Genomic DNA, 922,746 nt, shown 5'->3' with positions numbered 1-922,746 from the left:
ACAAAGAGATGAATGTCTTCAGGGTAGTGCTGCCCATCAGAATCTATGGTGAGAGCATAGTTGTAATTATGCTCTACTGTGTATTTGAATCCTGCACGGAGCGCTACGCCCTTGCCTTTATTCTTTTCAAAAGAAATAAGCTCAATTCTACCTTCGTAGGATTTTAGAATCTCCGCAGTATTATCTGTAGAGCCATCATTGATTACCAAAAGTTTTGGGGCTACGGCTAAAATACCGTCAATGGTGCGTGCCAAGGTTTTGACATTGTTGTACGTGGGCATTACCACCAACATGCCAAGCTCGGTCATTTTATCGGCCGTAGTTTGCCCTTCTCTTTCAGCTAAGTGTTCCAATTAATTTGAAGTAACTGGTTTCGGCATCTTTGGCCACACACTTTATTTTACAGCTGTTTTCTTCGGGTTGAAGCACCAAATCCAAGGTTAGCTGACTGGTTTTATTTGGGTCAACCATAGCTAGAAATTTTATCTGTGAAGCTTCTCTAAGAATCCAGCTTTTGCCTAAAATATCGTTACTGATTTCCTTTACCATTTGAGTCAAAACAACTCCTGGAGCGATAGGCTGGTCAGGAAAGTGACCTGCATACACAGCGCTATTTGGGTTTAGATGAACCGTAACCTCGTATTGGTTTTCTGCAACAGTGTTGGTAGAAATATGCTTGTAAAAATCTTGTATCAACATAGTGTTTAGTCTAAAGGAGTAAGCTCCAGCAGCAGGGCAAAATTATGATGTTTTAGTTGAATGGACTTCAATTGTGTATCATCATTTTTATAATCAAAAAGAAGACTACGCCTTAGTTTACCTAGCCAATTTTTATCATCCACCTGCTGTAATTTATCGTTTTCAAAAGTGAGATAATATTTATGCCCACTTACTTTTTTGATGCTATCCTGTTTCCATTTTCCTTTTTGTAAGGTTTGCAAAAACAGCAGCTCAAAATCACTTTTCAGGGCATTTAATATAAATCGATTATCAAGTTTATCCATGACGTAATGCTCGGTGCAAACTCCATCTTTCCACTCTAAATCTAGCAAGGTGCTTCCCATGGTGGTATTTACCGAGGCCCTGAAATTACAGGCATCAGTGTATTGAACAGCCAAATAACCTTGCATTACCATGTCTTTGTATTGCATCTTACTCGCAAAAACATAGGATGAATCCGAAAGGAAAGGAGAGGGAATAGACTGCGCCTGCAGGAGAGAAGCAACAAGGAAAAAGCTAAGAAGGAGGATGTTTTTAAAGCGCATCAAAAATTCCTTTAGGTAACTCCTGATTCACCTTGGGCTTTGTGAATTCTATGGTGGTCAAATCTCCCGAGCCATCCATCAATATCAAATGGCTAAAGCGTTTTCCCTTTATATCAATAAAAATATTCACCTCTTTCATAAAGCCTTGAAGGTCCTTTTTTATCGGTTTTAGTTTTACCTGATAGGTATTTTCATTTTCAAAATAGCTGGCTTCGTAATCGGGATTTTTCAAAATATCACCACTGATGCAGCCAAGGATAACCTCTTTTACAGTTTTAAAAATTTCATTTACTGCAGAAGAGTAACTCTTCACTTTTCCGTCTTCCTTTATCCGAACTTGTTCTCCATTGATGAGCATCACGTATTGAATGGGCTTCAGGTATTCCCAGCGTAAGCGATCCCTTTTTTGGTAATAAAACTCACCGGTAGAAATCAGCGGCTTGTTCATAAAGCTCAATTCTTTGCTTTGCTTAAAAGGGCTAGCAAAGGTTTGGATACTTTGATTTACCGCAACAAATGCAGCTTTTACAGCCTCAGGATCTTTGGCAGGTTTCATTTCCTGAGCAAAGCCGGCAATTGCGAAAAGCGAAATAAGTATGGTGAATATTTTATGCATGAGAGGGTGTTTCTATTTTGTCAGCAAGAGAGACAATTTTGATGCCATGGCTTTGGCAATATTCCAAAGTCTTTTCCAGCACTTCCACTGTATGCTCCTGTGTATCGTGAAACAGGATGATGGAACTGTTGTTCAATTTGGGCTTTATCCTTTGCCAAAGCTTTTCAGGATTTTTGATAGTGGTATCCAGGCTTCTCAAATCCCAACCAATAATTTTTAGCGGAAGCGTCCTAAGCACTTTGCCAATTCTAGGGTTGGTGACACCAAAAGGTGGGCGGAAAAAATGAATTGGTTTCCCCGAAAGGGATTCAAGATTTTTAGTGGCTTCTTCAATTTCATATCGAACTGCTTTACTTCGCATCCAACCCCATTTGTTGCTATGATTTTGGGTGTGGTTTCCCACAATATGACCTTCAGAAATTATTTGATTCAGGATGTCAGGGTGCTGCTGAGCTTGCTTACCAATGCAAAAGAAAGTTGCTGGTGCTTGATGTTTTTTTAGTACTTCGAGAATTGCCAAGGTGTTTGGATGCGGGCCATCGTCAAAAGTTAAGATGAGCTCATTTGGCTCTTTAAGCTTTGAGAAAGTAGGCGTAAAAAAGTTGGACTGAAGTGTGGCGGAACCGTAGGATAAAATGGCAACACCAAACAGAATGATACCGATTATCCAAAGCCAGGAAATAGCACCTTGCCAGCCAAGAAATGCAATGGCAAGCGTAAGGATTACAAACAGTATTTTAAAGGAATTATAGGTCAAATCGTTCTAAACCAATGGCTCCATAGTTGTTGCCAAATTTATTTAAAACAATCACGCGACTAACATTTTTCATATTTGCCAGCTTACCTTCTATAGCTTGCAAAGCTAAATAACTAGCAAAGGCTGGAGCTGTGAAATACTCACCACAATATTCTTTGAAGTTGATTACAGAAGCTTCTTTTGGGAATAGATTTTCGTTAAATCCTCCATTCAAAATCAAGTCGTAACGAGAAAGGTCAAGGCCAATGGTGCTGATGAAATCTCCATCGAAATGTTGACGGGTTTCAATCAGATTAACCTTTGCTATGGTTTCCTCGTTTGGTGATTGTGAAACATTAAAAAATGCTGAGCCTTGACCAAGCTGAGGTAATTGGGCTCCAAGTTTATCAGCTAGTTGTTTTAACAATTCGGATAATTCAGGTGTGAGCTCATCCACACCACCCACTAAAATGTGGTGGAGGTTTTCAATTTCTAATTGCAATTGTGCGTCAAGCAGGGCCATTTCAAATGAAACACTGTTTTGGACCATCGTCATATTGTAACGATAGTTTTGCAAAAGCAAAGCTATTTGACCTCCAATGGAATTGTGGGTAGATTGTATAAATGCGGTGGGAGCAAGGGTTTGCTCATCATTGATGATGCTTTGGTTCAAAAAAGAAATGGTATCTCTTACACACCCCAATCCAGTTCCAACAATAATAGCTTCGGGATCTATTTTGCCACCACCAAGGCAGTTCATCGCAGCATAGGTGCCCATTTTTAAAACACTGCTCATTCTGCGCAAAAGGGCAGGTTTTATTAATTCTTTGTAAGAAGGCTCAATCACTGTTACTTCTTCCATTTTGCTGATCGGTAGCAATTCTAAAGCCTCGTCAGCAATGGTGTTTTGGTATGAAATACAAGCACTCTTTCCTATATACATGTCTATGCTTTTGAGAGTATGAGTGATGAATTATTGCCACCAAAACCGAAGGAATTAGAGAGAACATGCTTCAACGGGCGGTCTTCCATTTTGAGTGCAGGCTCCCAATCATTTTCAGCAATTTGTTTCTGAAAGTTGAGGTTTGGAAACACCCAATCGTTTTGTAAAGCCAAAACTGAGAATACTGCTTCTATAGCTCCTGCAGCGCCTAATGTATGTCCTGTGTATGCTTTGGTAGAACTTATTGGTGGTTTTGCAGCCCCAAAAACATTGTTTATAGCAGTAGACTCTGATTCATCATTATTATTGGTTCCGGTGCCGTGAGCATTGATGTAGCTAATTTCGGAAGGATTAACTCTCGCCATTTTCAGTGCATTAGTCATTGCCATTGTAGCCCCTCTTCCATCAGGTGAAGAAGCCGTTTGGTGATAAGCGTCATTCGCATTGGCATAACCAGAAACGTAGCCAATCACTTTAGAACTGTTGTCTTTTGACACCTTATCACTTTCCAAAATTAAAAATGCTGCACCCTCACCAAGGTTTAGTCCCTTTCGGTTTGCCGAAAATGGTTTACACCATTCCGTATCTAAAATCATTAGAGAGTTAAACCCATTTGCCGTAAAGGCAGAAAGAGGGTCAATACCGCCAACAATAACTCTATCGAGCTTGCCGGTTTTGATGAGATTAGCTCCCATCATAATGGTGTTTGCCGAGCTGGAACATGCGGTACTAATCGTATTCACGTAAGTGAAGCCACCAAAGTACTCCGCTATTTTATCGGTAGTATCACCACAGTCATGTGTGAGTAAATCTGTGATACGGTCGGTTTTGCCTTCCTTTATTTTTTCGCGAAAAAAACCTTCTGTGCGGTCCATACCTCCCACGGAAGTGCCGGAAATAAGACCGGTTCGCAGGTTTTTATTTTCTGAAACTTGCCCCAGCGCTTCTTTCACGGCCTTGATGCCGAGAAGACTAGTGCGAGAAATCAAAGTGTCAGCAGAAATATTTAGCTCTTGTTTTAATTGCTCATTAGAAATTTTCACTTCACCAAAAAGGTGAGTGTCAGTAAGGCGCGATTGCAATAGAGTAGCCTTTTCAATACCTGTTTTTTCAGCTATCAGCGACTGTTTATTGGCTTCCACGTTTTGGCCAATAGCCGAAACGATACCCATTCCTGTAATGGCAATTTTCATATCAGCTTACTGGTTGGCGCGAATAAATTCGGCCATGGTATTTACCGTTTGAAAGATCTTGCTTCCGTCTTCTGGATTGGCAATTTTAAGATTGTAATCCTTTTCCATGAGTACGATTAGCTCCAACGCATCGATTGAATCGAGACCGATGCCTTCATCACCAAATAGGGGAGTTTCATTGCCAAAGTCCTGAAGCTCTAGTTCTTCAAGATTCAGTTGCTCAATGATTTGAGCCTTCAGGTTTGCTTCTAAATTTTCCATTAATATTGGGTATCCTTAATTGTATCTAATAATTGTATGGTTGCCGGATTTGCGCCTTCTTTTTCAAGAAGAAAGAATACAGCTTCAAAAGTATTTTCATAATATTCCAACCAACCTACAAGGCAGGCTTTGGTTGGTGTCGTGTTCATCAACAAGGAGGCTTGCTCCAAAAGTTGATTTGAGCGAAAGTCTTCAAAAATATAGAAATTAGACTCGCCCAAAAGCTTGTGACGAATGCAAATTTCACCAATTACGATATTGGGCAAAGTATAGACAAATACAGCCGGGCTCGCAGAACCTTCAGTGTATTGTTTTACATGGTCGGCATCACTTTGTAAGCTAGAGTGATTGTTGCTCAAAATCAAAGCAATCTCATCATCCTCGTACTTTTCTTTTACCTCAGAATCTAAAAGTAATTCACTTGCAAGTAGTCCAATCTTACAAAGACCATCCATTTTAAAGAACTTTGGATAACTAAGTCCCAACTCCTTATAAGCAGATTTTAGTTTGGAAGAGGCGTCTTTATCTTCATTAAAATGAAGAACAGGTTTACCATCTTGCCAGATTCCAACTGAAGTAATTTTGCTCCAGGATGTTACGTTTAAGTCAGTCATACTTTCCTGAATATTCCAGCTGCATTAGAGCCTCCAAATCCGGAAGCTGTTTTTAGCATTGTATTAAAAGAACCTCCCTTGTTTGCGCTAAGCACATTTATGTTTTTGGAAGTGCCTTGCTTTTCAAAACCGTAAGATTTTAGAAGAGTATTGTTCCGCAAGGATTCAATTCCAATTAAGCTTTCAAGAAGTCCTGCTGCGCCCAATGTGTGTCCAAAATATCCTTTAAAGCTATTAAGTGGAATCTCGTTCATTTTATGGCGGTCAAATGCAATAGATTCCATCTCATCATTAAATGATGTTGCCGTGCCGTGAGCTGAAATGTAATCCACACTTTTTGCCGAAAGGCTGGCGTCTACCAATGCATTTTTTACACTTCGGAACAAACCTTCGCCAGTGCGTGATGGTCCTGAAATGTGGTTAGCATCATTGGCGGAAGCGCCTCCCAAATATTCGGCTTCTACTTTTTTGAAAATAGAAGGGTCTTTGCTCAAAATTGTGCTGGCGGCTGCTTCTCCTAAGTTTATCCCATCTCGGTCTGCATCGTAAGGTTTGCTTACACCAGTGGCGGTAGCATAAAATGAAATGAACCCGCTCAGCGTAAATTTGGTGACTAAATCTGCACCAACTACCAATACATGGTCTGCCAAATTTTGCTGAATCATTCTGGCGCCATTTATTATTCCCAATAGACCGGAAATACAAGCACTGGAAACAATTAGCGGCTCATTTTTCATTTGCAGCTTTCGCTGAATGTGTTCTCCTAATCTTGAGAGATTTGCTCCTGATGGATTCCCTTTTTCCAACTCATCAATGTCTCCTTTTGTGGAGCATACAATCAGGCGAGTACGAGGGGATTTCAGGATGGAAGTATCTGTGAGTCCCTCCAAAGTTTGTTGAATGCTGCTATTGAGCATTCTGTATATTTTAGAACCTTCACCTTTCGGCAAAAGTTTTTCATCAATTATTCCAAGGAATTCATCCTTACCTAAATCAAAAGCATTGGGAAATTTTGCAATACCCGTTTGCCCTGATTTCATAGCATCAAAAATGCTCGAAACAGAGTTTCCCAAAGGATTGATTGCGCCCGATGCTCCAAGGTAAATGTTCATCTACAGCAGCCCTTTTGATTTTTTCCATTCTTCATAAAAAGAAGGATTGTTTAACTGAAGGATGCCGTCAGTGCTGGTAAAAACCTGAATGGTTTTTCCATTTACCAAAAGTTGTCCGGTTTCGGCATGTCTGATATTGTACTCATGGATGATTTTGGCAGCAGGTGTGTTGATGAAAATGGTTTCAATAATACCTGAATCGCCATAGCGCAACGGTGCCTTATAGTTCATCTCTGAATGTACGATAGGGGTAAAGTGGCCAGAGTTGTAAATTTTAAGGTAATCCAAACCATGAGCTAAGCCGAAGGCCTCCCGGCCGTCTTCAAAGTATTTTAGGTAGTTGCCATGCCATACCACTTTCATGGAATCTACCTCGCTAAAGCGAACGGTGAATTTTGTTTTATGACTAAGGTGCTGCTCACTCATCCTCTACAAATATTTTCATTTCACACTCAGCCATTACTTCCCCATTTACCCTAGAGGTACCTTGGATAAGAATGATTCCGAAGATTTCATTTTTAATATCCACGGTAGTTTCGAGAGTATCACCAATTTTTGGAAAACCATGTACTTTTAGTTTTGAAACGGCACCTATAAATCCTTTTGGCGCTTTTTCATTTCCTTCTTTTTGACTCGCGGTATAGCCCATTCTTAGGGCAGCTGTCTGCGCAATGTTTTCAATGAGGCCTGGTTCCATAAAAAGCCCATCCGTACAAAAGATGTTTTTAGCCTCAATGTTCAATCTGGAAACGGTTTGATTTTCGTCATTCGACATTAGCTCCCCTACCATAATGATAGGTGCTTTTTGAGGAATGTATCGTGTAATATTTTTGGATGAAACCAGCGGGGTCATGACTTACGCATTTTATTTTTTATCACTTTTCCAAAAAGGATAAAAGTTAAACCACTGGTTTGGATAGCGAGTAACCATTTCCTCTAGTTGGTGGATATACCTTTTCAAAATCTCACTTTTGGAAGTGGCCTCTAAAATAGGTTTTGTACAGTAAAAATGATACTGTGTAGAGGATTCTTTCATGCCGTACACAAAACTTACTGGCAGCCCTAGTTTTGAAGCCATTACAAAAGGACCAGCGGGGAAGTCTGCAGGGCTTCCTAAAAAACTAGCTTCTAGAGATTTTGAACCTGGCAAAAAACGGTCGCCATGAATGCAGATAAACTCCTTGTTGCGGGCTGCTTCATGTATTTTGAAAATATGAGACATGTCCTCTTTTATGGGGATGGTTTTAAAATGACGAGCACCCATGGCATCATCCATCACATTTTTTATTTGCTCTTCTTCACCATCAAGCAGTACAATATTTACGGGAGTGGTATAGAGTTTCATCAGATGCCCAGCTATTTCCCAGTTTCCCATGTGAGCGCCAATCAGAAATCCACCTGTTTTTTGAGAGTCCATGGCCTTGAGGTTTGCCATGCCTTCTCGATGAATGTCAAACTTTAGCTCACTGTCAGATATGATAGCTATCTTATCAATGAGAGCTTGTCCCATATTATAATAAGTACGGAAAAGAGATGTGCGAATATCTTTTTGAGAGAAAGCTTTTAGCCTTGAAAAGTAATCTTTGATAGCCCTATTGGATTGAATGGAAAACACCAAATAGTAGGCTACCACCGGATACAACAAAAGATAGGCAGCTGAAGTACCAATCTTGTTTATGATGAAAATGAAAATTTTATAACCTAGGGGTGTGCCTTTACTTTTGCCTTCCCATTCAGCCATTTAGGCGATTGTTTACAAAGTTGTAAAAATCTTCAAAAGTGTGAATATCAGTAAAGTCTTCAGCAGTAACCTTAAAACCAAAGTGACTCTCGATTATAACAACAAGGTCTACATAATCAAGGCTATCTAGGTCTAAGGTTTCTTTTAGGTTAGCATTTGGCTCAATAAGATCTTCCTCTACTTCAAACTCCTCCACAAGAAATCCTTTTATTGTTTCAATGATTTCTTCTCTTTCCATCGTCTTTTCCATGAGTACTTAAGGTTTATACTTTTTAATTATCAGAGATGAGTTGGTGCCTCCAAAGCCAAAAGAGTTGCTTAGGAAACAGTCAAATTTTTGTTCAATAGTTTTCGTTGCAATATTCAATTTTGCAGAATCTTCATCTGGATTGGCAAAATTAATATTTGGCGCAATAAAATCATTATTCATCATTAATAATGAATATACAATTTCGCTAGCCCCCGCCATCCAGCACTCATGGCCGGTCATAGACTTGGTAGAGCTCACATAAGGACGTGTGCTATGAAAGACCTCGTGTAAGGCTTGCGCTTCAAATTTGTCACCAATGCCGGTTGATGTGGCATGGGCATTTATGTATTTAATGTCTTCTACGGGGGTATCTTGTTGCTTAAGTGCCATGTTCAAAGCGCGAACCTGGCCGTCTAGATTTGGATTTGATATATGTTCACCATTAGATGAAAACCCATAACCCACAATTTCTCCCAAAATAGGAGCACCACGTTTTACTGCAGATTCGTACGATTCTAAAATTACGGTTGCTGCACCTCCACTTGGAATTAGACCATCACGGTCTTTATCAAATGGGCGGGAGGCTTTTGTTGGATCATCTTCGCGGATTGAAAAAGCTCCCAATCCATCAAAACTACCAAAAGCATACATGTTTACTTCTTGTGCCCCACCACACACAATTTGCTCTTGCATTCCTGAGCGAATCATGTGATAGCCTAAGCCAATAGCGTGAGAACCACTTGCACAGGCAGCACTTATCGTAAAATTGATTCCTTTTAATTTGAAAATGGTTGACAGGTTCATAGAAACCGTACAGTTCATTGACTGAAAAATGGATCCCGAACCTAACAGGGTAGTGTCTTTCTTTTCGCGAATAAGGTCGATGGCCTCCATCACGGCTTTGGCCGAACTGTCATTCCCGTAAAGGATGCCTACTTCATTTTTTGAAATAAACTCTTCATCCATTTTGGCTTGTTCCAAAGCTTGAAGAGTGGCCACGTATGCATAAATAGCCTCTTCGCTAAGACCTATTCGATCTCTGCGGCCAAGTTTTCCTTTAAGGTCAGGCATAGGCACAGCCCCAGTAAGTGCAGAGCGAAACCCAAAATCTTTGCGCTCCTGGTCAAATACAATTCCTGATTTTCCAGCGTGCAGGGATTCGGTCACTTCATTTACATCAGTGCCAAGGCAAGAGTGGATGCCAATACCTGTAATTACTACCCGATTCATACTTTAAGAATAAATGCCTCCATTAATGTTTACGACTTCACCGGTAATGTATGAAGCTTTTTTGGAAACAAGAAAACTTACCAAGTCAGCCACTTCTTCTGCTTCGCCAAAGCGATTCATCGGTACGAATTTTAGCATTTCCTTTTGGTCCAAATCCTTGGTCATATCGGTATTAATAAAACCCGGAGCCACAGCATTTACGGTAATATTTCTTTTGGCAACTTCTTGTGCCAATGCTTTAGTAGCACCAATTACCCCTGCTTTGGCAGCAGAATAATTTACTTGCCCGGGCGTACCTTTTTGGCCTGAAACGGAAACTACATTCACCACGCGACCATAGCGGTTGCGCAGCATTTTGTGCATGAGCTGACGGCTTACGTTGTAAAATCCGTTTAGACTTACGTCTAATACATTACTCCACTGGCTGTCTGTCATCAGCATAAAAAGCCCATCATGTGTAATGCCAGCATTGTTTACCAATACTTCAATCACAGCACCAGGGTTTTCTTCATGCCATTTGTCCAAAGCTGCTTCTACGGCTTTAGCGTCTGTTACATTAAATTGCATTAGTGAAGCTTCGCCACCTTCTTCTTCAATGCTTTTAAGGGTTTCTTCGGCTGCAGCCTTATTACTGCTATAATTTATGATAACATGGTAGCCTAAATCTGCAGCTATCTTTTGGCAAATAACTTTACCAATACCTCTGGAGCCACCTGTAACCAGTGCATATTTACTCATCAATTTGTCTTTTTAGAAATCTACTTGAAGGAATGATTTTGTGCCTTGCAAGTGATTGGTAAGTTGTGCAATTTCTTCGGCCAAAAAGCGGTCGTCTTTTATGGTTCCTACAAAATTGCGAATCATTTTGTGAAATTTCAGCGTGTTTGCGCTAAGCTTCTCCTTTTCATCAATATAATCTATCGCTTGAGCTATTGCCACGGCTTCAATCGCCAATACCTGAAATGAATTGTCAATTACTTTTTTAGCCATCAGTGCTGCATTACTACCCATACTTACAATGTCTTGATTGTCATTGTTATTAGGAATAGAATGCACAGACATAGGAAATGAAAGGGTCTGGTTTTCGGCAGTGGTAGAGGTTGCGGTAAACTGTACACCTTGTACGCCAAAATTTAGCCCAAGCTTGCCCAAGTTCATAAAAGGAGGGAAGCGGTCATTGAGCTGGTGGTTCATTAAGTAATTCAACTGGCGCTCGCAAAGCATCGAAAGCTTTGTAATACCAATTTTCAGTTTGTCCATTTCATAGGCCACATAGTCTCCATGAAAATTACCACCATGATATACGTTTTGTTTTTCCAGATCAATGATAGGGTTGTCATTGGCGGAGCTTATTTCTTCTTCAAGGATGCTTTTTGCATTCTTAATGCTGTCGTAAATAGGACCCAATACCTGAGGGATGCAGCGGAATGAATAATATTCCTGCACTTTTTCCTTATTAGGGATTACATCACCACCTGTATCGGTTTTAAAAAGGTGATCCTCTCTTTTGCGAATACGCTTGCTATCACTAAGACTTGCACGCATGGCGGCAGCAATCTGATTCTGTCCGCGGTGCTTTTTCACCTGATTCAATTCCTTCGAAAACGAATCGTCATAGGCTTCTACCAATTCATTAATGATAGCTCCTGTAAGGGTAGTCCAACTCAATAAATTAGTAGAGTGCAAGAGGTTAATCATTCCAATACCGCTCATGCAAGATGTTCCATTGATAAGAGCAAGACCATCTCTCAAGCTTAGTTTTAGTGGCTCAAGGTTTAATTCATTCAACACATCCGCTACCGGACGAACATTACCTTTGTAGCTACATTTTCCTTCACCAATAAGGCCAAGGGCAAGATGTGCTAACTGAACCAAATCACCACTGGCACCTACGCTACCATGTTCGGGAATTACCGGGCAAATATCATTTTGTATGTAGGTTTCAAGCTGCTTTATTACGCCAAGGCTAACACCAGAATGACCCAAGCTAAGCGTATTGATGCGGCAAAGCATTACGGCTCTCACGTACTCGTCATCAAGCTTGAGGCCTTGACCTGTAGCATGGCTACGTACCAAATTGTACTGCAATTGCTCTTGATCCCCCTTGCTTATTTTATACTGGGCCATAGGGCCAAAGCCCGTATTGATTCCATATATAATTTTGTCTTTTGAAAAATCGGTTAAAAATTGATGTGATTTTTCGACTAGGGCAAATGTGTCATCAGATACGCTGAAGCTTGCGCCTGAGTCAAAAAATTTCTCGAAATCTTTAAGTTGCATACGGTTTAGCTACTTGGTTTTTGACGGGATTATAGAAGCGCGCAAACTTAGTTTTTTTTGACCAATGAGTAAATTGACACATAGCACCTAAAAGCCCTTTGTAAATTGGGGGAGAATTTATGTAAAATGATACTTTCAAAGCAAGTACATGCAATATTTGTTTTTAAAGTGGGGTCAGTTGCTTGAGCAATGTTATTTTTGGCCGTCTCAATTTTATTGCTGCAGGTCGTGTTTTCAAGAAAAATCAATTATGTAGTGCTAAAAATGAGAGGAAACATGAAACTCTTTCGCTAGACTAGGCAATTTGCCATATTCAACCATGACCGAAAAAATCTATCTCTATTTGCAAAAGCACAAGGCTCTGGCCTTGATTTTAGCGGCTTTGCTGTGGGGAGTGTTTGGTTTTTTTGCTAGTCAGATTTCTATTCAAGAAGATATTTCCAAAACCTTTCCAAAGGATTCAGCTCTACAGCAGTATCAGGATTTTTACAAAAAGTCGCCTCTTGCCAGCAAAATAATTGTGGCCGTTGGTGGAGATACAGCCACAGATGGTTCAAAGTATATTGAGCAAGGTCAGCTGTTTTTGCAGAACATCGACAGTTCCGCTTTTGCGCTGATTGACACCGTAGAGTTTGAAATGGGCACTTCAGCAGTTCAGTCTTCGCTGGATTATTTCTACGATTACCTGCCATATTTCCTTACGGTAGAAGAAACAGACTCCATATTAGATACCCAGAATAGCGATAAAGTGGAGGGCAATGTTCAGAATGTGCTTTCTAAGTTGACGTCTCCAGAAGGTTATGCTCTGCGCAAATATTTGATGCGCGATCCGGCTGGGATGTACGGTAAAGTAATTGGCAAATTAGCAGGCTTCAAGGAGGGTGGAGATTTCGAATTGAAAGACAACCACCTCTTTACAGAAGATGGAAAATATGTTCTTCTTATCGTCAGTCCTGGGTTTCCTGCTTCTGAATCGAAGAACAATGGGGTTTTAATTGAGCATTTAAAAAGTGCCTCCAAGAGTGTCAATGATGCTGAGGTTTTGTTTTTTGGAGGGCCTGTAATAGCTGCTGCAAATGCTGACCAAATTAAAGATGATACCACCTTTGCAGGCATTGCAGCTGTGGTGTTGATTTTGGCTTTACTGTTTTGGTATTATCGCAAATGGGTGGTTCCACTGGTGTTTTTCCTGCCACCACTTTTTGGAATTACCGTAGCTCTTGGAGCAGTTTACCTTATTAAGGGCGAAATTTCTATTGTAACCATTGGTGCAGGTTCCATTGTTTTAGGCATCGCCCTAGATTATTGTTTTCACACATTTACGCATATTAAGCATTCGTCAAGCGTGGCGTCTTCCTTACGGGAAATTTCATGGCCGCTGGTATTGAGCTGTTTTACTACAGTTTTAGCTTTTTTGAGTTTGCTGTTTCTTAAATCAGAAATACTAGGTGACTTTGGCCTTTTGGCTTCATTTAGCCTTATCGGAACTTTGTTTTTTGTGCTGTTTGTATTACCACTTTTAGTGGATAGCTTAAACCTTAAAAGTAAGATTAGTACAAGTGAACATTGGCTGGACAGAGTTTTTGCATCGGTTAAACCTAGACCTGTTTTGATACTTGGGCTAATAGCAATTATCACGGTGGTCTTATCCTTTTTTGTAAATGATGTTGCCTTTGAAGACGACTTAAATAAAATCAACTATTTCCCAGATGAGTTGGAACAGGCAGAGCAAGCCATCACTAATTCTGAAACTAAAGAAAAGACCCTATATATAGTAACGGAGGGGGAAAGCATTCAGCTAGCTATTGACAAAAACAAGAAAGTGTCCTTGGTTTTGGATTCTCTAAAGAATAATGGAGCGGCCAATTCTGTAGTTTCTATCAATCACCTTTTTCCTACTTCAGCGGAAGCTGAGCAAAGAGCTAAAAATTGGAATGCCCGACTCGAGCAGAATGACAGTTTAAAAACTTTGTACGTGACCGCAGGTTTGGAGGTGGGGATAAAGGAAAATGGCTTTCAAGAGTTTTATGATTTATTGGGACGCAGTTATGAAGGCTACCAGTTACCCACCGAGCTTTTACAGGAAGCTGTTTTTGCCAATTTCTTTTTGATGGATGAAGACAAGGTAGGGGTTGTCAATGTGGTGAATACCTTTCCTGAACACTTTGAAGAAATTGAAAAGGCTATAGCCAAAACGGAAGGCTTGGTGGTAGATAAAGCCGCTATGGCAACAAGTCTTATTGATGTGGTGAAGGATAATTTTAATTTGCTTTTGATTATTACCACAAGCCTTGTTTTTATCACCTTATTGATAAACTACGGAAGGATAGAATTAGCGCTACTCACCTTTTTACCAATGGTGCTTAGTTGGTTTTGGATACTCGGCTTGTGCGGCTTGTTTGATATCAAATTCAATTTTGTAAATGTGCTCGTTACCACCTTCATTTTTGGCTTGGGTGACGACTTTTGCATTTTTGTGACGGACGGTTTGCTTAGCAAGTTTAAGCTTGGGATTAACAAGCTTCAGTCCTACAGAAGTTCCATCATACTATCTACCACCACCACAATTATTGGTACAGGGGTTTTACTTTTCGCCAAGCATCCTGCGCTATCTTCTATCGCGGCACTTTCCGTTATCGGGATGCTTTGTATTTCGTTTATATCACTCACGTTGCAGCCCCTTATTTTTGAGTATACCGGTCAGAAGAGAAAAGAAAAACGGCTACAGCCACTTACTTTTTTCATCATTCTTACCAGCATTATTTCCTTTGGATATTTTGCCTTAGGATGTCTCCTGATGACAGCGCTCGTTCCTGTGTTTTACATTTTCCCGGCAAGGACAAAGTGGAAGAAGAGGGTGTATAATTTCATTATAAGCAAGTTTGCCTGGTCTGTTATTTACATCATGATGAATGTGAAAAAGACTAGGGTAAACGTGAACAATGAAAAGTTTGAAAAGCCTGGAATCATTGTGGCAAACCATCAGTCATTTATCGACATTTTGGCCACAGTAATGCTTCGTCCGGGTATTGTTATTCTAACTAAAGATTGGGTTTGGCGTTCACCCTTGTTTGGCTGGGTGGTGCGCTATGCTGGCTTTCCTACTGCTGTAAATGAGCTTGATGAAAACGAAGACCACATTAAGGAATGCTTAGATAATGGCTATTCTGTGGTGATTTTCCCTGAAGGTACACGCTCTATAGACGGTACCATGAAACGTTTTCATAAAGGGGCTTTTTACATGGCAGAAAAGTATCAGGTGGATATTATTCCTGTGCTGCTTCATGGTTTTGATTATACCATTCGTAAGGCTGGTTTTATTTTATTAAGTGGACATCTTACCATGAAAATTTTGCCAAGAATTGCACCAGACGATGCTTCATTTGGAACGGGTTATCGCGAAAGAGCAAAGCTTATTGGTAAATACATGAGGAGAGAATTGCAAGCAATTGTGGATGAGCGAGAAGATGTGGATTATCACAGGGATGCTGTTTTTGCAAACTACATTTATAAAGGACCAATTTTAGAATGGTACGTTCGTATCAAGTTGATGTTGGAGAAAAACTTCCGCATTTTTGATGAAAATGTTCCAAAGCAGGGGACTATTGTAGACCTTGGTTGTGGCTATGGTTACTTGAGTTATATGCTTCATTTTACCGGCAAGAATCGCCAAATTGTGGGCTTGGATTATGATGATGATAAAATTGCTGTAGCCGAGAATTGCTATGCCATGAATGAGAAGGTGAGTTTTGCTATAGCTAATTTGAAAACCTACCAACCAGAACCCGCAGACTGCTATATTATTAAAGATGTATTGCATTATTTACCAATTTTGCGACAGCAGCAATTATTGGAAGAATGTTGTGAAGCACTGAATGTAGGAGGCCGGATTTTGGTGCGTGATGGTTTTGCGGAAAACACAAAGCACAAGCAGACTGAGTTGACAGAATTTTTCTCCACACGATTGATGGGTTTTAATAAAACTGAAAATGAGCTTAGTTTTATGGACAAATCTGTGGTGCTTGAAATAGCTGAAAAATATGGAATGAGTTGCAAGGAAGTTGATAAAAATGGAAGCACATCTAACCAAACATTGATTCTTACAAAGGCCTAAAATATATGAATGAAGAGCATCCGTATGATTTTGTAATTATAGGAAGTGGGCTTGGTGGCCTTGAGTGTGGCTATATTTTGGCCGATGAGGGTTATTCCGTTTGTGTGCTTGAAAAAAATCATCAACTGGGTGGGAATCTTCAGGTATTTAGCCGTGAGAAAGTGGCTTTTGATACAGGGGTACATTACATAGGAGGCTTAGAGGAAGGTCAAAATTTGTATCAAATGTTTAAGTACTTCGGCTTGATGGATAAGCTGAAGTTGGTGAAAATGGACTCCAAGTTTGATAGAATAACTTTTAATGGAGACCCTGTAGAGTACAATCACGCACAAGGCTACGATGCTTTTGCCAAATCATTGATTGAGCAATTTCCCGAAGATGAGGGTGCAATAAATGAATACTGCAAAACCGTTCAGGAAATTTGCAATCATTTTCCACTTTATAACTTAGAATATAGCCAGGAGAGCTATTTGGAAGACAAAGTATTAGGCATTGGTGTAAAAGATTATTTGGAGCAACTCACTTCAAATGAGAAGTTACAGGCTGTACTTGGTGGGAGTAATATGCTGTATGCTGGTATTTCTGATAAGACTCCTTTATATGTACATGCGCTTATTGTAAATACCTATATCGAAAGTTCGTACCGATGTATTGATGGCGGGGCTCAAATTGCAAAGCATCTTGCAAAGTCTATACGCGAAATGGGGGGAGTTGTTTTAAAGAGAACTGAGGTGACCAGCTTTGAATATGAAGGAAAGGAGATTAGCTGTGCAGTGACAGAGGATGGAGAGCGTTTTTATGGAAAAAATTTTATTTCAAATATTCACCCACAGGATACTTTGGATATGGTGGAAGATGGGCGGGTACGAAAAGCCTATGTGAATAGAATAAAGAGCCTTGAAAATTCGGTGTCAGCATTTATTTTAAACATAGTTTGTAAGCCTGAATCCTTTGAGTATCAAAATTACAATTACTACCATCACAAGACGTGGGACGTTTGGAAGGGGGTAGATGAGAGTGCCGAAACCTGGCCAAGCTCATATATGTTTAGCACACCTGCTCACAGTGAAAATCAAAAGTATAGCAAGGGTATAATTGTGCTGGCTTATATGAAGTATAGCGAAGTGCAAGAGTGGGAAAAAACCTTAAGAACAGTAGTCAAACCTTCGGAAAGAGGTGAGGCTTATGAGAAGTTTAAAAAGGAAAAGGAGGAAGTTGTTCTAAAAGAGGTTGAGAAGAAATTCCCGCACATAAGAGATTGCATAAAAACCGTATATAGTAGCACCCCTCTTACTTACCGTGATTACATTGGTAATTCTGATGGATCTATATATGGTGTGGTCAAAGATTACAATGCCCCTTTAAAAACCTTTATTACGCCAAAGACAAAGATTCCAAATTTGTACTTGACAGGTCAGAACATAAACCTGCACGGCATACTAGGGGTATCAATTAGCTCATTAGTTACCTGTTCTGAGTTTATAGACAAAAAGTATTTGCTTGATAAAATCAATAATGCTTAATGTGCACAAGTAACCTTCAAATAAAGAATAAGCATGAGAAAATGTGATGTAGTAGTAATTGGTGCAGGGCCTTCCGGAAGTTTGGCTGCATCTGTTTTACAACAAAAAGGTTGGGAGGTAACTATGCTCGAGAAGCAGCGTTTTCCACGGTTTGTCATTGGTGAAAGTCTTTTGCCAAGATGTATGGAGAGCCTTGAAGAAGCAGGTTTGATGAATGTAGTGGAGAAGCTTGGTTTTCAAAAAAAGGTAGGTGCTCGATTTTACAAGGATGGAGAAATATGTGACTTTGATTTTAGCCAGCAATTTACTGAGGGTTGGAGTTGGACATGGCAAGCACCACGCTCTGAGCTAGACATGGCTTTGGCCGAAGAGGTTGCCAGCCGCGGTGTGAATTTGAAATACGAAACCACTGTTACTCATATTGATTTTGGCGCTGAAAAACAGGTAGTGTTTTACACCGATGTTGCAGGTAAAGAAGAGGTTATCGAATGCCAATTCGTAATTGATGGAAGTGGTTATGGGCGAGTAGTTCCACGTATGTTGGGACTGGATAAGCCTTCTGACTTAGCTCCCCGAATGGCGGTTTTTGGTCATGTAAAATATGATGCCATTCATGAGTATGATAAGCGAATAGACATTGTAACCGTTACCGATAAAATTTGGGCCTGGCTCATTCCTTTTTCTGATGGCCGTGCTTCCGTTGGCTTTGTTGGAGTTATAGAAGCTTTTGACCATTTAAAAGACTTGAGTGATAAAGAAAGCCTTTTAAAGCTCATAGCTAGTAGTGCCTATATAGCTCCAAAGTTAGGAGATGTTGAGTTTACTATGGAGGCAAAAAAAATAAGTGCTTATTCATCAGCAGTTAGTCGTTTTCACGGTGAAGGGTTTGTCCTTACGGGAAATAGCACGGAATTTTTAGACCCTATTTTCAGCTCGGGAGTAACTTTTGCTATGGAATCTGGAGTTCTAGCGGCAAAGCTTTTGGATAGACAACTTCGAGGAGAAGCAGTGGACTGGGACACCGAATATGTTGCATACATTCAGCGTGGGGTAGATACGTTTCGCTCTTACGTGAAAGGGTGGTATGATGGGAGCTTGCCTAAAATTTTCTTCTCACCAAGTTCTTTACAACAATTTAAAGATCAAATATGCTCGGTGTTGGCAGGGTATGTTTGGGATGAGAGCAACCCCTTTGTAAAAAAGCATAGTCGAATTTTGACTACGCTTTCTAAAGTTTTAGACATCCAAATGGATAAGCCTGAAGAGTAAATCTTACAGTCGCTTATCCTGGAGAATCTTATTGATAGACTGTGATTCCTTCAATTTAGGAAATAGCTCAAAAAAGAACATTCTGCGATCCGGGTTCAGTTCTACAGCACGTTTAAAGTAGATGTCAGCTTCATCGCTTTCTTGCAAAGTGTACAAATATCCGCAAATGCGATAATTCATATCTGCAGACTCTGGGTTTAGCTGAACACCTTGATAAAGTACTTCCATTCCATCATCAAACTCGCAAAGGTCAAAGAGAAGCTCGGCATAATCCATAAAAACTTCTGGGTCGATAAAGCCTTTCTCAATGATGTTTTGATAAATCACTTCCGCCTCATTTAGCATTCCACCTCTGCGGTGAATTTCGGCACTGGTAAAGAGATAATCCGTGTTTTCGGTATCAAGTTCCAGAGCTTTACCAATAAAGTAAATTGCTTCAGCTCCTGCTTTTTGCTCATCTTTTAAAAGGGCAAGCTCATAAAAAGCCTCATCCAAATCCTGGTCTTCCTGAATGGCTTTGGTCAAATAACTTTCCGCCTTATCGGGTTTGTCCATGTTGAGGTAGCAAAGACCTATTTTGTAATATGAAAACCCGGTGGGACCCTCATATTCAAAACTCTCCATATAAGTTTCAGCAGCTTCTTTGTAACGAAAAGTACGTTCTAGAATTCTGGCTTTTTCATAGTAAGCAGCTGTGAAGTACTCATCAATCAAAATGGCGTAATCAATCGCCCGAAGCGCTTCTTCATTCAATCTTTCCTTGGCAGAAAGTATGGCTAGGTGATACCACGCAACCTCACAGTAAGGATTTTTGTCGGTAAATTTTTTAAAGAAACTTATGCCTTCTTCACCTTTATCCAAAAGGTCAAAGCATAGTGCGATATTATAAATAGCAATTTCATCTTCCACATTGGCTTCCAAAGTAAGCTTCAGGTATTTTAAAGCCATTTCAAAGTTGCCCATCATTTGATGCTCTATGGCAATTAAAGGCCACACATCTTCTGGAAAATTTGCTTTCTTAAGTGCAGCTTTATAAAAATGTAAAGCGCGCTGATGTTTACCAGCTTTGCTATAGATAGTAGCGCGAGTCATGAATAAATCGTAACCGTCAGGCTCTATATTTTCGAGCTGCTTCAATGATTTAAGAGCACCCTTTAAATTATTATTTGCCGTATGGTAATGCGCCATTCTCACTATAAAGCTTGAACTGGACGGGTGCTGGTCAATGGCAATTTCAACTGCTTTTAAAGCTTTTTTAACCTTACCATTTTCGTAATAATAGTCGGATAGGGCCTCAAATTCATCTACATCAAAAAACCACTCCTCCTTGCGCTTGAGCATATCCTCAAAGCGGTTGATAAGCGGTAAAATCCTCTCCATGTTCTCTTCGTCTAAATCATCATCCTCGTACATATCTGTTCTAGCTTTGAGTTTACTTTAAAAGTATGTATTTACCGAAAGGCAAAAGTAGAGCCACAATTCCATTTTCCACAATTTAATCAACAATCACTGACATATATGGCTAAGCTGTGGTGGCTACGTTTGTTATCTTTGCTCTATCATTAACGTAGATATCCAATTTAAATGACATTAATAAAATCTATCTCAGGAATTAGAGGAACTATCGGTGGCAGTGCTGGTGACAACCTGACACCACTTGATGCGGTGAAATTTGCCGCAGCTTATGGAACCTGGATAAAGAAAGGTAAGAAAGAAAAAGTAAAAGTTGTGATTGGTCGTGATGCCCGTCCTTCTGGCGGAATGATACAGCAGCTGGTACAAAATACTTTAATAGGCCTTGGGATAGATATTGTAGACCTCGATCTTTCAACAACGCCAACTGTGGAGATGGCGGTGGTTTTTGAAAAAGCAGATGGCGGTATTATTCTTACTGCTTCTCACAACCCTGTACAATGGAACGCTCTTAAATTACTTAATGGAAAAGGTGAATTTTTGAGTGGTGATGATGGAAAAGAGATTTTACGATTAGTAGAATCTGAAGATTATGACTTTGCCGAAGTTCAGGATTTGGGCAAGCTGATCGAAAACACAGATTCTATGGAAAAACATGTAGACGCCATTCTTGCCCTTCCATACATTGAAACTGAAAAAATAAAAGCAGCAAACTTTAAAGTGGCTGTTGATGGCGTAAATTCTACCGGGGGTGTTTTCATTCCTTATTTATTAAAAAGGCTGGGCGTAGAGCAGGTGGAAGAATTGTACTGTGAGCCTCATGGTCGTTTTCCTCACAATCCTGAGCCATTGGAAAAACACCTTGGGGATATTATGTCTTTGGTAAAAGATAAAGGTTGTGATGTGGGTATCGTTGTAGATCCAGATGTGGATCGCCTAGCCTTGATTTCTGAAGACGGAAAGATGTTTGGCGAAGAGTACACCTTGGTGGCTTGCGCGGATTACCTTTTAGATAAAAAGAAAGGAGCAGTGGTAAGCAATCTTAGCAGCAGCCGTGCTCTTAGAGATTTAGCTGAAGCTAAAGGCTGTGAATATTTTGCCAGCGCAGTAGGAGAGGTAAACGTGGTAGAAAAAATGAAAGCGCAAAATGCTGTGCTTGGCGGAGAAGGTAATGGAGGAGTGATTTTACCAGATCTTCATTATGGTCGCGATTCATTGGTGGGTACGGCTTTGATATTGTCATTAATGGCTACCTCAGGTAAAAAGATGAGTGAGCTTAGAGCAAGTTACCCCGAATATTACATGGCTAAAAATAAGATTGAGCTTGAGCCAGGAATGGACGTGGATGGTCTGTTGGAAACTCTAAAAGAAAGGTATTCTGCCGAAGAAATTTCAACGATTGACGGAGTAAAAATTGATTTTGAAAAAGAGTGGGTACATTTACGTAAGTCGAATACAGAGCCTATCATCAGAGTGTACACAGAAGCGGCTACTGCTGAAAAAGCCCAGGAACTGGGTGATAAATTTGTGAACGAAATGATGGAAATGGCTAAATAAAAACACCTATCAATGCAAGTAACTACTCTAAATCGCCCCAAACTTGAAAAGTCTGAATTGGAAGAACACTTCTCCAAATTCAGAAAGAACATAATTGGTATTGACCAAACTTTTGAAGGTCCTTATGGCGTCAAAAAAATCATGTACGCAGATTGGATAGCCAGCGGTAGATTATACGAGCCAATTGAAAAACTTCTCAAAGATGATTTAGGGAGATATGTTGCCAATACACACACTGAAACTTCCTTTACGGGAACAGTGATGACCAAGGCTTATCACGAAGCTAAGGTGCTGATAAAAGAACATGTTAACGCGAAAAGTACAGATGCCCTTATTCCTGTGGGAACAGGGATGACAGGTGCAGTACTTAAGCTGCAAAGAATGCTTGGGCTAAAAGTTCCAGAACGTTTTCAAGAAAGCGTGGCTTTGCATGGTGATGATTTACCTGTGGTATTTATAAGTCACATGGAGCATCATTCTAACCAAACCTCCTGGCTCGAAACGGTTGCCGAAGTAATAGTGATAAATGCCGATGATGATGGTTTGATGGATTTAGACCACCTGAAAACTTTGATGGAGCAGTATAAGTCCCGCAAGGTGAAAATTGCGAGTATTACTTCATGCAGCAACGTTACCGGTATTTCTACTCCTTATTATGATGTAGCCAAAATCATGCATCAAAATGGTGGCTATTGCTTTGTGGATTTTGCTTGTAGCGGTCCTTATGTAGAAATTGACATGCACCCTGAAGATGAAGAATGTAAGTTGGACGCCATCTTTTTCTCTCCTCATAAATTTTTAGGCGGCCCGGGCACACCCGGTATATTGGTGTTTTGCAGTAGCCTTTATAATAATAAAGTACCCGATCAGCCTGGAGGGGGAACTGTAAGCTGGACAAACCCTTGGGGTGGACATAGCTATTTTGCAGACATCGAAACCAGGGAAGACGGTGGAACACCAGGGTTTTTACAAACCATAAAAGCCGCATTAGCTATAAAGCTAAAGGATGAAATGGGGGTAAAAGAAATGCATGATCGTGAAAATGAGATTGTGCAGTATACTCTTTCCAGAATGTCTACAATCCCTGGAATGAATATTTTGGCAGGCAATATTCATGATCGTTTGGGTGCAATTTCATTTTATGTAGATGATTTGCACTTTAATCTTTATGTAAAATTGCTCAATGATATGTATGGCATTCAAGTGCGTGGCGGTTGCAGTTGCGCAGGTACTTACGGCCATTATTTGTTGCATGTAACTGAGGACATGAGTCGTGAAGTGACCACTATGATAGATCATGGTGATCTTTCTCGCAAACCAGGTTGGGTTAGATTATCTTTGCACCCCACTATGACTAATGCTGAGGTGGAAATGATTTGCGATGCGATTGAGGATATTGCATTAAATCATAATAAGTATAAAAAAGATTATGAGTACCATTGCAAAACCAATGAGTATGAGCATAAAACGTTTAAAGGACGAGAAGAACAAATAGTAAATGACTGGTTTGGAAAGTAAGAGGAGGATTTATTTAGATAACGCGGCAACAACGCCAATCAGGGAAGAAGTAAAGCAATATATGCTGGAAGTCATGAATGGCCCATTCGGGAATCCATCATCTACACACCAATTTGGCCGCAAGGCTAAAAGCGTGGTGGAAGAAGCCAGAAAGTATATTTCTAAAACTTTAGGATGCACAGGAAATGAAATCGTTTTTACTTCAGGTGGAACCGAAGCCGATAACGCGGCCCTTACTTTAGCAGTAAGAGATTGCGGAGTTAAGAGAATCATTACTTCAAAAATGGAACACCATGCTGTGCTTCACACTGCTGAGGCATTGGCTAAAAACTTTGGTGTAGAATTAGTCTTTGTAAATCTTTTGGACAAAGGGGTGGTTGATCTTAATCACCTTGAAGAGCTTCTTAAAGAAGGTACTCCAACTTTAGTTTCGTTGATGCATGGAAACAATGAAGTAGGAAACTTACTTGATTTGAAAACTGTGGGAACGATGTGCCGAGCGCACAATGCTTATTTCCATACGGATACAGTGCAAACTATGGCACATTGCGAACTTGATTTAAGTGAGCTACCAATTGACTTTTTGGCTGCCTCAGCGCATAAGTTCTACGGACCAAAAGGAGTAGGATTTATGTACGTAAATCATCGCGTAAAATGTCACTCATTCATCAGCGGAGGCTCTCAAGAAAGAAATATGAGAGGTGGTACGGAGAATGTTCTTGGTATTGCTGGCTTGCACAAAGCTTTCCAACTTTCTATTGAAAATATGGAAGCGGAAAACGCACACATAACAGATCTAAAGCAATATATGATTGATCAGCTGAAGGCGGAAGTTACAGATGTTCGCTTTAATGGATTGAGCGATCAGCTTGATAAAAGTTTGCTTACGGTGCTAAGCTGCAGCCTGCCATGTTTGCCAAAAGACGGCATGTATCTATTTACATTAGATATGAATGGTGTAATGGTGAGCGGTGGAAGTGCTTGTACTAGTGGCAGTCAAAAGGGGTCTCACGTAATTGAGGCTATTGATCCTGATAATCAATGTGCCATTATTCGTTTTTCTTTCGGTAAAAATAATACCCGTGAGGAATTAGATTATGTAATAGAAACGCTTAAAAATATGATGGTACCAGTGCCAGCATAGATAAGATTACTTATAAAATAAGAAGCCCCGAGATGTCAGTCATTTCGGGGCTTTTTTGTTTGAAGATGAACTGCGCTATTGTGCCTCGCTCTCTTCTATCTCTTTATCCTTTTTTGACTTTTCACTATCGGCTTTGTAGCCAAAAAGTTCTTTGTCTCGAATAATATTATCTACATAAGCAGGCAAGGCGTTTTCCCATTGGCCATCGCCATTTCTAATGTGTTGAAGCACATCTCTAGAGAATATTTGAAGAATCTCTGGATCGTAATTTTCAATGTCTACAATCCTGCGATTGAACATTAGGTAATCAAAAAGAGGTTTCAACCTTGGGTGGATTTTAACCGATTTGCTGGTTTCCACTTCTTCATCAGGAGTGGTTTGTGATGGATAAATGTAAAGCTTGAGGTCTGTTGAATAAAGAATACCAAAAGCTTCCAAAATTCCACCTTTCAAATCACGGTAGTACTTTTCATCAAACAACTCTCTGAGGTTGGTAACCCCCATAATAAGGCCCATACGCTCTTCAGTATATCTGGTAAAATATTCTACCAGTTTATAATACTGTTGGTAGTTTGAAATAAGTACCGTTTGCCCTAGAGAACAAAGTATTTCGGCTCTATCCAAAAAGTCTTGTTCGTCAATCTGACCTTCAGATTTCAGATTGTTCAAGGTGATTTCAAAAAGAACCACCATATTTTCACGATCTACTTTACGCTCGTCTACAAAGTAGCCAAAGCCTTTTTTGATCATGTCAATATTCACTTTAGTGGCAGGTCTAAAGCTACCTCTTAGGGCAAGTATGTTTTTCTTGTAAAGCAGTGCCGCTGGTAAAATGTTTTTCCCTTCAGGGCCAAAAATCACAGCATCGGTCATTCCGTTTTTAATCAACTGGAGTGACATCAATCGGTTATCCACACTCTGAAACTCTGGTCCCTCAAAGTGAACCATGTCGATTTCCACCTTATACTTTGCGATGTTATCGTAAAGTGAGCGAAGCAATTCCTCAGGATTATTACGAATATGGAAGCACCCGTAAATCAGGTTTACGCCCATAATACCGATAGTTTCCTGCTGTAGGTATGCTTCCTCTTCTTTCATTCTTACGTGAAAGATCACGTCATTTGGAGCTTGATCCGGATCCAATTGAAAACGCAATCCCATCCAACCATGGCCTTTAAACTTCTTAGTAAAGTTTATAGTGGCAATGGTATCTGAAAATGTGAAGTAGCACTTGTTAGGAAATTTATCACGGCTCAATCGCTGCTCAATAAGGCTGTATTCATGGTCCAGCATTTTGCGCAAGCGCGCCTCTGTAACGTAGCGGCCGTCTATTTCGCGACCATAAATGGCATCACTAAAATCTTTGTCGTAAGCACTCATGGTTTTTGCTACAGTACCCGAGGCACCGCCCGCTCTAAAAAAGTGACGCACAACTTCTTGCCCGGCACCTATTTCTGCGAAAGTTCCATAAATGTTTTCGTTGAGATTTATCTTTAAAGCTTTCTGACTCGTGGTCAATACAACACGCTCCATGACTATATTTTAAGTTTGCAGTACAAAATTACTAGTTTAATAGGGTCAATGTCCTTTTTTCCTCATTATTTTAAACGCTTTTACTAAACGCAATTGTATGAAATTCACATTTCTTGGATCAGGAACTTCTCAAGGTATACCTATAATAGGATGTACGTGTAAGGTGTGCACTTCGGATGATAAAAAAGATAAAAGGCTAAGGAGTTCATTATTAGTGCAAAGCAAAAATACCACGGTAAACATTGATGCCGGACCGGATTTTAGGTATCAAATGCTAAGGGCAGGAGTGATGAAAATGGATGCCATTATTATTACCCATGAACACATGGATCATACTGCTGGTTTGGATGAGGTTCGAGCTTTTAATTTTATTCAAAACAAGCCGATGGAGATATATGCCACCGAGCGTGTACAGAAAAGACTCCGCGAGCAATATTCCTATATTTTTCAAAATGGTGATTATCCTGGAGTGCCACAGGTGGTGCTAAAAACCATTGATATGAAAACACCTTTCACCATAGGTGATATCAAATTTATACCTATAAAAGTGATGCATGGGCAATTGCCGGTTTTAGGATTTAGAATGGGCGATTTCACTTATGTGACGGACGCTAACTATATTGGAGAAACCGAAAAGAACCTGATAAAAGGAAGCAAGCATTTTGTTGTAAATGCTTTGCGTAAAAAGAATCACCATTCACATTTTACGCTGGATGAGGCGATAGAACTCACCAAGGAGCTAGATGTGGAAAATGCTTACTTCACGCATATTAGCCACCAACTTGGACTTCATGCTGAGGTGAGTAAAGATTTACCGAAAGGGATGCAGTTGGCGTGGGATGAACTTAGTATTGAGTAGGGAGTGGGGAGTAAGTAATAGGGAGCGGTTATACGTCTCTACTACTTATTCCTTACTCCTTATTATTACTTACACTGACACTCCGTATTCTCTCAAAGCATCGTTCAAAGAGGTCTTCTTATTGGTGCTTTCTTTACGTGTACCAATAATCAAAGCACATGGCACTTGAAAATCACCAGCTGGGAATTTCTTAGTGTAGCTTCCTGGAATTACTACCGAACGAGCAGGAACATATCCTTTGATTTCTTTGGGCTCATCACCAGTTACATCAATAATTTTGGTAGAAGCCGTAAGCACCACATTAGCACCAAGCACAGCCTCAGTTTCTAAGCGAATACCTTCTACAACTATACAGCGAGAACCGATAAAGCAGTTGTCTTCGATGATTACAGGAGCAGCTTGTACAGGCTCCAAAACACCACCAATACCCACACCACCACTCAGGTGAACATTTTTACCAATTTGGGCACAGCTACCTACTGTAGCCCAAGTGTCCACCATAGTTCCTTCGTCTACATGTGCACCGATGTTTACATAAGAAGGCATCATAATTACACCTTTGCTGATGTACGCTCCATAACGCGCTACAGCGTGAGGCACCACGCGAATTCCCAGTTCTTTGTAACCGGTCTTCAATGGAATTTTATCGTGAAACTCCAATGGACCTGCTTCTATAGTTTCCATTTTACGAGTTGGGAAATAAAGGATTACCGCCTTCTTTACCCATTCATTCACTTGCCATCCGTTTTCGGTAGGCTCGGCACATCTCAATCTGCCTTTGTCAATATCTTCAATAATGCTTTCGATAGCTTCCACTACCTTGGTGTCTTCTAGCATGCTTCTGTCTTCCCAAGCTTGCTCTATCAATTGCTGTAAATCGCTCACGATGTAATGTGTAAATGTGAATTTGTAAATGGTTTATTAGTTGAAAGTCTAAAATCTCACGTCTAATTTCTAAACTCTAACTTCGCGCAAAAGTATGAAACACATTGGCAAGAATAGTAGCTTTAGACATCGGTGGTAAAAGAACAGGCATAGCGGAAACAGATCCTATGCAAATAATAGCCACACCAAAGGACACGGTAGAAACTTCAAAGTTGTTGGATTATTTGAGGCAACTATTTGCTACTGATAGCTATGAAACCATTGTAATAGGTGATCCGAAAAATTTGGATGGCGGTGATTCTGACAATTCAGAGCGAGTACGTAAGCTAACCACCAAGCTTCAAAATGTTTTTCCTAAAATGAAAGTGGTACTTCAGGATGAGCGCTTTTCTTCAAAAATGGCAATGCAAAGCATGATTGACTCAGGCATGAAAAAGATGAAGAGACGCGAAAAAGGGGAGATAGACAAGGTAAGCGCTGCAATTATTTTGCAGTCCTATATGGAGGCTGGTTCTTTTTAAAATAAAACGTTCTGTCTTGGGTTGGAGTGTATTGCTTTGTAGGATTAAAAGGAAAAGTAATGTAATTGAAAACAATGTTCTTCGCATTAAATTATAAACAAGTTTAAAAACTTGAAGACTAAGTAAAGATCCTATGTTATTTTTGAATTTGCCATATTTTGTCTATCCATTCTCATGTGTTATTTTTATTCGCCTATAAAATCCAATAACTCTTGCCATTCACTATTTATTGAACTAAAGTCGACAGTATTTAAGACGGACGAAAAATAATTGATAAATACTGGGTTTTTTACTAAGCTCAGTTCCACATAGATAGATTCAAGTATTTTTTCAACATCTTCTTTATTGCAAATATGGGATACTCTGTTAGAGTTCAATTCTTGAGTAGAAAAGATCCGGTAATGATTAAATAAGTTGGGAAGAGTGACATTATCATATACTCTTCTTCTTGGAATGTTTAAATTATCATCTAAATTTTTAATTCGACTTTCTATTTGACCGGTTACTCGTCTTCCTAAATCAGCATCATTATTTAATAATCTCAACTTCTCCGTTTTTATCTCAGCTATTGCATTAGCGATACTTCCTTTGATTTCTAATTGGTTTTTGGAAACTGCCTGTTTTGAGCATTCCATTGTAATAAGTTGTTCTAATTTTGTATCATCCAGAAGTATTGTTCCCTCAATTGTATATGATTTCCAAATAAAAACTGAAATGCCGAGCTTATTTTTAAGCTCATTTTTAAGCTTTTCTTTTTGTGTATCAGTCATAAAATCTGCATCAATTATGATGGAACATTTGTCCCAAATGGACTGATTTGAACCTAAACTTTCAAAAAATTCTTTATAGTGTTTTATTTTGCTCAGTAAATTATCTAAACCGCCAAATGACCAGAAAACGCATTCCTTATCTATTCTCTTAACATCCATGAGTTTTTGAATATATTCTGAATCATCAACTCCCTCAACAAAGATTATCTTATCGGCTTCAAGTGCATTTAGGATGTCTAGAGAGGTTTCGCTACCTATTTGATTAATAATTTTGGAATGATGAGAAGATTCAATCCCTATTTTCCTTTGCGGTAGTTTAATTTTTCCAATTGCTTCAATTATTGTTGGGGTCGTAGATGAAACTTCTTCATCTACAAAAAACAAATTATTTGGATTAGCGCTTCTAATAAGTGACTCGTTATGAGTTGTTAAAAATACTTGAACATCACTCAGCTTTAAAAAACTGAGCAATCGTTTTTGAATATCTCTATGAATGTGACTATCAGGCTCATCAAGTAAAATAATGTTGAGTTCTTTTTTTGATTCGTAAAGATGAAGTAGAATTTCTATAATTTGTATTGTTCCACTTCCTAATAACGAGATATTTCTTAATCCACTGTTTTTAATGTTGATATCAATCGAAACATAAATGTCATTTGATTTATCACCTTTAATATTGAAATCTATGCAATCTGTTTCATTATAAAGAATCCTGGACAAATTTGATTTAAAGTCTGCGAAGTCATCTCCTTTCGATAGATTGAAAAGACGATTTCTGAAAAATAAAGAAGATTGCCTAATCTTTATACCTTCTTTAATTTTTGGTGCAATTGCAAATTCTTCAAACGATGGTATTGTGGCTACAGGCGTTGAAAAATAACACCCAATACATTGAGGGGGATTTCTAAACTGTGTATTAAAAGAACGGAAATCAAAGTTATCGTGGTTGTCTAAGTAAACATTATAATTATTCCCGTTAGCCTCTTTCATAATAAATCCAATCTCAATTTCATTTGTATCGTTAAAATATACCTTTGCTGATAATTTAATAGTTGCTCTATTATTTAAGTTGTAAAAAATATCTTTATAGCCAAAACTTCTGACAGAATTTATTTCTCTATAATCTATATAATTCTGTCCTTTTTTACCAAACCTATAGTCTCCAGAAAAAATATTTAGATTTCGATCTCTCTTTCGTGCTAGGATAACTAAGTGACTAAAAATTTCATTCCATAGGGAAATTGCTTCAAGAATTGTGGTCTTACCGCTATTATTTACACCTGTTAGTATATTTGTATTACTATCTGTTTTTATTTTGAATTTTCGATAGCCTCGAAAGTTGTCAATGTAGAATTCTTTTAGGTACATTTAAATTGTTAGGATATTTAGTTAGATAAGGTGCAGCATGGGTATATTTTCCTTATTTATGTGTAAACGGAAAGGTAAGTGTTTGAAACTAGCAAGATGTAGAATTTTGGACAAACCCAAAAAGCTTAGAGAAGCCAAGACCCTAGAGATTTCGCAAACCTTTGCTAATCACAATTGCTTTAAAATGTTCAAACCTTTCTGAACGGACTGTTTTTATCTAAGTTGGCTCGGCTACTCCTTAGCATTGTAAAACTCACGTATCATCTCCAACGGATCCTTGTGCGCTCTGCCTGATGCCTTTTCAAAATCAGAAGGTACATTGTTGGCACCATTGCGAATGCCTTCATATATGCCAGCGATGATAGTTCCTATAAAAGCGCCCAAGGCCAGTTGACGCTCTTTTTTGTATTCTTCTACAGAAATAGATTTGAAAGAAAGTGTCTTTCCATACACCTGATTGATGTATTCTGCCAATTGACTTTGCGTAATCGGCTCACCCACCAAGTTTAGCGTCTCGCCATTTAAGTTGTCGTTGAGCAACATTTGAGCGTAGGCAAAACCTAACTCTTCGCGGCTGGTGTAGCCACATTTTCCATCTGCTGCACAGTTGATGATGCCGCCTTCTTTCACGTACGTGTCAATGTATTCCAAATCAGGCTCGATGTAAATGCCGTTACGGCCAATCACATAATCCAGACCAGAGTTGCGTACATCTTCTTCGGTTTGGCGGTTGCTCTGCACCACGGGGCTGAAAGCCGTGTTTTCTTCATCGCCCACAATACTGGTGTATACAATCTTTTGCACGCCATTTTGCTTAGCGGCTTCTATTACATTGCGGTGTTGTGGAATGCGTTTTTGCGGATCGTCCATGCCTGAAATCAACAATACTTTGTCAATGCTTTTTAGTGCTTCGTTAAAATCTTCACGGATGTTATAATCGCCTTTACGCACTTCTACGCCCAAGTGTTCTGCTTTAGAAGTGGTGCGCGCAATGGCCACCACATTTTCTTTCCCAATTTCTTGGATTAGTGCCTTGGTGATAGCGGCTCCTAATTGCCCACTGGCGGATGTTACGGCTATTTTCATTTTTAAACTTTTTATAGTCAATTACAAAAAGGCAGGAATTTTAAAAGAAGTGATTTTGGACTTGATCTTTAATATCCACTGAAATGTAAAAGCTCTTCAATGAATCGCCTAATTTGCAAATTTATGCAAGACGTGGGAAAATTATTTTGACAGATATTAAATTGATTTGCCCAATTGAGATGCTCGGATATAGTGAGGGTGTAACCTAAAAAGTAGCGCCATCACTCTTTAGAATGATGGCGCAATTTATATTCCCCAAACCTGTGTGGTGTTTTAGTAGACTTCTCTACAATTTACGCTACAGTTTCTTTTTCCCAAGCAAAGCTTTTAAAAGGAGCATCTACTGGCGTGTTAGCCACGTGGTTGGTGTAGTTGCTCAAAATCTTTTGCGAATAGCCCAAGAAAATTTCAAGCAATTGCTGCTTAGTATAACCTGCATTATAAAATGCTTCTAAATCGTTTTCGCTGAGGATACCACGGTTTCGAATTACTTTAAGTGTTGCGGTGCGCAATGCTTCTAGTTCGTCATTAGCCAAAGGTTTTTCATCGCGTAAAGCCTCTGTAATTGCTGGGTCAACTTTCATAGAATGAGCAATACCCGTGTGTGCCGGTACGCAATAGTGGCAGCCATTTTCTACGTTTATAGTTTGCCAGACAACGGTAAGCTCTTCTGCATTAAAAGCCGTTTCTTCAGAAAACAATCTATGAAGGGTTTTATAGGCTTCCAGAGCCGCTGGCGACTCTGCCATTACAGCATGCAAATTTGGAAGCATGCCAAATGCTTTTTGCGATTCTACTAATTGGGCTTTGCTCTTTTCCGGAGCTGATTCTATTGAATGAATTTTGAAATTGTCCATTGTTATTCTTTGTTATTAATTATCTGAGGACAAATTTCCGCCAACTAATCTGCTAGAATATGGACAAAAAGTTCAAGTATATGGAGGGGCTAGGCGTGATTCTTGCTTCGATATTCTGATGGGGTAAGGGTTTCACTTTTTTTAAACAGGCGCGTAAAATAAAGCGGGTCGTTAAAACCGATTTCATAAGCTATTTGACTAATAGCCATATCGGTAAGTGATAAAAGCTCTTTGGCTTTTTTAATTTTCTGTACGTTGAAATAGTGTGCAGGCGTATCATTAAACTCTTTCTTAAATGCACGTTTAAAAGAAGATACACTTACACTAGCTAGCGCAGCCAGCTCTTCAATGCTGAGGTTATTATACTGATGCAGGTTTACAATTTTTTTGAGATCAATGTTTCTATAATCATACAAGCCCTGGATGAGCTCTAATACCGAGTTTGCATTTTTGGTTTGTACCAATAGTAAAATCAATTCGCGAACTTTTAATTCAAGGAGGTCGTCATTCACCAAATTTGGATTGTCAAAATAAAAGTCGAGTGACTCTATAAACCTGGTTATTGTAGTGTCGTCAGCCAGTTTTTTTGTTTGAGGATGCTTCACACTTTGTTGAATAATAGCGGGAAGCTCGGTGCTATACAACTCTTTTAAAATATCTGGATACAGATGAATAGCGATGATTTCAACCTCTTCATTTGAGGCGGATTTCACAAAATCTAAAAAGTAAGTATCACATTTTAGTAGCAGCGCCTCTTTGGGTTCTTCTTTAAAATTGTAGTTGTCTTCAGAAGACATCATTTTTCCTTGAGCACCTTTTAAGTACATAAAGCAACCTTCGTTGTGAAACACCCGGCCGTGACGGTAAGGAGGTTTTAAAACGACTTTCTCAATAATCACTTTTTCCTTGTAAGTAAAACTTTGATTTTTTAAAATCATTCGGTTATTGATTTCTTGAAGTTTAAGGATTTCATTTTCAGAGCAAACTCTGTGCTCGTCTATCTTGGCTGAAAAGTATCAATCATAAATTCTTATAATTTCACCTTTACCTTTTCCATTTACACTGCGAACATAAGCATTCACTACCTTGGTCATGGGGATTGGGTTATGCCCAGGGAAGTAGTCTTTGTATTTATCATAAGCCGCTTCCACCATACCCGATGAAACCACATTTACACGAATGCCATTTTTTATCTCCAGATTTACAGCTTTTACAAAACTGTGAATAGCGCCATTTACCATGGCAGCACTGGTGGTCTTTACAACTGGATCATCAGCCAAAATACCCGTAGATAGGGTGATAGAACCATTTGCCGTCAAATAATTTTGACCAATTCTTACAAGGTTTACCTGACCCATCAACTTGCTTTTTAGCCCCACGTAATAATCCTCTTCTGTTAAGTCATCAAAATCTCCCCACTTAGCCTCTCCCGCAATACATATAAAGGCATCAAGCTTTCCCGTTTTTTCAAACATGGCTTTTATGGATTTAGAGTCGGCAATATCCACCGTTACATCACCACTCGTTCTTCCGGCAATTAGTACATCATTCGTTTTTTCAAAATGTGATGTAACTACACTTCCAATTGTGCCTTTACCTCCAATTATTAAAATTCTCATATCGCGTTATTTATGTGAAACATTCAGATTTTCTGCACTTTGCTTTAGCCCTTCTGGTTTTATATATAGTTAGCGTAGCAATCACGCTCCATAGCAAATTGGTAATAAAAGGTGGAATGGCCTGATAGTAGTAGCAATTTATCGCGATTAATATTCCTCCCAATAAATTTAAATACTTGCTGTAGGAAAGGTAGTCGCTGCTTTTTAATAAGGTGAGGGCATAAGCTAAAATTATCAATCCCGATCCAGTCCATCCAAGTATGTCGATTAAAACTTTCATATTATTAAATATCTAAATATGTAGATGTATTGTGGTAAATTTTTTTAACTGATAAAATCCGTAAACTGCTTTATTACCTCTTCATTCCGTTTTAGGTACGACCATTTTCCATGACGGGTGGAAATGAGCAAGCCGCATTTTTCCATATTGGTTAAATAAGTAGAAATAGTAGACTGCGATAAGCCCGCCTTTTCCTGAATATAGGTTACACAAACTCCATCATTAAAATGCTCTAGCGTTTCATGCGGTGGGAAGTTTTTCTCAGGCTCTTTCAACCATTCCAATATTTGCATACGCGTTTGGTTTGAAAGACATTTCCCAATTTCAGTAGCAGTTCGTATTTCCATGATGCAAATATATCTATAATTACCGATATGTAAAAGTGATGAATAGGGAAAGTTGCATTGAAATCTAATTCATGCTGTACTTCTCTCTATACTCCGTAGGGCTAATGCCTTCTTTCTTTTTAAATAAGCGCGAAAAATAAGGCGGGTACTCAAAGCCCAAAGCGTAAGCTACTTCGGCTACACTTTTGTTGGGGTCTAGCAGTTTGTTTTTGGCTTCGTCTATCAAATACAATTGCAGATGCTCAGTGCTGGTTTTGCCGGTTTCTTTTTTTAGGGTGTCGCTCAGGTAGCGCTGCGAAACCGACAAGCTTTCGGCCATTTGCTCAATGCTCGGAATGCCGTTTTCTTGTAGCTTCCCTGAGTCAAAATATTCTTCAAGCTTCTGGTTAAACTGCTCCAATAAATTATTTGAAAGTTCCTTACGGTTGATAAACTGACGTTCGTAAAAGCGATTGGCATATTTAAAAAGCGTGCTTAACTGTGAAAGAATAATGTCTTTGCTAAACTCATCTTGATTGTTTTGGTATTCCATGTCTATACTCTGCACGATGGCTTCGATCTGCTTTTCTTCTTTGGGCGAAAGGTGCAGGGCTTCGTTGGCCGAATAGGAGAAGAAACCATATTTTTTAATCTGATGCGCCAGTTCAGTTCCTTTCAAAAAATCTTCGTGAAAGTTGATGGAAAAGCCTTTTTGCTCAAACACTGCTGCATCATTCCACTGCAACACTTGTCTTGGCGCGATAAAAAACAAAGCTCCGTTGGTAAAATCGTATTTGGTACGGCCATAGCTTAACTCACCTGTCACAAACTTTTTAAAACTGATAGTGTAGCAATCGTTCGTAATGGGGGGCGAGCTCGCTTTTGGGCAGGGCAAAAAACCATCGCCCATGGCGGTAAATACGCTAATCATGGGGTGCTCTGGACGAGGCAATTCCAAATATTCGAGATAAGCCGAAAGTGTTTTAAAGTGTTGCATCTTATGTGTTCAATTCTTGTTTTGCCTGTACTAATTGCTGCTTGTAGGCATCAATGCGCGCATGTGCCAATCCATCTATAAATAGAATCACCGAAAGCATCGCGATAGTGGTAATCATGCTGGCGCGCCAAACGGGGGCGTTGACAAAGAAAAGTACAGCAGCACAAATGACAATGATGATAGGAATTCCAGTGAAAACCACGTTTTTGTATTCCTTCAATGTGGCTTCGGCTCGTTCTAACTCTGCATCTACAAAGGTTAACGCGTTTTCTTGGTAAGCGGTTTCAAATTGAGTGACTCTAGATTTATTGGTAAAGAAAAGCCCGAGGCCAATAATCACCAATAAGGTGCCGGCCACTAAGGTGGGAATGATGTACGCTTTGGCTAAATCGGTTTTACCCACTTGCCAAAACCCAAGGCTGGCTGCTAGAAAAATCACACCTGCTAGCACAAAAAATGGCGTGGAAACAAGTTCGGCTTTGGCCCAATCGGTGGCTGCTTTTAATATGTCCATGATGTTCTGTGTTAAAAGGTTCTCAATTTATACATTCCAACTTACGCCTGTTTCTTTTTCCGCAAGTTCCCACAATTTGTTAGCGGCCACTTTATCCTTGGCGTGAGGTTTTAGTTCGTGCGGCCCTACAGGACCCACCCAATTGCTTCGGCCGGTGGGGCCGTAAAAAGCAGATTGGTCTAACTCAGGTTCGGTAGCACACATCAATTCAGGATAAGCGCCATTTTCTGCTGGTTGCGTTAGTGGAGATAGTTTCATCAGGCCAAAAATCATTTTCATCATAAAGCTTCCGCTGGTGCTGATGAGCGATGTCCTAGAAGAACCTGGGTGACAGGCATAAGCTTTAACCCCCATTTTTCCTGCGGCAGCTAATCGGTCTTGCAGTTCGTAAAGGGTCATGATTTGCGCGAGCTTACTTTGGCTATAAGCATCGTTCGGCGTGTAGTCTTTGTCCCAATTTAAGTCATCAAATTTAATGGCTTTAATGCCCATGTCATAGCCTAAACTTCCTACGGTTACGATGCGTCCGTTAGATTTTTCAATCAATGGAAATAACAAAGCTTGCAAGGTGAAATGCCCGAAAAAATTCACCCCCATTTGGCTTTCCCAGCCATCTTTTGTGATTTGTTGCTTGGGCACTTGAGCAATGGCACCGTTGCACATTAAGGCATCAATGCGACCTACTTTTTCCAACACTTCGGTAGCAGCCTTTTTTACAGAAGCTTGCACACCCAAGTCCATAGTAATGTTGATGACATCAATTCTATTTCCAAGTATTTTTTTGAGTTGTGCCGTGGTGTCAGAAGCTTTTTGAGGATTGCGGTTCAGCATCACTACTCGGGCATTTTTAGAAAGTAGAATGCGTGCGGCTTCAAATCCGGTACCGCTGGTAGTTCCGGTAATTACAAATGTTTTACCGCTTAAGTCTTTTATTCTATCAGGCGTCCAGCCTTTTTTGCCAAATGGATTTGTAGTATTCATCTCTGTTTTATTTTGTTGATACAAAGATGAGTGCAGATGCAGCTTACCGTGTTATACACATTTTCGAAAGGTGTATACTTTTTGGTGTGCGGAAGAAATTTGATATTAGAAAAGAAATAAAAAGGGGCAAACAAAAAACCTCTGCCGAAGCTTGAAACTTTGACAGAGGTTGTAAATATTAGTTTGCGAATTTTGAAACCGAAGTTATCTCGCTGCTTTAATCTGCTTATTGCGTACAAATGCAATGATTACAAGAATAGCGAAAAAGGCAATTTGCATTACAAAAGGCTCATTTCTTCCTGCATGTGTTACAATGGCACCGATCATAGTTGCTGCCAAACCTAGAGCTGCCAAAGGTGAAAGGAAATACCATTTCTTGATCAAAAATGGGAGGCTCATCCCGATGGCGCCCAAAATTTCCAGAGTGCCAATAAGTTTGATGATTCCAGCAGAAAGTTTAGCGGCATAAGGCATCGTTTCTACGTATTGGTCGAATGGTGTAAACACTTTCATGGCGCCTGCCATCAAGAATACTAGGGTCATTATTCCTTGCAATACCCAGGTGATGATGTTTATCGTTTTTGAATTCATGGTTTAGTTTTTTTTAATAATTACTTCACTACACAAATGATCTCCAGAGAAACTTCCTCTCCAACCATAAAGCCGCCATCAGAGCCAACTCCAAAATCAGTACGGTCAATTTCCAGGGTACCAGTAAATGTGTTGTTGTTATATGTAAAAGGGATGTTTACTTTTTTAGAAACTCCATGCATGGTGAGCGTTCCGGTGGTTGTGTATCCATTATCGGACTTTGTAATCGAAGTAGATTTAAAACAAATGTTTGGGTATTTTTCTACATCAAAAAAGTCATCTGTTTTAAGATGCTCATCACGTTGCTCATTTTCGGTGTTGATAGTGGCCGCATCAATGCATACATTAAAATTAGAGTTTGCCAGGTCGTTAGTATTCAGGTTAAAAATCCCAGTCATACCGCTAAAAGTGCCCTCTACAGTTTTTATAGACCAATTGGAAATTTCAAATTTTACAGTAGAGCTAGCCGTGTTGACGGTTTGTTGAGCAAAAGATGCTTGCGTGCTAAGTAGAGCAAGGGCCCAAATGAAAATGTGCTTCATCATAATTTTCTTTTCAATTATGATGCAAACATCTCCCTAAATCAAAACCTGTGCATTCACATAGGTTAACAAATACAGTGGTGTTTATTTTTTTGACCTTGCCCACTCACCTCTAATTCGGCTTAACGCTTGGGGAGTGATGCCTAAATAAGAAGCAATCATTTTTTGAGGTACGCGGTTGTACAAGTCGGGGTATTCATCTAGAAAAAATTGGTAGCGTTCCCATGCCGTAGCACTCATCAGCATAAGCACTCGGTTTTGTAATGTGCCCACTCTGCGAATGGCTTTTTCGAGACCTTTTTTCGCCATTTCGTCTGTAATTTCTGGTGAGGGTTCTAGTTCTACAACTTCAGAATCCTCAAGTGCATCTACAAATAACTTTGTAGGGCCTTTTATAAAAGCGGCTTGTAAATCGCCCACAATCCAATCTTCGGGCCCAAACATATAAATGTGTTCTTTGCCTTTAGCGTCTATAATGTAGCTACGGAGCAGGCCTTTTACCACGGCAAAAGATTTTAGATGTGTATCGCCTTCCCGCTGAAGGATTGTCCCTTTTTTTACCGTTTTTGTTAAGCTTTTTTCGAAAAGCATATTTTCAAGATTGTTTTTGCAGAGCACTAAATTGCGCAGTGCTATGGATGCAATATTACGGAGGTAAATTTACAGACGGGAGTTTTACGTTGAAAGGGTAGTTGTTATTGTGGAGTTTTAATATGAAGGGGAAGGGGTTTTTAATTTATCTAACCAAATTCAGGTCAGAGTTGTTAACCTTGGGTGGCGCGGATTTGTAATCCGTGCAGCAAAGTGGTGTTATGTGCGTACGGATTGCAAATCCGCGCTATCGGGTAGTTTTTTCTTTTTTAGTTTGTGATGTGTAATCAAATATTTTGTTCTGAAGGTATTTTTCAATCTCCTTTGGTTTAAGGTCACTATCTGGACCAAACCCTGTATTTTCTAAAGCAATGTATTGAGGCGTTTTGGAAAACTCTTTGAAAAGCCGGTGTCTTAGCCGCTTAATTTTTTTCGCTTTTGATTCCTTAATGGATGAGACTTTTCCATCGTTTATTAGAGCAAGGTAAAATTTTTCGTTCCGCTGATTTCCATAAATTCTTTTAGACCTTCCTAAACTTGATGTTCCGAAAACTAGAGATGTTGAAAACCAATTCATTCGAACTTCCTTTTGACCTTCAAAGACTTCGGAAATTAAATTTTTACGGCCATTAGTATTATCAGTATCTGTTTTGTCAGTATAAATAGCTGTCAAGTAAAGTGATGAATCTTTTATTTCAAATACGGCTGTATACTGATTGTTTGCATGTGTGAATGGTTCTTCCGGAATGGGCATAAGCTCTGGGTATAAGTCAAAATACGAGTCCAAAGGCCTATTAGACAGTGTTAATGTATCTCCACCAAAAATAATATAGTCCGAAAATGTAATATGAATTCCTGCTAAAGAAAGCTTACAAAGCAGTAACAAACCTAATGTAATCAACGCTCTCATAGTATATTGAATCGAATTCCGCACAATGTCTGGGTATAGTTACCTTCCCGTTGGTAAACGAAAGGCTATTGTTTATTACCGGCAAGATGAAAAATTTTTACCTACCCAGGAGTATATCGAGGTAGGTGCTGAGCAGATTTAGTAAACCGCTTTATAATAGCGATTGCATTGCGCAATTCAATCATTACCTTTGCCGCAAATTTTTTGCATGATATTACCGATTGTGGCCTATGGCGACCCCGTATTAAGAAAAAGGGGAGAAGACATTGATAAGGATTTTCCAAAACTACAAGAGCTTATTGACAACATGTGGGAGACCATGTACAGCGCCAGTGGAGTGGGCTTAGCTGCTCCTCAAATTGGTCGCGGTATCCGTTTGTTTGTGATTGATGCCGGTGGCTTTGTGGACGAAGATGAAGAGGATGAAGAGGGACTGGAAGGTTTCAAAAAAGTATTTATCAATGCAGAGATTATAGAGGAAGATGGCGAAGAATGGGCTTTTAATGAAGGCTGTTTGAGTATTCCTGATGTGCGTGAGGATGTGGTGCGTCCAGAAAGAATCCGAATCAAATATTTGGATAGTGACTTTAATGAGCACGATGAAGTATATGATGGCTTGAAAGCGCGCGTTATTCAGCACGAATATGACCATATTGATGGAGTATTATTTACAGATTATCTTTCTCCTTTGCGTAAGCGCATCATTAAAGGAAAGCTTAATAACATTAGCAAAGGCAAGGTTTCTGTGAATTATAAAATGAGATTCCCAAAATCGAAATGAGAAACTTAAAATGGATGGCTCTGGTGGTTGTGTTTAGCGCCTGCCAGGCCCAAGAGCCCGATTTGAATAGCTCCATCGTAAAGATGGAAACAGAGATTAAAAAGCATGCAGAAATGGACACGGCTATTGCCAATGATCTTACTGCTGCTTACATGGCATACGCTAAAGCAAATCCACAGGATTCATTAGCGCCTGTTTACCTTAGCCGTGCTGCAGATATCTATAAAGAAATGGACGGTAAGGTGCTGAAGTCTGTAAATGTGTACAACAAGATTGTGGTGGAATATAAAGATCACCCGTTGGCCGCTCGTTCGGTTTTTATGATTGGATATGTATTTGACGAAAAGCTACATGACAAAGATCGTGCGGCAAAGTCTTACCAACATTTTTTGGATACTTATCCTAACAATGAACTAGCAGATGATGCAAAAAGTCTTTTGGCTATAGCCCAGGATACGCTTACCGATGAAGAATTGGTGGCAAAGTGGATGAAGGAAGCTGAAAGTAAAAAAGATACTAACCCTAAAGGAGAATAATGGAATTAGAAGGAATTTTGGCAATTGGCGGTAAGCCGGGCCTTTACAAATTGGTGGCACAAAGCCGTGGTGGTGTAATTGTTTCATCGCTTATTGATGATAAAAAATTTCCTGTAACACAGGCAAGCAACGTAAGTGCTTTAAAAGATATCGCTATCTACACATACAATGAAGAAGTGCCTTTGGCCGATGTGTTTCAAAAGATTGCGGATAAAGAAAATCTGGGACAGGCTATTAGCCACAAAGAAAAGCCAGAGGCTCTTCGTAGCTATATGCTGGAAATTCTTGAAGATTACGATCAGGAAAGAGTTTACAATTCAGATTTGAAAAAACTTTTTCAGTGGTACAACATACTTCAGGAAAACGGTTTGGTGACTAAAGCTGAAGAGAAAACTGAGGAGCCAGCGGAAGAGGTGAGCTCTGAAGAAGAAAGCAAATAAGTGAATACCCGAGAAGATAAGTTACAGGCTTTTGGCCGTCTTTTGGACATTATGGACGACCTGCGCGCTAAGTGCCCGTGGGATATGAAGCAGACCCTTGAAACATTGCGTCCTCTTACCATAGAGGAAACGTATGAACTGGGTGATGCTATTTTGGACAATGATTTGGAAGAGGTGCGCAAGGAGTTGGGTGACATTATGCTTCACATGGTGTTTTATGCCAAAATAGGTAGCGAGAAAAATGCCTTTGATATAGCCGATGTGCTCAATGGAATTTGCGAAAAACTCATTAGCCGCCATCCTCATATATATGGAGATGTAAATGTGGCCGATGAGGAAGAAGTAAAAACCAATTGGGAAAAGCTAAAGCTTAAGGAAGGTAAGAAGTCGGTGCTGGAGGGCGTGCCTCGTTCATTGCCAGCTATGATAAAAGCTACGCGTATTCAAGAAAAAGCACGGGGTATTGGCTTTGATTGGGAAGAAACCAATCAGGTGTGGGAAAAGGTAGATGAAGAACTCAATGAGTTGAAAGCTGAAATAGCTGCAGGAAACCAAGAGAAGACGGAAGAGGAATTTGGAGACTTTTTGTTTTCCATTATTAACCTTTCGCGCTTTCTTAAAGTAGACCCAGAATCAGCCTTGGAGCGCACCAATAAGAAGTTTATAAAGCGATTTCAGTATTTGGAAGCTCAAGCTTCAAAAAGCGGAAAAAGCCTGGGTGATATGACCTTGGCGGAGATGGACGTTTTTTGGAATGAGGCTAAGAAGTTGTAGTAATAAATTACCATAATTTTGAAAATGAAGAAAACTATAGTTCTGATGGCCCTATTCTTTTCTGCACCGATAATTGCTCAAACCGGTTTTAAAAAATTAATTATTGGGACTTGGGAGCTTCAAGAAAGGATTGACAACAATCCAATTGAAAAAGTTGATATTTTCGGTAACAACTCAGGCGAGCAAAAAGATACGGAGCCTAAAGATATGTTCTTTTTCCAAAATAATGGAAAGGTGGATGTGCGGCAATTTGGTGAACAATTTAAATATGACTATCAATTGTTGGACTCTACTCTTCAAATAGGGGATATTATCTATAAGGTGAAGCGCCTGACAAGGGATTCTCTAATATTGAACAGGAAAAAGATGCTAGTTGACGAGAACCTTATTCTGACTCATTCTAAAAAATCAATAGATCCGATTCAAGCGGAGCAGGTAATTAGAATAGAGTATCCTTCAGGTCATATGAAACTCAGAGGACAAAAAGTTGGTGGTTTTCAAAATGGTCTTTGGACGGAGTGGTACGATGGCGGAGGTGTCAAAAGTGTGACTCATTACCAGATGGACGTAGTATTTATGAAAATTGAATTTGACATAAATGGTAAGATTACTTCTAAGAGCTGGTATGATCTAGAATCGAAGAAAATGAAAAATGAGTAACCGATAGAAAACCATAAAATAGTACCGTACATTTTTCAATAACCGGTTGTTTATTAATACAATATAAACATCCGGTTATTTTATTTTTAAGATTAGCTGTAGCTGCCTGCAATTATCTATTTTCGAAAGCTAAAGAATTGAGCTCGTAGCTTATGAAAACACTTTATCTGGTAAGACACGCAAAATCATCATGGAAAGTTGAAGGTGTGCAGGACATGGACAGGCCACTAAAGGGCAGGGGAGTAAGAGATGCATATAGCACTTCAGAATGGCTTCGTGAGCAAAATTGTATACCTGAACATATTGTTTCTAGCCCCGCCACTAGAGCACTTCACACAGCAATAATATTTTCCAAAAACCTGAGTATTCATGCAAATGAAATACAGATGGAACCGGGTATTTATCATGCTAATACCAAAGATTTGCTGCAGATAATTCGCAATCTTAGCGATGAGCATAGCTCTGTAATGCTATTTGGGCACAACCCTACCATAACTGATGTGGTAAACAAATGTATTGATCATCGCATTGATAATGTACCTACCACAGGTGTGGCCTGCTTGCGCTTTGATATAGATGAATGGAAAAATCTGGATAAGAAAGCCGAGCTGGTATTTTTTGACTATCCGAAAAGAAGAAGAGAGAATTGAGAAAGCCTAAACCAAAAATAATAGCTCGTGATGTAAGCTGGCTATTGTTTAATGAGAGAGTGCTGCAAGAGGCACTTGATAAATCAAATCCACTTGTAGAGAGACTACGTTTTCTGGGAATTTTTTCCAGTAATATGGATGAGTTTTTTAGAGTGAGATATGCCAGTATCAAAAGACTGAGCCAGCTTAGTGATACACCCAAAAAGAGACTGGGAGATACAGCACCAAGTGATTTGCTTGCCGAAATTTCTGAAAAGGTGGTGTATATGCAGGCAGAGGCCCAGCGCACCAATGATTTGCTTTTAGAAGAGCTAGAGGAAAACGGGATTGAGTTTGTGGACGAAAAATCTCTGACTGCTGGTCAAAAGGAGCATGTGCACAAGGTGTTTATCGATAAGATAAGTCCAACCATCTTCACGCTTATACTGGCAGATAAAAAGAACGTACCTGAACTTAAAGACAAGTCTATTTATTTGGCAATAAAGCTCATAAAAAATGCTGAGCCAGATGATCCTCAGTACGCTTTGATTGAAGTTCCTTCTGAACTTGTTGGGCGTTTTTGGGAATTACCCAAATATGGAAATCACTATGTAATGTACTTGGAAGACGTAATTCGTTACAATTTGGAGTACATTTTCTTTACCTATGAATTTGATAGAATAGAGGCTCATACTGTAAAAATTACGCGTGATGCCGAGCTCGATCTGGATGATGATGTTTCCAAAGGATTTCTTGAGAAAATGAGTAAGTCTGTAAAGCAGCGTAGAATTGGTGAGCCAGTGCGTTTTGTTTATGACAAAACTATTTCATCTGATATGTTGCAGTTTTTGATGCAACGCATGGACTTGGACAGCTATGATAGCTTGATTCCCGGAGGGCGATACCACAATAAAAAGGACTACATAAAATTCCCAAATATTGGAGACAAGAGGTTAGACTTTGAAGCGATGCCAGCTTTGCAGCATCCTGATTTGGACATGGATCGAAGCATCTTGAATGTAATTCGTAAAAAGGATGTTCTTCTATTTATGCCGTACCACAGCTTCTCTTACCTGATAAGAACTTTGCGTGAAGCAGCCATTGATCCCAATGTGGTAAGTATTCAAACCACATTGTACCGATTAGCGGATAAGTCGCGTGTGATCAGTGCCTTGGTGAATGCGGCCAAAAATGGAAAGCAAGTAACCGTGGTAATTGAGCTTCGTGCCCGTTTTGATGAAGAAGCTAACATTAAGTGGACACAGGAGTTGCAAACGGAAGGTGTGACCGTAATCTTTGGTGTGCCAGGATTGAAGGTGCACAGTAAACTTTTCCTTATTACTAGAAAAGAAGGCGGTACCTTAAAGCACTATGCCAGCATCGGTACCGGAAACTTCAATGAGTCTACATCAAAGCTTTACACAGACTATCACTTGCTTACTTCCAACAAAGAAATTTGCAACGAGGTAGAGAAGGTATTTAGCTTTTTGCAAAGCAACTACAAGCGTTTTAAGTACAATCATCTTTTTGTTTCTCCGCACGGCACACGCAAGTCATTCTTAAGACTGATAGAGCGCGAAATAAGTCATGCCAAACGTGGAGCACCAGCTGGTATTACGCTAAAGCTAAACAGTCTTTGCGATGTAAAGCTTATCGAAAAGCTATATGAAGCGAGTAGCTATGGTGTGAAAATTAGATTGATCATCAGAGGAATTTGTTCGCTGGTACCTGGCGTAAAAGGTATGAGTGAAAACATAGAAGCCATTAGCATAATCGATCGCTTTTTGGAGCATTCACGTGTTATGATCTTTGAAAACGGAGGAAACCCTGCATATTTTATATCTTCAGCAGATTGGATGCCGCGAAATCTGGATTATCGTGTGGAAATCACAGTGCCTGTTTACGAAGATAGCATTAAGCGACAGCTGCGAGACCACATGGAGATTATTTGGAAAGACAATGTAAAGAGTCGTTGGCACAATGAGGCTCAGGATAATGAGTATCGAACTATTAAGGGGCCAAAAATCCGTTCGCAGTATGCCTTGTATGAATATGTGAAAACCCAGCAAAAGAGAGGATAGTGAAAGTTCATAAAATAGCAGGAATAGATATTGGGTCCAACTCAGTGCGATTGCTCGTGAGCAACGTAATTGCAGATAAAAAAGTTACCCTTTTTAAAAAATCATCACTTACACGTTTGCCTATTCGCTTGGGCGCGGATGCCTTTAGCAGTGGCAAAATCAGCAAGAAGAATATGCAGAAGCTGGTGACCGGTATGCAGGCTTATGCACGCATTATGGAGGTGCATGAAGTGGAGATGTACCGTGCCTGCGCTACTTCCGCTTTGCGCGAATCTACTAATGGTAAACAGGTGGTGAAGGAGGTTTTTGAAAAAACGGGAATTGACATTGAGTTGATTGATGGAAAGGAAGAGGCCAAGATTATTTTCAATTCTGATATGATTGAGAGCATTCGCGATCTTGAAGATAGCTTCTTATATATTGACGTAGGGGGAGGTAGCACGGAGCTTACCTTATTTTACAAGGATGAAATTATAGCCAGCCGTTCCTTTAAAATTGGAACTATTCGTTTATTGAAGGGAATGGTGAGCAAAGAAAACTGGGATGAAATGAAGGCCTGGATAAAGGAAAACACCAAAGGAATTAGTGATATCCTTATGGTAGGTTCTGGTGGTAACATTAACCGTACTTTCAAACTTTCAGGTAGAAATATGGGACATCCTTTGGATATAGCCTACATCGAAAATACCTACGAATTACTTCAAAAGTTTACCCCCCAGGAAAGAATGGTGAAGTTTGACTTAAACCCTGATAGAGCGGACGTAATTACCCATGCACTGAAGATTTATAAGTCAGCCATGAACTGGGCAAAATCGGAAAGGATGCTGGTTCCTAAGCGAGGTTTGGCTGATGGGATGGTGCGTCATCTATACAAGGAAAATATCCTTGGGGATAATTGATATAAATTTTATCAATCACAATATTTTTTTAATAACACAGGTTGATTTTATCTTTGTCACCGAAAATAAAATTAACACCAAAATATATTTGACATGGCTGTATTAACAGTAACTGACGCAGAATTTAAAAAGGAATTAGAGGGAAATAAAAAGGTAGTGGTAAAGTATTATGCCGACTGGTGTGGTAGCTGCCGTTTGTTTTCACCAAAGTATAAAAGAGTGAGTAATGAAGACGAGCTTCAGGATGTGGTTTTCTTGGAAGTGGATGCTGAAAAAAATCCAGAAGCGCGCAAAGCCGCAGGAGTGGATAACCTTCCATTTTTGGCAGCTTTCAAAGATGGTGAGCTTGTAGAAGGAAGCGCGGGTAGCAAAGAAGAGTACTTGCGTTCACTTATCGCAAAATTGAACTAGTATGAAATTAGGAGCCATCCGAAAACTATTGAGCGTGGATATTGAAACGCTTCAGAAGGCAGAGGAAGATTTAGCCGAGGAGCGTGCCCTTTCCATAGAAGTAGAAGGTGATGATGAAGGCGAAAAACTGACACACATCTTTGGCGCCATTTGGATAAAAGAACAAGTTGCCAGCGGAGCCATGGATGAAAAATCAGCATTGCGGGCTTTTACCCAGAAGGTTCGGAACTCGATAAGTTAGAACTAAGTTTTAGATAAAGAAAAAGGGAGCCAATTGGCTCCCTTTTTTGTGCGCTAAATGATGGTCTATTTTATAAAATATTGGAAGCCAAGAAATATTCCAGGCTGGGTAAGGTTATAGCCATAGTAGTTATTTTCAAATCGTTCACCAAAATCAACATTTAGCTTTGAGTAAGCTTGTGCCTTAGGAGTAATTGCGTATTGGTATTTTAATGAGGTGAGTAGGGAGTTACTTTCTAAGCTGTTCTCAAAACCGTAGAAGGCATAATTTTCATTAACAAGGACACGGGTGGTGTGAGCGTAGCTTAAGTTAAGCTTGAGGAAATTTTTAGCATTAATTTGATAACTTCCACCTAGGCTAGCCTTATAAGATGTTAGGTTAAACCTTGGCGCGTTTTCATCTACATTGCTTCCTTTTTCTAAACCTACTTTTGGGAATACAGAAATCTTATCGTTGAATTTAAGCGAAGCAGTATAATCCAGATAGAATACTCTATTTGAATTTAAACCTTCAAAATAACCGTATCCATCATGTGAAGGCAAAACAACACCTGCTGTGATAAGTGATGACTTAAAGAACTTGTTCCTATTAAAAGGTTGGAAGCCTGCGTGTAAGTCTACTTCTACTATCCCTGTATAAAAGTTTCCAAGATTGCTAAAAGGTATATTAAAGCCAAAGTTGAACTTTTTTACGGCAAATTTTCCACCCAAGTTCACCTGCCAATAATCAGCCGCCATGGCCTCGGCACTTCTTCCACTAAAAGTAATCCCAGCATTCAAATTTACATTAGTGTAAAGCTGTGTTGGGTCTGCAGCGTTAAAGAACTTTGGATTTTCAGTTTCCTGTGCCTTGGATAAAAAGGATAGCGAGAGCAAGAGAGATATTGCGATTAGTCTTTTCATAGTTTAAGAAGTTTTAGTTGATATAAATGTAGAGGTTTTGTAAAAACCAAAATGTTAAAACTTCAACTTAGTCTTTAGAGTTAAGCTCTAAACTTAATTTCATTTTCTTGCCCACTGCATTCAGCATATCTTTCCAATACCTTTAGACAAAGTAAATCTTCCATCATTTCATCCTGAAAACGAGCAACATGCTGATTGGCATTCTTAATGATTTCTTGAGCTTCATCAGTGTGTTTTGAGTAGTATTCTATTTTCTCACCCAAATCATCATACGGGGCATTTACCTCTACATAGTGGACACCGGGTTTTAGAGTTCCTTCCATAAACCAGGTTTCATAGCGGGGTTTGGGCATAAAGCACAGTGAATTGGAAGACATTACCCATTTTAGGTTGGTGGCTACATCATTGCCCTCAGGGCAAAAAATGATTTTATATTTCAACTGCTCTTCTATTGGGAGGTGTTCCTTTTGCCAGGGCATATCTTCTACTGGCTTGTTAGTTTGCCCCACATTGCAGAGCGGATGGTCCCATATTTTTTCAATCATCTCTCTTCGCAAAGCACGATAGGCACCACCACGCCATACCATCATATCCTTTTTCTCGGTGTATGGAATAGTATCATTTACCCACTTAAAATGCCTCCTCTTATTGAGCTTAAAAAGAATGGAGTTTTCATTTCCATTTCTAATGGGACGAGCTTTAAATAAAGTAGGGTAAGGGTTTACATTTGTGTCGTCACCAAAGTAGTAGGCAAAACGAGCTTCTTTGGTAAAGTAATGTAAAAACTCTTTTAGGTCTAAAAAGTAAGCAGTGCCTTTTCCTCTTTTTACATCTTTTACAGCAGTTGCTTCTTTAGGAATGGGATACTTGTTTTGAACTTTAAAGTAGTAATCCAACCGAGTATCTAGTTCCTTCTGATTGCAAGTTTTTTCAAAGCGTTTTAGCTGGCCATATTTCCATCTAAAGAAGAAGGAGGGCAGAGCATTATAAATGAAACTTTTGGCGTAGTACAGTGCGTTCATGAAATACTAGGGGCAAGATTTTTACAGAATTCAAATCTACTATCCATTTTCAAATAGGGAATTGTAAGCAATAAAAAATCCGATTGAAGAGTATCAATCGGATTCTAAAGTCTCTTTAGTTGAAAACTATAAATGCTTCAAAGCACTTTCATAATCTGGCTCTTGTCCAACTTCTGGTACTTGTTCGGAGTATTGTACTGTTCCGTTTTCGTCAGCTACAATTACCACGCGGCTCATCAATCCTTCAAAAGCACCATCGGTGATTTGGGTATGATAACCTTCGTCAAATTGATTAAAACGGTAATCAGAAAGCATTTCTACATTTTCCAACCCTTCAGCTCCACAAAAGCGTTTTTGCGCAAATGGCAAATCTTTGCTAATGTTTAGCACCATTGTGTTGTCAGCAGATCCAGCCCTTTTGTTGAACTCATGCACAGACTTGGCGCATATTCCGGTATCCACACTAGGGAAAATGTTTAGAACCAATTTCTTGCCCTTATAATCGTTCAGGGTTTTGGTTTCCATGGATGGATTTACCAATTTAAAATCTTTTAACCCATCACCTTTTTGAGGGATGTTTCCTGATGTATTCGCAGGCTTTCCGCCTAATGTTATTTGTGCCATTATTATGTTGGTTTATTGTTTTTGAATTTAACCAAAGGTAGGTGTCAATGTTTGAATATCGAAGCAGTTTTATTGGAGATTCGATAAAGCTTATCTAATTCTGATTTTGATCTTTTTTAGAGGAAGAGTCAAAAACCGTTTTTTGAAGTATTAAAGCTGAAGCTGGTGCAATGCTAGGAATATGCTGTTCATTTTCACCATTAAGAGATTGCTTCATTTCATCAAGCGTAATTTCATTACGCCCAAGGCGAACAAGCTGTGCCATCATCAAACGTATTTGATAACGTAGAAAACCTTTACCCTGAACTTTAAATGCGTAAGTGTCTTTTGGAAAAAAACTGGCCGTGTATTCTGTGTTTTCCTCAATTTGGCTCAAAAGAATTTCTCTGGTAAACTGCTGGTTTTCTTTTGGACTGGCGCAGTAAGCTTTAAAGTTTTTAGTGCCTTGGTACAATTTGGCTCCTTGTTTCATCAGTTCTATGTCTAAATTTCCTGGAAAGGTGGAAACTAAGGATGCGCTAAAAGGATGTGCTTTCTCCCCAAAGGAAAATAAATAGAGGTATTCCTTAAGGCGAGGGGCTTGTATTATGTTGAATTTGGAATCGACTTCTTCCATACCCAAGGCACGAATGTCGGTGGGAAGGTTGGTGTCAAAATCCTTAAGGAATGATTTGCAATCTAGCGGCTCTTTGGTAAATAGCTGAAAAGCCATCTCATTGGCCGATACTTTAGAATCAGTACGGCTGCCTCCCATTGTTCTAAAATCATCGTGGCCGAGAACAAAAGCTACTGTTTTGTCCACCATGCTTTGCACGGTTTTATGATGCTTTTGTGTGGCCCAGCCATGATATCTAAATCCAAGGTATTGGATACGGATGAGATAGTAATACTTCGTCATAGATGAGCAAAATTCGACAAATCAACTGGAGTAGACGAGTGGAATTATAAAATCTCCCATAGATTATAAACTCTGTTGACGATGTGCTTGCGCAATCTGTTGGATGACCAATATTTAAGATGTGAACCTAGATTCCAAAAAGTAAGCAAACCGCCCACATTTATCTCAATGTCCTTTAAAGGAGAAAGCTTATAATTCGTGTTAATGAACTTAATAGGGTAGCCCATCGGGTCATTTTTGTCATAAATGTTTTCCCAAAAGCTACGTGCTTTATGTTGGTTGGTAAGGGCTTTTCCTGGAAAGGAAATGGGCTGCAGGTCATCCAAATTATAGGTAGAGGCAAAAATGGGAATGTTGTTTCCTAAAGTAAAAAAGCCAATAAGTGTTTCCAGTCTTTCAAAAGGAGTTGAGCCAAAAGGGTCAGGTTCATTATTGTGCTTGTCAGCCCAATGTTGTCTATCCCAAATATGGTTGTTTATTATCTCCGTACCCATGGAGGACGCAATGATGACCAACGGAGTATCTGGGGCTACCCGTGCTTGCAGGTCTTTTATGTTTTTATGAACAGCCTTGTGTACTTCTAAATAGGAAATGCTATTGAAAACACTTCCGCCTCGGTAATTGATTAAGTCGGCAATGTTGGTGAGCAGAAATGTGCGGAGAGCCATCCCTTTAACCGGGGTTTCACTTTTTTCCAGCCTTTTCAAAAGCTCTAGTTGTTGAGATTCTAATGGTGTGTACCAATCCAGAAACTCATATTCAATGGCTTCGCGGGGCATACCTTTTCTTTGCAATTGCTTAAAGAATTTATTTAAAAACTCTTCCTGACTTTCAAATCCAGGGGAACCTGAGCCGCGAATAAGGAGCATGGCCAACTTTTTCATCTCTAAAGCTTTTTTATGAATTTAGAGAATTATTTTCTGCCAGTAGCCATGTGGCGCTTGAGATTTAGGAAAGATGATTTTGTTTACTTTACCCATACAAACCGAGACTATGGATATAACTCAACTATTAGCCAAATTAAACCAGTTAAAGGGCGATAATAAGAAGGAAACAGATGAGTATCTCGAGGCCCTAAAACAATATGTTGCGTCTCAAGCTGGTTCGGAATGGAGTCCTGAGCATCAACAGATTTTTGGGCAGATGAAGCAGAGAGTTTCAGACAATCGAATTTATAAGTGGATTATTTCTGGTTTGGTGGTGGTACTGCTAGCCGGAGGCATTTTTATTGCACTCAATATGGCAGGCCGTTCTAGCGAAATTGCGCTAGATAAGTCATTTATAGATTTGGCCAGACAATCAACTTTGCCACTAGAAATAGTTAAGATAGATTCTACTGGAGATTGGGTGAATGTCAAAATTTCGGAAAACTATCACGATCTCAAGGGACAAAATGCAGAAACAATAAAAGAATTAATAGAGTCATTTCCATCACTGGGGCGCTTGTATGGACTTAACAAAGACAAGCCATTGAAAGTGAATTTTTCCTTGGAAGGAAATGATGAAGGGGAATTGGTAGTAACCTATGGTAATCCGTCTACCGCCATTGGCAAGGTAGTATTAGATGCAACTAAAGGAAAAATATGGCCGGTTTCAGGAGCGAGTCCTCTCGAAAAAAGAGAAATGTTTAATCTAAAAGAACCTATTCCATATCTCAATGATAAAGGTCAGGAAATGGATTTTTCTCTGGAGATAGACACATTTGTAAATGGAAGATGGAAGCTCACCTTTATGGAAAATGGTATTAAGTCTCAACCTTTCAATTGGCAAAAAACAAAAGATGGAAGTATTGAAGAATCAGTTTTTATAGTTTCCCAAAAAGGCTGGAAGCATCCATACGCAGTTACACTTGGAATTGGTAGACCTGGCGCAGAATCGGATACAAGTCCTCTATTCATTTATGCATGGAATGTGCGATCATATGCGCATAGACTTCAATTTTAGATGGCTATCTTTAGTAGATGGGATTAAAAAACGCACACCGTCAATTTGAACCATGTGTCTTTGATTATGAAAAATAACCACACGCAGGGTATCTCCCAATTTTAGTTTTATAAAGCTCGAAATACTGATGGATGTTTTGGTTTTGTTGAGGTCAATTTTGCGACAAGCTTCCAAAAGGCTCAGCATTTTCTTTTGTTGTAGGATAAATTCATCAATCACATCTTTTCCCAAAGTACTATGAATAGGGTTCATATTCTTAAAAGTATTCATGGTATTGAGCTTTTCTTTGGGAAGCATACTCAAGGCAAAATAGTTTCCTAATAAACCGCTTTTAAAGATTTGATTAGGTTTTGAGGCTTTTGCAGAATTCAAACGCTTTGTAATTTCTGGAAGGTAAAACTGACCATAAAGATTTAGGTGTTCGAGACATTCCAATACACTCCAGCTTTCTGGGGCTTGCCGCCACTGCAAGGCTTTTTCCGAAAGCTCTTTTAATTCCTCAGCTTCATTCAGAATTTTATGGGTTCTGTTTACTAAATCATCAATTAGTTCTTCTTGTGAAATCTTCATGTCTTTTTGAATTTATTCAAAGGTCACGATTGCCGAAAAAGTAAACATTGATTGAAATCAAGATTTCTTGAGGCGAGAGAGTGTTTCAGGAGTCATCCGTAAATAAGAGGCAATATACTTGGCCGGTACCTCTTGAAACAGCTGAGGGCTGCGCTCCAAAACTCTTCTATATCGCTCAGCAGGAGAATGGGTGAGGATATCTACTTCGCGCTCAAGCTGCTGATAAATCAAACCAGCGAGCATTTGCTGCCAAAGTTGTAAATACTCTGTTTTGCTATTTATGATTTGCATAAAAGTCTCTTTGCTAATCACCTTCAGCTCCGTTTTGCGAAGAGCTTGAATATAAAAAGGGGAGGGCTTTTCCGTAATGTGTGAATCCAGGGCGGCAATAAAATTTCCTTCATAACCAAAGCGGATGGTGTGTTCCTCAAATTCATCTTCTATAAACACTCGCGAACAACCGGATTTTACATAATACAAATTGGTGTCTGTACTTCCTTTTACCTTCAGGTATTCATTCCGCTTTAGCGAAAGCTCACCTTTCCATGAATCCGGTGTTTGATTTATAATTTGGTAAAGTTGGGAGAGGAGGTCCATGGATTGGTTAATGAGTTGATTTGTGAAATTGGGTGGTAAAAATATTATTTAACCTTCTTGATAAGCAGGCATTTTGCTCCTAAATGTATAGATTTATAATGCTTTAAAAACCAATAAACCTTTAACCATGAAGACAAAATTATTTTTTATTTCACTCATCCTTGGCTTCTCACAGATGTACGCCCAGGTAAACCTTAGCCAAGGTTTAATTGCCGCTTACCCTATGGATGGGAATCCATTGGATACTTCTGGAAGTTCCTATCACGGCACCACGGTTGGTAATATGCAGTTGGACACCAACCGCTTTGGACAACCGAATGAGGCTTATCACTTTGATGGGCAGAGCTATATTCAAGTGCTGGACAAAACTGCTTTAAAAGGAGGGCCTAATATTATGTTCTCATTTGCTTTTTGGTTTAAACCTGAAGAATTCTCTGGAAACAGACCCATAATTTCAAAGTTTCTAAATGATCCTAATAAGGATTGGGGAATAAGAATGTTAAACGGTTTCATGGACTTTGGAAGTGAAAAAAATTATTCAACTTACGATTGTATGGAAGATAGCCTGAGCATAAAGATTTACGATTGGAATTTTTGTGTTGTTTCGGTTGAAGGAGCTAGTAGTCAAGTGAATATCTGGATAAACGGTTTAAAGACGAAATCATGTAATACCTTCAATTCAGCAAAATCGGCCGTAACTTCAGCTGATGTAGAAATAGGAAGAAATAGTTATGCAGGTCATCACTTTGAAGGCTCAATGGACTACATCCTCATCTACAATCGAGTATTAACCCCTGCCGAGATAAACGTTCTCTATACCCACTCTATTGACATCAAAGAATTTTCTACAATAGACTTTAAGATTTATCCAAATCCAGCTTCTAACCATTTGTCTGTGGATGGTGATTTGGAAGGAATCCATCAGTATCAGGTACTTGATATGGGAGGTAAGAAGGTGTTTTCGGGGCTTGTGTCAGGTGATGAGGTTTTGGAAGTAGACATTTCCTCGCTTCCCAAAGGAGGCTACTTACTTTCTTTACTTTCTGATGAAAGCATAGTGGCGAAGAAAATATTTTACAAGGATTAGGACTCAATCCCTATAAATACAAAACCCCGTCTCGAGTAATCGAAACGGGGTTTATTTATTTATAAAGTGCAGCTGTCTAAATACTCAGTACTAACTACTCAATACTCAAAAGACTACTTCTTCTCTTCGTCTACTTCTTCAAATTCTACGTCAGTCACATCATCAGCAGAAGCTTCACCCTCGGCACCTGGAGCGGCATCGCCCGGCTGGCCTTGAGCACCTTCTTGTGCTTTGTACATTTCTTCAGAAGCATTTTTCCAAGCCTCGTTGATTTTCTCCATTGCAGCGTCAATTGCAGCAATGTCTTGGCTTTGGTGAGCGGTTTTAAGCTCGGTCAAAGCGCTTTCAATAGGCTCTTTTTTATCAGCAGAAAGCTTGTCGCCAAATTCTTTAAGTTGCTTTTCAGTTTGGAAAACCATTCCGTCAGCAGCATTTAGCTTATCTACTTTCTCTTTTGCAGCATTGTCAGCATCAGCATTTGCTTCAGCTTCCTGCTTCATTTTTTCGATTTCTTCCTGGCTCAATCCTGAAGAAGCTTCGATGCGGATGCTTTGCTCTTTACCGGTAGCTTTATCCTTAGCAGCTACATGCAAGATACCGTTAGCATCAATGTCAAATGTTACTTCAATTTGAGGTACACCTCTTGGTGCTGGTGGAATATCTGCCAAGTGGAATCTTCCAATTGTCTTGTTATCCTTAGCCATTGGGCGCTCACCTTGTAGAACGTGAATTTCTACAGAAGGCTGATTATCGCTGGCAGTAGAGAATGTCTCTGACTTTTTGGTAGGGATAGTTGTGTTTGCTTCGATCAATTTAGTCAATACACCACCCATAGTTTCGATACCTAGTGATAGTGGAGTAACATCAAGAAGCAATACATCTTTTACATCACCAGCCAAAACACCACCTTGAATAGCAGCACCTAAAGCTACCACTTCATCAGGGTTTACACCTTTTGAAGGCTCTTTTCCAAAGAAGTTTTTTACAGCATCCTGTACAGCAGGAATACGAGTACTACCACCTACAAGAATTACCTGGTCAATGTCAGACTTAGAAAGTCCAGCTTGCTTAAGAGCATTTTCGCAAGGAGCGATAGTTCTCTTTACAAGGCTGTCTACCAATTGCTCAAACTTGCTACGGCTAAGCGTACGCACTAAGTGCTTAGGACCACTAGCTGTTGCTGTAATGTATGGCAAGTTGATTTCAGTAGAGTTTGACGATGAAAGCTCAATCTTAGCTTTCTCAGCAGCTTCTTTAAGACGTTGAAGTGCCATTGGGTCTTTCTTAAGATCCATGTCTTCTTCGCTCTTAAACTCGTCTGCCAACCAGTCAATAAGTACTTGGTCAAAGTCATCACCACCAAGGTGAGTATCTCCGTCTGTTGAAAGTACTTCAAATACACCATCTCCTAGTTCAAGGATAGATACATCATGCGTACCACCACCGCAGTCAAATACTACTACTTTTTGGTCAATACCTTTTTTGTCGATACCGTAAGCCAAAGATGCGGCTGTAGGTTCGTTAATAATACGTCTTACTTTAAGACCTGCAATCTCACCAGCTTCTTTAGTAGCTTGGCGCTGAGAGTCGTTAAAGTATGCTGGTACCGTGATAACCGCTTCGTCTACAGTTGTTCCTAGGTAATCTTCAGCAGTTTTCTTCATTTTTTGAAGCACCATTGCTGAAAGCTCCTGAGGAGTATACATTCTACCGTCAATATCTACACGTGGGGTGTTGTTTTCACCTTTCACAAGTTTATATGATACGCGATCTTTTTCTTTTTCAACTTCGCTAAAAGAAGAACCCATAAATCTCTTGATTGAAGAGATAGTTTTTTGTGGGTTTGTAATAGCTTGTCTTTTTGCGGGATCACCTACTTTACGTTCGCCACCTTCCACAAATGCAATGATTGATGGTGTGGTGCGTTTTCCTTCGCTGTTAGGGATTACTACTGGCTCATTACCTTCCATTACGGCTACGCAGGAGTTGGTAGTACCCAAGTCTATTCCTATGATCTTTCCCATTATTGTTTATTTAAATCTTGGTTATTCAAATTCTTGCTCAGCTAATGTCAAGCATTATGCCAGTGGCATATAAATAAGAAACCCTGACAGTTTTGTCAGGGTTTCTATTATTTACGTCAGACATTGAAATATCGAAAATGTCTATCTGTCAGTTTTTATTAGTCACATACGCGCTCAGGCCCGATACCAGGAATGCGCTCGCAATAGCAAGTGTCGCCACTTGTTACTATGGCAAATCCTTTTTCGCAAAGTGTACTGGATAAATAGTAGGTGGTAGCCATTTGCTGGCTCATTGCAACTTCGTCAAGCATAATGCTTGTGCGCGATGAAAATAAGCCCGTACCGTTCTCAATGTCTGGAAATTCAGGCTTACTGTTGTTAACTCCTTCAGTTGGTCTGTTAAGGTCAATGTACTTTGCTAAATCTTCTCCACCGGCCCATATAATAACAGTAAAGCTTTTGAAAAATCGTAGAGTATTTGGTTTTAGTTCAGGTAAGTTGCTTGCAAGTAGAGTGTAAATATTATTAGGCGAACCATCTACATCAATAGTTTCAAATGGGTCAGCTGGGATTTGGGCTCCTTCAATAGTAGTGTAGTCTAGCTTTTGCACTAAATGCTCAACAGCACCAGTTTGGCGATTCACTTCTTTATAGTAAAAGTAAACATCAACCTCATAAATTTCAGCCTGATCACTTTGATACCACTTTAAATTGCCATTAAAGGTACGTGCTGCGATTACATTAGGGTTTGGTAATACAAATCTAAACCCAGAATTACTGGATTGCTGAATACCTACAATTTCTGTTATTGAAGATGCTTCAGGGTGTTTAGCATTGCTCTTTTCTACCACAAGTTTGTAGGTTTTATCCTCTTCTATGGTTTCGGTTGTGCGGTATAGGCGAAAGTCGTCTGTACTGTAAATGCCATCATCAAGTTTTCTACTTGTAAAGTCAGGTTTCAAAAAGATAGTATTTACTGGGGTTCCTAAAGAACCATCAGCACCACGTGAATAAGCCTCCAGGTAAACTGAAATGGCAGTAGTATCATAATAAACTGAATCTGGCTCTCCATAAGAAGCTGATGCAGCGGCTTCTCCAAGATAAGCTCTTTGCACGCGAATCCAGTTGGTATCAGCAGCAGGGTCTAATAAACCATACACCACTGTTATATCTGCCCAATCGTCATTAATATTAAAGTCGTTATCACATGATGACGAAAACAAGGTGATAAAAGCTAGAAGGGAAAATATAGTTAAGTACTTCATCCGTTTTTTTGACATAATCATTTATTCATAGACTGCTAAGTCGAAATAGGGTGGCCTGATAAATATTTAAAATAACGGCCTTCTGCCGCAAAAGTATAATTTTGTAGCTCTAAAAAAATATTATGTCAGTCGCAAAGTCAGATTTTAAGAAAGTAACTACCAATTCCGTGCAGGAGATGAAGCAAAATGGTGAGAAGATATCTATGCTTACCGCCTATGATTTTACTCTTGCCAAAATAATTGATAGTGCAGGGATTGATGTAATATTAGTTGGTGATTCTGCTTCTAATGTGATGGCTGGTCATGAAACCACACTCCCCATTACTTTAGATCAAATGATTTATCACGCCAGTTCAGTGGTTCGAGCAGTAGAAAGAGCCCTTGTGGTGGTGGATCTTCCTTTTGGTAGTTATCAGGGAAATTCCAAAACAGCCCTTAACTCTTCTATTAAAATAATGAAGGAGAGTGGCGCTCATGCTGTAAAATTGGAAGGTGGAGTAGAGGTTCTTACTTCAGTAAGGAGAATTTTGACTGCTGGTATTCCTGTGATGGGTCATTTGGGGTTGACTCCACAGTCAATCTACAAATTTGGAACATATACTGTAAGAGCAAAAGAGGAAGAAGAGGCGGAAAAGTTAATTTCGGATGCTAAGAAATTGGAGGAAGCCGGTTGTTTTGCCTTAGTGTTAGAAAAAATTCCAGCTAAGCTTGCCGCTAAAGTAGCGAAAGCTATTTCTATTCCCGTGATAGGTATTGGTGCTGGTGGCGATGTAGATGGCCAAGTGCTGGTATTGCATGATATGCTGGGAATGACTCATGAGTTTCACCCAAGATTCTTACGTAGGTATCTTAACCTTTATGAAGATATAAATGGTGCCGTACAGAACTATATTACAGATGTGAAGTCTTCAGACTTTCCGAACGAGAAAGAACAATACTAGCAGTTTGGAAAAACCAGTATCAAAAAGAATCCTCTTTGAGGATAATCATCTTATTGTGGTAAATAAGCTTGCTGGCGAATTAGTGCAAGGTGACTTTACAGGAGACAAACCTTTGCTTGAAAAAGTAAGAGAATATATAAAGGATAAGTACAACAAGCCCGGAAATGTTTTCACAGGATTGGTGCATCGCTTGGATAGGCCTACCTCTGGAATTGTGGTTTTTGCCAAAACTTCCAAAGCTTTGACAAGGATGAATGCGATCTTCGAAAAACGGGAAGTTGAGAAAATATATTGGGCTATTGTAAAGGGTTTCCCACCAAAAGAGGCCGATCATCTGGAGCATTTCCTCAAGAAAAATGAGAAAAAGAATAAATCTGAGTATTTTTTTAAACCTATAAAGGGTGGAAAAAGAGCGGCTCTAAATTACCAAGTGGTCAAAAAATTGGAGCAATACAGTGTTTTGGAAATCAGATTGGAAACGGGGAGACACCATCAAATTAGAGTGCAACTTTCTGCGATAGGGTGTCCGATAAAAGGAGACTTAAAGTACGGGTTTTCAAGGAGTAACAAAGACGCTAGTGTGTGCTTGCATGCTAAAAAGGTTATATTTGACCATCCTGTTTCAGGAGAGTCTTTAACGTTTGAGGCTCCACTGCCGACAGGAGAAAACATTTGGAAATTTGTTTGAAACTCTAATTCTCACTCGTCATGTTTATCCTCAAATTTGCTTTAGAAGTTAGTCTTCTTGTAGGTCTGTTTTTTATTTTTAAAAGATTTGTTTTCAAATCAATGGGACTATCGAAAGTAGAGAACACTCAAAAACAATTAGGTATTCTCAACAGAGCTGCATATTCATTTATCTTTCTGTTTTCGGGTGTAGTGTTTTCATTTATCGCTTTTTGGGTCATTTATATCGCATTCAATATTTTTCACAGCTTGGGTCATTATAGTGGAGTGCTGGTAGCGGAGCAGGTTGGCCTATTTGCACCATCGTTGATTATTGGTTTTTATATAAGCACTCAATCTTCCAAGGCTGTATATGCCCATTTTTTTGGAGTAAAATCTTTGTCTATGCTTCCGGCTTACGCTTCCTATAGCACCGCTAGTCGCAAGGTTTTCACTAGAATTTTTTCGGCTATGACGCTAATTCCAGCGTTGGTTTTGGTGGCACTTCAGTTTAACGTGTATCTAAAAATAGATGGTGATAAAATATACACTCGACAAATGTTGCAAGCAGAAAAGGTCTATGCTCTAGCAGATGTCGTGCGCGTTACGGCAGGTGGTGATAATGATTTTTCACTAATGATGAATAATGGTGAAGTAATAGCTGTTACTTCATACAGTGGAAACATTAACGCCTTTTTAGATCATTTGGATTGGTAAAAAAATAGGGATGAAATTTCTTTCACCCCTATTAACCATTAACCTAATCTAATCAACCTCTATGAAAAGTCTTTTCTAAGAAATACTAATAGCACGAGCTGGTTGAGGTTTTGCCTCTTCCTTTTTTGGGAGTGCAATGCTCAATACTCCGTTTTCATAACTTGCTTTAATATCCTCTTGATTTATCTGATCTTCAGTAATTCTGAATGATCTTTTAAAACTCTTGAATCCAAACTCTTTTCTTGTGTAGTTCGGAGTTTTATCCTCGCTCTCTGTTCTTACTTCCGCAGAAATGGTAAGTAAATTATCTTCAACTGAAATATTGAAATCTTCCTTTTTTAGCCCTGGTGCAGCTATGTCAAGTGTAAAGCCATTTTCATCTTCAGCAATATTTACTGCTGGTGAATAGCCTCTGGTTCTTTCAACATTAGTGGCTGGCCAGTTGAAAAAATCATCAGATAGAAAACTGCCAAATAGTGGATTAATTCTTGGATTCATTTCTTCTCTCTTTATAAGTTTCATAATCGTTTGTTTTAATGTTTTATTTGCTGAGGATTAGTCAAACTAAATACCAAAGGCAAAATGTGGGTGTTTTACGAGAAGCGCTCAGACAAAGTGTCTGTTCTTACAAAGCAATACTGACGGTATGTCTGTTTTGCTTGAGTTTGACCATCATTTCGTCAGGAAAATAACCTCTGATTGATCATTTAATAAAGCGACATTGAAAACAAAAGATTTTTCCAAAATATACTTGTCTATACTATTGCTGCACTTGGTGGTAATTTATAAGCCGGACAGCGTTGAATTATATTACCTGAGTAAGCCTTTACTACTTTTCAGCCTTGCTGTATTTTTTATCAATAGAAATGGATTTACCACAGTTTCCATAAAACAAGTAGCTGCGGCATTAGCTCTTTCATTGGCTGGGGATGTATTATTAATGCGGGATGGAGAGTTTTTCTTTTTAGGTGGAATGGCCGCCTTTTTAATTGCGCATGTATTTTACCTTCTATTTTACTTTGGCCAAAAGCTAAAGGTGAGTTTAGCGGCTTTAGCAGGAGGTGGGGCTATAGCTGGAGCTGGTTTATGGACTCTGTATACCTATGTAAATACACCGCCCGAGCTAGAGCTCTATTTGTATGTGTACGGTATTGTTCTAGGGCTGCATTTTGTGATAAGCTTGCTTTTTGCTTACGCTAATAAAGGCTTGCAATGGCTGAGTGCTTTAGGAGCTTTTTTGTTTTTGATCTCAGATTTAATTCTGGCCTTTAATAAATTTAACGAAAGTACAGTGTATCTGAGCATAGCGGTAATGCTTACTTACGGTTTGGCGCAATACTGTATAGTATTATCGATAAATGATTATCTCGAAAAAGGGAGAGGGGATTAATACACTTGAAGAAGCTCAATGTCAAAAATCAATACGGAGTTTGCGGGGATCCCTGAGGTTGATTGATCGCCATAGCCAAGTTTGGAAGGAATAATTAGCTTTCCTTTTCCCCCTACTTTAAAAAGTGGAATTCCTTCCGTCCAGCCCTCTATTACTTGGGTAAGTTTAAACTTAATTCCTGCGGCAGAACTTTGGTCGAACACGGTTCCATCTGTTAGGTAGCCTTTGTAAGCTACTTTTACATAACTGTTTGATTCCGGATGGCGGCCAGTGCCTTCTTCTTCTATTACATAATACAACCCTGATCCGGTTGCCTTGGCATCAAGATTTTGGTCAGCGATGTACTTGGTAATTATATCTTGGTCAATCTTATCCTGATCTTCCTTTTTACAAGAAAAGAAGGCTGTGGCTAAAAATAAAAGGAAAAATAATTTTTTCATAATTATGCTTTACATAGGATCCACATCGTAAATGACCTGGATTTTTTTATCTGGGTTTTTGCTCAGAAAAATATTAATGGTCTCTAGTAAACTTTCCTTGGCTTTGTTCAGGGAAACTGAGCGTTCAAATTTCAGAATAATTTCCATCTGATAAAAATTGCGCAGCCGAGCAACTAGTGGAAACTCAGGGCCAAGTATTCTTTCTCCAAAAACACCTCGTAATTCCTTTCCTAGTGCGATTGCGGAGTTGGAGAGATGTTGTCTGTCTCGATGCTTTAGCGTAAGCTTTACCATTCTATAGTAAGGAGGGTACTTAAAGTTTTTACGCTCATATCGCTCATCCTCATACATTTTGTCATAAGCATTATCCATCACCTTACGGATAATATTATGATAAGGATCGGCAGTTTGAATGAGTACTTTTCCCCGTTGGTTTTTTCTACCGGCCCTACCGGCTACCTGTGCCATTAGCTGAAAAGCACGCTCATGACTCCTAAAATCAGGAAAGTTGAGAAGCGAGTCTGCGTTGAGGATTCCTACTAAAGCTACATTTTCAAAATCCAAACCTTTGGTTACCATTTGAGTTCCGATAAGTATGTCTATTTCGCCATCTTCAAATTCGGTAATAAGGTTGAGGTAGGCGTTTTTTTTTCGTGTTGTATCCAAGTCCATTCGTTTGATATTAGCCTCGGGAATCATCAACTTTAAATCGTCTTCCAATTTTTCGGTGCCAAAGCCCAGAGCCTTTACTTCATAGCTTCCACAGGCTGGACAGCGCGAAGGAACCTGGCGTGTATAGCCACAATAATGGCACCTAAGCATATCTATGTGTTTGTGATAAGTAAGGCTGATGTCGCAGTTTTTGCACTGATTTACATGTGCACAATTTTGACATTGAATCATAGTACTAAAGCCACGTCTGTTTTGAAAAAGGATAACCTGCTTTTTATTGGCCAGCGTTGCTTTTATCTCCTCTACAAGCTCATGGCTAAAATTCCCATGCATCTCCTTTTTATTGCGCGCACGTTTCAGATCCACACATTGTATCTCGGGCATTGGTAAATCTGCGTGACGCTTGCTCATTGTGGCTAAACCAAATTTCCCGGCAAGGGCATTGGTATAAGCTTCAATGCTAGGAGTGGCGGAGCCCAGTAGTACTTTGGCCTTGCTCATGCTTGCCAGCAAAATAGCTGTGTCGCGGGCGTGGTAACGCGGTGCTGGGTCAAACTGCTTAAAGCTCGTTTCGTGCTCTTCATCCACTATCACAAAACCAAGGTTTTGAAAGGGGAGAAAAAGACTGCTTCTGGCACCAATTACCAAATAAGGCGTTTCAGGATTTTCAATTAGCTTGAGCCAGGTTTCTACTCGTTCTCTATCGCTAAAGCGCGAATGGAAAACCAAAACGTGCTCACCAAAATACCTTCGCATTCGTGTGATGAGCTGTGTGGTTAGGGCTATTTCAGGAACTAAATAGAGAACCTGCTTTTGCTGATCGAGCATTTCCTTGATGAAACGAACGTATATCTCGGTTTTACCCGAAGAAGTTACACCGTGAAGTAAACACACGTCTTTATCTTCAAAGTGTTGTTTTATTTCTGAATGAGCTTTTTGTTGATGTTCGTTCAGTTCATAAAAATCATGAGTAGATCCGCCTTTTGAATCTTCTTCCGGTTGGTCGTAGTAAATTTCAAAAATCCCTTTTTCGGCAAGTCCTTTTAATGAAGAATCTGAAGAATTAGCGGCTTTCAGTAGTTTGCTAGCGACTATTGGTTTGGGTGCATCATTATCTTCTCTGGAGGCTTCACCCATTAGTTTAAAATAGGAGAGAAGCACATCTTTTTGCTTAGGAGCACGGCTTAGTTCTTCGAACAACTCACTTAAGCCAGAACCTGAGTATTTATCGGCTAAACGTACCAAGCGCTTTTGGACCGGTCGATAACCGTTTTTTAATTCTTCTTCAAGTACGATATATCTTTTGCCGAGAAGGCTATGAATGAGCTTAAGCGGATTTTTAAAACCCGTGATGTCCCCAATCTCTTTTATGCTCAAAGCATCCTGAGAAGTAAGAGCCTCAACAATCAAAAACTCGTTATCGTTGAGTTCTGAGTCTTCAATCTTTTTGAGATGATTACGAAGCACTACCGTTTCACTTTCTAATTTGAGACCGGAGGGTAGAGCAGCAGTCATGATCTCACCCATGGTGCAGAGGTAATAATCTGCCATCCATTGCCATAGCTTTAATTGTAGCGGACCAACGATTGGATTTTTATCTTCTACCTCAATAATGTCTTTCGGTTGAAAACCTTCGGGTGCATTATCATGCACAGAAAATACAAGTGCTGTGTACAGTTTTCGCTTACCAAATTGTACAATTACCCGCTTACCAGGCGCCACATCTTCGGCAATATCGAAGGGAATACGATAGGTGTAGTTTTGGGGTAGGGCTAATGGAAGAATTACTTCTGCGTACTGTGGCATAGGGTGCAAATGTAATTACAATGACGACAAAGTTCAGTTGATGTGCAATGCTATATTTGCTGTATGAAAAAGATTTACCATTTAGCAACTTGCTCTACCTGCATTCGTATTATCAAAGAACTCAACCCAAGTGAGGATGTGATTTTGCAGGATATTAAAACTGAGAAAATTACCGAAGCCCAAATTGATGAAATGGCAAAAATGGCCGGTTCTTACGAAGCGCTTTTTAGCCGAAGAGCAATGAAGTACAAAAGTATGGGCTTGAAGGATAAAAATCTTTCGGAGCAAGATTATCGTCAATTGATTTTGGATGAATACACTTTTTTAAAACGTCCTGTAATAATTGCGGGCGACCAAATATTTGTAGGTAACGCAAAGAAAGAGGTTGAGGCTGCCAAGGAAGTTTTTTGAGAAGAGTAGGGAGTAGGGATTATTGAGTAGGGAGTTTACCCTCACGTAAAAAATATTTATAAATCATAAGCCCCGAAACCAGCATAGTAGAGATAAAATAAGAGAGGCCAACGAACAGGAATATTTGAGCTTCCTGATTGAAGCTTGGGAATTCTCGAAATTCAGACATCAAGGCTAAAAGCATGTACAGGCAGGTAAGTATCAAAATACCTGGAATAAGCAATCCTAAAATTCTGTTTTTGAAAATGATTTGGAGAACTAAACTGAGGAGGAGAGATGTCGCGATAGGATTGAGGCCCCAACCAGCCGAACCCCAGTAAAAAATTACAGAAGCTATTAATAGATATTCCGGAATTTGGAGGGCTATTTGTTTGAGTTTGCTCATCATTGCTGACTTGGTTAATGATGATTAAACAACGAGGAAAAGAGTGCTTTAGTGCCCATGCTAGACTCCAGCTCTTCTTTCTTTGCCAAGAAAGAGAAATGCTTTTAAGGGATGAACAACTGAGTAATAAATTCTAATTCTCTTGGGTTTACTTTTCTGTACAGTTGTTTAGGGATGCCTTTCTGATCTATGAAGGATACAATGATAGTTTCACTATTTTTCCACCCCAGTAACCTAAAATTATTTTGTTGAACTGAAAAATCACAGATATAGGAAGCTGGTGTTGCTTGCCACTCATTGTTGTGATCTTTCAAGAATTTTGTGAATTGGTTGTGCAAGCTTGAATTAACAAGTATTGTATCTAGAACCGAATGGGTTAGCTTGTCGTTATCGTTGTATGAATATTCGTACAGAAGGTAGGGTTCGTTTACATTAATTACATCGTTGAAGTCGACATCTGTATTACAGGAAACAAACGTTATAGTGATAAATAGCCCTGTAAAAAATTGGTAGAATTTTGTTCCTTGGTTGAATTTCATATTGTTAGTGAATTTTCTCTACTGCTTACTACCAACTCCCTACTCATGCTCCTTATTGCTTCTTCGCCTTCCTACTTCCTTCGTACAAATCATAACGTACCAACCAGCTTTCAAGGCTACCGTTTATCATTGGTATTTTTTGGGAAGGGCGTAAGCCTACATGTTTCAGTCCTTCACGGCTGGAGGTAATCATCCAAGCGGTATATCCTGCAAAATCACGCTTTAGGGTGTCGCCAATACCGCGATATAATTCGGGGATATCAGCTTCTATTTTTACACCATAGGGAGGGTTGAAAACCAACATGCCCGGGCGTTTGAGTTCGCGACTACTTCTAAAGTTCATAAAGTCGGCCTTCTCCAACTTTACCTGTTCTGTCATCAAAGCGCTTTTTACGTTGCTTCTAGCCTTTAGTAAAACGCGAGGGTCTTTGTCAAAACCATAAATGCCGTAATAGAAGTTCTTTTCTTTTTCCAAAGCTTTATTGAAAAGCAGGTCGTAAAGTTCTTTGTCAAAGTTGTTCCAGTTTTTGAAAGCAAAGTCTTTGCGGAAAACGCCCGGAGGAATATTGTGGGCAATCATGGCGCCTTCAATAAGGAAGGTGCCCGAGCCACACATTGGGTCAATCAGGCTACCCAAACCATCCCAACCAGCAAGCTTTAAAATACCTGCTGCAAGTACTTCGTTAATTGGGGCCACATCAGCTTCGGTGCGGTACCCACGTTTGTGTAGCGAGTTTCCGGAGCTGTCCATAGAAACGATTACGTTTTCATTATAAATATAAACGTCAATGCGGATATCAGGGTTTTTGGTGTCAACAGAAGGGCGGCTTCCTGTTTTTTCGCGAAAGCGATCAACAATGGCATCTTTCACCTTTTGCGACATGTATAAGGTGTGGTTGTATTGCTGGGCATAAATTGTGGTATCTACCACTATTGTTCTGTCTTTGTCAAATAGATCTTCCCAGGCAATGTCTTTTACCTTTTTGTAAATCTCATCTTCATTTCGAGCTTTAAACTCCTTGATGGGAACCAAAACACGAAGGGCGGTGCGCAGCCAAAGATTGGCCTTGTACATAAAACCAATGTCACCTTTAAAAGTTGCACCACGCTTTACGGGCTCTACATCCATAGCACCTAGTTGGCGCAATTCTTTTACCAATACTTCTTCCAGGCCCTGCATGGTTTTGGCCATCATCCTGAAGTTCTTATTTTCTGTCAAGTCGCTCGGTTTGAATTTCTACTTTATCGTTTGGCTCAGCCACAGCTTCGCTAAATATCACTTCTGTTTCTACAGTATCATCTTGTTCAATCTCTACACCTACCGTGTCAATCCATACAGCTTCATTTCGTGAAAGCTGAACTCGGTACTCCATGGCCTCAATGGGTTCTGGTGTGGTGAGCATTAGCCTCACACCATATACTTCCTTGTTGCCTAGTTTAGTTTTAAAAACCTCTTCAGACACCATGTGAGAATCAGAAATTTCTTCAGAATTAGAAACGGAACAGGCGGCAAGCATCCCTGCCGAGAAAACGAACAACCAATGTTTCATATCAAAAAACAGATTTAATATTTAATGTGGTGAATTTATTTGCCTTTCTTGACGAGTATTCATCAAAGAAGGCTTGAAAATTGTGTGGCCAAAGGTAGAAATTAAGTAGCTGTGATTTTTTTGTTAGTTTTTATCTTTTCCTCCTCCGTCCTGCGGGCACCTCCTCCAAAGGAGGATAGCCTCATGAAAAACCTTAGAGAATTATATTTTGTACCGTATCCCACGCGAGAACATGTGCTGAGCTTGTTGAAGTAGGGGGTGCCTGAAAGGCGGGGGTGGACTCAATAGAAGTCATGATGTATAGTAGGAATACAAAGATTACTTGTTCACCAAATCCCTGTCATTATAAACATTCTATTGAATGAGTCAATCTAAATTTTCATATTGCCGAAAATTTGAATCAACAAATTCAAAAACCAATTTTGTTGATTTCGTGATACTACATAACACGCATGGCAAACCTCACAATACTCGACTGGATAGTTGTAATCTTCTTTCTCACCTTATTCATTTTTATAGGTATCCGCTTTCGCGGAAAAGCGGGTTCGTCTCTTACTGACTTCTTTCTGGGTGGAAGAAACATGCCCTGGTATCTTGCTGGGGTAAGTATGGTGGCTACCACCTTTGCGGCTGATACACCTCTTTGGGTAACCGAAAAAATTGCTCAGCACGGTATCTCAGGAAACTGGCTTTGGTGGAACATGCTTATTGGAGGAATGCTCACCACCTTCTTTTTTGCACGAATGTGGCGAAGGGCAAATATCCTCACCGAACTTGAACTTTTAGAACTTAGATATAGTGGTCCCATTGCGCGGTTGCTGCGTGGTGTAAAGGCTGTTTACCTTGGGCTTTTTCTCAATGTAGTAATTATCGCCTGGGTAAATGCCGCTTTGATTTCCATCATAGAAGTGTTTTTTGAAGTGCCTTACGAAACTGCTTTTTGGGTAGTCACCTGCGTTATGTTTTTGGTACTTATTTATAGTTCCATTGCAGGCCTTTTGGGAATTGCCATTACCGATTTTGCCCAGTTTATAATCGCTATGACGGGCTGTATTATCCTTGCAGTAATAGTTTTGAACGCACCCGAAGTGGGAGGGGTAGAAGGTTTGAAAGCAAAACTACCAGCCTGGCGATTGAGCTTTTTCCCAAAAATTGATGGAGCTGGAGATGCCTTAATCGGAACATTCTCACTGACCACGGGAGCCTTTTTGTCCTACATATTTTTACAATGGTGGGCCAGCTGGTATCCAGGAGCTGAGCCCGGTGGTGGCGGTTATATTTCTCAACGTATGATGGGGGCTAAAGATGAAAAGAATGCCGTTTATTCTAGCCTGTTTTTTCAAATTGCACATTACGCTTTGCGCCCATGGCCATGGATTATTGTGGGCCTTTGTGCTTTGGTTCTTTACCCAGACTTACCTGTTGAGGAATCCCGAAAAGGCTTCATTATGGTAATGCGCGATTACCTGCCTGACGGTATCAAAGGACTTTTGTTTGTTGGCTTTTTATCTGCCTATATGAGTACTATTTCTACTCAGCTCAATTGGGGTTCGAGCTACCTAACCAACGATTTGTACAAGCGTTTTATTAAGAAGGAAGACCAGTTTGAAAACGAAGAAAAGGCGCAAAAACACTATGTATTTGCCGGAAGGCTCATCACTATTTTTGTGATGTTGGTAGGTTTGGGCGTTACCACGCAAATCACCACTATAGACAGCGCTGCACAGTTTCTTATAGCAAGTGGTGCCGGATTAGGAATGGTGCTTATTCTGCGCTGGTACTGGTGGCGCATCAATGCCTGGAGCGAGTTGGTAGCTACAATTGCACCTTTTATAGGTCTGGCTTTCGCCAAATTTGTACTGCCTAGCTACGTTCCCGAAACATTTTACACCAATAATGGTGATTTTATTTTCACTGTTTTATTTACCACTATTTCTTGGCTAACGGTAACTTTTCTCACTTCCCCTACGGATGGAGAAACCTTAAAACGTTTTTACGACCGTGTGCAGCCGGGTGGTTTTTGGAGGTACTACAGAGGTGATGAAAACAACAATCGATTGACACCTTATCTCTTTGTGTCCTGGCTTTCAGGAGTACTCATGGTTTATTCCATACTCTTTTTTATGGGCTACTTCATTTTCGAAGAATGGACTTTATTTTACACTTGGCTGGCCTTGGCTATTATTGGCTTTGTGGCTCTAAGGTGGGGAATGAAAAAGGCTGAGATTTAACTCGGGCAAGCAGAATTTATGTTTTGGGGCTGTATTTTTTTACATAATGTAGCCTGCTTTGCAATACCAAACTTTGTACATAGCTTTAAGGTTCAATCTTAAACCTTTTACTATGAAAGTACATCCATACTTAAATTTTGACGGCCAGGCCGAAGAAGCTTTCAATTTTTACAAAAATGTGTTTGGTGGGGAGTTTTCTTCTAAAATGAAAATGAGCGAAGCACCTGATGGTGACAAACTCCCTGAAGAAGATAAAAACCGGCTTATGCACATTTCACTGCCTATTGGAAAGGATACCATTTTGATGGCTTCGGATATCGTACAATCTTGGGGGCAAACCCTCCATCAAGGAAATGGCAATTACATATCACTACACCCGGAAAGCAGAGAGGAAGCCGACCGTATTTTTGAAGCCCTCTCAAATGGTGGAGAAGTAGAGAAGCCCATGGAAGATCAGTTTTGGGGTGATTACTTCGGTAGCCTCAAAGATAAATATGGTGTATTTTGGATGGTGAACTTTAATGAAGAGCAGAGCTGAAAAGAATAGCATGAATAATCTAAAAGAAGAATTCGTTCGCAAGTTTAATCAGGCCTTTTTGGCAAATGATATCTCGTTTATTCTAGAAAGCGTAACCGAAGATGTGTATTGGGAAATGGTGGGAGATCGTATTCTTGATGGTAAGGAAAAGCTAAAGGATTTTTTTGATGCAATGCCTGAAGATGCAGGACTTGACTCGCTCGAAATCCACCACATCATTACCCATGGAAAAGTAGCTTCGGCCAATGGTGAAATGAAAATGAAAGATAATTCAGGAAAGCTGAAGACCTACGGATTTTGCGATGTGTATGAGTTTTCGGGGTTCAAAAATCCCAAAATAAAAAAGCTAGTTTCTTATATGGTGGCGAAGGATTAAGAGTTGTAAAACCCTCAAAAGACAGGTGAAATAAATTTATTTATCAAATCTTCATAAACCAAAGCTATCACTCTACCTTCGCGGCCTTGGAAATCTGGGAATATATATTACTTCTTTTGGGAGGCCTTATGGCTGGTATTATCAATACCCTTGCGGGAAATGGATCTGCCATCACTTTGTCAATTCTCATTTTTATGGGTTTTCCAGCTGATGTGTCAAACGCCACAAATAGGATTGGAGCCTTGGCACAAACTATTACCGCAGTTTTTAGCTTAAAGCGAACACCGCGTACCAAGATGCTATTTAATGATAGCTATTGGTTTTTCATTCCTTCTATCATAGGGTCTATAGTGGGCGCCATCATTGCTGTAGAGATAGACCCGGGCTTGCTAAAAATGATTATCGGAGGTATTATGCTGCTGCTGCTAATTACCTTAGTTACTAATCCTAAAAAGTGGAATATCGCTACAGATGTTTCTAAAAACCGAAAAACCTGGATTAATGCTATTTTGGTATTTCTGGTAGCGATTTATGGTGGTTTCCTCCAAATGGGAATAGGAATTATGCTCCTCAGTATTTTGGTGCTTATTGCTAAATATAGCCTTCGGGATGCCAATATTATCAAGTTAGTTTTGGCGGTAACCTTTGTAATGCCAGCCTTTTTTGTGTTTCTCTATACAGGAGGTATGGAGTGGATTCCAGGAATTACTTTGGCGGTGGGGCAATCGATAGGAGCGGTTATAGGTGCACGTTATATTTTGTTTTTGCCCAAGGCTAACTTATACGTGCGCTGGCTTTTAATAGTAATACTTACGGTATCGTCAATAGTATTGCTGAGAATCCCTGAGTGGATGATGGGTTTATTTGATTTATGATGAAGGAAGGTTTGATTAAAAAAAAAGAAGCTTGGTTTGAATCGTGGTTTGATACCACTTACTACCATTTGCTATATCAAGATAGAGACGATAAAGAAGCACGCTTTTTTATTAAAAACATGATCGACAATTTGAAGCCAGATCACAATGCTCATTTTCTGGATTTGGCTTGTGGCCGGGGGCGTCATGCTAAGTTTTTGAGCGAGCTGGGGTATGATGTTACGGGTATCGATCTTTCTGAAAGCAACATTGAGTTTGCTCAGCAGTTTGCCAATGATACTCTTCACTTTGAAGTAGGAGATATGCGGCAACCTTTTGGTGAAAACCGCTTTGATTACATTTTTAACCTGTTTACCAGTTTTGGGTATTTTGACAGTTATGATGATAATTTGAGTGCCCTCAAAATGATGAAGCGAGCTCTAAAACCAGATGGAGTTTTGGTACTCGACTTTATGAATGTAAATAAGGTGCGTCTCGGTTTGGTGGAAGAGGAAGTAAGGCAAGTGGAAAATATTGAGTTTCACATTGAGCGATTTATTCGCGATGAGCGTGTAATCAAAAAAATCACTTTTGAAGATAAAGGCCATCATTACAAATACGAGGAAAAGGTACAGTTATTAGATAAAGGTGATTTTGAAAAACTATTTCAGGAAGCCGGTTTCACCATCACTCAGGTTTATGGCGATTTTGACTTGTCAGAATATAATAGGCGTGATGGAGAGAGGTTGATATTGGTGGCGGAGTAAAAAGTGCAATTTTCTATCTTAGTAAAAATATTTATTTGATGATTTCAAAAGCGAACTTGAAGAAAACCATTGATGATCTTCCTGATCGATTCTCCTTGGAGGAACTTATGGAAAAAGTCATTTTGCTGGATAAGATTGAAAGAGGCTATAAGCAGTCGGAAGCTGGACAAGTTGTGGTTGAGTCCGAAGTTGAAGAGGAAATGGCAAAATGGTATTGCTAGAAGGGAATTGATTTTCATTCATGTTTCTAGAAAAACACTTTACTTATAAATCTGAAAAAGCTCCGGAAGAAATCTTAGTTGAGCTTGAAGAGAAAATTACTACCAGCAAGCAATTTAATTTCAGAATAACAGCGAAGGAGTTGGGCCCAAAATTTTATATAACTAAAAAAAGGACCCTCTTTAGTCCGTCTGGAAATACTTCCTTTTCTCAAATAGAAGGAGAGGTGAAAGACCTTAAAGTAAGCATTAGGATAAGCGGTGGAATGATCCCTGAAGCAGTTGTGTTTTTTATGAGCATGGTGCTGATTTTTTTTGGATTTGGATATGCTGATTCACAAGAGTGGTATATAATTATACTGCTTATTTTTCCGTTAATCATTGTATATCTGGGCATGCGCTTGCAGGTTAGTTCTGAAATAGATTACCTAGAAAGAAAACTAAAAGAGCTCATAGACATTGAATAACAGTCGTGCATTCAATGAACTAACTTCCTTACTTTTGCCCTTCCAAAAATTATTCGGACAATATCCACTAAGCGCTAAGCATGACATACCTTTTACTTATAGCATCGGTACTTTTAGGTAGCCTAATCTCAGCTTTTCTAAAGTCTCAGCGCGATGTATCCATTAAGTTTTTACTGGTTTTTAGTGGGGCTTACTTGCTCAGTCTGGGTGTTTTTCATTTGCTTCCAGAAGTTTACGAAGTTCATGACCACACAATCGGTCTTTGGGTGATGGGGGGCTTTTTTATTCAGCTGGTGCTTGAAGTATTTAGCAAAGGGGTAGAGCATGGTCACGGCCATCCTGAGCATTTTAAGGATAAAGGCATTCCGCTTACTGTAATGATTAGTTTATTTATTCATGCACTGTTAGAAAGTTTACCCATTGGTGCGCATACCCACGAATTGAGCAGCAATACTTTGCTCTGGGGGATTGTAATTCACAAGCTGCCTGTAAGTATTATTCTTTTTGCCATGCTTACTGAGCTCACTAGTAGTAAGCTTAAGATCATTTTCTGGATGGCAATGTTTGCGTTAATAGCTCCTATAGGAGTTTGGCTGGGAGAAACTCTTCCCTTTTTAGAACAATACTACCGTCAGCTTACGGCCCTTACCTTGGGGGTATTTATTCATATTTCTACCACCATACTTTTTGAAAGCAGTAAATCTCACAAGTTCAACTTTATTAAGTTTTTTGTGACTCTATTAGGGGTGATAATTGCTTGGATAAGCGTATCACACCACTAATTAGTTATGTCTATGAGCTTGTTAGATATAACTAATGCAAACCCTATGCTTAAAGGAGTTAGCTGAACTATATTTGCAATCGCTATTGGAAATAGAAAAACAATAGTTAAAACAAATTTAATCTAGTAATAAATTTAAATTCAATAATATGGCTGTATTAGTAGGAAAGAAAGCCCCACAATTTACTGCAGCAGCAGTAGTAAACGGAGAAGAGATAGTTGATGACTTCTCTCTAGAGCAATTTGCAGGAAAGAAGTATGTGGTACTTTTCTTCTACCCAAAAGATTTCACCTTTGTTTGCCCAACTGAGCTTCACGCTTTCCAATCAAAATTGGAAGAATTCCGTAGCCTGGATGTTGAAGTTGTAGCAGTATCTACGGATACTGAGCAGTCTCACTGGGGATGGTTGCAATTGACCAAAGATCAAGGTGGTATTCAAGGAGTAACTTACCCTTTGGTTGCTGATACCAACAAGACTATTTCTGCAAACTACGATGTATTGGCAGGAAGCTACTATTATGATGAAAATGATGAGCTTAAGGCTGAAGGCGAAATGATCGCTTACCGTGGCCTTTTCCTTATCGACAAGGATCAAGTAGTTCGTCACCAATTGGTAAATGACCTTCCGCTAGGTAGAAATGTAGATGAGGCTTTGAGAATAGTAAAAGCTTTACAATTTACCGAAGAAAAAGGCGAAGTATGCCCGGCTAACTGGGACGAAGGTAAATCAGGAATGAGCGCTACTCACGATGGCGTTGCTTCTTACCTTAGCCAAAACTAAGAAAGCACAAGCTTTTTAAATATCAGAAAGGGGCTCACATTATTGTGAGCCCCTTTTTTATTTTACCGCAAAGTTTAGAACATCATCTATAGGAACTTCCATCGGTTTTTTTCTACATAAATGTTCGATCCGCTTTTTAGTGGAACCAACGTATTGGGCAGCATCTTCTATATTCGTAAAAGTTTTGGTAGGCATACTTTGTACCAGTTTACTTTCAAAAATCATTGCAAGTGCCACTTCAAAGGGCTTTGTTACTATCAAGGTAAACTTGGAATTGAATCGAGCTTTACGATCTACCAGCATTTCAATCAGTGCGGATATTTCCAATGTTCTAAGGTTCACGTTGGCTTCAGAAAGATCTACAATGGTGTTGTACTCGGGTTTATAAAGAGGGTGGTTCCAAACATAAAGTAAGGATTGTCTAAAAAAGACAAAACCAACTGAGCCCTGAATTCGAGCTAAGATAAGTTGGTCATCGGCTGATATGGTGTATTTGAATTTCATCAATTAAGCTCCCCCCTTGTTTTTAATTGATTCCTTTAAGATATAAAATATGTTTCAGTAATTAAGGATAAACCAAAGAGCTTTTAGTAGTTAAACACTTTTGTATGTAGAGTGTTATCTTATTTAGGAATTACATAAAAAATCAGTTTCTAACGGAATATGGAAGATTTTACAATAAAAGCAGGAGAAATTTGGGTGCTCATTGATGTAGCAATCGCGCTATTGCTGGGAGGTATGATAGGTCTTGAGAGGGAGTGGCAAAGTAAGCCGGCAGGACTTCGTACCAATATGATTATTGCAGGAGCTTCTGCATTATTTGTTTCGCTGGGTAGGGTTATAATGGTGGATTATACAGGACTCACTCCGCTGGACACTATGGGAATTGATCCAACTCGTATTATGCATGCCGTAATTGTAGGTGTGGGGTTTATTGGTGCGGGCACCATTATAAAAAGCACGGATAATAATCGAGTAATGTTTCTGACAACAGCAGCTACTATTTGGATGTCTGCCGCGGTTGGAATATGTGTAGGTCTTAAGCAGTATATGCTTGCAGTATGTGTTTCTCTAATGATGCTGATAGTAAACTATGTATTTCGTTTTGTTGGAGGCTATATATCTGATCGATCCAATGCCGATCCGGATGATGAAAAATAAAAAAGGCTCCAGATTGGAGCCTTTCAAGTGTTTTAGATACTTAGCTTTTTGCGAATAACTTTTGGAAGTGCGTCTTTATGTACCATCACCGAAATAGTTTTCAATCGCATATAGGATTCGCTCATATAGACGTGACCACCGTTGGCCAGGCCATCACCCCATGAGTTTTTTACTTTGTAATATTTAGTGCCGTTTTGGTCTACCAACGTCCCGGTGATGTGCATCAAGTGATCATCAGTGGTTTCCTGATTTTCAAAAAGCTGTTGGCGATAAGCTTGATTAATTTCCTTTTCATCCATAGGAGTTGTCAAAGCTTCCTTTTCCTTGCTATCGTCAAGCGGAATAACAGCTACACCCGCACGGGCTGAAAAGGTAGCTTCGCTTACGTCACAATCCAATTCTATAGAGTAACCATTGGCCAAAGCATCATCTATTACCTTCATCATTTCGTCAAGAGAAACGTTGTACATGCTTCCATTAGAAAAGTTATCGGGTATATTTAAAATGAAATTACTGTAAAATGGAGCTTGCGTAAATGATGTCACAGTAATGTAATCATCAGGGTTTATCTTGGTCATTTTAAGGAATGACTGTGGCGTGTACTTTTTGCCTTCATATTCAAACTCTGAAGGAACAGGACCTAGGTAAACATCAAGAATAGCATTTACAGCATCTTTCCATTTATCGCTCATCTGTTTTGTGGGCTTTTCGATGTAAGTGTCCAGTAGAGAAGTAAGCACGGCTACCATTTCAGCATGATTGTGAGTATTTGCTCCAGCATCCAAACCTGTGTAGGCTACTTGTGGTACCAGGCCATTTTGCTTTACAGAATTCATTACATCATGAGCCAAACCACCTTCACTAAACTGAGCTTTGCCTTGACGCATCAAGTAGTTTTCGGCTTTAGCCAAATAGGTAAACCGCACATTATACATTTCAGAAATGTCGATTTCCTTATCGTCAATTCGTAAGATTTCAGATTCTATAAAAGAGGTAGTGCTAAAACTCCAGCATGTGCCTGTACGCCCTTGGCTGATTACGGGCGTTGCTTCAAGGTTTATCTTTTCTTCAAACTGATATTGCCCATTTGCCGAAAGGCCCAGTAGACCAATAAACGAGGCTATAAATATTTTCTTCATGGTAATTTTTAAAAAATAAAGTGGGCAAGGTAAGCAAGCCTGTGAAATCACTAAAGTGGAAAGTGTTTAATTATTTTTTCCGAAACGCATAATGATAGTGTCGCCTTCCAGAAGCATCAAGCTATTGCCTTCATTTGAAATTAAATAGGAATCAGCCTTAGTGAGCGTATCAATAAAAGCTTGCTCATTCACTCCTCGGCAAGCGCGCTTGGTCATTACCATTTCTTTGGCAATTTTAAACGATTTTCCATCATATTCAGCAGCCCCGCTAAAGCGATTGCAGCCTGTGGAACCAGAAATACGACCTTCATTGATATCGAAAAGTAAGGTGGGTTGGTACGTTTCAAAGTCCCAATTTTCACTTTCAGCTCCTGAAAAGGAAACTAAATTCCATTCGCTGTCCATCGGATTAGTTTTTTCTTTTTGGTAAAAAGGTGTTCCCATCTTTTCGGCTAAATATAAGTATGGTTTATGGACATGATGTGTGAAAATGGCGGTGCTATCAAATGGAAAAGCTTGAAAATAAGCATTGTCTGGCTGAAGCACAATTTGGATACCGGTACGTACATAATTGCTGGAAGGTAAATAATCGGGCACCACCAAGCCGTCCATTTTTTCCATTACCATTTTATGAGCTTCATCTCCCAAATACCTTTGATAGTTCTTTTGCGCTTTGCGAGTGGGCTTATTTAGCTTTTTGTAAACATGCTTTAGCACTATTCTGGTGGTCAGTTTTTGTTTGGAAATTATTTCATCAGCATGAATGAATGGATTAGTTTCATTAAAGTCATCTAAAGTTTGAATAGTGATGGGAACTTCTGGCACCCAGTCCGCAGCATTTACTACGTTAAAAGCCCAGCCATTTTGTGTTTTGGCCTCGTAGTCATAAGCATAATATAAGTTCCCGGGTTTGGGAGCTGCGCTGCAATAGGTTTTAAATTGAATGTCATTGGCAAGCTTCCTTTGTTTTTGAAGGGAGAGAAAGTGGGAGGTGAGCAAGTAAGCAATTCCACCACCTTGGCTGTGTCCTATGATAAAAAAGTCTTTAATTCCTTCCTTATATAGATAGTCTACTTTCTGAAGAATATCATCTGATAAAGTAGCAGTTCCAATTAACCAACCGATATGTACGGCTGCCCGTTTGTCGTCAGCAAGTTGGTAGTCAAAAATGTTATCCTCGCCCCATTTTATTTGCCCTTGAGCAGGTACCATGGCTGCATAAAAATTTAACAACCAACTTTCAGCTTTTGGAGTAGTACCACGTACACTTATCACTGCGCAGTTTCCTTCATTATGAACCCATAGGTCCCACAGATTATCCATGGCGGTTGGTTCGGAGCGAAACATGATATTGTAGTTTTCGGGCTTTAAAAAGGTTTCAGAATATTCTGAATCTGCCGTGGTTTGAGCAGAAATGAGCATTAGCTCCTTATATTCCTCTCTGTCAAATCCTGGTTTTAAGATTTGTGAGTTTGCCGAAAAGGCGAACAGGGTAGTAAGGGCAAAGAAAAATTGCTTCATGGTTTTGGTTTTTATCAGCGATGGATAAATCTAAGACTTTTGCAGAAAGCCTGAAAAGAGATTATGAAGCCTTTATTTAAAGTCTCCACTCCAAATCGGCAGTAATAGGAAAATGGTCAGAAAGCTCTCTTTTGATGTGTCTAAAATTGAGAGCATGAAGGTTCTCACTGTGAAAGATGTAATCGATGCGAAGTGGAACAGGACTTTTTACGTAAGTCTTACCAAACCCTTGGCCTGACTCGGTAAAGCTGTCCTCCAGTTTATTGTCAATTTCATGATAAACGAAAGACTGCGGCACATCATTAAAATCACCGGCAAGCACCACGGGGTTGGGGCTGTTTTGAATTTCATGCACCACAGATTGTATTTGTACTTCCCTTCGCTTAAAGGCTTTGCTAAGGTTGTTTGCTATCGACTTTATTCCTTTTTCCAGCTTTTCCTGGTTTTCGGTATCTGGATTCTCAAGCAATTGATAGTCAGAATACTCCAGGCCAATGGAAGCAAGGTGTACATTGATAAAGCGAATCGGTTTCTTTTTCCAAACAATATCAGCATATTGAAATTGATTATTGTAGCTGCTATCGTTTTCTATAATAATGGCCTCACTTTTCTCAATTTTAAACTTTGAAAAAATAGCCAAACCGTATTGCCCGTTTCTATTTGGCTTAAAAGAAGAATAAGAAAACCCCAAGCTTTTGGCTGTGGCTTTATCCGTTTTTTTATACTCCTGAAGCATAAGTACATCAGGGTTTTCGTCTTTTATGAGCTCTACAATTTGTGTTTCAATAGTGAGGTCATCAATCCAATCATACTGATTAAATAATCGCACGTTGAAGCTCATTACTTTGAGCTTTTGGTCATTGGCAACCACTTTTTCGGCCCCACCAAATTGATACAATCTACCCACATGCATATAGCCTAAACTAATTACAACTATGGGAAGGAAGACTTTGGTTTTAAACCGAATAAGCCAATAGATGGCAAAAGCTAAATTCACAAAAAACCAAACCGGATAGCCCAGAGCTATAATTGAAAATACGGTGGTGACTGATGAAGGGACATAGTAGGCTAAATAAGAGCCTAGCAAGAGCAAGGCAAAAATGACATTGAAAAAATAGAGGAGTCCGTCAAGGAATGTTTTACGAGCTGCGGCCATTAATCTTTACCTATTTTGAAGAGGTAATCTTTTTCTTCTTTGGAAAGACTTTCATATCCGCTGCGGCTTATTTTGTCCAAAATCTCGTCCATACGCTGCTGGTTGTGAACTTGCTTTTCGCGATAGTTGGCCTTCTTAGAAGTATTGGTGTATACGGTTTTCATCTTAGGTTTTGGTTTAAACCAATTAGCAATGTTGTCCATAAACTTGCTAAAACCTTCCGTCCAGTCTTTGCCATTTTTTAGCTGACTTACACTAAGGTAGCCAAACAAGGCACCGCCAAGGTGAGCAATGTGACCACCAGCATTATTGCCGTCTCCCAAATAAATTAAATCCATCAAAAGCGCAGCGGCAGCAATCATCCACAGCTGGGCATTCAGGGTAAAAAATATTTTAACAGGATAGCGTGGAGCGTAAGTAGCTACACCAATTACAATGGCCATAACTCCAGCTGAGGCGCCACGATTATTTGAAATAACCACGGCTTCAGAAAATGAAGGGAATAAATTGTAAGCTATAATATAAAGGATACCACCAGCCAGACCACCTAAAATGTAGGTACTCAATAATCTGCGTCCACCCATGTATTCCATAAACAGGCGACCACCAAAGTATAACCACAACATATTAAATAAGATGTGTAGAAAACCTTCATGGAGAAACATGTAGGTAAAGAGCGTCCATGGGCGAGTGGCTAGGGTGCCGAGATTACTTGGCAGAGCAGTCCATTGAGTGAATATATCAGCAAGCTGAATTTGGAACAAAAAACCAATAATTCTCAAAAGCAAAAAAACTACGAATACCGCCAAATTGACCAGTATCAATCGGGTAAGGGCATCGCCCTGCTTAAAGGATGTTCTTATTTCTTCTCGTATTCCAGACATGCGTACTAATCAATAAAGCTCTCCTCTTTTTTTCCAGTATTTTATCAAAATAAAACCAAACAACATCCCACCAAGGTGGGCAAAGTGGGCAATATTACTGGAAGGGTCATTTGCAATTCCGCTGTAAAGCTCTAGCGCAGCATAACCTGCCACAAAGTATTTTACCTTAATTGGAATGGCGAAGTAAAGATAAACGTATTGGTTTGGAAACATCATCCCAAAAGCAAGCAAAACACCAAATACAGCACCGGAAGCACCAACGGTAGGTACATTGTATTTGTAATAATATTGTTGAATTACATCTTGCGACACCCCTGAAATAGCACCACCATCCCAGCGCCCACTTGATATTAGGTCACTTAGCATTTGTGGTGTAAAACCGGCATTTACAAGCTCTTGCTGTAGTGCCATTGCTTCCCAATAATTTACCCCGAGGTGGATAACCGCTGCACCCAAGCCTGTAATCATGTAATAAATGAGGAAACGCTTGCTACCCCATACATTTTCGAGGGTGTACCCAAACATCCACAACGCGAACATATTGAAGAATATATGTGTGAGATTGCCATGCATGAATATATGCGTGATTACCTGATAAGGTTGGAAATGTGGAGACCCTGGCAAGTAAAGTCCTAAAGTTTGGACAAGGTCAAAACCTGCAACATTCCCAAGTACCACCGTGGCCAAAAAGAAAAGCCCATTAATAATGAGGAGGTTTTTTATAACGTCAGGCAGCATTTTAAAGCTGGTCGGTCTTTGATACATTAATTAAATGATTTATCGATGTCTTCTAAATTCAAATTTACTACCACGGGCTTTCCGGCAAGGCTCACATAAGGCATTTCGCAAGCAAAAAGTTCGTCTACCAATTTGTGCATTTCCTGGGTGTTTAGCGGACTGCCAGTTTTTATAGCCGAAACCTTTGCCAAAGTGGTTGCCATCAGCTCATGCGTTTTACTGGCGCCATCACTTTTGTGGTCCTTCTCGTCTTCCAAAAGCCGTTCCAATACATCTTTTACCAAATTACTGTCAAGATAAAGTGGAATACCATTAATTATCACTTCATTTTGTCCGAATTCGTCAATGTCAAAACCTACTTCACGGAGTGATGGCAGGAGGCTAATTATGAGTTGGTAATCGCTTGCGCTAAAACTTATATTTTGTGGAAACAGCAATTGCTGGCTCGGAATGTTTTTATTTTCAAGAGATTGGAAAATGCGCTCAAAAAGAATACGCTCATGCGCTCTTTGCTGATGTATCATAATGATTCCAGTGCCATGGTTGGTAAAAATGTATTTTCTGCCAATCTGGCTGTAGCTTTTCTTCACCTCGGTAGTTTCGCCCATTTCCAGGGTTTCCTGCCTTTTCGGCTCATCTGGAAGTTCTGGTATATCTTCAAAAAGCTTTTCCCAATCCTGTGTTTTTTGGCTTTTACCTGTGTGCACATCCTGTGGAATGAAACTCGTTTGGCGTGTAGCCGAAGAGCTTGACCTGCCAGCAAGTTGCTCATCAAAAGGATTGAAATTAGGATTGATGTGAACACCCGGAGGTGGCACTGTTTGCCCTTTTTTCATTTGTGGTACAAAGTCCACATCTGATTCAAAATCCAGTGATGGCGCAATGTTGTACTGCCCCAAAGCATGTTTTACAGCCGTGCGAATAATGGTGAAAATGGAGCGCTCATCTTCAAACTTTATCTCCGTTTTGGTAGGATGGATATTCACATCAATCTTCGCAGGGTCAATATCCATAAACAGAAAATAGGAGGGGTGACTCCCTTCTGTCAAAAGTCCTTCAAAGGCATTACAAACTGCACGATGCAAGTAGTTATTTCGGATATACCTGTTGTTGGCAAAAAAGAATTGTTCACCTCTGGTTTTCTTTGAAAACTCAGGTTTACAGATAAATCCAGTAAGTTTTAAAATTGGTGTTTCTTCATCTACAGGAACCAACTTTTCATTGAACTTACTTCCAAAAATATTCACAATTCTTTGGCGCAAGCCAGCAGCAGGAAGGTCAAAAAGCTCATTGCCATTATTTACAAACGAAAAATGAATATCAGGGTGGGCAAGGGCTACGCGTTCAAATTCATCAATAATGTGGCGTAGTTCCACATTGTTTGATTTCAAGAAGTTTCTGCGGGCAGGTATATTGAAGAAAAGGTTTTTTACCTCCAGTTGAGTTCCGCGCTTGGTATTACAGTATTCTTGCTCCATTACCTTACTACCTTCCACACGTAGCATTACGCCAAGTTCCTCATCTTCCTTTTTGGTTTTGAGTTCTACTTGTGCCACAGCGGCAATACTTGCCAAAGCCTCACCACGAAAGCCTTTGGTGTGAATAGCAAAAATGTCTTCTGCCTTTTGGATCTTGGAAGTAGCATGACGCTCAAATGCCATACGGGCATCCGTTTCGCTCATGCCTGTGCCGTTGTCAATCACCTGCATCAGGGTTTTTCCGGCATCTTTTATAATGAGGGTAATATGGTCAGCACCAGCATCGATGCTATTTTCTAAAAGCTCCTTTACGGCAGAAGCGGGCCGTTGTACTACTTCACCGGCAGCAATCTGGTTGGCCACGCTGTCCGGTAATAGACGAATTACGTCTGACATTAATAGGTGATAATTAGATAAGTAATATAGGTGAGGATAGCGATGATAATCAACACTCTAAAGTTTGATTTACCCACACTTCGGCTGCGTTCATGACGCCATTTTCCCTCTACTTTTTCACGAAATGAAATGGTAGTGCGAGGTACTTCCTTGTCTGCGTATTTCTTCTTCAATTCCTCAATGCGCTCTTTTCTTTCATCGTAATAGCGCGGTTTCATATCAAACTGCTTAGCACGATGCGCTTTGAAGACGGAAGGTAGTCTTGGTGCTTCCATAGCTTCGTTTTTTGCAAAGTTATCAATTAATAAACGCCCAAAAGAAGCTTTGGGTATTAACAAGCTATCAACCTTACACTGTGGAATAATAATTGTTCAAGTGAACTGCCGCTGTATATTACTGTTTACTTTAGCGTGAAATGATGAATGACCCTATGCAAAGAATTAAAACACTACTGTTTACATCCCTACTTTTTATAATTTCTATGGTTGTCGCTCGCGGGCAGTCAGTTATATATGAGGGAGATACCGCTTGGGCTAAACAGAAATTAGAAAGTATGTCGCTGGATGAAAAGCTGGGGCAGCTTTTTATGGTAGCAGCTTATTCCAATAAAACAGCGGCTCACAAAGCAGAAATTTTAAAATTAATCAAAGAGCAAAAGATTGGTGGTTTAATATTTTTTCAAGGCGGACCGGTTCGTCAGGCGCACCTTACCAATATTTATCAGCAAGCTTCTACTACACCACTTATGATTGCTATGGATGCCGAGTGGGGGCTTTCCATGCGATTGGATTCTACCTTTAAATTTCCATGGCCACTTACGGTAGGAGCAACAAATGACAGTGCTTCAGCTTATGCGATGGGTAGAGAAATTGCCAAGCATTGCAAGCGATTAGGGGTTCATATCAACTTTGGTCCTGTGGTGGATGTAAATACAAATCCCGATAATCCGATTATTAACGCGAGGTCATTTGGCGAAAGCCCTGAAAAAGTAGCTAAGCTTGGAACGGCCTACATGAAGGGGATGCAGGATGAACATGTGTTGGCAAGCGCAAAGCATTTTCCCGGCCACGGAGATACGGATAGTGATTCGCATAAAACTTTGCCAACGGTAGGGCATGACATGGCTAGATTGGAAAGTGTGGAACTTGCTCCTTATAGCGATTTGATAAAAAATGGAGTAGGCTCTATTATGGTTGCTCACCTCAATGTGCCGGCTATGGATAACACCGGCACGCCATCTTCGCTTTCGCCAAAAATTATTAGCGACTACCTGAGAAACCAAATGAAATATGATGGTTTGGTTTTTACCGATGCATTGAATATGCGTGGTGTGGCTGATAAGTACCCTCCAGGGGAAGTAGATGCCAAGGCACTGATTGCCGGAAATGATATTTTACTTTTTGCACAAGATGTGCCTGTGGCTAAAGCCAAAATAAAGGAAGCACTCAAAGCGGGAACTTTGACCGAGGAAGCCATCAATGAGCATGTGTACAAGATACTGATGGCCAAAAGCTGGATGGGGCTTCAGGAGAAAAAATACATTGAGCCAAAAAATATTGTGAAGGAGCTCAGTCCAGAATCATCAATGATAGCCAATCGTGAGATTTATGAAAAGGCGACCACGGTGTTAACTAATCGCCAAAAGTTGATTCCCGTTAGGGAGTTGAAGGATAAAAAGATAGCTTGTGTGGTGGCCGGAACTGACATCGGTACTGAGTTTCACAGAGTTCTTAAAAAGTATTCAAACGTAGATTTGTACACTTACTCTCCGGGAAAAGATAATGAGCTTTTAAATTCCCTCTCTAATTATGATTTGGTAATTGGTGGAGTGTATACTTCAAATGCCTCTCCTTGGAAATCGTACAAAATAAGTTCCGAGATTAATGCTTTTGTAAAGAGGTTAGCTCGTCAGAATAAAACGATTATCACGGTTTTTGCCAATCCTTATAGCTTGCGAACATTTACCGGTGCTGAGGCTGCTGACGGTTTGATAATGGCCTATCAAAATCACCCTGATGCAGAGAGCGTTGCTGCACAAATAATATTTGGAGCACTTGGAGCTCAAGGCAGATTGCCGGTGAGCACTGGAGAGCTGTTTGAAGAAGGCTTTGGTTTTGATACCGAAAGCTTGAATCGTTTAGGCTATGCTCTTCCAGGTCAGGTAGATTTGGACGAAAATGAGTTAAATAAAATTGATGTTTTAGTAAGAGAGGCTATTGCCCAAAAGGCCACACCGGGTTGCCAGGTAATAGTTGCCCGCCACGGAAAAGTGGTTTTTGATAGGTCATACGGTCACCAAACGTATGATAAGAAAATGCCCGTAAATGATGATGATATTTATGATTTGGCATCCATAACCAAAATGGCCGCAACCTTACCGGTAATAATGAAGTTGGTGGAAGAAGGTCGCTTGGATTTGGATGAAAGACTGGGGAAATATTTACCACAGCTAAAAGGCACAAACAAAGACTCTTTAATAATTCGAGAAGTATTGGCTCATCAAGCCGGACTTACTCCTTGGATCCCATTTTATCTGGAAACACTCGATGACAAAAAGCATCAGAGACCTGAATACTATTCTAGCAACAGGGATTTTAATTATCCATGTAACGTAGCGGATGGAGTATACAGTTGTCGAAGTATTCGTGACACGGTGTACCAAAGGATTTATGACTCTAAGCTTTTGTCAAAAAAGGAATATAAATACAGTGATTTGGGCTATTACTTTTTGATGGAAATCATTGAAAACATGGAAAAGGAAACTTTGGATGAATACACTCAGGAGTGGTTGTATAGCAATTTGGGAGCCTACACTATGGGCTACAAGCCGTTGGATAGATTCACAGCTCAGCGAATTGTGCCTACTGAAAATGACAAACTATTTAGAAGACAAGAATTACGAGGCTATGTGCATGACCAAGGTGCAGCAATGCTTGGTGGGGTAGCCGGACATGCAGGTCTTTTTAGCAATTCAAATGATTTGGCTAAGCTTATGCAGATGTATTTGAACGAAGGGGAATATGGAGGTATTAGATATTTGGATTCAATTACAGTAAATGAATTTACACGCTGTCAATATTGCGATACAGATAACCGTAGAGGCATCGGTTTTGATAAACCACAGTTGGACGGACCAGGGCCTACTTGTGGATGCGTTTCTCCATTAAGCTACGGTCATAGTGGCTTTACCGGAACCTTGGCGTGGGCAGATCCCGCAGAAGAAATAGTATATATTTTTCTTTCAAACAGGGTACATCCGGATGCTGAAAACAAAAAGCTTTTAACATTATCAACACGAACACGAATCCAAAAAGTGATTTATAATTCCATTACAGATGAAAATGAAAAATCTGGCGCTAAGCTTATTAGTGATCTCCAGCACTAGTGCGTTTGCACAAAAAGACAGCTCAAAAGTAAAAAACGGTAATGTGGTGGAATACACCGCAGACAATCACATCAAAAGCCTTATTGAATACAAGGACGGAAAGAAAAATGGTATCGGTCTATTTTTTAGCGGGCAAGGCCTTTTGGTTTTAGAAGAGCATTATAATGATGGTAAGAAAAGCGGCCCTCATAGAGAATACGAAAATTACGGAAAGCTTACGGAGGAAGGAACTTACCTTAATGGGCATGTGCATGGTTTATATACTAAGTACTATGAAAATGGAAATCCACAAGAAAAAGCTAATTACAATGAAGGAATAAAAGATGGGCTTTCAACTTGGTACTATGCTGATGGGAAACCAGTAACCGAGTATACTTATAAAAATGGCGAGCTTAATGGACAGGCTAAGACATTTTATAAAGAAAGTGGTGCCATAAAAAGCCTGTTTACCTATGAGAATAATGAAAAGGAAGGAGCCTATCGTGAGTTTTATGAGAATGGTAAAATAATGCTGCAGGGCAATTATAAGAAAGGAAAGAAAAAGGGCTCGTGGGTAACTTACTCCCCTGAAGGTGAAATTGAAAAGACCGAAAAATTTTAGGCCTTGGCCAAATTTTGAAAACTAAAATTATCCTCAATTGAATATAGGAATCGTTTGTTATCCAACATTTGGCGGGAGCGGGGTGCTGGCAACTGAGTTAGGAAAGTACTTGGCTAAAACTGGGCATAACGTTCATTTTATAACGTATAGCCAACCAGTGCGCTTGGATATTTTGGAAAGTAATATTTACTATCACGAAGTAAATGTTCAGGACTATCCATTATTTCAATACCAGCCTTACGAGTTGGCACTTTCCAGCAAAATGGTAAATGTTACTTTAAAGTATAAGCTCGATTTGCTCCACGTACATTATGCCATTCCTCATGCTTATGCTGCATTTATGGCAAAGCAAATTCTTAAAGATAAGGGAGTGAATATTCCTGTAATTACAACTTTGCACGGTACCGATATTACCCTTGTGGGTAAAAATCCAAGTTATCAGGAAGCGGTGAATTTTAGTATCAATCATTCCGATGTGGTTACTTCAGTGTCACAAAGTTTGAAAGAGGATACACTTGAAATTTTTGACATACAAAGACACATTGAGGTGATTCACAACTTCGTGGATTTGAGCCTTTATAATAGAGTGGCTGACTGTCGTAAAAACTTTGCTTCCGAAAATCAAAAGATAATTTGCCACATTTCCAATTTCCGCGAGGTGAAGCGTATTGATAACGTGGTGGACGTATTTTACAAAGTACAGCAGGAGGTAGATTCAGTATTGCTAATGATAGGTGAGGGGCCTGAAAAGGAAAAGAGCCGAGAGCAAGCGCAAAAACTTGGCATATTGGATAAGGTAAAATATTTAGGTAAAACCTCAGAAATAGAACGTGTGCTGTGTATGTCTGATTTGTTTTTGCTCCCTTCAGAAAAGGAAAGCTTTGGACTTTCAGCATTGGAAGCTATGGCGGCTGGAGTCCCAGTAGTTTCATCAAATACTGGAGGTATACCAGAAGTTAATATTGACGGCCAAACTGGGTTTACTGCAGATGTAGGCGATGTAGATAGGATGGCTAAAGGGGCAATAATATTACTTCAGGATGAAGAAAAGATGAGCGCTTTTAGCAAAAATGCTCGTGCCCAAGCGGAAAAATTCTCACTTGATTTCATTGGTCCAAAATATTTGGATTTATATAAAAATGCGGTGAGCAGCGTGAAGTCAACCGTATGAAAAAGTTGATTATCCAAAGACTGGACACAGCCAATTATTTTAGAAAGGTAACGGTGCTGGTTGATGGAAAAAGCATTGGAAAAGTAAGCTTTGCCGAAACCGCTCATTTTGAAATTTCCACTGAGGCTAAGTCTGTAAACGTAAAATTAGATTGGTGTAAAAGCCTTCCATTTGAATTGGATTCGTCTTTAAATGAAGAGGTGTTTTTTGTAGAGTGCTCCTCAAATTTACTGAATGCGTTTTCGGCTCCGCAAAAGTATTTACGCCTTCATAAAGTGAAGAAAAAGGATTTGCCAACCAATCAGCAAATACTAGAATTTAGAGGGAATTTCAGAAAAGTTACCGGTATTTCTACACTCATGTTATTGTTGTTTGGTGTGTTTTTGGTTTACACTCTGTATGTAGCCATTTTTGAAAATTCACCACTATGGTATGCGCTTTCGGCCTTGGCGGGATATAATATTTACCGCATCAGCAAAGGTATTCGCCAGAGGATGAAAGGACAGATGTAATGCTCTCAAACGGTATAAATGCAAAAGACGATTTATAAGGTTAGCGAAATGGATTGCCCTTCAGAAGAGGCGCTTATTCGTATGAAGCTGGAGGGAATCAGAGGGCTTGAGCATTTAGATTTTGATATTCCGAACCGTGAGCTTGCTGTTTTTCATACTGAAGATAAAGAACCTATAGAGGCGGCTTTATTTTCATTGAATCTTGGAGCCAGTCATCAATCTACTGAAATAGCTAGTGACTTTAATCTACAAAGTGACAGTAATCAAAGTAAGTTGCTCTGGACGGTACTAATCATCAACTTTAGTTTTTTTGTAATCGAAATGCTGGCTGGTTGGTACGCCCAGTCAATGGGGCTTGTAGCCGATAGTATGGATATGCTGGCTGATGCCTTTGTTTATGGATTGAGTCTTTATGCTGTGGGGCATACGGTGGTACGCAAGAAAAAAGTGGCACGAATGGCCGGGTATTTACAAATCGCCTTGGCAATTATTGGCTGGCTGGAAATTGTGAGACGATTTTTGGGCGAGGAAGAGAAGCTTAATGTTACGGTGATGATTGTGGTTTCGGTTTTTGCTTTGATAGCTAATGCAATATGCCTGTATTTACTTCAAAAGTCTAAAAGCAAAGAAGCCCATATGCAAGCGAGTATGATTTTTACTTCTAATGATATTATCATAAACTCGGGAGTAATACTGGCGGCAGTCTTGGTGTATTGGCTTCAGTCCTCAGTTCCTGATTTAGTAATTGGAACCCTTGTGCTTGGTATAGTGCTGAGAGGCGCCATACGGATGCTGAAGTTGGGGAAGTGAATTTTTTCTTCTAGAGATAGAAGCTGAAAGTGCAAAATGATTCCATTGAGCCACCTAATATTTATCCAACTATCTTTTTCTGCGTGAACGAATTTTTTTAGCAGTCTCTCTTACGTTTTGATAGCTATCTTCAAATGGGATTTGTAAAATATTGGAAACTTCTTTCCCAAATTGCTTTGCTTTTTGGTAGTCCGTAATTTCCACTAGCAGGGTTTTGTGAGTTTCACCTTCAGCATAAATATCATAAGAACGGGTTCGCACGCTGGTGGAAATCGACTTCATATTCATTGTTTGGTTTTCAGTAAAAAGTTCAAGAATCACTTTATCGCATCCTTTGAGGTCTCTCTGATTGAGCTTTATTTTGATTGGGCCAAACTTGAAAAACGTATTAAGGCATTGATTACCCCCGTCTATAACCATTTCCTGAATTGATAATAGTAAACCAATTGCGGGTATTACTAAAACAGCCGAAATCAGGTATCTAATAAATAAGATTTCAAGGTTTAGAAAAGCAATAACGGCTACGGCCAATAATAGGATACCAAACCAAAATGGTGATCCTGAAAAAGTGGTTCCTAAAGAATAATTGATTTGGTTAGTTGACTTCATTTAACCCCCAACACGTTTCACTTTATATCCCTTATTTTTCAAAAAGTCCATGGCTTTGTCGCGCACATTTCCCTGGATGTTGATTTTAGCCTTGTGCATTTTACCAATCAATCTTTATTGTATTCAAAACTTGGTTTTGAAGTCTGGGGTGTCTCTGATTTAGGTCAATTTCACCTGTAACGACTAGAGCTTCATTTTCTTCAAGAGGAAGATAGCTTTCTGGTATTTTGTCATAAACATTTACAACAAAAGATGCTATGGCGTATTGAAATTGAATGGTGTTATTTTGCAGGATGTACTTCATGTAAGTCCAATCTTCCAGGCCATGCAAGCTTGAAATAGAAAAATAATCATTATAATATTTAGAGCGGTCTTCATCTAGAAAAGTGTAATGATTTTTATCAATTGGAGTTGGTATCAGTGTGTCTGCTTGAAATCTTAATAATCTAAAATTATAAGTCATACTTCCCATAATGTAGCCCGGAAAGCTATAGTCGATAATCACGTAGGTTGAGTCACTTATTTTTAAGATTGTATCAATTACTGAATACTCCCATGACATATCCAATATTATTGAGTCATTAAGATGGATGAAGTTGTAATACATGGTTTTGGAAGACCCACCACTATTTCCTACGATGCTAAAGACTTTGAATATGGTGTCGGGAGAGTAATATACGGTGCCCAAAAACCAAGACAGGGGGTGCGCGATATCAATTGCAATTTTTTCGAGTGAATCAGCTGTGCCCATTGCAATAAGACTGTCAACATTAATTTTTATAAAGGATGAGTCAAAATCAGCTGCGAGCTCCAAATTAAGTTCTAAAATGTATCTGGAAATTTGAGCTTCATCTTCAGAAGAAAGTTTATATCGCTGTCCAAAACTAAACACTGAAAAGGAAAGAGAAGCAAGGAGAAGGATGAAGGTTCTTAATTTCATTGTTGGGAGTTTTTAGATACCTTTCCAAGGTACAGAAATAGTGTTTGTATTCTACAATCAGCCCCCAACACGTTTCACCTTATATCCCTTATTTTTCAAAAAGTCCATGGCTTTGTCGCGCACATTTCCCTGGATGATGATTTCACCACCTTTTACGCTACCACCTGTAGCGCAATGGTTTTTTATGGCTTTCGCTAAATCTTTCAAATCGTCTTCTGGCCCTTCAAAACCTTTCATAATCACAGCCACTTTACCACCTCGACCTTTCTTTTCTAGGTGAGCCTCCAAGTGTTGCTCATTGGGGCTAAGGCTTTCCATAGCCTCGTCCTGCTCCGGTTCAAAATTGTCATTCGTGCTGTATACCATTCCTCCCAAATCCGAGAGACTGCTTAGTTTTTTTCCTTTTGCCATTGTTTAATATTTTGGTCAGAAGTCCGTAGTCGGAAAGCAATTCCTCAAAGTTAATTATTCATTTGTCCACTCCCGTCCTGCGGACACCCTCACCAGCGAGGGACATGTCTACCGGCTTCTGACTTCCAACTGTTATTTCTTCAATCCAATCTCTGCCAATCTCTCATCCAGGTATTCTCCTCCCGAAATGTCTTCATAAGCTTTGGGATGATTTTCATCAATACATTCTTCTAGGCAGTCCAAGCGCATTTCCGAGCGTGGGTGCAAAAAGAAAGGAATTGAAAAACGAGACTCTCCCCATTTTTCTTTTGGAGGATTTACCACTCGGTGGGTGGTGCTGCGCAGTTTATTGTTGGTTAATCTTTGAAGCATATCTCCAACATTTACCACTATTTGCTCCGGTAATGCCGTTACAGCAATCCATTCTTGCTTTTTGTTTAGCACTTCCAGGCCTTCGGCACTGGCACCCATTAGTAGAGTTATAAGGTTTATATCTTCATGCTCTGCAGCTCGCACGGCATCTTTGGGTTCGCTGGTAATGGGCGGATAATGAATAGGGCGGAGGATGCTATTTCCATTATAGATCTTATCATCAAAATAAAACTCATCCAAGCCAAGATAAAGAGCTATGGCGCGAAGCATATTTTTACCGGCCTTCTCCAAAGTTTGGTATACGATTTTGCCAATTTCATTGAACTGTGGCAATTCGTTGACCATCACGTTTTCTGGATATTTAGATTCAATCGGGTCACCATCTTCCACATATTGACCAAAGTGCCAAAACTCCTTAAGGTCACCAGTATTTCTGCCTTTGGCGTGTTCTTTTCCAAAAGAAGTATAACCCCGCTGACCAGCCAGTCCTTCGATTTCATACTTGGCTTTTACTTCTGCCGGAAGGCTAAAAAAATGCTGAACCTGATTGTAAAGTTGGGCCGATTGCTCATCGGTAAGTCCGTGATTTTTTACGGCTACAAAACCTATTTCTTCATAGGCTTGTCCCAGTTTTTGAACAAAAGCTGCTTTTCTTTCGGCATTCCCCGAAAGGAAATCATTCAAATTTACTGAGGGAATATTCGGTGTGGAGTTCATGTAAAAATGCTTTGGGAACAAAGATATTCAAAGCCTTTGGCAAAACCTTGAATTCTATTTTTTTCCCAAGCTTAAAGGGCTCTCCATCCAAATGTGCAATCTTAGATTTCTGTTTTACAGTAAAATGTGCTGACCTAAAAGTTTCTAAATATTTAGAGTCATCAATGGTTTTGTTAAACAACTGAAACGCCAAAGCAGGAGCCGCCAGAGTGTGAAATTTTGTAAGCATACACACATCAATTAGTCCATCATCGAGGCGGGCATTTGGTGCAATCCACGCATTGTTTCCAAACTGAGAACCATTGGCCATACTGATCATCAAAGCACGTTTTTTAAACTTTCCTTCTTCCGTACTTATAGTATATTTTTTTGGCTTGTATTTAAACCATTGATTGAGAACACTGTAGATGTAGGTACTGAAACCACGCGATTCCATTTGTGCAAACTTGTGGGCGATCAATGCGTCATAACCAACTCCAGCCACATTAAAAAAGGGTCGACCATTTGCCGTGCAAACGTCAATTTTCATCACTTCGCTTTCGCTAAATGTTTTTATAGCCTTAGAAGGATTCATCGAGATTTGAAGATGCCTCCCCAACCCATTACCAGATCCTATAGGTATAATTCCAAGTGCGGTATTGGTGCCGATTAGACCAGTAGCGGTTTCATTTACTGTTCCATCGCCACCTACAGCAATCACCAAATCAAAGCCATCTTTAGCAGCAGCTGCGGCCAAATCGGTAGCATGAGTTGGGCCAACGGTAAATTCAATGGCATAGTTAAATTGATCTTCTGGAAGATATGTCTCAATAAGACGTTCTATAAAAGCCTTGTTTTGAGTACCGCTGATGGGGTTAATTATGATTAAAGTTCGCTTTGCAATCATGTGGACGAAAGTATCCGATTACTGTTAAGTACAAGTTACTTTAATTGGTATTTTTAGCACCCTTTTAAAGAAACATAATTGATGAAATTCAACCGGAAAGCTTTTACTGACTCACAGCTTTTAGACATATATAAGAACTTACTCAAGCCTCGTCTTATTGAAGAGAAAATGCTCATCGCGCTTCGTCAGGGGCGTATTTCAAAATGGTTTTCTGGCTATGGCCAGGAAGCTGTTTCGGTAGGAGCCACCATGGCGATGCATCCCAATGAGTACATGCTACCCATGCATAGAAATTTAGGGATTTTTACCACTCGCGGAATTCCTTTGTACAACCTGTTTTCACAATTTCAGGGTAAGGCAGATGGTTTTACTAAAGGACGAGATCGCTCATTTCACTTTGGGAGCAAGGAGCATCATATTGTTGGAATGATTTCGCACCTCGGCCCACAAATGGGCATTGCTGACGGTATCGCATTAGCTGGAAAGTTGAATAAGGAAAAGAAGGCAACATTGGTAATTACCGGTGATGGTGGCGCCAGTCAGGGAGATTTTCATGAAGCTATAAATGTGGCTGCCGTTTGGGATTTACCTGTAATTTTTCTAGTTGAGAATAATCATTGGGGGCTTTCCACGCCTTCCTCAGAGCAGTTTAAGTTTAGAAGCTTTACCTATAAAGCGATGGGCTATGGTATAAAAGCTAAAGCTGTTGACGGTAATAATGTTCTGGATGTTTATCAAGCAGTAACTGATATCACCACAGAAATAAGAGAAAACCCCGGGCCTTATATTTTGGAATGTAACACCTTTAGAATGCGTGGCCATGAAGAAGCGAGCGGTACAAAGTATTATCCGGATGGACTTCAGGAGAAATGGGCCAAAAAAGATCCTGTAGATAATTATAGAACTTTCCTTTTGGAGAAAGGCATTTTGCACCCTGATGAAAATGAGAGGTTGCAGGAGGAAATCAAGAAAGAAATTAATGATGCTTTTGAGAAAGCTTTTGTAGCTCCCGAAATTGAATTTGATAAGGCCACCGAATTTGTGGATTTGTATGCTCCGGTGAAGCATGAATTAATAGATCCTTCGGATGAAGCCAAAGAAGCCCGTTTGGTAGATGCCATCCACGAAGGGCTAAAAGAGAGTATGCGCAAGCATAACAATCTGGTAATAATGGGGCAAGACATTGCCGAGTATGGCGGTGTGTTTAAAATTACAGAAGGTTTTGTAGAGGAGTTTGGAAAAGACCGTGTACGAAATACTCCACTTTGCGAAGCTGCCATTGTTGGCTCTGCACTAGGACTTTCTGTTGGTGGTTACAAAGCCGTGATGGAAATGCAGTTTGCAGATTTTGTGACTGAAGGTTTCAATCAAATAGTAAATAATTTGGCAAAAATACACTGGCGCTGGGGACAAAATGCGGATGTAGTGGTGCGTATGCCAACAGGAGCAGGAGTAGGAGCAGGGCCTTTCCATAGCCAAAGTAATGAGGCATGGTTTACACACACACCGGGGCTTAAGGTGGTTTATCCTGCTTTCCCGGAAGATGCCAAGGGACTTTTGATAAACGCTATTGACGATCCCAATCCGGTGATGTTCTTTGAGCATAAAGCTTTGTACCGCAGTATTTACGGACCATTGCCGGAAGGTTATTACCATGTGCCAATTGGTAAAGCTAATTTGATAAAAGAAGGAAATGAAATTTCCATAATTACCTACGGAAGTGGCGTGCACTGGGCATTAGAATACTTGAATGCAAACCCCGAAATCAGTGCCGACTTGATTGATCTTCGCACTTTACAACCTTTGGATAGAGAAGCCATTATAGCTTCCGCTAAAAAGACAGGACGTGTGGTTATTCTTCAAGAAGATGTGATGTTTGGCGGGATAGCCTCAGATATTTCGAGTATGATAATGGAAGAATGCTTTGCTGATTTGGACGCTCCGGTAAAACGAGTGGCCAGCCTTGATACACCTGTGCCTTTTGCCAAAGCTTTGGAGAATGAATTCTTGCCAAAGAAAAGGTTTGCAGAAGCAGTAGAGGAGTTGTTGAGGTTTTAAATAGAGTTTGATACGCGGAGCTTTTAATTTGGCGGATTGCAAAGTTGTTCTAGCTGGTTAAGGGGCTCAGGTATGAAACGTAGGGCATTTCGAAGCTATGGACTTGAGCCAAGGCAAGACCTGCTAAAAACGCAAAACTTGCGGGTTGTGCTGTATACCCTACGTTTTATACTAATTGTTGTATCGCATTTTTAGAGTAATAAGTTCAGATACTATTCGCTTTAGGGATACTGTATCTTCCCATATTTCCCTTGAGTATATTCCTTATATGCCAGAGCAATTTCCTCTTCACTATTCATTACAAAAGGCCCTTGGGCTACTATTGGTTCTCCATACTTTTCTCCACCAAATAGTAAAATATCCAAAGTTTTATCAGAGGAATTCTCTATTTCAATTTCTCCAGCATCTTCATCAAAGACGATTAAATCACCAGCATTGAAGTTTTCATCATTGATTACTGCTGAAGCAGTTGGTAAAACAGCAGCAACTTCAGTATTTTCTAAAGAGTCTATTCTAAATTTTTGTTTGGGGTTAAGCGCAATATGATATAAGAATTGCTTACTGTATGTAGGTATCTTGGCTGATAATTCTTGATAACTCCCAACAATAACCCGAACAAGCCCTGCCTTATCTGCAAGTTGCTTTTCTGGAACCTCCTCTGCTTGCACAGGTATATACTCTGGTTTCATCGTTTTTATTTTGGAAGGTAAGTTTATCCAAAATTGAAAAGCATACTTTTCCTTCTCAGTGAAATCTCCATCTGGTTTGGATCTCTCATCGTGCACAATACCATTGCCCGCGTTCATCCATTGCACACCTCCTGAGCTTACCAAGGCACGATTTCCCAAACTATCTAAATGTTCTATTTCACCACTAACGGCATAGGTTAACGTAGCTATGCCTCTATGTGGGTGAGGGCCTACACCTCTTGTTTCAGTATTCGCAATTTTAAATGGCCCTGCTTGATCGAGCAGGATAAATGGCCCAACAGCCTCCGTAAGACTGTTGGGTAAATAACGACTAATGGGTGCGCCTGCAATGGCACTGCTCAAAGCCGTATTTGAAAATTTAATTTTCTTTTGCATGACTAATCTTTTTTTAATTCAACAAGGGTTTACACCTGACCATTCGTATTGGCAGTTTTACTTGGATCTATGATTTCTTGTAAAACATCCCAGTGTTCTATTATTTTTCCTTCGTCATTAAATTTTAGAATATCTACACCAGCTGTTCCTTTATCGGAAGGATCATCATTGCTTAGGTTATAGAATATTACATGTGACCAAACGTAATCGCCAGCAGCAATAATTCTATGTATTTCCACTCTAGAAGTAGGGTGTGTATGACCAATATAGCCAAATGCTTGCCCTAAGGCTTCTGCTCCTGTAGCTATGGATGGATTGTGCTGAATGTATTCGGGTACCAGATATTTGTTCACAGCTTCAATAGCATTGTGTTCGTTTATCATTTCATCATACAGGGCTAGGGCTGTATTCATATTTCTAACACTTTTCGTGTCTTTTAAGTCTACTATCTTTTCCATAATAATTATTGTTTTATTTTTTTAATTAATTGAGGCCTAGAGTCTTGATTTTCATTTGATCTAACTCTTGGTCTGTTTTTGTGTGAATTATTTTCATGGCGTTCTCCGCATCTTGTCCAACAGTGGCTCTGCTGGGTGCAGGATTAGTTTCTGCAATTTCTACTACTTTTTCGGCTGCTTCAATAGCAGATATTCCTGCAGCCTGTCCAGCGTTAAAAGACTTTGAAAACTTTCCAAATTGCGCTCCATAGAGTGCAGATTGTTCGGTAGTCATATTCTCAGCAATGGCCTGTAGCTGAGCAGCCGTTTTTTCAGGACCATCTGTAAGCATACTTCCGGGGAGAACCAATGTATAATCTACACCAAAAGGAAGTAACTCTATTCGATACACATCTGCCAATGCTTCCAATGTTGCTTTAGAAGCACTAGATGGGCCATTAAATGGAATGGGGAAAAAGCCAGACATTGAACCGATTTGTAAGATTCTTCCTTTTGCTTTTCTGAGTAATGGTAGAAACGCATGAGTAACTGCGATGCTGCCAAAAACATTTACTCCAAATTCCTTTCGGATGTCATTTAAAGGTATGAGTTCCATCGGGCCAGGAGTAAGGACACCTGCATTGTTGATCAATATATGCAGCCCTGTGTCTCTTATGGAGCTGCTTACCTCATTCACCCACATATTTACTTCCTGCTCTTTGGTGATGTCGGTAATGGTGAGGAATATGTTATCTGGCTTACCGGCCTCAATAAAAGCATCGATTTCTTTTTGTGACAACGCTGTTCCAAAAACATCATACCCTTTTTGTGCCATTTGGAGGGAAATTTGTTTTCCTAAGCCACTTGCTGCGCCAGTGATGGCAACTGATTTATTATTTCTATTTGTCATGATATTATTATTTGTTAGGTCAAAATTGGAAAGCTTTAAACTCCAAAACATTAATGTAGATTAAGAAAGGAGTGATGACCTTATTTATCTTTCTTCTGACGATCCATCAGGGTACTTAGCAAATCGACCCTTAGCGCGATCAAAAACCTGCTCTGTTTGAGGCCAAGGCCATCCTCCAAAGTGAGTTTTCCGGAATTCAGTAAACCCAAGATTTAACTCTTCATCGGTGTTCATTACAAAGGGTCCTCTTAGCGCTACCGGTTCATTGATGGGCTTTCCTTGCAGAATAAGAAATTCAGCTTCTTTGTCTCCATTTATAATTTGTACACTCTTTCCGGGAAGCACCTTCACAAGATGGTTGACCTCAATTTTCGTGTCTTCCATATGTAGGGTATTCCCATTATAGAAATACAGTGTATTGTGCACCCGATCGTTCAGTGAGGCCGGGAGTATCCACTCAGCATTCGGCTCCATTTTTACACTAAATATGGCCACTCCATTTTCAGGGTTGGCAGCCCAAGAATCTGGTGTTGGTTTGGGTGCTTGGTTAGATTTATAGCTTCCGGCATAAACCTCAAGGGTTGTTTTCTTACCATTTGTATCTACTTCCTCAATCTTTGGTATGCTCTCGTTCCATAGCATTTTATAATGAGGCTCTGCCAATTTGCTTTGGCTAGGCAGGTTCAACCAGATTTGAAAAATCTCTAAGGTATTTGGCTTATCTGTGTGTAGCAGAGGAAACATTTCTGAATGCTGAATTCCTTTACCCGCTGTCATCCATTGAGCATCGCCCGCACCAAATCTACCTGCGCCTCCAAGAGAATCACTATGGTCTACAAAACCTTGTTTGCCGATGGTAATGGTCTCAAACCCTAGATGGGGATGATATGGAAAACCTGGAATGGTTTTACCATGGTACATACTATATTCATTCTTATTGCTAAAATCCTGACCTAAAACTCTGTCTGTTGCCTGAGAGGGGTCTAAACCCATTTTTTCGTTTCCCTTTGGGTAGTAGTCTAAATGATGCACAGCAAACAAAAAGGGATCCTCTGTGCGCCATGGCATTTGCAGTGCTTCTATTGCTAAAATTTTATCTTTCATAATTTTCAAATTGTGAGTTCAAATTCTATAATGTATCTATATAATTGGCACTAGGTATAGTCTTCCAATCACCACAAATACGGCAAGCAACAGCAAAACTATGTTTGTCATTACCTTGCTTTTTTCTTTTCGATCGTAGTGAACTTTCATAGCGCCCACCATAGTTATGGCTAGGCCTATTGCCGCTAGAGGAGTTAGTGCCGGAAAGAAATCCATAGCCATGGGCAGGATGAGACCTATAGCACCGAGCAATTCTGCAAGGCCTATTAACTTAAGGCTGAGGTCGGAGTATTGGTCTACCCAGTCTCCCAGTTTTTCGCGAAGCTCTTGTTTGGGTTTGCTGAGCTTCATGGCTCCGGCCATTAAAAACATGAGAGCCAACAGACCTTGAACTATCCACAGTATTGTATTCATTTCTTCTGATTTTAATCGTTAATAATTTATTTACGATACAAAGATCAGTGAGAAAAAATGCCTGTGCATTAATGTAGATTAAGAAAAGCGGATTGCACTATTTTAGATGCTTAAGGTGCTGACTTTTGGCAGCACTCAATGCTTCGGGGGTAATCCCCAGATAGGATGCAATCATGTATTGAGGTACCCTTTGTGCAATGGTAGGGTAGGTTGAAATAAAGTGGGCGTAGCGTTCAATTACAGATGCGCTCATGAGCATAACAACTCTTCTTTGCAGCACCCTCATTCGCTTTACGATTTTTTTGTGGTCAATTTCTAACTCGGTGTTTTTTTCAATTTGTATAACCACAGAATCTTCTAAGGCATCAATGTACAAATCGCAAGGTTCATCTGCGGCAGCATAGTCGGTAACTATCCACCCCTCAGGGCCGAACATAAAAATATGTTCTTTCCCATTTTCATCAATGGTATAACTTCTGAGTAAACCAGATTCTACAATATATGCCTGACTATGCAGGTTACCTTTACTTTGCAGGATTTGCTTCTTTTTTACATTGATTTTATTCATCTGATATTTGACTTGGAGTGTGATTTTATGGTACGATGCGTGGTGGCGGGTTTTAACTCACTAACTTTACGGTTAAATACTAATCTTTACAAACTTTCTATTCAGTTCATATTATAAATTCGAACTCTTTAGAATCCGTGTCAGTCTCCCAGCAGTCTATGTATGAATCATGTAGGTCATACTTTTGAATTCGACTATAGTAACCTAAGCCTATATAAATTCCTGATTCGGTAACGATAATGCCTTGCACGTCACTTATGTGGAGTTGGGTGGAGCATTCACTAGCATTTGCCTGTACCCAGGCAATTAAGAAGCCATTACAACCTATAAAAGCAATAAGTAGTGGAAGAATAGAAAGGCTTTTTCTAATCATAGTCTTTAGGCAGAGTTCCGAGAATTTTGGGTTTAAAGAAACAAAAAAGCCGATCAATTGACCGGCTTTCGTTTTTGAGAATTCTAATGCTTGCTTATAGCAAGTCAAATCGGTCAAGGGTCATCACCTTGGTCCACGCTGCTACAAAGTCGTTTACAAACTTTTCTTTAGCATCATTGCTGGCGTATACTTCGGCCAAAGCTCTGAGTTCAGAGTTAGATCCGAAAATAAGATCTGCTCGGGTGGCAGTCCATTTTGTTTCGCCAGTGGCTCGGTCCTTTCCTTCAAAAATTTCTTTATTTTCTGAAGCGGCTTCCCATTTGGTGCTCATGTCCAATAGATTCACAAAGAAATCATTGTTAAGCGTCCCAGGGGTGCTGGTCAAAATACCATATCCGCTATGATCATAATTAGCATCTAAGGCGCGCATACCACCAACGAGCACTGTCATTTCCGGAGCGGTAAGATTTAGCATTTGAGCTTTGTCTACAAGTAATGCCTCCGTAGGGATAGCGTATTGCGTTTTTAGGTAACTACGAAATCCATCAGCCATGGGCTCAAGCACTGCCATACCTTCCACATCAGTTTGCTCTTGTGTGGCATCCATGCGGCCAGGGGTAAAGGGAACTTCAATATCATAACCTGCATCGTTAGCTGCTTTTTCCACCGCTGCGCTTCCGCCTAATACGATAAGATCGGCCATTGATACTTTTTTGCCCTCTGACTTTGAATTGAATTTCTTCTGAATTTTTTCCAGCTTCTTCAACACCTTTTCCAATTGTTCAGGATTGTTAGCTTCCCAGCTTCTTTGTGGCTCAAGCCTAATGCGGGCACCGTTTGCACCACCTTTCATATCGCTACCACGAAAGGTAGAAGCAGAAGCCCAAGCCGTACTTACCAGTTCGCTAGTAGTAAGTCCCGATTCCAAAATTTTTGACTTTAAGTCAGCAATATCATTGGCATCAATTACTGTATGATCTAAAGCAGGAATAGGATCTTGCCAGATAAATTCTTCTTTTGGCACTTCTGGACCTAGGTATAATGAGCTTGGTCCCATGTCGCGGTGGGTAAGTTTGAACCAGGCTTTAGCGAAAGCTTTTTCAAATTCTTCTGGGTTGTCCAAAAATCGCTTTGAAATAACTCCATAAGCCGAATCATAACGAAGTGATAAATCGGTGGTAAGCATAGTTGGTTTATGACCTTTAGTTTCATCAAAAGCATCGGGTACCATAAAGGCAGGATCTTTGGCCACCCATTGATGAGCACCAGCAGGGCTTTTAGTCAATTCCCAATCTGTAGCATATAGGCTTTCAAAAAAGTCATGACTCCATTTGGCCGGGGTAGAGGTCCAGGTTACTTCTAAACCTGAGGAAATAGCATCCGTTCCCTTTCCTGAATTATAAGAGCTTTTCCAACCAAAACCTTGATCAATAATGTCAGCAGCTTCGGGGTCGGCACCTACATGTGAAGCATCACCTGCACCATGTGTTTTTCCAAAAGAATGACCACCAGCAATAAGCGCTACGGTTTCTTCATCGTTCATACCCATTCTGCCAAAAGTTTCACGAATATCAATTGCTGCAGCTACCGGATCAGGATTTCCATTAGGGCCTTCTGGGTTTACATAAATAAGCCCCATTTGCACCGCTGCCAATGGTGTTTCTAATTGGCGATCGCCAGAATAACGTTGGTCATCAAGCCATTTGGTTTCAGAACCCCAGTATACAGTGCTGCGTGGTTCCCACATATCTTCACGACCTCCACTAAAACCTATGGTTTCGAAGCCCATATCTTCTAAAGCTACATTTCCAGTAAGGATCATAAGGTCAGCCCAAGAAATTTTATTTCCGTATTTCTGCTTCACAGGCCATATCAGCCTGCGCGCTTTGTCAAGATTTACGTTATCGGGCCAGCTATTGAGTGGGGCAAAGCGCTGTTGTCCTTCACGTGAGCCTCCACGGCCGTCACCCGTACGATAAGTTCCGGCACTGTGCCAAGCCATGCGGACAAACAATGGGCCGTAGTGTCCAAAGTCTGCCGGCCACCAGTCCTGAGATTGAGTCATTACTTCGCGTAAATCTTTTTTTACTGCTTCGTAATCCAGGCTGTTAAAGGCTTCTCTATAATCAAAATCCTCACCCATGGGGTTAGAAAGAGAAGAGTTTTGTCTAAGTACGCTTAAGTCTAATTGGTTTGGCCACCAGTCTTTATTGGTAGTTCCGTGTAGTTTTGGTTCATTGGTAACTCCTGCCGAGGCAGCGCTTCCATGCATTACCGGACATTTTGAAATGTCACCAGTGCTGGGTTGTGCGTATGCCGATAAGGCTAGGAGCGTTACTGAAAATAATATGATTCTTTTCATAAGCCGATTTATTGGATTGATTTAACACTGCATAGTTATATAGTTTTTTATAATAGATTAATGAATTGCAATAAGTATTATCTATACTTACATTCGTAAGTATCCGTAGTATGTTTCAGCTTAATGGGTTCAAAAGTTTGTTCCTATTTTCAACAGCCTAAGCTATAAATGAGAAAGCAGCCACGCATGTTAGCGGACTGCTTTCTTTCTTCTGCGGGAATCACACTTAAATAATTATTTAAGATGGCCTTAAAGATTATGAGCTTAAGGCAAAAAGAACCCTTAGGGAGAGTTACAATTTCATTTCTCCATGAGAGTCTTCGGCATCATAGGATTTTCCGGTGATAGCGGCCTTGGCAATTTTAAGAAACACCACCATCTTGCTGTCATTAGCATCCCAGTATTCTGCATGATTTGGAGATACCTTTAGTAAGGTCATATTAGGATCCTCCAATCCTTTAGGAAACCAGGCTTTTAGTATTGGATTCCATAGTTCCTTTTCCTTAGCCTTATTGTCTACGGCTTTTGCCTTGCCCATTACACAGGCATAGGTATTATTTTTAGGTTCGCTGTAGCATAAACAAAGTCCATTGTCATTTTCAATCTCTTTTACTTTTTCCGAACCCTCATTGGTAAAAAACCAAATGGTTCCATCATTATCAATACCAGCGGTGGCCATAGGGCGACTGTGTATGCTATTATCTTTTTGAGTGGTACACATCATCGCGATATTTACATCGTTTACTATATCCTTTAATTTCTTTAAGGCTTTTTCGCCTTGTAAATTTTCACTGCTCATTTTAAGAGAATTTTAGTTTGTATGATAACCACAAAGACGGCTATTAGTTTATAATAAAACTGATTAACTCCCGGGTTTGTAGTCTCTTGGGAACAGCATAGATCCGCTTCATAGATATGCTATAAAATTTGTTTTTGGAACCAGAATAAGGGCTATTCGAACAGTTAGTTCTTGGCTTGCATTCTAAATTAGCCATTGATAAATTTTGGTGAAATCGGTATGAATGAGCGTGTAAAGGAGAAGCTTCAAATCCTGGCGGATGCTGCTAAATATGATGTAAGTTGCTCTAGTAGCGGTAGTAAAAGAGCGAACAGCAATAAGGGTTTAGGAAATGCTACCGGAATGGGTATCTGCCATAGCTATACCGAAGATGGCCGTTGTGTTTCGCTTCTTAAAATATTATTGACCAACCACTGTATTTTTGACTGTGCGTATTGCGTGAGTCGCAAAAGTAACGATGTGAAGCGAGCAGCTTTTACCGTGCAAGAAGTGGTAGATCTTACCATCAATTTTTATCGAAGAAATTATATTGAGGGCTTGTTTTTAAGTAGTGGCATTTTTAAAAATGCTGATTTTACCATGGAGCGTTTGGTTCGCATAGCCAAGAAGCTACGCATCGAACATAAGTTTAATGGATACATTCATTTAAAAGCTATTCCGGGAGCCAGCGATGATTTATTACACGAGGCAGGGTTATACGCTGATCGCTTAAGTGTGAATTTGGAAATTCCCTCCGAAATTAGCTTAAAAAAAATTGCTCCGGAGAAAAATTACAAGGAGGTGTATGACCCCATGAATTTTTTGAAAGAAAAGATTAGTGGGTACAAAGCGGAGAAAAGAATAGTGAAAAGTGCACCGCTCTTTAGTCCCGGAGGACAAAGCACTCAGCTAGTTATTGGCGCATCTCCCGAAACAGATTTCAATATTTTGCAACTTAGCAAGTCTCTTTATAAAGAGCAGCGCTTAAAGCGAGTCTATTATTCGGGCTATATTCCTGTAAGTGACGATAACCGCTTGCCTGCTTTAATAAAACCACCCTTACAGCGTGAACATCGTTTGTACCAGGCTGATTGGTTAATGCGATTTTATGGTTTTGATGCTAATGAAATTGTGGATGAAACTCAACCCGATTTGGATTTACAACTAGATCCAAAAGTAGGATGGGCGCTGCGCAATCCGCATTTTTTCCCGGTAAATATTAATACCGACCCTTATGAAATGATTTTGCGGATACCGGGTATAGGAGTGAAATCCGCAAAGATGATAGTACATAGCCGCAGATTTGGAAAGCTTCGTGAAGAGCACCTAAAGAAAATTGGTTTGGTATGGAAACGAGCCCGCTATTTTATTACAGGAATAAACCATACTGTAGGTGCAAAGGATTGGAAACCTGAAAACCTTCGCCATCAACTTATTTCACAAACGGTGCAAAAAGGGCAGGGGCAGTTAAGTCTTTTTTGATGAGAGAGACGGCTTATACATATGATGGAACTTTTGAAGGATTGATTAGTGTGATATTTGAAATTTATAGCACTAAGCAACAGCCGCTGGAGATAAAGCAGCAGAAAAACTATACGCCCCCACTTTTTGGTGAAACCTTTCATGTAATTTCAGATTCTGTTCGCGCTAATCGAGTTATTAAAAAAATAAAAGCTCTGGATAAAAGGTTTTTTGGTCAGTTGTTTCGCGTGTTTCTTTCGGAAAAAGAAGATCGGGAAATGTTGATTTTTCGATCAATCGAATTATTATTGACCAAGCCTGCTGCTGTAAAGGGGGATTATCGCAATCCAAACCTTTTGCGAGTAAAGCAGATAAATAAGGAAATAAGTAGAGAGGTTCACCGAATGCATGCTTTTGTAAGGTTTCAAAGATTGGCGGATGATATTTGGTTTGCAGCTATTGAACCGGATTTTGATGTAATGCCTTTAATAGGTAATCATTTTGAAAAGAGATATGCCGACCAAAAGTGGGTGATTTATGATGTGAAGCGTAAATATGGTCTTCACTATGATTTACATCAGATGGAATTTATAGAACTCAATTTGGACAACAGCCTGAATGCGGAAAAATTGTCATCGGATTTGCTGCATATAGATGAAATGGAATATCAGCAATTGTGGAAAGAGTACTTTGATTCTGTAAATATTAAGGCACGGAAAAACATGAAGTTACACATTCAGCAGGTGCCTAAGCGTTATTGGAAGTATCTTTTTGAAAAGTAATTAATACTATTAAAAATAGAAAGGGGAAACCACTATATAGGTTTCCCCTTTCTTCAACCAAACCTAAACCTAAGCACTACTTTTTGGTACCTCTCTCTGAGGTAGATGTACCACTTTTCTTATCCTGTTGTGGATTTTGGCTACTCTTTTCCGAATGAGTAGATCTACCTTTTTCCTCTTTTTTGGCTGTAGCCTTTGGTTGGTTAGCAGCACGATCCTTGTCCTGAGACACATTTTCATTTTTCATAATTGAATATTTAAAAATTAAACATCTGAACTACCGGGCGGAAATAGGTGGTCATACCGTCATTTTTTGGATGAGCTAATTTGGCCACTTTTTTTTAGCCTTTATCTTAATAGCCTTTAAGGCTTAATTGTTTTTTTGTAGGTAATGTATTATGAGAAGATTTTTTATTTTTTTAACTATACTCGATATCATCTCATCCCCATCTTTCTATTATTACTGCTTTACCATCAATCCAGACTCCATTTAAAAGTTTTTAATACTAGTGCTATGAACCGAAGAATGTGGTAATCGCAATCAACTAAAGTTTCAATTTTTTATACTACATAGATCAACATTGCTAAGATCGAATATGTTTGTAAGTGGTTGTAACAAAAGTCTTTTGGGGTAATATTTTTTGCTTTTGGAACAATGGAGCATAGGTTAGGACAATAGTCAATGTATGCTGACTGAAAAGTGGAGATACAATCCTAAGTTGAAAAGGAAAGGAGGGTGTGAGTTTAGTGCTAAATCCTTCTATTATTCGTGAACATATGCGGGTTTTAAGGTTTAATAAATTATACCTTAAAATATTATAATATGAATACTCCTTGGTTAAAGAATACTGAAGAAACTTATTACCCACCTCTTAAAGAGGATTTAAATGCAGATGTTTGTGTAGTAGGTGGAGGCATTACCGGCATTACTACTGCCTATCTTTTACAAGAAGCTGGGCGAAGGGTAATCTTATTAGAAGCAAATAAAATAGCTACTGGCGTTACCGGACATACTTCAGGGCACCTAACTTCATTCTTAGATGCGCATTACCACAATGTAATTTCCAGTTTTGGTGAGTTAAAGGCTATACAATTACTTTATGCAACCTTATTGGCTCGGGAAACTGTAGAGTTCTTAATGGCAAATAATGCTATTGTCGCGGACTATGAAAGAGTTCCAGCCTACTATTACGCTACGAATGATGATCAGGTGAATCATCTGAAGAAGGAGCGTAATGCTATGGATCAACTGGGAGCTATTACCAAAGATGCCGACCTGACAGATATACCGTTTAAATGCAAGAAGGCTTTTAGAATAGATAATCAAGCCACTTTAAACGCGGCAGGATTTGTCAAGGGTTTAACTAAAGCTTTTGTAGAAAAGGGCGGACAAATATTTGAGCAAACGCGAGTTGTTAACTTTAAGGAAGAGGGAGAACAAATTAGAGTTAAAACTGAAGAGGGCTCATCTGTAAAAGCAAAATATATAGTGCAGGCCACTCATATTCCTATTAATGAAAACCCACTTCAGCTAGAGCTTAAGAATCATAACTCTTATGTGATGGCTGGCGAAAGTGGAGAAGATGTAGCGAAAGGATTATTTTATGATTTTGCCGAACCATATCACTACACTCGTAATTACGAAGAGAACGGTAAATCTATGTTTATTGTAGGTGGCTTTGATCAAAAGACCGGAGAGAAGCTTTCTGATCAGAATCAAATGGACAAGCTTCGAAATTTTGCATTGGAAAATCTCAATATAAAAGAAATGAATTACAGCTGGTGTAGCACGCTTTTCACTTCACCAGATGGATTGCCGTTAATTGGTAAAGATCCAATACATAAAAATTCATTTATCGCTACGGGTTTTGCTGGGGATGGGCTCACATATAGTATAATAAGCGCAATTCTAAATACAGCATTAATTACAAAGGGAAGTCATAACTGGGAAGAATTATTTGATCCGAAACGTCTTAGCCCCTCTACGTTAAAAACGGCTGTAAATAAAGGTGTTACTACCATCAAACACTTAGTAGCAGATAAGTTTGGTATCAGTGAAACAACCACCGATGATATGAAGCCAAATTCTGCTAAAGTGATACATAAGGATGGAGAAAATGTAGCGGTTTACAAAGATGAAAATGGAGAGCTCCATACGGTGTCAGCATTATGCACACATATGGGCTGTGTTGTGCATTTCAATAATGTGGCAAAAACATGGGATTGTGGGTGTCATGGAAGCCGCTTTGGGATAGACGGGAAAGTATTGGCCGGGCCAGCTACTGAAAAACTTGAAAGTATAAACATTTTTAAAGAGCAATAGTAAATAATCTGATATGGGAAAGCCAAAGAAATTGCCGGAACAAGGTCAGGATGAGCAGCCCGGCAAAGAGCATGAAATGAACCCTAAGCCCGAAATTATCCGAAAGGGATATAAAGGGAGTGAAAAGCTAAAAGGAAAAACGGCTTTAATAACTGGGGGCGATAGCGGAATAGGGAGAGCGGTAGCAGTACACTTTGCACGAGAAGGAGCAGACGTGGCCATAGTTTATCTCGATGAGGATGAGGATGCCAAAGAAACCAGCCGTATGGTAAAAGAAGAAGGCCAAAAGTGTCTGGTAATTTCAGGAGACATTAAGCATAAGAGCTTCTGTAAGAAAATGGTGAAAGAAACCCTGGATGAATTTGGTAAGATTGACATTTTAGTGAATAATGCAGCTGTGCAGTTTCCGCAAAATGGACTGGAAGAGATTGATGATCCGCAATTGGAGGAAACTTTTGAAACTAACATATACTCCATGTTTCGCATCACAAGGGCAGTTTTACCACACTTAAAAAAGGGTTCGCGTATCATTAATACAACTTCGGTTACAGCGTATCGAGGAAGCGACCATCTTATTGACTATTCTTCTACCAAAGGCGCTATCACCACCTTTACTCGATCACTTTCGCAAAATCTTGCGGAAAAGGGCATCTTAGTTAATGCTGTGGCACCCGGCCCCATCTGGACTCCGTTAATACCTGCATCTTTTGATTCGGTTAAAGATTTTGGAAAAGATACACCTCTGGGTAGAGTAGGGCAGCCAAGTGAGGTGGCCCCAGCTTATGTGTTTTTAGCAAGTGATGACGCTACCTATATTACTGGTCAAATAATACATGTAAATGGTGGTGAAATGATTGGAGGATAATCTTATAATTAAAAAGCCCCATGTTGGGGCTTTTTAATCACTTATTGTTTTTTGGATCCTGATCATATTTCTTTTTATTATAAGGTTCTACATAGTTTTCCTTTTGCTTCACCTTTTTGTCGTGATCATCACCTTTGGGTGAAAGGTTTGGATTATTAGACACATTTTCATTTTCAAAGGGTATTCCCTTATCATCCTTTTTCTTTTCTTCATTCTTACTCATAACTTAAATTTTTTGGGATTAATATGAATGGTAACAATAAGAGAAGAAACTTTGTTCTTATATCCTTACTCAGTTATTTGGTGAATTAGTGCTTTTTTTGCCATGTTTAAGCAGTAGATAAAGTAGCAGTGAATTTAATACAACCGAAATACCATTAGCCAAAATAATAGCCAGGTCATTTTTTAGGAATCCATATACTGTCCAAAGTAGCACCCCGGTTATTAGCACTAAAAACATCCCTATAGAAACATCAGCCACTTTTTTAGTCTTATAAGCTTTAATGAGCTGAGGAATTACAGCAGCAGTTGTACAAACACCGGCAGCAATTCCTATTACATCAATCCAATTTATGTTCATGATGCAGGTGATCTTTCCAAAATTTCATATTGCACTGGCTTAAAGCTATAATTGTTACTCATTTCCGCAGAGCATGCGGTAAGTCCCACAATTAAATCCATCATGGCTTCAAATAGCATATAATCTCCAGCTTTGCTCATAGGAGGCTCTACACTTAATTTGCCATTCGCTGCAAATTGCACATTCATAAAAATGTTGAATGCCGTAGGAATGTCGTCAGGCAATATTTCGAAAGGTGCAAGATTTGTATGCAAATTTTCAAAGCAACTAGGGTGGTAATCAGAGTTTTGATACATAATTTGGAAAGTCTCAGGGCTGCAAGGGGCTAATAGGAAATCATTGCGGCCATTGGTATCTTCCACTATCCGCATCATTTTGTTACTGCGATTGCTCCATAAGTGGTGACCCTTGGTGATGAGTAGTGTTTCTTCAAAATCTAAAGTTTTACCTGAGGAAAGCTTTTCCGCTTTATCTAAAGCATTAAAGAGAACCATATCACTTACCTGTTCTCCTTTCGGATCGGTAACCTTTAGCCATTGACCTTTTTTTAAACGGAAGGCGGTGCCGGTCTGTTTTTCTATAGTAGTAATCATTACTGTTTTAAATTTATGAATGTTTGTGAAGAAAGGGGCATTTCCAATTTTGCCCCACCTTTCGCCCACTATATTGCGGTGCTTCTTGCCCTTGTCCAAAGTCTGCAACCATTGGGTTAATGCTACCTTGCAAAGCTTTGTCTCGTTCTCGAATAGCATCTCGGGTAGCCTTATATCCTCCTAGTTCGCGTAGTTTTTCAAATTGATAATGGAGATTAAAAACCACTGTGGGACTCGGGGATTGCCTCGCGATACGAGAACTATTTGGGTGCATCCCCACTAGATAAAAAGCCTGACTTAACAGGCTGAAACTAAATTCCGGGCTTTGTGGGTTAGTAGACACCGTAGAGTCCCACTTTGAGGAGTCACCTTCATGGAGAGCTTGAAGCTGCTTCCATAATCGTTCTTCAAATTCTTTTTCAGTGAACAATTGTTGTCCCTTAAATACTGCTACAAATGTGAAGAAATCGCTTCCTTCAAAATCATAATCTTTTAGATAAGCCTCTAAATCGGCAAGTAAAGTGGGGACATTTTCAGACTTACCCAACTCGCCATATTCCCGAAGAATAAAATGACCTTGTTTGACTACCGATTGAGCCATTAGGCAAGGATGGTCATTTTCTACTATAAAATTTTCAAACTTTTTTTGCTCTGATTCATCTATTTTTAACTTCTCAATCTTTTCTTTTACGCTCATCTCTTTACATCTTTTAGAAGCCAATCATTTAATTTATCATCTACTTTATCTGTATGTAACACTGAAATATCTCCAGTGGTTTCAAAAACAACAGCGCGAACCTCTTTCAGTTCAATCACATTTGCTTCGCGCAGTTTAGATCGAAGGTCTCCTTCAGCAACTCTCGCCTTTTTTAGATTTTCATAAAGGATTTCTGTCCCGTCCATTAAGAGTAGCGGGGTGTTGTCAATCAATTCTTTAAACCACTTAAACCTGCGTAGCATTGCTGCCGAAATTTGCAAGAGGTAAACGATCGCTAAGCCAATTACTCCCTCAAGTAAACTGACAGAGGACGATAGTATAGTAGTAGCCAGTAAGGAACCTACTGCCACTGTCATGGCAAAATCAAAACTGCTCATTTTGCTAAAACTTCGTTTTCCTGCTATGCGCGTAAATGTGATAAGCACCGCATAAGTGCAAATGGCTGTTAAAATGATTGCAATAGCGGTTGTGGTTGTGGTGGTAAAATATTCTTCCATCATTATCTAATTTTCTTATGTGAGTTTATTGCACCTTTTACGAGGAAAACGGACATTATAAAGCCAAGACTGGCCGCTATGGTAAGTAGTAAGTTGAAATATGAAATGCCAAGTACCACCAAAGATCCGGTACCCATGAAAAAAAGGATAGAAGTAAGGGGAGCAATACCGTGATGTATTTTACGAATACCTTCGTAACGTAGTTGAACCCCTATGCCCAAAGTGAAAAAAAGTCCCACCAAAAATTCCAAAAGCTGTATCAGATTCATAGTGATATATTTAATTCTATTAAAAGTGGATATTACCTAACTACGCCATGATATATATGTATACGTAAAGATTCAAAATGGAGGACTTATATCAACTCCTGCGGTAAATCTTTATTTAAGTATTAATGTATTTTTATAACATTGGTTTATTGAATGTTGATCACATATTTCAAACTACTATTGAGGTGTAGGAATAGTTTTGAACTGTTGGTACACCGGTGTATTTGAGCGATAGAATGGTATTCCTATCTTACAAGCCCTGTTGCCAATTTCAGAGTCACTTAACTCCGCATTTTCTCCATTTCCATCAAAGGCTAACAGTTCTTCAAATCTCTTACGATTTACTCCAAAACAGAGACTTCGAAACAAACTATAGTCATTTTCTTTGTGAAGAGCTATTTTTATTGGTGAAGTTTCGGGATGATCTTTACTTACTTTTAATAAGTCTTGCTCCGTAAAATGATTATCAATATTTTCTTCAATCAGACGAGGCTGCCCCATAACCAGACCATCTGTATGCTGCATAATTTCTAGTATATTTTCTACAAAACTGGATGAGGGTATACAGTCCACATCTAAAAATATTAGATGATCATACCTTGCAGCTCTAACGCCAGCGTTACGGGCAGCTGCAAGAGAAATATCTTCATCTGTATTATCTAGAATAACCTTTATAACTCCAACGGGTGTTACCTCCGGTAGTGTAATGTTATTCCCAACATTCACCAAAATTATTTCGGCTGGTGTATGGGTACTTATTAATAGCCCGTGCAATAGTTTGGCAAGGTGTGTATGTTCATCTTTGACTACGGTAATCAAGCTACAACGCTTCATAATATGTTTAGTATTTCAATAAGTTAGAAGTCATTTTAATTTTGGAAATGATTTAACGCTATTATGAAATCATGGTTCATAAGTAAATTCACTTAGTCCTAAAAAATGGGTGAAAGATTATGACTCACATACCTTTTTGGAAGGGTTTATTTTCGATTCAATCAGCTTTGTAAAAGTCAAATCCTAATTATCTGCTTTATTGAGCTAAAAAAGTTTTCAAGTAAGAACTTGCAAATCATCCCATAACTGCAACTTTGTGTCCAGCTGCATCCAGTCTCAATCTAAGCTCTTGCCAGTCAGGAAATTTTATTTCACATAAATTTTCAATACTATCCAGAGCTTTCATCTTTAAAATATTTGTACAAAAGTTTGCTTGAAAATCTTGACTTCTAGCAATGGTAAGATTCAAGGTTCCCCAGTATGAGTGAGCGAACTGCGCGAGTGTTAAATCAGATTCTTTAATAAGTTTAACGGCTGACTCCAAGCAACCTTCACCTATAATAGTTCCATCATTTAGGGCAAAAATGTATTCTACATTTTCATGTAAATCTTCTAGAAAGAGTTTCCAGGTATTGCTTTGCCATTGATTTGATGTACGTCTATTAAGGAGCCACACATTTGGAAGGCTGTTGCAAAACTTTTCCAAATACGATTCTTGCTCACGAGCTATAGGGTTGATAAGAGCCACATAGACTGTGAAACAGGGGTGATTTTGTCTCACAGCTGCTAAGATAGATGCGTAGACAGATTCTGAAGGTGGCCTGTAAATGAAAATACAAACGGCTACCATAGATGAGTATCTTTTACTGTGTTTAAACAAAACATTAAATCACTTTCTTTATTAAGAGTATAAAAAATCGCCACTAGCATTTATAAATGCTTTAGTAGATTTCTATAGTGCTGATTAAATGATTTTTAACGAAACCTAGGTGACTGGGAGTAAGAATACTGCTTGGTAAATGAAATTGAGAGTTCATGAAGTTTGGTAAATTATGGAGTTTAATTCTCGATAAAAGTAGATATAAAGCAAGCTTATAAAAGGCTAATTCTAGCTGTGTCACTGGTTTCTTTGTTCCATTTACTGAAAAGATTAACCCATTTGATAGAAGATGAATAGAACACGCGTAAAATCGATTCCCCTAAGAGAAGTTATACAAGATATGGCTCAAGAATGGGGTGTAGAAGTACATGAAGATTGTGATGAATGTTGGCTCGAAATTCCGAAAAATCTGGGTGAAGGAATAATTCGGGGGATTAACTTTAGTGGCGGCCTAGGTTATATAATTTATGATTGTCTCTTTTATGAGGACATGGAAATTAGATTTACCATAAAGGAAATTCATCCGCTAAAATTTCTCTACTGTGTGGAAGGTCATTTCTTCTATAATTTTGAAGAAGATGAAGAGAACATTTATGAAATCACTAAATTTCAAAGTGCCATTACCGCAAGCACTTATCAGCATGGCAATGTGTTGACTTTTAAAGCCAATATAAAAACGTGCATTGCAAGCTTAGAAATATTGAGACATGAATTCATTCAAAATATTGAATGTGATCTGGAAAAAATGGATGAGCAGTTGCGCTCTCTTTTTACTGATACAAAAGCGGCTGAGAGATTTTATAGCCAAGTACATTACTCATTGCATTTGGATGAATTATTTACTCAAATGTCTAAACTTGAGGGTACAGGTGTTGTAATGAAATTTTTCCTGCAAGCAAAAACCTATGAAATGCTAGCCGCCCAAATAATGCTTTTTGAAGATGACTCACGAACCGAGTCAGATCAAATATACCTAAGACGCCACGATCTTGAAGCTGTGAAAAAAGCTATAAAGTTTATTGAAGAAAATTTAAAGCAAACAAAATCGGTAGCAGACATAGCAAAAGAGGTGGGGCTTAATGAAAGCAAGTTGCAATTAGGATTTAAGCAATACAAAGGGACCACGGTGAACGCCTACATCGCTGAGCTTCGATTAGAATCTGCTAAAAGACTTTTGCTGTCTACGGATATGAATATTTCTGAAATAGTGTATCAGCTAGGTTTGAGTAACCGAGGATATTTTGCCAAAAAATTCAAGGAGCGATTTGGGATGACACCTACTGAATATAAGCAGAGCCATTCCTGAGAATTAGAGTGTTTCAACAATAATGTTTTTATCAAAAATTACTAAACACAATACTGTGTTTATAACTAAATAACTTTACCCATGCTACAACTGCATTTTGATTCCATTTATGAGGCTAATCCTGGCCCTAAGTGGCAAAAACTTTTTAATACCCATTGGCCGGCTTATAAGGCTTGGTTTCAATCTAAGGGGCTGGCCAATCATCCTGACCTCAAAACTTGTCAAGAAGAGCTTGTTCGCTATATGCCGGAGCTGCTTCCTACATATGAGAAATTATGCGAGTTGGCTGGTAATGATCTCGTTGCTCATCGTTTTTTGACGGGTTGGCAACCACCTGCATACATTACGGGTTGCTCGCAGGCTGTAGCTGTGGATGAGCCACAGCTCGTTAGAAACTATGATTATCACCCACATCTGAGTGAGGGCACACTATTAAATAGCGCATGGAATGGAAAACATGTAATAGCTGTTGGCGATTGCTTGATGGGAGTAGTGGATGGTATGAACTCCGATGGACTTGTGGCTTCTCTCACTTTTGGTGGAAGAAAGGTTGTAGGCAAAGGCTTTGGGATTCCATTTATCCTGAGGTATGTACTTGAGTTTTGTAGTAACGTAGACGAGGCCGTGGAAAAACTGAAAAAAATTCCAAGCCACATGGCCTATAATATTATGGTGCTGGATAAAACTGGAGCCTACAAAATGCTACAGATAGCACCCGATCATGAGGTGAAAGTTACGGATATGAAAGTGTCCACAAATCACCAGGGAACCCCAGATTGGCCAGCACACGCCAATTTTTCTAAAACGCTTTTGCGTGAAAAATTCTTAAATGAATTGCTGGCAAAACCCAAACAGAGTAATGAGGAGATAGCTCAGGCATTCTTGAATTCACCGCTTTTTAATCGTCAGTATAGTGATGGTTTTGGTACTATTTACACATCCGTATATCATCCCGCCAAGGGTAGTATGCAGCTAAGGTGGGAAGGTGAAACTTTGCAACAATCATTTGATGCATTTGAAGAAGGTAAAACCTTAATCACATATAATGAGCATGTGCCTACCGCTGCTGTGACCCATACACAATGGGAACCAAAAATGCCTGAAGTAGCTGAAGCTGAGAGTGAAAATTATTGGACTGAATATGGCAAAGCATGGGCTAGTGGAAACCCGACTCAGTTAGCACTACACGTAGCCAAAACCATAAGCCAAGCCATGGGGGTTGCTGAAAATGAAAATATGCAAAAGGTGCTGGAAATGTTTACAGCGGAAACGAAGAAACGTGGACAAGTGCCGTGGGAAATGCTGGCCGATATGTGGGCAAGCATAGGGAAGGGGGTTTATGAAGAAAGAAAATAAAGGTCTTTAGTTTTTTTGTGAGGCTTGTGTTTACATCTTGAGGGAACAGAACTTCCATCAAAAAAGAGATTTTTCTGTGCACTCAAGGCCTCTGATTTGAAGTAATTGACTCAAATTATTCACGTGCTCTTGGATGAAACTGCAGCAAGGTTTCCCTTAAATAGGTTTGGTCTAGGTGAGTATAAATTTCGGTGGTGGTAATACTTTCATGTCCCAGCATTTCTTGCACCGCGCGTAAGTCTGCACCACCTTCTACCAAGTGTGTGGCAAAGCTGTGGCGAAAAGTGTGTGGGCTTACTGATTTTCGTATACCTGCGGAGACGGTTAGCGTTTTTACTATGTGAAATATCATGGCCCGAGTTAGTTGTTTGCCACGTCTGTTGAGAAACACAAAGTCTTCATGACCACGGGCCACTGTTTGATGGACGCGTACTTCTTCACGATAAATGCCAATATGCTTTTGAGCCAATTTGTTTATGGGAACCAGCCTTTCCTTATCGCCTTTTCCAGTAACGCGAATGATGGATTCTTTAAAAAAGAGATCTGAAATACGAAGGTTGGTCAATTCGGAAACACGAAGTCCACAGCCATAAAGCGTTTCCATAATAGCGCGGTTGCGATGCGCTTCATCTTTACTCATGTCCACTGCATCGATGATTTTTTCTACTTCCTTCAAACTTAAAAAATCAGGAAGCTTACGGCCAACTTTTGGGCTTTCCAGCATTTCGGTGGGGTCAATAGTAATGAGATCTTCGAAGAGCAAATACTTGTAAAAAGTACGGAGTGCTGAAATAAGACGAGCTTGCGATTTGGCACTGATGCCTTCTTCTGCCAAAGTGGTTATGAGTCCTTGTAAATCTGCTAGTTGGATTTTTAAAGGATCTGGTTTTTCCTCTTCCAGGTTTTCGCGAAGCTTTTTAAGATCGCGCTTATATGCGGCTATCGTGTTGGGTGACATTCCACGCTCTAAGCGCATATAGTTTGTAAAGTCTTTTATGGCAATGTCCCAGTTCACTAGATTCGTATACTTTTAGGACTTCAAAAGTAAGCGAATGAAAATTGCAATCATCAATGGTCCTAATCTGAATTTATTAGGGCAGCGCCAACCAGAAGTTTATGGGAATGAAGGTTTTGAAGGATACTTCAATTTTTTGCAAAAAGCTTACTCAAATGTGGAGCTGGAATATTTTCAAAGTAATATAGAAGGTGAATTGGTGGATGCTGTGCAGAATTTTGCAAAAAGCTGTGCCAGGATTGTGTTAAACGCTGCGGCTTATACACACACTTCTATAGCTCTTGCTGATGCTGTGGCAGCTGTAAAAGTCTCAGTAATTGAAGTGCATATTTCCAACGTGCATGCCCGTGAGGCTTTTCGTCATCATTCCTACATCTCACCTTATGCCGCAGGTGTTATTGCCGGTTTTGGTTTGGATGGATACAGACTGGCGATTGAGGGTTTACTTAAAAAGAACTAGCTATTTTCCAAAATAGCGATTCACCGCTTCTTCGCGATAGTCAAAAATTTCTTTGAGTTGCTTTTTTATAAATAGACTGTTGGCCAAATTACCCAGTATGCCAAATGGGGGTTGATAGCTTACAATATCTTTCATCATCACCCCGTGCTTATTTTCTTCAAGATGATGTTCGTGATGCCACATGGTATAAGGGCCAATACGCTGCTCATCTACAAAGTATTCCATGTCCTTTACATGTGTTATTTCGGTTACCCAATTCATTTTGATACCCAATATAGGGCTTACCTTATAGCTGATTATCATTCCAGGGTACATATTATCAGAGGCTTGATTGGTAATTTCAAAGCCCATATGGTCTGGAGTAATTTCTTTAAGGTTTTTGGGTGATGATATAAAGTCCCAAACTTCTCCTAATGAGGCATTGACTTGCTGTTCGGTGCGTAATTGAAAAAATCCCATATGTGCTTCGATAGTAAATGTAATAGAAGAACAGGGTTAAAACAATTATGTTTAGGTGGGAACTTACACTTTAATATAACCCTTGGGTATCTCTAACCATCTTTATAATCGCCAAAAATACGAGGCTATTTATCTTGTTCTTTTTTTATTTTCTGCACCCAAAGATACACCATGGCACCACCCAGTGCTGCAAATAGAATCAATATAATAATCCAAAAAATACTCATAGAATCATCCTTAATTTAAATGATATACAATGATGCAAGGCTGTAAAGTAACTAAGGTGTAATTGCATTACGACTCCACTTACACTCGGCATCGAGAGTATTAAACTCTCAATATACTAAAATTTGAAAGTGATTAGGTTTATATTATTATAAGGCGTGAGCACCAGTTGCTGTAGTAGCTGTGTGTTTAGCAACGATTAAAAAACTCCCAGTATTTTTGACAAACACTGGGAGTTTTTGGAAATTAATAGGCGTTGAAGGTTTATCTTCTTCGTCCACCTTTGGAAGAATGTGGACGACTTTGCCCTTTTTTACGGTTGGCAAAAAACTCTTGCTTTTTGCGCTGCTTTTCTTTTTCAAATTCCTTCTTTTCTTTGTCGCTCATTGGCTTATCCGTTTGTAGAAAAGGATTGTCTTTAACCACAGGAATCTTAAGGTTAATCAATTTTTCAATATCGCGGATATATGCGTTTTCTTCAGGCTCACACATAGAAATTGCCATCCCTTCTTCGCCAGCTCGTCCTGATCGACCAATACGGTGCACGTAGGTTTCAGCTATATTTGGAATGTCATAATTAATCACGTGTTGAAGCTTGTCAATGTCAATACCTCTGGCGGCAATATCTGTGGCTACTAAAACACGAATCTGCTTGTCTTTAAACTGATTCAGTGCCTTTTGCCTCTGGTTTTGTGACTTATTACCATGTATGGCTGCTGACTTTATTTTTTGCTTTTCAAGATTGCGAACCACGCGGTCGGCACCATGCTTAGTTTTGGCAAATATCAATACTTGATCCATGCTCTGGTCTTTCAGAATATGGAAAAGTAAATCCTTCTTTAAATCCTTATTGGTATAGTACAAATACTGCTGGATGGTTTCGGCTGTAGATGAAACCGGGCTTACTTCTACCTTTTTAGGATTGGTAAGGATCTTTCGCGAAAGCTCAACAATATTCTTAGGCATAGTAGCCGAAAAGAATAGCGACTGACGCTTAGCCGGAAGCTTGGCAATTACCTTACGGATGTCATGAATAAAACCCATGTCCAGCATGCGGTCTGCCTCATCAAGTACAAAATACTTGATGTCTTTGAGGTTTACATATCCTTGATCCATCAAATCTAAAAGACGGCCTGGAGTAGCCACGAGCACATCCATACCTTTGCGCAAAGCATCTACTTGCGAACGTTGATTTACACCACCAAAAATCACCGTATTTCTTAGTCCTGTATGTTTTCCGTAAGTGGTAAAGCTTTCGCCAATTTGGATAGCAAGTTCTCGTGTGGGTGTAAGTATCAGGGCGTTTACACGGTGCTGATGGTTACTTTCCTTACGGTCGTTAAATAAGTGTTGTAAAATAGGAATAGCAAAGGCAGCGGTTTTTCCTGTACCCGTTTGGGCACTGGCAAGCATGTCATTTCTATCGAGCAATAGAGGAATAGATTTAGCCTGAATAGGAGTAGGCTGCTCATAGTTTTCCTCTTTAAGAGCCTTGATTATAGGCTCAATAATATTAAGATCTTCAAATCTCATTCATAAATTTTTGTTCCCGGATTAATAAAATGTACTGTGGGAAGGATATGTGAAATAGGCTATAAAGTCCGGGATGAGATGTAGCGTATGATTCAATATCGGCTGTGTTTTGATTTGGAGCGAGTAGAAACTCATTCTATTTCTGATAAATAGAAATATGGCTCCAACAGCCGGGCGAAGGTAGTGTTTTATTTAGATGGTGGAGGGTGGGGTGATTTTACAACTCTGAGTACTTCTTTTTCTTACTCAAGTAATGCTGTTGTACCACACTTCCATGATAAACCCCTTCTAATTTATTGAGCGGCTTCACGGGTTTTCCTACCTTTTGGCGCATCATATCATTGAAACGTACATAAAAGTGAAAGTGAGCCTTGAGGATCGCAAGAGTGTGAACAAACTTTCCTTCAAAAATAAACTTGATTCCGGCAATTCCATCCAAAACCAAACGTGCCATTATTTTGGCGAAAGCCTCACCACTTGGCAAGTTTAGAAACATAATGATGAGGCTGTTTCTAAAGTTGAGATATGTTTTTTTAGAAGACAGTTTGTTTAGTGTACCTCCACCCAAATGATAAACGGTGGAAGCAGGTTCGCAGCCAACCTCAAAACCCTGAAGTTGCATGCGCCAACACAAGTCAATTTCTTCCATGTGGGCAAATAGCGATTCATTGAGTCCGCCAGCTTCGCGGTACTTTTTGCTATCTACCACCAAGCAAGCGCCAGAGGCCCAAAATACTTTTTGATAGGAATCATATTGACCTTTATCTTCTTCCAGGGTGTCAAATAATCTACCGCGGCAAAATGGGTATCCTAAAATATCAATATGACCACCGGCTGCTCCGGCATATTCAAAGTGATCTTTCTTGTTGAGGTCTTTTATTTTTGGCTGTAAAGCCGCCAATTTAGGGTTGTTTTCAAATTGAGAAAGTAAGGGAGGAAGCCAGTTTGCAGTAACTTCCACATCTGAGTTTAGGAGTACTACATAATCTTCCTTTATGTAATCTAAACCTTTGTTGTAACCTCCAGCATAGCCATAGTTTTCATTAAGAACAATTAGCTTCACTTGAGGAAACTCAGTTTTTAGCACTTCCAAACTTTCGTCAGAACTGGCATTATCAATCACATATACTTGGGCCACAGCCTGCGAATGCTCAATTACGGAAGGTAAAAATCTACGGAGAAGTGCGGCACCATTCCAGTTGAGGATGGCGACAGCAATTTTATGTTGGGGCTTAGTTTCGGGCATGTTTCCATCTGCGATGGCTCCATAGCCAATCCTCAGGTTTCTTTTTAATTACTTTTTCAAGGGCTTTTACGTGCGTATTGGTCACTTCGTATGGTTCGGTATTTTGCACATCTTCAAAAAGAAGGTGTGCCGTTACCTCATAATATCCACGTTTTACTCTTTGTATGTCAATGAAAACCACCGCCAAATCACATTTTTTGGCCAGATTTTCAACGCCCAAATGTACCGGAGTATTTTGATTTAAAAACTCAGTATAGTATTTGATTTTTCCTTTATGCGGACTTTGGTCTGCCATAAAAATATACAGGGGCGCCTTCACGGGATTATTTAGCATAAAGGGATACGTGTCGTTCATAGAGTATAGCTCAAGGCCAAACTGCTCTCTTATTGAAACTACTTTTCGGCTAAACCGCTTATTATTTAAAGGTTGATAAACAGCAAAAGAAGGGTGGGGAACAAGAAGGGGCATACTCATGGCCGTCCATTCAAAATTGGTATAATGGCCCATTACGATTAGAACACCCTTATCCTTTGCGTAAAGCTTCTCAAAAAGTTCAGGATTAGTAAGCTTAAATCTCTTACGCAAGGTTTTCTCCGAAATCGTCAAACTCTTGAAGGACTCTACAATCAGGTCGGCAAAGTTTCTATAAAAAGCAAAGCGAATACGATTGAGTTCGTTTTCGTTCTTTTCGGGAAATGCCTTGCGGAGGTTACCCATTATTACCTCCTTACGATACTTAAGTATTTGCTGCATCACAAAGCTTATAAAATCACTTATGATGTAGAGTATTCTAAAAGGGAGTATGGAAATGAGCCAGCCAAATGCCACGGCCAAATAGTATCCTATCATGCGGCAAATTTAGCGCCCTTCACCGGAATTCTGCAAAAGAATGTTATTGTTAAGTCTAGAGCCCCAGTCATCAAAGCCACTATTGGCATTATCATCAAGGTCATCACTCTTTATAGATCCACCTCCAAGTGTTACTTTTCATCTGCGGTCATTAAGTTCGCCAATTGCATTAGAATGAATGAGTTCATACTCGTTCGAAGAGATGTTAAACTCGGCAAAGACAAAGATCTTGTTACTCTGATTAACAATGTCTACATAACGACTGGTGAGCTGGTCATACTTCCAAATTTCATAAGGAGGAAGACCTGGTTCAAATTTACGCTGCTCTACTAGGATGGGCTTTCCATATACTAAGGACACACGGCCGCGGTCAGTCATAAATCCAGGCCGCAGGCCGCTATCGTAGAGTGAGTTTACTTCTCTTACACGTTTTCTGTAATTCTCCCATTCCGTTTGGGGATCGTAATCGTTGCGTTGGCTCCAAAATACATAGAAGTATTGTTTCATTTTTTTTAAATCCCTCTCTTCCCTAAGGCTATTTTGATAATTGCGCTCAGCATCTGTGCTGATTGGGAATAAATATCTTGTAAAAAGGTAAAGGCTATCTATGCCTCCAAGTAAATCAGCAAAAGTTCCGGTAACATCTGTATTGGCCAAATCCTCAAAATCTACACTTGGAGCACTATTCTTACGATAAAAGAAAGCCGTTTTGTTTATGATTGTTTCACCATCACGGTTAAGCGCTTCCACCACCAAGTTGTAGTTTCCTGTTTTTAATTTCTCAATATTAAAACTGGCCAATACAGGCTCTACAGTACTGCTTGTCTTTTTGGCAAAAGAGGCATACTTGTTCAACACTTTATTGGTACTGGCATTTTTTAAGTAGTATTTAAGAATGTAGGGTTCATTTTCACCAAGGGCATCTTTGGTATTGTATAGTTCCACATAAAATGAAAGTGTAGAAACGGCCTCATTAAAGTAATAAGATCCCGAAGATACCATAGGTACTAAGTCATATCCAGATTTGGCAAATACGGAACCCTCTTTGGCCGGAGTGTAGGTATCCAAAAACAGAAGGTCTGAGGTAGTAGGTTCTGCGTCACCCAACTCTAAAGTAAACTCTTGCTCAAAATGATAAGTCTCTTCTGGATCATTAATATCTTTAATATCCAGAACTAAGATGTATTTTCCTTTTTCGAGTGGAAAGCGGACTTGGTTTATATAAGCTTCCGCAAAATTAATAGTGTCATTTAGTTCAGGGCTTTGCAAAAGGAACTTATCCGCAGTGATAAAAGCAGAATCTTGCTTAATAGCAGCAGTGATTTCAACACCACCCTGGTATTTATCACCCTTATTTTTTACAAAATCAATGGAATTTCCAGCTAAGGCAAAATAAATTTCCAGATAACCTTCATCCTTCTCATTCATAAACTGAGCATAGGATATATCGATTCCTATATTTTTGGCGCTCAATTGAATAGTGCAAAATAAAAGAGTGAGAAAAACGGGTAATTTAAATCTGTTCATGTGCTTCAATTATGGTCATTGCAAATATTAGACAATGAAATTTCAAAAACGTTGTACTACAATTAAAAATATTTTTACTTTTGCAGCCCTCGCAAAGATAAGGAGAATGTAAGACTCCTACCAGCGATGGAGGCAAGGACTTAGTTTAGGCTAAGAACGAATGAAGAAAGATTTTATTGAGACTTGGAGAGATGGCAGAGTGGTCGAATGCGGTAGTCTTGAAAACTATTGAGGGTCACACCTCCGGGGGTTCGAATCCCTCTCTCTCCGCAAGGCAAAGCCCTGATTGATTTTTCAATCAGGGCTTTTTGCTTTTCTGACAAGCCGAACCTGTTCGAGGACAGTCAGAAAACGCTTTCCTCATTAATTTTCTATCAAATCTGATTGAACCCAATCTCAAAATTCCAGAGTGTAAGTCGATTAATACAATTGATATTGATACATGTAATCTAAATAATCAAGGAGTGGTAAAAACATAATGAGAATTTATTTGTCTTAAAGGGCAGCCATTATTTTGAATAAATTCATTGTTTATGAAACCACACAAGTGTTTAGCTATCATCGCTTTGATGAGCTTAGTTTTAGCATGTAATACAACAACAAATCAGCCCACCGAATCAACACAGGAAGCGTCTGAAAGTACTGGAGATACGGTAGAGACAGCTGTAGGTTCTTTAATACTTCCAAAGCCATACGCTACAGAATCAGTTAGAAAAGAGAGTAAACTTATAGATTGGCCAGAAGGGAAACTGCCAGTCGCTCCGGAAGGATTTACGGTTACAAAATTTGCAGATGGATTTAATAATCCTCGCTGGACTTATATCGGTCCTAATGGGGATTTTTTCGTTTGTGAAGCAAACACAAAAAACAGTGCAGGCCGCATTACTTTATTAAGAGATGAAGATAATGATGGCTCAATAGAACTTCGCGAAACATTTCTGAGTGATTTAAAACAACCTTTGGGTATGCTTATAATTGGCGATGCTTTTTATGTAGCCAATACGGATGGACTTTACAAGTACCCATATAAAGTTGGGCAGAAGGCTCTAGAAGCCTCCAAAGGTGAAAAAATTGTAGACCTTCCTGCAGGTGGGTATAATAATCATTGGACTCGAAATATTATCACAAATCAGGCGCAAGACAAAATTTACATTTCTGTAGGTTCTGCCAGTAATGTTGGAGAATATGGTATGAAGGAAGAAATAAGACGTGCTAATATTTTGGAAGTAGGTTTAAATGGGGAGGATGAAAAAATATACGCTAGTGGATTACGAAATCCGGTAGGAATGGATTGGAACCCGGTGAATGGAGAACTTTGGACAGCTGTAAATGAACGTGACAAGCTAGGAGATAATCTTGTTCCAGACTATGTTACCAGCGTTAAAGAAGGCGGGTTTTATGGATGGCCATATGCTTATTATGGGCCAATTGAAGATCCCCGATTAAGGGGAGAAGCACCCGAACTGGTAGCTAAAACAATAGTGCCTGATGTTTCTGTGGGGTCTCATACAGCTTCGCTGGGGCTTGCGTTTTATGATAAAGATGGTTTCCCTGCTAAATATAAAAATGGCGTGTTCGTTGGTCAGCACGGTTCTTGGAATCGCTCTAAGCTATCCGGATATAGGGTAGTTTTTATCCCTTTCGAGAATGGTGAACCAGCAGGAAAACCTAAAGACTTTCTTACCGGATTTATAGCGGATAGTAGCGATACCGATGTGTATGGGAGACCTGTTTGTGTAGCTATTACCCCGTCAGGAGATTTATTGGTAAATGATGATGCTGGAAATGTAATTTGGAAAGTTACTTATAGCAAATAATGTAAACAGCACCGCGCTCAGAACCAACCCTTATCTACTTTATGAGACTTGTTTTATTCAAAATAATGGCGATTACATTTGTAAGCGCTATTCTAAATCCTCTATTCGGTCAGGAAGTAAGCGGTCAAATCAATGATTCTTCAAATACAGGTATATCTGAAGTTGTTATTCTGTTTGATGGTCAAAGACTTTCTAAAACTAATATTGATGGCACCTTCACACTTCCTGAGGGTTACAAGTTTCCGTTGAAAGTAGAATTGAGTCATCCAAGTTTTAGTGATAGAGTGGTTATTTTATCCGAGGGTAACACTGTTTTTACCCTAAAATATTTAGATAAATCGGAGAATCTTGAGGAGGTAATTGTCTCGTCAACGTATCAAAAAGAAAGCAATGTAATTATTCCTACATCCAAAGTAGCTTCCAAAAAACTAGAGGAATACAGCCCTGTGAATTTGGTTTCTGCCATCAATGAAATCCCTGGTGTATATATTCAGAGTGGCGCAATAAATACAAATAGGATTGTGATTAGGGGTGTAGGATCTAGAACACTTTATGGAACCAATAAAATACGAGCTTACTTTAACGGGATTCCGGTTACAAATGGTGCTGGTGAAACTTCTATAGATGCTTTTGATCCCGAGGATATCGATAATATCGAAATTGTAAAAGGACCGAAAGCCACGCAATATGGTACAAACCTAGGGGGGACTTTAATGCTGAACTCAAAACAAGCAGGGGAAGGCGAAACCTATTTAAAAAACAGTTTTACTCTTGGTAGTTTTGGGTTGATTAAAAATAATATCTCGGTAGCCACGGCAAGCAAAAAGTTATCCTTCAACATAAATTTTGATCACCTAGAGTCAGATGGATTTCGAGAAAACAGTGATTATAATCGAAATACAGTTTTATTTACTTCGAACTATGAGATTAATTCAAAAAATGAAATTGGAGTTTTAATTAATTACATCGATTACTTTGCTCAAATACCAAGTTCTATTGGCCAAACTGCCATGGCGGAAGATCCAACACAAGCAGCTTTTACATGGGGAGCAGCTCAAGGTTACGAAGATAATAAGCAGGTTCTAACAGGCTTAAATTATACTCACCGGTTTTCTGATGAGTTTAGTAATACCACATCATTTTTTTATAGCTACATAGATCATTACGAACCCCGACCATTTAATATTTTAGATGAATATACTTATGGATATGGTGCAAGAACTCTGTTTGCGAAGGATTTTACTTTTCTTAAAAATAGTGCCAACCTCAGTTTTGGAAGTGAGTTCTATATAGATCAGTATAACTGGAAAACCAGTGAAAATTTATATCAAAGTAATAACGGAAACGGTAGCTTAGAAGGGCAACTATTAAGTGATAATCGAGAAAACCGTGATAACCTTAATGTATTTGCGACCATAACTTTACCTATCACAAAAAGACTAAAAGCGCAGCTGGGTTTAAATGTGAATAAAACCAGCTACAGTTTTGTGGACGAATTCAATGTGGGTGAAAACAACAAAGATGCCGACCGAAGTTTTGATCCTATTCTGGCTCCCAATCTAAATTTGGTTTATCAGTTTACAAATTTTCTAAGCGTTTATGCTAATGTAAGCCGAGGGTTTAATTATCCGTCCATTGAAGAAACACTTACTCCTGAAGGCTTAATAAACCCTGATCTGGGGCCTGAAACGGGCTTCAATTATGAGCTTGGTAGTGAAGCATTTTTGTTTAATAGAAAACTGAAGGTTCACCTGTCCGCCTATTTATTGGATATTAATAATTTACTAGTTGCAGATCGTGTGGGTGAAGACCAGTATATCGGCAGAAATGCAGGCAAAACCGAACAGAAAGGAATCGAGTTATCGGTTTTATACAGACAAGCTTTTAGCAATGGATTTTCATTTTCACCTTACGTGAATGCGGAAATTTCTAATAATCGATTTATTGATTTTGTAGATGGCAATGCTGATTATTCAGGAAACAAACTTACCGGAGTGCCTGGCTTCAAAGTAAATGGAGGAATTCACTTTGGGTTTAAAAACTTCGGTTTAAGTACCAATTTCATTCACATAGGAGAGGTGCCTATGGATGATGCGAATACCATCTATTCTGATGAGTACACTGTGTTTAACGCCAAATTATCTTATCGAAATCAAATCACCAAACACCTTTTTATTGAAGTGAATGCAGGTGTAAATAATTTTATGGATGAGACTTATGCATCATCAATTTTAATAAATGCCATTGGCTTTGGAAACTCAGAGCCGCGTTACTATTATCCAGGTATGCCAAGAAATTGGTTTGGGGGCTTAAAAATTGGGTATACACTTTAAGTTTTGAACTTCTCTGATTTTAAACAATCACCTCTCTTTTCAGTTCTTAAAATAAACCACAAGGGTTTTCAACAATGTGGGGAAATAGTACTCAATGGCAAGGTGTTTAGGCGCTTGTTTGTCAAAACATTAAGGCTTTGGTACTATATTTCTTAATTGTAGATTTAATCAAAATAACCGTAATTAATCGCAACCATGAGAAATCGTATTTCACAACTAGGAGTGGCTTTACTCCTTATCGCCATTGCAACATCATGTGTGGGTAAAAAAAAGTATGTCGCTTCACAAAAGCATGTAGAAAAACTACAGCAGGATAGCGCACAGTTTGTAAGTACTGTAAATAGTCTGAAAGCTGATTTACAGCGTGCAGAAACACAGTATGATCAGTACAAGACAAAAAATGAGAACGAACGTGCTGCTTTATTGTCTCAACTAGAAGCTCAAGGAACCGAACTTTCTGAAAAGGATCAGGCCTTGCAGCTGCGTGCTCAGCGTCTTCGCGCTTTGGAGTCAAGGTTAGAACAACAGCAGCAAATCGTGAATAACCTTCGCAAAACTGTAGAAGATGCCCTGGTAAACATTGATGACGAGGATTTGACTGTAGAGGTTAAAAACGGAAAAGTGTATGTTTCACTGAGTGATAAATTACTTTTTCCTTCAGGGAGCGCCAAGCTAAATAAGGAAGGTGAAGAAGCCATTGGTAAATTGGCTAAAGTGCTCCAGCAAAATGAAAAGATTAATATCGATGTTACAGGTCATACAGATTCAATTCCAATCAAGACGGCTAAATATTCGGATAACTGGGATTTAAGTACAGCAAGAGCCACTACAATTACACGACTGCTAACGGAGGAATATAATGTACCAGGAGCCAGATTGACAGCTTCGGGTATGAGTGACTTTAGTCCTGTGGCTACAAATTCTACTAAAGAGGGTAGAGCCAAAAACCGTAGAACGGAAATCATTCTTACTCCTAAACTTGAGGAGCTATTCAAAATTTTGGATGGCACCGCGAAAGAGCCGGCTCAAGCTGAGGTTACTGAGTAGTCAAATTTTTAAGCAAGCATTGTGAGAGTGGCTATTTGCAATGCTTGCATTATTACTGATCAAAAAAATAATTTAAGTTTATGAAAATCAACAAACATTTGACAATTGCCAGTTTGGCTTTACTCTCTACTCTATTTATTTCATCTTGTGAAAAAGATGATGATGGTCAGGTTTCTAATAATACAGGAAATGCCACAGTGAAGTTTAACCTTACGGATGCACCGGCATCTTACGATGCGGTATATATTGATGTATTAGAAGTTAAAGTTCATGTTTCCAATTCAGGTGATACGAGCAATGCAGATGGCTGGATTACTTTGCCGAATACACGGCCAGGTATTTACAACCTTTTGGATTTCCAAAATGGAATAGATACGCTAATAGCATCAGGAGATGTACCGGCAGGGAAAGTTAGTCAGATAAGGTTAATACTTGGCCCGCAAAATAGTGTGGTTGTAAATGGCGTTTCGGAGCCATTGAAAACACCATCAGCACAGCAATCTGGTTTGAAGTTAAAGGTGAATTACACACTTCAGGCTGGCATCGTTTATGAATTTTGGTTAGATTTTGATGCTTCAAGATCAATTGTTGCCAAAGGAAATGGAGGCTATAATCTAAAGCCGATTATTCGTGTTTTTACTAAAAACACTACAGGATCCATTGATGGATATGTATCACCAATTGCTGCATTTTCGTCTGTATTAGCATACAACGCAGCTGGAGATTCTGCGGCAGCCCTTACCAATCCTGTTTCAGGATATTTTCTGATCAGTGGATTAGATCCGGCATCATATACAGTGGAGTTTGACCCTATTTCTCCATATATGACAACTGATACCATGGGAGTAAATGTAGCTACAGGTATTGTAACCCATTTGGACACCATTCGTATAAATTAATTGAGATAGACAAATCTCACCTACAGAGAGAAAGCCGCTGCGAGTAGATCGTTAGCGGCTTTTTTATTTCAATTGAATAAGAATAATGCCGAGGATGGCTGGCAAAGCTTGAACAAAGAATATTTTCTTGTCTGCGGTAAGCGTACCATAAATACCAGCAATAGTTACACAAGTCAAGAAAAACAAAGCAACGTTATTTTGCCATTCAGGATCACCGATGAAAAAACTCCAAATAAGCCCGGCCGCCAAAAAGCCATTGTACAAACCTTGATTGGCTGCCATTGCTTTGGTTGGTTCAAATAAGTCTTTTGGGAAGCTCCTAAAAACCTTTGGCCCGCGTGAAGTCCAGGCAAACATTTCGAACCACAGTATATAAATGTGAATAAAAGCGATAAGGCCAATTATGATTTTGCTAAGTATTTCCATGTGTTATATTTAGGAGAGTTGAATGTGTTTTGGACAGTAAATTAGGAATAGAGTTTAACTCAGAATTATTTAAAATCCTCTAGGTTCTCTGAGTCAATCATGGTCACCGCTTTCTTCATTTTCTTTTGAATTACTTTAAAGTGATGCTTGTCGTCAGGGGTAATTAAAGTGACGGCCTGTCCCGGGTTTTCGGCACGACCAGTTCGGCCAATTCGATGCACAAAATCCTTGGGTGAGCGGGGCAATTCATAATTTATCACATAGGGCAAAAATTCAATGTCAATACCTCTGGAAAGTAAATCTGTGGCAACCAATACTCTTAGTTTGCTGGCTTTAAATTGTTCCAGTGAAGCCTTTCTATTTCCCTGACTTTTCTTGCTATGAATGGCTCGTGCCGGAATTCCATTGTGATGCAATTTATCAGCCACAGCATCAGCACGTGCGGTTGATGAGGTGAAAACCAATACCTGCTGCATGTCACCTTTCTTGATCAAATAGCGGAGTAGCGGTCCCTTTTTTTCTTCATTTACAAAGTACCCAACTTGGTTGATAAGGTCTAAGTTTTCCTCTTTTGGGGCAATGTTTATCACCAAAGGATCATTTAGCAACACACGTTCTACATTTTTCACATCAGGGCTAAGAGTGGCCGAAAAAAGTAGGTTTTGACGTTTTTTAGGCAAAAGAGCAAAAATGCGGTCCATTTCGGCTTTAAAGCCAAGGTTGAGCATTTTGTCTGCTTCATCCAAAATAAGCGTGCTTACCGAAGAAAGATGAAGAGCATTGGATTCAGCTAATTCCAACAGGCGGCCGGGCGTGGCCACGAGCACATTTACATTTTGTAAACCAATCATCTGCGGATTGATGGAAACTCCACCAAACACAGCAAAGGACTTGAAAGTAAAGGGGAGAGCACTGCCAAATACGCGGAAAACTTCTTCTACTTGTATGGCTAATTCACGGGTAGGAACCAATACCAAAACATTGATGTGGCGGTTTTTAGTAGCCGTTTTTCCTTCAAGCTTTATAAGGGTTGGGAGCACATAACTAGCTGTTTTTCCCGAACCGGTTTGAGCAATACCCAAAATGTCTTTTCCTTTTAGGATAGCAGGAATTGCTGCTTCCTGAATAGGGTAGGGTTTTGTGTAATTTTGAGCTGTTAGTGCTTTTGCCAAATAGGATGACAAACCCAAAGAAGTGAAAGACATATCGATATGGTGAATTATTGAAAGCCCAAAGGTAGCGGGAATCAATGGGGTAGGTGCTCAATTAATTTTGAAAAAGACAGGAAGTATCAACAACCTACTCGCTTCGTAAAATTTTTTCCATCTTTTTGCCTTTTGCCAATTCATCCACCACCTTATCCAGGTACCTTACTTGTTGTGTCAAAGGAGTTTGGATGTCTTCTATTCGATACCCGCAAATCACACCTTTTATAAGGTGGGCATTTGAGTTTAGCGTTGCTTTCTCAAAGAAGGTTTTAAAGGTAACTTTGTCATTGATTAGTTCTTGAAGTTTGTTTTCATCAAATCCTGTCAACCATTCAATTACTTGATGCAGTTCATCTTTGGTTCTGCCTTTTTTCTCAATTTTCGTTACGTAGTGAGGGTAAACCGAAGCAAATGTCAATTTTGCCATTTGTTCGTCATGTTTAGGTGTTGTGTTCATAAAGATGATTTTGCGGATTAATTTAGATTTATTCTTGTCATTTTCAAATTACTCTTTGTCAATCCCTGAATTACATAGTCTCCATCCCATTGGCGACTATTCGAAATTTGGATAGTTACTTCATTTTCGATTTTTTCAATTTGATATTCAGTTTCGTAAAAATCGGGAGGATTTCCAGTTCCACATTTATTCCAAACGTACTCAAGCAGAGTTCCGTCTTTTTTAAAAATCAGACCTCCAAATTGGAATTGATAGGGTAGGTCTTTAGCCTGAGGAGTGTTGTAAATCACAAAGTCAAATTCTTCCAGGTTTGGAATGTAACCACCCGCTTTGTTCAAAACCCAGCGCGTTTCAAATAGATTGTCAAGATTGATTTCCTCATTTAGGCTGGAGGAACTTGTGAGCGCAAAAAGGATTAGGAGGGGAATGAAATTCATTAGACTTCAGTTTCTGGTATAATATTATGATTAGCACATCTCATAAGGTAAGGACTACACGTATTGTTATAGAAATTCAGGGGGACTAAAATCGGATAAAGCACCACCAAAGCTACCAGCCAGAATAATTAAGCTTTTCTTTTTCAATGAACCATTGGAAATAGTGGCGAATACAGTTCCAACGGCTACTCCCGTTAAAGTATGAGAGATAATGTCCATTTTTTAGGAAGCAAAGGTTTAGCTAAAATGCGTTACTATTCTGAAGAGTGACTATGGTTTTATTAGCGATTGAGGTAAAAGTTATTTTTTGATTTTAATCATTCCCCAGTTGTTGTTTTCATTGCTTCTCACAGTAACGAAATCATTCTTAAATGAACCACAATCAGAAAACTGGAAATCAATAGATAATTCATTAGTTGTATTCATAAAGCCCCAGTTTCCATTTCTTCTAACTCCAACCAAGCCTTCAGAAAAGTAGTAACGAACTTTCTCATGTTTAATTGGAATTACCGGTTCTCCCTTTTTATCAATAAACCCCCATCTGTCTCCCATTTTAACTGCAGCAAATCCTTCTTTGAATCCAGGTGTATCGTCAAATGTAAAGTCAATTACTACGTCCCCCTTGTTATTAATATAACCCCATTTGCCGTTTTTCTTCACTCTTGCCAAACCTTCCATGAACATTCCTGAATCCTCATAAATAGGATTTATTTTCACTTTACCTAAGTTGTCTATAAAGCCATATTTTCCATTGGTTTCGAAAGAGGCAAGTCCATCAGAAAAGTTCATACCAGACTGAATTCCAAGGTTAATAACCTCTTCGCCCTTATCATTAATAAAGAAGCTCTTTGATCCCTTCTCTACTAGCGCCAAACCTTCGTCAAATCTGAGGGCAAAGTCATACTTCGGTTCAATAACAATTTCGCCTCTCTTATTGATAAACCCATACTTCCCGTTCAGACTAACTCTTGCATATTCATCTGAGAAATCGCTTCCTGAATCAAACTGGAAGGGAATTTTTTCATACCCATTTTTGTCTATATAGCCATATTTACCTCCTTTCTTAACACAGGCCAATCCGTCTGTAAACCCAAAGGTCAGTGTGTATTGCGGAGTTATCACTACCTCTTCATTTTCATTTATAAACCCATATCCGTTGTTATCTTTAAAGGCAGCCAAACCTTCATAGAAGTTATCAAGGATATAGTATTTTGGCTGAATAAACCACTCGAATGAAGTGGAGTTGCTTTTTACCGAATCAAAAGATTCAATTTGTAACTCTGAGAGTAAGTCTGATTTTTGAGAAGAAACTTCAATCTCAATATTGTAGTTCTTGCTCTCCGCTTTTTTATTAGAAGAGTTTTTGCAGGAAGTTAGTCCCACTAAGGAAATGAGTAATATAGCTTTCGTCATTAGTAAATAACCCTAGTTAAACGCTAAAGCGTTTATATCCACTGTGAAATCACTGAATTATTGAATAGTTTGTGAATTACTTACAGCAACTTTTTGATAAGCCCTGTAACAACGCCCCAAATGCGGAAGTCCATGAATTGGGTAATTTTGATAGGGTCGTAGTTTTTGTTTTCGGGCTGTAGGTAAAGATCTTCACCACGCTTGTAGAGGCGCTTTACGGTATAATCACCATCAATTACAGCCAGCACAATATTATTGTTATTTGGCGGTAGCGATTTGTCTACTATTAACAGGTCGCCATCATCAATGCCCGCATCAATCATAGATTGACCTACCACGCGAACACAAAATGTTGCCTTTCTATTTTTGATAAGTTCACGGCTTACGTTTATAGTAGTTTCAAAAGATTGGGAAACATAAGTAGGCTCTCCGGCCGCAACGCCTACTTCAAAATAGGGGATTTCAATGCTATCAGTATCTTCAATAGGGAGTATCTCTGTAACTTTCATAGGGGTGAGTATTTTTTACGAACCTTAAAGATACAGGAGCACACGTTTGGATTTTTAAGAAGCGGTGAGGAGTTATTAACACGGGAACAGTCGGGAGTAGGGAATAGGGAGTTTGGAAGCGCGGGAGTTTGTAGCAGAGGATAAGGTGCAGTATCAGGCTGAGTTTTGCTTTCCGCTGAAAGAAGGAAAGTAAAATATCGAAGTCTGATTAAGGATACGACTCACCCTTCGATACAACCTCCCTTCGGTTGGTTACTCAGGGTGACACAGCCGTGAAAAATGCAAAACCATCCAATTCTAGATAATCTTTTTAATCACTCTAAGCTTATGCGTATGACTCCCAGTTTCGCGGTTAAAGATTCCGGTTTGGTCCAGTCTATCCAGGCGAACTTTGCCACTGGCGTGAAGGATGTAATTATCATTAAGAATAATACCTACGTGCGTTATTCGTCCTTCTTCATTATCAAAAAAAGCTAAATCACCCGGCTCACTTTCTTCTATAAAGCTAAGGGTATCACCTTCGGTTGCTTGTTGGTAAGCATCACGTGGCAGGCTATACCCACATAAGCGATATACCATTTGGGTAAACCCCGAACAATCTATGCCGAAAGGTGTACGGCCACCCCATAGGTAGGGGGTATGCATATATTGATAGGCGTGTTCTACAAGCTCTTCGCGGCTTTTTTGCGATTGAGCTACAGCGCCATTAAAACGGTATTCTTTATCCTGAATTTGTACCGTTCCATTACTATAAAACGGCAGAATCGACCCCAAAAAGATGGGATAGAATTCTGCCGTTTTTTCTTCAGATATTATTTCAATCAACTCTTGCGAGGTGAAAGGGACTTGAGAGTTTGCTTGCTCATAAAACTTTTGACTAATGGGTAATAGCTGCTTGCTGTCTATCCAGCCTTCATAGCCATCATGTGCCAATTTTATAAAAGACCACTTTTTGGTGTGCTCCAATATTTCAAAAGTTTCTCCAAACACAACCTGATTCACCATTTCAGCGGTGTCGTCAGATTCTTTGCGCATAGGTATAGCACTAAGGGTGCAAACTCCGTATTGCATAATTTCAGCTAATACTACTAAACTGATTCGATTACTACAGCTGAAGCACCACCGCCACCGTTGCAAATTCCGGCAGCACCGTATTTACCATTGTTTTGCTTCAATACATTAATAAGGGTAACCAAAATACGAGCTCCAGAGCAACCTAGTGGGTGACCGATAGAAACAGCTCCGCCATTTACGTTAGTCTTGCTAGCGTCTATGCCAAGTAATTTCATGTTAGCCAATCCTACTACAGAGAAAGCTTCGTTTAACTCATAAAAATCAATTTGGTCTTTATCCAATCCAGCTTTCGCTAAAGCGATAGGCACAGCCTTAGCCGGAGCAGTGGTAAACCACTCAGAGGTTTGAGCAGCATCAGCGTAAGCTGTGATCTTAGCCAATGGCTTAAGTCCAAGTTCTTCAGCTTTTTCAGCACTCATAATGATAAGTGCAGCAGCACCATCATTAAGTGTAGAAGCGTTTGCAGCTGTTACACTACCTTCTTTATCAAATACAGGACGTAGCTGAGGAATTTTCTCAAACTTTACGTTTTTGTATTCCTCATCGTGGTTAAATTCGATAGCATCACCTCTACGCTGAGGAACGGTTACAGGAACAACTTCATCGTTAAATTTTCCAGCTTCCCAAGCAGCAGCACTGCGCTTATAGCTTTCAATGGCAAATGCATCTTGCTCTTCACGGCTAAATTCCATGTCTTTAGCGCAAAGCTCAGCACAGTTACCCATGTGGCCTCTGGTGTATACATCGGTAAGACCATCAAGTAAAAGACCATCTCTTAGTTTCATGTCTCCCAATTTTTGACCATTACGGGCATCCATGTAGTGAGGCACGGCACTCATATTTTCCATGCCACCAGCTACAATTACGTCAGCATCACCACTTTTGATAGCTTGAGCTGCTTGCATCACGGCTTTCATACCTGATGAACAAACTTTATTGATGGTAGTACAAGGTACATCTACGCTTAATCCAGCACCTAAAGCAGCCTGACGAGCAGGAGCTTGTCCCAGGCCAGCTTGTAGCACATTACCCATTATTACTTCTTGAACTTCTTTTGGGTCTAGCCCTATTTTATCTAATGCACCTTTAATAGCTGCAGATCCTAATTGAGTAGCGGGAATAGAGGCTAAAGTTCCACCAAAGCTTCCGATTGCGGTTCTTACGGCAGATACAATTACAACATCTCTCATTATATATGGATTTTAATTTATTGCTAAGAGGCGCGAAAATACAGAAAAATAAGGCGAATTTGCGGGACTGTGCTTTATACCTATTTTTGAGGACGAATACCTAACAATGAAAAAGCTACTGCTTTATTTACAGAATCACCAAACCCGCTTTGCTGGGCTTGTGCTATTTGCCATTTCCATAGCGCTTGTGGTGTATATAAATCCACGTGAAGTCAAGTTTAAATACGAGTTTCAAAAGGGGAAACCTTGGCTCTATGAAAACCTTGTGGCGCCTTTTGACTTTCCTGTACTAAAGACAGATGAAGAGTTAGAAAAGGAGCGGAAGTCTATTGTAGAGAGTAAAACCATGTTTCTCCGTAAGGATGATGATGTGGCGGAAGACGCCCTGATTGCTTTTGAAGACGAGTATAAAATAGAGTGGAACAAAATTGAGGCGGTAGCACCTTTGGGAAAAAAAGGTACACCAAAAGTAAAAGATGCTTTTAGGCGAAGCGTAAAAAATACGGCTCGTGACCTGCTCGGTGAAGTGTATCAAAAAGGTGTGCTAAAACCAGTTGGGGATGATGAAGGTAAAGTAGGAGAAGTTTTGATCACCGTAAAAGGTGTGAGTTCACCTGCAAGGATTCAGGACTTTCATTCCATAAGTACAGCAACCTCCGCTATTCGCAAAGCTTACGCGGATAGTTCGGAAGCTATGCAGGATTTTATCATTCCTATTTTGCTAAGCCATTTAGATTACAATGTTTTTTATGATGAAAAGCTAAGTGGTAGTTACCTAAAGTCTCAATTGGAGGGAATTGTCCCTACTCGCGGAATAGTGCAGGAAGGAGAGTTGATAATTTTTAAGGGAAATATTATTGATGACGAAAAGTTTGCCAAGCTAAATTCCTTGCGCAAAAGCTATGAAGGTTCCTACTCCGGCCAGTACAGTTTTTACTTTATTTTAAGTGGACAAATTCTACAAATTGGGTTGCTGTTTTCAGTCCTGTTTGTTTTCCTTACGCAGTTTAGAAAGCAGATTATGGAAGATGTTTCCAAGCTTACTTTTATTCTGATTAATGTATTGATGGTAGTAGGGTTGTGCCGTGTGGTGCTGGATTTTGGCGTAACGTACATTTATTTGGTACCCTTCACTATTCTGCCAATCACCCTTCGTTCGTTTTTTGATACCCGTTTGGCGCTTTTTGTACACATGATGGCCATTTTGCTTTGTGGACTTATGCTACCCAATAGCTTTGAATTTGTGTTCTTGCAGTTTGTGGCGGGGGTATTTTCAGTGGTATTGGTAAACAACCTGTATAAGCGTAGTCAGCTGTTTTTTACAGCTGCTAAAATTATTCTGGTGTATTGTATTTCGTATTTCAGTATGGCTATCATACAAGAGGGATCATTACAAAACCTTGAGCCTTTACACTTTGCTTTTTTTGCAGGAAACGGATTTTTAACACTTATGTCTTTTCCTTTGATTTACTTCCAGGAAAAGATATTTGGTTTTGTATCTGACGTAAGCCTTTTGGAGCTGAGCGATACCAATAATCCGCTATTGAGAAGATTAGGCCAAGAAGCTCCCGGAACTTTTCAGCACTCTATGCAAGTGGCCAATTTGGCGGAAGCAGCAGTGCTTAAAATAAATGGAAACGCTTTATTGGTAAGGACAGGGGCCTTATATCACGATATAGGAAAGCTCACCAACCCAATGTACTTTATAGAAAATCAGAGTACAGGACTTAATCCGCATGATGAATTATCATTTGAAGAAAGTGCTGAGATAATTATTAAGCACGTACGGGACGGAATTAAGTTGGCCAAGAAGAATAATTTACCGGATATTTTAATAGACTTTATTCGTACACATCACGGTACTTCTACTGTAATGTACTTCTACAAGCAATACATTAAGAACTTTCCTGAAGAGGAAGTAGATCTGGAAAAATTCACCTATCCTGGTCCTAAGCCTTTTAGTAAAGAAACAGCTGCACTAATGATGGCAGATTCTGTGGAAGCTGCAAGTAGAAGTCTGGATAAACCCGATCATGATAAAATTGACGCTTTGGTAGAAAATATTATTGACCATCAAGTGGATACCGGACAGTTCGAAAATGCAGAAATCACTCTTCGGGAAATCAAGGAAATAAAGAAAATCTTTAAAAAATTATTGATGAACATTTATCACGTAAGAGTGCAGTATCCTGAGTAAAAGCAGGGCTTTGATCGTCAATATTTGTTAGAGCGAATGGCAAAAAAATGTAATTTGCGCAATGGTTTTTATAACCAAGCTCAAACTCAAAAAACTTTGTCAAGCCCAATATTGGGCACTAACGCTTAATGGAACTCGTACTCAATTCTTATTCAATTAGCCTTATCGTTTTTAGCCTGATTGCTCTTTTTCTTGCAGGCTTGGTATACAATAGGATTGGCTTAGTTGCTAAATGGTTTGCTGCCTGCATGGCTGTTATTTCTATTTGGGCGGCAGGATATGGAATTTCAATTGCCCAGAATACAATTGGAGAGATGATTTTTTGGATTAATGTAGAATACATAGGTATTGTACTTACTCCAACTATTTGGTTTGTGTTTGTACTTAAATTCACTGGGCGCGATTGTAAACTTAATAAGACTATTTTTTCTGCCTTTTTCGGCTTTGCAGGTTTGTCTTTATTAATGGTGTGGACCAATCCGCTTCATCACTTACATTATGCTGATTATCAAATTCAGCATGCCGCTGGCCACTCTTGGTTGCTTTCTACACCGGGCCCTTGGTATTATATTCACGTTGCTTATTTCTATACATTAATAGCATCGGGTATTTATGTTTTAATAAAAAGTATAAGATTAAGCTCAGGCGTTTTCAGGCAGCAGTCTCTAGTTATTTTAATTGGTGCATTGGTGCCATGGGCTGCGAATGTTTCGGTAATTTTTCGAACTGGTGTTTTCGGGCATATTGATTCCACTCCTTTTGCCTTTTTGATTTCGGCTATTGCTATTGGAATCGGTTTTTTACAATTCAAGCTTTTTGATGTTGTTCCAATGGCTCGCGATAAGGTAATTAATGTAATGCGCGAAGGGTGGTTGGTACTAGATCCTCAAAATAGAATAATAGACTTTAACCCGAAGATGGCTTGGATTATGCAAAAGGAATCTCAAAACTTATCGGGATTACATTTTGGGGGGCTCGAAGGAGCAAAACAAGAAGAGGTAGATTATTTGCTGGACCTAAGTCATGAGAATGATGTGGATGTGGAAGTTGAAATAGGAAATGAACTTTTCAGCTTTGAAGTGACTTGCAAAACCATCAAAGAAAATAATTCAAATAAAGGTCGGCTTTTAATATTTAGGAATATCACTCAGTATAAGGAGGATCAAAGAAAGTTACAGCAGCAATCTGAAGAACTTAAAGAGCTTAATGTAACAAAGGGACGACTACTTTCCATTATCTCACATGATGTTCGTGGACCATTAGCGGTGCTTACGCAAATTCTTGAAATGAGTGGTAGAGGGGAGTTGAGTGAAGATGACTTAAAAGAGCTATTACCTAAACTAGGGGAAAACTTAAATAATATCACCGGATTTTTAGACAACCTTTTGGTGTGGGCCAAGAGTCAGTTTGAAGGAGAAATGATCAGTCCAAAGATGTTTGATATCTCCACTGAAATCCGCAAAAATATAGGACTATTAAGTGCTACGGTAGAAGCTAAAAACATAAAGGTGTTTTTTGACGAAAAAGAGGAGTTTTTAGTGTGGGCTGATCCCAACATGATAAGATTGGTTGTTAGAAACCTCTTGGGTAATGCTGTGAAATTTTGTCGCCCAGGCGATGAAATCAAGTTTGGAATTACCCGAAAAGATGAGCATGTTGAAATATCAGTCTCTGATTCGGGAATAGGTATTTCAGAAGAAAACCTTGAGCGTATTTTTTCTTCAGAAACCTTTACAACTCATGGTACCGAAATGGAGCAGGGCACGGGGCTAGGGCTTATGCTAAGCAAAGATTTCGTTACCAAGAATGAGGGGAAGATTTGGGCGGAAAGTAAAGTGGGAATAGGAAGTATATTTTATTTTACCATTCCTATTGCTCCGAAAAGTAAGGAGGCATCTCTATACCATTTACATAATTATTGATCACATCCAGGGTTGGAGCATACTCGCTACCATCAAAACCCTTTATGTCATCATACTTAACAATGTGGTTGTAAGCTCGCTGAAATTTTGAAGCAGTAGGGTAGTAGCTCCAATGCCATTTTTCCTCTCTGTATCCAGCATCGCGATAGTCATCGAACAAAGTATAAGGTTGAAAGAAGCCGTACTTATGGGCATTAGCGCTTAGCCAATCGTAAATATTTTTTCCTTCGCCAGATTCAAAATAACTGTTTTCCAGCGAGTTTAGGTCAAAGTCGGTGCCCCAGTGGTGGCGGCTGGTGCCAGGCATACTGCTATATTGCAAGATACGTTCAGCTCTATCCGATACATCTCCACCATAGCTTTTCCACTTACGGTTCCAAATACCAGCCTGGTAATTGCGGTTACGCATTGCAGAAATGATTACAAGGTTCACCCCGTCTTTCTTGGCATCCTTCCACATATCCTTAAAGGCATCGTACACTTCATCACGCAAGTAAATGCCACTTTTGGTGGTGTACTTGCTCTTTATTTTGTCAAAGCCCTTGTTTGACGATGGATCTACATCTCCCAGTATTTCAGCTTTGGTGTAAACAGGTGGTTCTTTAGCATCAGCTATAAAAACGGATAAGCTTAAAGCAAAAAGCAGGATATATTTTTTCATAGCCGTCAAAAGTAAATAAATGAAATATTCTAAAAGTTGAATATGATGCGAACATCTGATAGCTGATTTTGGTGCCCCTTCCTTAAACAGGCCATAAGTAAGGGGATTTTCTATACATGTGGCAAAGGGTTTTTCCCCTTTCTTCTCTCCTGCGCATAGTATATGGGGTATAGCCCAAATAATGATACTAACTTTCGGTAGAACCAAAATCTACCACACCATGAAAAAGCTTCTTTTAATAGCCGCTATGGGATTTTTGATGCCCGTTTTTGGGCAGGAGAAAAACCCAAAAATACCGATCCTTTTTGTTACCAATAAGGCTAATGAGGGTTTAGAAAGTAGACCTGAGAATACTCTTAAGAAAAAACAGGAGCTAAAGTACCAAGTAGATCCTCAAGGACAAATGTTTACATCCATTACTTGCTCAATGCTTGATTCGCTAATGGTAATTGTGCCGCCAGCCTATAGCACTATGTCGGTTAAAACCCTTGGGGTGAGTATGGATGATATTAACATTCTGAAATATCTAAATAAAGAGGCTACGGATAATCAAGAGGGTGAGGCCAATAAAAAGTATGCCGTCATCAAATTATTAAACATACTGGCCAATGCACAGGAAATGGATCGTGCAGATGCAAAGGAAATATACTGTGGTATGTTGCAAAGCTCCGCTGGAATTGACTTAATATTTAGTGGAAAGGGTGTAGTTGATAGTATTGTTCTTAAGGCTGGCAAATTTGAAAATAGGGAAAACCTAGACCCCGATGCTAGGCCCATGATAAAAATAGACCCAAGGAGATATGTTACCGTTTACGAAAAAAACAAGGAAGGAATAGAACCTATATGGTGGTTAAAGGCAGCAGATGATAATGTGTTTAAGAAAAAGTATCCCGAAGATAAATCCCAAGGAAAACCCAAGAAGTTAGTTCCGCATCAAGAGTATGAAGTGCTGGATGAAAACGTAGTGTTAGAAATAAGGTTTGACCAGGAAATGCTTGCCGATAACTTAGAGTTTTATGGTAATGTTTCGTTGGCCGCCAAATTAGATAACGAGCCGATTGCCGTAGCGCCCTATTCATTGGTAGGGGAGGAGAGAACCAAGTATGGTGTGAAAAACGAACCAATAAGTGAAATATCAGCACACTTTCTCAATCTTTTTATTGAAGCACAGAATGCGTGGGAATCAAGATTGCAAAAGGAAATACCCATGGTAGATGATACCTTGAAATATTGGCCAGACCAACTTAAGTTAATTACAGAATTGTTATTTAAACAAAAAGAAAAAAGGTGGAATCATGAGGATAAAATACCCCTCTCTCATTTGGAGGGCAAGCCAAGGGGTAAAGTGAAAAATACGAAAATCCGAGACTTGATTAGTGAGAAAAAGGCTGACTTGAAAATTTCAAAATATTCGATACAAGATATTGAGGTCTCAGTAAGTGCAAATGGAAATAAAGACGATACAATATTTATTGAATCCCTGAAACGTGATCGTGAAAGATACAATTCGGCTTATTTGGATATGGAGCTTGAGGATATAAGGTATTACGCAAGCTTTTTATTGGAGGTTTTAAAAGATGGTAAACCTGATAGTCAATCAAGAAAAACTTTGACAAACCTAACAGATCTTTACCCATCCACTGAGGGTTTAAGTGATTCTTTAGACAGTGCTTATAGAGATTTGTTGGGTACTGCAATAGACACCTCAATGCTTCGGTCAAGAGGAAATAGACGTTTGAATACGTTTGGAGTAACAGACCAAGCAGGTTTCAACAAATATTTGTACGAGGTCGGGTTGGTTATCCACTATATGGAATACTTTAGTAAAGGAGGAGGGGACGCCATTCGCGCCTTTTTAACTTTGGCCGAAATGACAGAAATACGATTTAATGCAGCTCTAAGTGCCTTAAAACATAATTATAAAATATTAGTAGAGCTTCCTCGGCTTTCAACAATTCCCAGTGGTCATGAGAACTGGTGGAAGTATTCTGCCGCTTGTGGCGCTATTAATAGTGAATTAGGGTATATCGCTTTAAGGAATAGAAAATTTTTAAGACCTAACGAGCGACCATCAAATCTAGATCGAGATGGCTTAGAGGTGTATAGAGAGGTGGTGCCTGGCATTAATTTTACAAGTAGTGAGCTATCTAAATTGAGGATTGAGCGATCGTATGAAGGAGGTCAAGCGCTTCCTTTCGAATCGATACCCAATAAGATGAATTATAAAAAGACGCCTGAGTTGGTGCACGAATTATTGAAAAATAATTACGCATTTTATCAAAAAAGTATGGCGAAGGCAGCCGGGAAAATAATTTTTAACAAACTGCTGTATGCCACCATAGATCTACAAAAGGCCAATGCACAACCAGGCCAAGTGTTGGAAGTTTTTGTAGTATGGAAAAATATAGACGATACCGTAGAAGAAGATGAGCACATGCTACCCGCTGGTAAGTTTTTTATCCGAAAAACAGGCTGGCACTTAGCTGTTTCTGAATCAGCTTTTCTGGTGCAGCGTATCAATGAGGATTTGGTTACTAATGATGTATCACCGTCTAACTTTAAACCAACCGCTGGTGTATCCTTGCTTTGGTCATATTACAATGACTTTAGGGGTGAAAAGTGTTTAGGCAGGTTCGGCAGGTGGTTGGAGCCTTCCTTTGGTATAAATGTTTCCTACGCAGATTTTACCACCACCAAAGATTACGAAATAGCAGTAGGGCCGGTAGTTGGTTTATGGAATAACCGAGTATTTCTTACCGGTGGGTACAACTTTAATGTGCGTGGGCAAAGCCCCTTTTATGTTGGCTTTGGGCTTAGCTTTTCCAATATTGTAAATAATATAGAAACTCAAAAATAACACCATGAAAAAGTTAATATACTTTGCTGTTTTATTTGCCTGGAGTTGTGACGAGATGCTTACCACTCAAAGCGGAGACTTTTCCGTTTGTTTTGAAAAAAAACAAAACGAAATCCCAGCCGATGGCGAATCCTATGTGAAAATAAATTTGGAGTTTGACCGTAAACTAGCCAAGAGTGAATTGTTAACTATAACAACTACTAATGGTCATTTGGTGGAAATACCTTCTAATGATTATGCAACAGGAGTTATCAAACTGGAAGTTTATCCGGATAGTAAGGAGTATTCAGTAGCTCTGGTGTCTGGGCATTTTTCAGATGATGATGTAATAGTAGGTGTAAGGGTGGCCAAGTCTTTTAAGGAAAAAGTAGCAAGGTTTACGCGAGTTTGCCCCACTGAATTGACCCTAGATTTGAATAAGGATAATATCTCGCTCGAAAATGCAGAACCGGTGATTGGGTCAATAGAATTATTTAATCCGTCATTTTCTGTATCTCATAATACCAAAATCAGGATTATAGCGAGCCCAGAATCATTGGCAACGGTTCCTCCAAGGGTGTTTTATGATGGAGAAGCCTTGAGTTTTAACATTCTCCCAAAAGGAAAAAAAGGCGTAGTGCGTATAACGGCTGTTGTTGATCAAGAAGGTTGCGATCAAATTGTGAATTCGGCTCAATTGGAAATTCTGGAATAGAAATATAGGGTTTCCCATTTGAGGTGAGTGTTACTGAAATGGGAAATCCTATAAATAAATTCGGAGCCTGATTAGTGTTTCTGGAAAAAAGGTTAGCCTAAGCTTTCTTCACAAACTCAGATTTGAGAGCCATAGATCCAAACCCATCTATTTTGCAATCTATGTTGTGATCTCCATCTACAAGACGAATGTTTTTCACTTTAGTACCAGCCTTTATAGGTTTTGGGTGTCCTTTTACCGGAAGGTTTTTTACCACTACTACTGAGTCTCCATCTTCCAAAGTATTGCCATTGGCATCTTTTACCGATAAAGCATTTTCATCCACCTCATTCGGGTTCCATTCATGTCCGCACTCGGGGCATACCATTAGCGAATCCATGGGATAGGCATAGGGTGATTTACATTGTGGGCACGGTTGAGAATCAGACATAATGATTACTTTGATTGGGAGGCAAATTTAGCAATATGAAAGAGCAGATTGATTTCCAGAAGTCATTTTTTCTACAATAAAAAACCAACTCCAATTTTTACATTGATCATGGACATCATAGCATACCGTGCAGCAGCCTTTTTTAGGTAAGCTTCCTGATTTTCGTCATTATAGGTTTCTGGGTATCCAAATTCTATGTAGTCACCTCGACTTTCATCTGCAAGTAGTGGTTTCCAGTTGAAAATGCCACCGGCAAAAAATGTAAAATCAATACCATAACTAAAAATAAATCGATCTGCAATAATTCGGTTGTTACCAAAACTTGCGGTTAGGGTGGGAGCACCTTTGGAGCCACCTTCAATGGTATAATCTTCATCAGGCCCTCCAGTATAAAAATCTACTATGGAGTAATTAAGATCATCAGCTGTTACTTTAGTATAACCGATTTTAAATGCAAAGTATGAACCCAATGGGGCAAAATGCTTGGTGTAAAGTCTGATTCCAACAGCTCCTCCGCGAGCCTTCATTTCAGGGTAATAAACCTTAGCAACGTCCATTTCATAGATAAATGAATGGTAGGGATCAAAATTAGTTTTGGCAGCACTAAATTCGGCTAAAACTTCCATTCGCTTTGAAATGGTGTAAGCAATGCTAAAGTGATTTTGAAAGTTCAGAGATGTGGGCACATCAATTTCGTCCGCAGAAACGATGTTTGGTTCTTCACCATTAGGATTATTAAAAGAAGGATATAAGTAAGCCTGGTATTGAAAATTCCATTTTTTACCCATATATCCCGGCACATTTTTTTGCGCAAGCAATGCAGCTGGAATACAGATGGAAAGAGTGAGTATATATAAGAAACGCATATTATTTAGCTTTAGCTTTTACTTGAATCAAGTGGTTGTATAGGATGCTTCGCAAATAGTCTTTACTATCATTTGTTTTGTAATAATTGTACTCAGCCAATAAGGCTTTGCCATTACTTATATCAAATAGAAAAAAGTAGTTGAAGGATTCATAATCAGGAATCAATAGATCGGCAACAGTAAATGGGAGTACAGGAAATAGAAAAACAGAATAAATGATTTTGCCTGCCACATTGCGCTCTCTTACTCTCAGAGAGAGATTTCCCGTATAGGAGATATAATTGGTGCCATATTTTTTGCCAATAGGATCCATGTAGTCAAAATCACTTACAAGCGCATCTACATTTTCATGCATCAATCGCTCGTCTATCCAGTTTTTCATTAGTGATAAATCGTTAAACACATCCACATCTGATGATTCTATGTTTTTGTAATCAAGCATTTGAGAATTGAGGTTTATATCATCAGATATGTTCATCAATTCAGCTTTGTACTCATCTAATTTTTCAGCGGTGGTAAGGTATTTTATTCCATCTTTTTGACGCTCATCAAGCTTAGCATAATCAGGGCTTATTATTACGATAGAGTCTATACCCAGTGAATAGTTTGCGTCATATTTTTTTCGTTTTCTTCTGGATTTGTAACCTTTTCTATCTCGGTAGCTGGTGCTGTTATATTCATCCACAGCATCTTCAAATGTGGTCATAAAAAGAGAGTCGCTCCAATAGGGGGTAAAGGCAGTTTTGTAATAATCCTCTTCAGACAATTCCATAGTTTCCTGCTCTTTCTTTTTACGCTGGATATTGCTAATCTTACTACTTCTCCTTCCGCCTGAAGGCAAATCGGCACTATCAAGTAGTGAGAATAAATCATGTTTTATAGTGTCCTGCGGTGCAGATCTATAGTCGTTTGGTTTTAGGTCATTTTCAAAAACCAATTCATGAAATGACTTAGTAAAGAGCTTTTTGAAGGCTATATCATTAGGATAGTTTTTATAAGCTTCGTAGGTATAAGCTACGGTGAGTGTATTTAAGTCCTCTCTGTCAAATTCATCAAAAATGTGAAATACCTGTTGACTTTCACCCTCTACCTCCTTCCACTCAGTTATCATTTTGTACAGTACTCCATTATTTCGATACACCGTAGCTGCATTCAAAGCTTTAGCAACTGTAAGTTTTTGATAACGGTCTGTTCCATATTTCTGTTCTAACAAAAAGGTGTGGTAAATGGCTTGGCCATATCTACCTGAAATAAGGTATAGTCGGCTTATTTCATATCGAGCCAAGCGTTGGCAGTGATCAAAGATGGGCTTGGAAATAAGGTATGCTACGCCAGTGTCCTTAGGGTTTAGGCGCTTCAGTATTTCAAGCTTCCTGGTTTTAATATTTGGATGTGAACTTTCCGAATCATCATAGTCGGCCTCTGCAGTAATAGGGGCCGTATTTTTTAGTAAATAACCAGAAGGTAACTTCATACCTTCTGTAGAAAGGAAAGTCGAATCAAAAGGAATTTCATCAAAAGGAAGGTAGGAGTACTGAAGTACATCCATTACATATACTGGCGCTCGGTGTGTGTACCCCGAATTTTTGAAAAACAAACGAAAGCCGTCTGCATCAGCTTCAAGCTCTTGCGATTTGGAGTAGGTGCTTAGGGCATGTACTTGCTCAGCGCGATTACTTTTGCGGTATAAATCTTCACCATCTTTTATTTTCTCTTCTTCAATGTATTGATTGAGAACGTGCTCATTTTTGTAGTGAATTACTTCATGCGCAATTACATAAGCAAGTTGAGCTTCGTTTTCTACTTGAGCAATAAGCCCAAGGTTTATAAATATGATACCATTGCCCGTAGCATAAGCATTCACATCCGGACTTTTTACTACATATATTCTAAGCTTATGTCGCAGGCCAGGGTCATCTTTTAGCAGGTGGTCCAAAATACGATTACAATAATCTGAAATGGTGTCTCCAAATATCACATCACCACCCATGAGCAATTCATCTACAAAGTATTCACTCCTAAGATGAAAGTTATCTTGTCTTTTTCTGTCTTTACCTTTTACATCAGCACCAATATGTTCGCGTTCACGTTCATATTTATTGGTATAAGCTTCGGTAAAATCAGATGGTATGATCCCTTCAGATTGGATAGGTTTATAATAGTTCCAATCTTGAGCATATGCTTGAAGGCTAATGCCTAAGCATATCAGCAGCGCAGCTTTTAATTTCATATCGTTCGTTCAGGTTGCTGCAAGGATAACAATATTTTTTAAAACCTCTCTTGGTCGATTGGATTTCGGATATTTGCACTCGCAAAAATTTGAACATGGGTATTTTTGGCAAGTTTTTCTCTAAAGAGAAAAAAGAAAAATTAGATCAAGGATTAGAAAAGTCTAAGGAAAATATGTTTTCCAAACTTTCGCGTGCTGTAGCGGGAAAGAGTAAAGTGGACGAAGAGGTTCTTGATGATCTTGAAGAAATATTGGTAGCCTCTGATGTAGGCATTACTACCACGGTAAAAATAATTGAACGCATTGAAGAGCGTGTGGCCAGAGATAAATATGTGGGCACCGGGGAGCTTAATAAAATACTGAGGGAAGAAATAGCGAATTTACTTTCAGAAAACGAAACGGAGGATGCTACAGAATTTACCCTGCCAGCAGGAAATAAACCGCATGTAATAATGGTGGTGGGTGTGAATGGTGTGGGAAAAACCACAACCATTGGTAAGCTTGCTGCTCAATTCAACCGTAAAGGACTAAAAGTGGTTCTCGGTGCTGCTGATACTTTTCGCGCAGCAGCGGTAGATCAACTTACTATATGGAGTGAGCGCGTGGGCGTGCCTATCGTAAAACAAGGTATGGGTTCTGATCCAGCTTCAGTAGCTTTTGATACCCTACAATCTGCGGTGGCTCAAAATGCGGATGTGGTATTGATAGACACTGCCGGTCGACTTCACAATAAAATAAATTTGATGAACGAGCTTGGAAAGATTAAGCGCGTTATGCAAAAAGTGATTCCCGATGCTCCGCACGAAGTATTGTTGGTGCTGGATGCCTCTACCGGGCAAAATGCAATAGAACAAGCCAAGCAGTTTACCAAAGCAACAGATGTATCAGCATTAGCTTTAACCAAATTGGATGGTACCGCAAAAGGCGGTGTGGTAATTGGCGTTTCTGACCAATTCCAGATACCCGTAAAATATATAGGAGTAGGCGAAGGAATAGATGATCTGCAGGTGTTTAATAAGCACGAGTTTGTAGATAGTTTTTTTGGGGAGAAAAACTTGGGTTAATGAAATTTCTACTTTCTGCATTTCTCATAATATTCTCACTGGCTTCCTATGCCCAGCTCACTGAGTCTTTGGTAAAAAGGATAAATGAAATTGTACCAGATTGCTATGATGTATCCATTAATTCCCAAAAAATCATCAGTCGGTTTTATACAGAAGGAAATTTAGATAGTGCAGAAGCCGTATTGGAATATTGGGAGCAGCAATGTGATCGGAGCGATGAAATGATTTTTGGCAGGATATTGTTTGATATTGCTAACGATCGTTTTCATGAAGATAAGTATGGAAACCTTTTGCAAATAATGTTGACTTGTAAATCCACTCAGGATTATATAGAAACATATAAGTATGAAGGCTTGTATGTGCACCCTAGCCAGTCAAGCATGTTAAAAGCGAATTTGGAGTATCACAATTTTACAGGGAGTTACTCTACGAGATTATTGCAAGATGGAACAGAAAGGAAAAAAATAGAGAGGGATATTTTAACCTTCTTTTCTGGGAATCCTGAATCACTTATAACTGGGCTCAAGCAAGAACAGTATGAAGGAAAATTGCAAGAAAATTATAATCAAATGATCGCTGACCTTACCTACGATAGTGGTTACTTTTTAACCTTGTATGGAGGAATGTGGTCACCTACTGAGAATTTATCTAAGCTCGGGAACAAACCTGAGCTAGGATTTACTCTGGGTGGGTTTGAGGGAAGGTACGGAGCAGAGCTGTTACTAGGTTTTAGGTTTGTTAATTCACCGGTAAACTATAGTATTAGAGATAAGGACTCCGTGTATCAGGACAATCATTTTACAAGTGTTACTATAGGAGTGCAGGGCTATTATTCTATACTTAAAAACCTTAGGAATGACCTAAGTTTGACAACAGGTGTAGGTTATGATGAGATTACTATTGTACCCACGGACGAAGGTGACAATGTGGATAATGTAAGTACGGGTACTTTAAATGTCAATTTTGGATTTCAATACCGCTACTATTTTGATTACAAAGATTATTTGGGAGTAGATGTTAGATATAGCTTTTTGGATTTTAGTAACCACATTGACAATGAATTAAGCGGTAACGCTATTAGCTTAAGACTGCTATATGGTTTTACATCAAGTGATAGAAAGAAACAGCAGCTAAAGTTGCTGGGATATTAGAAGAAGGAAAATATGCGCACTAAAACATTAAAGAAAAATAAAATCAACATCGTAACCCTTGGATGCTCCAAGAATACTTACGATTCTGAAATACTGATGGGGCAACTGCAGGCCAATGGCAAGAATGTAGCCCATGAAGAAGACGATGGAAATATTGTGGTAATCAATACTTGCGGGTTTATTGATAATGCCAAGCAAGAATCTATTGACACCATTTTGAACTTTGTAGATAAGAAGCAGCAAGGCGAGGTGGACAAAGTATTTGTGACCGGTTGCCTGAGTGAGCGCTACAAGCCAGATTTGGAAAAAGAAATTCCGGATGTGGATCAGTATTTCGGAACCCGTGAACTGCCAAAGTTGCTAAAGGCACTTCGTGCAGATTATAAAAAAGAATTGGTGGGTGAGCGCTTGATGACCACGCCTCAGCACTATGCCTACATTAAGATTTCTGAAGGTTGTGATCGCCCTTGTTCGTTTTGTGCTATTCCTTTGATGCGCGGTGGACACAAGTCTACACCTATCGAAGACTTGGTGACGGAAGCACAAAAGCTTGCCGCTAAAGGTGTTCGTGAGTTGATTCTTATCGCTCAGGATTTGACCTATTACGGTCTTGATATTTATAAAAAACGCGCTTTGGCAGATTTGTTAAAAGAGCTTGTAAAAGTGGAAGGGATTGAGTGGATTCGTCTGCATTACCTTTTTCCTGCGGGTTTCCCGGAAGATGTGCTTGACGTGATTCGTGAAGAACCAAAGGTGTGTAACTACATTGACATTCCATTGCAGCATATTAGCGACCCTGTTCTAAAATCTATGCGCAGAGGAACTACCATGGCTAAGACCAACCGCATTTTGGACTTGATGCGTGAGAAGGTACCAAGCATGGCTATCCGTACTACTTTGATTACCGGTTACCCGGGAGAAACCGAAGAAGACTTTCAAACCCTGAAACAATGGGTGCAGGATATGCGCTTCGAAAGGCTAGGTTGCTTTACCTACAGCCACGAAGAAAATACCCATGCTTACAATTTAGAAGACGATGTACCCGAAGAAGTGAAGCAGCAGCGTGCCGAAGAAATTATGGCCGTGCAGCAAATTATTTCTGAAGAGCTAAATGCCGAAAAAGTAGGGGAGACTTTCCGCGTGTTGATAGATCGCAAAGAAGGAAACTTCTTTGTAGGCCGTACCGAGTTTGACTCACCAGATGTGGACAATGAAGTGTTGATAGATGCCGATTACCTAAAAGCTGGTGATTTTTACAATGTGAAAATTGAAAGCGCTACGGATTATGATCTTTATGGTGTAGTGGTGAATTAATTTCAATTACAAAACAAATGTCATCCTGAGTGATTCTGACGGAGGAAGAATCGTATCGAAGGGTGTTGGAATACTTATCGTCTTCGATACACCGCACCCCCGAAGGCTTTCGGGGTTCCCACCACTCAGACTGACAATCGATATAAGATTAATCAGATAAAAATACAAAGGCTGCTTCAAGGGGATTGAGGCAGCCTTTTTTGTTTTGGGACATGTGAGGCAGCGCACTTTTACATAGGAACAGAACCAGTGGGAGCTGTTTACCATAGAAAAGGTGTAATACAAGTTTACAGCACGCCTTAGTACCTTAAGCAAAACCAGACTCAGGATTCCAGCGTATAAAAATGACCCGTTGGAGAACACATCTAGAGCTATCGCGAAATTCTCGAGCTAGTTACTCTAATATTTTTGTTTTTTACATACTTCTTTCATCCAATGTCATCATCGTATTGTAAAGCCTAAATCATACTTTAGCATACCAAAATTTAAGGTATGCTGTGCATTGACAATCCATATATAGAGCCGTATTTCAATCAAGCGGTAGAAGAGTATTTCCTCAAAAATTCTGACGAAAACATTTTTATGCTTTGGCGGAATGACAATGCCATCATAGTAGGAAAACACCAGAACACTTTGGCGGAAATAAATGTGGAGAATGTTAAAGAGCGTGACATTAAAGTAGTACGAAGGCTGACAGGCGGAGGCGCTGTGTTTCACGATCTTGGGAATCTGAACTATACCTTTATCATGGGATATGGGGAGGAAGGAGCCAAGGTGGATTTTAAAAAATATAACCAACCGATAATTGATGTGTTGGCTGGCTTGGGGGTAAAAGCTCATTTTTCCGGGCGCAACGATATTTTGATTGATGATCAAAAGTTTTCAGGTAATGCGGAGCATATTTACCATCAAAAGCAAAGGGTTTTGCATCATGGTACTTTACTTTATGCTTCCAATGTTAAAGACATTTCGGATGCACTAAAAGTAAATCCGCTAAAGTTTGAGGGTAAAGCCCGAAAATCTGTGGTAAGCCGGGTTACCAATATCTCTTCTCACTTAAAGGATGATATTGGGGTGGAAGCTTTTCGACAGGAAGTGATGATGCACATTACTAAACTATACCCGGATGCTGAACCATATACTCTTACCGAAACCGATAAGAGAGAAATACAAAAGCTTGCTGATGAAAAGTATAGCCAGTGGCATTGGAACTTTGGTTATTCACCCAAGTATGGTCTTAAAAAAGGAGTGAAAACTCTAGGCGGTCACGTTGAGGTTCATCTTAATGTTGATAAAGGACTGATTACCGATCTTGACATTTTTGGCGATTTCTTTGTAAATAAAGACATTGAGCCATTAGTAGAAGGATTGAAAGGAGTGGAGCACCGCGAAGAAGTTGTATTGCAAAAACTAAAGGAGCTACAAAGTAGTGCCTATTTCAATAATATTTCTGGAGATGAATTAGTGGAGGCGTTTTTCTAACGACTAGTGTAAGAGAAGTAGTGATAAATGCAATTCTCTTTATAATAATTAAGTGATACATAATTAGAACGAAAAACGGTTTGAGACTAGTCTCAAACCGTTTTTGCATTTTAGTGGTCCCGTATCACAAAAGCATAATTCCTTCTTCTTTAGATTTTTCTTTTACGGAATCTGGCCAAATACCCACTTGTACTTCTCCAATATGTTTTTTCCTTAACATAAACATGCAAACTCGAGACTGTCCTATTCCTCCTCCAATACTTTCCGGGAGAATTTCATTTAGTAACAGCTTATGAAATTGAAGTTCTTTCCTATCGTTTTGTCCAGTTTTGTTTAATTGATCTAACAGAGCAAGTTTATCAACTCTGATTCCCATTGAAGAAATTTCAAAACTTTCTTTTAAAATAGGATGCCACAATAATATATCACCATTTAACCCGAAATACCCATCTTCATTTTCAGAACTCCAATCATCATAATCAGGAGCTCTCCCATCATGAGGTTTTTCACTACTGAGGTTTCCGCCAATTCCTATTAAAAATACCGCACCATACTCCTTTGTGATCTCTGATTCACGCTCTTTAGGAGTTAGTGTGGGATATTTTTGAAGTAATTCTTCGGTATGTATAAATTTTATGTTTTGAGGTAGTACTGGTTGAATAGAGTCATATTTTTCACTAATCTTTATTTCAGTTTCTCTTAGCGCTTTATATATTTTGGTTACTTCCTCCTTTAAAAATGTGATGTTACGTGATTCTTTAGATATTCTTTTCTCCCAATCCCATTGGTCTACATAAATGGAATGGATGGAGCTATAATCTTCGTCAGGCCTTATTGCTCTCATATCCGTTATAATTCCTTTTCCCTCTTCAATATCCAACTCTTGTAACCTTAACCTTTTCCATTTTGATAAAGAGTTTACAACAACCGCCTCCTTATCAGATAAAGCCTTAATTGGAAAAGCGACTACGCGTTCAATGCCGTTTAGGTCATCATTTATTCCGGTTCCATTGAGTATCGCTATGGGCGAAGAAATTTTTGTTAAGGCCAGTTTTTGTTTTAATTCGGATTCAAAAATTTCTTTTGTAAAGCTTATTGCTTCTTCTGTTCTTAGTATTTCTTTTTTCATTGTTTTTTAAATTTTGAGTAAAAAAAAAGGCCTGTCATTCAGGCCTCATATAAGTGATTTGAAGTCTGGTCCAGGGGGTGATTTATTGTTATTATTTGTTTGTCTTTGTTTCATTTTGAAAATAAAAAGCAAAAAAAAAGGTCTCCCGATATTCGGAAGACCTTTTAGATTGGTATTAAAGTATTTTAATATCTAAAACATAATCTTCCCATTTCCGAATAAATTATTATTCGAATTATTGAAAAAATTATTATTTAGATTTTGGGTCATGTTCTTTTCTGTGACTGCTATATTACTAAAATTATTTAAAATCCAAAATTTTATTACCTGCCATGCTTAATTTATCCCAAGACGCCTATTTACTGTATATGGTGTTGCCAAGCATATTGTTTTTTAAAAGCAGACCCACCCAATACTGAGAGCTTCTTTATTATATGGATCCAGATGGTGCAGATTTGCAACTTGGGCTTCCATTAGGTTAAGCTCTGTGTAAAATAGTATTGACTCACCAGACGTGGACAATGAAGTTCTTATCGATGCCGATTACCTAAAGGTAGGTGATTTCTACAATGTAAAAATTGAAAGCGCTACCGACTACGACCTTTACGGTGACGTGGTGGACTAAGTGATATTTAGCATTGCAAATGCAAAGGCTGTTTCAAGAAGATTGAGACAGCCTTTTTTGTTTATAAGATGTGGGGAGGCTCGATGACGAGGCAAGCCAAGTTGTTGAACAACGTTGCATTTCTAGGGTAAAAAAAATAAACTGTATAAAAAAAATGTTTCTTAGCGGCTTGTAAAATACTTTTACAAACTCTCTACGAAAAACATATAATGCAGAAGCTAATTACCACAAGGACAGCAGTAATTGCTGTTTTTTTTATTGTCAATTCCTATTACACAAACGCGCAGGAAAATGGCCTCTACTGGAGTTTTGGGATTACAAATCACAATTATCTATATGAAGGTTCATTTTTTATTAATGAAGATGACCCTAAATATTTTGGAACAGTTAACTCTGCACCTACACTTGCTTTAGGATACCGTATTCCAAAAATAAAATCTGAAATTGAATTAAGCTACTATATTTCTTATGTAGCAGCAGCTGATAAAGCTAATGACATTGTGTACTCGAAGTCAGTATTTTCGGGTGATTATAATGTGATTCTAGGAAAATTCAGGACTGGCATCAACTACTCACTTATTAATGAAAGACATTCTGCAAGTTTTGCACAGCCACCTAATAGTAACCAAACCACATTTAATATCAAAAGTGGCCTCGGGATTAAAGTAGGCTACGAAACCAATGGATTTGCCTTTGACATACGAAAGGATCAAGTAGTAAGATTTTATAAAAACGTAGGCATCGATATGGAACCCATTGATGAGCAATGGAACTTTCGTATCACAAAGAAAATGCCGCTTAAAAAAGACAATAATACACCCCCTCCTAAAGGTCCATTTAGTATAAATTTAGGTATGATGGTAAGTGGGAACTACTTAGCGAATGAAACCGCTTCAAAACCCGCAGGTAAAGTAATGCCAAGTCTTGGAATTGAATATTTAATTGAGCCAATAAACCTGTCTGTTTATGCCAAACGATCTATATGGTTAAATATTGAAGCCTGGGATAGAAATTTCAGCTTCACCAACCAACTTAATTACCTGGGTGTGAGTTATCACCTTAATATTAAACAGAAGCATTTATTCAAATTAGGTGTCCACCACTTATGGAATTTAGATAAATCATCTATACTGATGGATCAAATTGATAGTGTAGGAACAACAGATGGAAAATTCTGGGTTTATGAAAACAAGGGAGTTGGTTTAGATTTAAGATATGCCATTAACAAAAATTGGGACGCAAGTTTTAATCTTGATTACTATTATAAAGCCAATCCACGAATTGGCACCGGAATAAATCCTGAAAGTTTTAGACTAGGTTTAATATATAATCTTTATTAAACTTTTTCAATGCTAGCGCGATCGTCCCGCTCTTGCCCATCACGTTTGACTATGATTTCCTTTTATGTGATTTCTTCAACGCAGAGCCGCTAAGGTAGCAGAGTTTCGCTGAGCCCTTCTCTCCGCAGCTTTGCGCTCTCATCGCCTCTGTGTTGAAGTAAAAAGATCCTCTATAAAACCGAAGTCGGCTTCTTATTCTCATCAAGAGCCACGAAGGTAAACGTACCGGAAATGGCCTTTTCTCTTTTGTCAGAGTACATTTCTTCAATATAGATTTCTACACTCACCTTAAGACTTGTACGGCCAATATCTTCAATTTTGCCAATAAGCTCAATGATGGTTCCGGCAGGGATTGGCTGTGTAAAGTCAATCTTATCAGAAGATACGGTAACCACACGTTTTCGCGCAAAGCGGGTAGCGGTAATAAAGGCTACCTCGTCCATTAGCTGCATTGCTGTGCCCCCAAAAAGTGTATCGTAATGATTGGTGGTATTTGGGAAAACCGCTTTAAAAATATTGGTTTCCGCAGCTTGTATGCGTTGAGCTAAATCCATAACAATAAGATTTTAGAGAAGAGGTGTGGAGCCTATTAATGCACCACTCTACGAAGTGCGGCCATCTTTACAGCGGCAACAGCACATTCCACACCTTTGTTGCCATGCTTACCACCTGAGCGAGCACGGCTTTGCTCAATGTTGTTGTCGGTAAGTACGCAGAAGATCACAGGCGTGTCGTAACGAACGTTTAGGTCAACTACACCTTGTGTTACACCTTCACATACAAAGTCGAAGTGGCGGGTCTCTCCTTGAATAACATTACCGATTACGATAACCGCATCAAAAATGTCTTTTTCGCAAAGTTGCTTGGCGCCATATACCAGCTCAAAAGTGCCTGGTACATTGATGCGGGTAATTTGTCTTTCGGGAGTACCGGTAGCTATAAAAGTGTCAAAAGCTCCCTGATAGAGAGCTTCTGTTATTTTTTCATTCCATTCGGCCACTACAATTCCAAATCTCATTCCTGAGGTGTCAGGAAGTTCTTCTTTGTTGAAGGCAGATAAATCTACTCCAGCTGTGGCCATTGAAATATGGTTTACTTGTTCATTTTGGTTTCAGCACGAGCGATATACTTATCGATGTCGCTAGCTTCTTGAGACTTGCCGAAATCCTTTTTGATACGGTTATAAAATTTTGCAGCTTTTTTAAAGTCACCTTGCTCTTCGGCAATAAGGCCAGCTTTCTTTAGGTAAAAAGGAACTACAAATTCGTTGCTTTCTCCGCTGGTAGCTCTTTCGTAATAATCCAAAGCTTCTTTTGGCTGGTTTAGCTCTACAAAAGCATCGCCAATAGCACCAGTAGCAATTACTGAAAGGATCTCGTCATCACTGTCAAAACGATCTAAATACTCAATAGCATTTTTGTAATCACCAGAGTTTAGGTAGCTAATTCCTGCATAGTAGTTTGCAAGGTTTCCAGCTTTGGTACCGCTATATTCTTCAGCTACGTCAATAAACCCGTAGTTCTGTCCATCACCGTTAAGGGCAAGCCTTAGTGAGTCTTGCTCAAAATAGTTTTGTGCAGAAAAGATAGAATCCTGAGCTTCTACCTCACGAGGGGTTTGGTAAAGATGTAAGTAAGCGAAATATCCACCAACAATCACAAATAACGCAACTGCGATAAAGGTGATGCTCTTGCGATTTTCTTCAAAAAAATGTTCAGCCTTGCTTAAACTCTGGCCTACATCTACTAATACTTCCTCTTCCGAGTGATCTTTCTTTTGCTTTGACATTTACAATCAGCGTTTTTCTTTAAGAGGTGCGAAAATAATATTTTTTCAATAGGAGAAAGCAGTTCTTCCTTAACTATTCCTATTAATTTTGACGATTCTATGTATTTAAAGAATCTCCATCTCGTAAATTTTAAAAATTGGGAACAGGCAAGTTTTGATTTTGCCCCCAAACTCAACTGCTTTGTGGGATCCAACGGAAGTGGTAAAACCAATCTTCTGGACGCCATCCACTACCTGTCGGTGTGCAAAAGTTATTTTAATACCATCGATAGTCAAAACATAAAAGATGATGAAGGATTTTTTGTGGTTGAGGGTGATTTTGAAAAAGATGAAGCCGAAAGCCATATATACTGCGGGTTGAAGCGTGGTGAGAAAAAGGTTTTTAAGAAAAACAAAAAGAGCTACGATAAACTGGCTGACCACATAGGCAGATATCCATCAGTAATTATTTCTCCTTATGATAGGGATTTGATCACTGAAGGTTCTGAGATTAGGCGCAAGTTTATGGATAACGTGATTAGCCAGTCCGATCCTATTTACTTGGACAATTTGGTGCGTTACAACAAAGCTGTGCAGCAGCGCAATGCCTTGTTAAAGTTTTTTGCTGCCAATCATACTTTTGACAAAGCAGGCCTGGAAGTATATGATGAGCAAATGCAGGAAAGGGGAGTGCCTGTGTATGAAAAACGCAAAGAGTTTTTAGAGCAACTGGAACCAAAGCTTTCATATTACTATAATATAATTGCTGATGGACAGGAAGCTCCAGCTATTACTTATCAATCGCAGTTGCACGACAGTAATTTTAGTGATCTACTAGAAAAGTACAGAGACAAAGATCGTATCAACCAATATTCGGGAGCGGGTATTCACAAGGACGATTTGCAATTTAGTATTGACGGCCGCAAGGTCAAGAAGTTTGGATCGCAGGGACAGCAAAAATCTTTTTTGATAGCGCTCAAGTTGGCGCAATATGATTTCCTTTATACCAAGCAAGGTGTAAAACCACTTTTGCTATTGGATGATATTTTTGATAAACTAGATGAGGTGCGCGTAGAGCAGCTGGTTAGGCTGGTGCATGACGAAAATTTTGGACAGATATTTATAACCGACACACACGCCAACCGTACGGCACATTTGGTAAAAAATGTAGACGACAAGGCCAATGTATTTACCATACAAAACGCAAAAATAGAGCATGAAGAAAAGCAATGAAATGAGCTTGGGTGACGCCATTCAGGCATTTTTGAAAACCAATGAGTTGGATGAAAAATTGCTTGAAACGGAAATCTATGCCCGATGGGAAGAGTTGGCAGGAAATGCCATAAACCTAAAAACCAATAAGGTGAAAGTGGAAAAGGGTATCCTCACGGTTTATGTTAACTCTAGCGTTGTGCGCAATGAGCTGAGCTTGCGCAGAAGTGAGTTACTCGAAAGAGTAAACCTGAAGCTACGTGGAAAGGGTAATTTGAAGGGGATTCAGATTAAGTAGATTTTATAGCCTCTCGCGGAATGAGGTGAAGCCCGAAAACAAATATGAGGATACGACACACCCTTCGATACAATTCTTCCTATCGTCAGAATCACTCAGGGTGACCTTACGATTTGTCAGGCTGAGTGGCGCGAAGAATGAGCGGTGTATCGAAGCCTAAGCTTATAAAGCAAAAAAGCCCTCTTGGATTTCCAAGAGGGCTTTCACATTTATTCTAAATCAGTTCTTAGTACTGAGCTCTTTTTGCAAAGAAGAAAGAGCCTTCAATTTCTGCGTTTTCGTCAGAGTCACTTCCGTGAATAGCGTTTGCCGCGATAGAAGTAGCATACAACTTACGGATAGTTCCTTCTGCAGCTTCGGCTGGGTTTGTAGCACCGATTAAGGTACGGAAGTCAGCTACAGCATTGTCTTTTTCTAAGATAGCAGCCACGATAGGACCAGAAGACATATAGTCTACAAGTTCGCCATAAAATGGTCTTTCGCTGTGTACTTCGTAAAATTTCTGAGCATCCTTGCGAGAAAGCTGAGTCATTTCCATAGAAACGATGCGGAAACCAGCACCATTGATTTTTTCTAAAATTGCTCCAATGTGCCCTGCTTCAACAGCGTCAGGCTTAAGCATGGTAAAAGTTCTGTTAGTGACCATAATAATCTTTTAATAATGAGGATTCTAAATCGGCCGCGAAATTAAAAATTTATTGCCCCGCAGAGCTAATCATTTTGCAAAATATTAGGCCAATGTGGAAATCTGTATAAATTTGTGCAAACATTGTGGTAAACTAACCGTTATACCCAACGTTTTTAGATTACTTAACGTCTAATGTATAATAACAAACAAAAAACACTTATGAAAAAAATGAAATTGTTCGCACTAGGTCTTATTGGTGCTAGTATGATGATGACTTCTTGTGCAGATGATGATGAAGATCCAGCAGTAGGACCATCCCTTACAGTTACTGAAGAAAACTCAGCTGCGGGGGTTGTTGATGGAAAAGTGAATACAAGTGCTGATTCTCTTTATTTCAAATGGGATACTCGCGCAGGTGATGCTAAGTTGGAAACTTTTGAAATAAGTAAAGATGGCCAACCACCATTTAGTGTAATTACCGAAAACGGCAATGATTTAGATGATAACATCAAAAGCTCTGACAATGAAAGTTACCAGGATGGAGTTAAGTTTGCTACAAGTGCGGGAGTTTATACTTTCAAAGTAACTGATAGAGATGGAGAGACATCTTCAGTAGATATTGAAGTGACTATTGATCCAGGAACTACTCCACTTTCAGCTGAGCAATCTTTTACTTGGGAGCGTATGGGTGGTTCTGCCGGAACTGGTTTGGCTCAATTTGGGTTGAAATGGACAAGTAACTCATCTACTTCTGCAATTATTGCTGAGGATGCTGCTACTGTGTTTGTTGAGCTTCCTGCTTCTGCTTGGACTAGTATTACTACTAAAGAAGATCTTGCAGCGGCTATTACCGCAGCAACTCCAATTACTACTTACGAAGGTATTTCTGTAACTCAAAGCGGTACTTATGATGTGGTATTAGCTACCATGACCGGTACTGATGTTTACATTATGCATGTAACTGAGGCTACTGTTACTACTGGTGGTAGTGGTACTGATATTACCATCGATGGTATGTACAAAATGTAAAAATTGAATTTGCCTATTATGGCAATCGATATAAAACCTCGGAATTGTCTTCCGGGGTTTTTTTATGGACTTTTGTCAGCTCAAAATTTGAAATATGAAATTGGATATTCTTGCTTTTGGTGCGCATCCTGATGATGTGGAAATAAGTGCTGGTGGAACTTTGGCCTTACAAGCTTCATTGGGTTACAAATGTGGCATAGTGGATCTTACCCGTGGAGAACTAGGTACCCGGGGTACTCCTGAAATCAGAGATGCTGAAGCCAAGCGCGCAGGAGAAATTTTGAATGTTGAGGTTCGAGAGAACCTTGGTTTCCGTGATGGTTTCTTTATTAATGATGAGGCACACCAACTAGAAGCGGTGAAGATGATTCGTAAATACCGTCCGGAAATTGTGTTGGCAAATGCACCAACGGATCGTCATCCTGACCACGGAAAAGGTGGTGATTTGGTAAAGATTGCAGCCTTTTTAGCTGGACTAAAAAAGATTGAAACCTCTTTAGATGGTAGACCTCAGGAAGCTTACCGCCCGGCTTTGGTGCTGCATTATATACAGTTTCAAAGTTTGACACCAGATATCATCATGGATATTGGTGATTTCGTGGAAACAAAGATGGAGGCGATAGGAGCGTATGAGTCGCAGTTTTATAATCCAAATTCAAAGGAGCCGGTAACTGTTATCAGTAGCAAAAACTTTACGGATAGCATTCGTTATCGTTCACAGGATATGGGCAGATTGATAGGAGCGGCTAATGGCGAAGGCTTCATCAGTGCTCAAAACATTGGTATCAAAGATTTGATGAATCTTACTTCAGTACGTTAGAAGTTAGCTTTTTGGTATGAAAATATGCGGCCTCTCTGAGGTCGCTTTTGGTTTTAGACTTAATATGTCTATTCATATACAACCCTGCTAGGGTTGATCGCTTGCAGCCTAGCTTACTTAGAATTTAGACCTCAGTTTTTTCCATTTCGAATTTTGAGGGTGTATGACCTCAGAGAGGTCAAATGTCAATAGAGTTATTTGTAAAAATGCCTCACGACCCCAGCGGGGTCTCATCTATCAGGTATTTGTCATTTGCGAAAGCACATCGTGATAAATATCTTTTAACTGATGAGCCACCGCAGTATTGCTATAGATAGCCGAAGCCTCTTCGGCTATTTTTTTTGTCTCGTAGTATGAATAATTAGCCGCCATTTTTTGCAAGGCTACGGCAAAAGCTGCTTCATTTTCGGCTTCTACCAAAATGCCGTTATCCTCTGTGATTACTTCGGGAATACCGCCAACATCAGACGTGACAACAGGAACACCGCTGCATAGAGCTTCTAAAATGGTGCAAGGCTGATTTTCAAAATGACTAAACATTACCAAGGCATGTGCTGAGCGCATCAGCTCTGATATTTCCTGAATCGATTTTTCACCAAAAATTCTCACGTTTTCGGGTTTCAATCCTGCCACTTCAATTTTTGATTTAAATTCTTTAATATCTCCGTCTCCACCAATTTTCAATAGAAAATCAGTGCCTCCGTCCTGTAAGGTTTTAAAGCCTTTAAGGATTCCTGTAATGTTTTTGGAGCGCTCTTCTAACGTAGAGATATGTAGAAAAGTAAATCGCTCAGGCTTTGAGTCGGATGGATAAAAATGTTCTGTATCCACCACATTTGAAACCTTCTTATAGGGAGTTGTGCACCCAAATTTTACAATAGCTCGCCCAAGGTGATCAGATACGGGAAGTATTTTTTCAGCACCATTAAGAATGCGCTTGGTAATTCGCTTTCGTCCCACACCCCATTTATGACCCGATTGTTTGTGATACCCGGAAAAGTGCTCGGTTACCACATACGGGATTTCCATCTGGTAAGCCAAAATTCCGGCAGGGTAAGCTACATGAACATGGGCTAAGTCAAACTTACCTTTAAGCTCCATGGCTTTTTCAATGCCTTTAGCCATGGCTTTTTGGTAGCTAAAAAGAGGAAGCTTCTTCTTAAAGTAAACTCGAATCTCCAATAAGTTTCCTTCTTCTATTATTTCCACATTTGGCTCTGAAGCCTCAAATGCTGCAACAACGGTAACCGGGATTAATTGGGCTACAGCCAAAGCATGGCGTTGCACAAAATTACCAATGGTAGCGTGTTGCCTGGAAGGATACCAACTTGGGAGGAAGAGAATATTAGGGTTGTTCATTGCCTCAAAAGTAGCGCATAAGAAATGTATAAACTAAAGTGAAAGAGGCTTTTTGGCGAAAGTGTAGAATACTCAATTTTAGTGGAGAAAATTTATGAATATCTTCACGCCTTAAAATCTAGTCACATGAAAAAAGTAATACTTAGTCTATCGGTATTAGCCATGCTTTCGGCTTGTAATAATGAAGGTACAAGTGCTGAAAAGATTGAAGATAATTCGGCTTTGCAAGCCAAGGCGGATTCATTTATCACGGTTTACACCAATGAGTATCAACAGCTATATTATACTTCAGCAAAAGCAGAGTGGGAGCTGAACACACACATTGTAGAAGGTGATACTTTGACTTCGCAAAAAGCAGAGGAGGCAGGTGAGGCTTATGCGGCTTTTACCGGTAGTGAAAATAACATCAACGCGGCTCGTGAATTTTTGAAGGCAAAGGACAAGCTTACTCATTTGCAAGTGAAGCAGCTTGAGGCGATATTATATGCAGCTGGTGCTAATCCAGCGGTGGCGGCTGATATTGTGAGCCAAAAGATAAAGGCCGAAATGGAGCAAACGAAAACTTTGTTTGGTTATGATTTTAAAATTGATGGCAAGTCCGTTTCCACAAATGACATCGATGGTGTTTTGGAATCGTCCACTAATTTGCCTGAAAGGCTAAAGGCGTGGGAAGCCAGTAAAGAAGTAGGTAAAGAACTGAAAGGCGGCTTGGTAAACTTGCGCGATCTTAGAAACAAGAGTGTACAGGCTTTAGGCTACGATGATTATTTCCAGTTTCAGGTTTCCGAATATGGAATGACAACCCAGGAAATGATGGACTTGAACCAACAAGCTATTAAAGACATTTGGCCACTTTACCGCGAACTTCATACATGGGCTCGTTATGAATTAGCTAAAAAATATAAGCAACCCGTGCCTGAAATGCTACCCGCGCATTGGCTGCCAAATCGCTGGGGGCAGGAGTGGAGTAGTATGGTAAATGTGGAAGGACTCAACTTTGACAAAGCTCTCGAAGCTAAAGGTGCGGAGTGGATTACAAAACAAGGTGAAGACTTTTATGTGAGTCTTGGTTTTGATCCTTTACCGGAATCATTTTACACCTTGTCTAGTTTGTATCCGGCACCAGCTGATGCTGACTATAAAAAGAATAATCATGCGAGCGCCTGGCACATGGATCTTAAGCAGGATGTTCGTTCATTGATGAGTATTGAACCAAACACCCGCTGGTGGAATACTGTACTTCATGAGCTTGGACATATTTATTATTACCAGGCATACAGCACGCCTCAGGTTCCTGTTATTTTAAGAGGCGGGGCAAATCGTGCATACCACGAAGCTATCGGTACTTTGATTGGTTTGGCGAGTATGCAAAAGCCATTCTTGGTGCAGCAAGGTTTGGTAGATGAAAACCTGGAAGTTGACACCATAAAAGGTTTGCTAAAAGAAGCTTTGGATTACATCGTAGTTATGCCTTGGGCAAGTGGTGTAATGACTGATTTTGAGAATCAACTTTACTCTGAAAACTTATCGAAAGATGAATTCAACAAAACTTGGTGGGAGCTTAAAAAGAAGTATCAGGGAATTGTTCCTCCAACCGAAAGGGGAGAGGAGTTTTGTGATGCGGCTTCAAAAACGCACATTAACAATGATGCGGCTCAATACTATGATTATGCTTTGGCAAATGTGCTTTTGTTTCAATTTCACATGCACATTGCCAAGGATATTTTGAAGCAAAACCCGCATAACACCAATTATTATGGTAGTAAGGAAACAGGGGCGTTTTTAAATTCATTAATGGCTCCTGGAGCAACCCAAGATTGGAGAATCAATCTCGAAGATAACTTAGGTGAAGAAATTAGTGCCAAAGCTATTTTGGAATATTTTGCTCCATTGATGAAATGGCTGGAAAAAGAAAATGCAGGAAGAAAAGTTAGTCTTCCGGAAAGTATATAAGTGAAATTGAAATTTATTGAGGCCGTCAGGAGTTTTTCTGGCGGCTTTTTTTTATAGAAGAGCTCAGTTTGCCCGCTGATAAGGCTGCGCTCAAACCTAAGGAGCCATTGCTTTCTTTTGATGCCTCCAGCATATCCTACCAATTCACCAGATTGGCCAATAACCCTGTGGCAGGGCACCACTATGGCAAAAGGGTTTTTACCATTAGCTGCACCCACTGCTCTCACCTTTTTTTTGTCACCCAAGGCGAAAGCTAGCTGTCCATAGCTCCAGGTATGCCCAAAAGGAATTTCTTCCAAAGTTTTCCAAACTTCCAACTGAAATGGAGTGCCTATTTGATTGAGAGGTAAATCAAATTTCTTTAAATGATTATTAAAATATTGCTTGAGTTGAAAAGTAGCCTCATCGGTAAGATAATTTGGGTTTGTCTCTTGGTTTGGCTTTTCAAATAGAAACTCAATAGAGGTGATTTTACTTTCATTGGCTTCTACCTTTAAGGTGCCAGTGGGTGATTGTATGTAGTCGTAAAACATGGGTAAAACTTATCTTCAAATGGTGTGGTTCACAAATTAAGGAATCGGCTTGGCAATTGGTCATATCGCTACACAAATAGTTTATATCTTCGCCCACTTTAATAATTACAGCATTTCCTATGGCATTACAGGAAGAAATGGAAGTTCAGGGTAACTTTCTATTCAGATACAGAGGCGTACTTCCTTTGATTATTTTAGTTTTTGGCTTAGCCGTGTTTATTTTCAATAAGTACGGAGGCACTCCTCTTTCTGAAATGGGATGGGAAGAAAACTACTATTTTATCTGTTTTGGAGTTTGCATTTTTGGACTTCTTATTAGAATGTATACTGTGGGTCACACACCCAAAAATACCTCTGGCCGTAATACTTCTGAAGGTCAGGTAGCGGATGAAGTAAACACTACGGGAATTTATTCTGCCGTAAGGCACCCACTTTATGTAGGTAACTTTTTTATGTGGTTAGGTATTGGCATGCTTACACAAGATTTTTGGTTTTGTATGGCTTTTACCTTTTTGTACTGGGTATATTATGAGCGCATTATGTATGCCGAAGAGCAATTTTTGAGAAAGAAATTTGGAGCGGTTTATACCGATTGGGCTGAAACGGCACCTGCATTTATTCCAAGTTTTAAAAACTGGAAAAGCCCTAAACTACCTTTTAGTATTAAGAAGGTATTGTATAAAGAGAAAGCAGGAATCCTTTGGGTATTTGTTACTTTTTATGCCTTTGTTCTTATCGGAAATTATATTGAGACCGGAGAATTTGCCCTTATTCAAGGGTTTTGGCTCAATGCCTTAATTGCTGCCATCGCTTATTACATTATTGTAAAAGTGACCAATATGGCTACAGGTTTCTTCAATGAAGAAGGCCGCTGATATTTCCCTTTATTGGTTATCCATAATTAGTAATTGAAGAATAATATAGCCTCAAGTTTATTAGGCTAATAATTTTCACTCATCTTTGAGATTCAGCAATGAGTCATCATTTCAATACTATGCAAAACCATCTGGATATATTGCCCAAAGAGGAATGGCTAAACAAGGATCAAAAGCCGTATTATATTTTTGGTCCGTGTAGTGCTGAGTCTCCAGAACAAACGATGGAAACGGCAAAGCAAATTGCCGCTGAATATCCCAATGCAACTTATCGTGCAGGTATTTGGAAACCACGTACTCGCCCCAATAATTTTGAAGGTGCAGGTGAGCAAGGTTTAGATTGGCTTAAATCAGTAAAGCAAGAAACCGGCTTAAAAATATCTACTGAGGTTGCCGATGCTCATCATGTGGAAGCTTGCCTAAAGGCAGGAGTAGACGTGCTTTGGGTGGGGGCAAGAACTACGGTAAACCCGTTTTCTGTTCAGGCCATAGCCGATGCTTTACAAGGTGTGGATATCACCGTTTTTATAAAAAACCCGATAGTTCCTGATATCCAACTTTGGATGGGTGCTTTGGAACGAATAAATCAGGCTGGTGTTAAAAAATTAGGTGCCATCCACCGCGGTTTTCATTTTCACAATAGTGAACCTTACCGCAACTTGCCGAGATGGGAAATGCCACTGGAAATGATGGGGCAGTATACCAATCTGCCTATGATTTGTGATGTGAGTCACATCAGTGGCAAACCTCAGCTTATTCCATCAGTGGCTCAAAAAGCCATGGATCTAAATATGCAAGGCTTGATGGTGGAAACACACATTACACCGGAAAAAGCATTAAGCGATGCTAAGCAACAAATAACTCCTTCGAGTTTAAAGAAGCTCATTGATGGTCTTATTCTGCGTTCTCCAACGGCAGATAATCCTGAGTTTGAAAATATGATGGAGGCCCTACGTCAAAAGATTGATGAGATAGATAGAAATGTTCTCAATCAATTTTCAAATAGAATGAATTTGGTGCGCGAAATAGGCGTGTATAAGAAAGAGAATAACGTTACAATCTTTCAGCCAAGCCGCTGGGAGGCAATTTTGAGAAGGTCACTTGAAGATGCTGTAAATCTGGAATTGAGTCCTACTTTTGTAAAAGGGCTTTACATGCAAATCCATGATGAATCAATCCGTCAACAAACGGAAGTGATGAATACAAAAGCTGCGGCCAAGTAGGCCGGCAGCAATCTCAAAAAAAAATCAAGTCAATTATAGATGAATACCTACGGGAAGCATATGCTTGCGCTCGCGGTGATTCTTAAAATATTGTTTCACGAATTTGGTCATAGGAACCACACGCATGCCAGTTTCCTCAATCATATCCAATGTGAGTTTCAGCATTTCTTCGCCTTTGCCAGACTCTTCAAATTTAGGTGGGAATTCTACGCGAGTTAAAAAATACTTCTTTTCTTGAATTTGGTATTCGATGGTTGCCAATCTATCTCCTTCTACCACCTCAAAGTGGCGCATTTCAGTATTGTCAATAACATTCATAAATAGGGTGTGCTTTATCAGAAAATTCTTAGAACAGCCAACAAATTTACAAATAATCAATTTATTATTCAGACATAGCAATGCGCTTCTGCTTTTTAGTGGTGTAGTATAAATCTGTCAAAGTGTTTTAAAGGACTCTTGATTGGGGAACGACAAAACTTATACAATCAGGCAAAACTTCAACTTTCACCTGATTTGTATCAGGCTGTAGCTCACCATCAATTTGAAAAGGTACTTTTCGATCTGTATATATAGTGGCCTTTTTGCACTGAATGGTTTTCATGTGCTCCGATTCATCATTTATGATATCAAAGAAGTGGCCTGCAATGGCGGTAATATCGAAGTAATTAAGAATAGAAAGCTCGAGCAAGCCATCATTGATTTTACCTACATTATTTAATAATGCACCCGTGCCATATCGTTTGGCATTTCCAAAAGCAACCATGTATCCTTTGGTTTCCCTGGTATCTGTGTCGGTTTCAATTTTTATTTTAAATGGATTAAGATCAGATAGTTCACCAACAATCCCTTTTGCATAACCTAAAAAACCTCTACGGGGCCCTTCTTCAAACTGCTTCACTAATCCTGCATTTAAGCCGATATCACTAATGTGCATTCCTAAATCTTTATCGTTAAAAAGCAGCATATCGGATTTTCTGCTATAACCTCGATGCACCACATCAAGGGCATCCTTTATATTCTGAGGAATATGCAACTCAGCACTCATGCCATTAGCAGATCCCATGGGGAGGATCCCAAGCGGAACTTTGGAATTCATCAAAATGGAAGCACACAGTAAAACGGTGCCGTCACCGCCTACTGCAACTACTTTGGCAGGTGCAATTTCTTTTATCTTTTGTTCTAGATTTTCTTTATCATTTTTGCCCGAGGTTTCCCAAATTTCTATGCTTTCGCCTGAACTTTGACTCCAGCTTTTGATTGTTTTAGTAATAGAAGACTTATCATTATCCCCGGATATTGGGTTTACAACAAAGAGTGTTAGGCCGCTCATAGGTTTATTAATAAAAAGAGTTTTACAAATTTAGATGATTTCATCACCTCCAGAATGGTCGGATTACCGACAAGCTCCAATAAAAGGGAACTGGCTCAAACGCTGGATTAAAAGCCGTTTTCGCTATGTGGATTATCCATTTCTTTTGGCTTATAGAGGTTATGGAAATAGAGATAAATTTATTCTTCAAGGTCACGTATTTAGAGGAATGGCAATGACTAAACCAAAAAGGCATAACACGGCCTGGAAGAATTTTGTTGCACTTATCAAAATGTTTTTAGTGCGTACTGTCCCTGATGCACAAGTCAACCTAATTTTAGGTGATAAGAAATTTAATATTTCTACAAGAGAAGATGGTTTTTTTGAGTTTGAAATAGAAAACCATGAATTGCCAAAAGGTTGGCATAGGGTGTTTGTTGAGCTTCAAGATGAACTGGTGGAAGGGCAGGAGCAAGTATGTTTAGAGCCAGAAGTATTAATTGAGGATGATTTTGAGTATGGATTAATTTCTGATATAGATGATACTTTCTTAGTTTCTCATGTCACTAAATTTTGGCGTAAGTTGTACATTTTACTAACTAAAAATGCAGAATCCAGAAAGCCATTTAAAGGAGTAGTATCTTTTTATACAAGCTTAAGTAAAGGAGTAACGCCTGCAACTAATCCTTTTTTCTATGTATCAAGTAGCGAATGGAACCTGTATGATTTTTTAATAAACTTTATGCAGTTTCATAAGATGCCCAAAGGTGTGCTTCAACTTAAGGAATTGAAAGATAAGTGGCGCGACTTTTTCAAAAAGGGAAGTTTTAGTAATCACGATCATAAACGTGTGAAAATTGAACGTATTCTAAGTTTTCATCCTGATAAAAAGTTTGTTTTGCTTGGTGATAACGGGCAGCATGACCCATACATTTATCTTTCAATTGTGAAGGATTATCCCGATCGTATTAAGGCTGTTTATATCCGTGGGGTAAAGAGTTCTAACCGTAAAAAGGTAGATTTGGTGATGAGAGAAATAGAATATAATGGTGTGGAAGCATTGCAGTTTAGAAAGAGTATTGAGGCTGAGCAACACGCAAAAAGTATAGGTATTATTAATTAGGGAAACCTCTTTACACTTTACAGGACTAAGCTCTAGATTTCTGAGAAAAAGAAAAATCCCACAGAAACAAGTTCCGGGGATTTTTCACACTCCAACCAAACCTAACCAGTTGAGAAACTGGTTATTTTTTAAATAGTAAATAGGGATGCATAAATAATTTTTCTACAAATAGTTGAGTTCAACGGAACATCCCATCTTACTGTGTTAGCGTTGTTTTTAGTTGTTCGAAGGAGCTATTAAAATACCTTCCACGAGTACTTATCTTGCTAAATTCTGGGACAAATGTAGTTGAGCGATAAGATGGTTTTTAAAAATTTCGATGAAGTACATTATTTTGAATTTGACTGGCTTTCACCTTTGATTTTTTGCATAATGTCGTTCATAATAAGATCAGCATGAATCCGTGAATTTTCGATAAACCACTTAGCAGTTTCCATTCCGCCAACTACTACTCCAGCTAAGTAAAGTTGTCTAATGTTACTCTCCATATTGGCTTCATTATAGCTTGGTCTCATGGTCTTTTCATTAGAAATATTCACCCCAGCCATTTTTAAAAGGTCATATCCTGGTTGATAGCCTGTAAGGGCAAGTACAAAGTCATTTGGGATGGTATGTTCTTTATTGTCCTTCATAAATGTAAGGGAATGTTCTTCCACCTTGGTCACATTTGCATTAAAGTGAGCTTTGATAGAGCCTTCTTCTATTCGATTTTCAATATCTGGGCGAACCCAGTATTTTACACGGTTAGCAATTTCAGGCCCTCTAACAATCATTGTTACTTCTGCACCCTTACGCCAGCATTCAAGTGCGGCATCTACAGCTGAATTTTGGGCACCAATTACCACCACTTTTTGTCTGTAGTAGGGGTGAGGATCGGTATAATAATGTTTCACTTTTGATAACTCTTCTCCTGGGATATTGAGTTTATTAGGCAAATCGTAAAATCCTGTGGCTATCACTAAAGACTTGGTTTTGTAAATCCCTTTTGAAGTATTTACTACAAAATGATCTCCCCCTTTTGCTATCCCTTTTACAGACTCATAAAAATTGATATTAAGCTGAAATTTTTCGGCCACTCGCCTGTAGTATTCAAGAGCTTCATGTTTTCTTGGTTTCGGGTTGTTTGATACAAAGGGAACACCACCTATTTCCAGTTTTTCGCTGGTAGAAAAGAAGGTCATATTATCAGGGTAGTGGTACAGTGAATTTACCAAAACACCCTTTTCTAATATAAGGTAGTTGAGTTTGTGTTTTGTTGCTTCTATGCCGCAGGCCAGACCGATAGGGCCCGCTCCAATTATAAGTACGTCTAACATTTTGAATTTTTCGTATGTCACAATGTAAAGTTTAAAGTCAAAACTATATTCCAAACCTGCATATATTACGTTTATCGCAGCACACGTTTTATTTATCAAGTATTGATTAAACTAGCTTAAGGATTGAAGCATGAAGGAGGATTACCATTTTCTTACAAAAACAATAGATTGAGCATTTTTAAACATTCGTACTTAGTGACCTCACTGTTGCTTTGCGCAAATTTTTTATTTGCTCAACAAAAGCCTGAAACGGATACCGCTGATGAAGATCTTTTTTCCATCAATGTCCTTCCGGTAGGGTTTTACTCACCCGAAACAAGTTTAGCCTTTGGGGCCGGTGCCTTTTCCACATTTCAGTTTAAAGGTGACAAGAGCACTTTGAGCCAATCCCAAGTTGGGGTTTCCTATACTTTAGAAAATCAGCTTCTTTCTTTTTTATCATACCGCATATTTTGGTCAGATGATGACTGGCTATCCTATGGCGAACTAGGTTACTACAAATACATTTATAAATATTACGGAAACGGCCCGTATAATACCCTCGATGACGAGGAGGATTTTAGCTTTTTGCTGCCAAGAGTCAGGATAAATACCATGAGGCAAACCTTACCAGGCTTGTATGTAGGTGCTCGCTATTGGTTTGACGGCTTTGATGTATTTGAAGTAGAAGAAGATGGAATTTTAGATACCGCCAATATATTAGGAAAGGAAGGAGGGCGAGCTTCGGGAATAGGACCGGCCATAAACTATGACACACGAGATAATCAGCTATATCCAACCAAAGGATGGTATGCTGAGGCTTCAGCCATATGGAACTTTAAAGCTATTGGCAGCGAATATACTTTTGCAAAATATACAGTGGATGTGGTGAATTATTGGGCTTTTTATAAAAATCACATATTAGCCACTAATCTTTATGGTGAGCTCAACACAGGCGAAGTGCCTTTTCATCAAATGGCCCAGCTGGGCGGTGAGCGAAGGATGCGTGGCTTGTATAAAGGACGCTTTAGGGATAACACAGCTTGGATTTTTCAAGCAGAATACCGATGGATGTTTTTGTCGCGATGGGGGGTAGCAGCCTTTGGCGCGTTTGGCAATGTAGCGCATGGCATATCGGAATATGATTGGTCAGTTACTAAGCAGGTATTTGGTGGAGGTGTCCGTTTTAAAATAAGTAAGGATCGCAAGCTGAATATTCGAGCAGATGTGGGCTATTCACCGCAAGGCACTTTTAAATATTACATCACCTTTGGAGAGGCATTTTAACACGCTAATCTTGCTAAATTGCACCCATGAAAAAAATCGTATTGGCCATCATTGGCCTTGCTTTGGTAGGTTGTCGTGCAGAGACTATAATTTATGAAAATGAGTCTGTAGGTTACGCTCAGGGAAGTACTTATCAAATAAAATATATAACTGAATCCCAGCAAGACTGGACGGCTCAGTTTGATAGTATTTTCGAATATATCGACCAATCTATGAGTACTTATAAGGATGAGTCATTGATTTCACTTATCAATAGCGGTGATACCCTTGTAGAAGTAGATCACTTGTTTATGGAAGTTTTAAAAAGGTCATCTGAAATTTCAAGGGAATCGGATGGTTTGTTTGATGTAACCGTTGGTCCATTGGTAGAACTTTGGGGTTTTGGTAAAACCAAAAATATTGACATCGATAGCTCCAAAGTAGATTCTGCTAAAAGCTTAATTGGCTACAAGCAAATAGTGGTACAGAATAATTCGGTAAAGGTTCCTCAAGGTTTTAAAATTGATTTTAATTCTATCGCCCAAGGTTATACAGTGGATGTAGTTGCTCGATTTCTGGAAGATAACGGAGTGAATCAGTACATGGTAGAAGTAGGTGGCGAAGTTAGAGCAAAAGGAAAAAATAGTAAAGACCATTATTGGAAAATTGGGGTAGACAAACCTGCAGATGAAATTGATCCAGAAGATAGGTTTCAAATGATAGTAGAGCTTAGAGATAAGTCATTAGCTACTTCTGGAAACTATCGCAAGTATTGGGTAGACAGTGAAACGGGAATAAAATACGCCCACACCATAAACCCTAAAACTGGATTTCCGGCAAGAAATCAACTTTTGAGTGTGAGCATTATTGCTGATAAATGTATAGATGCAGATGCTTATGCAACCACTTGCATGGTAATGGGAATGCAGGCTGCACAATCTTATATTGAAGGAAAGGATGGAGTAGAGGCTTATTTTATTTCCACCGATGAAAACGGAGATTGGAAGGTAAATTTCACCAAGGGTTTTGAAGCATTTATCCTTAATTAAGGAGTACTTGTATTATTTATATTAAAGGAGAAAAACTTAAATTGAGATATATTATTCATAGTTTCAAGGCTTGATTTTTCAAAGTTTAACATCAACCAAATTTTAAGCTATGTCGGATATTAACAATATTAAGTTTTCCAATCTCACATTTTCGTATAAAAGTGATGACGTTTACAGCATTCATGCGACCTTTCAGTCATCTGGAGATTTGGTGGTTTCAGGATCCAGTCAGCCATCTTACAATGAATTTGATGTTAGTTTTAGTGACTCAGGTAGCGATAGTTTAAATGGTGAAATCAGCTTTTCTGCTGAATTAGATGCTCCATCGCCAAACCCAGATTGGCAAAATGCAGTAAACTTTAAATTTTTGGATTTGACTTCGGGTGCATCTGCCTCAAAAAAATCGCATGGAAAAATAAGAGGGAATAATTGTCCACCTCCAGGAGCGCCAACTGAAGAGTTAGTGGGCGTGCTAGGGTCTCTTGATGACTATGGTGCGCGAATAAAAACCGTTATTATGCAAAGAACTGGGGGTGATACTCAAGTTACCATTACGACCGAAAATATAAATGGAGAACCGACAGGCTATAGAATTGTAGGAAATATGGAGCACATTATAGAAACGGGTAGTGGCCCTGTGCATACATGGGCATTTGAAATTGAGGAAGATAAAACAGTAGATGTAGATAATGTTTTTCAGTTTGACTTTTCTAGTGTAGATGCTGAAGTGGGCTTACCTATATTGTTTTATGCAAAAGGCACTGATGTAAATGACGTGCATCAATCAGATGCTTTGCTATGGATAGAACAATAAATGAAGTTTCGAAAATTTCAAATAATATTTTTAGTTCTATTCGGAAGCCTTGCTTCTGTATATAGTCAAACTCCCTATCAGCTTGATAGCACAATGGTGGTGGTGCGAGATGGTGATGACGATTGGTTTACAAAAGAGCGAAAGTATAGAGAGCTTCTTTTTATCGCAGAACAAAAGGGCTATACTTTACAGCAAACCTATTTGTTACGGTTTATTGGAGATTGTGCTAATGAACTTACTGATTACAAGAGGGCGATTCAACTTTATAAGAAGGCCTTGGTCTTGGCCGAATCAAATGGTTATGATTATTCATGTGAAGCTATCGTTGTAAATATTGCAGCGCCCTATACTTATCTTGAGGAATATGACAGTGCATTGTTTTGGTATAACAGAGCATTTTGTGAGGCTTACCCAGATGACACTAATGCCTTAGTAAAAAACTATTACAATCAATCGCTTTTATTCAGCAATATGGAAGATGAAGAAAGAGCGGAGGAGTATATAGACAAGTTGCTCGAACTTCAAACAAATGAAGAGGTTGAAGAGTTTGTTGCCAGTGCTTTACGAAGGAAATATCTAATGGATTATGAGAGAGACAGAAATTCGGAAGTTTTTAGCAAGCTAAAAGGGCTAATCGGTTTCTATCCTCGAAAGAATATTGTAGAGGTATATAACTCAGTAGCAGATTTGTACCGAGAAGAAGGTATTTATGATAGCGCGTTGGTGTACTACAATCTTACCCTAAGATATGCAGATACGTTAAATGATCAATTTTATATGATTGGTGCAAATGAGCAGATTGCGGAGTTGAATAGTATACTTCATGTTCAGAATAAAAAGAAGGAAACATGGATATGGGGACTTTCTGGAGCTCTGGCTGGTGTTGTAGCTTTATTAATGCTGGTGTGGCGCACTATTCAACAAAAGCGAAAAATTGCATATCAAAAATTACAAATTAAAAATCAACAGGTTAATGAACTTTTAAAAGATCAGGAGATAGCTTCTACACAGGCTATGCTTGAGGGGCAGGATAATGAGCGGAGGCGAATTGCAGAAGAGCTTCATGATACATTAGGAAGCATGCTTGCCACTGTAAAGCTTCATTTTGGGCATGTGGAAGATGTTATTGATACCGGCAGCAGCAGAGGTAGAGAGCAGTATATAAAAGCCGAAGTTTTACTGAATGAGGCTTGCGGTGAGGTAAGACGTATTTCTCATGACCTTTATTCAGGGGTTTTGATGAAATTTGGCCTTAAGGCTGCTCTAGAGCAATTACAGGAAACGCTTAGTGATTCAGCAGGTTTACAGGTTCAGTTTATCACATCGGGATTAACAGGCCGCTTGCCTTACGAATCAGAAATGAACCTCTATAGGGTGGTTCAGGAATTGGTTTCAAATACCATTAAGTATTCAGGAGCTACAAAGATTACTCTTCAAATAGGCCAGCAAGAGGATGAACTCAATCTGATGTATGAGGATAATGGAAAGGGATTTGACCTATCTAAAGTAAAAAGAGGGATGGGGCTGGATAATATAGAGAACCGGGTTAAGCGATTAAGTGGTAAACTCCATATAGATTCTACACCTGGCTACGGAATGACAGTGATAATAGAAATACCAATAGATCATGATAAGAGTACTACTAGCGGATGATCATAAAATGTTTTTGGAAGGTCTTTATTCTATTTTGAGCCATGAAGAAGGATTTAAAATTCTAGGACAGGCATCAGATGGTGTTGAATTAATGGAATTGCTGAAAACGAATCAGCCAGACGTTATTGTTTTGGATATTAATATGCCAAACATGGATGGTATTGAAAGCGCGTCAAAGATTGTAGAAGAATATCCAGAGGTGAAAATCTTAATTGTGAGCATGTTTAAGAAAAGCATGATAATAGAAAAACTCATGAAGATTGGAGTGCATGGTTATATTCTAAAAGATGCAGGTAAGAAGGAGCTATTGGCTGCCGTACGCTCAGTGGCAATGGGTACTGATTACTTTGGAGAAGAAGTAAAGCAGAAGATAGTAGAGAAAATGCAGCGTAAGAATAATGGCGAGCTGGAACTTACCGAAAGGGAAATTGAAATATTGGAGCAAATAGCCAAAGGCTTTACTACAAATCAAATTTCTGAAAACCTGTTTATAAGCCCCCACACTGTAGAAACTCACCGAAAAAACCTAATGAATAAAGCACACACCAATAATGTGGTGCAGCTTATAAATTGGGGACGTGAAAACGAATGGCTAAGAGAGTAGAGGTGTTTTAAGCAGCCTGAGTACCGTCTTGCTTTTCAGGGCTTTTACACTTTTCTTCAGGCGATGCTCCACAAAAACTGCATGGCTCACCTTCTTCATTCAAAAATGGGCTGTTGCTAGCACAGGTTCCTGAAAACTCACCATCTTTCTTTGCCCATATTTTTATGGCAATACCAGCAAATCCAAGACCGAGTAAAACTAAAGCGATTATAAAAACTTGCATTGTAATGTAATTTATCTTGAAGTTGAAATTGAGGTATTAAATCAAGTTAATCTCCTCTTCCAAATTTACCGCAAAGGTACGTTTTATTGATTCTTTTATCTCTGTAGCCAAAGCTTCAATTTCCTTGCCAGAAGCCTTGCCGTGATTCACTAAAACCAAGGCTTGCTTTTCATGTACAGCTGCGTCTCCACGTCTAAAGCCTTTCCAACCAGCTTTTTCAATTAACCAACCAGCTGCCAGTTTGGTATATCCGTTTCCGGCAGGGTATGCCACTATATCAGGAAATTCAGCTTTCAATTTTTCATAAGCAGCATTTGGCACCACTGGGTTTTTGAAAAAACTACCACTATTTCCAAGTAAAACTGGGTCTGGTAGCTTGCTGCTGCGAATGTTGCACACTGCTTTTGAAATAGATTGAATACTAGGCTCTTCGCCCATTCTTTCCAATTCAGCCTCTATAGCGCCATACTTGGTATTAAGTACATGATTAGTATGAGTGAGGCAAAAGAAGACTCTAATAATGATGTACTTATTTTTTCCTCCTTCTTTAAAATAAGATTGGCGATAGCCAAAATTGCAATCCTCTGCTCTAAAAATTTCAAACTCCCCGGTCTCCATATTTAGAGCTTCCAGGTGGTGGAAAGTGTCCTTCACCTCCACGCCATAGGCTCCAATATTTTGAACAGGAGCGGTGCCAACATTACCAGGAATTAGCGATAGATTTTCTAACCCGCCTAAGCCTTGCTCGATGGTCCACTGCACAAACTGGTGCCAGTTTTCACCCGCCATTACCGATACTAAAGTATAGTCATCATGACTTTTCTCGATCCATTTTTCCTTAAAGGAAATTTTAATGATAAGACCATCAAAATCTTGGGTGAGGAGCATATTGCTTCCTCCACCCAAAATCATTTTCTTTCCTTTAAATTCCTCCTGATGGATAATCCAGAGAAGGTCATCTACGGTGATGGCTTCAAAAAAATATTTGGCTCGAGCCTCTACACCAAAGGTGTTAAATCCCTTTAGTGAGAGATCCTTTAGTATCCTTTTTTCATTCATGTAATAAAGATCCTGGGTATTCTCTAAGTGCTTCTCTAATAATTTCTACTGAAGCTTTTAGTGCATCTTGATTTAATACATAAGCCAATCGCACTTGATTTAGTCCCATGCCTGGAGTGGCGTAAAAGCCTTCAGCAGGAGCAATCATTACAGTGTGACCATCTTTTTCGAAAGTAGAAAGAAGCCATTGTGCAAACCGCTCAGCACTATCTACAGGTAGTGATGCTACTGCATAAAATGCTCCTTTTGGTTTTGGGCAATAAACTCCCTCAATGCTGTTCAGTCCATCAACTAAAATGTCCCGTCTCTTCACATACTCTTCGCGAACATTGGTAAAGTACTCAGGTCCGGTAGTCAAAGCAGCTTCGGAAGCTATTTGGGCCAAAGTAGGAGGGCTCAATCTTGCTTGCGCAAATTTCATAGCGGTAGCCATTACTTGCTTGTTGCGCGATACAATGGCGCCAATACGAGCTCCGCACATGCTGTATCGTTTAGACACAGAGTCAATCACGATAGCGTGTTCTTCTAAGCCGTCAAGGCTAAGAATAGAAATATGCTCAGCATCATCGTAAGCAAATTCACGATAAACTTCGTCAGCAATAAGGTAAAGGTCATGCTTTAGGGCAAGCTCTTTCAGCTGTTCAAGTTCTTCACGGGTATATAAGTATCCGGTTGGATTACCTGGGTTGCAAATCATAATCGCTTTGGTGCGATCAGTAATCAGGCTTTCAAAATCAGCGATGGGAGGCAAGGCAAACTCATCCACCAAGCGAGAAGTTACAGGAACAACACTAACCCCTGCTGAAATTCCAAAACCATTGTAATTAGCATAAAAAGGCTCTGGAATAATAATTTCGTCATCAGGATCGGCAATACTATTTAATGCAAAAAGTATGGCTTCTGAACCACCTGTGGTAACTATAAGGTCATCCTCGGTGATGTCAATCCCCACTTTTGCGTAATAATCTACTAAGCCTAATCTGTAAGATGGAAAACCAGCCGAATGACTGTACTCTAATACTTTTAAACTTGAATTCTTTATGGCATCAAAAGCAGCTGGCGGAGTTTCAATATCAGGCTGACCAATATTGAGGTGATACACTTCGCGGCCTTTGGCTTTGGCTCCTTCAGCAAAAGGAACGAGCTTACGAATTGGTGATTCGGGCATGGTTAGCCCTTTAATTGATATTGCTGGCATTTACTGGTATGCTTATCAGATTTATATAAAAAACAAAACCCCCTTAGCAGAGCTAAGAGGGTGCAAATGTAATTTTTATAAATCGTTATTTCGACTCTTCCATCATAGAGGTTTTGTCGGCTTTTTCAGGAGTAGTTTTTACCTGCTCAGGCTTCTTTACATTCCCTTTAATGCGAATAACTTTAGTAGAGGTAGCCGCATTAGAGTGAATAGTTACACTTTTGGTAAAAGGTCCTACACGCTTAGTGTCATACTTTACTTTGATAGCCGCTTTTTCGCCTGGAGCGATAGGCTCACGTGGCCAAGTAGGAACAGTACATCCACATGATCCTTGGGCATTCGAAATAATAAGAGGCTCCTTACCGGTGTTGGTAAATACAAATTCTCTTTTTCCGTCAGCACCTTGATCGATGGTACCGTAGTCAATAGTTTCGGTTTCAAACGAAATTTCTGGTGAATTGGGGTTAGATTCTTGCGCAAACGCAAAAGTTCCGGTTGCAATAAATGCAAGTGCTAATAGTAGCTTCTTCATGGTAATTTTCTTTTTTGTTGGACAAACATAATGGTTAATGTCATATTTTAAAAACACATAATGAGTGCGCTAAAAATGTGCCAAGATTTTTTGACGGTAGCTAAGTACAATTTATACCTTTGGCGCCATTGTTATTTTTCCTTGTAAAACATAGACTTAATGAGCATTAGCGCTAATTTCGAATATAAAGAAGCCGAGCAAAAGTGGTACCAGTATTGGCTAGAGAATAAATTTTTTGAATCGACTCCTGATGAGCGAAAGCCTTATACTATTGTCATTCCTCCACCAAATGTTACGGGAGTATTGCACATGGGGCATATGCTCAATAATACTTTGCAGGATGTAATTATTCGAAGAGCGCGCATGCGCGGCTACAATGCTTGCTGGGTTCCTGGTACTGACCATGCATCAATTGCTACCGAAGCTAAAGTTGTAGCAAAGCTTAAAGCTGAAGGTATTAATAAAGATAGCCTTACTCGTGACGAATTTTTGGAACACGCTTGGGAGTGGACGCATAAACATGGCGGAATAATCCTCGATCAGTTGAAGCGTTTAGGAGCATCTTGTGATTGGAGTAGGGAGGCTTTCACTATGGATGAAATCCGTAGCGAGTCTGTGATTAAGGTTTTTGTGGATCTTTATAATAAAGGTCTTATTTATCGCGGTTACCGTATGGTAAACTGGGATCCTGAGGCAAAAACCACACTTTCTGACGAAGAGGTGATTCACAAAGATGTGAACGCCAAGCTTTATTATCTGAAGTATAAAATTGAAGGTTCTGAAGAATTTATAACCGTTGCAACTACACGTCCTGAAACTATTTTTGGAGATACTGCTGTTTGCATAAACCCTGCTGATGAGCGTTATTCTCACCTCAAAGGGAAAAAGGTAATTGTACCTATAGCCAACAGAGCGGTTCCTATTATTGAAGATGATTATGTAGATCTTGAGTTTGGTACCGGTTGCTTGAAAATCACTCCAGCTCATGATATTAATGATAAAGCCATTGGTGATCGTCACAATTTAAATGTGATTGACTCACTTAATGATGACGGTACTTTGAATGACCACGCCATGCATTATGCAGGCAAAGATCGTTTTGTAGTTCGTAAAGAAATTTTCAAAGAGCTTGAGGAAAAAGATCTTTTGGCGAAAGTGGAAGACTATAATACTTCGGTAGGAACCAGTGAAAGAACAGGAGCAGTGATTGAGCCACGTCTTTCGGATCAATGGTTCTTGAAAATGAAGGAAATTGCAAAGCCAGCCTTGGACTCTGTGATGAGTGATGAGGTGCAGCTTATTCCTGAAAAGTTTAAGAACACGTATCGCCACTGGATGGAGAATGTTCATGATTGGAACATTAGCCGCCAGCTTTGGTGGGGACACCAAATTCCTGCTTGGTTTTACGGAAACGGAAAAGAAGATTTTGTGGTAGCTGAAAATGCTGATGAGGCATTAAAATTAGCACAAGAGAAAACAGGAAAGGCCCTTACCGCAGAAGACCTTTCTCAGGACAAAGACGCTCTAGATACGTGGTTTTCTTCGTGGCTATGGCCAATTTCTGTATTTGATGGAATTCGTAATCCAGATAATGAAGAGATAAATTATTACTACCCAACACAAGATTTGATTACAGCACCAGAGATTTTATTTTTCTGGGTGGGGCGTATGGTGATGGCGGGTTATGAGTACCGCAAAGAGCGTCCTTTTAGCAATGTTTACCTTACGGGAATCGTTCGCGATAAGCAAGGACGTAAAATGTCAAAATCTTTGGGTAATTCTCCTGACCCAATCAGCTTGATGGAAAAATACAGTACGGACGGTGTTCGTGTGGGTATGTTGCTTACTTCCCCTGCTGGTAATGACTTGCCTTTTGATGAAGACCTTTGTGTACAGGGAAGAAATTTCTCTAATAAAATCTGGAATGCCCTTCGCTTGGTAAAAGGATGGGAGGTAGCTGATGGCGAACCAACTGAAGCTGCTGCCTCGGCCATAAAATGGCTGGATGAGCGCTTTAAGAAAACAATGGTTTCTATTGATGAGTCTTTCGAAAAGTATCGTATTTCAGAAGCTCTGATGAGCACCTATAAATTTGTGTGGGATGATTTCTGTAGCTGGTACTTGGAAGCGATTAAGCCTGCCTTTGGTGAGCCGATTGATAGAAAGACTTTAGAAGTTACTTTAGATTATTTTGAAAGAATCACAGTAATTCTTCATCCCTTCATGCCTTTCATTAGTGAAGAAATTTGGCACTTAATAAAGGAGCGTAAAGAAGGGGAAACGCTGTGTTTGCAAGCATGGCCAGAAGCTGCTGAAAGTGATGAAGCTTTGCTTTCTGACTTTGATCAGGCTGCAGCTGTGGTAAACGGAATTAGAAACATCAGAGCGAGTAAAAATATTTCCTTCAAGGACCAAATAGAACTGGTGGCTCCGGCCGCTGATGCCATCCCTACGGCTTTTGAAAAGCTAATTGTGAAGCTGGGGAACCTGAGCAGCATTGCTACAGAAGGTGCAGGCGATGGACCTGGTTTTACCTTCCTTGCCGGTAAATATGAAATGCTTATCCCTGCCGGTGATGCAATTGATGTGGAAGCCGAAAAGGAAAAACTTCGTGCTGATTTGGAATATCAGCAAGGTTTCTTAAAATCAGTATCCAAAAAGCTTTCTAATGAGCGCTTTGTGAGCGGTGCACCTGCAGCCGTGGTTGATGGAGAGCGTAAAAAACAAGCTGATGCAGAAGCTAAGATTAAAGCTTTGGAAGAGCGATTGGCAGCGATGAGCTAAGCCAGTTTGATATAAAAAATTAAGCCCCGCCCTGAAATATTTCGGAGCGGGGCTTTTTCATTTGGTTGGAGTCAAACAAAAATTATTCTACTCTTCTCCACACTTTCTGGGTAATATCTACAACAATATCTTCCCACTCCTCTAGAGCGTTATCCCACGAGCCTTCGCCATACTCGGCATCATACTCTTCTTTCATTTTCCAGTCATTCTCGTCCATTTCAGCCCATTTGTCAAAAGGCCAGGTAAGGGCTACATCACGGCCATCATTAGAGTGATATTCATTTGTCCACATGTGAAACTCTTCATTTTTCTTTTTGTGAATGGCGGCTACTTTTTCCATAAAGGCTTCAAAGCGGTACCATTCGCCTCTTTTCACATCTACTACCCAAGTGGTTTGCATGGATTCATTATCTCCATCATTTACCGATAATTCATTGTTATGTCGCCAAAACTCTGACCGCCCATATTCTGCTACATAAGTAGCAATCTTTTTTCTCCAATCGTCAGCATGTGCTCCTTCACCAGGTGCTCCATCTAGCTGGGTATAACTAAATGGTCCCATTGTCCATACATACCAACCGGCCTCATCGCCTACGGTGATGTAAAAGAGACTGGACACGTATGCACCGTCTTTGTGAAAAGTATTGTTGTGAGATTTTACGGCAGCTTCAAATTTCGCTTCCATGCCGGGCTTCACTTTAATGTACTCTATTGATACTATTGTGGATTTTAGAGCTTCTTGTTGCCCCATCATAAGTAGGGGTAAACAGAATACGCCCACCAAAAGGTTGGTTAACTTTCTCATTATAATTTAAGGTTTGGTTATTAAACCTTAAATGTAGGGAAATTAAACCATATTTACTTGGTTTAATTTATTGATAATTAGGTATTTAATGTAGTGTAAAAGCTGCCTGAATGTAGGTAGGTTAAAAATATTGATTTACTAAAAAGCCTCAGCAAAATTGATGTAGAATCCTTTAATACGGTTTTGGCCAAAACCCCAGTCAAAACGAAGATTGGTTTGGTGTTCGCTATCCACCATTAGGCGAAGACCTACACCATAGGAAATCCAAAAACCATCAAGTGACAGATCTTCATAAGAGTGAGCCACGCGGCCAGTACCTACCCAAGTGGTAAGTCCAAAAATGCTCCAGATAGGCATACGGTATTCTACTTGAGTATCTACCAAAACTCTATCGCGTAATGCTCCTTGATAATAGCCTCGCATGGTGTTTTCTCCACCCATCAGGGCTAAATCATAAAAAGGTACTTCACCGGTACAAAACGTTGTGGTGGCCTGCATGGCAATTACATGTTTGTACCAAGGGTTGTAGTATTTTCTTAAATCAAGATTGAATTTTGAATACTGATATTGACTGCCGATGAACTCTGGGTAAAAAGTGTAGCTCAAACTTGCATACTCTCCTGCAAAAGGATTGTAGCGATTATCTCTACTATCATAGCGAGTAGCTAGGTTTATGCCAAAATTTGTATTGGGAGTAAGGCCAACTGCATCATCTTGAACCAAAATTCCGGTAGTATCATATTCAAGATCCGTGTAGTCTGAAATATCAAATCCTAAACCTACATAGAGGTCTTTTGCAACCATTAGATATCCGGTATTAACAAACCTAAAGCGGCTGAATCCATATTGCTCTAGATCTTCGGCTATGACGTCATTTCCTATGCCAAATACATATTCATTTTGCTTTCGGTAGTTTATAAAGCCAAGTACCATATACTTATTTTCATTCCAAATGAAATCTGTAGAAACAGACATGTTTATGCGCCCTTCGGTAGAAAAAGAAATAACCTCAGCAATACGTGATGGTTGCGAAATAGTATCTCGCTTATCCATGTCAATTAGGTTGTACTTAGCCAAACCTACGATGTGTCCGGCTTCGGTAGAGTAGGAGTATAGTGGAACGGGGATTATCTTAAAAAGCTTTTCTGCTTTTTGGTTGAATTGATCAAACTTTGAAGGTTCCTTTCCTTCACTTTGGGTGCTATCAGACTGTGCGAAAATTACAGAACCAAAGCCTAAAAAGAAAAGGACAATGAGAGATATTGAGCGCATTTATGAATGGTTGATTGAAAGGTAAAGAAACCAAATAGTTTTAATGTACCGATTTACTAATCATTAGTTTTTCTCAAAAGTCAGGTAGTCGGTATCGCCACTTCCACCGCTTACATCAAACAATTCAAGTTTTGTAGTACTGTAGGCTTTAATGTCCCAATCATCATCCAGATCTTCAAAATCATTGGCCAAATTAAAAATGATGTTAAAGTCTAAATCATAGGGACTGTCATCATTATTACTGCTAAAAGTAATGCTCCAGTTGCCCGAGTAGGATTGAGTACCATTGGTGACGGTAAGTACACCATCTCGTCCAAAAGTAAAATTATAGCCATCATAGTCTGAAGTTTCATCATCACCCGAATCAATAAACCTTGAAACTTTCCAGGTTCCTTCCTGTATGTTGTTTTGAATGCTTTGTGCGGCATTTTCATCACCCGATGGATTGTCATCTTCCTTATCATCTGAACATGATAGCAAGCTAAATAGAGCAATACAAAAAGTGAAAAATACAGTTTTAAATAGTGGTTTTTGCATGGTTTTAAAGGTTTTAAAAGAAATTTTCAAGAAAGTATCTAAGTTACATTTTTAGGTAAAATGTGAGCTGGATTAAGCCAGAAAAGAAAAGGTTAAATAGGTAGGCTTTTAATGTGGGGCTTCAGCAGGAAAGCCAAAAGTGCCAAAGCAAGAGTGGTGATTGCTATTGAAATAACTACGAGAATAATTTTCTTAAAGAATTGTTGCTTGTACTGTTTGGCAATGGTATGCCGAATTTCCAGGCGATCTTTTTCCGTAAATGATACCTTGAAATTATCTCGTGTAATACCATATTTGGTACCAGCTTTTTCCTTGTAAGCTTCGCGTATTTTGACAAAAGCTTTATTGGGAGTTTGTCTTATTACCGAAGGCTTATTGCCTGCTCCAATATACCAGCTGTCTATAAAAAGTTTTGCTCTTCCTGGGAGTCTACGGATGGAATTTATACATACAATCTAATTAAGCTATGGGGTAGTAATTTATATATTTAAATTTGAAACATATAAAATAGTGGTGAAATACATTATCAAAATCTGTTTTTTTGCTTTTTTAAGTATAGGAATGTTCGCGCAAGGTGAATCGAATATTTGGTACTTTGGAAGGTATGCCGGCTTAGACTTTAGTTCAGGATTACCTGTGTCGATTAATAACAGTTCTATGAACACAGGTGAAGGCTGTGCTTCCATCTGCGATTTTAACGGTAATCTTTTATTTTATACAGATGGCGTTTCTGTGTGGAATAGACAGAATACAAAAATGCCAAACGGGGACAGTTTGAAGGGACATTCGTCAAGCACACAAAGTGCCGTGATTGTAAAGAAGCCAGGAGTCAATCCTGTATACTTGATTTTTACCGTTGATAGGATGGGAGGCAGTTGGGGCTTAACATATTCAGAGGTGGATATGTCCCTAGAAAATGGTTTTGGAAATGTAAATTCAAATAAAAACATCCCTGTAGTCTCTCCAGTTTGTGAAAAAATAGCAGCTATTAATCACTCCAACGGTAGGGGATACTGGATAGTAACTAGGTTATATCCTTCAAATAAATATCACAGTTATTTGTTAGATGAAAACGGAATTTCAAATATACCTGTGGTGAGCAGCGGTATCGCCACTGTAACAGGGGGCTTGCAAACTTTGGGATACCTCAAAGCGTCACGGACTGGAACAAAAATAGCTTCTGCGTTTACCAATTTAGATTTGGTGGAGCTATTTGATTTTGATAACAGTACAGGACATCTTTATAATGCACGAAAATTGAGTTTTCCTGCTGGGGTAAAGCCGTATGGGGTAGAGTTTTCTCCAAGTGAGAAGTATTTATATACCAGTGGTTTTACCACAAATATTTTAACTCAGTTTGACTTATCAGACTCTACTGAAGAAGCAATTAACAGATCCAGAGCTGTATTGGATAGTACAAGTATTAAGCAGGGTGGGGCTTTGCAAATAGGAAGCAATGATAAAATTTATATGGCCTTTGTTGGTAGCGATTCTTTAGGGGTAATAAATTCACCGGAGAATGCAGGGGGGGCTAGTAACTATTCTAAAAACGGTGTTTTTTTAACTCATGGAACATCCCTATATGGGCTCCCAACTTTTTTAAATTTTAATCAAAATAATTTTAGTTTGGACTTTGAGGTTCAAGACTCATGCGTGAGTGTCAAGTTAGATTTTATTCCGACCATTGGTTTTGCCGATTCTGTATATTGGAATTTTGGAGATCCTCCAAGTGGCTCTAATAATATTTCAAACTTGCTAAGTCCATCTCATATTTATAATGATACTGGCCATTATGAGGTTACTGTAAGGGCTTATTATGGAGATTGGAGTGATACCGTGAGTAAGGTTTTTTATGTGGGGTCTTTTCCCGAGGTTGATTTGGGTGGAGATACTATTGTAGGTAGTTGTGAAAATCCTACCGTAATCCTGAACGCTGAATGGCCAAATGGAAAATATTTCTGGAACACCCAATCAACTAATTCTGAAATAGAAGTAAAAGTATCGGGAGCTTATTGGGTAACAGTAAATTTGAATGGGTGCAGTATGTCCGATACAGTATATGTGAAAACTAAAAGCTGCAGTGGTAAAATAGAAATGCCCAATATATTTACGCCAAATAGTGATGGGGTAAATGATGTGTTTGCACCAATACTAATGGATGAAATTAAACAAGCAGAGCTTCAGATTTATGACAGATGGGGAGTTTTAATATTTGAATCTAATAATTTGGAGCAGGGCTGGGATGGCAAAAGTAATGGTCAAGAATGCGGAAATGGAGTTTACTTTTGGGTGATTTCTTACACGAATAGTGAAAACAATACCACTGAGCAAAAGGGAACTTTAACATTGTTGCGCTAAGGAATTGTTCCAAAAGGAATTTAATAACTACATGTTGTAAGGAAAATTATGTAAGAAAATCTTAGCCGGAATTAACTTTTCATCGAGCTGAGAAAACTGTCAATCATAATCTTAGTTAGGATTATAACTAACTAATCCGTTCCAAATCTTCTGCCCTCCATTTTATCAATTTTGTTAAAAGAAAAAGTATCAAAGCCGAAATGAGGAGGGCAATTATCACAATCATCACTTTTCGTATTATCTCTTTTTGCTTTGCTGAGGGCATAAAGTTTAAACCTTATTAATCGATCAAACTAACCTTACTACCAATGCCATTCACACTAACAATTACAAAACTTGTGGATACGTTTTTTAGTGATATTTCTAACGGAGAGTGTGATGAAGAAGTAACTTCATTTGAATAAAGCAATTTACCCGCAGCGTCTGTCATAGTAATATCATAGGTTTTGGCCGCTTCATCAAACTTTATAAAAACCTTGTCTTTGGCAGGGTTTGGGTAAATATCAATTTTTCCGTGTTGCTTATCATTTTCCTCTAGGCCTACTTTTTCTCCGCTGTTGGCCAAAGTATAATCTCCCGCTTGTAAGTTGTTAAGGTCAATATATCCGGTAATTGAAATTTGTGTTTTTTGCTGATTTACGTAAAGCTCCCATGGCTCGGTGGCATCCTTGCGGTAAAGCACCACCAAGCTATCAGATCCATTTTTTAGAAGTTCTGTATCTAAACTTGTAGCTGCTGGACTAATGGTAATTCTTCCCGTAAGATCTGCGTTGTTAAGGTCAATTCCTTGAATAGTCCAATAATGCTGTGGCGAAAGGCGATAATCTTTACTAGCGGGGATTTTTCCGCCTGGAGCGGCCCAATTGTGCATCACAATGAGTTTGGCAGAATCTTGAATGCTGTTTGCGGTGATACGCATGTAGGATTGTGATGCGGCAAAATTTCCGGCACGGTTTATTACATGCTCGTCATAAGTGTTACCACTAAGCTGAAAACCATCATACCCCACAAGAGCAAATGCTGGGGAAAAAGGAAGGCTAGTAAAAGTAGTTGGCATTTTTCCACCCGTATGTACCATTTTTCGAGAAGTGGTATCGCCTGTAGCTGAGAAAAAAGTAATATGAATAGGAATAAGAACAAACCTTGATGGAGCCTGACGGGTACGCTGCGTTACTGTAAGGTCGGCACTATTTCCATAAACCCACATAGAATCTATTGAGAATTGCGGGAACCCGGGGTTAAAGACCCAGTTGTCAAAAAAGTGATTTAGGTTTTTCCCGGTAATTTGTGCCAGTTGATCACGAAATTGATTGCTGTTAAGATTCCCATATTTATTGTTTTGAAGCAAGGTGGTCAATCCGCTAAAGAAAAGGTTGTCACCTAAATAAGCACGAAGATTGTGTCCCACCATTGCACCTTTTTGATACACATGTGTGCCGTATACATATTCATGATCCAAACCTTGGATAGGTTTAAAACCATCATCGTTGATATGTGCAGTACTTAGCACGGTAAAGGCATTCGCTTGAACGATGTCTAAATATTCTTCTCTACCATAAACATCTTCTGCGTAGAGATGACTGCTAAATTCGGCCATGCCTTCGTTTATCCACATATCGGCATCGGTTTCGCAGGTTACCAAATTTCCCCACCAGTGATGCGCTAGCTCGTGCGCCATTATATCTTCACCGCCAAGGTTTCCGTTTACCAAATTCACTGGATAATGAATGCTCGTAGCGTGTTCCATGGCGCCAACGGTTGTCACTGCATAACCTACTTTTTGCCATTCATACGGGCCAAAAGCAGATTCATAACTGTGGAATGTTGGCTTTAGGTTTACAAAGGAATTAACAAGTTTTAAGGAGTCAGTTGGCTTAGCCATTAACTGGATGGGCAAAACGCCATTCATAGCATTTACAGTATCATTAATTTCAGCATAATTGCTTGCAGCAACGCTGGTCAGGTAAGTAGGGATTTGGTCCGTCATTTGCCAAAAGGTAGATATGGTATCTCCACTTAAGGGAGTTTCAGAAATGCGTATTCCATTGGCGTAAGGGCGCAGTGGCAATACAGTTTTGAAAGTAAAATCATAAGTTGATTTTTCTACAAAATTATCGAAGCATGGAAACCAGGCACGGCCATAGGTATGAGGATTGGCAGCAAAGCCAACTCCCAAATTGTAATAATATCCACTTTGTGAATGCCAGCCGCCCCAATTGCTACCATCACCTTGTGGTGAACCTTGGTAGTAAACTTTAATTAGTCCGGTGTCTGTCGAGCTTAGGTTTGCACCTAAATTTAGTTTTATTATAGTGTCGTTGTAAGTATAATTTGCCGTTTGTCCATCTACCAGAATGGAGTCAATAGGAAGCATCAATAAATCTAAACGAATAGAATTTACATTGCTCATCTTTGGTGTGAAGGTGATATCACAATACCCTTTGATGATACGTTGCTGCACTTCCGTTAAATCCAGATTTATGCTGTAGTGCAAAATATCTATGGTATCCGATTTGGCTTTATAATCTATGGATGGAGCGGCACTTTGTATACCGGTAGATTTTATTTCCTGGCAGCTAAATTGGGACCATGACAAAACTGTCCACATGGCTAGGCAAGCGGAGAATATAAATTTCTTCATAAAAGGGAAGTTAAAAAATTAAGACCTACGCTGACGAATCACTTCATAAAGTAAAGCTCCGGTAGCCACTGAAACATTCAGTGAACCAATTTTCCCAAACATGGGGAGCTTTACTGTGGCATCGCACAGTTTGAGATACTCAGGTGAAATACCATCTTCTTCTGATCCCATGATGATACAAGTAGGACCGCTCAGTTCTGCATCGTATAAAAGTGTTTCTGTTTTTTCTGTACAGCCTACCACTTTTAGTCCGCTTTCTTTCAAAAACTTGATCGTTTCTTTTAAGTTCATTTCCCGGCAAACGGGAATGTGGCTCAAAGCTCCAGCTGAGGTTTTAAGAGCATCATAGTTTACAGGGGCGCTATTTCGCGTTGGGATTATAATCCCATGAACGCCTGTGCATTCTGCCGTACGGCTAATGGCGCCAAAGTTTCTTACGTCAGTTACACGGTCTAAAAGAAGAATGAGAGGGTCCTCGCCATTTTCATAGCAGCGAGCAATTACCTCTTCTATATTTTGAAACTCAACAGCTGCAGTAAAGGCAATTACACCCTGATGATTTTTGCGGGTAATGCGGTTCAGTTTTTCGATAGGAACATACTGAAACGGAGCGTCATACTTTTTGATAACATGCCAAAGTTCCTGAAAGGTTGGGCTCTTCAGTCCTTTTTGAATCATGATTTTGTCCATTTCTTTCCCGGACTCAAGGGCTTCTAAAATGGGCCTAGTACCAATAAGGAGACCGTTGCCTGTATTGGCTTTGCTGTTGTTCATCCTGTTCTCTTTTAATGTCTTTGCTATTGTAAATATGTCCGTTTCGCCAAGCCTCTATTGCTTGTCCCCAGCCATATCGGTAGCTGTTCATTCGCTCCAGAGAATAGTCATTATCTGTAAATGGATTACTCACTCTCACAAAATTGAAATAGTAAGATAGGGAAGAGGCTTCATCACCGTAAACCCAGGCCTCACCAGCCGTTGAGCTATATACACGGTTTGGCGGCCCATATATTATGTAAATAATTCCGCGGTCAGATTTCCATCCTTCGAGGTAGGAACTGAAGAAGATGTTAGCGAGTTGCACTCGATTATAAAAAGCTTCTATTAGAATTTTAGAACGCTCTAGGCTTCCCGCTCTTTCTTGCCAAAATTTATCCACTACAGCTTTTGTTTCAGCGGCATTTCCAAAAGTTGCAGCTAATTCTTGATATTCACTTTTTGTAGTAAGGTAGCGCAGGGGCTCTCCTAAATGTTCTTTTTTAGCGATAAAGGGAAATTCGTCATAAAAGGAAAAAAGCGTAAATCCATCCCACTGATTAGTGTCTAATCGAAAATGGTAAAATCCATGTTGGCTAAAGCTTATTTCTTGGTCGGCCCTAACGGTAAATGTGCTGTCGGCTTCAAGCTCAAAAGCTGGAGTATTTACGCTGGAGTAGGGCGGCAAAGCAAGCGGGAAATCACGATTGTAGTAGCTGACTATATATTCGGCCACAGACTTTGGCGTGTAATCCAGAAGGAAAGGGACATTTACCGGGATATGGTTTTTGTAAATAACATTACCAGCGGTATCCGTCATCAAGAAGTTTTCTGCTGTATTGGGGTTGCTTTTGTCAATTCTTACAAAATTGTCAAACTCCACCTGACGGTTTAAATCTACCATTCTTAAGGTGAGGACGTATTTTTTATCAGGAGTTTGCTGTGTAGTATTAATGTCAAAATAACCAGTAAGTGCTTTTTGAGGTGGAGCGGGGGCTTCATCAACAATATTAACCAAACCGCTATCCAGAGATTGAGTTAACTCAAAGCTCGCAACAAGGTTAAAAGCAACGCTAAAATTAGCTTTGTAGGTTTTTGATTCGGTCTGACGCATGTAGAGTAAATCGGTGCTACTAATGCGATAATATACACGGCTTACTTCAGGCGATAAATGGTGAATTACAAACTCGGGCCTAGGGGCCAATTCTTTGCTATCGTATACGTAGGCTGTATTTGTAGCTTGAAATCCTTCTTTTGATCTACAGCCAACCATCAGCGCCAGCGCCAAAAGAAATAATAAAGTTGTTCTAAATAGTTGCATCAAAAAGAGTTTTACTGTTTCATCAAAAATGATTTCAGCTCAGAGTACAAAGTTAAAGGATGACTTGCATTTGCAACGGAAATCAAATGGTATTCTTTATTCAACAAGATAAAAATTAACAACGAAAAGCTAAGAGTCCTAGTATTAAGGACGTTGAAAGCCTAGAAACGGTTGACGTATCCAAAGTGAATTTTAGAAGTTCGTACGTCAAAAGGGTTTTGGTCATCCTTGCCAATAGCGTAAAATAAAGAGAAAATACCACCCCGTGTTTCAAAGTTTATGCCTGCGCCAAGTCCTGTAAACCAATTGCTGGTAAAGGCGTCCCCAGCTCTATTTTCTGCGTAAGCAAAATCACCAAACAGAGTGAGATAATCATATTTGCCTATCATGTATCTATATTCCAAGGTACCAATTCCATAAGATGATGCATATATGCTTTGTTCGTTGAAGCCGCGCAAAGTCTTGAGTCCACCAATACGATAGAGTTCGTTTACAAATAGGTTTTCACCAAAAAGCGCTTGCGTTTGTAGTCCTGTTTTAAGAATGTGTTTTGTGGAAAATAGAGGCCAATAATAGTTTCCGAAAACTTGCCAGCTATATTGTCTTTGCTGCGTTTCACTGGTTTTTCTTTTTCCGGTAAGGCCATAGGTTTTCACTTTAAAACCTTTGGTAGGAATAAGTGCTCGATTGGTTTTATTGAGTTCTAACCCAAGTTTGTAAAACACGGTGTTGAAAGAGCCAAAATCGCCAGTGCTTTGCCCTGAAGAAAGAGCCTGGAGCACATTTGAAGATTTATAATTAATACCCCCACTCACAAAACTACCACTTTCAAGGAGGTATTTTAGCAATCCTTGTACATCTGTATTTACAAAGCTGCTGTCCTGCCTGAAAATAGAAAGATTGGCTTCCAGCCAAAATGGCGTTTTAAGGAGGTATGGAATTTCCATGTCAAAGTTTAAAGTCTGAACACTTTCATCTGGTCTGCGCCAGCGCAGGTTAAATTCTTCTCCCTTTTTAAATACATGAAGAAGGCGCAGCTGAATATCGCCATTGAGGTTAACATCGCCATTTTCTTCAGTATTCAAACCAATCACACCATCAATCTGATTGCTTTTTACTTCCTCGAAGTAGAGGAATAAAATGTTTTCATCTTTAGTAAAAGCTACTGCTGGTGGGTTTACCATATTCAGGTATTCTACCTGCTGGGTGCGTTCAGGTAGCTTTCGCAAAAAGCTTTCGCTGTAAAGCATACCTTCTTTATAACCTAAATCATAACGGATTACGTTTTTTGAGAATTTGTCAAAACCTTTTATTACAAGGCTATCCAGTACAATTTGCGGCCCGGGGGTAACGGCAATATTCCCTTTTAAGGTGTCATTTTCTATGTAATAATCTTCAAAATTAAGAGAGGCAAAAGGGTACCCGTTGTTTTCCAAATAAGTGAGATAATACTCTACTAGTGTTTCTAGGTTTTTTTCATTTGCTGCAAAAGAGTTGAGCTTGGCATTGATGAGTTCGGGTATTGCGAAGCCTTTGGGCAGCTTAAGTACTGGTTGTGCTTGAATAGTCCTCGGGCCGGGGTTTATGGTGAGTAAAACCAAAGTGTCTTTACGGCTCAGTTTACTTTCCGAAAATAAATAACCAGCAGAGTAAAGCGATGCTTGCGCTGACCGTATTTTGCCAGTAAGTTCTAAAGTATCCCGGTATTTTCCTTCTAGATTTTGAAGAGTTTTTGCTATTTCAGGCTGAGGTTTTTCTGTAAATGAAATACGAAGTTGCTGCGCATGTGCACAGTAAACTCCAAAGAAGAATAGTATGTATAAAAGGATTTTAGTCAACTTTCCAGTCAATGGGTTTTTGTCCTTGCTTTTCCAATATTTCATTGGTTTTTGAGAAATGGCCACAACCAAAAAAACCTGTATGAGCCGAAAAAGGAGAGGGGTGAGGTGCCTCCAAAATATGATGTTTGCCGCTGTCAATTAAGGCTTTTTTGGAACGAGCAAAATTGCCCCAAAGAAGAAACACTACCCCCTTTTTTTCGTCAGATATTTTTTTGATCACTGCATCTGTAAACGTTTCCCATCCGCGTTTCTGATGCGAGCTCGGCTGTTTATGTCTTACAGTAAGAACTGCATTAAGAAGTAATACCCCTTGATCAGCCCATTTGCTGAGATCTCCAGTGTTGGGTAATGGTAGCTTTAAGTCTTGCTCTAATTCTTTGTAAATGTTTTTTAAGGAAGGTGGTAACTTAATACCTGGAGACACAGAAAAAGAAAGCCCATTGGCTTGTCCTGGACCATGGTACGGATCTTGCCCTAGTATAACCACTTTTACAGAAGTAAATGGAGTATGGTTGAAGGCAGAGAATATTTTTGAACCAGGTGGGTAAACGGTTTGTTCCGCCTTTTCTGAAATCAAAAAACTCTTCAGTTCAGTAAAGTAATCGGAGTTGAATTCATTGGAGAGCTGATCATACCAGCTGGCGTGTATTTCAGGTTGTTTACTAGGCATTAAAATAATTCCTTTTATTTAGGGTTTTAATATTAGGGCGTAAGGGTAAGTTTGAAACCCAGCAAAATAAGTAACTTTGTAAGCTTATAGTCAACATTAAGTAAATTATAATAATGAAAAAGGTAATTGCAGTATTAACGCTTGTAGCGGTAGGAGTATTGGCTCAATCATGTGGTGGATCTGAAAAGTGTCCTGCATATTCATATAATACTGCTGATGCAGCTGCCTCAAATGGGTAATGAATTATATTGATCTAAAGGAACAGTCACAACTCGAAGAACTCGTTGAAAAATCTAAAGAACTGCCGAATGGTGTTCTGATATTTAAACATAGTACTCGATGCGCCATCAGTAACATGGCACTTAGCCGCTTTAATAGAGGGTGGGATGTAGAGCAAGAAACATTACCTGTATATTTCTTAGATTTAATCCGCTATCGCGAGATATCTAATAAAGTAAGCGAGCAGTTTGGAGTACAACATGAATCTCCGCAGGTTTTATTAATAAGGGATGGCAAATGTGTATATACCACTTCACATAATGCTATTTCTGCTTTAGATATACAAGAGCAAATTAAGTAAATGGTAAAACGATTACTAATAGGAATTCTTTCTGTGGTTTCCTTCGGTGCCTATGCGCAGTTGGAAACTTCTGCTGATTTTAGGAGGCAGGTTTTTAAGAAAGAAACAACTTTTGGTATTTCAGGTCATAGCCGAGGCTATGCAATCAATGCTCGTTTTATGAACTTTACTGATGGGTATACCAAGCAGGGGTTGGAGATTGAATTAACCAAACTTCGACACCCAAAGGAAGTAAAGACTCCCAATAATCAATCCTATGGAACTTCTCGTGGTTTTGTATATAATCGTATAAATACTTTTTTCTCTCTGCGAGGTGGTTATATTCGCGAAAAAATTCTGTTTGACAAGACAGATAAGGGTACTGTTTCCATATCATTAGTGACTAGTGGGGGACTTTCGTTGGGTTTGTTAAAGCCTGTTTATGTGGTTGTTACCACGGAAACAGCACCAATTTCAAGAAATGAGATTGTTCGATACAACCCTGGCGACCCTTTGCAGTCTAATGTACAAGGAGAGGCTAATTTTTTTAAGGGAACCGGTGAGACGAAGTTTTATCCAGGTGTTTATGGAAAGGTGGGTTTTAACTTTGATTACAAGGTTTCTGAAAAGAAGGTAACCGCTCTGGAAGCAGGAGTGATTTATGACTATTACTTTAGGGAGGTGCCTATTTTTTATGAAAGGGATGGAGGTGAAGATATTAACTGGGCTGGTTTTTTCCAGTTTTATGTAGCCTTCAATTTTGGATTCAGGAAAAATTAAGAGATGATAGAGACGGCTGAAAAAGTCCATGTGAAGATAAAACAACCAAAGCCTAAATGGCTGAGGGTAAAATTACCTACCGGAAATAATTACAGAAATGTAAGAAAGCTGGTAGATACTTATGGTTTGCATACTATTTGCCAAAGCGGAAATTGCCCAAATATGGGTGAGTGCTGGGGTGAGGGTACTGCCACTTTTATGATTTTAGGAAATGTGTGTACGCGCAGTTGTGGTTTTTGTTCTGTGAAAACAGGAAGACCTGAAACTGTAGATTGGGACGAACCCGAAAGAGTTGCCCGTTCGGTGAAATTGATGAGCGTAAAACATTGTGTGATTACCTCTGTAGATCGAGATGACCTAAGAGACGGTGGTTCTATTATATGGAAGGAAACTGTTCAGGCTGTAAGGCGTATGAGTCCGGGAACAACAATGGAAACATTAATTCCTGATTTTAAAGGAGAGACAGTGAACATTGATCGTATAGTAGAGGTAGCTCCAGAAATAGTAAGCCACAACATGGAAACTGTTCGGAGATTGACCCGTAAAGTACGTATTCAGGCTCAGTATGATAGAAGTTTGGAAGTATTGCGCTATTTGAAAGAAGCAGGAGTACCAAGAACTAAAAGTGGTATAATGCTTGGACTAGGAGAGAAGCGTGAAGAAGTAATAGAATCGTTGGCGGATTTGCGTAAAGCAAATGTAGATATTGTGACACTTGGTCAATACCTGCAGCCAACACCAGGACATTTACCTGTTCAGGAATTTGTAACTCCTGAGCAGTTTGAAGAATATAAAGAAATAGGTTTGGAAATGGGTTTTAGGTATGTGGAAAGTGGGCCATTGGTTCGTTCTTCATATCATGCCGAAAGACATATGTTTTAAGCTAATGTAAAATTAAATGCAGATAGATATATTTGCACAAATTGATAACTCAAGGATTTAAATAATCAAATATGAAAAAAGGAATACTATATAGCTCCCTTGCTGGATTTGGGCTGGTATTGTTATCACTGGCAGTGTATACCAATCAAGGTGCCAAAGAGTATTATACACCGCGAGAAGTTACTGCCTCAAAGGATGGGTATAAAGGCGCGGCCGAATGGTTGCACCGAATGAGAGCCAATCCACAAACAGGTGAGATAGATCCAAAAGATGTTGAGAATGCAAGAATTCAGGCAAGGCAATTTGCTTCTAAGAAAAGCACAAGTGCACTCGGTCTTACTTGGGAAAATATGGGGCCAAATGATATTGGTGGAAGAATACGTGCATTTTTGATTGATAAAGATAACCCGGATATAATGTTTGCTGGAGGTGTGAGTGGTGGTTTATTTAAAACCATAAACGCTGGTGCATCATGGGCTCCTATAAACGATTTACAGGAAAACCTTGCTGTGGTTTCAATAGCGCAGGCAGCTAATGGTGATATTTACTATGGTACAGGTGAAGGAATGTATTATTTTGCCAACGGTGTGGGAACGGGTGGTATTGCTGGAGATGGTATGTTTAAGAGTACTGATGGTGGTAATACTTTTTCCGTTTTACCCTCAACTACTACGTGGGCTTCAATTGGTAAAATTGTATGTGATCCTAATAATCCAAACCTTGTATACGCTGCTACAAATTCAGGTGTGCAAGTTAGTGAGGATGGTGGTGTTACTTGGGCAAATCCCGCAAATACTTTTGGTGCTGCTACCCTTGATATGACTATAGATAGTCAAGGAAGGGTATGGGCAAAAATAGGAGATAGATTCTATAAGTCTGATGGAACAGTAGGGGGATTTACAGAGATATCTAAAAGTCAGGTAGGCATACAGCCAAACGAATTACCTCGTACCAGTGGACGTTCTCGTATTGCCGTTTCTCCACAGGATCCAAATTATGTATATGTTATAACAACTGCGAGTAACAATTTTGATAAAGCGTACCGTTCTACTGATGGTGGAGCCAATTGGACTGTAATTGGTGAGCAAAACTTTTATCTTAATCCACATGGCGCTCAAGGTAATGGTCAAGGTACTTATGATAATGCTGTAACTGTAGATGCAACTAATAAAGACCGAATCATGGTTGGAGGTGTTACTCTTTGGGAATGGACACTTTCAGGAGGATGGGAACTTGCCGCTTCTATAGGGGGTAGTGGAGGAGGATTTCCATACTACGTACATGCAGACATGCACCATGTAGTATGGCATCCTACTAAACCGAATTTTGTGTTTGCGTTGAATGACGGTGGTGTTTTTCGCTCAAAGAACAATGGTGAGACTTGGGATCCAATCTCTAAAGGTTTTGTAACTACTCAGTTTTACTCTATTGCTGTTGGAGCAAATGGTGAAATAATGGGCGGCACGCAGGATAACGGAACTATCTTTATTGATCCTGCCAATTATTATTCTGAATCAGGTGTTAGAACTCCTGGTGTCAACTTTAACGGATCTGTAAGAGATGGAGACGGTGGTTATGCTGACATGTCTAAACTGAATGAAGATGTAATGTTTAAGGAAATGCAGTATGGAGTAATGGGAAGATCTACTGATGGAGGAGATTCTTATGAATCAATTTACGATTTTGATAGAATGGATCCCAATGGCGTTGCCGGAAATGGAAGTAATGCTTTTGCGGATTTTATTATGCCATTTACTCTTTGGGAAAAATTGAATGACCCTACTAGTACTGATAGTGTTATTTTCTCTGCTGATAGCTTAGTTAACGATTTCGGATCAGGCGGTGGTGATAGCGTATTTGAAGGATCTTTTGTTGCACCTCGCTTTGAGAAAACAACTGTAAACGGTGAGGTAGTTAATACAACAGCTACTTTGGATTCACTTGGTTTTACATTAGATGCTGGTAGCAGACGTATAACAGTAGATGCAAATGGTGAATTAGTTGCATCTGGAGTTAACTCTTCTTTAAAAGGTGGGTCTTTTATAAATTACTTCATTGATGCTTCTAACAATAATTTGCCTACAGTAGAATTCAAAGTGTCCTTTGATAGTATTGTTAAAAATGATAATGTAGTTGCTAGATTGCCTATTTCTTACAATGCTGGTGACAAGATTATTGTGAAAAGCAGAACTAATGATATTGATTTAATCTATTCTTTGCCTTCAGCTGCAAATTCAGTTACCAATCCTGAAATTCTTTTTCAAGATGCGGTGCAATCGGCTTTCTTTGTTGGTCTTAGAACAAACACCCTAAATACACCTACGGGAAATCCTAATGATGCTGGTGGTATTTGGATGACAAGAGATGTGTTGACGAATTTAGTTTCTACTCCAGAGTGGTACCACATCGGAACTTTGGCTCAAAGCGAATTGCCTCAATGTATGGCTGTTTCGGGTGATGGTGACGTGTTATATGTAGGAACCAGTAGTGGTAGAGTTTATAGATTTTCAAATTTGAGTAACGCCCGCGATTCTGCAAGCGCTGATATTGATGATTTCTATAGAACTGACTCTACTCGTGCTAGTACTTCAGTGGTGCAAAAAACAATGATTAGAAATTTTGGAGGAGGGAGAGCAGTTACAAGCATTGCTACTCACCCGTTTGACAAGGATAAACTTGTTGTTACTTTGGGTAACTATGGAAGTACAGATCATGTATACTACAGTGGAAATGCTACAGCCGCAGCACCTGTTTTGATTCAAAAAGATCTTAGTGGTTTGCCTGACTTCCCTGTATATGCGTCTACTTTTAACTTTAATGATCCTACAGGAAAGCAAGTAGTTATTGGTACTGAAATGGGAGTTTATACTACAGATGATATTAGTGCTGCATCTGTTACATGGACAGCCGAAAATACTGGTTTGGCGAATGTTCCTGTGTTTGACTTAATTCAGCAGCAAACCATTAGATACGACCTTTACCCTACTTTTAAAGAAGGATTTTATGAGGGAGCTATTTATGCTGGTACTCACGGTAGAGGTATTTTTAGAACAGGAAGCACACAGGATTATATAGGCATAAAAGAAGTGAAGCCATCAGAAGTTGCTGAAGCTACTAAAATGCTGAATGTTTATCCTAACCCGGCTACCGATAAAATATTTATCGACCTTGCTTTGGAGTCTCGTGCCGATGTTACTGTAACTATAAGAAATATCAGCGGACAGTTGATGAAAAACGTTACTTACAATAAGCTTTCTAAAGATGTAGATAATATTGAGGTTGGAGTTTCTAACCTAGCAAAAGGAACTTATGTAATCACTCTTAGCAAAGGTAGCGAGGTGATAAGTGGTAAGTTTATCAAGCAATAGGGCTTACGAGTTATCAATATATTTAGAGTCCCCGTAGCATAGCTGCGGGGACTTTTTTTGTTTTAAACTGAAGTATGTATTAAAAGTCTGACAGGTGCTTGTAAAGAATTTACTATCCTTGTTTATACCTTTAGAAACGCACTCAAATGCTAAGTAAACCTTTTAAAGTAATTGCTACGGCCATTGCTAAATCACCTAACCTAGAAGCCAATATTTTGGAATCGATGCGCATTACATCTATGCTTGGAGACAAGTTGATTTTGATACATGTTGGAAAAAGGACTGATGAAGATGAGAGGAGTTTTAATGATATTATCAAAAGTAGCGATGTTCAGCTCGGTAATGTGGAACTGGTATGGGTAGAAGGTGAGCCTGCCAGTGTTATTTTGGAGATAGCTAAATCAAAGCAGGTTGATTTAATTATAGCAGGTGCAGTTCCTAGAGAGGGGCTACTAAGATATTATATGGGCTCCGTGGCACGTAGACTGGTAAGAGGTGCTGATTGCTCAATTTTGCTCCTTACGCATCCCAATAAGTTACAAAGTACCTGTGGCAAAGTGGTGGTAAATGGACTCGATCATCCAAAAACAGCTGATACCATAAAAGTTGCAGCATCGGTTGCCACTAGATTAGGCTCTAGAGAATTAACGATCGTAGAAGAAGTAGATCCTAGTAAAATAGGAACAAAGGTGGATGATGACTTATCTCTAAAGAAGGCAAACCGTGCAAAACAAAATATTGAAAAGAATGAAGAGAAAAGAATTCAAGGGATATTAAAAGAAATTGAATCTGAGCTAAGCCTTAAAGTAGGGCAGAAGTGCATTTTTGGTAAAAAAGGGTACACCATTAGTCATTTTACAGAATCACAATGTGCTGATCTTTTGGTTATGAATAGCCCTGATACCAAACTTGGATTTTTGGATAGAATGTTTACCCATGATTTAGAATATATATTGTCTGAACTTCCTTCGGATTTGCTCATCGTACATAGTAAACTAAACAAAAACTAGTTGCAGCAAATATTTAAAAACATAAGGGAAAATATATTTCCAGGATTTGTAGTATCACTTATCGCCTTACCTCTGTCCTTAGGTTTGGCATTAGCTTCTGGAGTACCTCCTATAGCCGGAATTATTACTGCGGTGGTTGGAGGAATTTTGGTATCAGTTCTTGGAGGTTCGCACATCACCATCACTGGTCCGGGAAACGGCTTGGTTGTGGCCACATTGAGCGCTGTTACCATATTGGGCGCAGGTAACATGGCCGAAGGTTACCTCTACACTTTAGCCGCAGTAATTTGCTCCGGGGTGGTTATGTATCTCTTTGGTCTATTACGTTTTGGAGCTTTAAGTGACTTTTTCCCAACAGCCGCAGTTCAGGGAATGCTGGCTGCCATTGGCCTTATTATTATGGCAAAGCAAATTCATGTAATGCTGGGAGAGGTATCCCCAGAAGCATCGGGTACAGCAGCCCTGTTTGCAACTTTGCCTGCTACCTTGTCTTCCCTTTTCAGGGGAGAATTGCCCATGCTTGCGTATGCAATCGGAGCCTTATCTCTGGTGATAATGATTCTTTACTCGGTTGTCAGAAATCGTTTTTTACATCTTATCCCTGCTCCTATGTGGATTGTACTCATTGCAATAGGGGTTACATATTTTTCGCAAAAGTATCCGCATATTCTTCAGCCTCTACCCAGTGAGTATTTGATAAATATTCCTGAGAACTTTTGGGATGACCTTAGCTTTCCAAACTTTGGGAAAGTTGGTCATTTTGACTTTTGGGTAGCCGTATTTACACTCACACTGATTTCGAGCATGGAGTCTTTATTAAGCATAAAAGCTGTGGACAAATTAGACCCAAAACATAGGAGATCAAATGCTAATAAAGACCTGAGAGCTTTAGGTATTGCCACCATGGCTTCTGGAGCCTTGGGGGGACTGAATGTAGTAAGCGTTATTGCAAGAAGTTCGGTTAATGTGAATAATGGAGCTACAACACGATGGAGCAATTTTTTTCACGGTGCATTTTTACTGGTTTTTTTGCTGGTGTTTACCCAAGGTTTGCAGCATATTTCTCTACCGGCTCTTGCATCCATTTTGGTTTACACCGGGTATAAATTGGCCTCACCTGCAGTTTTTAGAAGAATACTCAAAGTGGGTTGGATACAACTGGCCATATTTTTAATCACCCTGATTACTACCATCTTTACAAATCTTATCTCAGGTATTGTAGCAGGCATTTTGGCTACCATTATTTTTCAAATATGGGCCATTGATAGAGCGCAGGTTTTATTGAGATATACTTTTAGACCCAACACATTATTATACCGTGAAACTGACGGCCAGTATTTACTTAGCGTAAAGGCATTCAGTAATTTTTTGAATTTCTTAGGAGTTAAAAAGAAGTTGGATTCCATTCCATTTTCAAGCAAGGTGATTCTTGATTTTAGCTTGGCCAAGTTTGTAGATTACTCTGTAATGGAGCAATTGCAGGGTTATCAGCAAAATTTTAAAAACGCAGGTGGTGATTTGGAGATAATAGGTTTGGACGATATGGGAACCACCACAAAGCATCCATTGGCGCCAAGGCTTACTGGAAGAAGAAACAAAAAGGATTCCCAGCTTCAACTTTCACACAGGCAAAAGGCTTTAAGGTTGTTTTCGAAAAAGCTTGACTGGCGGTATGCTTCCCAGAAGTTTCAAAACACTATAGAGTTTGAAAGCTTTAAATATTTTGAAACTCGAGTGATTGATACAGGAAGAAATCAAGTTCAGGGTAAAGTGGGGGATATAGATATTTTGATGGCAGATTTAGATTACCATGAAGGTGAATTTATTGCTAGGGAGTCTATTCACTCTACCATGGTAATGCTTACGCTGAATGTGGAAATTCCAAGTTTTGTAATGGATAAAGAGAACCTTTTGGATAAGGTGGCGCACCTTGCTGGGTTTGATGATATTAATTTTGCTATGCATCCTGATTTTTCCAAAACCTTTAATGTAAAAGGAAAGGATCGAAAAGCAGTAATTCGCTTTTTGGATGATGAAATGATTGACTTTTTGCAAGCCAACAAAACCTATCATATTGAATCAAACGGAAAGGCTTTACTCATCTTTGAAAAGGAAAGGTTGAGCATACTTAGCGAGATTAAACAATTAGTTAGTTTTGCCAGCCGATTATCCTCTATTCTCAATTCTAAATTGTACGATGAATGCTTAGATTAAAATTACCTACCGACCCACGCTGGGCAAATATTGCTGAAAAGAATCTTGAAGAAATTCTAACAGATCACGCCTTTTGTGAGCAAAAAGCAGCGTCCACCGCTATTTCTTTATTGATTACTTATCCCGAGAATTCTGAATTGGTGACCAAAATGGCGGCTTTGGCTCGCGAGGAAATGAGTCATTTTGAAATGGTGCATCAGCGAATTTTGGATAGAGGTCTTACTTTAGGACGAGAACGTAAAGATGAATACGTAGCAAGGATTTCGCAGTTTTTTCCAAAAACAGGTGATCGCCAAGAAAGACTTATCAATAGGTTACTGATTGCAGCGCTGATAGAAGCTCGTAGTTGCGAGCGCTTTAAAGTGCTTTCAGAGAATATTTCGGATCAGGAACTTGCAAAATTTTATGCCAACCTTATGGAAAGCGAGGCAAATCATTATACTATGTTTATTACGCTTGCGCGTGATAATGGAAACAGGGAAGAGGTTGATGAAAAGTGGGATAAGCTTCTTGATTTTGAAGCCGAAGTAATGAAAGACTTTGGTGATAAGGAACTTATTCACGGGTAAGAATGGGGCATTTCGAATCTACTTTTGATCTCTACCGTCAAATGGCGGCAAATATTCCCGATTGCTCGATATACATTTTTGATCATGATTTTGACTACCTACTTGCTGAGGGTGAGGAGGTGAGCAAGCTAGGTGTAACTTCAGAAAGCCTGATAGGCTGTAACTTTTTTGAGGTATGGCCCCAGGAAGTTACCATGATGATGTCTCCTTACTATTTGGAAACCTTAAAGGGAAAACGCCAAAAGCTAGAGCAAACCACAGAGGAAGGAGTTTTTATTCAGCACTTCATTCCCATTTTTGATAAAGAAAAAGAGGTGGTGGCAGGCATGGTGGTTTCTCAAAACGTATCTATTCTTAGAGAAGTAAAGGAAGAGCTTAGCGCTCGGGATGAGGAGCTGGAAAGTAAGCAAAGACTTTTTGAAACGGTAATAAATACTGTTGGTGAGGGTATAATGGTTTCAAACCTAAAAGGAGAAATACTTCTTGTAAACCCAGCTGCAGAAAAGTTACTGGGAATGTCTTTAGAACATAAACGCCTCAACGACATTAGTGAAAACCTGATAGTAAAAAAGGCGGGTGAAACCGAGTTGAAGAATGAAGAGCTGCCATTTGGTTTAGCCCTGCGTGGAGCCAGACTTGATGGCTATGATACTCAAGTTGAGTTTCGAAATTCAGACAGACTAATGCATATTGAAAATTCTGCCCGACCACTTAAAACCGGTCAAAATGAGGTGGAAGGTGCGGTGCTGGTAATGCGGGATGTGACATCGCGTAAGGAACTAGAAAAAATACTAGAGGAAAACCTCGTAGCAACTAAAACTAAAAGTGCAAGACTAGAACATTTTGTCAAGAAGCTTTCACATAACTTGTTGGGCCCCACTGCAAACCTCAATATTCTTTACTCACTTTTAGAAAAAAGTACCGAGCCTGAAGAGCGAGAAGCTTATATTTCCAAAATTGGGGAGGTGGCAAAATTGCTTCAAAAAACCGCGTCTGAAATAGGGAATTCTATGCTTGCTTTTACTCACAGTCAGGATCAATGGGGAATAAATAGGTTTGAAAGTGCAGTAGAGCATTTTGTAAAACAAAATTATAACCAGTTAGATTCTAATTCAATTACAATAAGCTGTGATTTTGTTGGTGCCAAAGAGGTGGTTTATCCAACACACCAATTTGATATCATTTTTACGAGAATACTCAAAAATGTATTGAAACTTTGTAAGCCAAATACTCAAGAGGTATTTTTGAGATCTTTTATGAAAAACGAAGTTGTAGGGCTAAGTATCAAGGCAAAGGTTTTACAGCCATTGTGCGAAGAAACTCAGGGCCTAAAAGATGTGTTAAACAAAAAGTCTGAAGGAATTTGTGAGGCTAAAGAGCAAATAGAAGCTTTGGGAGGGAAATTGAAATTTGAAGGTGATCTAATTCAAATCATATTTTAACAGATGGGCGAAAAAGTGGGGATGGTTTGCGTGATTGATGACGATAATGTGTATCGATTCACAACCGAAAAGTACATTCAGATGTTAAATTTGCCAATCAAGGTAGTAAGCTTTGGTGATGGTGAAATGGCTCTGGAATATTTAAAGAATAATTCTAACCAAGCTGATAATTTACCAGATGTAATGTTTCTGGATGTAAATATGCCGGTAATGGATGGTTGGGATTTTTTGGATGAGTATGAGGATTTGAGGAATAGCTTAATCAAAGAAATAAAGATTTACCTGGTAAGCTCATCTACTGATGAACGAGATCATAATAGGTCGATGAAGTATGCATATGTGGAGGATTACATTGTAAAACCCATTACTGAAGAGTATTTAGAGCGCTTGATAAAGCGTTGATATTAAACGAGAGTATTATTAAATTGATAATTTGGATTTGATGAAAAACATAGAGTTAAACGATCTACATATTGAGCTTGGTGCTAAGATGGTGCCTTTTGCTGGTTACAACATGCCTCTTCAATATGAAGGACTGAATGTGGAACACTTACATGTTCGCAGTAAAGTCGGCATTTTTGACGTGAGTCACATGGGAGAATTTTTTGTAAGTGGCGATGGAGCCCTTGATTTTTTGCAAAAAGTAACCACCAATGATGTAAGTAAGCTTACTGATGGAAAAGTGCAATACAGCTGTATGCCAAATGATAAAGGTGGTATTGTGGATGACCTTTTGGTATATCGTATTTCTGAAAAAGAATATATGTTGGTGGTAAATGCTTCTAACATAGAGAAAGACTGGAACTGGCTAAGTAGCCATAATGATACTGGTGCCCTTATGGTCGATGAATCTGATGATTACAGTCTTTTTGCTGTACAAGGGCCAGAAGCGGTAAAAGCTCTACAAAGCCTTACAGAAATCAACCTTGAGGAAATGGTGTACTACACTTTTGATAGAGGAACTTTTGCTGGTGTGGATAATGTATTTGTTTCTGCAACTGGATATACAGGTTCTGGAGGTTTTGAGATCTATGTAAAAAATAAGGATGCTAAAAAAGTTTGGGATAAGATCATGGAAGCTGGAGCTGAGCATGACATTAAGCCAATTGGTCTTGCGGCCCGTGATACTTTACGTTTAGAAAAAGGGTTTTGCCTTTACGGAAACGATATTGATGACACTACTTCTCCAATTGAGGCTGGGCTAGGCTGGATTACCAAGTTTACCAAAGACTTTATTGGTAGTGAAGGTTTCAAAAAACAAAAAGAAGAAGGCGCCTCCAAGAGATTGGTTGGTTTTGAAATGATCGATCGCGGAATCCCAAGGAAGGATTATGCCATTAAAAATGAAGGCGGAGAAGTGATTGGTAGAGTAACTTCTGGTACACAGGCTCCATCATTGGGTCAGGCCATTGGTATTGGATATGTTGATACAGCTTACAAGGCTGCTGATACCGAAATTTATATTGACATTAGAAACAAAATGGTAAAAGCCAAAGTGGTGAAAATGCCGTTCGTGAAGTAAGTCTTATTTCTTATAAATATTGAAAAACCCTGATTGGCAACTGTTGATCAGGGTTTTTTGTTTTGAAACAGTAGCGAATTAGTACCAAAAGAAAAGGCCACCCAATGGGCAGCCTTTCATTATATATTTAAAAGCAATTATCTACTAATAGTAACGCTTGCGTCTTACCTGAGCGATGTATTTGCTCAAGCGGATAACCTGGCGAGTGTAACCATATTCATTATCGTACCATACGTACAATACAAGGCTTTTTCCGTCAGGAGATACGATGGTTGCTTTGCTATCAAATACTGATGGGCAAGAGTTACCAACGATATCAGAAGATACCAGTTCGTTGCTCAAAGAAAAACGAATTTGCTCTACCAAATTACCGGTAAGGGCGGCATTGCGCATGATTTCGTTTACAGCTTCTACGCTAGTTTCTTTACCTACTTCCAGGTTTAGAATAGCCAATGAGCCATTTGGAACTGGCACACGGATAGCGTTTGAAGTAAGCTTTCCTTCCAACTCAGGAAGTGCCTTCGCCACAGCTTTTCCAGCACCAGTTTCGGTGATAACCATGTTAAGGGCAGCAGCTCTACCTCTACGGTATTTGCTGTGCATGTTATCTACCAAGTTTTGGTCATTGGTGTAAGCATGTACAGTTTCGATGTGTCCTTTTACTACACCAAGGTTGTCTTCAATCACTTTCAATACTGGGGTGATTGCGTTTGTGGTACAAGATGCAGCAGAGAAAATATCTACTGTTGCAGGGTCAAAATGTCCTTGGTTTACACCGTGAACGATGTTAGGTACATTTTTACCAGGAGCGGTAAGTAATACTTTAGCAGCTCCTTTAGCTTTAAGGTGACGAGCAAGAGCTACATCATCTCTAAAAGCTCCAGTGTTATCAATAATCAAAGCATCATTGATATCATAAGCTGTATAGTCAATATCTTCAGGGTTAGAAGCGGCAATCATTTGCACAGTTCTACCATTGATGATAAGAGTTTTGTTTTCGGTATCGGCTTCTACAGTACCTGGGAATGGTCCGTGTACAGAATCCTCGCGAAGAAGAGAAGCACGTTTTTCAAGAGTAAGATCACTTTCGCCACGGGTTACAATAGCGCGAAGACGCAACTGCTCACCTTTACCTTCTTGGGCCAAAAGTTCGCGAGCTACCAAACGGCCAATACGACCAAATCCATAAAGAACAACGTCTTTTGGGGTAGTGCGCTCTAAATTGTCAGGACCAATGAATGAAGCAAGTTTGTCTTCCAAGAAAGATTTTTTGCTGTCATAGTTAGCCTGCTCTTTAATCCACTCACTTGCAAGACGTCCGATGTCCATACGTGCAGGAGCAACTTCAAGCTCTACCAATTCTCTCAAAAGACCCAAAGTGTCTTCGATGGTAATGTTTTGACCGGCAAATTTGCGAGCATATTCGTGAAGATTCAATACTTCACTAGCGCGCTGATCGATTAATTGATTTCTAAAAAGAACAGTTTCTATCCCTTTGTCAAGGTGTAAGTCACTGATTTTGCTGATAAATTCTGCTGCAGCTTTCTCTTTTGCAATACGCTGAGAAACCGAGCTTTGATAATCTAATACTTCAGCCATGATATTTGAAGAGGTTAAATTTTTAAATTCCGGCAAAGATATTCCTTTTAAAAAGGTTGTACAATGTTGATGGTCAAATAAAAAAAGCCTCATAGCGAGGCTTTTTTATGAGTCAACAGTCAATAGCGAACAGTCCACAGATGAAGGTTTTCAATCTATGGTCTGCGGACTGAAAGCTGTGGACTTGTTAGTATCCAAAAGCATAATACTTAACTCGGCCTTCTCTGGTAAATCCTTGAATTACTACAGGATCGTCTTTACTCAATCCTTTTACGGCAGTGTTAATATCATCTTCGTTTTCGATTTGCTTACGGTTGATGTGGGTAATTACAAAGCCTTCGGGAATACCTTGCTGTTGCAAAATTCCTTTGCTCAAGCTTTTCACCTTTACGCCAAAGTGTACCCCGTATTTTGACATTTCAGAAGAGGATAGTGGTGAAAAATTAGCACCCAGCATATTGCTGAACTTGGTATCATCTTTACGAACGATGTTGGTGGTCCCGTTCATATTTCTCAACTCCACGTCAAACTTCTTTTCAGAGCCATCGCGGTTTACGGTAACAATCACTTTATCACCTGGTCTCTTGCGGCCTATCAATTCTTGAAGTTCACTGCTCTTATTTACTTTACGGCTATCGATAGCTACAATTACATCACCTGATTCGATCCCTGCTTCGTATGCCGCTCCTTTTTCAGAAACCCCGGCTACATAAACTCCGTTTTTCAAATCAAGTTTTAGCTCTTCATTAAGGCGAGGTGTGATATCTGAAATATTGACACCAATAAAAGCACGCTGCACAGTTCCGTATTCCAAAATGTCCTTCACTACTTTTTGTACAATATTAGAAGGCACTGCAAATGAATATCCTTCAAATGAACCTGTGTGTGTAGAAATGGCACTGTTGATTCCAACAAGGTTTCCCTGAGTGTTTACCAAAGCCCCACCACTGTTTCCAGGGTTTACCACTGCATCTGTTTGAATAAAAGACTCGATGGCGGTACGTTCATTTATAATACCAATGCTACGGCTTTTTGCACTCACAATACCAGCGGTTACCGTGCTGGTAAGGTTAAAAGGATTACCAACAGCAAGAACCCATTCGCCTAAGCGGATTTCATCAGAGTTGCTGAAAGTAAGAAAGGGTAAATCCACATCTGCATCTATTTTTAGTAAAGCTATGTCAGTTGTTGGGTCAGTACCTACCACTTTGGCAGTGTACTGCTCCTCATTATTCAGGCTTACTTCAATGGTCTTGGCATTGTCAATCACGTGATTGTTGGTTACAATATAACCGTCTTGTGAAATGATAACTCCCGAACCAGAGCCCATCTGCATTCTTGGATTTTGCTGGTAACCTCTTGGTACACCAAAAAAGAAATCCAGTGGACTTTGCGCTTGGTAGCCATTGCTTTCTACTGCGGTTTTTACGTGAACCACACTATTCACAGTTTTTTCGGCTGCTTCGGTAAAACTAATTTCATCTGAAGGAAGCATACCCGTGCGCATAATTGGCGTGGGTTGCGATTCAAAAACCGTGGTTACCTGAGGTTCTTCAAAAAAGACTTTATAGGCGCCCAAAGTAAGAGCTCCTCCTAAAGCTGATACCAGGAAAATCTTAGCTATGTTTCTCATAATTCTAATTAACGTTTAATTTGCACTTTCGCTTTTTCAATAACTATTCCATCAATGAGCTTATTGCCACAGTGGCATTGGTTTTAACACGATTTTAACGATCTATACATGACCATACAATTTTATAAATATCAGGGTACCGGTAACGATTTTGTAATGATTGACGACCGCGACAATAAATATACGGACATTACTGAACAACAAGTAAAACATTTATGCGACAGAAGGTTCGGTATTGGGGCGGATGGTCTCATCTTTTTGCGAAATTCCGATGATTATGATTTTGAAATGGTGTATTACAATTCTGATGGGCGAACCAGCACCATGTGTGGAAATGGCGGCCGTTGTCTTTTACGTTTTGCCAGCGACCTTGGTATAGAAGGTGAAAACTACAGCTTCATGGCTGTGGATGGTGTTCATTTTGGAGTGGTGGATGATGAGGTAGTAAGCCTGCAAATGGTGGATTTGAAAGACATTGACGACTTAGGTAATGATGTGCTTTTCATGAATACAGGTTCTCCGCATCATGTGGTTTTCACCGATTCGCTGCCCGCAGATGATTTTGTGGCTGTGGCCAAAAGCATTCGCTATAGCGACAAATATGCTGAAGAAGGTGTGAATGTGAATTATGTAAAAGTGACAGGGAATAACCTTGAAATGCGCACCTATGAGCGTGGAGTAGAGGACGAAACTTACAGCTGTGGAACAGGAGTTACAGCAGCAGCATTGGGTGCTGATTTCCTTAAAAAGACAAAAGGTGACCGCCTGAAAATAAAAACTGCTGGAGGGAACTTGGAGCTAAGCTTTAAGGCGCAGCGCGAAGGATATACCGATATTTGGTTAACAGGGCCTGCTGAGAAAGTGTTTAAGGGGAAGGTTAAGTTGTAAAAACTTCTGCGTAACTCAGCGTGCTCTGAGACTCAATGGCAAGGAAATTACTTTAACGCAGAGACGCAAAGAGCGCAGAGCTTACGCAAAGGGTAAATAGCCCAGAGGTGCTTCACCTTGGTAGAAAAAGGTAAATTGGGCGCAAAGCTTTTGACAATGATAGAACCATTAAGGAGTAAAGGTTCATTAAGGGTTTCTTCATGCTTCTTAATTGCTTTATGGTAAAAAATAGAACACAGAATTATTGAATGCCATTTTTAAACGGACATAAAATAAAGCTTCGGGCCATAGAGCCGGAAGACATCGACCTGCTGATGCAATGGGAAAACAACATTGTAAACTGGGAGGTGAGTGGCACCATCACGCCTTTTAGCCGCAATCTTTTGCAGCAATATATTGACAATGCCCATTTGGATATTTATCAAGTGGGTCAGCTTAGGCTGATGATACAGGAAGGAGAAGGGCAAACCATTGGCACCATTGATATTTTTGATTTCGATGCTTTTCATCACCGTGCGGGAGTAGGTATTTTGATTGGAGACCAAGCCAAAAGAGGAAATGGTTATGCATCAGAATCTCTTCGATTGGTAAAGAAATATTGCTTTGAGCATTTGGGCTTAAAGCAGATTTATTGCAACATTTTGGTAGATAATACGCTTAGCTTAAACTTGTTTCAAAAGGCCGGATTTGCAATTACCGGAACCCGCCACCAATGGGTTCGCTCAGGCGGAAAATATAAAGACCAGCATTTTTTACAGTTGTTTAGAGAAGAATGATAGGAAAGCACGCTTTACGATGGGGGATTTTGATGACCATTGCGGTAAGTGTGTTTTTACTTTCGCGGTGTGATAATTCATCAGTGAAAACTGAACCTGAAAATACTCAGGTTGCTTACCTCAATCACAATGACACCGTAAAGTATGTAGGCATAGAAACCTGCAAGCAGTGCCATTATTCTATTTATGAAACGTTTGTGCAAACGGGGATGGGTTCCTCTTTTGGTCATGCCGATACGAGCAAGAGTATAGCTGATATTGATGGTGAATCGCTGCTCAGAGATTTACATAAAAACCTAAACTACCATCCGCATTGGGTAAACGATTCTTTGGTGCTTACCGAGTTTAGATTAAGCGGAAGCGACACCACCTACAAAAGAAACGAAACCATAGACTATGTGGTGGGTAGCGGCCAGCATACTAATAGTCACATGATTTATCGGAACAACTACCTTTTTCAGGCGCCATTTACCTGGTATGCCCAAAAGGGAATGTTGGATTTGCCGCCTGGTTTTGAAGACGGCAGAAATACGCGCTTCAAGCGATTGATTGGTTTGGAATGTACTTCTTGCCACAATGCAATGCCCACTGGTTTTGAGAAAGGCTCCATTAACAAATACGCCAAAGTGCCGAGTGCCATTGATTGTGAGCGCTGCCATGGCCCCGGAGAAATTCATGTTAAAAGAATGATGGCAGGGGAGTTTGTGGACACCGCGAATGAAATCGATTATTCTATTGTAAATATCAAAAAGCTTCCGGTAGACCTGCAGTTTGAAGCTTGCCAGCGTTGCCATTTGCAAGGAAATGCCGTGGTGGCTGAGGGGAAAAGTTTCTTTGACTTTAAACCTGGGATGAAGCTAAATACTGTGATGGACGTGTATTTGCCAAGGTATTCCAACGCTGAAGATGAGTTTATCATGGCTTCGCACATTGACCGATTTAAACAGAGCGAGTGCTTCATTCATTCGGACAATCAGTTTAACTGCACCACTTGTCACAATCCGCACATTTCGGTGAAGCATACCAATATTTCTAATTTTAATGCTACTTGTGCCAATTGCCATAAAGGTGCTCCCAAGCATGAATGCACCGAAGAGATAAGTGCTTTGCAGGCGGCAGACTTTAATTGTGTGAGTTGCCACATGCCACAATCGGGCTCTACGGACATTCCTCACGTAAGTGTACATGACCATAAGATAAAAGTGCCGCAGAAAAAGGTAGATACATCAGGTATTAAGGAGTTTTTGGGTCTGGTGGCCATAAATAATCCCAAGCCAACAGATAGAAGCAAGGCCCTTGGGTATTTGCAGCAATATGAGCGCTTTGATGCGAAACCTTATTATTTGGATAGTGCTCGGTATTTCTTGAACAGAATGGGAATGCAAGAAGAGAATCCTTCGCTGTGGGTGACGTATTACTTTTTGAAAAACTACTATTCTGACATTCAAAATTTGGTAAACAAAGTGGGCGTTAATGCGATGCTGGCAAGATTGAATACAATGAGTTATGATAATGCTGATGCCTGGACCGCTTACCGCATTGGTGAATCATTCCGCGAAAGCGGCCAAGAAACGAGTTTGAAATTTTACAGTAAAGCGATTGAGTTGGCGCCTTATGTTCCTGATTTTATGAATAAAAAAGCCACGGCTTTGGCAGGAGTGGGGCAGCTGGATGAGGCGGTAACTTTGTTTAAGAAATTGCTGAAAGAGCAGCCACAGCATGCAGAGGCGTTAAATAATTTGGGCTATACGTATTTACAAATGGGGAATATTACTTTAGCCGGATTGAATTTTGACAAGGCGCTGGCTGTGGATCCTGATTACTTGCAAGCTTGGCTCAATAAGGCTTCGTTGCTTATAATGCAGGAGAATTTTGCGGAAGCTAAAAAGGCGCTTAAGGAAGTTTTGAGACTCAATCCAAACCATGAACGAGCCTTGCAGGCAATGGCGTATTTAAATCAACAATCTTGAAGAAGAAAATCTTACTTATAGTAGTTGTGGCCGTGTTGGTCGCATGTAGCATTTTAGGTTCCTTGTATTACAAGCGTATTCTTGCGGTAAACGTAAAGTTAAAGCCAGGGCAAACTTTTGAGCTGTTTATCCCCACAGGTTCTGACTTTACAGCGGTTCGTGATAGTCTTGTTTCCAATGACATTTTGAAGAACACTAACACCTTTGAGTGGGTGGCGGATAAAAAGAATTATCCAAGCTTGGTGAAGCCGGGCCGCTATGTTTTGGTTCCGGGAATGACCAACAATGCTTTGGTGAATAAATTGCGCAGTGGCGATCAGGATGCGGTACAACTTACGCTTCATAATATTTCTGGGATTTATGAGCTTTCAGCAAGGCTTTCGCAAACCCTGGAAGGTGATAGTTTGTCTTTTCTCAATCTATTGGAATCTGATGAATCACTGTCTGCTTTTGGTGTAAGCTCAAATACTGTGAGCGCTTATTTTCTGCCCAATACTTATGAGCTTTGGTGGAATACTTCGCCATCAGCTTTGCTAAAAAGAATGCGTCAGGAGTTTGATAAGTTTTGGAATGAAGAACGTCAGGCTAAGGCTAAAAAGCTTGGATTGACGCCTATTGAAGTGGTGACTTTGGCGAGTATTGTGGAGAAGGAAACCAATAGAAATGATGAAAAGCCAACAGTAGCCGGGCTTTATGCAAATAGAATTAAGCAAGGGATGAAACTGCAATCCGACCCAACGGTGATTTATGCTTTGCTGCTTGAAAATCCTAAAATGAAAATAACGCGTGTGTACTACAAGCACCTGCGCTATGACTCGCCTTACAATACTTATATGTATCCAGGTTTGCCTCCGGGGCCAATTAAAATCCCTGAATTAAGCACGGTGGATGCGGTACTCAATCGCGAGAAACACGATTACATTTTTATGGTGGCCGACCCTGAACGTCCGGGTTATCACACCTTTGCGCGAACGCTCGCACAGCATGAGCGCAACCGTAGAAAGTACATTGACTGGGCCAATCGCAACAAAATATAAATGCGATTTTCAAAAGCCATAACTGTAGTTTTTTTGGCGGCTTGTATGTTGCCCACTTTGGCTTTTGCACAGCTTTGGAGCGATTCCCTTTCTTTTTTTGATAAGTCTCCTTCATTGAATAAAACACGTGTGTGGACTGTTGCCGGGACCGAAGCAGCTCTAGTGGCTGGAACTTATGTAGGCCTAAATCAGCTCTGGTATGCTGATTATCCGAAATCTGATTTTCATCTGTATAATGACAATAGCAGTTGGCTGCAAATGGATAAAGCCGGCCATGCCATGACTTCCTATTATGTAGGGTATGCTGGTATGGAAGTGCTTAAGTGGAGCGGTGTTTCTGATAAAAAGTCGGTGTGGTATGGCGGTACTTTAGGCTTTGCTTACCTGGCAGGTATAGAAGTAATGGACGGATTTTCATCTGAATGGGGTTTTTCTTGGGGAGACATTGCCGCCAACGGAGCTGGGGCAGCGCTGCTTATAGGGCAAGAGCTACTTTGGCAGGAGCAGCGTATCACTATGAAGTTTTCCTATCACGGAACCAGTTATGCTGAGGAGAGCCCTGACTTACTTGGAAACTCATGGAACACCAGTATTCTTAAAGATTATAATGGCCAAACCTATTGGTTCTCTTTTAATGTGCATGACCTTACGCAATGGGATGCCTGGCCGCAATGGCTAAACGTAGCGGCAGGTTATGGAGCCGATGGAATGGTAAGCGCCCAGTACAATGCCAGTTATTACAACAAGCACCCGGAGTATAAATGGCAGCGCCAGTTTTATGCCTCACTGGATATAGACCTCCGCAAAATACCCGTGAAGAATAAGTTTCTAAAATCGGTACTCAACACCATCAACTTTATCAAAGTGCCCATGCCCACCATTGAGTGGAATCAGAAGGGAAGCCCGGAGTATTATTGGTTGTATTTTTAGGGAGTGCATTACCAATGATAGCATCCGAATGAAAGTGGGAAGGATATAGAAACCCAAAAATACTATTACTCTATGAGCAACGGTATTTTTAAAGTGAGTCTCTAATGATTCAGTATAACTAAAAAGGGAACGTGACAATACCAAAGTGTGTTGGCTGCAAAAAACGTCAGATGAAAAAGTCATTATTTAGCTTATTAATTTTAGTTTCAATTGTGGCCAGTGCTACCGGGCAAAGGAGTGCGTTGGGCATTTCTATTGGTTCAGGGTTTTCGAGTACTCGAAATGAGTATTCTTCTGAGGCTTGGAAGCAAGGCTTTATTATCAATTTGGAATATAGCTGGTATCTCACTAGAAGATTGGCACTTCGAACAGGGTTGGCATTTGAGAAAAAGGGCTCCAAATTCGACCCAGTTTGGTGCGCTACCGGTGAGTTTGAAAATCCTTACAATGTGCATTTTGATTACTACTATGCAAGTATTCCTGTATTAGTAAACTTATCTTTTGGCCAAAAAATAAAGTACAATGTATACGCTGGTCCTTATTTCTCTCGACTTTTAAGAACCGATTTAGATGCTAATGATGAATTCAGAAATGATGTTATTGTGGAGCAAGCTTCCAACCATAGGGCGATAGATTTTGGACTTTCCACGGGAACCAGCATAGATATTCCGATTGCCAAAAACTTGTGTATTCCTATAGAGCTTAGGTATAATTGTGGGTTGTTGAATACCAGTAAGGAGCGATTACATCATTACAATGTTATTGACAATAAGACATACTCTGAAGACATGGTAGTAAAGCACAATGCGCTTTACCTTATGATTGGCCTAAAGGCAAATTTGTAGATTGGCTTGGCAAGGGCTAAGCAATGTCTGAGTATGTAAAGCTGAGCGGCAATTTCTGTTTTGTTAAAACTGTTCGAAAGTTGATTGGATAACAGGTTTTAGCTCTCCATTGTTGCGAATAACCTTTACCACTTCATATCCGCCTTCATCAATTGGATGCAAATGGACTCCTTTATTTTTTTAGCCGTTCAGCGTGCTTTTTGACCAACAGGAGGTTTGGGTAGTAGTATATGTTTATCTGGGTTTTGTACGAATCGTTTTTTTTAGATGCCTTTTCAAATCAAAAAAAGCTTTACGAATATCCGATAGCACGGATTTGTAATCCGTGTTAATACCTGTTGAAGGCTTAGGTTCCATGCAATTCTACCGTGGTCGCAACATGAATTTAATTTTAGCAAGAAAGTCCACCTCCGCTTCGTTCCTCAGCACCTCCGCCAGCGGAGGACAGCGGCCGTGTATCCCCCGCTGGAGGGGGTGCCTGAAAGGCGGGGGAGGACACTGAAAAATCACTCCTCAAGTTCTCGTCTTAACTTCTTCACCCACCCCTCAATATTTTCCCTTACCTCATTTATATGCTGAAGTACTTCTTCATCCTTAAATCGAATAACTGTAAAGCCTAGCTGCTTTAACCGGTCTTCACGGAGCTTCTCTTTTTCTTCATTCTCAGGAATTTGATGTGAATAGCCGCAACTTCAATAATGAGTTTTAAAGGCAGACAATCGAAGTCTACAATATAGTTTTCAATCGGTCTTTGTCGTCTGAAGGTATATCCCAAAATCTGTTTTTTGCTCAAAGCATATTTCCACAAGTAAGCTTCAGCTTTGGTCACAGCTGACTGGTTTTTAATGAGCAAAACCCTAAAGATTTGGATTGTAGTGGTTGTTGGTTTTCTTATACCTGAGGCTTGACTTTTAATAAAGAAAGTAGTCTTGCGGAGCTAAGCTTACTCAATGCTAATATAAAATTCGCATAGTGCTTATAATACTCTATCGCCCAAGCGTAACATGGCCTTGCTCGTTTCCTTTTGTGTAAGGGGTAGAATACTTGAAGAAGTAAACATATACGGCTAGTGGTAAATCTCTTCCTTTCCAGGTACCATCAAATAGATAATTGGGGTCTTTGGAGTGGAATATACGCTGACCAAAACGGTTATAAATTTCTAGTTCAAATGAAGTAAAATCACAAGTAGTTACTGGTCCAAAATAATCGTTGAGGCCATCTCTGTCTGGTGTGAAGGCATCTGGGAAAACCATTGGACATTTGCAGTTGTATTCTGAAACATCGATATATTCTTTATGACTGGTACATCCATTGGATAACTCTATTTGGAGACTACCAGCGGACCTTATTGTAAAAGATTTACTACGCTCATTATCGATTATAAAGGATATACCATCGGGTGCCTTTAGTACCAAGTTTTCTCCTGTACAAACCGAGGTATCACTCAGGTAGGTTTCACCAGTAGGAATCGCTTCTACTATTTGAAAGGTATCTATGTAGGTGCAACCTAAATTATCGGTTGCAATAACCCACTCTTTGCCGAGGTTAGAGTAGTAGGAGCTATTAGCTGACTCTCCATTACTCCAAAGTATATTGGAATAGTTGTTTGAGATTAACTGAACGTAAGCAGAGTCATTCTCACAAAGGTGGCTTGTATCTGCTACCAAACTAGCCTGCTTACTTACAAAGGTGAGGTGCAAAGTATCAACAGATTTACACCCCCCTTGATGATCAATTTCAAACCAAAAACTACCGCTGGTGTAAAAGTCTTTTACAGGATTAGCTGAGCCATCAAACCACCTGTATCCAGATCCTCCATTTACGGCTATGTCATGTCTAAAAATATTTCCGCACACCGAAGTATCTTTTGAATAAGAAGGAATGCTAGAGCTATTGCTAACGGTCACATTAGAAGTGTCGGAAATGATACATCCTGTAATGGTATCAATAGCCGTGAACCAGACATTTCCAGATGATAAAATTTTATTGACCGAAGATAGAGAACCATTGGACCAGCTGAAATTAACAAGAGGGGAGTTGGTTAAGTCAAAAAAGATGGAATCACAAGCCGAAGTATCATTAGGTAAATAGTTAACTATGGGTTTGTTAATTATGACATTAATAGTATCACTAAGCTGACAACCATCATTATATACCACAACATGATATACGCCTGATGAGGTAACAGAAATGGTTCTTGCAGTGGATGAATCACTCCATATTACACTGTCGCGATTAGGTCCGGAATCCAATACCAGTGCTGCGCCAGCACAAAAAGTAGTATCCGCTCCAAAGTTTATTTCCGGTACAGAATCTTTTACGTGTATTGTATGGGTCATTGTATCTCTACAACCCAAATCCGAAGTAACATTCTGAATGATATAATTTCCTGGAAGTGTATAAAGTTTCCCATAATCAAGTTGAGTAGAAACCTGAGTTCCGTTTTCATACCATCTGTACGTATTAGGTCCTGTACTGTTGTTATTATAAAAAATGGAGTCACCGACACATACATTGGTGGCAGAGGGTGAAAAATTGGCTGTCGGTCCTTCAATAAGAACTGAAGCACTAGCTGATGAAACTATTAATCCATTAAGCAAGCCTGTGGCTGTCACATTATGGATTCCTTTAGAGAGTTTACCTAAACTGAAATATTCAATGACTGGAGTATTTTGGTTAACACACGGAGTATTTCTGGAGTAAAATATATACACATGAATGGTATTGCCTAATATGTGAATACTATCACGAACATGAGTTATGTTCGTACAGGTTTTTAGAACATCTACCGTAAAAAGAGTATTGGTACAAAATGTAGCCGGTAATGAGGGGAAAGTTAATGTTTGAATTTGAACTTGCTGTCCTACACTTCGCAATGAAAGTATAAGAAAAAGGATTAAAAGTGAGTATTTAATAATCGAAAGTTTCACAGCTATTTATACATCCATGTTGATTTTAAAGGTAATAATTTTTTAGAGCCAACTAGAGTGCATTTTGGTATAGTTAGAATGGCTTATTGTTAGCTTTGGTCTTTATTTATCAGGGAGGTGTAGTGCAAGAGTAAATAAGGAGGAATAATATTAATGTTTTTCACAAATGCGTGGTTATCAGTGATAGACTCAGTGTCTTTGTACTCAAATTTGTAGCTTGATAAAATCCACGAAATGACAGAACAGGAATCATTATTCAATAGCATAGGAGAGAAGCTGGGCGAGAAAAGCCAAATGTTTGGAAAACCTTGCTATAAGGTGAATAAGAAGGCTTTTGCATGTTTTTTTCAAAATGCCATGGTTTTTAAGCTCACTGATGAAGCACATAAAAAGGCATTGAGTTTAGATGGTTCTCAGCTTTTTGATCCTTCAGGAAAAGGGCGAGCTATGAAAGAGTGGGTACAAGTTCCTTTTGATTACAAGGAGCAATGGAAAGGCTTTGCTGAGAAGGCGCTGGAGTATGTTGGTGACAGATAGTTTCATCTTAGTACCGAATAACAGCTTGATTCCGCCTGATAGGATTATTACATCTAAAAATATTCATGCGGAGCTTGTATATGGAAAAAGAAAGTAAAAACTGCTTTAAACCTTATGAACTCTGTTTCATCCTATTTTCATGGCTCATAGGTATGAGCTTTTTTAATTCACTAACAGTTTTCATGAAATATTATATTATAAAGGTTTGGTTATTGGCCATAGCAATATTCGTAATTGGTGGATGTGCCTCCAGCCCGGTTTATACATCAAAAAGCACGAATAACACAGAGGAACTTCCATCACCATTTGTAGATCAGGATAGCAAAATACTTTATTGGGCACAACACGATTCTAAAAATCTGCATTTAACATTGGCCACAAGCGACCCAACTAGCCAAAGACAAATTTTGATGCAGGGGATTTCTGTGTGGTTTGATGAGGCTGGTAGAAAAAGGGAGTATTTAGGTTTTACCTATCCTGCAAAAGATCCTCATGCCGAGGGAGGCAGACCTCCGATGGATAGAGGGGAGAGGCAGCCGATGGAGGATTCTCGGGATAATAAAGAAATGGCACGTAGGCTCATGCAACAATTTCAAAGCCGAATCAGCTACATTGAACTTCACGGATTTTTAGAAGAAGGTAGTTTTGAACGCTTGAACTACAGATTGGAGAAGGGACCGATAAAGGTAGATATAAGCATGAATAAGGATGGGGAATTACTTTATAAAGTCAAGGTTCCTCTCACGAGTATTTTTACTGAAGAAGGTGGCACAAACAGATTAGTAAGTGTAGGGGTAGAAGCTAATTTCGAGCGTGGAGCAAAGCCAAGTGCTCCTCCATCAGGAGGAGTACAGATGGGGGGAGGCGGACCTCCCGGTGGAGGACAAGGTGGTCAAGGAGGTGGAAGACGACCTGGGCAAGGTGGTGATGATATGGACTCATCATCAGGAATTAACTTTTGGTTTAAAGTACTTCTATAGAGAAAATTTTTAGGCCGTTCAAATTGGATTTTTTTAAAAAAGTCCAAAATTTGTCATCGATTGAAAGCTTAACTCTACTACATGAAGGCTACTTTTTCGGCTATTTTGCTGCTGTGCTTTTTTTGCGCTGTAGCTCAAAATGATTTCTCCGATCCCGATTATTTCTTGGTTGAATCTCTTGATCAAATTCAACTAAGCACAGAAGATAGTGCATTGGTGCAATCTAAAATGGCACTTTATCACCAGGCAAAGCAAGACACCAGCAGGTTGGCTATTTTGGAAGACCTGATAGATGAATGTTGGAATGATGAGGTTTGGCCGCTGTATAATGACGTAATTCTACGGAAGACAAACCAAATTTTAAGCAAAACTCAGGAATCTACCCTTCGTAAAAAGTACTTGTACTACCACGGTGTGGCCTACGCCAATAAAGGTTACCTGCACGATATACAAAGTGATTTTGAACGAGCAGAACTTCATTACCAAAAGGCTTTAGAAGCTTTTGAAGAGGGTGGATATGAAGAAGGGCAGGGGAAAATGCTATACGCCATAGCCCTTATCAATGAAGAGCGTGGGCGACTGCAGGCTGCCATAGATTTTTATAACCAAGCTTTGCGTTTGGCCGAGACCAGCGGAGATTCTTCCGGCCTGGCCAATGTGGATATAAGTTTGGGGGATGTACATAGCAGTTTGGGAAATCAGGCGGAAGCACTAAAACATTACCAGCGAGCATTGCTTATTGCCCAGCGTATAAGAGACAAGCGTCTTGAAGGATTTGCTTCTACCACTCTGGCCAGCGTTTATTTTTCACAGAAGGATTACTTACAGGCACAGAGGCTGAGCCTACGGGGTGTGCAACTTTTGGATGAGGCTAGTGCAGGGGCTGACAAGATTAATGGTCTGGATGTTTTGGGAAAGATTGCAGCTAGTCGTGGGCATTTGGATTCTGCTGAAATATATTTTACAGAAATTGTGCAATTGGCCGAAGCGGCTAATCGCCCACAGGATGCTGTGCAGGGCTTACTTTCTTTGGCACAAAATGACTTTAATCGTGGTGATTTTGCTAAAGCTGAGAAAAATGCAAACGAAGCATACCAAATCTCCAAGGTATTGGGGCTAAAGCATAAGCAGAGCAAAGCTGCAGGTTTACTGGGCGAAATTTATACGACCACCAAAAAATATGAAAAGGCCAATCAATACCTACTGGAGTTCAATAACCTGAAGGATACCCTTAGAAATGAAAGCCTGAAAAACCAGGCACTGGAGCAGGCCATTTCTTATGAATATGAAAAGCAACAAGCGCTTGCTGAAGCCGATTTTCAAAAGGAAATAGCTGTAGCACAGGAACAGGAAGCTCGCAAAAATGTAGTGATACAGGCGGGTATAGCCATTTTGGTGCTCATCAGTATTGGCCTGCTTATCAATTACAAAAGGCTGAAAACTATCAGAAAGCAAAAGGAGGAGTTGGATGAAGCTTATCATGAGTTGGAGCTGAGTAAGAATGACAAAATTCTGGCTTCAAACCTGAAGGCGCTGCAGGCGCAGATGAATCCTCACTTTATTTTTAATGCCCTTAATTCTATACAAACACTGGTGTTGCAGGGCAATGTGGATAGTTCTTACGATTACATTAACAAGTTTGCTACGCTTATCAGAGAGACGCTTAATTCATCTGAGCAGGAATATATTTCCCTGAAAAAGGAAATAGAAACGCTGGAAACTTACCTCAAGTTAGAGAAGCTCCGCTTTCGTGAGGATTTTGATTTTGAAATCAATTATCCCACAGAAATACCCGAGCGCGAAATTCCTCCTATGCTTATTCAGCCTTTTATTGAAAATGCGGTGAAACATGGCCTTTTTCATAAAGAAACGGATAGAAAGCTACAGGTGCACATGCAGGTAGAGGATGCGCTGATTTGTGTGATTGAAGACAATGGGATCGGCCGAAAGGCGGCACAGAAAATAAACCAGCAGCGCAATACCAAGCATCAGTCGTATGCTATTAGTTCCATAAAAAAGCGACTGAACATGATGCAGGAAAAGCTGAAAATCACCATCGGCCTTGAGTATGAGGATCTGGAAGAAAATGGCATCGCCACAGGAACCCGGGTGACGTTGCGCATTCCGTTTGCGGACCATTCGTCAAATATTTCAGCACAATCCTAAAGTAAATACTGCACCTTATGAATCGTATTTCTTCATTTGCCGGGATGGATACCATACGCGCTATTATTGTGGATGATGAGGCCAGCGCCCGCGAAAACCTTTCGCTTTTGGTGAATCGGTTTTGTCCTCAAATAGAAGTTTTAGGATGTTTCAACCTGTTGCACAAAGCTGTTCAGTTTTTGAAGCAAAATGAAGTGGATGTAGTTTTTCTGGATGTAGAAATGCCTGAAAATGCGGGCTACGAAATTGTGGACTACTTTGATGAAATCAATTTCGATATCGTGTTTTGTACCGCTTATGATAAGTACGCTATTAAAGCATTCGAACTTTCAGCTATTGACTATTTGCTGAAGCCTGTAGAAATAGATCGGCTGAAGCAAGCTGCACAAAAACTACAGGAGCGCCAGCTGCACCGCATGAGTATGGAGCAGATCGGTCAGATCAACAGCTCATTTAGAAACACCCTAAAACTGATGGACAAAGGGGAGAGGGTGTTTGTGAAAAAAACGAACATCATCGCTATTGAAGGCCAAGCAGCTTACTCCAAGATATACACTACCGAACGCAGCTTTACGGCCAGCAAAAACATGGCACAGTTGGAGGAGGAATTTGCCGAAGATTCATTTTTTTACCGTGTACAAAAATCATGGTTGATCAATCTCAACTGTATTGAAAAGGTGAATAAGTCTGAGCGTACCGTTTTGCTCACATCCGGCATTGAGGCCCGCGTTTCACGCCAAAAGGCCCGTGATTTTTATAGCCTCCTGAACCTGTAAGTGCACTTCCTCAAATATTTCCTGTAGTTCCTCAAAGTTTTTTTAGTCTCGATTTTTCTCCCAATACGTTTGCGCCATTAATTGAAGCAAATAATTGTATTTAAAAATTGAGATTATGAGAAAAGCTTTACTCACACTTAGCCTTGCGGCTGCGGCATTTTTAGGTAATGCACAAACAATAATTTATGTAGATAAAGATGCTACGGGAATGAACAACGGAGTGTCTTGGGCCAGTGCCTACACCAGCCTTGAAAAGGCATTAAATGACAATACTGTTACTGGTGCTGAAATCTGGATAGCAGAAGGAACCTATACTCCGAGCTATTCTTATACCTTTTTTGATATAAGGCTGGGTGAAAAACTCTACGGTGGATTTAACGGTACTGAAACCAGTTTGGGCCAGCGCAATCCAGAACTCTACAAAACTATTTTAAGCGGAGATATTAACGGAGACGATGCCAATAATGTATTTACCGATAATGCACCCAGAATTATTAGGGTAATCCCATATGACCCTACTGGTACATTAAATGATGAAGAGGTGGTAGTACTGGATGGACTTACCATTTCGGATGCCTATAGCACTACAGATGCTGGTGGTGGAATAGGAACAGATTATCCAGGTGTTCGCCAAAAAGGACTGAGAATTAACGGCTGCATCTTTGAAAACAACACAGCGCTATATCAGTCTGCATTTAATTTCTATACCAGCCATGAGGCCCCGGTTTTAGAAGTGTCAAATAGCATCTTTAGAAACAATGTGAGCCATCAAGCCTATCTACTGGAGTTTAGAGTAAATAGTGTTATAGGGAACGCTAAGAAGGCCACTTTCATTAATAACCTCTTCGAAAACAATACTACTGGCTCTGCGGTAACAAGTGGCGGTGGCATTGGCGGAAGGTTTGTAAACCTTACCGTTGGCACATTTGACATTCAATACACCAACAATACTTTTGTGGGGAACAAAAATGATGCGGCCAACTTCAATAAGTGCCTATTTGTTTTAGAGCGTGGCGGTTCTGCGAATGCAGATATTATCATAGACTTCGATAATAACTTGTTTTACGAAAATGAGCATATAGATAATATCGCCATGGACAACAACAGTAATTCCAGTACAAAATACGTGGGTGCCAACTGCTTGAATAATGGTGGTGACTGGAATCAACTGAACAGTTTTGTAGGGAGTACTGTAAGTTCAACTTCACCTTTTGAGGATTATGCTGCAGGCGATTTCAGACCAACTGTAGCTTATGCCACGCAAGGCGATTCAGCATCTTACGAAAGTACATGGACAAATGTTGATTTGGCAGGTGAAGAGCGCAGAGATGCTGTAACCGGTAGTATTGCCATCGGAGCTTACCAGCCAAGAGTTAGCGGTGTTTCTTTGGTAGAAAGAGCTAGTGTTGATCTTACTATTTACCCAAATCCAGCTACCAACTATCTTACTATAACACAAACTGAAGATATTACAGAGGTAGCTATTTATAATATGTTTGGCCAGCGTATGCTTTCGCAGCAAAATGATTTTGGAGCAACCATGAAACTGGATATTGCTGATCTGCCAGCAGGAACCTATTTGATGCAAGCCAATACTCTGCAAGGACCACAAGCTGTACAGTTTGTAAAGAGATAATCCCCTTACCTAGTTTTGAGTTCCCCTTTTTCGGTCATGAGGACAGAATGAAAGGGGAACTTTTATATTAAAGTAAAAAAGCGCCCTAAGGCGCTTTTCTTTTTAGTCCATTTCAGGAAGTTCGGCCGGGGCATTTCTAAATACCAGACTGTCGTTCTCGGTGTCAATGAGTATCAATCCATCTTTGTCAACTTTGCCTGCCAAAATCTCTTTAGAAAGATGATTTAAGATACGTTTCTGAATAACTCGCTTTATTGGCCTTGCTCCAAACTGAGGGTCAAAACCAACATCGGCTAGGTAACTCAGTGCACTGTCTGAAGCATCAATCATGATTCCCTGCTTTTTCAGCAGTTTTTTCAAGCCATTGATTTGCAGTTTTACAATTTGCTTCACGTCATCTTTACCCAGAGGCTGGAACATGATCATCTCATCAATCCTGTTCAAAAATTCAGGACGAATGGTTTGTCTTAGCAACTGTATCACTTCATCACGGGTGTCTTCATACACTTCATGTCTATTATCATCGGTCATACCTTCAAATTTCTCTTGTATCAGGTGCGATCCGAGGTTTGAAGTCATAATAATAATCGTATTCCTAAAGTTCGCCACACGGCCTTTGTTATCCGTCAATCGGCCTTCATCCAATACTTGCAACAAGATGTTGAACGTATCGGGGTGCGCCTTTTCAATTTCGTCCAAAAGGACTACAGAGTAAGGCTTTCTGCGTACAGCTTCTGTAAGTTGTCCACCTTCATCATATCCCACATATCCGGGAGGCGCACCAATCAATCGGCTCACCGAATGACGTTCCTGGTACTCACTCATGTCTATGCGTGTAATGGCATTATCATCATTAAATAGATATTCAGCCAGAGCCTTTGCAACTTCAGTTTTACCAACTCCGGTGGTACCAAAGAATATGAAAGAACCAATTGGTCTATTCTGGTCTTGTAATCCAGCTCTGCTTCTGCGTACGGCATCAGATACAGCCATTATCGCTTCATTTTGACCTACTACACGCTTGTGCAGTTCTTCTTCCAGGCGTAGCAGTTTTTCACGTTCGCTTTCCAGCATTTTAGAAACCGGAATTCCTGTCCAACGGCTAATTACATCAGCCACATCTTCCGCGTCTACTTCCTCTTTAATAAGGGGAGAAGAAGACTGTTGCATGTCTTCAATCTGGCTTTCAAACTTTTTAAGACGCTCTTCAGCTTCACTCATTTTCCCATACCGGATTTCAGCTACTTTGCCGTACTCGCCACTTCGTTCAGCTTGGTCGGCTTCCAGTTTAAGCTTCTCAATATCATCTTTAGCTTGTTGAATTCCTTCTACCACCGATTTCTCTTCTTCCCATTTTGCGGTAAGGGTTTTACGCTGATCGTTGATGTCAGCCAAATCCTTCTTCAAAATTTCCTGTTTCGACTTGTCACCTTCACGCTTAATAGCTTCCAGCTCGATTTCAAGCTGCATAATCTTCCTATCCAGAATATCAATTTCCTCAGGCTTTGAGTTCATCTCCATCCTCAATTTAGAAGCAGCTTCATCAATAAGATCAATCGACTTATCCGGAAGAAAACGATCTGTGATATAGCGTTGCGAGAGCTCTACCGAAGCTAAGATTGCTTCGTCTTTAATTCTCACTTTGTGATGAGATTCATACTTTTCTTTAATACCTCGCATTATGGCAATAGCAGACTCTGTATCGGGTTCATCTACTATTACTTTTTGAAAACGCCTTTCCAGTGCTTTGTCTTTCTCAAAGAATTTTTGGTACTCGTTCAAAGTTGTGGCTCCGATGGCACGCAACTCTCCACGAGCCAATGCTGGTTTTAGAATATTTGCAGCATCCATAGCTCCATCACCACCTCCGGCACCTACCAATGTGTGTATCTCATCAATAAACATCACAATGCGTCCTTCCGATTCGGTAACTTCTTTTACTACAGATTTAAGTCTTTCTTCAAACTCACCCTTGTATTTAGCACCAGCTATAAGTGCACCCATATCCAAACTGAAAATCAATTTGTCTTTTAGGTTTTCAGGTACATCTCCGTTTATAATACGATGCGCCATTCCTTCTGCAATAGCAGTTTTACCTACACCAGGTTCACCGATAAGGATAGGGTTATTTTTGGTACGTCTGGAAAGGATTTGAAGCACTCTTCTTATTTCTTCATCACGACCAATTACGGGATCTAGTTTTCCGTCAGCGGCCAATTGATTGAGGTTTCGTGCATATTTTTCTAAAGCATTATAAGAATCTTCAGCGCTACTAGAAGTTACTCGCTGTCCTTTGCGCAATTCTTGTATGGTAGCTTTTAGATTTTTTTCTGTGATACCATTATCCTTCATCATTTGGCTAATACTATCGCCACCCTTAAAGATGGCCATGATGATGTGTTCCAATGAAACGTATTCATCATTCCATTCTTTAAGAGACGAAATTGCACGATTGAGTGTATCGCCAGCATATCGTGAAAACTGAATGTTGCCACCTTCCACTTTAGGGTAGGAGGTAATTATGCTATCCAGCGTTTGCTGAAATACATCAACATTTACACTTAGCTTTTTTAAAATAAAGGGGAGTATATTTTCATCTACATCAAAAATAGCTTTGAGCAGATGACCATTTTCCACAGACTGCTGCCCATGTTCCATGGTAAGTTGCTGGGCTCGTTGTAGAGCTTCCTGCGTCTTAATTGTAAACTTATTTTGATCCATTTGTTCAATTTTAAAATGCTAGTGTCAATTTTAGTTCCAATTGTAAATAAGGCTCCTTGCGCAGTCAATTTGACATAATATTTTGAAGTCAACTGAAATTTTGACGGAAGTTAAAAAAGAGAAAGCCCCGCTTCGAAAATTTCGAGCGGGGCCTTCTGATGTATTATAAAGAGAGGAGAAGCTTACTTAACCACAAGTTTTCGTGTTACAAGTTTACCTCCATATTCAAAGTTTACAAAGTAGACTCCTGCGCTCCAGTCAACAGTGCTAAACGATACTCTGTTGACACCTTCACCGAACGAAGCACTTCTACTTTCCATCAGCTGACCTACAATATTGTAAACTCTAATCTCTACATCCTGCGGAGTAGGGAATATGAAACTCAAATCTGAGTAGTCGGTAGCTGGGTTTGGAACCATATCACCAACAATAGCTTCAACGGGTAACTGATACTCATCTTCGCCAATAATTACATTAGGCTTAGCGCTTGATGTATCCTTAGTCCAGCAAAAGTCATCTATTACCCAACCTTTGCCTGTTAGATCATAATCAGAACCAAAACGGAAACGAAGGATTACTTTTCCATGATCCTGGAAAACGATTCTTTGAATTGCATTTTGCCACCCTGAAGTAGTATCAGTCCATCCTCCACGAATTTGATCAAGTGCAGTAACAAAATCTGTATTATACCAAGTGTTTACTCCTTTTTGTCTGTAGCCAATCGGGTACCAAGAAATACCTCCATCAAATGAGTATTCTACATTACCACCATCGTGGTATTTCTCAGATTGCATCCAGTGATAGAATTCCAACTTGTACTGAATTCCACTATCCACCTCAAACACAGGTGTGAAAAGTGCCGCTTGTTCAAGGTTATCATATCCAAATTTTCCTGTATGTGAATCTTTAAATGTGTCAGTAACTGCCCAAGCATTAGCCCCGCTATGTGCTGTGATCTGGCTAGGAGGGCCTTTTTCCCAACATTCATCCTTGTCAAACAAATCTATTGCATCCTTGTGTAGCCATTGGAATGTAGTTGCCGATTCAAAGTCTTCACAATACTCATCTTGCCCTGTAGCTGTAAAGTCTAGTTCAAGCATTACTGGAATATTGTCACAAAGTGTATCGTCATAAGGCTTTTGATCTGGCTTATTGTCTGGGCGAGAAGTATATACACATACATTGTGAGGGCCAGAAGTTACACTAGCCCCTAGCCAAGGGTACTTATAGGTCCATCTGTAAGTTTGATCTTTACCTAATTTACCACATTGAACCCAATGGATTGGTCCCAATGGAACATTATCAACTTCAACATATACTTGAAAAGAGTCAATTACTTTTTCCGCGGTATTTTTCACAGAAATACGTAGTTGTTGATCAAAACCAGGGAGGGGCAGTGGGCTTAGGGTTGTCACTTTAGTAGGTGATACACTATTTTGTTCAGGAATAATAATCTGAAAATCATCTATACCCATACCACCACGTGCGGCACTTTGCTGCATGCCTGGATCTGACGTAAACTCAAAACGAAGGGTAAGTGCTGCATTGGAGTCCAAATTGAATTGGTTCAATGGGTATTCAGTTTCTATCCAAGTACCATCTCCAGTACCTCCAGTCCACCCCGGGCCACCATTCAAGAGATTAATGGAAGGCTGTCCATTAGCACCACCATACCAGTTTTTACCTAAGTTGGCAGCAATAGTGTTTTCTCCAAGAATTTGCCATCCTTGGTTGAAGTAGTAACAGGTAGCAGCTACATTATAATTTGTACCGCCAGTACCACCATTGGAACCAAAATTCAAGTTCATGTAGAAATTTAGCTTAGCATTAACTACTGTATCAAACTCTTCATAAACAGGTGTTCTCAACCATTCTTTGGTTCCTACCAAGAAGTCGCCTTCTAGATTAGTAACCCAAGCATTACCACCACCTGTACGGTCGTCAGTAATAAGACCTGAAGTAGCTAGGCTGGGCTTGCCTTTTTCCCATTGCCAAAATCCTGAGTTTTGAGGTGAAAAACCTTTATCGTCATAATCACAGGTGTCAAAGTCGGTAAACCAAGCAATATCATATCTATTGTTTCCACCAATTATATTGCGACAGATAGTGTCATTAAAAGCAATGTTGTCAGCAGAGCCATTTGGTGATGTAACAAATACACACGCCTCAAACTCTCCAATTGGATATACAACTCCTGCGCTTGACATATCCACGGTCTTCACAGTTCCTTGCGCAATGCTTGGCCCATTATAATAATATTGATAGGTAGTAGGGGCGCTATTGCCACAAAGTGGAGTAATTCTAAAATTAACCGTACAGGTGTTAAGAGTTGTATTTCCAAAGTTGGCAATACTTACCTGAGGATCAGAAGTACCTGAAGGTCCTGCAACTGCACCTCTAGCCCCTGGGTTAATAATAGCAAAACCGCCAGCATCATTAGCATCTCTATCATAAATCATGATTTTATCAATGGCAAGGTTGGTTTTGTTTCCGGCTCCCTTTCTAATAGCGGCAAATCGAATTTTGATACTACCAGAGTAACTGCTCAAATCCACTCTATGTAGTTTCCAATTATCTAACTCTTTAGATTGCTGGCCAGCACCATTAATTGTACTTACGGTGGTCCAAACGTCAATAGGCTCATCTCCTTCAGAAACCTGTATTTGTAGTTTGTCAATGTCAGCACCATACATGTGGTAATAAAAATCTAAGACAGCATTGTGGCCTGTACCCATCGTGCTTAAATCAAGGCAAAGAGTACGTAAAAAAGTGCTTAATCCACCAGAAGTACCATTAGATTCCGCATATAGGTATTTACCTTCAAAGTGGTATCCACTATATGGACCTGTAGCTCTTTCAGTAGTCATTTCTTCATCCACCTGCCACTTAAAGTTGGTATTAAGGCCATCGTCAAAGTGCCAGTTATTATTACCTAGATTTTGAGTACCTACGGTACCGTTCTCAAAGTTTTCAATGAATGGGAAAGTAGTTATGGGTAATTCATACAGCAATTGATCACCCATAGCAGTATCATTATCATTATCAGCATCACCGACTGCAGCAGACCAAGCTGTAACCTGATGCGACCCGGGAGCAATGGTAGGGAATAAGTTAGTAAACGTATATGTTGCGGTGTCTCCTAATTGTAGAGCAGGACTAAGAGTTGCGGTTTCTTGGTATACAGTAGCGCTAGAGCTAAGCTTATAACGTACAGGTACCGAACTAAGCGAGTCACATCCATTATTTCTAATAACGATATCTACAGGTTGACCAGCAAAATCACAATATCCATTTTTAGGCTCTGGATTGGCAAGAACTTCTACATCTACCGGGTTTGGAGTAAAGATGCTTAAATCATCGATGGCTAAATCACCTCTTTTTAATGGGTATGATCCTCCGGTTGGTCTTACTCTAAATCGTACTGTAATATACTTTCCAACAAAATCATTAAGAGAAAATACGGCACGTTTCCATGCTGCTGTAGATGAGTTTTGCTGTTCATCTTTGAGGATTTTATAACCAGTTACTCTATCAGCTGGTATAGAAACAATACCCTGACCAGTATCAATATCAACCAATAATTCACCTATGTCTGAACCGAACATGTGATAGTAAAACTCAAATCCTAAGCAACCAGTTTGATTAGTGAGATCAATACAAGGAGTGGTGAATAGAGCAGGGGCACCACCTTGAATGGTTCCATCTGTTTCTACATACATATATTTACCAGCAGGGCCACCAGTCGTATGGTCTGCACTTGGGCCTGTATATTGAGAAGGTGTTCCTCCTGCGCCTACTGTCCATCCAAAAACATTGGGCGGAGTAGAGTTTCCTTGATAGTTTCTATTCCAATAAATGTTAGGAGTAGTTCCTTTATCATTTCCTCCAGCACCGATTACCCAATTTGGACCATCAAAATTTTCAGTCCAAGGGAAGGTTCTAATTACGTCCGGAGCAATGTTACAACTTGGTGCACCGCACTTACCAGGTAGACCTTTTTCTATAAAGAAGTTGTAAAAACCATTTCCATTGTAAGTAATATCTGGCATACGAGTTTCGTTAGGTGGGCAGCTCTTATCATAAGCCATCATATACCAATCTACATTGTCACCCACAGCAAGTGAGTTAAAAAAGCCACGATATTCCCCATTTGTACTGTTTATCAGGTCTAAACCAAATGTATCAAGCGTTCCTCCATTTACTTTGTAAACTACATATACACTATCTACTCCTGTATCATAGGATTTAGCAGCATCAGTAACCCTAGCAGCTACAGGATAGTTTGTTGAGACAAGTTCCGTTTGTCCACCTTCTGGGTTGGGGGCAAAACAGCTTGGGCCACCAGGTACACCTTGTGGAGAAAAAGCAAAATTAATTTTAGGAGGGTTGAGCTCACATGGAGCTCCAGTTACAAGAATATCATCTACAAACCAACCAGATGCATAATTTGTGGTGTTTATATTAATAGGGAAAAGGAAGCCTACTTTAAACCTAATCATAATACTATCGTAGCCTATATTATTCGCAATGTCTGATAAAACATCAGAAAGGTCATAGGTTTCTTTTTGCCACCAGCTTGGCAATGGAGTAGCGTAAGGATCTCCATTTACGGGGTCACCTTTCCATATATCATTCAAGTTAGCATATGAAACCTGATTAAAGTATCCAAGAGTTTGATAGTTAGGGGAAGCACCCTGATATGTGGTTGCTAGAGGAATGTTAGCCCATGTTTGTCCACCATCGATGGTATAGTCTAAAGAGGCTTGATTGGTAGAATAAAGTTTCGCGATATTCCAAAAGCTAAAGCTGATATAAGGTTTACCAGTAGCATCAATTGTATCGGTTTGCATATGCACAGTGTGCCCTGCAAGCTTTCCTTTTACATGGTAAGAGTTATTGCTGTTATAACCAAAGGTGTCAATGACAGCCCATTTGGGAGGTGTACCTTGAGTTCCTGCAATAGAAACACCCTGAGTAACTTGCGCATCACTACTATCCGTAGGTATGTTTTCAAAGGAGTTAAAGTACAGTGTATCTTTTTGCGCTGAAGCAGCAAATGCAAAAAGGGAAATGGAAAAAAGGAGTAAGAACTTCCTCATATCGGTGAAATTAAATTGAATTATAAACTACGCTAGACCCACAAAGATAAAAAGTCATAGCAATTGGCAACACACTATTTATTAATAGCGCGTTGTTGTTATTTAACGTTTAGTTTTAGCAACGTTTGATTATTGAGCATCAATTGCAAAGTATCATCTTTGGCAACTGCGCCCACACCAGCAGGGGTGCCTGTAAAGATTAAGTCGCCAATCTTGAGTGTAAAGTATTGAGACACGTATTCAATCAATTTATTTATCGGAAAAATCATGTCCTTTGGATAGCCTGTTTGGCAGCGGATTTCATTCTTATCTAGCGTAAATTCTGCTTGATTTAAATCACCTACATCGCTAAGCTTTACAAATTTGCCAACAGCGGCAGATCCATCAAAGGCTTTTGCTTTTTCCCAGGGCAGTCCTTTTTCCTTTAGCTTTTGCTGAAGATCCCTTGCGGTAAAATCAATACCAAGAGTAACTTCATCATAATATTTATAAGCAAATTTTTCCTGTATGTTTTTACCAATCTTATTGATGCGAACCACCAATTCAGCTTCATAATGCACATCGTTGGTAAAGTCTGGGATAAAGAAAGGATTGCGCTTTGGCAGAATGGCCGTTTCGGGTTTCATAAAAATGACGGGCTCGGTGGGCACTTCATTTTTTAGTTCCTTGGCGTGATCTGCGTAATTACGGCCTACACAAATTATCTTCATGACTGCAGCTTACTCAGTTTGATTTCAGTTAATACCTTTTTAGTATAAAGCGGAAAATCTGCATTTTGCATCCAGCCGTAGTAGCCAGGGTTTTCATCAAATACTTCTGCCACCGGGCGGTTTCTGTATTTACCAAAACTAAAACAGGCCACATCATCTTCATTAAGGATAATAAAACCGGCAAAGTCTACCGCTCTAAAACGGTTGCTAAAGTCAGCCAGCATTTCTATGTCATTTTCCAAATCGTCATAACGATCAAGCTGAGCTTTCAGGATTTCATATGTTGCCAAAGTATCCGCTTCAGCGGTATGCGCATCAGTCAAATCTTTACCACAGTAAAACTTATAAGCAGCACTTAGCGTACGTTGCTCTTTTTTGTGAAAGATGTTTTGAACGTCAACAGCTCTGCGCTTGCTAAGGTCAAAGTCAATTCCTGCGCGAAGAAACTCTTCAGCAATCATGGGGATGTCAAACTTATTGGAGTTGTAGCCACCCAAATCAGAATCCTTAATCATGTCGTGCACACGATGCGCCAATTCCTTAAAGGTTGGTTCGTTGGCTACTTTCTCGTCAGTGATACCGTGAATTGCTGATGTTTCTGCCGGAATTGGACGTTCCGGGTTTACCAACCAAGTCTTACTTTCTTTATTTCCGTTTGGGAATATTTTGAGTACACCAACTTCTACAATTCTGTCGGTAACCACATTTACTCCGGTGGTTTCGAGGTCAAAAAAGCAGATGGGGCGTTTTAATTTAAGTTCCATGATGGGAATGTAATGGGTTTATAAAAATCATCCCGCTCGAGGCGGGATGAATAAGGTTGTGCAATATAAGTTTTTGTAAGAAATAACTTCTCTTTAGAAATCGCGATTCGGATCGAAAGCTTCTAAGTAATCAGCTACTCTTTTTACAAACATTCCGCCAAGGGCTCCATCAACCACACGGTGGTCGTAAGAGTGTGACAAGAACATTTTATATCTAATACCGATGAAGTCTCCTTCTGGAGTTTCAATCACTGCTGGTTTTTTATTAATACTACCAGTGGCCATAATAGCTACTTGTGGCTGGTTGATGATTGGCGTACCCAATACATTACCAAAAGTACCTACGTTGGTTACAGTATATGTTCCACCTTGAATATCATCTGGCTTAAGTGCGTTGTTACGTGCACGGTTAGCCAAGTCATTTACCTTTTTGGTAAGGCCAACAAGGTTCAACTGATCTGCATCGTGAATAACAGGAACGATAAGGTTTCCACTTGGCAGAGCAGCGGCCATACCTATATTGATATGCTTTTTCTTAATGATATTGTTTCCATCTACAGAAACATTGATCATTGGGAAATCCTTAATAGCTTTTACAATAGCTTCGATGAAAATAGGAGTGAAGGTGATGTTTTCGCCTTCGCGCTTCATGAATTCGCCTTTCACTTTCTTTCTCCAGTTCCAAATGTTGGTTACGTCAGCTTCTACAAAAGAAGTTACGTGCGGAGAAGTGCTCTTAGACATTACCATGTGATCGGCAATCTTCTTGCGCATACGATCCATCTCAATGATTTCATCGTCAGCACCAATAGAAACAGGAGCGGCCTGAGGAGCTGGTTTTGCAGCAGCTTGTGGCTGTGCAGCAGGCTTAGCAGCCGGAGCAGCACTTGGGGCCGGAGCCGATGCTGGAGCACCTGAACCACGGTTTTCTATATAGCTAAGAACATCTTTTTTAGTAACGCGACCTTCGGCACCGCTACCTTCTATTGAGTCAAGTTCGCTAACGGCTACACCTTCTTCTTTTGCAATATTGCGAACGAGTGGTGAGTAAAAACGACCGTTAGAATTGCGAGGAATATCTTCTGTTTGCTCTTGAGCAGCAGTTACCATTTGCTGAACTTCAGCTACAGCAGGCTCGCTTTTTGGAGCTTCAGTTTTGGTTTCGGCAGCCGGAGCAGCACCATTTTCGCTAGCACCACCTTCGGTTTCGATAATAGCGATTGGATCACCAACCTTTACTACATCATCTTCACCAAAAAGTTTTTTCAAAAGGACTCCTTCAGTAGGAGAAGGCACTTCGCTGTCTACTTTATCGGTAGCGATTTCAAGAACAGACTCTTCCATGTCAATGGTGTCACCTTCTTCTTTTAGCCATTTTATGATAGTAGCTTCTGCTACACTTTCGCCCATCTTGGGCATTATCAGTTCAACTTGTGCCATATTCGTTTAATAAAATATTATGTTTCTCTGAAAAGGAGTGCAAAGGTAAAAAAATAGAGGGCTATTTGACGGAGCTTTACTCACCGGAAAGAAAGCGTTGTAAAAGATAAGGTTGTAAATTTTATAAAGCCTTTAATATCAAACTCTAAATTCTAAAAACTAAACTCGAAACAAATAAGAAAGCTCAAAAAAGTAAATTCAAAAACAGGTCTTATAAGATAAAAGTTAACCCACGTTTTGAGATTTTGGAAGTTCCAAACTCCTTTCGGTTTTAGAGTTTAGTATTTAGAGCTTAGGATTTATGGCTTTTGACTTAGCTTCCTAAATATCTGTAGCCGCTTATCAAAAATTGTAGGTCATTCCACACCTTGTAGTTCTTGGCGTACAGTTGATTAATGTGATTTATAGCCGCATCATTATTTGTGTTTAAACCACTTCCCAAAGTTGTTTTTAGTACAGAATGCCTAAGCTTGGGTAAATGTTCGATGTTAGATTGCGGATCATATCCCACCCAAGTTTTGCGACCGCTTAGTACGGAGAATATATTTTTGAAGAAAGCTCCTTTGTGCTCCACTGCCCAAACTATAAATGGCGAAATGATGAGTAACAAAAGGGCAGCAGTAATATCAAATATGCGCTTGGCTCTTTTATTTGCAGGCTTTGAAATATCATTAAACTGAATGGTGTACCACGAACCTTGGCTGTCAATAGAATTACTTCCAATCACAAACTCACTTTCGGTAGGTGCGATTTTTATTTCCACTTTGAGTGGATTGAGCTCAGCCATCTTTTTGAAAATGTCGTTACCCGAAATGTCTTTAGAGCAAAATATCACTTCATCTATTTGAAAGATGCGGCAGATGTCAGCTAAGTCGACCAATTGGCCAACATACTTTTCATTCTGAATAGGTTCTTTACCAGGAGAAATAAAAGCCAGGTAAGCCAGTCTTCCAGAGGTTTGCTTTATAAGCTGTTCCACTCTGGCAGCTTCATCAGGAGTACCAACTATAAGAATGCGCTTATTTTCCTGCGTTATAGAAATCAATGGAAACTTAAATATTCGCTGTAAAATCAATCGTATTAATGGAATAGAAAAAACCGCCCAAACGGAACCTAGCAAAATGATAGCTCGGGAGAATCTATAATCTTCAGGCACCAAGCTGTAGCCTACCAAAATTGCAACACTACCTATTAAAATACCTTTCAAGAGATTGATGATGCGAGTTGGCTTTTCATAACCACCGCTCACAAATATTCCAACAATCCACGCTAGGGCGTAAAGTGGGAATGCCGTCCAAATCAATTCAGAAGAATATTCACCACCCACAATAAAGCGGTGATTGTGCTCCCAGTACTCCTTTATATAATAGAGTCCCGCCAAAAATACCCCAGCATCTAAAGTAGGTAGGGCTAAAGCCGAAATAATTCTTTTAAAAACCGATAAACCAGCACGAAGGTAAATGGCCAGCGTAATCATGAAATTAAACATGGTAGCATAGGTGCCGCTAAAGTGCTTTTTGGCAAAAATGGCCATGGCCTTGTAAAACACATATACATAGTTGAGGCTACCTTTTTTGGTACTCTCACCTTTGTAGTGAATAATGCTCGTATCTGCCAGGTAGTAATTTTTGTAACCCGCTTTTACAATGCGGTAGGAGAGGTCAATATCTTCCCCGTACATAAAGAAATCTTCGTCTAGCAGTCCGGATTTGTCCAGCGCTTCTTTGCGCATAAACATATAGGCTCCGGCCAAAATTTCTATTTCGTGGTTTTCATCTTTGTCCAAATGCCCCATGTGGTAGCGGGCATACTTTGGTGATTTTGGAAGCAATGAAGAAAGTCCAAATATTTTATAAAAACTTACCCAAGGGGTTGGTAGTCCGCGTTTGCTTTCTGGCAAAAAGTTTCCTTTGCCGTCAATCATTTTTACGCCAAGTGCACCTGCATCCTTATGCTCGTCCATAAAGCGTATGCTTTCGCGGAATGTATTTTCTTCAACAACAGTGTCTGGATTCAGCAAAAGAATATACTCGCCTTTGGAAATGCGCATCGCCTGATTGTTGGCTTTGGAAAAGCCTACATTGTCTTTGTTGGCAATCACTTTTACATGTGGAAACTTTTGCTGCACCATCTCCACACTCTTGTCGGCAGAGGCATTGTCTACCATAAAGATTTCGCCATCAATACCTTGCATGGCAATATCTACCGAGCGCAGGCATTGCTCAAGGAAGTACTTTACGTTGTAATTTACTATTACGATGGATAGTTTCATGCAGTGTTGAGGGCAGCTATTATTCCTTATTCGTTTCGGGTAGCCAAGGCTTTCCTAAAGAGTCCGCAAGATAATGAGAGTTTATTTGCGCGTTGGCCTCATTTATCTCCGGAAGGTAAAAAATGGCTTTTCCGCTTTTGTGCGCGTTTCTCACTTCATCTTCAGTAGCGTAATAATCAACTTCTACATTGCTGGGATATTGTTGCTTAAGGTCGATTTGTGGCCAGTACCACCCTGCAATCACATAGGTAGGAGCGCTTTGCTTTTTTGCCCAAGCATTAAATTCTTCTACAAATTGAATTTTGGTATTTCTCTTTCTAATATCAATAATGGCGGGCCCTTGAATAGGGTCAAAAAATAGAGACTTGTCGTTTCCTTCAAACCTTAAACCTAACGGGCTGGGCGGTGCGCCACGGTACGGGTTGTAATAATCAAAGCCAAAAAAGAAGCATGAAGCGATGGAAACTATAGCTAGAGAAATCGCTTGCTTTCGGTTCATTAGCACTCCCAAATACATCAATAGAAATGGCAAAAAGGGTATGAAAAACTCAGACTTAAAAGGCAGCCTTAAAAATACCACCAGTTGCATGGCAAATATTAGCAACAGCGAAATATAAAAACCGCGTGGCATACGGCTGTAGTAGCTGTGAAGTGTCCAAAAGCTAAAGGGCTTGCGGATATTTGTGAAAAAGAAATATGCGAAAAATAATAGCAGAGGAATGCCGTAAACACCCACGCTCATTTTGTACAATACTTTAATGGTGCTGGGGTAGGGCGGTTTATGAAAATCTAAAAAGCCCATCCCATATTGAAGCAAGGGTGGCGAAAAAGCTATTGCAGCAACTAACAAGGAGGTGAGTCCCATCCTTAAAACAAACTTTAAACTATGTGTACGTGTGAAGATGATAATAGCCCACGGGAGTATAAAGCCTAGGTGGGAAATTCGAATGCCAGTGGCAAGACCAATAAAAATTCCGGCTAGCCAATATTTTCCCCTAAGGAGCTGATAGAGCGAAATGAGGATAAAGAGCAGGCCGAAATTGTAGTCTATGGTGTAAGTGCCAGCAATAAAAAATACAGGGATAAAGCTAAAAGCTACGCTTAATGCCAGCGTGTTTAGCAGATTCAGCTTGTTGCAAATTTTATAAAAATACACCACCGAGAGACTGCTCACCAATACACTCAACAAATTGAAAAGCCAATATGAATGATTGATGGGCCATAGGCCGGCAAGGAGCAATTCATAAAGTGGATGCCCGGGAAGGCGGGAAACCTCATAAATTCCTGTTTCCCAAATTTGTTTGGCATTTTGTGCTTGCGCCCATGCGTCTTCTTCACGACCGTACCCCGCATTTATAAAGGGCAATCGTGCCAACACATTTGCTGCAAATAGCAGTATTATTTCTCTTCGGGAACCGCTTTTCAAGCTCGCGAATTTTGATTTTGAGTAATGGAATTTTCGTAGGGCACGCGGTTGGTGATGCTTCGTGCCAAAGTTACTTCATCAGCATATTCCAGCTGGTCGCCAACGGCAATACCGCGTGCTATGGCAGATAGTTTGATGTCAAAACCTGCCAGTTTTTTATATAGATAAAAAGTTGTGGTTTCGCCTTCCATGGTGGTGCCCAATCCAAAGATGATTTCCTTGGGAGTGCTTTGTTCCACTCGGTTTATCAAACTTCCAATATTCAGCTCAGCCGGGCCAATGCCTTCCATGGGGCTGATTACACCGCCAAGAACGTGATATAATCCTCGATACTGACCGGTATTTTCAATGGCCATTACATCGCGCACATCTTCTACCACACAAATGAGTTCATCATTTCGGGTAGGGTTGGCGCATATTTCACAAATATTGTGATCAGAAAGGTTACCACATTTTTGACATTCATTCACCTTGCTTTTTAAGGCAAGCAATGCTTCAGAAAGTGAGCCTACAGCTTCTTTGTCCTGGCGTAATAAATGTAGCGCCAGTCGCAAGGCTGTTTTCTTTCCTATCCCCGGAAGGTTAGAAATTTCGTCTACCGCTTTTTCTAAATATTTAGAAGAAAAGTTCATGAGTGCAAGATAAAGTTCAAAGATAGGTACACAATAGGAGATGAAAAGCTTTTTTATTTTTTGCCGCTGAGGGAGGAACTTTTCCAAAGTTTCAAACTTTGGAAAAGTCTAAGAGTGAGTTTGAAACTCTTAACTGATTTTTCATAAGGTTATAAAACCTCCTCTGTGAGCAAAAATGAAAGCGGACTCGTTTAGCATCTCCAAAAATTACTCTTATTTGTGAAAAATTAGAACACATGAGTCCCATCTTTATCATTACGCTGGTTGCTTGTTATTTTCTTTTGCTCATCGGGGTTTCTTACCTCACAGGCCGCAAGGATGACAATGATTCCTTCTTTTTGGGTAATCGCCAAAGTCCTTGGTATGTGGTGGCTTTTGGTATGGTGGGGGCTTCCTTGAGCGGGGTTACTTTTATCTCCGTTCCTGGTTGGGTAGAAGGGAGCCAGTTTAGCTACATGCAAGTAGTGCTGGGCTATGTGCTGGGTTATGCGGTGATTATCAAAGTGCTTTTGCCGCTTTATTATCGTTTGCAGCTCACTTCAATTTATACCTATCTCGACCAGCGTTTTGGGCCTTCATCCTACAAAACAGGCTCTGTTTTCTTTTTGATTTCCAGAATTATCGGGGCGTCCTTTCGTCTTTACTTGGTAGCAATAGTTCTGCAATATGCGGTGTTTGATGCTTTAGAAGTTCCCTTCTGGGTAACCGTGATGGTAACGATTTTGTTAATCTGGGTGTACACGTTTAGGAGCGGAATAAAAACCATCATTTGGACAGACACTTTGCAAACCACCTTTATGCTGGTGGCGGTAATTATTACTGTTGTTCTCATTAAGAAAAGCTTGATTCCTGATGGCAATTTGATAGAGTACGTGAGCAATTCGGATATGTCACGGATTTTCTTTTTTGATGAATGGAAAACGGAAAATGCTTTTTGGAAGCAATTCCTCTCGGGGATGTTTATCACCATTGTGATGACAGGACTAGATCAGGACATGATGCAGAAAAATCTAAGCTGCCGAAGCTTGAAGGATGCGCAGAAGAACATGTTTTGGCTCAGCATCATTTTGGTGTTTGTAAACCTGATTTTCCTTTCTCTGGGGGTTTTACTTTACGACTATGCTGATGCTAATGGAATTGCTGAAACAGGCGATAAGCTATACTCTGCTGTGGCCCTTAGCGGAGATTTGGGAGTTGTGGTTGGCGTACTGTTTATACTTGGTCTTATTGCTGCTGCATATAGTAGTGCCGATTCTGCACTTACCGCACTTACCACTTCCTTTTGTGTAGATATTTTAGGAATTCAAAATAAAGAGGCTAAGGCAGGAAAGAGGATTAGAAAGCAAGTGCACATCATGTTCTCCGTTATTTTACTTTTGGTGATTCTGGCTTTTAAATACACGGTAGATGAAAGTGTGATCAAAGAGCTTTTTGTAGCTGCCGGTTACACTTACGGACCATTGCTTGGTATGTATGCTTTTGGACTTTTTACTAAATGGAATGTAAAAGACAGGTGGGTGCCGGTAATTGCGATTATCTCTCCAATTTTGAGTTACATCCTTAAGGATAATTCAGAGGCTTGGTTTGGTTATAAATTTGGTTTTGAGCTACTATTGGTAAATGGACTGTTTACTTTGATAGGACTTTGGTTATTGAGAAGAAAACCTGGAGAGCAACCCGAAATTGAAGTGAGTCCTTAAAACAAAAGCGCCCCGCAGTACTACGGGGCGCTTTCTATTTGTAAAAATAGCTAAAAGGCTATTGCTTAATCATACTTAGGTTTTGCGAACCTGCATCAGTAGTCACAGTAACTATGTAAGCTCCTTTTGGCAAGTGGCTTAAGTTTAGTGTAAACTCTTTCTGATTGTTTGCGTCTGCGCTGTTCGTGAAAACTTGCTTCCCTGTAATAGAATTTACAGTGAAGCTTACTTTACCATTTTGGTTCTCTTCAAGCGAAACAGTGAATACGCCTGTTGTTGGATTTGGATAAAGGGCAAGGTTTCCAAGTGGACTTTCTTCTAAGCCAATTCCAGAGGCTTGTACAGAGAAATTATCAATTGCAAGGTCAGATCTAAATCCATCACCCGTTTTTCCGCGTAAGCGAATCACTACTTTTTCGCCTAGGTATGGAGCAAGATCTATGTTAGCTACATTCCAGTTCACACCTTGATCACCCGAGAAGGTAGGAATTACATTTAGAATAAGTTCATCCTGCGAAATTATATCCACATCAAGTTTACCCATTTGAGCTCCACTCATGTGATACTCAAAAGATGCCATGGCGCTCTGAATATTTGCTGATGTAAGATCGATACAAGGGGAAAGTAATAGGGCTTCATTGCTATCGCAACTTCCTGAAGCTTCTAGGTAAAGGTAGTTTCCGGTGCTGGTTCCAGGATTAGCATCTATAGAGGGGCCAGTACCCGAAGATGGTGTGCCTCCATTATCCACTCGCCAATCTATATCATCAACATCAATATTTTTGGCATTTTCCCACCCAGCACTTAAATTACATTCTCCTAAAGAACAATTGGAAGTAGTAGCACAGGGGCCAAATGATTCAAAATCCTGAACATAAGGGGCTGTAATGGTTGTTCCCGGAAGCAGAATCACAACTTCACTAATGCTGTCATTGAATTTGTTTTGATCGGCAGCTAAATTTACCCAAATACTAATGTAATAGTTCGATCCACCTACGATTCCGGCATTACTTGTAAAAGAATAATCAAGACTTCCACCAACGGGTATGGTATCTGTTATATTATCAGTAACCACAGCGCTGTTGTTAATTTTATAGCTCACATCAAAATTGTAAACCTCACTGGCACCAGTATTTTCTAACCTTACCTTTATTGGAGTATTGTCATAATCAAAGCAATCTGTAGTAACCCCTGAGGGTGGAGAAAGCATTTGGCTTACTTCAATATCAAAGTTTAGATTACAATTAATAAGGCCTGTTGGTTTTTCCACAGCATAGGCTCTTCGTCCTGGTACACTGTCAAGTACTGCGGCTACACTATACCAATTGCTTACACTTGGGTTGTTGTTGCCAAATGTGAGAGAGTTGGTTGTGGTGTAACCAATGCTATCCATGTATTTACTTCCAAGCTCATATACAATGTATCCCGTAGCGTTTGGTACAGCAGTCCATGCTATGGTAGCAGAGTCAGGACATTGCTTAGGGAAGTTTATGCTTGCAGGAGTGCCTATAATACTGAATGTACCTGGCGATTCAGAAACTTGAGTTCCGCGAGTTACTCTCACCTTGGCTTCGTTGGTCACGATATTTGGTACCGCCCAAAAGAAATAGGAACCATTAGCGCTTACGTTGTTTATTAATGACCATGTGTTTCCATTATCAGTAGAATATTCTACTGTAAAACTTCCGGTTCCTTCTGAAGCATCCCAACGAATAAACTCAGTTTCAAATGGAACAAAACCTTCGCCACCAAGAGGGTAGGTAAGCTCTACTTCATCCATTACAAATTCATATACAATAAAGAATTTTTGACCATTAGATGGCAAGTTGAAAGCATCTACATCTACACTAATGTTTCCTGAACTAGGATTAGAAATCACAATCTGCTCAATATTATTCAGGCTATCACGTGCTTCTACAGCATTGGCATTTAGCGTAGTGGCATTTGGATTAGGATTCAAAACCAATGGTTGGTAATTATTACTTCCTTGGCTTGCGCTTAAGTCCAAATCATTAACCAGCACCTTAGCCGCAGTAAGTGAGGCAGCAGGATCTGGCCAAATAAGCATAATCTTTACTTCTTTTACGGTTCCCGTAGATGGCATATTAATAGTAAATGACTTGGTAGTTCCAGTACTACTATCGCTTATAAATGTTTGAGCATCTATGACATTATAAGCTCTGCGTGCGTTTATTCGGCCAAAACCAAATTTAAAATCGGGGCCAGGATTACCTAAATCATCAGCCGTATTTAGAGCTATACCTTTTAGCAAGCTAGAATGAGGATCACCACCTACTTTATCTCGGTAAGCTTCATGGAGGGTTGCTAAAGTGCCTGATACACCAGGGCAAGACATTGAGGTTCCTGTTTTGCTGGTATAGGAATTTGGAGCAGGTAAGTCAGTGGTGCTGTAAACCGAAGTTCCAACGGCCGAAATATCCGGTTTTATTCTTCCATCTTCAGAAGGGCCACGACTGCTACTGGTCGCTAAAACATCTGTGCGAGTAAGGTTGGCTACAGTAACTACATTCTTGGCAATTTTATGCCCTCCAGTAATATTTCCCCAAACTGAGCCAGCTCCATAACCACAGTCCTGAGTTCCACTATTTCCAGCAGAAAAGACATGAAGGACGGTATTGTGATCATCCATATCTAAATCCATTTGGCGCGTAAAGCCAGTATAGCCCGCATTGCAACCATTACTATAGGATGATGAAGTAATACGAACACCATGTGTATTAAAATCCTGATCTACATTATTTAGGTTATCAGGATAATCCTGATAATAAATTTCAGCTCCTGGAGCCATTCCTCGTCCTTTCGGATCAAGGTTTCCTGCTCCAAAAATAGTTCCCGCTACGTGATCACCATGATCACCAGTCGAGGGAGGTGAGTTTTGGGTTAAGCGGCCTGTGTAGTCTATATGGTCGCCAAGTGCGCCATCATCACCGTGCCCTACAGTTACACCTGTTCCATCATAATTTGGAGCTCCATTGTATGATGCTTGTAAAGTATTTACTCGGTGATCAGTCCTGGCCGTAGAGTTTTCAATTTGTCCCGGGTCCTCCATTTCTTGTAGATAACTCACAAAAGGAAAAGCCGCAATTTGTGCAGCATTTTCCGGCTTCATGCTTATCGCAAAAAAGTTAAGCTCCGGCTTGGTGTCAATAATTTCTAGTCCTTCATTTTGAATAAGCTGACTTGCCATTTGTGGATCAATATCTGCGTAAGTCTGAATCCAAACTTTGATTTGCTTATTATCAATCCAAGCCCAATCGGGGATATCACTTTTAAATAGGCGGGGAGAAAGTTTCCACTCAGCTTGCCACTTGGCTACCCGAGATTTTTTTTCAGTTAAAAGAGCTTCAAAACTATTTATTGAAGAAGCATTGATACTTACCAGGAAAGCATTATGTGGTAAATATTCAAGCACTTCAAAACTTTCGTTTTTCATCTTAAGCTTAAAGTACTTCTGATTGCTTTCCTGAACAATACGGTAAATTTTACCATCCACAACTTCGTCAGGGGTGAAATGTAAATCATCCGTTCCTGACTGAATATGTATTGTGTGATTTTTGAGGTAAAGCGCTGGTGCGGTGCTTTGAGCCTGCGAATTAGAACAAAATAAAGTTATGCCTAGTGAAAGGCCAAGTAGCAATCTTTTCATATTTAGGGATTTAGAAAGGGCTAAATTTAATGATACATTATCAAAAAATTGTCAATCCATTAAGTTTCTTCTCATAGGAAAAGTCTATGTGAGCGCTTTTGATCTTTTTGTGACCTTCGCGGGATTACTATTTTTGGCGTTCAAATTATTTTTATGAAAAAGCTTTCCCTGTTTATATTCCTTATTAGTGTTGGTTTTGCCTTTGGGCAAAAAGATCTTTCTGGAGGTGAAATTTTGCATGAGCTAAAAAAGCTGCAAAACCCTACACGAGTGCTTTACCTGGCAGCTCATCCTGATGATGAAAATACCAGAATGATATCGTGGCTGGACAATGGAAAAGGCGTTCGTACAGCTTACCTATCGCTTACTCGCGGAGATGGTGGCCAGAATTTAATTGGTACCGAACTGGGAAATAAATTGGGAGTTCTTCGCTCACAAGAGCTAATGCAAGCTCGAAAAACGGATGGTGGCGAACAATTTTTCAGTAGAGCAATAGATTTTGGCTATAGTAAAACCGCTGACGAAACCATGGAGAAATGGGGTGAAGAAGAAATACTTTCAGACGTGGTGTGGGTTATTCGCACCTATCGTCCGGATGTGATTATCACCCGCTTTCCACCAGATAGCAGAGGAGGACATGGACATCACACCGCATCTGCAATGCTTGGAATAGAAGCATTTAAAATTGCAGGTGATCCTAAAAGCTTCCCTGAACAATTAGAATTTGTAGAGCCTTGGCAGCCAAAGCGTATCTATTGGAATGCCTCCAATTGGTGGAATAAAGATCTGGATAAAATTGCAGCTACTGATGACAATTATGTAACTGTAGATGTGGGAGGTTATAATGCGTTGCTTGGCGCTTCTTATAATGAAATAGCTTCTTATAGCCGAACTCAGCACAAGAGTCAAGGATTTGGGGTTTCGGTGGCACGCGGAAGTACTATAGAATATCTTCAATACTTAGAAGGAGATAAGGCGGATGGAGATATTTTTAGTGGTATCAACCAAACCTGGGAGCGCTATGATTTTAAAACTGGAGATAAAAAGTTGGCAAGTATTTTAGAAAACTATGATGTAACCAACCCTAGCGCAAGTCTTCCAGCTTTGTTTGAGCTTTTAGCTGAAGCGGACAAAATAAACGATGCCTCCCAAAAGGAATACTTCAAAAAGCAGCTCAATGAAATTATTGTTGCCTCACTGGGGTGGCATGCGGAATTATTGAGTGATGATTTATACCTAACACCTGGAGAGGATGTTAGTTGGACCTTGGAAGCAATCAATCGTTCAGCTCAAGAAGTAAGGTTGAAATCGCTGGACTATGAAGGTCAAAAAACGGATTTGAGTGAAGCTTTATCAGCAAATGAAAATTGGAGCAAGGAGATTAATGTAAAAGTTGCAGAGGAGATCTCTCAGCCTTACTGGCTGAATAATCCCGGGCAAAATTTATTTACAATAAATGATCAAAAGTTGAGAGGTAAGGCCGAATACAAGCCTTTGCCTCAGGCAAGACTTACGGTAGATATTGATGGCCATTCTTATGATTTGACCTTACCAATTTTAAACAAACATTCAGATAGAGTGGAAGGTGAAATTATTGAACCTGTGTTTGTAGTGCCGCAAATTGTGGTAACGCCAAATTTGGAGAACATGATTTTTGTGAATGATGAGCCGCAACAACTGGTATTAGGGGTTCGCACTTTTGGTAAAGAAGTGAAGAGTCTTCAAATAATTGCTCAATCATGGAATGTGGAGCCATCAGAAATAAAGTTGGATACTGAAGGGGGAGACTTTCAGAATGTGGTACTTACTGTTTCACCCACAGATAAAAGCGCTAATGACGCACTGAGAATACAGATAAATGGAGAAGGCGAGGCACTTAACCTTACCGAAATAAAATACAGCCACATAGATGATCGCGTGGTATTTGAACCAGCTCAGGTAAATCTTATAAAAGTTGACCTAAAAAAGGATGGAGATCTTATTGGATACATTCCCGGAGCTGGAGACAAAGTAGCTGAAGCTATTGAGTTAATGGGTTATAAAGTGGAAACGCTGACGAAAGATGAAATCATGATGAATGATCTTTCAAAATACAAAAGTATTGTTGCAGGAATTAGAGCTTATAACACGCAAGAGTGGTTGCCTTTGGCTAAAGACAAACTGATGAATTATGTGCAGAATGGAGGAAATTACATTGTGCAGTACAACACTTCTTCTCGCGACTTACTGAGTGATGATATCGGCCCATACCCATTCGAAATTAGCAGAGATAGAGTTACTGAAGAAGATGCCAAGGTGGAGTTTACAAGAGCTAAAAACCCAGTGCTGAACTCTCCAAACAAGCTTACGGACAAGGACTTTGAAAACTGGGTACAAGAACGGGGTTTGTATTTTTCCAATAAATGGGATGATAAGTACGAAACACCAATTGGCTGGCATGATAAGGGTGAGCCAATGCGTGAAGGTGGCTTGCTGATTGGTAATTACGGTAAAGGTGCATTTATGTACACGGGAATTTCCTTTTTTAGAGAGTTGCCGGCAGGAGTTCCCGGAGCATATCGACTTTTGGCCAACTTATTGAGTTACCAAAATAAAGCCGATAATGAGCAGCAATAAAATCTTTAAAAGTTGGAAACAACTCTATGCCTTTGTACTAATTTTTCTGGTATTACAGCTCATTGTCTTTTATTTCATCACCTCACATTATAGCGCATGAGTATTTTAGATTGGGTAGTGCTTTTTGGTACCCTGCTTGCCATAGTGGGATTTGGTGTATGGAAAACCCGCCAAAATCAAACGGTGGATGATTACCTGCGTGGAGGCAATGAGATGCGCTGGTTTACCATCGGGCTTTCGGTGATGGCCACACAGGCTAGTGCCATTACTTTTCTTAGTGCGCCTGGGCTTGGGTACGAAAAAGGCCTTCGCTTTGTTCAATTTTACTTTGGTCTACCACTGGCCCTGATTATCATTTCGGCCTTCATTATTCCTATCTATTACAGGCTCAAGGTTTACACAGCTTATGAATATTTAGAAAACCGATTTGATATAAAAACACGCTTGTTGGCGGCCTTTCTTTTCTTGGTGCAGCGCGGCTTAGCGGCTGGTCTCACCATTTTTGCGCCAGCAATTATTCTCTCCACGCTTTTAGGTTGGAACCTAAATTTCACAAACGTTTTTGTTGGAGTATTGGTGATCATCTACACCGTAAGCGGTGGAACCAAAGCGGTGAGCCTCACTCAGAAATGGCAAATGGGTGTTATCCTTTTGGGGATGGGTGTTGCCTTTGGGATTTTGATTTATAAAATTGGAGGTTTTGTAGAAATGGGCTCCGCCATGAACCTTGCAGGCTCGGTAGGTAGGCTAGAAGTTTTGGATTTTGACTTTAACCTAAACGAACGATACACGGTATGGAGCGGCCTCACGGGAGGTTTGTTTTTGGCGCTTTCCTATTTTGGCACCGACCAAAGCCAGGTGCAGCGTTACCTTACCGGTAAAAATATTAAGGAAAGCCGATTGGGCTTGATGTTCAACGCGATCATCAAAATCCCGATGCAGTTTTTTATCCTCTTCACCGGAGTGCTGGTTTTTGTGTTTTATCTATACGTGCAGCCGCCAGTTTTCTTTAACAAAACAGCCATTGAAAACATACGTGGCAGTGAGTACAAAGAGAAACTGGAAGACCTGGAAACAAAGTACGATGCTCATTTTGTAGAGCTTCAAACGGTGCGTGACAATTTTGTGGAAAACGATGCTGACCCACGGGCCAAAGAGCAGTTTAGAGAAGTGGTGGCTCGTGATGGAGAAATCCGTGATGAAGTGAAGAGTTTATTGCTAGAAGCTAATCCTGATTTTAAAGTAAAAGATACCAATTATGTGTTCCTCACTTTCGTGATGGATTACCTCCCAATAGGCGTGGTGGGACTTATAATCGCCCTTATTTTCTCAGCGGCAATGTCTTCTACGGCTGGTGAATTAAATGCCTTGGCAACCACTACTTCCGTAGATTTTTACCGTAGGCTTTTTAATAGAGAAGCTTCTGAAAAGCACCAAGTGTGGATGTCAAAAATACTGACGGTACTGTGGGGCTGTCTAGCCATAGGATTTGCCCTAACTGCAACCTTGTTTGACAACCTTATTGAAATGGTGAATGTGCTCGGTTCGCTATTTTATGGGACTATTCTAGGCATTTTTGTGGTAGCCTTCTTTATCAAAAAAGTAAAAGGAAATGCGGTGTTTTATAGTGCACTTATTGCCGAAGCTTTTGTTTTACTCATTCACTTTGGTAGAGTGTACGAGATTCCATTTTTTGTAAAATATGAAGTGGAATACCTATGGTACAATGTGATTGGTTGTGTGGCGGTAGTGGTGCTTAGTTTGCTTTTTACCTTGGCTGCCGGTTTTAAGAAATCTACTTAACCAACCCAAACACTTTTTTAAACTTAATATAAGTAGGGTTGAGCTGCTGGAAATAGCTATTCATTCGCTGAAACTGTGGAAGCTTTTTCACTAAATCAAGATTGGCTTGCCTTTGTTTTTCAAAGATCTGAAGGCCGAGCTTATAAAGCTCGATGTCGTATTTCAAAATTTCTTCAAGTTCCTGAATGACTTCGGGGCTGGGATAAGGTTCCTTTTTCTTGGTCTTGCCATCATTCATGCGGGTGTAGTAAAGCGTTTTCCAGTTTAGAGCTTTGGCCATCATTAGTAAAGAAAGGTCAAACTCTTCGGTAATTCCTACTACTTCAAATTGGTTAAGGTTGGCTTTTGCAGTTTCTAAAATTACCTGTAAATCTGTGTCGTGCTTGGTGATACCTGAAATAAAGCGGGATTGTAAATTATTACCATAAGGGCCTTTTGCAAAGTCAATAATGCTTTGTGATTCTTTTGGTAAAAACTCAAACTTCTCCGGAAAATCTTTGGTGTATTGATAATGCGAAATCACATGGTCAATAGGGTTTCGCAAATAGGTGAAGTAATATGCTGGCCTATTTGAAAACCTGTGAATACCATATCTGAAATGTCCCATTACGGTTTGAAGTTCTGGGCGGTTTTCAAATCCCTTTTGCTGCTTTTCAAGAGTATAAATCAACTCTAGAGCACCAATTGCTTTATGTTGCCTTCGTGCCAAATACTGCAAGCTCATGCCTGCAGTTTTGGGAATGTGCATTATGTAGTTCAAATGGGATTTTTTCATGTGACTCTTTAAACTATCATTGGGTGGTTTATTGACGCAAAAGAACGTCAATATCTCTTTCTACAATTTCATAAATCACAAGGTCTGGCTTTTCTTCTAGTATTAAATCTTTGTCAAAATCATGAAATCGAATAAATAAAGATTCCCCAAAGGTTTCTGCAATTGGTTGTATTAGGGCTTTTGCAAATGAATCTCTAAAAACAAGAACCTTAAATGACTTATCAGGACAAGAATATCGATGCTCATACTTTTCTGCCGGACCTTTGTGCTTTGCAGGGATAGGCAGCTTGTTGTCAATTTGTATGGCACAAGGGTTATTCATTTTCAAGAAAGGTTGATGCTCTATAGTCTCTATAGCAAGCATTCTGGTCAGGTCTTCTTGATTAACTGTATCGTCCACTATGGTAAAGTCCTTTGGGCCAATTGGTTCTACTGTAGGGAATTGGGTACTTATCTTATCCATAAGGGCTGTATAGCCATAATAACCGCCAAGATCATTCCAGTGAGAGCCAGTTTTATCATATAATTTTTGATTAAGATGATCTTTTAAATTCTCAGATAAATCAACAAAATTGATTTTCGTTTTGGAAAGCATCTCTTTGACTTGGCTTAACTTAGTTTGCAAATTGCCTTGTGCTATGGGAAGAAACTGACCATAAATAGTGTGTTTATTTGGCGCAACGGCTACATAATATTCTATGTTATACTGCTTAAGCCAGCGAGCATTATTTTCCATATTTTCTTTTATGCGGCTGAGTTCTTTTTGGCTAAAGTTGGAAATACCTTTTGATTCTGCTATCACATTGGAATATAGATTCCCTAAAAAGTACCACCCTTCATTTCCTTTAACTACTTTTTGAGGAATGGGGTTGGTATGAAAAACTTTAGTCTGTAGCTGGTAGTAGGTTGTGAACAATATTGGTTTGAACGCAAAGTGATCATTATAATAAGCGTCAAAATCTTCAAAATACTTACCTAATTCTGCAGATAAGTTTTGAGCGTTTTGTAAAGTGCCTTTAGATTCTTTGGAAGTCCACCCAAATTGTGGTTTGGGGGTTAGTCTTCGGTTTTCAGTATTTTCAAATTCAGGCCTTATTCCAAATATGAAAAGTATAAATGGAATAGTTAAGATGGCAATGAAGCCTAATATGACAAGTTTTTTTTCCATCTAAAATTTAAAGTAGATAAATGGATTGTAAGTGCCCGCACCTAAGTAGATAATGGTGGTTATGAACAAAAGAAGTAATGCGATTGGTCTAAACCATGAGAGCTTTTTTCGAGTAAAGAATTTTTCAGCTTTAGGATAAAATGGTGTGGAGAAAAGCACTGCAAAAAACACCGCAAAGAGGGTATGTAGATTTATGTGAAAGAAGCTTAAATAGCTACTTAAAGCAGAATTTCCTGAAGTATATATAAACATGGTTTTAACATATGTCAAAGCTTCAGAAAGTGTTTCGGCTCTAAAAAATACCCAACCTACAATTACTATCACAAGAGTGTATAATCTTTGTAAAATAACAGGAATTTTGGATAAGCTTTTCCCAAACCCCATTCGTTCTATTATCATAAAAAAGCCATGGAATAATCCCCAAATCACAAAGTTCCAGCTGGCACCATGCCATAGCCCCGTTACAAAAAACACAATAAGCAGATTAATGTAAGTATGCACATTTCCTTTTCGGTTTCCACCTAATGAAATGTAAACGTAATCTCTAAACCATGTGGAAAGTGATATATGCCATCTGCGCCAAAATTCCCTAATGCTTTTTGAGATATAGGGGTAATTAAAGTTTTCAGGAAAATCAAAACCAAGCATTTTACCCAGACCAATAGCCATATCAGAATATCCAGAAAAGTCAAAATAAATTTGAAAGGTATACGCCAAAATTCCTAGCCAGGCATAAGGAGTAGAAAGATCCTGTAGGTTTTGCTTAAAAATATCATCAGCAATGGCTGCAAATGAATTTGCGATAAGCACCTTTTTGGCTAAGCCAATAATAAATCGTTCGCAGCCATCGGCAAATTTGTCACTACTAATAATTCGCAAATTGAGCTGATGGCTAATATCAGAATATCTTACAATGGGCCCAGCTACAAGTTGCGGAAACAGGCACACATAAGTGGCAAAGTTTAGTAGGTTGTTGTCAGCTTTTACATTTCCACGATATACGTCTATGGTATAAGACATAGTTTGAAAAGTGAAAAAACTAATTCCAATGGGCAATGCTACTCCGGCAACATCAGGGATTACCCCTTCAGCAAACCCTAAGAACTGAGCAATACGAGAAAGGTTATCAAAGGTGAAATCGAGGTATTTGAAATAGCCAAGTATAGCAAGGTTGAAAATCAAGGATATGGTAAGTCCTATCTTTCGGTAACCATAATGTATGATGCGGCCACAATAAAAGTCTGTAAGTGCTGAAAGTAAAAGTAGTATTACCAATCTGCCTTCTCCCCAGCTGTAAAATATTAAGCTAAAAACTAGAAGTACAACATTCCGAAGTTTTTTAGGCGCCAAAAAATACACCGCAAAAACCAGTGGTAAAAAGAGAAATAGGAAAATAGGACTGCTAAATACCATTCTCTAAAAGCATAAGTTACAAGCCCTAGCTACATCCTGTGTTACTCTAGTGGTATAAGCGTGAATATTACTGATAAGAAAAAATGGAGACATACTTGCTCGTGCTTTTAGATAATCTATAGAGCTACGGGCAAATATACTTTTTGCAATGATAAATAAAAGGTAGGGGTACCTTGTTACACCTTATTCCACAAGCTATCTACAAAATAATCGCGACTATCGGTAAAATGTTGGCTCACTTCAAATCCTGTTTTGCCGGCCAGGTCTTCAATTTCATCTAATCTGTACTTCCGTGAAATCTCCATGTGTACCGGCTCAGAATCTCTAAAAGAGTAGGTGTGACCAGTAGCTTCAATGGTTACATCTTGTTTTTTACAACTCATCAAATAACTCCTGCATTCGCCCGTAAAAGGATCATAAGTAGGGAAGTGGTCCCAATCTTCAATTACAAAGTTTGCCCCCAATTCGCGGTTCATTCTCTTTAGTAGATTTAGGTTGAATGAGCGTGTAATACCAGTGGGGTCATTGTATGCTTCAAGAATGGTGTGTGGGTCTTTTTTTAAATCTATGCCACTCAAAAGTTTGTCACCCGGGCGCATCACTTTATTTAGTTTCTCAAAAAACGATTGTGCTCTTTCTGGTGTGAAGTTGCCAATGTTACTTCCCAAAAATAAAATCACCTTAGGTGAATCGTCCAATTCGTTTAGCCTTTCAAGAGCTTCAAAATACTCATAGTTGAGGTTGGTAACTTTTAGTTGTGGAAAACGATCGTTGAGGTCAGTTTTTAGGGTCATCAACACATCTCCAGAAATGTCAACAGGAAAGTATTCAAAGTTGGCTTCTTGTTTTAAAAAATGCTCAAGTAGGATTTTGGTTTTATATCCATCTCCAGCGCCAAGTTCTACCAAGTTAAATTTAGAACCCGGATTAATAGCTGAAAGTATTTGATCTTTCTGTTGATTGAAAATCTCAAACTCGCATTTGGTAAGATAGTATTCGGGCATGGCCATTATCTGCTGAAAAATTTTGTCGCCCGTAGCATCATAAAAGTATCGTGATGACAAAAACTTTTGCGGAGCAGACAATCCTTCGTGCACATCTTTGGCAAATTGACTGGTCATTTTATGTTTGGTGGTATCCATATCGCTGAGTGGTAGACAGGTTAATGTTGTTTTTGATTTTTGGTAAAGGAGTCAATAAAATAGTGATGGCTAGGTAAGGTAGATGACATATTAGTTTTCATAAATAAGCTCGTTTACTTTACCAATCTTAGGCCTGTAAATTGCCAGCGCAGGTGCGGGTGAAAAAAGTTACGGTACGTTTTTCGGCTATGATGTGGCGAGGTGGCTACTGAACTTCCGCGCAATACCATTTGGCCTACCATAAACTTACCATTGTATTCGCCCACGGCACCTTCAGCTTTGCTAAAACCTGGGTAGGGTAGATAGGCCGAATCCGTCCATTCCCAGCGCTGTCCCCAATCAAATTGGTCAGAAGCAATTTCCCATTCGGCTTCAGTGGGTAATCGCATTCCAGCCCATTCCGCGTAAGCGTAAGCTTCGTAGTATGAAATGTGAGCAACAGGCTCGTCAGGGTTTACTTCTTCCAATCCTGCCAAAGAAAAGCGATGCCATTTACCATCAATATTTTCCCAATATAATGGAGCTTCAATGTGCTCATCATTTACCCAGCCCCAGCCTTCGGAGTGCCAGTATTTAAAATTTTGATAGCCTCCTTCTTCTATGAATTTCAGCCAGTCACCATTGGTCACCAGCTTACTCGAAATCTCAAAGTGGTTGAGGTAAACCCGATGAGCATTCAATTCATTGTCAAAACAAAAGTGTTCGCTGTCATGACCAATTTTATATAGCCCGGGCTCTACCTCCAACCAGGTTTGGTGCGGTTCAGTTTCGCTTTCGCTAAAATGTGAATCGTAAACAGGATGAAAGGGCTGAACTCCCAAAATATATTTGAAGTCGGTAAGAAATAATTCTTGATGCTGTTGCTCATGATTTAGCCCAAGCTCTAAAAGTTTCAAAGCTTCAGCAGGAGGGTTCTCATCAAAGAATTGCTCCATCTGAACATCTACATATTTTCGGTATTCATATACACGCTCCAGCGGAGGGCGTGTCATAGTGCCACGCATATCTCGCAGCAATCGCTTACCTACAGATTCGTAATAAGAGTTAAAGAGGAAATTGAAATTAGGGTCGAATACCTCATAGTTCTGCTTAAACTTAGCGAGTATAAATGTTTCAAAAAACCAGGTGGTATGCCCCAAATGCCACTTGGGTGGGCTTACATCTGTAATGGGTTGCGAAAGGTGGTCTTCTACCGAAAGGGGACTCATAAGCTTTTCGGTATGCTGCCTTATATTATTAAATCTTTCGAAAAGTGTCAAAATAGGATTCTTGTTGATTGTTGAATTTTGAAAAGGATAAACGCCAAAAGAGATTTGAAGGTTTACGCTAAGAGGCGAAAAAGGTAAGATTACCTATGTCCATAAACAACAAAAGCCCTCTGAAAACAGAGGGCTTTTGTAAGATTTAACAATTCCTTTATTTATTCAGCAGTAGCTGTGCTGCTTTGCATTACCGGATAGTAAATTTCAGTAACCCACTTAGCGGTATCAGGCTCGGTGCCTGGATCAGTTACGTAAGATTCCCATGGAGAACCTGCCATTTCATAATTGTTGTTGCCAACATATTCATACAGAGCCATGTGTAAATCTCCGGTTTTGTCATATGCACCAAGGTGAACACCTTTTACAACAGTACCAGCGTAAGTATTTCCTTTTTTGATGCGGTCGTTTCCTGGTTTGGTAGAGGTTGTAGCAATAGCTACTTCCACTTTTGCCATTTTGTTTTCTTCGTCCCATACATGGTAAATAGCAAATGGAGCGCTAAGAGTATTCTTCATGTCTTCTCCCAAATAGGTAGCTAAAGCACCATAGCGCTCAGCAAAAAAGTCTGAACCCATATCAGCCCAGCTTACTTCGTCAGTAATTCCGTAGTACGGCATAGATTCTACCTGAGTAACTGAAATATCGGCTGCAGGGGAAGCCTCTTTCTTGGGCATGTTTTCAGAAACGGATTTAAGGTTATCAAGCCCCTCTTCAAATTGTGCTCCAAGCATATCGTCCATAAATACGCCCCATACTCTACTGAAGAAGTCAAACTCGGTATGAAAACCCCAGGTAACTTTTGTTCTTGAATCCTCCACAGGTTCAAAGTTCCAGTAACCTTCAGAACCACCCATTCCTTCAAATTCCATCGTGTAAACGATTTCTTCGTTGGGCACCACCGTGGTGTTAGTGTATTTTCCTGATCCCATGTTTCCATCAGTGCTGCTCCATGTGTAATATGCACCTTCACCGGTTACTACATCAGAATATTCGTATTCGGCAGTAGTATCAATTTTATACCAAGGGCTCCATTTTGGCCATTCAGTAAGGGTGTTTACTTCTGTAAATACTACTTCGGGTTCAGCATCAATTACTGCTGTTCTTTCCATGTCGTATTCAGTGGGTAGTGTTGCCATCCAGATGCAGTACCCCCCAAAGAGGACAGCAATGATGATTAGAATAACTTTTAGTGCTTTCATTTTAATAGCGATTTTTGATGTTTAGATTGTCTCAAAAGTAATAATATTCCTGAATGCTTGATTATAAAAGGTTTTCCGTTGGTTAGGAATTTTAATAAAATGTTAAAAATCAAAGTAGCCTGAGTAATCGGTAGCTTCAAAAAACGATTTACCTTTGCGCCCATGCAAGAAATGATCCTGATTTTAGACTGCGGATCGCAATACACGCAGCTTATTGCGCGCAGAGTTCGTGAGTTGAATATATACTGCGAAATCCATCCGTATAACAATGCACCAAAACTTACCCCTGCTATGAAAGGGGTAATCATTAGCGGAAGCCCTGCTTCGGTGCGTGATGATGATTCTCCAAAATTGGAGCTTGAAGAAATCAAAGGTAAACTGCCACTACTTGGTGTGTGCTATGGTGCACAGTACATGGTGCAGGCTTTTGGTGGAAAAGTGGAAGCTTCTGATTCGCGTGAGTATGGTCGTGCCAATTTGAAGTTTATTGATGAGCAATCGCCATTGATGACGGGTATGCCAATGGGCTCACAGGTTTGGATGAGCCACGGAGATACCATTAAGCAAATGCCGGAAGGTTATAAGCTTATTGCCAGCACTGCAGATGTGGAAGCGGCAGCATATAAAATTGAAGGCGAAACTACTTATGGTATTCAGTTTCACCCGGAGGTATACCACAGTAAGGATGGTCTTAAACTATTAGAAAACTTTACCGTTGGCATTTGCGGGTGTGTACAGGATTGGACACCTATTTCTTTTGTAGAAGATACAATTGAGAAGATGCGCAAAAAGCTAGGTAAAGATCATGTAGTGCTTGGGCTTAGTGGTGGTGTAGATAGCACCGTTACCGCTGTATTGCTTTCAGAAGCTATTGGTGATAGGTTGCATTGCATCTTTGTAAATAATGGTGTGCTTCGCAAAGACGAATTTGAAAATGTATTGGAGCAGTATAAGGAGATGGGCCTTAATATTAAAGGTGTTGATTCTTCTGATCGTTTCTTGAATGCACTTGAAGGAATAGCAGACCCTGAAATAAAGAGAAAAACTATTGGCCGAAAATTCATTGAGGTATTTGATGATGAGGCTTCATTGATCACCAATGTAGAGTGGTTGGCACAAGGAACTATTTATCCTGATGTGATAGAATCTGTTTCTGTAAACGGTGGACCTTCTGCTACTATTAAGTCACACCACAATGTGGGCGGACTTCCTGACTTTATGAAATTACAGGTAGTGGAGCCTATGAAATCCTTATTTAAGGATGAGGTAAGACGTGTAGGTAAAGCATTAGGCATTGATGATGAGCTTTTGGGCCGACACCCTTTCCCGGGCCCGGGATTGGCCATTCGTATTATTGGAGAAATTACCAAGGAGAAAGTACGAGTGCTCCAGGAGGTAGATCATATTTTTATACAAGGCCTAAAAGACCACGGGTTATATGATGATGTATGGCAGGCAGGAGCAATGTTGCTACCCGTGCAATCAGTTGGGGTGATGGGAGATGAACGAACTTATGAGAATGTAGTAGCGTTACGCGCAGTAGAGTCTACCGATGGTATGACAGCTGATTGGGTACATTTACCGTATGAATTTTTGGCAGAGATATCCAATAAAATAATAAACCGCGTTAAAGGTGTAAACAGAGTGGTGTATGACATTAGCTCTAAGCCACCAGCTACAATAGAATGGGAATGATCAGAAGTTTTTTGTTTATAGTTTTTTTATCGCTAATAAGTATTGGCAGCTTTGCTCAATCGGATAAGTATATTTTTCACGATGTAGTAGAAGGGGATACCAAGTACAGCATCAGTAAGGAGTATCACATTAGCATAGAAGATCTCGAAAAATTCAATCCCGAAATAAAAAGTGGCTTACGCCTAAATACCAAGCTTCTTATTCCAAAGGAGCTGATGAAGAAGAACGAAGAGCCCGCACCGACAAAAACCGTTGGTCCGGGCTTTACCTCGTATACCGTAAAAGCCGGGCAAACCTTGTATTCGATAGCTAAAGAATACGGAGTGAGTGTGGCCGATATTCGCAAGAATAATCCCCAATTGGCAGATGGCCTTAAAGCTGGAATGATACTCAATATTCCCCCAAAGGCTGCTACACCAAAGGAAACAACTCAAAAGAAAGATACAGGTGATAAAACCCATACTGTACAGCCTGGAGAAACTTTATACTCTTTGGCTATTCAGTACCATGTAGGCATTGCCGATATTAAAAAGCTAAACCCTGAACTGGAGCAAGATGGATTGAAAGTAGGTATGGTTATCAAAATTCCGGAACCTCGCGAAGAAGTAAAGGATGAGATAGCCCAACAACAAGCTCAGAAAGCGTACTACATTCATGTAGTTAAGAAAACTGAAACGGCTTATTCCATCAGTCGTCAGTATGAGCTTTCTTTAGATAGTTTATACCTAATAAACCCTACTGCAAAGGAAGGTTTGCAAATAGGGCAGGAGCTTAATATTCCTGGAAACAGGGCACCAAAAGAAACGATTGTTGAAAAACCAGCAGAAAGGTTAAACTCTGATGAAGGAAAAGAAATAGCCTCAGTAAACGATAGTTCGTCACAAAAGGGTGAAGATGAAAACTACTTCTTGTACAAAGTAAAAAGTGGAGATTCTTTTTACTCCCTAAAAAGCCGTTACAATGTAAGTCAGGAGGAACTGGAGAAATTAAATCCAGAAATTAAGCGCGGGCTTGAAGTAGATAAGTACATTATTATTCCACAAAATGGAAAGGCAGAAGATGTAAAATGGCTGGACAAACTTTTTGCAAAAGAGACAAAAACTACACCTATTGAAGCACCAAGCGATAATAAGAAATTCAGAAAAGACAGCCTGAATACGGGTGGAGAGGTGATTACGCAAGTGCCTGAAGTGAAGTTTGAGGATACACTTATGGTGAATACCAGTAAAACTTATAAGGTGGGATTGATGCTTCCATTTAATGTGGTGAGTGATACAGTTGTTCAAAATTCATCTGCTATTGAAGGTACTCAAAAAGTGTCTCTTGATTTTTACAATGGATTGCTGATGGCGGCCGATACTTTGGCCAAGCAGGGAATGAATTTGGATTTGAATGTGTATGACACTAAGAACAGTTTGTTCCATTTACAGGAAAAGAGCAAGGAATATCGCCAGAAGAATTTTGATATGGTGATTGGGCCATTATTTCACAAAAACGTGGAATACATAGCTGATGATTTGCGTAAGCAAAATGTACCGGTAATTAGTCCATTGAGTAAATCTGTGGATGTAGCTGGCAGACCAAACCTTATAAAGTGTAACCCGGGAAATGCGGCAGCCGGGCAGGTAATAGCGGATATGCTAAATACTGAATACGCTAAGGCACGTGTAATATTTGCTTACAGTAGCTCGGAAGCAGAAAGCGTGCAGCAAGTAAGGGCAAGACTTTTACCAAGAGCGGATAGTAATAGAATTGACGATATTACTTTTACTAAAGAGTTGATAGAGCGCAACGTACTGAAGGATATGATGGCACCGGGTAAGCAGAATGTGGTGATTATCTTTTCAGAAGATCAGGTGTTTCTAAGCGATCTTATTAGCAATCTTCGCTTGATGCGCTCTTATGACATCGCTGTGATTGGGCCTTCTAAGTTGCTGAAAATACAGACATTGGAGATGGACTATTTGAATAAGCTAAACCTTAGCATGCCTGATGCCAACTACATTGATTACAATGATCCCAAGACAATTAGTTTTATAAAAGATTACCGAGAGAAATATAAGGCTGAGCCTTCGCAATTCGCTTTTCAGGGATATGATGTAGGTATGTACTTTTTGCAAAAGCTATGGAAAAACGGAAAATACATGATGTACCATTTGGATGATGAGCAGCCGATGCTGGGCACAGGTTTCAAAATCACCAAAGACGCAAAAGGGGGCTATCAAAACGACTTTATGTACCTCACCGGAGTGCGAGACCTCACATTGGTGAAACTGGAGAAAAAGTAAGTAAAAGCTTTAATTGACATGATTGTGAAAAACCGTTTTGAAGAAATTCAAGGCGGTTTTTTGGTTTTTATATCTTCCACATCTCAAATAAATTAAGCTCATGACATTACTCGGAATTATTGGTATTTGGCAAATTATTCTCCTGGCATTCTTTTTATCTCTACTATTATTACCGGTATGGGCAATTGTAGTAATGCTAAAAAATGAGCATGAACCTAATAATCGACTTCTTTGGATAGTCCTTATTATTTTATTGCCAATAATAGGTTCGGCAGTTTATCTTATTCTTCGCGGAAATTCTCGTAACCGAAGCAATTATCAGCGTTAGAGTCATCTCTTTTTCCTAATCCTTCATAGTTTTATATAATGCGAAATATGGAAAACAAGCACGCTCTTTGCTTGTTCTGTTTTTGTGTTTTGCAATTAGGCATTCCCAACATTTCAAACTATTCTAAAAATAAGATATGAACGATTTTCAGTTTCAGAATCCTACCAAGATAATTTTCGGAAAAGACCAGATCAAAAAGCTGGCAGATGAAATTCCCGCTAATGCTAAAGTATTGATGCTGTATGGAGGGGGAAGTATAAAGTCCAACGGAATATATAATCAGGTAACAGAGGCACTTTCAAAGTTTGAAGTGCATGAGATGGGCGGTATTCCTCCAAACCCGGAGTATGAGGTTTTGATAAAAGCTTTGGACATTATAAAAGAGAAGAATATCACTTACCTGCTTGCTGTTGGTGGTGGTTCGGTGATTGACGGTACAAAATTTATTTCCGCAGCAGCGGTATATGATGGCGATTCACCTTGGGATTTGATAACCCGCCAAAAACCGGTTACAGACGGAATGCCTTTTGGTACTGTGCTTACATTGCCAGCTACGGGTTCAGAAATGAACTCTGGATCTGTGATTACCCGTAGAGAAATGAAGCTTAAACTTCCGATTGGTGGTCCAGGCCTCTTTCCAAAGTTTTCCATTTTAGATCCACAGGTGGTGTATTCTATTCCGCAAAGGCAAATTGCCAACGGATTGGCCGATGCCTTTACTCATGTGCTTGAACAATACACAACATATCCTGCACAGGCTTTGCTTCAGGATCGCTTTGCAGAAGGTATTTTGCAAACACTTGTGGAGATTGCTCCGGCCATAATGAAGGACAATAATGATTATGATGCTGCGGCTAATTTTATGTGGAGTTGTACAATGGCTTTAAATGGTCTTATTCAAAAAGGAGTGCCTACTGATTGGAGTATTCACGCCATAGGCCATGAGCTTACGGCTTTGTACAATATTGACCACGCACGTACTTTGGCCATTATTACTAAAAGTTTGTACACCTATAATTTAGAAACGAAAAAGGAGAAGCTGGCTCAAATGGCAGAGCGCGTATGGGGAGTTACAGAAGGAGATACTCAGGAAAAAGCCCGTGCCGCAATCAATCACATTGAAGATTTCTACCAGTCTTTGGGTATTAAAACCAAGCTTTCGGAATATACTGAAGATTACAGAGGAACTGCAGAGTTTATTGCTGAGCGTTTTACCGAGCGCGGAATGACAGGAATTGGCGAGAACAAAAATTTAGCTCCGGACGATGTAGCCAAAATTGTGGAGATGAGCTATTAGAAAATCTGTTTTTACATAAATCAGGCCCGCAAGACTTAGGTTTTGTGGGTTTTTTTTATAGTGGCAAATCTACTTTTACGATGGCGTCAAGCAGCCCGCTTTGTATGCCTTTCCACCAAAAGTTGACGAAGGGTTCTTTTGCCGGACGTTCGAAATATATCTTCCCCCCATCCGATGCATAGGTAGAGTTGGTATTAACTAAAGCCCAATTTCCCAATCCTGATTTTACTTTGTTCATAAATTTCCAGCTATCCTTATTGCCAGGTGCTAAGCTTACCTTTAAATCAGTATAAGCAATATCTAAATCTCCGCGTATGCTAAAGTCATTGCCGCTCATGTGAACCCGAGCACCTGTGCATTGTCCTTCTTCTACTTTTACTCCTGTAGTAGGGTAGAGGATGCTATTGAATGCCGCAATTGATGTGGGTTTCATAGAGAGTTTCACCTCAAAATCGTGATGGGTTTTATCGGCAAATAAAATGGCGTCAATACTTACGGCAGCCTCTTTTTGCAGACGAGCAGTTCCCTCAATGTTTACTTCAGCACTATTGGGGTGACCAATATTGTTGATGGGAAAAACCTTTAGCGTAAGTTCATCTACCTCTAGTGCGGCTTGCCCGAGCTCAGGTTTCTTTGAGGTATGATGATAATGTAAAAATGCTCTTTGTAAAATAAGCGAGTCTATATTTACAGGAATAGGAATATTTGCGACAAGCTCTGAAGGCAAGGGTTTACGAACGTTTTCACGCTCCTTGCGAAGGTCTTGGTAAATAGAAAAGTCACAGCTATCCAACACTACTTTGGAAGCAAAAATACCATTATGAAGCTCATTGATATTAAGGTCACTGACCGTTATAGATGACATGTAAATATCGGGCTGTACTTTTCTGAAAGGATACTTTTTAGAAAACTCTTCTGCCGTGATTCGTGGCTTCATTATAAAAGCATCAATCTTTAATTGATTGCTCTTTGAATCATAATTCAACGCATCATAAGCTAAATCAAAATCGGGAACCACATTTTCAAAAAGGGCATCTTCTGAATGAAGTTGTACACGCGCTAAATGCCATTGCATACTATCCTTACGGGAAATACTAAGACTATCAAGGTTAAGAGATGTTTCAAGGTTTATAACTAGGGAATCCTTCTCAAATTTTAAATCGAGTAGCTCCACATTTGTGTTTCGAAGAATGATGTCGGGGCTTTCAGCTTTTCCCGAGCTAGAAAACCTCTCAGAGTCTTGGGCGATGTACTTTTGCACTTTCCAATGTACCGCACCCTCACCAATTTTTATTGATTTTACATCCCAAATATTTTCCTTCCAGGCTTTCATCCAATCTATACCACCTACTTGGGCATAACTGATGGCTCCTGCCCAATTTATTAAGAGACTATCTTTTGAGATGTGTAGCTTGAAATGGGCGTCTTTTAACTTTAAACCAATGGGAAAGAATTGAATATTTACCGCGCCAATACTTACGGAATCCTCTTGGTAGTAGGTAAGTTTTTCTTCAATAGTCTTTTTTATAAAAGGCTCCGCAAAAATGGCAAAGGCCAACCATAGCAGAAGAAAGATGCCAACGATAATAAGTGAAACGCGTACAAGTATTTTCAAGTGAAGTGTTTATGTGATAACTCAAAACAGGGCTAAAGGTTGAAGATAAAACTTTATTGCTTGCGCAAAATTTTTAAATTCTGGTATCCATCTATGAAAGAAATCAATTTTCAGGTGGCATAAATCTCTAAAAGAAAGCATGTTTTATATCCCTACTTTTGCCGCTCAATTCTAGTAGAAGAATGACGAATAATAGGAAGGAGGGTGAGTTGGAGAAACTCACTGAGGAGCAAATACTTCAATGTATATCTGTATTGGAAACTTTGAATGCAGATACCAATCAGATTTTTGAAATTCCCAAAGACAAGCGATTGGCTTTACTGATGGCTGCAGGTTTACTTTCAAGGCCTAGTCGTGAGGAGTTTGCAAGACGTAAAAAAGAAGCTAAGAAAGCCGAAAAGCGCAAGCTTAGGGAAAAAGATAAGCACGCTAGAAATGCCACTGGTATAAGAAGTGCACGTGAGGCTGTAGTGTTTACAGCGCCTACAATGATTGATCTTACAGCAGAGCATATTGCCGAGAAAGAGGTGGACTTGGAATCACCACGAAACTGCTATGTATGTAAGGCCGAGTACAAGAGGTTACACCACTTTTATGACACCATGTGTAAGGAGTGTGGCGATTTTAATTATGCCAAACGTTTCCAAACGGCAGACTTAACTGGGCAAGTAGCCTTGGTTACTGGTTCACGACTTAAGATTGGTTACCACATCACTTTGATGATGCTCAGGGCTGGTGCTACGGTAATTGCCACCACGCGTTTTCCTGTAGATTCAGCTTTGCGATTTTCACAAGAAGCTGATTTTACCAAATGGGGGCATCGACTTAAAATTCATGGTCTGGATTTGAGACATATTCCAAGTGTGGAAATCTTCTGCAACTTTATAGAGCAGCAATATGATCGCTTAGATATACTTATAAATAATGCTGCTCAAACGGTGAGGCGTCCAGCTGGGTTTTATGCTCACCTTATGCCAAATGAGGAGCGTGACTTTGCAGAGCTTCCAAAGTATGCAAAAGATCTATTAAAGGATCACGATGTTTGTTTAAAAGAGCTTCGTGCCTTGAGCTCTGGTTTTGAAGAAGGGCAAAGCAAAAACCTCCCGGTAAGTTGGCACGGAAAGCAATTGGGCGTGGGGCTTAGCTCTTCGGCTAAATTGTCTCAAATTCCATACAGTATCGATAATTCATTGACACCTGAGGAGGTATTCCCGCAAGGAAAGCTTGACGCAGATTTGCAACAGGTAGATTTGCGAAAAACCAACAGTTGGAGATTGAAGCTTGGTGAGATAAACACCACCGAAATGCTGGAAGTACAATTGGTGAATTCTGTTGCTCCATTTGTATTGTGCAATCGATTAGCTGATTTGATGAAGAAAGAAAACACAGGCATTAAGCACATTATAAATGTGTCAGCTATGGAAGGTAAGTTTCACCGTTGGCACAAGGAAGATCGCCATCCGCATACCAATATGGCCAAGGCGGCCCTCAATATGATGACGCACACTGCCGCATCTGATTTTGCCAGGTATGGCATTTATATGAATGCTGTAGATACAGGCTGGGTAACTGATGAGGATCCTGCTGAACTAGCAAGGAAAAAAGAAGAGATACATGATTTTCAACCACCACTTGATATAGTGGATGGTGCGGCTCGTGTGATGGATCCGTTATTTGATGGAATAAACACAGGTAAACATTGGTGTGGTAAGTTTTTGAAAGACTATAAACCAATTGATTGGTAAAAGAAGATTTCCTTCCATATTGAAGGAGTCATGAATACATGAATATGTCCGATAAAAAGAAAGAGCATCCCAAGGTAAAGTCGAGTTTGCACGCTAGAAACAGGCATCGCCAGCGTTACGATTTTAAAGCGCTGACTGAGAGCAGCCCTGATTTGGCGGCTTTTGTAAAGCCCAATAACTACGGTGATGAGTCTATCGACTTTTTTAATCCTGAAGCTGTAAAGGCGCTAAACAAGGCTTTGCTAAAACATCATTATGGTGTCGATCATTGGGATATTCCCGAAAGCTATTTGTGTCCGCCAATTCCTGGCAGGGCAGATTATTTACACCACATTGCAGATTTATTGGCGCAAAGCAATGGCGGAAATTTACTTATCGGTGAGCATATTAAATGCCTAGATGTAGGAGTGGGGGCTAACTGCATTTACCCCATAATAGGAAATGTAGAGTACGGCTGGCGCTTTGTAGGCAGTGATATTGATCCTGTGGCGATAAAGTCGGCAAGGAAAATTGTAGAAGCCAATCCGCTTATAAGCGAAGAAATAGAGCTAAGATTACAATCTAATCCTAGATTCATTTTTGAAGGAGTTTTAAAGCCGGGTGAGCAGGTAGATTTAGCAATTTGTAATCCACCGTTTCATTCTTCAAAAGCAGAAGCGCAAGCCGGAACAGTACGAAAGTTGAGAAACCTGAAGCATAAGAAAGATGTGAAACCTGTTTTGAACTTTGGTGGAAACAACAATGAGCTTTGGTGTGAAGGAGGGGAGCAAAAGTTTGTAAAAGATATGATTTTTGAAAGCCGGAGATTTAGTAATTCCTGTTTTTGGTTTTCCAGTCTTATCTCAAAAGAAGCAAATCTGAAGAGTGTGTACAAAACCCTGAAAAAGGTTGGGGCTATTAGTGTGAAAACTATCCCCATGGGGCAAGGAAATAAGGTGAGTCGCATCGTAGCCTGGACATTTCTTACGCCAGCTCAGCAAAAGGAGTGGAAGACCCGAAGGTGGAATAAGAAACCAATGGAGTGATGACGAATTTGGAAGACCCGTGTTTTACTCGTTTTTCAAAATCTATAGAGGGTTATTCACTTCCTGAACGATTTACTTATCCGTTTGAATACACGCCCCATCCGCTTAGTATGCTGGCTGCTACCGAACTGCAAAAGCATCTTGAAACCCAAAGGCAATGGGATCACAACTTTGGCCTTGAGCAAGGAAAGGAAGGAACTGTAATCGGGAAAATGTTTGGTGTTTTGGTGGTGAAAAACGAGTCTGGAGAATTGGGATATTTATCTGCCTTTTCTGGTAAACTCGCTGGAGGGAATCACCATAAAGGTTTTGTGCCTCCGGTATTTGATGCACTTACTGAAGGAAGTTTTTTGAATGAAGGTATGCTTCGATTGAATCATATGAGCACGGTAATAAAAGAGCTGCAATCGGAGAAGTCAAAGAATAATCAGCAGAGAATAAACGAACTGAAAACAGAACGGAGAGATTTTTCAGTTTCATTACAAGAGCAGCTTTTTGACGCTTATTCATTTCTAAACCAAAAGGGACAAGAGAAAAGCTTGCGTGCTATTTTTAAAGAAACAAAACATAAAAATCCTCCAAGTGGAGCAGGGGATTGTGCGGCACCAAAGCTTTTACAGTATGCCTTTCAGCATAAATTAAAGCCTTTAGCTTTCGCTGAATTTTGGTGGGGCTTATCACCAAAATCCTATTTTTGGGAGCACAAGCATTTTTACCCCGCTTGTGAGCTTAAGTGCAGGCCAATACTGAAGCATATGTTAGAGGGGATGCTAGTTGAGCCCAAAACAAATGGGTATAAATGAAAAACCCCTTGCGCTAACAAGGGGCTTCGTTATAATAACCAATTGTCACGTCCTGAAATAGCGTTACACAAATTTGTAACCTTATGAAAGACAATGGCTACGTAAAGCGTACACAAAAAGATTACAGCTTAAACTTCAAGCTGCAAGTTGTCCAAGAAATAGAACGGGGCGAGTTAAGTCAGCATGGAGCAGTCCGAAAATATGGCATTCAGGCTCGCAGTACTGTGCTGAGTTGGTTAAGAAAGTATGGTAACTTTGATTGGGAAAATCAAACTCCAATACAAATGCCCAAAACTCCAGAACAAAAACTGATGGAACTAGAGCAAAAAGTTCGGCTATTAGAAAAGCAGAAAAAGCAGCTGGAACATCAAATAGAACGAGCCGACAAAAAGGCGATCATCTTTGATATGATGATAGATATAGCCGAGAAAGAGTACAATATTCCAATCAGAAAAAACTCCTTACCCGAACAGTCAACCAATACAAAGAACACTACCAAGAAAGCCTAACGGCTACCTGTAGATTGTTCGGGTATAGCCGTCAAGTTTATTATCGCGCCATTAAAGCCGAAGAAGCCAAAAAGCAACGTGCGCAAAAAGTAGTATCACTCGTGCAGGAAAAGCGCATGTCCATGCCTCGGCTAGGCACACGTAAACTTTACCACTTGCTACAGCCAGAGCTGCAAGCACTGGGCGTGGGTCGCGATAAATTGTTCCACATTCTAAAAGCAAATCACATGTTAATACAACCCAAGAAATCATACCATATTACCACCAACTCACACCATAGGTTCCGCAAACACAAAAACGTGATTGCAGACTTACCCATTACCCGGCCAGAGCAGCTTTGGGTGGCCGATATAACTTATGTGGGTACCCGAGAAAACCCCATGTACCTGGCTCTAGTTACCGATGCCTACTCAAAAAAGATAGTAGGCTACAATGTATCAAACAGTTTGAGTGTGGATGGTGCGCTATCTGCCTTAAAGCAAGCTATCAAAAATCGAAAATACCCTAGCCAACCTCTGATCCATCACTCAGACAGAGGCCTACAATATTGTAGCACCGATTACCAAAAACAACTGGCTAAAGCCAAAATAACCTGTAGCATGACAGAGTCTTATGACCCATATGCCAACGCCATAGCGGAACGTATAAACGGTATTTTAAAGCAAGAATTTATTGAAGTAGTAAAGGCCGATAAACTAGACATCATGAAGCCTTTGGTGGAAGACAGTGTAAGCATTTATAATAAACAAAGGCCACACCTCTCCTGCCAAATGAACACTCCAGAACAAATGCATAAACAAGATCAGGTCAAAATAAAATCCTATAAAAAACAAAACCTTGGTGAAGCTAGCTTCACCAAGGTTTAATTACTATGTTTAATCTATATAAAAACCTGTATCGGTTATTTAGGACGGGACAAATCTAACTTAAAAGCAAATTCTTCTTAGTAAACCTTTGAGCTTATAGGATTTTCAAACCATAATAGGTTGGAAGCTCCCTTTGTGGTGGCCCAAAGTTGAAATTGTGGGTAAGATTCTAAAATATCGGTTTTCTCTAATGGATGTCTAAAACTGAAGCCTGCGGGAGTTATAATTTCGATAGCCCAAGGCAAGCCATCTTCTGTATTATAAGTTCCATTAAAATCATCACCAGTATTCATAAGGTTGGTGTTTGCCGCGGAAGTTGCTGCAAAACCATCTAAGTGAATTTCATGTGATACATCATCTCTACGGAAAATATAAAAATCAGGAAGAATGCTATTCACCGTGTTTGGAACAAATGTTACAGTAAATTGAAACTGATCTGGTGATGCACTTGGGCCTGAACCAGTGTTTGTGTAATAGGTGCTTTGTGCAGCAAAAGCATCATCAAACACAACGATTCCATTTTCAATATTACTATTTTCAGAACCGTATCCGCTAATACCGGCAACTATATTACTTCCAAAAGCCTGCTTATTTGTGTTTAGCAAAACAATACCCAGTCCATTTCTTATTCCGGCTCCTACTGCATTCAGGTCTATGGTAAATGTTGCGTCAACCAAGTAGTTGTTAGCATCCTTTGTAAATACTACCTGATTTCTTAAAACCATATCATTGAAATCAAAGTCTCCTTTTGAAGGCCATAAATCTTCGAAAGCTAAATATTGATTACCCACAGTAGGAAAAGTTGATTGGTAGGCACGATTTGGATCATTTGGAAACATATCCAAATTATCGGCTACACCATCACCGTCAGCATCACTTATTGCAGGAGTGCTGATAAATTTAATATCATCAACGTAGGAATTGGTAGAGGCAGATGACCAGATCAGAGCTTTTACTGCATTAGCAGGAATGGTACCTGTATGTTGCCCACCAACAGTTACACCAAAATTACTTGGATAAGAATATCCAATAAATTGATCACTAGAGTCGAAGAAGCTAACTACAATTCTACGGCTTGCATTTTGCCACAGTGAGCTAATGGTAAAAGAGCTACCAGAAACAACATTCACCGTCTGTCCCCAAAAAGTAGATGTACCATCCAAAGACATTTTTAATACTGTGTCATTTAGTACAGTGGTGGTATTTAACTCATAAGAATTAGTACTTACGTACCATTTACCATCAATTGCGGTTGGGCTCTGATACCCGAAGCTTAGATCTGTGATTACTCCGCCTGGAAGATTGAAAGCACTGTTTGATAAGAGGTTTAACCCAACTGTTGCGGTCGATTTTTTGCTGACAAAACTGGTTTTCTTTGATCCTGAAAGAATCTCACTTATAGAAGTCAAGCGCATATTCATATTTCCTGTGCCAGTTATTTTTTTGCTATCACCTGTGTTAGGATAGTATATAAAGGCCTCAGCGGGTTGAGGAAGATGAATGTAAAAGTTGGCCATGCCGTTTTTAACATTTACTCTTTCCAATACTTTTCCGGCACTATTAACAACATGTACAGGTTCTCCTTCCATGTGTAAGTTATCTTCAGAGATAAGAGAAACTTTTAGATTTCCTTTCATAGAAGAAGACCAGTTAAAATCTGGATCAATGTTCAATTGGCTTAAAGAAGTGGCTCCAGGGGTATTGGAATAAATGTCTTGAGTATCCTTTTCTTTTTGACAGCTTATCAGCGCAATTACTGCAGTGGCAATGAAGGCTTTTTTGAAGTTGAATAATGTAGTTTTCATCTGTTTTGATTTTTAAATTAAAGGGGCGAAATACTTTGTCTGATTTCTGAAATCAAATTTATATGCATGCATAGTATACTTAATTCAACATTCGGTGGATGGGCGCAAAACAGGGGGTAATGGACTTGTTATTTAGGTGGTTGGGGTTTGTTTAGAAAGATTTGTAGTCCTAATATTTCAGAATTATTCCTTGGTGTAATCTAGCTCTGACAGAATAGTAAACTTACAATGGGATTTTTTTCTTAAAATGAGAAAATGTATCAAAATGAACTTGTGTTCTCGAAATAATTCTGGAGTGATAAAGATAGAATCGATGAAGTAGTTGGATGACTTTCCTTTGACCTAAATTGAAAGTTTGAAGTGTCTGTAAATTAAAAAAGCTCACGTTTGCAAACGTGAGCTTTTAAGTTATACTAAAAAGACGATTCTAGTTTAAATCAATATCTAGCTCCCCACCTCGCAGGTAACTGCTAAAGAGATCTGAAAAATTGTATCCGCTTACCAATCGTTCTTTGTTCAATTTGGAATATTCAGCTAATGCCCACAATACCATTTCCATTAAAAAGTACTTCTCTTCATCAGATGTATTTTGTTGGTATTTATTAACCAGTTTTGGAAGAGGAGTAATGCTATTCAAAATATCCTGATACTCCTTATCAGTAAAGTCGGTTAGGAAATCAATTGAATTGCCGCGACCAAACCATTCAATAAGCTGGGTGTATGGATTGTCTTTATCTCCGGATTTTAAATGATCCATTTCAGGGAAATAATCACCTAAGAGGCTTCGTACTGCAGAGCCAATCAAGTTCTCGGCTACCATGGCGGCTCCCTCTTGTTCGCCTTCATATACTAGTTCTACCTTTCCGGTAATGGAAGATATCACACCCAAAAAGTCGATCAGACGAATGGTGGTTTTATCAGAACCATTGACGAGGTTTCTGCGCTCAGCAGTACTAACCAAGTTCTCTGAAGCTGTAATGGTAAGCCTTGCGGATACTCCGCTTTTGGAATCTATATATTCATTATCGCGTGCTTCAAAAGCAATTTGCTCCAACAGATTCCTTGCCACATCAGGAACAATTACCGTTTTGTTTCGGTCGTCATTGCTTTTAGCTTCCTGAGCGGTAATTTTTCTCGCTGTCTCAATGTCCTCAGGATAGTGTGTCAATATCTGACTACCAATTCTATCTTTTAAAGGAGTTACAATTGATCCACGATTGGTGTAATCTTCAGGGTTTGCGGTAAATACAAATTGAATATCCAAATTAAGCCTAAGCTTAAAACCACGGATCTGCACATCTCCTTCCTGTAAAATATTAAAGAGTGCCACCTGGATACGTGCTTGCAAATCGGGCAATTCATTAATTACAAAAATGCTGCGATTGGCACGAGGAATCATTCCAAAGTGAATTACGCGCTCATCGGCATAAGACAACTTTAGATTTGCAGCTTTTATAGGATCTACATCACCAATAAGGTCAGCAACTGTAACATCTGGCGTGGCTAATTTTTCATAGTAGCGCTCATCGCGATGTATCCAATATATAGGAGTGTCATCACCTTTTTCGGCAATGATGTCCAATGCCGTTTTACTGATTGGGTTCAGAGGATCATCGGATAGTTCGGAACCGCTAATTGCAGGAACATATTCATCCAGCAGGCGCGTCATCATCCTGGCCATTTTTGTTTTGGCTTGACCACGAAGACCCAAAAAGTTAATGTTATGCCCCGAAAGGATGGCTCGCTCCAAGTCAGGAATTACGGTGTGTTCAAAACCATGAATACCTTCAAAAACCGTAGTTCCCTTTTTTAGGTTTTCTACTAAATTCTTTCGAAGCTCTTCCTTTATGGTTAGTGGTTTGTAGCCCGATTTTTTGAGCTCACCAAGGTTGGTTATTTTCTTTATATCCATATTTTATTGTTCAGATTGCGCTCTGGAATCAAAATCCAATAGCACCGAATCTCTGTATGATTTTGTGTTTTTAATATCACCTACATCTTCGCTGATGAGTTGAAGCTTATTTTCTACAGAATCTTGTAGAATAGTAACTGTTTCTCCATTATGCTTTTCAATAAGAAAGCGATCTACTTCCTCACTTTTTTTGCCACGTAAACCATGCTGATAAATTACAATAGTGTTACCATTTTGATTGTAATCAAATACGAAGGGATTGCGGCTATCAGATTTTACGGTAAGTAAAGATTTGCCATCGAGCCAAAGTTCAGAATAGGCGCCCTGCATTGTATTAAATGACCATTTGCCCTTTAGAGATTGAGAGTTTGAGTCAGAATTGCAGGAAGAAAAAATTAGTGTGGCAGCACTGCAAGCTAGTAGTAGTGATTTTAGTTTCATGGTTCGAAATGTGTTTGAATTAGTTAAAACTCAAATGTAAGAGCATTGTTTGAGTTAGCCTATTTGATATTTCGTCTTCGGTTATTTTCATAATCATGAAAAATAAAGTCACCCAATCCTTTTAACCCTGTGAAAAATGCCTTGCTCTTATTAGCTTCAGTAAATTTTTGGATAAAGCTTTGCAAATAAGGGTCTTGAGCAATCATAAAAGTGGTGATTGGGATTTTTAGCCTGCGGCAAGCGGCTGCTTTATTCAGGCATTTATTTACAATGTATTCATCCAAGCCAAAGCTATTTTTGTAATACGTTCCATCAGGTTCGTGCAGGCAACTGGGCTTACCATCGGTAATCATAAATATTTGCTTGTTGGCATTTTTCTTTTTTCGCAGTAAGTCCATGGCTAGTTCAAGGCCTGCCACTGTGTTGGTGTGGTAAGGTCCAACTTTAAGATAAGGGAGTTCTTCAAGTTCTATTTGCCAGCTATCATTCCCAAAAACAATAATGTCTAAAGTATCTTTAGGGTAGCGTGTTTTTATCAATTCAGCTAAGGCAAGAGCTACTTTCTTGGCAGGGGTGATTCTATCTTCTCCATACAATATCATGGAGTGGCTAATGTCAATCATCAGCACGGTAGACATCTGCGCTTTGTGGTAGTTTTCCTGAACCACCAAATCGTCATGTGTCATGCTAAAGTCATCAATACCCTGATTTACAAAAGCATTTCTTATGCTTTCGTTCATGGCAATTTGATCTAGGCTGTCACCAAAGTGATAGCTACGCATGTCACTGGTTTGCTCGTCTCCCTGGCCAGTAAATTTTGTGGTGTGATTTCCGCTATTCGATTTCTTTATTTTGCCAAATATCTGCTCTAAAGCACTGCTTCTTATGGCTCTTTCTGTTTTTGCTGTAATACTGAGTCCGCTGCCATCGCCAGTTCCGTCTCCATTAGGTGTGTCAATTTCTTCACGTAGGTAACCTTTCTTTTTTAGCTCCTCAATAAAGTCATCCATCGTGTACTCAGCCGTGGTGATTCCATATTCCTTATCAATTTCATTTAGCCAGTCCAAGGCTTCGTCCACATCACCAGAGGTGTGAAGAATAAGCTCTTTAAAGATGTCAAAGAGTTTTTCAAAAACGGTTTTATTTTTTCCTGTAAACTCAGAAAATCGAATGCCTATCATAGGGATGGTTTTACACTTCGAAGATACGTGGATGATTTGTTTGAGTTAATAAACGTTGACAGTAGGGCAAAAGGTTTTAACGATGAGGAAAATTCTGGTGAGCAGTTGGGGGTAAAACATCAAATTGAGGAATATATCCTCGAATTCAGATGATTGATGTAAAAGTTGTTAGGGTTGTCGGTGTTGATTGTCAGTGGTTTAGTGAGTTTTTGTTGTAAAAATGTTGGTAGGTATGGCTTTTGTTTTATTTTGCGTGTGTAAGGGGTTATTAATTAATGTTTTATTTAAAGATGAAAAATCTGTATTCTAGTGTTATCATCTCCGGATTGATAGCCATTCTATTAGTCATGATAGCAGGTTAACTCTCAATCAAATTACATTACTTAATAGTTAAGTTAATTAGAAACGGTTTCGATTTTTTTTCGAAGCCGTTTTTTTATTTTCTCTGGTAAAGTGGAATAGCCGTTTCGTTTTTGATTTCTTCCATTACAAAAATGGTTTGTGTATTGCTGATATGCTCCAATATGGTGAGCTTGTTCACAATAAAATCGCGGTAAGCCGCCATATCATTTACAGTTATTTTCAAAATGTAGTCGTACTCTCCGGCTATGTGAAAACACTCCGAGACTTCCTTTAATTTTATCACTTCTTCCTGAAAAGCCAATAAATACTTTTTGTTGTGACTACTTAGGCTTACGTAGCAAAATGCAGTTAATGTAAGGCCTAGCTGTGGTTGGTTTATAAGCGCCACATACCCACGGATGAAATTGTTTCGCTCCAGTCTTTTTACCCTTTCATATACAGCGGTGGTGGATAATGCGAGCTTCCCGCCAATTTCTTTGTGAGTCATTTTGCCATCCTGCTGTAGAAGATCTAAAATCTGTAAATCCAGTTGATCAATTTTCATAGGTGATATTATTTCTGTTTTATCCACTTTCAACCTCTTAATTCTGATTAAAAGTTTTAATAAATACTATACACTAGGTTTATTTTCATGAAGTATTGTGGTGTAAAGGTAATTTTTCTCTTTTGTATAAAATTTAAGAAATGGATAATAGCAAACAGATCATCAGTGAGCTTTTGGAGAAAGTTATCACTAACACCGAAAACTTTTTGGGTTACCCGGTATCAAAGGATTTTGACTATGATGAGCTAATGCCATTTCTTAAATACCCAATGAATAACCTTGGTGATCCTTTTATTAATTCCACTTATGGTGTGAATAGCAACGAAATGGAGAAGGAGGTGATTGCCTTTTTCGCTAAGCTGTTTAGGGCTGAACCCAACAATTGGTGGGGCTATGTGAGTAATGGTGGTTCCGAAGGAAACTTATATGGGCTTTACCTAGCCAGAGAGCGCTACCCAAAGGCTATGGTTTACTATTCTGAATCGACTCACTACAGCGTTCAGAAGAATTTACACCTGCTAAATATGCCTTGTATTGTAATCCGAACTCAGGATAATGGTGAAATGGATTATGATGATTTAAAGGAATCTATGCGTAACCATAGAAATGTGCCGGCTATTGTTTTGGCAAATATTGGTACCACTATGACAGAGGCAGTTGATGATGTTCAACAAATCAAGCGAGTGATGAAAAGCTTGGCGATTCAACATCACTATGTGCATTGTGATGCCGCTTTGGGTGGAATAATTAATGCCTTAACTGAGCCACGTCCTGCTTTTGATTTTAAAGATGGTGCAGATAGTATTGCCATTAGTGGTCACAAGTTTATTGGAAGCCCGATACCGTGTGGGGTAGTGGTGGTAAAGAAAGCTAATAGAGATAGAATCGCGATGGCGGTTTCTTATATCGGTAGTTCAGATACAACCATTACTGGTTCAAGAAACGGTCATAGTCCATTGTTTTTATGGTATGCTTTGCGCAAATTAGGCATAGAAGGGCTGAAGGCAAGAGTGGCAAAAAGCCGTGAAACGGCAGAGTATGCTTTAACGCAATTTAGAGCTAATAACATTCCAGCCTGGCGAAACCCAAATGCCATAACCGTGGTTATTCCACCACAACCGAAAGTTGTAGCGGCAAAATGGCAATTGGCAACGGAAGGCGATCTAAGTCATGTTATCTGTATGCCAAATGTTACCCATGCACAGATTGATGATTTGATACAAGATATTCTGAACTCAACAGAAGACGAGCCTCTGGGAAGTGAGATGTATGAACTTTACTAAAGGCTTTTTCTTATAGTAAGCACAGCCTTGGTTTTGTTTATTTTTCAGAAAAGCATTTAATATCTTGGCACAACCAAAATACCTTTGCCGTAAGGCTAAATTTGTGTCATGAAGTTTACTCCCGATAATACTATTTTCAAAATTGTAATTGTGCTCTTTATCACTTTAGGGGTGCTGGGAGCAATCAGTTTTTTTAGCTTTAGGAGCTATCGTGAGTTTAGTTATGCACTGGATAAATTGTATAACCAACCAGACGAAACCAGGCTTACGGAAAGCATTCTTACCGATATTGGAACTCTGGAAAGCCATGCGAGAACGTATTCGCTTACACTTGACCCAAAAGACCTGCAAGTTTATATTCAGAATGTGGGTGAAATCAACGAGCTGATTGATTCCTTATATCAAAAGAGTTTTGGCACAGAATATCAATCGGAAGTAGATACTCTTCGGCTATTGTTTAATGAGAAAGTGCAAAGTTTCGAAAATCTCATTGACATAAAAGTTCGACAATCCAGAAGACAAATCGACCGCTCTGCCCTTCGTGCACTGTCTCGCACTCAAGAAACTATGCTTCGTGATAGTCTCTTGATGCCCAAGCAGGAAATTACCACGACCACCACAACCCGCACTGAAGCCATGGATGCCGATGACGAGAAGTCAGAAAGCAGTCCGGGTTTGTTTCAGCGCGTGTTTGGGTCAAAAAAAGAAAAGGAGGATAACACGATTCCGGTAAGGAGTGAGGTGCGAAAAGAGCGTACAGTAGCTTATGACAGCGCTTATTTTGAAAAAGTAGACACTCTTATTACAACAGCTCGAAAAGCTTTAGAGGCAGCAGAAGCTCAGCGTCAGCAGCAATCTGCTTTACTTACTGGTAAAGAATTGGAAATGGTGGCAAAGGATCAAATGATCTTCAGCCAGCTGCGATCCATTATTTTAAATATCAAAGGAATTGAGGAGTTGGTTAGCAATGCGGAAAAAAGGGAAACTTTATCCGTTGCCAAGCAATCATTTACCTCGGTAGCCATATTTGCAATTCTTGGTGGAATCTTATCTATGGTTCTTATTTACCTGGTTATAAGAGATATACTTTCTGGTCGTAAGCTTCAATTAGAATTGCGTAAAGCAAAGAGCAAAGCAGAAAATTTGGCCAGCGTAAAGGAAGAGTTTTTAGCAAATATGAGTCATGAAATAAGGACTCCATTAAATGCAATTATTGGTTTTTCGGAGCAGTTGGCCAGTTCTAGGTTAGATGAAGATCAACGATTGCGATTACAAAAGGTAAGGAGCAGTAGTGAGCATTTGTTGATGCTTGTGAATGATATTCTCGATTACTCTAAAATAGAATCGGGTAAGTTGAGGTTGGAAAAAATAGGGTTTAAAGTTTCGATGGTGGTCAATGAAAGCTTAGCGACTTTGGAGCATTTGGCAATCAATAAAGGGATTGAGCTGAAGAGTGAAATTGACCCTGAGTTAGAAGAGCTCATTGTGAATGGAGATCCTATTCGCTTAAAGCAAATACTGATAAATCTTGCTGGTAATGGTGTGAAATTTACCACTTACGGTTATGTGAAAATAATGGTAAAAATCAGAAACCAGAGGAAGGATAGACTATGGCTGGAATTTATTGTGGAGGATACGGGGAAAGGTATTGCTCCGGAAAAACTGTCTAGCATTTTCGAGGGGTTTGGCCAAGAGGATACTTCAATTTCCAGAAAGTATGGAGGAACGGGACTGGGGCTTACCATTAGCAAAAAATTGGTAAGCTTACTAAGAGGTAGAATTACCGTGGAAAGTGAGATTAATGAGGGTTCAGTATTTTTACTGGAGCTTCCCTTTAAAATTGGGGATAAGGATGAGTATAGTGGTAAGTTTGACTTAGAGCGTGTAGAAATAAATTTGGAAGGCAAACGCTTGCTGTTGATTGATGATGACAGCATGAATCACGTTTTGCTTAAACCATCTCTAGAAAGGTGGGGGCTTGATTTTGAAAGTTGCTATGATGGAGAAACTGGAATAGAGAAGGCCGCGAGCTCTTTCTTTGATTATATATTGGTAGATCTTCAAATGCCAGGTAAGAGTGGCCTGGAAGTGATAGAAGAAATTCGTTCTGAGTCTTCTGCTAGTAAAGGAGCTGCATTGATTCTATGCACGGCCAATGCAATGATCAAAAAAACAGAAAACCCAGCTTTAGAAAAGGTAGATGCTACTTTATTGAAGCCTTTCAAGGAATATGAGATAGCAGCTTTGCTAGCGGGAATAAATCACGGAGAAGGGGAAGAATCCGACTCTGAAAATCAAAACAGTTTGGAAGAAGAACCCTTGTTTTCTTTGGAAAACTTTAATGCCTTTGCGGGAGATGATGCAGGAGTACTTAAAGAATTTTTAGTCTCCTTTATGGAAACTAATGAAGAGCATTTGGCTCTCCTGCAGTCGTACTTTGAAGCTAATGACTTTGTGAATGTTGGTGATACAGCTCACAAAATGAAAAATACTTTTGGCCAACTAAAAGCTACAGCGGTAATGCAACACCTGCAAGAGCTCGAAAAACTGGTAGACAGCACTCAGCCAAAAAAGCTGGTTGAAGAACGCATAAATAAAACTCAAAAGCTTTCTGAAGAGCTCTTTATAAGTTTGCGAAAAGAGGTGGAAGCAATGTAGAGTTGGAGGTTAAACCTCCAACCCATAAGTTTTGATTTTATTATAAAGCGTCTTGCGATCTATGTTTAGAAGTTTAGCTGCTTTTGTTTTGTTAAACCTTACCTTCTCAAGAGCTTCCATTATTTTTTGTCTCTCCAATGCACTTTCCAGCTGCTTTAAATCTGTAGAATCTTGAATGCTTCGAATATCTTCTGCTTGCTGTGTATATCTACTGGAGATTTCACTTGGTAAAGCATTCTTCTCAACAAGTGAACCTTGCGTAAGAAGCACGGAACGTTTAATCACATTTTTTAGCTCACGAAGGTTTCCAGGCCAGCCGTATTCCATGAGTAGGTTCATTGTTTCTTCCTGAAAGCCTTCTACATTCTTTTCAAGTTCTTCATTAGCTTGATTTAGAAAATGATTGGCAAATTGCTTCACTTCTTCAGTTCTAGCCCTTAGCGGAGCTATTTCAATTTTGAATTCATTTATTCGGTGAAACAAATCTTCCCTGAATTCACCATCACCAATGGCACGCTGAAGATTTTCATTGGTAGCAGCAAGTAATCTTACATCAATCGGAATGTCATCACGGCCGCCAACACGTCTTATTACTTTCTCCTGAATTGCTCTAAGCAGTTTAACTTGTATTTCATAACTGAGGTTACCAATTTCATCCAGAAAAAGGGTTCCACCATTGGCTACCTCAAATTGACCAACTCGGTCTACAGACGCTCCAGTAAAGCTTCCTTTTATATGTCCGAAAAGTTCACTGGCTGCTAGTTCTTTGGATAGAGATCCGCAATCTATTGCTACAAATGCCTTATCTCGTCTTTTGCTAAGGTTGTGAATTTGACGAGCTACATATTCTTTACCCGTTCCACTTTCGCCTTGTATGAGAACACTCATATTAGTTGGGCCAACTAAATCAATGTATTGGTTTACATTTTTGGTTTGTGGACTTACGCCTTTTACAAAGTCAGCTTTTGAAGCATGGCTTTGAGGAGTATTGTCAGAATTGGTGTTTGATTTTTTGGCAAGAGCACTCACCTGCGGAACAGACTTTTCTTGTGGCGTTTCAATTACCGAAGTAACCAAAGCCAAAAGTTCTTCAGGGTTTACAGGTTTGGTCAAGTAGTCTGAAGCACCAAGCTTCATTGCATTTACGGCAAGTTTGATGTCACCATAGCTCGTAATCAAAATAAGGGGAGTGGTGATACCTTTTTCCTTGAGTATTTTAAGCATTTCAATTCCATCAATACCAGGCATGCGGTAATCTGAAAGTATAAGGTCAAAGGTATTTTCTTCAATAGCTTGAAGGCCTTTTTCTGCGGTTGATTCTGTGTGGGGTATAAAACCCTTCTTTTCTAAAAAGGATTTTAACATTAGTAGAAAGGTGGTGTCGTCATCTACCACCAATATTTTCGGTTTTGTATCTTTCATGTTCATGGCGTTAAAGCTATAATAAAGATACTTAGATAAAATTGTTCAGGTAGGTATAAAAAAAAGAAGTCACCACTCTCCAGTGGTGACTTCAGCTCAACTCGAACAACTAAAAACTAACGCTGCTATTTATATAGCTTTTTAAATATTGTGAACCACATTGTGGTCTCTGTTTTATTTCTAAGCAACATTCATACCACTATTGTATTGAAATGCTGCTGTTATCTTCTCTTACAAATTTACAGTCTTTTTGATAAACTAAGCTAGAATTTTTGTTTTATTTCGCTAAAATTCAGCGTTATAACATCTATTCTTGTCTAAATGAAGACTAAATTATTTGCTATTCACAGGCAATGTAAGCTCTTGATGTTAGCGGGCAAAAGCTCCATTGCTGCAAGTAAGATGAAAAATTAAAGAACTCTCAAAATATTTAAATTTTGAAGGTGTTATTTGGTTAGTAACACGCTTTGTATAAAGTGAATTCCGTACCAAAATCAAGTTGCTCTTAAAAATATTGAAAATCAGCGACTTAAATATTTTGGTGTGATGTGAGTTTTGGGGAATTTGTCTACACATTGCCTACCTCAATCCCCATTGTGTTACTCAGGTTGGACGGTATTTTTAGGATTTCCATTCTTGTCATATAATACAACCCATTTTTTAGGTCCTTTTTTTACTTCTACTTGATAGCCCACTATTTCTCCATCAATCACTTCCTTGTATGCCATTAAGATTTCCGCTCCATGATATTTGTCTGTAATGTCCATCCTTACTTCTTTGGGGATTTCCTTGTGCTTAATTTCAATTTTCTCCGCTTTTTGTTCCAGTGGTGTTTCTACATTTAATGCAAATGAAGAGGGTATAGCAAACAGAATGCTGAGTGACAGTGAAAGAATAAATGTTTTCATAGTATTAAGTTTTTGATTTATACTTGGGTAACAGACAAATTGTTATTTTGTTGATTTAACGGCTTATTATGAATAATAGGAACCTTTACAGAGTTCTGCCCAACAAACTAAAAACACAATGGAAGCACAGATGGAAAATCCAGTTAGTCCTGTCTTGGATTTGAAGAAACAGATATTAAGCGGCTATCGTGAATATATATTAATGAATGGCCATCAGCCGCCAAGTATTAATGCTTTTTGCAAAGGGCTGAATATCTCTGAAGAGGACTTTTATCTGTGCTTCAATTCATTTGAGCGAGTAGCTGAAGCTATTTGGTCCGATTTATTTAATCAGGTAATTCAAACAGTGGAGGGGAATTTAGAATATGGGGAACGTAGCATTCGCGAGAAGCTTATGAGCTTTTATAGTGAATTTTTCTGTCAAATGAAAAGTTATAGAAGCTACGCCATGATTACACTTGAAGATGTTCTTTCCACTTTTGGAAGTACACCTACCGGGATGGCAGAAACGAAGAAAGAGTTTAAAGCTTGGGTAAAGGAACTTATAGAAGAGGGAGTAAGGCTGGGACGAGTTGCCGAACGAAACAAATTGACGGATACCTATGATTCATTATTATGGTTTCAGTTTTTGTTTTTGCTCAATTTTTGGAAGAGAGACAAAAGCGTAGGCTTCGAAAAAACTGAGGTAGCCGTTGAAAAGGCCGTGATTTTGACCTTTGACCTGATCGAAAAAAACGCCCTAGATAGTGCTCTGGAATTTGGGAAATTCATCTTCCAGTCGATAGAGACGAAGTGATGAGACACCAAACCTTTGTTAGATTTGTGGAAACTGAAACAAAACTGTGAACTACTGTAGTAATTGCGGCAGTGCCGACTTGATGTATAAAATTCCGGAGGATGACCACTTTCCACGCTTTGTGTGCCCGGATTGTGACACCATCCATTATACAAATCCCAACATGGTGGTGGGCTGCCTGATAGATAAAGATGGAAAAATAATGCTTGCCCGCAGAGGAATAGAACCTCGCCTGGGATTTTGGAATCTGCCTTGTGGCTTTCTTGAAAATGAGGAAACTGTGGAGCAAGGTGCGAAGCGTGAAGTGTATGAGGAAACTGGAGCCACTGTGGAGTTAGGAAATTTGCACACCGTATATAATCTTCCACATGCCAATCAGGTGTATCTGATTTTTAAAGCAGACATGGTGGGCGATAAATATGAGTTGACCACAGAAAGCACAGAAATCCGTTTCTTCGCGCCTGAAGAAATTCCATGGGATGAGATTGCTTTTTCCAGCAATGCCTTTGCTATTAAAAAATACATAGAGCATGGAAAGGCGGACAAAATCACCCACGTAGGCAGCTATTTTAAAGACAAGATTAGATAAATGAGTGCATCGTTAAGTTTAGTTCACGAAGTATTACCACCGCAACAGAAAACCGAAAAACCACCACTTTTATTGATGCTTCACGGCTTTGGTAGCCATGAGCAAGATTTGTTTGGCATGGCGCCCATGCTCAACGAAAAGTGTTTTGTGGTTAGTGCCCGTGCTCCAATCGATTTGCCTTGGGGCGGATATGCATGGTATGAAATCGACTTTAGCAATCTTGGCGAAAAGATGAACAATGTTCCTCAGGCCAAAAAAAGTATGGAGGCCATTCTTAAGTTTATTGATGAAGTTCATGAGGCTTATGGAACGGACCCTGAAAATGTAAACCTGCTTGGCTTTAGCCAAGGAAGTATTTTGAGTTACGGATTGAGCTTGAGCCACCCGGAGAAGTTTCAAAAGGTGATTGCCTTGAGTGGATACATTATGCCGGATATTGTTCCTGAAAAGTACAATCCTGAAAGCCTGAAGCACCTTGACATATTTGCCAGCCATGGCACTGCCGATGAAGTTTTGCCGGTAGATTGGGCAAGGAATGCTATGAAGGTTTTGGAACAACTCAACATTTCACATCAATACCGTGAATACGCAATGGGACATGGTGTAAGCCCTGAGTGTTTTGAGGATTTGAAGAGTTGGATGAAGGAGAAGGGGGTGAAGTAAATGATTCACAGCTACATCGCAGGTGAATCATAGAGCTTTTGAATATATGATCTTTAAGGACTTATCTTGTGAGTAGCTGAAGTAGGATCAGACTTTCGTCAGTTTTTGAAATTATAAATTCAGAAATATCGTCTTTAGGGTAGACGTAGGCATTCTCCGAACTTTTATCTTGAATAAAAATATAATTGCGTGTTTCACCTAGATAAACACATTCAGAGTTTGTTGCAATCTGATTTCCTTGGTATTTAAAGTTTACAATGGACGGGTTATTCAGAGAGCTCCTAATCTCTTTGCTAACGTTGGAAATTGTGAAAAAAGAGAACAGTACTATAACTGATATAATGTTGTGGACTGTGGCACTAAGTTGTTTTCCAGAGTTTAGCAGATGTTTTCTGTGAATTTCGGATAGAAAATAGCCCAGTATGTAAAGAAGTGTACTAAATAAAGTGATTAATAATAAGAATGAAAAATTTGGTCGGTGCAGATAGTATGCTACTACAACAAGTATAAAGCATATGATTAGTGAAATAGAATACCAGAAATGATATTTAAAATATTTAATGAACCGATTAACTAAATACTTTTCGCTAACGTGATCTTCCGAGACATTAACAAATGCGCCATACCCACTAGGCGCAATTACATAGTGGAGGAAAACTGATAAACTAAGCAATACCAAGTAATAGATTACATCTGGGAGAAAGAGTATTATTATTTCTGTAAAATCAATAAAATTAATTATCTGTACCCCGAAGAACTGATAATATAAGGAGAGTTTAAGGTACCCAAAGACGATAAGGATACTTGGGTAGACTGGTATGAGTTCCTTTAAGATTGCTTTATTGAAGTATGCCATGGTTAGTAATTGTTATTAAGAGGTTATTGGAAATTTACCTAAATAATGCGATTGGTAAGATTAGAAGAGGAAGTGAAAAATCTAATCAACTAATTCACGGAGTTCTTATCCTGTTCAAAATTAAATACCAAAATCTTTTTGGTCCTTTTTGCAGCAATGGGAAAAAGGGCATGAAGATACTTACTTCAAAAACGCCTCAACCGCTTTCCTTACACCTCCATGCTCTTTCAATAGTCTTTCAGCAGTTTCAGCATCAGTACCGGTTTCGCTCATAATCATGCGGGTGCCACGGTCTACAAGCTTGTTGTTGCTAAGCTGCATATCCACCATTTTGTTGCCCTTTACGCGGCCAAGCTTTATCATGGTGGTGGTAGAAATCATATTGAGAATTAGTTTTTGAGCGGTGCCGGCTTTCATGCGAGTACTTCCAGTTACAAACTCAGGGCCTACCACAGCTACTATAGGAAAATCTGCTTCAGCGATAACGGGAGCATCAGCATTGCAGGTAATGCAGGCTGTGGCAATTCCTCGTTTTCGGCATTCTTTTAATCCCCCTATTACGTAAGGAGTGGTTCCTGAGGCAGCAATGCCCAAAACCATATCGTTTGTGTTGATGTCAAATTCTCCCAAATCGCGCAAAGCACCTTGGGTATCATCTTCGGCAAATTCTACAGCTTTGCGAATAGCGGTGTCGCCACCGGCAATAAGGCCAACCACCATATTGGGATCAGCGCCAAAAGTAGGAGGGAGCTCAGAGGCATCTAAAATACCCAAACGTCCGCTGGTGCCGGCACCAATGTAGAAAAGGCGACCACCAACTTTCATTTTTTCAACCACCACATCCACCAATTTCTCTATTTCTGGAATGCACGTTTGCACAGCCAGTGCCACCTTTTGATCTTCATTATTAATGTTAGTCAAAAGATCTTGTGTGCTCATCTTTTCCAGATGATTGTATAGAGAATCGCTTTCGGTGGTTTTCATGAAATGTGTTCCTTAAGTTGGGTAAGTGAAATTATTTGGCAAGTGTCGATTTTTCCTAAAACAAGTAAATCATCATCTCCGCTCACTAAAAAATTGGCATGGCCATCTACAGCAAGGTTTAAAAGAAAGTTATCATCAGGATCACGGCAAAGTTCATAATTTGAATGAACATCTATCATTACACCATACTCTTCAAAACGCAAAAGAAGATCGGTGAGTTGTTTGTCGGAAAAGTACTTTTGGAGCTTAGGTTTTTTAGCTACTCTTAGAAATTCAGAAAGTAGCTGTTCACTAAATAATAAGTGAAATTCAGGATTTTTGAAAAAATGATCGAGCCAGCTTAAATGGGGAGAAAGGAGATAACTTATCCAAATATTGGTATCCAATACAATTCTCATTCTCCGTCATTCATCTGCTTACGTACAGCCTTTACCTCTTTTTGGATGTCCTCCAATGAAGGTGACTCCTCTTTCCTCAAGTCTTTCAGCAGTTCAAAAAACTTGTCTCGCTTGAATTCAGATTTAGAAACTTTTATAAGTTTCATATCCATCAAATTCATCAGAAGCTTTTTGGCTTTGGGGTTTAGTATTTCTACATTCAGTATTTCCATACTCGTAAATTTAAGACAATTTCAAGTTAAAACGTAGTACCCACTAATAGCTTGCTTAAGCTTTTTGAAGTAGAGCCATGTAAAAACCATCCGATACTTTGGATGGGTTCACGCGCTTTTCTTCAATCAATTTAAAATCTTCACGCTTGGCCAAAAACGTCTTTACCTGATCTTCGTTTTCGCTGTGTAGAATGGAGCATGTAGCATAAACCATCATTCCACCAGACTTAAGCATAGTGGAGTAATCGTTTAGAATATCTTGTTGAATCCCTTTTACTTTTTCCAAATCTTCAGGTTTGATTTTCCACTTGGTATCAGGGTTACGTTTTATAACTCCCGTACCCGAACATGGAACATCAAGCAAAAGACGATCAGCTTTGTCCTTCAATCTCTTGATGGTTTTTGAACCCTCGATGTGCTTGATTTCAATATTGTGAGCACCATTTCTCTTGGCGCGTCTTTTTAGTTCCACAAGTTTTCGCTCTTCCACATCCATGGCAATGAGCGAACCTTTGTTTTGCATAAGCGCAGCAAGGTGAAGTGTCTTACCTCCGGCACCGGCACAAGCATCAATTACCTTCATTCCAGGCTCTGGCCTAAGGAACGGAGCGATAAGTTGCGAACCACCATCCTGAACTTCAAAAAGGCCACTTTTGAAACTTGCATTGCTAAAGATATTTTGGCGTTGCTTAAAGATCAAGCCGACCTCATTTTCTGAGAAATTGTGCGTTTCCACACCTTCTTTCTTAAAAATGGTTTTCAATTCCTGGCGAGTGGTTTTTAGGGTATTTGCCCTTATTATCAATTCTGCAGGAAGGTTGAGATTTTGAGCGATAATTGGCCAATCTTTGCCTAAATCTTCATTAGCCAGTTCGTCAAACCAAATAGGAAAGGACTGCTGCACGCCTACATCATTGGGAAGCGAGCGTTTTGCACTTTTTATGTCAATATCCTGAACCGCTTCAAAGCCATGCCACTCTGGTAGCTCCTGACCATTAAGGCGCCACCAAAGACCAAAAATTCGGGTCAGTTCATTTCGCTTTAGCGAAGGCGACTTGCCATAAAGTTCCCATAGGTATCTCCACCAGCGCACTATTTCGTAGGTGCTTTCCGCAATAAAAGCTCTGTCGCGAGAGCCCCATTTTGGGTTGGATTTAAGTGTGCGTTCAATCACTTTGTCTGCATAAAAACCTTTACCAAAGATGGTTTCAAGTGAATCTATTACAGCCTCAATGAGGTTTTTGTGCAACCGGGGTTGTCTGTTTTCCAAGGGAAATATTTTAAGTCCAAAAAATTAAATTGCTGGAAAGCGAGTAGGGTCAGCTTCGTGCATCATGGCATATACTTGCTCTACAATATCGTCAGCTGATGGCTTAGAGAAATAATCTCCATCGGTACCATAAGCAGGGCGGTGAGCTTTTGCAGTAATGCTAAGCGGCTTGCTATCCAAATGCTTGTAACCACCTTGCTCTTCTAGCACTTGCTGCATAATGAATGCGCTTGCACCACCAGGCACATCTTCATCCATCACTACCAAGCGATTGGTGTTTGCCAGGCTTTTTACAATGTCATGGTTTCTATCAAAAGGAAGTAGAGACTGTACATCAATCACCTGCATGTCGATACCCATTTCTTCTAGAAGATTAGCAGCATCCATTGCAATTCGGCAGCTACTGCCATAAGTTACAAGGGTAAGGTCACTTCCTTCGCGGATAGTTTCAACTACACCAAGTGGGGTCCTTATTTCGCTAAGGTTATCAGGAGTACGCTCTTTCAAACGGTAACCATTTAGACATTCCACGATAAGTGCAGGGTCATCACTTTCCAGCATGGTATTATAAAATCCAGCTGCTTTAGTCATGTTTCTTGGTACTAAAACATGAACTCCGCGAACGGTATTAATAATAGATCCCATTGGAGAACCGCTGTGCCATACACCTTCTAAACGGTGGCCACGAGTACGAATTACAACCGGAGCTTTTTGACGACCTTTGGTTCTGTAGTGTACAGTTGCCAAATCATCACTCATTATTTGAAGTGCATATAGCAAGTAATCTAAATATTGGATTTCAGCGATTGGGCGCAAACCACGCATCGCCATTCCTATACCTTGACCCATAATAGTAGCTTCACGAATACCAGTGTCAAACACACGGCCTTCGCCATGCTTCTCCTGAAGTCCTTCCAAACCTTGGTTTACATCGCCAATTTTACCGCTGTCTTCCCCAAAGATTAACACTTCTGGTTTTTCAGTAAGTAGTCGGTCAAAGTTTTCTTTAAGGATAATTCGAGCGTCAACTTCTTTCGAATCATCGCTATAAATTGGAGCAACCTCTTCAATGCGAAGAGGACTTAAATCGGATTGACTATATAGGTAATCGTTGTAACGATCTTTGTTTTTTACGTTTTCGGCTTCTAGCCAATTTTTTAACTCTGCGCTGGCATCACCGTCATTGCGAAGTGCCCATACCGCTCTGCGTGCTGCAGAAATAGCATCTTTTCGCAAAGGATCCATAGTGCTTTTTAGAGTAGCAGCCATTGCCGAAATTTCCTCACTATTCGAAGATTTTGCGGCAGCAGCTTCAATCATACCCACTACGGTGTTTACTTCTTCTTTAATAGGATTGATAAAGTTGCTCCAAGCTGCAGTTTTAGCTTCACGAGCTACTTTTTTAGCAGCTTTTTCAATGTCTACCAATTCTTCTTCTGTAGCCACCGCGCTCATTATCATCCACTCGCGCATCTTTTTGATACAGTCAAATTCTTGTTCCCACTTAAGGCGCTGCTCATTTTTGTAGCGCTCATGCGAACCAGATGTAGAGTGGCCTTGCGGCTGAGTGATTTCATTAACATGAATCAATACAGGAACGTGCTGCTCGCGAGCTATTTTTTCTGCTTTCTCATAGGTTTCCACTAAACTTGGGTAATCCCATCCTTTTACATTCAGGATTTCAAAACCATTGGTGTCTTCATCCTTTTGGAAGCCTTTTAATATTTCAGAGATATTCTCTTTAGTAGTTTGGTACTTGGCGTGTACCGAAATACCATAATCATCATCCCACACAGAGATAACCATCGGTACTTGTAGTACACCGGCAGCATTGAAAGTTTCAAAAAACAAACCTTCAGAAGTAGAAGCGTTACCGATAGTTCCCCAAGCTATCTCATTACCATTTTTAGAGAAGTTGGTGAAGTCCTTAAGATCTTTATTTTCACGATACACCTTTGAAGCTTCTGCCAAACCTAGTAGGCGTGGCATTTGCCCTGCGGTAGGAGATATATCAGCCGATGAATTTTTTTGAGCAGTAAGGTCTTTCCAGTTACCATTTTCATCCAAAGACTGAGTGGTAAAGTGCCCGTTCATTTGCCTTCCGGCAGAAGCTGGCTCGTTCTCGTGATTGGTATCTGCGTATAAGCTGGCAAAAAATTGCTGTGTGGTAAGCTGGCCGATTGCCATCATAAAGGTTTGATCGCGGTAGTATCCAGCGCGGAAATCACCATTCTTAAAAACCTTACTCCAGGCAATTTGAGCAACTTCTTTTCCATCACCAAAAATTCCAAACTTGGCTTTACCAGTCAATACCTCTCTACGTCCGATAAGACTTGCTTCGCGGCTTTCAATGGCTAATTTGTAGTCATTGATTACTCCTTCTTTAAACTCTTCAAACGTCAATTGCTTATCAGATTGGGTGCGGGTATCACTCATATTAAGATCATTTTTAATGGAGTGCAAATGTAGCCAATAATAGGAGGTGAGTCAATGGAAATAGAGATCAGCTATTTTGGGGCTTACTTGAAGGGCGAATATTGAAATACACGGCCAGATGCTAGAGAAAGATTGCTAAATAATGACCTGATTTTAAAGCGGATATTTTAGAATTTAACTATTTTTAGTGGCGATGAGAACATCATCTTAACTAACAAACTAACATACATATCGCTTTGAACACAAACAATACACTTCAAAAAGTACTGTTTGAAAGTAAGCATTTAGCTCTATGCTTACTTGATAAATCAGGAAACGTTGTAGCTGTCAATAGCACTTTTAAAAATCAACTCTGTCAGGAGGAAATAGACACTTCAAGGCCTGTTTCTATTCGTAACCTTTCATTTTGGAATAAAGACTTAAAAGCCTTAGACACTGCCTGGAAAGAGTTTTTAGTAAATGGTGCGGCCAGTTTTAATTCATATTTATACAATAGAGAAGAGTTATTGTTTCATGAGGTAGAACTTAAACAAGCTAATGATGAAGGAGGTGTTTTGATGGAGTTTTTTAAGAAGCAAGAACCCACCAAAGCTGAAAAAGAATCAGCTAAGACGGATGGTGAATTGGATAACATAGCGGCAATAATCTCGCATGATTTAAGAGGTCCTGTTTCAAATATTGCCTATTTGCTTTCAATTTTTGATGGAGGCGTAGCTGATAAAGAAGAGTTGGAAGAATTTATGGATGCCCTGAAAAAATCAAATGCTAAAACACTGGATATAATTGATGAAATGGGAGTAATTATAAATCCCAAACTTAAGCGCAGGTCACATTCTGCATCATCGCTACAACCCTTGATTTGCTCAATATTAGAGAATTTTGAAGAGGAAATATCTCAAACTCAGGCCAGGGTTGTTATTGATATTCAAGATCATTCAGATTGGAAGGTACCAAAGGGAGCGTTTGAGATGATTTTGAAACAGGTGGTTTCAAACAGCCTGAAGTACCGTAAAGAAGATGAAACACCAAAAATTGTAATAACTTGCTCTCGCAAAAATGGAGATAGAATAATAGAGGTTAAAGACAACGGATTAGGTTTTGATGTGGTTGAAAATGAGCAGCATTTATTCGGCTTGTTTCAAACCTTTCATAATCGTCCAGACTCACGTGGTATTGGATTATTTCAGGTAAAAAACAGGCTGCTATCAATCGGGGGTGCGATAAGCCTGAAAAGTCAAGAAGGAATAGGTACCACCGTAACCTTAAATTTTAAGCAAAATGAACTCGAAGAAGCACCTCTGTATAATTGATGACGATAAAATTTATCAATTTACTATTAAGAAGACACTTGAATTAAAGCAAAACTTTGATAGGCTAAGTTGCTTTGATGATGGTTTAGCTGCAATTAATTACATTAAAGATAATCTGGATAACCAGACTGAAATCCCAGATATAATACTGTTGGATATTAAGATGCCAAGAATGAACGGTTGGGATTTCCTTGAGGAGTTTTTAACTATTAAACCGCTAATAAAAAAGGAACTTGATCTTTTTTTGGTTACATCCAGTATTGATTACCGCGATAGAGAACGGGCACTCGATTATTCGGAAATCAGTAAATTTAGAGTAAAACCTATTTCCTACAAAGAAATGGAGCATATCTTAATGGAGGTGGCTTAAGTCATAAATAAAGAACAAAACTAGAATCATGAAAGCAATTTGGAACGGAGAGGTACTTGCGGAAAGTGATGAAACCATAGTAATTGAAAACAATCATTATTTTCCTCCTAATAGTATAGATAAGAAGTTTTTCAAGCTCAGCGAGTTACATACTTTTTGTCCATGGAAGGGAGAAGCATCATATTACGATATAGAAGTAAATGGAAATGTGAATGAAAATGCAGCGTGGTATTATCCTAAAACCAAGGACTTAGCGAAGGGTATAGAGGGCTATGTTGCTTTTTGGAAAGGGGTAGAAATCAAGCAATAATTTTATTTTTCAGAATCTACCTCTAATTTGCTGAGTTCAATTATCTTTGGAACTTATTAATTTTCAATTATTTTAGTTATGCCTAATGGTAAAGTGAAGTTTTTCAATGATTCTAAAGGATATGGATTTATTGTAAACGATGACACCCAACAAGAAATCTTCGTACATGTATCAGGTCTTTCTCACGAAGTGAGAGAAGGTGATGCTGTATCATTTGACGAACAAGAAGGAAAGAGAGGAATGAACGCAGTAAACGTGCGTGCCATATAAATGATTTGATTTTTTCTTTTGAAATTAAAAGCCCTGAAGAAATTCAGGGCTTTTTTTTTGTTTCAATGTCCCGTCCTTCAATAGGTTTACACCAAACCAAAAAAGGAGAACCACATTGGTTCTCCTTTTTTGATAAAGTCAATATCCAGCCTAATTCTTCATAAACTTGGCTGAATAAGTAGTTTTTGCCTCACTTGTTATTCTGATAGTATATAAACCCTTTGCCAAGGTTTCAACAATGATAGACTGTCCACCTTTCCTATTGTTTTCAAATTCACCATCCAAAACTATCTGACCCTGGAGGTTGTAAATCTGATAGGTATAATTGGATAATGTTTGGCTTAGTGGTAGCTCTACCGTAAGTGAATGGTAGGTAGGTGAAGGGTATAGTGATAAAGTACCGCTCATACTTTGCAATTCTTCTTGCCCTACTGTTTCACAACTCCCTGTACTTAATTCTAAGCATAGGTCATCGATGATCCAACCCTCACCGTGGTTGCTCGCATTGGATGCAAACCTGAATCTAAACTGCATGGAAGTATCCCAGAAAACTTTAAAATCGTTTTGTGCCTTTTTCCATCCATTAGAAGAGCCACTCCACCCTGGCTTTACCCCATCAAGAGACTGAATTGCTTGGGTATTGTACCAAGCGGTATCTGTACTCCAATATTTACCTAAAGTTTGCCATGTAATACCTGAGTCCAGACTTAGCTCTACCTGGCAACCATCATAATTTAATTCTGTATCGTATTGGTGCCAAAAGCTAAGTGTGTAGCACTGCTGTCCCGTTACCTCAAATACGGGAGTATAGAGGTAGGTGTTTAAAAGTGGCTGGTATTCATTTCCTGAGGTAAACCACGCATTACTTCCTTGATGGGGGCTATTAAAAATAGTTTTAGACGGTACACCCTTTTCCCAGCTAGTATTTATAATTCCGGTGGAGGCATTCAGTGGAGCAAAATACTGGCTACTTTCAAAATCAAAACATAGAGGCAGTGTATCATTAAAATTAGATATAACAGAAATAGGAATGATAAGGGTGTCATCATTGTTGATGTCATCCTTTCTATTATTCGGGTTTGATGTATAAATTATCAATTCAGTGATACTTGTATCAAGCTGTATGGCATTACTCAAAACAAGCCAGCGCGACTGCCCTTTTTTTAAGGGTGGGTTTAGGCTAAAATTTTCTGTAACAACTGAACTAGAACTGGTGGCTATACTAACCTCAACCTGACTTAGAGGCGCCTCTGCAGTATTAGAAATTTGAACACTTCCATCATTAGCCCCTTGCTTAGGTATTAAGTTGGTAAACTCAAGATTAAGAGGGGAACCTGAATTTTGACTAGGAACATATATAGCGATGCTATCTATTGCCCAACCAAATACTTTGCTTGCTGATGTTACAAAACGAAGCTTTTTAGGCCCAGGAGTATTAAACTCATCCAAGGGGTAAGAAGATCGAATCCACCCATTAGAGTTTCCGGTAAACCCTTTTGGGTAATTACTGTTGGAGGTGCTTGAGATATAAGATTTCCAATTAACACCATATAAACCTGCGTTGGTAAGCTGAGCCCAATTCTGACCATCATAAATTTCTACCGCCCCAAAGTTGGAATTGTCAACACTAAAATCAAAATATTGCCAAAACTCAAGACGTACATTATACAATGTATCTAGGCCGGAAAATGTAGGCAGTTCGAAATAGCTATTATATGCATTATGATTGAGAGCGTTAGTGTCTGCGTTGGTTACTATGCAACTTGTTCCTTTTAATGCCGAATCCAACTTGTTTTTTTGAGGAGTGGCTACTTCCCACTGCTTCATTCTACCGTATGGAGATACTTCATTATAGCAGTTTTCAAAATCATTAAAATATGGAAGACTTATTGAGCCGAGTGAAACCAAGTCTTGATAAATTGTGTCATTTTCGGGGCTTAGGTCACCAGGTGTTTCCAGCCAAAACTTTGCACGGTAATCTCCAGCTGGCACCGTGCTTTGAAAGGATAAACTATTGACTATTGCACCAGTGTTTTGTCCACTATTAAAATTGTAACTCGTGTCACTTTGTCCATAAATAACAGGAAGAGTGGGATCACATTTATTGATGAGCGCCACATGTAGCACCTTTGGAAAATTGGTAGTAGAGCTGGTGTCATTCCAGTTGCTAAAGTTTATAGCTATTGAAGGGTATGTGTTTGTGCCTTCATCTACCTGTACTAAATCAACCATGGTAAGAGCTAGATCCTTCGTAGGTTGTTCCCGTATGGTAATGTTGTCCAATACCGCCATATAATTTTGCGGAGGGTTATTTACCTCAATTTTTAATTGAATCACTTTTCCCGCGTATGCTGCTAGTGAAACTTTGAGACCGAGCAAGTTGCTTTGTAAAGGTGTATTTTGAATATAGGGACTAATTAAGGTCCAGGAGCTCTGACCGTACTCACTAGCATAAATGCTTAAGCTCTGGCCATAGGAGGTGAAATAATCTAAATTTAGAATAGGATTGCTCAAGCTGCTAAGGTCAATACATTGAGATTCTAAACTAGACTTAAGCTGCCCAGGTCTTCCTACTCTTGATCTAAATACCAAACAGTTTCCCTCGACACCAAAACCATTGCTTGGCGCAAAAATATCATCGGTAAAATATCCAGAATTTATTTCCCAAAAGAAGGCAGAGTCATTACTAGAAATAGTCCAATGCGGAGAATTTAAGTTGGCAGGCTGGCCTGTTACGGCAATACTGTTGTCAAAGTGGAGAATATAGGGGAAAGTATTGATGGCGGAAAGCTGCAACACAGGGATGTCTAATTGTACGGTATCATTGGAAGTTCTTTGGTCTCCCAAAAGATCTGACCATACCTTAAGGGTGTGGCTTGAACTTGGCGAAAGGCTAAGTGGTGTTGAAAAGGTAAAAATTGAATCTTCACCTAGTGATAAAGTACTGGCATCAATGGTATCAAACACTACCGGGCCATTATCGAGCTGATAAGCAAGTGCTACACTTGATAAGGATCCTACACCAAGGTTTGCCAAATTTATAGTTACCGGAATATTACTTGTTCCAAAGCAAGCTAGGTCATCTGTATTTGGTGAATTTAATTGAGCTACACTTAAATCATACTGGTAAGCATCTTGTATTTCTAAATCGTCAATGGCAATGTTTCCATAATGATGCGTATTGGGATTGATGATGGATGCAAATCGAAGTCTGATTATTTTACCCTTATAAGGCGAAAGGTCTATAAATGCTTTTTTCCAAGGAGCTGAAGATGAGATTTGTTGTTCGCCCCAAATTATTAGTGGCTGGTGCCAAACTTCGGTTGGAGATGCAGAGGAGTCGACAAGTAAGGCTAGCCTATTTATGTCAGCACCATACATGTGATAATAAAATGAGAAATATCTAGCTACAGAATCAGTAAGATCAATGCAGGGAAGAGTGAAAATTGTGTTTGCCTGATTAGTTTTATTCTGATATTCGGAATAAATATATTTTCCACCACCGGTTGTATGATCCCCATTGGGGCCGCTTAAAGTGGCGGGAGTACTATTTCTTCTTATTGACCAACCCGACAGTTGATTTTCGATGGGGGCAACTGAATAGGAGAGTTCCTCAGGGAAGTTACCTCTGACCGATGATCCAGATGTGCCTGTTCCTTCAATCCAAAGACTGTCTTCAAAATCCTGAGTCCAAGGAAAGGAATTGATGAAGTTATGACCAGCATTGCAAAACCCTGTAGCGCATTTTGGAAATGATTGCTCAAAGTAAAACTTATAATAACCCGTGTCCGGGAAGTAAGAGCTGTTTCCACAGATGTCAAAAGCTTCCATTTTCCACTTTATAGTATCAAAGTTATTATAGCCGCTAAATGTTGCTAAATATCTATTCGATGGATAAGAAGCTAAGGGCATATTAGTGTATCTGATAAGTGTATCATTTATAATTTCAACCAATCTTAATGAATCGATTTGATTATTATCCTGTGCAGAAACCTGGTGCGAATGCGAAAATGTGGTTGCATTATGTTGTAGACCCTCCAAGCTTTGAAAATCACAAAAATTCGTAACACTGCTAATAGAATCAATGCTTGGGGGTATCATCTCGCAGCTTGAACCCAATACCCGTATGTCATCTACGTACCAGCCACTAAGAAATGTATTTTGTGGAGGTACACCTATGGAAAAATCAGCTCTAAATCTTATAATAACCTGTGAAAAGCCAGTAGGAGAAACTACCAAATTGGTTAGGTCAAATAGTTCCTCTTTCCACCATTGATTATTAGGGATTGAATTGGGGCCAGTAAAATCCAAAGCATTCCAATCAAGATAGGAAACACTCGAAAAGCTATTATAAGGAGGAATATTTATTGAGCTTCCTAGGTATGAATTTCCATAAATCACATTATTCCAATTAGCTCCGTTGTCAACGGACACTTCTATGCTTCCATTATTAGCAAAGAAAAGTTTAACAATGTGGTCAAACTGAAGGTAAACGTGATTTTGCCCTACCGTAGAGAAAGGCTGTGTTTGAAAAACAACTTCTGAATTGTTGGCAGAACCTTTAATATGGAAAGAATGGCCTGATGAGGTATAAAGAGAATTGGTATCATTCCATGTAGTAGTAGGACTCCCAGATAGGGTTGAGACGGTAACGCTATCTGGTCCTGAGGGCTGATCAAAATTTTCATGAAACAGCAGGGTTTGTGCGTTCAGTGCACCAAATAGCAACGCAAGTACGGTTATGAAAGTCTTTTTCATGTGATGGATATTATAGCTTAGCGTTTTTCAAATTTGATTACCTCGATACCTTCGTCAGTTTGCAACTGAAGCGCATAAAAACCTTGAGGAAGCGGACTTATATCTAAGTGGTCAGGAACATCTGAAGAGGAAAGGTTAATTAGAATTTTTCCGCTTAGGTCCAGCACATTAATATTTATTGCCATCGCGGGATTCGGACATTCAATTTTTAGGAAATCATTTGCTGGATTTGGATATACTGAAAATCCTATCATTTTGGTTTCTGCTGTAGAAACCCATCCTTGGCAGCCGTCCACTTTTAGAAATAAACTATCTCCTTCATTTATTTCAAAACCACATGATGTCTCTAGAGTGTTTAAATCAGAACCCTTTCTCACGGTGAGCATGAGGGTGTCATTATAAGATAGTGGCTGGTGCAGAAAGACCTCAACCTCCCGGCACTCAAGATTGTTTTTACCTCTTAATACAGGTGATGCTCCTTTGATTGGAATCAATTGTCCTAAGCTGTTTGTCAATCCAAAATCACTACCATCTGCAGCTACCGTTGAGGTTAAAATAGGATTGTAAAATTTTACAATGATTGAGCTGTCCTGGCATGTAGAATAGGGAATACTATCTATAGAAGCATTTGACGAATAAAGTACATGATAGAGAGATGCTGTGCAATATGAAGATGCTAATATTGGCAGCTGTACATCTCTGGATGTTTGTCCTATTTTATAAAAGCTATTGGTTGCAGAGTTCAATCGAAACTCTTCTACAGTTATCTTAAACGTGATTACTTCTTGCTGAGACCCCGTAAAAGTTATTGTACCAGTTTTATAGTCAAAAGCAAATGCCCCAGGAGCGGTGGTAATAGGCTGAGATTGATGATATCCGGGAGTGTAAGCTATGGGAGAGTAAGCACCTCCACAGTTTCCAGCTAAAGGAATGTCTAGTGAGTAATATAAGCTATCACCATCTGGCTCACTAGCCAATTGGTGCCATGTAAATTCTTTACCTGCACAAAATGTCTTTACAGCAGGTGACAAAAAAGTAGGACTACTATTATTTCCAAGACTATTATCCAAACCAGCTTCAATATAAAAGTCTAATGCCCCTTGCAAATTGTCGCACTGATTTCGTGCCACTTCAGAAAATGAAAAGTTAAAGTCTGAGCAAATGCCTGGCAGATCTACTTCGGCACTATAGTAATAAAGTTCAGTTTTGTGAAAAAAGAAAACGCCAGCAGGACTGAGACAGCTCAATTGACTTGGCGTAATGATGCTGCCAACTCTGGACCCAACCAGGGTATCACTATTAGGTGCTAAAGTAATTGGATCAAAAGACAGTGAAATCGACATTTCGGGAAAACAACTAGAAGTAATACACACGATCTTGACACATGGAAATGATGGACACATAGGCACGCCTGTTTCATCCCTATATAAAGCGAGATTTACTTTATATCTATGCGGGTTGCTTGCTGTACCAATGTATTCATACCAAATATCGCCACCGGCTAAGTGACTAGCCTGCATAGAGGTGAGGGAAATGACAGAGAAAAGGAGGACGTGTAAATACTTTTTCATAATGCATTTGTATAGTTAATGAGTTGTGTGATTTTAAAAATCAAATAGCGCAGTGTGTATATCATACATCCTGCGCTATTTGGAGTTAGTGGTTCAATTGAAATTATTTTTTCAAAAATTTACTTACTCTTACTTCACCAGAAGAGCTACTTAGCTTAATGGTGTAGAGCCCAGCGTCCAGAGAATTGATATTTACCTTCTGACCTCTACTTTTATTTTTTTCAAAGCGATTATTCAGGACTTGTTGGCCATGTATATTAAAGATGGTATAATTCCAGTGATTCAAAGTTTCACCCAAAGGTAGCTCTATCATTATATAGTCGCTAGCAGGCGAGGGGTATAGCTTTATGGAGCTAGCCTTGTGCTCATTTATGGTAAAATTAGATTGACAATTGCTAACATTAAATGATACGGAATCATTAGCCGGAATGGCGGTACCGCAAATATTGAGAATGGTGTTGGTGTCACTCCCTACCTTTGACGTTATCGTAAATTTACCATCATGGTAAATAGGCTGATTGAGCTGCAACCAAACTTCATCTGCAAATAGTGAAGAGCTCTTATCATTGGTAGTAGCACTGACTACAGGAATGAGCACATTACCTGCATCCACATCCATTAGCGTAAAGTCACTTCCATCTGCCGCTAAGCTTGACTTTAAAAATGCAAAACCGGTTTTAAACTTTACGATAGAATCATAACAGTTGGGGTCAATTGAGGCGTCAATTACTATAGAATCCTTGGAGAACGACCAACTGAATTTAGCCGTGTCACACGTAGAAACTATTTGATATTGAACCTGACGACTAGTTACCCCTACGAAAATTCGAGCCTGAAATGCAGTGTCCATTCTATACTCATGAACTTTTATTTTTACTACATCATTCTCGATAGTATTTGGTATAAAGCTCATTACACCATATATGCTATCAAAATAAACACCATTTAAAGTAGATATAGGTTGAGTACGACTGTAAGCACTGTCAAAAGCTATCGGGGTATTGGCTGCAGTCCACGGGTGCGCTAATGTATAGAATAGCGAATCTCCATCAGGTTCTACGGCCGAATGATAACTAGAAGCAGGTTGGTTTAGGCAATAAGACAAAACCGGTGAAATTTCAAATTTGGGAGATGTGTTTGGCCCTATCGTATTATTTAAGCGGGAGTCTAAATATATGTTATTAGATGCAGGGTTTTGAAGGTTGGTTATGTTATTGTTTAAGCAACATAGTGAGTAGGAAAACACAAAATCAGAACATTTGCCAGGGAGTAAAACATAAGCTTGATATCGATGAATTGAAATATTAATCCAATTTGGATCAGTAATATCCGCATTAGAGCAATTGCTTTTTGGCTCAGGAAGAAACCCACCATCACCTGCATCCAGATGGGAAGGGGGCGCAACTCTTTGTACACTTATAGTCTGACTACTATAACAGGATGAGTTTAAATTTAATTGAAGGGTTGCACCTAAGCTTGCCGATCCTGATTCATTTCTTCTCAAAATTTCCAAATTAACCTTATAGTGGAAGGGTATCCCTGTTGAGTCACCGATGTATTCGTACCAAATAGATCCACCGGCTGCGTGTGAGGCAGAGGCCTGAGTTGCGAAAAGAGAAAGGATAAAAATTGTAAGTAGTAATTTTTTCATACTGTAATTTTGAGAGGTTAATTAAATTGAAACTCGTTTTAGTTATTTTTTTACAAATCTTTCAATTTGTTCAATTCCCTGATTGTTTGATAATTTGATGTTGTATAACCCCGTGGGTAGATGTGCCACATTTATCTTATAAACTTCACTGTCATTTTGGGAGAATTGCTTAGTTAAAATTGCTTGCCCTTGGAGGTTATAGATAATACATGTCCAGCTTTTTTTGCTTGATTCATACGGCAGTTTTACCATAATATGATTACTGGCAGGAGATGGGTATACAGAGATATCCTTTCTAATGGTTACAGGTTCTATCTGTCCAATAGTTTGACAACCTGAGTTAATAAGCTCCATACAAATATCATCAATAGCCCAGCCTTCTCCACTCATACTAGCATTGGATGCAAATCTGAAACGGAATTGGACTTTTCCATCCCAAAATACTTGAAGGCTTTTTTCTGCCTTTACCCAGCCATTAGATGATCCACTCCAGCCAGGCTTAAATGCATCTAAAGATTGAATAGCTGGTGTATTATACCAAAGGGAATCAGTGCTCCAATAGGAGCCTAGTGTTTGCCAGGTAGATCCTGAATCTAGGGTGAATTCAACTAATCCTCCATCAAAGCTATATTCGGTTTCATACTGGTGCCAAAAACTAAGTCGATAGCACAATCCACCTTTTATAGAGTAAATGGGCGAATACAGGTAACTGTCCAAAAGCTTTGCATAGTGGTTTGTGCCAGTGAACCAGGTGTTTTGACCGCTCTTTGCTGTGGTAATAACACTCTTGCCGGGAGATCCATTAATCCAACTGGTATCAATAGTATTGGAAGCAATATCAATAGGGACAAAGTAAGGTGATGTCTCTAAATCTATACAAGATGGTAAGTTATTTACGCTAGTCATAAAGTATAGTTTGATATACAAAGAATCATCCAAGGGTTTAGCGTCTGTATTGTTGTTTGGAAGAGATGTGTAAATAAGTAAATCCTGCAGGGTAGTGTCTAAAAGTAAAGCCTGCGTGAGCGCAACATTGGTGGATTTCCCAGCCTGTAGTGGAGTTGGTAGGGTAACACTTTCTGTAATTAAGTTGATACCATTACTTTCCGCATGCACGTTAAAAGTAGTCAATGGATGAGCACCACTATTCGTAATATTTACAAAAAGACTATTGTAACCTGATTTTGGTAAACCTGAATTGAATTTTGCACTATTTGGTCTACTCGAGTGTTGAGGGGCAATACTTATTTCAAGATCATCTATAGCCCAGCCTTCTACATTATTTGCTGTAGTAAGAAAACGAAGAATATAGGGGCCTCCATTGTTTGTGTGTGGAAGGGGTACACTTGAGTGAGTCCATCCATGGGAGCTACCTACAAAACCGTAGTTCAGTGTAGGGTCTGTAGTGGAGGAGATAAAATTGTTCCAATTAGTTCCTCCTTGATGCAAGTTGGTAAGATTGATCCAATTCTGACCATCAAAGAGCTGAACCACTCCATATCCACTATTTGTTGATCCAAAATCAAAATTTTGCCAAAAGCTGAGCTCCACCCCATAGAAGGAATCCAGGCCTGTGAAGGGCTCTAACTCAAAAATATTGTAGCTGCCAACGAGGAGACTATTGGTATCAGCATTTGTTACCATGCAGTAATCACCTCCATATGCGGAGTCTATTTGAGTTTTTGTGGGGCTACCAATTTCCCATTGGCGCATCTTTCCGTATGAGTTTAGGTAGTCATCACATGACTCAAAATCTTCGTGAATAGGTAAGCTTCTTAGTTCTGAACAAGAAAAATCCACATACAAGGTATCGTTAAAAGGCCCTTGATCTCCCACCGCACCAATCCAAAATCGCGCTCTATAGTTTCCGGCAGGCACAGGGCTTTGAAATACTAAATTGTTGTAAGTAAATTGTCCGTTGACTGAGGCGGTAGGTAATGGATTTGTATCGACATCACTCCAGCCATAAATTATGGGAGCGGAGGGATCGCACTTATCATATAGAGCTACATTAAGTCTCTTGCTATAGGATTGAGAAACTTGATGATTCCAGTCATTATAAAATATAGATATAGAAGGGATAGTATTTACACCAGCTTGGGTGGTTTGAAACGAAAGTTTACTAAGCTCCAGATCAATAGAGGGTTGTTCACGAATTACTACGTTGTCAATGGCAATAAAGTTACTCGGTGCGTTAAGAGTGTTTCTTGCTCTAATACTTATTTGAATCATTTTGCCCACATAAGCCCCAAGGGGAACTACAGCACCATGCATATGCTCTTTTGGCAAAACATCACTAAGGGTAGGTGTAATATCAACCCATGATGAAGTGCCAACTTCTTTTACAAGAATACTAAAGTCATAAGCGTTATTTTTATGATAAAGAAAGTTTAAGACTGGATTCGTAAGATTATTAAGATCAATACATTGTGATTGAATAGTGGCATAATTTGAATGAGAACTATACTGACTTTGATAAACTAAGCACTGTTGGTTTTTTCCAGCCACATTCATCGGGCCAATGTTATTATTGGTAAAAGGAGCTTTTCCTATTCTCCATTTTTCAGTGGAATTGCCATCTGGGTTTAGTATCCAGTTTGAAGAATTTAATGAACCAATTCCGCTTCCTGCATAGGTGCTATTTTCAAAATTTAAAACGTGAGGAAATGAGGTAATAGCTTCAAAGTTGTTATCAAGCAAAGACAGCTGTACAGTATCATTTGACTTGGTAGTATCTAAGGCTACCGTACTCCATACTTTTAAAGTATGACTTGCGCTTGTGGTGTAAGTGAGTAGTTGTGAAAAAGTGAAATTATGGGAGACTCCAGTTGCAGCATCTGTTAAGAAAAGTGTATCGTATTCTACCGCATTGTTATCAAGCTGGTAAGCCAAGGGTATTTTATAAAGACTATCAGAGCTTAAATTTGTAATCTGAACCTCTACCGGTATGTTTGTAGTTCCCAGACATGCTAAATTGGTAGGGGTTACAATAGAGTTTACCTCAATATCAACAGCTGGGTTTTCTGAAATCTTCAAATCATCAATGGCTATATTTGCGCGTTGAAAAGTAGAAGCATTTGAAATTGCTACAAATCGAATTTTAATGATCTTACCAGTATAAACACCTAAGTTAATTATAGCTTTTTGCCAAGGGTCGGTAGAAGAGAGTTGTTGCTCGTTTTGAATAGATTTTGCAAGGTGCCAGTTGGCAGAAGTACTACTTGTGGAATCTATATGGACATTAAGCCTAGATATATCAGCACCAAACATGTGGTAGTAATAAGACAGATTTAAGTTCTGTGTATTATTACTTAAATCAATACATGGTAGTATGAATATTGTGTTATTTCCTCCGGATTGACCTTGAAATTCAGAATACAAGTACTTGCCGTAGCCAGTGGTATGATCTTCACTTGGACCGGTATTGGTGCTGGGTGTGGCGTAACGTCTCACTGACCATCCATAGTAAGAAATACTATCAGCTGGAATAGCCTCGTAACCTTGACTTTCAGGAATGCTTCCACGCACATTCAAGCCTGAAGATCCAAAACCTACTTCCCACGCAGAGCTTTCAAAGTTTTGACTCCATGGGAATTTTTTAATGTACGCATGTTCTGAATTACAGTTGCCTGTTATACACTTGGTATTATGAGGAATAAAGTAAAACTTGTAAAATCCTGTGTCAGGAAAATAAGCCGCGTTGCCACAAGTGTCAAGTGCTTCAATACGCCACTGTACAGTGTCTGAAGGTGTGTAGTTAGCAAAAGTATAGCTGTAGTATTGTGTGGATCCTATTTTTGAAAGGGGGATATTAGGTTGAACAACGCCATTTTTTATTTGCTCCAACTTTACAGAGGCAATGGCAATATTATCATTTACCTCCCATACTTTTTGTTGACTAATTAAGGTAGGATTTACAAATCCACCATGCATAATTTTGTTGTTACACTGTGGAATAACGGTGCCTGAAGTAGCCACTTTTATAGTAGGTTTAAATATCTCGCATTGAGTTCCTATAACTTCAATGTCATCAACATACCAGCCGCTTGCATAAGTAAAGGGCATATTAGGAATATAAGACTGGAAAGTACCTTTAAATCTTACTTTGACCTGGGAATATCCTTGACCAGTAACAGGATGCAGGGTGAAGCTGGAAATATCAAAAATCTCATGCTGCCACCATTGATTATTCGGAATAGAAGTCGGCCCCGAAAAATGACTCAAAGAAGAACCCCAAATGGTAGGATAAGAAACGGAGTTAAAAAAACCTAGACTGCTGAAATTTAAAGATTGACCATAATAGCCATTTGCACCCGACAATGTTGACCATGTAGTACCATTGTCGGTTGATACTTCAATTTCCACTCTATTGGTTATCCAAATTTTTGCTATTTGATTAAAATTTAGATAAACATGCTTTTGGCCAATAGTGGAAAAAGCTGGAGTTTCGAAGCTCACAGCAGAATTATTTTGCGAGCCTTTAAGGTGATAGGAGTTACCGACAGACGAAAACACGAAGTTAGTATCATTCCAAAGAGTTGGATTATTACCTGCAATAACAATAGAGGCGCTCACGCTATCAGGGCCAGAGGGTGAGTCAAAATTTTCGTGAAAGAGTACTGATTGCCCGAACATACTTGTACAACCCATTAGGAGTACTGTAGCTATTAAGTTTTTCATTTGGAGCACTTATAGTTTTTCAAATTGCTTCGTTTCTGTCCACTCTTTGGTGGAAATGCGTATAAAGTAGATTCCTTGCGGAAGATGTTTTACACTAATATTTTCGGGTAGTTTGATAAAGTTGTTTTGCAACACTATTCTACCTGTGAAATCCAGTACCTCTAATGAGACATGCTTTGCTGACTTGGTGTATTGAAAATTGATTAAGTCATTTGTAGGGTTTGGGTATGTGCTGAAATAGTTGAAATTAAGCTCGTCTAGAGAAATTGAGGTTGTACAATCTTCAACTTTAAGTATCAAACTATCACCCTCATCAATCTCATATCCGCAGGTACTCATTAAGGTGTTTAAATCTGATCCTAGCCTGATTTTTAATTGCAGTATATCATTATACATAATGGGCTGATGGAGTGTAAGTTTTATTTGATTGGTTTTTAAACTTTGGCCATTTAGGGATTTTGCTTCAGCACTTATTATTGGAAGTATATCACCCACACTATTTAGTAAACTAAAATCGGTGCCATCGGTGGCGATAGAATTAGTGTAAATTAATTGATCCAGAAAAACGGTGACGCTGCTATCATTACATTTTAAAACTGGAGCAGCGTTAGTATCCTTGCTTATGGCAAGCCATTCTTGCGGTGGTGTTCCACAGTTTCCTGTGATAGGTAGCTGTACATCTCGCGAAGACTCTCCAATTAAAATTGGCTGACCCGTACTTGTAAATCGGTACTCGAAGGCATTTACTTTAAAAGTTACTACTTCTACTGCGGCTGGGGTAAAATTTAAATCTCCAGTAATGGGATTTAAAATCATAGGACCAAAAGTGGTCATGGGATTTTGTTCATTAAAGCCTGGGGCAAAAGCGCAGTATTCCGGTAAAGTACCACATCCTGTTCCATCCAGTGGTGTTCGAAAAGCATAATAAACGCTGTCCCCATCGGGCTCAGTGGCAGTTTGAGGCCATGAGTAAGCAGTATTTATACAAAGTGATTTTGATCCCGGAGTAATAAACTTTGGGCTACTATTGTGGCCTAATGTGTTGTTGAGCTTAGCTATAAGTTTAAAGTCTAATGATGTGCTATTTACCAAATTATCAGAAACGTTTCGACAACACAATGAATATCCGAATTCATAATCAGAACATATTCCACCAAGATCAACCTGTCCTTTAAAGAGATACTGTTCAGTAGCAGGGGAAGCGCTCATGGGGTCAGAACAATCATTGAATTCTGGCGTAAGAATAGAGCCGTTTACGGAACCACTTGTAGTGTCACTGCCCGATTGAGGTATATATGGAACAAGAGTTGCCACAACATTTTGGCTAGGAAAACAGCTAGAGGATATACATATGTTAATAGTACAGGGTCCCCCACTGCATAAGGTAGCCGCATTTACCCTATTTCTATAAAGTTTTATAAATACGTTGTATCGGTGTGGATACAAGGAGTCACCGGCATATTCATACCAAATGTCACCTCCGGCCATATGGCTACCAAAGGTTGATGTTAGAGAAAGTCCAAACACAAGCAGAATTAGCAGTTTCTTCATAGCATTAGATTTAGCCAAGGGTAATAGATAGGATATATACGAATAGGAGAGGCTGGATAGGACAGGGTCTTATCGCCTAATTTTATCTTTGGATAAATAAACTCTTTGGGAAAGACATGTTGTCTAAAAGTCCTAAGCCTTCTGCTTTGAGTGATATTGTGTTTCTTTGCACAAAGAGGCTTTTGGGAAATCATGAGTCATTATCGCGTTGAGCATTTAAAAAAGCTGCAATATTACAAATTGAAAAGTAGACTTATCTCTATTTTCCAGACAATTACAGCTCTATATATTAATTCAAAATCACGTATGAGAAAAATTACTTCATTATTATTTGCCTTACTATTTGTGGCTGTCAGCACCCAGGCAAAAGAGGGGATGTGGCTGCCATATCTTATTGGTCAGCTTAATGCTGATGAAATGACGGCAATGGGTTTACAGATTTCTGCTGAAGATATTTACAGCGTAAACAATTCTTCCATCAAGGATGCTATCGTACATTTTGGTGGTGGCTGCACAGCTGAGCTTATCAGTTCAAAAGGGCTTTTGCTTACCAACCATCATTGCGGTTACGGCAAAATTCAATCTCACAGTAGCTTGGAGAAAAACTATTTGAAGGATGGGTTTTGGGCAATGTCTTCTGAGGAGGAACTTAAAAACCCGGGTCTTACAGCTTCTATTGTAAAGTACATGAAGGATGTGACCAACCAAATGCTTGAAGGTACCACCGTAGATATGGACGCTGCCGAGCGAAAAGCTATAATGGATGAAAATGCCAGTAAGATTATAGCTCAAAATGAAGATGCCTATGAAAAAGAGATAAAAGCTTTTTTCTATGGAAATCAATACATCCTTATTGCCAAAGAAGAGTTTAGAGATGTGCGCTTAGTTGGTGCTCCACCATCGTCTATTGGTAAATATGGAGCAGATACGGATAACTGGGTATGGCCTCGTCATACAGGGGATTTTTCAATTTTCAGAATTTATGCAGGAGCAGACAATAAGCCTGCTGATGTATCTGATGATAACGTTCCTTACACGCCTGTTCAGCATCTTAAGATAAACTTGAGCGGAGCTAAAAAGAATGATTTCACTATGGTGTATGGTTTTCCTGGAACCACCAATGAGTACTTACCATCTAACGAGATAAAGTATATCATAGAGGATTATGACCCAGCTCGAATTGCTGTTCGCGATGAGCTTTTGGCCATATTGGATAAAAAGATGCGTGAGAGTGAAGCTACTCGAATTCAGTATGCCTCAAAATACGCCCGTATCAGCAATGCCTGGAAAAAATGGAAAGGAGAGGTGAAAGGTCTTAAGGAAACTAAGGCTGTAGCCAAAAAAGAAGCAATGGAAGCTAGCTTTGAGGAGGCCGTAAATGCAAACGCTGAATGGCGTCAAAATTATGGAACCTTGCTTACAGATTTGAAAAAACTATATGAAGAGCGCAAACCAATCGTGCTTGAGCGATACATGTTTTTAGAAACCATGTATTACGGCAGTGAGCTTATGAAGCACTTGTATGGTTACAGAAACTTAACTGCTTTGTATGATGAAGAAAACGAAGAGGATTTGGCTAAAGCTGCTGCTAAAAAGGCGGAGAGCCTTGATGGGTTTTACAAAGATTATGACAGTGAGCTGGATGAAAAAGCGATGCAAACTTTACTTCCTGTTTATTTGGCTTCAGTAAAAACAGAGCCTGTACCCGAGTTTATCGCTAAGCTTAAAAAAATGAGCGCGGAAGATTTGAATGATTTTGTGGAAGATATGTTTGAAGATTTAATGGTTCTTCAGGAGCGCGAAGACTGGAAGGAAATGCTTAATGAAAATCCTGAAAAGGCTATCAAAAAGCTAAAGAAAACGGATGCCATGCAGCTTGCTACTGCCTCTTGGACTCATTTTATTGAAACTGTGAATCCAAAAACTAATGATTGGGAAGACAAGATTGATGCTCTTCAAGGTAAATATGTAGGTGCTTTACGTGAAGTATTCCCAATGAAGAGAATGTACCCGGATGCTAATAGTACTCTGAGGATATCTTATGGAAAAGTACATGGATATGAGCCAGCTGACGGTGTAGAGTATGAATCACATACCTACCTAAGTGGTGTTATTGCTAAGTATGTACCCGGTGATTATGAGTTTGATTTGCCCGCAAGGCTGATTGATTTGTACAAGTCAAAAGACTATGGTAAATATGCTGAAGGGGATAAAATGCCTGTATGTTTTATTGCTTCAAACCATACTACAGGTGGAAACTCAGGTAGCCCTGCCCTTAACGGGAAAGGGGAACTAATTGGTCTAAACTTTGACCGAACCTGGGAAGGAACTATGAGTGATTATAATTACGACATTGATCGTTGCCGAAACATTATGGTAGATATACGCTATGTGTTATTTATAGTAGACAAATTTGCCGGAGCAGGCTACTTGGTAGATGAAATGGATATTGTTACATCAGTGCTTGAAACTGGTGTAATTGACGAAGAGAGTAAGGTAAAAGGTAAAGAGATGCCGGAAACAGCTCCAGCCAATTAAGCTTTAGAAAGCTCTTTAATACAAGCCTCCCGTGTGGTCCAAATTTGGTCAAGCGGGAGGTTTATTTTTTCCTCCTCAGCCCAATCGGCAATAAAGCCCTTGTGTATGCTTTCTTTGAGATCACCAATACCTTCTGGCTCAATATCCATCTCATCGATAATCATTCCCTCTTCAATAGGGGAGCTTTTGGAAGTGACGTCCACATAATTTCCATCAATCACCAAAAAGGTATGTGCCTCTGGAATACCTTCGAGGCCAGCTTTTTCCAAAATATCTTTTAATCGGGGATAGATATTTGAATCCATAAAGAAGAACCCAATATAAAGATCTACATCTGGCCAGTTGTTTTCAATAGCCACAGCTCTTACTAAAGCATGTTTTGTGCTGCAAGTCCCTTTATTTTCTTTAAGTATTAAAGTATAATCTGTGCGGTCACTATTTCTGCCGTACGGCAAACCCAATAACCAATCCAACAAATTTTGAAGAGAGGTTATTTCTTTAGAATATAAAATAGCCGAAAGCTGGCCAGCCTTCGGGTCGATAGATAGGTTTGGGATATTCATTTATTGAGCAGAAATAATGAAGATGGCAGGCTTTTTCTCAAGATCTGGAATGTTCTTTTTCCAATATGAAATAGGGTGTGTTTGAATAAACTCTGATGGCAGGGTAATATCCCGTGCAATGCAAAGCCTTGTGTTGTCGCTGCAAGTGTCCAAAACAGTGTCCAGTAATTTGTGATTGCGATAAGGGGTTTCCATAAAAATTTGGGACTGCCCTGAGTCTTTGCTCAGTTTTTCCATTCGTCTTAGAGCTTTCACGCGGTCTCCTTTTTCTATTGGTAGATACCCAGAAAAGGCGAAATTTTGGCCATTCATTCCACTTGCCATCATAGCTAGCAAGATGGAGGAGGGGCCAACAAGAGGTACAATGCGAATTCCTTTTTCATTAGCAAGAGTTACCACATTACTGCCCGGGTCGGCAATGCCGGGAGCACCCGCCTCAGAAATTACACCGACATGCTGGCCTTCTAAACAAGGGGCTAAAAAACCCGGTACATCTTCCGGCTGGGTATACTTATTAAGCACTTCAATTTTTAGCTTGTCTTGGCTTTTTCCAGGGTGTACCCTTTTTATAAAAGCCCGTGCCGACTTTTCATTCTCTACTATGTAGTGGTGTGTAAAATCAATCACCTTTCGTACGGCCATCGGCAATACTTCTAGCGGTTCTACATCTCCTAATAGGGCAGGGATGAGGTATAGTTTGCCGGTTGGTTTAGAGTTGTCCATTCTTTATTTTTTCTACAATCTTATCGGTGGCAGCGTCTAGCATTTTATATACATTTTCAAAACCATTGTCTCCACCGTAATAGGGGTCTGGCACTTCTGCGTTGCTCTTAGGTTCAATTTCATTTAAGATATACCTCACTTTAGATTTATCTTCTTCATTTCTGGCCATCAATATTACCTTATGATAGTTGTTTTGATCCATCACATAAATTAGGTCAAAATGATCAAAATCTTCAACTACAAATTGTCGTCCTCTTAAATCAGAAATATTGATGTTGTGCTTTCTACCAATTTGAATGGAGCGAGTATCAGGGGCTTCATCTACGTGATAGGCTGAAGTTCCAGCGCTATCAGTTTCCACATTTAGATCTTTTACTTTTTCGCGTAGTATACCTTCGGCAAGTGGTGACCTGCAAATATTACCGAGGCAAACCATTAATATTTTCATATTTCACTATTATTTTAAAGACTGTCAACCTGTTGACATTTGTTAAAATGTAGGGTGAAGGTAATTGAAATATCAATAATTGAAAAGGCCGATTTGATGGGTTTAATTTTCGGTTTATGTAATACAAAAAAGGCCTCCCAAACAAGGAGGCCTTAATAATCTGTAATTCAAAGGTTACTACTGTAACGTCAATTTCTTCCTCAAGTCCTCAACGTAGTTCTTAAAGCGCTTGTCCGTTTCGGCAAGGTTATTTACCGTACGGCAGGCGTGTAAAACTGTAGCGTGATCTTTGTTTCCGCATTGCGCACCAATACTGGCGAGCGAAGCTTTTGTAAGTTGTTTTGAAAAGTACATGGCCAATTGGCGAGCTTGTACAATTTCCCTTTTGCGTGTAGGTGATTTCAACAAGTCTATTGGCATATCAAAATAGTCACAAACTACTTTTTGGATATAGTCAATAGAAATTTCACGAGTAGTGTTTTTTACAAACTTGTCAATCATTTGCTTTGCTAACTCTACCGTAATCTTCTTTTTGTTCAAAGAAGATTGCGCCAGTAGCGATATCAAAGCACCTTCTAGTTCTCTTACATTAGAGTTTATGCTATAAGCAAGATACTCTATTACATCAGCTGGCATTTCTACACCATCATTGTACAGCTTTTGATGAAGTATGGCAATGCGTGTCTCCAAATCAGGTACTTGAAGATCAGCGCTAAGGCCCCACTTAAATCGAGACAGTAACCTTTGTTCCATGCCTTGTAAATCTACAGGTGCACGGTCGCTGGTTAATATTACTTGCTTTCCATGTTGATGCAGGTGATTAAAAATCTCAAAAAATACATCTTGAGTTTTTTCCTTACCGGCAAAAGAATGCACATCATCCATAATGAGTATATCAATCATTTGGTAGAAGTGCACAAAATCGTTCTTGGTATTGTTGCGAATTGCATCAATAAACTGCTGGGTAAACTTTTCAGCAGACACATATAGTACCGTTTTTTCAGGGTACTTGTCTTTGATTTCAATACCAATTGAATGTGCCAAGTGGGTTTTTCCTAAACCATTGCCTCCGTATATCAATAGCGGATTAAATGAGGTTCCTCCAGGTTTATTACTTACCGCGTATCCTGCTGATCGCGCCAAACGATTACAGTCACCCTCTACAAAGTTGTCAAAAGTGTAGTTAGGGTTCAGCTGCGATTCCACATGCACTTTGCGAAGCCCAGGGATGATAAAAGGGTTTTTAACTCCTTTATCACCAATATCCACAGGCATACTCACCTTTGGATTTTTAATGGGCGCGCGGTTGCTACTTGGAATTTTCACAGTGTAGGGGTTGGCGTTGCCATAGGTGTTTTCCATTACAATGCTGTACACCAATTTGGCATCCTCACCCAGTTCGCGGGTTATGGCACTTTTGAGAAGTTTAATATAATTCTCCTCTAGCCATTCGTAAAAAAACTTGCTCGGTACCTGAATGCTCAGAACATTGTCCTTAAGTTTCAGAGGCTTGATTGGAAGAAACCACGTCTTAAAACTTTGTGTAGGAATGTTGTCCTTGATATAATCAAGACAATTCCCCCAAACTGTTTTTGCAGTAAGCTCCATCAAAAATTTTTACGGTTGATACATTAAAATTAATTCCCTCTCGGTAGGTTTGCCGAGGGCATAATCCTTACACTTATCAGGGCGGCAAATGTGTGGATAAAAAAGTGATTAAAAAAATGATTGAGCTATTGAATATTAGGTTTTTTTTGCCCACCTTAATGCAGTCGATATAGCTCTGAAACCCGCATTCTACGGCACAAGACCTTTAATTATCAGTAAGAAAAGAATATGTTTGAAAACACTACAAGCCTTCGGACGAGATATGCCGAAACTGACCAAATGGGAGTGGTCTATTATGGGAATTATCCACAGTATTTTGAGGTGGGTAGAGTGGAAACCTTGCGACAGCTTGGAGTGACGTATCGAAACATGGAAGAGGATGGAATTATGCTTCCTGTTTTGAAGCTCGAAATCAAATATTTGAAGTCTGCAATGTATGATGATGAACTTAGAATAAAGACCTTTTTGAGAGAAATTCCCAACACGAGAATCACGTTTCATCATGAAATATATAATAGCGCAGGGGAACTTTTAACAGTGGGACTTGTACAACTGGTTTTTGTAAATGCAGAAACCCGCAGACCTATGCGTTGCCCTCAATATGTTGTTGATAAGTTGGAACCCTACTTTAAGGAAGCTTAGAAGCGAATAACTCTGAAGCTTTGGCTGTAACCTTTTTGAGTAGAAATGGTTATCAAATAGACACCAGTATTCAGTTCAGGAAGATCTAGATCAGCCTGCATTTCGTTAGGAAGCGCACCTTTGCTGATTAATTGCCCACCAACAGAATACACCTCGTATTGGGTAAGCTTGGTAGGTGAAGATAGCTGTAACGCTTCTCCTTTACCAAAACCATAGGTATTACTAATCTTAATAGCGCCCTCGGTTAGTAAGCTGTATTCATTTAGCGAAATACTTGGTACAATATTCCTTTCCATAAATGCATCATGGATAACTTGAGAGTGGCTACCATTATACAGAAGCGTATCAGCCATCATCATGTATCCTGCAAAGTCAGGCATATTAGTATTATGAGTAAGGTTAAAAAGAGTTTCTACAGCCAGTTCATCTGCCAAATTTCTTCCTAGTGTTTTGTTGATGCTCATTAAGCATGAAGCAAAAATGTCCGTGTTGGAATAATAGCTACCCGTTTTGAAGGAAAGGAAGCCGTAATCCTTTGTGCTTTCAACTGACCGGACAGGCGACCAAACGGTGCCATTACCCGAATCCCAATTAAAAACTATGCTGCTGTTAAATTCACTTATTGAGGCTGAGTAAGAAGCTGCAAAGTAATCACACAGAGCTTCTTCAATACAACCACGCTCGATAGTAATTTGCGTAGAAGGGGATGCAGCATAAATCACAGCGTGTGAAAATTCATGAAGAATAACATCCGCATCCTCTGCATCATCTACACCACCTTCACCCATATATATGCGATGTGGTGTATTGTTGGTGGTAAAAAAAGATTGATCACTTCCTTGAAGTGCATGTGGATCAATTTGAATCTGGTAGGCAGGTAAATTAGGATAGCCTAAATCTATTAAGTGCTCACGGTGGTGAGTGATGTGATACATCACATTTACATCTTCAAATGAGGCCGAATCTCTGGTAAAGTGAAAATGAGGAGTAGCTGAGGCTACCGGTGGGATAGATGGTAAACTGAAGTCGGCAATTTTCACAAAATCGTTTTCGGCCAAAAACAATCCATTCTGGAAAGTGAAAGTGGTATTTCTGCTTTTAAGCTCCGCTTCTAGCTCCACCGAGTTTTTGTCATTATTATCTGTATAAGCTCCACTGTATGGTGCTTTGGCTGTTGTCAAAGGATCGGGATCAAAAACTGAAACAGAAACAATACTATCATTTGGTCCAGTCGCGGAGTGATACTTATGTAAATCCTGTTGAGCTACAATTTCATTACCTACGATCACTACGTTTCTATGTAAAGTCTCTGGTCCCGATAACTCTATTAACCTTGCTTTGGTGAGCTCATCGCCTCCCAGATAAATAAATACTTCTCTGTTTTGAAGTATTTTTTCAGCCCCAATCTGTTGCTGAATGTTTTCAGCATAAGTAGATGAAGGAAAGCTGCCGTTTATATTTTGCGGAATATTTGGGATGTTTTGAATTCTCAACTTTCCTCTTGAATCCAAAGAAGCATGAATTGGGGCAGCATATATTTTTTGCTTTTCAATCAATACATCAAAATGATAGTGAGTAAGAGCTTTACTCTTTACTTTGTAAGAGAGCTCAAGGTCTACAGACTCTATAAACTTAGCTTCAGAAATGATAGCATCTTTTACAGCCTCATCAGAATAGTTATAAACTTTGGCCGTACTTTTATAGGAATGTAGAAATATATCTGCGCCAGCTTGAGGAAGTGGAGTAGGTGCTTTTTGGCTAAAAGCCGAAAAAGTTAAGAGTAGGAGTGTGGCAGTGATTAGTTTCATTGACAGCACAATATTACGAAATATTTTTATGAATTTTTACACCATGAATTTGCTCTAACCTTTTCATTAGCAGTGTATGATTACTCTTTCTAATTCCTAAAATGTAGCCTGCGCTAATCCCCATTTTTTCTTCTATAATGCTTACCTCAAGTTCTTTTATTAATCGCATTACATCATTCATCAAGGGGTAATCAAACTCTATTTCTACCTCTTCCGTCAAATATTCGGTTTCGATTTTCACATCCTTTAATGATTCTACAGCACCTTCTTTGTAAGCATTTATTAAACCGGAAACGCCAAGTTTTGTTCCTCCAAAATAGCGAACAACTACAACAATCACATTCCATAAATCAGCAGAAAGAAGCTGGTTGTAAATAGGCATTCCTGCCGAGTTTGAAGGTTCGCCATCATCATTAGCGCGCACTTGTGGCTGAGTTGGGTTTATTCGGTAAGCAAAGCAATAGTGGCGGGCATCATGGTATTTTACCTTGAGTGCATTCACATGTTCCATTGCTTCTTCCACCGTATTTGCAGGAAAGGCATATCCAATAAATTTACTGCCCTTTTCTTTATACAGCCCTTCGCCAGTTGTATAAATGGTTCGAAAATTATCGGTATGAATAGCTTCCTGCTGATGCATGATTAGCTTGTTTTTAGGGCAATTAGTAGAATGGCGATGAGCGCAAGAGCAATGCCAGCTTTATTGATTTTGGAGAGATGCTCTTTAAAAAACAATTTTCCCACAATTACTGATAAAGCAACAATACCTACGTTGTTTATTGGAAAAATGACAGAGCTTTCCAGCGAATCAATTTCCAAAGCTTTTAGCAAAAAATAGATGGATCCATAATTGGGAATACCCAATGCTATCCCGCCAAGTATGTTTTTCCAGTGAAATGAAACCTTTCTTTTTAGGGTTTGATAGCTGATGAAGAGGATACCAAAAAACCCTGCCGCTAAAAATGTGCTGGATGCAAAATAGGCATGTTCGCCAGAAGGGACGGATTTAGCCTGAATAAAATTGATGAGGGCGTCTAAAAAACCGCTCCCAATAAATAGTATAATGGGTAAGAATATGTAGGCTATTTTTCCTTTTACTTTTTCAGGTTTATAGGTAACAAAGTAAACTGCAGCCAAAGCGCATAGTATACCTATTATTTTTATCCAAGTCATTTCCTCATCATAAAAAATAACAGCCGCTATAACAGGTATTACGAGAGACATTTTTACAGCAATACTCACGGCCGAAACTCCAAACTTTTGGGAAACCAAGGCCATTAATTGAAATAAAGTGATAAATAGAAAACCAAGGACAATGCTACCAGTACACCACGGTTTTGTGCCAATGTCCATAATACTGAAGTCAAAATCGCTGGATAAGTACCCCACTGTAAAAGCCACAAAATAATTGACTACAATGGCTTGCAGGTTATTGATATTGTACTTCGTGAAAAGTTTGAATACCACAAAAATCAGGGTGGAGGAGGCTATACAAAGTAGAAGCCAAATCATCTATAGAATATTCTTAGAGAATCCTTTCCAAAGCGATGGGTTTCTGTAGGATTAAGGGTTAAAGAGGGAGCTCTGAGGCCTTGGCCAAATGAACTAGCTCCAGTCAATACTCTGGCCTCGTCCCAAAGGTTTGCTTCTATAAAAGATTGTAAAGTGTGTGCTCCGCCTTCTACAAGTATTGATTGAATTTGTAAATCATAGCACGCTTTAAGAACACTTTCCAAAACTAATTTTTTACTATCTAACTCAAAGTAAGTGATATTCTCTTGACTTGCTTGAAGCTCATTGCTGAATACAACTGTTTTTCCGCTTTCGCTAAATATTTTAGCGTCTTTGGGAATTCTATTATTGGGGTCGATTATCAATCGCATTGGGTTTTGACCCTCCACTAATCTCACCGTCAGTTCTGGATTATCATTGATAATTGTCTTAGCGCCTACCAAAATCCCATCTACTTCGTGGCGCCAGCGATGCACTAAGAGTTTGGTTTCTGGTTGTGTAATCCAGTTTACACCATTGTCTTTTTCCTCACGAATTTTATCCAAATAACCATCTTGAGTTTGAGCCCATTTTAAAATAATATAAGGGCGTTTTTTAGTGTGATAGGTAAAGAAGGCGCTGTTTAATTCAAGACACTCTTTTTCAAGAACGCCAACAAGAACTTCAATTCCGGCTGCCTGTAGTTTTTCGATACCTTTTCCATTTACAGCATCAAATGGGTCACGGCAGCCTATTACAACGCGGGGAATTTTATTTTTTACGATAAGGTCAGCACAGGGGGGAGTTTTTCCAAAATGAGCACAGGGCTCAAGACTTACATAAATGGTACTTTCGGTAAGTACACTTTTATCCTGTACGCTGTTTATTGCGTTAACCTCTGCATGGGGCTCACCCGATTTGGCATGCCAGCCTTCACCTATTATTTGGTCATTATGTACAATCACTGATCCCACCAACGGATTTGGGCATGTATTTCCCTTGGCGTTTTCAGCTAGTTGGATGCAGCGTTGTATGTAAAGCTCATGTTTCATTGAAGGCAAATGTAAACTGTAGAAAATAATACCGGATGTATATTGAAGAACAAAAGGTCTATTTTACAAACCGAATGGCCCTAAAAAGAAGAAAGCCCCATTTGTCAAAAAAGACAAATAGAGCTTTCAATCACACATCAAGGGAGGAATCGTTTAATACACCAATCTTCTCAACTCGTGTACTAGTATTTTTAAAGTACGGTTGTTAGTGTTTAATGATGGGTTTTCAAAGAAAAACGGATCATAAACCATACTAAGTTTTTTAAGAACTATCTGCTCTCTAATGGCGCGTAAAGTCCTTTGAAAAAGTTCTATTCGCTCTTGAGAGTTAGACAAAGATAACAGATGTTTCTTAATGAACTGCACCAATTTTTCATCATTTACGCTTTCGTCATCATTTTCGATGAAATTGGTTTTGTAAAAAGATACTACTGAGTTAAGGTGGCTATCAACGGTCATAATCAAGGGGTATATGCTTTTCTATAAGCCAATATTACCCGTTATTATTAGTGAATAGCACCTAAAAGGAGGGGAGTGCCCCCAATCTTTAGTGAATGGAATCTATTGCTTAGTCAAACTGTTCTAGGAACCCCTCCAACTCACGTTCGTTTACGTACACCTGATAGCAGCGTTGCACTGATCGGAGAAACTCGTAGTCATTCATGGTGTACATACGAGCGGTAGAATATTTACAGTAAAACATAAAAGCTTCAAGATCTTCTTTTGATAGACCAGTAAGCTTTGTCACGCTCTGCCTGTTAGAATTTTGCTCCAATACTTCGCGGTAGTAATCTTCAGCTTTAAGCTGAGCTAGCATTCTTAGTTGTCTTGGCTTACTGCCAAATAAGTTGTAGAGATATTCTGCTGGATTGGCCACAGTGGCATTCGTAATCCTACCATCGCTAAGGTCTTTATTGCTAGGAGTTTTTGGAGCTTTTATTTCCATTTCCCTATCCTTATTGGTAGTAAGCTTGTAGCTAAATATACTCACATCGCTCAGTAAGTAATTTTGCTCCTTCAATTCAATTACAACATCTTTAATGGGAGAAGTGCTATCTGAATAGATAAAGTAAAAATATTGATAAGCAATATTTGAGAAAATAACCGTGTCGCCAAAATTTAGATTAATGGAGAATGTACCATTAGCATTGGTGAGGGTGCCCTTTAAAGTGCGTTTATTTATCACATGTGTACCAGGAATTTGCTCCTTAGAAGCATCATCTATCACTATCCCAGAAAGCTGTTGAGCTAAAAGAATAGGGCTTGTTAAAAAAACAAAAAGTATGACAGAAAATATCTTCTTCAATTGCAGCATGTAATCTTATCTTTGAGCCTTTGAATAAAAGGGTGAAGCCCTTTTGATGAATGAGACAATATTAGAAATAAATAGTTTAAAACATGTCGGACGATAAGAAAGTGATCTTTTCGATGAGTGGGGTGACCAAGACCTATTCATCCAACAACAAAACGGTACTTAAGAATATTTATTTGAGCTTCTTTTACGGAGCAAAGATCGGTATTCTTGGTCTCAACGGATCGGGTAAATCTACTTTGCTTAAAATCATTGCTGGTCTTGAAAAAAATTATCAAGGTGATGTTGTTATTTCACCAGGATACAGTGTGGGGTACCTTTCACAGGAGCCTGAGCTTGATGAGAGTAAAACGGTAATCGACATTGTGAAAGAAGGAGCACAGGAAACTGTGGATATTCTTGCGGAGTACAATAAAATCAATGATGACTTTGGTTTACCAGAGGTTTATGAAGACCCTGACAAAATGGAGAAGTTAATGGCCCGTCAGGCAGAGCTTCAAGATAAAATTGACGCAACTAATGCATGGGAACTAGATACGATGCTGAATCGTGCAATGGATGCTCTTCGTTGTCCGGAGCCTGATACTCCTATAAGTGTGCTTTCTGGTGGTGAACGTAGAAGGGTAGCTCTTTGCCGCCTATTACTTCAGCAGCCAGATATCTTGCTACTGGATGAGCCTACCAACCACTTGGATGCGGAGTCAGTGCTTTGGCTTGAGCAGCATTTGCAGCAGTATAAAGGAACTGTAATTGCGGTAACTCACGACCGTTATTTTCTTGATAATGTGGCCGGTTGGATTCTTGAGCTTGACCGTGGTGAGGGTATTCCCTGGAAAGGAAACTATAGCAGCTGGTTGGATCAAAAAACGAAGCGCCTTGCTCAGGAAGAAAAGCAGGAAAGCAAGCGTAGAAAAACCCTTGAGCGAGAGCTTGACTGGGTAAGAATGGGAGCCAAAGGCCGTCAGGCAAAAGGTAAAGCCCGTTTGAACAATTACAATAAAATGCTTAGCGAGGAGCAAAGAGATAAAGAGCAAAAGCTCGAAATGTTTATTCCAAATGGTCCTCGTTTGGGTAGTAATGTGATTGATGCTAATCATGTGAAAAAGGCATTTGGTGAAAAGCTTCTTTATGATGATTTGAATTTTAGTCTTCCACCTGCGGGTATCGTTGGGATTATTGGACCAAACGGTGCTGGTAAAACCACCATTTTCAAAATGATAATGGATCAGTTGGAACCAGATGCTGGAACCTTTGACGTAGGAGAAACTGTAAAGATTTCTTACGTAGATCAAAGTCATGAAGACCTAAAGCCAGAGAAATCTATCTATGAAATTATTTCGCAAGGAAATGAAGAAATAGAGGTGGGCAACCAAAAGTTGAATGCACGTGCCTACTTGAGCCGCTTCAACTTTGCGGGGCAAGATCAAAGTAAGAAAGTAGGAGTACTTTCTGGTGGTGAGCGCAACCGCCTACATTTAGCAATGGCGCTAAAAGAAGGAGGAAACGTATTGCTACTGGATGAACCTACCAACGACCTTGATGTAAACACACTTCGAGCACTGGAAGAAGCTTTGGAAAACTTTGCCGGCTGTGCAGTTATTATTTCTCACGACCGTTGGTTCTTAGATAGAGTGTGTACACACATTCTGGCTTTTGAAGGTGATTCTCAGGTATATTATTACGAGGGAGGTTTTTCTGACTACGAAGAGAATAAGAAGAAACGTCTTGGTGATATTGCACCTACCAGAGTGAAATACAAGAAGCTGATTAAAAACGGATAAACTTTTGCGGTACAGTTTGGTAAAAAGGCTGCTTTAGGGTGGCCTTTTATTTGAACATTTCCTTTGAACTGAAGTTAGAATGGCAGTAAAATATTGCACAAACAGTTGTTTGCAATTTTGGAAGTTATCAGTCAACATTATTACGTTAACTACTAATTTGCAAGTCTAATTTAAACCAAATGAACATGAAAAAAATCACAGTACTATTTGCCTTTGCAGTTTTTATACTGGCTTCACCAGCAGCACAATCACAAACTTTTGATGAAGGAGATAATGTACTAAACCTTACGATTGGGTTTGGATCAACAGTTTTTCCAGGTGGATACAACCAGGCTCCAGGTTTGGCCGTAGCGTTTGATCATTGTTTTTGGGGTGATCTTATCAATGGCGATTTCTCCATTGGAATGGGTGGATACCTTGGTATGGGCTGGTCGGGTTATTCTTACCTTGGCTCAGATTATAACTACGTAGGTTTTCTGCCTGGAGTAAGAGGTAATTTTCATTGGACAGGAGTTGAAAATCTTGATTTATACGCAGGGCTTTTAACGGGTGCTCGTCTTTATAATGGTGATTATGATGGGAATTTCGGGTATGCCGAGCCTCACCATGGAGTGTATACCAATGCTTACGTTGGCGCTCGCTATTATTTTAGCGACACTTTTTGCGTTGTAGGTGAGTTGGGAGCTGGTATTACTTACGCAAATGTTGGTGTAGGATTCAAGTTCTAATCTAGAACTACATAAAATTGCAAAACCCCGTTTTGGTTCAGATAATTGTCGGAACCAAAACGGGGTTTTATTTTGGATCTTATCTGTATTTATTGTCTTATAAGTGTTATGAATTTGTGCAGTTGACTTTGCTTTGTTCGTTTGTTTTAGAGGGAGTTACAACAGTTTGTCTATTTAAGTTTCATTCATTTAAATAATGAGTTTTTATATCGAATAAGTTGGATTTTTAACACCATTAAAATTACAATATTGGCTTTGTGGATGAAGAATGATCGGGAGGTTTTTGAGAAAATATCCTTCGCTAATCATAAGTTTTTGTAGTCTTATTCTGTAAGGTGAAATTATGTAATTGGTACTTTTTCTACAAAAAAGGAGACTTGGATTTAATTTTTGAAAAATTATTTAGTCGTTTGGTAAGAGTTTAAAAAAATCAAAGTGGTTATTTTCAAATCATTGTGAGAGACAAATTCTACGCAACACGTTTACAGAGGGTTAGTTCCATTGATTCTTATGTGTTCACACTTCTAAATCGCATCTAGGGATTAGTTATTTGATTAAAATTGAGCGGACTGAAGGAGGTTCAGTACCCGATTAATTTTAACATGATTTATCCCTATGAAAAAGAATATTCTTTTGTTCTTCGGAACTTTAATTAGTTTTTTATCGATGGGTCAAGGTACCATCAATACACATGCGGTGTACCCTGACAATAATGGCTCTTCAGCCGTTTCATTTGAAGTAGAGAGTACTACGCTGGTAGAAATTACTGGTATTTCCAATGTATTTAACACTGGTGTAAGTTCATCCGATGTTTGGGTAAGGGTAGGAGGAATAGCTTCAGCTCCATTAAATACTGCTGGAAACTTGGAAATAACCGCAGCTAATGGTTGGGTTTTGAATCAAACCTGTGCTGTGGCAGGTGGAGGTGGAATTAACAGTACTCCTGTGCCACTTCAAAGCTTTGTGCCTATTTTGGTACCTGTAAATACTCCCATAGGTATAGTAATTACAGGCGGGATGCGCTATTCAGGTACTGCGAGCCCTGTGTCTCCAACTGCGTTTACTCATGGTCCCGTTACATTAAGAACAGGGGGGGTAACAGGATCCACAATCTACGGATATGGTGGCGCATTACCGTCTGCTTTAGGCAATAAACCACGAGGATTTTTAGGAACATTAACATATGGCTTGGTTGGGCCATGTACCAACCCACCAGTTGCAGGTACTGCGGTTGCCAATTCAGGATTGGTTTGCGTTGGAGGAAATGTGGATTTATCCCTTTCGGGAAACACCACAGGTACGGGCCAAACATATCAGTGGCAATCTTCTATTGACAATGTAAACTGGACAAATATTGCAGGAGCCACTTCGGCACTAGTAACAGCAAACCCTACTGTAAATACCTACTACAGAGCAGGAGTGACTTGCGGTGTTACCACTTATTCTTCATCAGTACAGGTTTTAACGCAAGGAGGAACCCTTTCCGGAACCTACACTATTAATAAAAACGCACCTGTTTCGGCTACCAACTATCAAAGCTTTGCTGATTTAGCTACAGCCCTGTCTTGTGGAAACATTACCGCAGATGTAACTGTAAATGTGGTGGCTAATTCTGGTCCTTACAAAGAGCGTTTTGTGCTTGGTCAAATTAACGGAGCTGGCCCATCAGCACGATTGATCATTAATGGAAATGGAAATGAGCTTAGAGATAGCACTAACACCAGCAATGAGCGAACTGCATTTTTGCTAAACGGAACTGACTACCTTGTGTTAGACTCATTAAACATTGTAAATAAAGGCACAACTTATGGATGGGCTTTGCAACTCACCAATGGGGCAAACAATAACATTATTAGAAACTGTAAGCTTGAAACCAGCATTACATCCACTTCTTCAAACCATTGTGGTCTGGTAATGAGTTCAAGTTTGACTTCTGCTACCACAAGCGGTAATTCAGGAAGTTATAATCTAATTGAAAATAATAGAATAATAGGAGGATACTATGCATTGATGTCATATGCTACTACCACAGTAGGCTCTCGTAATGTGGGCAATTCCCTTATTAGAAATAAGATTGAGGATGCCTATTACTATTCTATTTACAATAGTGGGCAAGACAGTATGACCGTGATTGGAAATGAGATCAGTCGTCCGAATCGTCTCGCTTATGGTGGCGGTTATGGGATATACAATAGTAGCGTGGGTAATAAATCTCAGTTTAGCAATAACTGGGTTCATGATATGTTTAAGCAAGCTACAGGGACAACTACAGCTCTTTATGGTATTTATTCCTCAGCAAGCGATAATACACCGGGCGCAGAGTGTTTAGTGTTTAACAACCTTATGTCAGATAACCAAAACAACGGTGCGCACTACTATATCTACAATACGTCTTCTGATGGTTGGAAATATTATCACAATACTATAGTTGCAAATTCTCCAGGGTCAACGGCAGGACTTACAAGAGGGTTTTATCAACTTACCCTTGCTACCGGAATAGAGTTTAAGAATAACTTGATTTCTATAAATAGAGGAGGAAGTGGCCCTCATCATGCGATATATGCTGGTACTACAACTAGTGTAATGGACATAGACCGCAATGCCTACTTCATGGCCAATGCTGGTTCCGGAAATGATCACTATGGATATTATACCTCAAATCAAAGCACCTTTGCTAATTGGCAAACCGCAAGTAGTTACGATGTCAATTCTGCTATTGGTGACCCATTATTTGATGCAAATACTTTGTATCAGCCAACCGCTGCTTACTTTAATAACATTGGTCTTAATCTTCAATCTATTGTTTCAAGTGACTTTGGTGGTATTGCGCGAGGGCCAGCCCCTGATCCGGGAATTTGGGAATTTTCACCCCCTCCAGGCCCCGATCTTTCTATTGCTTCCATTAGCCAGCTTGGTGCTTCTTGTGGCTCTAGTACAAACTTGGTAGTAAGGTTGATCAACGTAGGTACTGATACAGTGCTTTCGGCTACCTTGAACTATACTGTAAATGGTATTCCTCAAACTCCAATTTTATTGAGTGGTGTGTTTGCAACAGGATTAAGTGTTTATGACACCTTATACAATATTCCTCTTACGGCAAATACAAATACCACAGTGGTAGCAACTCTTGTAAGTATAGGGCCGGGAGTAGATACGGATCCAGGTAACAATGTATTTGCCACAAATGTAAGGTCTGGGTATTCGGGTAATTTATACATCAATTCGCTAATTGCAGCTAATGATAGCACCTTTACTTCTTTTACATCTTTGGCAGCGGCTCTTATGGCAAATGGTGTATGCGGTCCGATAGTGGTGACTGTAGCTCCAAACTCTGGCCCTTATAATGAGCAATTTATGGTTGGTACAATTACAGGAGTATCATCTACAAATCAAGTGTTGATTAATGGAAATGGCCGAACATTGCAATACTCAGCTGGAAACTCGGCTGAAAGAGGTACCGTTATTTTTAATGGAACGGATTGGTTTACCATTGATAACCTAATAATAAAGGCTACCGGAGCGACCTATGGTTTTGGTGTGTCCTTTACCAACAATGCAGATCATAATACACTTAGTAACTGTACTGTGTTAACTGACTCTGTGGCTACCTCTAGCAATTATTGTGGAGTGGTGATTTCTGGTTCTGCTGGTTCTGCCACCATTTCTGGCTCGTGTGGAAACTACAATACAATTATTAATAACAACATTGTAGGTGGTTACTATGGAATCATAGCTTATGGATCCAGTACGGATTCGCTAAATGGAAACCAGTTTATAAATAACCAGGTTCGCGATTTTTACTATGGTGGTATTTATAATTACTATGCTAGAGGCTCGATGATAAATGGTAACGAGATACATCGTCCAAATAGAACAGGTAATACCACATTCTATGGTATTTATGCTTATGTAAATCATTTCTCTAAGATTATTGGAAACAAGGTTCATGATCCATTTCCATTAAATACTACAACCACAAGTACAGCTTATGGTATATATGCCTACAGCTTTATAGGTAGTGCTGCTAATTATGGCATCTTGGCAAATAACCTAATCTATAATTTTAATAGTGCAGGCACACAGTATTTGTTTGCACCATACATCACTTCTTATGCTAAGGTGATTCACAATACCGTGATTGCAGATGACGCAAATTCAACAGGAACATCTGCTTCCACTTATGTGATTTATAATCCGGGTACTTCCGATCGTACTTATTTTCAGAATAACCTGACCTACCTTAACAGGAAAGTGGGTACTGGCACATCTTACATTTATTACCAAAGTGGAGCTGTTGATGCCAGTTCTATAGTGAATAATAACGTGTATTATGCGCCACCTACATTTACTGTAAGCACTTTTGGATACTATGGAGGAGCGGCTGTTACATCTTTCCAAAACTGGAAAAATGCTACAGGTTTCGATCAAGTATCTGAGTTTACAAGGCCTTATTTTGTAAATACTGCTACAGGTAATTTTACACCACAATCAAATGTAATTGACGGGTTTGGGGTAAACTTTACCAGCGATGTAGCTACTGATATTAATAATGTACTTCGTACAGTGCCGGTAGATCCGGGTGCTATCGAATTTACCGGCTCACCATGCACGGGTGTAAGTGGTTTGACAACAAGTAATATTACTTCAAGCTCGGCTACGGTTTCCTGGAATTCAAATCCAGCTGGAGTTATGATTGAGTGGGGCCCTGTTGGTTTTAAGCAAGCTTCAATTGTAGGGACTACTATAACTGTACCTGTGGGCACAAGTACTTCTAATATTACTGGTCTTAACGGCAACTCTTGCTATGATTATTATATAACTCAAAACTGTACCAGCACAATACCTGGGGCACCTCCGGTAATGGGGCCATACACCTTCTGTACGCCTTGCCTAGGTGGCGGTCTTAATGCAGGAACTTACACAGTGGGAGGTCCTATAGGTCCGTCTAACTTTGCTACCATTGACAGTGTGATTGATGTATTAAATGGCTGTGGAATCAAAGGAGCTGTGGTATTTAATGTTCAAGCGGGAAACCATATAGTGAGCAAAACCATCGGTGAAATTGATGGAGCTAGTGGGATTAATACGATCACTTTTGATGGTTCGGCTACTACTGGAGATACTTTGAGAGGAAGTAGTACTGCCGTTATCGATTTGGATGGTGCTAAACATTTTACATTCAAAGGACTTTCCATAGTAAATAATACTGCACGTGGTGTTTGGTTACACAACAATGCTGATAGCAACACAATAGAAAATTGCTACATAAGAGTAAGTACTACAGGCACTGGCACTGCAATGGCGGGTATAGTTGCCAGCACAAGTGCTACCGGACTTTCGGCCGGAGCCGATGTGGATTACCTAAAGGTAATGGGTAACACCGTAGTTGGTGGGTATTATGGAATAGTTTCCTATGGAAATGGCACTACCTCAAAAGTGAAAGGTGCAATAATAGAAAACAACACTTTGCTCAATCAGTATTTGTATGGTGTATACGCCTATTATAATCAGGAAATTTCTATCAAGAAAAACAGCGTAAATGGCCTGCGAAACACCGCTAGTTATGGATTTTACATGGTGTATGCTGATAACTTCTATATAGAAGGAAACCAGATTAGTGATGCAAAAACCTATGGTGTATACCTTTCGTCTGCCAACTCAGGTTTGTCTGGAGTGCCTGCTACCAAAAGTACTTTTATCAACAACATGGTCTTATCAACTGGTTCAGGATGTTACTTTACTGGCATCAGCTATTTGAATGTGTTTCATAACACTGTGGAAGGAGCGTATGGTTATAGACAGTTTACACCAACTTCTGTGGATGTGAGAAATAACATTTTTGTTGGAAGCTCTAACTATGCATTTGAGTCGGGTACTGCCGTAGTAACACCCAATGTGGTGAACTACAACCTATACCATAAGCGCGGTGGAACAGATCTGATAAAAGATGGAACTCCAACTTATACGTCTTTGGCATTGTGGAAAACAGCACTTCCATTACTTAACGTGAATTCAGTAGAAGGAGCACCCATATTTATTACACCCACCGATCTTCATGTAGTAGGAAGTTTGGCAAATGATGCCGGTGATAATACTGTGGGAGTTTTGGTAGATATTGATGGGGATGTGAGACCAGCTAACGGATCAACAGTAGTAGACTTGGGAGCAGATGAATTCACACCCCTAAACTTTGACATTGCTGTAACGGCAATTGCAAGCAACCCCGGCTCCGGCTCATGTGGAGATGCACTTACTCAAGTGGATATTTCATTGGCTAATTATGGTCTTTCATCCTTATCGGGTATTCCATTAACAGCGGTAATTAGCGGGTCTGTAAATACTACCCTAACCACTACATATGCAGGACCATTGTCTACATTGGGAACTATCACCCTAAACCTAGGGCCTATAAATACTACGGGCGGTGGAGTTTACAATGTTGAGGTTTATACTAATTTGAGTAATGATCAAGATAGAAGTAACGACACAGTTACGACTACATTTACCTTCAAAAATACATTGGCACCAATCGTAACCGCTGCTATGGATACATTCTGCGCGGGAGCTTATGATACTTTGTATGCACCCATTGGAACTGCAGATAACTATGAATGGAAGGATATAAATGGAGTGGTGTTGGGCACCGGTGATACACTAGTGGTAGGACCATTGCTTGCAGCTGATACTACATTTACACTTTCCAGCGTGAGTCAGCAATATAGATTTGGACCAGTGAGCAACTCCATAGGTGTGGCAGCTAACTTTACTGATCCTTCAGTTCAGCAACTTTACTTTACTGCAATACAAGCATTCACTTTGGATAGTATAACTGTTTATCCGAATGCTAATGGAAATGTGAACATCAATTTGGTAGACTTTACTACCAATGCCATCTTGCAAACGGTAACCGTACCAGTAACCGGTGTAACTGCAGCAGGAACCAAGCAACGAATAGCTGTGGGAATGAACATTCCAGCGGGTACTTACAAAATGCATGGTGGAGGAAGTACCACTGGCGGTTTATGGAGAAACAGTGCCGGAGCGGTTTACCCTTATACAGCGTCAGGGGTAGCAAGTATCACAGGTCATAGTTTTTCTGCTTCTGGCCCTGATTACTATTATTACTTCTACGATTGGAAGATTACTTCTGGAGGTTGTCCTCGTCCTGATGGAACTAAAATTTTGTATTCTTCCTCCGCGTCACAGGTACCTGCTTTTACAAGCAACGTACAAGGTGCTACAATGACAGGCCAAGTGGTAGATTTTGATGCCAGCTCTTCACAAGGTGCAACTAGCTACAGTTGGAATTTTGGTGATGGAAATACAGGAACAGGAGTAATGGCAAGCCATACTTACACAGCTAATGGTAGCTACACAGTTACACTTACCATTACAGGCCCTTGTGGTACACAAACTATTACCAGTACTGTTGTGGTGCAAGGTATTGGAATAGAGGGAAATGTATTGAATAGCAGTTTGAGAGTGTATCCAAACCCATCAAATGGTGTGGTAAATATTTCATTCCAGACAGAAGCTTCAGATAAGGCTCGCGTTCGAATTACGGATATGGCTGGCAAAGAGCTTATGTATTTGGTAAAAGATAATATTAACGGCCACTTTGAAGGAACCGTGGATATTGGCAAATTGCCAAAAGGTGTTTATCTATTAGAGATAAGCAGTGATAACCTAAGCACCCAAGAACGTCTGATTAAAGACTAGGGGGCTTTGTTTTAGATGTGTTAATAAGGAAAGGGGCCGCTCCAAATTACTTTGGAGCGGCCTTCTTCTTTATCAGGTTGTAACAAATTATTCAGCATATTGTTAAAAAGGAAAAATCTAAGTTACCTTTTGGGCAAGGTACTTCTGAACCTCATATACGTTTATACTTTTATTGAACTTTTTGCAGATGGAGGGTTCATCCTCGCTGGAAATCCAAATTTTAAGCTCTGCATCCAAGTCAAATGTACCAGCCGTTTCCAGTGAAAAGCGAGATACACTTTTGTAAGGCATAGATTTATATTCCACTTTGCTACCGGTTACCCCTTGCACCTCTACCAAAATTAAACGTCTATCTGTAAACATAAATACATCACGAAATAGCGTAAAACCAAGTTCTACCTTTTCGTTTTCCATAAGTAGGCGACTATACTTTTCTTGTAGTTTGCTGGAATCTACCGCGCTGGCATTTCCGAGTATTTTATTAAAAAGTCCCATTCTGCTTTTGATTTTATGTTATAACCCTATTTTAGGGAGATAGTTGAAGTAGATGGAGTTAAATATAACATACGGAACTCATTTTAACCCCTCTATTGAATAAGTTCCAAAATAGCTTAGATTAAATTTGCCAGCAGCTTTAGTTTTAAAAATCCAAATTCAAATTATTAAATTTTGAATGATAGTAGTGATTTTGAACGCTAAACTATATTTTTAGACTCGCGCTAACTCATGCAGACAAGGATTGAACGATGATAGAACAGAAAGCCACCTCGACCAATTTGGATTCGTTAATACAATTTCAGAAGAAGGATATTTCACTGGAGCCTTTCTTTGAACAATCGCCTGATGTACTTTGCATAGCTGGCTTTGATGGATATTTTAAAAAAGTGAATCCTGCTTTTCAACATTTGCTTGGTTACCCTCTAGAAGAGATTTACAGTAAGCCCATCAATGATTTTATTCTAGATGAAGATAAAGCGGTAACAGATAAAAGAAGGGAGCAACTAAAACATGATAAACCTCTGCTGAACTTCGAGAACCGATACGTGAAACGGTCTGGAGAGGTGGTTTGGCTTTCCTGGACATCTATCCCGTTAAAAAGTGAAAGACTGGTTTATGCAATTGCAAAAGAAATTACCCATGTTAAAAAACTTGAAGAGGAAAGAAATATACTTTTAGCGAAACTGAGCAATGTAAATAAGAACCTAAAGCTGCTTACATATTCAACCTCACATGATTTGCGCTCCCCTGTAGCCAATCTTCAAATGGTTTTTGATCTTTTGGATATGTCCAAAATAAAGGATGAGGAAACAATTGAAATTTTAGAGTCGATGAATATGGCTACTCAAAATTTGAAAAATACCCTGAACGAATATTTGGATGTACTGGAGCGGGAAGAAAAAGAAACAGAGGCTGAGATAGAGGAAGTGGATCTGAGAGCTATTTTTGATCAGGTATGTAAATCCATAGATTCACTAATAAAAGGCAGTCAAGCTACTTTTAAGCTTGACTTAAAGGCCTTTTCTACCGTTCACTTTAGTCGTATTTATGCGGAGAGTATCTTTCTAAACTTGATAACCAATTCTATTAAATACTCAAAGGCAGATGAGTTTCCGGTCATCTCCATTAGAGCCAAATTGAACAATGGAATAAAACAATTGAGTTTTTCAGATAATGGAAAAGGTTTTGATGCTATAATGCTTAAGGATCGCATGTTTGGCTTGAGGCAGAAATTTACAGATCATAAAGATAGTAAAGGGATTGGACTGTACTTAATACACAATAACATACAGAGTATGGGCGGAAAAATTGATGTAGAAAGTGAAGTAGGAAAGGGAGCAACTTTTACTATTACCTTTAAATAAATCTAAATTTTTTCTAACTCATTTCTTGTAAGGTTACCAAATGTGTCACCTGTATTTAGGGTAGTTGCTGGTTCAAAAAGCATCACTGAAACTTCTTCAGTAGCCACCGGTCTGTGCTCTGTGCCTTTAGGAATAATAATAAATTCATTTTTTTAATAGCTCTACAATCTTATCTCTAAATTCAATTTTCAAACAGCCATCAAGCACATAAAACATTTCATCTTCATGATCATGCTTGTGCCACACAAACTCACCCTTTAGTTTGACAAGTTTTACATGTTGCCCATTTAGCTCACCAATGATTCTTGGGTTCCAATGGTCACTAAAAAGAGATAGTTTGTCAGCAATATTTACTTTTTCATTTGTTTCTGTTATCCATCATTCATCGAATTGCTCAATTTAATACTCTTATTAAATGAGTTTACCTTTTCCATTTAAGATCTATATCCTTCCAACACTATTAGTCGGTTGTTCTAAACAAACTTTTTTTGAAAGAATCTTTTTCTTGAATTTGGTTTCAAGAATCTGCTCGCGTACAAAAAGTAAGGGAATAACTACTCTTGGTAGTCGTACAGTACCTGTGTCTTTAGTTTCAAATACCAGAGGTCTGAATTGCATTCTTTTGGATCACAATTACTTTAGTAGAAAAAGTAAACCAATAAAGCTGCAATGGGAGAGCTAGCCTAGTATTGTAGGAAGAGTTTGATTATTAAATGTATAATTTTTGTTTTTTTTGTTCTAAGATAATACGCTATTAAAAAACTATTCGAAGATGCTTAGGTTTATTCTTTGTGTTGTAAGTTTATCAACTCACGAAAACTAAACTATTAAAGGGAACATATGAACAAACCATTTATAATTTGTCTGATAGATGATGATGATATCTATCAATTTACCTTCACCAAGGGGTTGAAGGGTAATAAGATAGCTAAAAGAATCTTGGTGTTTTCTGATGGGGAGGAAGCAATTGATTTTATGCTGGACAATGTTTCAAATCCAGAAGCCCTTCCCGATGTGATATTTTTAGATATCAATATGCCGGTAATGGATGGTTGGGAGTTTTTAGAAGAGTTTGTAGAATTAAAGCCTAAGGTTGGTAAGGAAATTACAATTTACATGGTAAGCTCATCTGTAGATCCTGCTGACGTAGACAGAGCCAAGGCCATTAGCGATGTTTCGGATTATCTTATAAAACCTGTAGGCGAGGATCAACTGCAAAAAATTATTGCGGGGATCGAGTCTTAGCCCATTCTTCTACAGAAATTCTGTACACATAAGCTGGACCGTGATTTTTGATAACTTTCTTGTTGGTGGTTAATCCATTTGTCTGAGCAACACGCTGAGATGGTATGTTGTAGATATGTATTAAGGATATTATGGATTCAGGCTTTAATACGGTAAAACCAAACTTCATAAAGTAAAGTGCCGCTTCTCTAGCATATCCCTTCTTCCAAAATTTTGGAAGGAGGTGATAACCAACTTCAATTTCAGGGCTTCCCTCTACCTCTTGTTTTAGTAAGCCGCTCATGCCTATAAAATCTCCTGATTTTTTTTCAATCAAAGCAAGCAAACCCAATTGATCATCCGCATATCGTTTTCTTTGTCGTGCAATCCAATCTTCGGCAGTAAAATGAGGAGGCTTAAGATTGGGCGGAAATAAGGCAGTGGCTTCATCACTATTCATGAAGTCGTCCCAGTACTTTGAATCATCCAGTAATAGCGGCCTTATTATTAGTCTTGCACTTTCGTGCGAATAGCTATAGTAGTTTACGGGCATAGTTTAGAAATTAAAAAGACCTGTTTCAGCTAAGCCAAAACAGGTCTTTAAATTTATCTAAATAATCAGAAATCTATAAAATAGCTGGAAGTACTTTTGAAGTTACTTCGCCAAATCCGATTCTTACATCATCATTTTTGCAGTATCCACGCATGATTACTGTATCACCATCATTGATGAATTTACGCTCACTACCATCATCTAATGTGATGGTATGAGCACCTCTCCATGAAAGTTCAAGCATAGAACCAAAGTTTTCCTTTTCAGGGCCACTAATGGTTCCAGAAGCCATCATGTCTCCGGCATTAATGTTACAACCGTTTACCGTGTGATGAGCCAATTGTTGTGAAATATTCCAGTATAAATACTTGAAATTAGATTCACACACTTTGCTTTCAGTGCTGTTTTCTGGCTGGATAAACGTTTGGAGGTTTATATCAAATGTGCGTTTTCCTTCGGTTTGTAAATAGGGTAGTGGAGTTGGGTCTTGCTTTGGACTTTCCACGCGGAAAGGTTCCATTGCATCCAAAGTTACTACCCATGGAGATATTGATGAAGCAAAGTTTTTACCTAAGAATGGCCCTAGCGGCACATACTCCCAAGCTTGTATATCACGAGCAGACCAATCATTGAAAAGTACCATTCCAAAAATATAATCTTCTGCTTCATCGGTGGTAATGCGTTCGCCAAGGTGTTTTCCATCAGTGGTAATGAATCCCATTTCCAATTCAAAATCCAAAAGCTTTGATGGGCCAAAAACAGGCTCGTCAGCATCCGCTGGTTTCATCTGTCCTACCGGACGGTGAATATCTTCGCCTGAAACAATGATAGAAGAGGAACGTCCATGATAACCTACAGGAAGGTGTTTCCAGTTTGGCATCAAGGCATTTTCTTTACCACGGAACATAATTCCTACGTTCATGGCGTGCTCCATACTGCTGTAAAAATCTGTATAATCCTGAATAAATACGGGCAAAAGCATTTGCACCTCTTCAATAGGGAAGAGAATTTGCTCGCGATGCTCAGTATTATTTTTTAGGATATCATTTTTTTCGTCAAATATTTCGGCAATTTTATTGCGTACCTGACGCCACACCGGACGGCCAAGAGTAATAAAATCATTTAGAGTATCCTGAAGAAACACATCTTCTGGAAGTACAATGCCATCAAGGTATCCAAGCTGATGCAAGGCCGAAAGATCAATAGCAGTATTGCCAATTCGGGTGCCTATTGTGGTAAAATCATCTTCGGGTAAAAATACACCGAAGGGAAGGTTTTGTATCGGGAAATCACTGTCTTGTGGAACACTTAACCAAGACTTGCGACTAGGATCGTTTGCTGTGAGCATATTCTGGTTATTTTTGAGCAAAGATTAAAAAATAAAGACACCCTCAAAAAACTAGATAGAAAAATGCAAAGAGATCAGCAAATATTTGACTTAATAGGAGATGAGCGCGAGCGCCAAATGGAAGGTTTAGAACTCATAGCCTCAGAGAATTTCGTGAGCCAGCAGGTGATGGACGCTATGGGATCGGTACTTACTAACAAGTATGCTGAGGGCTTTCCGGGTAAAAGATATTATGGAGGATGCCAGGTAGTAGATCAGGTAGAAACTTTGGCAATAGATCGTGCTAAAGCTCTTTTTGGTGCTGAATACGCAAACGTGCAGCCACATTCTGGATCACAAGCTAATGCTGCAGTTTACCTTGCCTGCCTACAGCCTGGAGATAAAATCATGGGTTTTGATCTTTCACATGGTGGACATCTTACTCACGGTTCGCCTGTAAGTTTTAGCGGTAAGCTTTACGAAACCTGTTTTTATGGTGTAGATAAAGCTACTGGTACTATAGACTATGATATGGCACAAGAAGTAGCTGAAGCTGAAAAACCAAAGCTTATTATTTGCGGAGCTTCTGCCTATTCCAGAGATATTGATTACAAGCGTTTTCGCCAAATCGCTGACAGCATTGGAGCAATTTTAATGGCAGATATTTCACATCCGGCTGGCCTTATCGCCAAAGGTATTTTGGCTGACCCAATGCCGCATTGCCATATTGTAACCACTACCACTCATAAAACTTTACGTGGTCCACGCGGAGGAATGATTATGATGGGTAAAGATTTTGAAAATCCTTGGGGATTAAAAACTCCAAAAGGCGAAGTGAAGATGATGAGTGCTTTGCTTGATTCTGCCGTATTCCCAGGAATGCAGGGAGGACCTTTGGAGCATGTAATTGCTGCAAAAGCGGTTGCCTTTGGCGAAGCTTTGAGCGATGAATTTTTTGAATATATCCTTCAGGTAAAGAAAAATGCCGCTCGCTTGGCGGATGTATTAGTAGGTAAAGGTTACGATATCATTAGTGGTGGAACGGAAAATCACTGTATGCTTATCGACCTTAGAAATAAGGACATTAGTGGTAAGAAAGCCGAAAACACCCTTGTGTTGGCAGATATTACTGTAAATAAAAATATGGTTCCATTTGATGATAAGTCGCCATTTGTAACCAGTGGAATCCGCATTGGTACTGCTGCTGTTACATCAAGAGGTTTGATGGAAGATGATATGGATAAGATTGCCGATCTTTTGGATCGTGTGATTTCCAACCCTGACGATGAAGCTGTAATTGCTGAAGTAAAATCAGAAATTAATAGTTGGATGGAGAGTTACCCACTTTTTAGTTCAGAGGCTGAAACAGCCTAGTTATGGATTTTGAGATCTTTTTGCAGTCGGAAGCTTGGATAGCCTTGCTTACACTTAGTTTACTGGAAGTAGTTCTTGGGATTGATAATATTATTTTCATTTCATTACTCACCAATAAACTTCCTGAAGAAAGACGAAAAACGGCTCGCACAGCAGGAATTGGTCTTGCTCTTATTTTAAGGGTCATCATGCTTTTGGGTATCACCTGGATAATTGGTTTTACACAACCCATATTTGAAATTTTTGGATTTGTGGCCACTGGTCGTGATTTGGTGCTTCTCGTTGGCGGGCTTTTCCTCATTGGTAAAAGCACCAGCGAGATACATCACAAAATAGATGGGGGAGGAAAAGAGGAAGACGCAAAAAGTATGAAGAAGCAGGCTCAAAAGAGTTTTGTTTCTATCATTATTCAAATTGGTCTTTTGGACATTGTCTTTTCTTTTGACTCTATCCTTACGGCAATTGGTATGACAGAAGAACTGCTTATTATGATATTGGCAGTGGTGATTTCACTTATTGTGATGCTCATCTTTGCTGGGAGGATTGCAGCTTTTATAGAGCGCTACCCAACCTTGCAAATCTTAGCCTTGGCATTTTTGATTCTCATTGGTTTTGTGTTGATAGCAGATGGTTTACATCAACATATATCTAAAGGGTATATTTATTTTGCCGTAGCCTTTTCATTAGCAACAGAAGTGGTGAACATCAATATGAGAAAGAAGAGTAAACCCTCGACTAATATCGATACTTGAAATAAGCACTTCAAAATTGGTGTAAAAAAAAGAGGCCGGATGAAAATGTTTTCATCCGGCCTCCTTTATTATTATAATGTATAAGACTTACCTCATTATTTTAGTTGACTTTATAACAGTTCCTTTAGAATCGCTAATGTTTGAAATATAAATACCATTAGTTAGGAATGAAAGGTCATACACTTCGTTGAAGGTTGTTTCAGAAATAGTGCTTTCAAAAACTTTTTGTCCCAAAAGGTTGTAAAGTTCTACTTTGCTAGCGCCATTCAGATTTTCCCCGTTTACGTAAAGTGAACCTTCGCTAAAGTAAACCTCTGTAGTGGTAATGTTTACATCTTCCTCTAGTCCAACGGTACCAGCAGCGGTAAGATTAACTGAGAGCACATTATTGCTAACATCATCATCATCCAGCGTTGGACAGCATGTTGAACCTCTAACATTAAAGCCCCAGGTAAAAGTGGCTCCTGGTATAACGTTATTTACCGACCAAGCAATAGGCAAAGTGATACCTACTAACACGGTATCATTTGGTGCTAAAGTTTTAGTTAGTATATAACTGAATACATTAAATTGAGAACCTCCACTTGTGTAAGTTTGTGTGGTACCATTTAACTCGTTTCTGAAATAAATTGTGTCATTAGGATTTAGGGTGGTAGTTCCATCATTGGTAACTACGAATTCACTTGTAACTTGCTGTGCATCGGTTATCGTGGCTGAGGCGTTAGGAGATACAATTTGAGTAATTGCTAAGTCCAGTTGTGCGAAGCCACATACCGTAGTTAGTGCAAGAAAAGATGAAAGTAAAAGTTTTTTCATTTTGTAAAATTTTAATTGTTAATATAATTTGTAGGGCAAATCTAACTTATTTTGGGAGTAATCCCTTTAGAAATTAGCAAAAGAGGAAGCTCTATCAGTAATCGCATAAAGCTTCCTCTTAAGGTAAAGTGTGAAATTTTCCTTACTCGGCAGAAAGAGTAAACGTACGTGTTACATCGTTCATTGGACTGTTAGCCAAATTGCCCTGAGCATCTACCAATTTTATATTGATAGTGTTTTCTCCCATTGGTAAACCTTCAATAAGGTATGGCTGCCAGGTGTCAAACTCAAACTTTGTCTTATCATTTACTGTCACAATTATTGAATGACCATTTGGCTTAAGTTCAGTATTAGCAACATAAAAGTCTAAAAGAATCTTTTGAGCACCAGCTCCTTTGTATTCTCCTTTTGGACGGCTATAAAAAAGCATTGGAGCATCTAAATCTACAGGAGTAACTTCAGGCTGATCTTTACCTGTGGTAAATTGAAAAATGGTAGCTGCTTTTCCATTTTTTACACTTTCGTGAAAGCTTCTTGAAAGGAAAGCAATAGCTACGTGATGTCCTGGTTCAAATTCTTTTTCAAATTTAGCATCATAATGGGCGCTGTATGGACCATTGTCTACAATTAGATGTATGTGTTGGCCTTTGTCAGAGTTTGCCAAACCATTGGTTCCAGCACCTTCCGTTTGTGCACCAAGCTCATAGTTGGTTACACCAAAATCAAAGGCAACTTTGCCATTTGTAGCCTTTATATCATCTGCAGGAGTGTTTCTTGTAAGTTCTGCAGTTTCAAATTTGGGAGAACCTTCAAAAGGGTAAATTTTCAAACCGTCTTTTTCGTAACTCTCAGGAGCATCATTTTCTGGCTCGGCAGTAATGCTGCCATCATCACTCAGGTCTATAATTTCCTCCTGATTTTCTTCGCTAGTGGCAGGGCTGGAGCATGATGCTACAATTGCCAATCCCAATAGGGGTAAATAAATTTTTCTAAACATGGTTGTTATTTTTATTTTGTAATGCACACAAAGGTATTTTGTTCAATGAAATGGAGGAATAGTCTGACGAAAATTTTTTCAGCTAATTGTTCAGTGACTGATGACGGGTTTTTCCATAAAAATTTGTGAGATCCTCATGAGTAGTATTTCGATGTACATAGAGTAATTTCATATTTCTGATTTATAAATATGAAATAGCAATGACCACTTTCACATCATCCTTACCCGATCAACTTTTGCAGAAATTGAGTGAAGCTGCACAAAGATTAAACCTTCCCAAAAACAAGCTCATAGAAAAGGCTTTAGAGATCTATTTAGATCAACTCACACGAGCGGAGTATGTAAAATCTTACTGCCAAGCTGGACAAGATGAAAGTATCATACTTATAGCCGAAGAAGGAATGAATGAGTACATGGCTCAATTAAATGATGAAGATGAAGCAAGGTGAGATTTGGGAAATGTATTTTGACCCAACCACAGGAAGCGAGCAATCGGGGAGAAGGCCTGCAGTGATAATTAGCGGAAACCTCCTGAACGAATATCTTAATGTGGTAATTGTGTGTCCGCTTTCTACCAGTGTAAAAAAATACAAAGGCAATGTGGTGCTTACGCCAAATACTAATAATGGACTTTTAAAAGAAAGCGAAGTAATGGTTTTTCATGTGCGCTCAGTAGCTAAAGAACAACTGAAGAGGAAGATCGGAGCAATAGAGGATGGACAACTAAGCTTGATAAAGCAAGGGCTGGAGGATATTTTGAAGTATTGAATAATAAATACAAGACAATGAAAATTTCAAGTTGGTTAGTTCTGATTATTGTGCTGACTCATATTACGGCAGCTTATGGACAATATGAACCAGTCGACTCGAATTACTTCCATGTGGAGGTAAAACAAGAGGGCGGATTTTTATGTAAAGAGCCGAGTGACCTAGCTTGGGTTTGGGGTATTGAGAAAGTTGATTCGGTGGACGGTAATATAATTGTAAAAGGAATAATGTATTTGGATGCGATAGATTATGACTTTGCAAATGACGTGTTGTGTTGTGTCGAAAAAGGAGTGCGTATATATCTAGGCGAATGGGCAAATGATGGTTATAAGCTTAATATCGTAGATGAGCTTTCTGTTACATCTTCAAAAGGAAAGTTTGTAATAACAATGGATGTAGAGGAAAGTGAATGGCAGTATTTGATTTTTTCAAATGGAGAGGGGAAGGTAGATGTAGCGCGTTTAATTTTTTACACTCTTAAAAACCTTAATCTCGCTAAAGTCGATGGTTTGAAGTTTGATTGTGACAACTAGCAATTTTCCATTTATTGGCTAAAAATGTTTTCTTAATTTCATTAGCTAAGGCTTTATACCCTATGTTTTTACAGAACTATTAGAAGGATTGTTGATAAAAATTCTGTATAACCCTGTGCGCTCAGTGGTTCCGATGAGGTTTAATACTTTTTTTATTTACCAAAGAGTTTCACTGAGTCGCACTGAGCTGTGCGGGAAAAGGCTCTGTGTAACCCTGTGCTTTCAGTGGTTATAACCCACGTAAAACACTCTCTACTATTTTATTCGCTCAACCCATTTCAAATCTTTAATTTTGCAGCCCATTAAACCGTTTGCAACAATATGTTCGATAATTTACAAGACAAGTTAGACAAGGCGTTTCATGTACTGAAAGGGCATGGACAGATTTCGGAAGTAAACGTAGCCGAAACGGTAAAAGAGATAAGACGTGCGTTAGTAGATGCTGACGTTAGCTATAAAATTGCCAAAGAAGTAACCGGAAGAATCAAAGAGGAAGCTCTTGGTCAAAAGGTATTGACTTCTTTGCAGCCAGGCCAATTGATGACTAAAATCGTTCGTGACGAAATCGCCAGACTTATGGGCGGTAGCGTGGCGGAGATGGATTTGAAATCTTCACCAAGTGTAATCTTGATGGCCGGTCTTCAGGGTTCTGGTAAAACTACTCACTCTGGAAAACTGGCTAACTTCCTTAAGCGTAAAAAAACCAAGAAACCACTTTTGGTAGCGTGTGATGTGTATCGTCCAGCGGCTATCAATCAGCTTAAAGTAGTTGGTGAGCAAATAGGTGTTGAGGTTTATTCTGAAGAAGGAAATAACAATCCAGTAAGTATTGCAACCAATGCTGTGGCTCATGCTAAAGCGAATGGTTTTAATGTGGTGATTGTGGATACTGCTGGTCGTTTGGCAATAGACCAAGCGATGATGACGGAGATTCGCGATGTGCATGCAGCTATCAAGCCAGACGAGACTTTGTTTGTAGTAGATTCTATGACAGGTCAGGATGCCGTGAATACGGCTAAGGCCTTCAACGATGTATTAGATTACGAAGGAGTTATTCTTACCAAACTAGATGGTGATACGCGTGGTGGCGCGGCACTTACTATTCGCACTGTTGTAGAAAAACCTATCAAGTTTATTGGTACTGGTGAAAAGATGGATGCTCTAGATGTTTTCTATCCGGAGCGTATGGCCGATCGTATTCTTGGGATGGGAGATGTGGTTTCTCTTGTGGAACGTGCTCAGGAGCAGTTTGACGAAGATGAGGCTCGTAGAGTCCAGAAGAAGATTGCCAGTAATAAATTCGACTTCAATGATTTTCTTGGTCAGATAAAGCAGATCAAGAAAATGGGTAATGTGAAAGATTTGATGGGCATGATCCCGGGGATGGGGAAAATGATGAAGAACATCGATATTGATGATGATGCTTTTAAAGGTGTAGAAGCCATTATTCATAGCATGACCCCAGCCGAGCGTGAAGACCCAAAACTTATAAATGGTAGCCGTAGACAGCGTATTGCGAAAGGAAGTGGAAAAACCATTCAGGATGTAAATCAGCTACTGAAGCAATTTGCCGATATGAGCAAAATGATGAAGATGATGCAAGGTGGTGGCGGAAAGAAAATGGCCAACATGATGAAAGGAATGCAAGGCGGTGGAGGTAGACCGTTTTAGCATTAGTTTTTTAGACGACAGTCAACAGTCGATAGATTTATTAAAATTTTTTTTTAGAGAGTTCTACAGGCTGTGGACTGTGAACTGAAAAGCTGAACACATGATTATACTAGACGGAAAAAAGACATCACAAGAAATTCGCAACGAGATTGCGGATGAGGTAGTAGCACTAAAAGAGAAAGGTGGTAAAACCCCTCACTTGGCGGTGGTGCTTGTTGGTAATAATGGTGCTTCAGTAACTTATGTAAATGCAAAACTTAAGGACTGTGAGGAAGTAGGCTTTAACACAACAATGGTAAAGCTTAGCGAAACTATTTCCGAAAAGGAATTGCTCGAGGAAGTGCATAAACTGAACAAAGACAAAGATATTGATGGTTATATTGTGCAGCTTCCATTACCTAATCATATAGATGATCAAAAGGTGATTATGGCTATTGACCCAGAAAAAGATGTAGATGGTTTCCATCCACAGAATTTGGGTAAAATGGCACTTAATCTTCCTACATTCCTGCCGGCTACCCCAATGGGAATAATGGATCTTTTGGATAGATACAATATTGAAACTGGAGGTAAGCACTGTGTAGTTGTTGGCCGTTCGCATATTGTAGGTTTACCTGCAAGCATTTTGATGGGACGAAACCACTATCCTGGAAATGCCACTGTAACACTTACCCACAGCCGCACCACAAATCTTAAAGAATTACTGAAAAATGCTGACATTATTATTGCAGCTCTTGGTAAGCCAGATTTTATTACAGAAGATATGGTGAAGGATGGTGTTGTAATTATAGACGTAGGTACTACACGTGTGGTTGATAAATCTAAAAAATCAGGTTACCGTCTTAAAGGAGATGTTGAGTTTGAAGGCGTTTCTAAAAAAGCTTCTTACATAACTCCAGTGCCAGGGGGCGTTGGCCCAATGACTAGAGTGAGCTTGCTCAAAAACACTTTGATGGCTGTTAGAGCCAAGTAGAACGAAATAGCTGAAATTGATTCAGGAATTAGAAATAATCTTCTAATTCCTGATTTATATTTTCAACCTCCTATCATGCTCGCGCTTCATGTCTTTATCCTTAATGGATGAGCGCTTATCGTAAAGCTTTTTACCAGTAGCCAGAGCAATTTCCATTTTGGCAATTCCTTTGTCATTAATGTAAAGCCTTAGCGGAATAATAGTGTTGTTTCCACCTTTAGTCAGGTTGTCTTCCAGTTTGCGAAGTTCGCGTTTATGCAAAAGCAGCTTGCGTTCACGAAGTGGATCGTGGTTGTGGCCGCTTCCAAAACTGTATTCAGAAATGTGAATATTTTTCACATACAGCTCTTCATTTTTAAAATAGCAGTAACCTTCCATGATGCTGGCTTTGCCTTCACGGATTGATTTTATCTCAGTGCCCAGTAATTTAATTCCCGCCTCATAGGTATCTATGAATGCGTACTCATACTTGGCTTTCTTATTCCTTATGTTGATGAAGTCTTTTGACATAGCTGGCAAATATAAAGGATTAGATAGGGAAAAATGTGAAGTTTTGATACTTCAATTATTCCATTGTATGGAAAAAGAAAACTTTTAAATAGTGTTATTTTCGCAGCAAATTTCAAGCAAGTCATGTACAAAAGCATTATTCGTCCTATACTTTTCAAATTCGATCCTGAAAAAGTGCACCACTTTACTTTTAAAATGATAAAGCTGGCGCATAAAATTCCAGGAATGCGAGGAATAATCAGAAGCCTTTATGTAGTAGATGACAAGAGACTGGCAGTAAATGTTTTTGGGCTCGACTTTACCAATCCTGTTGGCCTTGCGGCTGGTTTTGATAAAGACGGAAAACTTTACGATGAGTTGTCAAACTTTGGTTTTGGCTTTATTGAGGTTGGAACCGTGACTCCCGTTGGACAGCCTGGAAATGAAACCCCACGCTTATTTCGCCTTCCGGCAGATAAGGGTATTATCAATAGAATGGGTTTCAATAATGGAGGAGTAGAAGAGCTTGCAGAGCGATTGAGAAACAGGAGAGGTGACAAACTAATCATTGGTGGAAATATTGGGAAAAACAAGCTTACCCCAAATGAAGAAGCTTTGGATGATTACCTAAAATGCTTTGACGCCCTTTTTGATTATGTGGATTATTTCGTGGTAAACGTTTCTTCGCCAAACACCCCAAACCTTAGAGCCCTTCAGGAAAAGGAGCCGCTTAAAAAACTGCTGAGCGCCCTGAAAAATGAAAATATGGCTCAGGCTCACCCTAAGCCAATTCTTTTAAAAATTGCACCGGATCTTACAGATTCGCAGCTTGATGATATTATCGAGATCGTTCGCGACACCAAGATTGATGGAATCATCGCCACAAATACCACAATTTCTCGTGCTGATCTAAAAACACATTCCACGGAAGTGGAAAAAATAGGAGCGGGAGGATTGAGCGGAATGCCTGTTCGTCAAAGAGCCACGGAGGTTATTTCTTATTTGCACACCAAGTCAAATGGCGCATTTCCAATTATAGCAGTTGGTGGAATATTCACAGCAGAAGATGCCTTAGAAAAATTAAAAGCAGGAGCAAGCCTTGTACAGGTATATTCTGGGTTTATTTACGAAGGTCCTGCAATGATCAAAAGAATCTGTAAAGGGATTTTGAAGGAGAAGAAATAAGTCATTCCAGACGAAGCAGAGCGGAGATCTGGAATATTTCCCTCAACAATTAAGTGTGAGATTCCGGGTCTCCGTTTTACTGCGCCCGGAATGATTAGAATTCAGACTTTCTTACGCTCCGATTGCTTTTGGAGCACTCAGCCTGCCATTCTGAAAAGTTATTAGAATCCCGGATGTCACCCTGAGTGATCGACCAGAGGGAGATTGTATCGAAGGGTGAGTAATAGTGAGCTGTCAATTAAGGCTTCGATAAACTGCTCATTCTTCGCAGCACTCAGCCTGACAAGGTTTATCACTCTGAGTGATTCTAACGATAGGAAGAATCGTATCAGCTTGCCCCGCAGCATGGCGGGGAAGGGTGGTTAATTACTCGAATTTTTTCTTTGAAAGATTAGGAAGTAGATGAAATTCACCATTGATTAAAGCTTCTTTTTTCTTTCGTGACCACCCTTTAATCTGCTTTTCTTTTTCTATTGCCGTTTCCGGATTTGTAAAAGAGGCAAACCATATTAGCTTTACAGGCCTTCGGGGAAAAACGTATGCATTGGTATCTTCCCCAGAATTATGTTCAGCAACTCGTCTATCAATATTGTTTGTGATTCCGGTATAATAAGAATCGTCATTGCAGCTGAGGATATAGACGTAGTAATTTTTCATAGATGAATGAAATTACGGTTTTTAATTCAGGCTTCGATACATCGCTCGTTCCTCGCGCCACTCAGCCTGACGGAGCATGATGTCACCTTGAGTGACCGATCGAAGAGAGATTGTATCAAAGAATGGGGGCGGTCAGAAAATAAACTAGGCTTCGATACTTTAAATGTTTTGCTCCGCAACATTTAAAACTCAGCCTGACAGCCGGATATGATGTCACCCTGAGTAATTCTGACCATAGGAAGAATAGTATCGAAGGGTGAAAAAGGAGGCCTACTTATTTCCCCAAATTCTTCCCGATATACGGGAAAGCCTTCACCATTCTACTTCCGTACCAACTAAACATTTCACCATCCATAAGTTTGACTTTAGCATTTGGGAATTGCTGACCAAAGTTGTGCAGATGTTTGGTGGTAAAAGAATACGGTTCAGAGGAGAGAATAATCAAATCAGGAGTGGCTTCTTTTAAATCATCTTCAGTGATTTGAGGATAGCGTTCATCACGATGCGCAAAGGCGTTGTTCAAACCAACTTCCTCCAACATTTTGTTTATAAAGGTGTCTTGCCCTGCTACCATCATCGGTTCATTCCAAATAAAATAAGCCACAGAGCGGTTTTGAGAAATACCTTTTAGTTTTAGTCTTTCTTCAGAAATAGCAGCATTTATAGAATTGGCGAGCTCTTCTGTCTCAGTGATTTTTCCGATTTCGGAAATCATATCCAGAGCATCATCTACGGTAACGATATCGCTCAGCCAAACAGGAAATTCAGATTCCAGAGCTTCGATTTGCTCTTTTATATTTTCCTCTTTATTACCAATGATAAGGTCTGGCTTAAGCTCTCGGATAAGGTCGAGCTTTAGATTCTTGGTGCCACCGATTACGGTTTTTTCCTTAAGCCAATGGGAAGGGTGTACGCAGTAGGCCGTGATGCCTACCACTTGTGCTTCCAAACCGAGGTCATATAAAAGCTCGGTTTGGGATGGCACAGTAGATATTATTCGCAGCGGTTTGCTGCTGAGTTCAATTTTGCGATTTGTCTGATCCGTATAAATCGCCATAAAGTTTTAGCTCAAAGCTCCGATTATGTCGTGCTTGGTGATGATGTGATGCTTACCATCTTCCAGTTTCACTAAAACAGCGTCATTTTCTTTAGAAATATGAGAAGCTACTTTCTTCACATCTTCATTGCTTTCAATGATAGGGTAAGGCTTGCCCATTACTTCACGCACGGTTTTGTCACCAGCAGAAGGATCAGAAATAATCATTTGGAAAAGCTTGCTGTCGTCCAACGAGCCGACAAATTCATCGCCTTCCATTACAGGAACTTGTGAGATTTGGTACCGTTGCATTTTAAGGATAGCGTGAGAAACCAATTCAGAACTCTTAGCCGTGATTAGGTTCAAGTCTTTATGTCCTTTTACAAGGTCAAGAGCAGTTGAATTTTCGGTGTTCAAAAATCCGCGATCACGCATCCAATCGTCATTAAATACTTTACCAACGTAGCGGCTACCATGGTCATGGAAAAGTACCACCACCACATCATCTTTGGTAAGTGTATGCTTCATCTGACGAATCATTTGGTAAGCGCTACCAGCAGAATATCCTAAAAGCATTCCTTCTTTTTTGGCTAACTCGCGAGTTACTAAAGCACCGTCTTTATCGGTTATTTTTTCGAAGTGGTCAATCACGCTGAAGTCCACGTTCTTTGGCAAAATATCTTCACCAATACCCTCGGTGATGTAAGAGTAAATTTCATTTTCATCAAACTCACCTGTTTCGTGGTATTTCTTAAAAACTGAACCATAAGTATCAGCTCCCCAAATTTTGATGTTTGGGTTCTTTTCCTTCAAGTATTTTCCAACACCCGAAATAGTACCACCAGTACCAACACCAACTACAAAGTGTGTGATTTTACCATCTGTTTGTTCCCAAATTTCAGGACCGGTAGATTCGTAATGCGCTTGAGCATTTCCAGGGTTATCATACTGAAAAGGGTAGAAGGAATTCGGAATTTCTTTATTCAAACGCTCTGCTACCGAGTAGTAAGAATCTGGATGTTCGGCAGCTACGTTTGTTGGGCATACGTGAATTTCGGCACCCATAGCGCGAAGGATGTCCATCTTTTCTTTACTCTGCTTGTCGCTAAGTGTGCAGATCAATTTGTAACCTTTTACGATTGCGGCAAGAGCAAGGCCCATTCCTGTGTTTCCGGAAGTGCACTCGATAATAGTGCCACCTGGCTTAATAAGACCATCTCTCTCAGCATTTTCAATCATTTGCAAAGCCATACGGTCTTTCACAGAATGACCAGGGTTGAAGTATTCCACTTTTGCCAAAACAGTGGCAGGGATATCTTCGGCAATTTTATTAAGCTTCACCATAGGAGTGTTTCCAATGGTTTCCAATAGGTTATCGTAAATTTTCTTTACTGGACGCATGCTTTATTTAATATTTAAAATTGAATATTTTTCTAAACTCTAAACTCTAAACTCTAAACTCTAAACTCTAAACTCTAAACTCTCAAGTCTTTTGATGCCGCAAAACTAATCAAACCTTATGGCTTTCACAGGTGAAATCCTTGTAATTAAGTAGGATGGAAGTATCAGGCAAATGAGGCATATTAAAACCGTAATTCCATTAAGGGCCAGTAGAAAAGGAATGTTTAAATCAATCGAGACTTCGCTTACATAGTATGTGGTCGGGTCCAGTTTCACAAAGCCAAACTGCTGCTGAAGCAAGCAAAGCCCAATTCCGATAAGGTTGCCCCAAAAGAGGCCTCGTAGAATAAGATATGTGGCGTTTATCAAAAATATCCTTCGGATGCTTCCATTGGCACTGCCCAATGCTTTTAAAATTCCTACCATTTGGGTTCGTTCCAAAATCAAAATTAGGAGGGCGATGGACATATTGATGGTAGCCACAGCAATCATAATTATGATGATAATCATGATATTCAGGTCAAATAAATCCAACCATTGAAAAAGTTGTTCGTTGAGCTGGCGGGCACTTAAGGCATCCAGATCATAGGGGAGTAGCAAGCGAATTTGCTCGTTGGTAGCAGTAATATTGTCATCATTTTTCAAAAATATTTCATAACCCCCAACTTCTGTAGAGTCCCATTTATTGAGGCGCTGCAAATGCTTGATATCACCAATAAGGAAATTATTGTCAATCTCTTCAAAGTCCGTTTGGTAAATCCCTGAGATGTAGAAATTCCGCAACAGCGGTGGCTTTGGTGCTTCTCGCACAAAGTACATGCTAAACTTGTCATTCAGCGTTAAGCTTAATTTATCGGCAATCGCCCGACTTATGAGAATGGAATCATTGTAGCCCGTTTGGCCAATGGTGGGAGCCTTACCTTCTGTGATGTACCCTGCAAGATTTTGCCAGTGGTAATCTGCGTTTACGCCTTTTAAAAGAGCGCCTTCAAACAGGCTATCTGTTTTTATAATCCCTGCTTTTTGTGCAAAAGGCTGAATATACTCTACACCAGAAATGCCCGAAATATGCGTTAATACTGAATCGGGGAGGTCAGTGGGCGTTTGTTCATAAGTAGGGTTGGGCTGGTAGTTTAGAATTTGAATATGTCCACTGAATCCGATTACTTTGTTGCGGATCTCCTTTCTGAGGCCGTTTCCGGTGGCCATGGCCACTATCATGATGATGATGCCGAGGGCAATAGCTCCAACGGAAATACGGATTACGGGACGGGAGATTTTTTTGGCTGCCGTTTTGCTTTTTACAATTCGGTTTGCAATAAAAAATTCGAAATTCAAGCTTATGACATTATTAAGTGCGGTTGCCAAATATAGGCATTTGGTGTATGTAGCCTTGCTGCTTCCCATGTTCACTTTTTCACAGGTACACTATGCCGAAAACGTAACAGTAGCTGCTGATCGCCCAGGCGCGTATTTGCCTTTGTTTTATGGTAAATCAGTGGGCGTGGTGGCCAATCAAACGTCTATGACCAAAGAGGGACATTTGGTAGATTACCTTTTGGTAAATAAGGTAGCTGTGAAAAAAGTATTTGCCCCCGAGCATGGCTTTAGAGGCACAGCTTCGGCAGGTGAACTTATAAAAGATGGCAAAGATGTAAGCACGGGTTTGCCCATTGTTTCCCTTTACGGAAATAACAAAAAGCCCAAAGCCGAGCAGTTGGCAGACATTGATATTGTGGTGTTTGATATTCAGGATGTGGGCGCGCGCTTCTACACCTACATTTCTACACTTACTTATGTGATGGAAGCTTGCGCTGAAAATGGAAAAACATTGGTAGTGCTCGATCGTCCCAACCCTCACGGATATTATGTAGATGGCCCTGTACTTCAGTCAGGTTTTGAAAGCTTTGTAGGTATGCATCACATCCCTGTAATACACGGAATGAGTATTGGCGAATACGCCAAAATGGTAAATGGCGAGAAGTGGTTGAAAAATGGTATTCAGTGTAAACTGGAAGTAGTACAATGCGAAAACTGGGATCATACGCTTACCTATTCCTTACCGGTAAAGCCATCACCCAACTTGCCAAACGATGATGCCATTACGCTTTATCCTTCGCTTTGCTTTTTTGAAGGAACCACAGTTAGTGTGGGCCGCGGAACGGACAAACCTTTTCAGCAAATTGGTGCTCCGTATTTCACCACAACAGATTATAGCTTTACGCCAAAAGGCAATGAGGGCGCCAAACACCCGAAGTATGAGGGTGAGGTTTGTCACGGTTTTCCTTTGAGCGAGTTTGCACATTACTACATAAGTGGGCTTGGCGAAATGTACATGTACTGGCTTTTGGAAGCTTACAATATGTCACCCGATAAGGATAAGTTTTTCACTTCCTTTTTTGATAAGTTAGCGGGAAATGATCAATTGCGAAAAGACATCGTTGCAGGAAAGTCAGTAGAAGATATTCGCAAAAGTTGGGTTTCAGATTTAGAAGCTTTTAAGAAAGTTAGAAAGAAGTATTTGCTGTATCAGGATTTTGAGTGATGCGGAGCGGACTACTGTACTTACTTTGTTTTCTTTTTATCATATCATGTAATACACCTGAAAGGTTAGATGGGCTTTGGTTTATTGCTTACTCAAAAGATAAAGGAGAAAAAGCAGATTTCAGAGGTGCAAGAAACCTACTTCATTTTCATGGGAGCGAGGTCCATACAATTCAAGCTGGAGATTTTGCAGCAAACAAATTAAATAGGATTTCAATTGATACCTCCAAATACCAATTAAATGATACAATCCTTAATTTGTGGGGGGAGAATATAAGTTGCCGAATTACCTCTGATTCAATTGTGTTGTCACAATTTCTTGGTATTGAAGGAATGGTGATTCTACTGCCCTTGAAGCATCAGGGTTTTGAGGTTGAACATAATTTTTTTAAAGATTCTTGGAGTTTTCAATACTTTGGATTTGAAGATACCTTAGACTTCATCAATGATTCCTTATTTATACACACCGGAGATTTGAATGTCTATTTACCAACTGAGAGCTGGAGTACTTTTGAGTATAATGGTATTACTTTTCTTCTTTTCAATAGCGGCATCCTTCCATGGATGGCTCCAATAACAAAGTGTACGGAGGATACGATTTTATTCGAAAATATATACAGACCAAAACAGAATATCGCTTTGTTCAAAGTTGAATCTGTATCAAGGCATAATCAACTAATCGGAACATGGAGGCAAGGGCATCCAGATGATGACCGTCAACCACCTCCTCCTTCGCCTGGAATGACAGAAGCTGATAGGCCAATAAAAATGACCTTTGGTCCGGATTCAGTGACACTTACAAAATGGGATGGAGAAGAAACTCTAAAGTGGGACTTAACTTCTGATGGCAAACGGATTTACTTTATTGATAAAATAAAAGAGAAATGGGGCTCCGGTAAAATTGTGAGGCTAACAGATGACCACCTGTTTTTAAGGATGTCTGGAAATTCAATGGAAGAAGATACCTTGAAACTTTTTAGGGTTCAATAACTCAAAACCGAAAACCCATAAGCGGTAATTTCATTTCCACGAAAGTTGTAAAGGAAGCATTTTACTAAATCTTCGGGATTTAAACCTTCTGGCAAAACAAACATACACCTTAGCTTTTCTGGCTTGCTGGTGTGATGCAGCATCATGCTTATACTTTTGTAGTAATTCGTGTTTACATCGTCAGTAGCGCTTATCGCAATGTCGGTAATGGTTGGTTCGCCTGAGTTTACATAAGTCATTTCAAAAAGGATATGGCGCCCACGGAGCTCACTTACTTTTTGCCCAAAGGCAGGTCCAAACTGTTCTGTGCTTTTTATCTTAATAAATTGCTCACCAATACTATCTTCCAAGGTTTCGTAGTGGCTTGACCAAAATGATTTTATGCTGTCGCTAAAGTTCAATTCCATTGGCTTGCTAGCCGAAGTGTCAATTGGGAGCAGGTCATAAAAATGTTGGTTCAACGAATCTGTGGTGTATTTGTATACCGATATTTTGCCGTTATGAGCCAATGGCTCCAGATGATGCACCAAGTTGGGGTGATTGTAAATAATGGCATGCGGCAAGTATTCGTCCTGAATTACCACAAAATCATAGTTAAAATCGTTTACTGCGTTTTGCAGATTCTCTTTGGTAGTATGCTGCACGGTGTATCCCCACCTTTTGGACAAGATGAGCGGAGCATTAGTAGAGTAGGCATCAAGTACCAATATGCGGTCATCTTTGGCAACTCCCGCTGCATCCAGAAATACATCTGCTGCATCAAAGTTGTGACGGGTAGTTTCGCCATCATCCCAGCTTTGGCGGGTATAACGATTATCCTGCACCGCTTTTGCTTGCAAGGTCCCTTTGTAAAGTAATCCAACAGAAGCAATGACAAAGGCTATGTTCCAACCTGGACGGCTTGGGATTAAAGAAACGGCTAATGCAAACAGCATTATGATGCCGGGGTAAAAGCTGTCAATAAAGTAATAGTCGTGAGCTGGGAACTGCTGCATCATCAAAACAAAGTAGAGTGAAACTCCTGCTAAAATCAAAGCCGTTAAAAGTGCCCATTGTTTTTGAAGCGTATTCCAGCTTTTAAAAGCGAATAACTTCCAAACCAAAACAAGGGCTCCCAAACCTAAAAACAGATAGTGTGCTTTGGTGAAGTATTGATATTTCCAGGTGTTCCAAATGTCGGTGAGTAGATTTTGAAACTCAGCAAAGGATTCTGGGTATAGCAGTTCTGTAAGAAACATGGTGCCGTATTTCTCAGCAAGCATTCCTTTATAAATGGAGTAGGCAATTATTGTAAAATAAGAAATAGCGAAGTAGAGTACTTCCCTACGGTAAGATGTTTTGCAGATGATAGCTTTTAGCGAAAGCTGAATAAGCACCGCGAACAGGAAAATATTATACGGTGTGCGATATAGAGCAGCAATGGTAAGGAAGAACAGACCCCAAGCCAGGTGTTTAGTATTAGCTTCTTTTAGGTATCGGAAAACAAAATAATAGCTAATAAATATGCTGGCAAAACTATAGGGTGAAGGAACAAAACCAGCATTGTAATACACAAGCACCGGACAAGTAAAAGCAAAGAGCGCAATCGCTATGGAGCGAACTGTTGAAGCTCCAATAAGTTTTGAAAGTCTAAACAAATATAGGTAACCGATTATGCTGTAAACAAGGGTAGTTGCTCTGAAAATCCAGGGTGCCTCGCTACCAAATATTTTCATAAACCATGCAATGATGTATTCAAAAATTGGGAGATCAACGGCAGTGACGCCCTCAATCGTCATCAGATTGAAAGTGCAAGGTTTGAAAAGGTTCATGCCAGTTTGCAAATAACAAAGTGCTAAGGCAAATCGGTCAGACTGTGTCCAGGCGTGATAATAGGAAGGGAAGAGGGTTATGGTTTCAGCATAAAAGTAATAGCTCAATGACCCTAAAATGGCAATTACCATTGAAATGTTAATCCAAATACTTTTTTGCTTCATTCTAAGATTTGAAGGGGCAAGATAATAATGCTGCAATGTTTAGTGCTAGGTACCTCGATTCATTTTTGCAAATCCTGTCGCAGCTATTGCAGAACCACTTATCACTGGTCCGTAAGCAACAATAAATACAGGTCCAATATCTATGATGCCAAAGAAGGTTCCGATTGTAATTATCAAGCCAATTGCAGCAAATAGCAAGCCTCCATAAAAAATGTTCTTTCCTAGAGAGTGCGAAGCCTTATTATGCGCAGACTGCTGTAGTTGCTTGTCTACCTGTTTTACAGTGATACTGATTTCTTCATTTTCGACACCCATATCTTGAAGGCTTGGACGCATTTGGGAGAAGGACATTTCTCCGGATTCTATTTGCTGAAAGTATTGATCAATGATTTGAGCTCTTGAATATTCCATAAAGCCAAGTTTATTAGTTGAACGGGAGTAAATATATCAAACTCTCTTTTTCAACTCCTCGGTAATCTCAAAAACAGCAGGGCACACCTCTACATTCTTTCGGGTGATTTCAAGAATCTGGTGCATTTTGTTGCGATCGGTGTGAGGATATTCGCGACAAGCTTTAGGACGGTGCTCATATACTGAGCAGTAATTGTCTTCGCCTAGAAAAGGGCAGGGCACTTGCTGGAGCACATGATCTCCATCTTCATCTACACGCAAGTATTCATCAATAAATTCTGTTGGTTTTTGCCCAAGATGTTTGCTTAGGCGCGAAATATCCCGATCGGTAAAAAGCGGTCCGGTAGTTTTGCAGCAATTGGCACAACTAAGGCAATCGATGTGCGAAAAAGCTTCGTCATGCAGTTCATGAAACTGCTGATCCAATTTCTTAGGATTTACACTTTTAAGGCGCCTGAAAAACTTCTTGTTTTCAGCTCTTTTGCTTTTGGCCTGTTGATTGAATTTATCGAGATCCATTACTTTCCTCTTCCCTGAAGAACAATAAGCACTGTGTAAATAAGAATTTTCAAGTCATTGAAAAGGTTCATGTTTTCAATGTAAATGATGTCATACTTGAGGCGCTGTACCATTTCATCTACATTTTCAGCATATCCAAACTTCACCATTCCCCAAGAGGTAATGCCAGGCTTCACGCGTTGTACATGCTTGTAGTGTGGTGCTTTTTGTTTGATAAGATCAATATAATATTGACGTTCTGGACGTGGCCCAACGATAGACATATCTCCGATAAGGACATTCCAAAATTGTGGTAGCTCATCTAGTCGATACTTTCGCATAATGCGCCCCCATTTGGTAATGCGTGAATCATTTTCACTACTAAGTTGTGGGCCATCTTTTTCAGCATCTACACACATACTTCTAAATTTTATCATGCTAAAGTCCTTAGCATTTTCACCACTTCGTACCTGTGTGTAAAAAATAGGTCCATCGCTGGATAATTTTACCATAATAGCGGAGAAAATAAGAAGGGGAGAAAGCAGAATGAGAAGTAAGGCAGAAACAACAATGTCAAAAACGCGTTTTACCACTGATTGCCACAAAGGCATTAGCTCATGATTTAACTCAATAAGCGGTGCAGAGGCAAGAGCCTCCATCTTTACTTTACCCGAAATGATATCATACGTATCGGGTATCATTTTTACCTTCACATCGGTATCCTGCAAAATATTGATGATGTTTTCGAGCTTTTCGTGCTCGGATGATTCAATGGCAATGATTACCTCTTCAATACTATATCGTTCAATTACTTCCGGAAGTTGGGTGTGGGTGCCCAAATGTTCAAGGTTTTTTTCGACTAACACATGGATGTTGTTGTGAACACTCACAAAACCAACAAATTGATTCCCGGTTTTTGTGCGATTTCCAATTTCTGTATAAAGCTCTGCTGCTTTGTCATTACTGCCAATAAGAAGGGTGTTAAATGAGATCTTTCCTTTGCGAATACGATGCGCAGTATTACTACTGATAATAAACCTGCCAAACCCTGTAAGTACAAAATGGCTCACAAAATAAACCAGAAAACCGCGGTAATAATCGGTATAGTTTTCTACCCAATCATCCAGTATGAGGGCGAAGAAGATGAAAATACCTCCAAGCAAGGAAGCGTTGAAGGTGTAAATAAGTTCCTTAAGGCGGGATCTTCGATAGATGTCTCTATAAAATGCAGTGACAAAATAAACGATGATCCAAAAGGCGGGAATGAGGAGTAACCCTAAATAATACGAATTATTGAAGCTTAGCTCATTTACTTCAAAACGCCCGGACTCGGTAACTACCCTACGAAATACATATAAAATGGTGTAGCTGCAAATAGCAGCCACAGTGTCCATTAAAATATATTTAAATCGTTGTAGAGTATCGTTTTTCATAGGCTCCTAATACACTAACTTGAGATTATCTAAATAAACATAGCCTGTATCTAGGCCTGATTGATGCTCAGCGGATATGAAAATTTTGTATTTGGTACCATCAAAATAGCTACTGGTTTCAGTTACCAGATTTACATAAATCTTATTCCAGTCTTCTTTTGGATTGATTCCCAAAGTTGCTTTTTGCTCAATTGCACCGGTTGAAGTTTCTGCAATTACCCCAACTATCATAGGAATGTTTGAGCGATAATTCATTTCCAGATACACGTTCAGGTTAGCACTTGGCAAATCATAAGAATTTACGGTTGCCACTTCAGCATAATCTGCTTTTGAGTTAGTATAAAGCACACCACATTTACCATTATTCTCTGTCGGATCCTGTGGATTTATAAACCAATCTGAAGGGTTATTGCTCTTTATTATGGAGGTATCGCTACTACTGGTTTTTTCAAAACTTAAGCCTGCATTATCAAAAGTTTCTAAAATATCAATTTGAGAAAAACTAGCGTAATTAGTTGTACGTTGTCCTTTAGTCAAGACCATTGTATCCGCTACTTCTCTGCCAGACGGAACATAAGTGGTGTCAAACTCTATATAATCCAAACGATCATAAATAGCGCGAGAAGCATCAATGCCATTCATGGTAATACCTTCGTACAAGCGTATTTTATTACTTCCTTCATTTAGAATAACAGGAGGTGTGGCAGGCATTTCAAATGCACCTATAGATTTTCCATTTACCTCAAGCCAAACTGTTGTTATTTGCATATGAGATGTTCCTTCCAAACTATAGTTTGTAGTAACAAACATGTCTTCAATAGAAAGATAAACAGGTTTTTTAGCCTCTTTACTTTCCTTAGCACAGCTCAATAGGGTAAATAGAAATACAGCGGCAAAAGCCGTTTTCAAGTATTTTTTAGCCATGTATTAGGCGATAACGTTAAGATTAAGGTTTATTTTTTCCAAGATTTGAGTGGCAACATCCAAAGCTTGGTAACCATCTTCAAGGGTAACGCTCACATCACCCTTTTTATTGATAGCTATCGCAAAAGATTGTAGTTCTTCCTGTATGGCGTTGGTTTTTAGGGATTCAGGCTGTTCAAAATAAATTTGTTTTTCCTTTCCATTACCTAAATCCATGATCATAGCGAATGGATCATTGTGATCAACCTCGTCTTTCATGCGAATTACTTCGCTGGATTTCTCTAAAAAGTCGATTGTAACATAGGCATCACGCTGGAAGATACGCGTCTTACGCATGTTTTTTAAGGAAATTCTACTGGCCGTAAGATTGGCCACGCAACCACTGTCAAATTCTATTCTAGCATTGGCAATATCAGGAGTGTCACTTACCACCGCTACACCACTGGCATTTATCTTTTTAATGTTTGACTTTACTACACTTAACACAATGTCTATATCATGAATCATCAAATCCAAAACCACAGGCACATCTGTTCCGCGAGGGTTGAATTCCGCTAAGCGGTGGGTTTCAATAAACATTGGGTTTTGAATATAGTTTCTTGCGGAAAGGTATGCAGGATTAAAGCGCTCCACATGGCCCACTTGTGCCAAAACACCCGCTTCTTCTGTAAGCTTAATCAATTGCTTGGCCTGAGAAGCAGTTTCGGTGATTGGTTTCTCTATAAAAATATGCTTACAAGCTTTTAAAGCTTTTACAGCACAGTCGTAGTGGTTGAGTGTTGGAGTAACAATATCCACTACATCTACAGCAGCTATTAGCTCGTCAATGGTTCTAAAAAATGGAATACCCATTTCATCACTAACCTTCGCTGCCACTTCAGGGTTAGCATCGTAAAAGCCAACTACATTATAATGTTCTGGTAAATTACTAAGACACTTCAGGTGAATTTTTCCTAGGTGGCCAGCACCGAGTACGCCTACTTTCAGCATATTATTTTGGATACTTTTCGCAAATGTAGGGCATTTGCCTCTGTTCTCAATAAATACAGGATTTAGGTATTCACAGATTTTTGTTAATTATCTTTGGGAGTAGGGTGTATCAATAAGCGCGTTTATTTCTCAATTTTGCCGAGCTATGCTCAACGATTTACCAAGACATAAAGGACAAAGAAATAAGCTTGTAAAATTGCTTATTACTAAAGGAATAAGACAACCAGAGGTTTTGAAGGCTATTGGGAAAATTCCACGTCATCTTTTTATGGATTCTTCTTTTGAAGATTTTGCCTATCAGGACAAAGCCTTTCCAATTGCGGCAGGGCAAACTATTTCACAACCATACACTGTTGCATTTCAAAGTGAATTGCTGCAAGTAAAACCAGGAATGAAAGTACTGGAAATAGGAACTGGTAGCGGTTATCAAGCATCAGTACTTCATGAAATGGGCTGCAAAGTACACTCCATAGAAAGACAAAAAGAGCTTTTTGACATTACGCGTCAAACCATGCGAAAGCTGGGCTACTACTTTGATATGAAATTTGGAGACGGCTTTGCCGGACTGCCTTCTTTTGCTCCTTTTGAGCGAATCATAGTAACTTGCGGGGCACCAAAAATTCCTGAAAAACTGTTAGCTCAAATGTCCATTGGAGCACGAATGGTAATACCAGTGGGTGAGGGGAGCCAAGTGATGAAGCTTGTAATCCGCGATGCCGATGGAAGTTTTAGTGTAGAAGATTTTGGAGACTTTAGGTTTGTGCCAATGCTTGGCAGCAAAAACGTTTAGAAGTCTTCTTTTATTTCCCCAATCAGCACAAAGCGATTGCCCAACCACGCTACATCGTAGATAAAGGAAACTAAGGTTTGTGTTTTACCACTTTTATATAAATAGGTGGTTTTTGCAGTGTAAGTGTCTACACTTCGATCCATCAATTCATAAATAGTTTCATGATATTCAAACGTAGCACCCTCTTTACGCTCTACTTCATAAGTTTCCCTCAGTCCAGTTAGGCTATTTTGTACCACACTATGTTGATCACTGAGGTTAACATTAAGCTTTTGCTTAAGAATGCTTTTTTGATTGTCCGAAATTGGTTGTTTATCAATCACTTCAAAATACTCGCTTCTGCGAATGAATTGAAGCGTTTGAGCTGGAACACTATCGGTAACCATGCTTAGTACTTTCCGGCCCATTTCATCAAAATCTTCTTGAGTTTGAGCGTGGGCAACATTAATTGTAAATAGAGTAATAAGAAGGAATAGATATTTCATGAATTATTTCTGAGTATGTGATCGATATTGAAACGGCCAAGATAATTGGTTTTTAAAAAATCTAGTATTTATACTTGGGCCAAAGTTTTTGTAGCCATTGACGTATTCCACTTTCTTTAGGATTATTTCCCGGATTATATAAAGTTGTTGAAGAAACTTCTTTTGGCAGATATTCCTGATCTGCAAAGTTACCTTCATGAGCGTGCGAATATTTGTAATCGGCTCCATAGCCAAGTTCTTTCATCAATTTGGTTGGAGCATTTCTTATATGAAGGGGAACGGGCAAATCACCCGTTTCTTTTATTAAGGCTTGTGCTTTTCCTATCGCTTCATAGCTAGCATTACTTTTTGACGATGTCGCCAAATATACCGTACATTGCGATAGTATTATTCGACTTTCAGGCCAGCCAATTTTCTTCACTGCATCAAAAGTAGTGTTGGCCAATAGCAGTGCATTCGGGTTAGCCATGCCTACATCTTCACTTGCAGAAATTAAAAGTCTTCGTGCAATAAAGCTTGGATCTTCACCACCTTCTATCATTCGGGCCAACCAATAAACTGCTGCATTGGGGTCACTGCCGCGTATTGATTTTATTAAAGCTGAAATAATGTCGTAATGCTGCTCCCCATTTTTATCATACATCGAAGGTCGGCTACGAAGCAATTGCTCCACCGTTTCATTAGTGATAGGTTCACCTTCCGCTATGTTGCCGGCTACAAGCTCAAGGGTGTTTAGTAGCTTCCTGGCATCACCTCCGCTGTAGCGCAAAAGTGCCTGACGTTCTTTCAATACAAGCTTTTTGGATTTTAACCATTTATCTTGCTCAAGTGCTCGATCTATAAGTATATCCAAGGCTTCCTTATCCATAGCTTTGAGCACATACACCTGACAGCGTGACAATAACGCACTGATTACCTCAAAGCTTGGGTTTTCAGTAGTAGCCCCTATCAAATTTATAGTGCCTTTTTCTACAGCACCTAGCAAACTATCTTGTTGTGATTTACTGAATCTGTGAATTTCATCAATAAAGAGGATAGGCGTCTTTCCTTGCGCAAAAATCCCTTGGTTTTCAGCTTTTTGAATTACTTCACGCACATCTTTCACACCAGAATTTATGGCACTCAAAGTAAAAAATGGGCGATCCACCTCTTTGGCAATCAGTCCGGCCAAAGTAGTTTTTCCTACTCCTGGTGGTCCCCAAAAAATCATAGAGGGAACTATTTTTTGATTCAAGAGTTTTTTTAGGGAACCATTTTTGCCAAGTAGTTCTTCCTGGCCTATATAATCGTCAAAACTTTTTGGCCGAAGACGCTCGGCTAAGGGTGCAGACATACTTGAATTTCTGATTTTGAAAACGGTAAAAATACTATATTTAAACGCGTGCAACAGGTGAACAAAACTCATACCGCTCTTGAAGATTCTAATCAAGAATCAGGAGGTTCTGGCAGATTATATATGCTGAGGCCTTTTTACTTTGTCCTTTTATTATGGGTGATTTTTTGGGCAGATTCCCGCTTTATGCTAGATCTGTATCACCTGGGTGTTTTACCAGGTTCTGCAGCAGGTATGTTCGGGATTTTCACTTCGCCACTTATTCATGGTAGTCTCATGCATTTGGTAAATAATACATTCCCCATTTTAGCGCTTGGTGCAGGCTTGTTTTATTTCTATCCCCGAATAGCATGGAAGGTAATAATAGTGAGCTGGCTCGCCTCGGGGCTTATGACTTGGCTTATAGGACGTGAAAGTTATCACATCGGTGCATCAGGTTTAATTTATGCTTTGGCAGGATTTATATTCTTGTGTGGCATTTTGCGTAAGCAAGCTAATCTTTTAGCACTATCCCTTTTGGTTGTATTTTTTTATGGAAGCCTGGTATGGGGAATTTTACCCATTGAAGATACTGTAAGCTGGGAAGCTCACCTTGGCGGTGCTTTTGCCGGTTTTGGTCTGGCCATATATTATAGAAAATCACCACCAAGGAGCAAAAAATATAGTTGGGAGTTGGTAGAGGAAGAAGTTGAAGAAGCTGAAAGTCACGATGATATTCCCGAGGAGATATGGAACAGAGAAGCATGGGAAGAATATTCAGGCAGTAATCACGGGATAAGGTATATTTACAGGACAAAAGAACCGGACGATTTAAACGCTGACAGCTAGATGAGAATATTCTTTACGATGATTTTTGCCCTTGGTGTAATTGGGCTTTCTGCTCAAAAATACTTGTACATAAAAAAGGGAAATGAATTCCCAAAAGAGCGAATAGGCTTGAACGAGAGAGTAACTTTTAAAACCTCGGAAAGCACAAAATTCACTAAAGGAATATTGAATGACGTTACACTAACAGCTATTACTGTAAATGGCAAAACGTATGAGTTGACAGATGTTGTAGCTTTTAGAACACACAACGAAATAATGACGGTTACCGGAACTGCTTTGGCCGGTGGTGCGCTGCTATTTACTACATTAGGACTGATAAACCGAGCCACTAGTAGCTATGAAGGAGGTTTGACCAACGGACAATGGATTACAGCTGCATCTTTTTTTGGTGGTGGTTTACTTTTAAGGTGGGCTGGTAAGCGCACATTTAAAACCGAAAAGGGTTGGCACTGGGAAGTAATAGATCTAAATCAAAGTTTGGGAATTGAATAAGAAGGCATGCATACTTGGGGCCACAGGTCTTGTGGGAAGCGAATTGCTTCAGATACTTTTGAATGATGAAAGTTATGATGAAGTGTTGGTGTATACCCGTAAGTCATTAGATATTTCACACCCCAGGCTTTCTGTAAAAGTTGGAAATCTTACAAATGAAGATTTCTTCAAAGAACCAATTCCTGCAGATCATATTTTTTGCTGCATTGGCACTACCCAAAGTAAAACTCCGGATGTAAGTGATTACAAACAAATAGACTTTGGAATTCCGATTCATTCAGCGCAAGCTGGGCTTGCAGGAGGTATGAAGAAGTTTTTGGTTGTAAGTTCTTTAGGTGCAAATGCAGATAGCAAAATGTTCTACCCAAGAGTGAAAGGCCAAATGGAAGATGCTTTACGCAAAATGAGTATTCCTCACCTTCATATTTTCCGGCCATCAATGCTGTTGGGTAATAGGGAAGAATTCCGGTTTGGCGAAGCTTTCGGCAAAGTGGTAATGAAAGTCTTTGGCTTTTTGATTCCATCCAAATACAAAGGCATTCAGGCTAGCGAAGTAGCTGAGGCGATGCATAAAGTAGCCAACCTTGATATTGCTAATGAAGTTTACGAGTCCAAAGAAATAAAGAAGTTGGTTTCTTAGGTTTTCTACTTAATATTCTCAAAAACGCCCATCCCAAATAAGGCAAAATCATAAATCACTGGATCTTCAGGGTTGAACTTTCTAAGTGAAGCATCCAGCTCTTCCACAGCTTTCCAATCATTTTGCTTGCGCTTAAGAAGTCCCAGTGCTCGCGCTACATTTCCAGTATGAACATCAAGCGGGCAGGAGAGTAGCGAAGGCGAAATATTTTTCCAAATACCAAAATCTACACCCGCATCATTCGGGCGAACCATCCACCTTAGATACATATTTATCCGCTTGCAAGCAGAATTTCTAAAAGGATCAGAAACGTGCTTTTTGCTTCTTTTCAAATGGTCAATCTCAAAAAATATATTCCTGAAATTATTGATGCCATTCTTTAAGTTTTCATCACCACTCTTTGGCGTAAAGCAGTTTTCCAAAGAATCATGGCGCAAATAAATGTTTCGCAAAGAAGTGATGAAAAACAGCAAGTCATCATAATTGAAGGTACGGTGCACAAAACCTTCAAAGCGCTGTAAGTCTTTTGGAGTGTGGTTTAGAATAAAATTATGTGGAGCAAAATCCATCCCTTCAACCAAGCGTTTGGCATTCTTAATAATAGTGGGGCGTTGCCCCCAAGCTATAGTTGCGGCTAAAAATCCACTGATCTCAATATCTTCTTTCTTGGTAAAAAGATGAGGGATTAGAATGGGGTCAGATTCTATAAATTCAGTAGAATTGTATCGAAGTGCTTTTTCGTTTAGCAGCTCTTTTAAGTCACTGTACTTCATCACAGATTTCCTTCAGCTACTATTCTCCTTACTTTTTCTAGATCAGCGGGAGTGTCTACTGAAATACCAGAGTGATCAGTTTTTGCAACCCTTAGTTTTTTTCCATCCTCCAGCCAGCGTAGTTGTTCCAAGGCCTCAGCTTGCTCCAGACTACTTCCGGGCATTTCTGCAAAATGCTTCAGCGCAGCTGGTGTAAATGCGTAAAGGCCAATATGCCTCCAGTATTTATGATGGTTTAACCATTCTTCTTTTTTAACACCACGCGCATGAGGGATGGGCGATCTGCTAAAATATAAGGCATCCTGATTTTTGTCCATGGTTAGGAAAACGGTGCTGTCGCCCAACAAATCTTCATTGGAAGTCACGGCACTTGCTAAAGTGGCCATTTCTACACTTTTATCATCAAAGCATGAAGCCAAAGCTTGCAATAGTTCGGGCTCCAAAAGGGGTTCATCGCCCTGAATATTTATGATCACTTCAGGATTGATGTTATTCTCGGCATTGTAAATTTCAAAAGCTTCGAGACATCGGTTGGTTCCACTATTGTGATGTACTCCGGTCATTACCGTTTTACCGCCAAATTTGGCGACAGCCGCCATTATGCGTTCGTCATCGGTGGCAACTACCACATCTGTAAGGGCTTCCTGAGCTCGCTCGTAAACCCACTGTATCATTGGTTTTCCATTAATATCAGCGAGAGGTTTTCCTTCAAGACGGGAAGAACCAAAACGTGAAGGGATAATTCCTAAAATTTTCATGTTGCCAAAAATAGAAAAACCGTTCCGCTAAACAGTGGAACGGTTTTCTCAAAAAATAGGGAAGTTATATTATGAAGTCTTTTGTTCTTCATGAATTCCTTCAACAAATTCCTCAACCATTTTACGATTGAAAGCGTCCAAATCTTCTGGTGATCGGCTCGTTACAAGTCCGTGGTCTACCACCACCTCGCTATCTTCCCAATTTACACCAGCATTCTCAAGGTCGGTTCTAATACTTGGGAAGGAAGTCATAATACGGCCTTTCAACGCGCCAGTTTCTATCAAGGTTTGTGGTCCGTGACAAATAGCGGCTATTGGTTTTCCTTTATCAAAAAAGCTCTTGACAAATGCCACAGCATCCTTGTTTCTTCTCAATTTGTCTGGGTTGATAACGCCACCAGGAAGCATGAGGCCATTATAGTCACCTTCTGAAATTTCGGATAAAGTTTTGTCAACCTTTACATCCATATTCCAATTTCCGTCATTCCAGCTTTTTATTGTACCGCTTTGGGGCGAAATAACATGAACGGTTGCTCCGGCCTCTTCCAATGCTTTTTTAGGACTGGTTAATTCTACTTCCTCAAAGCCGGTTTCGCTTAGAATGGCAATTGTTTTGTTTTCCAACTTTTTCATAATGCTTATTTTATTTTTGTTTATAACTGATTAGCTGCTATGCATAACAGGTTTGTTTTCAATTGGTTTTATAAATATTGCTTACTTGAAAAATAGTTTGTGTCTATAAATGAAAACCCTTTTATCTTGGACGGACTTATCTACAGGTTGTGGAGTTACTATTGTGATTATTTAAAAGAAAATTTATCGAATGAAAAATTGGTTATATGTCTTGCTAGTAAGCGTTTTTGCGTTTTTAAACTCCAATACTGCCTGGTGTCAAAATGCTGTTGAATTAGGTGATTTGTATGAGCAACTTTCTGGTGAAAGCGAGGAAGGTTTAGCTTTATTATTGGAAAAAATTGGGGAACCTGACAATAATAGAGAAAGAGCTAGCAAAGGGGTTTTGTTAATGAAGTTTGCTGCTTTTCAAAGTGGTCCTGGAGATAAACTATCTACCTTTAAAGAAGGTCATACATTATTAGAAAACGCCATTTCTAAAGAGCCCGAAAATTCAGAGTACCTTTTCTTCAGACTTTTAATTCAAGAGAATGCTCCAAGAATTTTGGGCTATAGCGATAATATAGAAGCTGATGCATCTAAAATTAGGGAATCGTACAATGGACTTTCACAAGAGTTGAAAAATGCTATTTTGGCCTATTCGAAAACCTCGAAAGCTCTAAACTCGGAAGACCTTGATTAACAACTAATGACCAAAAATGTACTCGTCATTTATTATTCCCAAACGGGTCAGCTTGGGCGTATAATAGATGAATTTTGTAAACCTTTGCAAGCAGATTATAATCTTGAGCTTGTAAATATCTCTCCAAAAATGGCTTTTGAATTCCCCTGGAGTGGAAAGGATTTTTTCAGAGCTATGCCTATGTCTGCCCTAGGAGAAACAGTGGAATTGGAGGACTTTAGTTTTAAGCGTTCCGAGTATGATTTGGTGATTTTTGGTTATCAGCCCTGGTTTCTGTCGCCCAGCGTTCCGGCAACCTCGATGCTCAGGCATCCAAAAGTAAAAGCCGTGATGAAAGGTACGCCAGTAATTACGGTTATTGGCTCTCGCAATATGTGGCTCAATTCACAGGAAAAAATAAAGGTTTTACTGAAGGATGCTTCGGCCAATTTGGTAGGGAATGTAGCTTTTGCTGATCGCCATCATAATTGGACAAGCGCAGTGAGTATTGTGTATTGGCAATTGTATGGAAAGAAGAAGCGATTATGGGGTATATTTCCAAAACCAGGTGTTTCTGAAAAGGATATTTCCAGTGCATCAAAGTTTGGGCATTTGGCACAAAGCCATATAGAGTCAGGTGATTGGAACGATTATCAACAAGAGGTTATAGATAATGGTGGAGTAGAAGTGAAGCCTGACATAATGTTTATTGAAAGCAAGGCAGGTCGTTTGTTTTCAATTTGGGCTAATTTTATTGGCAAAAAGAAGAACCGAGACCCTTGGTTGGTTGTCTTTAAATATTATTTAGCAATAGCATTATTTGTAGCTTCACCCTTTGTGGTTCTATTAGATATGTTATTAATTAGGCCATTCACACACAAAAAACGTAATAGTAAGAGAAGATACTTTCAAAGTATTGAACTAAACGGGAAGAATGATTAATGAAGTTTATTTAACGAATACAGCTGCATATGTTCCCAATGAGCCGATAGGCAATGAGGAAATTGAGGAATATTTGGGGCTTATAAACGGAAAGGTGTCCAGAGCCAAAAGGATTGTCCTTCGCAATAATGGTATAAAACGAAGGTTTTATGCTTTGCAAAAAGATGGAAAAAGTACGCATACCAATGCACAGATGACTTCGTTGGCTGTGAGATCTCTTTTTGATAATAATGCGGAAAAGCTGAAAAATTTTGACTTACTAAGTTGTGGAACTTCCACACCCGACCAAATGATACCATCGCATGGAGTAATGGTGCATGGTTGGCTGCCTGAGTGCAATGCCATTGAGGTAGTTTCACCTTCGGGTGTTTGTTGTTCAGGTATGCATGCATTTAAATATGCTTACATGGCTGTAAAAACGGGTGATGCCAAAACAGCTATTTCTACCGGTAGCGAAAGGGTTTCAAGACTTTTGCGCTCTGAGGTGTATGAAGAGGAAGTGGTGAATCTTACAGCCTTGGAGGAAAATCCATACATCGCTTTTGAAAAAGATTTTTTACGATGGATGCTTTCTGATGGAGCAGGTGCTTTTTTGATGAGCAATAAGAAAAATGAAACAGGTCTTAGCCTTAGAGTGGATTGGCTAGAGGGTGTTTCGTATGCACATGAAGTAGAAGCGTGCATGTACATGGCCAGTGAAAAAGAGGATGGGGAGCTTAAAAGTTACATGGATTATGATCCTCGAGATCTTCTTACGCAAAGTATCTTTAGCATAAAGCAGGATGTAAAATTGCTGAGCAGTAATATTATATCCTTAGGTTTTGCTAAGCTTAAATCCATTTGGGATGAAAAAGGAATGACAGTAGACGAGATAGATTACTTTTTACCTCACATGTCAAGCGAGTTTTTTAGAGATAAATTAGCTAATGCGTTAAGAGAAAACCAAATGGACATTCCTCAGGAAAAATGGTTTACCAACCTGAGTAGTATGGGTAATGTGGGGTCGGCATCTATTTACCTTATGGTAGATGAGCTGTATAAAAGCGGAAAGCTAAAGAAAGGGAATAAAGTTTTGTTGGCTATCCCTGAGAGCTCTAGATTCTCATACATGTTTGGATTACTAACTGTTTGCTAAACAATGAAAAAGAAAGATCTTCCACAAGATAACAGCAAGCTGGAAAATGTGACCCGTGAGCTTTGCTACACTCAGGATGAATCAGGTGAGTATACTACTGGCCTGAGCAAGGGGTGGGAGGTAAAGGCCAAGGCGCTTGATGTGGCTTGGGAAGATATAAAGGAACGAACTGCTGAGGCCAGAGCTAAAGTAGAACGCGGAGAAGCCAGCCCAATCTTATTCTTTATGGAGCTTCGGCTAATGGATTTACCTATTCTAGCGGGCTATACAGGTTTTTGGAAATGGACCATAAAGCGTCATCTCAAACCCCATAATTTTAAAAAACTATCCACCAAAAAGCTTCAAAAATATGCGGATGCCTTTGATGTATCGATTGAAGATTTGAAGCACATGCGATTCAATGAAAGTTGATTTCAACCATATACAGTCGGCACATTGCGAAAACGGTGTGACTACCAATTTGCTAAAGCATGTTGGTATAAATGAAATTACAGAGCCACTGGCCTTCGGAATGGGAGCCGGGCTTTTTTTTATTTATATACCTTTTCTTAAAGTAAATAATGGTCCTGCGTTTTCATACAGAAGTATGCCCGGACAAATATTTAAGCGCACCTGCACCTCGCTGCATATTCCGGTTACCCGTAAAAAGTATTCTTCGCCTGAAAAGGCTATGCGAGAATTGGATAACCTTCTGGAAAAAGGGCAGCCAGTGGGAGCTCAGGTTGGTGTGTATTACCTTACTTATTTCCCTAAAGAATACCGTTTTCATTTTAATGCGCACAATCTTGTAGTGTTTGGTAAAGAGGGTGATAATTATCTGATAAGCGACCCAGTAATGGAAGAAGCTACAAGGCTCACATCTTATGAATTGCAGCGCGTGCGTTTTGCAAAAGGGCCGCTGGCGCCTCGTGGGCAAATTTATTACCCTGGTAAGGATTTGGTGAAACCTGATGAAGCAACAATTGCCAGAGCGATTACAAGTGGCATAAAGCATAATACTAAGATGATGATTCGCGTGCCAGGTAGCATAGTTGGCGTTTCAGGAATTAAGTACTCCGCTAAGCTTGTAAGTAAATGGCGCGATAAATATGGCGTGAAAAAAGGTGGTCAATATTTGGCGCAGCTGGTGCGAATGCAGGAAGAGATTGGTACCGGAGGTGGCGGTTTTAGATACATCTATGCTGCATTTTTGCAACAAGCACATGGCTATATTCCCAATGATGAGCTACTTAGTATTCCAGAAGAATTTACAAAAGCAGGAGACCTTTGGCGAAATGCAGCTGTGCAAAGTGCTGGAATTTACAAAGGAAGAATTACTGCTCAAGCGGATTTTGATGTGATTCGAGATCAACTGTTTGAAATTGCTGAGATTGAGAAAGGAGCTTTCAAAAGGCTGGAGAAAATTAAGTGGAAGTAAATGCAGGCAGTTCAGGTTCAAAATTTATCCCATCAATATAAAGGGGCTGAAAATCCTTTGATGCAAAACCTAAACCTTTCGGTAAACGAAGGGCAAAGCTTTGGCTTGTTTGGACCAAATGGAGCTGGAAAAACCACGCTGATGTCTTTGATTACGGGAGTAATTAAACCTCAGACAGGAAGTGTGAAGCTTTTAGGCTTGAATATGACAACGCACAAAAAAGAGGTGCGCCATCAGTTTGGCTATGTTCCGCAAAGCTTGTCCTTTTATGATGAGCTTACACCTATTCAAAACCTGGAATACTTTGGTGCTATGATGGGGCTTTCGCGGAAGCAAATCAAAGATAGAGGAGAGGCTTTACTTCATGTGCTGGGGCTGGAGAAGGTAGGTACAAAACCTGTAAAGGAATTTTCAGGTGGAATGAAGCGCAGAGTAAACCTTGCCATTGGGGTTCTTCATCAGCCCAGGATTTTGTTTTTGGATGAGCCAACCGTTGGTGTAGATGTACAAACACGGCATGCTATCATTCAATATTTGAAGGAGCTTAATGCCAATGGAACTACACTTTTTTATACATCGCATCACCTTAGTGAAGCTCAGGAGCTCTGTAATGAAATTGCATTGATGGATAACGGAGAAATCCTTGCCAAGGATAGTCTGGAAATTATGCTCAAGAACCATGGAGAGGAGACGCTTGAAAATCTCTTTTTAAAATTAACAGGAAAGCAGTACCGCGATTAAAATGAAAAAGCTGCTGGCTTCCATAGTAAAGGATTTTAGATTGCTGCTTCGCGATAAGGTTGGTCTTATCTTAATGTTTGCGATGCCTATACTTTTGGTGTTGGTAATTACCAGTCTTCAAAACAATACTTTCAAAATAGTAAACGACCATCAAGTACCACTTGTATTTTTTAATCAGGATGGGGAAGAGGTGAGCCTGGAACTGGAAAGAGCACTCAGAGAAGTGGGTATGTTTGACCTAATTGTTGATTCAAAATCTTCCAAATCTTCCAATGTTTCAGACATCTCAAATACAATGTCAGGCCATGATGCTTTAGTAGGTTTATATATTCCAAAAGGCTTCTCAGATCGCATTACTCAAAATGCGGAACAGCTTACGTCACAGGCTCTGAAAGACCTTGGGGTTGGTGGGGAGGTTGCAAGCTTTAGTGAAAATGCTTTAAGCGATTTGGATGTTTACTATAGTCCAGTTCTGCAGGAATCGTACAGAATGGCGGTGGAAGGGGCTTTAAGAAGTTCGCTTCAGGTGATTCAAAGTCGTAAAATGCTTAACCTAATTTATCAGGCTTTAAACGAAAGTGAGATGCCCGAAGAAGTGGAGCAAGACCTGCTGCACAATGAAATAGTATTGAACTCTCAAACTGTGACAAATGACGGTAGCGGCAAAATCCCAAACGCTCCTCAGCACAACGTTCCAGCTTGGACGATATTCGCCATGTTTTTTATGGTAACCTCATTAGGCAGCAGCTTGGTGAGGGAGAAATTAAACGGCAGTTTTATACGATTGAAGACTATGCCTGGCGGCTATTTGGTTGGAATATTTTCCAAACAATTGGTTTATCTGACCGTTGCCTTGGCGCAAGTAGTGGTCATATTTTCGATTGGTGCGTGGATATTCCCGCACATTGGTTTACCTGCTTTAGAACTGCCTTCAGACTTACTCGCTTTATTTGTGGTTTCTGTAGTTTCAGGGCTTTGCGCTATTAGTTATGCGTTGTGCTTAGGTGTATATTCTAATACGGAAGAACAGACCAATGGATTCGGGGCAGTTTCAATTGTAATATTGGCGGCATTAGGCGGCATATTAGTTCCCAGTTTTGCCATGCCTGAGTCATTTAGAATATTTACCGCTATTTCGCCATTACATTGGTGCTTAGAAGCGTATTACGAATTATTTTTGGCCAGCGGAAAACTGGCTGACCTTTGGCCAAGTTTGTGGCCCATTTTAGCCATCACGTTGTTTTTACAGGTTTTGGCGTTTGTTGGATTAAAAAGAAAGAACCTAATTTAAGTTTCGGCTGTAGCCGGAATACACTATACCCCACCGCTATGGAGAAAGAAAAATTGAAATTAGAATTGAAGGAAAATATCATTGAGTTTTTGAACTTGATGGGTACTTCGCCAGAGGATATTAAGGATGATGAGCCACTTTTTGGCGGAGATCTAGATCTGGATTCAATTGACTCATTAGAGCTTATTGTAATGCTGGAGAGAAATTACGGCATCAAAATTCAAGACCCGAAAGAAGGCCGCAAAGTGTTGGTAGATGTAAACACCATCGCTGACTACGTGGAGCAACACAGAATAAAATAGCATTGAGTGATATTGTAGTAACAGGTATTGGCGTGATTACGGCTTTGGGCGATTCTGCTCAAGCCAACCGTTCGGCTTTAATAGCCGGTAAAAGTGGATTGTCTCATCTTGAGAACTTTGAAACGGTATACGCTAAAACCCGCTACTATGGCGAAATTAAGCACAGCGATGATTGGTTGAAAAATCAGCTAAAAGCTAAAGAAGCTTCAGTAATTCGGACTTCATTACTATCCCTTCATGCCTTTAATGAAGCTGTTGCGGATAGCAACTTATCATTCGAAAATTTACAATCACAGCGAACAGCTTTGGTCAGTGCTAATACCGTGGGAGGTATGTGCTACACCGATTCTATGTACAAAGATGCGAATAGTAAAGAAGGTGCATCGGCTTACATTTCCACTTATGATGCCGGGTCGTCTACCATGTATTTACAGGAGCGTTTTGGCATGAAAGGACATATGAATACCATAAACACGGCATGTTCTTCCTCAGCAAACTCTATTATGTATGGAGCTCGGCTTATTGAAAATGGAATGGCTGACCGCGTAATTGTTGGGGGAGTGGATAGTTTGGCCAAGTTTACCATCAATGGTTTTAATGCACTTTTCATTCTATCACCAGAGCTTTGCCGCCCGTTTGATAAAGGTCGAAAAGGTTTGAATTTAGGCGAAGGAGCAGCATATTTGGTTTTGGAGAAAGCCGAGAATGCAGGTGACAAAAAAGTGTACGCTCGTCTTTCAGGTTATGGAAATAGAAATGATGCTTTTCATGCTTCTTCGCTTTCTGAAGAAGGAGTGGGGCCTTATAACTCTATGGAGAAGGCTTTGCGCAAAGCTAACTTGAAGACTGAACAGATTTCCTATATAAATGCTCATGGTACAGCTACCGAAAACAATGACTCTACGGAGAGCAATGCCATGAAGCGTTTATTTAAAAACGTACCCACATTTAGTAGCACCAAAGCCTTTACAGGGCACACGCTGGGAGCGGCAGGAGCAGTAGAAGCGGTTTACAGTATTTTGGCTATAGCCAATCAAGAGGTTTATCCAAACTTGAATTTTGAAGAAAGTATTCCCGAATGTGGGCTTATTCCACAAAGGAAATATGAGCAACAGGAAGTGAAGCATGTGATGAGCAATTCATTTGGATTTGGCGGAAATTGTAGTTCACTAATTTTCTCGGCTGTATGATGTATTTCCATAAATCATCGTGTATTTCGCCACAAGGCAATCTGGAAACACTGCAAAAAAGTGTGGACAATTGGTTGGTAGCCAAAGAGCCTTCTTATGAAAATATACCACGCGGAGTACTGCGTAGAATGGGAAAGGCCGTAAGAATAGGAGTGGGAGCTGCATTGCCATTAATTGCTGAAGAGGACAATCTTGGAGGAATAATATTAGGTACCGCCAATGGCGGGATGGAAGACTGCATTCGATTTTTGAATCAAATTATAGAATATGATGAGGGCAACCTAACACCCACCAATTTTGTGCAAAGCACCACCAACGCTATTGCCGGGCAAATAGGCCTTATGGCCAAAAGCACAGCCTACAATACTACTCACGTGCATCGTGGTTTGGCTTTTGAAAATGCTTTACTGGATGCCAGCTTTATTTCGGGTGAAAACCCAGAGCAAAGCATACTGGTAGGGGGAGTGGACGAGATTTCGACCTACAATTACAACATTGATTTTTTGGCCGGTTGGTATAAAAAAGAAGAGCTTGACAATACTGAGCTTTACCAAAACAACAACCAGGGAAGCCTTGCTGGTGAAGGTTCAGCCATGTTTGTGGTGAGTCAAAACGCTGAAAATGCCGTGATGAAGCTTGAAGCTTTAAGAACTATTCATACCACGGATCTTACAGATCTCAGCGCTATTATTGAGGAACTGAAATCGGAATATAATATTACTACCATCCTTAGCGGAGAAAACGGAGATTCGCGCATTACACCATTTTATGAAAAGGCAGAAAACAGCTTGCCCGATGCTTCGGTGTGGCGTTATAAGCACCTTAGCGGTGAATACCCAACTTCTACTTCGTTTGCCCTATGGCTGGCCATGAAAGCCTTTGAAGACCATGAGCTTTCACCTTTGATTGATGTAAAGCGAGGAGATACTCATTTACCTGAAAAGGAAAACTGCATTTTGATTTACAATACGTATCACGGGAATCAGCACGGATTTATGGTGGTGAGAAGTAGCTAAAGCATTAATAAAATGACATACGTACCTGATCCAAATGAAACTCAAGAGGGACAGCTAAGAAGAGCATATTCTTTAGGGTTGAAATTGAAAAATTCTGGACTTGATGAGGAGGTGATTTATGCACGACTAGAGAAGCAAGGGATTTCTGAAGAAGTAGCTAAAGAAGTGGCTGCAAATATTTCGATTCAGAGAAAAGAGGACTTGGTAAAAGAGGAGCAACCATTTTACTATTCTGCTTTGGTAAAAGTAGGGGCAGGTATTTTAATCGCCATTGTTTCTTTGATTGTTGCCCCTGATCAGATTATTATTCCAGTGGGATTTATTCTAGGAGGAATTATTTTGGCTATTTCATCAAAACAAAAAATTAAGTAGAGGACTGTATTAAAAAAAACAAAATCCCGCTCCGAAGCATATCGAAGCGGGATTTTTTATGAGAACAAATTGGAGTTTATAGAACTACCAATTTCTTGATGATCACCTTATCCGTTTGATCTTTGATGTGTACAAAATAAACACCTTTGCTTAGGCCATTGGCGTTGTACACAGCTTTGTTTCCTTCTGCTTTAGCAGAAAGCTCCATGCGCTGACCTACATTGTTAAAGACGTTGATTTCTGCGTTTTTCACATCTTCCATTTGTACGGTAAAGCTACCTACAGCTGGGTTAGGGTAAAGCTCAATGCCGTTAGCAGCTTCTTCATCTTCTAGCGCAAGCGGAGTGCTTACAGTAAAATTATAATTGATGAAGCGACCAAAGTCTCCATTAAAGGTTTTAAGCGGAACCGGGTTGCTGATATTTCTAAATCTTAGCGATCCAGAACCTTCATTATTTGCCCAAAAGGAAATACCATTATCACCAGTGTCTTCCAAACGGAAGTTGTAGCAACCAAGTGCTAGATGTACGGTATCAATGTAACTTGAGCTTGCAGCCAAATTATTTCTAGAAAGTACCACATTCCCTGATTGATCGGTTAGGGTATAGCTATTTTGATTGCCTGTAGAGTTAGTAGTAAACATAATAAGGAAATCAGCAGGCATAAATTCTGGAATATCAAACTCTGTGGTCATTTTGTTATTAAATGCATAGTCATCGGCTCCACCATTAGGAGCAGAAACTTCTACATGCATCGTATTATCAGCACCACCGCTTAGATAGTTCCACAAATCATAGCTTCCAGGAAGCGTTACTTCTTCCGTTTCCAGATAAGCTAAGTTTCCGCTCCAGCTAAAAGTTTGTGGGGTAGGGGCATTGTTTACCCAATAATCAAAGCTCAATGAAGTAAGGTCAGTTGTACCTGTATTTTGAATAAGCACTTTTACACCTTCGCAAATAGCGTCCTTACGTCCGTGCTCTGGTGTGCGGGTTGGTGAGATTATATCAATGATGGCCGCATCTTGCGTAAAGTTATCTTGACCATAAGTTACCAACTGGTGGCTCACTATATATCTAGAAGTTCCTTGTGTAGAAGTGATACCATAATCAATATTAGCGGTTTGGCCGGCAGTTACCATACTGGTGATATCGGAAGTTTGAATATCCGTGGCTTCTCCTGGACACCATCCAGCACGATCATAAATCCAAGTTCCTCCTTGTGGGAAAATTGGGTTGATAGCGCACTCTTTCCACACTTGCCAGTTGAAGTCAGCAGAACCACCACCTATATTTAGCCAGTGGTTTTGAGGAATAAACTCACCTTCTTGTCCGTGGCCTGTAATGGCACTTTTAATTACGAATGTTTCGCCATTTGGATTTAGCATTACATCGCGTGGGTCAAAATACCTGTCATTCGCAATATCTGCATAAAGAGGATAGTCTACTCTCCATATTTGCTGAATATCCAAAACCTCACGAACAGGTGTACCTACTACAAAAAGGAACTTAATGTCCATTTCTTCTTGCCACTGCCCACCGCGCTCAATGGTCATTCTTTTTTGCCCTTTAAGGATTGGCATAAAGTCGGTCATGTCAAATGTCCAGGTTTTTCCTTCTTGACCAAAGTCAAGGCCTATTCCGTAAGGAGTTACAAAAGACATAATCTCAAACTTAGAAGGACTACGCTCCCAGTAAGGAAGATCGTTTAGGGTAATTGTTCCATCTGCCGTTACGGGAATAGTGCTTACCTGAGTGCCACTTGGGTCATACACATTTTGTGGGCTTGCATCCCAGTAGGTATTACTACTTAATAGACCTATGCTATCACTTTCTACAGTTCCAGTTTTTGAGAATATTCCGAATTGATTTACGATATGCTGCTGGCGAGCTACAGAATCTAAAATTGTATCCGTAACAATAGTAATATTATACTGTCCTTGATGGAAAATGGTATTGGGTCTGTCGGTAACACTTTGCAGGTTCTTAAAATGATCAACACCATTGGTGGGTGTCCAAATAGTACCATTTATTGTACTTGCATCATTTCCGTTAGGAGAGGCATCAATTATCGTGGAACCACTGCCAGAGTTTAACGGGTAGTAAAGTTCAAGGTTAGCATAGCTGGGGTGGCTGCTTGTCAAGGTTTTGAATCTCCAATCCTGAATTTCAGTTGCGGTAAGAGCTTTATTCCAAATACGTACTTCACTAATAGTTCCATCTATATAATTATTGTGTGGTCCTCTGGTTACTTGAAAGTTGGCTCCAGAGGTGGTGTTGATTGCTATAGCATTGGTGCTAGAGTTCGTTTCTAGCTGACCATCAACATAGAGATCAAGGTTATTGGTGTTGTTACCATCCAAAACTACCGCCACGTGATGCCATTGGCCATCATTTATAGGTGTGGTTCCTATTCTATTACCACCAGCTACTTCAGCTCTTAGCGCTCCAGAACCATCAAGACGAACAAGCCATTTTTGCCCGGTTGCATTGGTTCCCCACGAAACGATAGCTGATCCTGCAAGTGTAGTTTTTACCCATGCTTCCACAGTTCTATTTGCGTTACCTAATATCCCTTTGTAGGTGTTTGCCTCAATATAGTTTGAGCCATCAAAGTTGAAATCATGATCACCCTTTGAAACTAAACCGCTACCACCTGCAGTTCCACTAAAAGTAATAGCAGATCCATTGCTTGTGTTGGTAAATGACGTTTCTACGATAATGTTTGATGTTCCATTCCAGTTGAAAGGAGTAGCAAAATACAACTTGTTGGCACCTGTGGTAAATTGTGTCTGGTGGAAATATACTTCTGTAAAACCAGTAAACTCAGGATCAGTATCGCTTAATGCAGTTGCTGTTGTAGCTTTCAATCGAATTCTAAAGAACTTGGCTTGTCCAGGATTGGAAGCTACATTTAGCGTAAGCGCATCAATATTTCCGGCATAGGCGCCAGCCGCTGATAACTCACTTGCTGTAAATAGATACTGTGTTTTTGCAGCAAAGGTGTCTGTAGGCAAAACATTATTAAGCGAAAGTGAACCAGAGCCAACAGGAGCAGAAGTATCTGTTGGTGTTCCCGTTACACTTACATTCTTCTGAAAGCTTTGATGAAAATCATAAGTAGGAGAACTTAAATAGCTAAAAGTATTTCCGCTATATCCTGAGATGGTATACTCAGGAGTAGTATTCGTAATTGAATCTACATGCGTAGAGTCATGTAAATAGGTATTGCAAGAATAATCCCATTCGCCACATCCAAGGTTTCTATTTGTTCCGGTGGACACTTGTGCATTTTTACAGCGTAAGCTGTACTGCATATATACTTTGTGATAGGAAGTAGGTGCGGTAGGAAAATGAACGATGGTGTCCCTTGTACCTGATTGAAAGTTGAGTGATTGTACCACTATGGTATCGCCCGGACTTTGGGCCATTGCCTCTGTAAAGCCCAATAGGCCTGACAAAAGGAGGAGCGCGAATGTAATTTTTCTCATAAAAAGTATTGTTCTAATCCACAAATATGGTTCAAAGGATTTAAACTAAGGTCACTTTTTGGAAGGTTTTATTGTGCAGGCATAGATTGTTAAAATTTTGCTAAATCGTATGTATCAGGTATTTACCCTATAAATTTTTTGATGATGATGTTCGTTGTGTACTCTAAATCTTATCAAATGTCAATACCTATTTCATGTTATAATTGGCTTATTCAGAGACAGTCAATTGTATTTAGCATTATTCTATGCATGGCACTTATCACGGCCAGAGTGTTGTACACCAGCTCTATTCTTTACCTGTTTTTGGTGTGGAATCTTATCCTTGCAGGAATACCTTATTTGCTTTCAGAAAAACTGAAAACTAAAACTAGCTTGAAGCTAAGCACCGTTTCTCTTTTGGTGCTATTAATTCTCTTCTTGCCCAATGCACCTTATATCACCACAGATTTGTTTCACTTACGTGGAAATTTTGGAGACAGCATATGGTATGATACACTTTTGATTCTATCCTTTGCCTGGAGCGGGTTGTTACTCTTTTTTCATAGCCTTAATAATATTAATGCTTTCATGAGGCAATGGCTTCCTCATGGCAAACGAGTGTTGCTTCTTGTTGCAATTATATTGCTCTGCGCTTATGGAATTTATATCGGTCGATATCTTCGCTTTAATAGCTGGGACGTGGTGAGCAATCCCTTTTCATTGCTTTCACAAATGCTGGATCATGTGATGAATCCTTTTAGCCACCCACGTACTTGGGGTATGACTTTGCTCTATGGAGCGTTTTTAGGGTTTTCTTATTTGAGTTTTAGTAGACCCAAAGAAATGGATTAGTTGAGGTATCATTCCGGGCGAAGTGAAGCGAAGACCCGGAATCTGTTTCTAGCGGAGACGAGCTGGAAGAGATTCCGGCTCAAGGCCGGAATGGAGGGAAAGAGGCTGGAATGAACTATGACTACACCAACCTCTCAATAATCTTCTGATTAGGATCAAAAGGTTTCAACTCATCCAAACCTAAAAACTTGATGGCTGCTGCGATGGCTTCATCATCGGTAAAGGTTTGTCCGGGATGGGAGTGCTGCGTAGCTTTGTGAAACTCGTTTATAGGTGCCAATCCTACCAATTCACTACCGGTAACTTCTACACCTAGCTTTTCGGCTTCTTCTTGGGTGGCTAGGAATACATCCAGCATTCCGGCTTCAGTGATGTCGGTGAGATTGTAACTTACCTGAGCTTTTTGAAAATCCTCGATGTACCAGCCAAGGCCTTTTACAGATTTCAATTTGCCAAAGACTTTACTGCGTTCTCCATTTTCAGCAATTTCCCACTTACCCGATTCACGCACGTTGGAAGCTATCTTTTTGGCAATAGACACATCTTTTGTATTGAGGTTTACATTATAAGCTATTAGTAGTCTCCGCGCACCCATCACCGTTACGCCAAATCTCTCCCAGTTTTTTGGGGAGCCAAAATCGGGTGGGAGGATGTCAAACTTTGCAGGCAAAGATTCGTATTGTCCTTTTCGTAAAAAGGCCAAATTCACACGTTCGGGGTGCACCGCGCTATATTCATAATAATAACCGGGAATGTTGATGGCTTCTTCAAGCTTTAGAGCCAGGCGCACAGTGTAATCAATCACCTCGTTCATGGTTATTCCCTGCAAAGGAATAAATGGACAAACATCTACAGCGCCCTGACGAGGGTGTGTGCCTAGGTGCTTGCTCATATCAATAAGCTCATAGGCTTTCAGATACATCTGAAAAGCAGCTTCCATAACGGCTTCCGGCTCTCCGGTAAAAGTGTACACAGTGCGGTTGGCCGCCAATCCTGAATCTACGTGAAGGAGTTTTACACCTTCTACAGAGCGTATGCTTTGCGCAATAGCTTCAATAATATTGGCATCTCGGCCTTCACTTATATTGGGTACACATTCGAGTATCTGCATTTTGAGCCATTTTGAGGAATGCTAATGTAGGGAAGCTTGGGAATTTTTGATTCGCAAATCGCGATTTGAGGATTGACCCTTAGCTTTTGCCAATCCTCAAATAAAAAGATACCTTTAATACAGTATTACAGCTATTTACCCATGGAAATCAAGGCATACGTAAATCAGGTGATTGCCATGTACCGAAACTCCATTCGGTTGCGCATGATTTATGCCTTGGCGCTGGTGCTGATTGGACTTGCCGTAATTATCCTCAATACGCTTAATGTGCTTTCCCTGCCAGGAGAAATGAAAAACCTGGTAAGTATTTCCGGAACCTTGATTTCATCAATCTGTGCCTTGCCCATCAAGGAAATTGTGGACCGGCTCAACAAAATCAAGTTGATCAAAATTTTGTCAGAAGATGTAGAGAAAGCTTCGGCACAAGACCGCCAGAAGATTGAAGACCTGCTTTGGAGATTTATTGAAAAGAACGCTTTAGACTAAAACTATGGACGATACCATTCTCAAAAAAATAGAGCAGGAAGAAAAGCGTAGAAAACGCAGAATGTACTGGTATTCGTTGATTCCTATTATCATCACGGCTATTTTGGTAGCGGTATCGTATGCTGAAGTAAACTCTGCCCAGCAAAAAGTAGACGATGCCCAAATGAAGGTTGACACGCTGGAAAACCGTGTTCATACTCTAGGTGAAGAGCTGAAGCAAAAGAATGATTCACTAAAAATACTGGAGGAGAGTTTTGAGTTTGCCGTAAATTATAAGGACAAGCGCTATGAAATGAGCTATGTGGGCGATAAGGAAATGTATTCGCAGTACCCTCGGCAAACAGAAATGCTGACCGAAGTGCGTCACCTGATTGAGGAAGATGCCGTAAAATGGAAGCTGGGCGGCAGTTCGCTGCAAGAAGGTTTTGATTCTCCAAGTTTTGCTACGTATCTGATCAATAAATTTTCGAGTACGCAAATACCTAAGGACAAAACCTACCGAATGTATGATTACCTCACCAAAGTGAACCAACCCAAAGTAGGGGATTTAGTGATTTATGAAAAAGGCTACTCTATGATGTACTTCCGCTCGGGCGGAAAGCGCTTTGTGGTAGGTATGACGCCCGTTGGCTTGGCTTCCTTGCAATTAGACTTTGGCCCAAAGATTTTGGGGTATTATAGGGTTGAATATTGATTTATTGGAACCACGCGTTATGAAAAGCGCGGGAACGGGTTTTTGAGATGCCGTGCCTCTGGCACTCTTTAACCTTTTGCTGTTTTATGGTGCTACCAAAATGTCGCTCCTCTGGAGCTTATATTTCATTCCGGGCGAAGTGAAGCGTAGAACCGGAATCTTATATTATGAATAAGCCTAACACCTTTAAATCCACAAAATTTTTACAGTTAAAGTCCCGTAGGGACGATAGCTAGGTAGAAAAGTATTAGGATAATGGTTTTGGAGCCCTGTAGGGACGGCATCTTAATAGGTGATTAACCACGAGCGAGGGCACAGGCAGCAGCGGGCAAAAGAACTACGCGTTATGAAACGCGCGGTACCGGGGTGGAGTATTAGTTTGTTCCTATGTTCAAGCATTTGAACACACAAGTGGTTAGGGAATTTACTCAATTACATAATTAATTACGGTATCAAGATCTTTCACGTCAGATTTTATTGCAAGCCGAATAAACAGATTTGTATTGCTAGCGCTAAGTTTCATAAATGATTTACATCTTGATTTGATTAAAGGGATTAAATAATCTTTACCAGAAACATATTTAAGCAATTTATTATCCTCAGAAGAAATACGGGAACTGATTTTTTCCCACTCAGAGGTGTAGATATTTTTTTCAATTTGACCTGTGGTATTGGTGTATAATTGGTCAATTCTTTTTTGTGTTTTAACAGGACAAACTACACCGTTGCCGTCTTTCGTTAGGCGGTTCACCTTATAACCAACAGTGAGTGTTTCTGGAGTAAGTTTATGAACAACAGCATAGGTAGTAAATAGATTAACTAGCAATTCCTCATTTAAACTGACCCATCTTTTAAAATCCAGTTTCTTAGTCAATTCTTCCTTTGTTATTTCGGGATCTTCTTCATATAGGACTTCGGTAATTGCTTTTTCATCCAAAAGAAAGTTTTCTATTGAATAGCGCGGCAAAACAAACAATCCTTTTAATTTTTCAGTTGCCTCACCTCTGAGAATATATAAGTCACCATCAACAATGAACACCTTTTTTCGTCCATCTGATAACTGATTAGCTCTACATTCTTCAATAACAACATCTCTTGAGCCTAAAGGAAAAATATGCTGGATTTCATATTTATTTTTGAAGGCTTTGTTGAGAAGTTCAACGAAAATTTTTTTGAATCCGACACCTGTATCTTCAACATATACATCAACATCATTGTAATCTTCCAGTAGCACCGACTTAGCTGATTTACTTGATACCCTCCGTTCAATCATCCTAGTGAGAGCTATTTATTCTTACACAACTTCTTTTGTATTCCCCTATAATATCAGGGGAATGAGTTGCTAAAATGAATTGAGTTGCTTTTCCAGCTGACAGCATTTTTTCTATAAATCTCTCCTGCCACCTAATGTGGAGAGAAAGCTCGGGTTCATCAATGATAAAAACATTTTCAGGAAATTTGTTTTCACCATTAAAAATTACGTTAGCAAATAAAACTACCAATTGTCTCTCTCCAGAAGAGAGTGCATCAATCATTGTGGTTTTTCCGTCAGGACGTATAATATTTAGACGCCCTACCTTATCAATTGAAATTCTTTTTTTAGAGTCTCCCAAAAATGAGTTGACTATTGAAATAAACTCATTTATTGGTTTAAATGCTCTGCTTATATTTGAGTTACTTTCATCTATGATATCAAGAATCTTGGTTATTCGTTCAATCTGAGCCTGATTAGTTAGCCATTCGATGTTTATACCATCTTTGCTTTTTTCCATCTGATTGATTAATTCCTCTAGTTTATCGAAAAAGCTCTCTAATTTTTTGTAAAACCTCTCATTGCTATAACCTATTTTTGAAAGTACTTCTTTAATTTCATTCCTCCGTTCCAGCATTTGTCTCCTTTCGATATAGTTTTGCTCTGTCAAGCGTCCCTTAAATGTTGTATACTCAAAGGAAGATAGCAGTATTTCATCTTTTAATTTAGCATGAGAGCGTTCTTCGATAGAGCTTCTTCTTCTATATGCTTCCTGAACAAGCATTTCGGTTTCGAACAAGCTTGTACCTAAGGAGCCCTTAAATTGTCGTTTATAGTTTATATAACCTTTTCTTTCTTTAGCCATTTGACTTCTTCGCTCAAACATATAATCTTCATTCTCCCTATAAATATCATTTGTCCTGTCCAGTCCCATGAAAACTGGTGTCTGTATATTTTTTAGGAAATCGATAACCTTACTAGGTTGATTCTGGGCGAAAACTTGGTCATTTATGTCATGAAGTTCTTTTTTGTGATAATTTAAATATTCAATATTTTCCTTATTAATTGTAGGAATAATTAATGGTTCCTTAATCGAGCTAACTCTAAACTCCAGTGCATCTGAAATACTCTTAACTCCTAGTGTATACTTGGTTTTATTAATTAAAATTGTAAGTGATAAGGTTTCAAACGGAATTGTTAGTAGATCTTTGAAGTTTGGGCATAATATTGCTTGCATTAATACGATTGCAGTAGTTTTTCCAGATCCGTTTCCACCAACTATTATGGACAGCTCATCATTAAACTCAGTATGTATTGGGATATAGCCATGAACTTTAGTAGCTCTAAAACTTAATATTTTCATGTATAATGTTTTACTTTAACCGTGTGTAAAAAGTGTTTTTGAAACTACAAAGGATATAATGAATTGATAAATAAATGGTATCAAAACTAAAGTTTTTGACTTTATCGAAAATACCCCTTCACAAAATCCGTCACTAAATAAGCGATACTCTTGCCGAGCATATCTTTTTCCTGCTGCGAACTGGCGCGGCCGGGTGAGCCTTCACACATATGGAAATAGGCAGGGGCGCGTAGGCCGGCTGTGGCGCGTACTAGGGTTCGTACTTCATTTAGCGTAAAGCCGGAGGGGTTGAGGGCACTCACCGGAAATTTGGTGATCGCATCCAGGTCCAGCTCCAGGCCAAGGGCATCATGTCCGCACCAGTTGAGGATATCCATAAAGATGTGGTTGCGCTCGCTATCGGTTTTGGAAAGCAGCCCTTCAAAGGTTCGGAAAGTAAGTTTGGGGTCTGATTGAAATTTCTCAATAATGCCTTTGCCATTGTAACCTTCATGCAGGCCATACACCGCGTATTTGTCCAAATAGCCCTCGTGACGGGCATAACTAAAGCCATTGCCACTGTGGCGGCCTTCCATATCGCGAAAGTCGGTGTGTGGGTCTATATTCAGCACATTGATGGCCTTGCCCAAAGCTTTGGATGTACCGCTGATATTACCATAGCTGTTGTTGTGGCCACCACCGATAATAATGGGCACTTTGCCGGGTCCTACAATGGCTTCTACGGTTTCGCTTACGTGCGAGTCAATCTTTGTGGTAAGCTCACGCAGTCTTTTCAGATCATCAGCATTGGAGGCGTTCAGATCTCTGGCTTCTGCAAGTAGGTCTTCAAAGCCAAGGTGTCCCAAAATGGCTATTTCGCTGCCATTCAAAAAGGCGTTGCTCTGCACATTTAGCAAGGCTTTGATGGCAATATCCCAGCAATCGGTTGCTCCGCCTATGCCCAGGTTGGCGCGTATGCCGATGTCTTCTTTTATACCAAATAGCACAAAGCGTGCGGTAGATTGCGACAAATCATCCAGCGAAGAAACCAGCTGAACGGTTTCGCCAAGTTTGGTTTCACCCGCACGGGTGGCGGTATTGGCTTGTAATTGCTCTTCGGTGAAAAGCGATAGTTGACTACTCATAGATTTTACCATTTATCAGTACGTGTTCGATGTGATTGTGGCCAAAGTTGTACGGCAGGAATGAAGGGGAGGAGAGAGGCTTGGTGATAATGAGGTTGGCGCGCTTGCCTTTCTCAATACTTCCCAATTCGTCACTCAACTCGATAGCTGCGGCACCGTTTAGGGTAGCTGCCGAAATAGCCTCTTCAGGCGTCATTTTCATCTTGAAAGTAGCGAGTGAAACTACGAGGTTCATATTGCCACTTGGAGACGATCCGGGGTTGTAATCTGTAGCCAATGCAACGATGGCATTTTTGTCGATCAGTTCACGTGCCGGACCGTAGGGGATTTCCAAAAACAGGGAGCATCCCGGAAGCAAAGTCCCGATGGTATCAGACTTTGCCAAAATCGCCACATCTTCGTCAGTCATTACCTCTAAATGGTCTACTGACACCGCGTCATGCTTAACGCTTATTTCAATGGCTCCCAGTGAGTTGAATTGGTTAACATGAAGTTTTGATTTTAAGCCATTTTCATTTCCTGCTACAATGATGTCTTCCATCTCTTCGGTGGAAAAATAGCCTTTTTCGCAGAATACATCCACATAATCTGCCAACTTTTCTTCGGTAATTTTTGGAAGCATTTCTTCCACAATCTGCTTCACATATCCTGCATGATCGTCCTTAAATTCTTCGGGAAAAGCATGCGCTCCAAGGAAGCTCGTTTTGATCGGAATCGGGAAGTTTTCAGCCAGCTTTCGAGCTACCCTCAGGATCTTCACTTCGCTCTCGGTGGTCAGTCCGTAACCACTCTTAATTTCGATAGCTCCGGTTCCTAGTTTTATTAATTCATCCAGTCGTCCCGCTGCTGCTTCGTAAAGCTCTTCTTCGCTGGCGCTTCGTAGCTTGCGTGCTGAGTTTAGAATGCCTCCACCTTCATTAGCAATCTGCTCGTAGGTCATGCCGTGCAGGCGCTTGGCAAATTCATCTTCTCGTGTACCCGCATACACCAGGTGAGTGTGGCTGTCAACCCAGGTAGGGAGTAGCATTCCGCCTTTGGCGTCTATCTTTTCGTCTGCTGCTGGCTCCGAGCCCTTAGTTCCGTAGTCTGCGATTTTGCCATCCTCCATCAATAGCCATGCGTTTTCAGTAGTCGGGAAGTCTCCCAATTCCTTACCGCGCTTGTGTTTACGCTTGTTTTGGTCGATGTGGAGGATTAGGGAAATGTTATGGATTAATGTTTTCATCAATTGAAAATATGGTTTCTCTATTTTGGGTGGTAAAATTAGAAGGAAAATATGGACAGGAGGTTCTTGCAGGTTATCAAAGCCTGTAAGTTTTGAGTACGATCCTAAATTTTAATTACGACTATCTTATTATCATCAATAGTAACTCTAGCTCCACTATAAGTGAAGTCTGAAATATTCTTAACGATAAAACATTCTCCCGGCTGGCTTGTGATGCTCACTTGAATTGTATCTTGAACGCTGGAGGATAAATATAAATAGTATTCCTTATTAAAAGTTAGAAGGCCATAGTCAAAAAACACTAGGCTATCTTCAATTCGTAAATCCCATCTTTCAGCCCCATTTATCATTTTGATAGAGTCGGGGTGAAACATTTTACCTTCTCCAATAAGGGGGCTTCCCCATCTGTCCAATAAAAGAAATTGCCCACACGCACAAGCGGGCATAACGTTGGCGCAAGGCCCTAAATCATCGTCAGTGCATGAAGTAAAAAGAATTATAATGGAGAGAGCGGTAAAAAGGAATTTAGGAGTTTTGTGCATGAAGCTGAGCTTAGGTTTGTGACTGGTTTAGTTTTTCGAGCTTCAATATAAGGTTTTACTTACTTTATGTATTTGGAATTAGCGTCAATTATGGAGTCTGGTAAGTAGTCACTTTTGATTTTTAGAAAATCATAAAGCTGCTTTAAATAAGCTTCTTGTAAGAGCACAAAGGTTTCATAACTCCATATCATCGATTTGGATTCGCTTCCCATTATGTCTTTTATTATTTCTGTAGATTTCAATTGGTTGAGCTTTCTGCTCTTTTGAGAACGTTTCATTCTATCTAAAACAGAATTGCTTGAAATAGAAGCATCACGAGTGCAAAGGATGAAATTAGCATCATAGAAATCTTCCCATTCAGAAATTGGTGGCCATTGAGAAATTTCACCAAAAGGGAGGGAGCGATGGCAAACTAAATGCTTGACCTCTGAGCAAGGTTTGGTAAACCCATTTTCTCTATCGCAATCCCACTTATTGCAGCAATTAAATCCACGACCATTCCAGCCGGTATCACCATTGAGGGCTGTAGATATCACTTTAGCAATAAATGTGCTTCCCGAACTTTCCGGACCAATAACGAAAATGCATTTTTCTTTCATGGGTGTAGATAAATCTTGGTGAGATAAAACTTTCCAGGGTAATCAAAATTAAAAAGCCACCCTTTTGAGGTGGCTTTCGCAATCAGATAATTTCTGATTAAATATCGTCAAAGCTTACATCGGTAAAAGCTTTTGCTGCTGGTTTTGAAGAATCATTTTCTGCATTAGCAGTTTCGTATTGCTCTTCATTAGGTTCACTTCTTTGGTGAAAGTCCGATTGATGTGTTTCTGAAATTACCTCTTCACCTTTTTCATTTACAATAAAGTCAGTGATTTCGTTTAGAATATCTCTGAAGTTTTCAAAGTCTTCTTTATAAAGGTAAATCTTGTGCTTTTTATAAAACTGGTTTCCGTTTTCGTTGGTGTGCTTCTTACTTTCTGTAATTGTCAGGTAGTAATCATCTGCCTTGGTGGCTCTCACATCAAAAAAGTAGGTTCTTCTACCTGCCCTTAAAACCTTGGAATGTATTTCTTCTTGCCCGTTATGAACTTGGTCCTTCATTGTATCAATCAGTTTTCAGATACGGACAAAACTAAAAAAATTCTCTTATTACAAACACAGAATTAAAATTACACGGCTTTTTTTGAATCTTCGATCAATTGCTGCTCGTACATCATCTTATAATAACCGTCTTTTTCCATTAGCTCGTCATGGGTTCCTTTTTCTATAATCGCTCCGTTATCAAGCACCAGGATAGAGTCAGCATGCTTTACAGAAGAAACTCGGTGGCTAATAATAAGGGTTGTCCGCTTATCAATCAATCGCTTTAGGTTGCCCAAAATCTTTTCTTCAGTCTCAGTATCCACGGCTGATAAACAGTCATCAAAGATCATAAGCTTGGGCTCCTTAATGATGGCACGAGCAATGCTTACACGCTGCTTTTGCCCACCACTTAAGGTTATTCCTCTTTCACCTACGCGCGTTTCATATCCTTGCGGAAAATCCACAATATTGTGGTGAACTTCTGCATTTTTGGCGGCATTGATTACCACTTCTTCGCTGGCATTTTCAAGGCCAAAACCTATATTTTTTGCAATAGTTGATGAAAACAGAAATGCTTCCTGCGGCACATAGCCAATAGATTTCCTAAGGTCGGAAAGGTTTATTTGCTTGATATTTTTATCATCGATAAGAATTTCACCCTCCGTCACATCATATAAACGTCCAATCAAAGATGCGATGGTGGATTTACCAGAACCGGTCTTGCCAATTACCGCCAGCGATTGTCCTTCTTCAATGGTAAATGAAACATTATTCATCGCTTTGATTCCAGTGTCAGGGTAGGTGAAGCTTACGTTCTTAAACTCAATTTTACCTTTTAGGTCAAGCGGCTCTGTAGTTGGATTTTCAATTTCTGGAGTGATTTTTAAAAACTCATTGATACGGGTTTGCGAAGCTGCTGCTCTTTGCACAAGTGAAGTTACCCAACCAATGGAAGCAACTGGCCATGTTAGCATGTTTACATAAATGATAAATTCAGCAATGTTTCCGGTAGTAATATTGCCCTTGATAGCTTCCTGACCTCCAATATATATGGTGAAAATGGTAGACATGCCAATCAGCAAAAGCATAAGGGGAAAGAAGAGGGAGTTAATTCTATAGAGTTCTTCGTTTTTTTCCAAATAGGTATCGGCTTCTTTTCTAAACTCTTTGCGAGAATGTGCCTCACGCACGTACGCTTTTAGCACTCGTATACCTGAAAAAGCTTCCTGTACAAAAGAAGTAATAGAGCTTAGTTGACGCTGTACCTGCTCACTTTTTACATTTATCATGGCGCTCACATAGTATATGGCTACGGCCAAAATGGGGAGGGGAGCCAATGCGTAAAGCGTAAGTCTTACATTGATAGTAAGCATTATACTAATTATGATAATAAGTGATAAGCCCACGTTAATCGTGTACATTATAGCTGGCCCCAAATACATTCGCACTCGGCTCACATCTTCGCTTATACGGTTCATCAGGTCACCCGTATTGTTGCGTTTATAGAAGGCTAACGACAATTTTTGATACTGGTCAAAAATTTCATTTTTCATATCATACTCAATAAAGCGGCTTACCACAATTATGGTTTGGCGCATAAAGAACATAAAAAGACCCTTTAACAATGAAGCTCCTATAATGATAAGGCCATACATGATGAGCTTGCTACGAAGTTCGCCCATATCTGTATTTCCAGTTGGTGAATTGTAACGGTCAATAGCAACTTGCACGGTGTCAAATGACTCGCGAACAAACTGTGCCGGAAATACTCCGAAAATTACGGAGATGGTAACAAACAGAACGCCCAGTAAAAGGCGTCCGCGATATTTGTAGAAATATTTATTTAGAACTTTTAGAGACTTCATTCAATTGCTTCCTGTCAAAAATTCGATTACTTTTGCCGTCTGAAATTTAACCCCCACAGGGGGCGATTTTAGAGCTTTCAAAGGTAAAGCTATTATCTCGTTTACGATTTTTTACAATATCAATATTAGCAATGAGCGATCTTACCATACTGAACAAGTCTATCGACCGCGGACCGGTCTTTAATTCAGAGGCCTTTAAAGGGCACGAGCAACTAGTATTTTGCCAAGATGAAGAAACCGGCCTAAAAGCCATCATCGGTATTCACAGTACCACATTGGGCCCAGCCCTTGGAGGTACTCGTATGTGGAACTACGAAAATGAAGCTGACGCGATTCGCGATGCACTTCGTCTTTCAAGAGGAATGACTTATAAAGCATCGATTTCAGGGCTTGACCTTGGCGGTGGAAAAGCAGTAATTATTGGCGATAGCCGTAAGGATAAAACGGATGCTCTTATGCGCAAGTTTGGTGAGTACGTAAACTCACTTTCAGGACGCTACATTACAGCAGAAGATGTGGGTATCAATACTCACGATATGGAAATGGTAAAGCTTGAAACCAACCACGTTACTGGAATTCCTGAGCACATGGGCGGTAGTGGTGACCCCAGTCCCGTAACCGCTTACGGGGTGTTTATGGGTATGAAGGCTTCTGCTCAGCAAAAGTGGGGGTCTGATAACCTTGCCGGAAAAAAAGTATTAGTTCAAGGAATTGGTCACGTTGGTGAAACTCTGGTAAAATACCTGACTGATGAAGGAGCTATAGTTACCATCAATGACATCCACGAAGATAGAATTGTAGAAATTTCTGCTAAGTACAACACTCAAGTTTACCGTGGTAATAATCTATTTGAAGTTGAAATGGACATCTATGCACCATGTGCTCTTGGAGCAACGGTAAATAGCAAGACCATCGAAATGATGAAATGCGATATTATTGCAGGAGCAGCCAATAATCAACTTGAAGATGAAGTGGTACATGGCCAAATGGTAAAAGATAAGGGTATCTTATACGCACCGGATTTTCTTATTAACGCTGGTGGTTTGATCAACGTATACCGCGAAATAGCTGGTTATGATCAAGCAGAAGCCATGCGTAGAACCGAGAATATTTACGATACCACTTTAAGAATTTTCAAGCTTTCGCAAGAACGCAATATTTCTACTCACGAAGCAGCATTGAAAATTGCTGAAGAGCGCGTAGCCCTAAAAAAAGCTGAACTAGCTAACGCATAAAACCAAGCCACTACATGCTGAGCCGTAGACATATACGTATCAAGGTGCTTCAGGCGCTATATGAGTACTTTCAAAATGAAGGTACAGAAATGACCAGGGGCAATAAGCGTCTAATGGAAAGCATCCATGGCATTTATGACCTATATCTTTTTGAACTCAAAGCTTTATCGGATTTACTCCGAATAGCTGAAGATGAAATTGATAGAAGAAAGAACAAGAGACTGCCTACAGCCGATGATCTTAATCCAAGTACTCGCTTTGTGGACAATATGTTTTTGAATTGGTTAAAATCCAATGTTAATTTCAACAAACAGATTGAGCTAAACCATGTGAGTTGGGGAGAGAATAGAGATGCTCTTCGCAACATTTATAAGCAAATGGAGGCTAGTGAAGAGTATGCAGAATACATTGCTCTTCCTGAAAATAGTATTGAGGCTGATAAGAAGTTTATAAAGTGGGTTTATGGAACCTACATTGTAAATAGCGATTTGGTGCACCAACTGTATGAAGATAAAAACATGCATTGGGCAGATGATTTGGATGCTGCACAAATGATGGTGGCTAAAACCATAAAACGCTTTTCAGCAGAGATGGATGAATTTACAGCTTTGCCAAAGCTTATCAAGGATTCTGATGATTTGTCATTTGCCGAAACACTTTATAAAAAGTGTATAGCCAATAGCGAAGCTTATGAGGAACTTATCCACGAAAAGGCGGTAAACTGGGAAATGGATCGCATTGCGCTTATTGATATTATTTTGATGAAGCAAGCCATAGCTGAACTTACCAACTTTAAGGAAATACCCATTAAAGTAACCTTTAATGAGTACATAGAATTGAGCAAAGAATACAGTACGCCTAAAAGTGGAAACTTTATAAACGGGATACTTGACAAGTTAAAGACAGATCTTGTTGATAAAGGTGATATCCGAAAAATTGGCAGAGGACTTCTTTAGCATCATTTTTGTTAATATTGAAAACTCAAATTTTAAAAAATAAAATACCACACAAATGAGAAAAATTGCATTCGCTTTTTCAGGATTGCTTTTAATGGCATTCACCGCATGTGACAATGCTGCAAGTAAAGTAGCTTCAGATGATACTGAAGGTACTAAAGTAGAAGCTGCTGACGTAGAAACTAAAGGAACACCTTCTTTTGAATTTACTGAAGAGACTTTTGACTTTGGCGAAATTGAGGAAGGAACTGTAGCTAAGCATGACTTCGTATTCAAAAATACAGGAGATGCTCCGTTGATTATTACCAATGCAGCTGGTAGCTGTGGATGTACTGTGCCACAATGGCCACGTGAGCCAATCGCCCCAGGTGAGGAAGGTACCATCCACGTTGAGTTTAACAGCCAAGGCCGTGCAGGTAACCAGCAAAAGCAAGTTACCCTTAGCGCTAACACTGTACCTAATTCTAAAGTGCTTAAGATTTCAGCTCAGGTAAAGCCTTCAGCTGATGCTAGTGCAGAAGCTCAAAATTAATATTTGATGATATTATCTATTTTTTTACAAGCGGCCGGTGGTGGCTTGGGATCTCTTTTACCGCTTTTACTTGTAATTGTGGTTATGTATTTCTTTTTCTTCCGTCCGCAAATTAAGCGTCAGAAAGAAGAGAAAAACTTCCAGAATGAAATAAGTAAAGGAATGCGCATTGTGACCACAAGTGGTATACACGGCAAAATCCTTGAAGTAGAAGAGAAATATATTATTTTGGAAAGTGAAAATAGCCGCTTGCGAATTGACAAGACAGCGGTAAATAAAGCTATGAGTGCTATTTATCTTCCAAAAGATGAAAAAAAGAAGGACGATCCAAAAGAGAAGTCCGACAAGAAGTAAATTAGAAACGGGCCTTAGTGCCCGTTTTTTTATATGGCAAACAACAACCTGGAAAACATAAAAGAAAAGTTGCTAAAATTGGGGAAACCCTTGCTAGCAGGTGATAATCGTGCGAAAGTACTTTGCATCATCCTTTCTGTTTTTCTATGGTTTTTGATTAAGCTTTCAAAAGAGGGGTACACAGGTGAAGTCAACTTCCCTGTGATTTACAAGGAAGTTCCTGCCAATAAAAAGTTACTAAACCAGCCAATCGATCACCTCAAGGTTACGCTTCGTTCTCAGGGCTTTGAAATTTTAAAATATAAGATTCGTTCATTACGTCCTATCGAAATTGACGTAAGTAGGCTGGATATGAGCAATGCCGAGCATTATACTTGGAATACGCAATCCAGGCGAAATATGATCTCGTCACAACTGGGCGATAATACCGAAATAGTGGACATAAAGCCGGATACAGTTCATTTTAACTTTAGCCTGGTGCGAAGTAAGAAGGTTAAGGTGTACTTTAAAGGAAAACGTCAAATTTCAGATTTTAAAACACTCTATGCAGAGCCTGTAATTACACCAGACTCTGTTATGATATCTGGTTCTGAGCAAACTTTAAGTCAAATAGACTCACTCTTCATTAAACCAATATCTCCAAGTGAGGACACAGATTCCTTAGATGTAGAGGTGGAGTTGCAAATGTCAAAAAACAAGGATTTAGAAATTATTCAGGAAAAAGTAAGGGTTCAGGCTTTATACACCAGCCTTACCGAGGGTAAGTTTGAAATTCCTGTAAAGGTGATCAACCTGCCAAAGTCATATAATATCACGCTATTTCCTAATAAGGTTTTTGTCAAATATCAACTTGCTTTAGAGGATTTTAGCAAGGTTTCAAAAGATGATTTTGAAGCTTATGTAGACTACGATCAAATTGAGAGCATGGAGAATGATCGCTTTCTTACTGTTTACATGGAATCTTCTCCACCTTATCTCAAGAAGCTTATTATTGACCCTAAGCAGCTTGAGTTTATTATTACCGAAAAATGATAATTGGTCTCACAGGCGGTATAGGTAGCGGAAAATCTACAGTTGCCAAAATTTTTGAATTTTTAGGAGTTCCGGTGTATGAAGCCGATGCTTTTTCTAAAACCATTATTGATACCGATAAGGAATTACAAGCTGAAGTGGTAAGTCTGTTGGGAACCGAAATAATAGAGGAAGGTAAAATCGTTCGCCCAAAAATGGCAGAACTCATTTTTGGAGACAAAAATCTGTTACAAAAGGCAAATGACCTAATACACCCTGCGGTAGCGCGTCACTTTCAAAACTGGTACGAGAATCAATCCTATCCTTACGTGATAAAGGAAGCTGCTATACTTTTTGAGAGTGGTAGCTATAAGAGTTGTGATAAAATTTTGGTAGTAGCAGCGCCAAAGGAGATGCGAATAAACCGCGTAATGGCCCGTAGTAGTATGACTAGGGAAGAGGTTGAGGCAAGGATGAACAATCAATGGCCGCAAGAACAAAAATTGGAAAAAGCTGATTATATTGTTACAAATGATCTTACCGAATCGGTGATAAAGCAAGTAATCAACATCCATGAAAATATTATCCGCACAGCAAATTCGGGAAGCCGATAAGCAAACTATACAAAACGAGCCAATATCCTCTATAGATCTTATGGAGCGGGCGGTTTCTAAGCTTTTTGAGAGTATTGATGCCAGTTATTCTGATGATAGTTCTTTTGCTATATTTTGTGGTAAAGGCAACAACGGTGGTGATGGTTTGGCTCTTGCCAGATGGCTTTTTCAAAACGACTATTTCGTTCAAGTATTTATAATCGAACATAGTGATTCTGCTAGTGAAGATTTTAAGGAAAACTATAAAAGGCTTAGTGATTTAGAAGTAGGAGTATTGCATATTTCAGCTGCAGCAGAAATTCCAGAAAGGGATGATGACACTGTTTTAATTGACGCAATGCTTGGGTCGGGGTTATCAAGACCACTCGAAGGTTTGCTGGCCGATGTAGTAAAATCTCTTAATACTTTACAGAATGAAAGGCTTGCGATAGATATTCCTACAGGTTTATTTGCAGATGATAACTCTGAGAACAGCTTTGATGTAATTTTTAAAGCAGATGTGACGCTTACATTTCAATGTCCTAAGCTTAGCATGGTGCATAAGGATACCGCGCATTTAGTTGGTCAAATCGAAGTTTTGGATATTAACTTAGATGAGGCCTTTATTGAAAGAACGTTTTCTTTGTATTCATACCTTATACCTGATCAAGTTGCGGACTTATATAAGCCAAGGGAAAAATTTTCATATAAAGGAACCTACGGTCACGCTTTACTAATTGCAGGCAGCTATGGTAGTTTGGGGGCAGCTCTGATGAGCGGAAAGGCTTGCTTGCGAAGCGGAGCAGGACTGCTGACAGCTTTTATTCCAAAATGCGGTGTAGAAATTTATCAAAGTGCTTTACCCGAAGCCATGGTGATTTCTTCAGATAATGAAGAGGTAATTTCAGGTTTACCTGATTTGGAAAAATACAATGCGGTAGGAGTGGGCCCAGGTTTGGGAACTTCTTCTGAAGCGTCTAAAACTCTAGAAAACCTATTAGGAGCCTTTGACGGCAAAATGGTGCTTGATGCTGATGCCCTAAATATTTTGGCAGCAAACCCTGACTTTGTAAATAAGCTGAGTACCCAAACAATTCTAACTCCTCACCCCGGAGAGTTCAAAAGGCTTTTAGGTCTTCAAGAACTAAAGCCAGATTACCTAGAAAGACTGAGGGAATTTGCTAAAAAACATTCCATTATTGTTGTTTTAAAAGACGCCATCACGGCCATTGCAGCGCCCGATGGACAAATCTATTTTATGGACTATGGCACCCCTGCTTTGGCTAAAGGAGGAAGTGGAGATGTGCTCACAGGAATTATTACAGGACTTTTGGCTTCTGGCTATGAGCCTTTACATGCAACAAAATTAGGCGTTTACCTTCAGGGGATAGCGGCCCATTTTGCAAGTGATGAAACTTCAGAAGAAGCATGCCTGGCCACAGATGTAATTCATAATCTAGGGAAGGCTTTTAGAACGTTGAGTTAACTTACTTCTTTTGAAATAAAACATATTTCAGCCCACTGGGAGAAGTCCATTCATGGAGTTCTTCCAGTTTTTGCTCTTGTCTTACTTGTTGTAATTCTATGCCATATTGCACCGTAATATACTGCTGATCAAAAATGAAAAGAGAAGGTTGCGTCAATTCATCCAAATGATTGTAGACGTTCCAATTGCTTCTTTCCTGAGGATCAATAAAGTTAATCCCTAGTCCAATTGCGAGGTACGGCTTGTCAATTACAAAATGCCGTATATCGGGATACTTTTCTTTGATGAATGGGCCTATTTCAGAATTGATAAAACGGTCTTCTACATTAAGTTTTAAATGAGCATTGTAGTAATATTTTGAAACCGGACTAGTGAAGGTAATGCCGGCCTGAATGATAATAATTGTTAACGGGAGGATATATGATCGGCCAGCAAAAAGCTTAGCGGAAGTGTCTTTTAAAAGAATTAGCCCATCCAGCATGATCAACCAAAGAAGAGGAAATACGGTGATTAATGTTCGAGATAAGCCCGCGCTGCCATAAATCCCTAAAGCCCACACTACGGTATGTCCTACAAGTAGCGAGAAGAAAATCCCATGGACAAGCCACAGTTCGGATTTCCACTTAAAACTTCCCTGAATAAAAGCTTTACGCAAAAATTGAATGAGACCTAAGCCTGCCAAAATAATAAAGGGAACCCCCAGCATGTGAGTAAGCATATTCACATAATGCAACCATTCACCATGGCCATATACCGAGCCAGTAGGATTATAGGGTACTTCAAAAATCCATAATGGACTTTCTAAATATAAGGAACCTACCAAGCCATAAATAAGGTAGCCAGAAAGTAGGAGTGGAGTGAGTTTCCAACCTTTATTTAAAACGGCAAAGACAAAGAAGAAGAGAAGAAAAACCTGTGCTTCGGATCTACAAAATGGAAGAAATGATGCCAAAAATAATCCCCAACCCATTTTGCCACTAAGGCAGAGGTACACAGCACCAACTACTACTAAAGATGAAAAAGGCTCGGTAAGTCCGCTGAAAAGAAAGGTGTAATAAGCGGGTGCTACAAAAGCCATAATTGTTATTGCCCAGGGCCATGGCTTCGATAAGCGTATGGCAATCAAAGCTGTGAGGTAGGAGCTAAAAACACCACAGAAAATATTGAAAAATTTAATACCAATAAAACCAAACTGAGCCCATGGTGAAGCAAATAGCGTGAAAAATGGTTTTCCCCAATGGTCAAAAAAATTGATGGGTTCTTTCCAAGCTAATTGAGCAAAAAAGAAGTGGGTGATAGAATCACCGCCACCTCCTGTGCCATCAGTAAAAAAAGCTAAAACCCAAAGCACCAAAAGAATGATGGCATGGGTTATTAGTAAAATGCGTTTTGTCATAAGATGGAAAGGTCACCTTTTCCTTCCCGAATAACTTCAGGGCTACCCAAAGTAAGATCAATAACTGTAGAGTCATGATTATCTCCCATTCCGCCATCAATAATGAGATCTACCTGTTTGCCATATTTTTCTAAAATAAGCTCTGGATCGGTGGTGTAATTAATGATTTCGTCTTCATCATGTACAGAAGAAGCGATGATAGGATTTCCAAGAGCACGTACTATTTCGCGAGGAATATTATTGTCAGGAATACGAATACCAATTGTTTTCTTTTTGCTTTTAAAGATTTTTGGAATGGCATTACTGGCATCCAAAATGAAAGTATACGGACCAGGAAGAGCACGATTGAGCAATTTGTAGGTTGGTGTGTCTACTTGTTTGGTGTATTCTGAAAGGTGAGACAAATCTGAAAAAATAATGGAAAAATTGGCCTTTTCAATTTTAATATTTTTCAAACGAGCAACCTGCTCTAAAGCCCTAGACTTAGTAATATCACAGCCAAAGGAGTAAACCGTATCTGTAGGATAAATGATGACACCACCTTTTTTTAAAACGTCTATTACTTTTTGAATCGCTTTTGGATTCGGGTTTTCAGGGTAGATTTTTACTAATTCTGCCATGGTTGAATTTTAATGACCCAAAATAAAAAATGCCCCTGAATATTCAGAGGCATTGAAAATATAAATGTTGCTGTTATTCTATTGAGCAGCTTTTTTATGATCAGCAAGGAATTTTTCCAAACCAATATCAGTAAGCGGATGATTAAGCAAACCTGTAATAGAGCTTAATGGACCTGTAATTACATCAGCGCCAATTTCAGCGCAGTCAATTACGTGCATAGTATGACGAACAGAAGCAGCAAGAATTTCCGTTTCAAAACCGTAGTTGTCATAGATTAGACGAATCTTTTCGATTAACTCTAAACCATTGGTTGAAATATCATCCAAACGACCAATAAATGGAGAAACATAAGTAGCTCCAGCTTTGGCTGCTAAAAGTGCTTGGCCTGCAGAGAATACTAGAGTACAGTTGGTTTTAATACCGTTGTCACTAAAGTATTTAAGGGCTTTGATACCATCTTTGATCATTGGTACTTTTACAATGATTTGTGGGTGAAGAGCAGCAAGAGCTTCTCCTTCCTTGATCATTCCTTCAAAATCGGTTGAAATAACCTCTGCACTCACATCACCATCTACCAATTCGCAGATTTTCAAATAGTGTTGCTTGATGTTTTCTTCACCTGTAATGCCTTCTTTGGCCATCAGTGACGGATTGGTAGTTACACCATCCAATACTCCAAGATCCTGAGCTTCTTTGATTTGTTCAAGATTAGCGGTATCAATAAAAAATTTCATGGTAAATGTTTATTGTGAGCTGCAAAAGTAGAAAGTAAAATAGTATCTACCTTAATGAAGTTGCTTTTTTGATAGATCGTTTGTGTGAGCCATGGGCAATTGGAATTTAAACTCACTGCCTTCGCCTTCTTCCGAGTTAACGGATAGTTCGCTTTTATGCAAATTTATTAGCTCTTTACACAAACTCAAACCAAAGCCTGTACCTTGTTCCTTAGCAGTTCCCATGGTAGTAAACTTTCCTGGCCCTTGAAACAGTTTTTTCTGATTTTCTTTTGAAATCCCTTGACCGTTATCTTTCACCGAAATACAAATCATGTCACCATCTTGTTCAGAAATTACTTTTACACATCCAGATTCAGGTTGGGTGTATTTCAGGGAGTTATTTACCAAATTTCTTAATACTGTCTTTATCATTTCACGATCACCTGAAACTGCAAGGTCACTTGGAATTTCCATGCTCAGCGCAATTTTCTTAGAAATGCTCTTTGGATAAGATGCTTCAAAAACTTCACTGACTAAATTTGATAAAATAAAAGGGGTAGGGTTGATATCTAATCCACCTGTTTGGGTTCTGATCCAGTCAAGAAGGCCATCAAGCAAACTTTTGGTTTTATCAAAGTTACCGTGAAGAAGTGAGAATAGGTGAATGAGCTCTTCTTTTGGAAATTCATCCGGAGTTTCCAAAACCAACTCGGAGAGGGAGTGGGCAGAATAAACAGCATCTTTTAAATCATGAGCTAAAATAGAAAGCATTCGCTCTTTAGCCTTATTGCTTTTTTCAAGGCTATTATTTTGCTCAGACATTTTTATGTTAAACTCGTGCTCTTTTGTAATGTCATTGGCTACCATTACAAGCCCAGCGTAGGAGCCGTCTTTATGTGAAATAGAAGAGAAGTTCTCTAGAAAATAATATCGTTGTTTTTTTATGTTGAATTGAGATACCTCCTTCCAATGTTTGACAGATTTAGACTTCTTCAAAGCATTTTTCCAAGATGAAAAAGCCTCTGTTTCAAGAAGCTTTTCTTCCATCTGATCTCCGGCCTGCAATTCTACGTTAATCCAATTTTTAAAGAAATTTACAGCTGGTTTATTTATCACACGGATCACGCCATCGGCTCCCAAAGAGATAATAAGACTTTCAGAACGATTGATTACAGCTAGTATTCTTAGGTTTAGCTCCCGTTGGTTTTTTTGATTTTCTTTCAACTTATTGTTAAGTTGAGTTACTATATATGCTATAAGCAGAAGTAAAACTATTAATGTAACGGAAGCAATCAATAGATCTTTTTGATCTTCAATGACATTTGAGTATTCATTCTTAGTATTCTGAAGCTCATTATTTTCATGTTGAGCCTCTATCATTTCACCGCCCAGATTCATTAAATCCTTTAGGGCAATGCTATTTTGGGTGATAAAAGAATCTTTTAGTGCTGAAACCTTTTCTGAATAGAGAAGCGCATCTTCGGTATTTCCTTGCTGTAACGCTATTTCTTTGTTAAGATTAGTAAAGGCGATAGCTCCTTTATAATCACGGCCAGCAAGTTGTTCTCTATAGCCTCTGGTTGCATAGGCTTTCGCTTGGTCAAATTCATTGGTAGAAATATAAAGTTTGCTTAAGCTTTGGTTCAGCTCTTCATAAAGCTCTTCTTGTTTATTAGTGTATGCATAACTATTCACCTTGTCCAATAGAATCTGTGCTTCATCAGTATTTCCTTGAAGGATTTTTAGATGTCCTTTTTTAAGTTCTAATTGTTTATACCATATATTATTAGAATCAAGCCCGTCTAATGCAAGTCCTTCATTTATCACTGAGTCAGCCTTAGCATAGTGCCCTAAATCGCTGTGAACCCTTGCTATGTAGTTGTGACTGTGAGCAATTAGTTCAGGTTGGGGTAGTGTAAGCCTATATTCAAGACCTTTATTAAAAGATTTCAAAGCCCCTGAGTAATCCTTAAATTGTAATTGGCACAATCCAATATTATTATGAGCAAGGGATTTACCATATACTTTATTGGCTTTATCAGCCGAATCAAAGAGGTCAATGGCAGGTTGATAAAATTTTATAGCTTCTTCATACTGCCCAAGGTTGTAATAAATAGTGCCGAGTTCTATTTGAGCAAAGCCTGCGCGAAATTTATGTTTGTCGCTCTGATTGTAAAGGTTGATACTCTGCCTGAGAGCCATGCTCGCCTCTTTATAATTTAAATTAGCAAGGTGCAGAGCTCCTTTGATTTCTAGGATTTTAGCTAAAGCTAATGTTTGTGTACGAGCGTTGGTAAAGTTGCTAGCTGAGTCTAGGTAACTTTGTGCAAGGTCAGGAGATGTAGAGTTTACTTTCCAAGCAAATTGTTGAAAATGATTGATGATACTGTCCATAACAGCATCCTCCTTATCTTCCATAGCATCATTAAGAGACTGACCATAGACAATGCTAATAGAGAATATTAAAACAAGAAGCGTTAAAACAGTATAGTCTTTAGTCAGCTTCATTAATCGCGTTAGAGGTTAAGGTTAATGAGGTACCAAAGTAAGAAAGATAACACAATTTCACCTTTTTACTAAGTAAGCTGTTCTATTTTTTTAGTGAGGGAGAGAAATTGCTGGAGAGAAAAAAAGAAAGGCAAGCGATCCATATCACACCGCTCGACCAGATACCCTTGCTACGTTCCCGTCCTGGGGGAGTTCACCAGGAGCTGGTTGTATGGGACTTGCCTTAGTCGGCAAAAGTAGTATAAACATTGGAAACATTAAAACTTTCTTCACTTTTCTCGCAAGGCATTTTATCTATATTTGTCGCCTATCCTAAAACATAGAATTTCGACAATGAACAATGCCGTAAAATCAGCCGCTTCAAAGTTTGGCCCTATCATAGCCGCTATAGGTATATCTTACACATTAATAGCCTACTTAGTAGATATGCACCTCATGGTGAATATGTGGGCAGGTATCTCATTATGGGTTATCAATTTTGTCTTATTGATTATCGCTGTGCGCACAGCCAAGGTTGCAATGGGTGGGTTCATTTCATTTAAGAATGCTTTCTCCACGTTCCTTCTAACCTTTGTTTTATCATCTTTACTGTCAACTGTTTTTGCAATTTTGTTGTTTGGAGTTGTTGATACTGAGGCTGCTGATCAACTGCAAGAACTTACCATAGAAACTTCAGTATCCTTTATGGAAAAGCTGGGTACACCAGAATCTGAAATTGAAAAACAGGTGAGCGCTATGGAGGAAAACAATCAATTTTCTGCTTTAAATCAGGTAAAAGGCTTTTTTATGGGAATAGTGTTTTACGCTATTTTGGGACTTATCGTGGCTGCGGTAATGAAAAAAGACAAGCCCAATTTTGAGTATCAACCTCTAGATGGCGACAACGAATAGATGGATATTTCTATAGTAATTCCTCTTTATAACGAAGACGAGTCCTTACCGGAACTTTATAGATGGATTGCCAAAGTAATGGTGGCCAACAATTATTCTTATGAAGTAATATTTGTAGATGATGGCTCTACCGACAACAGTTGGCAGGTTATTACTGAATTGGCTGCTGCTCATCCCGAGGTAAAAGCAATCAAATTCAGACGTAATCACGGAAAGTCGGCAGGGTTGAATGTAGGCTTTGAAGCCGCCCAAGGTGATGTAGTTTTCACCATGGATGCCGATCTTCAGGATAGCCCGGATGAAATACCAGGGATGCGCGCCATGATTGTAGATGAAGGTTATGATCTTATTAGTGGATGGAAGAAAAAGCGCTATGATCCGATTTCTAAAACTATTCCTACCAAGCTTTTTAACTGGGCTACGCGCAAGATGAGCGATATCGAGCTGCATGATTTCAATTGCGGCTTGAAAGCATATAAACACGATGTAGTTAAAAACGTGGATGTACATGGTGAAATGCACCGGTACATTCCTTTTTTGGCAAAAAATGCCGGATTTAAAAAGATAGGGGAGAAAGTAGTGGAGCACCGTGCCCGTAAATATGGTACTACCAAGTTTGGTTTGGAGCGTTTTGTCAATGGCTTTTTAGATTTGGTAACCCTTGCCTTCATTTCCAAGTTTGCCAAGCGCCCTATGCACTTCTTTGGCCTTTTCGGAACGCTGATGTTCTTAATAGGTTTTGGAGCCATAGTTTATATAGGTGCTGATAAACTTTATATGTTGAGCATTGGCCAAAAGGCCCGACTGGTAACTGATATCGCTTGGTTTTACATTTCGCTTACCTCAATGATATTGGGAACCATGCTTTTCCTTACAGGATTTATAGCCGAGCTTATCGTTCGCAATAGCGGAAGGAAAACTGAGTATACCGTTGGGCAAAGATTAAACCTAGACTAGCATCGTGAAGTTTACCCTTATTTCGCCCACCTTCAAAAGACCGGATGAAGTAACCGAGTTTTTAGAAAGCTTGCTTTCGCAAAATCACCACAGCTTTGAAGTTATACTTGGCGATGGAACTCCCGGAGATACTTTGCGTCCTGAGCTTAAGCGTTTCGAAAATAACGGTCATTACCCGCTTACCATAGTTTATGAAGAGTACCTTTCGGTGAGTGATGGCAGAAACCGTGCGGCTGAACATGCCAAAGGGGAGTACATCATTTTCTTAGATTCGGATTGTATCATTCCTGAGAACTATCTCAATAATATTGAAGCCTACTTAAAGCAAAATCCTTTGGATGCTTTTGGTGGCCCAGATGCTGCGCATAAGGATTTTACCAATCTTCAAAAGGCGATTTCTTACAGCATGACTTCCATTTTTACCACTGGAGGAATTCGCGGCAAGAAAAATCATGTTGGAGCTTATCACCCTCGTGGTTTTAATATGGGCATGAAACGCTCGGTTTTTGAGGCGGTTGGTGGATATTCAGAGTTTCGCTGTGGCGAAGATATTGAGCTGAGTATTCGAGTAATAAAGGCTGGATACCAAGTTGGTCTTATTGAAGAAGCTTATGTGTACCACAAACGCAGAACTAGCCTAAAGCAGTTTTTCAAACAAGTGTTTCGCTTTGGTGCAGCCCGCATCAACATTTACAAACGCCATAAGGAAGAGCTTAAGTTGACCCACATGTTTCCTTTTGCCTTTTTACTCTTCATGATCACCGTTTTGGTGCTTCAGTTTACACCATTTACTGAATTGGCCTTATACGCAGCGGGAGGCTTTGCCGCATATTTAGTAGCCATTTTTGCAGGAGCTTTGCTCGAAAGCAAAAATATAGGTGTTGCATTTTTGTCTATCGCTACTTCCATTACCATGCTTAGCGGTTATGGCTGGGGTTTTTTTAGGAATTGGTGGGCTTATAATATTGCAGGTAAAGAAGGTGGTTTGAAGTTGTAGAGTGTTTGATATCCATTACAACCTTATCAATATTTTAAAATAAAGCTTCTATGCGACTTACGAAAGGAGAAATTTGCGGAGCAATCATAATTTTAGCAGTGGTGGTAGCTGTGATTGTTTACAATATTCGGGAAGGTTCTTTACGTGACCAAGAGCTACAACTTGAGTATCCAATTTTGCAAAAAGAAATAACCATAAAAGGAAAAGTACTTTTTAAATACAACTTTATAGAGAATGGGTTTAGAGACTTAGCGGTCTTTTCAAGGCTCCAAGTTGGAAATGACAAGTTTGGAGTTGTAGCTGAAGAGGATAAAGGGGCAGGCTCATTTGGAATTAATGAAATTGTGGAGGTGGGAGACTCATTGTTTAAGGCAGCAGATAGTGACACTATTTTGATTAAGAAACATAATTCGATTGAGGTTTACTCTTTCTTAAGAAGGGATGATAATTATTAGCTTACCAGTTAGCGCGGATTTGTAATCCGTGCGGAGTACAACAACTATAGCAATTAAGGTATTTGGCACGGATTACAAATCCGCGCCATCTCGGGTTTTTTTAGGAATTGGTGGGCTTATAATGTTGCTGGGAAGGAAGGGGGATTGAAGTTGTGATATTAAGGATTGGTATGGCTTCTAATTCGCGCTAGTACGAAAGTATCCACAGCAGCTTTATCCAATGCAAAAAAAAAAAACATTTTGAGTCTTTGAATAGATAAAACAATGGAGAACTGGAAGTATATATTTCTCGGGGTTGGCTGTCTTGTGTTTGGGATAGTTCAGTATATTCTTTCGAAAAGGAAGGAGCGAGAGAGTGAGGATGGCTATGATAGATTATATTCGATAAGAGTAAATGGAGCAGCTGTGGGGGCGATTATACTTGGGATTTACTTATTATTCTGGGAAGTGTTGTTAAAATAGAGTCTCTAGTTCGCGCGGATTTGTAATTCTGGCGAAGCTTCTACGCAAAATATACCCATAGAGACGACATTATCAATAATGTCCTTTAACCGATAGAATGAAGATTTCGTTTTCAGCAACCTCGTAGACAAGGCGATGTTCTTTATTTATTCTCCGTGACCAACATCCGGTAAGTTCATGTTTTATTTACAAGCCTAAAAATTCTTTGAGATCGTCTTTGTCAACTTTTGTGGTTTTTCCCTCATAAGCTTGATTTCTGATTTCCTCTACTTTAGCCACAAATTCAGAATCATAGGTTTTCCTCTCACTTATTTCAAACTTCATCTTAAGTGCTTTTATAAAAGCCTTAAGGGCATTTTCCTGCTCTTTGGTTTCAGGGTGTATGATGAATGTGTTCTCTGTTTTCATGATGGAACTGTTGGTTTCTAAGAGTCCATTAGTAATAGCTTCATAAGCTAATGTGATTCTTAACCTCTCACAAAAATAGACGTTTTAAACATCTGAACCAATCCGCTCTAACTTCCCAGTGAAAGCTCACAGTTATCGTCAGCTGAAGTCTTCTTTTTTCTTGAAATTCAAATTAAGCACAGGTACATACAACTTTCCAATCCTATTCAATAGTCCAATCTGAACTCCTCTAAAGTCATCTGAGCTATTAAATAAACCTATTTGCAAGCCTTTACCTCGCTTACAGGAGTTGGTAATTCCAAGTTGAAGCCCATTTAAAATCCAACAACCATTGAAGCCGGCAACTTCAACACCTTGCATGAGACCAACCCTTGTCCATCCGGCAGAAACTATCAATCCTTGCGCCTTGATACTTTGAGCTTCAAATATTGAAATTCCCATACCGCTCAATCTTGGTATATAAAACCCAAAACCATTTATTGAAAGTCCCTTAAAATTACTGTTGCTCAATAGTCCAAATGGAGAAACGGATAGCCCGTTTACTTTGCTGGTAGTCCAAGAATCTAGGGTGTCATTAAGATTACTTAGATCAAATGTGTCCGAAATAATAAAAGTGGAACGTGGAGTAGTCATCGTGGCAAACCCCCGCCCGATAATTTCTAGGTGAAAGCCGTTGGAGTTTTGATATTTATTTATCGCATCAGTAATTATTAGACCATTGTTTTTAGAATAATTTTTTGGAAAGAGAGCAATTACATTGTTAGTCTTCCACTTGATTGAATCTGCGGAATTCTGTGAATAGAGGTTTGCCGGTACACTTGTTACCAATACGAATATTAAAAAACATTTCAGAGAGAATTTGATCATGTATTTAGCATAAAGAAGGAAGGCTACTAAAGCGTGTTACTTGATTTTAAATCATGTACAAAGTAGTAAAGAAAATGAAAGTAGAGAAGAGTTTCCGGTCAGCGCGGATTTGTAATCCGTTCTAAGTACTAAACTACTATACACGGAAGGCCAGCTCCGTAAGCGGAGCACAAAGTTATGTCTCCCTCGGGAGGGGCGCCTGAAAGGCGGGGGAAAAACAGCTTGATATAATTCACAATTAGATCTTTTTTAAAACGGTATACAGCCACCCTAAGCCCGATATTTCTTATAATTTTGCGGCTTCTTACTAAATTCAAAAAATAGTATGTCTGTAAAACCGAGCTTGCCTAAGGGCACACGCGATTTGTTGCCAGAGGCGATGCAAAAACGCGAATATATTCTGAGCGTTTTAAAAGAGGTGTTTCGTAAATATGGCTTTTTGCCTATCGAAACTCCAGCTATGGAAAACCTTGGCACCCTTACCGGAAAGTATGGTGAAGAAGGTGATCGCTTGATTTTTAAAATATTGAACTCTGGAGATTTCATTAAGAAATCAAATAAAGATGCCTTTGTAGCGGATGATTCCAATGCGTTTGGCCAGTCTGTTTCTGAGAAAGCTCTTCGCTACGATCTTACTGTGCCCTTTGCGCGCTTCGTAGTGCAAAACCAAAATGATCTTCATTTTCCTTTTAAGCGTTTTCAAATTCAACCGGTTTGGCGTGCAGACCGACCACAAAAAGGGCGCTTCCGCGAGTTTTATCAATGCGATGCTGATGCGGTAGGATCTGACTCTTTGCTTTTAGAGCTGGAGTTTATCCGCATGTATGACGAGGTTTTCAAAACACTTGGCGTGGATGCAGCCATTCACATGAATAATAGAAAACTCCTAGGTGGTTTAGCCGCAGCGCTGGGCATTACCGAAAGGTTAGGAGAGTTTACCATCATTTTGGATAAGCTAGATAAGATTGGTGAGGAAGGCGTAAGAAAAGAATTGGACAAAAATGGTTTTGACCCAAAAGTAGGAGATGGCCTTTTTGAAATAATAGGAGCTACAGGAAGTAATGAAGAGCGATTGGAAGTAGTTTCCAAATTGGTTTCTTCTACTGAAGTTGGCGCCAAAGGAGTAGAGGAAGCTAAGTTTTTACTGGAAAATTTAAAGCAGCTAAATCTTAAAAATGAAGTAGTGCTGGACATTAGCCTGGCCCGTGGATTGGACTATTACACAGGAGCCATCTTTGAGGTGAAAGCCAAGAATGTAGAAATGGGCTCCATCGGTGGCGGTGGTCGCTATGATGACCTTACCGGTATTTTTGGAATAAAAAACCTTTCGGGAATTGGTATTTCATTTGGCTTGGATCGCATCCAAATTGTGATGGAAGAGCTGAATTTGTTTACCGATGAGCAAGTAGCTTCTACGGAAGTGATGTTTGTGAACTTTGGCGAAAAGGAAAGTCTTTTCAGCCTTACTTTGGCGAATGATCTTCGTGACCTTGGCGTAAAAGCGGAAGTGTATCCGGATAATGCCAAAATGAAAAAGCAACTGGATTTTGCCAATAAAAAGAATATTCCAAACGTGGTAATGATAGGTAGCCAGGAGATGGAGGCCGGAAAATTTAGCATGAAAAATATGCTGAGCGGGGAGCAGAAAGAATACAGCCGCATCGAATTACTAGAACATTTTTCTACTCAAAAAGGAAACCAATATGGCCGACACTAAGGTTCACAATATATCAGCAGCCCATATCTCACTAAAGGGGCTGTATGAAATGTTTAGCGAAAATCTGGAAGTTCAACTTTCGGATGAAGCAAAGAAAAGCATTGACGCTTGTCGCGAATATTTAGACAACAAAATAAAGGAAGCAGAAGATCCCATTTATGGTATAAATACTGGCTTTGGGTCTTTGTATAATATTACCATTGAAGGGCATGACCTTTCGCAGCTACAGGAAAACCTTGTGAAATCTCATAGCTGCGGAACAGGAGCAGAGGTGCCACAGGAGTTAGTGAAGTTGATGCTTTTGCTAAAAGCTCAGTCTTTGTCTTATGGCCATTCGGGTATTAGCCGCCAAGTGGTGGAGCGCCTTCTTTATTTTTATAATAATGAGCTGTTGCCAAAAGTATTTGAGCAAGGTTCATTGGGCGCCTCTGGTGATTTGGCGCCATTGGCACATCTTTCATTGCCATTACTTGGCGAAGGGGAAATGTACATGGATGGCGAGTTGAAACCTGCGGCTGAAGTGCTCAAAGAGCACAATCTTTCTGCCATTGAGCTTCAATCAAAAGAAGGTTTGGCTTTGCTTAACGGAACACAGTTTATGGCCAGCTATGGTTGCTCGGCACTTTTCAAAGGGTTGAAGTTAAGCTATCTGGCAGACCTGATTGCAACAGCTTCACTTGAAGGTTTTGACGGTCGTCCTGAGCCTTTTGATCCGTTGATTCATCATGCTCGTCCGCACAATGGACAGATAAAAACAGCTGAGGCTGTGCGCGAGTTTTTGGAAGGCAGCGAGCTTATAGGTCGCAAAAAGCAACATGTTCAGGATCCTTATTCTTTCCGTTGTATCCCTCAGGTACATGGTGCTACCAAGGATGCTTTGGAATACGTTCAAAAGGTATTTACCACCGAAATCAATTCGGTTACGGATAATCCAAAGATTTTCCCTGAAGCTGATAAAATCATCAGCGGAGGAAATTTCCATGGTCAAACTTTGGCCATAGCCCTGGATATGCTGGCCATCGCAACAGCTGAATTAGCCAATATTTCAGAGCGTAGAACTTACCTTTTGGTGAGCGGACAGAGAGCATTGCCTACTTATTTAGTGGCAACTCCCGGGCTCAATTCAGGTTTGATGATTGCTCAGTATACAGCTGCATCTATCGTTAGTAAAAACAAGCAGCTTTGTACACCTGCTTCTGTTGACTCTATTGTTTCGTCTAACGGGCAGGAAGATCACGTGAGTATGGGGGCCAATGCAGCAACTAAGGCTTGGCAGGTAGTTGATAATCTGGAAACTGTTTTGGCTATTGAGCTAATTTGTGCTTCTCAAGCTCTTTACTTTAGAGATGATAAAACTTCGCCCTTTATAGAATCGTTCATTGAAACTTTCCGCCAGGAGGTTCCATTTATTGATAAGGATAGGATTCTGTCAAATGACATTGCAAGAGCGAAAGCATTTATTGCAGATCTAGAAATAGACAGCGAGCTTATCTTTTAGCGGATAAGCAATACCGTATTTTTGGTTACATCTTCACCGGTTTTTAGCGAAAAAGTATATACACCTTGTGGGACGGGTTTACCTTTATAGGTACCGTCCCAATAGGTATCGAATGGACTGTTGGTTTGAAAAATCAATTGTCCCCAGCGGTTGTAAATACGCATGTAGTCACTGTCTTTACAATTTTCACCAAATATTTCAAATTGATCATTTATACCATCCCCATCAGGGGTAAATGAATTTGGGATGAAGGTAGATTTATTGATGGTTTGTACATTTAGGTCAAAAGCAAAATCGTGGGTAGCATTACAAAGAGTGTCCTCAATAGTAAGCATTACCTTATGGAGTCCTCTTTGTTGAAACCTAATCTCAGGGTGTGCTCCGCTAAATCCTTTGCCGTTATAAATCCAACGGTAATTATAACGTTTACGATTGTTTTCAATAGTCACTTCAATTTTTCCATCACTGCAATCAGGGTAGGAGGTAAAAACATTAGGAGTAATTACTGTATCTGAAAAAGTGACAATTTTGGTTAAGGTATCCCGTCTGTTACAGTCCGAACTGATTGAGATTAATTGAACTTTGTAAGTACCTGTATCAGGAAAGGAGTGAGTAGGCTCTTGTAAATTGGAAGTGCTTCCATCACCAAAATCCCATTCATAGGTATCAGTATTGCTTGAGTAATTTTTAAAATTAGCCTCGTAGTTATTATTACAGCCTGCATAAGAAGCTTCAAAATCGGCAATTACCGTGGCGCCCTGTTGATGATTAATCACAATGGAGGAAGTATCTGATAAATCACAAACAGTATCCTCGGCCACTAAAGTAATGGTATAGCTACCAAATGCGGTGTACTTAACGCTTGGTTGATATAAGTTTGAAGTTTGCCCATTTCCAAAGTCCCAGTGAAACTTATTAGCATGTATACTAGTATTTGAAAAATTCACAAAAAGTGTATCACAAATAGTATCAATACCCATAACTGGGTCAATGGTGGCATTTGCCCGAACAGTTTGCTGAAAGTCGATTTTTATGGCTCCAAGATTACAATCATTGTTTGGCTTTGTAGGAGAGTATGAGTTTGGAGTAGTAGGAAATGTCCCTCCAAAGCAGCCAGCACATACAGCCTGATAAATCACACCGTCCGGGCTAAATCGGCTCGTTCCTCCATCCACATGTTCTTCAGAGGTTCCGCCAAAATAACTTCCAAACAGAAAGGATTGGGCGTCTTTAGTCAGTATCATGAAATAGAAATCACTTCCATCTGTGGTATTTTGAAAAGCATCAGGAGAAGTAGGGAGACCATTTGTGTTATTTGAAGAAAAACCACCAGTCGCAACCGAAGTATTCGAACCTCCATTCCAACCGCTCATATAAATATTATAGCAGCGATCTACCATAAAGGCTGTGGGAACCCAATCACTTTTGGTTCCTGTTCCCACATTAGTACTCCACTGTAAAGTGGTTAAATTATTATTTAACTTTTGAATGAATTGCTGCGCCCCGCTAGTACCATAAGTATTGCTGGAAACAGGAATGGTACTTTCAGTTTGACCATGGATATAAATGTTGTTGTCTTTGTCAATATCTAAAAAGAAGGCTTGATCATCTTCTGCTCCTCCCAAATAGGTGCTTTGAATGAGTGCTCCATTAGAAATTTGAAATTTTGCAATATAGCCGTCTAACTTACCTATGTTAGAAGAATTTAGACCTCCCGTAGAAGCAGGAATTGAGGCGCTGTTGGTAGCTCCAGCCACATAGAGATAGGTCCCATCTGATTTTACGGAATAACCTGACTCATGGACGTCACCACCAAAATATGAGCCCCACACAATTTGAGATAGACTAGAATTCATGACTACTACAATGGCATTTTGATCAGACCCAGTGGTGTTTATTCCATTGTTGATTAATGGTAAGTTTTTAGAAAGAGAGCTTGATGTAAATGCAATGTTTCCATTGGAAAGTGCTAAAATATCTCCGCGAAAACGGTCACCATAATTTCTATAAATTTTCATGTTTATACCATCGCCACCGCTATCGCCTAAAAGGGAAGATGAAATAAGGTTTGTTCCGTCACTACTCAGCTTTGCTACAAAAATGTTTGATCCTTTATTATAGTAGGGAAAGGTTGCTGAATTTGAAAAATTAGGCCCTTGTACAAAATTCGTTTGAAAAGCTCCGGTAGTGGTAGGAAAATTATCAGAATCGGTATTGCCTAAAATCAGTAGTTCATTTTGTGGAGTTATATTAAGACTGTGAGGTGCGTCAGACCGTCCACCACCTAAATGCGTTGCATATAGTAAACTTGTACCGTCACTTGAAAATTTATTAATCGTAACATCCATTGGGCCACCACCAAAAGGAATTTGAACAACACCGGGGGTACCTTGAAAACCAACGTTAAGTGCGGCTCCACCACCATAAAAATTACCATGATTGTCATAAGTGGCGGTAAAACCAAAGTTATTAGCAATACTACCTGAGAAAGACGAGAATACCAATATTGGATCTATAACCACGGGGTAATTTGTATCATGCTTTCCGAGTTTAAAACTCACTGTGTTTCCTTCTACTATATAGTAACAGTTTACCTTTTTCTTTTGGTCACCTATTTCCTGATATGCTTCCGGAATCCATTCTTCAATATTTCCAAGTTCGGTGATAATATTCAGGCGATTCCTCTTAACTTCAATTGATTTAATTCCCGAGTATTTCATTTTGATTGTAGAAGCCGGAACGCCAGAGGCTAAATACAAATCATACTTAAACAGCCCTTCGGTACTGTAATATTTCACATCTACTCCAGGGTAAATATTTTGGTAGATCAGTTCTTCAAATACAGATACTTTCGTTTTCCAGCGGGAGGGTTTTTTACCTAGAATATAGTTGCGGTAGTAGTTGGTACTTTTGGTTGGTATGAGTTTTTCTGCTTGCCCATTTACCCAGTTCATCCGTATGTTTACGGCTTGTTGCTTTTCAGTTACAGGCTTACCACTTCCTTCATGGGAATGATGGTGGTGTCCTTCACCAGGAATGAGGAGAGTGTAGAAGCCGTTTTTGTCAAAAAATGCGGCCCCACTGCTTAGGTTGGTTTTATATTCAAAATCGCCTTCCCACTGACCGTTATTTGGAATAAAGGTAGCTTCTTGCCCTATCAAAGGGCAACTTCCTAAGAATAGGAAGAAGAGTATGAGGACGCTATGACAAGCTTTAATGTTCATTAATAACCCACTAAAGTACCAATATTAAACAATGCGCAGGTAATATGCGAGGTGTGATTTATTTACCGCTGTATATGGGGCTTTTAGCGAAAGTGTTACAGTAATTTTGCCTTGATGAAAATGTGCTTTTCGCCAATGGTTTTTGTGGCAAGCAAATAGTCTTCTTTATGGGAAAGTAGTTTTAGTTTCTTTTCTATTTCGTTTGCCTTCTTTGGGAAGTTTCGGCTAATTACATTGAAGCGTCCTTTTTTTAATGAAGGATGAAATGGGGTGAGTACTTCTATAATTTCAAAAGATTTCCCTTGAAAATCGTCAACCTTTTCAGATGAAGTAAAAAAGTTACTGTTTGGGTGTAATTTGTTTAAAGCTAATTTTTTAGCTAAAAAATCCTGACCACCACTTTTTAAAATTGAAGCATTAGGTTCATACAGGTAAGTCAATGGTTCGGAAAAGGAGATATCAGTTTTAACATTAGGGGAGAGCTCAAATTCGAATTCTTCTGTTTCTCCAAGCCCTAAGTTAAAAGTCCTAACCTTTACAGCTGAATCTTGATTTTCTTGTAGTTTGAAAATAACCTCTTTGCATTCATTTCGATTGCTGATTATCCATACTTCACTTACATCTTGAAGTTCTTCTAAGGTGCTATGGATGCTCAACATGGGGCTGGCCTTGATGTAAGTGATTCGCTTCCTTTGTGTGAGCAAAGGCTGTATGTCCAATACATTAGGTTCACAATCTGCTAGCGAAACCATTTTTTGATTGCTAGAATCTCTTCGGTAAGGATCTATATATACCACATCCGCATCGCTACTTTTCAAAATATCTAAGCCATCATCGCAAACGGTTCTAATTCGTTTACTCAATGAACTCAGATTGTGACTCGCTACCTTAAAAAGTTCTGGATTTTGCTCTACATAGGTAGTTTGCTCAAAATTGTGTGAGAGAAAATAACTATCTACACCCAGGCCTCCTGTAATATCGAGCAAGTGTTTTCCGGAAATGAGTTTAGCTTTTAAAGTCGCAGTATCTTCTGAGCTTGATTGCTCGAGGCTGAGTCCTGGTAGAAATATGAGATTGTAATTATCATACCATGAAGGCAACTTCTTTTTAATCCTTTGGCGAGATGCAATCTGTCCAATCAGTAGTTTTTTGCCTTCGTCCTTGCCATGTTTAAAAAGGAGTTTTACAGGGTCTTGACTGATGAGTTCTTTTATAAAAGAATTGTTTTTACAAATAAAATCTATCTCGTTTTGAGTCATGGTTTTACCTCACCGTTCAATACATATTGAAGAATATTGGCTCCCATTTGCAAGGCTTGTTCACGCACTTGTGGAGGGTCATTATGTACTTCTTCGTCTTCCCAGCCATCACTTAGGTCACTTTCAAACGTGTACAATAAGGTGAGCCTACCATCTATAAAAATGCCATAAGCTTCGGGTGGTTTATTATCATGCTCATGTATTTTGGGCAAACCATCTGGAAAGGCATAGTGTTGGGCAAAAATTTTATGAGATGGAGGGATTGGTGCCAATTCGGAATTTGGAAAAATTTTCTTCAATTCCGGCCGGATAAATTTGTCCATGCCATAATTGTCATCAATATGGATGAAACCACCTGACTGTAGATAGGATCGTAGGTTTCGAGCCTCTGCCTCGGAGAAAATCACATTTCCGTGGCCGGTCATGTGTATAAAAGGATAATTGAAAATGTCGGAAGAACCCACTTCTACGACTTCATATTCTGGGTCAATAGAAGTGTTGAGATTTTGATTGGAGTATAAAGCCAAGTTTACCAATGCAGTAGGGTTGGAGTACCAATCGCCACCTCCATTATATTTTAATAAAGCAAGTTTTTGAGAATATTGAGCTGTCAGCAAAGCTGTAATTCCGAAAACTAAAATGCAGCTAAAGAGAATTTTTTTAGTCATGCAGCAAATGTAATTGTTCTGTTCTACAGAAAGCAAAATCAGCTTGGTAGGAATAGTATTACCAAAATAAATAAAGTTAAATCGTTTACTAATTGAGCCTAATTGATTAGCTATTAAGCCTCTCGTTTATAAATATTTATGGCAAAACTTTGTATTTTCACACGAAAGATCAATTATTCCCTAGACCATGTTAAAATATTATCTAGCCTACCTATTCTCTGTACTTTTATTTAGCAATTCAGCTTTTGCCCAAACTACTACTATAGCCACGTATTCAGCCGGAAATATATCAAGCGATCACTTTACAGGCACTACCACAATAAGCTTAAATTCCAGCTGTCCTGGAATACTAAATGTGCCCGTTCCCGCGGGAAGATATGTTACAGCAATTGATGTGGAGTATGATTTTATGGCTTTAAATAATGATTGGATAAGTGAGCAAAGTTCCTATTTAGAATGTGTAACCACAAGCACCAAGGAGGCAAGTGTAACTTTTGGGCCACCTACAAATGGCAATGGCACACAATCTTACTCAAGAAATGGAATTTCTATTGCAAATGGATTAGTACCCACTGGGGGATTGCAGTTTAAGCTTCATGCGTTTAGATCTTTTACCGGTGGAGGGTGCTCTACTACAGCTCAAAGAATAGTAAATAACTCTTATAAAATTACAGTTCATCACGTGGCGGCACCTACCTGTTTGCCACCTTCCGCGGTGTCAGTAGGATCTATTTCGGCTACCAGCGCCAATATTAGTTGGACTACAGGAGGTGCCTCTAATTGGCAGATAGAATATGGACCCGTGGGATTTACCCCTGGTAGTGGCACAATGTTGCCAATGTCCACAAATCCATATACTTTAAGTGGTCTCAACCCTAGTACGCGTTATGAGTTTAGATTGAGAGACAGTTGTGGGCTTGCTGATGTGAGTTTTTGGACGAGTATCCAGTCTTTTAGAACTAGCTGCGCAGTTACTGCTGCTCCATGGTCTGAAGATTTTGAGTCGGTAGATTGGAATACGGGTACTGGCTTTTTTGGAAGGGGAACAATTGATACATGCTTTAATCGCGATTATCAAGGACATTTTTTAATGAAAGTTGGCCCACCACAGTTTTTGCCATTTAACTCTGGTCCTTCAGGTGATCATACCTCAGGGGCGGGTAAATATTTGTTTTCCGAAAGAATTCAGTTTGGTACTTTTCCAGACACCGCACATATAGTTTCTCCTCCAATTGATTTATCACCACTTACTATACCCGAACTGTCTTTTTGGTATCACATGTTTGGTCCTGATGTTAATTTACTGGAAGTATTTGTGTCTAATAATGGAGGGGCAAGTTATACATCAGTTTTTTCGAAACAAGGTCAACAGCAGACGAGTTCTGCTGATGCGTGGAAAGAGGCTGTGGTAAACTTATCTTCTTATGCCAATGACACTATTCAATTGAAGTTTATTTCATACCAAATAACAGCAGGTACGGGAGGAGATTTGGCAATTGATGATATAGATATTCATGAACAGCCGAGTTGCCCTAAGCCTCAAAATCTTGTTTTGTTGGGAGCAACGAGCAACTCAGCATCTATGCAATGGCAAAGCGGTGGAGCTTCCAATTGGCAAATAGAATACGGCCCGGTAGGTTTTACTCAAGGAAATGGAACGATTGTAAATGCTAACTCCAACCCTTTTGTGGTTTTAGGTTTAAGCGCTAGTACCGATTATGATTTTTATGTGAGAGATAGTTGTGGAATATCAGATGTATCAGCTTGGATAGGTCCTGTATTTGCAAGAACAGCTTGTCTTCCAACTGTAGCTCCGTATACCGAAAACTTTGATGGTTCTCAATGGACAATTGGAACATTTACTGTTCCTGGAAATATAGATGCCTGCTGGTATCGCGATGAAACAGTGAATTACCAAATGACTCCTATGAGTTCTACCACCAGTTTTGGCACTGGGCCATCCGTAGATCATACCAGTGGAACAGGCAAATTTTTGTCTGCACAAAGGTTTTTTGGAACCTTGGCTCAATCCAATTCCGGTGTGGTTGAGTCTGGATTAATTGATCTTTCGTCACTAACTGTTCCCGAGCTTTCTTTTTGGTACCATATGTTTGGTGGAGATATAGACTCTTTGAGAGTTGATATTTTTGATGGTCAGAACTGGAGTAGAGGCGGTGCTATTATTGGGCAACAACAAACAGCTAAAGCGGATGCATGGGAGGAGTATATTATAAATATGAGTGCTTATGCAAATGATACTATAAAGTTGAGATTTAGCTACTATCGAAATTCCACATTTGCTTTTAACTCAGCTATTTCTATAGATGATATAGATATTCATGAACAGCCAACATGCCCCAAGCCCCAAAATTTGATGTTGTTAGGAGTTACAAATTCAACTACTTCGCTACAATGGACAAGTGGTGGTGCTGCTAATTGGCAAATAGAATACGGGCCAACAGGCTTTACCCCAGGAAATGGTACTAAGGTCAATACCAACGCTAACCCTTTTGTTCTTACTGGTCTTTCTCCAAACTTTATTTATGATTTTTATGTAAGAGATAGTTGTGGCGCCAATGATGTTTCGTTGTGGTTAGGGCCAGTGACTGGTAAGACAGATTGTAACCCGGTGAGTGCACCATACACAGAAAATTTTGATGGATCACAATGGACTATTGGAACATTTACTGTTCCAGGGAATATTGACCAATGCTGGGGTAGAGATGAAACAGTAAACTATCAAATGACACCTGTAACTACTGTCACCTCATTCTCTACCGGGGCCAGCATAGATCATACTTCAGGTACCGGTAAGTTTTTGGCTGCACAGCGTTTTTTTGGCACACTAGGCCAATCTATGGAAGGAGAGGTTGAATCAAAACTGATTGACCTTACAGCGCTCACTATTCCAGAGCTTACCTTTTGGTATCACATGTTTGGGGTTGATATCGATTCTTTGCGCATAGATATTTTTGATGGCCAAAGCTGGAGTAGAGGTGGAGCCATTATTGGATCGCAGCAAACTGCAAAGACTGATCCTTGGGAAGAGTATCTTGTGGATATTAGTAGTTATGCAAATGATACTATAAAGCTTAAATTTACCTACTATCGAAATTCCACCTTTGCCTTCAATTCGACTATTTGTATTGATGATATAGACATTCATGAACAGCCAACGTGTCCTAAGCCCAGTAACTTAACTTTAAGTTCAACATCATCCAATTCTGTTACCTTAAGTTGGACTACCGGTGGAGCCACCAATTGGAATATTGAGTATGGAACACCAGGGTTTACTATAGGTACAGGTGCAAGGGTTACTGCCACCACAAACCCGTTTACGGTAACAGGGTTAAATAGCTCAACGAGCTATGATTTTTACGTAAGAGATAGTTGTAGTGCTACTGATACAAGCTTTTGGGTTGGTCCTATCAATGCCACAACTGACTGTTTACCCCTTTTAGCTCCTTTTACCGAAAATTTTGACGGAAGTCCATGGGCAGTTGGACCAAATTTCAATGACACTGGTAGTATTGGGCAATGCTGGGCCAGAACTCCTTTGTCCAATTATTTGTGGAAACCCGGCCCACCAATTTTTCCTTCTACATTTACTGGACCAGCGGTAGATCACACTACAGGCAACGGTAAATATATATATGCCGAATCTATCTTTGGGGGTGGAACAGCTCCATTTGACGCATTTATTGAATCACCATTAATTGATCTTAGTGCGTTAACAGTTCCTGAACTTACTTTTTGGTATCACATGTTTGGTAATGCCATAGGTAACCTTACTGTAGAAGTTGATGATGGAAGTGGATATACACAGGTATGGACTAAATCAGGTCAACAGCAAAATTCTGGTACAGAGGCTTGGAAAGAAGCGGTAATAAGCTTAGCTCCTTATGCAAATGATACTATTCAGATTCGCTTTAAGGCTGATAAAGCCAGCTTTAATACTCAGGCTGACGCAGCTATTGATGATATAGACATTCATGAAGCGCCTAGTTGTCCAAAACCTCAGGACCTCTTGGTAGTGGGTACAACCAATAGCACTGTTACCCTACAATGGACTACTGGTGGAGCTACAGGTTGGAATATAGAATATGGTTCACCAGGTTTTACCTTAGGAACTGGTACTATTGTAAATGCCACAACCAATCCATTTACCGTTACAGGACTTTCTGCAAGTACTGGTTATGAATTTTATGTAAGAGATAGCTGTGGTCTGGCAGATGTTTCTGATTGGGTAGGTCCTGTAGGTGATACCACAGATTGTAATCCTGTCACCACACCATACCTTGAAACATTTGATGGAAATTCATGGGTTGTTCCGCCAAGCACTTTTGTGGCTGGTAATCTTGATCCCTGTTGGGACAGGGATAATACTGTAAACTACGTTTGGGGTGCACGCCAAACTGTAACTACAGCTACCACAGGTCCATCTGCAGATCATACTTCTGGTACAGGTAAATTTCTTTATACACACCGTACTTTTGGTACAGTTACCCAATCTAATAATGGAGTAGTGGTTTCGCCACTCATTAATACAGTTCCTCTTAATACCCCTGAATTAAGCTTTTGGTATCATATGTTTGGAGCTGATATTGATTCACTTGTTTTGGAGCTGTATGATGGTGCATCTTGGAGTCAAGAGCTGACTTTGTCAGGTCAACAACAGATATCTAAAACTGACCCTTGGAAAGAAGCAATAGTAGATATTTCCGCCTATGCGAATGATACTATCAAAGTTAGGTTTACCGGCTATAGAAATTCCACTTTTGCATTTAACTCAGTTATAGCAATTGATGATTTAAGTGTACATGAACAACCAAGTTGCCCTAAACCTTCTAACCTTGTAGCTACAGCCGCTACCTCAAACTCCGTTACTTTGGGTTGGACTACCGGTGGTGCAAGTAATTGGCAAATAGAATATGGCCCCTCAGGTTTTACCCAGGGAGCAGGAACCATTGTGGCAGCTGCTACAAATCCTTTTACAATTAATGCATTGCTCAGTTCCACCACTTATGATTTTTATGTTCGTGATAGCTGCGGTACAGCAGATGTGAGCGACTGGTTAGGATATGTAACTAAATCTACAGATTGCTTACCAGTGCTAGCACCATATAGTGAAGATTTTGAAGGTGTAATTTGGCAGTCTGGACCAAACTTTAATGATACTGGGAGTGTAGATCAATGCTGGGTGAGAACACCTTTGACTAATTATTTTTGGAGAACTGGCCCAATACCTTTTCCACCGACCTTTACAGGGCCTTCTGGCGATCACACCACAGGATCTGGAAAGTATGTTTTTGCAGAATCTGTTTTTGGTGGCGGTACTGCACCATTTGATGCTTTCTTAGAAACTCCGCCAATAGATCTAAGTTCTTTAGCAGCTCCAGAGATGCGTTTTTGGTACCATATGTTTGGAAATGGTATAGGCAGCATGTCAGTAGAGATAGATAATGGAACTGGTTTTACACAGGTATGGTCCAAAACAGGGCAACAACATACTTCCAACACAGATCCTTGGGATGAGGCAGTGGTAAGTTTAGCATCTTACATCAATGATACAATTGTCGTAAGAATAAAGGCAACAAAAGCAAGTTTTACTACAGCAGCTGATGTTGCTTTTGATGACCTTACTATTGATGAAGAACCAAGCTGTCCGGAGCCACAAAACTTGGCAGTTACAACATCTACTAATACCAGTATTACAATAAGCTGGACTACAGGTGGTGCCAGCAACTGGTTAGTTGGGTATAGGCCATCCGGTACTTCTGTTGCACTTACTATAGTTCCAGCCTCCACAAATCCATTTGTTATAAATGGCTTGAGTCCATCTTCGAGTTATGACATTTTTATAAAAGATAGTTGTACGGCAGGTGATGTGAGTATATGGAATGGGCCTGAAATAGGTACTACACTTTGCGGAGTGGCTACTGCTCCATGGGCTGAAAACTTTGATGGGTCTGTGTGGGTAGAAGGAACTGGTCTTGGTAATGTTGGTAACCAGATTAGCAATTGCTGGTCAAGGCCTAGCATTAGTAACCCAAATTTTGGAACAGGTTCGGGTACAACCTCAAGTGGTGGTACTGGACCCCTTAGTGATGTTTCCATCTCAGGAAATTATATCTACACAGAAGCAAGTGGCGGGGCATCAGGTGCTGGAGAAATTACGACTCCATTTATTTACATCCCAAGTTCGCTTCAAAACCCAAGGTTCAAATATGCCTATCACATGTTTGGTAATAGTATCACTTCTATGACTATTCAAATAGATAATGGTAGCGGATTTGGGGCCAATGTGAAAACGTATACAGGTCAGCAGCAATTTTCTAATGCGGCCGCTTGGCTGGTAGATTCTATAATGCTCACCGCTTACTCTGGAGATACAGTGAGGTTTAAATTTATTGGGACCAACTCTGGAATTGCTGGAGATGTATGTATTGATGAGGTTAGCGTAATAAGCGACCCCGTATCATGCTCAGCCCCAGCAGGTATTTCTTTTACATCAGTAAATGCAACGGGCTTTACCGTAAATTGGGTAAGCTCGGCAAATGCTACGGTAGAAGTGGTAGAGTCTGGTCAAGCACAGGGTAGTGGAACATTTTATCCAAACTCAAACTCCCCACTTGTGGTTTCTGGTTTGCAAGGCAATACGGGATATGATGTATACATCCAGGATAGTTGTGGAGTGGGCAATCTGAGTGCATGGGTCAGTGCCAGTAGAACTACTTTAACATGTCCATCAATAGGAGCCTCCTTTGCCAACACCAATAGCTGGTTAAGTGTAGCTTTCAATTCAGGTAGCACCACCAATGCTGACTCGTTGTATTGGGACTTTGGCGATGGGTCAAATTCATCAGCCATTAATCCCAATCACTTATATGGTATGCCTGGAACTTATACTGTAGCTATGAATGCATTTTCTGATTGTGGAGATACAACGGTAGTGTTTGACACCATTCAGGTGTGTGATACCTTAAAAGCCGACTTTAGTCAAACTCCTATAGCTGATTCCATAAGATTTGATGCTTCAGCATCAACAAATGCAACTTTCTTTAAATGGAAAATAGATGGTACAGATACAACGGGAACAAGTATCACTTTTAAATTTACTTCGTCAGGTACCAAAACAGTTACGCTCACAGCATTCAATGATTGTGGAGACAGTGTTACTGTTTCTAAAAATGTGAATGCTTGTCCACCCGCTCTAGCCAGTTGGACATACAATATTATATCCACCACATCCGCAGGTATGAATGTTCAGTTTGACGGATCGGCTTCCACTAATGCCGTAAGCTATGATTGGGATTTTGGCGATGGAAATTCAGGTACAGGTGTCAGTCCTCAGCATACATACATCACACCAAGTTTAACCTATTTAGTAAGACTTACTGTAAAAAATGCTTGTGGAACCCCACATGCCAAAGCCTTTAAGCTTAATGAAATAGGATTGACTGAGATTGAAGTTGTTAAAAGTATCAAAGTTTATCCTAACCCGGCAAGTGATTATTTAGAGCTGATTTGGAGTGGATCTGAACTGGTTTTAAAAGAGGTTCGTATAAATGGTATTTCTGGTAAGCAGTTATTCAAACAAAACGTGCTTGATGATAACTCGGGTAAACTTTCCATTGATGTTAGTCACTTACCGGCAGGCCAATACATTATCAGTGCAGATGGTACCTCTGGTGAATTCTGGCAACAGAAAATTCAAATAAAATAGAACTAGAAAAGCTTTAACTTTCAAGAAGTCAATTGATTAGAAACTTCGTGTGGTGCAAAAAAAATGTTTATTTTCATTAATTCAGGAGTTAACACAATAAGCTTGAAATGAAATATAAATATCTATTATTTCTATTAACAACCTTTCAACTGTTGGTAGGTCAAACCACTCCTTGTTCAACGGTTTCTGCTCCTTGGTCAGAAGATTTTGAATCTTCTGACTGGAATACGGGATCTGGTTTTTCTAGTAATGGAACTATTGATACCTGCTTCAAACGGGATTATCAGAGTCATTTTTTAATGAAAGTTGGTCCATCACAGCTTTCGTCTTCACAATCCGGTCCATCTGGTGATCATACCACGGGTAGTGGCAAGTATCTTTTCTCCGAAAGAACAACATTTGGAATATTTCCTGATACAGCGAAAATAATTACTCCTCAGATAGATTTATCAGCTCTAACGGTGCCGGAGCTTACCTTTTGGTATCACATGTTTGGTGCGGATGTTAACTTGCTAGAGGTTTTTGTTTCAACTAACGGAGGTGTAAGTTATATTTCTGTGTTTGCAAAAACAGGGCAACAGCAAACAGCTAAAGCAGACGCATGGAGGGAGGCTACAATAAACTTGGCTTCTTACGCTGATTCTACAATAACGTTAAAGTTCATTTCTTACCAAACTAGTACGGGCGTTTCTGGAGATGTAGCTATTGACGACATAGATATTCATGAAGTTCCACCGTGTCCTAAACCTCAGGATTTGGTTTTGGTGGGAACAACAAATATTTCGGCTTCACTTAGTTGGCAGTCTGGTGGTGCTTCAAATTGGCAAATTGAATATGGTCCTGTAGGATTTACAGTTGGAACCGGAACTTTGGTAAGTGCTAACTCCAACCCATATGTAGTAAAGGGACTCTCTCGAAATACTGACTATGAGTTTTATGTAAGAGATAGTTGCAGTGCCACCGATGTTTCAGCATGGATTGGGCCTATTGAGGCAGGCACAGACTGTTTGCCAGCCATAGCGCCTTATACAGAAACGTTTGATGGTGCACAATGGACTCTTGGTACGGTTGCCGCTCCTGGGAACTTGAGACCATGCTGGTATCGTGATGAAACAGTGAACTATCAAATGGTGCCAACCAATACGGTCACATGGTTTTATTCAGGACCATTAGTTGATCATACCACAGGCACAGGTAAATTTTTGTCAGCTCGAGTAGTTGGGGTTAACGCGACCCCCTCAGCGTCAGGTGCAATCGAGTCTAAATTGATTGACTTAAGTCCTTTGACTGTTCCTGAGTTATCCTTTTGGTACCACATGGCTGGTATGCATATTGACTCACTTCGAGTAGATATATTTGACGGCAAAAGCTGGACTAAAGAAGCTTGTATTGTAGGCTCACAGCAAGCTGCTAAGTCAGATCCTTGGGAAGAATATGTCATAGATATGAGTGCCTATTCAAATGATACTATAAAACTAAGATTTACTTATTATCGTGAACTAACAAACGGATCTTATGCTTGGATTTCTATTGATGATATAGATATACACGAACAGCCTACTTGTCCAAAACCTCAAGATTTAACCATAGTGGGATTGACTAATACTACGGCCGTACTGCAATGGGCGAGTGGTGGTGCATCCAATTGGCAAATAGAATATGGCCCGACTGGCTTCACGCAAGGAAATGGTACGATGGTAAATACTAACTCCAATCCTTTTGTAGTTAATGGGCTTTCAGCAAGTACCACCTATGATTTTTATGTAAGAGATAGTTGTGGGGCTACTGATGTTTCGGCTTGGGTAGGGCCTATTAACGGTAAAACGGATTGTAATCCTGCGGCAGCGCCATATACCGAAAATTTTGATAGCCCCCAGTGGGTAGTTTTAACATTTGGAACTGGGGGAAACCTTGATATATGTTGGCGTAGAAATGATTTGGTAAACTATCAAATGGTTCCAGTACCATCGGCTGGAGCTTTTTTCTCAGGACCAATTGCTGATCATACCAGTGGAACAGGTAAATTTTTGTCTGGAGTGAATCGTATTGGATCATCATATGGAGGTTCATTAGTAGGATATGTAGAGTCAAAACTGATTGATCTTTCACCTCTTAACGTGCCGGAACTTTCTTTTTGGTATCATATGTTTGGAAGTGGTATCGACTCTCTAAGGATTGATGTTTTTGATGGGCAAGCCTGGAATAGAGGAGGAGTAATAGTTGGGCAACAGCAACTATCTCAATCTGCACCTTGGGAAGAATACCTAATTGATCTGAGCTATTATGCAAATGATACTATTAAGTTAAAATTTAGTTACTACCAGAAGATAGTAGCTGGTGCACCAATTTCTATTGATGATATAGATATCCATGAGCAGCCAACATGCCCAAGACCAAGTAATCTTAGCGTTGCAGCCAAAGGGCTTGATAGTATTACCTTAAGTTGGACTAGTGGAGGCGCCAATAACTGGAATATAGAATACGGAACCTCAGGGTTTGCTTTGGGCACGGGCACAAGAGTATTAGCTAATACAAACCCTTTCATCATAAATGGTCTGAACAGCTCAACGAGTTATGATTTTTATGTGAGAGATATTTGCAGCACTACAGATACCAGTTTGTGGGTAGGGCCAATTAGTGTTTCTACAGACTGTTTACCACTTTTGGCACCGTTTACTGAGAATTTTGACGGAAGTCAATGGGGGCGAGGTATAGGTATGGACGATACTGGAACTGTCGGTCAGTGTTGGGTCAGAACCCCATTGGTAGATTACTTTTGGAATCCTGGGCCTAAAGTATCGAGTGGCAATCTTACTGGTCCGGCAGCTGATCATACCTCTGGTAATGGAAATTTTATACACGCAGAATCTAGCATGTTCTCTGTAGGTTCCGGGTCCTTCTCAGCCTTCATAGAATCGCCTTCCATTGATCTCAGTGCATTAATTAATCCTGAATTGAGTTTTTGGTATCATATGTTTGGTCCTAATATTGGCACTCTTGCGGTGCAAGTGGATAAGGGAAATGGATATACTCAGGTATGGAGCAAATCTGGTGAGCAACAATATTCAGATATTGATGCCTGGAAAGAAGCAGTAGTAGATTTATCAGCTTATGCAAATGATACAGTTCGAGTTCGTTTTGTAGCAGACAAACTGGGTTCTGGATCGTTTGCTGATGTAGCCATTGATGATGTAGATATTCATGAAGGGCCTAGTTGTCCTAACCCTCAGGATTTAGTCGTTGTAGGAACTACCAATTACTCCGTTACCCTGCAATGGACAACAGGTGGAGCTAGCAATTGGAATATAGAATATGGCCCTTCAGGTTTTACACCGGGATCTGGAACCATAGTAAATGCAGCCAGTAATCCATTTACCATAACTGGCCTTACGGCTAATACGGGTTACAAGTTTTACTTAGGTGATAGTTGTGGTCTTGCAGATGTGTCTGAATGGATAGGTCCGGTGAGGGATACAACGGATTGCATACCCGTGCTAGCGCCATATTTAGAAACATTTGATGGAAATAGTTGGATCATTCCTAACACCACATATGTAGCAGGAAAGATAGATCCCTGTTGGAAACAAGACAATAGTGTGAATTATGTTTGGGGAGCTCGTCAAATGGTTAGCACCTTTTTTACAGGGCCATCAGTTGATCATACCTCTGGCACCGGTAAATTTCTGCATGCGCAGAATAACCTTGGTACAGCGGATCAATCCAAAAGTGGTACCGTGGTTTCTCCAATAATCAACACCATTCCTTTGAATACACCAGAGTTAAGCTTTTGGTATCACATGTTTGGAGCAGGTATAGATTCACTTGTTATAGAAGTTTTTGATGGGTACAACTGGAGCCGCGAGTTTGCACTTGTAGGGCAACAACAAGTTTCTAAAGCAGATGCCTGGAAGGAAGCCACTGTAGATATTTCAGCGTATGCAAATGACTTTATCAAGGTAAGGTTTATAGGTTACCGAACTACAACGTCAGCACTTAACGCAGTCATAGCGATAGATGATTTGAGTGTGCATGAGCAACCAACTTGCCCTAAGCCATCAAATCTTGTTACTACTGGTGCTACAGCAAGTTCAGTCACATTGGGTTGGACTTCTGGGGGAACTAGTGGTTGGCTAATAGAGTATGGCCCATCCGGGTTTACCCAAGGTGCAGGAACTTTAGTGGTGGCCAATACAAATCCCTTTACGATTACTGGCCTTGCTAGTTCTACTGCTTACGACTTTTATGTGAGAGATAGTTGTGGCGCGGGCAACCTGAGTGCATGGGCAAGTGCCAATCAAACTACTTTAGTATGTCCTTCAATAGGGGCTTCGTTTGCCAACATCAATAGCTGGCTAAGGGTGGATTTTAACTCGGGGAGTACCACCAATGCTGACTCGTTGTATTGGGACTTTGGCGATGGATCAAATTCATCAGCCATTAATCCCAATCACTTATATGGTATGCCTGGAACTTATACTGTAGCTATGAATGCATTTTCTGATTGTGGTGATACAACGGTAGTGTTTGACACCATTCAGGTGTGTGATACCTTAAAAGCGGACTTTAGTCAAACACCCATTGCTGATTCTATAAGATTTGACGCTTCAAGTTCAACCAATGCAACTTTCTTTAAATGGAAAATTGATGGTACAGATACAACGGGAACAAGTATCACTTTTAAATTTACTTCGTCAGGTACCAAAACAGTTACGCTCACAGCATTCAATGATTGTGGAGACAGCGTTACCGTTTCTAAAAATATAATTGCCTGTGCACCAGCATTGGCCAGCTGGACGTATAATATTATTTCTACCACAGGAGCAGGTATGAATGTGCAATTTGATGGTTCTGCTTCAGCCAATGCAGTAAGCTATGATTGGGATTTTGGTGATGGAAATACGGGTACGGGTGTTAATCCTATTCACACTTATATTACACCGGGTCTTACTTATTTGGTAAAGCTTACTGTAAAAAATGCTTGTGGAACTTCACATACTAAAGCTTTTAAGCTTAATCAAATTGGGCTTGAAGAGATTAAAGCCATCAAGAGTATTAAAATTTATCCAAATCCAGTAAACGATCAGCTGAATCTTGTCTGGGATAATTCCGAGTTGAGTATTAAGGAAATTCAGATTAATGATATTTCGGGTAAGAAAGTGCTAAACCAAAGCACAACGGGTATTGAATCTGGTAAGCTAAAGATTGACGTTAATCACTTACCTGATGGCCAGTACATTATTAATGTAGAAGGTAGTGCCGGAGAATTTTGGCAAAAGAAAATTATTATTGAATAAAACTGCCTATTCATTGATGAGCAGGTGCATTGCTGCTTAGGCATTAATGGACCTGTTTTTTTTAAAACAATTGTTGTTGTGTAAAGTATGCTACTAACTCTCCCGTTGAAGATACCTTTAGCTTTTTTAGAATATTTCTACGATGAGTATCTACCGTATGCGGACTTATAAATAACTTTTGGCTTATTTGTTTACTATTATTACCAAGTGCTAAAAGCCTAATAATATCCCGTTCACGGTTTGTTACTCCATCCGAAAGGAGAATTTGAGAGTAGTTTTTGGTTAAAAGCGTTTCATATTCATTATTGTCATTTAGCTTTTTTACACTGCATTTTAGAGGTAAAGCTTCACCATCGCCCACCACAGTTATGTGTGCTAAGCCAATCACCGGTTTGCCTTCGGCATCCAGTTCCATGGGAACCATGTGTTCAAATAAGTTCACAAAATTACCAGCAGCAGTACGAACTCTAAAAGTCCAGGTGTAGGACAATTTTTTTCTATCTTCTGGTTTCACTTCAGTAAGAGTATACCCCATTAAATCTTGAAGAATCTGCATCCATACAGGAAGGTCGTCTGGATGGTGATGGCCCAACCAGTAAGGTACACCTACAGAATTCATGAGCTCTGGATCAAGGCCAAGGTTGGTTACAAAATTTTTACTGACGTATGGGAAATTGTTATTTGGGGTATCAGACAAAATAAAAAAGGAGGAACTGGGGGGTAAAAATTTATCCAGTTCTTTAAGTTTCTTAATGTGCACGATGACCTCTTCTCGGTCAAGATTGTAGTTAGTTTCAAAGATTTCGTTGTAGAAATCGAGTAAATCCGAATCCATGTTTCCCTGTAAAATGTATGAGTAAAGCGCGTACAAAATAGGAAATTTTACTACAAACGTTAAAATCAGTAATGTTGTAGTCTCAACTCAATCTTCTAGGTTTGCAAAATCTCGAAGTCTTTTTATATTAAACAAAAGAGGGAGGCAAAAAAAAGTATCCTTATAAATTTATTCTAAAGCCAAGATTATTTAGCGGGTCGTAAAGGCCAACCCACTCTGAGTGGTCTTGGTACAATGTATTGGTCCAAAACGTTGTTTCAGTGCCGGAAAAAGTCATTTTTCCGAATCTAAAACGAGTATCAGCAAAAAATACTATCCTATCTGTAAGTTTAAAATTTACTGAGAAACTAGGGGCTATGCCAAAATAACTTCGCCAGTGGTTGAGTTCATATTCATTTGGCACCCCTGGTGACTGTGGGCCTGAGTCGTAAGTTCCACGTAATTTTGATACCTCTGCAAAGCCCTCTAAATTTAACCTTACGAATATGCGCTTTTCGTTATTTGTTGAAATTCCGGCCCCAACACGTATTTCAACGCCTTTTGAAGTAGAGTGCTCATAAGTATCAATTCCGCCTATTTTAACTTCAGTGTTAACATTCTGTAATCCGGCAAAGTAGGTTAGATGATTTGAAGTGGAATAATTAATAGTGAAACCAGGAACAAAAGACCATTCACAGTAATCCATATAAAGACCATAAGGTTCTGAGTAGCGAATTAAATTAAGGTCTACAGAGAAGCCTTTTAAATCTTGGGCTTGGGTATTTAGATTTATTAGAAAAACAAAGGAAAGAAGAATGCTCACTGCGTTTTGTTTCATGATGGAGGGGATTTTCTTAAAGGTGATAATATTACCATTATCTGAATAGGTTAATAATCAAGAGTTAAAGCAAAGCTATGTTTCGTTTGGAGAAAAGTTCAGAAGTTTTAAGGAGCAGCAAAGTAACCCTTACGTTATATATATTTATGAAGAGGAATTGCTCGAGGTGGATTTTAATAAAACTTAGAAACCACGAGTTTAGAAACTCGCGGTAGCAGTAGTGTTATTTAAATATTCTCCTAACAATATGTCCATTAGATGATTCTATGCGCAATAGATAGACTCCATTGGTTAAAAAATCAAGATCAGTAATTTCTTCATTCATCACAATTCCTTTTTTTAGAGTTTGGCCATTAATGCTCAATAGAGAATAACTTATTCCATTTTCTATGCCTATTAAATGGAGTGATGAAGTGAAAGGATTAGGATAAACCTGGAAATTCTCATTGGCAGAAAATTCATTTGTTCCAACAGATGTTACCTCTCTGGCAAGGAAGTTAATATTTTGAACACCCAAATTGGTTTGAAAGCTCCCGCCAATGTATAAATCCCCATCTAAATGCGCTAGGCTATTTACCGGCTTATCTAGCAAGGCAATCGGTTTAATATAATTGTGCACCAAATTATAAGTGGCAATTTTGCTTCCAAATGTTCCCATAGGCTGCATAAAATTAACGTCACCCCCAAATGTCAATTCGTTACCAGAGTAATAAGAAATGGCTTTAATTGAAAAGTTTTCTGTACCATAATTATTAAGAAATAATGGTTGCAAGGTTGAATTGAAATATCTACTTAGGCATATATTATTTGACCCCGGTTGGTAACTACATGTTCCTCCAAAAATTAATGCCCCACCAATATATGCTACAGCATTTACCGTATCACTTACACTACTACCGATTCCATACCAGATGTTAGAATAGTTTGTATTAATAAGAACATTATTTACAGTGAGAGTGGTGTCAACTATAGAATTTGAATTGTAGACCATTACTGTGTCTAAATGACCAACATGAACTCTACCATAACTACTGGCAAGAATATCCAAAATAGTTCCTTTTACTTTTGCTTTCTTCTCCCAAGTGCTGTCATTTAGAAAATGCCAAATTTCCTGATGCCCCGGAATCGAATCATGATTAATGGCCATTTCCAATAGATGTCCTATACCTGCGCTATGAGCAGATGTGCACATAGCTCCATCTCTATTGGGTATCTCAATATAGCTCCAGGTAGAGCCATCATATTTAGCACCAGGGTAGGTTTCTCCATTATGATTTAAATCACCAAAAACGTAAACCGCACCTGATTCATGAATTACGTCATAAATTATCCCATCAACACCAGTGCCCAAGCAAGCAAGTTGATTATTATGGTAAAATCCAACATTTAGGCACGGTAGGTTATTTAATTCAGTGAATTCGCCTGCAATGGTAAGGCTTCCGTTATAGAAGTTGTATTCTAGTTTATTGACACTTCCGTTTGTTCCACCAAGAACTTGTTCAATCTTGGCAGAAGGAGGGTAACCAGGTTGAATCCATTTTAGTTCGTCTATCGTAAACCCAAACTCATTTGCCCATTCAGTAAGTCCTTCTGTTTTAATATCCTGTATATAGTCGTAGTTATGCTCTTCACTGATTTTACTTACCAAGTGCTCGTAGCCTGAAATATATATCATTTGACCAACGGCACAATTAGTTCCTATATCATCAACAAAGTATGGTTGTCTAGCTGAATGGTATTTATTCACAGGAAAAACTTTCTTGTCGATATATTTTTGCAATTCTGCTAACATGCTTGCTCTGTTGGCAAGTTGCGTGGAGTTTAAGTTTGATGCTCTGTTCGATGTCAGATACTTAACTACCAAATTGAGGTGTAATTGAATCCTGTCTGCGTCTGAGTTAAATGAAATATTTCCTTTAGGACTAACTTCTTTATGGTTTAACCACTCTTTATTGATCTCAGACAAATGGCTAAAGTAGGTGGTCGTTTGATTGTGATTGTGTGCATAGATGGATAGACTTAAACTCATGAAAATTGTGAGGAGTATTGTTTTAATACCTTGTCCAAGTTGATCGATGTACATATATCTAAATTTAGTGTTTCTTCATAGTAGCCAATGTAGTACAACTATGTTGCAAAATCACCATTCAATTAGTAAACGAAAGTTAACTGAAGGGTGTGTATTTGAAAAAGGGTATGCCTAGTAGTTCTATGACATACTGGTAAGCTCGACTTGATTAAAAAAAAAATCCCCCATGCTTTCACAAGAGGGATTTTACATTTATTGCTTGTCACGTCCTGAAATAGCGTTACACAAATTTGTAACCTTATGAAAGACAATGGCTACGTAAAGCGTACACAAAAAGATTACAGCTTAAACTTCAAGCTGCAAGTTGTCCAAGAAATAGAACGGGGCGAGTTAAGTCAGCATGGAGCAGTCCGAAAATATGGCATTCAGGCTCGCAGTACTGTGCTGAGTTGGTTAAGAAAGTATGGTAACTTTGATTGGGAAAATCAAACTCCAATACAAATGCCCAAAACTCCAGAACAAAAACTGATGGAACTAGAGCAAAAAGTTCGGCTATTAGAAAAGCAGAAAAAGCAGCTGGAACATCAAATAGAACGAGCCGACAAAAAGGCGATCATCTTTGATATGATGATAGATATAGCCGAGAAAGAGTACAATATTCCAATCAGAAAAACTCCTTACCCGAACAGTCAACCAATACAAAGAACACTACCAAGAAAGCCTAACGGCTACCTGTAGATTGTTCGGGTATAGCCGTCAAGTTTATTATCGCGCCATTAAAGCCGAAGAAGCCAAAAAGCAACGTGCGCAAAAAGTAGTATCACTCGTGCAGGAAAAGCGCATGTCCATGCCTCGGCTAGGCACACGTAAACTTTACCACTTGCTACAGCCAGAGCTGCAAGCACTGGGCGTGGGTCGCGATAAATTGTTCCACATTCTAAAAGCAAATCACATGTTAATACAACCCAAGAAATCATACCATATTACCACCAACTCACACCATAGGTTCCGCAAACACAAAAACGTGATTGCAGACTTACCCATTACCCGGCCAGAGCAGCTTTGGGTGGCCGATATAACTTATGTGGGTACCCGAGAAAACCCCATGTACCTGGCTCTAGTTACCGATGCCTACTCAAAAAAGATAGTAGGCTACAATGTATCAAACAGTTTGAGTGTGGATGGTGCGCTATCTGCCTTAAAGCAAGCTATCAAAAATCGAAAATACCCTAGCCAACCTCTGATCCATCACTCAGACAGAGGCCTACAATATTGTAGCACCGATTACCAAAAACAACTGGCTAAAGCCAAAATAACCTGTAGCATGACAGAGTCTTATGACCCATATGCCAACGCCATAGCGGAACGTATAAACGGTATTTTAAAGCAAGAATTTATTGAAGTAGTAAAGGCCGATAAACTAGACATCATGAAGCCTTTGGTGGAAGACAGTGTAAGCATTTATAATAAACAAAGGCCACACCTCTCCTGCCAAATGAACACTCCAGAACAAATGCATAAACAAGATCAGGTCAAAATAAAATCCTATAAAAAACAAAACCTTGGTGAAGCTAGCTTCACCAAGGTTTAATTACTATGTTTAATCTATATAAAAACCTGTATCGGTTATTTAGGACGGGACAGCTCAGACTATGATTCGTCTTCAGCCTTTTCTGTTTTCTTATTTATAGTAACGGTGATTTCTTGCTCATCCTTACCTTTCTTAAGGTCGATAAAGATTTCATCACCTTCTTCCACTTCAGAGTTTATGATTTGCTCTGCTAATGGATCTTCAACATATTTCTGAATAGCGCGTGCCAGTGGGCGCGCACCAAACTTCTCGTCAAAGCCTTTGTCAGCAATATATTCCTTGGCCTTGGTACTCATTTTTACATTGTATCCAAGTCCTTCAATACGCTTGTAAAGCTTTACCAATTCGATATCGATAATCTTAAGGATATCTTTTTTGCTAAGGCTGTTGAACAGAATTACATCATCAATACGGTTCAAGAATTCAGGGGCAAAAGCACGCTTAAGAGCGGTTTCAATTACACCCTTGGCCACATCACTTGGGTTAGAAGTTTTAGCCGCTGTGCCAAATCCTACACCGCCACCAAAGTCCTTCAACTGGCGGGTACCGATGTTAGAAGTCATAATAATGATGGTATTCTTAAAGTCAACTTTGCGACCCAAGCTATCCGTCATATGTCCATCATCCAGAGCTTGTAGCAATAAGTTAAACACATCCGGGTGAGCTTTTTCAATCTCATCCAAAAGAACTACAGAATAAGGTTTTCTGCGCACCTTTTCAGTAAGCTGTCCGCCTTCTTCATATCCTACGTATCCGGGAGGCGCTCCTACCAATCTTGAAATGGCAAATTTCTCCATGTACTCACTCATATCAATTCGAATGAGATTATCTTCGCTGTCAAATAAGCTTTTAGAAAGCTCCTTTGCAAGCTGAGTTTTACCAACTCCAGTAGGCCCTAAAAAGATGAACGAACCAATCGGTTTATTCGGATCTTTCAATCCTGCACGGTTACGCTGAATAGCTTTCACAATCTTATCTACCGCATCATCCTGACCGATAATTTGGCTTTTCATTTCCTTGCCCATTCCGGTAAGGCGATTGCTCTCATGCTGCGCCACACGCTGTACAGGAATACCTGTCATCATAGCTACAACTTCGGCTACATCCGGCTCATCTACAGTTTCGCGGTTCTTCTTCACTTCTTCTTCCCAGGCAGCCTGAGCATCTTGAAGTTGACCTTCCACACGCTTTTCATCATCTCGAAGTTTAGCAGCTTCTTCATAGCGCTGTTTCTTCACCACCTGAATCTTCTGCTCGCGAATCTCTTCAAGTTTTTTCTCAAGCTCCATTACATCCTTAGGAACATGAATGCTTGTAATATGAACTCTTGATCCAGCCTCATCCAATGCATCAATTGCCTTATCCGGCAAATGACGATCGCTGATATAACGAGAAGTAAGAGCCACGCAAGCTTTGATAGCTTCTTCAGTATAAATTACGTTGTGGTGATCTTCGTATTTATCCTTAATATTATTAAGGATCTGAATCGTTTCATCAGGGGTGGTAGGATCTACCATCACTTTTTGGAAACGCCTTTCCAGAGCACCATCTTTCTCAATATATTGACGGTATTCGTCAAGCGTAGTAGCTCCAATGCATTGAATTTCTCCACGTGCAAGAGCTGGCTTAAACATATTGCTGGCATCCAAAGATCCAGTAGCACCACCGGCACCTACAATTGTGTGAAGTTCATCAATGAATAAAATGATGTTTTCGTTTTTCTCCAACTCATTCATCAAAGCTTTCATACGCTCTTCAAATTGGCCTCGGTATTTTGTTCCTGCTACTAATGAAGCAAGATCTAAAGTAACTACACGCTTGTCAAAAAGTACACGAGATACTTTTCTCTTCACAATGCGCAAGGCTAGTCCTTCTGCTATTGCAGATTTACCAACACCAGGCTCACCAATAAGTAGGGGGTTGTTTTTCTTTCTACGAGAAAGAATTTGAGAAACACGCTCAATCTCTTTTTCTCTTCCCACTACGGGATCAAGTTTTCCATCTTCTGCCAATTTGGTAAGGTCTCTACCAAAGTTATCCAAAACAGGAGTCTTGGTTTTTGTTTCAGTTTTTCCTTTACCACCAGTGTAGCCAGGGTCTTTACGTTCAAAGTCATCATCATCTTCACCATAAGACATTTCGGCACGCGGTTTATCTTTTAGTTCATCAGCATAATGCGATTGATACTCTGTTTTTACGTTATCGTAATTAATTTCATAATGTCTCAAAATTCGGGACACAGGATCATCGTCATTGCGCAGTATACACAGCAAAAGGTGCGAGGTGCGAATTTGATTGCTTTGAAAAAGTTTAGCTTCTAAAAACGTGGTTTTCAGTGCTTTTTCCGCTTGTCTTGTAAGCGGTAGGTTCTTCTTTGTATTTATTTGACCTGAGATATTGGGGGCGCTAATGGCCTCTATTTTTCTTCGGAAAGCGGGTACATCTACACCCAGATCTTCTAAAATCTGGATGGCACTACCTTCACCTTCACGAATCAATCCAAGCATCAAATGTTCAGTACCTATGTAGTCGTGTCCCAGTCGTATAGCTTCTTCTTTGCTATAGCTGATCACGTCTTTTACTCGGGGTGAAAAGTTTTCGTCCATATCTATTTTTCTAAAAAGGGAATTATAGTAATCCGTGGGTTCTTACAAATAAACTTACGAATATTATGCCATTGAGGCTTATTCTCAAATGTAGCTTTATTGATGGAACGGCCAAATAAGGGTTACTTTATAATTATTAACAGCCAAAAAGGGAATATTGTGAAGAAATAAGGGGTTTGGCGACTTTTATAGGGTATAAGAGTACTTATATTTACGGCTTGAATAACCTATACTTTATAGTAAGGTAAAACACTGACAACATGGCCGAAGGCGAAAGAATAATACCTATTAACATTGAAGAGGAAATGAAATCCTCTTACATCGACTACTCTATGTCGGTGATCGTTTCACGTGCACTACCAGATGTACGTGATGGTATGAAGCCCGTACACCGCAGGGTTTTATACGGAATGTACGAGTTAGGAGTACTTTCTAACCGTTCTCATAAAAAATCAGCTCGTATTGTAGGAGAGGTACTGGGTAAGTTTCACCCACATGGTGATACTTCTGTATATGATGCTATGGTACGTATGGCGCAACCATGGAGTTTGCGCTACATGATGGTAAACGGACAGGGTAACTTTGGTAGTGTGGATGGTGATCCGCCCGCAGCAATGCGATATACCGAAGCCAAGCTTCAGAAAATATCTGAAGAAATGCTTGCCGATATTGACAAGGAAACTGTGGATACACAGCTAAACTTTGATGATACGTTAAGCGAACCAACCGTATTACCTACCCGTATTCCAAACCTTTTGGTAAACGGGGCAAGTGGTATTGCAGTAGGTATGGCTACTAATATGCCACCTCACAACCTTACAGAGGTAGTGAATGGAATCATTGCCTACATCGAGAATTATGACATTACCATTGAGGAGCTAATGCAGCATATTACCGCTCCTGACTTCCCAACGGGGGGTACTATATATGGATACGATGGAGTTAAGGATGCCTTTGAAACTGGTCGTGGAAGAATTGTGCTTCGCGCGAAAGCGACCATGGAAGAAGTAAAAGGTAGGGAATGTATCATTGTTACCGAAATTCCATTTCAGGTAAATAAGGCTGACATGATTAAGAAAACCGCAGACCTTATCAATGATAAGAAGCTTGACGGTATTTCTGATATTAAGGATGAAAGTGACCGTAAGGGAATGCGTATCGTGTATTATCTAAAGCGTGATGCTGTGCCAAATGTGGTACTAAACAAGCTTTACAAGTACACGGCTCTTCAGTCTTCTTTTTCGGTAAATAATATTGCCCTTGTAAAAGGACGTCCTGAGCAGCTTAACCTTAAAGAGCTTATCAAATACTTTGTGGAGCACCGCGTAGATGTGGTAATCAGAAGAACAAAGTATGAATTGCGCAAAGCAGAAGAAAGAGCACATATCCTTGAAGGATTGCTAATTGCTTTGGATCACCTTGACGAAATCATTGCACTTATCCGTGGGTCACAAACTCCAGAAGAAGCGCGTAATGGTTTGATGGGCAATTATAACCTTTCAGAGCTTCAGGCTCGAGCAATCCTTGATTTGCGTCTACAAAAGCTTACCGGACTTGAGCGCGATAAGATTAAAGAAGAGTATGCTGAGTTGATGGAAAGAATCGCTTATTTCAAGCGTATTCTTGCTGAGGAAGATCTTAGAATGACCATCATTAAAGAAGAGCTTGAAGAAGTAAAAGAAAAGTACGGTGATGAGCGCAGAACTGACATCGAGTATGCTGGTGGTGATGTGAGCATCGAAGATATGATTCCTAACGAAGAAGTGGTAATTACCATTTCTCATGCTGGATATATCAAGCGTACACCGCTTACCGAATACAAAAAACAAAACCGTGGTGGTGTTGGACAAAAAGGTGTGAATACACGTGATGCCGACTTTGTGGAGCACATATTTGTAGCTACCAACCACCAGTATATGCTATTCTTTACAGAGTGGGGAAGATGTTATTGGTTGAGAGTTTATGAAATTCCTGAAGGCTCAAAAGCCAGCAAAGGACGAGCTATCCAAAACTTGATCAATATTCCTCAGGATGATAAGGTAAGAGCGTTTATAAACACCAAAGACCTTAAAGACGAAGAGTATATCAATAGCCACTTTATTGTGATGGTTACTGAAAAGGGTGTTATTAAAAAGACTCCTTTAGAAGCTTATTCTCGTCCACGTGTTAATGGTATTAATGCTATTACTGTAAGAGAAGGTGACCTTCTGCTTGAAGCTAAATTGACTACCGGTAAGGATGAAATCCTAATGGCTAAGAAGAGTGGTAAAGCAATTCGCTTTAATGAAGAGAACGTTCGCTCTATGGGTAGAAATGCCAGTGGTGTGCGTGGTGTAACTCTTGAAAACGAAGAAGACGAAGTAATCGGAATGGTGACTGTTCCTCACGGGGAAGAAGAGCCAACAATTCTTGTAGTTACTGAAAAAGGATACGGAAAACGTACACTTCTTGAGGATTACCGTGTGACCAACAGAGGTGGTAAAGGTGTGAAAACACTTAACACTACGGAAAAAACCGGAAACCTTGTAGCTATTAAGGCTGTAAGCGATGAAGAGGATTTGGTAATCATTAACAAGAGTGGTGTGATGATAAGAACAGGAGTGGCCGAGCTTAGAGTAATGGGCCGCGCAACTCAGGGTGTGCGTATTATCAACCTTAAGAAGAAGGATGCAATTGCTTCTGTAGCTAAAGTACCTGCCGCTGAAGAAGAGGATGAGGAACTACTGGAAGGTGAAGAAGGAATGGAAGGAACAGTAGTAGAGGGTGCCGAAGGTGCCGCTGCAACTGAAGAAACCGAAGACACCACAGAGGGAGAAACTCCTGAAGCTGATGGCGAGGAGGAATAAATCAAACTTCCTTTATAAATAATGCGAAAGGCTGATTCAGAAATGAGTCAGCCTTTTTTTATTGAGCTAAGAGTGAGCGGATGATGGCCGCTTCTCCATTATAATTATAATCTAACATCAAGCTGAATAGAAATGCAATCACCAATGTAATAGGTAAGCCAGCCCGCAGGTAGTCGCTAAACTTGTATTTACCAGGGCCATAAATAATGGCCAAAGTGTGATAGCCCAAGGGTGAAACAAAACAGGTGCTGGCACCAAAAGTCACGGCTAGCAGAAGAGCTTTAGGGTCAATGTCTGTTTGCCCGGCAAGGCTTAGAACTACAGGAGCCATAAGAAGTGCGGCTGCATTATTTGAAATAAAATTAGTCACCAGCGTTGTAGTTAAGAAAAAGGCCAGAATCACCCAAAATGGCTCAAAACCGTCAGTACTTGATATTACCAAAGCTGCCATTTCTTTATCCAAACCGGTGTTTTGCATGGCAACGCCAAGTGGAATAATCCCGGCAAGTAGAAAGTAAATTCTCCAGTCAATCTTTTCGTAAAGCTTTTCGGTTTTAAATATCCCTAAAAAAGCCATAAGAACAACTCCACCAAGAGCACTTACTGCAATTGGTATAATATTGAGCGCAGCCAATAGAACTACCATCAAGATGATGCCAGCTGCTAAAAGTTGTTTGAAGATAGGTTTTGACTTTCCTTGTAATATCCTGTATTGAATGAGGTCGTGTTTTACTTCTGGTTTTTCAAAAAAATGAGGAGGTGCTTCCACCAAAATACTATCACCAATATTGATGCGATTTATCGCAAAAAGTCTTTTGCCAAGATTCCTAAAGTATACATCACTCACCTGACGAATAGCTAAAGGGTAAGCACCGTATTTTCTATGGAAGGAAGCAGGGTTAAATAAATTACCTGCAAGGGAAGACGAAGGGCTGACTACGGTTTCGGCAATTATACTGTCTTTATCTTTTTCCAGTCCTTCTTTAATACCGGTATGCAGCGTCAATCCATCGTCTTCCTGTAAGCTTATCAACGCTTTTACATCTGCCTTTATAATAAGCCTGTCATCTTTTTCCAGTTCATCTAAGTGGAGCTGTACATTTTGTACTTCTCGTTTTCTAAGCAGTTTTATGATTTCAATTTCTTTCTTCTTAAAAAGCTCTTTTAGATTTAGGGAGTTAATGTATTCGGGATTAGAAATTACTATCTCGGCTTGGTAAGTATCAGTAGTGAATTTTTGGTTGTAATCCTTCACGCGCTTACGAGAAGGAATTAGCTTATATCCGCCAAAAGCAAAGAAAAATATGCAGAATATTACACCAGCAATACCGTAGGGAGCAAATTCGAAAAAGGTTAAAACATCGGTACCGTATTGCCGAGCAACTGTGTTTACCAAAAGGTTTGTACTGGTTCCTATCAGCGTACTCATCCCGCCAAGGATACTCACAAAAGCCAATGGCATGAGTAGGAGTGAGGGCGAAATGTTTTTTTGGTTAGCCATTGTAATTACGATGGGTAGGAAAATGGTGATAACCGCAGTATTATTAAGGAATGCGCTTAAAATAGCCGCAGGAATCATTATTACCAATAAAGTAATAGGAACACTGCTCGATGCTAATTTTGATAAACTAAAACCTAAACGTTCGAGTAAGCCTGTTTCCTCTAAGCCGGCAGAAAGAATGAGCAAAGCCAAAATGGTAATAGTGGCTTGGTTACTAAATCCTGATAGTCCTTCAGGAATGCTTACAACCCCGGTGAGCATAAGCGACACAGCAATCAATATAGCCGTAAGATCGATGGAAACTTTTTCTGTAATAAAGAGAAAAAGTGCCACCACAAGTATGGCAATTACGATGTAAGCATCTACGCTCATATAATATGTTTTGTAATGAAACCCTGATTCATTATAAAGGTTTTTCAAAAACCAATTAACAAAACAGTCCTTTTTGGGTTATAAACTAAAAGAAAGATAATATTAAAGATGAGGATAAACCCTAAGAGTATTTGGGAAATGCTAAAAGCCACTGCAAAAAGTTGGAATGATAGCGACCCATTTCGTCAAAGCGCCATTATTGCTTACTATGCAATATTTTCTATACCAGGTTTATTAATGATTGTAATCTGGGTGGCGGGTTCACTATTTGGTCCAGAGGCGATCAGAGGAGAGATTAGTGCTCAAGTTTCCCAATTTATGGGACCGGAGGCTGCAACAGGAATAGAAGATTTGCTTGCAAATGTAGAGCTTAACGATAGTAATTTTGTGATGAAAACTATTGGAGTGCTTACATTAATTTTTGGTGCTACCACCCTATTTTTTCAATTGCAGAAATCCCTCAACTATATTTGGGATGTAGAGTCTAGTCCTGAAAATGGAATCAAAAAACTAATATTAGATAGAGCTTCTTCTCTGGGGTTAATTTTAGTAATAGCTTTTTTGCTCCTTATCACACTGGTACTTTCTGCAATTATATCAATTCTAGGAAACTGGATTGACAATAATTTTGGAGATGTATTATTATATGCGGTTCAGTTACTCAACTTCGTACTATCCTTAGGAGTGGTTTCCTTGCTTTTTGCAGTAATGTTTAAGTTTTTGCCGGATGTCGAAATTTCCTGGAAATCGGTTTGGGTGGGTAGTATTGTGACTGCAGTTTTGTTTTCAATTGGTAAAACATTGCTAGGTCTCTACTTTGCGCATGCTGACCCGTCTTCTAGTTTTGGAGCGGCAGGCACTATCATTTTGGTTATGATATGGGTAAATTATACTTGCCTTATTTTGTTTTTCGGTGCTGAATTTACGCAAGTGCATGCCCGTAAATACAATCATAAAATACGACCTAGTAAACATGCTAAATGGCGTGCAGAGCATATTCTTAAAAATATGGAAGATAAACCGGAACCTATAAAAGACTAAATGGACAGAGAAAAAAGGCTACAGCGGCTACGGCAATTGGGTTTTGGCACTAAGGGGATGATATATGTATTGTTGGGAGCTCTTGTAACTATGGCTGCATTTGGCCTAGGAGGAAAAGTTTCTGATCAAAAAGGTGTGATGCTTTTTCTATTGGATATCCCTGCCGGTAAAATAATGGTAGCTATTGTAGCATTGGGGCTGGTAGCATATACCTTATGGCGGTTTTATCTGGCGTATGCCGACCCCAGGGGTGAAGATGTAGCCGATGTAAAACGATATGGTGTAAGAGTTCAATATGTGTATTCTGGTTTATTTTATGGCTCCATTGCCTTTTCTTTTGCCAAGGCACTTTTTGGAAAAGCATCTTCGGGTGGAGAAAAAGAAAAAGTAATGCTGGGTAAACTTTTGGAAACAAACATTGGGCCCTGGCTTATCGGGGCTATTGCTATAGGAGTTGCTGGTCAGGCTATATTTCAGGGTTATTTAGCTTTTACAGGAAAATATATGATTCAAATTGATGACCAGCCAGATAAGGCTTATAAATTGGTAAAGTATACGGGGCGAATTGGTTATTACGCAAGATTTGCCCTTTTTGGAATATTGTCCTATTTATTACTAATAGTTATTCTGGATCATAATGCTGATGCCTATGATGGTACCACTGGGGCTTTTCGGCATCTATTAACTTACGACTATGGTCGTATTCTCATGGGAGTATTAGCATTAGGGTTTTTGAGCTATGGTTTATTTTGTATTCTGGTGGCGCGCTATAGTAATATGACTAAACTTTTATAAAAATTTAAAAATTAAATAAAATCGACTAATTATGAACATTTCTGAAAAGCAAGCAAAAGAAATAGCAGTAGGACTTGGAGCCTTGGCTGCCGGATTTTTTTTGAAAAGAATAATGGAAAAAGGTTATGAAGGTATTTTTGATAAAGAACCACCAAATGCAGTAAAGGATGAAGATATAAACTGGTTACATGTCATAGGATGGTCAGTGATCACTGGTTTTACAGCCACAATGCTCAAAGTAGGTATCAAGAGAATGGGAGGAAAGTATTTGGATTAAACTTCTGTAAGCATTGAAGTATAAAGGATATAATTATTTTTGTGCTCCTTGAAAAAAAGATAAGATTATATGGGAAGAGCATTTGAATATAGAAGAGCAGCAAAAGAAAAGAGATGGGGCAAGATGTCCAGAATATTTCCTCGATTGGCCAAAGCCATTACCATGGCTGCAAAAGAGGGAGGGATAGATCCTGATACAAACTCAGCTTTGCGCACAGCCATTCAAAATGCGAAGGCGCAAAACATGCCCAAAGACAATATCGAGAATGCTATAAAAAGGGCTTCGGGCAATGATGCAGAAAACTATGTAGAAGTAAACTATGAAGGCAAAGGCCCTCATGGAGTTTTAGTTTTTGTAGAGTGCGCTTCTGATAACACTACCAGAACAGTAGCTAACGTAAAATCATATTTCAATAAGGCAGGTGGAGCAATCGTTCCTACCGGATCACTTGAATTTATGTTTGATCGTAAGGCAGTATTTGAGATTGAAGCCAGTAAAATTGAAGATACAGAAGAATTGGAGCTTGAGCTTATTGACGCTGGACTGGAAGAGATTGATGTGGATGAAGAAACTGTGTACTTGTATGGAGACTACACTGCCTTTGGAACATTATCTTCAGCATTAGAAGAAAAGGGTATTGAAGCGAGCAAAGCCTCATTACAAAGATTTCCAACTACTCCTGTGGAATTTACGGAAGAACAGATGGTAGACATTGAAAAAATGTTGGAAAAGATTGATGATGATGACGATGTTCAGGCTGTATTTAACAACATTGCATAATGGGAGCTACATCTAAAATAGTTTACCAAGGTGGACTGCGTACAGAAGCTGAGCACTTAAAGTCCGGCCAAAAAATAATTACAGATGCACCAACTGATAATTATGGTAAAGGTGAAGCGTTTTCACCAACTGATTTATTGGCCACAGCACTTGGAGCATGCATGCTCACGGTAATGGGAATTAAAGCACAGTCTCTCGGTTTTGACTTGGAAGATGCCTCGGCAGAAATCATAAAGGTGATGGATGACAACCCTAGAAAAGTAGGAGAGGTAGGTGTAAAGATTTCGCTTAAGCAGAACTGTGATGATAAAACCAAAAAAATACTTGAAGGCATTGGTTTAAACTGCCCCGTAGCGAAAAGTCTAGCTTCTGACTTAAAGCAGAACGTCAGTTTTGAATGGAGAAGTTAAGGTTGGAATTTTAAAGTTTTTTACACGGCAGCATTTTTAGGTTTTATATTTCTGGATAGGTGAGACACAAATGAACCAAAGAATACGATTCGTAAATGCAAGCCTTTTGGATTCAGAGCTTAAAGGTTATAATCAGCTTTAAGAACTTAAACTTGAGGAAATTATTAGGGTTTGCAATTTCTTTTCACATTTTTACTTGTAAGTAATTGTTTTTAAAGGGGTTGTGTTTGTTAGCAAAAAAATAGGCGTGTAGATTCCGACCTCAGTTTTGCATAATCCAATTTTTTTTTCCTAAAATTGCTGCAGATAATTAAAAACAGTAAAAAGCTGTTTGTTTTAACCTCATTTAACAATTATTCTTAAGATGAAAAAATTACTTTTCGTATTCGCTATCGCTGCTATCGGTTCATTGGCTAGCTGCAAAAAAGATTACACATGTGAATGTACTATTCTTGGTGTATCAACAAGTTTTGAATTAGAAGACCAAAAGAAAGGAGATGCTGAGGACGCTTGTGATGCTCTAGAAGCTGGCGGATCTGAGTGTGAGTTGAAGTAAGACTCTAAAAGTTTTAATACTTGAAAAGCTATATTGAAAAATATAGCTTTTTTTTGTGCTTAATATTTTGAATTATGAAGTGGTTAAAACTTGCTCTTCGCCTCATCGTTGGGGTGTTTTTTATTTTTTCAGCCTATGGAAAGCTCGATGCAATGGGGGCATTCGAGGTGTATGTTTTCAGATCTAGTTTTCTTTCATTTGACGGAGCAAGTGTGGTAGCTAGATTGATAGTTGCGGCAGAAATAATAGCTGGTGTTGGAATTATTTTTAAGCTAGGTTATAAAGCTATTTGGAGACTTACATTTCTGTTTATATTAGTTCTGACTGGCTTCTTAGCAAAACAGTTGCTGCTTGGTAGCGATGAAAACTGTTTTTGTTTAGGAGAGCTTATGGAAATGTCCCCAGCTGAATCACTCCTAAAAAACGTGGTACTTATCGGTCTATTATTACTGATAAGGAAAGATGATGTTACATTCGATTTTCGTCTTAAGCAGCTAGTGGTGAGTTTGGTTTTTGCAGCTTCTGTTATTGTACCTTTTGTAATTTCTCCACCAGATCTTTTTGTAAAAGGACAATTCAATTCGGCAGAATACAATCAGACTGCATTAGATGATGCGATTGCTAATGGAGAAATTTCCACAAAATTTTTAAAAGGGCGAAAGATGCTTAGTTTTTATAGCATGAAATGTAAGTACTGTAAAATGTCGTCCGAACGTATCTCTGCTTTAGTTAGAAAAAATGACATCCAAAGGTCTCAAGTAAATATTATTTTTGGAGGAATGAGTGGAAATCCCATTGAGTTTTTTGAAGAAACGCATTCTCAGGTTTTTGAATTTTCACGTTTACCTCGCGAACCTTTCTTGAGTATTACTAAAGGAATGATGCCTTTGACATTGTTAATTGAAGATGGAAAAGTTATTTCTGAGATGAATTACAGAACTATTGACGAAAAAGAAATCACAAACTTCCTGAATGGTAAAAGCTAATATTAAGTAGACAATTAGGTTCGTTGTTTTCTTATATTCGGTGTGTGCTTAAACAAGCCAATATTTAAAACCTTCACTTGTAGTTTTATGAAAAATGTACTGTATATCGGAGCCGTGGCTGCTGTAGTAATTTTGAGTTCTTGCCGAAAAGAATACACGTGCGTATGCACGGAAGATGGTTACACGCAGGAGTATGAATACCAAAGCATAAAGGAGGACGATGCAAAAAGTGAATGTGAAGATCAGCAGGATACTTTCAATGCGAATGGGCAAAGTGTGGTTTGTATTCTAGACTAGAATAATTCCATTTGTCCTTTTGGGGCTCGTACAAAATGCTCAAAATTATACTCGGGCATTGCCTTCCCTTTAAAGTACTTTTTCCGTGCAAGCATAAATAAACTGCGTATTTGTTCGGCTATCTTGCCATCACCACGCATCCTTCGTCCATATTCTGAGTCATTCAAATTACCACCGTGTAGTTCTTCTATTTGGTGTTTTACTTTTTGTGCCCGGTCGGGAAAATTGTGATCCAACCAATCCAGAAAAATCTCACCAATTTGTCCATTTAGCCTTACCGTGGTGTAGTTTATAGAAAGCGCTCCCGCATCAGATACAGTTTTGGCTAAAGGCAAAATCTCATGGCTATTCAAACCGGGGATAATAGGGGCCATCATTACATTTACAGGGATGTTATGTTTGGCAAATAGCTCAATGGTTTGAAGCTTTCGTTTTACAGAAGCTGTTCTAGGCTCCAGTTTTCTTCTCAGACCTTCTTCCAGACTTGTGATGGACAAACTCACTTTTAGCAAGCCATAATTATTCAGTTCTTTCAGTATATCTAAATCACGCTGAATGAGTGCATTTTTGGTAATAATGCCTACTGGATTTTTGTACTTTAATAATACTTCTAATAGTTTTCGGGTTATGCCAAATTTGGCTTCAGCGGGCTGGTAACAATCCGTATTTCCAGAGAGCATAATAGGCTCTGGCTCCCAGGATTTTTTCTGTAGATGCTTCTCTAAAAGTTGTGGAGCATTTTTCTTTACCAAAATGATTTGCTCAAACTCGCTTCCGGCACTGTAGCCCCAATATTCATGTGAATTACGAGCATAGCAATAGGTGCAACCATGCTCACAGCCTTGGTACGGGTTCATACTCCAGGCCATGCCCACGTCCGGGCTTGCAACCTTGTTTACAATAGATTTTGGGTAAACCTCAATGAACTTCGTCTTTTGCTCCAAACTAGTATCTTCATCATTCAATCGTAGAAATTCCAGATACTCATCTTCTACCTCGTAGTTGTTTTGCGCAAAGCGATTATGCGTATTTATTTGTGCTCCTCTTCCTTTTTTATAATCCATCAGCTGACATTCAAAAGCTTATACAAATCGACCTAGTTACCCAAATGTAAGAAGGAGAAGAGAGGATTACCAGTCTAAATAAGAGGTATTCAAATAACTTATCAAGAAGACTAAAAGTGATTGAGGTACTACTTAACTAAGTGGATGGCAATGGCTTGAATATTAATTAAAGAAGGCTGGTAAAAACGTTTTGCCAGCCTGAAATTCAAGCGTAGTATTATTCACGCTAGTTTGCTAAATATTCTAACTTTACCGCCTTCAAAAAAACCAATTTTATGTCTGCAAAACTTTTAGAAGGAAAGAGAGGAATAATATTCGGAGCCTTAGATGAAAACTCCATAGCATGGAAAGTTGCTCAACAAGCAAATGAGCATGGAGCAAAATTTATTTTGACAAATGCACCTGTCGCCTTGCGTATGGGAGCCATAAATAAACTGGCTGAGCAAACTGGTTCTGAAGTGATTCCTGCCGATGCAACAAATATGGAAGATCTTGAAAACCTCTTTAAGCAAGCTGAAGAGAAATTAGGAGGTAAGCTGGATTTCGTTTTGCATTCAATCGGTATGTCTATCAACGTAAGAAAAGGTCAACACTATACAGACCTTAACTATGATTGGATGGCCAAAGGTTGGGATATTTCAGCAGTATCATTTCACAAAGTGATGCAAACTGCCTGGAAACTGGACAGCATGAATGAGTGGGGTAGTATTATGGCTCTTACCTATATGGCCGCTCAGCGTACATTCCCTGACTATAATGATATGGCAGATAACAAGTCATATCTTGAAAGTATTGCCCGTAGCTTTGGATACCACTGGGGTGTTCGTAACAAAGTTCGGGTGAATACCATTTCTCAATCTCCAACGGCAACCACCGCAGGAAGCGGAGTTAAAGGCTTTGATGGCTTTATCAATTATGCTGACAAAATGAGCCCTCTAGGTAATGCTACAGCAGATGAATGTGCAGGATATGTAATCTCTATGTTCTCTGACCTTACTCGTAAGGTGACTATGCAAAACCTATATCATGATGGAGGTTTTAGCAATGTAGGCGTGAGTGATGCTGTGATGGCGCAGTTTATGAATAACGAAAGCGAGTAGTTTTAGCGAATTACTTAATTCAAGTAAATATTAAGACCCTGCTTCGAAAGCGTTCGGAGCGGGGTTTTTTGCGTTTAGAGTGTTGCGGAAAAGCTTTAGATTTATAGTTATGAAAAGACTCCTTCTGACTATCGCTTTTTTGTTTTCCCTTTCAGGAAATGCACAAATCACCACATATAATTTGAACTATAATGGTCGACCATCTAAAATACTATCTGTTACAGGGAACACATTGATTGTTTTGAGTAAGTATAATTCTGTGCGAGATTCAATGGCGTATCTACAGAAGTATAAACTAATTAGCGATGAATATGTACAAGTAGGGAGTTTCAATATCGCTTCAGGTTTATGGGATTATAGGTTTTCAAATGGAAAGTTACACATAGTTGCCAATCAACAGCATGGTTGTGGGAACAATAGCGAAATCAATTATGTGGAAATTGATACCGCCAGTTTTGTTATTTTAAATACAAAGAATATAGGGTTAGATGTTGATGATGTGTGGCAGGCCAAGTTTTTAAATGATACGAGTATAGCATTTTGGCATAATTCACTTCAACCCTGGGGGTATTTTCCTGTAAGCAATAAATTAGAAAGACTTGATGAAAATGGCTCGCTAATCTCTGAACAGGGAGATTTTATTGCGCCAATGTATGATGGAGAGTTTATGCTACAAGTGTCAACACTTTTCGGTGGGAATGTTTGTAAGTTCAAGGTTTTTGAAGAGGGTCCACAAAATTATTGGGGAATACCTCAATTTGTGCCTTCAGATGTAAAGTATGCTCATTTTTATGACATTGACTCTATACTTCTGTTAACTGCAGATTCTATTGTAAAGATGGATACAACGCTTACATCTTATACAAGTCATGCTATCCCTGGTTATCAAATTTATCACATTGTAGATAATCATTTGTTTTTAATGGATGCTTCAAGAGTTTTGACCTTACGCTTACCTGATTTGACAATTATTGACATAGATAGTATAAAAGGTCTAGCTACACAATTTGATATTGTAGATGTATATCCTTCAGATAGTAATACCATATTGTGTGTTGCGGGTTCTGTATACTCTCCATCTTTAGAACTTAACCAAGTTCTGTTGAAGGCTGATATTTCTGCACCGAACGAAATTGAAAGAAATGAAATTAGTATGGATAGTGCGGTATTCGTACAGGTACTTTCTACCACAGCGTTTTGGCAATACCAAGAATATAAACTTTTCGTGACTAATCGTGGTAGCGATACCATTCATCAGTTTAGAGTATTGTATAATCACTTTTCAGGTATGCACGGCTGTGTGTCTAGACATAACTCAATAAAAAAATTACTAGTGCCTCCGGGAGAAACTAGGAGTTTTACAAGGAACGTAAATATTAGAGTGGAATGGCCTTCTGGTCAGGGATGTTTTTACGTAGCAGTTCCAGACAATCGACAAGAAGATAACCTAAGTGATAATTCTGCATGTGTATTTATTACTTCAAGCATAGGGATTGAAGAAGTAAGCGGTGTTTCCAAAGTTTCTTTTTACCCAAATCCTGTAGTTGATGACTTTCATATAGAAGGTGATCTTAAAGATTTGGAGTCTATGCAGCTATTTAGTCTCGATGGCCGAGAAGTAGAGTTGAATATTAATTCTTTGACAGACACCAAGATGACGATCAATCTAAATGGACTGCCAAAAGGAATTTACTTTTTACAGGTGCAAATAGGTGAGGAGGTGATAAGTCAAAAATTAATAAAGGAATAGGAGCATTCTACAATTAATAGATTAAATGGAACAGGAAAATTTTTCCTAATCATCTAACTACCCCGCCCTCTGGGCACCCCTTCAAACATTGAAGGGGAATTTCTGGACTTTGATCAAACCAAATAATCCTCAATCAACTCCCTCACACAGCCTGCACCACCGTTTAGGCTTAGCACCACTTCAGCGGTTTGCTTTACAGCAGATACGGCATCGGCAGGGCAGAAGGAAGCTCCCACTTTTTCGAGAATAGGAATATCGGTAACATCATCACCGATGTAGGCGATATCTTCAAATTTAAGATTTAGCTCTAAAAGCCAATCATTCAGAATTTCCAACTTAGGTTGTTTGCCAACGTAGACATGTTTTACGCCAAGCATTTCTGCACGCTTTTCTACCAGGCCAGTGCTAATTCCAGCACTGATGATTCCGGTGTTGATGCCGTTTTCACGACATTGCTTTATGCCTTGTCCATCCTTAGCGTTAAAGCGCTTTATCTCATCACCGTTTTTACTAAAAATCATAGCACCATCCGTCAGTACTCCATCACAATCCATGATGAGCATTTTGATAGCACGATTGCGGATAGACTCGCGCTTCTCCAAGTTTTTATGTAAAAGATGCTCAACAGGAATAGAAGTAGTTTTGCTTACCTCGAGTAGGGTATCTAAATCGAAAGAGGAAGGCTCGTTTCGTAACAAGCCCTTCTTTACCAAATACTGAATATTGCTAACGAAAAGAGAGGTATCAGCCATTGAGCACGTTTCTGATTTTCATACATTTTTCAAGAATCGGCTTTAGCTTATCCAGCTGAAGCATCGTGTGAGGGTCACTTTTGGCCGATTTTGGATCAGGGTGAGTTTCGATAAAGAAACCATCAGCTCCAGTGGCAATAGCCGAAAGAGCGATAGTCTCAATCAAACTGGGATCACCACCTGTTACGCCCTCAGTGCGATTTGGCTTTTGTACAGAATGTGTACAATCCATGATTACGGGCACACCGTGAGCTTTCAATCTTGAAATAGAAGTAGCGTCAACAATAAGATCGGAGTAACCGAAAGTGGTGCCGCGTTCACACACCCAAGCATTTTTGTTTCCTGTAGAAAGCACTTTCTCCACTGGGAACATCATAGCTTCTGGTGAAAGAAACTGACCTTTTTTGATGTTCACACCTTTACCGGTTTTACCGGCAGCAAGTAGAAGTTCCGTTTGGCGACAAAGAAAAGCAGGAATCTGAATATGGTCCACATATTTTGCAACGAGATCTGCTTCGTGGCTTTCGTGAATATCGGTAATGGTTTCTACACCTAACTCTTCACCAACTTCTTTTAATATTTGAAGGGCATTTTCATCACCAATTCCAGTGAAGCTGTCTAGCTTAGAGCGGTTGGCCTTGCGGTAGCTTCCTTTAAAAATGTAGCGGATGTCCAGCTCATCGCAAATGGCTTTCACCGTCTTTCCGATGTGCAGCGCCATCTCTTTATCTTCTATGGCACAGGGGCCAGCTATAAGTGTGAATTTCATTCGGTTCAGAATATTTGCTTGCAAAAGTAAGGGTTTGGGAAGGATTTTGAGGTGTGCTTTAAATCTCTTGTTGTCCACCCCCGTGTTTCAAACATCCCCTCGAGCATAAGGCCCATGTCCTCCTAAGGAGGAGGTGCCGAGGTACGAGGTGGAGGAGGACATTCTCATATTTTAGCCGAAAAATATCATTGCTCAAGCCGCATGACTCATACTTTTTCATTGATAAAAAGCATGCAACCCCGATAATTATCGGGGAGAGCATTTTAAAGAACTTTTGTTTTGTTAGACTTCGTATGCCACTGTTAAATGAGGTGTTGGTTTGATTGAGCAGAGAGTATTTTTATAAGCAATTGTCCATATGTGGAAAACACAGGAATCAAGAAATGCATGGGGTATACAGTATTTATTGTTTTACCACTTTCAGCAATGCTCTGTGGCCCTTACTTGAAAGAATTTCTAAAAAGTAAATACCTGGCATTACATCAAGATTTAAGTCTACCGAGTGGGCATGGCCCAATTCCTTTTTCAATACTTCTTGTCCCACTTGATTAGTAACGGTTATGCTAGTATATTTATATGTTTTTCCGAACTCAATGTGTAGATTTCCATCAGTAGGATTGGGGTATAGTTTAAAGTTATTGCCAAAGCTATTTTCCGCAAGCCCAGCATTGTGTACTGCTTCACAATAAGAAATGCCGGTACAACCATTTTGACTTACTGCTACAGCATAGTTACCATTTTTTCTGGGGATAAATGATCGACTGGTTTCTCCAACTATGCTGTCAAAGTTATTATCACAATCTAGCCATTGGTAGGTAGCCCCAAATGTGTTAGCTGTAAGTGTGGGGGCATTATTTGTAATTGACACATCTACAGGGCAAAATTTATATGCCCTCACATGTCCAGCATCATTTCCGTTACCATCATTAAACCTCGCTCCCACAGCTACAGTCAAACTATCAGCGCTGAGGTTTACGGAAAGTCCTGATTCATCATTCATTGCTTCACCTTCAATGTCGGGGCCTAGTTGTGTCCATTCACCGGTAGTAAACTTATATATCCGTACATGTCCGGCATTCGATCCATTACCATCATTTAATTGTGCTCCAATAGCTAGGGTTAGGCCATCTGCACTAAGACTTATAGATCCGCCTGACCTATCATCGGCTGCTTCACCGTCAATATCAGATCCTTTTTGTGTCCATACACCAGAAATCAATTCATACACACGTACATGGCCAGCATCCGTTCCATTTTCATCATTATAACGTGCGCCAACTGCCACTGTTAAGCCATCTGCACTGAGACTTACGGATTGACCAGACAAATCGCCAATGGCTTCACCATCAATGTCTGCACCTTGTTGAATCCAAGCACCCGTATCCAATTTAAATACCCGTACATGGCCTGCATCCTGACCATTTCCGTCATTATTAGGTGCACCAATGGCTACAGTTAAGCTATCCGCACTAAGGCTTACTGACCAGCCTGATTCGTCATCGGTGGCTTCACCGTCAATGTCCGCACCCTGCTGTGTCCATACGCCCGAAATCAAACTGTATACGCGTACGTGTCCGGCATTTGATCCATTTCCGTCATTTTCTGGTGCCCCTATGGCTACCGTTAAGCCATCAGCACTTAGGCTTACAGAGCGGCCGGATAAGTCATCCGCTGCTTCTCCGTCAATGTCTGCACCTATCTGCGTCCATGCTCCAGAAATAAAACTATATACCCGAACATGACCAGAATATGCACCGTTTCCGTTATTCCCAGTTGCACCAATAGCTACCGTCATGCTATCCGCACTAAGACTTATCGAAACACCCGAATGATCAAAGGCTGCTTCACCATCAATGTCTGCACCTATCTGAGTCCACGTGGCTGTGTCCAGGCTATATACTCTCACATGACCTGCTTTAGATCCGCTTCCGTAATTTCCGGTTGCTCCAATAGCTAGTGTCAAGCCATCTGCACTTAGGCTTAAAGCCGCACCTGATTGATTATTGGGGGTTTCACCATCCATATCCATCCCTAATTGATTCCAGGTTTGTGCAAAGGTGGTGTTCATACCTGCCAAAAGTAATAGGCAAAGTGTTAGCTTGAGTAGCGAGTTTTTAGTGTAGTTGATCATTGTTAGTGTTGATTTTATTTTGCTATTTCTACATAATGAATGTCATATTCAAATTCATTTATTTCGCAAAATATTTTGATGCAAAGTAAAACTTTAGAAAGTACTTTAAAGAGTCAAATTCTACTTTAGGTTTATACCTAAGTTTAGGTACTGTTTTGGAAGATTGATCTTTTTAAAAAGTAGCGAAGGATAGGGTTATAGAATTAAAGAAGTCTAAGTTTTGGTTCATTTTACAGACACCTTCATTGTTATCACCAGAAGTAATGTGTGCACATAATGGCAAATCAAATAATGTAATCGGTGTTTCTCAAACATTAATGACAAAGTGCTAATCCGGACTATCGAGGTATTGTTACGATTGCTTTCAAAAGCAGTTTCAAGAAAATAACACGGAAGTCTATTTCTTCCTCGCCATATCACCCAAATACCCACTATGGTGTCTCTTCGAATATTCCTCTTTGCTAAAACCAATTTCTTCCATCATTAATACCACCAAAATATCACCAACTACGCTCATTACCGTGGTAGAAGTAGTAGGAGTGAGGTCTAGTGGACAAATCTCCTTTGGGTTTCCGGTACTTAGGCAGATGTCGCTAAACTGGGCCAACGGGCCATCAGGGTTTCCTGTAAGGCCAATGATTTTAATATTTGGATAAAGGCGTTTTGCCAAATGTTCAAGTTCAATAATCTCCCGGGTTTTCCCGGAGTTTGAAATAAGCAGGAGAACATCATTTGCTTGCACCATTCCCAGATCGCCATGCTGTGCTTCGCTTGGGTGCATAAACACTGCCGGAGTTCCTGTGGAGCTTAGTGTGGTGCCAATGTTTAAACCGATTTGTCCGGCTTTGCCCATCCCACTGATTACAACTTTTCCGTTTTTGTTGTGAACTTGTTCTTTAATCAAAGCCACAGCTTCCTGAATAATTCCGTCAATCGGAATGTTCTGAATGGCTTCTACCTCTTTGGCTATAAGTTCTTTTATTTTCGATTGGATCATTTGATGCAAATTGAGCCAGCTAAATTAATGTTTTCTTACACCTTCGAGCGACTGATTTTCCAGCAGGCCGTCTATCATTTTTAGCTTACGGTCTGCAAGGTTTGCCAACTCGGGGTTATGGGTAATTACCACAAAGGTGTTGTTAAATTCATTCCTGATTTCAAAAAACAGACGGTGCAATTCTTCCGCATTTTTGGAATCCAGATTTCCTGTGGGCTCATCGGCCAATATTACCGAAGGATTATTGATCAGCGCACGGGCCACGGCCACACGTTGTTGTTCACCACCACTCATGGCTGAGGGTTTATGTGTCATTCTATCTTTTAATCCCAAAAAATCAAGCAGTTCTTTAGCGCGTTTTTCTACTTCAGGCTTTGACCTTTTGCCAATAAAGCCGGGAATGCAAACATTTTCTAAAGCAGTGAACTCCGGCAGGAGGTGATGAAACTGAAACACAAAACCGATGTGGTCATTTCTAAACTTTGAGAGTTTTTTTTGCGAAAGCTTAAAAACATCTTCGCCATTTATATGAAGCAATCCGCTATCAGGATTTTCTAAAGTGCCCAAAATTTGGAGCAAGGTGGTTTTTCCGGCACCAGAATCACCCATGATGGAAACAATTTCCCCCTGGTTAATTTCCAGATTTACACCTTTCAACACTTTTAGTGAGCCGTAGGATTTTTCAATTTGTTGTGCTTGTATCATCTTTCAATGCGTTGAAGTGTCAAACCTACGATATAGAGTGGACATTTATTGAACGCAACAACTTCATGAATGGATTTAGTTTAATCTGAATTTAAATTTTGTTCTTTGCGCTGGATAATTTTTTGAATGACAAATATTACTCTTTTAATGAATAGGTTTATCAATTTATCATACCCTTTTGTTATAACACTTTTATTCGTTTTGGGCATGATTTCATGTGAAAGAGACGAAACCGGGGATATTGAAACTCAAGGAAAGGCATCAGCCAAAATTAATGGAATGGATTGGGGAGCTGAGGTAAACTCTAGGCATAGAGGTGATAAAGTGAGTATCATAATGACCCATTTCGAGGAAATAGATGGGATGATGGTGCCTTGGGAGGATATTGGAATTTCAATGATTCGTAAAAAGGAAGATTCGATTCAGAGAATCTTTATGCTTGATTCTTTAATTTCTACAGCACCTTGGCTGGTGACAACGGTTTCTGGCTCTTTTTCTACTAATCAGGAACTCGGTCATGTGCAATGTGATTATTATGAGGTAATAGAGCAAGACTCTGTAAACAATTGGGTACGGATAAATCAACAGAAAAATGACTTTAAGAAAGTATGGGGGAGTTTTTCAATGCATTTGTACAGAACATCATCTTGTAGCTCAACTATTTACCCAGATACTTTACTGATTACCGATGGCCAATTTTACTTTGTATTATAATGCACAACAACCCTGTTACCAAGTTGAACATGAAACAATGCCTATTTAAAAGTATCCCAATGTCAATATTCCTGTTGGCGGTAGCTCTTCTATCATCTTGTGAAAAAGAAGAAAGCCAAGGAAATGTTTTTTCAACTGATGGTAGAGCATTCTTCAAAGTAAATGGAGAGCCCTTAAATGCAGGAATAAAAGTTTTGAATAGAGACGGCAAGCTCGTAATCATACTGGAGCATTATAGAGAGCAGCATGGAGACCTATACCCTTGGGAAACTTTAAGTATAGATAATTTCATGAAAACAACGGATTCTACTCAGCGGATATACGGAAGTGGAGTATCATATAGTAACTCGGTTACGGGATCATTTGCTACGCTCGAGTTTTACGATATCCTTTGTGACTCCTATAAAGTTATTGGACAAGATTCAATTAAAAACTGGGTAAGAATAGATAAGGAGAAGAATAACTTTAATGATGTACGTGGTAGTTTTTCTATGTATATGTACAAAGAAGGAGGCTGCTCTTCCGCACTTTACTCAGATACTATATTAATCACCGATGGTCAATTTTACTTTTCATTGTAATACGCAAGAACCCCGTTATCAAACAAAACATGAAAATATACTTATTTGAAAGTATTTTAATGTCAATATTTTTATTGGCAGTAACTCTACTTTCATCCTGCGAAAAAAACGCTAAGACAGATATTCCTTCTGTAGGCAAAGCTTCATTTAAAATAAGTGGTGAGTTGCTAGATACAGAAGTGAGGGCTAAGAAACGCGGAGATAAGTTTCTAATGGCATTGGAAAAATACCGCATGTCGGGCGGAGAACCATCGCCATGGGAAGTTTTAAGCATTGAGTATGTGCATAATAAACTGGATTCTGTTCAAAGAATTTACAACATCGATTCGCTAGGTACAATTGCTCCAGAATTAGTAACGCAGGTATCTGGCTTTTTTTCGTCACGAAAATTTTATGATGTGGGTTGCGAAATATTTGAAGTTGTAGAAAGTGATTCCATTAACAATTGGATCGTTCTTGATGGGCAACGCAATAATTTCAATGAAGTTACTGGGAGATTTGCGCTGCATATGTATAAAGTACAAGGTTGTGATGCAGAGAAGTATCCAGATACTCTTCTTATAACCGATGGTCAATTTTATTTTTCATTGTAGTCAATATGGGAGTTTAATGGGGTGGAAGTGAAAAGATTGATAAAAGCGCCCGAAAATTTTCTCCAAATGAATGATACCGCTATTTTTGCGCCACTTCTTATAAAAATAAAAATACGATATATGAATCTACACGAATATCAAGGTAAAGAAATACTTGCCTCATACGGAGTGACTGTACAGCGCGGTATTGTTGCATCTACGCCTGATGAAGCCGTAGCAGCTGCAAAGAAATTGAGCGAGGAAACTGGCACCGGATGGTGGGTTTTGAAAGCACAAATTCACGCTGGTGGTCGCGGAAAAGGTGGCGGTGTGAAGCTTGCAAAATCTCTTGATGACGTAAAAAATATTGCTTCAGACATTATCGGAATGCAATTGGTTACTCCTCAAACTTCTGCTGAAGGTAAAAAGGTACACCAGGTTTTGGTTGCAGAGGATGTATACTATCCTGGTGATAGCGAAACTTCTGAAATCTACATGTCTGTATTGCTAAACCGTAACACAGGCCGTAATATGATTATGTATTCTACCGAAGGTGGAATGGATATCGAAGAAGTGGCGGACAAAACTCCACACTTGATTTTTACTGAAGAGATTGATCCTAAAGTTGGTCTTCAAGGATTTCAGGCTCGCAAGATTGCCTTTAACCTTGGTCTTAGCGGAAAAGCATTTAAAGAAATGACCAAATTCGTAATGTCTCTTTACAAGGCTTATGATGGTATCGATGCTTCTTTGTTTGAAATCAACCCTGTGCTTAAAACTTCTGACGACAAGATTCTTGCTGTCGATGCTAAAGTAACTTTGGATGACAACGGTCTTTTCCGTCACAAAGATTACGCAGAAATGCGCGACAAGCGTGAAGAAGATCCTATTGATGTAGAAGCTGGTGAAGCTGGTCTAAACTTCGTAAACCTTGACGGTAACGTAGGATGTATGGTAAACGGTGCTGGTCTTGCAATGGCTACTATGGATATTATCAAAATGGCAGGTGGTAACCCGGCTAACTTCCTTGACGTAGGTGGTACCGCTGACGCTGCTCGTGTAGAGAAAGCTTTCCGTATCATTCTTCAGGATGAGAAAGTAGAGGCAATTTTGGTAAACATCTTTGGAGGTATCGTTCGTTGTGATCGTGTAGCACAAGGTGTAATTGATGCATACCAAAATATTGGCGACATCAACGTTCCTATTATTGTAAGGTTACAAGGAACAAACGCTGAAGAAGCTAAGAAAATGATTGACGAAAGTGGGCTAGAAGTACACTCTGCAATCGTTCTTAAAGAAGCAGCTGATAAAGTGAAAGAATTGATAGGTTAAGAGTCTATCAAAGCACATATAATAGAAAACCCGGCCAAATAGCCGGGTTTTTTTATGCGCTTTAGTTTTATTTCTTTTATAAAGAAGGATGAAAGTTTTTATAACACTTATTTACTGTCTCAATTAACTCTTCCTTATCCATGGGCTTATGTAAAAGTGCATTTACATTTCCATCTTGCATAGCTTCTTCAATATCCTTGTTAGTATCAAATCCTGTAAGAATCACAGATGGACGCTGGCCATATTTTTCATTTGCTTCACGGATAAACTCAACTCCATTAAGCCCTGGCATCTTAAAGTCAGAAACTACTACGTCTATATCTTCATTTGCTTCTAGTTTTGCTAAAGCTTCTTCGCCAGACATTGATAGGATAACCTCGAAATGTTTTTTAAAGTTAATTTTAAATAGAGTCGTATTTATAGGCTCATCATCCACATAAAGTACTTTGATAGGAGGATTATGCGTCATTCTTTGAAGAATTTAGTGGTAATTTAATGGTACATACCGTACCAACATTTTCTGTAGACTGAAGGTTTATGCTCCCAAGATGGGAAGTGATAAGCTTGTAACTTACATAAAGTCCAAGTCCTGTGCCTTCGCCTGGCGGTCTTGTTGTAAAAAATGGATCAAATGCATGATGAATTATTTTCTCACTCATTCCGCAGCCGGTGTCCTCAATTTTTATTTCCAATTGATTGGATTCTAAAATTTTAGTGGAAATTGTAATAGTTCCTGATTTAGTAATAGAGAGAATGGAGTTTTCTAAAATATTTGTAAATATCTGATGTAGACTTCCTTCGTGTCCTTGTATTATCGTATTATGATGGGCAAAATTAGTGCTAATAGTACAAATTGCACTATCAATTTTTGGTTTTAATACTAAAAGACAATTTTCTAAAATTTTACGGATATCGCAAGGGACTAAATCTTTACTTATGCTATTACCGCTAAAGCGATTGAGTTCACCAATCACATAATTGATTCGCTCCATTCCTGTGTCAATATGCTCTACGATGGTGATAGATAATTCCTTGTCTTCTTCATCCGGAAGTTTTTCTATAATTTCTTCAAGAGCGTAAATGCCGGACTTAATAAAATTGAGGGGGTTATTTATTTCATGAGCCACACCAGAAGTAAGCACACCTAGCGATGCTAATTTTTCGTATTGAATAAGCTTTGATTGTGCTCGCTTTAGTTCATCTAAAAGTGTTTCTAATTCTTCATTATTTTCTTCTATTTCATTTTGATTTTCAAGTAATTTTTGATTTTGCTTGGCAATAAGCAGATTAGAGTCTTCTAGTTGATTGTTTTTCTTTTTAAGAAGTTTCGATCTTTTTATTCGTGCTCTTATATTCAGGGTGAGTAATAAAGCTATAATTACTAACATTCCGATGCCAGTCATTAAAGCAATATTTCTATCCTTTTCATGCTTTAGTCTTGCAGTTGCAAGGGCATCCTTTTCTGCTTGCTGAGCTTTCATTTGTGCTTGCTTTAGAGAAAATGCAGCTTGTTCATCACGTTGGGTTAGCTTCCTGACTGCGGCAAGGTCTTTTATAGAATCATTAATAACTTTTAGCTGAAGATGAATGTTATACGCCTTTTTATAGTCTCCCATTTGAGCGTAAACATTATGTAAATTGGACAAGGCTTCTTTGGTTCTAAGGTTTTGACTTGTTTCTTTGGCCTTATCAAGACTTAGCAGGGAGTATTTTTCTGCCTGATTTAAATCATTAAGATTGATGTAACTAATTCCAATATTGTTTAGAATGGGAGTTATTACGAGCGCATCCTCCATTTGTGTGGCTAGCTCCAGTGCTTTGAGATTGTAGTCCAGTGCTTCAGTATATCTGCCCAGAGAATTTAGAGTAAAGCCAATATCGCTGTGACATATTGTTCTACCTTTTAAATTATTTAAGGTATTAAATACTGCGAGACATAACTTATGGATTTCCAGTGCTTTTTCCTTTTCACCCTTTGCCCAATGTATGTAACCTAAGTAATTAGCATTAAACTGTGCGGATACGGGTAACCCTATTTTGCTAAATGCAGCATAAGCCTTTTGAAAATACTTCTCTGCCTCATTTCCACCTTTTATTTCACCAAAGTAATAGGCCGAGCCAAGGTCACTATACAGCTCGGCTACAATGGAGTCTTTACCAAGTTGCTTATAAATTTCCAGAGCCGATTTAAGCTCAGTAATCGCTTTGGGATAATATCCTATTTGGAGGGATGTGGTGCCTAATTTGGCGTATACCTTAGCTTGCAGCAGTTTTGCATTTTTTGTAGTTAGCTCGTCTGCAGCTTTGTGATAAATATTGAGGGCCTCTCTTGGGTTTGTGTCTAGCACCATATCTCCTTTTTTGAGGAGGGCTTCAATATCATTTGGTTGCGCTACTGTTGAAACAGCAATTAGCAATAATGCAAAACCTACAATTTTTTTTAGAATGGAATGTAGTATTTGAAGAGTAGAGATCATGAGTTTAGTGAGGTTGGTTGTGGGGTTTAGTTTGTTAAGTTATTAAGTTTTCATCATATTATTCTTGAATAGCAATAAATAAAACTCCAACTAAAATGGCGATTCCAAAACTTACAAGTGTGCCAATGAGTATGTATTCTGTAAGTTTTCGGTCTTTAGATTCTTTTAGGTCGCCAAAGCGAAAAACAGATTTTGCAGCAATCAAAAAACCGATGGCTTCCCAGTGGCCGGAGATTACAAATCCAAAAACAAAAAGGCGTTCCAGCATTCCTATATAGGTGCCGGCTTTTGCCAATGAATCGTCTTTGTCATCTTCGGTGGCAGGGCTCCAGTTTGAGATTAGGACCTTAATCAAAATGGAAGAAACAAAAGTGAGTAACGAAACCGCAGTAGCTAGTAGCAGTAGGTTTTCGCTCCAAAGTGCCGGGAAGTTTATAAAGTCAGGAAAGTAAATTTGGGTAACTCCAATAAGCACCAGAATGTGTAAAAACTGGTCACCAAAAAAGAGTAATCGGCTGTTGTATTTGCCTTGTAGGTTTATTTTTAAAATGTCAATTAACAGGTGGCTTACTACTATAATGAGTATTCCCAGCCAGTACTGAAAATCAAAACTTAATAATACCAAAAGGAGTAGAGCATGTATGCCAATGTGGAAATAAAGCTTAGGCGAGCGGTGCTTACGCTGCATTTTATCCTTTACCCATTTTGCGGGTTGCAGACCAAAATCCCCAAGAAGGTGAGCTAATAATATGGTGAGAAAAAATGTCATATTTCTTTTAGTTTTTGAGAAATAAGAAGTTCATATCTCTGGTTCATTTTCATGATTTCGTCAAAGCCAGCTCGCTTTTGCCGCTCGCTTACACTGCTTTGCGATATGTTCAGCATTTTTGCCAAATCACTTTGTGTGGCTTTAGGGTGTGCAATGGAAAGTTGAACTGTTTTAGCTGAATTTTGCGTCCAATTATCTATTGTCAACAGGGCCAATTCTATGTTCAAATTCATTTGGCTATCCACATCTGTCCAAGGTGAGCTTAGGGCTAAAGTGTGTTTCTTTAGATTTTCAAAAAGCTCTCCCGCTCTTACAAAGGCATCACCGTTGGCTTCGGTTATTTTGGTGGCATTATAGCTTTTTTCGCCTATGCCAATAGCCATGCGTACATCCAGGTTTACCGCACTGCGCAGGGCTGCTTTTATTTTGAGTGTTGTGAGCAGGGCTTTTTTCGGGTCGGTAACTTCCACCTGAAAGCTATCGCCCCTAAATATTTCCCAAACCTTGGGTTCAGGGCCTATTTCATTCAGTACTGTTTTCAGTGAATTCAGCCACTGCTTTGGCGTTTCGCTATTTCGGGAATTTATGATGTCTCCAATTATTACACTGGTCATGAGTATTTTTTTACAACTTCAATACTCAAATATATCTGCTTTAAAGCAGATAATCTAATTTATCTGGCTATAACCCGATATTTTGATTTATAAGGCTATAGCCCGATAATCGAAATTATCGGGTATAATTGCTAACTACTCGTTTTAGGTTTTCCGAAAGGTTGTGCAGCCACTTTAACTGATCGGCAATCAACCGAGATTCTTGGAGACGTAAGCGTAAATCATCGCTAATTTCGGTTTGTCCATCCTCAATTTGTTGTTCTCTTTTAGCCGAAAGGCTTTCAAACTTTGATTCAAGAATTTTACTGGCTTCCTTAATTTTTGAAGGATCAGCACTTTCTCTGTGTTCCTCTTTATTTAAAGTGGCAATAGCTGCATTTAGATTTTGCTGAATATGTTCAATATACGTTTCAAAGTGAGTAGAGGCAGGGAGGGTATCATGGTTTTGGATGAAAGTTCCCAGTGAGGCTGAGGCAGAAAGAAAAGTCTGATTCAGCGCTACAATTTCAAACAAGTCACCAATATTTTTTTGCTTGGCGGGAGGGTCTTGTGCCATTCGCTGAAAAGCGGCATTGAGATTACCCAAGCTTAAAAATGCTTGCTTGCGAGACAACTTGTACGATGTGGGAGGTAAGCTTTTCTTATTGTGATAATACTGATCAATTTCTTTAAGATACTTGCAGTTTGCCTCAATGCTCTTTTCAATAAAACTGTTGACATTCATAAATTCCCAAGAAGGGAGAATCAGGAAATTGGCAATCACGGCAAGGGCAGCGCCAGTAACAGTATCAAGCACACGATATTGAATTACATTGAAGGCATCGGGCTGTAAAAGAGCGTATACAAATACAATATTGAGGGTGATAAAAATGGCCGATGTTCTATAGTTTTTTTGAATAAAAGAAAATGCCAACACCAAAGAGATGGCCGCCAATACTCCATAAATAATAGTGTTTTGCGTAAGCAATACGATTACCGATGCAATGCCCGCGCCTATTAAAGTTCCAATAATACGATGCTTAGACCGCTGCTTGGTGAGGCCATAATTGGGGCGCATGATCACAATTATGGTAAGGAGTATCCAGTATGAATTTTGAATTTGAAAAATGCTACCAATAAAGTAGCCTATTAAAACAGTGATGGCCAAACGCAACGAGTGCCTGAAAATGGGCGATTGAAGTCCAAAATTTTCGACTAGCACTTTAAAAGAGTAGTCCTGTTGGGTGATGAATTTTTGGCTATCCTTTATTTTGAGTAAGTGATTCTTGCTAACTAAGTTTTGAAGGATTCGCTCAATGGAAACAAGTTTTTGCACTTGCTTTTCTTCGTAGTCCAAAAGGTTTCGAAGCATCAAAGCACCTTCACGGGCCTTAGGCATTCCCACTTTTTGCACATACAATTCCACGCTTTCTTCAGCATCTTTTAATAAAGATTGTAAAGCCGAGTTAGTTTCCAGCTTAATGTTTGACTGCAAAGCTTCTCCAATGTGTTCAAGTTGCCTCGCTAATTCAAAAATGATATCAACGTAAGGATCAATTATTTCAGGGTACTTACTGAACTTATCATCTACACTACGATAATTGGCAGAGTTAGCTACGGCTAATTCCATCATATCTACCAATTCAATAAAAATCAATAAATAACGCCTGCTAAGGTTGGATGAACCAGACTCTGCTCTGGCGGTAAGAAGTATTTCTCGCAGAGTTTCCAGGTTTGTATTTATGAGTTCGTGAAGCTCTAATAGCCGCTTTGTTTGCTTTTCCGGATTATCATTTCCCAAAGCTAATTCGGCCCGAATGCGCATATATTTTGCGATTAGCTCCATAGATGTTGCGAGCAAAACTTCGGTATGCTTAAGTGGTAAAATATGAGCCAAAAGAACAGATAGGCTTAGATACCAAATGCCTCCTGTAAAAATGAACCCGGCATGTAAGAGCAAGTCAAAACCTGAATGAGGATGGACAAAAGTGAGTACCATGGCCAACATTCCCGAAAAGGCTACCAAGGAAGCACGGAAACCATAAACCGAAATAAGGGAAATACAGAAAATAAGAATAGTGAAAGAGGGCAGGAGCAGCCATGAATCGTGTACTAAGCTTATCAAGATGGTTGATACAGCCGCAAGTGATGCAGAAGTAATGATCCCGATAACTTTATGTCTAAAGTTTCCCTGAACATCAGAAGTAGAGCTCAGTAAAACTCCAATGGCAATGCTAAGACCCCAAGAGGTATAGTCCAGAGAATAGCCAATAAAAAGAGGAATGACCATAGCTAAAGCCAATACCAAACCTTTGAAAAAGTCAGGGCTTTTTAAGAATGCAGCTATTTTTTGTTTGGTGATGCTCACGCGACTATTTTGGCTTTGCTAAAATAGTCCTTGCTCGGTATCAGCTCCGAAAAATGTAAGAATATTATTAATAAAAAAAGAGCGCCATAAACTGAATTAAGACGCTCTTCTGCAATTTAAAATTCTCTGGCTTATGTGATTCTTATGCCAAAACCGTGGTGCACGGATCCTTGCGTGAAAGTGCCAACTTCAGGAATATTATTGACATTCAATGATGGACGTAACTCAAAGAACAAATGAGTTCTTTTCCAGAGTTCTCTTTTCTTGCCCAGTCTAAAATCTACTCCCATAGGAATGTAGCCACTTACCAAAAATGAGTTGTCATTTCTTACTGTTTCCATTTCGTCTAAAGAGCTATCACTGTATTGTCTTTCAAAGTACTGATCGTCATTTTGGTTTTCGATGTATGAATTATTGTAATGATAAATAATGGTGTTAGCATTGATAGCCATTCCACCCATTACCCCAACACCACCGTAAAAAGACCAGCGAGCCGCAGGGTTAGTGCGGAAGATAAGGGATACGTCCAGCACAATATTGTCTGAATGATAATTCATGTCATAGCTGTCATAATTCACCGAATCCACAAAGGTTTGGTTTCCTGTGCGGGAAGAAGTTAAGGTGTCGTAGGCAAATCTATCCTCATTCCAATAGTTACTGTATAGTGACACACCATTGGTATAAGTAAGGCCAATTCTAAGTTGTGGAGATAACTTACTTACGTCATCATCTTTTTTCTTAAAATCAAACCCCAACATAAATGAAATACGCGCTGAGGAATTCCATGAATTATAACCCGAGGAGTTATTGTATCCAGTAAAATCATTTTGCAAAAGATTGGAATTTGGTGCCAGTAATTGAAAATCTTGTAGTGTACCATAGTCTCCACTGGTGTTGCCTCCCAGGTAAACTGAGAAGTCAGACAGGTGCATAGATTGTGCTTGGGTGTAAATAGGGGAGCCACAAGCGAAGGCCAAAGCCGCTAAAACAAAGGTTTTTAAATGCATATAAAGTTTAGATTAATAATACAGCAATAACTGTGTGTCCAGCATTCTTAGTATGTGTGAATAATGAGAATGTGAAACTTTAACAATTACTGGCTGGCAACAGCAGGTTTCTTAGGCTCAGCTAAGGGGATGAACTTCTTGTAATGATCGTAACGCAAAAAGATCTCTTTCACATACAAATAAGGCTCTAATCCGCGTACAAAGCCATAGCGAACCACTGGGTTTGTATAGTATTCACGGCTTGAAAGCTTGAGAACATAGTCTTCAACATTATCATCCCATAGTAGTGGGTTTTCCCCAAATGCTGTAGCCAAACGCTGGGCATCACGAACGTGGCCCAGTCCACAATTGTAAGAAGCCATTACAAATTTGGTTCGCTGCACCGAATCTGGAATTTTCTTCCAATTGTTCCAGAGTTTCTTTAGATAAATAGAGCCCGCTTGAATATTTTGATCAGGATGAGAAATATCTTTGAGGCCTAAATCCTGGGCAGTGGAAGGCATTATTTGCATTAAACCTCCGGCTCCAGCCCACGAGGTAGCTTGTGGTTCAAATCTTGACTCTTGATAAATCAAAGAACTTAGAAGTCTCCAATCCCAGCCGAGGGGTGCGGCATGTTTTTTTATAATTTCATCATACTGGCTAATTTTTCCAGAGTTTTTACTGTAAAAGTCACTTTTAATACGTCTTTGGTAAGATTTACGGTTTTTAAAATACTTGTTGTAAAGTACCCTGTAGGAAGACTTTTGCTTAATTTTTTTGAGCCACATATTTACTGCCTGTAGCAGTAGCGGGCTATTTTTGCGAACACCCCAAGCTATTTGTTGGGAAAAACTAATTTGTGTTTCTACATCGAGAATAGGGTAGTAGGTTTGATTAAGAGCAGCAATATTGTAATCGGACACTGTGTAATCAATTTCGCCATCTACCACCATTTTTATTATTTCATCTGTAGTCTTGTCTCCAGAAACAGTTTGAATATCAATGTTTCCGCCAACTTCTTTCGCCAAATTTTGAAGGCGTTCGTAGTAAGAAGAATTACGCCTTACATGCACCGTTTTGTCAATAAGTTCAAGGGGGTCATCAATCAATTTGTCATCTAGCTTGTAGCCCGGCAAACTTCTCCAGTTGTCAGGTTTGCGCTGCACCAAAGCCTGGTGGGTTACATAATGAGGTTCGGTAAAGTTGATAAGCTTTTTACGAGATTCAGTAATAGATAATCCATAAGCGATGATGTCACCCTCACCATTATTCAGCATGGTAAAAAGGTCATCAATATCCTCTGCAACCCTTATGCGCAGTTCAAGTTTGAGCTCTTTGGCCAATTCGGAAAGTAGTTCATATTCAAAACCCAAGGGTTCTCCTTTGTAAAGAAAATAGCTGGTAGAATTATAAATGGCGATTGCTGTAAGATACCCGTCTTCCCTAATCTCATTAATATCCCGCATTACTATTGACGGCTCATCATTGAGAGCTATTTCACTTGATTCCGGCTCAGAAGAACCACAGGAACTAAGCAAAGTAGCAAACGCAAGAAGCAGCAGAAAGTAGGGTTTTTGCATAGGCACATGTTTGAAGTATTCAATGAAAAACACTTCATATTGGCTTCATCCAAAATATGAAAATTTATGGAATAGACATTTTTTTAAAGTTGCGTATTACAACCTTATGTCAGCTTTTTCATGTGTTTCACCGAAAGAGAAACAAGCTGCTCAAGCACATCTATGTCAACATCTTCAAGCTTATTGATATACAAACAGGATTTTCCGGTTTTGTACTTTCCAAGTTTACCCATTAGTTCTTCATATCTATCAAAACCAGGCATTATATATAATGTAAGTGATTGTTTGCGTGGCGAAAATCCAGTTATCATCCAATCACCTTCACGACCACTGGCATATTTGTAATGATAAGAACCATACCCCACAATACTAGGGCCCCACATAGTTCCTTTTTCACCTGTTATCTTTTCCATCAGATCCATCACTACCAGGCTGTCAGCTTTTCGTTTTTCATTTTCTACAGAAGCAATAAACTCCATAGGATCTTTATCGTTCTTTTTGGTTTTTAACTCTGACATAGGAATAAATATGAGGGTTATATTTTTCAAAAATAACAAAACCTGAAGGCAGTAAATAATAGGGAGGCTGTACATTTGCGGCATGAAGTGGAAAAAGCAAACCAGAGAAGAAATTAAGACACGTGTATTTAGTGCCTTAGATGAGAATAGAAACTATGATTCCGATTATATTTTAGGAATTCCAGGATCATATTTAGATACGGAGCAGTTTTATCGCGATGCAGATTTTCTTAAAGATGCGCCTTATTTAAAAACCTTCATCAATAACCCAAACCACATTGGCTGCCATACCCTTACCGAGGATAAAGGTGAGGACCTTTTTAGGGGAACACAGAAGATGGAGATCGAGTTGATCGATTTAGTTTCTGAAGAAATAATGAATGCTGGCCCAAAAGAGATTGATGGTTACGTAGCGCCAGGTGGAACGGAAGCAAATATTCAAGCACTTTGGATTTATCGCAACTATTATAAAAAGGAGTTTAAAGCCAAAAATGCTGAAATAGGAGTGATTTTCAGTACCGATAGCCACTACTCATTTTACAAAGGTTGTAATCTGCTTAGTATCAATCCACTTCCTGTGGAGGTGGATTTTGAGACTAGGCAAATTGATCCTCAAAACCTGAAAGCCACTCTAGAAAAGGCTAAGGAAGCCTGTATCAAATATTTGGTAATAAATGTAAACATGAGCACCACTATGTTTGGCTCGGTGGATGATTTGGAGGCTATTTTACCAATAATAAAACAAAGTGGATTGCCTTATAAAGTACATGCTGATGGTGCTTTTGGGGGATTTATCTATCCTTTTACTAATCCAGATAATCCATTAGATTTTAGAAATCCAGAAATTACGAGTATCACTTTGGATGCGCATAAAATGCTAATGGCTCCCTACGGAACAGGCATGTTTTTGATCCGAAAGGACTGGATGCATTATGCAGCTACTGAAGAAGCTCAATATGTGCAGGGCTTGGATTATACCATCTGTGGCAGCCGTAATGGAGCACAAGCCGTCTCTATTTGGATGATTCTAACAACTCACGGCCCAAAAGGATGGCGTAAAAATATCCAAAGCCTGATGGATGAAGCTGATCGCTTATGCAGAGAGTTTTACGACTTGGGAATCCCATACTTTAGAAATCCGCATATGAATATTATAACCACCAAAGCAGGTTTTATTCCAGAAGACTTATGCTATAAGTATCGTTTAGTTTCTGATGATTATACAGGAAAAGCCAAGTGGTGGAAAATTGTAGTCATGCCGCACACCAAAGGCGAGGTGATAGATAGATTTTTGGAAGAAGTGAAAACTAGACTAAAAAAATAGAGTCATTAGATTATGACCGACTTATGCTTCGAATATGTAAATTTGGAGAAGTCGATAAAACTAAACGATTATGAAAATATTTAAGCTTAGTCTTTTAATCACTGTTATAGCCTTGTCAGTTTCCTGTGAAAAAGAATACACCGAAACAGGGGAGGTGTTTTTTTCAGGAATTACCAACCGTGATGGAAATGGAGATCTCAATGGGAATATTGATCCTATGGATTGGAATTTAAATACCACTTTTACTAGTCAGGAAGATGCTCTTTTTGCAGCGGATAACCTTCCGATTTGCACTGATGCAAATGATACATTACTCAAAACGTATGTGTACCCCAACCCAAATAACGGTGTATTTACATTTGGATCCATTATTCAGATGGATAGTATCGCTTTAAAAATAGTAGATGATAATTTTACGATCCTATACGAAAACGACAATTTAACTTCTTTGTCCCTTACGATCCATGAAAATGGTGATGGTGGTTCGCGATTAGTTCGCATGTATTACCGAGTTTATAATGGAGCTTGTAAGTATCAAGGTTATGGAGATTTGTCAATTAGGTAGAGTCAAAAACCGTCAACTTTTTTCAGGACGACACACAGATAATCAAAAAGCCCCGAGTTTCTTCGGGGCTTTTGTTTTAGTTTGCCTTAGGTTTTGAAGGCTTATTTTCTGGTTTCTTACCTGGCTTTTTGCCGAAAGGCTTCTTTTTATAATTTGGCTTTTTACGCCTGTTCTTCTTTGGCTTAGACTCCGTCCACTCCGGGCCTTTACCTAATGATTCAGATGGAGGAAGCTTTTCAAACTTGTTTTCAATAAAAGCTTCAATACGCTGAAACTTGTACATATCATCCTCGTTCACCAGAGTTACGGCCATACCTTTAGTTTCTGCTCTGGCGGTTCGGCCTATTCTATGCACATAATCCTCGGGATCATTTGGCACATCATAGTTTATCACAAGATTTATGTCTTTAATGTCAATACCACGGCTTAACACATCAGTGGCTACCACAATTCTGGTTTGCCTTGCTTTAAACCTAAGAATTGCAGCTTCACGCTTTTCTTGATCGTAATCAGAAGAAACGCCTTCTACACTGTAGTTTTTTGATTTTAAAACGCGTGTCAGCTGTTCCACTTTTTTCTTCGTGGAGCAAAAAATGATAATACTTTTAAAATTGTCTTTATCACTCAAAATCTCTTTAACCATAGGAGTTTTTTGAGATTCAAATGTGAGATATACTTTTTGAGTAACTCCTGCAGCTGGTTTACTTACAGCCAAATTCACCTCTTTTGGACTATGCAAAATCTCCTTAGCCAGCTTTCTGATTTTTGGAGCCATTGTAGCGCTAAACATCAAGCTTTGCTTCTTCGCTGGTAGTTCTTTAATGATTTTAATTATATCGTCATGAAAGCCTATATCCAGCATTCTATCTGCCTCATCTAAAATTAGATGTTGAATATTGGAAAAGTCAGCATAGCCATTATTCATGTGCGAAAGAAGGCGACCCGGGGTAGCGATGATAATATCTACTCCATCAGTCAAGGCTCTGCGTTCTTGCTCCCAGCTGATGCCGTCACCACCACCATATATGGCAAATGAACTGGTATTGGTGAAATAGGCGAGACCTTGCACTTGTTGGTCAATTTGCATTGCCAATTCGCGGGTAGGGCAAACTATTAAAGAATTGGTTCCTTTGGTTTTGCTAGTGGCAATTTTATGCAAAATAGGAAGGATGAAAGCTGCAGTTTTTCCTGTGCCAGTTTGGGCACAGCCAATAATGTCGCTTCCTTGTAGTATAATGGGAATGGCCTTTTCCTGAATCTCAGTGGCCTTTTCAAAGTTCATGTAGCCAAGGGCTTCTACCAATTGGTCATTTAGCCCAAATTCGTCAAACGTCATAAAAGTCTATTCTTTGTAAATACGCAAAAGATAATTTGCGTTTAGGGTGCTTACTCATGGTGGTAAATATAAGCAATCTCAAAATGTAGCAATACACACCGAAAGAGCCTATAGCAAACAAAGAAAATAGAACAGGAAAATTTGTCTTAAACAGTGGCTCGGTCTGCTACCACTTTGTAGTCAGGGTCTTCCAGAATATTTACGTCAACAATCTTTTCTGCATTTTTTAGCATGGCAATACAGTCTGGGCTGAGGTGGCGTAAATGAAGTTTCTTGCCTGCTTTGAGGTATTTCTCGGTCAATTTATTCAAAGCTTCAATAGCTGATAAATCTACCACACGGCTTTCGCGGAAGTCTATAACCACTTCGTCTGGATCATTATTTACATCAAACTTATCATTGAAAGTAGAAATACAACCAAAGAATAATGGTCCAAATATTTCGTAGTGCTTCACACCGTTTTCATCAATATGCTTGCGGGCACGAATACGTTTTGCATTTTCCCAGGCAAACACTAATGCTGAAATAACAACACCAATAAGTACGGCTAGGGCTAAGTTGTGAAGAAATACGGTAATTAGAATCACCACTAACATCACAATAATATCAGAAACGGGAACTTTACCAAATACGCGAAGTGTGGCCCATTCAAAGGTTCCGATGGCTACCATGAACATTAGTCCAACCAAAGCAGCCATAGGAATCATCTCAATTACAGGACCTACAAAAAGTACTATGCTCAACAATCCAAGTGCGGCTACAATTCCAGAAATACGACTTCTACCACCAGCATTTACGTTGATTAAACTTTGGCCAATCATGGCGCAACCGCCCATTCCGCCAAAAAAACCTGTTACAAAATTTGCCAATCCCTGAGCAAAAGACTCCTTATTCCCGCTACCACGTGTTTCCGTGATTTCATCGATAAGAGTAAGAGTTAATAGACTTTCTATCAGACCAACACCCGCCATAATTAAGGCATAAGGGAAAACGATTTCTAAAGTTTCCCATGTAAATGGAACGTTTGGCAAGGCAAGGCTAGGGAAGGAGCCTGATACAGAGGCTAAGTCACCAATAGTTTTGGTAGGAATATCAAGGCCAATTACCAAAAGTGAAATCACAACAATAGCAGTAAGTGATGATGGAACGGCTTTAGTAAGCTTTGGCATAAAATGAATAATAAGCATGGTAACTGCTATCAAGCCAAGCATTATATAAAGAGAATTACCGCTCATCCATGGGCTGTCAGGCTCGTTGCCAATTTTGAATTGACCAAACTGAGACATAAAAATAATGATGGCCAAGCCATTCACAAAACCATATATCACGGACTGAGGTACTAAGCGAATAAACTTACCGAGTTTAAAAACACCAACCAATATTTGTATTACCCCCATGAGGATTACTGCAGCAAAAACATACTCACGACCATGATTGATAACAAGGGAAACCAAAACAACTGCAATAGCGCCAGTTGCCCCCGAAATCATTCCTGGGCGACCTCCAAAAATAGAGGTGATAATACCAATGAAAAATGCTGAATAAAGACCAACAAGTGGAGAGAGGCCTGCGATAAATGAAAACGCGATAGCCTCGGGAACCAACGCTAATGCTACGGTTATACCCGAAAGAAGTTCATCCTTAAGGTTTCCTTTCTTTTTGTCGTACTGTAAAAAGTTGATGATTTTGGCGCGCATATTCCCAGTTTTTTAAGGGCTGCAAAAGTATACAGTTATTTGTGAATGACCAGTATACAGCACAATTGCTTTATCTAGGCTTGATATTTTGGTAAAGCGGTTATATTCGTTGCTCTAAAACTGACGGATTGGAAGAATACACTTTAGCAGATTGGATTCCTTTTTTGGTGCTGATGGTGGCATCGGCTGTGTACTTGAGTAGGTCAGCATTGGGTTTGAGTTCAAGACGGAAGCGACACAATTATAGACCTTTAGAAGAGGAGTACAAGAGGGAGTTGGAAGAGCACTTTTTGTATTATCAAAACCTCAGTTCAACCAATAAAAGAAAGTTCGAAACCCGGGTTCAGGCATTTATTGATGGTAATGATTTTATCCCCAGAAGTTACACACATGTAAATGCTGAAATGAAGGCGTTGATAGCGGGTTCAGCCGTGCAACTCACTTTTGGTTTTGAACATCTCAACTTAGAGCATTTCCGCAAAATCCTTATTTACAAAGACGACTATTATTCTACGATTACTCGCAAGTATCACCAAGGAGAAGTGAATACTCGTGGATTGATTGTTCTATCATGGAAAAACTTTGTGGAAGGCTATGAAAAGCATGATGATGGTCGGAACCTTGGTTTGCATGAAATGGCGCATGCTCTTCGGTTGGAAAATTCCATTTATAATGATGAGTATGAATTTATAGATAACGCTCATATAGCAAAGTTTGAACGTATGGCGGAAGCCGAAATGAAAGAGATAGCTGCAGGCAATGATGTTTTTTTTAGGAAATATGCCGCAGCCAATAGGCATGAATTTTTTGCAGTAGCTGTTGAGAATTTCTTTGAACGATCCGAAGGTTTTAAGGAGTACCACCCTGAGCTTTACCACACTATGAGTTTATTGCTAAAGCAAGATCCAATTCGATTGTTTAAAGGGTATAATTCTGTACCTTTCTGATCTATGAATTTACCCAAATTAGCAGCAAAAGCCGCCACTTCACCTTTTTATAGATGGGTTCTTAGCAAAGGGCTAAATACGATGGTTCCTTTTAATGGACCACATAAATTTAAGGTTCATGATATTGGGAAACATCATTTAGAGATTCACCTTCCTTATCGGAAGAAAAACCTCAATCACCTCAAAGGTATACATGCATGCGCGATGGCAACCTTGGCGGAGGTGAGTTCAGGTTTTCTCCTTATTGGAATTTTAGACCCAAAAAGGTATAGACTCATTTTACAACGTCTTGAGATGGTCTATCATTATCAAGCTAAAACAGCAGTAAAAGCAAGGTTTGAAGTGGATCCATCATTTATGGAAAAAGAAGTAGTGGAGCCATTAAAAAAGGAAGGGAAGATAATGCTTCCGGCCACGATTAAAATTTTTGATACAGAAGATAATCATGTGGCCACCGGCATAGCCCACTGGCAGATAAAGAGTTGGGAAAAAGTAAAGACAAAAGTTTAAGTTGGTTCAGCTTTTGATGTAAGATTTTCCTGAACAATTTGCCTGCTTGATGACTTATCAGAGTATAATTAATTAAATAAAAATTACACTATGGATAAGTTAGAGCTAAAAGGAAAATGGAATGAGACCAAGGGGAAATTGAAAAAAGCTTATGGTGATCTTTCGGATGATGATTTGAAATATGCAGAAGGACAGGAAGATGAATTAGTTGGTAAGCTTCAGCAAAAACTTGGTAAAACTAGAGACGAAGTGGTGAAAATTATTCGAGACCTATAGACTAGTATGGAGCATAGCTCAATTTTAAATAAAATATTAACAGCCCTTGGTAGCCTAATGCTACTGATGGGCTGTTCTGTTAATCAGCCTTTAGAAACGGCCAAAGATGTGTCGCTTGAAAAGTATCAAGGGGTATGGTATGATATTGCTCATCTGCCTCAAAAGTTGCAGGATGATTGCCGATGTGTGACTGCGGAGTATACCTTGAAGGACGGTTTTGTTGAAGTTTTTAATACTTGTTACAATAAAGAATCTGGGCAAGTAAGTACCATTACAGGAAAGGCAACTACCTCTACAGAGAGTGGAGATAACTCCCAACTTCAGGTTCAGTTTTTTTGGCCTTTTAAAGGTGATTATTATATAATTAAAATAGAGCCAAATTACAGCTATGCCATGGTTGGAGCGCCTGATAGAGAAAGTCTTTGGATACTTTGTCGTGAGCCACAACCAGCAGCGGTTAAGCTTAAAGAATACTTAAATTTGGCAGAGGAACTTGGATTTAATACATCAAATTTGGTGTACACTGATCAAAGTTGCTATAATGCTAAAGAATTAAAATAGTAAGCCTGACAGGAAGTAAACATTATTTTCTCTGAACTGTAAATAAAAGAATGATAGATAAAAAAGCACCAATAGATTATTTAACAAGGCCCGTAAAATCCATCTTTTCTAATGAAGCTACTATTGGGGTTTTACTGTTTTTATCAGCTGTTGCAGCTATGGTGGTCGCCAATTCTAGTTGGGGAGGTGAGTGGTATGAACACCTTTGGGAAAAAGAAATTACCATTAGCTTTGATGATAAGGAGTTTGGGCTCACATTACATTACTTGATAAACGATGGCTTGATGGCCATTTTCTTTTTTCTAGTGGGTCTTGAAATAAAGCGTGAAGTAATAGCTGGAGAGCTTAGTACTTGGAAAAAAGCTTCTATGCCTATTGCAGCAGCAATAGGTGGAATGGCAGTCCCAGCTTTAATTTTTATAGCCTTTAATCCTGGTGAAACAGGAAAAGGATGGGGTATACCTATGGCAACAGATATTGCTTTTGCTTTGGGACTTATCAATTTAGTAAGACGAAGGATTGCCCCCTCGGTAAAAGTATTTATTACATCACTTGCCGTAGTAGATGATATTGGTGCGGTGCTGGTAATTGCCTTTTTCTACACTTCCAGTTTTGATGTTGATCAACTTTATATTGCGGGAGGCGCATGGGTGCTGCTTATGGCTGCAAATCGCTTAGGGATACGTAATGTATTTTTCTACACTTTTATCGGGATAAGTGGTATTTGGGTAGCATTCTTCTATTCAGGAATTCACCCAACCATTGCTGGAATTCTTTTGGCTTTCACTATTCCTGCCAAGTATCGAATTACAAAAGATCAGTTTACGGATAGACTTAAAATTCTTTACCGAAAGTATTTGAAAACAACCACAATTGATACGGACTTCAATACTGAGCGAGAGGATTACTTGCTAAAGGGAATTCGCTCAGCAGGTGACGATGCGCGTACACCGTTGCAAAAAATTGAACACGGCTTGTTTCCCTTTGTATACTTTGTGATAATGCCCATTTTCGCTTTCGCTAATGCTGGATTAAAAATAGAAGACAATTTTTGGGCAGGACTTGTGGAGCCTATAGGTCTCGGAATTATTTTCGGTTTGATAGTTGGAAAGTTTGTGGGCATCAGTCTGGTTTCTAGATTGATGGTAGCCATGGGCTTGGCACAATTACCAGAAGGCAGTAGCTGGAAACAAATTTATGGTACGTCAATATTGGCAGGTATAGGTTTTACCATGTCATTATTTATTTCAGAACTAGCTTTTGTTAATCGAGAATATGCAGAATCAGCTAAGTCAGCAATTTTGGTGGCATCTATTCTTGCCTGTGTTATTGGATTGCTGGTTATCCGATTTACAAACTCCAAAAAACCAATGCTATGATAGAAGGAAAAGACGCTGAAACAAAACATAGAATACTTCCTGAAATTACTAAACGCTGGAGCCCTCGTGCATTCAGTGAAATAAAGGTAGAGCAAGAAAAGTTATTACGTGCTTTTGAGGCCGCTCGCTGGGCACCAAGTTCTCGAAATGAGCAACCCTGGCGATTTATTGTAGCACAAAAAGGAGAGGAGCATTATGATAAGCTTTTTGACTGCTTGGATGAAGGCAATAAAAAATGGGCTTATACTGCGCCAGTTTTAGCTGCTTGCCTGGCCAAAACTAATTTTGACTATAAAAATAAGCCCAACGCACATCATGCTCATGACCTAGGTTTGGCCATGGGAGGTCTTTTGGCGCAAGCCACCACAGATGGTCTATATGTTCACCAAATGGCGGGTATCATCCCTGAAAATATTTTGAAGAATTTTAATGTGGATGGTGAAAAGTTTGTTCCAATGACCATGTTTGTGATGGGCTATCGTGATGAGCACCGCCTTAAAGAGTTGAGTGAAAATGATCAAAAATCAGAGCATGAACCTAGAAAACGTAAGGAGTTGAGCGAATTAATTTCAGGTTCTAATTTTGGCGAAGCTCCTGCCTGGACGGTAGAAGAGGAGTGAATCTCTAATCTAACCTTTAGTTTTTTATAAATATTAAGGTCTTAAAGATCTAATCTATTATTTTCGCAGTTCCAAAGTAAAAATTGCAAAATCATAAATCACACGCATGAGTGTATTAGTAAATAAAGATTCGAAGATTATTGTGCAGGGATTTACCGGTAGTGAAGGTACTTTCCATGCTGGTCAAATGTTGGAATATGGCACCAATGTAGTTGGTGGTGTAACTCCAGGAAAAGGTGGTCAATCTCACCTTGATCGTCCGGTATTCAACACTGTGGCTGATGCTGTAAAAGAAACTGGTGCTGACGTATCTATCATTTTTGTACCACCAGCATTTGCTGCTGATGCTATTATGGAAGCTGCTGACGCTGGTATTAAAGTGATTATCACTATCACCGAAGGTATTCCTGTAAAGGATATGATTATGGTGAAGGAATACCTTGGTGACAAAGATTGCCGCATGGTAGGACCAAACTGCCCGGGAGTAATGACTGCTGGCGAAGCTAAAGTAGGTATCATGCCTGGCTTTATCTTTAAGAAAGGTCGTATCGGTGTAGTTTCTAAATCAGGTACTCTTACTTATGAAGCTGTAGATCAGCTTACCAAAGTTGGTTTGGGACAGTCTACAGCCATTGGTATTGGTGGAGATCCAATTATCGGTACTTCTATGCAAGAAGCTGTTGAGCTACTTCTTAACGACCCTGAAACTGACGGTGTTGTTATGATTGGTGAGATTGGTGGACAAATGGAGCCAGATGCTGCCCGTTGGATTAAAGCAAGCGGTACTAAGAAGCCTATCGTTGGTTTTATTGCTGGAGAAACTGCTCCTGCTGGACGTACAATGGGTCATGCTGGTGCTATTGTTGGCGGAAGCGATGACACTGCACAAGCTAAAAAAGCTATCATGCGCGAGTGTGGTATCAACGTAGTAGATTCACCTGCAGATATAGGAGCTAAAATGGCAGAACTTATTGGCGTAACGGCTTAATAATTTCTCCACATAGATATATTAGAAAGCCTCGATTATTCGGGGCTTTTTTATGGAATAGAAAACCGAATAGCCAATGTCTTTTCAGTACTACCTCGAACTTTTAGGAACCTTTGTATTTGCCATTTCCGGAGCTTTGGCTATTACCGGTAAGGACAAAGACTGGGTAGGGGCCACCTTTACAGGGTTCATTACTGCCATTGGTGGTGGTACTTTACGTGATATTTTACTGGATCGTCATCCTCTGGTTTGGATTTCGGACATGGCTGTTGTTTATACCATAGTAGCAGGAATCGTGTGTGTGTATTTTTTCTCCAAAACTTTAGGGCGCCTTAGCAAAACACTCTTGCTTTTTGACACTTTGGGAATAAGCCTTTTTACCATTGTAGGAACCGAAGTTGCTTTGCATCATGGAGTTCGTGGTGAAATTGCTGTGGTTATGGGGATGTTTTCGGCTGTGATGGGGGGAGTAATTAGAGATACACTTACTCAAGAAACCCCGGTGATACTTCAAAGAGGTGTGTACGCAAGTGCTTGCTTTATCGGAGCTGTCATTTATCTTATACTTCGTTATTTCGATTTAGATCGAAACCTGAATTTTGTTATTTCAATTAGCTCAATTATAATAATTCGACTGCTTTCGGTAAGGTATGAATGGGCAGTTCCCGGCTTTGATCGAAAGTTTATGCGCAAAGAAGTTGATTAAGTCTAACTTATAATAGAGGCAATTAATAAGTATTGACTATTCTTGCCAATTCAATTTTTTTAATACTATGGCCAAGTGGATCGCAAAGGCAATCGTTCAGAAAACTATTTCGGTTTTTCCCTTTAAGGAAAAGCTAAACCATGTATTTCAAAAGCATATTACCAAAGGTGTTCAGCTTACTGATGAGCATTTTGGCAATAAGCTGATGCACGCTGCCGATCATGTAAAGTATTACAAAAAGTATAGGGGCCAGCTCAATAACATAAAGGTTTTGGAGCTTGGAAGCGGCTGGTATCCTGTTGTTCCCATTGCTCTATATCTTTCTGATGCAGGACAGACAGACTCTTTAGACATACAATCTTGGATGAACAAGGAGACGATAATGACTACCATTACCAAGTTTAAAGAATGGAATGATAAAGGAAAACTGAAATCATACCTACCAGAATGGAACGAAGAAAAGTGGAAATTGCTTCTGGAACTTCCTGCTCGTACGGATAGTATTTCGATTGATGATGCCTTGGCCGCTATCCAACTGAAACTTCACTTGAAGGATGCCCGTAATACTGGGTTTCAAAAGGATTCATATGATTTCATTTGTTCTAACAATACCTTTGAGCACATTTATGATGATGTGTTAATCAACATTCTTAGGGAGTTTAAACTTGTAGCAAAACCAGGCGCTTTTATGTGTCATTTTATTGACTTGAGTGATCACTTCGCACATTTTGACCATAGTATCAATATCTACAACTTTTTGAAGTTTAGCCCCAAAGGGTGGAAAATTATAGACAATGCAATTCAGCCACAAAACCGCTTACGCTGGAAAGATTACTTAGAAATGTATAGAAAAGTAGAACTTCCGGTAAGCGAGGAAATCACTCGGGAAGGTGATTTGAAACTCTTGTCACAGGTTAAGGTTCATAAATCTTATCAAAGCTATTCGCAGGAAGAGCTAGCCATAAGTCATGGCTATATTCTATCAGAGTTATAAATAGAGCTATTAATGTTTAGCATGCAAATGCTAAGCACTACTTTTGCCGGGTATGACGGAGAATGACAAAGTAGAAAAAGGGCTTTTTCTTCCTCTTATGGAGGAGTTTTATACAATTCAAGGTGAGGGTTACCATAGCGGGCGCGCAGCTTATTTTATAAGAATAGGGGGCTGTGACGTAGGTTGTCATTGGTGTGATGTAAAAGAAAGCTGGAATCCAAAACTTCATCCTCCTACTGATATTCAGCAAATCGCTGATCATGCTGCTGAGTATTCCAAAACTATAGTGATAACAGGGGGAGAGCCACTTATGTGGAATATGGAACCCATTACTACTTTGCTAAAGGATAAAGGTCTTGAGGTACACATCGAAACTTCTGGGGCTTATACCGTTTCAGGAAATTGGGACTGGTTTTGCTTGTCACCCAAAAAAACTAAACCTCCCGTAAAAGAGGCTTATGAATACGCTCATGAGTTAAAAGTTATTATTTATAACAAACATGACTTTAAATGGGCTGAGGAGCACGCTGCCAGAGTAGGAGCACACTGCAAACTTTTTTTACAACCCGAATGGAGCCGAAGGGAAGTAATGATGGATGATATTGCCAATTATGTGATGCAAAATCCAAAGTGGCAAATCAGCCTACAGACGCACAAGTACATCGGTATACCATAGTGTTATATTCCTTTACGCCTTAGCTTCTATTGTTTTAGATTTAAACAATTGGATTAATACAAAAGAAGCAGCTAAACCAGAAATCATTCCCTCAATGAAAACTATGCTGGCTGCACTTACAGCGGTTATTTCTCCACCAAAACTTTCTTTTACTGCCAGATTTGCCATGAAGGTTTTATCGATCTGATCCAGATAAATTGCTAAAAAGAGAGCAAATAAGCCTATCCCTACAAAGCATGTTCTGACACTAATCATAAACATAGTATTAAAGCTTTGATAGGACTCACTAGACTGCCGTCTAAACGATAAAATCGAATTTCTAACAAAGAGAATTAGTATTACTAAGTTGAAAGTACGAAGCCAATAAACTTCAGCGAGACCAACCACGCGCATTAATAAAAAGTATGCTATAAGTCCTCCCAACATAAATAGTCCGTTCTTAGTTGGAATGGTTCTGGTTATTCTATCAAACGTGCTCATAACGAAAATAATTTAGTTCTTATTCCTAGATCTTAGACTCCCTAAAATAGTCTTAAATAATTGTAAAACTCTGAAAGCTAGCGAAGTCGTTCCTACCTTAATGTGGGAGACTATAAAATGATGCTATTTAATAAACTCTTAAAGCCTAAGATTGTTCTTACAAAAGCATTTAGGATAAATAGAATTCTATTTTTGTGCACTATTTAGAACTTTTTGAACAGGTATATCAAAACATACACGATCCCGATTCTCATCCTATTTCACTTTATAGGTCTTATAGGAATGGTATTCATCAACTTAGAGCGCTTTGCAGCACTTAGCATTTACAACCTGCTACTTAGCGTTATCTTAATATTTATCAGTCATGCCTCTTCACAATTTAATTTTTTAAAATTATTTATTCCTGTTTTTGTTTTGGGGTACTTAGTAGAGTTACTTGGTATAATTACGAGCTTTCCATTTGGGAATTACCACTATGGAGAAGCACTTGGTTTCAAATTATATGATGTACCACTAATAATAGGCGCAAACTGGTTCATGCTTGTAATGGGCAGTGGTTTTTTTGTGAGAAAAGTAATTTCACAACCTTGGCTTCAGGTTTTTGCTGGAGCATTAGTTATGGTCATTGTTGATTATCCAATCGAGCATATGGCTTCTACTTTGGATTATTGGTATTGGGACGGAAATAATATACCACTGTCAAACTTCTTGGGCTGGTTTTTCGTTTCTATCATTATGCAAATTCTATTTGTAAAGTATATGAACAAAGAGACCAACCACTTGGCTATCCCTTATCTTATAGTGGTTTCTGTTTTCTTTGTACTATTAAATCTGTTTATATGAGTATTTGGCAGATAGCTCTGGTAATTGTAATAACCTTTTGCACAATGGAGGGAGTGGCTTGGGCCGCTCACAAATATTTGATGCACGGATTTTTATGGTTTTTACATAGAGACCACCATATTAAAGAGCCCGGAGTATTAGAGAAAAACGATATCTTCTTTTTGATTTTTGCAGTTCCAAGTTGGCTTTGCATAATGCTTGGAGTAATTTATAGCTCGCCACTTTCTATTACTATAGGTTCTGGAATAGCAGCTTATGGATTAGTTTACTTTATGGTACATGAGGTTCTGATACACAGAAGGTTAAAGTTTTTTAGAAACATCAAAAATTTATACCTGAGATCACTTATTAGAGCGCATAAAATGCACCATAAGCATTTGAAAAAAGAAGATGGTGAAAATTTCGGGATGTTATTGGTTCCAAAAAAGTATCTTAAAAAAGAGCGTGAATTAGCTCAAAAGCAATCTTAAATAGTACACTCTGGAAACATCATACCTATATCTCTATTTGATGGCTGCCTCATTTGCCGGGCCATTTTTTTTAAGCTTTGATAAAAAGGTTGCTTTTTACAAAAGTTTTGGGTTTTTATTCAAAAGCATAATTCCTGTAGCCATTGTCTTTTTAATATGGGATGCAATATTCACCTCATTCGGTTTTTGGGGTTTTAACCCAAAGTACATTTCAGGTATATCCTTATTTGGACTTCCTTTAGGTGAGTATCTCTTTTTTATAGTAATACCTTTTTGCTGTGTATTCGTTTATGAGGTTTTGAATAGTTACATAAGTCAAGATATACTGGGAAGTTGGAGTACTTCAATTAGTAATTTCTTGATGGGTTTCAGTGCTTCATTGGCTGTTATTTTTTATGATAAGTGGTATACGGTACTCACATTTGGCCTTTTGGCAGTATTGATATATTGGCATTCTAAAAAGAATAGGACACCATGGCTAGGGCGCTTTTATTTAGCTTATACCGTAATAGCATTACCTTTTTTAGCTATAAATGGAATTCTTACTGGTACTGGATTAGACGAAGAAGTGGTGTGGTATAATGATGCTGAAAATATTGGAAAGCGAATTTTTACTATTCCAATCGAGGATTTTTTCTATGGAATGCTACTTATACTTGCTGTAGTTAGCATGTTTGAATACTTTAGGAAAGTTGAAAGAGAAAATGGCCCAGAATACAAAATATCAAGAGATGAGTTTTAACAAGGTTCTTACAGATCCAGCTTATATTTTAAACAATAACAATGAGATGATTGCGTCTCACGATACTGATGGAAAGTATCTATTTGTTAATGATACTTTTCTAAAGATAACGGGGTATACAAAAGAGGAATTGATAGGAAAGAACCCCTATGATTTTTTTCACCCAGATGATAAAGAGCTTATTAAAAAAGAAGGGCATCTACCTGCTATAGGTGGCAAGGACAGTACTTTGGTAGAATTTCGTTTCATCGCAAAAAACCAAGAATATCTTTGGTTGCAAACACAAACGCAACCAATTAACAAAAATGGAGAGGTCATAGGTTTGATCACCTCTTCGAGAGATGTAAGTTCTGTGATAGACTTAGCAACTACTGCAGAAGTCTCTAATATGCTTTTTGACCAATCATCTCAAATGGCAGTGCTGGGTGCATGGGAAGTGAATGTTGATCCATTTAAGATAAACTGGTCAAAAACAGTTTATGATATTCATGAGGTAGATTATAGTGTAGAGCCTGGCTTGGTTAAAGCTTTGGACTTTTTTGTTGGAGACGATCGTACTAAAGTGGAAAAGCATTTTGAGGAGCTGATGAACAGTGGCACTCCGTATGATCTAGAGGTGCGCTTTAAAACGGCTAAGGGTAACCTTAAGTGGGTAAGAAGTATTGGTAAAGCACAGTTAAGAAATGGAAAGGTTTGGAAAGTGTATGGCGTTTTGCAGGATGTTACCAATGCTGTAGAGGATAAAATTAAACTGAAAGAGCTAGCTCAATTTCTTACGCGTCAAAAGCAACAGATGGAGCAGTTTAATCAAATTGTATCTCACAACCTTCGTTCACCAATAGCCAATCTGGGAGTATTGCTCAATTATTATGATGAAAGTGAGGACGAAGAGGAAAGGGCCCAATACATTAAGTTTTTGAAGCAAAGTTCTGATTCACTTCAGGACTTGTTGAATGACCTCGTAGACACTGTGAAGGTTCTAAATGATAAGGAAATCCCTCAGGAACCTATATCAATTGAAACTCTGATAACTAAGGTAAAGAGAATACTGGCCTTAGAAATTTCTAATGCTGGAGCCACGGTATCACTAGACAAAGTAGAGTGGGAAAGTATAGACTACGCACCAATCTACCTTGAGAGCATTATGATGAACTTGGTAAGCAATGCAATAAAATATCGCTCTGAAGACCGAGCGCCAGAAATTAAGATTTCCGCTATTCTTAATGAAGAAGGGGAAAAAATTCTCAAAGTTTCTGATAATGGAATGGGAATAAACATGAAGCGTCATGGCGAAAAGCTTTTTAAGCTTCACACCACTTTTGCGCGCAATAAATCAGGAAAGGGACTCGGTTTGTTTATGACCAAACAGCAAATAGAAGCAATGGGCGGTGAGGTAGAAGTAGATAGTGAATTGGGAGTGGGCACCACATTTCATATCAACTTGGTGAAATATCGAGTGTAGCTTTTTAGGCTGCTTCAGATAAGTTAGATTGTATTTTTTCAAGCATTTCTTTGGAACCATTTAACAGGAACCTTTCGTCAAACTTATTGTATTTTAAACTTACTATTTCACTTGGAATGCCAATCAGCTTTTGTGCAAGGTTCGCTTTTACAAGGTGAGCACTTCTAATGTTTGAGAAAGCAATTTGAACTTTTTCAAATGGAGCGTGAATCAATAAGTGATCTTCTTCAAAAACGTACTTAGTGCGATAATTGCGAGAAGCATTTACTGTAGGCGCTAAAAAACCCGCAGTACCAAATGCTACTTCCCAGCTAATAAAGAAACTTCCGATGGTAATAGCCGTAACTACAAGGCACCAATAGAGTACTGCTGACAAAGGAGTTTGAGATTTTAAAGTAGAGGGCATAGAGATTCAATTGTTTAGTTTTTGCTAATCTAAAAAAGAAAATTAACTCACTACTACTGTAAACGGAGCTTCTTTAAGATTTACCTCCACATGCTCCATAAGATTGGTGGAAAGTGAAAGTCCTTTAAAATCAGCTTTTACGGGGAAGCTTTTATGATTTCGATCCACAAGCACAACGGTTTTTAGCTGCTTTACTTTATGGTCTAAAAAGTGTTTTACACCGTAAATCAAAGTAGAGCCCGTATTGAGCACATCATCCACCACAATTACCGAAGTATCTTCAAATGATTCTCTGGCAGGGGAAAGTTCAGTAATACCGTTCAACGGGTTCTTTTTGTCCACCTTTAGTCGATAAAGAGAAATTTTTAATGGACAGATATTCTTCAACTGCTCAGCAATAAGTTCTGCCAATCGATACCCTTTATTTACTATTCCAGCCAAAATAATCTCCGCATCGTCCTGATGTGTTTCATAAATCTGCCAAGCCATGCGTTTTATGCGATCTTCAATTTGCTGGTGGTTAAGCACTTCTGTGGATGTAGTTGTCATTCTGCTGTAATTTGGTGTCAAATATAAAACTATGGCTTGATGAGCTCAAAAAACAATTCACTTCCCATTCTTGGTTTTATGCTATTGTAGCACCTTTCCATTTTTGCAATAGTAAAGTAGGGGCTAAATAGTTTTTCGTATTCTTCTTGGCTTCCTCCAAAAGGTGGACCTTGTTCTGTAAGCGCAAAATCAAAGAGAACCCCAGCCAATTTACCACCAGGTTTTATTATTTCAGCCATTTTCTTCACATAATCCTTCCTCTGATTAGGCTGTAAAGCACAGAAAAATGTTTGCTCAATTATTAGATCAAACTTCTTATCCAACCCAAAAAAATCGCCAAACAATAAATGAGAATCCGGAAAGTCAGGAACTCTACTTTTTAGGTTATCCAAAGGAATTTGGCTGATGTCCATTACATAAGCATTGGTAAAGCCATTTTTGTGGAGCCACTCTATTTCGTATGCATTGCCAGCTCCAGGTATTAGTATTTCCTGATCTTTATGAACTAGCTTTTGTAAAAAGGCGGTAAGAGGCGGTGAAGGGCTTCCCATATCCCAGGGCGTGTTGCTGTTTTTATAGCGATCTGTCCAGTAGGTATCCATTGATTTATTTTCAATTACTGCTGCAAGGTATGGCATTTGCAAAGGGCATAAAATGCCAAATAGGTTAATTCTATAAACGTATGATAAAACAAAATGCCGCATTTTCTACTTTTGCTTTCTATGGATGACACTCACTGTTTGAACTATCGCAACACGAGATATTTCTCAAAGCTTATTTGCGACTACTTAGATCAAGACCCAACATTGAAACCATTTTACAATAGGTTTCCTAATCTTGAAAATTTTAAAGATCAGATAGAAGAGAAGAGTAGCTTCACTCCAGAAGGTAGAAAAGTGCTTGTAGAAGCACTCTTGGAGCAGTATTCTGATTTGGGGAAATCTGCAGATACATCTAAAACTCTTGAGAATATTCAGCTTCTCGCTGATGGCAAAACGTTTACCGTTACCACAGGGCATCAGCTAAACTTGTTTACCGGGCCATTATATTTTTTGTACAAAATTGTCTCTACCATCAACCTTAGCCGTGAGCTAAAGAAGGCTTATCCGGAAAACAACTTTGTGCCTGTATACTGGATGGCAACTGAAGATCATGATTTTGAGGAGATAAACTTCATCAACCTTTTTGGTGGTCGCTTGCGCTGGAATAAAGAATCAGGTGGCCCTGTAGGGAGGTTTTCTACAGAAGGTATTGAGCCATTAATTAAAGAGCTTAACGAGCATCTTGGCCCTGGTACCTTTGCAAAGAAGTTTTGTGAGTTGCTCAAAACAGCATATTCGGAGGGTAGAAATTTAGCGGAAGCCACACGCTATTTGGTTCATCGTTTATTTGGTGAACATGGCTTAGTAATAGTTGATGGTGATTCGTCCAAACTAAAAACTTTGATGCAGCCTCTATTTAAAGATGAGCTGCTAAAAAGTGCATCTCATGATTTTGTTTCTAAAACCACTTCAAAACTAGAAGAGGTTTACTTTCAGCAGGTTCACCCTCGTGATATAAATCTATTCTACATAAAGGATGGATTGCGCGAGCGCATCGGAAAACGAGATGGTCGCTGGTATGTTTTGAATACCAAATTGGAGTTCAGCCAAGAAGAAATTCTAAAAGAGTTGAACGATAACCCAGAGCGATTTAGCCCAAATGTAATTCTTCGTCCGCTTTATCAGGAAGTGATTTTGCCCAACCTTGCTTACATAGGAGGAGGTGGTGAACTGGCCTATTGGTTTCAGCTTAAAGATATGTTTGATGCATTTAAGATTCCCTTCCCAATGTTGATGCTGCGTAACTCTGCGCTTTGGGTTCCTGCTAAAGAAAAGAGCAAACTTGAAGAAATGGGTTTAAAGGTTTCGGATCTGTTTTATCCTTTGCATGAGGTGAAGAAGAACTATGTATCTGAACATGCGCCTGTGGATGTAGAGCTTGACCCTTATCAGCAAAAGCTACAGCAGATGTTTGATGAGCTGGAAGATGTGGCTAATCTTACCGATAAAAGTATGCTGGGGGCTGTAAATGCTCAGCGCCAGAAGCAACTGAATGGTTTAGATAACTTAAAGAAAAAGCTAATCCGTGCTGAAAAGCGCAGGCAGTCTGACCAAATGGAAAAGCTAGAGCGTGTGTATTTTGCACTTTTCCCAAAAGGAAGCCTACAAGAAAGACACGACAATCTATCGGTGTATTTTTCAGAATATGGCTCAGCCTTTATTGAGCAGTTTTTCGAAAGCCTGGATCCTCTGGATTATCGCTTTAGGGTGATTACAGAAAAGGAGTTGGTTTAGCGTTTTATAAAAGGAACTGCCGAACCTTTATTGGTTCTGATAAAGTAAGCTCCAGGGGATAAGGCCTCAACCGAAATACCTGATTTTTCCTTTGTAATGCTTTCTTTCAATAGAGTTCGCCCAACCTGATCAATTATCGTGATTTCCATTTGTTGCACCCCATCTGGCAATTCAATATTCAAAACATCCGAAGCTGGGTTGGGGTAGATTTTTAGTGGCCTTTGTTGAGCGAGTTCCTCGATGCTGATGTTATAAGGTTTTCCCCAGGTTTGGCCGGTAGAGCTTTCAAAATAGATGAGGCTCTGCTCATTTACCTGAGGAAAGTTCACATCGTAATAGTGTACTCTCCCTAAGCCTGAAAGATATAAAGCTTCTTTAGGAGAAGGTTCAAAAGGTATTAAAATACAAGAACCATTGGTTGGAAACTGATTGCTAGATGTGAAAACCCCAGAGCGTTTCAAATTGGTGTCAAATGTCGATTTGAATTTTTCACTAAGCGAATAAGATGTAGAATATCCATAATAGGGAAGATGAGACCCTGCAGTGTCCGACTGAAAAGTCAGTTCATTAGTTATGCGCTCATTCAGTTGTCCGTAGCCAAACTTAACTGTATCACGGTAAATAATTTCTTCCATTTGAAATGGAGGTGTTTGTGTATTTAGTACAAACTTATTGTACACACGATTTACCGTGTATAAAACGCTATCCGCATTGATTTGATTTTTATCAATAATAGTAAGGTTCGAATAAGTCCTGTGCCTGTTCCAAGGCTGATCAATAGTGTATGAACCATGATAGTAGTGAAATATGTCTCCCGCCTGAAAATCATAAATATCTCCGTTGGTTAAAGGCTTAAAGAGGCTTCGGGTAAAGGCATTTGAAGAATTATAGGTTGGGGCATAATATTGATCTGAGTTATAAAGTAAAGGGATACTTATAAGCCCATGGTTTTTGGAAACCTCAAAATAATGGTTAGTGAAATGAGTAATTCCATTCGAATCCAAAGCCGTGATTTCAAAAGTCAGCAAGGAATCGATTTGATTATTGAATAGTGTTTGTTGAGACTTTCCAATAAATTTTGATAGCAAAGTGTACGACATACCATATGCTCTTAACCAGCCAATAGAATCAGGACTGGTGTTTCGGGCTGATAGATCTATTTCAAATTCATAAAAAGTATGATGAAAGGTATACTTCATCGGTGCAAGGTTAACTATCTGATAACCGCACCAGGCTGTATCAAACAAGTGTCCGAAACAATTTTTATTTAAAGAACCAGTAAAGTCCGGGTGGGTTTCCTTTTGTGGCCAATAGGTGTTTCCAGAACTAATGGAATCAAAAGCAATAAAAATCACATTTCCTTCTGTATCTGAAAACGCCAAAGTATCACTTGGGTTGGGAAACAATTTATAGTTCTGAGCATTTGCCGAAAGGCTGAAGGCAAAAAGCAGGAGGGGTAGAAGTTTTTTCATTTTTATGAGTTTAGTTGTAGTAGAGTAACGATACGTTGGGCTAACAAGTTGGGTGTGAATTTATGAAAGTCTTTTTTTTATTTAAAATGCCTCTTTCACCACTGTGGCTATCTTCCTATATTCGGGGCTTTAATTAAAATCCGTGTATGAAGCGAGTTAGCTTAGTATTATCAGCAAGTATATTTTTTATGAGTTGTAATCAACAAGGTTCGGAGCCCAAAGAGGCTACCGAAGAAGTGATGAATAAAGATTCACACGATAATTTTCAATGGGAAACGGAGCAGTTTGCGGATTTACGCATCCTTCGTTACCAAATAGAAGGTTGGGATAATCTTAGCCTTAAGCAAAAAGAATTGGTATACTACCTTACACAAGCAGGGCTTAGTGGCCGTGATATTACATGGGATCAGTACTACCGCCACAATCTGGAAATTCGTAACGCTTTGGAAGCTATTGTGAAAAACTACAATGGCGACAAAGAAAGCGAGGATTGGAAAAACTTTATGACTTACACCAAGCGTGTATGGTTCAGCAATGGTATTCATCACCATTACAGCAATGCCAAAATGAAGCCTGGGTTTGAAAAGGCATACTTTGAGCAATTGCTTTCTGAGAGCAATACTAGCCTTTCGGCTGAAGCTACAGATGTGATATTCAATGATAAGGATATGAAGAAGGTGAGCAAAGATTCTGATCAGGATTTGCTTTTAGCTTCAGCGGTAAACTTCTACGATCCGGATATTACCGAAGAAGAAGCAATTGCTTTTTACAAAAAGCAGATTGATCCAAACACTAAAACGCCTATCAGCTACGGACTTAACTCTAAATTGGTGAGAGCCGAAGATGGTAGCATTAAAGAAGTAAAGTGGAGTGCTGAAGGAATGTATGGTTCTGCCATCACCGAAATCATCGGTTGGTTGGAAAAAGCACAAGGAGTGGCCGAAAACGAAGCTCAAGGAAAAGCTTTGGGTATTCTTATCGACTATTACAAAACCGGAGACCTTAAAAAATGGGATGAGTACAACATTGCCTGGGTAGAAGCTACCGAAGGTGATATTGACTACATCAATTCGTTTATTGAAGTGTATGACGATCCATTAGGCTACAAAGCTACTTACGAGACTGTGGTACAAATCAAGGATTTTGATGCTTCTAAAAAGATGGCGGTTATCAGCGATAACATCCAGTACTTTGAGGATAACTCACCTATAATGGATGAGCACAAAAAGCCAAACGTAAAAGGAGTGACGTATAAGATGGTGAACGTAGCTGGTGAAGCTGGAGCAACCACGCCTAGCACGCCAATCGGTGTGAACCTTCCAAACGCAAACTGGATCAGAGCTGAGCATGGTTCTAAGTCTGTGAGTCTTGCCAACATTGAGCATGCATACGAAGAAGCCAAAGGAGCCGGATTTCTTGAGGAATTCACCTTTACCAAAGAAGAATTGGAGCGTGCTAAGAAATACGCTGGTAACTCTAGTAAAATGCACACAGCACTTCATGAGGTGGTGGGTCATGCTTCGGGTAAACTGAATGATGGTGTAGGTACTCCAAAAGAAACTTTGAGAAACTATGCTTCTACTTTGGAAGAAGGGCGCGCTGACCTTGTAGCCCTTTATTACATCATGGATCCTAAGCTTATGGAAATGGGCCTTATCGACACCATGGAAGTTGGAAAAGCTGAGTATGACAATTATATCCGCAACGGGTTGATGCTTCAACTTCGCAGACTTGAGGTAGGTGAAATCATTGAAGAGGATCATATGCGTAACCGTCAGCTTGTAGCTAAATGGGCTTATGAAACTGGTAAGGAAGACAATATAATTGAGAAGAAAACTCTTGATGGCAAAACTTACTTTGTAATCAATGATTACGATAAGCTAAGAGAAATCTTTGGCGATCAGCTTCGTGAGATTCAGCGTATAAAAAGTGAGGGAGACTACGAAGCAGGGAAGAAGCTGGTAGAAACTTATGGTGTACAGGTAGACCCTGCTATCCACAAGGAAGTATTGGCTCGTACCGAAAAGCTACACATTGCACCTTACAATGGCTTTATTCAGCCTGAGCTTAAGCCAGTAATGGAAGGCGATAGCATCAAGGATATTGAAGTGATTTATCCTACTGACTTTACTCAGCAAATGTTGATGTACGGGGAGAAGTATTCTTTCTTGAAATAAAGGAAATGATGTATTGATTTATGAAAGCCCGTTGGTTCGCCAACGGGCTTTTTTTATGGAGATACACAACATGGCAATAGAGGGATATTATAATCTTTATGCATGCATATTAAACTTGAATCTGTAAATTCGACCATTATTCTAAAGAAGCATTATGAAAGAATATTCTAGACCCATTTCCCTTCGCTGGAGCGACATGGATCCAAATTTTCACGTTCGTCATTCGGTATATTATGATTTAGGAGCCCAGCACCGAACGCAGTATCTTATTGAAAATGGCCTTTCACCAATGGTGATGGTAAAGAACAACTTCGGGCCTATACTTTTTAGGGAAGAAGCTGTATTCAGGAAGGAAATACATTTTGGAGATCAGCTAACCATGAACATCGCAATTGTATCTATGCGCAAGGATTATTCGCGCTGGACCATTCGTCATCAAATAATGAAAGGGGATGTTTTGTGTGCGGAAATTACCGTAGATGGAGCCTGGATAGATACTATTAAGCGTAAGCTTACAGTACCACCAGAAGTAGCGCATGTTGCCTTTGATAACATGCCAAAGTCAGAAGACTTTACCTGGCAGAATTAATTAAGATGATTTTTTACAGTTATTACAAGAAAGGCCAAATAGGCCTTTCTTGTTTTAGTATAATCGCTAATGATGCTTCTTTTCTTTGGGCTCCCAAATAAGTCGTAGAAAAGAACTAAAACGTTCATTTTCTCTGCTTACAGGAATCCCGGCAACTATACCGATCATAATATTATGAGTTATACCAAGCCTCATCTGCGGACGAATGGTCATATCAAAATCATGGTTGTGGATAGTTTTATTGAACTCCACACCCACAAAGTTTCTAGTACCAGTAATCATGTAATGAAAGCTTGTATTAATATCATAGGCAAAATGAAAATCTGAACTGGCAAAATTCTGTTCTATCATAGGCCCTGTGTATATCAATGAGTGAATGTTATTTCCCCATCGTTTGGCAATCACAAAAAATGGATTGTACACATTTCCTTTGATTAAAGGATCTCCAAAACTCCCAAAGTCTGAAAGTTCAAATTCATTTATATAACCCAAGGCCATTGAGGTTGCAATTTTTTCACTTACAAAAAATGACCACTGCGTAGCAAGCTTAATGCTATTGAGCTTGTTATTGGGCGTAGTCTCTTTTGATTGTTCACCCAAGGGGCTATAAAATGTAAATGGTAACTCTACTTCTAAGCCTAGTCTATCAATGGGAGCCCACTCGTATTCTACAAGTGCTTCGTATGAATCAAAGGTTAAATTGTCAGTTAATCCCAAACCAAGGTTCCATTCCTTCTCGCCCTTTCTTGCTCCAAGGTCACGAATGAGGTCGATGTACAAGGGTTCGGCATGGAGTACTTTTGGAGGTTCCTGAGAGTCTTCTATTTCATTAATAAAAAGACTGTCTTTAATTGAATTTTGATTTTGGGCAACAGTATGCGTGGTAGCTATCAGCATAAGCGCTGATGCTTTTAATATTCGAATATTCATGATGATTTGTTTTGAGATAAATAAAGTTTGTGCCAAGAGTCAAAAAGACAATGGCGCTAGAAATTGCTATCAAACAAATCAGGCTTGTGGAGGAGGGGTGAGTAGCTTAAAATATCCAGTAGTGATGCTTTGACTGTAATTACCAAAGGTCAACTTATGGGCTATAAAGCAAGATCGAAAAGAATGTAATGAATTGGTTAGTAGGGTGTCAAAATTTATAGGCCCATTTTTACCTTCCGTCTCATTAGAATCCACATCATCGTACTCCGAAACAAAATTTTCAAAACCTAAAAGTTTCTCTATTATAATTTCAATAATACTTTCTTGATCATTGATGGTTAAATCTTCTGAAATGTGCTGTGGATTAAGGTCGACACTATCCACGCTAATATTTAGCAAGAATAAGCCTAGAAAGCCCCAGATGACTTTTAAGTAGACGCTATTTCGGATCGAATTAATCACTTCGCAAAGCTAACGTCTGATTTGAGATTATAATATTGAGAGTGGGTGATTTTTAGATAAAAGCTTAATCTCAATAGGCTTAGTTAAGAAATCACACATATAAACCGAAACCAAACCATTTGGAAAGGAAGAATTACTCTACAGCGATTTTAGGGCTAATCCAGTGGTTGCCTGTAATTGTGTCCAAAATGGTGGAGCCATCTACATCCAGCACAAAATTGATATTCATGATGTCTCCTTTTGCAGGATTGAGAGAAAACTCGGTATAGTCGTCATATTGGTAGGGTTGATCCAAAGCTATTGTATCTCCATCTTTCACCACCTTCACATCCGAAATTTGAAAACTGTAACCTTTTATTTCGCCCGGCTCGGCAGGGGAGGAACCCAGATAAATTTCTGATGGGCGATCTAAATCCAGAATTATGTTTTGAGGTAAAAGTTCCACAACACTTTCTCTGTCATTATGACTATAGATAACCCTCGTGTAGTCAAAGCGAAACATTACATGATCGTAGGTTCTGCTTTTATTGGACGTCATGTAGTAATTGATGGTAGCCTTTTCGTCTTCCTCCTTATTACAGGCAAAAAGCGAAACTATGATAGCGAAGAAAAGAAGATTTTTCACGTTCATATTTTAAGGCATTATTCAAGTGGTACAACAAATAATGTTGCGTAGCAGAAAACGAATATAAGGATATTGCAGCGTATTGTCAATAGTGCCTTTAGTTGGGCTACTTTCTATACCTTTTATTATATCGGTTTCGGGTAGGTTTTACCGTGTTCACTTGTGTGGTTTCGGGGTTATCACTTAGGTAAATATGCTCATCATCTGCTGCGGTAAGTACAAGTATGTTTCCATATTCTAAAGGCAGTTCAAGCTCTTCAGCGCTTTTCCATTGACCTTGGCCCAAAACCGAAACTCTTTCATTGGTTTCTAGAATGCCTTCTTTGTATCGCAGCTGTTTGTTAAAGCCAAAGAAATTTTCGCTCTCATGATTATGCTTTTTCAAATAGCTCTCTAGTTGCATTGTAGCATCATTAAGTAAGCCAGAAGAATACTCCTTATCGATTACAATATTGCTCATCACACGTGTGTCATTGATTAAGGCATAATGCTCACCTTCCTTTATCAAAAATTTATGCGAAACCTCATTCTCAATAATGGTACGCCAATATGAATTTTTGCCACTGGACTTCTTTTGCTCTATAAGCACATAATAGTAAGAACATTTTCTTTTGGATAAAGGAGCTAAAAGCAGTTCACCAATTGGAAATACCTCTCCAACAATTTTGGCAACTTCGCCATCCTTAAATTCAGATATTTTGCGTGATGGAGCCTTTTTCAACTTTCGGTTTATCCTGGCCTTTTTGCTGAAAAAGAAGTTATAGATCATGACACCGAGAATAAGGGCTATGACAAGAACGAAGAAAATGGAGTTGTTCAAATTGGAGGTTTTAAAGTAATTTTTTAATTAAACAAATCAAAACACATAAAAATATGTGAGAAGTGGAGTAAAGCTTGGGAAATTTATAAAAAAAGACAATTGGTCTATGTGGCTTTTAATGAAGGTATCCACACAAAACAGCCCCTTCAAATAAATGAAGAGGCTGCGATAAATGAAAACTTATTAAAACTACGCGGTGTAGTAGAAAGACTTCTGTATTTGATGGGTGCCAATACCACCATCACCTGTATGCAATCTTCGTTTTACATTAAAGGTGGCAATGTATGAGCAGGTTTTAAGTGCTATACTATTTGGTGCCTGAGTAATTGGCAGGCTGGCATCATTACGATGGTTTAGACCTGCATTGGTATTATTGTTTACCGGCAGTCCTGGCCCTACAAGGTTTGTGTTTATGGCGCTGTCATTACTTCTAATGTTTATGCGCACATCTTCCAACTCTGGGTGGTGGGCAGTGTAGGCCACATCTATATTTCCGCTAAGGGCATCACAAGCCGCTCCACCGCTGTTTTGTTTAATTTCAAATTCCACTGTAGGAGCGGTGTTGTTTACCACCATGGCATTTAAGGTTTGCCCACTGCCGGAGAGATAATTGAAATTGTTGGCAGCCTTATCAATCACTTCGCGAAGTTCAAAGCGTATGGCTATTTTCTCCACGCCTTTACGCTGCGCTGGGGGTACTGCATCGCCAGCTTGTCCCACACTGGGCATGTTATTATCCGTAAGCACGGAGGTATTTATTCCCATCATTCCGTCCAAGTCTACCCAGTGCCATTTGCTACTTTCTGTTGGGTCGGTAAGGTCAGCAGGGTTTAGGCCGGGGTCATCGGTAAAAGTGCGAAGCACACTTTGGTTTGCATCCAGCCAACCATCGCTGTCCAGGTCAGCAGTGGTGGCTTCAATATCAACAACTTTAAAAGGACTACCGTTGTACCACATCTGTCCTATTTTGATGGAAGAAAATAGTCCAGAATCCACACCTACTATTTTGGTGAAGTTGGCTGCATTTACCGGCACGCCTCCATTTACACCAGTTACGCTATCGCTCACCAAAAAGCGGTACTCATAAGGATTGCCCTGCATGGCTTTGTTGGTACTGCTAATGGCTACTTGTCCTGTGGCACGTATGGCACCGGTAAGCCCATATCGCAAAGAGCCGGCATAACCTTCAGTGTCAAAATCATTTAGATCTACACCCACAGGGATGGTAAATTGAGTGCCGATGCCTGTCCACGCACTCACAATTGTATCCGGACCAGGTATCTCAAAGTCAACACATAGGTTTATGCAAAAGCAGTTGGGGGCATCACGCCTATCGGGAGTTTGACCATCAGGTCGGGTTTCTTCATACAGCACCGTCCCTCCACTTGACTCTACCACAAAGTAAAGGTCAGGGCCAGAGGTAGAGGAGAAGGGCGTTTCTACATTAATAATGGGAGATAGAAATGTTTGCTTAAAATCCTTGCTGGTATAGTCAATCCTAAAGTGCCCACCTCCATCCGTGGTGGCTGTTCCAAGCAAATCATCACTTAGCCAGTCTGCATCAAAAGCTGAAACCTTTACGCCTACCAAAGGGGTTTTGTTGTCTACACAAGAACGAACAGTTCCACAGATTACCCATGCATCAAACAAAGCACGGATGGCACACCAGAACCTGTAAGAAAGACAGTAGCTCCAAGTGAAATAATGGTCGTTGTCGTTTCCTCGCCATGCAGGCTGCAAAGTAGTGATGCTAAACTGTACAGTTTTCTTTACATCACTGGTTTGCTCTGGTACTCTCGATAGGCTTACATCAATTACTACAGGGCCACCATTGTACCCTTTCGGTAAGGTAATTTCAAAGCTTCCCGACTCATCGGTTTTTCCTTCCGCAAGAAGTTGCTTTTTCTTGGCATTCACTTCTTTTTCGTCAAGTACCTGTAAGGTGTACTTTGGATCTGCAGCCACTATGTCGGGCTGATTTTGGCTATCGCCAGGTTCGTAAATGCGAACCACGACATTGCTGAGTGATTCACGGCAATCGCGGCAGATATAGCCACAAAGATTGCCTCTAATAATAAAACTCATAATTTTAAAAGTTTAGTTTGTTAGGAGAAAATTCTAAGCTTAAAATTAGAGAGACACTCTTATTAAACAGAGGCAAAATGAGTAGTTTACAAAAGCTGAAACGGTTTGACCTAGAAGCGATTGTCTTTAGTTATTGATTGACGGTTCGTTTGAATACATAGACCTCTCTGTATTGAACAGAGGATCACATGGTTGATTATGTATTTGACAAATAAGTTTTTAGATCGATTACTTCAACCGCTCCAAAGCACCTTTTCTTTTCACTAGATTCTTAATTTTATAAAATTGGCTTGATTCCTACTTCTGATAGGCGCCAGAAGAATACGTTAGCTCATAGCTGTGGGTGTATATTTCAAATACAATTCCGAAAGGATCTTCTACATACACCATTTTATAAGGCTTTTCGCCTGGGTAATACTCACGGATAGGCATGCGCTGCTTGCCACCGGCTTCTACTATTTTCTTGGTAAGATTTTCAATATCCGGATCCTGAACACAGAAATGGAAAAGGCCCGTGTTGAAAGGATTAAACTCCGGAGCTTCCTTTTTGCCATGAGGAAAAGAAAACAACTCAATACCAATACCATCAGAAGTGGACATGTGAGCAATTTCAAATTCTTCCCAATCGTCACCAAAGACATCAATGCACATTTGGCCAATAGCAGTGTCGCTTTCCTTCTTCACTTTAGAAGGTTCCATTATTATGTACCAACCCATTATTTCAGAGTAAAACTTAGTGGCCGCTTCAATATCCGGAACGGTGATTCCTATATGTGAAAATGATTTTGGGTAATGTGTATCACTCATAGTTAGTGTATTTATAAACTTCTTGTTTTTATTGAATACTGATTTTATTGACGCTGAATTCCATAGCAGCAATGTTGTCGCTTACTTCGTGGATCCTTGAATTGGTAAAGTACAATTCACCCTTGTAAATACTAAAGCTATCGGCCCACTTAATTTGGTCACTTTCAGCTATAGCTTCCAGTTTATTGCTAGCGGGGTTGTAGCGCATTATTTTGTGATGCTCAAGGTCTGCTAGGTATAAATTCCCAGACTCAAAAATCATCCCATCAGGAGCGGGGGTGGTGGCTACCAATTTTACATTATTTTCTATCTCAGCTGCATTGCCGCCAGAAAGTACGGCCGTGGGCACAGCATATAAACTATACCCTGTAAGGGAGTGATAATATAAAATACCATTTTCAACATCCAATGCAATTCCATCAGAGTTTACCGTGTTGCTCCACTTTTTACCATTTATAGTAAGATAATCCGTTTCTGCGCTGGTAGAGGCATGGCCATCCAAAACTCTAAACGATTGGCCCGAACTTAAATCTACCACTACTAAACCGCCTCGCTCAGAATCAGTAAGGTACATTTTGTTATGCTGAGTGTCTATCCTCAAATCATTGATATAGGAATTAGAGTGATAACTGCCGAGCGACAATACATAGGTTTTAATAAGCTGATCTGTGTTAAGATCAAACACAAAAATACGTGGCGCATCCAGTACTCCTTGAAACTTTGGATTGCGGGTATCTAATACGTAGAGATTGTTCTGGTGAGCAAATACAGATTGCACGCCTATAAAAACAGAATCGCTGGCGGCTTCTCCTATTTCCCAATTATTCCATTGTGCGTTGGGATAGGGGGTGAATTCTCCATCACCATTCAGCCGCGCTACAGATTGTTTTACGCCACTTCTCCAGCGTGGAAAGTTCACAAAAATACTTCCTGTATTACTTACAGCTATGCCGGTAAGTTGCTGGCCTTTTATAGCCGCTACTTGTGTGATTTCTGCTTTTGGTGAGCTACAAGCCACAGTAAAGGCTGCTGCTAATAGAATAATAATATGTTTCATAGTCTGTTGGCTTTGGGTAATAAGAGCTGCTGAAATCAGCTTTATATCACAGCACAAACTTAGCTACTTAAAAAAGGCCAATCGAAAGCCTTTGCCTATGGACTAATATGTTTTTAGAATAGTGGGGGAGAAAAGGAGAAAACCTGCCAACCTTGACAAAACAGATTAGCCTAAGTTTTTGCAACCTTATTCTTTTGATGTTTTAAAGTCAATCAAATAGGGTTTTAAAGGAATGTTTTCTTCAGTTCTAAAGTTGTTGGAGATTAGAATTTGGTACTGCTTGTTCGGTTCCAGTGCTACAGGAATTGTCCACGATAAATTGTCGTCAGACCATCGCCTGCCTTCCAAAGTTCCTTTTGGGAAAGCATCCTGACCTAAATCACCAAAATCTACACCGGTATGATGGCCCGTTAGCGCCCGAGAAAATTCTATCGTGATTTCCTTGGTGTCAGGGCTTACGCTTTTACTGTTGTTTTCAAACTGTTTTATAGCAATAACCGTAGGGCGTTTTTCCTCAAACTTTTGATAAAGAACATCAAGGGGTTTAGAAAAGTAGTTGGACTTGGCTACGAAATCTTCTACGGCAGCTTCATCGGTATAGTCCAGTTCAATCATGGTTTTTATGGCACTGCCTTTATCATCGGCTTGCTGGTAGTAGTTTTCGCAAATTTGATATCCCACGTAATAGCCCAAATCCCTCATGCCAAATTCGTTTGGTGCGTTTCCATCCAGCCACTTGTATAAATTATTGTTGTAGAACATTTCGGTTTCATACACTTCTCTTATTCTCTCAGCATGTTTTTTACCAAAAGCAATTTGAGGGTTAGGGGAGGATACGCCAAGCGCCTTACTGGCTACAAACTCCGCAACACCTTCATACAAAGTAAGAGACAGAATATTAAACACTCTCGGGTTTTGCTGCGTATGCACGTATTCATGTACGTTCAAAAATACAAGGTGCTTATTTGGGTTGGTAGCAAAATGTGATTGTAGATGCGATAAGTTTTCGGGAAACTCGCTCGTTATGGTGCTGCTATCCGTCATCGAAATTTCTGAACCAATAAGTACCAAGCTGTCTATCGTTGTGCCACCAGTTCGGAAGGCGCCAATGGTAAAATAGATTTTTGCCGGTTTTAAATCAGGGTATATCTGTTTAAACTTTTCTATACCACCTTGCAGTTCAGCGCTTATATCGCTAGCCTGCAAAGTATTTTCCCTGATTGACTCCCAAAACCTGGGGTAATTATTTATAGCATTTATATAATCCTGAGGAGTATAGTTTCGTGCCTGCCTTATTCCTTCTAAGCCTATTGTCCCTTTCTTAAAATACAGGCTGTCCAGATATTGGTATTGCAGGGCTGAATCCTGCGTAGAAGTAATTTTATCATAGGCCACCCAGAAGTTGGTGATGTCCGATGTAATTACATTTTTATTGGGTGGCATAGGGTTTTTACAGCTGGTGAAGGCTAGCACAAAAAGTAATGCAATCAGGCAGTTTTTCATCTTTTAATGGGGTTTGGTTGGTTGTAGCATTTTAATCAGCGGGAAGTTATCAAATCATTTTCTGCCTTGCGAGTTTAAATGCTGTATTACTGGAAGATCCTGATTGTAGAATAGCGGGGGAGAATAAGAAAAAGCCCGTGACGGGCTTTTATTAGTATGAACATCTTCGAAATACCTGAGGGCGGTGAAGGTTTTTGTCAACACTCTAAAAGTTAAAAAATGAAAACACAAAATGGAATAGAAAAAATTTAAATAGTATTCTTAAATATCTAACCTAAGGTTGGGAAGACTGCTTTACATGGGATACATTGTTGTATGCTGTTTTTATTTGTCATTATAATTCACTCTGGCTTAATGAATAAGTCATCAATAGCACTTTCTTCATTTCTACTTTCAAATGCAGCTTCCTTGTACTGTTCCTGATACATTTCAGCCTCATGTTCAGCCTTTAGGTCATTGTCAATATTTTCTTCTATTTGTCCCTTCCAATAAGATTCGTCTATCCCAATCTCAAAATCATGATCTTCGGTTAAGTTCGGAAGTAGTTCACTCATTAATTCATATTCAATAGAGTAGACATCATCATAAATAGATTCAACTTCAGTCATAGCTTTCACTTCATCCTTCTTATCATATTTCAGTTCCTCCTCTTTGCTTACCAATACGTTTGTCACTAGCGAAATAAGTCTGTCTAACCCTTTTTCTGTTTCTGAGTATTCTTCATAATTCTGTTCGTATTTTTCAAACAATTCAGGAACGACTTTGGCATTATCCAACTCTGTCATTGAAGTCATTAAAGCTTCAATAATACGGATGAAGTTGTCCTTAATAAAAGAATATGTTAGTGGCGAATCTCCAAGATTTAGTAATAAACCTTCTAATTTTTCACCAACCATTTCAACACCTTCTTCGAAATCTATTGATGAAAAGAAATCAGACAGCAGACTGTCGATATTGGTACCAGAGCAAAATCTATATAAAATGTCAATTTTGTTACCAAGTCTTACATTATTTGTGAAATAGCTTTTGTCGCTGTTAACAAATTCCAACTCATCTTTTGCTATTTTTTCTCGAATAATTAGCTGAAGTTCTTTTTCTAAAGGCAATAACCGCCATTGTGGAGAAAACTGATGCAGCTGTTCTGCATATTTTATACTGGATAAGATACTCTTTCTTTCTTGAAATGAATTCTGGCAGTATCCAATAAGAAAATCTCCTAAAGAGGGGTTAATGAAAGAGTATTCCCTGATTTTTTTAGGTCTCTTTATTATCGTTGAGGAAATGAAACCATTTAATAAAATCTTTACTGATGAATTAAACTGATCTGAGTTAATAATCTGATTATGGCTGTTTTTTTCAAATTCTAACCGACTTTCAAAAGCATTGATTAATGTTGGCTCATCTATTTCGCGGGGAAAAGTGAATAAGGTTAAAAGCAGACATTTATCTAGATACTCAATTTGATTATTGAACGAATACCTCCAAATTTCAGAAGGGTTGTTGAGATTATTTAAAATGAACTGGAGATATTGCTCTGGAGATAATGATTCTATTTTAGTTTTATCCGTAATGAATTCGATTATCCGTGGTGTGTAGTTTTTATGTCGAATAATCGTTCTATAAAATTGGTCAGTTAGTATGCTATTATATAATTCCTCACTGACATTAGTAAAATATAAATGATTGTACAGTATCAGAGCCTTTTCGAATCTGGTATAATCTGTTAGTTTAAGTTCAAATTGATTATTCGCCATTTTGGAATGGCTGATTTTCTCATATTTTTCAATCGCATGATTTAGAATAACCGTTCTGGTAGTTAGAATCAGATATTTATTTGGGCTATTTTTTACTCGTTCAACAAAAGATGTAAGCTGTGTTTCTGTCTTATTTGCATTTATTATTTCAAAATAATTTGCACCCAAGAAGTCATCAAAATAGAATAGTTGCTTCTCATCAGAGTCAACTGAAATAACATCTTCAGCTTCCCTAATGTTTTCGACCTTATAAATTTTGAATCCCTTCTTTGCTCTATCGAAAAGCAAGATGTCGGCTAATGTCGTTTTTCCAATACCGGGTTGACCAGTTATAAGTAATAACTTCTTTTCATTAAGGATTTTATTAGCATCATCTAATTTCTTGGTGATAACGTAAAAACGAATTTTATTTTTTACACTTTGAAGATGATGCTTTGTTCTTCCCTCAATAGCATTATTAAAGATAGTTTTCAAAATCTTGATACTGGAAAACCATAATTTGAAATGAGTTTTTTCAATTTCCTCATTTGACCTCAGAAAGGCATTCAAATCATCTTTGCCAATAATATCATTTGAGGTAAGGACAAAAGGGCTAAGTATCTCCTTTAATTCATCTTTTTCCTGTGCTGACAGAGGTAGGGAGGTTACAACAATATATCTTTCAGGCTTGAGGTTACGGACTTTTTTAAGTTCTTTCTCTTTAAGGGTGTGTTTTAATTGAGCATAGGCGGAACCGACATAATGTTTAGCTTGTACTACAATAGCATTATTGTTAGCAGGTGTTGAGTACCGAAGATCAATACCCTTGTCTCTTCCAATCTTAAACCCTTGCAGCCTGAGACTAAATTCTGCATTGAGGAGGTCAAGAGATAGTCTCTCAAATTCCTTATCATTTAATGTAGAAAAGTCATAATCGTTCATAAAAGATCGAAAATCATGATGTTAATTTTAATAGCATACAATTAGCGGCTAACAGGAATTCACATTATATCCCATATATATTATTTCTCTTAAAGCCTTGAAAAAAACTGGGGTTTTAAAGTGGTAAGCGTGGTTCTTTCAAAGAATGGGGGTGAAGAAAGTTTACCAAGATTTAGCCGTTAGTTTCAGGTAGTACAATACTACTAAAAGTCCTGTAAAAGCTAGGCAAGTTTTTAGTGGGTGCCGTGGTTTGTAGAGTAAAACTAAAAAGCCCCGAGAATTTCGAGGCTTTCTATTTTCTATAAAAAGAGGGTGGAGGCTTAGTTTACTTTCTCCACATCTTTTATTCCATCAAATTTGGGTTGTACCACCCAAACTCCTGTTTTGTCAATTACTCCCCAGGCACCGTTTTGCTTTGCCGCAGCATAGCCATTTTTAAAATCGCGCACGGCTTCAAATTGTGGTTTAATAATCCACTCACCGGCTTCATTGTAAAAACCAACTTTCTCGCCCGTTTTGCCATAGGCCAGGCCTTCAGAAAAATCTTGAACATCTGCTACTCCAAGGTCTTTTATTTCTCCGGTACGGTTCACAAAAGTCCACTTGTCATTTAGCTTTACTCGGGCAAGGTTTCCTTCTTTCGGGAAATCCTTTACAGCATCAAACTGCGGCTGAATCACCCATTCGCCAGCTACATTGATAAATCCTATTTTGCCTTCAGCGTTTCTGGCCCAAGCCAGGCCACCATTAAAATATCCTACTCGGCTAAACTTAGGCTCAATAAGTATTTCCCCGGAAGGGCTTATAAATCCTTCCTTTTTTTCTTCGGTAGCAAAAGGGGCAAGGCCTTCTTTCATGTCTTTTACCACTTTGGCTTTTGCATTTATAGGTGTTTCATTTCCCTTGGTATCTATCACCATGTACTTATCATTGAGCTCTACTATAGCGTGGCCATTATCAAATGGGCTGATATTGTCATACTTAAGCGGAATGGCAATTTTTCCATCAGTACCTATGTATCCCCATTTTTTATCTTTTCCAATGCCGGCCAATCCATCACTGAATCCTTTTAGGCCAAAGCCAAAAGACGATTGTAAGGCAAAATCAGTTACCTCGGTGGCCAAAGGTTCTCCGCTAAGGTTTACAAATTGATACTCTTTGTTTTTAGGATTTTGGGCAATGGCCAGACTTTCTTCGCTAAAGGGTGCGCATTTTCTGTACTTAGGCTCAATGGCATACGAACCGTCAGTTTTCATATATCCCCATTCTTTGGAGCCCTGCGGCTTTACCATTACTACATACGTTTGGGCCAGCATAGATGCTGTGGTAAAAAGGCTTAGGCTAAGGGTGGCCAATAATTTTGGTTTCATACTAAAGTGTAATTTAAGATTGTGACATCAAATTTTGTGAAAAAAACTGAAGTATCCATAACTAAAAAAAGCCCGGAGTGATCCGAGCTTTTCAATTGGTCAGTATGCTTTATTATTTAGCTTCTGCTTCTTTCATACCTTCTTCAATCATTCCATAAAATTGATCCAATTTTGGAAGAATGATGATGCGGGTCCTTCTGTTTAGTGATCGTCCCTCAGCCGAATCGTTTGAAGAAACAGGAACATAATAACTACGTCCGGCAGCAGTCATACGGGCAGGGTCTACACCAAAGTCGTCTTGTAAAATGCGCACTATGCTTGTGGCGCGCTTCACACTAAGGTCCCAGTTGTCTTCAAGCACAGTATTTTTTATAGAAACGTTATCGGTGTGTCCTTCCACCATAAGATCCATGTCCGGCTTGTTTTTCACCACTTTGGCTACTTTTCCAAGCACTTCTTTTGCACGACTGCTTACATAGTAGCTTCCGCTCTTAAATAAAAGTTTATCAGACAGTGAAACGTACACTACGCCTTTCTCTACACTTATTTCGATATCCTCGTCATTGATATTACCCAACACACCTTTTAGGCTGGTTACCAATGCCAGGGTTACAGAGTCCTTCTTGCTGATAGCTTCGTTCAAAGAGTTGATACGCATATCTTTCTCTTTAATACTTTCTAGCGAGCGCTCAAGGTTTTCAGCACCTTTTTGCGAAAGCGTAGCCAGGCTGCTTACATTATTTAATAATTGGTAGTTGGTAGATTTTAAGTGTTCAATCTCCTTTTTAGCAGATTCGCGATCGGAAAGGCAGGAGGCCAATTCCAACTTGGCAGCACTTAGTTTATCAGCAGTTTCCTTCTGTTCATCCTGAAGGGTGGTATATTTCTTTTTAGAAACGCATGAACTCATCAATAGAATTGCCACGAATGACAATGGGATGATTTTCCTCATAATGGTGATTTGTTTTTTTAAGTGTTAAAAAACGGTTTGTTAATAGAGTGGCGCAATCAAATCTTCTGCCAACTTTGTGTGATTTAGGCTGATTTAACAAAAATCTTTGCAAAAAGATTAAAATAATTTAATGCTAAGTTAAAAAGCTTTATAAAACGAGCCATAGCCGAGGTCAATTTCTCTAAAATCCTACTTTTGCTTTATGGCAACAAACAAAGACAAGTTGATGGAAGGGGTTCGTTTTTTGGCCCTCGGATTTCCATTTATATTCATGGGCCCCGCACTAATGACGTGGCTAGGTATTCCGGCTTACCGCCAGGGAAACTACATTTGGATAGGGGTGAGCATACTACTGATGCTTACTGCGGCATACCTTTGTATTCGAGGCTTGCGCACGGTTCTTTCTGCATTTTTTGATGGTGAAGATGAGCCGGCTACAAAAGAAAAAGAGAGTAACCCAAAAGTTTAGGCACTCTCTTTCATTTTATTTCTTGTACAGTTTTTACTAAACTTTATTCGCTTCCAGCTTCTCCAAAATGTAAGGAGCAGTGTACGAATTTTTAGCCTCGGTCATTCCTTCTGGAGTTCCTTCATACACCAGGTTTCCACCATTTTCTCCACCTTCCGGGCCAAGGTCAATCACCCAGTCAGCACATTTTATCACATCAGGATGATGTTCAATCACCACTATGCTGTGTCCGTTTTGAATCAATGCATAAAATGAATTCAGCAACTTTTTGATATCATGGAAATGCAGTCCCGTGGTGGGCTCATCAAATATAAATAGGTGCGGATTTGACTTAGCGCCTTTACCAAGAAAGGTAGCCAGCTTAATACGCTGTGCTTCACCACCAGACAGTGTGGAGCTGCTTTGGCCAAGGGTTACGTAGCTCAATCCCACATCCAAAAGAGGCTGTAGTTTTTGAGAAATTTTATCCTGCTCATGCTCGGTAAAAAATTCAATCGCTTCCTCTACCGTAAGTTCCAGAATATCAAAAATCGTTTTCTCCTGAAACTTTACATCGAGTATTTCTTGCTTAAAGCGCTGGCCATGGCATTCATCACACTTCAGGTGAACGTCAGCCATAAACTGCATTTCGATGGTGATTTCCCCTTCGCCCTGGCACTTATCACATCGGCCGCCATCTATGTTAAAGGAAAAGTGGCCTGACTTATAATTTCTGGCTTTTGCCAAAGGCTGACTTGCGTATAGAGCACGAATATCATCGTAAGCTTTGATGTAGGTCACTGGGTTGCTTCGGCTGGATTTTCCAATTGGGTTTTGATCTACAAATTCCACTTCGGTAATCTTATCCCAATCGCCACCTATGGAGGTATGTTTACCCGTTTTGTCGCCATATCCACCCAAACGCTTTTTAAGGGCAGGGTAAAGGATTTTGCTAATAAGCGTACTCTTGCCCGAGCCACTCACGCCTGTGACTACCGTAAGGCAATGCAGGGGCACGTTTACGTCAATGTTTTTAAGGTTGTTTTCACGAGCGCCTTTTATCTCCACAAACTTGCGCGGGCTTTTTCGCTCCAGCGGAATATCAATCTGATCCTGACCACTGAGGTACTGAGCCGTAAAACTTTCGCTTACTTCAGAAATTCCGGAAGTAGGGCCGGAATACATTACGTTTCCTCCATGGCTACCGGCAGCTGGACCAATGTCAATGAGGTGATCTGCAGCAAGCATCATTTCTTCATCATGCTCCACCACCACTACAGTGTTTCCAAGGTCTCTCAATCTTTGTACAACGCCAATTAGTCGTTCCGTATCTCTTGGGTGCAGCCCAATGCTTGGCTCATCCAAAATATAAGTGGAGCCAACCAAGGCGCTACCCAGGCTTGTAGCAAGGTTTATCCTTTGCGACTCTCCACCAGAAAGGGAGTTTGAAACTCTATTTAGGGTGAGGTATCCAAGCCCAACCTCTTGTAAATAATTTATACGGCTGGTAATTTCGGTGATTAGCCTTTCAGCAATTTTGGCCTCGTATTCATTAAAAGTAGCTTGCGCAAAATGCTCGGCCAACCTGTCGATTGGTAGTGTTACCAATTCTGTAATAGCCTTGTCATTTACTTTTACATAATTGGTTTCCTTTCGCAAACGAGTGCCTTTACATGCGTCACATTTGGTTTTTCCGCGATAGCGAGAAAGCATAACGCGGTATTGTATTTTGTAGCTCTTAGATTCTAAATATTTGAAGAACTCATTCAGTCCTTTAAAGTGTGGAGTTCCTTCCCAAAGCTGTTCTTTTTGTTTTTCGCTAAGCTCAAAGTAGGGTTTGTGAATGGGGAAGTCAATTTTTGAAGCTCCATTTATAACGTCATTTCTCCACTCACTCATCTTTTCGCCTTTCCACGCTACCACCGCATCTTGATACAATGAAAGGCTTGAATCAGGAATTACCAAATCTTCATCAATGCCAATGATGCTGCCAAACCCTTCACACTTAGGGCAGGCTCCAAAAGGATTGTTGAAACTAAATAGGTGAGTAGAAGGTTCTTCAAACTCGATCCCATCTTCTTCAAATTTATTAGAGAATGGCGTGTTTGTATTATCACTTACATTTTCAATTACGCAAGTTCCGTGACCTTCAAAGAATGCCGTTTGAACAGAATCAGCTAATCGATTTTGATTTTCCTGATCCTCAATATTTGCGGTAAGCCTATCAATTACAATCTCTATGGTATCCTTTTTAAGGTTCACCTTAGCGGCTTCCATTTCGTCTATTCGCATTACCTCGCCATTGAGCGCTACACGCGAATATCCTTGTTGCTCCAGTATTCCTAGCTGATCTTCAAGCTTTCTGTCCAAAAGTAGGAGTGGACACTTCACCATTATTTTGTCATCATTGGGTAATGACGAAACAAAGTCGATAACATCACGCACTTCATGGCGCTTTACTTCCTTGCCGGAAATTGGAGAGAAAGTTTTCCCAATTCGTGCATACAGCACTTTCAGATAATCATAAATCTCGGTAGTGGTACCCACGGTAGACCTCGGATTTCTGGAAATCACCTTTTGCTCAATGGCAACGGCCGGAGAAATTCCTTTTATATATTCTACCTCAGGCTTATCCAACCTTCCAAGAAACTGTCTAGCGTAAGAAGAAAGGCTTTCCACATACCTTCTTTGGCCTTCAGCATATAGGGTGTCAAAGGCCAATGAGGATTTGCCCGAACCACTCAAACCGGTAATGACAGTAAGCTTTTTGTGAGGGATGGCCACATCCACACCTTTAAGGTTGTGCACCTTGGCACCCTTTATAATTATGAATTTTCGTGGATCTAATTGATCTAAAGATTCTTTGGACATGGAGCGTTTTAAAAATAGTTTGCAAAGTTACCAAACTCATCTGCGTTTGGATATTTGAATAAAAAAATTTTATATTTGAAAAGTACAATGTGGAAATAGTCCACAAATTATGGACAGCATTTTTATAATATTCATTAAATCTCATTGCATATAGATACATAACTACTTGACTTGAAACACTTTTTTTTACTAACCCAATCAGGTAGATTATGGATTATTCAAAAATGGGCGACAGCGAACTTATCAGAAGTTACCTGTCTGGCAATGAGGCTCCCCTAGAAGCACTTATTTCAAAAAATCAACAGCGAATATTTTCTTACATCCTTGTTCGTATACAGGATCAGGATTTAGCGAATGATATTTTTCAGGACACCTTTGTAAAGGTGATTAATACCCTGAAGCGCGGAAAGTACAATGAAGAAGGAAAATTTCTTCAGTGGACTATGCGTATCGCTCACAACTTGATCATTGATCACTACAGACGTGAAAAACGTATGCCAACTATGTCTCCAACTGATGAGTTCAATATTTTTGATGTACTCAAGGATAATAGCCTAAATGTGGAGTCTAGTTTAATAAAGGAACAGATTGAAGCCGATTTACATAAGTTAATCGATCAGCTTCCAGAAGATCAGAAGGAAGTATTAAAGCTTCGTCATTTCTCAGGTTTAAGTTTTAAGGAAATCTCTGAACAAACCGGAGTGAGCATTAATACTGCTTTGGGGCGTATGAGATATGCTTTGATAAACCTTAGAAAATTGATGGAGAAAAACAATGTATCGCTTTTGATGCAGTAATTTTTCGGTTGTAGACAATAAGCTGTAAATTGTTGTCGTTATTGAAATGTATCGAACAAAATACAGCCTATGGGAAATTCAACTACACTTAAAGATGAGCTCGGGTCTCATACAAAACCCCGAAAAGAAACCATTAGATTCATATTAGATTATTCAAAAGCACTGGAAGTAAAAACACTAAACAGTGGAATGGAAATAGATATGATCAAGAACTAGTAAAAAATAAGAAAGCCTCGAATAATTCGAGGCTTTCTTATTTGGTAAGGGGTATTATTCTTTAATCAAGGATAAGAAACTTCACCTAAAATTGATGTTTTTCTGTTGTGATGGTTTTGGTTGAGCTTGCGGTACATCTGTGCAACTTTTAAAGCTGAACTTTGAATATCATGATGGGCCTCTACAATTAGCCTGGCACGATCTGAGAATTCTTTTCTTAACTCTGGGTGGGTATGCAATCTAAGAATAGCATCTTTCCAAGAATTTTCGCAACCTGTTGGTACTAAAAGACCATTTACTTCATTTGCAATGATTTCTACAATTCCATCTACTGGCGTTGCAATTACCACTTTTTTCATGGCCATAGCCTCCAAAATGCCAATCGGCAAGTCTTCCCATTTTGAAGGAAGACAATACACATCCAGCATGCTTAGAATTTCCTCTACATTTTCAACAAAGGGAATGTAGGTTACGTGTGATTCTATTTTTAAATCCTTTATGGTATCAAGGCATTCTTTTTTGAGTTCGCCTTCACCTACCATCAATAAGTGAAGATTTCGGTCCGCATTAAGGGCTTGCTTAAAACCTTTTACTAGAGTAAGGGGGTCTTTCTGGTCGCAAAAGCGGGCAATAAAACCATATAAGGTTCTATTTCTTGGAATTTGTAAATCCCTCCTGTTTATTGAACCTTTTGTTCTGTGATTAAATTTTATAGTATCAACGCCATTAGGTATAATTACCGAGTTGGGGATACTTAGAAGCTCCCTACCAATTTTATCATTATTAAGAGAAACAGAAATATTTAGATTGGCTTGGCGTACAAGCAGTCGCTCCATTACAACACCTAAACTGCGTTTGAGCCATTTACGGTGTGGGTGAAAAGCCCAGTTTTGAATTCTATAAACTAGTGGGATATTTAATCTTCGGGAAGTCCAAAATGAGTTGAGGCACGCTTTGGTTCCATGAGCATTTATAAGATCAATGTTTTCAGCCCGGGCAATTTTGGACACTTGGCGCCAGACTGATAAATCAAGTCTGGAGTGAGCTGGGACAACATAACATTTAATACCTAGGCTTTTTAATTTTTCAGAAAGTAAGCCTTCAGAGAATGTTATAACAACGGATTTGAACTCAGCCTCATTGAGATGCTCAATAAGGTTAAGTAGGTGAGTTTCACCTCCCCCAACGGTACCATGATATATGGTGTGTAAAACGTTCATTTCCGAGTTTTGCACAAAGTTATAAACATAAACGGCTTGTGAAAATAAAATCGATTAAATGGACGAAAATACCGGATATCAGGTATTTGTATGATTTATTTTTCTACAAGTTATTGATGGTGAGTGACTTTGATAAAAGTATTTGGGGCTAAACTTTGCCGAGAACTTAAAATGATGATTTAGTAGTAACCTCTTCTTAAGCGATTGATGATATTACTCTGATCAATATCGAGAATAAAGCGAATACGGGAAAAATAATTGTAATCTGTTGGAACAAAATTTCCTTGGTTTACCATTGGGAAATACACTTCAAAGAAATCGGTGATAACAGAGATCCTGAGGCCTGCATCGTAATATACTTTATTGAATCCATCAGAAAGACCTGCATCTGCGTAAGCACCAAATACTGACCAAACCGGAACGACAAGGTTGGTGCTTAACATCCATTGATCGGCAAATACATTGGTAGCAGATTTGAAACCTCCTTCACTCACAAAAAACTGTTGGCTCCAAATACCGGTTTCATCAGAACGACCAAAGAAGGGGAGGTCAAAAAGAAAATCCTTGGTACCGCTTAATCCAATGCTGTAGTAACTGTTTGTAATTCCCTGCTCATAAAATTTATTGAAAAAGAAGGCTCCTGCATAGCTTCTCCAAATCAACCATTTCTTGTTCGGAAGCATCCAGCGCACATCGGCTTCAAGGCCAATTCTACTAAACTGGTCGCCAAGTTGAAAATCGGCTTGTAATAAATAGGGATGCAGAATATTGGTTTCCTGATATCTATAATTTGCATTGAAAACTGTGAAACTCGAGTTCCCGATTTCATTTGCTGGTTCTGTGAAATTATCAGGGAGTTCACGATCTAGATGTACTAATCTAAGTTTAAGCTGCTGAAGTATACTGCTGCGTGGGTAAGGCTTTTTGAAATAGAAATTTAATGCGGGTGAAATTCTGAAGTAGGCGAGATCTTGATCATAGTGATAGTATCGCGTGTACAGCCCGGCACTTATTTGGTGAAATAGCTTGGGCTGCTCGGGCACAAAGTTGTACTTAAAACTTGTATACCCTGTTAGGGTTCCGGTTCCTGTACTAAAGTCTGGACCAATAAGGTATTCAAAAGGTTTTTGCACCAAAGAGCTATTGTCTAACGAAACGCCAAGAAGTAATTTATCATAAGCATTGTAGCTTATTGTTGGAGTCCAAAATAGCTGACTACGATTGGGGTCTTCAAAACTGTAGTAAAACTGAAGGCGTAATGGCTCCAGGCGCTGAAACAAAAGACGATTGAAATAGGTATTATCCTTTTGATTCATTTCCGGCACGGTCTGATGATAGTTTAATACAACTTTATCATAATCGGCATGGTACATCTGCACCGTTTTTGCGCTGTCATGGCCATCGTACCATTGGGTTAGCACTACTTCGTCATCTTTTATCCCGGTAAGAGAAAAGGGCAAAATGAGTGCTCCTTTATTTTTAACTGTAGCTGTACTTATAGTTGGGCAATAGTCAGTTTTGGTAAGGGCATAATCATAAGACTTTGCAGTAGGTAACCAATCCTGAAAAAACCAGTCTACACTTTTGTTTGAAAAGTATTCGAATGAAGACTTTAGTAGAGGAACAGAGGACGTGCTTGAGTCTTCCACAAAACGTTTCATTGAGCGCTTAAAGGTATTTGGTGAAATGTATTCTCTCAAGTGGTTGAGAGCCATAAATGTTTTGGCTTCTGCAATGGCTTCGTAGTTTAGCCTGCTGAGTGAATCCGCAGGTGTGGAGATGGATTGATCTAAACCTTGGCGAGCTAAGTAGAGGTATAAAAATTGATTTTGATATGAATAGTCAAAGGCATCTAAGGCAAAAAAGCGACCTACAAAGCTGTTGCTAAAGGGAAGCCATTTTTCTTCAGGGTAAAATTCGTTTATAAACTGATATTTATAAAAGTAAGGGACACCGCGTGCAAGCCAAAGTTCATCAATACCATTGGGCTGTAGCTGATATCTAAAAAGCATTTCTGCACGAGCGTGAGCCAACTCAGCTGCTTGCTTAAAGGCATCTTTTGGCATTTCCAAACTCAATAGGTGGTCGCTCTGGTACTCACCAATTTTCACATCTAAAATGATAAGGTCATAATCGTCAAGAGCGTTGTCAATTTCTCCTTTGAAAAACTTGCTCACTTGCTGATCTAAAGACTCAATGGCGGATGGACTGAACCTATCTGGTGAGGTTAGATACAGCGTGCGGTTTGCATCTATTGGGAAAACGAAATAGTACTGTGAAATAAAGAACTGGAGGTTGGTTCCTACATGCTCAAAGTGAAGTGTTTTCAAACTATCACCACCTAAGTGTGGCGTGTAAGGGTGAGCTTTTAAATAATCTAAACGCTCTTTTTCTGAACTTGTGGAAAGCTCAGCATTGGAGGCTACCAAAAACTTATCGGGCAAACTTAAATCAACAGAATAAGAAGCTTTTTGAGGATACACATCCCATTGAAATGAAAACGGATAAGGATGAAAACCTGTGCTGTCAAAGGTTGCAATACTAGGCAGCCAATCTATTATTCGGAATACTTTTCCATCAAAACCATTTCCATTAAATTCATAAGAACCCAAGGCAATTTGAAAGTCAAAACGAAGCTTAATGGAATCTCCTGGAAGGAGGGGAGTGGCGAGGGGAATTTTGGCAAATTCACACTTGGTACAAATGGTAGCTATTTGGTCACCAAACTGAACTGTAGGAATTTTTATAGAACCTAGCTCTTCGGGTTTGGCAAAGTAGGCGTCCACTTTTTGAAACTCTACAAGCTCTTTTTGCAAATAAGACTTTTTGTTTTCTAAAGCTCTGGGCGGAAGGTGAAGGACGATTTCTGTAAGAGTAGCACTTGTATTATTGTGCAAGCTGACTTTGGCATTTCCACTAATGGTTTGGATGCTATCATCAAATTTTAGATTGTAATGATAGCGCACAGGCTGCGCCAAAAGTGGGAGGGAGAACAAAAGTAAAATGCCGATGGCCAAAAATCTGTACAAAGCCCGATAGAGTTTAGCGGCAAATATAGTTGGATATAAAACTAAAAATCCGCTGAAAGCTGTTAAACTTCCAACGGATTCGCCATCAATAAAAGGCTGTTGATTTATATTGAAATGATGCGATTGCTGGCTTCATATAGAATACCAATGGCCTCACGACTCTTGTGGCTGTCTCTGTGCTCCGTAAAGCTTGAGCTGAAGCTGGTATTTTTAACTTCTACGTCAATGTGAATATCAGAATTGTCAGATTCAAAATCCTCGATTATTTCATCCTCTTCATCATTCTCTTCAAGGAGGCGTTCAGGAATTTCACAACCATCGCAGCTTAAACCATACACCGTCATTGTCCAGCGTCTGTCCGCCATTTCAAAATCCCACATGTTTTGCACATTATCCACATCATAAAGTACTTCGGCCAAAGATTCGTCAATGAACACGCTGTGGCCCTCTGGTAGGTAAAGAATAACTTTTACTGTTTGGTCACGGAACTTTTGGTTACGATTGAGCAAAATATATCCAGGAATTTCAATCACTGAATCCTGAATAGAGATTTTATAATCCAAGGAACGTGCGTTGTTACGAGCTTCACGTCTGTTTGGCCCTTGTGCTTCAGTAAGTATTTTTACATACGGATTGGCATCATCTGTCGGTCTAATATCTACCTCTACTTTATCAAAAGCATTCTTTCCATCTATTCTCATCCAGTGGTTTGGATAGCTATTCATAAACTCGTGGTGCAGTGAATCATCACTCATCTGAATACGATATTCAGTGTATTCAGGTAAAGCAATTTCGTCAGAAATACGGCCGGTATTGTCAAACTGTAAACCAATTTTTACTCCTGCAATGACCAAAAGTATAAGCCCGATAAAAGTGGTAACACTTAGTGCATTTCTGGCCGGTGAGTTAAGCGGCTCTAGGTTAAAAAGAAGTCGAATTCCCAAGTAAATCAGCAGAAAGAAAGGAGCAATTACGCTCATCACTATTCCGGTAATTAATAGGTTGTAATGTCCTTCATTGGCAGTTACCAAGTGCAGAAAATCAAACAACTCATTCATACCATAACCAGCGCCCATTATTTGTACCCCTCCGGCAAATAGGCCAATAAGGAGTGCCAAAAGAATCATGGAGCCTATAAATAGGAAGAAGAGACCTATTATTTTGCCGATGACTTTGAAGATGAGCCGAAACGCGCTTAAGATGAAATCTCCTAAATCGCTGAAAAATGAACCCACATGGCTCTGTGTTTTGCGATAATCATGGTCCGCTATTTTGCTGCCAAAGCCTTTGATGTTTTCATTCACACCATGCATTTCCTCGCGGATGGCTTTTTCAATATTAGAAATATTGATTTTCTCACCACGCATCTGCAGCTTTTCTGCCGTGGTGTTTGCCTTTGGGATTACTGCCCACATTATGATGTACAATAAAAACCCAAATCCGCTGAAAAGCGCAATAAGGAAAAGTACGCGAACCCAAAGTGGGTCAATGTTGAAATACGCAGCGAGTCCTGCCGATACACCACCAATCATTTTATTGTCAGGGTCTCGGAAAATACGTTTCTTGGTATTGGTGAACCTTGGTTCACGTCTGGAAGAACTCCCAGATTCATCGTCCATTTCCAGATAATCTTCCGGCTGGCCCATTATGGCAATCACCTGGTCTACATCGGTGGCATTTATCACCTCTTTTCCAGAACCAGTACGCTCCTTAAAAAGTTCTGCAATTCGGGTTTCAATGTCGTTGATAATCTCAGTGCCACCGTCTGTATTTACAAACTGCTGTTTGAGCGTGTTTAGGTAACGTTCCAATCTTACATAGGCATTTTCGTCTATGTGGAAGATGAAACCTCCTAAGTTTATATTTAAGGTCTTATTCATGGCTGATTAGGAATTTTTTTGTGTTGTCTTGTTTACTGCTTCTACCAGCGTGTCCCACGAAGTTTGCAGTTCAGTCAGGGCTTTTTTGCCCACAGGGGTTAAGGAGTAATACTTTCTGGGTGGCCCGGAGGTAGATTCCTCCCAGCGATACGCCAGTAGCTCGGCATTTTTGAGGCGAGTAAGGAGTGGGTATAAAGTGCCTTCCACTACTATCATCTCTGCCTTTTTGAGGTGTTCGATAATGTCAGAAGCATAGGCATCTTTATGTTCGAGGAGTGCCAATATGCACAGCTCGAGAACACCCTTCCGCATTTGTGCTTTTGTGTTCTCTAAATTCATTGTTTTTCTACTTTTAGTTTGCCATTTACGGCAACAAATAATCCTGTGTTGTCTTCGGTAAGAATGAGCATTATCACATTGTGATAGTACTGCCCGTGCTTGTCGCCAAATATTTTGGCATAGCGCAAATCTGTTTCTGATTTGTCTTCAGGAAGTTTAATTTCTTTGAGTGACATTCCCGAGAGGGCAGAACTCAACTCTTTTACCTTTTGGCTGGACTGTGAGCCTTCGCTAAATGTGATAAACTTCACTTGATAAATGTCGCCCGTCATGTGCTTCATTTGGTCGTTCCAGTCAAAGTCCATGTCTACGGCATCAAGCATTTCTTTGTTTAGCGTAAGCGCCAATACACCTTCACCGCTTGAATATTTGCTGTAGAGTTTATCTACTTCGGGTAAGGTTTGCCCAATGCTGGCGGCAATAATGCCTAGGCTAAGGGCGGCTGTTAATAGGATGATCTTTTTCATTTTTATGTTTTAGGTTATACAAAGGTATGTGAAAATAACAGTACTATGCAATACAAAGTACTGTATTTGTTTTTAAGTAGCTGGTAATGTGGGTAATAAAATTTTAATAAGCGAAGGGAAAGGTCATTTTTAACTCAAAATGATAGTTGAGTTAGGTGTGCATTCAGCAGTCAAAAACCAGAAAATCGGCTTGAAAAAGCGGGATAAAAATGATTGAAGTACAAAATATGTGACCCCGCTGGGGTCATTTAGTATCGTAACAGAATAATTTCTATTGACATTTGACCTCTCTGAGGTCATTAATTCTCTGGCATGATTTGACCCTTGTAGGTTTTAAACCGAAATATCACTTGGATGCGGCCCCGAACCCGGTGGGTTCGCATATGTATAGAAATAGAGTGGCACAAAAGAAAAACGACCCTGTAAGGGTCGAATATTTATACAATCAAAATTTGATTCACTTCAAATCAAAACTTCTTTTTGATCAGCACTTTGCTGAATAAAATCCCAATACGTGAGGAGTGCACCTTGCTTAGAAACTGCAATTTGTGTAATGCTCAAGGTTTGTAAAATCCCCCAGCGGCTCATTATCAAGTCGTTTTCACTGTCGCCATCGCCCGCACTATTATGAAAGGCTTGAATGTTAGCCGGGCTTAGTTCAGGAGATTGTGCCAGCCAATCCGTAAACCATTTTCTGCGCTTGTCGCGAATCTCCTTGGTATAAAGAGTTGTAGAGGACCAAATATTGGTTTCCTGAGGATTGTGTTTCTTAATGGTTGTCTCGTCCAGATCATGCGTGATTTGAAACAAGCCGGAACTATGGCGAATGAGTAGGGTGAAAGGCTCGATTCCTTCAAAATCATAATTATGATAAAAGGCTGCGGGGCTTTCAAAATCAAAAGATTCTAAAACTACCAAGCCCCGACTTTTGCGGTAAGGCGCCTTTCTTACATACGTTTTGTTACCACCATTAAGTAGGCAAGCGGCTGTGTTATCATCAGCAAAGGCTATCCAGCTGCCGTGTGCCTCTAAATCTTCTGGGTAATAAATAGTTCTCTTGCCGACCTTCTTAGTTTGAAAACTCTTTGAAGTAGGCCGGTTACTGCGCTCATCGCGATTGTGGGTAAAAATGTACCCTTCCTTGGTGGGGATGTAGGTAAGGGTACACATATCTATTTTTCGTGTTCTTCTAAGTTAATAGCTTCCTCATTGTCTTTTAGCGAAAGCTCTTTTTGCTGCGTTTTGTCGCGCACTACGGGGCGTATAATGAGTCGAATCTTTTTGTCATAACTAAAGTAGTTGATTACCCAATTGAGCATCACTACCATTTTGTTTCTAAAGCCAACTAAACTTACCAAGTGAACCCACATCCATAGCATCCAGCCCCAAAAACCTCCCAGATGAATTTTACCAATATCAGCTACAGCTTTGTTGCGACCCACGGTAGCCATGCTGCCTTTATCGTTGTATTCAAATTCTTTGGGCGCAGAATTTCGCTGCCACTTGTATAGGTTTTTGGCCAGATTACTTCCTTGCTGTATGGCAACTTGTGCCAGCATTGGGTGGCCCTTCGGATTTTCTTCAGAAATCATAGCGGCCACATCGCCAATGGCGTAAATATTTTTGTGATCACCAACCTGATTAAAGCCATTTACCAAATAGCGACTTTTCTCAAAGTCTTTGCCCTCGGTGAGACCGGGAATAATATGTCCTTTTACACCAGCTGCCCAAATAAGGGTAGAGGCGGGAAGATCCTTTTTATTGGTTTTCACAGTACTTCCATCATAGCTTTTTACAGCAGTGTCTGTCCACACTTGCACGCCAAGTGAATCCAAATACTTTTTGGCTTTGCGCGAAGCTGTTTCGCTCATTGGCGGCAATACTCGTGGCAAGGCCTCCAGCAGATGAATGGACATTCTTCTAAAATCCAAATCCGGATAGTCATTGGGAAGTACATGGGTTTTTAATTCTGCCACAGCACCCGAAAGTTCTACACCAGTTGGGCCACCTCCTACAATTACAAAATTCATCAAGCGCTCGCGCTCAGCTAAATCATTTGTTAATGAAGCGGCTTCAAAATTCTGTAGGATAAGCGACCTTAGGTTAAGTGCCTCAGGAACACTCTTCATGGGCATTCCTTCTCGCTTCACGCCATCCATTCCAAAATAATTGGTTTCGCTACCAGTTGCGATTACCAGATGATCATATTCGAGGGTACCGATGTTGGTCTTTATAGAATTTTGTGCGGTTAGTATTTCTTCGGCCTTAGCCATACGAAAGAAGAAATTTTGCTGTCCCTTAAAAATATGACGGATTGGATAGGCGATAGAATCGGGCTCAAGGCCAGCGGTGGCCACTTGATAGAGTAGCGGCTGAAAAGTGTGATAATTGTGTTTGTCAATCATCACCACCTGAAAAGGTTTGTTTTTAAGCTTTTTAGCCAGGTTGAGACCGGCAAATCCACATCCAATGATTACTACTCGCTCCAGATTGGTATCTGGAATATTGAGGGAATTCATATAAATCAAATTTGATGTAAATGTAAGGAGGGCTGCCTTAAAATGTTTAGAACATAGAGGATTTCTAAACTATGTAGACTCCGTCTATTTTAACTGGAATGGTCGGCAATAATGCTGGCCGATTTCCCTTCCCATTGCCAAAGTAGGGAGTAGCTTCCGCTTAAAGTATCAGTGCTGCGAAACAGATACCAGCGGCCAATCATAAAAGAATATTCGCTTCCCAAATCTTTGAACTCCAGGTTTTCAAACTGTAAAGTTCCCATGGCCTCTTTATCAGGATAGGATTTTTGGTAATTGCTGAGTGTGGTGTTCCAGCCATAATTGAGCCCGCGGCTGCCCACAAAAATTAAAGAATCACTCTGCTTATAGGTTTGCATGTAGGCCTCCAAACTACCCGTGTTCCAGGCGTCTTGCTGGGCTTGCATCAGTGAGTCTATTACTTCACGTTTTTGCATAGTGCTCAGCCCTTTGTTTTCCTTAGCGGGAATGGGGGCATCGCATGCCGAAAGTGCGAGAATAATGAACAAGCAAGCTAAAACTCTCATACGTAGCGTTCTTTCAAAATAGCCAAATGATGAAAGGTGTGGCCTGCAATAATATAGGCAATGCTATTTACCACAACGTCTTTGTCGCTGGCGTTTCCGGCTTTTTCCAAGTCAGCTTCTGTAAAGCTTTTGAAAGTGCTGACAATGTAATTGCGCAAAGCGATGAACTCGTCCATTAGCTCTTGCGGCTTACGCTGGGATTTACTTGCAGATTCTACCCATTGGTCTTGATCCATACCGGGCAAAATGCCACCACCAGTGCGAGCTATCCAAAGGGCACGATAAATAAATACCATATCACAATCTATGATATGCTGTATCATTTGGCTAACCGTCCATTTACCAGGAGCATAGGAGTAACCCCACTTTGCGGTTGGTAGGTTTTCGAGAAAATGAACCAGATCGTCTGCGCTATCACGTAAATTTTGAAGGTGATTCGCACCACGGGTGCGGCTCACATATCCTTCGTAGTATGGGGCATATTCGCCTGGTTCTGGTCTTCTCATGTGTGCAATTGCTTTAGGCGTTTTTCATATTCCTGCTCAGTCATGTCGCTGTGCACAGCCTCTTTATTGAGGTTGGCAAAATCTTTAGCGATGCTAAAATCCTCACGTGTTATTTCATTTTTGAATTTGCAAATAGGGCAAATCTTAAAATGCTCGGTACGGGTAGGGATGAGGGGGATGAAAAACACATTTATATAATAGGTCATTTTGCCGAGCAGCCAGTGCTTGGTGTTGTGGCAGTTGGGGCATTCATGCTCCTCCACAGGACCTTCAATTTTAGTAATAGGATGGTATCCAAAAATAAATATCATGCGCCAAAGGTAAGCGGTGTGGATTGAAAGAGGAAGGAAGAGATATTAACAGTTTGATAGTCGGCAGAGCACAGTCAGTAGATGCCTGACGCATTACAGATATAGAAGTACCCATATGAAGCCAATTGTGGTGCAAATCGCTGTAATTGAAAGAATGATAAGATTTCTGACTCTCTTTTTCTTTTGTTCAGCAATAAGTCGATTTCTTAAAGCAAGCTTGTCCTCCTCGCTGAAATCTGATTGTTTTAATTGCGATTTGTAGGCTACACGTATTGCAGCCGCATTCTTAGCGTTGTATTTCTGCCTTTCTTTTCTTGGCGCTGATTTCTTCTTCCCTGAGAAGCTCTAAAATGATTGAGACTACTATCCATAGTTGTAAAGTTAAAACCTTAAGTTAAGATGGACAATCATTTGCTTTCATACAGCCAGGAAAGTCGCCTAGGATCTTTGGAGTTTAGTTCTGAAAGTATCAAATTTGTAGGGCTAAGTTTTTCGATTTTGTAAACTTCAGTTTCATCAATCTGAGATTCCCCAGAGAATATGTCTTGTTTGGATGTATATCTTAAAGTAAGGATGGAGTCCTTTGAGTTTAGTGCCCAATCTCCATAGTAGTTTAGACCTATACCGCACATAGGTGCCCCTTCAAACGTGAGTTCGCCATCTTCAGAAAAAATGATATGATCCAAACCTCCTCTTGTAAGACCTATAGGAACTACTGCATTCGAGTCATTAAGAAAAGCTTGTGTCCATCGTTTATGAAGTAGCTCAATGTCAACTTGTGCAATAATGCTATTACCTGTTATTAAAAGAAATATTGATAAAAAATACTTGCCCATTAGTGCTTATTTATCTTCTCCCTTCAGCGGAGTAATCATTATATGCGCTCTATGCGTTCCAGGATTCATAATCCAAGGATGGTTGGGCTCCACCGGGCTTTCTGGTAAACCAGTAGACTCAGAAGTAGCCCATGGAATGTACACCACATAGCGATATTGTGCGCCATCTACTAAATTGGTTTCAGTATTATACATGGCTTTGGCTCCATAGTAAATGTGCAAAGTTGAACCAGGGTCGCCCATTTTCAACTTACCCGATTTTACTTCTTCCTCGCGGATATCAAATATCTCATTGTGGTTTTTTCCTTCAATTTTTAATTCGCGGCCACGAGCCATAAAGGGCTCCAGGCTTTTATGATAACATGCAGCACTAAAGCCTTCCTTTTTTGGGTCATCTGCCAAACAGATAAATTCATTGCTTCCTTCTTTTAGAGTAACAAACTCACCAGCCATATTGTAGCCAATTACGGTACATCCTTCACGGCTTTCGGCTGGGGCCGCCATAAGTGCGGTGGCAATCAGTGCTTCGTCAGAGTTTATTTCCTGAAAGGATTCTTTGGCTTCTTCAGGCGTAGCTTCGGTTTCAGTTTTTGGTTTTTCTGAAGTTTCAGTTTTGTTGTTTGTGGTATTGTTGCAGGCAACTAGGGCTGCTGCTAGTAGAATGGGGGTGATTATTTTTTTCATGGGTGGTTGTTGTATTATATTATTCTGTTTATTAACATGGGTAGGAATATTTCATTTTCATTTTCTTGTAAATCTTCTCCAATTCTACAGTCTACATTTATCAAATAGGCAACATCGTTAAAACGCACAACTTTCCGTGATTGATTATCTCTTTCCTTTAGTGTGGAATAAGCATCCTCTGGAATTTTGCCTCTAAGTTGTGCAAATGCGGATTGGTCAAAATCCCAAGTTACTACATAAGATTGGTCATCAAGTTTGAGACCACCCGAAAATGAGAACATGTCTGGGTCAAGTTGGCCAATCTCTGTTACTGGTATTTCATGGAATATGAGGCTTTCGGATTTATCAAATCCCAATCGCTTTAAATGCAATCCTAAGTCTTTTGCTAATTTGAAGGGACTATTTTGGAAAACATTATTTGGGCCAATAAATTTCATAAGTGAATCCCAGTATTTCCCGAGTTCGGTTATGTTAAAATGTAGAATTGGTTGGATTCTACCAATATGATATAAGGCAAACTCACGACCATTACATAGAGCAAAATAATTTACTCTGACTTCACTGTGAATTGCATAAGAATATGCCTGTTCAACATTCCTTGAGTTTATAATTTTCTCATTTGGTCCTTTAGCATCTAATATCCATGCTGGTTTTCCATCGACTTCAAACAAGTAATCAGGAATGATGTAAATATTCTTTTTCTTCGATCCGATTGAAACATATGGATGGAGTAATTTTCTACTTCGTATAATTTGATGAGGCTTTGATGTTCCATATCCTAATTCTCTAATAATTGGAAGTATAATTTCTTCTCTAACAGAATCTTCTTGAAATTCTGGATTATTTAGTATTTGAAAATCAAGGTCGTGTAGAATGTTTAAGAATTTCTTTTGTTTCACAAGGTCTTTTTAGATTCCAGGTAAAGGTATCTCAAATGTTTTCTGCTCCGAAACCCTTCCAGATCCTGGATCGTAAAGCTAAAATATTTCCAAGTGGATTTTTGGGATGTTGATAAGGTTTGAAAAGTAAAGGGTAACTCGAGCCGTGGGGATTATCCTTTTTGATGTTCTGGGTAAATCGAGAGATATATCACTTGGATTTGCTGTCAGTCTGAGTACCCCGAAAGCATTCGGGGGGTATCGAAGACTAAATTGTGAATGAGAATCATCCTTCGATACAACCTCCTTTCAGTCGGCCACTCAGGCTGACATGCGTGCTGGTATTGTATTAAAAATGTTCGTTTTCAACCGATATACTTGCGTAAAGGGATCGGCCTTTTGAATTTTTTCGTAAAAATCAACAGAACCGAAGCGTAGAAAAATAAGCAGCCGTAGGCCTTTTATTTTTCAGTGAAGTGGATGGTAGGTTTTAGAGAAAATTCAAGAAGCCTAGACTTTTTGGTTCGTTTTGGGGCGATGCCAAAATGAACATTAAACCATTTCACCCTTCGATACGCCCCGAATGTTTTCGGAACACTCAGGATGAATAAATTCAATTAATTTGGCGACTCCTAAAACCTAACAAACTTGCAGAACAAAATCCTCACATTTTGGAATAAAAATGAACGCTACCTCTTTTGGATATTGCTGTTGGTAAATCTTATTCCTGTGCTTGGGGTGGAGTATTTTTTTACCGGAGATGGTCCGGCACATCTTTATAATTCCAACATTATAGCTAGTCTTTTAAGCAATCCTGATTCGCCATATCAGGATTTTTTTGCGTTGCGATATGAGTTGATTCCAAATCTTGGAGGGCATTTGCTGCTTACTTTGTTTAATGCCTGGTTACCTGCAGCTGTTTCCGAAAAGTTGGTGTGCGCCTTGTACCTCATTTTGTTTCCAATAAGCTTTAGATATGCCGTAAAACGTTTGGGAGGTACTTTCAATCCACTGTTTTACTTAATCTTTCCGCTGGCGCATAACTTTTGTTTTTATATCGGTTTTCAGAGTTTTTCGCTCAGTCTGGCTTTTATGTTCTTTACCATTGGCTTGGCACATCGGGCATACATTAAAGGTACATGGATCAGCGCTCTGGCTTGGGGTATGATGCTTTTTATTACGGCTTTGTTTCACCTTTTTCCAGCTATGGTGGCCATGATGGCTTTGGGTATTTATTTTTTGATTAAGCTTTTTCAGGAGCGATTTAAGAATATTAAAACCGTTTTGCCATTTGTGGTTTTGGGCTTGCCGAGTGTAATTTTCTGTCTTCAATTTATACTGGGTAATTCAGAATCTTTTCAGTTTAACCAAACCGAACTGCATCAGCAGCTCAAGGGAATTTATCTGGCGCTTCCCATCGTTACCATTGATGGTAAAGAAACCTATTACTCTGTAATGTACAATGTGATTTTTGCCTTGTCGCTGATAGCGGTTTTCGTATATCGACTTAGAAAAAAGAGGAGCTTCCAGCTGATTGATTTTCTATTTATAACAGGAGTGTTGCTATTGGCACTGTATTTCATTCTTCCCGATTCTATGGCTACTGGGGGATTTTTGAGCATGCGCTTTTCCCTGTGCTTTTTTTTGGCTTGGGGATTTTGGGTGGTGCTCAATTCCAAGACCAACATTGTTACCCTAATTCTTGGTTTAGCCTTTATTGCTGTAAATCTCTACAAATTACCCTACCAATTGGGTAAGGCCGAAGAACTGGAAGAGGATGCATTGCAAATAATGGAGGCTGAGGCCTATATTCCTGAAGGCTCAACGGTGCTGCCGCTTAACTATTCTTACCATTGGCTGCATTACCACATCGGGCTTTATCTCGCTGCTGACAAGGATTTGGTAGTGTTGGATAATTATGAAGCTTATGCTGTGCATTTTCCTGTAAAGTGGAAGGAAGAAACCTGGCCGCAAAATTCTCTGGGAGATTTTGGCAAGAGCCATCGCCCCAAGGTTGAGATTGCGGTTTATGAAGAATATTCCGGTAAAACTGTGGATTGTGTAGTGCGCTACGGTCACTCCTATGATATGGATGATGCTTCTACACTTTATACGGATAGTTTGTTAGCGGTAGAGTTCTACCCGGCTTTTACATCAGATGATAAGATGGTGGAGGTGCATCTCAGGAGGTCGGAAGACAGAAGTCGGTAGTCAGTAGTCGAGTCACCTCTGTTCTTGTGGGTACTCTACTTCGTCAAGCTTAGCACAAGCTCTCCAGAGGTAGAAATAGACATCGAGAATTTTTTGCTTTTAGAGTTTCGCTTTTCGAGTTTACATCCAGGTGTTAATATCCTTTTTCCAGTGGCTGCATCGCTGCGCTTCAATTCCTATTTTTGCTTTTCTTACAAATTGCCATGACCAAAGAGGAAGCTAAATCGCAAATAGAGGAGCTCAGCAAGGAGCTGATGCATCACAATCATCAGTATTATGTGCTGGATAACCCGGAGATTTCGGATTATGATTTTGATCAAAAACTGAAGCAGCTACAAAAGCTGGAAGAGGCTTTTCCGGAGTTTAAGTTGAGCACTTCGCCCACACAGCGTGTAGGTGGTGATGTTACCAAAAACTTTGAAACCGTGCCGCATAAAACGCGGATGCTTTCTTTGGCGAATACCTATAGCAAAGAGGAACTCGAAGATTTTATCAAGCGAATTGGAAAGTCAATTTCCGACCCCGTGGAGTTTGTTTGTGAACTTAAGTATGATGGAGCGGCTATTGGCATCACCTACAAAAATGGAATTTTGACTCGAGCCCTTACCCGTGGGGATGGCACTCAAGGTGATGATATCACAGCTAATGTGCGCACCATTCGTTCCATTCCTTTGCAGCTTCATGGCAATGATTTTCCTGAGGAATTGGAAATACGTGGTGAGATATTTATGCTTTTGGAAGGCTTTGCAAAGCTCAACCAGCAGCGTATTGAAGATGGAGAAGAACCTTTTGCCAATCCACGAAATACAGCTTCCGGAACTTTGAAAATGCAGGATAGTAGCATTGTAGCTTCTCGCTCATTAGATTGCTTTCTGTACTACATTCTTACCGATGACCGCATGTTTGACAATCACTTTGAGAGCATGCAAAAGGCCGCTCAGTGGGGTTTTAAAGTGCCAAGTGCAGAAAAAAACTATATCGCTAAGGCGAAGAATGTTGATGAGATTTTTGATTTCATCAATTATTGGGAAGAGCACCGTCACGAATTACCATTTGAGATTGATGGAATAGTAGTAAAAGTGAATGACTATGCACAGCAAGACAAGCTTGGCTTTACGGCCAAATCTCCGCGCTGGGCGATTTCATATAAGTATAAGGCCGAGCAGGTTTCCACCAAATTAAACAGCATTACTTACCAGGTTGGGCGTACGGGAGCGATTACTCCGGTGGCAAATTTGGAACCCGTGCAATTGGCCGGAACTACCGTAAAGCGTGCTTCGCTGCACAATGCCGATCAGATAGAGAAGTTGGATTTGCGTGTGGGCGACCATGTGTATGTAGAAAAAGGCGGGGAGATAATTCCAAAAGTGATAGGTGTAGATTTTGATCAGCGCCCGCCAGATTTGGAGCCTGTAAAATATGCCACGCATTGCCCTGAATGTAACACAGAACTTATCCGCAAGGAAGGGGAAGCACAACATTATTGCCCAAATGATGATGGATGTCCACCGCAGATAAAGGGACGTATTCAGCATTTTATTAGCCGTAAGGCCATGGACATTGAAGGGATGGGCGGTGAAACCGTAGATCAGTTTGTAAACGAAGGATTGATTAGCAATTATGCAGATTTATACACATTGCAAAAAGAGCAGCTTTTGCCTTTGGAGCGCATGGCAGAAAAGTCTGCACAAAATATAATTGAAGGAATAGAGGCAAGTAAGTCGATTCCATTTGAGCGAGTTTTGTTTGGATTAGGAATACGATATGTTGGCGAAACGGTGGCCAAAAAGCTGGCGCGTCATTTTGCAAATATTGATACTTTGATGGCTGCAAGCCTTGAAGAATTGACCAACGTTGATGAAATAGGATCGCGTATCGCAGAAAGCGTAACGACATTTTTTTCAGACCCAGCAAAGGTTGGCACGGTAGAGCGCATGAAATTGGCTGGACTTCAGTTTGAAGTGGTACAGCAGGAGGGAGAATCTACAAAGCTGGATGGAAAGACAATTGTAATCTCCGGAAACTTTGAAAGATATTCCCGTAAAGAAATAAAAGAGCTGATAGAAAAGCATGGCGGAAAGAATACGGGTTCCGTTTCTGGTAAAACTGATTTGATAGTAGCCGGAGAAGGAATGGGCCCTTCCAAACGTAAAAAGGCTGAAGACCTTGGCGTAAAAATTATTGATGAAAATGAATTTGCTGAACTGATAGGCGACTAATGACACTCAAACAACGCATACGAAACTACTCGCTAAAGAAGCTAGGAAAGAATGCTGGAGCAAATGCTGCATATCCAGGTTTTATTTCCGTAAAAAGATTTGCTATAGTTTTTGAAAAAGGGGCGGCAGATAAAGACGTTTTGGATTTTGCAAAGAAGCTAAAAGCTGAGGGAAAAGATGTGGAATTGCTGGCATTCATTCCGCGAAAGCGAAAAGAGATAACCGAGCAGCAGACCTACGAATACTTTTGTAAGGACGATGTGAATTGGTACGGAAAGCCTAGTGCAGAAGTACTTTCCACGTTTATAAAGCAGGATTTTGATGTTTTGATTTCTTTGAATGATAAAGATCAAAGTCCTATTCAATTTTTGACGATTGCCGGTAAGGCTAACTTCACGATTGGCTTAAAAAGCTCCACTCTAAAAGTGCTTGATTTGCAGGTGGCACGTCCTAAAGGCGATGACTTTTTGCCTGTATTTAAGGAGGTTGATTTTTACCTTCGATTTATCAATAAATAGGATATTTAAGATTCCGGCTCCCTGACCGGAATGCTCACACGCATGTCATTCCGGGCGAAGCAGAGCGGAGACCCGGAATCTTTTTGTTATAGAAGCAAGTTCAGATTCCAGCTCTCTGGCCGGAATGCCCACACGGATGTCATTCCGGGCGCAGCAGCGCGTAGATCCGGAATCTTTTTGTTATGGAAGCAAGTTCAGATTCCAGCTCTACGGCTGGAATGATTTCACGAACGTCATTCCGGGCGAAGCAGAGCGGAGACCCGGAATCTCGTGGTTTGGAGACAGAAAGGACAGATTATGGCTCCTTGGCCAGAATGTTCATAAGGATTTCATTCTGGGAGGTGGAATGAAGGCCCAGAATCCCTACGTAGCTATTTCAAATATTCATTGAAGTCCCAGTCCTCTGCAAGGTCGTTCCAATCAGGGTTTTCTTTTTCGATCAGTTCAATTTTCCACACACGTTTCCATCCTTTTATTCTTCTTTCAAGCTCAAAGGCTTCAGGAAATGTTTCAAAACTTTGAAACCAAATTAACTTACCAACATTATAACGGGCTGTAAAACTTGTCCCCACCATTTTGTTTTTGTGCTGAAATAACCTGAGCTTTAAATCTTTTGTAGACCCTGTATAAAGCACCGTGTTGTTTTTGTTGGTTAAGATGTAAGTGAAGTACATAACAGCAAGTTAGGTTATTTACCGTTTAGATTCCGGCTCCCGGGCCGGAATGCCCACACGGATGTCATTCCGGGCGGAGGAACGGAGACCCGGAATCTTTTGATTGCAGGATGAATTAAATTGTAGATTCCAGCTCTACGGCTGGAATGATTTCACGAACGTCATTCCAGGCGAAGGAACGGAGGCCCGAAATCTCGCACATGAATCACTGGAAAAGCGGTTTTTAAATAATACTAAGCCCAGGGATAGGTTTGTCGATACTCTGATTAAATTTGCCGCGCAATAAACGATAAGGGAATTCCGTGAGGAACACCCTCAAATTCAAACAAGCTATGAGTAAATTTAGAGGAACAGGTGTGGCGCTTATCACACCTTTTGACAGCGAGCACAACATTGACTTTAACGGTCTTGAAAAGTTGGTAAACCACTGCCTGGATAATGGTGTGGATTACTTAGTAGTAATGGGAACAACTGGCGAAAACGCTACCCTAAACAGTGCTGAGAAACAGGAAGTGTTGAAGTTTGTACAGAAGGTGAATAATGGCCGAAAACCTATCGTTTATGGTATTGGAGGTAACAATACCCGCGCTCTGGTAGAGACTATCAAATCAACGGATCTTAACGGTATTGATGCTATTCTTTCTGTTTCTCCATACTACAATAAACCTACTCAGGAAGGGATTTATCAGCACTTCAAAACTATTTGTGAGGCTAGTCCTGTGCCTGTTATTTTATACAATGTGCCAGGAAGAACTTCTTCTAACATGAGTGCTGCAACAACACTTCGTTTGGCAAATGATTTTGACAACGTAATTGCTGTAAAAGAAGCAAGTGGAGATATGGAACAGGTGATGAAAATCATCAACGAAAGACCAGAAGGTTTTTATGTGATAAGTGGTGATGACAACCTTACTTTGCCGATGATTGCTTGCGGTGGAGATGGCGTAATTTCCGTAAGTGGCCAAGGTTTTCCAAAAGCATTTACGGCTATGGTAAACAATGCTTTGGATGGAAATTTTGAAAAAGCGAGAGTAGATCATTACCGTCTTTTTGAGGTTACTAAAATGCTTTTTGCAGAAGGAAACCCGGGAGGAATAAAGGCTTCATTGAAGCATCAGAATATTTGCGAGGAGCACATGCGTCAGCCACTTTGGATGATCAGTGAAGGTCTTCGTGCAGATATCAAAAAAGAAATGGATCGTAACTCGTTGTAATAAAAGAACTTGTAGGTTTGGCATTTCAATTGCATATTGCCGACTATTCTTTATAAATAAAACCAACTAAAAATACCTTGTATGAAAATCAGAATAATAGCAGCAGCCCTTGTACTAGCCGGAGTAGCGGCCAGTTGTGATACCAGCAAAAGCGTAACCCGTGTTGATGAACGCGAACAAATAGACCTTAGCGGAAGATGGAACGATGTAGACAGCCGCTTGGTGGCAGCCGAGATGGTGAATGATGGTCTTACCCGTGTATGGTTGCAGGATTTTGTGGAAGCAGAAGGAAGAAAGCCAGCTATTATTGTTGGTTTGGTAAGAAACCGTAGCAGCGAGCATATAGCTACAGAGACTTTTATCAACGATATTGAAAGAGAGTATATCAACTCAGGAAAAGTACGCTTGGTGCAAGGTGGTGAGTTTAGAGAAGAGCTTCGTGCAGAAAAAGCAGACCAACAAAACAATGCTTCACTTGAAACCGTAAAACGTTTTGGCCGTGAGCTTGGAGCTGACTTCATTATGCAAGGCAGTGTAAATTCTATAACGGATGCCAATAGCAAAACCAAAGTAGTTTTTTACCAAGTAGATATGGAGCTTACAAATATCGAAACCAACGAAAAGGTTTGGGTAGGTTCTAAAAAAATCAAAAAGGTAGTAGAGTAGTCTTAGCCGTCATCTCTTTTTTCAAACCTTATGCTTTCTAAGAAAAATCAAAACGTTTTTCAAGGCTTTCTTTTGGCCTTAGTGGTAATGCTGCTTAGCGGCTGTGCAACTTATTACCAAAAGAACCTAAAATTTCAGGAGGCCTTTAGCAGCGGAGATTTAGAAGGAGCAAATAAACTTTTAGATAAAAATGAAAAGGCAGCCGAAGGTAGAAATCGGCTGCTCTTTTTTTTGAAAAAAGGTGTGGTGCTCCAAATGATGGGGCAATATGAAGAGAGTAATAAATACTTTGAGCAAGCATACATATATGTAGAAGACTACCGTAAAAATTACGGTATGGAAGCTCTTACGCTCATTAGTAATCCTACTGTAAAAGAGTATCCTGCCGAGGATCATGAAAAGGTGCTAATCCACTATTATAAAGCACTGAACTTTTTGAAAATGAACCGTCCACAGGAAGCCCTAGTAGAAGCCAGAAGGCTGAACAATAAGCTGAATGCCCTAAATGACCGCTATGAAAATAGGCCAAATAGATATGCGGATGATGCCTTTGCCCACGTGCTTATGGGGATAGCTTATGAAATGGATAATGATGTTAACAATGCTTTCATTGCCTATAGAAACGCGTACAATACCTATAAACAATCTTACACAGAAAACTTTGGAGTAAATGCTCCTGAGCAATTGAAGCAGGATTTGATGCGTACGGCATATCTAAACGGTTTTATTGAAGAATTGCAGCAGTACGAATCTGAGTTTGGAGTTGATTATCAATACCAGAAGAGGGGTGGGGGTGAGCTGATTTTCTTTTGGCACAATGGACTAGGGCCGGTAAAGGCGGAGTGGAGTATTAACTTCACCATTGTAAAAGGTGATGGTGGCGTGGTAACCTTGGTAAACGAAGAATTGGATTTGTTTTTCACATTTCCTATTCCAGAAAACGGTCAGGGAGGAAATGGCTTTGGTGACCTAAAATTGATTCGAGTGGCTTTTTCAAAGTATGAGTCAAGAATACCTGTTTTTAATCAAGGGGAGCTTGTATTAAATGGGAGTAATACGTATGATTTAGAAACTGCCGAAGATATTGATGCTATTGCGCGTTCTATTTTGCAAGATAGAATGCTGCGTGAAATTGGAGCAGCAGCACTTCGATTGGCCACCAAGCAAGCCGCAGAATACGCTGCTCGTCAGGAGAATCAGGACTTAGGTGCAGCAATATCTTTACTCAATGCACTAACCGAAAAAGCGGATACCCGCAACTGGCAAACCTTACCCTACAGTATTTCTTACAGTCGTATTCCGCTTAATGTAGGAGAGAATAAAGTAACGCTGAAAACCAAGGACGGCAAGGGAAATCAAAATTCTACGGATTTCATCTTTTCAGCAGATAAAGGAGAAACAGTATTTCACATTTATCACAGTTTAGAGAGTTTTAAGTTGTATTAAAGCTGCTTACTCCAAACCACCTTTACTGCGGATAGTTTATCCCCTTCAGGTTTTATTTCAGGCACAACTTTAAAACCATGTTTTAGGTAAAAACTTAGGGGAGAGGAGTATGGGGTACCATTAGTCTTCACATAATCAGCATGGTCTACCACCCAGCCCGAAAGCTTATCCGCATCCTTCTTGCCTTCATTTAATAGCTTTGAGCCAAATCCTTTGCCTTGTAATTTTGTGGAGACTATCATTCCAAACCAGGTTTCATTATCTCGGGTAAACTGAAAATGCCAACCCTGAATTGAGCCTGAATCATCACACATCAAAAAGTGCTTGTGATTTGTAACTCCATTTAAGTATTTATCAAAATCTTCAAGGCTTTTATGTGCCAATGCTTCTGGATATTCAGAGTTCCAAAGCTTAGAAAGCTCCACCTTTTGAGACTCTGTGATTTTAGTTGTTTGTAGAATATTCATTGAACCCATTCTAAGTTTGGTTTTCCACTCTTTCTTTTAGTTTTTGATTCAAATCTTCAAATCCCGGAAGGGTATCTTTTTGCAGTTTTCGCTTAAAAAGCCCAACCAAAAGTCCTTTGAATTTTTCAGATTGATGAAAAGTGGTGGTGCCATCTCCATTATCCTCAAGTTTAAAAGTATGCTCACCATCAAATAATCCTTTGAAAAGCAAATGCCCCAACCAGGTGAGTTGCTCATGTTCTTTAAAAACTAAAATTACTGGTTTAAAAGTCATTCCCGGAAGCTTTACTGTTATTCGTTCACCTTCCTTCACATTTCCCGTAAGGGACTGCACAAAGGGATTCCAGGTAGGGTAGGCATCAAAGTCTGTAAGAACTTGCCATACCTGCTGTGGCGTAGCATTTATTTTTATTGAAGTGTGAATTTTCATAATCGCATTTTTCTTTTGTGATACCACAAAGTTGCGATAGGCTCATATCACTCGGCTTGACATAAATCAAGAAATACTTTTCTTTCTGATTCTGCTTAGTGTTTCGGGTGTCATTCCTAGCATTGAAGCGATGTATTGTAAAGGCACTTGATTAAACAATTCACGCTTATAGGCAAAGAGCTGCTCATAGCGTTCTTCGGATGACATGGATATAAAATTGAACACGCGGTCTTCCAAAATCATAAAGCATTTTGCCAAAAATCGTTTTTCCAATTCAGGCCATTCGGGAATTAAGCCGCCAATTCGCCTATAGTTTTCTCTACTTATAGTGTACAGTTCACAATCAGTTATAGCCTGAATGTTTCGCCTTGCCGGAGCGTCAAAAACAAGCGTTCCGAGGTCCGTTATAAATTCACCGGGTGAAGATATCCATTGGGTTATTTCCTTGTCGTCCTTGGTTTCATACACTCTCAGGTAGCCACTTTTTATAAAACTCAAATTGGCATGAAAGCTTCCGGTTGTAGTATAGTTTTCACCTTTCGGTAAAAGTGTGTGCTCGAACAAGTCTTCTATCGTTTTGAGGTGAGCATCTGGGATTCCGAGGTAAGCCTGTATTTGATTTTCTAAAGTCATAAAACCTTAATCACCTTTTTTGAAAGTCAAAGAACCTGCATCATTCCACATCTTTAGTTGATTGTCACCAATTTCATAATCCATAGTTTGTCCGTTAAGATGTTTAAGAAATTTATCCTCAACACCTTGATTAATACAGGCCATAAGGGTATTCATTAATTGGCCTACCACTACTTGATTCTTTTTAAATGCAAAAGTTCCATTAATCTGGTTGCAACCACCAAAGCCATGCAGTCTTTTTTCTGAAATATTAAACTCTAAAGAGGGGCGAATAGCACCATTCATACTTACTTCCTGGTTGTCTATTTCAGTTAGAACCCAGATGTCATTCAATCTATAATCACCCTGATAATTCCCACAACCTAAGTATTCTACTGTTTCTGTATTGGTCACACTTACTCTTACCTTGTTATCATAAACTTCACCAGACATGTCATCTGTGCAAGGTTTGTGGTACACCATCACTTGGATATATCCATTTTCAAATTCTCCCTTATAGTTGGTGGCACTTATATCCTGAGGCTTTCTGATTTCTGATTTTTCCGTTTTTATATCAAATCGATTGTCATCTAATGACGAAAATCTTATCCCAGCATTTAAATCAACTATGACTACCCAAGAGGGTTCATTACTCATTGCTATAAACTCGGTGTAAGTGTTAGCCTGTGTTTTTTTTGCGGAATTAGCTTCAGCTGTTTTTTGGGAAGAGTTGCATCCTGCACTTAAGATTAGCGTAGTAAAAATGGAGAGACCAAATATTTTCATAAGATGATTTTACAAATTTTGATTGGATATATAAAATACTGTACCAAGTTACTCTTTAGCTACGGCATCCCTTTCACCATCTTCTGCTTTTCCCTCGGCTATAAGTTCATCCACTTCTTCCATTTCACCTTCTTCCAGGCTTTCTACATTTTCTTGGTTTAAGTTTTTGCCATTGTTGATTTGAAACTCGGCAAACAGCGGAAGGTGGTCGGAGCCAAACTTATCGAGGACGGTAAATTCATTCACATAAATGTCGGGCGTATGAAACATCTGGTCAATAGGAAACCTAAACCATCTATAGTTAGCATGAAAAGTAGAAATCAGTCCTCGGCCAATTCTTGGGTCTACAAGTTCTGCAGTTTTTCTGAAAAGCGTGCTTGCTTTTGACCAAGCTACGGTGTTAAAGTCCCCCACTACCACCGTTGCAGCATTTCCATCACGTACATTTTTGGCCACGCACATCAATTCGCCATCGCGTTCTTTTGAGTTTTCTTCTTCCGTAGGGCTGGGTGGTGGTGGGTGCACCCCAAAAAAGGTGAAATTATAGCCGTCATCCGTTTGCAGTTGGGCTTCAATGCTAGGAATATCATCAGCTACAAACCAATGCACATCTACCTTTTTGATTTTTAGGTTGGTATAAAAATGAAGTCCATAGGTATTTTCAAGTGGTACTTTTTTGTGATTTGGATAGTCTTTTTCTAAAACTTCCAAAGCTTTATCCCAGTCTTTGTTGGACTCTATGGTAAGTACAATATTGGGTTTGGTCTGATGCACCAAATCTATAAAGGGCTGATAATTTTTATTAAACTGATAAACATTTGCAGAAAGCAAGGTAACTGGCGCGGAATGTTTAGGCGACTTTTCTTGGGGAACAACTTTATAGAGTGAAGTATATTTTACCAAAATGCTGGCATTATAAACCATTAACAAAACTAAAAAAGCTTGAATACCCCAAATAAAGGGAGTGGCTTCTACAAAAATGAGAGCCAGCATAAAGGTGGCAAATTGAAGCACAACAAGGTGAACCTTAGTAAACTCAAAAACTCTGAACATCCAGTGAGGGTGGTCAATAAACGACAGAATAGAGGTGATAAGGATAAAAGCGGTTAAAGTGTAATAAATAATTTCCATAGGTGATCAAATTCACTCTAAAAGTAATCTTAAAAGGGAGTAAACCCACAATAAGAGGTTAGGGTTTTTAAATGTTAAAAAATGCCCATTCCGGTTTTGGTAGTAAGTAATTCCAAGGTTTTCATTCCCAGTACCGAATTACCCAATTTATTGAGCCTTGGGCTCCAAACAGCAACACTATATTCACTTGGGTATACGGCAGCGATTCCTCCACCTACACCACTTTTACCAGGCAGACCAACACGAAAGGCAAACTCTCCGGCTTCGTCATAAAAGCCGCAAGTAAGCATCAGAGCATTTATACGTTGACTTTGCTGTTTGGTTATAATTTTTTCTTTGGTGCCCAGCATACTTCCTTTATTGCTAAAAACCATAAAGGCATCAGCCAATTGCTTACAGCTCATTTCAATACTGCATTGATGAAAGTAAAAGTCTAACACATCTTCTACATCACCTTTTATGTTTCCAAAAGACTTGAGCATATTAGCCATAGCTCTATTTCTAAAACCGTGGTCTCTTTCGCTATTGGCAACTTTATAATTGTAGTCTATATCACGGCTGCCGGTCATGTTTCTCACAAATTCCAAAAACTCACCTTTGGGATCTTCCAACTTTTCTACCAGCATATCGGCTATTACCAGTGCGCCACTATTTATAAAAGGATTTCTTGGAATTCCCTGCTCATATTCCAGGAGAACCAATGAGTTGAATGAAGTTCCGGAAGGCTCTACGTCCATTCGGCTCCAAACTTTTTGGCCAAAATGGTTCATGGCTAGGGCTAATGAAAATACCTTAGTGATACTTTGAGCGGAAAATTTTTCGTCAGCATCGCCCATAGAAAAGCTTTGGCCATCCATGCACTTCAATGAAATTCCAAACTTATTGGGGTCTACATGAGCTAATTCAGGAATGTAATCGGCCACCTTTCCGTGCTTTACATCCAAGTTAATCTCCCGCTTTATTTCTTCAAAAATTGAGTTGTAGTCCATAAAATAGTGTTGTCTAAACGACAACTAATGTCTGCATTTGTTTGGCAATACAGCAAATAAACGGGGGTTGATTATCTGATTTTCTTAATGTACGTATCAAACACATTTCCTGAAAAGAACTTACCGAATGCCGCGATAGACGAAATACTCTCACTGGCACCTTTGGTATTCACAGATTTCATGGTGGTAAGTTGCGTCATAAAATCTTTGATCAAAATTTTAAGCATCCCCTTGCCAATCACCTCACCTTCTTTAGAATCACCTTTACGTAAAGTGATAAACAGGGTAGTGGTGTCTGCCCACACATCAAATCCCTTGTCGTTTTGCACTTGCTTAAATCCTTCAAAATAATAGTGCTCACCATTTACGTCCGTCAATACGCTGCTATATAGCATCTTTTTGGTGTCTGGATTTGCTTTGTCTTCTACAAAAAGGTTGAAGGTTCCATTAAGCGCTGAAAGTGGTTTGTCCGAAAGGGCAGGAGCTACCATGCTTCCCATCAGTCCGGCCTGGTGGTCTTTGTTTTGCACAAAAGTGTCCACATCTTCGGAATGTATGGTAAGGGTAAATTCAAAAGGTGATTTTGCTGCTTTTCCTTTATCATGGCCACGCTGGTAGTTTTCTTTTTCGTCAAGCGAAAAATAGCCGCGCATGGTTTCAGTAAACTGCACACCTTTGGTAACATTGTTTTGGCCTTCTTTTCGGGGAGCATTTTCAAAGCTATAATTAATAGAAGCACCCATACTTTCTGCAATTAGTTTGCAGCTGCGCTCAGCTAAACCGCTAATGGTGAGGAGAGGATTGGTACCAACAGATTTTGGAATCACCGCTCCATCCATCACATAAAGTCCGGGGTGTAAATCCGTTCCAGTGCTTCCCGAAAAAACCTGGCCTTTATGGTCTGTCACTCCGGTATTGGCATCGTTGGCCATACCGCAGCCGCCCAGTGGGTGAACCGTAACCAGATCAAAATCCATCATCTTATTCCAGGTTGGGTTTGGAACTTTATTCCCGCCAAGGGCCGAGGTGGCAGCAGTTAGTTCGCCATCTACTTTTTTAAATATTTCTTGCTTGCCCACACCTGGCCAGTCTATTTTTAATCGATCATCTTTCAGGCTCATTTTACCTTTTGAATCATCATGCGTCATCACCAAATAAATCTGTGTGTGATTTACTGCACCGTGAAATGGCCCTTTAAATAAGCTGGTGATTTCGCGCCACTTTTCACGCCAAAAATCTTTAAATCCTCTATCGGTATCATTTCCGAAAAGGCGGGAAACTGTAACCAGCGTACTTGCCATAATAGCACGAATTGGAGCAGGAACGGTACCTTCTTCGAGCGTCATGCCATCGACAATGTTATCACGATTTCGCATATCTATCACACTTGTGATACAGGGGCCCACATTCGCGATATCCTTTATTTCATTATCGCCCATTCCTATACCATTTATTGGCTGGTCATTATTGTAGCCAAAGGCCAATACATCGCCATTTCCAGTCATATTTTGCCCAAGCATATCTGAGGTGCTTAGACCTTTTGCCTTGGAACGAAGCAGTATTTCGGTGGAGCCTAAAGAGCCGGCACTTATGATTACATTATCTGCAAATACAAATAGTTCAGGTGCGTCAAATTTTTCCCTTCCTGTATTCAACACATTAAAAAACACCTTCCAGCGGCCATTGCTTTTCTCAATATGGCGAACATCAATATTGGTAAATATTTCTGCACCATGATTGTAAGCATCCGGGAGGTAATTCATGGCTGTTGTATTTTTGGCGCCTACGTTGCAGCCTGTTACACAATCTCCACAATTGTTGCATTTACCTTGTTTTATCCCAACATGATTTTCCTCTTTGTTTTCAAAGTTTACGTTGATGTCCAGCAGTCTAAATTCCTCAGACATATAATCCGCTGACTTTCTCATGGCCTCGGTTTTGGCCAAAATGGGGTAGCCATTTTTACCTTCAGGGTATGGATTGGGTTTTAGCATATCCCAAGCGCGCTCTACACCTTCATGAAAAGAAGAAATGTTGTTTCTGATTTCAGCGGGCCATGCATTGTCTTCCATTACCCGAGGCTCAGGCTTTATCGAAACATTGGCATTTACTAAAGAGGTTCCTCCCAACCCACAACCTTTGAAAACACTGATGCCATCGCCCATGGTAAAATCATAAAGCCCATTATTATCATCTGATTTTTTACCCATGTTAAAATTCATTTCTCCAGAAGCTTCTGTGAGCTTACTAGGGAAATCTCCAGGTAAAAACTCTTTACCTTTTTCTAAAAGACAAACCGACTTTCCGATGCGGCTCATCCGAGATGCCGCAATGCTACCCCCATATCCAGAGCCTATTACGAGTACATCGTAGCTGTTTTTTAATTCCGTAATGGGGCGTGATAGTTTTTTCATAATTCAGGAGGTTTTGGTTTTAACATGGTTGATAAAAGCTTTAAACATTTTGAGTTTTGCTCTTAGGCCGGTTCGTTTATCAGTTATGGTGGAAAGATTGGTGGAGTACAAAGATTTTAATCGGCTTCCCATACTTTGGTACAGTTTGCCTTCTATCATTGTGCTGCCGTCTTCGGCTTGTACTTTTATTTCAATTTGCTTAAAGCCTAAGCCCATCGCTATTTCTATTGGGCTGGATAGTTTTTGAACTGTTGTCAAAGTCATTTCTTTTCCGTCAAGTACAAACTTTGAAACTCCTTTCAACTCTTGATTTCCACCAATTATTTCATAGTTATAGGTTGGAATTTCTAGTTCCTCTCTTCCAATTTTTATACTTGAATAAACTTCGCATACTTGCTTATCAGGAAACTGGGCAAAGCGCGTGTAGATAAAAAGTTGAACCGGAGTTTGCTTAGAATTAAAAGCCAGCTTACCGAAATATTCGCTTCTAAACGTCAGAAGAAAATCAGGTTCCTCTGATGCACTGGCTGTTTCGTCCAATAACTCACCTTCTGGCTTATAATTCTGCAAATATCCTTTGGCCTGAGCATAGCCCATGTTTACCAGTTCGCGGGCATTTATTTTATTAAAGAAAAAGTCAGGGTCCAGCGGCAGTGGAATTTGAGATTTGATGACAAAGAGCTTTATTTTTTCATCGGCTGTAGCCAACTCGTTTAGCTTATGGATGTACCGGTATTCTTCCAATAAACCCCCATTGGCACTCATTTCTATCATGTGCACATATTGATGAAATGCACCTTTCAAATAATTGGGTGAATTGCCAATGGCCCACACAAGCCACAATTCTTTTGAACCTTGATTTACGGATTCAATTAGGTTGGCATCTTTTATCCAAACCGCATCAGTGTACCAATCCTCATCAATTTTTATAGCGGGCATAAATAGGGGAAGGGAAACACCGGCAATCAGATGGTCTTCTTTTACAGTAGTGTTTGGTTTTGCCTCTACACTTTTAGTTCTGAAATTACACACATTAAATGTGGCGTTGATTTCAGCATTTGCATTAATGTTTTTTAGGTTTATACCTAAATGCGGAAACACCTTTTTACGAATATTGTCAGCATCAGCGTAACCCTGCATTTTAAACATGTGGAGATAGTCCTTAACTTTTCGGGTGGAAACAAAGTATTTCAACTTTAAGGTTCTCCATTTTTCGGCCATCGTTTTTGGCGACAAGCCACTGGCCAACATTGAAGTATTGAATATCCCGCCAGAGGTGCCATCCACATGTGAAAATTGCAAACCTGATTCTTCCAATGCCATCAGTACGCCAGCCTGATAAGCCACGCGCATGCCTCCACCCGCCAATACAAGTGAGCGTTTTACCGCTGGATTTTTGGAAGGCTTAGTTAGCATTCTCTTTCAGTGTTTTGATGTAGTATAAAAACAGTATTCCCGAGATTAAATCAAAAATTGCCACACCCATTGCCATCCAGCTAAAAAGCTCATTGTACACCCCAAGACTCACAGCCACAAAGGCGCCAAGCTTTTGCATGGCGCACCAAAACACTGCTGTACGCGAGGTATGTGTTTGGTAAACGGTATGGAGCATCAAGCTGCCAAAAAGGGCCATAAACATCCCGACAATTCCAAAAAGATGTTTGGAAATATCTGTTACCTCTGCACCGATTACGTTAAGAACAAAGCCTGGCATTACCACTTGCGTGAGCCCGGAAACAACAGTGAGTACTGAGATAACAACTACAATAAGGTTTATGAATTTTTTCATGTGAGTGTGGTTCTTGTTAGCAATGTTTAAGCGGCTTGTTTTTCCCAATATCTTCTACGAGACTTGGCAATAAAAAAGTACATGGTAACGCCCCACATAATGGATAGGATAATCCAGCGCCAATCATTGAGGTACATCCACTCCTGTAGCAAATCTTGAAGCACAGCTTCACTTTCCACACCTTCTATAAATTGATTATTTACACTTTCAATGCCTGCTTGCTGGATGATAACAGGAGCAAGTAAACCAGGAATCCAAAGGATTGGCACCCACATCAAAGGGCTTTTCCATTCGGTGATAAGCATTATCAAAATAGCTACGGCCATTATAGGGATGGTCACAAAGAAAAACTTGGTGGCCAATGTAGTTTGAGGAATTATTGCATCGTAGTAATTATCCAGATTTAAAGTGGATGGATAGTTTGGAAACCAAAACAAATGCAGGGACCAAAACATTCCCAGATAAATGGAAGAGCAAAAGAAAATGTAGGCGTTGTTGATGTCAACTAAGGTTCGTACAAATGGACTCATAGCTTATGGTTTAACGGTTATTGAATCTTAAACTTTTCATAATCAGTTATAACAGGGTCAGGAAGCCAATCTTCGGAGTAGCCCAGGTTTACCACAGATTCCAGTCCTTCGGGCATTTCCTTCGGGGGAGTATCATACGTCATAAACCAACATTCAAAATGATCATCCAAAATACCATTGGCCTTAGGCATAAACGTGGTGAAAAAGGGATCTGGGTTGATGTCAATATTTCTTAAAAAAGAGACATTGGGGTGGTCGCCAATGTAAAGGTTGGCTTTGGCCTTTCCGAAGAAATTAGCCCCAGCCTTGGTGTCAAAATATATGTAGGAAGCCATCAACATATTTCGGAAACGGCAATAGTTTACACTTCCCACTTTTATGCGCATAGATGGCGACTTTGGTATTTCTATTTCAATTCTAAAAGCAAACTGCCCATCCTTTTCATATTGTGAGGTCACATGGTTTTCAGTTACCTTAAAGTCTAGGTTGGCCTTGTGTTTGGGCATTCCCCAGATTCCCTTTCCACCTTTTACGGACATCTCAGAGCTCACTGGTAAATCCAAAATATATTGACCTGTACCATATTTTTTTACCATCATGGCATTCAGTAAGCGTGGTGCGGGTTTGGAGCCATGGGTGCATGCAATTCCAATGCTGTATTCAATGTATTTGCCGATGCTCGTGTCAATGTAATTTATAATGGTAATGAGCAAGGCTGCTCGGCCATTCGGAAGTTTTAGCGCATGCACTTCATCACCGGGAAGTAGGGCATTTGCCTTTTCCCAATCGCAACTAAAACCAGCCATGAGTGCAGGTGAGTTTTTGGCATTTACGGGCATGGTGTAGGGGATGCCGTCTACTAAAGCGTATTTTCCGGTATATCGTTTTATTCTTTTGGGAGGCATAATTCTGTGGTTTAGTTTTGATTCAATTCATTAATCATAATTGGGAAAATATCCTTGTGGGAATTTTTTCCAAGAAAAACATCCAAATGGCTATACTCATCCAGCAAATACAATTTGTGCTTACCAGGATTTTTAGCTTCCAGATAAGCAAATGTGGCTTGTTGGCTATCGGCTAAAAAGCATTTGTTTTTAACACCTCCAAATAGGATTATTCGAGGGCTTCCAGGCAGTTTATCTACAGCGTAGTTTTTTACGGCCTTTTTATCATTAGGAAGTATAACACCCTTGCTTATGCAAAAGCGGATATGGTTGAAAAAGGAGAGGGGAACGGCTGCAAATTCATCTTCTATCCAAGTCATGGTGCGTTTGTCGAGGTTTTCCAATTCCCATAAAGCAGGCATCCCTGAGCCATAGGTAAAGCTTACAAATTTGCCCACATCGGTATCTTTTTCCCAATGTGTCATTTTTACTACAGCCTTCATCAACTTGGTTTTAAAGTCAGGAGCTTCCTTGGCCCATTGCGGGTTTAGAAAATCAAAAAGCTGGTGGACGATAGGCACCAAGACATTTAGCTTAAAGCGAGAAAAACCTGGAACTTTGGGATGTAACGAAACGGCATTGCTCACAATAGTAGTCACCTGAGGAACCAGGCCTAGAGCCACCGAAATCATAAAGCTCGTGCTGCCTTGGCAATGAATTAAAGCTTTCAGATTTTTACTCCCCGTAAGTTCTAATACCTTTTGCACAGCGGCCGGATGGTCGTTTCGGGCCACCACATCCAAATCCCATTCAGTAGGTGGCAGGTCGATGCTGGCGCGCCAGTTTTCCAGCCACACATCGTAGCCGTCATCAGCCAGCATTTCCACAATGTTTTGCTCATTGGGCGGGCAAAATATATCGGCTCTCACTCCGGCTCCATGAACCAACAAAATGGGCCCTTTACTCGGATTTGGAGACAGGTAATGTTTTAGGTTGCACTTGAAGCCATCCAGAGCGGTAAACTCGATTGTTTCAAATTCAGACTTCATACGATGCTTAGTTTTTAAAGGTTATACCTAAATAAATACAGCGTAATCGAATTAATGATGAGTGGAGCGGGTTGAGCATGAAAGGCCTAAAACCTAATGGTGATGGGCTTTTCTATAAGTTGATAGCCTATTGGCTTATTTGCTGTAAAAGGTGGTTTGGCATTTTTGCCGGAAGGCTGCCAATGCGATACATTTTTTACTCCAATTGGATAAATGGTGACTTCATCCTTAGTAACGTGCAGTCGCAAAAAGTTTTTGTAGCCTTCCCATTTTAAAGAAGAATAGGCCTCATTATCATGATTGCCGAGTACCAAATTTGAAAAGATAAGGTACAGGCCAAATAGGAATCCTCCAAGTAGAAAGCCCACAACCAGACAGCCGGCTATTACGATGCTCATAGCTTTGAGCTGTGACAATGGCTCCAAGTATGGATTTATTTTTACGAAAAGTAAAAAGGAAAAAAGCATCATTTTGGCTTGACCAATACCGTGAAGGTAGCCGGCTAATGCATAAGGAAAAGTGCTTTTGAATTTAGGATTGCAAGGCGTAGTTTCGGCAAAAGCTCCAAGGCCAACAATGACCAAAATGAGCAATAAAAAGATGCCCGGGTTAAACAGAATTTCCTTAAGTAAAGGAACTAAACCGAGATTAGGATTTACACCAGTGCCAAAGCTTAAAAAAAGTAACCAACCTACCAGTGCATAAATTGCGCCCAAAACGAGCGACATTTTAAAATTGGCAAAGGGAAATTTAAAGTTGTTGAACAAGAGTTTTTTAGACTCACCAGAAGAGGGGAAGCGTGACTTTAGAATAAGGTCACCGCCAAAAATATCACCAATATGTTCAGGTAGATTTTGAGTAGGGTGTAGAAAAGCACCTCCACCACCAGCGGTAATTTTCATGCCGCCATTTTCATTTTCATAGCGAGCATAATGATGCCAGTCACCAGCGAGGGTAAGGATTTGCTTAGCATAGGGTTGTGCGGTACTGTCATTTATGGCACAAAGCTTCTTCTCAAAAAACTCAAGGTTATTGTTGGCGTCAGATTTTTTGGAAGTAGAGTAGACCCAAGTAGGCTCGGCTGTGCAGAGGATGATTTTTCCACCTTGTTTTACCTCCTCTTTCAGTACATTTTCAAAATATTGGATTTGATTAAAATCAACATCCGAATTGAGTTGAACATCAATACCAAACAGCCACATGTTATGTGGGAGTTTTAAAGCAAAATAGCTGCGCTTTTGTCGTGTTCGCCAGTTGCCAATCCAGCGCTGCTGGCAAAATACTTTTATAAATGTGGTGAGTCCATCATACCAATCATGATTGCCAGGAATGGCGAAGAGATGAGGAGCACGATCGCCATTATTATCTGTGTTATCTGCGGGTAGGGCAGTTGCATACGGGCCTTGTAAGCGGTTTCTATATTCTTCTCTGGTGGCAACAGGATAGACCTGGTCTCCACCCATTATTAAAAGCTTTCCGCGAGGGATTTTTTGTCCGTCTACTTCCAGTTCTTCTTTAGCCAAAAGCGTAGCCATTGTAAAGGTAGCGTCAAAGCCATCGCCCGTATCTGAAATGTAATCTACCCAAATGTCATCACGTCCTTGGGAATAATCATGGGCCTTGGAATCTTCCTGCTGATAAAGTGCAGCTTGTATTTCACGCTTGTCGTTGAAATTTCCGAAGATGCCCGAAATCACAGCTTTTATGCCCGTGTTGGCCAGCTGTTTCGGGTCATACCATTCTACACTTTTTTGTGGTTTAAAGTCCATATTGCGGTTAGGTTGATGTTAATTTGGAGCTTAACATCTTAAAAGTACTGCTTTTTGAACTTTGTGCATAGCGAAATGAGTCATGCGCACTAATGGCGGATAATTGCTACCAACCTTTACGTATTTGGCGAATGGCATTATTGGCAATATCGCTCAAGTCTTTGCCAGAAGATTCAAATTTTCCAAAGGTGGTTTTGCCGTCAGCCAAATAATAGGAACCCTTAGCATAGTCTACTAATTGGCCATTTTTATCCACTAAGTTTCCATATCTCCAAGTATCTTCCAAAAATTCAGCTTGAGCTTCCGGATTAAAATCCAGCCAGTCGGTTTTGTGGCGATTTTCAATTTCTTTAAACCAGTTGTAGGCATCATCTACAAACCATTGCGCACCAAGGGCATCAGCCGTGTAGCGGTTTCCGGTGTGATGATATTGCCAGCTGTGTGAGCACTCATGCACCAATAAGCTGGTTGGGAATGAATCTGTTTTGAGGTACAGTGTATTTCCTAAGGTAAAGGCACGAGGCGTTGCGTCAAATATTCCGGCATGGCCTGTAATTATTCGTATCAAATAAAGATTCATGCCTTTGTGAAAGATTTTCTGAAGTTCCGCTTTTTCATCTGCGTTAAGCGGCCGCTCAAAACCTTGAAGGTAAAAGATAGATTGCACCAAAGCGATTAGCTTACCAATCACCAGAATAATGGTACCTATAGCAGGTGAGGCCAAATCCCAAAGTCCGTGAAGAATGACTGGACCCTGACCAGTAAGTATTCCTCCCACAATTTTAATGGAAGCTCCAAGCAAACCTGCACTAATTCCAAAAACGCACTTCATAATAGCCCCTAAAATGGAGCAGCTGTTTTTAAGCACATTGCCCAGCCAAGAAAAGAGTGGCTTTGCGCCAATCTTGTTACCAAACCAGTATAGGCCATCGAGGCATGTTGTGCCTATTATTTCAGGGATAAAGGCCACAGCATTGCCCACATCATTCACAAAATACTCCAGAGTGCGGGCATTGGTTTTAACAGAATTTTTAATGGATTCCCATGAAGCCATGCTTTGGTTTTGGAGGTTTAGGAAGAGAAAGGTAGCTGTTTTTGGTAAATGATTACCCTATTAAAATGGTGTTTAAACAGCTATTGCAAATTGTCAAACTTAAGCTACCAATTACTCATTTCATTTTGCCGATGGCAAGCCTTCTCAGTACTTTTAGTTTCATTAAACGGTAAATATGTAGATCAACATATTTGCGCCAATGGCTCAACTCAAATAGTATATGTTGTGACTCCAAACCTTCAAAGCCATTGGTTTTCTTTTGTCTAGAATCACGGTTTTATAGTTTTTGAACTGACCATAACATTCTAAAGCTTTCGTTGGATTTAGAAAATAGATGTCATTTCAATACTAAACCGATGAGCACCACAAACCAAACACTGAGCTTAGAAGAGCTTTTAGGACCTCTTACCTTAAAAGGGGCACAGGAGAAAAAGGATTTCGATAGACTTTCAAAATATATTGAGGTAAGCAAAATTTCACAGCCACGTTCGAGTAGTGGAGGTAGAGCGTTTGAAAAATCTGATGCTTATGATATTCGTAAAGTAGCCCCAAGCCATTTAAAGAATATTAGCAGAGTAGCGAAGGCAAGAGAAGCGAGTTCCCAAAAAGAAAAATACGTAGTTCACAAAAGAGAGCAGCCTTTTCTCAGCAATCTGCTTTCAGGCTCGATGCCGGAATGGGCCAATGGAGCAAAGCCAGAGGCTAGTGTGGGGCCATTTGTTCAACTGGATAGCCGTCAAGTTTGGTTTGACTTTTACCCAATATTAACTTTCTCAAAATTATTTTTTGATGGAGACATCGGCCCGGCTTTGCTTTTTAAACCCGCTGGAATAAGAAAGTTAGCCAGCAAGGCTTTTGCTACAGCTTCCGAAGATGTAAAAGAAATAAGGGCAGACCTCAAGCGGGATGTAAAAATAAAAGAGCTCAAAATCAAAGATAAAATAGTGCTTCCCACCCGTGGTACTACCATTACCTTAGGTAAAGGAAGTATCTGGATTCAATCCAAATATTTGGCTAATGGTGCCCCAGGAAATGGCTATACAGGCCTCACCATAAAAGGAGGAACCATAAGCTTTAGCAAAAAGCCAATAAGCACGGGTAGCTCTTACAAAATAACGGCCACTACCAAGGTGTCGATTGAGCTTGAGCTAGATCAACCGGCAGGGCCTGCTCATAGCAAAGACAAGTTTGGTCAGGATGCCAAGGATATGCAACTAAAGTTGAGTAAAACTTTAGCATTTCATTTTACCAAAAATGCTCACGACATCGACAAAATAGCACCTGCTTCATGGGGTTTATATGGGCATGGAATGGCATTTAATTGGGGCAAAGCAACACCTGTGTATAATGCAGGCTTGTCGCAAATATTGATTCCTTTAAAACATAAACCTACCTCGCTGGAGGTGCAAAATTCCAATTCGGCTTTTTGCCAGATGGGAGGGAAGGCCACCATCGCTGAATCGTATTGGGGCTTACCTGTGGCTGAAATTGATTTAAGCAAACCTTCGGCTGCTGCCGGAATTGGCGGTCTACTTTTGAGATGCAAACAAGGGCTAAATGCCAAATGGGCAAATTTGAAAGGAGCAGTATTCCCATTGCATAACCCTTGGATTTTAGGTGCGCCTGGCGCTCTCATTATTTTAGATGAAAAAACTAAAAACCAGCAGGCTCGGCAAAAATTGATTTTATGGCCGGATAAAACGGCTTTGTTTCAGAATAGTGTAGAATTGAGTTTTGAGCAAGAAAACACTTTGGTCCTGGCTTTCAGTGCCGAGGGCCAGGAATTGGTGCAAACCTTAGCAAACGCAGACTTTGATATTGACCGTCCTGTGAAGGTGGATGCATTGCCCCCCGAGGTAAAATCAAAAAACTCACTTTTGATGATGTCAGTGAGCAAAGCCACCAAACTGGTGTACTTGCTGGACACAAACATGCTTGAGGATGCACTTAAGGAGGACACTAATAATTTAGATATACTCAAGCCAATTTCTCTGGCCTTGAGTAATGCACTCTTTAAAGTGAGCAAGCCCAATGGCTGCGTACTTTTTGGAAATCTAAGTTCGGATTTTTTGTCTGTGATAAGCGGAAACCTCTTCCTCACTTTTGGGCTGTACAATTACATCCCCACACTGCCCGACCCTTATGCGGCCAACTTGGGCGTTCTCCGTAGAAGTTTGAATGTAAGGGATGTGCGTGGTGAAAATGTGAGTTATGCCAGAAGTAGTTTTGTTGGTGCCATTCAAAATTGGCTGGTAAGCCGAACCCAATGGGAAGCACCTGAAGGGAAGCCGAAAGAAGCCGAAGTAAAAGTTTCGTTCCACTTTGCTTTTGGAGCTAATCAGTTTTCGGGAATCAATCTACAGGAGGAAGAGGCACAGAAAAAAGGTTCTTTAGATAATTCAAAAGGAAATTATGTTGCGGCAAACTCAGGTAAAATTGCCGCAAGTCGAAGAAATACGGGCGCTAGAAATACAGGCACAGGTGACAGCAACCAGGTGGAGCCCAATTTATCTGCTTATATGATGTCACATTCCGCGTCAAGCGATTTACCACCAGACTATAGGGGCGTGTGGGATAAAGCAACTGTGCATTTACAGAGGGACAACTTTGCCTTGCTCGATGTTAGTTCCAATGCCGATTTGCTCGGAATAAGTTTTGACGTGAGCCGTGGCGGTGAAAGAGATCCGATTGGAGCGGCATCCACTCAAAGTACCAATGCTTTCCCGCTGAGTATAGAAGGGATGGATGTGGTGAGCCCGGGGCAAAATGTGAAAACCTTTACCGTTCCTCAAATTTCATGGGAGCCGCTTATAAACCTCACCCCATCAGCAATTAATGGAGACCCGGACCAAGGCTATAATTATTATCCTGATGATGGCGGGCCAATGCGAATAGTAAACAATGGAGAGGATACCGTGGCTTTGGCACCTATTCCCCTGACAGATTATTTGTTCGAAAACTTTAAAAACGACACTCAAAATTTTACGGCTAAGTCCTTACTCACCTTGCCTTTTGGTTTGAAGGCATTGGCAGTTTTACAAAACACTTATCGAGGGCCAGATGAAAATGGACAGCTTATTCCCCGTAAGGGAACGGAGTTTTTGAGGAATTCAGAAAAATTTGAAAACGAAGTAAGAGGTGGTCGCCAAATACAATTGAATGCTGGAAAGGCTTATATAAATGGCGAATCTGACATGTTTGTGGGAAGTACCATCCAGTTAAATAACGTGCTCGACTTTACCGGAAACGGGGATGGGGATAGCACCTTGGGGAAAACCGTTACCGAAATATTCAACGATGAATTTTTACTAAATCCATATGACCCGGAAAGACAGCGGGGAGTTCCACTTACACGAATTGATCTCAGCGGATATGGCGCCAGTACATTTAGCAATTGGCTAAATCCTACCGCAGCATTTGCCTCTACAAGCCAGGCTAAGTTTGATATTATGCTTGGCCGTACTTCTCATGAAATTATTCAAGTAAAGAGTATCATTTATCCATGGGCAATCAAGGTGGTGCGTACCATTACTATTTTCAGAGTAGGCTCGGGTTATGTGTATAGGTTTGATTCAGGATGGAGAGCTGAGAGCAATGGTAACTTTGACTTCCGCTATTTTGTGAATATTGTGCCTGATGCTAAAACAGAAATGGATTCTCCATTTGAAATCCACCCGGGAATTGTAAAAGGCCTTTACAATGTTCAAAATATTGAAGAAACCGAAGAAATAGCCTTTGAAGCCGGAACCATGACTTCGCCCAAAATAGTGAATGGTGACGGTTTGTATGTAGATAACCCTGCTGCTGGTGACGCCTTGAATTATAGGCTACAGCCCGTGTATTTTGATGCTGACATTGAAATAGAAGATACCACGGCAGGTTTCGTAGAAAAAACCATTGACGGCAAAAAGAAAAATGTAGTGGCCTCAAAACGCATAGTGGGCTATGTACAATCTGCGCCACGCGGTATTCCAATCACACCAGAAATTTTGAGAAACCTCGTGGTGGCTCAGTTAGGAAGTATTGGGGGAGGAATAGACTGCGAAGTCAACCTTGCCAAGAGTACCCAAAAAATGCGTCTCAACCGATTTGACTTTTCAAATTCTGTTGGCAGCAATGGCAGCGATATTGTGTTTGCCTTGGCGGGAAGGGGTAGTGTAATGCTTCCCAAAGAAGGTTCGTGGACGATGGTACAGCATGAGGCTGCAAGTGGCGAGGTTACACCAGTTCCTCCAAGCTATAGTATTCCTATTATTAGGGAAGGAAAAGTGGTGAAGGATGGAGAGTTGGATGTGAAAATCGATAAAAACCCGAATTCGGTTTTAATCAGAATGGCGAATCCTTCAGAGCTTTTACAATCGCCAACAGAAAGCACGATCAACTTTGGCATTCTTCAAAGCACGGATACGCAAAAAGCTTTGTTCCTAAACCCCTCATTTGAACAAAATAAGAAGAAGCTTTTTAGCAGAACACCACCACTCTTTGTGGATGCCTTTAGGATAGTAAATTCAAAATCTATATTCCCCAATATTGGTGATGCTATTTCTGATTTTGGTGAGGCAGTTCAACTGAAAATAGAAAACGCTAGCCCTTTTGACACAGGAGCCTTAACTGATTTAGGGGAAACCGTAAGTGAGTTGATGGACATTAGCGATGTGGTGGATGGCGCCAAGCAGCAGGCTTTTAAGCTCCTTCGCAAAGCTGGTGAAGAGGCTAAGAAATTTGACTTACCACCAACCGAGTTTGAACTTATAAATGTGGATGAAGGTACTTTTAGGATTTACATTGAGTACAAAAATAACCCTAAAGATAAAAGTAATGCGAACGATCCTGAAGTGGAGGGTGAGCTTGAATTTGACATTGACTCTATTGCTCAGGGTGTTGCAGATACATGGAAAAGTAGGATGGGCAACATCGGCTTGGTGCTTGACCTGGCCGGAATAAATCGATTGATGACCATCCGTGGCTCTTGGGATTCGGCCAAAGGTTCGGAGCCATCATATCCAAAACCTAAACTGGAGTTTGCCGATGAACTGCAACCTGTGATTGATATTCTTGAGATTTTGCAACAAATACAGACTCAAGACTATGCGGGGGCGGTAGCCGGAGGATTGAAACTGGCTATGAGCAACAAGGCAGGAAGTTGGGAATATAAGTTTGAAGCGTCTAAGGAAATTCCGGTATTGCGCTTCCCGCCTACAGATGTGGCGTATAATGACCCCAATTGTCCTTTCAAGTTAGAAGCTGGATTGAAAGTAGGAGCCTATTTTAATGCTGCTTTGATGGTAAATAGTCAAGGAGCAGAATTGCTGCCTAGTGCCGGTGGATTCTTAGGTTTTTACGCTCGCCTTTCGGTAATGTGTGTTTCTGTTTCGGCAGCCACTGTCTATGCTTTGGGGCAAGTTAATATGGACATTGCGGCTGACACCGCCATCGGGCCATCCTTGCGGATGAAGTTTGGCTTTGGAGCGCAAATAGTAGTTGGACTTCCGGTAGCCGGAAATGTAAGTGTACTGTTTGTGGTAGGTGTAGAAATTTTTGCAGCCTCAGGAATTATTGAAGTTTCAGGTTCTCTATTATTTGAAGGTCATGCCGAAATATTGGGCGGAATAGTGGCGATTACCATTCGCATAGAAGCCAAAGGAACGGTGAGCAAGAAAACACTGCCGGGAGCTGAGCCTCGCACAGATATGGCCTGCCAGGTAACTTTCGGTCTGGATATAAGTATCGCCTTTATCATCAACATTAGTTTCTCAGAATCATGGCAAGAGCAACGCCAAATAGCCTAACCTAAAATTTAGAATTATGAACTCATTTCAACGATTTTCGATACTCACTTTTCCGCAGCATTTTGATGGAACAGATTTACATTTTAATGTGGTGTTGCTGCCAAGGGACCAAAACCCGCTTAACCCGGCCATAGTAAATTCTCCACCGGTAACTGATAGCACTGTGGCTTTTGCTGATGCCAATTTTGCCTTTACGGCAAAAGTGATTACTGGTTTTGGAACTTCGCCATTGCCACAACCTTTGGCTGTGCATCCTCAGTTTGCTCTGTCCGTTACGGCCACCCCCAACAAGCGTGGAATATTGGAAGCTATGGCCAAGCACATGGTCATAGCTGATGTAAATATGGTAAACAGCAATGCCAATCTTACCAACATCCCTGCGGACAGACAGCCTGAAAAACCAAGAAAGTTCGCAAACTCGGTAAAGAAATATTTGCCGAAAACGTACCGTAATGCATTCAACTTTAATGGCCCAAGAAATAGAAATGCCGTGCTGGATGATAGCTATCACTGTGCGATAAAGGCCGGTAAGTTTGACCCGAATTTTACGCCAAGTACAAATGTGGTAAGCTGGGGAAAGGTGTTTGCTTACTTGCTCCGTCAGCCAGCTTTGGCCCGTCAGGCGGGAATGATATTTTCGGGCTCTGTACCTGTTAATGCCAATACATTTCCTGATGGCGGCTATTTATATATTGATTTGGCCAACACTAGCGATTACAAAGCGCAGCAGAATGATGATGCCAACTTCATAAAACAATATGCTGCTCGTATTCCGGTTCTAGAGCCGGGTGTGGCGCGTCAGGTATTTGCGCCTATTCAGTTTCCGGTGCAAATGGTACATCAGGGAAATTATGATAAACTGTTTAAAGAAGCAGCTGAGTATGATGATGGTTTTTGTAAAATCATTCACTCTTTTCAACCGCGGCACCGCGAGTTTATACAAGAAGATAGCGATGGAAATTACCCATTAAAAGATAGCGGAGTGCAGCTTGGCTGGGAAGATGAAACGATTTTGGAATGGTACATCCGACAGCTTGCCGAAGATACAAGCGTGGGTATTGGTCAAAGAATAGACGCACCCATGGGGGTTTTTGGTTACAACATTGACGTGCGCGAAGTCGCAAATACTGAAAATGCCTGGAACTCGCTAACCCAAGTGAGCAGCAAGCAGCCAATGATTCTCACTCGTGCACCGGGAGATTTAAACAACCCCATCAACTTGGGGCCTTTTACGGGAGAACTCCCTTTTCAAGTGTATCCCATACAGCCTGATGCACGGAAGGATGCGAACTTTTGGCTGCCAATGTATTATGGTGGCTGGAATGGTAAAAGTATGGTGTTGCCAGATCAGGAAGCTGCAAATATTTATCAAAATCAGCATCCAGATTTGGAAGAAGATCCACAACGTCCTGCTTTGGATAAGGATGGAAACTCTGTAACCACTGGAACCAATCTGAAGAAAGGTGGCGCCCAAAATCAGCTTAACCAAATGTACAATGCAGGGCCCATAGCTGCTGATTTACGCTATGGCGGACATTATGAATTTAGAGTGAGAATGCAGGATATAAGTGGCGGCTCGCCTGGACTAGGTGATGAACCAGTAGAGCGCACGCCATCAGATAGCACACGTTGTAGGTTTAAACGATACCTCACGCCCAATGGCCTTCGCATTCAGGAATTGAACCCAACCGCTGCTGATGCCAATCCAAACGTAAATAATGATACCCCTCAAGAACTGACCGAGCTGAATATTGCGCGCCCAAAGTTGGGGTACCCATCCGTGGTTTACACCAAAAAATATGCAGACCCTATTGCGAGGCTTACGGCTCAATCCAATCTTGGGATAACTGTAAATCAAAATGACCTTAGCGAAAATGCCGAGCACCGAACAGGCCTTGGTATCGCTGACCCTGACGTGGATAGGGTGGAGGTAATAGTAGAGATAGCCAGCCTTAAAATGGACAAAATGGCTAGTGTTTCCGGCAAAGAAGATTTTGTGCATTTGTACACTACCATGCGAAATTTCCCTGCTGTAAACACAGATGATGATTATGAGCTGCAGCTTAATATTCCAATTATTTATAGAGATGTGACAGTGCTGCATACAGGCGCTACAGTAGATGTAGAGGCTGACCTTCAGCTGAATGATGATATTGATAATCTGGAAGAAATCTTTTTGCCTACAGGCAGAACGGTACGATTGACAATGCGTGCCGTGTGCGAAGAAAAAGACGATAATGATGAATACTATGGCGAGCTTCATCCTGGGAACCGTAAGATGGACATCCGCTATGGCGAACCTGTGGAAATGACTTGCTACAAACCATCCACGGTAGAAAGTGATTTATTAATTCAAACGCCCGGTGTTCCTGCTTTACAGGGAATTTTTATGCGTCCCGATTTGGAGCTTTCATTTGATGGAAAAATCAAATCGTATCTATTTGGCAAAAATGGGGATGAGCAACCCGAAAATGAGCAACAGCTTGCTTCCCTGCTAAAAACAGATGTGAGTGGACTGACTCTTAGCGGTGCAAAAGGAGAACGTATAGTTTTTGGTTGCTCAAGCCGAATCCGCCACACATTGGCGCCTGATCGCTCATCTATAACTTTTGCTTCCAAAGGGGACTTGGCGGGGCATTGGTTGGCTTGCATCAGCCTTGAGCTAGATCGTGACTGGATGTGGGACGAATTGGAAACCACCAGTTTTTTGGTAAAACGGACTAGAAAATATACTCACGACAATCAAGCCGAGTCTGTAGATACATTGGTTGGGGATATTGAAATGCTGCGCACGGCACCATTTGATGCTCTCAAAAATGCCAATCGTGATAAAACACGTATCATATTTATAGATGCTGTGGAGCCAACCAAAGATAAACCCGCGAACGCTTCTCAACCGGCATTTCCTGATACTATAGAGCTGGATTACAAAATTGAAGCTCAGTTTAAGGGAAATCATCAGTATACCGAAAACCTGGATATTATGTTGCCCATTACCACAGCACCAGCACAGGTGCCCAAAGTGGTGTCTGCAGGTTTGGCGCTTTCGCCTTATGCCAGAGCAGAAGATTATTCTAGTTCAGAAGTACGGAACCGCTACTTGTGGATAGAGTTTGAAGAGCCGGTAGCTGACCCTCAGGACACGGTATTTTGTAGAATGCTGGCCGTAGCGCCTGATCAGTTGCTGAGCAATAATTTGCCACAGCTTTTGAAAGCTGAAAAAGAACCAACACTGCCCATTGATCCGGAATACTTACGGGTGATTGTGGACAGTAGTTCAAATGACCTTGCTGGATTGAGCGCTATGCAGCCTATGCAAAAAAGTACGACTAGCGATAGACACTATATTTTACCAATTCCTCCGGGTTTGCACCCAAATGCGGATGAAATGTTTGGCTTTTTCACCTATGAATTTAGGATGGGACATTATAAACTTCCCAATGAGGACGATTATGTGTGGACCACCTCACAGGGGAGATTTGGACGCAGGTTACGCGTTACCGGAATTCAGCATCCGGCACCTGTGCTAAATTGTGTGACCAATCGCGATGAGGACAAACTTTGGGTAACCGCACCTTATGCGGTGGCGGTACACAAAGGCAAAAATGTAACCGCCACACCGCCACGTACTGAGCTTTGGGCTTTGCTTTATGCTCAGGTAAAACAAGCGGATAATTTGGATCACCGCAATATTTTGCTGGATGATAAAGCACTGGATTGGCGTGTGAGAATTGAGCCCAAGCGCCCGACCAAACCATTAACTGCTACACTTAGCTCTGCTACTGCTACTTTGCAAAATAATGCTGCCGAAGAAGCCATTCTTACCGAAGTTGGAAAACTGAGTTTGGCCAAAGACCTAAGTTATGCCAACTATCATAAATTCTTTAAGGTGATAAACTTTACCAAGCAAAATAAGAATACCACAAAGTATGGTAGCACCTTATGGACGAACAAGGAAGTTCACTTTTTACTGGAACTGATGGGACTTCCCGAGGATTCGGAGCTGAGTATAATTGTGGTTGAGGTGTTGCCTCAAATAACCAATGTGGCCGAGCATATTTCTGATTTGGATAAGCCACACGTTGCACAAGCTGCTTCAAATTTAGTGGATCGAAATGAGCAGCAAGGGTTTTTAGCTTACGCCAAAAAAACGGGAGGGAAGTCCCAAGAAAATAGAGGCCCCAGCCCAGTAGATGAAGCCCTAGGTAGTAAGCGGATTTATAGAACTTCTAAATTAACACCTGTACCGGATATCTGTTGTACGGATTGTGAGTGACCAATTATAGGAGAGGCGCACTCCGTTCCTATTTCGGGGCGGAGCCGTCTACTCATATCTTTGATATTCAACTAAGAAATTCTAAATCATGGTTTGTATTTTTAGTAATACAGTTTAGGAAGGAAAGGAATAAGCCGTCTACTAAACACACAGATGTTGTAATCGAGAAAGCCCTTTTCTTCCTTTCATCTTAAGCCAGAACAGTACCTAAAGGCTGGTTTTTAACTAGACCTTGTATCAGTTGTGAGTAAAGGCGATGGATGATTTTTATTAACTTAAAATATTCGTTTCATGGAAGAGTGTACAAGATTATCGAGTCAAAATGTGGGTGTTGATGTTTCTAAAGATACTTTGGACGTTGTCTTTTCCACAATGGATTTAAAACGACAAGTTAAGGTGAAGGCATCAAGAAAGTTTTCTAACAAACTCCACGGTTTTAAGGATTTTATTAAATGGATTGATGACAAGAGTATTGAAGGTTTTGAACCTACGATTCTATTGGAAGCGACTGGGGTATATTATGAGCAGTTTGCATGGTTTCTTTATGAAAGGAAATACGCTGTATCTGTAATACTACCGACTAAGGCGAAAAGATACTTCCAAGCCATTGGTAATAAAAGCAAGAATGATAAAATTGATGCAACGGGGCTTTCTCGTATGGGACTAGAGCAAAGAATACCACTGTGGCAGCCCTTGTCAAAAGACTTTTATCGGTTGAGACTATTGACTCGCCAACTGGAGGATTTTAACGAGCAAAGGACTGTGATTTTGAATCAGCTTCATGCATTAAGCCATAGTGCCTACTCAGTAAAAGAAGTTGAAAAGAACTTCAAAAAGTTGCTTAAAGAACTCGATAAGGGGATAGTCAGTATAAATAAGTCGATTGAAAAACTCCTGATGGAGGATGCAAAGCTCAGACCCAAGGTTGAGAAAATAATTACCATACCAGGTGTTGGGGTTAGAACGATAGCCGTATTACTTGCAGAGACAAACGGTTTTGAAACTTTTGAAAATCAAGGGCAGTTGGTTAGCTATTCAGGATATGATATTGTTCATAACCAATCTGGAAAGTATTCGGGCAAGACAAAAATGTCTAAAAAGGGTAATGCTCATATTCGAAGAGCGATGCACTTACCTGCATTCGGGGTAGTGCGCTGTCAGGTTGCTCCTTTAGCTGCTTTGTATAAGCGGTTGATTGAAAGAGGCAAAACAAAGATGCAAGCCTATGTAGCTGTGCAAAGAAAACTTTTAATACTAATCTGGGCGTTATGGAAAAAAGACCAAGCGTATGATCCAACTTACCATATTAAGAATATTTCCGATAATGAAGAGTCAAAGCTCCTTTTTTCGCTTGTCTCTAAAGGAGACACTAAAAAAATAGCTCTGGAAAGAACCAGAGCTACACTAGATGAACTTCCGTACAACGAATCGCCTGAAGTCCTCTTTTCGCTATTATAAATTTAATCAATAGATTTAAAAAATTACTTGCTTTTTAAGACAGTACCTCGATTATTGGCTTTATTTCAAATTCAAAAGTTCTGCGCTTTCTGACATCTTCCCACCGTAATTGAGTTCCATTTTTTATTTTCTATACATTGATTATTTTACTCACCATCTTGTCCGGGATTGGCATTTACCATTTCTTGCTTTTGATTGTATGGGACATAATTATCCTCTGACATTATGGCTCGTTGACCATATACTCGATAAATGTGTCTATCTCTATTAGATTGTCTGAGAGCATGCTTAACCATTCTTAAAGCGTACCTATCTTCTCCTTCGTTGTTTTCTAAGACAGCAGAATCAACATAAGCCGAAGCATAGGTTTGACTCTGATTTTGTGGATGGATATTATTCTGAATAGCCATATTTCTATCATCCTGGTTGGCAGCCTGTTGCTGGTCCATTCTCATACCATTAACATCATCAATTTGTGTTGATATAGGAACTGCATACATATTAGCGGTTGTAATGTTAGGAATTAGTGCATTTACATCCCCGCTCCTTCCTACACCGTGATTTGGGATTAATTTGCCTTGTTGAACAGTAATACGTAATGGCCCTTCCTTATCAGCAGGATTTTGTCTTACGCCTTTGAGAGGATTGCTTGTTCTAGTTGGGCGCCCCTTAGCCCCTCTACTCCTTTGTCTTCTCTGTAAAGTATCGTTGTTAGTTATGTCCTGAAAAGCTTTCAACTGCTTGACCTTCGGACTATTATTAGCCATCTCTTTAAGTTTTCTTTGCGCAATAGCTTCAGGTCGGTTGTCTACAAAGTGAAAAGTAGACTCATCACCGCTCTGCATCTGAGGGCTAGCGGCAGAGACCGATTGACTTTTATTCTCTTGTGTTTTGTCAGTGTGAGTATTCATTATTTTCTCTTTTCAGGTTTGTGGTCAATTGCCTATAACGTGTTTGTATATGGTTTGTTGCGTGGTTTAGTACGTAATTTAGCAAATAAAAACCGAATAGAAAGTCCGCGAGGATTTTCGTAAGTAGGCTAGAACTAGCAATAAATTATATATGGTGTTGTAAGCAGGCTTTTTTATTCCGCTTACTTTTAAATCACAAACCATTCTTCATCAAATTCCGCTATTGGTTCATAATTTTTGTTTGTTCCGAAATGAATTTCGTCTTCGTGGAAAAAGAACAAAATCCATTCAAGGCTTTGGTCAAAGACAGTCAAATCATCAGCTCCTCCATAAAAAATCGAATTCCAATATTTAACTACAAACTTCCATTTAGTTATCATTCCATTATTTCCGTCCCAAGAGAGGAAAACTTCTTTTTCAAAAGGGATTGTTCTTTGGTAAAGCCATTTCGTGATTTCTTTGTCATTATTTTCCAGAATTTTGGCTTTGTCCAAATTCCGAAACATTCCATTTTTAAAAGGCAATTTACTATGGACTTTACAATCACTTAAAAAATCAGCAAGAAATTCCGCTCCAACTTTGTCTAAAGGTTTAAATTCATTCAAATGTTGTTCAGGCAAGCAATCATATTCTTCTTCCGTAAATCTCCATTTAAGAGTAAATTCGGTCATCGGAATTATATGTTTATTCAATTGTTCAAATGTCATTTTTAGCTTGCTTACAACTCGTTTATATGTGCAATATATTGGTAAACATCACAATAAGCCACCGCATGGGCTCATTATGAATATAAATTCCCGTAAATTGCTTTCTATGTCAATTGTTGATTTTGTCCGCATACTACAGGTTAAACGGTATAGTCCAAATACAATTAATACCTATGAATCCTTTTTAAAGCTCACCCAGGGCTATTTCAGAAAGGAGGTTGGACTTGTTTCCGAAACTGAGCTTTTTATTTTTGTATACCACCTTATCCATAATAGGAACATAGTATTGACATTAGGCTAATACAAGAATTACTAGGACATAGATCAATAAAAACCACAATGATTTACACGCACATTGCTAAGGCTAGTTTATTAGGTGTAACCAGTCCGCTGGACTTTTAGACAAATTCACTTAATTCCAAAAGCCAAAGCTACAGCCAGCCCGGCCGTTTCGGTACGGAGGCGCTTGGGCCCTAAGCTACATTCCTGATAGCCTGCTTCACGTGCTTTATCAATTTCGCGAGGAGAGAAATCACCTTCAGGGCCAATAAGCATAAGTACTTTAGAGAAGGAGGGGAGTTCTTTCAAAATATTGGGCATATCGTCTTTTTCGCAATGCGCAATAAACTTTTCTCCTTCTGGGTCTCTGGTTAAAAACTCTTTTAGCGTAATTGGTTCATGTAGAATAGGCCACCAGCAAGCTAATGACTGTTTGGCCGCTGCAGATACTATTTTTTGACCACGATCCGTTTTATAAACCTTTCGCTCGGAGTGATCACAAATAATGGGTGTGATTTCCGAAATCCCAATTTCTGTAGCTTTTTCAAGGAAAAATTCAAAGCGATCATTACTCTTGGTAGGAGCAATGGCAATGTGTAGATGCCCACTTGGGTTGTCCTCACTCTTATAAACATCCTCGATGCTGAAGCGCGTTTCCAATTTAGAAGCTGCAGTAAGCGTAGCCTGATAAATTGTTCCTTTACCATCAGTTACCAAAAGGCTATCACCACTACTCATGCGAAGCACACGTGTAGCATGATGGCTTTCTTCTTTTTCCAGATAGCCTTCACCATTTTTAATGTGAGGGGTGTAAAACAGATTCACTTAAACTCCGATTTTATCTTTTTTACTGCTCTGAGGTTTTTTTATACCTTTCTCAATGTATTCAATGATTTTGCCAGCTACATCTACCTTGGTGGCTTTTTCTACACCTTCCAAACCAGGAGAAGAATTAACCTCTAAAATAAGTGGCCCACGCTTGCTTTGTAGCATATCTACACCAGCAATACCAAGGCCCAAAGCTTTTGCAGCGCCTATGGCAGCGGCTCTTTCTTCTTTGGTGAGTTTTACCAAAGTACCGCTTCCGCCACGGTGTAGGTTGCTTCTAAATTCTCCTTCCTTTCCTTGACGTTTAAAGGCAGCTACTACCTTGCCATCAATTACAATTGTTCTAAGGTCTGAGCCACCGGCTTCAGCAATAAACTCCTGCACCAAAATGTTGGCATCAAGCCCATAAAAAGCCTCTATTACAGATTTTGCAGCTTTACGGGTTTCGGCAAGTACTACACCTAGTCCTTGCGTGCCTTCCAGTAATTTTACGATAAGTGGAGAGCCACCTACTTGCTGAATGAGGTATTCAATATTACTAGGCCTTTTTGCAAAAGCAGTTTTTGGAATACCTAAACCATGACGACTAAGAATTTGGGTTGCTCGCAGTTTATCTCTACTGCGCGATAAGGCCAGCGAAGAAAGTGTAGTAAACACTTTTTGCATCTCAAACTGACGGATAATATTGGAGCCATAAAAAGTAACCGAAGCACCAATGCGAGGAATAATGGCATCAACGCCTTCGATGGCGTGATCTCCATAAAATACTTTAGGATCGCCACTTTCTATAACCACGTAGGTTTCATTATGGTTGATAATCTCTGCTTCATGTCCACGGGCTTCGGCCGCTTCTTTAAGGCGTTTTGTAGAATAAAGTTCTTTGTTAGCAGATAATATGACGATTTTCATCGGGATGTTTTTTGATTTAGTTGAGCTTGGCTAAGCTCTTTTTGGGTAACGTCAACAATAAAGCGGTTTTTCAAAAACCGTCTTCCTAATAATATTGGGAATTTCATCTTTTCACGGAAACTTAGCGTGAACTCAGTCTTAATTTTTTTTCCAAATATGACAACAGTGGTATAAATACTATAGCGGTAATCGATTTCGCCATTACTGCTTCGAACTTTACGTTCTTTAAATTCAGTGTATCTAAATTCCTTTTTGGTGCTAATGCCAAACTTGGGGTCATAAAGTTTGAAGCTCAGGATGCTTTGGTCATCTTTTTCAATAAGCCGCACACGTGAGCAATGCAATGTAGAAGTGTAGGCTCCCGTATCTATTTTGCAGGCAATTTCATCAATGCCAAAGTCGGGCAAAGCTAGGTGATCCGTAGCTCCAATAATGATTTTCTTTTTGTCTGTTTTCAAATAGTGAAATTTAAAAGGGCGAAGGTATTGGGTAAAATCCGAAACTTTAAACTCTAAACCAGAAATTCTAAATCGCAAACAAATCCAAAACCACTGGAAGCGTAGAAATTTTGAATTTTGGTAATTCACGGTTTATTTCGAGTTTAGGGTTTCGTGCTTTATTATATCTTTTCAGATCGTAAATCTAAAATTTTGTCACCCTGAGTATTTCATTATGCTTTAGCATGAATGAAATGTATCGAAGGGCCAAATCTATTCTGCATTCAGTTTTTTCCTTGCTTGTGCCAACACATCAATTTCTGAAAAGTTTTGCTTTAAAAATTTGAAGTAGCCAGAAACGGCAATCATGGCACCATTGTCGGTACAAAATTCAAAGCTTGGGATGTAAGGTTTCCACCCCAAAATATTCTCCCTTTCTTTTAGCCCTTTGCGTAAAGCAGAGTTGGCCGAAACGCCACCAGCAATTGCTATATGTTTGATACCTGTATCAGCAGAGGCTTTTTCGAGCTTGTCAAATAATATCTCCATAATGGTACGCTGTATGGAGGCACAGAGGTCGTTTAAATTTTCTTCTACAAAGTTTGGATTGGTTTTTACTTCTTTTTGCAAATAGTAAAGAATGCTGGTTTTTAATCCACTAAAGCTAAAGTTGTATTCATCCATTCTAGGTTTGTTGAAACTAAATTTGGAAGAGTCACCCAGTTGGGCATATTTGTCAATCAATGGGCCACCAGGGTAGGGAAGTCCCATAATTTTGGCAGCTTTATCAAAAGCTTCACCTGCGGCATCGTCTATTGTTTCGCCAAGAAGTACGTATTCAAAATGATCATTCACTTTTACAATCTGTGTGTGACCACCTGAAACAGTAAGACATAGAAAGGGAAATGGTGGGGTTTCCATTCCTTCATTTTCTATAAAGTGTGCAAGGATATGTGCTTGCATATGATTTACTTCAATGAGCGGGATATTTAAAGCCATTGCCATAGATTTGGCAAAAGAGGTTCCCACGAGCAGGGATCCCATTAAGCCAGGCCCACTTGTAAACGCTATGGCGGACAGTTGATTAGATGAAATTCCCGATTTTTTTAGAGCAGCGTCAACTACTGGCACAATATTTTGTTGATGAGCACGTGAGGCAAGTTCAGGAACCACTCCACCAAACTCGCGGTGTATGTCCTGATTAGCTGTTACATTTGCCAAAATTTTTGTGTTGGAAATGACGGCTGCAGAGGTGTCATCACAACTAGATTCAATGCCAAGTATGAATTTTTCCATTTTGCAAAGTTAACATCAAGAGAGTACTAAAAATATTAATGTGGATTGGGCTGAGCATTATTTTCATTTTGCTGGCCTTAGCGGTGACCTTAAGTTTTAGTGGTCCGCAAACTTTTGTGGCCAATAAGGCCATTACCTGGGTAAATGAAAAGTATAAAACTGACATTGAACTGGCTCGTTTTCAGTATGTTTTTCCAGATCAGTTTGTGCTTGGCGAAGTTTATATTCAGGATGAAAGAAAAGATACGCTGGCCTATGCTACTGAAATAAAATTATTTTTCGGTGGATTTAATTCTATGACCAACACAGCGCATAGCCGTGGCGTAGAAGCTAAAAATCTTAAGTTCTACTGGACTAAGACGGTTGGGGATGAAGAGTTTGGCTTTCAAAAGTTTGTAAATAAGTTTTCTAGCGGAGATACCACTACTGGTCAGCCTTTTGGTTTAGAAGTGAGTCAGGTTGATATTAGCAATGGCCGCTTTTGGTATGAAGATAAAAACTGTGAAGATTGCTTTAGAATGCTCTTACAAAACATTCAGATTGATGTTTCTGACTTTGATTTGGAAGGTGCCAACTTTAGCCTTGAGGCAAATAACATTAGTCTAAAAGATAAGTATAGCTTGGATGTAAAATCGATGAGCACATACTATGAAATGTATGATGACCACATGACCATCGATAAGTTGAAGTTTGAAACTGCCGAAAGTACTTTTGATGGAGATGTGCTTTTTGAGTACAACTCTATGGAAGATTTTCAGGATTTCGTGAATCAGGTTCAAATTACGGCCGAAATTCGTGAAAGCGATTTACAATCAAAAGAAATTCAAATATTTAGTGGTGAACAGTTTCCCGATTTTAAAAGATTTAGCCTTACTGGAAGCGCTCAGGGAAAGGTAAATCAGCTCGAGGCGGAAGATTTGGATTTGAACGTTGGTGCATCTACTCACCTTACGGGTAACCTTGCCTTACGTAATACCACGAATCCGGATTCTATTTTCATAAATGCTCAGAATATCAAGCTAAATACTCAGCCGGAAGATGTGCAATTTTTATATGGATTGTTTTCTGATTCGGCTTTGCCTCTTGATGTAAATCCCCTAGGAGATATTGTAATGGCTGGTGATTTTGAAGGGTACATTTTTGACTTTGAAACAGCAGGATCTTTAAAATCAGATATCGGAAACTTTGAAGCCGATCTGGCTCTGAAAACTTCGGAGGAGGTAGAGAACATGACTTACAAGGGAAATGTTTCTTTGGATGCTTTCAATATTGGTTTATTGCTCAACGATTCGGCTTTGGGAACAGTAACCACCACAATGGCCATTGATGGAAAAGGTACAGATCCTACAGTGATGAACACCAAGCTTTATGGAACTGTTTCTCAAATTTGGTTACAAGATTATAATTACACCAACATAGATATTAATGGACGGATAAAGAATAGTAGGTTTGAAGGAAAGCTGGCGATAAATGATCCGGCCTTACGGTTTATTTTTGATGGAGGAGCAAGCTTTGGTCAAGATACTTCACGATACAAGTTTACGGCTAATGTGGAGCGCGCAGATTTATTTGCACTAAACCTGGCACCTGATAGCGTGGCTGTGGTAACAGCAGAAATGAATATTGACTTTTTGGCGCTCAATTATCAAAAGTGGGCGGGGGATATTCGCTTAGCAAACACTACTTATGAAAACGGCAAGAACTTCTACTTTTTTCAGGATATTATAATGCATTCTGAAGGACTGGATACCAATAGATACATGGAAGTACGTTCCAATATTGTGGATGCCAACCTTAGCGGCAACTATACTCTATCTGGTATTCAACAGGCTTTTGCCTCGCAAATCAACAAATTTGTAAAAACAGCAGAACCAGTTCCAGGGCCGGATAATCAGGATTTCATTTTTGATTTTACCATAAAGAATACACTGTTGCTTACTGAGTTATTTGTCCCAAAACTTACAGTGGAGCCAAACAGTAAGTTAAAAGGAACATACTCATCGGAAAATAACCAATTAGAGATAAATTTAAAATCTCCTGGATTTGCTTGGGATTACAATCAGGTTACGGCTATAAATCTGGATTATATAGGCGGGGTCGAAAAATCACAACTCGGTTTTGATGTAGGGAGCGTAAAGCTCAAATCAGGATTGAAGATAGATTCAATTTCATTGGGAAATTACTATTACAATGATTCGCTTTTTTATGATTTAAGCTGGATAATGCGCGATAGCGTTGATAGTAAGATAAATTTGCTAGGATATGCTTTGCAAAACGATACAAGCACTTTTGAGATAGGTGTGTTTGAGTCAAAGTTTAATGTGGGCTTCCAGAATTTTACGATTAGAGATAAAAACAAAATTGTAATAGATACAGGAGGTGTTCACATTGAAGATCTTGTGATTGCCAATGAGGGTCGTGAGATTTTTATCAATGGTAATATTTCAGATAATCCGTATGAAGTACTGCGTCTAAATCTTAGAGGTTTTGGGATGGATTTAGCCAACTACTTTATCGGTTCTACCGCAGCCCGGTTTAGTGGAAAGCTTTATGGAGATGTGATTTTAACGCAAGTATTAGCAGAACCTAAATTTGCTGCAGATATACGCATCGATAGCCTTGGTATGAATAATACCTATTTGGGCGATTTATTGGTATCAAGCGACTGGACAGTAAAAGATGATACGATTCGTCTGCTATCTACTATGACGGCTGGTGATCTCACCACCTTCAAAGCGGAAGGATATTACCAACCAGATTCTTTAGGTCGAATCAAGTTTGATGTAAATTTTGATCGTTTCAAGATAGCCGCGTTTAATCCTTTTCTAGCCGGTATTGCAGAAAATGCCAGAGGGAGTATTACTGGAAAAATAGATGTAAGTGGAAATACAGGAACTCCAGTTGTAAATGGGGAACTAAAACTGCCAAATACGGCATTTACGGTGAGTCTTTTAAAAACAGATTACAATGTAGAAGGTATACCCAAAGTGAAAATTGAACCTGGTAGAATCAGCTTTCCGGATTTAACCTTACGGGATAGTAAGTTTGGAACTGAAGGTTTTGTCACGGGAGGTGTAACTCATAAGAATTTTAGTGATTTCGTTTTAGATCTAAATATCAAGGCTAATGAGCTTTTGGTGCTGAATACTACAGAAGATACTGATGACCCTTACTACGGGACGGCATTTGTAAGCGGAAATATTAGCATTAAAGGACCTACTGATGAGATAAAAGTTACTGCTGATGTTACCACTGAACGTGATACCAAATTTTACCTACCGATTGATGGAGCTACTGAGGTGAGCAAAACAAGCTTTGTAACTTTTGTTGATCCCACAGTAGTAGATACGCTTGCTGATAAAATTGAGAAAAGTATAAATCTTAATAAGGGGGTAAGTCTGGATTTTAATATGAACGTAAACACCAATGCTATGGTGAGCATCATTGTAGATTCAGAGCTAGACAACAAGCTCGAGGCTACAGGATATGGAAACATTAGAATGAAAATGAATCCATATCAAGACATTGAAATGTATGGAACGTATACTGTAAGAGATGGTTTCTACAACTTTGTAATGCCGGGCCTTAAGAGAAAGTTTGATGTACTTGATGGTGGAACTGTTACATGGAATGGTGATCCTTTTGGGGCGATTATTGGTCTAACGGCCAGATATACAACAAAGGCAGATCCTTCAGCATTGGTGAATATTTATGAAGGTGGGCGTACTACAGTAGTTTTAGATATGTTTCTTAGTGGAGAATTATTTGATCCTGAAATTGATTTTGATATTAATGCACCAAGATCAACTGGTACAGTTCAATCGGTAATTAGAAGCCAACTCACGGATAAGGATAAAATGTACCGTCAGGTTTTCTCCATTTTGGCATTAAATAAATTTGCTCCGGCTGAAGGTTTGGATATATCAAGTGGCAACGGACAGGAACTTGCATTTTCAGCTCTGGCCACCCAGGCAGCCGGATATCTCAATCAGGTAACTGGAGATTATGAGGTTTCGCTTGGCTACCAAGGAGGAACTAAGGATAATCCAACAGCGGTGGTGCAACAGCAAGATGAAGTGGAAGTAGGAGTCTCAAAGCGATTTTTTGATGATAAAATTACCGTAAATGGTACAGTAGGAGTAGCTGTTGGTGATAATCCTAATGTGGATCAGAATAACCAAAGACAAGTAGCGGGAGATTTTGAAGTGGAATATAACATTACCGATGATGGAAGAATTCGAGCTAAGGCATTTAACAGATCAGTGGATGATTATTACAGACTGGGGCAGCAAAACTATGAGCAGGGGGTAGGTGTGTATTATCGAATGGACTTTGAGACTTGGGACGATTTTGTACAGCGTGTAATTCACCCTAAAAAGACTGATGGTATAAAGGACGATGAAGAGGAAGACTTTATTAATCCAAATGAAAAAGGGCTTTAACGAAGATTCGAAAAAGCCCTTTTGGTAAATTCTTTTAAAGAATATTATTTCATGGTTTCATTACCAACTATGGTAAGTCCGTAACCAGTAATTCCCACACGCTTTAAAGGATTGTTGGTAAGCAATTTTACCTTGCTAATGCCAAGCTCGTGTAGAATTTGAGCTCCGATACCAAAGTCGCGGGCATCTTTTGAAAAACTCGGTTTTGTTTCTGATGGACTCTCATCTTCTTGACTAGCCTTATATTCACGCAAGCGCTGCAAAAGGTTTCCTGAAGACTTTTCCTGATTCATATACACAATTGCACCACGACCTTCCTCGCTTACTTTGCGCATAGCTGTTTCAAGCTGATGACCAGTATCAGAAGTTAAAATTTCAAAAATGTCGTGTGCCACACTCACCGAGTGCATTCTTACTAGTACTGTATCATCCTTGGTCCAGTGTCCTTTGGTAAGGGCAATATGAATCTGTCCATTGGTGGTCTGCTCGTAAGCTTTTAGTATAAACTCACCATACTCACTGTTGATGGTAAATTCCTCTTTCTTTTCGATAAGAGATTCTTTATCCATACGGTAAGCCACCAAATCTTCAATACTGATAAGCTTAAGGTCAAGCTTTTTGGCCAGCTTTCTAAGCTCCGGAAGACGAGCCATAGTTCCGTCTTCATTTAGTATTTCTACTAAAATCCCTGCTGGTTTAAAACCTGCAAGTCTGGCTAAATCTACCGAAGCTTCGGTGTGTCCTGTTCTTCTTAGCACACCACCACTTTTTGCCCTTAGCGGAAATATATGCCCAGGTCTGCCTAAATCTTTAGGTTTGGTACTTTCATCAACCAAAGCTTTTATGGTTTTGGCTCTATCGTGAACTGAAATCCCGGTGGTACAACCGTGTCCGATAAGATCTACAGAAACGGTAAACTGTGTATTGTGAAGAACTGTGTTTTCGCTTACCATAAGGTTAAGCTCCAATTCTTCACAGCGACTTTCCACCAATGGAGCACAAATCAATCCACGGCCTTCCTTGGCCATAAAGTTGATCATCTCCGGAGTTACCATTTCGGCAGCGGCTATAAAGTCGCCCTCATTTTCGCGATCTTCATCATCCACCACTATCACCACCTTTCCATTACGGATATCTTCTATGGCTGATTCTATGCTGTCCAGCTTATTGCTGGTTTCGTTTTGTTGGCTCCCAAGCATTGCTTTTTACTCCTTTTAGATATATGTAAAAGCCTTTAAGTAAGGCCACATTCATGTGTATAAAGTGTCCGGGGTATTTTAATACTCCCATCCATTTCTTTTGCGAAAATAAGATACCTACAGCGCCTAATACTATAAAAACCCCATAAAATACAGCTATAGCTCCATAGAGGGTAGAACTTAAAGAAAGCCATAGTGAAGTAGGGATAAGAATAAGTAGAAAAAACGGTGTGAACCAGCGTAATACTTTGTGCGAAAGAAAGATATAACCCAATGGAAAAAACCTTGTTATAATCAGCTTTTTGAAAGCATTAAGGTTTTGAAAGTTACCAATAGAAATACGAACCTTGCGCTTATATTCTTCCGAGCTATACACGCTGGCATCTTCATGACAAGTAGCATCGCTGTTAAATAGCACATCATATCTTTTTTGCATGGTGGCCATACTTATGTAAAAGTCCTCCATAAAGAAGAGCGGAGGGATGCCTGTAAATAACTCTTTGCGAATAATGTAACAGCCACCTTCTACACCCATGGCTTTGCCAAACAGGTCAGATTCAGCTTTTTTAATTTTGTTTTCCAGATTTAGGTAAGTGCTCTCCTGCAGGCTGATACCGGTGCTAGCAAAAGAACTGTAAACTATTCGGCCACCGCTTATCCCCACCTTAGGGTCTTGCATGTCTGCGACCAAATTAGGGATGGTATTTTTATTAAAAATAATGTTGGCGTCAGTAAAAACAATTAGTTCGGCCTTACTCTCCTTTATTAGTTGATTCAAGATTCCCGCTTTGCCCGTACGTCCGGGAAAGCGCTTGAAGTGTAGGTTTGGATAATCTTTTTGAAGCTTAGAAATTATATTGTCCGTTTGGTCTGAACTGGCATCAGAGCCTATTCTCACCGAAAGCTTATTGTTTGGGTATTTGGTTGTAAAACTGTGAATGATTTTCTCACGAATCACAGCTTCTTCATTATAAGCTGCAAAAATAATTTCTACAGTTGGCTGATAGTCTTCGTTCGGAGTAGAGCTTTTTTGATAAAACATTTTACCCAAAATGAGCATACTTAAAGGGTAAACCAAATAGGTATGAAGAATGCCAAGGATGGATATGTAAAACAGGGCTTCTATCATATCAGGCTTTGGTAAAACTTTATTAAGTTCTTGCCAAGTTGGCGATTACTATAACTCGTTTCTATTGTTTTCCGAGCTTGTGTTTCCACAAAAGTGCGGAGTTCGTCATCGTGAAGTAAATTGCTGATGGCTCGAGCAAAATCTTCCGGACTATCTGTTAGAATAATATCTTTTCCATTCTCAATATTTACACCTTCGGCACCAATAGTAGTGCTCACTTGGCACTTTCCTAAAGCCATGTTTTCAATCACTTTTATGCGCATTCCACTTCCCGCTAATAGTGGAACTATGACTATGCGAGCGCTACAAATAAACTTACGCATATCGGCAACATCCTGAAAAAGTGAAACACCACGCTTTTCCCATTTTTGAAATGAAGATGGCATATGGCGACCTCCTAGGTGAAAGGTCGTATCGGGTCTGAGCTCTTGCACCAGAGGCCATACTTTTTGCATAAACCATTCTATACCCTGTACATTGGGCATCCAGTCAAAACTGGCTAGGTAAGCGATGTCCGCAGTTTGTGTTGAGGCTTTTGAGCATGTGTCTTTTGCTTCAATATCAATTCCGCATGGCAAGCTTTGGATGGGTTTTGACTTACTAATCCAAGGCAATAAAAGTTGCTTGTCTTCTTCGGTTATGGGAACTATGGCGTCAACAGATTTTAGGCTCTGAATTTCAAATTTTGCCAGTCTGCTATTTTGAATCTTTAAGTACTTTGAGCGTAAGCTACTGGACTCGTTTTCCAAATGTCTATCCCAAATAATGTGTTCTACATTGTGAGCGCGGAGTACAATTTTAGCTTGGCAATATTTTCTAATAAGCTCAATATATACCGCCATGGATAAACCTTCGATTTGAATTATATCAAAGGAATTTTGCCGTAAAAGCAGTACCAGTTTTTTAGCGAAAGCGGAAAAATAAAAACGAGATACATGGTAGGCCTTGCCTGAAAACAAATTGGCCAAAGCCCCCCATGGAGTGATAGAAGTATTGTGATAAACCTTGTGGAAATCAAGCCGAGTGGGTAGTTGAGCAGCAGTGGCCTCGTCACTTTTAAAGTGCTTTTTGGTGTTAATGCTGAGCAAAGTTACTTCCGCTTTATTTTTTAGCAAAGCATCAATAATGCTTGACATGGCAATGCTGCTGCCATCATTAGCCGGGTAGGGCACCTTATTACTCAGCACTAAAACTTTCAAGCGATGTAATCCATTAGGTTATGCCAAGGGCGATTAACTCTTTTTTTTGCTTTTGGCAAAAATGCTTGAAATTTTTCGAAAAGGCTTCAGATAAATCTCAATATTAAATATGGCGCTATCTGTAGCTGATTTGTAGGTAAGCCAAATCCCAATGGGAAAGAGCATAAGGTTGGCACTCCAAATAGCTCTAAAAGGTGTCCAAAGTAGCTCACGGCCAAGTTTTTCGAAAGAGTAGCTGGTAACGTGGTATATAAGAAATATGATTACCGAAATCACAACAGGCATACCCATTCCTCCTTTTCTAATGATAGCACCTAATGGCGCGCCAATAAAGAAAAGAACAAGGCATGAAAAAGAAATTGAGAATTTTTTGTGCCACTCTAAAAGGTGGCGGGCAATTAGTTTATGACGCCAATTGTACTCAGTTTTTGTATTGTCATAATATGCTTTGTTGCTGCGGGCAATTCTCAAAGCATTTTGAATTACTCTGGATTTTTCGATAGGCGCAATATTGCTTAGTATATCATCCTTTAAAATTTCTGGGTCAACTTGTTCGTCCTTTCTCCTATTATTAGAAATATTAGCGGAAGAGGCGGCTTTTGTACTATCGGATAACTCTGTTTCTATAAAAGAATACTTTTCAATCATGCTTTCTTCAAATTCCTCTTTACGCCATTTCAGCACCCCACGGAGTGAATCAGTGGTGATTTCCAGCTGAATGATATTAAGCATGTCAAAATCTTTTCGAGAACCTGAACGCAAATCACCACTTTGAAAATCGGAAAGGTTGAAGCGCATAAGAGAGCGCGAAAACTCGGATCTAACAAAAGGAAAATTGTTTCGATCTTCTACTTTATTTGGGTAAATATCTTCGTAAGAGTTTCCCTCAAAAAGTTCAATGTTGAGGAACATCTCATCCTCTGTCATTTCCATTTTACCGGTTTCAGAAACAATTACTTTCATGTTTCCCATTTTGCTGCTATGGTCATATACGTACACATTGCGCAGCTCGCTTTGGTTTTCACCAAACTTTTCTCCCACTTTTATGGAGTAGCCTTCAATTCCTCCATAAAAAACCCCCTCACGAATATTGAGTGCAGGTTTTTTGTTTGTAATATTCTTAAGGAGTGTTTCACTTTTTAAGTTAGCAACAGGAATCACATAATTGGAAAAGAAAAAAGCCCCAATTGCCACCAAAAGAATAAATCCAATCACAGGACGCATTACTCTAATGAGAGAGTTGCCAGAGGCTTTGAGAGCTGCCATTTCATTGTGCTCACCCAAAGTACCAAAAGTCATGATTGACGACAGTAAAATGGCCAAAGGCAAAGACATAGGAACCACCGTAGCTGAAGTATAAAACAACAGTTCAGCGATGTAATACCACTCCACACCTCGTCCTACTAAGTCATCAATGTATTTCCATACAAATTGCATTAGCATGAAGAGTACCATTACCAAAAAGGTGATGATAAAAGGCTTTACGTAAGCCTTTAGCACAAAGCGGTCGAGTATTTTCATTAATCAGCTATGTAGTAGCCAGGGTAGTCGCTCTTCACAAATTTGAAGTGATTGGCAGGAAGCTTTTTATTAGGCTCAAAAGTGGTGATGTTAAAAGTGGTCACAGTACCGTTTGTACCGGTTTGTTTAATGTAAGCCACCTTTTTGGTTTCCTTTTCAATACCAATTTCAATTTCCTTTATCTCTTCTGATGCTATAGGCTTTAGCATCACCTTTTGAATTTTTACACCATCATCTTTTCCAGGTAGTCCCATTTTGTAGCTATATCCATCCTGATAAAGATTAAGAATAGAAGAGGGGGTAAGGCCTTGATCCTCGCCTTCAACGTATTCAGTAATTTGTACTTCTTCGTCTTCTTTAAGAATGGTATAAAGCTTTGAACCACTGCGAATCTGCTCAATACCCATAAAATTGAAATGGTAATCATCACCTTTAATGGCAATAGTGCCTTTTTCATTTTGGGTAACTCCAGCTTTTTCATTCACAAATGAATAATCAAAGCCGATATATATAGTGCTATACGATTTTAACTTAGCAGAAGCATCTGCAAGTAGCTGCTTAGCTTGCTTATTAGTAGGTTGTGCAAAAGCGGCTGTAGTACTTATCAATAGGGCGATTGCTATTCTTGCTATTTTCATATGTGGTTTAGCTATTATATTTTTCCTGTTCATTTTTCAATAACTGTTCCAAAGACATCTCATCTGGAATCAGCACTTGGCGAGCCTTACTGCCTTCAAAAGGTCCAATAATTCCTGCAGCTTCCAACTGGTCAACTATACGGCCAGCTCTGTTGTAGCCTAACTTTAGCTTTCGCTGAAGTAAGGAAGTGCTTCCTTGCTGATGTATTACAATTACACGGGCCGCATCTACAAAAAGAGCATCACGATCAGCAGGGTCACCTGCATCTGGAATTCCACCTTCACCTTCTTCGCCTACGTATTCCGGAAGCAGATAAGCTTCGGGGTAGGCCTTTTGATTACCAATGTAATCCGTTATTTCCTCCACTTCAGGTGTGTCTACAAAGGCACACTGTATTCGTATTAAGTCCGAACCTGATGAATATAACATATCACCTTTTCCGATCAATTGTTCAGCACCACCAGCATCAAGAATGGTTCGCGAGTCAATTTTTGAGGTAACTCTAAAGGCAATACGTGCCGGGAAGTTGGCCTTAATAATACCCGTAATTACGTTTACCGAAGGCCTTTGGGTTGCCACAATCAAGTGAATACCAATTGCACGGGCAAGCTGTGCCAGTCGGGCAATGGGAGTTTCTACTTCTTTACCAGCCGTCATAATAAGGTCGGCAAACTCATCAATCACCAAAACGATATAAGGCAAATATTTATGCCCGTTTTCAGGGTTTAGCTTACGCTGAACAAATTTGTGATTGTACTCTTTAATATTACGTACCATCGCATCCTTCAGCAGATCATAGCGGTTATCCATTTCTATGCAAAGTGAATTCAGTGTGTGAATAACCTTGGTGGTATCTGTAATAATGGCTTCTTCACTATCAGGCAACTTGGCCAGGTAATGGCGCTCAATTTTATTGAAAAGGGTAAGTTCTACCTTTTTAGGATCCACCAAAATAAACTTAACCTGCGATGGGTGCTTTTTATAAAGTATGGAAGTAAGAATCACGTTGAGCCCAACAGATTTACCCTGACCGGTAGCACCTGCCATAAGTAGGTGAGGCATTTTGGTGAGATCTGCCATCAGCGTTTCATTGCTAATGGTTTTACCAAAAGCAATAGGAAGTTCCATATCGGTAGACTGGAATTTCTCGCTCTTTATCATATTTCGCATGGCCACCACCTGCGGGTTGGTATTTGGTACCTCTATACCAATGGTACCCTTACCGGGAATAGGAGCAATGATACGAATCCCTAAAGCAGCTAATGAAAGAGCGATGTCGTCTTCCAAGTTTTTAATCTTACTAATACGAACTCCAGCAGCAGGCACAATTTCATAAAGGGTAACCGTTGGCCCGATGGTCGCCTTAATTTTAGAAATCTCAATTTTATAGTTATTGAGGGTTTCTACAATCTTGTTTTTGTTTTCCTCAAGCTCTTCCTGATTAATGCTTACACCACTTTGCTTAAACTCTCGCAGCAAATCGATTGGCGGAAGCTTAAATTTAGATAGATCAAGTTTAGGGTCATACTCGCCAAATTCCTTCAGCTTACGATTTAGCTCCGACTCAGAAACTTCTTCTTCAACTTCCGCTTTTTCTATTTCTAAATCTTCGGTGTCATGGAGCTCCTCTTGAGTTTCTTCCTCTTCTTTAGTTTCGTTTTGATCAATTATTAGGGGCTCGTGTTCTATTTCTGGTTCAGGAGTTTCTTCAATAGGTTTATTCTCCTCGGGCTCATCAAAGCTTACTTCATTAATTATTTCCGGCTCAGATTCTGGAGTAGGCACTGCCTCAGCTTTAGTACTGTCTTTCCATGAATCTCCTTCCGTTTCTTCCGCACGGGTAGGGCGAAGTCTAGCTATAAAGGCATTGAGGCGCTCAGGTGTCCACTTAAAGCGAACGGCTAAAAAGATAAGCATGGAGAATACCAAAATAGCTCCGGTGCCAAAAGGCCCGGCCAATGAACTCAGCCATTCTAAATTATAATAACCTGAACCACCTGCCATTACTGAAGGTAAGCCAGTATATGCAATTGCAGCCGGAATCCAGATTAACAGGAAAACAATAATGCCAAGGTGCTTGGTGAGGGAAGTAAGTTTGAGGTGCATGCTAATTCGCAATCCTGCCAAAAGCAGAAACCAAGGCGTGAGATAAGCCGCAACACCAAACCAGTTATAGATAAACTGATGGCTGATAGCAGCACCCAGTTTACCTAAAATGTTTTTCACTTTATAATCATCCCTTCCTAACAACTCAAAAAAGCCACCGCGCAAATTACTTTGGTCGGCCTGCCAGTTGAATAGGTAGGAGGTGAAGGCTCCAAACAAGAACACCGCAATAAAAATCAGTACGATTCCAAAAACGGTATGATTGGTTTTGTTTTTCAAAAAGCCACGAATAGCAGCCAGAGAGTTGGAGGTCTTCTTTTTAGTTTCGGTACTTGTCTTTTTCTTTTTCGCCATTCGGCCAATAGTCAATTAAGCCCCAAAAATAAGAACATTATCCCTTGGCCTGATAAGAAAGTACAGGAGTTATGAAGAGCTATTTTTTGATAGCTAATTTGCTACTGGTAGTAGCCGTCCCAACTATTCCTACACCACCTTTAACATTGGTGTGAATTTTAACTCCCTCTGCAAAAGGATTGTCTTTGGTGGCCATATGGGCATCATAGGTTCTAAGAAATTTATAATATTCTCCGGATATGTTTTCGAGATAAACAGACATTTCTGGAATTGGGGTAGAAAAGGCGACTGCAGATTGGTCTATTTTTAATGTTATGGATTTCTGCTTATTAGAAAATTTCTCATCCGTGATATAGCCCAAGCGAGCATAGGGCGAGAGTTGATCCGGACTTTTTAGGAGAATACTGTCAAATGGTAAAAAATTGAATGTTGTGATATCTGGATCGGTAATTTCAAAAGGTAATCCTCCAATAAAACTGTATAGTGAAAATCGGTAATAGTTTTGACCAGGTGGATCTTTGAAGGTAAAGGTTACCGTAAACTTCGTAGTGTCAAATTCTGCTTTGAGAATGGGAACTTCTTGAGGTATGGTTACTTCTGCAGAGGCTGGTGGAAAATCGGGATGATTTACCTCAACACGATATCTTTTTCCTTTGTAAATGGATCGTCTCATACTATAAATGAGGTAACTCTCCATCCATGTATTAGGATTATTATTAGAGTCTAACAGGAGTTTACCAGCAAAGCTGTTGTCTTCAAAGAGAAGGACTTTTGCATCAGAAATCGGCTCTGCTGGATTGACCTCAAAAACAGATGTAGTTTGGTTAATAAGTACTTCTATTGGGCCTATATATTTATGGTAGGTACTGTCCTGCCTATAATAGCCAATCGTATCCTGGGGTCTCAAAACTGAAAATAGAGTTAGTCTGGGTTCATCTTCGGGATAATCAAATTCAATTTCTTTTTGGCAACTCAGGAGGCTGAGTAGTAAAATGCTGTATATAAATAATTTCTTCATTTAAAATGTAAAACGGTACGAAACAGATGGAAGAATAGGAAATAGGCTGACCTGAATAACTTCTAGTTTATCTGGTTTAGTTTCTTTCAGGTCAATATAAAAAGGGTTGTTGCGATTGTAGGCATTGTAAATACTGATGTTCCAAATGCGCTCACCCCACTTTTTCTTTTTGGTGAAGTTTATACCAACATCCAAACGGTGATAAGCCGGGTATCGAAGATCATTTCTATCGCCAAGGTTTTCTAGTGTAGTAAAGCTCGGGTCAAAATCACCAATTCCATTTTGCGGGATTTCATAGCGAGATACTGGTCCAGTAAAAGCAATTCCACTTTGGTAAACCCAAGTAGCACTTACATCAATTTGTTCATTAAACTTATGATTCAGAACTAGAGAAAAATTGTGTCTTCTATCATATCTATAGGGGAAAGTTTTACCCTGGTTTAAATTGGAAAAAGTACGAGTGGTTTTTGCCAAAGTGTAGGCAATCCAGCCAGTAGTTTTACCCTTGTTTTTACGTAGCAGAGTTTCTAATCCGTAAGCTTCACCGGCTCCATCAGTTTCTACCATGGTTTGCCAATCAGCCTGTGAAATATAACTAGCACCTTCTTTATACTCTATCAGGTTTTGCATGGCTTTGTAATAAAGCTCTGCAGTGAGTTTCCAGGTTTTTTGATTTAAATATTTTGTGGTACCTATTGTCCATTGTTTAGCTGTTTGTGGACTGATATTACCCGTGGCCGAAACCCAAAGATCAGTTGGCATCCCTGTACCGCTATTGGATAATAGGTGCAGGAATTGGGTCATTTCTGAATAGGATGCTGAAAACAACCAGGAATCAGTTGCATTATAGGTGATCGAAATTCGGGGTTGCAATGAATTGTAAGTAGTGTCATCCACTTGATAAAAGCCGTAATGAACCCCTGCATTTATGGTAAGCCGACTAAAAGCTTCCCATTGGTCTTCAGCATAAGCTAAAATGTCATTACTATAAATTGGAGCGGAAAGGTTTTGATTATCTGTGTTGATTGATTGCGAATTGCTTTGATATAACTGCACAGCTCCAGGCTTAAAATTGTGGTAGGTGTAGCCCATTCCGGCTCGTACAGTATGTTTTGAAGTGGGCTTGTAAAGAAGATCGTAGCGCAGGCCTATATCCTCAATTAAACTCATATAATCCAAGCTAAAAATATCCCCATAATAGTCGTCTTCGCTGTAGGTATTTAATCTGTAATTATTGTATTGCCCCATTAGGCTTGATGACAGTTCATCATCAAAGATGTGCTGCCATTTAGAAGCCACAGTATGATTTCTCCATTTCAGTCCACTTTCCATAGCATACTGAGAACCGTCATCGTAGTTATATCTAAACTTATCCTGAGAGTTGAAGTAGGAGAGAACGACTTTGTCTTTTGGACTAAAAACATGCTTTAGCTTTAAATTGGCGTCACCAAAGAAATAATTTACCCTATCATTCTTTTTGTAGAAGGGAGCTACCGCAAGGTCATAAATAGTTCTTCTTCCAGAAATAAGGAAGGAAGTTTTACCTTTTACAATAGGTCCTTCTAATGTTAGTTTTGGAGCTATTAAGCTTATCGTTCCCTTTCCATGAAATTCATTGAGGTCTCCTTCTTTTAAATCAATATTCAAAACTGAGCTAAGCCTACCTCCATACCTTGCGGGGAAGCCTCCTTTTGTTAGTTCTACATTTTCAATCACGTCACTATTAAAGGTGGAGAAAAATCCAAAAAGGTGAGATGCATTATATATAGGGACACCATCCAGTAAAATTAAATTTTGATCAGGCGAACCACCTCTTACATGAAAACCCGTTGAACCCTCAGTGCCACTTTGCACACCTGGCAAAAGTTGAATAGCACGGATTATATCTACCTCTCCCAATAAGGTTGGAATATGTTCAATTTCTCGAGAGCTAAGTTTTACAAAATTTGAAGAAGGCGCAATTTCAGTCTTCTTATCAGCTACAATTTCTATCTCATCCAACTCAGGTGAAACAGCACTTAGCCTAAAGTCTACTTGAACGGAACCAGTGGAAACAATTACGTTTTGACTTTGCGATATATATCCAACATGAGTTGCTATAAGTGTGTAAGTTCCTCTGGTTACGTCTATAGAATAAAAACCACTAGAGGTGCTGCCAGTTCCGTAAGGTGTGTTTTGTAGCTGGACATTTACACCTGCCAAGGGTTTGTTAGTATTAGCGTCATAAATGTACCCACTAATACTTTGCTGTTTTTGGGCAAACGCAAAAAACTGGAGTGAAATAACTAAAAGCGATAGGTGACTTTTCATTGAAATAAACTCTTGACAAAAACAAAGCCAAGGAGTGGCGAACCATTTTACCATTAAGAAATGGCTGAAATTAGGATTTCAAAGTAAAGGCATCATAGCTTAAACACATAATAAAACACAGGTTTATAAGGAAGTGGTTTTTGAAAGATTATTTTTTTAAGAAATCAAGGAAAAAACTGCTTCCTATCCACCGCAGCTGTTCCTACTATGCCGTATCCATTGGTAATGTTTGAGTAAATCTGTGCCGGTTCACTGAAAGGGTTTTCAGATTGCCAGGCCACTGCTTTGGTTCGCTCATGGTTGTAAAGGTCTTCGCTAATGTGCCAAAGCTCAATTAGTCGGGGAGTTTGATTATGAGGAATGTCTATATCTCGAACGGTCATCCGCACAGTTTTTGTTTTCCCATTAAACAACTCATCTGTCATATATCCGTTTTGACCAATTTTTTCCCCGCCACTTGAAAAAGGGTCATCAAATGTATATTCATCAAAAAAATTGATAACAACGTCATGTGTACTGTATGATATTGGGTAGCTATCTGTAAGAGACTTAACGGTGATTAAATAATAATCTCCCGCGGTTGGAGGGTCTTGAAATGTGAATTCAAGATTATTACTGGATGTATCAAATATAGTACTGGAAACGGGAACAGCTTCTTTAGTAAGGCCTTCACCAAAAGCGGTTTCGTACTCTGGTAAGGAAACTTGTACCCGATACAACTCGTTAGGTAGTATAGTATAGTTGCTCGAATAAAATGTCTGTCCATATAAGTTTGATTGTACAGAGAGCCTGGACACTTCAATACCGTTTTCTATAAGGGATACTTCGGCATTTTTCGGTTCTCCCGGGTTATCTCTGGATAAGGTATAAGTACTGGTAAAAACGTGTACCACCGGTGTGTCACCTTCTACTAGCTTAGAGTCAATGGTAATTTTATTAGGCTCTTGAGGCAGGTCATATTTAATAGTTGTTTCACAAGACGAAAACAATACCAGAGAAATTAGCACAAAAAGGAAATATTTTATCTGTATCATTTTATTAAAAGCTAAAGATGTACGAAACTGATGGTATGATAGGGAAGAGGCTAACTTGCTTTACAACCTTGTCATTGTTAAAACCTCCTTCATTTGAAACATAGAGGTAATAAGGGTTTTTTCGGTTGTAAACATTATATATACTCACGTTCCAAATTCGTTCTCCCCATTTCTTTTTCTTTCTAAAATTCACTCCTAAATCCAAACGATGGTAAGCTGGCATTCGTAAAGCATTTCTATCTGAGTATCTTGTATAAGTACTGGTGTTAAAAAAGTCATCTGAACCATTTACCAAAGTGAAATTGGCAATGGGCGCTGTAAATGTGTTGCCACTACCATATACCCAAGTGGCGCCAATATCGATTTTGTCATTAAACTTATGATTGAGCACCACGCTCACATCATGTCTACGGTCATATTTATATGGGTAGGTTTTTCCTTCATTTAAGTTATCAAATGTGCGGTTGGTCCATGCCAGTGTATAGCCAATCCAGCCTGTGGTTTTGCCTTGGTTTTTTCTTACCAAAAATTCAAAACCATAAGCTTCACCCGTACCATCAGTTTCTACTGTGTTTTCCCAATCCGTAGTGCTTATAAAGCTAGCACCTTCTTTGTATTCAATGAGGTTTTGCATGGCTTTGTAGTAAGTTTCAAAGGATAGCTCGTACATTTTACCTCTTATGTTTTTAGAGGTTCCCAAGGCAATTTGCTGTGATTGCTGTGGTTTTACCTTATCCGTAGAGGAAACCCATAGGTCGGTAGGTAAGCCGATACCTGAATTAGAAAGTAAGTGAATGTATTGAGTCATGGTAGCGAATGAACCCTTTAATGACCAAGTATCATTAATTAAATAACGAGCCGAAACACGGGGCTGTAAGCTACTGTAGTTGGCCTCATTTGTAAAGTAATAGGAGTAATGAAGACCGTAATTCATTCTCCAGCGGTTGCTTATTCGCCAATCATCCTCTACATAAGCATACATGTCGTTTGCATAAATAGGTTTAGAAAGATTAAGAACAGAGTCTATGCTAGTATTTGCTTGTTCTTCAGCAAACTGAGCGACCCCAGGTTTGAAGGTGTGATAGGTATAATTTCCTCCAAAGCGCAATGTATGTTTAGTTGAAATGGAGTAATCCATATCATATCGTAAACCATAATCTCTAATAAAAGAGAAGTACTCGAAAGCGCTACTTTCTTCCATTACCTGCCCTGAAGGGGTGGTTTCTTTGGAGTAGTCGCTGTAACCAATACTAAATTTATATTGTGTGTAGGTAGCTGTTAAGTTTCCAAATAGCTTGTCGCTAAAAAGGTGATTCCAACGGATAGATCCGGTATGGTTTCCCCATTTGAGTTGTTGCTCATCGCTATATTCATAGTCATTACCTGAGAAAAAGTCATCATCATAGTTACTTTCAGAATAGAACTTATCATTACCACCATAATAGCTTATATATAATCTATCCTTGCGGGAAAAGATGTGGTTCACTTTGGCATTTACATCATAAAAGTAATATCCAGCTTTAGTTTCACCATCTGTTTGACTTTTTATAATAGGAGCTGTAAGTATATCATAGTAGGTTCTTCTCCCAGAAAGCATAAAGGAGGTTTTGTCTTTTACAATTGGACCTTCTAGTGTAAGCTTTGAAGAAATAAGCCCAATGCTTCCTTCACCGTGAAACTCTTTCATATTACCTTCCTTAAGGTCAATTTCTAAAACTGAACTTAATCGGCCTCCATGCCTTGCCGGAAAACCACCTTTGGTGAGTTTCACATTTTTGATAGCGTCAGCATTAAAAACAGAAAAGAAGCCGAAAAGGTGGGAAGCGTTATATACGGGTACGCCATCCAGTAGAATCAAATTCTGATCGGGGCTACCACCGCGTACATAAAAGCCGGTAGTTCCTTCACCACCAGACTGCACTCCAGGTAAAAGTTGAAGAGCTTTTATAATATCAACCTCACCAAGCATAGCCGGAATATTTTTAATATCCTGAGCAGATAAAGTCACCGTACTCATTTCCACACGCTCCGCAGCAAGTTCTTCAGCTACTACCTCTACTTCGGCCAGTTTTTCGCTCGATTCAGAAATGCTGAAATCAATGACCGTATCCTTTTTTAGAATAAAGGATTGGCTTGAGCCAGTATATCCAATATAGGAAGCATGTATGGAGTATTCTCCTTTGGGGACGGTTAAGGAATAAAAGCCGTAGGTATTAGTGGTGGTGCCATGCTGGGTTCCTGCCAAGTATACATTCACACCAATTAGGCGCTCTTTGCTGCTACCATCTTCTACATAACCACTTATAGTTATTTTTTGGGCTAGGCTAAAAAAAGGAGTGACAAAAAAAAGAGCCACAATAAGGTTCTTCATCAATGAGGTTTTAGTTTAAAGGCCTTCGTAAAACGGAGCAAAAATATATTTAGTGTCCAGTTTGATCTTATCATGTGTGTTAAAACTTTACCCGAATCTGAGTTGGTTAGAAAGCACTTGCTAAGTATTGTAATAACATATACTGGGTACTGTATTGCGATGAGCACTCTTTATTTACCTTTGCAATCTCAAAATCACACTATATGGCAAAAAAGCTACAATTTTTAAGTATCATGTCTGAGCTTGGTGCTGGAACCAGAGGTGCGAGTCTTGGTTTTCCGGCCTTGGAAATAGCTAGTCTAAAGTATGACCCAGAGTTTTTTCCGAAGTATTCTATTAAAGAAGTAGAGACGGATAACAACTTGGTCTTCAAAAAGAAAACTTTAAAATTTGGGAAACGACTGGACGGTATTGCTCGCATGTACCGAAATATTCAGGACGAGGTAGCTGCCACTTTTAATGATAAGAAGTTTCCTGTTGTTTTTTCTGGTGATCACAGTAATGCAGGGGGAACTATCGCAGGCATAAAAGCGGCTTATCCAACCAAGCGTCTTGGTGTGATTTGGGTAGATGCTCATGGCGACCTTCACTCACCATACACCAGCCCTACTGGTAATGTACACGGCATGCCATTGGCAACTGCTCTTCATGAAGACAATCTTGAAAATAAGAATAACGACCCTCAAGAGGAAACCATTTGGTACTGGAATGAAATGAAGGGTAGTAATCAGCGCGTGAAGCACAGCGATCTTTTCTTTGTAGGATTGCGTGATTTGGAACAGCCGGAAATTAATTTAATGACTAAGCATAATATTCCAAATGTAACCGTGGATGAACTTCGCGAAATGGGTGTGAAAGCTGTGGCTGAAAAGGCACTAATCTATCTGAAAGACTGTGATATCATTTATATTTCTTTTGATGTAGACAGTATGGATCCTAGTGTGAGTAGAGGCACAGGGACTCCGGTGGAGCACGGTCTTACTGAAGATGAAGCTCGAGACCTCTTACTACATCTTGTAGAAGATGAGCGTCTTTGCTGCTTTGAAACTACCGAAGTGAATCCTTTGCTTGATGATAAAGGAAACTCCATGGCCGAAGCCGCTTTTAGAGTGATAAAGCCAGTAATTGAAAAAATAGAATCCAACTTAAAGTAAGAAAGCCCAAGGATGATTGAGCTGAAGGAAAAAATAGAAGCAGGTGCCGTAAAGGCCCTGAAGGAGCTCTATGCTCTGGATGTAGAAGCTGTAGATTTACAACAAACCCGTAAGGACTTTGAAGGAGATCTTACCATTGTAGTGTTTCCATATCTAAGAGCTAGCAAGAAAGGACCAGAACAAACAGCTAATGATCTAGGCGAGTTTCTGGTAGGCTCAATAGATGAGGTAAGTGCATTTAACGTAGTAAAGGGTTTTTTAAATCTGGTAATAAGTGATGCTGTTTGGGCTTCACAATTGGCCGAGATTGGAAATATACCAAACTATGGCATTCAGCCGGAAGGCGATGAAACCATACTAGTAGAATACTCTTCTCCAAATACCAATAAACCTTTGCATTTAGGTCACGTTCGCAATAACCTTTTGGGCTATTCTGTAGCTGAGCTTTTAAAAGCTGCGGGTAAAAAGGTAAAGAAGGTTCAGATTATCAATGATCGTGGTATTCATATTTGTAAAAGTATGCTGGCCTGGGAGAAGTTTGGCAATGGTGAAACTCCGGAGTCTACTGGTATGAAGGGCGATAAGCTAGTAGGTAAGTACTATGTAGAGTTTGATAAAGCTTACAAAAAGGAAATTGAAGAACTGATTTCTCAAGGAAAAGAAGAGAAAGAAGCCAAAGATCAAGCACCAATAATTTTAGAAGCTCGCCAGATGCTCAAAAAATGGGAAGATGGCGATGCTGAAGTAGTTGCTCTTTGGGAAAAAATGAACGGCTGGGTGTATGATGGCTTTGAGAAAACCTACAAAACCATGGGCGTTGATTTTGACAAATATTATTATGAAAGCAACACTTACCTATTAGGTAAAAAAGTAGTGGAAGAAGGCCTTGCAAAAGGTGTTTTTGAAAAAGACCGTGATGGTTCGGTTTGGATAGATCTTACAGCCGAAGGGCTGGATAGAAAAATCCTTCTTCGCAGTGATGGCACCAGCGTATACATGACGCAGGATATAGGTACCGCCATTCAGCGTGCTGAGGATTTTGACCTTGACGGAATGATTTACACCGTGGGTAATGAGCAGGATTACCACTTTAAAGTGTTGTTCATTATTATGGAAAAATTGGGCTATGATTGGGCTAAGAACCTGTATCACCTTTCATACGGTATGGTAGATTTACCTAGTGGTAAAATGAAATCCCGTGAAGGAACCGTAGTAGATGCGGACGATCTGATGCAGGAAATGGAGGATACGGCCAAGGCAATTTCTGAAGAGCTGGGCAAAACCGAAGGCATGGCAGAAGAGGATAAGCAATCGCTTTACCAAATGGTAGGAATGGGTGCTTTGAAGTACTTTATGCTAAAGGTAGACCCTAAAAAACGAATGATGTTTAACCCTGAGGAGTCAGTAGACTTCCAAGGGAATACAGGGCCATTTATTCAATATACACATGCTCGTATTAAATCTCTTTTGAGAAGAGGAAAAACTGAAGGAATTTGGCCAGCAGAAGGAACGCCAAGTTACACCGAGCTTCAACCAAGCGAAAGGGAGTTGGTAAAGTTATTGGCGCAGTTTCCTGAGATAATAACTACCGCAGCAGATGAACACAGTCCGGCAGTGGTGGCCAACTATGTGTATGAAGTGGTAAAGGCGTACAATGCTCTTTATCAGCAATTGCCAATAATGACAGATGATAATAAGGAAGCAATAGTTTTCCGCTTAAATCTTTCATCTAGCACCGCTGAAGTTGTAAAAACCGGAATGCGAATTTTGGGGATTGATGTTCCAGAAAGAATGTAGTTTCGATAGTTATCGGGATTAGATTTAAGACGATAGATATTAGAAAGGCTGTGAAGAGATTCACGGCCTTTTTTTTGTGCCATTATTCGAGAAAGCCTTTTATTTCAAACGCTCCAAAACACCTTTCCTTTTTACAAGATTCTTATAATCCCATTGAATGTCCCTAGACTTTTGAATCCACCGGATTAAATCATCCACATTGATTTGTTTTACTGAAGTGAAAAAAATGGAAGCATCTTTAAATTTCTTGCCTCTCTCGGAAAGGTCATCTTCATCAAAGTCGGCTCCACTCCAAAACATTAACCGGATGCCTTTCTTTTGCTTACTGTAGCCCACAATAGGGTTTTTATCCAGAAACCAAACAGGATGGGCGTGCCATATTTTGTTTTCAGCTTCAGGTAAGTTTGCACTTATTTCTCGAAATAGAATATCACAAACCTGTTGATATTCCCCAGGTTGTGCTCTGTTGTACTCCAGTATTTCTGGGTCGATTTTCATAGCCAATAGTTTTTGTTCATATTACGTTTTTGGAGCAGTTATTCTACATCTAGGTCATGTCTTCGTGAAAATAGTAGGACGAATGATAAGGGTTTCAGGACTTTCAATATTGAGCTATGATATTATTGTAAACTTTAAATGTAAAAGATTTACCATAAGACTTTTGTAAACATGCTTTGATTTTATCTGTTAAAGAGTGAAGAAATTAAAGTTTAGAACCATGGCTAAGAATCACGGACCATCTATAAAAAATGACGAGCAATATGAAGCCTTACGAGATGAAGGCTATAGTAAGCAAAAGGCAGCTCGAATAGCAAATGACCCAAACTCTGGCAAAAAGGGAGGAAAGGCGGAAAATTATGAGGATAGAACCAAAGAAGAACTTTATGATAAAGCTAAAGAAGTAGGCATAGGGGGGCGTTCTAAAATGACCAAAGCTGAACTAATAAAAGCTTTAAGGAATAATTAGGGGTGCTAATACTCACTTACATTTTCAAGTTTAAAAATGCCCATGTCCTCACCATTCTCAAATGAGTACATCGCTTGGCGAGTACGCCCTGTAGCTTTTCCATTTTCATAAATTGGAAAGCGCTGGCGCAGCTGGTTGTCTATCACTTTAAATTCATCAAGGCCATTGTACCCGGTGCTTATTCTGCTGTCTTCAGCAGTCGGCCTGAAGTATATCAAACTAATAGATTTTCCTCCATTAGTAAATACAGCTTCAACATTACCAGTATTATTCTCGCCTGCCTTGGTGTACACCAAAAGTTCTGGGAAGCCATCACCATTCATGTCTCCAATTTCTGAATTGGTAACTTTTCCGCTTATATTTTTTATGAAGGGAGTATTGTCTACAGAAAGACCAAAAGGAGCAATGGTGAGTTTTACAGCTCCACCATCAGGAGTAGTGGAAATATTAAAACCAATTTCTCCGTGCGTTAGTACTTTGTTGTAAATAGTAGGTTCAACATTGTCACAACTAAAAAGTGTGAGAGATATAAATAGAAGAGAGACCTTAAAAAGTTTCATGCGATATGTTTAGAATTTATGGGAAGCAGATATTGCTTGGGTAATAAATGCAAATTTCTATGGACGAAAGTAAGGAAGATTTAAAACCTTAGATTATATGATTGAGGCAACGAATTTTTGATGCCAAGCCAAGTAAGGAAACCAGTTACTTAGGAGTTACAGCAATTAATTTTGACTTTATATGGGCTACTTCCAACATTTTCATAAAACTATGGTTAGTGCCTTATAAACTAACCGTTATGATAAAAGCACTTTCACTTATTTTTACAATTCTTGGAGCCATATCTCTAGTAGTAGGCATCATAGGTATTTTTGGGCAAAGCCTAGTAAATATAAGCCCTTGGGCATTAGCTATCATTGGAGTTATTTTCTTTTCATCCGGTATTGGATTGCTTAAGAAAAACAGTTGATTTAAATTTTCAGCTTGTTCCAGCGACTTCTATTTTTCTATTAAACTCAAAATAGGAACGTAGTATGGATATTAAAACCCTCTAAAGTGTGGACGACTAGTAAGTGGTGAAAATTCCCATGGTATAGATGTTAGGATCAGAAATAATCCGATAGAAAACCAAATGGCCATAGTTTTAAACTTCTCCAAGTCATCAACTTTTCTTTTGGACTTAGCCGAACCCATAGTAATCACCACCACAGCAATTATCATTATGGTAATGTGTTCCATTCCGAAAAACCGAATTTCACGCTCATGCATGGCTTCTGGCAGATTAGCTAAAAAGTACTCTACCATGGGACTGATAAAGTAAAGAACTAAGCCCAGCAGCATTTGAATATGCACGATGGTGGCTGTGGTGTGCCTGATAAAGTTATCTAGTTTGGTAAATTGTTTTTGTCCCTTCCAGCCGGTAAATGCGCGATAAATAGCAAACAGCAGGCTCAGCAAAACCAACCATCGGAAAAGGGAATGTAAGGGCAGAAGCGTGGAATACATACTTACACTAATGGGCAATAAAATTTACTTGGTAGTCTCTCCGCCCATTTCGGTAAACACCTTATCTACAGGTTCCCAAAGCTCCAGCTTGTTACCATCATTATCCATAATATGGACAAACTTACCATACTCGTACTCTTCAATACTATCCACTATGGTTACTCCACTATCGCGAAGTTTTTCCACTAATGCCTCAATATTTTGCACACGGTAGTTTATCATAAATTCTTTTTCTGACGGCTCAAAATACTCCGTATCCTCAGCAAAGGGGCTCCACTGTGTATAGTTGATTTCGTCAGGGTTATTGGCATTTCGAGTTTCAAATGACGAGCCATATTCATTAATAGCCAAACCCAAATGTTTGCCATACCACTCGCGGGTTTCTTTTGGGTTTTTGGTGCGGAAGAATACTCCACCTATACCGGTAACTTTAGGCGTATTGTCTCTCATAATCTTTGTGCTTTCAGTGGTATTATTCTGAGTTTCAGTTTTTGAGTTTTCCTCAATAGTGGGAGAGGAGCAAGCCATTAGCAAGCTCATAGGAAACAGAAGAGGTAGGAAGTTTTTCATTTTAAAGGGTTTCTACTTTTTGGTCAAAACATTCCATTTTCATTTATGATGTCTTTAGGTACTGCCTGACCAAAATCCCAAAGTTCTACAATTTTGTTTTCTTCAAATTTGGCGATATGCATTACTGCCAGTTCTTGATCTCCCTGCACAATTCGCGAATGTACGGCCACCGTGTCACCATCTTCCAGCGCTCGCTGTATTTCAAAAACTTTGTTGGGTGTTTGCTTGTGCGATTCTTCCATGGCCAGCATCAGGGTTTCAGCATCACCTTTAAAGTAGGCATTGTGGTGTTTTAGGTTTTCGCTGGCATATAGTTTAAATGCTTCTCGCGAATCTCCCTTAGCGCATAGGGTAAGGAAATGTTTGGTTATTTCTTTTCTGGACATTTTATTCTAGCTCTTTTAATACATACTATTCCCATTAGCTGAGTTTTTGGGTACTTGCTGAATGCTGTCCCAATGTTCGCAAATCTTTCCATTATCATCAAACCTAAAAAAGTCCATAGTTACATATTGGTCATTACCCGGCCAGGTTTGGTGGGTGTGCAAAGCCACTAAATCGCCCTCAGCAATACAGCGTACAAACTCAATTGACTTGTCCGGATATTCTTTTTGCATCCTTTCAAAATAGTCTATAAAACCCTGCGTGCCATTGGCTACATCCGGGTTGTGCTGAATGTACTCCTTGCCCACATATTTCTCAATCGCTTCTTTTGGTTTGCCCAAATAAGCAGTTTTATAAAAGGCTATGGCGTTTTTCTTGTTTTGTTCTAAGTTCATTTTGGTGGTTTTCAAGACTTTGAAATTTGTACAAAAAAATCTTTGTAGTCCTTTATGGCGGCATTTTTTTCTTTACGTCTGGTAACGGCCCGGCTATGCGCAGTGTGGGATTGAAAAGCGGTAGTTTTCAATAGTGCTCGTTAGCAAGCCAAAGCTGCGATTTTGGATTTTAAACTTAATCATAATAAAATACCAAAGCGGAGCTTTGGCGGGATAGGGGACGAGACCCTTCGGTTATTCCTTCAGCCCGCATTGCGTATAGGTTTTGTTAGCAAATGTGTTTATTTTACCAGTATAGTGTTTTCATAATAAGCGGTATCTCCCAGAATGGATTCGACTACCTTTCCCTTCAACTTGTTAGGACCAGATTTAAAGTCCACTGTTTCAAATTCAAAAATTCCATTTTTTGGCTCGTCCTCGATCGTAAAGTGTATAGAATCATTTAAAACAATTTCGGTATAGCGTTCAGACTTTAAGGTGTGCTTCATGTAACAAATTAAAACTCTTACGGTGTCTTTTTGATTATAGACTTCCTTTTCTGGTAAAACAAGGACGGATGATGTTGTCCCATATTTTATGAATCTTGAGTTAATTGCTTTAAGACGCTCTGTGATAGTTTGATCAGGAACTGAAGGAATTCCAACGTTTTTTTCTAACCGACTTAATTCAATATTTAGGGATTCATTCTTATCACTTTCATGCGTGCATGAAAACAAAATGAAACAAACTAGGGGTATTAATAGCTTCGTCATTCTTTAATATTTGCTAACTAGTGGCTAACGGGAACTCCCGTTATATCTATTATATAATTTTTGTGATATTTCTCGAAAGATAAATATTCCCACAACCTCTTAAAACACAAAACCCCGGAAATCCGAGGTTTTGTACAAGTATATCTACTGGGTTTTACTCTTTTATAAAAGTAGCTGAGGATTTTGATTTGCCATCAAGCAAAATTTGAAAAGCACCTTTAGGCAAAAGCCTTACATCAAGCTTTTCGCTCAGGGTTCCTTGCTGTACAGGTTTTCCGTTAATATCAAAAATCTGGTACTCCTTTAGTTCTTTGGGGTTATAATCTACCAAGAGGTAATCTGAAGTAGGGTTGGGGTACAAACTTACTTTGGTGGCGGTAAGTTCTTTTAGAGATATAGTGCTGTTTGTTTGCTTGTCAAAACGAAATTCACCAGCCAAAATAAGGTTGAGATTATTGTCGGCACTCAACTCTGTGATTTCTATAATTTGATTTAGTTGATTGCTTGTGCAAATAAAACGCTGAACTAAATCCAGTTCACCGTCATTATCCACATCCTGAAATCCGTCCATGGTAAGCAATCGGCCACTATTAGCAGGGTCATAGTTGTATTTAAAGTATCCATCATCTTGACCACCCAGGCTTACTGTGTAAAAGAGACTATCTAAAAGTCCTTGTTTATAGAAGTATTTATAGTCACCAATTTTAATAGATCCTGTACCCAGGTTTGCATAAATATCAATCACACTAGCTTCTCCGCTGGGAGCGTAGTTTATACGAGCTTCAAAGAGTTGTTCAAATTGGCCATTTTGATAAGCATAATAAGAAACAGCGCTGTCACGGTACTGCTTATCTAAGATGAAAACAATCTTGTCAATGCTGTCTTGTTGGATGTTGTTATAGCCGGCAATGGTGGTCTTATTAAAATCGTGGGTGGTAACACCTTTGTATTGAGCCGCTACCATGTTACTCTGGGTTATGGTTAAGGTATCTATTTTACCATTTACAAAATAATGCTGGTAGCCTGTAGCTATAGCACTAAATTGACTTCCAGAATCTGCTGAAACCGTAATAGAATCATGGACCACAATGTTTGGAAAAAAGGAGTTGTTGAAAAACTGACTCAGTGGATCCACAACCTGCGCGGAGCTCGATAAGCTAATAGCGGTAATAAAAAGGAATAAGGCTTTTTTCATGGTTTTATGTTTTTGGGTATTTACTTAATGACACTTTATTGGCAGTAAAGGATGCTTGACAAAAATAAAACATAAAATTGTAGGACTATTGGGGAGTTTAGGCTTGTGCGACAATCATCTAATCTTCCAATTTGGAATCCCTCTCAGTGTAAAATGTAATTATATCTTTGGGCAACCTATTTTGGATGATTTGGGAAATGCCCGCTAGCCTTGCGGCAAATGGGGAAACCGGATTTCGAAAGTGGTGAGAATCAAAAAAATAACCGATGAAATTACTGCAAGGAAAAACAGCAATTATTACTGGCGCCTCCAAAGGAATTGGGAAAGGTATAGCCGAAGTTTTTGCCGATAATGGCGCCAATGTAGCTTTTACCTACCTCTCAAGTGTAGAAGCAGCCGAGGCTTTTGAAAAAGAATTGAGCTCTAAAGGAGTAAAAGTAAAGGGCTACCGCAGCGATGCTTCAGTGTATGCATCAGCCGAAGAGCTTGTAAATAGTGTACTTGAAGATTTTGGTAGTATTGATATTGTAATCAACAATGCTGGTGTTACTCGCGACAATCTTTTGATGCGTATGACGGAAGAGGATTTTGACAAAGTGGTTCAAATCAACTTGAAGTCTGTATTCAACCTTACCAAAACCGTACAGCGTACCATGCTTAAGCAGCGCAGCGGTTCTATTATCAACATTAGCTCTGTAGTAGGAGTAAAGGGTAATGCCGGACAATCAAATTATGCAGCTTCAAAAGCCGGAATTATTGGCTTTACTAAGTCTATCGCTTTGGAGCTAGGTTCAAGAAACATCCGTTGCAATGCTATTGCTCCAGGTTTTATCGAAACTGAAATGACCGGAAAACTTGACGAGAAAACTGTTCAAGGTTGGAGAGATGCTATTCCTTTGAAAAGAGGTGGTACACCTGAGGATGTAGCAAATGCTTGTCTTTTCTTAGCTTCTGACTTATCAGCTTACGTTACCGGACAGGTAATGAACGTTGATGGCGGAATGTTGACCTAAAAACAAATTGTTCTCGACTTCGCTCGAACGGGCACACGTCTATCGTTTGCCTCTTTGGTCGGAGTCGAGAATATTTTATAATACGATTGTTGGTTTCTTGATAAGTGTCTGTTCGAGCGGAGTCGAGAACCAAAAGATATGAAGTGGAATCATCTGCTTTTACGAAAACTATATGACAGAAATAATCCTTGAAAATTCTCTTTTGTGGCTTATCCCTATTGCCGGGGTGGCAGCATTGGCAACTTGGTTGCTCTATTTTCGAGGTAAGATGTTTACACCCAATCAGCGTAAAATCCTTTCTGTGTTTAGGTTTCTTACGCTTTTCTTTTTGGGCTTTCTCCTTCTTTCTCCTCTTTTAAAGTCTACCAAAACAAGAGAGGAAAAGCCAATTTTAGTTTGGCTCGAAGACCACTCTTCATCTATGCTTAGCGCAAATGATAGCGCAGCGGTGATTGAAAATCTCAACAACTTTAAGATTCCTTCTTCGCTTAGCAGCAAATACGACATTCAGTATTTCGACTTTAGCGATAAGCTCACCGAGCCCAGCGATTCATTTAATGGGCTGAGCACAGATTTATACGAAGCGCTTCAGGAGGCTTCTGAAAAATATTATAACCAGAATGTAGGTGCGGTGGTGCTTCATTCGGATGGGATAGGAAACCGTGGTGGAAATCCATCGTATGTAGCCAGCGGATTGGCTTACCCAATTTACACGGTTGGTTATGGTGACACCACTCTGCAAAAGGATCTTTTTATAGAAAGGGTGATCAGCAATAAGGTGAGTTACCTAAATAATAAAATGCCGGTAGAGCTTTATTTGCGAGCTCGCCAATTGGAAGGCTTACCTTATGAACTTACCGTAAAGTCCGCCAATGGAAGTACAGTTTTTTCCAAGAAACTAAGTATTGGTTCACAGGATTATTTTGAGCGGGTAAACTTTTTCATAAAAGCTGAAAAGGCTGGTGTGCAGCGCTACACGGTAAGTGTTGGTCCCGTTTCCGGGGAAGTGAATATTACCAATAACACCGCTGTATTTTCAGTAGAAGTGCTGGACAATAAAAAGAAAATCAGCATCATTGGCTACGGCCCTCATCCTGACATTGGGGCGCTCAACCAATCACTTAAAACTTTGGAGCGTTATGAGGTGAAAACGATGATTCAGAAAGATTGGGATGGCAATATAGGTGATGCCGATTTGTACATTTTGCACGATCCTTCTTCTGTGATTTTGGACAAATTCAGTGAAAGTAAAAAGCCAGTTTGGATAATTTATGGTTCCAATACTTCTGCTGATGCATTTGCAAAGCTTACCGGTTTACGTACCGAGAGTGGCTCTTTTGAAGAAGTTTATCCTGTGGCGGGTTCTGGTTTCAATCTTTTTAATACTGACGACCAATATCAGCTGCAGCTGGATGAAATGCCGCCTTTAAATTCTCCTTTTGGTGAAATTTTTTCCAAAAAGCCTATTTATAGTTTGTTTACCAAAAAGATAGGTAGAGTGGCCACAAACTCACCGCTATGGTTTTTTACTCAGGAAGAAAATCAGCGACAAGCAGTTATTCTGGGAACAGGAATCTGGCGCTGGCGTATTTATGATTTTAAGGAAACTGAAAACCACGAGGCTTTTGACCGACTGATTTCTAAAACGGTACAATACCTAACAACCGATGCCCGCAGGCAAAGGTTTGTAGTGGACATGCCGGATAGAGTGGAGCAGGGGGAGCAACTTAGAGCAGAAGCGCGTCTTTACAATCGCTCGCTGGAGCTTACCAATGAGCCGGATTTAAAAATAACTTTTACCGCTGAGAATGCCTCGGAGTACGAGTTTAGCTTTGCCAAAGACCAAAATACCTACAGCCTAAATGCTGGCCGTTTGCCGGAAGGCTTGTATAACTATAAAAGCACGGTAACTTTGGGCGATGAAACATTTAGCCGCCAAGGCAGTGTACTGGTTGAAAAAAGCTATTTGGAACAAGCGGATGGTGTAGCGCGTCATCACGTTTTACGCAAGATTTCCACCGAAAGTGGAGGGAAGTTTTACAATGCTTCACAAATGGAAGCTTTAACAGAAAACTTGATTGCCAATACCAAGGCTACCACGTACACTTATGAAGAAACCTCTACCGACAGCTTGATAAACGAAAAATGGCTATTTGCATTATTTGTCCTATTTCTGACTATCGAATGGGCTTTGAGAAAATATTTTGGCAATTATTAAAACAAGAATAAAATTATGAATCAAAAGAAGACAGCATTAATTGTAGCCGGATTTATCGCCTTTGTGGTGGTGGTCTTGGCTTGGAATTCCTTTACCTATACGGTAAACACAGGGGAGAAAGGAATCATGTTCCGTAAGTTTCAGGGAGGTTTGGATAAAGAAAATATTTATGGTCAGGGATTTCACGTAAAGTGGCCTTGGGATAAGGTTTTCATTTATGATGTGAGAATCAAGGAATCGGTAAGCAAGATGCAGGTTTTGAGTAAAAATGGATTGACCATTATTGCTGAACTTTCCTATCGCTATAAGCCATTAGAAAGTAAGGTAGGATATCTTCACAATGAGATTGGCCCGGATTATCATGAGCAAATTATTGTTCCCGAAATACGCTCGGCCACACGTGAGGTTATTGGTAAATATTTGCCGGAAGAGCTGTATTCATCAAAAAGAGAATCTATTCAAGATGAGATTTTTCAGCGTACAGAGGTTGGGATGAAAGAAAAAAACCTTCTGCTTGACGCAGTTTTGATTAGAGAAGTGGAGCTTCCGCAAAATCTTAAAGCAGCCATTGAGCGTAAGCTTGAGCAAGAGCAGGCTTCATTGGAGTATGAGTTTAAGCTGCAACAAGCGAAAAAAGAAGCACAGCGTCAAGAGATTGAAGCTGAAGGTAAGGCTACGGCAAACCGTATTATTAACTCCTCACTTTCAGAAAATATTTTGAAAGAAAAAGGAATTGAAGCCACATTGAAATTGGCCGAATCACCAAATAGTAAAACGGTGATTATTGGAAGTGGTAAAGATGGAATGCCAATCATTTTAGGAAATAAGTAAAACGAATAGTCACACTGTGACTGATAAATTAGGAGTATGAGTACCGAAGTAAGACAGTTGGAACCAAAGTCTGTTTGGAATCATTTTGAAGATTTGAATGCTGTACCAAGAGCATCTAAAAAAGAGGAGCGTGTAATTGCCTTTATGGAAGGATTTGCCCGCAGCCTTGATTTACCTTTTGAGAAGGATGATATAGGAAACTTGGTAATAAAAAAGGCCGCTACTGCGGGAATGGAAAATCGCAAGCCTATTATAATGCAGGCGCATGTGGACATGGTTCACCAAAAAAATGCGGATACCGATTTTGATTTTGACACGCAGGGAATTCAATCCTACATAGATGGAGACTGGGTAAAAGCAAAGGGCACCACGCTTGGTGCGGATAATGGAATGGGAGTAGCGGCTATCATGGCGGTGCTTTCATCTACAGATATTGCTCACCCAGCTATTGAAGCTCTTTTTACAGTAGATGAGGAAGCTGGAATGACCGGTGCCATGCACTTAAAGCACAACTGGCTGAAAGGAGAAATCCTTTTAAACTTAGATACTGAGGAAGATGATGAGCTCAGCATTGGTTGTGCCGGTGGTGTAGATAGTAACATAGATTGGACTTACACTGAAGAGCCGCTTACTGGAGACTACGCAGCTTATAAGGTAAGTGTGAGTGGATTGAGCGGTGGCCACAGTGGTATGGACATTATCAAAGGATTGGGTAACGCCAATAAGATTTTGAATCGTATGCTTTTAGGAACTCACGAAGCATTTGGTTTACGCATCCAGAGTTTTGATGGCGGTGGTTTGCGCAATGCTATTCCTCGCGAGGCAAGCGCTATAGTTGCTGTAAAGCATGAAAAAGTAGAATCAGTGCAGCACTTTTGGGACAACCTCATTGTTGACCTTACCAAGGAATTTGCCACCACCGATCCTAAAGCGAAGATTGAATACGCTTCTTCTGAAGTCCGCTCCGGAAACTTTATGAACGAGGCTGACCAGAAGAAATTTTTATACGCTATACAGGCTTGCCAGGATGGAATAAGACGCATGAGCCCTGATGTGGAAGACTTAGTGGAGACATCAAATAACCTAGCTCGCGTGTTGTTACAAGATGGTAAAATGGAAGTGAAATGTCTTACTCGCAGCGACCGTGAGTCTGCCAAGTGGGATTTAGCTTTTGCTGTAGCTGCACCATTTAAGTTGATTGGAGCAAATGTGGAACACAGCGGTTCTTACCCAGGTTGGAAACTTGACCCAAACGCAAGGATGCTTGGTATGATGAAGGATTTGTACGCTGAGCTTTTTGGCGAACAACCGGACGTTTTGGCTTGTCATGCAGGTTTGGAGTGTGGACTTTTAGGTCAGCATTATCCTAATTTAGAGATGATTTCCTTTGGGCCAACCATTAGAGGTGCACATTCACCTGATGAGAGAGTTTGTATTTCTTCAGTTCAAAAGTTCTGGGGATATTTACAAGAAGCTTTGAAACGTATTCCAGCTAAAAACTAGTTTAGGCGAAAGCAATTCTGTTTAAAGGCAAAAAATAGAAACCAGTGAATTCTGATAAAACATTAAAACTTGTGGAATGTCCCCGCGATGCTATGCAGGGCATCCACGAGTTTATTCCTACTTCTCAAAAAATTGATTACATCAATTCTATACTTCGTGTAGGGTTTGACACTATAGATTTTGGAAGTTTTGTTTCGCCCAAAGCCATTCCTCAGCTCAAGGATACTGTTGACGTTTTAAACGGCTTGGAGCTGGATAAAACTACTTCTAAGCTTTTAGCTATTGTGGCAAATCAGCGTGGGGCAGAAGAGGCTGTCCAATTTGATGAAATCACTTATTTAGGTTACCCTTTTTCTATTTCAGAAGTTTTCCAAAAGCGTAATACCAATAAGTCGATAGCTGAATCTGAAGCTTTGGTTGGTGAGCTGATTAATATTTGCGCCAAGCAAAATAAAGAGTTGGTGGTTTACATTTCCATGGGATTTGGAAATCCTTACGATGAACCCTGGAATGTAGAAATAGTAGAGAAGTGGAGCCGTAGACTAGCTGAAATGGGCGTTCGCATTTTATCTCTTTCCGATACTATTGGAACATCAAATCCTGAGAGTATTAGCTATCTGTTTTCCAATCTTATTCCAGCATTACCAGAGGTGGAGTTTGGGGCTCATTTGCATACCACACCTGAATCCTGGCATGAAAAGGTAAAATCAGCTTACGATAATGGCTGCCGCAGATTTGATGGCGCTATAAAAGGTTTTGGGGGCTGCCCAATGGCCGCTGACGATTTGGTAGGAAATATGCCGATGGAAAAACTTCTGTCTTTTGCACAAGAGAAGAAAGTAGCCGGAAACGTAAATATGCTAGCTTTTGAAAGTGCTTATAACAAGGCGCTTCAGACATTTCCGATGTAAGCGAAAACCTAGAAATAACGTTTGAATTGTTGAATGGAGGCTCTTTTCAGAAGAGACCTCCATTTTTTTTGAAAAAAAGTCATTTTTTTTCTGTAGAAAAAACACCAGTATTCCATACCTCCAATTCATTATAACTTTTTCTCCATTTAAAGAGGCTAACATCCTGAAAGAGCCTTTTTAATCATCTGGTGCTTTAAGGCAAGCAGTTTCATTTTATAGCTATCCAAGCCCACATGGTTTGCTGATTTTTTATTAGTCAACGTCCATCCAATAAGGTATTTAGCCTCGTAGATACTGTTGAGTTGTAAATAAATTTTTCATTTTTGTCATCACTCTAAACCATGAAACATTAATATGAATGACGTATCAAAAGCCATTAAAGTGGCTCTTTCTGTTCGGCAATACCTTCAAGAAAATACGGGAGGTGCAATGCCAAATAGTAAAGAGATAGTAGAAAATTATCAACGGATTACTCAGCAGGTAAAAAACCTTGGAGGGTTATAACAATCCATTTGTAATTCTCTACAATTAATTACTCACTCAAAAACTCAAAACTGGTCATGAAAAACTCTAACTCATTAATTAACGTTACCAACATTGTACGCGATTTTCTTCAAAATGAAGCTAAGACTCTGGAAATTAGTCGAGGAAAAATGCTACGTGATGAAGATCCTGAAAAGGATATTCATAAATACTTAAAGGTTGGTTAAATAATCTTTCTCACTCGAACGCTTGTAAAACGCGATTTTGGATTTTCCGAAATCGCGTTTACTTTTTTATACAACTCCCTCATCAAAGAACATTTTGTCATAACGAATGTTAACAGCTTAAATATTAAACATTAGCATTATGAAAACGATAAAAATGGTCTTAATGGCAACATTAGTATGCTTTGGATTAGCTTCATGCATGCAAGGTACAGAAGAAGTAAAAGCTAATGAGGACAAACTAGAAGCTCCGGCAGACGAAACGGAGGTTGATGAGCCAAACATTCCTATAGATGAGGAGTTAAAGGATAATATCAATAGTAAGTCAGAAATGGATTCAGATGAAGATCCGATAATGGATACTATGCAATAGTCCGTAGTACAAAACAGAGAAGTAAGTTTAACACTAAATAGAAAAAATGAAAGTATTAGTAGTAGGAGCAAATGGCCAAATAGGCAATAAAGTAGTAAAGAAACTAGCTGACCACAACCATCAGGTTTTAGCAATGGTACGAAAGGAGGAACAGCGATCTAATGTGGAAGGAAAAAATGTGAAGGCCGTGGTGGCAGATTTGGAAGGAGATCTAAGCCCTGCTTTTGGTGAAAAGCTAGATGCTGTAATTTTTGCAGCCGGAAGTGGAGCTGGTACTGGTGTGGATAAAACTGAGGCTATAGATAATAGAGGGGCCAAAAAAACTATTGATGAAGCGGTAAAACATAATGTAAGACGCTATCTAATTGTAAGCTCTATAGGGACGGATAATCCTGAAAGTGGGCCTGAGGAATTACGTCCATATCTATTAGCCAAATCTTCGGCTGACCAGCATCTGGTACAAAGTGGCTTGGATTATACCATTGTAAGACCGGGGATGCTTAAAAATGATAGTGGGACAGGAAGTGTACAAGCCGCTGAAAAACTTAAAGACTATTCAGATAGCTCTATTAGTAGAACAGATGTGGCCACGGCTCTGGTAGAAATATTGGACAAGCCAAACACCCATCAAAAGGTGATTGAATTGATAAATGGTAAAACTCCTATTCCAGATGCTATCGGAAACATTTAGATTTGCGCCAAAGCAAAAGACTATTGTTCCAAAAAATTGATAAAACAAAATACGCTCCTCATTCAAAACCTATAATGGTTTGGGATGGGGAGTGTGGTTTTTGTAAATACTGGACCACACGCTGGTCTAAATTTACTGGCACCAAAGTAATTTATGAGCCATATCAAACGGCTTCTGAAAGATTTGAAGATATTGACGAAGTACACTTCAGACAGGCCAGCAGACTTATAGAACCAGATGGGCGTGTATATAGCGGACCCCGATCAGCCTATCGCACCTTTACCTATGGTAGCAAATGGGGTTTTCTAGATGCTTGGTATGAAAATAAAAAATGGCTTCAATCCTTGAGTGACAAGGCTTATAGCTGGGTGGAAAAGAACCGCAATTTCTTGTTCAAGCTTACCAAAGCACTTTTTGGATCAGATCCAAATGAGGTTCGGCCCTTTTGGTTAATCTACTTAGGCGTAATTCTATATTTCATTTATATGGGGTTTTAATTGCACCGGATGCCGCAGCAAACCTTGATAACATTGTTGATAGTTGATTGTCAATGCTCTAATATTCAAAAATCTAAGCCGTTATATTTGGCAAAACACAAAGTGTCTTGAGTAAGCACCTTACGTTATTTATGATATGTTTATTTGCGGGCTCTTCCTTTGGGCAGAAGTCGCTATTTAAGGTAGTGCATGACAAGCCTGTGGTAACACTTGAAGCTAGAATTGGCAAATACTGGAACATTCAGCAGCCTGATGATTCATTATCTCCTACGCAATATGACCACTTGAAAGCCATTAGCCAAGGTATTAGATATGACTTCTCGGCCTTATATCACTTTGGAGAATATTTTGAAATAGGTCTGACTTTCGCAGGCTTAACCACTTCACATACGGTAGAAGACGTAAATATTTTAGTAGTAGATCCTAAAGGAGATACCCTCAATTTATATGGAGATTTGGTGGAAGGAGTGAACCAGAGCTTTTTTGGACCAAGGCTAAATGCCAGAATTAAACTCGGTGACTTCATGTATTTACGCCCTGGAATATCTGTAGGCTACCTTAATTACGAAAGCAAAACTAATGCTGCTGGGTATAAATATGCTCTAAAGGGCGGCACTTTAGGAGTTGATATTCATGCTAGTTTGCAGTACAAAGCAGATGACAATTGGGGAATAATGATTGCCGCTTCCATAATGCCCACCTTTATTTATGAGCCCACTGTAGAGTTTGAAAATGGCGGCTCCCTGGTATATACAGGAGGTTTGCTAAACGTAGGGCATTACCATGTGGGAGCAGGCATTAGCTATACTTTTACCAAAAAGAATAAGGATGCGATGCCAGCTTATTTCTAGAACTCCGCTGACTTTAGCTTTGGCAATATCTTCCTAGCTCTGGATTTATAACCAGCAGACGCATCCTCTAAGTTTTCCTCAATTACAATTTTCAGCTCAGGCTGAAGTTCTACATGCTTTTTGCAAATATTAAAAGCAGTAGTCATCCCAAAGCATTTTACAGCAATTGGTTGCTTTGGATCAAGTAAATCACGAATGCATAAGTCATAAATAATACCTTCAAAATTTTCTGGAATATCTAAGAACTGGAGTATTCGATAAATGTTTCGGGCCACAGAGTCGTGTCGCGGTTTTTCCAACAGTCGAATGAGATTTGGTAAATAGGCTATCAAGAGGGTTTTATCCATTACACCTGCATGGCCTAGAGCCCAAGCCGCGCGCTGTGATGTTCCAGCTTCGCTAGTTTCAATAAGTTGAAGGTAAGAGTTCAGATTTTCAGGGTGTTCCACCAAAAAAGTTGCAATGCTGTGAATTGTTTCTTTGGAATACCTCTCTTCTAAAAGCTTTTCAAAATCCATATTGTTGGCTAAAATACAAAGCAGGAATATGTCTTTAAGTTTCAAATTCCTCTATTTTTTTGAAAGGAAAAAGTGCGATACCAAACATTAATTTTATGAAAATCAAAAAGTTAATGCTTGAAATGAAGAGGAGTATAGTTAGAGTTGAAAAAACAAATGGTATCTTCGCGCCCAATTTTAAGATAATAGATTTGAAGAATTTTGAAGCCTTAGGGCTTTCGTCACCTGTTCTTAAAGCCCTTAGTGAAATGGGATTTGAGAACCCTACCGAGATCCAAAGCCAAGCCATTCCGTTGTTACTTTCTAAGCCTCAAGACTTTATAGGTCTTGCACAAACAGGCACAGGAAAAACAGCAGCATTTGGTTTGCCGCTTATCGATCTTATTGAGGTAGAAGAAAAACGCACACAAGCCCTTATTTTGGCGCCTACTCGTGAATTGGCGCAGCAAATAGGAAAGCAGTTAGCGGACTTTTCTAAGCACTTGGGACGCCTAAACATAGTATGTGTTTTTGGCGGGGCCAGCATTAGCGGCCAAATGTCAGAAGTTAGGAGGGGGGCACAAATTATTGTGGCGACTCCTGGTCGATTGATTGACCTCACCAAACGTGGAGCTGTAAAGCTTTCCAGTCTTGAATATATCATTCTGGATGAAGCTGATGAAATGCTGAATATGGGATTCAAGGATGATTTGGATTACATTTTGGCGCAAGCACCTGAAGAAAAAATCACATGGCTTTTTTCGGCTACAATGCCAGCTGAAATTAAGCGTATTGTAAAAAATTACATGGTAAACCCGGCTGAAGTAAAAGTAAACCAGGGGAACATTGTAAATACAAATATTGAACATCAATATGCCGTACTTAAGGCATCAGACAAAACTGAAGCCCTTCGCAGGCTTTTGGATTTTGACCCTGCCATGTATGGTGTAGTTTTTACCCGTACCAAGCGTGATGCGCAAAAAGTAGCCGAAGATTTGGTTGAAAGTGGTTATGCCGCTGAGCCTCTTCACGGTGATCTTTCGCAGGCACAGCGTGATGCTGTAATGAGAAGATTTAGAGCCGGAACACTACAAATGCTTATTGCTACAGACGTGGCAGCTCGTGGTATTGATGTAGACAATCTTACTCACGTAGTACATTTTGCATTGCCAGATGATCCCGAATATTACACACACCGAAGTGGTCGCACCGCTCGTGCTGGTAAAAAAGGAGTATCTCTTTCTCTAATCACCAAAGGTGATATGCGTAGGGTAAAATATCTAGAAAGCAAATTGGGAATTAAGTTTGAAAAAGCGCTAATTCCTGAAATCGCTGAAATCGCAAAGAATAGAGTTTCGCATTGGGCTGATAAATTGGCTAACCAAGAGATCAGCAAAATGCTTGAGTTTGAAATGATGCAAACTGCAGAAATGGCTCTACAAGCTTTTACTCGCGAAGAAATCATTGCTAAATTCATTAGCGGACAGCTTGATAGAGTAACCAAGAAAAACTCAATCAGTGATCTTAATGATACATCCCGTTCATCATCTAGAGATGATAGAGGTGGCCGTGATGATAGAGGTAGAGGAAGACGTGATAGAGGTGAACGAGGAGAGCGTGGTGGTCGTGATAGAGATGGAAGAGAGGCAGGAATGCATCGCTTTTTTATCAATCTAGGTACTATGGATAACCTTAATAAAGGTGGTCTTCTTCGTTTTATTTGTGATAACACAGGCCTTACCAGTCGTGATGTTGGACGTATTTCTTTAGACCAGCGTCATACATTATTTGATGTAAGCGAAGATGCTTCAGCAAAAATTGCTAGCCTTAATGAAAAGCAATATGACGGTAGAGATATCAGAGTAAACCGTGATGACGACAAGGGGCGCAAACGTCCTTCTGGAGGAAAACGCGGTGGTGGAAAAGGAAAACCACAAAGAGGTGGTAACCGTAAAGGGCGCTTTTAGAGCACTCTTTTTATAAAGCATGACGGGCAAGCTTCACTGAAGTTTGCCCGTTTTTTTATGCCTAAACTTTTGCGAGAAAAGGAAAACTATATCTTTAGCCGAATCATTAAAACCCCTTACTATGCTTTATCTATCTCTATTGCTTTCATTCTATATTACCGCGCAGCCACAACCTGATAATTCAAATTTTGACTGGCTAGTAGGAACTTGGGCAGAAATAAATAATACCGAAACGGAGCAAACATTTGAAGTGTGGGAAAAGTTAGGCAAGGATACTTATCAAGGTATGGGATATAGCCTAAAAGATGGTGACACCACTTTTGTGGAGGAGCTTTCAATAGCCAATATATATGGAGTAATGCATTATACTGCAGATGTTCCTGGTAATGAAGAGCCGGTTAGTTTTGAAATAGTTAAATCCACAAAAAGTGGTTTTATATGTGGAAATCCACAAAACGACTTTCCTAAGAAGATAGAATATCAGTATGATGGTGATGTTTTAACGGCTACAATTTCTGGTGGTGGCAAATCCAAGACTTTCAATTTTGTGAAGCAATAATCACAAAACCAATCTCGATATATGCTTATACTGGCAATCTGCGCACTTCTCTTATTCGGATATCTTGGATTACAGGATTATTCTGATGCCAAATCAACGGGAAATGTAAAAGCCCTAAGACTTCAAAAGCGCGGAATATTTATTAGTATCGGAGTTATAGTTTCTTCACTGCTTCTCGTTTTGTTGATACTTCCACATATTCTTGGTGCTGAGTTTGCGTTGTCTTCAGACCGAAAAACAGTACTAGGAATCGCCATCGGCTTTTCGCTGCTCATATCCTTCATCTGGTACACATATCTTTCGTGGCTTGACATCTACGAGAAGGAAAAAGTGGGAACACTTATTTTAACCTTCATTTTAGCGGCAGCTAGCTCATTTTTAGTGTTTCCAATTGGTGATTTGGTGCATCCCCATACTTATAGCTTGGATGGTACTTTTTGGAACGACCTGCAGTATTGTATTGTAAATATTGGGATGATAGAGGAATTTGTGAAAATTCTACCGTTCCTTATTATTCTAAAGCTTACCAAAGCAATTAATGAATCATACGATTACATTCTTCACGGTGGCATTTGTGCCTTAGGATTTGCTGCGGTTGAGAATTCGCTTTATCTGAGAAATACTGACCTTTTTGTGCTAAACGGAAGAGCTATGATTAGCACTGTGAGCCACATGTTTGATACCGGAATAATTTGCTACAGCATGGCCATGGCACGTTATAAAAAGAAAAACGTTTTAGTAGCGATGCTCTACGGCTATTTGCTGGCTAGTGTTGCTCATGGCTTTTATGATTTTTGGCTAATCAGCGAAGGCTACCAATACCCTATGGTTACTATTGCGTTTTTTCTAGCCAGCATTCACATCTTTACTATCATGAAAAATAATCTTATCAATATTTCAGAATATTTTGATGATACTAAAAGGGTAGAGGCCGATAGAAATAAGTTCAGACTTTTTAATCTGCTTCTCTTTATAATGTTTGGCGGCTATGTGGCGATATATCTGATAAATGGCAGTGGGGCAGCTAATGCTTTTATCAAGGATGGCCTACTTTACAACAGTTATATCCTGGTGTACTTGGCCGTAAGTTTTGGAAGTATAAATGTGGTGAATGGTTATGTAGCTCCAATAAAGCTGGGTACACGGTTTTTCCTGCCTTTAATCAATCGCCACCCAAATTATTTAGGACTTCCTTTTGTATTGAAGCCAACAACTAGAGAGCCTTTGGACGAAGTGAAACTGTTGGTAGATTTACTTCCCTTAAAAGGACATTTTAGCAAAAGGTTGGTGGTAAACCAAAATTTCAACTGGTATTATTTTACACCTGCGCAGTATGATGAATCGCTTCGTGAATTAGGTGTTCAAATCATAATTTGCCCCGCCAAGTTTGATAGAAACCTAAAAGATCAGAAAGATCATATTGTGCATGTTGGATTTATAAAAAATGAAGAAGACATAAACGAGGTAGAATTAGATTTAAATCAAGTAAAAGGATTGCCAAGCATGTTGATGCAATACCAGCCTACGCAATAGAGTGAATGGTTTGCTTAGTTGAGTTAAATTCAAAAGTGTCATTCACAGATTTGCCAAGCATAGCTTGCGCCACAGGAGAAGTAGGAGCAATAGCAAAAATCAAGCTTCCCTCATGCTTAATTTGCCCTAAGCCTGTGGAAATAAAATAGGCTCCTTTATCAGTTTCTACCAAAGCTCCCATTTGCACAGTATTACATTGCTTTTTAGGATTTATCCTAATGAGCATATCGCGCTGCTTTTGTAATTGAACTAATTGAGAACTTAACTTTTCCTGCTCCAGTTGAATCATAGCTCTGCCCGTTTCATGCTTATCACCAGCCGTGCTTTTGCTTTCGCTTAAAAGATCTTCACGTTTTTCAGCAAATGCTTCTTTCAGTATTGAGATCTTGTTTTCAAGAATACTATTGAGGTTTTCAAAAAGCTCTTTTTTGTTCATGTACCGGTTTTTAAGCTAGCAAAGAACTGATATTAGAATGAATCGGAGTGAATCCAAAATATGAATACCTGAATTTGAGTGCTGTTGTAAAAACAAATACCGTTTCTGAGGGTTCAATATTTAGAATCAACAAATAAGAATATAGAATGAGTGCAGATAAATTGAAATTGAAACATGCTGTTTTCGAAGCTCTTTTGAGCCAGAAAAAGGCCGAGTTTGAGAAAATAAGTAAGTATCAACAAGATCAGTTAGAAAGTATAAATGAGGCTGATCTTGATAAAAGTGAAATGATAGAAAGCCAGACAGAAAACATGATGCGTGAAATGCGTACAGAAAGTCAGTCGCTTGATCATCTAAAGGAAGAGGTTAACTTTTTGGAAGACTATAAATCCTTTAAAAACAGGGAAAAAGTAGGGCCGTCATGCATTGTGAAAACTAGTATCGGCAATTTTGTGGTGGCTGTACCTGAACATGAATTTACTGTAGAGGGTGAAAAATTTACAGGCATTTCAACTAAGAGCCCCATTTACGAAGCGCTGGAGGGAAAAACCGAGGGAGACAGCATATCCTTCAATGGACAAGAGGTTAAAATATCTCAGGTGGTCTAAAATAATTTTGGCTTAGCCAAAACGATAAAGGCCCAAAACTGATGACTAATCAGCTTTGGGCCTTTCCTTATTATAGAAAGAGTATTAAACCAAGTTTCCGCTTAGAGCTTCTCTTTGTTCCTGAATTTTAGCATCACTGATGTAATCATCATAATCCATCAACTTATCCAAAGTTCCATTTACTCCAAATTCAATAACACGGTTGGCTACAGTTTGTGTAAAAGTGTGGTCATGAGATGTAAATAGAATGGTTCCTTTAAAGTCTTTCAAAGCGTTGTTCAAAGCTTGAATGGATTCCAAATCCAAGTGGTTGGTTGGCTCATCAAGCATCAATACGTTTCCTTCTTTTAGCATCATGCGAGAAAGCATACAACGTACTTTTTCACCTCCAGAAAGTACTCTGGCAGATTTGAATGATTCTTCTCCAGTGAAAAGCATCTTACCCAAAAATCCACGAACATAAACTTCGTCCTTGTTTTCAGAATATTGACGTAACCAATCGATTAGGTTGTCATCGGTATCAAAAAACGGGGCGTTGTTATTGGGCAAATAAGAAGTGGTAATGGTTTGTCCGTAAGTAAAACTTCCGCTATCCGGCTGAAGGTTTCCATTCAAAATTTCGAATAGGGTAGTGATGGCCAAACTGTTATCACTAAGGAAAGTGATTTTATCGCCACGGTTTACCTTAAAGTTCAAATCTTTGAAAAGCACAGAGCCATCTTCAGCGTGTGCGCTAAGGTTTTCAACTTCCAGAATTTGGTCACCAGCATCGCGTTGCTGATTGTATATAATAGCAGGATATCTACGGCTACTGGCCTGAATTTCGTCAATGTTGATTTTTTCCAAAAGCTTTTTACGGCTGGTTGCTTGCTTACTTTTAGAGGCATTCGCGCTAAAGCGGGAAATAAATTCCTGAAGTTCTTTACGCTTATCTTCAGCTTTCTTGTTGGCGGCTGAGCGCTGGCGCAAAGCTAGCTGGCTACTTTCATACCAAAAGGTATAGTTACCCGTGTAGGTGCGTATTTTTTGGAAATCTATATCGGCAATGTTGGTACACACAGTGTCCAAAAAGTGACGGTCATGCGATACTACGATTACTGTATTTCTAAAGTTCATTAGGAAATCTTCCAACCAACTAATGGTTTTCAAATCCAGGTCGTTGGTAGGCTCATCCAGAATAAGTACATCAGGATTACCAAAAAGGGCCTGCGCCAAAAGCACACGTACCTTCATGCTACCTTCCATGTCTACCATCATTTTGTAGTGGTCAGCTTCGGTAATTCCAAGGCCGCTAAGTAGGGAAGCAGCATCACTTTCAGCATTCCAGCCGTCCATCTCAGCAAACTTTTCTTCAAGCTCAGAAGCTTTGATACCATCTTCTTCGCTAAAGTCTGGCTTAGCGTAAATGGCATCTTTTTCCTGCATCAGGTTCCAAAGGTCTTTGTGCCCCATAATTACTGTGTTTAGCACAGTTTGGTCATCAAAAGCATCGTGGTTTTGACTTAGTACGGCCATCCTTTTTCCTGGCTCCAATACTACATTACCGGTGGTAGGGCTCACCTCACCACTAAGTATTTTTAGAAAAGTAGATTTTCCGGCACCGTTGGCACCAATTAATCCATAGCATCTTTCACCATGAAACTTGATGTTAACTTCGTCAAAAAGAACGCGTTTGCCGAATTGAAGGGATACATTGTTTGCTGAAATCATAGCCTAAATTTTGAGGCTGCAAAAGTACGGGTATTCTTTGGAATAGAGTAGTAGAGGTATTGATGTTTTAAACATCAATCAATAATCCTGTGTGTATAAGGGAAAGGGTAATTCCTCAGGTGTATCAAAGCTAAATTCAGATTTTTCTTCTCCTGTTTTCCAATCAACCCAGCCCCATTTTCCATTTTTCTTTACAGCCAACGCGGGTTTACCTTCTGCATCATAACGCTTGTAATCCTCATATATACATTCTACCGTTTGTTTGGCCTCATCATCAAAAGTCCATTTAGAAAGGTATACACCAAGCTTTCCGTTTTGATAGACAATGGTGTAGGGATTGTTAACAGGAGTAAACCTGAGGCTATCATAGGTCATGGGAATCAACTCGTCAATGGCCTCGCTGCTTAAACTTTGAAATAGACCCCACTTTTGTGTTTCGCGAGAACGGGCTTTAAAAACACCATCACCATTGTTTTTGTCAAATACCACGATGTCTGCATTCAGAGTTTGTTTGGCGTTTTTATAAGTATCTAGATTCCAATCGTCAATTTTGAAAAGTGGGACATCTTCAGCAGAATCAAATGAAGGGTCAAGGACATATATTCCATCAAACCAGTCTAGCAGACCCCATTTAGAATCCACTTTTACCTTAAGGTAATATTCATAATCCTTTTCAACTACTTTAATATCATCGTAGTCACATTTCACTTTGGTGGCCGCATCGTAAATCTCTTGTGGATTGAGAAGGATGCCATACTTTTTTTTCCGCTTTACTATGGCAAAAGGTTTATCCTCAAACCAACCAATGGAATCAAATCGGGGAGGAACGATTTCTTTATACTGCAGATTTTCTTCATACATGTACCTATCTACTTCGTACATACCCCACTTTTTGGTGCTTTTCATTTTTACCAAAGCTACCTCGGTACCGTAAAATTCACCCCAAATGATTTCTTTGGCTTGCATTTTCCTGAGGATTTCTTTGTCAGTTAACTCTTGGGCATGGGTGAAGTTGGCTATTAGGCAAATAGCGATTATAAGATGCTTGGTCATAGCTAGAGGTAATTAGCGGTGCTAGTACTTGAAAATAGATGTTGCAATACCAAATTGTACAAACGTCATTTTGGAAGAGGTAGTTACTCCACCTTTGAGAAACAAACCTTTGGTAATCCGGAAGTAAGCACCAGCTTCAAAATATACTACAGCGCCCGATTCAACTTTGTTATGAACCTCTTGTGTTTGCACTTCTGCTGTGGGTAAATCCGATGGATTATTGGCTTCCTTAAAGGTATAGCTATCCACTTGACCATAGGCTCCCACACCTACACCTGCTGATAGCCATAGTGGTTTGGCAATTTTGTAGGTTGCACCTAATGATAACCCTAACCAGATTGCACTGCGAATACTTTCTGTTTTGTCCAAAATGATGAAGCTGTTTTCAGGGCCACCAGCATCTTTTTTGAGAACATTATCCTCATCTAAGATATAAATGGGTATTTCACTAAACGCGTAAGGAACGTTTAAACTGCCAGTCCAATAAAAACCGACTCCTTTGGTTTTTAAGCCAATAGTTCCAAATCCAAAACCTCCGTTACTGTCAAACTCAAAGTGCAGAGCCACATGAGAGTTGAGAGTATTAATTTGTGATTTTAGGTTTCTCAGTTCCTTAGGCCGTTCATTTTCAACAGCCTCTTTTAATTCGTAAGCTGCCTTATAACTGCTCTTCGCTTTAAAAGTCTCCTTACTGGCATATTCAGAATTTCCTTGTTCATACAGTTGGTCGAATAATAATAGCTGAACTTCCTTTGCATATTTGCTTTCTGGATAGTTCTGAAGAAATTCCTTAGCTCTATCAATAGATTTATATTCTACAACTAGATTGTAACTACGGGTCTCTTCGATCTTTGAAATTCTAGATCTGGCATCATTCAGGTATTTTCCAAGAGGAAAGTTAGAAATGTAGTATTCGTATGATTCTTTGGTGTTTATTTCAGAGGCTTTTGCATAAGCTTTTTCATCAAAATCAGTCATGAGGTTTGTAATACGCTGGCTATGCTCCGTACTGGAGGTTTTTCGCTGTAGCTTGCGCAGAGTAATGTAGTCGTGAGCTTCAGCTGCTGCATCAATAATTTGTGTTTGATATTTAGTGGTGTGTTTGGAGTTTATTGCGATAAGAATTGCTGCATCATTTGCCTGAGCTTTTCGTGCAGCCTCAAATGGTGTCTGGCTCTTTATTTTATAATCTACAGAAAAGTCCATTTCTACAAAGCGTTGTAACGTAGCTTCTGAGTTATTGATAGCAGCAATGATCATGGTTTCACGCACTTGAACTTTCACTTTATATTGTGTTTGATCTTTGATATAGTCATTTAAAAAGAGCTGTACGGCATCAGGATTGTCTTGCTGAATTGCATATGCAATGGCAGGCATACCATATACATCGATTGTTTTGTGAAGACTAGCAGCGGTAGCGATTTTTAAATAGTTCACATCATTATTATCAATCGCCTCCTTTAATAAATAGGAGAGACGTAGCTTAACCCCCATATACTCCTCATACTTTTCAGTTGAATTAAACATGCCTGCATCCATTTCTTTGGCAGTTTCAAAAGCTGTAAAGGCTACAATGGGGTCGTCAATACCAGCATAATGTCCCATTAAGTAGAAGTACTCAGCGGAAGGTTTTTCATCTACAGCGGAGCCTGCAAAACGCACCGCAGCTTCCTTGAAGTAGGTGCTGCCAGTGCTTGTATAAAGTTGGTATTTGCGCTTTGCGGTATTGATATACTGCACATCCAGTGGGATAAGGTTGTTTTCAAGAGAAAATGTTTCCTGTGGTTTTGCGCAGTTGTTTTGTGTCCACAACGTATTACTGTAGCTGAAATTATTCTTCATATAATCAGCAAAACACTGATGGTGGGCTACATAGGCGAGGTTGTAGTTTTCTTCATTTTTTGAAAAAGTAAAAGCAGCATTTCTGTAGTAGGCATTAATACTTTGATCATTTAACTCTACTGCCTTCCAGTAAAACTGAGACATCTTTTCTTTATGCTGCTGAATAAGTTTTTGCTTTTGATACTCAGCTTCGCGTTGAGCTTCCTTTTGAGCTTCTCGTTGATCGAGATATGCAGCAGCACTCAGTAGTGCCCCATCAGTATTTCCGGAATTTAAATCGTTAAGTGCACTTACTGCTGTATTACCAATTTGATTTAAGTTATCTATCTTGTTTTGTGCTTGCAATTCTGAGATCTGAGACATGTTGTGGTTGAAATTATTCAGGAGCTCTTGTGGGTTGGAGGCAGTGCCTAATTCTCCAAAGCGTTTAACCTCATTGGCAAAAGCATGAGCCATAGCCTCACCTTGACGCTTTAGTGACATGGCATTGTTAAAGTTATTCATCAACTGCATCATATCTTGTTGTAGAGAAGGGCTTTGAGAATTAGAATTGGTGCTATTGTTAGTGCTGCTACTTTTTGACATCCCTTTGCACTTTGCTTTCGTCATGGTGGGTAACTTTCCTGCCAAGCTTGAATATTGGGAGTTTACAATTTGAACACATCCATTTATTGTGGCTACAAGCCTCTCCATGTCAGCGTCAGATAGCTCGCTCTCGCACCAACACATTTGTTCGTAATAATTGGCATATTGAAAATAGCCTTGAGAACCGTTGCTACTTTCTTTGGTTCCGGCATTATTAGCCTTGTTTCTGAATTCTTGAACTTTTGAGTCGTATCGGCATTGAGCTTGGATATGGGAGTTAAATAAACCGAAAATGATTAGTGTAAATAGTAATGCTTGTTTCATGATGTAAAGGTTTCTCAGGTCACGATTGCAAAATCCCCAAACTTTCTTTAACCCATCTGCATTTGGAAAAATGACGGTATAATTAAATTAAGTGTAACTACAAGAAAAGTAGCTTCAGCTATAGAAGGGCTAAGGTTTGAGTAGAGATTCGCGTTGTTAAGTAATTGTTTAGTTAGGCAATATATAATTTTTTCAAAAAAATCTTTTAAACAACATCTTATGATGCCTAACCTGTAAATAAAGTTCATTTAAAATTTTTCTACATTAATCCTATGAATGAAACCGCCCTGAGACCACGCTATAAATTTTCATCTCAACTTAGCATTGATGAAGTCAGAGAGAGGCTAAAAACTGCTTTAAAGGATGATCATCTCAATATTTTCAGCCTACAATATCGCTCAGTAAGTCATCATCTTATCATTTCATTTCCTGCAATACACCGTCATTTTTGGAGCCCAACTTTAGATGTAAATCTTGAAAAAGGAGCTGAGGAAAAAACAACAATACGCTTACTCATAGGGCCCGAAGCTTCCATCTGGACTATGTTTATGTTTATTTATACCGTTGCCGGTTTAGCTGTACTTGCAGGAATTGTTTTGGGATATTCTCAGTTTAGTTTGGGAAAGGGTACTTTCTTTTTATGGTTGATCCCAATTGGTGCGGTAGTGTTTCTAGTATTTTACTTTGCCGCTATTGCCGGAAAAAGAAAAGCTCAGGAGCAAATGAAACAGTTGATGGTTTTTTTTAAGAATGCCGTGGGAGAGGATGAATTGGAGCAGATAGTTCCTGAATAGATTTCGTCATCATTTATTCAACCAAAATTTCATCTGCTTCTCCAGATTGTATAGTATGAATTATACCCGCTCTTTCGCTTCCCTGCACATTGTCAATTCTATACTTATCAGTTCTCCGCTTAGTGCAGCGAAACACTTGAGGTTTAAAAAGAATAGGAGTGACCGTTTTACAAGTATTTTCATTAATACCAATAATGCAGCATTCAATAGGCTCACATTTGTAATCGGATTCAACCACCACAAATTGATTTTTTCCAAGCTTAAATGGAACGCTGCTATTGATGGTAACTAATAAAGTGTCAGAATCATCCAAAAAACTGCTGCCGTAAAAGTAGGTGAGACTCGCCATTTTCTCTGTGTCCAAATAACTAATCGGAACTACAGTTCCTCTTTCAAAATCTAAATAATATGCATCGTGGCCTTTGGGGAAAGTAGCAGCCAGCGCATAAATACCTACGCCTATTAAACCTCCAACTATACCACTTACCACCATGCCTCCACTATAGCTTTCTGATTGGGTATAGCCAGGGTAAAAGTCAAGCCAAAAATATCCCGCACTATCCGTTAATTGAAAATATTTTCGACCAACTTGTAGGTAAATATCATTGCCATCTGAAAAAGCGTAGACATCTTTCCAAGAAGCACTTTTTTGGTTCAATTTCAATTTACCTTCCGCAGGTTCATTATCCTTTGTTTTAGTTGGCTCAAAGCTGAATTGGGTTACCGTATCCATAATTCCATCCCTAAGGTCGTATACGTTGTAATAAAGCCCACGTTTGCCAGTGGCATTTATCTTTTTAGGTGGTGTGAGATCCTTTTTGCGAATTACTTCACTTTGAGGAATTTCTTTGTCTCTTAGCTCTCCTTCTTTCTTAAGGTTTTGATACTCTGCAAATGCACCATCCAAAAGCTCTCCAATGGTAGATACCACATATCTGTTTCCATAGTTTGCTCTAAACTTTAAGGTTTGAGCAGAGGTAAAACGTTCCATGTATTTATTATCCATTCTGGAAATAAAACTAACGTTCAAGTCAATATTGTAAAACCGACTATCATCTTGTAGAGTTTGGTAAACAAACAATTTATTTATGCGTAAAATGAGTTTTTCCTCCCCTTTACTTTTACCAAAGGCTCTTTTTATAGCTATGCTGACAGGTTCAGAGGGAAATACGGTAGAGTAATATTTGGTTTTTTTATTGGCGATATAACCTAGTATTTCCTTGTTTTCTCTGGCGTAAATCACACTATCAATACTAAAGGTGAGAGGCGCGGATATTTCCAATTTACTGAGGTTAGCCGTAAACCCTTGGCCAAACATATTAAGGCTTATGAGCAGAGAGAGAAGTAGAAGTTGAGAATTGCGCATTAAAAACATTTAGCCAACAAAAATATTATTTCTTTATAGCTGTGAAATGTAATACTGTTAAACATTCAAACTAGTCCGGATATATTAATCATTGGTGGTGGCCTTGCTGGCCTTACAAACGCTATTGATTTGCGATTGCGAGGCTATGAAGTGATGTTAATTGAGAAGAAAGAATACCCATTTCATAAAGTTTGTGGAGAGTATGTTTCTAATGAAGTAAAACCTTACCTACAAAGGCTTGGTGCATTTCCAGAGACTTTACAACCTAAGAGTATCAATCGCTTTGAGATTTCCTCACTTTCCGGTAAAATAGCCTCCTGTAGCATGAAAATGGGCGGTTTTGGTATAAGCCGATATGCATTTGATAATTTTCTTTTTGAAAGAGCCAGTGAGTTGGGTGTTAGGTTTATGCTAAACACCACTGTAAATGATGTTTCTTTTGAGAATGATGAGTTTACCGTGACCCTTATGAATGGTGAAACTTTCATTGCACGAGTAGTTATTGGAGCTTTTGGCAAACGTTCTGTTTTGGATAAAAAACTGGGACGGGAATTCTTTAATCAGAAAACAGATTATGTAGGCGTGAAGCATCATTTTAAAGTTGATTTCCCTGAAGACCTCGTGGCACTTCACAATTTTGTAGGTGGCTACTGTGGGCTTTCCCGTGTAGAAAACAACCATGTAAACCTTTGTTACCTAACTACCACAAAGGTTTTTAAGCAATACGGCAGTATACAGGATATTGAAGAAAAGCATCTTTCTCAAAACCCACACCTTAAAAGGTTTTTAGAAAATGCAGAGTCCGTATTTGAACCACTAGTGATAAGTCAGGTCAACTTTATGGCCAAGAAAAGTGTTGAGAACCATGTGTTGATGAGCGGTGATGCCGCAGGCTTAATCCATCCGCTATGCGGAAATGGGATGGCCATTGCTATTCATTCGGCAAAAATTTGCTCAGGTGTGGTTGATGCATTCTTGCAACAGCGTATTTCCCGCAAGGAAATGGAAAATAGATATGAGCAGGAGTGGGGTCAAGCTTTTGATTTTAGGTTAAACTTTGGAAAAGCTGTTCAAGGGATGTTTGGTAAGCCCGTTCTTTCTAATTTAGGAGTAAACGTGCTAAGCAAGTTTCCTGGGCTTTTGAATAAGGCTGTCCAGCTTTCGCATGGTAAAGAAGTGCTTTAATACTAATTCAAGTAAAATGAATTTAGCTTACAGAAGTAACGAGAAGGAAATTTTAGATGATTTTGATTTACAAGGAAATGAACTTTCTGAAAACCTTCGTGAGCTAAAATCTGTAAATACTTACTTAGGTGGTTATTCCGTAGTAATGAATGGTTTAAAAGCCATTTTTAAGCAAAAGCCTGAACAGCAAAATTGGCATGTTGTAGATGTAGGTTGCGGTGGAGGTGATACTTTACGTGAAGCTTATCATGTATTTAAAAATCAAAGTTTTAAAATAAAACTAACAGGTGTTGATGCTAATTCACACGCCATCGCTTTTTCAAGGCAAGAATCATTGGTTACACCAGACATTGAATACAAGATTCAAAATATTTTTTCCAAGGAATTTGAAGAAAGTAAGGCTGACATTTATCTGTTCAATTTGTTTTTGCACCATTTTGAGGATGATGAAATTTTGAGGATTATCAAAAACTGTAATGCGCAGGGTGCTGTTATTTTAATCAATGATTTGCAGCGGTCTAGCTTAGCGTATCACTTATTTAGGCTGACCTCTAAACTTTTGCGCTTCTCAAGGATTAGTAGGCATGACGGGCTTTTATCCATTAAAAAAGCCTTTACCAGAGCAGATTGGAAAAGGATCATGGAAAGAGCTGAAATAAAAACCTACACTATAGAATGGTGTTGGGCCTTTCGCTACCGTGTTATCGTATATTGAAGTTTAAACATAAAAAGACAAAACTCAAATCCCATTGAATACTAACCCCACTACTAAAATATTAGCAACAGCCAAGGCTTTGCCGCCACACACTAAAACAACTGAAGAAATTTTACCGGTAGTAGAAGCGTGGTTAGCAGAGCAACCCAAGAGGTTTCGGGATAAAGTTTTGCGCATTTTTAAGTACGCTCAGGTAGATCGAAGGTACAGCATCATGGATTTGGAAGATGTGTTTACCAAAACTTCATTTGAGGAAAAGAATAAGCATTATGCAATAGAAATGACCAAGCTGGCGGAGCTTGCACTCCAAAAAGCTTTGGATAAAGCAGAGCTACAACCCACCGATATTGATTTCATTATCACTACAAGCTGCACGGGTATTATGATTCCTTCGGTAGATGCATTCCTTATTAATAGCCTTAAAATGAAACAAGATGTGGTACGCATGCCAATTACCGAAATGGGCTGTGCTGCCGGTGTTTCAGCGCTTATTTATGCACATGATTTATTGAAGTCGAATCCTGGGAAACGGGCGGCAATTGTGGCTTTAGAGTCGCCAACATCTACCTTTCAGCTGGATGATTTCTCCATGACGAATATGGTGAGTGCCGCAATTTTTGGAGATGGAGTGGCGGCAACAATTCTGGGCCCTAGTGATGATAAAGTGCTGCCGGTGATAAAAGATACGGGCATGTATCATTTTTTTGATGAGCTACACATGATGGGCTTCAACCTTACCAATGGCGGATTACAAATGGTTCTAGACCCTTCGGTGCCAGAGAAAATACAAGAGCATTTTGATGATATTTTGCTTCCGTTTTTAGAGAGAAACCAGCTTGAAATAAAGGATTTGGAGCATTTTATATTTCACCCAGGCGGAAAGAAAATTGTAAAAATGGTGGAAGACTTGCTGCATGATATGGGTAAGAATATTAACATTACAAAAGAAGTCCTTCGCATTTATGGGAACATGAGTAGCGCAACAGTGCTCTATGTTTTGGAAGAGTATCTCAATAAAGAAATACCTGCTGGTGAGAAGGGATTGATGTTGAGTTTCGGCCCTGGGTTTTCGGCTCAGAGAGTTTTGTTGGAATGGGAGTAGCAGGTAAAAAGTTTAAGGTTAAAAGTTAAAAGTTGTGAGAAATTGGGTTTTAATATTAGGCGGAAGCTCCGGTATTGGTTTGGCTACAGCTAAAAAGATGGCTGCCGAAGGTGTCAATCTATGCATCGTGTATAGAGCGCGAAAGGCGGATGAAGCTATAGCCGAAAAGGAATTTCAAGCTATAAAAGAACTTGGTGTAGAATGTCTGACTTTTAACAAGGATGCCTTGAAAGTGGGGGTTGTGACCGAAATAGTAAGCGAACTAAAGGAAAGAGGCGTTTCTATAAAGCTGCTTTTACACTCCATTGCAAAAGGAAACTTAAAACTGATGGCGCCCATTCTTAACTCTGATATGTTGCCAGCGGGTTTGCAAGGTGCATTTCGTGGAGAATCAAACTTTTTGAAAGAAGATGACTTTTTACTTACAGCACAGGCAATGGCGGTGAGTTATTACAATTGGGCCAAGGCACTGCTGGACAATGGCTGTTTTGATGCACAAGCATCTTGTGTGGCGCTTACAAGCGAAGGTGGTAGAAAAGCCTGGAGAAACTATGCGGCTGTATCTTCCGCTAAGGCCATGCTCGAAGCTATTTCACGAAACATGGCTCTGGAGCTAGCACCTTATGGTATCCGTTCTAATATTTTACAACCTGGAATAACCGATACCCCTTCGCTGAGAATGATTCCAGGGAGTAGTTATTTGGTAAATCAAGCTATTCAACGAAGCCCTTTTGGGAGGCTTACTTTACCCGAAGATGTGGCCAACGTGGTCTACATGCTTTCGCTAAAGGAAGCACAATGGATTAATGGTGCAATAATACCAGTAGATGGTGGTGAATCAATTAGTTAATGAGTTTACTTAAAACTATAGTTCAACAACTTCCTTACGCGCATCCTTTTCTTTTTGTGGATGAATTGACTCATGTTGATGAGCAAGGCTGCGAAGGTTTTTATACTTTCAAAAAAGACGAATATTTCTATCAAGGTCACTTTGAAAACCATCCGGTAACACCCGGTGTTATTCTTACGGAATGCATGGCTCAAATTGGACTTGTGTGTTTAGGTGTTTTCCTCATTGGGCAAAATGTCAGCCAGAGTGGTCCGGCATCAAGCCGAACTGTATTGAAGGCTGAAAACGAAGGACAAACCGCATTTGTATTCTCAGAATCCAAGGTCTTGTTTGAAAAAGCAGTATACCCTGGAGAAAAAGTAAAAGTAATTTCCACCAAAAAGTACTGGCGATTGGGCAAACTAAAATGCCGGGTAGAAATGTACAATGAAGCAGGTGAGCGGGTTTGTAGCGGAGAACTGAGTGGAATAATCACAAAAAGTTAAACCAAGAATTTGGAAAAGCATAAAAATAGAGTAGTAATAACAGGCCTTGGCGTGGTAGCGCCAAATGGTGTTGGCATTCCTGATTTTGAGAAAGCTATAAAGGCTGGCCAGTCTGGGATTGAGTTTATTTCCGAACTGGAGGAACTCAACTTTAGATGCCAGGTTGGAGGGGTACCAAAGATTACAGACGAATTACTATCTGCCAGCTTTACGGAACTTGAGCTAAAGCGCCTTTCGGCTAAAGGTGTGATTTATGGAATATTAGCTGGATTGGAAGCTTGGAAAGACGCTGACCTAACTTTTGCGGAAAGCGATGCCGAGCCCAAATGGGAATATGGAACAGTTTTCGGATCCGGGATAAGCGGCATCAATACCTTGCGTGATGCCATTTACAGAACCGATGACTTGAAGGTGCGCAAACTTGGAACTACCATGGTGGAACAAACTATGCCCAGCGCTATTAGTGCTTTCCTTGCCGGGAAGTTGGGTTTGGGAAACCAGGTAACTACCAATGCTTCGGCATGCAGCACTGGCACAGAGTCCATTTTAATGGCCTATGAGCGCATAAGAGACGGCAAAGCTCAGATTATGTTAGCAGGGAGTTGCGATGCCGACAGCCCACACGTGTGGGGAGGCTTTGATGCGATGCGTGTTCTGAATTATAAAAGCAATGAAAATCCAAAAGCAGCTTCACGACCAATGGCTGCCGATGCCTCGGGATTTGTGCCAGGCAGTGGAGCAGGAGCACTGGTTCTGGAGTCACTCGATTCAGCGAAAGCGAGAGGTGCAAAAATATATGGTGAAATAGCCGGAGGCTTTGTAAACTCAGGCGGGCAAAGGGGAGGAGGCACTATGACGGCACCAAACTCTATGGGCATACAAAAGTGCATTGAAGGTGCTTTGAGGGATTCTAAAATTGAACCTCATGAAATTGACCTTATCTCTGGCCACCTTACTTCTACAATGGGTGATGTTCCTGAAATAGAAAATTGGAGCACAGCTTTGAGGCTTTCCGGAAAGAAATTTCCAAGAGTGAATTCCTTAAAATCAATGACTGGCCATTGCCTGAGTGCAGCAGGAAGCATAGAATCTGTGGCTTGTGTGCTGCAGCTTGCAGGAAATTATGCTCACCCTTCCATCAATTGTGAGGAGGTTCACCCAAAAATCCTTGAATTAATTGATGAATCCTGTATTCCACATGAATTAATACAGCAGGAAAATACTATTATTGCTAAGTCGAGCTTCGGCTTTGGCGATGTGAATTCCTGTATCATTTTTAAAAAATACCGTGCATGACGCGCTCAGAAATAGAGGCTCAACTAAAAACTATAATCAAGCCTTACGTGCAAAACGAGGAGGCCTTTGAAAACCTTTCTCCGGAAACGGATATGCTACAGGATTTACAGATAAACTCTGCTCACTTGGTAGATATTATTCTGGATATGGAAGAGCATTTCGACATTGAAATAGATGACGAAACAGCGGAAAAAATGCTAACCGTGGGAGAAGCCATTACGGCCACTGAAAATCTTTTGGATAAAAAGGATTAAACCAATCTTATTCCATCGTCTTCAATTGTAATCTGCTTTTCGCGATACAAACCACCAATTGCTTTTTTGAAAGTTTTCTTGCTCATTTCAAGTTGAGCAGTGATTTCTTCTGGAGAGCTTTTGTCATTTAGAGGTAAAAAGCCATCTGCACTTTTCAATTTATCCAAAATAACCTGAGTATTGGGCTCTACATTACCGTAGCCTTGCTTCTGCAGACTTACGTCAATCTTATTGTCTTCGCGTATTTGCTTAATGTAGCCTTTTGGCTTATCACCAAGTTTTAGGTTTTTAAATACCTCATTTTCATACACAAGCCCCATGTACTTTTGATTGATAATCACATTGTAACCCAAAGGGGATTGGCTGGCCACCAAAAGATCAACTTCTTGATTTGGCTGCAATTCAACGTTTTCCTTTTCCAGAAAATTTTCAATTCGCGCGGAGGCGGTGATACGATCGGTTAGCGGATCGATGTACAAATACACTGTATACCAGTGATTGGCTTGCATTCGGCCTTCTTGCTCAATAAAGGGAACGAACAAATCTTTTTGCAAACCCCAATCTAAAAAGGCGCCCATGCTTGTGGTTTGTTTTACTTGCAAATAAGCAAATTCTCCAACCTGAGCAGCAGGCTTCATGGTAGTAGCAATGGGGCGTTCTTCAGAATCGAGGTAAATAAATACCTCCACTTCATCACCTTCTTGCACGTCTTTTGGCACCCATTTCATGGGAAGAAGAATCGACTCTCCTTCAGTATCTTCCAAAAAAAGTCCAACGCTAGTGTAGCGGGCAGCAGTGAGTTTATTGTATTTACCTAATTCCATAATGTCTCTTTGAGGCTGCAAAGATGCGAAGTTTTACAGTAGGGATGCGCATGAATAGACCTTAGATTAACTTTCTATAAAACCGTCACGCGCCCAGTTCTTCAGCATTTGAATTTCTTCAGCAGAAAAACCTGGTGTTGCATTTTTATAGGGCATGTGTTTTCTATGGTCTGGCGGCAATTGAACGCGGTCCAGTATTTTTTCGATTTTGCCTTTTACAGTAGTATAAGTGTCCAAAGGTTTCTTCTTTCCATCTTTTTTAGGAAAGTGGCAAGGGGCACAACTGCGCTCCATAATAGGAGCAATGTCTGCTTTATAAGTCACTTTGGTGCTATCGAACGGCTCTTTAGCTTTTGCCGCAAAGGCTGTGTATTGTGAACATGTAACTACAAAGAAGACGACACTACCTAGCACTATAATCTTGCTAATAGAGTGAAAGATGTGATTCATGGCTTTGTAGTTTGTAAAAAATGGAAGCTAAGGATTTCTAAGTTTCTTAAAGCCTACTGCGCTTATATAGTTCAATTAACTTTCTAAAAAACCTCCGTGTGCCCAGTTTTTCAACATTTGTATTTCTTCAGCAGTCAGACTTGGGTTTTCATTCATGTAAGGCATGTGCCTAAAATTATTGGAGGGTAGCTGAACTCGATATAGGATATCATCATGCCTTTCTTTCACAGAGGTATACGTGTCAAAAGGTTGCTTTCTACCATTTTTGGATGGATAGTGACAAGGAGAACAACTACGCTCCATAAGTGGGGCAATATGCTCATTATATGTCACTTTTGGGCCATCATACGGCTTTTCGACTTTGGAAGCAGGAGCTGTTTTTTGTGAACAAGCTGCCACAAAAACTATAATACCTGACAGTACAATTGTCTTTTGGATAGAAGGCAAAATGCGGTTCATTTGTTTGTTGGTTTTTGGAGGGTTGAAGGTAATATTTTATGAAATTTGAAAACGTCTTTTCTGTTTAGAGGTTTACCGAGTTATACTCATCGATATAGTCGTAGATAGCTTCAATTTCAGAATTAGTCAAATCAAACCTAGGCATTACCGAACCGTTATATTCTTCAAAAATTGCTTGGGCTGCAAGATTACCTTCATCTCTTAACTTTTTATTGTTCCGTGTAAACGCTAATAACCACGCTATATCATGTTTAGCAGTAACATCATGCAATGCTGGTCCAATCAATTTTTGGTTGATCTTATGGCAACTACTACAGTTTTCTTCGTATAAAACTTTCCCGTCAGGATTTATCGGACAACAAGGAAAAGCAATATCATGGAGTGTTTCTATGAATTTTTTCTCTTTTACAAGCTTTTGCTGTCGCTGTTTTTCTTTTTCGAAAATCGCCATGTATTCCAAATCCTTACTTATCCGGTTTTCTTTACCAAATTTTTCGAATTCCCTGATTTCATCTTTTATATCATTCATGTTCTTTCCTTCCCATTTCAGATTAAGAAAGATGTCCTTACCAGGAATGAAGGTTTCCCTAGCGAAATAGGTTTTATCACCCAAGTATCCAATGCCTATAAGTTCTCCAAAACCATTGTTAGGCATTAGCATTTCCTTATCATCACCATTGCCTACATAAAATGTTTCACCATCATCGGTATTAAGCCTGTATATGCTTTTAATTGAAGTATAAACAGCATAGCAATACACTCTATCAAATTCAACTTTACTATCAAGCTTCACCTCTAATGGCTGAGCAAACCAAGTTTTAGGTTGAGTTCCTTTATCAATGTTTATCCATCCGGTAGAAGCCCATTCAAAACCATATTTCTGCATGCGGTGTTTTTCACGTTTGAAAAGAAGTTTGCGGTAATCGCCAGCGACTTTTTCAAAGGCCTTACTTTCTCTATCCAATTGCTTTAAGGCTTTTCTTCTAAGTTTCTCTAGTTCCTTTTTGGTTTTTGATAGTTCCTTTCCGTAATATCCTCTCAATAACCTTACATACTTGTTGGCATTTCTAACATTTGTGAGTTTATCGTGGCTATAGTTTTCAAATGTTTTAGCCATCTTATGAGCTCTCAACTTATAGGCAGCCATGCTGTCAAGTTTATAGAGGTCTAGACCAATATTATTGACATAAACCTCCAATATTTCATTTTCACAGGTTTCAAAAATGGATTGAAGTCTGGTTTGAAATTCACGAGTTGCGATCAGGGTACTGTCGTATTTACCAGATTTTAAAACTTTAATCATTGCCGGGTCTATGCCACAGCATTTGGCCTTAGAAGTATCAAATCCAACTTCCTCTTGTTGGGTTTTCGCATTGTAATATTGATAGTAAGATTGCTCAGTATACTTTCCATTTACGACCTTACTTTGTTTGTTATAGTAAGGTTCATTCATTATAATTTCTTCAGCTATTTCAGGTAGATCTCCAAGTTTATAAACAGACAGACTGTAATAAAGGCTATCTGAAAGGTTTTTAGTTAGTGTGTCATGTTTTCTAAATGGTAGTCCTTTAACAATTTCATCTTCAAAACCATTGGGATAAAAATCTAATAGATTAATGTCGACCGTGACTAAATAGTTCTCAATCGGTTGAGGATCTACCCAATTCATGTTACCCTCAGAATCCCTGATTCCCTTGTAGGCCATCATTCCCGGAATCTTTTCTTTCGTTGGTATTTCTATGTAAATGGGATTCTTTGGATTGATCCTAAGATGTTCACCGTTTGATATTGCATCTATATAGATCATGCCATCGGTTTCCAGAGGTTGACCGCTGGATTGGGTTGTGAGATTTGAAAATATCATCTCATCAAGGCTTAGTGCTTCGGCCAATTCTATCTTGATTTCGCCAATAATAGTATTCCCATAGGAATCCATAAAAGCTCCTTTTGGAATGACTATCATAGTCCCGTTTGAACCTTGTAAAACGGTATCCATTTTACCAGTTATCTCAAAACTTTGGCTTGGAACTATGGATTCTTTGAAAGGATCAGAAGCTGCAACCTTTAAGGAGTTCGTTTCTTGGTTTATATCACATTGTGAAAGTGCTAACGATAAAAGTAGAAATAGAGAGAAGTTGAACCAGGCGTTTTTCATTGTATCGAATTAGAGTTGATGCAATTTAATGCAACACATTGATTTGGAAAAACTTTGCAAAATCACAAGTCAAAATCACAAGTCAAAACCACAAGTCAAAACCACTTTTCAACAAATCTACACATCCTTCATACTCAGCTGTATTCTTTTCCTTGGAATATCTACTTCCGTTACCTTAACGGTAACCTGTTGCTGAAGCCTTACTATTCCATTGGGGTCACTCACAAACTTGTTGGCTAGCTGCGAAATATGAACCAGTCCATCTTGCTTTACGCCTATATCCACAAAGGCGCCAAACTTGGTAATATTACTCACCAAACCTTGTAAAATCATGCCTTCGCGCAGATCTTCCATTTTCCTAATGTTTGGATCAAAAGAGAAAACTTCTGTTTTACCACGCGGGTCACGGCCTACTTTCCCCAGTTCAGAAATAATGTCTTTCAGGGTAGGAAGCCCAACATCTTTTGTGATGTATTTCGATAAATCAATTTCCTCAAGCTTTTTGGTAGCACCAATCATAGAGCTTACTTGGCGCCCCATATCTTTCGCCATTTTTTCAACAATACTATAGCTTTCAGGGTGTACAGCAGAATTGTCCAAAGGATTGTCACCGTTAGCTATTCGTAAAAAACCTGTACTCTGCTCAAAAGCTTTTGGGCCAAGACCTGCGACTTTTTTCAATTCTTTTCGAGAAGTAAAAGCTCCGTTTTCATCGCGATGTTTTACTATGTTTTCGGCCAACTTTGGGCCCAGACCCGAAACATAAGTAAGCAAATGCTTGCTGGCGGTATTTAGGTTTACGCCAACTTGGTTCACCGTACTTTCCACCACATTGTCCAAACTTTGCTTCAGCTTATTTTGATCCACATCATGCTGATATTGTCCCACACCGATACTTTTCGGATCAATCTTTACCAGTTCGGCCAAAGGATCCATCAGTCTGCGACCAATAGAAACCGCACCACGCACCGTTACATCATAGGTTGGAAATTCCTCACGCGCCACCTTACTGGCTGAGTAAATCGATGCCCCTGCTTCATTCACCACGTACACTTCTGTGCCTTTCGGCAAATGCATTTTTCGTTGAATAAAATCCTCAGTTTCTCGACCAGCAGTACCATTGCCAATAGCAATAGCTTCCAGTTTATATGACTCCATCAATCGGCTGAGTTTAGCAGCTGCCTGTCCGCTCTCCGATTGCGGTGGGTGAGGGTATATGTTTTCATTGCTCAGCAGTCCGCCTTGTTCATCCAGGCACACCACTTTACAGCCTGTCCTAAAACCCGGGTCGATAGCCAAAACCCTCTTGGGACCTAGGGGAGGAGCCATCAATAGCTGACGGAGGTTTTCGGCAAAAACCTTTATCGCTTCATCATCCGCTTTTTCCTTTGAGCTGTTTTTAAATTCTGTTTCCAGCGAAGGAGCAAGTAGTCGCTTGTAGGCATCTTTCACAGCAATCTGCACTTGTTCAGAAGCCTCGTTTCTACCTTTTACAAAAATATTGTCGAGTATATCCAAAGCTTCATCCTCATCCAGGAGAATATGCACACGAAGCAAACCTTCAGCTTCGGCACGTCTTATGGCCAACATACGGTGGCTAGGGCAGCGTTTCAAAGGTTCCGCAAAATCAAAGTAGTCGCGATATTTCTCAGCCTCATCAGCTTTTGACTTTACCACTTTGGCACTTATCTCAGCCTTTCGGCTAAATAGCTGGCGAACCTTATTTCTGGCGAAAGCTCTTTCATTTACCCATTCGGCAATTATGTCACGAGCACCAGAAAGGGCATCTTCCACATCGGTAACTTCACCTTTTACAAAACGCATTGCAAAGCCTTCCACATCAGTGATCTCCTGCTTCATCAGTGTTCCCGCCAAAGGTTCTAAACCTTTTTCACGAGCTACAGAAGCTTTCGTTTTTCGCTTAGGCTTATACGGAAGGTAAAGGTCTTCCAGTTCGGTTGTATTCCAGCAGCTGTTGATTTTAGACTCTAACTCAGGCGTTAGTAAATCTTGACCTTTTATACTTTCTAAAATGAACTCACGCCTTTTTATCAGCTCCTGCAATTTTTTCCATTCCTCCTGAATGTTACCAATCTGAACTTCATCTAAACTACCTGTGGCTTCTTTGCGGTAACGCGAAATAAAAGGCACGGTAGCACCTTCGTTCAGTAGGTTTATAGTGTTTTGAATTTGTCCGGCATTGATGCCAAGCGACTTGGAAATAATAGGAATAAGGGTAGAGGACATAGTATAAAAATTGGAGGGCTAATATAAATGATAGTGTGTGGTTGAAGGGTGGATTGGATAATTTGTTGAAAGTCGAGTAAATCCTTTATTTTTAAGCTATGCCTCTCCACAACCGAAAATATCTCAAGAAATATAGACGTGATTTACGATCCAATCTCACAATTTCAGAAGCACGTTTATGGAAAGCTTTAAAAGGTTCACAGCTCGATGGGCGTAAATTCAGGCGTCAGCATAGCATTGCTAATTACATTGTCGATTTTTATTGTCCTTCCGAAAAGCTCGTAATAGAAGTGGATGGCGGTTATCACCGAAACGAGTCTGTACAGATTGCTGATGCTAAGCGAGATGCCTATTTGAATAGTATTGGAATTAAGGTTTTGCGAGTGCTCAATGAGTCAGTTCGATCCCAGCTTGGGATGGTACTTGAGGCAATTCGCGCGGAGTTTAGTACCACCCCAGCCCCTCCTCAAAGGAGGGGAGATGGCCTGTGATTTTCTAAAAGTTGCTGGAAAAATTTAAGCAGATTGCCTATTGGCAGTAACACAACTTACGAGTGGCGACTTCTTATGTAATTGAATCCTGAAATTTTAATTTTATTTCGAATCAAGTTGATCTGATTTCCCCTCCAGAAAGGAGGGGCCAGGGGTGGTACTACCTCACCAGCCCCAACATTGCTTCCTTACCCATACCTTTCAAAAAAGGCTTACTCTCTCCAACCAACTTCTTCGCCAAGTGCGACTTATCTTCCTGCATCAATTGAATTTTTTCCTCAACTGTATCAGGGCAAATAAGACGGGCGGCAATCACGTGTTTTTCCTGGCCTATTCGATACACACGATCAATGGCTTGATTTTCTACAGCAGGGTTCCACCAAGGGTCAACTAAGAAAACATAATCGGCAGCGGTAAGGTTGAGGCCGGTGCCACCAGCTTTTAGGCTTATCAAAAACACTCGGGTATCTTCATTCTCCTGAAATTGTTTGACCACAGCTCCGCGATTTTTGGTGCTTCCCGTCAGGCTTACGTGCTTTATTTTTTCAGTTTTCAGTTCATTTTGGATGAGATCCAACATGGAGACGAATTGTGAAAACACCAGCACTTTATGATTTCCGGTGATGCTGCGTAGCTGTTCCATTAGCATTGCAATTTTGGCGGGCGTTTCGCCCTTCAATTTATCTTCGCCTACTAGTTGCGGAGCATTACAAATTTGACGTAAGCGTGTGATGCCACGTAATACGTGCATTGGATTTTTGTCAATTTCTTCGTCATCATGCGCAGAAAGATATTCGCGGAATTCCTTTTCGTAAGCATCATAAACTCTGCGCTGCTCGGGCCCCATTTCACAGAAGATGGTCACTTCGGTTTTTTCTGGTAATTCCTTCGCTACTTCCTTTTTAGTTCGCCTCAAAATAAACGGACTTACCGTATCCTGGAGAGCTTTGGCGCTATCCCGCTTTTTGAATTTATCAATAGGCACGGCATAGGTGTGGCGAAAAAAGGTTTTGGTTCCTAATAATCCCGGGCAAGCAAAAGACAGCTGCGCATATAGATCAAAAGTATTGTTCTCAATCGGTGTTCCTGTTAGAACCAGTCGATTGAGTGATTGCAATAAGCACGCTGCTTTGTAGCGTTGTGAAGTTGTGTTTTTAATATTTTGAGATTCATCCAAAAACACATAGCCAAAAGTAAATTCTCGGATAAACGAAACATCTGAAACCAAGGTTTGATAGGTGGTAATCACCAAATCATAATCGGAAAAATGGTCGGTGGTTTTGGGGCGGTTTGGCCCATGGTGAAGATTATACTTTATGGAAGAGGCAAACTTCTCCAGCTCTATTTCCCAATTGTGAATGAGGGATGTGGGCAAAACCAAAAAATGTGTCTTGCGGCTACGTTTTTCACGTAAGTGCAGTATAAAGGCAATCACCTGAATGGTTTTTCCCAAGCCCATATCATCAGCCAGGCAGCCACCAAAATTGAAATCATCCAAAAAATTGAGCCAGCTCAAACCTTGCAATTGATAAGAGCGGAGGGATGCTTGCAAATCCTTTGGAGCGGACACAGTTTCAACTTCTTTAAAGTTCGTCAGCTTCGAGCGGTAGTCTGCAATTTCGGTTAAAACCTGACTATCGAGCAATTGCTCGTCATACATTTCTTCTACTGCCGTAAAGCTCATTTTAGGAATAATCAGAGCTTCTTCCTGAATCTTAGCTGAGTTGAAATATTTGGCAAACTTCAGCAACCATTCTTCGGGGATTATTCCCATCGTACCATCGTCCAGCTGAACGTATCGGCTTTTATTTTTTACAGCTTTGCTCAGGTGCTTTAAGGAGGCTTTTTGGTTACCAAACTTCACTTCCACATTGGTGTTAAACCAATTCAAACCGCTTGTTACCTCAATATTTACCTTGGCTTTATTGGGGTTGAATTTGTTTCCTTTTATTTCATTAAAACCTAAAACCTGAATATCATTTTGCTGCCATTCATCAAAAGCTTTTAAAAACCAATTTTCATCCAAAAAATGAGCTTTATGTAAATAATAATACTGAAGCTCATTTTCCATTTGCTCAGGTAAATGCGGGTGTTGCCGCATGAGCATAGCCGAAAATTGGTCTTCGGCCGTATCATCTCTTTTTATGAAGTATGTATCACCTCGTGTATCCAAGCCATACAGTTGCTTTTTGGAACGCAAAGCCACTTCCTGATTGCCGTAGCGCATGGCGGGAGTGAGGGAAATGTAATCGCCATCTTCAGCAATGTAAATCAGTTTTTGCGGGGCGAGCTGTGCGTTAACTTCTTGGGTAAATTCTTTACTTATGGATTTTATGTACGTCCTGTTTACAGGAATGTAATTTTCCATTTCAGAGAGTACATCGCGCTGGAAAGCTTCAAATGATTTCTCTTTTAACTTAAATTCATTTTCATGCTTCTTGAAATATGAAATTGCTTCAAGTATTTCATGGTTTTCACACAAATACCAGCTGCTTCCGCGAGTTATGAATTGCCCCAAGCGAACCTCTATTTCATGAAGCAGGCAAGGCATTTCATTAATAGTGAGTTCGCCAAATACTGAATACATTTTGGCATTTCGCTCCACGCGAATTTGAAAGTCAATGGCAGGAACGCTAACACTTACCGGAGAAACAGAGCGGATGTTTACCTTTTCAGAAATGCGATGGTCATGCTCATAAAATTGATAGCGAGCAGGATTTTTAAAGAGCAATCGAAGTGCTTCCTTGTCGGCTTCGGATTTATCATAAAAAGTCTGAAACTTAGAAATAGCCGCATAAAATTTCAACTCTTCAGGCCGCTCAGCCTGCCACATAAAATCTATGGGGTTGGTAATATTTAAAGGGTTTTTGAGCTGCGCGCCTTTTGTCAATTTGCATTGAATGAGCTGGGCGCTAAAAAGCTTATAATAGCGATGCTGACCAATAACCACAATGGTTTTTCCTTCACTTTCCGGTTCCTTTTTGGCAGAAGGGTAATTGGCCAAATGCTTTTCCACGGAAGTTTCTCCGGAGCTATAGGGCTCGTAGTTTTCTGCGTTTTCTAAGTTTTTGGTATTGGGATTTTGCGGCTTCATAAAGGAGAGCGCAAGATGGGGATTCTTCAAGATAAATTAATGACTTGCCTATTGATTTGCAGTCACCCGCCAAATCACATTCCCGCCATCATCCGTTACCAGCATCGAGCTATCTTTCAGAATAAAAACTCCCACAGGACGACCATACACTTTTTCATCTTTTAAATCAGAAATGAAGCCGGTGAGAAAGTATTCCGGTTTGCCGGATGGCTCTCCATTTTCAAAAGGAACGAAAAGCACACAGTAACCATTTAAGGTGGTGCGGTTCCACGAGCCATGTTGGCCTATAAAAACTCCGTTTTGGTATTTTTTGGGAAAGGCACTTTTATCATAAAAAGCCAAACCTAAAGAGGCGGTGTGTGAACCCACACCATAATCCGGAACGATAGCTTTGGAAAAATCATTAGGCATATCATCCGCCCAGCGTGGGTCAATATGGTTTCCAAAATAGGTGTAGGGCCAGCCGTAAAAACCATCTTCTTGCACTGAAGTTATATAATCTGGAACAAGGTTGTCACCCAAAGCATCGCGCTCGTTTACCGCAGTCCAGAGTTTTCCATTTTCAGGGTTCCAATCCATTCCCACAGGGTTTCGCAAACCCCAAGCGTAAACTTTCTCGCCTGTCCCATCTGGGTTTATTTCCAAAATACCCGCCCTGCGTTTTTCTACTTCCATGCCATGTTCGCCCACATTGCTGGCCGAACCTACAGAAACATAAATCTTGGAATTATCCGGACTTGCCATAAGGTTTCGCGTCCAGTGATTATTGTAACCACCAGCAGGTAGGTCCAGTATTTTCTCTCCATTGCCTTTTAATGAGATATCTCCATCACTGTACGGAAAACGAAGCACCGCATCAGTATTTGCCAGGTAAAACTGATTGTTCATCAGGAGCATTCCGAAGGGTTTGTTCAAGTCATCTTTAAAAACAAAAGAAGTGTCGGGCAGTCCGTCACCATTCAAATCTCTAAAAAGACTAAGACGATCTGCTTTTGATTCTGAAACAACTATATCACCGTTTGGTAATTCATAAAGCCATCGCGGTTGATCCAATTCTTTTGCGAAAAGCTCAACATTAAATCCCTCTGGTGCCTTTGGCGTTTGGCCTTCTTCCCAGCCTTGTACCGAACTAAAATTATAAACAGACTTGGTGGAGAAAGGCTCTGCCAATGAATCAGGGTTTACTTTTCCATAGCCTCGAGATGAATCTAATTTGGTTTCTGGAGTGAGTGGTTCATCTTTGTAAATAAAAGTGGAATTGCAGGCAGAGAATGTGACTACGATGAGAGAGCAGAAAGCGATCTTGTTAAACATAAAGATGGAGGATTATAATTTCCTTGAAATTTACGTTTTTAGAAGGTTGTATAAAAAAGCAGCTTGCTGATCTCGTTTTAGAAATTAGACTCGTGTCCGGTACTTTCCATTTTTAAGTTTTTTTTTGTTGCAATTGAAACCGCCTCTAGTACCTCTTTCTTTAAAGTCCCTTCATAGTTGGTTGATTCGATCTTTTTGTAAATTCTATTCAAGTCAACTTCGTGACTAGGTGTTTCAATCTCTTTAATTATCATTTTTTTTGTCTCAAGGTTTTCAGCTTTTAAAACGGTCAAAAATAATTTGGCGTCATGGTCAAGTAGTTCAAAAACGATTTCGTTACTCCATTCCGAGTACTCGCTATTGTTCTGACAGGATTTGTCAAAAGTGCAGAAAAAGTCCTTGATTAATTCAACTGTCAAAGAATCTAAATTCTCCGCTATCAGTTTTACATTCTCAATTGCACACTTTTCACAATTCATTGCCGAAGCAGATATCGTAGTGAAGATTAGAGCTAATATGGTAGTAATATGTTTCATGATTTTAAAAAGTATTACTTACATATATTTCACCTTTATATACACTTTGGTAGGTGAGTTTCCAACTTCAAATTTGAAATCATCAAAGTTTGGCATTGACATACCTGAGTGCTCATAATTGGAAAAACCAAATCCTTCTTTTGGAAGTACCCAGCCATAATCCATTTCACCATTGTCGTTTTCGTCATCCAAAAAAGCAATTCCATAAGTATCAGGGGTGAGAGGTAACTCCACGTGCAAAACACCATCATCAGTGGTTTTTGTTTTTGGAAAAACCTTAAGCAGATATTCTTTCTCTTTTTTGAAAGTTTCATTGTCCTTGTATACACCCAGCGCCACAGTACCTTTATTATTTCTAAGGTTTGAAATTTCAACGGTAACGCTTGTTTTCTCGGATTTAACCACAGAAAAAGGAGAGGAGAATAGTAATACAGTTATGAGATTCAGAGCAATTAGGTAATTCACTATGGAGTAGATTTTGTTTCAAAAAATAATAAATGTCTATAAAGCCGTAGCAATTATGAGACCTTTCAAAAATATTCAATTGTCTGGAAGTAGGGTGATTTGGAAAGGAAATCAGCTTTCTTTTTTCAACACTCTAATATCTGCGATAAGTTGATCCATCGAAGCTTGATTTAAACCATTGTAGATTCCACGGATATAGCCATTTTGATCAACCAAGATTACATTTTCGGTATGCAGGAAGTCGTCATTGTCTTTTTCAAGTCCTAAGTCTTCTTCTACAAAATAGCTGTTTCGGCCAAGGCTATAAATCTGATCACGGTCTCCGGTAAGCAAATGCCACTTTCCGCTCACCACGTTTTTTTTCTCTGCATATTCTTTTAAAACAGGCACTGAGTCAAAATCGGGAGTTACGGAGTGGGAGAGTAGGAGCACGTCATCATCATGTAAAAATGCTTCCTGAATCAAAACCATATTGGTGGTCATTTTGGGGCAAATACCAGGGCAGGACGTGAAAAAGAAGTTGGTCACATAAATCTTTCCCTCTAAGGTTTTCTTGGTGATAATTTCACCATTCTGGTTTACCAAACTGAATTCTGGGATTTGATGAAAATCATTTAAGTCATCACTGTCCTTGGCTAGCCAACGAGGTGTAAAGGTAGTTTCATTGTAATAGGGTAGTGCAATTTCTGTGGAAGCTTTCTTCTCCTTTTGGCCACAGCCAAACAGTACTAGAGCAAATATGTAAATGCTAAGTTTATTCACTGAATTGTACTTCTTCATCTTTTAGCTCATAACAAAGGTTGGCACGCTTTAAGCCAAAAATTCTACCATCTCTGGCTTCATAGTTTGAATAAAGTTTTCCGTTTTTGCGCCAAGCTTTTTGCATTCCATTTTCCTGACCCATGGTGTAGTTTAGTTCTTTAAACTTATCACCCGTATTGTACCATTGGGTAAGTTTGCCGTCTACTTTTCCCTCTACATAGTTTGTTTCTGAGCGCTGATATCCGTTGCTCCACCATGATTTTGTAATGCCGTGTAGTTTGCCATCAGCATAAGTAGCTTCAAAGCTCAAGGTTCCATCCGAAAACCATTTTTTTAGTTTGCCTTCTTTCTTTCCTTTTCGATATTGAATGGTTTCGGAGGGAATGGCATTTTGATAATACGAAATAGAAAACCCGCTAAAGGGCCTGTTCTGATAATAAACAAGCCCTTTATTTGGGTCCAACCTCAAGTTACTTTGTAAAACTGTGTCTTCCGCGGTTTCTGAAGTAATTTCACCAGCCACAGTAGATTGCTGGCAAGCAAAAAGTGGTAGGCACAATATGAATATTATGATTTTACTGAATGGCACTAGCTGTTCCTTGATAATCTCCCGGGAATAAAATGTAGTAGGAATTCAGGTAAAGTTCATTTTGGATGTGATAATGATATTCTGATTCGCTATTGTGTTGTGTAGGACTGGTGTGACCTCCAGAAGCATCCAGGTCAGTAGGGTAGTCTCCTGTAGAATTGCATTTTCTGCCATACAGGAAAAATCCATCAGCGATAATACCAATCAGTTTATCATCATCCTCGCTCCATGCGTGTGGCTCCAGATGATAATGATAACTCTGAGGACCAGTATGGGCTGCTGAATAATCTAATGAAGGAAGGGCATTGTCAATAGGTACATTGGGGCCTTCTTCATCATTATAAATCATAGCGCCACTTACCGCCATACCAATTGCTCCAAGGCCGGTGCTGCTAGGACTACTTGCTTTTTCAGGATTAGCAGATATACGCAAAGTGTATGAGCCATTAAAATCATCAATATTGCCGGGTGCCATGTTTTGGTACGAAGTAACAGTTGGCTCTACGAATAGTGGATGATTGCTTGCCGCAGCGGGCGTGGTCAAAGTTCCTCCATTAGGGCCAGTGCTGGTTCTTTCTGTAGTATTTGACCAATAAGGCGAAGTATGGTTTGGCATCCCATTAGATTCCAGAATTACTTCATCACCATCAAGATAGATGTTGAAATTATCCTCGTCAAATTCAGCGAAAGCTGCGTGGAGCTCTGAACCTGATGGTGTGCTGTCAGTATTTGAATCATCATCTTTGCTGCATGCTAAAAAAGCGGTGGTCAATCCAAAAATGGCGAAAGCTCCGAATGTGTGTTTAAGTTTCATATTCTATTTATGTAATTATACTGGTTTAGACAACGGTTATTTATGATTCCTTCGAAGGTGCGGAGGTGGAGGAGAACTTTTTTCGTCCATCAATAACTCATCGATTGCCTGACTTAAAAAAATCTCAAAATTTGGGTATTGATCAGGGCGAAGAATTGCATTTACCTCTTTAAAATGATTGTAGGTTAATTCAAGTTTCTGGCGATCCAGCTCCGATACTTTCTTGCGGGAATCTTCATTCAATACTCCATCACCTGTAGATAGCTGGTTAAAATATGGCCTCAAAAGTTCCTTCTGCTGATCTTCCATTTTTATCATTTTCATATGATGTAAGGTTGCCAGTTCTTCAAACTGCTTCAGCTGTTCTTTATCTAAATCCAAAATTTGAATTGCCCTTTTTCTAAAATGACCATCCTCTCCATCATGGCTGTGGGAATGACTTTGAGGGTTGTTGAAAACCAAAAAACTCACTAATCCCAGATTTAAAACAACCATTGTGATAAGGCCAATTTTATAGAATTCTAACTTTTTCATTAGTCGTAAAGATTGTAGTTAGAAATTAGTGGACTCGAATCTTTTTCCACGCTAGTGTTAACCGAATCATTAGTTCGTTCGTAGCGTACTATTCCATAAATATTAAATCCTATTATCAAGGCTGCTGCTACCGAAGCAATACGAAGCCAGTACATTGGAATCACTTGGGCTTCCTGCTGAAATAAGGCACTGTCTATTTTATCAAATAATGAAGTGCTTGGCTTTGCTCGCTGTATTTTCCCAGCGCTGTCTATTATTCTATCTATCGGATCTTCTCTCTTCATTTTTGTAAGCTTATTCTTTAGACATCCCAATTGTATCAATTCCTTCGGTGGGGATGAATAATTTCTAATTTTTTTCTAAGGTTTCCTTTGGCTCTCTGCAATAGAGACTCGGTAGCTTTTAAAGACGTTTCTAAAATATCGGCTACTTCTTGTCTTGGCAGGCCTTCAATAAAACTCAAGACAAAGGCCGCTTTTTGACTTTCGGGCAAACTTTCAATGGCTTTAAAAAGATAGGCGGTGTCTTCTTTATTTTCCAATAAGACACCGGGATGTTCAAAATGGCTGACTTCGGTTTCCTGCTCGCTTAGGCGAAATAGCGTAAACCTCTTTTTCTTTTTACTGAAGTTGATAGATGTGTTGATGGTAATTCTGTAAACCCAAGTGCTTACTGAAGATTTACCTTCAAACTGTTTCGCCTTACGGAAAATGGTCATGAAGACATCCTGGGTGACTTCTTCAGCATCCTTCTCATCTTGAAGGTAACTAATAGCCGTGTTGTAGACCTTTTGAATGTATAGGTCGTACAAGTCCTTAAAAGCCTTTTGGCTTCCATCGGCTACATTTAGTAATATCTGCTGGTGGCTTTCCAATTTTAGATGTCGGTCAGTTGTGGTCTTACAACTTTGACTCACAAAATAGAAAAAGGATTAAATGAAGGTAATTCTCACATCAGCGCTCCACCATCTTCTTTTAATGGGCTAGGCACATCGGCATCTCCAATAATTTCTTTGAGGTCAATTTCAATAACCGTAGAAATTGCAGAAAGTGGAACATCTGTTTTCCAGTTTTGGAATGGACTGGACATAGAAAGCCCCAACACATAAATTTGGTAGAATATCCATCCTACAATAATTGTAACCGGAACCACAAGCAGCGGGGCAGAAATTGAAATGAAGGTTTCGATAAGGGAAAATGGTAAGAATAGTATAAATGTGCTCAGAAAAGCCAGTGTATAATAATCATAAGGGCGGGGAAGGGGTGTTGCCTTAATTCTTTCGGCACGGCCTTGTAGATCAGTAAGTCGCGTCAAAGTATCATCCATTTGGATATAACTGTAGATATCCATTATGTCATGGGCATTCAGCTCTTTGATGGCATAACCGTTGAGCATCGCTATCTGGGTAACCTTATTAGTTTTTTGCATAATTTGCTCAAAGTCCTTTTTGCGGAGATAATAGCCAACTTCCTTTTGCCAAAGTGCTTCATCTTTTTGCTCCCTCAGCTGCAGCCTAAGTGCATTTACCCATGCTATTTGATAATGGACAATACGAGTACATTTTCTCCACAACTCTTCAGGCACATTTTTAGGATCTACAATGGTAAGACCTTGTCGGGTAAACGTTCGACTTTCGTTTACCACACCACCCCAAATTTTTCTGGCTTCCCACCAGCGGTCATAGGCGGATGAGTTTCTAAAACCAAGGATAATAGACAGTGCTGTTCCTAATACTCCAACCACTCCAAGTGGAATTGTAATTGCATCCCACCCAATCACAATATGCACCACATACGCGGCAATGCTACAAATTAAGCTGAAGAAAATATTTTTCCATGAATAGCGAATGGCGGTATCAAGGCGTAGATGGCGTCTGGTTATCATAGGTTGGTTTGGTTGTAAATAAATTGGCTATCAACTCCTTCGAATATAACAAATCTGCGGTGATGCTCAGAATTGCTTTATAAATTAGCAACTCAACTTTTGAGCTATGGATTTTACAAACCCCTTCTTTATAACCTCTTTATTACTGGGATTAATTTACATTATTGCTGGATGGCTAATGATTAAATTTCCACCAAAGTGGCCTAATTACTTATACGGATACCGCACTGGGCGTGCAATGAAGAATGAGCTAAACTGGAATTTTGCTCAACGATTTTCTGCCAAAGAAATGATGAAAGCTGGTATGGTTTTTCTTTTGATTGCTGTTGCCAGCCCAATCATTCCAAGCGATGATACAACTACGGTGGTTACAGTTGTTGTCCTATTATTTCTATTGATGATGTACCCAATCATCAGTACGGAAAAGGCTTTGAAGAAGTTTGATAACAAAAACAGCAATAAAGATGAGTAACACAGACCTAATTATAGAAGAACGCAGTCGTGATATTGGCGACTTTCTGGTTGGCCGGATTTTACCCTTTCGCAAAAAGCGTATGGTTGGGCCATTCATATATTTTGATCACATGGGGCCAAAGGAGTTTGGATCCAATGAACGCATGGATATCGGGCCTCACCCACACATTGGGCTTTCTACGCTTACCTATTTGCTGGAAGGTAAAATTGTACATCGCGATAGTTTAGGAACGGAACAAACCATTAAGCCAGGTGCGGTAAACTGGATGACAGCCGGTAGTGGCATTGTGCATTCTGAGCGCTCTCCAAAAGATCCTGTGGAAAAGATAAACCGCATGCATGGCTTGCAAATATGGGTAGCGCTTCCCTTGGAGCATGAAGAAATAGAACCTTCGTTTCATCATATTGAAGCTAATCAGTTGCCAACTTGGAAAGGTAAAAATCTTGACTTTAAGCTGATTGCGGGGAAAGCCTTTGGCAAAGAATCTCCTGTGCCTGTTTACTCTGATTTGTTTCTAATGGAAGTTCACACTAATGAAGAAAGTGAAATCAATCTTGTAGATAAAGTAAGGGGAGAAGTAGCGATTTATGTTTTAGAGGGCGGTGTAAAAGCATGCGATCAAATTATTCCAAAAGGCAATGTACTGGTTTCTAAGAAGCCTAATGAGTGCGGTTTTATTGTAGAAAAAGGTTCACACATTTTAATCTTTGGTGGAGAACCGTTCGAAGAAGAAAGACACATCTACTGGAACTTTGTAGCTTCCTCAAAAGACAAAATTGAAGCAGCTAAAGAAAGGTGGAAAAATCATAAATTTTCAAAAATATCAGGAGATGATGGTTATGTGCCACTGCCAGAGGATAGATAGTGTATAAAACAGAACACCCGATATCTCATAAGGAAATACCGGGTGTTTTGTATTTTAAAAGAGATGACTATTACAGCTCGAAAAGAGTATATCCAACTGTTAAGCCAAATACAGTGTTTTTAGCAGTTAGATCACCATTGCCACTATTTTCTGTAGCTATATTTATTAAACCCAAGCCGTAAAAGAAAGCAACACTAATTTTATCAAACTCAACACCTGCCTTAGCTTGTAATCCAAAATCCAAACGTTTTAATTGATCCTCGTCTTTTTCATTTCCCCATTCTATTTTATCATCACTTTTTTGGGTTCCAAAAAAGCTTGTTGTTTCCGTCTCTGAGTTTCCGAATAGCCCAACTCCAATGTACGGCCCAACTCCAACAAACGTCTGGATATCTGCTACTTCAAAATTAGCTTTTGCCAAAATGGGAATGGTTAGATAATAAGCACTGAGTGTGCCACTCACGTCAACGATAGCAACTGTCTCGTCAAACTTATATCCCATAGAACTAAAGAGAAGTCCTCCATCCACTGATATCAGATCGGTAAGTGGGTAATCGACTGTAGCACCTACATGAAATCCTGTCCTGATCTTAGGGTCGGGTAAGACTCCAGCTGATGCATCAGCCGATTGCATGATGCTTGAGAAGTTTAAACCTGCAGCAGCATTAATCTTTTGTCCAAAGGTCACGGTGCTTGCACAAAGTAACAGGCCTAAGGAAAATAGTTTTGAGATATTTTTCATAGTAATAGTCGGAAGGAAAACCCCTTCAATTAGTTAAACATTTTAATTGTGATAGTTCAGTTATATAGCCTTCATAGCTATATTTCTGCTGTCAAATTTACAAGAATATCGAATGTGTACAAGAGGTATTAGCAACTGAAATGAACAGCTCCTTTGCATCAGTTTTAGCTAATGAATATTGATTTTAATGTGTCCGTATCAAAAAAATAACCCGATATCTCAATATAAAATATCGGGTTTCTTTATGTAGCCTTAGTTCTGATTTTTACTTCTCAAATAGAGTATACCCAACGGTAAGACCAAATACTGTGTTTAGAAAATATTCATCCTCAACAGATATCACATCCACCAAGCCTTGCCCGTAAAATAAAGCAACATTTATCTTGTCAAACTCTAAACCTACTTTTGCCTGTAAACCAAAGTCAAACCTATTCATACCATTTTCACCCCACTCAATATCACCACTTAAATCCTCTGAATTTCCATTAGCGGGAGTATATTTCCTATCAACATTACCAAAAAGTCCAAATGCTGCGTATGGACCAACCCCTGCAAAAGCCTGAATGTTGCCTAACTCAAAGTTGGCTTTAAGTAAAATAGGAATAGTTAGATAATAAGGGCTAATATTTCCCTCTACATGTTCAGGTCCAAACCCGTAGTCAAAATCGTTATTAATACGGTACCCCATCGAACTCAATAGTAGACCACCGTCAATCGAAAATAAGTCGGAAACCGCATAATCTACAGAAGCTCCTATGTGAAACCCAGGTTTAAGTTTTGGTTCAGAAAACCCTAGATTGGTAGTGATGCTTGAAATGTTCAATCCAGCATTAACATTAATTTTTTGAGCAACAGCATTTCTGCTGAGTAATACTGTACAAGCTATAATTGCAAAAGTTGTGAGTTTTTTCATTTTCGTTCTTAGACTTTTCAGCCTATTTGTTTAGTTAATCGTATAGAAGTTTAGTTGTATAAGGCAATTTCGTTTTTGCCAAATAGAGGGGCAAAAGTAGGACTAATCCTATGCCTTTCAAGAATTTTAACATTTTCTTATAACACTTTGAAGCTTGACGAATTAGCCCCGCCCATGGACTGCCACCTCATTTACCGATCCGCTTGGCGTTGATTACTACACTGATATCGCTAAAAAAACAAGCTAGTTTCTTCACTCGAATGTTGTAAATGGGAATGGTGTTACAAGTTTTACCGTACATGATGCGCCACCCAAAGCACCACAGCTGCTAGTAAGCAAATTATGCTAATTGCTAACAGCAGGATACCTCCCAATATTTTTAAAAGATTGAGCGCGAGTAGAATTAGGCCAGCGATAAATAGTATTCCGATAACTTTTGTCATGTGTACAATTTGGATGATTAAAATTGATATAAAGTGTACAACAACTCAATCTTCAAAAAGATTTAAGGAGACAATTTCTTACCTCTCATTTATAAACAGTCAGTTTGTCACTTTGAGCAGCAGCGGCACGTAGCTTGCTTTTACTGTTCCCGAATTTTTGAACAATCATTTTCAAACTCTAAAACTGAGTAAATATGTCAAACGGAAAGATTAATGTAACGGCCGACAACATTTTTCCCATCATCAAGAAGTTCTTGTATTCTGATCATGAGATCTTTTTGAGGGAGCTTATTTCAAACGCGGTAGATGCTACGCTTAAGCTAAAAACCTTGACTCGCATTGGCGAATCAAAAACTGAGCTAGGTGATCTTACCATCGAGATCAAGATAGATAAAGAAGCAAAAACCCTTACCGTAAGCGATAAAGGATTGGGTATGTCTACAGAAGAAGTAGATAAATACATCAACCAATTAGCATTTTCAGGTGCTGAGGAATTTGTAAAAAAATATGAGGACAAGGCTGACGGAGCTGCCATTATTGGTCACTTTGGTCTTGGATTTTACTCAGCCTTTATGGTAGCCAAAAAAGTGGAAATACTTTCACAAAGCCACAATGCTGAGGCAAAAGCTGCACATTGGGAATGTGAAGGCGATCCGGAATTTACACTTGAGGAAGCGGAAAAGGCCGAGCGTGGAACAGATATCATTTTGCATATAAATGATGACTCGCTAGAGTTCTTGGAAGAAGCAAGAATCCGTGAGCTGCTGAATAAGTATTGCAAGTTTCTTCCAGTGCCGATTAAGTTTGGAACTAAAGAAATTACCGAAACTTTAGGCGAGGGCGAGGATGCCAAAGAAGAAAAGAAGGTGGTTGATGATATCATCAACAATCCTGTTCCAGCCTGGACAAAAGCTCCAGGTGATCTGAAGGATGAAGATTATAAAACCTTCTACCGGGAGCTTTACCCACACACTTTTGAAGAGCCATTATTCCACATTCACCTGAATGTAGATTACCCATTTGACCTTACAGGAATTTTATTTTTCCCACGTGTGAAGCCAAATATGGAGCTTAATCGCAACAAAATTCAGTTGTACCAAAACCAGGTTTTTGTAACTGATAATTTGGAAGGCATCGTTCCTGACTTCTTGACCATGCTGCATGGTGTGATTGATTCTAAGGATATTCCATTGAACGTTTCTCGTTCTTATCTACAGAGTGATGGTGCTGTAAAGAAAATCAGCAGCCACATTACCAAAAAGGTAGCGGATAAGTTGGACGAACTTTTCAAAAATGACCGCAAGGACTTTGAAAGCAAGTGGGATGACATCAAGGTAATCATTGAGTATGGAATGCTTAGTGATGAAAAGTTCTTTGCTCGTGCACAGAAATTTGCTCTTTATCAAAATGTAAAAGGGGAGTATTTCACCTTTGAAGAATATAAAGAGAAAGTAAAGGATCTACAGACTGACAAGGACGGAAAGTTGGTAATGCTATATGCTGCGCATAAAGATGGTCAGCATAGTTTTATAAAGCGCGCGCATGACAAAGGTTATGACGTATTGCTAATGGATAGCCCAATTGTGAGCCACTTGATGCAAAGATTGGAAACCAGCAATGAGAATCTGACTTTTGCACGTGTGGATTCTGACTCTATTGATAAATTAATCAAGAAAGATGAGGATCAGCCAAGCAAGCTTACTGAGGAGCAAATAAATACTCTTAAGCCAATCATCGAAGGGTCAGTAGATAAAGCTAAGTTTACCGTAATGATGGAAAACCTGAGCTCTGATGAAAGTCCCTTTATTATTACCGTACCTGAGTTTATGCGAAGAATGAAAGAAATGAGCATGACTGGTGGCGGAATGATGGGAATGGGCAACATGCCTGATATGTACAATTTGGTGGTGAATACCAATCACGATTTTGTAAACAACATCTTGAGCGAAAGCGATGAAGAAAAGCAAAAAGCGATGATAAAACAGGGAACTGATTTGGCTTTGCTTTCTCAAAATCTATTGCAAGGTGAGGAGCTTACCAACTTTGTTGAAAGGTCATTTAATAGCTTGACCAAAGGTTAATTAGGTATACTTAATGCAATTATAAATTAAAGCCCTTTTGGAATTCCCGAAAGGGCTTTTTTAATACTTATCTAGCACCTACGCCAAACTGAAATGTAAGCGAAATAATTAATCCCCCTGGCTGCATCATTTTCATGGTAAGCTCACTGGCATCACTAATTTGTTCAGTTTCTGGTTCCACCAAAGTGTAGGGTGAATCTACCATTTCAAATGCATATCCAGTACCGATCCCAAATTTTGAGGTTCGGCCCATTCGAATATGATACTGGTAGGTTAAATTAAAAGTTGGTGAATTATGAAGGTTTAAGGTAACTGGCTGCAAACCTTCTTTTCCTTCCAAGTATAACTGGGTTTCAAAATTGTCAAGCCCAAAGGCATTGGTAATACCCAAGCCCAATGCAGACCCTAGGTACTCCTTTTCCCTAAAGTAAAACATTATACCACCACCAGCTTTGTAGCCCCAGCCTCCTAAGCCACCTACAACAAAGGCAGAAAAATGAGGAACAATAGGAACTTCAAAGACAGCCCCAATAAGTCCAGAATAATTATTGATGCCCATACCAGGCCCCAAATAAAAATAGGGGGTAAGTGCAGATTGCGGATCTTCTTGTGATTTTTTAATATCATCAAGTTTAAACCGCTGAATTTCTTCGCCTTGAGCCAAAATAACAGTTCCGAAAAGGAAGAAGGAGAGAAGTAGGGTTAGTTTTTTCATGTTAGCCAATATGAATGAGTTCCGCAAAAATAGAATTTTACTCAAAAGGGTGAATTCCTACCGTCTTAGTGTACAAACGGAAGAATAGAAAAGAAAATGAAATTCACTTTGAAAAATCACTCTTTTACCAAGGATACCCCTTCGGTAACACGAAGCAATTTGCGGAGCATTCGTGGTGATGCATTGTAAATATTAATGGAGTCATATTTATTGTAGTCCACAGTAACCACCCTTCTAGGTAAACCAAGTAACTGCTGTAAAAAGCTAGCATCTTTAATGGCCATTTCTCCAATGTTGGTATACGGTATTTCTATTTTACTGTGCAGCCAACTGGTTATTACAAGCGCATTTTCTTGAAAATGATAAGTGGTTCCTTTTAGTAAAAAAGGGTATACCAAAAAGTATATGGGAGCAAAACCCATCGTCCAGCTTGGCCAGCCCTGTAAAATCACCAAGGCATAAAACAGGCCAACCTGGCAAAGCCAAAAAAATATGGCAAATACTGATATTTTGGATTTTAACTTCAATAGATAATGTGTGAGCCACCAAATTACCTATTTACTAAAAACAAAACAAATTGAAATATTGATTAGGTATTGGAATATTAAAAACCTAAATAGTTGTTTTGGGGATTGTAAATACAAACTTTGCTCCAGTTGGCTCTATGTCTTCTACCCAAATTCTGCCCCCGCTTTTAGATACAATCTTTTCTACAATAGCGAGGCCAACACCTGTACTTTCGTATGAGGCATTTCTAAGGTTTTCAAAGAGATTGGAAATAATTTTTTTCTCATTATCCTTTAGGCCAGGGCCGTTGTCAATAACTGCTATCTGGTGATGTGAGTCAAATTCGCGATATTCGATTTGAATCTTACAAAATTCCTTATCACTGTATTTTATTGAGTTAGTTATAAGATTTCTAAAAACCTGGCTAAGAGCCGTTTCGTTGTGAAAGACTTTTGGTAAATCATGAGCATATTCAATACTGACACTGTCATTTGATTGATAACTTTTTGATACTTCCCAGCATAAGTCCGATAGACTTATAAAAGACATTTCCATACGGTCATTCTCCAGGCGAGAATACTGTAAAATGCCATTTATCAATTTAGAAATTTGAGTATTCGCATCTTTTAGAATGCCTAAATATTCTTTTAGTGAATCTGAAGGAATGTGACCATTCTCATTGACTTCATCCTGCATAAAGTCAATTAAACCATTGGACGCTAAAATTGGAGATTTTAAATCATGAGCCACCGTAAAGCTAAAGCGATCGAGGTTTTCGTTTATTTCTTCAAGACGCTTCTTTTCATCAACTTTATGCTCTAGCTCTTCACTTAACATATTAAGGCCATAGGCTAGCACATCCATTGGGTCATCTGATAGTTCAGTTTTTACCCTTTGAGAAAAATCCAAACGAGCCATTGCAGCAATCATCTCTATTAGGGTATCTGTCTTATTTGGGATGGTTTGATTCATCTTATGCATATGATTTGAGCCATTCCAGGGCTTTGTTTTGATTGGTAAATAAACGTGTAGGAAATTCGGTTTTATTTAAACCTAAAAAGAAGCTTCCCAAAAGCTTGGTTAATGGAGAGTCCACTAATAAAGCACAGGCATTTTGATATTTAGCTATTTCTTTTCCTTGAAAAAGTCTACGGCATTCTGAAGAGGCCCCCTTGGCATTACGGATATCCACAAAAACCGGGATTTTCTTTCCATTATAAATGGCTTGAACACCTTCTATAATTGCACGCCCATCCTCAACATCAAGGTAGGCGTTTTCAGTAATAGAACAGTGTAAAATACCACTGTCCAGGAGTTTCATTTGTTCTTTTGGGGTAAGGATCTCCTTCATCAAAAAAATGTCAATCAGTTGAAGTAGTGCGAATATAGACATTGTCTTGATAATTTCTCATCAGAGTTTGGATAGGTTTTAGCCTTAAACGCTGAAAGAGTCTGGGGTTTGGTTGGCTTATTTATAGTACACTTATCCTTACTTTTTTAGTTTTAAGCTTTGTGTTATTTACCAATTTGATTACTGAATCGACCTTGGTTTTTGGCACAGAAACAAAAGCATGATCTGGCTGAATTTCAATTACTCCCAATTCATCAGATTTAAGTTTTCCTTGTTTAAAGAATAAGCCAGCAATGTCTCCTTTAGAAATTTTATCCCTTCGTCCTCCGGAGATGTAAAGGGTTTCCCAGAGGGAAGGGGCGGGAAGTGGTGACTTAGATAATTCTTCAACTTCTACCTCTTTTACATACTCAGGGAGCACTTCATTTTCATACTTTAAAATATAAGCAGTACCATCACTATTCATTCGGGCTGTTCGGCCATTTCTATGTATAAATTCATGCTCTTTAAGTGGAAGGTGAAAGTGAATGATAAACTTCATTTCTGGGATATCAATACCACGAGCTGCAAGGTCAGTGGCGAGCAAAAGTTGATGTGTTCCATTTCTAAATTTCACCAAGGCACGTTCACGATCCATTTGTTCCATGCCACCATAAAAGCAACCATGGCTTATTCGCTTATCATAAAGGTAATCGCTGATTTCATCAATACTATCTTTCAAATTACAAAAGATGATTCCGGGTTCAGCGCCAATATGGCAAAGTAAATCCACTAATGTTTCGAGCTTATCCTTGTCGGGAGCAACTACTGTTTTTAGCTGTAGCTGTGATTCTCCTTCTTTTAAGTAGTTAATTTTCTTTGGGTTCTTTATTCCTACAAACTTTGGAATTTTGGCTCGCTGTGTAGCAGAGGTAAGTATCTTTTTCTCTACAGCTTCTAACGCCCAGGTAATTTCGCTCATCTCTTCTTCAAAGCCAATTTCCAGAGATTTATCAAACTCATCAAGTACCAAAGTTTTGATAGATTTTGTGCTAAATGTTCCTCTGCGTAGGTGGTCAGCAATTCTTCCTGGTGTGCCCACCAAAATAGCAGGGCGGTGTTTCAAATCTATTTTATCCTGATTAAAGGGACGACCACCGTACACTGCATTGGTTTTAAAACCAGAGCCCATTTCACGCGCCACTTGCTCTATTTGCATGGCCAATTCACGCGAAGGTGCCAAAATCAAAACCTGTACTTCAGGGTTTTCAGCATTCAGCATTTCAATTATGGGAAGTAAAAAAGCGAGTGTTTTCCCGGTTCCCGTAGGGGATAGGAGAACCACTTCTGAAGAAGACTGAATGGTTTTATGAGTTTCTTCCTGCATGGGATTGAGTTTTTCAATTCCTAGCTTTTCTAAAATGCGCTGCTGATTTTTTCTGGTGTCTAACATCCGGCAAATCTACGTGGAAGGATTAAGAAGGGAAGCAGGCTGGTAAGAATTAATATTTTAGCGCTTTGAACTACATCATATAGCATGAAATACATCTGTACCACCATCATCAATTTGTCAGTAGAAAAAACCGTTCGGCTATGGACGGATGAAGATCATTTTGATGAATGGCAGGATGGGTTTGAATCCATCGAATTGCTGGACGGTGAAAAGCATGCCGTAGGCTCAAAGTCTAAAATCATTATTAAACAGGGCAAGCGAAAGCTGGAGCTCATTGAAACCATTATAAGCAACAATCTCCCAACGGAGAAAAAGGCACTGTATGAGCATATTCATATGAGTAATACTCAAACTACTCGGTTTGAGAGAATTTCAGATAGCCGAACGCGGTTTACTTCAGAGGTAGAATACACCAAGTTCAATGGCTTTATGCCCAAGTTGATGGCCAAACTCTTTTCGGGAATGTTTCAAAAGCAAAGCCAAAAATGGATGGATCAGTTTAAGGAATTTGCGGAAGGGGTGCAGTGGTCGTGAACTTTTGTGAGTAGTGATTTAACTTTAAAAGCTTGAATAAATTTAATGGTAGAAATCAAGAAAAAAATAATCTTAGGCTTCCTTTTGCTGGCTTTGGGAATGAAGTCTTATAGTCAAGATATGAGATATATCAATCAGGATGAATATCATCAAATCGTTGGAAACATAAACAGCTATGTAGCTTTTGATTATTTTAACAATGATACACTTTATAAGGATTTACATCTGTTTCTGAATTTTATTTTACCAAACCCTTCGGATGATGAATACTTGTCTTTCTATGTAGTTCCATATGACACCATGGTAACTACTGCTGGAGATACTCTTCATATTTTCGAGTTCAACTTTGATGGATATGTAATTCAACCAATAAAGGGAGATATCAAATATTTACCCCTAGGATATTTTCATAATAAACCGTGTAAAAGGGCTTTAATAGCTAAATCTAAACGCCTTGAAAGACTTTACTTTATCAGCGGATATTTTTTCCTAGATAATTCTGAGTTTCTTTTCAAAAGCAGTACAGTTGAATGGACTAGTTCTTCAGCTTCAGATTACGTTAGATACCGATACCATAATTGGAGTCCGGAAATTATTAGCGCGAACAAAGACCGATTGGTGTTTTATTCAGAGTTCTATAAGAAGTCCTATGAGGTGTATTTTGATAGTATTAACACTCCCCGGGCTGTAGCAAGTTCTCGGTAAGTAATGAATTACTTCTTAATCGCCCTCAAATAAAGCCTTTCAACTTTCTCTCTTGCCCAAGGGGTTCTGCGCAAAAACTTAAGGCTTGATTTAATAGAAGGGTTATTGTTGAAAGAGCGAATATCGATTTTCATCCCCAGCTCGTCCCAACCGTATTTTTCAACCAAAAACTCAAGAATATCCGCCAGTTTTACACCGTGCAGAGGATTGTTTGGCTGCTGTTCTGATTGACTTTTATTCTGCTCTTCCATAGGGGCTATGCTTACTTTTTCCTGCGTCTATTTTGATTCTTATCACCCTTTGTTTTAGCCTTCTTGTATTTCTTTGCCAATTCTCTGTGATAAGACCCGCCTTGGTTGGTTTTCTTGTTTTTGTCCTTCTTTTCATGAAAACCCGGGCCAGAAGGTTCGTGCCGTACTTTGTGCTGACTAGCCATATCAATCACCTTTGGTCGCTCATCAGGCGTGAGCTGCGAAGAAATTTCTACACCTTCCGGGAAATCTACTGTCGGAATTTCATAGTTCATCAATTCCTCGATGGCCTCTTTTCGTTCCTTTTCTTTTTCCGTGTAAAACAAAATTGACTTTCCTTCTTGCTCGGCACGACCAGTACGACCAATTCGGTGCATATAGTTTTCAGGAAAACGTGGTGTATCAAAGTTTATAACGTGGCTAATTTTATCTAAATCCAGTCCACGCGCCATTACATCGGTGGTGACCAAAACACGATGTGTACCATCTTCAAACTGCTCTATAGAGCGAAGTCTATAATTTTGAGTTTTGTTAGAGTGAATCACGCAAAGATCAGACATAAGGTCTTCTTCCAAGGCATTGAAAAGGCGGTCAGCACTTCTTTTATTAGAAACGAAAACCAGCACCTTTTTAAATTCTTCGCGATCTTCCAATAGATGTTTTAGGAGATTGGCTTTGGTATAAAAGTTCTTTACGGGATAGCATGATTGCTTAATGTTATCCAGCGGAGTACCACTTACGGCAATCGAAATCTTTTGAGGCTTAATAAAGAAATCGTCAATCATGATTTCAACATCTTCGGTCATAGTAGCCGAAAACATGATGTTTTGTCTCCGCTCCGGGAGAAGTTCAAAAATACTTGTGAGCTGCGGTCTAAAGCCCAAATCAAGCATTACATCTACTTCGTCAATCACCAGTTTGTAAATATGCTTTAGCTGTAGCGAACGACTAACCGCTAAATCATATAATCGGCCAGGAGTTGCCACCACAATGTCTGCACCTTCAGCGGCAGCAGCACTATGCTGATTGATATTTACACCACCATAGACTCCCAAAACACGCACATTTATGTACTTCGCAAATTCTTCAATACGCTCTACCACCTGAACTACAAGCTCTCGGGTAGGTACCAAAATCAAAATACGAGGATGTATTTGCTGCGAAAATTTCAGTTCTTTAAGAATAGGCAGCATGTAGGCAAAGGTCTTACCCGTACCGGTTTGCGCTATTCCCACCATGTCTTTGCCCGAAAGAATCATCGAAAAAGCTTCCTCTTGAATAGGGGTTGGCTTTTCAAAACCTAGGTCGGCAATTCCATTACGTAAAGGGGTGGAGAGCTTGAACTTCTCAAAATGATCCATGGGTGCAAATATTTCTGCGAAAGTACAGCTTTTGCTACGTAATACTTAGTGGTAGGAAGGCTTCAAGTTGTAAAGTGAATTCATTTGGTTTTCGAGCACTTTTTCGGGCGTAAGCTTCATTATCGTTTTCATCAATATTTGGCCAAAACCATTGTGAGCCATGCTTCCAAATCTGTAGGAATTGTTTACCACAAAATCTACTTTCCTTCTGCGCTCACTTTCAAATCTCTCAAAAGCTGCTGCATCACTTTCCTGTGCCAATATGTTGGAAATGTAATAGGCATCTTCCACACCTTGACAAGCGCCCTGGCCCATATTTGGTGTGGTGGCGTGGGCAGCATCTCCAATCAGACAAACATTTTTAGAGTGCCATTTTGGAAGCCTTTTCAAGTCACTGATGTCCGTTCTTATAATTTGCTCCAAAGGAGTTTCTTGAATTAATTCCTTTACAAAAGGATGAAAATCGATAAACATTTTCTTCAAATCAGCTTTTAAAGTGACCCTATTGTCGTTCTGATTTTGAGGAGCATTACACACCGCAAACCAATACACTTCATTCGGAGAAATTTGCGATAAGCCAAAGCGGATTCCCTTTCCCCAGGCTTCATAACCAGCACCTTCAAGTCCTTTTGGTAAAATAGTTTTTACAACACCACGCCAGCTTGTTTGACCAGAATAGCGGGTTTCGGAATTTGGAAAAAGCTGTTTTCGTACTCTAGAATTTAAGCCATCGCCCGCTAGTAGTATGTCGCAGTTTTTTTCGCTTTCGCTAAAATGTATTTTGACCTTACCATTTACTTCTTCATGCTTTTGGTAATCCATACCTAACTGTACGGTGTCACTTGGCAAGGCATCAAATAATATTTGCTGAAGCCTAGCTCGGTGAATAGCAATAATAGAGTTGCCGTTAGGGTCGGTAATCATCCCTTGGGTGCTTTTACGGATAGGGATCAGCTGCGGATTTGTAATTTCAGCTTTAGCTACAGACATCCCAATTTCTCGAAGGGAATCACCAATTCCAATCCAGTCCATCACTTTCATAGCATTAGGCTGAAGCCAAATACCAGCTCCAACTTCATTGAGTTTGGGAGCGCGTTCATAAACCTTACAAGATATTCCCAGTTTGTTGAGTGCAAGGGCGGTGGTAAGTCCGGTAATTCCTCCGCCAACAATAGCGATGTCCATAATTTGAAAAGCTTAATTATTTCGAAACGAAGATAGTACACAAAGTAATTAACACCTCACCGATAAAAATGTACTTATAGAAAGGAAGAGCGCGTGCAAATAGGGCAATTTGTTACTTTAGCCACAAATGATAGCTCCATGAAGAAATTTATAGTATTTGCAGCATTAGCTCTTATTTCACAGGCCTGCGTAACTGGCGTAGAAGGGAACGGAATAGTAAAAAAGGAAACTCGTGAGGCGGCACCTTTTGATAAAATCGAAGTGGATGGCGCTTTTGATATTTTTATTCGACCCGGAAATTACAGCGCAGTAACTGTAAATACAGATGAAAACCTGCTTGAATACATTGAAACTTATGTGAAAGGGGGCGAGCTCCATATCTCGAGCACAAAGAAATTGGGCCACTATGAAAAACTGGAAATATACCTCACTATGAATGAGTTTAACGGAGCCGATTTAAGTGGTGCTTGTGAAATTCAATCAAGTGGATTGCTAACAGGTAAGAATGTAGAACTGGATTTTAGTGGAGCTGTAGAAGTTGACTTAGAAATAGAATGCAGTGATTTAGATGCTGATATGAGCGGAGCATGTGAGCTTTCTCTAAAAGGAAAGGCTAAAACTGCCAGCTTTGAAATATCAGGAGCAGGAGAAGTGAATGCCGAGGATTTTGAAACCGAAGAATGTAGAATAGATATGTCCGGTGCGGGCGAGGCTAAGGTATTTGTAACTAAGAAACTAGATATTGATATTTCCGGTGCAGCCGAAATTTATTACAAAGGAAACCCTGGCGAAATCAATCGCAGTGTTTCTGGCGCTGCTACCATTAAACCCCTTTAAATTGACAAAATTATGAGCTTAGAGCAAGAAGTATTGCAAAGAGCAAAAGCTTGGACCACCGAAACCTATAGCTTGCAAACCCGAACTCGCGTTAAAGACCTTATTGAGGAGGGCGGAGATGCCTTGATGGACGCCTTTTATAAAGACCTTGATTTTGGTACAGGAGGCCTTAGAGGTATTATGGGCGCTGGTACCAATAGAATTAATAAATACACCTTAGGGATGGCTACCCAGGGCTTGAGTAACTATTTGCTTAAGCAGTTTCCCAATGAGGAAATAAGTGTGGCAATAGCTCACGATAGCCGCAATAACTCCAAAGAGTTCTCACATAAGGTAGCTCAAGTTTTGGCTGCCCATGATATTAAGGTTTACCTTTTTGAAGACTTACGACCAACACCAGAGCTTTCATTTGCAATAAGACATTTGGGGTGCAAGAGTGGTATTGTAATTACCGCATCGCACAACCCGCCTGAGTACAACGGTTATAAAGTGTATTGGGATGATGGTGGACAACTAGTTCCTCCGCATGACAAAGGTGTGATTGAGGAAGTACGAAAGGTAAAGCCAGAGGATGTGAAGTTTGCCGAAAATTCACCACTTATTTTTTCCATTGGAAAAGAGGTAGATGATGCTTACATCAAAGAAATCGAGAAGCAGTGCTTTGGTAATGACGGTAAAGACAAACTAAAAATTGTTTTCACCAGCATTCATGGAACAAGTATCACTTCCATGCCTCATGCTATGGCACTGTGTGGTTTTACCGATTTTCATATTGTAGAGGCTCAAAGTACACCTGATGGTAATTTTCCAACCGTAAAGTCACCAAACCCAGAGGAAGCCGCAGCGCTAAAAATGGCGGTGGATATGGCCGAAAAAATAGGTGCGGATTTAGTTATAGGTACCGACCCAGATGCTGACCGTGTGGGTATTGCTGTTCGCGATTTGAATGGCGAAATGGCATTAATGAATGGTAATCAAGCTGCTTCGGTTCTTATCTATTATCTTTTGGAAAGGTGGAAAGAAAACAATCGCCTTACAGGAAATGAGTTTGTAGCCAAAACCATTGTTACCACTGACCTTATTGACAAGATTGCTGAACACTATAATGTAGATTGCCCTAACTGTCTTACTGGTTTTAAATGGATAGCCGATGTGATTCGCAAGAACCCGGAGAAGACTTTTATAGGTGGTGGTGAAGAAAGCTACGGATATATGATTGGCGATTTTGTGCGTGATAAAGATGCTATTGCCAGCGGAGTTCTTTTGGCAGAAGCCGCAGCATGGGCTAAGTCCAGAGGTTCATCTTTCTATGAAATGCTCATTGAAGTTTACCACAAATTTGGTTTTTATCAAGAGGATTTGATTTCACTTACTAAAAAGGGAATGAAAGGTTCTGAAGAAATCATTCAAATGATGAAAGACTTTAGGGCCAACACTCCACAGGAAATAGGAGGTGAGCGAGTGGTGAAAATGCTGGATTATGATAGCTCAAAATGCACTGATTTACTTTCAGGAACTTTGGAAGCGATTGATTTACCAAAGAGTAATGTCGTTCAATTTATTACTGATAAGGGAAGTAAGATTACTGCGCGTCCTTCTGGTACAGAACCCAAAATCAAGTTTTACATAAGTGTGAATGAACCTCTAACGAAAGTTGAGGATTTTGAAAGGGTAAAGAAAAGCTTAGAAGGTAGGATTGCCGACATTAAGAAATCATTGGGGTTGTAATTTTGCACAAATTTTAAAGTTTGGAACGTAACACATTTTGGTGGCTGTTTGCGCTTGTAACTATCGTTTATATCATCGGTTTACCGATAGATATAATGGACGTAGACTCAGCGCAATATGCAGCTATAAGTCGTGAAATGGCCGAAAACGGCAATTACCTGCAAGTACACTTGTATGGCCGTGATTATCTTGATAAGCCACCACTTTTATTTTGGATTACTTCTTTCTTTTTCAATGTATTCGGTTACGCTAACTGGAGTTTTAAAATAGGTTCATTTTTATTTACTCTAGTTGGTGTTTATAGTACTTTTCGATTGGGAAAACTGCTATACAATGAGCGCACCGGGCGTTTAGCTGCCATTATACTTTTCAGCTGTCAGGCTTTTATATTGTTTAATAATGATGTTCGCACTGATACAATTTTGACAGCGGCCGTGGTATTTGCTATTTGGCAAATCATGGAGTGGCTGCATGGCTACAAATGGAAGTGGATTATTGGTGCAGCGGTGGGTATTGCTTGCGCCATGATGGCTAAAGGCCCCATTGGAATTATGGTTCCGGTATTAGCTGTAGGCAGCTGGATTGTAGGTACAGGTAGATGGCGAGATATTTTTAGATGGCAATACATAGTTCTACTTGTGTTGGTCGGTTTTCTGCTAAGCCCTATGCTTTATGGTCTTTACACACAGTTTGACTTACAGCCGGAAAAAAGTGTGCCCATGGTTACTCCTCAAGGTCTTGACTACCAAAAGAATATTTCCGGGCTTAAATTCTATGTGTGGACACAAAGCTTTGGACGAATTACTGGTGAAAACGTTTGGACCAACGGAGCAGGAATGTTCTTCTTTGTACATAACTTCCTTTGGTCTTTTCTGCCTTGGGCGCTCATGTTTGTAGTAGCCTTCTTTGCGAGAATAGTTAAAGCTGTGAAAGCTATTCCGAATAGAAAGACCATGCCTGAGCTTCTGACTCTGGGCGGGTTTATTCTTCCTTTCATTGCGCTATCGATGTCATCTTATAAGTTACCACACTACATATTTGTAATGTATCCTTTGGCGGCTATACTCTTAGCCTCATGGTGGCAAGAGGTTTGGGAAAAAAACAATAGGTCTTTAAAGGTCACATCTCTTTCCATACAAACACTTATTGTTGTGGCATCTCTTGCTGCAGTTTGCCTGATTTACTTTTGGGTATTTTCAGACGGAAGTTGGTTGCCAGCTATAATTTCGTTGCTTTTTATGGCTGTTGCTTTTTACTTTCTCTTTAAAACTTTTAAAAGCGGTATCAATCTAATTGTGGCCTCCGTCCTAATTTCGATTGCAGCAAATATTGCTATGAATGCCTGGTTTTATCCAAACATTATGAAGTACCAGATGGGGAGTAATACGGCATTTGCAATACAGGATTTAGAACTGGATGAAACTAAGGTTTTCAATTATAGATTTACGTCCTTCAGTTATTACTACTATTCGGGCAATATCCCGCAAAATACAAACTCCAACAAGCTTGCATTGAGTATGCAAAATGAAGGGGAGGTCTATATTATCACTGAAGAAAAAAACCTTAATAGCTTGGATAAAGATTTTGACTTTGAGGTTTTAGAAAAGTTTGGAACGTACCCAGTGACCTTACTTAGTATAAAATTTTTAAACCCGGAAACTCGTGAAAATACACTTAGACCTGTGTGTATACTAAAGGTGACGGGTATTAAGGAGAACAGTAAGTTTGCAGAATTAAGCGCACAACAAAAAGGATCAATATGAAAAAAGCACTTCTAGGTTTATTACCAATACTTATGGTGGCATGCGGTGACCCGACCGATACCGGAAATGTAGATAATGAACCGTACAGCGGAGTATGGCGTGGTGTGATTGCGCTGAATGATAGTGTAGATTTACCTTTCAATTTTGAACTAGAAACTGCGGAAGATAGCAGCATGACACTTTTTATTTTTAATGGAGATGAGGAAATTGAAACCTCTGTAAGTCGTGTAAGTAAAGATTCTATAAAGATAGAAATGCCGGTTTTTGCAAATTACATAGTAGCGAAACTGGGAAGTGATAATTTACAAGGAAGCTATATCAATCCTGATGCTGAAAACTATCGCTTGCCTTTTACAGCAACGTATGGTGATTCTGCAAGATTTGAAATTACAGAGCCAAAATGCTGCGACATAAACGAGAAGTGGGCCGTGAAATTTAATCCTGAAACCGAAAATGAGAGACCGGCTATTGCCTATTTTGAACAATATGGCAAAGTAGTGAAAGGAACCTTTGCTACCGAAACAGGGGATTATCGCTACCTACAAGGAGTTTTGAGTGGAGATCATCTTCAGCTTTCTGCTTTTGATGGTGCGCATCTTTTTCTATTTGACGCTAAGGTGATAGGACAAACTATTGAAGGTTTGTTTTATTCGGGTCGCAGCGGTTTTAAAACCTGGAAAGCTTATCGCGATGATGATTTTGAGCTGCGCAATGCTGACTCTTTAACTTACTTAAAAGCAGGTTATTCTAAAGTTGATTTTAGCTTTAATAACCTCAAGGGTGAACCTGCTTCCCTTAGTGACCCAAAGTATGATGGAAAACCTGTGATTGTGCAAATAATGGGAAGTTGGTGCCCAAATTGCATGGACGAAACTCGTTACTTAAGTCAAGTTTATGATCAATATAATGATGAAGGATTGGAGATAATTGGGCTAACCTTTGAGCGCGCTAAAAACAAGGAAATGGCTTTGGCTAGAGCTAATAAGATGGTGAATGACCTTAGTATAGAATATCCAGTACTTTTGGCTGGCGCTACAAAAGATGATAATGCTGCGGAACTTTTACCGATGCTAAATCACATTATGAGTTTTCCCACAGCAATTTATTTGAATGCAGATCATACCGTGAGAAAAATACATACCGGGTTTTCCGGGCCAGGAACTCCATTGTATGAAGAGTTTACAGCGAAAGATCAAACTGTGATTGAAGAAATATTGAAGACTCAAGTAGGAGAGTAGAAAACATTAACAGACAATTAGATAAATTATAGATGATGAATTTTATATCAGTAATAGGAGCAGGAACAATGGGTAATGGAATTGCCCACGTGTTTGCACAGCACGGACATAAAGTAAACCTTATTGACCTTTCACCTGAAAGCTTAAAAAAGGGAATCGCCACCATTACCAAAAACCTGGATCGTCAGGTATCTAAGGGGCTTATTGATGAAGATAAGAAAAAGGAAACCCTTGAAAATATAACAACTTACACGACTATTGCCGAAGGTGTGAAGAGTGTGGATTTGGTAGTAGAAGCTGCTACAGAAAACGTAGACCTTAAGCTAAAAATCTTTGCTCAGCTGGATGAGATTTGTGATGAAAACACAATTTTGGCGACTAATACTTCATCAATTTCTATTACCAAAATTGCAGCAGCTACTAAGCGCCCTGATAAGGTAATAGGTATGCACTTTATGAATCCGGTGCCTGTAATGAAACTGGTGGAGATTATTCGCGGTTATGCTACTTCTGATGTTACTACCGCCAATATCGTTGCCTTATCAAAAGGATTGGGTAAAGTACCTACCGAGTGTAATGATTATCCTGGTTTTGTGGCCAATCGTATTTTGATGCCTATGATTAACGAGGCTATTATTTCATTACACGAAGGTGTGGCGGGTGTAGAAGAAATTGACACCATTATGAAATTAGGAATGGCACATCCAATGGGACCATTGCAATTGGCCGACTTTATTGGTTTGGACGTGTGTCTTAGTATTATGAATGTACTGTACGAAGGTCTTGGTAATCCTAAGTATGCACCATGTCCTCTTTTAGTAAATATGGTAATGGCTGGCAAACTTGGTGTAAAATCCGGAGAAGGGTTTTATGACTATTCAGAAGGTCCAAAAAATGCAAAAGTTTCTGCTTCATTTAAATAAGGAAGGGCAGGAGTATAATTGAAGAGGAGGTCTGATTGACCTCCTTTTTCGTTTTGTGACTTTTGTCACATTTTAGGATAATCAAGTCCTTTAACTTTGCTATCACTAAATAGAAGTCCTCAATACTATCGGCTTTCTGACATTAGGTGAAGAGGGACATTTAGAAATTTGTGCTCACAATAAGAAATACAGAATATGAATATGATAGATAAAGCAATAGAAAATTCAATGAGCTATACTGAGTACAGAGAGCTAATTGACAGGCTTAGAGCCAATAATAAAACAACAGGTGATAATCACAGCGAGGATATGCTAAACTATACCGACCTGAATATTGCCCGCATGAATAAGTGGGATAAGCGTTTTGTGCTTGACGCTGATGTACAAACGCTTCTCAAAAATATTGAGAAAAAAGAAACTTGGATTGTACTTACAGAAGCTTGGTGTGGAGATGCCGCACATTCAGTTCCTGTAATGTCAAAGATGGCTGATGCCAGCGAAAACATTGACCTTCATTTGGTGCTTCGCGATGAAAATCTGGAGCTAATGGATAAGTACCTTACTAATGGAGGTAGAAGTATTCCAAAACTAATCCGTCTTGACGCAGAAACAGGAGAAGAGCTTTCCACTTGGGGACCACGTCCTAAAGAGTCTCAAGACCTTTTTACCAGGATGAAAAAAGAAGGTTTTGAAAAGGCAGACATCAATAAAGACCTGCAGCTTTGGTATGCTCGAAACAGTGGAAAAGCTATTGAGCAGGAATTAGCACAGATGCTTTCTTATCAGTTAACCTAGATTATTTAGGAAAATTTCGATTTACTGAAGCCTGATGGCTTTTATACATAGTTTCAAAAGTGTGCTGGAGATGTGCTAGAAAGTCCTCATCCAGCCACTTTTTCACACCTTCCAATCCATCTACTTGCTCCTTGTGCAATTTGTAGCACTGCTTCATGGGGCCTGCCTCTATTTCTATATAAAAATATCGCTCTATAGTATATGCAACTATCTTAAAAGTAGGGTGAGGAATGGTGCCTAAAATTCGCATAATCAGCTATTTTGGTGAAATAAATTTGCATAAAAAAAGGCAGCCTAAAAAGACTGCCTTTTGTAGCGAAAGGGGGACTCGAACCCCCGACCTCAGGGTTATGAATCCTGCGCTCTAACCACCTGAGCTACCTCGCCATCACTGTGATTAAACCGTTTTTATAAAGGGTGTCCTTTATTTTTCGGGCTGCAAATATACAGTTTTATCTATTTCAGCAAAGTGAATGAAGAAAAATATTGAGCCTTGCCCGATAGTAAATTTTTATATATTGCAAACTTCAGAAACGATACTAATCAAGCAATGACAGAAGAAAAAATAAAGTACGAATTGGAATTTCCCGTTAAGGCATCTCCACATATGTTGTTTCCATTTTTGAGCACCCCTAGTGGGCTTAGCGAGTGGTTTTGTGATGATGTAAATTCTCGTGGTGAGAAGTACACCTTTATATGGGATGGTGATGAGCGCGTAGCTTATATGGTAGGTAAGAAAACCGAAAAATATATTCGCTTTCGCTGGGAAGAAGATCATGAAGAAGACAATAAATACTACTTCGAGTTTAAGATTGTAGTAGATGAGCTTACAAATGACACAGCGCTTATGGTTACTGATCATAGCGATGAAGATGAAGTAGAAGAGGACAAGCTCCTTTGGGAAAGCCAAATTCACGAGCTTTTTCATACAATAGGCGCATAAACCTTTGAAGGTAGCTTCATTTGTAAATAAGAACAAATTCTTTTTTATCCCGATGGTTATTTTACTAACTATCGGGATATTTTTTGTGCTGTCTTTTAGTAAAGATGAAATTCACATTTTTCAAAACACATACTATAATCCTTTCTTGGATTACTTTTTCCAATATGTAACTTACCTGGGGGATTATCATGTTTTATTGCCAATTATTTTTATTTCAGCATTTATTAAGTGGCGATATTTTTTAGGTTTTGTTTTGGTCGGATTACTTAGCATATGTGCTATTGTAGTTTTAAAATATCATGTTTTTATTGACTACCCAAGACCACCACAGTACTTCGCGCAAATTCATGAGTTAAGATTGATAGAAGGTGTGGAGATACTTACGAACAACAGCTTTCCTTCCGGGCATACTACCAGCGCATTCGCTTTTTACGCTTTGATGGCTTTCTTCTTAAATACTAAAAGATTAAAGCTTGCTCTGTTTATTACAGCAGCTTTGGTGGGCTATAGCCGTATTTACCTAAGCCAGCATTTCCTCATAGATGTTTTAGTCGGAAGTATTTTAGGTACTAGCCTCGCTTTCATAGCCTATTGGATTATCATGAAAGCTAAACGCCCTATTTTAGATAAAGGTCTCATCCAAAGTCTTTCTAAAGACTAAAATTTAAGGTTTCTTACCGAAAAAAAAGAGTTAAAAAAATCTGTGTTGTACTGATAGCAGAGCTCCCGTCATTTCTGAATGTTTTATTTTCAGGTGTTTAAACTTGAACCCCAAAAATACGCATAGGAGATTTCCTACTGGTTTTGGTGAAAATATTTTCGTAGTTTCAACCAAGCACGAACACACATATTTAATGGGGAAATTTTTTACCACGGCCATATTACTGCTATGTATGTATGGTATTCACGCTCAAGTTTTGAAAGGGACCATTTATGATGGGAAGACAAATGAGCCAATAATTGGAGCTAACGTTATAATAAAAGGAACCACTCAAGGTACCACCACAGATTTTGATGGCAACTTTCAGTTGAATGCAAAAGGAGCCAGTTTTCCACTTACATTACAGGTAACTTTTATTGGATACCAAGCACAAGACATTACCGTTTCAAGTGCTAGTTCACCTATTAGTGTAAAACTTGCAGAAGACACTGAAATGTTGGGAGAAGTCAGTGTAGTAGAGCAGCGTCTTAGCGCAAAGCAAAGAGAAAGTGCCTTGACTGTGGAAGCTATGGATGCTTTGGCCATTAAAGAAACCCCGGCCGTTAGTTTTTACGATGGACTTGGAAACCTAAAAGGAGTAGACCTTACTTCAGCAAGTATTGGTTTTAAGGTAATTAATACAAGAGGTTTCAATAGCACATCACCTGTGCGCTCTTTACAAATTATTGACGGAGTGGATAATCAAGCTCCGGGACTCAACTTTTCTTTAGGTAACTTTCTGGGTGCCTCTGAATTGGACATTCAAAATGTGGACATTATTGCAGGAGCAAGTACAGCGTTTTATGGACCTGGTGCATTCAACGGGGTAATCAGTATGACCACTAAAAACCCTTTTGACTATCAAGGAATAAGTGCCAGTGTAAAAGTAGGGGAGCGAAATCTCGTGGAAACAGCCGTGCGCTATGCCGAAGCTTACAAAGTTTTTGGAAAGGATTATGAAAATTTCGCTTTTAAGATCAATCTATATTACTTGAGAGCTGATGATTGGGAAGCTGATAACCTAGACCCAACAGATCAAAGCGAGGAAGGAATAGACAACCCTGGAGGTTATGATGCTATTAACAGATATGGTGATGAAACACGCTTTGATGATGGTGGTGATATAAAAACCTATCCAGGTCTCGGTAACTTTTACAGAACAGGAATTGAGGAGAAAGATCTGGTAGATTATGATACCAGAAATCTAAAGCTAGGAACATCTCTTCATTACCGTATCAAGAAAGATTTAGAACTTATCTATGCTTTTAATTTTGGGTATGGAACAACTGTATACCAAGGGGATAATAGATATAGCTTAAAAGATATTCAGTTTTATCAAAACCGAATAGAACTCTCTAAAAAAGATAAGTGGTTTGTTCGAGCTTATTCAACTAATGAGGATGCGGGAAACTCTTATGACGCCTATTTTACAGCTTTGCAAATGCAAAATGCATATGTGGATGAAGGGGTATGGGGAAGTACTTATAGAAACTATTGGAGCTTTATAGGGTCACCAGAAGTTCAAAATCTACCCGGCTATCCAAGCACAAGTTTGCCTCGGGATGAGTTTGAAAAACAGCTCAACATTGTACTTGAAGAAAATGCTTCACTCGTTCAAGGGCTTCACGATCAAACAAGGGAAACTGTAAATGTAACTTATGGTCCTGAAGATGCTTTAAATCCTGGAAGTGCTTCATTTGACTCATTATTTACATATATCACCGAACGATCTTTTAGTGATGGTGGTTCTAAGTTTGTGGATCGCTCAGCTCTTTATCATGTACAGGGGCAGTACAATTTTGATCCTACCAGAATTGGGGATTTTAAAATTGGAGGCAATGGCCGTCTTTATCGACCAAATTCGGAAGGAACAATTTTTAGAGACACAGCTGGGCAAACAATTTCAAATTACGAATTTGGCGCCTTTGGTGGATGGGAGAAAAAGTTTGGTGAAAGGCTAAAACTAGGCTTAACCGCCAGAGTTGACAAAAATGAAAACTTTGATTTCTTAAGCTCACAGGCGGTTTCTATGGTATATAATTTTGATAACCTTAATACTCTGCGCGTTTCTTTCTCTTCAGCAATCAGAAACCCTACGTTGCAGGATCAGTACCTATATTATAATGTTGGTCGTGCAATTTTACTTGGTAATCTTGAGGGGTATGATTCTTTGGTAACACAGGATGATATCGAAACTTTTTTGGGTGCTGATACTGAAACCAGGAGAAACTATGAATGGGGCTATTATTCTGTAGATCCGGTAAGGCCAGAAAAAGTACAAACTGCCGAAATTGGATATCGTACCACTCTTTGGAAGCGACTATTTGTGGACGCTAATTACTATTATAGTTGGTATCAAGATTTTATTGGTTTCAATGTAGGTCTGGATATTGAAGACGATCCAGGTGCAGGACCAGCCGATCGACTCAGTGGAGCACAAGCATATAGAATTGCCGCAAATGCTGAAGACCAAGTGACCACACAGGGTTTTAGTTTAGGCTTAAATTATTACTTCTGGGATTACTATATGTTGGCAGGAAATTACACCTGGAACGTTTTAAATACGGCAACCGATGATCCTATCATTCCAGCTTTTAATACCCCTGAAAATAAATATAATATAAGCTTTAGCGGTAGAGACATAAGCGTGTGGAAGTTTAAGCATCTTGGTTTTAACATTACTTATAAATGGATCCAAGGCTTTCTCTTTGAAGGCTCTCCGCAGTTTACAGGGTATATTGATTCCTATGATTTGCTGGATGCTCAAGTTAGTTACGCCTTTCCAAAACAAGGAATAAACCTTAAATTAGGATCAAGTAACTTATTGAATAATAAAGTTTTTCAAGTGTATGGAGGTCCACGAGTAGGGCGATTAACCTATTTCTCTATATCATATGAATTAAAATAGTGTCTTAAATTTTATTAATTATTAATCTATTTCTATGAACAGAAAATTACTCGGCTCAATTTCCCTGAGCCTCGCTTTAGGCGCTTTTTCCTTGAATGGACAAGTTCGCTATCAAGATGATGTATTTACTGAGGCTCAAATAAACGTAACCTCAGATGTGACTTATGGTATCAACTTCAATGAATATGCTCCTTCCAGTATTGGTGGGCCGCAGTTGTTGCCTTTACAATGTGATATTTATGAACCTGATCCTAACGTAGATACTGCTACTGCAAGACCAGTTATTATATATTTTCATACAGGTAGTTTTTTACCAAAAGGTTTAGTTTCTCCTATGGGCGAAAAAACAGATAGCGCAGCAGTGGAAATATGTAAGCGTTTTGCTAAAAAAGGTTATGTAGCAATTTCAGCTACCTATAGAGTGGGTTGGTTGGCAAACAGTACTAATCTGGATTTGCGTAGAGGAACTAACCTACTTGCTGTATACAAGTCTATTCAAGATGCAAAGGCAGCTGTACGATTCGTTCGCAAGTCAATCGCCAATGGAAACCCCTACAAGGTACATAATGAGCGTATCTCGCTAGTTGGACAAGGATCCGGAGGTTACACAGTTTTGGCTTATGCTACCCTAGATAAATATGCAGAAGTAGCAAGCATTAGCAAGTTTCAATATGATGCTTCGGGCACAGGTATTTATGGCGACCCTATTACCGCTGGTGATCCTTATATTGATACCTCTATTGTAGGAGATTGGGATGGTTATGGTGGTGAAGTTACCCTTACCGGAAATAACACTCCTCTTGGTTTGCCAGAAGTAGATATGACCGCTACTGGAAGAAATTACATAAACAACCCTGGTTATAGTGATGATGTTCAAATGGTACTTAATTTAGGTGGAGCCTTAGGAGATTCTACTTGGCTTGAGGCCGGTGATGTACCGATGGTATCTACACATTGTCGCTTTGATTTTTATGCACCTTACTACGAAGGCATGGTACAGGTTCCTGTAAATAATCAATTTTTTCCTGTAGTAGAAGTGGCAGGAAGCCACACTGCTGTGCGTATTGCAAACTCACTAGGAAATAATAATGCATCCATCCAGTCTAACTTTCAGGATGCTTTAAGTGTTATGGCAAGAAGTAACCAATATAATACAGGTGGACAAGAAAACATTTTGACATTCAATATGATGCCTCCAAATCCTGCATTACCATTTCAAGTAAATAGCAATCCTTGGGATTTTTGGGATCCAGCCGATCCACTGGGAGCTAATGAAACTAATCCAAATAATAAAACGCAATCAATGGCTTACATTGACACCGTAATGGATTATTTCGTTCCTAGAATATATGCAAAGGTTTATACTGATGTAAGCTTGAATGAACAAACTCTTGTGGTAAATAAAACTTACCCCAACCCGGTAAATGACAAACTTTACTTTGAAAGTACTGAAGGCTATGCTGTTGAAGTAATTAATATAATTAGCATTAATGGTCAAAAAATCAGAACCATCAGCGTTTCTGAAGGACAAAACTCAGTTGATCTTTCATCTTTAAACAAAGGTGTGTATATGCTAGAGTTTATCTCAGGAAGCGAGAGCAGTGTGCAGAAAATCGTGAAGCAGTAGAATTATTTCCTGAGCTTTAGAAATAATAAAGCCTCGTCCTTTTGGGCGGGGCTTTTCATTTATACTTTTGCCGCAAAATACAGGAGGGATGATTTACAATTATAATGGGGATTTTATTGATGCCAACAAGATCACACTAGGTGTAGCCGATAGGGCTTTTCAGTATGGCGATAGTGTTTTTGAATCAATGAAATTTGCCAACGGCCGCATCAACTTTTGGGAAGATCATTACTTTCGATTGATGAGCAGCATGCGTATTCTCCGTATGGAAATACCTATGGACTTTTCTCCTGAATATCTAGAGGAACAAATCCGAAATACCTTGACTGAGAATAAGCTTTCGGAAAAAGCCGCTCGTATAAGATTCCAGGTAATAAGAAAGGAGGGAGGTTTATACACTCCAAATTCTAACGATGTAAATTTCCTTATTTCAGTAAGCGAACAGGAAAACGCCACTTATACATTAAATGAAAAAGGGTTGAAAGTAGATCTATTCAAAGATTATTACAAGCAGAAGAGTCTCCTATCCAACATCAAGTCAGGTTCAGCTGTTCTTTATACGGTCGCATCTATTTTTAAGAAAGAAAATGCACTGGACGAGTGTCTATTGCTGAATGATGATAAAATGGTTGCTGAAGCTATTTCAGCTAATGTATTTGTGGTAAAAGGAAAAGAAATTTTCACTCCTCCACTTACTGATGGTTGTTTGAAAGGAGTAATGCGTAAGCAGGTTTTGGAAATACTTCCCAAGATGGGTTATGAAGTTACTGAAAAAAGCATCTCTCCATTTGATCTTCAAAAAGCTGATGAACTATTTCTTACCAATGCTAGCAAAGGAATTCAATGGGTAGAGAAGTATCGCAAAAAGACATTTGTAAATGATGTGAGCCAAGCCTTGATTGGCAGACTAAATATTAAAGTAGCGCTTGCTTAATTTAAATTAGGATCCATAGGGCTATTGGCCCAAAGCGGATAACTTCCTCCTACACCCATCATAATGTTTTTCCACATTTCGGAAGGAGTATCCTTAAACATGTCGATAGTTTCATGTTCTAGCACCAACCAGGATTTTTCGTCAATTTCTAAATCTAGCTGGCCACCACCCCAGCCACTGTAGCCTAAGAAAAAGCGTATATTTTCCTGATCAATGAGCCCGAGTTTAATCATCTCTTTAAGAGGCTCCAAATCGCCACCCCAGTAAAGATCATCTTTGATGAGTTCTCCACCCGGTATAAGGTTTCCCTTATTATGCAAAAAGAATAATGAGTCCTGTTGTACTGGCCCTCCATGATAAATCCTGGACTCAAAAGAAGGGAACCCAATTACCACTTCATCCAAGGTAAGTTCCAGTGGTTTATTTATCACAAAGCCGACTGAACCTTCTTCGTTATGCTCGGTAAGCAAAACTACTGTACGGTCGAAATTTGTATCTCCAAGAAATGGCTCGGCTACCAGCAGGCTACCTTTTTGCGGTTTGTTCAATACATTGGGCATTTGTGTAGAATTTGTATTAAATATATAGGCTTAACCTTAAATTTGCAACACAATTTATTAACGATATCATGAGCAAAGAATTGCAAAACACCCGCAAAGACTACACCCAAAGTATACTTGATGAACACCACGTTTCTAATAACCCTGTGGAGCAGTTTGCAAGATGGTATAGTGAATATATTACAACTCAGGCTATTGACCCTAATGCTATGACATTAAGTACGATAAATTCAGCTGGAAAGCCTACTTCGAGAATTGTGCTATTAAAGGGAATTACCAAAGGTGGCTTTGAGTTTTACACAAATTATGAGAGTAATAAGGGGAAGGAAATGGAGAGTAACCCGTGGGTGTGTCTAAATTTCTTTTGGCCTGAGCTGGAAAGGCAAGTAAGAATAGAAGGTAAAGTAGAGAAGGTTTCTGCGGAAGAATCAGATGCTTACTTTAATTCTCGACCGTTGGGCAGCAGAGTGGGAGCGTGGGCTTCACCTCAAAGCCAGGTATTAGAAAGCCGTGAGGTACTGGAAGAACGCTTGAGAAAATATGCTTTGGAAATGACCGAAGATGTAACCCGTCCGCCACATTGGGGTGGATATCGTGTAATCCCAAATCTTATTGAGTTTTGGCAAGGAAGAGCAAGCAGGCTGCATGATAGGCTCCGTTATACCTTACAAGAAAATGGCCAATGGCAAATTAATCGACTAGCCCCATAAAAAAATAGCCCCGCAATTGCGGGGCTTTCCTCAGTCACTATTTGCAAGCGGTGAGCTGAAAATCATTAATTACTTTTTGGAGTTCCAATCGTTAATTCCATCTTCAATCATTGCGGTGTAATCAAAACTTGCACCACTTTCTTTAGCACCTTCTTCACCTACTTTGATTGATTCTTTGGCAGCTTTTACAGCACCTTTATAATCTTCTTTGGCGGCAAGAATTTCAGCTTTCAACCAGTAGCTATACCAGCTATCAGATTTTCCTTCAATTGACTTATTGATATATTCCAAAGCTTTTGCTCCTTCCATATTGTTATTGTGGTAGTAGTTTGCAGCATTGCGATATACTTTCCACTTATCAGCTTCTTCAGCTTCGTTCAAAGCTTTTTCAATATTACTGCTAGCAATAGATTTTACCTCTACAGTAAATGGAACAGAAACGCGAGTATTTTGCCATGTAAATACCAGGCTTGCTGATTCTGTGCGAATGTCATTTACATCAATTGTAAAGGTTTCTACAGGCTGCTTAATTGGAGCAACTTTAGCTTCAACACGAAGAACATCATTGTCTTCAGTATATCCTGAAGTACCACCGTGATCCGTCTTCTTATTGAAAATAACAGTCCACTTATCCGCATTAGGAATAGTGAAAATCGAATAAGTACCAGCTTCTAGAGTCTGTCCTTCAATAACTACTGGCGAAGAAACTTCAATGGTAGTATTCATGTTGGCTCCAGTTCTCCAAAGTTTACCAGGAGTTACTACATCAGTAAACACCGCACGATCTTTGGCGCTTGGTCGGCTATAATCAATGGTAATATCAGTCAAGCCAACTCTTTGTTGTAATGTAGATTTTGGGCTTGGCTGTGGTAATTCTTGAGCATTTACAGAAATCATAGTTCCGACAAATGCTAGGGATAAAAACAGTTTTTTCATGTGTATAATGGTTTTATGCAATAATACTAAATGAAAATAGTGTAGTAATAATCTTTCTCAAAATAGATGTCTAAACTCATGACTCTAATTTTACTACACCGGCCGTTTTGTTTGTTGCCGTTTCTACCAATGCCTTTCTATTCAGGTAGTCATGGTAGTTTTCTTCATTTTTTCCCTTGTGATCGATTACATTGAAGTGTTGATCGAGCAATGTTAACAGCAGTTCACACATCTCGCGTACAGCATGCTCATTCCCCTGACAGGTAGAAATATAATCGGCAAGCTTATGGCGTTCCATATATTCTACAAAAATGGGGCTGCTCAACCTCCCAACTGCTAGTCTAATACCCATTTGCTCGGCTACTTTAAGGTCAGCAACCTCGTCATATACATATATAATCTCATCTGGGTGAATATCATGTTGATTACAAAAATGGCGGAGCACGTTTTCTTTGTCTTGCCCATTTAGATATACATTATCATAATGGTCTTTTTTTCCCAATTGTAAACACAGTGAATTATCTGTATCGCTCATTACAGCTACTTTGATCATAGTCTTATTAGCTAGGAAAAAACCAAAACGCAATAAATCTATACCTCCGGTATCTACCACGCTATAGCTGCTTCCACCCGTAATATCTTTGTGTCCACTATTAAATACTCCGTCCCAAACAAATACGATGGCTTTCATTTTTTCCATTCTTTCTCTTAGATCAAATGCTGATGTAAGAAATACACCTCCTATGTCTACAAATGTGTCTTCTAATTGAGTAAGCTCCATATTTCTGATTTTTTATTTGATTGAATTATATTTCTTACAATATGTGAAATTATTGCCTTTTTTAAGATAAAAACTTAGCACACATGAGCTTCCAATAGTAAAAAAGTATATTTTTAAAAAACTATTAATTCAAATCTATATTAATTATGCTCAAGGAATTTAAGGAATTTATCCAGCGTGGCAATGTGTTGGAGTTGGCAGTCGGTTTTATCATGGCTACCTATTTTGGTGCTATTGTAAAGTCTCTCGTAAATGATATCATTATGCCTCCTGTTGGCATGGCTATTGGCGGGGTAGACTTTGCACAGCTCAAACTGGTGCTCAAAGAAGGTACACCTGCTGTAATGAGTGGCGAAGACGTAGTGAGTCCAGAAGTTGCTGAAGTAGCCATTATGTATGGAAACTTCATCAACATTGTACTTACCTTTCTTATCGTTGCCTTTGTGGTGTTTTTGGTTGTAAAGATGTACAACAATTACCTTAAGAAGAAAGAGGTTGCTCCAGATCCAGCACCACCAAAACCTACAGTGGAAGTAGAATTGTTAACCGAAATACGTGATGCATTGAAAAGGTAATATTCTAATTAAATTACACATAATAAAGGCTACCTATCATCAGGTGGCCTTTGTTGTTTTATAAACATACAACTCTTCGTAAAACCTTTATCCTTAACCATTGCATTACACACCCTTTACATTACCACAGGAAGTTTACCACACTTTTGCGCTGAGCAGAAGTACTAAAACTTTCTGAATGAAAAAACGTAAAGTTGAAGTGGTGGTCATCTCTGATGTTCACCTTGGTACCTTTGGGTGCCGTGCCAAAGAGCTGTACAGATACCTCAAAAGTATTCAGCCCAAAACTCTAGTTCTAAACGGAGATATCGTAGACATCTGGCAGTTTAGAAAGCGGTACTTCCCCAAAAGTCACCTTAAGGTTATCAAACAAATCATTTCCATGGCCAGTAAGGGTACACAGGTACATTACCTTACGGGAAACCATGACGAAATGCTAAGGAAGTTTTCCGATGCTAGTTTTGGTAATATTCACCTCCAGGATAAATTGATTCTAAATCTAGGAGATAAAAAGGCCTGGATTTTTCATGGTGATATTTTTGACGCATCTATACAAAGTGCCAAGTGGATTGCAAAACTCGGTGGTTGGGGTTATGACCTACTTATCACCATAAATAGCTTTAGCAATTGGTGCCTGGAGAAGATAGGCCGCGAGCGATTTAGCTTTAGCAAAATGATAAAGAACAGCGTAAAAAAAGCTGTGAAATACATTACTGACTTTGAAGATACGGCAGCTGAATTGGCAGTTGATCAGGGTTTTGACTTTGTGATATGCGGTCATATTCATCAACCAGAGATGCTGGAGGTAAAAACTAAGAACGGAAGTTGTGTTTATCTAAATTCTGGAGACTGGATAGAAAACCTTACTGCCTTAGAATATAATAAAGGTTCATGGCAAATGTATCATTATGAGAAGGAAGATGATGACGAAAAAGATGATGATGAAAATCTGAATGACTTGAATATTCAACGGTTGATAAAAAAGGTAACTGATCATAAATCTGAACATGAGCAAAGTGCCTAAAATTCTTTACGCTGTTCAAGGTACCGGAAATGGACATGTTGCCAGAGCCAGTGAGATTATTCCAATACTTCAAAAATATGGTGAAGTGGATGTGGTACTTAGTGGTGATCAAAGTGAAGTAAACCTTCCTGTTAAACCAAAGTACCGAAGCAAAGGAATTGTTTTTATATATAACAGTAAGGGGGGGATAAGCTACATCAAAACCCTTTTCAAGAATAACCTTGTTAGGATTTTTCGTGAGATATTTACCTTCCCGGTTTATGACTATGACATCGTTATTAATGATTTTGAAAGCATCACAGCCTGGGCGTGTAAGTTAAAAGGTAAAGATTGCTTTGGACTGGGGCATCAAGCTTCATTTCAATCCAAAAAATGCCCTCATCCTGAGGAAAGAGATTGGCTAGGAGCCTTTATATTGAAGTACTACGCTCCCTGTTCATCCTATCTGGGTTTTCATTTTGATAGGTATGACAAGTTTATTTACTCCCCCGTAATACGTAGTGATATACGTGCAATAGTGCCAAGCAACAAAAGACATTATACGGTTTATCTTCCCGCCTTTGGGAATAATGAAATAGAATTGATCCTCAATAAAGTAGAAAATGTAAAGTGGGAAGTATTCTCAAAACATACTTCTGCAGTTTCTTCAAAAGGGAATATTACATTCTACCCCATTAGCAGCGCAGGCTTTATTAAAAGCTTTTCAGAATGTGAGGGAGTATTTACTTCAGCTGGTTTTGAAACACCCGCTGAGGCCTTGTATTTAGGGAAAAAATTGATGCTGGTTCCTATTAAAGGGCAGTATGAACAGCTCTGCAATGCAGAGGGCGCAAAGAAGATGGGGGTTCCCGTTATATATGAACTAAACCAAAAATCAATACCAATATTACAGGATTGGATTCTCAATACAAAGCCTATAAAGGTGGACTACCCAGATACCACTGAATTTTTGATTCATAGCTTTATAATTGGACCTTGGCACAAAGATTTGAAAGAAATAGAACCTGTAAATAATTAACAGGATTAATTTTCGTTTCGCTTTCAAACCATATTTGTACTTTTGCACGATATTTTATGAAAGCACGCACTCTAATAGGCATACTATCCATTTTTATACTCGCATCTTGTAGCGAATTTCAGAAGGCGCAAAAGAGCACCGACCTGGATTATAAGTACAATAAGGCTGTGGAGTATTATAATAATGAGAAGTATAACAACGCATATACTTTATTTGACGAATTGGTAACTCTTTTTAGAGGAACCAACAAGGCGGCTGATGCTTATTATTACTTGGCTATGACCAACTATCAGCTAGGTGACTATATTCTTGGTGCTTACCATTTTAAGAATTTTGCCAAAACATTTCCAAAAAGTGAAAAGGCGGAGGAGTGCTCATTTATGGTTGGGTTTTGTTATTACTTAGAGTCACCAACTTATAGCCTAGATCAAACCTATACCTACAAAGCAATAAATGAGCTTCAGCTTTTTGTAAACACTCATCCACAAAGTGAGCATTTGCAAGATTGCAACACGTATATCCGTGAGATGCGTAAGAAGCTGGAAAAGAAATCATACGAGATTGCTTACCAATATTATCATACAGGATATTACCAAGCTGCAGTTGTAGCTTTTAATAATACCCTTAATGACTTTCCTGATACTCAGTATCACGAAGAAATTTTATTCACTAGGCTTTTATCGGCTTATGAGCTGGCAAAGAACAGTATTGAAAGTAAAAAGCTGCAGCGATTTATTGAATCAAAAACAGCGTATAATGAATTTATCGGATATTATCCTGAAAGTAAAGATGCCAAAGAGGCCGTGCAGATGTACGTGAAAATTCAGGATCATATTCATAATTTACAGCAACAATCATAATTATTGACAATGGATTACAAGAAAGTTGATGCTCCGAGAACTACCGTTACTCAAAACCACAATGAAATAGATGCTCAAACTGAGAACATCTATGAAGCCTTGGCAATTGTGTCAAAGCGTGCGGATCAAATAGGAGAGGAGATCAAGGTTGAGCTTCATGATAAGCTTGATGAATTTGCCACAAACACTGAGAGTTTGGAGGAGATTTTTGAAAACAAGGAGCAAATTGAAGTTTCCCGTTTTTACGAATCTTTAGCTAAACCTACTTCTATTGCTATGGAAGAGTGGAAGGCTGGTAAAGTTTACTTCAGAAGACCAGAAGTAAAACAAGAAGGAGAGTAAAATATGCTTAGCGGAAAGAAAGTGCTATTAGGGGTTACCGGTAGCATTGCCGCATATAAAGCCAGTTTTCTGGTAAGACTGCTCATTAAAGCGGGTGCACAGGTGAAGGTTGTTCTTTCGCCTGCGGCCCGCGATTTTGTTACACCCCTTACCTTGGCTACCCTTTCTAAAAACCCGGTTCTTTGGGAATACTTTGATGCCAACGATGAAGAAGGCAAATGGAATAACCATGTAGACTTGGGACTATGGGCAGACCTTATGGTGATTGCCCCAGCTACTTCAGATACACTTTCTAAAATGGCTAGCGGACTTTGCGACAACTTCTTAATGGGAGTATATATGTCTGCAAAATGTCCGGTATATTTTGCTCCAGCAATGGACCTCGATATGTATCGCCATCCCTCCACACAAGGAAATATCAAAAAACTTCAGGATTTCGGAAATTGTTTTATCCCTTCTGGTGATGGCGAACTTGCCAGTGGGTTAATTGGAGAAGGCAGAATGGCTGAACCTGAAGAAATCATTGATTTTATTAATCAGGATTTATTGAGCCTATCACCCCTTAAGGACAAAACTGTATTAATAACTGCTGGCCCAACCCACGAACCTATAGATCCTGTGCGCTTTATTGGAAATCACAGCTCAGGCAAAATGGGAATAAGTTTGGCTGAAACAGCTGCAGAAATGGGAGCAAAAGTAAATTTGGTTTTAGGACCTACTCCTTTGCGACCAACAAATGCAGACGTAAATGTTATTTCCGTGGAAACGGCCGTGCATATGCACCAAGAATGCGAGAAATTATTCTCACTTACAGATATTTCGATAATGGCCGCTGCTGTGGCGGATTACCGACCGAAAAAGGTAGCCGATCAGAAAATAAAAAAAGCTGATGGAGGCCTTCATATTGATTTAATCAAAAACCCGGATATCCTTTTTGACTTAGGGAATAAGAAATCAGCCACACAAGTGGTGGTAGGTTTTGCTCTAGAAACGGAAAACGGAATTGAAAACGCAATTGGTAAGTTGCACAAGAAAAACTGTGATCTCATCGTTTTGAACAGCCCAAGCTTTAATACTGGTTTTGGAAAAGATACCAATGAAGTAACTTTGATCAATCGAAAGGAGGAGCAAATAACTTTAGGACTAAAAAGTAAACAAGACATTGCAAAAGATATTCTACTACATATTACTGATCACCTTTTGCCTAAGTAGCAGCAATGCTTTGGCACAAGAGCTAAACGCTCAGGTTCAGATTATTTCGGATAAAATTCAGGCCACAAACCGTCAGCGGTTTACCACCTTAGAAACTGCTATTCGCGAGTTTTTGAACAACAGACAGTGGACCAACGAAAAATATGCTCAGGAGGAAAAAATTAGCTGTCAGTTTATTTTGACCCTTAATAGCGAAAATAATGATGCCTACTCGGGTGATATTCAGATTCTGTATAGTCGACCCATTTACAAGTCAGGTTACAATTCGCCAGTATTGATACATCGTGATACTAAGTTTGATTTCACTTACCTGCAGTACGATCGTCTTGACTTTTCAATAAACACTAATCTTTCTAACCTTACTTCCGTTTTAGCTTACTACGCCTATATTATCATTGGCTTAGATCACGACACTTATTCTATAAAAGGTGGAGATCCATACTATACAAAAGCGCAAACAATTGTGAATAATGCCCAAGGAAGCTCGTATGGTGGTTGGTCGAGTTTTGAAGGAAACAACAATCGCTTTTGGTTGGTAGACAATTTAACTAGCCCTGTCTTTGATGATTTCAGAATTGGTCTCTATCAATATCACAGGTTAGGCCTGGACTTGATGAATGAGCCAACACAACAAGCTGCCGCTAAAAATGTGATCAAGAATTCTCTTATGAAGCTTGAGGCTGTGAATAATAAGCGTAGAAACTCAATGTTAATGCAGATTTTCTTTGATGCAAAGAGTCAGGAAATCATCAATATTTTCAGTGGTGGCGAGCCAATGAAGTTGGCGGATCTCAAGGAAGTTCTTGTAGAAATAGATCCTACAAATTCTTCCAAATACCAGGCAATGGGTAAGACATAATTCTTCTTACTTTCGCTGCATGCTGAAACATCTTTCTGTAAAAAATTACGCTCTAATAGATAAGCTCGAACTTGACTTATCCTCAGGGTTTTCGGTAATTACCGGTGAAACAGGAGCGGGGAAATCTATTATTTTGGGAGCACTGAATTTGGTGCTTGGCAAACGTGCTGACTTAAAGGTACTTCGTGATGAAACCACAAAATGTGTGGTAGAGGCTACTTTTATTTTGAATCAGAATTCCTTCAAAAGTTTTTTTGCAAACAATGAACTCGATTTTGAGTCTGAGACACTAATTCGGAGAGAAATTACGCCATCCGGAAAATCACGTGCTTTTATAAATGATACTCCGGTTACCCTAAATGTTTTAAACGACCTTTCATCAAGGTTAATAGATGTTCATAGCCAACATCAAAATTTGTTGCTTGCAGACACTAACTTTCAACTAGGCCTCATTGATGCTTTTGCTAAAAATGAAAAGGAAATTACAGTCTATGCAGAAAGTCATAAGCGATATCAGGATGTAAATAAGGAGATTAAAAAAATAACTGAATCATCTGATAGACAAAGCTTTGATTTAGACTATGTAAACTTTTTGCTTAAGGAACTTACCGAGGCAAAGTTGGAATCCGGGGAACAAGAAAATATTGAAGAAGAGCTAAAGCTTTTAGAAAACGCAGAAGAAATTCAAGGTAAACTTGACAGCGCTGTAAAGCTTATTGAAGGAGTTGAAACTATCGGTATTAACGATGGACTTATTTCCGTAGGGCAATCGTTTAAACAACTTCAAAATTATAACCCTATTTACAAGGAGCTAACTGAAAGAGTTAGCGCCATTCAGATAGAACTTGAAGACATTCGCCAGGAGGTGGAGCAACTAGCAAGTGACACAGAGTACAACCCAGAGCGCTTAGAAAAGCTTGACTCACGCCTTAGTCAACTTATTCATTTACAAAGAAAACATGGTGCTGAGGATATAGATGAGCTTATATCAAAGCGAGATGAACTGGAATCTAAAATTGAAGAGGTAACTCAAGCTGAAGAAAGGTTAGTAAAGCTACAAGCTGACTTAAAAGAGGCTGAAGCGAATCGCTTGTCGGCAGCAAGGAAACTTCATCAAACAAGAGAAAAAGCTGCTCCCGCCATTGAAAAGCAGATCGTTAGCATTTTGTCTGATCTTAATATGAATGATGCTAAGCTTCAAATTAAGGTTAGTCAAACAGAAATTTTTACAAAGTTGGGCAATGATGAGATCACTTTCAATTTTTCCGCTAACAAAGGTATAGCCTTACAACCGCTATCTAAGGTGGCTTCGGGAGGGGAGATGAGCAGAGTAATGCTTGCCTTAAAATCAATTATGGCCGAGCACAATGATTTGCCATCTATCATTTTTGATGAAATTGACACAGGCGTAAGTGGAGAAACGGCCGGTAAGATTGGAAATATTCTTCAAAAGATGGGGGGAGCAATGCAAGTAATAGCTATCACTCACTTACCACAAATTGCCTCTAAAGGAATCAGACATTATAGAGTTCAAAAAAAGTCGGACACTCATTTTACACTAACGGACATCGTAGAGTTAAATGAAAATGAGCGACTTCACGAACTAGCGAGACTCCTTAGCGGTGAGCACATTACTGATGCTGCTTTGGCCAACGCACAGCATTTGCTTAAGGGTAATAAGACTGCAGTCTAATTGAACACCGCTCATAATCATCTTTCTTATTATCTTTCCAGCATTCAAACCAAGTTTGAGATTTTATTGACTAACATCAATTTTTTTATGAAAACTAACATTTTGAAAATATGCGTTTTAGGCGCACTTCTTAGTATAGGAGCTTGTAAAGACGATCCTAAGCCAGATCCGGCACCACCTAGCACCACTGCGGTGATGATTGGAAATACAGGACTTACACCTCAGGGTTCAGGTACTTTAACCTCATACAATCCAGAGCTTCAAGTGCCCAATAATAATGCCTTTCAAAAAGCCAATACTTATACTATGGGGCCTGGTTTAAATAGTATGCTGGTAGATGGTGACAAAACATTTTTAGTAATGTCTGGTAATGCAGAGATTGTAGTTGTAAACACTAGTAATTATAAAGTAATAAAGCGTTTTACCGGATTTGGAACTCCTCGACATATAGTAAAGGCTTCGAGCAATAAATATTATGTTACTGATTGGCAAGATGAAGGTGTGCATGTACTGTATTATAATCAAACTTCTCCTTCCAAGTTCATTTATACAGGATTAGGGCCAGAAAGGATGATTATAAAAGATGATTTGCTGTTTGTAGCAAATAGTGGTGGCCCTGGAACTATTGCAGACAGCACCGTTAGTATTATAAATACTAAAGTAGATACCATTACTACTGAGCTTCAAGTTGCTTTTAAGCCAAACTCTATGCAACTAGATAGCCGAGATCAATTGTGGGTGCTATGTGCTGGCTTTCAGGATGTAATTGATCCTTTTGCAAGCTTACCTGGCGAATTAATGTCTTTTGATCTTTCCCGTGATTCCCTTGAGTATTATCCTGATTCTATTGTGCATGTAGATACTTTGAGTCTGGTATTATCCGACAATCAGCTTCGCCCACATGATTTGGTTATAAACAAAGAAGGAAAGAAGCTTTACTTCATTGATAATGAAAATGGTGATGACGGCAATATCATGGTACACGATGTGAAAATGCCAATGCTTACACAAGCTCCATACATTCAAGGTTTTTTCTACTCATTAGGATATGACATGGTGCAGGAAGAACTTTACGGAGGCTCGCCTGGAAATTATCTTTTAAATGGGGAGGTGCACCGTTATCGTGAAAATGGCAACCAAATAGATTTCTTTACGGCCGGCATAATTCCATCTTGCTTTGGATTTAAGTGATCTCTTCTCCTTTGAAATAAAGAGTGTTAATAACAAGCGCCTCCAGCGTTTGTTGTTCCGTAAACTTGGTACAGGTCAAGAGTTTATTGAAGAACTGGAAACAGTTGAAAAGCTGGCATTTAAGAGTGCATTGGTGCTCAATAGTGTAAATCCCAGATTACGAAATCCGACCATCCTAGTTTTTGCTTCTGATCACGGTATAAGTAAACCTCTGGCATCCTTTATTAGAGATGAACAGCATACAGAAGTTAACCTTCAAAGTTTTCTTCAGGGTACCTTGCCGGTAAATGGTTTTTCAAAATCCTCTGACATTAGTATAAAGGCAGTTGATGTTGGGGTAGATCATTCGTTTGAAGGAACCTTGGATTATTGGCTTCATCACGGCTCTAAAGTAATTGACCGCAAGCAAGCTTTTGGAACAAGAAATTTTCAAGAATTTCCCGCCATTACAACTGCCGAGCTCCACTCTTGTATGCAAGTGGGGATGGAGATGGTTGACAAGGAAAGAAAAACTGGCTGCAATGTTATTGGGTTTGGAGAGTTAGCCAGAGGTGCAAAATTCAGCGCGTGGTGTACTGCAGCCGCCTTGCTCGATAAGCCTATAGCAGAGTTACTGGCAGGGGAACCAGAAGAACTAACACTCTATTTAGATAAAGCTCTAAAAACGCATCCAAAATCTCATGATGTTTATACAATTCTCAGTTTGTATGGAGGGTATGAAATAGGAGCATTGGTCGCTGCCATACTCCGTGCAGCCCAGCATAGAATGTTAATCTTGATTGATGGTCTAGTAACCGCTACCGCAGCCCTTGCTGCAAGCAAATTATCTCCAAGTATTTTAGACTACTGTATTTTTAGCTATCGCTCAAACGACCCAATCCATGGTGAGATTTTGAATGAATTGAAAGCGGATTCACTTTTGGAGGTGAGTAGTTTTTCAGGGATGGGGGCAGGAGTGGCCTATACTTATCCATTGCTAAAAAATGCCATGACTTTATTCGCACCAAAGAAATAGGGTACAAGTCTTGTTTTAAATTAGTTAGACATTCTGTTTTAAACCTTTATTTCAAAACCAAATCAGCTAATTTTTCTGCTAGCATTGGTGTCATTGCCACACCCATACCGCCAAGGCGAGCACCCACAAATAAGTTAGTATGGAGCTCTTTTATGATGGGGTCTTTCTCATTATTGTTTCCAAAAGCCATTGTCCCGGCCCAGCGTCTTTCTATCCTCAACGCCTTTCCTGGCATAATCACTTTATATAATAATACCTCCAACGCAGATTGGATAACACCAGAAACCTCCTGACTATCAGTGTTCTCATTTTCTCGATCTACATTTCGTCCACCGCCTAGTAGTATTTTATCTCCGATTGCTCTAAAGTAGAAGTAGCCCTCATGGGCATGAAAAGTTCCTTTAAGCTTTAAACCCGGAATTGATTCTGTAAGCAAAAGCTGTCCACGAGCAGGGTTTATGTCTTCTTCAGGAATCAGCCTTTTACTAAAGCCATTGGTGGCAACTATAACCTTATGGGCAGAAAACTCCTTACTTCCATTACTTACATACCATAGTGTTCCTTGTGAGTTTATGTGTTTTATATCAAAGCCAAAGTTAAAAATCACACCTAGTGATTTTGCTTTTTGCAGAAGTTGAGTAACTAGTTTCCCGCTATGTAAAGCACCCTCACCTTTAATTTTAAGTAGAGGATATGTTGTATCGAATCCGAATGTATTTGAGGTAAACTCATATGGCTCAAAGCCCAAGAGGGTTGATAGCTTGGCGTTTATATCATGTATGGCATCCTTGCAGTCCTTAAGCAAACTAGCTTCTCTTTCTGTAAAAATCTCATAACCATCATCTTTATGGAAGTCAACATCAGAAGGGGAGACACGAGTCAATAATTTTTGAATACCTAAGTAGCGCGTCTGCACTCGCTCAAGAGCCTTTTGCTCGCCAATCTGTTTGGTATCGTCTAAGATTTCGGAGAGACTGCCAAAACAAGCAAACCCAGCATTTTTTATCGATGCACCGGATGGGAATAAACCGCGCTCAACAACCCGAATACTTAATCCTGGTTTTCTTGATTTTATCTCAATAGCAGTATTAAGCCCTGTGAGCCCAGCGCCAATAATAAGGATGTCTGTAGGAAAATAGAAAGAATCTGTTTCCCAAATACTAAGCATTTACCGTACTAGGCTTGTGAGCACCAGTAAGGAAATATGCAGCAGAAAACATAATTACACCGTAAAAGGCTGTTCCAGCAACTTGGTTCAACAAGAAAGGAAGACCGGCAACGTAAGACTGAATAAGACCTCCAAAAGTTTGTGGATACATTGGGCTACCCAACCAAGCTCCAAAGTTGGTTAATAGGTAAAAAACTATAGCAGAAGCTAAACCAGCACCAATCAATGGAAGCGCTTTAAATCCGCTGGTAAAATAACGGCCCATTAATACAGTAATGAAAAATGCCCCGTATATAAATGCAAAGCCCGGAGTTAACCATTGAAAACCTTCGTAATACTGACCATACACAAGGTTGTTTAGTACTAAATCACTTGCAAAAAGAGCAATGGCCGGAATCATAAAGGCTCTTAAATTATTTCTAAACAAAACGCCTCCAAATAGGGCAGTGGCTCCAACAGCAGTAAAATTAGGAGCATGTGGCAAAAAGCGTGTTGTAATTGCGGCTACAATAAGAGTAATAAGTACGATGATTCTATTTTGCTGTTGCATGGTTGTCTTTGTATTTAAAGGCAAAAGTAATAAAGCTTAAGCGAATTTTAAACTTATGGGCGATAAGCCTTGAAACTACCATTAGTATAGAATATGACGATTTGCTCAACTTCCTTTACGTCAGGCTCTTTACTATTCTCTACGGTTTTTGGTTTTTTATCCAAATGGTCATTTAAAGAATGGGAGGGGGGCGCTGGCTTCTCGATTTCAGTAGTTTTTTCCACCGGCTCTTCTGGAGCTTTTGCAGGAATGGTACCGGGCTCCGAAACAACGCGTACACCCTCCATGGGTAGTCCACCTACTTGTCCGAATAAGTTGTTTTCAACTGGCTTTTCTTTTGTATTTACATTTGTAACATCAATATACAACTGCCCTGAACCTGTGATCAAGTAATCTAAGTTTACATTTGTAAATGATTCTTTTATCTGATTAATTACTTGTAAACTCGGCTTGTTTCTTCCACTTAATATATGACTAATAATTGCGGGGTTTAAATTAGCTTCTTTAGCGAAGTCAGTATTGCTTAAACCCTGGTCATCAATAAGCTCTTTTATCCGTTGTGCTATATCTTCCATTTGTAAATTACATTCTAATTACATTTGTAAATGTAAAAAATACTTTTGTTTGACAACAAGAGGTTGAAAAAATAAAAAAAGATGGCAACCCAAACCTTTTTTGTTTGAAATTTTAATTTAACAAAAAGACTTTAATAAACTGAATTAAAGCAGCATAACAAACCATAAAAAATCAGGAACACATTTGTAAAACAAATGTAAATCAAAGAAAACAAGAGTTGCTAGTTTTTTTCTTCAAGGAAGCCTAAATCTAATCTCCAGATTACACCCATTTACTTCAATGAAGCTTGCCTTACCTAATTACTATTACACATTATGTAGGTAACTTTGAGCCCTGGTATTAAATGCAAACAACAAGTGAAATGGCTTCAACATATTTTGAATCGAGAGATTACGGACAATTTATAGAACAGGATTTTAGACACAGGTGGCTCAGGCCAAGTTTTCTTTATGATAAATTAAAAAAGTATGAAGGTCATAATCTTGAAATTGGTGAAGCAGGAAAGTCGATTGAAGGAAGACCTATTTATAAATTGAAATATGGGAGCGGGAAAACCAAGGTAGTACTATGGACACAGATGCATGGTAACGAACCAACGGCAACAATGGCGCTTATTGATTTTTTGAACTTTCTTACCAAAAGTGATACATACGACAGTTTGCGAAAAATCCTTTTTGACAACCTTGAAATCACTATGATACCTATGCTCAACCCGGATGGGGCGGAGCGCTTTACCAGGAGAAATGCTTTGGATATTGACCCTAATAGGGATGCAGCGAGCTTGGCTATGCCTGAACTAAAAATATTAACGGATTGGGTAGAGGAAAACAAACCAGAATGGGCCTTTAACCTTCATGATCAAAGAAATATATTTACGGTAGGTACAAGTGATAAAAGCGCGACTATTAGCTTTTTGGCGGCCTCAGCCGACCTTGAAAAAACAATGACACCCACTCGTGAAAAAAGCATGAACTTGATCAGTGAGTTGGCGACTGTGGTTGAAGCTCATTTACCAGGCCACGTTGGTAAATATTCGGATGAGTTTTATCCGAGAGCCCTTGGAGAGTATTTTCATAAATCCAAAATTCCTTGTGTATTAATAGAGTCCGGAGCATATGCCAACGATGAGTTTAGGGACAATGCCCGTAAAATGAACTTTCTGTGCTTGGTAGAAGGACTAGCCAAGATTGCGAACAACGATATTCCTGCTGATGCAATAGAAAAATATAAGGCTATACCAGAGAATAGTATGAATATGCTGGATGTGATAATTCGCGATTCTACGCTGAACTACAAAGGACAAAGCCTAAAAGCAGATATTGGCCTATTATATAAGGAGCTGCCAAACTTTGAAACCAATCAATTGGAGCGAAAGTTATACGTGCAGGATATTGGAGACTTGCAGTTTCACTTTGCCTTTAAAGACTTAGCGGGCGGACACATTGACTGCTCAAAATCAAGGCCTGAGTTTGAAAAAGTGGCCAATTTTGAAATAATAAAGGAAGACGGCAGTATAATACAACTTGCAAAAGGGGAGATGAGCTAGCTTAAAACAAACTGCTTTACAATATATAATAGAAACAGAATAAGCAATAATCCACCAAGAAAATAACCTGAGCCACCATATTGTATTTTATGCAGGTTCAGGTCTTTACGGTAGCTCCATATAAGGTATCCAACAAAAGCCGTTAAAAAGATGCCTGCAAAAATCCAATGGCCGGTGGTGATGTTTTCCATAGTGTGTAGTTTTACCAAAATTTTTACAAAGATACCATGAAGAAGCAAATTGACCACGTAGCATTATTTCACAATACTTTTAAAATAGGAAACGAGGAAAAGCCGATTGCTCAACTGAGTGAAGACGGGTATATGCTTCGCTACAACTTGATGAAGGAAGAGAATGATGAGTATTTGGAGGCTGCTCAAAATGGTGACCTTACGGAAATTGCTGATGCCCTGGGCGATATGATGTATATCTTATGTGGAACTATTCTTAAGCATGGTTTGCAGGATATAATAGAAGATGTATTTGAAGAAATACAGCAAAGTAATATGAGCAAGCTAGATGGAAATGGAGAACCCATATACCGTGAAGACGGTAAGATACTGAAGGGGAGTAATTATTTTAGACCCAACATTGAAGCTATTCTAAAGAAAAAAGGAGCGCTATAAAAGTAAAAGCCGCCCCGAAGATGTCGGAGCGGCTTTTTAAATTCCTTTTGGTGGCTCATGTTTTAATGGGCCTGTAGTTTTGTTTTAAGCTTTCGTATTTGTCCTTTAAGCTTTTCAATAGAGTCATTAATTGAGCCTTCAAATTTTGGACTTTGGCTAGAAGCGAAGATGTCGTTTCCAGGAATATTGAGTTTTATTTCCGCCACTTTATTTTGCTCCTTTCCATCTTGTACTAGTTTGAGGTATATCTCTGCTCCAACTATTTTGTCATAATACTTTACCAACCCTTCAGTTTTTTGTCTTGCGTAATCGGTAAGTGTCACATCTGCGTGGAAACCTACAGTCTGAATGTCCATTTTCATATATCGTTTCTTTTATAAGATTCAAATCTTAAAACTAACCAAAAGCCTAAAGGTTTACTAACCTTAGCGAATAATAAATTCACAAAGTTTCAATTTTACCTTAAAGTGTAATTAAACGGCTTTGGAACAGTATTTGGCAAGGAGATGCCATAAATAATTTTATTTTTGCCCAAAACCAAATAATAATGATGAGACATACATTCTTACTATTAGCAGCAATTTTTGGCTTTAGCCTAGCTGCTCAGGAAGGACCCAAAATTACAAGTGCTGTAATTGCAGCAGACCGTCAAGATCTTGCAGAAGCCAAAAGCTACATTGATGAAGCTGGACAAATCATTGGCACCAAGAGCCTTAGTGAAGTTCGTAGTAAAGATTTAGCAAAGTTTTATTACTACAAAGGTCTAATCAACTTTAGATTGACTCAAAGTTCTGATGAAGCCATTAAAGCTTTGGACCCTGATGCATTGGATAAAGCTGCAGAAGGTTTTAAAAATCTTATAGAGTATGAAAAACAAATAGGGAAGGAGCGTTATACTGATGATGTAAAGCAACAGCTTCCTTATCTGGCAAACGCATATGCTTCTCGTGGAATTGAAGCGAGTGGTAAAGAAGATTATGCAAATGCATTTATTGACTTCCAGCGCACTTATGATTTGAAGAAAGATTTCGGTATAGGTACTGATACGTCAATGCTTTACAATGCCGCTCTTATGGCTCAGCAAGCAGGAAATAATGCCAAAGCAATTGAAATTACTGAAGAGCTTATTGCTATGAACTACAGAGGCTTACAGTATAAAGCTAAAAATGCAGCTACTGGTGACCCCGTAGAGTTTGGAAGCAAAAAACAAATGGAACTGAGCGTGAAATCTGGTGCAGTTACAGATCCAGTTATTGAGGGAGATGTTCGTCCTGATTTATACCTTACCGCGGCTAGTCTCAACAAAAAAGAGGGTGATACAGCTGCTTATGACAACTGGGTTTCTAAAGGAAGAGAAATGTTCCCTGAAAACGAAGCACTTTTGAGAGCTGAACTTCAAACATTCCTTGAAAAACAAGAATATGAGAAAGCTTTAGTAAACCTTAATAAGGCAATTGAAAAGGATCCTTCAAATAAACTATTCCAGTATATTAAAGGATACATTATTCAAACTGAAACAAAGGATCTTGAAAAGGCAAGAGCAGCTTATGCAAAAGCAATTGAGCTTGACCCTAACTATGTAGAACCATTGTATATGTCTGGTTTGACTTATGTGGAAGAGGCAAACGCCATTACAGAAAAGATGAATGCCTTGAAACTAAATGAAACTAGTAAGTATAATGCTTTACAAAAAGAGCAAAATGCACAGTTTGAAAAGGCATTACCATTTTTTGAAAAGGCGCATACCGTAGATCCTAAGGATAAGGACACCTTGAGCGCTTTGAAAGAAGTGTACTATAAACTAAAGATGTACGAAAAAGCAAAAACTATACAAACGGAGATTGAAGCTTTGTAATAGAGTATAGCTTTTAAACAGATTATTGAAGGGATGCCAAATCGGTGTCCCTTTTTATTTGTCAAAAATACTATTTGACATAATATTAATTATAGGAAAAATTAAGAAATCTCCGTAATACGAGCAAAGCGAGTATTTAACATAAAATCAGATATCGCGGTGATAGCCCGATATCGGCCGATTTTATGTTAAGGAGATTTCGAATCGCATTTACGGATTACCTCACGAAGAATTTCGTTCTGAAGTTTTCCTATAATGATATTATGTTTCCGCTGCGCTCCAGGCTAAAGCCCAAATAGAGATCCGTCTCCGCGAGTTTAAAACTAAATTACGTCTCCGGGTTTTTCCTATAATTAGCCATTATGTAGAAATAGCCGCAATTTGCCATAGCGGCTGACTTGGCCTCAGCTCCGAAAGCCATTAAGCTTTCAACCGTAGCGAAGCGAGCTCACGAACTCCTTAAAAAAATATTAGCATGTGAGTATTTTTTTGCCCGCGCGCGGTTTTCGTTTCCACGAGCAAATAAGCCTCGCTCTGCTGCGGCACATTTGCTCTTACAGAATTTCGTTTAAGCAGAAACTTTTTGGGGATTCGTTTTCAAAAACCAACTGCCGACACTAAGAAGCTTGTTTACGTAATTAATTTTTCCTCTTCATTTTGGCTTGAACCAAAACGAAGCAAAAGTTCAAGGCCTTATTTTCTTTGTAAAGCCAAGTTCGGCTGGGTGATTTCCGTAACAAGTTCGGAGCTTCCCATTCTCACTAAGGCTTTACTTTGAAAACCGGACTTTCATAAATGAGGCCAGTCGTCTCGAAAAGTAATGACCATGAATCAGGTTTAAGACTGAAAATCCACCGTTGTGTTCAGGGCAAATTTCACTATAGTAAGGCCTTTAAGTTAAAACTTCCATTTGGCCACAAAATATTGGACACTCTACTTTTCAAGACGATAAGCCAATCCAACCTGAATTAGAGCTGCAAAATCCCATTCAAAGTTGTCATAGGTGATGGGTCTTTTTTCATCCTTACCCAATATGAATATAGCACCTACTCCAATCTTTTGATTTAAATAAAGCCTATTGGTAATTTTTGCCTTTATGCCCACTCCAATGTTGTTTTCAAGCCAAGTAAAAGGCCCAAAATATTCAATCACCTCGTAATAAAGGGTTCCTAGTTCTTCATCTTCAAAAGCTGGCAAGAACATCCTATTACGAGTAGGTGATTTTGAATATTGAAAGTCATAAAACACAAAGGGCTTCACACATTTCAAATCCTTGAAGAGATAATGGTGATAAAAGGCCGTAATACCCCAGTGATGTTTAAACTCTGTACCAAACTGCCTTTTTAAGAATACATTATTCTGGTCATCATTGTGCGCCAGTTTATTGATATTATAACGAATTCCAATGCCAATTTCATTTTTAGGGTTTAGATAGGCCGAACCTGAAAGAATGATGCTACGGCCTGAGTATGTTGAATTAAATGCAGACGTTATATCCACTTGGGCCAGTGTTGCATTCGCAAACACAATCAGTAAAGGAAAGATATATTTCATATTTGGATGTTTGGGGTGCTAAAAAGGAGAACTCGAACGAGTTCTCCTTTAAAATTGTTTTACACACATTAAGCTTAAAGCTCCACTCTCCAAAGTCTGAATTTTCCTTTTGAGTTGTTATGCCACTTTGCCCAAGATGAGTAAATCGTACCATAATCGACACGATTATTTTTCACCACACTAGGGTTGTAAGCATACCACTCACTTGAATATTTCCTCTCGCCCGCTAGGTAAACGGTTTTCCCATTACCGCTACCATTGCCTAAATCCTTTGCACTACTGTACCAATCCCTTTCAAACGTATTCCAGTATGTGTAGCTACTGCCATACGGTGCCACAGGACTTGCATTGGTAGTAATGAATTGTTCCCAATGACCTAAAAGCTTACCAATATCCTTTTTCTCTACTTCTCTTATTTCCTTCCATGTATTGTAGGTTCCATTATCTTTTCGCAAGTTAATGTGGACTACTGCGGTTGGGTCAATATGTGCCGAGACAATACAGAATTCTGAGCGTCCTGAGCGTTCATATCAATGGTTAATTTGAAATTCGTGTGAATGAAAATCAGTTCTTGTAGACGAGGCTGATTTATTATTTGTAATTAAAGGAAACTCCTCTCTACTTCTATTGATGGTCTCCTCTTCCCCATTGCTTACAATAAATACTGGGTTTGATGTATTTTGAACTGTATTTTCATCAAGCAAGGTCTCTATCAAGTTTCCATCTGCATCGTAGTACCATGCAACCACAAAATCTTCATATTCCTCCATTCCGGGCATTTCAGAATTTACCTCGAAACCAGCTACAAAAATAGGCTGTTTGGTTATGTCCGCATTGCTCAAGTTAGGAATATAAATCGCAGGCACGTATTGCTCAATGACGCCTGAATCCTCTGGATTAAGTGATAGGTGAGTTAAATCGGCATTCTCTATAACAGTTGCAAGGTTTGAGAATTCTGAATTACCTGAATACTCAGAACCCAAGTCATTAATAAAAGTTATAAGGTTAATGGAGCTAATCGCACTCGCAGAAGCTTTTTGGAATACGTACTGATTCTGAGGATGAGTATTCAGGAAATTCCGCAATGCTACTGAAATCTCCAAGAGGTGTCCGTTGATTTTTTCATCGTCAGCATCCTCTGGGTTGTCCATGTAATCCGATATAGGATAGGGGTTGGGAATGTTCGTTACGTTGTCAATAACGTAGTTCACACTTCCGGATTTTTTGACTAAGAGATCGGTCGTTTTGTCTTTATCGCAAGAGCCTAAGAAAACGGTAAGCCCAACGATAAGGCTAAAGAAACTAATCTTTTTCATAATTTGAAAAATTTAAAAGTTAAAAACAATTAGTAAATCACCGCTACTGTGCTTAGAAGCAGACACTCGAGTGGTTGGGAGGCCACGAAATGCTTGATTTGGCAAAAGAGCCAGCAAACGTAATTTAAATCTTGAAGCGTGCGACAGGTCTTCCAAAATATTTTAGATCATTCTAATATTTCCGTTCAATCAGCCGTCAGGCCGTTAAAGTTCGCTCCCCCGCAATCCTGCGGGACATGCGCTCCTAAAACCGCCTTTTTATCCCGCAGCATTGCGGGGCCGCCTCTCCCCTTTTATTTATCCAAGGAAGCCCGCGCCAAACCAGTAAAAAAATGAAAGCTTAATTCACTCCTCAGAAAAAGGAGAATCCGTTTGTAGAAGGAAAATCACGTACAGCCTTTCTGGCAAGCCCACGCTTTCAGGTTCCGCTCTGCTCCACCTGAACCCCAAGCTATGTTTACATAATGCAATTACATTATAGGAAAAAATAAGAAATCTCCGTAATACGAGCTTGCTAGTATTTAGCATGATATCAAATTGAATGGCTTAGGCCTTATTATCATCTCCACTATTTTAAAAAACTGCTTCTTTCTTTATATCACCAAACAACCAAAATTTACCACATCTGGGCTATTGTAAGCATCCGGTCAAACAGGGAAATTTGATTTCATTTATAAATCAATAAAAACCTTGGCCGTATGAAAAATCTATACACTTTACTACTTATTCCCACATTCTTGATGTTTCACTTTTCCTCTTTGGGACAAGCCATATTAATTACTGATAGCATGGCCGTGCCACGCGTTTTGCACGAAGTGCAAACACTGCCCAATGGAAAAGTATTAGTGATGGGTGGAATAAATAATACGCAAGGCCCTACTGTTTATCACATCGAGCGCTCTTGCGAAATTTATGATCCTGCTACAGGACAATGGTCGATGACGGATAGCTTGATGCTTCCCAGAAGTAAGTTTACCACTGTAGTAACCAATGGTGGAAAAGTATTGGTCATTGGCGGAGAAACCACAAGTCAAGGACAAGTACTTAACGTAGAAAGCTTTGATCCTGCCACAGAGAAATGGTCGGTTGTTGGCACGCTGCCATCAATTATATCTAATTGCGATGCTATTGTAACCAGTACTGGAGAAATACTTGTAGTGCGCTACCTGCACTATTATAAAGGTAATGCCGATGGCAGCACCTGGACAGAAGAAACCCCATCCAACCACGTTTCCAGCGGTGAGCGACCACAGTTATTTCAAATGAATAATGGAAAAATATTGTCCATCGGTTCACAGCCCAGTGGAAATGACTTTGCTGTAGAATACAATAATTTTACGGCCACTACTTCCTCTTTTATGGTGGATGACCAAACAGGTACAAATATGGCTCAGCTCCCAAGCGGACAAGTCTTAGTGGCTGGATCAGGTTCTAGAATAAGTGAGATTTACGACCCCACAAACGGCAGTTTTACCTCCACTGCATCAAGCTCACGCATTATAGAAGGAGAACTAATGCCTATGACTGACGGGCGAATAGCCGCCATGGTTCAAAATGATATATTGGGCATTGGCGGCCCTGGAACTAAGATTCTTGAAATCTATGACCCTAATACTAACATGTGGACAGCATCCTCAGCACATTACATTAACAACCCAATTGCGGTTCGGTCCGTAGCCATGGGAAATGGTAAATACCTCATTTGTGGGGGTATTGATAACGGTGGCTTTCATAATAGCGGCTCAAGGGCAGCCTATATTTTTGATGAAAATGCGAGCCCAGCCGTAAGTTTACTTGAAAATGCGATAATAGATTTACTATTGGTGCGCAATGGCTTTAACCAATTTAAGGTGGAAGGAAACCTTGAATCTCTAAGAATGGTAAATAGTGTTGCTATTTACAATACGGGCGGGCAATTAATAGATCAACAGAATTTAAGCCCCTCTAATCCCATTTTTGAAGTGCGTAGTTTAGCTCGTGGTATTTATATCTTTCTTTTGGTAGATAAAGCCGGGCAAAACATTTATCGACAGAAAATGACTTTTTAAAAGCAGCTCTGATTTAAAAACCTTAACCTGATAGAACATCATAATTGACGGTTTGTATCTACAATTTAACAGAAAACCTGGTAAATATTGCCGGGTTTTTTGTGGTGATTATCAAGCCACCTAGGGAAATTACATCTTTTAAAATGAAAGAAGCCAGCCTAGCTCGCTCATTTACTTTAGTCCCAGCAATTTAGAAGAACCTCCCTTTCCCCTACTCTCTTTATTGCTTATACTGGCAAAGTAAACGCTGCCAAAAATGGTCTCCAGTTAGAAAAATATAACCCCAAAACTATAGAGCAATGGGGTTTGGAGAATCTTCCAGGTTAAGGTATTTGATTTAACCCAGATTTTATTGCAGTTCCAATTCTCATCACGAAGCTCTACTACATAATCTGGATTGAATAAAGGGGTGTTTTAAATACTACTAATTTTTTGGGGAAGCCACACCAGTAAATGTTGCCTGCACCTGAAGTATATCTGTAGAGTCAGCTTGGTTAACTGCATCAAAACTAAAGCTACCGTCAATATAATTAGCGGAAATCCCCGCTGCGGAGCCTATGGTTTCAATTTTATCAATTTTTAATGTACCACTGGTGGCCGTATAAGCGGCATTGGCATTTATGCTCACATTGCGGTAAACCGTATTGTCCAGCTGGCCACCTGTAAGGTTGTAGCTTCCTTTCACAAAGGTGCTTATCTCTTTGAGTAAACTAAGGTTGAACTGGGGCTGTGCGCTTACGTGAGCAACGGAAAGTGTGAACAAGTTTGCCATCGAATTATACGCAGAAGTGATGGCCCAATCCGCTGGTACAAATGAATTATCAATTAGCTCCACCACAGTAACATCTAGCTGGTTACCATTTTGAGATGCGTTTATCATTATCTTACTATTTGGATTTCCACTATTATTGGTATCATCCGTGTTCTTATCATCTTTGCTGCAAGCCATGCAGCTCAGCGTCATAAAAATAAGTGCTGCTACTAAGAATTGTAACTTTTTCATAGGAATTGATTTTGATTATTCAATCAAAAGTAGAGTGCTACCTATGGGCATACAATTACGCAAATGGGGTATTTTTTTTGTAAAACCTAGAATTAGTTTTCCTCAGATGAGTCTATCTTTTATAGCAGTTTTTACCGCTTCTCCGCGTGAGTTTACTTGTAGCTTTCGATAAATGTTTTTGATGTGTGCCCGTACGGTGTGACCACTAATGAAAAATCGTTCTGCAATAGTATTATAAGCCTCTCCTTCGCAAAGGCGTGCCAGCACTTCAGTTTCACGGTCAGAGAGTGGTGAGACAGACTGGGGGTGGAAAGAATTGGTAACCCTGCGCGCCACGCTGGGTGTAATGGGCGACCCGCCTTCGTGTACTTCACGAATGGCTTCAAGCAGCCTGGCAGGTGGTGTATCTTTTAAGAGATAGCCAGTTGCTCCGGCTTTTAGCGATTCAAATACGGACTCATCATCATCGCGAATGGTAAGCATGATAAAATCTGTTTCGGGCACTTTTTCTTTCAGCTTACGGATACCCTCAATACCGTTCATTCCAGGCAATTCGATATCCATCAGCACTACTTCTGGCAATTCTACGGTAACGGGTTTCAAAGCACTCTCACAGTCGCGAAAAGCGGCCACACAATCGTAACCAGGAGACTTGCCGATAATCATGTGCATCAGTTCCCTGATCTCATCGTCATCCTCCACTATCATTACTTTTATGTCCTTTTCTGTGTCCATAATTCATTAGCAATTTAGTATTAAATATCAGTCGCTTACCTCACTCATTTGGGGTATTTTGTAATCGAGGCAAAGCTTGGTGCCTATACCTTCCTTGCTCAGTGTTTGTAAGTTGGCTCCTATTCTTTCTGCCCTTTCATTCATAATTCCATGCCCATAGCTGCCTTCTTTTTTCAGGCTGGGGTCAAAACCTTTTCCATCGTCCTCAAGACATAGGCTAAGTTTTTGCCCCTCCAAAGACACACGTAACACCAGCTTTTTTGCACAAGCATGTTTGGCGCAATTATTCATTCCTTCTTTAAAAATCTGCATGATGGCCCTTCGCACATCCATGCTTAGTGGTATATCGTGGTAAGTCTTTCGCAATCCACTAATGCTGAAAGTAGTATGTGTATCATCAAACATAGATTCGCCAAAAGTTTTGAGACGCGATATGGTGTCGAATAGTGAGTCTCGCGTTGGGTCCATTACCCACAAAAAGTCGCGCATCCCGGCAAGTAACTCCTTGGTGTTTTGCTCTATTTTAAAGAGATAGTTGTTCAGCTCAGCATTTCCATTTTGCTGCTCCCGCGCTAAGCTGGTAAATAGGTTTATTTTGGTAAGCTTGTTTCCGGCTTCATCATGAAAATCTGCAGCACTCCGTTTTCGAAACTCTTCCCGCTCTTCTATCCTTGCTTTTTCTACACGAGCCTCAGAGAGCATTTTTTCGCGTACCGCTTGTAAGCGCAAACGCCATATATAAAATAGGATGATAACAATGAGGAAACCAAAGAATAGCATGGCCCACCAGGTTTTATACCAAGGTGGAATCACTTGTAAGTTTAGCGTGGCAACTTGTGAACTCCATATACCACTGCTATTTGCCGTTTTCACTTCAAACTGATACTCCCCAGGGTCAAGATTGGTAAAGGTAGCTTGATGCGAATTTTCAACTTCTATCCATTCGTCAGCAAAACCTTTTAGCCGAAAGGCGTAGCGATTTTGTGAGGCACTGTGAAAATTGAGGGCCGCAAACCTCAGGCTCATCATATTTTGATTGGATGATAAACTAAGTTGGTCTAGATATTCAGGAGCCACAGGAATGCCTTTATTCACACTCGGTGAAATCACAGGCACGCTTTTATTGTACACCGAAATGCCAGTGATATAGACGGGTGCTTCGTACTCATTTTGGCGAAGCGCATCTTCATTAAAGTGTACAATGCCTTTGTCGGTACCAAAATATACGCGCCCATCTCCTGCCCAACCTGCTCTACTGTTAAATTGCGACACGGGTATATCCGGCACCAATGCCAAGGTTTCCACCTTTTTGTTTATTGGGTCAAAACGTGCAATCCCCATGTCTGTAGACAGCCATATTTTTCCTTTGGTATCTACCGCTAAAGCTAAAACGCGTCCTCCGGTCAGCCCTTCTGTTTCGGAATATTCACTCCATTTTTCAGTACGAAAATCGTAAGTAACCAACTTTTCTTGCTGTGAGATATAGGCCACTGAATCCTCGAGCATAAAGTTTTTAATACCTTGTAAGTAAGGTTGTTTATTTTTTCCCTGTCCATCTTTTTCAATAATTTCTAAAGTAGATTCTTCAGTATTGATGATGTACAACACGGCATTATCAGCCGTTACATAATGTTGATCATCCAAAAATCCTAAACCATAGAAATACGAAGCATACTCGGGCCTGTGATTGTCCCAGCTATTTTGTGCCTCATTATAAAAAGGGATGCCGCCTATACCTGGAATAAATACAAGGCCTTTATCATCCACTTTTAGGTTCATCAAAAAAAGGTTGTTTAATTCCGGCCGTGGGTAAGTAACTTTTATTTGCTGGAAGGATAAATTTTGCGGGTCAATCTTATACAAATAAGGGGCAACCGCTACCCATATTTCTCCGTTTATTCCTTCATCAATGCCTGCTACAAATCCCGGTTCATTAGCAATATTACCTTCCAGCATGATACGCTGCGGGTTGCCGCATTCAGATTTTGTTACATACAGTCCATCCTGGCCACCAAACCAAAGCCAGCCCCGGCTATCCTTAAATACACGATAAATACGATTATCAAAATTTTCATCATTTAGAGTTTGGCTACTTATTATTTGAAAATCGGGAGCATTGGGGTAATAAACACCCACTCCATTATGAGAGGCTGTCCACCAGTTTCCAGCCTTATCTTTTATCACGTGTTTTACAATGGTATGCGGGAGACTTTGGGGTAAGTTTGGAATTTTGTAAAACCATTCCAATTCTAGCTCTTCTTGAGATTCATCTATTTTTAAGATGCCATATCCGGATATAAAAATTTCGCCACTAGCAGCTTGTGATATTTTTCGTGGCCTTTGTTTTTTAAAACCATCAGGCAGATTTTCCATAGATTCAAATTCATAACCTGGTTTTACCCCCTCTGCTCTTACCCTTGCCAAACCACCATCGTACAATCCTGCATAAAAATAGCCTTGCTGGCTAATCAGCAGCCTTGTAATACCCGGTGGGTCATTGTTGGCCAATTGCTTTTGGCTGTACAAAAATTTATTTTCTACTCTATCAAAACCTACCAAACCCCGTCCTGTGGCTAGCCAGAGATTGCCAGTAGCCGAATCTTCAATTATTTCATTGATTATCATCAGCGGTTTTTTCGATTCGGAAAACAGCGCCATTTCAAAACTCTGAAAACTAATACCTGTATCTGTTTTGCTTATGTGATGCAAGTACCACATGGAAGAACACCAAATGCTTCCATCCTTTGCGGCAAATACCGTGGCGGGTGAATTGTACATAAAGCCATTCTCCAAAGTGGTATCCGTCCCCCAGTGGTACCATTTATTCATTTTGGGATTGTAGGCATTCAGCCCACCCAGTTCGGTGTTGGCCCATATCCAACCTTGCTTATCACACGCCAATGAAAGGATGACTGAGCTCTGTAAGCTACCTGGAATAGAGTCTGAAGCTTTCCAAACTTTAAGCTCTTGCCCATCATAGCGGCACAGCCCATTATTGGTAGCCATCCAAATAAAACCTAAATCATCTTCCAGCAAATAGTTTACCTCCAAACTTGGAAGTCCAGACGTTCTATCAATATGATGAAATGTACGTTGAAGAATGGGAAGTTCTTGTGCACTTATCCATAAGGAAATAAAACACAGAGTCAGAACTAAATACAATCGAGAACTAGGGAGCATGGCGGTGATTTGGTGTCTTGTGAAAATAACCATTTAAGTTTTCCTGATAAAGCTTACTCTAGTCCAAAATAAAAATTGATATTAATACTCCAATAACCATTATAGTTTATTGGAGTGTTAATTAAGCCTACCTAAAGTAAACTTGAGCGTAATTAAAAGAGGGTATTATAGCTTTAAAATTAATTTTTGAGTCAAAAGATTTGACGCTGTATTAAGCTGACAAACGTATGTTCCATTACCTAATTTAGACAAATCGAATTTATACACATCGGGATCGGTTGTGTGATAAACCGTTTCATGAATAAGCACTTTTCCCATGATGTCCAGTATTTTCAATTCAAAATATACGTTTGAACCTAGGGTTTTAACTGATAATTCATCCACTACTGGATTTGGGTAAATTTCAAACCGTTGGTCTTTATCGGGTTGTATTTCGGTAATATCTATTGAGGAACTTACAATGCCAACAATTTGGTTGAACATCTGGGCATCCATCCTTGTGTGGCAAGTATTATATGGAAAAGTTTTGCCGTTTCCATGACTGAGCACTCCAAGGGCATATCTATCACCATTGGTATCTTTGAAATAAAGACCACTCCCACTTTGACCACGGAAACCTATATTGTTATGACATAAAATATTGGTTCCCTTGATAAAATCCATTGATCCATTCATGGCATACATCCTTTCACCAGCCTCATACACAGGGTTTCCATTATCATCTTGTGCAGGGTAGCCAATGCTGCTTAGGCTTTGAGTGCTATTGGTAAACCATCCATTGTTTAGATTGTAAGCAAGCCCATGATAACCTGTAGTCTTGCCAATGCTGGAATTAAGGCTAAGTACACCTACATCATAATTAAAATCCTGTCCTTGCAGCCATCCATTGAAGGCATACCAGCCGTTGATATAAGCATATCCGTAGGGCGAAGTACCCATATTGTAAGCAGGCACAGCCACCGAACCATTGTGGATAACAAGCACTTTGTCATCACTTTTAATACAATGGCCTGCAGTTAGCACATGATTAGGGCCAATCATTATTCCTGAACATGAAGAAAAGCTAATATTTCCATTGTCATCCTTCATAGCTAAGTATATTTTTACCACAGCACTAAATGGGTAGTAAGGAAAACCTGGTATTCCATCAGCTGGCTGAAGGTTTGAGAACAAATAAGCATTGGGTTCATCAGCATTTAATGTATTGCTGCCACTTTCATCTATCACATTTAAGGAATTATTATCCTGATTTTTATTTGTCCAAAAAGTATCTGGGTAATCAGTCAAATTAGACTTTATCGTATCAACGCCATTTAAAGAGAAGTGTATAAACCAATGGTCATCTGGCTTTGGTAATGTTTCTCGCTCATTATATGTAGGTAATGGCATTGGTGAGTAATCCTTCAAATTAATAGGTAAATCTTGGGCTATAATTCCTAGGCCCAAAGCCAGGTTAATGCATATTGTTATATAAGTTTTCATGGTAAAATATATTTTGGATTAAATCTTATTCAGCTTTTTTTTGAGAAATATCTTTCAGCAGCTCTGAGTTTCCTGATGCCTTGCAATCTTCGCCATCTCTGATCACTTTATATTCCTCATAACCTTTCCGTACACATTTTACTTCCCAGTCAAAAGAATAACTTCCGGTGCCATTAGATAACTCCTTTACAGTGAACCCATTCATGGTCTTTTCTATCACAGCCACACCTTTACTAGAGGCATCAAGAGGAGTCAAAATCACCGTCATCGTATTGGTGTTGGCCATCACATTACCACTAGTGCTACGTACTGCGGCCTGATAGTTAATAGCATCTGGCACTTGGCCAAATGCCAAGGTGGATAAAAATAAAGTCACAGCACACAACATTGTACTGGTCTTTTTTACGGTTTTAAAAAATAGATTTGAGTTCATGGTTATTTGGTTTTTATGATTTTATGGATGGATTGAAAATTATTACCACTCAGTACCAGGCTACACATGCCTTGACTAATAGTGGAAATATCGAGCTGAAGTGATTTACCACCTCGGGGATAAATATCTTCCCTGAAAAGGACAGGCTGCCCACTACTATTATAAAGAGCTAACTTAAGAGGACCTGCGCTGGCATAGCTTTGCCCAAAGCCAATATTGAGTATTGTGGCAGTGGGATTTGGATAAAGTTGCAGTTCGGAATTAGAGCAGTCCCACTCAACGATGCCAATCTTTTTTTTGCCAAAAGTTTGTTGAAACCCTTGAGTAAGCACTGTAGTGGCTGATTGGGCAGTAGCCACTACACCTTCACCCACTGAGGTAGAAATGCCTACAGTGGCTGGTGCTGTGCCCATACTGTTTATAGTTTGATGGGTAATTACTTGTGCATTAGCACTGGACAATGATGCCAGACACAATAAAAGAAACATAAGGAGTACAAACTCATAAGCCTTTTTCCATTGGCGTACAGAGAGCCGCATTTCTTGGGGATTTTTATAAGTCATCACGAATAAGGTTTTTGGTTAAAATGACGCAACCTCGCTTTGGGGTTACAATACAAAGGTCAAGCTCAGACAAAGCTTTATCAAGAGGGAAAAGACTGATAATGAAGGGTGAAATAAATAGAGGACTGTAGGGAAAAACCCCCGTAATCTTTACATGAGGATATGAAAATATACAGGAGCAAATGACAAAGAAATAGAGAGGAATTACATCCTAAGCTCCTTAAAAAAACTTAACTAAGTCATAAAATTTTTCCATTAATGATATGCGTTTATATTTGCTTGGCTGACTTGAATTTAACTCAACTAACAAAAATGAAACCTCTTATTTCCCTCTGCATCGCCCTGATGCCTTGCCTGGCTTTTTCTCAAGCTAGTGTTTATGCCAATGTGGATGTACTTAGAACCCATATTTACAATGGAATAGATGATGACTTAAAACAAGGTAAATGGGAAAGGCGGACTTACAGGTTTGCCGATCTCTCCGCTAAGGAAATTTCTAAACTCATGCATAGTGGCCGTGTATACACAGATTGGGCGCAATGGGAACTCTATCTAAATGCCATATTTCAAAGAATAGTTCCACCCCAGCTGGCTAATGATTCTCTACTTCATGCCTATATATTAGCTGATGGATCCTTTAATGCCTTCATGACACCTTCAGGAAGCATGTTTATCAACGTAGGAGTTTTGGCTCAAATAGATGATGAAGCCACCCTTGCATCAATAATGGCCCACGAGCTTGCACATTATTATTTAAAGCATTCTTTAGAAAGGTTTATAAAGTCAGAAAGTGGGGACTTTAGAACTTTATTCTATGATTTTGGTGCTAATGAAAGATTCTCAATTCAAAATGAAAATGAAGCAGACTCACTTGCTACTATTTGGCTTGAGCAATCCGGGTATGCTCTTGATGGAATGAGGAAATCTCAGGAGATTTCACTTCAACTTGAAAATCAGCTAATAAGTAGACTCAAAGATAAATGGGAGCTTAAAGAAACGAGTCATCCCGGAGCATCAAAGAGACTGGAAAGATTTAATACCTATGCGCAGAAAACCCAAGTAGACTCAATAGGAAAACCTTTTTTGGTGAGTAAAATGTTATTTGGAAGATTGAAAAAACAATGCAAAGGTGAAGTATTGAAAAACCTTCTTGCAACTTACAAGTATGATGATTGTATTGAGAAGGCATTTAAATATCACTTGTATGACCCCAACAACCCGGAATACGTGTATTATATTGTAGAGGCTATTCGTAAGATGTGCTATTTAGATCCCACCAAATGGAAAGAAAACTTTATTACCTACCGCTACTATAACTCCTCTGAGGTTGGTAATTTTAAAGTGAAAAAATTGATGGAGGAAAACATATTTACCGAGTTTCGCCCAGATTTATTGCTAATAACGGAGGATGAAGAAAATACAATACCCACTATGTTTTATTGGGAAGATTCCCCAAAATTTATAACCAATGAACAAGCATTTCTATTCTATTATCAGGTAGGTCTGGCTTTGGGAAATAATGAAGTTATTTTATCGAATGCCCTAAGCGTAACTCATGACAAAGACGCCAGAAATGAGCTCTTGCGCAACTATCTTTCCAAAAGCCCAATTGATTATCCTGAATATGCTGATGCGCTTCTAAACGGGTATATATGGAATGATTTGAGGAGCAGAACCCTTACCGTAATGAATGATTTTGACGTAGTTATAAAGCAAGGGGATGAAAAAATTTCAATACCTGCCACTCTAGAGGATAGTCTTTTTATAAGATCCAAAGTGAGAAATATTCTTGGTCCTTTTGAAGATAAAAAGCTCTTGTTTATGCAAGATATCCGTGCCAAATCCATTGACGAGTATCGTTTCCTAAGTGAAATGGAAATATTCTCTCTGATCAGGCTTATTTCAAACTCTAACAAAACTGAGCTACATATACTTGAGCCGGGATATTGGAGCATCTTTATGAAATATGGTGTAAATGAAATTGAGTTTCTAAATGTTGGATATTTTGAATCGAGGAGCTCAGAAAAGACTAAAGAAGCTTATGAAGAAGTTTTAAAAATGAGTTTTGAGGAAGTTTTTGATCAAGAAAAACGGGTTAGAGATCTTCAGGTTCTGGTTGGTTCGGTAAGGGAGAAGGAAGGCTGTTTGATGAAGTTCCCCTATGTGCGATCTTATAGTCTACCCTCAAAAAATGATGTACACAAAGACTTTATTGAATATCTACAAGCTCACTTTTATAACAAGGAAAAAATGGAAAAAAAGGCAGATGGTATTTATAAATCATATTATAATTAAAAGTTTAATGAGGTTAAGATTTGTCTCTTAAATAGAAACATTTTAGCTTATCCCATTTTCTTTTAGATGATTCTGATTCTACCAATAATGTGATTCTATCAACCTCAAACCCCTTTGCAAATTCCATATTTTGAAACTTAGCATAGCTTGAAATGAAATCCTCTTCCACTGGTACGTGACCAATTGTAATGTGTGGGTAGCTCAGCTTCTTCACCTTAAGATGTGCAACCCTTACAACCTTACATAAAGTTGATGTCAGTAAAGCGTGTAACATCACTAGTGGCTCGGGTGCTATAGAAATGGATATTAAGCGATTATTCTCAAAGCCATCTATTCCGAGAGTTTTGGTAATAAATTTTGGTTGACTTGAAACTATCCTATTAAGCTCGGTTAAAAGTATCCCTTCCCTTTGTATATCAAGTTTGAATTGAACTAAACTTATATGAGGCGGTGAGTTAAGTTTACCTCCATAGCCGATCCAGTTTTTGGAAGTTTTGTTTCTGGATGTTAACCTCTTTTTTCAAACCATATGGAGGTTCAATTAGGATATAGTAAACCTTAAATATCTGTTTATCGCTAAATAACTCCATGGTTAAAGTCTCAATAGAATATCAAGTTTTGCAAGTTTCTGCCTAAAATAAACCTATTACTCAATTTGATAGATAATGACGTTTCATTTTTGCATCACTGGCTATCTTTGAATCTAACAAATAACAAAACCTATCTAAAATGAAAACGTATACAATTTTTGCTGCGCTAATTGTTGGTTCAGTCTTATTGGCTTCTGAATGCCAATGCGACAATGGTGATGACCCCGATGACAGACCAACTGATGAAATGGTAATGATAAACACCTTAGATTAGTATTAAAGCTTAATCAAAATAAAGATCCTGCAATAGACAAGTGGGATCTTTTTCGTTTTATGCTGGTTATCTGGACCCGCTTAGTCTCGACTTAAGGATATTCTCTTTTGCCGAATACCAAACTTTCCCACAAAAAATGCCCTCGTATTTTATACGAAGGCATTCCTAAGGTTTGGTTGAATTAGCGTTGATTTACAATTCAAATTGATATAAACAAATATCGTGAGAAGATAAACCAAGAGCAAGAGGCAATTCCCTGAAAAAAATAGGAAAAACCCCTATTCTCAAAGTGCAGCTTGGAATTCGACATGGAAAGGTTCTATTTTTATGAGATAACCGTAAAACCAAATCTTATGAAAAGTTTAATCTCGTGCCTAGTTCTCGTAATAATTACTTCATTACTACAGGGATGTTTTTCTCCAACTTTTGAAGCTACCTCATCAGGAGATCTTTCCATTAAATCTGAGATATGCTGGGATCAATCAAATGGGACATGTATTGATTCAATAAAAGCAAAAAAAATGGTGGAAGCCTATTTAGAGCATCCGCTTGCAATGAAAAACAAAATAGGCCATACAAGAGAAGTACTAAAATATGTTAGAATTCCAGTAAAAGAAATAAAGGAATTACTTAAGAATGGATATAGCGAGGATGATGAAATTATCCTAATGTTTGCGGCAAGCGCGAAAACTTATAAAAATAAATGGTGGTGGAATCAAAACTTCAGTTTAATAATGTTAGGTGCGAAAAACGAAGGCAAAAAGATTAAAATTCAAACAGACCGAGTATATAATGTATTTAGCCCTTGTCCTGATAAGTGTCTGGATGAAGTTTTGAAAGATGAAGTTTCGCATTTCAAAGAATAATGTTAATACTCAATGACTTCTTTTTAAGATGCCACTTTATCAATTAATCTATTTGTTATTGCTCTTAACATGTTGTTGGGTTGGAGTAGTAAAATTTAGCTTATTTAGTAAACCAATCAAACTTATTGTTCTGCTTACCTTGTTTATAATTGTAGCAGAAATTGGTGCATTAGCTTTGCAAAAATATTCTAAAACTAACTATCCACTTTATCATTCTGTGCCAGCAATATCAAGTGTTGTTTACGGCTTTATTTTTTATCACTTTTTTAAAACAAGTACTAAATTGAAGTATTGGCCAATTTTGATTTCAGGTATTGTTGCAATGACTTCAATATTGGTTAGTGTTTGGATTCAAAGCATCTACACCTTCCCTTCAATTGGGCTAAGTCTATTAGGGCTTTATGTGACATTTTGCTCGTTGGTATTATTCACAAAAATGCTTTTGAACCCTGAAAGCAAATCCTTAATAAAAGAACCTAAATTCTGGTTCGGGATTGGTAGTCTAATATTTTATTCGTCAACTTTTTTCTTTTTTGGTCTTTTCAAAAGCATTAGGGATACGGGGAGTGATGTTCCCGATTGGGGCTATATACTCATAAGAATCGCCAATTACATAATGTATTCCTGCTATCTCATTACTCTTTGGCTAGCGGGGCGTCAAGGAAGAAAGGCGACCTCGGCTTAGTTTACATCTGCTTGTATACCCTTCTCTATTTCCGCACGCGCTTCAGCAGCTCTTTCTACCACGGAGTCCATACTTTTTAGTAATGCTGGATCAGCCAATGGGTTTTCTACTAACTCCTCTTTAATAGAGATTAGCATTTTGGAGGTTTTGAACAATCGTTGTCGAATAGCTTCACTCCTATCTAGGTGGATCTGCTTTACTAAACCAACCGCCCACCCAAGGTAAAGTAATGCCCCAATGAATATCAAAAATGGCAGAGTGAGGATAAAGAGAACAACCACTCCTACTCCATTTTTATCGGCATCAAAATTTTCTCCGGGATCAGCATGATATGCAATATGGCAATGGTCATCACCTTCTAAAGGCCAAAACGTTTTGTCCGTGATCCAGGCAAATGCTTTCCACATCTTTATCTGGTTTTCTGGGCCATGCTCAGCATAATAGCCTATTCTGGAAGATATTGTATTGTCAGGATCTCCTCCGGCAATGGTATTTATCAATTGATCGATACCAATAAAGAGTGGACGGAAGTAAGCCATGGTGGTTTAGATTTGATTTCTTGCGATGCCTTTCACTTTGCATCATTTAAAAATAAACCTTTATTTAAAACATCATAACCGCTGTTTCCCCCCTGTCCATGGCGTAGTACATTTTTAATCTCAAAACATATTCCCTATCCTTAAACAATTTGTGCGTAATCATTGCATTACGATTATATCCGGCATCATCATCACCGGATAGGTAGCGATGTGAGTCACCGTCTTTCTCGAACAAAACAAGCACAGTGTCTACTTTTCCAAAGGTTTGAAAAGTGAACTCTCGTGAATGATCGGGTTTAATGGTGAAAGCAAGTTGTTCTCCAGATTGCAGTATTGCAGAGTATGAACGATAGGCCTTAAGGGGAATGTAGTTTTGGCTCGATAAAGGCGGGTAAAGCTTCCTTACAATCTCTTTATCCAATGGCGACAGATATGGAGTGTGGGAAATACCCGTACTATTATATGGTTCTGGACCCGAGATGAGTGTCGACTTAAAACGATAGTGCATTACAGAATTTGTATCCCATGGGAATAAATCGAGAACATTCTCCGATTCTTTATCCAGGATATTTGTTTTAATGTCTGAATCGGACCAACCCTTTGCACTGTAATACCTGTACACCTCTTCGTCATTCCAAATTATTTTCGATTTTGGAATTTGATGACCATGATAAAAACCCAGGGTATGACCTATTTCATGTAAGGCTGTATCAAATGGCAACCAATTTAGCTGGGTAAAATCAATAGCAAAATTCATGGTTCTTTCATTTGATCGAGCCTTTAAAATGTTTGTTCCAACTCCAGACCAATTTCCATCACCCTCCATAAAGCCAATCCTTATTTCTGCATCGTAAGGATCGTCCACTTTTATAAATTCAAGTCCAATGCCTAGCTCCTTCCACTCCCTAAAGGCTCTTTCCACAATTTTTAGACTCTCTGTATTTTTAGCTGTCCATTCTTTGGGACAATTATGCTTGGTATGATCCCAAAAGCAATAATGTAATTCCGTTCCATTCACCCATATTTGCCCAAACCTCCGAATTATAGTTGCTCGGTCTGGAGACACACCTTCTGGTAGTGGTTTTCTAGGTTGCTTTGGTAATTGACAAGGGCATTGATTGCTATCTATTTCAACGTTGATTAATTCTTGATCGGGCATCGCTTATTTATTAATTGATTTTAATAAAATAGAGTTTCCTGATTTGAGAGCTAACTTCAAGACCTATCAAAATTCATAAAATGAGGCCAGCATCCCTATAGGTTTTGTCCTGCAAGCTAATAGGAAAAACCCCTATTGCTGTTTAGGATAAGTCCTGAATTGATAGAATAGCGCGGTTATACCTCGCTTTAAATCATAATTTTAAGGTCTTAACCAAAAATAATAAGTAATGCCAAATCAAACATTAGGCTTTCAGCCAAAAAAATCAGATGTAATTGAAAACTGGGATATCGCGCAAGTAATGTTAGACCAATTTCTTGAAAGATCAGACATCAACATACCTGGCCCCAATAACTTACAACTAAGGGGATTAAGAGTTGACAAGGAGCATATTGATCAAATTTTTGCTCAAGGTTCACATATCAAAGAATTATATATTCAATTTGCCATAAGAACTTATCCTAGTGGGGAAGAATCTGTGACAACAATTCTAACCGGAATTGATGCTGACAATAAACAAAGTACTGCTGTCGCAATTGATTATTGTGACCCATGTCCCAATAAGTGTCCGCAATGATTACAAACTTTAGTTTAGGTTGTACTATTCTAGCAAAAGTATCTGGTTGTAAATCAGATTGCGATACTGACGAATGTGATAAGTAAATACTATGTCATGCAACTAATTTTCATCTCAATAAACCTCGGGGATGTATTTACCCCGAGGTTTGTTTCATATCTGCTCGTTATTCTTGCTGTGGCACTTTTTGGACTGTTTCGGTACAAACGATTGAGTCCACCTTTTAAAACACTTGTTCAGCTGATTGTGCTAAGTTTTCTCAGTGAATTCTCCACACGACTCTTCGCGTACAGCTATGGCCACAGCTACCCGGTTTATCACATTTTTATTGTTGCCTCCACCCTATATCATGCGCGGATATACTATTTACTAAAACCAATTAAGAATCTGCTAAAATGGGTAATTGGAATTTATGTGAGTACTGTACTTTTTATTGAAATGGTGTCCATTTGGATTCAAGGCAACCTGGCTTTCTTCCCCTCCCTAGGCCTAGTTGTAAATAGTTTTTTCCTTGTATCTTTTGGGTTACTACTTTTTAGAAATATGTTGCGATCACCAAAACCTATCCCGATTTTTCATCAAGCCATTTTTTGGTTCAACACAGGAACTCTTGTTTTCTATTCTATTACCTTTTTTGTTTTTGGATACTTTAAGCATATAATGGCGCAAGCACAATTGCTACCAGAATGGTGTTATGGATTAATAAGGTTCTCAAATTTCGTGCTACTGGCTTGCTATTTCCTTGCGCTATATTATAATTCACAGTCAAACAAAAATACTTAATGAACCCCGATAGCACCATACCTCTTATAGCAGGCACAGCCTTGGTTTCGGTGCTTACTGTTTTTATTATTCTTTTCGTTATTCTTTACAAAAAAGCACAACTCAGGTTTGAGTTAGAACGCCAACAGTTTGAACAAGCGCTGCTGGAAAGTGAAGTTGAAATACGTGAACAAACACTAGCCGACATAGCCCGCGAACTACACGACAATATTGGGCAGATAGCTTCTTTAGCCAAAATTCAACTTAACATGCTGCCGCCTCCAACAAGTGAAGAAGAGGGCGAAAAAATCGCAGAGTCCAAACAGCTACTACAACATCTTATCTCCGAAATACGTGGGCTATCCAACTCCCTTAATTATGAAAATGTGCAAAGTATGGGGTTGATTGGCATGATGGAAAAGGACATAAATCGTATTAATAAAAGTGGTTTCGTGAAAGTTATGTTTCATCCGAAACCCACAGAGATTTCACTTGATTCTAAAATATCAATTTTCCTGTACCGTATGTTTCAGGAGGGTATTAATAATATCCTCAAGCACTCAGGAGCCAATCAGGTATTGGTGGGTATTGAAGAAAAAGCCAATCAAATAGTCTTTCACCTAGAAGACAATGGGGTAGGCATACCCAAAGAAAAGCTAGACGAGCTTCTGCACAACAGTACAGGCAATGGTCTAAAAAACATAAAACACCGCTGTAAGCTTATTGGCGCCACATTTAATATGGAAAGCCCACCAAATATGGGTACATTTATACGTATCAACCTACCAACCTAAACCTTATGCAAACCTTAACCAACCCACTAAGCATTACAGTAGTAGATGATCATAGCCTTTTTAGAAAAGGATTGATTAATCTCATCCACCAAATTGATGACCGCTTTAAGGTGGTGCAGGAAGCTAGTCACGGCAAAGAATTTTTGGCCCAAATAGATGATGGACAAGTGCCCGATGTAGTTATAATGGATGTAAGCATGCCAATTATGGACGGGTTTCAGACCACCAAAGCATTGCGTGATATAAATAAGGATATTGGTATCCTAGCGCTCACCATGAAAGATGATGAAACTTCATTAATAAGGCTTTTAAGGGCGGGTGTAAACGGTTATCTTAACAAAGATGTAAACCCTGATGAACTAAAAGAAGCTTTGCATTCTATTGCCGATACAGGGTATTATTACACTGAAGATGTGGCAGGTAAGCTTGTTCATGTAATTACCCACCCAGAATTAAGCACTAATGAAGGTGTGGCGCTTACCGATCAAGAAATGCGCTTTATTGAACTAGCTTGCTCAGAGCATACGTATAAAATGATTGCTGACATTATGTGTCTTAGTGTAAAAACTGTGGACGGATATCGTGCTAAGCTGTTTGATAAATTGGATGTAAAGTCTCGTGTAGGCCTTGTGATGTATGCATTGAAGCACAACCTTGTGGCCCTTGAGTAATCACCTCTTATTTTTTTACAATCACTTTTCTATAAGTTTCACCCTTATCACTTTCGAGTTCCAGAAGGTAACTTCCAGCATTTAAGTGTTGAGTTGAAAATTTAATTGTTTCCCCGCGTGAGCTTTTTAGCACTTTTTCAGAATTTAACTTTTTACCATTCAAATCATAAACACTTATGTTCTTCAAGCCTATGTTCTCGCTAAGACTAATATTCACAACATCCCCTACCGGATTTGGATACACCTCAAATCTTGGTTCTACTCCTAATTCATCAATTCCAATTTCGTTGAGTTTAAAACCTTTTTCACTGGATTGCTGGCAAGTATTGTCTACAGTAAGTTTTACATAATAATGTAAGCCTGGAGTTTGATATATATGACGCGGGGTAAGTGTGCTATTATCAGTTGTTCCATCACCAAAATCCCAAATATATGAGGCTGCATTGGTAGAGGCCGTGCCATCAAAGTCTACAGTCATACCTGCTGAAGTGGTGCTAATCACAGTGTAAGTCCAAGATGCTAGGGGTGGTAAACATGTTTCTACCGTCATACTAAATACAACTGTATCACCACAAACGTTGGTTACGGTAAGAACTGCTGTATACGTTCCACCAGTTGAATATACATGACTTGTGCTATCTCCTGTGGAAGTTTGTCCATCGCCAAAGTCCCAAAAATAATTGCTTACGCCAGCAGATGAAAGTGAATAAAAACTCACTGTATCTCCAGCTTGTGTATAATTGAAATTAGCAGAAATAGAATCACATACTTGAATGACAATGGTAGAAGTATCGGTAATTCCACAATCTCCAAATGAAATCAATTTAACAGTGTAGGTTCCAGCGGTATTGTAATTATGATTACCTGACTGGGAACTGCTTCCATTGCCATCTCCAAAATCCCACCAAAGGGAATCGCCCACGGAAGAACCAGAGTTGTATTGAGTATTCAAAAATTGATTAGAAACATTAGCTATTGCTGAAGGTAAAACTCCCCCTTTAGTATAATACGTAAGTGTGTCGTCATAAGCTGTGAGTTCGGTTCCACATCTTGAGATAATCACATTTCCATCAGTACCTACTTTGGCTACCAAACTGAGTGTATCGCCAAGTGGTGCCGCTTGTGCTAAGGTTACCTCCACTATACTATCTTGAATAAGGATTGCTGAGCTTATAGCCAAACTCCCCTGCTTTACTGAGCTTACTTCAATATCCGAACCTGATATGCTCAACGAACCACGTGATAATTGGCGCGAACCAATAAATCTAATTTTGTTGCTGCCACATTGAATAGAGTCCGAGTTTGGAATAGACTCATGCTGGATGCTAATACTATTAACAGCTGAACAGGCATTCGTGCTTGATACAGATAAGTTAAAAATACCTTCTCCTATAAGAACGCTTGCTGAAACAGTAGGGTCATATCTGTACTCCTTATACTTAATTGGAATAATGTATTGACCAACATTTGAAATTGATACTTGAGCAGCCCCGGTTGATGAATTTAAGCTATATGAAGAACTAGTACCTAGTGGGGTATTTTGTGAATAACCTGTTGCCCAGCTAAAGTTCGATATCGAAGTCCCAGACTTTTTCTGAGGTGTGGTTGGCTGGAAGAATAGACTATCTCCGTCAGTATCTGTATAACCAAAAAGGCTGACAGACTTATTTAAACAAGCAATTTGCATAAAGTCGAGATCCGGTACTTGCGGGGAGTTATTTGAGCCCACCATAGTGTTCAGTTTTGCATAAAAATATGGTGTATCAAAATTGCCTTGAATATTAGTTGCAAAATTGAAACGACCGAATCCCGCTGAAATATGAAAAATTATATCGGCACAATGAGCCGGTAAGGTTACAGTTCCTTTATATTCTGCTATACCTTGAAAAAAGATTGCTGAGCCTGCTGGATTACAATAGTCAGCGCCTAAAACTGGAACCACACTACCGGTTGTAACTCCCACTCTTGGGAAGTTCTGTGTGAAGTTGGTAAAACAAGAGCCATCAATGTTCAATGTAGTTGAGGATGGTGGAGTAATCGCAGATACCCCCCCTTCATATAAAGCCTTTATAGTTACCTCATATTGCAAGGGTTGACCAGCAACAGGTTTATAGGTAATTATTATGGCCCCTATTTCATGTCCAGCATATATTGTCGAACTAAAAAATAAAATCGCTAATATGGTAATGATTTTTTTCATGGCTGAATTATGGTTGTGTTGTAGAGTACAAAGCTCCCCATTCTGTAGTCAAAATCAATATTCAATTAGTTTAGGAGCAGTCTCATCGTCATAGCGAAAGGCTAACGATAACTCACTGAAATCGATGTTTCACTCAAAAGGTGACAATGCGTCACAATTTGTTCTTAGGCATTGTAGTTGCGCCTGACATCACTCAATTATTAAAAAACTGAGAAAAACATTTTTTATGAGTCAGGTAAAAGAGAATGACACAGTGAAGGTTCACTACACCGGAAAACTAACAAACGGTGAAGTTTTTGACAGCTCATTGGAGAGAGAACCACTTGAATTCACTTTGGGTCAAGGCCAACTCATTCCGGGGTTTGAGAAGGGAATGATAAACATGGAGTTGAATGAAAAGAAAACCCTAAATATTCCTTGTGCTGAAGCTTACGGTGAAAGACGTGAGGAAATGATGCAAGAGGTACCAAAAAATCAGCTTCCACCAGAAGTAAAGCCAGAAGTAGGTATGGGATTAATTTCTCAAACTCCTGATGGACAAGAAATGAGACTTACTGTAGCTGAAGTAAAAGACGAAACTATTGTAGTAGATGCTAACCATCCATTGGCTGGTCAAGATCTTGTTTTCGATATCGAACTTCTTGAGATCAAATAATATTCGCTTTAGCGAAAATCAGAAAGGGTGGCTTCGGTCACCCTTTTTTGTTGCTCTACTTTTGGTAATCAATAGCCAGAATCTTCACAGGTACTTGCTTTCCTCCCATATCAAACTTTAGCTCCTCTCCTACTTTTTTGCCCGACATTGCCTTTATCAAAGGGGCAACAAAGGCCACACGTCCTTCCTTCACATCGGCTTCATCCACCCCCACTATAGTGATGGTAAATTCACGATTATTGATTCGGTATTTCACTGTAGCTCCAAAACGCACTTCATCCTTAGGTTGCTCGGTAATATCTATTATCCGAGCTGAAGAAAGACGCTCATTTAAGAGACGAATCTTCCCATCAATTTCCATGTTGGTACGCCTGCGCTCGGTTTCATTTTCTTGTTTGTTTGATGAGCGCTGTTGCTCCAGTGCCGCTTTTTCCTCCTCTAGTAGGCGCATCCCCCTTTCGGTAACGTAATTAGTTTGTCCTGCCGGCAATGCTGCCCTTGGTGGGATAAAGGGTGCTTCTTCCTGATCTTCTTCTTTTACAAATCCTCTGCTCATAGAGGAAGTATACAAATTATTAAATGAATTGTTGAAATATGACTAGCGATTACGCCAGAAGTAAGGCATAAATAGAATTAGGATCGTGAAGAGTTCAAGACGTCCCATGAGCATTAGAAAGCTCAGAAAAAGCTTGCCTTCCGGCACTATGTGTGCGAAATTATCAACTGGTCCAACACTTCCCAAACCTGGTCCAATATTTCCAAGACTTGCGGCCACTGAACCCACAGCTGACATAAAATCAAGCCCAATCATAGACATCACCAAAGTACCTCCGAAGAATATAATTAAGTAGATAAGTACAAAAGCGGCAATCGTGTTAGTTATATTTTGCGGTACCGCTTTACCATTAAATCTTACTGGAATTACGGCTGTTGGGTGAATTTGTCTCCTCAGTTCAAGAAGACTATTTTTTATCATTACAATCACGCGCATAGTCTTAAGACCTCCAGAGGTACTTCCTGTAGAGCCTCCGGAAAAGAAAAGCACAAAGATTATCATGATAAGAAAATTGGGCCACAGCAAATAATTGTCTGTAATAAAACCAGTAGTGGTAATGATTGAAGCTACTTGAAAGAATCCACTGCGGATAGCTTCTTCAACACCATAATCACCGTACACAGCCAAACCAAATGATACAATGATACTCATGATTAGCATATTCAATGCATATACTCTGAACTCTTCATTTTTAAAAATCCTACCTACTTTACCCGTAAAACCAAAGTATAGCATGGTAAAATTGACACCAGCCAAAAACATGAAAAGTGTGATGATATAGTGAATTGCGGGAGAGTCATAAAATGCAATACTTGCGTTTTTGGTTGAAAAACCGCCTGTGGCCATAGTAGCCATTGCATGATTTACAGCGTCAAACAAGCCCATGCCTGCTATCCAAAGCATTACAGCTTCAATTGCCGTAAGGGCAAAATAAATAATCCAAAGCCTTTTTGCTGTTTCCGTAATTCTAGGGTGCATCTTATCTGGAGTAACACCTGGAGATTCAGCAACAAAAAGCTGCATACCTCCTACTCCCAAAAGTGGTAAAATGGCAATGGTAAGAACAATAATACCCATCCCTCCAAGCCAATGCGTCATACTTCGCCAAAAGAGCAAGGCTTTAGGCATTGCCTCAATATCAGTGAGTATGGTAGCTCCAGTTGTGGTAAAACCACTTACGGTTTCAAAAAATGCATCTACAAAATCAGGAATAGCGCCACCTATTACAAAAGGTAAACTACCAAACAATGACATGAGCAACCACCCCATACTTACGATTAGAAAACCATCACGCTTACGAACATCACGGTTTTTATCATCGCGCATCAAGCGCAAAGCAATACCGGCAGCAGCGGTTACACTAGAAGCTATCAGTAAATTTAGCCAGGCTTCATGGTAATATAATGCCACAAAGATACTGATGGCCATCATCCCTGAAACCAAGATTAATAGCGTTCCCATAATGGAGGCTATCATTCTAAAATTGAACAGATGTGCTTGCTTAGTTGAAATAGCGACTTAGTTTTTTGGCACAGTTAGATTTTGCGAAAACTACCACTCTGTCCCCCATTTCAATTTCAAAGTTTCCCGTTGGTATCATTCCTTTATTGTTACGAATCACACCTCCGATGAGAGCTCCACGTGGCAAACCAAGATCTTTGATTTTTTTGCGAGTGACTTTACAGTTGTTGTCTACCTTATATTCCATTACTTCCGCGTCTAATCCATGGATGGTGCTTAGCGCAACGAAATCTCCTCTGCGGATGTAGCGATATATAAAGTTGGCCGCAGCTAGCTTTTTGTTTATCAATGAGTCAATCCCAATATTGTGCGAAAGTGTTTGATATTCAATATTTTCAACCATAGCAATGGTCTTTTTCACCCCGCGATCTTTGGCTACAAGGCAGCTCAAAATATTGGTTTCAGAGTTTCCGGTGGCAGCTACAAATACATCCGTGGTAGAAATGCCTTCTTCATCGAGCTTTTCTACATCTGTACCGTCAAAGTTTAGAACCAATGTATCTGGAAAGTCTGCTGCTATTTCTCTGGATTTTTCAGGATCTTGCTCAATGAGCTTTACGTGAAAGTCTTTGCTAAGCTTACGTGCTAAATGACGCCCTGTACGGCTACCTCCCATTATTATAATGGTACTCACCTGTATTTTTTTTCTACCGGTAATTTCCAGCACTTCTTCCATACCTTCAGCATGAGTAATCATATACAAATGATCACCTGCTTCAATTACTGTATGTCCTTGAGGAATAATGGTTTCATGGTCTCTTTTTAAAGCAACCATTACATAGTTTCGAACTGGATATCGTGCAGCAATTTCTTGCAAACTCATTCCTGCAATCGAGGCATCTTTTTCTACATCTAAACCAAGAAGAGTAATTTTTCCATTTTCAAACTCAATGGATTCTGTCGCAGCATTGGCTTTCACCAAATGACGTACTTCACGAGCTGCCAAAGATTCTGGAGAAATAAGCTCATCAATACCTAGTTCATGAAGATTCAAAGTCTCTGTATCAGTAAGATATTGCATCTGACTAATACGGGCAATGGTCTTCTTTGCGCCAAGTTTTTTAGCATATATAGCGCTAAGGATGTTTGCCTCTTCACTAGAAGTAACCGAAATGAAAAGATCGGCCGAGGCAATCTTAGCTTTGAGTAGCACTTTGTAATCTGTTACCTCGCCTGCAATGGTTATTACATCAATGCTGTTGTCGAGGTTTGCAAGCCTTTCTTGATCTTGATCAACAAGGCTAATGTTATGAGATTCTCCTGAAAGCCATCTTGACAAATGTGTCCCTACAGCTCCTGCTCCCGCAATCACAATATCCATACGTTCATTTAGAAATCGGCTACAAAAGTACTATGCTTCTATGACTAAAACCAATTTGTTAGTAAAAGCAAATTAGCGAAGATTAATAGGGATTACCAAGTGGTTTCCTTTAAATTATGGATTGCTTTCATAATGTCTTTTTGACTTATTTGGCCCAAAAGCTTCCCTTCTTCTACTACCGGGAATCGCCTTAATCTTAAGTGTAAAAACATTTGGGCAGCATCAAGAATATTTAGATTTGGAGAAACCGTTTTTACTTCTGTAACCATGCATTCGGAAACTGTAGCACCTAAACTTGGGGAGTTTAAGTATTTTCCTTTTACGGCTTGCTTCAAGCAATCTCCTTCAGAAATCACGCCTACAAGATGATTGTCAACATCCACTACAGGCCCACCGGAAATTCGCTTTTCAATTAAAATCTGAATTACATCGTGCATAGTTTGGTCTACCTGAAAAGTGGTGATCTTGGTTGTCATAAAATCACGAACAACTACTTGCTGGCTCTCTGTCTGGGGTTTGGCCTGCTGACCTTGGAAACTCATTACCATAATACCTGAATTTTGTGACTAAAGAAGATACAAAAATTTAACAGACTGAAGCGAATATGAATTTTATAAAAGTCTTTCCATACGGATATTGCACCTTTCATAGGGCGTATTAGGATCTGTTGGAATTTCTTTAAAACCCATTTTACTATATAGAGCCAATGCAGGCTTCAATTTGCGATTTGAATCCAAGATTACCCGCTTCATCTTTTGACTACGTGAATAATTTAAAGCAACTTCGATCAACCCCTTCCCTATTTTTTGCCCCTGAAACTTTGGGGTAACCGCCATTTTAGACAGCTCGAAAGTATTTGCTCCACGTTTTATCAAAGCCACAGTTCCAATTATTTCAGTTTCTGCTTGCGCAAAAAATATTTGCCCGCCTTGATCGATTATATACGCTTTAGGGTTTTCAAGCACTTCCTTGTCGTAATCTTCTACATAAAAGTACTTTTCAAGCCATTCGTAATTTAGTTTGGCAAAATGTTGCTTTAAGCGGTCGCTATAGGAAATGTATTGAATCATGACTCTAACAAATTGAACCTGAAATTTAAGCAACACCACTTAGTCCGCAATTAGATAAGATTGTTTTTGTGTTTAAAATAAGGTCACCAAATTCAGCATTAACAAAAAATTAATAGTAAACACATTACATATAATAGTATTACTATTATATTTGCAGCACTATATATGAATAGCACCTTACAGCATATTCGATTTTCTGTAAACGATAAAGTTTACAATCGCGACCCAGACTCTACTGAATTGGGGCGCACAATGGTTATGCGCGGCATTGAGCTGATTGACGAAATAGGCTTTGAAGCATTTACCTTCAAAAAACTAGGAGCTAAAATTGGTTCTCCCGAGAGTACTATATATCGTTATTTTGAAAATAAGCACAAGTTTTTGCTCTACCTCACTTCTTGGTATTGGTCATGGATGGAATATCGCCTGGTGATGGGGACCAATAATATTGAAGATGCAAAGTCAAGACTTACAAAAGCTATAATTTTGCTTACCGAAGCGGTGGAAGAAGATGGTAACTTTGAGTATATCAATGAAATAAAGCTAAATAAGATTGTAGTTTCTGAATCAATAAAGGCATTTCATACCCGAAAAGTTGATCTGGAAAACAAGCAAGGTTGCTATGAAGGATATACTAATTTGATAGATCGGGCGGCTGGCATGATAAATGATGTTGCCCCGGCTTATAAATATCCAAAAATGCTGGCGTCTACTATTATTGAAGGCGCTCATCAGCAAATATTTTTTGCCGAACACTTACCGGCATTAACAGGTATTAATAAAGGAAACAGGAGCATTACGGATTTTTTCCAAAATATGGTTTTCTCAATAATAGAAGAAAATAGGTGAGTCCAAATAAAATAACATATCAAACCGCTTTATACAACACATTTTGTGTCAGCATTATTGGTGCTCTTATGTTTTTTATCACCCAAGGTAATTCCATGTTTATTACTGATCTTTTTGCTGAAAAGGTAGTGCAGCTTGTAGATTCGGAAACTCCAGCACCTGCGGAAGAAAGAAGTGACAGCGGAAGTTCCAACAACATAATGAATGAAGAGTTTCATCATGAAACGACTTCATTTCATTTTTTGCCGGATTACTTAACTGAAATAAATTTTCAATTTGAAAGTAGCTCATTACATTCCGTATTGAAGCAGCGGGTTCTTACCCCACCTCCAGAACTTTCATAATAGTTCCAGTCTTTTTACCTTTTTTTCTTTGATAATCATTAGCTTTATAACAATGATAATCAAAGTCTTATATCTTATTTTATCATTTTTTTTGACAATTAAATGGCGAGCCTCGCCTTAGCATAATATTAGTGTTATGAATAATATGAATTTTAGCCCATTCAAAAACCTTAAACATGATCTCCCTGCGAGTATTGTAGTATTTCTGGTAGCTCTGCCGCTATGCCTTGGAATTGCCCTTGCTAGTGGCGCACCCCTATTTTCTGGAATTATAGCCGGTATAGTTGGGGGTATTGTAGTCGCAGCTTTAAGTGGTTCGCCTCTTGGAGTGAGTGGCCCGGCTGCTGGTCTTGCGGTAATTGTACTTACAGCTATTCAAGATTTAGGCTTTGAGCCCTTTTTACTTGCCGTAGTTATTGGTGGTTTAATACAATTGATTCTTGGGTTTTTAAGAGCTGGAATTATTGGTTATTACTTCCCTACTGCCGTTATTAAAGGTATGCTTTCGGGTATTGGTATCATTATAATCTTAAAACAAATCCCTCATGCCTTTGGATATGATGCAGATCCTGAAGGTGATATGAATTTTATTCAACCGGATGGACACAATACTTTTTCGGAATTAAGCTATATGCTTGATGGCATTACTCCTGGTGCTTTAATTGTATGTGCTATTTCACTGGCTATTCTTATTCTTTGGGAACAAAAGTTCATTAGGAATCATAAAATATTAAGCATGGTGCAGGGACCTTTACTTGTAGTATTAGCAGGTATTGGATTGAGCTTTTGGTTCGATAGCCTTCCTCCTTTGGCTATTTCTGGCGACCATATGGTTTCTATTCCTGTAGCTCAGAGTGTTGGTGATTTCTTCAATCAATTTAGTATGCCTGATTGGGGCAGTTTTGCCAATCCACAGATTTACGTAGTTGCCTTTACTATCGCTATAGTTGCCAGTTTGGAAACCTTATTATGTGTTGAGGCTACTGACAAACTTGATCCTTATAAGCGTGTAACCCCAACCAACAGAGAGCTTAAGGCACAGGGTGTTGGTAATATTATATCCGGGCTAATTGGAGGAATTCCTATTACTCAGGTAATTGTTCGTAGTTCTGCCAATATACAGTCTGGTGGTCGTACTAAGGCTTCTGCTTTCTTACACGGGGTCCTTATGCTAGTTTTCGTAATGGCTATCCCTAATGTGTTGAACAAAATTCCATTGGCTAGCCTTGCTGCTATTTTATTTTTGGTTGGTTATAAATTGGCCAAACCCGTAATGTTCAAAGAAATGTACCGTAAAGGTTGGAGCCAGTTTATTCCTTATATGGTTACTATTATTGGCATTGTATTTACCGACTTACTAATTGGTATTACGATGGGTATGGTAGTAGCTATTTTCCAAATTCTTTGGAAAAACTACCAAGTGCCTTATACCTTTGAAAGTGATGAAATGAAATCTGGAGGACCTGTAAGAATCCAGTTAGCCGAAAACGTAAGCTTCCTGAATAAAGCCGGAATTTTGAACAGCTTAAATAGTATTCCAGATAATAAACATGTAATCATTGATGGTTCACGCACAAAGGATATTCACCCTGATATTATTGAAATTATAGAAGACTTTAAAGCTAATGCACTTACTAGAAACATTACGGTAGAAAGTATAGATGTGGCTGGAGTAAAAATGGAAAACCCCGTTGGCGAATTTGAACGTGTGGTGAAAGAAGTGAGCGGCAATAATGCAATGGATACAATCTCAAAAAATTAACACCTCAATTTATTTTTAGAAATGGAAATGCAAGAAATCTTTAAGAACAACCAAGAATGGGTAGCTGAAAAGTTGAATGTTAACCCAAATTATTTTAAGAATCTATCCGAAGGGCAAAGCCCGGAAGTACTTTATATAGGATGTAGCGATAGCCGTGTAACAGCTGAAGAGCTAATGGGCGTAGGCCCTGGTGATGCTTTTGTACACCGTAATATTGCCAATATGGTAATCAACACCGATTTGAGCTCAATGTCGGTTATAAACTATGCCGTAAAGCACCTTCAAGTAAAGCATGTAGTAGTATGCGGTCATTATTACTGTGGTGGTGTAAAAGCCGCTATGCAGTCTGCTGACTTAGGTATTTTGAACCCATGGTTAAGAAACATTAGAGATGTATATCGCCTACACAAAGCTGAGCTTAATGCTATTGAAGACGAAGAGGCTCGCTACAAAAGATTGGTAGAGCTAAACGTGGAAGAGCAATGTGTGAATGTGATAAAAACAGCTGATGTACAACGTGCTTACCGCGATAGAAACATTACTGTTCACGGTTGGGTATTTGATATTCACAGTGGTAAACTTATAGACCTTAATGTGAACTATGAGAAAGCCATGAAAGATATCATGGAGATTTATCACTTAGAAGATTAATTCTTCTTAAGTTTTTGATAAATCCAGTTTACAGCAGCATTCCCTAAAGGGAAATAAAACGCAAAAAACAGAGCCATGGCTAGGCTAAAATTGCGTTCGCTAAAAAACTGATCGAGTAAATTATTTGGGTAGGCATAAGATGTATGAAAGGTATAACCACCAAACTCTAGCAAGCCCATAAAAATAAGACCATAGGCATATTGCCGGTGGAAGCTTTGATTGCGAAGCACCACAGAAATTGGAACCATGTATAGGAGATAGACCGTGATTATTTGCCACCAGTGGGTAAAGCGGGCTATCTCCATATACTGACCAAAAAGGTTCATCCCCCACCCCCATAACAGATATAGCAAGGTGTAAATCCACAGCTTTTGCTTTTCTACAGTTTTTAATTCTGTCCAGATCCAGTTGAGTTCTTTTTGCATATCTGTTAAATTAGAGTGGACGAATTAACATATTTTCTTATTAATTACTTGACATTTCATTTTATCGAAAAGTGATTTTCAAACCCAACTAAGCAACTATATTTACTGCTATGGCGGAAATGAACGAAATACAATACAAGAAACCCATTTATGAGGTAAGTCATGATTTGAATGAATATCTCGTGAATAATTCTCGATGTACCAAAATACCAATCGAGTATTCTGACTTGATGCGCTACAATCATCTTATTCCAAAATTAGATAAAGATGATAGTCATACGCTTTGGAATTCAGTATTGTATGGCCCCTCCGAAATGGAGGAAATTTATGGGCATCTGGTAGATTTATATCAAATATTGATTGGTGACGGTTCGCATCTGGACTACCTTACAGTAGATAGTGTAGACTTTTGTGCTTATGGAAATTCGCAGCCTTTCCGCATCAAAATCTTAAACCAGATAAACGATAACTACGATTATTACTATATCAAAAAAGCTGATGCTTCAAGGGTTTATGGACTTGAGCTAGAGCACTTCCTTTCTCCAAACAAAATCAATTACATCTACTATAACAATACTCTGGTAGAAGAGCACATTATAGGCATTCCTGGAGATGATTTTATTGACCGACTAGAGCAATATCACGAAGGACACAATGAAGTTCGACTGGCTAAAGAATTTGTAAAGTTTAACGAACGTTGCTTTGTACGCTTGCTTGGCGATATGCGTGCTTATAACTGGGTGGTGGTTGTTAATCAAGATTTTGACCAGATACAGTACAGGATTCGCTCTATTGATTTTGATCAACAAAACTACGAAGGACGTCATAGAATTTATTTGCCTCAGTTTTACAAAGAAAACCTCCCTTATGTACGGTTGACCCAAAAGCACATGTCTATTGCTACCGCGCAGCAATATGTAAATGAGGAACAAGCTCTTCTACGAAAGCGCTACAAACTGGTAGAGCCTCAGATTACAGAGCTCATGCACATTATGAAGCGTGATAAAATATCTAAAGACAGCTATATAAAACAGTTAGGTGCTGAATTGGCTCGCTTTTATGATGAAGATGATTTTAGACTTTGCAACACTATGGGTGAGGTACTGGAGTTGAACATTCACACCCGATTGAATTTCTAAGCCTTATTACCAAACATGCGTTGAGCCCGCTTCCTCCTCTTCTCATATAGCTCCTCGTCATCAGGTGGGCTACCAATGAGATACCCAATAGGTCGCGTCTCTTCTATGCTATCGCAAATCACTTTTACAATAGCTAAAAGCGGAATGGCAAAAATCATCCCAGTGGCGCCAAGCATCATCCCTCCCACTAAAAGACCAACAATTGCAGCAAATGGGTTTACACTTACCTGATTACCCACAATATTGGGAGTGATAAAATTGCCTTCTAAAAACTGAACAACAGCAAAAATGCCAATCACGCCAACCGGGTACCAAAGTGAATCTTTTGTAACCAAAGCAAATATGGCCGGAAGCAAACTTCCAAGCATTACTCCTGCGTATGGAATAATAGTAAGGATGGCCGAAAGTGCTCCAAAAAACACAGCATGTTTGATGCCCAAAGCCAGCAGTCCAATGGTATTCAGCACAGCAATAATTAAGATGACTGCAAACAGCCCTAATATGTAATTGCGAACCACACCTTCTACCTTCTTTAAGGTAACGCCAAGCTGCCCATGATTTTTGTGAGAAAAAACTCTGTAAAGAAAAGAGACTAAAAAACTCCTGTAATACAAGAAGAAAAATAAGGAGATCAGGAATAAAAAGAATCCTGTAAAGAAATTGGCTGTAGCCGAAATGGTAGATGTAGCAATGCTTGAGCTATTTTCAAGCAGTTTTCCTAAGCTTTGCTTTAAATAAGTAGTTTGTTCACTAGCAGCTATTCCAAATGTATTTTCTGTCCACTTATGCCCCTTATCTATCATGCTGTTAAATTGCGATTCAATAGAATTCATCTCAGAAGCGATGTTGGCAATCTGAGCGGAAAAAAACGTTGAAAGACCTACTATGACGATAAATACAATAAACATGGCAAATAGAGAGCTAATTGACCGAGGCATTCGAACAAGCTCAAATTTTTGAGAAAGTGGTTTGAGCAAAAGTGAAACGATAAATGCAGCCAATAACGGCCCCACAACTGACTGCGCCAGGATAACCACGTAACCTGTAAGCACCAGGCTTGACAGGATAACAAAGTACTTTATATAATTAGGAATCGTACGGGCTGGAACGTTTTTTTGTGGTCCATGCTTATGATTATCCTGTTCAAATGCTTTCATAGGGAAGGTTGATTAATAGCACTGTGCAACAACTTAAAGTGTGCTTTGTTTGTGTTAATGTAAAACTTCAGCCGCGTGAGTCTCTGTTTCTTTAGCTTCGGCCTCAGCTTTTACACCTTTCACAAACTTACTCAAAGGTTTTATTACTAATACTATACTAATTGCCATCAAAATAGCACCAAGCATAAAAGGTGCCCCGGCAAAGGTTACATCGGTTTCGTCACGCGTGTATTGGTAAAACACCCATGTCATTAATAGCGGGCCGATTATGGAAGTTAGACTTATCAAACTCGTAAGTGCGCCTTGTAATTCTCCTTGCTCCTTTGGCCCTACCTGGTTAGAAATAATTCCTTGAAGTGTGGGGCCTGCAATTCCGCCAAGGCAGTATGGTAGCAAAAATGTAAACATCATCCAGCCTTTAAATGCAAATGAAAATAAAACTAACCCCAGCGTCCAGAGGCTCATTCCGATAATAACGGTTTTCATTTCACCAAGCTTTTTTACAATTACGCGTATCAAACCACCTTGCACAATAGCAACCAAAATTCCTACTACAGCCAGAGAGTAGCCAACGGTAGTTTCATCCCATCCAAATTTAAACATGGTAAAGAATGTCCAGGTAGACTGCACGGAGTGCGCGGCTATATAAATGAAGAAAAAAGGAATCAAAAAGCTGATTACCACTGGATATCTTTTAAGATTTAGCAAGGATCCAAAGGGTATCACACTTTTCCAGTCAAAAGGTCTTCTGTTTTCAGGAGTAAGTGATTCTGGCAAAATAATCAAACCATATAAAAAATTGAGAAGACTCAAACCTGCAGCAATAAAGAAAGGCATTTGCACTCCCCATTTACTGGCAATACCTCCTATCACTGGGCCTACAATAAATCCTAAACCAAAAGCAGCCCCGATGAGACCAAAGTTCTGAGCTTTCTTTTCTGGAGTGCTTATATCTGCAATATATGCCGTGGCTACAGTAAAACTGGCGCCAGTAATTCCAGCTAAAATACGTCCAACAAACAGCCAGGCGATGGTAGGTGCAAAAGCATGAAATACATAGTCTAAGCCCAACCCAAGTAATGCAATCAAAATAATGGGTCTGCGTCCAAAGCGGTCACTCAATTCACCCAAAACCGGAGCAAAAAGAAACTGCATTGCGGCATAGCTAAACATCAACCATCCCCCTATCCTACTAGATTCACTAAGCCCTTCACCGCTAAGGTTTTCAATAAGTGATGGAAGTACTGGGATGATTATTCCAATACCAATAACATCCACCAAAATGGTGACAAAAATGAAACCTAAAGAAGCCTTGTTCCTAGCGGACATGAAAAATCTATTTTCCGCAAATAAAGCCAGAAAATGGCTATGTTCGGTTATCCAATTTTAAAAAAGATTACATGTTAAAACTTCTGCTTCAAACTGCATTCAGCCTATTATGCCTTTCGGCAAATGCTCAACTGGTCCTAAGCGGCTCCCCTACCGATTCTGAATCCAGCCTTCGAGGATTGTGTGCCGTGAGCGAATCCATTTGCTGGGTAAGCGGTTCTGAAGGAAGAGTATTGCGCACCACGGATGAAGGAAAAACGTGGGAAAACCTTTCCCCTAAAGGATATGACGATTTACAGTTTAGAGATATTCACGCCTTTGGTAAGGACACGGCTATCATACTTTCTGCTGGCTTACCAGCTGTTATTTGTAAAAGTATAAATGGTGGCAAATCTTGGAAAGAAGTATATAGAAATGAAACAGAAGGCGTTTTTTTTGACGCTATGGACTTTTGGGACGAGCAAAGAGGAATGGCTTTTAGCGATGCTCCTGAAGAGCACCTTTTGATTATTACTACAACAGACGCTGGGGAAACTTGGAAAGAGATACCAAAAAAACATTCTCCAAAAGTATTTTCCCACCAAGGTGGGTTTGCGGCTTCAGGAACGTGCATCAATACTTTTGGCAAAAGCTCAGCCCTAATTGGCCTTGGTGGCCCTGAGGCAACAGTCCTCCTTACAAATGATTTTGGTAAAACCTGGACTAAAACCATAGCACCAATTGATTTTGGTGAACCCTCAAAGGGAATATTTTCCATTGACATGCTCAATGAAAACTATGGTTTTTGCGTGGGTGGCGATTACCAAGCTGACTCTTTAACAAACCAAAACATGGCTACAACTTTTGATGGAGGAAAAACATGGCAAGCATTAGAGCATCCAGAAATTTTAGGTTTATACAAGTCATGTGTAAACGTGATAAATGAAAAGGATATCATTGCCACCAGCCGCACAGGTATTATCTATTCACGCGACAGCGGTAAAACCTGGCACAAACTAAACGGAAGTTTTTACAGTGTTTCAACCGTAAATGGGGTTTCATGGCTTTCTGGTCCTTCAGGATCTGTGGCACGGATTACTTGGTAAGAATTCGATTTGTAGGAAAAACCTTCTTATTATTTGGGATTGACTATTCTAATCCTTATTGTTGGCCTATAATTGAATTATAAATCAAAATTACTTTTATGACCAATATGGTTAGATCTCTTTTAGTAACAGGATGTACAACTTTAGCTTTGATGCTAAGCTCTACTGATGCTGCTGCCCAGCAGACCACTGCTATGCCGCAAGTAACTCAGGCTAAAGATTACAGCGATGCAGAGCTTCAAAAGTTTGCCGATGCTACTAAGGAAGTACAACAATTACAGATGGCAACACAGCAGCAAATGGCTGCCGCCATTCAAAAAGAAGGAATGGATCCAATGAAGTTTCAGCAAATGGCTCAAGCACAGCAAAGCCAAGCCGAGGCTACTCAAGAATATACTGAAGAAGAGCAGCAAGCTTATGCCAATGCGATGAAGGTGGTAATGAGTATGCAGCAAGATGTGCAAGCTAAAATGCAAACTAAGCTTCATGAAAATGACATGACCATGCAAGAATATCAAACTATGGCTATGGCCATTCAGCAATCGCCAGAAATGACGCAGAAAGTAAAAGATATGATGGCTGAATCATAGCTCATCTATTATCTAAGCAAATCTCGGCATGACTTATATTGAGCTCTGCCGAGATTTTTTTTTTAGTCTTAGCAGATAATGAACTGTCCTTTACAAAGTATGTAATCTCACAAATCCTCAAATAATATCGCACAAAAAACCCCCGACAAATGCCGAGGGTTTCTATATTCTAAATAGTGTTTAGCTAATTAAGCTTCACCTACTACTTCAAAGTCAAAATCTACAACTACCTCACGATGCAAACGAATTTTTGCTTGGTAAGGACCTGTAGCTTTTACAGTACCACCTTGAATCTGGATGTACTTTCTGTCGATATGGTGACCCATTTTAGAAAGCTCATCAGCAAGGTTTGCATTGTTGATAGATCCGAAAAGTTTGTTACCCTTACCAACTTTGGTAGTGATTTTCATTTTCTGATCGTTCAACTGAGCAGCAACTTTTTGTGCTTCTTCGATTTCCTTAGCTTCTTTGTGCTTACGTTGCTTGATGTTTTCAGCAAGCATCTTTTTAGCACCAGGGGTAGCTTGTACCGCTACTCCTGAAGGAATAAGGAAGTTACGACCGTATCCTGGTCTTACTTCTACGATATCATCCTTGTAGCCAAGGTTTTCTACGTCTTGTTTCAGTATCAATTCCATAGCTCTCGGTCTTATTTAAGGTTATCAGCTACATAAGGCATCAAAGCCAGGTGACGTGCACGCTTGATGGCTCTGGCAACTTTACGCTGGTATTTCAATGATGTTCCGGTAATTCTTCTTGGCAAAATTTTACCTTGCTCATTTACAAACTGAAGAAGGAACTTTGTGTCTTTGTAGTCTACGTACTTAAGTCCGTAACGTAGGAAGCGATCATACTTCTCTCTCTTACCTGTATCAATTTTAAGAGGCTGAAGATATCTGATTTCGGATTGATTCGATCCGGTTTCTAATTCACTCATGATTCAAAAATTTTTAGGCGTTTTGCAATTTCTTTCTTCTGTTCTTGGCAAACTCTACGTGATGCTTATCCATTTTCATGGTAAGAAAACGCATAATGCGCTCGTCACGCTTCATGTCCACTTCTAGTGGAGCAATGATTTCACCAGGAGCCTGAAATTCTAGTAGGAAATAAAAACCACTTCTCTTGTGCTCGATTGCGTAGGCCATTTTCTTTAGCCCCCAATCTTCTTCGTGAAGTACTTTTCCATCCTTACTTTCAATAAGGCCTTTAAACTTCTGTACCGTTTCCCTTACCTGCTCAGGAGATAAGACGGGATTCATGATGAAAACGGTTTCGTACTGATTCATCTGTTAAAGATTTAATTATTAATATATTATCCTCTTTTATCCAAAAAGGACGGCAAAAGTAAGGAATTTTCATTAACCAAGCAGCGTCATTTCGTTATTTACCTCCCCTATTCTTAATAATAGAAATATGCGTAAACCTACTTCTTCCTAACTTTTCAACAAGCACTTCTATCTGAAGGTAGCTTTTCTATATTTGCCCCGATGGAAAATTTCATTGTCTCTGCACGTAAATATCGCCCTCAGGCATTTGATGAAGTAGTAGGTCAGCAGCACGTAACTAACACGTTGCTTAATGCTATCAACCAAAATCATCTAGCACAAGCGCTGTTGTTTACCGGCCCTCGTGGGGTTGGTAAAACTACCTGTGCGCGTATTCTCGCTAAGATGATTAATAGCGAAGAAGCTACAGGCGATGATCAGGATTTTTCATTCAATATATTTGAGCTCGATGCAGCTTCAAATAACTCCGTAGACGATATCCGAAACCTGATTGATCAGGTACGCTTTGCTCCTCAGGTGGGAAATTACAAGGTGTATATCATTGACGAGGTTCACATGCTTTCTCAGGCAGCTTTTAATGCCTTCCTTAAAACGTTGGAAGAGCCGCCAGCTCACGCCATTTTTATTTTGGCCACTACCGAGAAGCACAAGATTATCCCAACCATTTTGAGCCGCTGTCAAATTTTTGACTTCAAACGCATTACTGTTGAGGATACAGCTAAACACTTAAAAGGTGTAGCTGAAAAAGAAGGAATAACAGCAGATAGTGAAGCACTTCATATTATCGCTCAAAAAGCTGACGGAGCGCTACGTGATGCTCTTTCTATTTTTGATCGTATTGTTTCCTTTTCAGGGAAAAACATCACTTACAATGATGTAATCACCAACCTTCGAATTTTAGACTATGATTATTATTTCCGTACCACGGATTTAATCCTTGCCGGAGACCGCTCAGGGCTGCTACTTATTTTTAATGAAATATTGGACAACGGTTTTGACGGACACCTTTTTGCCAATGGTTTGGCTGCGCACTTTAGGGATTTATTGGTTTGTCAGGATCCTAAAACATTACAATTATTAGAAGTTGGCGAAAGCACCAAGGCTCGGTATGGCCAACAGTCTAAACAAGTTGACCCCATGTTTTTGCTTAGGGGTTTAAAACTCCTGGGAGAGGTGGATGTGAAGTACAAAGGCAGTAATAATGCCCGACTGCTCGTAGAGCTTTCTCTACTTCAGCTTTCGCAATTGGTTCATGGTGAGCCCGAAAAAAAAAAGCCTAGTCCTGAGGTAAATAGAAAGTCAGAAGTCGGGGGTCATAAGCTAGGAATTGATATTCCAAAGGCGGAAGAAAGACAACCACAAGCTACAAGCCACATACCGCAAACAGCTAACTCCACCCCTCCTGCTCCACAGCCCGTGCAGGAAAAAAGTGCAAGCTATAAACCAGAACCAAGTGTTACCCCTGCCACCCCAGCTAAGAAAACGGCTACCACTCCTGGTAAGCTGAAAAAAAGGAGAAGTTCATTTTCAATTTCCGGAAGCCTGGAGGGAAAAGCAACCGCAGAAGGCGAAGAAGAATCAGATGTTGACGAAACCGCCATCAACCCGGCTTTACCAAAAGATGCTTTTGACGAAGCCCAGTTTACCAATATTTGGAATGAGTACATCGAGCATGTGAAAGGCCAAGGTCATCAGCGTATCTACAGCACTTTGGCTAATAAAACCATTAAGCTAAAGGAGAATTTCACCATAGAGCTTCATCTCGAAAATGAAATACAAGATTCTTATTTTACTGAGGGGAAAGCGGATATTTTAAAATACGTTCGGCAAAAGCTGAATAATTTTTCTGTTCAATTTGAGATTTCAATAATTAAGAGTGCCAAAAAACTGGAGCCTTACAGCCCACAAGAAAAGTTTCAATATTTGGCTGAAAAGAACCCCAACCTCTTAATTCTAAAGCAAAAACTAGATCTTGACATTGAGTAAATATTCAATTTATACAGTTTATTACTTTTGCATTTCTTCAGATTAAAATTTAGCGGAAAACCATATTATATCGGGCCTATTTTGGCCTTTAATATTTAATACAATACCATGACACAGACACCAAAAATCATTTACACCAAAACGGACGAAGCTCCAGCATTGGCTACCTATTCTTTGCTACCTATTATTAGTGCCTACACTGATACGGCTGGCGTAGAAGTAGAAACCCGGGACATTTCCTTAGCGGGAAGAATTCTTGCTTTGTTTCCTGATTTTTTGAATGATGATCAAAAAGTAGGCGATGCGTTGGCAGAACTTGGTGCTCTTGCTAAAACTCCGGAAGCCAACATTATTAAGCTTCCAAATATTAGTGCCTCTATTCCACAATTGGAAGCTGCTATTAAAGAACTTCAGAGTAAAGGTTACAACCTTCCTGACTACCCTAAAGATCCACAAACAGAGGCTGAAAAGGCAATTCGTGCGAAATATGATAAAGTAAAAGGTAGTGCTGTGAACCCAGTTCTTCGTGAAGGAAACTCTGACCGTAGAGCTCCTCGTGCAGTAAAGCAATATGCTCAAAAACATCCACACAGAATGGGTGCCTGGAGCAGTGACTCTAAGTCTCACGTAGCTAGTATGAGCCACGGTGATTTTTATGGAAGCGAAAAATCAGTCACCGTTCCTGCCGCTACTGATGTGAAAATTGAATTTTTTGGCGATGATGGAAATAAGCGTGTTCTAAAAGAAAAAACATCTCTCCTTGCCGGAGAAATTATTGATGCATCTGTGATGAGCAGTGAAGCTTTGAAGGAATTCTTAGCTAAGCAAATTGAAGACGCCAAGGAAAAAGATGTGTTGTTTTCATTGCACATGAAGGCCACCATGATGAAGGTTTCTGATCCAATCATTTTTGGAACTGCCGTTAAAATTTTCTTTGCTGATGTATTTGCAAAACACGCTGAAACATTAGAGTCTATTGGTGTAGATGTGAATAATGGTTTTGGTGATTTACTTGCTAAAATTGAAACCCTTCCAGCTGATCAAAAAGCAGAAATTGAAGCTGATATTAAAGAAGTGTATGCAAAGCGCCCGGATGTAGCCATGGTAAATTCCGATAAAGGCATTACCAATCTACATGTGCCAAGTGATGTAATTATTGATGCATCAATGCCTGCGATGATTCGTACTTCGGGACAAATGTGGGATAAAGATGGAAAGCAAAAAGATACCAAAGCAGTAATTCCAGACAGAAGCTACGCTGGTATTTACCAAGAAACTATTGACTTCTGTAAAGAGTATGGAGCATTTGACCCAACTACCATGGGAAGTGTTTCTAATGTAGGTTTGATGGCTCAAAAAGCTGAAGAATACGGCTCTCATGACAAGACTTTCCAAATGACAGCAAACGGAGCTGTAAAGGTAATTGACGCCAATGGCGATGTACTTTTGGAGCATCCCGTAAAGCAAGGTGATATTTGGAGAATGTGCCAAACAAAAGATGCACCCGTAGAAGACTGGGTAAAGCTTGCTGTAAATCGCGCTAGAGCTACTGGTAATCCTGCAATTTTTTGGTTGGATAAAAACCGTGCGCACGATGCTGAGATTATCAAGAAAGTAGAAAAGTACTTACCAAATCACGATACAAACGGTTTAGATATTCAAATCCTTGCTCCTGTTGATGCCACTCGTTTTTCACTGGAGAGAATCAAAGAAGGAAAGGACACCATTTCTGTAAGTGGAAACGTACTGCGTGATTACTTAACTGACCTCTTCCCTATTTTAGAAGTTGGTACTTCGGCCAAAATGCTTTCTATCGTTCCATTGATGAATGGCGGAGGATTGTTTGAAACCGGAGCTGGTGGTTCTGCACCAAAACACGTAGAGCAGTTTGTAGAAGAAAACCACTTGCGTTGGGATTCCTTGGGCGAATTTTTAGCACTTGCTGTTTCATTAGAGCACCTGGGGCAAACCTTTAATAACCCAAGAGCTCTGATTCTTGGTGAAACTTTGGATGAAGCTACTGCTAAGTTTTTGGATAATGACAAGTCGCCTTCGCGTAAAGCAGGAGAACTTGACAACCGTGGAAGCCACTTTTATTTGGCGATGTACTGGGCAGAAGCCTTGGCTAAGCAAACCAAAGATGCTGAGTTACAAACAGCTTTTAAAGCTATTTCGCAAGACCTAGCTGCCAATGAAGAAACAATTGTAAACGAATTGAATTCTGTGCAAGGACAGCCAGTAGATATTGATGGCTATTACAAAGGTGATGATGCTAAGATTTCTGCAGCAATGCGCCCAAGTAACACCTTAAACTCTATTTTGGAAAAGATTTCTGCTGCGGTTTAGAGCGAAATCCTTTTTGAAAAATACTTCTCAATTCCGCTCAATGTGACCTAATTCATGTCGCATTTGAGCGGAATCTTTTTTTAGCACAGTTAAGAAAGTATCTTCTCCAAAATCTGCTGCGTAATCCAATACGTAGGCTTCACTCCTTCTATACCCAAACTTCCTGATGAAAGTGTACTTCCTGTTACCAGCGGATTATCAGAAGCGTAATAAGCATAGCGCACTTTCACATCAGGGCTAATACTTTCACGAATTTGTGCTGCACTTTGTATAGCTTTTTGATAATGAGCGCCTTCCATTTCCAGCCCGATGGCATTCCAGGTAGATGTTAAAAAATGCTGCAGCACATCCCTATTTTGAAGGCTTGTTCCCAGCACCGTAATCATGGGACCGGCAAAAATTGGAATACCGCTACCTTTAAAATCTTCAGGCGATAAATCATTTTCAAAAGGATAATTATCAGCAGTTCCTTCAAACACATGAGCGGTAGGAATCATTAAATCTCCTTTCTTACCTTCAAGTATACCAGCCTTCCCCATCACATTGATTGACTGAATATTAAGTGGTGTTGCTGAATTTTCTACTTCAAAAGGTTTTAGCAGTTCGTCCATGCATTCATAGGCCTGTTCGCCAAAGGCATAATCCATCACAATAAGTACGGGGTTGTCATCTCCAGTTTTATAATTCTTTAAGTATGGAAGCTTAGCAAAGTCTAACTTTTCGGAGTCAATTATTTGTACGCTAAGATTGGTGCCTGAGGCGTCACCCAAGTAATACAAACCATTTTTACCCGCATATTTCTGAATGACATCTGCAGCTTTTCCTGTTTTATCTGCACCAGTATATTCAGCCAAGTCCATCAGGTTTTCAAACTTGTTTTCTTTCAGTGCTTCAAAACCATAAAGCGCATTCATCACACTATGAAGGTTGGCACTTATGATATGTATTGGCCTATGTAGCCAATCTTTCTCCGCCAAAAATCGTTTTATGGCCGTGGCCCAGACTTCACCATATACATGATGCCCTACCACTTCACGTAATTTGGCAGAAACCTTAATCTCTCGCTTGGGCTTATCTTCAGATTCCTCAATCGCCAATTGACCAAGCCAGTAAGCAAAGTGATATAAATTATTACATCCGTAGCTTTTCTTAAACCCCTCTACTGCTACTTGAGTTTCGGTAACCGTGCGGCCCAAAACATTACTCAAGTACACCAAGGCCTGCTTCTCCTCTATTTCTTTATCGTTTTCAAGCTTGGTCACCACTTCAGCCAATTGCTTCCAATTATCTGTGGTTTTTCCTCGCTGATCGATAGCGTGATTTTTAATTTTCTCCGCTTCTATATACAAAAATGTAAGGTGAGTAAGAATATCATAAATGTCACTGCGGCCGCGACTCATCTCCACATACATGCGGTCTTTGTCTATACGGTAGCAATTTCTTCTTCGCTTTAGCGGAATAAATGGCGTGTAGCCAGCCTGTTCAAAACCTTCGCGGGCCACCAGTTGAATAAACCTACATTCTTCAATGCCTTTCGGTAAACGCTCAGCTACATACAGCAAACCGTTTAGCTCTACCCTCTCTGGGTCGGTAATGTCGCCATATATTTCCGGCTTTAGCGTAAGTAAAGCTTCCTTCAAAGATTCACCACTTATACCCATTGGTTTATAAAACCCACGGATAAATAGATGACGCATAGTGATATAAAGGCGCTCAATGGCTGCTCGTGATTCGCGTGATCGTTGTTTGGAGTATGGCATATTTAGAGTTTCAAATTTTAGAATTTTATTGTCAATCCAGCAACAGGATTGCAATCTAAGCTTATTAAGATAGGGAAAATTCAGAATGATTCAGGTTACTTACTTTTGCCCACCTTATAATTTAATGTAAATAAAACATGAAGCAATTAGTTCTGCTTTTTACCCTTATAACTTCTATTGCAGTAGGTCAGCAAAAAACCTTCACTATGGAGGATGCTGTGCTGAATCAACATAGAAACCTCGCTCCAAAGAGGTTACAGCAATTACAATGGATTCCCGAGAGTAACAGCTTTAGTTATGTCGAGAAAAAGGAAGAGGAAACCCAGCTAATACTGGGGAATGCAGAAGAAGATGATAAAGCTCAAAGTGTACTTACTCTTTCTACTTTAAATGAAAAATTGAGTGAAATAGACGGGCCAAAATGCCGCAGATTTCCTTCATTAACCTGGATAGATGCTACCATATTTACATTTGAAGACAATCAAAATGTGTATCGGTTCAATCTTAGTGAAAATAAAGTGGAAAAAACGGACAGCCTGGAACTTCCCGCGAAAGCGGAAAACCGGGACTATGCGCCAAATACTGGACACATCGCTTATACCGTAGAAAACAACCTTTACATTTTAAAAGGCGATGAAGTAGTAGCCGTTTCTGTAAATAAAAACAAAGGCATAGTAAGCGGACAAACCGTTTCCCGAAGCGAGTTTGGAATCACTCATGGAATCTTTTGGAGCCCTGATGGAACCAAATTGGCCTATTATGTAAAAGATGAAAGCGAGGTAACAGGCTACCCCATCGTAGACTGGACGACCAAACCGGCTACTGTAGAATATATAAAGTACCCGATGGCTGGAACAGATAAAACGGAGAAGATTTCTGTAAACGTTTACGATGTAAATTCCGGTAAAACCACCACTTTGAAAACTGGCGAGCCAAACACGCAATACTTGACCAACGTGGCTTGGGGGCCAAAAAGTGAGAAGATTTATATCGCACACCTAAACCGCGATCAAAACCACATGGAGCTAAAAATCTATGATGCTCTAAATAGTGATTTTGAGAAAGTACTATTTGAAGAAAAGAGTGAACGCTATGTGGAACCCCAGCATCCGGTACATTTTGTAAAAGGAAATGATGATCAATTTATTTGGGAAAGTAGTCGCAGCGGATTCAACCATTTGTACCTGTACAATACCAAGGGAAAGCTTGTAAAGCAGATCACCAAAGGCAATTGGGAAGTAACCGGATTTGAGGGTTTTGATAAAGACGGCAAAAATGTGTTTTACACTTCTACCGCTACCAGCCCGCTAAACCGTGATTTGTACAAGGTTTCAATAAAAGGTGGAAAACCCACTCGCCTTACGGCAAATGAAGGAACCCACATGCCAAAACTCAATGATGCAGGAACTTACTTTATTGACAATTTTTCGAGCACAGAAGTACCGTGGAGAAGCCAAATCATTGGGACCAACAATAAAGTAAACTACACTTTGATAGATTCAGATAACCCGCTTACCGATTATAAATTGGGTGAAATGAACCTATTTACCATAAAGGACAAAGATGGCGGTGACTTGTATTGCAGAATGTATTTGCCAACAGATTTTGACAGTACAAAAACCTACCCTGTTATCGTGTATTTGTACGGAGGGCCGCACGCCCAGATGATCCGCAACTACTGGGGTGGCGGTGGTAATCTTTGGTACCAATACATGGCTCAGCGTGGTTTCATCGTTTGGACGCTCGACAATCGAGGCTCCGGAAACCGTGGTCAAGCTTGGGAGCAAAATACTTTCCGTCAACTGGGAACTGTAGAAATGGAAGACCAAATGCAGGGCCTAGAATATTTGAAAAGCAAAAGTTATGTGGATACAAACCGCATGGGAATTCACGGATGGAGCTTTGGGGGATTCATGACCATGAGCATGATGAGTCGCAATCCTGGAGTATTTAAAGCTGGCGTTGCCGGTGGCCCTGTGATTGACTGGAGTTTTTATGAAGTAATGTACACCGAACGCTATATGGACACTCCTGAGCAAAATCCTGAAGGATTTGAAGCCAGTAACCTAATCAACCACATTGATGATTTAGAGGGAAAACTACTTATCATTCACGGAAGTAGCGATGACGTGGTAGTGTGGCAGCATACTCAAATGTATTTGAAAGCTGCGGTAGAAAAAGGAAAGCAAGTGGATTACTTTGATTACCCAATGCACAAACACAATGTACGTGGCAAAGACCGCGTGCACTTGATGCAAAAGGTGACGGACTATTTTATGGATTATTTGAAATAATTAGCAAAACGCTAAGTTTAAATATTCTTAAAAACTAACAATTGAGAGCATTACCCACTTCCCTTTTTCTTCTCATTCTATCATGTATCCTTTCTGCCCAGGTAAGCAAAAGGATTGTAAGCTATGATTTTGCATTACAACTATATGACACAATTCCAGGAGTGCTTTATGATTCAACTTTAGCTGAAGATTTTGTTAGTGGCGACAATCGTGGAAATTCAATAGTTCAGCTGCCAAGTCAGCCTGTATTTCCATTGGCCCTGAACCCCAACTATTCAGAAAGGTTTCCGGCAGCTGATTCTTTTAATGTAGATAAATATCCTTTTAGTAGTAGTGTTGCCCTGAGGGTTGTAACAAATGATTCAATTACCAACAACTGCTCGGGAAGTTTGGTAAGTCACAACTTAGTCCTTACCGCCAATCATTGTTTTAGTTATTTTATTAATGATACCTCCACCCCGAACTTTTACGTATTTCCGGCTTTTAACAATGGTAAAGCAAACGCTTTATTTGATTCAGTAAGGGTTTCTAAACTATTCTATTTTGAAGGAAGCGACTTAGCCTTTGCTTTGTTGGAAGAATCTATCGGGTACAACACAGGTTGGATTGGCTTTGGATATGCACGAGATAGCATACTCCACAATAAACTATTTCATAAAATCAGCTACCCAGCTTACGATATATTTGGAACTAAAAATTTCAATGGCGATACCATGTTTTATGAAAATGGATATTTAAACGTTTTTTTAGATCAATATCTTGGCGTAACAGATGTTACTGGTATGGGTGGTCAAAGTGGAAGTTCTTGGTTCACTTTCAAAATCTTACCAATTACTTACGGAGTTACCTCTTCAGCGCATCAATTCAGACATCAACGAATAACCCCCGAAGAGTTTTACAGCATAACAAACATTCAAAAAGATTTATCAGAGCCTGAACCTCCCTTGCCTGTTTCATTAAAGGTTTTCCCTAACCCAGCAAAAGACCATATTAGGCTTATTCTACCTTCGGATATATTAATGCAGAACATGAGTATTTTCAATTCTGCTGGATTTAAAACATCTGCTTCATATACATCTAGGGAAAATGAAATTAGGATTGACCTGAGCAACCATGCAAATGGATTGTATTTTATTCAGTTAGAGTCTGACCAAAGAGTTTATACACACAAAATTCTGATTACTCGATAATATTATGACTGCCAAACACTCCATTTCATTTACTGTAAGGGATAGCGAAATAGACGACATGGGCCATGTAAATAATGTGGTTTACCTAAAGTGGGTGCAGGATGTAGCTATTTCGCATTGGTATTCTGTGGCTGAACCAGATGATTTGGAAAACTATAAATGGGTGGTTCGCAGGCATGAACTGGATTACCTTAAAGCCGCTATGCCTAATGACATTATTACCGCTACCACTTGGATTGAAAGCCTGGAAGGTGTGAGTAGTATAAGGATGGTGGAAATAAAAAGAGGTGACACTATTTTAGCGAAAGCGAAAACCACATGGATAATGCTGGACGCAAAAACAGGAAGACCCGCCAGAGTAACTCAAAAAATGCAGGATTCCTTTTTAATATAAAATCAATATTTTTCGACCAAAATCTAAAAGCCCTGCTCCCATTGGGTTTTTAATACTAATTTGTAGAGACTAAACCATTACTATATGTTACAATCGAGAATTGCCGGGGTAGGTCATTACGTGCCTGAAAACGTGGTTACTAATGAGGATCTATCCAAATTGATGGATACCAATGATGCGTGGATACAAGAACGAACCGGGATAAAAGAGCGCAGATGGATTGATCCAAAAACGGATGTCACTACTGCAACCATGGGTACAGAAGCTGCCCGAAAAGCCATAAAAAATGCAGGTATCACACCTGATGATGTTGACTTTATAATCTTTGCTACCCTATCCCCTGACTATTATTTTCCTGGACCTGGCGTACAAGTTCAGCAGGCATTGGGTATAGCCGAAATTGGTGCCCTTGACGTAAGGAATCAATGCTCTGGGTTTATATATGCGCTTTCTATTGCTGATAAATTCATAAAAACCGGAACATACAAAAACGTGCTGGTAATAGGTTCGGAAAACCATAGTGGCGGTTTGGACAAAACCACTCGTGGTCGTGGTGTTTCTGTTATTTTTGGTGATGGAGCCGGTGCGGTACTCATGCAACCTACCGAAGATAAAAACAAAGGTGTGCTCACCACACATCTACATTCTGAGGGACAACACGCTAAAGAATTGGCCCTTATTGGCCCAAGCACCTCACATTGGGTAGATAAAATGCTTGCTGAAAACGATCCTGAAGACACAAGTTATTATCCATACATGAATGGAAACTTCGTGTTCAAACATGCAGTTACTCGTTTTCAGGAAGTGATACATGAAGCACTGAACGCTACGGATCTAAAAGTTGAGGATATTGATCTATTAATTCCGCATCAGGCTAACTTGAGAATTAGCCAGTTTATTCAGCAAAAAATGCAACTGCCGAATGAGAAGGTTTTCAATAACATTCAGAAGTATGGAAATACTACCGCTGCTTCTATCCCTATCGCGCTAAGCGAAGCTGTGGAGCAAGGAAAACTAAAAGATGGTGATTTGCTTTGCCTGGCTGCTTTTGGGAGTGGGTTTACTTGGGCAAGTACACTTATTCGTTGGTAAACAATTATTATATTACATATATTTTGAAAGGCTGAGAATTAGATAATCCTCAGCCTTTTTTATGTTCATTATTTTGTATGCTATCGAATAAGAAATAATGTTAAAATGTGAAATATCTATTGTCTTTCTAAGGAGCCATTGTATATTCACATCACTTTATAAACTAAAACATACGATATGAAAAAACTAATTACTCTTCTCAGTTTAATCTTATTTACGGGCTATACGGCCAACGCTTCCCACGCTATGGGTGGGGAAATTACAGTAACTGTAGATAATAATAACGTGGCTCACGTTACTTTAACAATTTACAGGGACGCAAACACTGGTACCGCAGCCCTTTCGAACTCCAGCTTTGTTGCGCTGGAATCAATTTCTTCCCCCTCTTCTCCTACTCAAAATATCCCTGTTACCAGAACAACCCTTGATACACTTCCGTCAAATTATCCTACCGAACGACATGTGTACACAGGATCCATTCAATTAACATCAAATGGTACCTATCTGGTCTCTTGGAGCATTTGTTGTAGGAATGCATCTATTATAAACTTTAATAACCCTTCCAGTTATAATTTGTATTTAAAAACTGAATTCACATCCTACTCTAGTACTCAAAGTAGTACCCCTATCTTTTTAAATGCTCCAATGGTAAGCTTTCCTTTGGATACGATGTGGACCTATAATCCTTTGCCATACAGCACATCCGGAGATTCACTTTACTGGTCTATTGATGTACCTCTTTCAGCTCCTTACCAAGCAGTACAAGGGTACATTGCTCCTGCCGCAAATGTGAATGGTCCTTTTACAATGAACCCTAATACAGGTCTGATTACATGGTGGCCCTCGCAAATCGGTAACTATGCTGTTTCAATACTTGTCGAAGAATTTAGTTCAGGAACTAAGATCGCTGAAATACGCAGAGACATGCAGTTTAGTGTGTTTCCTGATACTTCAAGCATGCAATTCTCATCACCAAACTCTCTCTCGCTTGCAAATGGAAATCCATTTGACAATGTAATTGCTGGGGCACCATATAGTTTAACTTTTGAATTAGCCTCAAACGACAACAATGCCGCTTTAAATTTAATTGGAACAGGAGAGCCGTTGGAACTTTCTCAAAGTAACGCAAGCTTCCAAACCCAAACTACTTCAAATAATAGCATAGAAGGCACATTTACCTGGCACCCTAGCTTGTCTGATATAAGAACTAAACCTTATGTATTGAACATTAGAGCAACGGACGGTGCATACAATTATGATTTTAGTGTAGAACTATATCTAAATACTGGAGTTGGCTTGGATGAATCTACATTGCTTTCTAATAACATGAGTATTTACCCAAACCCAAGTAATGGAAATATAAAGCTGAGCTTAAAACAGGTGCCGAAGAGTGAATGCACTTTTGAAGTATTAAACCTTCAAGGGCAAAGAATTCAAGAAATACAAATTGACCGTAATTCACTGATGCAAGGAGCACAATTGAATATTGACGCTGCTCCTGGAACTTATATCATCCGCCTCAAAGGTGAAGAGGCTCAAAGCAAGGTTTTTGTTATTCAATAGGATTGGTTTCAAATATCTATACCTCAATCATGTATCAAAAGCAGTCCAGCAGGGCTGCTTTTTTTGTTTGTGATAACTATTTAGTTGAAATGACATGATGAAGATCTTTAAATCAGATTACTTGCACTTAACTAAATCACTGTTTCCATCACAAATGATACTTCTTAACTTACTCATTATTAACCCCCATTAAAATTCTTTGAAATATGAAAAAGATTATACTTTTTTTAGCCCTTTTTACAGCTACATGCTTTACAGCAAAAGCAACGCACCTTATGGGTGGCGAGATTGTAGTTGGTGTAGACAGTACAAATAAAGCCTATATAGTGATGACGCTTTATAGAGACATAACCCCGAGTACAGCAACACTTTCAGCAACACAAACTCTTGACCTTAGCTTAATATCCAACCCTAGTGCTTCCGGCATATCGGTGCAGCTTAGTCGAGTTAATATTGACACGCTTCCCTCCTTTTATCCTGTTGAAAGGCATATTTATACAGGTACTGTTCAGCTGGCTCAAAATGGAAAGTTCAGACTTCAATGGAGTCTGTGTTGCAGAAATCATGCAATAGACAATTCCACTAACCCGGGTAGCGAGTCTATGACCCTATATACAGAATTTACGTCTTATACCAGCACAAACAGTGCTTCACCTGTATTTCTAAATGCCCCCGTAGTGAGCTTTCCATTAGATACTTTGTGGAACTATAATCCACTGCCTTTTGATGTTGATGGAGACTCCTTACACTGGTCGATTGACACGCCCGTATCTACTTTCCCGAACTATATAGTGGGGTATACCACACCACCAGGAAACGCTAATGGACCACTTACCATGGATTCTCAAACAGGGCAAATAACCTGGTCTCCATCTCAAGTTGGCAATTATGTGATTTCTATTCTGGTAGAAGAGTTTAGATCAGGCGTACAAATTGGGGAAATCAGACGCGATATGCAGTTTATAGTAATTCCGGATACTGTAAATATGCAGCTGGTGTTACCTAATTCTCTCACCGTAAATAATAATGGTGTGGGTTCGACCAACCTGCAAGGTGGTAATTCAAGTCAGTTAACCTTTGAATTAACATCTAGCTATTCTTTAGCTCAACTCAATATGGAAGCAACTGGCGATCCATTTGAAATTCCAGGTTCAGATGCCGATTTTCAAGTTCAAACTACCACAGGCCCAAACATTAAAGGAAATTTTAGCTGGACCCCGACTATTAATGATGTAAGACCTTTACCGTATCGCCTCACCATTAGAGCCATAGACAAAAAGTTTGCCTATGATTTTACTGTGTTACTTAATGTGAAAAAATCTACCGTGGGAATTGATGAAAATGGCTTGTCAATAGAAGGATTAAGTCTTTACCCCAACCCTAATGATGGTAGGGTAAATTTAGTTTTGAGTCAAGTAGCGAATGATAAGGTTACCATTGAAATACTGAACCTAAAAGGACAGCGCGTTAAGGAGGTAACGATGGATAAAACTTCTCTAGAAAATGGAGCTGAACTAAATATAGATGCTGCGCCAGGTACTTATATCCTGCGCCTTAAAGGTGAGGAATACCAAAGCAAAGTATTTGTCATTCAATAAAGGTTTGGTTTTATACTGAGTGCTTAGAAGGCCAGGGAAATCCTGGCCTTTTTACTTTTACAGCAAATTGTCAAACACTTTGATACTTTCTTACCCTTTTGTTCATTACAGTAAACCACAAAGGTGGAAATGCCGAAAGAATCATCATTCCGGGGTAACCAGTGGGCATTTGTGGGCTTTCATCGTAGGATTCTAAAACTTGGTATTTCTTTACAGGATTAGCGTGGTGGTCGCTGTGGCGCGAAAGCTCAAAAAGCATCAGTCTACCTACCAAGTGATTGCTGTTCCAAGAATGGATAACCGTTGCATTTTCATAGCGATTGTCAGAAACCTTGTTTCGGGAAAGCCCGTAGTGCTCAATGTAATTCACGGTTTCGAGCAAAAGTATTCCTGTAAAGGCTGCTACACAAAAACCTAAAACTGCGGTAATCCCCAGGAAAGCCGTGATTCCAACTAAGAGCAAAATTTCGACAAGAGTAAATAGAATCATTTCATTCTTTAGGCTAAAAGCGCTTCCCTCCTTTCTTCGTACGCGTTTGTTTTCAATTTTCCAGGCGCTGATATAAGCGAAAATCATTGAGCGAATCCAGAAAACATAAAGCACTTCATTGTATCGCGCACTTGCAGGATCCTCAGGAGTAGCCACATTTTTGTGATGGCCATAATTATGCTCAATAAAAAAGTGCGGGTACAATGAAGTCATTAAAAGAACTTTGGCCATAAGCTTTTCATAGCCTTTCACCCTGTGCCCTAGCTCATGCGCCACATTAATTCCCAATACGCCACACATCAAGCCCAAGCTTATTGTTCGCCCCCAGAAAGTTGCGGTGTTTACCTCCACATTTTGGATAATAAAGAAATACCAAATCACAAACCAAACCTGAATAGGCACAATTAAATACAGTAAAAAGTCATAGAGAAAGTCAGCTTTTCGGAGTGCTTGCTCTGCCTCGTCAATATTGGCAGAGCTAGGTTTTATGAAGAGCTCTAAAACAGGAATTACACCAAAAGAATAGATAATGGGCAAAAATGTAGACCAGCCTTCGTTCCTAAAAGAATAGAATACCGCCAGTGGTAGCGAATACACCAATAGGTATTTTAAGGCCTTGATTTTCATAATCTAAAAATATGAAAAAGAGACTTCTCATCCATCTCCCTCAACTCCTCCAATAAACCTTTCCTTGATTGCTTCTTAAAACCAAACAAGCCTTCTAAAGCTTCTTCAAGTGGTAAGTTTGGATAAAAATTATCTCTACAAAAGTGTACGTACTTCAGCACTTTAAAACCATCCATCCAATGGTTGAAGTTTTTACGAAACTGAATACTGTCCTTGCTTCGTGCTTTTAAATCTTCAAACTGCTTTGATAGCCCGGCTTGATTTAGAAAAGCCACAAAGCTTTTGGGAAAATCTTTTAGGCTTAAGCCAAACAAAGCATCGGCTTCGTCAAAAAACAGAATGCCTAAGTCTTGGAAGGTTTTAGGATTGTAGAGCGTTTCAAAATCCTTAGTGCCGTCATTCATTTCCATCATTGCGCGACCGGTTCCAAAAGGCACTCTTTCAGAAACCCGGGCAGATGGAAAAACGGTGGTTGTTGTTAAATCATAAAACTTTCCTTGTGGGATAAGTTTATGTAAAAAGTAGAAATCTTCGCCCGCTTTACGGGTGTTCATTCCGCCTATTTTGGCATAAGCTGTAGCACGCGAAGCCATGCTGGAACCTATAGTGTGAAATGCATGAGGATAAGCTGCTGAACGCAAAGCATGAACATAGTATCTTAAAAAGATCTCATACTCAATAATTTGTTTATTCCTTTGACTGTCAAGTGAATTAACATCATGTTCAAAAGCTATGCTTAAGCCATTTATTTTGGCTTCCTCACATTTCAACAGCATTGTTAAATACTCTGGTGAAACCTCACAATCGCCATCCAGGCAAACAGTTAAGCCATCGTGGTTTACTTCCGAAAAACGATTTAGTGCAGCATCCATTCCAATTTTTCGGGCTAGCCCCACTCCTGCTTTTTTCTTAGGTAAATCAAATGCCTTTATGCACAAAACTCGCACACCATTAGTCAAGGTTGTGTCGTGGTAATTGGTGTATTGCTTTGCATGAAAATCACGAACGGATTGCCCCGATATTTCTGAATGATTGAGAACGAGAACAACTTCTACTTCACTGCTATCAGGGAGTTTGTTATTTCCCAAACTCTTTAAAATGCCATCTAATTGTTCTTCATAAGACGGAATAACGACAGACAATTTGAGATTGAGAGAAGGTACTTCCTCAGGGAAATATTTTTTCATTGCGCCAAAGCGCTCATTGTAGAAACTAGTAATCTTGTTTAGACTGGTCATTTAAAAAGCTATACGGTAAGTTTGCCCAAAATTAGCAAAGCATGCAAGTAAGCGATTTGAAACTTAAGGTAGATTCATCACAAGAATGGGTAAATTGTGTAATCTCAAACTTTGACGAATTTTTGAAAGACCATGCCGATTGTGAGCGCAAAGCTTCATCAATGGCGATGAGTTTTGTGGCCAAATATCCAGATAGAACGGAAATCATTCCAGAACTCATACACACTGGAATAGAGGAACTTGAGCACTTTCGCTTAGTGTATAAGATTATGGAAGAACGTGGACTCACTTTAAACCATTCTATTCCCGAAGATTTGTATGTAAAACAGCTTTTGAAGCATTGTCATTCAGACCGAGAAAAGCGCTTTAGAGACCGCCTTATAATTGCTTCTATTGTAGAAAATCGTGGCTTCGAACGCTTTAAACTGGTAAGTGAAAATATTCAGGACGAAGAGCTAGCTAAGTTTTACCACATGATATATGTGTCAGAAGCAAAGCACGGGCACATATTTGTAGAAATGGCACTTAACTACTTTGACCGTGATGAAGTGTTTCAGCGCTGGGAAGAGCTCGCTATCATTGAAGCTGAAATCTTAAATGGACTGGAATTAAAACCAGCCCTGCACTAAAGGCCAATATCCTCAGGGCGCAAAGTAGTGATAGGCACTCGCTCCTTGAGCAAGCCGTTGATAAATGAGCGCTGAAGTATGTTTTCAATTAATTTATCTTCCTCATTGCCGATAGGGTCATAAGGAATCTTCAAATCGATATCGTAAAAAGCTGCGGCCATATTCCACCAGAAAGCATTCCAGCCACTGCGGTACGTGTCTATTAATTCAAAAGTGGTAATGCCTGTTTCTCGAGAAATAAGCTTTGACAGGATTTGTCCCTCGGTGCGTGTGAGCTGCTTAAGCTCATCTTCAAATCGTCCTTCCAAATAGTCTTGAAAGTCCTTTATATATCGCTTCTTCTTCCGTTTACTGCTAATTCCGGCAAGTTGTAAATTCAGACTATCCAGCTTGTTCCCAGCAATTACAGCATAAGGATACACTTTGATAACCTTTCTGCGCAGAATGTAATATCTCCTGCGCGCCTCGTCAGAGTTGAAACTCGGCTTATCCACAAGAAGCACTTCATCCAAAATAAGGATTGGAATAGTATCTCCATCCACAATAATGGCATCCAGCGCTTCCTTGCTGTTCTTCGTAAAATACTGAACAATGGAATCGTTTTGCTGTGCAAGACCCACACTGAGAGTAGAGAGGGCTACAAAAATTCCAAAGACTATGTTTTTCATTAGGTTCTGTTCTTTTTCCAGGCAGAAGATGTTTGACCAGTATTGGTTACAACTGCTTTTTCAGAACGTTTATTTTCCAAAATATATGCCAAGGTCAAAGCTGCAATCTCTTTTTCATCATCATGCTCCTCCACCAACATACTGGGATCGAAATGCTTATCCACAAAACTTGTGTCAAAATTTCCAGAAATGAAGTGCTCGTTTTCCATCACAAATTTCCCAAAAGCTAGAGTGGACTGAATTCCCACAATGCGATAATCTTCGCAAGCACGAATCATTCTGTCGATAGCTTCCTTGCGGTCTTTGCCATGCGTGATAAGCTTAGAAATCATTGGATCGTAGTAAATCGGCACTTGCATGCCTTCTTCAAAACCATCGTCTACACGAATACCCGGGCCATGTGGGCGCTCGTATACTTCAAGCTTACCAATGTCAGGCATAAAGTTTTCCATCGGGTTTTCAGCATACACACGCACTTCCATGGCGTGGCCGTTTATTTTAAGGTCATCCTGAGCAAAGCTCAGCTTCTCTCCTCTTGCTACTTTAATCTGCTCTTTTACCAAATCCACTCCGGTAATCATTTCGGTAACCGGGTGCTCTACCTGAAGACGTGTGTTCATCTCCAAAAAGTAGTAGTTATGATTTTCATCAAAAATGAACTCAACCGTTCCCACACCCACATAGTCGCAGCTACGAGCTACATCTATCGCAGTCTGCCCCATCTGTGCTCTAAGCTCATCAGAAAGCACAGCAGAAGGCGCCTCTTCAATCACCTTTTGGTGCCTACGCTGAATACTGCACTCCCTTTCAAAAAGGTGTACACGGTTACCATGCTTATCGCAAAGCACCTGAATTTCTATGTGACGTGGAGAGGTTACAAACTTTTCGATAAACACAGCTCCATTTCCAAATGCAGAAACAGCTTCATTCACCGCCATTTCCATTTGACCTTCAAATTCTTCTTCATTATGAACCAAGCGCATTCCTTTACCACCACCACCGGCAGAAGCTTTGATAAGCACTGGGAAACCAATTTCTTTAGAAAGCCTTTTTGCTTCGTCAATATCAGTAATTGCGCCATCCGTTCCCGGTACAAGCGGAATATTGAATTTTTCCGCTGCAGCTTTCGCTGAAAGCTTATCGCCCATCACACGCATACTTTCTGAAGATGGCCCTATAAAAGTGATTCCCGCTTTTTCTACGGCATCAGCAAATTCAGCATTCTCCGAAAGGAAACCATAACCCGGATGAATACCATCAACATTGAGTTCTTTACAGATTTTTATAATCTTATCGCCAAGCAAATAACTCTCAGACGAAGCGGGAGGCCCCACGCAAACAGCCTCATCGGCATATTTCACATGTGGCGAAAGTCTGTCTGCCTCTGAATAAATGGCGACAGTTTTGATGCCCATTTCACGAGCTGATTTCATTATTCTCAGGGCAATCTCCCCTCTATTGGCGATAAGTATTTTCTGCATAATGTCAGTTTCTGCGGGCGAAGATAACTAATGGAATTTATGTTTTTGGTATCGGAAAATTCCGATATTTTTATAGCCTACTTAAAATCAAACGATATGCAATTAACGCACAAGTTCTTAGCTCTCATTTTTGCGGGTACTACGTGTTTACAAGCACAGTACAAAAACAATTTTACCACAGTAGAAAATGACCCCTACAAAGTTCTACACTACGAGTTAGACAACGGAATGAAAGTCTACCTCTCTATCAATCGAGATGAACCACGAGTTTTTACCAACATTGCCGTACGCACCGGAAGCAAAAATGACCCCTCAGATGCTACCGGACTAGCTCACTATCTGGAGCATATGCTTTTTAAAGGCACCTCAAAGATTGGTAGCCTTGATTGGGAAAAAGAGAAGCCACTCCTGGAAGAAATTAGTAAGCAATACGAGCTTCATCGCCAAACCACCGATGAGGAAGAACGTAAAGCTATTTATGCCAAAATTGACTCCTTGAGCAATGAAGCGGCAAAGTTTGTAGCCACCAATGAATACGACCAAATGGTGACTGAGCTTGGCGCTAAAAGTACAAATGCCTACACTTCGGCTGAACGTACTGTGTATGTAAATGATATCCCTTCCAATGAATTGGATAAGTGGATGACCATTGAAGCTGAACGTTTTCAGGAGCTTACGCTTCGCCTGTTTCATACAGAATTGGAAGCCGTATATGAAGAATTCAACCGTGCCCAGGATAATGATGGCCGTCAAGTATTTTATGAAATACTAAGAACCATGTACCCCAATCATACCTATGGAACTCAAACCACTTTAGGTACTGGTGATGACCTTAAGAGTCCTTCTATGGTGAAGATTCATGAATACTTCAACAAATATTATGTCCCAAATAATATGGCCATCATTTTAGTGGGAGATATCGACCCAGACAAATCTTTGGCCCTAATCAAAAAACACTTTGGCTCATTAAAGAAGGGCCCTACCCCTGCTCAGTTTCAGGATCCTGGTCAGCCGGAAATAACAGCTCCTATTAAAAAAGAGATAAAAGGTACCGAAGCAGAATATGTAAGCTTGGCCTACCGTGTGGGTGGTGTAAAAACTGATGATGCCATGATGGTAGATCTGGTATCGAGCATACTTAGTAATGGTGAAGCGGGCTTGATAGATAATAACTTAAATAATCAGCAAAAGGTACTTAGAGCCTATGCCTACTCGTATGGACTGAATGATTACTCGCTACTCATGATGGGTGCTACACCAAGAGAAGGCCAAAGTTTGGATGAAGCGCAGAACCTACTTTTAGAGCAAGTGACAAAGCTGAAAAATGGTGATTTTGATGAAAGTCTTATTTCATCCATCGTAAAAAATGAGAAAAAGTCTCAAATGCGCCAGGCGGAATCTAATGGTTGGAAAATGAGAACTCTTGTTGACGGTTTCATTTTTGACAGACCCTGGGAGTACTTTTCTAATTATTATGATGACATGGCCAAAATCACCAAAAGTGAGGTAGTAGCTTGGGCTAATAAAAATATTAAGGACAACTATGTATCTGTACACAAAACCAAAGGCGAACGCAGCCCATTGCGCTTGGAAAAGCCCGCCATTACAGCTGTTCAGGTAAACCGAGGCGAGCAATCAGAGTTTAGAAAAAAATTAGAAAAGAAACAATCAGAAAGACTGACTCCCCTATTTGCAGATTTTGAAAAAGACATTAAACGTTCGGACGCTTATGCCAATTTGGAGGTTTCATACATAAAGAACACCACCAACGAGCTTTTTGAGCTGAACTATATTTTTGACATGGGCTCTCGCAATGACAAGGAACTAGCCTTAGCCGTGCAGTACCTTCCTTATATCGGTACCGAAAAATATACCGTAGATGAGCTTAAACGAAAATTCTATGATCTGGGCCTAGACTATTCTGTGTACGTTGGTGATAACAGGCTTTACATTACCCTTAGCGGCCTAAATGAATCTTTGGAAGAAGGCGCTAAGTTGTTTGAAGAGTTTTTGGCTACAGCCAAAGGAGACGAGGAATCGTACAAGAAATATGTAGACGGTATTTTGAAAAAGCGCAAAGATGCCAAGTTGAGTAAATATCAAATTATGTATTCGGCTTTGTATGATTATGCGGTGTATGGCGAAGAATCACCCGCAACTGATATTCTTAGCGAAAGCGAATTACGTGCTTTAAAACCTTCTGCATTAACCGAAAAGGTAAAAACCCTGAAGGACTACAAACATGAAGTATTTTACTATGGACCAAGCTCTCAGGAAGATGTAGTGGACTTGGTTCGCAAAACACACCCTGTACGAATTGAGCTTAAAGATTATCCGGAGCGCAAGAAGTATGCTTATCGCGAAAGTGATAAAAACGTGGTGTACTTTGTAGACTATGATCAAGTGCAAATGGAGCTTTTGATGCTTTCAAGAAGTGAAAACTTTAATAAAACAAACCTTGCTCCTGCTAACCTTTTCAATCAATATTTTGGGTCTGGTTTATCATCTATTATTTTTCAGGAAATAAGAGAATCAAAAGCCTTGGCTTACTCCGCTTATAGCGTATACACTTCCCCTCGCAGAAGTGACGAGCCACACTTTGTGCGTGCTTACATCGGTACTCAAAGCGATAAATTAGGCGATGCTGTAACTGCAATGCAAGACCTGATGAACACTATGCCTCGCGAAGAAGCGCAGTTTGAGCAATCACGATTGGGTACACTAAAGCAAATTGAAACTAATCGTACTACCAAGTCTTCCATCTATTGGAGCTATAGAAGAACCAATGATTTAGGATTGGAAAAGAATTTTGAGCCTGAAATCTATTCTTACCTAAATAATATGGACATGGATGACATGCAGGCTTTTTTCGACTCTCACATTAAGGATAAGAAATATGCTTATTTGGTGATTGGTAAAAAAGACCTTGCGGATATGGAAGCTTTGTCAAAGCTCGGAGAGGTGAAGATTATGAGCCTTGAAGAAATTTTCGGGTATTAGTAATTATTGAAAGTATGTATCAAAAAGAAGCCTCCTCGTGAGGCTTCTTTTATTTGTAACCCCTCAAAAAAAGGCAGCAATCCATTCGTTGCGATTAATAGAGAGTTAAAAAAGCTATATTTAAAAACCAATTTAACTTTAACTAAATCCAGGCCAACAAACCATGAGAAATCTATATTCAAAACTTGTTGCAACTGCATTGCTTTTTGCACTGTCGTTCAGCGCTTCAGCGCAGTCATCAGAAGCTCAAACTTTTTATTTTAGTAAAGACTTAATCAAAATTGTTCTATCTGAACGCGGTTGCGAAGGCCTGCGTATGTATCCTGTGATTGATGAAGGTAGAAGTACAAACTCCGTAATCATTGTTGCGATTGATGAGCGAGGAAATGAACTATCTTCTAAATATCAAATCTTTACGGGTGTAAGAGAAAATAATCCAACCTATTCTTCCTTAAAGAAATCTGATGCTCAAAAGGCCTGTGAAGCTTATTTTTCAAAGAATAAACAGTTTGTTTCACAAGTAAGCAAAGCTCTTATAGAATCTATTGCTTCAGGCAATAGCCTAGGCATCGCAATACAGCTTGATGCTAATCAAAAAGGCAACTTTATGGTGAGCGGTTATGTAAACCCCGGAGGATTAAAAACAACTGGAGATGCCAAGCCAGGAGACCCCTGCCCTAATGCTTGCGGAGAACCACGCCAGTATTTGGTTTTCCCCAAATCAACTCACTAAACATAATTTATAAAGTTAATACTCAATAGATATTTGGAAATATGAATGTGCTCTTTAATTTCTGTATATCGTTGAGGCTGGCACTACCTTTATGGATTGTGTTTTTGACACTTTCTACTTTAAAGGTGCATTCACAAAGCACTCCTTCAGAGTACACTTGCTCCCTTGCCCAGGTTGAGAATGATATAAAAGCTGTAACAGAGCTCATAAATCAGTCGCAGCAGGGTTCAGCTTCCCCTAAACTTAGAAAGGCCTTACAATGCGCTCAAAAGCTTGGAGAAAAAAAGCTAGAAGCTCAGGCTTTGCTGAATTTGGGTATCATTGAATTTCGTCAGGTTGGCCCCAGGGATGTGCCCACCAAATTATTTCTAGAAAGCCTGGAACTTTTCACCAACCTTAATGATATAGAGGGAATTGTTCGGTGTAACCTGCAACTGGGTGTGCTCAATTTTGACATCCGAAACTTTGAGACGGCCATTAATTATTTTGAGAATATCCTAAATACTCAAACCGAAAATACTCGCATGCGGGGCCTTGCTCATTACCTATTGGCCCTTTCTTTTTCTGAACTCAAGGAATTTGAAAAGGCCGAAGAAATGTTTGATCTCGCAGTAAATGAGATTGAACAGACGGACAATGTATTTCATTTACAGATACAAGCCTTTAAGGGCAAAATGTATTCGAATAAAGGAGAAAATGAAAGAGCTGTTGAAATTTTGGAAGCTGTTCTAATTGAACATAAAGAAACCATTTCTGAAGAAGGCTTTGCTCCAATTTTTGCTTTTCTGTCTACAGCACATTTACAATTACAGCATTACAAAAAAGCGATTCAATTCGGTAAAAAGGCCTATAATCTCTCTCTTGGACGAGGGGCCAATACCGTTTATCTGCGTGAAGCCGAAGCTTCTTTGTATCAGGCATTTTATGCAATTGGAAAAATGGACAGTGCCTATTTTTATTTGGAGGCTTTGAAGTTATTGAATGACTCTATTTCCAGTCAGCAAGTAGTACAGCGTGTTACTGAAATGAGTGGCCAATATGAATTTCAGCAAAAGCTTAGAACCCAAAAAGCCCAGCAAGAACTAAAAGACAGACTTGCAGAAAAGGAAATAGAACGGCAAAAACTTATCCGAAATCTCCTTTTTTTAGGGTTTGTACTGGTAGGAATATTTGCCTTTATCTTCTTCAGGCAGCGAACTAAAATATCACTTGAGAGAGACAGATCAGACAACCTGTTACTCAACATTCTTCCTGAAGAAATTGCTCAGGAACTAAAGGAGAATGGAAAAGCTGAAGCCAGGAACTTTGACATGGTTTCAATCCTCTTTACAGATTTTAAAGGTTTTACAGAAGCCTCAGCCAAACTTACTGCGGGAGAGCTCGTTTCGGAAGTCAACACCTGCTTTGAGGCTTTTGATTCTATTGTAGAAAAATACAACATTGAAAAAATAAAAACCATTGGTGACGCCTATATGGCGGCTGGAGGCTTGCCTGTTCCAACCAAGCACTCAGTAAAGAATACAGTGCGAGCAGCACTAGCCATGCAGACTTTTGTAACAAAAAGAAAGGCTGAACATGCTGCCAAGGGAAAACCCGCTTTTGAAATGCGTGTGGGTATTCACACAGGCCCAGTAGTGGCGGGTATTGTGGGTGTTAAAAAGTTTCAATACGACATTTGGGGAGATACTGTAAATACGGCTAGCCGAATGGAAAACCATGGAGAAATCGGCAGAGTAAACATCAGTAAAGCTACCTATGAGCTCTTAAAAGATGATCCTCAATTCACCTTTGAAAGTCGTGGAAAGATTGAAGCAAAAGGCAAGGGTGAAATTGAAATGTGGTTTGTTTCCAATCGGTTTTAAGAAAGCTAAAAACTAAATACTTAAATTAGCGTATAAACCAAACCTTACTAAAATGAATATTCAAAACGGTGCAGAGTACATATTTACATGTGCTGATTTGTCAGACGTTGGCCTTACCATTTCAGGGTCAGAGTTAAATATGACAGGCATTAACTTAACTTATCAACCCACATATACTAATCAATGCTGGAAGCTATACGGTCCACCTGCTTGCACCAAGCTCCTATGCAAAATAGGCAACCAAACTGCCTATTTATATATTCAAGATATAGCTGCAGGCTCTCCACTTCAAATCACCACAGAAGAAGACCATGCCTCGCGATGGTGCATCCTAGATTTAATTGATGAAAACGGGTTTCCGTACCAAAAGATTCTACTGCTGGATTCAGAAAGAGTTGATACAGGGCTGTACCTTTTGGTCTCCATTAACCCCCTACTCTTACAAGTAAATGAGGAAGCTCCCACCGAAAAAAACTGGAGAATGCTATCCACCTCAACCACTGTACTAATAGATACACCTATTAAACTTATTAGCCAGCAAGACCTTAAAGCAGTGGTGCCTGGTGGAGGTACTAGTGCTACCCTTAAGTTAATCGTTGCTGAAAGTCCCAATATTCAGTTAAGCATTTCTTCACCCGATGGTTCATCTCCAGTAAATGGTGTATTGAGTGGAGCTACCCTGCAATTCGGTGGTTCAATGTATTTAGTAGGTACAGGTGCCGGTGAGAATGTTACTCTTTCCGAAGAACCGGGCGACAATAGGTGGCGTCTTGAGGATGATGGATTTGGTAACATCACAGCTCAATGTACTACAGCAAGTGGCGAAAATATTGGCTGGCTGCAAAACGATTTAGACCAACTAAAACTGAACGCTGAAAAAACAAACAAGTCTAAGCAAAAATGGAAGTTCGCCAAATCAGGTACGGGACTGGTTGATGATTAAAAACGTGCCACAGTTGCTATCTGTTATTCCTAAATATTTTGTTAGCTCAATTGTCTTTGGCTTACTTTTAGTCAACACATCTGCTCAATACGATTCGTATTGGTCTGATAGCGTGATAAACTCCTATAAGACTGAAGAAAATGCCAACTTTAAATCCCAAATTATTGTAGGGGATTCACTATTGCTATTGTTTGAAAAGCGAGACGAACCTTGCAACTGGATAGAGATCGGCATTCGCAAAAGCCATTATCAAAGTGCGGCCCGAGATGATAATGGTGCGCTAAGTACGGTAAACAATGTTTTCAATAAATATCAATCTGGTATTTGTAAAGAGGACCATTTGCTTCCAGAAATTTATCTGGCCTATGCGCGTACCTATATGAATATGGAGCTTAGCAATAAAGCTTTTGCATATATTCATAAAGGCTTCGAAAGCTGGAATGACAGATTTCCCAACAAAACAGTTTTAATGGAGCTTTACCTTAGTAAAGGCTTTTTGTTTGATAATCTAGATAGCACAGTGCATTACTTAAGTCTGGCTTATGAATTAGCAGTAAATGAAGATGATCTAAAACACCAACAAGGCGCTCTTAATGATCTGGGCTATGCCTACGCGGTGCGTGGTATATATACTGAGGCCGAAACCTATTTTAGGAAAGCACTAAAAGTAGCCCAAAAACGAGAAGCGTACATACAGGTGAGCAGTATTTTCAACAACCTTGCTGGTGTTTCAGAAAATAATCAACAAACCGCTTTTTATTTAGATTCAGCATTTTACTACGCTTCGCTAAAAGGTAATCTAAATGCTATGCAAATGGCAAAACAAAATAGCGCCCTCTTTCATTACAGCAACGATTCTTTCCAGCGAGGGTATGATGAACTTTGGCAATCTATGTTGATAAAAGACAGTCTATACAATAAGCAAAAAATAAGGGCATTTGCTGAAATGGAGCAAAAGTTTCAATCAGAGCTTAAAGAGCAACGAATACTTTATCTAGATACCCAAAATAAAAACAGAACCAGGCAGCGCAACGGTTTGATAGGTGGATTTTTTCTTGTGATGGTATTTGCGGTTTCAGTAGTATTTCAGCGCAATCGAATAGCCAAGGAGCGCAAACGGAGTGATTTATTGTTGCGAAACATCCTGCCCCAAGAAATAGCCGAGGAGCTAAAAGAAACTGGACGGGCCCGGGCTCAAGATTTTAAAAAGATTTCCGTCATGTTTACCGACTTTGTAGAGTTTACCCGGCAAAGTGCCAAACTAAGCGCAGCAGAGTTGGTGTACGAAATCAACCACTGCTTCGAGGCTTTTGACTACATTATTGAAAAGTACAACATAGAAAAAATTAAAACCATAGGTGATTCCTACATGGCCGCTGGAGGTATCCCCATCCCCACTAATGATTCGGTAAAAAATACGGTGCAGGCTGCACTCGAAATGCAGGCTTTCATTATCCAGCGTAAAACCGAAATGGATGCGGCTGGAAAACCCGCATTCGAAATGCGCGTAGGCATTCACACAGGGCCAGTGGTTGCGGGTATTGTAGGTATTAAGAAATTTCAATACGACATTTGGGGAGACACTGTAAATACGGCCAGCCGAATGGAAAACCATGGAGAAATCGGCAAAGTAAACATCAGTAAAGCCACCTATGAACTCTTAAAAGATGATCCTCAATTCACCTTTGAAGGTCGTGGTAAGATAGAAGTCAAAGGCAAGGGAGAAATAGAAATGTGGTTTGTTTCATTTAAAACCTAACTATTTACTCTACAATCAACACATCGAGTAGAAACAGAGGCTTTTGCTAAGAATCAGTAATACTAGCATCCCAGAGTATGAGTTATTATAATATTAGGCTGATAGAAAAATCCTAAAATGCCTCATTAATGCAATATCGATGGCGCGCAAACTATTAAGCTCTTCTCAAACTCAAAACAAACAACAGTAAAGTCAAAACGAACTCATATCGACAGAATAGCCGCTATGCACATTGAATAAATAAAATACTTATGCTAAATTGTGTGCTTTAACCACACGAACCAATCTAAACCTATGAAAGTAATTTCAGCCTTAATAGACTTTACCGAAACCTCCAAAAAAGCTGTTCAATATGCAGCTTGGATTGCAAAGCATGAAGGTGCCAAAGTAAATCTTGTTCACATTGAAGCTAGTAAATCTGATAATCAGGAAGAAATAGAAAACAGACTCATTGACTTCTCAGGTATTGAGGATCAAAATGTTCCATATACCGTGTCTCTGGGGGATGGAAATTACCTGAAAAAAATTCCCACACTACTACAGCGTAACCAGGCCGATTTTGTGGTAATCGGTACCCATGGGGTAAAGGGAATTTTTCAAACCTTATTTGGTGCCAATGTGCTTATCTTAGTACAAAGCCTTGGAATATCAGCATTGGTGGTGCAAGATCACACTCCTGCCCCTCCATCAAAAACTAAGAGTATTCTATTTCCGCTGGCACCACATCACGATTTTAATGTAAAGATTGACCAGACCGCATACTGGGCAAAGAGCTGGGATGCTAGAGTAGATGTGTTTTGCCTTTTTAAAGGCGATGATTCGCTACCCGATAATATTGCCCACAACCTAGAACTCACCAAAACAACCTTTACCAAAGAAGGGGTGAGATTCATTTCCACACTTCAGGATAGCAAGGTGTATTCAGTAGGTTACTCCAAAGATATCATCGCTTATGCTGAGGACAAAAGTTTTGACTTACTGGCTATTATGTCAAAAAATTCAGAGGAAAATCAGTACTTCGGAAATGTAGATAAAACTAATCTTATTCTTAATCCAAAGGGCATCCCGGTTTTGTGTATTGCTGAATAGAGATGTGTTTCCATTTTTAGGTTCTTTAAATCTGTACATGATTTATAAGGTTTAATTTTTTGCGTCTCGCATTATGGAAAAAGGAAGAGCCTTGCGACTTTAGCAAAGTTTATTTTTTACTTTTTTCTCGAGTCAAAAAAGTAAGCAAAAAGTCCTAGGCTCCTCATCTTTTCCTTGAAGCCTACATTTCGTTTCGCTAAAATTTAGAAACTCATTCCGCATACCTGCGGAACTCAAACAACCTAAATTTTTACGCTTCACTTCATTTGGCTTTCTACAGAAAAGCTGAAAGGCCTATCTGAAAGAACAGACCCTTCGTGTGGCCGGGAAACTTTTATCAAAGCTAGCTGGCACTCGAATAAAACTGCATTTCTGCCTATCTCGCAGAATTTCGACAAAACATGAGGGATGAGCATGAAATCTAGAATAAACAGCGGTTTTCCGTTCGCAGAAAAGTTAAAAGAGTAAACCCTGAGGCTTGAGGAAAAAATTGATATTCATCTTTGACTTAAAACAAAAAGAACATCTCAAGAACCATCCACTACTATTTACAGATTCTCTAATTTCGCCACCATGCGAATGGACGATACAATTTGTGCGCTTTCTACCCCACAGGGCATGGGCGCTATTGCTATGATTAGGATTTCGGGAAGCGACACCTTCCCTATTCTTGAAAAGACTTTTAAAGCTTTTAGCCCGCGTCACAACCCTAGTGAAGCCAAACCTTACTCGCTTGTGTTTGGCAAAATGGTAGATGGCCAAACCATCGTTGATGAAGTGATGGTCGGTATTTTTAAAGGCCCTCACTCCTACACTGGCGAAGATGTAGCCGAAATCAGCTGTCATGGTTCCGTGTACATTCAGGAGCAGATCATTCGCCTATTGCTAAAAAATGGCTGCCGTATGGCCGACCCTGGTGAATATACCATGCGTGCTTTTACGGCTGGCAAAATGGATCTTAGCCAGGCAGAAGCGGTGGCCGATCTTATAGAATCTGAAAGCAAAGCGGCACACCAAGTAGCCATGCAGCAAATGCGTGGAGGCTTTTCTGATGAAATAAAAGGACTGCGTACCGAGCTTATCAACTTTGCCTCACTCATTGAGTTAGAGCTTGATTTTGGTGAAGAAGATGTAGAGTTTGCCGACCGCACCCAGCTAAGTGAATTATTGCTTCGCATTAAGTCTGTAATCTCACGTCTGCTGGAATCTTTTGATACCGGAAACGTGATTAAAAACGGAGTGCCTGTAGCTATAGTTGGTGCGCCTAATGCGGGTAAGTCTACCCTACTGAATGCCTTACTGAATGAGGAAAAAGCCATCGTAACCGATGTGGCCGGAACCACACGCGATGCCATTGAAGATGAAATAAGTCTTGGCGGTGTAAAGTTCAGATTTATAGATACGGCCGGAATTCGTGAAACGGAAGACCTGGTGGAAAGCATCGGTATCAAAAAGACTTTTGAGAAGATTGAGCAAAGTAGAATTGTAATGTATCTCTTTAATGCTCAGAGCCTGCAAGACAATGTTGAACTCATTCGCAATGAAATTGCCCAACTACAGGAAAAAACCAAAGGCAAAACACTTTTGGTGCTAGCCAACAAAATGGATTTGATAGAAGACGCTACTCTTCTTGAAAAACTGGGTGATGTAGAAAACCTGATTCCTATTTCTGCTTTGCAAAAACGCGGACTTAAAGAACTGGAAACTCGCCTTACCAGTGAAATAAACTTGGGTGCGCTAAACAGCAACCAAACCATAGTAACCAATGCCCGTCACTTTAGTGCTTTACAGCAAAGCCTGGAAGATATACTTCGCGTGGAGCAAGGCATGGAAAATAATATCAGCGGAGACTTTCTGGCGATGGACATCCGTGAAGCGCTGAAACACCTTGGAAGCATTATTGGCGAGGTGGAGACAGATAGGGATATCTTAGGAAACATCTTCGGTAAATTTTGTATCGGAAAGTAAGCTTCATGGATTAAAAATCCACCATTTTACTGAAGTATAAAATCCTATTTCAAAATGCTTATCATTCCTGCGAAAGCAGGAATCTCTCAAGGATATCTAACAAGGGATTCCGCATCAAGTGCGGAATGATCGTCTTCGGTAAAAGTTTATGGAAACATCAATTGATTTTGCTCTAACTTGATCACACCTGCTTTTTACATTCGCAGCATTTATAAACACTCCCCCAATTTTGAATATTTCCCTTTAATTTGCTGCTAAACTTTCTCTATGGCTTCAGGATTTTTTGCACTACTCGATGATATTGCATCCCTAATGGATGATGTGGCAACTATGACTAAGGTTGCCGGGAAAAAAACAGCGGGCATACTCGGTGATGACCTGGCAGTAAATGCCGAAAAAGCTTCTGGTTTTATGTCCTCGCGTGAAATCCCTGTGCTGTGGGCTATCACCAAAGGCTCTTTACTCAATAAGCTTATCATCCTGCCCATTGCCTTTGGCCTCAGTGCACTGCTGCCTCCGGCTATTACCGTAATTCTGACTATTGGTGGACTTTACCTCGCCTATGAAGGAGCCGAAAAAATATACGAGTTCTTTTTTCCTCATGCCCATGAAAGCGGCCCAAAAGTAAAAGCGGATCTTCCAAAAGAAGAAGTACTGGAGCTGGAAAAGAAAAAGGTAAAATCCGCCATTATTACTGACTTTATACTTTCTGTAGAGATTGTGATCATTGCCCTGGGCGCAGTAGCTCAGGAAACCTTGCCCGTACAAATAATGGTGGTGACAGCAATTGCCCTTGTGGCTACGGTGGGTGTTTATGGCATTGTTGCCTTAATTGTACGCATGGACGATTTTGGCTTGAAGCTAATAAATATTAACCCTGAGGATAACAGCTTTTCAGACAAGATGGGCCGAGTGCTGGTAAATGCGCTACCCAAAGTGATTAAGAGCCTTTCGGTAATTGGAACCATAGCTCTGCTTCTGGTTTCGGGTGGTATTTTTGTGCACAACCTTTCCTTTATGCATCATCTGGAAGAGCTTATCCCCGTTCCGGGTATTGTCTTCGAATTCTTAGCCGGACTACTTATCGGGGCCGTGGTGCTGCTCATTATTGAGGGAAGCAAAAAGCTATTTAAAAGCTTTAAGAAAACGCCTGCCGCGCATCAGTAAGTATTAGCATGATTGAGCTACTCTATTTTACCGGAAAAACCTGTGGCGTATGCCAAGTGCTAAAGCCAAAGCTTTTGGAAGCGGTACATGAAAACTTTCCGGAAGTGAAAATACGCGTGGTAGATGTGGAAGAAGAATCCGAACTGGCTGGCCAATCCATGGTATTTACTTTGCCGGTGGTAATTCTAAAACAGGAAGGGAAAGAAATGTTCCGCTTTGCACGTAGCTTTTCGGTGTATCAGGTGCTGGAGAAAGTAAAGCAAATTAGTAGCATCTCATATCTCTTCGAGCGCAGACGAGAAGCCTTTTGTTAAAAACCCCTGAAAACTGGTAGCCGCCTACTCTTTCATTTTTACTATTTTCGAGAATCAGTAAACTAACGCTTACAAAATTAACTCCTCTCGAAATCTCACCTTTTACCTTGGTTTCTTCAAGGAGTTTTGACCGCATTGTTTGCAAAAAGATTATACAAATAATTATATAGGGGATATAAACCAATTTGGATTAGTCCTTAGTTGGGACACATCAAAATAAAAAACAGAACTAAGAATTGAACGTAGATAAGAAACTCATATTTATAAGTCATGCCCAACCCGAGGATGACTATCTGGCTGTTTGGCTTGCTTCCAAGCTTCGGCAACTTGGTTATGAGGTATGGGTAGACAAGGATAACTTAAAAAAGGGAGATGCCTTTTGGAATGAGATTGAACTACGAATAAAGAACGATTCGCTCAGATTCATTCCCTTGGTATCTAAAGCTTATATCAATAAATCACTGGATAAAGACACAGGGGTTTTTCTTGAAGTTTCTTTGTCGAAATCAATATCAAGGAAAATTGACAACTACATAATTCCGCTTAAAGTAGATGGATGCAGCTATGATGACTTTCCAATTAGTTTCCTACCACTTGATTCCATAGACTTCAGTCAAAACTGGGGCAAAGGACTTAAAGAGTTGGTAGAGGAGCTGGAGCTTCAGGATATTCCCAAGAGTGCTGTGGAGCCAAATGTCTTACAGCAATGGCATAAGTATCTCAATATACATGGAAAAGTAGTCGATCGGTCAGATTTCTATGGCTCCAACTGGTTACCATCTACTCTACCTAAGACAATTTCTATTTATCGCTTTACTGGAGATGCAATAAAGGCTCAAAAAGAAATTCCATTTGCTAAAAAACGTGATAAGGATTATATCCTTGGATTCTTTAACGATTCTGGACTAGACCTGAGAACTGAGTTTAGGGAGGATGTGGCTTTGGATGACTTTCTGTTCGATGACACCTATATTCTTAATTCGGGAGACTTGATCAAGGGAACAAGGCTGCACTTCACTCAATTAATGAATAGTGCATTGGATGAGTTTTTCTATCAGCATGAAAATATCAAATGCTGGCGAAAAAAAAGCAAGGAAAGAATCTACTACACTCGCAAGCCACCCAAAGAATCTGGTTCTTATCCTTTTAAAATCGACAAAAAGAAAGGCCGAAGGACCTTAAAGGGAAAAAAGGGTGATATTCATTGGAATTACAGTTTATCTTTTAAGTTCCAGCTGGATCCATTTCCTCATTTTGTTACCAATCCTCACTTATTAATCTCAGACGAAAACGGATTCAAAGATGATAATCAAAAATATAGACGGTCCATTCCTAAAGAATGGTTCAATCGGCATTGGTATGACAGGATTTTTGCGTTTATGAATTATGTAAATGATGGTAGGGATGAACGGATTTTGCGGATTAATTCGGGCCGAGAAGCTTTTGAATTAGACATAAGAACCTCACTGTATAAGTCAGATAAAGGCTATGATGAACCTAAGACACTTTAAAGAACCTCTGCTAACTTTCGGAAAAGGGCAAACTGCCGAAGATCCTCGAGACGGTTTGATGCTGTTTGGGGCTAATGAGCAGTTTGAGAGGAACTCAATAAAAGCAGGTGTAGTTGCAACACCTGAAGGTTTATCGAAATATCGGGCTTTTGTAAAACGGCTTCAATCGCCAATTTTCTCAAAGAAAGTAATTTACGGAAAGGAACATGACAATGAGGTTCAAAGACCAAGTTACACTGGCTTTGAGGCAACTTTTGGAATAGAGTGGAATGATGAACCAGTGCTCAAGAAACACCTTGAAATTTCGGAGATAGAAAAAATCCTTGCAATCGCGAGAAAGCCAGAACGCACAAGGAAACTTGTTGATTACTACGCTAACAAAATCATTGAATCCAGAGGCAAGGACGATAAGCAAATTGATCTTTGGTTTGTAGTTGTTCCCCGATCCGTTTATATGGAATGTAGGTACAATTCAAAAGGCAAGGACATTACTGCAAAGGAAAAGCAGCAAATAGAACTTCTTAAGCACGGGCAAGGAAGTCTTTTTGAGGATTTTGATGAAGAGTTACTTGAACTTGATAGGTTAAAAGATGACTCCACAGACTTTCACAATCTGATCAAGGCAGAATTACTGAAAAACAAGATTCAGAGTCCAATTCAAGTCATTGTTGAACCAACTTTGGAATTTAAGGACAAGCTCCTTTTAAAAGAACTTGGTGATGACATGAAAGCTCATCTTGCCTGGACGCAGTCAGTAGCGGTTTATTACAAACTCGGGAATAAGCCATGGATTTTGAATGATGTCAGAAAGGATGTGTGCTATTTGGGACTGATATTTAAGCGTGTGCCAGATAAGACGAATAAGAGATCTGTATGTAGTGCGGCCCAAATGTTCTTAGAAGATGGTGACGGTTCAATTTTTAGAGGGAACATTGGCCTATTTAAGAGTGAAGACAGCATAGGATATCATTTGGATGAGGAAAGTGCCGAAAAGCTACTGAACATGGCTTTGGAGGATTTTTTTGAATCGCAAGGAAACTATCCGAAGGAGTTATTCATACACGGCCGGGTTCAATTTGAAGATGCAGAATGGAGAGGGTTCATGAACGCCATAGAGAAGAAGCACGCGGATACCCAGCTAAACGGAATTCTTATTAAAGACACTCGATCAGACGCTCGAAGGAGATTAAAGCTCTTTAAAGAAACCTACGGGCAGAAGAATAACTATGGTGTGATGAGAGGATTAGGATGGATCATAAATGATGAATCAGGATACTTGTTTACCAGGGGATTTATCCCAAGGCTTGGCTCAACAAATCATCTTGAAACAGCAAATCCGCTTTACATAGAGGTAAATCGAGGTTCAGCTCATATTGAAACTGTGATGCAAGACGTCTTAGCACTTACAAAATTAAATTACAACGCCTGCATTTATGGTGATGGACTGCCTGTGACCCTTCGGTTTTCAGACCTCATAGGAAATATCTTGACTGCTACGAAAAACTGGGAGTCTGAAATGCGGCAGTTCAAGTATTACATATGAAAAACTGCGTACCCGATTCATAATGGACTTAGTAAAACGTATTGTTGAGGTGATAAAAAAATGTTTAAATCTCAACTTAGATAATTATCAATTTGAAGGAATGTGGACATTAAAGAAAATAAATCAGTACATCAGTGATGGTATTGAAGAAAATATCCATTTAGATTATAAGGGGGCTGCATCTTTAGATAAAAAGGGAGAGAAAAAAAAGGAAATTTCCAAAGATGTTAGCGCTTTTACAAATTCTGACGGTGGAGTCATAATCTACGGTGTGAAAGAGTATGATGAGGCAGAGAAGCGACATTTACCAGAAAAAATTGATGCTGTGAATGGTAATGAGTTCTCTAAGGAATGGCTTGAGCAAATCATCAATAGCAATATATCTCCCAGGATAACTGGCATTAAGATCACTCCAGTTCAAACTTCGAAGCCAGAGGCCAACCAAGTTGTATTTGTGGTTGAGATTCCAAAAGGTACAACCGCTCATCAGGCATCGGACAAAAGATACTATAAGCGATTCAACTTTGAATCTATCCCTATGGATGACTGGGAGATTAAGGATATTATTAACCGACAGAACCGAACTGATATCAAGATTGATTTTGTTCCCAGGATTCCTAAGGAATTCTTAAAGCGCAGGCTGGAAAGCGGAATTGAGTTTAATATTAATTTCGAAGTACGGGCTTTCAATAAAGGAACCCTTATATCAAAGTATCTGGATATATTTATTTATGGCGATCAGGACACCGCAAAATATTTTTCTTCTCACCCCTTACAGACGCCAGACTATCAAGTTCACTTTTCGAATGAAGAGAAAAGAGAGATTGAGGTCGGTGATAACAAGTTTGTGATAGGGACTGATCGATTGCCAATACTGCCAAATGTAATAAGATCAATTGGTCATATCGAATTGAGCTCTCTATTTATTATTGAAGATTGCTCCTTTAAAATTCAGGTTTCAACAGAAGACGGAACCTACATGAAGAAAGTTACCAGAAGTGACCTTGTCAGGTAATCGTATTAGACTTACTCTACTTCAAGAGCAACAACTCCGATAGCGTGGATTTGCAATCCGTGCTTTACCCCACTATTTTCAAAAATCGTGACCTACCCATGACCCAATCCAAACTCATCCTCCTAAACTTTTCCGAAATCCGCAGGCGCAGCACACTTTTATGGCAAGCCCTCCCCGAAGAATTCTATAGTTGGAAACCGGACCACTCAGCTATGACAGCCTTGGGAATGATAAGGCACGTATTACAAGCCGACTATGGCTGGAATATGATTGTAAGCCAGGCAGACATGAGCCAGTACAAAACTCCATGGCAAGCCAGACCGTTCATCAGTGTAGCAGATGAGCTGGAGTTTGCCAAGCCTTACCGTCAGGAGTTTTTGAGCACTATAAAACAGTTTACCGATGAGGAATTGGCGAATACGGAAATCATTCACCCGGGAAATGGTGAAAAGAAAATGCTTGGTCAGTATTTGCTGCGCATCGGCTATCATGAGTCCGTTCATGCTGGCCAGTTTTTGTCTTATTTGAGAGCTATGGGTGTAGAGCGTCCGTTAATTTGGGATTAGTGAATTGGCGTAACTATTACCCTTAGATCTCCCCTGTCCGTCTCTTTAAGCTTGGCATGAAAGAATATATTTGTCCTCACTGCAATAACGCTTCTACGAACAAAGAATATTACTAATTTAACAAAGTGCAAAAAATCATTTGTGATTTTACTTGGCAGATTAAAGGTTTAAAAAACAGCTTATGGAAGAAATAAAAGTTCAGACACTCCCTCCAAAAGCAGATTGTGAATCTTTAACAATTTTAAAGCAGCTCAATAAGGCTTCACGAGCGTTGGGGCAATTAAAGGGAGAGGTTTCTAAAATTCCAAACTCTCAAATTTTATTGGATACACTTACGCTTCAGGAAGCAAAGGATAGTAATGAAATTGAGAATATTGTTACCACAGATGATGAAATATACCAAGCCAGTATTGACGAAACGGTGGCTTCGGTTACCGCAAAGGAGGCACTCAACTACTCTAATGCTATAAAATTAGGATTAGATATTGTTCGCAAAAAAGGCCTATTGACAGTCAACGATATTTCAAGAATTCAACAAATTATTTCGCCCAACCACCCTATTCGGAAAATACCGGGTACGGTTTTAAAAAATCCACGAACACAAGAAGTAGTTTATACACCACCACAGCAGTATGACGATATAAAGACTTTGCTCGATAATTTGGAGCGTTATATCAATGCACCAGAATTTCACGAAATAGATGCGTTGATAAAAATGCCCATTATTCATTTTCAGTTTGAGAGCATTCATCCTTATTTAGACGGCAATGGCAGAACGGGACGTTTGCTGAATATCCTGTATTTGGTGCAACAAGGTTTGCTGGATATTCCTGTTCTTTATCTGAGTAGTTACATCATAAAAAACAAAAGCGATTATTATCGCCTGCTACAGGAAGTGCGTACCAAAGGTATTTGGGAAGAATGGATTGTGTGGATGTTGAAAGGTGTTGAGCTTACAGCCAAAGAAACTATTGTGGTAGTGAATAAGATAAAATTGCTGATGGACGACTACAAAAAGGAAATCCGCAGCAACTTTAGTTTTTACAGTCATGATTTAATCAATATCCTTTTTAAGCATCCGTATACCAAAAACAGTTTTTTGGAGCGTGAACTAAAAATTCACAGAAATACTGCTTCAAACTACTTGAATACTCTTGCAGAAGCAGGCTTGCTTACCAAGGTAAAAATTGGCAAGTTTAACTATTACATCAATGTTGCCTTGTTGCAAATACTCAAAAACAGATGATAACCAGAAACTTCAACGAATAAATCAATATGCACAACAAATCACGATTTCTTGTGCACGTTTAAATAACATGTACAAATATGCACGGAATGTTGTGCACGTTATAAGCATATGTTTAAAGTTTAACCAAATGTGGTGCACATAAAATATTAGAATCTAAATTAAAGAACCGCCATACTTCTCTTGCCTTATGGTTTAGCCAGATGTCCACCCTCTCCAACACCAAGTACCTGGGATGAAAGAATATATTTGTGGCACTCAAAACCCCCTGCCGTACATTTTAAAATATTGATGAACATGAACGAAATAATTTGCCCTCATTGTAATAAAGCCTTTAAAGTAGATGAAGCCGGATATGCTGATATCCTAAAGCAAGTGCGCGATCATCAGTTTGAAGAAGAATTGCATACCCGCTTAGAATTAGCTGAAAAAGAAAAAGTGAATGCCGTAAAATTGGCTGAAGCAAATCTGAAAAATGCATTACAAGCGGATTTGACCAAAAAAGACAATGAGCTAATTGAACTTAGGGCAAGAAACGAACGTCAACTATCCGAACTTTTGGCTCAGAAGGAGTCGGAGATTTCGAACATGAAGGCTAAAATTGAAAATGCCGAAATACAAAAGCAACTGGCTATTAGCGAGGCTTTGAAAGCTACCGAAAAGGAACGTGACAATTTAGCTAGTGAGCTAAAAAGTAAAGAGACAGAAAAGCTGCTTCTTGAAAAGTCGATAAACGAAAAGTTTGCGGCTGAGCTAAAAACTAAGGACGACATCATAAAGCTGAAAGATGATGAAATAGCTTTTCGCAAGGATATGAAACAGAGGCTTTCGACCAAGATGGTGGGTGAAACGCTGGAGCAGCATTGTGAAATTGAATTCAATAAGCTACGCGCCACAGCTTTTCAGAAGGCTTATTTTGAGAAAGACAATGACTCACGGTCTGGCAGCAAGGGTGATTACATCTATAAGGAGCTTGACGAAGCGGGAAATGAAATCATTTCAATAATGTTTGAGATGAAAAATGAGGGTGATGAAACGGCTACCAAGAAGAAAAATGAGGACTTCTTTAAGGAGCTTGACAAGGATAGAAACGAGAAGAAATGTGAATACGCGGTTTTGGTTTCCCTACTGGAAATAGACAATGAGTTTTATAATCAAGGGATTGTGGATGTTTCGCACAAGTACCCAAAAATGTATGTAGTGCGTCCGCAGTTTTTCATTCCCATCATTACCCTTCTTAGAAATGCCGCGATGAATTCCATGCAGTATAAAGCTGAGTTGAGTTTAATACGAAGTCAAAATGTGGATATCACCAATTTTGAGGAGAAGATAAACACCTTTAAAGAGGGCTTTGCGAGGAACTATGATTTGGCCAGCCGCAAGTTTAAAACCGCTATTGATGAAATCGACAAAACAATTAATCACCTTCAGAAAACTAAAGATGCTCTTCTATCTTCTGAAAACAACCTGCGATTAGCGAATAATAAAGCGGATGATTTGACTATTAAGAAGCTTACGCATAGGAATTCTACTATGAAGGCGAAGTTTGATGATTTGAAAGAGGGGGAATAAGTTATTCTTGATCATTTTTGGCTTGACCCAAAAAGAACCAAAAAATTCAAGGCTGATTTCTCTTTTTTTGAAAACTACGTACCTCCTTTTCTTCCGAAATCCAAGCCGCTGCGCTTCAGGATTTCTCCTAAAGCGAAAAGTAGCCACTTGTTTTCTACCAAAATAGAAATAGGCCGGTCTAAGAGCACAGGCCTCTCGTGTGGCCCGGGAGCATTTATCAGAACTAATGGAGCAGCAAGCGAAACTGCATCCCGCAGGGATAAGCATGAAGCGCAGCAGCTACCATGGTTTGCGGAGCTTTTTTCAATAAAAAGAAAACGACACGCAACTTGGGCAAATGCTTCGGCAGGACATTATTAGGTAATCTATAGAATGGAGAATAAAGAATAAGTAAATTGGCCATTTAATAATCAATAGTTACTCGAATCTCATCCTATTGCTGCAAGCATTTTATGCTATTATTTACGCTGATGTTTTACGAGTAATACTTGAATAAGAAACTTTACATTAATGATTTGGTTAGCTTCATTTCCAAGGTCTGGAAACACATTTTGTAGAAATTTATTTTATGATGTTTATGGATTAGAATCGACATCCTTTCCAATTGAAAGAAATTCAGATAAATCTAAAAAATACCGCATCCTGAAAACTCATGTACCTTATGAAAACGCGGTAGGGCTAAAGGATGATGACCTTGTTATTTGTTTGGTAAGAGATGGCAGAGATGCTATAACTAGCAATGCCAAGTATAGAAAGAACTTTATAGAACCACGGTCTAAACTGAAAAGCAATATTGACCATGGTATTGTTAGCCCACGAGGTGCTCATTTTGGTGGTTGGTCAAAAAATGTAAACAGCTGGATAGAGCGTGCCGACTTAATAATCCGTTTTGAGGAATTAATAAAAGACCCCTTACATTTTTTAAAGAAAATAGAAGCTAAAACCGATTTACCAGAGGCCGATTATTCAAAAATTAAAACGTTTTCTCAGCTTAAGTATGGAGCTCCAAGGTATGGCAGCGGTGGACAGAAAACCAAGGGTAGTACGCACTCTAAAAAGTTTTTTAATAAAGGTAAAGTTGGACAATGGAAAGAAGTTTTTAGTGGCAAACAGCACAAGCTATTTTGGTTATTTCATGGAGAACAAATGAAGATGATGGGATATGGGAAAGACGGTGATATCTTGCCTGTCGATTTCACTAAAACCTCATTTGATCATAATCCCTCTGATCGGTTAAAATGGTTGAAAAAATATCATGAAGCCAGAGTTCTGCTTAATTCCGCCTTTCAAAAGACCTTACGTGTATTAAAGTTGACGTAATAGTTCGGCCTACCCCAAATGAAACATATTTAATTGTGGTAAACTCATGATCTCTGTCTCACCGCGACATTATAGATTATACTTATCCTCCAACTGATTTTAAAAACTCTATATTTCCGTTTCAAAAATGAACCACTTCGTTGGCAGTACCTAGTTAGAAAAATGAATACCGAAGAAATCTTTACCTCGATAGGACAATCCTACTCTCCCCTATCCATAGAATGCTTGCAAGAGTTGATGACTCATTCAAAACTTAAGATATTTAAGAAAGGTGAAGTCGTAGTTCGTGAAGGTCAATATTCTAAAAAAGCATACCTAATTGTACAAGGTTGTGCCAGAGCTTATTACCTAAAGGATGGAAAAGATATTTCGGACTGGTTCACCTTTGAAAATCAGTTTGCCGCTCCCATAGTTAGCTTTTTTAGTGATGAGCCCAGCCCGCATTACGTGGAGTTTGTGGAAGAGTCTACGGTTTATGAATTTTCAAAAGACACCATGGACTACCTTTCTGATAAGTATCATGACTTTGAGCGTTTTATCAGCAAAGTAGTTACCGAAACCATGCTTGGCTTATGCCAAAGGTTAAACTCCATTCAGTTTAATAAAGCAGAGGATCGCTACAAGCAGTTGTTGCTTATTTACCCTGATATCACCAACAGAATTCCCCTCACCCATATTGCCTCCTATTTGGGCATTACCCTCGAAACTTTGAGCAGAATAAGAAGCGCCAAAGTGCGAATTTGATATAGATCAAATGATAACCCTTTCCTACGTATCACCTTTGCTTCAAAGAATACGAAAAGGAAGAAATGAATATCCAGCTAAAATCTATTTGGGGTAAATGGTGGATTCCCATCAGAAAGTGGTTTTACACATTGTGGTTGGCATACGAAACCACCATGCGCTTTTATGGATATGCACTAAGCACAAAACATTATTTTGATGCGCTGGGCTATCCAATTCTGGCAATCATAAGCAGCGTAATCTCCTTTGGCATATGTGCTGCCTTCCTCACTTTTCCGGCTTGTTTTATTCTCTATAAGTTTTTCGATACCTCTAATCTCACCGGCACCTCTTTGGAGGCAAGGCTAAAACCCTATTTATAAACGACATGAAAAAAGTATTAATCATAAACGGACATCCTGATAAAGAGAGTTTCAATTTTGCTTTGGCTGAAGCTTATCAAAAAGGTGCTGAAAAATCAGATGCAGAAGTACAGGTTATCAATATCCGAGACTTGAGTTTCAATCCCAATTTGCAATTTGGATACCGCAAACGAACAGAATTAGAGCCAGACTTACTGGATGCGCAAGCCAAGCTCAAATGGGCTGATCACCTAGTGTGGGTTTATCCCGTTTGGTGGGGCTCTGTTCCAGGATTAATGAAAGGCTTTCTAGACAGGATTTTACTTCCTGGTTTTGCTTTTCAGAAAAGAGAAAACTCTTTGTGGTGGGATAAGCTGCTAAAAGGTAAAACCGCAAGAATAATTTGTACCCTCGATCAGCCGGCTTGGTATTACCGATGGTTTAATGGCCGCACTAGTCATATAACAATGAAAAAACTGACGCTAAACTTTATCGGTGTAAAAAAGGTGAGAATTACGACTATTGGACCTATTCGCTTATCTAAGGAAAAGTATAGAACGAAATGGTTACAGAAGGTTGAGGAATTGGGACGAGGGAACAAATAAACCTATCATATTCCTCTATAGATTGAAATACTCAAACTGACTACTTTGTGAAAATATGATGTTGTGTAGCTGTAAAGTAGTCCCTGAAAATTTGATTTAACACATGATTCTCTCTACTCGCCTTTACTCCCAGATGTGGATATAATGCAATTACTACTTTGGATAATTCTCTAGCCGAATCCACTGCAGTTTGATGAATCTCATTGATAAATGTTTCTGGAATTGCTTCCTCCTTCCTTGTTAGAGTTTCAATATGCTTGGCAATATCAAAGGCTTCTTCGTTAGCCAAGTTAATAGCTTGCTTCAAGTCTTTCCATTCTAATTTATCCTGTAGAGAAGCTTCTCCTAGCAAGTGCTCAGCCATTCCGATATAATTTACCCAAAGGGTTAAATCAGCAAACACCGAAAAGTGAATTTTGAAAACAGGCTGCTCCAGATAAAAGGTGTTGTATACAAAACTGTGGCGCTCATCAACCAGTACATTTTTTACTTCGAATGAATGGGTAGCCGAGGCTTTTAAACCCATGGTATTCCAGTCTTCTATTATAGAAACTTGATTGGCTGGAATTACAAATGATAAAAACTTAGGCGATCCATCATCATTGGTCTGTTCCTTTCCGTTTTCTATGATTTTTGCATTTAGCGTAAAGTGCGTGAGGTATGGAGCACCCGTAGCATATCGCCATGTGCCATTGAGTTTATAATTTCCCCCAAGCTTTTCTGCCGTTCCAAACATCCCTCCGCTGCCTCCAAAAATAGCTGGCTCTGCAAATATTTCTTTTGCCGTTTCGGGTTGCAGATTTCCTATAAAATAGTTTGCTCCGCTACATAGTGTAATCGTCCAGCCGAGGCTACCATCCAGGCGTGCTAAGGATTGAAGTTTTTTAAGACCTTCTGTAAAGCTTAATTCCAACCCTCCATATTGTTTCGGTACCCAAATATTCCAAAGGTTCTCTTTTGCTATCCAATTCAGCACTTCACCATTAAAGACAGCTGCATCACCCAACATTTTTTTAAGCTGTAGCATAAACATGTTTGTTTTCTTCTTTCATCAGTTTTCTCCATTTCAAATAGCCGGAAGTGCCCATAATAAAAAGGAAAACCGACATGCCTGCATAAATGTAAAGGTCTTTGTAAATCAAAAGTGGGATGGAGATAATATTACTCACATTCAGATAGATCCAGTTTTCAAGTTTTCGTTTGGCCATGAGCCACATTCCGGCCCAGGCAAATGCACTAACCGCAGCATCCCAGATGGGCACGTCAGAGTCGGTATGAAAGCTTAGCCAGTAAGACATTAGACTAAAGCAACCCAACACTATTCCCATGGCTTTTAAATGCTCATTATTTGAAGAACTGGTAATCGGGGCTTCGGACTGTTGTTTTCCAAATTTCCAGAAAAACCAACCATAAATACTCATCACCAGGTAATAGAGATGCAGCAAAATATCAGCATAAAGCGCACTTTGATAAAGTACCCAAAGGCTAATGAGTATGGAGGCTATCCCAAATAAATAGGTGTGAATATTGTTTTGACGTGCAAACACCACCTGCACAATTCCGAATAAAGTACCGATGCCCTGCAGCCAGGTAAGTTGAACAAAAAATTCCTCGATCATTGTCTTTTATTTTCAATGAAATGAGGAGATGAACCAGGCATTTACAGACTTGTAAAAACCTTAAAATCCCTACGCCAGCATTATCTGGATCAGGTGCGGAACAAAGTTCCCGGGTATCATCTCAGCCCCAAAAATTGGAGCACCCCATTTGCGGCAAATGTAACGGTAAGTGCACAATGAGAAAAGGACTCCCCGATTTTAATATTTAGAATGTTTCATAAAAAAAGGCTAACAAGTTTCGTTAAAAAACTTATCTAGCCTTTGGTAAAATTTTAATTGGAAATTTTTTCTAGAAAAGAAGCCAAAGAATAATAATGATTAAAATTATAGTACCGAACGAAATGTAAATGCCCCTGCCTTTCATAATATCTTGATTTTGGTTTCTATTTTGAACATAAGAGTTTGAAATTTGTTCATTTTCAAAAACTTAGTCTAAAATTTGAGCTTAACTTTCCTTGTTCATCTTTTCTAAAATCTCCATGGTTCTACATTCATGTTTGCGATACAAGGAGTTTTTGAGGAATTTCTCTTCACATGGTTCACTGTCAAAATCTTCTTTTATCGCATGCTTCAATACTTCGGGGTGTATGTAATAATCTTTGCAAATGGCAGGTGTATTTCCAAGTTTTTCTGAAACCAACTCTACCAATGTGCTACCCAATTTTCGCTTTGGGTTTTTCTCCACTATAGTTTGAGCCTTAGATAGATATTTTAGGCTAAGTACTGTGCCAGCCCATGTTCTAAAGTCTCGAGCGCTAAAATCTCCTCCAGATATTTTACGGATATAGTTATTTACTTCACCTGCATTTGCTGAATATTTTCCTTCATCTGTGCGAAATGAAAAAAGCTCCCACCCAGGAAATTCTGCTACTTCTTCTATTAGTTTTACCAAGCTACTATCCGTAAGGTTTATGGTACGCTCCTGCCCACTTTTGCCAATATATTCAAATGAAAAGGAATCTTCTTCTTCCTTAAGATGCTTTTTACGCAAAGTAGTAAGGCCGTATGATTGTCCTTTTTGGGCATAAATACGGCTACCAATTCTCAAATGGTATTTGTCTAAGATCTTTACAATAAGTGCCAGTAGCTTTTGTTCGTCCCAGTGCTCAGCAGCTAAGTCTTTTCTTAGTCTTCGCCTGATACGTGGAATTACACGCCCGAAGTCAAGAAGCTCATTGAACTTTTGCTCATTTCGATAAGCCAGATAATCAGGATGATATAGATATTGCAATTTTCCAGCCCCATCATAACCACGTGCTTGTATATAAGTGTCTGACCTATCGCTCAGTGTAACGTCTGTCCAGGTGTTAGGGACCGCAATTCCTTGAACCGTATCTAAGATTGAATCATCCACAAGGGATTCACCATCTTCATTCAAATAGCGAAAACCTCTACCCCATTTTTTACGGGATATGTTAAAGTTATCTGCATCTACTTTTTTCAAATGCGGAGGCATTTCTGAGTTATCTGCCTGTGTTGTTTTTGATGTTTTCATAATGGCTGAGCAAAGAACTTGGTGCGAATTAATATGGAGGAATTATTTATTTGAAACTATAACACGAAAAAACAAATGGCAGGAACCTTTATTGCACAGGCCCTGCCATTGAATTTGGTTTAAAAAACCTCACTTCAGAAAGCTTACAGTTCGCGGAACATTTTCTTTACTTCATCGCGGGTTTTTCCTGTTTTCTTTTGAATACGACCATACAGTTCGTCTTCTTTTCCTTCAGTATAGGTAAGATCATCATCTGTAAGCTCACCATACTTTTGCTTTAGCTTTCCTTTCGCTTCATTCCAGCTTCCTTTGATTTCTAACTTGTCCATGATATTTGTAATTTTTGATTAGAATTATATTAACCCAAACAAGAGCATAATTGTTTTTAACTGGTTACAAAATTTCATACCCCTCACTCACTCATTATTAATTATTTGTAAAGTAGTAGAGTGAAATTCACACTTACATTCAACTTTTATTGCCTTAACTCTTTTGTGGCATCTTAAACTTGTATATTTCTCTACTTTTATACGCTTCACTAAGCTTCATAATTATGGATATAATCATTAGAAAGTACCAATCCTCTCAGGACTATAACAAGCTTTTGGACATTATAATAACAGAAGGGAAAGAATGGGCCATGTACACCGAAAATCCAGGTAGGCCCAAGTATCAAAAGGCACTGGCAAACACTATTACCTATGTAGCTACTGCAGATGGCAACATATGTGGGTATTCAAGATCCATAAATGATTCAGGGCTTTATATTTGGGTAATTGATCTTTTAGTAAAAAGGGAATACAGAGGTCGATCGATTGGCAAACAGTTGATGGAATGCCTTAAACCCGAATACCCGGATCAGGATATTTTGGTAATGTCTGACGTAGACTACTATTATAAAAAACTGGGATACTTAAATGAGGGAAGTATATTTAAGGTATGCTAGACTAGCTTTTAATGTAATCCATCACTTACAATACTAACTAATAGATTTCGCATATTAAGATCCTTAAATGTATTTTATGAGACATTTTAAGTTCTTAAAATTGTATTACTTAGCATTTTTAATATAAAAATCACATTTTATGAATAAAGCATTACTAGCCACCCTCATCCTATTTTCCACCTCAATTTTTGCCCAAACGTGGGAGCAAAAGGCAGATGCCATAGTGGGTAGACACCACCCTATTTCATTTTCATTAAATGGAAAAGGCTACGCTATTACAGGTACATTACCCAGTGGACAACCTACCAAAGATGCTTATCAGTACAATCCTACAACTGATACATGGCTAACGATGCCAAGTTTTCCTGGTGCTGCACGTAGTTTTGGTATTGGTACCGTGACTAATGGTGTTGCTTACATGGGTTTTGGTTTCTCCACCTCACAATATTTAAGAGACTTTTGGAGTCTTGACTCCAATGGAACTTATACTCAACTAGCAAGTTGCGATTGTACAGGTAGAAGGCATCCAGCTATGATTGGTATTGGCGATAAAATATATGTAGGCTTGGGAGATGATGCATCAGGTGACCTTAGAGACTGGTGGATGTATGATATTAAGGCTGATAATTGGACTCAGATTACCAGCTTACCTAGCGCAGGTAGACATCACCCATTTATGTTTAATGCCGGTGGAGAAGTATTTGCAGGATTAGGTCATCGTGGAAATGTGATTTATGATGACTGGTTTAAGCTTGATACTGCTACAAATACTTGGACAGCAATGAATAAATTTCCTGGTGAAGCACGCGTAGCAGGAACACAATTTGGAATGCATGGATACGGTTTTGTATTAAGCGGAGATGGTGATAATCATGGCTATATGCCAAATGGAGAAATGTGGCGCTACAATCCGAAAAGTGATACTTGGACTCAGTTTCCTTCTCATCCTGGACAAAGTAGATGGGCTCCCGGAAGCTTTGTAATAGGTGATGATGTTTACTTTTTTGGTGGACTAAACCGATTGACCAATGTGTTTCCTACAGATTTATGGAAATTTGATATGGCAGCGGCCACCGTAAGCATGAATGAAGAAGTTCTTGCCAACACTTACGTTTACCCAAATCCAGCCACAGATATCCTAAAATGGAAAAGTGATGAAAGTATTACGGAAGTAAAAGTGTACAACACATTAGGACAACTAGTTTCGGCAAGTCCTGCAGAAGCACAAAGTTTAAACTCTAAAGAGTTAGACGGTGGTATGTACTTAGTTCAGTTTTATTCAAATTCAGAATTAATCAAAACCTCGAAGGTGTTGATTCAAAACTAAGAATACACTTCAGAGAATTTAATTTATACGAAAAAAGCGACTTATAGTCGCTTTTTTTTGTGTTCTAACTTTGCCTTTTGAACGTTTCATTTATTTTTTGAATTCTTAGTCAGCTAGGAATTTGGCTCGTTTAGAGGTCAACTTTATATCGAGTTTTCTAAGCCACATGAAGCAGCGCTCGCTGCATTATAAATTTGCAAGGTATATCGGAAGTCACCTTAGCGCTATGATTGGTATGAAGCGGAATTGACAAAAAGTCTCCTGGCTTTAAATAATGAGTTTCATCATCAATAGATACTTCACAAGTTCCTTCTACAATTAAAAAGCTCTCACGCTCATTACTATGTATTTCGGGTTCTAAACAATCCTTCGCCCAAACTATAGAGGTTGTACGGTCATCTGTGCTGCTTATGATTTTGGCATAAATGCTTTCTTTCACTTCTGCCAGCACCATGTCTTTACGGTTTAGCCAATGACTAAAATCTTCAATTGTTGACTTCTCGGTAAGTATAGGTGCGTCCAGAAATTTTTCCCCATTTCTGAGCCGTTCCATATAATCAGCAGCAGCCATTACCACGGTTTTTACCAAAGATGGAGGTTTAACCGCATTAGCTTTACCAAAGCTTTCTATGCGTTGATGAATTTGATTTAACTCCTCTGCAACCGCTGGATATTTTTCCTGCGCAGATTCTACATCTCTAATCTGATCATCGGTAGCCATACCAAAAACGTAAAGCTCCAATACACCAGACTCTATAAGTGCTGTTGATTTTCTGTTCATCCTTTCTGCGACCATTTTGTAGTTAATTCCGCATGAAGGGCTTGGCAAATTTCCTTTTCGCTCATTCCTAACTTTTCAGACGCTTGCGCCACGGTATATCCTCTTTGCAATACAAGTTCTAGTGCTCCGGCAGTTTCTTCAAGCTGTTGATCAAGTTTACGATCTCCCACCACTTTTAAAGAAAGATTTCTAGCAGTGCTCAACATCCAGGTACATAAGTTATCTGCAGAGCAATGCCCGTCAATCATATCCTTTCTTATTTTTATGAAAGTATCCTTCAGGACTTCCGCAGCAAGACGCTCGTCTTCTACAACTCTTGAGATAACTCCCAAAAGCAATGGAGCATAATTATCATAAAGCATTTCAAATTGCTGTCTATCGCCACTTTGAACGCCCGATATAATTACTCTGGCTTCTTGAGCATTTTTACTTGAATAGGAATTTGCCATATAGGGAAACAGTTGAGTACGAATTGATTTGAATTAGTAAACCACAAAGTACGTCAAAAGGTTTGATCTTTAAGATTTTATTAGCATTTGTAATACCATCTTTTTTCAGCCCTGACAGGTTGGTTTATCAACGCGATGCAGAGAAACCTGTCAGACTCCTAAAGCAAAGATTGGATTTACTCAATTGGATAAATAATCCCACCCTCCTCCTTTGCTAAAAGAACCAAAGGTGAAGCCACCGTCATCATTCCAGCAAGCGAGTAAATAGTTGTCACCTTCCTGTGCTATCGATGAACGTTCTACTATATCTTTAAAGTAGTTCATTCTATCCTCTACACTTTTAGCCTGAAAAATAAAAAGCCTTAGCTCTGCTCGTGCTTGTACCAGCTTGTAGAAATCATATTCTTGTTCATCCTTCCCAGTCTTCCACTCACTTTCTACCACAAGGTGAATTTTTTGAATATGGAAAATGCTCTGGGGTTCTGGAGTGCACCAAACCATATCATAAAGCCATTCATTCATGGTAGGCTCTATAATATTGGCATGGCCATAAACATGATAGTTGTTGCCATAAGCCAAGCTTGTTAGGGTTTCCATACAAGCCTTGGTATAATTAGCGTCTCCTCTAAATTCGATAGCGGCAGCTCTTTCGTTTATGCCCTCTAGAGATTTTATGATTTTATTAATCATACATAATCAACTGTGTTTTATATATACATAAAAAGTTCTCAATTAGAGCTGGTTCCATCCCATGCAACTCCTTCGGCAGGTTTTCCCGCAAGCAATATTTGTGACCCCTATTTCTTGGTAGATTCTTATAGAAATCTTTCCCTAACAGATTCTTAATTCCATCGCTAACTCCACTCTGCACGTACACCCTATCTGGAAAAACATTCATTTTAAACCCAATACGAAGCGCTGTATCATAAGACCACAATGGACCAAGGCCATGAGTGACGGAGGCGATAGAATCAGTGACTTGCTTCAACCCCTCAAAGGTTTTAGCTTTCCAAACTTCACTCTCCTTGGTCATCATAATTCTTAAACCCTCTTTACATTTTTCTTTGCCAACCCTTCTTTGATGTGAATCCATCTTGCCAATGTGAGTTTTTGCTAAGCAAGCCTTCTTCAATATTTCCTCAGTTGGTAAACCTTTGTAAAATTCTATCACTTTAAAACGCCAGCTAATATGATTACTCTTTAAGTATTCATCCACCATCATCTTTAGATTCGTCATGACTACTTTTTTTTCAGATTATCCATTGGGGTTATTTCAAACCTGTACATCTCTAATAATTCCTCAAAAGAACGTCTAGCAGCACCAGAAGTCGAATGCACAATAGTTACAGAGACTTTTCTTGAGTAATTTAAAATATTACATCGCTTTGGATTATTAGATCCATCAAGTGCGGATAATCTCAAAGGGCTGTTCAATTGACAATATGCTTGAAACCATCCCAAAACACTATTCTTACTTGTGCTGCTTGTAAAAATGAGTTTATTTATCGTGGGGGTTTCATCTAAAATTTTGAAAACATCCGTGAACTCCATTGGGAAAATATCGGCATCCAATGAACTATTACCATTTCGTAAAATTTTATTTCCAATATCTGTGATTCCCATGTTTAGCTTATCGAGTATATTTTTCCTTTCATGAACAGCTTCATCTCCTTCAAAATATTTTAGTTCATGAGTAGCAATAGCTGCTAGGACACGCCAAAAGGAATTATCAGTATTAGGGTAAAAGAAGGGATAGCTTCTTTTACTTGCTTCAGTAGGGAAAGTGCCCATAATAAGTTTTGTCGCACCATCTGGAATATACGAAGGCCATTCTAAAGTCTCCTCTGTGAAATTGGATTTAGTTTGATACATGGTTATTATGATTTGGTTAATTACGAGTTCTCCACAATCTTTATCTCCTCCTCAGTAAGCCCATAAAGTTCATACACCATTTGGTCTATCTCTTTGTCAATGCGGTTTATTTCGGCTTGCAGGGTGTTGGCTTTGTCTTTTTGGGCATTAAAGTAGCTCATCCACTCGGCCTCCTCGGCCAGGCTTAGCTTTACCTTGGCTTTTTTAAGCTCCGTCAAAAATCCCTCAAAATCTAAGGAGGGCCAGTTTTGGAGTTTCTTGGAGGGTTTTTCGATGGAGAATTTAGATTGGAGAAAACCAAGAACAGTATGCTGAATAGTTTGCAAATCTCTGGTTTTGTCCATTATCAAATCTACTTTCGATATAAACGACTGCTGAGCCTCAAGGTTACTCAAGGGCATGGGGAATGGTTCCAAATATTTTGTTTTAAATCTAAAGTATCCCCCTCTGAGCACGGCTCCTGTATTTTGGAGATAAAACCAAAGCAAGGAGGAATTTAAGATTGCCATCAAATACTTTTTATCTTGTTCTAACTCGTTCTTATCGACTAATAAATAGACCTGGGTATTGTGAAGTAAGCCTTCTTCATCTATGGTCATATTACCTCCAAAGGAGGTCTCAGGGGTAACTATTTTAGTTTTTTGGAAAAGGGAAATATCTCTAGACCTATGAAGGCTGTACCAGCATCTGGGATTGGTTTTATACCTTACTTTCTTTTCAATCAATTCTTCTTTGAATGGAAGCATATATTTATAGGCCAAAGGATATTTTTGTTGAAAATCTTCCTCTTCCAAAGGCACTGTCTTATTTGCTTTTTCATAATGAGGGTATAGTACATAGTAGCTTGGGGATAATGCCGAATATTTTTTGACATCCTCTCCTTTCAATAAGGGCTTCATCGCCCCTGCTTCTAATTCGATGTTAGCTTCTAACCTATCTGAATATCCAATAAAACTATTTCCCTGAATGGTTCCTCTCATCAGAAAGATATCATCACCAACAGAAACAATACCTTGACTAATCCAGTCAAATAGGTCTTTCACCGTATGCTTCTGTTTTTTCAATTTTAAAATAATATTGAAAATATCTTTCCCTTGTAAATCCCATTTATCAGAGGATAGGTCTGATACTCGCATTTGATTAAAACTAAAAGGATTGAAAAGCAGCATTGGCTCTATCTCTTTAAATTCAACTACTTCATTTTGATTAGAAAGACTTAAAATGCAGGTGTAAGTAGAAGCATCAGCAAAGACCATTTCAGAGCCAAAATGAATAATTTTTTCAACCGCTTTATTTACGGTAAGAAATCCACGAATACCAACTCCAAAATCACTAACTAAAAATTTGTGAGGGAGAATAAAGCTCACCTTCCCTGTATCCTTTATTAATCCATAAGCCTTTTCAATGAAGAGAACATAAATGTCAAATCTTCCTGTGGCACTATCAAAATTCTTTTCATAAAAAACTGACTCAACTTCAAAATTGGTTCTCAAACCCTGTACTCTTAAATAAGGCGGATTTCCAATCACCACATCAAACCCTCCCCTTTCAAATACCTGTGGAAATTCGTTTTGCCAGTTAAAGGCCAGGTCTCCCGCCACAGCGGAGTCATCTATCAGGCTGTTGCCCACTTTTATATTGCTGCTCAGGTTATTGAGCTTTCGGCCTTTTTTGGCAGTGCGCAGCCATAGCGAGAGGCGGGCTATCTCCACACTCTCCTCATTTATATCTACACCATATATGTTCTTTTCCAGTATGTGGTTTTCCACTCCCGGAAACTCAAAGGCATAGCCCAATAGCTGTGCTTCCAGTTCATCTACATAGCGGTGTTCGGCCATCAAAAACTCCAGGGCTTGGTTTAAAAAAGCGCCACTACCACAGGCGGGGTCGCAAATGGTAAGCTGCAGCAGCCATTCGCGGTATTCCTTTAACTGGGCATCCAGTTTTTTAAGGGTTGTCTTTTTTCGGCCTTTACGGTCTTTGGCAAACTCTTCATCATCAATACCAATGCTCTGTTTCTTTTCTTCGCACAGCTTGCCTACCGTGTTGTCCACTATGTATTTGGTAATGTACTTGGGGGTGTAAAATACCCCGTCCTTTTTGCGCTTGCTTTTGCTTTTATCTATTTCGGTGCCTTCCAGCTGGGCGCGTACATTTTCAATCTCGTTGAGGCTATGCTCAAATATGTGCCCCAGTATGTTGGTGTCTACCTCGCTTTCAAAGTCGTACTCCGTTAGCTTTCGGCAGTGCTTTTTTAGCAGTTCATCATTTATAATAAGGCCGTCCAGCAATTCATCATCGGCAAACAAACCTCCATTGTAAGCGTGTATTTCAAAAGCTTTGCCCTTGTGGCCGCTGTTCATGTAGCCGAAATACTTCTTTAGCCTGTCATACAGCGGGCGGTATTCATCCAGTTCGGTGAGCTTTTCCCATTGGCCAATTATCTGGCTAATACTGTTTGGCGGCAGTAGGCCCTTGTCTTCAGCAAAAAATATAAACAGAAAGCGGTCCAACAGCTTTTGGCTTTTCTTATACAGCAAAAGCTCGTCATGTTGTGGATTTTGCTTTACCATATCCTGCCACAGCTCTTGCTTAAAGGCGGAATAATCAGCATAAAGCTGTTTCGTAATTTTTTCTTCGGCCAGCAGGCTTTCCTCTTTCACCTTGGCGGGAATCCCACTAAGCAGGTTGTCTTTTTGCAGGAAAAGCCAAAGCAGAGAAAATCTTTCTGCGCTAAGCGCAAACAAGTTGAACTCCTCATGCTCCACTGCATTGTGGATGTAAAACCGCAACTTTTCAAAGTTGCTGGTAATTACATATACGCAGTCGGGCTGATTGTTTTTATAATTAAAGGCCTGGTCATTTACCTTGTCCAGGTCTTTGGTATCGGTGCCTTTAAGTTCTATTACGGCTAGGGCAGTTTGTCCGCTTTCCTTAGAAGAGTTCGAATTTCCTCCCCCGCCTGTGGCACCCCCCCCAGAGGGGGACAGGATGGCGCCATCGGTTTTCTTGGCGTCTTTTATGTTTTTGAGTTCGGTGGTAAGGTTATACCCCGGATTGGGGTTGATGGTATAGCCAAGTACATTTACAAAAAGCTCTCGCAGAAATCCTTCCTGAAACTGCTCCTCTTTGGAGTTGCGTATGTTTTCCTGTATTTCAGGATTATGAAAGTAGGTGGTAAATTTTGCGTAAGCTTCCTTTACGTGGGTTTTGTCTTGCGCTGAGAGGTATTTTTTGAGTACTGAGTTTTGAAAAAGGCTCATTAAGGGGTTGGCAGTTTTTAGTTGAAACTAGAAAAAGCATCGGCCTTTTCTTACAAACCACTAAATAACGAATTTCTGTAAATGAAACCTTGAAGCCTTGGGAAGTTTATATTCCAAGCTCAAAAAAACCTGTAATATCAAAACGGATTTTTGATAATATTATAAAAGCTCATGGAGATTTATGAGATAAACGCTCTTTGTATGAATCTTTATTTCTGCCCAAAAAGGTTTCGTTTCAAAAAACCACCAGGGTCACTGAAGAGTGATTCAGCTTCATAAGCCAATTTATCTATCACGGCAGCGCAAGAACTAGGAAGGGTTTTGGCACCACCTTTATCATAATTTTCGCTAAGGTTGCCGCTCCAGTTTTTGGGAACTACTTTTAGGGTCTGGCAATCCGTTCCGCAGGGGCAAGTGCCCGTCAGGATAATGTCAATTTTTGTGGTATCACCCAAGGCGGGCCTCACTTTGTTCATCACCATTTGGCGAGCGGTGCCTTCTCCAAAGTCTACGGCACGAAAGGTTACAACAGCTTTAAAACTTTCGAAGCCCTCTGCCTCTATACAAAAGATATAACTGGCCGGTTCGGCCATTGCCGAAAAAGCGATAAGCAATAGAATAACCGTGAATAGGCGCTGGAGCATGGTGATTTAATTAAGGGTTTGAATTTAGATAAATTTTACTGTTCCCAAAAAAAGAAAGAATGGCAAGAGCACTGTCTTACTCCATTTATCAAATCTATAAGAGACACCCCTTATGTTTCTTTGGCTAGCTCAATTCTATGGCAATGAGTATTAATGAGATGGAACCGAAAAAAATGGTTCTGTTCTATTTCGCTCAATCAGCAAAAATTAGCGCACAATAAGTTGCATACTGCACAAGGCGGTATATCAATGTTTAAAATATATTTTTAATAAAAATTGTAAGATGAAAAGCACAAAACTACTGTTCACCTTTCTCGTTTTCTGTACTCTTAATTTTATTGCACTTAGCCAAAATTGCCAAATAAAAAAGGCTCCATTTTTTGAGAATTTTGATAAAATTACTTTTAGCTCTGGCACAGCACAGAATGGAGGATCTATAGATAGTTGCTGGCAACGCAGCTCTGCAAACACCTATTATTGGAGGGTTGGTCCTGCTAGCAGCAGAACTCCAAATACAGGTCCTCAGAATGATCATACCACGGGTAATGGCAAATACATGTTTACCGAAATAAATGGTATAAATTATTATCCTATCACAACAGAGCTTAAGTCCCCATTAATAGATCTAGATACCTTAAATAATCCTAAACTAACCTTTTTCACCCACTTGTTCGGCCTGTCTATAGCATCATTTAAAGTGCATATAAACAATGGCTCTGGCTGGAATCTTGAGTACTCCATAACCGGTCCTCAGCAAAGTAGCAGGGCTGATGCCTGGGATAAAGTAACGATAAACCTAAGTAGCTACTTGGGAGATACCATCCAGGTAAGATTTACAGGAGAAAAGGTGCCCTATGCCCCTGGCCCTTGGGCTGAAACAGATATGTCAATTGATGACTTTAGAATCTCTAATGATACTGCATGTGAAACTCCCCAAAATCTTACAATAAGTTTTGAAACCGATGTAAAAGCTGGTATTAAATGGATAAGCGGTGGGGCAAACAATTGGAATGTAAGCTATGGTCCAACAGGTACCTCTGCTCAGAATGGAATTTTAATAAATACAGCAACTCCACATGTGATATTGTCTGGCCTTACTCCCTCCTCATCTTATGACGTATATGTGCGTGATAGCTGCGCACCGGGGCAAGTTTCGAGCTGGTTTGGTCCCATAAGTTTCATAACAGATTGCTCCCCTGTTTTAGCTCCGTTTATTGAAAATTTTGACAGCGCTAACTTTTCTGTGTATAATTCCTTTCCTCCTTGTTGGAAACGAAAAACGACTGGGGGCGATTTTTACTTTTTAGCTCGGCAAGGTCCAACATTCCACCCTTCAACCGGCCCTTCTGGTGATCATACTACCGGTAACGGAAGATATGTATTTTCAGTGAGAAGTGGTGGTTCGGGATCGCCCGTTTACGGAGCAGCTAGTTTTAAAACTCCCCTGCTAGATTTGAGTAATCTCACAAAACCAAGTCTCAGTTTTTGGTATCACATGTATGGTGCTGACATTGATTCTATGGCTGTATTTGTTGAAAGTAAAGACGTGAGTAAGAAAGTACTTTCCTTAATTGGTCAGCAACAGTTTTCCAATACCGATGCCTGGAAAGAAATGGAGATTGACTTATCCGGTTTTAAAGACGACACTATCGAAGTAGCTTTTACATCCTACAAATATGCGCTTACCGGTACCAAAACCAATGTTGCCATAGACGATATTGCAATAGAAGAAGCGCCTATTTGCCCAAAACCCTACGTACTTCATGCAGAGAAAATCACAGGAACCAGTGTAACCCTTGGTTGGAGTGCAGCGACTCCAAGTTCCTGGCAGCTTAAGTACCGACCAACCGCAAGCTCAGGAGCTTTCACTTTTATTTCTACAGCTAACAATCCCACTACAATTAATGGTTTAAGCCCAAGGACAGAGTATGAGTTCTACGTACGAGATAGTTGCATAGCTCCAAATACCAGCCAATGGGTAGGTCCCCTTGTTATTACAACAGATTGTCCACTTTATAACATACCATTTTATGAAAACTTTGATAGCACAGCATGGGTACCAGGAGTGAGTTTAAGTAACATAGGAAATGAGATTAGCCCATGCTGGAATCGGCCCGATAGCTTAGCACCTCATTTTGGTGTCATGACCGGGGCTACAACATCTACATCCACGGGCCCGGCTAATGGTAGCGGGGGAACTGGGAAGTATATTTATACTGAGGCATCAGGCACAAACTATCCAACCACAGGTGAAATTACCTCCCCCCAAATTTATATCAACCCGTTGAGAGTAAATCCAAGACTTCGCTTTGGCTACCATATGTATGGCTCTGATATTACATCTCTCGAAGTGGAAGTAGGAAATGAGAATGGCTTTACAAATGTTCATACTTTTACCGGTGCTCAGCAAACCTCATCGACTGCCCCATGGAAATATCATTTAGTGAGTTTGGCTCAATTTAGTGGAGATACAATTCAAGTTAAATTTAAAGGAAATTTTAGCGGATTTAATGGTGATGTTGCTATCGATGATTTTTTAGTGACGGCAAAACATTGCCCCTTAGTATCCACTTCATTTACCGATAGTATTCACTTTTTGCAAGCCAATTTTGTTTTAGATTCTACTAATTCTAACGATTCTCTGTATTGGGATTTTGGCGATGGAACCGACACTTCCATTGTAAACTCTTCACATGTATATGATACCGCAGGAACTTATACCGTTAAACTCTTAGCGTATAATAATTGTGGAAACGTAGACTCGACCATAAAAACTATAACTGTATGTGATAGCCTTTGGGCCGACTTCAATATAACTCAGGTGGGAGATACTGTAATATTTACCGCAAACCCAACCCCTGGTCAAACTATCTATTACTGGGATCTTGGAAATGGCAAAGACACTGTGGGCTCCGAGATAAAGTACTCCTACCAAAATCATGATTCGGTAAAAGTAGGATTGACCGTGGTAAATATTTGTGGTGATAGCGTCTCATTGTTTAAAGTCGTTAGACTGTGTCTTCCTCCGGAAGCTCTTTGGAGCTATCACATTGTAAGTACAACTTCATCTGGCATGAAGGTTCAGTTTGATGGAACAAACTCTAAAAATGCGGTAATCTACCATTGGAGTTTTGGGGATGGTGACACTGCTATTGGTGCCATGCCTCTACACACTTATGTTACCCCTGGCTTACACTATAAAGTGATTCTTACCGTAAAAAACAGGTGCGATCAACAAAACCTGAAGAGCGGAAAACTGAGCGAAATCGGACTTCCGGAATTAAAACTTGAATCCTTACTTGATTTATTTCCAAATCCATCTAACGGCAAGTTTACTTTGACCTGGACTTCTAATGAGGTACTCATTAAATCCATTCAATTAATAGATATTTCCGGAAACCCACTATATAGACAAGAAATCAATAAAGAACAAAATGGTATTATCAATATAGATGTATCACAAATCCCAAAAGGAAACTACGTTTTAAAGATTCAAACTCTTTCTGGTATTGTGAATAAACCAGTGGTTATAAGCCCTTAGCACTGTTAAAGCCAGACAGCTTCTTATTCGCTTTGCTGATAAACCTGTCTGGCTTAAAAAAAATCTAAGCACATTTTGCGCAAAGCCCACTTATAAGCAGAAGACTTCCCTCTACAACATAACCTTTCGGCACTTGGATTTGTGGAATTTCAGAGTCATCAAGGCAAACGGTATCACCACAAACACGACATTTAAAATGAGCATGATTATCAGAGTGGGCCTCTCCCACTTCATGCTCATGATCACAGAGCGCATATTTTACTGAGACCTGATCATCCGGCACTTTATGCAGAATTCCTTTTTGCTCAAAGGATTCTAAAATCCGATATAAGGTTACACGATCCACATTTTCAGTTACTCCATCCTGAAGTTCACTGTGCGAAAGTGCTTTTCCTTCTTTTGAAAATAACGCCAAAACCGCCAGTCTCCCAGCGGTTTTGCGTAATCCATGTGATTTTAAAAGTGCCTCAGCATTCATTACATAATATGTATTTCGCCACTTAAGATATTGATATTTCCTTCAGCATCTTCAGCTCTTATAGTTAGTTCATAGTGGCCTGTTTCTGCGTTTGCAGGTATTGCAATATTAACATTTCCATCGGTTTGAAAATCCCAACTTACATCTGCCGAACCCGTAAGGTCAAAATCCATTTCGTACAGCGCCTCTTCCTGAGTTGATTTATGATCGTGATCGTCATCATGCTCTTCTTCCAGCACAATATAAATTTCAGCAAGATCAACATCGTCAGATACAGTTCCTTCTATAGTAAGTGTAGAACCTTTAGTTGCATGTACTTCTCCACTTAGGTCAGGGTTAGTAACGTTAATGCCTGGCTCACTTCCATTTCTGATCATAATACTTCTTTCCACAAATTCGCCTTCATTACCTTCAGCATCGATAAGCAAAATATCTGCGTGATAAGGACCAGCTGTAGCTTCTGCCGGCACATTCATCTCCTGCGTTACAGTTTTATCTGTACCCGAAAGCTCTACGATTTTCACTTCAGCCCAGCTAACACTTGCAGTACTTTTGTGAGTGTGTCCGTCAAAATTGTCATGTACATCCAGCTTTAGCTGTCCCAAATCTTCGTTATCACTTACTTCTACCACAAAGGTCATAGCCGTTCCTGCTGTAACTTCAATATCCTCCACTTTACCATCAATAGTAGCTGATTTAATAATTGGTGCTGTGGTGTCATTGTCGTCATCCTTATCGCATGAAGCCATCAAAAAGGCCGAACCTACAATTGGCAGTAATACTTTAAATACTGTTTTCATTTCTTAATTTTATTAATAATGCAAACTTACACAAATGCAACATTGTTGCAAATTAAAAACCAACATTTAACGATAGAATAATATTTCGGCCCTGCTCTGGTAGGTTTAAAATCCTGTATCGTGACAAATGACTTAAGTAAGCGGTGTTCCCAATATTTCTGCAAGACAATCCTAAAACCCAATCTGTTTTCCAAACCGGAAATTGTAATGTTGTTTTTGCATTAAAAAGATTGTAGCCAGGTGTTATCTTTTCGTTTCTATCAACTCTATTCTGCGCAGATGTAGCGCGATATTCCCCAACAATGGTCCATTTTACTTTTGAATTTTTAATCAAATCATATTCCACGGAGAATAAGTTAGAGAGCGGTGGGGTAAATGGTAAGGGCAGATTTGTTTCTAAATTCAGATTAAAAACATATTCCAAAGCTGTGGAAATGTGCAAATGCTCAATTGGGTGAACCTCAGCAAATAATTCACCACCAGTATGTAAAGCCTGTGTCTGCGAGTAAATATACATCTGCCCCGCATCCGGCAAAGGACTAAACATACCCGAAGGCCTTAAGTATAGATAGTTTGTAAAACAATTTAGAAACGGTGTTAATTTTATATAGAAGGCTTTTTTCTGAAAAATAGCTGTCAAATCTAGTTGGTAGCCTTCTTCAGCATCCAAATCCGAACTTCCTATTTCATGTCTAAATGTACCATGATGCACACCATTGCTTGCCAATTCAGCAGGCACAGGCACCCTAAAACTTTTAGCAAGGTTTACCTTAAAATTCCAGGTATCATTCGGGAAATAACTCACTCCAGCCGAAGCCGCATAATTGAAAAAATGTCTATCCAAATCCGGTGATCGCTCTACTAATGAGTCCAAGTCATTATACCAAGGTTGCAGATATTGCTTGGAATTGACGTATCCATAATCCAATCTCACACCTCCACTCCAACTTAGCTTTTCGCTAAAATCACCGTTAAGCAAAGTGAAAATTCCACCATTATACGTTTCAAAGTCGGGCAACAAATATTCCCAGCCACTTCGCACATTTTTTTGGTATTGCTGGTTAGTACCCAAAACATATTTTATCTTTTTTTTGCTCCAGCTATAACTGCTGTTTAAACTCAAGGTTTTTAAGTCAAGACCTAGTGCTTCAGTATCGTCCTCATCAATTTCGATAAAACCATGTGAATGAGGATTTGAATTTTCTACTCTATCATTCTGCTGAAATCCAACATCGGTGATAAGCCAATTGTCCTTAATTTTCACATTGAGTTTTGCATAAAGCTTACTGTGAATCACCTCCTGGTTGGGCAAATCGATATCACTTACATCTCCAATATTAGCCACATCATAAGCTCTGGGAATTCCTGTAGCACCTGGGTACAAGCCTACATTTTGCTTGTACTGACTGGCCATTAATCTCAAATTGTACTTTTCACCCAAATAGCCATACGTGAGCCTGCCGCTCAAAAGGTTACCTGCTGTGTTTTTTAGCCTATTGTCTACCACCGGAAGCACAAATCCATTGTATGTAAATTCATCAGCTGGAATTCTATAATCATCATAATCCTGATAGCTGATACGTCCACTCACAAAGTGCTTATCTTTTTTGATATTAAGGTGGACAGAGTTTCCAATGGTTCCGTTATTTGACTTATACATTCCTGTATACCCTCCTGAAAAACCGTTATCTGGAACGGGGTCTGGCAGTAGTTTCACAACTCCCCCCAAAGCATCAGAGCCATATTGCAAGGCCCCAGCACCTTTAAGAATTTCCATACGATTAGCACTAAAAGGGTCAATTTCCAAACCATGATCCATGCCCCATTGCTGGCCCTCCTGCTTTATCCCTTGATCATAAACTGAAATTCGTGTGGCGGTAAATCCGCGAATAATTGGTTTTGCTATACCTACCCCCGTGTTGTATGATGCAACACCGGCTACATTACTTAAAGCTTCTGCTAAAGTTGCTCCATCAGTTTTGCTATTCTCCGAAATATTGATTCGCTCAATGTCTTGTGTAAGCTTCCGATTTGTGGTTTTAGAAATACCTTCCTCAATCAGAACCTCTCGCAATTCTACAAAAGTTGGTTTTAGAAATACTGTAAAAGAAGTGTCTCTTTTTAATGTAATATCAAGATCGCTGGCTTCAAAACCTGTAGCCGAAAAGTGAAGGTGATAACTTCCTTTGGTTAACTTCACTAAGGAAGTACCAAACACATCTGTATTAATGCGCTGGCCACTTTCGTGAATTTCCATCATAGCATAGGGAATGGCCTCACGGGTTTCATTATCACGAAGCGCTACTTCCAGATTATGCTGAGCAAAGACAAAACTAATAGAGCTAAAAAAGCAGAGTGCAAATAGTGGTAGACGCAAGACATTTTATTTAACGCAACAAAGTTGCGAAAAAGAATTTTATCATACCTCACTAGATGAACTTTTAAGATTTTGATAACATTGATAAAGCCACCGTAAAATAAATGATAAACCAGAATTGCAGGAATATCTTTAGCTATTATTACTTTTTGATTTAGTTTTGTCGCCATGTTAAGAGGTTTCATAGCATTTATCCTTTGTGCCGTACTGGCATTCCCTTGGGTTTCAAAAGTGGCCATCACGGCTGACTTTGTTATCCATCAGGATTACATTGCTAAAAACCTTTGTGAAAACCGTGACAAACCAGAAATGGAATGTGGTGGTAAATGTGTGCTAATGCAAAAGTTGAAACTTACAGAAAATGAGCAAGACGAACCTCAGCAATTGCCACAAATCACACAAATGGAATGTTTTTCCTTTGTAGTAAATGATTTCACCTTTCAGCCTATTGAATCTCTTCAAGCAGATTCTTCTGAAAATCTACCTGCACCTACCAATCGCGTAGAGAGCATGTATACCCATGATATTTTTCACCCACCCCGTCAAGCTTAGGTATATCCTAAATTTATTGTATTGCCCTTTCGGGTAATTGGTTTGTAGTTGTATGCTATGGTTTACATCTACACGTGTATGTCTGCACCTATCAGGCAGTTTTATTCAAAAAAATTATTTCAAGACTTACAATTATGAAAAGTTTAAAAAACCTTGGCTTTATAGCCCTTCTTTCCTCTGTTGCACTATTTACATCATGTGATGATGATAGCAAAGACGACACTCAAGATCCATCCGACAATGTTACTTATGGTGACTTTACCTTTGAGATAGAGCACACATTTGACGGTAACGCTTTTGCCTACAATACAGAGTATACCAATGGTAGTGGCGAAAAATTGGAATTTAACAACCTACGCTATTACATTAGCAACATTAAGCTGGAAAAAGTGGACGGAACCGTGTGGAGTGAAGAAGAAAGCTATCACTTAATTGACCACGCAGTACCTTCCTCTTCCATGTTTTTGATTGAAGATGTGCCAACTGGTGAATACCACAAAATAAGCTACATGATAGGCGTAGATAGCGCTCGCAATGTAGCTGGCGCACAAGAAGGCGCTCTTAGTACATCAAATAATATGTTTTGGAGCTGGAACACAGGTTACATATTTATCAAAGCTGAGGGTAATTCGTTGGCATCTTCAGATAGCACTTTTAGCTACCATGTAGGTGGTTTTGGGGGGCCTGATGCCGCTCAGGTTACCAACTCTCATCACATGCACAATCATATGTTGAACATAAGCCCAAATGCATCACCTCAAATGCACATCATAACCGATGTAAAGAAGCTGTTTGATGGTGATCACCATACCATAAGCATCGCTAATCTTAGCCGTGTTCGTATGCCGGGTGATGATGCTAAAATGGTATCTCACAATTTGGCTGAGGCATTTATCTTGGATCATATCCACGACTAATTGCTTGGCAGTAGAAAAATATCGCTTATTACTAAAGGACGCCTGCTATGGGTGGTGGGTGTCCTTTTTCTTATCTCATCCTGTAGACCAGACAAAACTGAGTTACAACCAGTCAGTTTTGTAGGGTTTGAAAGACCTGGGCACTTTCCTGCTCCTCATTATAATTTTAAAAACAATCCTGTAACCAAAGATGGCTTTGAGTTAGGTCGCAAACTTTTTTACGATCCTATCTTATCGGCATCTGGTTCAATTTCCTGTGGGTCATGTCATCTTCCTGAAGCCGGTTTTGCTGATCCTGGTAAGGCCAAAAGTGAAGGAATTGATGGACTTCTTGGAAAACGGAACTCCCCCGCCCTGGCTAATTTGGCTTGGTTTCCCTCATTTATGGCAGATGGTGGAATAAATCACATTGAAGTGATGCCTATTGCACCAATTACCGATTCTGCCGAAATGGGCAGCAGTCTTGCAAAAACTATGCTTACACTTAATGCCAGCCCTACTTATCGCAAACTCTTTAAGCAAGCTTTTGATGTAGATAGCATTTCAGATCAGAAACTGCTTTTCGCTTTAGCTCAGTTTATGAGTATGATGATTTCTTCTGAAAGTAAGTTTGATGAGCACCTACAAGGCAAAAATGTGTTTAACGAAAGTGAGAAGCGCGGCTATAAGATTTTTCAACAGCATTGCGTTTCATGCCACAGCGGTGCACTGACCACTGATTTTAGTTTTAAAAATAACGGCTTGGATATTACTTCTGCCGACTTGGGAAGAGCTCGGATTACTCAAGACGAAAATGATAGAGGAAAGTTTAAAGTTCCCAGTTTACGTAATGTAGAACTGAGCTATCCATATATGCACGATGGACGTTTTAAAACTTTGGATGCGGTTATTGACCACTACACCACCAGTATACAGCCAACTCCTAATTTAGCGGAAGAGCTTCAGGAGCCCATCATTCTTACAAATAATGAGAAGCAGGATTTAGTGAAATTTCTTACCACCTTTACGGACTATAATTATATTACAAAACCATCGCTTGCCAAGAGCAAGCAAAACTTATAGCAATAATGAAAAGGTCAGTAATCCTTGTAATTGCAATCTCTCTTTATTCAATAAATTCATTAGCCTGCGACATTTGTGGCTGCGGAGCCGGAATGGGATATTTAGGTGTATTACCTCAATTCAACCAAAACATTGCCGGAGTACGATTTCAGTACAGCAACTTTTTGCACCCATCCAATAACATTAATTCAAATGACGCCAGTAGCCAAGTGCTTGAAGACCGTTTCTTTCGTACCGAAGCTTGGATGAGATACTATCCAGCCGATCGCTGGCAACTGTTTCTTACCGTGCCCTACTCTGTAAACCAAAGATTAGAAACCCAGCGCACTACTGAAATTCAAGGTGTGGGAGACATTAGTGCCAACATAAACTACACCTTAGTGGATTATGGGGATAGCATTACCTCTGACTGGAAAAATCTATTACTAATAGGTGGTGGTGCTACTCTACCAAGTGGAAAATATCAGCAGCGTGATGACACCAAACTTATGCTGCCAGCAGGGTTTCAAGTGGGAAGTGGTGCATTTAGTTATAACCTTCACCTTATCCACACCTTGCGTTATCGTACTTGGGGACTTAACACTAATTTGCGTTACACCTTTAATGGTGAAAACGAATTGACCTATGATTATGGAAACCAGTTGAGCGCTGCAATGGCATTGTTCTACTGGGGAGAAACCAAGAAGTTTGCATACTTACCAAGTGTAGGAATTGGCTTGGAACATTTTGACCAAGATTACCAGTATGACCAACTAAAAGAATACAGTGGTGGCACCTTTGTTAATCTTACCATAGGTGTAGATTTATATATCAAAAGGTTACTCATCAACACTTTTGCACAGATACCACTTTCGCAAGAAATACCGTCAGCACAACCTGCAGGTAGGGCAAATATGGGTATAGGTGTCGCTTACTTTTTTGGGAAAGAAGAATAGTTAACTACGAAGGGCCAAAGCCTCATTCAAAACTTTCTTCAAAAGGTTTAGCGGAATATCATTATTTGGGTCAATCAGTAATATTTTCATTCTTTTTCTATCTCCTTGAATAAGCGATGGATGTTCCATTTGGCCGCCATCAGTAAAACCGATATAAGGATGTGTTGTTTTTTTATCCATCCATAAATAGCAAAACATTTTACCCTTGAGGTAAAAGAAGGGAAGACGATACTTCCACTCCTGTGTAATGTCCGGGTGGCAATTAGAGAGAATGCTTCGTAAGCTGAGCATGCACCCTCTATTTGGCTCCGAAAGATTTAGGTAGAAATTATCAATTTCCTGTCTCGACATTAATTTAATGCTCTATTATTAATTTTCCTCAATCACCAATTCAATAGGTAAATGGTCGCTATACCCGCTAGGATTATAACTGGACTCAGAGGGTCGTGAAAAACGTATCGGAGTATTATAGTCACCTTTTACCATATTGGGGTAATACACTATTTGTATAGATTCCACTTGAAAAGGATACTTATAATAATCAACCACCAAGGAACGGGACACAATGAATTGATCCAACACATTGATATCATTACCATATACATATGTGCCGATGTCACCCCCCACAAAGCTGTACATCATATTAAACATAATATGGCTAGTAGAGTTTTTTACTTTTTCTAGAGTACCGCTGCTACGCAAATACTCAGTAAGTGAGCGATCATAAGGGTTATCATTAAAATCTCCCATGAGAATTATAGCAGGGTGCTTCTCCCCTCTTTCTTCCATTTTTATATCATGTACCCGTTCAATCCAATAGCTTAACGTTTCCCCCACCATCATTCTATAAGGCTCACTTTCATATTTCCCAGCTGAGCGTGCAGGCCAGTGATTGCCTATTAGCACCAATTCATTACCTGCACTGGTGGTAAGCTGCACCTGAAACAAATTACGTGTAGCATTGCGCTTCATTATTTCCAGTGAAAACTGACGACCGTCATCGCTATATTTTTGAGTATCATAAATGATGGCTACATCAATTCCACGTCCATCGCTGGTATCTTGATGCATCACTTTATAAGTTCTGGGTAACTGAGCGTGGAGCTTTATCATCAACTTTTCCAGTACAGCCTTATTTTCTACTTCGCAAACACCTAGTATATCCGGGCCATTGCCACCATTAAGCTGGCAAATGATATTAGTCAAATTGGTCAGTTTTTTGTCTAATACGGTTTTAGTCCACCCTTTCAGTTCGCTGCGCAATCGGCTTTGCAGCCATGCCGGCCTTTCAGATGAACTATCTTCATCAAATAGGTTTTCAAGGTTCCACCAGTAAATGTGATGTAAGGTTTTCATAATGTTTAGATTTGGTTGGAATATTGAAGATAATTAAAAATAAGTGTGCACTACAATAGGCATATTCTGCATTTTTAATTTGAGTATAACAATTGGTAAGAAATGTTTAGCCCCAATTAGATTATAGTTCAAATTTCCTGCGCTAATAGGTTTGCAAAAGCACTATACTTCATCAAAAAAATGCCCTGCTACCGCACGAATCCCTTCGTGTGGTTTCTACAACTCATAGCCTGTCTCAAAAAAACGCCTCCATCAATTCTTCTTCAGAAATATTATTGAAGTAAGCACTACTTCGCAGGTCTTTAAGCTTTTGTAAAACAGCATCTTCGCGGTGCTCCACTCCTTTCAATCCTTCTACTAATGGCTCAATGTCTTTATTTACAAAGAAATCGCCAAAAATGTCAAGATCGGTAATCAGTCCTTTATCTACATTAAGATGAACCTCAACGTGACCACCCAGAGTTTTCACACCTTTTTTAAGACCATACTTGGGTGAATAACCAAAGTTCCAATGCCACTGGCTATACTTTTCATCAGCTAGCTCTTGTATTTCTCTCTTATCGGTTTCCGTAAGAGTATATGGTTCAGCATCCGGGTATAGTTTAGTAATGTGCATCATCACTTCCTGTCGAAAAGCTTCCACCCCAATATCATCCTTTAGGTGAGAAGAGATATTAGTAACCCGGCTTACCACAGATTTTCGGGCTTTACCCTCAAATTTCAGTGGGTTTACTTTTAGAGCATCCGAAATGTCTTTAACATTGGAAGCATAAAGCAAAGTACCATGATGCAGCACTCTTTGCTTTTGATGGTAAATATGCTCCGCATTGCCGGAAAACTTCTGCTCATCAATCAAAATGTCGTTGCGCCCAGAAAAGTGAGCCTTTACGCCTAAGCCAGCCAAAACGTCAATTATAGGCTGGTTATATTTTTTAAAATCCACCTTGGCTCCTTCCTCTCCATACCCCATTATAAAGGTATAATTCAGATTTCCCAAATCATGGAATACTGCACCTCCACCAGTAAGTCTTCGCACCACTTTTATGTCGCGTTCTTTTACATTATCCACATTTATTTCCGCCAAAGTGTTCTGGTGTTTTCCTACTATGATGGCATTGTCATTCCGCCACAGCATAAAAATGTTTTCGTCAGAATTTTTGAGTAAATACTCTTCTACCGCTTGATTGAAATACGGCTCTATATATGGATTGTCAATGCACAACATACCTTAAATTTTGGTATGCTAAAGTATGATTTAGGCTTTACACTACGATGATCACACTTGATGAAGAGATATATAAAAAACAAAAATCCCCGAGTAACTAGCTCGGGGATTCCGCGATAAGCTCTAAATGTGTGCTCTAATAATTGTTAACCCCTTAACTAATCATCATTACTTAAAACCATGTTAGGAGCTTATCGTACTTCAACTAAACTAACTGCAACTACTTGTATGAACCAAGTAATCTGGTAATGCCCTCTCAAAAACATTACCAACTCTTAAACTAACACTACAAAGATATAATGCTTGCATAACATGACAAAGCCAATTCGACCGATAACACAAAAATTCTGATGGTTAAACATTATTTCCCGATGTTTGACATCAAAGTGTATTAAGCCTTGATAGTAACGAATCCTTGTGAGAGCGGCTGATTGGGATCACTTTATCATTAATCACAAGCGTAGTATTCTCAATATCTACTATCTTATCGAGATTGATTATATAGGACCGATGTACCTTTAAAAACTTAGTGGAATTGAGCTTTTCCTCCACTTTTTTCATTGTGGCATTTACTACAAAGCCTTTCTCTAAAGTCTTGAACAGCACATAATCGCCTTTAGCCTCAACATATAGAATATCATCTTCATCAACTTTCACCAACTTGGTATCTACTTTTAGGTAGAGATGATTGCTACGCAAATCCGCAGCTTCTAATTGAGGCACCTGGAGCTCATCCAAAAGCTTATAATTATTAATTGCGATCTCTATGGCGGCATAAATATCCTTCATCCCATAAGGCTTTACAATGTAGCCGTACGGTCCCTTCTCCTTGGCTTTAGCAATTGTTTTGCTATCTGCATAAGCAGTGGTAAATATAAAAGGGATAGAATTTGTCTCCTGTATTTCCCCGGCTACCTCAATACCATTCATCCTGCCACGTAGTTGTATATCCAACAATACCAAATCAACCTTATTTCTTGTTAAAAAAAGTATTGCCTCCGGGCCATTATCGAAAACACCTATTACATCATGCTCCATGGTTTCGAGCATATCTTTTAGTGTATCCGCAATATTTGGATCATCTTCTACAATAAGAATTTTGTAATTACTCATGGGTAGTTAGTTTATTGAGAGTTTTGTTTATAAGGTTGTTTCAATATAAATTCGGTTCCTTCTCCTTCTTCACTAATCACTTCTATTGAACCTCCGTGCAATTCTACAAATTGCTTTACAATTGCCAAGCCCATACCATGCCCCTGTATGTTTTTTACATTGCTACCTCTATAGAAAGAGTCAAACAAGAGCTCTTGCTCTTCCAGAGGTATACCAATTCCGCTATCTTTTACACGTATTTCTAAATGCTCCTCTCCAAACCTGAGATGTAACTGCGGATTTTTACCTAGGGGTGAATATTTAAAAGCATTCTGCAACAAATTTGAAAGTATATGCGAGTAAAGACTTTCGTCTAATTGAAGTGTTACTGGATTACCTAATACTTCAAGATTTACCACCCGGCCATCTTTCTGATGCCCAAAAGTGTTCTCTATTAAAGAACTACATAATTCAACGACATCAGTCGGCTCAGACCTAAAGGGCAATGAACCAGCTTCTAGTTTTCCAACAGTCAAAATATCATTTACCAAGGTATTAAGTCTGTCTATTTCAAAATTAATACGGTTAATGTTTTTTTCAATCTTATCGCGATTTAATAAGTTCTGGTTTTCCAAAATAAAGCTCAGCAAGTCCAGACTACTTTTTATAGTAGTAAGTGGAGTTCTATACTCATGAGAAGTCATACTAATAAGCCTGGATTTTAATTCTGCCAGCTCTTTTTGCTTTTGCAAAGCAGTAGACATATCATCTTCGGCTTTTTTCTTTAGTGTGATGTCTCTTATAAAGGCACTAAATAAATATCCTTCATTTAGCTGGATGGGCACAATACTAAGCTCTACAGGAAAATAATCGCCATTTTTATGTTCCGCATGTATTTCAATCCTTTGGTTCAAAATGGGGCCATTTCCTGTATTCAAAAAATGTTTCATTCCTGCATTGTGAGCCTCTCTGTATTTCTCCGGAACAATGAGATTACTCAAATCCTTACCTAAAGTTTCGTCAATAGAATAGCCAAAAATCTCTTCAGCTCTTAGGTTCCACTCCGTTACTATTCCGTTTTCATCTATAGTAATCATAGCGTCAAGTGCAGAATCAAGAATAGAGCGAAGGCGCGTTTCACTTTCCTTTAAGGCTCTCTCTGCTTCCAATCTTTTCAGCTTTACAATGGCACTTTTTATCCGGTTTCCCGAAAGGTTGGACAATGTGGTCAGGGTTTGCAAATCCTCCCATTGCTTATTTACCGTTTTGGAGCGAATTGCCCCCAGGGTTTCTCCATCTGCAATCAAAGGCACATTTATAACCGAACCATCTTGAGAGGAATTAACCACAGCTACACCTTCGCTCACTACCTTTTGAAGGCTCTCACTATCCGCCTCATAGGCCAAAATTTCATTAGGAAAAAATGCCACTTGCCTCAGCTTGCCATCATCTCCAAATAAATAAATGCGGCAATCAATGAATCCAAACTTCTGAACAACGGTCATGGTCATTTCGTCCAATACCTGTCCTAAAGATGATGAACCTATTAGCTTAGCTGCAAAATCGTTGATCGAAGTCAAAAAATCTTGTTTGTTCTTTAAGTCCTCGTTTCTGCTTTCTACCTCTTCCAATAACTCTTGCAAACTTCTCTCCTGAAGTTTCATTTTGCTCACATTGTGAAATACACATAAGTGACCAATTTCCTCATTATGCTTGTTCTTTATTGGTACCACAGAAAGCATTACCCAAACGGAATTCCCGGATTTACTTTCGAGCTCTATCTCTATAGCTGATCCGTTAGCTAGATCCGCCATTCTTTTTACCAAAACGCTGTCTTTCCTTTCCTTCAAAAGGTCAACGGCTTTTTTGGTAATTAACTCGTCTACTTCATATTCACTAAGATTACAAAAGGAACGATTGGCGCTGATTATGGTGTCGTCCTGAGTCACTTCTAAAGTACCCAAGTTTATATTTTCAATGACGTGTCTATATCTTTCTTCGGTATAACGTAATGAAAGCGAGGCTAAAACACGATCAGTAATATCTGAGCTTACTGCCAAAAACTCCACAATTTGATCTTCATTGGTAACTGCCTCCACACTCTGCCCTACCCAACGGTCTTTTCCCGAAGGAGATATTACAGGAAATTCAAAATAAGTAGAGGGTAACTTACGTTCAAATTGATCTACATAAAAGTCAAAGACCTTTTTGCGATAATCTTCACGAATAACATCCGTAAAGTATAACCCCAGCAAGCTTTCGGTTGTAGCATCAAAAAATTTGGCCATTGCATTATTCACAAACGTAAAACGACCATTGCCGTCCAGTTTATAAATCATATCCCTGCCGTGGGCATGTTGCAAATCATGCTCTGAATTTGGAGTCTTTCGTTTCAATTGTGTAGAGTTAAAAGGCTACATATCATAATCAATTATAACAATGATTGGTAAAAATCTATTTGCGCGAATAATTCTACATTTAGGGGTCATAAACCCTATAGATGAAAAATCCACTATTATTCCTCCTGATTGTGTTATATGCCTGTGCCAATGCTCAATGGCAACCACAGGAAAATACGCAGCAGCTGATCATTCAATCTGAGCAAAAGGCTGCACAAGTTAGTCATCAAAAACATGCTGCACAAGGCGCTTCTGATACTTATGACTTGTACTACGCCATAGCTAAATGGGAAATTGATCCTGCTATAAAATATATACAAGGATCTGTTCATTTTCGATTTAAACCCCACCAAGGCAACCTTTCTCAACTTGAGTTTGATATGCATGATAGCCTTACTGTTGATTCAATCATATATCATAATACGTCACTTACGTTTAGCCGAACGCAAAATAATATTCTAGAGGTTCAGCTCCCCGCTCCTTTGGCCTCAAACTCAAATGATTCGTTAACGATATACTACCAAGGCAAACCCGTGAGCAATGGCTTTGGGTCTTTTGAGCAAAACTCGCACAACAACACCCCTATTATTTGGACACTTTCAGAACCTTATGGAGCCATGGAATGGTGGCCCACCAAGCAAAGCTTGAATGATAAAATTGATTCGCTCGATGTATTTGTTACCGCTACTGCGGGAAACAAAGTTGCTGGAAACGGAAAACTTGTTAGCGAAATAACCATCGGTAGCAATGTAACCACTCATTGGAAAAGCAGAAACCCTATAGCCGCATATTTGGTAGCTTTTGCAGTAACCAACTATTCCGCATACTCTGAATATGCCAACCTTAGGAACGGCCCCCTGGAAATTTTGAATTATGTATATCCTGAAAACTTGACTAAAGCCCAAACTGAAACTCCGGCAACTATAGAAATCTTGGAGCTTTTTGACAGTCTGACTATTCCCTATCCATTTTCAAATGAAAAATATGGCCATGCACAGTTTGGCTGGGGAGGCGGAATGGAGCATCAGACCATGAGTTTTATGGGTGGATTTCCTTATTCCCTAATTGCTCATGAAGCGGCACATCAATGGTTTGGTGACCATGTGACCTGTGGCAGCTGGCATGACATCTGGTTGAACGAGGGCTTTGCCACTTACTTTGAAGGACTTACCGTAGAACGATACCAATCTATTGGTCTTTGGAATTATTGGAAATCCTTAAAAATCCAGCATATTACGTCAGCCCCTGATGGTTCTGTTTATGTGGACGACACCACAAGTATTCCGAGGATTTTTAGTGGCCGTTTATCCTATGACAAAGGTGCAATGGTTATTAATATGCTACGCTATCAAATTGGCGATTCTGCCTTTTTCACTGGGCTGACTAACTATCTTTCTGACCCTAATTTGGCTGGTGGATACGCCAAAACTGCCGACCTTCAAAAACACTTAGAAGCCTCAAGTGGTCAAAATCTAACCACATTTTTTAATCAATGGATATATGGGCAAGGTTACCCTACCTATCAAATAAGTTGGGGTCAGAGCGGAAATAATGTAACTATTACTGTAAACCAAACACAATCCCATCCATCAGTGAGTTTTTATGAAATGCCACTACCTATACGCCTCGAAGGTTTGGGCAGAGATACTATTATAAGGCTAGAGAATACTAGCAATGGTCAGGTTTTCAATGTTGATGTACCTTGGCATGTAAGCAAACTAGTGTTCAATCATAATTTGGAGTTGATATGTGGCGATGCTCAAGTGGTAAGTCTAAATGAATTTGGTTCAGCTTCTCCGTTTCACATCTATCCTAATCCTGTGGAAGACATACTTCGCCTGGATTACTCCAATCAGGATATTAAGCCTAGCAAAGTGGAAATTATCAACGCTAAGGGACAGGTCGTTCAAACTATGGATTTTAGCAAAAATCTGTTATTGGAGAGCCTTCCGACAGGGGCATATATTCTGAAAATATATGTTGACGATGAATATTACAATCATTCATTCCTAAAAGAATGATAGCATTTCTATTTTAGCCCTAATGAAAAATCGTTGGATTTCCCTCGCCATTGGGCCTTTATTATTTCTTATTTGTTTAGCCCTTGGGGGTGATAATATGCAAGTGCGCATGATTGCATCTGTGCTATGGATGCTGGCCTGGTGGATAGGTGGAGCAATTCCTGTTGGGGTTACCGCCCTGCTGCCCATCATTCTGTTTCCCATGCTCGGAATACTAGATTTGAAGGCCACTACAGCTAACTATGCAAATCCTGTTATTTACTTGTTTCTTGGAGGCTTTATACTGGGTTTGGCCATCGAAAAATGGAATCTTCACAAGCGAATAGCTCTCAACATTATAAACCTAAGTGGAGAAAAGCCAAACCGGATAATATTGGGGAGTATGCTCGCCACAGCCTTGCTTTCTATGTGGATTAGTAATACTGCTACAGCTGTAATGATGCTTCCTATTGGTATGTCCGTAGTTTCCCTTTTGGGTGACAAAATAAAAGATGGCAAGGCGGGCAGAAACTTTGGAATTACTTTAATGCTAGGAATTGCTTATTCAGCAAATATTGGTGGAATTACCACGCTCATCGGTACCCCTCCAAACTTAGTTTTGGCAAGTATTGTTTCAGACAGTGGTTTGCCCCCAATTGATTTCTCCACTTGGTTAATCTTCGCCCTCCCTTTAGTAATTGTTTTATTTACCTCTACCTATCTCATCTCCACCAAAGTGATTTTTCCAATAAGGCTAGATAAAATTGAAGGCATCGGAACGCTCATTAAGCAAGAGCTAAAAGAACTTGGCAAATTAGAATCTGGCGAAAAACGTGTTCTTATAATTATGGTTTCCACGGCACTGCTATGGATTTTCAGGGCTCAACTTAATAAGATTGAATGGTTGTCGACACTCTCAGACACAACCATCGCTATACTGGCATCAGTGGTTTTGTTTGTGGTTCCGGATACTAGAAGTAAGGAGCCGCTTTTAAAGTGGCAGGACACGGAAAAACTTCCATGGGGAATTCTTTTGCTTTTTGGAGGAGGAATTTCTGTAGCCAAAGGAATGGAGGTTACCAATATTGTGGAACTGCTAGGAAACTGGATTAGTCAAAATAGTACACCACACGTTTTTGTTTTGGTACTTATAATCTGTGCGCTTGCCCTTTTCCTTACAGAAGTAATGAGTAATGTAGCTCTTGTCTCTGTATTTATTCCTGTGTCATTTGTAATAGCCCAAAGCTTTGGCCTAAACGAAATGCAGCTTGCAATACCTCTTACGATAGCTGCAAGCTGCGCTTTTATGTTTCCTATATCTACACCACCAAATGCAATTGTATTTAGTAGTGGTTACCTAAAAATGGGTGACATGGCCAAAACAGGAATTTTGCTAAACATAGCCAGCATAATCATTATTTCGATTTACTGCTACTGGTTTATCCCCTACTTCTTTTAGGCTACCTACGTACCCAGGTAGTTTTGTCTTCCACTTTAGAAATTCTCCTTCCTTTTGGATTTGGAATAGCAGGTTTTCCTATAAAGAATAGCCCTAAAGAAAGATCGTTTTCACCCAAGCCAAACAGGTCTCTCATTTCAGGAGTGAATGCTTTTGCTCCTGTGCTCCAATAAGACCCAAGACCCAAGGCATGGGCAGTCAGCCACATATTTTGCACGGCCATAGCTGTAGCACAAATCTCCTCTATCTCAGGTATCTTAGGATTGTCCCCTCGCTTCATGCCAATGCCAATTACATGCGAACACTTTAGCGGGCTATTTCGCAACCTATCATACCGCACCTGGTTAAAGTCTTCTACATCACGGTTTGGCTGATCATAATTAGCCAGAAAATCTCCAAGCGTAGCCAAGCCATCTTCAGTAAAAACTGTGAAACGCCAAGGCTCGGTATAGCCGTGTGTAGGCGCCCAGTTTGCGGCATCCAGCACTTGCTGAATAATTAAATCATCTACCCTTTCGCCAGTAAACTGATCCGGCTTTATAGTTCGCCTCTCTGCAATTATTTCCTTTAAAAATTTTAAATGCTCATTCATGAGTATAATTTTTTATCTCTTTTAGTATCTCAAGGTTACTCAGCTTCCCTGCTTTTATCACCACGGTTGCCTTGTCGTAATAAGTACTTCTTTCAAAAAGGTGCTTACCAATGTACTCCTGCAAAGGTTCACCTTCCAAGTGGGCTATCAATGGCCTTTCAGCAGTGTTGCCTTTTAGTCTTTCAAACAATTCTTTTACGTTGTACTGCAAGTATATACTTAGTGAGTTTTTGTTTATCACATCTATGTTATCATAATAGCATGGTGTACCACCGCCTGTGCTTAGCACAAAGTTGTCTTTGGCCAATATTTCATGCAGTTTCTCACGTTCTAGTTTCCTAAAATAAAGCTCACCTTTATTAAAAATTGTTTCTGTAATAGTGTAGCCCGTATGCTTCTCTATCTCTGCATCCAGGTCATAATAATCTAATCCTGAAAGAACTGCCAATTCAGGGCCAATGGTAGACTTACCAGAGCCCATATATCCAATGAGTGAAATCTTCATGAGGCCAAAGTAGAACAGTATTTTTCATTTACCAAACTGACTTTTAGTCTCTTGAAAAATAATTAAACAAAAATTCATTTTTAGGCTTGTCATTCCAGCATAAAGTCCCTTATATTTGCAGCCGCTTTTGAAAAAGCATGATTCAGTAGCTCAGTTGGTAGAGCATCTCCCTTTTAAGGAGAGGGTCCAGGGTTCGAGCCCCTGCTGAATCACAAAATAGTCCCGATAATATCGGGACTATTTTTAGTTTAAGACATACCTTTACTTTTGCCTATTTAGCAAAACAACTCTTAAACTATAATGCCCAGGTGGTGGAATTGGTAGACACGCCAGCTTGAGGGGCTGGTGGCCGTTTTAGGCCGTGCAGGTTCAAGTCCTGTTCTGGGCACAAATGATAAAGAGCTAAATTACAGCTCTTTATCTCCTCAACAAGCAGTCGAATTAGCTATAGTGGGGAATAATTGGGGAATTATGGAACAAATACCCTTTGGCAAACCTAGAATAGTTGACCATGGAGGCGATCTCTCCAAGCAATGGCACGTATACTATCGATATTGGGATAAAGACAAGAAAAAACTTGTCAAAGCCCGTAAGTCCAAGATTAAAAATCATCTATATCCAAATCGTAGCTCAGATCCGCAAGAGAGATATTATCAACTACGAATTATTAGAAACGCTCTTGAAAAACTACTTTCCCTTGGCTGGAACCCCAAGGACGATTTTCCGACCTCCAAGTTAGAGCAAGAATCTCATATTTCGACTACTCAATATACTATTGAGACAGCAATTAATGAGACTTTAAGAATCAAAAAAGGTGAAATTAAGGCCCGCAGTCATTATGCTTTAGAGCGCAATCTTTTGCATTTCCTTTCTTTTCTAAAAGACAAAAGCCTGCACGACAAGTCTCCAAATCAAATTAATCGCAAGATCATTTTGGAGTACCTACGAGTAATTCTTGAAACAAAGGGTAAAGGAGGTGGCAAGGCATCAAATAAGACCCGCAATAATTACCTCGGGGACTTGAGCTCTATTTTTGAGAAGATGGTGGAAGAAGAAATGATCAGCAGAAACCCTTGTAAAGGAATTCCAAAACTGAAAGAACAAAGCTCAAGACATACACCTTTTAGTGCAAACGAAATAAAAATGCTTGGTGATTGGATGGATAAGCACAATCCCTATTTAAAGAAGTATACTCACTTTGTCACCTATGCATTTTTAAGACCAAATGAAATAATACATCTAAAAGTACGCGATATTGATTTGACTGAAGGTGTCATCTACCTTCAAAAGGAGAACTCCAAAGTAGGAGCTGCAAAAATCCCTATCGTTGAGAAATTGAAGGATGTATTAAATGAAATGCTTTCAGGATCAGAAAACCCAGATCACTATCTATTTACTCAACAAGGCACCCCTGGCCGAAAGAAAGTTAGAAGGAGCGACTTTTTTAGTGAACAGTTTATAAAAGCTAAAGAATTTCTTACCAAGCAGGGAAAATTAATGACAGCTAACCACACGCTGTATGCACTTCGACACACATTTATTCAGGACATCTATTATGAACTAAGGAAAACCCACACAAAAGCCGAATCTGAGTTTATATTAATGACTATAACCCGACACAAAACTGTTGATGCACTCAGAAAATACATCAGAGATTACAGTTTAGAACTAGCAGAAGACTGGAGTGATAAGTACACGATTGAATATTGATTTTACCACAGAATATGTTAGAGAAAAATTCGATAAAAAAAGCAGTATAAATCACATTTTTTTAGTGATAATTTTTTTGATGTGTAGCTGGAATTTTAAGAACTTGAAACTTGTGGGCAAGTTACTTGCACGCTGAATCTTACTTATAGAAAGTTTGTGGATCGCAAATTTGAGCCTAAGAAGTCGCCCAGAGAAAAACACCCCACCCAAACCCGTATAAACAAAACGACCATAAAAGCTATTTAAACCCCACCTAAGGGCGTTGGTATTTTTTCCGGCACCCTTGGTCATTTTTAAAATTTAAAGGCAACAAAGGTGCTTAAAACACTTCAAAATTTTATTTATCCATACACACTACTGCTTCAATGACTGAACTGATTGAACTAACCTCTTGTGTTCCTTTTCAAAGATCCTTTTCCATAGTTCACATTTTACCAAATTCAAGATATGAACAACTATTATTGAAGTACTAATATGTTCCTTTTCTTTCTCTTTAGAGGAAAAACTTTCCTAGCTTGAGGTGTCAAAACCGCATTCTACCGTCCAATAAGTTTGACCACCCAAAGGGGAAATCAGTCCATTAATTCGGGTAATAAAAGCCTTCCTTCAAATTGAACTCCCAGAAACAACCCACCTCTACCGAGCAAGCAAGCAAAGCCTTTATTGAAGTGCTAATATGTTCCCTTTCTTTCTCTTTAGAGGAAAAACTTTCCCAGCTCGGGGTGTCAAAACCGCATTCTACCGTTCAATAATTATGACCACCCAAAGAGAAATCGACCCAGTGACTTTGGATAAAAAATCTTTCATAAATAAATTCCCAGAAATCAACCACCTCGAGTGAGGAGGTAAGTAAAGCCTTTCAATTTATATAGAGGAGCACCGGCTCAAATGCCTCCCTAAAACCAACCTCTCGTTATGACAAATATAATAAACACTTAGCAACAAACAAAGGATGTTAGTGAAATTATCCTATCGGATATATGTTTGAAGTTTATGTATACTTTAATGATTATTTTTAACACAATATTTTTTCCTATTATAATATACCTTTAACACTTCCTTTTTAGATGGATGAGGTGCTCTCTGAGGTATCCAAGGGTTAAGGTCATTATTTACAGATTTCCTTTCCTTAGACTGCCCCTCCTCTCCATATCGTGGATCTGGTTTATATGGCAATTTGGCCATTTGCAGAATTTCAATGGTGGGAAAGTGAAAGTCAACGGCTACTTTGTCTCCTCATAAACTGCAATCTCAACCACTAATTCATTCCTCTATTAGCCCACTTTCACGTACTCCCCAATTGGATTGAAATATCTTATAATGTTACATTTAGTTGGAATATACCCAGCAAAGTCAAGCTTAGAAATCACATCAATACCATCCATTTCCCACCTTATTCCTTCTTTGTTCCCATTGAATATCTAAGAGTCATGTACTGCGTTACAAACTGTTGCAAGCATTATTTGTCACCCTATTTATTAAGCATGTCGTTCTTCTTATTATGGAATATGCTTCAGTCAAATCCAAAAATTTCAGTCTTCGATAATGTGACAGTCACTGTGGAGAATAACAGGCTAACCTGAAAAGGCACCGTTGCAGCCGTTGCAATGGTACAAACACATTATTTGGCTCATCCACTAACCTGGAATCCACCTAATGATCAAGGTATTATAATTAACAACTCCTAAAAACCTATGAAACATGCAATCTACCGTTGCCATATCGCAACGGCACGCAACGGCTATCTTATTGGAACTTCAAATGCCAATTAACTTGATCAATATACACCCAAAAATTTTCTTTCTCCTAGTAGTTTTTTGGAGCCTTTCCTAGGGGATAAATAAAGAAGTTACTGACTACCATTGGGCGGACTGACCGCAGCTACCTCTTCCCTATTTTTAGCTGTGCCATAAACTTCCAACATTCCTCACAGAACTATAAACCTTTTAATAATTTAATGTTACTATCCAGGCCCCTTTATAAAGTCACACCCAATGTAGTTGTTAAGCATTATTATAATGCAACGGCAACAACGGGTATTAATAAGGGATGCATGAATTTATAGCAACAGTAATCAACGGCTAGAAACGAGGGTAATTTGAACCAAATAAAAGTAGAAATGGAGGTATCCAAAGATCCCCGGTTGAACCGATATTGCCTGGCGCTCTACCTGCGTGCCATTTATTATAGGATCGATGGACTCATTAATTTAAACTTAGGAATTTTATGCTAAAACACTTTTCCCTTGTGCTCCGGTTAGCTCCAAGAAGTACACTTTACTCTAAACATTTTTAAATCTTCTTCTGCACTCTGCCGCATTTCAGCATCTTTTCTCCAAAGTAAGGGTTAAACACATCTTTGCTATTGCTTACCCAGTCAGCTCCTTTGCCATCAAAGGCCATTGGGCAATGTTGGATATACAAATCCTGGCCCGTTTTCACTTGAGTATTTAGAGCAACTACATTTTTAGTCAATACTTCAAAATGATCTCTCTGATGTCCAATTTCGGTGGTACCGCTAATGTGCTCAGCATCAAAAAGCAATTTCTTACACAGTTCATCTTCCGTGCCTGTCAATACACTTTGCATTTTTGCAGCAGCAGCCTTCGCTCCCTCTGCATCATCATTTACCAAAGCATCTTTTACAGCCAAGTAGTCTGTAGTGATGGATGTCACCATTGCCGCATCAAGACTAGTTTTGGCCATAGTTGTTTCGGTATCGGCTTCATGATGTTCCATATCACCTGAATGCTCATGCCCTTCATGCTCATGCATCTCATGGCCGGCTTCATTGTGCGTGCCTTCTGCTGCATTATTACAAGCAGTGGTGGCCATTGCCAAGGCTATCACCAGTACTGACACATTGATCTTTTTCATTTTTCTGAATTTAAATTAACAATTATTGAATCTTCCTTTTCACGTCCCCGCACTTCAGCATCATATCACCGTAGTAAGGATTCATAACTTCTTCTGAGTCACTTAGCCAATCACCCCCTTGGTTATTATCAGCCATAGGGCAGTTTAGCACATAAATAGGTTTATCAAAGGGGCCAAATGTTTCGGCTATTTGCACCATTTCTTCTGATACACGCAAAAAAGCCTTGCGCTGCACATCAATGTTGGCCTCGCTATTAAACTTGGTCATTAATGAACGTAGCACAGGCAAAGCCTCCATCCATTTAGCATGAGCCATCTCGTTCATTTCGCCCATCTTCACTTTGTCCAATGCAGCTTCCATTTTAGCAGCGGCTTTTACAGCCACGTTTTTATCAGAAGTCACCAATGCATCTTTTAGCTCAAAATAGGATTGCAGCACCGCAGATATTTCCTTTTTCGTTGCCTCAGAGATGTCCATGTTCATCTCCTTCGCCTCAGACTTTCCTTCAGCAGAAGACATTTCCATATTACCATGATTATGGCCTGTCATTACAGCTCCACCCTTCGGATTCATCATGCTTGGCTTTCCGGCCAATTGAGCCGCTGCATCCACCGTAAAAGTTCCATTTATTACCACTCGCTCACCTACTTCCAAACCGCTGGCTATAGAATAGCCATTTCCTAAAGATGGCCCCAACAACACTTCGCGCAGTTCATAAGATGGCTCCTCATTATCTCCATCCTGAACATATACTACCGACCTTTCACCTGTCCACATAACGGCAGTTTTAGGCAATATCAATTCGTTTGTATTACTCAAATCCGATTGAACATTAGCTACAGCAAACATTTCAGGTCTTAATTTTCCATCTGTATTTTTCACCTCCACACGCACACTCGTTACTCGCGTTTGTGCATTTACCGTAGGGTTTACAAAAGTTATTTTCCCAGAAAAATTCTTGCCCGGAAGGGAAGCAACGGTGAAACTCAGTTCATCATCCACATCAACAAAATTCAGGTCGCCTTCATAAGCATCAAAAACCACCCATACCTTGCTTAAATCGGCAATAGTAAAAAGAGCTTCACCTTTTTTGAGGTAATCACCCACATTCACTTTTTTATCCAGCACTATGCCTGATCTATCCGCGTAAATCCCAATGTTTTCCATCACCTTTCCACTTGACTCCAATTCCTTAATCTGGCTTTCGGCCACTCGTAAAGATTTGAGCTTTTCTAAAGAGGCCTGATACAGTGCTGGCTGCTTATCTTTTATTTGAACGGCTTGCAGCAATTCCTGTTGGGCAGCAATTAATTCGGGAGAATATATGCTCGCCAACTTTTGTCCGGCTTTTACGTCTTCTCCGGTAGTGTTCACCAGCAACTCTTCTATCCGGCCATCTACATGAGATGGTTGCGTTTTCACCAGTCTTTCATTTGGCATCACCTTTCCATTCAGTCGAATGCTTTTTATCGCATTTTCCTTGCCCACCACTATGGTTTGAATGTTAGCCAATTTAGCAGCCGTTGCACTCATCTTTACCGCCATTGGGTTATCCTTGTGGTCAGCTCCCTTTGCTAAGGGAATGAGATCCATCCCACAAATAGGACATTGCCCTGGTTCCTGTGATCGGATTTGTGGATGCATTGAGCATGTCCAGGTTGTGGACTCATGCTCATGCTCGGCTTCTTTGGCTTTAGGATTCTCCTTTGAGCCACCAAAAAATAAAGCGCCAATAAACACACCAGCCACCAAGGCTAGAGCTATCCAAACTTTTGAACTTACATTTTTCATACTCTCCTTACTTTAAACTTCTTCGTAATAATTGAGCATTGACAGCACAAATAATTGTACTTAAACTCATCAATGCTGCTCCTATAGCGGGACTTATCATTATGCCTTGCTGATACAGAACTCCTGCAGCCAGTGGAATGGCAACTACATTATAGCCTGTGGCCCAAACCAGGTTTTGAACCATTTTTTTATAAGTGGCTCTCCCAAAAAGTATGAGCCTCGAAATATCTTTTGGACTACTTTCGGTTAAAATAATATCAGCAGTTTCAGCCGCTACATCGGTACCCGATCCTACTGCAATACCCACCTCTGCTTTTGCCAATGCCGGAGCATCATTCACTCCATCCCCAGTCATGGCCACAAAATGACCTTCGCTCTGAAGCTTCTCAATAATTTCTGATTTTTCATGTGGCAACACCTCACTATAATAGCCATCCAATGAGAGTTTCCCGGCCACAGCTTTGGCTGTTTGCTCATTGTCGCCCGTTGCCATATACACTTTTATACCTACCTCTTTTAACTGCTCTATGGCTGCTCTACTCTCTTCACGTATTTGATCTGCCAGAGAAACAAAGCCAATTAACTCTTTGTCTTTTAGTACAAACACCACCGTTTCTACATCTTCATTAAAAGCATTTTTAGGAATATCAATATTCTCACCTTCTAAATATCCCGGACTTACTATTGCATAAGAGCCTCCATTTACTCTAGCCATTACACCCTTTCCCTTTTCAGCTTTAAAATCAGACACCGATGGTAATTCCAGTTCCCGGGCCTTTGCCTCCTTCACTATCCCCTTGGCTATAGGATGCTCTGAACTACCTTCTATTGCGGCTACTATTTTCAGAAAATCACTCTCGCTCATTCCATCCTTCAATACCTCCACACGGTTTACACCAAAATTCCCTTCGGTGAGCGTTCCTGTTTTGTCAAATACTATAGCATCAATCTTCCTCGAATTTTCGAAAGCCGTTCTATTTCTAATCAACAAACCATTTTTTGCCGACAAGGCAGTGGAAATTGCCACCACCAACGGTACAGCCAATCCCAAAGCATGCGGGCAGGTAATAATCATTACCGTTACCATCCGCTCTAAGGCAAAATCAAATCCAAGATTGCTAAGCGTGAGCCATGCTACAAGTGTCATTACCCCTGATGCCAAAGCGATGTAGGCCAACCAACCGGCTGCTTTATCCGCAAGATTTTGTGTTTTAGACTTTGTCTTCTGTGCTTCCTCCACCAGCTTTATTACCTTTTTCAGATAACTGTCTTCTCCAGCAGTAGTCACCTCTACCTTCAGCGCACCATCACCATTAATAGAACCACCAATCACTTTGTCACCAGTAGTTTTTTCCACGGCCTTACTTTCGCCCGTCAGGGCACTTTCGTTCAGCTCAGTGTGTCCTTCTTTTATCCGCCCATCTGCGGGAATTTTCTCGCCTGGCTTTATCAGAATTAAATCTCCCTTTTTAAGATCATTAATTTTAACCTCTTTGGTTTCATTGCCTTCCATCAAGTGGGCAGAAGCGGGCATAAGCTGAGCTAATTTCTCCAAAGCCTTGGAAGCCCCCATCACCGATTTCATTTCCAGCCAATGACCAAGCAGCATGATGTCAATAAGTGTTACCAACTCCCAGTAAAAGACTTTTCCGCTAAGGCCAAAAGAAACAGCCGTGCTATATACCCAAGCCACAGAGATAGCGATGGCAATCAGCGTCATCATCCCAGGGCCACCAGCCTTCAGGTCGCTAACCAGTCCTTTGAGAAATGGCCAACCACCGTACACGTAAATAATCGTTGCCAATGCCACCGAAACATAGGTCATCCCCATAAAGCTGATGCTAAAGCCCAGTAAATCCTGAAGCATGGGCGAAAACAAAAGCACTGGTACGGTTAACACCAGACATATCCATAAGCGCTTTTTGAAATCATTTATCATAGCGTTATGATCATGTCCCTCATGGTGATGATCGCTGTGGTCATGCTCCATATCATGATGCTTATGGTGGCCATGCTCCTCTATTTTTACCTTGTCATCCTTCATTATTTTGTAGCTTCAAGTCTCTTAATAATTGCTTCCATTTGAGCGATCTCGCGCTTCTGAGCTTCAATGATATCCTTTGCCAGCTTTTTGGTTTCAGGATCTTTTAATTGTGCATTTTCACTAACTAAAATGGCCGAGGAATGATGCGGAATCATTGCCTTCATATATTGTATATCCTTAACCGTGCTTTGGCTTCGTAGTAGAAAAAGGCTCACACAAAACACCAAAATGGCTCCCCCAATTATCATGGCATTTTTCGTTTTATTCTTATACATCGAAAGCATAAATAAGAGCATAACAATGGCCATCGGTGCCACCATCAAAAAAGTCATAAATATTCGTGTTTGACTGATGTATATGTGGTTCATTTCTACCACATTCAAAAACATCGTTGAATACATCAAAATGAAGGAACATCCCATCATTAATAAGAACTTGCTGTACATTGATTTGTCCATTGTGATATTGATTTAATTAAATTATTGCTCGTTTACATTGTAGTTCAGATATTCCATAATAGCCTGTTTATCCAAATATTTTCGGTAGGCCATCAACTTCAGTTTTTTATACTGAATAAGTTTTTGCTGAAGTCGTAACACCTCTTCAAATTCCACCCTATCATTAGTATAGTCCGTTATCACCAACTCCAAGGTTTTATTTACCAAAGTAATTTCCTCGCTATACAGTTTCATTTCATCATTGGCCTGTTGCAGTTCATAAAACTGCATATCACGCTTTGATTCCAATAGATCCCATTCATTTTGTGCATCCAGCTGATATTGTTTTTTCATAAACTCAGCCGATTTTATGGCTCCTGAATATTGCTTTCGCCAAATGGGGAGACTGATAGAAACCATCGGCATTACCACATCATTTCCATTATCCGGCACCACCATATCCGTGCGTTCATCTACCACCACATAATCTACACCCAATCCTATTTTAGGTAAGCCACTCTTTTTTGCCGCTTTGCTTTGAAACTCGGCTCCCTTTTGTAGCTCTGTATATTTGGCCACACTGGGGTGTGAAAGACTATCGGTAGAAACCAAGGCCTGTTCTGACACCTCTATAGTGTCAATTAATGTTACCATCGCATCCACTTCTCGATTGATCTGCCTGTTAAAAACTCGCTGCAGGGGAGCCATTTGATCATATAGAATTTTCAGCCTAGTAGCCGATTCTTCCATTTGAATTTGTACCCTATAGGCATCAGATAATTTTGCTGTGCCACTACTTATTCTTGAAGTGGTAAGCTCTTGATAGCTTTTAAGTATTTCAAGATTCTCACTTTCCAATTTGATGAGTTTCTGTAGTTCCCACAGCTTATAGTAATCCGATTTCAGCTCACTCATCAATTTCTCACGAGCATCAATAAACTGGAGATAGTTGGCCTGAGCAACGGCTGCGGCAGCATCTCCTTGTGCCGAAAGGCTACCAAACCACGGAAACATTTGCGAAAGCGAAAACTTCATGCGCTGCGGGCCAACTCTCGTTTCTACAGGTTTTATAAAATAACCAAATGACAATGTGGGATCGGGCAAACCACTGGCCTGAGCCACACGCTCAAGGCTGGCTTCAAAAGCGGTATATTTTGCCTGAAGGCCAAGGTTATTTTCTGCCGCTTGCGATAAATATTCCTGTAAAGGGTCTTGAGCACCTGCTTGAAGTGTCAAAAACCAAAATGCTATGAACCAAGTCTTTTTCATTTTCTAATTTTTAAAGTCCTTACAGAGCACTACTTTCCTCGCTTTGCTTATTCAATAATTTCCTTTCCACCCACATGGAGTAAATCACGGGTACCACAAAAATGGTGATGGTAGCAATCGTCATCCCTCCAAAAGCAGGAATGGCCATAGGTATCATTATATCCGATCCTTTTCCGCTGGAAGTAAGAATAGGCACAAGCGCAATAAGCGTGGTAGCTGTGGTCATTAATGCCGGACGTACTCTGCGCTGACCAGCCTCAATCACCGCTGCTCTGATACCCTCTCTCGTTTTGTCCACCTCTTTTGCAAAACGTTGATCTAAATAAGTGGCCATCAGTACACCATCATCGGTAGCAATGCCAAACAGAGCTATAAACCCAACCCAAACGGCCACGCTCAGGTTTATGGTTTTTACCTGAAATAAGTTTCTAAGGTCAGTTCCAAAAAGCTGGAAGTTCATAAACCAATCTTGGCCATAAAGCCACAGCATGATGAAACCGCCTGCAAAGGCTACGGCAATCCCGCTAAAAACCATCATGGATGTGGTAACAGATCTAAACTGAAAATACAGGATGAGGAAAATGATAAGAAGCACCACCGGCACCACAATGCTCAAGCGCTTTTCCGCACGAATCTGATTCTCATAGTTTCCAGAAAAACGATAACTCACTCCGGAAGGCACCTCCAGTTCGCCATTATCAATGGCCATTTGTATCGCATCTTGAGCATCATTTACCACCGTTACTTCAGAGTAGTCACCCGTTTTATCAAACAGTACATAACTGGTCAAAAAGGTTTCTTCACTTTTGATAACCTGTGGCCCTTTTACAAACTCCATACTGGCCAATTGCCCCAGCGGAATTTGCACCCCCTGCTTATTGGTCACCAAAATCTCTTTGATTTTTTCAGGATCATCGCGCAGCTCACGTGGGTATCTTACCCTTATCGGGAAACGCTCACGGCCTTCTACCGTTACTCCAATCTGCATTCCTCCAATTCCGGTTTCTATACTCTTTTGAACATCCTCTACCGAAAGGCCGTAGCGAGAAATTGCATTTCGATCTATGTCTATTTCCAAATAAGGCTTACCCACTACTCGATCCGCAAACACGGCCTCTTTTTTCACAGAAGGAACCGTTTTAAGGATAGATTCCAGCTGGAATCCAAAGTCTTCAAGAGTTTTTAAATCCGGCCCCTTTATTTTGATTCCCATGGGTGCGCGCATACCTGTTTGCAGCATTACCAATCGCGTTTCTATGGGCTGTAATTTGGGCGCAGAGGTTACTCCCGGAAGGTTCGTCACGTTAACAATTTCATTCCAAATATCATCTGGAGACTGAATGTGCTCACGCCAGTTTCTAAAATACTCTCCGTCCTTATCCTGCTGTAGCTTTTCAAAATCTAGATCCATGGCCATAATCTCTTCCCTTGAAATTGACTCACCCGAACGCAGGAGGTATTTACCATCTTCGTCTACCGCAAATCTCAACCTTTGCCCATCCTTACCTACGGCATATTCAGGTTTGTAATTGATGATATTTTCATACATCGAAATGGGTGCTGGGTCTAATGCACTTTCAGCACGCCCCATTTTACCAACCACCATTTCCACCTCAGGAATGGTATTTACCCGCATGTCAATTTCCCGTAGGGTTTTTAGATTTTCTTCCATCCCGGAATGGGGCATAGAAGTAGGCATTAGCAAAAATGAACCTTCATTAAGTGCGGGCATAAACTCTTTACCCGCTCCCGGAAATGTTTCATTCATCGCCACCCATGGTCTGGTTTCGCGTAAGTTCCACCCAATACTTTCTGCACCATTGGCTATAAAACCAAATACCTTATTAAATCCTAACCAAGTCATCACACCCAGTACCACAATCACTAAGGGTATGCTCAAAAAAGTCTTCTTATGGTAAAGACACCAACTAAGGATGGATTTGTAGTAGTAGATGATGATGCTGAAAAAGCCGAGTACCAAACCTGAAAGGATGGCTACAAAAATGATGTTTACAACAAGACCTGCACCAACACCAAGAGGCATCCAATACTCTGCTAGCACCCATACAATGGCGATAAGCACTACGATGGCCGTGCTGTGTTTTATATACCAACGCTCAGAAGGCTTATGTTCTTGAAGGATTCCGGCAAGAGCTAAAAGCAACGTTACAACCCCTCCCAAAACTGACCAAAAGAGGATAATAATGCCTAATGGAATAAGTAGATAGCTGAGCCACTGCCTTGCGGATTTGCGCTTAATACCAAGACCAAAAAGCCAATGCAGCAAAGCTGGCATGATAAACAACGCCACAATTACCGCCCCAACCAGAGCATAGGATTTGGTGAAAGCCAAGGGATGAAATAACCTCCCTTCTGCAGCTTGGAGGGTGAACACCGGAATGAAACTTACAATGGTGGTGCTAACAGCTGTCACAATTGCTCCACTCACTTCTGCAGAAGCTCGATACACCCTCTCCAACAGCGTGTCTCCTATTTCTTCATCAATGTATTTAATCACGTTTTCCGTGAGTATAATACCCAAGTCGACCATAGTACCAATAGCAATGGCAATTCCGCTCAAGGCCACAATATTGGCATCCACGCCAGTGTACCGCATGGCTATAAATACCATCAAAATGGCCAATGGAGTCAGGCTGGCAATAGCAATGGAAGCACGGAGATTTATTACCATCACAATTATTACAATAATGGTAATTAAGATTTCTAAAGTAAGAGCCTCCTCAAGTGTCCCTAAGGTTTCATAAATCAATTGAGTACGATCGTAAAACGGAACGATGGTTACTTTAGAAACGGTTCCATCTTCTAAAACCTTGCTCGGCAAGCCCGCCTGCATTTCGGCAATTTGGCCTTTTACATTTTTAATTACTTGTAAAGGATTGGCTCCGTATCTGGCTACAACTACCCCTCCTGCTACCTCAGCTCCTCCTTTGTCCAAAGCACCTCTGCGAGTAGCTGGCCCGAGTGTTACCACCGCCACATCCTTAATTCGTATTGGAGTATTGTCAACGGATCTGATAACGGCATCTTCTAAATCCTTTACCGTTTTGATATAACCCAGGCCACGAACCAAATACTCGGCTTTATTTATTTCTATGGTTTTGGCACCTACGTCTCTATTGGAATTTTTCACCGCAAGCATCACATCCTGGAGACCTACATTGTAAGCACGCATAGCGTCAGGGCGTACGTCCACCTGATACTCTTTTACGTAGCCACCAATAGAGGCCACTTCAGATACTCCCGATGCTGAAGACAATCCATACTTTACGTAAAAATCCTGGATGGTTCTTAGTTCATCAAGGCCCCAACCTCCTGTTGGATTTCCTGCCGTATCTCTACCTTCTAGCGTGTACCAAAACACCTGTCCCAGTGCGGTAGCATCAGGCCCTAAAGCAGGCCGTGCATCATCAGGCAATAAGCCCGATGGCAGCGAGTTGAGCTTTTCAAGTATCCTTGATCGACTCCAGTAAAACTCAATGCCCTCATCAAAAATGATGTATATGCTGGAAAACCCAAACATGGATGAGCTACGAATAGATTTCACTCCCGGAATCCCCAAAAGCGAAGTTGTAAGCGGATAGGTGATTTGATCTTCAATATCCTGAGGTGAACGACCAGGCCAGTTGGTAAAAACTATTTGCTGGTTTTCACCTAAATCAGGAATTGCATCTACCGGTACTGGGTCGCGAGGTAAACCCGTTAACTCCCAATCAAATGGAGCCGTCATTATTCCCCAGCCAATAATTAATACCGCCAAGAGTGCTGTTACCAGCTTATTCTCGAGAAAAAACTTAATTACATTATTTAACATGATTCATCTGTAATGCGTGAATGGTTTTAAAAAACACATAACAATCCGGCACCTACAACAAGAAAGGCGCAGATTAGCAAAACAGAATTCTAAATCAAGAAAGTTTGAATAAATACAGGAATATCTACCCGTATCAATGGAGGCTTATAATTGTGGAATTTTGAAGAAAGACCAGCATCCACAGAATAAAGCTGGCTATAACTTATCACAAAGGCTGCGATAAACTTGAAATCAGGACTAAAGTCCAAAACAGAAGAAGATAAAGTTGTCTCATGCTCCTGTCCTTCAATTTTTACTTCTTTGTCATCACAACATCCCTTCTTTTTTGAAGGGCTCATATTAGCATGAAAAGGACATGAAGATGCTTCTTTATTCACAGCATGCTCACAAGGCGTGGCTTTATCAAACAAAGAGAAGCTTTGTAATTTATCTCCACAAAAGTGCATACCTATATTGAAGCTCATTGAACTTAGCAATACCTGGAAGGCTAGAAATATGGAAACAATCTCTTTCATTGTAAATAGCAAATTAAGACATTTTTAGATAAGTTGGGTTTATACTTTTCAGGATTTACTTTATATAATTTCAGTTGATTTTGCATATCTATCAAACGATTAACTCTATTCTTTGAACAATGTATTACTGATAAATTCATCATCAGTAAGACTCTCTAAAAAAGCCGCCAAATCAATTTTTTCCTGTTGCGATAAGTTCAGTTCTTGCACACGGGAGCTCTTGTTCGGATGATTTTTTCCACCCGAATTATAATGCTCCACTACATCCATCAAAGTTTGAAACTTACCATTGTGCATATATGGCGCAGTAACTTCCACATTGCGTAAGGATGGCACTTTAAAAAGTGACTCATCTCCCGGTAACCCAGTCAACCGCATTCTACCGGGATCGCTATACACCGTATCCAAGCCATTATTTTGAAAAGAATAATCCGTGAAATTAAACCCGCCATGACAGCTTCCACATTTGGCTCTTTCACTAAAAAAAAGTTGCATCCCTCTTTTTTCGCTTTCGCTTAAAACGGTTTTATCACCTTGAAAATGATACTTATCGTATCTACTGTTTCCACTAATAAGGCTACGCTGAAAAGTAGCAAGGGCACGAGTAATCACAAAAGGATCTACTTCGCGATTATAAGCCTCAGTCGCCATTTTTTGATATTCCGCATTAGCAGATAACAACTCAGCGATGAGCACCATATTATGTGCAAACTCATTCTCTTCCTGCACGGGCACTGGCACCTGCATTTCTAAAGTAGGCACATTTCCCTCTCGCAAATAATATGGGTGATAGCCCACATTGGCAAGTGAAGGGGCATTTCTTACCCCGGGCCGGTTTTCTACGCCAGGGCTAAAATCCCTATCATCGGCAAATGCCAAATTTGCCTTGTGACAACTGGCACAGCTAATGGAGTTATCCACGGATAAAATAGGATCGTAAAAGAGCTTTTTGCCCAGTTCCCATCTCTCCCTACTAAACTGATTATCCTCGGGAAATGGCATTTCAGGAAAGCCTTCTGGAATAACCATTATACCTCTACCCTGTAGCTGCGGTATGGCTTCCTTCTTACAAGCCAAAAAGAATATGGATGGCAACAAAATTGCTGCCACCAATATTCTCCTATTTCCTGTAAAATCAGTTTTCATTGGCTATTAAAAGGGATCGCTATACTCAGGGTTAGTAAGTAAAACCTCATCCGTCAAGGTTTTTAGAAAAGCAACTAAATCGGCTTTGTCTTGGGCAGTCAATTGCAGCCCGCCTGATACTCTTGTATAATCCAGTGCAGGATCAACTGTAGATGAAGCCTTGATTCCACTATTGTAGTGTTCTACCACTTCTTCCAAAGCCTTGAACCTACCATCATGCATATATGGAGCTGTAACCTCTACATTGCGCAAAGACGTAACTTTAAATTTCCCACGATCTGAGGCATTACCAGTTACTTCCTCTCGACCTATATCCTGCATATTTGCATCGCTATCCAAACCATTGTTCATATATAAGTCATTCTCAAAAGTTCGTGTGGTATGGCAATGAGCACAATCTGCTCCCGAAAGGCTAGGAAAACCTGGGTTAAACTCATCAAAAAACAAAGCTCGGCCACGTTCTTCACTTGCAGTCAAAGTAGCTTCTCCTCGCAGAAAACGGTCATACTTACTCTCTACTGAAACTATGGAATTCATAAACTGCTCAAGCGCCAAAGACATTTTCTCAGAAGTGATTTCCTCACTTCCAAAAGCACGCATAAACTGATCACGATATTGCTTTTCAGCCTTGAGCTTAGCCACATTATTTTCTAAGGTTTCATTCATTTCCAAAGGATCCTGAATGGGCATTAAGGATTGATCACGTAACAAATGTGATCTACCATCCCAAAAGAATTCATTGTTATGCCACGCCATGTTAAACACAGCCATGGCCTGCCTCTTTCCTGGAAGTTTTTCTACTCCAATAGAGAGCCTAGCCGTATCTGTAAAAGCATGTTCCTGTCGATGGCAGCTGGCGCAAGACATACTCCCGTCTTTAGAAAGCTTCTTTTCGTAAAACAACATTCTACCAAGCAGTACGCCCTGCTTGGTAAGTTCATTATCCGGTGCTATACTTGGCTCTTCAAAATCGCCAATGGCCAGCCTATAGGGTGTGGTATCATACTCCACGCTGCTGTCACTTGTTGGTTCTTTTTTGCATGATTGTGCACTCACAATAGCCAGCCCAGCCACAAGTGTTAGGATTACAATTTTCTTCATACTCATACTCCTATTTCACAATTAGTTTTTGGGTATAAACCACCTGCCCATTTTCAGTAAGGCTTACAATATAAATTCCGGTATGCTTGATGTTTAGCTCATTGTGGCCAGAACTATTCAAGGATTGCTCCAGTACTTTACGGCCAGTGATGTCGCTCACGATGATGGAACTCGAACTGGTGTTACTATTCTCCATAATCACATTTACCTGCCCATTTGATGGGTTTGGCGACATGTTAAATGTAGCTGCAACCTTCTCTTCCAAACCAACGGTAGCTGACCCTTCAGAAAACACTTCGGTTTGAAAATTACCTAAAGCCATGGGAGCTTGCTGATCTTCTCCATGATAATTAAGTGTAGAGTTTACCGTAATATCCTTGAATATTTTCTCATAGTTTGCGTCAAGAGCAATGATAAGATCGCTACCTACCATGGTACCTGCAGTACTTACCGTTGTATAATCGTAATTTTTATCACCCAAAGCATGCAACTGCCACGTTTGACTCATACCTGTACCAGAGTTTCCTTCAAGTGCTGCAAAACGATAGCCCGCAGCCCAGCCCCAGTGCATAGATGGCATCTGAAAGCTAAGTGGATGACCACCCACATAGGTTGATGGGTCAGAGTGATTTTTAGATCCATCGACACCAATCCCAAAAGTTACGGACTCAAGAGTGGTAAAATTGAAACTACCTAACAGCTCATTTACAGCTTGATCGCCTCTTACCAAAATATAGGTATCAGCAAGTGTAGTATCCTGCCCGCCATCGTAGGTTAGTTTTATTTCAGATATATAATACTCCAATCGGGTGAACTCAAATGCATCATTCAGATTATTAGCAGTTGGGCTGCTGTAAGCAAAAGCACTTCCGGCAAGCATTTGATTAATTTTAAAATAAACATTGGTTTGACCAATAGCCAGGCTTCCAAGCCCCAGCATTATAAAAAGGGTAAATAGTCTTTTCATCTTGAAAAAATTATAGGTTTAATAAAAATGAGAAATGTGTAAAAACACAGATTACCCGTTCAACTGACGAATCACTTCGCGTTGCGGGTATACAGAATAGACGAGAAAGTCTAAATCAAAAAGGACTGAATAAGTACAGGGATGTTCCGCCTTATCAAGGGCGGTTTGTAATTGAGATAAGCAGGATCTACCTTAGGCTCAACCTGAGCCCAGCTTCCAAGCTCCACAAGAGGGGGAACTATAATTTGAAGCTGTGTGTTAAACCCGTTCCAGTATTGATCTACTGTTGTAGTAATATCCAATGCTTCCATTAAATATTCACGGTCATCGCAGCAGCCTTTTGAATCACTCTCTTCCGATTTGGAGGAATGACAAGCTGGAACATCTTCACCATCATGAGCAGCATGTGCACAAGGTTGTGCTTTGCCAAATAAGGCCATGCTCTTTAACTCGCCTCCACAAAAATGCACCCCAAAATGGAAGTTCATAGTGCTGAAAAGCAAATTGAAAATAACTGCTATGGAAAGAATAAATCTCACGGCCTCTAAATTAGGATTTTTTCATTTAGTCCATCATTTAGCTTAAAATCACCTCACATTCATACCTTCACCCAAGAGGTTCTTCAGCAACAAAACCCTTTACTAATCAGGTTTTCCAGTATATCCCGCTTTCTTTAAATTTTCTATCACCTCATCCTCTCTCGCCCCATCAAGTTGCACGATGAGTACTTTATCTGGGCTGGCTAAATCCACACTCCACCCCTTCACACCATCCATATTATCCAAATATGGCTTTACCTTTTCCTCGCATCCAGCGCACTTTATGTTTGTCTTTAATCTTAGCTCCTTCATAGTTTTTAATTTTTCTTTCTACCAAAGGTATTATCCGCTATTTGCTTCTACTTTACACAATTCTTGATTATTGTTATATCCAACTTTTTAGTATCTGATTTTTTCCCTTCATTATCGTAATATAGCGCCTCAACTCAATATCATTCACCCCTTACATGGCTCTATTTCAAACTAAGGTTCTAAAAGATTATCTCGACAAGCAGGATTCTAAAGCTATTGATAAAGCTTACCGAACCTTTACTGCCTATTTTCAAAATTCTGAAGTACAACGAAATATAAGGTCGAGCAAAGAAGAACAGTTTCAAGCTACCTTTTTGTCGAAGCTGTTTGTAGATGCTTTGGGCTACACACTTTTTCCTGACCCTAAGTATAACCTCACCACCGAGCATAAAAATGAAACCGGTGCCCAAAAAGCTGATGGTGCTATTTTGGCTGGAGCTAAAGGCGGAGGAGGAAAGGCGGTAGCCGTAATCGAACTCAAGTCTACCAAAACCAAAGACCTTGAAAGCATACGCAAACAAGCCTTTGACTACAAAGCCAACCATACCGATTGCCGCTATGTTATCACCTCCAACTTTGAAAAGTTGCGATTTTACATCAATGATGCGGTTGAGTGGCTCGAGTTTGACCTATTTCATCTTAGCCCGGCAGACTTTGCTACGCTCTACCTGTGTTTGCACAAAAACAATTTGCTGAACGATGTGCCTCAAAAGGTGAAAGACGACTCACTGGTACAGGAAGAAAAAATCACCAAGCAGCTGTATAAAGATTACTCCCTCTTTAGGATGGAACTATATCGCGACCTGGTGAAGCGCAACCGCAGAAATCCACAGCTCAAGGAACTTTCAGAAAAGTCAATAAAGTTTACCCTTTTCAAGAAAGCCCAAAAACTGCTCGACCGTTTCCTCTTTATCTTTTTTGCCGAAGACCGCGGCCTCATACCGCGAAACATGGTGGTAAAGATCAACGAGGAATGGAAACAGCTACAGAATATGCAGGTAGATCAATCGCTGTATGAGCGCTACAAGATTTACTTTACCAACCTGGACAAGGGAAACCCTAAACACGACATATTTGCCTACAACGGTGGCTTGTTTTTGCCCGACCCCGTACTCGACACTATTGAGATAGATGACGACCTTCTCTTTAAGCATACCACTACACTTACGGCTTATGATTTTGAAAGCGAAGTAGACGTAAACATCCTCGGGCACATTTTTGAAAACAGCCTCAACGAAATTGAAAGCGTAGCTGCCGAAATTGAGGGTGTGGACTTTGACAAGCAAAAAGCCAGACGCAAAAAGGACGGTGTTTTTTACACGCCAAAATACATCACCAAATACATTGTAGATAATACGCTGGGCAAGCTGTGTGACGAAAAGAAAAAGGAACTGGAAATAACCGCTGAAGTGTATGAAAATGCCAAGCAGCGTAGCAAAAAGCGCCTGAATAATTTGCAGCTGTACCGTGATTGGTTGCTGCAACTCACCATTTGCGACCCCGCCTGTGGCTCCGGGGCCTTCCTAAACCAGGCATTGGAATTTTTGATAGCCGAGCACCGCTACCTTGACGAACTAAGCGCCACCTACAATAAGGATGCTTTGGTACTGAGTGATATTGAAAACTCCATTTTGGAAAACAACCTGTACGGAGTAGATTTAAACCAGGAAAGTGTAGAAATAGCCAAGCTCTCGCTATGGCTACGCACTGCACAGCGTGGCCGCAAACTTACTTCGCTGAGCAGTAATATAAAATGTGGAAACTCACTGATAGATGCCGTAAAGGTAGCAGGCGACAAAGCCTTTAAATGGGAAAAAGAATTTCCGCAGGTATTTGCCAAAGGTGGTTTTGATGTGGTGATCGGGAATCCGCCTTATGTGAGACAAGAGTTGTTGGGTGACTTCAAAGAGTACTTCGAGAAAACTTACAAGGTCTTTGAAGGAACATCCGATCTTTTTGCCTATTTCTATGAAAAGGGCTTTGCTATTTTAAAACCAAGTGGTCAGTTTGGTTTTATCTCTAATACATTTGATAAAACTAAAGCTGCGGTAAAACTGAGAAGTTACTTGCAGTCACAGGTTACTTTTAATTCATACATAGATTTTACTGAGGTGCAAATCTTTGAAGGAGCTACGACCTACCCAATAATTTTGATAGCCCAAAATTCTGCACCCAAGAAACAGGTCTTTACTTATCGTAAAATCAAAAAAGCCCAGGTTTCAGAAATTGTTAGTAACCATGCTATTGAAGTTGACCAATTTTCTCTAACTGAAGATAGTTGGAGTTTTAATTCTGTAGCTCTTGCTACCATTATTGATAAATTAAAATTACATTCTACAATCCGCTCGACCATTAGTAAATGTTTTTATGGAATAAAGACTGGATTCAATGAAGCCTTTATTATTGACCTTGTAACTAAGAAGAAACTGGAAGAAGAGCATTCCAGTTCTTCAGAATTGATTAAACCATTTTTTGAAGGAAAAGATCTTACGAAATGGCACTCCGCTGAAATTGATAAGTTCTTAATCTTCACCAGAAGAGGCACAATTATAGAGGACTTTCCCGCTATAAAAACATACTTAGAACAATTCAAAGAGAGACTTACTCCACGGAATAGTCCAGAAATAAAAGTTGGACGAAAAGCAGGCCCGTACAAATGGTTTGAGATTCAAGACTCTGTTGACTATTATAAAAAATTTGAAGCGGGGAAGATAACTTGGCCAAACCTTCAAAACAGGAGTAAATTTTCTTTGGATTTAAGCGGATACTACATTAATGCTCCATCCGTAATTCTGCCTTCTGACAGTAAAGCACTTCTATGCATCATAAACTCGAAACTAATTTGGGAATTTCTCAAGTCAATTTGTGTGGTAAGAAGCGGTGGTTACATAGAGGTTAAGCCACAATACTTTGAGCAAATACCAATCCCTCCTTTAGCTAATGAAGCTCAGTTTGAGGAACGTTGCGATCAGATAATTGTCAACACAGAAACTATTCAGCAAACGCAACAGAGTTTATTGCAAGTGCTTACTAATCGCTATCCAATGGAAAAACTTTCTGGTAAGCTCCAAAACTGGCCCTCATTAGATTTCAAGGGCTTTTTGAAAGAACTACAAAAAGCCAAGGTAAAACTAAGCCTGGCCGAAGAAGCCGAGTGGATGCCTTACTTCAACCAGCAAAAACAACAGGTGCAAGCTCTGCAAGCCCAAATTGATACACTGGATAAAGAAATAGACCAAATGGTGTATGCGCTGTACGGCCTTACTGAGGAGGAAATTGAAGTTGTGGAGAATAGTTGAGAATGGAATCAGCAGTAAACATAATTAAGGCAATAGACACGGAATTAATTCAATCTGAAAAGGATTGCTTAAGCCTCGCCCAGGCTAATACTCTTCTAATCCGTCACTCTATGATGACCAAAGTTGAAAGAAGCAACGGTGAATTGAAGCGGTTATTGGAAAATGGAGAAATACCTCATGCCTACCAAACAACCGAGAAACCAAGGCAGTGGTTTATACCCTTATCCCATAGAGGCAGAACGGAGAAAAAAAAGGCTGAGACTAAGTACACCAAAATTGAAAATCCAAATCAAAAGAAGCTTCCTGTTGGATGTGCTTTTTTTTCAGGCCTCATTATCGTATTCCTATTAGCTGTATTCCTCTTTTCAGACTCCGAAAGCAGCAGAGTTACATACTATGCAAATAGAACAACGTATGCTGCCACTAGCAAAGCAGCCTATAATGATATGTTTCAATATGCCTTAGATAATGACAATGAAGCACTGAGTTTACTCATGATTCAAGGTGAATTGGTATTGATTAGAGAAGAAACTGAGCTTTATCTTATTGAAACTGATGGGCTAGGTACTGGAATATTCAGAAAGAAGGGTTCTACCCAGCAATTATGGTTTTCAACAGATTTTGTAGATAAAAAGTAAATTGGCCTAATGAAGATTCCCTCGTACACAGCTTTCCGTTTCATCAACACCTTAGGCGGTGGCACCACAAGGCCTTGGCTCATTGAGGTAGATACTGGTAAAGCAAACCCTGAATTATACGTGATGAAGCTTTTCCCTGATAAATTTTTGCAGCAACAAAATTTTATTGCGCACGAGGTAATGGGTTCCATCTTGGCAAAAGAAATGGACTTGCCCACCCCAGATATCGCTTTAATTAAACTCTCCGAGTCCTTTAAAGCTACTATCCCTACTGAACAACTGCCAGATTTACAGCAGTGCAGTGGTAAATTGTTTTTTGCCACCAAATATACCCTCGCTACCGAATACTCTCAAACGCTACAGTTGCGTTATCTTACAAAAGATGATATTCCGACCATCCTCGCGTTTGATATGTTGATTTATAACATCGACAGAACTAAGCGTAAACCAAATTTGTTATTTTGCGAAAAGAAGTTTTATGTTATTGATCATGAAGGTGCTTTTGCTCATGCTCATCCAGATAGAAACCAAATTAGCTTTATACTTAAAAACCATCTACTATATAACAAAAGCAAATCTTTACTGCGTAGAAATGATGACTGTTTCGACTCCTTCCTATTTTATTTAGAAGGACTTCGTTTCAATAATCTAACTGCCGCTTTAAGTCAGCTAAAAAGTTTAGGTCTTTCGGGCGTCAAAGAGCAGGATTGGGTGGAATATATTTCCAAAGTGAGTAAGGAGCCGTCAAAGTTTATAAATTTGCTCAAGGAGCTTTTACAATGAATAAGCAATTTTCATACAGCATTTTAAAATACAGACACAACCATGTGGTTGAGGAAAGTCTGAATATTGGTGTGCTTTTTTTCTTTGCTGATTCACCAAAAGTTGTCTTTGTGGCGCCTCCACATATCAAAAGATTGTCACATGCTTTTCCAGATGCTCCAATTCAAAGTGTCAATGCGTTGCTAAAATCTTTTAATAGTCAGGCTCAAAAACTTAGCGAGAAGGCTATTAGTTACCTGAATGATTATGATAGTCTTATCTCTGAATGGTTTCTAACGCCCAATGGATCCTCTGTTTATTTTGATGGTTTTCGCCAGGCTCCTATCTGGAAAAATGAGACTGAAACTATAAATTACTTCACCACTAAATATCTTGCCGGATATGGTAAATCCCTAACGGAAAGCAAGGTCACGGTTCATTCGGAGTCATACATCCTGAACAAGTACAAGCAACTTTTAGCCGACAATAGCGGTGGCCGTCAATTAAACGCCTTTGTGAAAGAAGAAAAGATAGAAGTAAAAAACGAGCTTATTAGCTTCACCTCTGATTCCTACTGGCAAAACGGCACCCAAAACCTGGTAAAAGCAGTGTCTTTTGATCTACAATCAGAAGATGGGATTGAAACCAAAGCTTTAGCATTGGCTAAAAAGCTTGAGGTTCTAAGCTCTGTCTTACAAGATAATCAGCAACGTGTTGACCTACTACTCAGCAAACCTTCTAATCGAGATTTAATCGGTGTTTATAAAAGTGCTACCAGCATTCTACAACACACTAATGCCCCACATAAATTAATTGAAGAAAAAAAACTGGTTCAATATACTAACAAGGTATTGACTGACGCCATTGAGATTTAACATCAGATTATTCATTTTTCCTTCCCAACCTTAATCTCTTACTTTTCTTTTATTCAGAATTCCTTTAGATTTTATCGGCTACTTTGCATTTACGAACCATCTTAAGGTTTCATATCTCTGCTAAAAAAATGATGTCTACATGAAAGTGCTGATTATAGAGGATCAATTTGAGCTTTTGGCCGATATCTCCACTTTCCTGAAAGGGCAAGGATATCAATGTGAAATAGCTTCAACATTTAACGAAGGTGAAGACAAAATTGCCCTCTATGAATATGAAGCTGTGATTCTGGATATTGGTCTCCCTGGAGGCAGTGGCTTAGATTTGCTAAAACAACTCAAGGCAAAAAATAGCCAAACCTCCATACTTATTCTTTCTGCCAAAGATTCATTAGATGATAAACTGGTTGGACTGCAAATAGGCGCGGACGACTACCTCACCAAACCTTTTCACATGGCAGAGCTCAACGCTCGTATTCATGCCTTAGTGCGAAGAAACCTCGGAAAAGGTTCTCCCGTGATACAGTTTGAAGAAATAAGCTTGAATACCATCTCACATCAGGTTGTGGCTGGCCATACACCTTTGGATCTCACCAATAAAGAATATCAACTTTTAGAGTACTTTCTGATTAATCCCAATCGGGTTCTAAGCAAACAGGATTTAGCCGAACACCTATTGGGCGAAAATGCCGATCTGATTGATAATTTTGACTTCCTTTATGTACACATGAAAAACCTTAGAAGGAAAATTAAAGCTGCCACAGAAACTGAATACATCGCCACTATTTATGGATTAGGATATAAACTTTGCACGCCATGAAACTTCTATCCGTAACAGCAAGGGCTAACCTTATTGGAATTGTGGCAGTGCTGATTGCCTCGGCCTCTATTTTGTTCATCAGTTTGCGCTTTGTGGTACTTGAAGAATTGCATGAACAGCTTACCTTAAAAGCTCAGCGTATTGAATCAGCTATTTCCCCCGGACATGAGTTTTACGACCCCTTCACTAGCATTCAGGAATTAAGCGGTGAAGATGTATCCCTTGGTGAAGATGTGTTTTCGGATACCTTGATTTATGATGATACTCAAAACGAGTATGAAGATTACCGAATGCTGGAAACTGTCCGCAATGTGGATGGTCGCCTGTATCGCATAAAAACGGCTACCTCGCGTGTGGAATGGGAGGAATTTTTGGGAATCATATTCGCTGTTTTTCTTGGAATTTCGGCATTACTGCTCATTGTTATGCAAATAATCAATCAGCGTTTGACGCGAAAAATATGGACACCTTTCTTTACCAATCTAAAGAGGGTTCAGTCCTTTTCATTGCAAAGCAAGGAGGCGATTCAATTTGAGGAAAGCAGCGTACAGGAATTTACCGAGCTCAATGAAGTACTGGAAAGAATGACATCCAAAGTACAGCAGGACTATGGCGCATTAAAAGATTTTACAGAAAATGCTTCGCATGAAATTCAAACTCCATTAGCGGTTATCCTATCCGGTTTGGACCAGTTAGGGCAAAGCCCAACCTTGGATGAGGCCGCTGCTGCACGAATTGAAACGATAAAAGGAGCGGCAACGCGGCTGAGTAAGCTGAACCGCAATTTGCTTTTACTTACTAAGATTGAAAACCGACAATTTTCTACTGCAGAAACACTGAACCTGAAAAAGGTATTACGGAGCCATTTGGAAATGATGGAAGACCTTTTTGCCACCAAAAAAATCCTTCCAACAATAGAAATTGAAGAAACCCTTAGCGTAAAGGCCGACCCTGCTTTGCTCGATATTTTGATTGGAAACCTTTTGGCCAACGCTTACCGCCACAGCGAAAACAGAGCGCAGGTAAATGTAACTTCAAAAACTAATCGTTTAGTTTTTTCAAACACAGGAAACCCGTTGAACATAGATCCCGAAAAGCTCTTTGAGCGATTTTATAAAAGCTCCACTACAGAAAGCTCTCAGGGTTTAGGGCTTGCCATTGTAAAGCAAATTTGTGAACTCTACGGCTGGGAAATCATCTATAGTTACACGGAAGGGAAGCATTGTTTTGTGGTGGGGTTTAAATAATGGTTAATCTATAAAGCGGATTAAATCACGAACCTTTAGGTTAATGACAGACCTTAAAATTTATGTCATTCATTGCGTTTAGCACTTCAACAACTATATTTTATATGCATGATTACCCACTGCATTTATTCCGATCAGCTTGGTTTTGAGCCTTGGCAAAGACATACTCCTTTACAATTTTTGGTGTAGAATTGGCTTGTCCCAGTTACAAACATGTATGGCTTTTAGCGAGGGCTTTTTAACAACAACTTTTACTTTCTTGAATTGGTGGACAAGCAACTGTTCCGTATGAGCAATAAACACAGCAATCTCCTTCTTTTGGTTTCAAAACCGTTTTACAATTCTCGCATTCGTAGAAAAATTGACAAGCGTTTGTTGGCATATCTTCTACTTTTTTATGTCCGCAATTAGGACAAGTGATTTCTGATTTTAATTGGACTTCCATTAGTTTTCTTTTTTGTCGGTTACTTTATAGCCTGTTGAGTTAATTGCTTTCTCGATTTCTGTTTCGTTGGTTTTTGTTTTGTCAAATTCAACGATTGCATTTCCATTTTCATAAGACGCTTTTGAGTTTACAATTCCGTTGAGTTTATTTACTTCGTGATTTACGTGTTCTTCACAACTCGCGCAGGTCATTCCACTAATTGTAAATTCGGTTGTTTTAATGTCCGATTTGTCAACTACGATTATTTGCTTTTCCGAGTTTGGGTAAAAAATTCCAGAATAATATGGGAAAGCCAACATTACAATTGCAAACAGAGTTACGATTCCTAAAAATTTTTTTGATTGAATAAACTTTGGTTTTTCGTCCGTCTCACAATCACAGTCTATTTCTTTTTTAGGTTTAAGTTTTTGATACCAAGCAAAGCCAAGAACTAACATTGTCAGTCCAATTAAATAAGGTCTAAAAGGTTCAATCCAGGAAAATGTTGAAGCAATTCCGCTTGTTCCTGCTATTAGAGCCAAAACAGGTGTAATGCAGCATAATGAAGCTGTAATTGCAGTTAACAAACCTGCTCCGATTAATTTATTGCCACTTTTCATATCGTTTCTAAAATTTTGTTTTCATCAAGTATCTCAAAAAACGGATTTAGCATGTTTTCGTATTCAGTTGTGAGTGAGTAAAAAATGGTTTGAGCATCTCTTTCTGTTTCTAATAGACTTCGATCTTTCATTTTCCTTAAATGTTGAGAAATAGCAGAAATATTCATTCCGAGAATGTCGCTCAAATCGCAAACGCAAAGTCTTTTTTCCTTAAAGATTAGGTATAGGATTTTAAGTCGAACGCTGTTCCCCACCAATGAAAGTCCATTTGCCAAATAGTCGAATGACTCGCCTAATTCCGAAACGGTGTCTTTGCAACGGTTTACTTGCTCTATATCCGCTTGTTGTCTTATGCAAGAATTATTTTCCATAAAGCAAATTTACACTTTTTGCTTATTTAAGCAAATACTTAAATAAATATGAAGCCATAGGGAATTTTAGCCCTTTTGGTTTTTTATAGCGTTGGATGCCTTTCGAAAAAAACTAATGTGTCAAGTAATGAACGGTTAGTCTTCAGCTTGTCAGTACCTCTAGCTTATACTGACATGTTCTTTATATCTTTTATGTGATTAGCCCCGAACCTCTTCCAGGGCCTTGCTTGTAAAGCTAGATTATTTTGCGAATACAAGCCAATCCGTTTTCTTCAAAACTCTGACTGAGTTTTACAACACTACATTTTCTTCCCCTTCAGATTGTCTTTAGAATCGCCATTTACTTTAGCCTAAAATTCAAACATCATGAAGAAATTAAGTCTAGGTATCATACTCGCATTATTTGGAATTACAGTGGCTTGCGCCCAGCAAAAAGTTCCTGCCGAAGTTCAAAAATCATTCAACGAAAAATTTCCCAAGGCCAAGTCCGTAAAGTGGGAAATGGAAAATGCCTCAGAATGGGAAGCTGAGTTTAAAATGAATGGCAAAGAAAAATCGGCAGGTTTTGACCTACAAGGAAATTGGCAACAAACCGAGACCGAGATTAAAGTAGCTGAACTGCCTGATGCGATTACCAATGCCATCAAAACTCAATTTTCAGGCTATAAAGTAGAGGAACCCGAAATGCTGGAAATGGCCAATGGTGAAGTAGCTTATGAAGTTGAACTTGAAAAAGGAAAAGAAGAGTGGGAAGTAGTTTTTGCAACGGACGGCTCCCTAAAAAGTAAAAAACAGTTACAAGATGATAATGAAGATTGATTGAGGTTAGTTTAGATTGAAAGACAGCCTCGCTTGGTTTCAAGGGTGGGGCTGTTTTACCCCTTCCCCATTTTATTATTCCACAAAAAAATTCATGTTGAAATTTAGTTTAAGCCTGTTTGCCTTATTAATGGCATCCATAGTGTGTGCACAAGAATTCACAGCTAGCGTGTCTGGTATGATAGAAGATGCCAGTTCCAAAACACCACTTCCTTTTGTGAATGTAGTTTTGAAAAAGACCGATGACAGTTCCTTTGTAGGAGGAACGATAAGCACGGAAAGCGGTCGGTATTCCATTTCGGACGTACCTCCTGGAAACTACTATTTGGAAGCTTCCTTTATCGGATATAAAAATCAAAAGACAGCGATTTTTGTAGGTAGCCTCAGTAAGTATTTGGAGGCAAAAACCATTTTCCTAACCGAGGAAACTTCCACATTGAGTGAGGTGCAAGTCACTGCAACACAAGCAGAGGTGAGTTCAATGATGGATAAAAAAACCTATGCAGTTTCCGATAACATAAGTCAGAGTGGCGGCTCCGTTTTGCAAGCAATGCAAAATCTACCAGGAGTAAGTGTACAGGAAGGAAAACTGGAACTCCGCGGCAGCGATAAAATAACAGTGCTGATAGATGGTAAACAAACAGCTCTGACGGGGTTTGGCAATCAATCGGGTTTAGATAATATTCCCGCATCGGCCATTGAGCGTATCGAAATCATCAATAATCCTTCGTCAAAATTTGATGCCAACGGCAGCGCTGGTATTATCAATATTATTTACAAAAAAGAGCAAAAAGACGGCCTTACCGGTAAAGTGGGAATAGCTGGAGGACTGGGAGCTCTATGGGTTAAAAAGGAAAATCTGCCAACCATAAGGCCGCAGTATGGGCAAACTCCAAAGGTTAACCCTTCCCTATCCCTAAATTACCGCAAAGGAAAAATCAATGCTTTTCTGCAAGCTGATTATTTATACACCGAAACTTTAAACAAAAACGAATTTGTAACGCGTACCTATGATGATGGCACAATCATACACCAACAAACCGTGCGCAACAGAAACACAGGTTTCCTCACTACCACCGGAGGCTTTGATTGGAATATTAATGAGAGTAACACCTTTACTATTTCAGGAATGTATGGGCGGGAAAAGATTATTGACAATGGGGATGAACCTTTCTTTAATTCCGATTATTCTGACAGGCTGAGACTGTGGCGATTTCTTGAGGATGAATTAAAAACCACAGCTATGGCTACGGCTATGTACCGTCACAAATTTGCAGAACCCGGACATACCCTGGATGTAAATTTTAACTACACTTTTCATAGAGAAGATGAGCAATACTTTTTTGAAAATATCAACCCCACATTTACTGGTAATGATCATTTCAAATTGCTGAGCGATGAAAAAGTTGCTGACCTAAACATCAACTACATAAAGCCTATTAAAAATGGTAGAGTCGAAGCTGGAGTTAAATATCGGAAACGGGATATCCCCACCAATATGCAATTCTTTCCCGGGCAAAATTCACCTCTGGATAGCAACGCAGGAGGCAAAGCCACCTATTCAGAAAATATCCCTGCACTATATGGTAACTATGTTTTTGAAAGCCCTAAGTATGAAGCTGAAATTGGCTTGCGTGTAGAATATGTTGACTTGAACTATCAAGTAAATGCACAACATAATACCTACAAAACGGATGGTTATAATTACTTTCAACCCTTCCCCAACCTACGCTTAGCATACAAGCTTAATACCAATAATAAACTTTCATTTTTTTACAACAGGCGTGTAGACAGGCCTGCTGAAGTAGACATTCGCATCTTTCCAAAATATGATGATGCTGAAATTGTAAAAGTGGGAAATCCGGCCCTTAAACCTCAGTTTACAAATTCATTTGAACTTGGATATAAAACCACTTGGAAAAACAGCTCTCTATATTCCGCAGCTTATCACCGTATTGTAGATGGTACGATTACGCGTATTTCCACAATCATCCCCGGCAGTACCTTGATTTATGCCATCTTTCAAAATGTAAACCGCAGCTACAATTCAGGAGTAGAATTAGTTTATTCCGAAAAGGGAGATGGGTGGTTTTCGTACAACATCAACTTGAACGCCTATCACAACCAGATTGACGCTTACACCGTAGAAAACCTCTATCCAACTCCACACACTTTTAGTGCAGGTAAGCAGGAGATAATTTCTGGTACCGCCAAGGCTAATGGTCTCTTTCGATTGCCAAGCAATTTTGAAGCTCAACTTACCGCCACTTATCTGGCACCTGATATAATTCCTCAAGGTAAAATTGATAGCCGCTTTTCATTGGATTTAGGAATTAAAAAAACCATTCAAAATGGTCGAGGAGAAATCTTCGTAAACGCTACTGATCTATTAAATACTATGATAATCAATAAGACTATAGAAAGTGATGGCTTTAGCTACACCTCTGCCAATTACTACGAAACACAAGTAATTTGCTTTGGCTACAGCTACAAATTTTAATACCACTTACAATGGACTCATCTCAAATTACTCCAAAACCGATACCACCACTTTCTCTGGTGAAAAGACTCCTGTGCAAACTCCCTTGGTTTTGCTCTTATTGCGGGAGACTCTATGTGAAGTGTCATTCTCGTACCCCAGATGGAGTATCTCCTTCTTATGCTCCTGGTAGATGCTGCCCCAATGGTCACGAGGGTTATGTAGATGAATTTTTGGGGCACTCAACAGTGAGACGTAAATTTGATTTGGTAAAAGATGATTCAAAATAAGTCGCCTTGTCAAAAAGTAATAACAAACCCATCTTAATTCACTTATTTTCATAATTTTAGCACACTCAATTCGGGGAATAAGTGGGGAACAAACTCTCTCAAAAAAGAAAATATTATTATATAAACAATTGATTATCAATGATAGGAAAAACACGTAAGGATTCAAGTCCTGTTCTGGGCACATTTTATTAACCGACCTAGTTCTGCATATTCAATCGCAAATAGGTCGGTTTTTTTATGCCTCAAAATAACCGCAATCTTGCGTCATTATTTTTCTTCACATATATTGCCATAATATTAAACTTAACTTTATGAACACTGAAAACATCGTATTAGAAGAAGGTCTTGATGGAAGTCCTTTAAAACCAACTAACTCAAACTTAGCTAGTACCGGACAGCGATTAGCAAATTATGTTATTGACCTCATTTTTATTTACATCATTGCAATCGGCATATCGGCTGTTTTAATAAGCACTCAGGGAGATCCTGGTGAAGGAGGTATTTTATACAATGTTTTGTTTTTACTTACGCACCTTACATACTACGTTATAGCTGAAGGTATTGGCGGAAAGACAATTGGAAAAATGGTCACTAGAACAAGAGTGGTAAATGAAGAAGGTGAAAAACCTAGTATTGGAAAAATCATCATTAGAACACTTTGTAGAATAATACCTTTTGAACCTTTTTCTGTATTAAGCTCAAGCGGTAAAATGTGGCATGATAGCCTTTCTAAAACCTACTTAGTAAAAGCTTGATTTTTAACGGGTAAGACTAATGTAATCTTTAATGATAGTTTGAAGAAAAACTCTTGAAGTATCTGAGGTTTCAACATTTAGATTTTTAGCAACACGAATAGCTAAATCATCGAGTAATTTGGTATAGCTATCATTAGTATACTTTACAGCCTGATCTAAACTTTCTTTGATAAGCACTACCTGTGACTCTTTAAGTTGAATTACCTGTGGATACTGGGGGGTATACTTAGATAACTTATTCAAATTAAGTATTCGCTGTAAAGGAACTCTCAATTTACGAGTTCTTATTACGGTGGTGTCTCCCAGCATGTCTCCTACCCTCTGGTTGCGAGGACTTGATGAAATCACAAGAGCGGCAAGAGCACCCGAAGTCATGTAAATATCTACCCATCTAAAAATCCATCTCATGAAATAATCATAGCCCGTAGGATACTGTCCATCTACACGAACTACCTTGAGGCCTAAAGCCATCTTACCTAATGATTTTCCATCGTTGAAAATTTCCATTAACAGACTATAAAAAAGGATTGGAATGGCGATAACCAATATTAAAAGTGCCGAAGAACTGGATCCTAAAGCAATAGCTAAAACTCCTACTACAAAACCAACAATTGCCAGATCTATTAAATATGCAATACTGCGATCAAAAACTGAAGCCGTACTATAACGTAAAGTAATGCCCTGTGTATTTTCAAACTCAAGAATATTCATTTTGTAATATTAAAAGTAAAAGCCTTTTTTTACCATCTGATTGCCTGATATGAAGGAAACCCAATTTGTTGACCAAAATAAAGCTAAATGGCTAGAGTTTGAAAAAGAACTAGCGCAAAGTGAGCCAAAGCCTCACCGAGTTTCTCATTTTTATGTAGAAACTATTGATGATCTTTCCTTTGCTCGCACACATTACCCCAACCGATTGGTTAGATCTTACTTAAACGGTTTGGCTGAATCTCTTTCTCTTAGAGTTCAAAAAAGTCAAAAAAATTATTTCAGAAATTTTGTGCAATTCTGGCAAAGAGATCTCCCTTTGATGATGTTTGAAGCACGTAATCAATTTTTACTTTCCTTCATAATTCTTGCTGTCTCCATAGCTATTGGTATTTTTTCTAGTATGCATGACTCTAGCTTTGCCAATTACATATTAGGAGATTCGTATGTAAAAACAACGCTCGCCAACATCGAAAAAGGTGATCCAATGGCTATATATAAGGATGAAGCCAGAGCCAACATGTTTTTAGGTATTACTATAAATAATATTCTGGTTTCGGTACGAACCTTTCTTTTAAGTCTTTTTGCCGGAGCAGGCACATTGCTGGTGATTATCTACAACGGTGTTATGCTCGGGGTGTTTCAATATTTTTTTATTGAACGGGGGCTTTTCTTTGAGTCCTTTTTAACTATTTGGCAGCATGGTGTTATTGAAATTTCATGTATTGTGCTTGCGGGCACAGCGGGGTTGGTGCTCGCTAAAGGCACCCTATTTCCGGGCACACTTTCTCGTTTAGACGCCTTCAGAATTGCAGGTAGAAAAAGTTTGGTGATAATGCTTGGCTTGATGCCACTACTTGTATACTCTGGAGCGGTAGAAGCATTTGTAACTAGATACACTGAAATGCACTGGAGCATTCGTCTGTTTTCTATACTTATCACATTTTCATTTGTACTGCTCTATTTTGTGTGGTACCCGCGCAAGGTGGCACAGCAACAAGAATGGCAATTGACATTTAAGGCTTACCTCCACCCTATTCAATTTTCAAGATTTTCTTTTACCAAAATTCAAAAGAACCCCACCATAATATGGGAGTCCATTAGAATAATGAATCTCCACAAAAAAACTATAGGGAGAGCCCTTGGTATACTTTTACTGGGTCTTATAAGTATACTTACCATTGCCCAGCATTCCACTTCTTCTTTCTACCTCTACCAAAGCAGTTTAGTGGGTATTGCCATGTTTTTTAATTATAGCGCTAGCCCTATTTTTCTTATCCACTTTTGTGTACTATTTACGGCCCTTGTACTAAGCCAAATGTTAAATTCTAAACATGCGAAAAATGCACCTTTTGGAACGAGTGCCTGGAAAAAAAATCGTGGTGCGATTATTCTAGCTTCTCTTGTCTTTGCCCTTATTTTTTCCTTTGGCTACAGTTATGGTTCGTTTGTAATTCTTACCCTACTCCTTTTCCCAGCAGTGGGATTATTTTTGGCAACACTAAATAATGAAGATGGAAAGTTTAATTTTCAAAAATTCTGGAAATGGTTAAAGTCCTCTTTCGGTAGGCTACTCAGCTTAGTTTTTATCTTATCAGCAGTTATTTTTCTTGGTAGTTTATTAATCCAATTCGTGTTTGGAGAGTTATTTCCACAACTCTTATCCAGCCTTATAAGTACGCAAGATCACTTTTCTTTTATCAATTATTTGGCATCATATCTAGCTATGGCAATATTGTTTTTTGCCTTTTACTTTGTACTTTTTTCTTCTATTGGTCTTAGTTTCTTTAGCATACAAGAAATACAAACCGCACAAAACTTAAAGCAACGCATTCACGAGAGTTTTCCAGACACAGGGTTTGCTTCATCGCAAAATGCAAACTTATTGAGCAGCAGCAAGCTAAACAGAGCATGAAGCATATAATCTACCTAACAATCACCTTCTGGTTTTTTACGCTCTCTGGCAGTGCCCAAAAAAATGACCGGCTCCGGCTCGACCCAGAAGTATGGGAAAAGTCTAAAAAAGAGGTGAGTTATGATCCTGTAAAAGAAAAAGAGCAAACGGCCCCGCAAACTGATAATAATACAAATTGGAATTTAAGCTTTATACAGCCCCTCCTATTTGGGCTCATCATTACCGTAATTTTAATTGCACTCATCATTGTTATTCGAAAATCGCGACAACCCGCGATTATAAAACCTGGACGTATACAAGCCAACACTTTAGCCGAAGCTGAAGAAAATCTACCCGATGTTACGCTGGACAAGATATATCAAGAAGCAATAGAAAAAGGAGAATTCAAATCTGCATTGAGAATCAAATTTTTGATGATACTCCAAAGTATGATTGACGCTGAAATGATTATTTGGAAAAAACGAAAAACAAACGAGCAGTATTTAAGAGAACTTACACAATCTGAACTTAAAAATTCATTCAACCATATTGTGATATTATACGATAAAATCTGGTATGGATCTGTTTCATTATCAGAAGATCAATACCATTTAGTAATTCAACGTATCAACTCTTTAAACGGGCAATTGCATGGGAAAGAGTAAAGTTGTTGCGATTGTATTCATCGGTATAGCCGGCTTGGCGCTCATACTCTACGTACTTTTTATGGCTATGCAGAGCAATTACTGGGGTGAGCGCTATAGTTTTACGGAAGACGAACCCTATGATCTAAATCTCTTTAAAATATTAGTTGACTCAGCCGCCAATGGAGAAAGTGAAGTTTTGTTCTCGCCCATAAGTGAATTGGAAGATACCACTACTAGCAAAACTTTAATTTTTATGGGTACTCAGCTGTATGCTGATAGCTTGGAAGCGCGCGACATTTTGAATTTTATCAGGCGAGGCAACACTGCATTTATCTGCACTCGGCAAATTTCATATGAAATTCACCAAGCGCTAGACTCAACCGACCGAATAGGAGATACCGAATATTATTATGACTTTTCTACTGAAGCTTGGTTAGAAAATCAAAGTCCACAAAAAAAGTACAACTTTGAATTTCGTGGTGCCTATGGTGAAGAAATCCGCTATTGGACGCATTTTGAAGACTCTCTTCAACCAGGTGAAAATGTAAAACTTTTAGGAAGTTTTAATGGCGATTCAGCAAAAAACCTCGAAAACTTTAGACAGGTGGATATTGGAAAGGGTTATTTATATGTGCATACTGATCCTTTGTTATTCACCAATTTATACTTGTTGGAAAATGACGGCTTTGAATATGCTGATCAAGTAATTAACCATCTACCCAATCAACCAATTATTTGGGATGAATACCATAAAGTTTTTCGCAGTGATAACGATGTGGCCAATAGTAAAACACCTTTACGATTTGTGATGCAACACCCTCCGCTAAAATATGCATGGTATTCTATTTTGGCAGCTGCATTACTCTTTGTAGTATTTCGCAGCAAAAGACAACAACGGATAATTCCGCTTATTCCTCGTGTTGAAAATACCTCTATAGCCTTCGCCCAATCATTAGGTGCGTTGTACTACCAAGCAAGTAGCGGACGCTATTTGGCCATAGAGCTCATGAAGCTTTTCAATAATTTTAACCGAAGAAAGTTTGGTATAAAGCGTACAAAAGACAATGATGGATTAGCCACTGAAATTGCTAAAAAAACTAAGGTACCATTAGATTTAATAGAGTCAATTTTAAAATTGGAGCGACAAATTGTTTACAATCCATCTTCTAAAATAAGAGACAATGTGGAGCTGTACCAAATGCTCACTGAATACTATAAACTGGTGAAAAAATGATTGAAGAAAAAAACACTCCTGAAGAAAATAATACTGAAGAAAGTACCACTTCTCCAATGAACAGTCCGGCAGTAGATACGGAACAAACAAGCAATGTAGTGCAGCAAAATGTAGCTGACATTAAAACTGAGCTTAATAAAGTACTGATAGGCATGGACAATGCCATTGAAGAAACACTTGCAGCACTCTTTACCAATAGTCATGTGCTTTTAGAAGGATTTCCCGGAGTGGCAAAAACACTTTTGGTAAAGCTTCTTTCACAAGCTATCAGTGTAGATTTTAAGCGTATACAGTTTACTCCCGACCTTATGCCTTCTGACGTTTTGGGCACCATGGTTTTTGATCAAAAAAATGGGGACTTCTCTTTTCACAAAGGGCCAATTTTTACAAATTTCGTATTGATTGATGAGATCAATCGTTCTCCAGCCAAAACTCAGTCCGCCCTATTTGAGGTAATGGAGGAACGACAGATAACTATGGAAGGAACTACCTATCCGCTTGCTTATCCATTTTTGGTAATAGGCACTCAAAACCCCATTGATCAAGAAGGCACTTACCGTCTTCCTGAAGCTCAACTGGATAGATTTGTTTTTAAAATAAAGGTTCCATATCCCAATGCTGAAGATGAGCTGGCAATTCTTGAAAGGTTTCAAAACGATTTTGACCGAAAAATTGAAGAAAACGTTTCCAGTATTTTAAACAAGGATAGCTTGAAAGAATGTGAAAACTACATTCAGCAAATTCATATCGACAAGCAAATTTTGGGTTATATCACTCAAATAATACAAGCCACTCGCAATCATCAATCTATATATTTGGGAGCTTCACCTCGAGCATCTTTAGCCATAATGCGAGTTTCCAAAGCCTTTGCAGCAATGGCCGGACGCAATTTTGTAAAGCCTGACGATGTACAACGTGCCTGCCACCCAGTACTCAATCACCGCCTTATACCTAGTGCTACTGCCGAGATGGAAGGTTTTACTACAAATGACATTATTGAATCTATTCTAGAAGACATTGAAGTTCCTCGATGAAGTTTTTAAAGCCTATTTTTCTTAAAAACAGAGTATTTTACCTTTTGGGTTTTGCGTCTTTACTATTTGCCCTTGGCTTTAGTTGGCCTTGGCTTGTATACATTGGTTTTATCACTTTAGCTACGTTATTTATCGGCATTGCGATAGACCTGCAAAACAGCGCTAAGCAAGCCCAATTTATTAGTATCAGCAGAAAAGTACCAAAACACTTCTCAATGTCTGATTTTAATGAAGTAAAGCTCTTGATCAAGAATACTGGTAGTCATTCGGTATCAATTAGAATCATTGATGAGTTACCCCTGCAGTTTCAAAAAAGGGACTTTGAAGTCTTGCAAAAAGTGGAAAGTGAAAGTTCTGAAGTTCACACTTATTCTTTAAAACCCCTCACTCGTGGTGAGTACGTTTTTCATAATACCAATGTTTTCTTTACTGGCAAATTTGGACTTGTAGAATACCGTAAAACGATATCAGCTAAGCAAATAGTAAAGGTATATCCATCATTTGAGCAAATGCGAAAGTTTGAATTAATGCTTTTTAATACCGGGCATACACAAGATGGAATTCGAAAAACTCCAAGAATTGGTCATGGCTACGAATTCGGAGATATTCGTCAATATGTACCGGGTGACGATCCTCGCTCTATCAACTGGAAAGCAAGCAGCCGCGTGGGGCATATGATGGTAAATAACTATCAAGAAGAAAAATCGCAAAAGGTATATGCTATAATTGATAAAAGCCGCGTAATGCGAATGCCTTTTGAAGGATTGAGTCTAATGGATTACGCGATTAATACCTCTCTCACCATTCTTAATATAGCTTTGCGTAACCAAGATAATGTTGGCTTAATTACCTTTTCGAAAGAATTAGAATCCTTCATCCCTGCACAGCGAAGAAACAACCAAATTCAAAAAATACTTGATAGCCTTTACGTTCAAACTGAAGGCGAATATGAGAGCAATTTTCAAGGTTTATACGAATCACTTCGCACAAAAGTCAAAAGCCGTTCTATGCTACTTTTGTTCACCAACTTCATGAGTCTAAATGCTTTGCAAAGAGCTCTTCCTGAATTAAAACGAATAAACCGAGATCATCTTTTAGTAGTTGTTTTCTTTGAAAATACGGAGCTTCAAAAATTTAAAAGCAACAAGGTGACAAACCTTTTTGACATTGCCTCCCAAACAATGGCTCAGCGACTAAGTGAAGAATTGGATCAGGTAATGTATGAACTTCAAAAGGTGGGAATTCAAACCATAAAAACAAAGCCTGAAGACCTTACTGCCAACACTATAAATAAATATCTTGAACTCAAATCAAGAGGGTTAATGTGATAATCCACGTGATTTCAACAAATAAAAAAGGGCTTCGCAAATTTTCGAAGCCCTTTTTTTTGTTCATCACTATACTCTAATTTCTACCCACATTTACTGTTTCCACAGCTTTTGCAAATAAGGCAGCCTTCCTGATAAATTACGGCATCCTCACCACATTCGCCACAGGTGCTTTCCACAGCTTTGGTACCATTAGGGATATATTTCTTTAGCGCACGCACCACACCGTTTTTCCAGGTATTAAGTGATTCATCACTCAAGTGTAAGTTTTCCACCATATGCACCACATCCAGCAATGGCATCCCGTGACGAAGTACTCCACTTATCAATTTTGCATAATTCCAAAACTCAGGGTTAAAAGACCTCGATAGCCCTTCTATGGTAATCCTAAAGTCATCTTTATCCTTATACTGGAAATCATAACGCGTATTGTCATCCGCGTCCTTACTCTTCATTACATAACCGGTTTTACACCAGTAAGGCAAATGAAACGAATCCTCAGCCCGTCCTGTAAATATTTCATAAGGACGATCATTAAGCAAACCTATTACGGCTAGCCATCGCTCTTCATTATTATTAAAACGAACCACATCAGCTTCCAAAATTTGCGGACGAGCCGGTGCTTTCTGCTCAGAAATATAAGCTCCTTCCTCCTTTTCTTCTTTTTTCTTATTTTCTACCAAAACGCCTGAACGGCTCCCATCGCGATAAATGGTAATTCCTTTGCAGCCGGACTCCCACCCGGTACGGTATATTTCATTTACCTTTTCTTCGGTTGTATCTTCTGGCACGTTTACCGTAACGCTAATGGAATGGTCTACCCATTTTTGCACTCTACCCTGCAGATGAACTTTATTTACCCAATCCACATCTCTAGCGGTAGAACCAGCATAAGGCGACTTGGCGATAATTTCATTCAGAGCATCTTCTTCCATCTGCTCTACTTCAGCAAGGTCGTAGCCATTAAGCTTTAGCCAATTGGCAAACTGGTGATGAAACACGAAAAATTCCTGCCAGTGATCACCTAAATCATCTACAAAGTCTGTTCGGGTATTCTTATCATTTGGGTTGATTTTTTTCCTGCGTTTATAAGACACCATAAATACCGGCTCAATACCAGAAGTAGTCTGCGTCATAAGGCTAGTAGTACCTGTAGGGGCGATTGTAAGAAGGGCTATATTTCTACGGCCATGCTTACTTATATTTTGAAGTAGCTCTGGATCGGTTTCCCCCAAGCGAGCCAAGAATGGATTTTCCTTTTCCAACTCCCAGTCAAATATTCCAAAGGCTCCGCGGTCTTTAGCCAATTCCATGGATCCACGATACACCTCAACAGCCAAAGTTTTATGTACCTCTTCAGTAAAATCAAGTGATTCTTCAGAGCCATATCTCAAACCTAGAGCGGCCAGCATGTCTCCTTCGGCAGTAATGCCAATCCCTGTTCTACGCCCTTGTATACATTTTTCTTTGATTTTTTCCCAAAGGCTAAACTCCGTACGCTTTACGTCTTCACTCTCCGGATCGGCCTTTATTTTGGCCATAATGGCATCAATTTTCTCAAGTTCAAGGTCAATAATATCATCAGCTATGCGCTGAGCTATTTTAGCGTGTTCTTTAAATTTTTCAAAATTGAAAGAAGCGCCTTCTGAAAACGGATTTTCTACATAGCTCAATAAATTGATAGCTAAAAGACGACAAGAGTCATAAGGGCAAAGTGGGATTTCGCCACATGGGTTGGTAGACACCGTCTCAAAACCAAGGTCTTTATACGAATCCGGCACAGACTCACGAATTATAGTATCCCAAAACAAAATACCTGGTTCTGCCGAAGCCCATGCATTATGTATTATTTTATTCCAAATAGAACGAGCGTCAACTTCTTTGGTTATTAATGGGTCTTTGGAACCAATAGGGAATGCCTGTGTATATTTTTCACCGCTTACAGCGGCTTTCATAAAAGCATCAGTGATACGAACAGATACGTTTGCCCCAGTTACTTTAGTTCCATCAAGCTTGGCATCTATGAAAGCTTCTGAATCCGGGTGGTCAATGGATATGCTCAGCATAAGTGCTCCTCTCCTTCCATCTTGCGCAACTTCGCGCGTAGAGTTGCTGTATCGCTCCATAAAAGGAACCACACCCGTAGCGGTAAGTGCAGAGTTTTTTACAGGCGAGCCTTTCGGCCGAATGTGTGACAGGTCGTGACCAACTCCACCCCTTCGTTTCATCAGCTGAACCTGCTCTTCATCAATCTTCATCACCCCTCCATAACTATCACTTGTTCCATCATTTCCTATTACAAAGCAATTTGAAAGTGAAGCTACCTGAAATTCATTTCCAATACCCGTCATCGGTCCACCCTGTGGAACGATATATTTAAACCTATTTAACACTTCAAACACCTCCGCCTCACTCATCGGATTCGGGTATTTTTTTTCTACACGCGCTATCTCAGCTGCCATTCTATGATGCATATCTTCAGGAGTGCGCTCATATATATTGCCATAAGAATCCTTAAGAGCATATTTATTCAACCAAACACCTGCAGCAAGTTCATCACCATCAAAATATTTACTGGCCGCCTCTAGAGCCTCTTCGTACGTATAACTCAATCTATCAGTCACATCCGCTACCACTTCTGTCTTCATAAATCTATTTTTTGGGGTGTATTATTTTCTTTAAAGAGTGACTATAAATATACTCACAGCCCCTTTTGAAACTCATCTTCCTTATAAACGAAATTAACAATGGTATGTTTCTAAAGTACTCAATCGCACTCCTGCAAAGGGATGCAGATATGGAAAACTTTTTCGGGTATTAATTTGGGAATTTTGCCCACTTTAGGTCTACCACTTCTAAACCTTTCATTTAGAGTTATTCACGACTAAGGTCACCATAGCGTATTTCTAATACATTTGAAATTCTAAATTATCACTTATGAAAGCCACCGGATCCTTTGAAGTAAAAATGACACCACTAGATTTTTCTGCACAAGCAAGTGATGGTGCTCAGCTTGGAAGAATGTCAATTGACAAAACATTTCACGGTGACTTATCAGCGCAAAGCAAAGGTGAAATGCTAAGTGCTATGAGCTCTGTAAAGGGCTCGGCAGGATATGTAGCTATCGAGCAAGCAAATGGTACCCTTCATGGGAAAAAAGGAAGTTTCATTCTTCAGCATTTTGGAACGATGACCAGCACGGATAACAAACTTATTCTAGAAGTAGTGCCTAATTCTGGTAGTGGAGAACTGGAAAATATTTCTGGAACTATGGCGATTATCATCAAGGAAGGAAAACACTTTTACGAATTTGATTATCAATTGTAAAACAGACACTTCCAAAAGCACCCACCCCATAACACCTTCATTACAAAGTTATTACAGGCATTTTCTCGATTATTAAAATCTGGTTTAATACAACAATGGACTATCCCTGATTTCAGGGATATCAATCTTACGCTATCGCGAAAAAGTGAACATTCAATGTTATGTCATTGAAAACAAGTACTTTTAATACAAGCAAAACCAGACCTTACAACCATGCAAACCTTTACAAAATGCGCCAGCCTTGGCAGCAATTGGAGTATTTCCTTTGGAAACAAAACATTCCTCGGACTTATTATTTTCTTAATCCCCCTATTCAGCACCTCACAATCATCTTCCATTATGGATTATGCAATTTTGGGAGGGGATTCTAATTGCGTAGCACCCAATGATTGTGGAGTTTCTTTAGGAGCAACCAATGTAATATTGGGGGGAAATGTAGGAAGCTATACTAACGTATCCACCTTATGGTCATTTACGCTTCAAGGAGGAATCTACGCAAGAAATGAAACTCACATTTTTACAGATGCCCAAGTGTCTGGAAGTATTTGGAGCGCAAATGCCAGGTCAAGCTCAAACTCTACTTTAACAGTTGGTCACCGTGCAAATTTGGCTGGTAATCTTTTCATAAATGGTGATATCATTATTCAACCCGGCTTTGTAATTGGGCAAGTAACCCATCCAGCAGGAACGCAGTACGATGGCCCAACTCCACAGGGTGGTGAAGTGTTGTCTCAACCTGTATTCGCACCGCTACCCAAATATCCTTTCGTAAACAGCTTCCCTCCCTTGGGATCAACTTCTATTTACAGTGATGCTAATATTACTCCCGGTTCTTATGACAGTATTGCCTTAAGTGGTGTAAATGAGCTTGTGTTTTCTGGAATTGGTGATTATGTGTTTAGCGCAATAAAAAATACTGGGTACAAAAACGTTTTCACCTTCGATTTTCAAAACGCCCCCACAGGTAACATCCGACTTCTAATTCATGGAGATGTAGACCTTGGGAAACTTGAGGTAAACATTATCAATGGAGGCGATGCTTCAAGGATTTACGCTGAAACGCACGGAACAGGCTCTTCCTCAAGCGATAGAAAAACAGCTTGGTATCAAAATTCGGGGTGGATTGGTACAAATAAATATTCAGAATGGAAAGGAACGGTTTGGGCTCCTTTCGGAGGTATTACTATTAGTAAAAACACAAGCCAAGCATTTGTAACCGGTGCACTTTTCAGCCCCAAGTTTGTAACCCTAAATAATGGTGTAACTTTTCAACATGTACCTTTCGCCTTTTGTGATTCTTCATTTGTTATCAATATTAGCACCCCTGACTCAGTAACCTGCAGCCAACGCAATGTTGTACTATTAGCAAATACCAGCGCTACAAATGCCACTTACAATTGGCACACGGCAAATGGAAATATTGCAAGCGGAGCCAATACGCTTAGCCCTACGGTAAATAAAGGTGGACTATACACGTTGACTGTTTCCCTGGCCAGTGGCTGCTCCCAATCTGTAAATGTGAATGTGCCCGAATCAAGCTGCATTATACCCTATTATCCGCCACCCACCGCAGGTAAATCGCCCAATCCTACTGGCTCTGAATTGGGAACATTGATTGACAATGCAAATTATAATGACACCGCTGGTAACATTTTCAGGTTAGATAATGGCGGGGTTTACATAGAGGTTATTGCAGTACAAGGACAATATCAAACGCTTCTTAGTTTGTTGCAATCACCAAGCTATGGTCTTACAAATGTGATTGATAATGGCCCTTCTTCATTGACTATAACAGGTCTGTTTCCTATCCAAAATTTACAAAAACTAGATAGTCTCCCCCTTCTTATCAATTACGTTCGTCCTCTCTTTCCCCCAGTTGTAAATAGTGGAATTGCACTAAGTCAAGGCGATAAAGCTCTAAGAGCTCCTTTTGCAAGATTAGGGTATGATGTTGCCGGTGAAGGTGTGAAAGTTGGAGTTTTGTCAAATAGCTACAATACTCAACCAGGAAATAAAGCTCCGACAGACGTATTGAACGAAGATCTACCCGGTAATGGAAATACTAAAAACCCAACTCCAATAAAGGTTCTTCAGGATTTCCCTTATGGAGTTCAATCTGACGAAGGCCGAGCCATGCTGCAAATAATTCATGATGTGGCACCTAAGGCTGAGCTTGCATTTACTACAGGTTTTTTGAGCGCTGGAAATATGGCTAAAGGGATTCTAGACCTTGCAGCAGATAGCTGTGACATAATAGTAGACGACATCACCTTTATTACAGAGCCCTTTTTGACCGATGGTGTGATTTCACAAACTGTAAATGCCGTGGCAGATTCGGGAGTTAGCTACTTTTCATCAGCTGGTAATTTTGGTGATAAATCCTATGCCTCCGCATTCAACCCAGCTCCTACTCCTAATAACATTCTTGGTGATGCTCATGACTTTGGTGGAGGCGATATTTTTCAAAGTGTAACTCTAGAGCCAGGCAATTATACCATCGTTTTGCAATGGCAAGATTCAGTTTATAGTATTGGGCAAACCAGTACCGGTACTAATAATGACTTGGACATTTATCTGACTGATGATTTAGGGAACACCCTTTTCGGTTTTAACCGAAATAACCTCAACAACGACCCCTTGGAGGTAATGCCTTTTACGGTGACTCAACACACACAGTCCAACATATTGATCGTTCGCGAATCTGGAAGTCAAAATGTATTTTTTAAGTACATCGTCTTTCAGGGCAATATGATTATTAATGAATATCAATCCGGGACCAGCACCATAGTTGGCCACCCTAATGCAGAAGGTGCAATGGCCGTGGGAGCTGTGCTTTATAGCAATACTCCAGAATTTGGAAACACACCTTCTGTTGCTTCATTTTCGTCAAGAGGTGGCACCCCTGTAAATGGAACAGCTCGTAACAAACCTGAGTTTTGCGCCCCCAATGGCGTGAATACCACTGTAAATATTGGTGGACCAAATATAGAATCGGATGCGTTTCCAAACTTTTTTGGTACCTCCGCAGCCGCACCACATGCCGCTGGGGTGGCCGCTTTGCTAAAATCAGCTCAAGCAAAATTTGAAAACCATAATAGCACACCATTAGAAATTAAAAACTTGCTTAGCAATACTGCTATTGATATGGGTGCTTCTGGTTTTGATAATGAAAGCGGCTCAGGATTTATTCAAGCCGATCAAGCCATGCTTTCTTTTGCTAACCCCAAGCCATCCGTATCACAGGTTTCATTTCTCGATACTACCCAAATTCCGGGAACGGATACTATAAGTGTAAACATCATCGGAGATTATTTTACACCTTCAAGTATAGTATTATTACGTGATGACACCGTCTCATCAAACTATATTAATTCTTCAGAAATTGCAGCGAATATTCCGCCATTTAATGGAAACCCACCAGTTCGAGTTTACAACAATCCCATCTCTTCCTCTCTTCTGGATGGTGGATTTTCAGATACCCTCCTCCTATTTTCTCCAACCAAAAAAAACGTGCAAATTGTTGTAAACAACAAAACCAAAAAGTATAGCGAAGCAGTTCCTCTTTTAACCTTTGAGGTATTGGTGGACAGCATTCCTTTTGATTCTGCTGGATATAGTCTTTATGATTTAGGTCTTGACAGTATTGATGTATTTACAACAGCCACCTCCACTAGCAATGTTGGAATTTATTTGATCCGTGCAGAAATGGACTCTCTTGACTTGAACATCCCTTATGAACTTGGACTTTCTGAGTTGTTCAATTATGAGTTTGTAGATGGATCGCTAACCATAAACCCAATGCCTTTAACCATTACTGCAAAAGATACAACGGTAGAATATGGTTATCCCTTAGGTGATTTCCATTTTGAATATTCATTTGAAGATTCACTTGTTGCCCCTTCTGAACTAGCTTTATTTAGCGATTCCATTGAGTATAATCACCAATCCAACTTAACGAATGCTGTGGCTGTAGTAAGAAGAAGTGCATACGGACGTGCAGTAGTAAATGCCGATCTACGTGGATTATCTTATGCCGCTAGCAGAAGATCTGTGGAAAACTCAAGAGCTGTGGCTTATGGAAGAGCCGTGGTAAACAGCGCCATTCAGTATGATACTACTTATTTTGTCGAGATTGCAGCCCAATCAATTTTTGACTATCAAACTTCACCAAATAATGCAACCCTGCTAACCGCTCCACGCCAGAGAGGATCTACACTATCTGCTTATGGGAGGGCTGTGGTAAATGCTAGAGCCGTTGCATATGGAAGAGCCGTTGTCAACGGTTATCCTTTGGTTAATGCCCAACCATTAGTGAATGGAATCCCTTTAATCAATGGATTAGATACCATTTCCGATAGTGGTGAGGTGGCTTTAGTTTTTGATGAAAATGATCTGGATACTTTAGGAACTGATAGTGTCTTTCGTTTCTTACCGATTAATTTAATAACTGGAACAGATGTAGGAGTTCATATTATTGTTCCTGCCCCCCTATTTAATGCAAATTATAATATCACCTATGAATTAGGGAACCTCACTATCACTCCTGCTACGCTAACCTTTAAAGTTGATTCTCTAACAAGGACATATGGGGACAGTATCTCCTTTTCTCACTCTACCAGCGGTTATCAGTATGGTGATGCAGATTCTAACGTGATTAAGAATATTCCCACCTACAAGATTTTAGATTCAAGTGAAAATTCAATAAGCACAACGCAAGTAGATGCGGGAACATACACCATTGTTCCAGATAGTTTAATGCTGGTGCAACCTACAAATTATGTTGTGCATTATGTGTTAGGAAAATTGGTAGTTAATAAAGCAAACCTTATCGTCACTGCAGAAGATACTTCCAAAATATATGGAAAACCTAATCCTGCATTCAACCTATCATATAATGGATTTGAATACAATGACGCTCCTGGTGACTTAACACTTCCTATCGTATCATGCCAAGCCGTTGACTCCAGCAGTATTGGAGTTTATCCAATTTACCTGCTGGGAGGAAGTTCAGGTAATTACGACATTATCCTCATTGATGGAATTTTGACCGTAAACCCGGCTGAGATTTATGTTACAGCTAGAGATACATTCGCTGAAGCAGGTTCTCCAGCGCCTCCTTTTAACTATGATATTTTAGGTGATCATTATAGTATAGATTCAATACTATCAGCACCAAGCCTCACATTAGGTTCAATGTATACTGGCGCAGCTGGTGTGTATGATATTAATCCATCTGGTTTAGTAATAGAACGTGCATCAAACTATTTGATCTATTACACCACCGGACAATTATACGTGAACCCAAAAGGTATTGGAACCCAAAAAATCCTACTCTCCTTACAGTGCGTTGATCAAATTAGTAACCACTCTTCAGGTTTTGATTATGTGGCCCACATTAGCTATAGCAATAGAAATAGCACTCCAATTTATATTCCAAAAGGAAAAAATAATGTGATACTTTCTGGGGGGCTAAATAGTGATGATCCAACTGAAATATTCCATGCGGGAAATGGCAGTAAGGATATCTACTTTGACGGATCTGGTTTTGCATGGTTTGTATTTTCCAATCAAAACAATAGCCTAAGCTATAGTTTGGTGTATGCTAATAATAATTCGCAAAAATGTATAGTTGCTAAGAAAAGTAGCTCACCAATTGAGTTAGCCGAGGAATATGCAACAGAGCCATCGATATATCCCAACCCAGTAAAAAATCATTTAGTTATAAATACATTCAACCAGTTTGCTGGCGAAGAAATATTCATTTATGACCTCAATGGAAAGCGTACGAATGAGAATTATATACTGACAAAGACTGATTTAGGAAATTACAAAGTAGACTTCTCTAACGTGCACCCCGGAATGTATATGGTTATTGTGCAGACCAAAGAAGAAAGGTTTACTTATAAGGTCATCAAGGATTAACTATCTTAACCAGATATTTATAAAATATGCTGAGACACGTACTGCCAATTTTACTTATCCTTTTGTTGAATTTATCAGTAAGTGCGCAAGGCAATGAAATTGACAGCCTCCGAGCCCACGTGCACACCTTGCCAGAGGACACTCTGAAGGTGAACAAGATGCTTGAACTTAGTAGTGTTTACTTTAGCTCAGCTCCAGAAAAGGCAATTATCGTTGCTGAGAATGCCAAGAAATTGGCACATAAAATAGGATATAGGAAAGGTACTGCCTATGCTTTAAAGAATGTAGGAATTGCTTATTACTACCAAGGAGAATATGTGGATGCATTATCAAGTTGGCAAAAATCATTGTCTGTATTTGACTCTATAAATGATAGAATTGGTGTAGCTAACATCCAAAGTAACATCGGAGCCATCTATTATAATGAAGGCGAGTATAACCGAGCTCTAGATTATTACCTCAAATCTCTTAAAATATCCGAAGAATTAAAGGATACACTAAGAATAGTAACTGCTCTAACCAACATTGGAGCGGTATATATTGATAAATCAGCAACTCTCGACAAGGCTCTGGAATACTTAAGCAGGGCATTGGAACTTAGTGAAAAAATTGGCGCCAGCGATGCTATTGCAAACTCTTCCCTTAATATTGGAATCGTTTACTTCACCCGAAAAAACTATGATCTTGCTTTAGAGTATTACACTCGCTCTTTGAATGCAATGCAGGGGACTGATGGTACTGTATTTACCATGATTGAAATTGGGAAAGTATACACCAAACAAGGAGAATATTCAAAAGCTTTAAAAACATTAGATGAGGCTCTAGAAACTGCTGACCTACTAAATGCAAAACCAAACAAAACCACCGCTCTAGTTGCAAAGGCGGAAGTATATTTCGATTTAAAAGATTATCGCAAGGCAATTAATCTTTATAGAGAAGCCATAATTCTCGCCAAAGAAACTAACTATCTTAAATTTTTGGAGCTCTCTTATTTAGGCTTAGGTCAAGCTTACTTCGCTTCTAATAGGTATGACAGTGCTTATAAATACCAAACCCTTATGGTTAATGTAAAGGATTCCCTTTACAACATTGAAACTCAAAAACTCCTTTCCAATCAACTCTTCAATTTCCAAATAGAAAAAAAGCAAAACGAAATAAACCTCTTAAAAAAGGATCAAGAGCTACAATCTTTAGATTTAGAAAAGCAGAAGGTTGTCCGAAATCTGGTTATTGCTGGCTTTGTATCTGTAATTATTTTTCTATTGGTTGCCATTTTGCAAAAGCGAAAAATATCAAAGGAAAAAGATAGAAGCGAAAAACTGCTTCTTAACATTCTCCCCTATGAAATAGCCGAAGAACTTAAAGAGCAGGGGAAATCTGAAGCACGTGATTTTAACCAAGTGTCTGTGTTGTTTACAGATTTTGTGGCTTTTACTGAGCTTTCCGAAAAACTAACGGCCAAAGAGCTCGTGAATGAAATCAATTATTATTTCAAGGCATTTGACAATGTAGTTTCTAAATACAAAATCGAAAAAATAAAAACCATTGGTGATGCATACATGGCGGCTGGTGGTGTGCCTGTTCCAAATCCAAACTCTGTAAAAAATGTAGTTCTCGCTGCTTTGGAAATGCAAGACATTGTAAAGGAAAAAAGACAGCAATACAGCGATACACATATTTTAAACCTGTTCAGTATGCGGATAGGAATTCATACCGGGCCGGTGGTTGCCGGAATTGTAGGTGTGAAGAAATTCCAATATGATATTTGGGGTGATACCGTAAACACCGCAGCTAGAATGGAGAGCTCCTGTGAGGTAGGAAAGGTCAACATTTCGGAGGTTACTTATGAGATCATCAAAGATGTGCCCGAACTCGAGTTTGAGCATAGAGGAAAAATTGAAGCCAAGGGAAAGGGTAAATTAGATATGTATTTTGTGCGAAAGAAAAGTATCATAAATTAAAAACTATGATTGATAACAACAGAGCCTTTAGCGGATTTTCAGTTTCTGATATTAATAAAGCCCGAGAATTTTATGGTGACAAACTGCAGCTGAAAGTAATGGATGGCGTAATGGGGTTACTTGAATTACATGTTGGTAATGGAAATCCAGTAATTATATATCCTAAAGAAAACCACCAGCCTGCAACATTCACAATTCTCAATTTTCCTGTTGAAAACATTGAAGAGGCGGTAGCCCAATTAAGTACTAGGGGTATTACTTTTGAACGCTATGACGGATTTAATCAGGATAGTAAAGGTATTTCCCGAAGTGAAAACGGCCCTTCTATTGCTTGGTTTAAGGATCCAGCCGGAAATATTCTCTCCATTATACAGCCCACGGACTAGTTCCCAAATCTAAAAACTATTGAAAGTATTTTTAGTTCTGTAATTGCAGAACTAAAAAGTATTTATATCTTTGCTCCATAATTTAACAGTAATGGAAAACGCAATTCAATTAACAGATCAACAGAAAGAGCTCATAGAGCGCCTTGGTGTGATGCATGAACACGAAGGACTTCAGCCAGCTGTTTCAAGAGTGATAGCCCTCCTGCTTGTATCACCAAAGACGGAATTGACCTTTGATCAAATAAGAGAAACATTGCAGCTAAGCAAAAGTGCTACTAGCAATGCTATAAACTTGCTCCTTACTACACAGAGGCTAGAGTACATAACAAAAACTGGTGACCGCAAACGCTACTTCAGGAGCAAAATCACTAACTGGAAAGAGGATATTAAAAGCAAGTTTTCGACCATGAATCACATTGCTGATATCTTTGACGAAATACTTAAGCAACGCCCTGGGAATACAGTTGAATTCAATAAAAACCTAGCCGATATCGTGGACTTTATCCGGTATATGAATAAGGAGTTACCTAATCTTTATAAAGCTTGGGAGCAATCGCGCTCCTAATTTTTTTACCTAATTAGTTCTTTAAAAACCGAACTAAACAATTATATCAAAACATTTGAAACCAAAAATTCACATGAGAAAAACCGTCATCAGTGCCCTAATGGCACTAATAGTCTCGATCCCATTTGCTGTGAAGGGTCAGACTGACAACAGCTTTACGCTAAAGCAGTCTTTAGACTACGCATTAAAAAACAGCATAGATATCCAAAAATCAATTTTGGATAAAAAACAAGCAGACCATTTGGTGTCTGAAGTTAGAGGAACCGGATTGCCACAGGTAAATGCCAATGGTCAATTTCAAAACTTCCCCAACCTCCCAACCCAACTCCTACCAGGTGAAATTGTAGGGCAGCCAGGAACACAAATTCCGGTGCAATTTGGTACAAAGTTCAATGCAACCGGAACCATTGAGGCGTCTCAATTACTTTATAACCAGCAATTTTTCACAGGTTTACAAGCCGCCAATGCTTCTGAGCAATTATATGAGTTGCTAAAAATCCAAACAGAAGAAGATGTAATCTACCAGGTTTCTACAGCTTATTATCAGGTGCTTGAAATACAAGCTTCTATAAATGCGCTACAGGCAAACGTAGACCGCCTGAATGAGGTAGAAAAAATAATGAAAGTGCAACAGGAAAATGACCTGATCACCAAAACGGATTATAACCGTTTGAAGGTAAACCGGATTAACATTGAGACGAACCTTCAAACTTTAAAAACCGCTGAAGAGCAATCCAAAAACTACCTGAAATTACTGATGGGAATGTCTATGGAGCAAAACATTTCGCTTATCAAAGGTGAAGACATTGAAGAAATCAATCTTTCTACACTTCAATACGAAAAGGAAATTCCCATTGAGATTCAGCTTTTGGACAAACAATATGAATTGAATGTGCTGAACAAGAAAAGCCTTCAGGCGGGCAACTACCCTTCTTTGGCAGCATTTGGTCAACAAAGTTGGAATGCACAGCGAAATGAATTTAACTTTTTTGATGACAGCCAGTCCTGGTTTCAACAAACCGTAATTGGTGTGCAACTCAATGTTCCACTTTTCAGTGGATTACAACGTCATCACCAGGTACAACAAGCCAAAATTGATATTGAAAAAACACAACTGGACTTGCTATATGCAGAGCGAGGAAAATCGATGGAATATCAAAATGCCCGTGAGCAATTGCTAAACAGCATGAAATCTGTAGAGGCACAACGCGAAAACAAAGATTTGGCTCAGGAAGTATATGATCAAACCCAAGAGTTATACGCTGAGCAAGTAGGTTCATTAACGGATTTGCTGGATGCCGAAACTTCATGGAGAGAATCCCAAATCAACTATATCCGTGAGATATTAAAATTCAAAAAAGCCGAGCTGGATTTACTTAGAGCTCAAGGTCAGCTTCGCCAATTATCAAACTCATAATCGTCTAAACTTAAATATTTCCCCGAAAGGGTAACACCACAAATAATGAAAAAAGTAATAATAGCCGTTGTAGTAATCGCTTCTATAGGATTAGTGGCCTGGAAACTATCAGACAATAAAAAACAGATGGCGGAAACCGCCAAGCTTGCCGAAAAGGTGAGTGATTACATTCCTGTAGAACTTGGAACAGTAACCAGCAAAAAGCTCGAAAGCCATGTAACTAATATTGGAACTTTTGAAGCTTACACAGACCTTACGATGCTTGCCGAGACAGAAGGTTTGGTTTTAAAGATCTATCACAAAAAAGGTGACTTTGTAAAAAAAGGTGAGCTTTTGGCAGAGGTGGAAAACGAACTTTTGCAAGCAGAAGTTACCGCCACAAAAGCTAATTACGAAAAGTTGAAAACAGACTTTAATCGTTTTACAAAATTAGCCGAAAAGGATGCTGTGACTGAGCGCCAGCTAGAGGATATAAATGTGGCCACAGCCAATGCGGAAGCGCAGTACAAAAGTGCCAAGAAACGTCTTGAGGATACTTACATCAGAGCAACGGCTACCGGAACCATAAACGAAGATTATATCCAGGAAGGTTCTAATATTTCCCGCAAAGGAAAACTGTACGACATAGTAGATGTAAGCCAGCTAAAGCTAAATGTGAAGGTTACTGGAAGCCATGTTTTAAGCATTCATGAAGGAGATGAAGTGAAGGTGACCAGTGATATTTATCCATCCAAAGCTTTTACCGCCAAGGTAACTGCTATAGCTGCTAAAGCTGACAATAGCCTTAAATATGATATTGAGCTATTGATGAAAAACAGTGATGAAAATCCTCTTAAAGCCGGGATGTTTGGCAAAGCACATTTTGAATTCACTAATGCAGGTGAAGGTTTGTATATCAGTCGTGAGGCTTTGGCAGGAAGTATAAAAGAACCGCAAGTTTTTATAGTTCAGGATGGTAAAGCAAAGCTAATTGACATCGCTATTGGCGACATATTGGACAATGAAATCCAGGTAGTAGCTGGATTAAAAGAAGGTGATGAAGTGGTAGTAAACGGCCAAATAAACCTGAAAGATGGCACCAAGGTAAAAACCTTGAATGCTAATGATGACACCAATCTTTCTGCAAGTAAATAAGGCTCGATAACCGATAAAATAACATTCAATGCAAATTGTAAAAACATCCATAAAGCGACCTACCATGGTAGTGGTGATTTTCACCATACTACTAGCCTTGGGAGCTTTTAGCTACACAAAGCTTAACTACGAACTGATACCAAAAATCACTCGTCCGGTGGTATCTGTTACTACCATTTACCCTGGTGCATCACCTTATGAGGTAGAAAATTCTGTGACCAAAAATATTGAAGACGCGGTGTCTTCGATGGAGGGAATTAAGAAGATTACATCTACCTCTATGGAAAGTGTTTCTTCTGTAGTAATTGAACTAGAGCAGTCGATGGACGTTGATGTTTCTTTACAGGAAGCACAGCGAAAAATCAACTCCATGATAAATGATTTACCCGAAGATGTAGAAACACCTTCACTTGGTAAATTTGACTTCAGCGACCTTCCTATTATGCGACTCGGTGTATCGGGAAATTTATCGCCTACTGAGCTTTATGACTTGGTTGACAATAAGATCGCCCCTGCCCTTTCAAAGCTTCCCGGTGTAGCTCAGGTAAACATTTTGGGTGGTCAGGAACGCGAAGTTCGGGTAAACGTAAACGAAGAAAAACTTAGTGGTTATAATCTAAGTATTCTTCAGGTGAGCCAAGCTATAAATAATGCAAACCTTGATTTTCCTACAGGAAAAATAAAAGACGGTGGTAAGCAAACTACCATTCGCCTTAGCGGAAAATACTCTTCGGTAGATCAAATGAAGGACTTGGTGATTGTTCGAGATCAGGACGGATCTGTAGTTCATTTATCCGATGTGGCTGATGTAGAGGACACAAAGAAAGACGCTGAGATTTATAGCCGCATTGATGGTGAAAATTCTATCGGACTAACCATCCAAAAGCAAAGTGATGCCAATGCAGTAGAGATTAGTGAATTGGCTTACAAGGAAATGGCGAGTCTTTCAGAGCTTTATGCTAAAAATGGAATTGACTTTAAAGTTGCTTCTGATAGTTCTGAGTTTACGCTAGAAGCTGCCAATGGTGTAATGCATGACCTTATGATAGCCATTGTGCTGGTAGCCCTTATCATGCTGCTGTTTTTGCACAGTTTCCGTACGGCAATTATTGTAATGGTTTCGGTACCGATGTCTATCATCGCTACGCTTACTGCCATGTATTTATTTGGCTTTTCGCTAAACCTTATGTCGCTGCTCGCACTATCCCTTGTAGTAGGTATTTTGGTTGATGATGCCATTGTGGTGATAGAAAATATATACCGTCACCTGGAAATGGGTAAATCCAAATTTCAAGCTGCTTATGATGGAGTTCGTGAAATTGGAACAACCGTAGTTTCTATTACTCTCGTAATTATCGCGGTGTTCTTGCCTATTGCCCTTACCGGTGGTACTGTGGGAGATTTGCTTCTTCAGTTTTCAGGAACTGTGGCCGTAAGTACAGCCTTGAGTTTACTGGTTGCATTTACAGTAATTCCATTGTTGGCTTCACGTTTTGCCAAAGTAGAGCACATCAAAGAAACCAGCCTTATCGGAAAAGTGGTAAACGGTTTTGAAGGAATTGTAAACTCGTTTGAAAAGGGAATGTCCAATGCCTTGGAATGGTCTTTTAACCATAAGGCTATAGTTTTGGTGAGCACGCTTGTTCTTTTCTTCTCTTCATTTGCTTTGGTAGGATTCGGTTTTATCGGTAGCGAATTTGTCGCCTCCGGTGATCGTGGTGAATTTATCATAGAGCTGGAAATGCCAAAAAAATCTACTCTGGAGAACACCAATTTTGCAACCCGTAAAATTGAGCGTTTCATCAGTCAATATCCTGAAGTAGAATCTATCAACACCACCGTTGGTCAAGGTAATGGAGCCATGTCCGCCAGCACCAGCGAGCCTTATAAAGCCCAGGTAAGTGTAAAGTTGGTAGAAAAAGATAAGAGAAACGTTAGTTCGGAAGTATTAGCTCGCGAGATAAAAATTGCCCTTGAAGAAACCATTCCTGGAGGAAAAATAAAATCTATTCCGGTAAGTATAATGGGTACCGCTGATGACGCCCCTATTCAGGTAATTCTTAGCGGATCAGAGCTTGACACTTTGCTGACTTACTCCAAAAAAGTAATGGCCGACATTGGAGCTATTGAGGGTACAGCCCAAATTGAAACTAGTGTAGATGAGGGTAATCCGGAAGTAAAAGTAGAAGTTGATCGCGATAAGATGGCCGAACTTGGATTATCTCTGGAAGTTGTTGGAGGAAGTATGCAAACCGCCTTTAGTGGAACACAAGACACCAAATTCCGCGATGGCGAAAATGAATATGACATTACTATTCAATTAGATGAATTTGATCGTGCCAGTGCCAATGATATTCGCAACCTATCTTTTATAAATAACCGTGGAGAGGTAATTAGACTTGGGCAATTTGCCAAAGTGGTTGATGGTGCCGGTCCGTCAAAATTGGAACGTTTGGATAAATCAAGTACCGTTACCGTAAAGGCTCAGGTTATTGGTCGCCCGGTGGGTACGGTTGGTACCGAAGTTGATCAAATGATGGCTGGAATGGATTTACCAGCAGGTGTATCTTACCAAATGGGAGGACAGCTGGAACAACAAGGCGAAGCTTTCGGTAGCTTGTTTTTTGCACTCTTCGCTTCACTTGCCTTGGTATACCTCATTATGGTGGCACTTTATGATAGTTATGCTTATCCTTTTGTGGTAATGTTCTCCCTTCCCCTAGCGGTGATAGGAGCACTACTTGCACTGGCTCTTACCAATAGTTCATTGAGTATTTTCTCCATACTTGGTATGATTATGCTCATCGGTCTTGTGGCCAAGAATGCGATTCTGGTAGTCGACTTTACTAATCAGCTAAAAGCTGCTGGGCTTGAAGTAAAACAAGCTTTGATGAAAGCTACGCAAACACGTATCCGTCCTATCCTTATGACCACATTGGCCATGGCCATAGGAATGTTACCAATTGCCCTGGCTGATGGCCCTGGGGCAGAGTGGAAAAACGGACTAGCTTGGGTACTTATCGGTGGACTTACCAGCTCCATGTTCCTCACTCTTATTGTAGTTCCGGTAATATATTACCTAATGGATAGAGTGTTGGCCAAGTTTGGTTGGGATAAAGAGTTGGTGATTGAATTAGATGAATCACCGATGGAGCATAATTCTGAAGTAGAGGAATCGCTCAAAGAAGCTCAACTCACCAGCCAAGAGAAAGAAGAAGAAGAACCGGAATTTGTCTGGTAATAAAATTTAGGATTTGTGAGGTTTGGTTTAGACAATCGCAGGAGCAGCGGGCCATTGGCGCAAAGCTTCTGCGTTTTAAAAGAAAAAACAAAGAGCATTTTACAATGGAAATAGCAGCTACAGCTTTAAAACTCTTTTCGAAAAATGGTATTCGTGCAGTGTCCAAACAGGATATTATAAATGCCGCTCGCGAAAAGATGAACTTGCCTATATCTAAGGATGAAATCCTTGAGCAATGCATGGCAGAAATAGAGAGTGAAATTCGAAAGATAGTACCTAAAACACATGATCCCCTTCTATCTCCTGCCGATCAGATTCTGAGGATTTACAACGACTTGTTCCATTACATGCTCAATTTTAATTTGGCATTTTTTAATGATCTAAGAAAGTATCACTCCATGCATTTTAATTACCTGATGGAGGTTTTGGAGGATTCTATTTATAACGAAGTAAAGCGCCTTTTAAAGAAAGGGAAAGCTCAGGGAAATATAATGTTTTGGATAGATGTAGATCTGGAGTGCTTTATTCACAAAACTATGCTTACCCAAATTCTATCTGAGTTTAACCTTCAAACCAATGATTACACCATTGAACAAATTTATACTCAAATTTTCACCGTTAGGTTTAAAGGAATTCAAGTAGATATTTCGGACTAGCATTACTGAATCCACCCTTCTCAATCGAGGATCTAATCAGAGTCTCTGGTTGAATTTATAGTTCAACCTGAAGAGAACATAAGGTGCACCAATATAGCTATCACCCTACTTTTTACACTTACAGAATAACCTTACATTTATAAATATTTTCACTCAGTAATAACACTATAAACATTCAAAAACATGAGTTTATTAAAAGATAAAACGGCAATTGTAACTGGTGCCGGTTCTGGTATTGGTGAAAGCATTGCACTTCTATTCGCTGAAAATGGTACACGACTTGTACTCACAGATGTTGACGAGGAGGGCGGGCAACGTGTATTGCAAGCTGTCAAAGACAAAGGTGCGGAAGCTATTTTTGTAAAAGCAGACTCAGGTAGCGCTGAAGACAATGAAAGAATAGTAGGTGAAGCTCAAAAAGCCTTTGCTGATGTACATATTGCCGTGAATAATGCGGGCATTGGAGGAGCCCAAGCTCCAGTTGGTGAATATCCAATTGAAAGTTGGGACAAAGTAATTGGTGTAAACCTTTCTGGAGTATTTTATGGAATGCGATACCAAATTCCCGCCATGCAAAAAGCAGGAGGCGGAGCCATTGTAAATATTGCTTCTATACTTGGCCAAGTAGGTTTTGAGCAAAGTTCAGCTTATGTGGCGGCAAAGCATGGGGTGGTTGGACTTACAAAGAATGCAGCTTTAGAATATTCTAGTAAAGGAATACGTGTAAACGCAATTGGCCCAGGTTTTATTAAAACACCACTTCTAGATGAAAACTTACCTCAGGAGCAATTAAATCAGCTAGCTGGACTTCATCCGATCGGCCGCTTGGGAAAACCGGAAGAGGTAGCGGAACTAGTTCTATGGCTGGCCAGCGAAAAAGCATCTTTTGTTTGTGGATCGTACTACCCTGTAGATGGTGGATACCTTTCTAGATAGTGTTGAATAATTTTTAGAACTGAAAAAGGCCGATAGTTTGATGACTATCGGCCTTTTTCAGTTTACATAATATTTTGAATTCTACTCAAAACCTTCCCACCAAAAACCGTTTTCTTCTTTTCCTTGAAACCTAATCACCTCTCCTAATTCTGGCATTGCAATATGTACTCCTTTTGCTTTCGCCTCTTCCCCAAACCTTTGCACTGGATCTCTCCAATCATGCAGTGCCAAAGTAAATGCTCCCCAATGTATGGGAATACTTGTTTTGGCTTTTACATCAATCGCAGCCTGCACACTTTCTTCAGGATACATGTGGATATGATGCCACAGTTTGTTGTATTGGCCGCACTCTAAAAATGCCCAGTCAAAGGGCCCTAACCTTTCTCCTATTTCTTTAAAATGGGTGTCATAGCCACCATCTCCACTCCAATACACTCTATGTTTAGTGCTTATAAATGTCCAACCGCCCCAAAGGCTTTCTGCTCTGTCGGTCAGTCCCCTGCCTGAAAAGTGGCGTGAAGGCACAAAAGTCATTTTTACTTCATCTAGATTAGCAGACTCCCACCAGTCAAATTCTGTAATATCCTCATCGGCAATATCCCATCTCAGCAAATGACGCTTAACTCCAAGTGGAACATAATAATGACCGACTTTTCCTTTTAGTTTCTTAAAGCTGTCATAGTCCAAATGATCGTAGTGATCGTGTGTGATCAAAACTGCATCAATTTCGGGCAATTGATCTATCACATAAAGGGTGCTGTCGGTATATCTATTGGTTCTGAACGGCCCTATAGGCGAAGCATCTGCGCCAAACATCGGGTCAATTAATATGTTTTTTCCCGCCATTTTCATCAATCCTACCGAATGCCCAAACCATATAAATTGAAAACTTGTGGTATCAGCATCCCAGGTTTTCCTATCAAATTTTATAAGTGGTAATTTTTCTTTTGGTCCTCTATTTTCTCTACCTGTAAACTGTTTTTTTAATAATCCCGGCATTTCTTTAATGCCAAGATCCATCAGCGTTTCCTTCTGATTCACAAACTTTTCACCATCCCATTGCTGAGATTTTGAAAACTGTTTTTTTTCCGCTTTTGAAATACTTCCTCCAAACTGTGGATTCATTTTGAGGTATGCAGCCACTGCAACACCACCCACAATTAAAAGGACTAAAAGTGTTTTTAAAATCATCTTAATTATTCTCACTGTATTTATATCTATAATGGTGAATTACATTAAAATTCCATTTTTGGCTTCAATGGCCGGAGGCAGATCCGTTTCTCCTAGCATTTCACGCAAGTCTATTTCAATAGTTCTACAAAGCGAATACATCGGAATATCATTGGCTGAACCTTCAAACGGGTTTTCGGAATAATCACCCACAAGCTCCATAACCAAATAAACCCAGGCTACCAGTGCAGTAAGAGGAATTGATAGAAACAAGCCCCAGGCTCCCATACCGTGAAAAAGTGGAATCATACCAAATGGTAGCAGAACGATAAAAATTCCAACAAAAATGAAGCTTATGCTCCCATATTGTCTTGGCAGAGGAAACTTCTTTATTCGCTCCAACTTACCTTGATGGATGTATAATTCATTTAGCAAGGTTTGTAGCTGTGCCAGTTTAAAGTCATCAATTAAATTTTCTTTCCGCAGTAGCTTCAAGTTTTCGGCTTGCTTATCAATAATCTGAGTGCTCATATTTTTAAACTTTTTCAAATTTTCATATTCCTCAGCATCCAAAAAAGTATGGAGCTCAGCCCTGGTTATTTCATCGGTAATTTGTCCTAAACCATACTTCTGTATTCGCATATTGGCATATTTTCCTACCATACCTTTTTGACTAACATGCTCCCACTCTGTAGGTATTAACAATTGACTACGCAAGGCATATAACCAAGCCAGGTGTCTGTAAATTAGAGTCTTTCGATATTGATTTAGCTCAGCATCAGCCACATCATTATCGGTATGCTGATCGGTAACAAAATGTTTGACATTACTAGCCCAAGCTCTACTTGTGTTTACCACGGCTCCCCATACCTTACGTGCCTCCCAAAGTCTATCATAGCTCTGATTATTTTTAAAACCTAAATAGAACGCTACAGCTGTACCCACTAAGCTTATGGGTTGAAACGGCACTTTTACCCATTCCCAGCCTGAATATTCTTGTATAAGTGCAACTCCTATTACCAATGGAATAAGCCATATGAAGTGATGTCCGGCAAAACGAATTATCCGTAATAGGTTAAAGTTTTTGGTTACTATCATAATGTGGTGTGTCGGGTTCGTTATTTAAAAATTATTACTCAGCTAACATTAAGATTTCCTTTGGCCCAATTATCTCTTTATCAAACCCTGCGATGCTTGCATTTATCATAGCTACCCCAATTTGCTGGGTGTTAACAATGGAGTTTGGTGATATTTTCTTCATCAGCTTAATGAGCCAACCTAAACTCTTAATTAGAAAGTTATAAAGCTTACTACTAGACTCTACACCTCGCATTGGAATAATGGCTCCGGGTCGAAACGCATAAGCTTGTTTGAATCCTAATTTAAAAATATCATTCTCCGTTTTACCCTTTATCCGAGCCCACATAATCCTTCCTTTTTCCGAAGAGTCTGTTCCTTGGCCAGAAACATATATGAAGGTCATTTTTGCGTTTAAACCATACAACACATTTGCCAGAGCCATGGTATAATCATAAGTCATTGTTCTGTATTGCTCCTCTTTCATTCCTGCCGAACTAACACCCATACAGGCGTAACAGGCATCATAGCCGGTAAGCTGATCTGCTATAGATTCAAACTCCGAAAAATCTTTGTGTTCTATTTGCTTCAGTTTTGGATGGGTTAAGTCCAAGGTTCTTCTTCCTATGGACAACACTTCCACAACTTTAGGGTGATCTAAACATTCCAGTAAAACACCCTTACCAACCATTCCGCTTGCCCCTGTAACTATTACTTTCATGCTGTAGCTTTTGTTGTTTTTAATAATTTCAAAATGTCTTTTTCTAGCTTTTCTGGCTTGGTGGTAGGAGCATATCTTTGGTAGGGCTTTCCATCTGGTCCAACCAAAAATTTGGTAAAATTCCATTTGATACTTCTTCCCAAAATTGACCAAAACTTACTCTTCAAATATTTGAAAACTGGGTGAGTACCAGGGCCATTCACGTCCACCTTTTCAGTAAGCTGAAAACTCACCCCGTGATTCACCTGACAGGTACTTTCCATTTCATCATTACTCAAAGGTTCTTGCCCGCCAAACTGATTACAGGGGAAACCTAATACAACCAGCCCTTGACCTTTGTATTGTTGGTGTAGTTTTTCCAAACCTTCAAACTGAGGGGTTAAACCACATTGAGTTGCTGTATTTACAATAAGTACAACCTTACCTTTGTAGTCACTCATTTTTATGGGCTTGCCGCTTGGTGTCAAAGCTTCTAAATCGTAAAAATTCATTTTGATTTTTCTTTAAAGACTTAAATATACTTGCAAACGCGACCATTACTTTTTAGAAGTTAAACCACTTTCAATTAAAAATTGAAAAGAGTCCTCCATGGTTTGTTCTAAAGGTCTGTATTTCACTCCAAGCTCTTTTTTACTCTTAGAATTATCTGCCTTCCATTCTATGTTCACATTATTTTTGATGAATCTCCTCGACAGTGCCTTATTTACTATTGGACCGATAATCATCAGTAACCATTTTGGTAGAGCAGACTTAGGAATTGGGTAACTACTTCCATACCTCTCCTGAAGGGCGAGGCCCATTTCAAGAAAATTTGTATTGTGACCAGAAATAATGTTTCGCCCATTTGCAGCTGGTGTATAGCCAGCAAGGTAATGTGCCTCTGCTAAGTCGCGAACATCTACTAAACCAATACCTACCTTAGGTGCTCCCATTTTTAAGGCACCATCGGCAAATTGCTTCAAAATGCTAATACTCTCAGAGTCTGTATTCATGCTCAATGCTGGACCAAAAACACCGCTAGGATTTATAACAACTAAGTCCCACTGATTTTGGCCATCCGCAATTTTCCAGGCCTCTTTTTCGGCCAAGGTTTTTGAATAAGAATACGGCTGATAATCCAACGAAGAACTGGTATTCCAAACTTCTTCCGTAAGAGTGCCATTAGGAGCTGACTTGCAGTCTATAGCATCAGTATATATCGCAGCGCAACTACCAGTCACCACTACCCTTTTTACCGAAGGAGTTTTACTGGCTTGATTCAATACATTCTGTGTACCTTTTAAAGCAGGGTCAATAAGCTCTTTTTGTGGATTCTTAACGTTTAAAATATAAGGTGAGGCCGTGTGATACACCAGTTCGCATCCTTCCATTGCCTCTGCATAAGAGCCTTCTTCCAATAAATCAGTTTTGAAATATTTTATCCTACCGGGGGCATTAGCAGCTAAATTATCCAGATGCTGGTACTTATCTTTTTTGTTAGGATTCCGTACAGCAGCATGGACGGTAATGCCCTCATCGAGCAATTTTTTCACCAACCAACTTGCTACATAACCATTAGCTCCGGTTACCATCACTGGCTTTGATTTATCAATTTCCATTATTTTTCTTTCGTTTTATAAGTGATTAATTACTCACTATTCTGTCAAAAATTTAGAGATTATACTTTGCCTTCAAGCATTTTAAAATCTCCATTTTATTATCTGGTTCGTGCAACAAAATAGCTGTAGCCGCTCCATCGAGTTGCATCAAGATCAATTCACTTTCTGCATCAGGGTTTTCGTAGCCAAGCTTGTCAAAAGCATTTTTTACAGCTAATTTCAAAGGTTCTACCTTTTCTCTGCTGTAATTTTGAACCTGCCATTTCATAGCATATGTGAGTCTCCAAACCCTATATTCACCAGGATCAATCATAAATGGCATCTCCAGTGCTTTACTAATCACCTCCTCCGGGTCAGTTGACAATACTATATCTGCAAAAATTGCTTTTGTCCTTTCAGCTACCGTTTCAAAAATAGCCTCAAGTAGACCTTCCTTATTTTTAAAGTGTCTAAAAATCAAACCTTCAGAAACGCCAGCTACCTTGGCTACTTTACTTGTGGAAGTTGCTGCATACCCCTGCTCAGCAAAAAGTTGCAATGCTGCTTCCAATATTTTCTCTTGCTTTTCTGTCATTTCAATAGTGAGTAATCACTTACAAAGGTAATCCTTTTCTACAACCCACCAAAAATTATGAGAAAGACCCTTAAAGAATTATGTAACCTGGATGACCTTGTTCACCAATATTGACGCCTACCTTTGTGCTTAAATATAAAACGCATCACATGCCTACAGTACAATTAACTACAGAAGAATTTAAAGCCAAAGTATTTGATTACACCAAACATAAAGACTGGACTTTTCATGGAGACAAGCCAGCCATTATCGATTTTTATGCAGACTGGTGTGGGCCGTGTAAAGCGGTAGCTCCTCTTTTTGAGCAGCTTAGTGATGAAAACGAAGAGGTGGTTATTTATAAAGTAGACACGGAAGCAGAACAAGAACTGGCCGCAGCTTTTGGTATTCAAAGCATACCCTCCATCCTATTCATTCCAATGGAAGGACAACCTATGATGCAAAAAGGAGCATTACCTAAAAACGTTCTCCAAAAGGTGATTGATGAAGAATTGAAGCCAAGCATTAAAAGCTAAGTTCAATAGTTTTACTCCCTTAATATTTTTAGTTGTGGCTTTACTCCCCTTTCAACTTTTTCAGGTTTTCGATAACCCAAAGATGGGTTTCATTGGAAATACATCTACAGTGCTGTTTCTCGATAAAGAATTAAGTGACGACACGATGCAACGTATTGCTGCCGATCAATTGCAGCCTGCAACCACATTCCTTTGGAAAACACAAAAAGATGATGAATATAATGTACGATGGTTTGCACCAGATGCAGAAATAGGCTTATGCGGTCACGGATCAATGGCTGCTATGGCTTACGTTCATAATCTCACTGGTGAGAAAGAGATTAAGCTCAATTATAAGACGGGAAGCGTTGAGGCTGAAGCAATTGATCAATTTTCTGGAGTTCTTATCATTGAACAAATCCATACTCTGCCCGAAGAGCCCGTTCCCAATGCTATTAAAAAAGGACTAGGAATTCCCATTCTTGGTTTTTACCCCACGGGGAATAAGCACATAATTTTGACGGATACGGAAAAGCGTGTTCGTGAAATGAATCCAAACTTTTCTAAACTCAGAGAAAGTGATGTATTTGGTTACGCTGTCACAGCTCCTGGAGATAAAGTTGATTTTGTGAGTCGAACATTAGTTCCTCATGTTCATCAATTAGAAGATCCTGCAACAGGCTCGTCTCATGCTGCTCTTTTTCCTTTTTGGGGAAAGAAATTGAATAAGGCAGATATGATAGCTAATCAACTTAGTAAGCGTGGAGGAACCTTTAAAGGCGAACTAATTCAAGAAAAAATTCGGCTAATCGGCAGCTTTAAAACCCTATCTGAAGGTGTAATTGACATAGATTCTTACAAAAACTAGCCATTCACTCATCTAAACTTTCGTGCTTCTTATCGAATAAAACCTGCATTTCACCAATGCTAGGGTCAATTAAAAAAAACCCCAATCATTTGAGACTCTAAATCAATATGTTGGGTTTTTAAAGTTCTTTTAAAAAACGAATATACTATCCTGAAACACAGAAGTGAAAATTCTTTAAAAATCCAACTAACACTTCATTTTCAAGCACTTCACACTAACATCCTTCTTATATAATGTAGGATTATTACTAATTTCGACTTTAATAAGTAGGGGTGGAATAAATGCTTTTACCATTAATTCAAATTTAAAAGCCCACGTACTTATTTATCCTTTTAAGGAATATCCTTAACACAACGCAATGAATAACTACTACTCCAAAATCACAATGCGTAACTGGGTGCTTTTACCCCTACTTTTGCTTACAAGCTATTTGGCTAAAGCTTCCCAAGCTGAACCTAATATCCTTGATTTATCCTCTCAAGCTCAAATAGCGGATGTTGAAGACAATGACTATTCTTTTTCTCACTTTCTTAAAATACAAGACGAATTACCCTTTCGCGCCCTTACTGGCTCTAATGAAGATCTGGGCTTTACAAATCATCACTATTGGCTAAAATTTCCTATCTCAAACCCTACTGATCGATATAAGGACTATTACTTTGAAACGGCCCGTCCACTTACTGATATTGTGGATCTTTACCTAGTTGGTAAAAATGGCAAGATTGAGAAACGAGTTTCCGGTGATCAAATTCCATTTGATGAAAGAGATTTTGCGGATCACAAAAGCATCTTTCACTTAGAGTTACCCCCAAATGCAGAACTTCAGGCCTACCTCCATTTATCTAGTGATGGTGAGGTTATCAGCATTCCATTAAAGCTTTATGATACGGAGTCATTCATACAAAATGCGAGCACAGAGCAAGTGTTTTATGGATTATTTTATGGAATGCTAATTTTTGCAAGTATCTTCTACTTGTTCTTTTTCATTAGTCTTAAAGAAAGGACCTTTATGTATTATGGACTTTATGTCCTGTTTATTGGGCTTTTGCAATTTAGCCTTGATGGCTTCCTTTTCCAGTATTTACTCCCTTCAGGAGGTTGGGTAAATAGCCGAGCAGTTATTTCTCTAGCCCTTATTGCCAATTTCTTCTTAATAAAGTATGCTGAGCACTTTCTGGAACTTAAGTCTAATCTCAAAGTTGTTTCCAAAATATTTAATGTAATAATTGCCCTCCAAGCCCTTACGCTAGTAGGCTTATCTATTTCTCCCCTAGCGCTTCAGCTCAGCTATCCTATGGCCAATGCTCTGGGATTGATTTCAATATTACTCATATTAGGTTCTGTATTTGCCCTTAGCGGCAAGAATGTTAAAGTGGATCCATTCTTTAGCTTGGGTATTACCTTTTTTGTTGCCGGTTTTGTGGTTTTTATTTTAAATAATTTTGGTATCCTACCTACCAACTTTATCACCACCAACTCAACAAAATTCGGAACCGGTTTAGAGGTGATCTTCCTCTCTATTTCAATGATCAATCGCATTAGAAATCTAAGACGAGAAAAAGAGGAAATTCAAAACACCGCTTTGCAACATCTTCAAGATATGAATGACTTGAAGTCTTACTTTATGAGTAATATGAGTCATGAATTAAGGACTCCTCTCAATGCCATAATGGGTGTTTCTGATTTTATGATTAGGGAAAGTACAGATAAGAAAGTAATTGAAAATTTTGAGGTAGTAAAGTATGCCTCGGTAGGATTACTTTCTTGTGTAAACGACATTCTAGATTTTAATAAAATTGAGAAAGGTGAACTGAAGTTAAGTCGTGAAGACTTTGCCCCTGTTGATGTGGCAAATGATATAATCAAAAGCATCGTTAGTCAGGCCAAAAATAAAGGCCTCAATTTTGAGTATAATATAGATGAAAAGGCTCCAAATATTGCAATTGGTGACTCCGAAAGGCTAACTCAAATTTTAAATAATGTACTCAACAATGCCATTAAATTCACATCTAAAGGAAGCGTCCGTTTTGACATGGATTACATTCCGCTTGATAAAGAAAACGGCCAACTAAAATTCACCATTACAGACACTGGTGTAGGGATTGATAAGGTTAAACAAAAGGCTGTATTTAGAAGCTTTACTCAGGTAGAAAGCGATGATAAGCGTAATTACGGAGGTTTGGGCCTTGGGCTTTCTCTCGTAAAAGAATTAGTTGATCTACACCAAGGAACTATCGCAATTGAAAGCGAGCCAAACCAAGGAACACAGTGCACTATCTTCCTTCCATATCAGGTAAAAGCTGCACCAAAATCATCAATAAGTCTACCTGATAGTCCATATGATTTGAAGAATGCGCGCGTGCTTGTGGTAGAAGATAACCCTATAAATCAAATGATCATCAAGAAATTACTTAGCTGTTGGAGCAATACTATTGTAGAAGTAGTGAATGATGGAAAACAAGCTTTAGAAATTCTTAAGAGCAGCAATTTTGATATTATTTTAATGGATCTTCAAATGCCCGTAATGGACGGATATGAAGCCACCACCAATATTAGAAACGGGGTAGTTGGAAATGATTTAAAAACTATCCCAATCATTGCTGTGACAGCGGACACAATGGAAAGTACAAAATCACGTGTGATGGATATTGGTATGAATGACTACTTGTCTAAGCCAATTAATCAAGATGCTTTATATCGAAAAATAACGCAACAGCTAGAACAGTCAAAACTTAGTGCCAAACTAAAAATTGCATAATAAACTGCGATGCGTGGTGCTAACGTGTGCAATTAGTTTTCTTTGCAAATAAGAAATCTAAGCATGCAGGAAAACGGCCTCAACCCCCAATTACTCAAAGATCTTGTAAAGATGCAGATGCCTTTTGGAAAATATAAAGGGCGAATTCTCTGCGATTTGCCCGTAAGTTACCTTGAATGGTTTGATGCTAAAGGCTACCCTGACGGTAAGCTAGGAATGCTCTTGCAAACTATGCATGTAATTAAAATAAATGGTCTTGAAGACCTTCTCAAACCTCTAAAGCGTTAGGTCTGCCTCACACAAATAGATATTTGTGATTGTAGCGTATAAACAAATCGTATTGAAAACTGGAAGGTACACTTTAGGTTACTAATACATTTGCCCCTTAGCTAAAAAGCGGAAAATTCAGGTGACCAAACGACAGCAATACATTATCATTCTCATTTTAGGAGCTATTGCTGCCTTAGGGCCATTTTCTATTGATATGTATTTGCCTGGTTTCTCGGCCATAGCCAAAGACCTAAATACTGACGTGGCCAGTGTTGGTCTGACACTTACCAGCTATTTTATAGGAATTTCTGTGGGGCAATTAATCTATGGTCCACTCGTAGATAGATATGGAAGAAAAAAGCCATTATTAATAGGTCTTTTCATATACCTTGTGGCTGCTTTAGGTTGTGCTCTTTCACCAAGCATAGACTGGCTAATAGCCCTCAGGCTTATACTAGCACTTGGTGGATGTGTAGGTATGGTGGCAAGCCGTGCAATTGTAAGAGATATTTTTCCTGTAAATGAAACGGCTCGTGTGTTTTCTACCCTTCTACTTGTAATGGGAATAGCACCAATAATTGCTCCCACCATTGGTGGATATGTAACCAGCGCTTTTGGCTGGAAATACATTTTTATCATATTAAGTGCTATTTCGGCAGTTTTGATTCTATTAGTTTACCGCGGCTTGGCTGAAACAAAAGAGTTTGACCCAACGGTATCTCTAAAGCCAGGAAAGGTTGCAAAAGGTTACTTTGAAGTTCTTAAAAATAGAGAGTTCCTTACATTTTCAATGGCTGGTAGTGTTACCATGGCTGGTATGTTTACGTATATCACAGGTTCTCCTTTTGTATTAATGGAAATTTATGGATTTTCGGAAACCGAGTTTGGATGGATATTTGGACTAAATGCTTTTGGTTTTATTGCCGGTAGTCAAGTGAACCGGGCATGGCTAAGGAAGCGCAGCACAGAGAGTATTTCAAATATTACTGCGGTTATTTTATTTCTGGTGGGATGTGTTTTAACCTTTGCTCATTTCTCCAACATACTTAATGCGCCACTCCTACTAACTCTACTTTTTTTATTCTTATTTTTTCTCGGATTTCTCAATCCCAATACCACCGCATTGGCACTTGAGCCGTTTACCAAAAATGCAGGTGTTGCATCTGCTCTTATCGGCAGTCTAAGAATGTTTTCCGGAGCTGTAGCCTCAGCTTTAATTAGCTTTTTCTTTGATGGCACAGAATTACCAATGATTACCATAATGATGTCGTGTGCTGTAATAGTGTTGATTCTTACTCAATACTACAAGAGCAAGGCCAGAGCATAAATCATCCTTCCCCTCTTTGGTTTCACGAGATTGATAAGTGATCTACGTGCACATTAAAACAGGCAGAAACCTGCATTCTGATGTTTACCGCAAGTGATCATATTTAAATTTCCGTTATTTGTGTTACTCAACTTATACTCAGCCTACATTAGGAAGGTTAAAAACTAACAAACTCTATCTTGCAGTAACGTGAACATTAGATACTTTTTGCTCCTTCTTCTTGCTACGGCACATCTTATCCCCTGTGCCGGGCAGCAAAATTTTGATGATACCACATCAACCGAGGACACTTTGCTTGAATTAACAATTAAAATGGAAGATTGGGTTTACAAAAACATTGATAGCTCACGCTATTATGCTTGTGAATTGATGAACGAATCATTGCTTAAAAATGATAGCTTCTATATAGCGTATGCCTACACAGGACTATCGTCCACCCTATTTTATCAGTATCGACTAGATGAGGCGTTGGAATATCTTCATGTAAGTTATGACATATACCAAAAAATTGGTGATTCCAGTGATCTATCAGATGCCAATATGAATTTTGGCAACGTATACACTGAAATGGGATTTTTTGAAAAAGGGCTTAATTATTATAAAAGTGCTGAGGACTACCTTCCTAAGAATAGTGAGTGGTTACATTATAATTTAGCGTACCTATATTATAATACTTCTCAAACCTTTATGGACTTGGGTGACTTTATTAATACTCAAGAATACTTGAACAAAGCTGAGCACAATGCTATTCAGGATAGTGCGTATGAGTTACTTTTTGCGATAAAAAATGTAAATGCGGAGTTACTCCTAATTGAGGGTCAGGATGAAGAGGCCCGCAAGTATGCACAACTGGCGCTAAATCAAGCAAAAGAGTATGGAGACCTGCTCGAACAATCTAAATCATTGGAACTATTAGCACAGGTGCATGCTAATTATGGTAACCATACAAAAGCCATTTCTTTTCAAAAAGAAGCTTTAGGGAAGGCAATTGAATTTGGCGAGCCGGTGGAGATTGCTAAACAATATGGCCACTTATCTTCCATAATGCTAAGTTCAGGTAAAAATCAAGCGGCACTGGAATACGCTGAAATTGCACAAAAATATGCTGACACGATAAAATCCCAATTGCTGCACAAGGATATCGCTCTAATACTTGGTCAGGCCTTAGAATCAAACAACTTTCCTAAAGAAGCTTTACAAGCTTATAAAACATATTATGCCTACAAAGACACTCTCGCCAAGATAAATATTCATGAGCGGATACTATTAACCCAGAATAAAATTCAAAGTCAAGAGGCTGAGTTACTAAAAGCAAAAAATTCATTTCAACAATCTGTAATAAAGCAGGATAGAATAGTGATGATAGGCATAGGCACTGCATTTATACTGGCCCTCATTATTCTACTTATTCTGCTAAAAAGTTTACGCAGAAAACATCATTCGCAGCAAATTATAGAAGGAAAGCAAAAGTTACTCAACGCAAAAAGTGAGGAACTCAATAATACTAATCAAGCCTTAAGGCAACTAAATGAAGGAAAGGATAAACTACTTTCTATTTTGACTCATGATCTTAAACAACCATTCAATCAAACTCTTCAACTCCTTGAGATTTTAGATCATGAAATGAATGAAGATGAAGATCTGCGTGAATTGACTAGAAAGGTAAAAGATACAGTAGAAAATACCAAAGGCACCGTAGATAACCTGCTTACCTGGACTAAATCACAATTTACAAATCTAAAAACAAGACCAAAGGCCGTATTAATAAAGCCTCTTGCAATGGAGCTACGAGCAGAGTTTACCAATGCAATTGAGCAAAAAAGAATAAACTTTCAGATAGAAATGGAGCCAGGCCTAAAAGTGCTAGCGGATCCAAACCACCTCGAGATTATACTTAGAAACTTGCTTCAAAACGCTGTGAAATTTTCTAATTCGGAAGGAGAAATAAACGTGCGTGCTATAAAGGAAAAGGAAAATGTACATATTGAAGTAAGTGATGACGGCAAGGGAATGGATCAGGAGCAAATAAAAAAACTATTTGATGTAAATGCTCATTTCTCTACTCCCGGCACTTTGAATGAAAAAGGCACAGGCTTAGGAATGCTTATTGTAAATGACTTTGTACAGGAAAACAACGGCCAGCTGGAGGTTAAAAGCAAACCAAACAAGGGAAGCACTTTTAGAATAATACTTCCTGCTGCGTAGAGTTTTACTTGCTACGCACAAGCAATTTTACCCTAAAAAATGAACTCAAAAGGAGCCCCATCAAATCATCCTCGCCAGCTCGACCAAATACAGGGTACCGAGTTTGATTTGAACAGAATGATAAAGGAAGGTGAGCATCAAAAGCAGGATTTTAAATTTCGCATTGATAGCTCCCAAAAAATAGCAAAAACTTTATGCGCCTTTGCCAATACTGATGGTGGCAAATTACTGATTGGTGTAAAAGACAATGGTAGACTTGCTGGTATTGATCCTGAAGAAGAATTTTACATGATAGATGGTGCAGCAAATATTTACTGTAAACCAGCCATCGAGTTTTACTCAACTGTATACTCTGCCGAGGATAAGTTGATTTTAGAAATAGAAGTTCCTCCATCTATAAACCGGCCACATTTTGCAAAAACTGAAGACCAGAAGTGGATTGCCTATGTAAGGCAAAATGATGAAAACTTTATGGCTAACGGGGTGCTTCTCTCCTACTTGCGTGACAAAACACCGAAGAGCGAAAGGAAAAACTTAATAGCTTATGGCGACCATGAGCGAATGCTTTTTGACTATTTAAGTGAAAATGAAGAAATATCACTGAGCAAGTTTTCCAAAATAGCCAAAATCCCTATTCGGAAGGCAGAAAAAACTTTAGCTCTATTTATAAAGTGGGAAATCATAAATTGGAAAGCTACAGAGGCTGGAATTCGCTTTTCATTAGTCGGGTGATCGAGTAATATTTAGTTCAGTCAGTCCAGCATCCAAATCCGGAAACCAATCAAGTAAAGGGCTGGATTCACCACATCCGCCTTCCCACTCAATGCAATAAATTTGCTGGTGCCTAAAGCCACATTGTGAACATTCACCCGCTTTATCTAGTAATTGATCGACACTTTGGCAATACTCACAGTGCCAGAGGGTATCAGGTGTTGGAAACCACGCACATTTTGGGCACTTTGGTTGCATATTTTGTAGGTAGTTTCTTATCGAAAAAAACACCGCTATTATCTATTATTAGAACAGTCTATGAGTACACTCGGTTACATTAGCGGTCAAGCTTAATGAGGACATTGTTGAAAACGAACATACTATTCTTGCTGTTCTGTTTTGGTGCGTATGGCCAAAGTAGTTTTTTTTGGCAAAACATTGTTAATACTGATAGTCTGAATATTTATTCGGATAGTATTTTGGCCATGCCCAGTGGTGAAAGCAACCGTATTGCTAAAAATATTCAGATAAGTGCTCTGCGCAATAGAGACAGTCTTTTATATGCTTCTTCACTCGGTCTTGAAACTAAATCAAGATTTATAAATGGCGAATTAAATCAGTCATTAGCTTTACAAAATGAAGCGCTTGCCATATTTCAGAAGTATAAAAACAAGGAAGGCCAATGTGCTGCCCTTATCACACTTGCTCTTATTGATTTTGAAAATGGAAACTTATATCAAGCACGTAGTAAATTAAGGAATAGCACAAAGCTAGCTTTAGAAATAAATAATCATTATTACCATGCGCTATCCGAATATCACATTGCGCAAATCAACTTTACTCAACAGCAATACTCAAAGTCAAAGAAAGGTTTAATAAAAGCTAAATCTATTTTGGAATCGGCTGATCTAAACTTAGATCTGGAGTTTGCCATTTTTCAGCAACTTGCTCTTATTGAAATTGAATTTGGTCAATTAAGCCGAGCTTATGATTTACTGAACAAAACCAAGCAAAAAGCTTTACATCCTGATTATCTTTATAATTTAAACCTGAATTGGTCTAAGTATTGGCAGGCAATGCTCAACCCACAAAAGGCTGAAGAAGCTGGTATAAAAGCTTTATTATGGGCAAATGCCCATCACAGTCCTACCTTAAGTATTGAAGCCCAAATCAACTTATCAGAAGTTTATATTCTGAAAAAAAACAACCAAAAAAGTATTGAATTTGCCCAACAGGCAAAAAATCTTCATAACAATCTTCCTGCTGCTACTTCGCTCAAACTACAAGTCCTTAATCAACTACATAAAGTTTACTTAGCCAGTGCTGATACGGCCAAAGCCTTAACAGCTCTTTTACAATTAAACACTATTCAAGATTCGCTTAAAAGCTTTGAGTTGGTAACCCTGCCCTTTACCACCACGAAGCCAAAAACAAGAATTGATACACTCCCTAAGACGGATACCTTAGAGGCTTCTGTATCCTCCTCCCCTAAAAGAATATTGATAAAAGCGAAAGGTAAAGAAGTGATAATTGGGCTTATCATTTTCTCAGCCATCGCTTTCATTATTGGACTTATTACTTCCATCCTACTCTTTAAGCAAAAACGAGAATTAAAAAAACTCAAAACAACACATAAGAAACTTTCTGAGAAAGAGGAACAAATAAGTATAGAGCAGCTAGAGTTGAAAAAAGACAACCAGCAACTTAAAGATCTTGACAAAAATAAAAACAAGGTTTTCTCAATACTTACCCACGATATACGCCAACCTATAAATCAAGTTAAATCTGTTTTAGAACTGTTGGAAATGGAAGACTTGACTAAAAAAGATCGTGTAGAAATCGTCCAAAAGCTTCGCGAATCGATTGACAACTCTAGCAATGCGCTCGAAAATTTACTCCTATGGAGTAAAAAGCAGTTGACGGGTATCAATACTAAGATCGTAGATGTTCACCTATTACCTCAGGTGTGGCAAATCGAAAGCCAGGTAAAGGCAAATTTGGATTCTAAAAATCTTAAATTGGACATTCACGTTCCCGATTTCTTAAAAGTGAAAGCCGACATGAGTCAGCTAGATATCTGCCTCCGAAACTTGGTGAACAATGCCATCAAATTTTCCAATAGCGGTGGTGTAATCACCATTGAGGCAGTTGAAGAAAATGGAGACAAAATTATAAGGGTAATTGATAATGGAGTAGGCATGTCTATAGATCAAGTAGATAAGCTTAAAAACATGAAAGGTGATTTTACCACCCTTGGCACCATGAATGAAAAAGGCACCGGACTTGGAGTATTAATTACCCGTGAGTTTATGCAAAATCAAAATGGCGAGTTAGATATCCAAAGTCGTAAAGGAGAAGGAAGCATTTTCAGCATGATTTTTCATGAAGCGCCAAAATAGTTAAGTCTAATACGCTTGATAATTGTTCTCAAACGATTTGTTAACGCAAAAAAAATGGCCGCTCGATGAGCGGCCATTTCAATTTTAAAGCAATCAATCCCTTTTACAGATCAAGTTCCTTTTTGATGCTTTTCGGTAAAGCATCTTTATGCATTAGCACCGAAATAGTTTTATATCTAAAGAAAGACTCAGATGCATAAATGTACCCTACACGGTTACTGTTTTTACGCTCGCCCCAGCTATTCTTTACCACATAGTACTCATTACCATTTTGGTCTTTCACCTTCCCGGTAATTTGCATACCGTGGTCATCAGTGGTTTCATAGTTATCATAAGCCGCTTGACGGATTTCCGCATCAATCTTCATTTCTTCCTTTGGTCCTTCAAACATTGTTTCACGCTCTTCAGAAGTCATATCGCTATAATCCTCAGCAGGAACTATAGCAAGTGCATTCTTCAATGAAAAACCTTTTTCGCTAACATCAGTGGCCCAGCCCATAGTGTAGCCCTGCTCTAAGCTATAATCTACAGCCTGCTCCATTTCGTCAAGAGTTACGTTGTAGCTCTCTCCCCAAAGCCAATTATCAGGAACCTCAATCATTACCAACTCATGCATTGGCTGGTGTGTAAACGATGTTATCTGAATGTAGTTATCCGGCTTTATACCAATTACTTCATCAGCAAAAGTACGTGGAGTGTACTTTTTTCCGTTCCACTCAAACTCTTCTGGATACTCTCCAAGGTAAGCGTCAAGCGTGGCTTCAAAAGCTTTTCTCCAACTTGGAGAAAGTGTTTTGTTATGATTTTTTACTACTTGTTCAAGTTGTGCTTTCAAAATACTTTCAAGCTCACCATGGTTGTTTTCGTCCATCCCATAGTCCAACCCTTCATATACTTCTTGAGGAACGGCACCATACTTTTTGATAACATACATTACATCTGGCAAAGCACCACCTTGTCCAAAGTTTAGATTACCATGAAGACGTACGTAACGCTCAGCTTTATCCAGATATACTTGACGAACGGTAAACATTTCGGAAATATCCACTGGCTCCTTACCCATTCTAATCATCTCTGATTCTATGAACGAGCTGGTGGCATAACTCCAGCAAGTACCACTTCTCCCTTGATTTTTTACCGGAGTAGCTTCTAAATCTACTATGGTTTCAAATTCAAAACCTTGCTCTGCATCTGCAGCTCCATTGTCTTTTACTTTGTCAATCAGTTCATCCTGTGCCGCAAGTGGAATAGTAGCACATAGCGATAGGGCTATTGCGAAACTTTTTATTCTCATTATGTAGTTATTATATTTTCTTAAAAACAGCGGCTAATCTACTAATTACGTGCCAAACCTTAGAATACATATGCTGTCTAGAGATATTCCTTTATAAGTTCATATCTCATTGTGAACAATGAAATAAACTCAACCGTTTTAATATCAAAGTATTAATTAAAAATAAATAGTTATGTCACTTAGACAATTTGACGAAGACCTTCGAAATAGAAACTCTTTCTCAGGCTATTTCAAAGACAACTTCTTTACAGATAGCCTCATGAGAAGAAGTGATTATAGGCCCGCTGCCAATGTTCAATCTCTAGACGATAGATACGAAATTCAATTGGCGTTGCCCGGCTATAAGCGTGAAAGTATCAATCTATCAGTAGATCAAAACATCTTGACCATTGAAGCCGAAGAAATAAAACGCAGTGAAATTAACGAGAATTACACTAGACGTGAGTTTTACCAATCTTCATTTCAGCGTTCATTCAGCTTGCCGGATGATGTAAATGAAGATAAAATAGAAGCCACTTTTAAAGACGGAGTGCTCATAATTTCCATAGGTAGGCATGATCATGACCCTAAAGTCAGACAACGCAAAATTGAAATTAAATAGGTTAAGCCACTTTTTTTCCACTAAGTGTATTTACCAATTGTAAGTGGTATATAGCTTTTGCTAATTTTCTGGTTTTGCCCTTACCTTGTACTTCGTGTACAAATACCTTGAGCAGTATTTCTCTGCTATTAGAAGCATACAATTGTGCCTTTACCATTAGTTGAGGCTCAGTGCCTAACTCATTAAATATATCGAGCTTCACATTGGGCACCTTTATTTTTAGGTGGTCGTCCAGCATATCATTCAGTCTATGCTGCATTTGTGCAGAAGCTTCTTCAATAAGGTTAAGTGCATTCCACTGAAGCTTGGGTTGCCCCTCACCACGCATGGTTACCACTTTTTGAAAGTTTGCTTTCTTGTTGCTCTCCAAAATTTTCACATAGTCCTTCATTGCCTTTTTGCTTTGCGACTTATACCACAAAAAAAGCCCCGAATTTCTTCGGGGCTTTTGGTTTATGCTGATATAAATCTAATTCTATTTAATATGCTGCACCTCTAGCCCCAATATACTTACCGTCCACATCTTATTGCAAGACTGGTTATGGTAAATATTATTATTGCGCATTGTGCTTTTCATTAGCTCAAACATAGTGAATTTTTAAGAGCACACAAATAAGCTCTCCTTATTTTATTAATTGAATTATTTTAAGTTTGGTTACAATAAACAAACGCCACAGGCGCAATCCATAACACATGATTAAACCCCCACTAATTCTTCTTTTCACTTTAGTTGCTTCAATGCTTTCCGCTCAAAATATTATTGAAGAAAACACGGCTTGGCGCAAAAAGCAAAATGCAGAGTTTAGGGATTCTACCCAAAGTCCTCTCAAAGATATAGACAGAAAAAACTTTGATAGCCTAGCTTTTTATCCCATCAATGAGACTTTTTACATAATAGCTTCGGTTACCCAAACACCGGATAGTGTCCCTTTTAAAATGAAAACTAGCACCGACCGCTTGGCAGATTATCGCCAGTGGGGCATTGCCCATTTCGAAATTGACTCACAAAAATTTGATTTACCGGTTTATCAAAACCTTAGATTGTTAAGTCTCCCAAATTACAAAGACTACTTGTTCATTCCTTTTACAGACCTTACCAATGGAGAAGAAACATATGGAGCCGGTCGATATGTAGAAGCCACCCTTCCTGAAGGTGATACATTACTTATCGATTTTAATAAAGCCTATAATCCTTACTGCGCTTATAACGATAAGTACTCTTGCCCTATTCCGCCAAAGGAAAACCACTTGGGCATTGAGATAAAAGCTGGAGAATTAGTGTTTGAAAAGCATTAAGCTATTTCACCACTTTTACTTTAATTGGCAAATTTACCACAGGCCATTCCCCTTCATCTACCTGCACTTTACTTATTGCCTCCACAAAATCCATTCCGGCTACCACCTCGCCAAATACTGTATGCTGGCCATCTAAATGTGGCGAACCTGTATTCTTACTATAAAAATCTAACTGTGCATCAGTAAAGGTCATTTCATGCTTTTCTGCTAATAACTCAAGCTCCCTCCGAGTGTAACTTTTGCCTAGCACAATGTAAAATTCATAGGGGTCAGAAAGCTTTTCTGGGTTTTGAAAATACGAACGTGCCATGGCCACAGAGCCATATTTATGATAGTTGGTTTCCACCATTTCTGCAGGAATTTTGTACTCGCCTATTTTCTTTCGTTTTCTCACAGTTTCCACGGCATCGGTATTTCCTGCTTGTATTACGTGACCTTCGCTTACCCGATAAAACCAAGTGTCATCAAAATATTTCTTTTTAGTTAGGTATAAAAAATTTGCCCTATGAAGGGGCGTGTTTTTGTAAAGTTGGATTTTAATATTTCCTTTTGGAGTGCTTACTTCAACCACGGTTTCTTTATGCTCAGCAGCATATTGCTTTAAGAAGTCCTGAGCATTATTCTCTGTTAAAGTCTTAGGTTCTTTCCTTTTGTTCTCTACCTTAATCTGTGTGCTTTCCCTCCTTATAACTGTATCTGCTGCGGTGTTATTTTGGCTACAAGCCGCCAAAAACAAAAAACTGAGGATAGCATAAAGGAATAATGATTTGGGACGAAGAGGGAATCTTAGCATATACTTTAAAGAGATATTGAGAAATGCGAATGTAAAAATTCGATTTTAGCCTTAGCTAAAAACAGAAAAGCACAAGTCGGAAAACCAACTTGTGCTTCAAAAACTAAACTTAACTTAATCCTTAAGCGCTCTTCAACGGACTTACCACGTCTTCCGTTTCGTTTGCAAGTTTCTCAGGAATATTATTCAAAATGATCTTGTGAAGCTCCTCAATTACCTTAATCTTAAGTTCGGCTCTTGTATACACAATGCTAACTTCACGCATAGGTCGTGGATCAGCAATTGGCTTTACAAGTTTTTGATCTTCTTCAGCAAGATCCAATGCGTGCAAGTATGGAATCAAAGTCATTCCAAAACCTTGCTTACTTAGCTTCACCAGTGTTTCAAAGTTTCCACTTTCCAACTTAATAGCCTTGCTATCTTCTTTTTTCGGTTGATTGCAAATATTCAAAACACTGTTTCTAAAGCAATGTCCTTCATTTAGCAAAAGAATGTCATCCACATTAAGTTCAGAGTTCGTCACAAAAGATTCTTTACCCAAACGGTGATTTTCAGGAATAAAAGCCATGAATGGCTCATAATATAAAGGCTTTTCTATAATTCCTTTTTCATCAAGAGGTGTCGCCATAATTCCAGCATCTAACTCATCCATCCTGAGCTTTTCAAGAATAGTTTCGGTTTGAAGTTCCTGAATTTGCAGTTGAATTTTGGGAAACTTCTTATGGAAATTGGCAATGAAACGAGGAATTAATGAAGATGCTACGGTAGGAATAACTCCTAATTTAAACGGACCTTCAAGTTGGTTTTTACCTTCCTGCAATATTTGATGAATACGCTCACTTTCATGAACAACAGTGCGTGCTTGATTAACAATACGCTCCCCGATAGATGTAGGTCTTACCGGATGTTTACTTCGGTCAAAAAGCAATACACCCAATTCGTCCTCTAATTTTTGAATTTGCATACTCAATGTGGGTTGAGTAACAAAGCATGCCTCGGCAGCACGAGCAAAGTGCCTGTGGTTGTCTACCGCTATTAAATATTGAAGTTGTGTTATTGTCATTATATTACTTTTACAAATTGGATGAGCAAATTTAATAATTAAAACTTATTTAATGTTATCACATTGATATTTTTTTAATCTAGATTTCTACCTTCGTTCATCGGTTTAGACTTAATCATAAAGCTACTTAACTTGAACTTTGAACAATTTCAAGGCGTTTTAAAATCCGCACTTCGGCAACCGCTACCGGGCAGTGATGCACAGCATATGCTTGCCCCTGTAGGCCGAACAGCCTTCGTACCTTCTCAAATAGAAGAGACTAATATTAGGCAGGCTGGTGTTATGGCGCTTTTCGTTGAAACAAAAACAAGGCCACACCTTGTACTCATCGAACGAGCCACATCAAAAGGTGTTCATTCTGGGCAAATTGCATTTCCTGGAGGCAAAGTTGAAGAACAAGACACTTCTTTTAAAGAAACCGCTCTTCGCGAAACCGAAGAGGAAATTGGATTGAAAGCATCGGAGATTGAAGTATTTGGTAGTTTCTCTCCTATTTATATCCCTCCGAGCAATTTTATGGTTCATCCTTTTACAGGAATTTATCACCAAGAGCCACAGTTTATTCCTCAGGTTAGTGAGGTGGCGAATGTTATTACTGTTGATTTTAATGACTTTTTGCTAGACTCATCCATCAAGCAACAAAGAATAAATGTGCGTGGGTTCAACATGGATGTGCCTACCTTTTACGTAGATGGACACACTATTTGGGGAGCCACAGCTATGATGCTAAGCGAGCTTCGACAGATGATTATTAAGGTATTGTAGCACCTCCTTTTTTATTAATTCTATCTTTGGCCCAGGATATTTCAGCATTACATGAAGATCAGACTACGCGATGCATTCGGCAATTCACTGATAATAAAGAGGTTTCTAATATTTATTGTTGGCCTCGTTGCATTTTATCGTTTTAATATTGTCAACAAAACAGTAATAAAAGGAAGTAAACACCTTAAGGGCTTGCCCAATACTAAGGTTATGTTTGTGAGCAATCATCAAACTTACTTCGCAGATGTAATGGGACTTTATCAAGTTTTTTGTTCTGCTAAATGGGGTATGTATGATAAAATTACAAACCCTATATACCTTCTTAATCCTAAGCTCAACATATTCTTTGTGGCCGCTCTTGAAACCATGAAGGCTGGATTTTTGCCAAAGCTATTTGCTTATGTAGGCTCGGTATCCATTAAACGTAGCTGGCGTCAAGCTGGTAAAGAGGTGGATCGTGGAGTAGATAAGCGCGATATCAACAAAATTTACAAAGCACTTGATGCTGGTTGGGTAATCACATTCCCACAAGGAACCACCACTCCTTATGTGCCTGGCAGAAGAGGCACTGCTCATATCATTAAAGAGACTCAGCCTATTGTAATTCCTGTAGTGGTGGATGGTTTTAGAAGAGCATTTGATAAAAAAGGATTATACCTTAAAAAAAGAGGTGTAAAACTTTCCATTACAATAAAGGAACCGCTAAAGCTGGATTACGACAACATGAACAGTCGTCAAATTTTGGACGAGTTGATGCGTAATATTGAGCAAACCGAAGACTTCAATACCATGAAGAAAATTAAGGATAGCCAAGTAACTGAACAAAGCGACATTCCTTCCTAAGCTGGCGTTTAATAAGTCTCTCCTATTTTTTAATTATCTCCTATCATTCAATAGTAATTGTATTGCTATATTTGGAGTTTAACCCTTATTTCAACAATGAGAAAATTATTTCTTCTACTCATAGTACCAGCTTTCTTTGCATGCGAAGAGAAAGATCTAACTACCGAGAACCCCGCAAAAAATAAAGACAATGTAAATATTGAAACGTCTATTCTATACGATACTTCAACGGTACATCTTGACACCATTTACACCAATAATTTGGGTCTTGAGTTTTATTTTACTGAAATGAGTTTTGCATTTAGCGATTATACATTTGCTGAAAAAGGTGATACTATTCTGCACCGACCAGAGCCATTTTTAATTACAGCCAAAAACCAAGAGCGATTAATCTCTCGTTTTATAACTGGCGGATACTCTGGCCAATATGGATTGAGGTTAGGTTTAGATTCTGCCCAAGGAGTGGGTTACACCAAGGCCATGGCTCAGGATGATGAATTGAAAAATTCCAGTGTATTTAGATTAGATGCAGATGGTATTGACCATATAGTCATAAAGGGCAAGCTTTTTGATCCACTTGATCCATTGGATTCCATTGGAAAAATTCCTTTTGATATTAGAATTGGAACCACAGCATATTCAAGGTCCAAAATTAGTGATGTGAATAATTTTTCAGTTTCAGGTACAGCCGTAATTCCGTTTATAGTGCAAATAAATTTATGGCCAGTATTTAATGACATGCAACTCTATGACCGACCAGTAATTAAAACTGACCCTACCAATCAGTTTGACATGGATGCTGCACTAGAAGTAGCTGATAGTCTTCAAGTAAACTTGTTTTAACAAAAATATTATGAAAACCTTAAAGACATTTTCTGTTGCTGGATTAGCTTTAATAATCGGATTATCTTCCTGCAAAGAGGATAAAAAAGAAGAGTTAAATCCAGATAAAATGGTAAAACTGAAGTTTGCTATTATGGATGAAAACAATCAAATGGCTTTGGGTGATGATGTTAAACTTACCACTGGGTTTGATTTTAAGCTACAATTATTAAGAATGTATGTGTCCGACATTACTCTTACAGAAGATGATGGTACACTACACTTAGTTAAAGGTGTGGATATTTTATCACCGGTAAAAAATGATGATAACACCACTACTCTCAATGTTCCTTATGGAAATTATACCAGTATCAAAATTGGATACGGTGTAGATGCAGAGCAAAACCTTTCAGACCCAACCTCTTTCTCGCAAAATCATCCTCTTTCCAATTATCAGAGCATGTACTGGCCAATGATTAATTATCGTTTTGTAAAACTTGAAGGCCAGTCTACGCAAACTTCTACTAGCACTGACTACTTAGTTTCTATACATCCAGGTAAAGATGCTTTATATCAAATTCGCGAGTATGACTTTAGCTCTGATTTGGAGGTAAACTCAAGTAGCACTCAGGAATTGCTTATTCAATTTGATATTAATGACATTTTTGATGGATCAGCTGGGGTGATTGACTTTTCGAAAGAAGATGCCAACCAAGTACATATGGTAGGTGCTTTAGACGATCTAATTGGCGAACGTTTTATGATAAATCTTGCTGACGCAACAAAATTGGAAGTAGTACAGCCCGCACAATAAATGCTTTTATAGATTTGCGCTAAGCAATTATATAAATGAAAGTACACTTTATTGCAATTGGCGGAAGTGCCATGCACAATTTGGCAATAGCCCTTCACCAAAAAGGATACGAAGTAAGTGGCAGTGATGATGAAGTTTTTGAACCATCTCGCTCACGATTAGATTCTAGAGGATTACTTCCCAAGTCTATGGGATGGTACCCTGAAAATATTACTACAGATCTTGATTATATCATTTTGGGTATGCACGCCCGAAAGGATAACCCTGAGCTTGCAAAAGCAAATGAATTGGGGATTAAAGTACTCTCCTACCCTGAGTTTATATTTGAGCAAAGCAAAGACAAAACCCGTGTAGTTATTGCTGGAAGTCATGGCAAGACTACCATTTCGGCAATGATTCTTCATGTGCTACATTATCATAATCATCAATGTGATTTTATGATTGGCGCCCAGCTAGAAGGTTTTGATGCCATGGTACGCCTCACAAATGATAGCGACTTTATTTTGCTCGAAGGTGACGAGTACCTCTCCTCTCCTATTGATTTACGTCCTAAATTTTTACACTACAAACCCAATATCACTTTAATTTCAGGAATAGCTTGGGATCATGTTAATGTGTTTACTACATATGATGACTATGTAAAGCAATTTGATCTTTTGCTGGAAAGCATAGAACCGGGAGGTGTGGTAATTTATAACCAAACCGATACCGAGGTAGACAATGTAATAGAACGCACCAAAAATGAGGTGAAAAAATTTGCCTACGGTCTGCCAGACTACGAAGTAAATGATGGACATGCTGTATTAAATACTGAGGAAGGTCCTGTGCCCCTTTCTATATTCGGAAAGCACAATATGAATAACCTGGAAGGCGCTCGTTGGATTTGTAACCAAATGGGCATAAATGATGAGCAGTTTTATGAAGCTATCACTTCATTCAAAGGTGCTGCCCGTAGGCTTGAAACTATTGATGCATCAGAAGGTATAAAGGCTTTCCGCGATTTTGCACACGCCCCTTCTAAGGTGAATGCTACCGTAAATGCTGTCAAAGAAAGCTTTCCAAATAGACGCGTAATTGCTTGCTTGGAATTACACACTTTTAGCAGTTTAAATATTGAATTTATGGATCAATATGCTGAAAGTATGGATGCTGCAGATGTAAAGTATGTATATTTTAACCCGGAAGTAGTCGCGCACAAGAGGTTGCCAGAACTAAATACGCAGGCCATTCAAGATAAATTTGGCAACAGCCAACTGGAAGTATTTGATGACAATACCAACCTAATCAGCAAGATAAAAACGGAACTTAAGAAAGATGACGTCTTGTTAATTATGAGTTCTGGAAGTTTTGACGGCATTGACTGGAAGAAAGTGATCGAAGAAGCCGATATTTGAATTCAATCAATGATTACATTTGCACAATCCTTTTCTGATGATCAAAAAAGAACTGCTCAGCGGTAAATCCATAGACATTATTCTTAGCCGACTCACTTGTGAGCTTATCGAAAATCATGGTGATTTTAAAGATACAGTACTCATAGGGTTACAGCCACGTGGTGTTTTGGTACTTGACAAACTACTAGCCAAGCTTGCGGACAATGGTATTTCTGATGTAAACCATGGTCGACTAGACATTACCTTTTACAGGGATGATTTTAGACGTAGAGATATACCTCTTCAACCCAATCAAACTAAGATTGATGTAATTCTAGAAGGTAAAAAAGTAGTGTTTGTGGACGATGTTCTGTACACCGGCAGAAGTGTACGCTCTGCTTTGGATGCCATTCACAGTTTTGGTCGCCCATCAGAAATTGAACTTCTTGTACTTATAGATCGTAGATTTTCCAGAGAGCTACCAATTCAACCAGATTATACAGGAAAGCAAGTAGACTCCTTGGCTTCGCAAAAAGTAGCCGTGGAGTGGAAAGAAGAAAGTGAAAAAGACGTAGTATACCTTATAAAGCCAAAAGATGAGTGAGTTAAGTGTAGACCATTTACTTGGTATTAAAAACCTTAGCACAGAAGATATTAATCTGATTTTCCAAACGGCAGATCAGTTTAAAGAAGTGATTAACCGACCTATCAGAAAAGTACCTTCACTTAGGGATATTACAATAGCTAATCTCTTTTTTGAAAATAGTACACGAACACGCCTCTCATTTGAGCTGGCAGAAAAGCGCCTTTCGGCTGATACTGTAAACTTTTCGGCCTCCTCCTCTTCTGTTTCCAAGGGTGAAACCTTGATTGATACTGTAAACAACATTTTGTCTATGAAAGTGGACATGGTGGTGATGCGGCACCCTAACCCAGGTGCGGCTGTATTTCTTTCACAAAACGTGGACAGCACCATAGTAAATGCGGGTGATGGAGCTCACGAGCACCCTACTCAAGCACTACTGGATGCTTTTTCTATGAGAGAGAAACATAATGATTTGAAAGGCAAAAAAGTGGTGATAGTTGGAGATATACTTCACTCTAGAGTTGCTCTGTCCAATATATTTTGCCTGCAAAAACTTGGAGCTGAAGTCAGAGTTTGCGGGCCAACCACACTTATTCCTAAATACATTCATACATTGGGGGTTGAAGTTTCGCATAATCTACAAGAATCTCTGGAGTGGTGTGATGTAGCTAATATGCTAAGAGTACAGCATGAGCGCCAGGATATAAAATATTTCCCTTCGGTGCGAGAATACACCCAGCAATTTGGTCTTACCCTGCCAATGCTGGATAGCTTGAAGAAGGACATAACCATAATGCACCCAGGTCCTATAAATCGTGGTGTGGAAATTACCAGCGAAGTAGCCGATAGCGATTATTCTATTATTCTAAATCAAGTGGAAAATGGAGTAGCTATTAGAATGGCCGTTTTGTACCTTTTAGCTTCTAAAAAGAAGATGAACTTCAAAGGCTAAGTATGAACTATGAGGTGGAATATCGGGATGATCATATTTTTATTCGCTGTCCTTTTGAGAGCGTGGGTAACTCTGAGTTTGAGAGCCTAGAAAATATTTTAGACGATGTCTCCTCTGAAAATGTTATTTTGCACATGGTTGCAGCGAGAAATTTTCGCCAACCTACCCAACTTAAAAAGATAATAGATCGTTTTATTAAACAAGACCAAAGCTTTATCGTAATTGCCACCTTACAACTGCTTGATGAACTAGAACTTACTACCCCATCGGCAGCAAATGAAAACGAAGCTTTGGACATTCTGGAAATGGAAGAAATAGAGCGAAAAATTTAACATTATGAAGAAAATACTACTTAGCATATCTGTTGTGCTTTTCACAACTTTTTTTACAAATGCTCAATGTACTCCCGACCCTACCATCACCGACCTTTATCAGGCACCTCCAGGAAGCAGACATGACACTGCTTTTGGAATTCCATATGTGGTTTTGCCATATGCCTACGTTGGTCAAAGTTATAATGAAGTTCTTTATTTTAAAATTCCTGTTGACACCCCTGCGTTTGGACAAACGGTAACTATAAACTATGTGAAACTTGATAGTGTATTGGGTATGCCTGCAGGTTTTACCACAAGTTGTAATCCTGCGGGATGTAAAATTTTTGGAGGCTCTTCGGGCTGTCTTAGCATGACGGGCACTCCTCAAGCTAATGATTCAATAGAACTTAAAGTAGCGATTGAATACAACGTCACGATAGGTGGCCTTCCTACCCCTCTTCGAGATACAATTAGTGGTTTTATGCTTGTAATTAAAGGAGGTCAGCCCGTAGGACTTGATGAAGTTGCTACAAGCAATAAAGCCCCAAAGCTTTATCCAAATCCTGCAAATAACACTCTGCATATTGATTATCAAGGTCAGGTTGCTGATGAAGCCGAAGTAACTCTTACCAATATGTTAGGCCGAGTAGTTGCTGCAAAATCTTTTGATGTACGCAACGGCAACAACACTTTTACTTTTGATGTCCATTCATTGAGCCCAGGAGTGTATCTATATACTATACAAGAAAATCAAAAAACCTTTACAGGGAGATTTACAATCTCCCGCTAATGGAACTTAAAGTTCAGATTTTAGGGAGCAGTTCCGCTATTCCGCTCAGCGGAAGAAATCCTACTGCCCAGTTTGTAACTATTGCCAGTCGTCACTTTTTAGTGGATTGTGGTGAGGGTACTCAAATACAATTACGCAGAAATAGAATTGGTTTTTCTCGCATCGAACACATCCTTATCAGTCATCTTCATGGTGATCATTTTTATGGATTAGTACCTCTACTCAGCACACTTCATCTTTTGGATAGACAAAAGGAAGTACACATTTATGGCCCACCAGAGCTTGAAAAAGGTATTTACGACTTACTGGCTCTTTCTCATGCTAAGCTCAGATACCCCCTTGTTTTTCATCCTCTCAATATGAAGGAGCCTGACTTAGTATATGAGGATAAAGGAATTAAGGTTCACTCCTTTCCCTTAAAACACAGTCTTCCGTGCTGTGGTTTCTTTTTTCAGGAAAAACCAAAACCAAGGAAGTTTATAAAAGAAGCCCTGGCAAAGTATAGTATTCCAAATGCTGAAATACGACAAATAAAACAGGGAGCTGATTGGGAAGATGAAAATGGAAACATTGTGCCCAACCATGAGCTAACCACGGACGCTCCTGCTTCTTTGAGCTACGCCTTTTGTACTGATACCAAGCCTATCAAACAACTTCGAAAGCTTTTACCCGATGCCCCAGATTTACTTTATCACGAAGCTACATTCAGTGAAGATTTAAAAGACAGAGCTAAGCAAACCAAGCATTCCACAGCTAAACAAGCAGCAGAAATTGCTCAACTAGTTGAAGCCAAACATTTGATTATAGGGCACTTTTCAGTACGATATGATGAGTTTGATGAACTCTTACAAGAAGCTAAAGCAGTATTTCCAAAAACTCATATTGCGGTAGAAAAAACAACGTTTAAGTTACAATCCTCCGAAAAGTTATTGATAGAATTGGGCTCATAATAATGAACGTGGGTATATTTGCCGCCCCATGAAAAAATTACCAATTCTTGTACTGATAATTACCATTGCCATAGATATGCTTGGCTTTGGAATAATTATTCCTGTTCTGCCCATTTATGCCGATCAGCTTGGTGCTTCTGAATTTACCATTGGCCTTATTGAAGCTTCATTTGCAGCAGCCCAATTTTTATTCACCCCCTTTTGGGGAGGGTTGAGCGACCGAATTGGTAGAAGACCTGTAATACTTATTAGCATTGGTATCATGGTACTCTCCTATCTGGTATTGGCAAATGCTACATTAATCGCTTTGGTATTTTTGGCAAGAATAGTATCTGGAATTGGAGCAGCAAACCTTAGTGCAGCCCAAGCTTTCATTAGTGATTTGGTAAAACCCAAGGAGCGTGTAAAGTATTTTGGGTACATCGGAGCAGCTTTTGGAATTGGCTTCATATTTGGCCCTCCACTAGGCGGGTACCTTAAAACCAACTTTGGCATTGAAGGCCTGGGATATGTAGCTGCTGGTATTTCAACGTTAAACTTTCTTCTTGCATTCTTTTTCCTTCCAGAATCCAACAAGGAAAAAAATGCGGATTCAAAGCTTTTCAAAAATCCTTTTACCGAAATCTACAGAATCCTTCCGCGCCCTGAGATTAGAAGTGTGCTGATGATTCACTTTGTATTTATCATGGCTTTTTCAATGATGCAAATTACAGCGTCATTGCTTTGGGCAAAAGAGTACCAATTAAACGAGCAGGAGATTGGGGTAATGTTTGCCTATGTAGGTATTTCTACAGCTCTTATTCAGGGGCTATTTGTTGGCAAACTCAGTAATATATTTGGCGAGCGTAGATTGTTTGTAGTTGGTAATTTAATGATGGCAGCTGGGTTGGCCAGTCTTCCATTTGCACCTCCCGGAGGCTTCCTTATTTTAACTATCATCGCACTTACCCTCATCTCTTTTGGAAACGCATTTGTAACGCCAATCATTTCTTCTTTGCTTTCGCAAAATGCTAAAAAGAAGGAACAAGGAAAAATACTGGGGCTCGCACAATCCGTAGGTGCACTTAGCCGTGTTTTTGGTCCATCATTGGGAGGTTTCCTTTTTGGATTGACCTATTTTATGCCAAACATTGTAGCTGGTGCTTTGATGCTTCTTACCACTTTCATGGCGTTTCAGTTGGTGAAAAACAAAATGAGACCCCAAGAGGCCTCATAATGCTTAAAAACCAATTCTAAGTTTATTGTTTTACTAGATTTTCAGCAATTAATTTTTTGCCTCTTTTGAAAATCAGAAATTAGAACATTAACAACTACCTAACTGTTAATTACACAGTTAAAGAATGGTTAAAAACTCCAATACCTGAATACAATGGAAGAATACTTTTACCCCTGTCCTTATTGTTTTACCGAAGTATCAATTCTTATCGATACCTCGGTGCCGGAGCAACAGTATATTGAGGATTGCGAAAGGTGCTGCAATCCTATAGAGTTTACTATCTCAATAAATGAAAGTCAGGAAATCGAAGCTTTTAGTGCCGAACCCATCGGGCAATAATATCTAAAGTGAAATTATTCCTTCAATAGACTCTGATTCAACATAACGGTCAATCACACGCTGAGGGCTCATCATCATTTCTTTTACGGTAACGCTAATAAAGTTTCCCTTGCTGGATTCACGTGTATTTATCTGCGCTTCTTTTGAATTGAATAAACTTTCTATCTGAGCAAGCTTTTCATTATCCGCTGGAATAATGAATTTAAACATATATAGTGTTGGCCATTCAAACCCTTCTTCCAACTGTATTTTTAACTTCTCGTACTTTTCTTCTCTACTGTCCATGCTGACTCTTTTGTTAAAGGATGCGAATTTACTTCATAGAATTTATACTTTCTAAACCCATTTTTGCGGTTTCAATAGAAGCGTTTCCGTTTCAACTAAAATTTTATCTTCGGCACCACATTACTTTGTTTGAGGAGACATTGTAATTTTAGTTGGATTTACAATAGGCTTTTCTAAATTACAGATTAGCTTAACGATTGACAACAAACCAAATAACACACAAGGAACTACGTATAAACCATGAGTACAACCAAACGCGTGATTATAACCGGAGGCCCGGGCACAGGAAAGTCTACTATTATTGACTTGATGAAACAAAACGGCTACACCTGCCACACCGAAGTTTCAAGATCTGTAATAAAAGAGGAATTGGCAAAAGGATCTGCACAGTTACCCTGGGATGATCTTTCTGGATTCAGCAACTTGGTGTTTGATGGTCAAACAAACCAATATCGAAATGCTGCTGAAGGAAAAATCAACTTTTATGACCGAGGCATTATTGATGTGATTGCATACCTCAAAAAAGATAACCTTCCGGCAGATGCGTTGGAAGATCTGGCTATACATTACCCCTATCATACAAAAGTTTTTTTGACGCCACCTTGGGAGGAAATCTATTCAATGGACGAAGAGCGCAGAGAAGACTTTGCCACAATGAATACTATTCACGAAGAACTTATCAAAGCCTACACTAGTTTTGGTTATGAAGTAGTAGAGGTACCAAAAAGCTCTTCGCAAGAACGCGTAAAGTTTATTTTGGCGCACCTTGGGGTTGAATGACGGACAAAATTCATGACATATTATTTTCCTATTGGGGATTTAGAAATTTCCGTCCACTACAGGAAGATATTATAAATTCTGCCCTTTCGGGGAAAGACACACTGGCTCTGCTCCCTACTGGCGGGGGTAAATCTATTTGTTTTCAGGTGCCCATAATGGCCCAAAAGGGAATTGGCATTGTAGTATCTCCTTTGATAGCCTTAATGGCTGATCAGGTTCAAAATCTAAAAAACCGAGAAATACCAGCTGTAGCACTTACCTCGGGTCTCACCTACCGTGAAATTGATATTGCCCTGGACAATTGTGTTCATGGGCGATACAAATTTTTATATCTATCTCCCGAAAGGTTACAATCGGAAATTGTGCAGGAGCGCATCAAGCGCATGAAAGTCAATTTGCTGGTGGTAGATGAAGCACATTGCATTTCTCAATGGGGATATGACTTTAGACCCCCCTACACCAAAATTGCAGAGATACGCGAGCTACTACCCTCAGTACCTATACTTGCCCTTACAGCAACGGCCACCCCAAATGTGGTGGATGACATTCAGGAAAAATTAAGCTTCCCTGAGAAGCATGTTATTCAAAAGAGTTTTTACCGACCCAACCTTTATTATAACGTAAATCACACTGAACGTAAATGGAGTAAGGCAATAGAAATATTGAGGAGAATAAAAGGCTCTGGCCTGATATACGTCCGCAATAGAAAGCACACCGTAGAAATTGCTCAATGGCTTACGCAAAATGGTATTTCAGCTGACTTTTACCACGCAGGAATGAGCCCGGAAGACCGGAAGAAAAAGCAGGAAGCCTGGGTTAATAACAAGCTTAGAATTATAGTTTGTACCAATGCCTTTGGGATGGGGATTGATAAACCAGATGTTCGCATTGTGCTTCATCTTGAGTTACCCGAATCTCTAGAAGCCTACTTTCAGGAAGCTGGCCGGGCAGGACGAGATGGTGAGACAGCATACTCTGTAATGCTCATTGGCCCACCAGATTTAGATGAATTAAAAAGAAGGCACCTGGAAAGCTTTCCGGATCTGGAATTTGTAAAACGTACCTACCAAGCTTTAAATAATTACTTACAATTAGCTTCTGGCACTGGCGAAGGGCAAAACTTCCCTTTTGACTTCAAAGCATTTATAGACCAGTATTCCTTGCCCGTACTAAAGGCCTACGAAGTATTAAAAATACTTGAGCGTGAGGGTTGGCTTACACTCAATGAAGGTTTTAAGTCTACCTCACGTGTTCACATTTTAGTGGATCGAACCACATTGTATGATTTTCAGCTTCGTTATCCCAAGCTGGATATTTTGATAAAATCACTCACCAGATCTTATGGCGGTTTAGAAACGGAATATGCTTCCATCCAGGAATCTGTGATTGCGGGCAGGTTAAAATCTACGGAACGAAATGTTCGCGAAGCGCTTCAGTATCTTAAGACCAAAGGAATTATCGACTACATTCCCAACAAAGGAGATTCTGAAATTACCATCAATAAACCACGACAGGTAACGAAGCATCTTTCTATTTCAAATGAAAATTTGAAGGATCGTTTTAAGGATAAAAAGCAACGAATAGACGCTATTGAAGATTTTGTAAGTGATAGTGAAACCTGTCGAAGCGTAAAACTCCTCAAATACTTTGGTGAAAAAAGCACACAGGATTGTGGGCATTGTGATGTATGCCGTGCAAAAAAAGGAGCTGAAAATGCTGATGAAAAAATGGATAAAGCCATCGCTTCTATCAAATCATTACTTCAGGAGAAATCGCCTCTTTCGCATGCAAAAATTCGGGAGCAATTGAAAATCAATGATACCATTTGCCTGGAAGCACTTCGCTGGTTGCTGGATTCCGGTTTTATCAAAAGTGTAGGCCAAGACCTTTACGCGCTCAATAGCTGAGATATCAAATAGCTTCTTAATTTTACCACTTATTCAGAATCCATTGCTGCGCAGCAGTATTTCATAAAATCACAATCATGCGAATTGTATTTATGGGCACCCCAGATTTTGCGGTAGCCTCATTAAAAAAACTTGTAGAAAACGGAAAAAACGTGGTAGGTGTAATTACCGCTCCGGATAAACCTGCTGGTCGCGGAAGAAAGCTGCAACAATCAGCCGTTAAAGTATATGCCGAATCTCAGGGTTTGAAAGTACTTCAACCTACCAATCTCAAGGCTCCAGAGTTTATAGAAGAGCTTTCGGCTCTAAAGCCAGATTTACAAATAGTGGTTGCTTTTAGGATGCTTCCAAAAGTGGTGTGGGATTTACCCGCCAAGGGAACGATAAATCTACACGGCTCATTACTTCCTCAATATAGAGGTGCTGCCCCTATCAATTGGGCAATTATAAATGGAGAAACGGAAAGTGGCGCCACCACATTCTTTATTAATGAAAAGATAGATACCGGTGAAACTATCCAAAACGTAAAAGTGCCCATTACAAAAAATGACTCAGCGGGAACTTATCACGATAAACTAATGATTGAGGGTGCCAAGCTTCTTTTGGATACCGTGAATAAAATTGAGAGCGGAAATGCACCTTCTACTCCGCAAGATCACAACCAAGCAAATAAGGAAGCCCCTAAGATTTTTAAGGAGGATACCATTATTGATTTTTCAAAACCAGCCGAGCAGGTTTACAATTTCATTAGAGGGCTTTCGCCCTACCCGGCCGCCATCAGCAACATTATAATGGATGACGAAAAAATTGGAGTTAAAATTTTTGAGGTAGAACTTACTGATGAACCTAGCAAAGGAGCAGGTGAATTAGAAACCAACAATAAAAATGTGTTAAATGTGGGTTGCCATGACAAAATGATACGCCTGAAAAGCCTACAAATAGCGGGAAAAAGGCGAATGGAGGTGTCAGAATTACTAAATGGCTTTAAAATTTCTGAGAACGCCAAAATGGGCTGAATCCCTTATTCACAGTAGGTTTGCCCCTACCTTTTTCAACAAATGACCACTATTTTCAACATTTAGGGCATTTTTTTTGGCCTAAACTTGCGCAATCCCGCTATAAGTCTACCTTTGTGAGAGTTGATAATTGTTTAACTAAAATTAATTATAATCATGAACAAATCAGATTTGATCGATGCTATGGCAGCTGATGCCGGTATTTCTAAAGCTGCGGCTAAAAAAGCATTGGATTCTTTTACCGACAATGTAGCTAATACAATGTCAAAAGGTGGTCGCGTATCACTAGTAGGATTCGGAACTTTCTCTACTTCAGAAAGAGCGGCTCGTGAGGGTAGAAACCCACAGACCGGAAAGAAAATTCAAATCCCAGCTAAAACTGTTGCTAAGTTTAAAGCAGGTTCTGAGCTTACTGCTAAGCTCTAAGAATTATATCTTAAGATATTTATAAGACCCCGGCTTTTAGTCGGGGTTTTTTATGCTTCCTTGTCTGCCTTACCTTAAAGTGTTTTTGAACACAGTTCATCTCAGTGCAACTCCTTGACCTCAGTGGTCAATAATCTGTGCGCAATTTTTTCACCACAGGGTTGCACAGAGTTTCACAGAGTGGTTCTAAAGGAAGTAAAAGTCACTTATCTCTCCGCCACCACAAACCTATCATTACCACTAAGGTCCTTCAATAACCTGGTTTCGTAACCTTCGTGTACAAAAAGCTCTCGTGTGGCCTCACCAAGCTTTTGATTGATTTCCATATAAACCTTCCCTCCTGTATTTAGTCGCTCATTGGCCAGCTCCATTATAGCTCGGTAAAAAATGAGGATGTCATTATCTGGCACAAAAAGCGCTGTATGTGGCTCATGTTCTTTTACCAAATCATCCATTTCTACAGCTTCGCTTTCACCAATGTATGGAGGGTTGCTCACTATCAAGTCCCAATTTCCAGATGGCCATTTACTTTTATCTAAAATGTCCGCTTCCCAAAACTTTACATCAAGTGAATTCTGTTTAGTATTAGCTCTAGCTAAACCCAAAGCTTCTTTAGAAATATCAACAGCTTCTACATTTGAATTTTTAAACAAATGAGCACAAGCCAGAGCCAAGCATCCTGTTCCTGTGCCTATATCTAAAATACTAAGTTGTGCAGCAGTATCATTTTCTTCCTTAATCAGATAAGCCAGCTCCTCCGTTTCTGGCCTTGGAATAAGCGCCTCTGGCCCCACCCTTAACTTTAGATTAGCAAAGTGTACCTCACCTATCAAATGCTGATAAGGCTTCCCCTCAAGCAAGCCCTGAAGGTAGTTCAGCATACGTTTGGGGTCAATCTCCTTTGTAGTACGATTTTGCTCTACTCTATACTGTGAAAGGTTTATATCCATCAGATCTTCCAGTCCAATAAAAAAGAGGCGCTCTGCCTCTCCTTTGGTATAAAGCCCTTCCAGCTTTTCAATAAAATTTGATTGTAAATCGCTAATCGTCATCTTTTTCTTCTTTGGCCTTTAGAGCCTTCTTTTTGGTACTTTGATAAGTGCTCCATGCGCCATACGCTATCATTGCGCCAAGCAAAACATATACCCACCAAGGAATATTTTCTCCTACAATAAAAAGATAAAGGTATGCCGAAACAAAGAAAAAACCAGCACAGAGCACGGGTATCGTAATAGGTTTATCCTTACGGTAATTACGCACTATCCAGGCTACAGATAGCGTAAAAAACGGGATAGCCCCCACATAAATGCTTCCAAATATGATAGGATCTACCCCGTAAGTTTCTCCAAGGCTCAAAAACCAGGTCTTAACACTTTCCCAAATCTCTTGCATGCTGTTGTTTTGTTTTAATGTACGTACAATATCAGCATTGAGATTTAAGCCTAATGCCATTAACCTGACAAAGGCCTATTTTTTATTTCTCAAACTTTGAAATAGTGCTGGTAATAATATCAACACAATCCAAAATTTGCTCTCTGTTCATTACCAATGGTGGCGCAAAACGGATAATATTTCCATGGGTTGGCTTAGCCAAAAGACCATTGTCTTTCAAAGCCACACAAATATCCCAAGCTGTACTGCTATCCTCGCTATCATTAATTACGATGGCATTAAGCAAACCGCGACCACGAACTAGCTTCACCAAACTGTTTTTAGAAATATACTCGTTCATTTTCTCACGGAAAAGCTCTCCCATTTCGAAAGCATTTTCGGCAAGCTTCTCGTCTTTTACTACTTCAAGAGCTTCCATGGCTACGGCTGCGGCCAATGGGTTTCCACCAAAAGTAGAACCGTGTTGCCCGGGCTTGATTACATTCATAATGTCATCATTAGCCAAAACCGCAGAAACCGGGTAAACACCACCGCTCAACGCTTTTCCAAGAATCAACATATCCGGCTTCACACCTTCGTGATCTACAGCCAAAAGATTTCCCGTACGGGCAATTCCTGTTTGAATTTCGTCAGCAATAAAAAGCACATTGTTTTGAGCGCAAAGTTCACGTGCAGCAGTAAGGTATCCATCTTGCGGTACAAATACACCCGCTTCACCTTGAATAGGCTCAACAAGAAATGCTACAACGTTTTTACTACTCTTTATAGCTTCTTCCAGAGAATCCACATTATCATAATCTACCTTGATAAAACCAGGTGTATAAGGGCCAAAGTTTTTACGTGCATCTTCATCATTAGAAAATGAAATAATGGTAGTGGTACGTCCGTGAAAGTTGTTTTTAGCAACAATAATTTGCGCTTCGTGCTCTTCTACACCTTTCTTTTCATAACCCCACTTACGTGCAATTTTGATAGCCGTTTCCACAGCTTCGGCACCACTATTCATGGCCAGTACTTTGTCAAAACCAAAATACTCACTCATGTATTTTTCAAACTCACCTAAGCGCGAGTTGAAGAAAGCACGGCTGGTAAGCGTAATACGCTCGGCTTGCGCCTTAAGTGCTCCTATAATTCTTGGATGACAATGTCCTTGATTGATAGCCGAATAGGCTGATAAAAAGTCATAGTATTTTTTTCCTTCCAAATCCCACACAAATACGCCTTCACCTTTGTCCAGCACCACAGGAAGTGGGTGGTAGTTATGGGCTCCGTATTTATTTTCCAACTCAATGGCATCTTTTGAGCTCAGCTTATCAGCTACTAAGTTCATAATCTGTCTATTTTTATGTGATTAAAAAAAGAGCTACCTCTTTAATTTGCGAAGCTCAAAATTAGGGTATTTTTGCCGCCTATGTCACAAAAACGCCCATTTTCCAGAAATCAGCGTGTGGAGCTGAAAATTGATGATATGGCCTTTGAAGGTAAAGGGATATCACGTGTAGAAACTGAAGACGGCAAATACATTGTATTTGTACCCAATACTATTCCGGGGCAAGTGGTTTCAGCCAAAATTATAAAGGCCAAAAACTCCTATGCCGAAGCCAAATTGCTAAAGGTAATCACACCCAGTCCGCTGGAAGTGGAAATGCCCTACCACCCTATTCCCGGTGCGCCCTACATTACCCTTCCGGTAGAAAAGCAGCACGAGTATAAAAAGAATACCACCATTGAGCTTTTTAGGCGAATAGGCAAAATTGAAAATGCGGCTGACCTTTTGGATGAATTTATGTCTTCGCCTGACGATTTTCATTATCGCAACAAAATGGAATATTCCTTTTCGGCTGTAGGCTATGATAGAAATACAGATGAAGAGTTTGACGGTTTTACCTTAGGTTTTAAAAAGCGTGGACAATGGCTTTCAGTAGAGCAGCTTAAAAAAGACTCAGGTCTTTTTGACCCACAAATAGAAAATGCGCTTCCTGCTATTTCTGACTATTTCACTTCACGTGGATTTAGCGCCTGGCACGGATTGCAGCATACCGGCTTTTGTCGTTTCCTTACGGTAAAAAGGTCTTTCTCAGAAGATGGGCTTCTTATTAATTTGGTGACAACCTCCAGTGAGCTTGACCGCTTTGACAAAGACGAGTTTGTAGCCTTTATGAAAGACCTCCTTGGCGATAGATTGCTAGGCCTGGTGCACACCCTAAATGATGATATTGGCGACCGACCGCTGACCACCGATGGCAAGCAGAATGTGATTTATGGCAAAGGCACCATCACCGAAGAAATTTGTGGACTGCAATTCCGCATTAGCTTAGAAAGCTTTTTCCAGACCAACCCCGCCAGTGCCGAGCGTTTGTACCAAAAAGCCTTGAACTATGTTTTTGAAACCGAGCCCGGAAGCCGCCCCGTGGTGATGGACCTTTTCTCAGGAACGGGAACCATAACGCAGCTACTGGCGCAGCGTAGTACCGATAAAGAAATAATTGGTGTGGAATTGGTACCTCAAGCTGTAGCTGATGCTAAGAAAACTGCCAAAGCCAATGGTTTTGACAACCTAAAATTCTTTGCCGCTGATGTAGGCAAATTCCTTTTGGAACACCCCGAATACACCGACAAGATTGACACCATAGTAATGGACCCTCCCCGTGCCGGTATTGCTCCCAAAACTCTGCGCAAAGTGATACGCCTTAATGCCAAGCGCATGGTGTATGTTTCTTGCAACCCAGCTACACAGGCTCGTGATATGGTAACGCTTGCCGAAGCTGGTTATAAGTTGAAAAAATACTCATTGGTAGATCAGTTTCCACATACGGCTCATATTGAGAGTGTGGCGTTATTTGAGAGGTAAATAAGAATATTTGAAGAACTGGATAATACATAGAAGACCAAACCAGATAGCGCTATTACTGGTATCTCCGCTGATTTTGTCCTTATGCTTACTCCTGATCATTGGCAGCAAAAACCTAATGGTATTGCTTTACTTTCTGTGGAGCACAGTGTTGATTCAGTTTTGTGTTTACCTATTGTATACTCATTCACTTGGTTTTCTTTTAATTGGAGCTAATACGGAACAACGGATCATCACAAAGAAGAAGCTTAATACTTTGGGAGCTCTCTCAGTCTGTTTGATGATTGCTGCATGTGTTTCCATTGTCAGGGAAATGCCTTTAGGATTTGTACTCTTCCTACTTGCAGGCATCATTGAGCTTACCCGTTTCCACTACTTAAGCAAGCTTCTCATGCACTCTGAAAGACAAGCCTGGAATATCTGGACCTATCTTTCCACACTATGGATTTTTCTAAATCCTTTAGTTGGAATTTGGCCTCTTCATAAAAGGATTTCTAGTATTTTGGGCATTGACTAAGAAGATTACTCCGACATGTAGCGCCCTCAGTTGCTACGCTTGGTATTAAAAACAAGATTATAAATGAAAATTGGAAAGAAATTTAATGAGCTGAGCAAGAGTGAGTATTTCCACTACATTGACAATCATAAGAAATACACTGACTTTAATACGCTTGGCTTATATCGTTCTATCGGTGAAAATGGAAAGCTGAGTTTAGATGATAAAATTGAGATTCGAGATTATACCAACCAATTTTTTGAAAAGACCTTTAACTTCTTTCAACTAAAAGATCCGGAAACCTACTTCGCTGTAACCACGTTGGGACAGGAATTAACTAACGCTGATGAAAGGGCTATCTGGGATACTATTCGTGCTAATCAACAAAAGATTCTATCCGATAAGAAAATCAAACACCGAAACTTTGGAAATTACTCTAAGCATAACTGTGGTTATGATGACTGCTTCATGAATGGTGTGATGGTGAAACAAGATTCTCTTCTTGGCTATGGCCATTTGTATTTTCAGTCTGACAAGAATAAGTATGCAGCTCAGAACAAATCAGAAAGGGTAAAAAAGGATCGTAAGCAGAAGCATCGAATCATACTAGAGGATTTAGAAAACGAATAACTCCCTTGTTCTAACCCACAACTTGTCAGTCAGTGATTAATTAAAAAAACTTAACTCGAAAATGGTATACATACTTTGGATTGGATTTGCAGTGGGTGTTGGTCTACTAGGTCAGAAAAGAAAAATAGGATTCGGGTGGGCCTTCTTCTGGGCTATCATTGTTTCTCCTCTAATTGGACTCATAATAGTGTTGTTATCAGATAAACCTCAAGCTCATCACTACAAGGTTCATGAAGATCAAGGAAAAAAAGAAGAGTATAAGAGGAACTTTGAAAAAGCTATCGGACATTATCAGGATGCACTCTATCACTTAGAAAACGATTATAAGAATTTAAAATCTTCTGAGGACAGAAGCAGACAACAGCTAATTCAACATCTTCAATCAAAAGTAGAAAAGCTAAGGGAGAAGGTTGTTTCAATCAGTTAGTTCTCCCCCCGTTCCCGCGCGTTTCCTAACGCGTGGTTACTAAAAACTCTTACCTAACTCTCCTTTCCTCCAAAATCTCTACTTTAATGCTATGAGTAGAAATTACAAATTTCATAATCCGGATGGAGTATACTTTGTAAGTTTTGCTGTGGTAGAGTGGCTGGATGTGTGGCTCCTGTTCATTTTGGCATCGCCCCAAAACGAACCAAAAGGTCTAGGCTGCTTATAAATTTCTGAAAATCTACGGCTTACTTACCCTTCTAAGCCCCAGCCGTTTCGCTGCGCTTCACTTCGGCACTTCTCTGAGGTAAGTTTTACCTTGCTTTTACGCGAAATTGATAAGATGCCAGTCCAAAAATACGGGTCTGTGTAATGGCCCCGATGGCGCGGATTTGTAATCCGTGCTTCAACAAACACCGGTACCGCGAGAGCTCTCACCGCTACCGCGAGAGTCCTCCTTTGTGGTAAAAATCAATTCAATTAAGCTTTAAGCTAGAGCTATTACTCAGCTTGCCCAGCATCCGTTGCTCATATATTCCCTAAGTTTCAGTCTTTGATACTTCTTCCCTTTCGTCAGAAACTCAGACTCACATTTAGCTTCGAAATATCATCTCTACTATTTGTATCGGTACTCCACTCCCGTCCCTTTCAAAAAGTTTTCACCAAATAATTATTCCATCAAACTAATCCTTCATACATTTGCATCGTGCACGATATAATTGTGAGCGATTTAAAATAAGCAATATGAACACCTACATAAAAACCTCCCTTGTTCAAAACATTTTTAGAATACTCCTGGCCATCTTTATGATATATGCCGGATTTAGCCACCTTACCTTCAATAGAGTAGATTTTCAGGCTCAGGTACCCGATTGGGTTCCTATGGAAAAGGATTTGGTTGTGATACTATCAGGCATTGTAGAAATGGCTTTAGGGCTTGGATTAGCCCTTTGGAAAAACCACCGTGTAACTTTTGGCTGGGCTTTAGCCATATTCTTTGTCTTGATTTTTCCGGGAAATATTTCTCAATATCTGGATGGCGATGATGCTTTTGGTGCTTTAAACTCAGACCGCGCAAGATTGATACGTCTGTTTTTTCAGCCAGTACTTATTGTTTGGGCATTATGGTCATCTGGTGCCTGGAAAGCTTGGCGCCAAAGTAAAAAGGATGCTCAAATCAATAAATAAGAAAATATGAGCAGCGAAGATTTAAAATTGAGTAATCAGGTTTGTTTCCCCCTCTACTCTGCCTCGCGCTTAATCACACAGGCATACAAACCTTATTTGGATAAACTGGGCATTACCTACCCACAGTACCTGGTGCTGCTTGTGCTTTGGGAAAAAGACGAGGTTTCCGTAAACGAAATATCTCAAAAGCTAATTCTGAAAACCAATACTCTCTCGCCATTGCTACAGCGCATGGCCAAACTCGATCTTATTCAGCGCAATCGCTCTACCGAAGATGAGAGAAGTGTGGTAATAGCACTAACGGATAATGGTAAAAAAATGAAGGCTGATGCGGAGTATATCCCTCAGGAGTTAATGAACAATCTCTTGTCTCAATCTGTGGAATTGGACGATGTGGTGCAACTTAAACTCTTGCTAAATCAGTGGATTGAAATTTTAAAACAGAAAGATTAAATACCTATAAATAAGAAGAATGGAATTATTAGATAAACTCAACTGGCGCTATGCCGCCAAAGCCATGAATGGCAAAAAAGTACCTCAGGAAAAGATTGATAATATCATTGAAGCTATTTCGCTCGCTCCTACCTCAAGTGGCTTGCAGCCTTTTGAAGTTATTGTAATCACTAATCCGGAAATAAAAGAAAAGATAAAGCCAGTAGCGTGGAATCAATCAGTAATTACAGATTGCTCGCACCTATTTGTATTTGCAGCATGGGACACCTATACGGCTGATCGAATCAATAAAATGTTTGATTTGACAAACACTGTTCGTGGCTTCAAAAATGAAGGTTGGGAAAACTACCGCCAAATGTTATTGAACAGTTATCCTCAAAAAGATGCTGATGTAAACTTTAACCATGCCGCTAAGCAGGCCTACATTGCTTTTTCGCAGGCTATTGCTGCTGCAGCTTTTGAAGGCTTAGACAGTACACCGCTGGAAGGTTTTGACCCCACTGCTGTGGATGAAATTTTAGGACTAAAAGAAAAAGGACTGAAAAGCTGTGTGATGCTTCCTGTAGGATATAGAGATGCCGAAAATGACTGGCTTGTGAATCTTACCAAAGTAAGGAAGAGTAAAGAAGACTTGGTTACTGTTTTAGATTAATAGTGATTTTTTAGGAGGTTTTGTTAAGTTTAGATAGGGTGAAAGCGGTTTGAGAGTATTCTCAAGCCGCTTTTTTTTGCCAGTTGAGTATGTGTTTTACTTTTTTCTCAAAGTCATTTTACTTCCTTTTTTTCAAAGAAGAAGGAAGAGCCTTGCGGCTTGAGCAAAGAAAAATTATCCCTTACTTTTTGCTCGAGTCAAAAAAGTAAACAACCGACCAGAGGAAGCTCATGAACACCTGTGACAATAAAAACAAGCGAATAAAAACCCCCAGGCTTCTCATTTCTTCCTTGAAACCTACTTTCCGTTTCGCTAAAATTTTGAAACTCATCACGCCAGCTTGCGAGAGGAGTTTTTAAATTTTTACGCTCCACTCCATTTGCCTTTCTATGGAAAAGCTGAAAGGCCTATTTCAAAGAACAGAACTATGGTGTGGCCCAAGAGCATTTTCAGAACTAGCGGCAAATAAGGTGGAATTGCGTTCTTCGAAGAAGAAAGGAGCATGAAACCATTATTTGACCGTGGTTTGCAAAGTTAAGCGGAGCAAAAGTTCCTTAAATGATCTAGATTTTTTGTTTCGTTTTGCATCATGGCAAAATGAAAAGAAGAACATTGCGGCTTGAGCAATAAACTTTAAAACTCCTCCACTGCATACCTACCCTCTTCCAATACTTTTCTAATAATGGCCTGAGTGGTTATGCTGCTGTGTAGTTCTCGGGTAAAGCCCTGCAACTCGCCATAACTGCTTATTTGCACATCGTGTGGTACAAATCCCATTCCAGCAAGGTGACCATCTTTTACAAGGGCAAAGCCGTCTTCATCAGGTTCGCGGCCATAGGTTTTTATTACCAAATTTTGGCTTTGGCTGTTTAGATCATCTATTAGTCTCTGAACGCCTGTCATGTGTTGCTCCTCCGTAATTTCTCTGTCTAGAAAGGAAAAAGGAAAACCGCACTTAGCTGCATTCAGGTTGTACTCTTCAATTTGCTTAAGTACCCAAGACTGGGCCTGAGAGTTAGAATGAAAATCCCGCAAATAACCTTGCTGTGAGGTGATTTTATTAATAGCCAGCGAGGGCACATTTTTTTGGTTGTAAAATAAATACACCGCAAACTTTCGCTTCGGATTCTTTTGGGCACGATTATACTTGGGCCAATAATGTCGAATCTCGTGGTCTTCCAGCAAGCTGGCCAAAAGCTCACTTCCTGTTTTTTCAAACTTTATGTTAAATATTTCCCGCTTAAAACCCTGACTCTTGCTTCCCTCCTTATCTGAAACGAAATGAGTAGCTACCCGTTTTTTCAGGTTCTTTGCCTTGCCGATGTACAATGGCTTTCCGAGGTTATCCATAAAGTAATATACCCCGGGTACTTCAGGCAAATCATGATAATCATCTGAAGGCAAATTTGCCGGAAGGTTAAACTCCCCTGAGTTTTTCTTTATCAAAAACTGCCATTGGCCATCTTTATCCTTCTCCAGCAAGTACTCCATTATTTTGGCCGTAGCTGTGGCATCACCCCAGGCGCGGTGAGCTGCCTCATTATTTACTTTAAAGTGTTTGCACAGGTTTCCCAATGAATAGGATTTAAGCCCTTTTTCAACCCTACGCGCATAGCGCACGCTGCACATCCTTTTTGGATTGTAATCTATACCGACAGATGCAAAAGCTGACTTTACAAAAGAGTAGTCGAAATTCACATTGTGCGCCACAAAGATGTGATCGCCCAAAAACTCACGCACTTCATCTGCAACGTCCGGAAAAGTAGGCGCATCCTCCACCATATCTGGTGTTATTCCCGTAAGGGTTTGAATATTTAAAGGAATGTGCTGCTTAGGATTTAAAAGCTGGGAATAATTATCTACCACCTTAGTGCCATCGTAAAGTACTATGGCAATTTCGGTCATGGCATGACCCGAGGCGTGGCCTCCTGTGGTTTCTACATCAACTATGGCAAACAAGAAAGTAGGTTTTGAATATTCGCTAAAATAGCCATAAAAAAAGCCCCGCAATGCGAGGCTTCATAATCTTATTCAATCCTTTTTTAAAGAATTTATATAATCCGAGGATTAACGATCAAGCTTAATGATTTCAGCTTTGATGTGTTTTTTTTCTAAAATTTCTGTGGTAAACTTCATGCACCCGTAAGGAACGAAGATTCTCAAATCACCGCTTTTCATGTCAGCAAGAGTAGCCATTAGCTTCCACTTACCTACAATTTCTGTAGCGTCTTCTGAGCGATCAGCAATTTCAAAATAGTATTTACCACCATTTTTCATAGCCGTGATATCAGGAATAAAAGTTTTGTCCTGACCTTGCATTACCAGTTTTGCAGGTTCATCATAATCTTCATGACGGGCACGGATATTCTCGAAACCCAGGTTTTGCACATAATCTACTGCACGATTCATTGCTTCCTGATACTTTCCTGAATCCACGCTTGCTTTTAACATTGCCCTGCTTTTTTTATTAGTATTATTAATTTCTTTCAATAAGCCCAAAAACGCCCCTCCACCTTCAAAAAAAGATAGATCAAGTTAAACTTTACTAGGACGGGGTTAAATCAAAGAAGCTACAAAGATATTGTGATAAACTGAGATTTGCCAGTATTTCGTCCCATTTTATCATAATGTTAAGCACTCCCCTTCTTTATGGACTGCTTTATGGGTAGAATTCCTACATTTCAATGATATACTATACCTTCGCTTTTTGAAATCTCATTATTACCAGAAAGCTACTGTTATGTCTGAAAACAAGCCTACTATATTTTATGTGTACGATGCTCTTTGCGGTTGGTGCTACGGTTTTAGCCCAGTGATAAATGCATTTTATGAAAAACATAAAGAGGATTATAATTTTAGAGTTCTTTCTGGAGGTATGGTAACAGGTGATAGAATTGGGCCTATTTCTGAGGTTGCATCCTATATAAAGGAAGGACATTTAAATGTACAGGATAGAACGGGCATCAAATTTGGCGAACCTTTTTTACAGAAGCTATTTAATGATAGCTCTGAAATTTTCACCTCAGTACCCTCTGCAATGGCCCTAGCTCTCTTTAGAACTCAGCAGCCTGAAAACGAACTTGCTTTTGCCACTCGCATGCAAAACGCTATCTATTACGAAGGTATGCCGCCAGCAGACTGGAATACCTATGGAAAATGCGCTTCTGAATTTGGCTTAAATGCAATTGACTTTGCCGAAAAGCTTCAAAACCAAAAATTGCTTCAGCTCACCCAACAAGAGTTTGAGGTAGTTTCTAATTGGGGAATAAAAGGCTTCCCTACAGTACTACTGCAGCAAGACCAAAAGGCATACGTGGTAACTAGAGGATACAGCAGTATTGAAGAAATGGAAGAGGTTCTAGATAAAATTCAATCAGAAATTCAAAAAAGCTAGGTCTAAAATGGAATAGCTTCAAACCCAAAGTAGAGCTGCCACAGTACTGTGAAGGCACCAAGTATTGGGTACAAGTAAATTCTCACAAACTTCTTTAGCCGAGGTCTGTCTATTTCCATTCCCATTTGCTCAAATAGGTAGGAATAAAAAGTGGCGTCTCCTTCAGTTTTGAGATCATGTTTTGCATTGAGCAGACATTTATCGAATACCATAAATTGTAAAATCACAATTAGGTACGAAGTAATCATCAAGTACCAGGAAAATAAAAAAGGACCAACCCAAGCCAAAATGCTGATGAAAAGGTGGAACCAAAAACTAAAATTGTGACTGCTGTCTGAGGTATTTTGAACAGGAACATTTTGCATGCTTGCAAGATAATTATAAGTGTTAAAACTGAAATACGGAATCTCTCAAACTACCGTTATCACTATCAAAATCTATATATTCGTCTTGATAATAACAGATGACTCCTCTAATTTTTTTCTACTCTAAAAACGCTAATAGATTTGAAACCTAATGGTTAAGTCACTACAAAATGAAACAAAAAATTTGATCCTCGAATTTGAAATGCGAAAAAAACGTGTGCTTAAGTGTACACATTTTGAGGATTTGATTGCGGAAATTGATAATTCTTTGGCTCTCACTTTTAAAACTTGTCAACAATCTGCAAGTGGGCAAAATGAGTTACTGGCTAAATTTAGCCAATCCACAAATCATCTTAAAGATATACGAGCTTGCTTATTGGAGCTTCGCCCAAATTATACTTTACACTTTGCTCACGAGATAAATATGAGTATAGGCATGATTCAATTTGAGCTATGGAATGACAGCAAGCAAAAGCTATATGAACTTTTGGATAGTGTTGCTTAAAGAAGATTTTTATCGATAAAAATCTTCTTTAAATCATACCTTCCTGATTCTTAACACCCTCAATTATTTCAAAATTTAAGGCCTCGATATGGGGCCTTAATATTGGGTATACATTCTTAATAAATGCTTCTTACAAAGTGCTTTAAAGCTCAAAATAGTATATCTAAGCTTAACAAAAGTAGCACCTGCCCTTAACCAGCTTGATTGGTTTCTTCAGTCTATTTGTGGTGTTAAAAAAAACAAACACCAAGTCAAAAACCAAAACAAAGACTGACACCATGAAAACTAAAACAATTCTACTAAGCACAGCCCTTACCCTACTCTCTTATTTTCAAGTATCGGCTAGTGGCGAAGAAGGTGAAGCTGAAAAAAAAGTGGCCAAAAGCTACTTCAGTATTGAAAACCAATTTGCTTCAAAACTTAGTTCCCCATTTTTTGTAACTCAAGAAATGACTCCACAAACAGTATTCATCAAATTTCATGTTACCAACAGCTTTAAGGTAATAATTGATGATATGGCTTGCGAAGACAATAGACTGAAAAGTCATATTGAAAAAAGCCTGGCTTCTCAAGCCATATTTGTGGACAAGGAAAATGTAAACAAGAGCTATTCTATGAAAATGACTTTTAAATAAACCTCGACCTCCATTAAATCAAAAAGACCCGATACGGATAGTATCGGGTCTTTTATTATTTTGTCAAAGTTCGATTAGAAGCCATTGAATTGTTTGGTTACTTCAATTTCAGTTTCGCCTTGCTTCAATTTTATTTTAGCTAAATTATTACAAGCATCATCCGCTAAAAAGTCAATAGCAGCCTCCGTTACGTCAGGAATACTATCATTTGGTTGAAGTGTAAGCTCAATAATTCCAGATACCATCTTAAACTCACAACTTCTATCGTAGTTCATCGCTTCGGTGATTGATGTAGATAGCTCTCTATTATCCTTCAAATCTTTACCTGTTGCGGTACCACTGATATCAAATACGTCATCATCGCTGTTGCTCAAGGTTGTAAATCCTTTTCTCCAAGAAATGGTTTTATTAGCATCAATTTCAATTTCTTGGTCTGCTGAAAATCCTGTGATTACAAGTCCAAAATCACTACCTGCTTTATCAAGCTCTATGCTTCCAGTAACTTTTTCATCATTTACTGAATATCCTTTAAGCTCTATGTCTAAAGAAGCCGATGTCATATAATCACCTGACTCTATTACTTCTATTATGCCTTTGCGTGTTCTGCCATCGCTGCCAATTACACCTGTTCCAAAATTAATTGTAACATTTGACCCACTGCGAATTACAGTTGCACCATCTACCATAGCTGAATCATTAACCTGAAATAAAGAATCTCTAAGGCTTACATCAACAACACTGTAAAGGTTGTATAGAGATGCCTCTGTTTTCATATAACTTTCACTCACCTGAGCATCGCCTTCAGAAAGTAAATCTTCAAGACTTGTATCCTCACATCCTACTGTTAGTGCAAAAGCTGCCATTAAGATGGTCCCGCTAAAAAGTTTCGAGTTTTTCATACTTTGATTTTTAATTATTGGTTTTCAAGTTTTACTGGCTCCAAAGCGTCTTCAACATTCGTAGGTGCCTTAGTTTTATTCTTCTTAGTCTTTTTGTCAAATAATGCAACATTTAACCCTAGCCTTACATTGGTGGTTTCAAGGTTCTCATAATACATGATGTTCAAAAAATTGTCGGTAAGCAAATACAGCTGTACTGGCCCTAACTTAGTTTGAAACCCAGCTCCCACATTATTATAAGTTCCATTAATAATAGAATAGCTAACAGTATATTGAAAAGCTCTGGCTAACCTTCCTTGGTAGTTTACACTAAAGTCATGATAGGTTGTTCCACTCCACAACTTCATTTGATAAACAGCTCCAAAAGTGTGCCTCTCATTAATTTTATAATTGGCTGCCAAAAACACTCTTGACGCTAGCCACTTTGTATATTTTTCACCGTCTACCTCCGTAAATTCGAAGGCTGCTGCAAGACTATCCAATATTTCATCAAATGAGCCTACAGGATCATCATCATTAAGATTAGCATCCACACCTTCGTACTCAAAGGTTCCTTTGCTAACATAATCTCTAGTGCCGGATTTCCAGTTTATAAAACCTAAATCCAATACACTCGCAGAAAAAGACCACTTATCATCTAGGACATAATTTGCGCCCAAGTCAATTCCAAAACCATTATTATCTGGAAATACACTTGTCTTAATTTCAAAAGGATTCTCTTCAATGTAATCACTGATTCCAGCAGTCCGAATTATAATATCCGTTTCAATTTCCAAGTTTGAATTATCCAAAGTCTCTATTGTGGCATCCATTTTTTCTACATAAGCATGACCTTGACCTATAATATACTTAAAACGTCCACCGAGACTTAATTTATCATTCACATCTTTTTGATATCCTATGTAGTAATTGGTTCTAGTTACAGTTTCAAAATCAAACTCAGAAACATTAGAGCTACGATAATCTGCCCCAGCATTTCCAAAACGAACTAATCTCAATAAGTCCACGGGGTAATCCATTCTATAGTCTGTTACCTGCTGGGCGCCTAGAGTTAAAAACCCTCCACTCACTTGAAAACCTACACCTAGCAAATCAATAGACTGATTAATGGCAAATTGACTTTCATCATCGAGACCCAGGATAATATTATCCAGATTTTCATTTACGTCAGTCCCTGTTTCAAAAAGATCTATTGGCCTAAAGCCATCATTATGATAAGAAACTTGAATGCTCGATAACAAAGGAATTCCAACCCACACGCGAGTTTGTTGTGGCAGTGCAGGATTTACATGCAAGCTCTGCGCAACGCTGTTAAAATTATAAAGTGTAAGATCGGACTGAGCAAAAGAATGCGTAGAAAATCCAACCAAAGCAGAAGCGAAAAGTATTAGCTTTTTCATTCGTCATTCAATTTTACATTCAACTTTACTCGAGCGGCAATCCTTATCCCAAGCTCATAATCTGTATAAAGAGTGGCTACTTGGCTCCCGCTATTTGCGGTACTTATTTTCCCTACAAAGCGAAGCTTGTCCGCGTGTTGTATTCTATCCAACATTTCAGCTGTAAATGTTACCTCCAGGCGCTCAACTGGGGCATTGGAAGTTACCCTTCCACTGCCATCAACAGGAGCTGCCTTTAGCAATGGCAACTGAAACCCCTGAATACTATCTCCTGTATTAATTTCAAGAAACTGAACATCCACAAACATGTCAAATGGAAAACCATTATCAGTGTAAAATATTAATGTGAGTGCTTCTACTTCCTCTGGGTTTTCACTAAAAAAATCAATATCATCCAGAATTTTATCCAATTGCATATTATCGGCTCGCAAACGAAGTGGCACATCTACATCCACTCCTACTTTCACACCCGAGTTCTTTGTAATAAAATTATTTGCCATGCCAGATGGATTGAGCTCCACCTTACCTGAGTAAAGCACTTCAGCCGGAATGTTGGCCAAAAAATCGGCAATATTACTATTGCTCTTATCGAAGGTAATTGAGTTTTGCTTCGGTGTAATAGGGTCATCCGCTGCAGCTATCGGCTTGTTTCCAGCATCCAGACTTACTACATCTCCTTTTGAATTGATACCATCCAAATCTAAATTCATGGATAAGTTGGCGCCTAATGTACTTGACGTATTTAAGGTTAGTTTAGGCTCAGTAAGGTAAAGGCCATTCACCAAGTCATCTAAACCGGAAATATCTAAATCCAGACTGCTTCCAGGTATATTAATACTTCTCTGACCAAAAAATCCAGTCGCTTCTTCCAGCCCCAGTCTTTTGAACTGTGTAATAACTTCAATTGAACTAGATGGTGCCATCGCAGATGGATTTAAAACCTCCATCGACATGCCTATATAATTCACTTTTTGCTGCCCCCCAGTAAAGTCAAACTCAATATTGGAGAGGTCAATAGAATCTTTGGCGAAAGTTTCACCCGTAGATAAAGTCACCGTTTTACTAATAGGATTGCCATTCTGAATAGCATTTTTTAAAGTTACCTCTACATCTACAGCGGATACAGCGGGGCTTGTGGTTTCTAAATTGATTACATAAAAACCTGCTGAAAAAGTAGCTTGTCCGAGCTCTACACCGCCTAGCGTTCCCAATTGAATATCAGTATCCAGCTGTGGTGCACTTTTTTGTAAAGAAACGGAAACAGGGTTTTGCTCTGGAATTTTAACAAATTCTGAGGCTGAAATATAAAATAGGCTATCCTTAGTATATTTTATTCTTAATGCATTATCTGGATCCACTACAATGTTTGTATCTCGTGCTTCTAAGTCTTCAAGGCTGAGAGTTGCATTGATTAGTGGCGCTTCTATTTCAGGCTGAAACCTGATGTCTTTCGCCATGTCGAAATCTAGCTTATCCTTAGAGCAAGACATAGCTATGACAAGCACTGCGAGAATTGTTAGTTGTTTCATAAAAGTTCGAGAGTTTGGTAAAACTTCGGCTAAGTTAAAAGTTTTGGGCATGGCTGAATTATTTTTCTATCAAACTTACGTTTTACTAGATGTATGACACAAGGAGGAAAAAGCCCCTTATTGCTAAATCAAAAATCTGTTTGGTATCTTGCAAACTTATTGCCCTGATTTAAAAATTGATGAAACCCTATATTTCCATCTTGCTTTTGGCTGTTTTAGCCTTTAGCTGTAAGCCTGACCCAAAAATTCCTAAATGGGATGTTGAAGCACTTACCCCATTGGTAAGTACCCGAATGGATATTGGTGATATTCTTGCGGACTCCAATCTAACCATAGATCCAGATGGTCTGGTGAGCATAGTTTATCAAAATAGATTAGCCACAATACTTCCCAATGAAATTATTAAGCCATTAGATGCTTCATTTGCCAATATTATAAAGCTTGAAGATATTAATCTTGGAAGTCCAACAATCAACGATGCAATTTCATTAGGGTATTTAAGTAAAAGTGGCACTCCTGTAGGTCAATTCATAATTTATAATAACGGAAAAACTACTATCATACCGCCTTTTAACACCACTAATAAGAAGACTTTTACCGTAGACGCGACCAATATTTTTCAAAATATAACTCTAGTTTCTGGGGAGATAACCGTAAAATTATATAATGATTTGCCTCTAGTACTTACTGATATTGAGTATAATTTGAAAAACAAGGTTTCCGGTACTACCCTTGCTCAAAAAACTATTGACACACTAAAACCTCAAGAGACTTACTCAGAAACCTTTGCGTTAAATGGAATGACCATAGAAGGTGAGCTGAGTGCAACTTTAGCTAAATTGGGAACTCCCGGTAGCGGTCAAGATTCAATGTTAATCGATACCTCACGTAAAATTTTCATCACAGTATCTCTGGACAATTTAGTTCCATCTTCTGCTACGGCAATTTTTCCTGATCAAATTTTGGCCAACGATACCGCTGATACAGAAATAGAAACTGGATCGGCTCAGCTCACTTCTGTAAATGTAAAAAGTGGTTCGATTTATTTGAATGCTACTAGCACCATCGAAGATCAAATTAGCTTAGATTACTCTGTACCAGGAGCTACTAAAAACGGGGTGCCTTTTGCAATAATAGAAAATGTGCCCCCCGCTCCTGCAGGTGCCACATCTTCCAAAAACTCTACCGTAGACATTAGTGGATATAATATTGACCTTACAGGAAGGCCTTCTTATACCAACATTTATAACACCTTTCACACTATACTTCTAGGCAAAATTGATTCAACCGGCAACCTCATAAGCCTTTCGCTACAAGACAGTGTATTAATAGAAACAGGTATTTCCGCACTCACGGCAGATGAAGGTTATGGCTACTTAGGCAAAGATACCAGCCTGGCTGAAGACGTAAATGAAGTTTCGCTTTTTGGAAACCTACAAAACAGTAGCATCGACCTAGAAGAAGTAAAGCTTAAGCTTGAATTTGTAAACCGTATTGGTGCGCCTATTGACATACAAATCGATCGCCTTTCATCCAGCAATGCAACAACACCTCAAGGCATTAATCAAGGAAACAGCACAGATCTTGCATGGAATGGACTTGGCACTGTAAGCACAATTCCGGCAGCAACATTATCAGCACTGAATCTCCCAATAGCCTCTAGTTTGGAAATAGACTTAGATAAAAGCAATAGCAACCTGGATGAGCTGGTTGAGGCCAACCCAAACTTCTTCAGCACAAGTGTAACTTCATACCTCAATGGCCCCACAAACGCTCCAGATTACAATCAATTCATCTTTTCTAAATATGGAATAGACACCTATCTGAATCTTGAAATCCCGATGCATTTTTCCGCCACGGATATTCATATTTCAGATTCCATGGCCTTTGATTATTTCAGCCTGGATAAAGATGGTCAGCTTCAGCAGGGTGTTTTGAAACTGATTTCTAAAAACCATTTTCCTCTGGGTGGCTCCGTGGAAATTTATTTGGTAAATGATATGGGCGTACGATTGGGGATTTTAAGCACCAGCGACCGAATACTTCCCGGAGAAACTAATAGTGCGGGTAAAACTATTTCTGAAGTACAGAGCATTCTAAACTTTCCGCTAAATGCTGAGCAAGTGGCCAACTTAAAAAAAACCACACGGATTGTAATGGATGTTCATCTGGAAACTCCTTCACCTACTGAAAAGGTAAAGCTTTATCACACCGATTATCTCGATATGACCCTTTCCGGGGATTTAACTATTCGTACCAAGTAAATGAAGCATTTTTACTCCTGCCTTTTCATTTTTAATGCACTATTTGCTTTTGGTCAATCTTCGGATACCAATATGGTTGATGATGTAATTTTACCTGTAAAGCAGTACCCTTATCTTTCGGCCAAAGTGCAATATGGAGCACTCAGCAACTCGCTTTCGGCTATTGAACTTTTGAATTTTGTTTCACAAGATTTTCTTGACAATGATGAAAAAGAAGAGCTTTTAGAGAGCATCCCCTCCTCTTTACGTTTTGGATACATTCGATCTTTTAGTGCAGGTTATCAAGAACCCGGATATGACATTTTTGGAGCTTATAAAAAAGGTTGGGGAATAAATGTGAGAAACACCTATTATAACAGTGCAAAACTCAGCAAGGACCTTCTAAACCTTATGTTTTATGGAAATAAACCTTATGCCGGAACTACGATAAATATTGGTGACTCAAAATTCGAAACCTGGTATTTCTCATCCATTGATTACAATTTTGATGTTTTACTAGACAGCATTTATCCACTTCAACTTACTGTCTCCTTACATTCTGGCCACGACCATAATTATTATGGTGTAAAAATGGCCAGCATTTATACCGATCCTCAAGGTGCGTATTTAGACATGGATTTGGATTATAAAACCCGCGATAAAGATGGTGACGTACATCCGATGGCTGGAATCGGTGCATCTGTAGGTGCTGCAATAGAACTTCCCATAAAGGAAAAAGGGAGCTTGCAGCTTAGTGTTTCAGACTTTGGAGTAATGTATTGGGACAAAGGAAATGTGCTAAATGCCGACAGTACTTTTCGATTTGAAGGCGTTTACTTTAGTGACATTTTTGACTTGAATGACAGCTTGAGAGATCACGCCAGCGATGAATATAAAAGTGCCTTTTACTATAGTGATTCAAGAAGCTACTATAGATTAATGCCTTTTAAAGTTTCTGCCGCCTACACGCACAAAACAGATAAGTACAAATGGTTGCCAGAAGTATTTATTGGAGCAAATTATCGTTACCTGGCAGGATACTACCCCCAACTAAGAGGCGGTGCACGAATAAAAACTGGTCGCAAGCAGCAGCTTACCGCAATAGCCACAGTGGGCGGCTACACATGGGCCGGTGTAGATTTGGGCTATGATTTTCAAATAGGCCGTGATTGGAAATTTGCCTTAGCTATCCACAATATAAATGGACTTGTAATTCCTGTAACTTCGGGTGGAGCCTTCGGCACAATAGCCGTTCAATACCGACTTTAAATTCCAGTGATTTTTATTTCGGTACGTCTGTTTAAAGCACGCCCCTCTTCAGTATCATTTGTTGCCACAGGCTCGCTGTCGCCAAATCCTTTGTAGCTCAATCGCGAAGCATCAATTCCTTTATTTACAAGATAATTATACACCGCCTTGGCTCTATTTTCACTAAGAGTCTTGTTATGAGACGCTGAACCTTCATTATCAGTATGTCCTTCAACACTGATCTTCACCGTTGGGTTTTCTTTCATAAAATGCTCTACAGTAGCCAATTCTGAAAAAGATTTTTCATCAATTTCATAGGAATCAAAACCGAAGAAAATATTCTCCAATTTCACTTTGTCTCCAATTTCTATTGGCAGTAGTTCTACGTTTAGCTCAAAAGCTCTCTCCTGAGATTCCGTTTTCAAACTGAAGTTTTTAGAGTAAAAAAGAAAGCCCTTTTTCTGTACACTCAAACCGTAGTCCCCGTTTCCGGGAAGCACAGAAAAGTAGCGGCCGTCTCTCCCACTGTTCTCCAAAAGCACAACTTTGTTTTTGTCCAAATCGCTAAACTCAATTTCAGCATCCACAAGTTCGCCCGTTTTCTTATTAGTCACCTTTCCTTTTATATAGGCGATTTCCACTGCCTGCGATTCTTCCGGTAATTCAAAACTGTATAAATCTAACAGGCCAAAACCACCAGCAATATTATCAGAAGAAAAGAAGCCCGTTTTACCATCAGGAGAAACTATCAAACTAAACTCCTGGCCGCTTGTGTTAATCGGATAACCCAAATTTTGAGGCTCACCCCAAGTTCCGTCTTCTTGTCTGCGACTCACAAAAAAGTCAAGGTCGCCCATGCCCGGATGGCCATTTGACGAAAAGTATAAACTCTGATTATCGAAGTGTATATACGGTGAAGTTTCCTGTCCTTTAGTATTCACCTTGCCGGGAATTTTTTGAGCTTCACTCCATCGGCCATTTTCAAGTGTGGAATACATTATTTCTATATTCTTGTCGTAAGAATTTCTACCTCGCACAAAATAGATGGTTTTACCATCAGAAGAAATGGATGGCTGGCTTTCCCACATTCCAGTATTCACATTTGGGCCAAGGTTTACAGGCTTACTCCAAAAACCCTCTTTGGTGAGAAACGAAGCATAAATATCGCAAGAGCCTTGCCCCTGTGGACGGTCACAAGCCGCGAAGAAAATCACATTTCCACTTGCCGTGATAGACTGCGCACCTTCGTTTAAAGTAGTATTAAGGCTTCCTTTCAAAGGGCTTGCTTTACCCCAATCTGCGCCAACTGAATCCCTGGTGGTAAACCAAAAATCCTCATCACTTGGGTTACCGTTTGGATCGCGGTGTGTAAAAACTAAAGTGTTGCCATCAGCAGAAATGCTTGGAAAATACTCCATCGCCTTGCTGTTTACTTTTTGACCTAAATTTTGTGGGTTATAAGCTTTTGGCTGCTGCGTGGCGGTTAATGCAAATTCGCAATTCTCAATCAGCTCATTGGCCTGGCTCATATACTTTTGCGAAGCCTGAGGGTTTTGCGCATAGCGCTTCAAGTATTCAATAGCCTTTGAATATTCTCCTTCATTAAAAAGTGCTTCACCGTAAAATAGATTTACATAAAACGGAGCATTGTTTTGCAAGGCTTGCTCATACAGAGGCAGAGCTTTGTCCCCTTGCCCCATTTCCTTGTACAAATCTGCTTTAAAGAGAATAGCTTCAATAAAATCCGGACTATCAGTAATGGCCTTATCCAAATCGTCAAGCGCCTTTTGGTAATTGTTGTTACGCATCTCTTCGCGAGCGCTATTGAAGTATTTAAATGACTTCTTAGACTGTGAAAATGCAGAAAATGACAAACTGAAAATCAGAAGAGCGAGCGATAAAAATCTCATAGAAATGGGTTATAATTCCCAAAGAAACAAAAACTGTGCATTAATGTACACTTCAAATAAAATAGGAGCGAACATCCTTACTAGCAGAATGCACGCTCCTATCTCTAATCACTGAACAATTTTTAATTATTTCAAAGCTCTAATCTCCCGTTTTGCGTAAGCTACTATAGCCTCGTTTTACCTTTTCTTCATCATAATAAATATTGAGAATCGAGTCCATTTTTTCCCTCCCCTCAGAAATTGCTCTTACCTTGTCCCATTGCGAAGCACTCAACAGTTTCCCTAGTGGCTGTTCACGTTTTAAGATATATTTAAAACTTGCTTCCAGCTTTTTGTCCCAAGCATGGTGATACTTTACCAAGTCATTTGGGTAAACCGTTTTACGTCTGGTTCCTTCAGCATGGGCCCTAAAAGGTTCTGAAATATTCAGATACCCATAATCATCCGTAAGCTGCTCACCTGGCTCAATGTCGCGTACGGCAATCTCAAAATCATAAGCTGTAGAAATACAGTTGGAATTGAAACTATGGTTCACAAATCGACCGTTGTCCCAGCACAGAATAAAATTACCGGCACTATTGCGATAAGCGTACACATCAATGGTATTCTTAATTGGGTCTGAAAGGGCCTCTACTTCTTGTGGAGTAAACTCTCTGTCCAATTCATCCAGCACCCAGGTTATGGTACCTTTTGGGATCATTTTTTTGGCTACCACACCGTAGCCAATTTCATCAGAAATAAACCGAACTTCGGTATCAGGGTGTATCATTATTCCATTAAAATTTACTCGAAATTAGCTAATGGAATGACACGAAAATCACTTTCACCCAAAGGCGAATGAAAATAATAAAATTGATTTTCAATAAGTTACACAAAGGTCAGATGGAGCAGAGTTTTTAGGCTTATTTTTTCTTCCCAAGAATTAGCGCTTCGGGTATTTTCTTATCTAAAGTGATTTAAAAACTCTCTTTCCTGGTGCGTTAAGCTGTCGGCCCCGTGCGTATTTACTTTTTCCAGAATACGGTTCAATTCAGCTTTAAGCTGAGCCTGTCTTTCATTGTACGAATCATCCATCGTTTGTGGCTGTACCTGCCTTTTAAACAGCCATTGAGGCTTTTGCCAGGCAATTATCATAAAGATAGCTGTGGGAATAAATATGAGTAGAATGGTAAAAGTATTATTGAAGAAAGCCTGTGGATCAAAAAGTAAAGCAATGAGCAAACCTACAATGGCACCACCAAGGTGCGCCTCGTGTCCTACATTGTCACGCTGGCTGCGGATGCCATAAATGGAATACGCTACAAAACCCAAACCAAACACCCAAGCCGGAAAGAAAATGGGTAGAAACAAAAGCCCCAACTTCATTCCTGGAAACAAAGCAATGGCAGCAAACACAACTCCACTCACCGCTCCGGAAGCACCTACTGCTCTATAACCCGGGCTGTTTCTATGTACAACTAACGAAAACAAACTCCCTGCTAATAAGCTTCCAAAATACACCGCCAGCAAACCTTCTATTCCTAAGCTTCTCTCGATATTTCCAGCAAAGAAGAAAAGAGAAAGCATATTAAAAAGAAGGTGGTTTCCATCTACGTGAACGAAGCCTGAACTTATCATTCGATAGTATTCTTTTCCGCCCAGAATCTTACCAACTTCAAAAGTCCATTTATCTAAAAATGCACGATTCTTAAAACCTTGTAAACTTATTATCACATTGGCCGCAATAAGCGCCATCGAGGCCATATCCAGATTCATCATATTCTAACATTGTTGAAGGCAAATGTATGGATAGAAATCAGTCCCACTAAGAATTCACGGGCTTCATTGTTTTGGTTTTAAAAATCTAATCTTGCAATAAGATTTTTGCTAAACCGTTCAACTTGATGCAACCGTAAACCTTTCAATACTTGAAAAGACTAATTATACTCTTACTTAATTTTTCCATTGTGGCTGCTGGTTTTAGCCAGAGCTGGATTCAAAAAAGTGACTACCCGGGTGTAGCTTGTGATGATGGTACATCCTTCACCATTGGCAACAAAGCTTATTGCGGCACAGGAATGACGCCTTGGTTTTCTACAACCACAGATTTCTATTCCTTCGATTTAGTTTCCGAAACCTGGACTAACTCTACCCCGCTACCGACTGGTATGGAAAGACAATATGCTGTAGGACTTTCAGATCAATCTTTTGGCTACTTATTTGGCGGCACGGGAAACGGTATTTTTTATAACGATTTATGGAAATTTGATCCGGCTACCGCTATTTGGACACAACTCAGCTCCATGCCCGACTCTGGCCGAAGCGGATCCACGGGTTTTATAATTAATGACACGATTTACATTGTTGGAGGCACCAAAACCATGGGCGGTGCCATTCCCGATGTGTGGGCCTACTCCATAAATGATGACTCCTGGGAACAAAAAAACGACCTCCCGTACACTATCTGGACCGCCAAATCTACATCTGTAAATGGCAAGGGCTACCTTACATTTGGCATGACCGATAATGGAAGTTTTCCCGAAAACCTGTTGGAATACATCCCTCAAACCGATAGTTGGATCGATTTACCTCCTTACCCCGAGACAGGTCATTCTCATGGCTCAATGGTTTCAAGTGGCAACTTTTTGCTTACTATGGGCGGTCGTGATTCTCTTGGAGTTTACTCTAAATACTTGCATCGCTATGATATCAATAACCAAACTTGGCAGCAGCTTAGCGCGATACCAGACTCTGACCGCAAAGGAGGTATGGTATTTAGCAAAGATGAAAAGCTGTATTACACCACGGGAATTACAGCCACCAATACAAGGCTTAAACAAACCTGGAAATGCACTGATGCACTCATCAGCAACCAAGAGTCTGAAATATCAAAATGGAAGGTTTTCCCAAACCCTGTTCAGGATAAACTACGAATAGAAATTGAAGAGAGTTTCAGCTTTGAAAAAATCAATTTGGTGCTTACTGGCATTCAGGGAAAAGTATGGATGGAACAGGCAATTAGTGGACAAAAATCAACGATTGACATGAGCGCATTACCGCAAGGTTTGTACTTTGCCAGCCTAAAAGGCAGCGGTCACTTCGGCACCATTAAGCTGCTAAAAACGCACTGATAACAAACAACTAATGGATATTTCTTTTGTGGATGATGAAGTTTTTGAGTCCAAAGATTTTACTTCTGAAGCACTTAAAAAAGCAGAGTACAGCTACTGCACTTTTCGCAATTGTAATTTTGAATCAACGTCCATTTCAAACTTTATTTTTGATGAATGTGAGTTTGAAAACTGCAACCTGAGTAATGCTGATGTAAGAAATACATCTTTTAGAAACTGCAGTTTTTCGGGTTGTAAAATGCTGGGCCTTAAGTTTAATGAGTGCAGTTCTTTCCTCTTGAGCTTTTCATTCTCTACTTGCAATCTTCAGTTTAGCTCCTTTCATAATCTTAAGATTTCGAAGACTTACTTTAATAATTGTAAACTGGAAGATGTTGACTTTAGCGATACCCAACTAAATGAAGCTGATTTTAATTTATCCAATTTGAGAGGGGCCATATTTGACGGCACAAATCTTACGAAGGCCAATTTTTCAACCGCCAATGGCTACTCCATCGATCCTGAGAATAATAAAATTCAGAGAGCTCAATTCTCAAAAGATGGCCTTGCAGGACTTTTGGATAAGTATCAACTTAAAATTGAATAAACGCAAATCACACAGAACAAGATTATTACACCTGCGTGGTTGAGATATTCCAAATTTTATCAAAAAAAAGCCTTCAAAATGCTGGTGTACTTAATTTGTTTTTACATCTTTGCCGCCCCTTAAAAACAACATATAAGTGCTATAAACACTGTGATTGTCTAAAGGATTTTTATTTTTTTGAGTGTTCAATTTTCCACCAAAAATTAAAAAGACATAGGATTCAGTAGCTCAGTTGGTAGAGCATCTCCCTTTTAAGGAGAGGGTCCAGGGTTCGAGCCCCTGCTGAATCACTTTTTAAAAGCCTCAACAGTTGTTGGGGCTTTTTCTTTGCCCTCTACTCCCATTTATCAATCTGAGATCATAAACAAAAAGACCTTCTGCAGGATTGAAACGCACTGCATCGATAGGTTCGCTTTCATGAATATTTCCGACATTTCAGAAATTAAACACTTACTTTCACTTTTAACCTATTCAAACCAAGAAAGCAATCATATACAGATGCTTGAATATATTGTAAAACAATAGTAAATGGAAAAGATATTCTTAAAAAACTATAAAGGATTTAAACATGAGGTAATCACCTTAGACGAAATCAATTTTTTAGTAGGAGAAAACAGTACAGGTAAAACATCCTTATTGAAAGTGATAAACTTACTATCTAGTTCTGAGTTTTGGTATGACTATGAATTTAATAACAATGAAGTAGAGTTGGGTTACTTCGAGGAAATAATAAAGAAACAGGCGAATGCTGACTTTTTTCAATTAGGTATTGAGAGAGAATATAAAAATAGTGAACATAATGAAAAGCAAGTTTTCAGAGTAGTATTAGAGTTCCATGAACTAAACTCAGTACCAGTACTAAAACTAATAAAATTAAATATCGCTGATCGTGATGTCCTCATAAAATTTGCCAAAAAGCAAATTAGTTACAGAGTAAAAGAGCAAAATACCTCTGAATATGAGAGTTGGATATCTGATTTTGATTTCCCCAAAAATTATAAAGTTCTTCCCTCGTACTTTGCAAGACATAACCTACCTGTATACATTTTAGCCCACCTAATTGAAAACGAACTCATTAAAAATATTGAGATTACCAAGTCTAATCGTTATTTTAATAATGTAAATCTTTATTCCAGTTACAAATGGTTAGCTCCTATAAGAGCGAAAGCCAAAAGAACATATGAATCTTATAAAATTAAATTTTCCCCAGAAGGAGAGCACATTCCGTCAATTCTAAGGCAAATTCTATCCAGCAAATCACAAAAAGAAAAGACCAGAATAATCGGTGCCTTAGAAAAATTCGGGAAAGACAGTAATTTATTCGATAAAATAGAAGTTCGGGAATTGGGTAAAAAAAATAGTTCGCCCTTTGAAATAATTGTCAAATATGAAAACATTGAGGTCAAATTACCAAATGTTGGATATGGTGTATCTCAATCTCTACCGCTAATTATTGAAATATTATCCTCTAAAAATACATGTTTTTCAATACAACAACCGGAAGTTCATCTACATCCAAAAGCACAGTCCGCCTTTGGTAGTTTTCTATTTAACGCTGTAAAAGTTGACAATAACAAGTTTATAATTGAAACCCATAGTGATTTTACAATAAATCGATTACGGTATAAATTGAATACAGCAAAACAGGATGTGAATTTCACTTCCAAGGTATTGTTTTTTACTCGTAGTAGTGAGGGTAATACAATTACGAAAATTGGAATTAATAAAGATGGCTCCTATTCACAAAATGTACCTTCGAATTACAGAGATTTTTTCATTGATGAAGAACTCAAATTATTAGAAATCTAGTATGGCAATAATTATAGACACAAATTGCATTGCTAATGTTTTTTCAAAAAAATCGGACAACCATGAAAATTTTGAACCCGTTTTGAATTGGATTCTTCATGGAAAGGGTTTAATGATTTATGGAGGCACAAAGTACAAACAAGAACTTTCGAAAACCTCCAAATATTTACCAATCATCAGGCTATTAAAAGAAGTTGGAAAAGCTGTTGAAGGGTGTAAAGAAGATATTGATAAATATCAAAAAAAAATCGAGGATCTAAGAGATAATAAAGATTTTGACGACCCCCACTTGCCCGCAATAGCTATAGTAACTAGGTGTAAGCTTGTTTGCTCTGAAGATACTCGGTCAATTGCTTATGTTCAAAATGGCAAATACTATCCAAAAGGTTTTTCCACACCTGTTTATTATACTTCAATTAAAAATAAAAACCTTTTGACCGATAAGTATATTGACAATTCCTTAAAACCATTGTGTAAGCTAAATAAAAGCATGAGTGAGACTGTTTCAAAACTGCTTAAATAATATACCCGTTCGTTTAGAGCTGCCATACGAGTGCATTCGCAAACCTTTGCCCCTTCCCACCTTATTCGTTTATATTCCAATTCTTTGCATACTTTAAACTGCCAATTACCAACTCTCCTCCCTCCCAATCCTTTCATAGAAAAACCAAATCTGACAACCTTATTATGCGTGCATAGTTTACTTTTGTACAAAATCATTTGTCATCAAAAATTCAAAGTCTACCAACGCCCCAAAGAGTTTTAAACTTCCGGGATATATTACCGGAACCATGTCTGCGCTCAGTGCTGTTTCCACACCGCTAGCCACTAAGCTTGCGCTAAATCTATTCTTCACACCTATCAAGTTTCCTATCCCCACAAGGGAAATGCCCGTAAGAGAAAGTGCAACTGAACACATCATGCACACTGGCAAAAGTGAATTTTCATTATTTGAATGGAAAAACGATGGTCCAAAAGTTCTTTTGGTGCACGGCTGGGGCGGACGAGCCACTCAGTTTTTTAGAATTATAGAAGAGCTTCACAAAAAGGGCTATCACGTATTTTCTATTGAAGCACCGGCCCATGGTACTTCAAAGCAAAGGAAAACGCACATGCTCGAATTTGTAGATTGCGTGGAAACGGTACAAGATAAATTTGGCCAGTTTGACTTCGCTATAGGCCACTCCCTTGGCGGGATGGCAATATTTAACAGTCTGTTAAGAAACCTATCTCCACATAAAATCGTAGTTATTGGTACTCCGGTAAGCATACGCAGTGTGGTAAATGATTTTTGCGAAAAAGTAAAGGCCACACCCAAAGTAGCGAATCGGATAATCGAAAACATCGAAAACCGATACTCTATGAAAGTGGAAGACGCTTCTACGGACGACCTGGCCTCAAGGTTTGATCCGCAAGGAATGATTATTCATGATACTGATGATCAAGACATAAGTGTGGAACAAGCTAAGCAGCTGGCCGCAAAATGGCCTAACGCCCAATTAGTTATTACCCAAGGTTTGGGACACCGAAAAGTACTGATGGATCAAAAAGTGATTGATAGCATTATAGGTTTCTTGCCGCTCAACTAGATTGGCGCGGCTTTTGTAAATAATATTAATAATGAACCCTATGAAGAATTTACTGTTAATAACAATGAGTCTATTTTTGGCTTGGGGCTGCAATGCTCAAACCAAAACAGAAATCGAAGACATGACGGAATACAAAGTTCAAAAAACGGACGAGCAATGGCGTAAAGAGCTTACGCCCGAGCAATACAGAGTGTTGCGCGAAAAAGGAACTGAACGCCCTGGAACGGGAGAATACAATCTTCACTTTGAAGATGGCATTTATAAATGTGCAGCCTGTGATACACCGCTATTTGAAAGCGAATCAAAGTTTGATGCACATTGCGGGTGGCCAAGTTTTGACAAGGCTATCAGCGAAAATAGTGTGGTGGAAAAGAAAGACTATTCCTTTGGAATGGTAAGAACCGAAATACTTTGCGGAACCTGCGGAGGACATTTAGGTCACGTATTTGACGATGGCCCCACCGAAACAGGCATGCGTTACTGTATAAACTCGGCCTCTTTAGGTTTTAAAAAAGAAGGCGAGTCAGAAAAATAATAGTTGTTAAGTGAGGTTAACAATGAATCCCGGAGCCCTGAATTAATTTTTGGGGCTCCTTTTTTATGCCTACCCCTCTCGCTTTACTTTGTTAAGTTTGCACAAAATTATTCTCATAGATGCGCATCGACATCATTACCCTTTTGCCCAAATTACTTGAAAGCCCTTTTGCTGACTCTATTTTAAAGAGAGCCATTGAAAAAGGATTGGTTGAAGTACATATTCATGATCTAAGGAAATACGGAAAGGGAAAGCATAAAAAATTGGATGATTATCAATTTGGCGGTGGCGCTGGTTTGGTAATGATGTGCGAACCGCTTTTTGAATCTATTGAAGACCTTAAAGCTGAGCGTGAATATGATGAAATCATTTACATGACTCCTGATGGCGAAGTTTTCAATCAGCCTATGGCCAATACACTTTCGCTAAAGGGGAATATCATGATCCTTTGTGGACACTATAAAGGAATAGACCAACGTGTGCGCGATGAGCTGATTACCAAAGAAATTTCTATCGGTGATTTTGTGATGAGTGGTGGTGAGCTTGGAGCAGCAGTAGTTAGTGATGCTATTATCCGTTTAATACCCGGTGTGCTTAATGACGAGTCTTCTGCCCTGACCGATTCTTTTCAGGATGGACTTTTGGCTCCACCCGTGTACACTCGCCCAGCTGATTTTAGAGGATTGAAAGTTCCCGAGATACTCACTTCAGGAAACTTTCCGGCAATAGATGACTGGAGGCATGAGCAAGCCATGGAGCGTACTCGCCTACGCAGGCCAGATTTATTAGAAGATTAGTTTCTCCAATTAATTGTTTTGTATTAATATTGCAGCCTGTTTACCACCTCTTACAAAAATGTGATAAGCAACTGATATTCAACCTCTGGCAAAAATTGTGAATGTTGGCTTTCAGCAAACTATAAATTATCCTTAAGATGGATTTATTAAAATTTGTACAAGAAGAGTACATTGAAAGAAAAGAATTCCCAAAATTTGGTGCTGGTGATACTATCACTGTGTATTACAAAATTGTGGAAGGTGCAAAAGAGCGTGTTCAGTTTTTCCGTGGTGTAGTATTACAGCGCAGAGGTTCTGGAGCTACTGAAACTTTTACCATTCGTAAGATTTCAGGAAACATCGGTGTAGAAAGAATTTTCCCAGTGAATCTTCCTACCATCGAAAAAATTGAGATGAACAAGAAAGCTAAAGTTCGCAGAGCCCGTATCTTCTACCAAAGAGAACGTACAGGTAAAGCTGCAAGAATTAAAGAAAGGAGAATGTAAGGTTCACTTTCGTATAACACTAAAGCCGCCCCGAAGTATTAATTTTCGGAGCGGCTTTTTTTATGCAGTAAATGAACGGAAGACCAACAACTATGAGAGGTTTCAAAATCTTGAAGGCTCAGAAGCGTAACAGCTTATCGATAAAATTATTTGCCCAAAATGGCAGTCGTTATCTGGTAATGATAACGAGATACTTTCTAGGCTTCCCGCTAAAGCGGAGGTATTTAACCTTTGAAGACCTGGGACAAGCAGAAGGCTACTATCAAAAGGTAGTGTATGCCAAGGGGATTTGATGCTGGGATCAGGTAACTATTCTGACTAAAACAAATATGTCACATTTTGCTTTACGCAAAGCGCCACACCCCACCATAGCACAAAAGTGCTATGCCACCCCTCTCCTAAGAGAGGGGAATGCTAAGCGATAATATGCATACTATTTGGAGGTAATCACAAAAACAGTACGTCTGTTTTTCGCGCGGCCCTCTTCAGTATTATTGGGCGCAATGGGACGGGTTTCACCATATCCGTGGAAAGACACACGGCTGGCGTCAATTCCATGATTCAAAACATAATCATACACCGTTTTTGAACGGTTATGCGACAGCGTTTGGTTTGCCGAAGGATTACCAACATTATCGGTGTGCCCTTGAATGTCCGCTTTAAGCTCTGGGTTGTCTTTTAAGAAAATAATAAACTCATCAATTACACTTTCAGCTGCTACATCTAGCTCATAAGAGTTTGACTCAAAGTTGATATCGTTCAACTTATACTCCTTTCCAATTTCCAAAGTTGCTACTACCAGGGGGGCATCTACAACCTGACTTCCTTTAAGTTCTTTACTCGAAACGTATTTTGAACTAAAAGCTGCTCCTTTCTTTTTTACAGTTATAATCACGTCCTGGTCTGGCTTAGCAGAAACCACACGAGCGTAAGTTCCTGTTTGCTCATCCACCCTCACCTTAGTGATTTCTTTGGTCTTAAGGTTTTTAACCTCTACCGTTGCATCCTTGATAGGTTCATCATATTCATCTACCAAAGTTCCTGTTATCAGGCTTACCTCTTCAGGGCGCGCCTTTTCCGGCAATGAAAACTCAAAAACATCCCAACCTCCTTGTGCACGGTACTTTGTGGAAGCAAAATATCCAGTCTGTCCATCCAGACTTACAAAAAGTCCTAAATCATCCTCCTTTGTGTTTATAGGGTAACCAATATTCATAGGCTCATCCCACAGAGAATCATTCGATGCTTTGGAATAATAAATATCAAAAGCGCCCATACCTTCAAGGCCATCAGATGAAAAGTAAAGCGTTTTGCTATCACTATGAAGGAAAGGCGTTTTTTCGTTTTTACGCGTATTCACTGGCGCGCCAACATTTTTTGGAGCACTCCAACCCTCACCTACCTTGCGCGTGCAGTAATACAAGTCAAGACCACCAAGTCCTCCTTCTCTATTGCTGGTAAAAAAAAGCACATCACCATTGGCCGAAACCGTAGGTTGACTCTCCCAGCTATCGCGATTATTAATATGATCACC

The 922,746-nt window shown here is 39.5% G+C and carries 831 protein-coding genes, 5 tRNA genes, 1 other RNA gene and 4 pseudogenes (2 of these 841 only partly in view); 405 read left to right on the top strand and 436 right to left on the bottom strand.

The window, feature by feature from the left end:
- The 17 genes in view from OWEHO_RS06045 to OWEHO_RS05965 are tightly spaced (at most 18 nt apart) and all read right to left on the bottom strand, a layout consistent with a single transcriptional unit that may run on beyond the window.
- Positions 1-353, bottom strand: the 5' portion of a protein-coding gene (locus tag OWEHO_RS06045) for a DUF2062 domain-containing protein (protein WP_014201593.1). It extends 841 nt beyond the left edge of the window; 353 of the gene's 1,194 nt are visible here — the first part of the coding sequence; it begins with the start codon at positions 351-353; its stop codon lies off the left edge, out of view.
- Positions 337-699 (bottom strand): (3R)-hydroxymyristoyl-ACP dehydratase, encoded by a 363-nt coding sequence (locus OWEHO_RS06040; protein ID WP_014201592.1) that lies wholly within the window; start codon positions 697-699, stop codon positions 337-339. The genes OWEHO_RS06045 and OWEHO_RS06040 overlap by 17 nt, the downstream gene beginning before the upstream one ends.
- A gap of 5 nt (positions 700-704) precedes the next feature.
- Positions 705-1,265 carry a hypothetical protein gene (locus OWEHO_RS06035; protein WP_014201591.1) on the bottom strand — a complete coding sequence of 187 codons (561 nt, stop codon included), beginning with the start codon at positions 1,263-1,265 and terminating at the stop codon, positions 705-707.
- Positions 1,255-1,881, bottom strand: a complete 627-nt coding sequence (locus tag OWEHO_RS06030; RefSeq protein ID WP_014201590.1) for a LolA family protein — start codon at positions 1,879-1,881, stop codon at positions 1,255-1,257. Before OWEHO_RS06030 ends, OWEHO_RS06035 begins: the two co-directional genes overlap by 11 nt.
- On the bottom strand, positions 1,874-2,638 hold the full coding sequence (locus OWEHO_RS06025) for a polysaccharide deacetylase family protein (protein ID WP_014201589.1): 765 nt from the start codon (positions 2,636-2,638) through the stop codon (positions 1,874-1,876). The genes OWEHO_RS06030 and OWEHO_RS06025 overlap by 8 nt, the downstream gene beginning before the upstream one ends.
- Positions 2,628-3,560: a beta-ketoacyl synthase chain length factor gene (locus OWEHO_RS06020; protein ID WP_014201588.1), complete on the bottom strand. Its 933-nt coding sequence runs from the start codon at positions 3,558-3,560 to the stop codon at positions 2,628-2,630. The genes OWEHO_RS06025 and OWEHO_RS06020 overlap by 11 nt, the downstream gene beginning before the upstream one ends.
- Before the next feature lie 2 nt (positions 3,561-3,562).
- Complete coding sequence (locus OWEHO_RS06015; RefSeq protein WP_014201587.1) at positions 3,563-4,753, bottom strand: beta-ketoacyl-[acyl-carrier-protein] synthase family protein; 1,191 nt, start codon at positions 4,751-4,753, stop codon at positions 3,563-3,565.
- Positions 4,754-4,759: 6 nt separating this feature from the next.
- Positions 4,760-5,014: a phosphopantetheine-binding protein gene (locus tag OWEHO_RS06010; RefSeq protein ID WP_014201586.1), complete on the bottom strand. Its 255-nt coding sequence runs from the start codon at positions 5,012-5,014 to the stop codon at positions 4,760-4,762.
- Positions 5,014-5,628 (bottom strand): hypothetical protein, encoded by a 615-nt coding sequence (locus OWEHO_RS06005; protein WP_014201585.1) that lies wholly within the window; start codon positions 5,626-5,628, stop codon positions 5,014-5,016. The genes OWEHO_RS06010 and OWEHO_RS06005 overlap by 1 nt, the downstream gene beginning before the upstream one ends.
- Complete coding sequence (locus OWEHO_RS06000; protein ID WP_014201584.1) at positions 5,625-6,740, bottom strand: beta-ketoacyl synthase N-terminal-like domain-containing protein; 1,116 nt, start codon at positions 6,738-6,740, stop codon at positions 5,625-5,627. The genes OWEHO_RS06005 and OWEHO_RS06000 overlap by 4 nt, the downstream gene beginning before the upstream one ends.
- A complete protein-coding gene (locus OWEHO_RS05995) occupies positions 6,741-7,166 on the bottom strand; it encodes an acyl-CoA thioesterase (RefSeq protein WP_014201583.1) in 426 nt (141 codons plus the stop codon). It lies immediately after the preceding gene.
- Positions 7,159-7,593 (bottom strand): hypothetical protein, encoded by a 435-nt coding sequence (locus OWEHO_RS05990; RefSeq protein WP_014201582.1) that lies wholly within the window; start codon positions 7,591-7,593, stop codon positions 7,159-7,161. The genes OWEHO_RS05995 and OWEHO_RS05990 overlap by 8 nt, the downstream gene beginning before the upstream one ends.
- 12 nt (positions 7,594-7,605) lie before the next feature.
- Positions 7,606-8,481: an LpxL/LpxP family acyltransferase gene (locus OWEHO_RS05985; RefSeq protein WP_014201581.1), complete on the bottom strand. Its 876-nt coding sequence runs from the start codon at positions 8,479-8,481 to the stop codon at positions 7,606-7,608.
- Positions 8,474-8,719 (bottom strand): acyl carrier protein, encoded by a 246-nt coding sequence (locus OWEHO_RS05980; RefSeq protein ID WP_041627466.1) that lies wholly within the window; start codon positions 8,717-8,719, stop codon positions 8,474-8,476. The genes OWEHO_RS05985 and OWEHO_RS05980 overlap by 8 nt, the downstream gene beginning before the upstream one ends.
- 18 nt (positions 8,720-8,737) lie before the next feature.
- A complete protein-coding gene (locus tag OWEHO_RS05975; RefSeq protein WP_014201579.1) occupies positions 8,738-9,961 on the bottom strand; it encodes a beta-ketoacyl-[acyl-carrier-protein] synthase family protein in 1,224 nt (407 codons plus the stop codon).
- A gap of 3 nt (positions 9,962-9,964) precedes the next feature.
- Positions 9,965-10,699 carry a 3-oxoacyl-ACP reductase FabG gene (fabG, locus tag OWEHO_RS05970; protein WP_014201578.1) on the bottom strand — a complete coding sequence of 245 codons (735 nt, stop codon included), beginning with the start codon at positions 10,697-10,699 and terminating at the stop codon, positions 9,965-9,967.
- Between the two features lie 12 nt (positions 10,700-10,711).
- Positions 10,712-12,241: an HAL/PAL/TAL family ammonia-lyase gene (locus OWEHO_RS05965; RefSeq protein ID WP_014201577.1), complete on the bottom strand. Its 1,530-nt coding sequence runs from the start codon at positions 12,239-12,241 to the stop codon at positions 10,712-10,714.
- 319 nt (positions 12,242-12,560) lie between these two features.
- Here OWEHO_RS05965 and OWEHO_RS05960 point away from each other — a divergent pair, with 319 nt between their 5' ends.
- Genes OWEHO_RS05960 through OWEHO_RS05950 form a run of 3 tightly spaced genes read left to right on the top strand, consistent with a single transcriptional unit; the run spans position 12,561 to position 19,147 of the window.
- Complete coding sequence (locus OWEHO_RS05960) at positions 12,561-16,355, top strand: trifunctional MMPL family transporter/lysophospholipid acyltransferase/class I SAM-dependent methyltransferase (RefSeq protein ID WP_014201576.1); 3,795 nt, start codon at positions 12,561-12,563, stop codon at positions 16,353-16,355.
- A 5-nt stretch (positions 16,356-16,360) separates the two neighbouring features.
- Positions 16,361-17,878, top strand: coding sequence for a phytoene desaturase family protein (locus OWEHO_RS05955; protein ID WP_014201575.1), 1,518 nt, complete (start codon positions 16,361-16,363; stop codon positions 17,876-17,878).
- A gap of 33 nt (positions 17,879-17,911) precedes the next feature.
- Entirely contained in the window at positions 17,912-19,147 is a 1,236-nt protein-coding gene (locus OWEHO_RS05950) for an NAD(P)/FAD-dependent oxidoreductase (protein WP_014201574.1), read from the top strand.
- Between the two features lie 3 nt (positions 19,148-19,150).
- Here the strand turns inward: OWEHO_RS05950 and OWEHO_RS05945 are convergent, their stop codons facing one another.
- Complete coding sequence (locus OWEHO_RS05945; RefSeq protein WP_014201573.1) at positions 19,151-20,560, bottom strand: tetratricopeptide repeat protein; 1,410 nt, start codon at positions 20,558-20,560, stop codon at positions 19,151-19,153.
- Positions 20,561-20,731: 171 nt separating this feature from the next.
- On the opposite strand from OWEHO_RS05945, the gene glmM reads away from it, so the two are divergent.
- Genes glmM through OWEHO_RS05930 form a run of 3 tightly spaced genes read left to right on the top strand, consistent with a single transcriptional unit; the run spans position 20,732 to position 24,779 of the window.
- On the top strand, positions 20,732-22,117 hold the full coding sequence (gene glmM / locus OWEHO_RS05940; protein ID WP_014201572.1) for a phosphoglucosamine mutase: 1,386 nt from the start codon (positions 20,732-20,734) through the stop codon (positions 22,115-22,117).
- Positions 22,118-22,129: 12 nt separating this feature from the next.
- The gene (locus OWEHO_RS05935) at positions 22,130-23,635 is read left to right on the top strand and encodes an aminotransferase class V-fold PLP-dependent enzyme (protein ID WP_014201571.1); all 1,506 of its coding nucleotides are present in this window, start codon (positions 22,130-22,132) and stop codon (positions 23,633-23,635) included.
- On the top strand, positions 23,616-24,779 hold the full coding sequence (locus tag OWEHO_RS05930) for a cysteine desulfurase family protein (RefSeq protein ID WP_014201570.1): 1,164 nt from the start codon (positions 23,616-23,618) through the stop codon (positions 24,777-24,779). The genes OWEHO_RS05935 and OWEHO_RS05930 overlap by 20 nt, the downstream gene beginning before the upstream one ends.
- 75 nt (positions 24,780-24,854) lie before the next feature.
- On the opposite strand, the gene OWEHO_RS05925 is transcribed toward OWEHO_RS05930, so the two are convergent.
- Positions 24,855-26,312 (bottom strand): hypothetical protein, encoded by a 1,458-nt coding sequence (locus OWEHO_RS05925; RefSeq protein ID WP_014201569.1) that lies wholly within the window; start codon positions 26,310-26,312, stop codon positions 24,855-24,857.
- A gap of 97 nt (positions 26,313-26,409) precedes the next feature.
- Here OWEHO_RS05925 and OWEHO_RS05920 point away from each other — a divergent pair, with 97 nt between their 5' ends.
- Positions 26,410-27,171 carry an MBL fold metallo-hydrolase gene (locus tag OWEHO_RS05920; RefSeq protein WP_014201568.1) on the top strand — a complete coding sequence of 254 codons (762 nt, stop codon included), beginning with the start codon at positions 26,410-26,412 and terminating at the stop codon, positions 27,169-27,171.
- A 69-nt stretch (positions 27,172-27,240) separates the two neighbouring features.
- Here the strand turns inward: OWEHO_RS05920 and OWEHO_RS05915 are convergent, their stop codons facing one another.
- Positions 27,241-28,056 carry a 2,3,4,5-tetrahydropyridine-2,6-dicarboxylate N-succinyltransferase gene (locus OWEHO_RS05915; RefSeq protein WP_014201567.1) on the bottom strand — a complete coding sequence of 272 codons (816 nt, stop codon included), beginning with the start codon at positions 28,054-28,056 and terminating at the stop codon, positions 27,241-27,243.
- A gap of 104 nt (positions 28,057-28,160) precedes the next feature.
- Here OWEHO_RS05915 and ruvX point away from each other — a divergent pair, with 104 nt between their 5' ends.
- Positions 28,161-28,577, top strand: coding sequence for a Holliday junction resolvase RuvX (ruvX, locus tag OWEHO_RS05910; protein ID WP_014201566.1), 417 nt, complete (start codon positions 28,161-28,163; stop codon positions 28,575-28,577).
- A 185-nt stretch (positions 28,578-28,762) separates the two neighbouring features.
- Here the strand turns inward: ruvX and OWEHO_RS05905 are convergent, their stop codons facing one another.
- From OWEHO_RS05905 to OWEHO_RS05840, 14 genes are all read right to left on the bottom strand, one after another.
- Entirely contained in the window at positions 28,763-30,715 is a 1,953-nt protein-coding gene (locus tag OWEHO_RS05905) for an ATP-dependent nuclease (RefSeq protein ID WP_014201565.1), read from the bottom strand.
- A 231-nt stretch (positions 30,716-30,946) separates the two neighbouring features.
- Positions 30,947-31,801 carry an SDR family oxidoreductase gene (locus OWEHO_RS05900; protein WP_014201564.1) on the bottom strand — a complete coding sequence of 285 codons (855 nt, stop codon included), beginning with the start codon at positions 31,799-31,801 and terminating at the stop codon, positions 30,947-30,949.
- Positions 31,802-32,094: 293 nt separating this feature from the next.
- A complete protein-coding gene (locus OWEHO_RS05895; protein WP_014201563.1) occupies positions 32,095-32,658 on the bottom strand; it encodes a carboxymuconolactone decarboxylase family protein in 564 nt (187 codons plus the stop codon).
- Between the two features lie 89 nt (positions 32,659-32,747).
- Positions 32,748-33,596 carry a helix-turn-helix transcriptional regulator gene (locus OWEHO_RS05890; protein WP_014201562.1) on the bottom strand — a complete coding sequence of 283 codons (849 nt, stop codon included), beginning with the start codon at positions 33,594-33,596 and terminating at the stop codon, positions 32,748-32,750.
- Between the two features lie 78 nt (positions 33,597-33,674).
- Positions 33,675-34,277, bottom strand: coding sequence for a short chain dehydrogenase (locus tag OWEHO_RS05885; RefSeq protein ID WP_014201561.1), 603 nt, complete (start codon positions 34,275-34,277; stop codon positions 33,675-33,677).
- A 10-nt stretch (positions 34,278-34,287) separates the two neighbouring features.
- Positions 34,288-34,557 (bottom strand): CBU_0592 family membrane protein, encoded by a 270-nt coding sequence (locus OWEHO_RS18805; protein WP_014201560.1) that lies wholly within the window; start codon positions 34,555-34,557, stop codon positions 34,288-34,290.
- A 44-nt stretch (positions 34,558-34,601) separates the two neighbouring features.
- On the bottom strand, positions 34,602-34,904 hold the full coding sequence (locus tag OWEHO_RS05875) for an ArsR/SmtB family transcription factor (RefSeq protein ID WP_014201559.1): 303 nt from the start codon (positions 34,902-34,904) through the stop codon (positions 34,602-34,604).
- A 64-nt stretch (positions 34,905-34,968) separates the two neighbouring features.
- Positions 34,969-35,880 (bottom strand): helix-turn-helix domain-containing protein, encoded by a 912-nt coding sequence (locus tag OWEHO_RS05870; RefSeq protein ID WP_014201558.1) that lies wholly within the window; start codon positions 35,878-35,880, stop codon positions 34,969-34,971.
- Position 35,881: 1 nt separating this feature from the next.
- Positions 35,882-36,394 (bottom strand): hypothetical protein, encoded by a 513-nt coding sequence (locus OWEHO_RS05865; protein ID WP_014201557.1) that lies wholly within the window; start codon positions 36,392-36,394, stop codon positions 35,882-35,884.
- 27 nt (positions 36,395-36,421) lie between these two features.
- On the bottom strand, positions 36,422-37,375 hold the full coding sequence (locus tag OWEHO_RS05860; RefSeq protein WP_014201556.1) for an SDR family oxidoreductase: 954 nt from the start codon (positions 37,373-37,375) through the stop codon (positions 36,422-36,424).
- Positions 37,376-37,579: 204 nt separating this feature from the next.
- Positions 37,580-37,966, bottom strand: coding sequence for a DoxX family protein (locus tag OWEHO_RS05855; RefSeq protein WP_014201555.1), 387 nt, complete (start codon positions 37,964-37,966; stop codon positions 37,580-37,582).
- 20 nt (positions 37,967-37,986) lie between these two features.
- A complete protein-coding gene (locus tag OWEHO_RS05850; protein WP_014201554.1) occupies positions 37,987-38,511 on the bottom strand; it encodes a YceI family protein in 525 nt (174 codons plus the stop codon).
- Positions 38,512-38,592: 81 nt separating this feature from the next.
- On the bottom strand, positions 38,593-39,099 hold the full coding sequence (locus tag OWEHO_RS05845; protein ID WP_143764532.1) for a Crp/Fnr family transcriptional regulator: 507 nt from the start codon (positions 39,097-39,099) through the stop codon (positions 38,593-38,595).
- A gap of 247 nt (positions 39,100-39,346) precedes the next feature.
- Positions 39,347-40,009: a hypothetical protein gene (locus tag OWEHO_RS05840; protein ID WP_014201552.1), complete on the bottom strand. Its 663-nt coding sequence runs from the start codon at positions 40,007-40,009 to the stop codon at positions 39,347-39,349.
- A gap of 208 nt (positions 40,010-40,217) precedes the next feature.
- Between OWEHO_RS05840 and def the strand changes: the two genes are divergently transcribed.
- The 10 genes from def to OWEHO_RS05790 all read left to right on the top strand — a co-directional run bounded on the left by def (position 40,218) and on the right by OWEHO_RS05790 (position 47,461).
- On the top strand, positions 40,218-40,790 hold the full coding sequence (def, locus tag OWEHO_RS05835; protein WP_014201551.1) for a peptide deformylase: 573 nt from the start codon (positions 40,218-40,220) through the stop codon (positions 40,788-40,790).
- Positions 40,787-41,326 (top strand): tetratricopeptide repeat protein, encoded by a 540-nt coding sequence (locus OWEHO_RS05830; protein WP_014201550.1) that lies wholly within the window; start codon positions 40,787-40,789, stop codon positions 41,324-41,326. The genes def and OWEHO_RS05830 overlap by 4 nt, the downstream gene beginning before the upstream one ends.
- The gene (locus OWEHO_RS05825) at positions 41,326-41,766 is read left to right on the top strand and encodes a DUF5606 family protein (protein WP_014201549.1); all 441 of its coding nucleotides are present in this window, start codon (positions 41,326-41,328) and stop codon (positions 41,764-41,766) included. Before OWEHO_RS05830 ends, OWEHO_RS05825 begins: the two co-directional genes overlap by 1 nt.
- Positions 41,767-42,540 carry a nucleoside triphosphate pyrophosphohydrolase gene (mazG, locus tag OWEHO_RS05820; RefSeq protein WP_014201548.1) on the top strand — a complete coding sequence of 258 codons (774 nt, stop codon included), beginning with the start codon at positions 41,767-41,769 and terminating at the stop codon, positions 42,538-42,540. It begins immediately after the preceding gene.
- A gap of 24 nt (positions 42,541-42,564) precedes the next feature.
- A complete protein-coding gene (locus tag OWEHO_RS05815; protein WP_041627465.1) occupies positions 42,565-43,200 on the top strand; it encodes a toxin-antitoxin system YwqK family antitoxin in 636 nt (211 codons plus the stop codon).
- 152 nt (positions 43,201-43,352) lie between these two features.
- Entirely contained in the window at positions 43,353-43,850 is a 498-nt protein-coding gene (locus tag OWEHO_RS05810; protein ID WP_014201546.1) for a SixA phosphatase family protein, read from the top strand.
- A complete protein-coding gene (gene ppk1 / locus OWEHO_RS05805) occupies positions 43,847-45,910 on the top strand; it encodes a polyphosphate kinase 1 (protein ID WP_014201545.1) in 2,064 nt (687 codons plus the stop codon). Before OWEHO_RS05810 ends, ppk1 begins: the two co-directional genes overlap by 4 nt.
- Positions 45,910-46,809 carry a Ppx/GppA phosphatase family protein gene (locus OWEHO_RS05800; protein WP_014201544.1) on the top strand — a complete coding sequence of 300 codons (900 nt, stop codon included), beginning with the start codon at positions 45,910-45,912 and terminating at the stop codon, positions 46,807-46,809. The genes ppk1 and OWEHO_RS05800 overlap by 1 nt, the downstream gene beginning before the upstream one ends.
- A gap of 93 nt (positions 46,810-46,902) precedes the next feature.
- Complete coding sequence (locus tag OWEHO_RS05795; RefSeq protein WP_014201543.1) at positions 46,903-47,220, top strand: thioredoxin family protein; 318 nt, start codon at positions 46,903-46,905, stop codon at positions 47,218-47,220.
- Position 47,221: 1 nt separating this feature from the next.
- Positions 47,222-47,461 carry a DUF6952 family protein gene (locus tag OWEHO_RS05790; RefSeq protein ID WP_014201542.1) on the top strand — a complete coding sequence of 80 codons (240 nt, stop codon included), beginning with the start codon at positions 47,222-47,224 and terminating at the stop codon, positions 47,459-47,461.
- 65 nt (positions 47,462-47,526) lie between these two features.
- Here the strand turns inward: OWEHO_RS05790 and OWEHO_RS05785 are convergent, their stop codons facing one another.
- The 5 genes from OWEHO_RS05785 to OWEHO_RS05765 all read right to left on the bottom strand — a co-directional run bounded on the left by OWEHO_RS05785 (position 47,527) and on the right by OWEHO_RS05765 (position 51,791).
- A complete protein-coding gene (locus OWEHO_RS05785; RefSeq protein ID WP_014201541.1) occupies positions 47,527-48,363 on the bottom strand; it encodes a hypothetical protein in 837 nt (278 codons plus the stop codon).
- Positions 48,364-48,443: 80 nt separating this feature from the next.
- Positions 48,444-49,385: a glycosyl transferase family 90 gene (locus OWEHO_RS05780; RefSeq protein WP_014201540.1), complete on the bottom strand. Its 942-nt coding sequence runs from the start codon at positions 49,383-49,385 to the stop codon at positions 48,444-48,446.
- Between the two features lie 126 nt (positions 49,386-49,511).
- Positions 49,512-50,009 carry a thiol peroxidase gene (tpx, locus tag OWEHO_RS05775; protein ID WP_014201539.1) on the bottom strand — a complete coding sequence of 166 codons (498 nt, stop codon included), beginning with the start codon at positions 50,007-50,009 and terminating at the stop codon, positions 49,512-49,514.
- Between the two features lie 94 nt (positions 50,010-50,103).
- Positions 50,104-50,907 (bottom strand): tRNA pseudouridine synthase A, encoded by an 804-nt coding sequence (locus OWEHO_RS05770; protein WP_014201538.1) that lies wholly within the window; start codon positions 50,905-50,907, stop codon positions 50,104-50,106.
- A gap of 44 nt (positions 50,908-50,951) precedes the next feature.
- Positions 50,952-51,791: a hypothetical protein gene (locus OWEHO_RS05765; RefSeq protein WP_014201537.1), complete on the bottom strand. Its 840-nt coding sequence runs from the start codon at positions 51,789-51,791 to the stop codon at positions 50,952-50,954.
- 109 nt (positions 51,792-51,900) lie between these two features.
- Here OWEHO_RS05765 and OWEHO_RS05760 point away from each other — a divergent pair, with 109 nt between their 5' ends.
- A complete protein-coding gene (locus OWEHO_RS05760; RefSeq protein WP_014201536.1) occupies positions 51,901-52,851 on the top strand; it encodes a hypothetical protein in 951 nt (316 codons plus the stop codon).
- On the opposite strand, the gene OWEHO_RS05755 is transcribed toward OWEHO_RS05760, so the two are convergent.
- Complete coding sequence (locus OWEHO_RS05755) at positions 52,825-53,421, bottom strand: DinB family protein (RefSeq protein WP_014201535.1); 597 nt, start codon at positions 53,419-53,421, stop codon at positions 52,825-52,827. The two genes, OWEHO_RS05760 and OWEHO_RS05755, sit on opposite strands and share 27 nt — an antisense overlap.
- A gap of 57 nt (positions 53,422-53,478) precedes the next feature.
- Positions 53,479-54,018, bottom strand: coding sequence for a Crp/Fnr family transcriptional regulator (locus tag OWEHO_RS05750; RefSeq protein ID WP_014201534.1), 540 nt, complete (start codon positions 54,016-54,018; stop codon positions 53,479-53,481).
- A 127-nt stretch (positions 54,019-54,145) separates the two neighbouring features.
- Here OWEHO_RS05750 and OWEHO_RS05745 point away from each other — a divergent pair, with 127 nt between their 5' ends.
- A complete protein-coding gene (locus OWEHO_RS05745) occupies positions 54,146-55,105 on the top strand; it encodes a LamG-like jellyroll fold domain-containing protein (RefSeq protein ID WP_014201533.1) in 960 nt (319 codons plus the stop codon).
- Positions 55,106-55,218: 113 nt separating this feature from the next.
- On the opposite strand, the gene dnaK is transcribed toward OWEHO_RS05745, so the two are convergent.
- Both dnaK and OWEHO_RS05735 read right to left on the bottom strand, forming a co-directional pair.
- Positions 55,219-57,129: a molecular chaperone DnaK gene (gene dnaK / locus OWEHO_RS05740; RefSeq protein WP_014201532.1), complete on the bottom strand. Its 1,911-nt coding sequence runs from the start codon at positions 57,127-57,129 to the stop codon at positions 55,219-55,221.
- A 158-nt stretch (positions 57,130-57,287) separates the two neighbouring features.
- The gene (locus OWEHO_RS05735) at positions 57,288-58,394 is read right to left on the bottom strand and encodes a hypothetical protein (protein ID WP_014201531.1); all 1,107 of its coding nucleotides are present in this window, start codon (positions 58,392-58,394) and stop codon (positions 57,288-57,290) included.
- Between the two features lie 122 nt (positions 58,395-58,516).
- Between OWEHO_RS05735 and panB the strand changes: the two genes are divergently transcribed.
- From panB to OWEHO_RS05720, 3 genes are all read left to right on the top strand, one after another.
- Positions 58,517-59,335: a 3-methyl-2-oxobutanoate hydroxymethyltransferase gene (gene panB, locus OWEHO_RS05730; RefSeq protein ID WP_014201530.1), complete on the top strand. Its 819-nt coding sequence runs from the start codon at positions 58,517-58,519 to the stop codon at positions 59,333-59,335.
- Positions 59,336-59,339: 4 nt separating this feature from the next.
- Positions 59,340-60,023, top strand: coding sequence for an RluA family pseudouridine synthase (locus OWEHO_RS05725; protein ID WP_014201529.1), 684 nt, complete (start codon positions 59,340-59,342; stop codon positions 60,021-60,023).
- Between the two features lie 101 nt (positions 60,024-60,124).
- Positions 60,125-60,718: a hypothetical protein gene (locus OWEHO_RS05720; protein WP_143764529.1), complete on the top strand. Its 594-nt coding sequence runs from the start codon at positions 60,125-60,127 to the stop codon at positions 60,716-60,718.
- A 75-nt stretch (positions 60,719-60,793) separates the two neighbouring features.
- On the opposite strand, the gene OWEHO_RS05715 is transcribed toward OWEHO_RS05720, so the two are convergent.
- Positions 60,794-61,240, bottom strand: coding sequence for an Hsp20/alpha crystallin family protein (locus OWEHO_RS05715; protein WP_014201527.1), 447 nt, complete (start codon positions 61,238-61,240; stop codon positions 60,794-60,796).
- Between the two features lie 199 nt (positions 61,241-61,439).
- On the opposite strand from OWEHO_RS05715, the gene OWEHO_RS05710 reads away from it, so the two are divergent.
- A complete protein-coding gene (locus tag OWEHO_RS05710; RefSeq protein ID WP_083827975.1) occupies positions 61,440-62,108 on the top strand; it encodes a lysoplasmalogenase in 669 nt (222 codons plus the stop codon).
- On the opposite strand, the gene OWEHO_RS05705 is transcribed toward OWEHO_RS05710, so the two are convergent.
- Together OWEHO_RS05705 and priA are read right to left on the bottom strand one after the other, a co-directional pair.
- Positions 62,105-62,548, bottom strand: a complete 444-nt coding sequence (locus OWEHO_RS05705) for an FKBP-type peptidyl-prolyl cis-trans isomerase (protein WP_014201525.1) — start codon at positions 62,546-62,548, stop codon at positions 62,105-62,107. The genes OWEHO_RS05710 and OWEHO_RS05705 overlap by 4 nt on opposite strands.
- Positions 62,549-62,557: 9 nt before the next feature.
- The gene (priA, locus tag OWEHO_RS05700; RefSeq protein ID WP_014201524.1) at positions 62,558-65,026 is read right to left on the bottom strand and encodes a replication restart helicase PriA; all 2,469 of its coding nucleotides are present in this window, start codon (positions 65,024-65,026) and stop codon (positions 62,558-62,560) included.
- Between the two features lie 63 nt (positions 65,027-65,089).
- Here priA and OWEHO_RS05695 point away from each other — a divergent pair, with 63 nt between their 5' ends.
- Entirely contained in the window at positions 65,090-65,437 is a 348-nt protein-coding gene (locus OWEHO_RS05695) for an arsenate reductase family protein (protein WP_014201523.1), read from the top strand.
- Positions 65,438-65,456: 19 nt separating this feature from the next.
- Here the strand turns inward: OWEHO_RS05695 and OWEHO_RS05690 are convergent, their stop codons facing one another.
- From OWEHO_RS05690 to OWEHO_RS05675, 3 genes are all read right to left on the bottom strand, one after another.
- The gene (locus OWEHO_RS05690; RefSeq protein WP_014201522.1) at positions 65,457-65,825 is read right to left on the bottom strand and encodes a hypothetical protein; all 369 of its coding nucleotides are present in this window, start codon (positions 65,823-65,825) and stop codon (positions 65,457-65,459) included.
- A 588-nt stretch (positions 65,826-66,413) separates the two neighbouring features.
- Complete coding sequence (locus OWEHO_RS05680; protein WP_014201520.1) at positions 66,414-67,580, bottom strand: THUMP domain-containing class I SAM-dependent RNA methyltransferase; 1,167 nt, start codon at positions 67,578-67,580, stop codon at positions 66,414-66,416.
- On the bottom strand, positions 67,567-67,911 hold the full coding sequence (locus OWEHO_RS05675; protein WP_014201519.1) for a hypothetical protein: 345 nt from the start codon (positions 67,909-67,911) through the stop codon (positions 67,567-67,569). The genes OWEHO_RS05680 and OWEHO_RS05675 overlap by 14 nt, the downstream gene beginning before the upstream one ends.
- Before the next feature lie 452 nt (positions 67,912-68,363).
- On the opposite strand from OWEHO_RS05675, the gene OWEHO_RS05670 reads away from it, so the two are divergent.
- The 9 genes from OWEHO_RS05670 to OWEHO_RS05630 all read left to right on the top strand — a co-directional run bounded on the left by OWEHO_RS05670 (position 68,364) and on the right by OWEHO_RS05630 (position 74,925).
- Complete coding sequence (locus tag OWEHO_RS05670; RefSeq protein WP_014201518.1) at positions 68,364-70,142, top strand: sodium:solute symporter family protein; 1,779 nt, start codon at positions 68,364-68,366, stop codon at positions 70,140-70,142.
- A 112-nt stretch (positions 70,143-70,254) separates the two neighbouring features.
- Complete coding sequence (locus OWEHO_RS05665) at positions 70,255-70,680, top strand: VOC family protein (protein WP_014201517.1); 426 nt, start codon at positions 70,255-70,257, stop codon at positions 70,678-70,680.
- A gap of 10 nt (positions 70,681-70,690) precedes the next feature.
- On the top strand, positions 70,691-71,056 hold the full coding sequence (locus OWEHO_RS05660) for a nuclear transport factor 2 family protein (RefSeq protein ID WP_014201516.1): 366 nt from the start codon (positions 70,691-70,693) through the stop codon (positions 71,054-71,056).
- A gap of 86 nt (positions 71,057-71,142) precedes the next feature.
- A complete protein-coding gene (locus OWEHO_RS05655) occupies positions 71,143-71,931 on the top strand; it encodes a sulfite exporter TauE/SafE family protein (RefSeq protein ID WP_143764526.1) in 789 nt (262 codons plus the stop codon).
- The gene (locus OWEHO_RS05650) at positions 71,928-72,677 is read left to right on the top strand and encodes a class I SAM-dependent methyltransferase (protein WP_014201514.1); all 750 of its coding nucleotides are present in this window, start codon (positions 71,928-71,930) and stop codon (positions 72,675-72,677) included. The genes OWEHO_RS05655 and OWEHO_RS05650 overlap by 4 nt, the downstream gene beginning before the upstream one ends.
- 38 nt (positions 72,678-72,715) lie before the next feature.
- Positions 72,716-72,898 (top strand): hypothetical protein, encoded by a 183-nt coding sequence (locus OWEHO_RS05645; RefSeq protein ID WP_014201513.1) that lies wholly within the window; start codon positions 72,716-72,718, stop codon positions 72,896-72,898.
- Positions 72,899-72,918: 20 nt separating this feature from the next.
- Positions 72,919-73,362, top strand: coding sequence for a hypothetical protein (locus OWEHO_RS05640; protein ID WP_014201512.1), 444 nt, complete (start codon positions 72,919-72,921; stop codon positions 73,360-73,362).
- Positions 73,363-73,442: 80 nt separating this feature from the next.
- Complete coding sequence (locus OWEHO_RS05635; RefSeq protein ID WP_014201511.1) at positions 73,443-74,144, top strand: ZIP family metal transporter; 702 nt, start codon at positions 73,443-73,445, stop codon at positions 74,142-74,144.
- 148 nt (positions 74,145-74,292) lie between these two features.
- Entirely contained in the window at positions 74,293-74,925 is a 633-nt protein-coding gene (locus OWEHO_RS05630; protein ID WP_014201510.1) for a peroxiredoxin, read from the top strand.
- A 57-nt stretch (positions 74,926-74,982) separates the two neighbouring features.
- On the opposite strand, the gene OWEHO_RS05625 is transcribed toward OWEHO_RS05630, so the two are convergent.
- Positions 74,983-75,429, bottom strand: a complete 447-nt coding sequence (locus OWEHO_RS05625) for a hypothetical protein (RefSeq protein ID WP_014201509.1) — start codon at positions 75,427-75,429, stop codon at positions 74,983-74,985.
- A gap of 159 nt (positions 75,430-75,588) precedes the next feature.
- Here OWEHO_RS05625 and OWEHO_RS05620 point away from each other — a divergent pair, with 159 nt between their 5' ends.
- Positions 75,589-76,086, top strand: coding sequence for an MgtC/SapB family protein (locus OWEHO_RS05620; RefSeq protein ID WP_014201508.1), 498 nt, complete (start codon positions 75,589-75,591; stop codon positions 76,084-76,086).
- Positions 76,087-76,118: 32 nt separating this feature from the next.
- Here the strand turns inward: OWEHO_RS05620 and OWEHO_RS05615 are convergent, their stop codons facing one another.
- The 7 genes from OWEHO_RS05615 to OWEHO_RS05585 all read right to left on the bottom strand — a co-directional run bounded on the left by OWEHO_RS05615 (position 76,119) and on the right by OWEHO_RS05585 (position 83,673).
- Entirely contained in the window at positions 76,119-77,225 is a 1,107-nt protein-coding gene (locus tag OWEHO_RS05615) for a C1 family peptidase (RefSeq protein WP_014201507.1), read from the bottom strand.
- Between the two features lie 66 nt (positions 77,226-77,291).
- A complete protein-coding gene (locus OWEHO_RS05610) occupies positions 77,292-78,746 on the bottom strand; it encodes an META domain-containing protein (RefSeq protein WP_014201506.1) in 1,455 nt (484 codons plus the stop codon).
- A 76-nt stretch (positions 78,747-78,822) separates the two neighbouring features.
- A complete protein-coding gene (locus OWEHO_RS05605; RefSeq protein ID WP_014201505.1) occupies positions 78,823-79,902 on the bottom strand; it encodes an endonuclease/exonuclease/phosphatase family protein in 1,080 nt (359 codons plus the stop codon).
- Positions 79,902-80,786 (bottom strand): rhomboid family protein, encoded by an 885-nt coding sequence (locus OWEHO_RS05600; RefSeq protein WP_014201504.1) that lies wholly within the window; start codon positions 80,784-80,786, stop codon positions 79,902-79,904. The genes OWEHO_RS05605 and OWEHO_RS05600 overlap by 1 nt, the downstream gene beginning before the upstream one ends.
- Positions 80,787-80,795: 9 nt before the next feature.
- Positions 80,796-81,551, bottom strand: coding sequence for a rhomboid family intramembrane serine protease (locus OWEHO_RS05595; protein WP_014201503.1), 756 nt, complete (start codon positions 81,549-81,551; stop codon positions 80,796-80,798).
- Positions 81,551-83,398 carry a DNA mismatch repair endonuclease MutL gene (gene mutL, locus OWEHO_RS05590; protein ID WP_014201502.1) on the bottom strand — a complete coding sequence of 616 codons (1,848 nt, stop codon included), beginning with the start codon at positions 83,396-83,398 and terminating at the stop codon, positions 81,551-81,553. The genes OWEHO_RS05595 and mutL overlap by 1 nt, the downstream gene beginning before the upstream one ends.
- Entirely contained in the window at positions 83,398-83,673 is a 276-nt protein-coding gene (locus OWEHO_RS05585) for a hypothetical protein (RefSeq protein ID WP_014201501.1), read from the bottom strand. The genes mutL and OWEHO_RS05585 overlap by 1 nt, the downstream gene beginning before the upstream one ends.
- Positions 83,674-83,828: 155 nt before the next feature.
- Between OWEHO_RS05585 and OWEHO_RS05580 the strand changes: the two genes are divergently transcribed.
- From OWEHO_RS05580 to OWEHO_RS05560, 5 genes are read left to right on the top strand one after another with little or no spacing between them, the layout of a single operon-like run.
- Positions 83,829-86,783, top strand: a complete 2,955-nt coding sequence (locus tag OWEHO_RS05580; RefSeq protein WP_014201500.1) for a glycoside hydrolase family 3 N-terminal domain-containing protein — start codon at positions 83,829-83,831, stop codon at positions 86,781-86,783.
- Positions 86,734-87,384 (top strand): toxin-antitoxin system YwqK family antitoxin, encoded by a 651-nt coding sequence (locus OWEHO_RS05575; protein WP_083827974.1) that lies wholly within the window; start codon positions 86,734-86,736, stop codon positions 87,382-87,384. The genes OWEHO_RS05580 and OWEHO_RS05575 overlap by 50 nt, the downstream gene beginning before the upstream one ends.
- A gap of 37 nt (positions 87,385-87,421) precedes the next feature.
- The gene (bshA, locus tag OWEHO_RS05570) at positions 87,422-88,555 is read left to right on the top strand and encodes an N-acetyl-alpha-D-glucosaminyl L-malate synthase BshA (protein ID WP_014201498.1); all 1,134 of its coding nucleotides are present in this window, start codon (positions 87,422-87,424) and stop codon (positions 88,553-88,555) included.
- The gene (locus tag OWEHO_RS05565; RefSeq protein ID WP_014201497.1) at positions 88,552-89,067 is read left to right on the top strand and encodes a hypothetical protein; all 516 of its coding nucleotides are present in this window, start codon (positions 88,552-88,554) and stop codon (positions 89,065-89,067) included. Before bshA ends, OWEHO_RS05565 begins: the two co-directional genes overlap by 4 nt.
- A gap of 18 nt (positions 89,068-89,085) precedes the next feature.
- Positions 89,086-89,877, top strand: coding sequence for a cation transporter (locus OWEHO_RS05560; protein ID WP_014201496.1), 792 nt, complete (start codon positions 89,086-89,088; stop codon positions 89,875-89,877).
- A 69-nt stretch (positions 89,878-89,946) separates the two neighbouring features.
- Here OWEHO_RS05560 and OWEHO_RS05555 read toward each other — a convergent pair whose 3' ends face one another.
- From OWEHO_RS05555 to OWEHO_RS05535, 6 genes and pseudogenes are all read right to left on the bottom strand, one after another.
- On the bottom strand, positions 89,947-90,486 hold the full coding sequence (locus OWEHO_RS05555; RefSeq protein ID WP_014201495.1) for a hypothetical protein: 540 nt from the start codon (positions 90,484-90,486) through the stop codon (positions 89,947-89,949).
- Positions 90,487-90,570, bottom strand: a pseudogene (locus OWEHO_RS18600) (translation initiation factor); the annotation flags it as partial.
- Positions 90,571-90,586: 16 nt separating this feature from the next.
- The gene (locus OWEHO_RS05550; RefSeq protein ID WP_014201494.1) at positions 90,587-91,426 is read right to left on the bottom strand and encodes a hypothetical protein; all 840 of its coding nucleotides are present in this window, start codon (positions 91,424-91,426) and stop codon (positions 90,587-90,589) included.
- Between the two features lie 57 nt (positions 91,427-91,483).
- Complete coding sequence (locus tag OWEHO_RS05545; RefSeq protein WP_014201493.1) at positions 91,484-91,837, bottom strand: translation initiation factor; 354 nt, start codon at positions 91,835-91,837, stop codon at positions 91,484-91,486.
- A gap of 132 nt (positions 91,838-91,969) precedes the next feature.
- Positions 91,970-92,926 carry an isopenicillin N synthase family dioxygenase gene (locus OWEHO_RS05540; protein ID WP_014201492.1) on the bottom strand — a complete coding sequence of 319 codons (957 nt, stop codon included), beginning with the start codon at positions 92,924-92,926 and terminating at the stop codon, positions 91,970-91,972.
- On the bottom strand, positions 92,886-93,812 hold the full coding sequence (locus OWEHO_RS05535) for a diacylglycerol/lipid kinase family protein (protein WP_014201491.1): 927 nt from the start codon (positions 93,810-93,812) through the stop codon (positions 92,886-92,888). Before OWEHO_RS05535 ends, OWEHO_RS05540 begins: the two co-directional genes overlap by 41 nt.
- Positions 93,813-93,893: 81 nt before the next feature.
- On the opposite strand from OWEHO_RS05535, the gene OWEHO_RS05530 reads away from it, so the two are divergent.
- Positions 93,894-95,870 (top strand): alpha-ketoacid dehydrogenase subunit alpha/beta, encoded by a 1,977-nt coding sequence (locus OWEHO_RS05530; protein ID WP_014201490.1) that lies wholly within the window; start codon positions 93,894-93,896, stop codon positions 95,868-95,870.
- Positions 95,871-96,091: 221 nt separating this feature from the next.
- Here OWEHO_RS05530 and OWEHO_RS05525 read toward each other — a convergent pair whose 3' ends face one another.
- The 9 genes from OWEHO_RS05525 to OWEHO_RS05485 all read right to left on the bottom strand — a co-directional run bounded on the left by OWEHO_RS05525 (position 96,092) and on the right by OWEHO_RS05485 (position 103,922).
- Positions 96,092-96,955 carry a pirin family protein gene (locus OWEHO_RS05525; RefSeq protein WP_014201489.1) on the bottom strand — a complete coding sequence of 288 codons (864 nt, stop codon included), beginning with the start codon at positions 96,953-96,955 and terminating at the stop codon, positions 96,092-96,094.
- 29 nt (positions 96,956-96,984) lie between these two features.
- Positions 96,985-97,413, bottom strand: a complete 429-nt coding sequence (locus OWEHO_RS05520; protein ID WP_014201488.1) for a nuclear transport factor 2 family protein — start codon at positions 97,411-97,413, stop codon at positions 96,985-96,987.
- 25 nt (positions 97,414-97,438) lie between these two features.
- Complete coding sequence (locus OWEHO_RS05515; protein WP_014201487.1) at positions 97,439-98,302, bottom strand: SDR family NAD(P)-dependent oxidoreductase; 864 nt, start codon at positions 98,300-98,302, stop codon at positions 97,439-97,441.
- Between the two features lie 84 nt (positions 98,303-98,386).
- Positions 98,387-99,406: a pirin family protein gene (locus OWEHO_RS05510; protein WP_014201486.1), complete on the bottom strand. Its 1,020-nt coding sequence runs from the start codon at positions 99,404-99,406 to the stop codon at positions 98,387-98,389.
- A gap of 36 nt (positions 99,407-99,442) precedes the next feature.
- Complete coding sequence (locus OWEHO_RS05505; RefSeq protein ID WP_014201485.1) at positions 99,443-99,820, bottom strand: DoxX family protein; 378 nt, start codon at positions 99,818-99,820, stop codon at positions 99,443-99,445.
- Positions 99,821-99,917: 97 nt separating this feature from the next.
- Positions 99,918-100,388 (bottom strand): Crp/Fnr family transcriptional regulator, encoded by a 471-nt coding sequence (locus tag OWEHO_RS05500; protein ID WP_014201484.1) that lies wholly within the window; start codon positions 100,386-100,388, stop codon positions 99,918-99,920.
- A gap of 106 nt (positions 100,389-100,494) precedes the next feature.
- On the bottom strand, positions 100,495-100,761 hold the full coding sequence (locus OWEHO_RS05495) for a hypothetical protein (RefSeq protein WP_014201483.1): 267 nt from the start codon (positions 100,759-100,761) through the stop codon (positions 100,495-100,497).
- A 94-nt stretch (positions 100,762-100,855) separates the two neighbouring features.
- Entirely contained in the window at positions 100,856-103,123 is a 2,268-nt protein-coding gene (gene katG / locus OWEHO_RS05490; RefSeq protein ID WP_014201482.1) for a catalase/peroxidase HPI, read from the bottom strand.
- Between the two features lie 292 nt (positions 103,124-103,415).
- A complete protein-coding gene (locus OWEHO_RS05485) occupies positions 103,416-103,922 on the bottom strand; it encodes a pyridoxamine 5'-phosphate oxidase family protein (RefSeq protein ID WP_014201481.1) in 507 nt (168 codons plus the stop codon).
- Between the two features lie 219 nt (positions 103,923-104,141).
- Between OWEHO_RS05485 and OWEHO_RS05480 the strand changes: the two genes are divergently transcribed.
- Both OWEHO_RS05480 and OWEHO_RS05475 read left to right on the top strand, forming a co-directional pair.
- A complete protein-coding gene (locus tag OWEHO_RS05480; protein WP_014201480.1) occupies positions 104,142-105,383 on the top strand; it encodes a putative DNA modification/repair radical SAM protein in 1,242 nt (413 codons plus the stop codon).
- Positions 105,383-106,144 (top strand): TIGR03915 family putative DNA repair protein, encoded by a 762-nt coding sequence (locus OWEHO_RS05475; protein ID WP_014201479.1) that lies wholly within the window; start codon positions 105,383-105,385, stop codon positions 106,142-106,144. The genes OWEHO_RS05480 and OWEHO_RS05475 overlap by 1 nt, the downstream gene beginning before the upstream one ends.
- A gap of 76 nt (positions 106,145-106,220) precedes the next feature.
- Here OWEHO_RS05475 and OWEHO_RS18470 read toward each other — a convergent pair whose 3' ends face one another.
- The gene (locus OWEHO_RS18470; RefSeq protein WP_014201478.1) at positions 106,221-106,391 is read right to left on the bottom strand and encodes a hypothetical protein; all 171 of its coding nucleotides are present in this window, start codon (positions 106,389-106,391) and stop codon (positions 106,221-106,223) included.
- 576 nt (positions 106,392-106,967) lie between these two features.
- On the opposite strand from OWEHO_RS18470, the gene OWEHO_RS05470 reads away from it, so the two are divergent.
- A complete protein-coding gene (locus OWEHO_RS05470) occupies positions 106,968-108,467 on the top strand; it encodes an FAD-dependent oxidoreductase (protein WP_014201477.1) in 1,500 nt (499 codons plus the stop codon).
- Positions 108,468-108,480: 13 nt separating this feature from the next.
- Positions 108,481-109,332 carry an SDR family oxidoreductase gene (locus OWEHO_RS05465; RefSeq protein WP_014201476.1) on the top strand — a complete coding sequence of 284 codons (852 nt, stop codon included), beginning with the start codon at positions 108,481-108,483 and terminating at the stop codon, positions 109,330-109,332.
- A gap of 37 nt (positions 109,333-109,369) precedes the next feature.
- Here OWEHO_RS05465 and OWEHO_RS05460 read toward each other — a convergent pair whose 3' ends face one another.
- The 8 genes from OWEHO_RS05460 to OWEHO_RS05425 form a co-directional block, all read right to left on the bottom strand.
- Positions 109,370-109,555 carry a hypothetical protein gene (locus OWEHO_RS05460; protein ID WP_014201475.1) on the bottom strand — a complete coding sequence of 62 codons (186 nt, stop codon included), beginning with the start codon at positions 109,553-109,555 and terminating at the stop codon, positions 109,370-109,372.
- 69 nt (positions 109,556-109,624) lie between these two features.
- The gene (locus tag OWEHO_RS05455) at positions 109,625-109,912 is read right to left on the bottom strand and encodes a SemiSWEET family sugar transporter (protein ID WP_014201474.1); all 288 of its coding nucleotides are present in this window, start codon (positions 109,910-109,912) and stop codon (positions 109,625-109,627) included.
- A complete protein-coding gene (locus OWEHO_RS05450) occupies positions 109,909-110,505 on the bottom strand; it encodes a DUF1989 domain-containing protein (protein ID WP_014201473.1) in 597 nt (198 codons plus the stop codon). Before OWEHO_RS05450 ends, OWEHO_RS05455 begins: the two co-directional genes overlap by 4 nt.
- 13 nt (positions 110,506-110,518) lie before the next feature.
- The gene (gene gntA, locus OWEHO_RS05445) at positions 110,519-111,202 is read right to left on the bottom strand and encodes a guanitoxin biosynthesis heme-dependent pre-guanitoxin N-hydroxylase GntA (protein ID WP_014201472.1); all 684 of its coding nucleotides are present in this window, start codon (positions 111,200-111,202) and stop codon (positions 110,519-110,521) included.
- Positions 111,199-111,720 (bottom strand): DUF421 domain-containing protein, encoded by a 522-nt coding sequence (locus OWEHO_RS05440; RefSeq protein ID WP_041627981.1) that lies wholly within the window; start codon positions 111,718-111,720, stop codon positions 111,199-111,201. Before OWEHO_RS05440 ends, gntA begins: the two co-directional genes overlap by 4 nt.
- A 2-nt stretch (positions 111,721-111,722) precedes the next feature.
- Positions 111,723-111,989 carry a hypothetical protein gene (locus OWEHO_RS05435; protein WP_014201470.1) on the bottom strand — a complete coding sequence of 89 codons (267 nt, stop codon included), beginning with the start codon at positions 111,987-111,989 and terminating at the stop codon, positions 111,723-111,725.
- A 177-nt stretch (positions 111,990-112,166) separates the two neighbouring features.
- A complete protein-coding gene (locus OWEHO_RS05430) occupies positions 112,167-112,823 on the bottom strand; it encodes a glycosyltransferase family 2 protein (RefSeq protein WP_014201469.1) in 657 nt (218 codons plus the stop codon).
- Between the two features lie 235 nt (positions 112,824-113,058).
- Positions 113,059-113,511, bottom strand: coding sequence for a hypothetical protein (locus tag OWEHO_RS05425; protein WP_223252718.1), 453 nt, complete (start codon positions 113,509-113,511; stop codon positions 113,059-113,061).
- A gap of 421 nt (positions 113,512-113,932) precedes the next feature.
- Here OWEHO_RS05425 and OWEHO_RS05420 point away from each other — a divergent pair, with 421 nt between their 5' ends.
- Entirely contained in the window at positions 113,933-114,949 is a 1,017-nt protein-coding gene (locus OWEHO_RS05420; RefSeq protein WP_014201467.1) for a helix-turn-helix transcriptional regulator, read from the top strand.
- Between the two features lie 81 nt (positions 114,950-115,030).
- The gene (locus OWEHO_RS05415; RefSeq protein WP_014201466.1) at positions 115,031-116,305 is read left to right on the top strand and encodes a C45 family autoproteolytic acyltransferase/hydolase; all 1,275 of its coding nucleotides are present in this window, start codon (positions 115,031-115,033) and stop codon (positions 116,303-116,305) included.
- A 115-nt stretch (positions 116,306-116,420) separates the two neighbouring features.
- On the opposite strand, the gene xerD is transcribed toward OWEHO_RS05415, so the two are convergent.
- A complete protein-coding gene (xerD, locus tag OWEHO_RS05410; RefSeq protein ID WP_014201465.1) occupies positions 116,421-117,320 on the bottom strand; it encodes a site-specific tyrosine recombinase XerD in 900 nt (299 codons plus the stop codon).
- A 37-nt stretch (positions 117,321-117,357) separates the two neighbouring features.
- On the opposite strand from xerD, the gene aroQ reads away from it, so the two are divergent.
- The gene (aroQ, locus tag OWEHO_RS05405) at positions 117,358-117,780 is read left to right on the top strand and encodes a type II 3-dehydroquinate dehydratase (protein WP_014201464.1); all 423 of its coding nucleotides are present in this window, start codon (positions 117,358-117,360) and stop codon (positions 117,778-117,780) included.
- Here the strand turns inward: aroQ and OWEHO_RS05400 are convergent, their stop codons facing one another.
- The 5 genes from OWEHO_RS05400 to OWEHO_RS05380 all read right to left on the bottom strand — a co-directional run bounded on the left by OWEHO_RS05400 (position 117,781) and on the right by OWEHO_RS05380 (position 123,620).
- A complete protein-coding gene (locus tag OWEHO_RS05400; protein WP_014201463.1) occupies positions 117,781-118,239 on the bottom strand; it encodes an SRPBCC family protein in 459 nt (152 codons plus the stop codon).
- A gap of 489 nt (positions 118,240-118,728) precedes the next feature.
- Positions 118,729-119,997: a DEAD/DEAH box helicase gene (locus OWEHO_RS05395; protein ID WP_014201461.1), complete on the bottom strand. Its 1,269-nt coding sequence runs from the start codon at positions 119,995-119,997 to the stop codon at positions 118,729-118,731.
- 217 nt (positions 119,998-120,214) lie between these two features.
- Positions 120,215-121,243 (bottom strand): glycosyltransferase family 2 protein, encoded by a 1,029-nt coding sequence (locus OWEHO_RS05390; RefSeq protein WP_014201460.1) that lies wholly within the window; start codon positions 121,241-121,243, stop codon positions 120,215-120,217.
- Complete coding sequence (locus tag OWEHO_RS05385) at positions 121,230-122,093, bottom strand: lysophospholipid acyltransferase family protein (RefSeq protein ID WP_014201459.1); 864 nt, start codon at positions 122,091-122,093, stop codon at positions 121,230-121,232. Before OWEHO_RS05385 ends, OWEHO_RS05390 begins: the two co-directional genes overlap by 14 nt.
- 138 nt (positions 122,094-122,231) lie before the next feature.
- Complete coding sequence (locus tag OWEHO_RS05380; RefSeq protein ID WP_014201458.1) at positions 122,232-123,620, bottom strand: GWxTD domain-containing protein; 1,389 nt, start codon at positions 123,618-123,620, stop codon at positions 122,232-122,234.
- Positions 123,621-123,805: 185 nt separating this feature from the next.
- On the opposite strand from OWEHO_RS05380, the gene OWEHO_RS05375 reads away from it, so the two are divergent.
- From OWEHO_RS05375 to OWEHO_RS05355, 5 genes are all read left to right on the top strand, one after another.
- A tRNA-Ser gene (locus OWEHO_RS05375) sits at positions 123,806-123,890 on the top strand.
- A 263-nt stretch (positions 123,891-124,153) separates the two neighbouring features.
- Positions 124,154-125,437, top strand: a complete 1,284-nt coding sequence (locus OWEHO_RS05370; protein ID WP_014201457.1) for a PQQ-dependent sugar dehydrogenase — start codon at positions 124,154-124,156, stop codon at positions 125,435-125,437.
- A gap of 65 nt (positions 125,438-125,502) precedes the next feature.
- The gene (locus OWEHO_RS05365; RefSeq protein ID WP_223252717.1) at positions 125,503-127,770 is read left to right on the top strand and encodes a TonB-dependent receptor family protein; all 2,268 of its coding nucleotides are present in this window, start codon (positions 125,503-125,505) and stop codon (positions 127,768-127,770) included.
- Between the two features lie 195 nt (positions 127,771-127,965).
- Positions 127,966-128,817, top strand: a complete 852-nt coding sequence (locus OWEHO_RS05360; protein ID WP_014201455.1) for an OmpA family protein — start codon at positions 127,966-127,968, stop codon at positions 128,815-128,817.
- A gap of 80 nt (positions 128,818-128,897) precedes the next feature.
- Positions 128,898-129,716: a DUF4382 domain-containing protein gene (locus tag OWEHO_RS05355; RefSeq protein ID WP_014201454.1), complete on the top strand. Its 819-nt coding sequence runs from the start codon at positions 128,898-128,900 to the stop codon at positions 129,714-129,716.
- Between the two features lie 63 nt (positions 129,717-129,779).
- On the opposite strand, the gene OWEHO_RS05350 is transcribed toward OWEHO_RS05355, so the two are convergent.
- The 9 genes from OWEHO_RS05350 to OWEHO_RS05315 form a co-directional block, all read right to left on the bottom strand.
- On the bottom strand, positions 129,780-130,142 hold the full coding sequence (locus tag OWEHO_RS05350; RefSeq protein WP_014201453.1) for a DUF1304 domain-containing protein: 363 nt from the start codon (positions 130,140-130,142) through the stop codon (positions 129,780-129,782).
- 65 nt (positions 130,143-130,207) lie between these two features.
- Positions 130,208-131,347, bottom strand: coding sequence for a DEAD/DEAH box helicase (locus OWEHO_RS05345; RefSeq protein WP_014201452.1), 1,140 nt, complete (start codon positions 131,345-131,347; stop codon positions 130,208-130,210).
- A gap of 94 nt (positions 131,348-131,441) precedes the next feature.
- Positions 131,442-131,807: a DUF2200 domain-containing protein gene (locus OWEHO_RS05340; protein WP_014201451.1), complete on the bottom strand. Its 366-nt coding sequence runs from the start codon at positions 131,805-131,807 to the stop codon at positions 131,442-131,444.
- A 17-nt stretch (positions 131,808-131,824) separates the two neighbouring features.
- A complete protein-coding gene (locus OWEHO_RS05335; protein ID WP_014201450.1) occupies positions 131,825-132,244 on the bottom strand; it encodes a hypothetical protein in 420 nt (139 codons plus the stop codon).
- A 66-nt stretch (positions 132,245-132,310) separates the two neighbouring features.
- Positions 132,311-132,463, bottom strand: coding sequence for a hypothetical protein (locus OWEHO_RS18465; protein ID WP_014201449.1), 153 nt, complete (start codon positions 132,461-132,463; stop codon positions 132,311-132,313).
- Positions 132,464-132,544: 81 nt separating this feature from the next.
- A complete protein-coding gene (locus tag OWEHO_RS05330; RefSeq protein ID WP_014201448.1) occupies positions 132,545-133,657 on the bottom strand; it encodes a WG repeat-containing protein in 1,113 nt (370 codons plus the stop codon).
- A gap of 80 nt (positions 133,658-133,737) precedes the next feature.
- Positions 133,738-134,166 (bottom strand): LexA family protein, encoded by a 429-nt coding sequence (locus OWEHO_RS05325; protein ID WP_014201447.1) that lies wholly within the window; start codon positions 134,164-134,166, stop codon positions 133,738-133,740.
- Between the two features lie 297 nt (positions 134,167-134,463).
- Positions 134,464-135,237: a C40 family peptidase gene (locus OWEHO_RS05320; protein ID WP_014201446.1), complete on the bottom strand. Its 774-nt coding sequence runs from the start codon at positions 135,235-135,237 to the stop codon at positions 134,464-134,466.
- Positions 135,238-135,254: 17 nt separating this feature from the next.
- Positions 135,255-136,430, bottom strand: coding sequence for an acetyl-CoA C-acyltransferase (locus OWEHO_RS05315; protein ID WP_014201445.1), 1,176 nt, complete (start codon positions 136,428-136,430; stop codon positions 135,255-135,257).
- A gap of 106 nt (positions 136,431-136,536) precedes the next feature.
- Here OWEHO_RS05315 and OWEHO_RS05310 point away from each other — a divergent pair, with 106 nt between their 5' ends.
- Positions 136,537-138,627: an HD family phosphohydrolase gene (locus tag OWEHO_RS05310; RefSeq protein WP_014201444.1), complete on the top strand. Its 2,091-nt coding sequence runs from the start codon at positions 136,537-136,539 to the stop codon at positions 138,625-138,627.
- A 128-nt stretch (positions 138,628-138,755) separates the two neighbouring features.
- Positions 138,756-140,549, top strand: a complete 1,794-nt coding sequence (locus OWEHO_RS05305; RefSeq protein WP_014201443.1) for a sensor histidine kinase — start codon at positions 138,756-138,758, stop codon at positions 140,547-140,549.
- Here the strand turns inward: OWEHO_RS05305 and OWEHO_RS05300 are convergent.
- On the bottom strand, positions 140,497-141,210 hold the full coding sequence (locus tag OWEHO_RS05300; protein WP_014201442.1) for a M15 family metallopeptidase: 714 nt from the start codon (positions 141,208-141,210) through the stop codon (positions 140,497-140,499). The two genes, OWEHO_RS05305 and OWEHO_RS05300, sit on opposite strands and share 53 nt — an antisense overlap.
- Positions 141,211-141,430: 220 nt before the next feature.
- On the opposite strand from OWEHO_RS05300, the gene OWEHO_RS05295 reads away from it, so the two are divergent.
- On the top strand, positions 141,431-144,067 hold the full coding sequence (locus OWEHO_RS05295) for a hypothetical protein (RefSeq protein ID WP_014201441.1): 2,637 nt from the start codon (positions 141,431-141,433) through the stop codon (positions 144,065-144,067).
- A 4-nt stretch (positions 144,068-144,071) separates the two neighbouring features.
- On the top strand, positions 144,072-144,761 hold the full coding sequence (locus tag OWEHO_RS05290; RefSeq protein WP_014201440.1) for a hypothetical protein: 690 nt from the start codon (positions 144,072-144,074) through the stop codon (positions 144,759-144,761).
- Between the two features lie 97 nt (positions 144,762-144,858).
- Here the strand turns inward: OWEHO_RS05290 and OWEHO_RS05285 are convergent, their stop codons facing one another.
- The 3 genes from OWEHO_RS05285 to OWEHO_RS05275 form a co-directional block, all read right to left on the bottom strand.
- The gene (locus tag OWEHO_RS05285) at positions 144,859-145,191 is read right to left on the bottom strand and encodes a zinc ribbon domain-containing protein YjdM (RefSeq protein ID WP_014201439.1); all 333 of its coding nucleotides are present in this window, start codon (positions 145,189-145,191) and stop codon (positions 144,859-144,861) included.
- Positions 145,192-145,262: 71 nt separating this feature from the next.
- Positions 145,263-146,057 (bottom strand): hypothetical protein, encoded by a 795-nt coding sequence (locus tag OWEHO_RS05280; protein WP_014201438.1) that lies wholly within the window; start codon positions 146,055-146,057, stop codon positions 145,263-145,265.
- Between the two features lies 1 nt (position 146,058).
- Positions 146,059-148,287 (bottom strand): M48 family metallopeptidase, encoded by a 2,229-nt coding sequence (locus OWEHO_RS05275; protein WP_014201437.1) that lies wholly within the window; start codon positions 148,285-148,287, stop codon positions 146,059-146,061.
- Between the two features lie 95 nt (positions 148,288-148,382).
- Here OWEHO_RS05275 and ftsY point away from each other — a divergent pair, with 95 nt between their 5' ends.
- The 4 genes from ftsY to OWEHO_RS05255 all read left to right on the top strand — a co-directional run bounded on the left by ftsY (position 148,383) and on the right by OWEHO_RS05255 (position 153,298).
- Complete coding sequence (gene ftsY, locus OWEHO_RS05270; protein ID WP_014201436.1) at positions 148,383-149,351, top strand: signal recognition particle-docking protein FtsY; 969 nt, start codon at positions 148,383-148,385, stop codon at positions 149,349-149,351.
- Positions 149,351-150,502 (top strand): hypothetical protein, encoded by a 1,152-nt coding sequence (locus OWEHO_RS05265; RefSeq protein WP_014201435.1) that lies wholly within the window; start codon positions 149,351-149,353, stop codon positions 150,500-150,502. The genes ftsY and OWEHO_RS05265 overlap by 1 nt, the downstream gene beginning before the upstream one ends.
- Positions 150,503-150,514: 12 nt before the next feature.
- Complete coding sequence (gene rimO, locus OWEHO_RS05260) at positions 150,515-151,816, top strand: 30S ribosomal protein S12 methylthiotransferase RimO (protein WP_014201434.1); 1,302 nt, start codon at positions 150,515-150,517, stop codon at positions 151,814-151,816.
- A 492-nt stretch (positions 151,817-152,308) separates the two neighbouring features.
- Positions 152,309-153,298, top strand: coding sequence for a lipoate--protein ligase (locus OWEHO_RS05255; RefSeq protein WP_014201433.1), 990 nt, complete (start codon positions 152,309-152,311; stop codon positions 153,296-153,298).
- Between the two features lie 124 nt (positions 153,299-153,422).
- Here OWEHO_RS05255 and asnA read toward each other — a convergent pair whose 3' ends face one another.
- Positions 153,423-154,427, bottom strand: a complete 1,005-nt coding sequence (gene asnA / locus OWEHO_RS05250; protein ID WP_014201432.1) for an aspartate--ammonia ligase — start codon at positions 154,425-154,427, stop codon at positions 153,423-153,425.
- Positions 154,428-154,929: 502 nt separating this feature from the next.
- Between asnA and OWEHO_RS18460 the strand changes: the two are divergent.
- Both OWEHO_RS18460 and OWEHO_RS05245 read left to right on the top strand, forming a co-directional pair.
- A pseudogene (locus tag OWEHO_RS18460) lies at positions 154,930-155,052 on the top strand (hypothetical protein); the annotation flags it as partial.
- 209 nt (positions 155,053-155,261) lie between these two features.
- On the top strand, positions 155,262-156,392 hold the full coding sequence (locus OWEHO_RS05245) for a hypothetical protein (protein WP_014201431.1): 1,131 nt from the start codon (positions 155,262-155,264) through the stop codon (positions 156,390-156,392).
- Positions 156,393-156,562: 170 nt separating this feature from the next.
- On the opposite strand, the gene OWEHO_RS05240 is transcribed toward OWEHO_RS05245, so the two are convergent.
- From OWEHO_RS05240 to OWEHO_RS05230, 3 genes are read right to left on the bottom strand one after another with little or no spacing between them, the layout of a single operon-like run.
- Positions 156,563-156,946 carry an acyl-CoA thioesterase gene (locus OWEHO_RS05240; protein ID WP_014201430.1) on the bottom strand — a complete coding sequence of 128 codons (384 nt, stop codon included), beginning with the start codon at positions 156,944-156,946 and terminating at the stop codon, positions 156,563-156,565.
- A gap of 35 nt (positions 156,947-156,981) precedes the next feature.
- On the bottom strand, positions 156,982-157,473 hold the full coding sequence (ribH, locus tag OWEHO_RS05235; RefSeq protein WP_014201429.1) for a 6,7-dimethyl-8-ribityllumazine synthase: 492 nt from the start codon (positions 157,471-157,473) through the stop codon (positions 156,982-156,984).
- 11 nt (positions 157,474-157,484) lie between these two features.
- Positions 157,485-158,180: a tetratricopeptide repeat protein gene (locus tag OWEHO_RS05230; protein WP_014201428.1), complete on the bottom strand. Its 696-nt coding sequence runs from the start codon at positions 158,178-158,180 to the stop codon at positions 157,485-157,487.
- Positions 158,181-158,279: 99 nt separating this feature from the next.
- On the opposite strand from OWEHO_RS05230, the gene recF reads away from it, so the two are divergent.
- Both recF and OWEHO_RS05220 read left to right on the top strand, forming a co-directional pair.
- Complete coding sequence (gene recF / locus OWEHO_RS05225; protein WP_014201427.1) at positions 158,280-159,392, top strand: DNA replication/repair protein RecF; 1,113 nt, start codon at positions 158,280-158,282, stop codon at positions 159,390-159,392.
- On the top strand, positions 159,376-159,669 hold the full coding sequence (locus OWEHO_RS05220) for a DUF721 domain-containing protein (RefSeq protein WP_014201426.1): 294 nt from the start codon (positions 159,376-159,378) through the stop codon (positions 159,667-159,669). The genes recF and OWEHO_RS05220 overlap by 17 nt, the downstream gene beginning before the upstream one ends.
- 226 nt (positions 159,670-159,895) lie before the next feature.
- Here OWEHO_RS05220 and OWEHO_RS05215 read toward each other — a convergent pair whose 3' ends face one another.
- Positions 159,896-160,315 carry a nucleoside-diphosphate kinase gene (locus tag OWEHO_RS05215; RefSeq protein ID WP_014201425.1) on the bottom strand — a complete coding sequence of 140 codons (420 nt, stop codon included), beginning with the start codon at positions 160,313-160,315 and terminating at the stop codon, positions 159,896-159,898.
- Between the two features lie 201 nt (positions 160,316-160,516).
- Here OWEHO_RS05215 and OWEHO_RS05210 point away from each other — a divergent pair, with 201 nt between their 5' ends.
- On the top strand, positions 160,517-161,326 hold the full coding sequence (locus OWEHO_RS05210) for a hypothetical protein (protein WP_014201424.1): 810 nt from the start codon (positions 160,517-160,519) through the stop codon (positions 161,324-161,326).
- A gap of 94 nt (positions 161,327-161,420) precedes the next feature.
- Positions 161,421-162,146 (top strand): bacillithiol biosynthesis deacetylase BshB1, encoded by a 726-nt coding sequence (gene bshB1, locus OWEHO_RS05205; protein WP_014201423.1) that lies wholly within the window; start codon positions 161,421-161,423, stop codon positions 162,144-162,146.
- A gap of 237 nt (positions 162,147-162,383) precedes the next feature.
- Here bshB1 and OWEHO_RS05200 read toward each other — a convergent pair whose 3' ends face one another.
- Complete coding sequence (locus tag OWEHO_RS05200; RefSeq protein WP_014201422.1) at positions 162,384-163,505, bottom strand: glycosyltransferase; 1,122 nt, start codon at positions 163,503-163,505, stop codon at positions 162,384-162,386.
- 126 nt (positions 163,506-163,631) lie between these two features.
- Here OWEHO_RS05200 and OWEHO_RS05195 point away from each other — a divergent pair, with 126 nt between their 5' ends.
- Entirely contained in the window at positions 163,632-165,458 is a 1,827-nt protein-coding gene (locus tag OWEHO_RS05195; protein ID WP_014201421.1) for a M2 family metallopeptidase, read from the top strand.
- A 98-nt stretch (positions 165,459-165,556) separates the two neighbouring features.
- On the opposite strand, the pseudogene OWEHO_RS18185 reads toward OWEHO_RS05195, so the two are convergent.
- Positions 165,557-165,991, bottom strand: a pseudogene (locus OWEHO_RS18185) (methylated-DNA--[protein]-cysteine S-methyltransferase); the annotation flags it as partial.
- A gap of 119 nt (positions 165,992-166,110) precedes the next feature.
- Between OWEHO_RS18185 and OWEHO_RS05190 the strand changes: the two are divergent.
- Positions 166,111-166,866: a methyltransferase family protein gene (locus OWEHO_RS05190; RefSeq protein WP_014201420.1), complete on the top strand. Its 756-nt coding sequence runs from the start codon at positions 166,111-166,113 to the stop codon at positions 166,864-166,866.
- Between the two features lie 98 nt (positions 166,867-166,964).
- Positions 166,965-168,089, top strand: coding sequence for a chorismate mutase (locus tag OWEHO_RS05185; RefSeq protein WP_014201419.1), 1,125 nt, complete (start codon positions 166,965-166,967; stop codon positions 168,087-168,089).
- Positions 168,090-168,122: 33 nt separating this feature from the next.
- Here the strand turns inward: OWEHO_RS05185 and OWEHO_RS05180 are convergent, their stop codons facing one another.
- Complete coding sequence (locus OWEHO_RS05180) at positions 168,123-168,407, bottom strand: GNAT family N-acetyltransferase (protein ID WP_014201418.1); 285 nt, start codon at positions 168,405-168,407, stop codon at positions 168,123-168,125.
- 127 nt (positions 168,408-168,534) lie between these two features.
- On the bottom strand, positions 168,535-169,419 hold the full coding sequence (locus OWEHO_RS05175; protein WP_014201417.1) for a diacylglycerol/lipid kinase family protein: 885 nt from the start codon (positions 169,417-169,419) through the stop codon (positions 168,535-168,537).
- Between the two features lie 127 nt (positions 169,420-169,546).
- Between OWEHO_RS05175 and OWEHO_RS05170 the strand changes: the two genes are divergently transcribed.
- A complete protein-coding gene (locus OWEHO_RS05170) occupies positions 169,547-170,521 on the top strand; it encodes an App1 family protein (protein ID WP_169312764.1) in 975 nt (324 codons plus the stop codon).
- 329 nt (positions 170,522-170,850) lie between these two features.
- Here the strand turns inward: OWEHO_RS05170 and OWEHO_RS05165 are convergent, their stop codons facing one another.
- The gene (locus OWEHO_RS05165) at positions 170,851-171,837 is read right to left on the bottom strand and encodes a YpdA family putative bacillithiol disulfide reductase (RefSeq protein WP_014201415.1); all 987 of its coding nucleotides are present in this window, start codon (positions 171,835-171,837) and stop codon (positions 170,851-170,853) included.
- A 168-nt stretch (positions 171,838-172,005) separates the two neighbouring features.
- On the opposite strand from OWEHO_RS05165, the gene OWEHO_RS05160 reads away from it, so the two are divergent.
- From OWEHO_RS05160 to OWEHO_RS05140, 5 genes are all read left to right on the top strand, one after another.
- Positions 172,006-173,103, top strand: coding sequence for a BamA/TamA family outer membrane protein (locus OWEHO_RS05160; RefSeq protein WP_169312763.1), 1,098 nt, complete (start codon positions 172,006-172,008; stop codon positions 173,101-173,103).
- Positions 173,104-173,129: 26 nt separating this feature from the next.
- Positions 173,130-174,131 carry an FAD:protein FMN transferase gene (locus OWEHO_RS05155; protein ID WP_014201413.1) on the top strand — a complete coding sequence of 334 codons (1,002 nt, stop codon included), beginning with the start codon at positions 173,130-173,132 and terminating at the stop codon, positions 174,129-174,131.
- Positions 174,132-174,240: 109 nt separating this feature from the next.
- Complete coding sequence (locus OWEHO_RS05150) at positions 174,241-174,945, top strand: hypothetical protein (protein ID WP_014201412.1); 705 nt, start codon at positions 174,241-174,243, stop codon at positions 174,943-174,945.
- On the top strand, positions 174,946-176,598 hold the full coding sequence (locus OWEHO_RS05145) for a tetratricopeptide repeat-containing sensor histidine kinase (RefSeq protein WP_014201411.1): 1,653 nt from the start codon (positions 174,946-174,948) through the stop codon (positions 176,596-176,598).
- Positions 176,573-177,202 carry a response regulator transcription factor gene (locus OWEHO_RS05140; protein WP_014201410.1) on the top strand — a complete coding sequence of 210 codons (630 nt, stop codon included), beginning with the start codon at positions 176,573-176,575 and terminating at the stop codon, positions 177,200-177,202. Before OWEHO_RS05145 ends, OWEHO_RS05140 begins: the two co-directional genes overlap by 26 nt.
- 7 nt (positions 177,203-177,209) lie before the next feature.
- On the opposite strand, the gene OWEHO_RS05135 is transcribed toward OWEHO_RS05140, so the two are convergent.
- The 4 genes from OWEHO_RS05135 to OWEHO_RS05120 form a co-directional block, all read right to left on the bottom strand.
- Complete coding sequence (locus tag OWEHO_RS05135) at positions 177,210-177,425, bottom strand: hypothetical protein (RefSeq protein ID WP_014201409.1); 216 nt, start codon at positions 177,423-177,425, stop codon at positions 177,210-177,212.
- A 36-nt stretch (positions 177,426-177,461) separates the two neighbouring features.
- The gene (gene murB, locus OWEHO_RS05130; protein ID WP_014201408.1) at positions 177,462-178,484 is read right to left on the bottom strand and encodes a UDP-N-acetylmuramate dehydrogenase; all 1,023 of its coding nucleotides are present in this window, start codon (positions 178,482-178,484) and stop codon (positions 177,462-177,464) included.
- Positions 178,477-179,682 (bottom strand): pyridoxal phosphate-dependent aminotransferase, encoded by a 1,206-nt coding sequence (locus OWEHO_RS05125; protein ID WP_014201407.1) that lies wholly within the window; start codon positions 179,680-179,682, stop codon positions 178,477-178,479. The genes murB and OWEHO_RS05125 overlap by 8 nt, the downstream gene beginning before the upstream one ends.
- A gap of 85 nt (positions 179,683-179,767) precedes the next feature.
- Positions 179,768-180,214, bottom strand: coding sequence for a DUF1573 domain-containing protein (locus tag OWEHO_RS05120; protein WP_014201406.1), 447 nt, complete (start codon positions 180,212-180,214; stop codon positions 179,768-179,770).
- Positions 180,215-180,373: 159 nt separating this feature from the next.
- On the opposite strand from OWEHO_RS05120, the gene OWEHO_RS05115 reads away from it, so the two are divergent.
- Entirely contained in the window at positions 180,374-182,998 is a 2,625-nt protein-coding gene (locus tag OWEHO_RS05115; protein ID WP_014201405.1) for a valine--tRNA ligase, read from the top strand.
- 82 nt (positions 182,999-183,080) lie between these two features.
- Here the strand turns inward: OWEHO_RS05115 and OWEHO_RS05110 are convergent, their stop codons facing one another.
- From OWEHO_RS05110 to OWEHO_RS05100, 3 genes are all read right to left on the bottom strand, one after another.
- Positions 183,081-183,803 (bottom strand): hypothetical protein, encoded by a 723-nt coding sequence (locus tag OWEHO_RS05110; protein WP_014201404.1) that lies wholly within the window; start codon positions 183,801-183,803, stop codon positions 183,081-183,083.
- 138 nt (positions 183,804-183,941) lie between these two features.
- Complete coding sequence (locus tag OWEHO_RS05105; protein WP_014201403.1) at positions 183,942-185,075, bottom strand: BamA/TamA family outer membrane protein; 1,134 nt, start codon at positions 185,073-185,075, stop codon at positions 183,942-183,944.
- Between the two features lie 63 nt (positions 185,076-185,138).
- Entirely contained in the window at positions 185,139-185,612 is a 474-nt protein-coding gene (locus OWEHO_RS05100) for a hypothetical protein (protein WP_014201402.1), read from the bottom strand.
- Between the two features lie 657 nt (positions 185,613-186,269).
- On the opposite strand from OWEHO_RS05100, the gene OWEHO_RS17810 reads away from it, so the two are divergent.
- Entirely contained in the window at positions 186,270-187,970 is a 1,701-nt protein-coding gene (locus tag OWEHO_RS17810; RefSeq protein WP_169312762.1) for a T9SS type B sorting domain-containing protein, read from the top strand.
- Positions 187,971-188,250: 280 nt separating this feature from the next.
- Here OWEHO_RS17810 and OWEHO_RS05090 read toward each other — a convergent pair whose 3' ends face one another.
- From OWEHO_RS05090 to ung, 5 genes are all read right to left on the bottom strand, one after another.
- Positions 188,251-190,611 (bottom strand): M1 family aminopeptidase, encoded by a 2,361-nt coding sequence (locus OWEHO_RS05090; RefSeq protein WP_083827973.1) that lies wholly within the window; start codon positions 190,609-190,611, stop codon positions 188,251-188,253.
- Between the two features lie 18 nt (positions 190,612-190,629).
- Positions 190,630-191,385: a 23S rRNA (guanosine(2251)-2'-O)-methyltransferase RlmB gene (rlmB, locus tag OWEHO_RS05085; protein ID WP_014201399.1), complete on the bottom strand. Its 756-nt coding sequence runs from the start codon at positions 191,383-191,385 to the stop codon at positions 190,630-190,632.
- Positions 191,336-192,685: a GWxTD domain-containing protein gene (locus OWEHO_RS05080; RefSeq protein WP_014201398.1), complete on the bottom strand. Its 1,350-nt coding sequence runs from the start codon at positions 192,683-192,685 to the stop codon at positions 191,336-191,338. Before OWEHO_RS05080 ends, rlmB begins: the two co-directional genes overlap by 50 nt.
- A 161-nt stretch (positions 192,686-192,846) precedes the next feature.
- Entirely contained in the window at positions 192,847-194,568 is a 1,722-nt protein-coding gene (locus OWEHO_RS05075; protein ID WP_014201397.1) for a BamA/TamA family outer membrane protein, read from the bottom strand.
- Positions 194,516-195,196 (bottom strand): uracil-DNA glycosylase, encoded by a 681-nt coding sequence (ung, locus tag OWEHO_RS05070; RefSeq protein WP_014201396.1) that lies wholly within the window; start codon positions 195,194-195,196, stop codon positions 194,516-194,518. The genes OWEHO_RS05075 and ung overlap by 53 nt, the downstream gene beginning before the upstream one ends.
- Positions 195,197-195,309: 113 nt before the next feature.
- On the opposite strand from ung, the gene OWEHO_RS18705 reads away from it, so the two are divergent.
- From OWEHO_RS18705 to gcvT, 11 genes are all read left to right on the top strand, one after another.
- Positions 195,310-195,435 carry a hypothetical protein gene (locus OWEHO_RS18705; RefSeq protein ID WP_014201395.1) on the top strand — a complete coding sequence of 42 codons (126 nt, stop codon included), beginning with the start codon at positions 195,310-195,312 and terminating at the stop codon, positions 195,433-195,435.
- On the top strand, positions 195,435-195,776 hold the full coding sequence (gene ytxJ / locus OWEHO_RS05065) for a bacillithiol system redox-active protein YtxJ (RefSeq protein ID WP_014201394.1): 342 nt from the start codon (positions 195,435-195,437) through the stop codon (positions 195,774-195,776). Before OWEHO_RS18705 ends, ytxJ begins: the two co-directional genes overlap by 1 nt.
- Positions 195,777-196,535: a hypothetical protein gene (locus tag OWEHO_RS05060; protein WP_014201393.1), complete on the top strand. Its 759-nt coding sequence runs from the start codon at positions 195,777-195,779 to the stop codon at positions 196,533-196,535.
- A gap of 3 nt (positions 196,536-196,538) precedes the next feature.
- Positions 196,539-197,417 carry a lipoyl synthase gene (lipA, locus tag OWEHO_RS05055; RefSeq protein ID WP_014201392.1) on the top strand — a complete coding sequence of 293 codons (879 nt, stop codon included), beginning with the start codon at positions 196,539-196,541 and terminating at the stop codon, positions 197,415-197,417.
- 71 nt (positions 197,418-197,488) lie between these two features.
- The gene (locus OWEHO_RS05050) at positions 197,489-200,785 is read left to right on the top strand and encodes a T9SS type A sorting domain-containing protein (protein ID WP_014201391.1); all 3,297 of its coding nucleotides are present in this window, start codon (positions 197,489-197,491) and stop codon (positions 200,783-200,785) included.
- Positions 200,786-200,931: 146 nt separating this feature from the next.
- Positions 200,932-201,795 carry a universal stress protein gene (locus tag OWEHO_RS05045; RefSeq protein ID WP_014201390.1) on the top strand — a complete coding sequence of 288 codons (864 nt, stop codon included), beginning with the start codon at positions 200,932-200,934 and terminating at the stop codon, positions 201,793-201,795.
- Complete coding sequence (locus OWEHO_RS05040; RefSeq protein WP_014201389.1) at positions 201,796-204,009, top strand: SulP family inorganic anion transporter; 2,214 nt, start codon at positions 201,796-201,798, stop codon at positions 204,007-204,009.
- The gene (gene miaE / locus OWEHO_RS05035; RefSeq protein ID WP_014201388.1) at positions 203,997-204,578 is read left to right on the top strand and encodes a tRNA-(ms[2]io[6]A)-hydroxylase; all 582 of its coding nucleotides are present in this window, start codon (positions 203,997-203,999) and stop codon (positions 204,576-204,578) included. Before OWEHO_RS05040 ends, miaE (OWEHO_RS05035) begins: the two co-directional genes overlap by 13 nt.
- 2 nt (positions 204,579-204,580) lie before the next feature.
- Positions 204,581-206,020, top strand: coding sequence for a PAS domain-containing protein (locus OWEHO_RS05030; protein ID WP_014201387.1), 1,440 nt, complete (start codon positions 204,581-204,583; stop codon positions 206,018-206,020).
- Positions 206,021-206,023: 3 nt separating this feature from the next.
- Positions 206,024-206,422 carry a response regulator gene (locus OWEHO_RS05025; RefSeq protein ID WP_014201386.1) on the top strand — a complete coding sequence of 133 codons (399 nt, stop codon included), beginning with the start codon at positions 206,024-206,026 and terminating at the stop codon, positions 206,420-206,422.
- Positions 206,423-206,462: 40 nt separating this feature from the next.
- Positions 206,463-207,542: a glycine cleavage system aminomethyltransferase GcvT gene (gcvT, locus tag OWEHO_RS05020; protein WP_014201385.1), complete on the top strand. Its 1,080-nt coding sequence runs from the start codon at positions 206,463-206,465 to the stop codon at positions 207,540-207,542.
- A 144-nt stretch (positions 207,543-207,686) separates the two neighbouring features.
- Here gcvT and OWEHO_RS05015 read toward each other — a convergent pair whose 3' ends face one another.
- Entirely contained in the window at positions 207,687-209,141 is a 1,455-nt protein-coding gene (locus OWEHO_RS05015) for a glyceraldehyde-3-phosphate dehydrogenase (RefSeq protein WP_041627452.1), read from the bottom strand.
- Between the two features lie 187 nt (positions 209,142-209,328).
- Positions 209,329-210,774 carry a Do family serine endopeptidase gene (locus tag OWEHO_RS05010; RefSeq protein WP_014201383.1) on the bottom strand — a complete coding sequence of 482 codons (1,446 nt, stop codon included), beginning with the start codon at positions 210,772-210,774 and terminating at the stop codon, positions 209,329-209,331.
- 108 nt (positions 210,775-210,882) lie between these two features.
- Here OWEHO_RS05010 and dapF point away from each other — a divergent pair, with 108 nt between their 5' ends.
- The 6 genes from dapF (at position 210,883) to OWEHO_RS04980 (ending at position 217,220) form a co-directional block, all read left to right on the top strand.
- Positions 210,883-211,662: a diaminopimelate epimerase gene (gene dapF, locus OWEHO_RS05005; RefSeq protein WP_014201382.1), complete on the top strand. Its 780-nt coding sequence runs from the start codon at positions 210,883-210,885 to the stop codon at positions 211,660-211,662.
- 248 nt (positions 211,663-211,910) lie between these two features.
- Positions 211,911-212,438, top strand: a complete 528-nt coding sequence (locus OWEHO_RS05000; protein ID WP_014201381.1) for a GNAT family N-acetyltransferase — start codon at positions 211,911-211,913, stop codon at positions 212,436-212,438.
- The gene (locus tag OWEHO_RS04995; protein WP_014201380.1) at positions 212,435-214,408 is read left to right on the top strand and encodes a tetratricopeptide repeat protein; all 1,974 of its coding nucleotides are present in this window, start codon (positions 212,435-212,437) and stop codon (positions 214,406-214,408) included. The genes OWEHO_RS05000 and OWEHO_RS04995 overlap by 4 nt, the downstream gene beginning before the upstream one ends.
- Positions 214,405-215,445, top strand: a complete 1,041-nt coding sequence (gene mltG, locus OWEHO_RS04990; RefSeq protein WP_014201379.1) for an endolytic transglycosylase MltG — start codon at positions 214,405-214,407, stop codon at positions 215,443-215,445. Before OWEHO_RS04995 ends, mltG begins: the two co-directional genes overlap by 4 nt.
- Positions 215,446-216,375, top strand: coding sequence for a DUF2279 domain-containing protein (locus OWEHO_RS04985; protein WP_014201378.1), 930 nt, complete (start codon positions 215,446-215,448; stop codon positions 216,373-216,375).
- A gap of 170 nt (positions 216,376-216,545) precedes the next feature.
- Positions 216,546-217,220 (top strand): porin family protein, encoded by a 675-nt coding sequence (locus OWEHO_RS04980; RefSeq protein ID WP_014201377.1) that lies wholly within the window; start codon positions 216,546-216,548, stop codon positions 217,218-217,220.
- A gap of 506 nt (positions 217,221-217,726) precedes the next feature.
- Here the strand turns inward: OWEHO_RS04980 and OWEHO_RS18765 are convergent.
- The 3 genes from OWEHO_RS18765 to OWEHO_RS04970 form a co-directional block, all read right to left on the bottom strand.
- On the bottom strand, positions 217,727-217,891 hold the full coding sequence (locus OWEHO_RS18765; protein ID WP_083828033.1) for a DUF559 domain-containing protein: 165 nt from the start codon (positions 217,889-217,891) through the stop codon (positions 217,727-217,729).
- Positions 217,846-218,073: an endonuclease domain-containing protein gene (locus OWEHO_RS18700; protein WP_052301086.1), complete on the bottom strand. Its 228-nt coding sequence runs from the start codon at positions 218,071-218,073 to the stop codon at positions 217,846-217,848. Before OWEHO_RS18700 ends, OWEHO_RS18765 begins: the two co-directional genes overlap by 46 nt.
- 133 nt (positions 218,074-218,206) lie before the next feature.
- A complete protein-coding gene (locus tag OWEHO_RS04970; RefSeq protein ID WP_014201376.1) occupies positions 218,207-220,150 on the bottom strand; it encodes a T9SS type B sorting domain-containing protein in 1,944 nt (647 codons plus the stop codon).
- A 234-nt stretch (positions 220,151-220,384) separates the two neighbouring features.
- On the opposite strand from OWEHO_RS04970, the gene OWEHO_RS04965 reads away from it, so the two are divergent.
- From OWEHO_RS04965 to OWEHO_RS04945, 5 genes are all read left to right on the top strand, one after another.
- Positions 220,385-220,687 carry a hypothetical protein gene (locus OWEHO_RS04965; protein ID WP_014201375.1) on the top strand — a complete coding sequence of 101 codons (303 nt, stop codon included), beginning with the start codon at positions 220,385-220,387 and terminating at the stop codon, positions 220,685-220,687.
- A gap of 182 nt (positions 220,688-220,869) precedes the next feature.
- Positions 220,870-221,667: a hypothetical protein gene (locus OWEHO_RS04960; protein WP_143764521.1), complete on the top strand. Its 798-nt coding sequence runs from the start codon at positions 220,870-220,872 to the stop codon at positions 221,665-221,667.
- 81 nt (positions 221,668-221,748) lie between these two features.
- On the top strand, positions 221,749-223,833 hold the full coding sequence (locus OWEHO_RS04955; protein WP_014201373.1) for a tetratricopeptide repeat-containing sensor histidine kinase: 2,085 nt from the start codon (positions 221,749-221,751) through the stop codon (positions 223,831-223,833).
- Positions 223,834-223,850: 17 nt separating this feature from the next.
- Entirely contained in the window at positions 223,851-224,609 is a 759-nt protein-coding gene (locus OWEHO_RS04950; protein ID WP_014201372.1) for a LytR/AlgR family response regulator transcription factor, read from the top strand.
- Between the two features lie 115 nt (positions 224,610-224,724).
- Positions 224,725-226,245: a T9SS type A sorting domain-containing protein gene (locus OWEHO_RS04945; RefSeq protein WP_014201371.1), complete on the top strand. Its 1,521-nt coding sequence runs from the start codon at positions 224,725-224,727 to the stop codon at positions 226,243-226,245.
- 102 nt (positions 226,246-226,347) lie between these two features.
- Here OWEHO_RS04945 and clpB read toward each other — a convergent pair whose 3' ends face one another.
- The 8 genes from clpB to recR form a co-directional block, all read right to left on the bottom strand.
- Positions 226,348-228,966 (bottom strand): ATP-dependent chaperone ClpB, encoded by a 2,619-nt coding sequence (gene clpB / locus OWEHO_RS04940; protein ID WP_014201370.1) that lies wholly within the window; start codon positions 228,964-228,966, stop codon positions 226,348-226,350.
- A 182-nt stretch (positions 228,967-229,148) separates the two neighbouring features.
- Positions 229,149-234,065 carry a T9SS type A sorting domain-containing protein gene (locus OWEHO_RS04935; protein WP_014201369.1) on the bottom strand — a complete coding sequence of 1,639 codons (4,917 nt, stop codon included), beginning with the start codon at positions 234,063-234,065 and terminating at the stop codon, positions 229,149-229,151.
- A gap of 98 nt (positions 234,066-234,163) precedes the next feature.
- Positions 234,164-234,775 carry a fumarylacetoacetate hydrolase family protein gene (locus OWEHO_RS04930; protein ID WP_014201368.1) on the bottom strand — a complete coding sequence of 204 codons (612 nt, stop codon included), beginning with the start codon at positions 234,773-234,775 and terminating at the stop codon, positions 234,164-234,166.
- Complete coding sequence (locus tag OWEHO_RS04925) at positions 234,772-235,539, bottom strand: 3'-5' exonuclease (protein WP_014201367.1); 768 nt, start codon at positions 235,537-235,539, stop codon at positions 234,772-234,774. Before OWEHO_RS04925 ends, OWEHO_RS04930 begins: the two co-directional genes overlap by 4 nt.
- Positions 235,540-235,632: 93 nt before the next feature.
- Positions 235,633-236,979 carry a dihydrolipoamide acetyltransferase family protein gene (locus OWEHO_RS04920; RefSeq protein ID WP_014201366.1) on the bottom strand — a complete coding sequence of 449 codons (1,347 nt, stop codon included), beginning with the start codon at positions 236,977-236,979 and terminating at the stop codon, positions 235,633-235,635.
- Between the two features lie 313 nt (positions 236,980-237,292).
- Positions 237,293-239,251: a glycosyltransferase family 2 protein gene (locus OWEHO_RS04915; RefSeq protein WP_014201365.1), complete on the bottom strand. Its 1,959-nt coding sequence runs from the start codon at positions 239,249-239,251 to the stop codon at positions 237,293-237,295.
- 19 nt (positions 239,252-239,270) lie between these two features.
- On the bottom strand, positions 239,271-240,677 hold the full coding sequence (locus OWEHO_RS04910; RefSeq protein WP_014201364.1) for a glycosyltransferase family protein: 1,407 nt from the start codon (positions 240,675-240,677) through the stop codon (positions 239,271-239,273).
- The gene (recR, locus tag OWEHO_RS04905; RefSeq protein ID WP_014201363.1) at positions 240,674-241,309 is read right to left on the bottom strand and encodes a recombination mediator RecR; all 636 of its coding nucleotides are present in this window, start codon (positions 241,307-241,309) and stop codon (positions 240,674-240,676) included. The genes OWEHO_RS04910 and recR overlap by 4 nt, the downstream gene beginning before the upstream one ends.
- Before the next feature lie 236 nt (positions 241,310-241,545).
- Here recR and OWEHO_RS04900 point away from each other — a divergent pair, with 236 nt between their 5' ends.
- On the top strand, positions 241,546-243,009 hold the full coding sequence (locus tag OWEHO_RS04900) for a sodium:solute symporter (RefSeq protein WP_014201362.1): 1,464 nt from the start codon (positions 241,546-241,548) through the stop codon (positions 243,007-243,009).
- A 58-nt stretch (positions 243,010-243,067) separates the two neighbouring features.
- Here the strand turns inward: OWEHO_RS04900 and OWEHO_RS17800 are convergent, their stop codons facing one another.
- Positions 243,068-246,676 (bottom strand): S8 family serine peptidase, encoded by a 3,609-nt coding sequence (locus OWEHO_RS17800; RefSeq protein WP_014201361.1) that lies wholly within the window; start codon positions 246,674-246,676, stop codon positions 243,068-243,070.
- Positions 246,677-246,829: 153 nt separating this feature from the next.
- Here OWEHO_RS17800 and OWEHO_RS04890 point away from each other — a divergent pair, with 153 nt between their 5' ends.
- Together OWEHO_RS04890 and OWEHO_RS04885 are read left to right on the top strand one after the other, a co-directional pair.
- Positions 246,830-249,292, top strand: a complete 2,463-nt coding sequence (locus OWEHO_RS04890; RefSeq protein WP_014201360.1) for a PIG-L family deacetylase — start codon at positions 246,830-246,832, stop codon at positions 249,290-249,292.
- 96 nt (positions 249,293-249,388) lie between these two features.
- Positions 249,389-251,095: a sodium:solute symporter gene (locus OWEHO_RS04885; protein ID WP_014201359.1), complete on the top strand. Its 1,707-nt coding sequence runs from the start codon at positions 249,389-249,391 to the stop codon at positions 251,093-251,095.
- Here the strand turns inward: OWEHO_RS04885 and OWEHO_RS04880 are convergent.
- From OWEHO_RS04880 to OWEHO_RS04855, 6 genes are all read right to left on the bottom strand, one after another.
- On the bottom strand, positions 251,088-251,870 hold the full coding sequence (locus OWEHO_RS04880; RefSeq protein WP_014201358.1) for a sulfotransferase family protein: 783 nt from the start codon (positions 251,868-251,870) through the stop codon (positions 251,088-251,090). The two genes, OWEHO_RS04885 and OWEHO_RS04880, sit on opposite strands and share 8 nt — an antisense overlap.
- Before the next feature lie 28 nt (positions 251,871-251,898).
- Complete coding sequence (locus OWEHO_RS04875; protein WP_014201357.1) at positions 251,899-253,038, bottom strand: alginate O-acetyltransferase AlgX-related protein; 1,140 nt, start codon at positions 253,036-253,038, stop codon at positions 251,899-251,901.
- Positions 253,039-254,451 carry an MBOAT family O-acyltransferase gene (locus tag OWEHO_RS04870; RefSeq protein WP_014201356.1) on the bottom strand — a complete coding sequence of 471 codons (1,413 nt, stop codon included), beginning with the start codon at positions 254,449-254,451 and terminating at the stop codon, positions 253,039-253,041.
- Positions 254,452-254,627: 176 nt separating this feature from the next.
- Positions 254,628-255,593: an L-histidine N(alpha)-methyltransferase gene (gene egtD / locus OWEHO_RS04865; protein WP_014201355.1), complete on the bottom strand. Its 966-nt coding sequence runs from the start codon at positions 255,591-255,593 to the stop codon at positions 254,628-254,630.
- Between the two features lie 113 nt (positions 255,594-255,706).
- Positions 255,707-256,852, bottom strand: coding sequence for an ergothioneine biosynthesis protein EgtB (gene egtB / locus OWEHO_RS04860; protein WP_014201354.1), 1,146 nt, complete (start codon positions 256,850-256,852; stop codon positions 255,707-255,709).
- A gap of 161 nt (positions 256,853-257,013) precedes the next feature.
- Positions 257,014-258,054, bottom strand: a complete 1,041-nt coding sequence (locus OWEHO_RS04855) for an SRPBCC family protein (RefSeq protein WP_014201353.1) — start codon at positions 258,052-258,054, stop codon at positions 257,014-257,016.
- A 162-nt stretch (positions 258,055-258,216) separates the two neighbouring features.
- On the opposite strand from OWEHO_RS04855, the gene guaA reads away from it, so the two are divergent.
- From guaA to OWEHO_RS04835, 4 genes are all read left to right on the top strand, one after another.
- Positions 258,217-259,749, top strand: coding sequence for a glutamine-hydrolyzing GMP synthase (gene guaA, locus OWEHO_RS04850; RefSeq protein WP_014201352.1), 1,533 nt, complete (start codon positions 258,217-258,219; stop codon positions 259,747-259,749).
- Positions 259,746-262,037, top strand: coding sequence for a PBP1 and LysM peptidoglycan-binding domain-containing protein (locus OWEHO_RS04845; protein WP_014201351.1), 2,292 nt, complete (start codon positions 259,746-259,748; stop codon positions 262,035-262,037). The genes guaA and OWEHO_RS04845 overlap by 4 nt, the downstream gene beginning before the upstream one ends.
- Positions 262,038-262,137: 100 nt before the next feature.
- Positions 262,138-262,365 (top strand): PLDc N-terminal domain-containing protein, encoded by a 228-nt coding sequence (locus tag OWEHO_RS18760; RefSeq protein ID WP_014201350.1) that lies wholly within the window; start codon positions 262,138-262,140, stop codon positions 262,363-262,365.
- Between the two features lie 136 nt (positions 262,366-262,501).
- Positions 262,502-263,662 (top strand): iron-containing alcohol dehydrogenase, encoded by a 1,161-nt coding sequence (locus tag OWEHO_RS04835; RefSeq protein WP_014201349.1) that lies wholly within the window; start codon positions 262,502-262,504, stop codon positions 263,660-263,662.
- 55 nt (positions 263,663-263,717) lie between these two features.
- Here the strand turns inward: OWEHO_RS04835 and OWEHO_RS04830 are convergent, their stop codons facing one another.
- Positions 263,718-265,277: a hypothetical protein gene (locus OWEHO_RS04830; RefSeq protein WP_014201348.1), complete on the bottom strand. Its 1,560-nt coding sequence runs from the start codon at positions 265,275-265,277 to the stop codon at positions 263,718-263,720.
- 182 nt (positions 265,278-265,459) lie between these two features.
- Here OWEHO_RS04830 and OWEHO_RS04825 point away from each other — a divergent pair, with 182 nt between their 5' ends.
- The 5 genes and pseudogenes from OWEHO_RS04825 to OWEHO_RS04805 all read left to right on the top strand — a co-directional run.
- Entirely contained in the window at positions 265,460-267,022 is a 1,563-nt protein-coding gene (locus tag OWEHO_RS04825; protein WP_014201347.1) for an SDR family NAD(P)-dependent oxidoreductase, read from the top strand.
- Between the two features lie 38 nt (positions 267,023-267,060).
- The gene (gene rlmF / locus OWEHO_RS04820; RefSeq protein ID WP_014201346.1) at positions 267,061-268,047 is read left to right on the top strand and encodes a 23S rRNA (adenine(1618)-N(6))-methyltransferase RlmF; all 987 of its coding nucleotides are present in this window, start codon (positions 267,061-267,063) and stop codon (positions 268,045-268,047) included.
- Positions 268,047-268,850: a hypothetical protein gene (locus tag OWEHO_RS04815; RefSeq protein WP_014201345.1), complete on the top strand. Its 804-nt coding sequence runs from the start codon at positions 268,047-268,049 to the stop codon at positions 268,848-268,850. Before rlmF ends, OWEHO_RS04815 begins: the two co-directional genes overlap by 1 nt.
- Positions 268,851-268,933: 83 nt before the next feature.
- On the top strand, positions 268,934-269,359 hold the full coding sequence (locus OWEHO_RS18590; protein ID WP_014201344.1) for a helix-turn-helix domain-containing protein: 426 nt from the start codon (positions 268,934-268,936) through the stop codon (positions 269,357-269,359).
- Positions 269,356-270,225 (top strand): annotated as a pseudogene (locus tag OWEHO_RS04805) (IS3 family transposase); the annotation flags it as partial. The gene OWEHO_RS18590 and the pseudogene OWEHO_RS04805, both read left to right, overlap by 4 nt.
- Positions 270,226-270,302: 77 nt before the next feature.
- Here the strand turns inward: OWEHO_RS04805 and OWEHO_RS04800 are convergent.
- The 5 genes from OWEHO_RS04800 to OWEHO_RS04780 all read right to left on the bottom strand — a co-directional run bounded on the left by OWEHO_RS04800 (position 270,303) and on the right by OWEHO_RS04780 (position 276,471).
- Positions 270,303-272,030, bottom strand: coding sequence for an LruC domain-containing protein (locus OWEHO_RS04800; protein ID WP_014201343.1), 1,728 nt, complete (start codon positions 272,028-272,030; stop codon positions 270,303-270,305).
- A gap of 427 nt (positions 272,031-272,457) precedes the next feature.
- The gene (locus tag OWEHO_RS04795; RefSeq protein ID WP_014201342.1) at positions 272,458-273,942 is read right to left on the bottom strand and encodes a MoxR family ATPase; all 1,485 of its coding nucleotides are present in this window, start codon (positions 273,940-273,942) and stop codon (positions 272,458-272,460) included.
- 3 nt (positions 273,943-273,945) lie between these two features.
- Positions 273,946-274,383, bottom strand: a complete 438-nt coding sequence (locus tag OWEHO_RS04790) for a hypothetical protein (RefSeq protein ID WP_014201341.1) — start codon at positions 274,381-274,383, stop codon at positions 273,946-273,948.
- Positions 274,384-274,442: 59 nt separating this feature from the next.
- Positions 274,443-275,564 (bottom strand): vWA domain-containing protein, encoded by a 1,122-nt coding sequence (locus OWEHO_RS04785; protein WP_014201340.1) that lies wholly within the window; start codon positions 275,562-275,564, stop codon positions 274,443-274,445.
- Positions 275,565-276,000: 436 nt separating this feature from the next.
- Positions 276,001-276,471: an Lrp/AsnC family transcriptional regulator gene (locus OWEHO_RS04780; RefSeq protein WP_014201339.1), complete on the bottom strand. Its 471-nt coding sequence runs from the start codon at positions 276,469-276,471 to the stop codon at positions 276,001-276,003.
- Between the two features lie 140 nt (positions 276,472-276,611).
- Between OWEHO_RS04780 and OWEHO_RS04775 the strand changes: the two genes are divergently transcribed.
- The gene (locus OWEHO_RS04775; RefSeq protein WP_014201338.1) at positions 276,612-277,754 is read left to right on the top strand and encodes a histidine decarboxylase; all 1,143 of its coding nucleotides are present in this window, start codon (positions 276,612-276,614) and stop codon (positions 277,752-277,754) included.
- A gap of 108 nt (positions 277,755-277,862) precedes the next feature.
- Positions 277,863-280,412: a hybrid sensor histidine kinase/response regulator gene (locus tag OWEHO_RS04770; protein ID WP_014201337.1), complete on the top strand. Its 2,550-nt coding sequence runs from the start codon at positions 277,863-277,865 to the stop codon at positions 280,410-280,412.
- Between the two features lie 9 nt (positions 280,413-280,421).
- On the opposite strand, the gene OWEHO_RS04765 is transcribed toward OWEHO_RS04770, so the two are convergent.
- Complete coding sequence (locus OWEHO_RS04765) at positions 280,422-281,840, bottom strand: sigma-54-dependent transcriptional regulator (protein ID WP_014201336.1); 1,419 nt, start codon at positions 281,838-281,840, stop codon at positions 280,422-280,424.
- A gap of 593 nt (positions 281,841-282,433) precedes the next feature.
- Positions 282,434-282,742 (bottom strand): hypothetical protein, encoded by a 309-nt coding sequence (locus OWEHO_RS04760; RefSeq protein ID WP_014201335.1) that lies wholly within the window; start codon positions 282,740-282,742, stop codon positions 282,434-282,436.
- A 118-nt stretch (positions 282,743-282,860) separates the two neighbouring features.
- On the opposite strand from OWEHO_RS04760, the gene OWEHO_RS04755 reads away from it, so the two are divergent.
- From OWEHO_RS04755 to OWEHO_RS04745, 3 genes are read left to right on the top strand one after another with little or no spacing between them, the layout of a single operon-like run.
- Positions 282,861-283,538 (top strand): TetR/AcrR family transcriptional regulator, encoded by a 678-nt coding sequence (locus tag OWEHO_RS04755; RefSeq protein WP_014201334.1) that lies wholly within the window; start codon positions 282,861-282,863, stop codon positions 283,536-283,538.
- Positions 283,539-283,584: 46 nt separating this feature from the next.
- Positions 283,585-284,127: an NUDIX hydrolase gene (locus tag OWEHO_RS04750; protein ID WP_014201333.1), complete on the top strand. Its 543-nt coding sequence runs from the start codon at positions 283,585-283,587 to the stop codon at positions 284,125-284,127.
- Positions 284,128-284,790 carry an alpha/beta hydrolase gene (locus OWEHO_RS04745; RefSeq protein WP_014201332.1) on the top strand — a complete coding sequence of 221 codons (663 nt, stop codon included), beginning with the start codon at positions 284,128-284,130 and terminating at the stop codon, positions 284,788-284,790.
- A 1,036-nt stretch (positions 284,791-285,826) separates the two neighbouring features.
- On the opposite strand, the gene murQ is transcribed toward OWEHO_RS04745, so the two are convergent.
- Genes murQ through OWEHO_RS04715 form a run of 5 tightly spaced genes read right to left on the bottom strand, consistent with a single transcriptional unit; the run spans position 285,827 to position 290,946 of the window.
- Positions 285,827-286,630, bottom strand: a complete 804-nt coding sequence (gene murQ, locus OWEHO_RS04735) for an N-acetylmuramic acid 6-phosphate etherase (RefSeq protein ID WP_014201330.1) — start codon at positions 286,628-286,630, stop codon at positions 285,827-285,829.
- Complete coding sequence (locus OWEHO_RS04730; RefSeq protein WP_014201329.1) at positions 286,627-287,028, bottom strand: putative toxin-antitoxin system toxin component, PIN family; 402 nt, start codon at positions 287,026-287,028, stop codon at positions 286,627-286,629. Before OWEHO_RS04730 ends, murQ begins: the two co-directional genes overlap by 4 nt.
- Positions 287,025-287,240: a hypothetical protein gene (locus OWEHO_RS04725; RefSeq protein WP_014201328.1), complete on the bottom strand. Its 216-nt coding sequence runs from the start codon at positions 287,238-287,240 to the stop codon at positions 287,025-287,027. Before OWEHO_RS04725 ends, OWEHO_RS04730 begins: the two co-directional genes overlap by 4 nt.
- Before the next feature lie 55 nt (positions 287,241-287,295).
- Entirely contained in the window at positions 287,296-288,510 is a 1,215-nt protein-coding gene (locus OWEHO_RS04720; protein WP_014201327.1) for an RsmB/NOP family class I SAM-dependent RNA methyltransferase, read from the bottom strand.
- 24 nt (positions 288,511-288,534) lie between these two features.
- Positions 288,535-290,946, bottom strand: coding sequence for an alpha-ketoacid dehydrogenase subunit alpha/beta (locus OWEHO_RS04715; RefSeq protein WP_014201326.1), 2,412 nt, complete (start codon positions 290,944-290,946; stop codon positions 288,535-288,537).
- A gap of 236 nt (positions 290,947-291,182) precedes the next feature.
- Between OWEHO_RS04715 and OWEHO_RS04710 the strand changes: the two genes are divergently transcribed.
- The 4 genes from OWEHO_RS04710 (at position 291,183) to OWEHO_RS04695 (ending at position 293,206) form a co-directional block, all read left to right on the top strand.
- Complete coding sequence (locus OWEHO_RS04710) at positions 291,183-292,256, top strand: sensor histidine kinase (RefSeq protein ID WP_014201325.1); 1,074 nt, start codon at positions 291,183-291,185, stop codon at positions 292,254-292,256.
- Complete coding sequence (locus OWEHO_RS04705; protein WP_014201324.1) at positions 292,225-292,626, top strand: response regulator; 402 nt, start codon at positions 292,225-292,227, stop codon at positions 292,624-292,626. The genes OWEHO_RS04710 and OWEHO_RS04705 overlap by 32 nt, the downstream gene beginning before the upstream one ends.
- A 28-nt stretch (positions 292,627-292,654) precedes the next feature.
- Positions 292,655-292,936 carry a DUF427 domain-containing protein gene (locus OWEHO_RS04700; protein ID WP_014201323.1) on the top strand — a complete coding sequence of 94 codons (282 nt, stop codon included), beginning with the start codon at positions 292,655-292,657 and terminating at the stop codon, positions 292,934-292,936.
- 78 nt (positions 292,937-293,014) lie between these two features.
- Complete coding sequence (locus OWEHO_RS04695; RefSeq protein ID WP_014201322.1) at positions 293,015-293,206, top strand: cold-shock protein; 192 nt, start codon at positions 293,015-293,017, stop codon at positions 293,204-293,206.
- A gap of 150 nt (positions 293,207-293,356) precedes the next feature.
- On the opposite strand, the gene OWEHO_RS04690 is transcribed toward OWEHO_RS04695, so the two are convergent.
- The 5 genes from OWEHO_RS04690 to OWEHO_RS04670 all read right to left on the bottom strand — a co-directional run bounded on the left by OWEHO_RS04690 (position 293,357) and on the right by OWEHO_RS04670 (position 307,417).
- Complete coding sequence (locus OWEHO_RS04690; RefSeq protein ID WP_014201321.1) at positions 293,357-297,964, bottom strand: T9SS type A sorting domain-containing protein; 4,608 nt, start codon at positions 297,962-297,964, stop codon at positions 293,357-293,359.
- A 17-nt stretch (positions 297,965-297,981) separates the two neighbouring features.
- The gene (locus OWEHO_RS04685) at positions 297,982-299,535 is read right to left on the bottom strand and encodes a T9SS type A sorting domain-containing protein (RefSeq protein ID WP_014201320.1); all 1,554 of its coding nucleotides are present in this window, start codon (positions 299,533-299,535) and stop codon (positions 297,982-297,984) included.
- 103 nt (positions 299,536-299,638) lie between these two features.
- The gene (locus OWEHO_RS04680; protein ID WP_014201319.1) at positions 299,639-301,186 is read right to left on the bottom strand and encodes a T9SS type A sorting domain-containing protein; all 1,548 of its coding nucleotides are present in this window, start codon (positions 301,184-301,186) and stop codon (positions 299,639-299,641) included.
- A 42-nt stretch (positions 301,187-301,228) separates the two neighbouring features.
- The gene (locus tag OWEHO_RS04675; RefSeq protein ID WP_014201318.1) at positions 301,229-305,866 is read right to left on the bottom strand and encodes a T9SS type A sorting domain-containing protein; all 4,638 of its coding nucleotides are present in this window, start codon (positions 305,864-305,866) and stop codon (positions 301,229-301,231) included.
- Between the two features lie 9 nt (positions 305,867-305,875).
- Complete coding sequence (locus OWEHO_RS04670) at positions 305,876-307,417, bottom strand: T9SS type A sorting domain-containing protein (RefSeq protein WP_014201317.1); 1,542 nt, start codon at positions 307,415-307,417, stop codon at positions 305,876-305,878.
- A 306-nt stretch (positions 307,418-307,723) separates the two neighbouring features.
- Between OWEHO_RS04670 and OWEHO_RS04660 the strand changes: the two genes are divergently transcribed.
- Positions 307,724-309,955, top strand: a complete 2,232-nt coding sequence (locus tag OWEHO_RS04660) for a S46 family peptidase (protein ID WP_014201316.1) — start codon at positions 307,724-307,726, stop codon at positions 309,953-309,955.
- Here the strand turns inward: OWEHO_RS04660 and OWEHO_RS04655 are convergent.
- From OWEHO_RS04655 to dnaA, 4 genes are all read right to left on the bottom strand, one after another.
- Positions 309,952-310,518 carry a hypothetical protein gene (locus OWEHO_RS04655; RefSeq protein ID WP_014201315.1) on the bottom strand — a complete coding sequence of 189 codons (567 nt, stop codon included), beginning with the start codon at positions 310,516-310,518 and terminating at the stop codon, positions 309,952-309,954. The two genes, OWEHO_RS04660 and OWEHO_RS04655, sit on opposite strands and share 4 nt — an antisense overlap.
- Positions 310,519-311,241 (bottom strand): SAM-dependent methyltransferase, encoded by a 723-nt coding sequence (locus OWEHO_RS04650; protein ID WP_014201314.1) that lies wholly within the window; start codon positions 311,239-311,241, stop codon positions 310,519-310,521.
- Positions 311,228-311,689 (bottom strand): low molecular weight protein-tyrosine-phosphatase, encoded by a 462-nt coding sequence (locus OWEHO_RS04645; RefSeq protein ID WP_014201313.1) that lies wholly within the window; start codon positions 311,687-311,689, stop codon positions 311,228-311,230. Before OWEHO_RS04645 ends, OWEHO_RS04650 begins: the two co-directional genes overlap by 14 nt.
- 177 nt (positions 311,690-311,866) lie before the next feature.
- Positions 311,867-313,297 (bottom strand): chromosomal replication initiator protein DnaA, encoded by a 1,431-nt coding sequence (gene dnaA / locus OWEHO_RS04640; RefSeq protein WP_014201312.1) that lies wholly within the window; start codon positions 313,295-313,297, stop codon positions 311,867-311,869.
- A 228-nt stretch (positions 313,298-313,525) separates the two neighbouring features.
- On the opposite strand from dnaA, the gene OWEHO_RS04635 reads away from it, so the two are divergent.
- Positions 313,526-313,939 (top strand): acyl-CoA thioesterase, encoded by a 414-nt coding sequence (locus tag OWEHO_RS04635; protein WP_014201311.1) that lies wholly within the window; start codon positions 313,526-313,528, stop codon positions 313,937-313,939.
- On the opposite strand, the gene OWEHO_RS04630 is transcribed toward OWEHO_RS04635, so the two are convergent.
- The 6 genes from OWEHO_RS04630 to OWEHO_RS04605 form a co-directional block, all read right to left on the bottom strand.
- Positions 313,936-315,747, bottom strand: a complete 1,812-nt coding sequence (locus tag OWEHO_RS04630) for a T9SS type A sorting domain-containing protein (RefSeq protein WP_014201310.1) — start codon at positions 315,745-315,747, stop codon at positions 313,936-313,938. The two genes, OWEHO_RS04635 and OWEHO_RS04630, sit on opposite strands and share 4 nt — an antisense overlap.
- A 13-nt stretch (positions 315,748-315,760) precedes the next feature.
- Positions 315,761-316,387, bottom strand: a complete 627-nt coding sequence (locus tag OWEHO_RS04625; RefSeq protein ID WP_014201309.1) for an IMPACT family protein — start codon at positions 316,385-316,387, stop codon at positions 315,761-315,763.
- 2 nt (positions 316,388-316,389) lie between these two features.
- Positions 316,390-317,259 carry an EamA family transporter gene (locus tag OWEHO_RS04620; RefSeq protein ID WP_014201308.1) on the bottom strand — a complete coding sequence of 290 codons (870 nt, stop codon included), beginning with the start codon at positions 317,257-317,259 and terminating at the stop codon, positions 316,390-316,392.
- Positions 317,256-318,290, bottom strand: coding sequence for a bifunctional diaminohydroxyphosphoribosylaminopyrimidine deaminase/5-amino-6-(5-phosphoribosylamino)uracil reductase RibD (ribD, locus tag OWEHO_RS04615; RefSeq protein WP_014201307.1), 1,035 nt, complete (start codon positions 318,288-318,290; stop codon positions 317,256-317,258). The genes OWEHO_RS04620 and ribD overlap by 4 nt, the downstream gene beginning before the upstream one ends.
- Positions 318,291-318,443: 153 nt before the next feature.
- Positions 318,444-318,749 (bottom strand): hypothetical protein, encoded by a 306-nt coding sequence (locus OWEHO_RS04610; protein ID WP_014201306.1) that lies wholly within the window; start codon positions 318,747-318,749, stop codon positions 318,444-318,446.
- A 109-nt stretch (positions 318,750-318,858) separates the two neighbouring features.
- Positions 318,859-319,596 carry a carboxypeptidase-like regulatory domain-containing protein gene (locus OWEHO_RS04605; protein ID WP_169312761.1) on the bottom strand — a complete coding sequence of 246 codons (738 nt, stop codon included), beginning with the start codon at positions 319,594-319,596 and terminating at the stop codon, positions 318,859-318,861.
- Positions 319,597-319,688: 92 nt separating this feature from the next.
- Between OWEHO_RS04605 and ettA the strand changes: the two genes are divergently transcribed.
- From ettA to OWEHO_RS04590, 3 genes are all read left to right on the top strand, one after another.
- Entirely contained in the window at positions 319,689-321,383 is a 1,695-nt protein-coding gene (gene ettA / locus OWEHO_RS04600) for an energy-dependent translational throttle protein EttA (protein ID WP_014201304.1), read from the top strand.
- A gap of 185 nt (positions 321,384-321,568) precedes the next feature.
- Positions 321,569-322,111 (top strand): hypothetical protein, encoded by a 543-nt coding sequence (locus OWEHO_RS04595; protein WP_014201303.1) that lies wholly within the window; start codon positions 321,569-321,571, stop codon positions 322,109-322,111.
- 615 nt (positions 322,112-322,726) lie between these two features.
- Complete coding sequence (locus OWEHO_RS04590; RefSeq protein WP_014201302.1) at positions 322,727-329,830, top strand: PKD domain-containing protein; 7,104 nt, start codon at positions 322,727-322,729, stop codon at positions 329,828-329,830.
- Between the two features lie 117 nt (positions 329,831-329,947).
- On the opposite strand, the gene OWEHO_RS04585 is transcribed toward OWEHO_RS04590, so the two are convergent.
- Positions 329,948-330,325, bottom strand: coding sequence for a PH domain-containing protein (locus tag OWEHO_RS04585; protein WP_014201301.1), 378 nt, complete (start codon positions 330,323-330,325; stop codon positions 329,948-329,950).
- A 251-nt stretch (positions 330,326-330,576) separates the two neighbouring features.
- On the opposite strand from OWEHO_RS04585, the gene OWEHO_RS04580 reads away from it, so the two are divergent.
- Both OWEHO_RS04580 and OWEHO_RS04570 read left to right on the top strand, forming a co-directional pair.
- Positions 330,577-331,692 carry a sensor histidine kinase gene (locus OWEHO_RS04580; RefSeq protein WP_014201300.1) on the top strand — a complete coding sequence of 372 codons (1,116 nt, stop codon included), beginning with the start codon at positions 330,577-330,579 and terminating at the stop codon, positions 331,690-331,692.
- Positions 331,693-332,532: 840 nt separating this feature from the next.
- On the top strand, positions 332,533-332,937 hold the full coding sequence (locus tag OWEHO_RS04570; protein WP_014201298.1) for a response regulator: 405 nt from the start codon (positions 332,533-332,535) through the stop codon (positions 332,935-332,937).
- Here OWEHO_RS04570 and OWEHO_RS04565 read toward each other — a convergent pair.
- Together OWEHO_RS04565 and fahA are read right to left on the bottom strand one after the other, a co-directional pair.
- Complete coding sequence (locus OWEHO_RS04565) at positions 332,915-333,469, bottom strand: GNAT family N-acetyltransferase (protein ID WP_014201297.1); 555 nt, start codon at positions 333,467-333,469, stop codon at positions 332,915-332,917. The two genes, OWEHO_RS04570 and OWEHO_RS04565, sit on opposite strands and share 23 nt — an antisense overlap.
- 73 nt (positions 333,470-333,542) lie before the next feature.
- Complete coding sequence (fahA, locus tag OWEHO_RS04560; RefSeq protein WP_014201296.1) at positions 333,543-334,817, bottom strand: fumarylacetoacetase; 1,275 nt, start codon at positions 334,815-334,817, stop codon at positions 333,543-333,545.
- A gap of 63 nt (positions 334,818-334,880) precedes the next feature.
- Here fahA and glyA point away from each other — a divergent pair, with 63 nt between their 5' ends.
- Positions 334,881-336,170 (top strand): serine hydroxymethyltransferase, encoded by a 1,290-nt coding sequence (gene glyA / locus OWEHO_RS04555; protein WP_014201295.1) that lies wholly within the window; start codon positions 334,881-334,883, stop codon positions 336,168-336,170.
- 2 nt (positions 336,171-336,172) lie between these two features.
- The gene (locus OWEHO_RS04550; RefSeq protein ID WP_014201294.1) at positions 336,173-336,922 is read left to right on the top strand and encodes a TerC family protein; all 750 of its coding nucleotides are present in this window, start codon (positions 336,173-336,175) and stop codon (positions 336,920-336,922) included.
- Between the two features lie 87 nt (positions 336,923-337,009).
- Here the strand turns inward: OWEHO_RS04550 and OWEHO_RS04545 are convergent, their stop codons facing one another.
- Both OWEHO_RS04545 and OWEHO_RS04540 read right to left on the bottom strand, forming a co-directional pair.
- Positions 337,010-337,738, bottom strand: a complete 729-nt coding sequence (locus tag OWEHO_RS04545) for a T9SS type A sorting domain-containing protein (protein ID WP_014201293.1) — start codon at positions 337,736-337,738, stop codon at positions 337,010-337,012.
- Positions 337,739-337,880: 142 nt separating this feature from the next.
- Positions 337,881-338,735 (bottom strand): hypothetical protein, encoded by an 855-nt coding sequence (locus OWEHO_RS04540; protein WP_014201292.1) that lies wholly within the window; start codon positions 338,733-338,735, stop codon positions 337,881-337,883.
- Positions 338,736-338,935: 200 nt separating this feature from the next.
- Between OWEHO_RS04540 and OWEHO_RS04535 the strand changes: the two genes are divergently transcribed.
- The 5 genes from OWEHO_RS04535 (at position 338,936) to OWEHO_RS04515 (ending at position 342,680) form a co-directional block, all read left to right on the top strand.
- Positions 338,936-339,184 (top strand): ribbon-helix-helix domain-containing protein, encoded by a 249-nt coding sequence (locus tag OWEHO_RS04535; protein ID WP_014201291.1) that lies wholly within the window; start codon positions 338,936-338,938, stop codon positions 339,182-339,184.
- Positions 339,171-339,503 carry a type II toxin-antitoxin system PemK/MazF family toxin gene (locus OWEHO_RS04530; RefSeq protein WP_014201290.1) on the top strand — a complete coding sequence of 111 codons (333 nt, stop codon included), beginning with the start codon at positions 339,171-339,173 and terminating at the stop codon, positions 339,501-339,503. Before OWEHO_RS04535 ends, OWEHO_RS04530 begins: the two co-directional genes overlap by 14 nt.
- 17 nt (positions 339,504-339,520) lie before the next feature.
- A complete protein-coding gene (locus tag OWEHO_RS04525; protein ID WP_014201289.1) occupies positions 339,521-340,036 on the top strand; it encodes a hypothetical protein in 516 nt (171 codons plus the stop codon).
- Positions 340,037-340,357: 321 nt separating this feature from the next.
- On the top strand, positions 340,358-341,707 hold the full coding sequence (gene ffh, locus OWEHO_RS04520; protein ID WP_014201288.1) for a signal recognition particle protein: 1,350 nt from the start codon (positions 340,358-340,360) through the stop codon (positions 341,705-341,707).
- A gap of 100 nt (positions 341,708-341,807) precedes the next feature.
- Positions 341,808-342,680, top strand: coding sequence for a bifunctional 5,10-methylenetetrahydrofolate dehydrogenase/5,10-methenyltetrahydrofolate cyclohydrolase (locus tag OWEHO_RS04515; RefSeq protein ID WP_014201287.1), 873 nt, complete (start codon positions 341,808-341,810; stop codon positions 342,678-342,680).
- A 54-nt stretch (positions 342,681-342,734) separates the two neighbouring features.
- Here OWEHO_RS04515 and smpB read toward each other — a convergent pair whose 3' ends face one another.
- Positions 342,735-343,190 (bottom strand): SsrA-binding protein SmpB, encoded by a 456-nt coding sequence (gene smpB, locus OWEHO_RS04510; protein WP_014201286.1) that lies wholly within the window; start codon positions 343,188-343,190, stop codon positions 342,735-342,737.
- A gap of 123 nt (positions 343,191-343,313) precedes the next feature.
- Here smpB and OWEHO_RS04505 point away from each other — a divergent pair, with 123 nt between their 5' ends.
- Positions 343,314-344,354, top strand: a complete 1,041-nt coding sequence (locus OWEHO_RS04505; protein WP_014201285.1) for a quinone-dependent dihydroorotate dehydrogenase — start codon at positions 343,314-343,316, stop codon at positions 344,352-344,354.
- A 366-nt stretch (positions 344,355-344,720) separates the two neighbouring features.
- On the opposite strand, the gene OWEHO_RS04500 is transcribed toward OWEHO_RS04505, so the two are convergent.
- The 4 genes from OWEHO_RS04500 to OWEHO_RS04485 all read right to left on the bottom strand — a co-directional run bounded on the left by OWEHO_RS04500 (position 344,721) and on the right by OWEHO_RS04485 (position 348,786).
- Positions 344,721-345,011 carry a GIY-YIG nuclease family protein gene (locus OWEHO_RS04500; RefSeq protein WP_014201284.1) on the bottom strand — a complete coding sequence of 97 codons (291 nt, stop codon included), beginning with the start codon at positions 345,009-345,011 and terminating at the stop codon, positions 344,721-344,723.
- Between the two features lie 274 nt (positions 345,012-345,285).
- Positions 345,286-346,068, bottom strand: a complete 783-nt coding sequence (locus tag OWEHO_RS04495; RefSeq protein WP_014201283.1) for a helical backbone metal receptor — start codon at positions 346,066-346,068, stop codon at positions 345,286-345,288.
- Between the two features lie 6 nt (positions 346,069-346,074).
- Positions 346,075-347,448, bottom strand: a complete 1,374-nt coding sequence (locus tag OWEHO_RS04490; RefSeq protein ID WP_014201282.1) for a pyridoxal-phosphate dependent enzyme — start codon at positions 347,446-347,448, stop codon at positions 346,075-346,077.
- Positions 347,449-347,553: 105 nt separating this feature from the next.
- On the bottom strand, positions 347,554-348,786 hold the full coding sequence (locus OWEHO_RS04485; RefSeq protein ID WP_014201281.1) for an ABC transporter permease: 1,233 nt from the start codon (positions 348,784-348,786) through the stop codon (positions 347,554-347,556).
- 4 nt (positions 348,787-348,790) lie between these two features.
- On the opposite strand from OWEHO_RS04485, the gene OWEHO_RS04480 reads away from it, so the two are divergent.
- Positions 348,791-349,993: an exo-beta-N-acetylmuramidase NamZ family protein gene (locus OWEHO_RS04480; RefSeq protein WP_014201280.1), complete on the top strand. Its 1,203-nt coding sequence runs from the start codon at positions 348,791-348,793 to the stop codon at positions 349,991-349,993.
- 305 nt (positions 349,994-350,298) lie between these two features.
- Entirely contained in the window at positions 350,299-350,982 is a 684-nt protein-coding gene (locus tag OWEHO_RS04475) for a hypothetical protein (protein WP_143764513.1), read from the top strand.
- On the opposite strand, the gene OWEHO_RS04470 is transcribed toward OWEHO_RS04475, so the two are convergent.
- From OWEHO_RS04470 to OWEHO_RS04445, 6 genes are read right to left on the bottom strand one after another with little or no spacing between them, the layout of a single operon-like run.
- Positions 350,976-352,958: a glycosyltransferase family protein gene (locus OWEHO_RS04470; protein ID WP_014201278.1), complete on the bottom strand. Its 1,983-nt coding sequence runs from the start codon at positions 352,956-352,958 to the stop codon at positions 350,976-350,978. The two genes, OWEHO_RS04475 and OWEHO_RS04470, sit on opposite strands and share 7 nt — an antisense overlap.
- Before the next feature lie 45 nt (positions 352,959-353,003).
- Positions 353,004-353,369: a hypothetical protein gene (locus tag OWEHO_RS04465; RefSeq protein ID WP_014201277.1), complete on the bottom strand. Its 366-nt coding sequence runs from the start codon at positions 353,367-353,369 to the stop codon at positions 353,004-353,006.
- Between the two features lie 36 nt (positions 353,370-353,405).
- Positions 353,406-353,888, bottom strand: a complete 483-nt coding sequence (locus OWEHO_RS04460) for a YkgJ family cysteine cluster protein (protein WP_014201276.1) — start codon at positions 353,886-353,888, stop codon at positions 353,406-353,408.
- Positions 353,888-355,300, bottom strand: a complete 1,413-nt coding sequence (locus OWEHO_RS04455; RefSeq protein ID WP_014201275.1) for a sugar transferase — start codon at positions 355,298-355,300, stop codon at positions 353,888-353,890. Before OWEHO_RS04455 ends, OWEHO_RS04460 begins: the two co-directional genes overlap by 1 nt.
- A 6-nt stretch (positions 355,301-355,306) precedes the next feature.
- Positions 355,307-356,224: a hypothetical protein gene (locus OWEHO_RS04450; RefSeq protein WP_014201274.1), complete on the bottom strand. Its 918-nt coding sequence runs from the start codon at positions 356,222-356,224 to the stop codon at positions 355,307-355,309.
- Between the two features lie 3 nt (positions 356,225-356,227).
- Positions 356,228-357,214 carry a Gfo/Idh/MocA family oxidoreductase gene (locus OWEHO_RS04445; protein ID WP_014201273.1) on the bottom strand — a complete coding sequence of 329 codons (987 nt, stop codon included), beginning with the start codon at positions 357,212-357,214 and terminating at the stop codon, positions 356,228-356,230.
- Positions 357,215-357,359: 145 nt separating this feature from the next.
- Between OWEHO_RS04445 and OWEHO_RS04440 the strand changes: the two genes are divergently transcribed.
- Positions 357,360-358,004: a protein-L-isoaspartate(D-aspartate) O-methyltransferase gene (locus OWEHO_RS04440; RefSeq protein WP_014201272.1), complete on the top strand. Its 645-nt coding sequence runs from the start codon at positions 357,360-357,362 to the stop codon at positions 358,002-358,004.
- Here OWEHO_RS04440 and OWEHO_RS04435 read toward each other — a convergent pair.
- Together OWEHO_RS04435 and OWEHO_RS04430 are read right to left on the bottom strand one after the other, a co-directional pair.
- A complete protein-coding gene (locus OWEHO_RS04435) occupies positions 358,001-358,489 on the bottom strand; it encodes a hypothetical protein (RefSeq protein WP_014201271.1) in 489 nt (162 codons plus the stop codon). The two genes, OWEHO_RS04440 and OWEHO_RS04435, sit on opposite strands and share 4 nt — an antisense overlap.
- A 61-nt stretch (positions 358,490-358,550) precedes the next feature.
- The gene (locus OWEHO_RS04430) at positions 358,551-359,822 is read right to left on the bottom strand and encodes a replication-associated recombination protein A (protein WP_014201270.1); all 1,272 of its coding nucleotides are present in this window, start codon (positions 359,820-359,822) and stop codon (positions 358,551-358,553) included.
- A gap of 57 nt (positions 359,823-359,879) precedes the next feature.
- Between OWEHO_RS04430 and OWEHO_RS04425 the strand changes: the two genes are divergently transcribed.
- The 3 genes from OWEHO_RS04425 to OWEHO_RS04415 are packed head-to-tail and all read left to right on the top strand — an operon-like array spanning position 359,880 to position 361,782.
- Complete coding sequence (locus OWEHO_RS04425) at positions 359,880-360,650, top strand: rhomboid family intramembrane serine protease (protein ID WP_014201269.1); 771 nt, start codon at positions 359,880-359,882, stop codon at positions 360,648-360,650.
- On the top strand, positions 360,651-361,142 hold the full coding sequence (locus tag OWEHO_RS04420; RefSeq protein ID WP_014201268.1) for a hypothetical protein: 492 nt from the start codon (positions 360,651-360,653) through the stop codon (positions 361,140-361,142).
- On the top strand, positions 361,135-361,782 hold the full coding sequence (locus OWEHO_RS04415; protein WP_014201267.1) for an NAD(P)H-binding protein: 648 nt from the start codon (positions 361,135-361,137) through the stop codon (positions 361,780-361,782). The genes OWEHO_RS04420 and OWEHO_RS04415 overlap by 8 nt, the downstream gene beginning before the upstream one ends.
- Before the next feature lie 5 nt (positions 361,783-361,787).
- Here the strand turns inward: OWEHO_RS04415 and OWEHO_RS04410 are convergent, their stop codons facing one another.
- The 3 genes from OWEHO_RS04410 to OWEHO_RS04400 form a co-directional block, all read right to left on the bottom strand.
- Positions 361,788-362,555: a TIGR02757 family protein gene (locus OWEHO_RS04410; protein WP_014201266.1), complete on the bottom strand. Its 768-nt coding sequence runs from the start codon at positions 362,553-362,555 to the stop codon at positions 361,788-361,790.
- Complete coding sequence (kdsB, locus tag OWEHO_RS04405; RefSeq protein WP_014201265.1) at positions 362,555-363,313, bottom strand: 3-deoxy-manno-octulosonate cytidylyltransferase; 759 nt, start codon at positions 363,311-363,313, stop codon at positions 362,555-362,557. The genes OWEHO_RS04410 and kdsB overlap by 1 nt, the downstream gene beginning before the upstream one ends.
- A gap of 69 nt (positions 363,314-363,382) precedes the next feature.
- A complete protein-coding gene (locus OWEHO_RS04400) occupies positions 363,383-363,946 on the bottom strand; it encodes a type 1 glutamine amidotransferase domain-containing protein (protein ID WP_014201264.1) in 564 nt (187 codons plus the stop codon).
- 190 nt (positions 363,947-364,136) lie between these two features.
- Here OWEHO_RS04400 and OWEHO_RS17795 point away from each other — a divergent pair, with 190 nt between their 5' ends.
- The 11 genes from OWEHO_RS17795 to OWEHO_RS04345 are packed head-to-tail and all read left to right on the top strand — an operon-like array spanning position 364,137 to position 373,013.
- The gene (locus OWEHO_RS17795) at positions 364,137-364,628 is read left to right on the top strand and encodes a hypothetical protein (protein ID WP_014201263.1); all 492 of its coding nucleotides are present in this window, start codon (positions 364,137-364,139) and stop codon (positions 364,626-364,628) included.
- A 6-nt stretch (positions 364,629-364,634) separates the two neighbouring features.
- Positions 364,635-365,549 (top strand): hypothetical protein, encoded by a 915-nt coding sequence (locus tag OWEHO_RS04390; RefSeq protein WP_014201262.1) that lies wholly within the window; start codon positions 364,635-364,637, stop codon positions 365,547-365,549.
- A complete protein-coding gene (locus OWEHO_RS04385; protein WP_014201261.1) occupies positions 365,542-366,684 on the top strand; it encodes a beta-ketoacyl-ACP synthase III in 1,143 nt (380 codons plus the stop codon). Before OWEHO_RS04390 ends, OWEHO_RS04385 begins: the two co-directional genes overlap by 8 nt.
- 3 nt (positions 366,685-366,687) lie before the next feature.
- A complete protein-coding gene (locus OWEHO_RS04380; protein WP_014201260.1) occupies positions 366,688-367,095 on the top strand; it encodes a hypothetical protein in 408 nt (135 codons plus the stop codon).
- Positions 367,085-368,101, top strand: coding sequence for a BtrH N-terminal domain-containing protein (locus OWEHO_RS04375; RefSeq protein ID WP_014201259.1), 1,017 nt, complete (start codon positions 367,085-367,087; stop codon positions 368,099-368,101). Before OWEHO_RS04380 ends, OWEHO_RS04375 begins: the two co-directional genes overlap by 11 nt.
- Positions 368,102-368,842: an ABC transporter ATP-binding protein gene (locus OWEHO_RS04370; RefSeq protein WP_014201258.1), complete on the top strand. Its 741-nt coding sequence runs from the start codon at positions 368,102-368,104 to the stop codon at positions 368,840-368,842.
- 1 nt (position 368,843) lies between these two features.
- A complete protein-coding gene (locus OWEHO_RS04365) occupies positions 368,844-370,133 on the top strand; it encodes an ABC transporter permease (protein WP_014201257.1) in 1,290 nt (429 codons plus the stop codon).
- A gap of 38 nt (positions 370,134-370,171) precedes the next feature.
- Positions 370,172-370,435, top strand: a complete 264-nt coding sequence (locus tag OWEHO_RS04360; protein WP_014201256.1) for a phosphopantetheine-binding protein — start codon at positions 370,172-370,174, stop codon at positions 370,433-370,435.
- A 2-nt stretch (positions 370,436-370,437) separates the two neighbouring features.
- Complete coding sequence (locus OWEHO_RS04355; RefSeq protein WP_014201255.1) at positions 370,438-371,625, top strand: beta-ketoacyl-[acyl-carrier-protein] synthase family protein; 1,188 nt, start codon at positions 370,438-370,440, stop codon at positions 371,623-371,625.
- Positions 371,622-372,641: a beta-ketoacyl synthase chain length factor gene (locus OWEHO_RS04350; RefSeq protein ID WP_014201254.1), complete on the top strand. Its 1,020-nt coding sequence runs from the start codon at positions 371,622-371,624 to the stop codon at positions 372,639-372,641. Before OWEHO_RS04355 ends, OWEHO_RS04350 begins: the two co-directional genes overlap by 4 nt.
- Before the next feature lie 12 nt (positions 372,642-372,653).
- Positions 372,654-373,013 carry a hypothetical protein gene (locus tag OWEHO_RS04345; protein WP_014201253.1) on the top strand — a complete coding sequence of 120 codons (360 nt, stop codon included), beginning with the start codon at positions 372,654-372,656 and terminating at the stop codon, positions 373,011-373,013.
- A gap of 76 nt (positions 373,014-373,089) precedes the next feature.
- Here the strand turns inward: OWEHO_RS04345 and OWEHO_RS04340 are convergent, their stop codons facing one another.
- Positions 373,090-376,500: a LamG-like jellyroll fold domain-containing protein gene (locus OWEHO_RS04340; protein ID WP_014201252.1), complete on the bottom strand. Its 3,411-nt coding sequence runs from the start codon at positions 376,498-376,500 to the stop codon at positions 373,090-373,092.
- A 177-nt stretch (positions 376,501-376,677) separates the two neighbouring features.
- On the opposite strand from OWEHO_RS04340, the gene OWEHO_RS04335 reads away from it, so the two are divergent.
- Positions 376,678-377,331 carry a DUF1361 domain-containing protein gene (locus OWEHO_RS04335; protein WP_169312760.1) on the top strand — a complete coding sequence of 218 codons (654 nt, stop codon included), beginning with the start codon at positions 376,678-376,680 and terminating at the stop codon, positions 377,329-377,331.
- 121 nt (positions 377,332-377,452) lie between these two features.
- Here OWEHO_RS04335 and ftcD read toward each other — a convergent pair whose 3' ends face one another.
- Entirely contained in the window at positions 377,453-378,442 is a 990-nt protein-coding gene (gene ftcD, locus OWEHO_RS04330) for a glutamate formimidoyltransferase (RefSeq protein WP_014201250.1), read from the bottom strand.
- 141 nt (positions 378,443-378,583) lie between these two features.
- Between ftcD and OWEHO_RS04325 the strand changes: the two genes are divergently transcribed.
- Complete coding sequence (locus OWEHO_RS04325; protein WP_014201249.1) at positions 378,584-378,928, top strand: hypothetical protein; 345 nt, start codon at positions 378,584-378,586, stop codon at positions 378,926-378,928.
- A 4-nt stretch (positions 378,929-378,932) separates the two neighbouring features.
- Positions 378,933-379,622, top strand: coding sequence for a hypothetical protein (locus OWEHO_RS04320; RefSeq protein ID WP_014201248.1), 690 nt, complete (start codon positions 378,933-378,935; stop codon positions 379,620-379,622).
- 424 nt (positions 379,623-380,046) lie between these two features.
- Here the strand turns inward: OWEHO_RS04320 and OWEHO_RS04315 are convergent, their stop codons facing one another.
- The 8 genes from OWEHO_RS04315 to OWEHO_RS04280 form a co-directional block, all read right to left on the bottom strand.
- Positions 380,047-380,856: a DUF4435 domain-containing protein gene (locus OWEHO_RS04315; protein ID WP_169312759.1), complete on the bottom strand. Its 810-nt coding sequence runs from the start codon at positions 380,854-380,856 to the stop codon at positions 380,047-380,049.
- Between the two features lie 40 nt (positions 380,857-380,896).
- On the bottom strand, positions 380,897-382,237 hold the full coding sequence (locus OWEHO_RS04310) for an AAA family ATPase (RefSeq protein WP_014201246.1): 1,341 nt from the start codon (positions 382,235-382,237) through the stop codon (positions 380,897-380,899).
- 101 nt (positions 382,238-382,338) lie between these two features.
- Entirely contained in the window at positions 382,339-383,361 is a 1,023-nt protein-coding gene (locus OWEHO_RS04305; protein ID WP_014201245.1) for a formimidoylglutamase, read from the bottom strand.
- Positions 383,354-384,586 (bottom strand): imidazolonepropionase, encoded by a 1,233-nt coding sequence (gene hutI, locus OWEHO_RS04300; protein WP_014201244.1) that lies wholly within the window; start codon positions 384,584-384,586, stop codon positions 383,354-383,356. Before hutI ends, OWEHO_RS04305 begins: the two co-directional genes overlap by 8 nt.
- Before the next feature lie 104 nt (positions 384,587-384,690).
- Positions 384,691-385,128: a hypothetical protein gene (locus tag OWEHO_RS04295; RefSeq protein ID WP_014201243.1), complete on the bottom strand. Its 438-nt coding sequence runs from the start codon at positions 385,126-385,128 to the stop codon at positions 384,691-384,693.
- Between the two features lie 59 nt (positions 385,129-385,187).
- Positions 385,188-385,727 carry a hypothetical protein gene (locus tag OWEHO_RS04290; RefSeq protein ID WP_014201242.1) on the bottom strand — a complete coding sequence of 180 codons (540 nt, stop codon included), beginning with the start codon at positions 385,725-385,727 and terminating at the stop codon, positions 385,188-385,190.
- 97 nt (positions 385,728-385,824) lie between these two features.
- On the bottom strand, positions 385,825-386,229 hold the full coding sequence (locus tag OWEHO_RS04285; protein WP_014201241.1) for a PUR family DNA/RNA-binding protein: 405 nt from the start codon (positions 386,227-386,229) through the stop codon (positions 385,825-385,827).
- 68 nt (positions 386,230-386,297) lie between these two features.
- The gene (locus OWEHO_RS04280; RefSeq protein ID WP_014201240.1) at positions 386,298-388,076 is read right to left on the bottom strand and encodes an ABC transporter ATP-binding protein; all 1,779 of its coding nucleotides are present in this window, start codon (positions 388,074-388,076) and stop codon (positions 386,298-386,300) included.
- A 131-nt stretch (positions 388,077-388,207) separates the two neighbouring features.
- Between OWEHO_RS04280 and OWEHO_RS04275 the strand changes: the two genes are divergently transcribed.
- The 7 genes from OWEHO_RS04275 to OWEHO_RS04245 are packed head-to-tail and all read left to right on the top strand — an operon-like array spanning position 388,208 to position 394,243.
- Positions 388,208-389,311: a Glu/Leu/Phe/Val family dehydrogenase gene (locus tag OWEHO_RS04275; RefSeq protein WP_014201239.1), complete on the top strand. Its 1,104-nt coding sequence runs from the start codon at positions 388,208-388,210 to the stop codon at positions 389,309-389,311.
- A 14-nt stretch (positions 389,312-389,325) separates the two neighbouring features.
- Entirely contained in the window at positions 389,326-390,267 is a 942-nt protein-coding gene (gene nusB, locus OWEHO_RS04270) for a transcription antitermination factor NusB (RefSeq protein ID WP_014201238.1), read from the top strand.
- 55 nt (positions 390,268-390,322) lie between these two features.
- Positions 390,323-390,799, top strand: a complete 477-nt coding sequence (locus OWEHO_RS04265; protein ID WP_014201237.1) for a DUF1573 domain-containing protein — start codon at positions 390,323-390,325, stop codon at positions 390,797-390,799.
- Positions 390,800-390,805: 6 nt separating this feature from the next.
- Positions 390,806-391,153, top strand: a complete 348-nt coding sequence (gene yajC, locus OWEHO_RS04260) for a preprotein translocase subunit YajC (protein WP_014201236.1) — start codon at positions 390,806-390,808, stop codon at positions 391,151-391,153.
- Between the two features lie 33 nt (positions 391,154-391,186).
- Positions 391,187-392,185 carry a CdaR family protein gene (locus tag OWEHO_RS04255; RefSeq protein ID WP_014201235.1) on the top strand — a complete coding sequence of 333 codons (999 nt, stop codon included), beginning with the start codon at positions 391,187-391,189 and terminating at the stop codon, positions 392,183-392,185.
- A complete protein-coding gene (gene coaE, locus OWEHO_RS04250) occupies positions 392,182-392,778 on the top strand; it encodes a dephospho-CoA kinase (RefSeq protein WP_014201234.1) in 597 nt (198 codons plus the stop codon). Before OWEHO_RS04255 ends, coaE begins: the two co-directional genes overlap by 4 nt.
- Positions 392,738-394,243 (top strand): bifunctional ADP-dependent NAD(P)H-hydrate dehydratase/NAD(P)H-hydrate epimerase, encoded by a 1,506-nt coding sequence (locus OWEHO_RS04245; protein WP_014201233.1) that lies wholly within the window; start codon positions 392,738-392,740, stop codon positions 394,241-394,243. The genes coaE and OWEHO_RS04245 overlap by 41 nt, the downstream gene beginning before the upstream one ends.
- 1 nt (position 394,244) lies before the next feature.
- Here OWEHO_RS04245 and OWEHO_RS04240 read toward each other — a convergent pair whose 3' ends face one another.
- From OWEHO_RS04240 to ffs, 5 genes are all read right to left on the bottom strand, one after another.
- Entirely contained in the window at positions 394,245-395,639 is a 1,395-nt protein-coding gene (locus OWEHO_RS04240; RefSeq protein ID WP_014201232.1) for a hypothetical protein, read from the bottom strand.
- A complete protein-coding gene (locus OWEHO_RS04235; protein ID WP_014201231.1) occupies positions 395,636-396,259 on the bottom strand; it encodes an L-threonylcarbamoyladenylate synthase in 624 nt (207 codons plus the stop codon). Before OWEHO_RS04235 ends, OWEHO_RS04240 begins: the two co-directional genes overlap by 4 nt.
- Before the next feature lie 78 nt (positions 396,260-396,337).
- Positions 396,338-396,994 carry a fructose-6-phosphate aldolase gene (gene fsa / locus OWEHO_RS04230; protein ID WP_014201230.1) on the bottom strand — a complete coding sequence of 219 codons (657 nt, stop codon included), beginning with the start codon at positions 396,992-396,994 and terminating at the stop codon, positions 396,338-396,340.
- 51 nt (positions 396,995-397,045) lie between these two features.
- Positions 397,046-399,484 carry an ATP-binding protein gene (locus OWEHO_RS04225; RefSeq protein WP_014201229.1) on the bottom strand — a complete coding sequence of 813 codons (2,439 nt, stop codon included), beginning with the start codon at positions 399,482-399,484 and terminating at the stop codon, positions 397,046-397,048.
- A 125-nt stretch (positions 399,485-399,609) separates the two neighbouring features.
- An RNA gene (gene ffs / locus OWEHO_RS17615) (signal recognition particle sRNA small type) lies at positions 399,610-399,708 on the bottom strand.
- Positions 399,709-399,817: 109 nt separating this feature from the next.
- On the opposite strand from ffs, the gene OWEHO_RS04220 reads away from it, so the two are divergent.
- Genes OWEHO_RS04220 through OWEHO_RS04205 form a run of 4 tightly spaced genes read left to right on the top strand, consistent with a single transcriptional unit; the run spans position 399,818 to position 402,784 of the window.
- Entirely contained in the window at positions 399,818-400,375 is a 558-nt protein-coding gene (locus OWEHO_RS04220; RefSeq protein ID WP_014201228.1) for a DUF4199 domain-containing protein, read from the top strand.
- Complete coding sequence (locus tag OWEHO_RS04215; protein ID WP_014201227.1) at positions 400,376-401,332, top strand: glycosyltransferase family 2 protein; 957 nt, start codon at positions 400,376-400,378, stop codon at positions 401,330-401,332. It begins immediately after the preceding gene.
- A gap of 4 nt (positions 401,333-401,336) precedes the next feature.
- Positions 401,337-402,329 carry a glycosyltransferase gene (locus tag OWEHO_RS04210; protein WP_014201226.1) on the top strand — a complete coding sequence of 331 codons (993 nt, stop codon included), beginning with the start codon at positions 401,337-401,339 and terminating at the stop codon, positions 402,327-402,329.
- Between the two features lie 50 nt (positions 402,330-402,379).
- Positions 402,380-402,784, top strand: coding sequence for a hypothetical protein (locus OWEHO_RS04205; RefSeq protein ID WP_014201225.1), 405 nt, complete (start codon positions 402,380-402,382; stop codon positions 402,782-402,784).
- A gap of 534 nt (positions 402,785-403,318) precedes the next feature.
- Here the strand turns inward: OWEHO_RS04205 and OWEHO_RS18175 are convergent.
- The 3 genes from OWEHO_RS18175 to OWEHO_RS04190 all read right to left on the bottom strand — a co-directional run bounded on the left by OWEHO_RS18175 (position 403,319) and on the right by OWEHO_RS04190 (position 404,521).
- Positions 403,319-403,432 (bottom strand): Txe/YoeB family addiction module toxin, encoded by a 114-nt coding sequence (locus tag OWEHO_RS18175; protein ID WP_083828032.1) that lies wholly within the window; start codon positions 403,430-403,432, stop codon positions 403,319-403,321.
- Complete coding sequence (locus OWEHO_RS04195; protein ID WP_041627434.1) at positions 403,433-403,654, bottom strand: DUF2683 family protein; 222 nt, start codon at positions 403,652-403,654, stop codon at positions 403,433-403,435.
- 138 nt (positions 403,655-403,792) lie between these two features.
- Positions 403,793-404,521, bottom strand: coding sequence for an LA_2272 family surface repeat-containing protein (locus OWEHO_RS04190; protein ID WP_014201223.1), 729 nt, complete (start codon positions 404,519-404,521; stop codon positions 403,793-403,795).
- A 325-nt stretch (positions 404,522-404,846) separates the two neighbouring features.
- Here OWEHO_RS04190 and hisS point away from each other — a divergent pair, with 325 nt between their 5' ends.
- Positions 404,847-406,238, top strand: coding sequence for a histidine--tRNA ligase (gene hisS, locus OWEHO_RS04185; protein WP_014201222.1), 1,392 nt, complete (start codon positions 404,847-404,849; stop codon positions 406,236-406,238).
- Positions 406,225-407,736, top strand: a complete 1,512-nt coding sequence (gene hutH / locus OWEHO_RS04180) for a histidine ammonia-lyase (RefSeq protein WP_014201221.1) — start codon at positions 406,225-406,227, stop codon at positions 407,734-407,736. The genes hisS and hutH overlap by 14 nt, the downstream gene beginning before the upstream one ends.
- Here hutH and OWEHO_RS04175 read toward each other — a convergent pair.
- The 3 genes from OWEHO_RS04175 to OWEHO_RS04165 all read right to left on the bottom strand — a co-directional run bounded on the left by OWEHO_RS04175 (position 407,733) and on the right by OWEHO_RS04165 (position 412,887).
- Positions 407,733-410,960: a DUF7948 domain-containing protein gene (locus OWEHO_RS04175; protein ID WP_014201220.1), complete on the bottom strand. Its 3,228-nt coding sequence runs from the start codon at positions 410,958-410,960 to the stop codon at positions 407,733-407,735. The two genes, hutH and OWEHO_RS04175, sit on opposite strands and share 4 nt — an antisense overlap.
- A gap of 95 nt (positions 410,961-411,055) precedes the next feature.
- Positions 411,056-412,219 (bottom strand): class I SAM-dependent methyltransferase, encoded by a 1,164-nt coding sequence (locus OWEHO_RS04170; RefSeq protein ID WP_014201219.1) that lies wholly within the window; start codon positions 412,217-412,219, stop codon positions 411,056-411,058.
- Positions 412,216-412,887 carry a DUF4159 domain-containing protein gene (locus OWEHO_RS04165; protein ID WP_014201218.1) on the bottom strand — a complete coding sequence of 224 codons (672 nt, stop codon included), beginning with the start codon at positions 412,885-412,887 and terminating at the stop codon, positions 412,216-412,218. Before OWEHO_RS04165 ends, OWEHO_RS04170 begins: the two co-directional genes overlap by 4 nt.
- Before the next feature lie 187 nt (positions 412,888-413,074).
- Between OWEHO_RS04165 and OWEHO_RS04160 the strand changes: the two genes are divergently transcribed.
- Positions 413,075-420,613, top strand: coding sequence for a fibronectin type III domain-containing protein (locus tag OWEHO_RS04160; RefSeq protein WP_014201217.1), 7,539 nt, complete (start codon positions 413,075-413,077; stop codon positions 420,611-420,613).
- 107 nt (positions 420,614-420,720) lie between these two features.
- A complete protein-coding gene (locus OWEHO_RS04155; protein WP_014201216.1) occupies positions 420,721-425,907 on the top strand; it encodes a PKD domain-containing protein in 5,187 nt (1,728 codons plus the stop codon).
- 61 nt (positions 425,908-425,968) lie between these two features.
- Here OWEHO_RS04155 and OWEHO_RS04150 read toward each other — a convergent pair whose 3' ends face one another.
- The 3 genes from OWEHO_RS04150 to OWEHO_RS04140 all read right to left on the bottom strand — a co-directional run bounded on the left by OWEHO_RS04150 (position 425,969) and on the right by OWEHO_RS04140 (position 429,642).
- Positions 425,969-426,778 (bottom strand): LuxR C-terminal-related transcriptional regulator, encoded by an 810-nt coding sequence (locus tag OWEHO_RS04150; protein WP_143764510.1) that lies wholly within the window; start codon positions 426,776-426,778, stop codon positions 425,969-425,971.
- Between the two features lie 124 nt (positions 426,779-426,902).
- Complete coding sequence (locus tag OWEHO_RS04145) at positions 426,903-427,559, bottom strand: hypothetical protein (protein WP_014201214.1); 657 nt, start codon at positions 427,557-427,559, stop codon at positions 426,903-426,905.
- Between the two features lie 223 nt (positions 427,560-427,782).
- The gene (locus OWEHO_RS04140) at positions 427,783-429,642 is read right to left on the bottom strand and encodes a T9SS type A sorting domain-containing protein (protein ID WP_014201213.1); all 1,860 of its coding nucleotides are present in this window, start codon (positions 429,640-429,642) and stop codon (positions 427,783-427,785) included.
- 246 nt (positions 429,643-429,888) lie between these two features.
- On the opposite strand from OWEHO_RS04140, the gene OWEHO_RS18585 reads away from it, so the two are divergent.
- Together OWEHO_RS18585 and OWEHO_RS04130 are read left to right on the top strand one after the other, a co-directional pair.
- Positions 429,889-430,326 carry a helix-turn-helix domain-containing protein gene (locus OWEHO_RS18585; protein ID WP_014201212.1) on the top strand — a complete coding sequence of 146 codons (438 nt, stop codon included), beginning with the start codon at positions 429,889-429,891 and terminating at the stop codon, positions 430,324-430,326.
- A complete protein-coding gene (locus OWEHO_RS04130) occupies positions 430,244-431,179 on the top strand; it encodes an IS3 family transposase (protein WP_223252724.1) in 936 nt (311 codons plus the stop codon). Before OWEHO_RS18585 ends, OWEHO_RS04130 begins: the two co-directional genes overlap by 83 nt.
- Positions 431,180-431,238: 59 nt before the next feature.
- On the opposite strand, the gene OWEHO_RS04125 is transcribed toward OWEHO_RS04130, so the two are convergent.
- On the bottom strand, positions 431,239-433,785 hold the full coding sequence (locus tag OWEHO_RS04125) for an ATP-dependent Clp protease ATP-binding subunit (RefSeq protein ID WP_014201210.1): 2,547 nt from the start codon (positions 433,783-433,785) through the stop codon (positions 431,239-431,241).
- 260 nt (positions 433,786-434,045) lie between these two features.
- Here OWEHO_RS04125 and gyrA point away from each other — a divergent pair, with 260 nt between their 5' ends.
- Positions 434,046-436,631, top strand: a complete 2,586-nt coding sequence (gene gyrA / locus OWEHO_RS04120; protein ID WP_014201209.1) for a DNA gyrase subunit A — start codon at positions 434,046-434,048, stop codon at positions 436,629-436,631.
- A gap of 58 nt (positions 436,632-436,689) precedes the next feature.
- Here gyrA and OWEHO_RS04115 read toward each other — a convergent pair whose 3' ends face one another.
- On the bottom strand, positions 436,690-438,504 hold the full coding sequence (locus tag OWEHO_RS04115) for an SLC13 family permease (RefSeq protein ID WP_014201208.1): 1,815 nt from the start codon (positions 438,502-438,504) through the stop codon (positions 436,690-436,692).
- 138 nt (positions 438,505-438,642) lie between these two features.
- Between OWEHO_RS04115 and OWEHO_RS04110 the strand changes: the two genes are divergently transcribed.
- The 8 genes from OWEHO_RS04110 (at position 438,643) to OWEHO_RS04075 (ending at position 443,646) form a co-directional block, all read left to right on the top strand.
- Positions 438,643-439,545: a YihY/virulence factor BrkB family protein gene (locus OWEHO_RS04110; protein WP_223252716.1), complete on the top strand. Its 903-nt coding sequence runs from the start codon at positions 438,643-438,645 to the stop codon at positions 439,543-439,545.
- The gene (locus OWEHO_RS04105) at positions 439,546-440,340 is read left to right on the top strand and encodes a DUF1206 domain-containing protein (protein WP_014201206.1); all 795 of its coding nucleotides are present in this window, start codon (positions 439,546-439,548) and stop codon (positions 440,338-440,340) included.
- 31 nt (positions 440,341-440,371) lie between these two features.
- Positions 440,372-440,617, top strand: coding sequence for a DUF4235 domain-containing protein (locus tag OWEHO_RS04100; RefSeq protein WP_014201205.1), 246 nt, complete (start codon positions 440,372-440,374; stop codon positions 440,615-440,617).
- Positions 440,618-440,686: 69 nt separating this feature from the next.
- Complete coding sequence (locus OWEHO_RS04095) at positions 440,687-441,397, top strand: YebC/PmpR family DNA-binding transcriptional regulator (protein ID WP_014201204.1); 711 nt, start codon at positions 440,687-440,689, stop codon at positions 441,395-441,397.
- Positions 441,397-441,807 (top strand): OsmC family protein, encoded by a 411-nt coding sequence (locus OWEHO_RS04090; protein WP_014201203.1) that lies wholly within the window; start codon positions 441,397-441,399, stop codon positions 441,805-441,807. The genes OWEHO_RS04095 and OWEHO_RS04090 overlap by 1 nt, the downstream gene beginning before the upstream one ends.
- 364 nt (positions 441,808-442,171) lie before the next feature.
- A complete protein-coding gene (locus tag OWEHO_RS04085; RefSeq protein WP_014201202.1) occupies positions 442,172-442,363 on the top strand; it encodes a hypothetical protein in 192 nt (63 codons plus the stop codon).
- Positions 442,364-442,437: 74 nt separating this feature from the next.
- Positions 442,438-443,349, top strand: coding sequence for a DoxX family protein (locus tag OWEHO_RS04080; protein WP_014201201.1), 912 nt, complete (start codon positions 442,438-442,440; stop codon positions 443,347-443,349).
- Between the two features lie 87 nt (positions 443,350-443,436).
- On the top strand, positions 443,437-443,646 hold the full coding sequence (locus OWEHO_RS04075) for a hypothetical protein (RefSeq protein ID WP_014201200.1): 210 nt from the start codon (positions 443,437-443,439) through the stop codon (positions 443,644-443,646).
- Here OWEHO_RS04075 and OWEHO_RS04070 read toward each other — a convergent pair.
- On the bottom strand, positions 443,643-444,710 hold the full coding sequence (locus OWEHO_RS04070) for a PA0069 family radical SAM protein (protein WP_014201199.1): 1,068 nt from the start codon (positions 444,708-444,710) through the stop codon (positions 443,643-443,645). The genes OWEHO_RS04075 and OWEHO_RS04070 overlap by 4 nt on opposite strands.
- A gap of 275 nt (positions 444,711-444,985) precedes the next feature.
- On the opposite strand from OWEHO_RS04070, the gene OWEHO_RS04065 reads away from it, so the two are divergent.
- Together OWEHO_RS04065 and OWEHO_RS04060 are read left to right on the top strand one after the other, a co-directional pair.
- Positions 444,986-445,810, top strand: a complete 825-nt coding sequence (locus OWEHO_RS04065) for an enoyl-ACP reductase FabI (protein ID WP_014201198.1) — start codon at positions 444,986-444,988, stop codon at positions 445,808-445,810.
- A 109-nt stretch (positions 445,811-445,919) separates the two neighbouring features.
- Positions 445,920-447,560: a T9SS type A sorting domain-containing protein gene (locus OWEHO_RS04060; RefSeq protein WP_014201197.1), complete on the top strand. Its 1,641-nt coding sequence runs from the start codon at positions 445,920-445,922 to the stop codon at positions 447,558-447,560.
- 113 nt (positions 447,561-447,673) lie between these two features.
- Here the strand turns inward: OWEHO_RS04060 and OWEHO_RS04055 are convergent, their stop codons facing one another.
- The 5 genes from OWEHO_RS04055 to OWEHO_RS04035 form a co-directional block, all read right to left on the bottom strand.
- Entirely contained in the window at positions 447,674-448,312 is a 639-nt protein-coding gene (locus OWEHO_RS04055) for a KdsC family phosphatase (RefSeq protein ID WP_014201196.1), read from the bottom strand.
- Positions 448,305-449,105 (bottom strand): 3-deoxy-8-phosphooctulonate synthase, encoded by an 801-nt coding sequence (kdsA, locus tag OWEHO_RS04050; RefSeq protein WP_014201195.1) that lies wholly within the window; start codon positions 449,103-449,105, stop codon positions 448,305-448,307. The genes OWEHO_RS04055 and kdsA overlap by 8 nt, the downstream gene beginning before the upstream one ends.
- A gap of 379 nt (positions 449,106-449,484) precedes the next feature.
- Entirely contained in the window at positions 449,485-451,212 is a 1,728-nt protein-coding gene (locus OWEHO_RS04045) for a T9SS type A sorting domain-containing protein (protein WP_014201194.1), read from the bottom strand.
- Positions 451,213-451,609: 397 nt separating this feature from the next.
- Complete coding sequence (locus tag OWEHO_RS04040; protein WP_014201193.1) at positions 451,610-452,209, bottom strand: KpsF/GutQ family sugar-phosphate isomerase; 600 nt, start codon at positions 452,207-452,209, stop codon at positions 451,610-451,612.
- A gap of 24 nt (positions 452,210-452,233) precedes the next feature.
- A complete protein-coding gene (locus OWEHO_RS04035) occupies positions 452,234-452,914 on the bottom strand; it encodes an ABC transporter ATP-binding protein (RefSeq protein ID WP_014201192.1) in 681 nt (226 codons plus the stop codon).
- Positions 452,915-453,121: 207 nt separating this feature from the next.
- Here OWEHO_RS04035 and OWEHO_RS04030 point away from each other — a divergent pair, with 207 nt between their 5' ends.
- From OWEHO_RS04030 to sucC, 4 genes are all read left to right on the top strand, one after another.
- Positions 453,122-453,628, top strand: a complete 507-nt coding sequence (locus tag OWEHO_RS04030; protein ID WP_223252715.1) for a hypothetical protein — start codon at positions 453,122-453,124, stop codon at positions 453,626-453,628.
- Between the two features lie 59 nt (positions 453,629-453,687).
- Positions 453,688-454,209 carry a hypothetical protein gene (locus OWEHO_RS04025; RefSeq protein WP_143764508.1) on the top strand — a complete coding sequence of 174 codons (522 nt, stop codon included), beginning with the start codon at positions 453,688-453,690 and terminating at the stop codon, positions 454,207-454,209.
- 29 nt (positions 454,210-454,238) lie between these two features.
- Positions 454,239-454,802, top strand: coding sequence for a hypothetical protein (locus tag OWEHO_RS04020; RefSeq protein WP_014201189.1), 564 nt, complete (start codon positions 454,239-454,241; stop codon positions 454,800-454,802).
- Positions 454,803-454,922: 120 nt separating this feature from the next.
- Positions 454,923-456,113 carry an ADP-forming succinate--CoA ligase subunit beta gene (gene sucC / locus OWEHO_RS04015; protein ID WP_041627934.1) on the top strand — a complete coding sequence of 397 codons (1,191 nt, stop codon included), beginning with the start codon at positions 454,923-454,925 and terminating at the stop codon, positions 456,111-456,113.
- A 76-nt stretch (positions 456,114-456,189) separates the two neighbouring features.
- On the opposite strand, the gene OWEHO_RS04010 is transcribed toward sucC, so the two are convergent.
- The 8 genes from OWEHO_RS04010 to OWEHO_RS03975 all read right to left on the bottom strand — a co-directional run bounded on the left by OWEHO_RS04010 (position 456,190) and on the right by OWEHO_RS03975 (position 465,407).
- Positions 456,190-456,582, bottom strand: a complete 393-nt coding sequence (locus OWEHO_RS04010) for a response regulator (RefSeq protein WP_014201187.1) — start codon at positions 456,580-456,582, stop codon at positions 456,190-456,192.
- Complete coding sequence (locus tag OWEHO_RS17790) at positions 456,572-458,590, bottom strand: tetratricopeptide repeat-containing sensor histidine kinase (RefSeq protein ID WP_014201186.1); 2,019 nt, start codon at positions 458,588-458,590, stop codon at positions 456,572-456,574. Before OWEHO_RS17790 ends, OWEHO_RS04010 begins: the two co-directional genes overlap by 11 nt.
- A gap of 58 nt (positions 458,591-458,648) precedes the next feature.
- A complete protein-coding gene (locus OWEHO_RS04000; protein ID WP_014201185.1) occupies positions 458,649-459,359 on the bottom strand; it encodes a DUF3307 domain-containing protein in 711 nt (236 codons plus the stop codon).
- Complete coding sequence (locus tag OWEHO_RS03995) at positions 459,356-459,973, bottom strand: SatD family protein (protein WP_014201184.1); 618 nt, start codon at positions 459,971-459,973, stop codon at positions 459,356-459,358. Before OWEHO_RS03995 ends, OWEHO_RS04000 begins: the two co-directional genes overlap by 4 nt.
- Before the next feature lie 115 nt (positions 459,974-460,088).
- The gene (locus OWEHO_RS03990) at positions 460,089-462,320 is read right to left on the bottom strand and encodes an FUSC family protein (RefSeq protein WP_014201183.1); all 2,232 of its coding nucleotides are present in this window, start codon (positions 462,318-462,320) and stop codon (positions 460,089-460,091) included.
- A gap of 131 nt (positions 462,321-462,451) precedes the next feature.
- Positions 462,452-463,327 (bottom strand): hypothetical protein, encoded by an 876-nt coding sequence (locus OWEHO_RS03985; RefSeq protein ID WP_014201182.1) that lies wholly within the window; start codon positions 463,325-463,327, stop codon positions 462,452-462,454.
- 86 nt (positions 463,328-463,413) lie between these two features.
- Positions 463,414-464,889: an MltF family protein gene (locus OWEHO_RS03980; RefSeq protein WP_014201181.1), complete on the bottom strand. Its 1,476-nt coding sequence runs from the start codon at positions 464,887-464,889 to the stop codon at positions 463,414-463,416.
- 104 nt (positions 464,890-464,993) lie between these two features.
- Complete coding sequence (locus OWEHO_RS03975) at positions 464,994-465,407, bottom strand: DUF1801 domain-containing protein (RefSeq protein WP_014201180.1); 414 nt, start codon at positions 465,405-465,407, stop codon at positions 464,994-464,996.
- A gap of 82 nt (positions 465,408-465,489) precedes the next feature.
- On the opposite strand from OWEHO_RS03975, the gene OWEHO_RS03970 reads away from it, so the two are divergent.
- Together OWEHO_RS03970 and OWEHO_RS03965 are read left to right on the top strand one after the other, a co-directional pair.
- Positions 465,490-466,731: a pyridoxal phosphate-dependent decarboxylase family protein gene (locus OWEHO_RS03970; RefSeq protein ID WP_014201179.1), complete on the top strand. Its 1,242-nt coding sequence runs from the start codon at positions 465,490-465,492 to the stop codon at positions 466,729-466,731.
- Positions 466,732-466,801: 70 nt separating this feature from the next.
- Positions 466,802-467,296: a hypothetical protein gene (locus OWEHO_RS03965; protein ID WP_014201178.1), complete on the top strand. Its 495-nt coding sequence runs from the start codon at positions 466,802-466,804 to the stop codon at positions 467,294-467,296.
- A gap of 76 nt (positions 467,297-467,372) precedes the next feature.
- Here the strand turns inward: OWEHO_RS03965 and OWEHO_RS03960 are convergent, their stop codons facing one another.
- Positions 467,373-468,632 carry a DEAD/DEAH box helicase gene (locus OWEHO_RS03960; RefSeq protein ID WP_014201177.1) on the bottom strand — a complete coding sequence of 420 codons (1,260 nt, stop codon included), beginning with the start codon at positions 468,630-468,632 and terminating at the stop codon, positions 467,373-467,375.
- Positions 468,633-468,778: 146 nt separating this feature from the next.
- Positions 468,779-470,329 carry a SulP family inorganic anion transporter gene (locus OWEHO_RS03955; RefSeq protein ID WP_014201176.1) on the bottom strand — a complete coding sequence of 517 codons (1,551 nt, stop codon included), beginning with the start codon at positions 470,327-470,329 and terminating at the stop codon, positions 468,779-468,781.
- Between the two features lie 128 nt (positions 470,330-470,457).
- On the opposite strand from OWEHO_RS03955, the gene OWEHO_RS03950 reads away from it, so the two are divergent.
- The 10 genes from OWEHO_RS03950 to OWEHO_RS03905 all read left to right on the top strand — a co-directional run bounded on the left by OWEHO_RS03950 (position 470,458) and on the right by OWEHO_RS03905 (position 477,986).
- Positions 470,458-471,276 (top strand): zinc-dependent peptidase, encoded by an 819-nt coding sequence (locus tag OWEHO_RS03950; RefSeq protein WP_014201175.1) that lies wholly within the window; start codon positions 470,458-470,460, stop codon positions 471,274-471,276.
- 3 nt (positions 471,277-471,279) lie between these two features.
- The gene (locus tag OWEHO_RS03945; RefSeq protein ID WP_014201174.1) at positions 471,280-471,786 is read left to right on the top strand and encodes a DUF4442 domain-containing protein; all 507 of its coding nucleotides are present in this window, start codon (positions 471,280-471,282) and stop codon (positions 471,784-471,786) included.
- A gap of 90 nt (positions 471,787-471,876) precedes the next feature.
- Positions 471,877-472,062, top strand: a complete 186-nt coding sequence (locus OWEHO_RS03940) for a CsbD family protein (protein ID WP_014201173.1) — start codon at positions 471,877-471,879, stop codon at positions 472,060-472,062.
- A gap of 6 nt (positions 472,063-472,068) precedes the next feature.
- The gene (locus OWEHO_RS03935) at positions 472,069-472,623 is read left to right on the top strand and encodes a lipocalin family protein (RefSeq protein ID WP_014201172.1); all 555 of its coding nucleotides are present in this window, start codon (positions 472,069-472,071) and stop codon (positions 472,621-472,623) included.
- Positions 472,624-472,673: 50 nt separating this feature from the next.
- Positions 472,674-474,002 (top strand): Na+/H+ antiporter NhaA, encoded by a 1,329-nt coding sequence (nhaA, locus tag OWEHO_RS03930; RefSeq protein ID WP_014201171.1) that lies wholly within the window; start codon positions 472,674-472,676, stop codon positions 474,000-474,002.
- A complete protein-coding gene (locus tag OWEHO_RS03925) occupies positions 473,999-474,622 on the top strand; it encodes a nitroreductase family protein (protein WP_014201170.1) in 624 nt (207 codons plus the stop codon). Before nhaA ends, OWEHO_RS03925 begins: the two co-directional genes overlap by 4 nt.
- 106 nt (positions 474,623-474,728) lie before the next feature.
- Positions 474,729-475,610, top strand: coding sequence for a succinate--CoA ligase subunit alpha (gene sucD / locus OWEHO_RS03920; protein WP_014201169.1), 882 nt, complete (start codon positions 474,729-474,731; stop codon positions 475,608-475,610).
- 76 nt (positions 475,611-475,686) lie between these two features.
- Complete coding sequence (locus OWEHO_RS03915; RefSeq protein ID WP_014201168.1) at positions 475,687-476,316, top strand: trimeric intracellular cation channel family protein; 630 nt, start codon at positions 475,687-475,689, stop codon at positions 476,314-476,316.
- A 67-nt stretch (positions 476,317-476,383) separates the two neighbouring features.
- Entirely contained in the window at positions 476,384-477,310 is a 927-nt protein-coding gene (locus OWEHO_RS03910; RefSeq protein ID WP_014201167.1) for a class I SAM-dependent methyltransferase, read from the top strand.
- A 52-nt stretch (positions 477,311-477,362) separates the two neighbouring features.
- Positions 477,363-477,986, top strand: coding sequence for a 7-carboxy-7-deazaguanine synthase QueE (locus tag OWEHO_RS03905; protein WP_014201166.1), 624 nt, complete (start codon positions 477,363-477,365; stop codon positions 477,984-477,986).
- Positions 477,987-477,998: 12 nt separating this feature from the next.
- On the opposite strand, the gene OWEHO_RS03900 is transcribed toward OWEHO_RS03905, so the two are convergent.
- Positions 477,999-478,466 (bottom strand): hypothetical protein, encoded by a 468-nt coding sequence (locus OWEHO_RS03900; protein ID WP_014201165.1) that lies wholly within the window; start codon positions 478,464-478,466, stop codon positions 477,999-478,001.
- A gap of 213 nt (positions 478,467-478,679) precedes the next feature.
- On the opposite strand from OWEHO_RS03900, the gene OWEHO_RS03895 reads away from it, so the two are divergent.
- Genes OWEHO_RS03895 through OWEHO_RS03880 form a run of 4 tightly spaced genes read left to right on the top strand, consistent with a single transcriptional unit; the run spans position 478,680 to position 481,983 of the window.
- On the top strand, positions 478,680-479,309 hold the full coding sequence (locus tag OWEHO_RS03895; protein WP_143764505.1) for a carotenoid biosynthesis protein: 630 nt from the start codon (positions 478,680-478,682) through the stop codon (positions 479,307-479,309).
- Positions 479,306-479,779, top strand: a complete 474-nt coding sequence (locus OWEHO_RS03890) for a sterol desaturase family protein (protein WP_014201163.1) — start codon at positions 479,306-479,308, stop codon at positions 479,777-479,779. The genes OWEHO_RS03895 and OWEHO_RS03890 overlap by 4 nt, the downstream gene beginning before the upstream one ends.
- Before the next feature lie 10 nt (positions 479,780-479,789).
- Positions 479,790-480,521 carry a lycopene cyclase domain-containing protein gene (locus tag OWEHO_RS03885; RefSeq protein WP_262496312.1) on the top strand — a complete coding sequence of 244 codons (732 nt, stop codon included), beginning with the start codon at positions 479,790-479,792 and terminating at the stop codon, positions 480,519-480,521.
- Positions 480,511-481,983: a PAS domain-containing sensor histidine kinase gene (locus tag OWEHO_RS03880; RefSeq protein ID WP_041627924.1), complete on the top strand. Its 1,473-nt coding sequence runs from the start codon at positions 480,511-480,513 to the stop codon at positions 481,981-481,983. The genes OWEHO_RS03885 and OWEHO_RS03880 overlap by 11 nt, the downstream gene beginning before the upstream one ends.
- Before the next feature lie 4 nt (positions 481,984-481,987).
- On the opposite strand, the gene OWEHO_RS03875 is transcribed toward OWEHO_RS03880, so the two are convergent.
- From OWEHO_RS03875 to OWEHO_RS03865, 3 genes are read right to left on the bottom strand one after another with little or no spacing between them, the layout of a single operon-like run.
- A complete protein-coding gene (locus tag OWEHO_RS03875; RefSeq protein WP_014201160.1) occupies positions 481,988-482,389 on the bottom strand; it encodes a PH domain-containing protein in 402 nt (133 codons plus the stop codon).
- A gap of 42 nt (positions 482,390-482,431) precedes the next feature.
- Positions 482,432-482,938, bottom strand: a complete 507-nt coding sequence (locus OWEHO_RS03870; RefSeq protein WP_014201159.1) for a phosphoribosyltransferase family protein — start codon at positions 482,936-482,938, stop codon at positions 482,432-482,434.
- Positions 482,939-482,967: 29 nt separating this feature from the next.
- Complete coding sequence (locus tag OWEHO_RS03865) at positions 482,968-483,576, bottom strand: methyltransferase domain-containing protein (RefSeq protein ID WP_223252713.1); 609 nt, start codon at positions 483,574-483,576, stop codon at positions 482,968-482,970.
- Positions 483,577-483,633: 57 nt separating this feature from the next.
- Between OWEHO_RS03865 and bshC the strand changes: the two genes are divergently transcribed.
- Positions 483,634-485,274, top strand: coding sequence for a bacillithiol biosynthesis cysteine-adding enzyme BshC (gene bshC, locus OWEHO_RS03860; RefSeq protein WP_014201157.1), 1,641 nt, complete (start codon positions 483,634-483,636; stop codon positions 485,272-485,274).
- Here bshC and OWEHO_RS03855 read toward each other — a convergent pair.
- On the bottom strand, positions 485,271-486,746 hold the full coding sequence (locus OWEHO_RS03855; protein ID WP_014201156.1) for a T9SS type A sorting domain-containing protein: 1,476 nt from the start codon (positions 486,744-486,746) through the stop codon (positions 485,271-485,273). The genes bshC and OWEHO_RS03855 overlap by 4 nt on opposite strands.
- A 146-nt stretch (positions 486,747-486,892) precedes the next feature.
- On the opposite strand from OWEHO_RS03855, the gene OWEHO_RS03850 reads away from it, so the two are divergent.
- Together OWEHO_RS03850 and OWEHO_RS03845 are read left to right on the top strand one after the other, a co-directional pair.
- The gene (locus OWEHO_RS03850) at positions 486,893-488,923 is read left to right on the top strand and encodes a dipeptidyl-peptidase 3 family protein (protein WP_014201155.1); all 2,031 of its coding nucleotides are present in this window, start codon (positions 486,893-486,895) and stop codon (positions 488,921-488,923) included.
- A 154-nt stretch (positions 488,924-489,077) separates the two neighbouring features.
- The gene (locus tag OWEHO_RS03845) at positions 489,078-489,512 is read left to right on the top strand and encodes an acyl-CoA thioesterase (protein ID WP_014201154.1); all 435 of its coding nucleotides are present in this window, start codon (positions 489,078-489,080) and stop codon (positions 489,510-489,512) included.
- A 66-nt stretch (positions 489,513-489,578) separates the two neighbouring features.
- Here OWEHO_RS03845 and OWEHO_RS03840 read toward each other — a convergent pair whose 3' ends face one another.
- The 11 genes from OWEHO_RS03840 to OWEHO_RS03790 all read right to left on the bottom strand — a co-directional run bounded on the left by OWEHO_RS03840 (position 489,579) and on the right by OWEHO_RS03790 (position 502,798).
- The gene (locus tag OWEHO_RS03840) at positions 489,579-490,442 is read right to left on the bottom strand and encodes an HAEPLYID family protein (RefSeq protein ID WP_014201153.1); all 864 of its coding nucleotides are present in this window, start codon (positions 490,440-490,442) and stop codon (positions 489,579-489,581) included.
- Between the two features lie 78 nt (positions 490,443-490,520).
- On the bottom strand, positions 490,521-490,826 hold the full coding sequence (locus OWEHO_RS03835; protein ID WP_223252712.1) for a hypothetical protein: 306 nt from the start codon (positions 490,824-490,826) through the stop codon (positions 490,521-490,523).
- Positions 490,827-491,037: 211 nt separating this feature from the next.
- Positions 491,038-491,529: a hypothetical protein gene (locus OWEHO_RS03830; RefSeq protein ID WP_143764502.1), complete on the bottom strand. Its 492-nt coding sequence runs from the start codon at positions 491,527-491,529 to the stop codon at positions 491,038-491,040.
- 106 nt (positions 491,530-491,635) lie between these two features.
- Positions 491,636-492,298, bottom strand: a complete 663-nt coding sequence (locus tag OWEHO_RS03825; protein WP_143764499.1) for a hypothetical protein — start codon at positions 492,296-492,298, stop codon at positions 491,636-491,638.
- A gap of 240 nt (positions 492,299-492,538) precedes the next feature.
- Positions 492,539-494,434, bottom strand: a complete 1,896-nt coding sequence (locus OWEHO_RS03820; protein ID WP_014201149.1) for a transthyretin-like family — start codon at positions 494,432-494,434, stop codon at positions 492,539-492,541.
- Positions 494,435-494,731: 297 nt separating this feature from the next.
- On the bottom strand, positions 494,732-495,241 hold the full coding sequence (locus tag OWEHO_RS03815) for a lactoylglutathione lyase family protein (protein WP_014201148.1): 510 nt from the start codon (positions 495,239-495,241) through the stop codon (positions 494,732-494,734).
- 28 nt (positions 495,242-495,269) lie between these two features.
- Positions 495,270-496,298 (bottom strand): L-dopachrome tautomerase-related protein, encoded by a 1,029-nt coding sequence (locus OWEHO_RS03810; protein WP_014201147.1) that lies wholly within the window; start codon positions 496,296-496,298, stop codon positions 495,270-495,272.
- 186 nt (positions 496,299-496,484) lie between these two features.
- Complete coding sequence (locus tag OWEHO_RS03805; protein WP_014201146.1) at positions 496,485-497,801, bottom strand: gliding motility protein GldB-related protein; 1,317 nt, start codon at positions 497,799-497,801, stop codon at positions 496,485-496,487.
- 341 nt (positions 497,802-498,142) lie between these two features.
- On the bottom strand, positions 498,143-500,476 hold the full coding sequence (locus OWEHO_RS03800) for an nSTAND3 domain-containing NTPase (RefSeq protein WP_014201145.1): 2,334 nt from the start codon (positions 500,474-500,476) through the stop codon (positions 498,143-498,145).
- 320 nt (positions 500,477-500,796) lie between these two features.
- On the bottom strand, positions 500,797-501,846 hold the full coding sequence (locus tag OWEHO_RS03795) for a WG repeat-containing protein (RefSeq protein WP_014201144.1): 1,050 nt from the start codon (positions 501,844-501,846) through the stop codon (positions 500,797-500,799).
- Positions 501,847-501,958: 112 nt separating this feature from the next.
- A complete protein-coding gene (locus OWEHO_RS03790; protein ID WP_014201143.1) occupies positions 501,959-502,798 on the bottom strand; it encodes an OmpA/MotB family protein in 840 nt (279 codons plus the stop codon).
- Between the two features lie 202 nt (positions 502,799-503,000).
- On the opposite strand from OWEHO_RS03790, the gene OWEHO_RS03785 reads away from it, so the two are divergent.
- On the top strand, positions 503,001-503,267 hold the full coding sequence (locus OWEHO_RS03785) for a DUF6095 family protein (protein ID WP_014201142.1): 267 nt from the start codon (positions 503,001-503,003) through the stop codon (positions 503,265-503,267).
- A gap of 36 nt (positions 503,268-503,303) precedes the next feature.
- Here the strand turns inward: OWEHO_RS03785 and uvrA are convergent, their stop codons facing one another.
- Positions 503,304-506,117, bottom strand: coding sequence for an excinuclease ABC subunit UvrA (uvrA, locus tag OWEHO_RS03780; RefSeq protein ID WP_014201141.1), 2,814 nt, complete (start codon positions 506,115-506,117; stop codon positions 503,304-503,306).
- Between the two features lie 209 nt (positions 506,118-506,326).
- Between uvrA and OWEHO_RS03775 the strand changes: the two genes are divergently transcribed.
- On the top strand, positions 506,327-506,914 hold the full coding sequence (locus OWEHO_RS03775) for an RNA polymerase sigma factor (protein WP_014201140.1): 588 nt from the start codon (positions 506,327-506,329) through the stop codon (positions 506,912-506,914).
- Positions 506,915-507,195: 281 nt separating this feature from the next.
- On the opposite strand, the gene OWEHO_RS03770 is transcribed toward OWEHO_RS03775, so the two are convergent.
- The 13 genes from OWEHO_RS03770 to OWEHO_RS03710 all read right to left on the bottom strand — a co-directional run bounded on the left by OWEHO_RS03770 (position 507,196) and on the right by OWEHO_RS03710 (position 520,365).
- Positions 507,196-508,350: a glycosyltransferase gene (locus tag OWEHO_RS03770; protein ID WP_014201138.1), complete on the bottom strand. Its 1,155-nt coding sequence runs from the start codon at positions 508,348-508,350 to the stop codon at positions 507,196-507,198.
- A 179-nt stretch (positions 508,351-508,529) separates the two neighbouring features.
- Positions 508,530-511,379 carry a gluzincin family metallopeptidase gene (locus OWEHO_RS03765; protein WP_014201137.1) on the bottom strand — a complete coding sequence of 950 codons (2,850 nt, stop codon included), beginning with the start codon at positions 511,377-511,379 and terminating at the stop codon, positions 508,530-508,532.
- A 104-nt stretch (positions 511,380-511,483) separates the two neighbouring features.
- A complete protein-coding gene (locus tag OWEHO_RS17785; RefSeq protein ID WP_014201136.1) occupies positions 511,484-513,259 on the bottom strand; it encodes a PspC domain-containing protein in 1,776 nt (591 codons plus the stop codon).
- Between the two features lie 6 nt (positions 513,260-513,265).
- Positions 513,266-513,598 (bottom strand): PadR family transcriptional regulator, encoded by a 333-nt coding sequence (locus tag OWEHO_RS03755; RefSeq protein ID WP_014201135.1) that lies wholly within the window; start codon positions 513,596-513,598, stop codon positions 513,266-513,268.
- A complete protein-coding gene (locus OWEHO_RS03750; protein ID WP_014201134.1) occupies positions 513,595-514,065 on the bottom strand; it encodes a DUF4252 domain-containing protein in 471 nt (156 codons plus the stop codon). The genes OWEHO_RS03755 and OWEHO_RS03750 overlap by 4 nt, the downstream gene beginning before the upstream one ends.
- 462 nt (positions 514,066-514,527) lie before the next feature.
- Positions 514,528-515,235: an NRDE family protein gene (locus OWEHO_RS03745; RefSeq protein ID WP_014201133.1), complete on the bottom strand. Its 708-nt coding sequence runs from the start codon at positions 515,233-515,235 to the stop codon at positions 514,528-514,530.
- A 2-nt stretch (positions 515,236-515,237) separates the two neighbouring features.
- Positions 515,238-516,584, bottom strand: coding sequence for an NAD(P)/FAD-dependent oxidoreductase (locus OWEHO_RS03740; protein WP_014201132.1), 1,347 nt, complete (start codon positions 516,582-516,584; stop codon positions 515,238-515,240).
- 89 nt (positions 516,585-516,673) lie between these two features.
- A complete protein-coding gene (locus OWEHO_RS03735) occupies positions 516,674-517,129 on the bottom strand; it encodes a nuclear transport factor 2 family protein (protein ID WP_014201131.1) in 456 nt (151 codons plus the stop codon).
- Positions 517,126-517,635: a DinB family protein gene (locus OWEHO_RS03730; RefSeq protein WP_014201130.1), complete on the bottom strand. Its 510-nt coding sequence runs from the start codon at positions 517,633-517,635 to the stop codon at positions 517,126-517,128. Before OWEHO_RS03730 ends, OWEHO_RS03735 begins: the two co-directional genes overlap by 4 nt.
- The gene (locus OWEHO_RS03725; RefSeq protein WP_014201129.1) at positions 517,632-517,946 is read right to left on the bottom strand and encodes a hypothetical protein; all 315 of its coding nucleotides are present in this window, start codon (positions 517,944-517,946) and stop codon (positions 517,632-517,634) included. The genes OWEHO_RS03730 and OWEHO_RS03725 overlap by 4 nt, the downstream gene beginning before the upstream one ends.
- A 407-nt stretch (positions 517,947-518,353) precedes the next feature.
- Complete coding sequence (locus OWEHO_RS03720; RefSeq protein ID WP_014201128.1) at positions 518,354-518,782, bottom strand: hypothetical protein; 429 nt, start codon at positions 518,780-518,782, stop codon at positions 518,354-518,356.
- Positions 518,783-518,788: 6 nt separating this feature from the next.
- Positions 518,789-519,466, bottom strand: a complete 678-nt coding sequence (locus OWEHO_RS03715) for a hypothetical protein (RefSeq protein ID WP_014201127.1) — start codon at positions 519,464-519,466, stop codon at positions 518,789-518,791.
- A gap of 14 nt (positions 519,467-519,480) precedes the next feature.
- Positions 519,481-520,365 carry a type I restriction enzyme HsdR N-terminal domain-containing protein gene (locus tag OWEHO_RS03710; RefSeq protein WP_014201126.1) on the bottom strand — a complete coding sequence of 295 codons (885 nt, stop codon included), beginning with the start codon at positions 520,363-520,365 and terminating at the stop codon, positions 519,481-519,483.
- A gap of 627 nt (positions 520,366-520,992) precedes the next feature.
- On the opposite strand from OWEHO_RS03710, the gene OWEHO_RS03705 reads away from it, so the two are divergent.
- The 3 genes from OWEHO_RS03705 (at position 520,993) to OWEHO_RS03695 (ending at position 525,292) form a co-directional block, all read left to right on the top strand.
- Positions 520,993-522,555 (top strand): hypothetical protein, encoded by a 1,563-nt coding sequence (locus OWEHO_RS03705; protein WP_014201125.1) that lies wholly within the window; start codon positions 520,993-520,995, stop codon positions 522,553-522,555.
- Positions 522,556-522,758: 203 nt separating this feature from the next.
- Positions 522,759-524,774, top strand: coding sequence for an NAD-dependent DNA ligase LigA (gene ligA, locus OWEHO_RS03700; protein ID WP_014201124.1), 2,016 nt, complete (start codon positions 522,759-522,761; stop codon positions 524,772-524,774).
- On the top strand, positions 524,774-525,292 hold the full coding sequence (locus OWEHO_RS03695) for a DUF6913 domain-containing protein (RefSeq protein ID WP_014201123.1): 519 nt from the start codon (positions 524,774-524,776) through the stop codon (positions 525,290-525,292). Before ligA ends, OWEHO_RS03695 begins: the two co-directional genes overlap by 1 nt.
- Before the next feature lie 371 nt (positions 525,293-525,663).
- Here the strand turns inward: OWEHO_RS03695 and OWEHO_RS03685 are convergent, their stop codons facing one another.
- On the bottom strand, positions 525,664-525,966 hold the full coding sequence (locus OWEHO_RS03685) for a GIY-YIG nuclease family protein (RefSeq protein WP_014201122.1): 303 nt from the start codon (positions 525,964-525,966) through the stop codon (positions 525,664-525,666).
- Positions 525,967-526,298: 332 nt separating this feature from the next.
- Here OWEHO_RS03685 and dapA point away from each other — a divergent pair, with 332 nt between their 5' ends.
- The 3 genes from dapA to OWEHO_RS03670 all read left to right on the top strand — a co-directional run bounded on the left by dapA (position 526,299) and on the right by OWEHO_RS03670 (position 529,292).
- Complete coding sequence (gene dapA / locus OWEHO_RS03680; protein ID WP_014201121.1) at positions 526,299-527,180, top strand: 4-hydroxy-tetrahydrodipicolinate synthase; 882 nt, start codon at positions 526,299-526,301, stop codon at positions 527,178-527,180.
- Positions 527,181-527,261: 81 nt separating this feature from the next.
- Positions 527,262-527,846, top strand: a complete 585-nt coding sequence (locus OWEHO_RS03675; RefSeq protein WP_014201120.1) for a penicillin-binding protein activator LpoB — start codon at positions 527,262-527,264, stop codon at positions 527,844-527,846.
- 30 nt (positions 527,847-527,876) lie between these two features.
- A complete protein-coding gene (locus OWEHO_RS03670) occupies positions 527,877-529,292 on the top strand; it encodes a COG3014 family protein (RefSeq protein WP_014201119.1) in 1,416 nt (471 codons plus the stop codon).
- Here OWEHO_RS03670 and OWEHO_RS03665 read toward each other — a convergent pair.
- From OWEHO_RS03665 to OWEHO_RS03600, 14 genes are all read right to left on the bottom strand, one after another.
- On the bottom strand, positions 529,289-529,759 hold the full coding sequence (locus OWEHO_RS03665; RefSeq protein ID WP_041627918.1) for a GNAT family N-acetyltransferase: 471 nt from the start codon (positions 529,757-529,759) through the stop codon (positions 529,289-529,291). The two genes, OWEHO_RS03670 and OWEHO_RS03665, sit on opposite strands and share 4 nt — an antisense overlap.
- 10 nt (positions 529,760-529,769) lie before the next feature.
- Positions 529,770-530,189, bottom strand: coding sequence for an SRPBCC domain-containing protein (locus tag OWEHO_RS03660; RefSeq protein ID WP_014201117.1), 420 nt, complete (start codon positions 530,187-530,189; stop codon positions 529,770-529,772).
- Positions 530,190-530,255: 66 nt separating this feature from the next.
- Positions 530,256-530,822, bottom strand: coding sequence for a Crp/Fnr family transcriptional regulator (locus OWEHO_RS03655; RefSeq protein ID WP_014201116.1), 567 nt, complete (start codon positions 530,820-530,822; stop codon positions 530,256-530,258).
- Between the two features lie 6 nt (positions 530,823-530,828).
- Entirely contained in the window at positions 530,829-531,587 is a 759-nt protein-coding gene (locus OWEHO_RS17780) for an META domain-containing protein (RefSeq protein WP_014201115.1), read from the bottom strand.
- 48 nt (positions 531,588-531,635) lie between these two features.
- On the bottom strand, positions 531,636-532,718 hold the full coding sequence (locus OWEHO_RS03645) for an endonuclease/exonuclease/phosphatase family protein (protein WP_014201114.1): 1,083 nt from the start codon (positions 532,716-532,718) through the stop codon (positions 531,636-531,638).
- A 74-nt stretch (positions 532,719-532,792) separates the two neighbouring features.
- Positions 532,793-533,707, bottom strand: a complete 915-nt coding sequence (locus OWEHO_RS03640) for a glutaminase (RefSeq protein ID WP_014201113.1) — start codon at positions 533,705-533,707, stop codon at positions 532,793-532,795.
- A gap of 71 nt (positions 533,708-533,778) precedes the next feature.
- Positions 533,779-536,121 (bottom strand): GMC family oxidoreductase N-terminal domain-containing protein, encoded by a 2,343-nt coding sequence (locus tag OWEHO_RS03635; protein WP_014201112.1) that lies wholly within the window; start codon positions 536,119-536,121, stop codon positions 533,779-533,781.
- Between the two features lie 3 nt (positions 536,122-536,124).
- Positions 536,125-537,537: a patatin-like phospholipase family protein gene (locus tag OWEHO_RS03630; protein ID WP_014201111.1), complete on the bottom strand. Its 1,413-nt coding sequence runs from the start codon at positions 537,535-537,537 to the stop codon at positions 536,125-536,127.
- Entirely contained in the window at positions 537,527-537,910 is a 384-nt protein-coding gene (locus OWEHO_RS03625) for a hypothetical protein (RefSeq protein ID WP_014201110.1), read from the bottom strand. The genes OWEHO_RS03630 and OWEHO_RS03625 overlap by 11 nt, the downstream gene beginning before the upstream one ends.
- Before the next feature lie 26 nt (positions 537,911-537,936).
- The gene (locus OWEHO_RS03620; RefSeq protein ID WP_014201109.1) at positions 537,937-538,440 is read right to left on the bottom strand and encodes a hypothetical protein; all 504 of its coding nucleotides are present in this window, start codon (positions 538,438-538,440) and stop codon (positions 537,937-537,939) included.
- 17 nt (positions 538,441-538,457) lie between these two features.
- A complete protein-coding gene (locus tag OWEHO_RS03615) occupies positions 538,458-539,345 on the bottom strand; it encodes an acetoacetate decarboxylase family protein (protein WP_014201108.1) in 888 nt (295 codons plus the stop codon).
- An 11-nt stretch (positions 539,346-539,356) separates the two neighbouring features.
- Positions 539,357-540,373 (bottom strand): esterase/lipase family protein, encoded by a 1,017-nt coding sequence (locus OWEHO_RS03610; RefSeq protein ID WP_014201107.1) that lies wholly within the window; start codon positions 540,371-540,373, stop codon positions 539,357-539,359.
- A gap of 86 nt (positions 540,374-540,459) precedes the next feature.
- Positions 540,460-542,142 carry a metallophosphoesterase gene (locus tag OWEHO_RS03605; protein WP_014201106.1) on the bottom strand — a complete coding sequence of 561 codons (1,683 nt, stop codon included), beginning with the start codon at positions 542,140-542,142 and terminating at the stop codon, positions 540,460-540,462.
- Between the two features lie 106 nt (positions 542,143-542,248).
- Positions 542,249-543,196: a hypothetical protein gene (locus OWEHO_RS03600; RefSeq protein WP_014201105.1), complete on the bottom strand. Its 948-nt coding sequence runs from the start codon at positions 543,194-543,196 to the stop codon at positions 542,249-542,251.
- Between the two features lie 356 nt (positions 543,197-543,552).
- Here OWEHO_RS03600 and OWEHO_RS03595 point away from each other — a divergent pair, with 356 nt between their 5' ends.
- The 3 genes from OWEHO_RS03595 to OWEHO_RS03585 all read left to right on the top strand — a co-directional run bounded on the left by OWEHO_RS03595 (position 543,553) and on the right by OWEHO_RS03585 (position 554,719).
- Positions 543,553-548,985: a hypothetical protein gene (locus OWEHO_RS03595; protein ID WP_014201104.1), complete on the top strand. Its 5,433-nt coding sequence runs from the start codon at positions 543,553-543,555 to the stop codon at positions 548,983-548,985.
- A 16-nt stretch (positions 548,986-549,001) separates the two neighbouring features.
- A complete protein-coding gene (locus tag OWEHO_RS03590; protein ID WP_014201103.1) occupies positions 549,002-553,261 on the top strand; it encodes a hypothetical protein in 4,260 nt (1,419 codons plus the stop codon).
- Between the two features lie 291 nt (positions 553,262-553,552).
- Positions 553,553-554,719: an IS110 family RNA-guided transposase gene (locus tag OWEHO_RS03585; protein WP_014201102.1), complete on the top strand. Its 1,167-nt coding sequence runs from the start codon at positions 553,553-553,555 to the stop codon at positions 554,717-554,719.
- 146 nt (positions 554,720-554,865) lie between these two features.
- On the opposite strand, the gene OWEHO_RS03580 is transcribed toward OWEHO_RS03585, so the two are convergent.
- Both OWEHO_RS03580 and OWEHO_RS03575 read right to left on the bottom strand, forming a co-directional pair.
- Positions 554,866-555,630 (bottom strand): hypothetical protein, encoded by a 765-nt coding sequence (locus tag OWEHO_RS03580; protein ID WP_014201101.1) that lies wholly within the window; start codon positions 555,628-555,630, stop codon positions 554,866-554,868.
- Positions 555,631-555,818: 188 nt separating this feature from the next.
- Entirely contained in the window at positions 555,819-556,301 is a 483-nt protein-coding gene (locus OWEHO_RS03575; protein WP_014201100.1) for a hypothetical protein, read from the bottom strand.
- 321 nt (positions 556,302-556,622) lie between these two features.
- Here OWEHO_RS03575 and OWEHO_RS18170 point away from each other — a divergent pair, with 321 nt between their 5' ends.
- Positions 556,623-556,739 (top strand): tyrosine-type recombinase/integrase, encoded by a 117-nt coding sequence (locus tag OWEHO_RS18170; RefSeq protein WP_083828031.1) that lies wholly within the window; start codon positions 556,623-556,625, stop codon positions 556,737-556,739.
- A gap of 6 nt (positions 556,740-556,745) precedes the next feature.
- Here the strand turns inward: OWEHO_RS18170 and OWEHO_RS03570 are convergent, their stop codons facing one another.
- The 4 genes from OWEHO_RS03570 to tsaD form a co-directional block, all read right to left on the bottom strand.
- The gene (locus OWEHO_RS03570; protein ID WP_014201099.1) at positions 556,746-557,441 is read right to left on the bottom strand and encodes an RsmE family RNA methyltransferase; all 696 of its coding nucleotides are present in this window, start codon (positions 557,439-557,441) and stop codon (positions 556,746-556,748) included.
- A complete protein-coding gene (gene rimK, locus OWEHO_RS03565; RefSeq protein WP_014201098.1) occupies positions 557,442-558,353 on the bottom strand; it encodes a 30S ribosomal protein S6--L-glutamate ligase in 912 nt (303 codons plus the stop codon). It abuts the gene before it with no gap.
- Positions 558,350-558,811 carry an ATP-dependent zinc protease family protein gene (locus OWEHO_RS03560; RefSeq protein WP_041627912.1) on the bottom strand — a complete coding sequence of 154 codons (462 nt, stop codon included), beginning with the start codon at positions 558,809-558,811 and terminating at the stop codon, positions 558,350-558,352. Before OWEHO_RS03560 ends, rimK begins: the two co-directional genes overlap by 4 nt.
- Before the next feature lie 252 nt (positions 558,812-559,063).
- Entirely contained in the window at positions 559,064-560,086 is a 1,023-nt protein-coding gene (gene tsaD, locus OWEHO_RS03555) for a tRNA (adenosine(37)-N6)-threonylcarbamoyltransferase complex transferase subunit TsaD (RefSeq protein ID WP_014201096.1), read from the bottom strand.
- 38 nt (positions 560,087-560,124) lie between these two features.
- Between tsaD and OWEHO_RS03550 the strand changes: the two genes are divergently transcribed.
- On the top strand, positions 560,125-564,528 hold the full coding sequence (locus tag OWEHO_RS03550; RefSeq protein ID WP_014201095.1) for a translocation/assembly module TamB domain-containing protein: 4,404 nt from the start codon (positions 560,125-560,127) through the stop codon (positions 564,526-564,528).
- Positions 564,529-564,572: 44 nt separating this feature from the next.
- On the opposite strand, the gene ribB is transcribed toward OWEHO_RS03550, so the two are convergent.
- From ribB to OWEHO_RS03500, 10 genes are all read right to left on the bottom strand, one after another.
- Positions 564,573-565,727, bottom strand: a complete 1,155-nt coding sequence (ribB, locus tag OWEHO_RS03545) for a 3,4-dihydroxy-2-butanone-4-phosphate synthase (RefSeq protein WP_014201094.1) — start codon at positions 565,725-565,727, stop codon at positions 564,573-564,575.
- Positions 565,693-566,856 carry a glycosyltransferase gene (locus OWEHO_RS03540; RefSeq protein ID WP_014201093.1) on the bottom strand — a complete coding sequence of 388 codons (1,164 nt, stop codon included), beginning with the start codon at positions 566,854-566,856 and terminating at the stop codon, positions 565,693-565,695. The genes ribB and OWEHO_RS03540 overlap by 35 nt, the downstream gene beginning before the upstream one ends.
- Positions 566,853-568,055 (bottom strand): glycosyltransferase family 4 protein, encoded by a 1,203-nt coding sequence (locus tag OWEHO_RS03535; RefSeq protein WP_041627421.1) that lies wholly within the window; start codon positions 568,053-568,055, stop codon positions 566,853-566,855. The genes OWEHO_RS03540 and OWEHO_RS03535 overlap by 4 nt, the downstream gene beginning before the upstream one ends.
- 33 nt (positions 568,056-568,088) lie before the next feature.
- Positions 568,089-569,576 carry an LptF/LptG family permease gene (locus tag OWEHO_RS03530; RefSeq protein ID WP_014201091.1) on the bottom strand — a complete coding sequence of 496 codons (1,488 nt, stop codon included), beginning with the start codon at positions 569,574-569,576 and terminating at the stop codon, positions 568,089-568,091.
- A complete protein-coding gene (locus OWEHO_RS03525; protein ID WP_014201090.1) occupies positions 569,576-570,214 on the bottom strand; it encodes a LolA family protein in 639 nt (212 codons plus the stop codon). Before OWEHO_RS03525 ends, OWEHO_RS03530 begins: the two co-directional genes overlap by 1 nt.
- A 7-nt stretch (positions 570,215-570,221) precedes the next feature.
- The gene (locus OWEHO_RS03520; protein WP_014201089.1) at positions 570,222-572,675 is read right to left on the bottom strand and encodes an FtsK/SpoIIIE family DNA translocase; all 2,454 of its coding nucleotides are present in this window, start codon (positions 572,673-572,675) and stop codon (positions 570,222-570,224) included.
- Between the two features lie 79 nt (positions 572,676-572,754).
- Entirely contained in the window at positions 572,755-573,693 is a 939-nt protein-coding gene (locus tag OWEHO_RS03515) for a DUF4249 domain-containing protein (protein WP_014201088.1), read from the bottom strand.
- The gene (locus tag OWEHO_RS03510; protein ID WP_041627910.1) at positions 573,694-576,003 is read right to left on the bottom strand and encodes a TonB-dependent receptor; all 2,310 of its coding nucleotides are present in this window, start codon (positions 576,001-576,003) and stop codon (positions 573,694-573,696) included. It abuts the gene before it with no gap.
- Positions 576,004-576,167: 164 nt separating this feature from the next.
- Positions 576,168-577,037 carry a DUF4249 domain-containing protein gene (locus OWEHO_RS03505; protein ID WP_014201086.1) on the bottom strand — a complete coding sequence of 290 codons (870 nt, stop codon included), beginning with the start codon at positions 577,035-577,037 and terminating at the stop codon, positions 576,168-576,170.
- A gap of 4 nt (positions 577,038-577,041) precedes the next feature.
- Positions 577,042-579,408, bottom strand: coding sequence for a TonB-dependent receptor (locus tag OWEHO_RS03500; RefSeq protein ID WP_014201085.1), 2,367 nt, complete (start codon positions 579,406-579,408; stop codon positions 577,042-577,044).
- A 203-nt stretch (positions 579,409-579,611) separates the two neighbouring features.
- On the opposite strand from OWEHO_RS03500, the gene OWEHO_RS03495 reads away from it, so the two are divergent.
- Together OWEHO_RS03495 and argS are read left to right on the top strand one after the other, a co-directional pair.
- The gene (locus OWEHO_RS03495; protein WP_014201084.1) at positions 579,612-580,562 is read left to right on the top strand and encodes an arginase; all 951 of its coding nucleotides are present in this window, start codon (positions 579,612-579,614) and stop codon (positions 580,560-580,562) included.
- A gap of 15 nt (positions 580,563-580,577) precedes the next feature.
- Positions 580,578-582,359, top strand: coding sequence for an arginine--tRNA ligase (argS, locus tag OWEHO_RS03490; RefSeq protein WP_407635932.1), 1,782 nt, complete (start codon positions 580,578-580,580; stop codon positions 582,357-582,359).
- 99 nt (positions 582,360-582,458) lie between these two features.
- Here argS and OWEHO_RS03485 read toward each other — a convergent pair whose 3' ends face one another.
- Positions 582,459-582,857, bottom strand: a complete 399-nt coding sequence (locus OWEHO_RS03485; protein ID WP_014201082.1) for a DUF1801 domain-containing protein — start codon at positions 582,855-582,857, stop codon at positions 582,459-582,461.
- A gap of 220 nt (positions 582,858-583,077) precedes the next feature.
- Between OWEHO_RS03485 and OWEHO_RS03480 the strand changes: the two genes are divergently transcribed.
- Entirely contained in the window at positions 583,078-583,326 is a 249-nt protein-coding gene (locus OWEHO_RS03480; RefSeq protein WP_014201081.1) for a DUF7218 family protein, read from the top strand.
- A 5-nt stretch (positions 583,327-583,331) separates the two neighbouring features.
- On the opposite strand, the gene OWEHO_RS03475 is transcribed toward OWEHO_RS03480, so the two are convergent.
- Positions 583,332-583,886, bottom strand: a complete 555-nt coding sequence (locus OWEHO_RS03475) for a hypothetical protein (protein WP_014201080.1) — start codon at positions 583,884-583,886, stop codon at positions 583,332-583,334.
- Positions 583,887-583,987: 101 nt separating this feature from the next.
- Between OWEHO_RS03475 and OWEHO_RS17775 the strand changes: the two genes are divergently transcribed.
- Positions 583,988-584,296, top strand: a complete 309-nt coding sequence (locus tag OWEHO_RS17775; protein ID WP_014201079.1) for a hypothetical protein — start codon at positions 583,988-583,990, stop codon at positions 584,294-584,296.
- 71 nt (positions 584,297-584,367) lie between these two features.
- On the opposite strand, the gene OWEHO_RS03465 is transcribed toward OWEHO_RS17775, so the two are convergent.
- The 6 genes from OWEHO_RS03465 to OWEHO_RS03440 form a co-directional block, all read right to left on the bottom strand.
- Positions 584,368-584,832 (bottom strand): hypothetical protein, encoded by a 465-nt coding sequence (locus OWEHO_RS03465; protein WP_014201078.1) that lies wholly within the window; start codon positions 584,830-584,832, stop codon positions 584,368-584,370.
- Positions 584,833-584,856: 24 nt separating this feature from the next.
- Positions 584,857-585,402, bottom strand: a complete 546-nt coding sequence (locus tag OWEHO_RS03460; RefSeq protein ID WP_014201077.1) for a VOC family protein — start codon at positions 585,400-585,402, stop codon at positions 584,857-584,859.
- A gap of 23 nt (positions 585,403-585,425) precedes the next feature.
- Positions 585,426-585,788, bottom strand: coding sequence for a nuclear transport factor 2 family protein (locus OWEHO_RS03455; RefSeq protein ID WP_014201076.1), 363 nt, complete (start codon positions 585,786-585,788; stop codon positions 585,426-585,428).
- A gap of 15 nt (positions 585,789-585,803) precedes the next feature.
- Positions 585,804-586,181: a nuclear transport factor 2 family protein gene (locus OWEHO_RS03450; RefSeq protein ID WP_014201075.1), complete on the bottom strand. Its 378-nt coding sequence runs from the start codon at positions 586,179-586,181 to the stop codon at positions 585,804-585,806.
- 281 nt (positions 586,182-586,462) lie between these two features.
- Positions 586,463-586,933 carry a hypothetical protein gene (locus tag OWEHO_RS18360; RefSeq protein ID WP_014201074.1) on the bottom strand — a complete coding sequence of 157 codons (471 nt, stop codon included), beginning with the start codon at positions 586,931-586,933 and terminating at the stop codon, positions 586,463-586,465.
- A gap of 154 nt (positions 586,934-587,087) precedes the next feature.
- Entirely contained in the window at positions 587,088-588,128 is a 1,041-nt protein-coding gene (locus tag OWEHO_RS03440; protein WP_014201073.1) for a T9SS type A sorting domain-containing protein, read from the bottom strand.
- Between the two features lie 266 nt (positions 588,129-588,394).
- Here OWEHO_RS03440 and fabG (OWEHO_RS03435) point away from each other — a divergent pair, with 266 nt between their 5' ends.
- The 11 genes from fabG (OWEHO_RS03435) (at position 588,395) to OWEHO_RS03400 (ending at position 597,723) form a co-directional block, all read left to right on the top strand.
- Positions 588,395-589,141, top strand: a complete 747-nt coding sequence (gene fabG, locus OWEHO_RS03435) for a 3-oxoacyl-[acyl-carrier-protein] reductase (RefSeq protein ID WP_014201072.1) — start codon at positions 588,395-588,397, stop codon at positions 589,139-589,141.
- Between the two features lie 172 nt (positions 589,142-589,313).
- The gene (locus OWEHO_RS03430; protein ID WP_014201071.1) at positions 589,314-591,359 is read left to right on the top strand and encodes a vWA domain-containing protein; all 2,046 of its coding nucleotides are present in this window, start codon (positions 589,314-589,316) and stop codon (positions 591,357-591,359) included.
- Between the two features lie 15 nt (positions 591,360-591,374).
- Positions 591,375-592,190, top strand: a complete 816-nt coding sequence (locus OWEHO_RS03425; protein ID WP_014201070.1) for a prohibitin family protein — start codon at positions 591,375-591,377, stop codon at positions 592,188-592,190.
- A 36-nt stretch (positions 592,191-592,226) separates the two neighbouring features.
- Positions 592,227-593,693 (top strand): aminoacyl-histidine dipeptidase, encoded by a 1,467-nt coding sequence (locus OWEHO_RS03420; RefSeq protein WP_014201069.1) that lies wholly within the window; start codon positions 592,227-592,229, stop codon positions 593,691-593,693.
- A 92-nt stretch (positions 593,694-593,785) separates the two neighbouring features.
- Positions 593,786-594,604, top strand: coding sequence for a beta/alpha barrel domain-containing protein (locus OWEHO_RS03415; RefSeq protein WP_052301166.1), 819 nt, complete (start codon positions 593,786-593,788; stop codon positions 594,602-594,604).
- A 354-nt stretch (positions 594,605-594,958) separates the two neighbouring features.
- Positions 594,959-595,108, top strand: a complete 150-nt coding sequence (locus OWEHO_RS18455; protein ID WP_014201067.1) for a hypothetical protein — start codon at positions 594,959-594,961, stop codon at positions 595,106-595,108.
- A 56-nt stretch (positions 595,109-595,164) separates the two neighbouring features.
- On the top strand, positions 595,165-595,314 hold the full coding sequence (locus OWEHO_RS18450; RefSeq protein ID WP_014201066.1) for a hypothetical protein: 150 nt from the start codon (positions 595,165-595,167) through the stop codon (positions 595,312-595,314).
- 163 nt (positions 595,315-595,477) lie between these two features.
- Complete coding sequence (locus OWEHO_RS18355; protein ID WP_014201065.1) at positions 595,478-595,684, top strand: hypothetical protein; 207 nt, start codon at positions 595,478-595,480, stop codon at positions 595,682-595,684.
- Between the two features lie 46 nt (positions 595,685-595,730).
- A complete protein-coding gene (locus OWEHO_RS03410) occupies positions 595,731-596,375 on the top strand; it encodes an SDR family oxidoreductase (protein ID WP_014201064.1) in 645 nt (214 codons plus the stop codon).
- A gap of 23 nt (positions 596,376-596,398) precedes the next feature.
- Positions 596,399-596,872, top strand: coding sequence for a thiol-disulfide oxidoreductase DCC family protein (locus OWEHO_RS17770; RefSeq protein WP_143764497.1), 474 nt, complete (start codon positions 596,399-596,401; stop codon positions 596,870-596,872).
- Between the two features lie 107 nt (positions 596,873-596,979).
- Positions 596,980-597,723, top strand: coding sequence for a hypothetical protein (locus OWEHO_RS03400; RefSeq protein WP_014201062.1), 744 nt, complete (start codon positions 596,980-596,982; stop codon positions 597,721-597,723).
- On the opposite strand, the gene OWEHO_RS03395 is transcribed toward OWEHO_RS03400, so the two are convergent.
- Positions 597,720-598,286: a hypothetical protein gene (locus OWEHO_RS03395; RefSeq protein ID WP_014201061.1), complete on the bottom strand. Its 567-nt coding sequence runs from the start codon at positions 598,284-598,286 to the stop codon at positions 597,720-597,722. The two genes, OWEHO_RS03400 and OWEHO_RS03395, sit on opposite strands and share 4 nt — an antisense overlap.
- A gap of 50 nt (positions 598,287-598,336) precedes the next feature.
- Between OWEHO_RS03395 and OWEHO_RS03390 the strand changes: the two genes are divergently transcribed.
- The 3 genes from OWEHO_RS03390 to OWEHO_RS03380 all read left to right on the top strand — a co-directional run bounded on the left by OWEHO_RS03390 (position 598,337) and on the right by OWEHO_RS03380 (position 602,279).
- The gene (locus OWEHO_RS03390) at positions 598,337-600,187 is read left to right on the top strand and encodes a DEAD/DEAH box helicase (RefSeq protein ID WP_143764494.1); all 1,851 of its coding nucleotides are present in this window, start codon (positions 598,337-598,339) and stop codon (positions 600,185-600,187) included.
- A gap of 121 nt (positions 600,188-600,308) precedes the next feature.
- Positions 600,309-600,746, top strand: coding sequence for a DUF6265 family protein (locus tag OWEHO_RS03385; RefSeq protein WP_014201059.1), 438 nt, complete (start codon positions 600,309-600,311; stop codon positions 600,744-600,746).
- 21 nt (positions 600,747-600,767) lie between these two features.
- On the top strand, positions 600,768-602,279 hold the full coding sequence (locus OWEHO_RS03380; protein ID WP_014201058.1) for a PrsW family intramembrane metalloprotease: 1,512 nt from the start codon (positions 600,768-600,770) through the stop codon (positions 602,277-602,279).
- Here OWEHO_RS03380 and OWEHO_RS03375 read toward each other — a convergent pair.
- The gene (locus OWEHO_RS03375) at positions 602,269-602,715 is read right to left on the bottom strand and encodes a GreA/GreB family elongation factor (RefSeq protein ID WP_014201057.1); all 447 of its coding nucleotides are present in this window, start codon (positions 602,713-602,715) and stop codon (positions 602,269-602,271) included. The two genes, OWEHO_RS03380 and OWEHO_RS03375, sit on opposite strands and share 11 nt — an antisense overlap.
- 146 nt (positions 602,716-602,861) lie before the next feature.
- Here OWEHO_RS03375 and OWEHO_RS17765 point away from each other — a divergent pair, with 146 nt between their 5' ends.
- The gene (locus OWEHO_RS17765) at positions 602,862-603,323 is read left to right on the top strand and encodes a hypothetical protein (protein WP_014201056.1); all 462 of its coding nucleotides are present in this window, start codon (positions 602,862-602,864) and stop codon (positions 603,321-603,323) included.
- Between the two features lie 84 nt (positions 603,324-603,407).
- Here OWEHO_RS17765 and OWEHO_RS03365 read toward each other — a convergent pair whose 3' ends face one another.
- From OWEHO_RS03365 to OWEHO_RS03355, 3 genes are all read right to left on the bottom strand, one after another.
- Positions 603,408-605,033 (bottom strand): ABC-F family ATP-binding cassette domain-containing protein, encoded by a 1,626-nt coding sequence (locus tag OWEHO_RS03365; RefSeq protein ID WP_014201055.1) that lies wholly within the window; start codon positions 605,031-605,033, stop codon positions 603,408-603,410.
- A 78-nt stretch (positions 605,034-605,111) separates the two neighbouring features.
- A complete protein-coding gene (locus tag OWEHO_RS03360; RefSeq protein WP_014201054.1) occupies positions 605,112-606,086 on the bottom strand; it encodes a WG repeat-containing protein in 975 nt (324 codons plus the stop codon).
- Between the two features lie 21 nt (positions 606,087-606,107).
- Positions 606,108-608,837: an outer membrane protein assembly factor BamD gene (locus OWEHO_RS03355; RefSeq protein WP_014201053.1), complete on the bottom strand. Its 2,730-nt coding sequence runs from the start codon at positions 608,835-608,837 to the stop codon at positions 606,108-606,110.
- A gap of 272 nt (positions 608,838-609,109) precedes the next feature.
- Here OWEHO_RS03355 and OWEHO_RS03350 point away from each other — a divergent pair, with 272 nt between their 5' ends.
- Positions 609,110-609,631 (top strand): hypothetical protein, encoded by a 522-nt coding sequence (locus tag OWEHO_RS03350; protein ID WP_014201051.1) that lies wholly within the window; start codon positions 609,110-609,112, stop codon positions 609,629-609,631.
- Between the two features lie 13 nt (positions 609,632-609,644).
- On the opposite strand, the gene OWEHO_RS03345 is transcribed toward OWEHO_RS03350, so the two are convergent.
- Complete coding sequence (locus tag OWEHO_RS03345; protein ID WP_014201050.1) at positions 609,645-610,997, bottom strand: hypothetical protein; 1,353 nt, start codon at positions 610,995-610,997, stop codon at positions 609,645-609,647.
- Positions 610,998-611,048: 51 nt separating this feature from the next.
- Between OWEHO_RS03345 and OWEHO_RS03340 the strand changes: the two genes are divergently transcribed.
- Genes OWEHO_RS03340 through OWEHO_RS03310 form a run of 7 tightly spaced genes read left to right on the top strand, consistent with a single transcriptional unit; the run spans position 611,049 to position 616,884 of the window.
- Positions 611,049-612,182, top strand: coding sequence for an NAD(P)/FAD-dependent oxidoreductase (locus OWEHO_RS03340; protein WP_014201049.1), 1,134 nt, complete (start codon positions 611,049-611,051; stop codon positions 612,180-612,182).
- A 16-nt stretch (positions 612,183-612,198) separates the two neighbouring features.
- Entirely contained in the window at positions 612,199-612,897 is a 699-nt protein-coding gene (locus OWEHO_RS03335; protein ID WP_014201048.1) for a methyltransferase domain-containing protein, read from the top strand.
- Positions 612,898-612,931: 34 nt separating this feature from the next.
- A complete protein-coding gene (locus OWEHO_RS03330) occupies positions 612,932-613,999 on the top strand; it encodes a type III polyketide synthase (protein WP_014201047.1) in 1,068 nt (355 codons plus the stop codon).
- Positions 614,000-614,033: 34 nt separating this feature from the next.
- Entirely contained in the window at positions 614,034-614,849 is an 816-nt protein-coding gene (locus OWEHO_RS03325) for an SDR family oxidoreductase (protein ID WP_014201046.1), read from the top strand.
- A complete protein-coding gene (locus OWEHO_RS03320; protein WP_014201045.1) occupies positions 614,849-615,334 on the top strand; it encodes a 3-hydroxyacyl-ACP dehydratase FabZ family protein in 486 nt (161 codons plus the stop codon). Before OWEHO_RS03325 ends, OWEHO_RS03320 begins: the two co-directional genes overlap by 1 nt.
- Before the next feature lie 9 nt (positions 615,335-615,343).
- Positions 615,344-616,630 carry a beta-ketoacyl-[acyl-carrier-protein] synthase family protein gene (locus tag OWEHO_RS03315; RefSeq protein WP_014201044.1) on the top strand — a complete coding sequence of 429 codons (1,287 nt, stop codon included), beginning with the start codon at positions 615,344-615,346 and terminating at the stop codon, positions 616,628-616,630.
- Positions 616,627-616,884: an acyl carrier protein gene (locus OWEHO_RS03310; RefSeq protein WP_014201043.1), complete on the top strand. Its 258-nt coding sequence runs from the start codon at positions 616,627-616,629 to the stop codon at positions 616,882-616,884. Before OWEHO_RS03315 ends, OWEHO_RS03310 begins: the two co-directional genes overlap by 4 nt.
- Here the strand turns inward: OWEHO_RS03310 and OWEHO_RS03305 are convergent.
- The 5 genes from OWEHO_RS03305 to OWEHO_RS03285 all read right to left on the bottom strand — a co-directional run bounded on the left by OWEHO_RS03305 (position 616,881) and on the right by OWEHO_RS03285 (position 623,019).
- Positions 616,881-617,708: a CvfB family protein gene (locus OWEHO_RS03305; RefSeq protein WP_014201042.1), complete on the bottom strand. Its 828-nt coding sequence runs from the start codon at positions 617,706-617,708 to the stop codon at positions 616,881-616,883. The genes OWEHO_RS03310 and OWEHO_RS03305 overlap by 4 nt on opposite strands.
- Positions 617,709-617,774: 66 nt before the next feature.
- Positions 617,775-618,158, bottom strand: coding sequence for a hypothetical protein (locus tag OWEHO_RS03300; RefSeq protein ID WP_014201041.1), 384 nt, complete (start codon positions 618,156-618,158; stop codon positions 617,775-617,777).
- 75 nt (positions 618,159-618,233) lie between these two features.
- On the bottom strand, positions 618,234-618,617 hold the full coding sequence (locus OWEHO_RS03295; RefSeq protein WP_014201040.1) for a hypothetical protein: 384 nt from the start codon (positions 618,615-618,617) through the stop codon (positions 618,234-618,236).
- Positions 618,618-618,681: 64 nt separating this feature from the next.
- Positions 618,682-620,772: a c-type cytochrome gene (locus tag OWEHO_RS03290; protein WP_014201039.1), complete on the bottom strand. Its 2,091-nt coding sequence runs from the start codon at positions 620,770-620,772 to the stop codon at positions 618,682-618,684.
- Between the two features lie 117 nt (positions 620,773-620,889).
- Complete coding sequence (locus OWEHO_RS03285; RefSeq protein ID WP_014201038.1) at positions 620,890-623,019, bottom strand: Tex family protein; 2,130 nt, start codon at positions 623,017-623,019, stop codon at positions 620,890-620,892.
- A 98-nt stretch (positions 623,020-623,117) separates the two neighbouring features.
- Here OWEHO_RS03285 and OWEHO_RS03280 point away from each other — a divergent pair, with 98 nt between their 5' ends.
- Entirely contained in the window at positions 623,118-623,510 is a 393-nt protein-coding gene (locus OWEHO_RS03280; RefSeq protein WP_014201037.1) for an endonuclease domain-containing protein, read from the top strand.
- A gap of 160 nt (positions 623,511-623,670) precedes the next feature.
- Here OWEHO_RS03280 and OWEHO_RS03275 read toward each other — a convergent pair whose 3' ends face one another.
- The 11 genes from OWEHO_RS03275 to OWEHO_RS03225 form a co-directional block, all read right to left on the bottom strand.
- A complete protein-coding gene (locus tag OWEHO_RS03275) occupies positions 623,671-626,634 on the bottom strand; it encodes a DEAD/DEAH box helicase (RefSeq protein ID WP_143764488.1) in 2,964 nt (987 codons plus the stop codon).
- Between the two features lie 18 nt (positions 626,635-626,652).
- A complete protein-coding gene (locus tag OWEHO_RS03270; RefSeq protein WP_014201035.1) occupies positions 626,653-627,918 on the bottom strand; it encodes a PQQ-dependent sugar dehydrogenase in 1,266 nt (421 codons plus the stop codon).
- A gap of 77 nt (positions 627,919-627,995) precedes the next feature.
- Positions 627,996-628,454 (bottom strand): hypothetical protein, encoded by a 459-nt coding sequence (locus tag OWEHO_RS03265; RefSeq protein WP_014201034.1) that lies wholly within the window; start codon positions 628,452-628,454, stop codon positions 627,996-627,998.
- 18 nt (positions 628,455-628,472) lie between these two features.
- Complete coding sequence (locus tag OWEHO_RS17760; RefSeq protein WP_014201033.1) at positions 628,473-628,919, bottom strand: DUF2141 domain-containing protein; 447 nt, start codon at positions 628,917-628,919, stop codon at positions 628,473-628,475.
- 111 nt (positions 628,920-629,030) lie between these two features.
- Positions 629,031-629,699 carry an SCO family protein gene (locus OWEHO_RS03255; protein ID WP_014201032.1) on the bottom strand — a complete coding sequence of 223 codons (669 nt, stop codon included), beginning with the start codon at positions 629,697-629,699 and terminating at the stop codon, positions 629,031-629,033.
- Positions 629,674-630,240 carry a toxin-antitoxin system YwqK family antitoxin gene (locus tag OWEHO_RS03250; RefSeq protein WP_014201031.1) on the bottom strand — a complete coding sequence of 189 codons (567 nt, stop codon included), beginning with the start codon at positions 630,238-630,240 and terminating at the stop codon, positions 629,674-629,676. Before OWEHO_RS03250 ends, OWEHO_RS03255 begins: the two co-directional genes overlap by 26 nt.
- Before the next feature lie 16 nt (positions 630,241-630,256).
- Positions 630,257-631,084: a YHYH protein gene (locus tag OWEHO_RS03245; protein WP_014201030.1), complete on the bottom strand. Its 828-nt coding sequence runs from the start codon at positions 631,082-631,084 to the stop codon at positions 630,257-630,259.
- A 36-nt stretch (positions 631,085-631,120) separates the two neighbouring features.
- The gene (locus OWEHO_RS03240; RefSeq protein WP_014201029.1) at positions 631,121-631,618 is read right to left on the bottom strand and encodes a periplasmic heavy metal sensor; all 498 of its coding nucleotides are present in this window, start codon (positions 631,616-631,618) and stop codon (positions 631,121-631,123) included.
- Positions 631,618-631,902, bottom strand: coding sequence for a hypothetical protein (locus OWEHO_RS03235; protein WP_014201028.1), 285 nt, complete (start codon positions 631,900-631,902; stop codon positions 631,618-631,620). Before OWEHO_RS03235 ends, OWEHO_RS03240 begins: the two co-directional genes overlap by 1 nt.
- A gap of 35 nt (positions 631,903-631,937) precedes the next feature.
- Positions 631,938-632,492 (bottom strand): RNA polymerase sigma factor, encoded by a 555-nt coding sequence (locus tag OWEHO_RS03230; protein WP_041627417.1) that lies wholly within the window; start codon positions 632,490-632,492, stop codon positions 631,938-631,940.
- Between the two features lie 74 nt (positions 632,493-632,566).
- Positions 632,567-633,502 (bottom strand): bestrophin family protein, encoded by a 936-nt coding sequence (locus OWEHO_RS03225; RefSeq protein WP_014201026.1) that lies wholly within the window; start codon positions 633,500-633,502, stop codon positions 632,567-632,569.
- Positions 633,503-633,608: 106 nt separating this feature from the next.
- Between OWEHO_RS03225 and OWEHO_RS03220 the strand changes: the two genes are divergently transcribed.
- Positions 633,609-633,974, top strand: a complete 366-nt coding sequence (locus tag OWEHO_RS03220) for an SdpI family protein (RefSeq protein WP_014201025.1) — start codon at positions 633,609-633,611, stop codon at positions 633,972-633,974.
- On the top strand, positions 633,967-634,842 hold the full coding sequence (locus OWEHO_RS03215) for a pirin family protein (protein ID WP_014201024.1): 876 nt from the start codon (positions 633,967-633,969) through the stop codon (positions 634,840-634,842). Before OWEHO_RS03220 ends, OWEHO_RS03215 begins: the two co-directional genes overlap by 8 nt.
- Positions 634,843-634,912: 70 nt before the next feature.
- Here the strand turns inward: OWEHO_RS03215 and OWEHO_RS03210 are convergent, their stop codons facing one another.
- Both OWEHO_RS03210 and OWEHO_RS17755 read right to left on the bottom strand, forming a co-directional pair.
- Complete coding sequence (locus tag OWEHO_RS03210) at positions 634,913-635,584, bottom strand: porin family protein (RefSeq protein WP_014201023.1); 672 nt, start codon at positions 635,582-635,584, stop codon at positions 634,913-634,915.
- Positions 635,585-635,849: 265 nt separating this feature from the next.
- Positions 635,850-636,497, bottom strand: a complete 648-nt coding sequence (locus OWEHO_RS17755; protein ID WP_014201022.1) for a porin family protein — start codon at positions 636,495-636,497, stop codon at positions 635,850-635,852.
- 637 nt (positions 636,498-637,134) lie between these two features.
- Between OWEHO_RS17755 and htpG the strand changes: the two genes are divergently transcribed.
- Positions 637,135-639,021: a molecular chaperone HtpG gene (htpG, locus tag OWEHO_RS03200; RefSeq protein WP_014201021.1), complete on the top strand. Its 1,887-nt coding sequence runs from the start codon at positions 637,135-637,137 to the stop codon at positions 639,019-639,021.
- 67 nt (positions 639,022-639,088) lie between these two features.
- On the opposite strand, the gene OWEHO_RS03195 is transcribed toward htpG, so the two are convergent.
- The 5 genes from OWEHO_RS03195 to OWEHO_RS03175 form a co-directional block, all read right to left on the bottom strand.
- Positions 639,089-639,736 (bottom strand): hypothetical protein, encoded by a 648-nt coding sequence (locus OWEHO_RS03195; protein WP_014201020.1) that lies wholly within the window; start codon positions 639,734-639,736, stop codon positions 639,089-639,091.
- Between the two features lie 116 nt (positions 639,737-639,852).
- Positions 639,853-640,263 carry a hypothetical protein gene (locus tag OWEHO_RS03190; RefSeq protein ID WP_041627415.1) on the bottom strand — a complete coding sequence of 137 codons (411 nt, stop codon included), beginning with the start codon at positions 640,261-640,263 and terminating at the stop codon, positions 639,853-639,855.
- A gap of 85 nt (positions 640,264-640,348) precedes the next feature.
- Entirely contained in the window at positions 640,349-641,215 is an 867-nt protein-coding gene (locus OWEHO_RS03185) for a sensor histidine kinase (protein ID WP_014201018.1), read from the bottom strand.
- A gap of 1 nt (position 641,216) precedes the next feature.
- Entirely contained in the window at positions 641,217-641,636 is a 420-nt protein-coding gene (locus OWEHO_RS17750) for a DUF7793 family protein (protein ID WP_014201017.1), read from the bottom strand.
- 79 nt (positions 641,637-641,715) lie between these two features.
- Positions 641,716-643,026, bottom strand: a complete 1,311-nt coding sequence (locus tag OWEHO_RS03175; RefSeq protein WP_014201016.1) for a DEAD/DEAH box helicase — start codon at positions 643,024-643,026, stop codon at positions 641,716-641,718.
- Positions 643,027-643,110: 84 nt separating this feature from the next.
- Here OWEHO_RS03175 and OWEHO_RS03170 point away from each other — a divergent pair, with 84 nt between their 5' ends.
- Positions 643,111-643,560, top strand: a complete 450-nt coding sequence (locus OWEHO_RS03170) for an SRPBCC family protein (protein WP_014201015.1) — start codon at positions 643,111-643,113, stop codon at positions 643,558-643,560.
- Between the two features lie 45 nt (positions 643,561-643,605).
- The gene (locus tag OWEHO_RS03165) at positions 643,606-644,265 is read left to right on the top strand and encodes a hypothetical protein (protein WP_014201014.1); all 660 of its coding nucleotides are present in this window, start codon (positions 643,606-643,608) and stop codon (positions 644,263-644,265) included.
- Between the two features lie 8 nt (positions 644,266-644,273).
- On the opposite strand, the gene OWEHO_RS03160 is transcribed toward OWEHO_RS03165, so the two are convergent.
- From OWEHO_RS03160 to OWEHO_RS03150, 3 genes are read right to left on the bottom strand one after another with little or no spacing between them, the layout of a single operon-like run.
- Complete coding sequence (locus OWEHO_RS03160; protein WP_014201013.1) at positions 644,274-644,516, bottom strand: VF530 family protein; 243 nt, start codon at positions 644,514-644,516, stop codon at positions 644,274-644,276.
- An 11-nt stretch (positions 644,517-644,527) separates the two neighbouring features.
- Complete coding sequence (locus tag OWEHO_RS03155) at positions 644,528-645,877, bottom strand: DEAD/DEAH box helicase (protein WP_014201012.1); 1,350 nt, start codon at positions 645,875-645,877, stop codon at positions 644,528-644,530.
- Positions 645,878-645,922: 45 nt separating this feature from the next.
- Entirely contained in the window at positions 645,923-647,062 is a 1,140-nt protein-coding gene (locus OWEHO_RS03150; RefSeq protein WP_014201011.1) for an FAD-dependent oxidoreductase, read from the bottom strand.
- A 138-nt stretch (positions 647,063-647,200) separates the two neighbouring features.
- Here OWEHO_RS03150 and OWEHO_RS03145 point away from each other — a divergent pair, with 138 nt between their 5' ends.
- The 6 genes from OWEHO_RS03145 to OWEHO_RS03120 all read left to right on the top strand — a co-directional run bounded on the left by OWEHO_RS03145 (position 647,201) and on the right by OWEHO_RS03120 (position 654,346).
- Positions 647,201-647,899: a head GIN domain-containing protein gene (locus tag OWEHO_RS03145; protein ID WP_014201010.1), complete on the top strand. Its 699-nt coding sequence runs from the start codon at positions 647,201-647,203 to the stop codon at positions 647,897-647,899.
- A gap of 12 nt (positions 647,900-647,911) precedes the next feature.
- Positions 647,912-649,627 carry a phospho-sugar mutase gene (locus OWEHO_RS03140; protein WP_014201009.1) on the top strand — a complete coding sequence of 572 codons (1,716 nt, stop codon included), beginning with the start codon at positions 647,912-647,914 and terminating at the stop codon, positions 649,625-649,627.
- Between the two features lie 20 nt (positions 649,628-649,647).
- Positions 649,648-651,390 carry an ArnT family glycosyltransferase gene (locus OWEHO_RS03135; protein WP_014201008.1) on the top strand — a complete coding sequence of 581 codons (1,743 nt, stop codon included), beginning with the start codon at positions 649,648-649,650 and terminating at the stop codon, positions 651,388-651,390.
- Entirely contained in the window at positions 651,387-652,628 is a 1,242-nt protein-coding gene (locus OWEHO_RS03130; RefSeq protein ID WP_014201007.1) for a TlpA disulfide reductase family protein, read from the top strand. Before OWEHO_RS03135 ends, OWEHO_RS03130 begins: the two co-directional genes overlap by 4 nt.
- Before the next feature lie 35 nt (positions 652,629-652,663).
- On the top strand, positions 652,664-653,551 hold the full coding sequence (locus OWEHO_RS03125; protein WP_041627889.1) for a 3-hydroxyacyl-CoA dehydrogenase family protein: 888 nt from the start codon (positions 652,664-652,666) through the stop codon (positions 653,549-653,551).
- A 201-nt stretch (positions 653,552-653,752) separates the two neighbouring features.
- A complete protein-coding gene (locus tag OWEHO_RS03120; RefSeq protein WP_223252711.1) occupies positions 653,753-654,346 on the top strand; it encodes a thioredoxin family protein in 594 nt (197 codons plus the stop codon).
- Between the two features lies 1 nt (position 654,347).
- Here OWEHO_RS03120 and OWEHO_RS03115 read toward each other — a convergent pair whose 3' ends face one another.
- Positions 654,348-654,596: a hypothetical protein gene (locus OWEHO_RS03115; protein ID WP_014201004.1), complete on the bottom strand. Its 249-nt coding sequence runs from the start codon at positions 654,594-654,596 to the stop codon at positions 654,348-654,350.
- 63 nt (positions 654,597-654,659) lie between these two features.
- Positions 654,660-654,733 (bottom strand) — tRNA-Met (locus OWEHO_RS03110).
- Between the two features lie 106 nt (positions 654,734-654,839).
- Here OWEHO_RS03110 and OWEHO_RS03105 point away from each other — a divergent pair.
- From OWEHO_RS03105 to OWEHO_RS03085, 5 genes are all read left to right on the top strand, one after another.
- Positions 654,840-655,289 (top strand): START-like domain-containing protein, encoded by a 450-nt coding sequence (locus tag OWEHO_RS03105; RefSeq protein WP_014201003.1) that lies wholly within the window; start codon positions 654,840-654,842, stop codon positions 655,287-655,289.
- Between the two features lie 52 nt (positions 655,290-655,341).
- Entirely contained in the window at positions 655,342-655,950 is a 609-nt protein-coding gene (locus tag OWEHO_RS03100; RefSeq protein ID WP_014201002.1) for a phosphatase PAP2 family protein, read from the top strand.
- A gap of 193 nt (positions 655,951-656,143) precedes the next feature.
- On the top strand, positions 656,144-658,897 hold the full coding sequence (locus OWEHO_RS03095) for a TonB-dependent receptor (protein WP_041627884.1): 2,754 nt from the start codon (positions 656,144-656,146) through the stop codon (positions 658,895-658,897).
- Positions 658,898-658,931: 34 nt separating this feature from the next.
- The gene (locus OWEHO_RS03090; protein ID WP_014201000.1) at positions 658,932-660,524 is read left to right on the top strand and encodes a T9SS type A sorting domain-containing protein; all 1,593 of its coding nucleotides are present in this window, start codon (positions 658,932-658,934) and stop codon (positions 660,522-660,524) included.
- Between the two features lie 88 nt (positions 660,525-660,612).
- Positions 660,613-661,458 (top strand): aminotransferase class IV, encoded by an 846-nt coding sequence (locus tag OWEHO_RS03085; protein ID WP_014200999.1) that lies wholly within the window; start codon positions 660,613-660,615, stop codon positions 661,456-661,458.
- Here the strand turns inward: OWEHO_RS03085 and OWEHO_RS03080 are convergent.
- Positions 661,455-662,018: a YqgE/AlgH family protein gene (locus OWEHO_RS03080; RefSeq protein ID WP_014200998.1), complete on the bottom strand. Its 564-nt coding sequence runs from the start codon at positions 662,016-662,018 to the stop codon at positions 661,455-661,457. The two genes, OWEHO_RS03085 and OWEHO_RS03080, sit on opposite strands and share 4 nt — an antisense overlap.
- Positions 662,019-662,086: 68 nt before the next feature.
- Here OWEHO_RS03080 and pdxH point away from each other — a divergent pair, with 68 nt between their 5' ends.
- Positions 662,087-662,728: a pyridoxamine 5'-phosphate oxidase gene (gene pdxH, locus OWEHO_RS03075; protein ID WP_014200997.1), complete on the top strand. Its 642-nt coding sequence runs from the start codon at positions 662,087-662,089 to the stop codon at positions 662,726-662,728.
- A 69-nt stretch (positions 662,729-662,797) separates the two neighbouring features.
- Here pdxH and OWEHO_RS03070 read toward each other — a convergent pair whose 3' ends face one another.
- Positions 662,798-663,664, bottom strand: a complete 867-nt coding sequence (locus OWEHO_RS03070; RefSeq protein WP_014200996.1) for a DUF2911 domain-containing protein — start codon at positions 663,662-663,664, stop codon at positions 662,798-662,800.
- Between the two features lie 76 nt (positions 663,665-663,740).
- Entirely contained in the window at positions 663,741-664,445 is a 705-nt protein-coding gene (locus OWEHO_RS03065; protein WP_014200995.1) for an HAD family hydrolase, read from the bottom strand.
- Positions 664,446-664,591: 146 nt separating this feature from the next.
- Here OWEHO_RS03065 and mscL point away from each other — a divergent pair, with 146 nt between their 5' ends.
- The 10 genes from mscL to OWEHO_RS03015 all read left to right on the top strand — a co-directional run bounded on the left by mscL (position 664,592) and on the right by OWEHO_RS03015 (position 674,234).
- Positions 664,592-665,020, top strand: a complete 429-nt coding sequence (mscL, locus tag OWEHO_RS03060; protein WP_014200994.1) for a large-conductance mechanosensitive channel protein MscL — start codon at positions 664,592-664,594, stop codon at positions 665,018-665,020.
- A 178-nt stretch (positions 665,021-665,198) separates the two neighbouring features.
- Positions 665,199-666,044, top strand: a complete 846-nt coding sequence (locus tag OWEHO_RS03055; protein ID WP_014200993.1) for a UDP-2,3-diacylglucosamine diphosphatase — start codon at positions 665,199-665,201, stop codon at positions 666,042-666,044.
- Complete coding sequence (locus tag OWEHO_RS03050) at positions 666,028-667,062, top strand: glycosyltransferase family protein (RefSeq protein WP_014200992.1); 1,035 nt, start codon at positions 666,028-666,030, stop codon at positions 667,060-667,062. Before OWEHO_RS03055 ends, OWEHO_RS03050 begins: the two co-directional genes overlap by 17 nt.
- A 56-nt stretch (positions 667,063-667,118) precedes the next feature.
- Complete coding sequence (locus OWEHO_RS03045) at positions 667,119-667,922, top strand: outer membrane protein assembly factor BamD (protein WP_014200991.1); 804 nt, start codon at positions 667,119-667,121, stop codon at positions 667,920-667,922.
- 9 nt (positions 667,923-667,931) lie between these two features.
- Positions 667,932-668,264 (top strand): DNA-directed RNA polymerase subunit omega, encoded by a 333-nt coding sequence (locus OWEHO_RS03040; RefSeq protein WP_014200990.1) that lies wholly within the window; start codon positions 667,932-667,934, stop codon positions 668,262-668,264.
- Positions 668,265-668,267: 3 nt separating this feature from the next.
- Positions 668,268-669,476 (top strand): bifunctional phosphopantothenoylcysteine decarboxylase/phosphopantothenate--cysteine ligase CoaBC, encoded by a 1,209-nt coding sequence (coaBC, locus tag OWEHO_RS03035; protein ID WP_014200989.1) that lies wholly within the window; start codon positions 668,268-668,270, stop codon positions 669,474-669,476.
- Positions 669,427-670,335, top strand: coding sequence for a type IX secretion system protein PorD (gene porD / locus OWEHO_RS03030; protein ID WP_014200988.1), 909 nt, complete (start codon positions 669,427-669,429; stop codon positions 670,333-670,335). Before coaBC ends, porD begins: the two co-directional genes overlap by 50 nt.
- Positions 670,336-670,354: 19 nt before the next feature.
- Complete coding sequence (recN, locus tag OWEHO_RS03025) at positions 670,355-672,028, top strand: DNA repair protein RecN (RefSeq protein ID WP_014200987.1); 1,674 nt, start codon at positions 670,355-670,357, stop codon at positions 672,026-672,028.
- Between the two features lie 87 nt (positions 672,029-672,115).
- A complete protein-coding gene (locus OWEHO_RS03020; RefSeq protein ID WP_143764482.1) occupies positions 672,116-673,219 on the top strand; it encodes a YncE family protein in 1,104 nt (367 codons plus the stop codon).
- The gene (locus tag OWEHO_RS03015) at positions 673,206-674,234 is read left to right on the top strand and encodes a nicotinate-nucleotide--dimethylbenzimidazole phosphoribosyltransferase (RefSeq protein WP_014200985.1); all 1,029 of its coding nucleotides are present in this window, start codon (positions 673,206-673,208) and stop codon (positions 674,232-674,234) included. Before OWEHO_RS03020 ends, OWEHO_RS03015 begins: the two co-directional genes overlap by 14 nt.
- Before the next feature lie 46 nt (positions 674,235-674,280).
- Here the strand turns inward: OWEHO_RS03015 and OWEHO_RS03010 are convergent, their stop codons facing one another.
- The 3 genes from OWEHO_RS03010 to OWEHO_RS17745 are packed head-to-tail and all read right to left on the bottom strand — an operon-like array spanning position 674,281 to position 676,527.
- Positions 674,281-675,402: an NAD(P)/FAD-dependent oxidoreductase gene (locus OWEHO_RS03010; RefSeq protein ID WP_014200984.1), complete on the bottom strand. Its 1,122-nt coding sequence runs from the start codon at positions 675,400-675,402 to the stop codon at positions 674,281-674,283.
- A complete protein-coding gene (locus OWEHO_RS03005) occupies positions 675,395-675,952 on the bottom strand; it encodes a DUF6580 family putative transport protein (RefSeq protein WP_014200983.1) in 558 nt (185 codons plus the stop codon). The genes OWEHO_RS03010 and OWEHO_RS03005 overlap by 8 nt, the downstream gene beginning before the upstream one ends.
- A 53-nt stretch (positions 675,953-676,005) precedes the next feature.
- Positions 676,006-676,527 carry a helix-turn-helix domain-containing protein gene (locus tag OWEHO_RS17745; protein ID WP_014200982.1) on the bottom strand — a complete coding sequence of 174 codons (522 nt, stop codon included), beginning with the start codon at positions 676,525-676,527 and terminating at the stop codon, positions 676,006-676,008.
- Between the two features lie 362 nt (positions 676,528-676,889).
- Here OWEHO_RS17745 and OWEHO_RS02995 point away from each other — a divergent pair, with 362 nt between their 5' ends.
- Complete coding sequence (locus tag OWEHO_RS02995) at positions 676,890-678,074, top strand: M14 family zinc carboxypeptidase (RefSeq protein WP_014200981.1); 1,185 nt, start codon at positions 676,890-676,892, stop codon at positions 678,072-678,074.
- Here the strand turns inward: OWEHO_RS02995 and OWEHO_RS02990 are convergent.
- Entirely contained in the window at positions 678,071-678,265 is a 195-nt protein-coding gene (locus tag OWEHO_RS02990; RefSeq protein ID WP_014200980.1) for a hypothetical protein, read from the bottom strand. The two genes, OWEHO_RS02995 and OWEHO_RS02990, sit on opposite strands and share 4 nt — an antisense overlap.
- 36 nt (positions 678,266-678,301) lie before the next feature.
- Here OWEHO_RS02990 and OWEHO_RS02985 point away from each other — a divergent pair, with 36 nt between their 5' ends.
- Complete coding sequence (locus OWEHO_RS02985; protein WP_014200979.1) at positions 678,302-678,700, top strand: pyrophosphohydrolase domain-containing protein; 399 nt, start codon at positions 678,302-678,304, stop codon at positions 678,698-678,700.
- 62 nt (positions 678,701-678,762) lie between these two features.
- Here OWEHO_RS02985 and hpf read toward each other — a convergent pair whose 3' ends face one another.
- The gene (hpf, locus tag OWEHO_RS02980; protein WP_014200978.1) at positions 678,763-679,062 is read right to left on the bottom strand and encodes a ribosome hibernation-promoting factor, HPF/YfiA family; all 300 of its coding nucleotides are present in this window, start codon (positions 679,060-679,062) and stop codon (positions 678,763-678,765) included.
- Between the two features lie 185 nt (positions 679,063-679,247).
- Here hpf and OWEHO_RS02975 point away from each other — a divergent pair, with 185 nt between their 5' ends.
- On the top strand, positions 679,248-680,555 hold the full coding sequence (locus OWEHO_RS02975) for a UDP-N-acetylglucosamine--peptide N-acetylglucosaminyltransferase SPINDLY family protein (protein WP_014200977.1): 1,308 nt from the start codon (positions 679,248-679,250) through the stop codon (positions 680,553-680,555).
- Between the two features lie 933 nt (positions 680,556-681,488).
- Here OWEHO_RS02975 and OWEHO_RS02965 read toward each other — a convergent pair.
- From OWEHO_RS02965 to OWEHO_RS02955, 3 genes are all read right to left on the bottom strand, one after another.
- The gene (locus tag OWEHO_RS02965; RefSeq protein WP_014200976.1) at positions 681,489-682,109 is read right to left on the bottom strand and encodes a hypothetical protein; all 621 of its coding nucleotides are present in this window, start codon (positions 682,107-682,109) and stop codon (positions 681,489-681,491) included.
- A gap of 74 nt (positions 682,110-682,183) precedes the next feature.
- On the bottom strand, positions 682,184-682,564 hold the full coding sequence (locus OWEHO_RS02960) for a hypothetical protein (RefSeq protein WP_014200975.1): 381 nt from the start codon (positions 682,562-682,564) through the stop codon (positions 682,184-682,186).
- Positions 682,565-682,639: 75 nt separating this feature from the next.
- Positions 682,640-683,425 (bottom strand): hypothetical protein, encoded by a 786-nt coding sequence (locus tag OWEHO_RS02955; RefSeq protein ID WP_014200974.1) that lies wholly within the window; start codon positions 683,423-683,425, stop codon positions 682,640-682,642.
- Positions 683,426-684,123: 698 nt separating this feature from the next.
- Between OWEHO_RS02955 and OWEHO_RS02950 the strand changes: the two genes are divergently transcribed.
- Positions 684,124-685,473 (top strand): Kelch repeat-containing protein, encoded by a 1,350-nt coding sequence (locus tag OWEHO_RS02950; RefSeq protein WP_014200973.1) that lies wholly within the window; start codon positions 684,124-684,126, stop codon positions 685,471-685,473.
- Between the two features lie 424 nt (positions 685,474-685,897).
- Here OWEHO_RS02950 and OWEHO_RS02945 read toward each other — a convergent pair whose 3' ends face one another.
- From OWEHO_RS02945 to OWEHO_RS02920, 6 genes are all read right to left on the bottom strand, one after another.
- Positions 685,898-686,476, bottom strand: coding sequence for a hypothetical protein (locus OWEHO_RS02945; RefSeq protein WP_014200972.1), 579 nt, complete (start codon positions 686,474-686,476; stop codon positions 685,898-685,900).
- 102 nt (positions 686,477-686,578) lie between these two features.
- On the bottom strand, positions 686,579-687,211 hold the full coding sequence (locus tag OWEHO_RS02940; protein WP_014200971.1) for a response regulator transcription factor: 633 nt from the start codon (positions 687,209-687,211) through the stop codon (positions 686,579-686,581).
- A gap of 27 nt (positions 687,212-687,238) precedes the next feature.
- On the bottom strand, positions 687,239-690,391 hold the full coding sequence (locus OWEHO_RS02935) for a sensor histidine kinase (RefSeq protein WP_169312758.1): 3,153 nt from the start codon (positions 690,389-690,391) through the stop codon (positions 687,239-687,241).
- A gap of 165 nt (positions 690,392-690,556) precedes the next feature.
- Positions 690,557-691,873 (bottom strand): T9SS type A sorting domain-containing protein, encoded by a 1,317-nt coding sequence (locus OWEHO_RS02930; RefSeq protein ID WP_014200969.1) that lies wholly within the window; start codon positions 691,871-691,873, stop codon positions 690,557-690,559.
- 25 nt (positions 691,874-691,898) lie between these two features.
- Positions 691,899-692,306, bottom strand: coding sequence for a hypothetical protein (locus tag OWEHO_RS02925; protein ID WP_014200968.1), 408 nt, complete (start codon positions 692,304-692,306; stop codon positions 691,899-691,901).
- Positions 692,307-692,308: 2 nt separating this feature from the next.
- Positions 692,309-692,869, bottom strand: a complete 561-nt coding sequence (locus OWEHO_RS02920; protein ID WP_014200967.1) for a T9SS type A sorting domain-containing protein — start codon at positions 692,867-692,869, stop codon at positions 692,309-692,311.
- 312 nt (positions 692,870-693,181) lie between these two features.
- Here OWEHO_RS02920 and OWEHO_RS02915 point away from each other — a divergent pair, with 312 nt between their 5' ends.
- On the top strand, positions 693,182-695,164 hold the full coding sequence (locus OWEHO_RS02915) for a M48 family metallopeptidase (RefSeq protein ID WP_169312757.1): 1,983 nt from the start codon (positions 693,182-693,184) through the stop codon (positions 695,162-695,164).
- A gap of 13 nt (positions 695,165-695,177) precedes the next feature.
- On the opposite strand, the gene OWEHO_RS18755 is transcribed toward OWEHO_RS02915, so the two are convergent.
- Entirely contained in the window at positions 695,178-695,642 is a 465-nt protein-coding gene (locus OWEHO_RS18755; RefSeq protein ID WP_083827967.1) for a 2'-5' RNA ligase family protein, read from the bottom strand.
- A gap of 251 nt (positions 695,643-695,893) precedes the next feature.
- Between OWEHO_RS18755 and OWEHO_RS18695 the strand changes: the two genes are divergently transcribed.
- The 3 genes from OWEHO_RS18695 (at position 695,894) to OWEHO_RS02900 (ending at position 697,579) form a co-directional block, all read left to right on the top strand.
- A complete protein-coding gene (locus tag OWEHO_RS18695) occupies positions 695,894-696,028 on the top strand; it encodes a hypothetical protein (RefSeq protein ID WP_014200965.1) in 135 nt (44 codons plus the stop codon).
- A 353-nt stretch (positions 696,029-696,381) separates the two neighbouring features.
- Complete coding sequence (locus OWEHO_RS02905; RefSeq protein WP_143764479.1) at positions 696,382-696,894, top strand: hypothetical protein; 513 nt, start codon at positions 696,382-696,384, stop codon at positions 696,892-696,894.
- A 28-nt stretch (positions 696,895-696,922) separates the two neighbouring features.
- Positions 696,923-697,579 carry a hypothetical protein gene (locus OWEHO_RS02900; protein ID WP_014200963.1) on the top strand — a complete coding sequence of 219 codons (657 nt, stop codon included), beginning with the start codon at positions 696,923-696,925 and terminating at the stop codon, positions 697,577-697,579.
- Here the strand turns inward: OWEHO_RS02900 and OWEHO_RS02895 are convergent.
- Entirely contained in the window at positions 697,576-698,118 is a 543-nt protein-coding gene (locus OWEHO_RS02895; RefSeq protein ID WP_014200962.1) for a hypothetical protein, read from the bottom strand. The two genes, OWEHO_RS02900 and OWEHO_RS02895, sit on opposite strands and share 4 nt — an antisense overlap.
- Positions 698,119-698,182: 64 nt before the next feature.
- Positions 698,183-699,277, bottom strand: coding sequence for a M12 family metallopeptidase (locus OWEHO_RS02890; RefSeq protein ID WP_014200961.1), 1,095 nt, complete (start codon positions 699,275-699,277; stop codon positions 698,183-698,185).
- A 229-nt stretch (positions 699,278-699,506) separates the two neighbouring features.
- Here OWEHO_RS02890 and OWEHO_RS02885 point away from each other — a divergent pair, with 229 nt between their 5' ends.
- The 3 genes from OWEHO_RS02885 (at position 699,507) to OWEHO_RS02870 (ending at position 702,081) form a co-directional block, all read left to right on the top strand.
- Positions 699,507-699,854, top strand: a complete 348-nt coding sequence (locus tag OWEHO_RS02885; RefSeq protein ID WP_014200960.1) for a hypothetical protein — start codon at positions 699,507-699,509, stop codon at positions 699,852-699,854.
- 782 nt (positions 699,855-700,636) lie between these two features.
- Entirely contained in the window at positions 700,637-701,410 is a 774-nt protein-coding gene (locus tag OWEHO_RS02875) for a sensor histidine kinase (RefSeq protein ID WP_014200958.1), read from the top strand.
- 5 nt (positions 701,411-701,415) lie between these two features.
- A complete protein-coding gene (locus tag OWEHO_RS02870) occupies positions 701,416-702,081 on the top strand; it encodes a response regulator (RefSeq protein ID WP_014200957.1) in 666 nt (221 codons plus the stop codon).
- Positions 702,082-702,088: 7 nt separating this feature from the next.
- On the opposite strand, the gene OWEHO_RS02865 is transcribed toward OWEHO_RS02870, so the two are convergent.
- Entirely contained in the window at positions 702,089-704,281 is a 2,193-nt protein-coding gene (locus OWEHO_RS02865) for a PKD domain-containing protein (protein WP_014200956.1), read from the bottom strand.
- A 226-nt stretch (positions 704,282-704,507) separates the two neighbouring features.
- On the opposite strand from OWEHO_RS02865, the gene OWEHO_RS02860 reads away from it, so the two are divergent.
- A complete protein-coding gene (locus OWEHO_RS02860; protein WP_014200955.1) occupies positions 704,508-704,936 on the top strand; it encodes an FKBP-type peptidyl-prolyl cis-trans isomerase in 429 nt (142 codons plus the stop codon).
- Positions 704,937-704,991: 55 nt separating this feature from the next.
- Here OWEHO_RS02860 and OWEHO_RS02855 read toward each other — a convergent pair whose 3' ends face one another.
- From OWEHO_RS02855 to OWEHO_RS02835, 5 genes are all read right to left on the bottom strand, one after another.
- Positions 704,992-705,492 (bottom strand): GreA/GreB family elongation factor, encoded by a 501-nt coding sequence (locus OWEHO_RS02855; protein ID WP_014200954.1) that lies wholly within the window; start codon positions 705,490-705,492, stop codon positions 704,992-704,994.
- Positions 705,493-705,534: 42 nt separating this feature from the next.
- Positions 705,535-706,968, bottom strand: a complete 1,434-nt coding sequence (locus OWEHO_RS02850) for a TrkH family potassium uptake protein (protein WP_143764477.1) — start codon at positions 706,966-706,968, stop codon at positions 705,535-705,537.
- A gap of 25 nt (positions 706,969-706,993) precedes the next feature.
- Positions 706,994-708,334 (bottom strand): Trk system potassium transporter TrkA, encoded by a 1,341-nt coding sequence (gene trkA, locus OWEHO_RS02845; RefSeq protein ID WP_014200952.1) that lies wholly within the window; start codon positions 708,332-708,334, stop codon positions 706,994-706,996.
- A gap of 92 nt (positions 708,335-708,426) precedes the next feature.
- The gene (locus OWEHO_RS02840) at positions 708,427-708,882 is read right to left on the bottom strand and encodes a CBS domain-containing protein (RefSeq protein ID WP_014200951.1); all 456 of its coding nucleotides are present in this window, start codon (positions 708,880-708,882) and stop codon (positions 708,427-708,429) included.
- Positions 708,883-708,945: 63 nt separating this feature from the next.
- Positions 708,946-709,404, bottom strand: a complete 459-nt coding sequence (locus OWEHO_RS02835; RefSeq protein WP_014200950.1) for a GNAT family N-acetyltransferase — start codon at positions 709,402-709,404, stop codon at positions 708,946-708,948.
- Between the two features lie 165 nt (positions 709,405-709,569).
- On the opposite strand from OWEHO_RS02835, the gene OWEHO_RS02830 reads away from it, so the two are divergent.
- From OWEHO_RS02830 to OWEHO_RS02815, 4 genes are all read left to right on the top strand, one after another.
- A complete protein-coding gene (locus tag OWEHO_RS02830) occupies positions 709,570-710,253 on the top strand; it encodes a TetR/AcrR family transcriptional regulator (RefSeq protein WP_014200949.1) in 684 nt (227 codons plus the stop codon).
- A gap of 68 nt (positions 710,254-710,321) precedes the next feature.
- Positions 710,322-710,597 carry a hypothetical protein gene (locus OWEHO_RS02825; protein WP_041627395.1) on the top strand — a complete coding sequence of 92 codons (276 nt, stop codon included), beginning with the start codon at positions 710,322-710,324 and terminating at the stop codon, positions 710,595-710,597.
- Between the two features lie 136 nt (positions 710,598-710,733).
- A complete protein-coding gene (locus tag OWEHO_RS02820; protein WP_014200947.1) occupies positions 710,734-712,359 on the top strand; it encodes a SulP family inorganic anion transporter in 1,626 nt (541 codons plus the stop codon).
- 21 nt (positions 712,360-712,380) lie between these two features.
- A complete protein-coding gene (locus OWEHO_RS02815) occupies positions 712,381-713,010 on the top strand; it encodes a carbonic anhydrase (RefSeq protein WP_041627393.1) in 630 nt (209 codons plus the stop codon).
- Here OWEHO_RS02815 and OWEHO_RS02810 read toward each other — a convergent pair.
- On the bottom strand, positions 713,007-713,435 hold the full coding sequence (locus tag OWEHO_RS02810; RefSeq protein WP_014200945.1) for a hypothetical protein: 429 nt from the start codon (positions 713,433-713,435) through the stop codon (positions 713,007-713,009). The genes OWEHO_RS02815 and OWEHO_RS02810 overlap by 4 nt on opposite strands.
- Before the next feature lie 110 nt (positions 713,436-713,545).
- On the opposite strand from OWEHO_RS02810, the gene OWEHO_RS02805 reads away from it, so the two are divergent.
- Entirely contained in the window at positions 713,546-714,574 is a 1,029-nt protein-coding gene (locus OWEHO_RS02805) for a hypothetical protein (RefSeq protein WP_014200944.1), read from the top strand.
- Here the strand turns inward: OWEHO_RS02805 and OWEHO_RS02800 are convergent.
- On the bottom strand, positions 714,571-715,731 hold the full coding sequence (locus OWEHO_RS02800; protein ID WP_014200943.1) for an AI-2E family transporter: 1,161 nt from the start codon (positions 715,729-715,731) through the stop codon (positions 714,571-714,573). The genes OWEHO_RS02805 and OWEHO_RS02800 overlap by 4 nt on opposite strands.
- Before the next feature lie 54 nt (positions 715,732-715,785).
- Complete coding sequence (locus tag OWEHO_RS02795; RefSeq protein WP_014200942.1) at positions 715,786-717,060, bottom strand: TCR/Tet family MFS transporter; 1,275 nt, start codon at positions 717,058-717,060, stop codon at positions 715,786-715,788.
- Between the two features lie 71 nt (positions 717,061-717,131).
- Here OWEHO_RS02795 and OWEHO_RS02790 point away from each other — a divergent pair, with 71 nt between their 5' ends.
- Both OWEHO_RS02790 and OWEHO_RS02785 read left to right on the top strand, forming a co-directional pair.
- Positions 717,132-718,145: a WD40/YVTN/BNR-like repeat-containing protein gene (locus OWEHO_RS02790; protein WP_014200941.1), complete on the top strand. Its 1,014-nt coding sequence runs from the start codon at positions 717,132-717,134 to the stop codon at positions 718,143-718,145.
- Between the two features lie 98 nt (positions 718,146-718,243).
- The gene (locus OWEHO_RS02785; protein ID WP_014200940.1) at positions 718,244-718,735 is read left to right on the top strand and encodes a DUF4168 domain-containing protein; all 492 of its coding nucleotides are present in this window, start codon (positions 718,244-718,246) and stop codon (positions 718,733-718,735) included.
- 188 nt (positions 718,736-718,923) lie between these two features.
- Here OWEHO_RS02785 and rplI read toward each other — a convergent pair whose 3' ends face one another.
- The 3 genes from rplI to rpsF are packed head-to-tail and all read right to left on the bottom strand — an operon-like array spanning position 718,924 to position 720,021.
- Positions 718,924-719,373, bottom strand: a complete 450-nt coding sequence (gene rplI / locus OWEHO_RS02780) for a 50S ribosomal protein L9 (protein ID WP_014200939.1) — start codon at positions 719,371-719,373, stop codon at positions 718,924-718,926.
- Positions 719,374-719,384: 11 nt separating this feature from the next.
- On the bottom strand, positions 719,385-719,672 hold the full coding sequence (gene rpsR / locus OWEHO_RS02775; protein ID WP_014200938.1) for a 30S ribosomal protein S18: 288 nt from the start codon (positions 719,670-719,672) through the stop codon (positions 719,385-719,387).
- A 13-nt stretch (positions 719,673-719,685) separates the two neighbouring features.
- A complete protein-coding gene (gene rpsF, locus OWEHO_RS02770) occupies positions 719,686-720,021 on the bottom strand; it encodes a 30S ribosomal protein S6 (protein WP_014200937.1) in 336 nt (111 codons plus the stop codon).
- A 201-nt stretch (positions 720,022-720,222) separates the two neighbouring features.
- On the opposite strand from rpsF, the gene OWEHO_RS02765 reads away from it, so the two are divergent.
- Positions 720,223-722,007: a DNA polymerase III subunit gamma/tau gene (locus tag OWEHO_RS02765; protein WP_014200936.1), complete on the top strand. Its 1,785-nt coding sequence runs from the start codon at positions 720,223-720,225 to the stop codon at positions 722,005-722,007.
- A 108-nt stretch (positions 722,008-722,115) separates the two neighbouring features.
- Positions 722,116-724,353: an NADP-dependent isocitrate dehydrogenase gene (locus tag OWEHO_RS02760; RefSeq protein WP_014200935.1), complete on the top strand. Its 2,238-nt coding sequence runs from the start codon at positions 722,116-722,118 to the stop codon at positions 724,351-724,353.
- 89 nt (positions 724,354-724,442) lie between these two features.
- Here OWEHO_RS02760 and OWEHO_RS02755 read toward each other — a convergent pair whose 3' ends face one another.
- Positions 724,443-726,113, bottom strand: coding sequence for a DUF6909 family protein (locus OWEHO_RS02755; protein WP_014200934.1), 1,671 nt, complete (start codon positions 726,111-726,113; stop codon positions 724,443-724,445).
- Positions 726,114-726,250: 137 nt separating this feature from the next.
- On the opposite strand from OWEHO_RS02755, the gene OWEHO_RS02750 reads away from it, so the two are divergent.
- From OWEHO_RS02750 to OWEHO_RS02725, 6 genes are all read left to right on the top strand, one after another.
- Entirely contained in the window at positions 726,251-728,407 is a 2,157-nt protein-coding gene (locus OWEHO_RS02750) for a S9 family peptidase (RefSeq protein WP_014200933.1), read from the top strand.
- A 41-nt stretch (positions 728,408-728,448) separates the two neighbouring features.
- Complete coding sequence (locus OWEHO_RS02745; protein ID WP_014200932.1) at positions 728,449-729,597, top strand: T9SS type A sorting domain-containing protein; 1,149 nt, start codon at positions 728,449-728,451, stop codon at positions 729,595-729,597.
- 4 nt (positions 729,598-729,601) lie between these two features.
- On the top strand, positions 729,602-729,991 hold the full coding sequence (locus tag OWEHO_RS02740) for an acyl-CoA thioesterase (protein ID WP_014200931.1): 390 nt from the start codon (positions 729,602-729,604) through the stop codon (positions 729,989-729,991).
- An 84-nt stretch (positions 729,992-730,075) separates the two neighbouring features.
- Positions 730,076-731,083 (top strand): 3-oxoacyl-ACP synthase III family protein, encoded by a 1,008-nt coding sequence (locus tag OWEHO_RS02735; RefSeq protein WP_014200930.1) that lies wholly within the window; start codon positions 730,076-730,078, stop codon positions 731,081-731,083.
- A 177-nt stretch (positions 731,084-731,260) separates the two neighbouring features.
- Positions 731,261-732,646: a T9SS type A sorting domain-containing protein gene (locus OWEHO_RS02730; protein ID WP_014200929.1), complete on the top strand. Its 1,386-nt coding sequence runs from the start codon at positions 731,261-731,263 to the stop codon at positions 732,644-732,646.
- A gap of 206 nt (positions 732,647-732,852) precedes the next feature.
- The gene (locus tag OWEHO_RS02725) at positions 732,853-734,244 is read left to right on the top strand and encodes a T9SS type A sorting domain-containing protein (protein WP_014200928.1); all 1,392 of its coding nucleotides are present in this window, start codon (positions 732,853-732,855) and stop codon (positions 734,242-734,244) included.
- A gap of 70 nt (positions 734,245-734,314) precedes the next feature.
- On the opposite strand, the gene OWEHO_RS02720 is transcribed toward OWEHO_RS02725, so the two are convergent.
- Both OWEHO_RS02720 and OWEHO_RS02715 read right to left on the bottom strand, forming a co-directional pair.
- A complete protein-coding gene (locus tag OWEHO_RS02720; protein ID WP_014200927.1) occupies positions 734,315-735,361 on the bottom strand; it encodes an alkane 1-monooxygenase in 1,047 nt (348 codons plus the stop codon).
- On the bottom strand, positions 735,358-736,599 hold the full coding sequence (locus OWEHO_RS02715) for a glycosyltransferase (protein WP_014200926.1): 1,242 nt from the start codon (positions 736,597-736,599) through the stop codon (positions 735,358-735,360). The genes OWEHO_RS02720 and OWEHO_RS02715 overlap by 4 nt, the downstream gene beginning before the upstream one ends.
- Before the next feature lie 41 nt (positions 736,600-736,640).
- Here OWEHO_RS02715 and miaE (OWEHO_RS02710) point away from each other — a divergent pair, with 41 nt between their 5' ends.
- Positions 736,641-737,228, top strand: coding sequence for a tRNA-(ms[2]io[6]A)-hydroxylase (gene miaE / locus OWEHO_RS02710; protein WP_014200925.1), 588 nt, complete (start codon positions 736,641-736,643; stop codon positions 737,226-737,228).
- On the opposite strand, the gene OWEHO_RS02705 is transcribed toward miaE (OWEHO_RS02710), so the two are convergent.
- Both OWEHO_RS02705 and accC read right to left on the bottom strand, forming a co-directional pair.
- On the bottom strand, positions 737,225-737,896 hold the full coding sequence (locus OWEHO_RS02705; RefSeq protein ID WP_014200924.1) for a DUF4294 domain-containing protein: 672 nt from the start codon (positions 737,894-737,896) through the stop codon (positions 737,225-737,227). The genes miaE (OWEHO_RS02710) and OWEHO_RS02705 overlap by 4 nt on opposite strands.
- The gene (gene accC / locus OWEHO_RS02700) at positions 737,896-739,377 is read right to left on the bottom strand and encodes an acetyl-CoA carboxylase biotin carboxylase subunit (RefSeq protein ID WP_014200923.1); all 1,482 of its coding nucleotides are present in this window, start codon (positions 739,375-739,377) and stop codon (positions 737,896-737,898) included. The genes OWEHO_RS02705 and accC overlap by 1 nt, the downstream gene beginning before the upstream one ends.
- Before the next feature lie 96 nt (positions 739,378-739,473).
- Between accC and OWEHO_RS02695 the strand changes: the two genes are divergently transcribed.
- From OWEHO_RS02695 to OWEHO_RS02605, 19 genes are all read left to right on the top strand, one after another.
- Complete coding sequence (locus OWEHO_RS02695; RefSeq protein WP_041627862.1) at positions 739,474-742,377, top strand: M16 family metallopeptidase; 2,904 nt, start codon at positions 739,474-739,476, stop codon at positions 742,375-742,377.
- Positions 742,378-742,540: 163 nt separating this feature from the next.
- Positions 742,541-743,110 (top strand): hypothetical protein, encoded by a 570-nt coding sequence (locus tag OWEHO_RS02690; protein ID WP_014200921.1) that lies wholly within the window; start codon positions 742,541-742,543, stop codon positions 743,108-743,110.
- 98 nt (positions 743,111-743,208) lie between these two features.
- Positions 743,209-744,972, top strand: a complete 1,764-nt coding sequence (locus OWEHO_RS17740; RefSeq protein ID WP_169312756.1) for an adenylate/guanylate cyclase domain-containing protein — start codon at positions 743,209-743,211, stop codon at positions 744,970-744,972.
- A gap of 52 nt (positions 744,973-745,024) precedes the next feature.
- On the top strand, positions 745,025-745,915 hold the full coding sequence (locus OWEHO_RS02680; RefSeq protein WP_014200919.1) for a hypothetical protein: 891 nt from the start codon (positions 745,025-745,027) through the stop codon (positions 745,913-745,915).
- The gene (locus tag OWEHO_RS17735) at positions 745,908-747,674 is read left to right on the top strand and encodes an adenylate/guanylate cyclase domain-containing protein (protein ID WP_014200918.1); all 1,767 of its coding nucleotides are present in this window, start codon (positions 745,908-745,910) and stop codon (positions 747,672-747,674) included. The genes OWEHO_RS02680 and OWEHO_RS17735 overlap by 8 nt, the downstream gene beginning before the upstream one ends.
- 294 nt (positions 747,675-747,968) lie before the next feature.
- Positions 747,969-748,763: a universal stress protein gene (locus tag OWEHO_RS02670; RefSeq protein WP_014200917.1), complete on the top strand. Its 795-nt coding sequence runs from the start codon at positions 747,969-747,971 to the stop codon at positions 748,761-748,763.
- A 573-nt stretch (positions 748,764-749,336) separates the two neighbouring features.
- Positions 749,337-750,731, top strand: coding sequence for a tRNA uridine-5-carboxymethylaminomethyl(34) synthesis GTPase MnmE (gene mnmE, locus OWEHO_RS02665; protein ID WP_014200916.1), 1,395 nt, complete (start codon positions 749,337-749,339; stop codon positions 750,729-750,731).
- A gap of 267 nt (positions 750,732-750,998) precedes the next feature.
- Positions 750,999-751,898 (top strand): DUF808 domain-containing protein, encoded by a 900-nt coding sequence (locus OWEHO_RS02660; protein WP_014200915.1) that lies wholly within the window; start codon positions 750,999-751,001, stop codon positions 751,896-751,898.
- Between the two features lie 8 nt (positions 751,899-751,906).
- Entirely contained in the window at positions 751,907-752,212 is a 306-nt protein-coding gene (locus tag OWEHO_RS02655; protein ID WP_014200914.1) for a thioredoxin family protein, read from the top strand.
- A gap of 236 nt (positions 752,213-752,448) precedes the next feature.
- Entirely contained in the window at positions 752,449-753,723 is a 1,275-nt protein-coding gene (locus OWEHO_RS02650) for a toll/interleukin-1 receptor domain-containing protein (RefSeq protein WP_014200913.1), read from the top strand.
- Complete coding sequence (locus OWEHO_RS02645; RefSeq protein WP_143764474.1) at positions 753,701-755,266, top strand: argonaute/piwi family protein; 1,566 nt, start codon at positions 753,701-753,703, stop codon at positions 755,264-755,266. Before OWEHO_RS02650 ends, OWEHO_RS02645 begins: the two co-directional genes overlap by 23 nt.
- Before the next feature lie 22 nt (positions 755,267-755,288).
- Positions 755,289-756,281: an AlbA family DNA-binding domain-containing protein gene (locus OWEHO_RS17730; protein ID WP_014200911.1), complete on the top strand. Its 993-nt coding sequence runs from the start codon at positions 755,289-755,291 to the stop codon at positions 756,279-756,281.
- A gap of 98 nt (positions 756,282-756,379) precedes the next feature.
- Positions 756,380-756,847: a DinB family protein gene (locus tag OWEHO_RS02635; protein WP_014200910.1), complete on the top strand. Its 468-nt coding sequence runs from the start codon at positions 756,380-756,382 to the stop codon at positions 756,845-756,847.
- Positions 756,848-757,028: 181 nt separating this feature from the next.
- Positions 757,029-758,093, top strand: coding sequence for a Fic family protein (locus OWEHO_RS02630; RefSeq protein ID WP_014200909.1), 1,065 nt, complete (start codon positions 757,029-757,031; stop codon positions 758,091-758,093).
- Between the two features lie 297 nt (positions 758,094-758,390).
- Complete coding sequence (locus OWEHO_RS02625) at positions 758,391-759,665, top strand: DUF2130 domain-containing protein (protein WP_014200908.1); 1,275 nt, start codon at positions 758,391-758,393, stop codon at positions 759,663-759,665.
- A 510-nt stretch (positions 759,666-760,175) separates the two neighbouring features.
- Positions 760,176-760,985, top strand: coding sequence for a sulfotransferase domain-containing protein (locus tag OWEHO_RS02620; RefSeq protein WP_014200907.1), 810 nt, complete (start codon positions 760,176-760,178; stop codon positions 760,983-760,985).
- Between the two features lie 162 nt (positions 760,986-761,147).
- A complete protein-coding gene (locus tag OWEHO_RS02615) occupies positions 761,148-761,729 on the top strand; it encodes a Crp/Fnr family transcriptional regulator (RefSeq protein WP_014200906.1) in 582 nt (193 codons plus the stop codon).
- 65 nt (positions 761,730-761,794) lie between these two features.
- The gene (locus OWEHO_RS02610) at positions 761,795-762,091 is read left to right on the top strand and encodes a hypothetical protein (RefSeq protein ID WP_014200905.1); all 297 of its coding nucleotides are present in this window, start codon (positions 761,795-761,797) and stop codon (positions 762,089-762,091) included.
- A gap of 5 nt (positions 762,092-762,096) precedes the next feature.
- Complete coding sequence (locus OWEHO_RS02605) at positions 762,097-762,675, top strand: NAD(P)H-dependent oxidoreductase (protein ID WP_014200904.1); 579 nt, start codon at positions 762,097-762,099, stop codon at positions 762,673-762,675.
- A gap of 40 nt (positions 762,676-762,715) precedes the next feature.
- Here OWEHO_RS02605 and OWEHO_RS02600 read toward each other — a convergent pair whose 3' ends face one another.
- The 4 genes from OWEHO_RS02600 to OWEHO_RS02585 all read right to left on the bottom strand — a co-directional run bounded on the left by OWEHO_RS02600 (position 762,716) and on the right by OWEHO_RS02585 (position 766,118).
- Positions 762,716-763,702, bottom strand: coding sequence for an acyl-CoA dehydrogenase family protein (locus OWEHO_RS02600; protein WP_014200903.1), 987 nt, complete (start codon positions 763,700-763,702; stop codon positions 762,716-762,718).
- A complete protein-coding gene (pnuC, locus tag OWEHO_RS02595) occupies positions 763,689-764,294 on the bottom strand; it encodes a nicotinamide riboside transporter PnuC (RefSeq protein WP_014200902.1) in 606 nt (201 codons plus the stop codon). Before pnuC ends, OWEHO_RS02600 begins: the two co-directional genes overlap by 14 nt.
- A gap of 445 nt (positions 764,295-764,739) precedes the next feature.
- Positions 764,740-765,789 carry a DNA topoisomerase IB gene (locus tag OWEHO_RS02590; RefSeq protein WP_014200901.1) on the bottom strand — a complete coding sequence of 350 codons (1,050 nt, stop codon included), beginning with the start codon at positions 765,787-765,789 and terminating at the stop codon, positions 764,740-764,742.
- Between the two features lie 143 nt (positions 765,790-765,932).
- The gene (locus OWEHO_RS02585; protein WP_014200900.1) at positions 765,933-766,118 is read right to left on the bottom strand and encodes a CsbD family protein; all 186 of its coding nucleotides are present in this window, start codon (positions 766,116-766,118) and stop codon (positions 765,933-765,935) included.
- Positions 766,119-766,342: 224 nt separating this feature from the next.
- On the opposite strand from OWEHO_RS02585, the gene OWEHO_RS02580 reads away from it, so the two are divergent.
- Complete coding sequence (locus tag OWEHO_RS02580; RefSeq protein WP_014200899.1) at positions 766,343-766,735, top strand: GNAT family N-acetyltransferase; 393 nt, start codon at positions 766,343-766,345, stop codon at positions 766,733-766,735.
- A gap of 139 nt (positions 766,736-766,874) precedes the next feature.
- Positions 766,875-768,062 carry a T9SS type A sorting domain-containing protein gene (locus OWEHO_RS02575; protein WP_014200898.1) on the top strand — a complete coding sequence of 396 codons (1,188 nt, stop codon included), beginning with the start codon at positions 766,875-766,877 and terminating at the stop codon, positions 768,060-768,062.
- A 157-nt stretch (positions 768,063-768,219) separates the two neighbouring features.
- Here the strand turns inward: OWEHO_RS02575 and OWEHO_RS17725 are convergent, their stop codons facing one another.
- The 7 genes from OWEHO_RS17725 to OWEHO_RS02540 form a co-directional block, all read right to left on the bottom strand.
- Positions 768,220-768,843: a cupin domain-containing protein gene (locus OWEHO_RS17725; protein ID WP_014200897.1), complete on the bottom strand. Its 624-nt coding sequence runs from the start codon at positions 768,841-768,843 to the stop codon at positions 768,220-768,222.
- Complete coding sequence (locus tag OWEHO_RS17720) at positions 768,840-769,292, bottom strand: RNA polymerase sigma factor (RefSeq protein WP_014200896.1); 453 nt, start codon at positions 769,290-769,292, stop codon at positions 768,840-768,842. The genes OWEHO_RS17725 and OWEHO_RS17720 overlap by 4 nt, the downstream gene beginning before the upstream one ends.
- A 180-nt stretch (positions 769,293-769,472) precedes the next feature.
- Positions 769,473-769,982: a hypothetical protein gene (locus tag OWEHO_RS02560; RefSeq protein ID WP_014200895.1), complete on the bottom strand. Its 510-nt coding sequence runs from the start codon at positions 769,980-769,982 to the stop codon at positions 769,473-769,475.
- On the bottom strand, positions 769,975-770,529 hold the full coding sequence (locus OWEHO_RS17715) for a hypothetical protein (protein WP_014200894.1): 555 nt from the start codon (positions 770,527-770,529) through the stop codon (positions 769,975-769,977). The genes OWEHO_RS02560 and OWEHO_RS17715 overlap by 8 nt, the downstream gene beginning before the upstream one ends.
- Before the next feature lie 2 nt (positions 770,530-770,531).
- Positions 770,532-771,164, bottom strand: a complete 633-nt coding sequence (locus tag OWEHO_RS17710; protein WP_014200893.1) for a G:T/U mismatch-specific DNA glycosylase — start codon at positions 771,162-771,164, stop codon at positions 770,532-770,534.
- 20 nt (positions 771,165-771,184) lie between these two features.
- Positions 771,185-774,427 (bottom strand): Eco57I restriction-modification methylase domain-containing protein, encoded by a 3,243-nt coding sequence (locus OWEHO_RS02545; protein WP_014200892.1) that lies wholly within the window; start codon positions 774,425-774,427, stop codon positions 771,185-771,187.
- A gap of 209 nt (positions 774,428-774,636) precedes the next feature.
- Entirely contained in the window at positions 774,637-775,071 is a 435-nt protein-coding gene (locus OWEHO_RS02540) for a hypothetical protein (RefSeq protein WP_014200891.1), read from the bottom strand.
- Positions 775,072-775,354: 283 nt separating this feature from the next.
- Here OWEHO_RS02540 and OWEHO_RS02535 point away from each other — a divergent pair, with 283 nt between their 5' ends.
- Complete coding sequence (locus OWEHO_RS02535) at positions 775,355-778,612, top strand: PKD domain-containing protein (protein WP_014200890.1); 3,258 nt, start codon at positions 775,355-775,357, stop codon at positions 778,610-778,612.
- 64 nt (positions 778,613-778,676) lie between these two features.
- Here the strand turns inward: OWEHO_RS02535 and OWEHO_RS02530 are convergent, their stop codons facing one another.
- The 3 genes from OWEHO_RS02530 to OWEHO_RS02520 are packed head-to-tail and all read right to left on the bottom strand — an operon-like array spanning position 778,677 to position 782,267.
- Positions 778,677-779,090: a Fur family transcriptional regulator gene (locus OWEHO_RS02530; protein WP_014200889.1), complete on the bottom strand. Its 414-nt coding sequence runs from the start codon at positions 779,088-779,090 to the stop codon at positions 778,677-778,679.
- Positions 779,090-779,890 (bottom strand): DUF4625 domain-containing protein, encoded by an 801-nt coding sequence (locus OWEHO_RS02525; RefSeq protein ID WP_014200888.1) that lies wholly within the window; start codon positions 779,888-779,890, stop codon positions 779,090-779,092. The genes OWEHO_RS02530 and OWEHO_RS02525 overlap by 1 nt, the downstream gene beginning before the upstream one ends.
- Before the next feature lie 52 nt (positions 779,891-779,942).
- Positions 779,943-782,267 (bottom strand): TonB-dependent receptor, encoded by a 2,325-nt coding sequence (locus OWEHO_RS02520; RefSeq protein ID WP_014200887.1) that lies wholly within the window; start codon positions 782,265-782,267, stop codon positions 779,943-779,945.
- Positions 782,268-782,435: 168 nt separating this feature from the next.
- Between OWEHO_RS02520 and OWEHO_RS17705 the strand changes: the two genes are divergently transcribed.
- The 4 genes from OWEHO_RS17705 (at position 782,436) to OWEHO_RS02500 (ending at position 785,733) form a co-directional block, all read left to right on the top strand.
- Positions 782,436-782,819: a hypothetical protein gene (locus OWEHO_RS17705; protein WP_014200886.1), complete on the top strand. Its 384-nt coding sequence runs from the start codon at positions 782,436-782,438 to the stop codon at positions 782,817-782,819.
- A 134-nt stretch (positions 782,820-782,953) separates the two neighbouring features.
- Positions 782,954-783,736, top strand: coding sequence for an MbnP family protein (locus OWEHO_RS02510; RefSeq protein ID WP_014200885.1), 783 nt, complete (start codon positions 782,954-782,956; stop codon positions 783,734-783,736).
- On the top strand, positions 783,737-784,798 hold the full coding sequence (locus OWEHO_RS02505) for a cytochrome-c peroxidase (RefSeq protein WP_052301072.1): 1,062 nt from the start codon (positions 783,737-783,739) through the stop codon (positions 784,796-784,798).
- Positions 784,799-784,803: 5 nt separating this feature from the next.
- Positions 784,804-785,733, top strand: a complete 930-nt coding sequence (locus OWEHO_RS02500; RefSeq protein WP_014200883.1) for a hypothetical protein — start codon at positions 784,804-784,806, stop codon at positions 785,731-785,733.
- Here the strand turns inward: OWEHO_RS02500 and OWEHO_RS02495 are convergent, their stop codons facing one another.
- From OWEHO_RS02495 to OWEHO_RS02475, 5 genes are all read right to left on the bottom strand, one after another.
- The gene (locus tag OWEHO_RS02495; RefSeq protein WP_223252710.1) at positions 785,734-786,024 is read right to left on the bottom strand and encodes a DUF1801 domain-containing protein; all 291 of its coding nucleotides are present in this window, start codon (positions 786,022-786,024) and stop codon (positions 785,734-785,736) included.
- A 78-nt stretch (positions 786,025-786,102) separates the two neighbouring features.
- Positions 786,103-787,089 carry an endonuclease/exonuclease/phosphatase family protein gene (locus OWEHO_RS02490; RefSeq protein ID WP_014200881.1) on the bottom strand — a complete coding sequence of 329 codons (987 nt, stop codon included), beginning with the start codon at positions 787,087-787,089 and terminating at the stop codon, positions 786,103-786,105.
- A gap of 235 nt (positions 787,090-787,324) precedes the next feature.
- Positions 787,325-788,314 (bottom strand): lipoate--protein ligase, encoded by a 990-nt coding sequence (locus OWEHO_RS02485; RefSeq protein WP_014200880.1) that lies wholly within the window; start codon positions 788,312-788,314, stop codon positions 787,325-787,327.
- 381 nt (positions 788,315-788,695) lie between these two features.
- Positions 788,696-789,427, bottom strand: coding sequence for a LytR/AlgR family response regulator transcription factor (locus OWEHO_RS02480; protein WP_014200879.1), 732 nt, complete (start codon positions 789,425-789,427; stop codon positions 788,696-788,698).
- A gap of 11 nt (positions 789,428-789,438) precedes the next feature.
- Positions 789,439-791,802 carry a PAS domain S-box protein gene (locus OWEHO_RS02475; RefSeq protein ID WP_143764472.1) on the bottom strand — a complete coding sequence of 788 codons (2,364 nt, stop codon included), beginning with the start codon at positions 791,800-791,802 and terminating at the stop codon, positions 789,439-789,441.
- Positions 791,803-791,906: 104 nt separating this feature from the next.
- Here OWEHO_RS02475 and OWEHO_RS02470 point away from each other — a divergent pair, with 104 nt between their 5' ends.
- Both OWEHO_RS02470 and OWEHO_RS02465 read left to right on the top strand, forming a co-directional pair.
- The gene (locus OWEHO_RS02470) at positions 791,907-793,826 is read left to right on the top strand and encodes a M1 family aminopeptidase (RefSeq protein WP_014200877.1); all 1,920 of its coding nucleotides are present in this window, start codon (positions 791,907-791,909) and stop codon (positions 793,824-793,826) included.
- Between the two features lie 22 nt (positions 793,827-793,848).
- Entirely contained in the window at positions 793,849-795,264 is a 1,416-nt protein-coding gene (locus OWEHO_RS02465) for an SLC13 family permease (protein ID WP_014200876.1), read from the top strand.
- A gap of 1 nt (position 795,265) precedes the next feature.
- On the opposite strand, the gene OWEHO_RS02460 is transcribed toward OWEHO_RS02465, so the two are convergent.
- Both OWEHO_RS02460 and OWEHO_RS02455 read right to left on the bottom strand, forming a co-directional pair.
- Positions 795,266-795,856, bottom strand: a complete 591-nt coding sequence (locus tag OWEHO_RS02460) for a nitroreductase family protein (protein WP_014200875.1) — start codon at positions 795,854-795,856, stop codon at positions 795,266-795,268.
- Entirely contained in the window at positions 795,849-796,361 is a 513-nt protein-coding gene (locus OWEHO_RS02455) for a shikimate kinase (RefSeq protein WP_014200874.1), read from the bottom strand. Before OWEHO_RS02455 ends, OWEHO_RS02460 begins: the two co-directional genes overlap by 8 nt.
- Positions 796,362-796,500: 139 nt before the next feature.
- Here OWEHO_RS02455 and OWEHO_RS02450 point away from each other — a divergent pair.
- The 3 genes from OWEHO_RS02450 (at position 796,501) to OWEHO_RS18160 (ending at position 798,071) form a co-directional block, all read left to right on the top strand.
- A tRNA-Lys gene (locus OWEHO_RS02450) sits at positions 796,501-796,573 on the top strand.
- A gap of 90 nt (positions 796,574-796,663) precedes the next feature.
- Positions 796,664-796,749: transfer RNA gene (locus OWEHO_RS02445), tRNA-Leu, on the top strand.
- Positions 796,750-796,832: 83 nt separating this feature from the next.
- Positions 796,833-798,071 (top strand): tyrosine-type recombinase/integrase, encoded by a 1,239-nt coding sequence (locus tag OWEHO_RS18160; protein WP_143764470.1) that lies wholly within the window; start codon positions 796,833-796,835, stop codon positions 798,069-798,071.
- A gap of 2,291 nt (positions 798,072-800,362) precedes the next feature.
- Here the strand turns inward: OWEHO_RS18160 and OWEHO_RS17700 are convergent.
- From OWEHO_RS17700 to OWEHO_RS02375, 12 genes are all read right to left on the bottom strand, one after another.
- Positions 800,363-800,947 carry a DUF3347 domain-containing protein gene (locus OWEHO_RS17700; RefSeq protein WP_014200870.1) on the bottom strand — a complete coding sequence of 195 codons (585 nt, stop codon included), beginning with the start codon at positions 800,945-800,947 and terminating at the stop codon, positions 800,363-800,365.
- Positions 800,948-800,969: 22 nt separating this feature from the next.
- Positions 800,970-802,739 (bottom strand): efflux RND transporter periplasmic adaptor subunit, encoded by a 1,770-nt coding sequence (locus OWEHO_RS02425; RefSeq protein WP_014200869.1) that lies wholly within the window; start codon positions 802,737-802,739, stop codon positions 800,970-800,972.
- A gap of 7 nt (positions 802,740-802,746) precedes the next feature.
- Positions 802,747-804,783 (bottom strand): copper-translocating P-type ATPase, encoded by a 2,037-nt coding sequence (locus tag OWEHO_RS02420; RefSeq protein ID WP_014200868.1) that lies wholly within the window; start codon positions 804,781-804,783, stop codon positions 802,747-802,749.
- The gene (locus OWEHO_RS02415; protein ID WP_014200867.1) at positions 804,783-805,241 is read right to left on the bottom strand and encodes a DUF305 domain-containing protein; all 459 of its coding nucleotides are present in this window, start codon (positions 805,239-805,241) and stop codon (positions 804,783-804,785) included. Before OWEHO_RS02415 ends, OWEHO_RS02420 begins: the two co-directional genes overlap by 1 nt.
- A gap of 21 nt (positions 805,242-805,262) precedes the next feature.
- A complete protein-coding gene (locus OWEHO_RS02410; protein ID WP_014200866.1) occupies positions 805,263-806,489 on the bottom strand; it encodes a TolC family protein in 1,227 nt (408 codons plus the stop codon).
- 19 nt (positions 806,490-806,508) lie between these two features.
- Entirely contained in the window at positions 806,509-810,321 is a 3,813-nt protein-coding gene (locus tag OWEHO_RS02405) for an efflux RND transporter permease subunit (RefSeq protein ID WP_014200865.1), read from the bottom strand.
- Between the two features lie 89 nt (positions 810,322-810,410).
- The gene (locus OWEHO_RS02400; protein WP_014200864.1) at positions 810,411-810,836 is read right to left on the bottom strand and encodes an HYC_CC_PP family protein; all 426 of its coding nucleotides are present in this window, start codon (positions 810,834-810,836) and stop codon (positions 810,411-810,413) included.
- A gap of 105 nt (positions 810,837-810,941) precedes the next feature.
- Entirely contained in the window at positions 810,942-811,982 is a 1,041-nt protein-coding gene (locus OWEHO_RS02395) for a cytochrome-c peroxidase (protein WP_014200863.1), read from the bottom strand.
- 6 nt (positions 811,983-811,988) lie between these two features.
- Positions 811,989-813,083, bottom strand: a complete 1,095-nt coding sequence (locus OWEHO_RS02390) for a cytochrome-c peroxidase (protein ID WP_143764468.1) — start codon at positions 813,081-813,083, stop codon at positions 811,989-811,991.
- Between the two features lie 10 nt (positions 813,084-813,093).
- Positions 813,094-814,050: an MbnP family protein gene (locus OWEHO_RS02385; RefSeq protein WP_014200861.1), complete on the bottom strand. Its 957-nt coding sequence runs from the start codon at positions 814,048-814,050 to the stop codon at positions 813,094-813,096.
- A gap of 110 nt (positions 814,051-814,160) precedes the next feature.
- A complete protein-coding gene (locus OWEHO_RS02380) occupies positions 814,161-814,589 on the bottom strand; it encodes an HYC_CC_PP family protein (RefSeq protein WP_014200860.1) in 429 nt (142 codons plus the stop codon).
- Positions 814,590-814,691: 102 nt separating this feature from the next.
- Positions 814,692-814,901, bottom strand: coding sequence for a heavy-metal-associated domain-containing protein (locus OWEHO_RS02375; protein ID WP_014200859.1), 210 nt, complete (start codon positions 814,899-814,901; stop codon positions 814,692-814,694).
- Positions 814,902-815,056: 155 nt separating this feature from the next.
- Between OWEHO_RS02375 and OWEHO_RS02370 the strand changes: the two genes are divergently transcribed.
- The 6 genes from OWEHO_RS02370 to OWEHO_RS02345 all read left to right on the top strand — a co-directional run bounded on the left by OWEHO_RS02370 (position 815,057) and on the right by OWEHO_RS02345 (position 822,539).
- Positions 815,057-818,200, top strand: a complete 3,144-nt coding sequence (locus tag OWEHO_RS02370) for an Eco57I restriction-modification methylase domain-containing protein (protein WP_014200858.1) — start codon at positions 815,057-815,059, stop codon at positions 818,198-818,200.
- A 2-nt stretch (positions 818,201-818,202) separates the two neighbouring features.
- Positions 818,203-818,838 (top strand): hypothetical protein, encoded by a 636-nt coding sequence (locus tag OWEHO_RS02365; protein WP_014200857.1) that lies wholly within the window; start codon positions 818,203-818,205, stop codon positions 818,836-818,838.
- Between the two features lie 9 nt (positions 818,839-818,847).
- A complete protein-coding gene (locus tag OWEHO_RS02360; protein WP_014200856.1) occupies positions 818,848-819,621 on the top strand; it encodes a HipA family kinase in 774 nt (257 codons plus the stop codon).
- Positions 819,618-820,475 carry a DUF3037 domain-containing protein gene (locus tag OWEHO_RS02355; RefSeq protein ID WP_014200855.1) on the top strand — a complete coding sequence of 286 codons (858 nt, stop codon included), beginning with the start codon at positions 819,618-819,620 and terminating at the stop codon, positions 820,473-820,475. Before OWEHO_RS02360 ends, OWEHO_RS02355 begins: the two co-directional genes overlap by 4 nt.
- A 139-nt stretch (positions 820,476-820,614) precedes the next feature.
- Entirely contained in the window at positions 820,615-821,292 is a 678-nt protein-coding gene (locus OWEHO_RS02350; RefSeq protein WP_014200854.1) for a response regulator transcription factor, read from the top strand.
- A complete protein-coding gene (locus OWEHO_RS02345) occupies positions 821,289-822,539 on the top strand; it encodes a sensor histidine kinase (protein WP_014200853.1) in 1,251 nt (416 codons plus the stop codon). Before OWEHO_RS02350 ends, OWEHO_RS02345 begins: the two co-directional genes overlap by 4 nt.
- 238 nt (positions 822,540-822,777) lie before the next feature.
- Here the strand turns inward: OWEHO_RS02345 and OWEHO_RS18580 are convergent, their stop codons facing one another.
- The 3 genes from OWEHO_RS18580 to OWEHO_RS02335 are packed head-to-tail and all read right to left on the bottom strand — an operon-like array spanning position 822,778 to position 823,954.
- Positions 822,778-822,984 (bottom strand): GDCCVxC domain-containing (seleno)protein, encoded by a 207-nt coding sequence (locus OWEHO_RS18580; RefSeq protein WP_014200852.1) that lies wholly within the window; start codon positions 822,982-822,984, stop codon positions 822,778-822,780.
- A complete protein-coding gene (gene merTP, locus OWEHO_RS02340; RefSeq protein ID WP_014200851.1) occupies positions 822,984-823,583 on the bottom strand; it encodes a mercuric transport protein MerTP in 600 nt (199 codons plus the stop codon). The genes OWEHO_RS18580 and merTP overlap by 1 nt, the downstream gene beginning before the upstream one ends.
- A complete protein-coding gene (locus tag OWEHO_RS02335) occupies positions 823,580-823,954 on the bottom strand; it encodes an ArsR/SmtB family transcription factor (protein ID WP_014200850.1) in 375 nt (124 codons plus the stop codon). The genes merTP and OWEHO_RS02335 overlap by 4 nt, the downstream gene beginning before the upstream one ends.
- A 366-nt stretch (positions 823,955-824,320) precedes the next feature.
- Between OWEHO_RS02335 and OWEHO_RS02330 the strand changes: the two genes are divergently transcribed.
- The 3 genes from OWEHO_RS02330 (at position 824,321) to OWEHO_RS02320 (ending at position 828,297) form a co-directional block, all read left to right on the top strand.
- A complete protein-coding gene (locus OWEHO_RS02330; protein WP_014200849.1) occupies positions 824,321-824,773 on the top strand; it encodes a PepSY-like domain-containing protein in 453 nt (150 codons plus the stop codon).
- Between the two features lie 94 nt (positions 824,774-824,867).
- Positions 824,868-827,273, top strand: a complete 2,406-nt coding sequence (locus OWEHO_RS02325; protein WP_014200848.1) for a TonB-dependent receptor domain-containing protein — start codon at positions 824,868-824,870, stop codon at positions 827,271-827,273.
- A 580-nt stretch (positions 827,274-827,853) separates the two neighbouring features.
- On the top strand, positions 827,854-828,297 hold the full coding sequence (locus OWEHO_RS02320; protein ID WP_014200846.1) for an RDD family protein: 444 nt from the start codon (positions 827,854-827,856) through the stop codon (positions 828,295-828,297).
- Between the two features lie 3 nt (positions 828,298-828,300).
- Here the strand turns inward: OWEHO_RS02320 and OWEHO_RS02315 are convergent, their stop codons facing one another.
- Positions 828,301-829,008, bottom strand: a complete 708-nt coding sequence (locus tag OWEHO_RS02315; protein ID WP_014200845.1) for an RDD family protein — start codon at positions 829,006-829,008, stop codon at positions 828,301-828,303.
- A 49-nt stretch (positions 829,009-829,057) separates the two neighbouring features.
- On the opposite strand from OWEHO_RS02315, the gene OWEHO_RS17695 reads away from it, so the two are divergent.
- Genes OWEHO_RS17695 through OWEHO_RS02290 form a run of 5 tightly spaced genes read left to right on the top strand, consistent with a single transcriptional unit; the run spans position 829,058 to position 835,142 of the window.
- Positions 829,058-830,920: a stage II sporulation protein M gene (locus OWEHO_RS17695; protein ID WP_014200844.1), complete on the top strand. Its 1,863-nt coding sequence runs from the start codon at positions 829,058-829,060 to the stop codon at positions 830,918-830,920.
- The gene (locus OWEHO_RS02305; protein ID WP_014200843.1) at positions 830,917-831,564 is read left to right on the top strand and encodes a hypothetical protein; all 648 of its coding nucleotides are present in this window, start codon (positions 830,917-830,919) and stop codon (positions 831,562-831,564) included. Before OWEHO_RS17695 ends, OWEHO_RS02305 begins: the two co-directional genes overlap by 4 nt.
- Entirely contained in the window at positions 831,551-832,780 is a 1,230-nt protein-coding gene (locus tag OWEHO_RS02300; protein ID WP_014200842.1) for a DUF4350 domain-containing protein, read from the top strand. Before OWEHO_RS02305 ends, OWEHO_RS02300 begins: the two co-directional genes overlap by 14 nt.
- On the top strand, positions 832,777-833,814 hold the full coding sequence (locus OWEHO_RS02295; protein WP_014200841.1) for an AAA family ATPase: 1,038 nt from the start codon (positions 832,777-832,779) through the stop codon (positions 833,812-833,814). The genes OWEHO_RS02300 and OWEHO_RS02295 overlap by 4 nt, the downstream gene beginning before the upstream one ends.
- Positions 833,811-835,142, top strand: a complete 1,332-nt coding sequence (locus OWEHO_RS02290) for a DUF58 domain-containing protein (protein WP_014200840.1) — start codon at positions 833,811-833,813, stop codon at positions 835,140-835,142. Before OWEHO_RS02295 ends, OWEHO_RS02290 begins: the two co-directional genes overlap by 4 nt.
- A gap of 83 nt (positions 835,143-835,225) precedes the next feature.
- Here OWEHO_RS02290 and OWEHO_RS02285 read toward each other — a convergent pair whose 3' ends face one another.
- Positions 835,226-837,790, bottom strand: a complete 2,565-nt coding sequence (locus tag OWEHO_RS02285; RefSeq protein WP_014200839.1) for an adenosylcobalamin-dependent ribonucleoside-diphosphate reductase — start codon at positions 837,788-837,790, stop codon at positions 835,226-835,228.
- 289 nt (positions 837,791-838,079) lie between these two features.
- On the opposite strand from OWEHO_RS02285, the gene OWEHO_RS02280 reads away from it, so the two are divergent.
- The 10 genes from OWEHO_RS02280 to OWEHO_RS02235 all read left to right on the top strand — a co-directional run bounded on the left by OWEHO_RS02280 (position 838,080) and on the right by OWEHO_RS02235 (position 854,687).
- Positions 838,080-838,469 carry a DUF3224 domain-containing protein gene (locus OWEHO_RS02280; protein ID WP_014200838.1) on the top strand — a complete coding sequence of 130 codons (390 nt, stop codon included), beginning with the start codon at positions 838,080-838,082 and terminating at the stop codon, positions 838,467-838,469.
- A 213-nt stretch (positions 838,470-838,682) separates the two neighbouring features.
- Positions 838,683-844,391 (top strand): MBG domain-containing protein, encoded by a 5,709-nt coding sequence (locus tag OWEHO_RS17690; RefSeq protein ID WP_014200837.1) that lies wholly within the window; start codon positions 838,683-838,685, stop codon positions 844,389-844,391.
- Positions 844,392-844,417: 26 nt separating this feature from the next.
- Positions 844,418-846,352 carry an adenylate/guanylate cyclase domain-containing protein gene (locus OWEHO_RS02270; protein WP_014200836.1) on the top strand — a complete coding sequence of 645 codons (1,935 nt, stop codon included), beginning with the start codon at positions 844,418-844,420 and terminating at the stop codon, positions 846,350-846,352.
- A 5-nt stretch (positions 846,353-846,357) separates the two neighbouring features.
- Positions 846,358-846,738: a VOC family protein gene (locus tag OWEHO_RS02265; RefSeq protein ID WP_014200835.1), complete on the top strand. Its 381-nt coding sequence runs from the start codon at positions 846,358-846,360 to the stop codon at positions 846,736-846,738.
- Positions 846,739-846,829: 91 nt separating this feature from the next.
- Entirely contained in the window at positions 846,830-847,303 is a 474-nt protein-coding gene (locus tag OWEHO_RS02260) for a GbsR/MarR family transcriptional regulator (RefSeq protein WP_014200834.1), read from the top strand.
- 73 nt (positions 847,304-847,376) lie between these two features.
- On the top strand, positions 847,377-848,720 hold the full coding sequence (locus OWEHO_RS02255) for a TolC family protein (RefSeq protein WP_014200833.1): 1,344 nt from the start codon (positions 847,377-847,379) through the stop codon (positions 848,718-848,720).
- 45 nt (positions 848,721-848,765) lie between these two features.
- The gene (locus OWEHO_RS02250; RefSeq protein ID WP_014200832.1) at positions 848,766-849,854 is read left to right on the top strand and encodes an efflux RND transporter periplasmic adaptor subunit; all 1,089 of its coding nucleotides are present in this window, start codon (positions 848,766-848,768) and stop codon (positions 849,852-849,854) included.
- A 28-nt stretch (positions 849,855-849,882) separates the two neighbouring features.
- Positions 849,883-853,095, top strand: coding sequence for an efflux RND transporter permease subunit (locus OWEHO_RS02245; protein ID WP_014200831.1), 3,213 nt, complete (start codon positions 849,883-849,885; stop codon positions 853,093-853,095).
- 104 nt (positions 853,096-853,199) lie between these two features.
- Positions 853,200-853,751: a TetR/AcrR family transcriptional regulator gene (locus OWEHO_RS02240; RefSeq protein ID WP_041627372.1), complete on the top strand. Its 552-nt coding sequence runs from the start codon at positions 853,200-853,202 to the stop codon at positions 853,749-853,751.
- A gap of 183 nt (positions 853,752-853,934) precedes the next feature.
- The gene (locus OWEHO_RS02235) at positions 853,935-854,687 is read left to right on the top strand and encodes an SDR family NAD(P)-dependent oxidoreductase (protein ID WP_014200829.1); all 753 of its coding nucleotides are present in this window, start codon (positions 853,935-853,937) and stop codon (positions 854,685-854,687) included.
- An 81-nt stretch (positions 854,688-854,768) separates the two neighbouring features.
- Here the strand turns inward: OWEHO_RS02235 and OWEHO_RS02230 are convergent, their stop codons facing one another.
- The 6 genes from OWEHO_RS02230 to OWEHO_RS17685 are packed head-to-tail and all read right to left on the bottom strand — an operon-like array spanning position 854,769 to position 859,827.
- The gene (locus OWEHO_RS02230; RefSeq protein WP_014200828.1) at positions 854,769-855,878 is read right to left on the bottom strand and encodes an MBL fold metallo-hydrolase; all 1,110 of its coding nucleotides are present in this window, start codon (positions 855,876-855,878) and stop codon (positions 854,769-854,771) included.
- Positions 855,879-855,917: 39 nt separating this feature from the next.
- Entirely contained in the window at positions 855,918-856,955 is a 1,038-nt protein-coding gene (locus OWEHO_RS02225; RefSeq protein WP_014200827.1) for a bestrophin family protein, read from the bottom strand.
- A gap of 34 nt (positions 856,956-856,989) precedes the next feature.
- Complete coding sequence (locus OWEHO_RS02220; protein ID WP_014200826.1) at positions 856,990-857,655, bottom strand: NAD-dependent epimerase/dehydratase family protein; 666 nt, start codon at positions 857,653-857,655, stop codon at positions 856,990-856,992.
- Positions 857,652-858,146: a glutathione peroxidase gene (locus OWEHO_RS02215; protein ID WP_014200825.1), complete on the bottom strand. Its 495-nt coding sequence runs from the start codon at positions 858,144-858,146 to the stop codon at positions 857,652-857,654. The genes OWEHO_RS02220 and OWEHO_RS02215 overlap by 4 nt, the downstream gene beginning before the upstream one ends.
- Before the next feature lie 45 nt (positions 858,147-858,191).
- A complete protein-coding gene (locus OWEHO_RS02210) occupies positions 858,192-859,253 on the bottom strand; it encodes an NAD-dependent epimerase/dehydratase family protein (protein WP_014200824.1) in 1,062 nt (353 codons plus the stop codon).
- A 52-nt stretch (positions 859,254-859,305) separates the two neighbouring features.
- Positions 859,306-859,827, bottom strand: a complete 522-nt coding sequence (locus OWEHO_RS17685; protein ID WP_014200823.1) for a TetR/AcrR family transcriptional regulator — start codon at positions 859,825-859,827, stop codon at positions 859,306-859,308.
- A gap of 149 nt (positions 859,828-859,976) precedes the next feature.
- On the opposite strand from OWEHO_RS17685, the gene trxA reads away from it, so the two are divergent.
- The 8 genes from trxA (at position 859,977) to OWEHO_RS02160 (ending at position 870,859) form a co-directional block, all read left to right on the top strand.
- A complete protein-coding gene (gene trxA / locus OWEHO_RS02200; protein WP_014200822.1) occupies positions 859,977-860,342 on the top strand; it encodes a thioredoxin in 366 nt (121 codons plus the stop codon).
- A 34-nt stretch (positions 860,343-860,376) separates the two neighbouring features.
- Positions 860,377-861,189 carry a PhzF family phenazine biosynthesis protein gene (locus tag OWEHO_RS02195; RefSeq protein ID WP_223252709.1) on the top strand — a complete coding sequence of 271 codons (813 nt, stop codon included), beginning with the start codon at positions 860,377-860,379 and terminating at the stop codon, positions 861,187-861,189.
- Between the two features lie 358 nt (positions 861,190-861,547).
- Positions 861,548-863,947: a hybrid sensor histidine kinase/response regulator gene (locus OWEHO_RS02190; protein WP_052301071.1), complete on the top strand. Its 2,400-nt coding sequence runs from the start codon at positions 861,548-861,550 to the stop codon at positions 863,945-863,947.
- A gap of 63 nt (positions 863,948-864,010) precedes the next feature.
- Entirely contained in the window at positions 864,011-864,235 is a 225-nt protein-coding gene (locus OWEHO_RS02185; protein ID WP_014200819.1) for a DUF3820 family protein, read from the top strand.
- 121 nt (positions 864,236-864,356) lie between these two features.
- Entirely contained in the window at positions 864,357-865,544 is a 1,188-nt protein-coding gene (locus tag OWEHO_RS02180; RefSeq protein WP_014200818.1) for a multidrug effflux MFS transporter, read from the top strand.
- A 189-nt stretch (positions 865,545-865,733) separates the two neighbouring features.
- Entirely contained in the window at positions 865,734-867,749 is a 2,016-nt protein-coding gene (locus tag OWEHO_RS02175) for an ATP-binding protein (protein WP_014200817.1), read from the top strand.
- Between the two features lie 39 nt (positions 867,750-867,788).
- Complete coding sequence (locus OWEHO_RS02170) at positions 867,789-868,481, top strand: AlbA family DNA-binding domain-containing protein (protein ID WP_014200816.1); 693 nt, start codon at positions 867,789-867,791, stop codon at positions 868,479-868,481.
- Positions 868,482-868,825: 344 nt separating this feature from the next.
- Entirely contained in the window at positions 868,826-870,859 is a 2,034-nt protein-coding gene (locus OWEHO_RS02160; RefSeq protein WP_169312754.1) for a tetratricopeptide repeat-containing sensor histidine kinase, read from the top strand.
- A 103-nt stretch (positions 870,860-870,962) separates the two neighbouring features.
- On the opposite strand, the gene OWEHO_RS02155 is transcribed toward OWEHO_RS02160, so the two are convergent.
- Positions 870,963-872,153, bottom strand: coding sequence for a C1 family peptidase (locus OWEHO_RS02155; protein ID WP_014200814.1), 1,191 nt, complete (start codon positions 872,151-872,153; stop codon positions 870,963-870,965).
- 172 nt (positions 872,154-872,325) lie between these two features.
- Between OWEHO_RS02155 and OWEHO_RS02150 the strand changes: the two genes are divergently transcribed.
- Positions 872,326-872,754, top strand: a complete 429-nt coding sequence (locus tag OWEHO_RS02150; protein WP_014200813.1) for an Hsp20/alpha crystallin family protein — start codon at positions 872,326-872,328, stop codon at positions 872,752-872,754.
- 1 nt (position 872,755) lies between these two features.
- On the opposite strand, the gene OWEHO_RS02145 is transcribed toward OWEHO_RS02150, so the two are convergent.
- A complete protein-coding gene (locus tag OWEHO_RS02145) occupies positions 872,756-873,145 on the bottom strand; it encodes a hypothetical protein (RefSeq protein ID WP_014200812.1) in 390 nt (129 codons plus the stop codon).
- Positions 873,146-873,447: 302 nt separating this feature from the next.
- On the opposite strand from OWEHO_RS02145, the gene OWEHO_RS02140 reads away from it, so the two are divergent.
- Positions 873,448-874,050, top strand: a complete 603-nt coding sequence (locus OWEHO_RS02140) for a DUF1684 domain-containing protein (RefSeq protein ID WP_014200811.1) — start codon at positions 873,448-873,450, stop codon at positions 874,048-874,050.
- A 1-nt stretch (position 874,051) separates the two neighbouring features.
- On the opposite strand, the gene OWEHO_RS02135 is transcribed toward OWEHO_RS02140, so the two are convergent.
- On the bottom strand, positions 874,052-874,843 hold the full coding sequence (locus tag OWEHO_RS02135; protein ID WP_014200810.1) for a peptidylprolyl isomerase: 792 nt from the start codon (positions 874,841-874,843) through the stop codon (positions 874,052-874,054).
- A 121-nt stretch (positions 874,844-874,964) separates the two neighbouring features.
- A complete protein-coding gene (locus tag OWEHO_RS02130) occupies positions 874,965-875,906 on the bottom strand; it encodes a LysR substrate-binding domain-containing protein (protein ID WP_014200809.1) in 942 nt (313 codons plus the stop codon).
- A gap of 132 nt (positions 875,907-876,038) precedes the next feature.
- Between OWEHO_RS02130 and OWEHO_RS02125 the strand changes: the two genes are divergently transcribed.
- From OWEHO_RS02125 to OWEHO_RS18145, 12 genes are all read left to right on the top strand, one after another.
- Positions 876,039-876,671 carry an NUDIX hydrolase gene (locus tag OWEHO_RS02125; RefSeq protein WP_014200808.1) on the top strand — a complete coding sequence of 211 codons (633 nt, stop codon included), beginning with the start codon at positions 876,039-876,041 and terminating at the stop codon, positions 876,669-876,671.
- Positions 876,672-876,722: 51 nt separating this feature from the next.
- Complete coding sequence (locus tag OWEHO_RS02120) at positions 876,723-877,514, top strand: lysophospholipid acyltransferase family protein (protein WP_014200807.1); 792 nt, start codon at positions 876,723-876,725, stop codon at positions 877,512-877,514.
- A gap of 96 nt (positions 877,515-877,610) precedes the next feature.
- On the top strand, positions 877,611-878,357 hold the full coding sequence (locus OWEHO_RS02115) for a hypothetical protein (protein WP_014200806.1): 747 nt from the start codon (positions 877,611-877,613) through the stop codon (positions 878,355-878,357).
- A gap of 10 nt (positions 878,358-878,367) precedes the next feature.
- On the top strand, positions 878,368-879,150 hold the full coding sequence (locus OWEHO_RS02110; RefSeq protein ID WP_014200805.1) for an MbnP family protein: 783 nt from the start codon (positions 878,368-878,370) through the stop codon (positions 879,148-879,150).
- A 35-nt stretch (positions 879,151-879,185) separates the two neighbouring features.
- Entirely contained in the window at positions 879,186-880,544 is a 1,359-nt protein-coding gene (locus OWEHO_RS02105) for a UDP-N-acetylmuramate--L-alanine ligase (protein ID WP_014200804.1), read from the top strand.
- Positions 880,545-880,581: 37 nt separating this feature from the next.
- Entirely contained in the window at positions 880,582-881,127 is a 546-nt protein-coding gene (gene pyrR, locus OWEHO_RS02100; RefSeq protein ID WP_014200803.1) for a bifunctional pyr operon transcriptional regulator/uracil phosphoribosyltransferase PyrR, read from the top strand.
- Complete coding sequence (locus OWEHO_RS02095) at positions 881,120-882,061, top strand: aspartate carbamoyltransferase catalytic subunit (RefSeq protein ID WP_014200802.1); 942 nt, start codon at positions 881,120-881,122, stop codon at positions 882,059-882,061. Before pyrR ends, OWEHO_RS02095 begins: the two co-directional genes overlap by 8 nt.
- A gap of 2 nt (positions 882,062-882,063) precedes the next feature.
- Positions 882,064-882,393, top strand: coding sequence for a hypothetical protein (locus OWEHO_RS02090; protein WP_014200801.1), 330 nt, complete (start codon positions 882,064-882,066; stop codon positions 882,391-882,393).
- Positions 882,394-882,397: 4 nt separating this feature from the next.
- Complete coding sequence (locus OWEHO_RS02085) at positions 882,398-883,165, top strand: T9SS type A sorting domain-containing protein (RefSeq protein WP_014200800.1); 768 nt, start codon at positions 882,398-882,400, stop codon at positions 883,163-883,165.
- Positions 883,165-884,115 (top strand): ribonuclease Z, encoded by a 951-nt coding sequence (locus tag OWEHO_RS02080; RefSeq protein ID WP_014200799.1) that lies wholly within the window; start codon positions 883,165-883,167, stop codon positions 884,113-884,115. Before OWEHO_RS02085 ends, OWEHO_RS02080 begins: the two co-directional genes overlap by 1 nt.
- Positions 884,116-884,143: 28 nt before the next feature.
- Positions 884,144-885,331, top strand: a complete 1,188-nt coding sequence (locus tag OWEHO_RS02075) for an MFS transporter (RefSeq protein ID WP_014200798.1) — start codon at positions 884,144-884,146, stop codon at positions 885,329-885,331.
- 153 nt (positions 885,332-885,484) lie between these two features.
- Complete coding sequence (locus OWEHO_RS18145) at positions 885,485-885,670, top strand: CPXCG motif-containing cysteine-rich protein (RefSeq protein WP_014200797.1); 186 nt, start codon at positions 885,485-885,487, stop codon at positions 885,668-885,670.
- A 3-nt stretch (positions 885,671-885,673) separates the two neighbouring features.
- Here the strand turns inward: OWEHO_RS18145 and OWEHO_RS02070 are convergent, their stop codons facing one another.
- Entirely contained in the window at positions 885,674-885,955 is a 282-nt protein-coding gene (locus tag OWEHO_RS02070; RefSeq protein ID WP_014200796.1) for a DUF493 family protein, read from the bottom strand.
- Positions 885,956-886,195: 240 nt separating this feature from the next.
- Between OWEHO_RS02070 and OWEHO_RS02065 the strand changes: the two genes are divergently transcribed.
- The 4 genes from OWEHO_RS02065 (at position 886,196) to OWEHO_RS02050 (ending at position 890,084) form a co-directional block, all read left to right on the top strand.
- Positions 886,196-886,735, top strand: coding sequence for an AAA family ATPase (locus OWEHO_RS02065; protein ID WP_014200795.1), 540 nt, complete (start codon positions 886,196-886,198; stop codon positions 886,733-886,735).
- Positions 886,732-888,642: a RecQ family ATP-dependent DNA helicase gene (locus OWEHO_RS02060; protein ID WP_014200794.1), complete on the top strand. Its 1,911-nt coding sequence runs from the start codon at positions 886,732-886,734 to the stop codon at positions 888,640-888,642. The genes OWEHO_RS02065 and OWEHO_RS02060 overlap by 4 nt, the downstream gene beginning before the upstream one ends.
- 77 nt (positions 888,643-888,719) lie before the next feature.
- Positions 888,720-889,658 (top strand): methionyl-tRNA formyltransferase, encoded by a 939-nt coding sequence (gene fmt, locus OWEHO_RS02055; protein ID WP_014200793.1) that lies wholly within the window; start codon positions 888,720-888,722, stop codon positions 889,656-889,658.
- Positions 889,659-889,814: 156 nt separating this feature from the next.
- Positions 889,815-890,084, top strand: coding sequence for an HU family DNA-binding protein (locus OWEHO_RS02050; RefSeq protein ID WP_014200792.1), 270 nt, complete (start codon positions 889,815-889,817; stop codon positions 890,082-890,084).
- Positions 890,085-890,290: 206 nt separating this feature from the next.
- Here OWEHO_RS02050 and prmC read toward each other — a convergent pair whose 3' ends face one another.
- From prmC to rocD, 3 genes are all read right to left on the bottom strand, one after another.
- Positions 890,291-891,136, bottom strand: a complete 846-nt coding sequence (gene prmC, locus OWEHO_RS02045) for a peptide chain release factor N(5)-glutamine methyltransferase (protein ID WP_014200791.1) — start codon at positions 891,134-891,136, stop codon at positions 890,291-890,293.
- Positions 891,126-891,476 (bottom strand): hypothetical protein, encoded by a 351-nt coding sequence (locus OWEHO_RS02040; protein WP_041627818.1) that lies wholly within the window; start codon positions 891,474-891,476, stop codon positions 891,126-891,128. The genes prmC and OWEHO_RS02040 overlap by 11 nt, the downstream gene beginning before the upstream one ends.
- Before the next feature lie 82 nt (positions 891,477-891,558).
- A complete protein-coding gene (rocD, locus tag OWEHO_RS02035; protein ID WP_014200789.1) occupies positions 891,559-892,806 on the bottom strand; it encodes an ornithine--oxo-acid transaminase in 1,248 nt (415 codons plus the stop codon).
- Between the two features lie 81 nt (positions 892,807-892,887).
- Between rocD and rlmD the strand changes: the two genes are divergently transcribed.
- From rlmD to OWEHO_RS02000, 7 genes are all read left to right on the top strand, one after another.
- Positions 892,888-894,327, top strand: coding sequence for a 23S rRNA (uracil(1939)-C(5))-methyltransferase RlmD (gene rlmD, locus OWEHO_RS02030; protein ID WP_014200788.1), 1,440 nt, complete (start codon positions 892,888-892,890; stop codon positions 894,325-894,327).
- 580 nt (positions 894,328-894,907) lie between these two features.
- On the top strand, positions 894,908-895,453 hold the full coding sequence (locus OWEHO_RS02020) for a hypothetical protein (RefSeq protein WP_014200786.1): 546 nt from the start codon (positions 894,908-894,910) through the stop codon (positions 895,451-895,453).
- 61 nt (positions 895,454-895,514) lie between these two features.
- Complete coding sequence (locus OWEHO_RS02015) at positions 895,515-895,880, top strand: hypothetical protein (protein WP_014200785.1); 366 nt, start codon at positions 895,515-895,517, stop codon at positions 895,878-895,880.
- Between the two features lie 91 nt (positions 895,881-895,971).
- Positions 895,972-896,109 carry a hypothetical protein gene (locus OWEHO_RS18575; RefSeq protein WP_223252708.1) on the top strand — a complete coding sequence of 46 codons (138 nt, stop codon included), beginning with the start codon at positions 895,972-895,974 and terminating at the stop codon, positions 896,107-896,109.
- Positions 896,110-896,624: 515 nt separating this feature from the next.
- Positions 896,625-897,068 carry a DoxX family protein gene (locus OWEHO_RS02010; RefSeq protein ID WP_014200784.1) on the top strand — a complete coding sequence of 148 codons (444 nt, stop codon included), beginning with the start codon at positions 896,625-896,627 and terminating at the stop codon, positions 897,066-897,068.
- Between the two features lie 6 nt (positions 897,069-897,074).
- On the top strand, positions 897,075-897,521 hold the full coding sequence (locus tag OWEHO_RS02005; protein ID WP_014200783.1) for a MarR family winged helix-turn-helix transcriptional regulator: 447 nt from the start codon (positions 897,075-897,077) through the stop codon (positions 897,519-897,521).
- A gap of 19 nt (positions 897,522-897,540) precedes the next feature.
- Positions 897,541-898,173: a nitroreductase family protein gene (locus OWEHO_RS02000; protein WP_014200782.1), complete on the top strand. Its 633-nt coding sequence runs from the start codon at positions 897,541-897,543 to the stop codon at positions 898,171-898,173.
- Positions 898,174-898,806: 633 nt separating this feature from the next.
- Here OWEHO_RS02000 and OWEHO_RS01995 read toward each other — a convergent pair.
- Entirely contained in the window at positions 898,807-900,132 is a 1,326-nt protein-coding gene (locus OWEHO_RS01995) for an exonuclease domain-containing protein (protein WP_014200781.1), read from the bottom strand.
- A gap of 108 nt (positions 900,133-900,240) precedes the next feature.
- A complete protein-coding gene (locus tag OWEHO_RS17680) occupies positions 900,241-900,624 on the bottom strand; it encodes a hypothetical protein (protein WP_014200780.1) in 384 nt (127 codons plus the stop codon).
- A 289-nt stretch (positions 900,625-900,913) separates the two neighbouring features.
- On the opposite strand from OWEHO_RS17680, the gene OWEHO_RS01985 reads away from it, so the two are divergent.
- Entirely contained in the window at positions 900,914-901,567 is a 654-nt protein-coding gene (locus OWEHO_RS01985) for a DsbA family protein (RefSeq protein WP_014200779.1), read from the top strand.
- 2 nt (positions 901,568-901,569) lie between these two features.
- Here the strand turns inward: OWEHO_RS01985 and OWEHO_RS01980 are convergent, their stop codons facing one another.
- Entirely contained in the window at positions 901,570-901,932 is a 363-nt protein-coding gene (locus tag OWEHO_RS01980) for a hypothetical protein (protein WP_014200778.1), read from the bottom strand.
- 184 nt (positions 901,933-902,116) lie between these two features.
- Between OWEHO_RS01980 and OWEHO_RS01975 the strand changes: the two genes are divergently transcribed.
- Both OWEHO_RS01975 and OWEHO_RS01970 read left to right on the top strand, forming a co-directional pair.
- Positions 902,117-902,437, top strand: coding sequence for a hypothetical protein (locus OWEHO_RS01975; protein WP_169312753.1), 321 nt, complete (start codon positions 902,117-902,119; stop codon positions 902,435-902,437).
- Between the two features lie 278 nt (positions 902,438-902,715).
- A complete protein-coding gene (locus OWEHO_RS01970; RefSeq protein WP_014200776.1) occupies positions 902,716-903,072 on the top strand; it encodes a hypothetical protein in 357 nt (118 codons plus the stop codon).
- A 74-nt stretch (positions 903,073-903,146) separates the two neighbouring features.
- Here the strand turns inward: OWEHO_RS01970 and OWEHO_RS01965 are convergent, their stop codons facing one another.
- Genes OWEHO_RS01965 through OWEHO_RS01955 form a run of 3 tightly spaced genes read right to left on the bottom strand, consistent with a single transcriptional unit; the run spans position 903,147 to position 906,900 of the window.
- A complete protein-coding gene (locus OWEHO_RS01965; protein WP_014200775.1) occupies positions 903,147-903,971 on the bottom strand; it encodes a hypothetical protein in 825 nt (274 codons plus the stop codon).
- 14 nt (positions 903,972-903,985) lie between these two features.
- Positions 903,986-905,371, bottom strand: a complete 1,386-nt coding sequence (locus OWEHO_RS01960; RefSeq protein ID WP_014200774.1) for a DUF5723 family protein — start codon at positions 905,369-905,371, stop codon at positions 903,986-903,988.
- Entirely contained in the window at positions 905,368-906,900 is a 1,533-nt protein-coding gene (locus OWEHO_RS01955) for a hypothetical protein (RefSeq protein ID WP_143764460.1), read from the bottom strand. Before OWEHO_RS01955 ends, OWEHO_RS01960 begins: the two co-directional genes overlap by 4 nt.
- A gap of 179 nt (positions 906,901-907,079) precedes the next feature.
- Between OWEHO_RS01955 and OWEHO_RS01950 the strand changes: the two genes are divergently transcribed.
- Together OWEHO_RS01950 and OWEHO_RS01945 are read left to right on the top strand one after the other, a co-directional pair.
- Complete coding sequence (locus OWEHO_RS01950; protein ID WP_014200772.1) at positions 907,080-909,164, top strand: hypothetical protein; 2,085 nt, start codon at positions 907,080-907,082, stop codon at positions 909,162-909,164.
- Complete coding sequence (locus OWEHO_RS01945; protein ID WP_014200771.1) at positions 909,165-910,412, top strand: DUF5723 family protein; 1,248 nt, start codon at positions 909,165-909,167, stop codon at positions 910,410-910,412.
- Here OWEHO_RS01945 and OWEHO_RS01940 read toward each other — a convergent pair.
- The 3 genes from OWEHO_RS01940 to OWEHO_RS01930 all read right to left on the bottom strand — a co-directional run bounded on the left by OWEHO_RS01940 (position 910,409) and on the right by OWEHO_RS01930 (position 914,059).
- Positions 910,409-912,301: an OmpA family protein gene (locus tag OWEHO_RS01940; protein ID WP_014200770.1), complete on the bottom strand. Its 1,893-nt coding sequence runs from the start codon at positions 912,299-912,301 to the stop codon at positions 910,409-910,411. The genes OWEHO_RS01945 and OWEHO_RS01940 overlap by 4 nt on opposite strands.
- 139 nt (positions 912,302-912,440) lie before the next feature.
- Entirely contained in the window at positions 912,441-913,070 is a 630-nt protein-coding gene (locus OWEHO_RS01935; RefSeq protein ID WP_014200769.1) for an SET domain-containing protein, read from the bottom strand.
- A 173-nt stretch (positions 913,071-913,243) separates the two neighbouring features.
- The gene (locus OWEHO_RS01930; RefSeq protein ID WP_041627359.1) at positions 913,244-914,059 is read right to left on the bottom strand and encodes a rhomboid family intramembrane serine protease; all 816 of its coding nucleotides are present in this window, start codon (positions 914,057-914,059) and stop codon (positions 913,244-913,246) included.
- A gap of 149 nt (positions 914,060-914,208) precedes the next feature.
- Between OWEHO_RS01930 and OWEHO_RS01925 the strand changes: the two genes are divergently transcribed.
- The 5 genes from OWEHO_RS01925 to OWEHO_RS01905 all read left to right on the top strand — a co-directional run bounded on the left by OWEHO_RS01925 (position 914,209) and on the right by OWEHO_RS01905 (position 918,329).
- Positions 914,209-915,411 carry a Kelch repeat-containing protein gene (locus tag OWEHO_RS01925; RefSeq protein WP_014200767.1) on the top strand — a complete coding sequence of 401 codons (1,203 nt, stop codon included), beginning with the start codon at positions 914,209-914,211 and terminating at the stop codon, positions 915,409-915,411.
- Between the two features lie 13 nt (positions 915,412-915,424).
- Entirely contained in the window at positions 915,425-915,997 is a 573-nt protein-coding gene (locus OWEHO_RS01920; RefSeq protein ID WP_014200766.1) for a pentapeptide repeat-containing protein, read from the top strand.
- A 217-nt stretch (positions 915,998-916,214) separates the two neighbouring features.
- Positions 916,215-916,287, top strand: a tRNA-Lys gene (locus OWEHO_RS01915).
- Between the two features lie 238 nt (positions 916,288-916,525).
- Positions 916,526-917,806 carry an AAA family ATPase gene (locus OWEHO_RS01910; protein ID WP_014200765.1) on the top strand — a complete coding sequence of 427 codons (1,281 nt, stop codon included), beginning with the start codon at positions 916,526-916,528 and terminating at the stop codon, positions 917,804-917,806.
- 1 nt (position 917,807) lies between these two features.
- Positions 917,808-918,329, top strand: a complete 522-nt coding sequence (locus OWEHO_RS01905; protein WP_014200764.1) for a hypothetical protein — start codon at positions 917,808-917,810, stop codon at positions 918,327-918,329.
- A 177-nt stretch (positions 918,330-918,506) separates the two neighbouring features.
- Here the strand turns inward: OWEHO_RS01905 and OWEHO_RS18445 are convergent, their stop codons facing one another.
- Entirely contained in the window at positions 918,507-918,662 is a 156-nt protein-coding gene (locus tag OWEHO_RS18445) for a hypothetical protein (RefSeq protein WP_169312752.1), read from the bottom strand.
- Positions 918,663-918,693: 31 nt separating this feature from the next.
- Between OWEHO_RS18445 and OWEHO_RS01895 the strand changes: the two genes are divergently transcribed.
- From OWEHO_RS01895 to rplS, 4 genes are all read left to right on the top strand, one after another.
- Positions 918,694-919,395, top strand: coding sequence for an alpha/beta hydrolase (locus OWEHO_RS01895; RefSeq protein WP_169312751.1), 702 nt, complete (start codon positions 918,694-918,696; stop codon positions 919,393-919,395).
- A gap of 31 nt (positions 919,396-919,426) precedes the next feature.
- Positions 919,427-919,930 (top strand): peptide-methionine (R)-S-oxide reductase MsrB, encoded by a 504-nt coding sequence (gene msrB / locus OWEHO_RS01890; RefSeq protein WP_014200762.1) that lies wholly within the window; start codon positions 919,427-919,429, stop codon positions 919,928-919,930.
- A gap of 119 nt (positions 919,931-920,049) precedes the next feature.
- Positions 920,050-920,727, top strand: coding sequence for a tRNA (guanosine(37)-N1)-methyltransferase TrmD (trmD, locus tag OWEHO_RS01885; RefSeq protein ID WP_014200761.1), 678 nt, complete (start codon positions 920,050-920,052; stop codon positions 920,725-920,727).
- Positions 920,728-920,864: 137 nt separating this feature from the next.
- Positions 920,865-921,212, top strand: coding sequence for a 50S ribosomal protein L19 (gene rplS / locus OWEHO_RS01880; RefSeq protein WP_014200760.1), 348 nt, complete (start codon positions 920,865-920,867; stop codon positions 921,210-921,212).
- 433 nt (positions 921,213-921,645) lie between these two features.
- Here the strand turns inward: rplS and OWEHO_RS01870 are convergent, their stop codons facing one another.
- Positions 921,646-922,746, bottom strand: the 3' portion of a protein-coding gene (locus tag OWEHO_RS01870; protein WP_014200759.1) for an OmpA family protein. 861 nt of this gene lie beyond the right edge of the window; only the last 1,101 of its 1,962 coding nucleotides appear in the window; the start codon falls outside the window, past its right edge — the gene reads right to left on this strand; its stop codon occupies positions 921,646-921,648.

It is taken from the genome of Owenweeksia hongkongensis DSM 17368 (assembly GCF_000236705.1).
Taxonomy (GTDB): domain Bacteria; phylum Bacteroidota; class Bacteroidia; order Flavobacteriales; family Schleiferiaceae; genus Owenweeksia; species Owenweeksia hongkongensis.
Note: the sequence above shows the minus strand (reverse complement) of the source record. Positions and strands in the feature narration are given on the sequence as shown.

What these genes read in the sequence shown, in the direction of transcription:
- OWEHO_RS06040 (WP_014201592.1), bottom strand. Translation starts at nt 699, where the DNA reads ATGTTGATACAAGATTTTTACAAGCATATTTCTACCAACACTGTTGCA.
- OWEHO_RS06035 (WP_014201591.1), bottom strand. Translation starts at nt 1,265, where the DNA reads ATGCGCTTTAAAAACATCCTCCTTCTTAGCTTTTTCCTTGTTGCTTCT.
- OWEHO_RS06030 (WP_014201590.1), bottom strand. Translation starts at nt 1,881, where the DNA reads ATGCATAAAATATTCACCATACTTATTTCGCTTTTCGCAATTGCCGGC.
- OWEHO_RS06020 (WP_014201588.1), bottom strand. Translation starts at nt 3,560, where the DNA reads ATGTATATAGGAAAGAGTGCTTGTATTTCATACCAAAACACCATTGCT.
- OWEHO_RS06015 (WP_014201587.1), bottom strand. Translation starts at nt 4,753, where the DNA reads ATGAAAATTGCCATTACAGGAATGGGTATCGTTTCGGCTATTGGCCAA.
- OWEHO_RS06010 (WP_014201586.1), bottom strand. Translation starts at nt 5,014, where the DNA reads ATGGAAAATTTAGAAGCAAACCTGAAGGCTCAAATCATTGAGCAACTG.
- OWEHO_RS06005 (WP_014201585.1), bottom strand. Translation starts at nt 5,628, where the DNA reads ATGACTGACTTAAACGTAACATCCTGGAGCAAAATTACTTCAGTTGGA.
- OWEHO_RS06000 (WP_014201584.1), bottom strand. Translation starts at nt 6,740, where the DNA reads ATGAACATTTACCTTGGAGCATCGGGCGCAATCAATCCTTTGGGAAAC.
- OWEHO_RS05995 (WP_014201583.1), bottom strand. Translation starts at nt 7,166, where the DNA reads ATGAGTGAGCAGCACCTTAGTCATAAAACAAAATTCACCGTTCGCTTT.
- OWEHO_RS05990 (WP_014201582.1), bottom strand. Translation starts at nt 7,593, where the DNA reads ATGACCCCGCTGGTTTCATCCAAAAATATTACACGATACATTCCTCAA.
- OWEHO_RS05985 (WP_014201581.1), bottom strand. Translation starts at nt 8,481, where the DNA reads ATGGCTGAATGGGAAGGCAAAAGTAAAGGCACACCCCTAGGTTATAAA.
- OWEHO_RS05980 (WP_041627466.1), bottom strand. Translation starts at nt 8,719, where the DNA reads ATGGAAAGAGAAGAAATCATTGAAACAATAAAAGGATTTCTTGTGGAG.
- OWEHO_RS05975 (WP_014201579.1), bottom strand. Translation starts at nt 9,961, where the DNA reads ATGAATCGGGTAGTAATTACAGGTATTGGCATCCACTCTTGCCTTGGC.
- fabG (WP_014201578.1), bottom strand. Translation starts at nt 10,699, where the DNA reads ATGAGTAAATATGCACTGGTTACAGGTGGCTCCAGAGGTATTGGTAAA.
- OWEHO_RS05965 (WP_014201577.1), bottom strand. Translation starts at nt 12,241, where the DNA reads ATGCAACTTAAAGATTTCGAGAAATTTTTTGACTCAGGCGCAAGCTTC.
- OWEHO_RS05960 (WP_014201576.1), top strand. Translation starts at nt 12,561, where the DNA reads ATGACCGAAAAAATCTATCTCTATTTGCAAAAGCACAAGGCTCTGGCC.
- OWEHO_RS05955 (WP_014201575.1), top strand. Translation starts at nt 16,361, where the DNA reads ATGAATGAAGAGCATCCGTATGATTTTGTAATTATAGGAAGTGGGCTT.
- OWEHO_RS05950 (WP_014201574.1), top strand. Translation starts at nt 17,912, where the DNA reads ATGAGAAAATGTGATGTAGTAGTAATTGGTGCAGGGCCTTCCGGAAGT.
- OWEHO_RS05945 (WP_014201573.1), bottom strand. Translation starts at nt 20,560, where the DNA reads ATGTACGAGGATGATGATTTAGACGAAGAGAACATGGAGAGGATTTTA.
- glmM (WP_014201572.1), top strand. Translation starts at nt 20,732, where the DNA reads ATGACATTAATAAAATCTATCTCAGGAATTAGAGGAACTATCGGTGGC.
- OWEHO_RS05935 (WP_014201571.1), top strand. Translation starts at nt 22,130, where the DNA reads ATGCAAGTAACTACTCTAAATCGCCCCAAACTTGAAAAGTCTGAATTG.
- OWEHO_RS05930 (WP_014201570.1), top strand. Translation starts at nt 23,616, where the DNA reads ATGACTGGTTTGGAAAGTAAGAGGAGGATTTATTTAGATAACGCGGCA.
- OWEHO_RS05925 (WP_014201569.1), bottom strand. Translation starts at nt 26,312, where the DNA reads ATGGAGCGTGTTGTATTGACCACGAGTCAGAAAGCTTTAAAGATAAAT.
- OWEHO_RS05920 (WP_014201568.1), top strand. Translation starts at nt 26,410, where the DNA reads ATGAAATTCACATTTCTTGGATCAGGAACTTCTCAAGGTATACCTATA.
- OWEHO_RS05905 (WP_014201565.1), bottom strand. Translation starts at nt 30,715, where the DNA reads ATGTACCTAAAAGAATTCTACATTGACAACTTTCGAGGCTATCGAAAA.
- OWEHO_RS05900 (WP_014201564.1), bottom strand. Translation starts at nt 31,801, where the DNA reads ATGAAAATAGCCGTAACATCCGCCAGTGGGCAATTAGGAGCCGCTATC.
- OWEHO_RS05895 (WP_014201563.1), bottom strand. Translation starts at nt 32,658, where the DNA reads ATGGACAATTTCAAAATTCATTCAATAGAATCAGCTCCGGAAAAGAGC.
- OWEHO_RS05890 (WP_014201562.1), bottom strand. Translation starts at nt 33,596, where the DNA reads ATGATTTTAAAAAATCAAAGTTTTACTTACAAGGAAAAAGTGATTATT.
- OWEHO_RS05885 (WP_014201561.1), bottom strand. Translation starts at nt 34,277, where the DNA reads ATGAGAATTTTAATAATTGGAGGTAAAGGCACAATTGGAAGTGTAGTT.
- OWEHO_RS18805 (WP_014201560.1), bottom strand. Translation starts at nt 34,557, where the DNA reads ATGAAAGTTTTAATCGACATACTTGGATGGACTGGATCGGGATTGATA.
- OWEHO_RS05875 (WP_014201559.1), bottom strand. Translation starts at nt 34,904, where the DNA reads ATGGAAATACGAACTGCTACTGAAATTGGGAAATGTCTTTCAAACCAA.
- OWEHO_RS05870 (WP_014201558.1), bottom strand. Translation starts at nt 35,880, where the DNA reads ATGCAACACTTTAAAACACTTTCGGCTTATCTCGAATATTTGGAATTG.
- OWEHO_RS05865 (WP_014201557.1), bottom strand. Translation starts at nt 36,394, where the DNA reads ATGGACATATTAAAAGCAGCCACCGATTGGGCCAAAGCCGAACTTGTT.
- OWEHO_RS05860 (WP_014201556.1), bottom strand. Translation starts at nt 37,375, where the DNA reads ATGAATACTACAAATCCATTTGGCAAAAAAGGCTGGACGCCTGATAGA.
- OWEHO_RS05855 (WP_014201555.1), bottom strand. Translation starts at nt 37,966, where the DNA reads ATGAATTCAAAAACGATAAACATCATCACCTGGGTATTGCAAGGAATA.
- OWEHO_RS05850 (WP_014201554.1), bottom strand. Translation starts at nt 38,511, where the DNA reads ATGATGAAGCACATTTTCATTTGGGCCCTTGCTCTACTTAGCACGCAA.
- OWEHO_RS05845 (WP_143764532.1), bottom strand. Translation starts at nt 39,099, where the DNA reads ATGCTTTTCGAAAAAAGCTTAACAAAAACGGTAAAAAAAGGGACAATC.
- OWEHO_RS05840 (WP_014201552.1), bottom strand. Translation starts at nt 40,009, where the DNA reads ATGAGAGCGTTGATTACATTAGGTTTGTTACTGCTTTGTAAGCTTTCT.
- def (WP_014201551.1), top strand. Translation starts at nt 40,218, where the DNA reads ATGATATTACCGATTGTGGCCTATGGCGACCCCGTATTAAGAAAAAGG.
- OWEHO_RS05830 (WP_014201550.1), top strand. Translation starts at nt 40,787, where the DNA reads ATGAGAAACTTAAAATGGATGGCTCTGGTGGTTGTGTTTAGCGCCTGC.
- OWEHO_RS05825 (WP_014201549.1), top strand. Translation starts at nt 41,326, where the DNA reads ATGGAATTAGAAGGAATTTTGGCAATTGGCGGTAAGCCGGGCCTTTAC.
- OWEHO_RS05815 (WP_041627465.1), top strand. Translation starts at nt 42,565, where the DNA reads ATGAAGAAAACTATAGTTCTGATGGCCCTATTCTTTTCTGCACCGATA.
- OWEHO_RS05810 (WP_014201546.1), top strand. Translation starts at nt 43,353, where the DNA reads ATGAAAACACTTTATCTGGTAAGACACGCAAAATCATCATGGAAAGTT.
- OWEHO_RS05795 (WP_014201543.1), top strand. Translation starts at nt 46,903, where the DNA reads ATGGCTGTATTAACAGTAACTGACGCAGAATTTAAAAAGGAATTAGAG.
- OWEHO_RS05790 (WP_014201542.1), top strand. Translation starts at nt 47,222, where the DNA reads ATGAAATTAGGAGCCATCCGAAAACTATTGAGCGTGGATATTGAAACG.
- OWEHO_RS05785 (WP_014201541.1), bottom strand. Translation starts at nt 48,363, where the DNA reads ATGAAAAGACTAATCGCAATATCTCTCTTGCTCTCGCTATCCTTTTTA.
- OWEHO_RS05780 (WP_014201540.1), bottom strand. Translation starts at nt 49,385, where the DNA reads ATGAACGCACTGTACTACGCCAAAAGTTTCATTTATAATGCTCTGCCC.
- tpx (WP_014201539.1), bottom strand. Translation starts at nt 50,009, where the DNA reads ATGGCACAAATAACATTAGGCGGAAAGCCTGCGAATACATCAGGAAAC.
- OWEHO_RS05770 (WP_014201538.1), bottom strand. Translation starts at nt 50,907, where the DNA reads ATGACGAAGTATTACTATCTCATCCGTATCCAATACCTTGGATTTAGA.
- OWEHO_RS05765 (WP_014201537.1), bottom strand. Translation starts at nt 51,791, where the DNA reads ATGAAAAAGTTGGCCATGCTCCTTATTCGCGGCTCAGGTTCCCCTGGA.
- OWEHO_RS05760 (WP_014201536.1), top strand. Translation starts at nt 51,901, where the DNA reads ATGGATATAACTCAACTATTAGCCAAATTAAACCAGTTAAAGGGCGAT.
- OWEHO_RS05755 (WP_014201535.1), bottom strand. Translation starts at nt 53,421, where the DNA reads ATGAAGATTTCACAAGAAGAACTAATTGATGATTTAGTAAACAGAACC.
- OWEHO_RS05750 (WP_014201534.1), bottom strand. Translation starts at nt 54,018, where the DNA reads ATGGACCTCCTCTCCCAACTTTACCAAATTATAAATCAAACACCGGAT.
- OWEHO_RS05745 (WP_014201533.1), top strand. Translation starts at nt 54,146, where the DNA reads ATGAAGACAAAATTATTTTTTATTTCACTCATCCTTGGCTTCTCACAG.
- dnaK (WP_014201532.1), bottom strand. Translation starts at nt 57,129, where the DNA reads ATGGGAAAGATCATAGGAATAGACTTGGGTACTACCAACTCCTGCGTA.
- OWEHO_RS05735 (WP_014201531.1), bottom strand. Translation starts at nt 58,394, where the DNA reads ATGAAGTACTTAACTATATTTTCCCTTCTAGCTTTTATCACCTTGTTT.
- panB (WP_014201530.1), top strand. Translation starts at nt 58,517, where the DNA reads ATGTCAGTCGCAAAGTCAGATTTTAAGAAAGTAACTACCAATTCCGTG.
- OWEHO_RS05720 (WP_143764529.1), top strand. Translation starts at nt 60,125, where the DNA reads ATGGGACTATCGAAAGTAGAGAACACTCAAAAACAATTAGGTATTCTC.
- OWEHO_RS05715 (WP_014201527.1), bottom strand. Translation starts at nt 61,240, where the DNA reads ATGAAACTTATAAAGAGAGAAGAAATGAATCCAAGAATTAATCCACTA.
- OWEHO_RS05705 (WP_014201525.1), bottom strand. Translation starts at nt 62,548, where the DNA reads ATGAAAAAATTATTTTTCCTTTTATTTTTAGCCACAGCCTTCTTTTCT.
- priA (WP_014201524.1), bottom strand. Translation starts at nt 65,026, where the DNA reads ATGCCACAGTACGCAGAAGTAATTCTTCCATTAGCCCTACCCCAAAAC.
- OWEHO_RS05695 (WP_014201523.1), top strand. Translation starts at nt 65,090, where the DNA reads ATGAAAAAGATTTACCATTTAGCAACTTGCTCTACCTGCATTCGTATT.
- OWEHO_RS05690 (WP_014201522.1), bottom strand. Translation starts at nt 65,825, where the DNA reads ATGATGAGCAAACTCAAACAAATAGCCCTCCAAATTCCGGAATATCTA.
- OWEHO_RS05675 (WP_014201519.1), bottom strand. Translation starts at nt 67,911, where the DNA reads ATGAAACATTGGTTGTTCGTTTTCTCGGCAGGGATGCTTGCCGCCTGT.
- OWEHO_RS05670 (WP_014201518.1), top strand. Translation starts at nt 68,364, where the DNA reads ATGGCAAACCTCACAATACTCGACTGGATAGTTGTAATCTTCTTTCTC.
- OWEHO_RS05665 (WP_014201517.1), top strand. Translation starts at nt 70,255, where the DNA reads ATGAAAGTACATCCATACTTAAATTTTGACGGCCAGGCCGAAGAAGCT.
- OWEHO_RS05660 (WP_014201516.1), top strand. Translation starts at nt 70,691, where the DNA reads ATGAATAATCTAAAAGAAGAATTCGTTCGCAAGTTTAATCAGGCCTTT.
- OWEHO_RS05650 (WP_014201514.1), top strand. Translation starts at nt 71,928, where the DNA reads ATGATGAAGGAAGGTTTGATTAAAAAAAAAGAAGCTTGGTTTGAATCG.
- OWEHO_RS05645 (WP_014201513.1), top strand. Translation starts at nt 72,716, where the DNA reads ATGATTTCAAAAGCGAACTTGAAGAAAACCATTGATGATCTTCCTGAT.
- OWEHO_RS05640 (WP_014201512.1), top strand. Translation starts at nt 72,919, where the DNA reads ATGTTTCTAGAAAAACACTTTACTTATAAATCTGAAAAAGCTCCGGAA.
- OWEHO_RS05635 (WP_014201511.1), top strand. Translation starts at nt 73,443, where the DNA reads ATGACATACCTTTTACTTATAGCATCGGTACTTTTAGGTAGCCTAATC.
- OWEHO_RS05630 (WP_014201510.1), top strand. Translation starts at nt 74,293, where the DNA reads ATGGCTGTATTAGTAGGAAAGAAAGCCCCACAATTTACTGCAGCAGCA.
- OWEHO_RS05625 (WP_014201509.1), bottom strand. Translation starts at nt 75,429, where the DNA reads ATGAAATTCAAATACACCATATCAGCCGATGACCAACTTATCTTAGCT.
- OWEHO_RS05620 (WP_014201508.1), top strand. Translation starts at nt 75,589, where the DNA reads ATGGAAGATTTTACAATAAAAGCAGGAGAAATTTGGGTGCTCATTGAT.
- OWEHO_RS05615 (WP_014201507.1), bottom strand. Translation starts at nt 77,225, where the DNA reads ATGAAGAAAATATTTATAGCCTCGTTTATTGGTCTACTGGGCCTTTCG.
- OWEHO_RS05610 (WP_014201506.1), bottom strand. Translation starts at nt 78,746, where the DNA reads ATGAAGCAATTTTTCTTTGCCCTTACTACCCTGTTCGCCTTTTCGGCA.
- OWEHO_RS05605 (WP_014201505.1), bottom strand. Translation starts at nt 79,902, where the DNA reads ATGGCCGCAGCTCGTAAAACATTCCTTGACGGACTCCTCTATTTTTTC.
- OWEHO_RS05600 (WP_014201504.1), bottom strand. Translation starts at nt 80,786, where the DNA reads ATGTCTGGAATACGAGAAGAAATAAGAACATCCTTTAAGCAGGGCGAT.
- OWEHO_RS05595 (WP_014201503.1), bottom strand. Translation starts at nt 81,551, where the DNA reads ATGTATCAAAGACCGACCAGCTTTAAAATGCTGCCTGACGTTATAAAA.
- mutL (WP_014201502.1), bottom strand. Translation starts at nt 83,398, where the DNA reads ATGTCAGACGTAATTCGTCTATTACCGGACAGCGTGGCCAACCAGATT.
- OWEHO_RS05585 (WP_014201501.1), bottom strand. Translation starts at nt 83,673, where the DNA reads ATGGAAGCACCAAGACTACCTTCCGTCTTCAAAGCGCATCGTGCTAAG.
- OWEHO_RS05580 (WP_014201500.1), top strand. Translation starts at nt 83,829, where the DNA reads ATGCAAAGAATTAAAACACTACTGTTTACATCCCTACTTTTTATAATT.
- OWEHO_RS05575 (WP_083827974.1), top strand. Translation starts at nt 86,734, where the DNA reads ATGAAAATGAAAAATCTGGCGCTAAGCTTATTAGTGATCTCCAGCACT.
- OWEHO_RS05565 (WP_014201497.1), top strand. Translation starts at nt 88,552, where the DNA reads ATGAAAAAGTTGATTATCCAAAGACTGGACACAGCCAATTATTTTAGA.
- OWEHO_RS05560 (WP_014201496.1), top strand. Translation starts at nt 89,086, where the DNA reads ATGCAAAAGACGATTTATAAGGTTAGCGAAATGGATTGCCCTTCAGAA.
- OWEHO_RS05555 (WP_014201495.1), bottom strand. Translation starts at nt 90,486, where the DNA reads ATGAAGTCAACTAACCAAATCAATTATTCTTTAGGAACCACTTTTTCA.
- OWEHO_RS05550 (WP_014201494.1), bottom strand. Translation starts at nt 91,426, where the DNA reads ATGAAATTAAGAACCTTCATCCTTCTCCTTGCTTCTCTTTCCTTTTCA.
- OWEHO_RS05545 (WP_014201493.1), bottom strand. Translation starts at nt 91,837, where the DNA reads ATGGCAAAAGGAAAAAAACTAAGCAGTCTCTCGGATTTGGGAGGAATG.
- OWEHO_RS05540 (WP_014201492.1), bottom strand. Translation starts at nt 92,926, where the DNA reads ATGAACTCCACACCGAATATTCCCTCAGTAAATTTGAATGATTTCCTT.
- OWEHO_RS05535 (WP_014201491.1), bottom strand. Translation starts at nt 93,812, where the DNA reads ATGATTGCAAAGCGAACTTTAATCATAATTAACCCCATCAGCGGTACT.
- OWEHO_RS05530 (WP_014201490.1), top strand. Translation starts at nt 93,894, where the DNA reads ATGAAATTCAACCGGAAAGCTTTTACTGACTCACAGCTTTTAGACATA.
- OWEHO_RS05525 (WP_014201489.1), bottom strand. Translation starts at nt 96,955, where the DNA reads ATGCAAAAGAAAATTAAATTTTCAAATACGGCTTTGAGCAGTGCCATT.
- OWEHO_RS05520 (WP_014201488.1), bottom strand. Translation starts at nt 97,413, where the DNA reads ATGGAAAAGATAGTAGACTTAAAAGACACGAAAAGTGTTAGAAATATG.
- OWEHO_RS05515 (WP_014201487.1), bottom strand. Translation starts at nt 98,302, where the DNA reads ATGACAAATAGAAATAATAAATCAGTTGCCATCACTGGCGCAGCAAGT.
- OWEHO_RS05510 (WP_014201486.1), bottom strand. Translation starts at nt 99,406, where the DNA reads ATGAAAGATAAAATTTTAGCAATAGAAGCACTGCAAATGCCATGGCGC.
- OWEHO_RS05505 (WP_014201485.1), bottom strand. Translation starts at nt 99,820, where the DNA reads ATGAATACAATACTGTGGATAGTTCAAGGTCTGTTGGCTCTCATGTTT.
- OWEHO_RS05500 (WP_014201484.1), bottom strand. Translation starts at nt 100,388, where the DNA reads ATGAATAAAATCAATGTAAAAAAGAAGCAAATCCTGCAAAGTAAAGGT.
- OWEHO_RS05495 (WP_014201483.1), bottom strand. Translation starts at nt 100,761, where the DNA reads ATGATTAGAAAAAGCCTTTCTATTCTTCCACTACTTATTGCTTTTATA.
- katG (WP_014201482.1), bottom strand. Translation starts at nt 103,123, where the DNA reads ATGAAAAGAATCATATTATTTTCAGTAACGCTCCTAGCCTTATCGGCA.
- OWEHO_RS05485 (WP_014201481.1), bottom strand. Translation starts at nt 103,922, where the DNA reads ATGAGCAGTGAAAATTTACAAGGCGAAAAAGCCTTAAAGAAATTAAAG.
- OWEHO_RS05480 (WP_014201480.1), top strand. Translation starts at nt 104,142, where the DNA reads ATGAATGAGCGTGTAAAGGAGAAGCTTCAAATCCTGGCGGATGCTGCT.
- OWEHO_RS05475 (WP_014201479.1), top strand. Translation starts at nt 105,383, where the DNA reads ATGAGAGAGACGGCTTATACATATGATGGAACTTTTGAAGGATTGATT.
- OWEHO_RS18470 (WP_014201478.1), bottom strand. Translation starts at nt 106,391, where the DNA reads ATGAAAAATGAAAATGTGTCTCAGGACAAGGATCGTGCTGCTAACCAA.
- OWEHO_RS05470 (WP_014201477.1), top strand. Translation starts at nt 106,968, where the DNA reads ATGAATACTCCTTGGTTAAAGAATACTGAAGAAACTTATTACCCACCT.
- OWEHO_RS05465 (WP_014201476.1), top strand. Translation starts at nt 108,481, where the DNA reads ATGGGAAAGCCAAAGAAATTGCCGGAACAAGGTCAGGATGAGCAGCCC.
- OWEHO_RS05460 (WP_014201475.1), bottom strand. Translation starts at nt 109,555, where the DNA reads ATGAGTAAGAATGAAGAAAAGAAAAAGGATGATAAGGGAATACCCTTT.
- OWEHO_RS05455 (WP_014201474.1), bottom strand. Translation starts at nt 109,912, where the DNA reads ATGAACATAAATTGGATTGATGTAATAGGAATTGCTGCCGGTGTTTGT.
- OWEHO_RS05450 (WP_014201473.1), bottom strand. Translation starts at nt 110,505, where the DNA reads ATGATTACTACTATAGAAAAACAGACCGGCACCGCCTTCCGTTTAAAA.
- gntA (WP_014201472.1), bottom strand. Translation starts at nt 111,202, where the DNA reads ATGAGCGTAAAAGAAAAGATTGAGAAGTTAAAAATAGATGAATCAGAG.
- OWEHO_RS05440 (WP_041627981.1), bottom strand. Translation starts at nt 111,720, where the DNA reads ATGGAAGAATATTTTACCACCACAACCACAACCGCTATTGCAATCATT.
- OWEHO_RS05435 (WP_014201470.1), bottom strand. Translation starts at nt 111,989, where the DNA reads ATGAATCTGATACAGCTTTTGGAATTTTTGGTGGGACTTTTTTTCACT.
- OWEHO_RS05430 (WP_014201469.1), bottom strand. Translation starts at nt 112,823, where the DNA reads ATGAAGCGTTGTAGCTTGATTACCGTAGTCAAAGATGAACATACACAC.
- OWEHO_RS05420 (WP_014201467.1), top strand. Translation starts at nt 113,933, where the DNA reads ATGAATAGAACACGCGTAAAATCGATTCCCCTAAGAGAAGTTATACAA.
- OWEHO_RS05415 (WP_014201466.1), top strand. Translation starts at nt 115,031, where the DNA reads ATGCTACAACTGCATTTTGATTCCATTTATGAGGCTAATCCTGGCCCT.
- aroQ (WP_014201464.1), top strand. Translation starts at nt 117,358, where the DNA reads ATGAAAATTGCAATCATCAATGGTCCTAATCTGAATTTATTAGGGCAG.
- OWEHO_RS05400 (WP_014201463.1), bottom strand. Translation starts at nt 118,239, where the DNA reads ATGGGATTTTTTCAATTACGCACCGAACAGCAAGTCAATGCCTCATTA.
- OWEHO_RS05395 (WP_014201461.1), bottom strand. Translation starts at nt 119,997, where the DNA reads ATGAGATTTGAAGATCTTAATATTATTGAGCCTATAATCAAGGCTCTT.
- OWEHO_RS05390 (WP_014201460.1), bottom strand. Translation starts at nt 121,243, where the DNA reads ATGCCCGAAACTAAGCCCCAACATAAAATTGCTGTCGCCATCCTCAAC.
- OWEHO_RS05385 (WP_014201459.1), bottom strand. Translation starts at nt 122,093, where the DNA reads ATGATAGGATACTATTTGGCCGTGGCATTTGGCTGGCTCATTTCCATA.
- OWEHO_RS05380 (WP_014201458.1), bottom strand. Translation starts at nt 123,620, where the DNA reads ATGAACAGATTTAAATTACCCGTTTTTCTCACTCTTTTATTTTGCACT.
- OWEHO_RS05370 (WP_014201457.1), top strand. Translation starts at nt 124,154, where the DNA reads ATGAAACCACACAAGTGTTTAGCTATCATCGCTTTGATGAGCTTAGTT.
- OWEHO_RS05365 (WP_223252717.1), top strand. Translation starts at nt 125,503, where the DNA reads ATGGCGATTACATTTGTAAGCGCTATTCTAAATCCTCTATTCGGTCAG.
- OWEHO_RS05360 (WP_014201455.1), top strand. Translation starts at nt 127,966, where the DNA reads ATGAGAAATCGTATTTCACAACTAGGAGTGGCTTTACTCCTTATCGCC.
- OWEHO_RS05355 (WP_014201454.1), top strand. Translation starts at nt 128,898, where the DNA reads ATGAAAATCAACAAACATTTGACAATTGCCAGTTTGGCTTTACTCTCT.
- OWEHO_RS05350 (WP_014201453.1), bottom strand. Translation starts at nt 130,142, where the DNA reads ATGGAAATACTTAGCAAAATCATAATTGGCCTTATCGCTTTTATTCAC.
- OWEHO_RS05345 (WP_014201452.1), bottom strand. Translation starts at nt 131,347, where the DNA reads ATGTCTTTCACTTCTTTGGGTTTGTCATCCTATTTGGCAAAAGCACTA.
- OWEHO_RS05340 (WP_014201451.1), bottom strand. Translation starts at nt 131,807, where the DNA reads ATGAACACAACACCTAAACATGACGAACAAATGGCAAAATTGACATTT.
- OWEHO_RS05335 (WP_014201450.1), bottom strand. Translation starts at nt 132,244, where the DNA reads ATGAATTTCATTCCCCTCCTAATCCTTTTTGCGCTCACAAGTTCCTCC.
- OWEHO_RS18465 (WP_014201449.1), bottom strand. Translation starts at nt 132,463, where the DNA reads ATGGACATTATCTCTCATACTTTAACGGGAGTAGCCGTTGGAACTGTA.
- OWEHO_RS05330 (WP_014201448.1), bottom strand. Translation starts at nt 133,657, where the DNA reads ATGACGAAAGCTATATTACTCATTTCCTTAGTGGGACTAACTTCCTGC.
- OWEHO_RS05325 (WP_014201447.1), bottom strand. Translation starts at nt 134,166, where the DNA reads ATGAAAGTTACAGAGATACTCCCTATTGAAGATACTGATAGCATTGAA.
- OWEHO_RS05320 (WP_014201446.1), bottom strand. Translation starts at nt 135,237, where the DNA reads ATGCAATACGGAGTTTGCACCCTTAGTGCTATACCTATGCGCAAAGAA.
- OWEHO_RS05315 (WP_014201445.1), bottom strand. Translation starts at nt 136,430, where the DNA reads ATGAGAGATGTTGTAATTGTATCTGCCGTAAGAACCGCAATCGGAAGC.
- OWEHO_RS05310 (WP_014201444.1), top strand. Translation starts at nt 136,537, where the DNA reads ATGAAAAAGCTACTGCTTTATTTACAGAATCACCAAACCCGCTTTGCT.
- OWEHO_RS05305 (WP_014201443.1), top strand. Translation starts at nt 138,756, where the DNA reads ATGGAACTCGTACTCAATTCTTATTCAATTAGCCTTATCGTTTTTAGC.
- OWEHO_RS05300 (WP_014201442.1), bottom strand. Translation starts at nt 141,210, where the DNA reads ATGAAAAAATATATCCTGCTTTTTGCTTTAAGCTTATCCGTTTTTATA.
- OWEHO_RS05295 (WP_014201441.1), top strand. Translation starts at nt 141,431, where the DNA reads ATGAAAAAGCTTCTTTTAATAGCCGCTATGGGATTTTTGATGCCCGTT.
- OWEHO_RS05290 (WP_014201440.1), top strand. Translation starts at nt 144,072, where the DNA reads ATGAAAAAGTTAATATACTTTGCTGTTTTATTTGCCTGGAGTTGTGAC.
- OWEHO_RS05285 (WP_014201439.1), bottom strand. Translation starts at nt 145,191, where the DNA reads ATGTCTGATTCTCAACCGTGCCCACAATGTAAATCACCCTATGCCTAT.
- OWEHO_RS05280 (WP_014201438.1), bottom strand. Translation starts at nt 146,057, where the DNA reads ATGCGTTTCTTATATATACTCACTCTTTCCATCTGTATTCCAGCTGCA.
- OWEHO_RS05275 (WP_014201437.1), bottom strand. Translation starts at nt 148,287, where the DNA reads ATGAAATTAAAAGCTGCGCTGCTGATATGCTTAGGCATTAGCCTTCAA.
- ftsY (WP_014201436.1), top strand. Translation starts at nt 148,383, where the DNA reads ATGGGTATTTTTGGCAAGTTTTTCTCTAAAGAGAAAAAAGAAAAATTA.
- OWEHO_RS05265 (WP_014201435.1), top strand. Translation starts at nt 149,351, where the DNA reads ATGAAATTTCTACTTTCTGCATTTCTCATAATATTCTCACTGGCTTCC.
- rimO (WP_014201434.1), top strand. Translation starts at nt 150,515, where the DNA reads ATGCGCACTAAAACATTAAAGAAAAATAAAATCAACATCGTAACCCTT.
- OWEHO_RS05255 (WP_014201433.1), top strand. Translation starts at nt 152,309, where the DNA reads ATGCTGTGCATTGACAATCCATATATAGAGCCGTATTTCAATCAAGCG.
- asnA (WP_014201432.1), bottom strand. Translation starts at nt 154,427, where the DNA reads ATGAAAAAAGAAATACTAAGAACAGAAGAAGCAATAAGCTTTACAAAA.
- OWEHO_RS05245 (WP_014201431.1), top strand. Translation starts at nt 155,262, where the DNA reads ATGCAGAAGCTAATTACCACAAGGACAGCAGTAATTGCTGTTTTTTTT.
- OWEHO_RS05240 (WP_014201430.1), bottom strand. Translation starts at nt 156,946, where the DNA reads ATGGATTTAGCTCAACGCATACAAGCTGCGGAAACCAATATTTTTAAA.
- ribH (WP_014201429.1), bottom strand. Translation starts at nt 157,473, where the DNA reads ATGGCCACAGCTGGAGTAGATTTATCTGCCTTCAACAAAGAAGAACTT.
- OWEHO_RS05230 (WP_014201428.1), bottom strand. Translation starts at nt 158,180, where the DNA reads ATGTCAAAGCAAAAGAAAGATCACTCGGAAGAGGAAGTATTAGTAGAT.
- recF (WP_014201427.1), top strand. Translation starts at nt 158,280, where the DNA reads ATGTATTTAAAGAATCTCCATCTCGTAAATTTTAAAAATTGGGAACAG.
- OWEHO_RS05220 (WP_014201426.1), top strand. Translation starts at nt 159,376, where the DNA reads ATGAAGAAAAGCAATGAAATGAGCTTGGGTGACGCCATTCAGGCATTT.
- OWEHO_RS05215 (WP_014201425.1), bottom strand. Translation starts at nt 160,315, where the DNA reads ATGGTCACTAACAGAACTTTTACCATGCTTAAGCCTGACGCTGTTGAA.
- OWEHO_RS05210 (WP_014201424.1), top strand. Translation starts at nt 160,517, where the DNA reads ATGAAAAAAATGAAATTGTTCGCACTAGGTCTTATTGGTGCTAGTATG.
- bshB1 (WP_014201423.1), top strand. Translation starts at nt 161,421, where the DNA reads ATGAAATTGGATATTCTTGCTTTTGGTGCGCATCCTGATGATGTGGAA.
- OWEHO_RS05200 (WP_014201422.1), bottom strand. Translation starts at nt 163,505, where the DNA reads ATGAACAACCCTAATATTCTCTTCCTCCCAAGTTGGTATCCTTCCAGG.
- OWEHO_RS05195 (WP_014201421.1), top strand. Translation starts at nt 163,632, where the DNA reads ATGAAAAAAGTAATACTTAGTCTATCGGTATTAGCCATGCTTTCGGCT.
- OWEHO_RS05190 (WP_014201420.1), top strand. Translation starts at nt 166,111, where the DNA reads ATGGCATTACAGGAAGAAATGGAAGTTCAGGGTAACTTTCTATTCAGA.
- OWEHO_RS05185 (WP_014201419.1), top strand. Translation starts at nt 166,965, where the DNA reads ATGAGTCATCATTTCAATACTATGCAAAACCATCTGGATATATTGCCC.
- OWEHO_RS05180 (WP_014201418.1), bottom strand. Translation starts at nt 168,407, where the DNA reads ATGAATGTTATTGACAATACTGAAATGCGCCACTTTGAGGTGGTAGAA.
- OWEHO_RS05175 (WP_014201417.1), bottom strand. Translation starts at nt 169,419, where the DNA reads ATGAGCGGCCTAACACTCTTTGTTGTAAACCCAATATCCGGGGATAAT.
- OWEHO_RS05165 (WP_014201415.1), bottom strand. Translation starts at nt 171,837, where the DNA reads ATGTTAGACGTACTTATAATTGGAGCGGGCCCTATCGGTCTGGCCTGC.
- OWEHO_RS05155 (WP_014201413.1), top strand. Translation starts at nt 173,130, where the DNA reads ATGAAAAAAATCGTATTGGCCATCATTGGCCTTGCTTTGGTAGGTTGT.
- OWEHO_RS05150 (WP_014201412.1), top strand. Translation starts at nt 174,241, where the DNA reads ATGTCGGATATTAACAATATTAAGTTTTCCAATCTCACATTTTCGTAT.
- OWEHO_RS05145 (WP_014201411.1), top strand. Translation starts at nt 174,946, where the DNA reads ATGAAGTTTCGAAAATTTCAAATAATATTTTTAGTTCTATTCGGAAGC.
- OWEHO_RS05140 (WP_014201410.1), top strand. Translation starts at nt 176,573, where the DNA reads ATGATAAGAGTACTACTAGCGGATGATCATAAAATGTTTTTGGAAGGT.
- OWEHO_RS05135 (WP_014201409.1), bottom strand. Translation starts at nt 177,425, where the DNA reads ATGCAAGTTTTTATAATCGCTTTAGTTTTACTCGGTCTTGGATTTGCT.
- murB (WP_014201408.1), bottom strand. Translation starts at nt 178,484, where the DNA reads ATGAATGAAAAAAGGATACTAAAGGATCTCTCACTAAAGGGATTTAAC.
- OWEHO_RS05125 (WP_014201407.1), bottom strand. Translation starts at nt 179,682, where the DNA reads ATGCCAGCAATATCAATTAAAGGGCTAACCATGCCCGAATCACCAATT.
- OWEHO_RS05120 (WP_014201406.1), bottom strand. Translation starts at nt 180,214, where the DNA reads ATGAAGAAGCTACTATTAGCACTTGCATTTATTGCAACCGGAACTTTT.
- OWEHO_RS05115 (WP_014201405.1), top strand. Translation starts at nt 180,374, where the DNA reads ATGAGCATTAGCGCTAATTTCGAATATAAAGAAGCCGAGCAAAAGTGG.
- OWEHO_RS05110 (WP_014201404.1), bottom strand. Translation starts at nt 183,803, where the DNA reads ATGAGAAAGTTAACCAACCTTTTGGTGGGCGTATTCTGTTTACCCCTA.
- OWEHO_RS05105 (WP_014201403.1), bottom strand. Translation starts at nt 185,075, where the DNA reads ATGCGCTCAATATCTCTCATTGTCCTTTTCTTTTTAGGCTTTGGTTCT.
- OWEHO_RS05100 (WP_014201402.1), bottom strand. Translation starts at nt 185,612, where the DNA reads ATGCAAAAACCACTATTTAAAACTGTATTTTTCACTTTTTGTATTGCT.
- OWEHO_RS17810 (WP_169312762.1), top strand. Translation starts at nt 186,270, where the DNA reads ATGAACACAGGTGAAGGCTGTGCTTCCATCTGCGATTTTAACGGTAAT.
- OWEHO_RS05090 (WP_083827973.1), bottom strand. Translation starts at nt 190,611, where the DNA reads ATGAAGAAATTTATATTCTCCGCTTGCCTAGCCATGTGGACAGTTTTG.
- rlmB (WP_014201399.1), bottom strand. Translation starts at nt 191,385, where the DNA reads ATGAACAACAGCAAAGCCAATACAGGCAACGGTCTCCTTATTGGTACT.
- OWEHO_RS05080 (WP_014201398.1), bottom strand. Translation starts at nt 192,685, where the DNA reads ATGCAACTATTTAGAACAACTTTATTATTTCTTTTGGCGCTGGCGCTG.
- OWEHO_RS05075 (WP_014201397.1), bottom strand. Translation starts at nt 194,568, where the DNA reads ATGAAATATTGGAAAAGCAAGGACAAAAACCCATTGACTGGAAAGTTG.
- ung (WP_014201396.1), bottom strand. Translation starts at nt 195,196, where the DNA reads ATGCCTAGTAAACAACCTGAAATACACGCCAGCTGGTATGATCAGCTC.
- OWEHO_RS18705 (WP_014201395.1), top strand. Translation starts at nt 195,310, where the DNA reads ATGAAAAAGGTAATTGCAGTATTAACGCTTGTAGCGGTAGGAGTATTG.
- ytxJ (WP_014201394.1), top strand. Translation starts at nt 195,435, where the DNA reads ATGAATTATATTGATCTAAAGGAACAGTCACAACTCGAAGAACTCGTT.
- OWEHO_RS05060 (WP_014201393.1), top strand. Translation starts at nt 195,777, where the DNA reads ATGGTAAAACGATTACTAATAGGAATTCTTTCTGTGGTTTCCTTCGGT.
- lipA (WP_014201392.1), top strand. Translation starts at nt 196,539, where the DNA reads ATGATAGAGACGGCTGAAAAAGTCCATGTGAAGATAAAACAACCAAAG.
- OWEHO_RS05050 (WP_014201391.1), top strand. Translation starts at nt 197,489, where the DNA reads ATGAAAAAAGGAATACTATATAGCTCCCTTGCTGGATTTGGGCTGGTA.
- OWEHO_RS05045 (WP_014201390.1), top strand. Translation starts at nt 200,932, where the DNA reads ATGCTAAGTAAACCTTTTAAAGTAATTGCTACGGCCATTGCTAAATCA.
- miaE (WP_014201388.1), top strand. Translation starts at nt 203,997, where the DNA reads ATGCTTAGATTAAAATTACCTACCGACCCACGCTGGGCAAATATTGCT.
- OWEHO_RS05030 (WP_014201387.1), top strand. Translation starts at nt 204,581, where the DNA reads ATGGGGCATTTCGAATCTACTTTTGATCTCTACCGTCAAATGGCGGCA.
- OWEHO_RS05025 (WP_014201386.1), top strand. Translation starts at nt 206,024, where the DNA reads ATGGGCGAAAAAGTGGGGATGGTTTGCGTGATTGATGACGATAATGTG.
- gcvT (WP_014201385.1), top strand. Translation starts at nt 206,463, where the DNA reads ATGAAAAACATAGAGTTAAACGATCTACATATTGAGCTTGGTGCTAAG.
- OWEHO_RS05015 (WP_041627452.1), bottom strand. Translation starts at nt 209,141, where the DNA reads ATGGCTGAAGTATTAGATTATCAAAGCTCGGTTTCTCAGCGTATTGCA.
- OWEHO_RS05010 (WP_014201383.1), bottom strand. Translation starts at nt 210,774, where the DNA reads ATGAGAAACATAGCTAAGATTTTCCTGGTATCAGCTTTAGGAGGAGCT.
- dapF (WP_014201382.1), top strand. Translation starts at nt 210,883, where the DNA reads ATGACCATACAATTTTATAAATATCAGGGTACCGGTAACGATTTTGTA.
- OWEHO_RS05000 (WP_014201381.1), top strand. Translation starts at nt 211,911, where the DNA reads ATGCCATTTTTAAACGGACATAAAATAAAGCTTCGGGCCATAGAGCCG.
- OWEHO_RS04995 (WP_014201380.1), top strand. Translation starts at nt 212,435, where the DNA reads ATGATAGGAAAGCACGCTTTACGATGGGGGATTTTGATGACCATTGCG.
- OWEHO_RS04985 (WP_014201378.1), top strand. Translation starts at nt 215,446, where the DNA reads ATGCGATTTTCAAAAGCCATAACTGTAGTTTTTTTGGCGGCTTGTATG.
- OWEHO_RS04980 (WP_014201377.1), top strand. Translation starts at nt 216,546, where the DNA reads ATGAAAAAGTCATTATTTAGCTTATTAATTTTAGTTTCAATTGTGGCC.
- OWEHO_RS04965 (WP_014201375.1), top strand. Translation starts at nt 220,385, where the DNA reads ATGACAGAACAGGAATCATTATTCAATAGCATAGGAGAGAAGCTGGGC.
- OWEHO_RS04960 (WP_143764521.1), top strand. Translation starts at nt 220,870, where the DNA reads ATGAAATATTATATTATAAAGGTTTGGTTATTGGCCATAGCAATATTC.
- OWEHO_RS04955 (WP_014201373.1), top strand. Translation starts at nt 221,749, where the DNA reads ATGAAGGCTACTTTTTCGGCTATTTTGCTGCTGTGCTTTTTTTGCGCT.
- OWEHO_RS04950 (WP_014201372.1), top strand. Translation starts at nt 223,851, where the DNA reads ATGAATCGTATTTCTTCATTTGCCGGGATGGATACCATACGCGCTATT.
- OWEHO_RS04945 (WP_014201371.1), top strand. Translation starts at nt 224,725, where the DNA reads ATGAGAAAAGCTTTACTCACACTTAGCCTTGCGGCTGCGGCATTTTTA.
- clpB (WP_014201370.1), bottom strand. Translation starts at nt 228,966, where the DNA reads ATGGATCAAAATAAGTTTACAATTAAGACGCAGGAAGCTCTACAACGA.
- OWEHO_RS04935 (WP_014201369.1), bottom strand. Translation starts at nt 234,065, where the DNA reads ATGAGGAAGTTCTTACTCCTTTTTTCCATTTCCCTTTTTGCATTTGCT.
- OWEHO_RS04930 (WP_014201368.1), bottom strand. Translation starts at nt 234,775, where the DNA reads ATGAAGATAATTTGTGTAGGCCGTAATTACGCAGATCACGCCAAGGAA.
- OWEHO_RS04925 (WP_014201367.1), bottom strand. Translation starts at nt 235,539, where the DNA reads ATGGAACTTAAATTAAAACGCCCCATCTGCTTTTTTGACCTCGAAACC.
- OWEHO_RS04920 (WP_014201366.1), bottom strand. Translation starts at nt 236,979, where the DNA reads ATGGCACAAGTTGAACTGATAATGCCCAAGATGGGCGAAAGTGTAGCA.
- OWEHO_RS04915 (WP_014201365.1), bottom strand. Translation starts at nt 239,251, where the DNA reads ATGAAACTATCCATCGTAATAGTAAATTACAACGTAAAGTACTTCCTT.
- recR (WP_014201363.1), bottom strand. Translation starts at nt 241,309, where the DNA reads ATGAACTTTTCTTCTAAATATTTAGAAAAAGCGGTAGACGAAATTTCT.
- OWEHO_RS04900 (WP_014201362.1), top strand. Translation starts at nt 241,546, where the DNA reads ATGAGTCCCATCTTTATCATTACGCTGGTTGCTTGTTATTTTCTTTTG.
- OWEHO_RS17800 (WP_014201361.1), bottom strand. Translation starts at nt 246,676, where the DNA reads ATGAAAAGATTGCTACTTGGCCTTTCACTAGGCATAACTTTATTTTGT.
- OWEHO_RS04890 (WP_014201360.1), top strand. Translation starts at nt 246,830, where the DNA reads ATGAAAAAGCTTTCCCTGTTTATATTCCTTATTAGTGTTGGTTTTGCC.
- OWEHO_RS04885 (WP_014201359.1), top strand. Translation starts at nt 249,389, where the DNA reads ATGAGTATTTTAGATTGGGTAGTGCTTTTTGGTACCCTGCTTGCCATA.
- OWEHO_RS04880 (WP_014201358.1), bottom strand. Translation starts at nt 251,870, where the DNA reads ATGAAAAAATCCCATTTGAACTACATAATGCACATTCCCAAAACTGCA.
- OWEHO_RS04875 (WP_014201357.1), bottom strand. Translation starts at nt 253,038, where the DNA reads ATGGAAAAAAAACTTGTCATATTAGGCTTCATTGCCATCTTAACTATT.
- OWEHO_RS04870 (WP_014201356.1), bottom strand. Translation starts at nt 254,451, where the DNA reads ATGGTATTTAGCAGTCCTATTTTCCTATTTCTCTTTTTACCACTGGTT.
- egtD (WP_014201355.1), bottom strand. Translation starts at nt 255,593, where the DNA reads ATGGATACCACCAAACATAAAATGACCAGTCAATTTGCCAAAGATGTG.
- OWEHO_RS04855 (WP_014201353.1), bottom strand. Translation starts at nt 258,054, where the DNA reads ATGAAAGCACTAAAAGTTATTCTAATCATCATTGCTGTCCTCTTTGGG.
- guaA (WP_014201352.1), top strand. Translation starts at nt 258,217, where the DNA reads ATGCAAGAAATGATCCTGATTTTAGACTGCGGATCGCAATACACGCAG.
- OWEHO_RS04845 (WP_014201351.1), top strand. Translation starts at nt 259,746, where the DNA reads ATGATCAGAAGTTTTTTGTTTATAGTTTTTTTATCGCTAATAAGTATT.
- OWEHO_RS18760 (WP_014201350.1), top strand. Translation starts at nt 262,138, where the DNA reads ATGACATTACTCGGAATTATTGGTATTTGGCAAATTATTCTCCTGGCA.
- OWEHO_RS04835 (WP_014201349.1), top strand. Translation starts at nt 262,502, where the DNA reads ATGAACGATTTTCAGTTTCAGAATCCTACCAAGATAATTTTCGGAAAA.
- OWEHO_RS04825 (WP_014201347.1), top strand. Translation starts at nt 265,460, where the DNA reads ATGACGAATAATAGGAAGGAGGGTGAGTTGGAGAAACTCACTGAGGAG.
- rlmF (WP_014201346.1), top strand. Translation starts at nt 267,061, where the DNA reads ATGAATATGTCCGATAAAAAGAAAGAGCATCCCAAGGTAAAGTCGAGT.
- OWEHO_RS04815 (WP_014201345.1), top strand. Translation starts at nt 268,047, where the DNA reads ATGACGAATTTGGAAGACCCGTGTTTTACTCGTTTTTCAAAATCTATA.
- OWEHO_RS18590 (WP_014201344.1), top strand. Translation starts at nt 268,934, where the DNA reads ATGAAAGACAATGGCTACGTAAAGCGTACACAAAAAGATTACAGCTTA.
- OWEHO_RS04800 (WP_014201343.1), bottom strand. Translation starts at nt 272,030, where the DNA reads ATGAAAACTACATTATTCAACTTCAAAAAAGCCTTCATTGCCACTGCA.
- OWEHO_RS04795 (WP_014201342.1), bottom strand. Translation starts at nt 273,942, where the DNA reads ATGGATATAAAGAAAATAACCAACCTTGGTGAGCTCAAAAAATCGGGC.
- OWEHO_RS04790 (WP_014201341.1), bottom strand. Translation starts at nt 274,383, where the DNA reads ATGAAACTAAAATCACTACTACTAGCTTGCAGTGCTGCCACACTAATT.
- OWEHO_RS04785 (WP_014201340.1), bottom strand. Translation starts at nt 275,564, where the DNA reads ATGATAGGCATTCGATTTTCTGAGTTTACAGGAAAAAATAAAACCGTT.
- OWEHO_RS04780 (WP_014201339.1), bottom strand. Translation starts at nt 276,471, where the DNA reads ATGAAAATTGATCAACTGGATTTACAGATTTTAGATCTTCTACAGCAG.
- OWEHO_RS04775 (WP_014201338.1), top strand. Translation starts at nt 276,612, where the DNA reads ATGGATAATAGCAAACAGATCATCAGTGAGCTTTTGGAGAAAGTTATC.
- OWEHO_RS04770 (WP_014201337.1), top strand. Translation starts at nt 277,863, where the DNA reads ATGAAGTTTACTCCCGATAATACTATTTTCAAAATTGTAATTGTGCTC.
- OWEHO_RS04765 (WP_014201336.1), bottom strand. Translation starts at nt 281,840, where the DNA reads ATGAACATGAAAGATACAAAACCGAAAATATTGGTGGTAGATGACGAC.
- OWEHO_RS04760 (WP_014201335.1), bottom strand. Translation starts at nt 282,742, where the DNA reads ATGAAAACATTTATTCTTTCACTGTCACTCAGCATTCTGTTTGCTATA.
- OWEHO_RS04755 (WP_014201334.1), top strand. Translation starts at nt 282,861, where the DNA reads ATGGAAGCACAGATGGAAAATCCAGTTAGTCCTGTCTTGGATTTGAAG.
- OWEHO_RS04745 (WP_014201332.1), top strand. Translation starts at nt 284,128, where the DNA reads ATGAGTGCATCGTTAAGTTTAGTTCACGAAGTATTACCACCGCAACAG.
- murQ (WP_014201330.1), bottom strand. Translation starts at nt 286,630, where the DNA reads ATGAAAACCACCGAAAGCGATTCTCTATACAATCATCTGGAAAAGATG.
- OWEHO_RS04730 (WP_014201329.1), bottom strand. Translation starts at nt 287,028, where the DNA reads ATGAGAATTGTATTGGATACCAATATTTGGATAAGTTATCTCCTTTCT.
- OWEHO_RS04725 (WP_014201328.1), bottom strand. Translation starts at nt 287,240, where the DNA reads ATGGAAATACTGAATGTAGAAATACTAAACCCCAAAGCCAAAAAGCTT.
- OWEHO_RS04715 (WP_014201326.1), bottom strand. Translation starts at nt 290,946, where the DNA reads ATGAGTGATACCCGCACCCAATCTGATAAGCAATTGACGTTTGAAGAG.
- OWEHO_RS04705 (WP_014201324.1), top strand. Translation starts at nt 292,225, where the DNA reads ATGAACTCGAAGAAGCACCTCTGTATAATTGATGACGATAAAATTTAT.
- OWEHO_RS04700 (WP_014201323.1), top strand. Translation starts at nt 292,655, where the DNA reads ATGAAAGCAATTTGGAACGGAGAGGTACTTGCGGAAAGTGATGAAACC.
- OWEHO_RS04695 (WP_014201322.1), top strand. Translation starts at nt 293,015, where the DNA reads ATGCCTAATGGTAAAGTGAAGTTTTTCAATGATTCTAAAGGATATGGA.
- OWEHO_RS04690 (WP_014201321.1), bottom strand. Translation starts at nt 297,964, where the DNA reads ATGAAAAAGACTTTCATAACCGTACTTGCGTTGCTATTTGGTGCACTG.
- OWEHO_RS04685 (WP_014201320.1), bottom strand. Translation starts at nt 299,535, where the DNA reads ATGAAAAAGTATTTACACGTCCTCCTTTTCTCTGTCATTTCCCTCACC.
- OWEHO_RS04680 (WP_014201319.1), bottom strand. Translation starts at nt 301,186, where the DNA reads ATGAAAAAATTACTACTTACAATTTTTATCCTTTCTCTTTTCGCAACT.
- OWEHO_RS04675 (WP_014201318.1), bottom strand. Translation starts at nt 305,866, where the DNA reads ATGAAAAACTTAATAGCTACAGTACTCCTAATGGGTTGTACAAGTATG.
- OWEHO_RS04670 (WP_014201317.1), bottom strand. Translation starts at nt 307,417, where the DNA reads ATGAAGAAACTGCTAATTCTGCTTGTGTTTGGACTTTCTCTAACATCA.
- OWEHO_RS04660 (WP_014201316.1), top strand. Translation starts at nt 307,724, where the DNA reads ATGAGAAAAATTACTTCATTATTATTTGCCTTACTATTTGTGGCTGTC.
- OWEHO_RS04655 (WP_014201315.1), bottom strand. Translation starts at nt 310,518, where the DNA reads ATGAATATCCCAAACCTATCTATCGACCCGAAGGCTGGCCAGCTTTCG.
- OWEHO_RS04650 (WP_014201314.1), bottom strand. Translation starts at nt 311,241, where the DNA reads ATGGACAACTCTAAACCAACCGGCAAACTATACCTCATCCCTGCCCTA.
- OWEHO_RS04645 (WP_014201313.1), bottom strand. Translation starts at nt 311,689, where the DNA reads ATGAAAATATTAATGGTTTGCCTCGGTAATATTTGCAGGTCACCACTT.
- dnaA (WP_014201312.1), bottom strand. Translation starts at nt 313,297, where the DNA reads ATGGAGCTTACTGCAAAAACAGTTTGGGGGAATTGTCTTGATTATATC.
- OWEHO_RS04635 (WP_014201311.1), top strand. Translation starts at nt 313,526, where the DNA reads ATGTTTGAAAACACTACAAGCCTTCGGACGAGATATGCCGAAACTGAC.
- OWEHO_RS04630 (WP_014201310.1), bottom strand. Translation starts at nt 315,747, where the DNA reads ATGAAACTAATCACTGCCACACTCCTACTCTTAACTTTTTCGGCTTTT.
- OWEHO_RS04625 (WP_014201309.1), bottom strand. Translation starts at nt 316,387, where the DNA reads ATGCATCAGCAGGAAGCTATTCATACCGATAATTTTCGAACCATTTAT.
- OWEHO_RS04620 (WP_014201308.1), bottom strand. Translation starts at nt 317,259, where the DNA reads ATGATTTGGCTTCTACTTTGTATAGCCTCCTCCACCCTGATTTTTGTG.
- ribD (WP_014201307.1), bottom strand. Translation starts at nt 318,290, where the DNA reads ATGAAACATGAGCTTTACATACAACGCTGCATCCAACTAGCTGAAAAC.
- OWEHO_RS04610 (WP_014201306.1), bottom strand. Translation starts at nt 318,749, where the DNA reads ATGACCGTTGATAGCCACCTTAACTCAGTAGTATCTTTTTACAAAACC.
- ettA (WP_014201304.1), top strand. Translation starts at nt 319,689, where the DNA reads ATGTCGGACGATAAGAAAGTGATCTTTTCGATGAGTGGGGTGACCAAG.
- OWEHO_RS04595 (WP_014201303.1), top strand. Translation starts at nt 321,569, where the DNA reads ATGAAAAAAATCACAGTACTATTTGCCTTTGCAGTTTTTATACTGGCT.
- OWEHO_RS04590 (WP_014201302.1), top strand. Translation starts at nt 322,727, where the DNA reads ATGAAAAAGAATATTCTTTTGTTCTTCGGAACTTTAATTAGTTTTTTA.
- OWEHO_RS04585 (WP_014201301.1), bottom strand. Translation starts at nt 330,325, where the DNA reads ATGGGACTTTTTAATAAAATACTCGGAAATGCCAGCGCGGTAGATTCC.
- OWEHO_RS04580 (WP_014201300.1), top strand. Translation starts at nt 330,577, where the DNA reads ATGATAGAACAGAAAGCCACCTCGACCAATTTGGATTCGTTAATACAA.
- OWEHO_RS04570 (WP_014201298.1), top strand. Translation starts at nt 332,533, where the DNA reads ATGAACAAACCATTTATAATTTGTCTGATAGATGATGATGATATCTAT.
- OWEHO_RS04565 (WP_014201297.1), bottom strand. Translation starts at nt 333,469, where the DNA reads ATGCCCGTAAACTACTATAGCTATTCGCACGAAAGTGCAAGACTAATA.
- fahA (WP_014201296.1), bottom strand. Translation starts at nt 334,817, where the DNA reads ATGCTCACAGCAAACGATCCTAGTCGCAAGTCTTGGTTAAGTGTTCCA.
- glyA (WP_014201295.1), top strand. Translation starts at nt 334,881, where the DNA reads ATGCAAAGAGATCAGCAAATATTTGACTTAATAGGAGATGAGCGCGAG.
- OWEHO_RS04550 (WP_014201294.1), top strand. Translation starts at nt 336,173, where the DNA reads ATGGATTTTGAGATCTTTTTGCAGTCGGAAGCTTGGATAGCCTTGCTT.
- OWEHO_RS04545 (WP_014201293.1), bottom strand. Translation starts at nt 337,738, where the DNA reads ATGAAAAAACTTTTACTTTCATCTTTTCTTGCACTAACTACGGTATGT.
- OWEHO_RS04540 (WP_014201292.1), bottom strand. Translation starts at nt 338,735, where the DNA reads ATGTTTAGAAAAATTTATTTACCCCTATTGGGATTGGCAATTGTAGCA.
- OWEHO_RS04535 (WP_014201291.1), top strand. Translation starts at nt 338,936, where the DNA reads ATGACCACTTTCACATCATCCTTACCCGATCAACTTTTGCAGAAATTG.
- OWEHO_RS04530 (WP_014201290.1), top strand. Translation starts at nt 339,171, where the DNA reads ATGAAGCAAGGTGAGATTTGGGAAATGTATTTTGACCCAACCACAGGA.
- OWEHO_RS04525 (WP_014201289.1), top strand. Translation starts at nt 339,521, where the DNA reads ATGAAAATTTCAAGTTGGTTAGTTCTGATTATTGTGCTGACTCATATT.
- ffh (WP_014201288.1), top strand. Translation starts at nt 340,358, where the DNA reads ATGTTCGATAATTTACAAGACAAGTTAGACAAGGCGTTTCATGTACTG.
- OWEHO_RS04515 (WP_014201287.1), top strand. Translation starts at nt 341,808, where the DNA reads ATGATTATACTAGACGGAAAAAAGACATCACAAGAAATTCGCAACGAG.
- smpB (WP_014201286.1), bottom strand. Translation starts at nt 343,190, where the DNA reads ATGTCAAAAGACTTCATCAACATAAGGAATAAGAAAGCCAAGTATGAG.
- OWEHO_RS04505 (WP_014201285.1), top strand. Translation starts at nt 343,314, where the DNA reads ATGTACAAAAGCATTATTCGTCCTATACTTTTCAAATTCGATCCTGAA.
- OWEHO_RS04500 (WP_014201284.1), bottom strand. Translation starts at nt 345,011, where the DNA reads ATGAAAAATTACTACGTCTATATCCTCAGCTGCAATGACGATTCTTAT.
- OWEHO_RS04495 (WP_014201283.1), bottom strand. Translation starts at nt 346,068, where the DNA reads ATGGCGATTTATACGGATCAGACAAATCGCAAAATTGAACTCAGCAGC.
- OWEHO_RS04490 (WP_014201282.1), bottom strand. Translation starts at nt 347,448, where the DNA reads ATGCGTCCAGTAAAGAAAATTTACGATAACCTATTGGAAACCATTGGA.
- OWEHO_RS04480 (WP_014201280.1), top strand. Translation starts at nt 348,791, where the DNA reads ATGACATTATTAAGTGCGGTTGCCAAATATAGGCATTTGGTGTATGTA.
- OWEHO_RS04470 (WP_014201278.1), bottom strand. Translation starts at nt 352,958, where the DNA reads ATGAAGCAAAAAAGTATTTGGATTAACATTTCAATGGTAATTGCCATT.
- OWEHO_RS04465 (WP_014201277.1), bottom strand. Translation starts at nt 353,369, where the DNA reads ATGGAATATTCAAGAGCTCAAATCATTGATCAATACTTTCAGCAAATA.
- OWEHO_RS04460 (WP_014201276.1), bottom strand. Translation starts at nt 353,888, where the DNA reads ATGGATCTCGATAAATTCAATCAACAGGCCAAAAGCAAAAGAGCTGAA.
- OWEHO_RS04455 (WP_014201275.1), bottom strand. Translation starts at nt 355,300, where the DNA reads ATGAAAAACGATACTCTACAACGATTTAAATATATTTTAATGGACACT.
- OWEHO_RS04450 (WP_014201274.1), bottom strand. Translation starts at nt 356,224, where the DNA reads ATGGCTAAAAAATACTTGAAAACGGCTTTTGCCGCTGTATTTCTATTT.
- OWEHO_RS04445 (WP_014201273.1), bottom strand. Translation starts at nt 357,214, where the DNA reads ATGCTGAAAGTAGGCGTACTCGGTGCTGGCCACCTAGGAAAAATTCAC.
- OWEHO_RS04440 (WP_014201272.1), top strand. Translation starts at nt 357,360, where the DNA reads ATGCTCAACGATTTACCAAGACATAAAGGACAAAGAAATAAGCTTGTA.
- OWEHO_RS04435 (WP_014201271.1), bottom strand. Translation starts at nt 358,489, where the DNA reads ATGAAATATCTATTCCTTCTTATTACTCTATTTACAATTAATGTTGCC.
- OWEHO_RS04430 (WP_014201270.1), bottom strand. Translation starts at nt 359,822, where the DNA reads ATGTCTGCACCCTTAGCCGAGCGTCTTCGGCCAAAAAGTTTTGACGAT.
- OWEHO_RS04420 (WP_014201268.1), top strand. Translation starts at nt 360,651, where the DNA reads ATGAGAATATTCTTTACGATGATTTTTGCCCTTGGTGTAATTGGGCTT.
- OWEHO_RS04410 (WP_014201266.1), bottom strand. Translation starts at nt 362,555, where the DNA reads ATGAAGTACAGTGACTTAAAAGAGCTGCTAAACGAAAAAGCACTTCGA.
- kdsB (WP_014201265.1), bottom strand. Translation starts at nt 363,313, where the DNA reads ATGAAAATTTTAGGAATTATCCCTTCACGTTTTGGTTCTTCCCGTCTT.
- OWEHO_RS04400 (WP_014201264.1), bottom strand. Translation starts at nt 363,946, where the DNA reads ATGAAAAAGTTGGAAAACAAAACAATTGCCATTCTAAGCGAAACCGGC.
- OWEHO_RS17795 (WP_014201263.1), top strand. Translation starts at nt 364,137, where the DNA reads ATGAAAAATTGGTTATATGTCTTGCTAGTAAGCGTTTTTGCGTTTTTA.
- OWEHO_RS04390 (WP_014201262.1), top strand. Translation starts at nt 364,635, where the DNA reads ATGACCAAAAATGTACTCGTCATTTATTATTCCCAAACGGGTCAGCTT.
- OWEHO_RS04385 (WP_014201261.1), top strand. Translation starts at nt 365,542, where the DNA reads ATGATTAATGAAGTTTATTTAACGAATACAGCTGCATATGTTCCCAAT.
- OWEHO_RS04380 (WP_014201260.1), top strand. Translation starts at nt 366,688, where the DNA reads ATGAAAAAGAAAGATCTTCCACAAGATAACAGCAAGCTGGAAAATGTG.
- OWEHO_RS04375 (WP_014201259.1), top strand. Translation starts at nt 367,085, where the DNA reads ATGAAAGTTGATTTCAACCATATACAGTCGGCACATTGCGAAAACGGT.
- OWEHO_RS04370 (WP_014201258.1), top strand. Translation starts at nt 368,102, where the DNA reads ATGCAGGCAGTTCAGGTTCAAAATTTATCCCATCAATATAAAGGGGCT.
- OWEHO_RS04365 (WP_014201257.1), top strand. Translation starts at nt 368,844, where the DNA reads ATGAAAAAGCTGCTGGCTTCCATAGTAAAGGATTTTAGATTGCTGCTT.
- OWEHO_RS04360 (WP_014201256.1), top strand. Translation starts at nt 370,172, where the DNA reads ATGGAGAAAGAAAAATTGAAATTAGAATTGAAGGAAAATATCATTGAG.
- OWEHO_RS04350 (WP_014201254.1), top strand. Translation starts at nt 371,622, where the DNA reads ATGATGTATTTCCATAAATCATCGTGTATTTCGCCACAAGGCAATCTG.
- OWEHO_RS04345 (WP_014201253.1), top strand. Translation starts at nt 372,654, where the DNA reads ATGACATACGTACCTGATCCAAATGAAACTCAAGAGGGACAGCTAAGA.
- OWEHO_RS04340 (WP_014201252.1), bottom strand. Translation starts at nt 376,500, where the DNA reads ATGAGAAAAATTACATTCGCGCTCCTCCTTTTGTCAGGCCTATTGGGC.
- OWEHO_RS04335 (WP_169312760.1), top strand. Translation starts at nt 376,678, where the DNA reads ATGTCAATACCTATTTCATGTTATAATTGGCTTATTCAGAGACAGTCA.
- ftcD (WP_014201250.1), bottom strand. Translation starts at nt 378,442, where the DNA reads ATGCAGATACTCGAATGTGTACCCAATATAAGTGAAGGCCGAGATGCC.
- OWEHO_RS04325 (WP_014201249.1), top strand. Translation starts at nt 378,584, where the DNA reads ATGGAAATCAAGGCATACGTAAATCAGGTGATTGCCATGTACCGAAAC.
- OWEHO_RS04320 (WP_014201248.1), top strand. Translation starts at nt 378,933, where the DNA reads ATGGACGATACCATTCTCAAAAAAATAGAGCAGGAAGAAAAGCGTAGA.
- OWEHO_RS04310 (WP_014201246.1), bottom strand. Translation starts at nt 382,237, where the DNA reads ATGAAAATATTAAGTTTTAGAGCTACTAAAGTTCATGGCTATATCCCA.
- OWEHO_RS04305 (WP_014201245.1), bottom strand. Translation starts at nt 383,361, where the DNA reads ATGAGTAGTCAACTATCGCTTTTCACCGAAGAGCAATTACAAGCCAAT.
- hutI (WP_014201244.1), bottom strand. Translation starts at nt 384,586, where the DNA reads ATGAAAACATTAATCCATAACATTTCCCTAATCCTCCACATCGACCAA.
- OWEHO_RS04295 (WP_014201243.1), bottom strand. Translation starts at nt 385,128, where the DNA reads ATGCACAAAACTCCTAAATTCCTTTTTACCGCTCTCTCCATTATAATT.
- OWEHO_RS04290 (WP_014201242.1), bottom strand. Translation starts at nt 385,727, where the DNA reads ATGAAAGAAAAATGCATTTTCGTTATTGGTCCGGAAAGTTCGGGAAGC.
- OWEHO_RS04285 (WP_014201241.1), bottom strand. Translation starts at nt 386,229, where the DNA reads ATGAAGGACCAAGTTCATAACGGGCAAGAAGAAATACATTCCAAGGTT.
- OWEHO_RS04280 (WP_014201240.1), bottom strand. Translation starts at nt 388,076, where the DNA reads ATGAAGTCTCTAAAAGTTCTAAATAAATATTTCTACAAATATCGCGGA.
- OWEHO_RS04275 (WP_014201239.1), top strand. Translation starts at nt 388,208, where the DNA reads ATGAGCGATCTTACCATACTGAACAAGTCTATCGACCGCGGACCGGTC.
- nusB (WP_014201238.1), top strand. Translation starts at nt 389,326, where the DNA reads ATGCTGAGCCGTAGACATATACGTATCAAGGTGCTTCAGGCGCTATAT.
- OWEHO_RS04265 (WP_014201237.1), top strand. Translation starts at nt 390,323, where the DNA reads ATGAGAAAAATTGCATTCGCTTTTTCAGGATTGCTTTTAATGGCATTC.
- yajC (WP_014201236.1), top strand. Translation starts at nt 390,806, where the DNA reads ATGATATTATCTATTTTTTTACAAGCGGCCGGTGGTGGCTTGGGATCT.
- OWEHO_RS04255 (WP_014201235.1), top strand. Translation starts at nt 391,187, where the DNA reads ATGGCAAACAACAACCTGGAAAACATAAAAGAAAAGTTGCTAAAATTG.
- coaE (WP_014201234.1), top strand. Translation starts at nt 392,182, where the DNA reads ATGATAATTGGTCTCACAGGCGGTATAGGTAGCGGAAAATCTACAGTT.
- OWEHO_RS04245 (WP_014201233.1), top strand. Translation starts at nt 392,738, where the DNA reads ATGAAAATATTATCCGCACAGCAAATTCGGGAAGCCGATAAGCAAACT.
- OWEHO_RS04240 (WP_014201232.1), bottom strand. Translation starts at nt 395,639, where the DNA reads ATGACAAAACGCATTTTACTAATAACCCATGCCATCATTCTTTTGGTG.
- OWEHO_RS04235 (WP_014201231.1), bottom strand. Translation starts at nt 396,259, where the DNA reads ATGGCAGAATTAGTAAAAATCTACCCTGAAAACCCGAATCCAAAAGCG.
- fsa (WP_014201230.1), bottom strand. Translation starts at nt 396,994, where the DNA reads ATGAAATTTTTTATTGATACCGCTAATCTTGAACAAATCAAAGAAGCT.
- OWEHO_RS04225 (WP_014201229.1), bottom strand. Translation starts at nt 399,484, where the DNA reads ATGAAGCTGACTAAAGACTATACTGTTTTAACGCTTCTTGTTTTAATA.
- OWEHO_RS04220 (WP_014201228.1), top strand. Translation starts at nt 399,818, where the DNA reads ATGAACAATGCCGTAAAATCAGCCGCTTCAAAGTTTGGCCCTATCATA.
- OWEHO_RS04215 (WP_014201227.1), top strand. Translation starts at nt 400,376, where the DNA reads ATGGATATTTCTATAGTAATTCCTCTTTATAACGAAGACGAGTCCTTA.
- OWEHO_RS04205 (WP_014201225.1), top strand. Translation starts at nt 402,380, where the DNA reads ATGCGACTTACGAAAGGAGAAATTTGCGGAGCAATCATAATTTTAGCA.
- OWEHO_RS04195 (WP_041627434.1), bottom strand. Translation starts at nt 403,654, where the DNA reads ATGAAAACAGAGAACACATTCATCATACACCCTGAAACCAAAGAGCAG.
- OWEHO_RS04190 (WP_014201223.1), bottom strand. Translation starts at nt 404,521, where the DNA reads ATGATCAAATTCTCTCTGAAATGTTTTTTAATATTCGTATTGGTAACA.
- hisS (WP_014201222.1), top strand. Translation starts at nt 404,847, where the DNA reads ATGTCTGTAAAACCGAGCTTGCCTAAGGGCACACGCGATTTGTTGCCA.
- hutH (WP_014201221.1), top strand. Translation starts at nt 406,225, where the DNA reads ATGGCCGACACTAAGGTTCACAATATATCAGCAGCCCATATCTCACTA.
- OWEHO_RS04175 (WP_014201220.1), bottom strand. Translation starts at nt 410,960, where the DNA reads ATGAACATTAAAGCTTGTCATAGCGTCCTCATACTCTTCTTCCTATTC.
- OWEHO_RS04170 (WP_014201219.1), bottom strand. Translation starts at nt 412,219, where the DNA reads ATGACTCAAAACGAGATAGATTTTATTTGTAAAAACAATTCTTTTATA.
- OWEHO_RS04165 (WP_014201218.1), bottom strand. Translation starts at nt 412,887, where the DNA reads ATGACTAAAAAAATTCTCTTTAGCTGCATTTTAGTTTTCGGAATTACA.
- OWEHO_RS04160 (WP_014201217.1), top strand. Translation starts at nt 413,075, where the DNA reads ATGTTAAAATATTATCTAGCCTACCTATTCTCTGTACTTTTATTTAGC.
- OWEHO_RS04155 (WP_014201216.1), top strand. Translation starts at nt 420,721, where the DNA reads ATGAAATATAAATATCTATTATTTCTATTAACAACCTTTCAACTGTTG.
- OWEHO_RS04145 (WP_014201214.1), bottom strand. Translation starts at nt 427,559, where the DNA reads ATGAAACAAAACGCAGTGAGCATTCTTCTTTCCTTTGTTTTTCTAATA.
- OWEHO_RS04140 (WP_014201213.1), bottom strand. Translation starts at nt 429,642, where the DNA reads ATGTACATCGATCAACTTGGACAAGGTATTAAAACAATACTCCTCACA.
- OWEHO_RS18585 (WP_014201212.1), top strand. Translation starts at nt 429,889, where the DNA reads ATGAAAGACAATGGCTACGTAAAGCGTACACAAAAAGATTACAGCTTA.
- OWEHO_RS04125 (WP_014201210.1), bottom strand. Translation starts at nt 433,785, where the DNA reads ATGGACGAAAACTTTTCACCCCGAGTAAAAGACGTGATCAGCTATAGC.
- gyrA (WP_014201209.1), top strand. Translation starts at nt 434,046, where the DNA reads ATGGCCGAAGGCGAAAGAATAATACCTATTAACATTGAAGAGGAAATG.
- OWEHO_RS04115 (WP_014201208.1), bottom strand. Translation starts at nt 438,504, where the DNA reads ATGAGCGTAGATGCTTACATCGTAATTGCCATACTTGTGGTGGCACTT.
- OWEHO_RS04110 (WP_223252716.1), top strand. Translation starts at nt 438,643, where the DNA reads ATGCTAAAAGCCACTGCAAAAAGTTGGAATGATAGCGACCCATTTCGT.
- OWEHO_RS04105 (WP_014201206.1), top strand. Translation starts at nt 439,546, where the DNA reads ATGGACAGAGAAAAAAGGCTACAGCGGCTACGGCAATTGGGTTTTGGC.
- OWEHO_RS04100 (WP_014201205.1), top strand. Translation starts at nt 440,372, where the DNA reads ATGAACATTTCTGAAAAGCAAGCAAAAGAAATAGCAGTAGGACTTGGA.
- OWEHO_RS04095 (WP_014201204.1), top strand. Translation starts at nt 440,687, where the DNA reads ATGGGAAGAGCATTTGAATATAGAAGAGCAGCAAAAGAAAAGAGATGG.
- OWEHO_RS04090 (WP_014201203.1), top strand. Translation starts at nt 441,397, where the DNA reads ATGGGAGCTACATCTAAAATAGTTTACCAAGGTGGACTGCGTACAGAA.
- OWEHO_RS04085 (WP_014201202.1), top strand. Translation starts at nt 442,172, where the DNA reads ATGAAAAAATTACTTTTCGTATTCGCTATCGCTGCTATCGGTTCATTG.
- OWEHO_RS04080 (WP_014201201.1), top strand. Translation starts at nt 442,438, where the DNA reads ATGAAGTGGTTAAAACTTGCTCTTCGCCTCATCGTTGGGGTGTTTTTT.
- OWEHO_RS04075 (WP_014201200.1), top strand. Translation starts at nt 443,437, where the DNA reads ATGAAAAATGTACTGTATATCGGAGCCGTGGCTGCTGTAGTAATTTTG.
- OWEHO_RS04070 (WP_014201199.1), bottom strand. Translation starts at nt 444,710, where the DNA reads ATGGATTATAAAAAAGGAAGAGGAGCACAAATAAATACGCATAATCGC.
- OWEHO_RS04065 (WP_014201198.1), top strand. Translation starts at nt 444,986, where the DNA reads ATGTCTGCAAAACTTTTAGAAGGAAAGAGAGGAATAATATTCGGAGCC.
- OWEHO_RS04060 (WP_014201197.1), top strand. Translation starts at nt 445,920, where the DNA reads ATGAAAAGACTCCTTCTGACTATCGCTTTTTTGTTTTCCCTTTCAGGA.
- OWEHO_RS04055 (WP_014201196.1), bottom strand. Translation starts at nt 448,312, where the DNA reads ATGGCTGATACCTCTCTTTTCGTTAGCAATATTCAGTATTTGGTAAAG.
- OWEHO_RS04045 (WP_014201194.1), bottom strand. Translation starts at nt 451,212, where the DNA reads ATGATCAACTACACTAAAAACTCGCTACTCAAGCTAACACTTTGCCTA.
- OWEHO_RS04040 (WP_014201193.1), bottom strand. Translation starts at nt 452,209, where the DNA reads ATGATCCAATCGAAAATAAAAGAACTTATAGCCAAAGAGGTAGAAGCC.
- OWEHO_RS04035 (WP_014201192.1), bottom strand. Translation starts at nt 452,914, where the DNA reads ATGATACAAGCACAACAAATTGAAAAATCCTACGGCTCACTAAAAGTG.
- OWEHO_RS04030 (WP_223252715.1), top strand. Translation starts at nt 453,122, where the DNA reads ATGATTTCATGTGAAAGAGACGAAACCGGGGATATTGAAACTCAAGGA.
- OWEHO_RS04025 (WP_143764508.1), top strand. Translation starts at nt 453,688, where the DNA reads ATGTCAATATTCCTGTTGGCGGTAGCTCTTCTATCATCTTGTGAAAAA.
- OWEHO_RS04020 (WP_014201189.1), top strand. Translation starts at nt 454,239, where the DNA reads ATGAAAATATACTTATTTGAAAGTATTTTAATGTCAATATTTTTATTG.
- sucC (WP_041627934.1), top strand. Translation starts at nt 454,923, where the DNA reads ATGAATCTACACGAATATCAAGGTAAAGAAATACTTGCCTCATACGGA.
- OWEHO_RS04010 (WP_014201187.1), bottom strand. Translation starts at nt 456,582, where the DNA reads ATGACGCATAATCCTCCTATCAAAGTACTTTATGTGGATGATGAGCCT.
- OWEHO_RS17790 (WP_014201186.1), bottom strand. Translation starts at nt 458,590, where the DNA reads ATGATCTCTACTCTTCAAATACTACATTCCATTCTAAAAAAAATTGTA.
- OWEHO_RS04000 (WP_014201185.1), bottom strand. Translation starts at nt 459,359, where the DNA reads ATGACATTTTTTCTCACCATATTATTAGCTCACCTTCTTGGGGATTTT.
- OWEHO_RS03995 (WP_014201184.1), bottom strand. Translation starts at nt 459,973, where the DNA reads ATGACCAGTGTAATAATTGGAGACATCATAAATTCCCGAAATAGCGAA.
- OWEHO_RS03985 (WP_014201182.1), bottom strand. Translation starts at nt 463,327, where the DNA reads ATGCATTTAAAAACCTTTGTTTTAGCGGCTTTGGCCTTCGCTTGTGGC.
- OWEHO_RS03980 (WP_014201181.1), bottom strand. Translation starts at nt 464,889, where the DNA reads ATGCAAAAACCCTACTTTCTGCTGCTTCTTGCGTTTGCTACTTTGCTT.
- OWEHO_RS03975 (WP_014201180.1), bottom strand. Translation starts at nt 465,407, where the DNA reads ATGTCAGAGTTAAAAACCAAAAAGAACGATAAAGATCCTATGGAGTTT.
- OWEHO_RS03970 (WP_014201179.1), top strand. Translation starts at nt 465,490, where the DNA reads ATGAAGTGGAAAAAGCAAACCAGAGAAGAAATTAAGACACGTGTATTT.
- OWEHO_RS03965 (WP_014201178.1), top strand. Translation starts at nt 466,802, where the DNA reads ATGAAAATATTTAAGCTTAGTCTTTTAATCACTGTTATAGCCTTGTCA.
- OWEHO_RS03960 (WP_014201177.1), bottom strand. Translation starts at nt 468,632, where the DNA reads ATGACGTTTGACGAATTTGGGCTAAATGACCAATTGGTAGAAGCCCTT.
- OWEHO_RS03955 (WP_014201176.1), bottom strand. Translation starts at nt 470,329, where the DNA reads ATGCGCGCCAAAATCATCAACTTTTTACAGTACGACAAAAAGAAAGGA.
- OWEHO_RS03945 (WP_014201174.1), top strand. Translation starts at nt 471,280, where the DNA reads ATGAATTTACCCAAATTAGCAGCAAAAGCCGCCACTTCACCTTTTTAT.
- OWEHO_RS03940 (WP_014201173.1), top strand. Translation starts at nt 471,877, where the DNA reads ATGGATAAGTTAGAGCTAAAAGGAAAATGGAATGAGACCAAGGGGAAA.
- OWEHO_RS03935 (WP_014201172.1), top strand. Translation starts at nt 472,069, where the DNA reads ATGGAGCATAGCTCAATTTTAAATAAAATATTAACAGCCCTTGGTAGC.
- nhaA (WP_014201171.1), top strand. Translation starts at nt 472,674, where the DNA reads ATGATAGATAAAAAAGCACCAATAGATTATTTAACAAGGCCCGTAAAA.
- OWEHO_RS03925 (WP_014201170.1), top strand. Translation starts at nt 473,999, where the DNA reads ATGATAGAAGGAAAAGACGCTGAAACAAAACATAGAATACTTCCTGAA.
- sucD (WP_014201169.1), top strand. Translation starts at nt 474,729, where the DNA reads ATGAGTGTATTAGTAAATAAAGATTCGAAGATTATTGTGCAGGGATTT.
- OWEHO_RS03915 (WP_014201168.1), top strand. Translation starts at nt 475,687, where the DNA reads ATGTCTTTTCAGTACTACCTCGAACTTTTAGGAACCTTTGTATTTGCC.
- OWEHO_RS03910 (WP_014201167.1), top strand. Translation starts at nt 476,384, where the DNA reads ATGGCCAAGTGGATCGCAAAGGCAATCGTTCAGAAAACTATTTCGGTT.
- OWEHO_RS03905 (WP_014201166.1), top strand. Translation starts at nt 477,363, where the DNA reads ATGACGGAGAATGACAAAGTAGAAAAAGGGCTTTTTCTTCCTCTTATG.
- OWEHO_RS03900 (WP_014201165.1), bottom strand. Translation starts at nt 478,466, where the DNA reads ATGAGCACGTTTGATAGAATAACCAGAACCATTCCAACTAAGAACGGA.
- OWEHO_RS03890 (WP_014201163.1), top strand. Translation starts at nt 479,306, where the DNA reads ATGAGTATTTGGCAGATAGCTCTGGTAATTGTAATAACCTTTTGCACA.
- OWEHO_RS03880 (WP_041627924.1), top strand. Translation starts at nt 480,511, where the DNA reads ATGAGTTTTAACAAGGTTCTTACAGATCCAGCTTATATTTTAAACAAT.
- OWEHO_RS03875 (WP_014201160.1), bottom strand. Translation starts at nt 482,389, where the DNA reads ATGCCCTCTACTTTAAAATCTCAAACTCCTTTGTCAGCAGTACTCTAT.
- OWEHO_RS03870 (WP_014201159.1), bottom strand. Translation starts at nt 482,938, where the DNA reads ATGACAACTACATCCACAGAAGTGCTTAACCACCAGCAAATTGAAGAT.
- OWEHO_RS03865 (WP_223252713.1), bottom strand. Translation starts at nt 483,576, where the DNA reads ATGCCATACCTTGCAGCAGTAATTGAAAATAAATCAATGGATACCTAC.
- bshC (WP_014201157.1), top strand. Translation starts at nt 483,634, where the DNA reads ATGCCGCATTTTCTACTTTTGCTTTCTATGGATGACACTCACTGTTTG.
- OWEHO_RS03855 (WP_014201156.1), bottom strand. Translation starts at nt 486,746, where the DNA reads ATGAAAAAACTTCTACCCCTCCTGCTTTTTGCCTTCAGCCTTTCGGCA.
- OWEHO_RS03850 (WP_014201155.1), top strand. Translation starts at nt 486,893, where the DNA reads ATGAAGCGAGTTAGCTTAGTATTATCAGCAAGTATATTTTTTATGAGT.
- OWEHO_RS03845 (WP_014201154.1), top strand. Translation starts at nt 489,078, where the DNA reads ATGAAAGAATATTCTAGACCCATTTCCCTTCGCTGGAGCGACATGGAT.
- OWEHO_RS03840 (WP_014201153.1), bottom strand. Translation starts at nt 490,442, where the DNA reads ATGAATATTCGAATATTAAAAGCATCAGCGCTTATGCTGATAGCTACC.
- OWEHO_RS03825 (WP_143764499.1), bottom strand. Translation starts at nt 492,298, where the DNA reads ATGATCTATAACTTCTTTTTCAGCAAAAAGGCCAGGATAAACCGAAAG.
- OWEHO_RS03820 (WP_014201149.1), bottom strand. Translation starts at nt 494,434, where the DNA reads ATGAGTTTTATTATTAGAGGCAATCTTTGTGGCTATATCTGCCGCGAT.
- OWEHO_RS03815 (WP_014201148.1), bottom strand. Translation starts at nt 495,241, where the DNA reads ATGAGTGATACACATTACCCAAAATCATTTTCACATATAGGAATCACC.
- OWEHO_RS03810 (WP_014201147.1), bottom strand. Translation starts at nt 496,298, where the DNA reads ATGAAACATATTATTATTCTATTAGCAGCAGCCTTTACTGTGGCTTGT.
- OWEHO_RS03805 (WP_014201146.1), bottom strand. Translation starts at nt 497,801, where the DNA reads ATGAAAAACTGCCTGATTGCATTACTTTTTGTGCTAGCCTTCACCAGC.
- OWEHO_RS03800 (WP_014201145.1), bottom strand. Translation starts at nt 500,476, where the DNA reads ATGAACGATTATGACTTTTCTACATTAAATGATAAGGAATTTGAGAGA.
- OWEHO_RS03795 (WP_014201144.1), bottom strand. Translation starts at nt 501,846, where the DNA reads ATGAAACCAAAATTATTGGCCACCCTTAGCCTAAGCCTTTTTACCACA.
- OWEHO_RS03790 (WP_014201143.1), bottom strand. Translation starts at nt 502,798, where the DNA reads ATGAGGAAAATCATCCCATTGTCATTCGTGGCAATTCTATTGATGAGT.
- OWEHO_RS03785 (WP_014201142.1), top strand. Translation starts at nt 503,001, where the DNA reads ATGGCAACAAACAAAGACAAGTTGATGGAAGGGGTTCGTTTTTTGGCC.
- uvrA (WP_014201141.1), bottom strand. Translation starts at nt 506,117, where the DNA reads ATGTCCAAAGAATCTTTAGATCAATTAGATCCACGAAAATTCATAATT.
- OWEHO_RS03775 (WP_014201140.1), top strand. Translation starts at nt 506,327, where the DNA reads ATGGATTATTCAAAAATGGGCGACAGCGAACTTATCAGAAGTTACCTG.
- OWEHO_RS03770 (WP_014201138.1), bottom strand. Translation starts at nt 508,350, where the DNA reads ATGAACGTTTTACACACCATATATCATGGTACCGTTGGGGGAGGTGAA.
- OWEHO_RS17785 (WP_014201136.1), bottom strand. Translation starts at nt 513,259, where the DNA reads ATGAATAAGACCTTAAATATAAACTTAGGAGGTTTCATCTTCCACATA.
- OWEHO_RS03755 (WP_014201135.1), bottom strand. Translation starts at nt 513,598, where the DNA reads ATGAATTTAGAGAACACAAAAGCACAAATGCGGAAGGGTGTTCTCGAG.
- OWEHO_RS03750 (WP_014201134.1), bottom strand. Translation starts at nt 514,065, where the DNA reads ATGAAAAAGATCATCCTATTAACAGCCGCCCTTAGCCTAGGCATTATT.
- OWEHO_RS03745 (WP_014201133.1), bottom strand. Translation starts at nt 515,235, where the DNA reads ATGTGTACCCTTACCTACATCCCCACCAAGGAAGGGTACATTTTTACC.
- OWEHO_RS03740 (WP_014201132.1), bottom strand. Translation starts at nt 516,584, where the DNA reads ATGAATTCCCTCAATATTCCAGATACCAATCTGGAGCGAGTAGTAATC.
- OWEHO_RS03735 (WP_014201131.1), bottom strand. Translation starts at nt 517,129, where the DNA reads ATGAGAGTTTTAGCTTGCTTGTTCATTATTCTCGCACTTTCGGCATGC.
- OWEHO_RS03730 (WP_014201130.1), bottom strand. Translation starts at nt 517,635, where the DNA reads ATGAGAAGACCAGAACCAGGCGAATATGCCCCATACTACGAAGGATAT.
- OWEHO_RS03725 (WP_014201129.1), bottom strand. Translation starts at nt 517,946, where the DNA reads ATGATATTTATTTTTGGATACCATCCTATTACTAAAATTGAAGGTCCT.
- OWEHO_RS03720 (WP_014201128.1), bottom strand. Translation starts at nt 518,782, where the DNA reads ATGGGCAAGTATTTTTTATCAATATTTCTTTTAATAACAGGTAATAGC.
- OWEHO_RS03715 (WP_014201127.1), bottom strand. Translation starts at nt 519,466, where the DNA reads ATGAAAAAAATAATCACCCCCATTCTACTAGCAGCAGCCCTAGTTGCC.
- ligA (WP_014201124.1), top strand. Translation starts at nt 522,759, where the DNA reads ATGACCAAAGAGGAAGCTAAATCGCAAATAGAGGAGCTCAGCAAGGAG.
- OWEHO_RS03695 (WP_014201123.1), top strand. Translation starts at nt 524,774, where the DNA reads ATGACACTCAAACAACGCATACGAAACTACTCGCTAAAGAAGCTAGGA.
- OWEHO_RS03685 (WP_014201122.1), bottom strand. Translation starts at nt 525,966, where the DNA reads ATGTACTTCACTTACATCTTAACCAACAAAAACAACACGGTGCTTTAT.
- dapA (WP_014201121.1), top strand. Translation starts at nt 526,299, where the DNA reads ATGAGTAAATTTAGAGGAACAGGTGTGGCGCTTATCACACCTTTTGAC.
- OWEHO_RS03675 (WP_014201120.1), top strand. Translation starts at nt 527,262, where the DNA reads ATGAAAATCAGAATAATAGCAGCAGCCCTTGTACTAGCCGGAGTAGCG.
- OWEHO_RS03670 (WP_014201119.1), top strand. Translation starts at nt 527,877, where the DNA reads ATGCTTTCTAAGAAAAATCAAAACGTTTTTCAAGGCTTTCTTTTGGCC.
- OWEHO_RS03665 (WP_041627918.1), bottom strand. Translation starts at nt 529,759, where the DNA reads ATGAATATTCTACAAACAACTAAAATCACAGAGTCTCAAAAGGTGGAG.
- OWEHO_RS03660 (WP_014201117.1), bottom strand. Translation starts at nt 530,189, where the DNA reads ATGAAAATTCACACTTCAATAAAAATAAATGCTACGCCACAGCAGGTA.
- OWEHO_RS03655 (WP_014201116.1), bottom strand. Translation starts at nt 530,822, where the DNA reads ATGACTTTAGAAAATCAAATACAGGCTTACCTCGGAATCCCAGATGCT.
- OWEHO_RS17780 (WP_014201115.1), bottom strand. Translation starts at nt 531,587, where the DNA reads ATGAAAATATTTGGTCTCTCCATTTTTACTACGCTAATCTTAAGTGCA.
- OWEHO_RS03645 (WP_014201114.1), bottom strand. Translation starts at nt 532,718, where the DNA reads ATGGAAATTATTTATTACACTTTAACCGCTTTTATCCTTATCACCTCT.
- OWEHO_RS03640 (WP_014201113.1), bottom strand. Translation starts at nt 533,707, where the DNA reads ATGGACTACAACTCAATTTTTGAAGAAATAAAGCGGGAGATTAACTTG.
- OWEHO_RS03635 (WP_014201112.1), bottom strand. Translation starts at nt 536,121, where the DNA reads ATGAAAAAACTATCACGCCCCATTACGGAATTAAAAAACAGCTACGAT.
- OWEHO_RS03630 (WP_014201111.1), bottom strand. Translation starts at nt 537,537, where the DNA reads ATGCTAACTAAGCCTTCCAAAAATCCAGCGGTAAAACGCTCACTTGTA.
- OWEHO_RS03625 (WP_014201110.1), bottom strand. Translation starts at nt 537,910, where the DNA reads ATGAAAAAATTCATAAACCTTATTGTAGTTGTTATCTCAGTACTCACT.
- OWEHO_RS03620 (WP_014201109.1), bottom strand. Translation starts at nt 538,440, where the DNA reads ATGAGTCCATTTGTACGAACCTTAGTTGACATCAACAACGCCTACATT.
- OWEHO_RS03615 (WP_014201108.1), bottom strand. Translation starts at nt 539,345, where the DNA reads ATGCCTCCCAAAAGAATAAAACGATATACCGGAAAATACGCTTTAGTA.
- OWEHO_RS03610 (WP_014201107.1), bottom strand. Translation starts at nt 540,373, where the DNA reads ATGAAGTCTGAATTTGAAACAATCGAGTTTACCGCTCTGGATGGCTTC.
- OWEHO_RS03605 (WP_014201106.1), bottom strand. Translation starts at nt 542,142, where the DNA reads ATGGACTTTAAACCACAAAAAAGTGTAGAATGGTATGACCCGAAACAG.
- OWEHO_RS03600 (WP_014201105.1), bottom strand. Translation starts at nt 543,196, where the DNA reads ATGGCTTCATGGGAATCCATTAAAAATTCTGTTAAAACCAATGCCCGC.
- OWEHO_RS03595 (WP_014201104.1), top strand. Translation starts at nt 543,553, where the DNA reads ATGAGCACCACAAACCAAACACTGAGCTTAGAAGAGCTTTTAGGACCT.
- OWEHO_RS03590 (WP_014201103.1), top strand. Translation starts at nt 549,002, where the DNA reads ATGAACTCATTTCAACGATTTTCGATACTCACTTTTCCGCAGCATTTT.
- OWEHO_RS03585 (WP_014201102.1), top strand. Translation starts at nt 553,553, where the DNA reads ATGGAAGAGTGTACAAGATTATCGAGTCAAAATGTGGGTGTTGATGTT.
- OWEHO_RS03580 (WP_014201101.1), bottom strand. Translation starts at nt 555,630, where the DNA reads ATGAATACTCACACTGACAAAACACAAGAGAATAAAAGTCAATCGGTC.
- OWEHO_RS03575 (WP_014201100.1), bottom strand. Translation starts at nt 556,301, where the DNA reads ATGACCGAATTTACTCTTAAATGGAGATTTACGGAAGAAGAATATGAT.
- rimK (WP_014201098.1), bottom strand. Translation starts at nt 558,353, where the DNA reads ATGAAAATCGTCATATTATCTGCTAACAAAGAACTTTATTCTACAAAA.
- tsaD (WP_014201096.1), bottom strand. Translation starts at nt 560,086, where the DNA reads ATGGAAAAATTCATACTTGGCATTGAATCTAGTTGTGATGACACCTCT.
- OWEHO_RS03550 (WP_014201095.1), top strand. Translation starts at nt 560,125, where the DNA reads ATGTGGATTGGGCTGAGCATTATTTTCATTTTGCTGGCCTTAGCGGTG.
- ribB (WP_014201094.1), bottom strand. Translation starts at nt 565,727, where the DNA reads ATGCTTGGGAGCCAACAAAACGAAACCAGCAATAAGCTGGACAGCATA.
- OWEHO_RS03540 (WP_014201093.1), bottom strand. Translation starts at nt 566,856, where the DNA reads ATGATAGAAGCCCTGTTTTACATATCCATCCTTGGCATTCTTCATACC.
- OWEHO_RS03530 (WP_014201091.1), bottom strand. Translation starts at nt 569,576, where the DNA reads ATGAAAATACTCGACCGCTTTGTGCTAAAGGCTTACGTAAAGCCTTTT.
- OWEHO_RS03525 (WP_014201090.1), bottom strand. Translation starts at nt 570,214, where the DNA reads ATGAAAATAGCAAGAATAGCAATCGCCCTATTGATAAGTACTACAGCC.
- OWEHO_RS03520 (WP_014201089.1), bottom strand. Translation starts at nt 572,675, where the DNA reads ATGGCGAAAAAGAAAAAGACAAGTACCGAAACTAAAAAGAAGACCTCC.
- OWEHO_RS03515 (WP_014201088.1), bottom strand. Translation starts at nt 573,693, where the DNA reads ATGAAGAAATTATTTATATACAGCATTTTACTACTCAGCCTCCTGAGT.
- OWEHO_RS03510 (WP_041627910.1), bottom strand. Translation starts at nt 576,003, where the DNA reads ATGAAAAGTCACCTATCGCTTTTAGTTATTTCACTCCAGTTTTTTGCG.
- OWEHO_RS03505 (WP_014201086.1), bottom strand. Translation starts at nt 577,037, where the DNA reads ATGATACAGATAAAATATTTCCTTTTTGTGCTAATTTCTCTGGTATTG.
- OWEHO_RS03500 (WP_014201085.1), bottom strand. Translation starts at nt 579,408, where the DNA reads ATGAAGAACCTTATTGTGGCTCTTTTTTTTGTCACTCCTTTTTTTAGC.
- OWEHO_RS03495 (WP_014201084.1), top strand. Translation starts at nt 579,612, where the DNA reads ATGGCAAAAAAGCTACAATTTTTAAGTATCATGTCTGAGCTTGGTGCT.
- OWEHO_RS03485 (WP_014201082.1), bottom strand. Translation starts at nt 582,857, where the DNA reads ATGAAAATCGACCCAGAAATACTGGAGTACAACAGAGCACAACCTGGG.
- OWEHO_RS03480 (WP_014201081.1), top strand. Translation starts at nt 583,078, where the DNA reads ATGGCTAAGAATCACGGACCATCTATAAAAAATGACGAGCAATATGAA.
- OWEHO_RS03475 (WP_014201080.1), bottom strand. Translation starts at nt 583,886, where the DNA reads ATGAAACTTTTTAAGGTCTCTCTTCTATTTATATCTCTCACACTTTTT.
- OWEHO_RS03465 (WP_014201078.1), bottom strand. Translation starts at nt 584,832, where the DNA reads ATGTATTCCACGCTTCTGCCCTTACATTCCCTTTTCCGATGGTTGGTT.
- OWEHO_RS03460 (WP_014201077.1), bottom strand. Translation starts at nt 585,402, where the DNA reads ATGAAAAACTTCCTACCTCTTCTGTTTCCTATGAGCTTGCTAATGGCT.
- OWEHO_RS03455 (WP_014201076.1), bottom strand. Translation starts at nt 585,788, where the DNA reads ATGTCCAGAAAAGAAATAACCAAACATTTCCTTACCCTATGCGCTAAG.
- OWEHO_RS03450 (WP_014201075.1), bottom strand. Translation starts at nt 586,181, where the DNA reads ATGAACTTAGAACAAAACAAGAAAAACGCCATAGCCTTTTATAAAACT.
- OWEHO_RS18360 (WP_014201074.1), bottom strand. Translation starts at nt 586,933, where the DNA reads ATGACGAAGCTATTAATACCCCTAGTTTGTTTCATTTTGTTTTCATGC.
- OWEHO_RS03440 (WP_014201073.1), bottom strand. Translation starts at nt 588,128, where the DNA reads ATGAAAAAAGCCTTATTCCTTTTTATTACCGCTATTAGCTTATCGAGC.
- fabG (WP_014201072.1), top strand. Translation starts at nt 588,395, where the DNA reads ATGAAATTACTGCAAGGAAAAACAGCAATTATTACTGGCGCCTCCAAA.
- OWEHO_RS03430 (WP_014201071.1), top strand. Translation starts at nt 589,314, where the DNA reads ATGACAGAAATAATCCTTGAAAATTCTCTTTTGTGGCTTATCCCTATT.
- OWEHO_RS03425 (WP_014201070.1), top strand. Translation starts at nt 591,375, where the DNA reads ATGAATCAAAAGAAGACAGCATTAATTGTAGCCGGATTTATCGCCTTT.
- OWEHO_RS03420 (WP_014201069.1), top strand. Translation starts at nt 592,227, where the DNA reads ATGAGTACCGAAGTAAGACAGTTGGAACCAAAGTCTGTTTGGAATCAT.
- OWEHO_RS03415 (WP_052301166.1), top strand. Translation starts at nt 593,786, where the DNA reads ATGCAGGGCATCCACGAGTTTATTCCTACTTCTCAAAAAATTGATTAC.
- OWEHO_RS18455 (WP_014201067.1), top strand. Translation starts at nt 594,959, where the DNA reads ATGAATGACGTATCAAAAGCCATTAAAGTGGCTCTTTCTGTTCGGCAA.
- OWEHO_RS18450 (WP_014201066.1), top strand. Translation starts at nt 595,165, where the DNA reads ATGAAAAACTCTAACTCATTAATTAACGTTACCAACATTGTACGCGAT.
- OWEHO_RS18355 (WP_014201065.1), top strand. Translation starts at nt 595,478, where the DNA reads ATGGCAACATTAGTATGCTTTGGATTAGCTTCATGCATGCAAGGTACA.
- OWEHO_RS03410 (WP_014201064.1), top strand. Translation starts at nt 595,731, where the DNA reads ATGAAAGTATTAGTAGTAGGAGCAAATGGCCAAATAGGCAATAAAGTA.
- OWEHO_RS03390 (WP_143764494.1), top strand. Translation starts at nt 598,337, where the DNA reads ATGAAAATCAAAAAGTTAATGCTTGAAATGAAGAGGAGTATAGTTAGA.
- OWEHO_RS03385 (WP_014201059.1), top strand. Translation starts at nt 600,309, where the DNA reads ATGCTTTATCTATCTCTATTGCTTTCATTCTATATTACCGCGCAGCCA.
- OWEHO_RS03380 (WP_014201058.1), top strand. Translation starts at nt 600,768, where the DNA reads ATGCTTATACTGGCAATCTGCGCACTTCTCTTATTCGGATATCTTGGA.
- OWEHO_RS03375 (WP_014201057.1), bottom strand. Translation starts at nt 602,715, where the DNA reads ATGAACAAAAAAGAGCTTTTTGAAAACCTCAATAGTATTCTTGAAAAC.
- OWEHO_RS17765 (WP_014201056.1), top strand. Translation starts at nt 602,862, where the DNA reads ATGAGTGCAGATAAATTGAAATTGAAACATGCTGTTTTCGAAGCTCTT.
- OWEHO_RS03365 (WP_014201055.1), bottom strand. Translation starts at nt 605,033, where the DNA reads ATGATTTCAGCAAACAATGTATCCCTTCAATTCGGCAAACGCGTTCTT.
- OWEHO_RS03360 (WP_014201054.1), bottom strand. Translation starts at nt 606,086, where the DNA reads ATGACCAAGCATCTTATAATCGCTATTTGCCTAATAGCCAACTTCACC.
- OWEHO_RS03355 (WP_014201053.1), bottom strand. Translation starts at nt 608,837, where the DNA reads ATGAAACAAGCATTACTATTTACACTAATCATTTTCGGTTTATTTAAC.
- OWEHO_RS03350 (WP_014201051.1), top strand. Translation starts at nt 609,110, where the DNA reads ATGAATGAAACCGCCCTGAGACCACGCTATAAATTTTCATCTCAACTT.
- OWEHO_RS03345 (WP_014201050.1), bottom strand. Translation starts at nt 610,997, where the DNA reads ATGCGCAATTCTCAACTTCTACTTCTCTCTCTGCTCATAAGCCTTAAT.
- OWEHO_RS03335 (WP_014201048.1), top strand. Translation starts at nt 612,199, where the DNA reads ATGAATTTAGCTTACAGAAGTAACGAGAAGGAAATTTTAGATGATTTT.
- OWEHO_RS03320 (WP_014201045.1), top strand. Translation starts at nt 614,849, where the DNA reads ATGAGTTTACTTAAAACTATAGTTCAACAACTTCCTTACGCGCATCCT.
- OWEHO_RS03310 (WP_014201043.1), top strand. Translation starts at nt 616,627, where the DNA reads ATGACGCGCTCAGAAATAGAGGCTCAACTAAAAACTATAATCAAGCCT.
- OWEHO_RS03305 (WP_014201042.1), bottom strand. Translation starts at nt 617,708, where the DNA reads ATGGAATTAGGTAAATACAATAAACTCACTGCTGCCCGCTACACTAGC.
- OWEHO_RS03300 (WP_014201041.1), bottom strand. Translation starts at nt 618,158, where the DNA reads ATGAATCACATCTTTCACTCTATTAGCAAGATTATAGTGCTAGGTAGT.
- OWEHO_RS03295 (WP_014201040.1), bottom strand. Translation starts at nt 618,617, where the DNA reads ATGAACCGCATTTTGCCTTCTATCCAAAAGACAATTGTACTGTCAGGT.
- OWEHO_RS03290 (WP_014201039.1), bottom strand. Translation starts at nt 620,772, where the DNA reads ATGAAAAACGCCTGGTTCAACTTCTCTCTATTTCTACTTTTATCGTTA.
- OWEHO_RS03285 (WP_014201038.1), bottom strand. Translation starts at nt 623,019, where the DNA reads ATGTCCTCTACCCTTATTCCTATTATTTCCAAGTCGCTTGGCATCAAT.
- OWEHO_RS03280 (WP_014201037.1), top strand. Translation starts at nt 623,118, where the DNA reads ATGCCTCTCCACAACCGAAAATATCTCAAGAAATATAGACGTGATTTA.
- OWEHO_RS03270 (WP_014201035.1), bottom strand. Translation starts at nt 627,918, where the DNA reads ATGTTTAACAAGATCGCTTTCTGCTCTCTCATCGTAGTCACATTCTCT.
- OWEHO_RS03265 (WP_014201034.1), bottom strand. Translation starts at nt 628,454, where the DNA reads ATGAAACATATTACTACCATATTAGCTCTAATCTTCACTACGATATCT.
- OWEHO_RS03255 (WP_014201032.1), bottom strand. Translation starts at nt 629,699, where the DNA reads ATGAAGAAGTACAATTCAGTGAATAAACTTAGCATTTACATATTTGCT.
- OWEHO_RS03245 (WP_014201030.1), bottom strand. Translation starts at nt 631,084, where the DNA reads ATGAAACTTAAACACACATTCGGAGCTTTCGCCATTTTTGGATTGACC.
- OWEHO_RS03240 (WP_014201029.1), bottom strand. Translation starts at nt 631,618, where the DNA reads ATGAAAAAGTTAGAATTCTATAAAATTGGCCTTATCACAATGGTTGTT.
- OWEHO_RS03235 (WP_014201028.1), bottom strand. Translation starts at nt 631,902, where the DNA reads ATGAAGAGAGAAGATCCGATAGATAGAATAATAGACAGCGCTGGGAAA.
- OWEHO_RS03225 (WP_014201026.1), bottom strand. Translation starts at nt 633,502, where the DNA reads ATGATAACCAGACGCCATCTACGCCTTGATACCGCCATTCGCTATTCA.
- OWEHO_RS03220 (WP_014201025.1), top strand. Translation starts at nt 633,609, where the DNA reads ATGGATTTTACAAACCCCTTCTTTATAACCTCTTTATTACTGGGATTA.
- OWEHO_RS03215 (WP_014201024.1), top strand. Translation starts at nt 633,967, where the DNA reads ATGAGTAACACAGACCTAATTATAGAAGAACGCAGTCGTGATATTGGC.
- OWEHO_RS03210 (WP_014201023.1), bottom strand. Translation starts at nt 635,584, where the DNA reads ATGAAAAATATCTCAAAACTATTTTCCTTAGGCCTGTTACTTTGTGCA.
- OWEHO_RS17755 (WP_014201022.1), bottom strand. Translation starts at nt 636,497, where the DNA reads ATGAAAAAACTCACAACTTTTGCAATTATAGCTTGTACAGTATTACTC.
- htpG (WP_014201021.1), top strand. Translation starts at nt 637,135, where the DNA reads ATGTCAAACGGAAAGATTAATGTAACGGCCGACAACATTTTTCCCATC.
- OWEHO_RS03195 (WP_014201020.1), bottom strand. Translation starts at nt 639,736, where the DNA reads ATGAAAAAACTAACCCTACTTCTCTCCTTCTTCCTTTTCGGAACTGTT.
- OWEHO_RS03185 (WP_014201018.1), bottom strand. Translation starts at nt 641,215, where the DNA reads ATGAATCAAACCATCCCAAATAAGACAGATACCCTAATAGAGATGATT.
- OWEHO_RS17750 (WP_014201017.1), bottom strand. Translation starts at nt 641,636, where the DNA reads ATGTCTATATTCGCACTACTTCAACTGATTGACATTTTTTTGATGAAG.
- OWEHO_RS03175 (WP_014201016.1), bottom strand. Translation starts at nt 643,026, where the DNA reads ATGTTAGACACCAGAAAAAATCAGCAGCGCATTTTAGAAAAGCTAGGA.
- OWEHO_RS03170 (WP_014201015.1), top strand. Translation starts at nt 643,111, where the DNA reads ATGAAATACATCTGTACCACCATCATCAATTTGTCAGTAGAAAAAACC.
- OWEHO_RS03165 (WP_014201014.1), top strand. Translation starts at nt 643,606, where the DNA reads ATGGTAGAAATCAAGAAAAAAATAATCTTAGGCTTCCTTTTGCTGGCT.
- OWEHO_RS03160 (WP_014201013.1), bottom strand. Translation starts at nt 644,516, where the DNA reads ATGGAAGAGCAGAATAAAAGTCAATCAGAACAGCAGCCAAACAATCCT.
- OWEHO_RS03155 (WP_014201012.1), bottom strand. Translation starts at nt 645,877, where the DNA reads ATGGATCATTTTGAGAAGTTCAAGCTCTCCACCCCTTTACGTAATGGA.
- OWEHO_RS03150 (WP_014201011.1), bottom strand. Translation starts at nt 647,062, where the DNA reads ATGGACATCGCTATTGTTGGCGGAGGAATTACCGGACTTACCACCGCC.
- OWEHO_RS03145 (WP_014201010.1), top strand. Translation starts at nt 647,201, where the DNA reads ATGAAGAAATTTATAGTATTTGCAGCATTAGCTCTTATTTCACAGGCC.
- OWEHO_RS03140 (WP_014201009.1), top strand. Translation starts at nt 647,912, where the DNA reads ATGAGCTTAGAGCAAGAAGTATTGCAAAGAGCAAAAGCTTGGACCACC.
- OWEHO_RS03130 (WP_014201007.1), top strand. Translation starts at nt 651,387, where the DNA reads ATGAAAAAAGCACTTCTAGGTTTATTACCAATACTTATGGTGGCATGC.
- OWEHO_RS03125 (WP_041627889.1), top strand. Translation starts at nt 652,664, where the DNA reads ATGAATTTTATATCAGTAATAGGAGCAGGAACAATGGGTAATGGAATT.
- OWEHO_RS03120 (WP_223252711.1), top strand. Translation starts at nt 653,753, where the DNA reads ATGATAGATAAAGCAATAGAAAATTCAATGAGCTATACTGAGTACAGA.
- OWEHO_RS03115 (WP_014201004.1), bottom strand. Translation starts at nt 654,596, where the DNA reads ATGCGAATTTTAGGCACCATTCCTCACCCTACTTTTAAGATAGTTGCA.
- OWEHO_RS03100 (WP_014201002.1), top strand. Translation starts at nt 655,342, where the DNA reads ATGGTTATTTTACTAACTATCGGGATATTTTTTGTGCTGTCTTTTAGT.
- OWEHO_RS03095 (WP_041627884.1), top strand. Translation starts at nt 656,144, where the DNA reads ATGGGGAAATTTTTTACCACGGCCATATTACTGCTATGTATGTATGGT.
- OWEHO_RS03090 (WP_014201000.1), top strand. Translation starts at nt 658,932, where the DNA reads ATGAACAGAAAATTACTCGGCTCAATTTCCCTGAGCCTCGCTTTAGGC.
- OWEHO_RS03085 (WP_014200999.1), top strand. Translation starts at nt 660,613, where the DNA reads ATGATTTACAATTATAATGGGGATTTTATTGATGCCAACAAGATCACA.
- OWEHO_RS03080 (WP_014200998.1), bottom strand. Translation starts at nt 662,018, where the DNA reads ATGCCCAATGTATTGAACAAACCGCAAAAAGGTAGCCTGCTGGTAGCC.
- pdxH (WP_014200997.1), top strand. Translation starts at nt 662,087, where the DNA reads ATGAGCAAAGAATTGCAAAACACCCGCAAAGACTACACCCAAAGTATA.
- OWEHO_RS03070 (WP_014200996.1), bottom strand. Translation starts at nt 663,664, where the DNA reads ATGAAAAAACTGTTTTTATCCCTAGCATTTGTCGGAACTATGATTTCT.
- OWEHO_RS03065 (WP_014200995.1), bottom strand. Translation starts at nt 664,445, where the DNA reads ATGGAGCTTACTCAATTAGAAGACACATTTGTAGACATAGGAGGTGTA.
- mscL (WP_014200994.1), top strand. Translation starts at nt 664,592, where the DNA reads ATGCTCAAGGAATTTAAGGAATTTATCCAGCGTGGCAATGTGTTGGAG.
- OWEHO_RS03055 (WP_014200993.1), top strand. Translation starts at nt 665,199, where the DNA reads ATGAAAAAACGTAAAGTTGAAGTGGTGGTCATCTCTGATGTTCACCTT.
- OWEHO_RS03050 (WP_014200992.1), top strand. Translation starts at nt 666,028, where the DNA reads ATGAGCAAAGTGCCTAAAATTCTTTACGCTGTTCAAGGTACCGGAAAT.
- OWEHO_RS03045 (WP_014200991.1), top strand. Translation starts at nt 667,119, where the DNA reads ATGAAAGCACGCACTCTAATAGGCATACTATCCATTTTTATACTCGCA.
- OWEHO_RS03040 (WP_014200990.1), top strand. Translation starts at nt 667,932, where the DNA reads ATGGATTACAAGAAAGTTGATGCTCCGAGAACTACCGTTACTCAAAAC.
- coaBC (WP_014200989.1), top strand. Translation starts at nt 668,268, where the DNA reads ATGCTTAGCGGAAAGAAAGTGCTATTAGGGGTTACCGGTAGCATTGCC.
- recN (WP_014200987.1), top strand. Translation starts at nt 670,355, where the DNA reads ATGCTGAAACATCTTTCTGTAAAAAATTACGCTCTAATAGATAAGCTC.
- OWEHO_RS03020 (WP_143764482.1), top strand. Translation starts at nt 672,116, where the DNA reads ATGAAAACTAACATTTTGAAAATATGCGTTTTAGGCGCACTTCTTAGT.
- OWEHO_RS03010 (WP_014200984.1), bottom strand. Translation starts at nt 675,402, where the DNA reads ATGCTTAGTATTTGGGAAACAGATTCTTTCTATTTTCCTACAGACATC.
- OWEHO_RS03005 (WP_014200983.1), bottom strand. Translation starts at nt 675,952, where the DNA reads ATGCAACAGCAAAATAGAATCATCGTACTTATTACTCTTATTGTAGCC.
- OWEHO_RS17745 (WP_014200982.1), bottom strand. Translation starts at nt 676,527, where the DNA reads ATGGAAGATATAGCACAACGGATAAAAGAGCTTATTGATGACCAGGGT.
- OWEHO_RS02995 (WP_014200981.1), top strand. Translation starts at nt 676,890, where the DNA reads ATGGCTTCAACATATTTTGAATCGAGAGATTACGGACAATTTATAGAA.
- OWEHO_RS02990 (WP_014200980.1), bottom strand. Translation starts at nt 678,265, where the DNA reads ATGGAAAACATCACCACCGGCCATTGGATTTTTGCAGGCATCTTTTTA.
- OWEHO_RS02985 (WP_014200979.1), top strand. Translation starts at nt 678,302, where the DNA reads ATGAAGAAGCAAATTGACCACGTAGCATTATTTCACAATACTTTTAAA.
- hpf (WP_014200978.1), bottom strand. Translation starts at nt 679,062, where the DNA reads ATGAAAATGGACATTCAGACTGTAGGTTTCCACGCAGATGTGACACTT.
- OWEHO_RS02975 (WP_014200977.1), top strand. Translation starts at nt 679,248, where the DNA reads ATGATGAGACATACATTCTTACTATTAGCAGCAATTTTTGGCTTTAGC.
- OWEHO_RS02965 (WP_014200976.1), bottom strand. Translation starts at nt 682,109, where the DNA reads ATGAAATATATCTTTCCTTTACTGATTGTGTTTGCGAATGCAACACTG.
- OWEHO_RS02955 (WP_014200974.1), bottom strand. Translation starts at nt 683,425, where the DNA reads ATGAAAAAGATTAGTTTCTTTAGCCTTATCGTTGGGCTTACCGTTTTC.
- OWEHO_RS02950 (WP_014200973.1), top strand. Translation starts at nt 684,124, where the DNA reads ATGAAAAATCTATACACTTTACTACTTATTCCCACATTCTTGATGTTT.
- OWEHO_RS02945 (WP_014200972.1), bottom strand. Translation starts at nt 686,476, where the DNA reads ATGAAAAAGTTACAATTCTTAGTAGCAGCACTTATTTTTATGACGCTG.
- OWEHO_RS02940 (WP_014200971.1), bottom strand. Translation starts at nt 687,211, where the DNA reads ATGGACACAGAAAAGGACATAAAAGTAATGATAGTGGAGGATGACGAT.
- OWEHO_RS02935 (WP_169312758.1), bottom strand. Translation starts at nt 690,391, where the DNA reads ATGCTCCCTAGTTCTCGATTGTATTTAGTTCTGACTCTGTGTTTTATT.
- OWEHO_RS02930 (WP_014200969.1), bottom strand. Translation starts at nt 691,873, where the DNA reads ATGAAAACTTATATAACAATATGCATTAACCTGGCTTTGGGCCTAGGA.
- OWEHO_RS02925 (WP_014200968.1), bottom strand. Translation starts at nt 692,306, where the DNA reads ATGAACTCAAATCTATTTTTTAAAACCGTAAAAAAGACCAGTACAATG.
- OWEHO_RS02920 (WP_014200967.1), bottom strand. Translation starts at nt 692,869, where the DNA reads ATGACTTATAAAAATCCCCAAGAAATGCGGCTCTCTGTACGCCAATGG.
- OWEHO_RS02915 (WP_169312757.1), top strand. Translation starts at nt 693,182, where the DNA reads ATGAAACCTCTTATTTCCCTCTGCATCGCCCTGATGCCTTGCCTGGCT.
- OWEHO_RS18695 (WP_014200965.1), top strand. Translation starts at nt 695,894, where the DNA reads ATGAAAACGTATACAATTTTTGCTGCGCTAATTGTTGGTTCAGTCTTA.
- OWEHO_RS02905 (WP_143764479.1), top strand. Translation starts at nt 696,382, where the DNA reads ATGAAAAGTTTAATCTCGTGCCTAGTTCTCGTAATAATTACTTCATTA.
- OWEHO_RS02900 (WP_014200963.1), top strand. Translation starts at nt 696,923, where the DNA reads ATGCCACTTTATCAATTAATCTATTTGTTATTGCTCTTAACATGTTGT.
- OWEHO_RS02895 (WP_014200962.1), bottom strand. Translation starts at nt 698,118, where the DNA reads ATGGCTTACTTCCGTCCACTCTTTATTGGTATCGATCAATTGATAAAT.
- OWEHO_RS02890 (WP_014200961.1), bottom strand. Translation starts at nt 699,277, where the DNA reads ATGCCCGATCAAGAATTAATCAACGTTGAAATAGATAGCAATCAATGC.
- OWEHO_RS02885 (WP_014200960.1), top strand. Translation starts at nt 699,507, where the DNA reads ATGCCAAATCAAACATTAGGCTTTCAGCCAAAAAAATCAGATGTAATT.
- OWEHO_RS02875 (WP_014200958.1), top strand. Translation starts at nt 700,637, where the DNA reads ATGAACCCCGATAGCACCATACCTCTTATAGCAGGCACAGCCTTGGTT.
- OWEHO_RS02870 (WP_014200957.1), top strand. Translation starts at nt 701,416, where the DNA reads ATGCAAACCTTAACCAACCCACTAAGCATTACAGTAGTAGATGATCAT.
- OWEHO_RS02865 (WP_014200956.1), bottom strand. Translation starts at nt 704,281, where the DNA reads ATGAAAAAAATCATTACCATATTAGCGATTTTATTTTTTAGTTCGACA.
- OWEHO_RS02860 (WP_014200955.1), top strand. Translation starts at nt 704,508, where the DNA reads ATGAGTCAGGTAAAAGAGAATGACACAGTGAAGGTTCACTACACCGGA.
- OWEHO_RS02855 (WP_014200954.1), bottom strand. Translation starts at nt 705,492, where the DNA reads ATGAGCAGAGGATTTGTAAAAGAAGAAGATCAGGAAGAAGCACCCTTT.
- OWEHO_RS02850 (WP_143764477.1), bottom strand. Translation starts at nt 706,968, where the DNA reads ATGATAGCCTCCATTATGGGAACGCTATTAATCTTGGTTTCAGGGATG.
- trkA (WP_014200952.1), bottom strand. Translation starts at nt 708,334, where the DNA reads ATGGATATTGTGATTGCGGGAGCAGGAGCTGTAGGGACACATTTGTCA.
- OWEHO_RS02840 (WP_014200951.1), bottom strand. Translation starts at nt 708,882, where the DNA reads ATGGTAATGAGTTTCCAAGGTCAGCAGGCCAAACCCCAGACAGAGAGC.
- OWEHO_RS02835 (WP_014200950.1), bottom strand. Translation starts at nt 709,404, where the DNA reads ATGATTCAATACATTTCCTATAGCGACCGCTTAAAGCAACATTTTGCC.
- OWEHO_RS02830 (WP_014200949.1), top strand. Translation starts at nt 709,570, where the DNA reads ATGAATAGCACCTTACAGCATATTCGATTTTCTGTAAACGATAAAGTT.
- OWEHO_RS02825 (WP_041627395.1), top strand. Translation starts at nt 710,322, where the DNA reads ATGTTTTTTATCACCCAAGGTAATTCCATGTTTATTACTGATCTTTTT.
- OWEHO_RS02820 (WP_014200947.1), top strand. Translation starts at nt 710,734, where the DNA reads ATGAATAATATGAATTTTAGCCCATTCAAAAACCTTAAACATGATCTC.
- OWEHO_RS02815 (WP_041627393.1), top strand. Translation starts at nt 712,381, where the DNA reads ATGGAAATGCAAGAAATCTTTAAGAACAACCAAGAATGGGTAGCTGAA.
- OWEHO_RS02810 (WP_014200945.1), bottom strand. Translation starts at nt 713,435, where the DNA reads ATGCAAAAAGAACTCAACTGGATCTGGACAGAATTAAAAACTGTAGAA.
- OWEHO_RS02805 (WP_014200944.1), top strand. Translation starts at nt 713,546, where the DNA reads ATGGCGGAAATGAACGAAATACAATACAAGAAACCCATTTATGAGGTA.
- OWEHO_RS02800 (WP_014200943.1), bottom strand. Translation starts at nt 715,731, where the DNA reads ATGAAAGCATTTGAACAGGATAATCATAAGCATGGACCACAAAAAAAC.
- OWEHO_RS02795 (WP_014200942.1), bottom strand. Translation starts at nt 717,060, where the DNA reads ATGTCCGCTAGGAACAAGGCTTCTTTAGGTTTCATTTTTGTCACCATT.
- OWEHO_RS02790 (WP_014200941.1), top strand. Translation starts at nt 717,132, where the DNA reads ATGTTAAAACTTCTGCTTCAAACTGCATTCAGCCTATTATGCCTTTCG.
- OWEHO_RS02785 (WP_014200940.1), top strand. Translation starts at nt 718,244, where the DNA reads ATGACCAATATGGTTAGATCTCTTTTAGTAACAGGATGTACAACTTTA.
- rplI (WP_014200939.1), bottom strand. Translation starts at nt 719,373, where the DNA reads ATGGAATTGATACTGAAACAAGACGTAGAAAACCTTGGCTACAAGGAT.
- rpsR (WP_014200938.1), bottom strand. Translation starts at nt 719,672, where the DNA reads ATGAGTGAATTAGAAACCGGATCGAATCAATCCGAAATCAGATATCTT.
- rpsF (WP_014200937.1), bottom strand. Translation starts at nt 720,021, where the DNA reads ATGAATCAGTACGAAACCGTTTTCATCATGAATCCCGTCTTATCTCCT.
- OWEHO_RS02765 (WP_014200936.1), top strand. Translation starts at nt 720,223, where the DNA reads ATGGAAAATTTCATTGTCTCTGCACGTAAATATCGCCCTCAGGCATTT.
- OWEHO_RS02760 (WP_014200935.1), top strand. Translation starts at nt 722,116, where the DNA reads ATGACACAGACACCAAAAATCATTTACACCAAAACGGACGAAGCTCCA.
- OWEHO_RS02755 (WP_014200934.1), bottom strand. Translation starts at nt 726,113, where the DNA reads ATGCCATACTCCAAACAACGATCACGCGAATCACGAGCAGCCATTGAG.
- OWEHO_RS02750 (WP_014200933.1), top strand. Translation starts at nt 726,251, where the DNA reads ATGAAGCAATTAGTTCTGCTTTTTACCCTTATAACTTCTATTGCAGTA.
- OWEHO_RS02740 (WP_014200931.1), top strand. Translation starts at nt 729,602, where the DNA reads ATGACTGCCAAACACTCCATTTCATTTACTGTAAGGGATAGCGAAATA.
- OWEHO_RS02735 (WP_014200930.1), top strand. Translation starts at nt 730,076, where the DNA reads ATGTTACAATCGAGAATTGCCGGGGTAGGTCATTACGTGCCTGAAAAC.
- OWEHO_RS02730 (WP_014200929.1), top strand. Translation starts at nt 731,261, where the DNA reads ATGAAAAAACTAATTACTCTTCTCAGTTTAATCTTATTTACGGGCTAT.
- OWEHO_RS02725 (WP_014200928.1), top strand. Translation starts at nt 732,853, where the DNA reads ATGAAAAAGATTATACTTTTTTTAGCCCTTTTTACAGCTACATGCTTT.
- OWEHO_RS02720 (WP_014200927.1), bottom strand. Translation starts at nt 735,361, where the DNA reads ATGAAAATCAAGGCCTTAAAATACCTATTGGTGTATTCGCTACCACTG.
- OWEHO_RS02715 (WP_014200926.1), bottom strand. Translation starts at nt 736,599, where the DNA reads ATGACCAGTCTAAACAAGATTACTAGTTTCTACAATGAGCGCTTTGGC.
- miaE (WP_014200925.1), top strand. Translation starts at nt 736,641, where the DNA reads ATGCAAGTAAGCGATTTGAAACTTAAGGTAGATTCATCACAAGAATGG.
- OWEHO_RS02705 (WP_014200924.1), bottom strand. Translation starts at nt 737,896, where the DNA reads ATGAAAAACATAGTCTTTGGAATTTTTGTAGCCCTCTCTACTCTCAGT.
- accC (WP_014200923.1), bottom strand. Translation starts at nt 739,377, where the DNA reads ATGCAGAAAATACTTATCGCCAATAGAGGGGAGATTGCCCTGAGAATA.
- OWEHO_RS02695 (WP_041627862.1), top strand. Translation starts at nt 739,474, where the DNA reads ATGCAATTAACGCACAAGTTCTTAGCTCTCATTTTTGCGGGTACTACG.
- OWEHO_RS02690 (WP_014200921.1), top strand. Translation starts at nt 742,541, where the DNA reads ATGAGAAATCTATATTCAAAACTTGTTGCAACTGCATTGCTTTTTGCA.
- OWEHO_RS02680 (WP_014200919.1), top strand. Translation starts at nt 745,025, where the DNA reads ATGAATATTCAAAACGGTGCAGAGTACATATTTACATGTGCTGATTTG.
- OWEHO_RS17735 (WP_014200918.1), top strand. Translation starts at nt 745,908, where the DNA reads ATGATTAAAAACGTGCCACAGTTGCTATCTGTTATTCCTAAATATTTT.
- OWEHO_RS02670 (WP_014200917.1), top strand. Translation starts at nt 747,969, where the DNA reads ATGAAAGTAATTTCAGCCTTAATAGACTTTACCGAAACCTCCAAAAAA.
- mnmE (WP_014200916.1), top strand. Translation starts at nt 749,337, where the DNA reads ATGCGAATGGACGATACAATTTGTGCGCTTTCTACCCCACAGGGCATG.
- OWEHO_RS02660 (WP_014200915.1), top strand. Translation starts at nt 750,999, where the DNA reads ATGGCTTCAGGATTTTTTGCACTACTCGATGATATTGCATCCCTAATG.
- OWEHO_RS02655 (WP_014200914.1), top strand. Translation starts at nt 751,907, where the DNA reads ATGATTGAGCTACTCTATTTTACCGGAAAAACCTGTGGCGTATGCCAA.
- OWEHO_RS02645 (WP_143764474.1), top strand. Translation starts at nt 753,701, where the DNA reads ATGATGAACCTAAGACACTTTAAAGAACCTCTGCTAACTTTCGGAAAA.
- OWEHO_RS17730 (WP_014200911.1), top strand. Translation starts at nt 755,289, where the DNA reads ATGGACTTAGTAAAACGTATTGTTGAGGTGATAAAAAAATGTTTAAAT.
- OWEHO_RS02635 (WP_014200910.1), top strand. Translation starts at nt 756,380, where the DNA reads ATGACCCAATCCAAACTCATCCTCCTAAACTTTTCCGAAATCCGCAGG.
- OWEHO_RS02630 (WP_014200909.1), top strand. Translation starts at nt 757,029, where the DNA reads ATGGAAGAAATAAAAGTTCAGACACTCCCTCCAAAAGCAGATTGTGAA.
- OWEHO_RS02625 (WP_014200908.1), top strand. Translation starts at nt 758,391, where the DNA reads ATGAACGAAATAATTTGCCCTCATTGTAATAAAGCCTTTAAAGTAGAT.
- OWEHO_RS02620 (WP_014200907.1), top strand. Translation starts at nt 760,176, where the DNA reads ATGATTTGGTTAGCTTCATTTCCAAGGTCTGGAAACACATTTTGTAGA.
- OWEHO_RS02615 (WP_014200906.1), top strand. Translation starts at nt 761,148, where the DNA reads ATGAATACCGAAGAAATCTTTACCTCGATAGGACAATCCTACTCTCCC.
- OWEHO_RS02610 (WP_014200905.1), top strand. Translation starts at nt 761,795, where the DNA reads ATGAATATCCAGCTAAAATCTATTTGGGGTAAATGGTGGATTCCCATC.
- OWEHO_RS02605 (WP_014200904.1), top strand. Translation starts at nt 762,097, where the DNA reads ATGAAAAAAGTATTAATCATAAACGGACATCCTGATAAAGAGAGTTTC.
- OWEHO_RS02600 (WP_014200903.1), bottom strand. Translation starts at nt 763,702, where the DNA reads ATGCTACAGCTTAAAAAAATGTTGGGTGATGCAGCTGTCTTTAATGGT.
- pnuC (WP_014200902.1), bottom strand. Translation starts at nt 764,294, where the DNA reads ATGATCGAGGAATTTTTTGTTCAACTTACCTGGCTGCAGGGCATCGGT.
- OWEHO_RS02590 (WP_014200901.1), bottom strand. Translation starts at nt 765,789, where the DNA reads ATGAAAACATCAAAAACAACACAGGCAGATAACTCAGAAATGCCTCCG.
- OWEHO_RS02585 (WP_014200900.1), bottom strand. Translation starts at nt 766,118, where the DNA reads ATGGACAAGTTAGAAATCAAAGGAAGCTGGAATGAAGCGAAAGGAAAG.
- OWEHO_RS02580 (WP_014200899.1), top strand. Translation starts at nt 766,343, where the DNA reads ATGGATATAATCATTAGAAAGTACCAATCCTCTCAGGACTATAACAAG.
- OWEHO_RS02575 (WP_014200898.1), top strand. Translation starts at nt 766,875, where the DNA reads ATGAATAAAGCATTACTAGCCACCCTCATCCTATTTTCCACCTCAATT.
- OWEHO_RS17725 (WP_014200897.1), bottom strand. Translation starts at nt 768,843, where the DNA reads ATGAACAGAAAATCAACAGCACTTATAGAGTCTGGTGTATTGGAGCTT.
- OWEHO_RS17720 (WP_014200896.1), bottom strand. Translation starts at nt 769,292, where the DNA reads ATGGCAAATTCCTATTCAAGTAAAAATGCTCAAGAAGCCAGAGTAATT.
- OWEHO_RS02560 (WP_014200895.1), bottom strand. Translation starts at nt 769,982, where the DNA reads ATGATTAATAAAATCATAAAATCTCTAGAGGGCATAAACGAAAGAGCT.
- OWEHO_RS17715 (WP_014200894.1), bottom strand. Translation starts at nt 770,529, where the DNA reads ATGACGAATCTAAAGATGATGGTGGATGAATACTTAAAGAGTAATCAT.
- OWEHO_RS17710 (WP_014200893.1), bottom strand. Translation starts at nt 771,164, where the DNA reads ATGTATCAAACTAAATCCAATTTCACAGAGGAGACTTTAGAATGGCCT.
- OWEHO_RS02545 (WP_014200892.1), bottom strand. Translation starts at nt 774,427, where the DNA reads ATGAGCCTTTTTCAAAACTCAGTACTCAAAAAATACCTCTCAGCGCAA.
- OWEHO_RS02540 (WP_014200891.1), bottom strand. Translation starts at nt 775,071, where the DNA reads ATGCTCCAGCGCCTATTCACGGTTATTCTATTGCTTATCGCTTTTTCG.
- OWEHO_RS02535 (WP_014200890.1), top strand. Translation starts at nt 775,355, where the DNA reads ATGAAAAGCACAAAACTACTGTTCACCTTTCTCGTTTTCTGTACTCTT.
- OWEHO_RS02530 (WP_014200889.1), bottom strand. Translation starts at nt 779,090, where the DNA reads ATGAATGCTGAGGCACTTTTAAAATCACATGGATTACGCAAAACCGCT.
- OWEHO_RS02525 (WP_014200888.1), bottom strand. Translation starts at nt 779,890, where the DNA reads ATGAAAACAGTATTTAAAGTATTACTGCCAATTGTAGGTTCGGCCTTT.
- OWEHO_RS17705 (WP_014200886.1), top strand. Translation starts at nt 782,436, where the DNA reads ATGTTAAGAGGTTTCATAGCATTTATCCTTTGTGCCGTACTGGCATTC.
- OWEHO_RS02510 (WP_014200885.1), top strand. Translation starts at nt 782,954, where the DNA reads ATGAAAAGTTTAAAAAACCTTGGCTTTATAGCCCTTCTTTCCTCTGTT.
- OWEHO_RS02500 (WP_014200883.1), top strand. Translation starts at nt 784,804, where the DNA reads ATGAAAAGGTCAGTAATCCTTGTAATTGCAATCTCTCTTTATTCAATA.
- OWEHO_RS02495 (WP_223252710.1), bottom strand. Translation starts at nt 786,024, where the DNA reads ATGCTCAGCTTACGAAGCATTCTCTCTAATTGCCACCCGGACATTACA.
- OWEHO_RS02490 (WP_014200881.1), bottom strand. Translation starts at nt 787,089, where the DNA reads ATGAAAACCTTACATCACATTTACTGGTGGAACCTTGAAAACCTATTT.
- OWEHO_RS02485 (WP_014200880.1), bottom strand. Translation starts at nt 788,314, where the DNA reads ATGTTGTGCATTGACAATCCATATATAGAGCCGTATTTCAATCAAGCG.
- OWEHO_RS02480 (WP_014200879.1), bottom strand. Translation starts at nt 789,427, where the DNA reads ATGAGTAATTACAAAATTCTTATTGTAGAAGATGATCCAAATATTGCG.
- OWEHO_RS02470 (WP_014200877.1), top strand. Translation starts at nt 791,907, where the DNA reads ATGAAAAATCCACTATTATTCCTCCTGATTGTGTTATATGCCTGTGCC.
- OWEHO_RS02465 (WP_014200876.1), top strand. Translation starts at nt 793,849, where the DNA reads ATGAAAAATCGTTGGATTTCCCTCGCCATTGGGCCTTTATTATTTCTT.
- OWEHO_RS02460 (WP_014200875.1), bottom strand. Translation starts at nt 795,856, where the DNA reads ATGAATGAGCATTTAAAATTTTTAAAGGAAATAATTGCAGAGAGGCGA.
- OWEHO_RS02455 (WP_014200874.1), bottom strand. Translation starts at nt 796,361, where the DNA reads ATGAAGATTTCACTCATTGGATATATGGGCTCTGGTAAGTCTACCATT.
- OWEHO_RS18160 (WP_143764470.1), top strand. Translation starts at nt 796,833, where the DNA reads ATGGAACAAATACCCTTTGGCAAACCTAGAATAGTTGACCATGGAGGC.
- OWEHO_RS17700 (WP_014200870.1), bottom strand. Translation starts at nt 800,947, where the DNA reads ATGAAAAAGATCAATGTGTCAGTACTGGTGATAGCCTTGGCAATGGCC.
- OWEHO_RS02425 (WP_014200869.1), bottom strand. Translation starts at nt 802,739, where the DNA reads ATGAAAAATGTAAGTTCAAAAGTTTGGATAGCTCTAGCCTTGGTGGCT.
- OWEHO_RS02420 (WP_014200868.1), bottom strand. Translation starts at nt 804,783, where the DNA reads ATGAAGGATGACAAGGTAAAAATAGAGGAGCATGGCCACCATAAGCAT.
- OWEHO_RS02415 (WP_014200867.1), bottom strand. Translation starts at nt 805,241, where the DNA reads ATGGACAAATCAATGTACAGCAAGTTCTTATTAATGATGGGATGTTCC.
- OWEHO_RS02410 (WP_014200866.1), bottom strand. Translation starts at nt 806,489, where the DNA reads ATGAAAAAGACTTGGTTCATAGCATTTTGGTTTTTGACACTTCAAGCA.
- OWEHO_RS02405 (WP_014200865.1), bottom strand. Translation starts at nt 810,321, where the DNA reads ATGTTAAATAATGTAATTAAGTTTTTTCTCGAGAATAAGCTGGTAACA.
- OWEHO_RS02400 (WP_014200864.1), bottom strand. Translation starts at nt 810,836, where the DNA reads ATGAAAGAGATTGTTTCCATATTTCTAGCCTTCCAGGTATTGCTAAGT.
- OWEHO_RS02395 (WP_014200863.1), bottom strand. Translation starts at nt 811,982, where the DNA reads ATGAAAACTGATTTTACAGGAAATAGGAGAATATTGGTGGCAGCAATT.
- OWEHO_RS02390 (WP_143764468.1), bottom strand. Translation starts at nt 813,083, where the DNA reads ATGAAGAAAATTGTAATCCTAACACTTGTGGCTGGGCTGGCTATTGTG.
- OWEHO_RS02385 (WP_014200861.1), bottom strand. Translation starts at nt 814,050, where the DNA reads ATGAAAAGACTATTTACCCTTTTTATAATGCTGGGGCTTGGAAGCCTG.
- OWEHO_RS02375 (WP_014200859.1), bottom strand. Translation starts at nt 814,901, where the DNA reads ATGAAGGAGCTAAGATTAAAGACAAACATAAAGTGCGCTGGATGCGAG.
- OWEHO_RS02370 (WP_014200858.1), top strand. Translation starts at nt 815,057, where the DNA reads ATGGCTCTATTTCAAACTAAGGTTCTAAAAGATTATCTCGACAAGCAG.
- OWEHO_RS02365 (WP_014200857.1), top strand. Translation starts at nt 818,203, where the DNA reads ATGGAATCAGCAGTAAACATAATTAAGGCAATAGACACGGAATTAATT.
- OWEHO_RS02360 (WP_014200856.1), top strand. Translation starts at nt 818,848, where the DNA reads ATGAAGATTCCCTCGTACACAGCTTTCCGTTTCATCAACACCTTAGGC.
- OWEHO_RS02355 (WP_014200855.1), top strand. Translation starts at nt 819,618, where the DNA reads ATGAATAAGCAATTTTCATACAGCATTTTAAAATACAGACACAACCAT.
- OWEHO_RS02350 (WP_014200854.1), top strand. Translation starts at nt 820,615, where the DNA reads ATGAAAGTGCTGATTATAGAGGATCAATTTGAGCTTTTGGCCGATATC.
- OWEHO_RS02345 (WP_014200853.1), top strand. Translation starts at nt 821,289, where the DNA reads ATGAAACTTCTATCCGTAACAGCAAGGGCTAACCTTATTGGAATTGTG.
- OWEHO_RS18580 (WP_014200852.1), bottom strand. Translation starts at nt 822,984, where the DNA reads ATGGAAGTCCAATTAAAATCAGAAATCACTTGTCCTAATTGCGGACAT.
- merTP (WP_014200851.1), bottom strand. Translation starts at nt 823,583, where the DNA reads ATGAAAAGTGGCAATAAATTAATCGGAGCAGGTTTGTTAACTGCAATT.
- OWEHO_RS02335 (WP_014200850.1), bottom strand. Translation starts at nt 823,954, where the DNA reads ATGGAAAATAATTCTTGCATAAGACAACAAGCGGATATAGAGCAAGTA.
- OWEHO_RS02330 (WP_014200849.1), top strand. Translation starts at nt 824,321, where the DNA reads ATGAAGAAATTAAGTCTAGGTATCATACTCGCATTATTTGGAATTACA.
- OWEHO_RS02325 (WP_014200848.1), top strand. Translation starts at nt 824,868, where the DNA reads ATGTTGAAATTTAGTTTAAGCCTGTTTGCCTTATTAATGGCATCCATA.
- OWEHO_RS02320 (WP_014200846.1), top strand. Translation starts at nt 827,854, where the DNA reads ATGAACACTGAAAACATCGTATTAGAAGAAGGTCTTGATGGAAGTCCT.
- OWEHO_RS02315 (WP_014200845.1), bottom strand. Translation starts at nt 829,008, where the DNA reads ATGAATATTCTTGAGTTTGAAAATACACAGGGCATTACTTTACGTTAT.
- OWEHO_RS17695 (WP_014200844.1), top strand. Translation starts at nt 829,058, where the DNA reads ATGAAGGAAACCCAATTTGTTGACCAAAATAAAGCTAAATGGCTAGAG.
- OWEHO_RS02305 (WP_014200843.1), top strand. Translation starts at nt 830,917, where the DNA reads ATGAAGCATATAATCTACCTAACAATCACCTTCTGGTTTTTTACGCTC.
- OWEHO_RS02300 (WP_014200842.1), top strand. Translation starts at nt 831,551, where the DNA reads ATGGGAAAGAGTAAAGTTGTTGCGATTGTATTCATCGGTATAGCCGGC.
- OWEHO_RS02295 (WP_014200841.1), top strand. Translation starts at nt 832,777, where the DNA reads ATGATTGAAGAAAAAAACACTCCTGAAGAAAATAATACTGAAGAAAGT.
- OWEHO_RS02290 (WP_014200840.1), top strand. Translation starts at nt 833,811, where the DNA reads ATGAAGTTTTTAAAGCCTATTTTTCTTAAAAACAGAGTATTTTACCTT.
- OWEHO_RS02285 (WP_014200839.1), bottom strand. Translation starts at nt 837,790, where the DNA reads ATGAAGACAGAAGTGGTAGCGGATGTGACTGATAGATTGAGTTATACG.
- OWEHO_RS02280 (WP_014200838.1), top strand. Translation starts at nt 838,080, where the DNA reads ATGAAAGCCACCGGATCCTTTGAAGTAAAAATGACACCACTAGATTTT.
- OWEHO_RS17690 (WP_014200837.1), top strand. Translation starts at nt 838,683, where the DNA reads ATGCAAACCTTTACAAAATGCGCCAGCCTTGGCAGCAATTGGAGTATT.
- OWEHO_RS02270 (WP_014200836.1), top strand. Translation starts at nt 844,418, where the DNA reads ATGCTGAGACACGTACTGCCAATTTTACTTATCCTTTTGTTGAATTTA.
- OWEHO_RS02265 (WP_014200835.1), top strand. Translation starts at nt 846,358, where the DNA reads ATGATTGATAACAACAGAGCCTTTAGCGGATTTTCAGTTTCTGATATT.
- OWEHO_RS02260 (WP_014200834.1), top strand. Translation starts at nt 846,830, where the DNA reads ATGGAAAACGCAATTCAATTAACAGATCAACAGAAAGAGCTCATAGAG.
- OWEHO_RS02255 (WP_014200833.1), top strand. Translation starts at nt 847,377, where the DNA reads ATGAGAAAAACCGTCATCAGTGCCCTAATGGCACTAATAGTCTCGATC.
- OWEHO_RS02250 (WP_014200832.1), top strand. Translation starts at nt 848,766, where the DNA reads ATGAAAAAAGTAATAATAGCCGTTGTAGTAATCGCTTCTATAGGATTA.
- OWEHO_RS02245 (WP_014200831.1), top strand. Translation starts at nt 849,883, where the DNA reads ATGCAAATTGTAAAAACATCCATAAAGCGACCTACCATGGTAGTGGTG.
- OWEHO_RS02240 (WP_041627372.1), top strand. Translation starts at nt 853,200, where the DNA reads ATGGAAATAGCAGCTACAGCTTTAAAACTCTTTTCGAAAAATGGTATT.
- OWEHO_RS02235 (WP_014200829.1), top strand. Translation starts at nt 853,935, where the DNA reads ATGAGTTTATTAAAAGATAAAACGGCAATTGTAACTGGTGCCGGTTCT.
- OWEHO_RS02230 (WP_014200828.1), bottom strand. Translation starts at nt 855,878, where the DNA reads ATGATTTTAAAAACACTTTTAGTCCTTTTAATTGTGGGTGGTGTTGCA.
- OWEHO_RS02225 (WP_014200827.1), bottom strand. Translation starts at nt 856,955, where the DNA reads ATGATAGTAACCAAAAACTTTAACCTATTACGGATAATTCGTTTTGCC.
- OWEHO_RS02220 (WP_014200826.1), bottom strand. Translation starts at nt 857,655, where the DNA reads ATGAAAGTAATAGTTACAGGGGCAAGCGGAATGGTTGGTAAGGGTGTT.
- OWEHO_RS02215 (WP_014200825.1), bottom strand. Translation starts at nt 858,146, where the DNA reads ATGAATTTTTACGATTTAGAAGCTTTGACACCAAGCGGCAAGCCCATA.
- OWEHO_RS02210 (WP_014200824.1), bottom strand. Translation starts at nt 859,253, where the DNA reads ATGGAAATTGATAAATCAAAGCCAGTGATGGTAACCGGAGCTAATGGT.
- OWEHO_RS17685 (WP_014200823.1), bottom strand. Translation starts at nt 859,827, where the DNA reads ATGACAGAAAAGCAAGAGAAAATATTGGAAGCAGCATTGCAACTTTTT.
- trxA (WP_014200822.1), top strand. Translation starts at nt 859,977, where the DNA reads ATGCCTACAGTACAATTAACTACAGAAGAATTTAAAGCCAAAGTATTT.
- OWEHO_RS02190 (WP_052301071.1), top strand. Translation starts at nt 861,548, where the DNA reads ATGAATAACTACTACTCCAAAATCACAATGCGTAACTGGGTGCTTTTA.
- OWEHO_RS02185 (WP_014200819.1), top strand. Translation starts at nt 864,011, where the DNA reads ATGCAGGAAAACGGCCTCAACCCCCAATTACTCAAAGATCTTGTAAAG.
- OWEHO_RS02170 (WP_014200816.1), top strand. Translation starts at nt 867,789, where the DNA reads ATGAACTCAAAAGGAGCCCCATCAAATCATCCTCGCCAGCTCGACCAA.
- OWEHO_RS02155 (WP_014200814.1), bottom strand. Translation starts at nt 872,153, where the DNA reads ATGAGAATAAAAAGTTTCGCAATAGCCCTATCGCTATGTGCTACTATT.
- OWEHO_RS02150 (WP_014200813.1), top strand. Translation starts at nt 872,326, where the DNA reads ATGTCACTTAGACAATTTGACGAAGACCTTCGAAATAGAAACTCTTTC.
- OWEHO_RS02145 (WP_014200812.1), bottom strand. Translation starts at nt 873,145, where the DNA reads ATGAAGGACTATGTGAAAATTTTGGAGAGCAACAAGAAAGCAAACTTT.
- OWEHO_RS02140 (WP_014200811.1), top strand. Translation starts at nt 873,448, where the DNA reads ATGATTAAACCCCCACTAATTCTTCTTTTCACTTTAGTTGCTTCAATG.
- OWEHO_RS02135 (WP_014200810.1), bottom strand. Translation starts at nt 874,843, where the DNA reads ATGCTAAGATTCCCTCTTCGTCCCAAATCATTATTCCTTTATGCTATC.
- OWEHO_RS02130 (WP_014200809.1), bottom strand. Translation starts at nt 875,906, where the DNA reads ATGACAATAACACAACTTCAATATTTAATAGCGGTAGACAACCACAGG.
- OWEHO_RS02120 (WP_014200807.1), top strand. Translation starts at nt 876,723, where the DNA reads ATGAAGATCAGACTACGCGATGCATTCGGCAATTCACTGATAATAAAG.
- OWEHO_RS02115 (WP_014200806.1), top strand. Translation starts at nt 877,611, where the DNA reads ATGAGAAAATTATTTCTTCTACTCATAGTACCAGCTTTCTTTGCATGC.
- OWEHO_RS02110 (WP_014200805.1), top strand. Translation starts at nt 878,368, where the DNA reads ATGAAAACCTTAAAGACATTTTCTGTTGCTGGATTAGCTTTAATAATC.
- OWEHO_RS02105 (WP_014200804.1), top strand. Translation starts at nt 879,186, where the DNA reads ATGAAAGTACACTTTATTGCAATTGGCGGAAGTGCCATGCACAATTTG.
- pyrR (WP_014200803.1), top strand. Translation starts at nt 880,582, where the DNA reads ATGATCAAAAAAGAACTGCTCAGCGGTAAATCCATAGACATTATTCTT.
- OWEHO_RS02095 (WP_014200802.1), top strand. Translation starts at nt 881,120, where the DNA reads ATGAGTGAGTTAAGTGTAGACCATTTACTTGGTATTAAAAACCTTAGC.
- OWEHO_RS02090 (WP_014200801.1), top strand. Translation starts at nt 882,064, where the DNA reads ATGAACTATGAGGTGGAATATCGGGATGATCATATTTTTATTCGCTGT.
- OWEHO_RS02085 (WP_014200800.1), top strand. Translation starts at nt 882,398, where the DNA reads ATGAAGAAAATACTACTTAGCATATCTGTTGTGCTTTTCACAACTTTT.
- OWEHO_RS02080 (WP_014200799.1), top strand. Translation starts at nt 883,165, where the DNA reads ATGGAACTTAAAGTTCAGATTTTAGGGAGCAGTTCCGCTATTCCGCTC.
- OWEHO_RS02075 (WP_014200798.1), top strand. Translation starts at nt 884,144, where the DNA reads ATGAAAAAATTACCAATTCTTGTACTGATAATTACCATTGCCATAGAT.
- OWEHO_RS18145 (WP_014200797.1), top strand. Translation starts at nt 885,485, where the DNA reads ATGGAAGAATACTTTTACCCCTGTCCTTATTGTTTTACCGAAGTATCA.
- OWEHO_RS02070 (WP_014200796.1), bottom strand. Translation starts at nt 885,955, where the DNA reads ATGGACAGTAGAGAAGAAAAGTACGAGAAGTTAAAAATACAGTTGGAA.
- OWEHO_RS02065 (WP_014200795.1), top strand. Translation starts at nt 886,196, where the DNA reads ATGAGTACAACCAAACGCGTGATTATAACCGGAGGCCCGGGCACAGGA.
- OWEHO_RS02060 (WP_014200794.1), top strand. Translation starts at nt 886,732, where the DNA reads ATGACGGACAAAATTCATGACATATTATTTTCCTATTGGGGATTTAGA.
- fmt (WP_014200793.1), top strand. Translation starts at nt 888,720, where the DNA reads ATGCGAATTGTATTTATGGGCACCCCAGATTTTGCGGTAGCCTCATTA.
- OWEHO_RS02050 (WP_014200792.1), top strand. Translation starts at nt 889,815, where the DNA reads ATGAACAAATCAGATTTGATCGATGCTATGGCAGCTGATGCCGGTATT.
- prmC (WP_014200791.1), bottom strand. Translation starts at nt 891,136, where the DNA reads ATGACGATTAGCGATTTACAATCAAATTTTATTGAAAAGCTGGAAGGG.
- OWEHO_RS02040 (WP_041627818.1), bottom strand. Translation starts at nt 891,476, where the DNA reads ATGCAAGAGATTTGGGAAAGTGTTAAGACCTGGTTTTTGAGCCTTGGA.
- rocD (WP_014200789.1), bottom strand. Translation starts at nt 892,806, where the DNA reads ATGAACTTAGTAGCTGATAAGCTGAGCTCAAAAGATGCCATTGAGTTG.
- rlmD (WP_014200788.1), top strand. Translation starts at nt 892,888, where the DNA reads ATGTCACAAAAACGCCCATTTTCCAGAAATCAGCGTGTGGAGCTGAAA.
- OWEHO_RS02020 (WP_014200786.1), top strand. Translation starts at nt 894,908, where the DNA reads ATGAAAATTGGAAAGAAATTTAATGAGCTGAGCAAGAGTGAGTATTTC.
- OWEHO_RS02015 (WP_014200785.1), top strand. Translation starts at nt 895,515, where the DNA reads ATGGTATACATACTTTGGATTGGATTTGCAGTGGGTGTTGGTCTACTA.
- OWEHO_RS18575 (WP_223252708.1), top strand. Translation starts at nt 895,972, where the DNA reads ATGAGTAGAAATTACAAATTTCATAATCCGGATGGAGTATACTTTGTA.
- OWEHO_RS02010 (WP_014200784.1), top strand. Translation starts at nt 896,625, where the DNA reads ATGAACACCTACATAAAAACCTCCCTTGTTCAAAACATTTTTAGAATA.
- OWEHO_RS02005 (WP_014200783.1), top strand. Translation starts at nt 897,075, where the DNA reads ATGAGCAGCGAAGATTTAAAATTGAGTAATCAGGTTTGTTTCCCCCTC.
- OWEHO_RS02000 (WP_014200782.1), top strand. Translation starts at nt 897,541, where the DNA reads ATGGAATTATTAGATAAACTCAACTGGCGCTATGCCGCCAAAGCCATG.
- OWEHO_RS17680 (WP_014200780.1), bottom strand. Translation starts at nt 900,624, where the DNA reads ATGTTAAAAGCAAGCGTGGATTCAGGAAAGTATCAGGAAGCAATGAAT.
- OWEHO_RS01985 (WP_014200779.1), top strand. Translation starts at nt 900,914, where the DNA reads ATGTCTGAAAACAAGCCTACTATATTTTATGTGTACGATGCTCTTTGC.
- OWEHO_RS01980 (WP_014200778.1), bottom strand. Translation starts at nt 901,932, where the DNA reads ATGCAAAATGTTCCTGTTCAAAATACCTCAGACAGCAGTCACAATTTT.
- OWEHO_RS01970 (WP_014200776.1), top strand. Translation starts at nt 902,716, where the DNA reads ATGAAAACTAAAACAATTCTACTAAGCACAGCCCTTACCCTACTCTCT.
- OWEHO_RS01965 (WP_014200775.1), bottom strand. Translation starts at nt 903,971, where the DNA reads ATGAAAAACTCGAAACTTTTTAGCGGGACCATCTTAATGGCAGCTTTT.
- OWEHO_RS01960 (WP_014200774.1), bottom strand. Translation starts at nt 905,371, where the DNA reads ATGAAAAAGCTAATACTTTTCGCTTCTGCTTTGGTTGGATTTTCTACG.
- OWEHO_RS01955 (WP_143764460.1), bottom strand. Translation starts at nt 906,900, where the DNA reads ATGAAACAACTAACAATTCTCGCAGTGCTTGTCATAGCTATGTCTTGC.
- OWEHO_RS01950 (WP_014200772.1), top strand. Translation starts at nt 907,080, where the DNA reads ATGAAACCCTATATTTCCATCTTGCTTTTGGCTGTTTTAGCCTTTAGC.
- OWEHO_RS01945 (WP_014200771.1), top strand. Translation starts at nt 909,165, where the DNA reads ATGAAGCATTTTTACTCCTGCCTTTTCATTTTTAATGCACTATTTGCT.
- OWEHO_RS01940 (WP_014200770.1), bottom strand. Translation starts at nt 912,301, where the DNA reads ATGAGATTTTTATCGCTCGCTCTTCTGATTTTCAGTTTGTCATTTTCT.
- OWEHO_RS01935 (WP_014200769.1), bottom strand. Translation starts at nt 913,070, where the DNA reads ATGATACACCCTGATACCGAAGTTCGGTTTATTTCTGATGAAATTGGC.
- OWEHO_RS01930 (WP_041627359.1), bottom strand. Translation starts at nt 914,059, where the DNA reads ATGATGAATCTGGATATGGCCTCGATGGCGCTTATTGCGGCCAATGTG.
- OWEHO_RS01920 (WP_014200766.1), top strand. Translation starts at nt 915,425, where the DNA reads ATGGATATTTCTTTTGTGGATGATGAAGTTTTTGAGTCCAAAGATTTT.
- OWEHO_RS01910 (WP_014200765.1), top strand. Translation starts at nt 916,526, where the DNA reads ATGGAAAAGATATTCTTAAAAAACTATAAAGGATTTAAACATGAGGTA.
- OWEHO_RS01905 (WP_014200764.1), top strand. Translation starts at nt 917,808, where the DNA reads ATGGCAATAATTATAGACACAAATTGCATTGCTAATGTTTTTTCAAAA.
- OWEHO_RS01895 (WP_169312751.1), top strand. Translation starts at nt 918,694, where the DNA reads ATGCCCGTAAGAGAAAGTGCAACTGAACACATCATGCACACTGGCAAA.
- msrB (WP_014200762.1), top strand. Translation starts at nt 919,427, where the DNA reads ATGAACCCTATGAAGAATTTACTGTTAATAACAATGAGTCTATTTTTG.
- trmD (WP_014200761.1), top strand. Translation starts at nt 920,050, where the DNA reads ATGCGCATCGACATCATTACCCTTTTGCCCAAATTACTTGAAAGCCCT.
- rplS (WP_014200760.1), top strand. Translation starts at nt 920,865, where the DNA reads ATGGATTTATTAAAATTTGTACAAGAAGAGTACATTGAAAGAAAAGAA.